We start from the raw sequence: 839316 nt of genomic DNA, 5'->3' as shown, positions 1-839316 counted from the left end.
GATGTTGCCGGCCGAACCGTGAACCAGATTGCCGTGGAACATCAGCATGCCGCCGGCCTTGCCAGTCGGCGCGACGATGCCGCCTTCCTTCACCAATCGTGTTACCGTTTCCTCATCCAGTGTCCACAGCGGATATGACGTGGTCTGAAGGTCGTGCGCCGCCTTGAGATCGCCGGCGTGCTGGCTCTTCGGCACCAGCATCAGCGGACCATTGATCGGCATCACCTCGTCGAGGAAAATCGCGATATTCATCGCCCGCGGCTGCGGCATGCCGTCGTCGCGCTTCCAGGTGCCGTAGTCCTGGTGCCACTGCCAGACGTCGCCGGTGAAGGCCGATTTGGCGTTGATCTTGTACTGATGCATGTAGACCTTCTCGCCGAAGATCTGCTCCACCGGATCGATCATGCGCGGATGGGCGCCGAGCAGGCCGAACGCCTCGTTGTAGAGATGCGCGGCGAAGGCGGTGCGCGGCGCGCCGCTTTTCTCCCGCCACACCTCCGGCCGGTTGGCGTCGTAGATGCCCCCCGCCTCGCGCGCCAGCAGGTCGACCTCCTCGCGGCTGAACAACTCCGGCAAAAACAGCCAGCCTTCGCGGTTGAAGTCGTCGATCTGTTGCTGGGTCAGCTTCATGATGGTTCCTCCTTTGGTTTTTGATTGTCTTTCTCATGGTTGATGCGTGTTTTCACGCTCGATCCATGAGGCCTGCTGCTACGCCGCCTTGTCGGCTTTCCTCAGCCTCTCTTCCGTCATTTGTCCCGCGCTCATGGCATGCGCCAGCGCCGAGCTCTCGGCAGCCTTTGCGTTACCGGACAGAATGTGTGCGGCGATGGTTTCATGTTCGGCCCAGGCGCTGGTGCGGTAATCCAGTTCGGCCAGCACGGTCGCCATCGAGCGGCGCATATGCGGCCATTGCGGCGCGATCATCTCCTCGATCGCTGGATTGCCCGAAAGCCGGTAAATCGCGCTGTGAAAATCCACGTCGAGCGCGATCAGCCGCGCCAACGCCGTTTTCTGGTCGATCGCGCGTCCGGCGCGGAGCGCTCCCTCGAGATCCGCGCGTCCGGAAACATCGATCTTGATCCGTTCGGCTGCAAGCCGCGCCGCCAGCGCGTCGATGGCGCCGCGTACTTCGTAGAGCTGGCGGATGCTCAGGGGATCGAGTGGCGTGACTTCAAAGCCGCGGCGGCCGCTCTCGGCGACCAGACCCTGGCGATGCAGGAGATGCAGGGCGTGGCTGACCGGCTGGCGCGAGACACCAAGCCTGTCCGCAAGTTCGTGCTGCCGGATACGATGTCCCGGCGGCAATGTGCGGTCGATGATCGCTTCCAGTATCCGCGAATAGACCTGATCGATCAGGTTTGGGAGCGGGTCCAACGGAATCATGCTCGCCGTCCAATTGGAATACGGAATTCCGTATTCGAAAGCTAGCGGTGGGACGAGATGGGGTCAAGAGGAGATCCCGACCCAGCCGTTCCTTGTTTGACATCGCCAGCCGAATGATCTTTTTATCCCGGCATGACGATGATCCGTTTCAGCTCCGGACTGTATTACGCACCGCTCGCTTAGCGGTGGGATGTTTCGTCATCTTTCAACCGCTGCGTGTCAGCGGTTGAGTTTCATACGACCCGTTGGCCTCGCAGCTCTGCAGAGGCATCTCCGTGTCAAACGACAGCAATATCAATTCCCGCCCGTTGATCGGCATCATCGGTTTTGGCGCTTTCGGGCGTCTGACGGCTCGGCATCTCCTGCCGCATTTTCGGCTGTACGCCTATGATCCGGCGCTGCGACCCGGTCCTTGTGTGGAGATGCTCGATGTCATGCTCACGGACCTGCGGAGCGCCGCAAGTTGTCCGATCATCATCCTCGCTGTGCCAGTCAACCGCTTCGAAGAATCGGTTGCGGCGATCAGTCCTCACTTAAAGCCTGGATCGCTCGTACTGGATGTTGGATCCGTCAAGATGATTCCGGCAGAGATTATGAGGCGTGGTTTGCCGGAACACGTCGCGATCATAGCGACGCATCCGTTGTTCGGGCCGCAAAGCGCGCGCGATGGCATCAACGGCTTGAAGATCGCCATCTGTCCGATCCGCGGCGACCGAGGCCGGCGCGTCGCGGCTTTTCTGCGCAAGGCTCTTGGCTTGAACGTCGTCATGACGACGCCTGAGGCCCACGACCAGGACACAGCGATGGCCCAAGGGTTGACGCACCTGATTGCCAAGGTGCTGGTCCAGATGGAGCCTTTTCCGGCGCGCATGACGACGAAAAGCTTCGATCTGCTGGTGCAGGCAATTGCCATGGTTCGCGATGACGCGCCGGAGGTCTTTCAGGCGATTGAGCGCTCCAATCCGTATTCACAGCGGGTCCGACGGCGCTTCTTCGATCTGGCGTCCGCGCTCGACGCCGAGCTTGGAAATCGTTCACCGGTCAGGCTCAGCGCCGACAGGTCGTCGGTGAAATTCGACACAAGCCAAACCAAACAGACCGACTGAACTGTCGGATGCTGGCTCTCCGCACCGTCACGCCGCTGCCAGAAACTCCAGCACGATCCTGCAATATTCTTGCGGCGCCTGCTCGAACATCCAGTGGCCGGCGCCCGATATCATGGCCGTCTTGGCGCCGGGAACCTGCGCCGCCAGCGCGCGCAGCACGGCGGGCAGGCTTCCTTTGGTCTCCGTGCCCCCGATGAACAACGTGGGCACCTCAATCGATTGCGCTTCGGCCCTGGCATAGGGTTTACGATTCTCGCCGATCTGGCCGATCAGCGTGTAGACATTGTCGCGCAATTGCTGCTTGGGGGTGGCAGGCAGGCGGCCCCAGCCGCCTTCACCTTCGATCGTATCGAAAAACAATTTCAGCGCGCCCTCGACATCGCCGTTTTTGACTCTTTCGGCGGATGCCGCGAACCGCGCGGCGCGATCCGAGGGGCCGGGTGTCGCAGCCGCAGCATCGAGCGTCGCGTCCAGTTCGCCGCCCGGCTCGGCCAGCACCAGCTTGCGCAGCAATTCGGGCCTCTGCTGGGCGATGCGAAATGAGATATGGCCGCCGCGCGAGTGCCCCATCAGGTCCACCGGCCCGGCGTTCAGTTTCTCGATGAAGCCGATCACGTCGGCGACATGCTGCGCCATCAGATAATCATCCCCGATGCCGTCCCAGTGTTCGGGGAAAAAGTGCCGCAGGCTGACCGGGATCACCCGATGCTTTCTCGACAATGGGCCCAGCACCGCCGACCAGGTGCGGAAGTCCCCCAGCGTGCCGTGCACGCAGACCAGTGGCCGGCCTTCGCCGATTTCGAGATAGGCCATGTCGTATCCGTTCACGGGGAGGGTTTGCATGGAATTACCCGCAAGGCCTGATGACGTGAGGAAATAAAATCATGGCACGTAAGGTGGTCGCCTGCTGCGCCTTTGGCTCACGCGCCAGCCAGAAATTTCAGTACGATCTCGCAGTATTTCTGTGGCGCCTGCTCGAACATCGGATGCGTCGCGCCTGGAATCATCTCGGTTCTTGAATTGGGAACGTGCGCCGCCAGCGTATGCAACACCTGCGGCAACGTGCCTTTGGTATTGGCGCCGCCGATGAACAGCGTCGGCGTCTTGATCGCCTCCGCATCGGCCTTCGAAAATGGCGGACGCCTGTCGCGGGTCTGACCGATCAGCGTCGTTGCGTTGTCGCGCAACAGCTGCTTTGGCGTTGCCGGCAGTCGTTTCCAGGCCCCGGGACCTTCCAGCGCATCCATGAAAACCGCCAAGCCGCCGTCGATATCTCCTTTGGCGATGATCTCCGCCGACGCGGCAATCCGCGCGGCGAGCGGGGAGGGGCCGGGCTTGAATGCCGGATCGAGCGAGGCATCGAGTTCGCCGCCGGGCTCGGCCAGGATCAATTTGCGCAACAGATCAGGCCGTCGCTGCGCCACTCGAAATGAGACATGCCCGCCGCGGGAATGTCCCATCAGATCCGCCGGGCCGGCGTTCAGCTTCTCGATAAAGGCGATCACGTCGGAGACATGTTGGGCTATCGAATAGGTGTCACCGACGCCGTCCCAATGCTCGGGAAAGAAGTGCCGCAAGGACACCGCGATGACCCGATGCTTTCTCGACAGCGGTCCGAGCACGCAGGACCAGATCCGGAAATCGCACAGCGAGCCATGCACGCAGACCAGCGGCGGTCCTCGGCCTATGTCGAGATAGGCCATGTCGGTGCCGTTGACGGGAAGCGTTTGCATGCTGGGGATCGCGGCTGATCGGAATGATGACGTCGTGGTTATCAGGCAAATTGCCCCGGAATCCGGGTGGACCGCAACTGCTTTCATACCTAGATTCCGGGGTAAATATGAGTTGGAGCCAGCCATGACCGGTTACCGCTTTGCGATCTTCGATACCGCGCTCGGCCGTTGCGGCGTCGTGTGGGGCGAACGCGGCATCAACGCGGTGCAACTGCCGATGGGCAGCGAGGATAAGACCCGCGGCCGCATCCGCCAGCGCTACGGCGACATCGCGGAATTGCCGCCCACGGCGGCGGTGCAGAGCGCGATCGACGGCATCGTCGAGTTGCTGGCAGGCAAGCCGAACGATCTCTCCGATGTCGTGCTCGACCTCGACGGCGTTCCGGAATTTCACCGTGGCGTCTACGACATCGCCCGCACCATCCCACCCGGCAAGACGATGACCTATGGCGACATCGCCAAACGGCTCGGCGGCGTCGAACTGTCGCGCGACGTCGGCCAGGCGCTTGGGCGCAACCCCTGTCCGGTCGTGGTGCCCTGCCATCGCGTGCTCGCTGCCGGCGACAAGCCCGGCGGATTTTCCGCCAATGGCGGCGTCATCACCAAGCTCAAGATGCTGGAGATCGAGGGCGCGGTGGTCAATTACACGCCGAGCCTGTTCGACTGAGATAAGGCTAACCCGCCGCCACCGCTTCGCAGGAAAATCCGTTGCCGCGGCGGCGGATTTTTCCCGCTGATGGCGAAGGGAAATGCGCGGTGCAGCACAGCGTATCGGTGTCGCAATAACGCTCCAGAAAACTGCGCCGCGTGGTGGCCGCCTGCGCCGGATCGATATCGAACTTCGCTGACAGTTCCGGATAATACGTCTGCAGCGGCGTGTGCATCAGGTCGCCGGACATCACGGCGTCGTCCTTGCCGCGGCCGAAAGTGAAGGCTATGTGCCCGGGCGTGTGTCCTGGCGTTGGCAGGATGCGGACATGATCGCCGATCGCATAATCGTTGCGCACGATCTCGGCCTTGTTGGCTTCGACAACGGGCAGCACGCTGTCGACGAACGGCGGCACGGGCGCTTTTCCGTTCTGCTCGGTCCAGTAGTCGAATTCATGCTTGCCGAACAAATAACGCGCATTCGGGAAGGTCGGCACCCAGCGGCCGCCTTCGAGGCGCGTATTCCAGCCGACGTGATCGACATGCAGATGCGTGCACATCACGAAATCGATATCGTTGAGAGAAAACCCCGCCGCCGCGAGCGCGCGCATGTAGCTGTCGTCGGTTTTCATATTCCATTTCGGGCGTAGCGGCCGCGGCTTGTCATTGCCGATGCAGCTATCGACCAGAATGGTGTGATGCGGTGTCTCGACGATGTAAGACTGAAAGCAAAGGATCAGCACGTCGCTGTCGTCGATCGCGCCGGCCTTCTGCATCCAGGGCTTGTTCTCCGCCAATAGCGCGCCCGTCAGCTCCGGCAGCATCTCCAGCGCCGGCATGAAGGTGGTTTCCTGCTCGATGATGCGATGGATCGTGAGGTCGCCGACGCTGAACTTGAGACTCATGGCAATGTCTCCGATGGCAATGTCTCCGATTACGCCGCCGGCGGCACCGAGATCTTCACTGAGGGGCGCTCCAGCATCTTCTGATGAAAGGCGTCGAGCTTCGGATAGGCTTTGCGCCAGCCGCAATCGGGAAAGCGGAAATCGGCGTAGCCGAGCACGCAGACGAGACCGATCTGTGCGACGTCAAACGGTCGCGACAACATGTCCGGGTGCTTCTCGAAGCGCGCCATGCCGTTCCAGGCCCGGTTCCAGTGATCGTCGGACCATGCCTGCCATTGCAGGCCCTGTGGCCGCACCATTCGCTCATAACGGCACAGCAGCATCGAATCCAGCATGCCCTGCAGCAGGGAATGGTCGCTTTTGACCTTCCATCGCGTCGGACCGGACGCGGGGATCAGCTTCCCGCCGCCGGCGAGTTCGTCGAGATATTCCACGATCACATAGGAATCGAGGACGACATCGCCATTGTCGAGGATCAGCGCCGGCAGCTTTTTCACCGGGTTGATCTGCGAATATTCATCATTGGGCTGACCCGGCACCACGGTCGCCGGCACGAATTCGATCTTGTCGATCAGGCCGAGTTCGATGGCGGCAATGCGCACCTTGCGGGCAAATGGCGAGGCCGGGGAGAAGGTGAGTTTCATTTGAAATATCCCTGAAAAATTCTTTCCTCCGTCATGGCCGGGCTTGACCCGGCCATCCATGTCTTTCTGCGACCCCGGATTGTTAAGACGTGGATGCCCGGGTCAAGCCCGGGCATGACGAGTTATTGGGTGGATCACGCCTCGATGATTTCCTGGCGTTGCTCGCCAAGCCCTTCGATGCCGAGCGTGACGACGTCGCCGACATTGAGGAATTTCGGCGGCTTCATGCCGGTGCCGACGCCGGGCGGCGTGCCGGTCGTGATGATGTCGCCGGGCAACAGCGTCAGGAATTGCGAGACGTAGGAAATGCACTTCGCCATCGAGAAGATCATGGTCGAGGTCGATCCGGTCTGGCAGCGCTTGCCGTTGACGTCGAGCCACATCGACAGTTTCTGCACGTCCGGAATCTCGTCCTTGGTCACCAGCCACGGGCCGACCGGGCCGAAGGTGTCGTGCGACTTGCCCTTGGTCCAGGTGCCGCCACGCTCGATCTGGAAGTTGCGCTCCGACACGTCGTTGCAGACGCAATAGCCGGCGACGTGATTGAGCGCGTCGGCTTCGGAAACGTACTTGGCACGGGTGCCGATAATGGCGGCAATTTCCACTTCCCAATCGAGCTTGGTCGAGCCGCGTGGTTTCTCCACCGCATCGTTCGGGCCGCTCAGGCTGGTGTTGGCTTTCAGGAAGAAGATCGGTTCCGGCGGAATCGGGTTGCCGGTTTCCTTGGCATGGTCGACATAGTTCAGGCCGATCGCGACGAATTTCGAAATGCCGGTGACGGGCGCGCCGAGCCGCGGCTTGCCATCGACGGCGGGAAGCTTGGACGGATCGAGGCCGGCGAGCTTGGCCAGCGAGGCCGGCGCATAGGCCTCACCGTTGAGGTCCTTTACCTGCGCCGAGAGATCGCGCAACTGGCCGGATTTATCGATCAGGCCGGGCTTTTCCTGGCCAAGCGCGCCGTAACGAACAAGCTTCATTTTTAATCACTCCCTTGGGGGTTTTACTTACTTGGCAGCTTCATGGAACAGGGCGGCCGGAAATTCAACTCCCAGGCCCCATTTGCAGGGCTGAATCACGCTTTGGGCATGCTCTTTTTCCGAAAACCGGTCCCACTTTTCGCTGGCGCGGCCCTTCGGGTCGGGATCGTCCCTAGGCGATAAATTTAAAGGCATTTCCGTCGCGCCTGATATGGCCGGCGTTGAAGTGCCCCCCGATCACCAGCGTCGGCGTGTCGGCAAATCGCGAGAACAATTCGCGCCGGGTCACCGCCGACTGGACCGGATCGGAATCCGCGGTCGAAGACCAGTCCAGATGCGCCATCTGGCAGGGATGGTGGGCGACATCGCCGCTCAGCAGCCCCTGTTCGCCGTCCGATTTGATGTGGAGGCTCATGTGGCCCGGGCTGTGGCCGGGGGTCGATATCAGGGTGATTTCATCGCAGACTCTGGCGTCGCTGGCGACGAGGTCGGCCTTGCCGGCATCGGCAATCGGCTTCACGGAATCGTTAAATACCGCGACCTTGTCGGGCTCGTCGCTGTGGTCGCGCCAGTGCTCATATTCGGTCTTGCCGAACACGTAGCGCGCATTGGCAAAGGTCGGAACCCATTTGCCGCCGACGAGCTTCGTGTTCCAGCCGACATGGTCGACGTGCAGATGCGTGCAGAGCACAGTGTCGATGCTTTCAGGAGGGAAGCCCGCGGCCGTCAAAGTGTCGAGGAACGGATCCTTGCGGTTGTTCCAGGTCGGCACCTTGCGGCCTTCCTTGTCGTTGCCGAGCCCGGTGTCGACCACGATGCGGCGGGAGGGCGTCTCGATCACGAGGGAATGGATCGACATTTTGAGACGGCCCTCTTCGGTGGCGAAATGCGGAACGAGCCAGGGCAGTTTCTGGATTTCCTCGTTGCTGGCCAGGGGCAGGATAAATCGGGTGCTGCCGACCGTCTCCAGTTCGACGATTTTGGTGATTTTGACCCTGCCTATATTCCAGTGCATCCGGCGCTTCCTCTCACTCCCGTTTCTTGGGAGGCGAAGATGCTGATTTCCTGAGACCTGCGCAATGGATCATCTCGCGGCATCAGGCGTTATAGGGCAGCCTACAAAAGGAGCGCGCGATGCCAGAACTCACGATTTCGCCCGAAAAAGTCGGTTTTTTGATTGAGAAAGCGCGGGAATTCGACGTCAAGGAAGAGGCTTCCGATCCCGATTCCGGATCGAACGGCGCCGATGACGAGATGATCGACGTGCTGGAAGACAATGGCCGGGATCCCGTGATGCGCGAGATCACGGGGTTCATTAACGCGCTGACCGAGGACGAGCAGATTGATCTCGTTGCCTTGATGCGGCTTGGTCGCGGTGACGGCACAATCGAGGAATGGCAGGATTTGCGTCGCGAAGCCGCGGAGGGACGCAACGGACGTACCGCGGGCTATCTGCTGGGTGAGCCGATGCTGGGCGACTTCCTGGCCGAGGGCCTCGACGAGTTCGGCCTGTCGTGGACCGACGAGCGGACCATGCCGATCCAGTAACTAGCTTGCGCAGTTGACGATGACGGTGCCGAGCTTGTCGCCTTTTTCCACCGCAAGGTGAGCTTGCGCCGTGTCCGATAGGGCGAACTGCGCAGCCACATTGTGAATGCGCGGTCCGGCGGCCAGCCATTTCGCAATGTCGGCTTGCGCGGCTGCCAGTAGCGTCGGCGGCAGCGCATAGAGTACCAGCGCGCGCAAGGCGATGCATTTCTCCATCAGCTCGCGCATCGGCACCAGCGGATTGCGGTTGCCGTTGGTGGCGTAGACCGCGATGGTTGAATTCATCGCCATCGCTTTCAACATGGTTGCAATGTTGCCGCCGAAGTCGACGTCAACGACGCGATCGACGCCGCGCTGCCCGGTAAAGGCCAGCGCCTTTGCGACCACGTCCTCGGTCTTGTAATTGATCACGAGGTCAGCGCCTGCGAGACGTGCCTGTTCGGCCTTCATGGCCGAACTAACCGTCGCGATCACGCGTGCGCCGCCCCATTTCGCCAGCTGCACGGCGTAGTGGCCGACCGCGCCGGCACCGCCGGTGACCAGAACGGTCTGTCCCGCGATCGGGCCGTCACCGAACAGGCAACACCACGCCGTCATGCCGGGAATGCCGAGCGTGGCGCCTGCCGCGAACGACAGATGATCCGGCAGCGGCGTCACCAGATGCTCGGCGAGCGCAATGTATTCTGCGGCGGTACCGAACGCACGTCCATTGCGCTGGCCGCTAAACAGCCAGACGCGCTGACCGATGCGAAGGCGCGTGACGCCGTCGCCGACCTGATCGATCAGGCCGGCGCCATCGCTGTTGGGGATTACGCGGGGAAATTCCATCGCGCGATAGGTACCGCCGCGGCGTCCGACATCGGCCGGATTGACGCCGGACGCTTCCAGGCGAATACGCACTTCGCCCGGACCAGCCACCGGCGTCGGCATGTCGCCATAGGTCAGTACATCTGCCGCCGGGCCGGTCCGCTCGTACCAGACGGCTTTCATGCCTGATCGCCTTCGCTCAGAGCGTGCCCGGGTAGGCACCGCCATCGAGCAGGATGTTCTGGCCGGTGATGAAGCCGGCTTTGGCGCCACACAGGAAGGCGCAGGCCAAGCCAAATTCCTCGGGATCGCCGAAGCGGCCCGCGGGATTGAGCTTGGCGCGTTCAGCGAGCACCTGGGCCGGCGGAATGCCGCGTTTGTCGGCTTCGCCCTTGGCCGTGCCAAGCAGGCGATCGGTTTCGAACGGTCCCGGCAACAGGCCATTGATAGTGACGTTGTTGATGACCGTCTTGCGGGAGAGGCCAGCGACAAAGCCGGTCAGTCCGGCGCGAGCACCGTTGGAGAGGCCGAGGATATCGATCGGCGCCTTCACGGCGGCGGAAGTGATGTTGACGATACGGCCGAATTTGCGCGCCATCATGCCGTCGACCGTTGCCTTGATCAGTTCGATCGGCGTCAGCATGTTGGCGTCGATTGCCTTGATCCAGTCGTCGCGGGTCCAGTTGCGGAAATCGCCAGGAGGCGGGCCGCCGGCATTGTTGATCAGGATATCCGGATCGGGACAGGCTTTCAGCGCAGCTTCGCGGCCAGCCGGCGTGGTGATGTCGCCTGCGACTTCCGTCACCGTGACGCCGGGATAGGCTTTGCGTATTTCCGCAGCGGTTTTCGTCAGCGTTTCCGCGCCCCGCGCCGTCAATGTGACATGCACGCCCTCGGCGGCGAGCGCGATCGCGCAGGCGCGTCCCAAACCCTTGCTGGATGCGCATACGATGGCGCGGCGGCCTTTGATTCCAAGATCCACGGTGTCTCACTCCCAATACGTCAGATGGTTTTGCAGTCGGTTCCGTCACTGTAGCCAAGTCGGGCGGCTGTGATAAGTCACTCCTTGCTACTCGAATGCATATCAGCGAACGAATACAGGCACGGCCGAGCGCCGACCTTATATTCGCCGGTCCTTCCTCAGTCGATCAATATACGACACGACGTCCAGGGGGCAGGGATTGGAAGCCTCTAAAATCGTCTGTATCAATGTTTCGGCACTTTCCGGAGATTTTGCCATGCCTGACCTGTTCGACGTCAGTCAAGAAACCATTCTTGTCACCGGCGCCTCGCAGGGGCTAGGACGGCAATTCGCGCGCGTGCTTTCCGCGCATGGCGCGGCCGTCGCGCTGGCGGCGCGCCAGACCGCCAAATTAAAAAGCCTCGAAGACGAGATTCGCGGCCGGGGTGGCCGCGCCGTCGCGGTGCAGATGGACGTAACTGACACCGCATCGATTGGAAAGGCGCTCGACAGCGCGGAAGCCGCGCTCGGTCCGGTCAGCGTGCTCATCAACAATGCCGGCATCGCGGTGGAAAAGCTTGCGGTGGACCAGACCGAGGCCGATTGGGATGCCGTGATCAATGCCAACCTCAAGGGCGCCTATTTCACGGCGACCGAAATGGCGCGGCGGATGATCGCGCGCAAACAGGAAGGCAATATCGTCAATATCGCTTCCGTGCTCGGCTTCGGCGTGATGAAGTTTCTCTCGCCCTACACGATCTCCAAGGCCGGCATCGTGCAGGCGACCAAGGTGATGGCGCTGGAACTGGCCGGCAACCGCATCCGCGTCAATGCGCTGGCGCCCGGCTACATCGATACCGAGATGAACCATGAGTTCTGGTCGACGCCCGCGGGCGAGAAACTGGCAAAGCGGATTCCGCAACGCCGCGTCGGCGCCGAATCCGATCTCGACGGCGCGATCCTGCTGCTGGCGTCGAACGCCTCGCGCTACATGACCGGCAGCGTGGTGACGGTCGATGGTGGATTCTTGCTGACGTAAAGTAGCGGCCAATTCTTGTTTCTCTGTCGTGGTTGGGCTTGTCCCGGGCATGACGAAGAAATAGATCACCCCACCCGCATCTCCGCCTTGATCATGTCGGCGGCCTTCTCGCCGATCATGATGGTCGGCGCGTTGGTGTTGCCGCCGATCAAGGTCGGCATGATGGAGGCGTCGACCACGCGCAGGCCATCCATCCCGCAGACTTTCAGTTTCGGATCGACCACCGCCATCGTATCGTTCGCGCCCATCTTGCAGGTGCCCACCGGGTGATAGACGGTGTCGACGCGCGCGCGAAGGATGGCGCGAATGTCATCGTCGGTCTTGATGCCGGCGGTGAACATGTCCTTCTTCTGCAGCGCCCGCAGCGCCGGTGTTTCCATCAGCCGCTGCGTCGTCTTGTAGCCCGCGACCATCGCTTCGAGATCGTCGACTTCGCCCAGGAAATTCGGGTCGATCAAAGGGGGCTGCATTGGGTCGGCACTTTTCAACGCAACGCTGCCGCGGCTCTTGGGCCGCAGCAGGCAGACGTGACAGGAGAACCCGCTGCCCCAATGGCGCTTGCGGCCGTGATCGTCGACCATGGCCATGCCGAAATGCAACTGAATGTCCGGCGCATCGAGGTCGGGCCGGGTCTTGAGGAAACCGCCGCACTCGGCGAAATTCGACGTCATCGGTCCGCGGCGCTCGCGCCGGTATTGTCCGATCGCGCGAAAAATCCGCGCCAGCCCGCCGAACGAGACACCGGTGAAGTTCGGATTATTTGACGTGTAGCCGAAAATGAAATCCGGATGGTCCTGCAGGTTTTGTCCGACTCCCGGCAGATGATGCCGGCTTTCAATGCCGTGCCTGGCGAGGGCTGCGCTATCGCCGACGCCAGATAGCATCAGGAGTTGCGGCGTCTGAAACGCACCGGAAGACAAGATGACTTCGCGGCGGGCGCGGATCTGGCGCGTTTCGTTGCCCTGTTTGTATTCGACGCCGACAGCGCGCTTGCCTTCGAACATAATGCGGGTGGCCAGCGCATTGGTTTCGACGCGCAAATTCGACCGCGTTGCCATGTGAGGATGAATGTAGCCGCGGGCCGCGCTCCAGCGCTCGCCGTTTTTTTGCGTCACCTGATAGATGCCGAGGCCTTCCTGCTCCTCGGCATTGAAATCGTCGCGGACGCGGAATTGCGCCTCGCGCGCGGCCTGCAGAAAGGTCTGCTGCACCGGGTTGTCTGAGCGCAATTTATTGACCGCGAGCGGGCCGCCTTTGCCGTGATACTCGCCGCCGAAATCGGCGTTATCTTCCGAGCGCCTGAAGTAGGGCAGCACGTCGGCATAGGACCAGCCGGTGTTGCCGAGCGAGGCCCACTGATCGTAATCGCTGCGGTGGCCGCGGATATAGACCATGGCGTTGATCGCGGACGAGCCGCCAAGCCCTTTGCCGCGTGGCTGATAACCGATGCGGCCGTTGAGGCCCGCTTGCGGCACCGTATCGAACGCCCAGTTGTTGACCTTGCCGGCGACCATCAGCACCAGCGCGCCGGGCGTCGTGACCACCCAATTGTCGTCCTTGCCGCCGGCCTCCAGCATCGCCACCGAGGTGTTGGGATCCTCGGAAAGCCGGCTTGCCACTGCGCAACCGCCGGAGCCGCCGCCCACGACCACGAAATCGAACGTATCCGTCACGCACTTCCCCCCGACCCCGTCATTCCGGGATGGTCCGCAAGGACCAGACCCGGAATCTCCAGATTCTCCGATGTGCAATGGCACATCGTCATCCGACGCGGAGCCTGTCATCGGGCCGCGACTTGCGCGGACCCGTTGGCATCGCCCGGAATGACGCTTTAAAGAATTACGACATCCACCGCAGCATCTTTTGCAGCCACGCGATCTTGGCGCCATAGGGCGGATAGAGATCGGCGAGCCGGTTGAGCGGCGAGCGATAGAACACCGGCTTCAGCTTGCTCAAATTGTTAAAACCCCATTCGCCATGATAGGCGCCGGTGCCGGACGCGCCCACGCCTCCCATCGGCTGATAAACTTGCGTGAAGTGAAACAGGCAGTCATTGACGGTGACGCCGCCGGAGACCGTGCGCGACAGCACCTCGTCGCGCGCAGTATCGTCGGTGCCGAACCAGTACAACGCCAGCGGCCGGTCGTGCTTGTTGATGTGGGCAACCGGCTCGCCGGCGTCCTTGTAACCGACGACCGGAAGCAATGGCCCGAAAATCTCCTCCTGCATGATGTTCATGTCAGGCGTGGCGCCGACCACGATGGTCGGCGGAAACTTGCGCTTCGATTGCCATGCGGGGTCGTCGGATTTGGCGGCTTGCAGGATCCGCGCACCCTTCGCCGCGGCATCGGCCACCAGCCCCTGCAGCCGCGCGTAATGCCGGTCGGAAACGATCGACGTGTAATCGGCGTTGCCAGGGTTGGCGCCGTACATGCGCCGCATATGGCCCTCGAGCTTGTCGGCAAATGCCTGCACGGAGGCTTCCGGCACCAGCGCGTAGTCGGGCGCGATGCAGGTCTGGCCGGCATTGAGCAGCTTGCCATAGGCGATGCGCGCGGCAGCCTGATCGAGATCGGCGGAGCGGTCGATAATAACAGGCGATTTGCCGCCGAGTTCGAGCGTGACCGGCGTCAAATTGCGTCCGGCCGCTTCCGCCACGAGACGTCCGACGCGCGTCGAGCCGGTGAAGATCAGATGGTCGAACGGCAGCGACGCAAAAGCCTTGGCGATGTCCTCGTCAATGCCCGTGACCATGATCTCGGTGGCGTCGAATTTCGCCGCGATCACGTCCCGCAGCAGCGCGGAAAACCGCGGCGCCAGCTCGCTGGGCTTGATCATGATGCGGTTGCCGGCGGCGAGCGCGCCCACTGCGGGAGCCAACGTGAGTTGCAGCGGATAATTCCAGGGCGCAATGATGCCGACCACGCCAAGCGGCTGCGGGATCAAGCGGTTTTTGGCGGGCATGAATTGCAGCGCGGTCGAAATCCGCCGCGGTGCCATCCATTTTTTCAGGTGTTTTGCCGCGTGCTTGATCTCACCGAGCACCAATAAGGTCTCGGCGATCGCGGTCTCTATGGAGGAGCGATGACCGAAATCCGCCGAGATCGCCTGCTCGAAACGGGATTCATTCTCCGAGACGGCGGCGCGAAGCCGCGAAAGCCGGTCCAGCCGCTCGGCCAATGTCGGCGCGGGCGCGCTCCGCGTGAGCTCAAAGAGACGATGAAAGGCGTCCTCCAGGGCGTTCTGCCCGGGGCTTTTCAGGGGCTGGTCCATGGCGTTTCCCGATAGTTTGTTGACACAACGCTGGGCTTTTGCGGAACCTCTGGCAAGAGCGGTCATTTAGAGATGATTTTGCCGTATTCTGCCTGTCATAAAATCCCGGAAAACGTCGCTTGGCCCTTTCCAAAGCGAGCTTGCGTTGATACATACCGGTCGCGGCCCAAGGGCATCTGCCCGGGTTGCCTTCTCAGGAAGCCTCCGGACGGGATCGTCGGCGCCCCAGGGCGTTCGCGGTTCATTTCGGCACCGGTTTTTGAAAGGCGCGCACAGTTTATCGCGGGGTGGAGCAGCCCGGTAGCTCGTCAGGCTCATAACCTGAAGGTCATAGGTTCAAATCCTATCCCCGCAACCAAGCTTTGATAGCAATATCAGTGAGATGGCCCGCCTCTGGCGGGCTTTTTCATTTGCGCCGAACCATTCCCACCTCGTGGAAAAGGACGCGCGCAAAACCGGAGGGTTAAGCGCTGCACTGGCATGCCTTGCGGCATTTTGCGGTGTCGTGCTGGATCGAAGCAGCCCTAAAGCCGAAGACCGTTCAGCCATTCGCTGATCATAAGGACCGCCGAAGGCTTGCCGAGGAGCGTCTCAGCGCGTTGACCCGCGTCCCTTCGGCACCAGACGCGGGCCTATGATGGCTGACAGCCGCAATGCCGGGACCCCAGCCGGATTCCACGAAAACACCCATGCGAGAAAGTAAAATCCAGCCGCCAGCAAATACAGGAATGCAAATCCGAAATACATGGAGTTGTATTCCATCAGCCCGCCAAACAGTGCGCCCATCAGATTGTATGAAAGCGCGGTGGAGATATTGATTCCGGCCCTGCTGATGAGCGAGGAAAAAACGATACCGGAAAAGAACATCGGGATGGTAAGCAACACGCAGCTCGCGATCAGACTTGCGAGCGGCGAGCTAAAGACGACCAGGTCGTGGTTCCTCGCGTAGAAATAACCAACGACCAAGCTGGCCAGCAGCCCGAAATAGGCATAGCCGGTTCGCTGCAAAGGCTTCCGTTGGACGAGCAGGTTGGCGAGAAATGCCATGACGAGAACCAATATGATCGTCGCGGCAATAACAAACCAGGTTCCGCCAAGGTGCAGTCCCAATTCTGTAATGGCTTTGGTCTCCACCAGCATAAAACCCGATCCCAGAAAGAAGAACGGCAAGTAGCTGCGCTCGATCGGGCCATTCAAACCAATTGTTCTACGCACGAACATATAACTCAGCAGCATCACCATGCCGAGTGCGATCATATAGCTGACGGGGTATGTACGACTGATCATGTAGAAAAACGGCCAATCGTCGGTGGGAATACTGGCTTCCGGATAAGGTTGCGCGAAGTGCTCCGAAACGTTTTCGAAGCCGAAGGCAGCAAATTCGCTGTTCGCGGGCATGACCACGTCGCGCCCCTTCTGCGTGACAAATGCGGTGGTCGTGCTCGAATCATACCGCACACGGACCGACAACGGCTTTCCAGCGCCCGGTATGCCCTGGAGAATGTGCGACAGCTTGTATCCCAGCGACTCGTTCGGAAGTGCAAATGAAATGGATATGACGCCGTCGGGCTTCAGCAGCTTGAATGCCTCCGTGATCCCCTCGCGCGTATAGACGTAGGAATCGACCCGCAGGTTGGAAGCGTGGCTTAGCGCGGTGTGCGAATCCAGTACGCCGTAGATGATGAGATCGTACTGCTGGTGTGTTGTCCGGAAGAAATTACGCGCGTCATTGACGATCACCGTGACGCGCGGATCGTCATAGGGATGCTCGGGGTGATTGTTTTTGCCCAGATAGACGATAGCCGGGTCGATTTCGATTGCATCCACATGGGAGGCACCCATACGCAACGCCGCAGCCACGTCATTGCCGCTGCCCGCGCCGACGATCGCGACGCGTTCCGGCTTCTTCTTAAAATTGAACGGAAATTCGTAGTAAGCCCGGACATAGCGGTCTTCTTCAGACTCATGTCCGCGGTTGCTCTCCGGAAGGTTGAATACTTTCTGATAGTAGGATCCACCCGACAGGATGTTCATCAGGCCGTCGGGTTTGGTCATCCGCTCGAGCAACTGATACGGAGAATAAAGCCGCTGGATCTCTGGCTGGACCGGCCAGGACAACACGACAATCAGCAAGCAGAAACTCGCGATCCCAACAGGCTGGCGCGCGTCTTGCGACAGAACAAAAAACAGAAGTATTCCGGCGATCGCGGTGAACCAGATAACCGGCGGCAACCAGAACAGGCTCATGACGAACAGGGCCGCGACTCCAAGGATGCTGCCCAACAGATTAAGGCTGTAGGCCTTCAGGGCGGGGGCGCTGTGCAGCAACTTGCCGCCGAGCTGACCGACCGGGTAGCAGATGCACGCGCAGAGAATGAAGCTCGTTGCGAGCAGCAGGTACAACGGCGCGCTTTGGACCAGCAAGGTCAGCCAGTCCAACCGGTCCATCCAGATACTGATGGAAGTCTGTTCAAGCATCGGTAAGGCCGAAAAGAAACCGGTGTCGGCGCCGACGTCGTAGCGAAGAAGGGTAATGATCGCGACAAACAGCGCGAGCATTGGAAGCACCAGTGCCGGCGCGCAACGCTGCTTGTCTGCGACCGCGTATCCGGCACCCAGACCGAGGAAGCATGCCAGGAGCGTGAAGTTCTTGAAGAACGAAAACACCGGAAATACCGATGCCAGCCATCGGATCATGACCAATTCGAGCAACAAACCAGCCATCGTAACCAGCACGATGAATCTGATTTTTTCTCCGTCGCTTGTTCTTGAATACCCCTCCTCAAAGAGCGTGCTCATCTGGCCGATCTGACGAACGCACAGACGCTCGATCCGGGGGTGAAGCAAGGCCAGCAGCGTCGCCGCACCGAGCAGCACGCGGGTCGAAATCAGCAGCAAATCGACAGGGTGATATTCTCCTCGATCGATAAACAGACGGAGCGCCAGCACTGAATAGGTCAGCACCAGGATGCCGAGACAGATGCCGAAGATTCGGACGAGCCGGTAGTTGACGTCTTCAGCGTGTTCGCCGTTCAAGTCGTGCACGTTCATGCTACCCCACCGATCCTGGCAGTGGCTCCCCAAAGCAAAGCGGCGAACCATGAATGAATGGGATATTTCTAGAGGGTCTCAATTAAGAATTGACGAACGCTTTTGATGCAATCCTTAACGGGCCGAACGCTATCCCAGCGCAGGTTTTCTCCAGTCCAGCCGGTTCCCATTCTGACGGTGCGACACCCCGGATGAGCAGCCACACGGCTGCACGCCTGATCGGTCCGGGTGCGACACCCGCGATAAAAATCAGCGCCGCGGCGCGCAAGGACGCGGACCTGGGTTAAGCGAAAGCGAAGGTCGGGAGATGGCGGACCAACTCAGCCTAATCAAGGCAAGGAGCGTCCAGCCTTAAGCATTCCTCAAGCCACCGCGCTCTATGAATGGAGGATAATTCGCTCCGCGCGTGCAATCGTGCAAGGACAGCGCATGACCGTTACCGGACCCGCATCGAAAACCGGAGCTCACACCGAGATTCCCGCTTTGCTGCTGAATGCCTGCTTCGTTTTAGCAGTCGTGAACGCCTCGGCTTTTTTTGCGCTGTGCCTTTCTCACTGGTGGATCTTTGACGCACAAGGCCGGGGCATCCCCACCGATTTCGTCAATGTCTGGTCCGCCGGGAAACTGGCGCTGGATGGTCATCCGGCACTGGCCTGGGATTGGGACATCCAGAAGAAGATTCAGGTCGCGATGCTCGGCCAGGATTATGTCGGCAATTTTGCCTGGCACTATCCGCCACCGTTTCTGTTCGTCGCGGCATTGCTGGCGAAATTCCCATACAGCGTGGGTTTCATCGGATGGGCGGCAGCTAGTTCGGTCTGGTACCTCGCGATGATGCGCGTGATCGTCGGGAGACCGTTCGGATTGCTGTTAGGGGCTGCGTTTCCCGTCGTCCTGGCCAATACGATGGTTGGACAAAACGGCTTCCTCACGGCCGCATTGGTCGGTGGCACGCTTTATCTGTTGCCGACCAGGCCGATGCTGTCGGGCATTTGCCTGGGGTTGCTCAGCTACAAGCCGCAATACGGCGCGCTGTTTCCGCTGGTGCTGATAGCAACGTCGCAATGGACAGTATTTATCACAGCCGGCGCTGTGGTGGCCATGATGGCGGTGGCATCCTGGTTCGCTTTCGGCATTGAGAGTTGGCAAGCGTTCTTTCACTGGATGCCGATGTTCTCCCAGGCTTTCTTCACGGAAGGTCGCGCCACCTGGTTCAAGCTGCAAAGCGTGTTCGGCTTAGTGCGTTTCTCCGGTGGCAGCGAACAACTGGCGTGGGCATTGCAATGGGCGATGACCGTGACGGTCGCGGTGGCAGTGGTACTGCTGTGGCGGAGCAGGGCGCGCTATTCGCTGAAGGCGGCGGGACTTGCGGCCGGCACGCTGCTGATGACGCCCTATCTGTTTCTGTACGACTTGATGGTGCTGGCGATCCCGATCGCCTTGCTGGTTCGCATCGGTCTTGCCGACGGTTTCCAGAAGCATGAGCTTCCGGCGTTGGGGTGCGCGGCAATGCTGCTCTTGATTTTTCCATTTTTCCAGGCACCGCTTGGTCTCGGCAGCACGTTGATCGTCTCGGCCTTGATCGCGTACCGTCTTCCGGCGTTTCGAAGGAACAGTCCGCGCATCGTCGAATATCCTCGTCGTGATCCCGAGCCGATTGCGCAGTCGTGAAGCGATCCTAACGCTGTCGACGACGCCAGGCGCTGTTTTTGAGTTGCCGCCCAGCTCGGATTGAGGCGACCTCCGCCATTAGCATCCGAAGATCGAAGAAGTGTCCTGGACAAAGGCTAGCGGGGCTTTGGCAGCAATAGCTGCTTGCACGGTAGATCGGGAGTTGATCGATCTCGGCAAGGCTTTGGAAACCTTATCTCGATAGAACGATCCGAGCCGCCGATCTTTTGGGATTTCGGTGGCGAGAGCGGAACGGACGTTCTCAGCGTCCGTCCGGCTCGCTCCAGGCGCCGGCCGGAAGCTTCAGCAGCGTCGCGGAAACTGGCGGAGATCCGTTCGATCTTTTTGCGACTATCTTAGTCCTGCATTTACTCTAGTTCAGAACAGCGAACTCGAGCGGTTTTTCCGCGATCAAATTAACCGAGCCGCAATTCGGCACCGGTAGGGTCCACGTCACGGTCACGGCGAAAACGCCGAAGCGACCAAGTTACTGGACCAGCCACCTGCACACCTGGAGTTTAGCTATGAAGAATCTGATTGCGCGTTTTGTGAAGGACGAATCCGGCGCGACCGCCATCGAGTACGGCTTGATTGCCGCCGGCATTGCGCTGGCGATTATTGCCGTCGTCAACGGTCTCGGCAGCACCCTGAACACCAAGTTCTCGTCGATCAATAGCTCGCTTAAATAAGAATTCTCTTCCAAAGGAAGCATCTGAGGCCTCGGTATTACCGAGGCCTTTTTTTTACGGCAGATGAAATTTCGTCGCACCTAACCTGATTGGCCATGTCTCAAGTGACGTGGTTAACAATGAATTTCAGCGTGCAGGTCGTGCCATTCGAATCGCGATCGCCATCGGGCCATGCGCCATGTTGATGCGTCGTTGCTTGGATGTTTCAGAAGGTCGAATGGGTTTCGTTTCAGGCCGCTGCCGTCGTGGACGCGTTGCTGTTCATCGCCAGTTGCTTTTACGCCGCGCTCAGAAAAGACCAGATTGTTGTTGAGGCGCTTTCGGGCACCGCCCAAATAATTGCGTTCGCTGCGTTCGCCGCATCCCTTTCCTGTGTTGTCGCCAGCGCAACGCTATCGCTGCGTGATCCCCCTCTTGCCGCATGGGACCATTATCGCTCGAACAATCGCAGGAATCGGATGTTACGCTTCCCGCAACCAACGTCGATATCAAAAACCCAATAATCTCAATGGATTGTTCGCGCGGCCACCCCGATCGCAGGCGGAACCGTGGACCAGGAACCAAAACTTTCGCTGCCAAGTCTGGCGCGCCGCTGATCTTGGATATATTGACCGACTATCGATGTTGGCGCGCGACCACCCGAGCCGCGCTCGGGGTTTGCGAAGCGAAAGTTATCATGGTCGTGCACACAGGATCCCCACCATCGACGGACGCTGCCTCTTGGGAGGCATCGGCCTTTCGAATCCGGGTCGCCGCGCTTTATGTAATTCTCGTTGGCGCCAACCTGGCTTGCTGGATCTGGGCATTCGTCGCATTCGCTCATCAGCCGGTCCTGATCGGAACCGCGGTGCTCGCCTATAGCCTCGGGCTTCGTCACGCGATCGATGCGGATCATATTGCGGCAATCGACAATGTGACGCGCAAATTGATGCAGGAGGGGAAGCGGCCGATCGCGGTCGGCCTCTTCTTCGCGCTTGGCCACTCGACGGTGGTCGTGCTGGCCTCCGTCGCCGTCGCACTGACGGCGCACGCCCTGGACGGCCAGTTCGCTTCTTACCGCGAGATCGGCGGCATTGTCGGAACTTCGGCGTCGGCACTGTTCCTGTTCGTCATCGCCATCGCCAATCTCGTGGTGTTGTTCGGCCTCTATCGGGTGTTCCGATCGGCTGAACGCGGCGTCAAGATGTCCGAGGATGAAATAGAAGCGCTGCTTCATCAGCGTGGGTGGCTTGCTCGGTTGTTCAGGCCGCTATTCCGTTTCGTCTCGCGCAGCTGGCATCTGTATCCGATCGGACTGTTGTTCGCGCTCGGCTTCGATACCGCGAGCGAGATCAGTCTGTTTGGCCTCTCGGCACAAGCGTCGAACGCCGTTTCGAGTTGGTCACTGCTGATCTTTCCGTTCCTGTTCGCCGCGGGCATGACACTGGTCGACACGACAGACGGAATCGTCATGCTCGGGGCCTATGGCTGGGCGTATCGCAACCCCATGCGCAAATTATTCTACAATCTCACCATTACGTCGGTGTCCGTGCTGGTGGCGTTCGTGGTCGGCGGTATCGAGACCCTTGGCCTGATCGGCGATCAATTCCAACTTCGCGGCACGTTCTGGAACGCGATTTCGCAACTCAACGATCATTTCGGCGTGCTCGGCTATGGCATAATTGCGCTCTTTATCGCGAGCTGGGCGCTGTCGTTCGCCATTTATCGCCTTAAGGGATACGACACCAATCCCGATTTCGACTGCTCGTGAAACCGAAGCCTTGGTTGCTAAGCCTTTGGCTGCTTCACTCTCCAGCTCCGCTTGGGGTACGTAGCTCCGTGCCGGCGAGCGCGGCGCCGTAGAGGATCAAGCATGGCCCGACCGGTTTCGCTGCGGCGAGCCGCGTCGCGATTTCGGTCAGGGATCCCGCCATGACCTGGGTGGACGGGGAGCCGAGGCTTTCGACCACCACCGTCGGGGTCTCGCCGGATAACCCGCGGGCAATCAGCTTTTCGGCCAGTTCGGCGAAGGTGGCTTTGCCCATGAAGACACAAGTCGTGGCGCCGGGATCGGCAAGCGCTGCGAGATCCAGATCTGTTGGCAGTCGGCCATCGACGTCGTGGCCGGTAACCATCTGAACCCGGCGCGCTACCAGTCGCTTGGTGAGCGAAGTACAGAGATAGGCTGCGGCTGCGGTCGCCGTGGTGATCCCAGGGACGATTTCAATCGGTACACCGGCGCGACGTGCAGCGGAGATTTCTTCATCGGTGCGAGCGAAGATCGAGGGATCACCGGACTTGACCCTGACCACGCGCTTGCCGAGCAGCGCATGGTCGATCATCAGCCGGCTTACTTCGTCCTGACGCGGCGAGGGGCGGCCAGCTCGTTTGCCGACGGCAATGAGCTCGGCGTCCGGGCGGACAAATGACAGAATCTCGTCGCCTGCAAGGTCATCGTAGAGGACAACATCGGCGGCCCGCAGCCGCTCTACCGCGCGCAGCGTGAGTAAATCGACGTCGCCTGGTCCGCCGCCGATCAATGCGATGCTGCCCCGTGGCATCGAGTCTGGCGCGGTTACCGTCAAGACAGTTGTCCCTCTGCCGTATCGACCATGTGAAAAAAGCTTCCGGTCACCCGATCCCGCAGGCTGCCCGTTTCCGCCGTTGGCTTGCCCGAAGCGTCGCGAATATCGGCGAGCGGCTGGTCCGGTTGTGCCAGGATGCGGGCGTAATGGAATTCGTGGCCGCGTAGGGTGCATCCCGAAATGCAGCCTGGAATAGGCGCCAGCAATGTCGCGGTCCGGTAGCCTAAATGCAGGCGACGCTGCGCAAAATCGGTCTCAAGCCCGAGTAGTCCAAGCATCGCGTGATGGGTTCCGGCCGCGTCGATCAGGCCAGTGCCAAGCGCCATGTAACCCCCGCATTCGCCATGGACGGGCCGCGTCTGTGCGAAGGTGCGCATGCCGGCGGCGAAACGGGATGCCGATGCGAGCTTGCCGGCGTGCAACTCCGGATAGCCGCCCGGTAGCCAGGCTACGTCACAGGAAGGATCGGGCGTCTCGTCGGCGAGCGGGGAGAACGGGATAATCTCGGCGCCTGCCGCACGCCAGCCGGCCAACAGATGCGGATAAACGAATGAGAACGCGGCGTCACGCGCCAGCGCGATCCGCTGGCCGGGCGGGGCTACCCGCGTTGTATCCAACAAACGCTGCTGACGGCGTGTCGGACAGGCCGCTGTCTGAAGCGCATCAAGATCGACACTGCGTTCGGCGACATCCGCAAGCATTGCGAGCCGTGCAACTAGGATAGCATCCTCCTGCGCCTGAACCAGTCCGAGATGGCGTTCCGGTATTGTCAGCGCGTCGTCTCGTCCGATCGCCCCGAACACTTTAATCCCGCTCCGTTCAAATCCGTCGCGCACCAACATGGCGTGGCGCTCGCTGGCCACCTTGTTGAGGATCACGCCGGCGATCGTAACGTCGTCGCGATAGCGTGCAAAACCGAGCGCGACTGCAGCGGCGGATTGCGCCTGACCTGAGACGTCGAGCACCAGCACCACAGGCCAGCCGGTCGCCGCGGCGATATCGGCCGTCGAGCCGTTTCCCCACGCGCCCGGCGTGGCGCCCCCGTCGAACAGTCCCATGACGCCTTCGGCGAGGCAGAGATCAGCGCCATCGGCAGCATCCAGCAGCGCTTCGAACCGGTCGCGCCTCTGCGCCCAGGAATCCAAATTGAACGACACTCTGCCGGCCGCGACGGCATGAAACGCGGGGTCGATATAATCCGGTCCGCATTTATAGGGCTGCACGACCCGGCCGCGACGGCGCAGCGCAGCGAGCAGCGCCAGCGTCAGCGTCGTCTTGCCGCTGCCGCTGGCGGGTGCAGCGACGATCAATCCCGACGTCCTATTCGCGTCCACGCACGTTCTCCGCGGATGGCCGGAACCGGCGATCGTAGTTCGCGTCGTAAAGCGCGCTGTCGGCGAAATCGCGCGCAGCGAGCGCCGGTCCGACCAGGATCAGTGCGGTGCGTTCGATACTCGCGGCGCGCACCCTGGCGCCGATCGTCGACAGCGTGGCGCGAATAATGATCTGTTCCGGCCAGCTCGCACGCACCACCACGGCGACAGCACCGTCGGCTCCGTAATGCGGAATCAACGTCGCCGCCACCTCGTCGAGTACGTGGATAGACAGATGAATCGCCAGCGTCGCACCAGTTGCGGCATAGGCGGCCAGTTTCTCGCCTGACGGCATCGCCGACGCGCGGCCCGAGGTGCGGGTCAGCACCACGGTCTGCGCCACCCCGGGCAGCGTCAGTTCGCGTCCGAGTGCCGCGGCGGCTGCCGCGAAGGACGGCACCCCCGGCGTGATCGTGTAGGGAATGCCATGAGCTTCGAGCCTGCGGATCTGCTCGCCCATCGCACTCCATACCGACAGATCGCCGGAGTGCAGCCGCGCCACCTCCAGCCCCGCATGATGGGCTGCGACGAATTCAGCGGTAATGGCGTCAAGGTCGAGCGGCGCGGTGTCGATTACCCGCGCGTCGCGCGGGCAAAGCGCGATGATCTCGCGCGGCACCAGCGATCCCGCGAACAGACATACCGGACAGCGCGCGACGAGATTCTGTCCGCGCACGGTGATCAGATCGGGCGCGCCCGGGCCGGCGCCGATGAAGTGAACGGTCATGAAGCGCTATCCTCGATGATGGCGGCCGCCGCGGTGGCCTGGCGATCGCTCGACACGACACGGGTCACGAGAAGACGCGCGCCAACGCCGGCGGCGGCGAGTGCCGTGGCCTCGCAGACGCTGCCGACGCCCCGGTGTTTTTTCACTTGCTCCGAGCGAGTAGTAATCCGTGCGTCGGCCACGCCCATTGCGTCGGCCGTAACTGTTTCGATCCGCAGTTGCGTGGCTTGCGCTGCAGCGCGCAGGCCGGGGTGAGCGGCCTTCTCCTCAAGGACGGCGAGCACGGTCGCGACACCGCATGTGGCGGAACGTGCGGCAACACCGGCCAGCACTTCGCCAATCGATTGCGCGCTGGCCTCATCGCGAAAACCCACGCCGATGACCAGCTGGCTCATTTGGTTACGCTCCATTGCACCACCGGCATCGCAGGCCGCCAGCCGGTGAGGCCGCCGACCGGGCCGGCGCGCTCGATCGCCAGCCGCAGCAAGGCGCCGCCATGGCGAGCCTGCCAGGCGATCAATATCGCCTCGGTTTCCAGCGTCACTGAATTGACGACCAGCCGGCCTCCCGGCGGCAACGCCTGCCATACCGCGTCGAGCACGCCCGCGCGGCTTGCGCCGCCGCCGACAAATACCGCCTCCGGTGTCGGCAACCCCTTGAGCGCGTCGGGCGCGGTGCCGAGCCTGAGATCGTAATGCGGAACCCCGAGCGCGCGCGCATTGGCGCGGGCCGTGCCGAGCCGGTCGTCGCGCGTCTCGATGCCGATGGCGCGATTGGCCGGGTGAGCGAGCAGCCATTCAATGCCGATCGCGCCGGAGCCGGCTCCGACATCCCACAGCAACTCGCCGCCGCGCGGCGCCAACGTCGACAGACTGACCGCGCGAATCTCGCGCTTTGTCAGTTGACCGTCATGGCCGAATAATTCGTCCGGCAATCCGGCCACGCGGGGAATGACGACCGCGCCCAGTTCCGCCACCGCTTCGATCGCGACCGCGACCGTGGATTTGACGTCGCCCAATGCGAACTCCGCGGCGGTCGCGCCGCGAATGCGTTCGCGCGGGCCACCGAGCGCTTCCAGCAAGGTGAGGCGTGACGGTCCAAAGCCGATGCCGTTCAGATAGGCCGCGATCTGTGCCGGCGCAGCGCCGTCGCGCGCCAGCACGATCAAGCGCGCACCGGTTCGCAAATGCGGGCGCAACAGTTCGATCGGGCGGGCGTGCAGACCCAGCGTGATTGTCTCCTCAAGCCGCCAGCCCAGCCGCGCTGCGGCCCACGCAAAGCTCGAAGGCGCCGGCACCACGACGGTTTCGGCCAGAGGGAGCGCTTCAGCGATCACGGAGCCCGCACCGAACCAGAATGGATTGCCCGAGCACAGCGCCACAACGCGCTTGCCGCGATGCGCCAGAAGCTTTGGGATCGATGCGGCGAACGGCGTCTCCCACTCAAAGGTCGGTTTGCCGAGCGAAGCGACCAGCGCCAGATGCCGACGGCCGCCGGCGACCAAATCGGCGCCGGCGAGCAGCTCGCGCGCCGCCGCCGACAGCCCGGCGAGCCCGTCTTCGCCGATCCCGAGGATGGACAGCCAGGGGGCCGGCGTGTCATCGCTCGCGGTCATGACATCCTCCCCGACCAGACGACTGCGCGTTCTGATCCTCGGCGGTACCGCCGACGCCAATCGACTCGCAGGAGCGTTGGCGAATGATCCGCGCATCGATGCGGTGTTGTCTTATGCCGGCCGCACCGAAAATCCGACGCCGCCGCCGATTGCCTGGCGTGTCGGCGGCTTCGGCGGCATCGATGGTCTGGCAGACTATCTTCGCGCCGAAACAATCGCGCGGGTGATCGATGCCACCCATCCGTTCGCGGCGCAGATCAGCGCGCACGCGATCGCTGCCTGCGCCAAGGCCGGCGTGCCGCTGCTGGCGCTCGAGCGCAGGCCCTGGCAACGCACGCCCGGCGATCGCTGGATCGAGGTCGATGATCTCGCGGCGGCGGCGGAAGCGCTCGGTACCGTACCGCGCCGGGTATTTCTCGGCATCGGCCGGCTGCATCTTGAGACTTTCGCGACCCATCCGCAGCACGCTTATCTCGTTCGCCTGGTCGACCCGCCGCGCCAGCCGCTGCCGCTGTCCAGCGCGGAGGTGATCGTTGCGCGCGGGCCGTTCGACCGTGCCGGTGACCGCGCCATGCTGGCGAATTACCGCGCCGAAATCGTGGTGGCCAGGAACGCCGGGGGTGATGCCGCCTCGGCGAAGATCGAGGCCGCGCGCGACCTCGCGCTGCCGGTGGTGATGGTCCGCCGTCCGCTGATAGCCGCACGGGAAAAGGTCGAAACCGTCGCCGAGGTTTTGCGCTGGCTCGGTCATGGCGAAACCCCGGCCGAGCGCGGCGTATAGACAAAACGGCTGCCATCGGCGCGAACGATCAGCCGTGTTCGCGACGAGCCGACCAGCACCACCGTGCGCATATCGGCGCGGCTCGCCACCGCATCGCGCAACGTCACCGTTTCGATCGCCTCTCGGGCGTCGCTGATCGCGCTCGCGAACACCAAGGGAACGCTGCCCGGCAATTCTTCGCGCAACAGTTCGAATGCGCGGCCGAGCTGCCAGGGCCGCGCCGACGACAGCGGATTGTAGAGCGCGATCACGAAATCAGCCTGCGCCGCCAGCCGCAGCCTGCGTTCGATCAGCTCCCACGGTTTCAAATTGTCCGACAGGTTGATGGCGCAAAAATCATGTCCGAGCGGCGCGCCGACCCGCGCGGCGGCAGCGAACATCGCGCTAATGCCGGGAAGCACCCTGACGTCGAGATCACGCCATGAAGGATCACCCGCATCGATCGCCTCGAACACCGCCGCCGCCATCGCGAACACGCCGGGGTCGCCCGATGAGACCACGACGACGCGCCTGCCTTGCGCTGCGAGCCGCAGCGCAAGGCTCGCGCGGTCAATCTCTTCCCGGTTGTCCGAGCCGTGGCGCGTCAAGCCTGCGCGTGGCGGCACGCGCATCACATAGGGCTCGTAGCCGACCACATCGGTGGCTTCGGCGAGCGCCTCGGTTACTTCGGGCGTCACCAGTTGCGCGGCTCCGGGCCCGAGGCCGGCGATGGCGAGCCAGCCGATCATGGCCGCCGCCCGCGACCGTGGACGAGAATCATGGAGAAATAAGGCGCCTCGTCGTCGGCCTTGTCGGCGAGCCGCAACACCTTCTCGCCGGCCATGGTGCCGCGCTCGACATAGATCGCCCGCTCGGCCAGGCCTGCGGCTTGTAGCGCGCGACGCACCTTCGGCAGATTACGGCCAAGCTTCATCACCACCAGCGCGTCGATCGATTGCAGTTTCTCTCGCAACGTCGCTTCGTCGAGCGTCGCCGGTACAACGGTCAGGACATCATCGCCAAAGGTGATCGGTACGCCGCTTGCGGTCCAGCAGCCGGACATGCCGGAAATGCCGGGTACCACGACGACAGGCGCGCGGCCGGTGATACGGCTGTGCAGATGCATGAACGAGCCGTAGAGGAACGGATCGCCCTCGCACAGCACGGCGACGTCGCGCCCTTCGGCGACATGCCGCAGAAGCCGGCGCACGCAATTGTCGTAGAAGCTTCGCAGCGCATCGCCATAGGCCGGATCTTCAAGCGCGATCTCGGTGGTGACGGGATATTCCAGGGCCTCCTCGATCACGCCGGGCGCCAGCATGCCATCGACCACGGTACGGGCATTGCCGGGACGTCCCGGCTTTCGAAAATGCGCGATTACGCTGGCGCTTGCGATCAGCCGCGCCGCCTTGACGCTCATCAACTCCGGATCGCCGGGGCCGAGGCCGATGCCGTAGATGGTCGCGGGCGAACTCATTCGGTTTTGCTCGCGACCGCATTGAGGGCAGCCGCGGCCATCGCGCTGCCGCCGCGCCTTCCGCGCACGATGACGCTCGGCACCAACGCGCAGGCGAGCAGCGCTTCCTTGGATTCCGCGGCGCCGACGAAGCCCACCGGCATGCCGATCACGGCGGCGGGCGGAGCTACATCGGGCTCTTGCAGGATTTCCAGCAGGCGGAACAGTGCGGTCGGCGCATTGCCGATCACCACGACCGCTCCCGCAAGCTGCTGTCGCCACAGTTCCACCGCTGCCGCGCTCCGGGTCGTACCGTGCGCGGCGGCAAGCGAAGGCACGCGCGGGTCGGACAGGGTGCAGATCACGGCGTTATTGGCTGGCAGCCGTGCTCTTGTAATGCCATGGGCAACCATCTGGGCATCGCAAAGGATCGGCGCCCCCGCGCGCAGCGCCGCGGTCGCAGCCGCGCTGAAGCCTGATGTGAACACAATGTCGTCGGCAACGTCGACCATGCCGCTGGCGTGGATGATCCGCACCGCGACCTTCTCGTCGTCGGCATCAAAACGGCCGAGCCGCGCTTCGGCGCGGATGATGGCGAACGAGCGCCGATAGATCGCGGCGCCGTCGGTTTCGTAGGCGTAGCTCACGATGCGGCCTCCGCATCCACAGGCGCTTTTGCGATCCCGTCGATTGCACTGTTGCGCCGGGTCGTCCAGTAGCCGGCGTCGAGCACTTGCTGAAAGCGCAGACGCATGACAGCCGCGGCTTCGGGATTGGCCTGCTCGATGAAGCGCCGTACCTCGTCGTTGCCGAGCGTCGCGTCGTAATACAGATCGAAGTGATGGCTTTCAACGGCACCGGCCAGATGCGCGAACAATGCCATCTGGTCGAGCGTCGCAGCGATCTCGGCCGCGCCGCGGAACCCGTGCCGCATCTGGCCGGCGAGCCAGCGCGGATTGGCGGCACGGCCACGGACCACGCGGGCGATCTCTTCGGCAAGCGTCCGCATTCGTGGTGCATCAGGTGTTGCCGAGTCGGCATGATAGAGCGTCGGTGCTGCACCGCTCAGCTTGCGCGCCGCCGCGGCAAATCCGCCCTCGTGGGCGGCAAAATCCGGGGCAGCCAGAAGATCGGTCTCGGGCAGGTCCTGGGTATGGACAAACGCATCGGCGGCGGCGGTGCGCTGCTCCAGCGCCGGCCGCGCCGCGATACCGTCGTGACCGCCTCCATAGGCGAAAGCGCTGTCGGCAAGCCATGACTCGCCGGCTTCCTCGAGCGTGGCAGGCGTGAACTCCGTCACGGTTTCGACGACGCCAACGCCGTAATCGCCTGGCGCGGGTCCGAACACCCGCGGACCGGATGCGGCACGATAGGGGTTTTCTTCATCGGGTTCGTCGCGCGCGGCCAAGGCTGCCGCCGCTTGCTCGAACAGCACCGGCAAGGTTGGAAACACATCCCGGAACAGACCTGAAATCCGCAGCGTCACATCGATCCGCGGCCGGCCGAGCACGGCTAACGTAATCACGTCAAAGCCCGTGACCCGGTCGGATGTCGCGTCCCATACCGGCGCGACGCCCATCAGCTGCAATGCCATGGCGAATTCCTCGCCTGCGGTTCGCATGGTCGCCGAGCCCCACAGATTCAGCATGATGTTGCGCGGATAGTCGCCGTGGTCCTGAAGGTGACGGGTCAGCAACGCATCGACCAGACGTTTGCCCTGTTCGATAGCCGTGCGGCTTGGCACCGCGCGACTATCGACGGTGAAGAGATTGCGCCCGGTCGGCAGCACGTCGCGCCGTCCGCGCCATGGCGATCCGGCGGGGCCGGGCTCAACATGCTTGCCGTCGAGCGCAGCGAGCAGCGCGGCCCGTTCGCCTGCCGCACAGGCTTCGTATGGTATGTCGTGCTGGTCTGCGTCGAAATGCGTCGGCACGCGACCCAGGACGTGGAGTCCATCGGCGACCAGCGTATTTTTGACGTCGCAGACGAAACTGTCGAGCCGCACCACGGCCTCGCGCGGCGTCATGATGTCGGTGAGGCCGCTATCGCGATCGAGGCCGGAGTCGCGCGCCGTGTCGATGATGGCTTGTGCCAGCCGCTCGCGCCGGCGCGGATCGAGCCCTTCGGCGACGGAATATTCGTCAAGCAGCCGTTCGATCGCGTGCAACCCGAGCGGCAATTTTCCGGAGCTGATCGGCGGCGTGATATGTCCGATGGTGACGGCGCCGAGCCGGCGCTTCGCCACGGCGGCTTCGCCGGGATTGTTGACGATGAACGGATAGATCACCGGCGTCGGGCCTAACAGCGCGTCAGGCCAGCATGACGACGACAACGCGACTGATTTTCCGGGCAGCCACTCCAGCGTGCCGTGGGCGCCCATATGGATCAGGGCGTGGCTTTGTTCGACGTGACGGAGCCAAAGATAGAACGCGACATAGCTGTGCCGCGGCGAGCGCCTGGGATCGTGATACTCAGCGGCGCGGTCCGCGCGTTGACCGCGGTCGGGCTGCAGCGCGACCAACACCTGACCGCAATATACCGCTTTGAAAACGAAGTAGCCGTCGTCAATCGCAGAATCGCTTTCAGGCGCCCCCCATTGCAGCTCGATGTCGGCGACAAGCTCGGTGTTGAGGCGGGCGAGGGCGGCGCGGTAATTTTCAACGGGCCAGCGAATCGTCTCGGTTTTCAGGCGATCGATCAGAGCAGCGCCGCAGGCTGGCGTATTGGCGATGGCGTAGCCTTGGTCGCGCAGAACATTCAGCAACTCGACGGTGCTTTCCGGCGCATCGAGACCGACGGCATGCGCCATCTGGTCATCGCGCCCCGGATAGGCCGATAGCACGATGGCGAGGCGCTTGTCGGCGTGCCCAGTTCGGCGCAGCGCGATCAGGGCCGCGGCGCGCGCGACGATGGCGGCGATGCGGTCGTCGTCGCCTGCGTGAACCGTCCGGGCATAGCCGAGTTCGGGATCGGTGGCTTCGACCTTTTTGAACGAAGCGACGCCGGCGAAGATACGGCCGTCAAATTCCGGCAGCACGACATGGATCGCGAGGTCGGGCGGCGACAGCCCGCGGTCGGACTCGGTCCACACCTCGCGGCTTGAGCCCGCCAGCGCCACCTGCAGCACGGGCGCGTCGACCACATCAAGCGGTGAGCCGATGCCGCCATCACCGCGCGCCGAAAACGCCGTCGCATTGATAATGACATCGGGCGCTATCCGGGCGATCCATTGCCGCAACCAGCCGTCGCACTCCGGATCTTTCAGGCTTGCGGCAAACAGTCCGATCGGCCGGGTGCCGCGACGGGCGAGTTCGCCGATCAGGCGGTCGACGGGATCGGTGTCGGAGGCCGCAAGAATGGCGCGATAGAACACCACCAGCACGATCGGCGCGCCATCGGGCGCGAGGTCGAGATCGGCGGGTTCGATAACGCCAGTGCCTGGAACATAAAAGCCGTGGCGATGCAGCGCGGCGCGAGCGACCGGCGGGACCGCCGGCAGGCCAGCCGCGAGCCCGAGTTGCGCCAATGCGGCGCGCGCAGAGTCCGTTCCACCGCCGTCGCACAGCGTCTTCAACCGGCGCAGCGTCGAGGGCGGCAGATTCGAGACGGCGTCGAGACGCGGATCGGGCCGGCCGTCGCCCGGAACGATCGCGAGTGCCATTCCTTTTGCCGCGGCGAGCGCGCTGACCTGCTCGACGCCGTAGCGCCAATATTCGATCCCGCCGAGCAGGCGAATCAAAATACCGCTCGCTTCCGAGAGCGTCTTCTCAATGTAGAGATCGACCGAGAGCGGGTGGGTCAGGCGGCGCAGATTGGCAAGACGCAGGCTTGGCAGGGTGTCTCGCCCGCTGCGCCACGCCGCCGCAAAAGCGCCGAGATCGCTGTCCGCAAAGGAGAGCACGACAAGGTCGGCCGGGGCCTGACCGAGATCCTCGGCGGCCGCGGCTTCCTCAAGTCCATGCCGTTCCCGCAGCAGGATATGCATGCTTCACCCGTTGAGCACGGCCGTGATGGCGTCGTGGTCGAAGCCACGCTCGGCGATCACAACAATCCGCGAGATTCGTGGCTCGTCGGCGCGCCACGGCCGGTCGAATTGCGCGCGCACCCGGGTCCCGACCCCTTGCACCAATAGCCGCATCGGTTTGCCGGCGACAGCGACGTAACCCTTGGCGCGTAGCACGCTGTGGTCGCGCGCGATCGCTTCCATCCTGGCCACGATGGTTTCGGCGTTGGTATCGGCCGGCAGTGTCACCACAATGGTCTCGAAATCGTCGTGATCATGGCTGTCGTGATCTTCGTGATGGCTCGGCCGCGCGTCGAGATCGTTTTCCGCCGCGGCCCCAAGGCCGAGCACGACGCGCGGATCGATGCGGCCTTCGGTCACTTCCAGCACCGGAATGCTGCGTGGCGCTTCCGCGAGCACGGTCTTGCGAGCTTCGGCCAGACGATTCGGGCTGACCAGATCGGCCTTGTTGAGGATCACGATGTCGGCGCAAGCGACCTGATCCTCAAACACTTCTCCGAGCGGGGTGTCGTGATCGATACTGCTGTCGGCGAGACGTTGCCGCGCGATCGCCGCCAGATCGGGCGCGAACCGGCCGTCGGCGACCGCTTCGGCGTCCGCCACCGCGATCACGCCGTCGACCGTGATGCGCGATCGCAGGTCGGGCCAGTCGAATGCTTTCAGCAGCGGTTTCGGCAGTGCCAATCCGGAGGTCTCGATCAGAATGTGATCGGGCGGCTGTGGCCGCGCGAGCAGGGCCTCGATCGTCGGAACAAAATCATCGGCAACCGTGCAGCACAGGCAGCCATTGGTGAGTTCTACGATAGCGTCTTCGGGGCAATTGGCGTCGGCGCAGCCTTTCAGGATGTCGCCGTCGATTCCGAGGTCGCCGAATTCGTTGACCAGGATTGCCAGGCGGCGGCCCTGCGGGTTCTGCATCAGATGGCGAACCAGCGTGGTCTTTCCCGCGCCGAGGAAGCCGGTAATGATCGTGACAGGTATTTTTTCGATCGACATGAAATGTTCCTAAACCGGCTTCGGGGCTGGCGGGATGCGCGCGATCACCCCCTTGCGGAAGATCGTCGGGCGTTCTCGCCACGGCACCAGGCCATCCTCGGTGGCCGCATAGCGCGAGGCGCCGGCGAGCAAGTCCTCGACCGAAGCCTGGCTGAGGTCACCATAGACATAGCTCCAGCGTCCCGGTCCGCTCAACGCGACGCTGCAACCGCGATTGCAATTGGAGAGACACTCGGCCTCGATGATACGGAAGCTGGACAGGCCGTCCTGACGGCGTTGCGCATCGGCCAGCGCGTCATGTAGCCGGCGTCCGGCACGCGGCACGGTTTCGCGGTCTTCGCCGGCAAGACAGGTGACGCAGACATGCATTGTCACCGTAACGTCGGATGCCGAAGTTGGCTCTTGGGGAGGTGGATCTAGTGCAGATTGGTCCATAGCAAAGCCCGTCAATGGATGACCACCGCCCAAGGCGGCAGCCAGACAAGCGGCGAGCGGACCTGCACTCCGTTCGACCAACCTTCTCACCCCGGGACGCCCCGCCCGGAATGGCGAATATGGCAGGCGACGGCAGGTTTCCTGGCTCACGGGTCATCGCCGGCACCACCTTCCCGGGCAAATTACCCAGTGGCTTTCGATGCAGGCTTTCCGCTCACAGTTGCGGGGGCAGCTCCGGCTTCGCTGAAACCCGGGAACTTCCCGTGTCTCCTGCGCCCGGTATTCCCTCTTAGTCCTGTCCGAAGACAAGACACCGTCGGCTCACGACTCAATCAGACGGAAACGCCCTCAAGTCAATCCCTCAGGAGGCGCCGGGCAGGTTGCCGAGACGGTATTGGTGTGATCCTGTCGCAGCCCACCGATCTATAGTGGATTTATAATGCAGGATAACATGAGCGAGAACGACACCGACGAGGCTGAGCGTCATCGCGCCAAGATGGCCAAACGCAAGGCGGTTCAGGACGCCGAAGTCGCGTCCAAGACCATCGCAAAGGGTCTGTTGATGATCAACACCGGACCCGGCAAAGGCAAGTCGACGGCCGCTTTCGGCCTCGCCTTGCGTTCGCTCGGTCACGGCTGGCGTGTCGGCGTCGTGCAATTCATCAAGGGCCGGGCGACTGGCGAGCAGGCCGCGCTGGAATCATTCGGTGACCGCGTGGTCTGGCATACGGCCGGCGAGGGGTTCACCTGGGAGACCCAGGACAAGGCGCGCGACATCGCCGCCTGCCAGCGCGCCTGGGGCATCGCGCTCGGCCTGATGGATGATCCGACCATCGGCCTCGTCGTGCTCGACGAACTTAACATCGCGCTTCGCTACGATTACCTGCCGCTGGATGAAGTGGTGGCAAAGCTCACGTCGCGGCGAAACGATCTGCATGTCATCGTCACCGGCCGCAACGCCAAACCGGCACTGATCGAGGCGGCCGATCTCGTTACCGAGATGGGCGCGGTCAAGCATCACTTCTCGGCTGGCGTGAAAACCCAGGCCGGCATCGAGTTCTGATGGCCGCGCGCGCGCTGATGTTTCAGGGAACCGGCTCCGATGTCGGCAAGTCGCTGATCGTCGCCGGCTTGTGCCGCTTGTTGGCGAGCCGCGGGCTATCGGTCCGTCCTTTCAAACCGCAGAACATGTCGAACAACGCTGCGGTCACCGAAGACGGCGGCGAGATCGGCCGCGCCCAGGCGCTGCAAGCGCGCGCCGCGCGCGTCGCGCCGACGGTCGACATGAATCCCGTGCTGCTGAAGCCGCAAAGCGAGATCGGCTCGCAGATCGTGGTGCAGGGTCGCGTGTTCGGCAGTGCTCGCGCGCGTGAATATCAGTCCCGCAAGGCGGAGCTGATGCCTTATGTGCTCGACAGCTTCGCAAAAACCCGGGCGCTATGTGACATCGTGCTGGTCGAGGGGGCGGGTTCCGCGTCGGAAGTGAATCTACGTGCCCACGATATCGCCAATATGGGATTCGCCCGTGCCGTCGATGCACCGGTGGTGCTGATCGGCGATATCGATCGCGGCGGGGTGATTGCAAGCCTGTGCGGCACCGCCGCGGTGATCGATCCCACGGATGCAAAGTTGATTGCAGGCTTCATCGTCAACAAAATGCGCGGCGACCCGTCATTGTTTGCAACCGGAATGACGTTCGTAGCCGAGCGCACCGGCTGGGCGCCGATCGGCCTGGTGCCGCATTTTCGCGACGCGCATCGGCTGCCGGCCGAGGATGTTTTCGGGCTCGAGGCCTCACCCGCACGAGCGCCGGGGGCGGCGGGGCATCGCGTGCGCATCGTCGTGCCGGTGCTGCCGCATATCGCCAATTTCGATGATCTGGATCCGTTGCGGCTCGAGCCTGGCGTCGAGCTCGTGTTGTTGCGCAATGGCGCGGCGCTGCCCGTCGATACCGATCTCGTCATTCTGCCCGGCTCGAAGGCAACCATCGCGGATCTGGCGGCGTTGCGGACCTGCGGCTGGGATGCCGACATCATCGCTTACAGCCGACGCGGCGGACGCGTGCTCGGCCTGTGCGGTGGCTATCAGATGCTCGGGCGCAGTGTCGCCGACCCCGACGGCATTGAAGGGCCGCCGGGGTCGGCGGCGGGACTCGGCCTGATCGAGGTCACAACGGAGCTCGCCGGCGACAAGTCGCTGGTCGCCGTCAGAGGCCGCACCGTTGCGGACGGCGTCGCTGCCGTCGGCTATGAAATGCATATCGGCCGGACCACCGGAGCCGGAACGCAGCGCCCGCTGTTGCGATTCGATGATGGCCGGCCGGATGGCGCGGTATCAATCGACGGCCGTATCGCCGGCACATATCTGCACGGTTTTTTCGCCGGTGACGCGCAGCGCGCGGCATGGCTTGCCCGGCTTGGTGCGCCGGCGAGTTCGCTTGGTTACGAACTATTGGTTGAACAAACCCTCGATGCTCTCGCCGCGCATCTTGCCGCGCATCTCGACGTCAACAGGCTGCTCAGCATGGCACGCTGACGCTCACGACCAGCCTCCAACCGAATACACGATCACAGCTATCGCTGCGACGATCAACAGCGCCCCACCGAAGGCCGTACGGTAAAGCATCAATGCGCGATCGATATCCCGTACCGTTGCTTCGGCCCGGCCGTCGCCCATCCAGTGGTCCTCGACCAGAACGCCGCTATAGATGCGCGGCCCGGCGAGGCGTAGGCCGAGCGCACCGGCCATCGCGGCTTCCGGCCAACCGGCATTGGGTGAGCGGTGCAGCCGCGCATCGCGTCGGTAAGCCCGCCATGCTGACGATGCCGACGCGCCGGGCACAACAGCGGCGGCAGCGATGAACATCAGCCCGGTCAACCGTGATGCCGGCAGGTTGACGAGATCATCGAGTCTCGCTGCGGCCCAGCCAAAGGCGCGGTGTCGCTCGGATAAGTGGCCGATCATGCTGTCGGCCGTGTTGATCGCCTTGTAAGCGATCATGCCGGGTAATCCACCGAGCAAAAGCCACAGCGCCGGCGCGGTCACGCCGTCGGATGCGTTTTCGGCCAGACTCTCGATCGCGGCGCGACAAATCGCGGCTTCGTCGAGCGTGTCAGGATCGCGGCCGACGATTTTGGCGATGCTGCGCCGTCCGCCAGCCAACCCGTCGGCCCGGAGTGCGGTTGTGACCGCGCGCACGTGCTGATCGAGATTGCCGCTGGAGATCAGCATGGCGACGACCAGGACCACTATAGCGAATCCGAGATAGGGAATGGCAGGTACGGCCATTTCGAGTACAACACCGGCGCTGAGGCTGCCCGCAAGCAACAGCAGCACGGTCGCAACGCCAGCGGCACGGCGGAGCGCAAACGAATAGTCCGGCCGGTTGAGCCTGGAATCAAGCGCCGCGATCAGTGCGCCGATCCACGACACCGGATGGCCGATTGCGCGAAACAACGTGGCAGGATAGGCCAGCACGGCTTCGATGCTGAAGGCGACGATCAGGATCAAGACGCGGTCAGGCGGATCGGACATGGATTGCAACATGCACTCGCGGGATGAGATCGGGAAGAGGGCGGGGGCCTTGAGGATTCACGGCGGTCGGATCGATATGGCGTCGCAACTCTATCCGAAGTCCCCGCAACCATGGATCGATCTGTCGACCGGGATCAATCCCATCGCCTGGCCGGTGCCACATATAGCGCTCGCGCGGTATCAGCGCTTGCCACTCGCGAGCGAAATAACCCAGATGAAGACCGCGGCCGCCGCCGCCTACGGGCTTCCCGCGAATGCGGCGATCATGCCGGTCTCCGGAAGCGAGCTTGCGATCCGCCTGTTGCCGCACGTGATCGGCGTCGGCCGCGTCGGCGTCCTCGCGCCGACCTATGGTTCGCACGCCGCGACCTGGCGCGACGCGGGCGCCGAGGTGCATGAGCTTGTTGCGCTGCCGGATCCAAAAGCATACGACCTTGACACCCTCATTGTGGTCAATCCCAACAATCCGAACGGCCGTACGATAGCGCGTGCCGAGCTGGTTGCTTTCGGGCAGGCCTGGACCGCGACCGGACGACGGCTGATTATCGACGAAGCCTTTGCCGATGTCCGGCCTGAGGCGTCGGTGCTGTCTCTGCCGGAACTGCCCATCGGAACGGTGGTGCTGCGCTCGCTCGGCAAGTTTTTCGGTCTCGCGGGACTGCGCGTGGGTTTTGTTATCGTCACTGAGTCCGATATCTCGCCTTGGCGCCAATTGCTCGGCGATTGGCCGGTGTCGGGTCCTGCGTGCGAGATCGCGACGTTGGCGCTGCGCGACGCGGCATGGATCGCGGCGACGCGAACGCGCCTTGCGGTCGATCGACGGCGGCTCGATGGTATCCTCACCGGCGCGGGATTGAGACTGCTTGGTGGCGCCGATCTGTTCGGTTTGTTCGAAGGCCCTGATGGCGTCGAGCTGCTCGATCATTTCGCGCGTGCCGGGATTTTGATCCGAGGCTTTGCCGCTGCACCCCGATGGTATCGGTTCGGGCTTCCCGCGGATGAGGCCGCGTGGCGGCGACTTGAGGCCACCTGCGGCACGTTGACGGCTTGATGGCGTCAGTGCGGACATCATCGTCTCAATCGCCATCGCCTCGTTCGCCGGGTTGGGCCCGCCGCGCGGCTTCTTCGCCGGCGAGCCGCCCGAACACGGCCGAAAGCGTGACGCCAAGTCCTGCGAGGTAGCCATTGCTGAGCACGTTCGCCGCCATGATCATGCCGGCCGCGAACACGTTGCGCGCGGGGCTGCCATCGTTCTTCATCACGCGCATGCGATCGTCCACGGCTACGCCGAAATGCGTGAACGTCACGCCCGGCCGCAGCGGATAGGCAGCGAATGGCGGGACCACGAGCGGGAGCGCGGCGCGCGATTTCGGTGGGACAAGCCCCTTGGTGCAACGTTCGATCGCCGGCACATTATCGTCGTCTCCGGTTGCGGCATTGAAATCCATGATCGTGGTTTCAAGCGCCGCCGGATTGAGGCCGACCGCGCTCGCGAGTGACGCGACGGTGTCGGCCCGGATCGGTGGCAGCGCTGTCGGCAAGGCGCGGCCGAACCCTTTCGCATCCAGGATCAGATAGGCGATCTGGCCCGGACAGGCCGCGATGCGCGCGCCCCAGCGGGCAAAATGCGTCTTGCGTGCGTCCTCGCCCTCGTCGTGAAATCGTCGGCCGTCATGGTCGACGACGATGCCGTGTGGAATAGCGGTGATGCGGGTGACGATACCGCCATCGAACTTTGGTCCGCGGGCGTCGACCACAACCATATGAGCGCGCGAGGGGTTGCCGACCGGCTTCACGCCGGCGTCGAGCAGCAGGCGCAACACCGAGCCGGTGACATAGGGCGTGCCGCGGATCATGAAATTGTCGGCGGCGTCGCCAAAACTTTCGCGAAGCCAGTCGATATTGGCCTGATGGCCGCCGGAGCACAGAACCAGGGTCTTCGGTGTGATGCGATCGATGCGGTCGTCATGAAGGATGTCGGCTTCGCAATCCCGGTCTTCGCCAAACGCGAGCGCAACGACTTCGCTGTCATAGTCGATCGTCACGCCGAGCTTGGCCGCGGTCGCGTAGAGCGCGTTGATCATCGCCTTGCCGCCACCGAGGAAAAAAGCCGTCCGCTTCGAATAAGGCATCACCCCGCTGGCCGGATCTTGCAGGCGCACGCCGTTGCCGTCGAGCCATGTGGCGATGGTGGCGGAGCCACGGATCAGAACGCGCGCCAGTTGCTCATCGGTCGCGCCGTGTGTGACGCGAAGCAGGTCCTTGAAGAAGGCGTCTTCGCCATAATTATCCGGCACATACCATGCCGGCCGGTCATGCATCAGGCGGAAATTGCGCGCGTGGCGGGTGTTGCCGCCGCGCAGCGAGGCCGGGGCTTGCTCGACCAGCCGTACGGACGCGCCGCTGCGCCGCGCTGCGATCGCCGCGCACAGCGCGGCGCTGCCGCCGCCGACCACGAGAACGTCGAGGCCCCGAGAGACGGCCGTTTCACTCATGATCGTGCTCGCTCGATCATGTCCCGCATCGCATTCCCTGTTGCCCTGATGAGATCGATGAACTGATAGGAGGGCGGACCACGTTGTCAACCGCGTGGGCATCCCTGGCGATTGGCACTCCGGCCCGCTTGCGCGACGGCGTGCATCATGCTCTCGTGGTTCCGTCTTTCGGTGCCTCGCGAGAGGTGAAACGGGAATGCGGTCAGGTGAGAGTTCACCCAAGCCGCTGCTGCCCCCGCAACTGTAGGCGGATCGTCCTCGATCAAAGACGTCACTGAACGCCGCGAAGCGGTATTGGGAAGACGATCGAGGACATTGTCCGTGAGCCAGGAGACCGGCCGAAGACACTGGATCGACTCGTTCGACGGTGGGTCGAAGAGAGGGGAAGTGGTATTCAACAGTCGTTCACTCGGCATAGCCTCGGTTCGATTGGTGGCGCGCAGCCGCCTGACGCCGAAGCCATGATGCCCTCCATCACGCGGTCGCCCGCGCGCTGTACGCGAGCAGCAGGACTGCTTCGCTCGTGCGGTCGCTGGCTCGTTACGTTCTCTATCTGACCTGAGTAAAATAAATGGACACCAAAGCATCGTCCGCTGGATCGAATGACTGGCAGATCGAACCGGTCGATCATTCACTGGAGCCACAGTTACGTAGCCGAATTGACGGCAAGGCGAAGCCGCTCGGCTCGCTCGGCCGCCTCGAGGATCTCGCGGTCCAGCTCGGGTTGATCTGGCACCCGCTGGCGCCGCGCACCGAGCGCGCCGTTGTCTTCGTCTTCGCAGCCGACCATGGTCTCACCGCGGAGGGCGTTTCGCTCTATCCGGCGAATGTCACCCGCGCGATGGTCGCGACGTATCTTGCCGGGCGCGCCGCTGTCAATGCACTCGCGAAGGCGTCGGGCGTTGACGTGCAGGTGATCGATGCCGGCGTCGATGCCGACATCCCGGCGCATCCTGGATTGATCGACGCGAAGATACGGCGCGGCAGCCGCAACGCCGCGCATCAAGCGGCGCTTACCCCTCAGGAGGTGAGCGATTGTCTTGCGAGAGGTGCATCGATCGTCGCGGCATCCATCGATGCCGGTACCGACGTGGTGGCGATTGGCGAAATGGGTATCGGTAATACGACGTCAGCCGCGCTCTTGATGCATCGGCTTGCGCCGGCGCCGCTGGCCGACTGCGTCGGCGCCGGAGCCGGTCTCGATACCGCAGGGGTCGCACGCAAGCTCGCGGTTGCGGAACGAGCCGCCTCGCGCAGCAAAGCGAACTCGCCGCTTGAGGTGCTGGCCGAATTCGGCGGCTATGAGATTGCGATGATGGCCGGAGCGGTACTCGGGAGTGCGGCACGTCGCCGGCCTGTGATCATCGACGGGTTTATCGCAACCGCGGCGGCGTTGGTCGCGGTGCGGCTGCAGCCCGCGGCGCGCGACTATTGCGTGTTTTCACATCGCTCCGCCGAGCGCGGTCACACCCTGTTGCTGGAGGCGCTCGATGCAAAGCCTTACCTCGATCTGGGACTACGGCTCGGCGAGGGCACCGGTGCCGTCATCGCGGTGCCATTGCTGCGGGCCGCTGCCGGTATCCTGATCGAGATGGCGGACCTTTCGGAGGTTCTGGCCGGAACATTGCAGCCACAACCGGCGGATTGCGGGCATGGCTGAGCTGATTTTCCTCACCGGACCGACGCGCAGCGGCAAGAGCCATCGCGCGGTCGAGATCGCGAAAGCCTGGGGAGAGAATGTGGTGTTCGTCGCGACCTATCGTTCCGACGCCAGCGATGCCGAAATGGCCGAGCGTGTACGGCGGCATCGCGCCGAGCGGATGGCGGCGTGGCGCACGCTTGAGGCTCCCGCCGATATCGCGCAGGCGCTGGCCGATCTGCGGCCGACGCCTTCCGGGGCGTTGATCGACAGCATGACGCTGTGGCTGGCCGATCGCCTCGATCAGGATGATGGGAGTCTGATTGCCACATGGGAGCGCCAGCTTGACGGCTTCTGCGCGGCACCGCATCCGGTCATTGTGGTCGGCGACGAGATTGGCTGGAGTCCTGTACCGATGGACAAGGAGCTACGTCGGTTTCGCGATCTGGTGGGCCTGCTTGGCCAGCGCACCGCGTCGCGGGCATCGGAAGCATGGCTGATGGTGGCGGGCTGCGGCGTACGGCTGAAATGATGGAACGCGCCGGTTCGCCGACAGCGGCAGCGAGATGGCAGAGATCGAGACCACATCATGCGCGACGAAAATCAATCAACGGCTGCCGACCATTTCCGGGACTGGATCGACGACCTTCGCCTCGCGGTGGCGCTGCTGACGCGGGTGCCGATGCCACAGCCCGAAGGTACGAAGCCTGAAGGCCTGGCGCGCGCCCAACGGGCGTTCCCGCTAGTCGGCGCAATGATCGGCCTCGCCGTCGGGCTCGTCGATCGGGCCATGCTGAAGATGGGCATTCCACCACTGGCCGCGGCGGCGCTGGCGATTGGTGCGGGGGCGGCGTTGACGGGCGCGCTGCATGAGGACGGGCTTGCCGATGTCGGCGACGGGTTTGGCGGCGGTCGCGATCGCGCCGCGAAGCTCGCGATCATGCGCGACAGCCGAATAGGCACCTACGGCGCCCTCGCGTTGCTGGTCAGCTTTTCGGCCAGATGGTCGGCGCTGGCGAGTTTTTCCACTGCCGCCATCATTCCGGGGCTCGTTGTGGCGCATGCGCTTTCACGAGCGGCCATTCCTGTTCTTGCGGCAAACATGCCGTTCGCCCGCGACGACGGACTTGGCAAATCGGCGGGACGGCCCGACCTCGCAAGCGCTTTAATGGCGATCGTCATCGCCGTCGTGATCGCGCTGCTGTGCCTGCCGGCAAAACTGGCATTGCTGGAGGTCGTTGTAACGGCCGCCGCCGCGACGGCCGTGGCCACGCTGGCACAACGGCAGATCGGCGGGGTGACCGGCGACGTGTTCGGCGCGGTGGAGCAGGTTGTGGAAACCGCGGTGCTGGTCATGCTCGCCGCGCGCCTGTCGTGAGGGCCGCGCCATGAGTAAAGACAATCGTCTGTGGCTGATCCGGCATGCGCCGGTTAAGGGACCGAAGGGTGTGATCCATGATTCCGATGCGGCCGCCGACACCGGAGATGACGCAGCGTTCAGGGCGCTCCGTGCGAAATTACCGGTCGAGGCCGCGCAATTCGCCAGTCCGAGTGTTCGGACGCTCGAGACGGCGGTCGCGCTGGGACTGCGGCCGAAACCCGAGCCGAACTTCCGCGAACAGAACTTCGGAGAGTGGACGGGCCGCCGTCATGACGATCTCGCCCGCGAGCTCGGCGCCGCCTACCGCGATTTCTGGCGGATGCCTGCCAATAGCAGGCCACCGGGCGGCGAAAGTTTTGCCGACCAGATCGTCCGTGTCCGCGACGGTCTGGCGGCGCTGCCGCCGGGCGACGTCGTGCTGGTGGTGCACTCCGGCACGGTGCGCGCGGCGCTTGCGATCGCGCTCGATGCCGGTCCGGAACCGGCGTTGCGCTTCGCGATCGATCCGCTGTCGCTGACCCGGATCGACCGGCTGACGAACGGCTGGCGCGTCGTTTGCGTCAACCGTTGAAACGTCTCATGTTTGAACCAGGGCGGATAGCGGAGGAAAGATGCGAAAGATTTTCGTGATCGGCATCGGCGTCGGCGATCCCGATCATATGACGATCCAGGCGATCAAGGCGCTTAATCAAGCCGACGTCTTTTTCATTCCCGACAAGGGAGCCGAGAAGGCCGCCCTGCGTGACCTGAGGACAGCCATCTGCGAGCGCTTCATTGAAAATGCCGATTACCGCACCATCAGTGTCGACGTGCCGCAACGCACGAGTTCCGGCGATTATCTTGCCAGTGTCGACGAATGGCATAGCCGCCTCGCCGACATCTATGCTCGATTGTTCGAACACGAGCTTGAAGAAAACGAAATCGGCGCGATTCTGGTGTGGGGCGATCCGGCGATCTATGACAGCACGCTGCGGATCATCGAGCGCATCCGCATCAAAGGGCTGGCGCTGGAGATTCAAGTGATCCCGGGCATCAGCAGCGTGCAGGTTCTGGCGGCAAAACATCGCGTCGTCCTCAACCAGATCGGGGAAAGTGTGCTGCTGACCACGGGACGCAAGCTTGCCCACGGTTTTCCGGATGAATTCGGCAGCGTCGTCGTGTTGCTCGACGGCACCCAGGCTTTTGCGAGCCTGGCGGAACCGGATCTCGATATCTTCTGGGGCGCCTATCTCGGGACCGATGACGAAATCCTGATCTCGGGAAGGCTCGCCGACGTCAAGGACAAGATCGAAGCGGCACGCAAGCTCGCGCGCCAACAGCACGGCTGGATCATGGATACGTATTTGCTGCGAAAATCCGATCGCGGCCGATGCTGAAACCGTGACTCAAGCTGCTTGCGCGCCGGTACCGTGATTGCAATCAAGCTGTCCAGCGACCATGCTGGTGCTCGCTCGTGATGAAAGAGAAGACGATGGAATCCCAGGACATCCAGGTCGACGCCGAATTTTCCTCCGCCGAGCGCGATGCCGTCTACAAATGCATCTTCAATCGCCGCGACGTGCGCGGGCAATTTCTTCCAACTCCGATCCCGGATCAGGTGCTGGCGCGCCTCCTCGGTGCAGCCCACCATGCGCCGTCGGTCGGTTTCATGCAGCCTTGGGATTTCATCGTCGTCAGGGATCGCGCCATCAAGCAAAAGGTGAGGGATTCGTTTCAGGCCGCGAACCTGGAAGCCGCCGGGATGTTCGAGGATGAAAAGCAGCAGGCCTACCGCCGGCTCAAGCTGGAGGGCATCGTCGAGGCACCGGTCGGAATCTGCATCACCTGTGACCGCAACCGTACCGGTCCCGTCGTGCTTGGACGAACCCATCAGGCCGATATGGATCTCTACAGCGCGGTTTGCGCGGTACAAAATCTCTGGCTCGCTGCCCGAGTGGAAAATATCGGCGTCGGCTGGGTCAGCATTATCAGATACGACGATCTGCGCGAGGCGCTCGCTATCCCCCCGTCGATCCAGCCAGTCGCCTATCTCTGTGTTGGCTACGTCTCGCATTTCTTCCGGAAGCCGGAGCTGGAAAGCGTCGGCTGGTTGCCGCGCACGCCGCTGTCCGACGTCGTGTCGATCGACTGTTGGCGCGGCCAAGACACGTCTGATCCACTCTTCCAATATCTCTGATCGTTTGTGTGCGCCGACAACCGCGTCGCTGATGGAAGAGATGTCTTGCAAGGCAAGTCCACAATCTCTTTCGGATTCGTCTGTTGACGCGGATGTGATCTGATGCCACGTTCATGGTCGGTAGTGCCCGCAAGGGCTAATCAAGGGAATGCGGTGCGTCTGTTACGACAGGCAATGCCGCAGCTGCCCCCGCAACTGTAAGCGGCGAGCTGACAACCATTAATACCACTGGGATCGTTTAGTCCTGGGAAGGTGGTTGAAGGCGACGACCCGTGAGCCAGGAAACCTGCTACCAGTCATGGTCATGCGCGAACGCGTCGGGCGGGGTGCTCCGAAGCGTTGTGAGAGTTGTGTTGATCTGCCGCATTAGAGGCGAAGGGCAGATCGTCACAGCAAACGCGCCTGACGGTTTGAATATTCGCCGTCGAGCAAAACTGTGTCGACTTTCAGAATCTGTGAACTCCGCGCGCGGTCGCGGGGCTGCGGTCGCTTGGCCGAACCATCCTCCTCAACTGAACCATACTCCGCAAAGCGGCATTGTCTTTCAGCCTCGGCGCTACCGCTTAGCCTGGCCTTGCTGCTGTTCGTCAGTGCGGAGAGACCTGCATCGGCGCAAACCGCTTCAGGACAAAACCGGGGAACGCTTGAGCCAGTCGTTGTCTCGCCGGCGAAGCCAAAACCTGCGTCGCGGATTGGCGCCGACGCGTCCGGCGCGGGGAAACGTATCAGACCGGCCGCCGCGAGGAACACGGCGAAGCCGAAACCGCAACCGGCCGTCAACGTTGAAGCGGCGCGGACCCCGCTCAACACTAACGTGGTCGCGACCAGCGCGAGCAGACTCGGGCTCACTGTCATGGAGACGCCGGCATCGGTCGAAATCGTCGACCAACAGAAGATGCAGGAGCAGGGTTACCGAACCACCACGGAAACCGCGCAAGGCGCGGTCGGCGTGCTATCCGGCGATGCGGCCGGCGCGCCGGCCGGGTTCTCCATGCGAGGCTTCACCTATAGCGGGGTGAACGTCCTCTACAACGGAATCTGGACCGGTCCGCAAGACATCACGTCGCGCGTCATGGATACGGCGAATCTCGATCGAGTGGAATTTCTCAAAGGTCCGTCTTCCCTGATGTCCGGACTGGATGCGATCGGCGGTTCGGTCAATTACGTGACGCGGACGCCGACCAGTGGCCCGATCAAAAACGAACTGGATACCTCGCTGGATTCGCTGGGAACCTATCGGACGCATTTCGGCTCGGGCGGCAGCACCGCGGTTGCGGGACTGGATTATCGTTTCGACGTGAGCCAGTCCAAAGTCGCCAGCTTCATCGACGGCGACTTCGAGAATCTTACGAACTTCTCGACGCAACTGAACTATCGGGTGTCCGACACGTTCAAGGTGTTCGCGGCTATCGAGTACAAGAACGACGGAGGTCATGCCTATTGGGGAACTCCGCTGGTCCCGCTCTCGTTTGCCGGACCCTTCGCCAAGAGCGGCGTGGTTTCGGGCACGGCGGTCAATACGTTCGACGGCAGCATCCTTGGGCCGCTGACCGTGGACTCGCGGACCCTGACGACCAATTACAACGTTGCCGACAATTCCGTCGGTGCTCACGAGCTTTGGCTGCGCGGCGGATTCGAATGGGCGCTCAGTAACGACGTCACGATCAAGAACCAGGTCTATGATTATAGCGCTCAACGACACTGGTTCGACAGCGAGACCTACGCCTTCGACCTCGCCAGTTCGACCATCGATCGCGATCGCTTCTTTGTCACGCACAATCAGCACGTCACCGGCGACAACACCGACCTTGCATGGAACGGCGCGTTCTTCGGCATGGAGAACCGTCTCGCGGCGCAACTCCAGGTGAGCCGCAACGACATCAAGTTCACGCAGGAGGGTAATCCGGACGTTTTCCCGGCCGATACGGTTTCCGTGCTCAATCCGGATCCCGGGGGTTACGATGTGCCCGGCGGTCCGCCCGAGCCCGACGTCCGAAACAGCCACCTCGATACGCTCGCCGGGTCGATCGAAGACCGTCTCAAGCTGACGCCGATGCTCGCATTGATCGGCGGCGTCCGGGTCGATGATTTCAGGCTGGAGCGGGATGGCATCAACTTCGATGGCACGATCCCCGCCGGGCAGCCCTTCAGCAAGACGTGGACGCCGGTGTCCTATCGCGCGGCCTATACGTTCGAGCCGGTTCACAACCTCGTTTTCTACAGCATGTACGCGACCGCATTCGATCCGGCCGCGGCCGGCATCTTTTCTGTGACGCCCGGAACATCGCTCGAACTGACAAGCTCCCGCATCTATGAGACCGGCGTCAAGCAGTTGTTCTGGGACGGCAAGGCGGAGTGGACGCTCGCGGCCTATGATATCCAGAGACAAAATGTTTACGTGCAGATCAACGATACGACATCGGCCCTGGCCGGTGAGATCAGGACCAAAGGCATCGAACTTTCAGGCGCGGTGAATCCCGTCGACAACGTAAAACTCTGGGCCAATGCCGCCGTGACGCAAGCCCGCTATGCCAACTTTTACATCGACGGTGAATCTGTGAGCGGCAACACGCCGTCGAACGTGGCTCCTCTCATCGTCAATGCCGGGGCCTCCTATCGCTTCAACAATTGGCGCTGGCCGGTCGAGATCGGCGGATCGCTTCGCTATGTCGGAAACCGTTACTTGTTTGAGGACGATGCGACCACGATGGACGCGTACACCACCGCCGACCTGTACGCATTCGTCGATATCCCGAAACGGGATCTGCCATGGCAGGGCATCGACACGATGCGCGTTAAATTCAGGGTGCGCAACATCACCAACGCCGTGTACGCCGCGTGGTCCGATCCGGGTTATCCCGATCAGGTACTGCTCGGCGCGCCGCGAACCTATGAGTTGTCCGCTTCCGCGAAATGGTAAGTACCGGCCCCGCGATGCGTGTCCTGATCGTGCTGCATCGCTGGTGGGGCGTGGCGTTCTGCCTTCTGTTTGCGATGTGGTTCGCATCGGGAATCGCGATGCATTTCGTGCCGTTCCCGGCTCGGACGGACGCGGGGCACTTCCGCGGGCTGGCGCCGATCAATTCCGAGGAGATCGCGCACAGTCCGGCGGAAGCGATCGCCGCCAGCGGCATCCACGATGCCTTACGGGTCCGCCTCATCGGACGGAGCGACCAGCCGATCTATTTGATCTTCGGGCCATCGGAGGTGAAAGCGCTTCGCGCTCTCGACCTTGCGGACGGCGGAGTTCATTCGGATCGAACCGTCCTGGACATCGCAATCGCCTACGCGCGCGATCGTGGGCTTGACCCTTCGCATGCCGGGATCGCCAGCCCGATAACTTACGATCAGTGGACCGTTTCGGGAGAATATGATTCCGATCGTCCGCTGTACCGCGTTTCACTCAATGACAGCAGCGGCACCGATCTCTACGTGTCCTCGGCGACAGGCAGCATTGTTGTCATCACCACGCGTCACATGCGCCTGCTGAACTATCTCGGAAGCATTGCGCACTGGATCTATCCGACTGCCTTGCGTCATCACCCGCAAGCATGGAGCGCGCTGTTGTGGTGGCTTGCGCTATTCGCAACGATCGGCGCTGGTGTCGGCTTCATCATCGGCCTGATGCGGTTGATCGCCACCAATCGAAACGCGGCATCCCCCCACCGAGGCTTGCAGGCGTGGCACTATGGCTTCGGTCTGGTCTGTGCACCCTTCATCTTGAGCTGGATCTTCAGCGGCTGGCTGTCGATGGATGACGGCCGCTTATTCTCCGGCAACGCTACTCGCGTCGACGCGCTCGCGATAGCGGACCCCACAGCATGGAATCAGCTCCGGTCCGACGAAGTGCGCCGCCTGCACGCCGGATTAAAGGAAATCGAATGGTTTGCGTTCGACGGACGTATCTATCGCCGCGACCGTGACATGGCCGGCGCGCATCGGCTGGTTCAGGCCGCACCGGAAGCGGACGCGACCTCGTACCCGCGGACATTTCTCCAGGAGAACGAAATAGACGCCGCCGCTAAACGTCTTGGTCGCGATTGTAGCAACGCCTCGGTTCTCGACGCCGATGATCCCTATGAGGTAACCCGGATAACGTCCGATGAGCCGGTGTTTCGAATCGTCTGCAGCGACATCTGGTTCGACATCGACGGCGCAACGGGGGAATTGTTGAATCGGATCGATCCGTCGCGTCGCGCCTATCGCTGGCTTTTTGGCGGGCTGCACACGCTTAACTTTTCGTGGTTGAGGCACCCTCCGTGGCTGCGTTCGATCCTCATCGTCGTGCTATGCGGATGCGGCTTTGTGTTCAGTCTCTCAGGTGTCGTGCTCGCCTGGCAGAGGCTGCGAAACACCGTTGCAAAGGGCTAACCTTGGCATTGATGCGCCTCGGCCGGACGGCCGCGACGGCAATCAGCCACTCAGCGCCGCCGGCGAGATGCTGCGCTTGACCACGCTACGCATCGCGAAGCTGGAGTGCAGCCGTGCGACGCCCGGCATCCGCGACAGATGTTGTTTGTGGATGCGCTCGTAGTCTTCCATGTCGCGCGCTTGCACCTGTACGAGATAGTCGTCATTTCCCGACATCAGATAGCAGGACACGACGTCGGGGCATTTCTTGATTTCTTTTTCAAAAGCAGCGAGCGCATCCTCGTTTTGACGATCCAGCGTAATGTGAACGAACACGGTCATCAGGAAGCCGAGCTCCGTCGCATCGATTTCCGCTGAATACCCCCGGATGACGCCGGCTTTCTCCAGTTGTTGCAGACGCCTTGCGCAGGCGGTCGGCGAAAGCCCGACACGCTCCGAGAGGATAACCTGGCTGATCCGCGCATCCTGCACGAGTTCATGCATGATTTTCCGGTCGATGGAGTCGGGTTCTGTCGTCATGCAGCCTGCCTCTGTCTTCGGCGCAGAAATACGCGAAAAATATGAGATAGTCTGCCGTTTTCTGGCGCGTGGAGGCCATTGGAGAGAGGAATTCGCCGAATATCTCCCCGAACTCTCTGGCATTCTCCCTTCACCTTGGCTTCTAACAGGATGGATTCGGGGTGACAGGTGCGGTGAGGAATGGCGGCGCTCGACATGTCGGCGCAGTGCCGACGATTGATCCGGGAGCGTGCGCACGGCCATGAAAGTTCTGGTCATGGGGGCCGGCGTCGTCGGCGTGACGACCTCCTATTATCTCGCCAAGGCAGGTTTCGACGTGACGGTTCTCGACCGTCAGCCGGGTCCGGGCCTCGAAACCAGCTTCGCCAATGCCGGCGAGGTGTCGCCCGGATATGCCTCGCCATGGGCCGGTCCCGGTGTTCCGGCGAAGGCGGTGCGATGGATTCTCGACCAATATGGTCCGCTCGTGGTGCGGCCGCAGCTCGATCCCGCGATGTGGCGCTGGCTGATCCAAACGCTGCGCAATTGCACCGCCGCGCGCTATGCAATCAACAAGTCGCGAATGGTTCGGGTCGCCGAATACAGCCGAGACTGTTTGCGGGCCCTGCGCGCCGATATCGGCATCACCTACGATGATCGCAGCCAGGGCACGCTGCAACTGTTCCGGAAACAGTCGCAGCTCGATGCCATCGGCGGCGACGTGGAGATTCTGCGCCAGTACAATGTACCCTTCGAGGTGCTGGATCGTGATGGCTGCGTGCGCGCCGAGCCAGGGCTCGCGGCGGCGCGGGTTTCGTTTGTCGGTGGCTTGCGCCTGCCGGATGACGAGACCGGCGACTGTCATCTGTTCACGCAACGCCTGGAGAAAGTCGCAGCCGATCTTGGCGTGCGTTTTGTGTACGGTGTCACAATCAAGACGATCGATGTCGCGGGCGGCCACGTTGCCCAGGTAACGACGGACAAGGGGGTGTTTTCGGCCGACACCTATCTCATGGCGCTTGGCAGCTTTTCGCCCTTGCTGCTGCGGCCGCTGGGCATCGACATTCCGGTCTACCCGGTCAAGGGTTATTCGATCACCGTGCCGATTGCGGATGAAGCGGCGTCGCCGCAATCGACCGTCATGGACGAAAGTTACAAGGTTGCGATCACGCGGCTTGGCGACCGTATTCGCGTCGGCGGCACGGCGGAGGTCGGTGACTACAAAGTGAGACTTCGGTCGGATCGTCGAGCGCCGCTCGATCGTTCTCTGACGGACCTGTTTCCGCGCGGTGGGGATATCGCTCGATCGACATTCTGGAGCGGCTTGCGGCCAATGACTCCTGACGGTCCTCCGATCATCGGCCCGACACGGCTCAACAATCTGCATCTGAACACCGGCCACGGCACGCTGGGTTGGACCATGGCATGTGGCGCCGCGCGCATCGTGACCGACCAGATCGCGGGATTAAAACCGGAGGTGGCGGCGGAAGAGCTCTCGATCCGGCGCTATCAATAGGTGTCGTCGGTGCGATGCTGAACGGGCGCGGATGCGCGCGAAGAGAACTCCTGGCAGCCTGCGAATTGCCAAAGCGGTTTTGAAGATTTTGCGAAATCAGAAGCCTTATCCGTAGACCGCGGCGACAAAGTCAATAAATGCGCGCCCGACCGTCGGCCGATCCTGGAATTGCTAATGGTGTCGATCGATATCAGCGAGGTCCGCTTCGCTTAGCCGGTCTCTCTCAGTCCGGCGAGCGCCGTAAGCTTCAGCGCAATCCAAGTTCTTTAATTGAATTATATCATGTGCTTTCCAGAAAGGACGATTTTCGTCGCGTTCTGGAAAGCCGGATTTTGCGCATGAACGGCAAACCACCGTCGTCAGGCGCACGAATAGCAAAAACCCCTGTCATACATGCCGATCGTCACCGCTGTCGGTTTTGGATCATATCCGCAAAAGTTCGTTTCCAGGGCGGAGGGCGGGGCTTGTCCGGCGGAGGACAAGCGGTTCAATTTCCGGAGGCGCTTGACTAGTTCTAAAAAAGAACTGTAATGAGATTGCAGGATGGCCGACCGCAACGGCCACGACGTGTCGGCCAGACACGCATCACAGGGCGAGACGCCGCGGTTACGGCCAGGGAGGAATTCATGTCAGGGCAGTTGTTCAAGCTTGTATCGGCAGCGCTGGCGCTCGGGCTCGCGCTATCCGCACCGGCGTTCGCAGCGGATGCGCCAGGCGTTACGCCGACCGAGATCAAGATCGGCGGGGTGTTTCCGCTCAGTGGCCCCGCGTCGTCAATCGGCGTCGTCGCCAAAGGGGTTCTGGCCTACGTTCAGTCGATAAACGACCGCGGCGGGATCGATGGGCGCAAGATCAACTACATCGCAATGGACGATGCCTACAGCCCTCCGAAAGCGGTGGAGCATGTCCGCGAGCTGGTTGAAAGTGACGAGGTCGCGTTTATCTTCAGCCAGCTTGGAACGCCTGGAAATACCGCGTCCGCAAAATATCTGGCGCTCAAAGGCGTCCCATCCATCGCCCTTATCAGCGGATCGAGCAAGTTCACCAACGTCGCGGCTTTTCCGTTGTCGACGACGGGGCTCGTCAGTTTCGATACAGAAGGAAAAATCTACGCCAAATACCTGACCAAGGTGCTGCCAAACGCGAAATACGCAATTCTTTATCAGAACGACGATCTCGGCAAAGATTACGTCAACGCCTTCAAGGCCTTCCTCAAGGACGATTTCGACAAGAGAGTGGTGACCGCAGCCTACGAGGTGAGCGACCCGACCGTCGACTCGCAGGTCGTAACGCTGAAGAGTTCCGGTGCGGAAGCGCTCTTGGTCGCGGGCACGCCGAAATTTGCGGCTCAGGCTATTCGCAAGGTAGCCGAAATCGGATGGAAGCCGACGTTGATTGTCGATTTTCCATCGAGTTCGGTATCGTCAACGCTCAAGCCGGCCGGCTTTGATAAAGCCGTCGGCGTGATCGTGGGAACGTTCATCAAGGATCCGACCGATCAGAAATGGGATGATGATGCCGGCATGAAGGGCTACCGCGCCTTCTTCGCGAAATATCTGCCGGGGTCGGATATCGGAGATACCAATTATTTGACAGGCTATCAGCAGGGTCTGATACTCGAGCAGATCCTCAAGCAGTGCGGCAATGATCTGTCCCGTGAAAATATCGTCAAGCAGGCCAAAAACCTGAAGGATCTGGTGCTTCCGACCGCCATGCCGGGCATCTCGATCAATACCAGCGCGACCAACAACATGATCTGGACGCAACTGCAACTGCAGCGTTGGAGCGGCACGAACTGGCAGCAGTTCGGCGAAGTGCTCGACCTCAAGTCTGAATGACGTGATGTCCGCGATCTTCCCGCTAACGGTCAAGCAGCCTGCTTGCGTGTCCTGGTTTTCGCGGGCTTGTCGGCCGGAATCCTTGCTGCGCGTGCACCGGGGCCGGGATGAGTATGGACTTCCTTGGCCAGCAGCGGCTCGCCGCATTCGGAGCACACCATCACGGGATCAAACATCTTCCCGCACTTGCGATGCTCGTGCAGCAGCGGTCGTCCGCGCTCGTCGACCATGTGGGTGTCGCCCCAATGCACCAGCGCCATCATGACCGGATATAGGTCGAGTCCCTTTTGGGTCAGGATGTATTCATGCCGCTTCGGCGACTCCTGGTACGGAATGCGCCGCAGGACGCCCTGCCGGACCAGCTTCTTCAACCGCTCGGCGAGCAGATGGCGCGTAATCCCGAGCGCGGATTGAAATCCCTCGAATCTCCGGGTGCGCAGGAAGCATTCGCGCAGGATCAGAAGAGTCCAGCGATCGCCGATTACGCCAATGGTCCGGGCCAGCGAACATGGCTCCTCCTCCAGGGCGTCCCACTTCATTCCTGCTCTCCAGTCATCGCAACACGTTGAGGATTCCCTCGAATCGACCAGGGAACCGCGGCCGTCATGCCATTCTAAATAGGCACTCAGGGAGATACAACCACCCGAGGAGCCCTTAATCATCGAAATAACCTAGCCAAAGCAGGCCGGAATTGACAGTTCGTTTTTAGAACTGTATGAACAGATTGTAGCCAAACGCGGATGTCGGTCGCGTGCCGCCGATTCCCCATTGCGTAACGCGTGCTCCCGCAGGAGAAGCCGGTGAAGAATCCCCTGAAGGTTGAATTCCAGTTCGATTTTGGCAGTCCGAACGCTTATCTGGCGGAACTGGCGCTTCCGGCGATTGAACGGCGCACCGGCGTGAAGTTTGAGTACGTTCCGGTGCTGCTCGGAGGGATCTACAAGGCGACCAACAATATGTCGCCGGCCGAGTCGCTTCGCGGGATCAAGAACAAGCCCGAATTTCAGGCGCTGGAGACCCAACGGTTTATTCGCCGCCATAACATCACAAAATTCCGTTCGAATCCGTTTTTCCCGGTCAACACGCTGATGCTGATGCGAGGTGCCGTCGCGGCCCAGTTCGAGGGCCTGTTCGAACAGTATTTCCGCGCGGCCTATCATCACATGTGGGAAGAACCGAAGAAGATGGACGACCTCGAAGTCTTTCGCAGCGCGTTTATCTCGTCGGGTATCGATATCGACAAGCTGATCGCGCGCGCGCAGCAGGACGACGTCAAGAAAAGACTGATCGATTTGACGACGGACGCGGTCAGCCGCGGGGCCTTTGGCTCGCCAACGTTCTTCGTCGGAGAGGAAATGTTCTTCGGCAAGGACCAGCTCCGCGACGTCGAGGAGTCCATTGTCGATCAGACCCGCCAGCTTGTCTCCAAAACGGCCTAGGGAATTGCGGCCTGCGAACGTCAGGTCGATGTCCGGGACTTGCACGACGGGACTGGATTGTCGTCGGGTTCGATAGCAAAAGAAAACTCAAGGAGGATGTCATGCCCGGCCCACTCAATGGTGTTCGCGTACTCGATCTGACGGGCGTGGTCTCAGGGCCGTTCGCGACCATGTTCCTGGCGGACCAGGGCGCCGACGTTCTCAAGATCGAACCGATTGGCGGTGACATCACGCGTCGCAGTCGCGCCACCATCGACAAGATCGGGGAATTTTCCGCGCTGTTTATCTCTTCAAATCGTGGCAAGCGCTCGCTGTCGATCGACGTCAAGAGCACGGTTGGTCGCGAGGTCCTTGCCAAGCTCGTCGCGCAGGCCGACGTCCTGGTGCAGAATTTTCGGCCTGGCACCATGGATCGTCTGGGCCTGGGCGCCGAGGAATTGCGCCAGCGTCATCCGCGCCTGATTTATGTATCGATCAGCGGCGTCGGCGATACCGGACCTTATGTGAAAAAGCGGGTTTACGATCCGATCGTCCAGGGGCTGTCGGGCTTCGCCGATATTCAGTCGCAGCCGGTGACCAATCGTCCGCAAATGATCCGCACCATCGTCTGCGACAAGACCACCGCGGTCTTTACCGCCCAGGCCGTGTCCTCGGCACTCTATGCGCGCGAGAAAACGGGGCAGGGCGATCACATCCAGGTCGCGATGCTCGACGTCATGATCTCGTATCTCTGGCCGGAAGGCATGATGCAGTACACCGTGGTTGGTGCAGAAGCCAAGGCCGCCGATCCCAATGATCGTCCGGATCTCGTGTTCAAGACCAGTGACGGCTACATCACCGCCGGCACGATCTCGGATTCCGAATGGCAGGGCTTCTGCAAGGCCTCAGGCGATCCGGAGCTTGCCAAGGATCCGCGGTTTGCGACACCATCGGCGCGTTCGGTCAATGCCACGGCCCGCATCAACAGGATGGCGGAATATATTGCCCAGCATACCACCGCCGAATGGCTGGAACGGCTTGATGCCGCAGATGTTCCCTGCGCGCCGATTCTGCGTCGCGGCGAGATCATCGATAACGAGCAGGTGGTTGCGCGCGGCATCATTGCGGAACTCGATCAACCGATGGTCGGACGGATACGGCAGCCGAAGCCCGCAGCCCGCTTCGAAACTAATCCGGCTTCCATCGGAGGACCGGCGCCGCGCGTCGGTCAGCATTCGCGCGAAGTGCTGCGCGAGTTGGGCTACGATGATAGCGCCATCGACCAGATGATCGGCGACCGCGCGGTGCGCGCGGCCGTCTGAACTGAGCCGTCCCGCGCGACCGGGTGGTGGCTTTCAGATTTTTGCCAGCACCGGGGTAACCGGCGCCAGCGGCACGTTTGCCGCCTTGGCGAGCTGGTAGGCCTCTCGCGTCTGGATGCGCTTGAGATAAGGCTGTGCGTTGTCGCAAATTCCGACGCCGTAGGCGATCGCCCATTCCAGGCAGGTCGTGAGCAGGATATCGGCGCTGGTGAATTTGTCGCCCATCAGGAACTGCCTGTTATCCGAAAGCGCGACCTCGACGTGACGCAACTGCTCGCGAAAATATTCACCGGCCTTGGCAACGACATCAGGCGCAACGCCATAGATCGGGCCGAGCGCGTCAGCCCGATGACGGCGCATCACATAAAGGCTTGTGGAATCCAGCTCCGCCACAATGAAAAAGCACCACTCCAGCCAGGCGGCATATTGGCGCGGCGTTTCCGGAATCAGCGAGCGCTCCGGCGTCGAATACATACTCGAAAGGTAAGCAACGATCGCAGCACTTTCACCAATGCAGAAGTCGCCATCCTGCAGCAGAGGGACCTTTTGGCGGGGATTAAGTTTGGTGTATTCCGCAGTCTTGGTCTCACCGGTCCGCGGCCCGATAGGATTGGTTTTGTACGACAAGCCCAATTCGTGCATGGCCCAGTGAGGGCGAATGGTGCGGCTCGTTCCAACTCCCCACAGGGTGAGACTCGGTGCTGCGCTCATTTTACCATTTCTCCACCGATGGACGGAGATCGAGCTCATGGGTCCAGCCGTCCCTGGTTTGCTGATGCGCGAACCAATAGGCCTCGGCGATGGAAGATGTCTTCGTCAGGCTGTCCGGCGGGATATCGCTGGCCTCGATCCCTCTCGCCGCTTTCATGCGCTGATGAATAGCCTCGCTATCCACGCCGGCGTCGATGATCAGGTGGGTGACGTGAATGTTCTTCGGACCCAGTTCACGGGCCATCGCCTGTGCCACAGCGCGAAGCCCGAATTTCGCCGACGAAAATGCCGCAAAACCCAGGCCGCCACGGACGCTGGCCGTCGCGCCGGTAAAGAAGATCGTTCCCCTCCCGCGCGGAAGCATCACGCGCGCGGCCTCGCGGCCGACCAGGAATCCGGCGAAGCAAGCAAGTTCCCACGCCTTGAAGAACAGTTTCTCGGTTGTATCCAATAGCGGCTTGTTGACGTTCGATCCGGCATTGAAGAGGCAGACCTCGATCGGCCCGATGTTCTGTTCGACGTCGGCAAACAGCTTCTGAACTTCAGCTTCCTGACGGGCGTCGACGCTGAACGCGTGAATGCCGTGGCCCTCGGCTTTCAGCTCGTCGACCAATGCCTGGGACTTGGCCGCATCACGCCTGCCAATGCAGACCGTATAACCGCCCTTGGCAAAGCGCCTGGCGACGGCCGCGCCGATGGCGTCGCCCGCGCCGACTAACATTGCTACGCCGCGACTTTTAGCCATCCTCGCTCCCTGTAAGTTCTTATTTGATACTATATTGATATCCGGCCTCGCGGTCGTTGTAAATGGGATTTGTCAATCAGGAGCGATCAACAGGCTTCGATGGGGGTTGCTCACCAAGCGGTGAAGATACTCCGGCCAGAATAGAGATTGACGAGTTCTAAAAAAGAACGTTAACTGAGGCTATGAATAAGGCCGCATGAAAGGCGGCGCGATTCACATCGGGAGGTTGGCGTTGGCGAAATTGTCGGAACCGATCGACCTTGCCGAGATTGTCGCCGGGCTTCCGGGCCGCATTCATCAAGTCGCGGACAGCTATGTTGCCGAATTTCCCGACCGCATGGCGCTGATCGAAGACGGCGCGTCCTGGACTTATCGCGAACTGGATCGGCGGGTCACCGAGATCGCGACTGTTCTCGCGTTGCTCGGCATCAGGGCCAGCGATCGGATGATCATTGTCAGCGAAAACTGCATCGCGCTTGCCGGGCTGTTGTTGGCGGCGAGCCGGCTCGATGCCTGGGCGATCGTCGCCAATCCGAGATTGTCCGCCCGCGAGTTGGATCAGATCCGCGATCACAGCGGTGCGCGCCGGATGTTTTTCGCCTGCGGTGTTTCGAAGGAAGCCGCGGCTCACGCGTCGCGCTATGGCGCGGAGATCCGGCAACTGGGGCCGTTAGCGGAGATCGGCGTCAGCGCGTTGAACGAAAGCGCAACCGCCGAGCCGGTCGAAGCCGACCCGGCCAAACAGGTTGCGGTGCTGATCTACACGTCGGGAACGACAGGCACGCCCAAAGGCGTGATGCTGACTCACGAAAACCTGCTGATCAGCGCGAAGACCACCGCGCACTTCCGCAGGATGGATGCCGACGACAAAGTCTATATCGTGCTGCCGATCTCGCACATCGTCGGTATCTCGCTGCTGATCATGACCCTGATGGTCGGCGCGACGGCCCGCCTGGTCAGCAAATACGACCCGGCTGCCCTCGCCAAGGCGATCGCCGAGGAGCGCGTCACCATCCTCAACGGAGTGCCAGCGACCTATCAGCGCCTGCTGGAATACAAGACCGTTGCAGGCCTGAAGCAATTCGACCGCGGATCGCTGCGCCTGATTGCAGTCGCCGGTGCTCCGCTCGATCTTGACCTGAAATCGCGCGTCGAGCGGGAATTCGGCCTGTCACTTTCAAACGGCTACGGCATTACCGAGTGTTCGCCGGGCATATCCGGCGTGCGCTTCGATGCGCCGCGCAATGATCAGGCGGTCGGAACGCTGCTGCCGGGCATCGAGGCCCGGATCAAGACCGTGGACGGAAAACCGGCGCCGAACGGACAGGTTGGCGAACTCCACGTCCGCGGCCGCAACGTGATGCGCGGCTATTACCGGGCGCCGGAGCTCACGGCAAAAGTGATCGACGCCGACGGCTGGTTCAACACCGGCGATCTCGCGCGCTTCGAAGGCGATTGCCTTTATATCGTCGGCCGCACCAAGGAAATGATCATTCGTTCGGGGTTTAACGTCTATCCGGCGGAGGTCGAAGCCGTTCTCAACTCACATGAGGATGTGGTGCAATCCGCCGTGGTGGGCCGCTCCATCAATGGAAACGAGGAAGTCGTCGCTTTCGTTCAGCTCATGCAGGGCTCGCCGGTCCAGGCTGCCGATCTGATGGCTTTCATCAATCCGCAGCTTACTTCGTACAAGCGGCCGTCGGAAATCATCGTGCTCGATACCTTGCCCGCAACCTCGACCGGCAAGATCCTCAAGCATAAGCTCGCGGAGTCCCTGCAAGGCGCGTGATCGCGACAGGGATCAGCCGGCAAGACGCCGTAGCCAGTCCGAAATGACAGATTTAACCTGACCGGGAGAAGACCCTTGCAGAAGAGAAACGCGACCGTGGCCGTGATCGGCGCCGGCGACTATATCGGCGGCGAGATCGCAAAGAAGTTTGCTTCAGAGGGATTCACGGTGTTCGCCGGGCGCCGTAACGGCGCCAAGCTCGAACCGCTGGTAAAGCAGATCGAGGCTGCGGGCGGAGAAATTCACGCGCGTTCGCTTGACGCGCGCAAGGAAGAGGAAATCGTCTCCTTCCTCACCGACGCCGATAAACACGCTCCGCTCGAAGTCTGCATTTTCAACATCGGTGCCAACGTCAACTTCCCGATTCTGGACACCACCGAGCGCGTGTTCCGGAAGGTCTGGGAAATGGCCTGCTATTCCGGCTTTCTCGCCGGCCGTGAAGCCGCGCGCCTGATGTTGCCGCGCGGTAAGGGCAATATCTTCTTCACCGGCGCGACCGCCAGCCTGCGCGGTGGAACGGGCTATGCGGCGTTCGCCAGCGCCAAGTTCGGCCTGCGCGCCGTTGCCCAGGCCACCGCACGTGAATTGGGTCCCAAAAACATCCACGTCGCCCATCTCATCATCGATTCCGGGGTCGACACCGAATGGGTGCGCCAGCGACGGATCGAGGCGTTGGGGCCGGACGCGCTCAATAACCCGGACCTGCTGATGCCGCCGTCGTCGGTCGCGGAATCCTACTGGCTGCTTTATCAGCAGCCGCGCAGCGCCTGGACCTTTGAGCTGGAAATCCGTCCCTTCGGCGAGAAGTGGTAACGGGAGCGTTGCTGTGGAACTGAGCCTTTCCAGCGAGGAGGCCGCGTTTCGCGACGAGGTGCGCGCTTTCATCGCGGCGAACTATCCGCCGGAAATGCGCGTTCCCAATCCCGAGACCGACCTGACCAAGGAGCAGATGCTGCTGTGGCACCGGATCCTCCACAAAAAGGGATGGATCGCGCCGCTTTGGCCGAAAGAATATGGCGGGCCCGGGTGGTCGATCACGCAGCGCTTCATCTTTGAACAGGAGACCTCGCGCGCCGGCACGCTGCCGCCGCTTGCATTCAGCGTCACCATGGTCGGCCCGGTCATCTACACATTCGGTAGCGATGCGCAGAAGAGGAAGTTCCTGCCGCGAATCCTGTCGGGCGAGGATTGGTGGTGTCAGGGGTATTCGGAGCCGGGCTCGGGATCTGACCTCGCATCGGTGCGCACCAAGGCGGTGCGGGATGGCGACCACTACATCGTCAGCGGCCACAAGACCTGGACGACGCTGGCGCAGCACGCGGACTGGATCTTCTGTCTGGTGCGCACGGATCCCACCGCAAAGGCTCAGGCGGGCATCTCATTCCTCCTGATCGACATGACGTCGCCCGGGGTCACCGTGCGTCCGATCATCACCATCGATGGATCGCACGAGGTCAACGACGTTTTCCTCGAAGACGTGCGCGTCCCCGTCGAGAACCTGATCGGTGAAGAAAACAAGGGCTGGACCTACGCGAAGTTCCTGCTCGGCAACGAGCGCACCAGCATGGCCGGCATCGGTCGTTCGACGCGTTACCTCAACGGCCTCAAACAGATCGTGAAGGCCGAGATCGCCGAGGACGATCCGGCCTTCGGTGAATTCATCAGGGACATTGCGCGCGTCGAGCTCGATCTGCTCGCGCTGGAGGCGACCGAGCTCCGCGTGGTTGCCCAGATGTCACGCGGCATCGATCCAGGGCCCGCGGCCTCGCTGTTCAAGATCAGGGGCACCGAGATATTCCAGCGCATCACCGACCTGACCCACCGCGCGCTCGGCAATTACGGTCTGGCCATTCGCGAACATCCGGCAGGCGGCAATCATTTCATGCCGGGGCCGGATTACGGGCACACCGCATCCGAGAAATATCTGAATTCACGCAAGCTCAGCATCTACGGCGGTTCGAACGAGATCCAGCGCAATATCATCGCAAAAGCGGTGCTGGGTCTGTAACCGCATCGCACGAGGCGTCCGATGGACATCAGGTTTACGGAAGAACAGGAATTACTTCGAGGCAGCATTCAGCGGCTGCTGCGCGACCAATACGATTTCGATGCGCGCCGCGAGATCATCGCAACTGACGCGGGATGGAGCCGCAAGCACTGGAATGCTTTTGCCGAGCTTGGCCTGTGCGCGGCGCCGTTCCAGGAAAGTTCCGGTGGTCTTGGCGGCGGACTGCTGTCGACCATGATCGTCATGCAGGAGTTCGGCCGCAATCTGGTGGTCGAACCCTATTTCGAGACCGTGGCGCTCGCGGGCGGACTGATCGAGGAAGCCGGCTCGCAGGCGCAGCGCGATGCGTTCCTGCCGCAGATCATGGCCGGTGAAGAGATATGGGCGCTGGCCTGGGCGGAGGGACGCTCGCGCTACGATTTGAATAACGTCACGAGCACGGCGCGGCGGCACGGCGATAGCTATGTTCTGAGCGGCACCAAGGCAGCGGTGATTGGCGCGCCATGGGCCGACAAGCTGATCGTCTCGGCGCGGACATCGCGTGGCCCGCGCGATCGCAGCGGCGTGAGCCTGTTTGTGGTCGATCGACAATCGGCCAATCTGCACCTGCAGAGCTTCAAGACAATCGATGGCCGGCGCGCCGCCGAAATCACATTGATGAACGTGCATGTCCCGGCCGACCAATTGCTCGGCATGGAAGGCGAGGGCGTCACCGCGCTGGAAGCCTGCCGTGATCGCGCTATCGCGGCACTCTGTGCCGAAGCCGTTGGTGCGATGAGTCAGCTAAATTCGGCGACGCTCGAATACAGCAAGATGCGCAAGCAGTTCGGCGTTGCGCTCGGGTCGTTTCAGGTGTTGCAGCACCGCATGGTCGATATGTTCATCGCGCTCGAAGAGTCGATCTCGTTGACCCAGCATTTGAATCTCAGCCTGGTGAAGAGGGATCCGCACGTCTCGAAACTGGCGTCCGGCGCAAAGTCGAAAGTCGGCTCTGCCGCACGCTTCGTCGCCGAGCAGGCCATCCAGCTTCATGGCGGCATGGGCATGAGCGACGAGCTCAACGTCGGTCACTACTTCAAGCGGATCGCGTCCATCAATGTCCAGTTCGGTGATCCCACCTATCATCTGATGCGGTACGCGCAGCAAAATGATTCCCAAAATGATTCCGATGTCTCGTCAGAAGCGGCATTCGATGTCGCGTCCAACCACAGGTGAGAAATGACTGATGCAGTGATCGTCTCGACGGCCCGCACGCCGATCGGCAAGGCCTACAAGGGAGCGCTCAACAATACCGAAGGCGCGACCATGCTGGGGCACGCCATCTCCTCGGCCTTGTCGCGAGCGAACATCGAAGGCGCCGAGGTAGAGGATGTCGTGATGGGTTGCGCCATGCAGCAGGGCACCACCGGCGGCAACATCGCGCGCAAGGCGCTGCTGCGTGCCGGACTTCCGGTGAGCGTCGCCGGAACCACCATCGATCGGCAATGCGCCTCCGGCCTGCAGGCGATCGCGCTCGCCGCGCGCTCGGTGATCTTCGATGGCGTTGCGGTGGCTGTCGGCGGCGGCGGCGAATCCATCAGCCTGGTGCAGAACAACCAGATGAATATGTTTCATGCCGTCGATCCGGAACTGCTCGCCATCAAGGGCGACGCCTACATGGCGATGCTGGACACCGCCGAAATCGTGGCGAAGCGTTACGATATCTCCAGGGAGCGTCAGGACGAATACAGCCTGGAGAGCCAGCGCCGGACCGCATCGGCCCAGCAGGGCGGTCGTTTCAACGACGAACTGGCGCCGATCAAGACCACCATGGCGATCACGGACAAGGCGACCGGTGCGGTATCCTACAAGCAGGTGACGCTTGCGGCGGACGAAGGTCCGCGTCCCGATACGACCGCCGAAGGTCTTGCCAGCGTCAAGCCGGCCAAGGGGCCGGGTTTCACCATCACCGGTGGCAACGCCAGCCAGCTCTCGGACGGCGCAAGCGCCGCGGTCATCATGAGCGACAAGCTTGCCGCGCAAAAAGGCCTGAAGCCGCTCGGTATCTTCCGCGGCTTCGTCGCGGCAGGCTGCGAGCCCGACGAGATGGGCGTCGGTCCCGTCTACGCGGTGCCGCGTCTTCTCAAGCGGCATGGGCTCTCGGTCGACGACATCGATCTCTGGGAGCTGAACGAGGCTTTTGCGGTACAGGTGATCTACTGCCGCGACAAGCTCGGCATCGATCCGGAAATGCTCAACGTGAACGGCGGTTCGATCGCGGTCGGTCATCCCTACGGCATGACCGGCGCGCGCCTGACCGGGCATGCGCTGATCGAGGGCCGCCGGCGCAAGGCGAAATACGCCGTTGTCACCATGTGCGTCGGTGGCGGCATGGGAGCCGCGGGCCTGCTCGAAATCGTCCATTGACCTCAGCGCAGACAGACGGGAGCCATTCGTGAAAACAGCAATCACTGAAATGTTCGGCATCGAACATCCGATTATCCAGGGCGGAATGCATTATGTCGGGTTTGCAGAGCTCGCCGCTGCAGTGTCGAATGCCGGCGGCCTCGGGATCATTACCGGATTGACGCAGAGGACGCCGGAATTACTGGCGAAGGAAATCGCCCGCTGCCACGACCTGACGGACAAGCCGTTTGGTGTGAACCTGACCTTTCTGCCGACGTTTAGCGCGCCGCCCTATCCGGAATACATCGCGGCGATCAGGGAAGGTGGGATCAGGATCGTGGAAACCGCCGGGCGCAGCCCGGAGCAACTCATGCCGGCGTTAAAGGCTGGCGGCATCAAGGTCATCCACAAATGCACGTCGGTTCGGCACTCGCTGAAGGCCGAGCAGATCGGCTGCGATGCCGTCAGCGTCGACGGCTTTGAATGCGGCGGACATCCCGGCGAAGACGACATGCCCAACATGATCCTGCTGCCGCGTGCAGCGGAAGAACTGAAGATACCATTCGTTGCCTCGGGTGGCATGGCCGATGCACGAAGTCTGGTGGCCGCGCTGGCGCTCGGCGCCGCCGGCATGAACATGGGAACGCGCTTCATCGCCACCAAGGAAGCGCCGGTGCACGAGAATGTAAAGAAGGCCATCGTCGGCGCTTCCGAACTCGACACCCGCCTTGTCATGCGCGCGCTGAGGAACACCGAGCGCGTACTCAAGAACGCCGGCGTCGAACGGCTGCTGGAAATCGAACGCGAGAAGGGCGGCAAGCTCCAGATCGCCGACATTCACGACGAGGTTGCGGGAGTCTATCCCAAGGTCATGGTCGATGGCGACATGGACGCCGGTGCGTGGAGCTGCGGCATGGTGGTCGGACTCATCCACGACATCCCGACGGTCAAGGAACTGATCGATCGCATCATGGCGGACGCCGAGCGCCTGATCAGGGACCGGCTGACGGGTTTGCTCGGTGCCGAAAGCAAAGCGGCTTTGAAAGTCGCGTGAACTTCCTGTTTCGGTGGTCCGCGCGTCAATAATCGACAGGATTAAAACGGGAGCAGCGGGCATGGCGGAAGAACGGATCGAGGTCGATACCGGCACGAGCGAGCTATTATGCGAAATCAGGGACCGGGTCGCGCTCATCACGCTCAACCGCCCCGAGGCACGCAACGCCCTCTCCGACCGCCTGACACCCGCATTGCGGCGCGTGATCAAGCAATGCGGCGATGATCCGAAGGTCGGCGCGCTGCTGATCACCGGCGCCGGCACCGCCTTTTGCGCCGGAGGCGATGTCAAGGGCATGGGGAGCAATGCAACCAAGGCGGAAGTGCCGATCGAACAGCGCGTCGCCGACCTGCGAATAAAGCAGCGCACCCTGACCGGCGCGCTTGTGGCGGTGAGGAAACCGACGATTGCCGCACTGCCCGGGCCTGCGGCAGGCGCCGGGCTTGCGCTCGCGCTGGCCTGCGACATCCGCATCGCCGGCGAATCTGCGATCATGACCACGGGATATGCCCGCATCGGACTGACGGGCGATTACGGCATCGCCTGGTTGCTGACGCGGCTTGCGGGAACATCGCGGGCGCGCGAACTGATGTTCCTGTCGGAACGGATCGACGCGCGTCGCTGCGAGATGCTTGGTCTCGTCAACCGCGTTGTGCCGGATGCCGAACTTCGCGAGACAGCCTTTGCGCTGGCGAAGTCTCTGGCCGAGGGCCCGTCGATCGCCCTGGCCTACATCAAGGACAATCTCGACCACGCCGTGACTTCGGACTTTCTCGATTCGATGGATCAGGAGGCCGACAACATGGTGCGCGCGGCACGGACGACCGATCACAAGGAAGCGGTGCGTGCCTTCATCGATAAACGCAAACCTGCATTCAGCGGGCATTAAGCGATAGCGAGGCCATCTTCATGACTGACAAGCCCATTGCCATTGTTACGGGTGTCGGCCCCGGCACCGGGTCCGCGATCGTCCGGCGTTTCGCCCGCGGTGGATTTCGCGTGATCGCCCTGGCCCGCTCGCCGGAGCGCATCCGCGAGCTTGAGCAGGAGCTTCCGGATACTCATGCGATGATCTGCGATGTTTCGAACGAAAGCCAGGTCGCCGACACCGTCGCGAATGTGCGCAAATTGTACGGCGCTCCCGATGCCCTCATCCATAACGCAGTGGGAGGAGGGTGGGGAACGTTTCTCGAAATCGACCCGCAGATGCTCGATCGGAATTTTCAGGTGAATGTCATGGGTCTGTTGTATCTGGCGCGCGAAGTCGCGCCGGATATGATCAAGGCAGGCAAAGGCACGATCCTGGTCACCGGCAACACTTCCGCCATTCGCGGCAAGGCAAATTTTTCCGGCTTCGCGCCGACCAAGGCCGCCCAGCGCATTCTATCGGAATCGATCGCACGCGACCTCGGACCGCGCGGTATCCACGTTGCCTACGTGCTCATCGATGCCGTGATCGATGTGCCGCGCATGCGCGAACGTCTGCGCGAAGCGCCTGATGAGTTCTTCATCAAGCCATCTGCAATCGCCGACGAATTGTGGCACCTCCATAATCAGGATCGCTCGGCATGGTCATTTCTGACCGAGCTTCGTCCGTTCGGCGAAAAGTGGTGAGATTGAAGCGCAGGGGTCGCAGCGGTACGAGCCTGAAACACGAATGCGTAAACGCGACCGGCCGAGAAGGCCAGATCCGAAAGAGGCGATCATGACTGAACATGTGAAAACCGAATTGGCCGAAGGCATCATGACGTTGACGCTGGCTCGCGCTGACAAAAAGAACGCCTTGAGCAACGCGATGTACAGCGCCTTGTCGGATGGGCTGGAGCGCGCGGAGAAAGATCCGGCCGTGCGGGTGATTCTATTCCAGGGCGACGGGGATAGTTTTACCGCCGGAAACGACCTTGCCGATTTCAGCGCTCAGGCCAACGGCAAGGACACCGGCGAGAGCGAAGCATTTCGATTTATCAGCAATCTCGGCAAGGCGACCCGCCCGCTCATTGCCGCTGTGCAAGGCAACGCGGTTGGTGTCGGCACGACGATGCTGCTGCATTGTGATCTCGTGTTTCTTGCCGACAGCGCCAAGCTGATGACGCCGTTTGTGAATCTGGCGCTGGTTCCGGAGGCGGCATCGAGCTGGCTTTTGCCGGCGCGGATCGGGCACGTCCGAGCCTACGCCATGTTTGCGCTGGGTGAACCTCTCGATGCAGCCACCGCATTGGCTTGCGGTTTGGCCAATGCCGTGGTTCCGGCCGCGGAGTTGCGCGCCAGGGCCCGGGCGGCTGCCGAAGCGCTGACCAAGCGGCCGGCGGGCTCGCTCAGCCACACCAAAGCGCTGATGCGCGACATGGACAAGATCGCGGCTCAAATCAGCCGGGAAAGCGCATTGTTTCGCGAGCGTCTGCAGACCGGGGAAGCGCGCGAGGCCTTCGCAGCATTTGCCGAGCGTCGTAAGCCTGATTTTTCGAAGGTCGGCGGATAAATCGCGATCGTCCAGTTAAAACAGCGCTGATCAACCTAGCAATCAGACAGAACTGATCGCGCTGCTGTCGCGGACGCCGTGCGATTTGCGCAGGCCGCGGGCGATGCCGCATGAAATGAAAGTGATCATTTAATCAATCAAGATGAATTGCAAAACGCAAGTCATCTTGTAGGCTGACTGAAACAAAGAAGATTGGGGCGCGTCCCCGCGTCGAAAAATGGAGGTACGTCGTGTCTGAGGATGCACTCATTACGCGCGAGCAGCGCGGCAATATTTCCGTATTGACCATGGTTTATCGTCCCTACAACCTGCTGGGACCGAAGCTCATCAATGCCATCGTTGAACAGATCGAAGCGGCGAGAGACGCCGGCAGCCGTGCGATTGTCCTGCGCAGCGGCCTTCGGCATTTCTCCGCCGGCGCCGATCTCGATATTTTCGACAAGCGTGTGGAGCAGGGTAGCGGAGATTCAGGCAACGAAAACCGTCGCCTGAACGGAGTGGAGTTTCTCCGTTTCATGGAATTGCTGCCGATCCCGTTGATCGCGAGTGTCCATGGCGTGTGCCTCGGCGGTGGTCTCGAACTGGCGCTATCTTGTGACTACGTCATCGCGGCTAATTCAGCGAAGATCGGTTCGGTGGAGGCGACGCTTGGGCTGCATCCATTGCTCGGCGGCATTCAGCGTCAGGTCCAGCGTATCGGCGCGTTGCGCGCCAAGGAGATGTCCATGCTCGCGCGTCGCTATGACGCGCCGACGCTGGAGAAGTGGGGCCTGATCAATCTCACGGTTCCGGAAGAATCTCTGGAAAAGGCGACGATGGCGATCGCCGAGGAATTCGCGCAAGGTCCGACGCTGGCCCACGCCGCGACCAAGGAGCTCGCCCATATCGCCGTCAATGATGGTGTGGCCGCCGCCGACGAAGCGATGGCAAGGGTGCAGGCGCCGATCTGGGCGTCGGAAGATCTGAAAGCCGGCCTCGCCTCGTTCCGCAAGAACGGTCCTGGCCTTGCCAAATTCGTGGGGCGCTGATCATGAGCGGCCCTCTCAGCGGAATTCGCGTCGTCGACTTCTCCCGCGTGCTTGCAGGCCCGCTGTGCGCGCGGACATTGCAGGACCTCGGCGCCGAGGTGATCAAGATTGAACCGCCAAGCCCGGATGTCTCGCGCTTTGCGTTTCCGTCGACGGACGGTATGTCGGGCTATTATGCCCAGCAGAACGCCGGCAAGCGCAACGTCAGCATCAATCTGAACATTCCCGGCGCACATGATCTGGCATTGAAGCTCTGCGATACCGCCGATGTCGTGGTGGAGAATTTTCGTGCGGGGACGCTTGGCTTCTTCGGTCTTGATTACGAAACCCTGTCGAAGCGCAACCCCCGGCTGATCTACGCATCGATCACCGGTTACGGCCAGGGCGGCCCCTGGCGCAGCCGGATGGCTTACGCGCCGACCGTACAGGCCGAGGCAGGTTTCACCGAGAATAGCGTGCGCCATTATGGCGAGGCCTTGAAGGAGCCGCGTACCGACAGCCTGTCGCATGCCGACGTCTATGCCGGGTTGCAGGCGGTCATTGCCATCCTCGCGGCGCTCAACAGCCGGCAAACGACGGGACAGGGACAATACATCGACGTCGCGATGGCCGCGACCCTGCTTGCGGTCAACGAACGCGCGCATGTCGATCTGTCGGATGACGACATCGGAGCGGAGCCCGCAGTGCTCGGCGCCACCGATTGTTCCTTCTTCACGGGACCGCAGGGCGAACACTTCACTGTCGCCACCAGCATTGTCGGCAGCCGGACGTTTCCGTCCTGGCTGCGCGCGATGCGACGTGTCGATTTGATGGACGACCCGCGGTTTTCGAACGCCGCGGCGCGCCGGCTGAACTTCGGCGCGCTGCACCAGATCATCCAGTCCTGGATGCTGACTTTCCCTGACATGGCGACGCTCGACGCGCAATTCGATGAAGCCAAGATCGCGATGGGTGAGATCCGCTCGATCAAGGAACTGTCAAAGTCGGATTGGAGCGATTACTGGGGTGCAGTCCAGCTCGTTCCGGACCGCAGCGGCGGCGAATATAAGTTGCCGGGGCGGCCTTGGCACTTTTCCAGAGATGAGCTGACGCCGATCGGTACGCCGGCTTTCCAGGGCGAACACAACAGGGAGGTGTTTCGCGAACTGGGCGTGAGCGAGCCCGAGTTGCAGAGGCTGTCCGAGATCGGAGCGCTGGTTACGCACCGTCGCGTGCATGAGCCCGAGGCCGCGGTCAAACCATCGGAGCCTGCGGGGCGGGCGGCTTGATTGCACGCCACCGCGAAAGGGATAGGCGAAAGGCACTGGTCTGCTGCTATAAGCCATCCGGAATCGCCGAGTAACCAGACCGCGAGAAACCGAAACTGCGAGATACAATGTGAAGCGTTCCCGTTCTTTCAACAAGGAATGCTCGATCGCGCGTGCCATGGAGGTGGTCGGCGACCGCTGGTCGATCCTGCTGCTTCGGGAAGCCTATTATGGCATCAGGCGGTTCGATGAGTTTCAATACTATCTGGGCGTCGCGCCGAACATTCTCAGCGCGCGGCTGAAGAAGTTCGTTGATCTCGGCATGATGACGCGCGTGCCGTTGCCGGAGCACGGCGGCCGCTACGAATATGTCTTGACCGAGAAGGGGCACGACTTTCTCCCGACTTACCTCGCACTCAAGAAATGGGGTGATGACTGGCTTGCGGAGCCAGCGGGGCCGCAGGTGGTTTTCAAGGATCGTAGCAGCGGGCGGCAAATCGAATATCCGCCGCTGCTGTCGGCGCGAGGCAAGCCGCTGCAGCTCGAGGATATCGAGATTGTTCCGGGAGCCGGCGCCGTGCCTTTCAACCGAAAGCGATTTGGCGATCAGTCCGGGCCCGCAAAGGTCAAACCGAAGAGCGCGCGTCGAGTTCAGCGCAAATCCACCTAACAGGACAAATAATACTGTTGCAGGAGAGGGGTGTGGAGGCCTCGCGCGCGGCTGTCTTTCGTGCCCGCGCGGGGCACGTCTAGGCCGCGGCCCTCGAATTCCGGCGAATGGTCTGCGGCGGCTGCCCGAGGGTCCTCAGGAACGACCGGCGCATCCGTTCTCTATCGCCAAAGCCGGTTTCGTCCGCAATCACGTCCATCGAATGGCGGCCTTGCTCCATCATCAGCCGGGCGGCCTCGACGCGTAGACTCGAACTCGCGCGCGCGACGATGAAAAGGGCCGCAAATGATTGCTGGCCTTTTTCCATCCGTGATTGAAGCCTTGGCTAGTTAGACCCGGCAGCCGCTGCCGTGAAGCTGCGATCGACCGCTTTGCTTACGTCGAGCGTCTTGGAAAGAATGCCGTATCGGGTGGCTCGATCGGAGGCCTCCTGAACCTCCTTGACGATGCCTGCATCGATCACGATCGGACTGGTCCGCTGCGCGGTATAGGCGCTGAGCAGCACGTCCTCGGGAAGTTTGGTCAGATCGGCGGTAGCCTTGGCATATTCGCCAAGATGATCCAGCGACCATAGCCGTGCCTTGTTGAGCCTCTGCACCAAATCCTGCACGGCGGCTCGCTTGATCGCGATGGCCTGATCGGAAGCAACAATGAAAGTGATCGTGGGTGTCAAGCCTTCGCCGTCGGCGACGATCCGCGCATGATCCTTGATCGTCGCATAGGAAACATAGGGCTCCCAGACCGCCCAGCCATCGATGGAGCCGGCAACGAGTGCAATCTTGGCATCCACCGGGCCTAGTGGCGCGAATGTGGCGTCGTCGATTTTATGTCCTGCCTTCTCCAGCGTCGCGTCGATCAGGAATTGGCCCCAGCCTCCGCGCGTTCCGGCCAATCGCTTTCCCTTGAGATCGGCGATGCTTTTGATTGGAGAATCGTTGCGCACCAAAATGGCTTGCGTCCGGGCGTCGGCCCGGGTCCCGCCGATAGCTTTGATCGGTGCGCCCGCAGCGTCGACCGTGAGGAAAGCCAGATCTCCGGTATAGCCAACGTCCAGCGCGCCCGCGTTCAGCGCTTCGAGAATCGGCGCCGCCGCTGGAAATTCGGACCATTCGATCTTGTAAGGAAGATCTTGGGCGAGCCCGGCAATTTCCAGCAAGGAGCGATTGCCGCCCTTCTGGTCGCCAACGCGAAGCGTGACGACGTCAGATGCCAGCGCCGCCGCCGTCAGTGCAAATCCCAATAGGGCTCCAAACAGCGTGGCGCCGATAATGCGAAGGCGCCTATGCACTCTGGCTTCAGATTCGATCGTATTCATGCACATAGTCTCTCTTATTTAATTCTCGGTTTGATCGGATGATCATCCGTCAATGACGTTGAGAGCCTACGGGCGAACGAATTGTAGTCAATGAAATGGCTGACTGAATATTCGAACTCGCAAGCAACGATCGTCTCGTTACCGAAGCTGCGAAAGAAGGTTGTCGCGCAGCTTGGTATGAATGACCGTCAAACGTCCAATATCGCGCCAACGCGATTGATTTGGGTTTGTCGGCAAAGCAAAAACCGTTTCACCGCACCCGAATTGAATATTAAATTATAATTTAGAGTGGGCGCGCCACGCCGAGCTCCGGGTTCTGGTATCTTCGAATTACTTGCGAAAAAGCCGACAGCCCTGCTGACTTATCTCCATGCGGAAGCCCTTGATCGATCGTGCTAAGGTGGCTGCGCGGCTTCGCTCTTGATGATGGTTTGTTCCTGAGCTCGACAGCCTGATTCAGTTTTATTCCAGTGTTGTTTTTCTTTTTGTCTGTCGCGGCCGAATCCTGTTTCGGACGTTCACGCAAACTTCATTCCCTGTTGGAGAAACATTAAGCTACCGCTTCCGTCTCGCCAGGTGGGGCCAGCAACCGGAGAGTAAATTGACCAGTTCGACTTCGGTCCGCGTCGTGACACTATCGATCGCAGGTTTTGCGATTTCATGTGCGATGCTTTCACTGCAAGCAACGCGCGCTCAAAGCAGCGCGACACCTGCGGCTTCGGCGGCCACCCAGTATCCCGCCGAGGCTTCCTTCCTTGCCGAGAACAATTCGGCCATGGACAAGATGATGAAAGGCATGGATGCGAAGCCCACGGGTGATATCGATGCCGATTTCGCAGCCATGATGATCCCGCATCATCAGGGCGCCATCGATATGGCGTTAGCCGAACTGCGCTATGGCACGAACGAACAGCTGCGCCGGATCGCTCAGGAAATCATCGTCGAGCAGCAGCAGGAGATTAATGCCATGCATCTGGCGCTCGGTCAGCCGCTGTCGCCCGATGCACCAGCCCCTACGCAAGTTTCTTCCAGCCAACCTTTATCCACAATGTCAGACCATGCAGCGACGCCGCATGACGGCATGTCGATGATGCCGATGAAATGAGGGGTATTGCCATGAATCGTTACATGAATCGTTATCTTTTCTCTGCGTGTCTTGTCTCCGCGTGCGTTGCGGGCACAATCCTTACATATTCGCCGGCGGCTTGGGCCGGGCAGGCGCCGGCCGCCGCTTCAGCGCCGGATATTCCGCTCAGCCATCGCGATCGCGTCTACGCGGCCGAGCAATTCTCCAACACGGTGTCGGTCACCGATCCGAGCGATAACAAGCTGCTGGGCGTCATTCGCCTTGGCGATCCGCAGCCAGGCAATTTCAGCCCGCTGTACAAGGGGCAGGTGCTGGTCCACGGCATGGGCTTTTCGCCGGATCACAAGACGATCGCGGTAGTGTCGATCGGCTCGAACTCGGTCACCTTCATCGATACCGCGACGAATGCGGTGAAACACACGACCTATGTCGGGCGCTCGCCGCACGAAGCCTTCTTCACGCCTGACGGCAGCGAGGTATGGGTCACGGTGCGGGGTGAGGATTACGTCTCGGTGCTCGACGGCAAGACGTTCGAGGAGAAGACGCGTATCAAGACGCCGAACGGCCCGGGCATGCAGATATTCTCGCCGGACGGCAAGTACGGGTATGTCTGTTCGTCGTTCAATCCGGAGACCGATGTCGTCACCGTTGCCGACCATCAGATTGTCGGACGCGTTCAGCAGGCCAGTCCGTTCTGTCCCAATATTGCGGCGACGCCCGATGGCAAACAGGTGTGGTTTACGCTGAAGGACACCGGCAAGACCCAGGTGTTCAACGCCGAGCCGCCGTTCGATATCATCAAGACGCTCGATACCGGTCCGATCAGCAATCACGTCAATATCGTGCACAATGCCAACGGTACGTTTGCTTATGTAACGATCGGTGGTCTCAACGAGGTGAAGGTGTTCCGGACCGACAATTTCGAGCAGGTTGCGACTATTCCGGTTGGCAAGCTGCCGCATGGCGTCTGGCCTTCGGGTGACGGTAGCCGGGTCTATGTCGGTCTGGAAAACGACGATGCGTTGACCGCAATCGACACCATGACCAACAAGGTCATCGCGACGATTCCGATCGGACAGGCGCCGCAAGCCATCACTTATGTGCCCAACGCGGTGCCTGAAGGCGACGGCAAGCAGGATTTGCAGCCGCTGGGTCTGGCGGGGCAGGCGGCTCACCTTTTGCTGACGCCACGATCGACGACCGGTTCTTCGGGCAGTTCAGCGACCAAAACTCCGACCAGCGTCTCGCTGTTCGACCAGGGCCTAGTCCAGGTGTTGCAGGCCTCGGTCACGGGGCTTGAGCCGAAGAAGCCGTATGTCCTCGCGTTCGCGGCCAACCAGGACGGCAGCGGACAGCTGCAACCACTCGCCAAGTTCATGACCAATCCGGCGGGCTCGGCGATCGTGAATACCACCGGGCCGATCCGGCAATTGGTCGACAATGCAACGCCTTCCGAGAAGCGCTACCTCGTCATTGCCGAAGGCGACGGCGAGAAACCGGGTAGTGTCGTGCAAGTTCAGGCGCGATAACGCCTGAGCGGGGCTTGATCGCGGATTGCGAGGTTCTTGGCGAGCTGGCTATGTTGCTGGCCGGGCTTGTATTGCCGCAACCGGCATACGAAAATACGGACGTGCAGGATCGGGCGAGCTAATGGCATCGCCCGATGCCGGTCTCGCCGGAGAATCGTGTGTCGAACCCATTAGACAAGCCGGACAGACGGCCTAATCAGCAAGCCAACGGACGCAATTCAGCTTTGAAAGTACTGGTCCTCGAAGGCGACGGGATCGGACCGGAGATTACGCGGGCCACGGTTGATGTTCTCGCCGCCGCCGACAAATTGTTCGGCCTCAATATCGAGTATGATCGGGCCACGATCGGATTTGACGCCTTGAAAGCGGAGGGGACAACGTTCCCGCCGCGCACGCTGGATCTGGCGCGGGCGTGCGAGGGCGTGGTTCTCGGCCCGGTATCGCACAACGAATATCCAGCGATCGCCGAGGGCGGGTTGAATCCGTCCGGTGAGCTCCGCAAGCACCTTGATCTCTTCGCCAACATACGGCCGGCGTTCACGCGGGATGCCGTGCCTTATCCGAGCCGTGTGCCGTTCGATCTCGTGATCGTGCGGGAGAACACCGAAGGTTTTTACGCCGACCGCTCGATGTTTGCCGGCCCGGGCGAATACATGCCGACGCCTGACATTGCGCTGTCAACGCGCAAGGTCACGCGCGCCGCCAGCGAAAGAATCGCGGAAGAGGCATTCCGGCTGGCGCGGCTCCGACGTAACAAGGTGACGGCCGTGCACAAGGCCAACGTGTTGCGCATCTCCGACGGCTTGTTTCTCAGTGTCGTGCGCGAAGTCGCGCAACGCTTTCCGGAGGTCGCTTATGAGGAGCAGCTTGTGGACGCCATGGCAGCGCTGCTGGTGCGGGACGCCAGCCAGTTCGACGTCATCGTGGCGACGAACATGTTCGGAGATATCCTCTCCGACGAGGCATCGGAATTGGCCGGCAGTCTCGGTTTGGGCGCGTCATTGAATCTCGGCAAGACCTACGCGGTTGCCCAGGCGCAGCATGGCTCGGCGCCTTCGATTGCCGGAAAAGATCTGGCAAATCCCTACGCGCTGATCGCGTCCAGCTCGATGATGCTGGATTGGTTGGGCGCGCGGCGCGATCGCTCCGATTTGCTGTCGGCCGCGAAACAAATCCGTCAGGCATTGGATAGCACCATCGACGATCCCAAAACCCGGACAAAGGATCTCGGCGGAACGCTCGGGACAAAAGCATTTACCCAGGCGGTGATCGAGAAGATGCAGGCTTCGTCCACGTTGAAGGCGTAAGACGGAGCCTCTGATGGGTTTCACCTACGTTATTCCGGACATTCACGGCAGGGCGGACCTGCTCCGCGACGGTCTCGCCGGAATCGTCGCGCATGCGCGCGGGCAGGCCGGCACGATCATCGCGCTCGGCGATTACGTCGATAAGGGGCCGGATAGCAAAGGGGTTATTGATTTGCTGCGGCATGAGCCCGCGCCGGGGTGGTCGTTGGTCACGCTCAAAGGCAATCATGATATCATGATGGTCGAGGCGCTGCGCCATTCGTCCAAAATGGCGTGGTGGCTGGAGCGGGGCGGCGATATGGCGATACGGTCTTATGGCGGCGCCCCTTCGAATGTGCCTCCGGCCGATATCGAATGGCTGGACCGGCTGCTGTTGATGCACATCGATCGCCATCGAATTTATGTGCATGCCGGCCTCGATCCGGATGTGCCGCTCGATCAGCAAACCGAAAGGACGCTGCTATGGAAGCGCTATCCGGAAGGATTTGCCGCCGGCTTCGGCGATCGCCACGTTGTCCATGGCCACGATTCCTTTCCGGATGGTCCGAAACTGTATCAGGGACGAACCAATCTTGACACGCGCGCATGGCGCACCGGTCGACTGGTGATCGCAGTGTTCGACGACGACAAGCCCGGCGGGCCGATCGACTTTATCAGGGTATCAGGACCGCCGAGCAGTTAGCCGGAGCTAGATCCATCGCTGGCTGCGTATGTCTCATCGCCACATGCCGCGCATTCGCGCACCAATGTCCATTCTCGGGCCCGTGTTGCGCGCAGCAGGGCTCGCGGCAAAGGCCGGCCAGGTGGTGCGTTCGAACAGCCCGAGCAATCGATCGGGAATGAACCGGGTCCGTGCGGCATAAACGTGCCGGTCGCCCTTGGCGTGCTGGCCGTGCGTGAAGAAGCGCTGCGGCACGACAAGGTGCAGATCATCCTTGGCGCGCGTCATTCCGACATAGAGCAGACGCCGCTCTTCTTCGAGTTCGGCAGAGGTCCCGGCGCCGAGATCGGAGGGCATGCAGCCATCGACGACGTTCAACATATAGACCGACTTCCACTCCTGCCCCTTGGCGGAATGGATCGTGGACAGGATCAGATAATCCTCGTCGAGCAGGGGAACGCCAGCCTGGTCGCTGGTTGCGTCCGGCGGATCGAGCGTGAGTTCGGTGAGAAAGCGCTCTCGCGACGGATAGCCGCTGGCGATCTGCTCAAGCTGGATAAGGTCAGCCCGCCGCGTTTCGGCATCCTCGTGGATGCGATCGAGATGCGGCTCGTACCACAGCCGCGCCCGCTCGATATCGGCGGGCCATTCTGAATAGCGCAGGTTGGCAACCGCCTCGACGAAAGCACTCCAATCGGTTCCGGCACGCGGCGGGGATGGCAGATTGCAGAGCGCGCCGACCGGATCTGACGTTTCCGCCATGTGATCGAGCACGCGCTGCGCCGAAGCGGGGCCGACGCCTGGAAGCAGATGAAGAACCCTGAAGCCCGCGACGCGGTCGCGCGGATTTTCGATAAAACGCAGCAGTGCCAGCATGTCCTTGACATGGGCGGCGTCAAGAAACTTCAGGCCGCCGAACTTGACGAAAGGAATGTTGCGGCGGGTCAGTTCGACTTCCAGCGGGCCACTGTGCGACGACGTGCGAAACAGCACGGCCTGCTGCTTGAGAAGCGTGCCGCTTTCGCGGTTCTCCAGCACCCGCTCGACAATGTAGCGGGCCTGGTCCGCCTCGTCGCGGACTGTGACAAGCCGAGGTTTTGCGGATGACGGACGTTCGGTCCAGAGGTTCTTGGTGAATCTCTCCTTGGCGAGATCGATCACGCCGTTCGCGGCCGCCAGGATCGGCTGGGTCGAGCGGTAGTTGCGGTCGAGCGTGACGATCTCGGCCCGCGGCTTGAATTGATCCGGGAATTCCAGGATGTTGCGTACGGTGGCGGCCCGGAACGAGTAGATCGATTGCGCGTCGTCGCCGACCACCGTTAGCCCGCGGCCGCTCGGCCGCAGCGCCAGCAGGATCGAGGACTGCAAGCGATTCGTGTCCTGGTATTCGTCGACGAGAACATGATCGAATCGCGAGCCGACGTCGTCCGCGATAGCCGCATCCGACATCATCTGCGCCCAGTAGAGCAGAAGATCGTCATAGTCGAGGACGTTCTGTTTTTGTTTGGCTTCGACATAGGCGGCGAACAATTGCTTGAGTTCGCTGCTCCAGCCCGAGCACCACGGAAAGAACTGTCCGAGCACTTGCTCTATCGAGGTCTCGGCGTTCACGCAGCGCGAGTAGATCGCAACGCAAGTACCTTTGGTCGGAAACCGTCGTTCGGTCTTGGACAGCCCGAGTTCGTGCCGCACCAGGTTCATCAGGTCGGCTGAGTCCTCGCGGTCGTGGATCGTGAAAGCCGGATCGATCCCGATCTGCTCGGCATATTCGCGCAACAGTCGCGCGCCGATGCCATGGAAGGTTCCAGCCCAGCTGAGAGCGTCGGTCATGACACCGGCGTTGTCGCCCAGCACCTTGCGCGCGATGTGCTCGACGCGGCGGGCCATCTCGGCAGCCGCGCGCCGTGAAAAGGTCATCAGCAGGATTCGGCGCGGATCGGCGTTGTTGACGATGAGATGCGCCACGCGATGGGCGAGGGTGTTGGTCTTGCCGGAGCCGGCGCCTGCAATCACCAGCAAAGGTGCGCCGACGTGGCCATCGGCGGTTACCCCGTGCTCGACCGCGCGCCGCTGCTCCGGATTGAGCGAATCAAGATATGGAGCGGCAATAGCTGCCAGCACGGATCGTCCCCCTCGCATGCGCGATGCGCGGCAATTTCATCTGGAACCGGAATGAGATCGTCGTTTTTGAGCGACTCATCGATGGCAGCACGTTCGCGCGACGTTCTCATCGAACGATAAACAAATCAAGAACAGGGCTGGCGGGACGGGCGGGCCTATCGCGTATCGCCGGCCAATGGCCAGCGACCAATGATTCGGAACCGCGCCGCCGCGTCGTCCTGCCGGAACACGGCGATGCTGTCGAGCGCAAGCGTTGTCATTTCGAGCGTGACAAATCGCCTTTTTAACGTCGGCAGGATCGTCTCGCGCCGCTCGGGCGGAAGCCTTCCCGTCAGCGTCATGTGGAAGCGAAACTCCTCCATCACGTAGGGGTATCCCCAGTGATCGAGATACTCCCGCTGCCTCGGCGTCAGCTTGGCGGGATTTCGCCGTGCTCGATCTTCCGGCGTGAGCGGCGTGCGGAATGAATCGAATTCACGGACGCAATCGGCGGCGAGTCGGGCAAGTTCAGCCGAAAGGTCGGCAGGCACGATAGCCAGAAATCCGCTGATCGAATTGACGACCGGTTTGATGACCGGAATCGGTCGAGGGGTGCTTGCGAATGCTTCGCCGGCTGCGAGCAGTTCAGCTTCGGTTTTGCCGTCAGCCAGAGCCATCGGCGCTTTCAGCGTAGCGTGAAAGCCATATTTGCGCGGATCCTGGGTTAGCTCCCGCCAATCCGGCGCCATCTGCTCGATGCCATCAGCAAACGGCAGTTCCTTGCCGCTGGAGGTATCGTAGCCGAGCAAATGGGCGCCGAAGCGATCGAGCTCACTGCCGGGCGCCGGGGCATAATAGATCGCGTAGCGGGGGGTATCGGTCATGAGTCAAGAATAGAGCCGGCTCACGCGACCGCAACTGCCTTGCGCGGCGCGACCGAAGACCGAATCAAGCGGTGCGTATCGGTCATGTGAACCAGGCGGCCGGCGGCGATCACGGCAACAAGGCGCGGCCTCAGCGGCTTTTCGTCATCGACAAGGATGATATCGGCGCGATGGCCGGGCGCGAGAACGCCGCGATCGGCAAGACCCGCAGCGCGGGCAGGCGCGGCCGAAATCAGATCCCAGGCTCGAGGCAAGGGCAGCACACCGTCGGCGGCCAGGCGAAAAGCGGCCAGCAATTGCGCCGGATAGTAATAATCGGAAGCGAGGACCGAGCATAAGCCCTTTTCGATCATGTCGCTGGCCTTGGTCCAGCCGGTGTGGCTGCCGCCGCGCACCACATTCGGCGCACCGAACACGATGAAATCGCCGCCCTCGGCTGCTTCACGCGCCGTTTCCTCATTGACCGGAAATTCGGCGATGGCGATGCCCTGCGCGCGAAAAGCCTTTCGCATGTCGGGCGTGTCGTCGTCATGCGACAGCGTGCGGATGTTGGCGTCGCGCGCGGCCTTGGCCAATCGCGCGATCGAAGCCGGCACGTCCTGGGCGCGGCAAACCACGCGCTCCACCAGCGCATCGAACTCCTGGTTGGAAAGACCGGTGCGTTCGACCATGCGGTTGCGCTTCTGCGGCTTGGCGAGGCTCGCAACGGTCGAATCCATGTGGTCGTTGAACGCGAGCAGATCGATTCGTCCCTCGGACAGCCACTGACAAATTTCAGCTTCGGCATCGAGATTGTAGGTCTCATGCCGCAGGTGGAAGCGGGTATCGGCGGCGAGTTGCGGTCTCAAGGCCTCGATGGCCTCGAGCAATTGCCGCGCGTTGCCGGCGCTGCGCAGACCTGGCTCCCAGGACCATGTCGTGGCGTGGAAGACCGTGGTGATGCCGTTGGCGGTGGCCTGCCGGTCACTGTCGATCAGAGCCACGTCGACGGGAAAATCGACACCCGGGCGAGGCATCATCTGGCGTTCGAAGGCATCGCCGTGCAGATCGATAATGCCCGGCAGCACCAGAAGACCGCCGGCATCGATGCCAAGCGAGCGGCGACCACGCTCGGAATCCACGGCGCTGATTTTGCCGTCTGAAATCTGCAGTGAAGCCTCGCAAATCTCTCCGCCGAGAAGCGTCCGGCCGCCTTCGATGAAAATCTCGGTCAAGACGCGGCCCTTCGTTGTTGAGCAGGCGAAAGCTTTGAGCTCATCGCCTCATATTTTTCGAGAAATTCCTCGACAGCCAGTTTGCGGAAATCAGGCAGCGCGCTGCGCAGCGTTTCGTGATCCCAGTCCCACCACGCAAGCGCCGCCAATCGATCGGCGACGGCTTGCGGAAACCGCTGCTTGATCGGGCGTGCCGGATTTCCCCCGACGATGCTGTAGGCCGGGACGTCCTTGGTCACGATGGCACCAGCCGCCACCACGGCGCCGGTGCCGATGTTGCGGCCCGGCAGCACGATGGCGCCGTGTCCGATCCAGACGTCATGGTCGATATGGACGCGATGCGCGCGACGCCACTCAAAGAATTCGGCATCGTCGCTCTCGCCCGGAAAATAGGCGCTGGCGCGATAGGTGAAATGCGCCTGCGTGGCTCGGTGCATGGGGTGATTGCCGGGGTTGATCCGGGTCATCGCCGCGATCGAGCAGAACTTTCCGATCGTCGTATAGGTGATCTGGGAGTCATTCACGACATAGGAGTAATCGCCCATCACCACGTCGAGCAGGCTCGTCCGGGCGCCGACTTCGCAATAGACGCCCAGCCGGGCGTCCTGGATTTTCGCGGTGGGATCGACCGTCGGGTCAACGGAGAGCATTTTGCCGGCCATGCGAGCTTTCACAAAAACGATACGGGTTTACCAAAAGCCTGCACGTCATCAATGGGCTTCGTGACAACAGCATGACGGATGGATGACGTCGTCTCGGGTGTGGACGATTGCCGCACCGCAGCGTGACTGTCACACAAGTGTAAAATTCAGTCGTTAGCGATGGTCCACGGCTACGTTGGAGCATTGCATGTTGGTGGTGGAAGGTTTGACGTGCCGTTTCGGCACGAAGTCCGCGGTCGACAATGCGTCGTTCTCGGTCGGGCCGGGCAGCTTTGTCGGTGTGATCGGAAGGTCCGGCGCCGGCAAATCGACGCTGCTGCGGATGGTCAACCGCCTTGCCGAACCGACCTCGGGACGAATCCTGTTCGATGATCTTGACGTGACGGCGCTGCACGGCAGAAGCTTGAGGCAATGGCGTGCGCGGTCGGCGATGATCTTCCAGCAATTCAATCTGGTGGGCCGGCTCGATGTCCTGACCAACGTGCTGATGGGCCGGTTGGCCGAAATCCCGGCGTGGCGATCGCTGGCGCAGCTTTGGCCGGAAGCGGACAAGGCGCTGGCGATGTCGGCGCTCGAGCAGTTCGACATGGCTTCCCTCGCCGCGCAGCGCGCCGACCAGCTTTCGGGCGGCCAGCAGCAGCGCGTCGCGATCGCCCGCGCGCTGGTCCAGCAGCCGGATATCATTCTCGCCGACGAGCCGATCGCCTCGCTCGATCCGCGCAACACCAAGATCGTGATGGATGCGCTGCTGCGCATCAACAAGCATTTCGGAATTACGATTCTGTGCAACCTACATTCGCTCGAACTGGCGCGCGGTTATTGCGACCGTCTGATCGGCATGTCGGCCGGCCGCGTGGTGTTCGACGGCGCGCCGGCGACGCTGACCGACCATATCGCGCGCGAACTGTACGATCTCGAAGCCAATGAAGTCATGGGTGGCGAAGTGATGGGCAGCGCGCCGTCGCACCTGCCCGACGATGCAACCGTTCCGGTTCTCGGCACCGCAGCCGCGGCCTGAGAAGCGCGACTATCCAACGCGGCCATCGCAAGCCCGCCATCGGCCGATAGCGTACCACCAGAGGGAACTTGATCATGATCACTCGTCGTACCGTTCTTGCCAGCGCAGCGTCGCTGGCCTTTGTCCGTACCGCGACGTCAGCGGAAGATTGGAAAGCCAAATACCCGGAAATCACCTTCGCGGTTATTCCGGCCGAGAATGGCTCGGGAGTCACCGAGCGCTACACGCCGTTCGTGAACTATCTGTCGAAGGAACTCGGCATCAAGGTCACGCTGCGCGTCGCCAACGACTATGCCGCGGTCATCGAAGGGCAGCGCGCCGGCAACATCCAGATCGGCTACTACGGACCGGCGTCGTTTGCCCGCGCCCGCCTTACCGGTGTCAAGACCGACGCCTTTGTGATCGACGTCAATTCCGACGGCTCCAAAGGCTACTATTCGGTGTTCTACGTTCTCGCCAAGAGCCCCTATCAAAAGATCGAGGACCTCAAGGGCAAGAACCTCGGCCTGGTCGATCCCAACTCGACCTCCGGCAACAACATGCCCCGCTTCAAGATGAATCAGATGGGCATCGATCCCGATACATTCTTCTCGCAGGTGGTGTTCACCGGCAGCCATGAGAACGCCGTGCTGGCGCTGGCGCAGGGCACCGTCGACGTTTGCGCCAATTGGTGGAACGCCGATGACGATTCCAACCTGACGCGCATGCTCTCAAAGAACATGGTCAAGTCGAGCGACGGTACGCCGCTGAAGAAAGAAGACTTCCGCATCATCGTGAAGTCCGATCTCATCATCAATTCGCCCTATGCCTATCTGAGCGACTTGCCCGAGGATATGAAGGCCGCAATCAAGAAGGCGTTCCTCGATGCATCGGAAAAGGACAAGGAAGCTTTCAAGAAGCTTTCCGACGGCAAGAACCTGCCGTGGCAGACGGTCACCAACGACGACTACAACAAGACCATCGAGCTGATTAAGTTCGTCGACAATCTGCGCAAGAAGGCATCCTGATCGCGGAACGCGACACGAGAGCCGGGTCCACCGACCCGGCTCTTTTATTTTTGCCTGGCACAAGGCGCTAAAGCTACCGCCACCATGACAGCAGCCGTATCCATCCTTCCCGGTCAGCAACTGGCCGCGCTCAGCGAAGCCTATGGCAAGGCGGTCGCCCGGCGGCGGCTGCGCTTCACGCTTGCCACGGCTGTGTTCTGCGCCGCACTCATCATTGCCGCGATCGGGGCGGAGGTGAACTTAAGGACGCTGTTCACTTATTTCGGGCATTTCGTCAGCTATTTCGACCGTATTCTGACGCTCGATGACGGCAGGCGGGTGTGGACCAATATTCCGGAGTGGTTGTGGGGCTGGCGGAAATGGTCGCTGCTGCTGGGTGAGACGATCCTGATCAGCTATGTCGGCACGCTGTCCGGCGCGGTGCTGGGTTTCGCGTTCAATTTTTTCGCGGCTGAAAATACCTCGCCTGGCCCCCGGCTGCGCTTCATCATCAAGCGGCTGTTGGAATTCTGCCGGACGGTTCCCGATATTGTTTTCGCCCTGATCTTTGTTATCGCGTTCGGCCTTGGCCCGATGGCCGGCGTTCTCGCGATTACGATTCATTCCATCGGCGCGCTCGGCAAGCAATATGCCGAGATGGTCGAGAATATCGATATGAAGCCGGTTGAAGGCCTGCGATCCACCGGTGCAAGCTGGATATCGTGCATGCGGTTTGCGGTGCTGCCGCAGGTGGCTGCAGGCTTTGCCAGTTACACACTGCTGCGCTTTGAAATCAATGTGCGTAGCGCCTCGGTAATGGGTTTCGTCGGCGCCGGCGGCATCGGGCTGGAGCTCATCACGGCGATCCGCAAGTTCTACTACTCGGATGTGAGCGCCATCCTGCTGATGGTCGTTCTCACCGTCTTCGTCATCGACATCAGCACGGGCTGGATACGCGGGCGGTTGTTTGGCGGGGATCGTCGCGCATGAGCAAGCTCTCAATGCTGGAGCCCGAGGGACTGCGCGCGCGATATCCGGACATCTTCGAGCGGCCGGCGTCGGCGCGGCTTGCATGGCCCGTGATGCTGCTCGTTGTATTTGCGATTTTCGTATTTGGCCTGGTTCACCTTGGCTTCTCGCCCTTGCGCATGCTGAACGGCTTTCACGAGCTGGGCTGGATCACGCTGATGATGCTGCCGCCCAATCCGGGCTCGTCACTGCCGACCTACATGAACGCGCTCGGCGAAACCCTGTCGATCGCGCTATTGGGCACCACGCTTGCCGCCGTGTTCGCGCTGCCGGTCAGCCTGCTGGCAGCAAAGAACATCGTACCGTCGAATATCTTCCGTTTTCCCATTCGCCGTTTCCTCGATACCATCCGTGGCGTCGATACGCTGATCTGGGCGCTGGTCTGGATCAACGTCGTCGGTCTTGGCCCGTTCGCCGGCGTGCTCGCCATCGCCGTGTCGGATTTTGGCGCGCTGGGCAAGCTGTTCTCCGAGGCCATCGAAGGCGCGGACCGCAAGCAGGTCGAAGGCATTCGCGCCGTCGGCGGCAATGCGCTGCACGAGATACGCTTTGGCCTGATGCCGCAGGTGTTTCCCGTCATCGCAGGACAGGTGCTTTATTTTATCGAGTCGAACACCCGTTCGGCGACCATTATCGGCATTGTCGGCGCAGGCGGTATTGGCCTGCAACTGGCCGAACAGATCCGCGTGCTGGAATGGCAAAAAGTGTCGTTCCTGATTCTGATGATCCTGATCGCGGTCGCCGTGATCGACTGGATCTCAAGCAAGCTCCGCTTCGCCATCATCGGCCCGCGCGCGGTCGCCTAAACGTTCTCGACGAGGAACTCGACACGCTCGGCAGCAAAGCGTGAGCGCTTGGTGACGAGCGGTTGGCCATCGGTATCGACGTCGGTGGCGTCGACCACCAGGATGGGGCGCCCAAGCGCGAGGTCCAGCCGCGCGGCGTCGGTGGCATCGACGATGGCCGCGGTGATCCGGGTGGAAGCCCGGCGATAGTCGCGAACGCCGTAATGCGCGAGCAGCTTCGTCATTGAGCGCGCACTGGCGAAGACACTCCCGGCACCGGGAAAGTGTTCCGCGGAGAGCCACGTGGTGCTGATGCAGACGGGCGTGCGATCGGCCAGCCGCAACGCTTCGATCCGGATCAACGGCGCGCCGCTCTTCAAGCCGAGCTGCCGTGCCAGTTCGCGGCTCGCCGGTTCCTCGGAAGCGTCGATCAACTGACCGCGCGGCTCGCGGCCGCCGGCGCCGACGATTTCGGAAAAGCGCGTGCGCGAGCGCAGCGGATAGGCGATCCGCGTGGCCTCCACATAGGTGCCGCTGCCGCGCTCGGCCCGCACCAGGCCGCGTTCGGCCAGCGTCGCCAATGCCCTGCGAACCGTGTGACGGTTGACCCGATAGGTCTCGGCAATTTCCATCTCGCCCGGCAGCTTCTCGCCGGCGGCAAAGCTACCATTGGCGATGCCGCGCTCGATCCCATCGGCGACCTGCCGCCACAAGGCCACGCCGGACGCGGTCTCCTGCGTGGTCATGGCGTGGAACAGCCGGGAAAAGGCATCGGGAACATCATTTTGTCATGAAACATTCATTGGCACAGCCTGGCAAGTTGTCTATTATCATAGACAACTTGATTCAGGCAAGGCTGCAGGCATGGCAATGGACGACGATGGCAAGCAGGCGCAACGCAAGGCGGCGATGGCGGTGCTGGCGCATTCCGATGTCGCGCACATTGCCGCGCGGCTTGATGCGATTACCTTGCCGGCGCACGAAAATCTGCGCCAGCCGGAAAATGGCCTCGTCATGGTGCGCGGCCGCGTCGGTGGCGAGGGCGCGCCGTTCAATCTGGGCGAGGCCACGGTCTCGCGCGCGGCGGTGCGGCTTGCGACCGGTGAGGTCGGCTTTGGCTACACACTCGGCCGCGACCGGCAGAAGGCGCACATGATCGCGCTGTGCGATGCCCTGATCCAAAGCGCCGACCATGCCGGCGCTGTCGAAGCGCAGGTGCTCGCACCGCTGCGCGCAGCCGTTGCCTCCGAACGAAATCGGAAGGCGGCGGAGACCGCGGCAACGCGGGTCGAGTTCTACACGCTGGTGCGCGGCGAGGGTTAACCGATGACAACAGTTGCCGAAATGCCAGCGGGTTTTGCCGACAAGGTCGCGTCTGCGCAAAATACCTTTCGCTCTGTCATGGATGCGATGGCGCGGCCCGGCAGCGTGCAGCGCATTTCTGCTGTAAGCGGAGCGCCGTCCGGCATGATGCGCGGCATCGCCGCCATCGCGCTCACCTTGTTCGATCACGACACGCCGCTTTGGCTCGACCCGTCGATGTCAGAGACGCCGGACGTATCGAAATGGCTCAAATTCCACACCAGCGCGCCTGTTGTCGCAGACTCCTCGATCTGCAGTTTTGCGTTGATCGGCGATGCAAAGGCGCTTCCCCAACTCAACCGCTTTGCGTTTGGCAGCAACGAATATCCCGATCGCTCCACCACGCTGATCCTTCAAGTCGACAGTCTGACAGAGGGGCAAGCTGTTGAACTGCGCGGCCCGGGCATCGACGGCAGTACCGTCTTGCAGGCGACGATCGAACCTTCGGACCTGTTCGAGCGGCTCACCGTCAACGCCACGCTGTTTCCGCGCGGCATCGATATCGTGCTGGTTCATGACGATTGCATTGTGGCGATCCCCCGCACCACGCGGTCTGTCGCCAAAGGAGGCTAACGCATGTATGTCGCCGTCAAGGGAGGCGAACGCGCCATCGAGAACGCGCATCGGCTGCTGGCGCATGAGCGCCGCGGTAATCGCGAAATTCCGGAGGTCTCGCTTGCCCAGATCTCCGAACAACTCAGCCTTGGCGTCGATCGAGTGATGACCGAAGGCTCGCTTTACGATCGCGAACTTGCGGCGCTCGCCATCAAGCAGGCGCGCGGCGACATGATCGAGGCGATCTTCCTGGTCCGGGCCTTTCGCGCCACCTTGCCGCGCTTCGGCGCCACCGAGCCGGTCGATACCGGCAAGATGGCCGTGCGGCGCCGGATATCCTCGACGTTCAAGGATATCCCGGGCGGCCAGATTCTCGGACCCACGTTCGACTACACCCATCGGCTGCTCGATCCGCAACTCGCCGAGGGTCTTGTTCCCGAGCCGCCCGCGACATCAGATGTCTCCGTTACGGTGATGCCGCGTGTCACCGACATCCTCGGCCGCGATGGCCTGATCGAAACCTCGCCGCAAGCCGATGCCGATGCTCCCGTGGGTGATCTGACGCGCGAACCCCTGAGCTTTCCCGCCGACCGCGACCTGCGGCTGCAGAACCTGGCGCGCGCCGACGAGGGTTTTCTGCTCGCCTTAGGTTATTCCTCGCAGCGCGGCTACGGCCGCAACCATCCCTTTGCCGGCGAAATCCGGCTCGGTGAGGTCGAGGTGGAATTCATGGCCGAAGACGTCGGCTTTGCGGTGCCACTCGGCTCGATCACGCTGACCGAATGCCAGATGGTCAACCAGTTCAAGGGTTCGGCGACGGAGGCGCCGTGCTTTACGCGCGGCTACGGGCTGGCGTTCGGGCATAGCGAGCGCAAGACCATGTCGATGGCGCTGGTGGATCGCACCCTGCGCGCCCGCGAGCTTGGCGAAGAAATTTTGGCGCCGGCCCAGGACGAGGAGTTTGTGATGTCGCATTCCGACAATGTGCAGGCGACCGGATTCGTCGAACATCTGAAACTGCCGCATTATGTCGACTTCCAGTCCGAACTCGGCCTGCTGCGCAAGCTGCGCAAGGAATTCAACGAGGCGGCGGAGGCTTCATCGCCGCTGCAGGAGGCCGCGGAATGAACGCGCCGACCTATAACTTCGCTTATCTGGACGAACAGACCAAGCGGATGATCCGCCGTGCGATCCTGAAAGCGATCGCTGTTCCCGGCTATCAGGTGCCGTTCGCCAGCCGCGAGATGCCGATGCCCTACGGCTGGGGCACCGGCGGCGTGCAGGTGACGGCTGCCATACTTGGGCCGGACGACGTCTTGAAGGTGATCGATCAGGGCTCCGACGACACCACCAACGCGATCTCGATCCGCAAGTTCTTCGCCAAGACCGCCGGTGTTGCGACCACCACCAGCACGGCGGATGCGACCGTGATCCAGACCCGGCATCGGATTCCCGAAGCGTCGCTGCATTCGGGCCAGGTGCTGGTCTATCAGGTGCCGATCCCCGAACCCCTGCGCTTTCTTGAACCGCGCGAGACCGAAACACGGCGCATGCATGCGCTCGGCGAATATGGATTGATGCACGTCAAGCTCTATGAGGACATCGCCCGCTTCGGCCATATCGCGACTTCCTATGCCTATCCGGTGAAGGTGAACGCCCGCTACGTGATGGATCCGTCGCCGACGCCGAAATTCGATAATCCGAAGATGGATAATTGCTCCGCGTTACAGCTATTTGGCGCCGGGCGCGAAAAGCGGATCTATGCGATCCCGCCGCATACCTCCGTGGTGTCGCTCGATTTCGAGGATCATCCGTTCAGCCGCTACCGGTTCGACGCGCCTTGCGCACTGTGCGGCGCCGATGATTCCTACCTCGATGAAATCGTGACCGACGACCAGGGCAGCCGCATGTTCGTCTGCTCCGATACCGATTACTGCGAGACCCGGCAAGCCAACGGCCATCGCGGCAGCGAAAGTGCGGCGCCGCACAAGGAGAGGGCGCATGGCTGAGATGCTAAACGCCGCAAATGACGATCAGCCGCTCTTGGTCGCAGACGCCTTAGGCAAGTCCTACGGCCGGTTGATGGCCTGCCGCGATGTTTCCTTTGCGCTCTATTCCGGCGAGGTGCTGGCGATCGTCGGCGAATCCGGTTCGGGCAAGTCGACGCTGTTGCAATTGCTGTCGGCCCAGCTTGCGCCGAGTGCAGGACGGGTATCGTACCGGATGCGCGACGGCGTCATGCGTGACCTCGCCGCGTTGGGCGAAGCCGAACGGCGGTTTTTGTTTCGCACCGACTGGGGCTATGTGCACCAGGATCCGGCGCAAGGTTTGCGGATGGCGGTGTCGGCCGGCGCCAATGTCGGCGAGCGGTTGATGGCGGTGGGCTGGAACCACTACGGCCGGATCCGCGACACCGCGTCGTCCTGGCTAGAGCGCGTCGAAATCGATGTCGGGCGCATTGACGATGCACCACGAACTTATTCAGGCGGCATGCGTCAGCGGCTGCAGATCGCGCGCAATCTCGTGACCGAGCCGCGTCTCGTCTTCATGGACGAACCGACCGGCGGCCTCGACGTGTCGGTACAGGCGCGCTTGCTCGACCTGATGCGCAATCTGGTCAGTGAACTCGGATTGGCGGCCATCGTCGTCACCCACGATCTCGCCGTGGCGCGGCTATTGTCCCATCGCGTGATGGTCATGAAAGGTGGCCGCGTGATCGAGACCGGGTTGACCGATCAGGTGCTCGACGATCCACGCGAGCCCTATACCCAACTGCTTGTTTCTTCGATTTTACCGGCATGAGCGCGCCAATGACCGCAATGATCGATATCAGCCATGCGCAAAAGAGTTTTGTCATGCATTTGCAGGGCGGGGTGGAACTGCCCGTGGTGCGCGGCGTCTCGTTCCACGTCGTATCGGGCGAATGCGTCGTGCTGTCGGGACCATCGGGCGCCGGCAAATCCTCGATCCTGAAGATGATCTTCGGCAATTATCGCTGCGACAGCGGCCGTATCGGCATCCGTCATCTGGGCGAGGTGATCGATCTTGCCAAAGCCGAGCCGCGGCAAGTGCTCAGCGTGCGCCGTTCCACCATTGGTTATGTCAGCCAGTTCCTGCGCGCGGTGCCTCGCGTTGCCACCATCGACGTGGTGGCGGAACCGTTGATCTCGAACGGGATCGCGCGCGCAGAGGCGCGCGAACAAGCGGGGCAATTGTTGCGCCGCCTCAATATCCCCGAACGGCTGTGGGCGTTGCCGCCGTCGACTTTCTCGGGCGGCGAGCAGCAGCGCGTCAACATCGCGCGGGGATTCATTTCCGACCTGCCGATCTTGTTGCTGGATGAGCCGACCGCCTCGCTCGATGCGGCCAATCGCGCCGTCGTGGTCGATCTGATCGATCAAAAGAAACGTCAGGGTGTCGCCATGGTGGCGATCGTCCACGACGATGAAATACGCCATCTGATCGCCGACCGGATCGTCGACGTGACATCGTTCGCGGCGGCGGCATGAAGGAAGCTCTTTAAGATGAAATCAACGTCCGAAACCGTCATTGGCAATGCCAGGATCGTTCTGGCGGACCGTGTGATCGAACGTGGCTGGATCGCCTTTTCCGATGGCCGTGTTGCTGAATATGGCGAGGGCAGCGCGCCTGCAGGCAGCGAGGATGCGGGCGGCGATCTGGTCATGCCGGGCCTGATCGAACTGCATACCGATCATCTGGAAGCCCATTATGTGCCGCGCCCAAAAGTATTCTGGGACCCGATCGCCGCCGTCATCTCCTATGACGGGCAGCTCGCGACATCGGGCATCACGACGGTGCTGGATTCGCTGCGGGTCTGGCGCGAAGATGGCGCCGAGGAGGTTGACGGGCGGGCTGGTTTGCTGGCCGAGGCGATCGCGACCGCGCGCGACGGCAATCTGTTGCGAGCCGATCATTTCCTGCATCTGCGCTGCGAAATCCCGATGCCAAGCGTGGTCGAGGAGGCCAAGGAGCTCGTTGGCCGGCCGGACGTGCGGCTGATGTCGTTGATGGATCATACGCCGGGCCAGCGGCAGTTTCGCGATGAGGGCAAGCTGCGCGATTATTACCGCGGCAAGGGCGCCGGGATGACCGACGCCGAGCTCGACGTGCTGTTTGAAAAGCGCTTCGCCTATCAGAAGGCGTACGCGGCGACCAATATGCGCGCGATCGTGGCACTGGCGCATCAGCACGAGATCCCGCTTGCGAGCCATGATGACACTACGGGGGACAACGTCACCGACGCGATCCGCGACCGGGTTTCGGTGGCTGAGTTTCCGACCACGATGGAAGCCGCGCGCGGCTTGCACCAGGCCGGCATCGGCATTCTGATGGGGGCGCCGAACGTGGTGCGCGGCGGCTCGCATTCCGGCAATATCGCCGCAGTCGATCTCGCCCGCGAAGGGCTGTTGGACATTCTGTCGTCCGATTACATCCCTTCGAGCCTGTTGATGGGCGCGCTGCAATTGCCACAGCGCGTGCCCGCGATCGATCTCGCCTCTGCGGTCCGCACCGTCACCAAAACGCCCGCGGAAGCGGTCGGCCTTTCCGATCGCGGCGAGATTGCGGTCGGCAAGCGCGCTGACCTGATCCGCGTGCATATTGCGCGCGATGTCCCGGTGGTGCGTGCGGCATGGCGGGAAGGGCAGCGTGTGGCATGACGGAAACATTGACGACATCCGGTCACCGGCCGCGAGCGATCGGTCCGGGCCGGCTTGTTCTGGTGGTGGGTCCGAGCGGCGCAGGCAAGGATACGCTGCTTGGCCTCGCGAGATCTGCCTGTGCGGATGATCTCAACATCGTGTTTCCGCGCCGCTTGGTCACGCGCGAGGCGTCGGCCTCCGAGGACAATGCGCAAATCAGCCATGATGCCTTCCGGCAGGCGCTCGCGAACGATGCGTACGCCATGCATTGGGAGGCGCATGGCCATTGCTACGCGCTGCCGCGCGCGATTGACGATGATATCCGCGCCGGCCGCACGGTGATTGCCAACGTATCGCGCACAATCATTGGCGCGATGCGCCAGGCGTACGCCGATGTCGCGGTGATCTTGATCACGGCGCCGCCTCAGGTTCTTGCCGAAAGGCTTGCGATGCGGGCGCGCAGCAGCGACGGCAAGATCGATCAACGGCTCGGTCGCACGGTCGATGCTGCAGCAACACCCGATATCACCATCGTGAATGTCAGCAGCGCCGAATATCACGCGCGCCAGTTCGTTCGGATTATCAAAGGCGATCGCTGGGACGAATAAACGGAGACCAGGAGGCAGCCATGTCTGATATCGCAACCGTCGAGCAACTCGAGGCGATCTATGGCCAGCCGAACGATGCATCCACGGTAAAAGTAGCAGACCGCGTCACGCCGCTCTATCGCGTGCTGATCGACAAATCGCCGTTCGCGGCGTTGGCGACATCCGGGCCGGAGGGACTGGATTGCTCGCCGCGTGGCGATCTGCCCGGCTTCGTCCGGGTGCATGACGAAAAAACGTTGATGATGCCCGACCGCCGCGGCAACAACCGGATCGACTCGCTGCGCAATATCGTACGCGATCCCAGGATCGCACTGCTGTTCCTGATTCCGGGCTCCGGCAGCACGCTGCGCATCAACGGCCACGGGCAGGTGTCGGCGGACCCGGATCTGCTGGCGTCGTTCAAGATGGAGGGCAAGGCACCGCGCACGGTCATCGTCATGACGGTGGGTGAGATCTACTTTCAGTGTGCCCGCGCGATCGTGCGGTCCGATTTATGGAATCCGGACAAGCGGGTTGATCCCAAAAGCCTGCCGACGCCGGGACAGATCCTGGCTTCGATGAGCGATAACGCGGTCGGCGGCGAGAGCTACGATAGGGAATGGCCGGAGCGGGCGCAAAAGACGATGTGGTGACGCGGGCCTTAGCCTTTCGCTTTGATGCGCTTTCTTCGCGCGAAGCGCTCCGCACTTCGCTGGAAAACGCTATCGGCGATCAATAGTCCCGCTCGCGGTGCACGTCATGCACGACGATGCTCATGCCTTCCTCCGGCATCGCCAGCCAATCGCGGCGTTGCAGGGTTCTCCTCGTGTCGTCCAGACCGCTTTGCCAATGTTCGCGCATCGAAGTCGCCGAGAATTCGTGGTCCTTCGAATCGCCTTCATAGATCCTCTGCTGATAGATCATCTGAAGGATGGTCATCCCGGGCAGATGCGCCAAATGATCGCGCGTCGCACGTTCCTCGTTGCTTAGTTGATTTTCCGGGATTTTCAGCAGCGCCTTGTAGAAGTCCGCTTTCAGATTATTCATGCGCTTATAGACATCGGTGTTGTAGCGGGTGCGCGAGGAATAAACGATATCCTTGTGCCGCGCCAAAACCTCGTGAATATCGCGGGGTAACAGGCCGCGGGCGCTGAAGAGGTCGACCTGGAATACCAGCGAGTTTTTCCTGTCGTCCTGGTCCAGCAGATGCTGCAGCGGCGTATTGGAAACGATACCGCCATCCCAGAAATGATCGGTGCCGATTTTGACCATCGGCAACGCGGGCGGCAGCGCGCCGCTGGCCATGACGTGCTCGGGCGCGATCACTTCTTTCTTGTTGTCGAAATACAGGAAGTTGCCGGTCAGGACGTTAACGGCGCCGACCGCAAAGTGCATTTTGCGCGCATTGATCAGGTCGAAGTCGACCAGTTCCAGCAAGGTCTCGCGCAGCGGCGTGGTGTCGTAATAGCTGGTCGCGGTTTTCGCGCCGGCGGGGCTTAACCACGGATTGAGGTCGTGCGGCTTGAAGAAGCCGGGCTGGCCCAGCGTCGTCGTCAGCCATGAACTCGTGAGGTTGCGGGCTTTGCGATAGATGTCGCCGTCCGGCGTGTAATGCCACACCTTGCGTGCGGTGATCCGATCCCAGAAGATCTGAAGCTTTTCCAGACGATCCTCGGGCCGGTTGCCCGCGATGATGGCCGAATTGATCGCGCCGATGGAGACGCCGCAAACCCAATCCGGCTCCATGCCCCCTTCGTGCAGTGCCTGATAGACGCCCGCCTGATAAGCGCCTAACGCGCCACCGCCCTGCAGAACCAGCGCGATCCGATCGCATCGGTCGGGTCGCCAGCCCGGCGCGGTGGCAAGTTCTGTATCCGGCGCGCGCGCATCCATGATGTGCTCTTCGAATTCGGGGTGGATCGTCGCCTTCTAGGATTCAAAAATGCGATGACGCTGTTGTGACAAGGATGTCTTGTCCTGAAGGCCTCGCCTTCCGGCATCAAAGGCTGAGTCCGTAATCCTAATCGGAAGCAAACGTCTTCACATCGCTGTCAAACACCGCCGATAGCAATTTTGCGCTGGGGTTTGCCAATTGAGGGCGGCCCGATCATTCACCGGAAATAGAGGGTCATCCGATGCGCAAGGCAGATATCCTGAAGCTTCCGTCGATGCCGATGGCGGGCCCGAGCTATCCGGCGGGACCGTATCGTTTCGTCAATCGCGAATTCCTGGTCATCACCTATGAAACCGATCCCGACCTGATCCGTGCCGGCCTGCCTGAACCGCTGGAGCCGATCGAACAGCCATTGATGCACTATGAGTGGATCAAGATGCCCGACAGCTCGGGCTTTGGAAGCTATACCGAGTCCGGTCTGGTGATTCCGGCGCGCCTGAATGGCGAAGACGTCAATTTCGTCTCGCAGATGTATCTTGACGACGATCCGCCGATTGCTGCGGGCCGCGAGATCTGGGGCTTTCCCAAGAAATATGCCCATCCGAAGCTCGAGGTGGTGAAGGATACGCTGACGGGCACGCTCGAATATGCCAATCAGCTCGTCGCCATGGGGACCATGGGTTACAAGCACGAAGCCATGGCAGGCGATGGCGAATTGACACGTGCGACGCTGTCAAAGACGCAAATCAATCTGAAATTGATTCCCGGTGTCGATGGCCGGGCGGAAGTCTGCCAGCTTGTCGCGATCAACCTGACTGACATCGTCGTCAAGGGATCGTGGATCGGTCCCGGCCGGCTTCATCTTGTGCCGCATGTCAACGCGCCCGTGGCTGACTTTCCGGTGCGTCGCGTGATCGGCGCCCATCATTTCCTCGCCGACCTGACATTGCCCTATGGCCGCGTGGTCTACGACTACAACAAGGAGGATGAAGACCTGGCGGAGGCCGCGGAGTAAAACTCAAGCCGCGCGGCCTCTCTCTATTGCCATTCAAGTTGTTCAGGGCCCTTCAGGCGATATCAGTCTGAAGGGCTCCTTTGTTATGACTTACTGCCCACCTTCGCCCTTTTGCGGCATGTCGCTCGGAGGCGCAACCGGCTTTCGACCTCGGCCCTTCTTCGGGTAGGAAGCGTAACTGCCGCCATAACCAGGGAACTTGGACCAGTCGATGGCGTGGGAGCACCAGGCGCCCCGACCTGATGCCGTCGCTTGGCATTGCTCCATGCTTGTATAGGAGCAGCTCGAGCCGCCGGTTGCCGAGTTGTAGCAATAGTCGCCTGCGTCTGCCGCGGAAGGCAGCATGGCGGCTGACGCAGCCAGAGTCACGAACGCCGCTGACGCCGCGATTTTCCCCGAAACCAATTTCATTTCTGTCTCCATTTTCTTGCTTTGATGATTGCGGAGCAGACTCGTGCAGCGTCTGACAAGCACGCGAGCGGCAACGCGCCGTCTTCGCAACCGTTATCGTTCCGATAACAGGTGCACTGAAGCGACGTTGGGTGACGGCTCGGTGAAATTAGTTCGATGGATGGATTCACTCGCGACGTTGTGACGCTCACGAACGAGGCGATAAAAAAATAGCGATCAGTAATGTGAAATCGCTGACAACGATGTCATCGCTGCATGGTCGGCGAAGACTTCATGCTGCGACGTCCCACAATCGCGAGGAACCTCTGACCAGAACCTTGCGGCCCTTCTCGGTAATAACAGGGCAATCGTCCGCGATCGTGGCAAGCTGAAGCGCGACGAGTCTTTCCACGATGAATCGATTCAACGCGCGGCGTTTGGATGCCGGCAAGCGAAGCGCCTTCAGCGCTTCCCATTGATCCTGCGAGAGATCGTGGTCGAATTCCGCGTTCATGATTCCTCGAATCGCTGCCATTTCGCGGATGTCTTACCGAGGCAGCGTGAACACGATGCGACGGCAATGCGCCGGGATTTCGACCGCAGAAATATTTGGAATCGCTGTGTTTACGATGGCGGGTAACGCCGCTGTCACATCTACGTGTCAATGGGTGATGTCAACCCGCACCGAATCAGTCGGCACGACAACTGAAGTCGTTTCCCGAATGGATGCACACCCTGAAAACTCATTTGCTGCAAAAGGCATTATTCAGCAGCGCCCGATTGAAGGGCCTCGGCGTCGTCATCAGTGCCGGCATCGTCGCGATGGCTGTATTCGCACTGACGCATGCATTGAAGCATGTCGATTACGGCGAAGTCTTCGCAGTCGTTGAGCGCACCAACTCCGGCGTGATTGCCTTGGCATTGCTGCTCGTGGCCGCCTCCTACGGAAGCCTGACGATTTACGATGTGCTGGCGCTTCGCACGATCGGTCACGCCGATGTTCCATATCGGGTCGCGGCGCTGGCGAGCTTTACCAGCTACCCGATTGCGCACGGCGTCGGCGCGGTTGCGCTGATCTCGCCGGTGATCCGCTACCGGATCTATGTGTGCAACGGCCTTGGCGCGCTCGATGTGGCAAATATCTGCTTTCTCACCGGGCTCACGTTCTGGCTCGGCAATCTGACCGCGTTCGGGCTCAGCGTGCTTTACGAGCCCGCGGCCATCAGCCGGATCGACTATCTCGCACCGGAGCTCAATCGATGGCTGGCTGCCGCACTGCTGGTGGGAGTCGCTGCTTTCGTGGTCTGGAGCTGGCGATCGCCCAGACATTTCGGTTCGCTGCGGTGGCCGGTGCGTTTGCCATCCGGGCCTATGGTGCTGCTGCAGATCGTGATCGGTATCTTCGATCTCGGCGCTGCGACGCTGGCGATGTATGTGCTGATCCCGGCCGGGACCGATGTCGGAATCTTTCAGGTCGCGGTCGTTTTCATCATTGCGACATTGCTGGGCTTCGCGAGCCACGCGCCGGCAGGACTCGGCGTATTCGATGCAACAATCCTGATCGGGCTGGGCGGCGACGACAAGGAGCCGTTGATCGCGGCGTTGCTGATGTTCCGCTTCCTGTACCACTTCCTCCCGTTCGTGATGGCGCTCGGCCTGTTCGGCGCCGTGGAAGGGTGGAGGAGTTTGCGCGTGAAGCAGCGACCGTCGTGAAGGTTTCTCACACCGGCGAATTGAGCTTAAGTCCAACCATCCCCGCCACAATCAATGACAGGCAGAGAATCCGCACGGGGTCGGTGGGCTCGCTGTAGACGATCATTCCAACGATGATGCTGCCCACCGCGCCAATCCCGGTCCAAACCGCATAGGCCGTGCCGAACGGCAGCGACCGAAGCGCCACCGCCATCAGTCCGAAGCTGAGTGCGATCGCAACCAGCGTCGCGGCGGTCGGCCAGAATCGGGTGAGACCGTCGGAATATTTCAAGCCCAAGGCCCAGGCGACTTCAAACAGGCCCGCCGCCACGAGTGCGAGCCATGCACTCACTTTGGCCCCGAGGGTGTTAAGGGGAGCGTCAACACCGCATATTGCGCGTAGCCGCGGAACGGACGTTCGAATTTCAGATCGGCGCCGCAGGCCCCACCGGCCCTCGACAGTACCCGTTCCAGATCGTCGCGCGGCGTCACGTCGAATAATGCAAGCCATCGCAACAGCAGCGCGCGGGCCATGCCGGGCAGCCGTTCCTGCTTGCCGAAATCGACAATGTGCAAACGTCCGCCGGGCTTGAGGTGGCCGATTGCGGCCTCAAGCACTTTGCTCCAGTTCGGGATCATCGAGAGGCTATAGGAAATCATGATGTGATCGAAGCAGGGGACACCGAACAAAAGCTGCGGATCGAAAGCCGTTGCGTCGCCATGCGCGACCAGGATCTGGGGCGCCAGACCCCGGCGCGAAATAGCTGTAATCGCCGACGTCAGCATTTCCGTCGAAACATCGACGCCGAAAAATCGGGCATTCCGGTAGAGCCCCGCGGCAAGCACCAGATTTCGGCCGGTTCCGCAGCCGATTTCCAGAATGTTCGCGCCTGGGGAAGGCTGAAGACCGGCGATCATCTGGTCGCGACCGAGCAAGTAATATCGCCGCGTTCCATCGTAGATGTGACGCTGCCGGCGGTACATCCGGTTCATGCGATCGGTTGCTTCGACCGGCCATGAGATGTTCGCGCTGATGTCGGAGGGAACCGCGGGCATCCATCAACTCCTGCAGCATGTGTCGCTTATTTCCTTGCGATGTTCGCACGACAGGGATGTGACAGGTCTTCCGCCTCCATCTGTGCGTCTGTCGTAAAACTGCAGCGAGCCCGCGATATCCTCGTCAAATTGTTGATTCGGGGAATAGATGAGCACACAACTTATCGCCGACGCGGTTCGCAATAGCAGAAGTGACGATCAATCGACCGTCTGGGACCGGCTTTTCGCGTTCTGGTTTCGTCGCCTGGTGTACACCCAGATATGGGAGGATCCGGAAGCCGATCTCGCGGCTCTGCGATTGCCGATGGGTTCGACCATCGTCACCATCTCGTCCGGCGGTTGCAACGCGCTGTCCTATCTCACGGCCCAGCCCGCCCAGGTTTTCGCCGTTGATCTCAACGAAGCGCACCTTTCGCTGCTTAAGCTCAAGCTTGCGGGCCTTCGTGCTTTCTCCAGCTATGAGGATTTCTGGCAATTCTTCGGTGAGGCGGCCTCGCCGGCCAACTCGGAGCTTTATCTCGACCGGCTGCGGCCCTTGCTCGACGCGGAGGCGCGCGCCTACTGGGACAAGCGTAACGCCATCGGGCGTCCACGGCATGACTATTTTACCGACGGGTTCTATCGCCACGGCATGCTCGGCGGCTTTATCGGCTTTGCGCACCTGCTGGCGAAATTCGCCCGCATCGATCGCTCGGCGTTGCTGAACGGCAAGCCGGATGCGCCCGAGCGCGTCCAGGCGATGGGCCGTCTTCATCGCCTGTTTCATTCGCCGCTGGCCCGCTTGATTACCGGGACTCCCGCCTTGCTGTTCAGCCTGGGTATTCCGCCTCAGCAGCGAGACCTGCTGGGAGGAGGCGAGCCGCTCAACGAAGTGCTCTATGAGCGGCTGTTGCGCCTGATCAACGGCCACCCCAACGAGACGAATTATTTCGCGTGGCAGGCGCTGCTCCGCCGTTATCCCGGACCCGGCGACCGCTGCCTGCCACCTTATTTGCAGCGCAGCCGATTTGAGCGCATGCGCGACGGTGCGGGACTGATCATTCCCGTCCACGCCAATCTTCGGCACTTCCTGGAAGCGCTGCCGGCGCGGCAAATCGATGCCGTCGTGTTGCTGGACTCGCAGGACTGGATGGCGCCGGACGAGATTGGAGCGCTTTGGAATGCGATCGACCGCTCCGGCAGCGACGACGTCCGCGTCATCTTCCGCACGGCGGGCAAAGAGTCCCCGCTGGAAAACAACGAGCTTGCATCGCTGCGCCACGTCTGGTGTCGCGACGAGGAGCGGAGCGCCGTCGGCTTTGCGCGAGACCGATCCGGAATTTACGGCGGGTTTCACTGCTACGCGCGGCGCTGATCGAGCGGCCAGTTCTGCGAAGACCGGGCTCCCAATCTAGGACCTCCGCCGAAGCGTGTTTTCGCGCCCTTGGCGGCCGATTTCCAGGTTGGCGGCAGCGATTGCCCGGGCGGCCGCTGACCTGATGGCTTCACCTCAATTAAAAAAACGCGTATCGGTGCCCGGACCGAAGTCCCGAGGCTCGATGCAACCATGACCGATTTCCACGGCGTTTTCCCTTATCTCATCTCGCCGCTCGATCCCGACGGCAAGATCCGCCGCGAAGTGCTGGGCAGGCTCTGCGACGATCTCATCAAGTCGGGCGTTCATGGACTGACGCCGCTCGGCTCGACCGGTGAGTTCGCCTACCTGAACAATACGCAGCGCACGGCCGTGGTGCAGACCACCATCGAGGCCGCCAAAGGCCGCGTGCCGGTGGTTGCCGGCGTCGTCTCAACCTCGACGACCGATGCGGTCGCGCAGGCCAAGTCCTATCAGAAGCTCGGCGCCGACGGCATTCTCGCCATCGTGGAAGCGTATTTTCCGCTCGCCGACGCGCAGATCGAATCCTATTTTCGCGCCGTCGCGGACGCGGTCGATATTCCCGTCGTCATCTACACCAATCCACAATTCCAGCGCTCTGATTTGACGCTCGACGTCATCGCTCGGCTCTCGGCCCATCCGCGTATCCGCTACATCAAGGATGCTTCGACCAATACCGGCCGATTGCTGTCGATCATGAATCGCTGCGGCGACAACATCAAAGTGTTCTCGGCGTCCGCCCACATCCCGGCGGCGGTGATGCTGATCGGCGGGGTCGGCTGGATGGCGGGACCTGCCTGCCTTATCCCGCGTCAGAGCGTCGAGCTTTATAATCTCTGCAAGGCCGAACGCTGGGGCGAAGCGATGGCCTTGCAGCGTCGGTTGTGGCGCATCAACGAAGCCTTTGCGCGCTACAATCTGGCAGCCTGTATCAAGGCCGGCCTTGCGAGCCAGGGCTACGACGCCGGCGATCCCGTGGCCCCGCAGGCGGCCCTGACGGCGGACGAGCGCAAGGCGGTCGAGAAGGTGTTGCGGGATATCGGCTGATTGGCATGCGGGCTGCATGCGGTTCGCCCGTCGTTCCGGGGCGAGGCCTTGCCTCAAACCCGGGAATCCGACGGTCGTTGGCACGAAAGCCCTGCAATGCCAGACCGAGTTGTTTCGACCCGAAAATCCGCTAAAACCCGCCCAATCTCAAAAAGACTTAGAAGGACAAACTGATGAATATTCTTCCCGGCAACATGCGTTTTGGGGCGGGCCAGCCGGTCAAGCGTTTAGAGGACCAGCGGCTGCTCACAGGGAAGGGGCAATTCATCGACGACAAGCCGGAAGAGGGCGCATTGTGGCTGTACGTGCTGCGCTCGCCGCATGCCCACGCCAAAATCGTCTCGATTGACACCCACGCCGCAACCGACATACCGGGCGTCGAAGCCGTTTACACCGGCGCTGACCTGATTGCCGACAACATCGGCACCATCCCGACGCTGTCGATCTTCAAGCGTCCGGACGGTTCACCAATGACGGTGCCGCCGCGGCGGCTGCTGGCGCACGAGATCGTTCGGTTCGCAGGCGAGCCGGTCGCGGCCGTGGTCGCGACGTCGCGGGTACTGGCGCAGACCGCAGCCGAAGCCATCGCGATCGAGTACGACGTGTTGCCGTCAGTGGTCGATCCGATCGAGGCCACCAAGCCGGGTGCGCCGGTTGTCTGGCCCGATGCCCCGGACAACATCGTCGCGGTCATGAGCTATGGCGACGCGGCCAAGGTCGAAGCGGCCTTTGCTGCGGCCGCGCATGTCGTCTCGCTCGATCTGGTCAGCCAGCGGTTGATCCCCTCCGCGCTGGAGCCGCGCAGCACGATTGCCGAGATCGACAAGAAATCCGGGCGGCTGATCCTGCACGTGCAGTCGCAGACGCCGGGCTCGACCCGCGACGTGCTCGCCGAAGCCGTGCTGAAGCGGCCGAAGGAAAGCGTGCGCGTGCTGGTCGGGGATATCGGGGGTGGATTCGGCCAGAAGACCAATCTTTATCCGGAAGACGGCATCGTGGCGTATGCGGCCGTTAAACTCAGCCGCAAAATTCGCTGGCGCGGCGAACGCACCGACGAATTCGTTGGTGGCACCCATGGCCGCGACCTCACCTCGACCGGCGAGTTCGCGCTCGACGCCAAGGGCCGCGTGCAGGCCTATCGCGTGCGCTCGGTCGGCGGCACCGGGGCCTATAGTACCGGCGCGGGCAATATCATTCCGCTGGTGCTCGGGCCGTTCGTGCAGACCGGCGTCTACGATCTGCCGCTGGTTCATTTCGAAATCAAGTCGGTCATGACCAACACCGCGCCGGTCGGCGCCTATCGCGGCGCGGGCCGGCCTGAAGCGGTGTTTATCGTGGAGCGGCTGATGGACGCCGCCGCGCGGCAGATCGGGATGGATCCGCGCACGATCCGCAAGGTGAACTACATCAAGCCCGCGCAATTGCCCTATACCAACGCAGCCGGCCAAGTGTATGACAGCGGCGCATTCGCGCACATGCTGGAGCGAGCTTCCGATCTTGCCGACTGGAACGGCTTTGCCGCGCGCAAGAAGGCGGCGAAGAAAAAGGGCCTGCTCTACGGCCGCGGTCTCACCAGCTACATCGAATGGACCGGCGGGCGCGCGCATACCGAAAAGGTCAGTCTGCACGCCACGGCCGAGGGACGCATCATCCTGCATTCCGGTACGCAGGCGATGGGACAGGGGTTGCAGACCACCTACACCCAGATGGTGTCGGAGTCGCTCGGCATTCCCATGGACAAGATCGATGTGGTGCAGGGCGACACCGATCTGGCCACCGGCTTCGGCAGCGTCGGCTCGCGCTCGTTGTTCGTCGGCGGCACTGCGGTTGCAGTCTCGACCAACGACATGATCACGAAAGCGCGCGAGAAAGCGTCGAACCTGCTGGAAACCTCGGTCGAGGATATCGAATATCGCGACGGCTGGCTCACGGTGGTCGGCACCGACCGGCGGATCGGATTGTTCGATATCGCCAGGAAGGAAAATGGCGCGCGGCTCAGCGTCGACAGCGAAGGCGAGGTCGATGGTCCGAGCTGGCCCAACGGCACGCATATCTGCGAAGTCGAGATCGATCCGGAGACCGGCGTCAGCAAGGTCGTGCGCTACACCACGGTCGACGACGTCGGCATTGCGGTCAATCCGATGCTGGTGACGGGGCAGGTTCATGGCGGCGTCGCGCAAGGCATCGGACAGGCGTTGTATGAGGGCGTATCTTACGATGCCGAAGGACAATTGCTGACCGCGAGCTACCAAGATTACTGCGTGCCGCGCGCCGACGACATTCCGCCGATTGTCGTGACGCTGGATGATTCCGCACCCTGCCGCACCAATCCGCTGGGCGCCAAGGGGTGCGGCGAATCCGGCGCGATCGGCGGTCCGCCCTGCATCACCAACGGCGTGATGGACGCGCTCAGCGAACTCGGCATCAAGCAGCTCAATACGCCGCTGACGCCGCTAAAAGTCTGGCAGGCAATCCGGGAAGCGAAAACCGCGAGGGTTTGAGGAGCCTAGTCCTGAACCAGCCATCGTCATTGCGGGATGCGCCTTTAGGCGCAGACCCGGAATCTCGAGATTCCCCGATGTGCAATTGCACATCTGAGATTCGATGTGGAGCCTGTCATCGGGCCGCGTCTTGTGCGGATCGCCTTGGAATGACAACCTAAAATTTCTGCAGTTCTCACGCCATCCTTCTGATACCCTGCCGAAAGCATAAACGGGAGGATTCGATGCGCAGATTTTGGACCGTGCTGGCGGCGCTGGCGACATTGAGCCTGACTAATTGCGGCTACAACGCGATCCAGACCAATGACGAGCAGGTCAAGTCGGCCTGGTCGGAGGTCCTGAACCAGTATCAGCGCCGCGCCGATCTCGTGCCCAATCTCGTCAATTCGGTGAAGGGCTTTGCGCAGCAGGAAAAGGATGTGCTGCTCGGGGTGACCAATGCCCGCGCCAAGGTGGGTAGCATTCAGGCCACGCCGGAACTGATCAACGATCCCGGCGCGTTCGCGAAATTCCAGGCAGCCCAGGGTGAATTGACCAGCGCACTGTCGAAGCTGCTGGTGGTCACGGAAAACTATCCGCAGCTCAAATCCGATGCGCTGTTTCGTGACCTGATGTCACAGCTGGAAGGCACCGAAAATCGCATCACGGTGGCACGCAACCGCTACATCAAGACGGTGCAGGACTACAATGTCACGATACGTTCGTTTCCGAGCAACCTGACGGCGATGGCGTTCGGATATAAAGAGAAGGCGAATTTCACCGTCGACAATGAAAAGGAAATCTCCACGGCGCCGAAGGTGGATTTCAATCCGGCCCCGGCCCCGGCGAAATAATCCGGCAACCCGATTGAGCGCGATGAACGTTGCAAGAGCCTCCCTCGTTGCGCTGCTGATATGCTGGGCCTTCGCGGCGCTGGCTGATGTCGCGGTGCCGCCGCTCACCGGGCGGGTGGTCGATCAGACCGGCACGCTGAGCAGCGACGACATCGCCTCGCTGACCCAAACCCTGAAGGACTTCGAGGCGAGGAAGGGCAGTCAGATCGCGGTGCTGATCGTGCCGACGACGGCGCCCGAAACCATCGAGCAATATTCGATCCGGGTCGCCGAAGCCTGGAAGATCGGGCGCAAGAAAATCGATGACGGCGCGATTCTGCTTGTTGCGAAAGACGATCACAAGCTTCGCATCGAGGTTGGCTACGGCCTCGAAGGCGCACTGACCGACGTCACGGCCAGACGCATCATCGATGAGATCATCACGCCGAAATTCAGAAGCGGAGATTTTGCCGGCGGAATTTCCGAAGGCGTTCATCGGATCCTCGGCGTTGTCGATGGCGAACCATTACCCGCGCCGGAACCGCAGCAAAGCTTCGGCGGCCAGGACCGTTTCGATATTCTTTTCAATCCCCTCATTCTCTTTGGCGTCTTTGTTGTCGGCGCGGTGCTGCGGACCCTGCTGGGCAGGTTGATCGGCTCGGTGGCGACCGGTGGCGTTGTCGGTCTGGTGGCGTGGCTTGCGATCGGACCGCTGGCGTTCTGTCTCATTGCGGCGTTCGTTGCCTTTGTCTTTGCGATGTTCGCCGGCAGCATGGCGGCGTCGAATGGCCGAGGCGGCAACTGGTCCGGCGGTGGCTATGGCGGTTCGTTTTCCGGTAGGAGTAGTTCGAGCGACAGCGGCGGGTTCAGCGGCGGCGGCGGCAGTTTCGGCGGCGGCGGCGCGTCAGGAAGCTGGTAGATAGAGCTGGCAGATATGGGCATCAGGCGCATCGGCAAACATCTTCTGGCGCATCGTTGGCAAGCAAGGCGCCTGTTCCCACGAAAGGTGCTGACTGCGATCGAGCAGGCGATCAAGGCAGGCGAAGCCACCCATTCCGGCCAGATCCGTTTTGTCGTGGAAGGGGCGCTGGATGGCGCGCCGCTGTTTAGGGATCAGCCGGCCCGCGATCGCGCGATCGATATTTTTTCGCAGCTGCGCATCTGGGATACCGCGCACAACAACGGCGTCTTGATCTATCTGCTGCTGGCCGACCACAATGTCGAGATCATCGCCGATCGCGGCATCGATGCGAAAGTCGGCGCAGCCGGCTGGGAAAAAATCTGCGCCGAGATGGAGACTGATTTCAAGGCAGGCAATTTCGAGACCGGCGTGATCCGGGGTATCGGAGCGGTGTCGCGGCAACTGGCGAAATATTTCCCCGCGCATGGCAAGGGGCCGAATGAGCTGCCGGACGCCCCGGTGGTGATGTGAACTTTTGACAGCCGTTGCTTTGAGTCTGAATTCAGTGACGCTGGACCAGACTCTAGGCGACGGAATTGACATTTGCTGTCGTGGACGAAGTACCGGTTGCGGTCTTGTTGTAGGTGCTGGCGGCCGTCGCCGGATAGGCCGACAGGTTGGCGACGAGCTGTTCCATGGTATCGACCATCTGATTGTCAGCGGTTTCGCTGCCAGCGGCGGCCGTCCCTCCGCCTGTCTGATCGATGTGATATAGTTCGGCGGAATATCCGTTAGGCAATCCGACATCAATGCCATCCATGGACTGGCCCGGCGCGAGATTGCCGGCAAACGGGGAGCTTCCCGGATTCGCCGGCGCTGCGCCATTTCCTGGGGCGTTCGCGAAGGCTGCGACGAGTTGCTCGACGCTCTGGAGCATCTGAGCGGCAGAGTCGCTGCCGTTGGATGCCGGCGCTGTCGCGCCTTGCGCTTGCCCTGGGGCTTGGGAAATCCGGAAAACCCCGACCGAAAAACCGTTCGGCAGATTGACCTGGATTCCATCGACGGAAGAGTCGGCGGCTGATGCCGGCGGGGCGCCTGGCGAACTCCCCGATGCCTCGGTCGGAGTGAAAACGCTTTGGGCCTGGGATGACGTGGTCGCGGGCGATCGCCATTGGGCGCTGTTTGAAAATCCTGTTGCGCCACCTACGCTGATACTCAATTGGACTCTCCACTTACTGCAGGCCAAGACTTACTGCAGGCCAAGACTTACTGCTGCCAAGTCAAGCAAACTTGGTGCCATTGCGAAAACGTGGATACGGACATCAGATTTCCGGCCATCGACATGTCTTGTGCGATGTCGCTTGCATGTGCTTGATGCCTTTGGCTCCAGGCAGGAATTGCCGGGTAGGAAGTTTCTGCTCTCGGTCCGGGGCCGGGTTATGCACCTCTCCAATCCCCAGGGAAGCGATCAGCGTGTCGGCGACCGAAGCTGTAGCTATAGAAACCTGCGCCGTCGCCGAAGTCCGCTCGCCGACACGCACGAACCAGGCGGCAATGTCGGTGTTGGCGGCATCCAACGGTTGGCCGGGACGGTTATCAAATCGATGAAAATCTTTCACCCATCGTCGAGCTTGTTGAGGTCGCGCACCGATTGCATGATCGGTTCGAAATTCGACCGCGCGTCGAGTGCATCGAACAGCTGCGCGGTGTCCGACAGCAGCGCATGCGACCGTTGAATCGCGATCCGGACATCGTCCTGCGGCGTGTCGGACAAGCGGCCATGGCCGGATAACAATATTCGCGAGTTCAATCCCTTCAGCCGCTCCAGCGACTGGATGTAGTCGCTGATGCTGCCCGACCCGAACACGCCGCCCATCACCCCGCCGGGCATTAATGTATCGGCGGCGAACAGCAGCCCCTTCTCCTGATCGTACAGGCTGATGCAGGCCGAGGTGTGGCCCGGCGTGTACATGACGTTGAGACGGAAGTTGCCGAGATCGATCAGATTGCCTTCTTCCAGCCAGATGTCGACATTGATCGGCACGTTCGGCTCGTTGAACATTTTGCGCAGCATCGAGAAGTCGTCGCGCAGCATGATCTTGTTGGCGGCGAGGCGATGCGCGGCGATGATGGTGCGGCCGGCGAAATGATAGGCCGCGCCGATGTGATCGAGATGCTCATGGCTGAGAATCACCATGTCGATCTTGTCGAACGGGCAACCGGCATGTTCGAGGCATTGCAGCAAGTGCGGATAGTTGGTCGATAATCCGACATCGATCATGATCGTCCGCGAACTGCCACGCACCAGATAGGCATTGGCGGCGCGGTTCTTGAAACGAATCTGGTAGACGTCCTCGGCCGCCTTGATCAGCGAACAGACGTCGTTCTCCAACAGGATCGGAAACGGGCTGGGTTTGCGGTCGCTCATGGCGTCGCCGCTCTGTAGTTGACGGCATTGGATGCCCGCAGCCGCTTGCTGAGTGCATCCATCACCATCAACGCGAAGGCCGGCTGCTGGCTGACGAGATAGACGAAGCGGGCGTGATTGATCCGCATCACGCGGGTGTGCGGCGCAGCGCAGATCGCGGTGGCGGAGCGGGCCGAGCCGTCGATGACGGCCATCTCGCCGAAGAATTCGCCCTTGCCGAGCGTGACGATCACGGTCTTGCGGGCGCCATTGATCTTGGCAATCTCGACCTGGCCGTCGAGCACCACGAACAGCTCGCGCCCGGTCGAGCCTTCCTCAAAAATGACATCTCCCACGTCAAATTCGTTGATGCACTTTTCGATGGCCATGGCGTCCCTGCCTTCTGGCTGGTCGGTTTGCCATGTTAGTCGGGAAAAGGGGCAGCGCAAACGGTGCATGGAGACCGTGAGTCTTTGCCGCAGAGCAGCATGACTAAACCCGCCGTGCCTAGCCCGGCCCGGACCGGCTGAAACGGCCCCAATAACTCCCTAAAATTTCCGTAACCCGGGTGCCGGTAACGATTTCGCAAGCAATGAAAGTTACCAAATGGTCAATCAATCCTGGAGAATTAGCCGTGAGCGAACAACAGGCCGAGGCAATTAGCGGTGAACCCGGTTCCGCCGGGCCGATCGCTCCCAATTCATCGGATGTGTCCAGCGAGCCGGTGACGGCTTCGCTGGAACCTTCAATCCGCACCGAAGCTCCTGATCTCGTGCCCGATCAGGCCGCAACCGGCGAGGCGCCGGAGGTGAAAGCTCCGGAAGTGCATGCGACCGAAGCGCGTGCTTCCAAGCCGAGTTCGTCGCCGGCCCCCGGCAAGCTCATGATCATGTCGCCCGGCGACCGTGCCTGGACCGGCGAAAGCGCGGCCCCCCAGGCTGAGGCCCCGCAAAGCTCCGGCATGTTTGGCAAGCGGCGGTTCGCTGCGATGGCGGCCGTGGTCGTGCTGGCAACGGTCGCGGGCGCGCTCGGCGGCGCGCTGGCGACCGCCAGCTTCGGACGTATTACCGCTGAAGCCGCACCGACCGAAGCCAATCACGCGCTCGAGGCAACTGTCGCGCGGATCGACGCCGACGTCGTGGCGCTCAAGACCAGTGTTGACCATACGTCCAAAATGGGCATGAGCCAGTTCAACAAGACCAGCGACCGTCTCGACAAGCTCGAGAAGGCGCAAGCCGAACCGGCCGCCAAACTCGCCAAGCTGAGCGAGGCCGTGGAAAAGCTCCACGCCACTCCCGCGGCTGCTCCAGCCGTTGCCGCCGCCCCGCAGGCGGCGCAGAAGGAAGTCACCGGCTCAGTCACGCCGCCGTCGACCACTCCCGCAGCGGTAGCCGCGGCTGGGTCCAGGACCGATGCGAAGAAGACTGACGTCAAGAACGATGTGGGCCGGTTGCCGACCGTCGACGACTGGATCTTGCGCGACGTCGGGCGTGGTGGGGCGCTGATCGAAGGCCGGCAAGGCATCTTCGAAGTCTACGCCGGCGACCCGGTTCCGGGTCTCGGCCGGGTCGACGCGATCCGGCGCCAGGATGGCCACTGGGTCGTGGTCACCAGCCGGGGCTTGATCGTCGCGCGGTAACGCGCGATCGACGAAATTAAACAGTCTTTAAATCTGAAAGCGCTTCACTCCGACGTGAAGCCCTTTTTTGCTGGGTTTTAGGCGGCTGCGAAATAGTCCGTCCGCTTTTCGGCTATTTTTCCAGGCATAACGAACGAGCGCCGCGAGATGCTGTGAATAGGCGTTGTTGCGCGGTGTTAGTCTGGATATGAGCTGCGCATTGCGATTTCTCGTCACGGTTCTGGTTCTCTTTTGCAGCGCGTTGCCCGGACGCGCGACGCAGGGTGCTGCACTGGAGCGGGGCGCGGCGATCACCGATCCCCTGGCCTTGCGCGAACTCGACCACGGCAGATTTGGTTTGGGCCGCATGCTGACGCCGACGCGACCGGCGGACACGCCGCTCGCCAACAATGAACTTTTCACGCTGCCGTCGATGGCGCCTGTCCGCAAGGCGTTCGACGACGAGTTCGACCGCTATATAGCGAGGCACAAGGCGGAACTTCCGAACGAAACCATCGGCGTCGGAGATTCCTTCGCGTTTCAGCTGTTCGATCGCGCGATGCTTTATTCCGGTGACGCGCGTTTTGTGCTGTCAGGCATCGTCAACCGGACGGACCGCGCTTATGTATCGCCGGATAGCTGCGGTGAAATCAGGCTGATCTACCGCCTGACGCGCACCGGCACGGCGCAATCAGGTGGTGAGGCAATCTCGCCGCGTCTGCCGATGACGCTCAATCTCGTGCTCAAGGCCAAGGGCGATCGCGCAAATGACAGTTATGGCGCAGCCATCACATGCGCGGAGATTGCCCGCCGATGGCTGGCGGCGGGTGACTTGGCGATCACCGGCACGGAGCTTGCGCAAAAGCTGACGGCGCAAGACGGCCCGCTGGATCTCATCACGCCCGGCAATGTCGAACGTATCGAAACCAACCTTCAGATCGCGCATGCGCCGAAATCGGCGATCCGCGATTTCCGCACCGACTATCTCATGAAAGTGTTCGACTACAACGCACGAACCCAGGCTTTTGAGGAGGCGCCGCTCGAGAACCAGATCGACCGCGAACGGATATTGGCGGATGAAAATCTGAAGAACGCGTTCAAGGCGTGGCTGCTCGATCCCAGGCATTTCAGCGAGCTCGATCGCGGCACCGTTCTGATCCCGCCGCAGTTTCTTGCAACCGGCGCGGTCGCCGCGACTCCCGTGGGATTTACGACCTCGAACCTGCAGCCGGAGTTCGGCCTGGTGCAGGGCGATGATGCCAAGGCCGGTCCGGTATTCAGCGACGGCGATGTCGTCACGGCCTTGCAGAAGGCGGCCCAGCAAGGACTGCCGATGCAAAATATCCGCTCGGTGGCGGGCTTCGAGCGCCGGCTCAACGACATCACCTGCGCGGGATGCCATCAGACCCGCGGCATCGGCGGCTTTCATTTCCCGGGCGTCGACTGGATGGTGGCGCACCCTTCCAATTCGACATTCGTGCCGGCGTCACCGCATTTCTTCGGCGACCAGATCCGACGGCGCGATATTCTGACCGCATTGCGTGACGGCAGGGAGCCGGACTATTCGCGGGGTTTCTCCAGCCGCCCGCAATTGCGCGGCAGCACGGAGCTTGCCGGGACCGAATATGATGACGGCTGGGGGGCGCATTGCTATCAGCAAATGCCCAACCCAAAAGACAATGACGCAAGCTTCCGGCCGTGGACATGTGCCGAAGGGCTGGCCTGTCAGGTCGTGGACCGAGCCTCGCGCATGGGGATGTGCTTTGTCAAAACCCGTTAGGTAATGCCCGCTTGTGCTGCAGTGCCGAGATTGACAGTAGGCTTACTAATCTGTTTCATGCCGGCAATTACCTAAATCGCCCGTAGCGGCGTGCCGGAAGGAAACATGGACGACATCATTATTGTCGGGGGCGGCGTTGGCGGCCTGACTCTCGGGCTTGCGCTGCACGCAGCCGGCATTCCCTGCCGGATATTCGAGTCGGTTGCCGAAATCAGGCCGATCGGCGTCGGCATCAATTTGCTGCCGCATGCCACCAAGGAACTTGCCGCGCTCGGTCTCGAAACCGCGCTGTCGAAAGTTGCAATCGAGACTGCGGATGCGACCTTCTTCAATCGCTTCGGGCAGTTGATCTATCAGGAACCGCTGGGCCGAGCGGCCGGTTACGAGCAGCCGCAATTCTCCATTCATCGCGGCGATTTGCAGATGGCGTTGCTCGATGCCTTCCGCGCCCGCGCCGGTCATGATCGGTTTGTCACCAACCATCACTGCATCGGCGTGGGACAGGACGATTCCGGCGTCGACGTGCACTTTTCCGATGGGCCGGGAGGAACGAACCGCAGCACGGTGCGCGGTCACCTGGTGATCGCCTGCGACGGCATCAACTCCGCAATCCGCAAGCAATTCTTCCCGAGCGAAGGCGAGCCGCGTTATTCCGGCGTCAACATGTGGCGCGGTGTGACCCGATGGAAGCCGATGCTGTCAGGCGCGAGCATGGTGCGGGCGGGCTGGCTGTCGCATGGCAAGATGGTGATCTACCCGATCCGTTCTGCCGGTGCTGACGGGTTGCAACTGATCAACTGGGTCGCCGAGATCGAGACGCCGGTTTATCGCAAGCGCGACTGGAACCGGCCCGGTTCGCTCGACGATTTCATTGGCGCATTCGCCGACTGGCATTTCGACTGGCTCGATGTCCCCGCGTTCATTCGCGCGGCCGATAGTGTGCTGGAATTTCCGATGGTCGATCAGGACCCGCTGCCGCGCTGGAGTTTTGGCCGGGCGACGCTGCTCGGCGACGCTGCCCATCCGATGGTGCCGCGCGGCTCCAACGGTGCCGGCCAGGCGATCCTGGATGCGCGGGTGCTGACATCGGCACTGCTCGAAAATACCGATCCGGTTGCCGCGCTCGCTTCCTACGAGAAGCAACGCCTCGAAGCCACCACACGCATCGTACTGACCAATCGCAGCAATCCGCCTGACGCCATCCTGCGCGAGGTGTTTCAGCGTACCCACGACCAGCCTTTTGGCGCGATCGAGGATGTCATCAGCCGCGACGAGCTTGTCGCGCTGTCGGAAGGCTACAAGCGGATCGCCGGCTATTCGAAGGATGCATTGCGCGGGTGAGGCGGCGGACTATTGTGCCGCCCTCGGTCGTTCGCGCCGATTTATCGACATAACAAGACGGGATGACAAAACCCGCGCCGTGGCGTTTCAGGGGGAGGAACCATAATGGCGATTTCGGAAGAACCGGAGGGCCGCGCATCGCCCGTCGATGTCGCCAGCGCATCGCTGGTCGATGTCGCTGAGTTTATCGACGAACAGCCGGTCGGCGGATTTCAGCTCAGGCTGCTGCTGACCTGCGCGGCGGTCTTGTTTCTCGACGGTTTTGACACCCAGGCCATCGGTTATGTCGCGCCGGCGATAGCCAAAGAATGGGGTCTGACCAAGGGCGCGCTGGGCCCGGTGTTCAGCGCGGGCCTGTTCGGGCTGATGATCGGTGCGTTGCTGTTTGGCCCATTGGCCGATCGCATCGGGCGCAAGAAGATCATTGTGTTCTCGACGATCGCGTTCGGCATCGGCACGCTGATCACGGCGTTCGTCCACGGCGTTGATATGCTGCTTACGATGCGGTTTCTGACGGGCCTTGGTCTCGGCGGTGCAATGCCGAATGCCGTTGCGATGACGTCCGAGTTCAATCCCCGCCGCCGCCGCGCCACCATGGTGATGATCATGTTCTGCGGCTTCTCGGTCGGGGCCGCGCTCGGCGGCTTTCTCGCCGCCGCGCTGATTCCAAAGTTCGGCTGGCGCTCGGTTTTTATCGTTGGCGGCGCCGCTCCGTTATTGCTTGCGCCGATCCTGATGCTGCGGTTGCCGGAATCCGTACGCTTCCTGGTGCTGACTGGGCGCGCGCATCGGCGGGTCGCCGAATTGCTTGCATCGATCAGCCCGAAGACTTTGTTCGCCTCGGCAACGCAGTTCGTCGTGCGCGAACCGGAATTGACCGGAATTCCGGTGGTGCATCTATTCAAGAGTGGAAGAACCCTGGTCACGCTATTGCTGTGGGTGGTGTTCTTCATGAGCCTTCTCGATCTCTATTTCCTGTCGAACTGGCTGCCCACGGTTCTCAACGATCTCGGCGCCTCGGTATCGGAGGCGGCCGTGATCGGGTCGATGTTGCAGGTCGGCGGCATTGTCGGCACGTTTGCGCTCGGCAGCATCATCGACCGCTTCTCGTTTCGCGCCCTGGCGCTGGTCTATTTCATCGCCGTTTTCGCGGTAGGCGCGATCGGCCAGCTCGGGCACTCCGCCGTACTGGTCACGGTGGCGATTTTCGCCGCCGGCTTCTGCATCGTCGGTGGCCAGATCGCGGCCAATGCGCTGGCTGCGGGGTTCTACCCGACCGCAGTCCGGGCCACCGGCGTCGGCTGGGCGCTCGGGATCGGCCGGGTCGGCTCCATCGTCGGCCCGCTGGTCGGGGGCGCGTTGCTGAGCATGAAATGGAGCGCTGCCGACGTCTTCATCACGGCCGCGGTCGCCGCCCTCTGTGCGGCGTTGGCGGCGTTTTCCCTCAGCCGCCTTGTGGCCGCGGGAGGCGGCGGCCAGGAGGGGAGAGCGGATCAAGTGTCACCATTTCATGATACACTGCATCCGGTGACGACAGCGCGCACCTAAGGGGGACCGGCCGATGAGCTCTTCCGACCAGGACAACAAGCAGCGCAATCGCGAGATCGCCCGGAACGAAGCCGAACGCCAAACGATCGGCGATATCCGTGTCAGCACATGGGCGGTCGCGGTAGCCGTGGTCATCGGCCTTGCCGCTGTCGGCTGGGTGTTACTCCACAACAACTAAGGTGTCCGCAGCTCGCTCGCGATATCGACCTGCAATGATCCTTATGCGTAGTGCGTGAGGCGCTTGCCGGGCAGCAGATCGTAGGCCGAGCGCCAGCCGGGCAGGCTGGCGAGGCGTTGAAGCCAGGCCTTCACCGCCGGATGACTCGTTGTGAAATCGTATCCGGTTTCGTCGCTTGGATACGACAGATACGCCATCATCGAAAAGTCGGCCACGGTGGGCTTGTCGCCGATCGCGAACGCGTTGCGCTGCATGTGTTGTTCGAGGATGGAGAGGAAGTCGTCGAGACGCTTGCGGAAATGCTTCAACACATGCGGGTCCGGTGACGGTGTGAACGTCCGGGAATAACGATAAGTCGCCATATAGCCGGTGAGTTTGTGGTTATCCCAGAACAGCCAGCGCAGCGCCTCGAATTTCTCCTTCGGGTTCTCGCCGCCGAACCGGCCGTATTGCTCCGCCAGTTGCAGCAGGATCGGCGCCGTCTGGGTGAGGCGTTCGCCATCCGCTTCCAGCACCGGAATTTCGCCCATCTCGTTGACGTCTCGCCGCCACTCCTTTGTTCGTGTCGCCCCCCGCCGAAGTCGGTCCAGACCGGCTCGAAGGTCTGACCGCACAGGGTGAGCATCAGTGCCAGCTTGTAGCTGTTTCCGGACTCCGGAAAATAGTGCAGACGGTATGTCGACATGCCCAGTACTCCTTGCCCGCAAGGGCTTGCGCGCTTAAGTTCCGGTACCTATAGTCCGGAAAACAGAACATTTGTTCTGTACAATAATATTGCAGCGACCGATGTCAACATGACCGGCAAAACCGACCAAAAGACAAGCGATCGCGAACGTCCTCTGATGGAGGCAACCATTCGCATCATTGGCCGAAAGGGGCTCGACGGCGTGACGCACCGGGCGGTCGCGGCCGAGGCCGACATGTCGGTTGGCGCGGTGACGCATCACTTCGGGACGCGCGATGCATTGGTCGATGCCGCGCTTGACTATGCCCTCGCCCGCGAAGTTGGCCGCTTGCGCGCGCTCGCGCTCAGCCTGCAGAGCAAGGCGTTCGACGTGGAGACATGGATCGAATCGCTCGTGAGCTGGTATTCCCGGGAGCTCAAAACCCAGGCCGAGATACATATCGCGTGCTATGAGGCGTTTCTGGCGGCATCCAGAAGCCCAGCTCATCGGCCGATCGTTGTCGAGTGGTTCGAGACCTGGCGGCAAAGCGCGGAGCTTGCGCTAAGGGCCGCCGGCTCGTCCGATCCTCCCGGTCATGCCAGCCTGTTCGTTTCCGCGCTGATCGGAATCCTGCTGCAGCAATTGGCGGCTCCACGCCGCGGTTTTCAGAAGGAAGCGAAAGCAGCCCTTTCGGAACTGGTCGGCCGTTTGATTGCGAAGAAATAGCTGTGCTCTGGCGTCAGGCGACTGCACCGGTTGCTCGCAATTGCCGGATCGCGGCCTCGTCATAGCCGGCCTCGCGCAGGACCTCGTCGCTGTGCTCGCCAAGGTCTGGCGGATGCCGCGGCTGTGACTTCTGGCTGCCTTCGACCCAGATCGGGCTGTTGACGGTCAGCATGGTGTCGCCCTCGAACGGCACCAGCACGTTGTTGTCGATCATCTGCCTGTCGTTCGGGATGTCGTCGAGGATGCCGACCACGCCGAACACCAGGCCGTTGCCGTCGAGTCTCTTGCGCCATTCCGCGAGATCCCGGGTGGCAAAGATCTCGTCGAAAATCTTGATCAGTTCGAGCGACCGCTTATGGCGGTCAGGTTTGGTGGCGAATCTGGCGTCAGCCATGAGATCCTCGCGTCCCAGGCAGCGGGTCAGCGCCGGCCATTGCCGCTCCTCGTTGAGCAGCGACAGGATGATCCAGCGGCCGTCGCGGCATTTGTAGTGATTGGTCACGGCATTCAGTGCGTGTTCGCGGGGACGCCGTTCGGCGAATTTGGCGCCGCATAATTTGGCCTGGGCGAGCACGCCGTTGGCCCAGACACCGTTGGCCATCAGGTTTGAACTGACATGCGAGCCCTTGCCGGTGCGCTCGCGCTTGTAGAGCGCGGTAACGATCGCGCCATATAGCGCCATCGCGCAGGGGTGGTCGCCCATGCCGGCGACCGAGCGCGCCGGTGTGGTATCGGTATCCGCGCGCACCAGGTCCATCAGGCCCGAGCGCGCCCAATAGGCATTGCTGTCGAAGCCGGGCTTGTTGGCTTCCTCGCCCTTTTCACCGTAGCCGGTGAACGACGCATAGATCAGGCGCGGGTTCAGCGGGGCCAGTTCGGCATGGGATATGCCAAGCCGGCCGCGTACCGCCGGCGGAAAATTGGTGATGAAGACATCGGCCTCGGCGACAAGCCGATGCAACACTGCCTGGCCTTCCGGCTTGCTGAGGTCGAGCGCGAGGCTTCGCTTGTTGCGGGCCTCTAACAGCCACGCAAAATTGTGCTCACTATGCGGGTATCCCGGTAAATTCGGCAGGTTGCGATAGGGATCGCCAGATCCGGGCGGTTCGATCTTGATCACCTTGGCGCCGAAATCCGACAGCACGGTTGCGGCCGCGGGCGCTGCGATGAAGCTTGCGCAGTCCAGAACCTTGAGGCCTTCGAAGATGCCGTCTTCCATGGTGAGGTCGCTCCCGTAACGTTTGTTGGTTTTGTTTCCGTGTGCTGGAATTATCGCTGCGAACGATGAATCCATTTGACCCATGTTGCATAGCTGATGCAACCGGTGTTTGGGCGTCGTTCCCCGAGGTGCAATTAGACATTTGGGGTCCGGTGCTAGCGCACCATCCGGAATGACGGAGCGTGGATTTCGTCGCGCGGGTATTCCTCGCATGACGACGAGGTTTTACTCCTCGCCCGACATCAGCGCTGCATTGCCGCCGGTGGCTGCCGTGTTCACGGTCACGGTCTGTTCGGCGGCAAACCGTGTCAGGTAATGCGGCCCGCCGGCCTTTGGACCGGTGCCCGACAGCCCATGGCCGCCGAACGGCTGCACCCCGACCACCGCGCCGATCATGTTGCGGTTGACATAGATGTTGCCGACAGAAAGCCGGTCGATCACATCCTCGATGGTATCGTCGATGCGAGAGTGAATGCCGAGCGTCAGGCCGTAACCCGAGCGCTCGATCGATTGCAGCACGCGCGCGAGTCCGTCAGCGGGGTAGCGGACCACATGCAGAATGGGTCCGAACACTTCCTCGGTCAGTTGATCGGCATCGGACAATTCGAAAATGTGCGGCGCCACGTAATTGCCTTCGGGAGCTTGCCCGGCAAAATGCACCCGGGCCTGTTTCTTCATGCGTGCGATATGCGCGTCCAGCCGCTGTTTTGCTTCAGCATCGATTACCGGCCCGACATGCACGGAAGGATCTCGCACGTCGCCGATTTTCAGTTCGTTCGCGGCGCCTGAGATCATCTCGATCATGCGGTCAGCGACGTCATCCTGAATAAATAACAGCCGGAGCGCCGAACAGCGCTGGCCGGCCGAGCGGAACGCCGACGTCACGACGTCGTCGGCGACCTGTTCGGGCAGTGCGGTGGCGTCGACGATCATCGCATTGATGCCGCCGGTTTCCGCGATCAGCGGCACGATCGGACCATCCTTGGCGGCCAGCGTTCGATTGATTGATCTTGCGACCTCGGTTGAGCCGGTAAAGACCACGCCGGCGATGTCGGGATGAGCTGTCAGCGCCGCGCCGATACGGCCGTCGCCTTGCGCCAGATGCAAAGCCGAGGAGGGTATACCGGCCTCGTGCAGCAGCCGGACCGCCTCCGCTCCGATCAGCGGCGTCTGTTCGGCAGGCTTGGCGACAACTGTGTTGCCGGCCATCAGCGCCGCCGTGACCTGGCCCGAGAAGATCGCGAGCGGAAAATTCCACGGCGATATCGCGATGAACACGCCGCGGCCGCGCAGCCGCAGCGCATTGCTCTCGCCGGTAGGTCCCGGCATCTCCTCGATCCCACCGAACAATTTGCGGCCTTCCGCGGCGTAATAGCGGCAGAAATCAGCGGCTTCGCGGACTTCCGAAAGCGCGTCGTCAAGGGTCTTGCCGCCCTCGCTTTGCAGCAGCGCGATGAAGTGCGCCGTCCGCTGCTCCAGCAGAGCCGCCGCCTTCTCGAGAATTTCGGCGCGCGTTTTCCCCGCCGTAGCGCTCCACGCTTTGAATCCTGCACGGGCTGCGGCGACGATGTCGCTGGCGGTCTCCGGACTCATATCGGCGATCTCATTGATCACAGGTTTGCTTGCCGCAACGTCCGAAAGCAATTTGTTCAGTGCGCTGCGATCGCCGAATTCGATGCCGCGTGAATTCGTCCGTTGCGGCCGATAAAGATCACGCGGTAATCGGATGTTCGGATGCCGCGCCTGATCTGGTGTGCCAATGATCGCAGCCGGACGGCGCAGCAGCCTCGTCACCGGAACCTTGTCATCGGCGGCTAGCGCCACGAAGGACGAGTTGGCGCCGTTCTCCAGAAGCCGCCGCACCAGATAGGCGAGGAGGTCGCGGTGGCTGCCGACCGGTGCATAAGTGCGATAGGCGAGTTCCGGACGATCATCGCTCAATTGCGCGTAGAGCGCTTCCCCCATGCCGTGCAGGCGCTGGAATTCGAAGCCGCCCTTGTCGTCGGCGAGTTCGAGAATGGTTGCGACCGTCAGCGCGTTGTGGGTGGCGAATTGCGGGAAAATACGGGGCCGCAGCGTCAGTAATTTTTGCGCACAGGCGATGTAGTTCAGGTCGGTCATCGCCTTGCGGCTGAATACCGGATAGTCGTCGAGGCCGCGCTCCTGCGCGCGCTTGATTTCGGTGTCCCAATAGGCGCCCTTGACGAGGCGCACCATCATTCGCCGGTCCAGCGTTTGCGCCAGGCTGTTGACGTAGTCGATCACGTCGCCTGCGCGTTTCTGATAGGCTTGGATCGCCAACCCAAAACCGTCCCAGCCCGCGAGCGATGCATCGCTGAACGCTGCCGCGATCACGTCGAGCGATAGCTCCAGCCGGTCAGCTTCTTCGGCATCGACGGTGAAATTGAGGTCATAAGCCTTGGCCCGTTGTGCCAGATCAATCAGCCGCGGGGCGAGCTCCGTCATCACCCGGCTGTGGCTCACGGCTTCATATCTCGGATGCAGCGCGGAGAGCTTGACCGAGATGCCGGGCCGGTCGGGCAGAGGCCGGCGATCGGCGGCGCGGCCGATCGCTTCGATCGCGCTGGCGTAGGAATTGAAATAGCGCTCCGCATCCGCGGCGGTGCGCGCCCCTTCACCGAGCATGTCGTAGGAATAGCGTGGCGCGCGCGACGAATCCGGCTGCGCCCGTGCGAGCGCGGCCTCGATGGTTTCCCCCAGCACGAAGTGGCTGCCCATCAGCCGCATCGCCTGCCTTGTCGCGGCGCGCACGGCCGGAACGCCCAGCCGTTTCGCGAGCCGTCCGATGGTGCCTTGCGGGGTTTCCCCCGGCTGGATCACGCGCGCTGACATCCCCAGCGCCCAGGCCGACGCATTGACGAGGAACGCGCTGGATTGGGTCTCGTGGTGCAGGAAGTCGCCCTGGCCGAGCTTGTCTTCGATGAAATGATCGGCGGTGCGGGCATCGGGTACGCGCAGCAAAGCCTCCGCGAGCACCATCAGCGCAAGGCCTTCTTTGGTCGAGAGCGCGAATTCGCGCAGCATGTCCTCGACGCCGCCGAGCCGGTCATCATTGGCGCGAATGGCGTCGATCAGGCGCGTCGCCGAGCGGTCGATCCGTTCTTCCTGAGCCGCGTCCAATCGCGCTGTTTCAAGCAGCCCTGTCGCGATCACACGATCGTCCGGCGCATACGGCGCCTTGAATTGCGGAAGTGAGGTGGCATCGGATGTCATGGCATGACCTGAGGTTCCCTGTTGTTATCATGGACCCAGGCTTGGAATCACGAAACCGCTGCGATAGGTTTTGTGGCAATTTTGATGTGAAGTGCGGCGCAGGATGGAATTCACGGGTGGGCAGGGCCGATCTGGCAGGTCGGGCAAAAGCGCTGCGTTGCGCGTATTTGCCATGCCGTTGATCGGATCGATGCTGACGGCCACGCCGCTGCCGGCGCGCGCGGCAGAGCTGAGCGCCCCGCAGGCGGCGCTGTACAGTACGGTGTCGATTTATCCGCCTTCGGCGACTTCGATGACGGTTTGCTATGGCTTCGTGTGCCGCCGCCGCGAGATTCTCACTTTCACGCCCGGCGACCGCGCTGCACTCGCGCAAATCCTCGCGGCCGGCCACGCGTCAGCTACAGCGGAACGGGCGGCGACGCAGAAGGCTGTGATCTGGTTCGATCGTCGTATGGGACCGGTGATCGGCACCAACAAGCGTGTCGCAAAAGCGGATGTCCGCGCGCTTGATGACAAACACAATTTCGATTGCTGGGACACCACGCGCAACACCACGAGCCTGTTGCTGGTGCTGCAGGAATGGGGCCTGTTCAAATTCCATGTGGTCGGCGACCCGCATTATCGCGGCAATCCGCTGGTGTTGCAGCTGCCGCACAACACGGCCGTGTTGGTGGAGCGCGCAACCAGGGTCGAGTGGGTCGTGGACATGTGGCCGCGCGGCTATGCGCAGCCACCGGACGTCATGCCGCTCACACAATGGGTCAAGGAAGATTGAAATTGAATCGGCGCGTTCTGCGCCAATCCTATGCGCCGCAAGAGCATAATCTGCTCCTGCCGAATGGTGTGCATTTTCTACAATGCTGCAAGCGCCGCTCCCAGATTACATCCGAGAGGGTGCCGCTATTGATTGCTTTAAACCTTGAGGTTCTCGGCCGAGGTCTTGCCGCGATTGGCTACCTCTTCGTACTCAACCGTCTGCCCCTCGTTGAGCGTTGACAGGCCGGCTTTCTCAACCGCTGAAATATGAACGAAAACATCCTTGCCGCCACTGGAGGGCTGGATAAATCCATAACCCTTGGTCGGGTTGAACCATTTAACAGTACCTTTAGCCATCACGTCGTCTCCGCGGGATCAAAAAATAAATACGAACTGCCAGTCCCCGCCAACCGGCCTGTCCGACGGGTGCACGATACGCGGTCTACGCAAACCTTGGTAGCTTAAACCACACCACGATTCGGGCGGAAAACGATCGTAATCGCGGCGCATTTCGCGCTTTTTGCCGGTTTTGCACTTAGTTCAGAGGTTTTTAGTCCGCGGCAAAACGACTGGGCCGGTGAAATTAAGGAAAAACTAACCATGATCCGCTTCGGGCAGATAAGCGTGCAAGGCCTGGTTTCGGCCAGGTTTCAGGCAGGCGCGCCTGGCGGAACGATCCAAGTTTTGCCGGCGCACGCCACATCGAGCAGCTAAAACAGAACAGCTAAAACAACAAACCCCGGCCGCGCAAAGCGACCGGGGAGTTTGGGCAGAAGGAACTGAAATTAAGATCAATAGCAGACGTTGAAGGTACGCAGGCGATAGCCGAACGGCGTCAGGACGCGACGCGTTACATAGCAGCCGCCACCGTCGTAAGCGGGACCGCCGACATAAGCGACACCGAAGCCGTGGAAGTGATGATAACCTCCCCAGCCGCCACCCCATCCCCACGGCTTCGCGGAAGCGGCGGTGGGAGCCAGCGCCATCGCGCTGAGAGAAGCTGCGGCAACCAGTCCAAGAATAAGTTTACGTAACATGGTCGTTCTCCTTTGGAATGCGCACTCGGCGCGGGCTACGCTTGTCAGTCTTGCCCATCGCTCGTCAGTCGCATCGTCGAGAGGCGGGGTTCGAAAGAATCGCAGCCGGTTCAGGGAGAATTTTCTGAACGCCTGTTCAGAACCGGTTTTAACTAGGCCACCACGGCATCCGGATCTTCGACGAGTCCGGTCAACGTCTTCGCGTGGGTGACGTAGCGCACAATCATCAGCTCGGTGCGTCCGCGGATCGCGACCTCTTGCTCGGGCAAACCATCTGCCGGCAGGCCCGCCGTGACACGCACCTCCTCGGACAGGATCGTTTCGCAGGCGAGGGTCTTCGTCATGTCTTGCAATCGCGCGGCGACATTGACCGCGTCTCCAAGTGCGGTGAACACCATGTGGTCGCGGTAGCCGATGTCTCCGATGATGACCTCGCCGCCGTGAATGCCGATGCCGAAGCGGATCGGCTCATGCAGATCGTGGCTGAGAAATTGATTCAGTTCCTCGATGTTGGCGGCAATCATGGCCGCCGCCTTGAGCGCCTGGCGGCAAGCTGTTTTAGGACTGGTGTGCAGACCGAACAGGGCCAGTTCTCCGTCGCCGACAAACTGGTTCGGCTGCCCGCCGCATTCGACCACGGCCTGTGACACAGCGCTGAGGAATCGGTTGACGATAAAGACGGTATCGAATGGCAAACGATGTTCAGCGAGGTTGGTCGAGCCGCGCATATCCACGAACATGCTGACGAGATAGCGCTCCTGGCCGATACGGTGCGGTTGCGACGCATGCGCGTTGGCCGACATCGTGTGCGGCATGAACAGCTGAAAGAAAGACAGATCTTCGACAGGGCGAAGCTGGCAGGCAAGCCGAATGGACGGATCGGTTGCTCCGACGCGGTTGAGCACGAAGTTTTCCCGCTTGGACGGCGCCGGCAACAGCCCGCAGTCGCCGATCACGCGAATGCGGCAGGTGGAGCAGCGGGCGCGGCCGCCGCAAACGCTGGCATGCGGCACGTTGTTGCGCAGACTTGCTTCAAGCACGCTGAGGCCTTTCGGCACCCGAACCGTGCGGCCATTGCCGTATGAAAGCGTGATCATGCCGCCGCGGCGTTCGTTCAGGGCGCGTGCGCCTCTTGCCAGCAGCACCAATCCGAGCAGGCCGAGGTAGCCGATCAGACAATAATCGGCGATGTCCTCCAGCGTTCCCTGCTGGGCCGCCGTGCCGATCTGTTGCGGCGAGAGGTTGTCGGCCCGCCATTGGGCGCTGGCGCTGTCTTCGACAACGCTCCGCCCGGCCTGATAAAAACCGAGCAGGGCCAGCGTCGGAACCAGCACCGCCGCCGCGAGCAGAAATGGCGCGGCGCGCTCGAAAAACGCTTTCATCCGCAGCCAGAAATAAAGACCGATGCTGCCGTGCACCCAGGCGATGATCAGGACGGCGGACATCAGCCAGATCCTGTAGGGCCGCGCGACCCAGAACGAATAAAGCTCCTGCGGGTAGAGCTTTTCATTTCCGAACAGCGTCTGGCCAAGACGTACGCCGACGATATGCGCGATGATGAGCGCGGGGATGCTCAGGCCGAGCACGAGCTGGAGCGGTTCGATGGCCTTCCAGCGAAATTGCCGGCGCTGGTACAGCGCCCAGATCCCGAGACCCGAATGAACCAGTGCCGCGGTATAGAGCGTGATCGCGACCGGCAGAAACTGCCAGAACAGGGTGTGGTAGCGGACGCCGGTGGCAAGGGCATCCATCGAGATATTACCGAGCGCATGGTTGAGGAAATGACTAACCAGATAGGTGTACAGCACCATGCCACAGCCGAGACGGACCTGCCGCACGCCGATGCCCTGGATCGATTTTGCAAGCCTGGATAGGGAACGTGAGGTCATGTGATTCATGGAAATAGATATCGGGGATCGTAGGGTTTAATTCCCGCACTGAATAGCTTTTCGCTCGATATCCCGGCAAGGACGGGACCCGGCGCAGATGACGCCCGGGTTGTCGGCCCCCGGTGCTCGCCGGACGCCGATAGGTGCGGCACGTTGACACCATCCGGGGAGTCGGGGAGAAAGCGCCGTGACGATTACCCCACCCGATACCAGCTCCAAACCTGACAAATCCGCCGCTCGGCAGTGGCTTGGCGTGATCGTGTTGATTGCCGCGATGACGGCGATGCGGCTGATCTACGCCAGCGTGATCGATCTGCGCACGGATGAGGCCTATTACTGGACCTGGTCGAAGGAGAACGTGCTTTCCTTCCTCGATCATCCGCCTGTCATCGCGTGGTTCATCCGTTTCGGCACGGCGATCTTCGGCGACACCAATCTCGGCGTGCGGTTTGCCGGCGTGCTGGCCATGCTGGTCACGCAATTGCTGCTCGCCGACATCGTCCGCCGTGTCACGCATGATGTCCGCGCGGTGGTGCTGGCGGTCTTGATGCCGGAAGCGGCGCTCTATTACGGGCTGCTGATGGCCAAGGTCGCGCCCGACGTGGCGCTGATCCCGTTTGCGGTCGCCATGCTGTGGGCGTTGATCCGGCTAAGCGAGAGCGGGGACGCGCGCTGGTGGCTTGCCGCCGGACTGTTCGCCGGGCTGGCGCTGTTGTCGAAATTCACCGTCGTCATGCTGCTTCCGGCCGTGCTGGCCTTCACGCTGGTGCCGGCCTGGCGTTGGCGATGGCTGCGGAGCCCCTGGCCCTGGCTTGCAGCGCTGATTGCGGTCATCGTGTTCCTGCCGGTCCTGATCTGGAACGCCGAGCACGACTGGGCGTCCTTCAGATTCCAGCTCGTGCGCGCGACCTCGACCCACGAACTGTCGTTGCGCACCGTCGGCGACTTCTTTGGCCTGCAGTTCGGGCTGGTCGGATTCATTCTGCTGCCGGTGGTGCTATCAGGCGTGACGCTATCGGCGTGGCGGGGTTATCGACGGTTTGATGCGGTGGCTATCCTGCTTTCGACCTGCGTCATCGTTCCCTTCGGCTATTTTTTCTGGAAGTCGCTGACGCTGCGGGTGGGCGACACCTGGCCGATGTTCATGTGGCCGGCCGGATTCGCCGCCGCGGCCATCAATATCGCGATGCTGCCGCGCGAAGGCTGGCCGGCATGGATGATCAGATCGACGATCGCGTGGGCGAATGCGGCGGTCATTTCCGGCATCGCCTTCGTGGTTCTGGTGTTTCTTTATTACACCGTCTGCCCCTGGAATTTCATCGGCCAGGCCGACCCGATCGGCGGCGAGGCCGGTTACGAGCAGGTCGCGGACCGGGCACAGGCCGAGTTGCAAAAGACAGGCGCGACCTGGATTGCCACCACGGACTACCGGACCTACGCCATGATGCGCTGGTATTTCAAAGATCGCGTGCCGGTGATCCAGATCAACGAGCGTGGACGTTTCATGGGCTTTCGCGACCCTGGCATCGACGCGATCCGGGGCCACACCGGGCTTTACGTCGCGCGCAAGCCGGATGATGCCAATCCGGTGTGGGCTTCCACGACGGCGATCAGGGAGCCGCTCGAACAGGTCGATCGTGTCTGGCGCGGAATGGTGATGGACACCTACGCGCTGGAGAAACTGACCGGCTGGACGCCGGAGCTGTCGCCGCCGCCGGATTCGCCGCTGTATCGCTGGCGCGTGCTGGCGGGCGACGTCCCGCTTCTGGCGCATGGCGCCAATCGCGGCGTTGCTGTTGCCGCATTGGCTGCGGCGCGTCATGAACGTCCGCCGCAAGGAGAATTCTAGAATGCTTTTTCGTGTCGCCGTGCCGCTATTGGCACTCTGCGCTCTCGCCTCGCCGGTAACGGCGGCCGATTACCCCGATCACGCGATAAGACTGATCGTGCCGTTCGCGCCGGGAGGCGGCACCGACGTTCTGGCACGCATCGTCGCCGACAATCTGCACAAGAAATGGGGCCAGCCTGTCATCGTGGAAAACCAGGCGGGCGCGTCGGGTGCGATCGGCACCCGGGCCGCCATGAAGGCGCCGGCTGATGGCTACACGCTGCTGATGGCGTCGACCGGCGCGCTGATGGCGGTTTCCGCCAATGCCGATGGCGATGGTCCGTTTGACGTCAACAAATATCTCAGTCCCATCGTGATCGGTGCGGCGCCGCCTTATCTCCTCGTTGCTAATCCCAACCTGCCGGTGAAGACGACGGCGGAGCTGATCCGCTATGCCAAGGAAAAGCCGGAGGGACTGACATATGGCTCGTCAGGCATCGGCGCCGCCTCGCATCTTTCCGGTCTGCTGTTCGCGAGCGCCACCGGCATCAAGCTGCTGCATATTCCCTACAAAGGCACTGAACCGGCCGTGACCGATCTGCTCGGCGGACGTATCGATATCATGTTCGCGCCTGGGCCGGTGGTGCAGCAATTCGTGCAGTCTGGTCAATTGAAGGCGCTGGGCGTGACCGACACGCAGCGCTCCAAATTCTATCCTGACGTGCCGACGGTCGCCGATGCGGTGCCGGGATACGAGTCGGTCGGCTGGTTCGGCCTGCTGGCGCCGCCGAAGACGCCGCCCGAGATCGTCAAAAAGATCAATGAGGTGATTGTCGCGGCGATGCAGACGCAGGAGTTTCGCGATCATCTGGCGACGCTGGGCGCCGAGCCCAAGCCGCAAACGCCGGAAGAATTTGGCCGCTACATCAATGCCGATGTCGCCAAATGGACCAAGCTTGTGAAAGACAACAACGTGCAATTGCCGGGAGGAAAGTAGAAATGCGTTTGGCTTCTTTTGTCGATCCGTCGCTGGGGAACGAGGCGCGGTTTGGCATCATCAGCGGCAATCACATTGTCGATGTCGTGGCGGCGGCCAATGCGCTGCATCGCGCGGTCCCGGCAATCTCGGTCAAGATGGCGCTGACCAGCGGTCCCCACACGCTTGCCGCTCTCAAGGAGTTGGTCGCGGCCGCTGAAAAAGAAAAACTGCTGCTGCCGATCGCGGGCGTCAAATTTCTGCCGCCGATCCCGGACCCGTCAAAGTTTTTTTGCGTCGGCAAAAACAACAAGCGGCATCGCGAAGAGCTCGCGGCCAACAAGATGCTGACCGAAGTGCCGAACGAGCCGACCGGTTTCATCAAGCTGATCAGCACGATGTCGGGGGATGGCGATGAAGTCGTCAAGCCGGCCGACATTACGACGCTCGATTACGAGCCGGAACTTTGTTACGTCGTCGGCAAGCGCGCCCATGGCGTGAAGAAGGCCGATGCGATGGACTATATTTCGGGCTTCACACTCACCAATGATGTCAGCGCCCGCGAAATCCAGAAGCGCGAAGTAGCCTCCGGCAGCCGGTTCTGGACCGCCAAGAACATGCCCGGCTTTGCGCCGGTCGGTCCTTACATCCTGACAATGGACGAAGTCGCCGATACCGACAATTTGTGGGTCACCTGCGACGTCAACGGAAAGCAGCGGCTGCGCTCGAACACCGGCGATTATCTCTACAAGATCGCCGATGTGCTGGAACACTTCTCGCGCTATGTCGTATTCGAGCCGGGCGATCTGATCGCGATGGGGGCGCCGAGCGGCGTTGCAGTCGGGCAGCCGAACGCCGCCGAACTTTATTTGCAGCCCGGCGACGACATGGTGATTTCGTTCGAGGGCCTGATGTCGCTGCGAACGAAGATCGTCGGGCCGGCCTAGCTGGGCCGCCGGCAAGTACGGGTTCGTTCGGCCTCAAGAGAAAGGTTGCCGGAGATGACCGTGATAAATGGATCGACCTATGAGGTCCTCACCGAGGATCTCGAGTTCGGCCGGGTCGGCGATGCCGTGCTGCTGGCCCGTCTCTACCGCCCCAAAGGCGTGTCCGGTTTTCCGGCCATCGTCGACGTGCATGGCGGGGCGTGGACCGGCGGCGATCGGCTGAATAATGCACCGATGCATGAGGTGATCGCGGCCGCCGGCACCGCCGTGCTGGCGCTCGACTTCCGGCTTGCGCCGGCTGTGCCCTATCCCGGCTCCGTCGCCGACATCAATCTCGGGATACGATGGCTGAAGGCGAATGTGGCGCGATGGGGAGGCAATGCCGAGCTCGTTGGTGGGCTGGGAACATCCAGCGGCGCCCATCAATTGCTGCTGAACGTGTTGCGGCCTCGCGATCCGAGATATCTTGCTTTGCCGCTGGCGAACGCCGCAGACGTCGACGCCAACCTTGCTTATCTCATCCTGTGCTGGCCCATTTCGGATCCGGTCGCGCGATACCGGATGGCTAGGGCGACGGGCAACGACCGGCTGGTCAATAATCATCACGCGTTCTTTGGCACCGAAGAGACGATGGCCGAGGCCAATCCTCAGCACATCGTCGAATCCGGCTCATCGTTGAAACTGCCGCCGGCGCTGCTGATCCAGGGAACCAATGATGCCAATGTGACGCCTGATATGGCGGACCGGTTTGCGGCTGCTTATGCAAAGGCGGGCGGGCAGATCACACTTCGGAAGTTCAAGGGACAGCCGCACACGTTCATCCCGCAAAATCCGACCAGTCCCGCTTCGGTGGAAGCCCTGCATGTGATCACGGATTTTATCCGGCTTCAGACGCGCTGAGGCAGTCCACCCCTTCGAGATTAAGACGCCATCGGTACGGACATCTCTGATCCAAACGCCGCGCCGGCACGCACAAACTACGCGTCATCCTCGCGCTTGCGCAGCAGATCCTTCGCCAGATCCGCCAGCGCCGGCCGCGGCAAGGCGGTGAATGGCAGCGGGCGCGTGACCTCGATGGCGGCAAGGCCCAGTCGCGCGGTGAGCAGACCGTTGAGGACGCCCTCGCCAAGACGCTGCGACAGCTTTGCCGCGATGCCGTGGCCGAGCATCTGTTGAACCAGGCTGTCGCTCGCCGCCATGCCGCCGGTGATGGCGAGGTGGGCGATGACGTGACGCATCAGCCGGATCATGCCGAGCGTGCCCGGCCGTCCGCCATAGAGCCGCGCCAGTTGCCGGATCATCCGCAACGAGGCCACGAAAACAAACAGCACGTCGATCAGCGCGCGCGGGCTGACCGCGGTGACGATCGAGACGCGTTGCGCGGCAGAGGAGACGAGGCGGCGCGCTTCCTGATCGAGCGGCGTCATCAATTCACGCTCGGCCAGTTTGATCATGTCGGCGCCATCGATGATATCGTCGGCGTGGCCTTGCAGTGTGGCGCGGGCGCGGGCCAGTTGCGGATTCTGGTGCGCCAGTTTCAGGAGATCGTCGACAATTGTCCGGCTGGCCCTGCGATCGTCGCTGATCAGCACCTCAGTGGCACGCAGATGCATCCTCTCGATGGTGGCGAGCCGTGCCAGCCCAAACGCCTCGCGCGCGATGATGATGGTCAGCGCCAGCGCGGCGGCGAAGGCGAACGCCAGGCCAACAAAGCCGAGGCCTTCGCTGCGCGCGAACAGGCCCTCGATCAAATGGGTGATGCCAAGGCCGAGGCCAAGCAGAACCAGCCCGCCGAGCGCGGTCCAGAACACCGCGCCCCAGCGAAAACCGCGCCGGATAGGAACCAGCGGCGCCTCCAGCGGAACCGGCAGCAGCGCTGGGTCGGCTTCCGGCGTGACGTGGACGGTGCCGCGAGCCGGGCGGCTGGAATGATCCGGATCCATCACGATGACGCCGGGATCGTCCAGCTTGAAGGTGGCGGGACGTCGATGAGACGATCGCTCGCTCATTGCAATTTGTCTCCGATCAGGAATTGAAGGGCGCGGTCAAGGCGGATGTGAGGCAGGATGGGACCGTCCGCAGCATGGCTGTCGAGTTGCGGCGGCCGAAAGCGAAGAAAGCGGAAATCGGTTTTTTCCGCCGGCGCGCTGGAGAGGCCGCGAAACGCGCCTTCGCCCTTGAACAGTTCTTCTGGGTCGGCCGGCAGGTCGCCGGGAAAGGTTGCGACTTCGGTGTTGCCATCAAACGTCTCGCCGCCAACGACCTCGTCGGCCGCAGGCGTGCCGAGAATGGAGGGCAGTTTATCGCGGCCGCGCTGCACCTGGGCCTCGCGGGTGGCGCGGACCGCGGCCAGCGCCACCACGTCAATCGCGGCGCCGGCATATTCGGCGCGCTCGGCAGCCTTGGCCACCGTCCGCCGCAATATGGCCTCAAGGCGGTCATGGCTCGACTGGTGCAGATGATCGGCCTTGGTCGCGGCGAACAATATTCGATCGATCCGCGGCCGGAACAGACTGCTGAACAGCGTACTGCGTCCGATCCGGAAACAATCCAGGATGCCCGCCAGCGCCGCCTCGAGGTCAACGAGCGCTTCGGGGCCCGAGTTGAAGGCGGCCAGCGCATCGACGAGAACGATCTGACGATCGAGCCGTGCGAAATGATCGCGAAAGAACGGCCGGACCACGACATCCTTGTAGGCTTCGTAACGCCTGACCATCATCGCCCACAGCGACCCCTCGGGTGCCGTTCCATCGGCGGCCACATCGAGCGGCGCAAAGGTCAGCGCCGGTGAGCCCGCAAGGCTGCCCGGCATCAGGAAGCGGCCCGGCGGCAGCAGGCTCATGGCAAAGCGTTCGTCGCGGCAGGCGCGCAAATATTCGGTGAACAGCCGCGCTGACGTCAGCGCGGCCTGCTCGTCGGCGCGGGCTTCGGCGTTCAGCGTCGCAAGATGCGTGTGCCAAGGCGTTGCGAGCTGCGCGCGAGGGCCTTCACGCGACAAGGCAAGACTCTCGGCCGACCATTGCTCGTAAGTTTTATTGAGCAGCGGCAGATCGAGCAGCCATTCGCCGGGATAATCGACGATGTCGAGCGTCAGCGTGCGGTCTGCGCCGTTATGCCGCTGGTAATCGATGACGAGCCGCAGCTCGCTGATATCGACGGTCGAGTTTGGCCAGCGGCGATCTTCAATGAGCGTGCGGACGTGGTTCTCGTAATCGAAGCGCGGCACGGCGTCGTCGGGTTGCGGCTCGAGCCGGGCGCGGGCGATCCGCCCGGTCGCGAGGGGCTCGAAAACAGGGAAGCGGCCGCCGCGGATCAGACCGTGAACCAGCGCCGTGATGAACACGGTTTTGCCGGCGCGTGACAGTCCGGTGACGCCAAGCCGGACCGTTGGGTTGAAAAAGTGCTCGCCATAGTCCAGCAGCGCCCGCGCTGAAAGGCGTGCTTCCTCGACGATATCGGAAAAACCAGGGGCCATAGGGGAAGGAAGCTCGGAAAATGGGCGGGCGAACTGCCTAAAAAGTGGCAATCGGGAGACCAAATTCAAGCTTCACACTTCCGACGCTATTAAAAGCGAGGGGTTTGAACGGTTCGTTGACCACGCGAGACGTATTCTTTATCGCTCCCTGACCGAAATGGGCCGGTTTGCCATGACCATTTTCCAACTCAAACAACTGGCCTCGCACTCCGTCTATGCGGCGCGCGACGCGATCGGATGGCACTATGATCGGGCCGAGCTGATCGCGGATGGCATCGTGCATGTCGTCGGCGTGTGCCTGGGGTTGATCGCGGCCACGGTGCTGGTCGTGCTCACCGTCGTCTATGCGACGCCGCTGGATATCGTCGTGGTGTCGGTCTACGTCGCCGGGCTGCTGGCGATGCTGGTGCTGTCGGCGACCTATAATCTTTGGCCGGTCTCGCGCGCCAAATGGGTGCTGCGCCGTTTCGATCATTCGGCGATTTATGTGCTGATCGCGGCGACCTACACACCCTTCATCATGGAAATGAAGGAAAGCATCTTTGCCATCGCTTTGCTGACGGGCGTGTGGTGCATCGCGATCGTCGGCATCGTGCTTAAGCTCGGCTGGCCCGGCCGTTTTGACCGTGTCTCGGTCGGTCTTTACCTGGCGATGGGCTGGAGCGGCGTGATGCTCTATCACACCGGCGTGTCGACGCTGCCGAGAACGGCGCTGTGGTTCGTGCTCGTCGGCGGCGCGCTATATAGTTTCGGTGTGATTTTTCACGCCTGGCGACGGCTTCGCTTCCAGAATGTGATATGGCATTCTTTCGTGCTGCTCGGCGCGGCCTGCCACTACACTGCCGTGCTCGATCTCGTATTGACCTGAGGTTTTTCAAAAGCGGAGTGTGACGATGCAGGTGGCCGGCAAGGTCGTGGTTGTGACCGGAGGCGCCAACGGCATTGGGCGCGCGCTCTGCGAAGCCTTTCATCGCGCCGGTGCATCCAAGGTCGTGGTCGCCGATCTCGATCACGCGAGCAGAGAGGCCGTTGCCGCTTCGGTCGGTGGTGCCGCGTTCAAATGCGATGTCGGCCAGGAAAAAGATATCTGCCATGTCATCGAGGAAACCGAGCGGCAGTTCGGTCCGATCGCGCTGTTCTGCTCCAATGCCGGCATCGGTGGCGGCTTCGATCCGCTGTCGGTGAATGCCGGCGGCAACTCCGACGAACCATGGTCGCGAAGCTGGGCGATCCACGTCATGGCCCATGTCTATGCGGCGCGGCATCTGATCCCACGCATGAAAGCGCGTGGCGGCGGCTATTTCCTCAACACGATTTCGGCGGCGGGCCTTCTGTCGCAGGTCGGAAGCCCAGCCTATTCGACCACCAAGCATGCCGCGGTCGGATTTGCCGAGAACCTCGCGATCTCGCACAAAGCCGACGGCATCAAGGTTTCGATCCTGTGCCCGCAAGGTGTCGACACCAATATGCTCCGCTCGATCCCGAAGGGACCGCAATCCGGCGACGGCGATCTGACGCCGGAGCAAGTGGCAAAGGACGCGCTCGCCGGTATCGAGCAGGAAACGTTCCTGATCCTGCCGCATCCGCAGGTGCTCGGCTACATGCGCAAGAAGACCGAGAATTACGATCGCTGGATCGCGGGCATGGCGAAGATCCAGGCCAAGATGCGGGAAGCGCATACGAAGTAGTCTACGCGCTGCGCCGGACTTCAGGCCGCGGAATTCGGGGCCGTGGTGGCCTCCGCGTCGCGATCCGCACGCAAGGCGCGGGCATAGATCGTCAGTCCGTCCCGGACGACCCGCTGTTCGGCCTCACTCAGCCGCTCGAGCGCCCCGGAAACCTGCCGCCGGCCGAAATCATGCAAGGCCGCCAGCGTGCGCCGTCCTTTCGCGGTTAGCGACAACGGCTTTATCCGGGCGTCTTCTGCATCGGACGCCTCCTTCAACTCGCCATTTTCGATCAGTTTGCGGACCATCCGGCTGACGCTGGATTTCTCAAGATGCAGCAGTTCGGTGAGTTGACCCGAGGTCATCGGACCACGGAGGCCGATCTCCAGGATCGTGTGCACGGCCGACGGCGGATAGTCGGTGGCGGCCAGCGTCGCTTCCATGAAGCCGAGTTCACGGACCATCTGCCGGGAGGCAGCGCGAATGTCGTCGATCAGGGTCGGATCCGGAATGGTCATGGCTTGACTCCAGAATGATATAATAGTTGTATTATACAACTATATACCGAAATGGTTCGATAGTATGATCGAGGAATTTGGCGCGATGGGCCAGCTTTTGCCGACAGCGACCCCCGGCGCGGCCGTGGGCCGGCTGCGCGGAAGGGTTTGCCTGGTGACCGGAGGCGGTAGTGGCATCGGTCGAGCTGCCGCCCTGAAGATGGCGGAAGAGGGAGCCGCGGCCGTGCTGATCGCCGGCCGGCGCGAGCCGGAGATCGAAGCGGTTGCAGCCGAATGCCGCAGCGCGGGAGCGGAGGCGCTTGCGGTCACGACCGACGTGACGCGGGAAGATGATGTCGCGCGCCTGGTCAGGACCGCGGTCGAGCGCTATGGCCGGCTCGACGCCGCCTTCAACAATGCCGGCTTCCAGGAGCGTCGGGCGCCGCTCGAGGAGCAGGGCAGCGCCGTGTATGACGAAGTCTTCGACGTCAATGTGCGGTCGGTCTTCCTGTGTCTTCGCCATCAGCTTCCGGTCATGTTCGCGCAAGGCAAGGGCAGCATCGTCGTCAATGCATCGGTCAGTGGCGTGCGAAATCCGAACCCCGGCCTGTCGCTCTATTCCGCCTCGAAGGCAGCGGTAATCTCGCTGACCCGCTCCGCGGCGATGGAAGCCGCGCCGCGCGGCGTCAGGATCAATGCGATTGGCCCCGGCCGGGTCGTCACAGATATGATGCTCCGTTCCGGCATCGCCGACATGTCGGCCGTCGCGGCCGGCTTGCCGTTGCGGCGGATGGGAAAGGCGGAGGAAGCCGCCGAAGCCGCGATCTGGCTGCTGTCCGACGCCGCATCCTATGTGGTCGGTCATATGCTGGCAGCGGATGGCGGGTTTCTGGCGTCGTGAATGGCGACGCCTTGGTTGCTTCAATTCTTGTGCGCGTAGAGCAGCGGCACTGCCGAATCCACCATCACCTCAATCAGGCTGACGCCGCTATGCGCGAGGCCGCGCTTGAGCGCTGGCGCTAGCTCCGACGATTTGCTGACACGCACGGCATCGCAGCCCATGCCCTCGGCGATCCTGACAAAATCGATCCCGGGCAGATCGAGGCCCGGAACATTGCGCACCTGCATCACCTGGCTGAACGAGCGCATGGCGCCGTAGCCGGCATTGTTGATCACCACCACCGTCAGCGGCAGCTTGCGTTGTGCCGCGGTCCACAAAGCCTGGATCGAATACATTGCCGAGCCGTCGCCGACCAGGCAAACGGTCCTGACATTCGGGCGACCAAGTGACATTCCCACCGCGGCCGGTAGACCAAATCCGAGACCGCCGCTCGCCATGGTGTAAAAACTGTCCTGCCCACGCATCGGCATGAACTTTTGCATCGCCGGACGATGCGACGGCGCTTCTTCCACCAGCACCGCGTCATCGCCCATCGCGGCCGAGAGCGTGTGCAACAGGAATTCAACGGGAATCGGATCGGCTGCCGCGGGCGCCGGCGGCAGGACACGGCCCTTGGGGGGCGCGCGTCGGGTCTCGGGCAACAGGTCCAGCAACGTCGTCAGCGCCGGCTTCATGGTCGCGATGATGCTGGTGCCGACAGGCGTTGCGGCGGCGGCGGTCGGATCGTCGGTGATCTGGAAGATCGTGGCTGCGCCATCGAAGATCGAGGCGTGGCCCTCAACGTGGAAGGTGAAAACCGGCGCGCCGATCACCACCACCAGATCGTGGTCGCGCAAGGCATCCGAGAGTTGCGCCGGCGAGGCATGGAGAAAACCCGCAAACTGCGGATGCCGTTCCGGAAAACTCGATCGTGGCGAGAATGGACTGACCCAGACGGTCGCTTTGGCCTTCTCAGCCACGCGAACCATCAGTTCGACCGCTTGCGCGCGATCGACGGCGGGGCCGACGACGAGGGCAGGGTGCTTGCTTGCCGAAAGCGCCGCGGCGAGCGTTTTCATCGCCTCGGGATCGGGGCCGAGTTCGCGGCTGACATTGCGGGCTTCCACGGGCTCGGTTTGATGGGTCCAGTCGTCGATCGGCACCGAGACAAAGGTCGGTCCACAGGGCGGCTGCATCGCGACGTAATAAGCGCGCGCGATCGCCGCCGGGACATCTTCGGCGCGCGCCGGCTCGACGCTGAACTTGACGTAAGGCCGTGGAAATTCCGACGCGCGCTCGGCATAGAGGAATGCCTGCAGCGGCAGGATGCTGCGCGCCTGCTGGCCTGCGGTAATCACCAGCGGCGTCTGGTTGCGATGCGCGGTGTAGATATTGCCAAGCGCGTTGCCGACGCCGGCCGCGGAATGCAGATTGACGAAGCTGGCGTTGCGCGTGGCCTGCGCATAACCATCGGCCATGCCGATGACGGAGGCTTCCTGCAAGCCCAGCACGTAGTCGATATCGTCGGGCCAATCGCTCAGGAACGGCAGCTCCGTCGAGCCGGGATTGCCAAAGATCTTGCGGATGCCGAATGATCGTAACAGGTCGAGTGTTGCCTGCTTGACGCTGACGGATTTGGCTCCAGTTCTGGTGTGTTTGCTGGACAATGTTTCCGTCCCCTTGTTCGTGCTTATTCAGCGGCCGTCATTCAGGGGCGCCCAAAGGGCGAACCCGGACTCCATTCCACCACTTGCGCCCGCGGCCCGATGGATTCCGGGTTCATCGCTGCGCGATGCCCCGGAATGACAGACAAGAGACTACCACGTTGCAGTGCCCTTCATGGTCGGCTGGCCCGCCGAATTCGCGGTCCACAGCTCCATGCCGTTATCGGTCTTGTTGGCATTGATGCTGAACTCGCTGCCTTCGAACAGAGGTTGCAGTCCGCGATAGCTGAATTTCTTTGGCGGTACGCCGCCATGCAGCTTGGCCGCCAATTCCACCATGAACGTCGCCTGCAGCGGGCCGTGGAAGATCAGTCCGGGATAGCCCTCGACCTTGGTGACGTAGTCGCGGTCGTAATGGATGCGGTGGCCGTTGAAGGTCAGTGCCGAATAACGAAACAGCAGCACGGGATCGGCCATATGCGCTTCGCGATGCTGCGCCGAAGTCGGCGGCGCTGCCTTGGTCGGAGCAGCCTGCGGCGTGCTCGACATTTCGCGGTAGACGATATCCTGCCGCTCGCGGATCGCGGTGCCGCGGGTCGTCGTCACGTCATGCTCCACGGAGACGAAACACAGCGTGCCGGTACTGCCGGTCTTCATCGTGACATCGGAAATGCGGGACGAACGCTTTGGTTCGTCACCGACGCGCAAATTGTCCAGGAATTGCAGTTCGCCGCCGGCCCACATCCGGCGCGGCAGCGGCACCGGCGGCAGAAAGCCGCCGCGCGAGGGGTGACCGTCCTGGCTCAGTTGCGACATTGGAAACACCGGCTGCGCCAGGCACCAATGGGTGGTGAACGGCGCTGCATCGCCGGTCTTGGGATCGCCGATCTCCTGAAACAGCGTCGCGCGCAAGCCCTTTACCAGTTGCGCGGTGACGACGTCGGAGGCTTCGGTGGTGCGGCCGATCCATTGACGCAAATGATCGAGGTCGATCTTTTCGGTCATGACGTTTGGATCCGGACGCGAGGAGTTTTGGACATGCCGGGGTGATCGCCGATACCGGGCACGGCACCGTAGTGACGCGGCTGGTCGACGACGATCGCAGCAGGAGCGGGATAGGCGACCGGTCCCGCCGGGGTATTAACTTCGATGCGGCGCAGATGCGGATGATCAGCAAGGTCGGCCATGGTGTTGACTTCGGCAAACGCGATGTCGGAGTCGGATAGCCGCTTCAGCAGCTCGTCACGGGTCAGTGTCGCAAAGCTGTCGCCGACGGTCTTGTCGGTGAGCTGCCGGTTGCGAACGCGCTCGACCATGTTGGAAAACCTGACATCATTCGGCAGGTCGGGCTGGTCCAGGACCTCAGTGCAAAGCTTTTTCCATTCGCGCTCGCTCTGGATCGAAATCAGAATGCCCTTACCGTCCTTCGAGCTGAACACCCCGTATGGCGCGATGGAGGGATGGGCGAGGCCCATTCGTTTCGGCGGATTGCCGGCTTCCGAATTAAGAAGCGGTACCGTCAGCCAGTCGGCCATCACGTCGAACATCGAAATCCGGATATCCGCACCTTTGCCGGTGCGTCCTCGCGCGATCAGCGCTTCGAGGATGGCGGCATGCGCGGTGGCGCCGGTGGCGATATCGACGATGGAAAGACCGACGCGCGAGGGACCGTCCGGACCACCCGTGATCGAGGCGAGCCCGCTTTCGGCCTGGATCAGGAGATCATAGGCCTTGCGGTGGGCATAGGGGCCGTCGTCGCCATAACCCGTGATGGTGCAGCAGATCAGCGCCGGATAATCCTTCTTCAAACGTTCCAGCGAGAAGCCGAGCTTGTCCATCGAGCCGGGTTTGAGGTTTTGCAGCAATACGTCCGCACCGGCGATGAGTTCCTCCAGGCCTGCGCGGCCTTCTTTGGTGGCGAGATCGACAACCACCGAATCCTTGCCGCGGTTGAGCCAGACGAAATAGCTGCTCTGTCCTTTCGCCGCGGCATCGTATCCGCGGGCAAAATCGCCTTCCGGCCGTTCGATCTTGATGACGTGGGCGCCGGCATCCGCAAGCCGTGAGCTGCAGAACGGCGCAGCGACCGCCTGTTCAACGGCGATGACGGTTATTCCTTCAAGCGGCAGCATCTTAAGTTCTCAGTAGGAGCGGGGCATGCCGAGCACATGCTCGGCCACGAACGACAGAATGAGGTTGGTCGAGATCGGCGCGACCTGATAAAGCCGCGTCTCGCGGAACTTGCGCTCGACGTCGTATTCCTCGGCAAAGCCGAAGCCGCCAAAAGTCTGGATGCAGGCATTGGCTGCCTCCCAGGCAGCATCGGCCGCCAGCATCTTGGCGATATTGGCCTCCGCGCCGCAGTCGAGCCCGGCCTCGTATTTGCGAGTGGCTTCCTTCACCATCAGCTCGGCGGCGCGCATCGATGCATAGGCTTTGGCGATCGGAAATTGAATGCCCTGGTTCTGGCCGATCGGGCGGCCGAACACCGCACGCTCCTTGGCGTAGGCGGTGGCCTTCGCGATGAACCATTTGGCGTCGCCGATACACTCGGCCGAGATCAGGATACGCTCGGTATTCATGCCGGAGAGGATGTAGCGAAAGCCTTTTCCTTCTTCGCCAATCAGGTTTTCCGCCGGCACCTTCATGTCGGTGAAGAAGACCTCCGTGGTGGAGTGATTCATCATGGTTCGGATCGGCCTGATCTCGAGCCCGTTATTTCTTGCTTCCCGCATATCGACGATGAACACGGAGAGGCCATCGGTGCGCTTCCGTGCCTGATCCTTTGGCGTGGTGCGCGCCAGAAGGATCATCAGGTCGGAATATTGCGCGCGGCTGGTCCAGATCTTCTGGCCGTTGACGATATAGCCTTCGTTGCCCTCGCGTTTGGCAAAGGTCTTCAGCGACGAGGTATCGGTGCCGCTGGTCGGCTCGGTGACACCGAATGCCTGCAACCGCAATTCACCACTGGCAATCTTCGGCAGCCATTTTGCCTTCTGCGCGTCGCTGCCGTGCCGCAGCAGCGTGCCCATGGTATACATCTGGGCGTGGCAGGCGCCGGCATTGCATCCAGCACGGTGGATTTCTTCGAGGATCGCGGTCGCGGCGGATAGTTTCAGCCCGGCGCCGCCATATTCTTCGGGGATCAAGACCGAGAGATAGCCGGCTTGCGTCAGCGCATCGACGAAGGCGCTGGGGTAGGCCATTTCGCGATCGAGCTTGCGCCAATATTCGCCGGGGAACTGGGCGCATAGCTTGGCGACGGCGTCGCGGATATCGGCATAATCGTCTTGTTCTATGGCGGTCATCGGAACTCGGTTGGTGAGACGAGGACGGGTTTGGCCCATTCGGTCTGGGCGGTGATGATACGAGGCCTGTAGCGCGGGGGGAACCCTGCGCTGTCATGACTTCCGAGCCTCCGGAGGGTCAAGCCCGATATTTACAGTGCTGGTCTGCTCAGGCCGGAATGCGGACCGGCAGGGACTCGTAGCCCCTCACGAAGCTGGAATAGACCCGCTTCGGCTCGCCAACCACCTCGATCTTGTCGAACCGTTTCAGCATCTCCTGCCAGACGATCCTTAGCTGCAGTTCGGCAAGCCGCATGCCGACGCAACGGTGGATGCCGAAGCCGAACGACAGATGGGTGCGCGGGCGGGGCCGATCGATGATGAAGTCGTTGGGGTTCTCGATCGCCTCTTCGTCGCGATTGCCCGAGACGTACCACATCACGACGCGGTCACCCCTGCGGATGGTCTTGCCGCCGAGTTCGGTATCGACCAGCGCGGTGCGCCGCATGTGCGCCAGCGGCGTCTGCCAGCGGATGACTTCCGGCACCATGGAATCGATCAGATCAGGGTTGTCGCGCAGTTTCCGATATTGGTCGGGGTTTTCGTTCAACGCCAGCACCGATCCGCTCATGGTATTGCGGGTGGTGTCGTTGCCGCCGACGATCAACAGGATGATATTGCCCATCAGATTGTCGGGATCCATGTGCCGCGTCGCATCGCTGTGGGCCATCATCGAGATCAGGTCGTTTCTCGGCTCGGCATTGACCCGCTCGTTCCAGAGCCTAGCAAAATAGGCCGCACACTCGTCCATCTCGGCCCGGCGCTGCTCGGCGGATTCGACGATCATGCTCTTCGGCAGGGCGGTTGAGACGTCGGACCAGCGTGTCAGCTTGCGCCGCTCTTCCCAGGGGAAGTCGAACAGCGTCGCCAGCATCTGCGTGGTCAGTTCGATCGACACCCGATCGACGAAATCGAAGGTCTCGTTGCGCGGCAAGGCGTCGAGCACCCGACCGGCGCGCTCGCGGATCAGAACCGCGAGCTGGTCCAGATGATCAGGCGTGAACATCGGAGACACGGTCTTGCGTTGGGCGCCGTGCCGCGGCTGGTCCATCGCGATGAAACTCGGCCAGTCATAACCCGGCGGCACGTCACGGATCGAAATGCCGCCCAAGCCGACATCGGAAGAGAAGATGCCGTGATTGGTATCGACATGCATGATGTCGTTATATTTGGTGACCGACCAATAAGGCTCGATCGGCGCGTTGGTGCAATAATGCACCGGCTCTTCCCTGCGCAGCCGCTCGAACCAGGGCCACAGCGTGTCATTCTGGAACAGGCGCGGCGCGCCCGGGTGAAAATCCTTCAGCGGTGTGGCGTAGGCTTCCTCGCGGGCGAGCCGCTGAAGCTCGGCCTTATCGGCTCTGACCGTAGTCTGAATGTTCATTCTCGATCGGTCCTAAGTCCTTGTCGTCCCCGGCGCGACTTGCTTGTCGTCCCCCGCGCGTCAGCCGGGGATTCGCACCGGCAATGATTCATACCCCTTAACGAAACTCGAATATACCCGCTTGGGTTCGCCAACCACTTCAATATTGTCGAACCGCTTCATGATTTCTTCCCAGATGATCCTCAGTTGCAGCTCAGCAAGCCTGATGCCGACGCAACGATGGATACCGAAGCCGAAGGAGAGGTGGGTGCGCGGACGGGCCCGGTCGATGATGAACTCATAGGGACGATCGATGACCTCTTCGTCGCGGTTCCCCGAGACGTACCACATCACGACCTTGTCGCCTTTTTTGAACTTCTTGCCGCGGAACTCGATGTCCTGGAGCGCGGTCCGGCGCATATGCGCCAACGGCGTCTGCCAGCGGATCACCTCCGGCACGAAACTATCGATCAGTTCGGGATTTTCCCGCAGCTTTCTGTATTGATCCGGATTTTTGCTTAACGCATAGACGCTGCCCGACAATGTGTTGCGGGTGGTATCGTTGCCTCCGACGATCAGCAGGATCAGGTTACCGAGGAAATTCTTCGGATCGATGTCGCGCGTGGCTTCGCTGTGCGCCATCATCGACAACAGATCGCTCTTCGGCGGCTGGTTGATGCGTTCCTTCCACAGCCTCCCGAAATACGTCGCGCATTCCAGCAGTTCGGCCTGCCGCTCTTCCTCCGTCGCAACCAGGCCATCCGGACCAGGAAGCGTTGTTGCGACGTCGGACCAGCGCGTCAGCTTGCGGCGGTCTTCCCAGGGGAAGTCGAACAGCACGGCGAGCATCTGCGTGGTCAGTTCGATCGAGACCTGATCGACCCAGTCGAACACCTCGTTCTTTGGCAGATTGTCCAGGCATTCGGCGGATCGCTTGCGGATATTGATCGCGAGCTGGTCAAGATGGGTTGGGGTGAACATCGGCGCGACGGTCTTGCGCTGCGCGCTGTGACGCGGCTGATCCATCGCAATGAAGCTTTCGCGACGCAGGTCGGGTGCGACATCGCGGATGGTTATGCCGCCGAGCAGCGCCGCCGAGGAGAACATCGAATGGTTGGTTTCGATCTCCATGATGTCGTTGTATTTGGTGACCGACCAATACGGGCCGAACATGCTATCCCTGCAGTAATGGATCGGCTCTTCCTTGCGCAGCCGGTCGAAATACGGCCAGTGCGTATCGGAGCGAAACAGTTCGGGATCTCCTGGATTAAATTGGTCGAGCGGCAACGAAAACGCCTGCTCTTGCGCGGCGTTTTCTTGGGCGGCCTTTTGACTGACGCTTTGGACGGCTTCGATGGTCCCGTGCATGGATCGGCTCCCTGATGGTTCCGCTTCCGTTGGTTCGGGCGGTGATTGAATCGAATTACAACCCGTTACCCGCGCCAGAGCAAGCGAGAGTTTGACGCATTTCTGCGGCATTGCGGCGCCGATCCGGCCCGGGTCCTGCTCGCGCCCCCTTCTCAGGGCCGCCGGCCCGTGACAAGCTTATTTGCAACGCATAAGGCTGTGCGCGCGATAAGCCGCATGATCTGCCCGGAGGCCACCATGATCCCCAACGCGCATCGGACGTTCAATTTCGATCTCGGCGAAACCGCCGACGCGATCCGCGAAACCGTCCAAAGCTTCTCGTCCGATGAGATCGCGCCGCGGGCCGCCGAAATCGACAAAAGCAACCAATTCCCCCGCGACCTGTGGCCGAAGATCGGCGCGCTCGGCCTGCACGGGATTACGGTCGAGGAGGAGTATGGCGGATCGGGACTGGGCTATCTCGAGCATTGCATCGCGGTCGAGGAAATATCGCGCGCCTCGGCGGCGGTAGGGCTGTCCTATGGCGCGCATTCGAATCTTTGCGTCAATCAGCTGCGCCGCAACGGCAACGAGAAACAGAAACGTAAATATCTGCCAAAGCTGATTTCCGGCGAGCACGTCGGATCGCTGGCAATGTCAGAGCCGAACGCGGGCTCCGACGTCGTGTCGATGGCGACCCGCGCCGAGAAGAAGGGCGACCGTTACGTCATCAACGGCAGCAAGATGTGGATCACCAACGGTCCCGTCGCCGATACACTGGTGGTCTATGCCAAGACCGATGCGGCCGCCGGCCCGCGCGGCATCACCGCCTTCATCATCGAAAAGGGCATGAAAGGGTTTTCGACCGCTCAGAAGCTCGACAAGCTCGGCATGCGTGGTTCCGATACCTGCGAGCTGGTATTCGAGAATTGCGAAGTGCCGGAAGAGAACGTGCTGAGCGAGGTCGGCCGCGGCGTCAACGTGCTGATGTCGGGCCTCGACTACGAACGTGCGGTGCTGGCCGCAGGTCCGCTCGGCATCATGCAGGCGTGCATGGATGTGGTGATGCCCTATGTGCACGAGAGAAAACAGTTCGGCCAGCCGATCGGCACCTTCCAGCTGGTGCAGGGCAAGATCGCCGACATGTACACCACGATGAACGCCTCCCGCGCCTATGTCTACGCGGTGGCGAAAGCCTGCGATCGCGGCGAGACCACGCGCGAGGATGCGGCCGGCGCCATTCTCTATGCCTCCGAGAAGGCGACGCAATGCGCGCTCGACGCCATCCAGCTGCTCGGCGGCAACGGCTATATCAATGACTATCCGACCGGGCGGCTGCTGCGTGACGCCAAGCTCTACGAGATCGGCGCCGGCACCAGCGAAATCCGGCGCATGCTGATCGGGCGGGAGCTGTTCGAGAAATCCGCATAAGGCCAATGCGAGATTTCGATTCGGCAAGTCTTGGATCATGTTCGGCAGCCCCGCCGCGGAAGCGATTGGCGTTACGGCGCTTCCACGACCTGCACCGAGACGGTCATCCGGTCGAAGGCGTCTGACGGGCCCTCCCATGAACCGGACAGCGGAGAAGCCTTCTCCTGCTCGCGCGACACGGCGACGGGGATATGTTCGCTGCTAACGAGCTTGTTGTTTGTGGGATCGAAGCCGCGCCATCCCGCGCCGGGGATGTAGATCTCGGTCCAGGCGTGAGTGGCGCCATGCTGTCCCTCGGCCATTTGGATATAACCGGTGACAAATCGCGCGCCAAATCCCCAATAGCGGGCAGCCTCCATCATAAACACCGCGAAGTCGCGGCACGTCCCGCTGCCGCGCGTGAGCGTCTCGTTCGGCAGCTGAACCCCAAGCGCGTCACGGGAATCGTATTTAAATGACCGGTAAATGTGCGTATTCAGATCGCTCAGGAGATCGATCGTATCGATGACTTGACCGGGCTGATAAAGATCCCGCAGCCATTTGTTTAGTATCGGCCCATCGTAGGGATAGCTCGGCAGGCGATACACCATCAGATCGATGTGCTCTTCCGGAGGGTATTGGAATGGGAAAGAACGGGCATACGGCGAGATAGGCCATTCGTTGAGGGCGTCGTGGTAAAGATCGACGTCCACTTCGCTTGCGAGGCTGAGCTTGTCGGATTTCCCTTCGAAGGTGAGAATGGCGATGGAATTATCGTAGACGTCGCGCAGCCAACTCACTTCCGCTTTCGGCTCGACATTAACGCGCGCTCTCGCGATATGAGCATCGTGCCCCTCGCGGGGCCGCATCATCGCTCGATGGGGTCCAAATGTGACGGGCTGATTGTAAAAATACTCTGTCTTATGAATGATGCGGATGCGTTTCATGATGCGGTTCCTTCTGCCGAACGAGAATGGAATACGGTGGTGCCTGGTGGCGACTGGCGGCACGCTGTCAGAACATGATCCCGCGTTTGCGCAGCATAGCCGCCGGCCGGCGAGAGGGCGATAGACATCATCGGCTGCCGAAATGCTTTCGGCACTCCGGAGTGCCAACTATCAACGGGTCCGATAATGAAATAAACTTCTACGCGGCCTCGACCGAAATCCGGTCGACGGGAGCGAGGGCATCATGACACCAGCCGCCAATTCGCTTGTAGCGCCGGATTTCCTGACGCTTACTCTCGGTGTCGTTCTCTATTTCGTCGGCGTAATCGTAACGCGAAACGTCAGCTTTCTTCGTAATTACAACATCCCGGAGCCGGTCACCGGCGGATTTCTTGCAGCGGTTGCCCTGTGGGTTTTTCACGCCGCAACCGGCTGGGCAATCGGCTTCGAGATGATCGGGCGTGACAGGTTGCTGGTCATCTTCTTTGGGGCAGTTGGCATCAACGCCCGGTTGTCCGATCTGCTCGCCGGTGGCAGAGCGCTGATTGTCTTGTGCGTGCTGACGACGATTTTCGTCTTCCTGCAGAACGTGGTTGGAACGCTCGGTGCTTCGCTGTTCGGCCTGCCCTCGGCGGCGGGCGTGATCATGGGCTCCATCGCTCTCGTCGGTGGGCATGGTACGACAATCGCGTGGGCGCCCGCGATCGCGGCCGAGCACGGATTTCCCGCCGCGATCGAAGCCGGTGCGGCGGTCGCGACGCTGGGTTTGATAGTGGCGAGCCTGCTCGGCGGGCCAGTCGCAAAATTTCTGATCGAGCGCCGAAAGCTCGTCTCCGGGATTGCTGCGTCAGGCGCCGAAGAACCAGCTTCCGAGGCGGACGCGGCGCCAATCGACAAGTCCAGCTTCATGTACGCGCTGCTCATGGTCAATCTTGCCGTGATCCTTGGATATCTGGTGCACGGGCCCATCACCGAGATGGGTATCAAGCTGCCGCTCTTCGTGCCGTGCCTTATCATGGGCATCGTCCTGTCCAACACAGTGCCGCTGATCTTTCCGAGGCTGCCGTGGCCCGCGCGCACGCCGGCACTGGCGCTCATTTCCGACTATGCGCTCTCGGTGTTTCTCACGATATCGTTGATGAGCATGCAGCTCTGGACCCTTGCCGAAATCGCCGGGCCTCTGCTGGTCGTGGTCATTATGCAGGCGGTAGTGGCCGTAGCGTTCATCGTCCTCGCGCTGTTCCCATTGCTCGGCGGAGACTACCAGGCCGCCGTCCTGAGTGCCGGATTCACCGGTCTTTCCCTTGGCGCGACGCCGACCGCGATCGCGAGCATGACCGCGGTGACTGAGCACTACGGTCCGTCACCAAACGCCTTCATCATTCTGCCGCTGGTCTCCGCCTTTTTCGTCGACATCATCAATGTGATCGCGATCAAGGTCTTTCTCGCTCTCTGAGTTGACGCGTACGAAGTTTTGGGAATTTTACGAAATGGTGAGCCGTCAAGATCGTCATCAGCCGAAGAAGCCAAGGCGCTTAGCCTCACGGCCATTTGCTACGGGACACATGTGATCGCGGCTAGACCACGCGCGAGGATGCCGCCGGCGCCATTCTCTTCCAGCTGCTGGGCGGCAACGGCTATATCAATGACTATCCGACCGGGCGGCTATTGCGCGACGCCAAGCTTTACGAGATCGGCGCCGGCACCAGCGAAATCCGGCGCATGCTGATCGGACGGGAGCTGTTCGAGAAATCGGCGTGAGGCCGGTCGAGCCGGTATCGCTTTTGAGCCGACAAATCTCTAATCTGTGGTTTCATTGAGATTCGTCTGCTCTTAGGGGTTGATCAGGGGGTGATCCGTGAATCAGATGAGCTTTGTGCCGGCGCATCAGGCGCCGCCGTCGACGCCTGTGTCGTTTTCCGGCGATCGGGGAGAATTTCGCTGGTTGGTGGAGCGTGGCGCCGGCCTTGAACTCATTACGGCCGGCTTTTATCGTTTTTGGCTTGCCACCGATATCCGCCGTCATTTGTGGTCGCATACCTCGGTCGACGGCGACGCGGCGGAATACACTGGTCGTGGCAGGGAGCTGCTGATCGGATTTCTGTTCGCCCTCGCGATCCTGGTGCCGATTTATCTTGCTTATTTTATCGTCGGTCTTGAAGTCGAACGCTTCAAGGCTTTCGCCAGTTTTCCGTTGTTCCTTTTTTTCTATGTTTTCGGTCAGTTCGCGATCTATCGCGCGCGGCGTTATCGCTTGACCCGCACTGTATGGCGGGGAGTGCGGTTCTGGATGGACGGCTCGGGCTGGGCCTACGCCGCCCGGGCGGCGCTATGGGGCTTGCTGATGCTCCCAACGCTGGGATTGATATTGCCGTGGCGTGAAGCGGCCCTCGAACGGTACAAGATGCGCCATTGCTACTACGGCGATTTGCCGGGAAGTTTCGAAGGTCGCGGCTGGGAGCTCTTCAAGCGCGGCTGGTGGCTGTGGCTACTGGCCGTCCTTTCGGCGGTTATGCCGTTCATGTTGTGGCCACTGGCCAAAATAGTTCCGGGCATGTTGCCAATAGCTAAAATTGCTCCGTTCATATCGCTCGTGCTTCTGTTGGCAGCGCCGTTCATTTATGGCGTGTTCAAAGCCGTCGAGTGGCGCTGGTGGCTTTCGGGCATCCGATTTGGCGACGTCCGGTTTGAATCGGGGTTACTGCGCGGCGCGCTTGTCGGCCTTTACTGGAAGGTAATCGGTTGGTTCTTGCTGATATTGGTGCTGTTCGCGACATATCTGTTCGCTTGCGCGGGTTTACTCGTGGGCATAAGCGATCTGTCGTCTGCTGCAGCCAGTTTGCGGGGAAGCGTCCCGATGATTGTCCTGGCGGCGGTAGGCTATTTGGCAATCATCCTCGCGGTAAACGTCGTGATGCGGGTCTACCTGTTGCGGGATGTGTGGGCGAGGTTGATGGCATCGACCACAGTCCACAACATTGAGGCGGCGGCGAATGTTTCCGCCAGGGGCGAGCTTGCAAATGCGCTCGGCGAGGGCTTTGCCGACGGGCTTGATATTGCCGGGTTTTAGACCATGAGTATCCGTTTCAATGGATAGCGGGCCGCAAGATGTTTCGGCGCCTTCGCGGCCGGACGCGTCAGCCATTTATTTCGACGGCAAGTCCAGCCGCCGCCGTCTGGTGACGCTCGCATTCAAGGACCAGCTTGAGCTCAGCGAGCCGTCCGAAACCGCGACGACCTGGCCTTATGCCGATATCCGCCGCGCCGACAGTCCCCCGGGCACACTCCGCCTGACGTGTCTGACAGCGCCCGCGCTGGCTCGGCTTGAGATCCGTGATGCCGCGGTCGCAGCCGAATTGATCTCCCGCTGCAACCGGCTGGACGAAAATGCCCCCGGCGGGCGTGGCGTCGCGCACATTATCGGCTGGTCGCTCGCAGCGGCGGTCTCAATCGTTGTTGTCGTGCTGTTTGGCCTGCCGCTGGCGGCGGATCGCCTGACCCCGCTGGTGCCGCAGGTGTTCGAGCGTCGTCTGGGTGACGTGGCGGATGGGCAAGTCAAAGCGATCTTCGGCAAAAAGGTTTGCGACCATGGGGCGGGGCAGCTTGCGTTCGCCAAGCTCGTCAATGCTCTTCGCGTATCGGCGGGTCTGGATACGTCGATCCAGACCGCGGTGTTGGCGACGCCGATTCCCAACGCTTTCGCGTTGCCGGGCGGCAAGGTCTATTTGTTCGACGGATTACTGGCGAAAGCTGAAAATCCCGACGAGATCGCGGGCGTGCTCGCGCATGAGCTCGGGCACGTCAAACATCGCGATAACATGCGCGGGTTGATTTATAATGGCGGGACGTCGTTTTTGATCGGTTTGCTGTTCGGCGACATTACAGGTTCAAGCGCCATCATCTTCGCCTCGCGCTCAATCGTGACCGCGTCCTATACGCGCGAGGCGGAACAAAACGCTGATACTTTTTCAATCGATGTAATGCACCGGCTCGGCCGATCACCCAAGCCGATGGGTGAACTGCTGTTTCGCGTTACCGGAAAGCAGGGCGACAAGAGCCTGTCCATTCTGGCGAGCCATCCGCTGACGGAAGATCGATTGAAGCGTATGAGCGACGAAGACCGTCCGCCGAGCGGGCCGCCGCTGCTGACGGCCGAGGAGTGGTCGTCGCTCAAGGCGATCTGCGATCCGAACAAGTGATGTGATCATTCCGGAAGATTGTTGACGTTCTTTACCCATGCCCGCACGTCGGCCAGCACTTCCGGCAGCACGGCCTTCACCTCCTGCACGGTCATGCCGGCCTTGATGCGCGGGTCATAGAGCAGATTCAGGATATACTGATCGTAGACGTCGAAGAAGCCCATCGACACGTTGTCGTTGAACATGGTCCATGGCACGGAGCTGGTATCGTTGATCGGTCCCAGCGACTGCAGCAGCTCCTCATAGGCGCAGTCCAGGAAGGTGAAATCGCTGCTGTCATAGGTGAGGATCACATCGGAGTGCTCGATCTCGAACTGCTCGTTCTTGCGAAATCCGGACAGGCATTGCGGATCGAGCGAAGTGCGAATCTCTTTCGCGCGCTCGCTGCCGTAGAGACTGGTGATGGTGCGCGACAGGTCGCGGTCGCGCACCAGGTTGACGATAACATTGGCGTCGTCGCTGGTCGGCGCCATCGCGATGTCCAGGTGCTGGACCCGGCGGCCGATATCGGCGACCACCTTGGCGAGCTGCGCCTTTCGATCCGGGCGGCCCACGCCGTCGGCGAACACCCGTACCGGCATATCGTATTTTCGGATGCGGTCGACCCGGCCGGCCAGATGATATTCGGCGCCGAACGCGGTCTTGAAAAATCCTTCGACGATTTCGCTGTCGGTGAAGGACTTCTTTTCGGCGCGCTGGCGTGAGGCGATGGCGGGAATTTCGGATGACGCCGACGGCTGCAAAACAACGTTATTGACCGCGATGCCAGCCAGTACGACCGCGAATGTCTTTAAGATAGGCGAAGGCCAGCGAGAGACGTTCATCGTGCCAACGCTGCCGTAATCGTCGCGGACGCGCAAGGCTAGACTGGCGGCCAGACTAGATAAGGCTGGATCGGGCAGATTCGCCGACAGAGCGGCGCAAGTTCCGCCGGAGGTCGGCTCAGTTTTTCACGATGACGGTGGCGCCGACGGAAACGCGGTCATAGAGGTCGGTGACGTCTTCATTGGTCATGCGGAAGCAGCCGGAAGATACCGCCTGGCCGATCGTCTCAGGCTCGTTCGAGCCGTGAATGCGATAAAGCGTCGAGCCCAGATATATGGCGCGGGCGCCGAGCGGATTGTCGATGCCGCCGGCCATGTGGCGCGGCAGGTCCGGCCGCCGCGCCAGCATCTGCGAGGGCGGGGTCCAGCTCGGCCATTCTTTCTTGGCGGAGATGCGGTGCACGCCGCCCCAGCGAAAGCCGTCACGCCCGACCCCGATGCCGTAGCGAAGTGCCTGGCCGTTGGGCAGCACCAGATAAAGCCGGCGCTCGGCGGTGTTCACCACGATGGTGCCGGGCGCATAATTGCTGTCAAAATATACGGTGGTGCGCGGAATGGGGCTGGAGCCGCCGGCGAAGAAATTAGGGCCGCCGCCCATGATATCGCGCGAGTCGAAGAACTGGGCCTGCGCCTGGCCGGCCCCGGCCAGCATGGTCACTGCGATAAACAAGAAAGCGAACCCTCGGGTCATTTTCTTCCTCGTGGATAATCTGGCCTGATTGCCAGAAAGGCCATAATTGGCGCGATTTCGCAAGCAACGAGCCTGTGAGGGCGGAGATTTTCGAAAAGTCCGGTTAACCGTTGCCCGCCAGCGTAGCAGCAATGCCCTGCTAACCCTTTGACGAAACGCGTCAGGAATGATTGATCACTGGCTGCCTCAAAAGATATCGCGAACGGGAGTGGAATGATGAACGGTGCGGAAAGTCTGGTGCGGACCCTGGTCGCGGGCGGCGTTGACGTCTGCTTTAGCAACCCGGGCACGTCGGAGATGCATTTTGTCGCCGCGCTGGACCGGGTCGAGGGCATGCGCTGCGTGCTCGGCCTGTTCGAGGGGGTGGTCACCGGTGCCGCGGACGGCTATTTCCGCATGAAGGGCACGCCGGCATCGACCCTGCTGCATCTTGGACCCGGCCTCGCCAACGGCCTGGCCAATCTGCACAACGCCAAGAAGGCGCATTCCGGCATCGTCAACATCGTCGGCCAGCATGCCACCTATCACATCGGCTACAATGCGCCGCTGACCTCCGATATCGAAGGCCTGGCCCGGCCGATGTCCGACTGGGTGCGGACATCGCCGAATGCCAAATCGATCGCAGCTGACGGCGCGGCGGCGATAGCCGCGGCCAAAAGCTCACCGCCGCAGATCGCAACCCTGATCCTGCCGGCCGACACCGCCTGGAACGAGGCCGATGGCATCGCGCAGGTGTCGGTGGACAGCCAGCGCGTCAGCTACTCCCCGCAGGCCGTCGACGAGGCGGCCAAGGTGCTGCACAACGACCCCGCCCATACCCTGCTGCTGATGACCGGAAGCGCATTGACCGAACAGGCGCTGGTGCTGGCAGAACAAATTGCAGGCAAGACCGGCTGCAAGGTGATGGGCCAGACCTATCATCCGCGCATGGCGCGCGGCCGCGGCCGCTTCTCAATCGACCGGATTCCCTATGTGATCGAGCAGGCGCTGCCGATTCTGAAGAACTTCAAGCACATCGTCCTGATCGAGGCCAACGATCCCATCGCCTTCTTCGCCTATCCGAACAAGCCGAGCGTGCTGAAGCCCGAGGGCTGCGAGGTTCATCGCATGACCTCATGGGGCGAAAATTCGGTCGCGGCGCTGGAGGCATTGGCACATGCGCTTGGCGCCAAGCCGCAGGACGTCAAGCCGCAAAAGCTGATGGAGATTGCGAAGCCGACGGGCGCGCTGACCCATGCCTCGATCGCGCAGGCGATTGCAATGGCGATTCCCGAAAATGCCATCGTGGTCGATGAATCCATCACGACCGGCCGTGGTTTCTTTCCGCCCACCGCGTCGGCTGCGCCGCATGACTGGCTGCAGAACATGGGCGGCTCGATCGGATTTTCCACGCCGGTCGCGACAGGGGCGGCGGTGGCCTGCCCGGACCGCAAGGTGATCTGCATGGTCGGCGACGGCAGCGCGATGTACACCTTTCAGTCGCTGTGGACGCAGGCGCGCGAGGGCCTCAACGTCGTGACCATCGTGTTCGCCAACCGCATCTATCAGATCCTGCGCGGTGAATTCGACGGTGTCGGCGCCGGCGAGCCGGGAAAGCGCGCGCAGGACATGCTCAAGCTCGACCGCCCGACCATTGATTTCGTCTCGCTCGCCAAGGGCATGGGCGTTCCGGGCCGCGCGGTTGACAATGTCGATGATTTCAACAAGGCGCTGGCGGAAGCCATTGCCGAGCCGGGACCGCGATTGATTGAAGTCCTGATGTAAAGCGTCATCGAACCGACGCAGATGTCGGCCATCAGGTCGCCTCGAGGGAGGCGACATGCAGGCCGAGATGCAGTCCGAACTGGACAAACTTGTCGGTGCGCTCGGGGTATTCTACGCGCGCGAGACCCATTTGCTCGAGAAGGATCTGGGCGAGCGGACGTTGACGCACCGCCTGGCGGTCCATCTTGAAAGCCAGTTTGGCGGATGGGACGTCGATTGCGACTACAACCGGCTCGGAGAACGCAGGCTTCGGCTGCCGAAGGGATCGATCGTCTCGACCGACGATGACATCGGCAAATCTATTTATCCCGATATCGTCGTGCACCGCCGAACCGTTCCGGAAAACCTCCTCGCGGTCGAGGTTCGAAAGGCGACCAATCACCAGCCGCTGGAACATGATCGACACAAATTGCGCGCGCTGACCGATCCGCATCTGTGGTTTGCCTACCGGATCGGGGTCCTGCTCGTGCTGGGCAGAAAGAACGTGATCGCGTCGGAGGTGTATATCGGCGGCGTTATCGATCAGCCCTTATCGGGTTGGCTGGCCGGGCGGCTTGGCGATGCGGGACTGGCTGCCGGGTAAACGGCGATAGGGCATCCGCCATGAGCAATCGCCGATCGCACGCCAGCAAACGAAAAGGCCGCCCGAAGGCGGCCCTCTTTATCACTTTGCGTCGTCGCTTTTCATCGCGCTCGGCTTCTTTGATTTCTTCTTGGTCGTCTTTGCCATTTTGGTGCTCGACGGATCGCCCTTGCTCATGTTGTCACCGCTCTGTGCCGCAGGGCCGGTGCTGCTTCCGGCTTTGTCGGTCGATTGGGCGAAAGCGGTCGACGAAAGAAAGGCGAGGGCGGTGGCGGCGATAATCAGCTTGCGCATCGAATAGGTCTCCCAGTGTTCAGTTCCGGCGCGCCTTAACGGAACCGGCATGCCTCCGGTTCCGTTGCCACGATCAGATATCCGTGAGCAGCCGGGTATGTGGCGTGATGCCTGCTGTCCGGCAGCGTCGCCCTGCCGGATTCCCGGTCACTCAAACCGACAGCACCGCCTTGATGAGTCTCACCTATCCATCTAGGGCTGCAGGGCAGAAAGCCAAGAATTTAGAGCTAATTGAGGGAATGTTGTAAACAAGCCGCATATGGAACCTTAAAGCGGGTTAGCAATTATTTCCTGAGACGATCAGGAGGCGATCATGTCGGATCACTGGCGTGCCTCGACCAACAGGTTTGACGTTATGCGCGGTATGAGCGACGACGAAGCAGCCTACGCCGCCGGCTGGACGATTAGCGGCCTGGCGACGCTGGGTGCCATCGTCGCGGTCTGGATGTTCGGGATTTAAGGCTCAGGCCCGAAGATCAAGGCCAGGAAAGACAGGGAAGGCCGCGAAAGCCTGGAGGTTTCGCGACGTGTTCGCGCTTCCCTTTGTCCATGCATTTTAGAAGCCAAATGCGCATGGGCGTTCTGCGCAAATCGCAGCAGGCTGTTCGTAAATCTGACGATATATCTGCGCCAGGCAACCTGCTTGCCGCCGGCATCGCGCCGGAGAGGCCGCGTGATCGTGTTGTCAAAGCCATGTCGAAGCATCCATTCCTTTCTCCCACCCTTTCCTCCGCCCCTGGACGGCAAAACTCCAGCGAAGATGCGCTGGAGCGCGCGGCGTTTGCGCTGCGGATGCAGAGGCCCGACGAAGCCGAGCGGCTTGCGGCGCGCGTTCTGAAGGCGAACCGAAGTAACGCCGCGGCGGCGACGATTCTCGGTCAAGCCCTGATGGCACAAAACCGCGCCGACGAGGCGATCGCGCCGCTGGAGCGGGCGGCACGCCGTAGCGGCGATCCGGCAACCGAAACCTTGCTTGCCGCGACGCTCTCCGCTGCAGGGCGCCGCGAGGAAGCGCTTGAGCAGTTGCGCCAAACCACCGCCCGGCGCCCGCCGTTCCCGCCAGCGTTTCGCGAACATGCCGATCAACTCGCAAAGGCTGGGCGGGTCGACGAGGCGATCGTGGTCCTCGAAAACGGCCTTGAACTCACCCCCGACGTCACTGACCTCCAGGTAAGCATCTCGCTCCTCTATCTGGGCCGCAACCGGCGAACCAAGGCCCGCACGGTCCTGTTAAAAGCTCTCACGGCGGCGCCGGGACGGCACGATGTTCTGGCTGCACTGGCTCATGTCACGCTTTTGGATGGCGAATATGCCTCCGCCGCCGACATCTACCGGCGTGTCCTTGCGCTCCGGCCCGACGATACTACGGCGCAGGCCAATTTCGGCGTGTGCCTGCTGGAAATGGGCGAGCGCGACGCCGGAGAAGCCGTTCTGCGTTCGACGACACGCGGCAAACCCGAGATGATGGGCCGGGCGATTCATTCGCTTGCGGCCTCCTCGCATGGGCGCTTCTTCCTGCGGCCCAGCGCCATCGCAAAATTCCTGCGCAGCTAGACAGGCTTATACACGGAACTGGCGCCGATAGAGGCCCGGTTCGCGGTCGATCGCGGTGGTGAGGTCGTGCGTGCGCTGGGTCTCTTCTTCGGTGAATGGCGCCGTGTGTGCCACCCAGCGTTCTCGTTTGACCGGCAGGCACTGGGCGATCGGCGTGCCCTTTGGCAGCACACCGCTAAAGTTCGCGTCATGCCAGTGCGCCGGAAAATGAATCCAGTTGTCGTGGTAGCGGTCGCAATCGACCATACCGGTCATTGTAGTGAACGGCAGGTCAAACCGGTTGACCGGATGCGTGAAAAACAGCGCATAGCCATCAGGCGCCTCGATGGTCCACAGATTGTGAAATTTGATCAGGAACCGGTCGGTATCGAACAGCGGCGTATCGATAACCTGGCTCGCGTCATGGAATCCAATCGGCGAGCGCACGAAGCTGACCGCTCCGCCCGGCGGAAGATCGTTATCCCAGGTGATTTCGCCGTTCTCGACCCTGAGGTTACACATCAGCGGGATCAAAAAGCCTGAGGTCATGGCGTCGATGAACGGCGGACAGCGCTTGACGGTATTCTCATTCCGATAGTTGATCGCGTTGAAGGCCTGCGCCGGCATCGCCTTCAGCCAGTCGGGAAGACCTGCTGTCGCCGGTACCGGTGGAGGCAGTATTCCCTCCAATTCCGCCGGGCAGCGGAATGTGAGTGTCATCGATTTGTCGTGATCGGGCATCGCCACAGTCTTTCATCGGCTTTTGTTATTGTTGTCGTCGATCGCACATGCGCGCCCGAGGGCTCAGAGATCATCGGGGCCCTCAATCCCTGCGCGCTTCAGATCGCGAAGTAGTTTTTGCACCAACACCACGTTGGTCTTTTGCAGTTCTTGATTGTCGCCAAAGTTGAAGCCGTTCTGTTCGGTGACGATGAGCCCGTCCTTGGCTTCCGACAGAATGGCCTGCTTCTTCAGCCGATCGACCCGGCGTCTGATCGTCTCGATCGGAATGCTCAGGAATCTCGCGAGGGCCGCGCGGGAAACGCCCTGTTTGACGTCGCCGCTCTCAAGCCGATCCATGCTGCCGAACCGCTTATCGAGTTCTGGGTTTTTCCCAATGTTCAGCATGTTCGCATTCAGGATTGCATGGATGATCAGCAAATCTATGGGGTCGAAATCATAGTGACGAAATAATTCGCTGATTGAATAAAGAACGTAGGACAGCGTGTGTCTGGAGATCGTTCGAATCAAATCCGAGGATTGCGCGTCGTCTATCTCTGGCATTGCGCTTGTTGTTTCGCGCACGGCGAAAGCGAAGTTAACTCAATATTTGTTGATGCCAGCGCGCCGCCTTCATTTCCTCGCGGCTACCCAAAATGGGTAGGGGAAAGCCAGTAAAGAACCGCCGATTAAGAGATAGCAGACGAGCTCTTTTCAGAAGCGTGAGGCGATGTCGTTAAATACAGAGAAGCGGAAGAGCGGCCGGGTCGAATTTTCCCGTGGTATCGACGTTCACATGGTGGCTATCGATGGGACCTGGCGCAGGGCGTGTGTGATGTTGGATGTTGCCGCGAGCGAAGCAAAACTATCCGTCACCGAGCCAGTGGAGGGGCTGAGCCTGAAGGAGTTTTTCTTGATTCTCTCAACGACTGGCCGCGCTTTTCGTCGCTGCGAACTGGACTGGATCAATGGCGAACAGATAGGCGTCCGCTTCCTCGAGACTCAGGCTAAATCAAAGAAGGGGACCGTCTCGCAATAACCAGGCGTAGACAGCTACGAATTTCCGATGTTCCATCGCTTTCCTGCCCTCGCTGGCAACAGCTTTGGATTCGCCTGACAAATACTGACGCAAAAGCGCCTGCGTCGTTGACGATGCGTCACCTCTACTTCCCAAGCTCCAACATCCTACGGTTTAACCTTGCTCGCAATCTTCAAGGGGAACATGGGTGTTCTGCGCAAGCCGCAACGGGGTTAGCAAGTCTGGTGGATGTTTGGGCAGCTCCGTCGTCGTGACGTTTAAGGACGGGCCGCGACGAATTGGCGTCCAGGCGGTTTGACTATTCCGTTGCGCGCTACCCAACGTTGCGAAACAATCTCCCGATGAGGGGAGGCGACAGATGCGCATCTTTTCCATCGCAACGATCGTGCTGGCCAATGGCATCAGTGCAGCAACCATGGCGGCGACACCCACGATCAGCTGGGAAATCGAAAACCGTTTCCGCTATTTCACGCGGGCATCGGACTTTCAGAACATCGCCGATGTCTATAACTCCCTGAAAACCGCGCAAAACACCAAGCCGTCGACGCTGCAATTGGAGAGGGCGGCTGGAAAGCCGCACCCTGGCGGCCGGATGGCGGACAAGCTCATTCTTGTCGGGATACGGAGCGGATCAGGCTCGCGACAGGCAAGATCTAGCCCGTTCCTGTATCGCCATCGGCGGCCACCATCTCGAAGGAGCTTGCTTCCTCTGCGAGATCGGCAATCATCGACGGGATCGCCGTTGAGCGGCTGGACTTGTAGATCGCGAAAAATTCGACCATAGGTCCCGCTGGTCGCGTCTTCATGATGCGCAGATCGCCCGCTTCGATTTCCGTCTTATAACGATCGACCGGAAGAAGGCTCATGCCCAGACCTTCCTTGGTAAGTGATGCTATCACGTCCATGCTGTCGCAAAGATCGACGTTAGGCAGGCCGTCATCCCGCGAGCTCAGCCAACGTTGGACGGTGTGATGATGAAAGCTGTCCTTTCCCAGGGAAAGTATTCGTATGTGCCGAAGGTCGCCTGGTTCTATGGTGTGCTCCGGGAGTTGTTGCTTGCGGCCCGCCATCCACGCGAAATAAACCCGACCGATTGATCGGGCTGTGAGATCAGCATCAAATTTCAGTCCTGGCGCGAGTACGAGATCAAGCTCGTCATTTCCAAGACGCTGTAAAAGCTTGGCTGTGAGTGAGACGTTCAGTTCAAGCGCAAGAAGCGGAAGTTTGCCATGGATCATGTCGACCAGTTTCGGCAGCCAGGTTACGGCGACCATCTCCGCGACCCCCAACCTTAAAAGACCGGAGAGTGCCTCACCGTTGCCAACAAACATCCGGATGTCCGAAAAGGCCGAGGTCGCCCTTTCGGCATAACGGCAAAGTTCGCGTCCCTTCGGCGTCAAGCGTACCTTGCGTTGAGACCTATCGAAAAGCGTAACGCCAAGACTCTCCTCAAGCTCCTGTATGCGTGCCGAAATAGTCGATGCTGTCGTATTCAGACGATCAGCAGCGCCCGCAAAGCTCCCGCACCGCACAATAATCAGGAACGTCTCAAGCTGCCTGATGTTCACTGTGGCGCTCCTTATAAAATCGCCATCTCCACCCGATAACGCGATGGAGCCCTGTCGTCCAAGGCTTTTAATCGATGATTCCCGCGCAACCCGGGCTCATAAGAGAAATTTGGGTGCCGGGAAAATTCACGTGCGTTGCGGCGGCGCGAAGATCGGCGGATCATTTTCGTGAAGTCTCAGGCTTTTTTTCGTTCGCTTTTTTCGAACATATCCGCTCGAAATAAATCGCTTTTTTCGAAACTTACGAATGTTACGTTTCTGGACAACGGTGACGTTAAAAAATACAGCGTGGCCGGCTCATCGAAGCAGGAAGCGTTTGGGAAGAACACGTGCGCTCTCGTGCACGAGGAGGACGGACGATGAAAAAATGTTTCAAAAACATACCGTGCGATCAGTTTAAGGCCGTCATGCGCCGCTTCGCCGCGAACGTCAATGTCATAACGTCAGCGGATGGAGGGCTTCTGAATGGAATGACCGCTACTGCGGTATGCAGCGTGACAGCGGAGCCGCCCAGCGTTCTCGTAATCGTCAACAAGACCAATCGTTCGCATCCAATCATCAGGAACTCGGGCGCCTTCGCCGTCAACGTGCTGTCGCTCGCGCAGCAGGATATAGCGCTGCATTTTGCTTCACGAGTTGCCGATCCATTCTCGACAATCGATTTTTCAGTCGGGAAAACCGGTTGTCCGATCATCGCGGGCTCCGATGCCCATGTTGAATGCGTTGTGATCAAGGAAGTGGAGCTCGGCACTCACACAATTTTCGTAGGTGAAGTCGTGGCCAGCGACCTCTCTGACGGAGAGCCGCTTCTTTACCACGGCGGACAGTACCGCAGGCTAGAGCAGGCGCAGGACGCATTTGCTTAGGCGGCATTCCGCACTGCCAAAGTCAAAAAAAGACTTTCTACAAAGCACTGGAGCCCGTTCCAAATTTCTATCGAAGATAAGTACTCAATCAATCAAAAAAGCACAACTCCTAGGAGGGGACATGACGTTTTATAGCGATGCGACGCGGGGAATGTCTGATGAAATTTACGCGAAACAAGCCAGAAAGGCGGTTATTGCCTCGACGATCGGCACGATGATCGAGTGGTATGATTTCTATATCTATGGCCTCGTTGCGGCGATCGTGTTCGGCAAACTTTACTTTCCTTCGCATGACGCGTTCACCGGGACGCTGCTCGCTTTTTCCACCTTATTCCTCGGGTACGTAGCACGTCCTTTCGGAGCCGCTTTGTTTGGTCATTTCGGCGACCGGATTGGACGCAAGGGAACGCTGGTTGCGACGCTGCTGCTGATGGGGATCAGTACCGTCGTCATAGGCCTGGTGCCGACCTACGAAACCATTGGCGTTTGGGGAGCAGTCGCTTTGACGGTCTTGAGGATGCTTCAGGGTATCGGTGTTGGCGGCGAATGGGGTGGCGCGATAGCGGTTGCGACGGAGTGGTCGCAGTTCAACAAGCTCCGCGGGCTCGCCGGAAGCTGGCCGCAGTTCGGCTCCCCCCTCGGACTGCTGCTTGCCGTGTCGGTGTTGACTGTGGTCAGCCACGCGGGTTCGGCAGAATGGTTCGAAACCGTCGGCTGGCGTCTGCCGTTTCTGCTCAGCATTGTGCTGGTCGGTGTCGGGCTTTATATCCGCCTCGGTGTGCTGGAGACGCCCGTCTTCGAGAAGATACGCGAGAAGAAACAGATCGTTCAGGCGCCGGTATTGGTGGCCTTCCGGGATTACTGGCGCCAGATTCTGCTCACTTGTCTCATCAGGACTGGGCAGCAAGCCCCTTTCGTCCTCTTCACCACCTATCTGCTGTCTTACGGTACAAGCACGCTCAAGCTTGATCGCTCGTTCCTGTTCAATGCTGTCCTCGCCGCCTCGTCCCTTTCGTTGGTGACCACTCCGCTGTTCGGCTATCTGTCCGATCGCATCGGAAGAAAACGGATGTACCTTATTGGCGCGGCCACCATGCTTCTTTTTGCATTTCCGTATTACTTGATGATCGACAGCCAGGTGCCGGCCCTGATCGTTCTTGCCGTTATGCTTTCCCTCGCTGTTCACGACATGCAGTACGGGCCGCAGGCTGCCTTTATCTCGGAGAGTTTCCCACCAAGCGTTCGCTACAGCGGTTCTTCGATGGGATATCAGCTCGCTTCCATCACTTCAGGGGGCCCGGCGCCGCTGATCGCGACGTGGTTACTTCATACCTACGGGTCATCGTTTGCGATCAGCGCGTATATCGCTGTGATAGCGGCTATCAGCCTGGTTTCCGCTGCGTTCCTGCGCGACCGCTCCAAGGAGGATTACGGAACTGAATTGGTTGAAACGAAATCCATGAGCGTTAGGCCGGTTCGCGATAATTCAGCAACATCTGATGTGGCCGTAACCAATCTCTCTACGCTTTGAAACGAAAGGAACTATTCATGTCAGATGCCATGACAATGTTGACAAAGACACCGATGCCGTCTCGCGATGAGAGCGAGATCTCCCCGTTGGAGCGTCTGCCGCAGCACAAACTGTTGGTGGGCCTGTTCCTGCCCATGCAAGAAGGGGCATGGAGCCCATCGCGTGCCCCGCGGTCAACTTCCTGGACTTTCGATTATATTGCCCGTTGCACGATACGTGCGGAGGAACTCGGGTTCGATCTGGCCTTTGGACTCGCGCAGTGGCTCAGCAAGGGCGGCTATGGCGGCGAAATGCGATTTCGGGAGCACGAAATCGATCCGATCATCGCCAATACCGCACTCGCTGCGATTACAAAGTCTATAGTCCTGATCAACACCGTCCACATCCTCTACGCGTGGCATCCACTTCATCTCGCCAAGTTTGGTGCAGCTATCGATCACATTAGCGGAGGCCGCTGGGGCGTTAATGTAGTGACTGGCTACAAGCCGAGTGAATACCGGATGTTCGGACTTGCCCCCATCGAGCACGATCTTCGATATGAAATGGCCGACGAATTCACGACAATCATGAAACGTTTGTGGGCGGACGATGAAGATCTCACCTTTGATGGACGTTATTGGAAAACGGAGCGCGCATTCCTGGCGCCGAAACCGGGTCCACGGCGGCCGTTTCTTGTCAATGCTGCATCGTCAGGAGCGGGCCTCGATTATGCGGCCAAACATTCGGATATTATTTTTATCACGAGCCCGTCAGGAGCCGATCCCTTTAAGGCGTGTGAGTCGTTACCGAGTCACAATGCGAAGATCAAGAGTTTAGCCAACGGTTACGGCCGCAAAGTGAAGACGATCATCAATCCGCATGTGATCTGTCGTCCAACGGAGAAGGAAGCGAAGGCTGCATACCAGGAAATTCTTGAAAATGAGGATACGGTCGCAGCCGACAACTTCGTGAAGACTTTCGTCAGCGGAGATACCGCCTCGTGGCGCGGTCACAGCCGCGCACAGTGGGTCATCGGCGGCAACGTGCACCTGGTCGGGACTCCGGAGCAAATTGTGGATTGGTTCATCAAGCTGCAGGCCGCCGGCTGCGATGGCGTTCAGGTCAATTTCTTCGACTATCTTCCGGATCTGGAATTCTTCGGGAAAGAGGTGTTTCCATTGATGAAGCAGGCGGGACTGCGATCGTGACAGATGCACCCCTTTCCAAACTGCGTGTTCTGGAGTTTGGCCAGATCGCAGCAGGACCGTTCGTCGGCATGCTGTTGGCGGACCTTGGTGCGGATGTCGTCAAGATAGAACGACCCGATGGGGGAGACGGGATGCGGGATTGGCCGCCGCTGATGGCAGGCACGGAAGGCGAGGGGCGTTTCAGCGGTAACTTCGCCTCGCTCAATCGCAACAAGCGCAGTGTTGCGGTCAATCTGAAAAATGCTTCGGATGTCGCGCGTCTTCGCGAACTATGCATGCAAGCGGATGTGATTGTCGAAAATTTTCGCGCCGGAGTCCTCGAAAGACTCGGTCTCGGCTACAAGGCGCTTTCGCAAACGAATCCGCGCCTCGTCTATTGCTCCGTATCCGGATATGGGCAGGTAGGGCCCTATGCCCAGAAGGGAGCGTTCGACGTCACTGTTCAGGCGATGAGCGGGATGATGAGCGTGACGGGAGATTCCGATGGCGAGCCAGTAAAGTGTGGCGTTCCAGTCGGTGATTTCACGGCGGGGCTCTACGCCGCCTACAGCATCTTGGCTGCCGTGCGGCGGGTAGATCAGTCAGGTCGTGGTGCTTTCATCGACTGTTCTATGCTTGGCAGCTTGCTTGGAATATCCGCGCTTCAGACAAGCGAATATTTCGGAACAAGAATCACGCCGAAACGGCTTGGATCGGCGCATCCACGAAACGCCCCCTATCAGGGTTTCGACGCTGCCGACGGACCGTTCGTCGTCGCCGCCGGCAATCAGGAGCTTTGGCGCAAGTTCTGCGAGGTCCTCGGCCTCATACATCTTTTTGACGACCCAAGATTTCGGACACAGGAGCTGCGCGCCCGAAATCAGAAGGCCTTGGCGGGCATCTTGAGGCCAGTCTTTATAGGTGGTTCAAGAGCGGATTGGTTGAAGGATCTTGATCGACAGGGCATTCCTTGCGCACCCGTCAATGGTTTTGACGACATTCTTGCTGATCCGCATGTGAGCTCAATGGGCCTCCTTCACGACATGAAGCTGCCGAACGGTGCGGAAACCAAGACGGTCGGCTTCCCAATCGCTATCAGCGACTTCTCCTTCAAGATCGGGCGCTCGCCGCCGGCTCTGGGGGAGCATACCGAAGAAGTCCTGCACCAATGGCTCGAAAAACCTTAACCCATGACGGCACCGCTCCTGATATCCGATCCCGCCTCTGGCGTGCGCAAGCTGACGCTCAATCGCCCGGACCGAGCGAATGCCATCGACGGCGCAATGGGTGATGGGCTTCTCGTGGCACTGCAAGAAGCTGCTTCGAGCCAGATCCGCGTTGTGCTCATCGAGGCGCGCGGAAATAATTTCTGCGGTGGTTTTGATTTTTCGGGTATCGAGGCGATGTCGGAGGGCGATCTTCTTCTCCGCTTCGTGCGAATCGAACAGATTCTACAAGCCTTGTGGGATGGACCGTTTGTTTCCATCGTGCGTACGCATGGCGCAGCTTTTGGCGCGGGCGCCGATTTGATCGCGTCTTGCACCTACCGACTGGGAACACCTACTTGCCGATTTCGTTTTCCGGGCTATCGCTTTGGGATAGCTTTAGGCACGAGGCGCCTCGGCTGCCTGCTCGGGGAACACAGGGCGCGAAGTATTCTGCTCGCCAACGCCACGCTCAGCGCGCCGGAGGCCCTCGAATCCGGACTTCTCTCGCATGTAGCAGCAACCGCCGAGCTTGATGCGAAAGTTGAAGAGATCGTCAGCGGCCTTGATGACCTCGATTACGCTGCAATAACTAGTCTTCTCCGAAATGTACGCCAAATGCGCGAGCATGCAGACACCGATCTCGTCAATCTGGTTCGTTCCGCGGCCCGACCTGGAATTCGCGAGCGTATCGCTTGCTATAGGGCAAATGCGGCAGTTGTCCGAAAGCGGTGAGCGTCCGATTTCTAAAAGTCCTTCGGAAAAGCATCGGCCTTTGAGTTCACAACAGATACAGAGGGAAGGGTCTGATATCCGTTTCTTGAGTCAGATTGTGCCCCCAGGGGGCACACGACGGGGAAAATCATACAGTCAAATTATTGAATAAAAACAGGTAATGGTGGGCGCACAAGGGATCGAACCTTGGACCTCTCCCGTGTGAAGGGAACGCTCTCCCGCTGAGCTATGCGCCCGGGAATTTCCTGCACGCCAAACCCGTAAACGGCTTTAGTCGGATCGTGCAGGCTGTCAGAGACCGCGATTTACGAAGTGCGGGGCGGGGGTGTCAAGCCAAACCCGTCGGTCTCTATGTGCTCATGCCCCCTGTTGGCGGGCGCGGGAGGCGTGGGATTGCAGCGCCCGGATCCGTTCGGCGAGCGTGCCGCCCTCCGGAATGCTGCCATTGGCGGCAGCGCCGTTGGCCGCAACGCCGTTAGAGGTCTTTGCGGTCTTTGCCGGGATCGCCGGTTCGCCGGCCAGCATGGCTTCGATTGCCGAATTCGGTCCCTCCAGCGTCATCGCCAGTTTGGCGACTTCAGCGGCGATGTCATTGATCCGTTCACGTAGCAGCGCGTTTTCCATGCGCTCGGTCGCCCAGGAACTTTCAGCCTGCTGCTGGATCGCGTTGATGTCGCGCTGCAGCTTGGAGCGTTCGTCGCGCGCAAGGCGAAGCTGTTCCTCGACCGCCGCCTTTTCGGTGCGCAGCTTCTCGATCGCCGGCGCTTTGCCGCCATTGGTGGCGGCGATTTCGTCGCGTAATTCCTTGGCGGTGCGTTCGGCTGCTGCATTCAGCTGGCGCAGCTGATTGTTCTCGTAATCGCGCTCGGCGAGCAGCTTGCCCTGAGTGGCAAGGCGCGATTCCAGGTCGGTGACACGGTTGCCGAGCATCTCGGCTTCCTTGACCTGGACGATCAGCTGACGGTCGAGATCGGTAACACGCTGGCTCAGATTCTCGACGCGGCTGCGGGCTTCAGAAAGTTCGCGCGTCGCGCTCTCGGATTCGCCGCGCTCCTGGGCGAGCCGCGCCTGGGTCGTGGCAAAATCCTTCTCGGCGTCGCCAACGCGGTTCTTGAGTTCATCGATCTGGGTGCGCACCGCGACCAGTTCGACCTGTCGGCTCTCCGCCGTCATCGAACGGTCGGATAATTCGGCATTGATCTTGGCAAGCTCGCTTTGCTTGTCGGTGAGGGCCTGCTCGGCGCCGCGCAGCGCCTGCGTTTTGGCGGCAAATTCCTCTTCGGTCGCCCGCAGCTGTTCCTTGACCGCCTTCTCGCGTGCCTCGAGCGAAAAAATCGTGGCGTTCTTTTCGCCAAGCTCGAGCTTCATGCGATTGATCGCGTCGGTCTTCTTGCCGAGTTCGGCGAGCTGGCTGGTGGTCTTGTTCTTGAGTTGGTCGACGTTCATCTCGAGCCGTCGCGCCGACATTGCGAATTCCGCGCGCAGCTGGTCCTTGTCGGCCTGGATTTCAGCCATCGACAGCGGCGTTGCCGCCTCCATGCGCCGCGTCGTCAGCCGCACCGCCCGGTTATGAACCAGCGGTACGATCATCAGTCCGCACAGCATCGAGACCAGAAAACCGATCGCCAGATACATGATCGGTTCGACCATGGACGAAACTCCTCATTAGATCATGAGCCGATTGGACTGAAGCGGATCGTGATCTCATCTCTTTGTTTGAACATGATCTTTCGGAAAACCGGTTCCCACTTTTCCGGATCGTGCTCGACGCGTAGCGAAACCTGCGAGAACCGCCGGATTCCCGCGTTGGAAACTCTTCGTTAATCACAATGCCACGCCGGGCAAGGTAAACGCCAGCCCAATGCGGCGTTAACGTAAATCTGCAACCAGAGCTGTTCCCGTTTCGGGGTTCGCAGGCTCGAACGGTTCAGAACGGGTTCCAGGTCGCGCTCGGCGTGTATTTCAAATAGCCGATATTGGCGCCGAGGCGCAGGCCGAGGCCGGAGCGGATCGGCACCAGCACAATATTGTTGGCGGTGAGCGCCGTCATTCCGAAGCCACCGATGATATAGGCGGAGCCATCGATGCCGCCGAAGCGTTGGTAGATCGCGTTGGTGGCGGGAAGATTATAAACCAGCGTCATGGTGCGCGCGCCGTCGCCGCCCCAATCGAAGCCGACCGACGGTCCTTGCCAGTAGACGCGCAGATCGCCGGCATTCTTGGTGTAGAGCGTGCCTTCGCCATATCGCAGTCCCGCGACAAAGGCGCCGCTGCCTTCCTCGCCCAGAACGTAGCCGTTCGGCAGGCCCCATTGGCTCACCGCGCGCTCGATAATGGAGGCGAGGCCGCGCGAGACGTTGCCGAAAAACCGATGTCCGGCGTTCACCAGTTCGTCCGACCCATAGGTGTTCGGCCCTGCCGACTGACGTGGCGGCGGAGGCGGGAGCGGTTCGGCTCCAGGGCCTGGCTGCTGCGCGAAAGCGGGCAGGGTCAAGCACATCATCGCGGCAAGCGTTGCCGCGGCAAGGCGAGAGGCGAAAGTCATGAAATAACCCCTGGGTATTGAAACATGTCCGCTACCTTAACCTGACGCCAACAAACACGGCTTTAGGTTGCGTCCATTGTCCCCCGACTCGAATGTTATCGGCATCAACTATGACGGCAGAGCGGCAAGAAAGAAACGGGTGGCGCCTCGGAATTGCCTTTATCACCTTACTGGGCATACAGGCTGTCCTACCGTTTGCGGCGCGGGCCTCGACCACCGAACGGGTGGTCGTGAACCGTTTCTCTGGTCTCGCCATCGAGGGCTTCGACCCCGTTGCTTATTTCGCCGACGCCAAAGCCGAGCTCGGCAGTGAGCAATTCGAGGCTTCCGAGGCCGGCGCGGTCTGGCGTTTCCGCAACGAAGGCAATCGCGCCTCCTTTGTCGCCCATCCTGATATTTACGGCCCCCAGTTCGGCGGATACGACCCGATCGACGTCGCGCGCGGCGTCACGGTGGCCGGCAACCCCCGCTTCTGGCTGGTGTCGGGGCAGCGGCTCTATCTGTTCAGCCGCAAGGAAGCTCGCGACGCCTTTGCTGCCGATCCTGCGCGCGTGCTGCGGAATGCGAACCCGCGCTGGCCGGAGCTTGAGCGGACGCTGGCGCAATAGAGTATGGTCCCAACCCGGAATGCCGCGTAGCGCAAGGCGGAAACCTGCTCTCGGGAGAGATCATTCAGCGCGCAGCTGCAGGATCGCCCCAGGCAATGAACTCCGGCACGATGAAGTCTTCGCGGCCCAGGCCGAACTTCAGCTCCCCGCCTTGTTCACCGGTGATCTTGCCACCGGCCGCGGTGACGATTGCGTGACCGGCCGCGATATCCCATTCGCTGGTCGGAGCAAGGCGCGGATAAATGTCGGCGCTGCCCTCCGCCAGGCGGCCGAATTTGACCGCCGAACCGAGCGCCAGCCGGGTGGCGCCGGGCCTGCTTGCAATGAAGGCTTCGGTCCTGGCGTCTCCATGTGAGCGGCTGACAGCCGCGATCCACGGGGCAGCCGGAGCCGGGGCGCGGCGGGTGTGGATCGCCACGGCCGCCCGTCTCGATGAATCGGTTATCGTCAGCCGTTCGGCGCCTTGTCCCACCAGGCCGCGCCATATCAATCCGAGCGCCGGCGCGCCGATAATGCCCAACAGCGGCGTTCCGTTCGTGACCAGCGCGAGATTGACGGTGAACTCGTCGCGGCCCGCGACATATTCCTTGGTGCCGTCCAGCGGGTCGATCAGAAAGAAACTGCCGCGATAAGGCGGTTTTGCCAGATGAACGCGCTCCTCCGAGATCGCCGGAACGGCTGGCACGAGCCAGGCCAGACCCTCGCCGATGATCCGGTCCGCGGCCAGATCCGCTTCCGTCACCGGTGATCCGTCCTGCTTGCCGTCGATTTTCATGGCAAGACGGTCGACTGCGAGAATGGCGGCGCCGGCCCGGACCACGAGATCAGTCAAGGGCTCCATCAGCGCGGCCGCGCTATCGCGCTCGATTATGGGTACTGACAAACGTGCCTCATTCATGGGCGGGCCTCACAAGCTGACTGTCATACCTACATGTTCCTCTTCGCAACAGGTACGCGGAAACCGTCCTGACGGCGAAAAGGACCGCAAGCAGCGTCGGACCGGCTGCCCCCTTGTTGGCACCACACTTGTCCCCAGTGTATCAAGCCAGCGGACAGGCGTGATTCGCGTTGGTCCGCGCCTGTCGCAGATCTCGGGGAATATCTTATGTCTGGCACATCGTCTCCCGGTCCCGCTCCTGACGCCCTTGAACTGGCGGCGCTGTTGTGTTCGCGGGTTTGCCACGATCTCATCAGTCCGGTCGGCGCCATCGTCAACGGGCTTGAGGTCCTCGACGATGATCCCAAACCGGAAGATCGTGAGTTTGCGCTCGACCTGATTCGCAAGAGCGCCAAGACCGCGTCGGCACGCTTGCAGTTCTGCCGTCTGGCGTTCGGCGCTGCGGGCTCGGCCGGCGCGCAGATCGATCTCGGCGACGCGCAAAACATGGCGCGGGGTCATCTGGAGGACAGCAAGACCACGATCGCGTGGAATTTGCCGCGTCTGCTGCTTCCCAAGAACCGGGTCAAGCTGCTCCTGAATATGCTGGTGATTGCGCAACAGACCATTCCGCGCGGCGGAGTCATCACGGTCGATTCAATCGGCGAGGGCGAGGCGATGGGCTTTCGCGTCGCGGCGAGCGGACTAAATGCGCGCATGCCGCAAAACATCGCCGATCTCCTGAGCTCGGGCCAGACCTCCGGCGTCGATGCGCACGCGGTGCAGCCTTATTATACGCGGCTGCTGGCCGAGGCTTGCGGACTGAAGGTGGTACTGGCGCCCGAAGGTGATTCGATCGTCGCAACCGCCTCCTAAGAGGTGCTTCGCGCGTCGGGTATGGTTAATTAACGGTTTACCGCAGGGCCCCGGATTGCATGATGCGCCCTTATCTCTTTGTTGAGAGCGTTCTTTTCCGAATACTCAACCAATATTAAACGCTTTGCATAGAAGCTGACCAAACTCCGAAAGGCGTGTCGAAGTGGCGCGCTCGTGCGTTCTAGGGTCGGTTTCATGGATGATTTGTTGCGTGAGTTTTTGACTGAGACCAGTGAAAGCCTGGACACGGTCGACAATCAACTGGTGCGGTTCGAGCAAGATCCGAACAACGCGAAGATTCTGGATAACATTTTCCGGCTGGTGCACACGATCAAGGGGACGTGCGGCTTTCTGGGCCTGCCACGTCTGGAAGCGCTGGCGCATGCCGGCGAGACCTTGATGGGGAAATTCCGCGACGGCATGGCGGTGACGGGGGAGGCGGTCAGCCTGATCCTGGCCAGCATCGACCGCATCAAGGAAATCCTCTCCCGGCTGGAAGCAACCGAGGCGGAGCCCGAGGGCAACGACCAGGACCTGATCGTCCAACTGCATGAGATGGCCGAGCACGGCGCGCAGGCTCAACCCGTTGCGCCTGCCGCACCGATCGCAGCCGCACCTGCACCTGTCGAGGTTGCCGCGCCGGTCGTGGCGCAAGGCACGCTGGTGGTGCAGACGTTAGAGCGTCAACTTCGTCCCGGCGAGGTTTCGCTGGACGATCTGGAGCGCGCCTTCCGCGAGACCGAGACCGAAATGGCAGCCCCGCTGGCGCCATCGCCTGAGCCCGAACCCGCGCCTATCGCCGCTTCCCCCAAGAAAGAGGCGAAACCGGCCGCGAAGAAAGCCGGCCCCGAAGTCGAGATGCAGGAGACCGACAAGGTCGCCAACCAGTCGATCCGCGTCAATGTGGATACGCTGGAACATCTGATGACGATGGTGTCGGAACTGGTTCTGACCCGCAATCAGCTTCTGGAGATCTCCAGGCGCAACGAGGATACCGAGTTCAAGGTGCCGTTGCAGCGGCTGTCGAACGTCACGGCGGAACTGCAGGAAGGCGTCATGAAGACGCGGATGCAGCCGATCGGCAATGCCTGGCAGAAGCTGCCAAGAATCGTGCGCGACCTGTCGGGCGAACTGCACAAGCAGATCGAGCTGGAGATGCACGGCGCCGACACCGAGCTCGATCGCCAGGTGCTCGACCTGATCAAGGACCCGCTCACCCATATGGTGCGCAACTCGGCCGATCACGGGCTGGAGACGCCGGCCGAGCGGCTGGCCGCGGGCAAGCCGGAGCAGGGCACCATTCGTTTATCCGCCTATCATGAGGGCGGCCACATCATCATCTGCATCGCCGACAATGGCCGCGGGCTCAACACCGAGCGGATCAAGGCCAAGGCGGTCTCCAACGGCCTCGTCAGCGAGGCCGAGCTGGAGAAGATGACGGAAGCGCAGGTCCACAAGTTCATCTTTGCGCCGGGCTTCTCGACCGCAGCCGCTGTCACCAGCGTGTCCGGCCGTGGCGTCGGCATGGACGTGGTGCGCACCAATATCGACCAGATCGGCGGCACCATCGACGTCAAGTCGGTGGCCGGTGAGGGTTCCAGCGTCACCATCAAGATCCCGCTCACGCTCGCCATCGTCTCGGCGCTGATCGTGGAGGCCGCCGGCGACCGCTTTGCGATCCCGCAGCTGTCGGTGGTCGAACTGGTGCGGGCGCGCGCCAATTCCGAGCACCGCATCGAGCGCATCAAGGACACCGCGGTGCTGCGGCTGCGCAACAAGCTGTTGCCGCTGGTGCATCTGAAGAAGCTGCTCAAGACCGACGACGGCTCCTCCTCCGATCCGGAGAATGGCTTCATCGTGGTCACCCAGGTCGGCAGCCAGACCTTCGGCATCGTGGTCGACGGCGTGTTCCACACCGAGGAAATCGTGGTCAAGCCGATGTCGACCAAGCTGCGTCACATCGACATGTTCTCCGGCAACACCATTCTGGGCGACGGCGCGGTCATCATGATCATCGATCCCAATGGCGTCGCCAAGGCGCTGGGGACATCGGTTGCCGCCTCGCACGAGATAGCCGACGAGAACGCGGCCTCGCGCGCCTCCGCCGCCGAACAGCTGACATCGCTGTTGGTGTTCCGCGCCGGCTCCAACCAGCCGAAGGCGGTGCCGCTCGGGCTGGTGACACGGCTGGAAGAGATCACCACCGACAAGATCGAACTCTCCAACGGCCGCTACATGGTGCAGTATCGCGACCAGCTGATGCCGCTGGTGCAGATGGCCGGCGTCAATGTCCAGACCTCGGGCGCACAGCCGATCCTGGTGTTCGCCGATGATGGCCGCTCGATGGGGCTCGTGGTCGACGAGATCATCGACATCGTCGAGGAGCGGCTCAACATCGAGGTCGCCGGCAACCAGGAGGGCATTCTGGGCTCGGCCGTGATCAAGGGCCAGGCCACCGAAGTGATCGACGTCGGCCACTTCCTGCCGATGGCGTTCGCCGACTGGTTCTCCCGCAAGGAGATGCGCCCCTCGGCAAGCTCGCAATCGGTGCTGCTGGTCGACGATAGCGCGTTCTTCCGCAACATGCTGGCGCCGGTGTTGAAAGCCGCGGGCTACCGGGTGCGGGTGGCGCCCAATGCCCAGGAGGGGCTGGCGGCGCTGCGTTCGGGTCAGGTGTTCGACGTGGTGCTGACCGACATCGAGATGCCCGACATGAACGGGTTCGAGTTCGCCGAGACGATCCGCTCCGATCAGCATTTTGGCACCATGCCGATCATCGCGCTGTCCTCGGTGGTGTCGCCGGCGGCGATAGAGCGCGGGCGCCTCGCCGGCTTCCACGATTATGTCGCCAAGTTTGACCGCCCCGGCCTGATCGCGGCGCTGAAGGAACAGACCGCCGAACTGAACCGGGCGGCATGATGGAGACCAGCATGACCAAGACCCAGACCACCCAGACCGCCGTCGCTGAATATGTCACTGCCGTGATCGGCGGCCAGCTGTTCGGGCTGCCGATCTCGCGCGTGCAGGACGTGTTCATGCCGGAGCGGCTGACCCGGGTGCCGTTGTCGCCCAACGAGATCGCCGGCGTGCTCAACCTGCGCGGCCGCATCGTCACCGTGATCGACATGCGCGCCCGCTTAGGGTTGCCGAAGAACGACGATGGCAAGCCGCCGATGGCGGTCGGTGTCGACCTGCGTGGCGAATCCTATGGCCTCCTGATCGACCAGATCGGCGAGGTGCTGACGCTGCCCGACGATGGCCGCGAGGAAAACCCCGTCAACCTCGATCCCCGCATGGCCAAGCTCGCCGGCGGCGTCCATCGCCTCGACGGCCAGCTCATGGTCGTCCTCGACGTCGATCGTGTCCTCGAAATCGCGCCGGCGCAGCTGGCGGCCTAAACCAACCGCAGAACGTGGCGTTCACCGAGCCGTAATGGAAACGTCCCTTTCCTCATACTTGAAGAAGCAGAGGCCAAAATGAAAACATGTCTGGTGGTCGATGATTCAAGCGTCATCCGCAAGGTCGCAAGGCGCATCCTCGAAGGACTGGACTTCCAGATCGTGGAAGCCGAGGACGGCGAGAAGGCATTGGAAGCCTGCAGGCATGGATTGCCCGAGGCGATCCTGCTCGACTGGAACATGCCCGTGATGGACGGCTACGAATTCCTTGGCAATCTCCGCCGCATGCCCGGCGGCGACCGCCCCAAGGTGGTGTTCTGCACCACCGAAAACGATGTCGCGCACATCGCGCGCGCGCTTCATGCCGGCGCCAACGAATACATCATGAAACCGTTCGACAAGGACATCGTCACCGCCAAGTTCCAGGAAGTCGGCCTTATCTGATCTTGCATCTTGTCCGGCGGCTGACGGCCTTCGGCGTTGTTGTTTCCGTCGTGCCGCTTGAGCTGTACCGGTGAGTAATGAGTATTGCGTTGACAAGTGTTTTGACCTCGAATGCGGTGCGGCAAGATCCGCTGCGGGTGATGGTAGTCGATGACTCCGTCGTTATCAGAGGCCTAATCTCCCGCTGGATCGGATCCGAACCGGATATGATGGTGGCGGCATCGCTGCGTACCGGTCTTGACGCCGTCAATCAGCTTGAACGCATCAATCCCGACGTCGCCGTGCTCGATATCGAAATGCCGGAACTCGACGGCATTTCCGCATTGCCTCGGTTGCTGGCAAAGAAGCGCAACCTCATCATCATCATGGCCTCGACTCTGACCCGCCGTAACGCGGAGATCAGCTTCAAGGCGCTATCGCTTGGCGCGTCAGACTACATCCCAAAGCCCGAGAGCACCCGCGAAGCGTCTGCCGCCGAGATTTTCCATCACGATCTCATTCAGAAGATTCGCTCTCTCGGCGCCAAAGTTCGTCGTCCGGCTCCGGCAAGTCCTTCCCTTGCACCTTCTTCGACGCCAGCCTTCGAACGGTCGCGTGAATTCTCGCTGCGGCCACAGCCAGCTCCGGTTGCGCAGCCGCAACTGATCCGCCGCGCCTTCAGCACGCACGCGCCGCGCGCGCTCCTGATCGGTTCATCGACGGGTGGGCCGCAGGCACTGATGACGCTGGTCGCCGATATCGGTCCTGTCATCGATCGTTTTCCGGTGCTTATCACGCAACATATGCCGCCGACCTTCACGACAATTCTTGCAGAGCATCTTGCGCGCTCCAGCCACCGGCCGGCGCATGAAGCGATTGATGGCGAGATCGTCAGGGCCGGCACGATCTATCTCGCGCCGGGAGGACGCCATATGCGCGTCGTCCGTCACGGCGCTGAGGTTGCCATAGCTCTCGACGACGGTCCGCCAGTTAATTTCTGTAAACCCGCCGTCGATCCATTGTTCACCTCCGCGATCGATGTCTGGCAGAGCGGAATTCTGGCGCTCGTGCTGACCGGCATGGGTTCGGACGGCATGCGGGGCGGCAAGGATATCGTGACTGCCGGCGGCAGCGTGATTGCACAGGACGAAGCGACGAGCGTGGTGTGGGGAATGCCCGGCGCGGCCGCGAATGCGGGGATTTGCGCGGCCGTTCTGCCGCTCAATCAGATCGCGCCGAAACTGGTTCGATTGTTTTCGGGAGATCGTTCGTGACGCCGGTAGATTATGAGTTCTTGCGTAAGCTCCTGAAGGAGCGTTCCGGCCTGGATCTGTCGGCAGACAAGCAGTACCTGGTGGAAAGCCGATTGATCCCGCTGGCGCGCAAGGCAGGCTTGCCCGGCATCGCGGAGCTGGTTCAAAAACTAAAGGGCGGACCCGACGCGGTGACGGCCGAAGTGGTCGAGGCGATGACCACCAACGAGACGTTTTTTTTCCGCGACAAGGTTCCGTTCGATCATCTGCGACAGACGATACTCCCGGAAGTTCTGCAGGCGCGTGCCAACCGTCGTTCGCTGCGCATCTGGTGCGCGGCCTCTTCGACCGGACAGGAGCCATATTCGATTGCGATGTGCCTGAAGGAAATCAGTTCGTCGCTGGCGGGCTGGCGGGTCGAGATCCTTGCGACCGATCTGTCGCAGGGCGTTCTGGAGAAATCCAGGGCCGGCATCTTCAGCCAGTTCGAGGTTCAGCGTGGACTGCCGATCCAGATGCTGGTCAAGCATTTTACGCAAACCGGAGAGCTGTGGCAGCTCAACGCCGATATCCGCTCCATGGTCCAGCACCGGCAGTTGAATCTGCTGCAGGATTTTTCCCACCTCGGGGCGTTTGACGTGATCTTCTGCCGGAACGTCCTGATCTATTTCGATCAGGACACCAAGGCCAACATCTTCAATCGCCTGGCAAGGGTGCTCGAACCCGACGGTTTTCTTTTGCTGGGCGCGGCGGAGACCGTTGTCGGGTTGACCGACGCCTTCAGGCCCTATCCGGAACGGCGTGGGCTTTACCGATCGAGCGCTGCTCCGATGGCGCGCCCCGGTGCCGCGGCGATGCCGCAAACATTGAAGGCGGTTGCTTCGGCGCGCTGAGCGGGTTGCTGCCGGTCCTACAGGCAAGCTCTTTAGGCAAACTCTACAAGATCGCGTGCGGCAAAAACCGTGATGTGTTGCCGGTGATCGGATTCTCGTCCTCGCGAATCGACAGGCCGCAGGGTACGTGGTCGATCAACCAGCTTCCCAGCACAGGAAGTTGCCTGGAAAATTCAGGCAGCGGTGCAAAGGCCTGACGAATAAATCCTTCGGCGCCATATGGCCCCTGCTGCTCGACCACGGTAACGCCCGCGCTGATCAGCGCGACGTTGGCTCCTTCACGCGAATAAAGCGGCTTGCGCACAAAGGAAGCGCCGAGCTGTGCAGCGTTGGGGTCATCCTCGAAAAAAGCCGGCAGCAGATTGGGGTGACCCGGAAATATTTCCCATAGCAGTGGGAGGATGCCCTTGTTGGACAGGATTGCCTTCCACGGCGGCTCGATCCAGCGCGTCGGCGCAGCCATGAGCCGCGCGCCAAACGCGTCGTGAAACATCCATTCCCAGGGATAGAGCTTGAACGCAAGTGCGATCGGTCGGTTGTCGAGATCGACAAAATGGCCATCGTCGCGCAGCCCGATACCCTCGATATCGATCAACGTGGTCGGCAGGCCGGCCTGCCTTGCAGTGTCCTCGAGATAGGCGAGCGTGCCGGCATCCTCGGCATTTTCAGTCATTCCCGTCAGATGCAGGTGGCGGCCGGCACCGAGCTTTCTCCACGCGTCGATCAGGCGCTCATGGATAGAGTTGAACTGGTCGGCGCGCGCGGGAATGATTTGCCGCTCGATCGCCTGCTCGAGCCAGGTCCACTGAAATACCGCCGCCTCAAAGATCGAGGTCGGTGTGTCCGCGTTGTATTCGAGCAGCTTTGCAGGACCTCGCCCGTCAAAACTGAGGTCGAGCCTGCCGTAGAGGCTGGCCTCGTCGCGGTGCCAGCTTTCCGAGATCAGCGGCCAGAATGCTTCCGGTATCTTCAGTCGCCGCAGATATTTTTCGTCGTCGATCGCGCGGCCGACAAGTTCGAGGCACATGGCGTCGATTTCAGCCGTGGGTGCTTCGATCTGGCCTTCGATCTCCTCGAGGGTGAACGCATAATAGGCGCGCTCGTCCCAGTAGCGCTCGCCGTCGATGGTATGAAAATCGAATCCGCATTCCTCGGCGGTGACGCGCCAATCGTCTCGCTCGGGGCAGGCGATCCGCCGCATCGACGCTTGCTAGCCGCCACCGTGCGCGTGGCCGTGGCTGTGGAAGGAACGCGGCGTGCCACCGAAGCCGACATAGATCGCGCGGCAATAGGGCTCACCGTTCGGGCCGGGCACTGCCGTAAGCCCGGGACCGCAGTCCGTTCGCCGCACAAACCCCATTGATACGGTGCCGATGGTAGCCGTACCCATCATCGTCAGGACCACGCGGCGCGAGCGTTTCATGATGCGGCCTCAGGCTTTTGGTTTGGCGATCCGGCGTCACTATTCAGGCACGTTCTGCCTGGACGAGACAAGTAAAAGGCGGTCGTTTTGCGGCGTCGTGCGGCGCTAATCCTTCGCCGTCAGCCGCCGACGGAAAAATGCCCCGAGAAGGCGCGCGCAAACGAGCCGAACCCACCGCGCGTGACGCTGTGTGAGGAGGATTCGGAGGAAGTGCCCGACGAAGATTGGCTTGATGAGCGGCGGCCGGATCGTTGTCGCGGATCAGCTTGAACTCATCGTGCGGCGTGACGCGGGTATGGACGAACAGGTAGGCGACGACGGCAACGATGCCGGTGCAAAAATAGACCAGAAACGCCGGTAATCCGGCCAGTGATTGAAGGATCATTTGAAAGCGCGCCCCCGTTTTCAAGACCGTACGTTCGCACAGTCCGTCTGTCGGCGCACACAGCTCAAGCGTTCAATCCCCAAAACAAAAACCCCGCCATTTGCGGCGGGGTCCAGTCTGGGAGGAATGAGCCTTGCGGCTCGCCGTAAACCTGTGAATCAGGCGGGAATGCGCTCTTCGACCTCGTGCGGCTCGCGCAGCACATAGCCGCGGCCCCAGACGGTTTCGATGAAGTTGCGGCCTTCGGAGGCGTTGGCCAGCTTCTTGCGCAGCTTGCAGATGAAGACGTCGATGATCTTCAGCTCGGGCTCGTCCATGCCGCCATAGAGATGGTTGAGGAACATTTCCTTGGTCAGCGTGGTGCCCTTGCGCAGGCTGAGCAGCTCCAGCATCTGGTATTCCTTGCCCGTCAGATGCACGCGCTGGCCGCCGACCTCAACCGTCTTGGTGTCGAGATTGACCACGAGATCGCCGGTCTGGATCACCGACTGGGCGTGGCCCTTGGAACGGCGCACGATCGCATGGATGCGCGCAACCAGTTCGTCCTTGTGGAAGGGCTTGGTCATGTAGTCGTCGGCGCCGACGCCGAGACCCTTGACCTTATCCTCGATGCCGGCGAGGCCGGAGAGGATCAGAATGGGTGTTTTGATCTTCGACACCCGAAGCTGCTTGAGGACGTCGTAACCCGACATGTCAGGCAGATTGAGGTCGAGCAAGATAATGTCGTAATCGTAAAGTTTTCCGAGATCGACGCCTTCTTCTCCGAGATCGGTCGTATAGACGTTGAAACTCTCGGATTTGAGCATCAGCTCGATCGACTGCGCGACGGCGCTGTCATCTTCTATCAGCAATACGCGCATGCCAGTCCCCTATAGTCGCCGCCCCGGGCGTCAGGTCGGCCGCACTTGCGGCACTCAAAACGCCTTTGCACAACTGATTCGGATCCTGACGACATATGGTTAACAAAATCTGATTCGGGTACGCAAGCTCTTGCCGTGCAATTTTTTTCGAATCGCCTTAAGATATTGCGTCGAACCAGTTTTTTGTATCCGCTCTCGTTCAAGTTCCACATTAAGAGACGGGCCTAACCGACTCCTGCGACTCTACCTTCTTCTGACGGTCGAGCGCTTTCAGTCACCAAAGACAGTGACGCAATGATTAACGATGCGGGTAAACACGAAGTTAAGGGCTAAGCCTCAATGCGTCGAAACTTAAGGTTTTCGCAATGAAGGCGCTCGCCCAGCAGATCGCCGACATTGATGGCGTCAATATTTATGGCCGCGTGGTCGGCGTGCGTGGCCTGATGGTCGAGATCGCGGGACCCATTCATGCGATGTCGGTCGGTTCCCGTATCGTGATCGAGACCGGGGGCGACCGCTTCATACCCTGCGAAGTGATCGGTTTCTCCGGCAACAACGCCGTGGTGATGCCGTTCGCCGGCCTCGACGGCGTCCGGCGTGGTTGCCGCGCGGTCATCGCCAATGCCGCAAGTCAGGTTCGGCCTGCGCCATCATGGCTCGGTCGAGTCATCAACGCGATGGGGGAGCCGATCGACGGCAAAGGGCCCCTGGTCCAAGGTCCGTCGCCGATGCCGTTTCGAAATTCGCCGCCGCCGGCCCATTCGCGCAAGCGCGTCGGCAAACCGCTCGATCTCGGCGTACGGTCACTCAATACGTTTCTGACCTGTTGCAGCGGCCAGCGGATGGGCATCTTCGCCGGGTCCGGCGTCGGCAAGTCGGTGTTGTTGTCGATGCTGGCGCGCAATGTGGCCGCGGATATCACCGTCATCGGTCTTGTCGGCGAACGCGGCCGCGAGGTGCAGGAATTCCTGCAGGACGACCTTGGCGACAAAGGGCTGGCGCGCTCCGTCGTGGTGGTGGCGACCTCCGACGAGCCTGCCTTGATGCGCCGGCAGGCCGCCTATCTGACGCTGGCGATCGCCGAATATTTCCGCGATGAAAACAAATCCGTGCTGTGCCTGATGGATTCGGTCACGCGTTTCGCGATGGCGCAGCGCGAAATCGGCCTGTCGGCGGGCGAGCCTCCGACCGCCAAGGGCTATACCCCGACCGTGTTCACCGAATTGCCGAAGCTGCTCGAGCGCGCCGGGCCTGGGGTAGGTGTCGGCAGCATCACGGCCATCTTCACGGTGCTGGTGGACGGCGATGACCACAACGAGCCGATCGCGGATGCGGTCCGGGGCATTTTGGACGGCCACATCGTAATGGAGCGGGCGATCGCCGAACGCGGACGTTTTCCCGCGATCAACATTCTCAAGTCGGTGTCCCGCACCATGCCGAAATCGGCCGACCCGGCCTTTCTGCCGACGATCATGCGGGGCCGCCGGGTGATGGCAACCTATGCCGACATGGAGGAACTGATCCGGCTGGGCGCCTATCGGGCGGGGTCGAGCCCCGAGGTCGACGAGGCGATCCGGTTGCATGAGCCGCTGGAGGGGTTTTTGCGCCAGGCCAAGGACGAAGTGGCCACGCTGAACGACGGTTATCGGGGACTTGAGAAAATCCTCGGGAGTTTGGAAACGGAACGCTAACTTTGTCAGGCCATCATCCCCGTCACACAGTAGAGATGCCGGTGGGGCCCCTCGGGGGAGCCGGCTCTGTCCCGCGTTCAGATCGGGACTTCTGGGGAGTATGAGTCGATGAAGTCACGTGAAACGCTCATCCGCCTGAAGAAATTTCAGGTCGATGAAAAGCGTCGCAGGGTCGCTCAGATCGAAGGCATGATCGCTGATTTCCAGCGCATGTCGGTCGACCTCGAGCGCGAAATCCAGACCGAACAGGAGCGCGCCGGGATCAACGATCCCACGCACTTCGCCTATCCGACCTATGCCAAGGCTGCGATCCAGCGGCGGGAAAATCTGACCCGGTCAGCCGACGAGCTGCGCATTCAGCTTGAAGACGCCAAGGGCCTGCTGGGAGAGGCTTTCGAGGAGCTCAAGAAAGTCGAGCTCCTGGACGAGCGCGACCAGGCGCGCGAGCGCGCCGAGGAGAACGCCCGCGAACAGGCCGATCTCGACAGCATCGGGCTGATGCGCTCGCGCATCGGGGCGATCGCCTGACGCTTTCGTCGGCCGTTTAAAAAATCAGAGAGCCCGGACCGTGAGGTCCGGGTTTTTTGTTTGATGTCCACGGGCCGATCGTCGGCGACTTGGTGGACCAAATCGGCGCGAGGTATGATACGACGGTTCCGGAATGCTGCTTCGGTCTACAAAGGCGATGGCACATCGTGAGTTCAGAAGGACACTGAATGCTGACGCCGGCTGAGCTGGTCTGGCTGATTGCCGCTGTAGCGAAGAGGGATGAGGCCGCTTTCGAGCGCCTCTATGCGGCCACGCGATCGAAACTTTTCGGCGTGGTGCTCCGTATCTTGCGCCGACAGGATCTCGCGGAGGAGGTCATTCAGGAGGCTTACGTCAAGATCTGGAATAGTGCCGGGCAGTTCAATCCCAACCTGTCGTCGCCGATCACGTGGATGGCGTCCATCGCGCGAAACCGCGCCATCGATGTCGTGCGCAAGCGCAGCGAAACCTCGATCGAAGAGGAGCCCGCGGCCATGGAAGTGGCTGCAGACAGCCCCGATCCGCTCGCGCGCCGTGAAATGACCGAAGAGCTGAAACGGTTGCTGGAGTGCATCGGACGGCTGGAGCCGGACCGCCAGAAGCTCGTGCTGCTGGCCTACTATAACGGCTGGAGCCGAGAACAATTGGCGGCGAAGTTCGAGACGCCGGTGAATACCGTGAAGACCTGGCTGCGCCGCAGCATGATGGATATCAGGGAGTGCCTTGGACTTTAAATGATGGCCCACAGTGAAGACCATATCGCGCTCGCCGCGGAATATGCTCTCGGCACGCTTGATGTCGAAGAGCGGACAGTGGTCGAGGCCATGATGTCCGTCGACAAGGACTTTGCGGCGATGGTGGAAGCGTGGCAGCAAAAGCTCGGCGCGCTGAACCAGATGGTCGGATCGGTCGAGCCGCGGCCGGAGGTCTGGGACAAGATCAGAACAGCTGTCGGACTTTCCGAGCATCGCGCTCGGCCGGTGCTGCCGCAGACCCCGCTGCCGCCAGCCGCTTCCGAGGTCGATCGGCCTGTTGCTGCGGCGGACATTTCCAACGTGATCCGGCTCTCGGCCCAAGCCCGGCGCTGGCGCAATGTCGCGACGATCACCAGTGCGATCGCTGCCGCGCTGGTCGCCATGATCGCGGTCGGGATTTATCAACCGGATTTGCTTCCCGCCGGCCTTCGTCCCAAGCCGCAGACGCAAGTGGTCGAGGTGGTCAAGGCGCCTTCGCCAACGCCACCCTCGGCCCAATATGTCGCCGTGCTGCAGAAGGATGGCGGGGCGCCTGGGTTCATTCTCACGGTGGATGGGGCGACCAAGAGTTTTACCATTCGCAAGGTTGGCGCCACCGCTCCGGACCCCGGCAAGAGCTTTGAGCTCTGGCTGATTTCGGACCGGTTGCCGCGGCCGCGTTCGCTGGGTGTGATCGGCAGCGGCGACTTCACCGCGCGCCCGGTGCTTGCATCCTATGATACCGACATCATCAACGCCGCGACCTATGCGGTGACGGTCGAGCAGGCGGGCGGATCACCGGACGGCAATCCGCATTCGGCGCCCGTCTTTACCGGCAAATTGATCGAGACCGTGCCGCCGCGCTGAGCACCACGGCGTCTGCTTCATCTCTGAGCAGCGAAATCCAGCCGTCCCCGAAAAGAGAAAACGCCCGTGGGGAGCGGGCGTTTTCGGTAGTCAACTTGGGGGTAGTTGGGGTCTTCTATATATCCACGTGGCGACTTTGGGGGGCTGGTAAAGAGCCGCGTGAATTCACAAAATTCGTCAGCGAACCACCGCTGTATCTGAACTGGTCATCGTCACCGCCTTTCCGGCCTTCATGACGCGCGCGGTCTGGGTATAACCATCATCCGTGCTGCGGGCCGAGATGCCGAAACCAGCCACCGCGATACCGGCAACGAGAGCCACGACCACGATCTTCAGGTGGGTCGTACGATCCGCGCTGTAGATCGAATGGTTCATCGAAGTCTCCTGCCGTCCACTGTGCCTCTCGCGGATTGGTGTTTCGCGTCCGCGGACAGGTTCAACAACTCAGCCATCCAAACGTGGTGATTCGCCTTTCCGTTCCAAATAGGCGATCACAAAGCGGTGAAAAGACGTGAACGCCCGCGAGGTCACAGACCGTTTGAGCGGCCGAGCCTGACAAGTATTGCAATTATTACAATGTATTATTGGTTCGTCGGCATCTGGCTACCCAAAATGGGTCCCGGCTGGCCTCAGCTCACAAATCGTTTGCCTGTGGCGGAAAAGCCCCGTCGCGGGGTGCTTCGGCGGGGCGGGTGAACTAGACGCTTCCAACCGTCTTCAGGCGTGCCCGCGGATGGATTTCCGCCTGCGACAGCACGGTGGTTTGCGACCTGAAACGCTCCACCAGCGAGCGGACGTAGGGCCGGATCCCCGCCGACGTCACCAGCACCGGCGCCTCGCCTTCGCGGGCGGCCCGCTCGAAGGCATCGCGCACCACGGTCATGAACTCGGACAGTTTGGAGGGCTGCATCGCGAGGCTGCGTTCCTCGCCCTGTCCGATCAGCGACTCGGCAAAGACCTGTTCCCATTTCGCGGAAAGCGCGATCAGCGGCAGGTAGCCATTGTGAGAGGTGTTTTGCGCGCAAATCTGCCGCGCCAGGCGAGCGCGAACATGTTCGACCATGGTTGCCGGGTTGCGCGAGAACGCCAGCGCGTCGGCGATGCCTTCGAGGATGGTCGAGAGATCGCGGATCGAGATGCGTTCACCAAGCAGGAGCTGCAACACGCGCTGAATGCCCGAGATGGTGACCAGGCTCGGCACGATGTCCTTGACCAGTTCGCCTTGCTCCTTCGGCAGATCCTTCAGGAGCTTTTGCACCTCGCCATAGGACAGCAGGTCCGACATGTTGTTCTTGAGCAGCTCGGTGAGATGGGTCGAGAGCACCGTTGCGGCGTCCACCACCGTATAGCCCTTCAGCGATGCTTCTTCCTTCAGGCTCGCGTCGACCCATGTCGCCGGCAGTCCGAAGGTCGGCTCGGTGGTGTGGATGCCGGGCACGGCGACCTGATTGCCACCGGGGTCCATGACCATGAACTGGTTCGGCCAGATCCGTCCCGTTCCCGCATCCACTTCCTTGATCTTGATGATGTAGGTGTTCGCTTCCAATTGCACGTTGTCGAGGATACGCACGGCCGGCATCACGAAGCCCATTTCGACCGCCAGCGATCGGCGCAGCGCCTTGATCTGCTCGGTGAGACGGTCGGTCCCGTCAGGGCCGTTGACCAGCGGCAGCAGCGCATAGCCGAGTTCGATCTTGAGGTCGTCGATCTTCAGCGCCGTCGCAATCGGTTCTTCGGCGGCGGCCGCGGCGGCGGCGGCCGCGGCGGGAGCGGCTGCCGCAGTCGCCTCGGCCGCCTTGGCGGTACGCTTCTTTCCCTGCGCCCACCAGGCGAGCGCGCCCGCGCCGCTGCCCAGCAACAGGAATGGAAGCATCGGAATACCCGGCAGCATCGCCAGCACGAGCATCACGCCCGACGACATGCCGAGCGCCTGCGGATAGCCGGAAAGCTGCTTCATCAGCGCCTTGTCGGCGGCGCCGCTGACACCGGCCTTCGAGACCAGCAGGCCGGCCGCGGTGGAGACGATCAGCGCGGGAATCTGGGTGACCAGACCGTCGCCGACGGTGAGCAGGGTGTAGGTTTGTGCGGCTTCGCCGAAGCCGAGGCCTTGCTGGGCCACGCCGATAATGATTCCACCGATAACGTTGATGAAAACGACGAGCAGGCCCGCGACCGCGTCGCCTCGCACGAATTTCGACGCACCGTCCATCGCGCCGAAGAAGCCGCTTTCGTCTTCCAGCGCCTTGCGGCGCTCCTTGGCGACCTTCTCGTCGATCAGGCCTGCGGAGAGATCGGCGTCGATCGCCATCTGCTTGCCGGGCATGGAGTCGAGGTGGAAGCGCGCCGCGACTTCGGCGATACGGCCCGAACCTTTGGTGATGACGACGAAGTTGACGATCACCAGAATGGCGAAGACGATAATTCCGATCACGAAATTACCGCCCATCACGAAATTGCCGAAGGCCTGAATGACGTGGCCCGCGGCGTCGGTGCCTTCATGGCCGCGCGACAGGATCAGCCGCGTCGATGCGAGGTTGAGCGACAGCCGCAACATCGTCGAAATCAACAGGATGGTCGGGAACGACGAGAATTCCAGCGGCGCCTGGATGAACAGCGACGTCATCAGGATCAGGATCGACAGCGTGATCGAGATCGCCAGAAACAGATCGAGCACGACCGAGGGCAGCGGCAGGATCAGCACGACCAGAATGGTGAGGACGCCGAACGCCAGCCCGAGGTCGCCGCGCTTTAAGAGCCTGACGATCTCGCTGAAGCTGGGAATTCCGATCTTCGGCGCCCCTGCGCCCGCACCTGCTGTGACATCAACCATGCTTGCGGTATCCCCCCGCGTTTGACGCCAGCGGGCGCCAAACGACTGAGCGGCGGCCGAAAGACCACCGTTTCGAAAGTGAGGCACCGCACTGGCGTCCACGGGAACTCCCGTTTTACGCGGCTGACGACACTCGACTTCACTGGGCAATTTTTGCCCAGTTTATGGTTAGGAAAGGGTTAACGAGCAGCCTTTCAGGGTGAGCTTGAAAGCGCAGACCCGGAATCTCGGAGTAATCGGATCGGATTCTGTGTTCGCTGCCGGGCGGGCCCCGGAACGAGGACGCAGCTTCGCGATCCCGCGGCGCGATGCCCGGGTTGTGCCTGGCCGTTTTCTCCCGGAAGCAGAGGGAGTGGGGAATGCCGGGTGTCGATGCACCCGCAGCCTCGTGCGCAAAGTAGTAAGCACACGAGTTAGCCACCGCAGGTTCACCGGAAACATCCCGGCATTCCCGCACGCGAAGGGTTTTACGGTTTACTCCGCGCTCTCCCCGGCGACGAATTCGTCTTGTCACCGTCATCGGCGGATTGAAGGTTTTGTCACGCCCGGTCGGGCCGACCAAACCTCCGCCGACTTGACACCAGCAACGGGTGCCAGGACCACACGGCTTCACCGTCTGCGAGCACTGCCGTTCGTCTTGCGCGCGCTTGATCGCTCACAGATCTGATCGATCCGCCCTGCAATCACGTTCACGCGCCCGGCGCTGCCGCGTCCACCGCATCCCATCCCAACGTCCGTGACGATCGCGATACGCCCCTTGTGGGGGATGGGACGGCGCGGCTTCTAGAGGTGATTTGGGTCCGGCGAGAAGGAGATTATTTTTTGCGAGAGGGGTGGACGAGCCAAATCATATTGAACCGGTTAAGGGAATCGACGTCTTCGCGCTTCCGCTTTCGGCGGGGCGAACTGGAAGCGGTCGGCAGACCACTCCTATTTCTTGCAGAGAATCCAGTCAAAAACACCATCGCTGGGCCGCGATTCCCAGCGACCCGCCACCTCTCCAGCGTGCATGTCGTATTGTGAAATGTAATGTGTGGCTACACCTGACGATGGATGCCAATGTGAATCTACTTGATCAACGTAGCCATGCGCGATGCATATCTCAGTGGCGGCTTTCGACTGGCCGCGTGCCGAGCAATCGTTCGACCCATCTATGTCTGCGCAGCGATCGACATTTTCTCCCTGCACTTTGGGATTCTCGATCCGTGCGGGGCTACTCTGAGCGAATGCAACCGCGATCGCACCGATTGAGAACCATATTGCCAAACAAATCAAAGCTCGCACGTCACCCTCCCTAGTTGTCGCCATTCTATCTGAGCGGTCGATGGCGCGGTAGCAGCACCGGAAGGTGGAGAGCGCCCTTCCAGCGGGCGGGGAGTGATTGAAGAGCCTGCGTTAAGGATGTCTGTTGTTGGGCACGTTTGAGACATGCCGATCCGCGGCCAATGTCCGCTCGTAGGAGAAGATCAGAAGTGATCGGCGAATCGTCAAATCGAGGCGAATGACCCAAATGAGACATCGAATGGTTCTATGCGGTCGTGGCACAATGTGAATGGAGAGTGTCCTAGTTCACTTTGGACACAAACCATTCCATTGGATCGACACCGCGCTTCCATTCGAAGTCTGCTCGGCGGAGTGAGGTCTCCAGATCAATTGAGCAGAGACACCCGTTCATGTCGTGTTTGCTCGGGTCATCCACCCAAACCAAATTATCATATCCTCCCAACAGTTCGACAAGTTGGGCCGGTGATCGATACTCGCGGTTCGAATAAAAGACCGAGTTGCACATACCCTAAATTACCACAAAGGCCGCCTCAGTTGGAGAGTTCTTTCATGCCATGCCCAAGGCTGACCCGCAGCAGACGTTCGGCAGGAGTGGTCCCCTTTGCTACGGAGCCGTGCCAAGTGCTCTTATTGATGCGACGACCGTCATGGCGCGCTCGGGATCAAATCGGCCGAAGCCCATGTGAACAGATTCGGCCCGTTCCAAATATTTCGTCAGATCGGTGTCCGTCGCATTATCGCGAACCATGGCGGCGACCGTGCCAACGTAGCTATCGTATTCATCGGCGGGGCACCCACCAATCGGATCCCATTGCTGGTTCAGAATATCTCTGATCCGACCGCGCCAGATGCGAGAAGCTTCTTTGTCTATGGGCATCTAGACTCGCTCAATCGGAGCTGACGTAACAGGACCGGGCGCAACTCGAACGTCCTTGTAGGCTGACCAAATTGCACCGAGTACAGCTTCGTCCGACGACGTGACCTCATAGAAAGTACTGTCTATCGCGCGGATGTTGACCCATGTGTCGTTCTGCTCTGGGAGGGTCGCAACGAATTGCCCCCAAATGACCTGCCATGCTGCGTGAGCGGCCTCCGAGAGCGTAACACCGCTAACCGACAAGCCATTGGCCGCGAGTACCTCTAGCGCGTCCTGTCCCGGTTGGACTGCCCCCGTTCTCATAAATTCATCGTAGAAGCGGCCAAGGTCCGGGTGATTTATCCTAACGGGCGAAACTCTCCAACTGGCTTCGAGTGAGCGAGGAGCAAGCAAATCGATTAGGTCGCTCAAGTCGAGCGCCAACACCCCATCGCGGTAGTCGTAGATGCGCAGTGTTGTCATGCGGTATCTCGTCCAACTCTTGCTTAAAGCCGTGCGGATTAATGGCTCCCTGAACAGACTAATAAAATGCGATCTATGGCGCGAGGTCTGTTCTTGGCGGATTTTGTTGCGGAAGTCGGCTGCTGTCGACGGACTGCGGCCATCTCGTTATGGGCGGCCGGCTTTGATCCGCCGACGCTGACGGCCTCTACGCAACTCCAACGCTACGCAATGCACAGAGCCCGAGTGGGTGGTGGCCGCGTGACCAGCGATGCAAGCCGTCGCAGGTTCTGAGCGATGGCGGCCAGAACAAACTCGTCCTGTGCGCCTCGCGGGCCACGCAGCCGGAGCCGACCGAGCTTCAGGATGCGCTTCAAGTGTGCGAACCTCATCTCGATCTTCTTGCGCTCATACCGCGACCGTTCGAAGCCGTCGGTGCCAGCCAGCGACCGGGCAACGTCTCGGGCACGCTCGTGGATATCGCGCGGGATCTTGCGTGATGGTTCCTTTGGACAGCACTGCGGTTTGAGCGGACATGCATCGCAGTCGAGCTTGCTTGCGCGATACAGAAGGGTCTTGCCCTCGTGCACGGTACCGCTCGTTCTGAGCTGCTTTCCGCCCGGGCAGTGGTAAAGGTCGCTGGTCGAATCATATTGAAAGTCGTTGCGCGAGAAGGTGCCGTCGTCCCGCTTCGACTTGTCGTTCACCGGAATATGTGGCGCGATGCCCTTCGTCTCGACCAGCCAGTTCAGCATCGGTGCCGCCCCGTAAGCGGTATCGGCAGCCAGCCGCTCTGGCTTGAGACCGAAGCGCTCTTCTGTCCGTTCGATCATGGTCCTTGCAGCGCCGACCTCGGCCTGGCGAATGGCGCGGGATGCCTCGACGTCAACGATGACGCCGAACTTCACGTCGATGAGATAGTTGTCGGAGTACGCGAAGAATGCCGGTCCCTTGTGGGCGCCGGTCCACTGAGCCGCGGGATCGGAAGGCGAGACGAACTTCGGCACAACGTCGGTTGCTGCTCCCCATGCCGTGTCGTCGAGGGTCGTCAGATACTCCTTCACCGCGCGGCTGGACCTCGCCGGATCGCGATCCCTGCGCCAATCCCCACCCGCGATCGAGCGCTGCTTGTTGGCATCGGCCTGGATCAGGCTCGCATCGACGGCAAAGGCTTTGCCACCAACCAGACCAGCTGCAATGCACGCCTCGACGACCCGCTCGAACATACGACGGAAAACATCTCCCTCGCGGAAGCGTTCGTTGCGGGCGCGCGAGAACGCCGAATGATCCGGGACAGCATCCTCGATCCCGAGTTTGCAAAACCAGCGATAGGCGAGGTTCACCTGTACTTCACGACAGATCAGCCGCTCCGAGCGGATCGCAAAGACATACCCAACGACCAGCATCCGGATCATCAGTTCCGGATCGATCGACGGGCGACCCATGGACGAATAATGAGGTGCAAGTTCATTGCGAAGCCAGGAAAGATCGAGAGCAGCATCGATCTTCCTCACCAGGTGATCTTCGGGAATCGCGTCGCTGAGATGAAACTCGTAAAACAGTTGACCTTGGTCACTCTTCAGACGGCCCATCATGGATCGACCTCGCCGCGATTCGCGTCAACACAACGGAATCACGCTTCCTGCCCTGTCTCAACCGACTTCCGCAACAAAATCGGCCCAAAGCGGCGGTCCCGAAATGTCTGCTCTCGCGCCGCTGTTGGGGGCTAAACGGAAATCAGCCCCCCTCTGATTTATGTGTGCAAACCGGCTGAAGTGGTAGGCAATTTTGCCTAGCCTAATCTTCCTCAATCAAGGGGATCGGCTCAAGGGCCGGTCCTTTTGGATTTGGGGGAACGGTGAAGGGGCCAAAGGCCGGGTTGGTGGTGTTGGGACCTGGGACGATAGAAACGGCTAATGCGCTGGCGCCATCTTCCTCTGTATGGCGGGCGGCTTCATCGCGGCGGCATGCGCTGGGAGATATTTTGCGACGATGGCGGGATCGATCTGGGCGATGGTGCTGTCAGGCAGGCGGGTCCATGTCTCGTCCCGGCCGAGCAGCGAAATGCCGATATAGCCGCGCAGGGTCAGGGTCTGCCCGTCCTGGCTCAATGTCATCACGGCGCTGTAGATCTTGCCGTCGCGGGGATCGAGCACGTTGCCGTTCTCATATTTCAGACCATTGCGCTTCATGTCGCGGACGAAGGAGACACCGAGCCAGGGCGCGTTCTTGCGGTCGTCGGTACACTCCGAACAGATCCGCGGGCCTGTACTGCCCGGCTTGGGGAAAAGTTTCGCCATCACGCCTTCGAAGACGCCGTTGTGATCGACGACCAACACGTAAAGCCGGGGCTCGCCGTTCTCGATCTTCTCCCACAGGCCCGCCGCTGAGGGCTCCCCCGCAGCCGGCCAAGCGGCGGCCGCCCAGAGGGTAAGGCCCGCGATAAGCGACAGCAATCGCCGAAGTCCGAAAGACGAATTCCGCATCGTTGTCACCTCGACCAATCCGTCGAATTCAGTGGCTGCCTTCAATTGCTGCAGACTACGGCCATTTTGCGAGCAGATTGTGGAAAGCTGCGGTCGCGGCCCGGACTGTGGTTGGTCGCGACTCCTGCAGCGCGTTGGCATAATTCGCCTGGGAACCTCGAAGAGAGCTAAAAACCCCGGCTCGGTGTCGGCCAACATCTCCAAGAGCACACCGAGCCGGGACTAGGCGTCATAGGTCGACCTGAAAACAACCGCGGACGCCATTGGTAATCATCGCAGTGCGCGGCCCGACGCATCGTATTGGTGCATGAAACTAACAACGCGTCTGCCGGGGCGCGTGAACTCCTTGACGAAACTTTCTTGACCGATCCACTTGGCGGCCAAGCACCGCTTAGCTGCAATTTACACATACTCATTTTGGGTCGTGCGTGGCGGCCTGATGTCCTACGGCATTGACCCGGTCGATATGTATCGACGAGCCGCGTCGTATGTCGATCGCATCTTGCGAGGTGAAAAACCTGCTGATCTTCCAGTTCAGTTTCCGACCAAGTTCGAGCTGGCGATCAACCTCAAGACCGCCTAGGCGCTGGGCCTCGACGGGTCGCCGACGCTCATCGCCCACGCCGACGAGGTGATCGATTAAAGTGCTGCAACCCGTGGACGGCGTATCTTGCATTGCATGAGTCTGTTGTTGGCACCTTTGAGACATGCCGATCCGCTGCCAATGTCCGCTCGTAGGAGAGGATCAGAAGTGATCGGCGAATCGTCAAACCGACGCGATTGACCCGAAACGGACATCAGCCCAAGCGAACCGCGTCATGTTCCCGATTGGTCCAAGATCAGCATGCGTTCCTATGGGGCGGCGGGTACTGTCCGTATTTAATCCGCCCTAAGCTGAATTTGCGAGTGTCCTAATTCGAATTTTAGGCCAGTTGAATATATGCTACCGTGCGCATCGGGATGGCATTCCCGTCCCGGTTTGGGGAGGACATAGCCATGAGGTTTTCCTCACTCTTCGTTGCGAGTCCAGCTGTCGTTGTCTTATCGATTGAACTGCTGTGCGGCCTAAGCGGCACGGCAATGTCGCAAACTGCAACAAGCTCCGGCACCTCGCTTCCTAACGTCATGGTCGAGGCGCCGAAGCAAATAACCAGGCCGAAACACAGCGCGGTTGCCCGCAGCACCGTGTCCCGCCGGACATCGCAACCCACTCAAACGCCGTCGGCGCCAGAGTCGGTATCCGCGAAGCTTGCCAAGCTTGAGAAGACCACTGGCAGTTGCGTCGGTGGTTGCGTAACAAGCTTTAGGTACGGCGACGCACCTTGACACGGATGCTCCGGGTCCGCTGGCACGTACTCGCCAACGTGCAGAAACGTAGGCAACTACAAAACCTACGGCGAGTGCACGGAGGCCGGACTGCTAATAGGTTGGAGAAACAATGACGTCTCATGGTATTGCACTAGCCTGGCGTTAAAGTAACAAAAAATCGCGTCTAGAATTAACGAGGCTGCCAACATGAGGCGGCCTCTTTCGTTCCAAGCCGATGTCGCCTGCTGGCACAAATGCGGACTGCCGACATCATCACGCGATGTCCGAGTTCGCAAAGCGGAAAACATTTGCTCGCACTGAGTTCTTCTCAGTTTGACTCTGAACGGACGTTCGCTGTGAGCGATCTGAAAATGCCACCTGTCAATCTCGGGAAATTGCCTGACTGCCGTCACTCGATACGTTCGGTGCGAGGTACAAAGGGCCGCCGTATAAAGCTGGGCCTCCGAGCTGGCTTACTTACCGCTCTGCTGTCGCAATAACATCTTTCCGATCTGGAGTTTCTAGAAAGCTGTTGCACGGTGGCGGCGTACTGCACAGATTACCGTGCAGCCGCGGGTGGGCTTCCCGCGGACCACTCCGCCAGCTACGCGAAGCAACCGGCCGGGCCCGATCAGATGCTTGTTTGATCGACATCTCGGAGATTCAGGCTATGGTGCCGAGCGAGCAAGTCGGCAGCTTATGCTGGCCGATTGCGGGGCACGAGTGCGGACTTCAAGAGTACGCCTATGACAACTGTCGCGAGTGCATCAAATATTTCGCTGAACGGTGATTTTCCAGATTTGTCGGACGAGCTCGTCAGTGAGCTGGTCAGCTCGATTGATCATGTCGGTTATGGAGTTGTTCCCGATTATTTGGAACAGCGCGAGCTTGATCGACTTCGCACCTTCGTTGAAGCTTCGGTTCGAGCCGCGGGCAACCAGTATGTGAGCTTCACGGGATGTGCAGATTTGGCGGACACTCCGCTTGAGCGAATGGCCAACTCTGCGGTGTTCCGGCGGCTTTGCACGCGCGTCTATGAAGGCGCGACGGGAAATCGGGCCCCCGATCAGCCCTACTATCAAATTCTTCGTTGCCTGACCGGCGCCTCGGGCGAGCGACATTCGCTCCGGTTCCACTATGATTCGTATGTCCTGACGGTCTTGCTACCGATCTGTGTTCCGGAAGGACAGCACTCCGGTAGACTCATCATGGTTCCAAACGTTCGCCCTGTCAGAAAGTGGTATGCCCAAAACCTGATTGATAAATTGCTCATAGACAATTCGCTCACACAGTTTCTGCTGAAGCGTTTGGCGCAAACGCAATCTTCGCGTCTTGCGCGACTTAAGATGGAGCCGGGCAGCCTCTATTTTTTCTCCGGCTATCGCTCCATCCACACCAACGAGCCTTGCGATCCTGACAAGATCCGCACGACTGCATTGTTCCACTACGTCGATCCCCATATTGGCAGCCGTCTGAAACGTGCCTTGCGTGGTTCCGGGCCGTTGTGACTCGCCGGATTGCTGCTTGGATAAAACCCGCTATGGCCAGTTCCAGCGATTGGCATCGGCAAGAAGTGGATTTCCGAGCCTTCCGGTGGTCCAAGGACCTGCAGCGGCGGCCTTTCGCCGGCGAAAGAGCGCTTCACGCTGGCGATGGATGTACGATTAAATCAACAGCGTGCAATGACTGGTTCTGGCACCTTTGAGACATGCCGCTCTGCTGTAATGATGTCTGTTCGTGGGGGGCAGACGGTGCCGGTGTCTGGCCAAAGTGACGCGAATGATCCATTTGAGACATCTGACGGACCCGTTTTCAAAACTCTACCTTGCCATGGGTGCTACGATGGGTCTTTGAGTGCAAGCCAGCTAGGCAACGACTTCATGGCTTGAATCTACTTCCAGTCAGTATAAGTTCCACGATCATGAGCATCGGGCAGAAGCGCGCAGGCATGGGACCGCGGCTATTCTGGCGAAGGCTAGTCGGCGCGGCGGCCATCTATGCGCTTATTCTGCAACCGCTGCTGACCGTTGTTGGCGTCCAGTTAGCCAATGCGTCTGCCATCGATGATCTCTCTCTATCCCAACTTTGTCAGCATGCGACTGACGGTAACCCCCTCTCGCCCGCCGACCAGCCCAACCATTCTGCCGATGACCATTGTGCCTTTTGTTTTGCGGCAGCATTTCACGTCTTGGATGCTCCGAGACCGGTAACGATCCGGCACGTTAGCTCGGGAATCAGCAAGGTACGGCAGTCGGCCCAACCTCTGGGCCTATCCTCGTTTTCGCAATATTCGGTCGCACGTCCCAGAGGTCCTCCGCTCAGCGCGTGATGCAACGCAGCCGCAAGCTGCCTGCAATTGCTTTCACGTTCCCTGACCGGAGAAATCCTAATGTCTCGATACATACCGCTTTCGTTGGCGCTCGCGGGTTTTATCGCGCTGTCGTCCACCTCCGATGCGTACGCTCACTGCTTTGTCGGCGCCCGATTTTTTCCAGCCACACTGGCAACCGACGATCCCTGCGTCGCCGACGAGATGTCGCTGCCGACCGTATCGTGGTCCAAGACCGCGGATCTGCCGCCGGCCTCGGAGTGGGATATTTCTGGCGAGCTTTCAAAACGGATCACCGAAAATTTCGGCGTCTCGCTCGGTGAAACCTGGACGCAAATTCGCCAGCCGGACGGTTCGGTCACCGCTGGATTTCAGAATTTCGAGACGACATTCCAGTATCAGCTACTAAAAGACGGGTCACATGAGTTGGCGTTAATGGCCGGTGTTATTGTCGATTGGGGCAACACCGGCGCGATCAATTCCGGGTTAGGCACGTCCTACAGCCTGGTCACGCCGACGCTTTATGTCGGAAAGGGCTTCGGTGAGCTGCCGGACAGCGTTTCATGGGCGCGTCCGTTCGCGGTAACCGGACAGTTCGGCTATCAAATTCCTACGAGTTCCTTTGACTTCTCGCAGAGTGTCTTCATTCCGCAACAACTCGTCTACGGCGGATCGTTGCAGTACAGCATGCCGTACCTGAAGTCTGAAGTCATTGATCTTCAGCTTCCGGACTTTATCAATCATCTGATCCCGATCGTCGAAGCGAGTTTCTCGACGCCGGTCGCGAACAATTTCGGCAATTCCTACACCACGACCGGCTCGGTTAACCCCGGCGTGATCTGGATCGGAAGCTATTTCCAAGTGGGTTTGGAGGCCGTGATACCCATCAACCGCGAAAGTGGCAGCGGGGTCGGCGTTCTCGGGCAGTTGCATTTGTATCTCGACGACATGTTCCCGACGACCGTAGGACAACCGCTTTTAGGTGGCACGTCAGCGGCTCCCCGCAAATTGACCTTTTGAGGCAGCATCATGCGAATGTTAATTTTTGCGACATCGGCTCTGGTCACCGTAACCGTGGGCACCGCCGCCAAGGCTCACGCTTTTCTGGACCACGCGGAGCCGCGCGTCGGAAGCACCGTGCCCACTGCGCCGCGAGAACTTTCTCTTTCTTATACCCAGAATCTGGAGCCAGCGTTCAGCGAGGTCGAGGTAAGTGATGCCAACGGCAAACGAGTCGATCAGGGCAAGCCGTCAATCAGTGCGGCGGTCATGCGTGTTGGGCTGAAACCTCTAGCACCGGGAACGTACAGAGTCCGTTGGCACGTCCTGTCGGTAGATACGCATACGACCGAAGGCAGCTTCACCTTTCGTGTTGGACAGTGAAGTCGAAGCGACTGAAAAGGGGCGACGACTGATCGACTTCTTCGGAGTTGGTTACCGCCGCGGCACGGATTAGCATGGAGTACAGTTTGATCAATCCGCTAATCGCGGTGCGGGATGTTCACTTCGGCTCAACAGTGATTGTTGCGGGCATCGTTTTTTTCGATCTCTTCGTGGCTTCGCCGACCTTGCGAGCAATGGGCTCGCTGCTCGAAACGACGGCAGTCGCCTTTAGAGTCCATACCGCCTTAGCGCTATGGATTAGCTTGGCCTTGTCGATCGTCTCGGGTTTTGCATGGCTGTGCTTATTGGCCGGCCGAATCGTCGGTAAACCAATTGGAGATGTCATTGCGGATGGTACGGTCTGGATCGTTCTTTCGCGAACGCAATTTGGGTTCGCATGGCAGCTGCGATTTGTGTTTGGCATCCTCCTGGCCGGTTGCCTTCTAGCGCGGCGGACAAAGCGCCATGTGACGCCCATCTGGCAAGAAGCTTTGGCTGCATTGTTGGCAGGTGCGTATCTCGGATCACTGGCGTTTGCGGGGCATGGCGAAGAGGGGCTGGGATTTGAGCGAAATCTCCATCTTGCCGCGGACTTCCTCCATTTGAACGCCGCCGGTCTCTGGCTTGGGGGCCTAATTCCCCTTGCGCTATTCCTCGTATATCTGCGCCGATTCCATGAAGAGACTTGGCGAACGGCCGCGAGCGACGCAGCCTATCGCTTTTCCAATCTTGGCATCATTGCCGTTGCAACGCTGCTCGTTAGCGGAACAATCAATGTCTGGTTTTTGATTGGGGGAATGCAGGCCCTCGTCGGCACGAGCTACGGCCGGTTGTTACTCCTGAAGATTACGCTGTTCGCCGCGATGGTATGTCTGGCCGGGATCAACAGGGAGTACCTGTTGCCGCGACTTTCCGGTGATATTGGAACGAACCCAGCGTCCCGCGTTGTGCAATGGCTTTTACGTAACTCCTTGGTCGAAATTGTCCTCGGGATCGGAATCATACTCATCGTCGGGATGCTGGGCATCATGGCCCCAGCAACCGATATGCATGTTCACCTCCATTGACTTGGTCCGAAGCAGATCCGTCTCTCCTGGATTGGAGAAGGAAGAAAGGCGCCCCTTCAGGGTTAAGGCCTTTGAGATGGCCGCGATCACGCTAGCAATGTGACTGGACGAACACAGCCCTGAGAACGGAGGGTTTGTCATGACCACGAGCGAAGCGGGCAAGCTGGCACTGCTGTGGCCACGGGATGCCCCAAAGTGGCATGCGACAGAGCTGCAGGATTATAGGCTTCATGCCGTTTTCGAGGCGATGGCCGCGCGCGGCATCGAAGCCGAGCCCGCGTTCTATGCCGACGATGCGGCGGAACAAGTGCGCGAGCAACTCCTCTGCTGCGACGGTGTTCTCGTCTGGGTCGATCCCCTCTCCCAAGGGCGCGACCGCGTCGTGCTCGACGCGTTGCTGCGGGACGTGGCGTCGAACGGCGTGTGGGTCAGTACCCATCCCGACGTGATACTCAAGATGGGCGTGAAGGAAGTCCTCCACCGCACCAAGTCTCTGGGCTGGGGTACGGACACCCATTTGTATCGCGACGTCGAAGCGTTCCGCGAAGAGTTTCCGCAGCGCCTGCAAGCGGCGGGGCCGCGGGTCCTCAAGCAGAACCGGGGAAATGGCGGCGAGGGTGTTTGGAAGATCGAGCTTGCTTCCGAAACCGCGCGGGACGGCACAACCGTTCAGGTGCTGCACGCGTCCCGCGGCAGCGTGCCTCAGGAGATGCCGCTCGGCGATTTCATGAGCCGGTGCGAACCTTATTTCGCGAATGAGGGCTGCATCGTCGATCAGCCGTTCCAGGCCCGGCTGCCCGACGGCATGATCCGCTGCTACATGGGCGCCGACAAGGTCGTCGGCTTCGGACATCAGCTCATCAGGGCACTGATCCCACCGCCTCCGGAGGGGCCGGACTCGGAAGCCGCACGGCCGGGCCCGCGCATCATGCATCCCGCCTCGGCGCCAACGTTTCAGGCCTTGAGGACAAAGATGGAATCCGAGTGGACACCGCAGATGATGCAGCTACTCGACATCGACGTTGGGTCGCTGCCGATCATCTGGGATGCCGATTTCCTCTACGGGCCACGCGACGCTCGGGGCCAAGACACCTACGTGCTCTGCGAAATCAACGTCAGTTCGGTGTTTCCGTTTCCGGAACATGCGCCGTCGGAAATTGCCCGCCTCGCGAAAGCTCGATCCGGCACGTGTACCCATAAAGTTAGAGAACGGGAACGCTGAACCGAGCACGTCCGCGGAGCTACTGGCGATTGATGTTTCCGGTTGTATAGGGAGGGGGGCTATAGCATAGGGTAGGAATGTCTCACACCATCCGTGACAAGCAGAAGCTGCTGGCGCGCGTGCGCCGGATCCGAGGTCAGATCGACGGCATCGAGCGTGCCCTCGACGAAGAGACCGGATGCGACCGGGTCCTGCATCTGATCGCCGGCGCCCGCGGGGCCATGGCCGGCTTGATGGCGGAAGTCATCGAAGACCATGTGCGCGAACATCTGGTCGACGCCGAAAAGCATCCGGGAGCGCTGAATGCCGAAGCTGCGAACCGACTCCTGGAAGTCGTACGCGCCTACCTGAAATGAGGACCGCCATGACGCAGGACGGACAAACCACGCCCTTCCACAGCCACGTGTTTCTCGGCGAGGGGCACGAAAAGAGCGAGCGAAAGACCTGGGCGGTGATCTGGCTCTGCGGAGCGATGATGGTCGCCGAAATCGTCGGTGGTCTGTTGTTCGGCTCGATCGCGCTGGTTGCCGACGGGATGCACATGAGCACGCACGCCGGCGCCCTGCTATTGGCGGCGCTCGCCTACACCTATGCCCGCAATCACGCCGACGATCCGAACTTCAGCTTCGGCACGGGGAAGCTCGGCGACCTTGCCGGTTTCACCAGCGCCATCATCCTGGCGATGATCTCGATATTGATCGGCTACGAAGCCTTCAGCCGCTTTTTCGATCCGGTCCCGATCCGTTTTTCCGAAGCCATCCCCATCGCCTGTCTCGGCCTGGCCGTGAACGTCGTGAGCGCGTGGCTGCTTAGCGCCGGCGGCCATCATCACGAGCACGGTCATGGTCATTCCCACGGCCACACGCACGACCACGACGAGAGGCGCGAGATCGCGACCCAGACTGGCGTCGTCGTGCTCGAGATATTCGAGGATGGGGTGCCGCCACGATTTCGGCTGAACGCCAAAGCCGGTCCTGCCTTGATGGCGCGGTTCGCTTCGGTGGAAACGGTTCGACCTGATGGCAAGCGGCAGCTATTCGCGATGGAAGACAAAGACAGCTATCTAGAGTCGGTCGACGAGATTCCCGAGCCCCACGCCTTTTCGGCGATCGTGCGGGTCGGCGGCCGCGACTATCCTGTCACCTTCGAAGAGCACGAGCACGTCCACAGGTCCGCGACGCGCGACAACAATATGCGCGCTGCCGTTATCCACGTAGCCGCGGACGCCGCGGTATCCGTGCTGGTCATTATCGGTCTGCTACTTGCGCGCACCTTTGGCTGGCTGTGGATGGATCCGCTGGCCGGCATTGTCGGCGCCTGCGTCATCGCGAGTTGGTCGTATGGCTTGGTACGAGACACCGCCGCGATCCTGCTCGACATGAATCCGGATCGGAGCATGGCCAACAAGCTGCGCCAGACCGTCGAAGTGGACGGCGATCAGCTCGCCGACCTTCACCTCTGGCGCCTGGGGCCGGGCCATCTCGGCGCCATCGTTTCGGTCGTAACCACGAAAGAGCGCGCGGCGGAATATTATCGCAACCTGCTCTCGCGTTTCCCTTCGCTGTCCCACCTCACGGTCGAAGTACTTCATAAGACCTGAAGGGGCATCGCCGGATCTCAGTCGTTCGCCGGTCCGTAACTACTGCCGAGCAAGCGATAATGGCCGCCGTTCGAGACGTACACCTGATGCAGGCACAGCCCGCCCCTGCAGTAGGTGTTGGGTGCCTCTCCGCAATGGAAATGTTCGAAGTGAAGCGTGACCCGGTCGTGCCGATAGGTCGCAAAGTAATGGCCAGCTGCCGGCGTCGTTGGACACATGCCGAGCACCGCCTTGCGGATTTCGGGCGGCAGACTGTCGATATGCTCGGGGTTCCACGGTGGATCGTGCAACATCACCTGCGCGTTCGACCCGGGTGCGCCGAGCAGTACGACGACGAAAACGAGGGCTGTGCTTCGCATTGGGCTGACCGGCCGGATGTCCCGGGCAGCCTAAATCCAAATTGACCCGTACCCAAAACGAAATTTGACTGGTCTGGCGAAAGCCAAGTCGTGACCTTCCGTGATCTTCTGCGCGAAGCTTCCCGACGGGGTGGACGTCGTCAGCGTGGCTGAAGCCGGTTGTTGACGCCAACGTATTGACCTATCCCGGGCCAACGCCCCCCAAGGCGAAGAACACTTACATTCTCCGCGAAATCAACGTCAGTTCAGTGTTTCCATTTCCGGAACAGGCGCCCGCAGAAATCGCACGGCTCGCGCAGGTGCGTTCACTCGTGCACAAAGCGGCGTCGGCACCGAGGAGCGGTTGAGCGCCGGAGCCAAGGCAGGAGTGTGCGTCCATGCGACAACCCGGAGACCAACCGGCCATGCGGCTTTTTCCTGCTGACGTCCTCCGGCACTCTCCTGCCGCACACACTATTGCTGCACGCCGCGCGCGATGGTTGCGAGGCGGGCGTTTATTGTTCCAGCGTCACGACTGAACTATTCGTGATCGGCCTTTAGTCGATCCGGTTGACACGACAGGCGGCAAGGATTTTACTCGAGGTACGGGGAAAGCGATCTCCCCGCGAGGCGACATGCCCAAGAATCGCGTCCTGGTCACCAAGGGCGCAGCATGTCATCTTACACCTCGATTTCCTCCGACAAACTTTCCCGACTTATCGGCACGGCGAATGCGCCGACGCTCATTGACGTCCGCCTCGACGAAGACTTTGCCGCGGACCCTCGTCTCATTCCGGGCGCTGTGCGGCGCTCCCATCTAAATGTCCAGGATTGGGCCTCAAGCCTTTCGGGCCAGACCGTCGTCGTCATTTGCCACAAAGGCCAGAAACTCAGCGAGGGCACGGCGGCCTGGCTACGTCACGGCAAGATCGCCGCCGAAATCCTCGAAGGCGGGCAAGTCGCCTGGAACGAGGCGAGCCTGCCGACCGTCCCCGCCGACAAGATTCCCAAGCGCGACGGGCGCGGACGCACCGTCTGGGTGACGCGAGCGCGGCCCAAGATTGATCGTATTGCATGTCCCTGGCTGATCAGACGCTTCGTCGATCCGAGCGCGGTCTTCCTGTTCGTGGCGTCCGCGGAGGTGCCGGACGTCGCCGAGCGTTTTGGGGCCACGCCCTTCGACATTGAGGATGTGTTCTGGAGCCATCGCGGCGAACTTTGCACATTCGACGTCATGGTGAAGGAATTTGGTCTTTCGACGCCGGCGCTTGAACGCCTCGCCATAATGGTGCGCGCCGCTGACACCGCTCGGCTCGATCTGTCGCCGGAAGCTCCCGGCCTTCTGGCCGCATCGCTCGGCCTGTCGCGTATGTACGACGACGACCTTGAGCAATTGAGCGCCGGCATTCCTCTCTACGACGCCTTCTACCGTTGGTGCCGCGACGCCACCAAGGAAACCCACAACTGGCCGACTAACAAAGTGAGGCCGTGACCGATCCCCGCCTGTGAGAAGGAGAAACAATGAAACAGGTCGTAGCGTTGATCGCGTTCGGAATTGCGATGCCATTCGTCTTCACGGCGTATGCCTCAGCCGAGGCAGCCACGGGGCCGGCCGTCATTTCGGTCGCCGCACCCGACACTGGCGCCGGAGACGGTTCCCACCGATCCCTGGAGACTTTGCGCGGCGTCATCGCCGCAGTCGATGAAAAGAACGATCGGATCACTGTTCGGCTCTCGCCCGACGCCACTGCCGACCTCAAGGTGCGTGACGGGCTGCTCTTTAACGCGGTCCGCTACGGCGACCAAGTCGAAGTCACCGTGGAGAACATCGGCGGAGTGCAGACCATCGTCGGTCTCCTGGAGAAATAGGCTCTGCTCTCGCTGGGAATGGACGACACAAACCAACCTCAAAGGAGGCGCAAATGCGCAAGGTACTTTTAGCTACGGCGTCGATCGTCGCGGCCGTTCTGGCAATTGCAGCAAGCGTACAGAAGATCGATTGGCGAATATTCGCCGAACCTTTCGTGAGCGCGGCACATGCACAAGACATCAATTGGGAACAGGTCGACGACGTTTTCAGCCGGAAAGCGGTCGTTACGGGAGACGTGCATCGCTACGGTTTTCCGCGCACCGACCTTTCGGTGACTTTGGACGGCGTGACGATCAAACCTGCGCTGGCACTTGGTGGCTGGGTCGCGTTCAAGCCGATGCACGGCAGCGCCATGATCATGGGCGACCTGGTTCTGCTGGACTCCGAGATCAATCCCGTGATGGCTAAGATGATCGCCAACGGGCTCGAGATCACCGCCATCCACAATCATCTGCTGCGTGCCAGTCCCGAGACCTTCTACATGCACATCGCCGGCCAGGGCGATCCCGTCAAACTTGCCACCGCTATCCGCGAGGCGCTGGCCGCAAGCAAAACCCCAGGGGCGCTACCGACACCGGCAACTCCACCGCCGGCCGTGGAGCTCGATACGGCCCAACTTGACCAGATCATTGGTGTCAAAGGTCAGGCGAACGGCGGCGTCTACCAATTCAACGTGCCGCGCCGCGATCCCATCACCGAAGACGGCATGCAATTGAGTCCGGTCGGGCCGATGGGCGTCGCGATCGGCATCAATTTTCAGCCGACCGGCGGCGGCAAGGCAGCCATCACCGGTGACTTTGTTCTTACCGGCGACGAAGTGAACCCGGTGATCCAAGCGCTGCGGACGAACGGCATCGAAGTCACCGCGCTCCACAATCACATGTTGGATGAGAATCCGCGTCTTTTCTTCATGCACTTCTGGGCAAACGACGACGCGATCAAGCTCGCCAAGGGACTGCGCGCGGCCCTCGGTAAGACGGCCAGCACGAAGAGTTGAGAGGACAAATAGGGGCAACTGGTGATGACGACCACCACAACGACCGAAAGCGGCCGGATCGGCGAGCTGGTCCTCTACTTCCTGCGCCTCGGCTGCCTCGGTTTCGGCGGTCCGGTCGCGCTGGTCGGTCAGATGGAGCGTGAGCTGGTCGATGGGAAGAAGTGGCTGACGAAGGAGCAGATGCGCGAGGCCATCGCCATCTGCCAGTCGCTTCCGGGGCCGCTTGCGATCCAGGTCGGCATCTACGTTTGCTACCTGCGTGGCGGCTTCTGGGGCGCCTGGGCCGGAGGCTGGGCCTTCATTCTGCCGAACTTCGTCATCGTAGCTGCCTTGGGCGCACTCTACGTCTATCTCGGCGACCTCCAGCCGGTCACGGCGATCTTCTACGGCGTGAGTCCCGCCGTCATCGCACTCATCCTGCATTCTTGCTACAGGCTCGCCAAGCTCGGCATGGAAGACGGGCTGCAATGGGCAATCGCCGCCGTTTGCCTGGCGGTGACGGTCATTCTTCAGGCCGAAGTAGCGCTATTGTTTATCGGCGCTGGCATCGTCGGCATCCTCTATTACGGCGGCATGTTCCGCCGCGCGCCGCCGACGGCACTCTCAGTGACGGTCGCACCGGTGTTGGCGCAGCTCGCGCCAACCGCCTCGGGGTCTATCCTGGGCAAGCTCCTGTTGTTCTTCCTCAAGGCGGGCTCGCTGACTTTCGGTAGCGGCCTCGTGATCGTGCCGTTTCTCGAACAGGGACTTGTGCAGCAGTTCGGCTGGCTCGATCAGCGCCAATTTCTGATCGCAGTTGCCATCGGCATGATCAGTCCAGGCCCCGTCGTCATCACCGCGACCTTCGTCGGTTACCTGGTTGCCGGATTCTGGGGTTCCGTGGTCTCGACTGTCGGCATCTTCTTGCCGTCGTTTCTGCTGGTGCTGATCGCCGCGCCCCTGCTGGCGCGGCATCGCGGCAATCCCAACGTGCAGGGATTCGTTAAGGGCGCCTACGCAGCAGCCATCGGCACGATCCTCGGCGCCTGCATCCTGCTGGGGCGCATCGCGATCGGCGACTGGCTCACCGCTTCGATTGGATTGGTTTCCCTTGCCATCCTGTTCCGGTGGAAAGTGAGCAATCCGCTGCTGATTGCCGCGACCGCGGTGGTTGGCTTGATCGCGTTTCCGTGGCTGCAGCCGACCTGGGTGATGGTCAAATAAAAAGGAAATCTGCGGCGATGTCGTTTGATTATAGAGGAAAATCTGATGCGAAGAATAATGCTGCTGTCCATTCTTGGCACGGTGGTTCTTGGATTCGCTGCCTTGCTCGGTTTAGCTGGGAGTGCCGCCTTCTCGGCCTCTGTTCAGTGTTCTGCGCCACTCTGCTGCCATCACTCCTGACCGAAGCGATCGCACAGCCGGCCGAGATGTCGCCGCTTCAGCTCGAAACCAAAATCGCCCTTGGCGACGTGCGAGGACGGATCGACCACATGGCGGTCGACTTAAAGCGCCAGCGGTTGTTCGTGGCCGAATTGGGCAACGACAGTGTCGGCGTCGTCGATCTCGCCAATCGCAAACTGCTGCAGACGATCACGGGACTGAAAGAGCCGCAAGGTGTCGGCTATGAGCCGTCCACCGACACGCTTTACGTCGCCAACGCCGGCGACGGTTCCGTGCGCTTGTTCGAAGGAAACGAATACAAACCCAACGGCCAGATTGAGCTTGGCAGCGACGCGGACAATGTTCGCGTCGACCCTGCGGCCAATCGGATTCTCATCGCCCATGGCAGCGGCGCGCTGGCCGTCATCGATCCGACGACCCGCAGCAAAGTCGGCGACATCCCGGTCAAGGCGCACCCCGAAGGCTTCCAGATCGATCATGATATCGGGCAAGTCTTTGTCAATGTGCCGGATGCGCATGGTATCGCCGTCGTCGACCGCGCCTCGCAAAGACAAACCGGTAAGTGGCCGATACCCGATCACGACGCCAACTTTCCGATGGCCCTGGATCCCGTGCGCCGCCAGGTTCTGGTGATCTTCCGGGCGCCCGCCGAGCTTGGCGTCTTCTCCATGACAGGTGGCAAGCTGATCGCGACTGCCGAGTCCTGTGGCGACGCCGATGATCTGTTCGTCGATATGAAGCGTGGCCGCGTCTACGTGAGTTGCGGGGCGGGCTTTCTCGATGTTTTCGAAGCGAAGGGGACGACCTATCGGCGCATCGCGCGCATTCCCACGGTGTCCGGCGCACGCACGTCGCTCTTGGTACCCGAACTTGACCGTTTGCTGGTTGCCGTCCGGACGAACGCGGCCGAGCCGGCGGCCATCTGGATGTTCCGACCGATACCTTGATAGACAACAATGCAACGCAGAGGACTGGCACGGGCGCGCGCCAGCGCGAATCCGGAATCCAGAGGTTCCCGTGCGAGATTCGGGGTTTGCCGGCGCCCCGGAATGACGGAGCAGGAGCGGCCGACACCGTTCTCCTACCGCCCGCTGTCCCGCATCTGCATGCCCAATATCGCGCCATAACGCTTGACCAGAGGGCTCGGGCCAACGAAGTTGCGTGCGCCGTGGAAATTTCTTCTCAAATCACCCGAGATTCAGAGCTGTTTGTCCCCGACTCGCGCCGGGCATGGACCCGGCTGGTCGTGGCCGTGATCATTGGCTCGCTCGGCAGCGTCGGCATGTGGTCGGTCGTGGTGGCGCTCCCGGTGGTGCAGGCTGAGTTCGGGGCGAGCCGGGGCACCGCCTCGCTGGCCTTCACCATGGTGATGCTCGGCTTTGGTTCCGGCGGGGTGTTGACCGGAAAAATCACCGACCGTTACGGCATCGTCGCCGCGATCGGGCTCGGCATCGGCATCCTCGCCCTCGGTTACATCGGCGCGGGGATGTCGTCGTCGATCTGGCAGTTCATCCTGGTGCATTTCGCCATCGGCCTCAGCTCATCGGCGACATTCGGTCCGTTGATGGCGGAGGCCTCGTACTGGTTCGAGCGCTATCGCGGCCTTGCCGTCACCATCGCCGCGAGCGGCAACTATGTCGGCGGAACGATCTGGCCACCTGTCATGACCTGGGCCATGGAGGCATTCGGCTGGCGCCATACCCACATCGCCGTCGGTCTCTTCACGGCGGTGGCGATGGCGCTCGCGCTGGTGGTGTTGCGCATGCTGATGGGGGCGGCGACACGGCGCAGCCATGTCAACGCACCGCCGCCGCGGGTCGATTTGCGGCTCAACACCAACACGCTGACGGCGATCCTGTCGCTCGCGAGCATTGCCTGCTGCGTGGCGATGTCGATGCCGCAGGTTCATATCGTCGCCTATTGCGGCGATCTCGGCTATGGCGTCGCGCGTGGCGCCGAGATGCTGTCGCTGATGCTCGGCTTTGGGATCATCAGCCGGATCGGTTCGGGATTTCTCGCCGACAGGATCGGCGGTATCCGCACCCTGCTGATCGGATCGGTGGCGCAGGGCTTTGCGCTGCTGTTCTATCTGTTCTTCGACAGCCTCACCTCGCTCTACATCATCTCCGCGATGTTCGGCCTGTTTCAGGGCGGCATCGTGCCAAGCTATGCCATCATCGTGCGCGAGGCGATGCCGGCACGGGAGGCCGCGACCCGCGTCGGCATCGTGATCTTCGCCTCCGTGTTCGGCATGTCGTTCGGCGGCTGGGTCTCCGGCGTGATCTTCGATGCCACCGGCTCTTACGCCGCGGCGTTCCTCAACGGGCTGGCGTGGAACGCGCTCAACATCACCATCATGGTGTCGCTGTTGATCCGCGCGCGCACGCGGCGGCTGGCGATGGCGTAGAAAACGTCCTTTCTGCTGGACGCGTTTTCTGAACGCAAACCCGTTCCCCATTTTTCCGGTTCTATACGTCCTGGCCCGCCTTGAGCAGAACGCAGCCGATGATTTTCAGGCTGCCGTCCGGCTGCGGCTCCAGCGTATAGAGCGCCTCCCACGCGTTGCCATCGGCGTCGATGATATGGACGTGCTGTGCGATCTTGCCGTCTTCAACTTGCGCTTTGCCGAATTCGAAACTCTTGTGCCGATAGACCGGCGCATAGCTTCGCCGAACCATGGACATGAATATATCGGCCTGCGGGAACATGCTTTGGATCTCGGGTGCCGCGTAGGAGTAGGCCGTTGCCGCATCGTCCCGGCCCAACGCCTGTTCCTGCGAGCGGATGACGCCTTGCGCGGTGGCAACATCATCCGCGGCGAGAGCAGGGGAGGCGAGGCCGATCCAGAGTGCGGCGAGCAAGACGAAGGCGCGCATGACGAGGCTCCGGTTTGATTGCCCTGGACTACTTTAAACCGCTCGCCATCGGTCTGCCAGATCAACCGGCGTTCTCGTATCACCGTCCCCTTCCTCGCAGATTTTGCCTGGCCTCGGGATTGCCCAGCGCTGCCGCCTTCTCGAACCATTGACGCGCGGTCCTGGGATTGCGCGGAACGCCATCGCCCTCGTTATAGAGCACGCCGAGTCCGTTCATGCAGGCAGCGTCGTTGAGAGCGATGCACCGTTCGAACAGACGGCGCGCCTCGGCGTAATCGCGCCCAACGCCTCTGCCGCGCATATAGAGCAACGCGAGATTGTTCATCCCGTCGGGCACCCCGGCCTTGACCGCCGTCTCGTATAGCCGGATCGCCTTTGCGTAATCCTTGGCGACGCCGTGTCCGTTTTCATACTGGTAGCCAAGGTCGACCATGGCGATCGGCTCGCCCGCATCTACCGCCTTTTGGTACCAATGGACGGCTTCGGCATAATTGATAGGTGTGCCTTCGCCGCCCTCGTACAGGGCGCCGATATTGTTCATCGCCATGGCGTAACCGGCGGCCGCAGCCTGTTCGTAAAGCCGCCGCGCTTCAACATAGTCCTTGCGCGCGGTCGCCACGCGTCCGGCCTCGAATACAAACCTCACCACGTCGGGGTAACGCCGGATCGCGTCGTTGCAGGCGGGCGCGGCGGCAGCGACGTTGATCTTGTCGACCTCGACGCCTGCGAGGTCAGGCGCATGGCCGGTATCGTAGGGCATCGCGGCCAGCCGATCGCAGTCGGTGATGAGATCGTGACGCAGCGGATCGTCCGGCGGCGAGAGCCGTGCTTGCTGGACGGGTGCGGTTGGAGCTGGTGTATCTGGCGAACTCGGCGCCGGCCTGGCATCCGCGGTCGCCGGCACAGCCTTGCCGGAGAAATAAAAATTGCCGCTGATGGGCGAAGACGACACCCACGGCAATTGCTGGCCGCTGGTCGCCTTGTCAACCGCAAGTCCGACTTCGTTAAAGGTCTTGAACAGGCCGGCGCCAGGTTTCTGCATCGCCTCGACCAGCGCTCGGGTATAGGGGCTGTGACCGTCAGTGCCATCCAGCGAGACGCTGCGTGGCTGGGTCGCGAACGAAATCAGGGTCCCGACCGGCGCGGGCATTTGCGCGAGTCCGCCGGTCGTCGAACGCACGCCATGGCCGCTGAACGGGTTGTCGCGGCAGGCGTCGAGCAAGACCAGATTGATCCGCGTGCCGGATTTCTCCAGCTCGTCGAGGATGCCGGAGGTGCCGACCATCTGCATGAAGACATCGGCCTCATCCTGCGGATGGGCATCGACCGGCACGAGATAGTTGAGGCCGTGGGTCTCCACGCCGTGGCCGGCGTAATAAAACAGCGCGACGTCGGCGCCGGTCAATTCGGTTGAGAATTTCTGCAGCGCGCCGTCGAAGCCGGACTTGTCGAGGTCGATTTGGGCGCCGCCGCCGACCACGAAAAAGCCGAGCGACAAAAGCGTGTCCGACATCAGCCTGGCGTCGTTGGCCGGATTCGGCAGTGCCGGGACGGCCTGATAGGCCGAATTGCCGATCACCAGCGCCACCCGTTTTTCGGCATGCGCCGCGGAAGACAGGCTGGCGCACATCAAAAATGCCGCGATCATCAATCGCGACACGATGCCGATCCGACCAGCCATGACCCTTCTTCCTCAGCGCAGCGAAATCCCTGATGCTATTGGTCTCGCGGGGCTGGCGATAGGTTCGAAGGGGCTTTTACTCGCCGCCGTTCATCGGATCGAACCACGGAAATGGTCAGCGGGACTGGCGCCCCGCCGTTCGTCGCTCACCCCTCCGCCACCGCGTCGCCCCAGGGCTGGAATATCTCGGTGGCGCCGCTGTTGGTCGCGCCGTCGCGCAACACGATGCTCGGGCAGGCGAACTTCATCGGCAGGGTCTGGATGCGGGCGTCTTCGTAATCGAAACGTGCGCGCAACTCGTCTCGCACCTGCGCCGGCAGACGCATATCGCCGATCACCACCGGGCCTTCGCTGGCATCGATCCGCGGCTGGTGGATCGCGGCATCGAGGTCCATGCCGTAGTCCATCACAAAGGACAGCATCTGCATCACCGCCGGCAGAATGCGCCGTCCGCCGGAGGCGCCAAGTGCGAGGCGCCGGCCATCGGCAATTTGCGCCAGCACCGGCGTGTAATTGGTCAGGCAACGCTTGCCGGGCGCCAGCGAATTGGGGCCGCCGGGAGTCGGATCGAACCACATGACGCCGTTGTTCATCGTGATCCCGCTTTGCGGCGTGACGAATTTCGAGCCGAACGTCGACAGCAGGGTTTGCGTCACCGCCGCCATGTTGCCGTCGCGGTCGACCACCGAAAAATGCGTGGTGCAGGCGGGCGCCAGATATTCCGCGCCGAGCGCGCGCCGGCCGTCGGCATCGCCCATGTCTTGCAGCCGCTCGCGGTAGGCCGATTGCAGCGCCAGCGCATAGGCCGTGTAGGCCGACGCATCAGGCGTGCCGTGTTCGGCTGGCAAACTGTCCTGCAGCAGGCGCAAGGCATGCGCCAGCGTGGGGCCGCAAGTGAGCTCCGGCGTCGCGTATACCCCGCCGCCACGATAGGGAATCCTCAACGGTTCGCGCAAATGGGCGCGGAAGGAAGCGAGGTCTTCGACCGACAGCGGACCGCCGCCCGCCTGCACGTCGGCCGCGATGCTGCGCGCCAGATCGCCTTGGTAGAAATCGCGCGGGCCCTGCGCCGCGAGGTGCGCAAGCGTCGCTTTTAGTCTGTCCTGCGGCAGGCGCACGTCAGCCTTGATGCCCCATTGCGCGTTTGGGGGGAGCCCGTCCTTCAGATACGCCGCGGCGCTCGCGGGATAACGTCGCAGGTCTGCAGCTACGCTGGAAATCATCAGCGTGGTCCACCAATCCACTGCGAGACCTTCGCCGGCCAGCGCGACGCCAGGACCGAGCAGTTCAGCCCAAGGCATTTTGGCGTGGCGGCGATGCGCCTCTTCCATGCCGGCGACCACGCCGGGTACGGCGATCGAGCCGGGACCATGAAGATTGCGGTCGTCCTTCACCCGCGGCCAGGGGAAGAGGTCGGAGGCGGCGCCATCGCCGGTCAACGGATAGTCCTCGAAGCGAATGCCGCGAGGCGACCGCATGCCGTAGTCGATCACTTCATAACGGTCTTCGCGGGCGCGATAGAGCACCATGGCGCCGCCGCCGCCGAGGCCGCTCATCCAGGGTTCGAGTACGCCCAGCGCGAAAGTGGTGGCGACCACCGCATCCACGCAGTCGCCGCCATCGGCCAGAATCGCGGCTCCGACCTCGGCCGCCCGGCGCGATTGCGCGGCGACGATTCCGCCTTTGGAGACGACGGCCGGTTTGCGGATCTGCTGGGTATTACTGAACTGGTCACGCATGGGGTGCTTTTCGTGATTTCCGATTGCTGGGAGTCATGGGAAGTACGTAAATGAAGTAAATCCGCAGGCCCTGCAACCAGACCGTTGTGAGCGGGAGGATAAAACTCTGTTCGGCTGATTTTCTTGCTCTTTTGGTCGAGGTCAAGCGGGTTCGTTGTACCTCACCAGCGATACCGAAATCGACAAAGCGGTGTTGCGCCATCCCGGTGCAATGACGTTCGATCGGCGAATCTGTACTATCGGCGCCAACAGGCGTGCGCGCCGGGATTTTCGATGGCGCTCCGGCCAGAACGGCGTTCCGCACCGGAAGCCGGTGTCGACGCAGAAATAATGGATCGCTATGCGCCCGAGAAGTCTTGATCTCAATCTTCTGGTGATGCTCGAAGCCCTCGTTGCCGAGCGGAGTGTCTCAGGTGCGGCGGTGCGTCTTGGCCTCACGCAATCGGCGGTAAGTCATGCCTTGCGAAGACTGCGGGCAACATTCAACGACGAGCTGTTCATTCGCTCTTCACGAGGAATGGAGCCTACGCTTCGCGCTATCGAAATCGCGGATGCCACGCGAAACGCCCTCGAGAACATAGGAATCGCCATCGATCGTTCAGCCACCTTCGATCCCGCGACGGCAGCGCGGTCGTTCAATCTGCGCATCTCCGAATATGTTTCCAGTCACCTGCTGCAGCGCCTGTGTCCGGAGCTGCGAAAATTGGCCCCTGGCATTCATATCAGTGCAGCTCACTTCACGGGAGAATCTCGTGAAGACGAAATCGTCGGCGACGAAATTCACGTGCGTTTGGGCAGTTCGTTGCGTCAGCCTCAGCAGGACAACCGGCTGCGTGTCCTCGAGGAACATTTCGTCGTCCTCATGAGCAAGAAAAATCCCGCTCGCGCCAGGAAAATGACGTTGTCGCTTTATGCCTCGCTCGCGCATGTGAAAGTTGCGGGCACCATCGGAACCAATGTCATCGACGACGCCTTGAAGATTCGCGGGTTGCGACGCGAAATCGTGTATCAGGTGCCGAGCTGGCGCGATGCACGGCACATTGTCGGGGCTACCGATCTGGTGGCGGCGATTCCGGCGCGGTGGGCGCTGGACCGCGACAGTTCGCGCCGCTGCGCCGTCTCGCCATTCCCGCTCAATGACGTGACCTTCGCGATCGATCTCGAGTGGCATTCGCGGTTCAACCGCGATCCTGCCCACGCCTGGTTGCGGTCGCTGATCGCCGAACAATTCCGGTAGCGCGACGTCCCCTGGACCTACATGAATACGGTTCATATTGCCTATGATAAATATGAATTATCACGACGGCCAAATTCGTGAAAATGTGACGGTCTTAAATCCTTAAATAATGACAAAAGACCGGAGGAACGTGGTGGGAATTCAGAAGAAGCGATATCTCGTCTATATCGGCCTGTTCGTTCTGATGTTCATCAATTACCTCGATCGGGTAAATCTGTCGGTTGCGGCGAAGTCGATCGCAGAAGGCTACAGCCTCTCGCCCATCGATATGGGATACATCTTCTCGGCATTTCTCTGGACCTATCTGGTTTGCTTGATTCCGATGGGATTGCTCGCCGATCGCTTTGGCGGCCGTGCGATCACATACACCACGCTTGGTCTTTGGTCGCTTGCCGGAATCTGGACCGGGGCCGCCACGAGCTACGGCTCTCTGTTCGCTTCGCGCCTGGTGCTGGGTATCGGGGAGTCCGCAAGTTATCCCGCCGGCGGCAAGATCATCCGTGAGTGGGCACCTCAGGGAGAGCGGGGTCTGGCTGCTGCATTTCTCAACAGCGGAGCCCACGGCGGCCTGTGTGTTGGCTCGGTGGTGGTGGGGGCTCTGATCCTGCAGTTCGGATGGCGGGAATCGTTCTACATCACCGGTGCGCTGGGCGTTGCCATGGCCATTGCCTGGTTTACTTTCTATCGTCGCCCGGAACAGGCCACATGGTTGAGTCAGGCGGAACGAGAGTTGATCCTCCGCGAGCGGGGAGAGACAGCGCAACGCGCCACAACCGACATGACGCAGTTGAGCGCGCTGAAGGGATTGCTCAAGAGCCCATCCATGCTCGCTTTGGCGTTGACGCAAGGGTGCGCCGGTTACACGCTCTACCTTTTCATGACATGGCTGCCGAGTTACCTGGCCGCAACGCGCGGCCTCGATGTTCTCAAGACCGGGCTTTTTTCGGCGATACCGTACGGTGTGGCCGCAATTCTTGGACTTGGCCTGGGCTGGTTCAGCGACCGCTTGTTGAACCGATCGATCGCGTCGAATGCCGAGCGCAGAAAATTGATCGCGGTGCTTTTGCTGCTGTCGTCGGTGATCCTCGCAACGCCCTTTGTTGAGTCGATCTGGCTGATCGAGGCGCTGATCAGCGTTTCGCTGGCCTGCGTTGCAACGGCCATGGCCATGAACATCGCCTTGACGGCCGATCTGCTGGCGGATGGCCGCTATAATGGTGTTGCCACAAGCCTTCTCATCATGGGCGGCAACCTGTTTGGAACGGCGGCGCCGATCGTGACCGGCTATGTTGTGGCGGCAACCGGCGGCTTCTCGGGTGCATTCCTGATCGCCGGCGTTCTGCTGCTGGGCGGGGCCGTCGTCATCTTGTCGGGTGCGCGGAATCCCATTCAGCTATCGAACGCGCCTGTCGTGCCGGCCTCCGGCCAAGCCGCCCAAATCATCTGACGGAGTTTTTAAAATGGAAAAGATCGTATTTACCGCGGTATCGCGAAACTATTTCAATATGCCGGTCTGGATTGCGCAACATCAGCGGATGTTCGCGGATGAAGGGCTGGAGGTCGCCATCGAGCTCTACGAAGGCGTCGACGAGGTCACCAATCGGCTTCGAGATGGACGGGCTCAATTGGCTTACGGCATCACGGAGCACGTGATTCTCGACAGCGAAGCCGGCGGCTTTCTGGAAATCATCGGCGGCAACGTCAACAGGCTGCCGTTCTCTTTTGTCGCGGGCAAGTCGATCAAGACGTTCGACGACCTGCGAGGAAAAACCGTAGGGGTGTCCTCGCTCGATGCAGGAAGCTCCTCGCTTGTCATGAAGTTGCTAGCGGCGCGTGGGCTTGAATACCCGCGCGACTACAAGATGAGAGCGGTGGGACCGATTTTAACGCGTTGGGAAATGCTGAAATCCGGTGAGATCGATGCCGGTCTTCAAGGAGCTCCCTTGAACTATATGGCCGTCGATCAGGGATTCCCCAGCCTTTGCGAGCCGCGCGACGAGGTGCCGTTTTTCCAGTTCACGTCGTTGAACGTGGATCAGCGCTGGGCCGCGGCCAACGATGCGACAATCATGAAGTTCATGCGCGCGTTTGTACGGGCGCATCAATGGTTCTTCGCGAACCGGGAAGGCTCGGTCTCGGTCGCGATGCGCGAGACCGGAATTACCAGGGAATACGCCCTGCGCGCCTGGGATGAATATACCGCCGACCAGATATTCCCGCGCGACGGGGACGCCAATACGGCGGCGGTCCAGGCGCTGATCGAGATCAGTTCGCTGATCAGGGCCGTTCCTAACCGGGTCAAGTCGACGGCAGATGGCTACATCAATCGCAGTTATGTCAACGCCGCCCGCGAGGCATTGCCTGGACATTCGACGGCCAAGGCATCGTAGTCGTGGCGCTACTGTCTCCACCGGCCATCGACTATGGCGACCGTCTCCGGGCGGGTGTGCTGATTCCCTCCGGTAACTCCGTCGCCGAGCCGGAGTTGCGAGCGATGCTGCCCTTCGGTTCATCCATGCTGGTGACGCGTCTTCCGTTGCTTGGAAGTTCCAGGACCGAGCTCATCGGAATGATGGATCAGCTTGAGGCTGCTTCGAAGCTTTTGGCCGACGCGAAAGTCGACGTGATTGTGTTTCACTGCACGGCGGTTTCGACGTTTGCGCCCGATCTGGCCCAGGGGATTCGGGAAAGAATCGAGCGCGCCACGGCAATAAGGTCATTTACAACGGCCGACGCGATCCTGAATGCCTTGACGCAATTGGGCGCTAAACGGGTATCTCTGCTGACGCCCTATATCGACGAGGTGCATGCGCGCGAAGCCGCCTTTCTGCAAACAAACGGGTTTGTTGTTGAGGGCGGCGCCAATCTCGGAATCAACACCAACACCGAGATGGCTTCGTTGCGACCGGAAGCGATTCTCGACTGGGCCAAAGAAAACAGCCATCGTTCCGCGGACGTCTGTTTTCTCAGTTGTACGGCCATCAAGTCGGCGAGCATCATCGAACAACTGGAACGAGCCCTCGACATGCCCGTGATCACCAGCAATCAAAGCATGGCCTGGCACCTGATCCGATCAAGTCAGATATCAGACGACGTGAAAGACTTTGGAAGGCTGTTCAGAAACACCGCGGTTTAGCCTGATAAGCAGATGATTTCCGAGCCGGTCCGCGCGTTGCATTCGTGCCAATAGCGGAAAATCCAGCCAGCGGTCTGGTCCCCACGTTACCTTAGACGGAAGTCACCGCATTTTCCGCCAATCCAGGGATTGTTGCCCGCAGGAACCAATTTCACGGTACGCCGACAAAGCTGCGCGCTACGCAAAGCCATCCAGGTCAACTCCGTCGCCGCGGTGGGGCAGACCAACATCTGCTCCCAACGTTACGCTAGCATGCGAAAGCCTGGGCGGGACACGCCTTCGGCAACACGCCGGGGTGTCCGATGCGGGTCAATTCATCGTTCTGACTGTTCGGCGATCACTTCCACTCTGCCCCCGACAGGCCGGACAAATTTCAGGGTCCGTTGGCATGTCTCAAAGGTGCCAGAGGAGAAGTCGTCTTATGACCAGGCGGTGATCGCGGCCTCGGCCACCGCCTGATCCTGCTCGCCGCTACCGCCGCTGACGCCGACAGCGCCCACGACCTTGCCATTCATCTTGATCGGGACCCCGCCCGCGAAGATCATCACCCGGTCGTGGTTCGATACGTAGATGCCGAAGAACTGGTCCCCGGGCTGGCTGTTGCGGCCAAGCTCCAGCGTCGAGATATCGAAGGCCTTCGCGGTGAAGGCCTTGTTGATGGCGATGTCGATGCTGCCAAGCCACGCCCCATCCATGCGCATGAAAGCTGTGAGGTTGGCGCCGACATCAACCACCGCGATATTCATCGGCTGGCCGATTTCCTTCGCCTTCGCGATTCCCGCTTCAATGATCTTTTGCGCCTTTTCCATTGTCATCATGACATTTGAACTCCTGATCGAGGACAGTCAGGCCGCCTTCGCCAACAAGCCGTGCCGGTGGAGCACGAATTGGCAGCGATACGCTTGTCGAAATTTGGCGCAGCCTTTCGGCGCATCCTGCATTACCGCGAGATGGGAGTCGGTGGCGCGAGGACTGGACTTACTATGCGCGTGCCAACGCCTCCCGCACGCCGAGGCGTTCCCCGCCTGCCTTGCTGACGTAAAGATGGCGCTCCAGGACCGATTGCATGTTCTCAAACATCGAATAGAGATCGTCGCAGTAGACTGAAGGATTATCGTATCCGTTTTTCCGGGAGAAACGATGCGGAAGATAGCCGCCGCCGCAGGCGTTCATGAACTTGCACTGCCGGCACTTCTCACAAAGATTGATTGACGCGTCGCGCGCTGCTTTCCAGCGAGGCTCGGTCCTGACCTCGTCGATCGCATGATCGAAGATGTTGAACACCGTGCGCGTGAAGCCGTCGCCGGCAATCCGCAGCACATCGTGGGCCTCCACCGAACCGTCGGTCATGACCGTGCAAAGCTCGACAGGTTTGTAGCCGACGCCCTCGGTCGGTGAATTGTTACCAAGCAAGGCGGTGATCATATCGGTAATGATGCGAATATTGACCGTTGGCTTGCTGCGGTTTGCCTCTAGCCATAGATCGAACAGGCCATTGTAGAACGAAGCAACGGATGAGGGGCTCTCATCCACCGTCGCATCAGGGATCATGATGTCGTAGTTGGCAATTCCGCACTCGGCGAAAAATTCGACATATTGCTTCGGCGGGTAGGCGGGATTGCAGACTGATAAAGCGCTGACGCCAATGTCGCGTGATGCCAGCCTGCGAGCGGCCCGTTCCACCGCGGCGTGGGTACCCGTACCCTGAAACGTCCGGCGGTGAAGGTCGTGAATATGCGCCGGCCCATCCAGGCTGATCGCCACCGAAATGTTGCGAGCCTCGAAACAGTCCAGCCATTCATCATCGATCAACACGCCATTGGTGGTCACCGCGATGGGTATTTCGCAGCTCGTTCGTGACGATATGGCTTCGCAGGCTTCGGCCATACGGTGAAAATTATCCATCCCCCACAGCAAGGGCTCGCCGCCGTGCAGAATGATGGGAAAATCGATCAGGGAGTGGTTGGCGACGTGCTCTTCGATGCGCTGCAACAGCCGATGCAGCACCTCGTCGCTCATCAGCTTGGGCTTGTCATAAACCGCCGCGTCGCGAAACCAGTAACAATAAGAGCAGTCAATATTGCATCGCGCTGCGACCTTAACAAGCAGCTGCGAAATCGGTTGGTCTTGGAAGGCGACAGAATCTGGATCGTCAGCCGACATGCCGATACCGGGTGGGGCTCGAGGAGATTACGAAGTAAACCTAGTACCCCCGGGCAAACCCTCGGCGAAACCCGCCGCCCCCTCCATATCCCGCTCTGCGAAAGCCGCCCCCATACGCCCCGCCTCGAATAAAGCCACCTCGTCTGAAATAAACCTGGGTCACGCCTTCCGAATCTTGTCCGCGCAGATCACTCAGCAGCGCGTTGATACCCTGATGGTCGCTCTGGATTGTCGCGCCTGGGCCATGCAATTGCAGGAGGCTTGCTAAAACTTTCAGCGTCGTAATCGGCATGGTTGTTCTCCTTTTTTGCGACGCAACTAAAGGAATCGAACGAAAGGCCGGCAAGTACGAGACGTCTGAGAGAAACGGACCCTATACCTTTTCCATGGACCCGGCAACGTGGCGGGCTGCTTGTTTTGTGAAGGTTTTGTTCCGCCCGCATAACATTCAGCGCTCCAACTCAGCCGCGCGCCAGCCCATTTCCCAGAAGTCGGCTTCGAGCCGGGTGGCTTCCTTGAAGATCACGATCAACTCTGCCTCGCGCGCCGGCGTGGCGTAGAGAGCGGCGAGTTTTTCCAGGTGCGCCCGCGCTTTCGCCGCGACCTCCTGGTACGGCGCACCGGCATATTCGGAAATCCAAACGCGATAGGGGTTCGTTGCAGCGTATGCATCGGGCCGCGAGGCGAGTCGCGTCGCGATCTCCGCATAGCCGATCACGCAAGGAGCAAGCGCCACCTTGAGCGCCAGCAGGTCACCGCGCATTCCCGTGTCGAGCACGTAGCGTGTATAGGCCAGGGTCTCGAGCGCCGGAGCAGTTTGTTCGAGGTCGCTGGGCGACAGGCCCCAGCCGGCGCAGAGTTTCACGTGCAGGTTCATCTCGATATCTAGAATGGCCGAGAGTCCGGCCGCCGCTTCGCGCATGTCGGCGAGTTCCGCCGATTTATAGACCGCGAGCGCGTAGGCACGAGCAAATTCGATGAGGAACAGGTAGTCCTGAACGAGGTAGTGACGAAACGCGGCTTCGGCGAGCGAACCATCCGCCAAGGCGTTGGTGAAGGGGTGCTCGGTGTAGGCCCGCCACTCGGCGGATGCTGCCGTCTTCAGGCGTTCGAAGAAACTCATGATCTCTCGCAGGGTTTGCATTCTCAATGCGTGTCTTTTCAATGCGTGTCTCTGGCTCGCGGCCTCGTCACAAGCAGACTGGGCCAGGGATGACGTCCGCTCTTCCCTCAAGCGAAGACATTCGTCAAGGCAGCGGTTACGCCAGCTCTTATCCGGTTTCGAACCGATTAATGATGGCGAGGCTGGCTGAGCGCAGCCTGCGACTTCGTTCATGTCGACAAGTCGATACCCGGATCAGATCCGGGACTAAATAATCAGACCTCCAGCCATTCCTTGCTGACGGCCGAGTTCTGCCTGAGTTCGGCCGGCGTGCCCTCGAACACGATGCGGCCGTGTCCCATCACATAGATGCGGTGCGATATCCGCATCGCGATCGAGAGTTTCTGTTCCACCAGCAGGATGGCGACGCCGCGCCGGGCGATTTCGGCGATCAAATCGCCGACCTGCTGCACGATCAGGGGCGCGAGCCCCTCGGTGGGCTCGTCGATCATGATCAGTTCGGGGTCGCCCATCAGCGTGCGGCAGATCGTCAGCATCTGCTTCTCGCCGCCGGACAGCACGCCCGCCGCGGTATCGGCTCTGGCGGCGAGGTTGGGAAACATCGCCAGCATGTCATCGAGCCGCCACTTGCCCGCGCGCCTGGTATCCTTGATGCCGAGCATCAGGTTCTGCCGCACCGTCAGGCCGGGGAAGATGTCGCGGTGCTCCGGGACGTAGCCCAAGCCCAGATGCGCGATCCGGTAGTTGGGCAGGCCCGCGATGTCACGGCCCTTGAACTTGATCGAGCCCTGCGGCGGCACTTCGCCCATGATCGCCTTGACCGTGGTGGAGCGGCCGACGCCGTTGCGCCCGAGCAGGCTGACAACCTCGCCGGCGTCGATATGCATGTCGACGCCCTGCAGGATATGGCTCTTGCCGTAATAGGCGTGCAGATCGGCGATCTCCAGCATCATGCCACTTCCTCACCGAGATAGGCTTCCCGGACTTTCGGATTGCCGCGAATTTCCTCCGGCGTGCCGGAGGCGATGATCTGGCCGTAGACCAGCACCGAAATCCGGTCGGCAAGGCCAAACACCACGCTCATGTCGTGTTCGACGATCAATAGCGTGCGGCCTTTGGTCAGGCGGCGGATCAACGTGACCGCGCGCTCGGTTTCGGCATGGCTCATTCCCGCGGTCGGCTCGTCCAGCAGGATGACGTCGGCGCCGCCGGCCACCGTGATGCCGATTTCCAGCGCGCGCTGCTCGGCGTAGGTCAGAAGGCCGGCGGGTACGTCGCGCCGCGCGGTGAGGTCGATATCGGCGAGAATCTGCGCGGTACGTTCGCGCACCTCAGGCAGGTTATCGACATTCTTCCAGAAGGCGTAGCGGTGGCCGGTCGACCACAGCACGGCGCAGCGCAGGTTTTCCCACACGCTCATATTGGCGAAGACGTTGGTGACCTGGAAACTCCGCGACAGGCCGCGCCTGTTGATCTGGTAAGGCGGCAGGCCGGAAATCACCTCGTCGCGCAGCAGCACGCTGCCGGACGTCGGCGCCGTATATCCGCTGATCAGATTGAAGGTGGTCGACTTGCCGGCGCCGTTCGGCCCGATCAGCGCGTGGCGCTCGCCCTGCGCCACGGTCAGATTGATGTTGCGGATGATGGCGACGTTGCCAAAACTCTTTTCAACCCCGCGCAGTTCGATCGCGGCGCTCATGCGGCGATTCCTTTGTCACGCGCCATGGCGGCTGCATTATCCCAGGCGTGCCCGACCCAGTTCCAGGTCATGCGCGCAACCAGAAAGCCGCCGATCAGGAGAACAGCCGCCAGTGCCCAGATATAGGGGCTCGCCGCATCGAAGCCGACGCCGAACGCCTTGATGTGCGGGTCGTCGCCGGGATTGACGGTGTAATGCACGATGGTCTCGATCGACAGCATCAGGCCTGCGATCATCGCCAGTGTCGGCACCAGCGCGATCAGGTAGCTCGGCAGGAGCATCGGCAACGTGCCAGCCTTCACCAGCGGACGGTGCATCATCAATAGCCCGGTAATACCGCCGGGCGCAAACAGCACCACGGCAATGAAGATCAGCCCGAAATAGAGTTGCCATACCTGGGTGAGATCGCTGAGGCCAAGCGACAGCAGCGTGACGAAGATCGCGCCGACGATCGGGCCGATGAAAAATCCGACCCCGCCGATATAGGTTGCGAACAACACCGTGCCCGACTGCTCCGCGCCCAAATAGGCCGAATTGGCGATCTCGAAATTGATCGCCGCCAGCGCACCGGCGATCCCGGCGAAAAAGCCGGCGAAGCAGAATGCCAGATAGCGGACGACGTGCGGGTTGTAGCCGACGAACTGCACACGCTCGGGATTGTCGCGCACGGCGTTGCACATGCGTCCCAAAGGCGTGCGGGTCAGCGCGTAGATCGCGATCGCCGCGATCAGCGTCCATGCCGCCACCAGATAGTAGATCTGGACTTGTGGGCCGAAACTCCAGCCGAACAGTTTCAGCAATTTGGTGCGGTTGGTGGAGACGCCGGCCTCGCCGCCGAAAAAAGTACGCAGGATCAGCGCGGACGAGGCGATCAGTTCGCCAACGCCAAGCGAGATCATGGCGAACGCCGTCCCGGAGCGCTGGGTCGAGACCCAGCCGAGCAGGGCGGCGAACGACAATCCGGCCAGGCCGCCGATCAGGGGAACAACAGGCAGCGGGACGGGCAGCTTGTTGCCCACGATGATATTCATGGCGTGGATCGCCAGGAAGCCGCCGAGACCATAATACACCGCATGCCCGAACGACAGCATGCCGGTCTGGCCGAGCAGGATGTTGTAGGACAGCGAGAAGATAATGGAGATTCCGATCAGGCTGAACGTCGTCAGCGAGCCGCCGGAACTGAAGAGATTCGGCAGCAGCACAAGCACGATCGCGGCGGCTACCCACAATCCATAGAATTTGAGCCGTTCGGCGGTGGTCGGCAGCGGCGGCGCGGCGCTTGCGGCGATCTCGCTCATGTGTCGCGTGTCCCGAGCAGTCCCATCGGGCGGAAGATCAGGACCAGCACCAGCATCATGTAGGGAACGATCGGTGCGATCTGCGCGATGGTGACGTCCCAGATGTCGGCGAGCCAGGTCGATGCGTAGGCGGGGCTGAGCGGACCGAACGCGCCGGACAGCGAGCCGTTCATCGATACCGCGAAGGTCTGCACCAGACCGATCAGGAGCGAGGCGACAAAGGCGCCGGGCAGCGAGCCCAGTCCGCCGACCACGACCACGACGAACAGGATCGGACCGAGCAGTCCGGCCATGTTCGACTGCGTCACCAGCGCGGGGCCGGCGATCACCCCGGCGACCGCGGCGAGCGCGGTGCCAACGCCGAACACCAGCATAAAGATGCGCCCGACATTGTGGCCGAGATGGCCGACCATATGCGGATGGGTCAGTGCGGCCTGGACAATCAACCCGATCCGCGTTTTCTTCAGCACCAGCAGGAGCCCGACGAAGATCACGATCGACACCAGCAGCATGAACATCTTGTAGGCGGGATAGTTGGTGGAGAAGATCGTAAAGGCTGGAAAATCCAAAAGCGCAGGGACCCGGTAATCGACCGGACTCCTGCCCCAGATGATCTGCACCACTTCCTCGATCACGAAGGCGAGGCCGAAGGTGAACAACAGCTCCGCGACGTGGCCGTTTCGGTGCACGCGGCGCAGGCCGTAGCGCTCGACGCCGGCGCCGATTATCCCGGCCAGCAGGGGCGCGATCAGCAGCGCCGGCCAGAAGCCGAACCAGCGGCTGATCTGGAAACCGAAGAACGCCCCGAGCATGTAGAAGCTCGCATGCGCGAAGTTGAGAACGCCGAGCATGCTGAAAATGACGGTGAGCCCGCTCGCCATCAGGAACAGCAACATGCCGAACAGGACGCCGTTGAGCGTGGATATGACGATCAGTTCAAGCACGACGCACCGCCGGGATTAGGGACGCGTCCGCTCCGAAAGCTTTTTCGGAGCGGACGGGTAACGCTGCAACGGTCAGGGCCGTTCCATCTTGCAGGTGGTCGGAAGTTCGGTCGCGGGCGTGTCGATCTTCGCCACCAGCTTCCAGCCCCAGCCGGTCTTCTCCTCGTCGAACGGCTCCTTCGCGCTGCGATCGCCGAACGAGGAAATATAGATCGGCTGGAAGAATTGGTGATCGTCCTTGCGCATATAACCCTTGCCGCCGTCGAACACCTCGAACTCCAGGCCTTCGAGCGCCTGAGCGACCTTGACCGGATCGAGCGACTTGGCCTTGTCAGCCGCCGCCGCCAGCATCCGCATCTCGTTGACGGCGCGCGGATAGAACAGGCTGAAGTCGTATTTGGCGCGGAGCGCCTTCTCGAATTCCTGCGAGGAGGGATTATCGATATTGGCGATGCCTTCGGTGATCTGGAACACCTGATGATCGAGGTTGGCCTGCTTGATCGCGGTTGGGCCACCGGTGCCGCCTGCATAGTAGGTGTACCAGTTCACCTTCAGTCCGGCGTCGGCCGCCGCTTTCAACAGCAGTGCGAAATCCTGGCCCCAGTTGCCGGTAATGACGGTGTCGGCGCCGGACGCCTTGATCTTCGCGATATAAGGCGCGAAGTCGGTGATCTTGAGCAGCGGATGCAATTCGTCGCCCACGATCTTGATGTCCGGCCGCTTGGCGGCCAGCATGGCCTTGGCGGTCGAGCGAACGGATTCGCCGAACGAGTAATCCTGATTGATCAGGTAGACGTTTTTGATCGAAGGCACCGTCTTCATGTAATTGGTCAGCGCCTCCATCTTGATGTCGGAGTTCGCGTCCCAGCGGAAATGCCAGAAGCTGCACTTGGCGTTGGTCAGGATGGGATCGACCGCGGCATAGTTGAAATAGAGCACCTCCTTGCCGGGATTGCGCTCGTTGTACTTGGTGACGAAGTCGGAAAGCGCGCTGGCCACCGCCGAGCCGTTGCCCTGGGTCAGGAAGCGGACCCCGGCGTCGATCGCCTTCTGCGCCTGGATCAGGCTTTCCTGCGGATTTGTCTTGTTGTCGAGCGGGACGATTTCGACCTTCTTGCCCTGGATGCCGCCCTTGGCATTCAATTCGTCGGCGAGAAACTGGAAGGTCTTCAGGCCGACTTCGCCGACGCTGGCGCCGCCGCCCGAAAGTGGATCGATGTAACCGATCTTGACGGTGTCCTCGGCCGCCGCCGACATCGCGGTTACGCTGAGCACGGACAGCGCGAGTGCTGTCATCGCAAGTGTCTTCCTCATGAATTTCCTCCTCGTTGGACTAACCATTCGCTCCCTTGAACGGGAACCGTTTCTCGAATGATAACGACGGCCGCTCGTGCCTGGATGGTTCCGTGCGTGTTTCTTCTTTGGAAACGCCGCCGGCCAGTTGTGACCAGTTGTGAGATGCCTTTCTCCTCTGAAGGGTCTTGATGGATGTCAGTTTCGATCGGCTGCGTTGATGAGAATGTCGATGCGTCCCCGAGCCGCCATCGGTTCACCATCTGCGTGATCCGATTTTCATCGGCGACAAAAACAGCGACGCCGACAGCCTCACCACGCGTCGGCGTTTATCTCTGCGGCGACACGCTCTGCGCTCGTTGTTCACCAATATCTTGGTGCCCAGACCGGCCAACATGGTCGCATGACATCATCCCAATCCTCGGCCGGCGCCTGTGACGATCGCAACGCGATCCCGCCGCTTCATCCGCGCTTCCTCTCAATCGTTATTCATTAGCTCACTAGTGAGTGAATATCATATTCACAGGATTTCCTTCCCCGCAAGGCCCTTTCAGATGCTCCTTTCGGCTTTTCGACGCGCGCAGACGCCAAGAAATCCAGCCGCCATGAAAGTCGCCATCCGCTCCTTCACAGCGGCGTAGTCATTAGACTTGCACAAGCCGCCTGAGAGCTTGTCGATGCGCCCGGTTTGCGCGAGCGTGAGCATCAGTGCCCCGGTTACGAAGTGATATCCCCAGAAGATGTCCGCTTCCGCGCAATCCGGAAGCGCCTTCTTGAGGAGATTGATCAGGCGCAAAACCACGGGATCGAAATGCTGGTCCATCATTTCGGCACCCCATTCGGGTGTGTTGGCTACCTGTGCCCCCAATGCGCCGTAATTCCTCCAGCCTTCGCCTCCCTCGATGTAAAGGTCGAGGTCACTGTCCAGGAACACGCGGAGAGCTCCTTCAACCGAGGGCTTGCCTCCAGTCGTCCTGTCATATTCATCAAGCAGCCTCATGCGTCGCTCGCTTGTTATCACCGCGCGTCGGGCGAAGACGGCATCGAACAGCTTCTTCTTGTCCTCGAAATAATAGTTGATCAGCGTATGATGCACGCCGATACGTTTTGCGACGTCTTTTAACGTAACCCCATAAAGGCCGTTTCTGGAAAAGAGGAACTCGGCGGCATCAAGTATTTGCTCCATCATATCGGCTCGCCGCTCCGCCTTGGCTGAGCTCTTGCGCCCGGGTTTCTTTGCTTCGGACAAGCTGAGGTCCTTCCCTGTTTTTGCCGCATGCTGAGCCGGCAACGACGCGCTTTGGATCATTGGTGATCATACTTCGATCACCGGCGCATCCATCATGTGACGCTGTGTTGCGCGCGATCCGTGATTCGGTGAGCCAGAATTGTTCAGAAATGTTTTTAATATAATTTAATCCGCTCTGATCACACTAAATGCGATAATAACGGGCGCTGCTATGTGGGTGCACACGTTTGTGTCGGTGGAAAGATCGTGCGTTATGACCAAAATTCGTGTTTCGGTAGCGGCGCAAATGCGATCGTTGAACTGTCATCCAAGAGTAATGTGGCCGTCTCAGATGATACGTGAAAACGCGCCAGTGATTTACCCAAGATGATTTCAGCGTCGATAGGCGATCCTCGATTCTTTCCGTGTAGTGGACCGCACGATCTTACAACTGTCGCAAACATTGCACGTGGATCGGTGTCACGTCAAAGTTTCAGTCTGGACGGTGTGGCGCCTTTGCAGACGGCGGGTCCACGCCACGTCAGTTTTCTGGATAACCGACGATATTTGTCGGTGCTCACGCGAACCTTGGCTGGCGCGGTGATTGTACATCCCAATCTACAGGCGAGCGTACCTGTCTCCGCGGCGGCAATTGTAACTCCTGAACCTTATGCAGCATGGGCACGTGTGGCGGCGTTGTTCCATCCGGCACCGCCAACTAGCCCGGGGGTGCACTCTTCCGCTGTTGTCGCGGAGAATGCACTGGTGGATCCTTCGGCAGAAATTGGACCGCTGTCCGTCATTGGCGCGGGTGCCAGGATCGGCCCGGGTTGTCGGATCGGAGCCTGCGTCGTCATCGGTGCTGGCGTAGTCATCGGTCCAGACTGCCACATCGGAATGCAAGCGAGCCTCAGCCACGCATTGCTGGGATCGCGCGTTTGTGTCTACCCCGGCGCGAGAATAGGACAAGAGGGCTTTGGCTTCGCGCCAACCAAAGATGGGTTTGTGGCGGTGCCGCAACTCGGGCGGGTCATTCTGGGGGATGATGTCGAGGTAGGTGCCAATACAACGATCGACCGTGGATCGGCGCGAGATACTGTGATTGGTGCAGGCACGCGCATAGATAATCTAGTCCAGATCGGTCATAACGTAACGATCGGTCGATGTTGTGTGATCGTGGCGCAAGTGGGTATTGCCGGATCGGCGTCGATTGAGGACTTTGTTCAAATAGGCGGCCAAGCGGCGATCGCGGGACATATCTTGATTGGGTCGAGAGCCAAAATAGGCGCGCAGGCTGGCGTAATATCGGACGTCCCCGCAAAAGCGATCATGCTCGGTAGCCCGGCTCAACGTAAGCCGGATTTCTTCCGACAAGTTGCTACGTTGAAGAAATTGGCACGACGGCGGTAGAAACAGCCATTCCGACAGCAGGTTCATTTCGGAGTATTTCTACTTAACGCGGTGTAACGTTCAGCGCCTTGATCGAGCCATCACGAGGTGGTTCTGTCTCTGGGTGTGAGTAAGTTCGCCTTTATCATGAGATCGAGATGTCGGAGCGGTTATGCGTCGAATTCTGCAATGCTCTTTATTGATCACGTTTCTTGCCGTCGCGCCGGCCTGCGCCCAGCAGAGCTTTGATGGCATAGCCGGCTCATGGTCAGGCAAGGGATCGATGAAGCCGTCGGATGGACCGCGCGAACGTGTTCGGTGCAAAGTTGACTACGTTTCCAAAAACGCCGGTCAGTCTTTAAAAATGAATGTGCGATGTGCCAGCGATGCCTACAAAATGGACCTGAGTGCCAATATCGATCAAAACGGTAATTCGCTTTCGGGTAACTGGTTTGAAAGTCAATATCGTCAGGGAGGCAAGGTCTCCGGCCAGTACGTCAACGATGTTATCGACGCCAAAGTCGAGGGAGATACAATCACTGCTTTGCTGACAGTTCGTACTAAAGGGACACACCAATCGTTCGTTATGGAGTCGCCGGGAGCTTGGATATCGCAAGTGTCGATTGACCTCCTTCGCGACGCCCGGTGAGTTTTCTGTCAGCTCGCACCGCTTGTCTGTGTCCGACGGTTAGCTGCCGACCGATGATGTGTGGGTCTGCTCGACGGACAATGCTGCGCAGGGGCGCACGAGTAAGCGAAGACGCGCTCTTGAAACGCGAATTGAGATAATGATCCGGAGGCGGGCTCCGCGACGTCGGAAGTCGAAAGGCCCGACTTTTGATGATTTAATGTAACCGCTGGCGACGGCCGGCGGCTGCGGATCATTGGGGACGCTTATCGGGTTTCGAGTGGCTACCTCTTGCCCTCGCCCTGTGGTTGCGGAATGATCGGCGCCGTCTGGGCAGGGGTCGTCGCATGCGTCGCATTTCGGGGTTGGTTTTTGCATTTTTGGTTGTTTCAGTCGCGCCCGCGGCGGCACAATACCCTCGGTATGGACGATCCAGTCAAGAGGAATGCCCACAGGGCCGACAGATCCGCGCCCAGAAAGCTTATCCATCTTCGATGACCGATTGCGAGGTTCTCGATGCAGATACCGCCGCGGAAAATCAAAAGCTGCAACGCCGGTCGGGCTCCGGACCGATCGCGCTCCAGCCCGCAAGACCACCGGCACCGAGACCAGCAGCGTCGACGGCGATTGCGGCGCCGCCGGCAACACCAACCTCTCCAGCTCCAACCCAGGCCGCAGGTCCTGCGCCTCAACCGGTAGCCGCCACGCCGCCACTTCGTGGAGATTACGAAGATCGCCTGATCGGCAACTGGATAACATCGGCCAAAGAAGATCGGTTCGGTGACGGCGGGACCTTTGGCGCCATCACCGGCGATGGCGCGTACGCGCTTGCAGTCCGTTGCCTACAAAAGAATCTATCCATCGGTATCGTCGAGATCGGAAATGATCCAAAACCGATGGAGAAGGGCGATATCTACAAACTCAAGTTTCGCGTCGATGCGCAGCCGATCGTCGACGCCGACGGGATGGCGATCAGCGATCGACTTGTTCAAGTCGTCACTGAAAAATCTCTTGTGAAATCGATTAGGGATGGCAGGGAAACGGCCCTCCGCATTGAGGACGGCCACGGCGTGACGTCGACGCACATTTTCAACACCAACGGATCGCGCAAAGCTTTTGCTGATCTATCGCGGGAATGCCCCCTAGATTGAGACGCCCGGCGCTCTTACGCCCAGAGCGCCGGGCGGTTTATTCGCGCCACGAAAGGAGGCTCACATGCGCGCGGACTGTCGGTGATAGATTTTTTCGAGGCTCTTGCCGACCTACCTCGTCCCCAGCCAAGCCCAGCCGGAGGCCCTCGATCGTCGCGCCGCACCAACGAGTGCCGCTGATAATCGAGGTGTAGGCCGCCCGCTGCCTGACGGTTCGACAACAACTCTGTTGCGCCACATCTGGTCAAGAATGGCCTCGTCCACACAAGGCAAGCAAGGCATCAAATTTGGCTCCGCCTATTCCGCGCCCAAATGGGGGATCATAGGTCTGATGAAATCGGCCGCCCCAAAACTGTACGGGCACAGGAGCACGGTCAGCGCGGTGCACTCGGAGGCAAGCAATGAGTGGTGGATGGACGAAGGTCGGGCTTCCCGGCGCAGCCATTGTTGCTTTGGCGATTGGGATCTTCGTCTATGCGGGGTCCGATCGTGCCAGGCTGGCTGACGCGCCGGCGGCCCAGGCGGTTCCTGTTATCGCGACGAAGGTCCAGCAGCACGATGTGCCGATCATATTGACCGGCCTCGGGACGGTTACGGCTCTGAACACGGCCACGATTCACAGCCAGATCACGGGGCTGCTGGTCAGCGTCGGCTTCCGCGAGGGTCAACCGGTCAAGAAGGGCGATCTGCTCGCGCAAATCGATCCGCGCACTTACCAAGCGCAGCTCGATCAGGCGCAGGCCACGCTTGAGCACGATCAGGTTCATCTCAAGAACGCGCAGCTCAACTTCCAGCGTTATAGCGATCTTGTAAAGACCGACGCGGCGACGCAACAGCAGCTCGACAACCAGCAGGCCGCCGTCGAGGAGCTCAATGCGCAGATCAAAAGCGACCAGGCTGTGGTCGACAACTCCAAGGCGCAGCTGAGCTACACGCGGCTGGTCGCCCCGTTTGACGGCATCACCGGCATCCGCCTGCTCGACGTCGGCAACATCATCCATCCGCCGACTGGCTCGGCAGTAACGCAATCGAACACGGCCGATACGAATGGCTTGGTTGTTGTCACCCAGGTTCAGCCGATCAGCGTGATTTTTACGCTTGCCACAACCAATATATCGGAGGTTCAAGCCGCTATGACGAACGGCCCGCTGCAAGCCACGGCGTGGAGCCAGGACGACAAGACCGAGCTCGATGTCGGCCAGCTTGCGGTGGTGAACAACCAGGCCGATCCCGGCTCGGGCACGATCCAGCTCAAGGCGGTATTTCCCAACCAACAGCTTAAGCTGTGGCCCGGGACGTTCGTCAATGTGCGACTGGTGATCGCAACCGAGCACAATGCGCTAACGGTTCCGCTCGATGCAATACAGCAGGGGCCGCAGGGATCGTTCGTCTTTGTCGTCGGCCAGGACAACAAGGCAACCGTACGGCCGGTCTCGGTTCGCCAGACGTTCGGCGCCGAGGCCTTCGTAGAGAAAGGATTGAACGCTGGTGAGACCGTGGTGCTGCGAGGCCAGTACCGGCTCTCGCCTGGCACGTTGGTGACGCTTGCGGATCCGAATAATCCCGCGGCAGTTCCTAGTCCCTCGACGAAAAGCTCGGGCATGCTGCCATGAATTTTTCAGCTCCTTTCATACACAGGCCGATCGCAACCGCTCTTCTGATGGTGGCGATCGTTCTGTTGGGCATCATCGGGTACGAGCTGCTGCCGGTCGCCGCTCTGCCGGAGGTCGATTCGCCGACAATCCAGGTAACGGCGCAACTGCCGGGCGCCGATCCGCAAACCATGGCGTCCTCGGTCGCGACTCCACTCGAGCGCCAGTTCGGCCAGATCCCCGGTCTTGCGCAAATGTCGTCGAGCAGCGCGCTCGGCTACACCCAGATCACGCTCCAGTTCAGCCGCGATCGCACCATCGATTCCGCTGCGCAGGATGTCCAGGCAGCCATCAACGCGACCAGCGGCCAGCTGCCCCCCAATTTGTTGAACCCGCCGATCTACCGCAAGACCAATCCGGCCGACACGCCGATCCTGCTCCTCGCGCTGACCTCGGATACGCTTCCGCTCACCAAGGTAAGCGATTACGCCAACAGCATCCTGGTACAGAAACTCTCACAGATGCCCGGCGTCGGGCTCGTCAGTCTCGGCGGCGAGCAAAACCCGGCAATTCGGGTCCAGGTCAATCCGGCGCAACTCGCCGCTGCGGGGCTGGATCTGGAGTCGGTGCGTACGGCGCTTGCCAACAGCACGGTCAACCAGCCGAAGGGCACGCTGTATGGCGGTCAGCATGCGTTCTCGCTGCTCACCAACGATCAGTTGACCACGGCCAGCGGATTCGACGACTACATCCTGGCTTACCGCAACGGGGCTCCGATCCGCGTCCGCGATGTCGGGCGCGCCATTGTCGCGCCGGAAGATAAGACGCTTGCCGGGTGGCTCGGCACGCAGCGGGCGGTGCTGATTGCGATCCAGCGACAGCCCGGCGCCAATGTAATCGCGACGGTCGATCAGATCAAAAAAGCACTGCCGCAGCTCGAAGCGTCGCTGCCGCCATCGATCAAGGTCGAGATCGTATCGGATCGGACACAGACCATCCGCGCCAGCGTCGCAGACATACAGTTCACGCTCATGCTTACGATTGCTCTGGTCGTCGCTGTCATCTTTCTCTTCCTGCGAAAACTTTGGGCTACGGTCATCCCCGCGATCGCGGTGCCGCTGTCGCTGGTCGGTACCTTCGCAGTGATGTATGCGCTCGGCTTCAGCCTCGATAATCTCTCGTTGATGGCGCTGACCATTGCCGTCGGCTTTGTGGTCGATGATGCGGTGGTGATGATCGAGAACATCGTCCGGCACGTCGAGGGTGGAAGCACGCCGATGACGGCAGCGATTGCGGGAGCGGGCGAGATCGGATTCACCATCCTTTCGATATCGATATCGCTGGTCGCCGTGTTCATTCCGCTGTTTCTCATGAGCGGCGTGGTCGGTCTGCTGTTTCGCGAGTTCGCCGTGACGGTCGCGGTTTCGATCGCCGTTTCTCTTATTGTTTCGCTGACGCTGACGCCGATGATGTGCGCGCGGCTGCTGGCGCCGGAGGGCGACCACAGTCCGGGACGCACTTCGCAGGCGCTCGAACGGTTCTTCGACCGGCTGGTCGCCACTTACGACCGGGCGTTGGTCGTTGCGCTACGTCACCGCCTGGTCACGCTGATGGTCATGATTTTCACCGTTGTTCTGACGCTGGCGCTATTCGTGGTGATCCCGAAAGGGTTCTTCCCGCAGCAGGACACGGGGATGATCGTCGGGATTTCCGAGGGCGCCCAGGACATATCCCCGCAAGCCATGATGGATCGTCAGGAGGCCGTGCTGGGGGTTGTCGTCAAGGATCCGGCAGTCGCCTCGGCAACCGCCTATATAGGGCCCGGCGGATCGACGGTCACGGAGAACGACGGACGCATGTTCATCACGCTCAAGCCGCACAGCGAGAGAAGCGCGACCGCCGACCAGGTGATCACACGGCTGAACCGGGCGCTGCAGCCGATCCAGGGCATCACGCTCTACATGCAGGCCGCGCAGGACATCAATGTCGGCGCGCGCCTTTCCAAGACGCAGTACCAATATACGCTGGTCGACGTGGACAGCGCCGAGCTCAATCACTGGGCGCCTGTGCTGCTGGAGAAGATGCAGGGCCTGCCGCAACTGCGCGATGTCGCCAGCGACCAGCAGAGTGCCGGTCGGACACTCAACATCGAAGTCAACCGCGAGGCCGCTTCCCGTCTCGGCGTCGATCCCGCACAGGTCGATGGCATCCTTTATGACGCGTTCGGGCAGCGTCACGTGGCGCGCATTTACACGACGCTCAACCAGTACTACGTCATTATCGAGGTCGATCCGAGCTTCCAGCTTGGTCCCAATGCGCTCAGCCGCATCTATGCGAAATCCGCCAGCGGGTCCATGGTGCCGCTCAACCAGCTAGCCAGCGTCACCCCCGCAGTCGCTCCGCTGGCGGTGAATCACCAGGGCCAGTTCCCGTCGGTCACGCTGAGTTTCAACCTCGCCGCCAATAGCACGATCGGGGACGCGGTGACGGCGATCCGCCATGCTGCCGCCGATCTCCATTTGCCCACTTCGATCGCCACCAGCTTTCAGGGCAACGCGCAGGCGTTCCAGAGCTCGCTCAGCAGTACGCCCATCCTGATCCTGGCTGCCTTGGTCGCAGTCTATATCATCCTCGGCATGCTCTACGAGAGCACGATCCATCCGCTCACGATCATCTCAACCTTGCCCTCCGCGGGGCTTGGCGCCTTGCTGACGCTGATGCTGTTCGGCATGCCGCTCGACGTGATTGGTATCATCGGCATCATCCTGTTGATCGGCATCGTGAAGAAGAATGGCATCATGCTGATCGACTTTGCGCTGGAAGCCCAACGCGAACGTGGGTTGAGCAGCGAGGATGCCATCCACGAGGCATGCCGTCTGCGCTTCCGCCCCATCCTGATGACAACGCTTTGCGCCTTGCTTGCCGGCATCCCGCTCATGGTCGGAACGGGAACGGGCTCGGAAATTCGCCAGCCGCTTGGCTACGCGATCGTCGGTGGTTTACTGGTTTCGCAGGTGCTGACGCTATTCACCACGCCGATCGTTTACATCTACATGGACCGCCTTAGCGGTTGGCTTTCTCGCCGATCGCGCCCTCAGTCCTCTGCCAGAGCCGGAACATCGAAACCGCAGCCACGATCTTGATCGTCGCCAGATCCGATAAATTATCCGGCGCTAGACCAATGGCGCCTGCTCAAGCCTTTTCACTCGACGCGCCCGCCGAATCCACGATTGGAGGCCGGAAAACCTGGCCTGTTGGGACGTAGAGTCCTAGTCGTTGCCGAGGTATGGCGACGCGCAGGCGAGCTTTGTCCGCGCAGTTTGTCCCGGCGCATGCCTCCGCGGACTTCTCATCAACGATGGCGTATCGATGAGCGCATGGCGCTGAACGAAGACCGCCGTCTCAGCAATATAAAGGGGTAGTCGACTGACAATGATCGAGATGATCTCGGTTGAGCAGGCCGCCGGTATGAGATCGACGTGGCCTGCAACTGTGCCAACTGGCTTTGAGCGCGAGCAAGCCGGCTGGGTCCGCTCGCGTGGCGTCGATATTGATTTGCACTGGTCACCCGCCTGCCGAGAAACCGCGTTGTGCCGTCATTAACCATGGAACGAGCTTCTCGCGGTGAAGGACCAGACCCTTAACGAGCTCTCAACATCCTTACACAATAGATGGTCGATCAGCGCCAACGATATGACTCAGCAAGAACTGCGAGCGGAATTCAGCCTCTAAGGAGGAGGGAATACGTGAGGACGCTTCTCGTCGGCGCGCTGGCCGCGACCTTGGTCGGCTGTAGCTGCCCTTTACGACAGCAAGCCGACGCTAACTCATGCGCAGACCTGAACGGTTACCGCTGTTTCGACAGGACGGTTGCGCGTGATCCGATTGAGCCAACGCCAGTGTCATTCGAGACCGATTCCGCGCCGCTAGAAATAAAGCCCGCGATCGCGGTGAAAACCGAAAAGCCATCGTCTGCTCGCGCCAGCGACAGGGCCGGCCATCGCGACTTGAAAATCGCGAAGTCCACTGTGATCGCGGCGAAAGTCGAACCTCCGGCATCTCGCATCCCACTCTCGACGCCGACACCTGCCAAAATTGAGCCTGCTAAAATTGAGCCTGCCAAAACTCGTTCATTGGATGGACAACTGCCGGCAAGTAACACCGCTGATGATGCCGTTGCGAATTCCAACACCCGAGCGATACGGGAGCAGGTGGAGTCCGCCACGGCGGTCGCGGAGCTACTGACAGTTGCCACTTTGGATCACGCGGAAACCCATACTGATGGCCAAGAGACCGCCTCCGAGCAGCCAAACAAAACGGACCTTGTGGTTTACCTGCTCATTGCGCGTCCGGAAATTAAGTTGGTATCCGATCTAACCAGTAAAATCATTGCGGTAGATGAAGGGCATTCTGGGTCCGGCGATAATGTCAGGATTGCGATCGCGGCAGCGGGCGCGCCTGAAGTCAAACTGAGCGGCAGTCAGGCGAATGCCGTCGACCGGGTCTTTAGTGGAGAAGTGGCGGCTGCCGTTTTGACTGCGGTATCTCCGGAAGCAGCCGAGTCGTTTCCCGATGTCCCAGGCTACAAGATATTTCGCATACCGCTCTCGCCTCGTTCATCGAAAGCACGACCCTAGCATGGTGGAAAAGATCGCAAGGTAGTTCGGCCAGTTCGTTTTTTTCATCTGAACTTTTTGTGTTCAGCGCTCGGAATACGGTGCGTTGCAAAACCATTTTTGCGTGATAAGAACCCGGCTCACAAAAATCGGAACCGGAAATGAAAAAGAAGAAATTAGTTCGTCGGGCATGGTCGACGAGTGATGTGCGCGAATTGAAATCGCTGGCAAAAAAGAAGGCCGGCGTTGCAAAGATATCCAAAGCGTTGAAGCGAACAATTGGTGCAACTGCTGTTAAAGCGCACCAGTTGGGTGTGAGTCTCGATACGCGGGGATGAAATTCTTGCCCGAGTGCCTTGTCCCGCCCGCAAATTGATCTTGCCTAAAATCTAGGTCTGGATTTGAGTGGGGGGGGCGCGTCCTTGGCGGGCGGCCGTGTAGCAATCCACGCCGCTCGTAATCTTTGTTGCTGAGCCGCTGTCGGTGATCCCGGCAGCGGTTTTTGCTTTTTGTGCCTGCCTGTGAGGGGTAGGGTGGTACAGCGATAGCTTCGTGATTCGAGGCGCTATGACGACACAGCAAACAACTCAGCACGAAATTCGGAATTTGGAAAAAGAGCTTCACGCTTTCAACGATCGAATTGTGGAACTTCAAAAAGAAGGTCATCGCGGTCATGCAATGGAAGTTTTGAAGGCGAACGCTATCGATTTAGCACGTCAGATTGATGAGCTTCGTTGCCTGCTAGTTGAACCTGCCAAGAACGACAAACGAGCTATATAAACGCCTCAGGTTCCCAATCGGCGCTCTTCAAACGCCGTTCTTCACCGGCCAGAAACAGGCCATGCCGTTTCAAGAATGCGGCCTGCGACTCAAAGGTTGGCGAGTCGTTTGGATCAATAGCAACGCCCTTGAATTCGTTGCTGGCGTAGCGGTCGTCAATCGGGCTGCCGTACACGTCAACGGCTATGCCGGTGTAGTAACTTACTTGCGCTTGGCTAATCCAGATGGCGGGCAGGCCATAGGAGAACGTTGGTGCGTATGCGAGCGCTTCAGACGCGGGCGTTCCGGTACCGCCCAGCCGCTGACGCGGTTCAATAGCCTCATATTGCCAAAGCGGGCAGGGCGCGTGCCTGGGTAAAGTTTGACATGCTCTGCCACAGTACGCTCGGAATGTGCGGTCCAGAGCGCTGAAAATCCTGATTCGATCGGGGAATGCTTTTTGTGTGTGTTGGGTTGGACCGCTCGCGGGGCTAGTCTCAACCTACCTATTTACCCCTCTGCCGGTATCTTAGGGTCTGCATATTGCACGTCGATCCAAGGCACAACGGCATTGGAACCGGCCAGCACAAGCGACGTTGATCCGTCAGCCCAGGAGGTTTGTGCGATGCCTAGCCGCCCACCTGCCATAACCGTCTTTGCTATCGCGTTGGTGGTGGTGCTCGTCGCAGCCATCGCGACGACGATGCAGCACGTCAACCTGAAACAGGCCAGCAATGATGACGCACCCGGCACCATCGGATTAGCGCATCACCACGCCCCGTTGGATATTGCACCGGGTCAAGCGGTGCGATGATTGCCGCATATCCCTGCCGGCTGCCCGTTGCCATGACCGGCAGGGATCGCGACGCACAACTGGCCAGCAAGCTCTTTTGCTAACTTGACTAATCGGTTGGCGTTCTTCGTGATGCGATCAAGCGTTCGCGTTAGCTCTCGTGACGCGCCATCAAGCAATATCAATCCACGATCTGACGATTCCTTAAGCGACTTCTCAACGCTGGCATCAATCATGCGGGCGTACGAGTACGGACACTTTCCGAAATTTACGATCGAAATTTCCTCGATTGCGGCGTCGGTTATAAAACGAACGTCATAGTCATCCACGCGCTTTACGATCGACGCTATTGGTCTGTATCCGATCGACACTGCCGGACGCTGATACTGTGCAATCATGTGCCGCAGGGCGTACCGTCCAACTCCGACAGTTGCCTACCGGCATGGCGGACGATCGTTTCTAGCCGCCTGTGCAGTTCGTCCGCTTCGTCTTCCGCGCCATAGTAGAGATATGGGCCCTCGGATACATCGTGGCCGAACCACTGCGTTTCCAGTGACGACGCTGCGATTAGCTGCAAGATGACCTCCGCTTTACCAGAACCACCAGCGCCGCTCAGATTTGTCACCGTGCGGTGTGGTATCCATCCTTCAACGAACCATTGCCTTTCTGGTACAGCCTTTCATGGTAGGTACGAAAAGAGACCGCAACTGGAACGAAATGGGATCGATACTTCTAACGAGGTAGGTGACGTGATGGAACGCCTCGCGAACGGCAGCGGGAACAATCTAGTGGCGCGATTGTGGCTTCGAGTAACGGTCAAGACGGAAACGACGACTGACGCCACGAGCCAGGCTCATAACGGCAGGAAATGCTGTGTTTTGCTGTCGGCTGTCCTGACTGGCTCGCTCTCCCGCTACCACAGCGCATGCAGCAGGCGGGTGTTCTTGAGTTCAATAACCTTGTTGAATATGGCAAGAAGCAGCCATCCGACTTCGGCAAGTTCATGGTGGATTGGGGCACCAAGCAAGACCCGCGCGCTTTCGTCTATGATTTGATGACGAAAGAGCAGCAGGACAATCTGAAAAAGAACCTGCCTCCAGCAGAACTCAATAAGATCCGGAATGGAATGAACATAGCTGATCGTCATGGTCTGCTCGGGGATCTTCATCAGCGAGCGAGGACATTCTCGACCGATACTCACGGGATGATGTGAACGCCGCGCCTCCCGCGTCATAATGGATGTATCCCGAGGGGCGATGTCTGAACGCGTCTGGGTTTAGCCCAATGATCGCAAAGGTCAATAAAACGAGCTTTCGCGAGGCCAAGTTCGTCTCGCAGTTTGTCAGCAGACAATACGACCGCGGCAAAACCGTTCCTAAGACCTACCCCACGCCAGCTTGCGGGCCGATCACACCATCCTGTTTAATAAATGGCTTGATGGGGGTTGGCTTAGATCCGGACAGCACAAACCAATCCGTTGATTTGCGTGCCTCAAACCTCAGGACTGATTGTTCTGCTTTTCTGACCTGATCGCGCAGCTTCGTCAGGTCGAGCAGCTGAGCTTTGAAATTGCCTGCCGTCTCGGCGATCAGCGCTAGTCGTATGTCGCACATGTCAGCAAGAAGGCTCTCCGGAAGAGAACTCATTTGGAATCCCCATACTTGAAATGGACGCGGGAACTACAAAAGGGGGTATAGGACACTGCCAGCTCGCAAGCCACTACCTCAAAAGAGGTACAAAAAGGGGCAAATACCGATTTGTTCGTTCTGCCGCTGCTCAGTTTTACCTCCGAAGGGTAGGCCGGGCTGCCGGTTCTCGCCGGTGAGTTTTCTCAAGGCGAAGAGGCCGCCAACTGACGCGGCGTTACGGCGGGGCGATCAAGATTATATAGAGCAGGCTGCAAGCCGACACGGTGCACCAAAGGACCGAGGCGGCGACGAGCAACGTCTCGCGGGTCATCCGGCAAATCGAATGCGATGCACTCTGCGCCGCATTGGCACTGGCGAATCTGATTTCGTCGTACTGTTCGAGGAAATAATGTTCCTCGGATTGCGGAATCGATCCGCTGCGGACTGACTATCAGCGGCGTCCAAATGCAAAATGCCGCGCGCAAAACTCACCAGTCCCGTGCGTAGGATTTCCATCCGGCAACCTGCTGCAGCGCCCGCGCTACAAACATCGTGTTATAGACGAGATAGCGGTGAGCAAGCCGCCGAGGCTCCATCATGAGGCGGAATAGCCACTCGGAGCCGGAACGCTGCATCCATCGCGGCGCCCGGGGCTGTGTCCCCGCGACGATATCGAAAGCAGCTCCCACGCCAATCAACGCAGCGGCTTGAATCTTGCCGACGTGTTGCGCGACCCACTTGTCTTGCTTTGGGCATCCAAGCCCCACCCAGACGTAGTCGGGACGTGTTTCATTGATAGCTCGGATATCGGCGTCGTCTTCCTCAGGTGTTAGCGGCCGGAATGGAGGCGACCGATACCCAGCTATGGTCATGCCGGGGAAGCGCTCCGCGAGGCGCGAAATCATGGCCTCGATGGTACGAGGACTGCTGCCGTAAAAATAGTGCCGGTGGCCATTTTGACGTGCCCTTTCGCACATCGCAAAGAATAGATCTGGCCCGTTGACGCGGCCTGCATTGCAATAGCCGGAACGCTGGCACCACCAGACAAGAGGCATCCCGTCCTCTACCGTCAGGCCAGACCGGTTCAGGGCGCGTCGAACCTCGGGATCTCGCTGAGCTTCCATCAGGCCGTGAACCGAAGTGCAAAGGATGTATTCGCGGCGTCCCTCAGTTCGCCATCCTTCCAGTACGTCGATGGTTTGCGTGAGATTGACCGGCGAGACGCCGACTCCAAGAATGTTCACCCTGGGAATTACGCTCGGGACGCTCGTCGGCTGGCGGTAGCTGCTTTCGCATGGGTCGGCCAAGTAGGTCATGGTATCAGTCCTTTCTCCACCGGCTTCGGATGATCATGTTGGGGCGCGAACAGGTCGGCATGAAGCTGCTCGAGTCGGGCCACATAGCGACGAGCGTCGAATTTCTCGAGGAAGCGGGCACGCGCGCCCCTCGACAGCCGGGTGCGAAGACTCTCATCTTCAATCACGCGGACCAATGCGTCGCCGAGCGCCGCGATATCTCCGGGCGGCACCAGTATTCCCGACACCTCCGGCTCGATCACTTCCAAATGTGCGCCGACCGGGGTCGTGATCACGGCGAGGCCATGCGACAGGCCTTCCAGCACCGACATCGCCAGCCCCTCGGCGTAAGAGGGAAGAACGAGGACGTCGGCACCGGTGCACAGTTCGCTCACGCGCCTCTCATCGACCCAGCCTGGAAAGCTTAGCGAGTCCAGAATGCCGAGGTCTTTCGCGAGAGCACGGTACTCGTCGATTGGGCCATCTCCAGCGAGCGTCGCTTGCCAGCGCAGGTGTTTTACGGCTGGGCTGGCGAGGGCCTTCAGCAGCTCTGCCACACCCTTTCGAGCGCTGAGGTATCCCAGAAAGAGAAGCTGACACGGCTTTCCAGGGATCGGACGTCTATCGGGACTCGGGCCGGGATCGGGGACAGCGTTATGAAGGACGACCATGCGGTCCTTGCTCAGCTGGAGCGTTTGGGAGACCAATTCGAGGTCTCGCCGCCCGAGTACAACGACTGTCTCCGCTCTGCGAAACATCGTTGTGATCAGCTTTTGAAGAAACTTCCTCTGGCCGCGATAATACTCAGCGTAGTTGTAGTCATGGACATGCAGGACGTAGCGCAATCCGAACGCCCGGCCGATCGTCAGAAGAATGAGCTTTCGAATGGTGCTGCCGCGACCTGCGATGTTGACGTGCGCCACACAAGGCGACGAAAAACACGCGCGAGACAGGATGAGAATGGCACGGCCAAAATAAGCGATCGAGCCGATAATATGCGGCGGTGAAGCCCCAAGATACCACGGGCCACGCGAGTCAATGACCCGGTAACGCAATCTTTGTTCGGTGTCCTGGCGGGCTTGGAGGAAATAACCCATCTGGCGACCGATGCCACCACCATGCTCCAGTCCGCCTGACACAACAATAAACACGGTCTGCGCCGGAGGACTATGAGTGTCCACGTCAGCTCGCCTTACAAAATCAGATGCACAGTCCACTAACGTGCTCCTGCCCGCTCGGTGCGTTTCGTGCAGTTCGCCGCTGTCGCGCCAATCCACGGCGACACGACGCTAGATGGACGGCTTCCATTCCGACCGAGTGTCTCGAGCTGCGACGCCGTCGAATCCTGTCCAGACGAGCTTGATGTCTTTTGAGCACAACGGGCGACACGGTCTGACGCAGAATTTCGCTTCAAGCGAACTGGACACGCCATCGCAGTGGTCCCTCAGGCCACCCGCCTCGTGGCGATGGTAATGCTCGCAGCTTGCGCCGCTATCCACTGGTAAGTGGGCTCAAGCCCTGCGCGGAGCGACCTGCTCGGCCGCCAGCCCAGCTTCTCGCTGATGAACCTGTTATCGGAGTTACGACCTCGCACACCCTGCGGCCCGGGTACGTGTTTTTTGCCAATCCTCTTGCCGGCGATATCAGCCACCTGGTCCACAAGCTGGTTGATGGTGACCATTTCCTCCGAACCAATGTTGACCGGTCCAACGAAGTTCGACCGCAACAGCCGCACGGTACCTTCGATACACTCGTCGATATAAAGGAAAGACCGCGTCTGCTGGCCGTCACCCCAGACTTCGATCTCTTCTCCGCTGCTCGCCATCGCGACCTTGCGACAGACCGCAGCCGGGGCCTTTTCACGGCCTCCGGTCCAGGTCCCTTCTGGCCCGAAGATGTTATGATAACGAGCGATGTGGGTTTGCATCCCGTAGTTTCGCCGGTACGCCATGTACAGGCGCTCGCTGAACAGCTTTTCCCAGCCATACTCACTGTCGGGCGCTGCCGGATAGGCCGAGTCCTCAGAGCATTTCGGGTTGTGCGGATCTTCCTGGTTATAGGCGGGGTATATGCAAGCCGATGATGAGTAGAAGATCTTTTTGACGCCGCGCTTGTGACAGGCGTCGAGTACGTTCAAATTGATGGTGGCTGAGTTGTGCATCACGTCGGCGTCGTGCTCGCCGGTGAAAATATAGCCGGCGCCCCCCATGTCGGCGGCGAGCTGATACACTTCATCAAACCGGCGGTCGACGATAGCGCGGCAAAACCCTTGGTCTCGTAAATCGCCTACGACGAAATCGTCGGCATGGGTCTCCGAGTACTCATGAAATTTCAGATCGACGCCGCGAACCCAAAATCCGTCCTGCTTGAGGCGCTTGACGAGATGACCGCCAATGAAACCACCTGCTCCGCAGACCAGAGCGAATTTCATAATCCACCTCTATTATTATGTTGAAAATTAAAATTCGAAAATAATCATATAAAATTTAAAGTCAACCATTTATTCTGGGTCAAATTAAATGGTCACGAATTAATATTTGCACCTATTAGTCGAAGGCGCTGACCTTGCTCCTCGATCCAGATTCGTTCTGGCCTGACCAGGACCGGAGTGTGAAGCGCAGCCCTTCCAGAAAGGCCGTCGTCCAATTGGTGGACGTCTACGGAACGAGCGAACGGTCGGCATTCGGAGCCAACGGCTGCTGCCACGTGGCCATAGGGTACGACGCGGCGGCCGGCAGAGGATGAGGCTCGTTTCCTGCCAACCTGGGCCGAAGGGTAACCGGCGATAAACGGTTCCTGGGCCGCAGCCACCGTTTCTCAATCAGGTGCCACGACAGGACTGCGTAAATCAGGCAGGCCAGCAGAGCTATGACCGCTCTTAGAATCGGATTTCCGGGCAGCACGCTGAGAGCGGCGAACGACAGTATGATCGGGAAATGAGATACATAAAGCCCGTAAGAGAAATCCCCGTATCTGGAAATGTTGCCCAAGTATGGAAGCGCATCGCAGACGTAGATCACGACGATAGCAAGCGAGATTGGATAGAGTGCGTAAGCGCCCAGCCAATTACTGACTGCCAAGCCTAGCACCGCGAGGCCGAGATAAACTGATGCGTGCCGACGAAAGGTCTCTGAGCAATACTCCAGCAATCCCCCAGCCATGAAGAACGAAAGCTGACCAGGCAGCTGGCTACCCCAGTTATCATAGACCGGCAGCTGCTTTGTTACCGCCATGTGATGCAACGTCATTTTGAATATAACGGATAGCAGATACAAAATAACCGCAAGGATCTCGAATCGCAAAAATTTTCGAGCAAAGAAAACGATAAGCGGCACACTGATGTAGAACATCGCCTCGATTTTCAGCGTCCAGAGTGCACCGTTCAGGAAATGGATCTGACTATTTTCGAAAACCCCAGGCAGCGAATTTTGCCTGAAGGACATGAACAGCAAATTGTAAATCAGATAACCAAGCGTTGGAGAGCTGAAATATTCCTTCGGCGACGTCGTTGTAACGAACGCGCCCCATATAACGGTCGCAACGATGACCGCGACCAAAGCGGGATAAATACGCCGAATACGGTTACTCCAATAGTCCGCATGCGATTTCGATCGCCTGAAGCTGCGGAAAATCAGGAATCCGCTGATTACAAAGAAACAGTCAACGGCCTTGGCACCGTCAAAGTGATTGAGTGCGATCTGCAAGGGCCCATAATTGCCGGGCAACATCCACGTCAAATGACCGAGAACAACGGTCATCGCAAGAAACAACCGGACCGCATCGAAGTTGTTTTGCCGCTTATAGTCCAACATTGTGGGCGCCGCGGTTGATAATCAAAGGCTTCTTTCCGGCTATCGCGTGCAACATCGGTTTTTCGACGAAAATGTGCACTGCAAGCCCGGCCCCGGCCGCGACCACCATGGCGACCGGTACGAACCATGCCGACGGTACTCGCCAGACTTGCAGGAGCATGGTGAGCGTCACTCCGTGCACGAGATATGTGGAGTAGGACGCGTCGCCGAACGGCTCCAGGAATTTAACCGACCTTGCGAGACCTTCCGGTTCGCTGAAACCACATGACCGCCACAGCCAGGCTAGTCCGATCCCAAGCACAAACCAGAGTGTGATCGGAGAGCTCAGATACGATAAAATGCCAGGCTGCAAAACCGGGCCGATCAAAGTGAAGAGGCCGAGTGCAACTGCGACCCCCCACAACGCCACTTTGCGCGGGAGTGTCAGGGCCACCGCAAACAGGACATAGAACATCATTTCGTAGTTCAACGTCCAGCCTTGGCGCAATATGGGCGCCCAGCCAACATTCTCGGCGTAGTACGGAATGAAAAAGAGCGATTGCAGCAATTCCGGCAATCCGGCGGGCACGGTATCGTTTGCCGAAGCCCTATGGAAGACAATAGCGCCCATCGTGGCAAGCCAATAGAGCGGCACAATTCGAACGATGCGTCGCCGCATGAACTGCTGCGCAGCGCCGGGCTGCCCGAAATCATCCCAGCTGATGTGGGCCATGATGAAACCGGAAATGACGAAGAAGATGTAGACACCACTGCCGCCGAGCGCCCAAGCGAAAGACGTAACCGGGTTTGATGGTTCACCATGGGTGACAGCAATCAGGGCATGGTCCGCAATGACTAGCCAAGCCGCGATTGCTCGGAGCGCCTGGAGAAAGCAAAATTTGGTGCCAGGCTGCGCAGGCCTCATTGGCGAGATTCCAGCTAGCGAACATTAAATCAGAATTATTTAAATGCGATTATAAATTATATATATGCCAGCGACTTCGGCGTCAACCGGGGGAGCGCAACTCGTCGAGGTATTGCGGGCGGCGGGCGAACTCGGCTTCAATTGCCGGAATGGAGCGTAAAACCGGCATGTTCGCGACAATTCGGCGCCCCTACCAGTTGTAGCGTCCTTGGTTAACGAACCCAGGATGGGTCAACAATTTAATCCTCAGTAATTTAATACTTTAATAATTTGCCAATATGCATTAAACCGTGCCGTGTCCTCCGGCGATTGTTGGACTGCCTGGTTCAACCCCGTAGGACTGAGACAAGCGGATAGTTATGAACGCGGCATCTCATGACGGCGACCTCAAAGTCCATGGCGACATCCGGCCTCTTGTTGGACGTCAGTTGCCGCCAGATACCGACGTCTTGGCTCAGTTTTTGGGCCGCATGGCGGAACATCGGTCAAGGGAGTGGGCATGGGGAGCACTATACAAACACCATCCGGAATCTGATTTCATTTCTAAACACGCGGACGACACGACGCTTACAAGCTTCGCAAAGCGCAATAATTGGACTGCCTTTGCCAGCCTTTGCCACGCATGGGTGATGAAGTGAGGCCGTCCAAATTCTTCTTTGGAAGCCAGCGGGAAGCTCGTTGCGCCTCGCGAGCAGGCCAAAGCGGGCGCACCGATGCGCGCATCGGTTTGGCGGTTCGGCTCCAGGGCGCCGCACGGCGGTGGGCTTTACGCCACGAATACGCTGAAGAGCGTTCGCCGGATCAGACTCGGCCGTTTTGGAATTGTCCGCAGATAGTATTGTCCGCAGATAGTTCCGCGCTGACAGCCTCAGATGGGTTGGCGCATCGAGATCGACGCAAAGAGGAAACCTGGACGTGAAGCAGCGCAACCTATTGCTGGCGGGCCGGCCTAGAGATGCCCTGAATGTCACGTGCACGGCAAATCCAGCTAAATCAGGCTCAGTGAGCCTCGTAGTCTACGCTGCCTCGGCTTGCTTCCTGTTACAATCCATGAGCTTCTTTGGTGTCATTGACAAGCTTGTGTATGGCCCCGTGTCGTTCGGAAGGGGCGGAAATGAGATCACCGTGACGGTGAATTTGCTTGGCATATGCGTCAGCATTTTTCTTTTCTGGACGGGCATGCGCAAGACAGCTGTCGCTCGTTTCAATAAAGTTCTTCCGCTGCTGGCAGCGAGCTTACTGCTCGTCTCAGCTCTCTGGTCTGTTCAGCCGATGCTGACTTTGACTCAGGGCACCGCATACTTTTTTGTGGTTGTTGGTGCTATTGGGATCGTGCAGGCTGTAGACCGCGATGATCTGATCGATTTGTTCAGCTGGGCCTGCGCTTTGTCCGCAGTTGCATCGCTTCTTTGGCAGTTCGTCCTGTCCCCTGCGCCTGCCTTCGATGGAATGGAACCAGACTTCGCCGGGATATTTACGCAGAAGAATGTGCTCGGGCAAGTCATGGCAGGAGGGGTGCTTGGCGCACTTCATGGCTTGCGGGTCGGGAAAGGACGCTTTAGGTCCATCTGCATCATCGCGTTGTGCACTACCGTCGCCTTTCTGAGCCAATCATCCACAGCGATGGTCGTAATCGCCGCGCTTTTATGCTTCGACTTCCTTGGCAGGCTTTATTTCAAGGGGAACGCAAGCCGAGCAATAAGCATCTGCTTGTTCATCAGCTGCTTCCTGGCTCTTTTCTGGTTATCGGCCAACGAAGACTTGATCTGGGAGTTTCTCGGCAAGGACGCAACCCTGACGGGGCGAACCCAGTTATGGTTGTACGTCATCGACAGTATAAGCGAGAAGCCGCTGTTCGGTTGGGGATTTGCCGCATTTTGGGTACCTGGAAATCCCGTGGCTTTGCAAATCGGGGACGCGGTGAATTGGACTGTCGTTAGCGCGCACAATGGCTTGCTCGGGCTTTTACTGGACATTGGAGTAGTTGGGGCATCTCTCTTCATATTTCTGTGGGCGCGAAATCTCGTCATGGCCCTAAGGTGCATGAATGGTCCGGCACAACAATTCGGACTAACGTCGGTGCTTCTTCTCATGACAATTCTGTTGATCGCGACAAGCGAGCAGGTGCTTCTTTCGCCTCAGCACATCTGGACGGCTCTGTTCTTCATGACGGGATTTATCTGTGAGAAGGAGTTGCGGCTTACGGTTGGTGTTTCCCGGCCAAAGATTACCAGTCCCGCTACCCGAAGAGCCGTGGCGACCTCGGGCTCCCGCAGCCCGCTTGGGCGGTGATGACCCTGCAAATGTGTAACAAGTCATCTTCTTGAGCCGTCTCGTGCGAGCACGTCTTCTGGATCAGCAAAGACGGACATGTGGGGAAAAAAACTCAAGGCCCGAGAGATTGTCGCCAAGCGATTCAAATCGCTCGCTCTCACGCTGATACTTTTCTCGCTTCTGTCGGTTTCAGCACCGGCACAGGGAACAACAGCAGGCAGAACGACAGAGGCGCCAGGCCCCAGTCAGGCACTCCACGCGGCGCCGTTCTACAGGTGTCTGCGGAACTTCTACGTCGCCCCAAACGGAAGCAACAGTAATCCCGGAACTGAGGCACAGCCTTGGCTGACGATCCAGCGCGCAGACTCGTCCTCACGACTCGGCGGTGACTGCATCAATGTGGCGGCAGGCACCTACGGCGCTAATGTTCTGGTTCAGCATGGTGGAAGCGAGCCCACCCCGGCGGGCTATGTTGTTTATCGCTGTCAGGTCTTGGGGGCCTGTCGCGTTCTGGCCCCGCAAGAAGGTCACCTTTGGGGCTTCAGAGACGGTGGAAATTTTGTCGTCGTCGACGGGTTTGAGGTCGATGGCAATGATGCCTTGCTGCCTGGAGGAATCGCCGATGCATGCTTCGCCACGGATGATCAAACCTACGGCCCCGGCAATTCGACTCACCACATCTGGCTGATAAATAATACCGTGCACCACTGCAATCTGTCAGGAATATCCCTTGCCTGGAAGGAGTGGTATTATGTGATACATAATAGCGTCTACGATAACAGCTTTACCTCTGGTTGGCAGGGGTCAGGGATATCGTTGGTTACCCTACAGTGCATAGACCGCGCCAACCCCTCGTGCCATTTCGGCTCTACTTACGTCCCGTCTGAAATGGACCTGAGTTTCGCTCCGTCCTTTCATAACATTGTCAGTTGGAATGACGTCCACGAAAACATGTTGAGCCAGAGCAACCCTGTCCCCTGTGGAAGCCATACCGACGGCAATGGCATCATCATGGATACCTTTTTGGATGGGGCTACAAATAAGGTGGCTTACCCGTATCGAAGCCTTGTTTTGGGAAACCTGTCTTATTCCAACGGTGGCAGGGGGATACACGTATTCCACGCATCCAATATTACGGTGGCCAATAATACCGTTTACGGCAACGGGCGCGACGACTGTTTAAATGTCTATGCTCTGGGAGATCTCAGTCAACAAGGCGGTTCGAACAACGTCTGGATCAATAACATTTCCGAATCGCTGTTGAGCGCTGCTAATGCCGGCTGTGGCCGTTATTGCGGGGGCAGGAACGCGCCAGTTGTCGCGGGCGACGTAGCGGGCGTTCTTGACACAAACACCACCTGGTCAAATAACGTCACGTACGGTGGCATCGGCGTTATGCTGCTTAATAACGGCGCTGCTGCGCGCTATTTCTCCTGCATCAACAATAGCTGCAACGTAGATCCTCTGCTGGTTGATCCGGCATCGGGCAATTTTGCGCTGCAGCCGCACAGCCCGGCGATAGGTTACGGAAAGTCGCAAGATTATCTCCAGCCTGCACTTGTCGATGCCGGAGCCTGCACAAGTGGCATGGCGACCTGCCCATAAAAAATCGCCGCTCTATTTGCCGGCGATCGAGCCAGAATTCGGACGAGACTGCCGGTCGCATGTTGCTGTCCGCTCGTTCGATAGCGAGAAACTTCGCTGCGGTTCCTTAGCTCGGATGGGTGGAAAATTCAGTGAGCATCCCCCTCCATAATCGGTGTGGTTATTTTCCACTGTTTATTTTCATTTTTTGCGGAGCCTTCCGGGCCGCCAGCGCATGATGTTGTACTGAAGGAAGTTTTCTCGATATTGAAGCCGGGCGCGCTATTAAAAGTGGGAAAATATCTGCGTTATCCTGCGGCAGTAAGAGATTTTTTGTGGTTTAAAAAATCGTCGCTGAGCAAATGACGTACGACCAGAAAACCACCCTGTGCAAGTCAACAAATCGTCTTAAAAAAGACTTGGCGCGCGATGAATCCAGACACGGGTGAATGGGGCGTTCAGCGGCCAATTCAAAATCGGAAGGTTCGTGCAGTTTAGGTGCCGATGATCGGTGAGCTGCATTTATCTCGGTGACGAGTTGAGCGTGCGCATCGAAGACAGGAAAGATTTATGACCACTTACTATGTGAGCTCTCAGATTGGTAGTGCGAACAACGCGGGCACGTCCGCGAGTGCTCCTCTGGCTAGCCTTCAGGCAGCCGCAGACCTGGTGAAGGCCGGTGATACCGTCGAGGTCATGAACGGTACTTATGCGCCGGTTACTATCACCACCAGCGGTACGGAGAGCGCTCCTATCACTTTTGAAGCGGCCCCTGGACAGACGCCCGTCATCAACAGCTCGGGCTATTGGAATGGGATCGACATCCAGGCATCCAATATCGTCATTAACGGCTTCACCGTCGAAGGCGATGCGGCGAACTATAATTTGAGCCAGGCGATGGCGGGGTACGGCGGCACCGCCAACCTCAACGGGAACGGTATATCCGTCAACTCAAGCAGCAGTGTCCCGCTGCCGAACCATATCATAATCGAAAACAACACAGTCACCAACGAACCCGGCGGTGGCATCGGTACCGTGGGAGCTGACTATGTGCAGATCCTGAATAACACAGTCACTAACAATGCGCACTGGTCGGCTTACGGCAACAGCGGCATTTCCGTCTATGAGTCGCAGAACCTGGACAATAATGCCGGTGCCCACTTCGTCATAAGCGGCAATTCTGTGTCCGGTAACGCGCAGATGGTCCCGACCGGCGGCGTCAACAACTCGATCACCGACGGTGAAGGTATCATTCTGGACACGAATACCGGCTACACGGGACAAATCCTCGTCCAGAACAACACAGTCACCGGTAATGGTTCATCCGGCATTGAGTCATTCCTGACTGCCAACGCGACTATCAGTGGCAACACCATATACGGAAATAATACGCAGAACGTTCAGTCGGCCAGCAACGCGGCGATTTTGATAAACCAATCCAGCAACGATACCGTAACCGGCAACGTCACGACCGCGCCGTCCGGTTCGACGGGTACCACCACGGGCACAGGGACCGGCAGCACCGGTTCGGGTTCTTCAGGCAGCGGCAGCTCGGCCTCCGGCGGCAGCTCTTCGGGTAGCGGCACCACCACGGGTACCGGCACCGGGACCTCTTCAGGCAGTGGCACCACGGGCACCGGCACCGGGACGTCTTCGGGCGGTGGCAGCGTCACCGATCCGACCGGCGGCAGCGGCAGCGGTTCGTCGGCTTCCGGCGGCTCTTCGGGTAGCGGCACCACCACGGGTACCGGCACCGGGACCTCTTCAGGCAGTGGCACCACGGGTACCGGCACCACGGGCACCGGCACCGGGACGTCTTCTTCGGGCGGTGGCAGCGTCACCGATCCGACCGGCGGCAGCGGCAGCGGTTCGCCGGCTTCCGGCGGCAGCTCTTCAGGCAGTGGCACGGGTACCGGCACCACGGGCACCGGCACGTCTTCGGGCGGTGGCAGCGTCACCGATCCGACTGGCGGCACTGGTAGCGGCACATCGTCCGGTGGCACCACGGGTACCGGCACCGTCGGCACCGGAGCGTCGGGCGGGGCGACTCCGCCGAAGGCTCCGGCCGTCACGGTCGCCGACCCTTCATTGTCGATCAGTCCCGATCAGAGCGTCAAACTCGGCGTGAGCGTCAGCGCGTCCAATGCGGCGGACAAGGTGACGGTCAACATCAAGGGACTGCCGAGCTACGAGACCATTACTGATAACCTCGACCACAAGACCTTCAGCGGAAGCAGCGTCACGTTGACCGCGGCCGAGGTGAACAGCGGTCTCACGTTGAAGTCGTCCTACACAGGCAATGGTAGCCCGACCTCAACGCTGACGATCACCGCGACCGATCGGACCAACCACTCGTCGAGTGCGGCGCAGTCCATCACCGTGACGGATCCGCCGTCCACGTCGGGGACGGGAACGTCCGGCTCCGGCTCGACCGGTTCTGGCTCGACCGGAACGTCAGGTTCGGGTTCGTCGTCACACGGCGGCTGGCCCGGGCAGTGGGGTGGCGGTGGTCATCACTCCGACGTCTCGCAGTGGTTCAACAGCCATCCTGGCTTTGCCAAGACAGCGCAGACCCTGAGCGATGCGTTCTCGTCGAAGTCGGGCGCCTCTTCGGCGGCCGGATCGTCGACGGATCAAACCGCGAGCGCAGGAGCCAAGGCCTTCGCCCTGTTCAACCAGATGATGGCCGGCGACTTTGGCAACACATCACACTTCACACAGGGGGGATCTTCGTCCGCACAGACTCAGCAGCAGGCCTCCAATCAGCTGACCAGGCCTCTGCACTGATTTCCTCTGCACTGATCTAGCGAACAAGACATGCGGAGCCTGGTCGCCTCCTCAGGGCGATCAAGGCTCCGCTTGTTTGAAATTCCAGAAGGAACGTCTCGCGCATTTCCAGAAGGAACATTCGCCGCATGACGATCAAGAAAAAGACGCGGCCGCAGGCCGCGCACGATGACAATGCCTTCGAACAAGGCATCAACGCGCTGACGATTTTGTTGCGCCTCCACGGGCGTAGCGTCGCGCCTGACCAGGTCCGCAAGCTCTGCAAGCGTGACGTCCTCGACGTTACGGAGATGGTCAGATGCGGACGCAAGCTCGGGCTCAAGGTCCGGGGAATCTCGATCGATTGGACCGCGCTGTCGAGACTGCGGATGCCGGCCTTGGCCGCGTTGCGGGACGGCAAATATCTGCTGCTCGGACAGCTGATCGAGGACCGCGTCGTGGCGGCCGACCTGACCTCCAAACGCCCAAGGTACATGACACGCGAGGAGCTCGAAGCCGTTTGGGGCGGTCGCGTCGTCGCGGTGCTTCCGGCCAGGACATGGAAGGATTTCGTACCAAAATTCTCCCTGCCGAAATTCTCCCTGCCGAAGCTTCCGATTCCGAAATTTCAATTTCCCGCTCTGCGCCGGGTGCTGAATTTCTTGCCGCGTCCGCGCGTGCCCTCCGTTGACGCCGCCGTCGTTGCCGACCGGATGCGTTTGCTGGCCGAACTGACGTGGCGGTGGCTGCGTCGAGAGAGCGCCGAGGACGACGCACCGGTCGCATTCGAGCAGCCGGGCGAGGAGACCCCGATCGACCCTGCGAAGACGGAATCGGCCTTGCTGGCGCTGACCATCCTTCTGCGCTGCCATGGCATCGGCGCCGAGCCCGATCAGATCCGTCACCGCATCGGATCGCCCCGGATCGGCATTCCGGAGATGCTCCGCTGCGCCATGGATATGGAGCTCAAGGCGCGGCTGCTGTCGACGCGTTGGGAGCGCCTCGAGTCTACGCCGCTGCCGGGCATTGCCGTATTGCGTGACGGCACTTTCCTGATCCTGGGCAAGGTCGCTTCCGACAAGGTGCTGGTGCAACGACCGACCGAGCAGCGCCCGGACACGATGACGCGAGAGGAGTTCGAAGCCGTCTGGACCGGCGAACTGATTCTGGCGACGCGTCGCGTTGGGCTTTCCGATCTCTCCGGCCGCTTCGACATCTCCTGGTTCATGGGCGCCATCGGCAAGTACCGGCGGATGCTCGTCGAAGTGATGACCGGCTCGCTTTTCCTCCAGCTTTTCGCGCTGGTCTCGCCCTTGTTCTTCCAGGTGATCATCGACAAGGTTCTGGTGCACCACAGCCTGAGCACGCTCGACGTGCTGGTCGTCGGACTGGTGATCATCTGCCTGTTCGAGGCGGTGCTCGGCGCATTGCGCACCTATCTCTTCGCGCACACCACCAACCGTATCGACGTCGAACTCGGCGCGCGCCTGTTCCGGCACCTGATCTCACTGCCGATCGCCTACTTTCAGTCGCGCCGCGTCGGCGATTCAGTCGCGCGCGTCCGCGAGCTCGAGAACATCCGCCAGTTCATCACCAGCTCGGCGCTGACGCTCGTCATCGATCTCCTGTTCACGATCGTCTTCCTCGCGGTGATGGCTTACTACTCTCTGACCCTGACACTCGTCGCGGTGGCGGCCTTCCCGTTCTACATCGGCATCTCGGCCGGTTTGACGCCGCTGTTCCGGCGCCGCCTCGACGAGAAGTTTAGGCGCGGCGCTGAGAATCAGTCGTTCCTGGTCGAGAGCGTAACGGGGATCGAAACGCTGAAGGCGATGGCGGTCGAGCCGCAGATGCAGCGGCGCTGGGAGGAGCAGCTCGCTGGCTACGTCGCATCGAGTTTCCGCGTCATCAGCCTCAACAACGTTGCGAGCGAGTCCGTGCAGCTCATCAACAAGCTGGTGACGGCCGCGACCCTCTACTTCGGCGCCAAGCTCGTGATCAGCGGATCCTTGAGCGTCGGCGAACTCGTGGCATTCAACATGTTGTCGGCCCGCGTCAGCGCGCCGGTGCTGCGGCTCGCCTCGATCTGGCAGGAATTCCACCAGGCCCGTCTGTCGGTGGATCGGCTCGGCGACGTGCTCAACACCATGCCCGAGCCGACCCTGAGCCCAGGCCGCGCCGCGCTGCCGCCGATCCGCGGTCGTGTGACGTTCGACCACGTCACGTTCCGATACCGTCCCGACGCGCCCGAGACGCTGCACGATCTCTGCTTCGATGTGGAGCTCGGCCAAGTCGTCGGCATCGTTGGCTCATCCGGCTCCGGCAAGAGCACGCTGGCCAAGCTGGTGCAGCGGCTCTACGTTCCGGAGCGCGGGCGCGTGCTGGTCGATGGCGTCGACCTGGCCATGGTGGATCCGGCTTGGCTGCGGCGGCAGATCGGGGTGGTGTTGCAGGACAACGTGCTGTTCAACCGGACCATCCGCGAAAACATCGCACTGGCCGATCCGATGATGCCAACGGAGCGCGTCTTCGCGGCGGCCGAACTCGCCGGCGCGCACGACTTCGTTCTTGGGCTGCCGGAAGGATACGACACCGTTGTCGGCGAACGCGGGGCGAGCCTGTCGGGCGGCCAGCGGCAGCGCATCGCCGTCGCGCGTGCTCTGGTCGGCGACCCGCGCATCCTCATCTTCGACGAGGCGACCAGTGCCCTCGATTACGAGAGCGAGCGCGCCATCCAGCAGAACATGAAGCGGATCGCGGCCGGACGGACCGTCTTCATCATCGCTCACCGCCTGTCGACGGTGCGTACCGCCGATCGCATCATCACGCTGGAGGCTGGACGCGTGGTCGAGGATGGCAGCCACGACGAACTGATCCGGACCAACGGTCGCTACGCCAAGCTCCACATGCTGCAGGGGGGTCTCCATGGGATCGGCTAACGCTGCCAATCGGACCGTCGTCCCGTTCCCGCGCCGCCCCGCCGCCAGACGGGACCACGAACTTGCCTTCCTGCCGGCGGCGCTCGAGATCGCCGAAACGCCGCCGTCGCCGATCGGACGCGCCATCGGCGCGACGATTATCGCCATTTTCTGCGTCGCGCTGACCTGGGCCACGTTCGGCAAGGTCGACATCGTCGCCAGCGCGGAGGGCAAGATCGTCCCGAACGGCAGGACCAAACTGATCCAGCCGTTCGAGACCGGTGTCGTGCGGGCGATCCACGTCCATGACGGCCAGCGGGTCAAGGCCGGCGAGAGCTTGATCGAGCTCGATCCCACCATGACGGCGGCCGAACAGGACCATCTCAAGGGGGACCTCATCGCCGCGCAGCTCGACGTCGCGCGGCTTAAGGCGGCGCTTTCGGACGGCGATCCTCTCGCGGCCTTCCATCCGCCCGAAGGTGCAACAGCGGCGCAGGTCGAGATGCATCGTCAGTTCCTGATCAGTGAGACCTCGGAGCAGAGCGCGAAGCTGTCCGAACTGGACCGCCAGGCGTCGCAGAAGGCCGCCGAACGGCAGACGGTGGCTGCCAACATCACCAAGCTGCAGGCCACGATCCCTCTACTCCAGGAGCGGGTCGACACCCGCAAATACCTGTCCGACAAGGGGCTCGGCTCGAAGCTTGTCTATCTGACCGAAGACCAGGATCTCGTCGGCCAGCAGCAGGATCTCCTGATCCAGCAGAGCAAGACGAACGAGGCGGATGCGGCACTCGCCGCGCTGAAGGAAACCCGCAATCGGACCGCGGCCGAATTCCGCCGCACGACTTACGACGAACTCGCCAAGGCTGAGCAGAAAGCCGCAGGAATCGTCCAGGATGTGATCAAGGCCCAGCGGCGGACCAGCCTGCAGGAACTGACCGCGCCGGTTGACGGCGTCGTCCAGCAGCTCGCCGTGCACACGGTGGGGGGCGTGGTCACGCCGGCCCAACCGCTCGCGGTGATCGTGCCTACAGGTAGCCAGCTTGAGATCGAGGCCACGCTCGCCAATGACGACGTAGGCTTCGTCCACGAGGGCCAGGACGTCGAGATCAAGGTCCACACCTTCAACTTCACGCGTTACGGGCTGCTTCACGGCCGGGTGCTCAGCGTATCCTCTGACGCCGTTCAACGCGACGGCGGTGCGGAGAAGCCGCGCGGACAGGACGCGAAGGAAGGCGGCCAGCAGCAGGGACAGGACCTCGTTTACGTGGCGAGTATCTCGCTCAACCGACAGCAGATGGAGGCGGACGGGCGGAGCTACGATCTCGGGCCCGGCATGGCGGTGACGGCCGAGGTGAAGACCGGCTCACGCCGGATCATCGGCTACCTGCTCTCGCCCATCTCCAAGTACCAACATGACGTCCTGCGCGAGCGGTAGGATCCGTGGCCGTCGATGAAGCGGGCCAGTAGGAGACGCCCACCTTTCGCCGTCCGCGCAGTCTTCTGAAGAGGTGCACACAGTCGGCGGCGTTATCGCCCCCGGCAAGCAGATCATGCTGATCGTGCCGGATGCCGACGCGCTCGCTGTCGACGCTGAGCTTGCGCCACGCGGCATCGAGCAGGCCTATGTAAGTAAGCCAGACGGCGACAAATGCGGTTCGCTGCCTTAGCAAAAGGCGGCGCCGGAAATCGAAGGACGGATCAGCGTGCCTCCACCGATATCACGCAGGACCAGCGCAGCGGCGCGAGCTACTATACAGCCCGTGTCTCGCTCAAATCGAGAGGAGCTCGAAAAACTCGGCGGATCGAAGCTGGTGCCTGGTATGCCGGTCGACGCCTTCATCAAGACGCCGGGGAGAAGGGCGTTTTCCCAGCTCATCAAGCCCGTGCAGCATCGGGCTGAGCGCGCATTCAAGCGTTCGAACGGCTGTTCGTAGGCGAGAAACTCTTCCCGAACCCTCTTCAGCCTGTTCATCAACGGGAATGCCAGGACGGATCCCGGCATGGACGAAAGAAGGCGGACATATTCCGGCCGAGCGTCAACCTGGCTGATCAGCTATTCCGCGTATTGCGCTTGGTTCTCCAGCGAGTGATTGGCAAAATCATCGGCATCAGCACGAAAGGTTCTATCCGTCGACGCACCGCTGCTGCCTTGACGGACGCTTCTTCGTTTTGCTCAGGAGCAGGGACTGCCTGAGACCGGAGCTCCTCGCGCTCGACGCGGCGTCGCGCCTGCTTAGCTCTACTACTGTCCGAGATCGCATAGTCGGTCTCATCGGGACAGCGACGGCTCAGGACGTCCGCTCTCCTGTTGTGGATCATCATTGCAACGATCGACACGAGCAAGATCAGTTCAGCGCCGATGATGACGAGAAGCTCATTCATTGATTTGCGCATCTTGTCGGTGTGACGAATTGGCATTTAAAAAGCGTATAATAAGTATGGATATTAAATTTGATATTTGTTTGACCGCCGGAAATGGCGCCCGGCGGAAATGACGGACGGGATCACTTCGGATGATCAGCGAGGTGCCGCCGGTGGTGACGTCGACCGCTGGAAAGGTGTGGTCCACCCGTCGCCTCCACGGTCGGCGCAATGGCAATTGCATCCACGAGACTCTCGGATATGAGGCCGCGTTCGCCGGCACCGGATCGACGTGTCTAGGTCCTGTCCCGACTGTTTCCGACGAGCCCGTAATGGTCGTATTTCCGGCTCGGCATTGCACAAAAGTGCATAGAGACGATCACGTTGGTTGGGTAATATTAGGACGCTATTTAAGCCGGATAATATTTCATGTTCGTCCTCGTCGCCATTTCTAAGGACTTTATACTTAATTCGAGCGCCGGCTAACGGCGCTAGATCAGAGCGCCAGATAGGGAAGTTGGGCGACGAGCGCTGTGTCTGCTCAATGCCAAACGCCGGTGAGCTGCATGGACCTAGAAAGGCACCTTCATTTTCATTGCACTTCACGAAGGACGCCACGAGACAGTTCGATGACGACGGCGCTTCTGCGGCTGCGTCGACATTAATTCTTGTAGGTCGCACCCAAAGGTTTAATCGGGTGGACGAACAGCTCCTCACTTTTGCCCCACTGAACCTCTGAATCACCTATATTTGGTAAAATAATTCTCATATTTGGCGCTTGAGTCGACGTATTGAGGTAGGTCATTGGATTTTTAGATGATGCTCGACGCAGCTGTGGCGCAATCCGAAGACGGTCTGATTCAAGACATAATAAAGAACTCAAGCCTCGAATCACTGTCGACGGATCAACTTTGGGAACTGTACGAACTGGTGGCTGCCCAACTGGGTTGCAAAATCGCAGCCAAGCGAGACATTCTTGAGCTTCGTTTGCGTAAGCTTGGCGTCGCCCACAGCGAGCGAAGGCGCGAGAGACGTCCATACCCCAAGGTTTTTCCAAAGTATCGCAACCCGAAAGATCACGGCGAGACGTGGGCGGGACGGGGGAAGCAGCCACGGTGGCTGACAAAGGAACTTCGATTTGGAAAGGACCTGACTGACTTTCTGATCCGTTGAACGCGCTTGAGGCTGTTCGGAGAGCTCGGCGTCTCCTATGGGCCGGTGTCGCAGAACCTGGGCCGTTCACATGTCGCAGCTGCACAATGGGTAAAAGTGCTCGACGACGATGTCCAGCATCAATCTCTAGGCGTCAATCTCTAGGCATGGCCAGATGAAGCCGGACCAACAGGAGATCGCGCGGCCTAAGCGTGAGGTTGCCAAACTGAATGCCCAACAGGACATCCTAAAAACCATCACGGTCCTCAGCCCGCCTGTGCCCGGTAGAAACAGCCAGCGCTATCGTCTCGACGCGGAGGGTAACCCCATTCCCGACGGTTCTCCTCGGTAGGAGGAGATGCCCTCAAATATCCGCCGATACTGTTCGTCCAGTGCGGCGCGGTAGCTCTCCGTCTTTAATGCGAGCCGAGCTTCGATGGCCGGCGCATCTTCCACGAGCTCGACGACCTTTCCGATTAGCTCGTCAACATCGATTCGCTCTATGTCACAGTAGAATTCGCCCAGCCCCACCCCGCTCATCAGCGGTTGAAATTTTTCATGGTAAGAAATCGCCATAGCTGGTTTCCCAAGCATCAGGCCCAACAATACGTTGTGAAACCGGCTCGAAACCACAACGTCAACTGACGCCAATTGTAGCAGCAACTCATCCACAGAGAGGGCTGGCTCGTCGATTATCTTCCCATCGTCATAGTTGCATCTACGTTCCTCCAGTTCCTTTCGCAGGTCTCCTCTCACGTCCTGATCCCAAACCACGTCGCCGATGAGGATGCGCACGGTATACCCGCGCTCGAGCAGGCGAACGACAAGCGATGCGATGCGTGCGATGTAATCGCGGTAGATCGTCTGATCGCTTCCGGAACCACCAAGTCGAGTATGGTAGTTCATTATGCCAACCCCTACCGTAGTCTCTCTGCGTTCGGGCTCTCGCTTTGCAGGTATGACCGCTTTCGGCAGGCTGAAAGCAAGATCGGGGTATACAGCGTGGTTCGTCACGTCGATACCAACGGCCGCAAGATGATCCTTGGAAGGCGCGTCGCGGTAGGAACCGTAATCTGCCAGAGCGAGGGCCGCCCTGATAAACCACCTGCTTAGCGGATGACGTAGTGGTCCCCCTCCGACGCTAACAAACAGCAGTTTGCATCGGCACAGTCTTGCGATAACCGCCCATCGAAATATGTCATAGTGCAGGTCGAACGGCCCTATGGCGTAATCCCCCACCATTCCCGTTCCCGTCATGATGAGTAGGTCATTATCCTTCAAGGCGATGAAGCCTTTGAACCACCGATATGCATCAACAAATGGATAGCTAAAAATACGAAGGGATTTGTTGAGAACGGCCGTCATCCACCGATGTGGTCCAGTTGTGGCTTTAGAGATGCTTCCGTCCCCCACCTTGCGCTCTCTGTCCGACCTCCAGATCGGAGACGGTGCCCTGATCGGGACAGCGCAAATATCGTATTGTTTCGCTGTGTTCTCTGGTTTTGGGCAAATACAGCTAATTTCCGCATTCGGCAGATACTTACGGACGTTAAGCACCATCGCCTGAAGCGTTGCCTCGTTGCCCAAGTTGCCGGTACCAAAGTTGCCAAACAGCGCAACCCTTGGTCCCGTCGCATCAGACTTTATCTGTGGTGAGTCCCGCTCGATCACGATCGCCTCGCTCGCGCTTCTGTCCATCGCTGTCGACCAAATCAGCCATCTCTTTCAGACGCTGTGCGCGTGCCATCAGCCGCGGTGACGGCTCGATGCCCGCTACACGAAACATTTCGATCCAACGGTAAACCCAGTCGTGACGCCGTAACGCCTCGGCAGCGTTTCGTCTGCCGATCGCGGCAACGCGTTCCGGATCGGAGGCAAGATCACCGAGAACAGACGCAAGGTCGGACCCATCGCGACGGATTTCTACAACCGCTTCTGGCCACCCAAATAAATCCCTATATGCCTCGCAGTCCGCGGCTTCTCCAATCATCACCGTGCCCGCGGCTGCGCCTTCGTAGTACCGAGAGCCGACCTCGACTTGTCCTTGGGTTTCAGAGAGCGCATCCATCTTTCCGGGCGCCACCACAAAATACCGGCTTCGCTTCGCCATGTTTGCAAAGTGATTACGGTGTTGCCGGTGATCATTTACTTCGACGCTGGCACCATCCATTGTCGTGTCATGCACATAAAACAATTTCTTTTGCTCTGCCGTTCTGAGCATTTCGCGGTGGACGCCTTCCCGTCTGCGTCCGATACTGTAAACGTCGATGACGTGATCCGGCGGATCAGGATACGGGGTGAATCGAAGCGCGTCGACTCCGCGTGGGAGCCAGTGGCAAGGACGATTAGCCGCCTGTGACAAGGCCGCGACAGTGCCCTTGTAGCCGACAAAAATATAATCGAACTGACTGAGCGCATGCAGCCAATACTTGTATTTGGGTATTGCGGCAGCCCACATCTCGTCGATCCAGCAAATACTAATTTTGCAGTGGTCTCTCCACCGCTCGATCGCATTGATGCAAGGAATGTCGGTCCACACGTCGCAAACCGCTATGAATACGTCATAATCCCTGGTGAGCCGCGCCTTTTTGAGTCCTGGATTGGCGTAGATCAGCCTCTTTGACATGTCATGGTAGAGAGGCCTTCTCAGCGAGATCTCCTTGAACCACGCCCCCCAGCCCATATCCAGGTGAACCAAGTCCACATCGTCATTCTCGACGAGAATGTCCTGGGCCTCGTAAAGTCCGCACCGGTAGCCGTTTTTGTTGAAATTTCTCCAGGTAGGCATGCAGATGCGTGGCGACGCCGATTGGGTCAGCTTCGAAGCTTCGGCGCTTTTTGCGTCAAGAGTCACCTTGATGCCCTTTTCCAAGAACGCGACCCTTTCGGTTCACGCAGAAGAATTCTGAAAGGTCGAGTTGATTTCACGGAAGCGTAACATCGTCGAATTGCACACTGTTATTCGTCCGCGCCCGGTCACCTTCGCCTCCAACACCATACCGTCGCGCGCAACGGTGCTTTGGCCCAATTATGACTCAGACACTAAGCTAAGCATGTCAGTTTCATTTCGTTGTTTGCTCGAATTGCTATCGGCCTCGGTAGGGGAGACCCGCTGAAAAGCTGCTGCGTAACGGATTCTCCAATCCTGCCTGCTCTTGTTCAAAGGCTCCAAACCCGCGTAATGGAATGGCCAGCAATTTCGCGTGCTTGGGTCTCCCTCATGAATTTCGTCGAGTAATTCCTGCACTGGATTCAATCCCAGATCGGATGCAACCCTTGTCCTGATGTCCAAGTCGATTCCCGAGACAAACAGATATCCGTTCGGACCTACCAAGCGAACAATGTTGCGCAAACATCTGTCCGCCGTCGAGTCATCCACATGACAAAGAAAATTGTTCGCCACCACGATATCCTGAGATCCCAGCGTATCAATAATGTCCGGCTCAGCAGCATCGCAGACACTCCAGTCGATCCCTTCCTTGATCCAAGGTTTGACCGTCACAGTGTCCCGATCTCTATCGAACAGCTCAACAAACTCGGCATCCGTCATGAGTCGAAACAACGGTGATCCAGCGAGCGAGTACACGCCGCTTTTTGCGACTTCTACCACCAGGCTGGAAATATCCATCGCATGCATGGTGAGCTTCAAGTCAGGCCGTGCAGACCGTATAGCCCATGCCACCGAATAGGCCTCAGCACCGGTGCTGCAACCCAGCACGGCCACTTTCAAGGTGTCGCCCTTGGTCCTCCGTTCTGCCAGACGTCGGATCAGCTCGAGCTGAGGCCGATTTCGAAAAAAATGAGTACTAAAATCCTGGATCCGAACGCCGTCTAAACGAGCCACCCCATGCAAAAAGCTGCCATACGAACGTGTCAGGCCGAGGGCTGCAACGGTCGTAGGGAGTTTATTCCACAATCGCTGATTAAGTCGCAAGTAAGCGCGAAGCGGTGATTTTCCAAAAATCCTTGATCTGGCAAGCTGCGTCAGCCAAGACCCGTCGTCCGCTGCACAAGTGATATTTCCCCACGGGACGACGTCTGGATTCCATTTGGTAAATGTGTCATTGCCGCCAGACCAACGCGGGGTCGAAAAAGCTATGAGCTTCATTTTCCCTGAATAACAATATTCAGTCCTCAGCGGGACCTCTACGAGCATTCCAGCGCAGACCTCGTATCTACTGTCAGCTATCGTGAAATGCCCATTTCCCGCGAGAATATAATAGATACGCACGACTCTTTTGCTTATCAGGAAAGTGTCATGCCCTCTCGCTGCATCGATATAAATTATCTCGACGTCCTTTTGGTTTAACGGCCCAAAATCATACCCGACGAGTCCTTTGTCGACAAAAGAAGGTGAGGCCGGAAGCGAATAGACATACTGCATAATGTTTCGTCTCCGCGATCACTCCCAGCAGACTAGACGCTTCGTTCCAGCAATTGTGGATGCGCTTTCAGGTACTGAACGGTATTGCGGACGCCCTGTTCAATAGATATTCGTGGCCGCCACCCAAGTGCCTTGAGCTTGGTCGTGTCGAGATGAACGAATGGCGAATCGCCAAGCCACCCGCGCTCACCTCCCGTCGTGGCGTATCGAACTTCTCTCAGGCCGAGTTCGTCGACGATGATGTCCGCCAAATCCAGCACGTTCATAAACGCGTCGTGGCCGAGGTTGAAGACGTTCTTGCGTTCTTTGGAGTGTTCAAGCGCGTAGAAAATGCCATCCACGCCATCAACGACATCAAGGTACGACTTGCGCTGCTTTCCGTCTCCCAGGATTTCAAGTACCCGCTCGTCTTTCCTGAGCTTCTTCATAAAGTCGAATATGACGCCATGAGAATAGCGCTCGCCGATCCACGACACGAAGCGAAAGATGTGGCATGCGATACCGAAATATTCGCAATAGGCTTGGATCATGGCCTCACATGAGAGCTTGCTGGCTCCATAGAGGCTGGTCTGGAGCGGCGCATAGCTCTCAGGCGTAGGGAAGATATCCGGCTCGCCATAAACTGTGGCGCTACTTGCGAAGACAATGTGTTTAATTTCATTGATTCGCATTGCCTCCAGGACGTTCCACGTAGCAATGGTATTCTGTTGGAGGTCGATCTGCGTTCGCGTCGTGCCCCCTCGCACATCGGCATTCGCCTGAAAGTGGAACACAATATCGCATCCCGCCATTTCCTTATTGAGCCGTTCGCTATCGAGGACGTCGGCGCGAACTACCCGGATCTCGGGATTCCCGGCATGGTGGCCGATGAACTGCTCCTGACCCGTGCTGAAATTGTCGTAGATCCTCACGCTGGCAGCCGTTTGAGCAAGCCGATCGACGATGTGGCTCCCGATGAATCCGCCACCTCCAGTCACGAATGCTCGGCGTTTGTCAGCGAAATTCATATTCCCACTCAAGCCCTTGTGCGTCGACCGCTGAAGTTCAATCTCTGGTTCGGAGTTGAGGGATTTCAGAGTGAATTAAGTTACAAAGCTATTCTTGCGAATTCATTCGTCCGAAACGTGAATAATTCGCGAGCCTCCGAAGTCGAAACGAAACGGAACCCGTTTGAGTCCACTCATTGCTGCCAGGAACGAGCCTTGATTCTGCGGCGGGCAATAGAACAATAGAAACCCGCCGCCGCCGGCGCCGACCAGCTTCCCACCCAAGGCACCAGCGTCGAGCCCCTGTTGGTAGTGAGCATCGATCGCCCCGTCTGAAATTTTCGAGGCCAGGGTTTTCTTCAGCAGCCAGGCTTCGTGAAGGAGCCGCCCAAAACCGTCCAAGTCGCCATCCCGCAGGAGCTGTTTGCCGACGTCGACCTGGGCGACCATGGCTTTTTGCGTCTCGAAGATCTTCGTTTCGCACAGATTGCGAACTTGCTCGTGAAGAATTGTCGAGGCTGAACGCGATACGCCGAGGTGCAGCAGGAATAGAGAGGCTTCCAGTCGCTTGACTGTCTCGGCGGCCAGAAAAATCTTCTCGACCGTCGTCCTGCCATCCGAATGGAATGTAAAGTGGTTGAGGCCACCAAAGGCGGCAGCATATTGGTCTTGTTTGCCGATGGGCTCCTTTAGAAGGTCAATCTCCACACGACACGCAGCTTCCGCCAGACGGCCCGGTGGAAGAAATCGCTGAACGCGCGCGTTGAGATTCTGAATTAGCCCGACCGTAAAAGAAGAGGACGATCCAAGACCTGTGCCTCCTGGAATATCAGCAATTGAAGCGACTTCTATCCCTCCCTCCGGCACCAATTCACCAAGAACGGCGCGCAGAATGGGATGCTCGATCTGGTCGACGGAGGGCACAAGCTCGGTCTTTGAGTATTTGAGGTGTATGGCGCTCCGATCAAAATAGGGATGGGTTGTAAGATACATGCTCCGGTTAATCGCGGCGCTGAGCACCGCACCGGGATGGCGACTATAGAAACTGCCGATGTCGGACCCCCCACCAAAGAAGCTAATTCGAAACGGCGTCTGTGTCGTGATCATGATTGTGCGCTGCCACTGGACGCAAGAATGATTTCCACGGCTCCCCTCAAGTCATCGGCAAGCCAATCCGGTAAATCGAGAGCGTCGCAATCGAGGCAGGCACTACCCGTCCTGACCCCGACAGGGACGATCCCCATTCGACGCGCCGCCACGATGTCGCGGCGGCTGTCTCCGACGCAGTACGAACCTGCCAACGAGACATTCCAGTCCCGGACCGCCTGATCGAACATTCCGGTCTTCGGCTTTCGACACATGCAATCGAACTTCAATTCCGGCACTTCGCCTGCAAAACCCTTATCTGGGTGGTGGGGACAGAAATAGAGAGCATCGATCCAAGCGCGCTCCCGCCCCAGGAGTGTTTCCATCTTGGAGTGAATGAGCCGTAGCGCGTCCAGACTGCACTCGCCGCGCGCGACTACCGGCTGATTGGTCACAACAATGACGAGGTATCCCGCCTGGTTCAGCCGGCGAATGGATTCGGCGGCGCCGGCGATCAGCTCCATTTGCGCTGGATTTGAAAGATGCGAGACGTCTTTGTTGATGACGCCATCCCTGTCGAGGAACACTGCAGGACGCGCATGGCTTCGGCTGAGGCGTGCGGTCTTGCCACTTTCAAAGTCTGAACGTACGTGCGCCAGACGATCGGGCGTACCGAAATCCTTGAAGTACTCCGCCGAGTGATAGGCTCTCAGCCTGCCATTGCGCGCCAGCGCCGGAAAGATGTCTCTCGCGAGATCAAGATGTTGGCCCGGCGGAATCATAGCGAGGATTTCGCGTTCGATCACCGCTACGCCGGCGTTGACGCTATTCGGCAAATATTGGTTCTCGGGCCTGGGTTTCGGATAGATCGCGGATATCCGTCCATCGGCATCGGTCTCGACGAGATCGCTATCGTCCGGATGGTCATTGGGATGAACGACCAAGGTAGCCAACGCACGACTATCGACGTGGTGCGCCCAAAGCCGTGCAAGATCGCAGTCAATGAAAATGTCCCCGTAGAGAACGAGGAAGCGGTCCTCCAGAAGCTGGCTCGCATGGCGCAGGGCCCCCGCTGTGCCAAGCGGCGGATCTTCAGCGCAGTATGAAATCTTCACGCCAAAGCGCTCGCCGCCGCCGAAATGGGATTCGATACGTTCGGAAAGATGTGACACCAGCAGGAGCACATTCGTAAAGCCGTGCCGCTGGGCCAGCAGAATTTGATGTTCCAGATTTGGCCGTTCACCAATGGCTACCATCGGCTTAGGGATCGTTTGCGCATGCTCGCCAAGCCGCGTGCCCCGCCCACCCGCCAAAATTACGACCTGCACGTCAAACTCTCCGGCCCCAAATATATTGCGCAATGTTGTGCATCAGAATTTGATGGCCGTCTTCGACAACACCATAGTTGGAGGCGGCGAGGTGAAGGTTGATGTCGGCAAGTCGTGCCGATTCACCTCCAGTAAAGCCGGTAAGGGCGATCGTCTTCAGGCCCATCGCGCGCGCCTTGCGCAACGCCGCTAGAATGTTTGCGCTGTTTCCCGACGAAGAGATGCAGAGCAAGAGGTCGCCGGGTTGGGCCTGCATCTCGAGCTGGCGCTCGAAACTGGCCTCGTAGCCGAAATCGTTGGCGCAAGCCGTAAACAAGGCGGTGCTGGATACCAGCGAGTGGACATGAAGGGGGCCCTGCGCGGCGCTAAATGTGCCTTTGACCCAATCACACAACAGGTGGTCTGCAATCGCCGCCGACCCGCCATTTCCAGCAACCCAAACCCGTGCACGGCGCACGCGCACGCTTTCGATTTCCGAAATCGCGAGCTCGAGCTGGTTCCAATCAATCGAAAGCAACGCACTAGATAGAGCGTCCGCATAGCCTTTGACGTGCGCCTCGATGCTTTCGAGATTGAATTTGCAATTAAGGCGGCGGGGATCTTCGTGCGTGGTCATATCAGTTCCCTGTGGCCAACAATGACTTTGCGATAAACGTCACGAACAGAATCCTAGCCGACCTGAAGGTGCTTCCTGCCTTGTGAATTGCGGATAAAGCCGCGCAATCGTGAGAGGGAGTCCCGGGGTACGAGCCAATAAGCCAGAAAATACAGGACTTGCCACAGCCGTGGAGAGCCGTTCCGGAATGCTCGATAAAGGATCTCGGGAACAGCAGTGTAAGCTCTTTCCTGAGCCGCGCGAGAACCAGCCACGCTGAGGCAAAATCCGCTGTAAGCACGCCGACTGATGATCGGTCCCAGGCTGTCAATCCATCTGAGAGAACGCAACCACGAGGACGTTCTTTTGGTGAGCGAGGGTCGCGGCTCTTCAAAATAAAGTACGACCAGCACCTCCGGCGCGGTTTCTATTCTCGCCCCCGCCTGCTTCGACAGGCGCAGGAGGAACTCCCAATCGTCGTGAGGGCTCGCGGTTTCGAACCGTACTTTATCAAACAGCTGACGCGGCAGCAGATAGCTGGACGTTTGGATGAAGCCCGGCGCCCGGAATGGAGAACGACGATCGAAAAGGTACTCGTCGATGGGCATCGAATTGTCATAGGGCACCTGGGGCGAAACGTAGGTTGCGCTCGGTGTCACTACCCGACTGAGACAGGTTACAAGCGCCGGCGTACGACCAGATGCCAAAGCGATCTGCTTTTCCAGCTTGTTCGGCAACCACTCATCGTCGTCGTCAAGAAACGCGATCCATTCGCCTCTCGCATGATCAGCGCCGGCGTTGCGTGCACCGCCTGCCGTCGGAGCGTACGGATTTACGATGAGCTGTACACGAGCATCGTTCAGCGATTGAACCGCTGAGAGGGTATCGCGGTCTGGTCTGTCGACGACCACGATAATTTCGATCTGCTGGTGGGTCTGCGTGAGCACGCTGTTGATCGCGCGCAACAACAAACTCGGCCGATCGAGTGTCGGTATCACGACAGAGACCAGCATCCTCAATTCTCCAAAGCTCATTCGCCACGCGGCGACTTATCCGCACCCGATCCGGCACAAAAGCGCGAGCCAGAAGACTTGATGTTCTGGATAGTCGCAAAGTAGCGAGCGCGTCGTCGGTATCCAGCGCTAATCGGCATCGTCAATTTAATATTCAATTATCGCACGAAAATTATCACACAAAAATTAAATTACAAGATTTAATTTAGAAAATAATAAACAGCCGAGATTACTGATTTACAGCCGAAAACGCCGGCGCCCCTCTCCGGTGACTGCCGCTAAAGTATAAAGAAGTAAATATCGACCCTTAGCTCAGGTCGATCTTCCTCGCGCCGACCTATCGATAGTTCCATCGGCGCCAACGGCGCCATTTTGTTGCGGAAGTCGGCGCTCAGGCACTGATTACCCGCCGCCAGCCGCTCACGCCGTTCCTGAGCGAGGGCAAGCGATAGCAGTCGACAACGGCGGTTCGGGGTGCGGCATTTTGTAAAACCTCTTTCTCGTAACGCCGGTCGACAAATATTAAAAAATAATAATAATGAAAAATATAGACGCGACGGCCGGCATTTATCTCCGCATTTTTTTGAGCGTTGGTCGACAGTTATTTCCTGGCCCACGATGCCACGATGCCACGGTTCATTGCCAAGAGGATTCAGTGATGAGCAGCCTTGTGTTTACTACGATCGAGGGATTCGGAACGACCAGCCTGCTCGGGAGTGGAAACAACTATTTTCTTCAGCCGAATGGCGGGCCGGCGGTCGAACTGAGCTATGGCGGAACGCCCGTTGTGGTCGGCCAGTTCGATCAGTTCGGTGGCCATTGGGTCCCGATCGGAGCGGAGCAGACCACCAACGGGTATGAAGTGGCCTGGAGGATAGAAGGCAGCGACAGCTACACGGTGTGGTACACCGATAGTAACGGCGCCTACCTCTCAAGTGCCTTCGATTTCGCCTCGGGGACGAGCGCCGCGCTGGAGTCGTTCGAGACCAGTTTCCACCAGGATCTCAACGGCGACGGCGTGATCGGCCCGCCTTCACCTCCTGCACCGTCTACCCCGACCGTGATCGAGGCATTCGGAACGACCAGCCTGCTCGGGAGTGGAAACAACTATTTTCTTCAGCCGAATGGCGGGCCGGCGGTCGAACTGAGCTATGGCGGGACGCCCGTTGTGGTTGGCCAGTTCGATCAGTTCGGTGGCCATTGGGTCCCGATCGGAGCGGAGCAGACCACAAACGGGTATGAAGTGGCCTGGAGGATAGAAGGCAGCGACAGCTATACGGTGTGGTACACCGACAGTAACGGCGCCTACCTCTCAAGTGCCTTCAATTCCGTCTCGGGGAAGAGCGCCGCGCTGGAGTCGTTCGAGACCAGTTTCCACCAGGATCTCAACGGCGACGGCGTAATCGGCCCGCCTTCATCATCTCCTCCACCGCCTACTCAAACCGTGATCGAGGCATTCGGAACGACCAGCCTGATTGAGAGCGGAAACAACTATTTCTTTGAAACGAATGGTGGGCCAGCGGTCGAACTGAGCTTTGGCGGGACGCCCGTTGTGGTCGGCCAGTTCGATCAGTTCGGTGGCCATTGGGTGCCGATTGGCGCGGAGCAGACGGCAACTGGCTACGAGGTGGCCTGGAAGGTCGCAGGCGCCGATCAGTATACGGTGTGGAACACCGACAATAGCGGCAATTACCTCTCGAGTGCCTTCGACTCCGCCTCGGGGACGAGCGCCGTGCTGGAGTCGTTCGAGACCAGCTTCCACCAGGATCTCAACGGCGACGGCGTAATCGGCCCGCCTTCATCAGCTCCTCCACCGCCTACTCAAACCGTGATCGAGGCATTCGGAACGACCAGCCTCATTGAGAGCGGAAACAACTATTTTTTTGAAACGAATGGTGGGCCGGCGGTCGAACTGAGTTATGGCGGGGCGCCCGTTGTGGCCGGTCAATTCAACCAATCTGGCAGCCCTTGGGTGCCGATCGGCGCGGAGCAGACGGCGACTGGCTACGAGGTGGCCTGGAAGGTGGCAGGCGCCGATCAGTATACGGCGTGGAACACCGACAATAGCGGCAATTACCTCTCGAGTGCTTTCGACTCCGCGCCGGGGACGAGCGCCGCGCTGGAATCACTCGAGACCAGTTTCCACCAGGACCTCAACGGCGACGGCGTGATCGGCCCGGCCGGCGCGGCGCCACCGCCCGACAACGGAGACGTGCCGCAATTCGTTTATCAAGGCCTCGATGCTGACGGCGCGCAAGTGTATTCCGTGACATGGGACACTATGGGCGAACATCCGTTCGAAGTTAGAGTCCTGACTCCTACCGATCCGTCAACCAGTTACGAACATAGCTTCCTCTTTGCACTGCCTGTCGAAGGTGCACCTCAATCAACGTATGGTGATGGCCTGAACGAACTCCAGAAACTCGACGTTCAAGACCAATATAACGCGACGATTATTGAACCGATCTTCCCTACCGACCCGTGGTATGCGGACAATCCCAATGATCCGACCATGGACTACGAGACATTCGTAGCAAAGTTCTTGCCCGAGTGGGTCGATAGCACTTTTGGCACCACCGGCGACGAGAAGAACCTACTGCTTGGCTTCTCGAAATCTGGCTACGGCGCTCTCGATTTATTGTTAAAGCACCCCGGGGTGTTCGATGCTGCTGCGGCGTTTGACTTCCCCGGGGATATGACGGCTTACAACGACTACGGGGCAGATTCGGCCGGGAATTACGGCACTGACCTGAATTTCCAGGATAACTATCGCATCGGCCAAGCCTTCCTTGACACGTTGAAAGCACCGTTCACGACACAAGATCGAATCCTGATTTCCGAGGGGCCGGCGTTCGCCACCCAAGTCGCGGACTTCGACAGTCTGCTCACGTCGAATGGCGTAGAGCACACTTTGTTGACGACGCAAACGTCGGATACCCATGCTTGGTATGGCGGCTGGCTCTCCGCTGATGTAGCGGGGCTTTATGGCTTGGAAACTGACCTCCATCAGACGGTGATCGAGGCATCTGGATCGACCAGCCTGGTGCAGGACGGAAATGATTACTTTCTTCAGCCCGAAAGCGGAACGCAGGTTGAACTGAGCTATGCCGGCTTACCGGTTGTGGCCGGTCAATTTTCTGACCAATCCGGCAATCTCTGGTCGCCGCTCGGCGCGGAGCAGACGGCGAGCGGGTACGAGGTGGCATGGAAGGCGACCGGCGCCGACGAGTACACGGTCTGGAACACCGATAAGAGCGGCAATTATCTCTCAACGGCGCAGGATGTTGTGTCGGGAAACAGTGCCGCTCTGGAATCGTTCGAGTTCAATTTCCAGCAGGATTTGAACGGCGACGGGTATGTCGGTCTCGTGCTGAACGGAAGCTCGGGTGCTCAGACACTCACCGCCGGCAGCAGCCCCACGACGATCATTGGCGGCCCGAACGATGTTCTGACCGCCGGCTCCGGTGCCGACACATTCGAATTCCTGCCGAACTTCGGTGCGAACACGGTCAACAATTTCACATCGGGGGTGGATACGCTCCAATTCGGCCATTCGATATTTGCCGATGCCGCCACCGCGCTCAGCAATGCCCATCAGGTTGGATCAGACGTCGCGATCACATATGATTCTCGAGATGTTGTGACACTGCACAACATACAGCTCGCCAATCTGCATGCGTCGGATTTCCACATTGTCTAAACTGCACGGTGGTCAGTCAGTCATGAGCACCGCGACAAAAATCCGAGCCTGACGGACCTCGCCCGTTTGCGCGTCGGTCACTTGCACCGTCGGACCGGCGTAGTCGGTCTGCATCATCGCACTCGCCGCGCGGCGGTGACGGACGGTGGGAGCGGTCTCGCACGGCGCTGATAGGCGGCAAACTTCTCGCAGAACCAGCTATAGCCATACCCCCCAGATGCGCCGCGGGTACACATAAACGTCAAACGCACAGAAGGGCCACGAGAGATTTCGTGCAGCTACTGGTCAGGCCAGCAAGAGCTTGTGTGCGAAGAAGGCTTCAGCGTATTTCTCCGGCGCACGGCATTCCATGCCTCTGAGCCTTGCCAATCCGCGAAAGGTCTCTGCATCAAACCACTGCTTGGAACGTTGGCTGCCAAAGTGTGAAACCAGCAGATCGATCTTGCGCTGTAGCGCACCGGTCGAAACGGGCATGTAGAGATTGGGCTGCCCCATGTCTCCATCCCACTTGGGAATTTCATATTCGAGAATGCAATGGTCTCGAAATGTATTCCACGCCAGACGGCTGACCTCCCGGTGATCCTGATGCGCGTCGTCGCGACGGTGCGTAAGGATGACATCAGGGTCGACGCGCCCTTTCAGGGTCTCGAACCACGATTTGATCTGCTCACCTTGTTCCGGGAAAAATCCGTCTCGGAAGGTCATTACCTCAATTTTCGCGCTTGCCGCGTGAGCGAGAAAGTCGACCGCGGAGGCCCTGGCTTCACGCTCGCGCTCACCTCCGCCGCTGAGAACACACCAGTGAACGTCGAGACGAACGCCGCGATCCACCAGGCTTAAAAGGGTCGCTCCCGCGCCGATCTCAATGTCATCTGAATGCGCACCCAAGCAGAGGACCGACAACCGCTCGCCAGCTGCCGCGTGCAATGCTTTCATGAGCCTACCGCGACGCGAGTCTCGACATCGAACCGCCAAGGCATTTCCCCGCGCTCGATCATCTCCTCAAGCACCTGCCGATCTCTCAGCGTGTCCATCGCACGCCAGAACCCCTCGTGCTTGTAAGCCATCAGCTGTCCGCATTCGATCAAGCGCTCGAAGGGCTCGACCACGAGTTCTTCGCCCTCCTGGATGTAATCGAATATCTCCTTGCGAAAGATAAAATAGCCTCCGTTGATCCATATATCGGCTTCGTGGCTCGCGCGGAGCCGCCGTACGGCGCCCTGCCCATCAAATTCGGCGAGATGAAAGGTCAGTGGCGGGTGGATCGCGACGAAGCAGCCGACCTTTCCACTCTTCTTGAACCGATCGATCATGTCGGGCAAGGAGGCGTCTGTCAGGCCGTCGCTATAATTTGCGAGGAACATCTCCTCGTCCTGGACCAGATGACGGACCGCAACCAGGCGCTGTCCGATATTCCGCCAAATTCCAGTATCCACCATCGAGACGCGCCAATCTGGCGGTTGTCTGCCGAGAATCTCGATTCGGCTGCCGAAATTCGAAACGGTACAGTCGCTGCTTGTGGTCTGCTTGTAGTTCAGGAAGTAATCCTTGACCACGTTTGCCTTGTATCCAAGGCAAAGAATGAAATCCCGATGGCCGTACTGGCTGTAGTACTGCATGAGGTGCCACAGAATAGGCTGGTGGCCAATCGGCACCATCGGTTTCGGAATGGCGTCAGAGTACTCGCGAATGCGGGTGCCAAGTCCGCCGCAGAACAGAACAACTTTCATGTTTCGATGTCCCGAGGGTTTATTACCTCCACGTCGGGTATGGGTACGATCATCTTGCATCCCCACGAACCCACGTGGCGCATTTGTTTCACGATCTCGCTCTTTAGATTCCACGGCAAAATCAGCAGGAAATCCGGCTGGAATTCATCGATCGCAGACACTGGATAAATTGGAATGTGCATCCCCGGCGTATAGCGTCCGTGCTTGTACGGGTTGCGATCGACGGTAAACTCAAGAAAATCGGTGCCGATGCCGCAATAATTCAACAAGGTATTGCCTTTGCCGGGTGCGCCATATCCGCATATCCTCGCGCCCTTCTCCTTGCATTCGACCAAGAATGACAGCAGCTGGCGCTTCGTGCGATGAACCTTTGTCGCGAATTGCGTGTAGCTCTCGATGTTCTCAAATCCGATCTTGCGCTCATGAGCCAAAAGCTCATCCACGCGAGAGGACGTTCCATGCCGGCTCTCATCGTGACAGAGATAGACCCGCAGTGATCCACCATGAGTAGCAAGTTGCTCGACATCAAATATCCTCAGGCGGTGCCGACGTGCGAGCCAATCAATCGTAAGCAGTGAAAAATACGAAAAATGTTCATGATAGATGGTATCGAACTGGTTCTCGACCATGAGCCGTTCGAGATGTGGGAATTCCAGCGTAATAACCCCTGCCGGTGCCAGCAGCACGGACATTCCGGCGGTAAAGTCATTGAGATCCGGGACTTGTGCCAGGACGTTATTTCCGATGATCAAATCGGCGCGCCTCCCCTCCGATACTAGACGGCGGGCCAAGGCTGATCCGAAAAACTCAACTAGGGTCGGAACATTTTTGCGCCGGGCCGCTTCGGCAACGTTGGCCGCAGGCTCGATGCCAAGTACGGAGACGCCAAACGGCAGGAGATGCTGAAGCAAATATCCGTCGTTGCTCGCAATCTCAAATACTTCACTGCCAGCTCCGAGGCCAAAGCGCCCGACGACCATTTCGCAATACTGGCGCGCATGCTCGACCCAGGAATCGGAATATGACGAAAAATATGCATATTCGCTAAAGATGTGGTCGGGCTGCACATATTCCCGAACCTGCACGAGAAAGCACTGTTCGCACACCAGCGCATGGAGCGGGAAATAAGGCTCCATCTTGTCGATCTCGCTGGCGGGCAGGAAGCTCTCGCACAGGGGCGACATGCCAAGGTTGACGAAGGTCTTAGAAAGCGATGCGCCACAAAGGCGACAGCACCCGTATTGAACCGCTCCGGGCATCGCGATTGATCTTTTCTCAAGCATAGCGTTCATGGGTTTGGGCCCGGTCAGCGTGAAATGACATACGTTAAGCCGGTCGTCCCGGCATAAAATTCTCGCTAGCAATCTCGGCAGGCACCTTTATTATATATAATAATAAAAATCCAGTTTTAAATCAATCGCCATCTCAGATTTAATATAAACATTTGAATTTGCCCAAGTCGCGCGCAGCGCGCTGGGTGGCTCAATCCAAAGAATGGTTAAATCGTTGCGCGGGAAAGGATTAAATTAACATGGGACCGCAGGCGGGCCTGTTCGAAGGGAGAATGGCCGTGGTCACAGGAGGCGGGACCGGTATCGGTGCCGCCGTCGCTCTCGCGCTCGCCAGGGAAGGAGCCGGGCTTCACCTCATAGGTCGCAGGCTGCAACTGCTTGAGTCCGTCGCTTCCAAAGCGCGCGAGATAGGGGTTCCGGTTAAGTGCCATTGCGCCGATCTCTCAGTCGCGAGCGGGCAAGTCGAGCTGATGCGACGGCTCGAACATGACCTGCCTCAACTTGACTTTCTTGTACAAAGCGCCGCCGCGCACAGCATGGGGCCGATCGAAGAGGGCAACCCAGCCGAGTTTGACGCGCTCTATCATACCAATGTTCGTGCGCCGTATGTCCTGGCGCAGGCCCTTCTGCCCAAGTTGAAGGATCGACAAGGACAGATCGTGTTCATCAATTCGAGCAGCGGCATGGTCGCCAAGCCCATGTCCGCGCAATATGATGCAACCAAACATGCCCTAAAGGCCATCGCCGACAGCTTGCGCAGCGAGGTCAATCCACATGGTGTCCGGGTCTTGAGCGTCTATCTCGGGCGGACGGCGACCGAAATGCAGGCGCAGATACACCGAAAGGAAGGGAAACTCTATCGACCCGAGCTGCTGTTGCAGCCGGCGGACGTGGCATCGGTCATCATGAATGCCCTGCTCTTGCCGCGTACGGCTGAGATTACAGATGTTCACATCAGACCGATGATCAAGACCTGAACGACGATGGCCCTCCCTCTCCAGATCTCTTTCAACACCCGAAACGCGCTCCAGGTTCAATATGGAATTTCATTTGACAAAACTCCGCGACGTCCATCTCATTCAGCTTGAGCCGGCACGCGATGACCGAGGTTTTTTCGCCCGCACTTTCTGCGTGGAAGAGTTCGCGGCCCATGGGCTGGAAACCAATTTTCCGCAACACAGCATTTCGTTCTCAGCCCGCAAGGGGACCCTGCGAGGCATGCACTATCAGCTTGAACCACACAGCGAAGCCAAATTGGTCCGTTGTACTCAAGGCGTTATCTTGGATGTGATCATCGATATCAGGCCGGATTCACCAACCTACCGCTGCTGGCAGGAATTCGAGCTTTCGAGCGCGAACCGCCGTCAGCTCTACATTCCCAAGGGGTTCGCGCACGGATTTCAAACGCTGAGCGATGATGTCGAGGTGAACTACCTGATCTCCACGCCATACGCGCCTCAATTGGCCCGCGGCATTCGCTACGATGATCCCGCGTTCGGAATTAGCTGGCCCCAGCCAGTAACGCAGGTTTCCGAGAAGGACTTGCGCTGGCCCGATTTCCCTTGACGGACCAGAGCTCGCAAGACGCCGGGTCAGTCCGCGTGTTGTTCGTCGATGACTCGACCGGTAGTCTCCGCAAACCTTCATCCTCTGAAAAAGATCCGAGGATCCGGCATTTCTCGCGATGCTCAGGTGGTGCTTGAGTTGACATCGCCGCATGGCTTCAAGAGCCCACCTCGATGCAGCAGCAGCGCCGCCTCCCGGATCACGGCGAAAGGCAGATTTGCGCGTTCGGCAATATCAAGCAGCGAATGCATTCCATCGGAGAGGTTGAGAACCCATAGCATCGCCATGTTGCCTGCTGCAGCGTGCTTGTCTCCTCCGACCGCGCCATAAAGTCCGCGTCGCCCCAATTGGGGTTCGCATTTTGGCATGGTGTTGCAATACACCATGTCGCTTTCAACGACATCGATTGTCTTAGCAACGAGATGGTAAGATAGGGCCAGGTGATTGGGAGCTATAAAATCGAGGTTGTCGGCCGACGTGTGATACTCCGGGATTTCGCCGAACTTGCTGCGCTGGAATAACCCCACCGGCAGGTTGAACCCCGGAGAGCAATACTGGCGTTCATCATAGCCGTATGGAGAAAACTCGAGAATCGTCGGCGTCAGCCCGGAATGACAAAGCGTGTGGACGACCGCCCGATCGATCGGACTGTTGCCTCGCCGGCTCTTCTTGTAGGTCGGGCCGCCACCGTCTCCGACCATGGAGATGACAAGCCCGTGCTTGATGCGTTGGCAGCGGCCTTCATTGCGCGCGAGCCATGCGATCGCGCCGATTGTGCCCGGCGCAAACAGGAATCGGTAGCTGTAGCGTGTTCGTAGCTTCGCCATCCGCTTCGCAAGATGCGTGAGCAGCGCAATGCCCGAGCAGTTGTCGTTGGCCAGCGACGGATGGCATACATGGGCCGAAAGTAGAAACTCATCCTCCGTTTCGCCCCGATGCAGATATTCCCCGTATGTCAGACTTCCTTCCGTGAGCGTTGAGTCGATGACCACCTCATAGGTCTCGTCTTTGAGGTTCTCCAACAGACGGTGAGGCATGCAGAATGCCCACTTCTCGGCATAATATGAGGTTCGATAGGGGATGAGGTCCGGCTGGTCCGGCAACGTGTAGATGTGCTGCTTCAGCTCGGTCAGGGAGATTCGTTGCCGCACAGGCACACTGTAGCTCATGACGTGGAGGTTTGACCGAGCGAAATCGAGGACCTTCTCGCCCCGCTCGTTCTTTACATAGGCATCGCGAATATTCCACTCTCGTGGGATGACCCAATCGAAGACTGCGGTTCCGGTCGGTACCTCGTGAACCTCAAGATTGATGTGCGCGTTGATCGCGCGTAGTGTCTCCCGGACGCCGCGGCCCGTTATGCTGCGGCAAATCGGGTATATCTCCGCGGCAAAGTCGAAGATCTCCTCGCCGATCTTCTCCGCGATGAGATTTTCGTACGATATATCGCTCATCATTCATGACGCTACCTGAGGCTGCGACTGGCGCAACCCGGCATCAAGGACGCCTTCCCCCAACAATTTTCTGATATGCGCGATGCGTTGGTATCGCGGTCCCTCGAACTCTTCCAATGTCAGGCCGGACGAACGATAGGCTTTGTAAAGTTGTTCGGCTCCCCTAAGCGCATCCCACTGTGGCTTGAATTCCGGCAGTCTCGTACGGATCTTTTCGAAGCTTACCCGATACGATCGTTTATCGGGACCGGCGTCGTCCGCAAACTCGATTGTGCAGTTGGGCACGACACCAGCGACGATCTCAGCCAGATCTCGAATTCGATAGTTGTGGGCGGTCTGTCCGACGTTAAAGGCCTCATTGAACACCCGCTCTGCGGGTGCTTCGAGGGCGGCTATGAAGGCGCGTGAGATATCCTCGATGTGAACGATCGGACGCCATGGCGTGCCATCCGACTTCAAGTGTATTTTCCCGGTTGTGAAGGCCCAAGCAACAAGGTTGTTCAAGACAATGTCGAAGCGCTGCCGCGGTGACAGCCCATAGGCGGTTGCAGGCCGCAGATACACCGGGCAGAAACCGTCGCCAGCCAATCGAGAAATGTCACGCTCGGACATCACCTTTGACTCACCATAGGCGGTCACAGGATTCAGCGCGCCGGTCTCATCAATCATATCCTCTCCGGCCTGGCCATAGTTGCTGCAGGATGAGGCAAGAACAAAACGGCGGACGCCGGCTCGTTTGGCCAGTCCGGCCATCCGGACACTGCCTTGGTGATTGATCTCGTCCGTCACGTTCGGCCTGAGATTACCAAGGGGATCGTTCGAAAGCGCCGCCAAATGCAGAACCGCATCGAAGCCAGCGAGGTCGGCGGCTTCGACGTCCCGCACATCCTTGCGGATCGCCGGTACATCAATGATTTCCCCGCCGGCTGGATACGTGCAGCGGGAATACAGGTTGCTGTCCAGTCCAGTCACCTCGTGACCTGCCTTGAGCAGCATGGGTGTCAAGACAGTACCGATGTAACCGAGGTGTCCAGTTACTAGAACGCGCATGGGTATCCTCCGGGTCGACTAGTAGATAGGGATGAGTCTGCTTGCGGCCTTCCGTGAACGACTATGGCGTGACGAATTTAAATACGCATAAAATACTCAGCGAGCCGTATTACCTGTTGGCAACAAACAAAATTCGCCAGAAAAATCGAATAAATTGAATGCTTTCTCCAGCATCTGACCTGATCTTTCGGAATTTAGGGCGCCCCGCCAGCCGGAATTAACCAATGATCATTTAATTTGGAAAGCGCCATTTTGTATGATAAACAAATTTTAAATGCAAGGCGACGTCGGCTGCAATGTTGGATTAGGCCGACGATTCCGCTGGGTCGGGCGCACGTTCGACAAGATCAACAGGCGGCGGGAGCAAGCACCTAATGCTTCAGAGAAATATGCAGCGAATCGACGAAACTTACGCGCCGCTTGGCAGTGCAACGGTTGAGGGAGACGGTTTTGGCGAGATAATACACCGCGCCCTCGCATTCCTGCGGCGGCGGTATTTGATCATTATCCTCATTGCCGCGCTCGCTATGGCGGCCTGCATCGTCTACCTGCGCATTACGCCCCCGACCTATACTGCGCGGGTCGAAATTCTATTCAGCAATTCGCGGGCAGAGTTCCTCCAAAAGCAGTCGCTTCTCCCGGATCCGGTAGTCGATGCGAGTCAAAGCGCGAGCCAAATCGCGACCCAGCTGCAGCTTATCAAATCAAGGGCGACTGCCGTCAGGGTCATTAATGAGCTTAAACTCGCCGACGACCCGGATTTGAACGTCTCCGGGCCATCCCTATCGTCGTTGGGGCGATTGATTTCTTCCGCTTCCAAAGATCCTCAGTTCGACGCCGCGGGCCAACCATCGGAACGCGTGATTGCCGCATTTGAGGATCGCCTCACCGCGATCCGAGCCAGTTCGAGCAACGTCATCGAGGTCGGCTTCAGCTCGAGTAGCCCGATCCGGGCGGCAGAGGTGGCCAACGCAGTCGCCAACGCTTACATCGCCGATCAACTGGATGTGAAATTCGAAGTCAATCGCAGCGCGAAAGACTGGTTGCAGGGCAGGCTGCATGATCTCGGCAAGCAGGCGCTCGCAGCCGAACGAGCGGTAAATGCCTACAAGTCGCAAAACAACATCGTTTCATCAGGGGGGAAGCCGATCGATGAATTGCAGATAACAGAACTCAACAACCGACTGGCGGCCGCTCGCGTGCAGATCTCCGATGCGGCGGCAAGGGCGAGCCGTTATGAAGTGATGCTTCACGCCAACTCGGACGATTCGTCCTCGCTTGGCACGCTGGACGCCGGCCCTGATTCCCTGACCAGCCCTATCATAAACAACCTTCGCCTGCAGTATCTCGAATTGGCGAGACGCGCGAACGAGTGGGCGGCCAAGTTTGGCCGCGACCATCAGGCCGTCATGCTTTTGCGAACGAAGATGGCTGAGCTTCGCACGTCTATCTCGGAGGAAGTCAAAAGGCTCGCCGAGGCGAGCCGAAGCGAACTTGAAGTGGCCAAGCAGCGCCAGCAGCAGATCGAGAAGCAGTTGAACGAGGTTGTGTCCCAGTCGCGCTCGACGAGTTCTGCGGAGCTGACTATACGGGAGCTCGAAAGCCATGCGAAGGAATCGCGAACTTTGTATGATTCCTTGCTGCAACGCTACATGGGCTCGCTCGATAACTTCCCGCTATCGGAAGCGCGGGTGATCGCTCCGGCGTTGCCACCGCAAACCAAAAGCAAGCCAAAGACCGTACTGGTCCTGGCGATCGGCGCTTTAGGCAGCCTTGCGCTTGGGGTCGGCCTGGGGCTGCTCAGGGATCGCATGGAGCGCGTCTTTCGCACGTCCGGGCAGATCGAAGGCAAGCTGGAACTACCATGCCTGTCGATAGTACCACGGCTAAGCGGTCCAAAGCCGCCTCAGCCGGCCGCTGCGTCAAGCCGGGCTGACGATGATTCGCGATTGATTGCTTCACCTCCTTCGGCCGTTCACGACGTCGCCGTCAATATGCCCTCGTCGCGCTATGCCGAAGCGCTCCGTTCGATCAAGCTCGCGATCGACCTCAGTCCCGGCAAGGGCTCCAATCAGATCATCGGCATTACCTCAGCTCTGCCCAACGAGGGCAAAACCACGATCGCGTCCTCGCTCGCCCAGCTCATCGGGCATACCGGCAAGAAGATTATCATCGTTGATTGCGACCTGAGAAATCCGTCGCTTACTACTTGCCTTGCCCCGAATGCCACGACCGGCATCGTCGAGGTTATCAACGGTAATCGCTCGCTGGAGGAAACGGTGTGGCGGGACCCGAAGACCGGTCTTGTATTCTTGCCGGCAGTCCGGCGGAAACCCCTGTTTCACAGCAGTGAGATCCTTTCCGCCGAGGCGACGCGTAATCTTTTCAATCAATTGCGGACCTCTTATGACTACGTCATCGTCGATCTTCCGCCGCTGACCCCCCTGGTCGATGTTCGCGTGACAGCACCACTGATCGATTTCTTCATTCTGGTCGTGGAATGGGGGCGAACCAAGATCGACGTTGCGCAACACGCGCTCCACACGGCGCCAAACGTCTACGAGAATCTCATCGGTGTCGTGTTGAACAAGACCGATATTAAGTCCATGCTGCGCTACGACGCTCAGCACAGTGATTATTATAGCGACACTCACTACATTCGTTACGGCCTTACCGATCCCACTTAGAGCAATTCATGGCCAGGCGGGATCGATAGGGATTCCGCTGCAGGTGGATTTGTGATTCCTATGTGGACGCCCCTGATTGGCGCCCCCGATTGGCAATGGCTTTTTGAGAGCTTCTGATCGGTCGTTTCCATATGTCCGGCCAGTTTTGTGCGGGCTGTAAGTCCGCTGGCCTTGATGGAAATCCGCAAGCGAGATCCCTTGATCAAGCTGGCGCATTCGAGACGCACTGAAATCAGACGGGGTGTTCTCGCTCTTGGTCGATCATCTCGCATGTCGGTCACCGCTCGAGTTCTGTCTGGGGACGAGCCCGAGCCAAGCCGCGAACGGTCGGCCGGACCGGAACTGGCCGGGATCGCCGACCCTGGTCACGATCGTGGCGGTGATCATGCCGATGCCCGGAACGTGAACGATGTGATCGTCTATGCCACGAACGGCTACATCTCGAGAAATACAGTTCAACGAGCCGGCTCGACCACGGTGATCACAACGCCGACGCCGATTGGAGCGACCGCAGCGCAGTGACCGCAACCGCGAGTCGATCTGCACGTAGCTCGAATTGCGAAATGAGCCCGGACGCCAAGGCGGGGGACAGCGATAGCTTGCCATAAGGAAAATCCGTCGGGGGTGACCCTCGGTAACTGTAAATGGGCAACCCCCGGTCTTGAACCGCGCCAAGCTTGCATCGACGGAATTTAAACAACTCCGAATATTTAATTTTCACATTTTTACGCTTGCGGTATTTAATATTTTAATATTTAATTAAGATATTAATTTCCGTCAGTCGATCGGCTTTTTCAGTCATGAATTTTGTTGATCAGCGCGTAGAAGCGAAATTATCAGGCGACCCGCGTGTTGCCGAAGAGCGGAAGTGGCCGCTCCCATATGAGTCTGTCGAGGCCGCGACGATCTGTTTTGACGTCGCAACGATCGCATTGGCCGGGATCTGCGCCAGCATTCTCTATCCGATCAGCGAAGGCGCGCGACTGGATTTGGGACAAGCCCTCGGTGCGGCGGCGCTCGTGTCGGCATTGTTCAGTCTGCTGCTGAAATCACGGGGGCTATACCGGCCGACGGAATTGCTGAGGTTGCGTCGCCAGGTTCGGCTGGTCTCTGCCACTTGGGCGGCCGTCTTCCTTCTGCTGTCCGGAGTTGTCTTCACGCTGAAAATCGGCAGCGAGCTTTCACGCGGCACCACCCTGTTGTTTGCGGGCCTGAGCCTCGTCGCGCTGGTAGTAAATCGTACGCTCGTAAAAGAGCTCCTGACCAGAGGACTCGCCGAGCAGCGGTTTTCTGGCCGCAGAATTGTTCTGATTGCGGACCCAGAGCAAATCTACGAGCCCGCCCTCAATCATAAACTAGCCGCTGTCGGTTTCGATATTGTCGGCAACTTCGCTCTGCCGCCTCCGGACACAAGCCCGAACCTCCGCGAAAGGCTGATTGCCCGCGTTATCGAGCATATTCGCGGTTCGGACGTTGAGGAGGTCATCGTAGCCACGGATCCGAACCGCTGGTCCGAACTTCGTGCACTGGCAGCCGATCTGAGAGTGTTGCCGTTTCCAATCTCGTTCGTCCCGATCGGATTGACCTCGGAGATCCTTCACCGGCCACGCCGCGACTTTAGCGATACCGTTTGCGTGGAATTGCAGCGAGGCCCGCTGAGTGCGGCTGAGCATGCCGCCAAGCGCTGCATCGACGTCGTTGGCGCAGGTTTGGGACTGATCGTCATGGCTCCGCTGCTGGTCGCGGTAGCCATCGCGATCAAGTTTGATTCCAGCGGTCCCGTCCTGTTCAGACAACACCGGTACGGTTTCAACGGACGCTACTTCCAAATTTGCAAATTCCGAACCATGTCGGTGATGGAAGATGGCTTTTCGGCGGTTCAAGCATCCGCCGCAGACCACAGGGTCACCCGGATCGGAAAGTGGCTTCGCAGAACGAGCATCGACGAATTGCCCCAGTTGCTTAACGTGCTCGGTGGCAGCATGTCGCTCGTCGGGCCGCGGCCACACCCTGTTTCGCTCGATGACAAGTTTGACAATGCCGTCAGAAACTATGCTTTCCGACGGCGTGTGAAACCAGGATTGACCGGTTGGGCACAAATTCATGGCTGTCGAGGGCCAACGCCGACCACCGACCATATGGAGCGCCGTGTCGAGCACGATCTGTGGTACATCGACAATTGGAACCTGAAACTCGATCTCGTGATCCTTTTGCAGACCCCCTTGGAAGTACTACGGGGGGAGAATGCCTACTAGTCTCCGTCACAGCAAGGCAGCCCCGGCAGCCGCGGACGATCTCTACGTCGAGACACGGCGCGCCATGCGGGCGCGAGCCAAGTGTCGGTTCGATCGCGCAGAGTCAGCAAGTCGTACAAATCGTGCAACTCCTCATGAGAGTGTGAGCGGCGCGAAAGCCGGACGATCCGTGTTCGAGAAGGAGGTTGGCGAATGATCAAACAGCCGAAGCGACTTATTGTTACCGGTGGGGCAGGCTTTGTCGGCTCTCACTTGTGCGATCGTCTCCTTGCCCGTGGGGACGAAGTGCTTTGTGTAGATAACTTCTACACGAGCTCGAAACGGAACGTGCAGCATATGCTGCGCAACCCGAATTTCGAGTTGATCCGCCACGACGTCACCTTTCCTCTCTACCTGGAGGCTGATGAGATCTTTCATCTGGCGTGCCCAGCCGCACCGATCCACTACCAGCGCGACCCCGTGCAAACTTTGAAAACGTCGGTGCACGGCTCAATCAATATTCTCGGGCTTGCCAAGCGGCTCAAGATCCGCGTGCTTCAAACGTCCACATCGGAGGTCTACGGCGATCCCGAGGTCCATCCTCAGACGGAAGACTACTGGGGCAACGTCAACCCTATCGGTATCCGTGCGTGTTACGACGAAGGCAAGCGCGCCGCCGAAACGCTGTTCTTCGATTACCATCGCCAACACGGAGTCCAAGTCAAGGTTGCGCGTATCTTCAACACCTATGGACCGCGCATGCACGTAAATGATGGGCGTGTCGTTTCAAACTTCATTGTGCAAGCACTCCGAGGCCTGCCGATCACGCTTTATGGAGACGGCTTGCAGACGCGCTCGTTTTGCTATGTGGACGATCTCGTGGACGGCCTCGTGCGGTTGATGGACTCGCCCGCAGACTTCACCGGTCCCGTCAACCTTGGCAATCCGAATGAAATGACCATCCGTGAATTGGCCGAGATGGTGGTCGAGCTTTGCTCATCCAAGTCAGAGATCGTTTACCGGCCGCTGCCGTCGGATGATCCCAAGCAGCGAAAGCCCGATATTCGTCTCGCCAAGAAAAATCTCCATTGGCAACCCGAAGTGTCGCTACGGGACGGATTGCAAAAGACAATTGCCTATTTCGACACCATCTTAACCCGCCGGCCAGAGACGGCCCGCCGGACCATAGCGCTTTCAAGCGAAGTGGATACCGGTTCGCGTGAAGAAAACGCGTCAAAACAAAAAGCTAGAGCCCTGTTCTGATTCCATCAGAACCGCAAGGGCTCTAGCCGGTGATGGCGTAGCCCGACCGGAATTGTGAGCGCCAGACGGCGCGATCCACGGAGGGAGGACCGCGCCGCCTCGTGATTGCGGCCGGCCGGTTATGCAAGCGTTCTTCCGCTTATCGGATCCAGAGAATCCCTGGCTCCCATCGCAGAAGAGGGCAGCCGTGACCGGCGCCGACCAGACCTTGGGGTAGTGTGTTTGAGACCGAGGCGGAGCCGTTGCTGAAGGCCGCACCTCGCGCGGATCAACAGCCTGCGCACCAACGCCGGCGGCACGCGACCCCATCAGGGCACGAGGGCCTCCTCACCGCGGGGCTGCTCGCAGCGAGCCGATAGCCGGCGTTCGCGGGGCTATGCCGTTGACCGTGCCATTTTTCGGCGCCCACCCGACGGTTCACTATGATGGTCCACGGCCTGGATTCATACTGCTGCAGCAGGGAGCATCCCGCACACATTCAACATGCGCAACGTGGGCGCGCAGTTTGCCGTACATGGCTGCGCAGCCGAGTCAGGCCGGGTTCTATCGGGATTGTCGGCTTTGCGGCGCGATAATTACGATTCCGGCCCGCTCCAGAATGCTGCGAAGGCACATGCCTCCGAGATAACCGAGTTGGAGCGCGACCTGGCTTGCGAGAAGCCAAATCAAGCCGCTGGACGCACCGAGCAGGACGACCGAGGCCCCGACCTCTACAACAAACACGGCGAGGGCCAAAATCAGCAAGGTCCGGGCGCCGAACAAGGAGCCCACCGCGAGCCCTGCAATAAAACAGAGGATCAGAGCCGTCATTTGTTCCATCACAATAGGACAACCTGTGTCGGTTAAGAAAATCCGAGCTCCGTCGTCAATGGCCCTGCAGGGTCGAAAGTTCAGGTGCGGCCAAAGATTAATCACAGTGACGCCAAATGCGTCGGTTTGATGGGTCCCCGCAACCTCTTCTTGAGTTAACCGTAAGCGCGGTCACCTCTCAATAGATCGAACTTTACCGTCAACAGGTTTCGCCGTCTGTCAGCAGTTGAATGACGAGTATTTTCGAACCGTGACAGCTTCTAATCTGCTCGATGGCAATAGGTTGCAGTGCACCCGCTGACTCTGTGCCGGCGTCAGCAGTCAATTCAATCAATAAATTACAGGGGGGAGCCGTCGCCTCAGGAAAGCAGCCTCCGGTTTTTCCGAAAGAACCACGTTCGATTAACATGTTGAATGAAATGTCCTTCGTTCTCCGCAAGATATTCGGGAGATCGGAGAGGCGCGCTTAACAAGCGGGCATTGGTGAATTAGGCGCGCTGCCGGCTCCGGACACCGCCCTCGCGGATCCGAAATTCTTCGATTTTGCGTCCCGACTTCATCGCAGCAACCAACCACCGGGGAAGTTTGCCGCGGCCGGACCAGGTTTCGGAGGTTTGCGGATTGCGATATTTCGGCAGCACGCGTGGATACTTGCGGCGCGGTTTCGCGTCGCTCGTCAGGGCCTCGCCCGGCTGATTGATCACGCCCACGCCGCGATCAAGAACGGCCAGACGCTTTTCTAATTCATGCTTTTCCGCCTTGATCCGAGCGGACAAGATCGCGCTGATCTTTTCATGGAGCGACCAGAGGTCGTCCAGCGACATAGACTCGAGCTCGACCTTCTTCGACAACATTCTGATGCCCCGTATATCCGCTTCTTAAGCTGTCATATTGCCATACCTCAGAATAATCAATGGGCACTAAATTGTTTCCAACGAAATATAAATTTAACCCAGCGCCTACTGCGGCTCTGGTGCACTGAATATAATCCGAACCAACTATATGCCTACCCAGCAGATTTACAGACGGAGGCTGGATCTCGCTCAGCTATATCGCCGACGGGCTTGGCCAGTGCGCGATCGAGCCCTGCGCCGTTCGCGGCTCGTCCGGGACCGCCTAGGGTCTTCGCAATGCATGAATAGCCGCAACCGCCAACGAATGGTCTCCATATCTGTCAGAGCCCTCTGCCGGAGTTCGATCTGCGCTTTGAGAACAGGCAAATCCCAGAGAGCGGTCGAAGGAACAACAAAACGACTCACATTCTCCTTAAGTCGACAAAGAGAGGACTCAATAAAATCCATTTTCAACCTCCCAACGCAAACATCAGAAAAACTATTAATAATAAGCCCCAGTCTGAACCATTTTATTATTTAATGAAAGAAAACTTGGCAAGAATTTAAAAAAATAATCGCCCTCTTAGTGAAAATAAAATATATAATAGTTCCATGGAATTTTTATTGCGGTCATGTGTCGCGCCCCGTTCGCCTGAACGCACGGATCGCCATTAAGGTAGATCCAACCGAAATTCTAACCATGAACAGTGACAAGCTACGTAACTTAGACCTGGAAGCCATGGATTTTGATGACCTTTGGCTTCTGCATGAGGAACTCACGCAGATTCTCTCAGAGAAAATCAGCGCGGAAAAGCTCGAACTGGAGAAACGTCTCGCGCAACTCAACAGGGCCGAGCCGATCGCCGGGGCCAAAGGCTCCTTCCCTGAGAAGCACATCGACCGGCCTCCACGACGCAAATATCCAAAGGTCCTGCCGAAATATTGCAATCCGTCTGTGCCGGAGGAAACATGGTCAGGACGCGGGAAACAGCCGCGCTGGCTTGCCGCAGCGCTCCAATCCGGGCATCGGCTGGAGGAGTTCCGTATCTCCAAACCCGAACGGTCGCCAGGCGACGAGACCGACCGCGGACAATCTTGAAGGGCGCGCGCCATAGCAGACTGCTCGGACGCTAGTGCAAGCCGGTAGGGGGCTCACGTGTCCGATGAAGATCTTTGACCAGGCTGCTGCGAATACCCGAAATCGCCAGAAGGAGAGCGTTGCAGAGCTCAATTCGTGAGGCAAGAACCGTCGGCGTTGTCATCATGCCTGTCAGGACATGAAGCTGGAAGTGAGTCTCCCTGATGACGCTCAGGGATTCTCTAAGAGCACAGTCGGACGACGCGCCTAAATCGCTGATTTTGGTCATGAAAAACCCATTGCTCAACAGAACTGTGGTCCAAGACAAAAATGCAATTATCGTTCCAAATACGGCCGTGACCTGATTGTTCAAATAGTTTTGTAGGAAGTTCCTTTAAGTTGGTTCAAATTGATTGATTCAATTTTTTTATCAGTGACAGCCTTAGCTACCGGAAAGGTGGACGGTTCTCCCGATTCTCCCCATGACCTGCGCGCGAGCTTGGCGCGTCTTCAGCGTCTCTTCGGCCCTTCGAATGTCGAGTTAATCTTACGGAAGTTTGAGCGAGCCTATTTCCAGCTGGCGACTTGTCAAATCGAAACTTATTTTTAACCTTAATACGGAGCCTTTTAACTACTTTCCAAGATCAACATGCGGCGCCGGTCCTTCGATAGCCGGCGGCGCCCTCATGGTGCTTGCGGCTCCGACCGTCCTTCCATACGCGTCCGCGGCCCGTCGCGGATTAGCTAGCGGCGTCATTTTCATGGGGGTCGGGGCGGGCGTCGCGGCTTCCGGCACGCTCGCGCCGCTTCTGCTGCAAGAAGGGCTGCGCGAGACGTGGTTCGGATTCGGCGCGCTCTCGCTGCTATTGACTGCCATCGCATGGAGCGGCTGGCCGACCGACGCCGCATCGACGCGTGTCGCCACGCCTGCGACGCCCGCACATCCCCCCGCGGCTCGGCGCGTTGCGGGCCCTTTATGCCGAATATGCGTTGAACGCGGCAGGTTGGGTGCCGCACATGATCTTCCTTGTCGACTTCGTTGCGCGTGGGCTCGGAGAGGGCGTGCAGGTCGGCGCCGAGTATTGGGTTTTATTCGGAATTGGAGCTACCGCTGGTCCAGTCCTCTCTGGACACCTCGCCGATCGCGCGGCAAAACGGCTGAACTGCGGTGCGATCGTCGACCGCCCGCTATCGATTCCCCAGTAAATCGCGCGCAATCGAGCCGGCAACCTTGATCGGCTCAATAAGCCGAAACAGGCCAACAACTATAGCGAGATAAATGCAAGTACACCAACCACACAGCAACAAGACGCGCGCGAAGCTGGAATAATCGGTGAGGGCCGTCGTTTGCAGCCACCAGCCCCCAGCCACCACGCTGATTGCGCCGATCAATTGCGTGCCCACGGCCCGCATTACAAGTGCAGCGCCAATACCTATCGGGCGGCCGGCATAGATTATCGAGGGTAGCGCCAGGAGCAAGCTTGCTATAACCACTGCCACGGCGACTCCGTTGGCGCCAAAGGGCAGCCCCGCGAGAACCGCCACGATCTGGACAGCAGCCGAGACGATTCCCCAGTTGCGCCAGCGGTCCGCTCTCCCTACGGAAAGGTGTAGCCAGCCCTGTGAGCCCTCAACGACCTGGAAAATGCCGCGTAGGGCAATAATACTCAGGAGCGAACCGGCCATCCGCCACTTTTCTCCCAACAATATGACAGTCAGGTCTTCCGCCACCACCGACAAGATTGCCGCTGCCGGCATGACGAAGAACGCCAGTGTTGACAATGCCGCTTCGTACTTTTGCCGAAGTGCGTCCACGTCGGATTGAAGTTTACTGAGGGCTGCACTTGCTACTATGTGCAGCTGAATAAGTGTCGAGAAGATGGAGTTCTCGTACAGCGCGGTGGCGTTTTGATAGTAACCGACCAGGTCGGGCCGATAGAACAAGCCCAGCGCAATCCGATCCACGGATCTGCCCATGGTATTAATGATCGAAAAACTCACCACGTGTAACCCAAAACGGACCATTGGTTTCACGTCACTCTCAAAGACAGGAAATCCGGGCCTCCATCGGCATACAAACCACGCTCCAACGACAACGCAGAATCCGTTCACGATCGGACGCAGCACCAGCGCCCAATAATCAAGTCCGCAACTTGCGGCGATGACCGCAACGGCGATTCCTGCCAGGGAGCTAAGAATCTGTATGTTGGCAATCCTGCCAAACTGCATCGAACGTCGTAAAAGTGCGAGGTGCTGATTTGACATTCCCCCCAGTACGAAAGTTATCGCGCTACACAGCGCGATCGGCGCCAGCCGGGGTTCGCCGTATATCCATGCAATCAGCGGGCTGCAGGCAGCCACAACCACCGCAACAGCCAACCCAATACCGCAACTGAGCCAAAAAAGGCTGTTGACCTGCCCTCGCGTTATCTTGCTTCTTTGTACAGTAGCGTCTCCGAGGCCAAAATCGACCAGAAGTGGCGCAAAGCTCGTCAAAACCGTGACGATGGCGACCAATCCAAAATCTTCCGGTGCCAGGAGCCGTGCCAAGAAGATTGCGGCTACGATCTGGAGGGCACCGTTACCGTATTGCATCGCGACTGAGACGAAGCCGCCGCGCAAAGCGCGACGCCCCAGATCTTTCGACTGACTGTGATCCTCGAAATAAACTGCGACGCTTTCGGCCATGGCCCAGTCGATTTACCTTCGTCCCATCCTGAAAATGGCTATATTATAATAAATGGGTATATCATTTAATGCGCCGCCGTATTATATCTTTTTTCATATTTAATGGATCGAACGCAAATGGTCGGGAAGGCTCGCGGATTGGTTGCCATGACGAAGTTCCATGAAAGCGTGTCTCATTCGACCCTGGCCGGGGGAGCAAGACCGAGGTTGTTTCGAAAGTCGTCTGTCGGATTTTATTTACGGCTGAACAAGCCAGTTTGGAGAATTATCCCTCGTCACCTGCAAAATCACTATCCTGTTCGTGCATACGGAGCCTGGCTGCAGAGCTTGGTTCGCCTCATCGCGGCGCGTGAACAATATTTCGGAACGTTCTTTCTCCGGAACCGACCAGCGTTGGAACTGATGCGGGGTCTTGCCGACGAAAAAGCCAAGAACTCAACATTAAAAGTCGCCATACTCGCATGCAGTGCCGGTGCCGAGGTCTACTCGATCCTTTGGACGATTCGTTCAGCGCGACCGGACCTAAACGTCCTCGTGCGCGCGGTGGACATCTCGCAGACCATTTTGAATTTTGCCAAGAATGGTGTTTACGCCCCCGACACCTCCGGGCTGGTCGGCTCCTCGATCTTCGAGCGTCTGACCGCACCTGAGATGGAGCAAATGTTCGATTGGAACGGTGACGTAGCTAAGATTAAACCCTGGCTGCGGGAGGGGATCACGTGGCAGCTTGGCGATGCCTCCTCGCCCGAGCTGATCCGCGATCTAGGCCCTCAGGACATCGTGGTAGCCAACAACTTTCTTTGCCACATGGAGCCGCTGGCGGCAGAAAGCTGTTTACGAAACATAGCCGGCCTCGTGGACCGGCAGGGGTATCTGTTTGTTTCGGGCGTTGATCTCGACGTTCGAGCAAAGGTGGCGCGTGAGCTTGGTTGGCGGCCGGTTCCAGAATTGCTCGAGCAAATCCACGATGGAGATCCTTCCGTGCGAAAGGACTGGCCCTGGAGGTGGTGGGGTCTTGAGCCGCTAGACCGCAGCAGACACGATTGGCGGACGCGGTACGCGGCAGTCTTTCAGGTCAGTAAACGCCGAGCGCAAGCGTGCGTTGCTTGCCATGCCACCGATACGCCAAGCGCCAGTACTTAGCTCCGTCTGCATTGATCAATAAGTGCTCGCTGGCTCTCGCTCTATTTCTTGATGAAATATATCGGGCTCGACCACGCTTGATGTCCGTCTTCAAATGTTATCGCGACGTAGAGCGGATTATCGACGCCGGGCTTCAATGTGACCGAGCGTTGAATGCGCGCGCGCATCCGGTCGCTGTGTTGGTCCGGAAGCCGTGCGACCGAGAGTTTACGGTCGAGCTTACCGCAGTCAAGAATGCGCGGAGCAAGGCCTAGATCGGCGAAATTACCGTCAAGGACACCGTGCGGTGTCTTGAGGAGATATCGCCCCTGATCAGCCTGCTTCAATTCCAGCTCGATGCCGGCGAAGTTACCGGTCGTGATCGAGCTCCAGCTGATGGACCTTCCGTCGGCAAGCCTTGGCTGCTTGTCCGGATTGAAGAAGTTCACAGGCTGGACCGAGAGGATCTCGTTATCCTCGACCGTCAGTTCTCCATCCCAAACTGTCTGCCGGAAGCGGCCGCGATATTCCGCACCGGACCAGCGAGCGAGGAATCGGGTCGCGCTCGACCGTTCGGCGCCAGGTCGTATTGTCTCGATGATTTCCAGGCCATTGCGAATCTCGATCGAGACGATCGCGCTTGGCGCGACGATTTCGACCGTGAGCGCGACCTCGGCAGCTGACGTCGTGACGATGTCACCCATCAGTGCCGTCGTTGCTGGAATACCCGTGGCGCCCGGCAGCATGGGATCATCGACGAAGATCCGTGCGTCGCCTCCGAATTCGGCCTGGACCGCAAGATGCGGCCGTGCACCTGTCGTGGCGTAGTGCCGACGTGCCCGCATGGCGTGAAATAGCGCTTCGCGGCTGAGGTCGGTTACGAGGAAACACGTGAGGCCGCCAAGCGCGCCAAACTGCGAAGCCCCTGGCGATTCTGCGCCAGGACGGCCCTTATGCCCATCGCTATTCGCCACGACGCCGACCCGGTAACCCAGCCGGAACGCATCCTCAAGCAGCCACTCGAAGGTGCCCCAGCTCGAATGCACCTCTACTGAACGCTCGAGCGCGACGTCGTGAGCATACCCGATATCGGCATAGCGACCTCCGCAATGCGCCCAACACACCGCGTCTTCCCCGTCGCGCCGCAATGCCTCAAACAAGGTACGGGCGTCATGGCAGTCAGTCGCCTCATCGGACAGATCCGGTACAAGCGCGTGCGACGACCGTCGGATCGGCCGATCCCGCATCTGGAAGAAGACGTTGCGATCACCGCCGAGTGCGGTGTTTCCCGACCACTCATATCCGTGCACGGTCAGGAATCGCCCCGGCTCGTTGAAACGCTCGAGCGTGTCATTGAGCTCGGCCCAGAATTCCGGCGTGATCTGAAAGTCGTTGCCTTGATGGCCGATAGCGTCGACAAAGGCGACGTCGCGGGCAAAAAGGCAGTAATCGACGATCGAGCCGGACCCGATCGTCTCGCCGCTCTGCGCGTGGAGATCGGCCCAGCATGAGATCGGGCCTTTCGTAGCGATGCTGATCGGATTTGAGCGGACGAGTTCTCGGCCGGTCGCATCGGTGACGGCGATCTCGGCCGTACCCGGCTTAGCAAGCGTGAGACCCTCGACGCGCAACGCCGTCGCGCCATCGGGAAAAACGACCGTTTCCGGCAGACCTGCGACCTGAGCATCGCTCGACAGACGCAGAACGGTTGATCCCGGTGCGCTGGGGTTGCCCCAGCGATCGTCCGCGCGGATCGAAAGAGCGAACGATTCTCCGACATGCCGCAGCGTCGGCGCGACGGCATACCAGCGGACGGGCGGACCGGCGATGATTGCGCAGGTCGGCTGCTCCGCGACCGGAACGAACGAGCCGGTCGCGATCGGGTCGACGAGAACCTGAAACTCGTAGAACGGGTCCACAAAGGTCTGCATGCGCATACCCGGCGACCCGGCGTTCGGATCGCCGAACCGCACCACGATCGTGTCACCCTCGCGCAAAAAGCCCTGAACGACACGGACAACGATCGTCCGATCCCACGGCCGGGTATTGAGCTTGAAGTCGTAGCGCACATCAAGCACGGCAGCATTGCTTGCCTCGACCGAAACATAGTTCGCCGCGGACGGGTCGGTAAACTGTGGCGCACCCTGGTCGGTCGCGAAGCGGAAGCATATGCGGATTGTTCCCGTATCGTCGATCCCGAAGCGGCCAGCCGTATAGGTCAGCGTGATTGAGGCGTAGTCGCCACACACAAAGGGACCTGGCGGCTCAATTTTCGCCGATCCTGCCAATGCTGGATCGACAAAGGACGGCGGCGTCCAGTTGCGCTTGGGCCGGATAGGCTCAGAAGGCATCAGGGGAATTAAAGTTGTCATCGCTGCATCCCCCAGCGGCGGACGCTCCGCCGCTCGATCGTGGAAAACACCACCCCCTCGACGAACAACCCGAGCAGGATGACGGTGAGCAAGCCGGCGAATACGGCCGGCGTTTCAAGCGAATTTCGGTTCTCGAAGATGAACCAGCCGAGACCGCCCGAACGGGACGTCGCGCCGAAGACGAGCTCGGCTGCGATCAGCGTGCGCCAGGCAAAAGCCCAGCCGATCTTCAGCCCGCTCAGGATTGAAGGGAATGCAGCCGGCACGAGGATGCCGAAGATGTAGCCTAAACCCTTCAGTCCGAAGCTCTGCCCCGCCATGCGCGTGGTCTCGCTCACCGAGCGGAAGCCACTATGCGTATTGACGGCCACGGCCCACAACACGGAATGGACGATAACAAAAATGATGCTGGGAGGGCCGATGCCAAACCAGAGCAGCGCGAGCGGCAGCAGGGCGATGGCGGGAAGCGGGTTGAACATCGCCGTAAGCAGCGAGAGCAGGTCGTTGCCCAGCTGCGTCGATACTGATGCCGATACCAGTACGCCCGCCAGCAGCACGCCGATCGCATAACCGGTGACAAGGATCTCGAAGGAGTAGAGCGCGCGCTGGAGCAGCGGGCCGTGCACGACTGCGTCCCACAGGGCCTGAAGCGTGGAGGTGAAACTCGGAAGCATCAATTCGTTGTCGATACTGACCGCATAGACCTGCCAGATCAGGGCGAGGCAGACCAAAATCAGCGTTTTCCGGACCACCGCGAATTTCGCGATCTTCTGAAACGGCGTCAGGGGCCGCTTGATCTCGCCGATCGCAGCCGTCGATTGCAACTGACGCTCGTAATTTGGCCGTGGCACGAGTTGGCGGGCGAGTGTGCTCATGTCGTTGCTTCCTGGCGCTCGAACAGCATGGACTCGATTGTCTGATGAAGCTCGGCGAAGCGCCTCGATCCGACGTCGGAGAAGCCGAGATCGCTCGCGTCCAGCTCGGCGCGGACCTGGCCGGGATGCGGCGACAGCACGAGGATGCGGCTGCCGATGATCAGCGCCTCCTCGATCGAATGGGTGACGAACAGCATGGTGACACCGGTCTGCTCCCACAGGCGCAGAACCTCGGCCTGCATGGCGCGCCGGGTCAGGGCATCGAGCGCGGCGAAGGGTTCGTCCATCAAAAGAAGTTCAGGCTCCATCGCAAGCGCCCGCGCGATCGCGACGCGCTGCTTCATGCCGCCGGACAGCATGTGCGGATAGGCGTCGGCGAAGCGTTCGAGACCGATCGTTGCGAGGCCGCGGGCGACCCGGTCGGGAATTTCGGCTTTCTGGAAGCGCCGGCTGACCTTCATCGGATAAGCGACGTTCTCGGCCACCGTCTTCCAGCCGAGAAGCTGGTCGAATTCCTGAAAGACCATCATTCGATCGGGGCCGGGCTTCTTGATTTCCCGATGCTTGAGCCGGATTTGGCCTTCGACAGGATCGATGAATCCGCCGACCGCCTTTAGCAGGGAGGATTTGCCGCAGCCGGACGGGCCAAGGAGCACGAAGCGGTCCCCCTCTACGACGTTGAATGAAACGCGCCACGTTGCGGTGATCAGGTGGTCCGTCGTTTGATACTGCAGCGTGACGGTGTCGACCGATAGCAGCGGATCCATCAGACGATTCCCGTACTTACTGGACCTTGAGTCCGATGATCATGATGGGGCGCGTTGTTTCGGTGGGAACTGAACCCCCGCCCTTCAGTTCGAGCCCGAGCCCCGGATCGATCGTCCAAGGTCGGTCGAGCCTGATCGTCAAAGCGTCTTCGTCGAGGCCAAGTCCATCCAGCATGGCTGGTGTAACCAACATCCTGGCGCCAGCTTCCGGCAGCAGCACGAGGGCGGAACGGTCGGGCATCCGGCAGGTGAAGGCATTTCCGCCGGATGTTTGCAGGCGCGCCACCTCGGCTGGGCCGGCGAGATAGGCAGCCAGCGTTTCGACCGCCAGGCCAGCCGGCCTTAAGTTACATCGGCGGTCGATTAGACCATTGCGGACGAAGTAGCCGCGGTCGATATCCATAAAGGTATCGATGAACATCGCGAGCTCGGGATGCGCCAGCGCCGCGAGATGGAAGGTGACGATTCCGCCGAGGATCGCAGCATCGTCCACGATGTTGGTGGCTGGATTGTCGGCTGCGATGCGGAGGTGAAGGTCGAGCCGGCAGCCGCTGCGGGCCTGCCAGGAGGCGAGTTCGTCTGCGGTCGCGAGGATATCAGCCGAAAGCCCGACGCGAACGACAAGATGGTTGAGGTCTCCCCGATTGGTCGCTGCGAGCAGGCGCTCGATTTCGTCGAGCTGGTTCGGACGGAAGCCGTGTGAGACGAACAGCTCGATGCGCGAGCCGACCTTCTTCTCTGCGGCCGAAGTCGCGATCGGCGAAACCAGCACCGGGCAGCCGAGTTCGTGCCGAAAGGCGGCGACCTTTGCGGCGTCCCGTTCGATCTCGTCAGCTGGAAGCACGCATTCATAGCGGCCGATCAAATGCGCGCGGCTCTTGAGTAACTTGAGAGTTCGGTCCTCGGGAATCCCGAATCCGAAGATCGTGAAGCTGTGGCCGACGGCAACGAGATCGGCCATACGCGCGCTGACGCGATCATCGAGGATGTCCGATAACGGCACCCGTGCGTGCCGGATGCCCATCCGCCACATCGCGGCGAGATGATAGTCGTTACGCGCGTCCTTGCGGAGAAACTCGTCCATCGGGCCGTTATTCGGCAGTGAGGTGATCTCCGCCCAGGGGTGACGGAGGAAGACGCCGAAGGGGGCACCGCCGGCCTTTTTCGGATTCGGAAGCTGCATCGAAGCCGAGCGGGTCGCGACCGCGGATCCGGCGTTCGCGGCGTCGAGGGTCGCGCCATAGCTGCGCAAATAGTGGACAACATGGCCATCATCATGAACCTCAACGATCGAGAAGCCGAGCTTCTCGGCGTCGTTACGGCCATTCTCGTGGATTGCATCGGTTCGGAAGAATTCCGAATAATCCTGCCGCACGAAGGACGTCGCAGGCATGACATAGAATTCCGTGCCGTCGACGCGATGGTAGAAGATGTTGTGGACGTGGCCCGCGAACACTGCCTCGACCTTGTGCTCGCGGATAAGACCGAGAATATCGGTGCGGGCGGGCTCATCGATATTGTCGTAATTCGATGGTTCCTTCGGATCGAGGAGAAACAGCGGATAGTGCATGAACATGAAGATTCGCCGCCCATCGGCGGAACCGAGCGTCTGCTCAAGCCAGGCCCGCTGCCGCACCTCGATCGCAGATTTCGAATTCATCACGGGATCGTTGACGAAGATGAAGCGGCAGTCGTCGCGGTCAAAAAAGAAATAGCTCGGCCCAAAGTTCTTTTCGTGCAGTTCGATCCATTCATCACGCACCATCTTGGCAGGCATCGCGCGATTGGGCTTGTCGCCGATGTCATGATTGCCGGGAATGATGTGCAGCCGGTTGTGAAAAGGCTGGAAAATCTGGCGGGTCAGTTCAACGGCCTCGCCGAACGTCGAGAGCTCGGGCACCGGATGGACGAGATCGCCGAGATGCACAATGAAGTCCGGCCGATAGCGTTCGATCTCCCGAGAGACCCAGCGCGCTCTGGCAGTAGCCGCCTCATTGACCTTCCACGGCGCGGACTGGTCGCCGCTCTCGGGCTTGACGTGCGTATCTCCGATGACGGCAAAGGTCATGCGGCAGGTTTGAGGGCGAAGCATGGATTAGGATCTCGTTGGCAGGAACGACGTGTGTCGGGCGGAGCGATTGGTGTCAGTCACCATTTGCGACCGTGTCGAAGAAGTAGTCCTTCCACGACGCCGGCTTGTGCTTGAGCAGACCGGTCTTCACGATGAAGTCCGCAACCTTCATGGTGCCTTTCGGCTCCAGATCAAAATTCCAGGTCGGCGAGGTGATCAGGCCCTCAAGAATGCCGCGATCGGTCTTGTCTCCGGTCACGGCGATGTATTTGTCGATCGCGCCCTTGGGATCCGCCTTGATGCTCGCGACCGCTTCCTTCTGCGCGGCGATGAAGGCTGCGGTCAGCTTAGGGTTATCTTTCACGAACGCAGACTTGGCGTAGATCAAGCTGAGCGAAGCTGGTCCGCCCTGCACCTCGAAGGAGTCGACCACCTTGGAAATGCCGGGGACCTGCAGCGCGCGGTCCTGGAACGGCGAGTTGGCGACGTAACCCGTGATGCCGCCACTCCTGGTGGTGAGTGCCGCGAAAGCTTCGGGGTGCGCCATCGCGACCTGAATATTCTCAAGTGCATCCCATTTACCCGTCGCCTGTTCGGCAGCCATCTGCAACACAATCGCGTTGATCGACACTTTTACCGAAGCCACGGCGATGCGGTCGTCGGGGCCGAAATCCTTCACCGACTTGATGTTGGGCTTGTTGGTGAGAATGAACATCGGTGAAGCGTTGATCGCCGAAAGCGCCTTCACCTTGTAGTTCGGCAGCGTACGGTCCCACAGGACCAGCAGCGGCGCGACGCCGGCCGAGGCGATCTGGATCGAGTCCGACAGAAGGGCGTCATTGAGCGGTCCGCCACCGCCAAGCTGGGCATATTCGACCGTGACGTCCTCGCCGGCCTGTTTCGCCTTCTTTTCCCAGAGCTTGTCATGCTGCATGACGATCAAGGGAAGGTAAGGAAGCCCGATCTGCGTAGCGACGCGGACGTTGGACATTTCGGCTCGGGCCGAACCGGCCAACAGTGAAATTGCAATGCCGGCACATAGAGTGATCTGGGAAAACCGAGCCATGACCTTACGCCTCATTTTTGTTAGTGTAATCTTGTGTGCTGGTTAACCAGCACACAAGATGATAATGTGGGCAAGTCCGGCCGCGTTGTTAGGCAGCGAACTACTGTTGGGGATGAAAATGAGACATGAGGTCGAAAACGCGTTGACCGGCGACTCCGTCGGCGAGCGCGAGCGGTTGCAATCCTCGCAGCTCCCGCTTTACGTGACGCTCGCACGGCTACTGACGTCGGATATTGAAGCCGGCAGGTGGGCCGCCGGTGAACAATTGCCAACGATCGCCGCGCTGGCGGAGACTTATGGGGTAGCGCGCGTGACCATCCGTCAAGCGCTCGGCGTCCTATCCGACGAGGGTCTGATCAAAACGATTCAAGGTAAGGGAAGCTTCGTAGCCGAGCGGCCGCCTTCCGAGCTCATCCATTTGGAATCAAGTTGGCGGCATTTACTCCGGACGCTCGATGGCAATGTTGCGGATTTGATCGAGGTCCGTGACAACGTGGCGCTTCCCAGGTCGGCGCAGGAAGCAGGCACACCCAAGGAGCGTTATCGTTATATGCGCCGTATCCATCGGCGGCGCGCTGCGGCATATTGCGTTATGGAGCTGTATCTCGACTCGGATCTTTACGCGCGCGAGCCGGAACGCTTCGACGGCGAAATGGTCATCCCGCTTCTGAGCCGCCTTGCGGGACCGACGTTGAAACGCATGACCCAGAGCTTTCGGATTGGTGCTGCGAACCTGGCGATCGCCAAGCTGCTCGGGATTCCCCCAGGTGCACCTACGGGTGAAGTGACCCGCGTGATCACCAATCTCGATGATGAGGTGATGTATCTGGGAACCGCGAGCTATCGCGGAGATCTCGTGGTCTTCAACACCTCGATCGATGTTCCCCGACATAATATTGAGTAGCACTCACGTAACGAACGGCTAGTTCTAGCAATGGCGCGCGGTCCCGAAGCTTGATCTGCAAGGAGCGGCTCGATGTCACCGGCTCGTAAGAGGATGTTTCCCACAAGGCCTCTCTTGAGTTGACGAAAACGTACTCCTGTCGCGGCATGAATACTCCTATGGCCTGAGGTAGTGCCCCGCATGATCCGTGTTAATTGGTACGACTTGGAACCGGCTCTATGAGCGCCAGGCAGTTCGTCGTCTTCGTCATTAATTGCCCCGCCACAACAGAACAAATGCCCTGGCTCGTAATGCGGCTAACCAAGTGCGCAAACAGATAAGCCAGTGGCAAACTATGGTCGCGCTCTTTCACGTGATGAACCGCTAGTCGGTAACCTGCCGCCGATGCCCGGCGTGTTTCCCGACTATCCAGCTCCGGTTGTCCGCAACGCTAACGCCGAACGCGAAATGGTCATGATACGCTGGGGAATGCCGCCCGCGACGGCCCAAGGCGGGGACCAAGCATCAGATCGTCCATTCTAGACCGGCGGGGGATTGCGATCGATGAAGGTCGCGCGCTGGTGCCAGTAAGGATAGGGCAGGGTGACCTTGCTGGCTGCGTCCAGCCTGGCGATCTGGTCTTTGGTCAACGACCATCCGATTGCGCCGAGGTTTTCACGTAGCTGCGCTTCGTTACGCGCCCCAATGACAAGTGTGGCGACGGTCGGCCGCTGCAGCAGCCAGTTCAGCGCAATCTGCGAAACGCTCTTCCCGGTTTCCCTGGCAACCTCGTCGATCGCGTCCACGACGCGGTAGACGTGCTCGTCCGGGACGGGCGGGCCCATATCGGCTGTTTGCGGCAGGCGGCTGACCTCGGGCCGTGGCTGATCGCGCCTGATCTTGCCGGTGAGTCGTCCCCAGCCGAGAGGCGACCACACAACCGCGCCGAGCCCCTGGTCGAGGCCGAGCGGCATTAGCTCCCACTCGTAATCACGTCCGATCAATGAATAATAGGTCTGGTTGGCGACGTAGCGCGGAAAGCCGTATTTGTCGGCGACGGCGAGCGATTTCATGAGATGCCAGCCGGAAAAATTCGAGACGCCGACATAGCGGATCTTGCCGGCGCGCACCAGCATATCAAGCGTCGCGAGCACCTCTTCGGGCGGCGTGAATGCATCGAAGCCATGGAGCTGGAACAGGTCGATATAATCGGTGCCGAGCCGGCCGAGCGAACCATCGATGGCTGCAAGCAGATGCTGGCGCGACGAACCGAGGTCGTTCGGTCCATCGCCGAAACGGAAAGTTGCCTTGGTCGAGATCAACACCTTGTCGCGGCGGCCCTTGATGGCCTGGCCGAGAACGCGTTCGGATTCGCCGAGAGAGTAGACATCCGCGCTGTCGAACATCGACACGCCGGCATCGAGGCAGATGTCGACCAGCCGCCGCGCTTCGGTCGCATCGGTACTGCCCCATGCCGACAGGCGGCCAACGCCCCCGAAGGTGCCCGTTCCAAAGCTGAGCGCTGGTACGGTAAGTCCTGACATCCCCAGGCGTCGGTATTCCATCTATATTCTCCTGGCATTGATCTGGTTTTGCTTCGTCAGTGATCCCTTCAGTGATTCCTTGGGGATCCAGGTTTGGCGGCGCAAGGAGGCCGGCACTTGCGACCGGTCCGATTGGCGCCACCGTGAGATCGTAACCCAAGGAAGCATAGGCGCAATCGCGCTTGGGAAGTGGTGAGGTGAAGTCAACGTGACTTGACATTTATTCTCTACGGTAGCCTCCCATAATCCATGCGCGTGAATGTCGTCGTCGCCCAATTTTGAGCGAAATATCCCACTTGCCGATGACTGCGACGTGATTCACCGTCTCCTCGTGAAGTAAACTGCGACATGGCCTATTTGCGCTTCGGCCACGGCCTTCAGGGAACCATCGTCTATCATCGCTCGAACGGTGTGAGAGCTGATGATTGCCGAATTGCTGGCATCATCGACCTTCTTAATAAAGTCAGGATGCTTCCAAACACCGAGGTCGTACCCAAAGCAGTTAGAGCGCGTGGTTCGGCCCTTGCCGTAAGATAGAAATCGAGTGGCCGAATTGGCGTCGGAGCCGCTCGATCGTCTCCTGATATATATCTGGATATGAACCGTGGTGGCTTCATCGAGTTTGCGACGAAGGGCAGCATTATCTGCAATCTCTATGGATTGCTTGGTTTTTGTTTTTGAGGTCGAACCATCGCCCCAACAAAATCAATGGCTTAGTTTCGTAGGTTCAAATCACCCGCAACCAATTGCGGAATGCATAAGCGCCGCGGGCGAACGGCGATGATGGCGTACTCCTTCGTGCCATCGTTCGCACGAAACGCGGATGACTTCGACCACATCCACCAACATTACGCATGATGCTGTTCAACCTGACGAGCCCGCGATCGAGCTTCATAGTCAAAATCGACTCAAAGGATGTCTGGGCCCGGCTTTGAGGCGTAGAGTCTGTCGATTAGCGCCGCCCGGCGTTCGACGACGGCTCGCTGGTTGATGTATCCCTTGTCGGTGATCTCTCCATGATCGGTCGATGGCGGATCGGCCAGAATAGCGGCGCGAGCAATCCTCATGCTATTTGCCGGATTTGCCACGTTGTATTCCTGAATGCCAATCCGCAGAACTTCGAGCACCTCATCCGGCTTTAGAGCCTCTCCGTCGACGACTGCATTGCAAGTAGTCGGATTGAGAAACAGGAGGGCACCAACATCGTTGCGATCGTGACCGACAATAACAGCATCTTGAACCAAGGGGCTGCACGCTGCGATGAGTCCCATCCGAATCCGTCCGGAATGCACCCATGTTCCCGATTGGAGCTTGAAATCCTCTGCTACGCGTCCGTCAAAGAGTATTCCTTTTGCCGGGTCGTCAGGATCATCCAGCTTGCCCGCGTCGCCGGTCTTATAGAACCCCTCGTCATCGAAGGCTGCCTTTGTTAAGTCAGGCAGCTTCCAATACCCGGGCGTCACAGTCGCGCCACGTACGCGCAATTCGTGTTTATCGCTGGATGGCACCAGCTTGATTTCGACCCCGGGCGCCGGATTGCCGATCACGCCAGCTTTCTCGATCGTGAAATGAACGATGGTCGCGCTGCAGGTCGTCTCTGTCGCCCCCCAGGCAGTGACCATCCGAACGCGTTCGCCGCGAACCTTGGCAGACAGTTTCTCAAGGCGCTGCCACAAACTTTGCGGTAAGACCGCCCCGGCATAAAACAGGACGTCGAGATCTTGAAAAAATCTCCTCGCCAGGGATAGGTCGCTCTCAAGGTATGGAAGAAGCATATCGAATCCGCGCGGCGCGTTGAAATGCAGCGTCGGGGATAGCTCCCGCAAATTCCGGACAGTCCTTTCAATCAATTCCGGTGTCGGCTTGCCGTCGTCGATATAGAGCGTCCCGCCATTTCGAAGGACGATATTGAAGTTGTGATTGCAGCCAAAGGCGTGGCTCCAGGGCAACCAATCCAGTACGACAGGCGGCCTGTCCTCGATGAACTGCCAGCATTGCGCTATGCTCTGCTGAACGCAGCACAGCATTCGGTGGGTAATCGTGACGCCCTTTGGGGCGCCGGTGGAACCGGATGTGAAGAGGATCTTTGCGGTGCAATCCGGGTCAACACGATTGAAGGCCTGATCGACGGCGCTTGTGGGAGTGGCTGTCAGAAGAGCGCGAAAGGAAGTGCTCGGAATATCGTCCACTCGCTGCTCGCTGAAGACGATCTCTTCGTGGGTAAGAGGCAGCGCTTTCAGCGCGCGCGAATATAACGCCCCTTCCTTTGCATAGAGGAGCGCCGGCCTGGTGATCTCGAAAATGGCGCGCAGCTTTCCGAAATCATGACTCATCAAAGAGTAGGATGGGGACACCGGCACGACCGGAACGCCGACATAGTTGGCAGCGAGCGTGAGGATAGCGAGATCAATACTGTTCCCGGATAGAACCATAATCGGGCGATCATTCAGGTTTCTCTGCAGAAGAGATTGTCCGAGGGATTCTACTGCTGCCAATACCTCCTGATAGGAGAGCGTCCGCCACTCGCGTTTCTGATTGCGTTCTAAAAGGAACGCGCTGTTTGGCCGTTCCAATGCCCACCGGCGAAGGTGAACGCCCATCTGATGAGGATAGGCTCGAAGGGTTTGAGGTGACCGCAGAATGATCTCGCCTCCGCTTCGTCGTTCTACATCGACTTTAGCCTCAGCGAAGCGGACGGAATTGAAACGTGGAGCTGCTGACATCGCCTCTTCCTGTATGATGCTGCGTTCGATTGTTGTGAAAAGTCAGTTAGCGGCAATCGGCCAGAGGTCACGCGCGGCCGGACGTTGAAAGCTCGTGACCGCTGTTTTCTCGTTTCCATTATTCGGCGCGATCGTGCCCGCTCCGGGCGAGGCGCTTCGCCGGTTGTTCACTTTTGACTTCGCGGGGCTTACAAGCGAGCGATAGCGTCAACTGCGTCAGCCACGCGGCCAATCGCATCAAGCTCACCGCGAGCAGCCAAAGCAGATGGATCGATAAAACCACTAGCATCGCTCCTCCTAATCTCCGAGGTCGTATTCGGCGAATGGGATTTGGACTGAATCGCCGTTCTGCGAGAGCAGGCGGAATGCCTCAAATGCCTTGCTCGGCTTTCAGTATTTCGCTTGCGCGCTCGCCGACGATCACACAGGGCGCCATCGTGTTGCCTGTCGGAATGCGCGGGAAGACGGATGCGTCCGCAATCATGAGGCCGTCGACGCCGTACACATGGAGCCGATGATCGACAACCGATGATGGATCGCGTCCCATCTTCGTGGTGCCGCATTGGTGCCACTGCGGCATGATGGCATTGCGGACAAAGTTCTGCAGCTCACGCGGGTCGAGGCGCCCAGGCAAGATCTCGGGTCCCGAGAAGCACTTCATCGCGGGTGCATTGCCAAGCTCCCTGCTCAGCGCGAGGCATTTGAGTGCAGCCTTCATGTCGGCCGGCTCATTCAAAAAGCCGGCATCGATGGCCAATCCGTCGCCCGGATTCGGCCCCTTGAGGCTGATCCGCCCGCGGCTCGCCGGCCGTACGACGCCGGGCAAGATCGACCATGCGTTCGAAGGCAATTCTACATTGCGGACTTCCTCGTTGACGTAGGCAAAGACCGCCTGAATCAGTTGGAGGTCGGGCATATCTATTTCGGGGCTGCTTTTCCAGAATGCCGTGGCGCCCCCGCCGTTGGCGCCAAATGGCAGAGGCTCCTCCGACTGCCATACACAGCCGGCGACATTGAAGTGATCTTGTAGATTCTCTCCCACGCCGGGAAGGTGCTGGATTGCTTTGATCCCGTGCCTCGTCAGTTCCGCCTGATCACCGATGCCGGATTGCATCAGCAGCTTCGGCGTATTGATCGCACCGAGCGACACCACAATCTGGCGGTCGGCGCTGACGCTGTACACTCGGTCGTCAAAGAGAAATTCGACTCCAGTCGCGCGCTTGTTCTTGAACGATAGGCGGAGGACGTCAGCGCCAGTAATCACCGTGAGGTTTGGCTTGGCCGCCACAGCGCCTGCATAAGCACGGAAGATCGAGACGCGCTTGCCGTCGCGAACAGTCAGATTGAGAAGAGCGCAGCCGCCCGGACCTTCCATCATCTCGCCGTTCTGATCCTCGTAGCTTGGAATCCCGCAGGAGCGCGCGGCACCCTTGAAAGCCGAGACGATCGGATGCGGGTCGGGCAGCGGTTGAACAAACATCGGGCCGCCGACGCCGCGACGCCCAGGGTCGGGGGCGCCTTGCCAGTCTTCCAGCCGGCGATAGATTTTCAGGACCGATTCGTAGTTCCAGCTTGGATCGCCCGCCTCCGATGCGAAGAAATCCCAATCGTTACGGTGGCCGCGCGACCACACCATGCCATTCATGCTCGAGCCACCGCCGAGGCCCTTACCCATTGCAAAGTGAACCGCGCGGCTATTCAGTCGCGCATTTGGCTCAGCGGAAAAACACCAATCGCGTTCGCTGCCGATATTTTGCATCCATTTGGCAGCATCCATCACGGTTGGTGCGTCGTCGTCACCGCCGGCTTCCAGCAGGAGCACATTTACGGCGGAATTTTCGGCCAACCGGCCGGCGACGACCGATCCTGATGAGCCAGCGCCGCAGACAATGATGTCGTATGTCGACCTGATTGCGCTCGCATCCCCTGTGTGCGTGGATATTTTCATTCCTTCATCTCCATCTTTGCCGCATTCCCATCGGACTAATCCGCTTGGGGCTATATTTCCGCCTGCATCGCAGGGATCGGTCGCCGTTCTCGGCTGCACAGATCTTCAGCACTTGTGCTCGCTCTTTCGAAACGAGAGCCTAAGTTGCTGAACATTGAATGTCGTGAGACGTGCGCGCCCTATCGTGCGTACTGGTGCGCACCGCCAGAGCAGGAAGCTCGCCGGTCCTGGACAATCTGTCGTGATGGCCCCGTTGAAGCTGCGCTCCGCGAAACCATATGAGCCGATATTGTTTCTACGATTTCACCTGCGGGGCGAGTGCACCGGAGAGCACCTGCCTCGGCCTTTGGCACCCGATCAATCCTATGGAGTCGGCGATGCATCCCAATGATGATTTTCTCAGCACTCCGGAATTGGACTATGACGGCTGGAAAGACGTCCTCAGAAGGGATTGGGGATGGCACAGCGCAATGGATGTCGAGGGCACCTTTACCGGAAGGGTGCGACCGCAAACCGTGCATGGATTCGTTGCAATGGATTTCACTTGCAACGCTTGCCGCGTGGAGAGGACGGAGCGGGATACCCGCCTTGATGACCTGGAGCACTACTACATCGCAATTCAGGTTGCAGGCGGATCAATGGTGGTCCAGGACGACCGCATCGTGAGGCTCGGTGCGGGTGATGTCGCGCTTATCGACTCGGCCAGGCCCGTGACCTATGCCGCAGAAAACAAGGATCAGTACGGGCAATGGTTCTGTCTGCAGTTGCCGCGTCGATCCATTGTTTCTCATCTCGGATTCGAACCGAGGCACGTCTCTTGCGGTCGCCCGGAAGCGCGAATAGGTCGACTGCTTTATCAACTCGCCGTTGATGCAATCAACGAAGATAGATCGATGCCTGCGCAGGCTCACGCTTACATGCGGCTGGCCGTGTATGACCTTCTTGGTGCGCTGTTTTCACCATCCGATCCGATCGCCGCCTCATTGCAAACTAACAAGCTCTTCATGCGTGTCTGTGACATCATCAAGGCCCGCTTTGCCGATCCGGACATTACTCCTAGCCAGATAGCGGCGGAGGCGGGGATTTCACTGCGTTACCTGCAGAAGCTGTTCACTGCTCGTGGATCGACCTGCAGTCGCTATGTGCACTCGCTTCGTCTCGATCACGCCGCAGAACTGTTGGAGCGCCGCAAGCTGCTGAAGACCGGCCAGCCTCTTAGTCTGATCGCTTATGCTTGTGGCTTTCGCGATTACACTTATTTTGCCCGGGGATTCCGCCGACGTTTCGGCTACGCGCCGGGCGGCGCTGAAATTCGTGCGGCGAGCAAGGACAGTGCTGGCCCTCTGACTGATGAAGATACGCAATAAACTTGCGGCGGTGGCTGAGACCTTCATGAATTGCCCAAAATCAGATCCTCTAGCTAGATAATTCACCAAAAAGCCGCCAAACACCCCAAAACCCGTCGCTAGAGCCAACACCGCTCTTGATAATCAATTGCAACTAGGTTGACGGCGGCGGATTGTTCTGCCAGGATTCTTGCAATTGATTATCAATTGCAAAAAGTAAATATGCGATGACCGTCGAGGCGGATGGGGCGGGCGAGCCGATCCAAAAGTTTGGGCAAGAGCCGCCGGGCGGTTGGCGTTTTGCGCGGCCGACGGAGGCGCGCGCGACGAGCGTTTCCGAGGTCTATGCAACGGTCCCGGTGCCGCAATGGGCATCCTGGCTGCGCCGGCTGCTGACGCGGAGCGCCGGGTCTCCGCCGTCGATCTCGTGCGCGCAGCAGAATAGCTCTATGTTCTCTGTCCTCGCCGACCGCACCTATCGCCATCTGTTCTGCGCCCAGGTGATCGCACTCGTCGGCACCGGACTGATGACCGTCGCACTTGGGCTCCTAGCCTACAAGATCGCGGCCGACAAAGCCGGCGCAGTGCTTGGCACGGCGCTGGCAATCAAGATGGTTGCTTATGTCGGCGTTGCCCCGGTCATCGGCGGCTTCGCCAACCTGCTCCCACGCCGCGCTTTCCTCGTCACGATGGACCTCGTCCGCGCAGCCGTCGCACTCGCCCTGCCTTTCGTCGACCGGGTGTGGCAGGTCTATGTGCTGATCTTCGTGCTGCAAGCCGCATCGGCGGCATTCACCCCGACGTTTCAGGCGACCATTCCCGACATCCTGCCGGAAGAGGGAGCCTATACGCGCGCATTGTCGTTGTCGCGCCTGGCCTATGACATGGAGAATCTCATCAGTCCGATGCTCGCCGCGGCTTTGCTAGCGCTGATCAGCTTCAACTGGCTGTTCGTAGGCACAGTTGTCGGCTTCCTCTGCTCGGCTGCGCTTGTCATGTCGGTCACCGTGCCTCAGGCTGCTCCGTCGCAACGCAAGTCCGGCATCTACGACAATACCACGCGGGGCATTCGCATCTATCTTGGCACGCCAAGGCTGTGCGGTCTTCTCGCGTTAAATCTCGCGGTCGCTGCCGCGGGCGCGATGGTGATCGTGAATTCGGTGTTCGTGGTGAAGGGCGTCCTCGGCGGCTCGGATAGAGATCTCGCGATCGCGCTTGCGTGCTTTGGTGGTGGCTCAATGACGGCGGCTTTGCTGCTGCCGAAACTCCTGGAACGGGTTGCGGATCGGACCGTGATGTTGCTTGCGGCGACCGCGCTCGGGGTCGTGCTGACCGCCTTCGCCGGCGTCGTGTCAATCGGCTCGCTCTGGCCGGGGCTTCTGGTCGCGTGGACGCTGCTCGGCGTCGCCAACTCGGCGGTCACGACGCCGTCCGGACGTCTGCTGCGCCGATCGGTCCATCCGGCGGACCGGCCTGCCGCGTTCGTGGCCCAGTTCGCTCTCTCGCATGTGTGTTGGCTGCTGACCTATCCCCTGGCGGGTTGGCTCGTGCCCGTTGCGGGACTGGTTGCGACGCTGGTGGTGCTGGCGGTTCTGACGCTCGCCGGAGCGATCGCAGCCGCGTGGCTCTGGCCGGCCACGGATCCTTAAATCCTGATGCGGCTGGCCCAGCAGACGCGCGATAAGCTTCGCAACTCTCTGCTTCTGGGTACTTTCGGACATCGCGATGTCTGACTTGAGTCCGTAATGCGCTCAAAAGCGGACGCGGGCCAGCACCGCCGACCGACCTCGCCTTATGACTCGATCGGATCACAAGCCCTTTCATGCCTTCCAGATTGATCACGCTCAATCAACCTGATTGAGTGATCAACTGTGACCAAATGTGCAAGTAGGGTATCGAGTGGGATACTTGTGCACCAGAACCATTGGGCCGCAAAAAAAGCCACAGCGCAGGCTCCTGACTGGATGCTATGCCTTTTGGGGCACGAATAGCGGCAATCAGCAGCGTTTTTACCGCCCAGAATGGTCAGGCTGCGGCCTCGAAGAGCAATTTGAGATCGTTGCATGTCCCCGCAACCACTTTTGTTATACTTCACTCACCGTCCCGGTTTAACCGCCGGGACGGTGTGTCTCTTCGGTGGAATGCACGGCATCTCTCGGCGATCCACATAGACTGATGGTGCGTGACCAAAATTCGGTCGGAGAGCTTTGATGAGCGCTGATGGTGATCATCCTCAAGGACACCAACGACGTCGATTTCGAGGACGATACCGAGAACCAAGATGATATCGTGGAAGATGAGGCGCCTCGCAGGCAGCCATTGCCTGGATCATGACGCGAGATTCAGAGCTGACATTCTCGCTCGCAGAAACTGAGTTGGACAAAATAGAAGAGCTAATTCTTCGGGCCGGTCTTACTTTCCAATATGCCGGTCGAAAAGGCGTGGCTGGAACTTCGTGGCGCGGTTTCGGATGGAAGAATCGCGATTTGGGGACAAAAATTCGAATTACCCGCGGACTTCGAACTTGGCGATGTCTGGCCTCGTGGTTCGCAGCGGCGACTAACTGCGAGCGACCTATTTGGCATGTGCTTGATCGATGTTCGCGGAATGGCGGTACGTCCCGAGGGGTTAATTTTTGCCGGTCAAACCCGTTGCTGCCGCATTTCGATGCAGACGGATCAACTGCAATCAGAGTTTCCGCAAGCCAGCGTTAAAACCTTGCAGGGAAGGAAGCCCCAACGCAATCACAAAGGCCAAGCTGCATGGGGCGTCCACCTGAAAATCTTCCGAGCGAAGCTGATCAACAAGGCGTTGGTCAACAAACACACTTGCCCGGCTGAATGAGGCATTGAAGCGGGACGGGAAGGAAACCGTTTCTAACTCCACTTTCAAACGATTGCTGTCTGACAACCTTTAGACAACGCGACATGAGCTTAGATGGGCTGATTTGACCTCTATTGGTCCGTGACGGGGGTCACCTTTTTGTGAGATGAGTTTGGCCATGGAGAAATTCATGACTCAACTCGCCCACACCATCGCCGAAGCTTGTGCACTTTCGAAAATTGGCCGCACGTACGTTGTACGCGGCCATCAGGGACGGCGACCTCAAGGCGCGCAAATTTCGCCGGCGAACGGTCATTCTTCACGAAGACCTCATGATCTTTCTTAAGAACCTGCCGGAAGTCGGCGTTCAAACCGCAGTGACCACGGTGGAGGTATCCAAGAACTAGTCAATGTTCGTCGCCAGCCAGGTCGCCACCACCTTGCAGTCGCCTCGGCTAAAGCCAAAACTCCTGAGCTTGTTCGACTTCATCATCCGCAACTCGCGGGCAGGCCAGATGTCGAGATCTCTGCAAGGCGAGCGGTTTACGCCGATCTCGAATCGCGGGTTGTATTCCGCTACGATTCCTGCGGCGCGCGGTATGTGTAGGGTCAGTCTGTGCGAACCCTATACGTGGGCACACGCATAGTGACGAGCCCTGGCGGAGCATAGCCTCCCGCGGAGTGCGGGCGAGCGGTTTCCCGATCAAGATGCAGCATCCGTTATTCAGATGGCGCGGCTGGTCCTGAAGAACCAGGGACCGCTGTTTATTGCCCTGCTGCGTCGTCCTGTCTGTCGGAGAGAATACCTATGTCGTTCTATGCGCCTTCATACCCTCTTGCACGCGACACCGTGGACACCAAGGCGCCCGGCACCGGCAAACACATCTGGCAGATACTGGCCGGCGCCGTAGGGAACGTTCTCGAATGGTATGATTTCGCTGCCTACGGGTATTTTGCGTCGGCACTTGCGAAGAACTTCTTTCCGTCGGAGAACGCCGCGCTTTCGCTGGCTTCCACCTTCGGCGTGTTCGCGGCTGCCTTTCTCATGCGGCCGATCGGCGGCGCGCTGTTCGGCCATGTCGGCGATCGTTTCGGCCGCAAGCAGGCGCTGCTGACCTCGGCGGGACTGATGACGCTGGCCACCTTCGCCATGGGGTTGCTGCCGAATTATGCCGTCGTCGGCGCCGCGGCACCGCTATTGCTCATCGGCTTCCGCCTGTTGCAGGGCCTGTCCATCGGCGGTGAATTTACCGCATCGGCGGTCTTTCTGGTCGAGCGCAGCGATCCGCGTCACCGCGGCCTGACTGGCAGCTTCGCCTCCGTCAGCGCAACCGTCGGTCTTCTGCTCGGTTCGGGCATCGGTGTGATCGCGACATGGGTTCTCACCCCTGCGCAGGTGGACGCGTGGGGTTGGCGGATCCCCTTCCTGCTGGGAATCCTGCTCGGCGCCTTTGCCCTTTTCCTTCGCCGGATCATTGTCGACGACGAGCCGCGTCACGAAGCAGAGCAGCGGCGCCTGCCGGTCGTCGAAGCGCTGGCCACGGACTGGCCTGACATCCTGCGCGGTGCTGTGATGGGCGCCGCATTCGCCGCCGGTTTCTATCTCATCTTCGTCTATGTGGTGACGATGGTGGAGCAGATCGACGACATGCCGGCGCATCCGGCGCTGGAGATCAACACGCTGAGCATGCTGGTGCTGGTGGCCGCGACGCCGTGCTTCGGGGCCTTGTCCGACCGGCTCGGGCGCAAGCCCGTGCTGCTGGCCTCGCTGGCAGGCCTCGTCCTGTTTTCGTGGCCGCTGTTCAAGTTGCTGCTGAGCCCGAGCTTCCTCACCGTGCTGCTGGGTCAATCGATGTTCGCCTTGATCGCCGCCGCTTGGTTCGGCACGATCCAGGCGGCGCTGGTCGAGATGTTCCGTTCGCGAACACGCTGCACGGCGCTTTCGATCAGCTACAACGTGGCCTATGCCGTGTTCGGCGGGACGGCACCGATCATCGCGATCTATCTAGTGAACCGGTTGCACGCCGATTTCGGACCGGCCTTCTTTCTGATGGTGATCGGAGCAATCTCCTTCGTCGCCGTCCTGACCATGCCGGATCGCACCGGGCAGCCTCTGCGTTGAGGCCACGGGGCGCCGAGAGCAGCGCGCGGCCTGATCGCAACCCCGGCGAACATCGAATGATCAATTTCCCAACCACAACATCGCCGTCAGGTCGGCGGTTCAGCCCGCGGCGCCTTCAGACTGCGGCGGATAAGCTCGGTCACGGAGCGCGCCCCGAGCTTCGCCATCGCCCGTGACCGGTGAATTTCCACGGTGCGGTGGCTGATGTGCAGCGCGCGCGCGATCGGCTTGTTGGCGCCGCCCTCAAGCACATGGGCGAGAACCTCGTTCTCGCGCGGCGTGAGCAGCGTTTTGGCCTCCGGCAGGCGTTTGAGCAGTTCGGCGCCGGTATAGCCGTCCGCGGGAGGCTCGCTCATCCGGCCCATGATCTCGTCGAGCCGCAGGCGCATGGCCGCGGCGATGATGCCGCGGGCGGTGACGACCGGCTTGCCGCTTTCACGTGCGACCTGCTCCGCCATGGCTTCGGTGTAGCCTACCGACTGCATGACGATGAGATCGGCGCGGGACACGCGACTCGCCGCTTGCGTGAGGTAGGCGCTGTGCCCGCCCTTTATGGTCGCATTGGCGCTCTGAAACTGGGTGCGATGCGCGAAGGTCGCAAGCTGCTTGCCCTGGCGCGACAGCGGATAGATGAGGCCGATGTTGATGTCGCCGACGGCCAGTGCCGAGATCCAGGCGTCCACGGCCCGCTGGCCGTGCACCACCGGCGTGCGGGCGGAGACGGGCGCGAACAGAGCCGTCGCGGCGATCACGACGAGGTCGTAGCCGAGCTCGTCGAGGCGGCCGACGAGGCGGGCGACCTGCTCCTCCATCAGCGCCACCGACACCACGACGTTGGCGCCGCCGCCGAGCGGTGCGAGGAAGCTCGGTGCCTCGGGGTCCGGTGCACGGTGCGCCAATACGTCTTCGGAAACGTCATCGAGCGCGCCGAACTCGTCGCACCGCACCGGTCCGAGCCTGGCGCTCAATTCCGCCAGCAGCTCCGGCCGCGGACTGCGTCCCCCGGTGATCACCGCGATGCGCGATATGCGCACCTCAACCAAAGGCAATCTCCGTACGAACGCGCACGTATGTTCGAAAGCGCGGCAAACCCGTAACCTGTTATCGAGCGCGGCACGTTAGTGCCTGAAGACGATTCACCGACCGCAACGTAGACAGGCAAGATGCCCATGTCGAGACATATAGCAGGCCACGATCTGGAGCCCCTCGCCACAGGATCCTGGATATTGGGGACGGGCGGCGGGGGATCCCCCTATTCGTCCTATCTCGGCATGAAGAACTTCTACGGTAGCGGAGGAAGTGTCGACCTTCTCGATCCCGCGGAGCTGGCCGACGATGACCTGGTCGCCGTGTTGTCGACCATGGGCGCGCCGGTGGTGTTTCAGGAGCGCATGCCGGACCCGGCCTTCGCGATCAAGCCGCTGCGGATCATGGAGGCCTATCTAGGCAAGCGTTTTCGGGCGGTGATGACGGTGGAAATCGGCGGCTGCAATGCATTTCAGCCGCTACTGGCCGCGGCGGCCAGCGGCCTGCCGGTGGTCGATGCTGACGCCATGGGGCGGGCATTTCCCGAGGCGCAGATGCAGACCTTCGCCATCGCCGACCTCACCATGTATCCGCATGTTGTGGCCGACATTCGCGACAATGATGTGATCGTGGCGCGGGCCGCGACATGGCATGCGCTCGAACGCGTCAGGCGCAAGGTCTGTACCGAGTTCGGCTCGGTCGCCACGACGTGCCAGGCGCCGCGCACTGGCGCCGAGATCAAGCGTCACGCCATCCTCCATACGACCTCGCGGGCGATCGCCCTCGGCCGCGAGGTGCGCCGCGCCCGTGCGGCGCATGAGGATACGGTAGCCGCCACGGTGCGGGCTGCGCACGGAAAACTTCTGTTCCGCGGCAAGGTGATCGACGTGCAGAGACGCACCACGGAAGGATTCCTGCGCGGCACCACGCGCTTTGCGGGCCTGGATGGCGACGCGGGTTCGACCTTCGAGATCGCCTTTCAGAACGAATTCTCGGTCGGCTGGCGCGATGGCACCGTCGCCGTCACGACGCCCGATCTGATTTGCGTCCTCGACAGCGTTTCCGGCGAGGCGATCGGCACCGAAAGCCTGCGCTATGGCCAGCGGGTGAGCGTCATTGCCCTGCCGTCGCCCGCCATTCATCGGACAGCGAAAGGACTTGAGCACGTCGGCCCGCGCGCATTCGGATACGACATTTCGTTCAAGAGCGTGTTCGCCGAGGACGAAGTGGAGCTCGAGGTATGAGTCGCATTGGCATCGATGTTGGCGGCACCAATACGGATGCCGTCCTGCTGGCTGACGGCAAGGTCATCGCCGCGGTCAAGACGGCCACCACGGAAGACGTGTCGGGCGGCGTGAAACGGGCTCTGGCCGATCTGCTTCGAGCCGCCGGCACGGTGTCAGCGCCAGCCGCCCGGGAGGTGGAAGCGGTCATGATCGGGACGACGCATTTCACCAATGCCGTCGCCGAGCGCCGCGCCCTGGACAAGGTGGCGGCGCTGCGCATCGGCCTGCCGGCGAACGCCAGCCTGCCGCCGTTCGTCGACTGGCCACCCGATCTGGTGAGCGTGGTGCGCGGTAGCGTGCACATGGTTGCGGGCGGCCACGAATTCGACGGCCGTCCCATCGTTCCACTCGATCGCGCGGCGATACGTGAGGAGGCCCGCCGCATCGCCGACAGGGGCCTGACTGCGGTGGCCGTCACAAGTGTCTTCTCGCCGCTCACCGATCAATGCGAGCGCGAAGCGGCCGATATCCTCAAGGAAGAGATACCCGGAGCGCGGATCACGTTGTCGCACGAACTCGGACGCATCGGATTGCTGGAACGGGAGAACTGCGCCCTGCTAAATGCCAGCCTCCAGAGCCTGGCGCGGCGAACGGCGGAGGCTTTTGTGGCGGCGCTTCGCGAGAGTGCTCTCGACGTACCGCTGTTTCTGACCCAGAACGACGGGACCATCGTCCATAGCGGCCTTGCCGAACGATATCCGGTCTATTGCTTTGCTTCGGGCCCCACCAACAGCATGCGGGGAGCAGCCTTTCTGTCCGGAATCGGCGACGCGATGGTCGTCGACGTCGGCGGGACGACCAGCGACATCGGCTCCATCAAGGGTGGTTTCCCCCGTGAAGCCAATGCGGCGGTCGAGGTCGGCGGCGTACGCACGCTGTTCCGCATGCCTGACCTGCTCTCGCTGGCACTTGGCGGCGGCACCGAGATTTCCGCCGATGGGCGGCGGATCGGGCCTGGCAGCGTCGGCTATCGGCTAACCTCGCGGGCGCTCTGTTTCGGCGGCGACACACTGACTGCGACCGACATCGCCGTTGCCGCAGGGCGCATCGCGCTCGGGGAACGAAAACGGACCGCGCATCTGTCGCCCGCTTTCGTCGCGTCCTGTATGCGGCAGATGGGCGAAATGATCAGCGACGGTATCGACCGCATGAAGACCGACGCCGCCGAAATTCCGCTGCTCGCGGTGGGCGGCGGCAGCTTCCTCGTCCCCGATGACGTGCCGGGAACGTCGGCCGTCATTCGTGTCGAGCACCATGCGGTCGCCAATGCGGTCGGTGCGGCAATCGCGCAGGTAAGCGGTGAGGTGGATCGCATCTTCACCGGCATCGGCCGCGTCGAGGCGATCGAGCGCGCCCAGGCCGGAGCCACCCAGCGCGCGCTCGATGCCGGCGCCGACCCGACGAGTGTCGCCGTTCTGGATATCGACGACATTCCAATTTCCTATTTGCCCGGCGACGCGCGCCGCGTGCGTGTCAGGGTGATCGCCGACATCGCGAATTTCGGCGGAGGCGGTTCGCCCACGGAAGCCAAGGGCACGTCGTCGAACAAACGGAGTAGCGACGCCGAAGTGGCCGGTTGGGTTTTGCCAAGCCAGCACCCATAACGCCCGCGTTGTATCTCGACGGCTCGGTGATTTCGTCGAGCAACTTTCCTTTTACATATGCAGGCGAGGCCGTGGAGAAGGCGCTCATGCAATTCCTCAGGGTTCACCTTGTCGATGCCAGGAGGCATGGCGTTGAGCGGATCGAATAAACGGCTGTCTCAATACCAGAGCGCGCATTTTGCGCTGGCGCAGACAGAGCTTCCGGCCCGCGGAGCAGGCTTTTGGCGATGAAACCCGCGGACACGTTGGTCTGCGAAAACTCTGGATTGTGCGCTGTATCAACCGAGCAGCGTGAAAAGGATTGAGGTAAGTATCATGAATTCATTTTCGACATTATGTGTGCGATGCCGCTGTGTCGCCTTGCAGCGATCGGCTCGCGGAGCTATCGCGGCGCTTGGCCTCCTCATGGGCCTCTGCTCGACCGTGCTGGCGGCGGAAAAGCCCCCGTTCGTTCCCGACGCCGTCGCGCCGTTCACCACGGACTCTCGGATTTCGGCGGCCATCGAATTCGGTCTGCCGGCGCTCGGCAGCGAAATCGAGAAGGATATCCCACGGCGGCTTGCCACCATCGACGAGCGTGTTAGCTGCGTGCATCGGCGCGTGTTTGTCTTTCGCGTCAACGCCAATTGCGACATCTGGGGCTATGTCGAACGGTCCGGACCGGTCTCGCTCTACGGCCGCGGCGACCGGGTCTACGGCTCGGTGCCGATCTACGGCGCGCTCGAAGGGCAGGGCGCCAACCGCTTTACCTCGCGCATTTATGGCGAGACCGAAGCCGGCGCCACCATCGAAGCTGAAGCGCGGCCAGAGCTCAGCCGGGACTGGTCGCTCGATTTGAATTTCAGCGATGGATTCCGCTGGAGCGAGCCGCCGGTCCTGCATGTCCTGGGACGCGAGATTTCGCTCGTCAACTATGCCGAGCCGCGGATCCGCACCCAGCTTGCACATGTCAGGTCGCGTGCACTCGCAGCAGCGCGGCGGCTCGATTTGCATGACAAGGCCGCGACCGCCTGGCGCCATGCGTTCGAGCCGATCGAGCTTGCGGATAATCCGCAAGTCTGGCTGCAACTGACGCCGCAGAGCGCAGCGTTCGCGGGCGTGCGGGCCAACTCCAGGGTGTTGCAAGGCTCGCTTGAGCTTTCCGGCTCCGCCGAAACCTTGGTCGGGCAGCAACCGTCGGCAGTGACGGCAACGGCCCTACCGTCGCTCGGTCGCGACGTCAGCGAGCCCGGCACGTTCGATGTCATCCTGCCCCTGCGCATCGGCTACGACATGCTCAAGGACAAGATCACGCAGGCGATTGCCACGGTGCCACCGGTCGCGGGCATGTCCATCCGCGATGTCGACGTCTATCCGTCGTCGGGCAAGCTCGTGGTCGGCTTGCGCATCGCCAAGGCGTCCGATACCGACCCGAACGCCGGGCGCTGGTTCTATCTGACCGGCGGGGTGCAGGTGGATGCCGACGGTCACGCCGTGCGGCTTGCCAATCTCGGTGTCGCAACGGATGACGAGGAACTGGCGCCCGTGATCGATCCGATCGTGGCGCAGTTGAAAGACAAGATGAGCCTCGATTATGGCGTCGCGTATCAGAACCTGCTCAACGCTGCCAATGAGAAGCTGACCCGGCCGCTAAAGGATGGCTTCCGCATGGAAGGGCATCTCTCCTCGGCGAAGCTCGAGAACGTGTATTTGTCAGCCGATGGCATCGTGATCGCGCTTCGCGCCAGCGGCGATCTGAAGATCGTGTATGGAATGTGAGCCATGAGCCGGATCATCTCGCGACGCCTCGCCGAGCCCCTTCGCGCAAACCGCAAGCTTTTGCTGGCGGCCGCGTTTCTCATCCTCGCGAACTATGCCGGCACGGCGTCGGCGCAGACGTCGTTCTATGAGCCGCCCCGATCGTTGCTTGCCGGCGAGCCTGGCACGTTGATCCGTCAGGAGCCGATCGACGGCGCGCCGCTCGGCGCTGCCGCTTATCGGGTGCTTTACCGGTCGACCGGATTAGAGGACGAGCCCATTTTCGTTTCGGGGGTCGTCGTGGTGCCGCAGGGCGAGCCGCCCGCGAGCGGCCGTCCCATCGTTGCCTGGGCGCATCCGACCTCGGGGATTACGCCGCGCTGCGCGCCATCCTTGGCGATCTTTCTCTTCCAGCAGATCCAGGGACTGCGCTCCTTTGTGGAACGCGGTTACGTGGTGGCCGCAACCGACTATCCAGGCCTGGGCACACCCGAAACACATCCCTACCTTGTCGGCGACAGCGAGGCCCGAGCGGTGATCGACGCGGTGCGCGTCGCGAGCACCATGCCTGGCGCGGGCGGCGGAAAACGCTTCGCGGTGTGGGGCCATTCGCAGGGCGGACAGGCTGCCTTGTTTACCGGCATGATCGCGAAGACTTATGCGCCCGAACTGGCGCTTGTCGGTGTGGCTGCGGCGGCACCGGCGACCGATCTCGTCACCTTGATGAACGACGACCTCAACTCCGTCGGCGGCAAGAACATCACAGCAATGACGCTCTGGTCGTGGCATCGTGTATATGGCGCGGCCATCGACAAGGTCGTTGATCCCCGCGCGATGCCCGCGATCGATAGCCTGGCGCATGAATGTATTGAGGGTCCCTTCGATTTGATCGCGAGGCAGAGAACCGAAAAACCGCTTGAACAACATTTCCTGGTGGTCGAAGGACCCGCCAATATCGAGCCTTGGCGCTCGCTCCTGGAAAAGAACACGCCCGGCGCGCTGCCGCCGGACGTTCCCGTCTTTTTGGCTCAGGGGACGACGGACCAAATCATCCGGCCCGACGTGACACGCGACTATATGGGTCGGCTCTGCAAGGTGGGCAGCAAGGTAAAACTAATGATGCTGCCGAATATCGGTCACGGCCGTGCCGCACAGGCAAGCACGATCGCAGCAGTAAACTGGATGACGGATCGGTTCGCGGGCGAAGCCCCTCCAAACGACTGTGCCAATTAGTTGTCCACCGGCTGTTCCGGAAAACGACAAACAAGACGAGACATGGGGCGTCCGAAATGGAACACCTTCGCGCGCTGGCCGTCGCCGACGATCTCGGCGCTCGGGACCGCCAGGGCCACGTCACGCGATCCGCCCTCGATGCGTTTTCCGTCGGCGTCGCGGTGATTGATGCCGACCTCCGGGTCGACTATGCCAATATGGCAGCTATCGAGATGGCCTCTCGGAAGGAAACTGGCTTCTCCTTCCGAAGAGCTGGCCCAGGCATCGGTGCTGAGCGCTATCTGGCCCCCGCCCACCAGATGGATTCGATGCGCCTGCGCGCATTCGTCGCCTCAGCGGCAAAAGATGGCTCCGGCGGCGTCTTGCAGCTCTCCGCTCCGCTGGTCGGTCCCGAGGCCCAGCATCGCTTCGTTCTTGCGGTATCCCCGGTATCAGGAGCCTTGCAATGCGGTTCCGAAGGAACCCGAAATGGGCTCGTTCCCGATCTTGCGCTGGTGTTCATCAAGGAACTCGGGGGCGCACGCCGTCTCGATCCGGCGAGGCTGATCGATCTATTCGATCTTACGAAGGCCGAGGCGGAGGTCGCGAGCCTTCTCGTCGGCGGTGTCGGCGCGGATGAGGTGGCGCAAAGCCGTGCGGTCGCCCTCGACACCATTCGCACCCAGATCCGCACGATCCTGGCAAAGACCCAATCGGCGAATTTGCGGGATTTCGAGCATCGCATGGCCACTCTATCGGCGCTAATACACGACTAGGCGTCTGCGCGCTGACTAGGACTCGATCCAGCGTGTGGGCAACAGTCAGTCTTTCTTCGTCAAAGACAGGCAGCCATGGGCGTTTGGGCTGGCGCGGTCACCACTTCTGGTGATGTCCGTACGAAGTCATTGATCTATTTCGATAGCGTGGTGCGCCGCATCCGCGGCTGCGTTCCGATCCACGAATCGAAACCGATGCGCCCAGGCGCATCCAACCTGAAGTCCGATCTATGACCATTGGCATCAAACTCCTGACCGGTCTCGGCCTTGCGGCCCTGACGGCCCTACCAGCGTCTGCGCTGCCACTGGCGCGGCCAACTGCCCTCTTTTCAGGCGCAGACCTCATTCCCGTTGCGCAGGGCTGTGGCCCCGGTTGGTGGCGCGGACCGTGGGGCCATTGCCGCGATACGCCCTATTCCGGCCCGATGCCCGGCGGCGGCTGGGCCTATAACGTGCCGCCCGCTTATGGCTATTTCGGCAATGGCTGTTCGCCCGGCTGGTGGCGCGGGCCATGGGGGCACTGCCGCGACACGCCCTATCATGGTCGTCTGCCCGATGGCGGCTGGAAGTGATCGGCGCCCGTCAATCGTCAGCCTTGTGATCAAACGGAGCAAATCCATGCGAGCGAAATCTTCTCTGCGCCTTGTGCTCCTCGGCGCGCTTTCCGGCCTTGTGATGCAGGCCCATGCTCAGGACGCGACTCCCGGCGGCAATGCGCCCGCTGAGGCCGATCCACCCTCCATTGAACTCTACACCCCTGCCGATGCCGATGCCGTGCTCGACGCGCGCATCCTGGCGCTGAAGACGGTCCTGCGCCTGACGCCGGAGCAGCAGAAGCTGTGGACGCCCGTCGAAACCGCCATCCGAGAGATCGCCAAGCGGTCGGCCGAGCGGCGGGGGGAGCGGGCCGCAGCGCCGCCGCCCGCCAGCTTCGTCGACATTCTCGAACGGAGCGCCGACGCGGAGATCGTGCGAGCACAGGACTTGAAGACGGTCGTTAGTGCCCTGAAGCCTCTCGCCGGCTCGCTCTCGCCCGAGCAGCGGCGCCGCATTCCCGCATTTCTCGGCATGCGGGAGAACGCGAACGGCATGCCACAGCCGACGGCCGAGCTCTGGATCTTCGAGGAGGAGCAATAGCGCTCGCTCCGCAACTCTCGGCGAGAGGGCAGCGTGATCGCTCTCTCGCTCGCGCTGAGCCTTTTTTCTGTGCGGCCGATGTCGGACTGATTCCCAAGGAGGCACTCCCTGGACGGGTCATGAACGAGAACTCCGAAGCCGAGTGCGATGGCGAGACGCGCCCAGAGGTGAGCAATAGCGGGCGGCTGGTCGTTCGTCATTGGCAGCGTTCGTCCTCGCGAATCACGGCACGCGGTAAAAAGGGTTGGGAAGGAGGAATATTTTCTCAGCATGACCGCCGTAGAGATCCGAAGGCTGGTCGCCGATATTGGCAATGATCGTATAACCCTCGGTCTCGATGGCGGCACGCACCGGTGTCTTGAAGTCGGCGGCCGATGCGAAATGAGCTGCGTTGGGGGCCATGTAGAGCGTTTCGAAGTCGATATAGCCCGCCGCGCGCAGATTTTTCTCCGTCGCGGTCCGCTGGCTCTCCGGCCGTCCTGTGATGAAGAAGACCTTGACGCCGAGAGCCCGGGCCTTGCTGACGAGATCCAGCACAGGTGCGATCACGGTATCGGACGCCAGCATGTCCCATGCGGCCCAGCCACAGGGTGCCGTCGAGTCCACGGGGCAGGGCCCCCCGATGGGCCTGCCGAAATCGTCGCGCTTGATAATCGTCCAATTCGACAGGGCCGTCTCGTCGACATCGAGCACAATCGCAGGTTTGTGCGTGCTTGGCGCCACCTCGTTGATCCACGCGGCGGCAGTGGCGGTGATCGCCGCGATTTCGCGCTCATACGCGGCGCTGTCGTGATAGGCGGTCGCGGCGATGATGGCATCGCCGACGTTGAGCGGCTGCGAGGACGGCGCGACGAGCAATCCGTCCGTCGCTTGAGAGGATGCCGCCCCGAGAACGAGCGTCCCGAGAATTGGAATCAGGCCGGCGACGAGTGCCGCTCCAAATCGGTGTGCCAGCACAATCTTTCCTTCCTCTGAGATTGAATCGCCGCGCGCTTGGCCCCGCCACCATGCGTCGACGACGGGCGTTCGGCATCATTACTTCTGGTGATGACGCGCGGATCGCCGCGAGCCAAATAACGCCAGGGTTCAATGTTGGCGGTCGTTACGAAGCTGAAAGATGCCGAATATCCTCGATGCTATTCTTGGCAGCCTGTCCACGCGGCTTGCCGCGCGTATCCTGCTGACCTTCGTCTTCTGGAGCGCGGGTGTCGCTGCCCTCTTCGCCTTTCCCGAACGGGTCGCGGAAATGGCGCATTTCGGGCTGCAGCCGGCGCCGCTCTATGCCGCTACAACGACGGTCTGGCTCCTGTTGGGCTCGGCCATGATCATCCTGAACCGGGCCGCTTGGCTCGGCGCCGCATCGCTCATCGTCTTCACAGCACTGACGATCCCGATCGCGCACGCCTTCTGGACCATGCCGCAGCCAGAAAGGACTGCGCATTTCCACGTCGTGATGGAGCATGTGTCCCTGGTGGGAGCACTTTTGGCGGCTGCAATCCTCTGCCACGACCGGAAAGATCGATAGTTCCACCTGCAATATGAGGAGCAATATGATGGAAGACACACAGCTGAACCGTCGGCGTCTTGCGTTGCTTGCCGCCGGAGCCGCCGCGCTGGGGGTGGTGGGCGCAGCCACGAGCGCCGAGGCCTATCAGGGCAATATGGAGCGGTCGCTTTCATCGCTGTTCGACGCAATGGCATCTCTGCGCGAAGCCTCTTCGAACAAGGGAGGCCACCGCGTGAAGGCCATGGCCTTGATCCAACAGGCGATCGAGGAGATCCAGGCCGGCATCGAGTATGCCAACGAGCGCGGGGGCGGCGGCGCGGAGTAGCGCCGGGTAGATCCTGGGTGTCGGACTCCCGGAGTAGCTAACGGTTGGTTCGGCTGCATCAGACTGACGTCGGGGATGTTCAGCGCTCGCTGAAAAAGCCGGAGGGGTTGGGGTCGCCCGGCTTCTTCGCGGCCCGCACGTCAAACACGCGGCCCTGAGCCCAGATCGAGCTTCATTTCCACCCGCGGCGTCCGACTGCCCTTTTTCGAACAGGCTCTGAGGCAAGACCATCCCATGCCCGTCACCGTCATCCAGCATGTGCTCAACCGGCTGAAGGATATCGGCATCGCCGATGTGTTCGGCGTCCCGGGCGATTACTCATTCTCGGTCTGTGATGCCGTGCTCGCCGATTCACAGCTGCGCTGGGTCGGCTGCTGCAACGAGCTCAACGCCGGCTATGCCGCGGACGGCTACGCAAGGGTCAAGGGCGCGGCTGCGCTCTCGACCACCTATGGCGTCGGCGAACTCAGCGCGATCAACGCGATCGCCGGCTCCTACGCCGAGCACCTGCCAGTCTTCCATCTGGTTGGAACACCGCGCATGTCGGTGCAGGCGGCCCGCGCCATCATGCATCACACGCTCGGCGACGGTGAATACGGTCTCTTCAGGCGCATGAGCGAACCCGTGGTCGTGGCCCATGCCGTGATGACGCCCCAGAACGTCGCCTATGAGACAGAACGGCTGATCCACGAGGCGCTCTACCACCGGAGGCCCGTCTACATGGCCTTCCCGGCCGATCTCGCCGAGCAGCCGGTCCTCGGCGCGGCGGCGCTCTTATCTTCTCCCGCCAGCGATCCGGTGGCTCTCGACAGCGCCGCGGCGGCGATCATTGCGGCCCTGGAACAAGCGAGAACGGCCTGTCTTCTGCCCGGCATCCTTGCTGCGCGTACCGGCCTCTCGCCTCTCTTGCAGAGGCTCGTGGACGCCAGCGGGCTGCCCTTCGCAACCATGGCGATGGACAAGAGCGTGCTGGAGGAAGACCAGACTGCCTTCGTCGGCATGTATGACGGAGCGATCATGAGTGAAAGCGTCGGCGCCTTCGTCGAGGGCTGCGACCGGATCATCACGGTCGGCGCCTTGATGAGCGATTTCAACACCGGCGCCTTCACCGCCAGGCTCGACCCGGCAAAGACGATCGCTATCGGCCATCATCGGACAAGGATCGATGGCACCGTCTACCAGAACGTCGAGATGGAGGAACTGATCGGGGAGCTGACACGCCGTCTCGTCTACCGCTCGTGGCGGAACCCGGACGGGATGGCTCTGCATCCAGCGAAGGAGGCTGCCGCATCGGGCGCAGATGCGCCGATTACCGCGGAGGCCCTCTATGTCCGCTGGGGTGACTTCCTTCGGCCCGGCGATCAGCTCGTCGCCGAGACCGGCACGATTTCGATGGGCCTGGCCTTCGCGGCGCTGCCGAAGGGCGCGACCTTCCACAACCAGACCCTCTGGGGCTCGATCGGCTGGGCCACGCCGGCTGCCGTTGGCATCGCGGCAGCGGCGCCGGGGCGCCGCACCATCCTCGTTACCGGCGACGGCTCGCATCAGCTCACCGCACAGGAGATCGGCCTCTTCGGCCGGCTTGGACTGAAGCCTGTCGTCTTCGTGCTGAACAATTCCGGCTATCTAATCGAGCGACTGCTTTGCCGCGACTCCGACGCCGCCTATAATAACATCGCGCCCTGGCGCTACACGGAGCTGCCCCAGGCGCTCGGCTGCGAGGGTTGGCTCACCGCCCGCGTCACGACGCTCGGCGAGCTCGACGCGGCGCTCGCCAAGGCCGGAATGGCCTGTGGCGGGGTCTATATCGAGGTCGTGACCGGTCCCTATGAGGCTTCTCCGCTCGCCCGCAAGCTGCACGACAGCATTGCGACGCTCTATCCCAAGTGACATCCCAGACGAAATCTGTCCGCTCGACAAACCGGAGATCCCATGCCCGAGACGAACGAGCCCCTTAGCAAGGCGGTCACGGTCAACCACATTGCCATCACGGTCTCCGACTTGGCGCGGTCGAAGGAGTGGTACTGCCGCATATTCGGCCTTCGCGTCATCCAGCAGAGCGCGGAGAGTGTGCTGCTTGGCTTCGGCGAGAGCATGCTGGTGCTGCGGCCGGGGGACAACCCCGGCACCGTCTCCCACTTCATGTTCGGCCTTGCGGTATATGACGCTGGGCTGATCGAGGCGCGACTTGCCGCGGAGGGCCTCGCGCCGCAGAAGGACTCCGACAGTTTCCACGTCCGCGATCCCGATGGGCTCGATGTGCAGTTCGGCGACCGCATGCTCGGGCTCCAGGGCTTCGTCGAGAACGGCTTCAGGATGAAGTAGGGGCCCTTCCGGCGGCGCGAGAACCCTCAGCTGCTGCGGTTCTTCGCACCCGACTACATGACGGCGGTCAACGGTGCCGTCGTGATGGCACTGACGCAGTGCTCACCATGGCGGGAGCGGCGCTCTTTCTCGGTGATCGCGCACATGGAGCAACGCAGTTTTCGGCGACGACTTATCGACGACGCTCAGTCCTTCCGGCCTCGAAGTCGCCAGCACCTGGGTGCGCCTCGGCGGGACGCCGTCCGCCTAACCTTCCAGCCTGCGGACCGCGCGGCCCGCTGCGTTCAAGAGTAGGAACTTTCATGCGCACACCTTCTGCCCTCGCCGCCTGTTGCTGGCTCCTGTCGGGACCCGCGACGCTCCCGGCGCTGCCCGCCTTCGCCCAGCCGGCGCCCCAGGCGGTGTGGGAGCTCATCGACGAATATCCCGCCTCCGCCATTCCCGGCCAAGCGGACGCAACCTTCGCCGCCGAGGTGGAGCGCGCGACCGGCGGGCGCATCCTCGTCCGCCCGATCCCGGACGCGAAATCCGGCCTGCGAACCCGCGAGCAGCTGAAAGCCGTGAGCGAGGGGCGCTTCGCCATGGCCGACAGCTTCGGCGGTGCGTTCGGGGAGGAGAGCCCGCTCCTCCTCCTCTCCTCGCTGCCCTTTGTGACCGCCTCGGCCGAGGAGGCGCGTGCCCTCTACCAGGCGGCCCGCCCGCTCTACGAGGCGGAGTTCGCGAGGCGCGGGCAGAAACTGCTCTTCGTCACGCCTTGGCCGCCCAGCGGCATCTGGTCGGCAAGCCCCGTCACCGACCTCGACGCGCTCAAGGCCTTGAAGATTCGCGCCTACGACGCCACCAGCGCGGAGCTGTTCGCACGCCTGTGCACGCTGGCGCAGGTGGTCTCTTTTTCCGACCTTATGCCGAAGCTGAAGACCGGGGAGTTCAATGCCGTGCTCTCCTCCGGCGACGGCGGCGCGGGGCGCGAGCTGTGGGACTATCTCAGGAACTTCTCCGACATCGTCTATGCTGTGCCTTTGAGCTTCGGTGCGGTCTCGCTCTCCGCCTGGAACGCGCTGGACGCCGAGACCCAGGCGGCGGTGGCCAAGGCGGGCGAGGGGACCACCGCTCGGCAGTGGGAGGCCATGACCGGGCGCGTGGCGGTCAATTTCAAGCGCATGCGCGAGAACGGCGTCGCCATCAACGAGACGCCGCCGGCCGAGGTGATGGCCGTCCTGCGAGGCGCCGCCGAGAAGACGCTCGCCGAATGGCGCGCCACCGCCGGGCCGGAGGCGCGCGCGGTTCTGGACGTGTTCCTGAAACAAAGACGGTGAGCAGCGGACGGCGCCACAGTCCCCTGTGAGCTTCCCGGGCAACAGATCGCGACCGAGCCGATAGGTCAGCGTGGATCATGTATTACAGATTGCAAATACCATTGTACGCGTGACCCTGTCGGTTGCGACGGATGTGAGCCATGGCGAGCGTGTCGGTCGCGTGTCCCGATGTCGACATTACCAAGAAACCGACCACGCTCTACGCGTCCGACCGTGACGTCTTCCGGTTCCTGGATGGCTTGAATCCCATCGAAGGCGGCCGCGGCTTGTTTGCCTACTCTCGTTGAGACCGGTGCCGGAGCCCGTCCATCAGCAGATCCAGCAACCGCCGCATCTGATCCCGGTCCGGTGATGTCGTTGCCGCGAGAACCATGCCAGCGAGGCTTAGAGTGACATCGTCAGGCTGGACGTCATCCCGAATGGTCCCGTCTTGCGATCCAGCAGCCAGGAATTTTGCAATCGTCGCATTGATCCTGGCCCGGATTTCGGACACCGCGCCCATGCGCGGCGTCAGCGCCACCCGCAGCGCGTCGTACATCGCGCGTTTCGTCGCGACAAACTGGGCATAGCGATCCATCCACCGCCGCATCGCTTCGAAGCTTGGATGAGTTTTAAGGAGGTCGTTTGCCTCCGCCTCGAGAGCATCGAGTTCTAAATGGTAGACCGCTTCGATGAGTGCTTCTCGTGTCGGGAAGTGGCGGTAGAGCGTGCCAATACCGACCCCAGCCGCCTTGGCGATCGCTTCAAGAGATATTGCGCCATCGCCAGCAGAGAACCGGACGCGAGCTTCCGTAATGAGGCGCTCTCGGTTCTTCGTTGCATCGGCGCGTCGGAGAGGAGGGATTGACAATCGGAGGCACCTCCGTTTAATGACGGGGCATACCGGAGGGTCCTCCGGTATGTTCCGTCTATCACAGGAGATAGCCCTATGTCCCTACCGAAGTCAGAAGACGCAGCGCGCGCGGGAACCTACAGGCTTGGCGTTTATGAGGTCGCGCGTATGGGATATGGCGCGATGCAACTAAGACGATGCGCAGGAAATTTGGCCCGGGCGGTCGCGGTGCTGGAGCGCGCGGTCGATCTCGGTGTCGATCATATCGATACAGCGCAAATCTACGGCAACGGCTTTGTCAACGAGGCAATTGGCAAGGTGCTTCGCTCCCGCGACGGCATCATCGTCGCAAGCAAGGTCGGAGCCGATCCCAGTCCCAATGAAAAGATGCCGCTCAAACCTGCGCAACGGCCGGAGCAACTTCGAGCAAGCGTGGAGGACAATCTTCGGAGCCTGGGCCTCGATCAGATACCGGTGGTCAATTTGCGACGCTTGGATGCCGGGCCCGGCCTCAAGCCAGAAGGAGTTCAGGTCGTTGATCTCGACGACCAGATGGCGGTGATGATCGCCCTTTGGGATGAGGGAAAGATCGGCGCCATCGGACTGAGTGCAATTGATCTGAATGGTCTCAAACGAGCGCTACCCGCCGGCATCGCCTGTGTTCAGAATGCCTACAGCCTCGTGAGCCGGCAATTCGAGGACATGCTCGCGCTGTGCCTCGAGCATAAAATCGCTTGGGTGCCGTTCTTCCCTCTTGGGGGCGCTTTCCCAGGGTGGCCGAAGCTGACCGACCAGCCAAAGGTCATCGAGATCGCCGAGAGACTAAAGATCACGCCCGCGCAGCTTGGCCTGACATGGCTGCTCGCGCATGCACCAAACATGCTGCTCATACCGGGGACGGCCGACCGCCAGCATCTGGAGGAGAATGTTGCCGCAGCTTCGATCCAGCTCGCCCAGGAAGCTCTTGCGGAGCTTGATGCCCTCGACCTGTCGCCCGCGCCAGGTGACATCAAATAGTGACTGTGATGGGCCGGTCTGGCTGACCGTGGCTCGGGTATTGGGCCATTGGCTGTGACTGCAGGATTACATTGACGGCCCGTGGTGTCATCGATGTGACCGTTCCGGCCGGGCGTGGCCGACTGGGACGATGTGTTCGACGCGGCCTTGATCGAATAGATGGCGCTGGCGGAGCCATGTTGGATATCGCGAAATTATAACGTAATTTTAAAAACGTAGGAGTTCGAAGTTTTGTTCTGGGTGGCGCGCCAAATTGCCGCTATTCCGAACAGAACTCCGAACCCCGTTTTCGGTGTTCGGATTCCATAGTGCAATCATCGCGCTCAGCCACACGCAAAGATTTTGTCCGTGGGAAATTTGTCCGAGATCAATTCCGGCCCGTTCGCGCGGATCACGAACATGTCCTGGATGTGCCAGTGATCGACATGCGGCTCCATGGCGATCACCATGCCTTCCTCCAGCCGCCGCGGATTGTCGCGTGAGATCACCGGCTCCTGCTGGTGCCACCATGCGCCGACGCTGTGCCCGGCCAGCATCGACTTGTAGGTGACTCCGATCGCCGCGAAACGTTCGACCACGAACTGGTAGACTTCGCCAGCGGTGCGGCCCGGTATCAGCTTGTCATTGGCGGCTCGGTAGATGTCGCGCACAGCAGCGTATTGCTGCTGCTGCTCCGCGCTCGGCTGGCCCACCACGGCGCAACGCGATTGATGGCCGGGGTAGCCCTTCACATAGGCGACATAGTCGGTGCGGATTGCGTCCGCCGCCGCAAATGCAAAATCGCTTTCGCCGGCATAGGGGATGGTATTTCGCCCCGAGTTGAGAATGCCGTGGGTGAATTCCGATCCGCCCGCAAGGCAGTGAGCCACCAGCGCGGCGTGCAGGTCGCGCTCCCGCATGCCGGGCCGCACCGTCGGAAAGCAGGCCAGGAAGGCGTCATCAAGAAGATCGGCACCGCGCTTGAACAGCGTCAGTTCCGCCGGCGTTTTCACGGCGCGCACCGTATCCATCAGCTGGGTGGAATCGGCGATCTGCATCCGCGGCAGGCGGCTGCGCAGGGTGCTGCCGTCGGCCATGCTGATGAAGTTGGTCTCGAAGCCGACTCTCGATTCGGCGAGACCCATGTCGACGATGACTTTTGCGAGCCGCTCCACCGGCGGTTCGATATAGCCCTCATAGACGTCGAAATGCTCGACGTATGAGTCCCGCCGTGCAAGCCCTTCGGCGATCGCATTGACCACCATGCGCGGCTCGCCGCTGCGCGGCCAGACCAGGTAGACGCCCCGCGGCGAGTCGGCGAGGTCGAGATGGCGTGCCAGCGTGCCGGGGTAGACCATGCCCGACAGATAGGTAAAGTTGATGCCAGCGCGTGCGACGATGGCGTCGAGGCCCTGCTCATCCATCTGTTGGGCAAGGCGCCCGATCTGTACGAATTCGGCGACTGACGCTTTCATGTCGGCTCACTTTCCAAAAGATCTCGGAGCTTCCGCGGGTTGCGCAAGCGGGGCAGTCATCAGGTCGTCTGCTTGTTCGACCATTCGCAGAAAACGCTGGGTGCGTTCGTGTTTGGGATGATCCAGCACGACTTCCGGAGGCCCCTGCTCGACGATGAGGCCTTCATCCATGAAGATCACGCGGTCGGCGACTTCCCGGGCGAAGCGCACTTCGTGGGTTACCACGATCATGGTCATTCCTGCTTCGGCAAGACGGCGGATCACCGCGAGAACTTCGCCGACCAGTTCGGGGTCCAGCGCCGAAGTCGGTTCGTCGAACAGCATCAGCCGCGGCGAGATCGCCAGCGCGCGGGCGATCGCCACCCGCTGCTGCTGGCCGCCGGACAGGCGATGCGGAAAATGATCGGCATGGCTGGTCAGGCCGACGGCACGCAGCAAATTCCTGGCGAGCGCGCGCATCTTTTCAGTCTCTTCGCCGTAGACATGGACAGGCGCCTCGATGATGTTTTCCAGCGCCGTCAGATGATCGAACAGATTGAAGTGCTGGAACACCATGCCGATGCGGGCGTCGGCACGGGCCTTGGCGACGTTTCGGATCGGCTTCAGCCCGTCGCCGATGACCTTTTTGTATCCGACATATTTGCCGTCAACGGTGATCTCGCCCCAATCGAGGGTTTCCAGATGGTTGACCAGCCGCAGGAGCGTGCTCTTGCCGGAGCCGCTAGGTCCCATCAGCACGACCACCTCGCCACGTCGCACCGTCAGATCGATGCCGCGCAGGATCTCCTTGTCGCCATAGGATTTCTGCACATTGCGGCAGACCACGAACGGCTCGTCGCCGGGCGAACGATCTGCCGGGTCGCCCTGCAGCCTGTCCATCCACGCGGTGCCGGATTCCCCCGGTATGCCTGCGACACCGTTATCGACCGCCGCGATTGCCGGAGGCACGCCGGCGCGAGACTTGCCCGCCGCCTCGGGATTGTAATGCCGCTCCAGATAAAACTGCGCCATCGCCACCACGCTGGTCATGATGAGGTAGATGATGCCGGCCGCCGCGAACACCGTGAAGAACTTGAAGTTCTGTCCGACGATCTGCTGGGAGCGGAAGGTGAGTTCGTTGACGAAGATCACCGATGCGATCGATGTCCCCTTGATCATGGAGATCGTCTGGTTGGCCATGCCGGGCAAAATCGCCCGCATCGCCTGGGGTAGAATGATGCGCCGGAGCGTCAGGAACGCACTCATTCCAAACGAGGCGGCGGCGAGACTCTGTTTGCGGTCTACCGAAAGAATTCCGCCGCGGATGATCTCCGCACTGAACGCGGCCTCGTTCAGTGTGAAGCCGACGACGGCTGTGGTGAAACTATCCAGCTTGATTCCGAACAGCGGCAAGGCGTCGTAGAGAAAAACCAGTTGCAGGATGAGCGGCGTGCCGCGGATGAACCAGATGTAAAGCCACGCCGTTCCGCGGATCGGCGCCATGCTGGAGAGTCGCATCAACGCCAGCAGCAGACCGAGCAGGATGCCGCCGATCATCGCCAGCGCCGCGATCTCCAGCGCCGTCAGGGCGCCGTCCAGCAGGAAGCCGGAGGAGACATAGCTCAAGACCTCCATCAGCGGTGCCGGCACCCAATTCGCCCGCCAGCCCAAGGCGACCGCAATCGCCGCGGCGAAGGCGACGACGCCGGCCCACGTCGTATAGGCTTGCATGTCGTGACGGCCTGAGGTCGTCGCGCCTTTTGCTGCCGGTTCGCTCATGGTTCAGCCACACAATTTGACGGTTGCATGTGCCACCGCCCGTGCGGCGGTCACCAGGTCAGAGAGCAAAACACGTTCATCGGCGGTCGGCCATTCCTTGTAGACGCGAATGTCGCCCGGCCCGTATTGCACCGTGGGGATGCCGTGCGCGGCAATGATATTGCCGTCCCCGACATTGCCCAGCCGTCCCCAGCCGCCGACGATGGCGGGAGCGCCGGACGCCGACTGCTGGCCCGCGACCAGCGCCGCGACCAGGGAGTGATCCGCGGCGCAAGCCATCGGCTCCTGGCACCAGCCTTGTTCGGTGCCCTTGGCGGGCAATTCGAATGTGTAGTTGAAAGCAGGATGCTCTTGCTGGATTCCGTCAAGCAGGGTCGCGACATCCGCCCGTATGCTGTCGAGTGTCTGCCCCGGCACGGTGCGGAATTGCAGCAACAGTTCCGCCTGCTTGCTGTGAAGACCGGTGCGGTTCTTCTGGTAGTAATGTTCCTTGTGGAACGTATCGAACGTATGCGTCGGAAATCCCGGCAGCTCCGGGTGCGGCGTGAAGTTCATCCAGCTTCCTTCGGGGATCGGATCGAGGCTGGGCCCGATGCGACGAATGACCTCGCAGAGTTGCTCGATGGGATTCCAGTACAATGCCTTCGCTTCGGCACTGTAGCGGAAGAACAGCTCGGGGGCTTCCACCAGAATGCGGACCATCACAATGCCGACGCAGACATTGGCGATGGTGTTGTTGGAATGCTCCATGTTGATGCACAGGTCGGTTCTCACTCCGCTGCGCAGCAGCGCGCGGGTGCCGGCACCGCCATACTTGTGGGCGATCACCGGGCACAACAGCACGTCTCCCTTGAGCCGGGTCCCCGAGCGGATGATCGCTTCCACGCCGCAGAAGGCGGCGGCGATGCCGCCCTTGTCGTCGTGGGCGCCCATGCCCCACACCCAGCCATCCTCGAACTTCGCGCCGTAGGGGTCTACCGACCAGCCCGGCATCTCGACGCCTGGGTCCATATGCCCGTTGAGCATCAGGCTCGGGCCCTCGCCGGTGCCGCGCAGGATGCCCATCGGCTGGCGGCTGACCATGGTCGTATCCATGGGATTCACGACATCCATCATGGTGACGTCGAGACCGATGTCGTTCATCCGCTCGGCGAGGCGGTCGGCGATCTGGTGCTCCTGGAAGGCGGAGCTGGGAATGCGCAACAGTTCCTGCTCGATCTCGAGCACGCGCGTGGCATCGACGTGCTGCTGCACGGCGGACAGTTCGGTCGTCATGGTCGTTCTCCGATGCGCCGTCGCGGCTTCGTGCCAGGCACCACCGCGGCGTGCGCCATTGATGATCTGCGTATGAAGGCGTGCTGACCTATTCGGTCAGGACCGCCGGCTCGGTGGTGAGGCTGTAGTCGACATGGTAGCGCTCATAGATCGCCTTCTCCGCGCCGCTGGCGCGGATCGCGGCGAGACCCTCGCGGAGTGCCTTGACGAGGTCGGTGTTTCCCTTCGCCGTGCCGACGGCGATCTTGGCGCCGGTAACGACGTCGAAGGCGCTTTCCACGGTGGTGGGATTGGCCGCGACCATGCTGTCGCCGACGAATTTGTTGACCGAAACGAGATCGGCGCGGGCGTTCTGCACGAGGCGCAGGCCGCTCGGCATGTCGGTGGAGGTGATGATGTTGACGGCCGGCTTGCCGGCGGCGACGCACTTGCTGCTGGCGTCGCGCAGCATGGCTTCCTGGGTGGTGCCGAGAGTCGTCGTGCTGGTCAGGCCGCACAGATCGCCAAGCGTATGGATGTTTTTCGGATTGCCCTTGGCAACCAGCATGCCGGTGGCGGCATTCATGTAGACCACGAAATCCAGTTTCTTGGCGCGCTCGGGCGTGTAGAGCAGGGTGTCCCACATCACGTCGATCTGGCCGCTCATCGCCGCGGGGATCAGCCCCGCCCAGGTCCCGATCTGAAACTGCATCGGCACGCCGATGCAGGCGAAGGTCGCCACCGCCAGATCGGCATCCAGTCCGACCAGCTTGGTGAAGTCCTTGGGATCGCGCGTGCTGAACGGCACGCTCTCACCATCCTGGCCGACTTTGATCGTTTTGCCGACAAGGCCCGGATATTTGCTGGCCAGTTTGGCCGGTTCGCAGGCGGCCTCGTCCGCTCTTGCGCTGCACAATCCCGCCAGGGTCAAGAAGGCGAGGTAGCTGGCGATAAGGGGCAGCTTCAATTTATAAAGGAAGCGCATGAGTTTTCGATCCCGTTCATGGAGCTGGTGACGACTTCTTCAATTATTCTCACGGCTACGGCCCATTACAAATGAATAGTAGACATTTTATCCATGCGTATGTTTTATACGAGAGTGGATACTCGGCATCTGGAAACCTTGCTGTGGGTGGTCAGGCTCGGCGGCGTCGGTGCTGCAGCGCAGCATCTCAATCTGACCCAACCAGCCGTGACCCGACGTATTCAGGAGCTGGAGCGCGAGCTCGGCGCCAAGGTGCTGCGCCGGCAGGGGCGCAACGTCGTGGCCACGGCGATCGGAGAAACCTGTCTTTCCAGCGCCGAGCGAATCTTGTCGGAAGTCGCCACCCTGCGGGTCGCGGCCAGCGGCAAGGCGGCGGTGGGCACGATACGGGTCGGCGTCGTCGAAAGCATCGCGCTCACCTGGTTTCAGAATTTCCTGGCGCGAATTGAGGAGCGTTATCCCAAGGTGCAGCTCGAGATTGATGTCGATCTGTCGAACCGGCTGGCGAACAAGCTTGCCCGCCGGCAGATTGACATCGCGTTGCTGCCGGGTCCGATTCAACTGCCGGGGGTCGTGCGTGTCTCGCTCGGCAGCTGCGCCATGAAGTGGCTGGGTCATCCGGGGTTACGTCCGGCCGACCGCGAGATGACGGCGGCGGACCTTGCTGAACTGCCGATCATCGGCATGCCACAGGATGCGAACGCATATCATTCGATCATCGACTGGTTCGAGGAAGCCCAGGTCAGTCCTACGCTCGTGCATCGCTGCAACAGCTTCAGCGTGGTGGCCTTGCTGGTGCGGCGGGGCGTCGGCGTCAGCCTGTTGCCGCCCGATCTGTTTGCAGGCGATCTCGAATCGGGAGCCCTGCAAGTCCTGATCGAGCACCCCGCCGCCCCCAAGGTGGAATATTCGGCTGCCTACCTGCTGTCGGTGGAGGTCTCGATCTTGCCGGAAGTGGCAGCAATTGCGCGAGAGGAAAGCTGGTTCTTCGGGTCGCCGCGTGCCCGCGGCAAGAACTTTGGTACCGGGCCTTTTCCGCCGCTGCAGGCTCGCGCGCTTCCCGCCACGGTAAGCAAGAGCGATATTTAGATCGGAATTTCGAGAATATAGGCGTTCGCGATTTTATTCCGAATGGTGCGCCAGGGCGCCGAATGTAGCCGTTTCTACGATCTCCTACGCTACCATGCGATGACTGCTCGAAGCAGTCAGGCGGCTCTTCGACACAGCCCATTGCTTAGCGCAGGCGATAATCAGCGCGGAGTCATTCTCAGGCATCGAGATGTCTTTCCGATTTGTTGGAAAGGCCGGCGCGATCGGCGAAGATCGCGCCGGCTCAAGCGATGTCAGCTCTTGATGAACGCCAAGAGGTCCGGGTTGATCCGTGAGCATGCAACGCCAGATAGGTTTCGGCGCAGAGATACCGAGCAGAAATGCCGAAATGCTCCGTGATCTTTTGGCCGCTTTCAGTTGGACAGCGACCCCAGAAAACGGATCGCCGAGAGGCTTGGCAGAAACGTATAGGCGCCGCCTCGCGTGGTCACGAGCCGCGGCAGCTCCCACAGCCGGATCGTGGCGCCGGATTTGAGCGGCAGATCGAACCAGCTGGTCGCGGGATCGTTGGCGCCGACCAAGGGATCGTTGGACCCGGTGATCCTTGGATCCTGCAGGCCCAGGTTCAACCAGTCGCAGGACACGGCCTCGAACTGGGCGCCGAGATTGGCCCCGATGAAATTGCCGAGCAGCCCGCGTTCTTCGGTGCCGGGATTGGCCGGATCGTAGGCCGGTCCATAGGGCATGCCACGCCGGACCAGGCGCCGGCTGTGGTTCGCAACGCGTTGCACGATTTGCCCGCCCCGCGGGTTGCTGCGCCGGATATGGGAGCCGTAGGGGCAGCGGGAATCGCCGATGAAATCGAAATCGGTCGGATCCACCGGGGGCGAAGGATTGTCGGTGTCGGGCGACAGCGCCAGCGGCACGCCGTTGCGCCAGCGGCCGCAGAGGTTGGCGGCGACCATTTCGCGCATGGCGGCGTGACGCGAAAGCCCCTTTCCGATCTTCGCTTCGGCGCCGGGCGGCAGCAATTCATCCACCTTTGGGTGGGCGAGCAAATAGGTCGCGGCGGTCGAAAGATAGGCCTCGAAGCCGACGACGTCCTGCTCGAGCACCCGAAACGCGTTGAAGCTGCCATTCAATCCGAGCGGCTCGGGTTGGGGAACCGCGAACAGCAAGCCTTCGAAATTAGTCGGATATCCCAACAACACGGTGCCGAGCGGCGCCACGGGCTGCGCGTCCGAAAGGTTGTCGATGTCGTGAATCTCGGCGAATTTCGGCTGCGAGATATTGTCGTGGTAGCCGAAGTGAACGTAGTTGCCGTTAAAATTAAAGCCATCGCGTTGGCCGAGCAGGTTAAGACCCGTTCCGCCGGCGAGCGCCCGCTGCTGCACGCTGTCGAGCTGCGTGATCCCGTCGGCGTAGATCGTCGCGATAAGATGGATCCGCTTAGAGTCCTTGAAGGGATCCGGCCAGTTCTCCGGCGCGCTCGGCCCGACGTCGCCGAGCTTCACAGCGCGGGCATTCATCCCTTCCTTGAACTCGGTCGGGAACATATCAAGGGAGTCGTGCGAGGTGCCAAGCGCCCGCAGCCCCTCATAGGTCAGGCCGATGTTGAAACAGGTTTCCGGCTTGGTGGTCCAGGGTTCTTCGGTCGTGATTTGAGGAACGTCGCCGCGTCCGGACGTGCGGGCGGCGAGCCAGCGGCGGGCGGCGATGCGATCGGTGATCTCGAGAATGAGATAGCGCACGCGGGGCTTGCGGTAGCCGCGCAAGATGTTGCCCTGCACATCGGCGGGTTTGAACACGGTACTCACCAGCCGATCCCGAACTGCTTGCGAACCTGAGCCGCGGAATATCCGGGATAGGCGCGGTAACCGCTGCCGAGCGATACGTTGGTGTTGACATTGAGCTGGAGGATCAGCTCGCGCGGCAGCAGGCGCAGATCGTCATTGCCTGACTCGGCCGTGTCGCCCTTGAGTTGTTCCTGGTCGCGCAGGATGCCCGTGGCCAAATCCGGCACCTGGTACATGTCATGCGCATGCACCCAGTCGATGAATTTCTCGATGTTGTGCTCGGAAGGAATCACGGCGTCACCCCCCTCGACAAGTTTCACCACGGCGTCGAACACGCTGCCGATGGTCGCGATGAAATCACGGATGTAGTTGGTGAAGTCCCCGTCATAGACGGAGAGCATGCAGATATTGTTGTCGACGATGACGAAGCGCGCAAAGTGCACGGTGCCGACATTGTCCAGGCCGGCATAGATCTCGTCCACGTTCTGCGCGATCGCCAGCGCCGCCACGGCGCGGCCGATCGCCGACTTGTCTTTCAGCGGCATGACCAGGTTCATCATGCGCTGCAAATTGTCGCCCGGCTGGATGGAAAAAGGAGGACCGCCGGGCAGTTTCTTGACCGGCGTGCGCCACGCCCAGAATGGCACCAGAATGCGCGCTGCGATGAACTTGAACGGGCCGGTGGTGGGTAGCCAATCGACAAGTCGATCCAGCATGCTTCGGTCGCTTGGCGGCTCACTTGGCATTGGCTGACCTGGCATTGGCGGAATTTCCGCTGAGGGGACATGAATTGCCGCCGCGCCTCTGGCATGATTCCTGATAAGCGTCGCGGCGGGCATGCAGGATCGGATCGCCGGAAGGTTCGATGCCGGGACCGAGGCGGCACGGATTGAAACTGATGTGTTCGGCGGCGGCGGCCTGATCGTCGGCGACTTTAGTAAGCGTCAGCGTGCCCATGACGACCCGGAGGCGCTTGGCGGGCCAGGGCTGGGTGGGATCGTCGATCGCATCGCCTGCTTCGCCGATCGTCATCATCAGCATGAAGCGGGCCGGCCACTGCTCGAGGCGGTCCCGGAGCTCCTGGTGCAGGTATTTGTCGACTGGGGCTGCGGTAGGATCGGTTGTGCAAACGCCGGCGACAGGCTGCCAGGAAAAACGAACGTTGCGGCGAATGCCGTCAGGACCGGTCACGACGAAGGTGTGGACGGCGTGGTAGGTGGCGCGGGCATAGCTCACGGGGGCGCCGATCATCCCGGCCTGGAACACGCCCAACTGCGCGAAGCGATGGCCATTCGCGTAAGCCAGCGTGCCCGCATCGCCGCTCTCGGTTTGTCGCCGATACGGGTCGGGAAGAGGCTGCTTGAGTTGCAGCATGTCGAGAAACTTCTGCCACGGCGATTCCCTCTTGACGGGCGTCTGCCGCGCGGCCGTGGTGAACGCGAAAAAATCGTCGACGGTGCGCGAGAAGAATTCGCCCAGCGTCATCGCGATCAGGTCGGTCGCAGCGCCGTCTTTCAAATGGAATTTTGTCGCCATTCCCCGGACATCGTTCCAGCCATCATGCTGAACCGGACTCCCCGATCCATTGGAGAATCTTACCGATGCGTCAACCTGCTGTCCCTGGAAGTGCTCCGCGATGCAATAGGTGCGCGCCACATCTGACGCCACGAAATAACCGTCCACGCCGATACCGATGGTATGAACCGGCCTTGTCCCAGCGGCGTGATCCGGGAAATCGGAAATGACGGCATCCACAAGCCGCTGGGCCACCGGTATATCGTCCATGCCACCCTCCATTGCGTGCAGACTAACACACTTCCTCAGGGTTGTGAGTCGGATTCGGCTTAGTTCGACTGCCGTTCCATGCTTCCCCAGAGATCGACGATGTACGTGCGGGCCTCGGCGAGGTCAAACTTAGATCCGCGGGCCGCCGCCAACTCGAATGCAATACTACCCAATCTTTCCTTCGCTTTGTTGACAGCTTCCCTGGCCGATCTGTCGAGCTTCAACGGTGAGGCCGTCAGCGCGCCCGCCAAAACGGCAAGATCTTCATCCGCTTCGAGCTGAGCCAGCGGCAACAGCACGGACCGGATCGTCAGCCAGGTGTAGAAGGCGGCCCCGTGGTTCGGAAGATCAATCAGCGTGCGAACATAAATCGCCAGGGCTTCGGTCGGCTCGGCCTGCGCGGCTTGCAGATCGGCGATCAGCTGTTTGACCCGTTGAGCCCCCAGATGGTTGCCCGCCATGTTCGCCCAATCCACCGACGTCCAGTACTCATCGATTGCCCGGTTGGGGTCCTTGAAACTTTCTACACCGCCTCGGGCATAATAAACGTAGCCCATCAGGGTCGGCTGCGTCGTCGTCTGCCCAACCTGAGTGACTTCCCTGACCAATTCGCTGGCGCCGTCGAGATCTCCCACCCGCGCCTTTACGAAAGCCGCCATGCTCAGGGACATGATCTCGCAGGCGACGTTGCCTGCGCTTCGCGCCTGCTCGACTGCTGTCGCATGGTGCTCGACGCATTTTATCGTGTTGCCGGACCACTGATCCATCTGACCGGCGACGCCGGCAAGCCAGCCCTGGCTGGACCGCGACCCGGCGGCTTCGATCCGGAAACCCCGTTCGATGAAAGCGATCGCCTTCTGCTGATCCCCCTCGTCATGGAAGGCGTGACCGGCGGCCCCGGCGAGCAGGATCGGCGCCTGTTCGAGCTGATCGGCGCCCGGCCGCGCCATGATCCGCTCGTACCAACTTCCGGTTTCCGCGCCACGGTGCGAGTAGTTGAACAGGAACAGGGGCGCTGCGAGGTCCGCCGCCAATTTCAGATCGCGCGTTAAAGCCCGCTCGAAGGCTGCACGAAGATTGGACAGTTCATCGTAAATCGCATTGGCAGCCTTGGCTTCATTAACGCTTGCGAATCGTTGGCTCAGCTCCCGGCAGCGGTTCGCATAGACCTCGCCGTGCCGGGTTTCGACAGTCTGCAGCACCCCGCTCTGATCGAGCTTTTCCCTTCCAAGGGCTTGCACGGTTTGGAGCATTCTCAGCAATTGAGGACCGCCCGCGTCCCGTGACAGCAGCGAGGATTCCACCAATTCGTCGATCCCGCGCACAATATCGGCTTCGCTGGACATATCTCCCGCACAGACAGCCAGGGCCTGTTCTTCATGGAAGGGACCGGAGAATACGGACAGCCGCTGCAAAACCTGGCGGCCGTTCAGGTCGAGGAGGTCGTATGACCATTCCAGGGTCTGCCGAAGCGTTTGCTGGCGGCCGGTCCGCCGCCGGAAATTTCTCGCGTGAAGATCGAGGGGTTTTGTCACCCCGTTTTCGATGCTCGCCAGGGTCAATCGGCGCAGCTGACCGGCTGCGATCTCGATGGCGAGCGGAATGTAATCGAGATTGGCGCAAATCCTCTGGATGAGAACGAGATCGTCCGGGCCCGGCTGAAACCGCCGGTCGGCCAGCCGGCCGCGCTCCACGAACAGGCGAACGGCCGCGGATTGCCCGGAGCCGTCCTGCGAACCGGAATCCAGCGCGGAGACTTCGTAGAGGGCCTCGCCTTCCACTCCAAGCGTGCGCCGGCTGGTGTTGATCACCAACAGCTTGCCACAGGCCGAACCCAGTTCGGTGACCGCGTCGGCGATCGGGTCGAGCACATGCTCGCAATTGTCCATCAGCAGGATCGCTCGGGCGTCGTATAGCCGCTCGAGGACCTGAACGCGCCACTCCACGCCGGGGAGCAGCGGAATCAGCAGGGTCTCCGCGATCGCGGGCCAGACCTCGCTGCCGCGTTCCAGCGCCGACAGATCGACCAGCCACGCTCCTTCGGGGAAGGAGGATTCCAGCGACCGGGCGAACTCGATGGCGAGCCGCGTCTTGCCGATTCCGCCGGGACCGATGAGCGTTAGCAACCTGGACTCGTCGGCGATTTGGCCAAGCTCTTCCAGCTCCCGCTCGCGGCCGAGGAACGAACTTAGATTGGCGGGCAGATTGCCGCTGGCGGTCTCGCGCTTACCGCCGATCGGCGGGAAGTCGGCCGGCAGGTCGGCTGTGGAGACCTGGTAGACGCGGATCGGTTCGATGCCCTTGAAGTGATGTTCGCCAAGGTCGGACAGTTTGAACGGCTTCTGGAAGCGGTCGTTCGCGAGCCGCTCTACCGTGACGCCCGACAGCAGGATTTGATCGGCGTTGGCGGCGCCCTGCAACCGTGTCGCCGTGGGCAAAGCGGGACCGAAGAAGTCGGTCTCGCCCCGTGCCCGCGTCATGCCGGTATGGATGCCAAAACGGAGTTGAAGCCGTCCGGTCGGACCCCAGGCGACGCTGTGCATCTCGCGCAGCGCATCGATCGCCGCCAGCACTGCGTCCAGCGGCCGCTCGAAGATCGCGAGCACACCGTCCCCGGTGTGCCTGAACGGATCACCGGAACGGCGGCGGATGGCGGCGTGCAGGATCTGGTCGTGCAGATCCATCGCGCTCATGATGTCGTTGGGATAGCGGCGGAGCAGGGCGGTGCTGCCGACGATGTCGGTGGTGAGAATCGTACTTTCCCAGCTGCCCGTCGACGGCGCCAACGATTCGGTCCGGGTCATGGATCGGTATTCAGCCACGAGAATTAGCCCCGCTCTTTCCTCGCGCTCAGGCCGAGACAACCATCGGCATGCGCCCAATTCCCCCGTCGTAGGTTCGAATTCGGAAACGACCGGCCCCGCACGTCACGCAATTCACCGGCCAGCGGTCTCAAAACCACGGAAAATATAGCGGTCGGGAGGGCGTCGACGTTCTACGTGAGATCACGTCACTCCGCAATCTCCTGCCACAGACGTCGATGACCGGAACCGTGCACTCGATAGCCAAAAAATAGGCGGCTGGATGCCGAAGGACGTAAGAAATGAAGGGCGTAAGAAATTCTGGGCCAGCCGCTGGCGTTCGGTGGTCCGTTATCGTCAAACTTTAGTGATTTTAGTTGCGCTGACGTCTCGCAACAGTCGTCGTAAGTGGCAGATAAGCATCGTGGGATCTCAGGGAGTCAGGCTGTTCCGGCGCATAGCGATGAACGGCATATCGCGCGATACGACTCCATCGCAGCACGAGTTGCCATGCCTCGAGCGAGGTGAGCCGCTCTTTGACCGCCGAATACTTCCGATAGGCCCAGGCGAATGCAGGAATCGAAAGCAGCTTGTCGCGGCTTACGCTGAAAAGCCTTTCAACGAGTATGAGCTTGAGAATTTCACCGATAGCCAGAACGGCAAACCCGGGCACGAAATGGCCCGTCCCAACCAAATAAGCCGCCACCGGTTTAACCGGTTCGAGAATGATCAGCGGCAGGGCAAACAGCGCAAGCGTGGGATAAGGACCCAGCGATAAAACCCACCGATGAATGCGTTCGAAGACCCAATGCGCGGCGATCCATCGGGACAATGGGATGGCGACGGTCGCAAAGATTGCGTCCATCAGAAAATAAAGGATGGCGATCGTAAAGACGATCAGATTCCAGACACGTTTCACGTCAGCACCGTGCGCTTTCCCGTAAAACTCCACAGAGTTAGAAGGCGCGAGCCGGTGCTTAGGTTCACGTGCTGAAGGCTAAATTTCTTGCTTTAATGCGGAACAATTTTCGAAGGAGGGTAAGCGGCTGCTGGAACGGCCATTTCAGCGCGATCGAGCAGCGCCACCTGAATGAGTTCGCGTCAACCCAAAGCGCGCCAGAAACAACCTGGCGCTGCTTAGTGTGGAGCTTGCGCCAGAAGATCTTCGATCCTGATCGGAAAACGCCGGACCCGGATTCCCGTGGCGTGCCAGACCGCGTTTGCGACGGCGCCAGCCGAGCCCGTGATTCCAATTTCACCGACGCCCTTGATGCCCAGCGCGTTCACATGAAGGTCGTGCTCTTCGATCATCAGCGCTTCCAGCGACGGCACGTCGGCATTCACCGGAAAATGATACTCGGCGAGGTTGGCGTTCAGCGTCCGTCCGGAGCGATGGTCCATGACAGCCTGCTCATGCAGCGCAAATGACATGCCCCAGATCATGCCGCCAAAGATCTGACTGCGCACAAGACGGGGGTTGATGACCCGCCCCGCAGCGAAAGCCCCGACCAGGCGGGTGACGCGGATCTGACCGAGATCCGGGTCGACCTTGACCTCCGCGAACACCGCGCCGTGGGCATGCATGGCGTAGGTCGATTGCGCCGCAGGATCCGCGGCGCCTTTGCCGCGGGCCTCGATCTGCGCCAAGCCGGCACGGCCGAGGATATCGGCATAGCTCTCGCTCCGCATTTCGTCGTCACGACGAAACAGGCGGCCGCTGTGCGCGATGACCCCGGCGTTACCAGCACCGAACAACGGCGAACGCTCATCGCCTGTCGCGAGATCCGCGAGTTTGGCGATGACCGCGGCGCCGGCATTGTGAATCGCCATGCCGGCCGTGGCGGTGTGGGCTGAACCGCCGGCGATGCCCGCATCCGGCAGGTCGGACGTACCGGCCCTGAACTCTGTCTGTTCGAGGTCGAGCCCCAGGCCATCCGCCGCAATTTGCGCGAACGCGGTCCAGGCGCCCTGACCCATGTCGTGCGCGCCGGTCTCCATCAGGCCGGACCCGTCGCTTCGCACCACCGCACGCGCCTCAGCCTGGAACATCAGCGCTGGAAACGTTGCCGTGCCCATGCCCCAACCGACCAGAAGACCTGCGTCGTCACGCACCTGTCGTGGCGCCAGTGGCCGTCGCGACCAGCCGAAGCGATCGGCGCCTTGCGCGTAGCATTCGCGCAGGGCTTTCGAGGAAAACGACTTGCCGGAAATCGGCTCGACTTCGGCATAATTCCTGATGCGGAAGGCGAGCGGGTCCATCCCGCAGGCCGATGCCGCTTCGTCGATCGCACTCTCCAGCGCGATCGATCCGGTTGCCTCACCGGGAGCCCGCATGAACAGAGGCGTGCCAGTGTCAGTCCGGACCGCCTCGTGCGACGTGGCGATGGCAGGGCTCGCATAAAGCGTATGCGAGGCGTCGGCGGCCGGCTCGAAGAAATCGTCAAAGGAGCTCGACGCAGTTTTTGCGTGATGATCGATCGCGGTCAGCGAACCGTCAACGTCGGCGCCAATGCGAATCCTCTGGCGGGTGGACGCGCGGTGGCCGACGGGGCCGTACATTTGTTCACGGCGCAGCACGAGTTTGACCGGTTGGCCGACCAGTCGCGCCGCCATGATGCCAAGGATCTGCGGTCCCGAGATCAGGCCCTTCGAACCGAAGCCGCCTCCCAGGAACGGGCTGCGGATATGGATTTTCTCCGGCGAGATGCCGAACAACCCGGCGATCCGGCCCTGCGCCATCGCGAGACCCTGGCTTGGCGTATCGATGGACAGCGCATCGCCGTCCCATGCCGCGACGATCGCGTGAGGCTCTATCGCGTTGTGGTATTGGATGGATGTCTCGTAGGTCGCATCGATGCGCTTCGACGCCGCAGCAAGACCTGCTTCCACATCACCACGCCGCACTTCGGATGGATTACCGACACCGACCGCGGCTGGCACGAAACTTTCGCTCGCGTCGAGACCCACGCGGGCAGGCTGCGTTTCGTAATGTGGCGACAACAGCGCCGCGCCTTCCGTCGCAGCCTCCAGCGTCCGGGCGATCACCACCGCGATCGGCTGGTTCGCATAACGCACCAGGTCGTTCTGCAGGAGATCGAGCCGGAACATGAAGGGATTTGTCTTGGCGTCCGGATCCTCCGCGAGCGGCGGCTTGTTCGTGGAGGTCATGACGTCGACCACGCCGGGATGGCTCCTGGCCGTCTGCACGTCAAGGAAGGTCACGCGGCCGCGCGCGATGCTGCTGACCGCGAGAACGGCGTAGAGCATTCCGGGCGGATGGTTATCTGCCGCGTAGCGGGCTTCTCCCTTGACCTTCAGGACGCCGTCGCGGCGCGTCAGCGGCTGCCCGATGCTCGAGCCGTGCCGGAGATGGGAAGGTGATTGAGTGAGGCTGATCTCAGGCGTCATGCAACACTCCGCGTGCAGATGAGAGAGGGGAGGCGGGAAGAGCTGGAATGCGCTTGGGCGTGCCAACTGCCGCGAGCGTCAGGGCGCGCACGAGAATCCGCCGCGCCAGCTCGATCTTGAACTGATTTTGTCCAGAGGGTTTCGCGTCGGCGAGCGCCGCTTCCGCCGCAGCACGAAAGATGGCGTTTCCGGGATTGCTGCCTGCCAGGATCTTCTCCGCCGAGCGGGCCCGCCATGGTTTGGCGGCAACGCCGCCGAGGGCGAGCCGCGCGTCCCAGATGGCGCCGCCTTCGATCCGCAGCGCCGCGGCGGCGGACACCACGGCGAAGGCGTAGGAGGTGCGTTCGCGGAGTTTCAGATAGCGTGCATGCGCCGAGAACGAGCGGGCTTCACAGGGCAGCCGCAGGGCGACGATCAGATCGCCGGGCTCTAGTGCGTTTTCTTGCTCGGGCGTATCGCCCGGCAGACGGTGAAGGGCTTCGAGGGCGACCTCGCGCCGGCCGGTTCTGCCCTCGATCTCGACAACAGCGTCGAGAGCGACGAGCGGTACGCAGAAATCCGATGGGTGGGTGGCGATGCAGGCCTCGCTCCAGCCGAGCACGGCGTGCAATCGGTTCTCGCCTTCGCGGGCGTCGCAGCCCGCGCCCGGCTGGCGTTTGTTGCAGGCGCTGGCGACATCATAGAAATAACTGCAGCGCGTGCGCTGTAGCAGATTGCCGCCGACGGTCGCGGCATTGCGAAGCTGGGCGGATGCGCCCGACAAAAACGCCTCGGCAATCGCCGGATAGGACCGGGCGAAATCCGGATCGTGCGCGAGATCGGCATTGCGAACGAGCGCGCCGATGCGGACGCCGCCATCGGGCAGATGTTCGGTGCGATCGAGCCCGGGCAAATGCGTGACATCGACCAAGCGACTCGGACCGGTGATGCCGCCCTTCATCAGGTCGAGCAGATTGGTGCCTGCCGCCAGATAGACAGCGCCCGGCTCAGCGGCGGCCGCGATGGCCTCGGAAATGGTTGCCGGCCTGACATAGTCGAAGTTCTTCATGCGGAGCGCCTTTGGTCGGCTTCAACGAGATTTTTCTGGACGTCCAGCAACGCGTCGGTGATCCCGGAATAGGCTCCGCATCGGCAGAGGTTTCCACTCATGGCTTCGCGAATGCGTTCGGGGTCATCGCCGGCCTGTCCCTCCTGGATCAGGCCAATCGCGCTCATGATCTGGCCGGGCGTGCAGAAGCCGCACTGGAAGCCGTCATGAGCGATGAAAGCCGCCTGGACCGGATGCAGTTCGTCTCCGCCCGTGATGCCCTCGATCGTGAGAACTTCGGCGCCGTCATGGCTGACGGCCAACGCCAGGCACGAATTGATCCGCCGGCCGTCGACCAGGACCGTGCAGGCGCCGCATTGGCCGCGGTCGCAGCCTTTCTTGGTACCTGTCAGGTGAAGACGCTCACGAAGCAGATCGAGCAGCGTGACACGGGGGTCTTCCAGCTCGATGTTCCGCCGCACGCCGTTGACAGTAAGGCTGATGGAGAGATTCATTCAGGGCTCCGATCAATTCCAAAGTCAGACTTGAGGCCGCCTCTGGCGTTGACCGGCGGGCGTATCCAAGTCGGGTACTGATCGGCATATACGGAGGCTTCCTCCGTTTAGCAAGACGGGGGCCGTCGGAGCATCATCCGAAAAAACGGCAATTGGTTTCCCGGAAAGATCGTGGTCAAACAAAGAGATGAGATCATGGTCCGATTCCATCTAACCAGATCGTGATCGAGATTATTTCGATGGCAGATCCGTCCGCAGAAATTACTCGAAGGCCCCGCGCCGATGCGGTCCGCAATCGCGAGCGCGTGCTGGAGGCCGCGAAAGCCGTGTTCAGCGCCGGCGGTCCGGACGCAAGCCTGGAGGCCGTGGCAAGACGAGCCGGTGTCGGCATCGGGACGCTCTACCGTCACTTTCCAACGCGCGAGGCCTTGTTCGAGGCGGTCTATCGGCGCGAGGTGCAGCAGCTCAGCGAATTGGCAGACCAGTTGAAGAGCGAGGCGACGCCGGTCGAAGCGTTGCGTCGCTGGCTGCGGTCCAATGTCGAGTTCGTTGCGACCAAGAAGGGCATGCTGGCCGCACTGGCGCTCACGGTGAACAGCTCGTCGGATCTCTACGCCCACACGTTCGAGCGCCTCACCAAAGCGGTCGGCGCCTTGTTGGAACGTGCGGTTGCGGCCGGAGAGATACGTTCCGACATCAGCCCTGAAGACCTTCTGCGGGCGCTGGTCGGCATGTGCTACATGCACGACCAGCCCGGCTGGCAGAATAGCGTCTTGCGGTTGGTCGATGTCTTTGTCGATGGCCTTCGCGTGCCAACCAACGTCGACAAACCCGCGACATTGGCGGCGCGCCAGGACGATGCATCAGAGCGCATAAAGGAAAAGCCACGGCGGCCCCCATCCCGTAAGAGCCGCAAGTGAATATCGGAGCGTGGCAGCCTGAACGAATTCGCGTCAGTGACGGTGCGATCAAGCTGATGAGATCATAATCCGTACAGGATTTTCAGTTCGCCGCTGGCGCGAAGCGCGATGCTCAGGCCGTCTGCCAACAGCCAAACCTTGTCGAGCTTCGCAGATGTCAGATGCCCTTCCATCCGGTAGCCATTTTTGAGAGGCCGGGTGAGCCGTTCGTTGGCGGCGTTGAGCAGATTTTGGTAGGCGACGCCGTAGCTGACATTTGCCTGTTCTTTTAACTGCTCGAGCAGAGCATTGTTGCCGAGCATCGCGCCGATGTCGCTCGCCGGCGTGCCCTGCACGGCGAGATCGGAGAGTTGAACGGTTTGCTTGTCAGTATCCACATTCAGCGCGCCCGACAGATAAACCCATTCGCCTGCAGTGGGATCGGCTTCAGACGCTTTTGCAACGCGCAAGCCGATGACGAGTTTGCCCGCCGAAGGATAGACCTGAACCTCGCGAATGACGTTCTCGCCCTTTGCAGCGCCGACCACCTGCATGATCTTGTCGCGCAAAGTGTCGTAATTGATGCGTACCGGGAGAATGACATCGAAGGTGCCGGGCGCGGCGACGTCCGTTCCAAGCGGTGGCAGCGTCGTCGGCGTCACCGCGGGCGGGGCCTGACCGACCACCGTCTCGGCCGATCCCGAAAGTTCGAGAGAACCCGAAAGAACCTTGGCGTTTGCGCGGACGCCGGCGAACGCGGCGTTTTGCGGCGTCAACTGCAACCAGATCTGGGGATCGTCGGCGAGCTTGATCGGCTCGAAGGCGTGTTGCCACGCCGTTGCGGCCTTGTCGTGCAAATCAAGGCGCCGGGCTGCCGCGAGGGCCCGCGATCGGACATGAGCCAGTTGGGTTCGGATACGGGGTTCGGCATATTTCGCCAGCGGAATATCGCGGCCGAGCACATGCAGAATCGGCGGTTCACTCCAATGGAAGCCATCGCTGAAATTCAGATCGAGCGACCAGTCCCGGCGCAGTTGCGGGCGGGCTTCGGCTTCGATCGTGGCGCTGGCTTCGGTCTCGCCATGGATGCGCGCGGTGAATCGGTTTGCGCCTTGACCTTCGATCGCGCCGTAAATGGGCACGGAGCCGTAAACGTGATCGCCGCGCCCGTACAGCGAAACCGGTCCGGACCGTTCGACGAAGCCTGACACGTCACAATTGGCATTGACCCTGAAGACGAGCACCCGCCGATGCACGCAGCTGATGCGCTCGTCGATCGTCGCGAGCCGCCGCGGAATGTCTTCCTCAATGGCGGAAGCGAGCGCCGGCAGGCCAAACTCGATCGTCGCCGAAATGCGTGACGTCGTTGTGAAGGGTGTCGCGGTGTCCGGGCTTAACGGCGGTTTGTCCGCCGCCAGCGCGCCTGAGGCGAAACACGCGAAGCCGAGAGCGGCCACGCATCCGCGCGCGAAATGCGCTGGTGAGACGTAAAGTCGTTGACGCGGGGTAGCTGGATGCAGATGTGTCATGTCTTGCCCCTTGCGATCGCTAATTATCCAGTTCTTAAAGGAAGTGTTGTGCGGCTCAAATTGGAACAATTCAAGCCGGCTGTGCCGTTCAATTTCCGGTAGAGGTGCCACGATGACTTTCAGTCCCTGGCAATCGCGCTTTGGCGAAGACTCGATTCAAATCCCCGCCATCGGCCTGGAGCTGCGTGTTCGGCTGCCCAACCGTGTGTCAGGCGGGACACTCGAGATGATCGAGACGATCAACGCGCCGGGCTTTGGGCCGCCGCTACACCGGCATCCCGAGACAGAGGTGTTCAGGGTTCTCAAGGGACGTTATCTGTTCCAGGTCGACGACCGGCATTTCCTAGCTGAAGCAGGTGACGTGATCAGCGTGCCCGGCGGCGCCGCGCACGCCTTCGTCAATGTCACGGACACGCCGGCCGAGCAGCTGATCCTGATCCTGCCGGGCATCGATGCCGCAGCGTTCTTTACCGGATTAGGTGAGATCATGAAGTCGGGTATTCCCACAAGCGACGTACTGAATACGTTCGGCCAACGCTGGAACGTGGAATTCCTAGGCCCACCGCTGCGGAAGGATTTTTGACACATGCCGTTCTGGACTTGCGAGCAGTGTGGCGCGCAGTTTCCCGATAGCCGCGAGCCGCCGTCATCTTGCCCGATTTGCGAAGATGAACGGCAGTTCGTCAACTGGAAGGGACAGTCGTGGGTCGCGCGCGAGGAACTGGCAAAACGCCACACGCTGGTTTGGCACGACGATCTCGGCATCCCCGGTATCGGCGCCAAGCCGAATTTCGCGATCGGGCAACGCGCGCTATTGCTGCGTGAGCCTGACGGCTGCGTGCTCTGGGATTGCGTTCCGCTGGTCACCCGCGAGGCGGTCGACTACGTCCAGTCGCTCGGCGGGCTGAAGGCGATCGCGGTCTCGCATCCGCATTATTATGGCGCGATCGCCGATTGGAGCGAAGCGTTCGGCGGCGTGCCGATCTATCTGCACAACGATGACCGCGCCTGGATCACACGGCCGCATCGTTCCATCGTGTTGTGGTCCGGAGAAAGCTGTCGGCTGTCCCCAGACATCCTCCTCGTACGTGCCGGTGGCCATTTTGCCGGCGGCATGGTGTTGCACTGGCGCGCGGGCGCGGAAGGGCGGGGAGCGCTGCTGACAGGCGACATCGCGACCGTGGCAATGGACCGCCGCTCGCTGAGCTTCATGTACAGCTATCCGAATTACATTCCGCTGAATGCGGCATCGATCCATCGCATTGCCGATGCCATCGAACCGCTGGCGTTCGATCGCATCTATGGCGCGTGGTGGGGCCGCAACATCGCCAGCGATGCGAAAGCGGCATTCAGCGCCTCGGTTCGGCGATATATCACCGCGATTTCGTGAGACGCGCGCGTCCATGATGGTCGACGGCCGCTTCTTTTGATCCGAACACCGGCGCGCGCCGTCTTGCTGCCGACCCGTGACCTGTCCTACGCTCCCGTCCGATACCAGCAAGGCTTGGCGGCATCAGACCAGGCCAGCAAACAAATGACAGGGAGTTAGTTTTCATGACCACACGGCGTGATTTTCTCAAAGCAGGTGGCGCTGCCGCTGCCACCGGCGTTGTCTTCTGCAGTTGTGGCCTTTTGCAAAGCGCGCACGCGCAGCAGCCGACGCGCCAGAAGTTGCCCGTCATGGTCGACGGAAAGCGGGTCAAGACCATCGACGTGCATTCCCATTGCCAGTTCCATGAAACCAGTGCGCTGCTCGGCGACACCCCGCCAATCAGCGTCAGAGGCGTGGATGAGACGTATGTCGAGATCGACAAACGGCTCGCCGCCATGGACGCACAGGCCGTCGACATCGAGGTACTGTCGATCAATCCCAACTGGTATGACCGCGACCGCGATCTCGCCGGCAAGGTCGTCAAAATCCAGAACGAGAAACTGGCCGAGCTTTGTGCCTCGAAGCCTGACCGGTTTGCAGGCTTTGCCTCGCTCACGTTGCAGGCGCCGGATCTCGCCGTGCAGGAACTCGAAACAGCGGTGAAGAAGCAGGGACTGAAGGGCGCTGCGATCGGCGGCACAGTGAACGGTGTTGCGTTCTCCGATCCCAAATTTCATCCGGTCTGGGCCAAGGCCGAAGAACTCGGCGTGCCCTTGTTCATTCATCCGCAGGGCGTGCCCGAGCTCAACAAGCAATTGGCCGGCAATGGCTGGCTCACCAACGCGATCGCCTATCCGGTCGAGACCACGATCGCGCTGTCGCATATGATCTTCGAGGGTACGTTCGATCGTTTTCCCAAACTGAAAGTGATCGCTGCCCATGGCGGCGGCTTCCTGCCTTCTTACGCCGACCGTTCCGATCATGCTTGTTTGGTCAACCCCAAAGGCTGCAATCCGGAGATCAAGCTCCAGAAGCAACCGACGGAATATCTCAGGCAGATCTATTTCGACTCCCTGGTCTTCACGCCCGAGGCCCTCCGCCATCTGGTGGCGCAGGTCGGCGCCGGCCAGGTCGTGCTGGGCAGCGATTATCCCTTCCCCTGGGAACTTCATCCGGTGGACCCCATTCTTGCCACCGCATCGCTCAGCGACAGCGAAAAGGCCGACATCCTCGGCTATACCGCGGCAAAGCTGATGAACATCGAAGTCTAGCGCTGCTAGATCGCCAGGTTGTGGCTGAGCCGCGCGATCTGGAAGCCCCTTTCATTTACTCTCGGAGGCCGCCTTAACAGGCGGCCTCTTCATTTGACGGCTGCAATACGGGGCTGCTGCCGCTCGATGTACGCCGCTTCCTCGAATCCGCGACGCCCCGCTTGTGCAAGGCGTTCCTCGTCGATCAGAACAAGCTTCAAAAGGGAATAACCAGGCGGCGCAACCAGAGCTCGACAAAAGGCCGGGCCAACCGGAAGAGGCGGCGGCAATACCAATGTCGATGCCACGAGACGATAGGCATCGGCCAAAACTCGTGCTACTGGGCGATCCGAAAAGCGACGTGCATAAAAACCAAAAAGATATCAGGGAGAAACATCATCATGATCGAACGACGCAAGCTTCTGAAGATCGGCGCGTCTGGCATTGCGGCGTCGGTGGCGATGCCCTTCATCGGGCGGACCGGCTGGGCCGCGACGCCCACCCATACGCTGAAGCTGACCTTCGCCGACACGCAGAGCCATCCGCTCTATGATGTGCTCAAGCGCTTTTCCGACGATGTTTCGAAGCGTACCTCCGGCGCCATCGAAATTCAGGTGTTCAGCATCGGCCAGCTCGGCAGCGGCACCAACATCCTGACCGGCCTTCAGACCGGAATCATCGATTTCTGCGCGCACACATCGGGATTCATCGACACGATATTTCCGAAATTCCAGGTCGTCGATCTGCCGTTCCTGTTTTCGGACGCCGCGTCAGCCGAGAAATTGCTCGATGGACCGACCGGCGGCAAGCTGCTCGATATGCTGCCGTCGAAGGGCATCTATGGTCTCGGCTACGGCCATTGGGGATGGCGTGTGGTGTCGACCATCGACAAAAAGATCCCCGAGCCCGGTGACATGAAGGGACTGAAAATCCGGGTGCAGCCGGGCGCCATTTTCGCTTCGACCTTCCGCACCCTGGGCGCGAGCCCGGTCGCGATCGACCTGACCGAAGTCTATCTCGCGCTGTCACAGCGCGTTATCGATGCGGTCGAGACGCCGATGATTTCGCTCGCCGCGACCAAGCACGACGAGATCGTCAACACCATCAACATGACCAATCAGGTCTACAATGTCGGTGTCATGATGGCGAGCAAGTCCAAGTTCGACGCGCTGCCCAAGGACGCGCAGGAGGCGATTCGCGCCGCAAGCGTCAACCTTACCAAGGACTGGCGGATGACGATTGCCACCAAGAGCGACGAGATCGCCCAGCGCTACAAGACCAAGGGCATGACCATCGTCGAGGTCAACCGCGAGCATTATCTCAAGGCTACGGAGAGCGTTTACCCGCAATTCAAGGACATTATCGGGGCCGATCTGTACGATAGCGTCCTGCGGGAAGCCGGGCATGCCTGAGCCGCTGGCGCTGCTTTCCGACGGCGAGCTCGCACACCTGCCCGGGTCTATTGATCCGGAGGAATCCGCGGTCAAGCGCGGCCCGGTCGCGGATCGGATCCGCGCCGCGCTGAACGGGTTGGATTATGCTTTTCGCGCGATCCTGGTGATCGCGCTCGTGCTCCAGCTCGCAATCGTTCTGACCGGAATCGTTTCGCGCTTCTGGTTCGACGAGTCGCTGTTGTGGGCCGACGAAGCCGCAAAGCTGTTTCTGTCGCTGACCGCGTTCGTCGGCGGCGCGCTGGCGTTTCGCGCCCGCCATCATACCACCGTGGAATTCTTGACCGGAAAGTTCTCGCCACAATGGCGATCGTCGTTTGCGATCGGGATTGATCTGCTGGTTCTGGTTGCCGCTGTCGTGGTGGGATATGTCTCGCTTGACCTGCTGTCGATTTCGGCAACGTCGAATACGCCGATCCTGCAGATCAACGCGGCGTGGCTGGTATTGCCGCTGACGGTGGGACTCGCGCTCACCGCATTGTTCGCCGTCGAGCGTCTGCTTTATGTCTATGCGCTGCGTGCCGTGGTTCCGGTGGCCTGCGCCGTCGCGCTCTTGGTCGGGCTGGTTTATGCGATCAGCGTCGTGCCTTCGCTGCATCTCGATAACGGCGCGGCGCTCGGCGTCATGCTGATCGCATTTTTGCTGGCGGTCCTGCTCGGACTGCCCGTCAGCTTTGCCATGCTGCTGGGTTCGCTCACGTTCCTCCTGATCAGCGGCGTCGCCCCGCTGATCGCGGTCGCGCAGAACACGTTTGACGGCACCAGCAATTACATCCTGCTCACGCTGCCGTTCTTTATCTGGGCCGGCCTGATCATGGAGAAGGGCGGGATCAGCCTCCGTCTCGTGCGCTTCGCCATGACGCTGGTCGGCCACATGCGCGGCGGGCTGCTGCAGGTCGTGGTGCTGACGATCTACATGGTGTCAGGAATTTCCGGCTCGAAGATCGCCGATGTCGTCGCGGTCGGATCGGTGCTGCGCCGCGAGTTGAAGCGGCAGGGCTACAGGCCCGAGCAGGGCGCCGCCGTGCTGGCGTCATCGGCCGCGATGTCGGAGACGATTCCGCCGAGCCTTGCCATGCTGGTGTTGGGATCGGTGGCGCCGATTTCGATCGGGACATTGTTTATCGCGGGCCTGATGCCGGCCGCTGTGATCGCGCTATTGCTGATGGTGCTCAACTATGTGTTGTCGCGGCGCGACAACATGGCTTCCGCGCCGCGGGCGACCTCGGCCGAATTGCTGCGGGCGACCGGCGGCGCCGTGCTGCCGCTGGTGATGCCGGTCATCATGGTGATCGGCATCCGTTTTGGCGTTGCGACGCCGACCGAAGTTTCCAGCGTTGCGGTGCTGTATGGATTGATTTTGGCTTTCGTCATCTATCGCGCTGTCGATCTCAAAGCGCTGTACCAAATCGCGGTGGAATCCTGCCTGCTGGCGGGAATGGTGCTTTTCATCATCGCTGCCGCTTTCTCCTTTGCCTGGACGCTGACCGCTGCCAACCTGCCGTCCAATCTCGCGATGATCCTGCATTCGCTCGGTGATAACCGCACCGTGTTCATTCTCGGCTCGATCGTGCTGCTGATCGTGGTGGGATCGCTGCTGGAGGGACTTCCGGCGCTGATCATCCTTGGGCCGCTGCTGATGCCGATCGCCGGCCAGTATGGCATCGACATCATCCACTACAGCATGATCATGATCCTCGCGATGGGGGTGGGAATCTTCATCCCGCCGATCGGCATCGGCTTCTACGTCTCCTGCACCGTGTCGGAGAGCCGTCTTGAAGCCACCAGCCGGGCGATGCTGCCCTATCTGGCGGTCTTGATCATCGGGGTGTTGGTCGTGGCTTTTGTCCCCTGGTTCACGCTCGCGGTGCCGCGTCTGATCCGGGGCCATTGAGCGCAACCGGTTGCTTCGAGGGCCTGCGACGATCAGATCTTCACGGCTGCTTTACCGGTCCGAATTTGCGGCCCATCGCGTTGGCGCCGTCGCTGACATCGAGCAGCGTTCGGCGGCCGTCCTCCATGAAGGTGGCTGAGCGCTTCTTGAAGCTCTCGGCCAGCTCATGGATCGAGCGCAGCTTTTGATACAGTTCGCCGTCCTTGCCCCTGGAAAGTTCAGGAATGACGTTGTCGATCTTCGTCATCGCACTGTCGAAGCTCGCAAACGCCGTATCCGCCTTGCGCATGACGCTGTCGATCTCGTCGCCTTTATCGGCCAACGTCGCCGTATAGGTTTCGAAATTGCGCATCGTATCCTTGATGGCGTCGCGGTTGTCGACCAGGACGTGATCGACGTTGTGCAGCGTGTCGCGGATCGATTGCGCCTCCGACAGGTCGGCCGAGAGTGTCGGAATGCCGTCCTCATCGAGCGGCACCGGCGGCGCCGCCGGCGCGCCACCCGTCAATGATATCGCCATCACGCCGGTCAACCCCTGGGCTTCGAGGCCCACCACCGTATCCCTGCGGATCGGGGCACTGTTATCGATCATGGTAAGGGCAACGATCTTGCGGGGCCCGTCGAGCTTGACGGACATCACTTCGCCGACCTGGACGCCGTCGAAGTTCACGCTGCCGCCTTTGACCACGCCGGCCGCGGAGCCTTCAAAGACCACGCGGAGCGGGCCGCGCTGCTGGATCGCATGGATTTTCCGCAAACCGAGAAAGCCGACGAACGCCGCGGCGATCACAATGAGCGTCGTCGCCCCGATCACGAAGTTGCTTGCCCGTGCCTTCATGTGTGAATCGAGCCGTGATGCGCCGGGATGATAGGGCTGCCGCAAATGACCATCCGGCAATTGTAACGGCAAAGCACGCTGGACGAAAGACCGGCGCCGTGAACGAGGGCTTAAGCGATCGTCCATTCCTCGGCGCTGGCGCCGGCGAGCGAGCGGACCCGCGCCTCGTCGGCCGCGAGTTCGCGGGCCGTGCCAGAATAGACCACGATGCCGTCATCCAGCACATAGGCGTTGTCGGCGATTTCCAGGCTCATCCGCGCATTCTGTTCGACCAGCAGAACCGAGATGCCCTCGGTCTTCATCTGCTGGACGATGCGGAACACCTCGCGCACGATCAGCGGTGCCAACCCTTGTGACGGCTCGTCAAGAATCAGGAGTCTCGGGTTGAGCAGCAACGCGCGCGCGATCGACAGCATTTCCTGCTCGCCACCGGAAAGCTGCCGGCCGCGGTTCAGCCTGCGCTCCTCCAGGCGCGGAAACAGCTGGTAGATCCGCGCGATGGTCCACGGACCTGGGCGCTCAAGCGGAACCTTGAGATTTTCCTCGACGCTGAGGTTGGCGAAGATGCGTCGGCCTTCGGGCACAAAGCCCACGCCCTCAGCGGCAATGCGGAAGGTCGGCCAATGCGTGGTGTCCTTGCCGAATATCGTGATCTTGCCTTCGCGCGCCGGCGTAAGGCCCATCAGGCTTCGCAGCGTCGTTGTCTTCCCGGCGCCGTTGCGCCCGAGCAGCGCGGTGATCTTGCCCTCTTCGACCTCGAGACTGACGCCATGCAGGATATGGCTCTTGCCGTAATAGGTATGGAGGTCTTCGGCTGTCAGTGCTGATGTCATGCGGCGGTGCCCAGATAGGCGGCCTGAACGGTCTCGTTGGCGGCGATTTCCTTCGGCGTGCCCTGCGCCAGCATCCTGCCTTGATCGAGCACGCAGATGCGGTCGGCGAGATGAAATACCACGCGCATGTCGTGTTCGATCAGCACGATGGAGTAATTGTTGTCGCGGTGCAGGCGGCGGATCAATTGGGTGATCTGATAGGTTTCCTGATCGCCCATGCCGGCGGTCGGCTCGTCAAGCAGCAGCAGATGCGGCTGCAACGCCAGCGCCATCGCGATTTCGGCGGCGCGCTGGTCGCCATGTGCAAGTTCGCCGACCAGCCTGTCCGTCTTGCCCTCCAGCGACACCAGCTTGAGCGTTTCTTCGACGCGCCGGTGAATTTTTGCTGCTTCCGCACGGTTGATCCAGGGCCGCAGGCGATATCCGCCGGCCACTTCGGCGGCGATGCGGACGTTTTCGAACACGGTCAACTCGGGAAAAATCTCGGTGATCTGGAACGTCCTGGCCATGCCGCGGGTGACGCGCTCATGGGTCGACAATTTCGTGATGTCCTGGCCGTCGAACCGGATGGCGCCCGAGGTCGGCGGGAAAAATCCGCTGATCAGGTTGAAGAAGGTGGTCTTGCCGGCGCCGTTCGGCCCGATGATCGCGCACAATTCGCCCTTCGCCACGTTCAGCGATACATCGCGCACGGCCACCAGATTTCCGAACCGCTTGGTGACATTCTGGATCTCGAGAACGTTCATGCCTTGCTCCTCTGCAGGAAGCCGAGCAGTCCGCGCGGGAAGAACAGCACCACGAGAACAAAGAGGAGTCCGACGAACGACATCCAGTTGACCGTGATGCTCGACAGATAATCCTGCAGGATCACGAAAACGGCGGCGCCGAGCAGCGGGCCCCAGAAGTTTCGCATGCCGCCCATCACGGCCATCATCACGAAGTCGCCGGACTGGCTGTAATGCAGCCCTCTCGGATCGGCGAAATTATTGACGAGGGCATAGAGCGCGCCGGCAAAACCCATGAAGAAGCAGGACAGCGTGAACGCGATCCAGATGTGACGTTCCACGGGAATGCCAAGGAAACGGGAGCGGCGTTCGTTCTCGCGGATCGCGATCATGGTGCGGCCGAATGGCGAGCGCAAAATAAATCCCATGGCGCCGACCGCCAGCGCGAAGCAAAACAGCACGAAGAAATAGAAATTATTGGGACTGGAGAGGATATCGATCTTGAACAGGCCGAGGTCGATCGGCTGACGCGAGAAGCCGCGCAGCCCGTCGTCACCGCCGGTCAGCGAACTCCATTGAAACGCGATGTAGTAGAACACCTGGCCGAACGCGATCGTCACCATGGCAAAATAGACGCCGCGCCGTCGCACGATCAGCGTGCCCAGGATCGCGCCGCAAAGGCCGCCGAGAAGTATTCCGCAGATCAGCGCGAGCGGCGTGCTTAACGCCAGGTATTTCAGGGTCAGTCCTGCGCCATAGGCGCCGAGGCCGAAATAGGCGGCATGACCGAACGACAGCACGCCGGTAAAGCCCAGCAGGAAGTTCAGCGACATCGCAGCCAGCCCGAGCACGAGGACACGGGTCGCCAGTGCGGTATAGCCGCCGAGCGGCACCATCCAATAGGGTGCGAGCAGCAAGATGATCCAGATCGCCGCAAGGACGATCAGCTTGCGGGTTTGTTCGGCGCTCAACTCAGCATTCCTTCTTCGCCGAATAGTCCACGGGGGCGGATCAGGAGGACGACCGCCATCATGACGTAGATCACGGCTTCACTGGCGGCTGGGAAAAATACCGCTGTCAGTCCCGACGCCACCCCGATCAGCAAGCCGCCCATCAGCGTTCCCGGCAGGCTGCCGATGCCGCCGACGATGATGGCGATGAAGCTCGGCATCAGAAGGCCGGTGCCCATGGTCGGCTCGAGGCCGAGTTGCCCGGCCGCCAGAACGCCGCTGAGGCCCGCGAGGAAAATGCCGACCGCAAAATTAAGCGAGCGCAGCATCTGTACATTGATGCCGAGCGCCGCGACGGTTTCGAGATCGAGCGTGCCGGCACGGATGCGAATGCCGAGCCGCGTATAACGCAGCAGCAGGAATAGCCCGGTCACCGCGATCACCACCACCGCCACCATGAAAAGGCGGTACCAGGTGATGAAGAACAGATCATTGCTCAGCGGCTGCGCCAGAAACGCCGGAATGGTCATCGGCTTGCCCTGCGCGCCGAAGATGAAGCGGGTGCCGTCCTCGATGATGAACGCCAGGCCGAAGGTGAGCAGCAGGCTGTAGAGCGGATCGCGTCCGTAGAGCGGCCGGATCAGCACGCGTTCAACCGCAAGCCCTATAATGGCTGTCAGTGGCGGCGCAAGCAGTAACGCGCCCCAAAAGCCGACATATGGCGTGATCGCATAGGCGATGTAGCCGCCGATCACCAGAAATCCGCCATGCGCGAAATTGATGACGTTGCTCAAGTTGAGAATCAGGGAAAGGCCGAGCGCCATCAGCACGTAGAAGGCACCGACAATGAGCCCGTTGGTGATGTTGAACAGGAGAAGCAGCGTCATAATTCACCGGAGAGACAGCAAAGAGAGCGATAAGGGCGCCCGGTGCAAGCCAGCACCAGGCGCCGTGTCGTCTTCAGGTCAGGCCGGCCACTGGATCTTGCAGCCGGTTTCCTCCGCCGGTCCGGCGGCTTTTTCGCCGGGCACGGGATTTTTCACGGTGAACATCTTGTCGGGATCGCCCTGCGGCGGGTGCGCCTCGCCGACAAACACGGTGCTCATCAATTCGTGGTCGCCGGCGCGGAATTCCGGCGCGCCCGGTTGCAACGCGACTTCCGGGGGCAGTTTGAACCCGGCCAGTGCATGCGCGAGCTTCGGCGCGTCCAGCGTCTTTTCCTGGTTGGCAACCAGCGCCAGCGTTTGCACCGATGCATAACCGAACCAGTTGCGCGCGGTGGCGGCGCCGCCGGTGATGTTCTTCATCGCGGCGTTGAATTCGGCGACATGCGGCACGCCGGGCTGATCCCACCACCATTCCATGGTCCACCAGCCGACGCGCGCGCCATCGGGCACGGCCCGAATGCTCTCAAGCTCGAACAGCGTGCCGCCGACGGCCATCTGCTTGTCGAGGCCGAACTGGACGAATTGCTTGAGGCTCGATACCTGGTCGCCGCCGCCCATGACGTTGATGAGGACTTGCGGACCGTAGGCCTTGGCCTGGATCAGATAGGCCGAATAGTCCGCGGTACCCAGCGGGACCAGCGAGCCTGAGGAAGTGCCGCCCGCGGCCTTCAGCAGTTTTTCAAAGCCGGCCTGCACCGAGTGGCCGTAGGCATAGTCGGGCGTCAGGAAGTACCATTTCTTGCCGAACTTCTCCATCAGCGTGGCGGCGATGGCATTGGCGTCCATGGCGGTGGAGTTGCAGACCCTGAACACGTTCCACGAGCAGTTGGACCCGGTGATCGGATCGGTGTGACCGCCGCCGACGATATGAAGAACCTTCTTCTCGCTGGTGACCTGCGCCATCGCGATCGCAATGCCGGAATTCACGTCGCCGATGATGAAGTTGGCCTGATCGCGCTCGATCAGCTTGCGCGTTTTCTGCACGCCAGTGCCGACGTCGTTCGCCGAGTCTTCAACCAGCAGTTCGACCGGCCGGCCAAGGATGCCGCCCTTCTTGTTGATCTCTTCGGTGGCGAATTTCGCGCCCACCACCTCGTTTTGCGCAATCGCCGCATAAACGCCGGTCAGCGGATCGACAAATCCGATTCGCACCGGCGTCTCGCCGCGGGCCTTGATGATGTAAGGGGATGAAAATTGCACCGCAGCAATCGCGGCGCTCGTTTTAAGAATGGTCCGTCGATCGACCGACCAGGGCCGTTGCGAGGTAGCCATGCTGTCCTCCCAGACAATGGTGATGTGTCTTTAATCGGCGGCATTCTTCGATGCCTTGATTGGCTGGGAGCGTAACCCGTCCGGATTTGTTTTGCCAACACTAAGCCGGCAAAAACCCTGCGACATTCGGCTTAGTCGGTAGTTCAACTTGCCGGCGTCAGTGCCCCGCGGCAGTTTTGGCCGCGGCATTATTAAGCACGATCAGGCCGTCGACCGCGACGCCGGTCCTGGTATTGATCAAAAACGGATTGACGTCGATCGAGGCGATGCGGTTGCCGGCATCCGCCATCAGATTGGACAGGCCGACCAGCGCCTTGACGGCGGAAGCTTCGTGCAAAGCCGGCTTGCCGCGATAGCCTTTCAATTTCACGCCGGCCTTGGTGCGGCTGATCAATTGTTTGGCCTCGGCGGCATCGAGCGGAGCCCCGGCCAGCGCGACATCCTTCATCAGTTCGATGTCGACCCCGCCGGTGCCGAACAGCACCACCGGTCCCATCTCGGCGTCGAGCGACGCGCCGACCACGAGCTCAAGATCGGCCTTGACCTGTTGCGCGATCAGGATGCCCTCGAGCTTCGGCTTGTTCTTGAGTTTCTTCACCCGCGCGGTGATGTCATTGAACGCCTTTTTGACTTCGGCCGCGCTGTTGATGTTCAGCACCACGCCGCCGATGTCGGATTTGTGCAGGATATCCGCACTGACCACCTTGGCGACGACGGGAAAGCCGATCTTCTTGGCGATCTTGACGGCCTCCGCTGAGGTCTGCGCGATCTCTTCTTTCGAGACTGGAATGCCGTAGGCCTTGAGCAGCTTTTTGGAGGCGACCTCGTCGAGTGCGGCACCGTTTGCATCTTTGAGCGTTCGCTCCAATGTCGCGCGCGCGGACGCGCTGGAGCTTGATACTGCGTCCGGCACTTCCTTGCGCAGCGAGGCATAGTCGATCAGCGATTTGATCGCACCCACCGCGCGATCAAGGCCCTGCATAACCGCGATATGCGGCAGCGACTTGCGCAACTCCTTGGTGAATTCGGTGAAGCCGATCGACATCGTGCTGATATAGATGACGGGCTTGTTCGCTTTGGCGGCCTTCTCGTTGACGATCCGCAAATTCCGCTCGCGCAATTCGTGCGGGGCTTTCGGCAGTTCAGCGTCGATGATGACGATGTCGGTGTCGGGGTCGTCGATCATGATCTGGATCGACTGCATATAGACCGAGGGATCAACCACCGCGGCGAATCCTGCATCGAGCGGGTTGCCCACGATGCTGCCCGGGCCGAGCATTTTCGCGAGCTTGTCGGTCGCGCTGGGGCTGAGCGGCGCGAAATTCAATCCGGCCGAGTAGAACGCGTCGATCAAAAGACCGCGTTTGCCGCCCGACAGCGACACGGCGGCCAGCCGATTGTTCTTAGGCGGATCGGCATGGACGAAACATTCGGTGGTTTCGATCAATTCATCGAGGCCGCGGACGCGGATCACGCCTTCGCGGGTCGAGATCGCGTCAAACGTCTCGATCGAGCCGGCGAGCGCGCCGGTGTGCGCCATGGCGGCGGCGCGGCCGCCCTCGGACGCGCCGAGCTTGAGCGCGATCACCGGCTTGCCGGCGGCGCGCGCGGCCTTGCAGGCCTGCCGGAACACCTTGGTGTTGCGCACGCCTTCCAGGTACACCACGATCACGCGGATCGACGGATCGGCCGCGAAATAGGCCATCAAATCGGGGGTTTCGAGGCCGGCCTCGTTTCCGGTCGTGACCATGTAGCCGACGCCGACGCCGCGATCCTCGAGCGCCTGACGGATCGCCATCACGATCGCGCCAGACTGGCCGGCAATCGCGACCGGGCCCTGTTCCATCGTGACGATACGGTCGTCGATATTGGTGAACATCTTTTCGCCGGCGCTCAGATTGCCGAGGCAGTTCGGACCGGTTACCGCGAGCCCGGTCTCCTTGATGGCCTGCTGCAGCTCGACGGCGAGCCGCTGGCTTTCCGCATCCTGCAATTCGCTGAAGCCCGAGGTGACGATGGTCGCCGAGCGGGCGCCGGCTGCCGCGGCGTCCCGGAGCACCTGAACCGCAAAGCGCGCCGGCACCAGCACCAGCACGTGGTCGGGCTTGTCCGGCAGGCTGGCGAAATCCTTGTAGCAGGGCACGCCCCAGATGGTTTCGCGCTTGGAATTGACCGGATACAGCCCGCCTTCGAACTTGTATTTGATCAAATTGTTCCAGATACGCTCGGCGTAATTACCGGGCTTGTCGGTCGCGCCCACCAGCACGATGTTGCGTGGGTGCAGTATGGCATGAATGCTTTTGACGATGTCGCTGGCGTCGGACGAAGGCGACCATTGCCGAGCCGAATGCGATGCGGTGCTGAGGCGAGCTTCCATAGGCGTAACCTTACCCTTCAATTTTTCTTCTTGCATTTTTCTTGTCGCGGAATGAGCGATCGGCAGCCGATCGTGCATTCTCGATGTGTTTTCTTATCTATTATTGATAGTCGGGGAGGGTGGCAACTGACGCAGGATTTTGAAACGGCGTTTGGCTACAAAACTTGCCAGCCGAAATAGCGTCGCTATATCGGTTTTTCCAGATTCATTCGCACCCCCCCGACATCCAGCGAGCCAGATAATGACCGCCGATACCGCCACGTCAGCCCAATCCCAGCCGTTCCAGGCCGAGGTCGCCGAACTCCTGCACCTGATGGTGCATTCGGTCTATTCGGAAACCGACATCTTTCTCCGTGAGCTGATTTCGAACGCGTCGGACGCCTGCGACAAGCTGCGCTACGAAGCGATCGCCGCGCCCGACCTGATGGCCGACGGGACGCCGCCGAAAATCCGCATCGTGCCCGACAAGAAAGCCGGCGCGCTTTCCGTGATCGATAGCGGCATCGGGATGGACCGTCAGGAGCTGATCGACAATCTGGGCACGATCGCGCATTCCGGCACCAAGTCCTTTTTGTCCCGTCTCACAGAGGCCAAGGACGGCGCGGGGCTGATCGGCCAATTCGGGGTCGGCTTCTATGCGGCGTTCATGGTCGCCGATCGCATCGTCGTCACCAGCCGCCGCGCGGGAACCGACCAGGTCTGGGTCTGGTCGTCGTCGGGCGGCAGCGGATTTGAAATCGCGCCGGGAAGCGAGGAGGACGAAAAGCGCATCACGCGGGGCACCGAAATCGTTCTGCATTTGAAGGAAGACGCCAAAAAATATCTGGAGACCTATGAGATCGAGCGCATCGTCAGCGCCTATTCCGACAATATCCAGTTTCCGATTGAACTGGTGCCGGAGGAGGGCGAACCGCGCCAGATCAACTCCGCAAGCGCGCTGTGGCAGCGCTCGAAATCGGAACTGACGCCGGAAGATTACAAGCAGGCCTATCGCGCGATCGCCGGCGCCTTCGATGACCCCGCGATGACGCTGCATTATCGCGCCGAAGGGCGCCAGTCCTATGCGGTGCTGCTGTTCGCGCCGTCGACCAAACCGTTCGATCTGTTCGAACCGTCGCGCAAGGGCAAGGTAAAACTCTACGTTCGCCGCGTGTTCATTGCCGACGATGCGGACCTGCTGCCCGCTTATCTCCGGTTCATCCGCGGCGTGATCGACAGCGAGGATCTGCCGCTCAACATCTCCCGCGAGATGCTGCAGAACAATCCGCAGCTTGCGCAAATCCGCAAGGCGGTGACCGGCCGCGTGATCGGCGAACTCGAAAGCCTGAGCGAGAAGGAGCCTGAAGTTTTTACCAAGATCTGGGATGCGTTCGGCTCGGTTATCAAGGAAGGATTGTGGGAAGACTACGAGCGGCGCGAGAAACTGCTGGCGCTGTCGCGTTTCACCACGACGTCGGGCGAGAAGCGCTCCTTGAAGCAATACGTCGAAGACCTCAAAACCAACCAGACCGAAATCTATTATCTCACCGGCGAGAGCGTCGATCGCTTGAAGTCGAACCCGAAGCTTGAATCGGCCACGGCGCGCGGCATCGAGGTGTTGCTGCTGACCGATCCGGTTGACGCGTTCTGGACCTCGGCGCCGCTTGATTTCGGCGGCAAGCCGCTGAAATCGCTGAGCCAGGGGGATGTCGACTTCGGACTGATTCCGCTGCTGGACGAGAAGTCCCAAGAGGATAAAGACAAGGAGAACCCCGGCGCGGACGAAGCTGCGACCATCGCGGTGATCAAGGACACCCTTGGCGAACGGGTGTCCGACGTGCGGGCCTCGCAGCGCCTGACATCCAGTGCGTCGTGCCTGGTCGCCGGCGGCGACGGGCGCGACCGCGCGCTCGAGCGTTTGCTGGCGCAGCAGAATCGCGGTGTCGGCACCAAGCCGATTCTCGAGATCAACATGCGCCATCCGCTGGTTGCGGCGATTGCCGGTGCGAGCGGCGACGCCAGGGATTTGTCATTCCTGCTGTTGGAGCAGGCGCAAATTCTCGACGGCGAACTGCCGGAGGATCCGGCCGCGTTCGCCAGCCGGCTTAATCAGCTGGTGCTGCGCGGGCTCAAACTCTAGCTGTGCCAGAGCGAACCCGGATACAGGACTGGCCGTATCTGCTAGAGAGCTTTGAGAGCTGGGCAACCCGGTATCATCATGACCATGCCCGATGGCAGCGGCACGTTCTACGGCGGCATTCCGGTGTTTCGCGGCTTTGGCAGGCTGATGGACCCGGCGCTGTATTCGCCATTGCCTGACGATTGGAGCATCGGCGTCGCCGACATCGTGGAATCCACCAAGGCGATTGCGGAGGCGCGCTACAAGGCGGTCAACATGGCCGGCGCCGCGGTGATCGCGGCGGTCACCAATGCGCTCGAGGGACGCGAATTTCCCTTCGTGTTCGGCGGCGACGGCGCGAGCTTTGCGGTGTCGCATGACGATCTCGATCGTGCCCGCGAGGCGCTGGCGCTGACCGCGACCTGGGTCAAGGAAGACCTCAACCTCGTGATGCGGGTGGCGCTGGTGCCGATCGCGGCGGTGCGCGCGCAGGGGCTCGACGTCCGCGTCGCCCGGTTCGGCCCGTCGCCCAATCTGTCCTACGCGATGTTTACAGGCGGTGGTCTCGGCTGGGCGGAAGCTGCCATGAAGCGCGGCGAGTTCGCCATATCGCCCGCGCCGTCCGGCACGCAGCCTGACCTCAGCGGGCTTTCCTGCCGCTTCGAGGAAATCCCCTCAGCGCAAGGTCTTATCCTGTCGGTGCTGGTGGTGCCTGCGCGCGGCGCCGATCCGCTCGCGTTTCGCAGGCTGATCGAAGATGTTATTGCGCTGGTCGAGCGCAGCCCGGATGCCGGGCGTCCGGTGCCGCCAGGCGGGCCGCCGTTGCGCTGGCCGCCGGCCGGCATCGATTTCGAGGCCCGCGCCGCGCGTGGCGGATCGCTGTTGGCGCGGCGCGCCCACGTGCTCGTCCACACACTGTTTGCCTATTTCATCATGCGCTTCGGCATCAGTGTCGGCGGTTTCGTGCCGAAAACCTATGTGCAGCAAGTGGTGGAGAATTCGGACTTCCGCAAATATGACGATGGCTTGCGTATGGTGCTCGACTGCACGCCGGAACTGGAGCGCGCGCTGACGCAACGCCTCTCCGCGGCGGCTTCATCAGGCGTTGCGCGATATGGCCTGCACCCGCAGGACGCCGCGATGATGACCTGCTTTACGCCTTCCGCGCTGCGCAGCGATCACGTTCATTTTATTGACGGCGCGCGCGGCGGCTACGCCTCGGCGGCAACCGCCCTGAAGGCAATGGCTACCTAGTGTCCTGAATCAGAAGTTCGGCGGACTCTAAATCGACTCGATGATAGCGGACTCTCCAGATTTTGGGGAGGATTGGCGATGGGTCGACGCTTTGCTCCGCTGGAGTTGGATGAGGTGGAACGCGCTGAGTTGACGTCGCTGGCCTCACGCCGAAGCACGGCGCAGGCCTTGGCGCTACGAGCCCGGATCGTCTTGGCCTGTGCCGACGGCGAGCAGAGTAAGGTTGTGGCGGCCCGCCTGGGTGTTGATCCCGACACGGTTGGCAAGTGGCGGCGGCGCTTCGCCGAGCATCGGCTTGAAGGTCTTTGGGACGAGCCGCGATCGGGGACGCCGCGCACCATCGAGGATACCCGGATCGAGGCGGTGATCGTCCGCACTCTTGAGACCAAGCCCGCCGACGCCACCCATTGGAGTTCGCGCGGCATGGCTCGGGCCTGTGGGCTGTCAGTCTCCACGGTACAGCGGATATGGCGCGCCTTCGGCCTGCAACCGCACCGGCTGGAGACTTTCAAACTCTCAACCGACCCTGATTTCGTCGCCAAGGTTCGCGATGTCGTCGGCCTCTACGTGGCCCCGCCCGAGCGCGCCATCGTGCTGTGCGTCGATGAGAAGTCGCAGATCCAGGCCCTGGATCGTAGCCAGCCCATGCTGCCCATGCGACCCGGCCAGCCGGCGCGCCATAGTCACGACTACAAGCGCCATGGCACCACATCCCTGTTTGCCGCCCTCGACATCGCAACCGGCCGGATCATCGGCAAGTGCTATGGACGCCATCGCGCCAAGGAGTTCCGCAAGTTTCTCGATGAGATCGAAGCCGCTGTTCCAGACGATCTGGACGTTCATCTCGTCATGGACAATTACGCAACCCACAAAACGCCGCTGATCCGCAACTGGTTGGCCAAGAGGCCGCGCTGGCACGTTCACCTGACGCCGACCAGTTCATCCTGGCTCAATCAGCTCGAACGCTTCTTCGCACTCATCACCGAGCGCAAGATCAGGCGCGGCATCTATCGCAGCGTGGCGGCGCTACGTGCCGAGATCACGTCATTCATCGAACATCACAATGCCGACCCGAGGCCGTTCCGATGGACCAAATCAGCCGACGACATTCTCAGCTCGATCGAACGCTTCTGCGCTTACAATTCGCCGGCTAAGGTCTAAAATGCCACGAACTTTTGGTTCAGGACACTAGCGCCCCGATCGGCTCCAGGTCTCGCTGCCGCAAAGCGCACCGACGCAGCCTTCGACGCGCAGCGTGTCCGGGCCCGTCAGCGAAATATTGCTGACATAGCTGTTGCCGTCATCGGCATTGTAGATCTGGCCCGACCACCTGCTTGGGCCGGACGGCTGCATGCTGCCGAACAGCGGAAGTCCGATCATCGGGCGACTTGCCAGTGCAGGATTGGGGTTCTTGTTGTCGACCGCAGGCCTGCCGGTCGCCGGATCGATCGGCTGGCGGAGCCAAACGATCACGCCGCAAAGGCTACCACCGCATTTGCTGACGCGCACCTTGGCGTCGCCCGCCTGTGTCAGCCAGATTCCACTTGCCTCGCCGCCGGCTTGAGCACGCGCCTGAGGTGCGCCAAGCAGCACCATCAAGATCGCAACGAAGCCCAGGAGTCTGGAAGGCATCAATCTGGAGGGCATCAATCGAGAAGATACAAATTGCACAGTCATGAATTTTACAGCCACGAATTCCCCCGACCCAACCGGCCTCCATTAGCAACAAATCATATTTGTGCAATGCCATATCCACGATTTGCGAATGGCAGCCAACACTTCCCGCGCCTTCACAAGACCGCCAATCACCAGGGCAGGCCGCAGAGGTCGAGGACGCCTTGCCGCGGGGCGCGCTTGAGATCGTAGACGTAGGGCGCCATGGCCTCGAACCGAACCCGGCCTTGGGTTTGATCGGCTTGGGGTTGCTCGACATAGACCTCGCCGTCGAACGGCTTCCAGCCCCGTCCCATATAGAACGGCGCGTTGTGCGGTTCGCAAAACAGCAGCGCGAACGGCGTCGAGCCTTCGTCCTTGAGGGTTTGAACCGCCGCATTGAGGGCGATGCTGGCGTATCCATGCCGCCTGGCATCCTCACGGGTCAGGACGCCGCCAATGCCGGCGGCCCGGATCTTGTGTCCGTTCCATGTGATGTCGCGGCGATAGAGGCCAACATGGCACAGAACCTCCTCGGCTTCATTCTGGACCAGCACCCGCAATTCGGCGTGGGCAAAGGCGATGTCGGCCCAGGGCAGCTTTTTGACCACATGCGGCGGCCAGACCGCGTCGAATAGCGGTTTTGCCAGCGGCCAGGACGCGTCTCCGTTCAAAACCTCGATTTCGATGCTCATTTTTCTCTCACGGCCGCCTGCCTTGATCGGTCCAAATTGCGGTGTTTAACAACGATGGAACCTTCTATAAGGGTTTCCGTTAAGCCACGTCTCCCATCATTGCGGACATCACCCCATGACCTTCACGCTTCCCAATCTGCCTTACGCCCATGACGCTCTGGCGCCCCACATGTCAAAGGAAACGCTGGAATACCACCACGACAAGCACCACCAAGCCTATGTGACCAATGGCAATAATGCGATCAAGGGGACCGAATTCGAGGGCAAGCCCCTCGAGGAGATTGTGAAAGGCTCTTTCGGCAAGAATCCCGCGGTCTTCAACAATGCCGGTCAGCATTATAACCATCTGCATTTCTGGAACTGGATGAAGCCTAATGGCGGCGGCAACAAGCTGCCCGGCCGCCTCGAGAAGAAGATCACCGAGGACCTTGGCGGACTTGAGAAGTTCAAGACCGATTTCGCCGCCGCCGGTGTCGGCCAGTTCGGCTCCGGCTGGTGCTGGTTGTCGGTCAAGAACGGCAAGCTCGAGATTTCCAAGACGGCGAACGGCGAGAGCCCGCTGGTTCACGGCGCCACCCCGATCCTCGGCTGCGACGTCTGGGAACACTCCTATTACATCGATTATCGCAATCGCCGTCCCGACTATCTCAAGGCGTTTGTCGATCATCTCGTGAACTGGGAATATGTCGACCAGCTGTTCTCGAAAGCCTGATAGCAGCGGGATTCGGACAGAGAAATTTGAGGGCGGCAGCATCACGCTGCCGCCTTTCGTTTGAGCGGCGTTGCGTCGTCCTTGCGGCGATTGCGGGCTTGCGGCAAAGGTTTTGCAGGGCAACGGACGGTCTCATCCGGCCGCGTGGGGAAAATAATGAACTTTATTCTGGTCTTTATCGGCGGCGGTCTCGGCTCGACGCTGCGTTACATCGTCAACATCGTTTGCCCGCGCTTCCTTGGAGCGGCCTTTCCGTACCATACCTTCATCATCAACATTACCGGCTCGACCGTCATGGGTCTGATCGCGGGCTATCTCGCCTTCAAGGGAGATGCCGCGCAATCTTGGCGGCTGTTCCTGATGACCGGGATTCTCGGCGGCTATACGACGTTCTCGGCGTTCTCGCTGGATACTGCGGTGCTCTATGAGCGCGGCGAGGTCGGGCTTGCCTTGTTCTACGTGCTGGGCTCGGTGGTGTTTTCGATCGCCGGCCTGTTCGCGGGATTGGCGCTGGTGCGCCATCTGGCGTGAGCGCGAGCGCAATGAGGTCGCCGGTTCCTCCGGTAGACATCTGTTATGTTATAATATAACATGCCTGGATGGACCATTCCCATAGTCACGGACATGACTACGGCCACACGCATGCTCACAGTCACGGGCCGGCGTCGCCGCATCCGGCACAAGCCGCATCCTGGTCGATCCTGCGCATGACGGTGGTCACCCGGCTAGGTGCGGCGCTCGTCGTCAGCGCTTGCCTGTGGGCCGTCGTTTGGCTGGCGATGAGGTGAGCATGGCGACGCAGCTGCAATTTCGCGACGTCACCCTGGGCTACGATCGCCATCCGGCGGTACATCACCTTAGCGGCGAGGTTGCCTCCGGCGCCCTGGTCGCGCTCGTCGGTCCCAACGGCGCCGGCAAGTCGACGTTGTTTCGCGGCATCGTCGGCATTCTCAAGCCACTCTCGGGCTCGATCCTCACCGGCGGTCTCGATGTCAGGGATATCGCCTATCTGCCACAGACGGCCGATATCGATCGCAGCTTTCCGATCTCGGTGTTCGATTTCGTCAGCACCGGGCTTTGGCGCTTGACCGGCTTTTTCGGCGGCATCGGCGGGCCTGCGCGCGACAAGATCGCGCAAGCGCTCGCATCCGTTGGCCTCAACGGTTTTGAGAACCGCACCATCGGAACGCTGTCCGGCGGGCAGATGCAGCGGCTGCTGTTTGCGCGGGTGCTGCTGCAGGACGCGCGCATGATCGTGCTGGACGAACCGTTCAATGCCATCGACGCCAAGACCTCCGCCGATCTGCTCGCGCTGGTGCGGCACTGGCACGGCGAGAAGCGCACCGTGATCGCGGCGCTGCATGACATGGATGTCGTGCGTGCCAATTTCCCGGAAACCTTGCTGCTGGCGCGCGGCAAGGTCGCCTGGGGCGCGACCACCGAGGTATTGACCGCGGAAAACCTGCTGCAAGCACGGCGGATGTGCGAGGCGTTCGACGATAGCGCCGCGCCCTGCGCGGTGGACGACATGCCGTCGCGGGCCGCCTGACCATGCTGCTTTATGACGTGCTGATCGCGCCCTTCACCGAATTCGAATTCATGCGCCGCGCGCTCGCGGCTGTCATCGCGCTGGCGCTGGGTGGAGCGCCGGTCGGCGTGTTTCTGATGCTGCGGCGAATGAGCCTGGTCGGCGACGCCATGGCGCATGCGATCCTGCCGGGAGCCGCGATCGGCTTCCTGCTGTCGGGGCTTAATCTGTTTGCGATGACGACCGGCGGCCTGATTGCCGGCTTCACGGTCGCCATTCTCGCGGGCGTGGTCGCGCGCACGACCGAACTGAAGGAAGACGCCTCGCTGGCCGCGTTCTATCTGATATCGCTGGCGGCAGGCGTCACCATCGTCTCGATGAGGGGCACCAATATCGATCTGCTGCACGTGCTGTTCGGCAACATTCTGGCGATGGACAACCAGACGCTGCTGGTCATTGCGTTCAACGCAACGATCACGTTGCTTGTGCTGGCGGTGATCTATCGTCCGCTGGTGATCGAGAGCGTCGATCCGGTTTTCCTGCGCACCGTGAGCCGCGCAGGCGCGCCGGCGCATCTGGCGTTCCTGGCGCTTGTCGTGGTCAATTTGGTCAACGGCTTTCAGGCGCTCGGCACCTTGCTGGCGGTCGGGCTGATGATTCTGCCCGCGAGCATCGCGCGGTTCTGGTCGCGCGATATCAGCGGCATGATCTGCATCGCGGTCGCAAGCGCGATCATCTCGGGCTACGCCGGATTGGTTCTGTCATTTCAAACCCGGGTGCCGTCGGGTCCTGCAATCATCCTGGTGGCGGCGGTGTTGTATATCGGCTCGGTGGTGTTCGGCAGCGTCAGCGGCCTGGTCCGGCAGATGTTTCCCGGCCGTCATCTCGAAGCGTGAGCCATCAACCCCATGCGGCGTTTTCCATTCTGGCTCTTTTGTCTGGTGCTCGCGGCCGCTGCTGTGCCCGCGCATGCGCAGCCGCGTTTGAATGTCGTTGCGAGCTTTTCAATCCTCGGCGACTTCGTGCGAAATGTCGGCGGCGACCGCGTCGACGTGACGACCCTGGTCGGTCCTGATGGCGACGTGCACGTCTATACGCCGGCGCCGGCGGATGCGAAGCAGGTCGCGGATGCGCAGCTGGTCGTGATCAATGGCCTCGGCCTGGAGGGCTGGTTGCCGCGGCTGGTGCAGTCCTCGGGCAGCCGCGCTGCGATCGTGACTGCGACCGACGGCATCGCGCCACACAAGATCGGCTCCGAGGCCGACCCGCATGCCTGGCAATCGGTCGTCAATGCCAGGATCTATGTCAGCAACATCAGCAACGCGCTGGTCGCTGCCGACCCCGCTGACGCCTCGATTTTCCGGGCCAACACGGCGCGCTATGATGAGCAACTCGATGAGCTCGACCGCGAGGTGCGGGCGGCGGTCGAGCAAATCCCGCCGGCCCGCCGCAAGGTGATCTCGACCCATGATGCCTTTGGCTATTTTGCCGCCGCCTATGGCATCGAATTCATCGCCCCACTCGGCGTTTCCACCGAATCCGAGCCGAGCGCGCGCGATATCGCCGCGATCGTAAGCCAGATCAGGGCCGGCAAAATCCCGGCCGTTTTCTTCGAAAATATCAGCGATCCGCGGCTGATGCGCCAGATCGCGGCCGAGACCGGCGCCAGGATCGGCGGGACGCTCTATTCCGACAGTCTGAGCGGCGAAAAGGGCGATGCCCCCACTTACATTGACATGGTCAGGCACAATATAAAGGCCCTGACCAGCGCGCTGGCGAATTAGGGCAGGGGCCTCCCTGCTGCCGGGGCGCCCTCGAGAAATTCCTGTTTTTCGGAGCTGTTATGCCAGAGTCTTCGTCTTCTAAAATTCCTGTGACCGTGCTGACGGGCTATCTCGGCGCCGGCAAGACCACGCTGCTCAACCGTATCCTGTCGGAAAACCACGGCAAGAAATACGCCGTCATCGTCAACGAATTCGGCGAGATCGGCATCGACAACGACCTGATCATCGGTGCGGACGAAGAAGTCTTCGAGATGAACAATGGCTGCGTCTGCTGCACCGTGCGCGGCGATCTCGTGCGCATCCTGGACGGGCTGATGAAGCGCAAGGGCAAATTCGACGCCATCATCGTCGAGACCACCGGTCTCGCCGATCCGGCACCGGTCGCGCAAACCTTCTTCGTCGACGAGGACGTGCAGAAGAACGCGCGGCTCGATGCCGTCGTGACGGTCGCCGACGCCAAATGGCTGAGCGACCGGCTCAAGGACGCACCTGAAGCCAAGAACCAGATCGCTTTCGCCGACGTCATCGTGCTCAACAAGACCGATCTGGTTTCAAAGCCTGAGCTCGCGGAAGTCGAGGCGCGGATTCGCGCCATCAATCCCTATGCCAAGCTGCACCGCACCGAGCGTTGCCAGGTGGCGCTGTCGGACGTGCTGGAGCGCGGCGCGTTCGATCTCGACCGCATCCTCGAGATCGAGCCCGAGTTCCTCGAAGCCGGCGACGATCACGACCATGATCATCACGGTCATGACCATCATCACCATGACCACGGCCACAATCATGGTGGCCTGAAGCATTACCATGATGAGGACATGCAATCACTCTCGCTGCGATCGGACAAGCCGCTCGATGCGACGAAATTCATGCCCTGGCTGCAAAACCTTGTCGCCAGTGAAGGCCAGAAGATTTTGCGCTCGAAGGGAATTCTTGCCTTCAGCGACGACGACGACCGCTATGTGTTCCAGGGCGTGCATATGATGCTGGAGGGCGATCACCAGCGGCGCTGGAAGGACGGAGAGCCACGCGAAAGCCGTCTCGTCTTCATCGGCCGCGAATTGCCGGAGCAGACGATCCGCGACGGCTTCGAGCAGTGCATCACCACGTGATGACGCAGTTCGATCCGGGCGACAATTCAGCCTCCATCATTTCCGTCACGGACCGTGTGCGGCCGCTCTCGATCGGCATGCCGGTTGTCGCCGTGCACTTCCTCGGCGATCAGGCCGCTTTTGTCGGCGCCGAGGAAAACGTCGCTTTGGTGAACAAGGAAGGCGAGATCTCGCAAGTCGCCGTTCACAGCGGCGGCATTCTCTGCGTGGCCTCCGACGGCGCGCGGCTGGTCATGGGCGGCGACGACGGCAAGCTCGTTGCGCTCGACAAAAAGGGTGAGATCACGCTGCTCGCGACCGATCCGAAGCGGCGCTGGATCGATAATGTCGCGCTTCATCCCGACGGCGCGGTGGCGTGGTCGGCCGGCAAGACGGCGTTCGTCCGCAGCGGCAAGGCCGAGGACAAGTCGTTCGAGGTGCCGTCGACGGTCGGCGGGCTCGCCTTCGCGCCAAAGGGCCTGCGGCTTGCGATCGCGCATTACAACGGCGTGACGCTGTGGTTTCCGAACATGGCCGCCAATGCGGAGGTTCTGGAGTGGGCCGGTTCGCATCTCGGCGTCGTGTTCAGTCCGGACAACAAGTTCCTGGTCACCGCGATGCATGAACCGGCGTTGCACGGCTGGCGGCTGGCGGATCACCGGCATATGCGCATGACCGGCTATCCCGGGCGTGTTCGGTCGATGTCCTGGAGCGCGGGCGGCAAGGCGCTGGCAACGTCAGGCGCCGATACCGTGATCATGTGGCCGTTCGCCAGCAAGGACGGCCCGATGGGCAAGGAGCCGGCGATGCTCGCCCCGCTGCAGGCACGCGTCGCCGTGGTCGCCTGCCATCCCAGGCAGGATATCCTCGCCGCGGGCTACAGCGACGGCACCATCCTGATGGTGCGGCTGAACGACGGTGCGGAGATCCTGGTACGCAAGAACGGCACGGCGGCGGTATCGGCGCTGGGCTGGAATGCCAAGGGCACGTTGCTGGCGTTTGCCGCGGAGGATGGCGACGCAGGTCTACTGGAGTTGTGATAGAGAGCGCATACGGCCTCGCTGGGGAGCGGTATGCGATTTCTGACAACGTTTCAGCTCTATGATTTCTTCGACACGCTGGTCAGCCTGGCCACGGCGTTCGTGTTCGGCACCCTGATCGGCGCCGAGCGGCAATACCGGCAGCGGACCGCAGGTCTTCGCACCAATGTACTGGTCGCCGTTGGCGCTGCGGCCTTCGTCGACCTCGCGATGCATCTGGATGGCGCTGATGGCGCGGTGCGCGTGATCGCCTATGTCGTTTCCGGAATTGGCTTCCTCGGCGCTGGTGTCATCATGAAGCAGGGCATGGATGTCCGTGGCCTCAACACGGCCGCAACGCTCTGGGCGTCCGCGGCGGTCGGATCTTGTGCCGGTGCCGACATGGTGGCCCAGGCCGCGGCGCTGACCGTGTTCGTGCTTGCCGGCAATACGCTGTTGCGACCGCTGGTGAATGCGATCAATCGCATCCCGCTGGATGAGCAGTCCTCGGAAGCGACCTATCAGTTCAAGCTCACCGTGACGCCGGAGGCCCTGCCCGATATGCGCGACCGTCTGGTGGAACGGCTGGAAAGCGCCAAATACCCGGTGGCCGACGTGGATGTCGTCGAACACGGCGACGACCTGCTGGAGATCGTCGCGACGCTGGTCAGCACCGCGATCGATCCGGCGGAGCTCGAAATGGTGGTGGCCGATCTTGAGCGACAGCCCGGCGTGCGCCATGCCACCTGGGAAGTGAGCACCAAGGATTAATTGAGGCCGGTCCAAACCGGATCGCCCGGTGGAACCATGCTTCGCCACGACAGTTGAAATGTGGGCAGCTGGTGGTGCGACATGACCTCGGACGACAGGAAGCGCATGTACAGGAAGGATCTGTTTATCGCAGCCGTGATGGTCGCCGCAGGATTTGCCATATCCGGCGTCTCGCTCGCCGAGCTTATCGTCAGCCATCCGCGGCATGTAGCGCAGGCGACGCAACCGTTGCAGGGCTCTCCGGCTCCTGCGAATGAGAGCAAGGCGCCCGCGGAAGCAAAGCCTGGTGGCGAGCGCCCGACCACGCCGGCGCCCGAGCCAGCGCGCCCCGACGCACAAGCGCAAAAGGAAGGCGCAACGCCGGCGCTGCCGCCGGCTCCGGCCGAAAAGACCGCGCCGCCGATCAAGGAAAAATAGTTTTTTCGAAGACGCGATGCCGCGCTTTTCAGAATTTGACGGCGCGATGACATTAGCTGCGACTTGGGCCGCGACTTGCCCCTCGCTGCCGATTTTACAGTCTCGATTGTTGCCATTACCTGCCGCATAATGCCTCAAGGCGCGGAACGGCGCAGATCACACAGATGAGGCCGGTGATGAAGATCGATGACGTCAGGCGAACCGCGTATTCGATGCCGCTGAACAATCCGGCGTTTCCGCCGGGACCCTATCGTTTCTTCAACCGGGAATATTTCGTCATCACCTATCGCACCGATCCGGCCGCGCTGGCAGCCGTGGTGCCGGAGCCGCTGGAAGTCACCGATTCCGTGGTCAAATATGAATTCATCCGCATGCCTGATTCAACGGGCTTCGGCGATTACACCGAAACCGGGCAGGTGATTCCGGTACGCCTGAACGGCGTAGACGGCGCCTATACCCACGCGATGTATCTGGATGACGATGCGCCGATCGCGGGGGGCCGCGAACTGTGGGGATTTCCCAAAAAGCGGGCTTCGCCGAAAATCGAAGTCGAGAGCGACGTGCTGGTGGGATCGCTGCATTACGGCTCGGTGCTCTGCGCCAGCGGCACCATGGGTTACAAGCATCGTCCGGTCGATCATGACACCGTGCTGACGGGCATGAAGGCGCCGAATTTTATCCTGAAGATCATTCCGCATGTCGACGGCAGCCCGCGGATCTGCGAGCTGGTGCGTTTTTATCTCGAGGAGATCACGCTGAAGGAAGCCTGGACCGGGCCCGCCGCGCTCGGCCTGTTTCCCCATGCGCTCTGTGACGTCGCACGGTTGCCGGTGCGCGAGGTGGTATCGGCATTGCACTTCAAGGCCGACCTGACATTGGGCCTCGGAACCGTCGCGTTCGATTATCTGGCGAAGTGAACGTCGTCGTTCCGGGGCGATGTGCAGCATCGCACCCGGAAATGACGGTGACGCCTCACCGCACCAAGATATTGCGGAACTGCCAGGGATCGTTGATGTCGATGTCTTCCGGGAATAGCCCCGGCAGATCGTTGAGCGGTGTCCAGTCGGTGTAATAGCCCTTCACCGGCCCGAGATAGGGGCTCTGGATTTCGAGGCAGCGGCGGAAGTCCATCTCGTCGGCCTCGACGATTCCGGCTTCGGGATTTTCCAGCGCCCACACCATGCCAGCCAAAACCGCCGACGACACCTGAAGGCCGGTGGCGTTCTGGTAGGGCGCAAGACGCCGCGTTTCCTCGATCGACAATTGCGATCCGTACCAATAGGCGTTCTTGCCGTGGCCATAGAGCAGCACGCCGAGCTCGTCGATCCCGTCAACGATCTCGTTTTCGCCGAGAATGTGCCATTTCGGCTGCATCTTGCCGGTCGCGCCAAAGATCTCGTGCAGCGACAGCACCGCGTCGTTGGCGGGATGATAGGCGTAGTGGCAGGTCGGCCGGTACACCACGTTCTGTCCGTCGCGCACCGTGAAATAGTCCGCGATCGAGATCGATTCATTGTGGGTGACGAGAAAGCCGTATTGCGCGCCCGGTGTCGGGCACCACGAGCGCACGCGGGTGTTGGCGCCGGGCTGCAGCAGATAGATCGCTGCCTGGCACCCGGTTTCGTGCTTGCGGCCATTCTCGGGCATCCACTTTTCGTGCGTGCCCCAGCCGAGTTCGGCGGGCTGCATGCCCTCGGAAACGAAACCTTCGACCGACCAGGTGTTGACGAAGACGTTCATCGGCTTCGGATTCTTCGCGCGCTGGGTGTCGCGCTCGGCGATATGGATCCCCTTGATGCCGAGCTTGTGCGCAAGCTGGCCCCAGCCTTCCCGGCTCTTCGGCTCGTTGAACGGCGTGTTGGTGTCGCGGGCGATGTCGAGCAGCGCCTGCTTGACGAACCACGATACCATGCCGGGATTGGCGCCGCAGGTGGACACCGCCGTCGGTCCGCCCGGGCTCTTGTGCTTGGCCGCGAGCAGCGTTTCGCGCAGCGCGTAATTGGAGCGCTTTTCGGGGCCCATATCCTTGTCGAAATAGAAGCCAAGCCATGGCTCCACGACGGTGTCGATATAGAGCGAGCCGATCTCGCGGCACAGCGTCATGATATCGACCGATGATGTATCCACCGACAGATTGACGCAAAAGCCCTGGCCGCCGCCGGCGGTCAAAAGCGGCACCAGCAGCTCGCGATAATTGTCGCGGGTGACCGCCTGCTTGATGAAGCGCACGCCGTGCTTTTTGGCCAGTTCGCCGTCGTCATGCGGGTCGATGATGACGAAACGCGACTTGTCGTAATCGAAATGCCGTTCGATCAGCGGCAAGGTGCCTTTGCCGATCGAGCCGAAGCCGATCATGACGATGGGGCCGGAAATTTTCGCGTGGATCTGCGCGGGCGGGCTCATGAATGGTCTCCAGGAAACAGGCAGGCTGCGGCGTTATAGCGTTTTCGAGCGAAGTGGATACCGGTTCGCGGGAAGAAAACGCGTCAAAACAAGAGACTAGGAATCAGGCGGTACGTCGCTTGGCGGTCACTTCAATCTCGATCTTCATCTCGGACTTGAGCAATTGTGCCACGACCAGGAGGGTTGCCGCGGGGCGGATCTCGCCGAGATTTTCGCCGCAGATCGCAAACACGGCGTCCGCATCCTTGGCGTCCGTCACGTAATAGGTCGCGCGGACGATATCAGCCAGCGCGAAACCGCCTTCTTTCAGCGCGGCTTCGATGGTCTTGAAGCAGTTTCGTGTCTGGCTCGTGACATCGGCGGGCATCGTCATGGTCGCGTAATCGTAGCCGGTGGTGCCTGAAACGAAGGCAAAATCGCCGTCGATGACGGCGCGGCTGTAGCCGGCGGTCTTTTCAAAGGGCGAGCCGGTGGAAATCAGACGGCGTGACATTTAGGACCTCACTCTGGGCGTCGTTCGAGGAGGCATGATCCCGAAGCGGAAACGATTTTCGGAAAAGATCATGCCCGGACAAAAAAGATAAAGCGACGGGCCTGATTCAGCGGAGCTGGCTCAGACCGTGGGCGGCGCAGCTTTTGGCTATCGCACGGCGAGCGAGATGTCACGCCGGGCGCGGTCGCGCAGCCGGTTCCGCCGGCGCGCAAAGATGTCCCTGACGATCATAACCGTAATCATGATCAACAGGATGGTTGTGATGGTGCTGCGGACGCGCAAATCCGCAGCAGGCGGCGTTGTGAATGGGCTCGCTGACATGGTTCTGGCAATCAGGCCGCGCTCGATACGAGCCGCACGGTTTTCCTGGCGCGCGGAGCCTTGTTTGCCTTGGTTTCCAGCTCCACGGCACCGGTCGGCACGATCATTCCCCAGGCATCGTCGAGCGCGTTGTCGCGGAGTTCGAGACCGAGCAGGCGGTCGCGCTCGAACGGGCCGGGCAGGGAAAGCTCGCCGGTCTTGAGTGGCGAGAAGCCGAAGCGGCTGTAATAGGGCGCGTCGCCCAGCAGGATCACCGCGCCATGGCCGCGTTGCCGGGCGACTTCAAGCGCATGATCCATCAATGCGGCGCCGACGCCGAGCTTGCGGCAGCTGCTGTCGACCGCAAGCGGCCCCAGCATCAGCGCCGGCTTGCCCCCAGCGCCGACGTGCCACAACCGCACGGTTCCGACCAGCCGACCCCACGCTACGGCCGACAGGGCAAGGCCTTCGGCGGGCGCGCGTCCATCGCGCAGGCGCTGGCAGGTGCGGGCATGGCGATTGGCGCCAAAGCAGGCATCGAGCAGCGCCTCACGCGCGACGACGTCCGATGCTCGTTCCGCACGGATCGCGAACGGAGCGGCATCAGGGGTGAGGGCAACGGGGTTCTTCCGCAAAGCAGTCATGGCACGTCAGTCCTCGCTTCCAACGGCGGTGAGGCCGCGGAGAAGCGTTGTCAGCAAAGTCCGAATATCGGGGATGGGAGCCGGAGAACCGGCTCCCGATGATTCAAGGCCTTCAGCGAGGCCGGGTCAGATGTGGTAGGTCCGCAGCGGCGGGATGCCGTTGAAGGCCACCGACGAGTAGGTCGACGTATAGGCGCCGGTGCCTTCGATCAGCAGCTTGTCGCCGATCTCGAGCGTAACCGGGAGCGGATACGGCATCTTCTCGTACAGCACGTCGGCGGAATCGCAGGTCGGGCCTGCGAGCACGCACGGCGTCATCTCCGCGCCGTCATGCGGCGTGCGGATGGCGTAACGGATCGACTCGTCCATCGTCTCGGCGAGACCGCCGAACTTGCCGATGTCGAGATAGACCCAGCGCACCTCGTCCTCGTCGCTCTTCTTGGAGATCAGAACGACTTCGGTCTCGATGATCCCTGCATTTCCGACCATGCCGCGGCCCGGCTCGATGATGGTCTCCGGGATCTGGTTGCCGAAATGCTTGCGCAGCGCGCGGAAGATCGACCGGCCGTACTGCACCACCGGGGGAACGTCCCGGAGGTACTTGGTCGGAAATCCGCCGCCCATGTTGACCATGGACAGGTTGATGCCGCGCTCCGCGCAGTCACGGAACACCGTCGAGGCCATCGCCAGAGCGCGATCCCACGCCTTCACCTTGCGCTGCTGCGAGCCGACATGGAACGAAATGCCATAGGGCTCCAGGCCAAGACGCTTGGCGAGGTCGAGCACGTCGACAGCCATTTCCGGATCGCAACCGAACTTGCGCGACAGCGGCCACTCGGCGCCTGCGCAATCATAGAGGATGCGGCAGAACACCTTGGCGCCGGGCGCGGCACGGGCGATCTTTTCGACTTCGGCGGCGCAATCGACCGAGAACAGGCGAATGCCGAGCGCGAAGGCGCGCGCGATATCACGCTCCTTCTTGATCGTATTGCCATAGGAGATGCGATCCGGCGTTGCGCCAGCGGCCAGCGCCATTTCGATCTCGGCAACCGTTGCGGTGTCGAAGCACGAGCCCATCGAGGCCAGCAGCGACAGCACTTCCGGCGCCGGGTTTGCCTTTACCGCGTAGAACACGCGGCTGTCCGGCAGCGCCTTCGAGAAGGTCTGATAGTTGTCGCGCACGACTTCGAGGTCGACGACGAGGCACGGCTCGGTGTCGAGGCCCTCGCTGCGGCGGTTACGCAGGAATTCCTGAATACGTTCGGTCATAGCACTCTCCCAAACGGCCCCAGCGACGGAGCTCGTTCAAATGATTCCCGGACGTGAGTTTGTTGGCGTAGCCGCACGATGGAGACGCGACGAAGCCTCGAACTCAGACCGAATTGTGCTGCCGTGGATTGGTTGGGAATGCTCCCGCCCGCACACCTGGCAATGAAGGACAAGCCTTTTCAGTAGCCCGCGCCGGCGGTGGAATGCCGGTAGAGACCAAAAAAGCCCGATCCGTCGTTGCTTTAAGTCGCGTCCCCCGTTGAGAGCGGGGTGCGCCGGTTCGCCTCCGGCTGCCAGTCACGGTTGCAAGGAGCAAAGAGACCTTCAACGGCACCTCTGGAGAGAGATGCTGGCCTCTCAAGTTTGAAGCGACTTGAGCGACCCTCGGTTCTTCGTCCCTTGGCGGCTGTCCGGCCTCTTGTCCGGATACCTACCGACTGACACACGACCACAGGCACGTGCGAAATTGGGCAAGAACGCAAATAGGGTTTTTGAGTCCGCTTCGCAAGATTTTTTTTGTGCTGCAGACAACTTTCTTGCGCGCGTGCTCGCAAGCGTCGCTGAATCTGAACGGATGTTAAGCTTGTTTAACGAGACGTAAGCGCTGGCGGCGAGAGAAGAGTGTTTGAAGCCTGCGGCGCTGAGCTCTCTCAGCTCAAAGCGCTTGCTAGCGCCGACGCGCTCACGCGCGGCGCGTGAACGGCTCGACGCGCTGCGCGGCGCGGACGAACGCGATCATGACGAACACGCCGATCGCAAACAGCACCGCCTGCAGGATGTGCGCGCCGGTGTCCTCGAGGCCGAACAGGATCGCGAGTGCCCAGCCGCCGGCGAACGCCGCGCCAAACACCTCGGCGCCGATCAGGATCGCCGCGCTGATGACGGTGACGACACTGGGCCAGACGATCTCGCGCGTGCCGGTCGGTGAGGGCTGTAAGCTCATCTGATAGTTCCTGTTTCAGGGGCGCAATCTCTCCGAAAAGGCCCCTGCTATCAAGCGCAAAAGGCCCAAAAAAGCCCCATCGCGTGATATAGATCGCAGGTCCAATCGTGGCGAAAAACGGGAATTGTGATGTCAGATACCCTGCAAACCGCGGCCACCTCGCAGAGCGCAGCAAACCCGCTTCTGAAGGCGTGGCAGACGCCGTTCGAGACCCCGCCATTCGCGGAGATCGTGCCCGAGCATTTCCTGCCTGCGTTCGAGCAGGCCTTCGCCGATCATTCCGCCGAGATCGCCGCCATTACGCATGACCCGGCGACGCCGGACTTCCCCAACACCATCACCGCGCTCGAGCGCTCGGGCAAGCTGCTCTCCAAGGTGTCGGCGGTGTTCTACGACCTGGTCTCGGCGCATTCCAATCCGGCGCTGCTGGAGATCGACAAGGAGGTCTCGCTGCGGATGGCGCGGCACTGGAATCCGATCATGATGAACGCAGTGCTGTTCGGCCGGATCGCGCTGTTGCACGACAACCGCGCCACGCTGGGGCTGACCGGCGAAGAAATGCGGCTATTGGAGCGCACCTACACCCGCTTCCATCGCTCCGGTGCGGGCCTCGACGAGCCGGCGAAGGCGCGGATGGCCGAGATCAATGAGCGCCTGGCGCATCTCGGCACAGCGTTCAGCCATCATCTGCTCGGCGACGAGCAGGACTGGTTCATGGAGCTCGGCGAGGCCGATCGCGAGGGCCTTTCGGACAGTTTTGTCGCAGCCGCAAAGGCCGCCGCCGAGGAGCGCGGCATGGCCGGCAAGGCGATCGTGACGCTGTCCCGGTCCTCGGTCGAGCCGTTCCTCAAGAGCGCCGCCCGGCGCGACCTGCGCGAGAAGGCCTACAAGGCCTTCGTCGCCCGCGGCGACAACGGCAACGACAACGACAATAACGCCGTGATCGTCGAGATCCTGGCGTTGCGCGAAGAGAGCGCCAGGCTTCTCGGCTTCCCGACCTTCGCCGCTTACCGGCTGGAGGATTCGATGGCCAAGACGCCGGAAGCCGTGCGTGGCCTGCTGGAGCGGGTCTGGAAGCCGGCGCGCGCCCGGGCGCTCGCCGATCGTGATGATCTGCAGGCGCTGGTCGCGGAGGACGGCGGCAATTTCGCGCTGGCGCCGTGGGACTGGCGCTACTACGCCGAAAAGCTGCGCCAGGCCAAAGCCAATTTCGACGATGCCGCGATCAAGCCCTATCTTTCGCTCGACCACATGGTCGAGGCCGCCTTCGACTGCGCCACCCGTCTGTTCGGCGTCACCTTCTCCGAGCGCAAGGACATTCCGGTCTGGCATCCGGACGTGCGGGTCTGGGAGGTCAAGGATAGCGCCGGCAAGCACAAGGCGCTGTTCTACGGCGACTACTTCGCCCGGCCCTCGAAGCGCTCGGGGGCCTGGATGACCTCGTTGCGCGACCAGCAGAAGCTCGACGGCGAGATCGCGCCGCTGGTGATCAATGTCTGCAATTTCGCCAAGGGCGCCGACGGCGAGCCGTCATTGCTCTCGCCGGACGACGCCCGCACCCTGTTCCATGAATTCGGCCACGGCCTGCACGGGATGATGTCCGAGGTGACCTATCCCTCGCTGTCGGGCACCAGCGTGTTCACCGATTTCGTCGAGCTGCCCTCGCAGCTTTACGAGCACTGGCAGGAGCAGCCGCAGGTGCTGCGGCAGTTTGCGCGGCATTACCAGACCGGCGAGCCGTTGCCGGACGATCTCCTGAAGCGCTTCCTCGCCGCGCGCAAATTCAACCAGGGCTTTGCCACGGTGGAATTCGTCTCCTCGGCGCTGGTCGATCTCGAATTCCACACCCAGCCGGCCGCGGCCAGCCGGGACGTGCGGGCGTTCGAGCGTCAGGAGCTGGAAAAGATCGGCATGCCCGCGGAAATCTCGATGCGGCACCGGCCGCAGCAATTCGGCCATATCTTCTCCGGCGATCACTACGCGTCGGGCTATTACAGCTACATGTGGTCGGAAGTGATGGACGCGGACGCATTCGGCGCCTTTGAGGAGGCCGGTGACATCTTCGATCCCCCAACCGCCAAACGCCTGCTCGACGACATCTATGCATCGGGCGGCTCGCGCGATCCGGAAGAGGCCTATGTCGCCTTCCGCGGCCGCGAGCCGGAACCCGACGCGCTGCTGCGCCGCCGCGGCCTGCTGGAAACGCCGGAGGCAGCCTGACCGGTTTCACATCGGCAGATAGTTGCGGATCGCCGGCAGGAAGAAGATCGCGATATTGATCGCGAAGCCGATCGCCCACAGGATCGACCGCAGCGTCGGCCGATCGCCGACATAAGTGAGGACGTAAGCAATCCGCACGATCAGGAACAGCAGCGCCAGTTCATTGATGAGGCGTTGCGGGCCGGCACGAAATTCCGCCAGCAACACCGCGACCGCGAAGAACGGAAACGCCTCGATGCCGTTCTGGTGCGCGCCCAGCGCACGCGCCCGAATGGGATCGTTATAAAAGGCGGGGTCGCGCGGTCTGGAATTGTCGAAACGGCGAAATCCGATCCATTTGATCGGAGCGATTGTCAGCAAATAAAGCAGCAGCGTTCCGAAAACGCACCATTCGGCTGCCGTCATGGTTCCTCCCTGATGCGCGGCAATCCTGGAGCCTAGGGCATGATCCCGAAAAGTGGCAACCGGTTTTCGGAGAAGATCATGCCCAATAAAAGATCGAGCGCAGGGGCTGATCTCCGCCTCGCTGAATCAGTTTCAAGCGAAGCTTTCGTTGCCTTGACAAGGATGGTTCAACGCGCGAAGCCCCTGAGATCATGAGCGTAGCCGTTCCCATCGAAACAGCAAAGGCGTCCGCCGGCGTCGGGCCGGGACGCATCGGCGTTCTCCTGGTCAATCTCGGCACCCCCGACAGCGCGGACACCAAGGGGGTTCGGGTCTATCTCCGGGAATTCCTGTCCGATCCGCGCGTGATCGAAAATCAGGGACTGTACTGGAAGCTGGTGCTGAACGGCGTCATCCTGCAGATCCGTCCGGCGCGCAAGGCGCGCGATTACCGGAAGATCTGGAACACCGAGAAAAACGAATCTCCGCTCAAGACTATCACGCGCGCGCAGTCCGAAAAGCTTGCCGCGGCCATATCGGATCATGAACATGTCGTAGTGGATTGGGCGATGCGCTATGGCAATCCGTCGATCCGCTCGCGCATCGAAGCGTTGACGGCGCAGGGCTGCGACCGGCTGCTGGTGGTGCCGCTCTATCCGCAATACTCAGCCGCGACATCGGCGACCGTATGCGACGAGGTGTTTGCCGTGCTTCGCGAGATGCGCGCGCAACCGATCCTGCGGGTGACGCCGCCTTATTACGACGACCCTGACTACATCGAGGCGCTGGCGGTTTCGATCAATGCCCATCTTGCGACGTTGCCGTTCCAGCCCGAGCTGATCGTGGCTTCGTTCCACGGCATGCCGCAAAAATATATCGACAAGGGCGACCCCTATCAGGCGCAGTGCATTGCAACGACGGACGCGTTGCGCAAGCGCATGGGCCTTGATGCGTCAAAGCTGATCCTTACATTTCAGTCGCGCTTCGGCTTCGACCAGTGGCTGCAGCCCTATACCGACAAGACCGTGGCGCAGCTCGCGAAGGACGGTGTCCGGCGCATGGCGGTAGTTATGCCCGGCTTCTCGGCTGATTGCCTGGAGACGCTGGAAGAAATCGCGCAGGAAAACGCCGAGATCTTCAAGCACAATGGCGGCGAGCAATTCGCCGCGATCCCCTGCCTCAATGACAGCGAGCCCGGCATGGACGTCATCCGCCAGCTCGTGCTGCGCGAGCTTCAAGGCTGGATCTGACAATTAACTAACGCGATACGTCGCCCGGCGTTCATCTTCCATAGATCTGGCGGCCCGTAAACTGCACCCTACCTAATGGTCGAAAAGCCGGCTGAACCGGCGTCGCAGTCATACCGACAAAACAAAACTGCATGAGACTGCGTGCGGAAACGACTCGTGGGCCGCCGCTTTGGAGGATTTATGACTGGCTTTGATATTTTCGCGATCGCGCTGGTGCTGCTGGTTATCTTCACGCTGTTTGCCGGCGTCAAGACTGTGCCGCAGGGATACGACTGGACCATCGAGCGGTTCGGCAAATTCACCCGCACGCTGTCGCCGGGGCTCAATCTCATCATTCCCTATTTCGACCGTGTCGGCCGCAAGATGAACATGATGGAGCAGGTGATCAGTATTCCCGAGCAGGAAGTGATCACCAAGGACAACGCCACGGTGACCGTGGACGGTGTCGCGTTCTTTCAGGTGTTCGACGCCGCGAAAGCGAGCTATGAGGTCTCCAATCTCGAGCAGGCGATCATCGTGCTGACCATGACCAATATCCGCTCGGTGATGGGCTCGATGGATCTCGATCAGGTGCTTTCGCATCGCGACGAGATCAACGAGCGATTGCTGCGCGTGGTCGATGCCGCGGTCTCCCCGTGGGGATTGAAGGTCAACCGCATCGAGATCAAGGACATCGTGCCGCCGGCCGACCTTGTGGAAGCGATGGGACGCCAGATGAAGGCTGAGCGCGTCAAGCGCGCCGATATTCTGCAGGCAGAAGGCCAGCGGCAATCGGAAATCCTGCGCGCCGAAGGCGCCAAGCAGGGCCAGATCCTGCAAGCCGAAGGCCGCCGCGAAGCCGCCTTCCGCGACGCCGAAGCGCGCGAACGCTCAGCCGAAGCGGAAGCCAAGGCGACGCAGATGGTCTCTGAGGCCATCGCCAAGGGCGACGTTGCCGCGCTGAACTATTTTATTGCCGACAAATACATCAAGGCGTTCGGCCAACTGGCTGACTCGCCGAACCAGAAGATCATCATGCTGCCGATCGAGGCGATGAGCATTTTAGGCTCGCTCGCGGGTATCGGCGAGATCGCGAAAGCCACGTTTGGGGAAAGCGTCGCTTCGGCTGCTGCTGCCGCGCGCCGTCCCTCGGTCCCGAGCACCGGGCCGAACCCGCCGGTTGCGCCACAACGCTAGAGTCCATTCATGAAAAACGAATCGAAGCCTGCGAGTTCGGTCACCTCTCCCACAGGGGGAGAGGGGGCGCATGGCCGTCGGGGCGATATCGAGTAAGTCTAGAGAGGGTCACACGATGGCCGAGATGTTTTCGACGCTGGGCACCTGGAACTGGCTGATCTTCGGCTTCATCCTGATGGCGCTGGAGCTGGTCGCGCCCGGCGTGTTCCTGTTCTGGCTCGGGCTCGCCTCGCTGCTGGTCGGCCTGCTGTCGTTCGCGATCAATCCGTCCTGGCAGACGCAGCTTTTGATGTTCGCGGTGTTCGCCGCCGCGGCGGTGCCGCTGTGGCGCCGGCTGGCACGCAGTGCGCCTGCCGCCAGCAATCCGTTCCTGAACAAGCGCGCCGATGCGCTGGTCGGACGGGTGTTCACGCTGGAAAAGCCGATCATCGACGGTTCCGGCACGGTGCGGATCGACGACACGATCTGGCGCGTCGCCGGTCCTGATGCGCCCGCCGGCAGCCGGGTCAAGATCGTGCAGGCTGACGGCGCCAGCCTGACGGTGGCTGCAGCCTGATCAACGCGCGATCCCCTTCTTAGTTGGAGTGAAGCCTGCCACGAACGCAACTGTGCTCCCTCTCCCCTGTGGGAGAGGGCTGGGGTGAAGGGTCACGGTCTATCGATAAATCCTAACCCCTCACCCGGCACGCTTCGCGCGCCGACCTTTCCCACAAGGGGAGAGGTGTTTCCGAGTATGTGGCTCTCGCTGTTCAACTCGCCCCGCGCTTGCTCCATCGCTCGGCGAAGCGGTGCAGCGGCAGGAATTCCTCGAATAATTCCCGGCCCAGCACCGTCAGGCGATAGCCGTCGCCGGGGATGAGTTCGACGAAGCCGGCGCCTCGCAAGTCGGACAGTCGTGCCTGCAGCACGGTGGGCGAGGCGTCGTCGCAGGCCGTGCGCAGCGCGCGAGATGTCAGCGGCTGCTCGCGAAGTTCCCAGATGATCCGCAACGTCCATCGCCGCCCCAGAAGGTCGAGCAGCGCCATGATCGGCCGTCCCGACGTCGAGCCGCGAACCCTCGTTTTTTTCAACGGTGCGATCTGTTTCGGCATCGAAGGCTCCCTTGCGGTTCGCTACAGATAATGTAGCGTAATGCTACATTTATTGTAGCATAGGAGACGGCCATGTCACGTATCGCAGCGCTGCAACCGCCTTACGCTCCGGATATCCAGCAGCAATTCGACCGGATCATGCGCGGCCGCCCGCCGCTGGCCTTGTTCCGAGTCATCGCCGGCAACGCCCGCGCCTGGGAGAAATTCCGTGCCGGAAGCCTGCTGGATCGAGGCCCGCTCCCGTTGCGGGAACGCGAAATCGTCATCGACCGGACCTGTGCTCTGACCGGATGTGAATATGAGTGGGGCGTGCATGTCGCGGCTTTCGGCGAGGCTGCCGGTCTGACCGGCGAGCAGGTCCGCGCCACGGTGCTTAAGGGCGCCGCCGCGCGGTGCTGGTCGGCGGCCGAGCAGGTGCTGATCACGGCGGTTGACGCATTGCATCATCGAGCCACGCTGGATGATGCCGAATTCACCGCGTTATCGGCGCATTACGATGACGCGCAGATATTCGAGATCATCCTGCTCTGCGGCTTCTATCGCACGGTGTCGTATCTCGCGAACGGGCTGGATCTGCCGCTCGAGGAGAAGGCGGCACGATTTCCGGCCAACTGACCGTCATTCCGGGGCGCGAATGAAATGAGCAAACCCGGAATTTCGAGATTCCGGGTTCGTGTCTTCGACACGCCCCGGAATGACGTCCTTGGGTTACGCCACGCCCGCGCGCAGCAAATCGTGCAGATGCAAGATGCCGACCGGTTTCCTGGCATCGGTCACGATCAGCGCGGTGATCTTCGAGGAGTTGAGGATTTCCAGCGCCTCGCTGGCGAGCAGGTCGCGGCCGATGGTCTTGGGATTCTTCGTCATCACGTCGTCGACCAGCGCGGTCATCAGGTCCGGGCGCATGTGACGGCGAAGGTCGCCGTCGGTGACGATGCCGACGACGTGCCCGTGTGCATCGACGATGCCGACGCAGCCAAAACCTTTGGACGACATCTCGACCAGCGCATCGGACATTCGCGTCCCCAGCGGCCGCAGCGGCACCGCGTCGCCGGCATGCATGAGGTCACGGGTATATTTCAGCAGGGCGCCGAGCTTGCCGCCGGGGTGTAGCACGCTGAAATCAACCGACGTAAAGCCGCGGCCCTCCAATAGCGCGATCGCCAGCGCATCGCCCAGCGCCAGCAGCATCAGCGAGGAGGTGGTCGGCGCCAGGTTGTGCGGGCAGGCCTCGCGGGCCTTGGGCAGCGTCAGCGCGACGTCGGCGGCCTTGCTCAAGGTGGATTCGGATTCCGCCGTCATCGCGATCAGCGCGATCCGGAAGCGCTTGGCGTAGGTGATGAGGTTCTTCATCTCTGGCTGCTCGCCGGACCATGACAGCGCCACGATGACGTCATCGGCGGTGATCATGCCGAGATCGCCATGGCTCGCCTCGGCCGAGTGCACGAAGAAGGCGGGCGTGCCGGTGGAAGCAAAGGTAGCGGCGATCTTGCGCGCCACATGGCCCGACTTGCCGAGGCCGGTGACGATCACGCGGCCCTTGGCCTCGCGGATCAGATCGACGGCAGCGGTAAAGGCAGACCCAAGCGGCCCCTGAAGGGCTGCGGCAATTGCCGCTATGCCGCTGCCCTCGGCGTCGAGTGTTCGCAGCGCGGATTGAACGGCGGTGTCCGCATCGTCGGTACCGGATGAATTTGCCATCAGCGGTTTCGGTTTGGCCATGTCTGATTTCCAGGAAGGGGATCGCGCTCGTCCCCGGGCGCGCTTCATAGCACGGCCGAATCCGGGAGGCGACGCAGGGTCCGGTTCCTCAACGCCTCATTAACCATAATTGTTTTAACTCCATTAACGACGTTTTCCTGGGCCGTATCCCGCGTGAATGGAACTCGATCGGCATGCGTATGAATTCGTTGGGGTATTTCCATCGTGAAGTCGGGTCCAGCCTGGGGCCGTCGCAAGCGCGCAATGACCTTGCGCGCGCTATTGCCATGCCTTGCGCTGGTCGCCTGCCATGAGACCTCCGCGCAGGCTCAGACGCTGACTCCCGACCTGTTCCGGCCGACGCGAGGCGACTTCGTCTCGCCGCAGGATTTGCCGTTGCGCAAGACCGCATCGAGCAACAGTGTTGGCGGCGATAACGCCGGCGGCGTCGATATCAACGGCAATTCGACCGATGACAGCGGGCTTCGCGGCGAGGATACGCCGGCGCCGTCCCGGATCGGCCAGATTCCGACCTACGGCTTGCCGGCTGCCAACGGCGCATCCGATTCAGGTTTCGATTCGCTCAATCGCACCCGCAAGAAGCCGCAGCTTTATCCCGGTCAGGCCAAGCCGAAAGCACCGGTGGGGCCCGGCAGCTCGCCGCCCACGCCGCCGCCGGTGAACGCGGCCGGATATCTGCGGCTGTCGATTGCGCCATCCGAGTCCGCCAACAAAACGCCGCTGCCGCCCGCGATGGCCGGTACGGTGCCTGGCCAGCCGCCGCGCAAGCGGCTGAAGGTCGATGACGATCCGTTCGGCGCGGTCGGCGATTACGCCGGCAGCTTCCTGATCGAGTCCGCGGTCGAGGTCAGCGCCGGCTACGACACCAATCCCGGCCGCACCAATGTGCCGAAGGGATTGCCGTTCTGGGTGGTCGCGCCGGAATTTGTCGCCGTGTCGGACTGGGATCGCCACGCGCTGGTCGCCGATCTCAGGGGCTCGTTCACCGGTTATGGCAACAGCCTGCCGCCGACCATCGATGGCGCGGTGTCCTCGGCGCCGACCGATGTCAGCCGGCCGAACTTCATTGGCCATGTCGACGGCCGCCTCGACGTCACCGAAAACACCTATTTGACCGCGCAAGCGCGCCTTTTGGTTTCCACCGATAATCCGGGCAGCCCGAACGTCCAGGCCGGACTTCTCAGATACCCGATCTACACGTCGTTCGGCGGCACCTTCGGCATCGACCAGAATTTCAACCGCCTGAATGTCGCCGTCGGCGGCACCGTCGATCGCACGGTCTACCAGGACTCCGCGCTCACTGATGGCACCACGTCGTCCAACGATGACCGCAACTTCAACCAGTATGGCGGCGTCGGCCGCGTCAGCTATGAGGTGACGCCGGCGCTGAAGCCGTTCGTTGAGGCCGAGGGCGATACCCGCGTGCACGATCTGGAATTCGACCGCAACGGCTATGACCGCGATTCCAGCGGCGGCTATGCCAAGGTCGGCACGTCCTTTGAATTCACGCGGCTGCTGACCGGCGAAATCTCGATCGGCTACGCCGCGCGCAACTACGTCGATCCCAGGCTCAACCAGCTCTCGGGCTTGCTCACCGCGGCCTCACTGACCTGGACCGCGACGCCGCTGACCACGGCTAAATTCTATTCCACCACCTCGATCGACGAGACCACGCTGCCCGGCACTTCGGGCGTCCTGACGCGTCTCTACACGTTCGAGGTCGATCACGACTTCCGCCGCTGGTTGACGGCGATCGGCAAGTTCACTTACGGCACCATGGACTATCAGGGCGACGGCCGCACCGACCAAGTCTACACCATCGAGGGCGACGTGGTTTACAAGATGACCCGCAATCTCTGGATCAAGGGCACGCTGCGTCGCGACATCCTCGATTCCAACATCGTCGGCGCCGGTTCGGCGTCGACGGTGGCGATGCTTGGAGTGCGGTTGCAGAATTGATCGCCAGGAAGAGGGATCAAAGAAGCTGGCGCGAAAACCTCACCGCGGCAAATCCGTCTTCCCCATCAGGAACTGATCGATCGAGCGCGCGCAGAGGCGGCCTTCGCGGATCGCCCAGACGACCAGCGATTGGCCGCGGCGCATGTCGCCGGCGGAGAACACGTTCGGCTTCGAGGTGTGATAGTCCGAGGTGTTGGCCCGCACATTGCCGCGCTGGTCGAGATCGACGCCGAGCGTCTTCAACAGGCCCTCGTGCACCGGATGCACAAAGCCCATCGCCAGCAGCACCAGTTCGGCATCGAGGTCGAATTCGGTGCCGGGAAGCGGCTTGAACTTGTCGTCGACCTGCACGCAATGCAGTTTCGCGACCTTGCCGTCGGCGCCTGAAAACTTCTGCGTCAGCACCGCGAATTCGCGCTTGGCGCCTTCGGCCTGGCTCGACGAGGTCCGCATCTTCAGCGGCCAGTTCGGCCAGGACAGGCCCTTGTTCTCATGCTCGGGCGGCGCCGTCATGATCTCGAGCTGCGTCACCGACTTAGCGCCCTGTCGGAACGAGGTGCCGATGCAGTCCGAGCCGGTGTCGCCGCCGCCGATCACAACCACATGCTTGCCGTCGGCGAGAATGTCGGCTGTGCCGTCGAGCGGCTCGCCGGAGACGCGGCGATTTTGCTGCGGCAGAAAATCCATCGCGAAGTGAATACCGGCGAGGTCGCGGCCGGGAATCGGCAGGTCGCGCGGGGCTTCGGCGCCGCCGGTCAGCGCCAGCGCGTCATACTGCTTCGCCAGCTCGCGCGGATCGATCGCGCCTTGTGCCGCGCCGCCGACAGGGGTGCCGTAGTGGAACACTACACCCTCGGCTTCCATCTGCGCGATCCGGCGGTCGATGACGTGCTTCTCCATCTTGAAGTCGGGAATCCCGTAACGCAGGAGCCCGCCGGCCTTGGCGTATTTCTCGTAGACATGCACCTCATGGCCGGCGCGCGCGAGTTGCTGCGCACAGGCCATGCCGGCGGGCCCGGAGCCGATCACGGCGACCTTCTTGCCGGTTTTGCTCAACGGCAGTTCCGGCTTCACCCAGCCATTGTCCCAGGCGCGATCGACGATTGCGCATTCGATGGTTTTGATGGTGACGGGATTGTCGTCGATGTTGAGCGTGCAGGAGGCTTCGCACGGCGCCGGGCAGATGCGGCCGGTGAACTCCGGGAAATTATTGGTCGAATGCAGGTTGCGCGAGGCCTCTTCCCAATTGCCCTGGTAGACCAGATCGTTGAAGTCAGGAATCTGGTTGTTGACCGGGCAGCCCGGCGTGCCCGGCGCGACCGCGCCGGTGCCGTGGCAATAGGGAATGCCGCAGTTCATGCAGCGCGCGGCCTGATCGCGGGTTTCCTTCTCGCTCAAGGGAAGGACAAACTCGTTGAAGTGCTTTACGCGCTCGACGACCGGCGCATACTTGCGATCATGACGTTCGATCTCGAGAAAACCTGTAATCTTGCCCATTACACCCGACGTCCCCTGAAACCTCTGTTTGGTCATTCCGGGATGCGCCGCAGGCGCAGACCCGGAATCTAGATGTTACCCCGCGAGATTCCGGGTTCGCGCGACGCGCGCCCCAGAATGACGCTTTTTTGTTTTACGCCCCGATCGCGATCTTTGGTTCGGCGTCGGCGTTCGCCTTCATTTCCTTCAGCGCGCGGCGGTATTCCACCGGCATCACCTTGCGGAATTTCGGCAGCCACGTCTTCCAGTTCGCGAGAATGTCGGCGGCGCGTTTCGATCCCGCCAGCTTGGCGTGGCGCGTGATCAGGACGTGCAGCCGCTCGACATCGGAGTCGAGCAAATCCTTGAACACGTCGACCCGGCCATGGGCCTCGAGGTCGCCGATGTGGTGATAGGTGTTCTCGTTGATCATCTCTTCCGAGAGCACCGGCTCGAGCTCGACCATCGCCATGTTGCAGAGCTTTTCGAAGTCCCCGGCCTCATCGAGCACATAGGCGATGCCGCCGGACATGCCGGCCGCAAAGTTGCGCCCGGTCTTGCCGAGCACCACGACGATGCCGCCGGTCATGTATTCGCAGCAATGATCGCCGGCGCCTTCCACTACAGCAACCGCGCCGGAGTTACGCACCGCGAAACGTTCGCCGGCGATGCCGCGGAAATAGCATTCGCCCTCGATCGCGCCGTACATCACGGTGTTGCCGACCACGATCGACTCTTCCGGCACGATACCGGAATTGCGCGGCGGCTTGACGATGATGCGGCCGCCGGACAAGCCCTTGCCGACATAGTCGTTGCCTTCGCCTTCGAGATCGAAGGTGACGCCACGCGCCAGCCACGCGCCGAACGCCTGTCCCGCGGTGCCCTTGAAGTTGACCTGGATGGTGTCGAGCGGGAGTCCGGCATGGCCGTAGATCTTCGCCACCGCGCCGGACAGCATCGCCCCGGCGCTGCGGTCGGTGTTGTTGATCTCCATGTCGAACTTGACCGGCGCGCCGCGGTCGAGTGCGGCCCGCGAATTCTCGATCAGCCTGCGGTCGAGCACGGCCTCCAGATGATGGTTCTGCTTTTCGGCATGATAGATCTTCTGGCCGGGCTGTTCCTTCTGGCGAACGAACAGCTTCGAGAAGTCGAGCCCCTTTGCCTTCCAGTGCGCCACCAGCGTCGACTGGTCCAGCATCTGGGTCTGGCCGATCATCTCGTTGAAGGTGCGATAGCCGAGCGCGGCCATGATCTCGCGGACTTCCTCGGCGACGAAGAAGAAGTAGTTGATGACATGCTCGGGCTGGCCGGTGAAGCGCTTGCGCAGCACCGGATCCTGCGTCGCGACGCCGACCGGGCAGGTGTTGAGATGGCACTTGCGCATCATGATGCAGCCGGCCGCGATCAAAGGCGCAGTCGCAAAGCCGAACTCGTCGGCCCCCAACAGCGCGCCGATCACCACGTCGCGTCCGGTGCGGAAGCCGCCGTCGACCTGCACCACGATGCGGCTGCGCAGCCGTTCGCGCACCAGCGTCTGATGGGTCTCGGCGAGGCCGATCTCCCAGGGGCTGCCGGCGTGCTTGATCGAGGTGAGGGGAGACGCACCGGTGCCGCCCTCGAAGCCGGCGATCGTCACGTGGTCGGCGCGCGCCTTGGCGACACCGGCCGCGACCGTGCCGACGCCGATTTCGGAGACCAGCTTGACCGAGACCTGGCCTTCCGAATTGACGTTCTTCAAATCGTAGATCAGCTGCGCCAGATCCTCGATCGAATAGATGTCGTGATGCGGCGGCGGCGAGATCAGACCGACGCCGGGCGTCGAGTGCCGCACGCGCGCAATGGTCGCGTCGACCTTGTGGCCGGGCAACTGTCCGCCTTCGCCGGGCTTGGCGCCCTGCGCCATCTTGATCTGCATCATGTCGGAGTTGACAAGATATTCCGTCGTCACGCCGAAGCGGCCGGAGGCGACCTGCTTGATCGCCGAGCGCATCGAATCGCCGTTCGGCATCGGCTTGAAGCGATCGGATTCTTCGCCGCCTTCGCCGGTGTTGGACTTGCCGCCGATCCGGTTCATGGCGATCGCAAGCGTGGTGTGCGCCTCGCGCGAGATCGAGCCGAACGACATCGCGCCGGTGGCGAAACGCTTGACGATATCCTTGGCCGGCTCGACCTGGTCGAGCGGCACCGGCTTGCGCTTCTCGTCCTCGGCGCTCTTGATCTTGAACAGGCCGCGCAGCGTCAACAGCCGCTCGGACTGCTCGTTGAGGATCTTGGCGAACGCGCGGTAACGCTCCAGCGAATTGCCGCGCACCGCGTGCTGCAGCGTGGAGACCGATTCAGCCGTCCAGGCGTGATCCTCGCCGCGGGTGCGGTAGGCGTATTCGCCGCCGACGTCGAGCGCGTTCTTGAACACCGGCGCATCGCCGAACGCGTCGGCATGGCGGCGCGCGGTTTCCTCGGCGATTTCGGCAAGGCCCACGCCTTCGATGCGGGTGTGGGTGCCGGCAAAATATTTCGCGACGAAATCCGCCTTCAATCCGACGGCGTCGAAGATCTGCGCGCCGCAATAGGACTGATAGGTCGAGATGCCCATCTTCGACATCACCTTCAACAGGCCCTTGCCGATCGACTTGATGTAGCGCTTGACGATTTCATAATCGTCGAGCGATCCCGGCAGCCGGTCCTTCATCGAAATGATGGTTTCGAACGCAAGATAGGGATTGATCGCTTCGGCGCCGTAACCGGCCAAGCAGGCAAAGTGATGCACTTCGCGCGGTTCGCCGGATTCGATCACGAGCCCGACCGAGGTGCGCAACCCGACACGAATCAAATGATGATGCACGGCGGCGCAGGCGAGCAGCGAGGGAATCGGAATCCGGTCCGAGCCGGCCATGCGGTCGGACAGGATGATGATGTTGACGCCCTCACGGACGGCGCCTTCCGCGCGCGCGCACAATTCATCGAGCACCTGCTCGAGCCCGGCCGCGCCGAAGCCGGCATGGAAGGTGGTGTCGAGCGTGCGCGACTTGAAATGGGTGTCGGCGATCTCGGAGATCGAGCGGATCTTTTCCAGATCGGCATCGGTCAGGATCGGCTGGCGCACTTCGAGGCGCTTGGTGGCGGCAAGGCCCTGCAGATCGAACAGATTGGGACGCGGCCCGATGATCGAAACGAGGCTCATCACCAACTCCTCGCGGATCGGGTCGATCGGCGGGTTGGTGACCTGCGCAAAGTTCTGCTTGAAATAGGTGAAGAGCTGCTTCGGCCGGTCCGACAGCGCCGAGATCGGCGTGTCGTTGCCCATCGAGCCCGCGGCTTCCTCGCCGGTGGCCGCCATCGGCGTCATCAGGATGTTGATGTCTTCCTGCGAATAGCCGAACGCCTGCTGCCGGTCGAGCAGCGGCAGGTTGGAGCGCATGCCCTTGGTCGGCGCGCCCCGCAAATCCTCCAAAACGATCTGGGTGCGGCCCAGCCAATCGCGATAGGGATGGCTCTTGGCCAGCGACGCCTTGATCTCGTCGTCGGGAATGAGGCGGCCCTGTTCGAGGTCGACCAGCAGCATCTTGCCGGGCTGCAGCCGCCACTTGGTGATGATCTGCTCCTCGGGGATTTTCAGCACGCCCATTTCGGAGGCCATGACGATGCGGTCGTCACTGGTCACGAGATAGCGCGCCGGCCGCAGGCCGTTGCGATCGAGCGTGGCGCCGATCTGGCGGCCGTCGGTGAAGGCGATCGCGGCGGGGCCGTCCCACGGCTCCATCATTGCGGCGTGATATTCGTAGAACGCGCGGCGCTGCTCATCCATCAGGGGGTTGCCGGCCCAGGCTTCCGGAATCATCATCATGACCGCGTGCGGCAGCGAGTAGCCGCCTTGCACCAGGAATTCGAGCGCGTTGTCGAAGCAGGCGGTGTCGGACTGCCCTTCATAGGAGATCGGCCACAGCCGGCTGATGTCTTTGCCGTAGAGATCCGAACTGACCGAGGCCTGCCGCGCTGCCATCCAGTTGACGTTGCCGCGCAGCGTGTTGATCTCGCCGTTGTGCGCGATCATTCGATAGGGATGCGCCAGCGACCAGGTCGGGAACGTGTTGGTGGAGAAGCGCTGATGCACCAGCGCCAGCGCGCTCTCGAAATCGGGCTCATGCAGGTCGGGATAGTAGCTGCCGAGCTGATCGGCGAGGAACATGCCCTTGTAGATCACGGTGCGGCACGACATCGAGACCGGGTAATAGCCGGCGAGGCCGCGGTCGCGGCGCTGATAGATCGCCTGTGAGATCGACTTGCGCAGGATGTAAAGCCGCCGTTCGAAATCGTCTTCGGTCTTCGCCGTGCCGTTGCGGCCGATGAACACCTGCATGTTGGCAGGCTCGGTCGGCTTGACGGTTTCGCCGAGCGAGGAATTGTCGGTCGGGACATCACGCCAGCCAAGCAGCATCAGGCCTTCGGCCTTGATCTGGTCGGCGATGATGCTCTTGATGACGTTACGCCACGCCGTCTCCTTCGGCATGAACAGTGCGCCGACGGCGTATTCGCCCTGCTTCGGCAATTGGAAGCCGATCTCGGCGGCCTTGCGCACGAAGAAGGCGTGCGGAATCTGCACCAGAATTCCGGCACCGTCGCCGGCGCGCGGATCGGCGCCGACCGCGCCGCGATGTTCGAGGTTGCAGAGAATGCTGATCGCGTCGGAGACGATCTGATGCGACTTCTTGCCCTTGATGTTGGCGATGAAGCCGACGCCGCAGGAATCCTTTTCCAGGCTGAGGTCGTAAAGTCCCTCAGCCGGCGGGCGCCAGGTATGTTCGCGGGCGGGCTCGGCCGGTTTTGAATCCGGGGCCGCCGACAGCACATCCGTCACGATGTTTTCGCGCTCGAATTCCGACCCGCTCATCTTAAAAGTCCTCTCAATCCGGCAAGGGCCTCACCGTCGGCGCACCTTGGGCGCTTGCGGTACCCACCGGGCCACCGCTCGTCCTTCGCGAGCCGCAATTTCAGAATTAAGGCCTGGGCGTTCAGACGTCCCGTATGAACGACCTTGCCTTTTAACTTCCTGGCGCGTGCGCACCCGACTTTCAGTGCAATCCCTGTGCCGGGCTCGCGCCGAAATTGAGACAGTGATGCTGTCCTAACCCCGACCATGCCAAATTTTTTTCTATCATACAAGCACGTGAAAGTCCCCGGCCGCATGACAGATCCGCAGGTGACGTGGCCAAACGGCCGCTTCCCCGATTTGAGGCAAGCGTGCCGCGATCCGGCCAAAGGACTGCCGGATTCCACAACGAAATTGCCGGCAAGACCATGGAGCGAAAACGCTCCGGGACCGGGGGCTTTACAGGAGCGACGGGTGATGAAGCTGTTCACGGGATGGGTCATGTTGGCGGGGCTTGTTCTGGCCGCCACCTCCGCAAATGCTCAGGTGCAGGCCCCCGGCGGAACTCCGGGCTACGCGGCCGTTTCCGATTTCAACGGGCCCTACGCCGCCATGCCCCCGGCGGGCCCCGGTTACGGTCCGAGATTGCTGCCGGCGACCGAGGTCTACACGGTGCTGCGTGACAGCGGGTTTTCGCCGCTCGGAATTCCGCGGCAGCGCGGCTTCTTTTATACGATTTCCGTGATCAATCGGCGCGGCGACGATGGCCGCCTGGTGATCGATGCTCGCGACGGGCGGATTGTCCGTTTCATGCCGGCGGACCATTTCGGCGCGAATTACCACGATGGTTCGGCCGCCGCCTACGGACCGCCAGCGCGCCTGCCGCCGGTGGGCGCGGTCACGGACGAGGCAAGGCCGCCGGAGTCCGTCCCGAAAATGGCAAGCCGTACGCCGCCGGTGCCGCTGCCCAAGGCAATGCCGCCGCGTCTTGGCGAGCCGAAGCCGCTGGCAGAGAAGCCCGCTCCGGCACCCGTACCGGCGCAGCAGTCGGCCGCCAACCAGGTAAAACCGGCTGAGGTGTCGCCGGCCCCGGCGCCCGCAGCTCCTGCCACCGTCGAGGCAAAGCCGTCGGCGCCACAGATCATCCAGCCGACGCAGGAGATGCCGAAGGTGCAGGGGTTGGAATAGGGTCGCGTCATTGCGAGGAGCAAGCGACGAAGCGATCCAGTCTTGCCATGCCTGTGGATTATTTCGCTGTGCTAACAGACAAAAACGCCCCGGTTTCCCCGGGGCGTTTTCGTTTCAGCAAATATCTGCCGAAAATCGAACCGTGTTAGGCGGCGACTTTCTCGGCCGAGCCGTCAACGACCTGCGGAGCCTGAGCGCCGGAGGTAATCGGAATGCTGCGGGGCTTCTTGGCCTCGGGAATCTCGCGGACGAGATCGACATGGAGCAGACCGTGCTCAAGCGAGGCGTTCTTTACCTGCACGAAATCGGCAAGCTGGAAGACGCGCTCGAAGGCGCGGGCCGCGATGCCGCGATAGAGCACCTCGGATTTGTCCTTGCCGTTCTCATTGGCTGATTTCTCGCCCTTGATCGTCAGCGTGTTTTCCTTCGCGACGATCGAAAGCTCGCCCTGCGCGAAGCCGGATACGGCAACCGTGATGCGGTAGTCGTTCTCGCCGGTACGCTCGATATTATAGGGCGGGTAGCCGGGGCTGCCGTCGGCGGTGGCTCGATCGAGCAGCGAGAAGAAGCGGTCGAAGCCGACGGTGGAACGGTAAAACGGGGCTAGATCATAAGTACGCATAGGATAGTCCTCCATTGAGCGACTGTTTCGGTTAACCCGCCCGCCATCGGGCCGGGCTTTCGTCTATGTGCAGCCTTGTTTCGGCCTGCGAAACACTGGTAGCGGCCTGCACGAAGGTGATATGGGAGGAGCTTGAGGGCGTTCAAGAGGGCCGGAACGCGCTGCTTTTTGCTGCTCACGCCCTTGATTTTCAGTGCTTTTCGCCTATCCGGTCCCCGCCATGACGCTTGTCTCGATTCCCGCCAATCCCGTTCCGGAAGATGTTGTCAGCGGCACGATCAAGACGCCTGACGGCGCGGAATTGCGTTTCGCGCGCTGGGCGCCGCCTGCCAATCGCAAAGGCACCGTCTGCGTGTTTACCGGGCGCGGCGAACAGATCGAAAAATATTTCGAGACCGTGCGCGACCTGCGCGACCGCGGTTTCGCGGTGGCGATGATCGACTGGCGCGGGCAGGGCCACTCCTCGCGGCGATTGCGCGATCCACGCAAGGGCTATGTCCGCGATTTCTCTGATTTCGAAATCGACGTCGAAACCTTCGTCCAGCAGGTGGTGATGCCGGATTGCCCGCCGCCGTACTTTGCGCTGGCGCATTCGATGGGCGGCGCTGTGATGCTGCGGGTGGCGCATGCCGGCAAGCGCTGGTTCGACCGCATGGTGCTGTCGGCCCCGATGATCGATCTGCCCGGACGCCGTACCTCGTTTCTGCCGCGCGCGTTGTTGCGGATCATGCGGCTCACGGGCCAGGGCGGCCGCTACGTCCCCGGCGGCAACGATCAGCTGGTCGGCGTGTCGTCGTTCGTCAACAATCCCCTGACCAGCGATCCCGTGCGCTACGCCCGCAACGCGGCGATCCTCGAGGAAGACCCGACGCTGGGCATTGCGGCGCCGACGGTGGCCTGGGCCGATACCGCGTTCACCGCGATGCGCGGCTTTCGCGCCATGCATTATCCCTCGCAGATTCGCCAGCCGATCCTGATGCTGGCCGCGAGCAACGATGCCGTGGTTTCGACGCCGGCGATCGAGGAGTTCGCCTATCATCTGCGTGCCGGCTCGCATCTCGTGATCGCTGGCTCGAAACACGAGATCTTGCAGGAGCAGGATCGTTACCGTTCGCAATTCTGGGCGGCGTTCGACGCCTTCGTGCCGGGTACGCCGTTGTTCGGGTGAGGGACGTCGAAAATGCTCGGCATTCACGATCTCTGGCTGTTCGTTCTCTCCGGGGTTCTGCTCAACGTCACGCCGGGGCCTGACACGGCCTATATCGTCGGCCGCAGCGTGCAGTCGGGATGGCGCGGTGGCGCCGCGGCGGCTATCGGCATCGGCTGCGGCTGCCTGGTTCACGTCTTCGCTGCCGCGATCGGCCTGTCGGCCCTGCTGATGGCTTCATCGGCCGCCTTTATGCTAATCAAATGGGCGGGCGCGGCCTATCTCTGCTTCATCGGCATGAAAATGTTGCTGTCGCATGCGCATGCGCCCGATGACAGTGCAGCGATCGCAAGCGACGCGGCCTCGCTGCGCCAGGTGTTCTGGCAGGGCGCGCTGACCAATGTGCTTAACCCGAAAGTGGCGCTGTTCTTTCTCGCCTTCCTGCCGCAATTTGTGGCGGCGGATGCGTCGCACAAGGCGATCGCCTTCCTGCTGCTCGGTCTGATTTTCGTATTCAACGGCACGCTGTGGTGCCTTGGCGTGGCCGCGTTCGCCGCAAGTACCGCGGGCCGCATCCGCCAATCCAGCCGCGTTTTGCCCTGGATCAACCGCGCGCTGGGCTGCCTGTTGGTCTATCTCGGCGTCCGCATCGCCACGCTTCAGGCGCGATCGATATTATAGATGGCGCTGCCGACGAGATAGATGCCGAGAAAGATCATCGCGATCAGGAACCAGCGGCGGAAGTCTTCGGGCTGTATCCGCGAGCGCACCGCCTGTCCGATGAACATGCCGGCGAAAGAGCACGCCATCGCAACCGCGCCCGGCAGCGCGGTCGATGCATTGAGCAGTCCCGCGCTAGGTGGTGTGGACTCTAAGGATTCCCTTTTAGGAGCAAATCAGATTCAAGGCTTCTTTTTGGGAGGCGGCCTTGGGTGTGATGGATCGGTTGGTTTTGAGCGATGCGGCTTGGGAGCGGATGGCGCCTCTGATTATAGGTCGGCCTGACCAGAAAGGCTCCACCGGGCGCGACAACCGGATGTTCGTGGAAGGTGTGCTGTGGATCGTGCGGACGGGCTCTCCCTGGCGTGATCTTCCGGAAGCGTTCGGGGATTGGAACAGCGTGTTCCGGCGCTTCAGTCGATGGAGCATCAAGGGTGTTTGGTGGCGGATCTTCGAGGCGATGTCCGACGACCCGGATTTCGAATATCTGATCGTCGATTCCACCGTCGTCCGGGCGCATCAGCACGCTGCCGGGGCGAAAAAAGGGGGTCTGAAGATCAGGCGCTTGGCCGCTCGCGCGGCGGCCTGAGCACCAAGATACATCTGGCCGTTCGCGGCCTGGGATGTCCGGTGCGCTTCACGCTTACCGCAGGTCAGAAGGGCGATGCACCGCAAGCCGCCGCATTGATCGAGGGATTGCCCGCCGAGATCGTTATGGCCGATACAGCCTATGACGCCGATCATTTGCGCGAAGCCATCGCCGCCAAGGGAGCGCTCGCCGTCATCCCCAACAACCCGTCACGCGCGCTCAAATATCCGCTCGACAAACATCTCTATGCCCAGCGCCATCTTGTCGAATGCTGCTTCTCCAAGCTCAAGCAATTCCGCCGCGTCGCCACCCGCTTCGAAAAGACCGCTCGAAATTACCTTGCCGTCATCACTCTCGCAGCCATCATCTTATGGATGCGATAAGTGTCCACACCACCTAGTGAGGTTGAAGGCCAGCCCAAGCGTCGCGACGGTGAAGAACACCCCGAGCGCTTGCACCAGTTCGTCCTTTTCCATGCCGATCGCCTGCATGAACGGCATTGAAGGGATCACCTGCACGCCGGTTGCGGCGGAAATCACGCCGGTGATGAGACCGACGATCCCGCCGACCCATTTTTCGTTGCCGCGCGCCACCGTGACGCTGAATTTGCTCAAGCCGATGATCGCATAGATCACCAGCAATATGCCGAGCGCGACGGTGCCGTAGCGCGCGTAAGGTCCCGTCAGCGATCCCGCATTCAGCCAGATGCCAACCACTGTTCCCAGCATTAACGGCCACAGCCGCCGGATGATGTCGCGCAGATAAGGGCCGACAAAAGTCTGCCAGATATTGGTGACGACGGCGGGCACGATCACGATTGCAAGCGCGTGCGCCGGCGGCATCGTCACCGCAAGCAGGCCCATCGACACCGTCGGCAAGCCAAGGCCGATGACGCCTTTGATGAAGCCCGCGAGCAGAAACGCCGCGGCGATGAGAAGCAGGAGAGGCTCGAACATAACTAGTGCCCACTTTCCGAAATTCGTGAACCGTTGCAGCACCTCCTTGCGCGAACTTCGGAAAGCAAAGGGGCACTAGCCGATCACGGCTTGCCGTGCCGCTTCTCGATTTGAAGTTCCTGATCGAATTTGCCGCGGGCACCGCAGGACTTCAAATTGGCGGCACTGCCACATTGACCGATCCGCCTAATCGGCACAATCTGGAGGTTACAGATTAAGCCTTCGGCTATGACGAAGGCTGGGATTTACAGAAACCGCCATGCGTTTCGACCTGGTTGACCTGCAGCTGTTTATCGCGGTGGCCGATGCGCGCAGCATCACGCGCGGGGCGCTTGCAGCCCATCTCGCGCTGGCCTCGGCAAGCGCTCGGATCAAGGGGCTCGAAGACGCGCTCGGCGTCATGCTTTTGAAGCGCGGCCGCCGCGGCGTCGAGCTGACCGCAGCGGGCGAAAGCCTGCTCGATCACGCCCGTGTCGTCATCCACCATGTCGATGCGATGCGCGGCGATCTCGCCGCCTTCGCCAGCGGCGCCAAGGCCAGCGTTCACCTGCTCGCCAATACCTCCGGCCTGTCGGAGCATCTGCCCAAGGCGCTCGCGGCGTTCTTGCGCGCACATCCCGACACCAATGTCGATGTCGAGGAACGCGAGAGCACCGATATCGCCGCGGCGATTGCGACCGGCGCGGCGGATCTCGGCTTTGCCGCCGAACATGCGTTGCCTGAAAATGTCGAGCGGTTTGTTTTTAGCGAGGATCGCTTGACGCTGGTGACGGCGCGGCGCGGGACGTTTGCCGGTCGCCGCCAGATCGATTTTCAGGAAGTCGCCGATCACGACTTCGTCGGTTTGACGAATTCGACCGCGCTGCAGCTGCATATCGCCAAACACGCCGCGCGGCTTGGCATGCGCCTGCGTTTCCGGGCTCGCCTGCGAGACTTTGATGCGATCTGCCAGATGGTGGCGGCGGATGTCGGCATCGCGGTCGTTCCGGAAGCCGCCGCGAGGCGCTGCGCACAATCCATGCCGATCGCAACGGTCAGGATCAGGGACAGTTGGGCCAACCGCAAGCTTGTCATCTGCGCGCGCAGCTTCAAGTCGCTGCCGCGGCCGGCAAAGCAATTGGTCGAGCATTTGCGTAGCGCCGCGCAATAGGGCGCTGGCCTGGCACCAGCTAGCCGTTGAGTAATTTGAGCGCGGCTTCGTGCACGCGCGGATCGCCGGCGGCGATGATCCGGCCGCCGCCTTGTGCGGGCTTGCCTTCCCAGGTGGTGACGATGCCCCCCGCACCGGTGATGATCGGGATCAGCGCCGCGATATCGTAGGGTTTCAGTTCGGTCTCGATGACAAGATCGAGATGGCCGGCGGCGAGCATGCAGTAGGAATAGCAGTCGCCGCCGTAACGGGTCAGCCGCACCGCTTGTTCAACGCGGCCGAAAGTGGCGCGATCGGTGGCATTCATCAGCAGCGGACTGGTGGTGAACAGCGTTGCATCCTGTAACGAAGCACAGCGCCGCACCGCCAGCTTCCGTTCGCCCGTCGGCCCGCGGTAATGCGCCGAGCCGCTGTCACCGCTGAAACGTTCGCCGATATAGGGCTGGTGCATCATGCCGAACACTGGCGTGCCCCTGTGCAAGAGTGCGATCAGCGTGCCCCAGATCGGGAAGCCGGCGATGAAGGATTTGGTGCCGTCGATGGGATCCAGCACCCAGACATATTCGGCATCTTCGTGCTCGCTGCCGAATTCCTCGCCGACGATGCCATGCTGGGGAAAATTGGCCTTGATCAGCCGCCGCATCACTGCCTCCGCGGCGCGGTCCGCTTCGGTCACCGGATCGAAATCATGGCTGACGCTTTTATTGTCGATGCTCAGCGAGGTCCGGAAGAACGGCAGGATGGTTTCGCCGGAGGCGGTCGCAAGGCGGCCGATAAAGGCTGTAAAATCGATGACCGTCACGGCTATTCCTTAAAGGGAAGTGCGAAAATTGCTTCGGCCATTGCCTAGCCCAATCCAGCACGTCCCGCACGGCTATCCGGCGCTCAGCACTGGTATTTTGCATGCACGAGTCTGCCGCGGGCAGCGGTGCATTTTTGGTAACCATGCCGATCACGAAATCGAGAACGGCCTGGGAGTTATGAAGCCTGCTTCCTAACTGTCGATCTAAGTTATTGAAGCTGAAGGAAAATGGCAGGGTCGGGCCATGTGTTGCTCGCGCGCAAGCCCGGCGAAATTTGCATGGGAAATCAGTTAAAAACTCTTGCGCTTTGTGCAGCGCGGTCGCATATTGTTGCGGTGCGGTAGCGCCTCGCGCTATCGCTGCCCTCCTTGGGCGTTTCCTCCCTAGACTTGGGCCGCTTGTCATTCAAGCGGCCCTTTTTTCTTTTGGCAGTCACTCTTTCTTTTGGGCCGGCATTCCAGAGCGCAAGAAATGCGAACCCGGAATCCTCCGATGCAGAATTACGCATCTGGAATAACGAAAGAAATGAAACGCTTTTATTCCGCCGCCGCCTGGAACGGCCCGAGATCGCCGAGCGGAACGGCGGCCAAAGCATCGGCCAGTATCGCGAAATCTGCGGCCACCTGTGCGAATCGCGGCCCGCGCTCGCGCCGCCTTTCGTCCATATAGATCGCGCGGTTGAGCTCAAGCTGCACGGTATGCAATCCGCTGGCGGGATTGCCGTAATGCTCGGTAATGAAGCCGCCGGCGTAGGGCTTGTTGCGGCCGACCGAATAGCCCAGCGCGCGCATGGTTTCCTCGACCATGTCGGGCAGCAGCGGCGCGCAGCTGGTGCCGTAGCGGTCGCCGATCACCATGTCTGGCCGCCGCGGCTCGTCCCGCGACACGCCGATCGAGGGCATTGAATGGCAATCCATCAGCACCACCGTTCCAAACGCCTGATGGGCCTTGTTGATCAGTCGCCGCAATGCGCGGTGATAGGGCTTGTAGAGCGCCTCGATCCGCGCCAGCGCGTCGTCGACGCTGAGGCGCTCGCGATAGATCTCCTGTCCGTCGCCGACCACGCGCGGGATGGTGCCGAGACCGCCGGCGACGCGCATCGATCGCGTATTGGCGAAGCTCGGCAACCGCCCGGTGAACATCCGCGGATCGAGTTCGTAGGGCTCCCGGTTAACGTCGACATAGGAGCGGGGAAAGTTGACCCGGATCACCGGAAAGCCGCGTTCGCTCAAGCCTTCGATCAACTCGTCCATGAACGAATCTTCGGAGCGGCGCAGCGCGGCGAGATCGATCCGCGACGCGTTCAGGAAATCGTGCGGATAGACCGAGCCTGAATGAGGCGAATTGAAGATGATCGGCGCCCGCCACGCGGCCGGCTCCACGATCTCGAACGGGGGCGACAGTTCGCCTTCCAACTGGGTCATCCTCGGGCGCCGTCCCTGGAATCCGCTGCTCCGGAGGTCTTGATTCTGCCAGAAAAACGGAAGTTTTATGGGGACTCATTGTCGGTAATCACAGCCATTCTGCCAAGCGAAAAAAATCCAAAACCGGCTGGAACGTCTCTGAGATGCGGAAAACACTTGCCTCGATTGCTTTGCGCGGCGTTCCGGTCCACAAATTGCGGTGCGCGCAGCCGACCGCGGCCTAAGCCTTTTCACCCGAAATTTACTCTCTGTCGGGCTTAGTGAACGGGCTCATCCTCTTATTCGGATTCGACGATCAACCGCCATGCACAAAATCCTCCTCGCCGAAGACGATAACGACATGCGCCGCTTTCTGGTCAAGGCGCTGGAAAATGCCGGTTTTCAGGTTTCCCCTCACGACAACGGCATGTCGGCCTACCAGCGGTTGCGCGAGGAGCCGTTCGAGATGCTTCTCACCGATATCGTGATGCCCGAAATGGACGGCATCGAGCTGGCACGCCGCGCCTCGGAACTCGACCCCGACATCAAGATCATGTTCATCACCGGCTTTGCCGCGGTGGCGCTCAACTCCGATTCAGAAGCGCCGAAGAACGCCAAAGTATTGTCCAAGCCCGTCCACCTTCGCGAATTGGTCAGCGAAGTGAACAAGATGCTGGCGGCCTGATTCGGCCCCCAGATAACCCCAAGATGCCGGTGAGCGTCCTTGCCTGCCCGCCTTGGAGCCGATATACGGACCCCACCCGACACGACTGGTTTTAGGGCGCGTAGCTCAGCGGGAGAGCACTACCTTGACATGGTAGGGGTCACAGGTTCGATCCCTGTCGCGCCCACCATTCCGGTGAAATCGTTTCCGAAGCTCGGGAATCCTGCTGACTCGATCAACCGCTGGAAGCCCGACGGCGATTGTTCGCAGGCTTGCGCCTCGGATTGCGAAACGCGACGCGACGCGCTCGTGCGCCGGGAATGGCCAAACAGCGAAAATATCGTCAGCGACGTGTGGCGTAGCGATCCGCTAATTTTCTAGTGCCGGACAAGCCTTTTACGGAGCCGGGCACGCTGCGCCGGTTTTCACCCACGCCTCGACCAGCGCGCCCGCTTCTTTCTGCGTGCCGGGCGCAGGAGAGCGGCCGAAGCCGGGCGCCCAGGCCCAGCCGACCAGCGTGTCCTCGCCGATGTGATGGACGAGATCTTCGACCTTCCGGCCGCCGTTGCGCGCGGGATCCTTGAGCTGGGCGCAGATCTCGCTCAGCGTCTTGCCTTCCCATGCCATCTCACGCGGCGCGAGATGCCATTCCGGATGGCCCGGCACGCGGCCCGGTTCGAAGTTCGCCGCCTGATGGCAAACCGAACAATGCATGTTCCCGACGCCATGACCGTCTGGACCGCGCGTGACAGGGGGCTGATGCAGCCGGCTCTGGTTGCCCTGATGGGGGCGGTCGCCGGCCGGATGGCAGTTCACGCAGCGCGGATTGGTGAGGACCTTGCCAAGCTCGGTGAATATTGCAGCCGACCGTTTGTCGACGTCGCTGATCGCAGCGAAGCTCTCCGGGCTGGCGAGCGTGTTCGGCGCGGTCTCGGAAAAAGCGTAACCCGTAAGCAGGCTCATCGTCAGCGACGCGGCCGAGACCAGCACCTGAAACCGCATCTCGGATTTCATTTTCGCGTTGCCCTTAAGTTCAACTCCTTGTTTTCCACCAGGTAGCGCTTCGAATCCGCGAGGATCACGTCGCGCACCGCCTCGTGGTATTTGATGTAGCCGGTGCAGCGGCACAGGTGGCTGTCGAGCGCATCCGCAATGGTTTTCTCAAGGTCGTCGCGCGCTACCGGCGTCTTCGTCAGCTGTTCCAGCAGAACCTGCCCCTCATTGAGGAATCCGGCGGTGCAGTAACCGCACTGGAAAGCGAAATGTTCGATGAAAGCCTTCTGCAAATCCGACAGTTCGCCGTCCTTGGCGTGGCCTTCGACCGTGCGGATCGCTTTTCCGTCAAAGCTTACCGCCGGAACGATACAGGTCGGGCTGGTGGAGCTCGTTCCGTCGGGGTTATCGATAATGATCGCGCAGCTCAGGCATTGCGCGGCCCCGCAGCCGAACTTGGTGCCGGTCATCCCGAGGTATTCGCGCAGGTAATCGTTCATGGTCAGATCGTCCCGCACATCCGTCGGGCCGTGCGCGTGACCGTTGATCATGATGTTCACTGTGGTCACGCGAGTGCTCCCTTGAGCATGCTTGACGTCACCGGCAGGGATTGGAAGCGGCGCCCGGTGGCGTCGAAGATGGCGTTCAGAAGCGCCGGAACCACCGGGATCATCACGACTTCCGCCATGCCCTTCGGCGGTTCGTCCGGGGTCAGCGGCGGCAGCATCTCGATTTCGAGGTCGCGCAGCGGCAGGTCGGATCCGCGCGCGACCAGATACTGGCCGAGATTCCATTGTCCATTGCCGGGGCCGCCTTCGTAGGGTGGCAGCATTTCCAACAGCGCATAACCGACGCCCATCGCGAAACCGCCCTGCGCTTGGCCTAGCACCACCTCAGGCACCAGCGCCTGGCCGCATTCCAACACGCTGTAGGCCTTGGCGATGCGCAACGCGCCGCTGGCGCGCTCGATCTCGACCCGGACCAAGGTGCCGCACATCGAGGTGTAGGTGTTTCCGCTCTGGTTATTGTGGGTCGGCGGGAATTTGACGCCGGTTCGCTTGATGGCAGCGAATTTGCCGCCGCCCTTGCGCAAGGCCAGCGCATCGATCTCGGCGGTGAATTGTTCGCCGCCAATCGGAAAGCGCGCGCGCGACCAGGCCCAGCGGGAAAAGCTGTGGGTGACCGCGCCGGTCACGAAATGACGCGCATGCGCGGTTGCGGCCAGCGCCGGCAACGAAAGCGGCGTCTGGCCCGGCATGGTAAGTTGTCCATCCTGCCAGCTCGCTTTGGCCCAATCTTTGGCACGCCGATCGTGCGGCGCGATGTGCCACAGTTCCAGCGCCGCCGGCCACAGGCCGAAACGGAAGATGATGCGCGCGGCCTCGGCCGACGCATGGGTTCCGACATGGGCGCCGATCGAGGCGCTGGTAGGGGAAGAGATCGCCGGCACCCAATGCGGATTCTTCTCGGCGGCGTCCTGCGTCTTCTGGTCCATGGTGTATTGATCGCCGGATGTGACCAGCGCGAGTGCATCGAAGGCGCCGACCTGCGCCACCGCGATCTCGTCGGCGACGCCACCGAGATGGAGCGCCACCCGGTTGGCCAGCGCAGTGCCGATGCCGTTGCCCATCTCGACATGGTCGCAATAGATCGAAATCCGCCCCTCGGGGCTGATTTCCACGCGCCCGTTCGAACTATCCCCGCCGGTGCCGTAATCCTTGGTGACGCAGGCGACGCCGGTGCCGACCAGCGTATCCTTTGTTTGTACGCGCGCCTTCTCCCCGGCGCGCTGCGTCCAGATCGGATGCTTTTCGAGCTTGTCCAGGATCTCGGTGGTGCGGACCGAGACGCTGTACGGATTTCCCACCATGGTCCGGCCGTTCTGTTTCAGCGCGTTGCGCCGCCTGAACTCGATCGGGTCAAGCGGCAGCGCGGATGCGGCTTCGTCGATGAGCACTTCCAGTGCCGTCAAGGTTTGCAGCGTGCCGTAGCCGCGCATCGAGCCCGCGGTGACGCCGCGGGTATGCAGTGCCACCGAGGTGACATCGACCTTGGGAATGTCATAGATGCCGATTGCCGCGGTCGCGGCCACGACCGCGACGTTGGCGGAAAAATTCTTCAGGCCGCCGCCATCCAGCACATGATCGGCTGCGAAAGCGGTGATCTTGCCGGTGGCGCGATCGACGCCGATCCGGCTGCGCATATTGATCGGGTGGCGCTTGATGCCGCCCTGAAACTGCTGATAGCGGTCATGCGCCAGGCGCACCGGGCGGCCGGGAAAGAACATCGCCGCCAGCGCGGTGTAAAAAATGAACGAGGTGTGGTCGCGTCCGCCGAAGCCGCCGCCGCAATAGGCGAAATGGCCCTTGATATGCGCCGGCCTGAACGGCGCGCGGGCCTTGCCCAACAGAAACGCGATCGACTCCGCCGCCTCATAGGGTGACTGCACGCCGATCACCAGTTCCAGTTTTCCGTCGCTCTTGTTGTACCAGGCGAGGCCGGATTCCGGCTCCAGAAACATCGGATCGACCGATTGGGTGTCGAACTCGCGGTCCAGTACCAATAGCGCCGGATTGTCCGCGGCGAGTTCGGCGCGGATCTGGTCGCCCAGCGCGGCGGCCTTGCCATAAGCAGGCTGGGTCTCCCTGGCGAGCGGCGACCACACCGGCAGCGTCGTATCCTGAAAACGCTTTGGGCTGACCCAGCCGGCCTGGATCGGCGAATAGACATCGGGCGCGTCGGGCGTCGCGCCGGCCACGCGGGTGAACCGAAAGGTGCCGTAGTCGGGCAAGCTAACAGGGCCGGTTTCCTCGCCAAATTTGACGAACGTCCCGTCGCGCAGCGCCAGCCGCGCTTGGTCGAAGGCGTCGAACTTTTCGAAGATCAGGAGCGCCACCGGTTGGCCCATATAGATCGGCGTCTTGCCGACCGGGCAGAACAGGTCGCCAGTATAGAATTCCGGAACGCGGGTGCCGATTTTTTCCAGATCGGCCGCGGTCACGATCACCGAAGGCTTGAGCGCTCCGGATAGCCGGGCGGGGTCCATGCCGATATAGACATGGGTCGCATCCGGCGCCCGCACCAGCAGTGCATGCGAAGTCGCCTTCGGCCAGCCCGGCATATCCGCAGCGCGATAATCGGAGGCGTAGAGTTTCGATCCCGTGACTTTGGCGACGCCGTCGATGCGGCCGAGGCCCTTGGCTGCCGGATTCCAGTTTTGCCGTCCCGGCAGCGTCTCATGCGCGTCGAAGCCGGTTTCGGTGGCCGCCGCCAGCCGCGACAGGCTGAGCGAAATTCCGCTCGCCGTTATCCACTTCACGAACTCGCGTCGCGAGGGCCGCATATTTCCGCCTTTGGTCAAACCGCCGGGGGCACCGACGCAGGAATCAATTACAGGCAAGCGCCACGCTAAGCCCGCAACGGTTAAGATTGATTCGTTGCGAACAGTAGAATAGTGCGCGACGTTTACAACCAATGATCGCGTCGGTTCGCACGAGCGAGGGGACAATGCGCGATCCTGCCCCGACAGGTATCGCGCGCCGTCCGGAATTATTTAAGGTCGGCGATCGATGCGGGACCCGGTCCCGGCGTCACCAAAGTCGGCCATTGATGCGAACCGAACGGCACCACCGGCGGAAGGAACGGCGTCATTCCCCGTTTGCCGCTTTCCGCAATGATCGCGGCGCGCGCATCACCCCCCATCAGCTCATAGTCCATCAAGTGGTAGTTGCCGAAGAACAGCGAGCCGACGGAGCGATCGGCGATGATGCGGGTCAGCGAATCCAGCATGTCGGCCTGCGTGGTCGTGAAGGAGACCGTCTCGATCAGCAACAGTCGGTCGTTGATCGCTTCCGGGGGGAAGAACTGCGCCAGCACGCTAAACAGCACGTTGTTCTGGCGCGCGACATAGATCGTGTTGCTCGCCGCGTAGGCCTTGTCCCAGTCGGGCCCGAGCATGGTTTTCCAGTCCGCAAGCACGGTCATCCAGTGATTGACCTGGGTCTGCGCCGCCCAAGCGACGTTTTTAGCCAGATAAGGCGCCTGCTTCTTGCCGAAGGCTTCCAGAGACGAGAAAGCGATGACGCCCTTGGCGACGCAATCGTCCATGAATGCAATGTTGTTCTTCAGGATGGTGCGATTGTTGTCGCGCCACTCGGGTTGCATCGGCGTCGTGTCCAGGCCGTCGAGCGCCGATTGCATCCGGCTGCGATACGCCAGCATCGATCCGCGCCAGGACGTATTGGCGGGATTATCCAGATAAGGCCCGACAACCTCCGCCAGCGCCATCGTGCTGTGACCAACCGATTTCAATAGCTGATAGACGACCGGCACCTGCGGTGCGTCGAGCGGCGCCATGCCGGGACGATAGAGCGTAAATCGTCCGCCGGAGCCGGAGAACAGGCCGAGGATCACGGGATGCTTGGCCAGGATATTGGCCTGAAAGACCTTTCCTGCGTCGCCATAGAGTTCGAACATGCCCGTATTCAGCGCCAGCACGTCCTTGGTCGCGATATCGGCCGGCGTCGTGGTGGTCAGGCCGGAGATTGGCGCCATGTAGGACGGAAGGTTTTGCGCGCGCGTAGCTGCCGCGCTGCTCAAAAGCATCGCGACGACAGCCAGGCTGGAATAGAATTTCATGTCTGCACTCCTCGCACGGCTTTGCCCGTGAACTCTGGTGGATAAGCACTCGCAGTCGTTAATATTCCATCGTTAACGGCGCACGCGAGAGTCGCCTATGTGCGTCGTGGTGGTGCGGATGGTTATGACGGGGTTGAAGCAACTCACGTATTGCGACAGATTTTCGCTCGGTTGCGCGGTCAGATGGTGTTATTCGACCCTGTCCCGCAACGCACCAAGCGTCGCAGCGGCGCACGGCTTTCGCCGTCGGAAGGACTGGCTGAGGATTGAGAACTAAACCATGATCATTCGCATTATTGCCTCAAGCCGCTCCATCGAAATCGACGACGTCAGCAATTTTCGGGCGTTCTCGGTTCGCATCGAAGGTTCGCTTGACGGCACGACGCAGGCCGAGCTGCTCGGGCACATGGCTGTCAGCAGCGATCGCGAGCATGCCTGGATTTCCGAAAAGGCGCTGCGCGAATGGCCGTCGCTCAAATCGGAAGCGTGGTGGCAGGAGGGCCTGTCGAACATGATCGCGGCCGTGCAAAAATTTGGCTGGATCGACCAGGCCAGTCATTCGATCCGCGCCCACATCGAATACGCGCCGTAGCAGCCTCGGGGAGCAGCCTTGGGGCCATGTCGAACGAACTGACGAAATCAGCACGCAGGGTTTTCGATATTCTCGAATTATTCCGCGAACGGCAATGTCCGCTCCGGCTGAAGGATGTCGTCGACGCGCTGGGCATGCCGACCTCGAGCGCGGCGGCGCTGTTAAAGACCATGGCGCAACTGAATTACCTGTCGTTCGAGAGCACCTCGCGCGCCTATTTGCCGACGCTGCGGCTTTCGCAGCTCGGCGGCTGGGTGACATCGGAAAATTACGAGACCGGACCGGTTCAGGAAGCGGTGCGCCGGATTGGACGCAAGGTCGGAGAAACCATCCTGTTGGGGACGGTGACGGACATCTATGTCGAGATCGTCGACATCATCCGCGCCAGGCAACCGCTGCAGTACTACACGATGGTGGGCACGAAAGTTTTGCTGGTGCACTCGGGCGTCGGCTGGCCGTTGCTGAGTGAAGAGACCGACCAGGATATCGCGCGGATCTACCGGCGAACGGTCAAACTGAAAAAGATCGAACGCGGCGTGTCGTCGCTCGATCGGCTGAAGGCCGGAATCGAAAAGGTCCGTCGCGACGGCTATTGCCTGTCGCGCGGGATGGTGACGCGCGGCGTCGGCGTTATCGGCATGATGATGCCGACGCCACCCACACACCGGCGGCTTGCGATCGGGGTGGCCGGTCCGCAGGAACGGATCGAGAAGAATTTGACCAAAATCCTTGCCGCGCTTCGCGCCGAGAGCGCGCGGCTGTCGCATTTTTCTGGCGCGATCGACTAACCCCGATCAATCGAGGTGCCGGGTCAGCTCGTGCCTTCGCCGGCGTTGTAGCGTGCGATCGAATCAAAGCCCGCCAGGAGCCGCGCATGCCGCGCTTCGATCCAGGCCCGCGGTTCTTCATGCGTGAAGATGAAGAACTCGGAGCGCGCAACGGCATCGAGAACGCGCCGTCCGACGTCGTCGGGAGACAGCCCGGCGGATTGCCAGGCCTTCGCAATGTCGGCGCCGGGTCGTTCGTAAGCGCCGCCCAATCGCGCCGGGCGGCGTCGCGACGAGGCATGAAGCGTGGTGGCGACGAGGGGCAGGGCAAAGCACGGAAACGCCAAGGTTTGTGCCTTCGAGATCGAGCGCCAGCGCCTCGGAAGCTGCGACGACGGCGTATTTCGTCATGGCATAGGAGCCATTGCGCAGCTTCGGGTTAACCTGCAGGCCGCCGATCGAGGCGGTGTTGACGACATGACCAGCCTCGCCATGCCTTTGCATCCGCGGCACCAGAACGCGGATGCCGTTGAGGACGCCATGGATATTGACGCCAAAAATCCATTCCCATTGTTCCGGCGTGACCTCCCATAGCGGCTTTGGGCCCAGCGACACGCCGGCATTGTTGAACAGCAAATGGATATTGCCGAACTCGGCTTCGGCCTCATCCGCGGCGCGCTCGTAGGCGGCCGCATCTGACACGTCGACCTCGATGGCATGGGTACGGACGTTGAAGGTGGAAAGCTCGCGGCGCGCGATTTCGAGCTGCGCCTGCTCGATATCGGCGAGCACGATATTGGCGCCGTTGCGTGCCAATGCCCGGCAAAGGCCAAGGCCGATGCCGTTGGCGGCGCCCGTGACAAAAGCGGTCTTGCCGGAAAAATTCATCATCGCCGTTTCGATTCTGCTTGACGTTGCGGCGGTTCGGCCGGCTTCTCGGCCAACGCCTCAAAACCCTCCATCATCAGCTCGAAGCGCCGCTCGACATCGCTGCGGCGATCGGCATGCGTGAAGATATACAGCCGGCGGGTTTCGATCGCCTCGATCACGAGTTTTGCGACGTCGGCCGGATCGAGGCCGTTTTCCAGCGCCTTGGCATAGCGCTTGTTGCGCTCGGCATTGGCTCCGTCTGCATCCAGCGAAATAGGACCGCCGAAATGGGCGGGGCGATTGCGGCCATTGTCGAGCATGCGCGTCTTGACCCAACTGGGGCACAGCACGCTGACGCCGATCAGGCTGTCCTCGAGTTCGGCGGCCAGCACCTCGGATATGCCGACGGACGCGAATTTGGTGGCGCTATAGGGCCCCGCGAGCGGCGCGCCCACCACGCCGTTCATCGATGCCGTGTTGACGATATGGCCAGTCTCGCCATGCGCCTTTATGTGCGGCAGAAAGATCTGCAGGCCGTGGATCAGGCCCTTGAGGTTGACGCCGATCACCCATTCCCAGTCGGATGCGGCGATGCTTTCGATCGGCCCCGCGCGGGATACGCCGGCATTGTTGCAGAGGACGTGAACCTTGCCCAATTCCGAAAAAGTCCTGTTCGCGGCCCCGGCAAGCGAGTTGCGATCGGACACGTCGCAGCTTGTTCCGATTGCCCGGATACCTTCATTGCGCAGCGTTTCGACCGCCTTCGCGCACGCTTCCGCCTCGACATCGGCAATCGCGACGCTCATGCCGCGCTGACCGAAAGCGCGGCAAAGCGCAAAACCAATGCCGCTGGCGCCGCCGGTAACGAACGCGGTCTTGCCGGAGAAATCCATCATCGGTTCAGCGGCATCCGGTTCAAGCCGCCCGCGTCTGCGGTGCGGCGACGACGATTTCGCGATTCCGCGCGGCCTTCATGGTCAAAAGAACCGTGGCGCAGGCGGCGATCAGCGCCGGGCCGCAGGCGCACAGGAAGATCTGCTTTGGCGGCAGGCCGAACGCCAGCAATGTGCCGCCGATCGCCGGTCCGGCGATGCCGCCGAGCCGGCCGATGCCGAGCGCCCAGCCCACGCCGGTCGAACGGATCCGCGCCGGATACAGCGCCGCGACCATCGCGTTGGCGCCGAGCTGGCTCCCGATCATGGCCGCCCCTGCGCCAAGGATCGGAATCATGATGACGGGCGCGGGAAGGTTGTACAGACCGATGGTGAGAATGAAGATCACGCCGGATGCGAAGCTGCATGCCAGCACGCGCGGCGCTCCGAAGCGGTCGATCATCGGGCCGAGAAGCGCGGTGCTGAGGATGCCGCCCAGCTGGAACATGCTGGCCGAGAAGATCGCATTTTCAGGCTTCAGGCCGGACAGCGTCAGCACCGTCGGCATCCAGTAGCTGAACAGATACATGTTCAGGAGATTGGCAAAGAACACGATCCAGACCAGGATCGTCGTCAGCGCCAGGCCGCCGGTGAAGAGCTGCGCCACCGGATTGCCCTTGGCGACGTCGACCATTTTCGATGCCGCCGCCTGCGCACTGACGTTGAGCTGCCGCAAGATATCCTGTGTCGCCGGCGCGTCGGCGCGGTGGACGATCAGGAACCGCGGCGATTCCGGCAGGAAAATCATCAGGAAGGGAATCAGCAGCAGCGGTGGAATGCCGCCGGCGAAAAAGATGCTCTGCCAGCCGTAGATCGGAAGTATCTGCGCGACGAGCTGCCCGCCAAGGAAGCCGCCGAGCGTATTGCCGCAGAACATCAGCATGATCAGCGTGCCGCGCCGGTTGATCGGACTGTAATCGGAGGTGAGCGCGACCGTGACCGGCATCGCACCGCCGATACCGAGCCCGGTCATAAATCGCATGGCGGTGATCGAGGGGATCGACCACGCAAAGGCACTCATCACCGAAAAGACGCCAATGAAGGCGACGCTGATGATGAGCAGCGGCTTGCGCCCGAAGCGGTCACCCAATGGACCCGACGCGAGCGCGCCCACCAGAATGCCGACGCTCGACATCACGAATGCGGTAGTGAAAAGCTGTGGCGCGACGCCCCATGCTTTCGACAGCGAAGGCGCCGCCATCCCGATGGTGCCGAGATCGAACCCGTCGAACGCCTGCACCAGCGCGCACAGCAGAACGACGCGCAGTTGCAACGCGCCGAATGGCTGGTTCTCCAGCGCCTCTTCGACGGGTGACCGCAGTTCACCGCTCATGGCTACCCTCCCTGTGGTTTTTAGTGCGGTGTCGTTCCCCTTGGCCGACACACATTTTATTATTGTTATATGATTGTCCGAAAAGCCTGTCCTCTTCAATCAGCACAACAGGCCCATGGCAAAACCGGTTTGCCATGGGCCGAGATCAAATCGGGTAACGCGGCGGATTGGCACCGTTACGCCGCGACGTCCTCTCCAAGCGGAACCCGACGCACTTCATGGGCCTGCAGCGCCGGCAACACTTCGCGCGCAAAGCGCCGGATCTGCTCCATGAACATTTCATGCGGCAGCGCGCCACGGTTCAGGCTGATCTGCACCTGGTTGGCGCCAGCGGCCTCCGCGGCGCTGATGATGCGTTCCGTGACTTCCTTGGCGGTGCCGAGCGGCATGTTCTCGGCCTGCCGTTCGAAATCCGCCATCGTCATGTTGCGATAATCTTCGCGCAACCCCGCCGCTGCCTTCATGTTCTCCGGGCGCACGTAATCATTTGATGATTGCGAGACATAACCGGCGTCGCGTTGCTTGGCGGTTTCCGTGAAGTTGCCGTGGCTGAACAGCGTGCGGTTGAAATAGAGGTGGTAGGGCGCGAATTCGCGCACGGCTTCCGCCTTGCTGTCGGCCACATAGGCGGACAACGCAATCGAAAGATGATTGGGCGTGATTTGATGTCCATTGTTGGCGAGGCATTTGGCGAAATAGCGGATGATGTCTTCCTGCAGGCCGCCGCGCGCCAGTCCCGGCGTGATGACGGCGTTCTTCTTTCCGGCGAACTCGATCGATTCCTTGCTGCCGACGATCGGAATCCAGATTTCCGGACCCGGCTTCTGCACCGGGCGCGGCCAGAGCGCGACGTCCTTGTAGGACCAGAATTTTCCCTCGTAGGAAAATATATCCTCCGACCAGGCACGGGTGATGATCTCGTAGGCCTCTTCGTAACGCGCGCGGGAATCCTTCAGCGGCACGTTGTGCACCTGGTATTCGCGCGGAATGCCGCGGGCAAAGCCCGAGATCAGCCGGCCGTTCGACAGGCAATCGAGCATCGCCAGTTCTTCGGCGAGCCGCAGCGGTTCGTGCAGCGGCAGCAGATTGCCATAAATCAGCAGCTTCAGCTTTTTCGTTCGTTGCGCGGCCGCCGCCGCCATCAGGTTCGGCGAGTTCATCAGCCCGTAAGGCGAGCAGTGATGCTCGTTGAAGCCGACGCCGTCATAGCCGAGCTTGTCGAGCTCTTCCCAGGCTTCGAGGTGCTCGGCATAGGTGCGAACGGCCACATCGGCCTTGAAGTAACGGTTCGACAACGGGTAGGGCAGCTCGCTGCCGACCTTGAGATGGTCGAGTTGTTCGCCATAGGCGAGCAGATCGAAGATGAAGACTTTCATGAACGTTTCCCTGACAAACCCTGACGATCCTCTGACATGGAGGACATTTGCCGTCAGGTTACGGCGAGAGCCGTCGTCCCGCCAATACGCGTAAAAAAATTCCACATATGTGGAATGGCGGTTTCCGGGCCATTCGGCTCAGCCGGGGCAATCGCTGGGGGCCGGACGTTCCGCGAATCGGTCCGCCATCCAGCCGGCAGCCGCGCTGGCGCTATCACGGCCGGCGAAGCCGTGATTGACGTTCGGCATGACGAGCATCCGCACGCGGCTTCCCGCTTCGCAGAGGCGATGCATATAATCCAACGTCACCTGCGGCCGTACCAGACCATCGGTCGATCCCTGCGCGAGAAATACCGGAAGCGAGCTGGGCAGCACGCCGGGCGTGTTGCGGACGAGCAGCGATCGCCATGGTTCGATCGTGGCCGGATTCGCAACCGTCAGGAATTCCTGCGCCAGCGGTTCCGATGTTTTGTTGCGGACAAAAATGTCGAACAGCGACTCAATGCATTCCGTCGCGAGCAGGTTGACGGTCGGCATTGCCGCGGGCGCTATAACGCTGTCGATCGGCGCGCGAAACACCCGCGACCACGACCACACCGTCATCGCGGTGAGATTGCGGCCGCCCGACGTATTTAGGTCGTCGGTCATCAGCGTTGCCAGATCGGTCGCGGGCGCGGCGGCGGCCACGCCCACGAGCTGCAATTCCGGTGCGTAGCTTTTCGATATCATGCCGGTAAAGAGCGAGGCCTGGCCGCCTTGCGAATGTCCCCACACCGCGTAACGGCTGGAATTGGCCAAGCCTGGAAACGATCGCGCGGCCCGCACGGAATCGATCACGGCGCGCGCTTCGCTCTCTCCCACGAGATACGGATGCGGACCTGGGGTCCCGAGGCCGGGATAGTCGGTCGCCGCGATCGCATAGCCCTGCTCGAGCAATTCCCTGCTCCCGGCGATCTGCTGGAAGATGAAGATCGCAAGCGAAGGCGCGCAGCGCGGCACGATTCCAGTGGTGGGATGAGCCCAGGCGACAATCGGCCAGCCCCCTGGCGGAGGATCGCCCGCCGGAATAATAATGACGCCGGAGACCGCGATCGGCACGTCATCGGGTGTGGTCGACCGATAGAGCACCCGGTAGGCAGATGCGCCGGCGGGTGCGCCAAACATCGCCTCCTGGCGGATGACGGTACCGGGCGTCCCGGCGATGACAGCAGCAGATGCTTGATAGAAAGCCGACTGCGCCTTCGCTGTCCCGATTTCGGAAAACAGACCGCACGCGGCGGCCGCGGCGAATACGATGCGGCTAACCGACCGCGTCATATTGAAAAACATCGGTGAAACTCCCTTTTACCGCCCGCGGACCCGTTGGCTGCCGGAAAAGCGCAGCATGCGCGTCTGTAAGCGAGGTTCAACACTTACTTCGCCGCGCGCGGCCGTGCAGCCAGCTGGCGAATGAGACGCGTTACGATCTGAGCCGCGGCGGATGGCGGATGCTGCGAACTCAGGGACATCCAGGTCGTCTGCACGATCTTTGGCCGCACGACGGGAATGGCGACCAGTTCGCCGGACGCGATCTCCCGTGCGAATACATGGCGGGACGAGACCGTGGCAAGGTCGGATGCCAGCATCACGTCCTTGATCAGTGGGGTCGAGCCGGCTTCGAAGCGGATGTCGAGCTCGAAATGCTGTGACGCAGCTAGTCCCGTCAGCAGGCTGGTCAGGCTGTTCGGGCGTACCGGCATCGCCAAAGCAATCTCGGCAAAGGAGCGAACCGCGAGCTCACGCCGTCGCGCCATCGGGTGATCGCGCCGCGCGATCAGATGAACGTCCGCGCGCGCCAGCGATTCGGCATTCGCGACGCGTCCGCGCCGGTAGCGATTGTAGATCGCGATCTCGACGCGTCCGGATCCCAGCCATTCCTCGACCTGGCCGCTATAGGCCTCGAGCGCGCGCAGCCGAATGCCGGGATAGTGGTTGCGCAGTTCGGCGGCGAGCGAGGCGATCAGCCCGCGCGAGGCGACCGGCACCACCCCGAGCGTGACCTCGCCATGGGGCTCCGCGCGTTCCTGTCTGGCCGCGATCTCCCAGGCGGAGGCGTCGGCGACCAGCGTACGGGCGCGCGGCAACATGCGCTCGCCGAGTTCGGTCAGCACCACGCCGCGTCCGGTGCGGTGAAACAGCCTGCCGCCGATGCCGCGTTCCAGCGCCGCCATCTGGCGGCTGAGCGCCGACTGGGCGATGCCGACAATGGCGGCCGTCCGCGCGTAACTGCCGTTGGCCGCCACATCGACGAAGGTTTTCAGCTGCTTGATATCCATGGCGGGATATGCCAATCCGGTAATACTGTTTTATCGGATATGATCATATCGCATAGGATAGCGCGGCGGTAGGATAAGGGATGTCAGAAACGTTCGACGCCACCGCTCCTTCCGGTCCGCTCACTGGGCTGCGCATTCTCGATATTTCGACGGTGATCGCGGGGCCGTTTGCCTCGACCTTGCTCGCCGATCTCGGCGCCGAAGTGCTCAAGGTCGAGATGCCGGAGACCGGTGACGCCTTGCGTCGGCTTGCGCCGCACAAGGACGGCGTCCCGCTATGGTGGAAGGTCACCAATCGCAACAAGAAGGGCATCACGCTCGATCTGCGTAAACCCGACGGCAAGGCGCTGCTTGGCCGCCTTGTCGCGCAACATGATGTTCTGGTCGAGAACTTTCGCAGCGGCACGCTTGACGGCTGGGGGATTACGCGGGCCTGGCTGCAGGATATCAATCCGCGGCTGACGATCCTGCGTGTCACCGGCTTCGGTCAAACCGGGCCTTATCGCAGTACCCCCGGCTTTGCGCGCGTGTTTGAAGCGATGAGCGGCTTTACGCGGATGTGCGGCGAGGACGGCGGCACGCCGCTGCATCTCGGTTACCCGATCTCGGATCCGATCGGCGGGCTGTTCGGCGCCATTGGCGTGCTCGCGGAGCTGTACCGCATCAAGGACAATCCGGCCGCGCGCGGCCAGGAGATTGATTGCGCGGTCGCCGAAGCGATGATGCGCACGCTCGAGTTCCTGGCCATCGAATACGACCAGCTTGGCGCCGTGCGCGTGGCGAGCGGCAACCGCAGCCAGTACGCCGCGCCCGGCAATATCTATGCGACCGCCGACGGCAAATGGGCATCGATCGCGGCGTCGACGCAAAGCATCTTCGAGCGGTTTTGCAAGGCGCTTGAACTCGAAGATCTGATCTCTGACGCCCGCTTCATCGACAATCCCGCGCGGGTGAAAAACAATCACGCGATCGATAAAATCGTAAGCGACGCCATCTCGCGTCTCACACTGGACGAACTGCGCAACCGCCTGCAGGCGCACGAGGTCGGCTTTTCACCGATCTATGATGCGGCCGATATTTTCGCCGACCCTCATTTCATCGCGCGGCAAGCGATCGTGAGCGTTGCCGACGAAGAGTTGGGCGACGTCCGCATGCAATGCGTGGTGCCGCGTTTTTCGGAAACCCCGGTTTCGGTGCGGCGCGCAGGCCCCTCGCTCGGCCAGCATAACGACGAGATTTACGGCGCGCTTGGCCTGAACGTTCAGGAGATCGAGCGGCTGCGTAAGGCTGGGACCATTTAATTCACGGAAGGTGCGGCATGCGGCGATTGTTGATGGCTGTCATGGCTCTTGTTTTGACGTTCGCCGAGGCGCGGAGCGCCGAGCTGACGCATATCCTGGTCGGATTTCCGCCGGGACAGGCAACCGACCTGGTGGCGCGTCTGCTGGCTGACCGGCTCGCTCCGGCGCTCGGCGAAACCGTCATCGTCGAAAACCGGCCGGGGCAGGGCGGCAGCATGGCGCTGGCTTCGCTGTCGCAATCGCCGGCCGACGGCCACACCATGGTGCTAGCGCCGCTGGCCTCGCTGGTTGTCAACCCGCATATGTATAAAACCGTCGGCTACGACACTTTCAAGGACCTGGCGCCGGTGGCGCTGGTCGCCGATCTGCCGTTGCTGCTGGTGGTCAATCCATCGCTGCCGATCAAAAGCGTGCCTGAATTGATCGCCTACGCCAAGGCGAACCCGGACAAGCTCGCGCATCCTTCGTCCGGCAACGGCACGCTGTCGCATCTCGGCATGGAAGTCTTCAAGCAGCGTGCCGGAATTACGATCTTGCACGTCCCCTACAAGGGCAGCCCGCCTGCGATGAACGATCTCATGGCCGGCATCGTCGGCGTTGCCATGGATACGGTTGCCGTGACCGAGCCCTTCATCCGCGCCGGCAAGATGCGGCTGCTCGCGAGCGCCTATGCCAAGCGGGTGCCGGCATTCCCGGACACGCCTACCCTGGCGGAAGAAGGCTTTCCCGAAATCAATCTGTCGGCCTGGCTCGGCATCGTCGTCGCCGCCGCGACACCGAAAGAGCGGGTCGACCAACTCGGCGCTGCGATCAACAAGGTCATGCGAACGCCCGAGATGGCCGAAAAGTTTGCCAATCTGGGCGCCATCCCCCGCGACATGGGACCAAAGGAATTCGGCGCATTTCTCGCAAGCGAAGATACGCGTTGGGCGGCGGCCGTTAAATCGTCCGGTTTAAAAATCGAGTAGCGATTAAATCCGAATCGGGCAGCATGTGCATGACATGTTTCGCAGCTCGGCTTCGTTGGTGCGGAGAGCGCGATCAGCGTCACGCTGTCATGTGACAGACGGATCTGACGAACCAGAGCATCTGCCCATTCGTAGCCGTTGATTGGGCCTTCGGTGAAGCCTGCCGATTGACTCGCCTCATCCGCGATGTACTCTCTAATCCAAGAAAGAATATCTATCCAAAAATGGATAGGGCATAGGGGAGGGACGCGATGAGCGGTTGCTTGCGCCTTGTTTGCTATTCTTTTCTGGTCCTGGGGCTATTGTCTTTTGGACGTCCGGCGGTCGCCGAGGAAACCATCAAGCTAGCCTATACCGATCCGTTCTCCGGGCCCTTCGCCTCCGGTGGCGATGAATTTCTCAAAGCCTTTCAATTCATTATCGCGCGCAAGAACGCTGCCGGCGGGGCGCTGGGCAGGAAGTTCGAACTTGTTCCGTTCGACGACAAGCTGCAGCCGGCCGAAGCATTGATCGCGCTGAAAAACATGACGGACCAGAATATTCCGTTCGTCATGCACTGCACCGGCTCCAATGTCGGCTCGGCGCTGATCGACGCCGTGTCCAAGCATAACGCGCGCAATCCGGATAATCGCATCCTGTATTTGAACTGCGGCGCGCTGGCGACCGAGTTGACCAACGAGCAGTGCGACTTCTGGCACTTCCGGTTTGCGGGCAGCGTCGATATGCGCGCGGCGGCGCGGATCAAATCGCTGCCGGTAGACCTGAAGAAGGTCTACCTGTTGAATCAGGATTATCTGTTCGGTCAGTCGATCCAGCATGACAGCAAGAAATGGCTGGCGAAACTGCGGCCCGACATCGAAATTGTCGGCGACGAATTGATGCCGTTCGGCAAGGTGCAGGATTTCACGCCCTACGTGGCCAAGATCAAGGCCTCCGGTGCCCAGAGCGTCGTCACCGGCAATTATAACCGCGACCTCAATCTGCTGATCAAGGCGGCGGTCGATGACGGTCTCAATGTACGTTTCGATACATTCCTGGCGCACCTGATCGGAGGCCCGACCGCGATTGGCGCGGCCGGCGAGAACCGCCTGACATCGGTGATGGAGTTCAACGGCAACGTCGCGGTCGATCAGAAAAGCGCCGAGGCGGAGAAGCTCGCCAGCGACTGGCGCGTTGACCATCAGACCGATTTCTCGACGCTCAACTTCCTGACCATGATCGACATGCTCTCCGACGCGATCAACAAGGCCGGCTCGACCGACCCGCTGAAGGTGGCGCTGGCGCTTGAGGACATGCACTACAAGGATCTGGTGGGCCAGGAAAACATCATGCGGAAGGAAGATCACCAGTTGCTGATGCCGTATTATGTCGGCGTCTTCAGCAAGGACGTGAAATTCGATTCCGAACACACCGGTTTCGGCTGGAAGAACATCATGACGGCGAGTGCCGCCGATCTCACGCTGCCGACGATCTGCAAGATGAAGCGGCCGGAAAATTGAGCACCGCCTGAGAGGTCGAGCAACGGGGGAACGAGGCGATCATGGAGATAGTCCTCGTTTCCCTGTTCAATGGTCTGGTCTACGGCATGCTGCTGTTCATGCTGGCAAGCGGATTGACGCTGATTTTCAGCATGATGGGCGTGCTGAATTTCGCCCATGCCAGCATCTACATGATCGGGGCGTATCTGGCATTCACCGTCAGTCGGTTCATCGGCTTCTTCCCGGCCCTCATTATCGCACCGATCCTTTGCGGGCTGATCGGCGCCGCCATCGAGGTGTGGGGCCTGCGCCGCGTTCATCATAACGGGCATATCGCCGAGCTACTGTTCACGTTCGGCCTCGTGTTCATCGTCCAGCGTGGCGTGCAGATGATCTGGGGCATGCTGCCGATGGCGTATCGCGTGCCGCCGAGCCTCGATTTTCCGCTCTTCACCATCTATGGCGCCAACTTCCCGGCCTATCGCGGCTTCATGCTGCTGGTTTCCGTGGGTATGCTGGTGGCGACATGGGTGTTGCTGAAGAAAACCCGCATCGGCCTTGTCATCCAGGCGGCCCTGACGCATCCGCAAATGGCGAGCGCGCTCGGCCACAATGTGCCCCGGGTATTCACCATCGTCTTTGCCGGCGGCTGTCTGCTCGCGGGGCTCGCAGGCGTGATCGGTGGAAACTATCAAACCACCGAGCCGGGCATGGCGGACGCGATGGGGCCGATTGTCTTTGTCGTCGTCGTGTTCGGCGGTCTTGGTTCGCTCGCCGGTTGCTTCATCGCCTCCATCCTGATGGGACTGATCCAGACCTTCGCCGTCGTGATCAATTATTCGCTGCTCGATCTCATCAAGCCGCTCGGCATCGCGGTCTCCGGTGACAATCTGTTCACGGAAATCCTGACCGTTCCGGTCGCCCGCATCGGTGCGCTGCTGCCGTTCGCGATGATGATCGTGATGCTGCTGTTTCGGCCGCGCGGCCTGATGGGAACGCGCGACACATGAAGGCAGGCGGGCTCAAACAAGGCTGGATCTGGATTGCATTGCTTGTCGTGGCGATGATGGCGCCGTGGACGTTCTACAATTATCACACCGGGCGGCATTCCGGTTTCGTCGTATCGATGCTGAGCCAGATGGGCATGATGAGCATCCTGGCATTGTCCTACAACATGCTGCTCGGGCAGGCCGGCCTGTTCTCGCTGTGCCATGCGACCTTCTTCGGCATTGGCGGCTACGCGACCATCCATTTTCTCAACATGGCCGGCGCAGGCGAATTGCCGCTGCCGATGGAAATCGTTCCGCTGCTTTCGGGATTGTCCGGGCTCGGGCTCGCGATCGTGTTCGGCTATATGGCGACCAAGCAACGGGCGACTGCGTTTGCGATGATCACGCTCGGGATCGGCGAGTTGATGGTCACCTCGGCGCTGATGTTTCATCATTTCTTTGGCGGCGAGGGCGGCGTCAACACCAACCGCATGATCGACCACAGCCTGTTCGGTCTCAAATACGCCCACGGCATCGAGGTCTATTACCTCATTCTCGCGTGGACGCTGTTGTCGGCGCTGGCGATGTTCTTTTTGACGATGACGCCGCTCGGCCGGATGGCGAATGCGTCACGCGACAATTTCGAGCGCGTGCAGTTCGTGGGCTACGATCCGCGCATGGTGCGCTTTCTGCAATTCGCGCTATCCGGCTTTTTTGCCGGGATCGGCGGCGGACTGTACGCGATCACCTATGAGATCGTGACCTTCGACGCGCTGGCAGCACCACTTTCGGCCAACGCGTTGCTGATGGCCTATATCGGCGGATCCAGCGCCTTCGGCGGTCCGATCCTGGGCGCGGTCCTGATTACGCTGCTGCAAAGCGGCGTCAGTCTGCTGTCCAATTCCTGGCTGGTGTATGTCGGCGTGCTCTTCATCACCATGGTGATCTTTGCGCCGAGCGGAATCATGGGTCTGGTGATGGCCCACGCTCCGATCGTCCGTGCCGGGCGGCTAGGCCGGCTCGCGGTGCCTTATCTCAGGGTCGTTGCGCCCGGCATTTTGATGGTGTTTGGCTTTGTCGGTCTGGTGGAACTGACATCGTTCCTCACGATCGGTGCGGCGCAGGGCAAATCGCTGATCCTGTTCGGCAGCAAGATCGACATTCACGCCGCTCTTCCGTGGCTGTCGGCGACCGCCTGTCTTTTGGTCGGGATTTTCTGGCTGCGGCTTGAGGCGCAATCGTTCCGGCGCGTCTGGGAAAGTCTGATGCTCGAACTCAAGCCGCAGCGGAGCGTGGCATGACCGACGTCGCGCTCGGCCTGCGGAATGTCGGCAAGGCGTTCGGCAATCTCGAAATCATCCGCGGCGTAAACCTTGATATCGCCAAGGGCGAGCGTCACGCCATCATCGGCCCGAACGGAGCGGGCAAGACCACGCTGTTCAATCTGATCAGCGGGCGCTTTCGGGTGTCCACCGGCGAGGTCTTGCTGAACGGCACCCGGATCGATCAATTGCCGCCGCACAAGATCAACCGAATGGGCCTGTCGCGCAGCTTCCAGATCACCTCGATCTTCCACCGATTATCGGTGTTCGAAAATCTGCGCTGCGCGCTGTTGTGGAGCATGGGCCATCGCTACTCGTTCTGGACTCCGCTCTGGCTTCAGCGCGAGCTGACCGAGCGCACCAACCGGATGCTGGAAGAGCTGAACCTCGCCTCGCGCCGCGACACCGCAGCGGGACTGTTATCCTATGCCGATCAGCGCGCGCTCGAGATCGGCATGACGATCGCGGGCGGTGCTTCCGTCATTCTGCTTGACGAGCCGACCGCGGGGATGAGCAACACCGAGACCGACAACGCCGTCGAATTGATCCGCCGCGTTTCCGCAGGCAAGACCCTCGTGATGGTGGAGCACGACATGAAGGTGGTGTTCGGCCTTGCCGACGTGATTACCGTGTTGGTCTATGGCCGGGTGATCGCATCGGGGCCGCCGCAGGCCGTGCGCGCCAATCCCGCGGTTCAGGAAGCCTATCTTGGTACGTTGGACGCGGCATGATCCTCGAAGTCAGCGATCTCCATGCCTATTACGGCCAGAGCCACATCCTGCATGGCGTGGCGCTTCATGTCGGCGATGGTGAGATCGTCAGCCTGTTGGGACGTAACGGTGTCGGAAGGTCGACCACCTGCAAGTCCATCATGGGGCTGGTCGCAGCCCAGGGCACTGTCAAATTTCGCGGCCAGAACATTGCCGGTCTGCGCCCGGACCAGGTCGCGCATTGCGGCATCGGTTATGTGCCGGAGGATCGGCAGGTGTTTCCGACGCTAACGGTACGCCAGAATCTCGAACTGGGCCTCAAGCGCTCGGGCAAATTCGGCCGCTGGAATTTTGAAGACGTATTCGGCCTGTTTCCAAACCTGAAGGCGCGGCAGGATACTTCGGCCGGCGTGTTATCCGGTGGCGAGCAGCAGATGCTGACGATGTGCCGCACTTTGATGGGCGATCCGGACCTGATGCTGATCGATGAACCGACCGAAGGGTTGGCGCCCAAGCTGGTCGAGCAGGTCGGCGAACTGCTGGCCGAGATCGCGCGGCGCGGCGTTTCGGTTCTGCTGGTCGAGCAAAAACTCGCGATCGCCCTCAAGATCTCGTCACGGCTCTACGTCATGGGCCATGGCAGGATTGTATTCGAGGGAAAGCCGGCCGATTTCGGCGAGAATTCCGCCGTCCGCAAGGAGTGGCTGGAGGTTTGAGCGGTCTCGAGGGCGATCGGCATCGGCTGGCGTTTTGCGGAAATCAGGCCGCGTATTGCGCAACGCCGTTGCCGAAAGACCAGTTTTCCTTCTTCACCTCGACAAGGCTGATGAAAACATCTTCCGGCCGGACCTGCAGCGAAGCGGAGAGCCCTTCGGCGATCGCCTTGTAGAGCGCCTGCTTCTGCGCGACCGAACGACCCTCATTGAAGAATATCTGCACGATAATGAGATCGCTGGACCTGTGGATGCCGAGGTAATCAGGGTCGAAGATGAAGTTTTCGGCGCTGTGCTCGCCGATGATCTGGAAGTGGTCGTTGTTGGGAACGCCGGTGGCTTCAACCATGGCTTGGTAAACGATTTGCCCGGCCTTCTGCCGGTACTTTGCGTCTTTTCCCTTTTGAAGGTCGATACGTACCAGGGGCATCGGTCTCTCCATTGATCATTACTTGCATATGCAAGCAATAACAGATATATTTGCATATGCAAATAATAGCAAGGTTGATTTCCGGAGCGGAAAACATGGCGACTGGCAACGAGAAGCAGAAAAGCCTTTGCAATTGCACGGCGTTACGCAAGGCGACGCGGCGCGTCTCGCAGCTTTATGATTCTGCATTGGAGCCTTGCGGATTGCGGACCACTCAGCGGGCCATCCTTAACCAAATCGCCCGGACCGGAACGCCGGCGCTTGGGGAATTGGCCGAGGCGCTGGTCATGGACCGGGGGGCGCTGACGCATAATCTGAAGCCGCTCGAGCGTGACGGTTTGGTCGAAGTCCGTATCGACCCGGCTGACCGCCGCAACCGTCTCGTCGCCTTGACGGCCGCCGGGAGACGGAAGCTCGAGGAATCGGCGCCCCTTTGGAAACGTGCCCAGGAGGGATTCGAGTCGGCGTTTGGCACGGCGAAGTCAGCTTCGCTGCGCAAGGCGCTGGAGTATGTCGTGTCCGAAGATTTTGTGGCCGCTTTCAACCATCGCGACTAAAGCGCGGCGCGACCGGGCTATTTAAGCTCTTCAACCAGGAAATCGACCAGGGCGCGGACTTTTGTCGATGGGCGCGGGCCGCCGGGAAAGACCGCGTGCACGTCCACGGATGAGAGCTTGTAGCTGCGCAGCAGCGGCACCAGCACACCCGCCTTTACTTCAGGCCCCGCCATGACCGTCGAGACCATCGCGATCCCTAGGCCCGCCATCACGCTCGCGAAAACGCCGGGACCCGAATTGGTATGAATGCGTCCGCGGACGTCCACTGACGTCTCGGTGCCGTTGCGGCGGAACGACCAGCTATCGCGGCCGAAATTGCCGGGACCAAAGACGCAATCGTGCGCGGCGAGATCCGCCGGCGTTTTCGGTGTGCCGCGTGCCTTCAGATAGGCCGGCGACGCCACCAGCATTCGTTCCAGCGTCTCCAGCTTGCGCGCACCGAATACGGAGTCATCCAAGTCGCCTAGGCGGATGGCGATATCAGCGCCATCGGCAACGAGATCCTGTCGCTGGTCGGCAACCGACATCTCGACGCGTAGCATGGGATGCGCGGCCAGAAACTTTGGCAGGCGAGGGATGATCTCGCGCGTGCCGTAGACCACGGGAATGGCGAGACGGATGAGGCCGCGCAGTGAATCGAGCCCGCGCGCGGCGTCTTCCGCGTCCTCGATCTCGGCCAGGATCTCGCGGGCGCGATCGAGAAACAATGCGCCCGCGTCGGTCACGGTGATGCGGCGCGTGGTGCGCAGAAGCAGCGTGACGCCAAGCCGCGCTTCCAGCTCTCCGATGATGCGCGAAACCGATGGTTGCGACAGGCCGAGTTCGCGGGCGGCGCGGGAAAAGCTGCCGCTTTCCGCCGCGCGCACGAACACGGCCAATTCCTGTAAGCGGTCACTCATTTGTAATCCAAATAAATAATGTCCATCTTTGCCATATACCCCTTTTCAGGCAAATGAACCAGATTCTGCGGGCCAACCCAAACTAGCGGAGATTTCCCATGGCCCTGCAAGACCGCCTCGATGCCTTCAAAGCCGATTTCGAATCCGGCCGCTGGAGCAGATAACGCGCCGGCTCCTCGTCACCATCGACATCTCAAACGGCGCGACTTCGCCGAACGGCGTCGCGCCCCCTCAAACAGGAACAGGTCTATGTCATGTCCAAGCTAAATGGAAAAGTTGCCGTCATCACCGGTGGATCCAGCGGTATCGGTTTGGCGGCGGCCAAAAAATTCGTCGAGGAAGGCGCCTATGTGTTCATTGTCGGACGGCGCCAGGGCGAACTCGACAAGGCGAAGGCCGAAATCGGCAAGAACGTCTCCGCCGTGCAAGCCGACGTTGCCGATCTCGATGACCTCGACCGGCTTTATCAGACCGTAAAAGATGTCAAAGGCGCGGTTGATATCGTTGTCGCCAGTGCCGGTTTTGTCGAGCGCAAGTTGACGCAGGACGCAACACCAGCGCATTTCGACAAGACGTTCGGGATCAATGCCCGCGGCGTCTACTTCACCGTGCAGAAGGCGTTTCCCCTCTTGCGCAAGGGCGGATCGATTGTGCTGGTGTCTTCCGGCCTGCATCTGAAGGGCTTGCCCGAGCACGGCACCTATGCCGCTACCAAGGCAGCCCTGCGTTCTTTCGCGCGCACCTGGGCGATGGAATTGAAGGACCGCGGTATCCGCGTCAACACGCTTTCACCCGGTGCGGTCGACACGCCGATCATCGACAGCCAGTTCAAGACCAAAGAAGAGGCCGACGGCGCGCGCGCGTTTTTCGCGGGCATCACGCCGCTCGGCCGCATCGGTCGCCCCGAAGAGATGGCCTCGGCCGTCCTGTTCCTGGCGTCCGATGATAGCAGCTACAGCACCGGCATCGATCTGGTCGCGGATGGCGGCATCACCCAGGTCTGAACGGGCACACCGTAACGCGGTCGGTGATCTCCTCGCCGTCCGCGTTCGTCGGGTAACGCCCTTACGCTGATCCCGCGTCGAGGGCGGGATGCCGGTGCCTCGCAAGATAGATGACCGCGACCGCCGCGGCGAGAAGACCGGCCGCAGCACCGACGCCGAGCGCCCAGCGCGGTCCGAAGGTGTCGGCAACCCAACCCACGATCGGTGCGCCGATCGGCGTGCCGCCCAATGCGATCGCGAGCAGAATGGCGATCACGCGGCCGCGCATGCCGGGCTCGGTCGATGTCTGCACGAGGCTGTTGGTCGATGTCGTCAGCGTCTGTGCGGCAATGCCGATCACGAAGAGAACCAGTCCAAACAGCATATAGCTCGGCATCACCGCCGCCACCGCGCAGCCGCCGCCGAAGGTCGCCGCGCCCGCGAGCAGAACAGGAATTCCCGGCTTCGCCCGCGTTGCAGCCATCAGCGCGCCCGTCACCGATCCCGCCGCCATCATCGAAGTCAGCAATCCATACTGGCCGGCGCCCGCGTGGAACACGCTGACCGCCATGGTCGAGATGAAAATCGGAAAATTCAATCCGAACGTGCCGACCAGAAACAGCATCAACAAGATGACTTTGAGATCCGGTCGCCGCAACACGTAGCGAAAGCCCTCAACGAAGCTGCCACGGGTGCGAACGGCGCGATGGCCGGGTTTTAGTTGATCGAGGCGCAGGAAACTGAGCGAGCACAGCACCGCGAGGAAGGAGAAGGCGTTGATCAGGAATACCCATCCGGAGCCGACCCCGGCGATCAGGCCGCCGGCAATCGCAGGCCCGATCATGCGCGCGGCGTTGAAGGACGTTGAATTGAGTCCTACGGCGTTGGGAAGATGGCGCTCGTCGACGAGCTCGGCGACGAAGGTCTGCCGTGCCGGTGAATCGAAGGCGGCCGTGCAGCCCAGCAGAAACGCGAAGACGTAGACGTGCCACAGCCGTACCAGGCCCGTGACCACCAGCAGCCCGAGGCCGAGCGCGAGCAGCCCCATCGCGGCCTGCGTGCAGAACAGGAGCTTGCGCCGGTCGAGATGGTCAGCGGCAAAACCCGTGAGCGGCAGCAGCAGGATCTGCGGGCCGAATTGCAATCCCATCACGATGCCGACGGCGGTTGCATTCCGGTGCGTCAGTTCGGTGAGGACGATCCAATCCTGCGCGGTGCGCTGCATCCACGAGCCGATGTTGGATACCAACGCGCCCGCGGCCCAGATCCGGTAGTTCGGATTCTGCAGCGAGCGGAATATGCCTTCCACGCCGCCGCTCACTCCTGAACGGGTGAGTTGCCACCGTGAAACCGGCCGAACATGCGGGCCATCATTACACCGAACAGAAGAATGCCCAATCCCAGCGCGGCCGCGTCATCGAGGGCGTGCAGATCGAAATCGCCGACGTGGCAGACCAGCAGGTATCCGATCGCCAGGTTGAAGAAGCCCCAGAGGACATTCACGGTCGACGAGGAAAGTCCCTCGCCGGGCGGCTTGGCGAACGGACTCTGAAACGGGCGTCCCATCACGCCGCTGACGAGATGTGGAACGGCGTTGGTGAGGACAGCACCGCCGCCGAAATAAGCCAGATAATGAAGCGATTCCATGGTCAGGCGTTCCCTTTTTCGCTACGCGATGGTGCATCGAGGAGATCGATGATCTGTTGCGTCGTGCCGGTCTCGCCCAGCTTGGGAAAGATTCGCGCAACGCTGTTGTGATGAATATCGGCGTCCATGTCCGTCATGGCATCGATGGCGAGCGCGACGTTGAATCCGAGTTCGTGGGCGTGCCGCGCTGTGGATTCGACGCCGCTGCCGGTAGCGACGCCTGCGATCACGACCTGGGTGATATTGCGCTGCCTCAGATATTTATCGAGGTCGGTATGGGTGAAAGCGCCCCGCGTCCGCTTCGTGACGAGGTGGTCACTTGGTTGCTGGTTGAGTTCGGGAATGAGATCGGCCCAGCCTGGGGGAAACGCACGGGTACTAAGGGATTGTTCGGTACGACCTGGCGGCCCGCCATCGACGTTGATGAGCACGACCGGTAAATCGTGCTTCCGAAAGGTGGCGGTCAGTCCAACGGCTTTCTGCACGATGTCGGCCATCGGATGCACCGTCGGCAGGCCGACGATGCCCTTTTGCAAATCGATGACGAGCAAAGCGGTGTTCGCATCGAGCATACTGATGGTCATATCGTTCTCCATGGTTGGAATCATTCGTCGGCCGCGGCCGCAAGGCAGAGGGGCCGGTTTGTCAGGTATCGACGATGCGGTTGAGCAGGCTCATCGACGCAGCGAGTTGCTCCTGTTCCTGCGGCGTAAGCTTGGTTTGAATGGCGTGAAACAGCCAATCGTGCCGCGCCGCGCGGCCGCTTCGGATCAATTCGCGGCAGGCGGCTGTCAGAGACAGTATCGTTTGCCGGCCGTCCGCGGGATCCGGTGATCCCTTCACCAATCCGGCGGTTTCGAGCACGGCAATGGTGGCGCCCATGGATTGCGAGCGGACGCCCTCCATCCGAGCGAGGGTAGTGACCGTCATGGACCCGTTCTGGTTCAGATGCATCAGCACCGATGTTTGTGACGGCGTGAGATCTCCGGCCGAAGCCAGCTCGCGTAGCCGCCGCTTGAGTTTGCTGCTCAGCGTGTGCAGTTCCGTTGCCAAAGCCGAGGCGCGGGCGGCGTCGGATTCCGCTTTTCGTTTGCTCATGCCCGAAGTCTAGCAAATACCAAGCCAGACTACAAAGGTAAACTTCGTAAAATTCGGCGAGATGGATTTCGTCGTCGTGCGCGAGTTCGCGCTGGCGAAGGATGCGTCTGCCACATATCGGCCTCCGTTGGTTCCAACGTGGGTCAACGCCGGGCGGTGAGGCTGTTCATGGAAACATTAGGAGTTGGCAGGATGCGGCTGCCGCTATACCAGAGATGACGCAGTGGTAGTCCGGGCGGGCCGCCGCTGTGTTCGGGATCAATGCTGTGAAAAGACGTTGGTTTATCGCGTTGCTCGGCGGCGCCATCATGGCGGCGCCTCGTGTGGCATTCGGCCAAAGCCCAACCAAGGTTTATCGCCTAGCCATGTTGAGCCCGGGTGTGCCGAGTTCCGACATGTCTCCTGACGTGAAGCTCTTGTTGGCTTCGCTCGCGAGGTATGGGTACGTTCTCGGCCAGAATTTGGAGCTCGAGGGCCCTCGCGGCAGGTTCGCGGAATTCTCCGCACTTCCGCAGTTGCTGGGCGATCTGAAAGCCGCAAAGGTCGATGTCGTCGTCACCATCGGCTATCCGACAGCAATTGCTGCAAAACAATCCGGTATTTCCACGGTTGTCGCTTATGGCGCTGGCGACCCTGTTGCGACGGGCCTTGTCGACCATCTCGATCGGCCGGGAGGTACCATCACCGGCATTTCCGACGTGGCGAGCACGCTGACCACGAAGCGTCTCGGATTGCTCAAGCAGCTGGCACCGGGCATCCGTCGCGTCGCGGTGATGTGGAACAAGGACGATCTGGGAATGACGCTGCGCTACGACGCATCTGTCGGGGCCGCGCAAGCCTTTGGCATCACCATCCAGCCTGCAAGCGTACGCAAGCCCGATGATTTCAATCAGGCATTCGCCATGATGGATTGCGATCGACCGGACGCGCTGCTGATGGTTTCGGACTTGCTCACCAACGTCAACGTTGAGCGCGTGTTCGACTACACCAAGCGGCGGAGCATTCCTTCGATCTACGAATATGATGTGTTCGCCCGGGAAGGGGGCCTGATGTCATACGGGCCGGACCTGAAGGAGTCATTCGATCGCGCGGCTTCACTCGTCGATCGCATTTTCAAAGGCGCGCGCCCCGGTGAATTGCCGTTTGAGCAGCCGACGCGCTATCTGTTTGTGCTCAACCTGAAGACGGCCAAAGCGATGAAGCTGGAAGTGCCGCCTTCCTTGCTCGCACTGGCCGACGAGGTCATCGAATAACGCCTTGCAGCGGATGCGAAACTATTTCCCGCATCCGCACGGTAGTTGGAACTGATTTGTCGCCGGACGAGATAACACCCGGCGCTTTAAATTGCGGCGGGCATCTTCCACCCGCCAAAGGTTCGTTCGAGGTGCTGAACCAGCGCCAACGCGACGTCTTCGCGCCACGGCCGGGCAGCGACCTGGACGCCGAGCGGAAGCCCTTCGGGCGAAGTGCCGACGCGCACGGTTGCGGTCGGCCATCCCGTCAGATTGTAGGCCTGCGCGTAGCCAAATCCTTTGCGATTCTCTTCATCGAAGCTGGTGCCGTGCGGCAATGCCGGAAACGGCGCCACCGCGGAAAGAATCGCGTCGTAGTTCTCCATGAAGCGCAGCATTGAATTGCTGAAGAGATCCCATCGCACGAATGCGGCGAGGGCATCGGTGGTGTTGGCCATTGCCGGCGCGACCGAATGGGTCAGGGCCTGCTCGAACAGCGGCGAGATCGGATCGCTGCCGATGCTCTTGAGGAACGCGCGCGTGCCGGCGCCGCCATCGCCGCGGCTCATGTCGAAATACACGGTGCCGGCTTTGCCGGCGTCCGGCGGCCGGTTTTCGTCGACCTTGACCCCGGCATCCATGAAGGCCTTGGCGGAATCGCGGACCGCTGCGCTGATTTCCTTGGTCGGCGTCGCCATGCCGTCATCTTCGAAATAGGCCAGTTTCAGTCCGCTTAACGTCACCCCTTTCGGATCCATCAGCGGCATTCCGACAATCGAATGATCGCGGAAGTCGGGCCCTGCGATGACAGGCAGCGCTAATGCGAGGTCTTCGACTTTTCGAGCGATCAGGCTGACGTGAAACACTGCGTTGCGGGCGCCGAGCGGCATCGGGAATTGGCCGGTTCGGGGCACGCGGCCGGAGGTCGGCTTGATCGCCGCAAGGCCGCAGAAATGCGCCGGAATTCGAATGCTGCCGCCGGCGTCGGTGCCGAGACCGAGCGGCGAACCGCAGGCGGAGATGATCGCGGCCTCGCCGCCGCTGCTGCCGCCCGGCGTGCGGCCGAGGTCATAAGGATTGTTGGTGCGTCCATAGACCAGATTGTCGGTTTCGATCGCACCGGCCAATTCCGGTACGTTGGTCTTGCCCAAGATGATCCCGCCGGCGGCACGAAGCCGGGCAACTGCCGTGGCGTCAGCCTTGGGAACGAAATTCGCGCGGCCTTTGGTGCCGCCGGTGCAGATCACGCCGTTGGTCTCCAGCGTATCCTTGATAGTGATGGGGACGCCGTGCAGCGGTCCCTTGATTTCGCCGCGGGCTAGGGCCGCATCGGATTCGTCCGCCTCTTTGCGCGCGGAATCGGCGGTCAACTGGACGATGGCATTGAGCTTTGGATTGACCTTGGCGATCCGCTCGAGATGCGCTTCGACGATGGCTTTGGAGCTGAGGCTCCTGGATCGGATCGCCGCGGCCAATTCGGTGGCCGATTTCGAAGTGATCTCACCGCCGGCCTCTGAAGCGGCTGCAGCCGGGCTGATGAACGGTGAGCGTGTCGTCGCAACGACGGCGCCTGCAAGCGCGACCGTACCCAAAAAATCCCGACGTCCCATTTTGTTGTCCATTTGCAATCCAATCTCTCAAGCCATCCACGCTCGCGATGAGCAGCTCATTCTTCGCTTCAGCTAACATGCAAGGAGCGTGCAATCAGGAAACGGAATTGTCGTCGCGCCACAATCTCTCACGGAGAGTTGTGGATGGGTGATGCATCCATGCGAAATCGCTCTTCAGGTCAGCCTGATCTGCGCCGTCTGACCTCTATCTGACCCTTGCGCTGGGGGATCGACGGAGGCACATTCGCCGCGCGGCAGGAAATAGCCGCCAAAAACGCTAAATACGGGAACGACATCCAGGGAAATGTCCATGGCGGCCACGCGGATCGATTGCGACATTCATCCCGCGGTGGGCGGAACGCGCACCACGCTGCTGCCTTATCTCGACGATCATTGGAAAGAACAGGTCGTGAGCCGGGCGATCGACGGTCTCGATCTCACGAGCTATCCGCCCAACATGCCGCTGTCTGGCCGAGCCGATTGGCGGCCGGCCCATGGCAAGCCGGGTTGCGACCTCGCGATGGTGCAACGCGGGGCCTTCGACCAGCTCGGCGCCTCGCACGCGATCTGCAATGTGCTTTATGGCGCGCAGGCGGTGTACGATCCCTATATGGCAGCCGCCTTTTGCAAGGCGATCAATGACTGGATCGCGGCCGAATGGCTGGCGCAGGATTCCCGGCTGCGCGCATCGATCGTGATTCCGCTGCAGGCGCCGGATCTCGCGATCGAGGAAATCGAACGCCGCGCTGGCGACAACAGGTTCGTTTCGATCCTGGTGCTGGCGCAAGGCGAGAGTTTGCTTGGTCGGCGGCATTACTGGCCGGTCTGGCAGGCCGCCGAAAAATATAAACTGCCAATCGCCATTCATGCCGGCAGCCAGTATCGGAGCGCGCCGAGTTCGGTCGGCTGGCCGTCCTATCGCTACGAATATTACATGGCCGAAGCGCAGGCGTTTCAGGCGCAGGTGCTCAGCCTGATTTACGAGGGTGTGTTCGGCAAATATCCCGGCCTCAAGGTCGTGCTGATGGAATCAGGTGTGAGCTGGCTGCCGGCCTTCATGTGGCGCGCCAACAAGACCTGGCGCGGCGTCCGTGTCGAGGTGCCCTGGGTCGAACGCGAACCGGCGGCGATCATACGCGACCATATCCGTGTCACCATGCAGCCATTCGATGCTCCGCCCGACGCGGCAGGTGTCGCCGATGTCATCGAGCAGATCGGCTCCGACAAGATGTTCCTGTTTGCGTCCGATTACCCGCATTGGCAATTCGACGGCGATGACGCGATACCGCCGCATCTGCCCGCCGGTCTTGTCTCGCGCATGTGCGCCGATAATCCGCTTGAAACCTTTCCGCGGCTGAAGCTCGCCGCATGAAACACGCTGTCCGAAGGAGGATCGCATGAGTGACGTCATCGACCGCCCCATCCTTGAGAAGGAAGCCTCCGCCAAGAGCCGGCTGCGGATCATCGATTGCGATGTGCATCCGAGCTTGCATGCGCGCTCCGATCTCAATCCGTTCCTGGCCAGGCGCTGGCAGGAGCACTTGAAAACTTACGGCGACCATCTGCGGACGCCCTATATCGGCACCACGCCCTATCCGCGGTCTTCGCCCTTGATCGCGCGCCGTGACGCGTGGCCGCCGACTGGCGGGCCGCCCGGATCGGATCTCGATTTCATGCGCAAGCAGCACCTCGATCCGCTCGATGTCGAATTCGGCATCCTGCAGGTGCTCGATCTCTTTATCTTCTCGCAGCAGAACCTGGAATTCGGCGCGGCGATCCAGCGCGCCGTCAATGATTGGCAATTGGCGCACTGGACCAGCCGCGAGCCGCGCCTGAAAGCCTCGATCCTGGTCGGACAGGACGACACGGAGGCAGCGATTGCCGAGATCGAGCGCTGCGCCAAGGTCGGGCAATATATCCAGATCAATGTGTCGCCGCGCGCCAATGAACCGCTCGGCCGCCGCCGTTACTGGCCGATCTACGCGCGTGCCCAGGAACTCGACCTGCCGCTCGGCATTCATGTGGGCGGCTATGGCGGACATGCGCCGACTGGCGGCGGCTGGCCGTCTTTTTATGTCGAGGAGCACCAGAGCAACGCGCATTCGGTCTCAGCTCAACTCACGAGCCTCGTGCTTGAAGGCATTCCGGAGCGCTTCCCGCGCCTCAAGATCGTGTTCATCGAAGGGGGCTTCGGCTGGATTCCCTCGACCACGTGGCGGATGGACCGGCATTTCGAGCACTTCCGCGACGAAGTCCCGCATCTGAAGCGCCGTCCTTCCGAATATGTGAAGGAGCATTTCTGGTTCACGACGCAGCCGATCGACGAGCCCGATGAGGCGAAGCATCTGCGATCGCTGATCGACTGGGTCGGCGTGGACCGCCTGTTGTTCTCGTCGGATTACCCGCATTGGGATTTCGACGATCCGCGGTTTGCGTTCAAGACGCCGCTGTCGGAAACCGAGCGGGCCAAGATCTTCAACGGCAACGCCCGCGCGCTCTACAAACTGTAATCGCAAGTCCAGCCAAGATGGCCCGTCATATCGTCGCCCGCACCACAGACATCCCGCTTGGCGGCAACAAGGTGGTCGATGTGGACGGCCGCGATATCGTCGTGTTCCACGTCAACGGCGAGTTCTTTGCACTGCTCAACCGCTGCCCGCACGAAGGCGCGCCGCTGGAGAAGGCCGCATGCGTGGCGCGGCTGACCTCGCCGGAGCCCGGAGTCTATCAGCGTTCGCGGGTCGGCGAATTGCTGCGCTGTCCCTGGCATGGCTGGGAATTCGACATGCGCAACGGGCAATCCTGGTTCGATCCGAAGCGCGTCAAGGTGCGCTCCTATCCGGTCGCGATCGAGAGCGGTGAGGAACTGGTGAAGGGTCCCTATGTGGCCGAGACCTTCACGGTTCACATCGAGGACAGTTACGTCATCGTTGAGACCTGAGCATGACCCGGAAAAGTGGGTAGCGGTTTTCTCGCGCGACAAACGCGAAGCGTTTGCGAGGAAATCATGCTCAAAACGAAAGGTCGAGACAGCGACAGCGATAGCGTATGCGCGCTCGTGAAAAAAAGGACCTCAGCACGAGAGAGTGCGTGCTGAGGTCGTTTGACGGTCACCGAAGTTCAATCTGTTGGCCGACCGTTCCAGATCGCGATCAACGTCAATCTGCGATCGCCCATCAACCGCACACTTGAACGGGTTGCAAGCGCCAGCCATGCGTGGTGTGCACACGTCGCTGAACCACATAGCAACTGCCGTTGTCGTAGTACGTATCGCTGTCCGGATAATCGTAAGCGTAATCGTCGTAGTAGCCATATGGGTAGAAGCCGCCGCCGAATCCGAAACGGCGTCCGAAGTCGTGACCATGAAATCCGCCGCCGTGGAATTCACCGCCACGGAAACCGCCGCCATTGAATCCGCTGGCCATCTGGCCACCGTGGAATCCACCTGCAAAGCCGCCAAGGCCTCCACCATGGAATCCACCGCCACCGAATCCGCCGCCGTGGAAGCCGCCACCGCCGAAGCCGCCGCCTCCGTGACCTCCTCCTCCTCCTCCTCCGCCTCCGCCGCCACGAGCCAACGCCATCGTTGGCGAAGCCAAGCCAACAGACGCAACTGCTAACAACGCGATAACTGTCTTGCGCAACATAACCATTCTCCGTCCGAGATATCGCTCCCAACCACGAGTCCCAGTAGAGGTGGCCATCGCTTTGGCAAATCGCCACTGGCATGCGATCAATCCTCTGCTCAACTCTGCGAGAGCGAGGCCTGATTAAATTTTAATTCACTGAGTGAACCGCGCGTGTGGCTGAGCGAATCCATTGTTACAGATGTCACGCGCCTCTGATTTTCTGACAAAGCTGCTACGTGCAGGAACGCTTCTGGCGCAGGATGCGGGCATCCCAATCCCGAGCTGATCAGCCCCGATAACTGGAATATGGATCTTCATTTCGTCGATCGAGAAAATACAACGCTTGTGCTCCAACGTGGAGCTCTATCCGAAGTGGCGAGCCCTTCTCAGGCCGAAGTGCCCGAGATAGCCGAGAAGATGATTTCCTTTCACAAGAAATTATAGGCGACTCATAGTTGGGACCGGGGGGCTGTCGCACCTGCGGTCCTGCGCGTTGGCGGATCGGTGATCTGTCAGGCCGGTCACGTGGCCTGAACCTGGCCCGACATCAAAATGGCGGCACAGCCGCGAATATTTGGCCTCCAGCCTCAAGAAAATGCAATGCGGGTGTGGTAAGACGCCCCGGTTCGTATTTCCAATGGCAGGTAGGAGCTCATGTCGAAGCAATCGATGCGCGAAGAGGCCGAGCGCCTGATCCGCGAGACGATGGAAAAGAAGAACATCGTCATCAAGCAGGGTAATACCCGCATCGAGGCGATCTGCGGCAAATGCGGCGCGCCGAACCGTGTCCAGGCGGCGAAAGGCGAGGTTCGCGTCAAGTTTGTCTGCAAGCAATGCGGGCACAAGCAGGAAACACTCTAAAAATAGTCGTCGAGCTCCCTCCGACCTCGCGAGCTCGGTCTTCACGGGGTTTTGTGACCGAGCGCCCAGACGTAAGCGGAAACGGCGTCCAGGTCAGCTTGCGAAAGGACGACACCACCCATCGGCGGCATGGCGCCGGGATGGGCCTTCGGCTCAGGCACGCCGTTCTTGATCGTCGTCTCCAGGCCCTGCAAGCTTCCGTCGCTCCAGAGCCATTTTCCGGTTGTCAAATCCGGAGCGACCGGTGATCCCTTTCCGTCGGCACCATGGCAGCCGCCGCAGGTGCCGTCCGCCACTTCTCCGTGAAAAACACGGCTTCCGAGCGCGACCTGCTCTGGCGTGAAACCCTTTGGCACGGGTAGCGCGGCGGTGGCTTTCCCTGCGTCGGGATGGACGCCTTCCGGCGGCCGCGCATCAGCTGAAGAGGTTGCCGGGGCCACGCCTGCGGGCGCGGGCGCCGCCGCGACCGCGGCTTCGGGGTTGCCGCCTTGGTAGGTGACGCGCCAAATTCTTCCGTGCACGTCATCCGAGATAAAGAGCGCACCGTCTGGAGCGACCGCCAGCCCCGAAGGCCGGAACGCTGCACGACCGGGATCTTTCACGGTGCCGGCAAAACCATCGGCAAAGACAGTATAGGCCCCGGTTGCTTTGCCATCGGCAAGCGGCTGGAACACGATGTTGTAGCCGCCTTGCGGCCCGGGAGCTCTGTTCCAGGAACCGTGGAATGCGATAAAGGCGCCGCCCTGATAGGCTTTCGGGAAGGTGTTGCCGAGATAGATCTTCATATCATTGGGCGCCCAATGTGCCGGAAAGAATGCGACTGGCTCCTGCCGCTCGGCGCAGACACCGATCTTCTTGCCGCCGTCGCCGCCATACTCCGGCCCGAGCGCCAGCTTCTTCTGGGCGTTGTCGAAATAGCATTCCGGCCAACCGTAATCGGCACCCTGTCGCAGCTCGACAAGCTCTTCAGCCGGCAACGCCTGACCCTGCTGCGCTGAATAAAGCTCCGGCCAATCCTCGCGGAGTTGGTCCCGTCCATGCTGTGTGGCGAAGATGCGGCCGGCGGCATCAAGCGAGAGTCCTTCGCTGTTCCGAATGCCGCTCGCAAATCGCTCGGCTGGCGAGAAGTGCTGGTCGGTCTTGTTCGCGTCGTAGCGCCAGATACCGGCGCGAGTCATCTTCTCGGTGCAGGGATCATTCCCCGGCGAGTGAGGGAATCGATTCTGCTTCTCGCAATCGTTCGTGGCCGAGCCAAGGTCAACGAAAAGATCGCCCTTCGGCGTGATCAGGAAGGGATGCATCGGGTGGTCGCCGGTGGTGGGCAGGCCCGAGACGACCGTTTCCCCTGCGCCCTTGGGTGCGACCTCGTTTGGTGCGAGTGGGTAGCGCACGATGCGGTCGTTGATCTCGGCGTAGATCATGCCGTTGTAGAATACGAGGCCGGTGCCACCGTGCCCGCCACTTGCGACCGTTTCACCGAACCGTTCGATGACGTCGGCGCGGCCGTCCGCGTGCGTGTCCTTCAGCGCGACGACAAAGCCGCCCGCTGGAACGGGGCCGTTGTTGTAGTAGATGCCGCTCCAGGTGTTGACGTAGAGTGTTCCATCAGGCGCAACTGCCATTTGGCGGGCGTGGCCAATGTTGTCTGCAAAGATCGTAGCGCAGAAGCCGTCGGGCAGAGTGATGCCGGCTGCGTCGCCCCTGCAACTGCCGGCAGCCGCTTGGGTTGGCGTCGCCGCCGACCACGATATTAACGTTATCACCGCAGTGACAAGGAGACTCCGTCCACAAGACCATCGGGAAGTTGAACCGATCGATGACAAATATGTCCGCGGCATAGTGCACCTCTGCGCAGTTCAGACGTTCGCATCCGAGCCCAAATTATAAATTTGTATCGCGGCGCCAAGCCGCCGACCGGCGTCGGGCGGGCTGCGGTTCTTCCATTGAACTCGGGACAGCGGCCATCGCGGCTGCCCATGCACGGCAATCTGAATTCGCAGATGGATGCGTCAATTTTTTGGCAATCGATCCCTGACGAAATGGCCGTCGTCGAACAATTGAATCTTTTCGTCCGGGATCTCACTGCATCCAGAAGTTACCGAGCGAAACTTCCGGCCAGCGACTTCAAGAACTCGTCATGATTCATGGGATGCGAAAACATTCCAAAGTTGTGAGTTAGCGCCATGTCCTGTGCCTCTTGGCTCAGCGTCGCCGTGCAATCCTTCAGCGTTACGACGTCAAATCCACGTTCGTATGCGCTACGCATGGTTGATTCCACGCAGCAGTTTGTGAGAAAGCCAGCCAGCACCACGGTCTGGATTCCCTTGCTTCGCAAAATGAAATCGAGGTTGGTGCTGGGAAAGGCATCAAGACCGCGTTTCCCTTCGACAACGATGTCTTCGGGGTGCGGTTTCAACACGTCGACGATCGCCGCGCCCCACGATCCCTTGCGGAAGGCTTTATTGTCGACAACGCCCTTCAGAATTCCATAAGGCTTGCCGGTAAGCTCGCCGTAACCTTCAGCGAAGGTTATAGGCGCATGCATGACAGTTGCGCCTGCGGCACGACCCTTGTTCGCGACTTCCACTGTGTTGGCGAGCATGTTGTTCGATTGCATGACGTCTTTGACACCATCATGAAAAACGCCGCCCTCCGTCGTAAAGTCGTTTTGATATTCGATCAGGACGATGGCTGTTGTTGCCGGATTCATTGGCTTCTCCCACATTCGCGCGTTGCCCGTTAATTCACGACGCAAGGATCCCGTGCAGTGCCTGTGTTCCAAAGCGGGATCTATTTGAGAACTTCGCAGACGGTCTGGTGATCCCGGCGGACGAATCCGGCGTTCCGCGCCGAGACGGCGTTCCACCACGCGTCCAGGGCCTCGCGGTTGCAGCGGAGTTTTACGCTCATGCCGTCAGCAAACTTGATCCAGTCCGCGAACCGGTGGCTGGGCACGGCGATCACGACAGGAATATCGGCGCTCAACGCCCGCTCCACCAGATATGAAAGACCTTTGCCTTCACGCTCCTGGCGGCCGAAGCGATTGACGATCACAAGGTCAGCCCCCTGATCGATGGCGCTCGCCACCTGGCTGCCGGCGTCGAGCAACTGGCCGACATCCAGCCTGCAGCCCGCCGCGCAAGTGCCGAGATCCTGGAACAGTTGCAGTTCTTCGCCGGTATGCACCAGCATTGCAGATAGTTTCGGCGCATCGACGCAATGGTGGCCAAGCTGCACCAGCCCGACCGCGCGAGAGCCTCGGGCATTCAGGTCGGCGGCAAAATCGCGCAGGACTTGATCGGGATCCTGGTCCTGTTCGTAGACCAGCGCCGCGAGATCGCATTGGGAGTCAAACATGATGAGCCTTTTTTCTATCAGGCCGCCCGCGAGGGTGGTCCGGCCGCCTCGAGTTGGCTTACTTCCTCATCGGTGAAGACGCGGCTGCGCGTGAGGAACCTGACGCCCTCAGGCGCTTCCACCGAAAAGCCGGAGCCGCGCCCCGGCACGACATCGATGATCAGTTGGGTGTGCCGCCAATATTCGAATTGTGCTGCGCCGATATAAAACTGGCAGCCCGCAATCTCGCCCAGCAGCACGTCCTGTGGTCCGACACGAAAATCTCCCGCCGGGTAGCACATCGGCGACGAGCCATCGCAGCAGCCGCCCGACTGATGAAACATCAGCGCGCCGTGCTGGCTTTTTAGCCGCGCCAGCATTTCGGCCGCCTTATTGGTGATCTCGACGCGATTGACCATAACCAGATCCCTCTCGTCATTGCGAGGAGCAAAGCGACGAAGCAATCCAGCTCTTCCTTCGTTGCCCTGGATTGCTTCGCTTCGCTCGTAATGACGTTTCCAATTTCTATTTATTCCCGCCAGATCCTAGAAGAAACCAAGCGCCTTGGTGCCGTAGCTCACCAGGATGTTCTTGGTGTTCTGATAATGATCGAGCATCATCTTGTGGTTTTCACGGCCGATACCGGACGCCTTGTAGCCGCCGAAGGCGGCATGGGCCGGGTAGGCGTGATAGCAGTTGGTCCATACGCGACCGGCCTGGATCGCGCGTCCAAACTTGTAGGCGCGATTGCTGTTACGGGTCCAGACGCCGGCGCCAAGCCCGTAAAGCGTGTCGTTGGCGATGGCGAGGGCCTCGTCTTCATCCTTGAACTTCGTCACCGATACGACCGGCCCAAAGATTTCCTCCTGGAACACGCGCATCTTGTTGTTGCCTTCGAAGATCGTCGGTTCGACGTAATAGCCCTCGGCGATCTCGCCGCCGAGCTGCGCACGCTTGCCGCCGGTCAGCACTTTCGCGCCTTCCTGCTTGCCGATGTCGAAATAGGACAGGATTTTCTCCAGCTGATCGTTCGAGGCCTGAGCGCCGATCATGGTTGTCGCGTCGAGCGGGTGGCCCTGCTTGATCTTCTTGGTCCGGGCGACCGCGCGTTCCATGAACCTGTCGTAGATCGACTCCTGAACCAGCGCACGACTGGGGCAGGTGCAGACCTCGCCCTGATTGAGGGCGAACATGGCGAAACCTTCGAGTGCCTTGTCGAAAAACTCATCGTCCGCACCGGCGACGTCGGCAAAGAAGATGTTCGGCGACTTGCCGCCGAGTTCGAGCGTGACCGGAATGATATTGTCGGACGCGTATTGCATAATCAGCCGCCCCGTCGTGGTCTCGCCGGTGAAGGCGATCTTCGCGATCCGCTTGTTTTGCGCCAGAGGCTTGCCGGCCTCGACACCAAAACCGTTGACGACGTTGACGACGCCGGGCGGCAGGATATCGGCGATCAGCTCCATCACGACGAGGATGCCGAGCGGCGTTTGCTCAGCCGGTTTGAGCACCACGCAATTGCCCGCGGCAAGTGCCGGCGCCAGTTTCCAGGTCGCCATCAGGATCGGAAAATTCCACGGAATGATCTGGCCGACGACGCCGAGCGGCTCGTGGTAGTGATAGGCGACCGTCTCGGCATCGATTTCCGAAATGCCGCCTTCCTGGGCACGTATGACGCTGGCGAAATAGCGCCAGTGATCGACGACCAGGGGCATGTCCGCATAAGTCGTCTCGCGGATCGGCTTGCCGTTGTCCAGCGTCTCGACCAGCGCCAGCAGGTCGAGATTGGCTTCCAGTTTGTCGGCGATCTTGTTCAGCAGGCGGGAGCGCTCGGCCACCGGCGTCTTGCCCCAGGCATCTCTGGCCTTGTGCGCCGCGTCCAGCGCCAGCTCGATGTCGGCCGCGGAGGAGCGCGGAACCGAGCAGAGTTTCTTGCCCGTAATCGGGCTGGGATTGTCGAAGTAGCGCCCTTCCGTCGGGGCCACCCACTTGCCGCCGATGAAATTTTCGTATCGGTCTCGGATGAGTACCTGCTTGGAGACTTTCTCGATCGCTTCTTGATACATGACATTCTCCCTGGTTCCGGAACTAGCCGGTTTTTTAGGAACGACGCCGAATTTCGAGGCGTTAGGCGTTGTGCAGGCTCGGCTCACCCGAGCAACGCATTGTCCTGAATTCCAAAACGACGGAAGAAATGCTCGACGGTAGTTACTTCCGTCACGGGCTTGACCGCTGCGGCGTCGCCGCAGCGGTCTTCTGCATCAGTTAGGTGCGTGCTTCGTTGATGATCTGGAGCTGGGTGAATTCGGCGAGACCTTCCTCGGCGAATTCGGTACCGATGCCCGACTGCTTAGCTCCGCCGAACGGGATATGCGGCGCCATGTCGAGATGCTTGTTGATCCAGACCGTTCCAGCCTCGATACGGCTGGCGATCTTGTGGGCGCGCGCGGTATCCGACGACCAGACCGAAGCGCCGAGGCCGTAATTGGTGGCGTTGGCGCGGCGGATCACGTCTTCATTGTCGGAATATTTGATCACCGGCAGCACCGGTCCGAACTGTTCCTCGTCAACCAGCCTGGAGCCTTCCTTGATGTCGCGCACGATGGTCGGCTCGATGAAATAGCCGGGACGATCCATCGCCGAACCGCCGGCAATCACGTTGCCGTTCTTGCGCGCGTCTTCGAGGAAACCCTTCACCTTCTCGTACTGCATCTTGTTCTGCAGCGGCCCGAGCTTGGTGCCCTGTTTCGATCCGTCGTCGACCACCGTGTTCTTGGCAATCGCCACCAGCTCGTTGCAGATTTCGTCATAGACCGACTCGTGGACGTAGAGCCGCTTGATGGCGAGGCAGACCTGGCCCGAGTTCTGGAACGCGCCTTCGAAAATGCCGGGCGCGACCTTCTTCGGATCGACGTCGTCGAGCACGATGCTGGCATCGTTGCCGCCCAGTTCCAGCGTGATGCGCTTCAAAGTCGCTGCTGCGTTCGCCATCACCTTCTGGCCCGTCGCGGTCGATCCGGTGAAGGAGATCTTGCGGATGTCGGGATGTTTGGTCATTAAGTCGCCGAGATCGTTGGCGTCGGCAATGACGTTCAACACGCCTTTGGGCAGGATATCCTTGACCAGCTCGGCAAATTTCAGCGTCGACAGCGGGGTGGTCGGCGCCGGCTTCACCACCAGCGTATTGCCGGCCAAGAGCGCGGAAGGCAGTTTGAAGCTGAGGATCAGCAGCGGATAGTTCCAGGGAATGATGGCGCCGATCACGCCGAGCGGGCGGCGATAGGCCTCAACGCGGCGATCGCCGCTGTCCTCGATCACGCGCATCGGCAGGTCGAGCGAGCTGAGATAGCGGAAGAAGCCGGCCATGCCCATGACCTCGCCGGTGGCATCCGCGAGCGGTTTGCCCTGCTCGCTGGTCAGGAGGCGCGCCAGCTCGTTGGTATTGGCTTCGATGACGTCGGCCATTTTCGTGACAAGCCTGCGGCGCTCTTCGATCGGGGTCGCCGACCAGGCCGGAAACGCCGCCTTGGCCGCGGCAACGGCGGCATTGAGCTGGTCCTTGGAGGCGCGCGGGCATTGCGCCAGCACCTCTTCGGTCGCGGGATTGAGGACCGGCATGGTCTGGTCGCCGGCTACCATCTTGCCGTCGATGAGAAGCTTGAAATCACTCATGGCTTTGCTCTCCCTGTGTACGGACCTTTTCCATAGGCCTCGTTATATTTTTATGTATATCACGAATGCGGGAGGCGGACTACCGGGTCCGGCGGCGGTCCGGCTGACTTTAATACCGGCTGGACGCGGCCGGCGGGATAGCGATATATTCCAGAGAATATAACGAATAACGGTCCGGGAGCTTGATGATGGAGATCGAAACCCAGGCGCTCACCAGTTGCGAGGTCGCAGCCGATGGCGACGCCATTTCGCTCGGTTTTGTCGATTCCAACGGCAAGCCGGCGACGATCCGGCTATCGCTGAACCAGGTCGGCGCGCTGGCGATGACCCTGCCGGGATTGATCGACAAGGCTCTTCAAACCCGATTTGGCGATCAAAGCCTGCGCTACGCATATCCGCTGGCGTCATGGGTGGTCGAGCAATCGTCCGATCCCACGCAGGGCATGGTGACGCTGCGTACCGTCGACGGCTTCAGCGTCTGCTTTTCTATCCCGCGCGACCAGCAAAGCGAACTCGGCGAGGCTTTAGTGGCCCAGCCGGCGCAGAAAATGGCGCTCCGGGCGCATTAGGCGACCTTGCGGCAAGTGACGCGGGGCCAATTTTCATGCATCGTCATTCCGGGACGTGCGGAGCACGAACCCGGAATCGCGAGATTCCGGGTCTGGTCCTTCGGACCATCCCGGAATGACGTGGAATAATTCCATGCGTGCCTGGCTGGTGGCGGTCATGATTGGGTTGGCTTCGTCGTCCGCGTCCGCGACAGATATCCGCGTCATGGCGGCCGGCAGCCTGAAGGACGCCTTCACGGCTGTTTTCGCCGATTTCAGCAAACAATACGGCAGCAGCTTCGCCCCAGTGTGGGGACCATCCGGCGTGCTGCGCGAACGTCTGCAAAAGGGCGAGGCGTTCGATGTCTTCGCTTCGGCCGCGTTGCCTCACGCGCAGGTCCTGACCGATGCCGGTATATCCGGTCCGAGCGTGATGTTCGCGCGCAATGCCCTGTGCGTCGTGACCATGGCCGACAGTGTGGTCGACAGCGGCAGTCTGGTCGAGACGCTGCTGAGGCCTGATATCAAGATAGGCACATCGACGCCGGTTTCCGATCCGGCCGGCGACTACACCTGGGAGATGTTTCGCAAGATCGACGCGATCCGGCCCGGCGCTTTCCAAACGCTTTCCGGTAAGGCGCAGCAATTATTCGGCGGTCCCGCGATAACGACTCCAGTCAACGGGCGTCCGCGACTGCTGGTCGCGCTCGATGATCACCAGATCGATCTGTTCATTTATTATTGTTCAGGCGCACGCGAGATCGTCAGAACCTCGCCGAACTACAAATCGGTCGGACTACCGCCGGAGCTTTCCGTCGGCCCCGAATACGGCCTGACGGTCTCACGCAAGGCGCAGCCCGGCGGCGCCGATTTCGCGATGTATCTGTTGTCGCCGCAGGGGCAGGCGACGCTGAAGTCGTATGGCTTTATTCCGGTCGCGCTGCCGGCCGCGCCATAATCCAGATCGCGCCTATTGCGGGAGCTTGCCGACGGTGATCTCGATCGCCGAAAAATAGGCGGCGAGGTCTTCGATATCGGCGTCGGACAGCGATGGCGCAACCACCGACATCGCGTCGTTCTTTCGCGTGCCGGATTTGAATGCCTGCAGTTGGGTAACGAGATATGGCTCGGTTTGACCGGCGATGTTCGGCGCGTCCGGGGTTTTCGATAGCCCGTCGAGGCCATGACAGGCCTGGCACATCAGCGCCTTGGTGCGGCCGGCCTTGATGTCGCCGGCACTGCACATGCTGCCGCCTGCCGCGAGCAGACAAACCGAAGCAATCAGCCGGACGATCACCGGGGTCGTCCCTGGATGTGGCGAAATCACTTTAAACCCTCGTGAGCCTGTCGCGTGAAAAGGTGAATGGCTCCCGATCAGGGAGCCATCCATCGATCTCAGATCATTATTTGCCGTCGTACCAGATGCGATACAGCGCACCAACGAGATCGTCCGAGACCAGCAGCGAGCCATCGGGCAATTGCGCGACGTCGACGGGACGGCCGAGATAATAGCCGTTGTCGTTCCAGCCCTCCGCGAACGGCTCGGATTTTCCCGCGACATGGCCATCCTCCTTGACGTAGGTGACCAATAGCCGTGCGCCAACCGGCGTGGTCCGATTCCAGGAACCATGCTGGGTCGAGAAAATGGCGCCCTGATATTTCTTGGGGAACATCGAGCCGGTGTAGAAGATGAGGCCGAGGTCCGCCGCATGGGCCGCCTGTTCGACTTCAGGAAACACCACATTGGCGGGCGGGGTGTCGTTCTTGTACTCCACGGTCCGGGTATGACCACCGCCATACCAGGGAAAGCCGAAATCCTGACCCGGCGCGGTGATGTGATCCATCTCACCGGGCGGCTGTTCGTCACCCATGCCGTCGACCTGGTTGTCGTTGGTCCAGAGCGACTTGTCCTTCGGGCTGAAGTCCATGCCGACCGGATTGCGGAGCCCCACCGCGTAGACCTCGCGATTCTTGCCGTCGCGATCCATGCGGATGATTCCGCCCATGCCGACCTTGCGATAAAGGTCGAACTTGTCCTTTGCCGGCACGTTGTAGGGTTGGCCCAGCTGAATATAGAGCTTGTTGTCCGGTCCGACTCTGCAGACCCGCGCAGTATGGTTGTAGCTCTCCTCGGATTTCGGGATCAGCTCGCCCTCGGGTACGACGGCGCCTGCGACGACGTCGGCGCTTTCATAGAAGAACTCGGCGGCGGCGTATTCCAGCACGCGATTCTGCTCCGCGATGTACAGGAAGCCGTCTTTCGAGAAGCACACGCCGTTGGGAATTTTCTTCGGCAGGGTCGGCGCGAACTCCTTCACCTCGTCACCCACGCCGCCGCGCGAGCGATCGGTCACCACCCAGACCTTCGACTTGCGTGTGCCCACAAAGGTTGCGACGCCCTGCGGGCCGACCGCAATATGGCGGGCGTCCGGCACCAGCGCGTAGAGCGAGATGTGGAAGCCCGGAGGCAGCTTGATTTTGGTAAGGTTTTGCTTGACCTGATCGGCTTTCTGGCCGGTCTGCGGGACTTCAGGCCAATCAGCCGTGCTGCCGGTCTGATGCATCGCGCCTAATGTGTCGAGTGCGTTCGGAGCCGGCGGCGCCGGCTGTGCAGCAGCCGGCCATGCGGCCAGCGTTGAGATAGCCACCGTCGCTAGCAAATGAAGCTTCATGGATGCCTCCCTTGGATGCCCCCAATTCTAACGGGTGATCACCCGCTGTCGGGGAATACCGCTATCAATGCGCTGGTCAGGCGTATTGTCAAATGGCAGGCGTTATATGGAGGAAGAAATGACGGCCCGGCGGTCACGCGATCGGCGTCGCCTGTGGAGAGCGACCGGGCCCGTAATTCTTCCGCATTTTCAAAGCGGGAGCGGAAGTTCGACGACCGGCATTTCCTTAGTTTAGCTATCTAGGGTGAACGATCGATGCCGCAACGCACGCTTGCGATATTTCGCTCGTGGACGTAGCTTCGCCGGCGTTCGGCGTTCACGCCGCAAACAGCTGGAGATCTCAAAATGGCCTGGAAAGCACCGAAGATCGTTGAAGTGCCGGTCGGCATGGAAATCAACATGTACGCTTGCGCAGCGCGCAAGTAAGAGACTTCGCAACCACTGGCCCGGCTCCGGAAACGCCACACATTTTGTGTTGCCGTTGCTGGAGTCGCGGCGTTTTCAGCTACTTCTTCTTCACAAATTTAGCAAAAGCTTCCGCGTAATCAGGATGCCATCGCGAAAGTGCCGGCCGGTTCTCGACGATGTCACCCGCCGCCCACAGGATGCGCCGCTCATCGAGCTTCCTCGGCACATCATTGTCCGGACACAGGATATAAAAATCCCCAGCGTTGATACCTTCGATCATGAAGTCGACGGTCTGCTCCGGCGTCCAGGCGCCGGCCGGCTTCTCGGTGCGGCCCTTGGCGGTAAGGCCGGTGAAGACGAAACCGGGGATCAGCAGATGCGCGCTGATCTGGCTGCCTTCCGCGTTTCGCAATTCGTGTTGCAGCGCTTCCGTGAAGGCTTTCACACCCGCCTTGGAAACGTTGTAGGCGGGGTCGCCGGGAGGCGTGGTGATGCCCTGCTTGGAGCCGGTATTGATGATCAGGCCCGGCCGCCCGCGTTCGATCATGTGCGGTGCGAACACCTGCGAACCGTTGATGACGCCCCAGAGGTTGACAGCGAGAACGCGCTGCCAATTCTCCGATGGACCGAACATCTTGCTGCCGGGCTGAACGCCGGCATTGTTCATCAGGATATCGGTGCCGCCGAAGCGTTTTTGTACTGCGCTTTCCAGCCCCGCGACGTCTTCGGCACGGCTGACGTCAACGGCCGCCACCATGATGCTGTCGGGGCCGCCTGTCGCCACAGATGACAATTTCGTTGCAGCTTCGGCGAGGCGGTTGGTCCCGAGATCGGCGATGCAGACTTTCATGCCGAGGCGGCCAAACCGTATCGCGGCGGCGAGTCCAATGCCGGAAGCACCTCCGGTGATTACGGCAACATTGTTTGGCGAAATCGCGGCATGTGGCACGGGCGTTCTCCGGACGAAAATGTGGCAACACTAACTAGGCTAACACGATCTGACCGCCACGTACGAAACGGCATGGGAGGTCTTCGTTTGACGCTCTCTACAAACGGCGAGCGTGCTTTACGGTTTCGCGCAGCCGTTGTACAATTTTGAATATAACGATCCGAATGCCGGCCGATATATTACCGGTCGATCTCAAGGGAGTGCAGACATGGCTGTGACGCAAGCGATTCCGATAACGCGCCATCCTTATGCGGATGGTTCCTACAAGAAAATGCTGATCGACGGCAAATGGGTGGACGCTGCTTCCGGCAAGAAATTCGAGACGCATAATCCCGCGACCGGCGAATTGCTGGCGACGGTGGCCGAGGGCGACGCGGAGGATATCAATCGCGCCGTTGCCGCCGCACGCCGCGCCTTCGAAGGACCGTGGAGCAAGGTCAAGCCGTTCGAGCGGCAGGCCCTGCTGCTCAAGCTCGCCGATCTGGTCGAGAAGAATTTTGAAGAACTTTCGCAGCTCGACACCCTCGACATGGGCGCGCCGATCAGCCGCACCCGCGGCAACAAGCTGCGCGTGCTCGGCATGCTCCGGTATTACGCGGGGCAGGCGACCTCGCTGCTCGGTGAGACCATCGAGAACTCGCTGCCCGGCGAGGTCTTCTCCTACACGCTGAAGGAGCCCGTCGGCGTCGTCGGCGCCATCATTCCCTGGAACGGTCCGCTCGGCGCCAGCGTCTGGAAGATCGGCCCCGCGATCGCGACCGGCTGCACCGTGATCCTCAAACCGGCGGAAGAGGCGCCGCTGACCTCATTACGTCTGGCGGAACTCGCGATGGAAGCAGGCATTCCGCCTGGAGTCGTCAACGTGGTGCCGGGATATGGCGAAACCGCGGGCGCGGCCCTTGCCTCGCATTCCGGTGTCGACAAGGTCGCCTTCACCGGTTCGCACGTCACGGGGCAGTCGATCATCAGGGCTTCGGCCGGCAACCTCAAGCGCGTGTCGCTCGAGCTTGGCGGCAAATCGCCTGACATCGTGTTCGCCGATGCCGATCTCGATCAGGCGGTCCCGGGCGCGGCGATGGCGGTGTTCGCCAATTCCGGCCAGATCTGCAGCGCAGGCACCCGCCTGTTCGTCGAGCACAAGATCTATGACGAGTTCGTCGGCCGCGTTGCCGAATATGGCAAGAAGCTGCAGGTCGGCAACGGCCTCGATCCCAATACGCAGATCGGACCGCTGGTGTCGGAGCAGCAGTTGGAGCGTGTGTCCGGTTACCTCGCCATCGGCCAGAAGGAAGGCGCCAAGGCGCTCGCCGGCGGCGCCAGGCTGACCGAGGGTGCGCTGTCGAAGGGGTACTTCGTGCCGCCGACCGTATTCGCCGACGTCCAGGACAACATGCGGATCGCGCAGGAAGAAATCTTCGGACCGGTGATTTCGGCGATTTCGTTCAAGGACGGCGACGATCTGATCCAGCGTGCCAATGCCACGTCCTTCGGGTTGGGCAGCGGTGTCTGGACCACTAATGTCAGCAAGGCGCATCAGGTCGCGAAGGCGCTCCGCGCCGGCTCGGTCTGGGTCAATTGCTATCAGGCGATGGATCCAGCGGTGCCGTTCGGCGGCTATAAGATGAGCGGCTATGGCCGTGAGTCAGGCAAGCAGCACCTGGAAGAATATCTCAACGTCAAGGCGGTCTGGATCAAGACCGGCTAGGCAACCGCAAGCGTTGTTACATTCGGGAGTGGCGGTTTTGGCTGCCACTCCCTTTCCTTTTTCTCGTCGATACGATTCTTACCGGCTTGCGCTTTTCTTCGGCCGTCCGATGTCGGACCGCAAGGCCGCGAGTTCCTTCTTGACCGCGCTAGCCGCGTCGCGCTCGATCTTGCGGTAACGCGCGACCAGCGAGACGCCGAATGGCGTCAGCACGGCGCCGCCGCCGTTCTTGCCGCCGGTCTGGCGTTCGACCGCGGCATGGCGGCAGATGCGATTGATCTCGTCCACCAGATCCCATGCCCGCTTATAGGACATGTCCATCGCGCGCCCGGCAGCCGAAATCGAGCCGCAGGCGTGAATGTTTTCCAGCAACTGGATCTTGCCCGGCCCGATGCGGCCCTCCGCGTCAAGGTCGATGCGAACACTGAGGGACGGAAGCGCCCTGTCGCTGGATTTCTGCATGGATAACTTGCTCTGTCGGTCTGTGATGGCAGATTGCCACTGAAGCCTTTTGCGAACAAGATGAACCGGTACCATATCCAGACGACAGAAAATCTTTTTGGGGCAGGCATGAAATACCCTTTGCTGTTTTCACCGCTGCAGATCGGACCCTACCAGCTCAGGCATCGCATCGTGATGGCGCCGTTGACGCGAATGCGGGCGGCGAAACCGAGCCTCGCGCCGCGGCCGCTCAATGTGGAATATTACAGCCAGCGCGCCACGCCGGGCGGCCTGATCATCGCGGAAGCCTCGCCGGTCATAGCGACGGGATTCGGCAATCCCGGCGTCCCCGGCATTTATTCGGACGCGCAGATCGACGGCTGGCGCCAGGTTGTCGATGCAGTTCATGACAAGGGTGGTGTGATCTTCCTCCAGCTCTGGCATGTCGGGCGCGTCTCGCATTCCTCGTTGCAGCCCGGAGGTGCCTTGCCGGTTGCGCCGTCGGCGGTGCCGATCTCGGCAGAACTGAAGACGATGACGGCGGACGGAAAGCCCGCGCAATATGAGACGCCCCGGGCGCTCGAGACCGGCGAGATCGCGAGCGTCATCGAGGCCTATCGGCAAGGCGCGCGCAACGCGCTCGCGGCCGGGTTCGATGGCGTCGAAATCCATGGCGCCAATGGCTATCTGATCGAACAATTCCTGCAATCGCGCACCAATCTGCGCACCGACCAATATGGCGGATCGATCGAGAACCGCGCGCGCTTCCTGATGGAGGTCACGCGTGCCGTGATCGAAATCTGGGGCGCCGACCGCGTCGGCGTGCGGCTGTCGCCCTATGGCATCGCCAACGACAGCGGCGAGGCCGATCCGATGCCGCTTTACACCCATGTCATCAAGTCGCTCGATCCGCTTGGTCTTGCCTATCTGCATTTCATCGAGCCGCGCTCAAGCGGGGCAGGGCGGGCCGAGGTCAACCATCAGAACGTGCCTTCGGCGATGGTGCTGTTTCGGCCGATCTGGAGCGGCAAGCTGATTACCGCCGGCGGTTTTACCGGCGAAACCGCGGAAGCCGCGATTGCCGCCGGTCACGCCGATGCGATCGCGTTCGGGCGTATCTTCATTTCAAACCCGGATTTGCCGCGCCGCCTCGCGCGCGGATACCAGCTGACGCCCTACAATCGGGCAACTTTCTATGGGGGCGAGGAGACGGGCTATACCGATTATCCTGAGCATGACGAACTGGAGCAGGCGTGACGTCACTGCGAGGCGATACGGATGAGGCCGTCGTTCCGGGGCGCGAGTGAAACGAGCGAACCCGGAACCTCGAGATTCCGGGTTCGATGCTACCGCATCGCCCCGGAATGACGAGGAACGTAAATGGCAAAAGCAGCCAGAACAGCAGGTATCGCGACCGGCCAATGCCTGTGCGGCAAGGTCTGCTTCGAGATCGATGTCCCGGCCCGCTGGGCCTTTCACGATCATTCGGCAGCAAGCCGCCGCGCGCATGGCGCTGCTTACGCCACCTATGTCGGAAGCTGGCGCAAACGATTCCGCATCACCAAAGGCGACGCCAATATCACCCGTTACGAGGACAAGACTTCAAAGATCGCACGGAGTTTCTGTGCGCATTGCGGCACGCCGCTGTTTTACGAACGTGCGCGTTCACCACACATGGTGAATATTTCGCGCGCGCTGCTCTCGGCCCGGACCGGCCGGCAACCGCTCTACCATCTCGCGATCGAGGAATTGCAGGAATGGGCCTATACCGGCGAGCCGCTGGTGCCGCTGAAAGGTTTTCCCGGTGTGGTCTGGCAACGTTCGAAAAAGAAGAAGCGCATCGACCGTGAAGGGATGTTCTAGCCAACGTCTCTGTTGAATTTTATGCGCCGGTTAGCCTGCCCTCATTTCGTATCCCTCCAAACCCGCAAAAGCCCGATCGAGCCGTTGCGCGGCGGTCGCGAGTTTCGCAGGTCGTATTGAGCCAGGCCCGATCGGCGGCGAGGTGAGCGCGCCCCAAAAGATCCTGCCTGTTTTATGCATTCCTGGTCCTGACCGCACCTTGGCGGGTGCCATCGCTCCCGGCAGCGCAGGGCAGCCATGATTGGCCTCCATTGATCTTACCCTCGGAGATCGGCCATGTTGTCGCCGATCCCGGCGGCAACGGCCGCGGGCTGGAGGAGACATATGAAGAATCGCATCACCGGGCGCTCGGCGTTCCTCGCCTTGCTCAAGGACGAGGGAATTACGCATCTGTTCGGCAATCCCGGCACCACCGAGCTGCCGATCATGCACGCCCTCAAGGATCATCCCGATCTCACCTATGTGATGGCGATGCAGGAAAGCCTGGTGGTCGCGATCGCCGATGGCTACAGCCGCGCCTCCGGGCGCCTCGTCGCCTGCAACGTCCACGTCGCGCCGGGGCTCGGCAATGCGATGGGTTCGCTGTTCAATGCCAAGTTCACGGGCACGCCGATGATCCTGACTGCCGGCCAGCAGGAGCAGGGTCATGGGTTGATGGAGCCGGTGCTGTACGGGCCGCTGGTGCAGATGGCCGAGCCGTTGGTGAAATGGGCCGTCGAAGTCACGCGTCTGGAAGACCTGCCACGTATCGTGCGCCGCGCCGCCAAGATCGCGACCACGCCGCCGACCGGGCCGGTGTTTATTTCGCTGCCCGGTGATATCCTCAACGCGGAAGCCGGCATCGAACTCGGCCGCTCGACCCGCGTTGATGCGCGCGTCAGGCCTTCCGATGAATCCTTGCAGGCGCTGGCGCAGCGTATCCTCCGGGCGCAAAATCCGGTCATCATCGCGGGCGACGAGATCGTGAAAAGCGATGCGCTGCAGGAAGCCGCTGCGCTGGCGGCGACGCTCGGCGCTCCCGCCTATCAGTGCTCGACGCCTTATGGCGCGCAATTCCTGTCGGAAAGCCCGTGCTTCATGGGCGCGCTGTCACGCCTGCAGAAGCAGGTTCGCGACGTGCTGTCGCCGTACGATCTGATGATCGTGCTTGGCGCCGATCCCTTGCGCATGTCTGTCTATAGCGAGGTCGACCCGTTGCCCGATGGGATGTCCATCGTTCAGGTCGGCCTGGTCGACTGGGACCTTGCCAAGAATTATGGCGCCGAGATCGCGCTGAAAGCCGATGTGAAGGAAACGCTCCGTGCATTGATCCCGGCACTGAAGGCCGCGGGCGGCTCAGCGCTCGAAGCCCGCGCCAAACAGGGTATCGCCGCGCTGGCGTCGAAGAACTGGACCGTGCGGCGCAAGGTGCTGGTCGAAGAGATATCCAAAGCAAGGGATCGCTCGCCGATCGATCCGGACTGGTTGGCGTTGCAGGTGGTCGAAGCGATGCCCGAGAATGCCATTCTTGTCGATGAAGGCCTGACATCCTCGCGACAGATAACCGCGCTGCGTCCGCACCGCGATCGCTACGGTTATCACGCGCTTGCATCCGGCGGCATCGGCTGGGGACTTCCGGCTTCGGTCGGTGTGAGCCTGGCAAATCCCGACCGGCCGGTGGTGTGCTTCTCCGGCGACGGCAGTTCGATGTATTCGATCCAGGCGCTGTGGACCGCGGCCAATCACAAGCTGCCGCTGACTTTCATCATCGTGAACAATGGCGGCTATCGCATCATCAAGCAGCGGTTGCTGGCGTTTCACGGCGACGATCATTATGTCGGCATGGATTTTGTCGATCCGCCGGTGGATTTCACCGGTATCGCAAAATCGCTCGGGCTGGAGGCAATCAAGGTCACCGACCCCAAGGAGTTGAAGTCCACATTGTCGTCGGCGTTCAGCAGGCCTGGAACGAAATTGATCGAGGTGGTGGTCAATAATTCGGTGAATTGATCGCGATTTATCTAACTGTCATTCCGGGGCGATGCGAAGTATCGAACCCGGAATCTCGAGATTCCGGGTCTGGTGCTAGCGCACCATCCCGGAATGACGGACAGGTGGGCTGCGTCACTTCACTTCGCCCACGATGACATCAATCCAAAACTTATTCCGCAGCTCTTGCCGCCTGCGGCCGATATTGTGCTGCCGGATGCGGCGCGGCGAGCCGTGCGCGGCCTTGGCCGAACAGTTTCTCCCGCAACGTGCCTGTTCGGTAGGCGCTCTTGTAGCGTCCACGCTTAGTCAATTCCGGGACCAGCATGTCGCTGATATCCTCAAAATCGCCGGGCGAGATCGCAAAGGCGACGTTGAGGCCATCGACATCGGTCTGCTCGAACCAGGCCTCAATATCGTCGGCGACTTTATCGGGCGTGCCAACCACCACAGGGCCGATGCCGCCGATACCGACGTGCTCGGCAACCTCGCGCACGGTCCAGACCCGATCCGGATCGGCGCGGGTGATGTTGTCCATCGCAGTGCGGCCGGCGTCGTTCTGGACGTGGCGCACTTCCTGATCGAGATCGTAGGTCGAGAAATCGACGCCGGTCCAGCCGGACATCAGCGTGAGCGCACCCTCGGCGCTGATGTGTCGGCGATACTCGGCGTATTTAGCCGCAGCTTCGGCTTCGGTGCGTCCGAGGATGATCGTCATCATGCTGAACATCAGGATTTCAGCCGGGTTGCGGCCGAACTCCGCGGCGAGGGTGCGAATGGCCGCGACACGCGGCGCGATGACCTTGGCCGATGGGCCCGACATGAACACGCATTCGGCGTGCCGGGCGGCGAATTGCCGTCCGCGTGGCGAGGTGCCGGCCTGGTACAGCACCGGCGTGCGCTGCGGCGACGGCTCGCTCAAGTGAATGGCATCGAGCCGATAATTCTTTCCCTCATGCTGGATGCGATGCACTTTCGAAGGGTCGACAAAGATGCTCCGGGCGCGGTCGCGCAGCGCCGCATCGTCTTCCCAGCTTCCTTCCCAGAGCTTGTAGACCACCTCCATATATTCGTCGGCGACATCGTAGCGGTCGTCATGCGCGGTCTGCTTGTCCTTGCCGGCGCCGCGGGCCGCGCTGTCGAGATAGCCCGTCACCACGTTCCATCCGATCCGCCCCTCCGTGAGATGATCGAGCGTCGACATCCGCCGCGCGAACGGGTAGGGCGGTTCATAGGACAGATTGCTGGTAACTCCGAAGCCGAGGTTCTCGGTCACAGCCGCCATCGCCGGAATCAGCAGCAAGGGTTCATTGGCCGGCGTTTGCGTGGCGTTGCGCAGTGCCGCGTCCGGACTGCCGCCGAACACGTCATAGACGCCGAGCACGTCGGCAAGAAACAGCCCGTCGAACCGTCCGCGCTCCAGCGTTCTCGCCAGATGAGTCCAATAGGGCAGCCGATTGTAGTCGGCGGTGCGGTCGCGCGGATGGGTCCATAGCCCCGGCGATTGATGCGCCACGCAGTTCATGGCGAAGGCGTTGAGCCGTATTTCTTTTGTCATGATTGAAACAGCTTTTGAGGCCCAAAGAGCCGCGATTTCCCCGCCCTGACAATGGCATTCCAGCCCGGTCGCATCAAGCGACGGCGGTAGCCGCCTCTGAGAAGTCGCTGGGGGAGCAAATCGCTCTAGGCAATTAGTACGGCGAGCACCCGAAACGCTCGGCGCATCCCTTGTCATCGGCCGATTTTATAGCCCAGAATGACGTCCAAACATCGCAACGCTTTGCGTTGGCTCGATCTATGCAGGCAACCAGCCGGTCAGCCTGACCATTGGGAGCAGCAGTCAAGGCTTTTCGACCCAGGATATCCCAGCAAGGAGAGCACGAATGAAACACCAGCGCATGATTGGCCTTACGCTCGCCGCGGCATTCTTCATGGGGCAGGCGAATGCCGAAGAACTGACAGGTACGCTGAAAAACATCAAGGAAACCGGCGCGATCACCTTAGGCTTTCGCGATTCCTCGATACCGTTTTCTTATCTGGACGATAATCAGAAGCCGATCGGCTTCGCCATGGACATTTGCTACAAAATCGTCGACGCCGTGAAAAAGGAGCTGAAGCTCGACAAGCTCGAGGTCAAGCTCAATCCGGTGACGTCATCGACCCGCATTCCGCTGCTGGCTAACGGCACCATCGACCTCGAATGCGGTTCGACCACCAACAATGCCGAGCGTCAGAAGCAGATCGCCTTCACCAACACCCACTTCCTGACCGCGAGTCGCTTCGTCTCCAAGAAAGCCGGCAAGATCAACTCGATCGACGATCTAAAAGGCAAGTCGGTGGTCTCGACCGCAGGCACCACTAATATCAAGCAACTGACCGAGGCTAATGTCGCGCGCAACCTCGGCGTCAACGTGATCGCAGCCAAGGATCACGCCGAAGCGTTTTTGATGGTCGAGACCGATCGCGCCGTAGCGTTCGTGATGGATGACATCCTGCTGGCAAGCCTCGTTGCCGGGTCGAAGGATCCGGACGCGTATGTCATTTCGACGGATGCCTTCTCGAAGCCCGAACCCTACGGCATCATGCTGCGCCGGGATGATCCCGCCTTCAAGAAGGTGGTCGATGCCGCGACCGCGGAGCTCTACCAGAGTGGCGAAGGTCAGAAGCTCTATGACAAGTGGTTCATGCAGAAGATCCCGCCGAAGGGATTGAATCTCAACACGCCGATCGGACCGGAGCTCAAGCACGAATTCGCCAAGCCATCGGATTCGCCTGACCCCGCTTCCTACACGGCGATGTAAGGCTTCGTGAACTATCACTGGAACTGGCGCATTTTCTGGGAGCCGGCCCCCGATGGGACCGGCACCTATCTTCACATGCTGTTGTCGGGACTGGTGGTGACGATCGAGACCGCGATCTGCGCCTGGATCATTGCGCTCGTATTCGGATCGATCGTCGGCGTCATGCGCACCTTGCCGTCGAAGACCGCGTCTCGGATTGGCTTTGTCTATGTCGAATTCTTCCGCAACATGCCGCTATTGGTGCAGTTGTTTCTCTGGTTCTTTGTGTTGCCGGAGCTGTTGCCGCGGGCAGGCGGACTTTGGCTGAAGCAGTTCCCTAACGCGCCGTTCTATACGGCGGCGATCGGCATCGGACTATTCATGTCGGCGCGCGTCGCCGAGCAATTGAGGGCGGGCATCGGATCGCTGCCGCGCGGACAAAAGCTCGCCGCCACCGCGCTTGGCCTGACGACGGCGCAGGCCTATCGCTATGTGCTGCTGCCAATGGCGTTCCGCATCATCATGCCGCCGCTGACTTCCGAGTTTCTCAACACCATCAAGAATACCTCGGTGGCGATCACGATCGGCCTGGTCGAACTGACCGGCGCGGCACGGTCGATGCAGGAATTTTCCTTTCAGGTGTTCGAATCCTTCACCGCCGCAACGGCGCTGTATCTCCTGATCAATGTCGTCGTCGTTATCGCCATGCGCCTGCTCGAGCGCGGATTGGCGGTCCCCGGTTACATCAGCGGGAAGTGAGCCGCGCGCATGTTCACCAATTTCGATTTTGACGTCATCCGTCGCTCGCTGGCGTATCTGTTTCTCGACGGCATGACGTTTACGTTGATGCTGACCGGCCTCTCGGCCGTTGGCGGCCTTGTGTTCGGCACGCTGATTGCGTTGATGCGGCTGTCGGACTTCAGGGTGCTCGGCCGTATCGCCGGCCTCTATGTCGATCTCATCCGGTCGCTGCCGCTGGTGCTGGTGATCTTCTGGTTCTATTTCCTCGTTCCCTATATCGCGCAATGGCTGACGGGGTCGTCGCGGCCGGTTCCGGTTGGCGCCTTCACGTCCTCGCTCGTCACCTTCATCATGTTCGAGGCCGCGTATTTTTCCGAAATCATGCGCGCGGGCATCCAGTCGATCGCGAAGGGACAGCCCGCCGCGGCCCAGGCACTCGGTCTGACCTACGGCCAGACCATGCGCTATGTCGTGCTGCCGCAGGCGTTCCGTAACATGTTGCCGGTGCTGCTGACGCAGACCATCGTGCTGTTCCAGGATACTTCGCTGGTCTACGTGGTCTCGATCACCGACTTTTTGGGCGCTGCGAGCAAGGTCGCGGAGCGCGACGGGCGGCTGGTCGAAATGTATCTGTTCGCCGCAATGGTCTACTTTGTGATTTCCTGCTTTGCCTCCTTTGGCGTGCGGCGCCTTCAGGCCCGCATCGCGATTGTCCGCTAGCGAGAGTTGTATGATCGAGATCAGTCACGTCGACAAATGGTATGGGCCAAGTTTCCAGGCGCTGAAGGATTGTTCGACTGGCGTCGCCAGGGGCGAGGTGGTCGTGGTGTGCGGCCCGTCGGGGTCGGGAAAATCGACGCTGATCAAATGCGTCAACGCGCTGGAGCCGTTTCAGAGCGGCGAAATCATCGTTGACGGGATCAAGGTCAACGACCCCAGGACCGATCTGCCGAAGTTGCGCGCGCGGGTCGGCATGGTGTTTCAGCACTTCGAGTTGTTTCCGCATTTGCGGATCATCGACAATCTGTGTCTGGCGCAGGAGAAAGTGCTGGGGCGGTCGCACGACGAGGCGGTGGCCAAGGCCTCAAAATTGTTGGACCGGGTCGGCCTGAAGGAACAGGCGCGCAAATATCCAGCCGAATTGTCCGGCGGCCAGCAACAGCGGGTAGCGATCGCCCGGGCGCTGGCGATGGACCCGATCGCCATGCTGTTCGACGAGCCGACCTCGGCGCTCGACCCGGAAATGATCAGCGAAGTGCTCGATGTGATGGTCGATCTCGCCCGCGAGGGCATGACCATGATGGTCGTGACCCACGAGATGGGTTTTGCGAGCAAGGTCGCGCATCGCGTCATCTTCATGGACCAGGGCGAAATCGTCGAGGATGCGCTCAAGATCGATTTCTTCGGCAGTCCCCGCAGCGACCGCGCGCAGAAATTCCTGTCCGGGATTCTCTCGCATTGAGGCCGGACGTCATTCCGGGGCGCGTCTAAGACGCGAACCCGGAATGACGAGATTCCGGATTCGTCGCTTCGCAACGCTCCGGAATGACGCTACATCAGCCGCCGGAGCGCCATTCCAATTTGATGGATCGTTCACTAACAATTCCCTTATACTAGACGACGCAACTGCGTCGCAGTCCGATAGGAGAATTCGCTTGGATCAGATCGCTTACGTCAACGGCTCGTTCCTGCCCCTCGCAGACGCCAAGGTGTCCATACTGGATCGCGGCTTCCTGTTCGCCGATGGCATCTACGAAGTCGCTGCCGTGCTGGATGGCAAGCTGATCGACAACGCCTCGCATTTGGCGCGGCTGGAACGCTCGGTCGGCGAGATCGCGCTGGCGCTGCCGGAAACGACCGATCGCATCCAGGAGATCCAGAAAGAACTGGTCGCGCGCAACAACCTCGTCAACGGCATGGTTTATCTGGAGGTGACGCGCGGTGCTGACAGCGGGCGCGATTTCGCTTTCCCGAAAAGCGGTGTCAAGCCGACGCTGATCATGTTCACGTCGGTCAAGGACATCATCAACGCGCCATCGGCAAAAACCGGCATTGCCGTGATTACCGTGCCTGACATCCGGTGGGAGCGGCGCGACATCAAGAGCGTGGCGCTGCTGGCGCAGGTGCTGGCGAAGCAGGCCGCAGCGGAAGCGGGCGCCGGCGAGGCCTGGATGATCGAGGAAGGCATGGTGACCGAGGGCGGATCGTCATCGGCCTTTATCCTGACGCAGGACGATGTGCTGGTGACCCGGCAAAATTCGAGTGCGATTTTGCCGGGTTGCACCCGCAAGGCGGTGGTCGCCCTCGCCGAAGAGCGTCAGCTCCGGGTCGAGGAACGGCCGTTTTCGGTTCAGGAAGCGCTGGCAGCAAAGGAAGCTTTCACCACCAGTGCGACCGTGTTCGTGCAGGCGGTGGTCAGCATCGACGGCAAGACCGTTGCCAACGGCAAGCCGGGACCGATGACCAACCGGTTGCGCGAGATCTATGTGGATTTCGCCCGCGCGACGGCGGTGTGATCTTGCGCGCCGGCAACACTACGCCGCGCTGGCTTTGACCCTTACCGGCGGAACCGAGCGGAAGCTGATCGCCAGTCGGTTCCAGGCGTTGATGGTCGCGATCAACATGGTCAGATTGACCGTCTCCGTTTCGGAGAAGTGGGCGCGTACCTGCTCATAGACGTCATCCGGCGCGTGGGTTTCCGAGATCAGCGTCACCGCCTCGGTCCATGCCAGCGCCGCGCGTTCGCGGTCGGTGTAAACAGGCGCTTCCCGCCAGGCATTCAACAGATATAGCCGCGCTTCGCTTTCGCCGTGCTTGCGGGCGTCCTCGGTGTGCATGTTGATGCAGAACGCGCAGCCGTTGATTTGCGATGCGCGCGTCTTCACCAGTTCGATCAGGGATTGTTCGAGGCCGCTGCTCTTGACCTGGGTCTCCAGCGCGTTGAGCGCTTTGATGGTGTCGGGCGCGGCCTGAAAGAAGTTCATTCGGGGTTTCATCGCTGTTCTCCTTCGAGTTGCTGTTTGCGGAATATTTAGTGTGCGCCGCCACTTTCAAGATGGTCGGGCTTTTTCAGGAGCAGGGTTGCAATCAGTGCGACAATGAGTGCAGCGCCGAGCAGATAGAAGGTATCGCTGAAGGCCAGGATGAAAGCCTGCTTCTGCACGACCTGACCGATGGCGACGATGGCGCGATGCGTAGCTGCCGCGTGATCGGCGACTCCATGATTGATAAAATATTGCGTGAGCTGTTCGATCCGCGTACGGGTCGCCTGCTCGAACAGCGAGACCGACTGCATCAGCACGTTGGAATGATATTGTTCCCGCTTGGTAAGCAGTGTCTGCAAGACCGCAATGCCGACGGCGCCGCCCAGGTTCCGCATCATGTTGAACAGGCCCGAAGCGGAACCAGCGTTCTCGGCCTCGATGCCGGAGGTGGCGACAGCGGAGAGCGGCGCGAATGCCAACGCCTGACCGACGGCGCGGACAACATTGGGCCAGAACAACTGATCGGAGCCGTAATCCGTTGTCATGTAGATGTTCATGAAATTGCTGGCGGCGAACAGCGCGAAGCCGATGCCGATGACGAGGCGAGGGTCGAAGCGCCTCATCAGCCGCGGCACCAGCGGAATCAGGACGAGTTGCGGCAGTCCGGTCCAGGCCAACACCATGCCGATCTGCTCGGAATTGTAGCCCTGAATGCGCGACAGATATTGCGGCAGGATGAAAACCGATCCGTATAAAGCGACGCCCATCAGGAAGTTGGCCAGCACGCCGAAGCCGAAATTGCGGCGCGCGAGCAGCCGCAGATTCAACAGCGGCTTCTTGCTGGTCAGTTCGATCCAGAAGAACAGGGCCAACGCAATGACAGCGATTACCGACAGGCGGACGATGAAGGGCGATCCGAACCAGTCGTCCTTGTTGCCTTCCTCGAGCACGGTCTGCAGCGCGGCCAAACCGATCGCCATGGTGACGATGCCCTGCCAGTCACCCTCGCGCAGCAGCGAGAGCTTCATCGGCTTTGATTCCAGCGAGAACCACAGCATGCCGACCATCAGCGCGCCCGGCGCCAGATTGACATAGAAGATGTACTGCCAGCCCCAGTTCTCGGTGAGATAGCCGCCGATGGTCGGGCCGATCGCGGGCGCGAAGGTGGCTGATACCGCGAACAACGCGAGACCGACAGACTGCTTGGCCTTCGGCAGCAGCGTGATGATCAGCGTAAAAGCCATCGGGATCAGCACACCGCCGGTGAAGCCCTGGATCGCACGCAGCACGATCATTTGCGGCAGGTCCTGCGCCAACGCACAGGCGGCCGAAAACACCAGAAACAGGATGGCGTTGGTCAAAAGATAGATTCGGATCGAGAACACCTGCGCGAGCCAGCCGCTCAGCGGGATCACGATGATCTCGGCGATCAGATAGGAAGTCGAAATCCAGCCGCCGTCGTCGATGCCGGCGCCGATCGCGCCCTGAATGTCCGCCAGCGAAGCATTGACGATCTGGATGTTGAGCACCGCCATGAAGGCGCCGAGTGTCGCGCCGAACACCGCAACCCAGGTCTTCGCGGAAACCGCCGGAGCCGGCTTGTCGGGTGCTGCGACTGTGCGGGCACGATTGCCGCTCAGGCTGGCGGATCCGGCGTCGATGGTGGTCGGGAGTGTGGTCATGGCGGTCCTCCTGGTTACAGAGGCAGAATGCATTGGGCGGAGAAATCAGATAATCGGCCAAAAAGCGGAAGGATTATCCAGCAGGGCTTGATGATGCCCTGCTGGAACGCGTGCGGCCTCAACTGCCGTTGGGACGCATCACGGCCGGGTTTGATGCGAGCCGCTTGTTCGTTTCCCGCTCGGCGACCACGGTCGCCTTGGTGTCCACCGTCGGCTCGGCCGACATGCCCGGGCGAAGCAGGCCGGTCAGGCTGTGGTCGTCGAGCACGATCTTCACGGGGACGCGCTGCACGATCTTGGTGAAATTGCCGGTCGCGTTGTCGGGCGGCAGCAGCGCGAATTCCAGGCCGCTTGCCGGCGACAGGCTATCGACATGGCCCTTGAGCTTGGTGCCATGGAAGCTGTCGATCTCGACTTCGACCGGCTGACCGTTACGGACATGTGTGAGCTGGGTTTCCTTGAAGTTCGCCACCACATAGACCGCATCGAGCGGAACGACCGCCATCAGCTGCGTGCCGGCCTGCACGAATTGACCGACCCGCAGCGAGCGCGCCCCGACGGTGCCGTCGACCGGCGCAATGATTTGCGTATAGGACAGATTCAACGCGGCCTGTTGTTCGACCGCGCGGGCGTGGTCGAGTTGCGCCACGGCCTTGGCGCGCTCGGTGGTGAGAACATCGATCCGGCGCCGCGCCGCAAGCAGGCCGGATTTGCCGTGCTGCAATTGCGCGGTTTTTTCCCGCAGCGCCGCATCGGTCTGCTGGGCACGCTGCACCGTTCCGGAGCCGGACTTCATCAGGTCGTCGTAGCGGGCCTGTTCTTCCCGCGCGAATTTCAGATTCGCTTCGGCGGCAGCAACATCCGCACTGCCTTGTTCAATGACCGGCTGCTGCAGGCCGATCTGGGCGTCGAGGTTACGCACCGCAGCCTCAGAGCCCGCGACATCGGCCTGGGCCTGATCGAGCGCGGTCCGGAAATCGCGATCGTCGATCCGCGCCAGCAATTGTCTGGCTTTGACCGGCTCGTTGTCGCCCACCAGCACTTCGGCGAGATAACCGGAGACTTTCGGCGCGACGATCGTCGAGTCCGCCTTGACGTAGGCATCGTCGGTCGATTCCAGGTACCGCCCCGTGGTCAGATAGTAATGGCCGAAGTCGGCGGCGCCGGCGACGCCGAGGGCCAGCATCAATGCCAAGGCGGCCCGCTTGATCGCCTGCCGTGACGGACCAAGGCTAATTTTTGCTTTTGAATCAGATATATAAGAAAGGTCCGTCATGACATCCTCTGCCAAATAGGCGTCCTTCATCCGAGGGCGCTGTACTGCGCTCACAAGGTGCAATGTCGCGGTGGATCTGATAATCCGGTAAAAAATGGAAGGATTATCCAGTAAGGGCGGATAATCGGAGGCGTGGATGGATCGGCTGACCAGTCTGACGGCGTTCGTCCGGGTTGTGGATAGTGGCGGTTTTTCAGCCGCCGGCCGCCGCCTCAATATGTCGACGACGATGGTCAGCAATCACGTGCAGGCCCTCGAAGATCGCCTCGGCGCGCGGCTTCTCCATCGCACGACGCGCAAGGTCAGCCTGACCGAGGTCGGCAAGGCCTATTATGATCGCTGCACGCAGATCCTCGCCGATATCGAACAAGCGGATGACATCGCAGGCGCCTTGCAATCTACACCGCGTGGAACGTTACGCATCTACACCGCGACCCACATCGTTCCGTTCATCTCGCCGGTCGTCGCCGGATTTCTCAGCTCCTATCCCGAGGCCAAGGTGGATCTGACGATGGGCGAACGAAACATCGATCTGATCGACGAAGGTTTTGACATCGCAATCCGGCTCACGCCGCCACCCGATTCAAGCCTGATCGTCCGCAGCCTCGCGACCTGGCGGCACGTGTTATGTTGCTCGCACGGCTATCTCGAAAAGCACGGGCGGCCCCAGCAGCTCTCCGAACTTTCGGGGCATAATTGCGTCCGCCACGCCATGTATCCGTATGAGGATGAGTGGCGTTTCACGGATCGCAAGGGCATGCCGGCTTCGGTGCGGATATCAGGCAATCTGATCACCAACAGCGGCGAGACGCTACGGACAGCGGCGCTGCAGGGAATAGGCATTTGCCTCGCGGCAGGATTTTTGGTCCATGACGATCTCGAATCCGGCCGGCTGGTTCGCCTGTTGTCCGAATATCGACCTGTCGAATTGTCGATGAATGCAGTTTATCCGCATCGTCACCATTTATCGGTGAAGGTCAGAACCTTTATCGATCTTCTCGCGCAGCACAGCGCCGAGCAACAGAAGCTGATCAATCCCTATTCCTGAGGCAAAGACTGTCATTCCGGTGCGATACGTTGGCATCGCCGGCGCGCCATCCGGAATAACGGAGCAGGGATTTCGCGCGGTCCGCCATCTGGATCGGCGGGAAGCAATGCAATAACGTCGTTTCGTTCAATCAATTGATCAGGCAAGCCGATGTTTCCGCGAAAGTCAGTGTTATTTCATTCCTCTACAATGTTGTTCGGTGCGGCAATTGCCTCTGTTCTGGCGACGGACCCATTGTTGGCGGCTGATGTCTTGTTCGGGCCGCAGCCCGGGGCTGCGTTGTCGGTTGAAAAGCTTTCGCCGATCGAGGATTTCATCAATGGCGAAGTAGCCGCGGGTCGAATTCCCGGCGCCGTCGTCCTGGTCCAGCGTCATGGCCAACCGGTCTATTTCAAATGCTTCGGCAAGCGTGATGTCGACGCTGGGACGCCGGTGACGCCGGATACGATTTTCCCGATTCATTCGGTCACCAAGACTATTACAAGCGTCGCGGCGATGATGCTGGTGGACCAGGGCAAGATCTCGCTTAGCGATCCCGTCAGCAAATACATTTCATCCTTTGCCAATATGAAGGTCGGCGTCGAGCGGAAAGATGAATCCGGCCGATCGATGCTCGACCTGGTGCCGCTTCGCCGCCCCATCAATGTCGAGGATCTGCTGCTGCAGACATCCGGCATCACCTACGGCTTCTATGGCGACGGTCTCGTCAAGGCGGCCTATGACGGTATCTATCTCGGCGATTTCGACAATGCCGGATTCGCGGAGCGGATTGCGAAAGTGCCGCTGGCCGAACAGCCGCGCACCCTGTGGGATTACGGGCATTCGACCGATATTCTCGGCCGTGTGATCGAGGTTGCTTCCGGTCAATCGCTCTATCAGTTCGAAAAGACAAACCTGCTCGATCCGCTCGGCATGACCACCACGAAGTTCTTCCTGACCGATCCGGCCGAACGGGCGCGTTACGCCCAGCCGCTGGCCAGAGACCGGCATGTCGAGCGCAACTCGCTCGATGTCACGCGATGGGAATCCGGCGGCGGCGGAATGGTCTCGACCATCTCCGACTTCGCCCGCTATGGGCAGATGCTGCTCAATGGCGGCACGCTGGACGGCAAGACCTTTCTCAGCCCTGCGACCTTTGCGGCGATGACGACCGATCATGTCGGTCCGGGGGCGGGCGTGGCGCGCAATTATTACTATTACCCCGGCGATGGCTTCGGATTTGGCTACGGCTTCGGTATCCGCACCGATCCCGGCATTACAGTGCCACCACCGCCGGGCTCGTTTGGAGAGGTCAAGTGGGATGGCGCCACGGGCGTCTACCTCGTGGTCGACCGTGCCGAGGATATGTTTTTCGTCGTGATGCAGGATTCACCGTCCGGGCGCATGCACGTCAACACCACGGTGAAGAAGATCATTTACGACGCGTTCGAGAAATGATCCAACGAGCCGGCTGGCGGACCTGTTGGGAATCGAATCGATGCTGCGGAAACTGGACGGAAGCGAGCAGATCACGACGGCTCCGGCGCGCATCATGGCGCTTGACCGCGCGCGGACGTGCATCACACTCCTGGTGCTGCTGCATCACTCGGTCGTCAACTACACTTATTTCGGCAATGGCGACCGGGCGCGCTGGCTCGGGTTTGATCTGGTCGTGCTGTTCAACGACAGCTTCTTCATGGCCTGCATGTTTTTTATTTCCGGATTGTTCGTCTGCGACAGCCTGACCCGAAAGGGGCCGGCGATCTTCCTGGGTGAGCGCGCCTGGCGGCTGGGCGTGCCGTTCCTGCTGTCGATCTTCGTGCTTATGCCGATCGCCTATTACCCGACCTTCCTGCGCTATCATCTGCCGGGGACGACGGATTTCAACTTTCTGCATTTCTGGTGGCACACGCTCACCATTGGACCCTGGCCTTCGGGGCCGGTCTGGTTCCTATGGGTGCTGTTGGCGCTCGACGCGATTGCGGCGCTGGTCTGGTCGTTTGCATCAGGAGCGATCGGAGCGCTTGGCCGGTTGATCTTTTCCCTGCGCAACCGGGCGACGCTGGCCTTCATTGCATTTCTGATCTTCTCGGTCGCGATCTATCTGCCGATGCGGCTCGCCTTCGGCGACGCAAGCTGGCTGGAGCCGGGCGGCTACCCGCTGCCGATTCAGACCAGCCGTATCCTGCTCTATGCCGGTTACTTCTTTACTGGCGTCGGCGTCGGCGCGGTCAGCTTAAGGACCGGCGTGCTGGCAGAGAATGGTGACATCGTAAAACGCTGGCTGGTCTGGGCGGCCTTCGCGCTTCTGTTCTATGCCGCGATCCTCGCTCTTGTTTATATCCATCACAATTGGGTGGCTGACCTGAACTCGCCGCCGCTATCCTGGAGAGTGGGCTACGGCGTTACCTTTGCGCTGTTCAGCGCTGCGATGACATTCGCGGAGCCGGCGATGTTCCTGCGCTTTGCGAATGCCAATTGGCGCTGGATGGACGCGCTGCGGCCTTCCGCTTACGGCGTCTTCCTCGTGCACTACATTTTCATCATCTGGCTGCAATACGCGGTCTATGACTATTCTTGGCCCCCGGGCGTCAAGTTTGCCGTCGTGTTCGCGGGCACGTTGTCGCTGAGCTGGACGCTCATCGTATTGCTGCGAAAGATTCCATTCGTGGCGCGAATGATTTAGATCGTCATGCCCGGCCAAGGCAGTCTGCCTTGCGCAGACCACGCCAATTTTTCTGCGATGCGAGGCACTTACATCTTTTAATCTTGTTCAGTCTAGGAAGACGTGGATGGCCGGGACGAAGCCCGGCCATGACGCAAAAGCAGATCACTGCAGGCTACGGCTTCAGGATCAGCTTCTGAACCCGCCAGTTCAGCAATTCGGCCGCGTAGATCACATTCTCGGAGGGACACGCCAGCGCGTGGATCCAGCCGAACTGTTTCAATTGCTTGCCGGATTTGCCGAGCATGCCGAGCACCTTGCCATCGAGGCTGAGCTTGTAGATGCGGCCCGGCCACGCATCAGAGCTGTAAAGCACCTGGTGCGGCGGTGGCGTGATGCAGATCGCCCACGGTGAGCCCGGCGCAAACGTGCCGCCTGCCATCATCGCCTCATCGGGGATCTTGCCGATCGCGGGTTTGGCGTCCGGCGGCACCGGCACATCGATGACGAACTGGCGCAGGAATTTGCCGTCTTTGTCGAACACCTGGATGCGGTGGTTGCCGCGGTCCGCGACATAGACATTGTCGTTGGCGTCGGTGGCGATGGAGTGCGGGGTGTTGAACTGACCAGGCTCCTTGCCACGCTCGCCCCATGATTTCAGCCAGTTGCCGTCCTTGTCCACCTTGGCGACGCGCGAGTTGATGTAGCCGTCGCTGATGAACGTGTCGCCGGCCTTGTCCCAGGCCACATCGGTGACTTGACGGAACCGGCCGTCTTCCGCCGGCAACGGCGGCTTCGGATGCTTCAGCGGGGCGGTGTCCTCATCGGAGGCTTCCTGCTTGCGGCCGAACACCATGATCACGCGACCCTCGGGATCGAACTTGATCACCATGTCCGAACCCTTGTCGGTCACCCAGATATTGTCCTGGGGATCGATCTTGACGCTATGGCCGAACGACCACGCATAAAGGTTCTTGCCGATTTCGCGGACGAATTGGCCTTTCGCGTCGAATTCCAGCAGCTGCGCCGCTGCCGCCGCGTAAGCCGGCCCGCTGGTGTTGCCGCGCGACAGCACGAAAACGTGGCCCTTGGAGTTGACCGCAACGCCCGACGCTTCGCCGAAATACATGTTGGTCGGCAGCTTCAGCGGATTGGGGACGGAGTCGAAGGCGATTGTGGGTACATTTTGCTGAGCAAAGGCCGGCGGCCCAATCAACACCAGAAAACCGATCAACCAATGCTTCATGCTATTCTCCCCAGAGCGCTCGTTTGCTTTTGTCTTTGAAACGGATGCTAGTCTATGACACGTCCCGGCGTCCATCGCCGCTGGCGTATACAGTGTCATGACCGTTCGTCGTCAGGCGCATAGCCTATAAGGACAGGACTCGTCGAGCTCCAGGATGTGGAAATGTCGTCTCTCAAAATAGCGTGTCCGCCGAACGTCAAACGGGGTTTTCGGCGGCTTGCGCTGACCGCGCTGGCGCTGTTGTCGACGATGTCGATCGACAAGGCTTTTGCCTTGTATCCGGACAGGATCGTCCGGATTGTCGTGCCGTTTGCGCCGGGCGGCGGCACCGACGTGATTGCGCGCACCCTGGCGCAGGAGATGGCCGGGGATATCGGCGTCACCGTCCTCGTCGAGAACAAGCCGGGAGCCGGGACCATCATCGGGACCCAGGCCGTCGCAACCAGCGTACCGGACGGCTACACGCTCTTGATGGGAACGTTCGCGAACGCGGTCAATCCCAGCTTGAACGCCAAGCTGCCTTACGACCCGAACAAGGATTTCGCTCCGGTTGCGCTGGTTGCACGTTCGTTCAATATCGTCGTGGTCAATCCCAAGTCTCCGATCAAATCGATTGCCGATCTGATTGCCGCGGCCAAGGCCGAGCCCGACAAATTGTCCTACGGGACATTTGGCGTCGGCACGTCTGCGCATCTGGCGGGCGAGCTTTTCAAGAATATGGCGAAGGTCAATCTGGCGACCATACATTACAAGGGCGCTGCGCCCGCCATTACCGACCTGATCGGCGGGCAGATCCAGGTCATGTTCACGACGGTCGCAAGTGCGGCTTCGCTGATCGAGAATGGACAGTTGCGCGCGCTTGCGGTGACATCAGCTGAACGTTCACCGGCGTTTCCGCAACTACCAACGGTCGCCGAGGCCGGCGTGCCCGGCTATGCCGCGGAAAGCTGGTACGGCCTGTTCGCGCCGGTAAAAACCCCTGTTGACGTGATCGACCGCCTCAACAAATCAGCCGCCAACGCCGTTCAATCCGAAGCCTTTAAAAGGCTGGGCGTGAATGAAGGTCTTGTGATGGTCGCGCAGCCGCCCGAAGAACTTGACCGATATTTTCGCGGCGAGGAAGAGCGCTGGCGCAAGGTGATCCAGGATGCGGGGATCAAGGTCGAGTAAGGGCAGGCCGAGATCACGGAGCGGCAGCGGGAAGTTAATCCGCCGCCGGCTTTCTTTATTTCAGGAATATTGGCTGATTGTCGGTGTTGCAGAGGAACATCTGCAGCGCAGCGATCCGTCGCGCCGATTTTCGAAGTACCGATAAAAAACCGGGCAGGGGGGAGCGCGATGAGGGGACTGACGGGCGAGATCCGCGTTTTTGCGAGGTGGAAATTCGGTGCGACAGCGCTTTTGTGCGCTGCGATTGCGACTGCAAGCCCAAACCGCCGACAAGCATCTCGGCAAATAACCGCCCGATCGATCAAAGTTCGGAATTTCAGCCACTACCTGCAAAGTCAGAGAGGGATGACCATGTCAAAAATGTTACAATATACGCTTGCAGCCGCCGGCGTTGTTTTAATGTGTGCCGTATCTTCTGCTTCGGCGCAGGAAACCGTCCGCATTCGCGGTACGATCGAAAGCGTCGATGGTCCGGTTTATGTGGTCAAAAACCGTGATGGCACCGAGCTGAAGCTGACCGTCACCGACAAGCCGCTATTCGTCGCGATCGTGAAATCGACGATGGCCGACATCAAGCCAGGCATGTTCGTCGGCTCGACCGGGATAACGCAACCCGATGGCAGCCAAAAGGCCATCGAGGTGCACATCTTTCCGGAATCGATGCGCGGTACCGGCGAGGGCCACTACGATTGGGACCTCAAGCCGAATACCAAGATGACCAACGCCAATGTCGAGCAGACCGTCGCCGGCGTTGACGGACAGATGCTGTCCGTCAAGTACAAGGACGGCGAGAAGAAGCTGCTGGTGACGCCCGAGACCGCGGTTGTTACCTACGTCAACGGCAGCAAGGACGACCTTAAACCGGGAATCAAGGTTTTCGTGGCGGCGGCGAAGAAGCAGCCCGACGGCACCCTGCAAACTCCGCGCATTACGTACGGCAAGGACGGCCTGACGCCGCCGATGTGACGGCGGCGCGATTATCAGCCTCGCGACAACATAACAACTTCAACCTGGGAGGATACCATGCGTTCTATTGTTTCCATGATCCTGGCGGCTGGCGCCGTTGCTATCATGAGTTCGCCAACTCTTGCACAGACGCCGCCGCCGGCGCAACCATCGGCGGGTGGGACACCTGATGCGATGCCGTTCGACATTCCCTATGGCGTGTCGATCGGGCTTGAGCGCGCCAAGCAGGTGATGGCGGCGGCGGAAGCCGAAGCGAAACGGCGAAACTGGAAGATGAACATCGCCGTGGTCGACACCAACGGCGAACTCGTGCATTTCTCGCGGATGGAGGGCGCCCAGATTGCGTCCGGCCCGATTTCGATCGGCAAGGCCCGCACCGCGGCGCGCTTTCGGCGCGAATCCCGGCTGTTCTACAATGCCTATGAAGCCGGCCATGCCTATACCGGCACACTCGATCCGACGCTGGTCGCGAGCCCCGGCGGTTTTCCGCTCGTCGAGGGCGGCAAGCTCATTGGCGCCGTGGGTTGCAGCGGCGGCACCGGCGATCAGGACGCCGCGGTATGCAAGGTCGGTTCTGAAGTCGTGAAATAAGGATAGCCAGCGAAGAATTGATCTCGTCGTGCCGCATCGCAGCAGTCGATTCGCTGGACGGCACGACGATTAAATCTTTTAATCGCCGGAGTCAGGAGTCCGGCTATGTGGATACTATTGCTGTTGCCCTTCATCGGCCTGTTGTGGGTGCCGTTCTATAATTCCCTGGAGCCGGCGCTGTTCGGCTTTCCGTTTTTCTATTGGTACCAGCTGGCATGGGTACCGATCAGCTCGTTTTTGATCTGGCTGGTTTATCGCAGCCGCACATCAGATGAAGCGCCGTAACCCGGAAGGTTGATCATGACCGATCAGATCGAATGGGTTGCGCTCTCGGTTTTCATCTTCTTCTTTGCGCTGGTCACAGTGATGGGATTCTTCGCGGCGCGCTGGAAATCCGGCCCGGTCAATGAGCATCTTGACGAATGGGGGCTGGGTGGACGGCAGTTCGGCACCTGGATCACCTGGTTTCTGGTCGGCGGCGATTTCTATACCGCCTACACCGTGATCGCGGTGCCGGCGCTGGTCTATGCGGTCGGCGCCTATGGCTTCTTCGCCTTGCCCTACACCATCATCGTCTATCCCTTCGTGTTCGCCGTGATGCCGGTGCTGTGGAAGGTGGCGCATGCCAACGGCCACGTCACCGCGGGCGATGTCGTCTACGGCGCTTACCACTCGCGGGGCCTTGAATTGGCGGTTGCGATGACCGGCATGGTCGCGACCATGCCTTACATCGCGCTGCAGTTGATCGGCATGGGGGTGGTGATCAAGGCAATGGGCCTGACCGGCGAATTGCCAATCATCGCCGCCTTCATCATCCTGGCGCTCTACACCTACAGCTCAGGTCTAAGGGCGCCGGCGCTGATCGCCTTCGTCAAGGACATCATGATTTATATCGTGGTGCTGGTGGCGGTGGTGGTGGTGCCGTTGCAACTCGGTGGTTACGCCGCGGTGTTCGCCGCAGCCGGCGATGCTTTCGCGGCCAAGGGCGGCGCGACCGGGCTGATACTGAAACCGGCGCAGATGCTGCCTTATGCCACGCTCGCGCTGGGGTCGGCGCTGGCGGCGTTCATGTATCCGCATACGCTCACCGGCATCTTCGCGTCCAAGTCTGCCGATACCATCCGCAAGAACGCTGTGTTGCTGCCGGCCTACACGCTGTTGCTCGGCTTGATCGCGCTGCTTGGTTACATGGCCTATGCGGCCCATATCAAGGTCGATTCACCCAATGACGTGGTGCCGACCTTGTTCAAGGTGCTGTTTCCGTCATGGTTCGCCGGCTTTTCGTTCTCGGCGATTGCGATCGGGGCGCTGGTACCGGCCGCGGTGATGAGCATCGGTGCGGCTAATCTTTTCACCCGCAACGTCTGGAAGTCCTATATCAACCCGTATATCAGCCACGCCGGCGAAGCCGCGGTCGCCAAGATCGCCTCGCTGGTGGTGAAAATAGGGGCGCTGGCCTTCATCCTGTTCTTGCCGACGCAATATGCGCTCGATCTGCAATTGCTCGGCGGCTTGTGGATCCTGCAGACTTTCCCGGCGCTGGTATTTGGATTGTTCACGAGCTGGTTCCGCGCCGAAGGCCTGCTGTTCGGTTGGGCGGTTGGCATCGGATGGGGATCCTGGACGGCGTGGAGCAACGGACTGAAGCCGCTGGCGACGATCGATCTTGGCGGCGCCAGTTACGTGTTTTACGTCGGGCTTGGCGCGCTGATCCTCAATATCGTCGTCGCCGCCATCGTGACCGTTATCCTCGCCCGGATCTTGCCGAACCGGCAGCGCGCTACGGTTCCATCCTGATATTGCCGGCCTTGGCGACTGCGGTCCACCGCGCGATGTCGGACGCAAGGATCCGCGCAAATTCGTCCGACGAGTTGCCGACGGATTCGATGCCCAGCGGCTTGAGGCGCGCGATCACGTCCGGCAACCGGGCGATCCGCATCAATTCACTCTCGAGCTTTTTCACGATCGCGGCCGGCGTATTTCTGGGCGCGAAGATGCCGCTCCACAGCACCGCATCGACGTCGGCGCCGGCCTCCTTCATGGTCGGCACGTCCGGAAGATCGCCGGTTCGTTTGGGCGCGGTGACCGCGAGCGCACGCACTTGGCCGCCTTGCACCTGGCCCGATACCGGACCCGCGTCGGCGATGGTCGCGGTGACCTGACCGGAAATCACCGCCATCACGGAATCATTGGCGCCCTTGTAGGGAATCTCCTGCATCGGCGCGCCGGTCTTTTGCTTGAACAATTCGGTCACAAGCTGGAACGCGCCGGATGAGCTGGAGTAGTTCGCCTTGTCCGGGTTTGCCTTGGCATAGGCGACAAGATCGGCCACCGATTTGATCGGCGAAGAGGCATTGACGATCAGAATCAGCGGGAACGATCCGAGCTCCGATACCGGGACAAAATCGCGTATCGAGTCATAAGGCAGCTTGGCATAGACCGCCGGGTTGATCGCCATCGCGCCGCTGGCGCCGACCAGCAGCGTGTAGCCGTCCGGTGCGGCTTTGGCGACATATTCGGTGGCGACGATCGCGCCGCCGCCCGGCTTGTTGTCGATAATGACCGGTTGGCCGAGGCTCTCCGACAATTTCTGTCCCGCGATCCGCGCGAGAATGTCGTTGCCGCCGCCGGGCGTGAAGCCGACAACGATGTGAATGGGCCGGGTCGGATATTTCGACAGGTCCTCCTGCGCGAACGCCGGAATAGCCGCGGACAAGGCAATACATCCAAGACACGTGCCGATGAGAAGGGATCCGACCAGCGTTTTCATCGAGTCTGACTTCCCTCAAATGGCCCCGGCGACAAAGACCGGATTTAAAGTCGCGTCACCTGAACATGCAGCACGGCGGCCTTGCCGTCATCCAGCGCGGCGAGACAACGATCGATCGCGGCCGCAAGATCGTCCGGCTCGCCGACCCGCTCGCCATGCGCGCCGAATGCGGTTGCGATCGCGGAAAAGTCCCGCTTCTCGCCCTGGCGGCCCGACACCAGCCGGGACTGGAACTCGTTGGTTTCGGCGGCAACGCCCTTGGGATAGACGCGTTGCACCGCCGATTTCACCGCCTGCCAGCCGCCATTATCCAGCACCACCGTCAGGATCGGAATCTGGTATTGCTGGGCGACCGCGTAGACGCTGTCGGGCGAGGAAAAATGAAAACCTCCATCGCCGATCACCTGCACGACACGGCGGTTGCCCTTTGCCAGTTTCAATCCCAGCGCCATGCCGCCGCTGAACCCAAGCCCGCCGCCGGCAAGCCCGACATAGCTTTGCGGCTTGGTGCGCGCGAGGTGTTCTTGCAGGATCGGCCCGTTGCGGATCGCTTCATTGAGGACGACGTCATCCTGCGACAGTTTCCCGCTCAGGGTCGCGAACACGAAAGCCGGATTGAGCGCGCCCGATACGCCTTTATTGCTGCTTGCGGCGACGCGGCGTTTCGTGGCGGCCTCACGCGCATCGCCCCAGCTTGCGATCCGCGCGGCGACGCGGCGGCGGAACGCATCGTCGGCGCGCGCCTCGACCGCGTCGAGCACCTGTTGCAGCACAATGGCGCAGTTGCCCTGGACGCGCATGTCGGTGGCAAATCCCCACATCGGAAAATCCGATTTCAGCGGATCGACATCGATCTGGATCCATTTGATGGCGCTGGCGCGTTTGGCATATTGCGGAACGAACGGCACGTCGGAATCGAGCAGCAGGCCGAGATCGGCATTCTCGAGCAGCGGCAACGGATCTGAGCCGGCGAAGCACGGCGAATCCTGGGGTATGTTGAGGTCGATCGAGTTGAATTCGGCGACGCGAATGCCGCAGGCTCGTGCCAAACGATCAAGCGCTGCGACCGCTTGCGGATTGCGACCGAGATAGGCCGTAATCGCAATCGGGTTTTCCGCGGCTATCAAGGTTTGCGCGATCGCCTCGGCACGCGCCGGCTCGATGCCGCCCAGATGCACGCTGCCATAGCGCGCCGGCGGATAAGACGGCATATCGGCGTCGTCCCATTCCTCAGCCAGCGTTTCGCGCGGCAGCATCATGTAGACCGGGCCCGGCGGATCGCTGTGCATGAAGGCGCCGGCGCGGGCCAGTGCCTCCTTCACCACGACGCCGGAGGGAAGCGAATATTCCCATTTGACGTAGGGGCGGACGATGCTTGCGATGTCGAACGGGTCCTGCACGAAATGCACATAGGTGTCGCGCGACCCCGTCAATTCACCGTGCAGCGTATGCGGCGCGCGTCCGGCAAACAGCATGACCGGCAGGCGATAGCGAAACAAGTTCTGGATCGCCATGCAGGCATTCGCGGTCCCGGCATCAACGTGCACCAGCACCGCCTGTCCGCGGCCTGTCGCCAGCGCATAGCCGCCGGCCATATGCACCGCGACGACCTCGTGTGGGCACAGGATCATTTCCGGATGCTTGCGGCCTTCCTTGTCCCAGCGGGCCATCTCCTCAATCAGTGAGACATGGTCGGTGCCAAGATTGGCGAAGATGTAATCGATCCCGAGATCGACCAGACCTTCGAGGAAATAATGCGCGGTACTGTAGCGGGCCATGCGCTAGCGCTTTCCCGCGATGAATTTGTTCTGCAGGGTGCCGATGCCCGTGATCTCGATCTCGACCACATCGCCCGCCTTGAGGTCGGGGGAGGCGCCGTCGGTCCCCATCCAGATCACGTCGCCCGGCCACAGCGTGAAATATTTGGTCAGTTCCACGATGAACGGCACGATGCCGAAGATCATGTCGTTGGTATGGAAGCGGCCCGTCTCCTTGCCGTTCACCTTGACGATGGTTTCCATCTTGTCGAGATCGACATCGGTTTCGATCCATGGCCCCATCGGTTTGAACGTATCGGCGTTCTTGGCCCGCCAGAGTCCGCGATCGGCCTTCTGCCAGGTGCGTTCGCTGACATCGTTGCCGATGGTGTAGCCGAACACGCAGGACATCGCGTCGGTTTCGTTCAGATGTTTTGCCTTCTTGCCGATGACGACCACGAGTTCACCCTCGTAGTGGATCTTCTCGGTCGCGGTCGCCGGTATCACGACATCTTCGTCATGCGCGATCAACGCGTTTTGCGCGCGATAGCCGATCTCGGGCCGATCAGGCACGTTCGGCACTTCGCCGCGCTTGTCGGCGGCTTCCTTGAGATGCTTGAGGTAGTTCAGGCCGACGCAATAGAACGTCCGCGGCACCAGCGGCAACTCGATCTTCACATCCTTCAGCGGGTAGGATTGCGCCGTGCGCTTCCATTCGCCGAAAGGATCGCCGCTAACGGCAATCACCTTGTCAGCCTCGACGATGCCCCAGGATGTCTGTCCGGCGGCGGTAAATTTAAGCCAACGCATCTGTGATCCTTTTATTCGGCCGCGACGCGCGGCGGGGTCTTCCATGCGCCGGCGGCGGGACGCCGCAGGCCAAGATTCTCGCGCAAGGTCTTGCCGGTGTAGTCCTTGTGGAACAGGCCGCGCCGCTGCAATTCCGGCACGACGTGGCGGACGAAATCGGCGTAGGACCCCGGCACATAGGTCGCCGCGATGACAAAACCGTCGCAGCCGCGGTTGACGAACATCTCTTCGAGCTTGTCGGCCATTTCCTTTGGTCCGCCGACGATGGCGTCCTGGGTCTGGCCGCGGCCCGAGAAGGTAATGAAATCGCGCGTGCTCGGATTGGTCTTGCCCGAGGTCTTCAACACGCCGTCGCGGATGCCGAGCATGCCCTGCATCCCCTGCAACTCTTCCGTGGTCAGTGGCTCGTCGATGCCCTTGGCGCCGAAATCGAAATTCAGCCCCTCCGCCAGCAGCGACAGCGCGTCGATTTCCAGCGGCAGTTTGTGGATCAGCGCCATCTTGTCTTCGGCCTCGGCCTTGGTGGCCGCGCAGACCGGCGTGATCAGGTTGCAGAGGAACATCTGGTCCGGATCGCGCCCGATCTTGGCCGCTTCGTTCTTGATGGCGTCGTAGCCCTGCCTGGCGTTGGCGAGATTGCGGGCTGCCGTGAAGATGACTTCGCCCCATCGTCCGGCGAAGCGCTGGCCGCGGCCGCTGGCGCCGGCCTGGATAATGACGGGATGGCCCTGCTGCGAGCGCGGCACCGTGAACGGCCCGCGCGATTTGAAGAATGCGCCGTTGTGGTCGAGCCGCTTGACCTTGGTCGGATCGGCGAAGCGTCCGCTCTTCTTGTCGATGATCAGCGAACCGTCTTCCCAGCTATCCCAGTGGCCGAGCACCACCTCCATGAATTCGTCGGCGCGGTCGTAGCGGAGGTCATGCGCGAGATGCTGTTCGCGCCCCATATTATGCGCTTCGCCGTCGTTCACGGAGGTGACGACGTTCCAGGCCGCGCGGCCGTTGGTCATGAGATCGAGGGTTGCGAAGCGCCGCGCCACGTCGAACGGCTCGTAATAGGTGGTCGAGCAGGTCGAAGCCAGCCCGAGCTTTTCGGTGACCATACCCATCGTGGTCAGCACCACGATCGGATCCATCTTTACGCAGCGGATGCCATATTCGACGGTGTGGGCGTGATCGTTGCCGTAGCGGTCCGGCATCGCCAGGCGATCGTCGAAGAACGCCATGTGAAATTTTCCGGATTCCAGAATCCGGGCGATCTCCTGATAATAATCCGCCGACATCGAATCGTCGCGGGACTCCGGATGCCGCCACGAGCTGGGCAGGTTGGTGCAATTCTGCGCCTGCAGGAAGCCGACCATCGCCATTTGCCGTGTCATGCTGCTCTCCTGTTTCCGGCCTTTTTGGTTATGCGAGACCTAGTTCGGTGGCGAGCTTGTACTCGCTCGCCAGCGCACGAAGCTTGTCCCAGGTCGCATCCTCGATCTCGATGCCCTCGACCTTGCGCTTCCGTTCGCGGATATATTCGACCTCGCCCGGATAGAACACGCCGTTCGAACCTTCGGACGGTGGCGTCGACTTGAGATAACGCGCGAACTCGGCGACTTCTTTCTTGAAATCCTTCAGCGGACGAAACGCGGCGACATTGAACACCGCCATGAAACACCCGTCATTATGCCGGCCGGTCGGTTCGACCCCGAAGCCCAGGCCCGTCAGCAGCCCGCACAGCACTTCCACCATCGCGGCCAGGCCACTGCCTTTGTAACCTTCAGTGCCGCCGAGCGGCAGCAGCGCGCCGCCCTTGCGGAATTGCTTGGGGTCGGTGGTTTGCCGTCCTTCGGCATCGACGATCCAGCCGGTCGGGATTGCTTCGCCACGGGTCGCCGCGAGCGCAATCTTTCCGGCCGCCACCGCAGATGTCGCCATATCCAGATAGAACGGCGCCTCGAGATCCGACGGCACCGCGATCGAAATCGGGTTGGTGCCAAGCCGCGCCTCGCGGCCGCCGAACGGGGCGACATGTTTAGGTGAACGGCCGGAATCGGCGGTGGCAAGGCCGATCATGCCCTCGCGCATCGCCATCATGGGGTACGCGGCGAGACGTCCGACATGGCTTTGGCGGAACACGGTGCAGGCGGCGACGTTGGCGGTTTTGGCCTTCTCGATGGTCAGCGCCATCGCTTTGGCGTTGACATGAAAACCGAAACCCCAATGACCGTCGATAACGGTCGTGGTCGGCGATTCCTGCACGATCGTCCATTTCGCGCCGGGCACGATGTGCCCAACCTTGATGCGGTCGATATAGGTCGGAATCGCGATGATCCCATGCGAGTCATGGCCGGCGAGGTTGGCGTTGACGCAGCCGGTGGCCACGGCGTTGGCTTCCTCCTCCGACGCACCGGCTGCCTTTAGAAGCGCCGCGCCGATACGCGTAAGGCGGTCGGCCTGGATGATCGGCATGGGATTTCCTCTTTTTGACGCCCGCGCGGGACGCGGGTCTTGCTTGTTGGTCGTTGCTTCATGGTCTCAAAGCGGTCGCCTGAGAGCAAGTGGCAAAAATCGAATGGCGCCAGTGCTTTCGGACACGGTTCGCCGGGCCGGCTTCCACACTGCGGAATTGGACCGCATGCGTTCACAGCCGCTCCGTGGGCAGGGACGTCTGTCAGGCCCCCGTTGTTTTGAGAGAGATGTTGAGACGACTGAATCGCAGATAAACCCGTGATATTGGGCTTTTAGGCGCGATTATTCGTAGGGCGTTTACTCTGACTCACAACTTGGGCGGCTTTTAACGGGCGTTTAGGTCTCCGACACCCATAAATTCGCTCACGACGGCAAATTTTGCCTGAGGGAGCGGGTCGTTGGATACGAATATTACGCGTACGTTTGCGGCGGTGAGCGCAACCAACGAAGCCATCCTCTATGCGAAATCACCTGAGGAACTGTATGAGCAGGTCTGCAACGCCGCGTTCTCCAGCGGGGACTTTCTGGCGACCGCCGTCTTTTTGCTGGAACCCGGCACCGACATGCTTCGGTTTGCCGTCGGCTTTGGTGAAGATATCAAGCGGCTGCGACGGATCGATATTTCGATCGTAGCCAACACGCCGGAGGGATCAGGGGTCTGCGGGCAGGCCTTTCGTGACCAAAGGCTGAGCATCAGCAATGATTTCCTTAATGACTCGCGTTCGCTGGCCTGGCGTAAGGGGGCCTGCGACGCGCGCGTCGGCGCGGCAGCGGCATTACCCTTGACCTGCAACGGCTGCAGCGTCGGCGTGCTGCTCGTGACCATGCGAAAATCAGGTTCGCTGACCGAGCAGATCGTCTCTCTGCTGGAGCGCATGTCGGCGAATATTTCCTACGCCCTCGACAATTTCGACCGCGAGGCTGCCCGGGAGCGGCTGTCGCGAATGTTCGCCGCGCTGAGTGCGACCAATGAGGCGATCGTGCGGGCCAAGTCGCGAGAGGAACTGTTCAATCTCGTCTGCGAAGCAGCCGTGCATGGCGCAAAGTTCAACTCCGCATCTGTAGCTATCGTACGCCCGGGCACCGATTTGTTTCATATCGTAGCCTCCAGTGGCGTCGATTCAAGCGAGATGCGGAACCGCAAATTCGCGATTACGACCGCGATACCTGAAGGACGCGGATTGGCGGGGGCGGCATTCCGAACGCAGCAGCCATGTTTCAGCAACGATATTTTGGCCGATGAACGAAGCCGGCCTTGGCACGCACAGGCTCGTCGCAGCGGCATCGCATCCTCGGCCGTCATGCCGCTGGTCTGCGGCGGGCGATCGCAGGGTGTGGTCATCTTCAATTCCACCGAGCGGGGCACATTCACGCCGGAGCTGATTGAACTGCTGCGCCGCCTGAGCGAAAATGTCTCGTTTGCGCTTGGCAACTTCGATCACATGGATGAGAAAGCCAGGGTCGAGGAGCAAAAGGAACACCTGACACGAATGTTCGCGGCGCTGAGCGCAACCAATGAAGCGATCATGCGGGCGAAGTCCCGGTCAGAGCTGTTCGAACTGGTCTGCGAGGCCGCGGCGAACGGCGGCAAGTTCACCTCGACGAGCATCGGCCTTGTCCAGGGAGACGATGATTTTCTCGATATCGTCGCTGCGTCAGGCCCGACCGCAAAAAAAACCATGAACGTCAGGCTGTCGGTCAAGGAGGATTGCCCGGAGGGCCGCGGCATCAGCGGAATAGCGTTTCGCACCCGGCAACCCTGCATCAGCAACGACCGTCTGTCGGACCCTCGCGGCTCCCTGTTTCATGAGTCGATCCGAAGTGACGGAGCTCGCGCGGTTGCGGCATTTCCGTTGTTCAACGGCGGCCAGGCAGTCGGCATTCTCTTGTTCTGTGCGGCCGAAAAAGATGCATTTACGCCGGCTTCGGTGGATCTGCTGCAGCGCATCGCCGATAACATCGCCTTCGCCCTCGATAATTTTGATCGTGCGGACGAGAAGACCCGGGCGGACGAACGGATCGAATATCTGGCATCGCATGACAGCCTGACCGGGCTGCCCAATCGCGAGATGTTCAACCAGTTGCTCCAGGCTGCAATGCTAACGGCGCAGCGTCGCCGCCTGCAATTTGCAATGCTGTTCATCGATCTCGATCGATTCAAGGTGATCAACGATTCGCTGGGCCATGAAGCCGGCGACGCCTTGCTGGTGGAAACAGCCAAGCGACTGCGCCGAGATCTGCGCCAGGGCGACATCGTTGCGAGACTGGGGGGCGACGAGTTCGTCGTGATCCTGGAACACTCGGCTGCGCGCGGCGAGATCGAGCAAATTGCAGGCAAGCTCCTGCTGGCGGTCAGCCAGCCCGTTCAGTTGAGCGGCCACGAATGTCTTGCCACCGCCAGCATCGGCGTCGCCATGTTCCCGGATCATGGTGCCGATGTTCACACGCTGACGAAAAATGCCGACATGGCGATGTATCTCGCCAAGGAAGATGGCAAGAACAATTTCCGTTTCTTCACTCACCAGGTGAAGATGCCGTCGATCGAGCGCCTGACGCTGGAAAATTGCCTGCGCCATGCGCTGGAGCGCAACGAGTTCTCGCTGCACTATCAGCCGAAGGTGGATCTGGCGAGCCGCCAGATCACTGGCGTCGAGGCGTTGCTGCGCTGGACTCATCCCGAACATGGCGTTCTGCCGCCCGGCCAGTTCATTCCGCTCGCTGAAGAAACCGGCTTGATCGTTCCGATCGGACGCTGGGTCTTGAACGCGGCGTGTGCACAGAACATGGCCTGGCAACGCCGTGGATTGCGGCCGGTGTCGATGGCGGTGAACCTGTCGCCGCGACAATTCGCCGACGAAAACCTGCTGCACGATGTCGACGAGGCGCTCGCGGCCAGCGACATGTCGCCGGTGCTGCTGCAGCTCGAAGTGACCGAAAGCATGATGATGCGCAACGTCTCGCGCGCGATCAAGGTGCTCGACGAAATCCGGAGCCGCGGCATTCGCCTGGCGATCGATGATTTCGGAACCGGCTATTCTTCGATGTCGCTGATGAAGCAGTTTCCGATCGACACGCTCAAGATCGACCGGTCGTTCGTTCGCGACCTCCCTGACGATTCCGAGGACAAGGCCATCGCCCAGGCCATCATCAGGATGGGCAAGGCGCTGGAAATGACCATCGTCGCCGAAGGGGTCGAAACCGTCGCGCAGGAAGCGTTCCTTCGCGCTCATGGCTGCGATGAAATGCAGGGATTTCTGTTCAGCCGGCCGCTGCCGCCGGAGCAACTGGCCGATCTGCTTCGGCCGGCGCCTCTGCTGGCCTCGCCGCCGTTGCAACCGACGACAATTGACGGCCTCAAGAAAACCTCTAGGCGGCGATCACGGCTTAAAAAGGCCGCGCTGCAGGCGATACGTTAGAGCTGATTCAGCCAGCTTTATCTTTTTTGCGCAGAAAATCGCTGGCCCGCGACACAGTAGTCTGATCGGCGAGCGTTTCGAGCAACACATCCGCACCACTCGTGAAAGCCGAGCCGTTCGGCAACCCCAGGCTCGAACACCAGTCGGATGGCATCGGCTGATGCATGCCAAGCACCTCAAACGCCGGCCCCCACCACCACGCCGGAGCCTGCGATCTTTCGTCTTCAGGCACCGCGCGCCACTGAGCGAATTCATGCACGATGCGCTCGAACGGTAAATTCGCGGCCTGATGCATCGTAACCTCCAGGGAATAGATCAACGCAGCCCGCCCAATGCGGGTCGCACCTCCCGCTGCCATCGCGTCAGCGGTGCGACCCGATCTTAACGGGCCAGGCACGCAGCCGTTCCGTATTGCCATGTACGGTCCGATCGCGTGACCCTATCGCTTCTGCCAGGATGATGTGCGGAATAGATCGGTGGTGCCGGGGTTACTTTGTTTCTGTGACCTCGGTCGCCGTTGCAGGTCCTTCGCCCATGATCAGCAAGACGGCGTCTTCGTCCTTGGCGCCGTCCCAATGCACCTGCTTGCCGAAATGCGTGACAAAACTGCCGGCAGGCATGGGGGTCGTGCCGTGCTCGGGATCGAATTTCGTGCCGGAGCCCACCCACCAAGTGCCTTGCAACACAACGATATAACGGTCGTTGGGATGGAAGTGCGGGTGGCTGAAATGGTTGCCTTTGGTCCATTTGTTGTAGACGGCATAAAATCCGGGCTTGCTCGGATCGCCCACCAGAACAGCGACTTGTGCGCCGGCTGCGTTGACCGGACTCCACGGAATCTGGTCCGGCAATTTGTAGATGACCGCGGCAGGATTGAGTTCGGCTGCGGAACTGATGCTCAACATGCCGGCGAAAGACAGCGGTAGCAAAAGGTAACGCCAGAATCGTCTGGTGCTTTTCATGGTTTCCTCCCTTGGATTTTTGCGAGCTGAAATGTTGCCAACAGCTCGTTCTTTATTTTGCCATGCTAGCCGGTCTCGTTCCGACGGTGCAAGGCGCGTGCGTGCAGGCATCACCGGCAAGGTTTGAGTACAATGCATTGCAGCATTAGAATCGCGTTTGCATCGCGTCGTTTGCTATGGTCTCTATGCTCAAACAAAAAACAGGGAGGAGTTTGTTATGCGACGCTTAGGGGTATGCGCAGCCGTGTTGATGATCGGAGGCGCCGCTTTCCAGTTTTCGAATTCGGCGTCCGGCCAATCCGACGGCGGATGGACCACGCTGCTCGACAGTACCAAGATGGGCGACTGGGACGAGGTCGGAAAAGCCAATTGGACGATGAAAGACGGCGCGGTCACCGCGGACAAGCTGGATGGCAAGGATCTCGCTTATCTCGTCACCAAGAACGCGTACAAGGATTTCCAGATCAGGGCTGAGTTTTGGGTCAGCGACGATGCCAATAGCGGCATCTTCATCCGCTGCGAGCAGCCGAAAAGCATCGGCGGCAAAACTTGCTATGAGGTCAATATCTACGACCAGAGGCCGGACCCAAGTTACGGCACTGGTGCCATCGTCGATGTTGCCAAGGTCAATCCGATGCCGAAGGCTGGCGGCAAGTGGAACACCTATGAGATCACGGCGCAGGGTCCCCATTTCGTCGTCGTGCTCAACGGTCAAAAGACCGTCGATGCCCAGGACTCAACACACGCCAGCGGCGCGATTGCGCTGCAATACGGCTCGGGCGTGGTGAAATTCCGCAAGGTGCAGATCAAGCCGCTGTAATCAGGCGGCCGGAGACGTTTTGGCCTTGCCAGGCACAGGCTCATCCGCCTTCAGCGGGTGAGCCTTTTGGTGCCAAGCCCATGCGGTCCGGATGATGGTCGGAAGATCCGAATGCGCAGGCGTGAATTTTAGCATCTCGCGCGCCGCGGTGGGGTCTGCGACCAGATAGGTCGGATCGCCTGAGCGGCGCGGCTTGACGACATGCGGCACCTTGCGGCCGGTCTCGGCCACGATCGCCGCAAGAATCTCGCGGACCGAAAAGCCGCTGCCGGTACCGAGATTGAAGGCGCCGCCGCGATGTCCCTGCATCAACAGGTTCAACGCGGAGACATGCGCCGCGGCAAGGTCGGTGACGTGAATGTAATCGCGAATGGCGGTGCCGTCAGGCGTGTCATAGTCGTCGCCGAATACGGCAAAATCGCGCACGTGACCTTGCAGTGCCATCATCGCCCGGGGAATGAGGTGCGTTTCATTCTCGCGCAGTTCGCCGATCTCGCCAGAGGCGTCGGCGCCGCTGGCGTTGAAATAGCGCAGGCAGAATGACCCGAGCCCGTAGGCACCGCGGTAGTCCGCAAGAATTCGCTCGATCATCCACTTCGAGCTGCCGTAGGGATTGATCGGCTCGCAGGGATAGGTCTCTGGCAGCGCCTTGCTGTCGGCGTTGCCATAGACCGCGCCGGTAGACGAAAACACCAGGCGACTGCATCCGGCTCCGCGCATCGCGTCCAGCAGCGACAGCGTGCCCGCGACATTGTTGTGGTAATACTTCTGTGGATTTACGACGGATTCGCCGACCAGGCTGAATGCCGCAAAATGCATGACGGCAACGATACGATGCTGCGTGAACGCGCCAGCGAGTGTCGCTCTGTCCAGGAGATCGCCTGACACCAGCGAGCCGGTCACGAAGCCAGGATGGCCGGTCGAAAAATTGTCGTAGACGACCGGATGATAGCCGGCCGCGACAAGCGCCCTGCAGCAATGCGAGCCGATGTAGCCCGCACCGCCCGTAACGAGAATAGCCGGGCGATCGCTCATGCCAGTGCCTTGCTTCGACGTTTGTGGTTCATGGCCGCAGGAACTCCAAATTAGCGAACTAACCTTGCAGCGTCGAATCGGTGTTCAAAGGCCGGCTTTTGTTGAACAGCAGATAGAGCGCGCGCGGGTTGGTGGTCAGGTAACGCCAGAACAGCCGGCGCGGCTCCAGCCAGATTCGCCACGCCCATTCGAGCCCGATGTCCTGCATCCATTTTGGCGCGCGAGCGCGGCTGCCTGAAAGGAAGTTGAACAGGCCGCCGGCTGTCTTGATGACGCCGACATTGGTCAGGCGTGGCGCGAATTCCTCAACGAACGCTTGTTCATAGGGCACGCCGAGCGCTACCCAGAGATAATCCGGTGCCAGCGCGTTGATCTCGTCGACCTTGGCGCGAAGCGCGTCACCCCGCAGATAGCCATGGCTTCGCCCCACGATCTTCAGATCGGGAAACATGTTCTGGACATTGGCGGTGGCGGCGGCGTTTTCCTCTTCGTCGGCGCCGAACATATAGAACGTCAGCCCGGCCGCTGTGGCCTTGCGCGCGACGACGCCGAACAAGTCGGTGGTTGCAACGCGCTCGGGCAACGGCGTCGACGATTTCAGTCGCGATACGGTGACCAGCGGCTGGCCGTCGGCATTGATGAGATCGGCCGCGCGGAACAGCCGTCCGGTCATCGGCTCAGTCGAACAGCGTGACAACACTTCGCCGTTGGCCGAAGTCAGATATAGCGGTCGCCTGACCCGGCGTACCGGCGAAACCATGTCGATCATGAAATTCGCGGTCTGCTCGACGTCGAGCACGGCAAGCCGGAGCCCGCCCAACGAGATTCGAGGCACGCCGGCGGTGGCGGCCCTTCCTACGGGGTTTGCGCGGCGCTCAAGCATATTGCCTGTCTCGCTGACGGTTGACGACTGCAGGAGGAAGTTCGTTAAGGACGACACCAATCAGCTTGCGCTCCGCACCACCGAGCGCTGCGATGATGTCTTCCATGCAATCATTGATGTCGAGGTTTGCCGGCAGCACCGCGACGAGACCGTTGGCCGCATCGAGCAGTTTGCGGTCGGCCGGGCTCCAGGGCATTGCCGGCCCGTCGAGGACCACAAGGTCATAGCCGCCAGCGGAATAGCTCTGGGCGATCGCCGTGCGGACGGCGTCAGATCCTTTGACCGCGGGGAGAATCGAGATTCCATTCGCGGTCTCGATCGCGTGCGAAGCCATATTGCCGAGGCCGAGCCGGTTGAAGCGGCTGACCTCGCTTTGGCCAACGCGGTCCAGCTTGTCCGAAAGCGCGTGGGTGACGTGATCGGCGTCGATCATCAGCACCTTGGCGCCGTCGCGGGCGGCTGCGAGCGCGATATTCAGCGCGGCGATGCTGCGGCCTGCAGCGGCATCTGCACCGATCACGGCCATGACCGGTATCGTGTCCGCCGGTGAGCGTCTAATCAGGGGGGCGCGCATCTCGCGCATGGCGTTGAGGAAGCTCGTCAGCGGAAAGCCCGCGCGCAGCGTCGGCCAGCCGATCCGCGTCAGGTCGGGAATCCGGCCACCTGCCAGGATTCCACCGAGCGTCCGCATCACATCGGATTCCTGCAAACGTGCGATCACCGGCCGTTCGATCGATACGATCGGCGACTGCGGCTCGCGCGAAGGGCTTGGCGGTTGGGTCGCCAGCGCGGCCAATGGCCCCGTCTCCGAACTGACCGGCTCTGGTTCGGTGGTGTCGGGCGACAGCCGGTCGGCCGCGACGGCCCAGCCGGCCGCGGCGAGCGAGCCGAGCACGAAGCCGACCATCGCGAGCAGACTCATCGCCGGCGGGAATATACGGCGCTGCGGCACCGTAGCTTCGCCGATGATGCGTGCGCTCGAAGTATTGAGGCTTTCCTGCTCCTCGGTTTCACGCGAGCGCTTGAGGAAGGACTGATAGAGGTCACGGCTGGCGTCTACCTCGCGTTCGAGTTCGCGAAGCCGCACGGACGCCTGGCTGAGCTGGACGCTCTGGCGCTTCTGCGCATCGAGCGCCTTGTTAAGCGAGGCTTCATAATCGCGGGCGCGGGTCAGGTCGTTTTTAGCGGCCTGCGCAAAGCGATCGACTTCCTCATTGATGGTCCGGCGCAGGTCCTCGACCTGCTTTTCCATTTGATGCAACGCCGGATGCAGCGGACCCAATTCGCTGGTCATTTCCGCATAGCGCTTGCGGGCCTCGGCGTACTGCGCGCGCAAATTGGCGATGGTCGGAGACTGCAACGCTTCCGGAATAGCGCCGACATCGGTCGATGCGCGGCGGCTGGCTTCGATCTGGTCGTATTTGGCCTGCGCGTCGAGCGTCTGCGCCCGCGCCGCAGCGAGCCGCTGGTTGCTGGCCGAAAGCTGCTGGTCACTGATCACCGTGTCCTGGCTGCCGACGAAATTGTTCTGCGTCTTGTAGACGGTCAGCGCATTTTCAGCGTTGCGGAGCCGCTGCTGCAATTCCTTGAGACGGCCGGACAAATCTGTCGTCGCCCGTCGTGCGGCGGTAGCTTGCGAACTCCTCGATTCCCCCAGATAGGCGTTGGAAATGGCGTTCGCGAGCATCGCCGCCTTGGCGGGGTCGCTCGACCAGACATCAATGTCGACGATGAAGGTACGGTCGGGCTTCTTCACGCTGATATGACGGCTCAAAGCCTCCAGCGCCGTCATCTGGTCGAGCTTGGCTTGGCCGGCGGAATGAATTTCGAAACCGAATAATCCCAGCAGTTTTGCAACCGTGCCTTTCGACGCGCCGCCAAACTCCGGATCCTTGTCGAGATTGGTATCCTGAATCACCTTCAGCAATACGCTGTTCGAGGTGATCACGCGCGCCTGGCTGTCGACCACCATCGCAAGGCCCGAAATATCCTGTGAGCGCGGCGTGAGTTCGCGATCGACCAATTGTAGCTCCCGGGGATCGACATAAAGCTGCGCGGTCGCCGAATATTTTGGCGTCAGGCTTTTTCCGATCATGACTGCAGCGCAGGCGCAGATCAGCCCGGCCGCGGCAATAGCGGTTTTCCGCCGCCACAACAGGAGGCCGAGGTCCTGCAGATTGAGGGCCGCAAACCTTTGCGGCGGCGCCTCCGAGGCGCCGGACCTGGGCTCGCCTATCGGTTGATCATAAACAAGCATGGGCCCCAACTTCCATTCGAACTGCCGCACGCATCGGCTGAGGGGCTAGTCTTCGGGTTACGCCAGACACGCATGATGTTGGCGCGGAACGAACGCAACAGGAAAAATTAACCATACTCATCGCAGGACTATTCACTGAAATGGCAAAAAAACCGTTTAAGCGGGCGCGTCGCAGCGGTTCCGCTGCGGCCGAGCGATCGCGGAGGTTCGGCTCGGCGACGTCCTCGCAGCCATCGAACGTTAACACTTCGTTATTCATTTGAGCGTGGTTGCACACCGCATGGGACAGTGCGGCGCGCAAATGCATTTGCAGCCGAAGGCTGTCAGGCATCTTGGCTTTGAACCGCTTGTCGGACATGGCTCAGCGCTTTCGCAAAATCAGGTGATAGTCGCCGTGCCGCACGTCGGTCTTTCCCGGAAGGAGAAAGTTCATGACGGCAGCGGCGGTGTCGAGTAGGCGGGCCAGCATCGGCTTGCGCGTTCGCATCTCCGGAAAGCGCGGGCTTTCGTATTCTTTGCGGTAGATCACCTCGAGACCATGTGCGCTTGCGAAGGCTTCGAGATTTGAAAGCGTGACCAGCGGGTGGAAGAAAGTCGGAAACGGCGCTTCGCCAGGCTTGCCGGCATTCTTGTCGCCGCGCACGTAGCGATAATACCAGACGTGAAACCAGTGTGGCGTGTATTTGGTGACGACACCGGACAATGATTTCGGGTTGGGCGCGCCGATCAGGACCAGACCGTCTTGCTTCAATGATTGGCAGAAGCAGAGCAGCGCGGACTCGGTATCAGGGAGATGCTCAATCACATTGTAGCAAATGATGAGATCGAAACTGCCGGGTTTGAAGCGGTAGGTCTGGATGTCGCCGAGGATCTTCTCGTGGGCGTAACCATTGTTGCGAATCTGGTCTTCGTCGATGTCGACGACGGTGACGTGGGCGCGGTGCAATATGTCGAGTGGCAGGAAGCTGGTCGAGCCGCCGCCAGCTTCGTAGATCGCAAGCTCGGTCTTCGAACCCAGCCTGTCAGAGAGGATATCATGAACGGCAAGCAGGCTTTTGCGCGCCTCGCCGGGCGGCAGATCGAGCAGTGATTGCGGATGCGCGAAAGGCTGCGCCTTCGTTAGCGCACGCGGCCCGGTCGTCTCAAAGGACGCGTAACTGAAATCGGTGTCGGCTGTTTTGCTCATTTATCTTTACTCCCGAATACGAGGCTGTAGACGATGACGGCCGAGAGCGCATAGAGGCCGATATAGATGGCGTTGAGCCAGACTCCCCATTCGGCGATGTTGCCGAGACAGATCAGCAGCAGCGCCAGCGCGGCTGCCTTCAACGCGACCTGCGAGGTGGCAAGCACGGCGCGGACCGTCATCTGCTGATAAGCGAAAAACAGTTCCGAGTGATATTCAAGCAGGTTCTTGAAGGCGGGCACCGCAAGCAGAACGGCAAGCAGCGGTACGGCCGACGCGACGTTGTGGCCCAACAGGTTCGGCCAGAGCGACAATATCGTCAGCAGCGCTGCGAAGGCGACCGTCGAGGTCAGCGCGATTGCCACCTCGACGCTCAAGCTGCGGCGAATCTGGTTGAGCGCGCGGCGCTCCAGAATCAATTTGCGCGAATACAGCACGTAGAAAGTGCGGATCGGTACCGACGTGAAATCGATGATCCGCGAGGCGATCGCGTAGATGCCGACGGTCCGCTGGTCCGCCAGTGACAGCATCACGACCTTGTCGATTTCGTTCTGCGAGATAAAGGCGCAATAGGCGACCGAGAACAGCAGCGCGTCGCGGAGCCGCCCGATGAATAGCGCCGGGCTCCAGCGCAGCCGGATACGCGGCTGGTAGGCTGCGACGGCCAACACCATCGCGGCGATATTGAAGATCACATAGACGGCGGCCCAGGTTTCGATGTCATGCTTGCCGGAAGCCAGGAAGGTCACCGCGCCGGCGGCACGCAACGCGGTGCCAAGGCTGATGACCAGCGACGCCGATGCGTAGCGGCCGAGCCCGTTATTGACCTGATGGATCATTTCGACGATCCGCCAGGTCCCGGCTTCGACAAGGATAATGACGACGAAAGCCGTCAGCGATATCGACGTGGTAAACAGAAGATAAAACACCGGCAGCGCGGCGACGAAGCAGAGCGGCAGCGAGATCAGCCAGCTCACATAGAACACCGCGAGATAGCCGCCGAGCGAGCGGCGTTTGCCGGCGGCGGCCCTGAAAGCGAACGACGAGAAGCCGAGCCCCGAAAAGCAGCCGATCATGATGCCGGTCGACGAGGTCGAGGCGAACACCCCCATGTCGTGCAGCGACAGCGTATTGGCCAGTATCAGGAAATACACCGCCTGGAGGCCAAGGCGCACGCCGGTGCCTGCGAAGACCTGGAGGTAGTTGGCGAATTGCGCACGAAAGATCCCCACCAGTATCTCGCGCAGGCGAGACACCCGCGAGGCGACGGGAATGTCCAGTTCGATTGCGTTCAGAGGTTTGATCTTCATCGCGTATCAAGACAGCAAGATCGGTGCCGAACGCTCCAACACCGCGCGTTGTGCTTCAATTTAGGTTAATTCGGCATCGGGTAACCATCGCGAAGAATACGCGCCGCGAAATGCGTCGCTGGACCGGTTATTGCAATGCTTGCCGCGTATCCATCGGGTTTCAACGCGCACTCTGGTCCAGGCATGTCGAAAAAGACGCATTCGCGACGCGATTTCCTCGTTCGCACGGCTAAGGCTGCCGCACTGGGTATTTCCGGTACAGCGGCGCTGTCCGGAGTGTCCACATTTGCGACACCACTGACGGAGTCATCCGCGGCGTCGCCGGCCGAAGGGTTAATTCCTTATGGCGCCGCGGCGCGCTCCGACGCTTTGGTATCCGATCTGCCCTATCGCGACGCGATTATCGCCAATTGCCAGATGATCGTGCCGGAAAGCGAATTGAAATGGGCGGAGCTGCGCCCGACGCGCGGCGAATTCAGATTCGAGAAAGCCGATTCGTTCGTGGATTTTGGCCGCCAGAACGGGATCAAGGTGCGGGGCCACACGCTCGCCTGGTACGGCGCCATGCCGGCCTGGACCGAAGAGATCGCAGACCGCGCCGAGGCCGAGCGGGAACTGGTCGGTCATATTGAAACGGTTGTGTCCCGATATCGCGGCCAGATCCCATCCTGGGACGTGGTGAACGAACCGCTCGCCGAATGGCCGGCAAACGAATCGTCGTTCCGTCCGTCGATCTGGGCAAAGCGGCTTGGTCCGGATTATCTGTCGATCGCGCTGCGCGAGGCTGCTTTGGCGGATCCGGATGCACAACTCGTGCTTAACGAATACGACGTCGAGTACAAAGGTCCGCGTTTTGCGGCGCGCCGCAAGGCGTTGACAGCGTTGCTGCGGTCTCTGCGCGACCGCAACGTGCCGCTGCACGCCGTCGGCCTGCAAGCACATCTGTTCGCGGGCCGCTCCATCGACGACGACGGATTGCAGGCGATGCTCGCGGAGATCAAGGCGCTCGACCTCGATGTGCTGATTACCGAACTCGACGTGATCGATTATGAGCTGCCCGGCAAGGTAGCCGAACGCGATGCGATGGTGGCCGCCATGGCCAATCAGTTTCTCCGGGCGGTCGGCGAGGTCGTGCGTCCAAAGGCGATCCTGACCTGGGGCCTGAGCGATCGATACACCTGGGTGCCGACCTATTTCAAACGCCGAGACGGCATGCCCAACCGGCCGTTGCCGCTCGATGCGGATCTCCATCGCAAGCCGCTTTACGACGTCATCGAAGAATTTAGACATAAGCCCGCTTAGCCGGGTGTTCTCCAGATAACTAACACATCACGGATTAAACCGGACCATGAGTCAGATTTCGACCGAACTTGAAACCAGCACTCGCCGCGTCGCGCCGGCAAATCCCGCCTGGGGCCGGCAGCTGTTCAACGCCGCGATCGCGCGGCTGCGCAAGGTAGCCCTGCTGCGGCAGCTCAAGCGCAAGCTCGTGCAGTTCGCGCAAGCGCCGGAGGAAGCCATCTATCGCAATTCCGAAGTGGCGCAGCGCAGCCTGATCGCGACGTGGAAGCAGTTGCAGGCTTCCGGCGTCATCCTGCCGCTCGAACAGGTCGGCTTCAGCCGATTTTCCGAGTTCGAGGAAGATGGCCATCTGTTGTATTTGCTGACGCTTGCGGGAGCGACCTCGCGCACGGTGGTTGAAATCAGCTCGCAGGACGGTCGCACCTGCATGGCGACCAACCTGCTGGTCCATCATCGCTGGCGCGGCTTTCTGTTCGACGGCGATCCGGTATTCGTCGCCGAAGGCCAGCGTTTCTTCGCATCTCATCCCGGGACTCGCGCGCTGCCACCCGTGATGAGAGCGGAGTGGTTCACGCGCGACAATGTCAACAGGGTGCTGGCATCCGCAGGTGTTCCCGACGAGGTCGATGTTCTGTCGCTCGACATCGACGGCAACGACCTGCATCTGTGGAATGCAATGACCTTGCGTCCGCGCATTCTGATCTGTGAATTCAACAACGCGGTGCCGAGCGGGCTTGCACTTACCATTCCCTACCGTCCCGATTTCAACTATGCGGCGCTGCCGCCCGATCAGGCGTTGTTCCGCTCGGCCAGCCTTGCGGCCTACGTCGCCGTCAGCCGGCGCAAGGGCTATCGCTTTGTCGGCATGAACGCGCTGGGCTTCAACGCGATTTTCCTGCGCGACGACGTGCTCGCAAGCGAGATGCCGGAGATCCCGGCCTCAGCGCTCGATGCCAATCCGTTTATCGCCACTGCACGCGCATGGTGGCCGCCAATCGCGCATTTGCCATGGGTTGAGGTACCTGCAGATGGAAACCTCTGACATCGTGTCATCTCGCTCGCGCGGACTGGCGGCCGTGTCGCGCCCGCTCGATCCTTTGGTCGGGACGGTGGTCTGCATTCCGAGCTTCCGCCGCCCGGAGCATCTGCGCCGGACGCTGCAGTCACTTGCTGATCAGCGTAGCCATCGCCGTTTTGCCGTCGTCATCGTCGAAAACGACGCGATGGGGTGCGAGAGCGTTCCCGTTGCGGCTGAATTCCTGCGGGCCGATAAATTCCAGGGGCTTTGCGTCGTCGAATCGCGGCAAGGTAATTGCCAGGCGATCAACGCGGCATTCGAGACCGCGCTGGCCACGTTCCCTTCGGCGGCGCATCTCCTGATGATTGACGACGACGAAATCGCATCGCCGGACTGGCTGGAGCAGATGGTGGGGGCGGCCGAGGCCACAGGCGCCGATATCGTCGGTGGACCGGTGTTTCCGAATTTCGATGACGAGGATAAGCGCGGTCTGCGCCGTCATCCGGCGTTCTGGCCGGCCTATGAAGCCAGCGGCCCCGTGCCGGTCATCTATGGCTGCGGCAACTGCCTGATCAAGCGGACGGTATTCGCCAGGCTGGAGGATGCTTCCTTCGATCTCCGCTTCAACTTTCTCGGCGGTGGCGACACCGATTTCTTCGTCCGTTGCCGTCGGGCCGGAATGAAATTTCATTGGAACGCCGACGCTGTCATTACCGAGACCGTCCCGCAAAACCGGACCAGCCTCGGATGGCTCCTGCTGCGCGGTCTGCGGATCGGCGCGATCAACTATCACGTCGAACTCAAGTCGGCGCCGACGGCGTGGACGCGCCTCGCGCTGCTGACGAGGATGCTTGCAAAACTGCCTTTGTCGCTGGTCCGCGCCGTCAGGCTTATGTTCACCGAACAAACGCCCGTCATTGCTTTGCACCCGATGACGGTAGCGCTCGGTAGCGCGCTGGCGTCGCTTGGAATCGAACCGCAACCCTATAAAGCCTCGAGGATCGTGCCGTGAGCCGGCTCGTCATAACGGAAATCACGGAAATTCGCGCGATGTTCCGTGAAGTGCAGCGCCAACAGGTGACGGGCGTGGTGCGCGGCACTGCCTTCATCGGCGCGTTGTTGCTGGCCTGGATATCATTGCGACCGTTCATCGACCTTGGCAACCAGGACCTCAAGGATCTTTCGACCGGAAACGAGACACTGACCTACCTGGCATTCGGGAGCATGGCGTTGCTGATGGTCGCACTGGCGATGCGCGACAGCGGGCCGGCTCTGGCGACACTGCTTTCGCCGGGGTTCATGCTGCTCGGCGCCTGGATTGTCGTAAGCGTGGTGCTGTCGCTCGATCCCGCCACCTCGATTCGCCGGTTCGCGCTGACGGCCTGCGTTGTCACCGTCGCGGCGGTCATGATGCTGTTGCCAAAATCGCAAAGCGAACTGGTGCGGTGGCTCAGTACCGCCGCGCTGTTGTTGCTGGCGATCTGCTATCTCGGGATATTGCTGGCGCCGAACCTGTCGATTCATCTGGCGACCGACGTACAGGAGCCCCATCTCGCCGGCGACTGGCGCGGCTCGTTTGGCCACAAGAACGTGGCGGCAGCCATGATGGCGATGTTGTTGTTTTTGGGCATCTACATCATCAAATCGGGAGCGCGTGGGGCGGGGGGCGCGATCATTGCCCTTGCTTCCCTGTTCCTGCTCAACGCCGAAGGAAAAAGCTCGATCTCTTTGTTCCTTACTGTGCTGGCGCTGACCTCTCTTACTTCAGTCGTTCGCTCGTTCTGGCTTCGCGCCGTGATGCTGCTCGCGCCGTTGCTGCTGTTGAACTTGCTCAGCGTCGGTACCGTCATGAGTGAGAGCCTTGCCGATATCGCCAGGTTGCTGCCGATCGATACCAGCTTCACCGGCCGCACCGACATCTGGACCTTCGCGATCCAGGCGCTGCAATCGCGGTTGCCGACCGGATATGGTTTTTCGGCATTCTGGGGCTCCAGTTCGATCCAGGATCTTCCGCAAGGCATGGAGTGGGCCGAGTATGCGTCGCACAGCCATAATGGCTATCTCGACACGGCGCTGGCGATGGGATTGCCAGGGCTGGCATTGCTGATTGCCGTGCTGGTGATTGCGCCATTGCGCAATTTTCACGCTGCCGACCGTGGATGCAACGGCGGACCGTTGGCGATGCTGCTGCTGCAGTTGTGGCTGTTCGGTCTCTATCTGTCCTCGATGGAGAGCTTCTTCCTCGATCGCGCCGATCCGATATGGTTCACGTTTTTGATCGCGGTGTTTGGTCTGCACTATTTGGCGAGATTTCGGATGAAGGATTCGGGCGCAGCTGCGATAGCACCGCTTGCGCGACGTCGCGCCACCAGCCCTCGTAATCGAATGGCGGCTGTATCGTCGCCACCTTTAGTGCCGATGTGATCTTGTCGGCATAGGCGACATCGTTGGCGTCGCGCGGGACCAGCACGATGGCGCCGCGGTCGATCAGCGCCTTGAAGCGAGGATGGTGATCAAATTCGTCCGCCTCGGCCGGACCGGTGACGATGATGGGACGGCCAGATTGCACGCAGGCGAGGATACTGCCGCGCCGCGCGGTGATGCCTTCCTCGAGCGGATAACAGAAGGCATCGATTTCGCTGAAAATGCCGAACACTTCCTGGTCCGACGCGACGTAGCCGCTGACGATGACGTCGTCGGTAATGCCAAGTTCGGCGGCGCGGGCATGAAAATCCTCTTCCACCCTGTCAATGCCACGGATGAATGATCCGACATAGACCAGCAGCGGCTTCAGTCCGCGTTCCCTCAAGCTCGCGCAGATGTTGAGCAGCGCGTTCGGCTGCTTGCCCGGATAGATCGAGCCGAAATGACCGATCACCAGCCGTCCGTCCTGCCGCGCGGCCGCGAGGCGTTGTCGCAATTTGGAGTCTGCTGGTGCGGTAGGCGCTTCGATGTTCGGCGGCAGCGGCGCCAGCACACATTTTCGTGCGGCCCAGCCAACCACGGGATCATCAGCGAGTTCGTGCAGCACCAGTGGCGAGAACATCACGATCGAATCAGCGAGCAGCAGTGCGGGGAGGTAGGTGAGGCGGCGCAGCCAGTGCAGGCCTCCCCACTCGTGCTGAAGCAGGATAACGCGCCTGTTCCGTAACCGCGCCATCGCCATCGCCAGCAGTGGGCGCACCATGACGCGCTTCCAGGCCACGATGGGGAAGTTGCAAACCACGTTCCGCGCCGAGCCGACAGCTTGCCAGATGTCGCCGACCGATCCCTCCGCGCGCGTCAGGGTTAACGTCGTGCTGCCACCAGGATCAAGTTTCTCGATGGTCTCGCCCAGCAGGCGGGTAAATTGGCCGACGCCGCATTGCATTTGTGGGCCGGCGCCCAGAAAAAGCGCCTGATATGCGGGTTCTGAAGTCATCGTGCAGGGCTGGCGCCTTCTGGATACATCCGCGTTAGCCATATATCGCAGACATTATCGTCGGGTAAGCGGGAGCAGATATTTTGGGCATCGTTCTTGCCAAATATTAGGGGAGAACTGGCCTGCCGTCTCGCATCGGGACAATGCCTGAAGGACACGCCGGAAATGCTTCGCAAGCATCAAGAACTTGCGGCGATGAGGGTGATGGCACTGTGCGGCTTGGCGATCGGCAACCGAGGTAAGTTGGCACGCGATAGGTAAATTTTCGTATGACAATGAAAAGCACAACGACGAACAAGACGACTTCGCCCCAGATGGAAGAGACGAAGATGCACTTTCGTGTACTGGATAGTTGGCGTGGTGTTGCCGCGCTGCTTGTCGCGATATTTCATCTTAACGTTCTCAGCGCTGTCTACTCTCTGGACTTTGTCCGGAATGCATACCTTTTCGTGGATTTCTTTTTCGTATTGAGCGGATTCGTCATTACTCACAGTTACGCCGATCGCCTCGGAACTCTGGGGGGGTTAGGCACGTTTGCGATCAGGCGCCTCGGTCGCCTGTGGCCGTTGCATGTCGTGGTGCTCCTTGCGTTCGTGATCGTCGAAGGCGCAAAGGCCGTTTCCGCCGCGCGCGGCGCATCGTTCTACTATCCGCCGTTCACGGGGGCCACCTCGCTTCATTCGATCCTGACAAATCTTGCGTTCGCGCAGTCTTTCGGTGTCGAACAGCAGTTAACCTGGAATCCGCCGAGCTGGAGCATCTGCGCGGAGTTCTGGACTTATCTCATTTTTGCCGCCGCGTTCTTTATTGCAGCAACATGGCTTCGTCGCATCCGCTTCGCGACCGAGGCCTTTATCGTCGCAATACTGATCGGCAGCGCCTCTATCCTCATCTCTTTCGCGCGACACGGCATAGACGCGACGTATGATCTGGGACTTGCCAGATGCATCTACGGTTTTCTCGTCGGGCATCTGACTTATCGACTGTGGCGGGCTGCGTCCCACATCAAGTTCAGTACGGGACTTCTGGAAGTGGGGGCGCTGATTGCTGTCACAGGTTATGTGTCGGTTGCGGGACGCACGGAATATTCATTTCTCGCGCCGCTCGTCTTCGCATTTGTTGTTTTCGTTTTTGCCTTTGAATCCGGACCGGTATCGCGCCTGATGCTGAACAAGGGAAATGCGTGGCTTGGCCGAATTTCCTATTCAATCTACATGTGGCAGGCCTTCATCATCTTCAATTTTGTTGATCGCCCCATCTCGATGCTCGAAAAGATGACAGGCCATGTCTTTGCGACAACGGAAGGCGCAAGTTCGGCGCTTGGGGGTGAAGCGGGAAAGTTGATCGTATTGGGCGGGCATGTCGTGCCGATCCTGGTAACGATACTTTTTGTCGGTTTTCTCATCGCTGTGGCGAGCGTCAGCTATTATTTGATCGAGAAACCTGGCCAGGAATTGTTTGCAGGGCTTGCACGTTGGCTGCGTGACCGATTTGCTCAAGATGGCGGTCGATCATTGAATTCAGCCCCATCCGTTGGCGCTGCGCGATGATGCCGGTCTTTGTTGTTTGCTTGACGGCGATGTCATCATCGTCAGCCATAGGCGAAACATGACGCGCTTCCAGGCCACGTTCCGCGCCGAGCCGACGGTCTGCCAGATGTCAGCCGCTAGTCCTTGTCTGCGCGGCAGGGTTAACTTCTTGTTGCTGCGGGCAGCGAGTTTTTGACGATCTCGCCCAGCAAGCGGGTAAATTGGCCGACGCCGCATTGCATCTGCGGGCCGGCGCTCAGAAAAAGCGCCTGATATGCGGGTTCTGAAGTCATCGTGCGAGGCCCGCGCCTTCTGGATACATCCGCGTTAGCCATATATCGCAGACATTATCGTCGGGTAAGCGGGAGCAGATATTCTGGGCACCCTTCTTGCCAGATATCGGGCAAGGATCGGTCGGCCGTCTCATATCGGCACATGGCGGGTGACCGGTGAGGCGAATCACCGATGGTCTTGGGACAGTGCGTGCAGCACGCCGGGTCGCGATTAACGAACGGCCGGCGAACGAGAAATGAGCAGGAGTGCGATGATGACGACAGGCAAGGTTTTTACCAGCTGGGACGACACCCATTCAGCGTTGTGGGGCCACCAGCCGATCCAGCTTGCGCATGAAATGCATAAAACGCCGCTGTTCTCCATGGAGACGCTCGCCGAGCTGATCGAATGCTATCCGCGTGATCAATACAGTTTGGTGCAGACCGGAGCCCGTGGATCGAGCCGCGTTTGGCGTGAAGGCGAGATCGGCAATCTCAGCGGCCGTCAAGTGATGGACGCGATTGCGCGCGGCGGCCTGTGGCTCAACATGCGCGATGTCGGCGCGGTCGACAGCCGTTACCGGGCGCTGGTCGACAGGATGTTCGAGGAAGTCGCGGCGCAGGTTCCGGGATTTGAGGCGTGGAACCATCAGGAGAGCATCCTGATCTCGGCGCCGAATGCGCAGGTTTATTATCATGCCGACCTGCCGGGACAGAGTCTGATCCAGATCGCCGGACGCAAGCGCGTCTATGTCTATCCCAACACGCCGCCCTTCATCACCGCGCAGCATCTCGAAGACATCGCGGTCTATAATGTCGAGGTCGATATTCCCTATGAGTCCTGGTACGACAAGCATGCTCAGGTATTCGATATCGGACCGGGCCAGATGCTGAGCTGGGAGTTGAACGCGCCGCATCGCGTGGAAAATCTCGACACCTTCAGTGTGTCGATGACCGTTTCCTTCACCAACGATCAGATCAGGCGCTCCGAGATCGTTAACCTCGCCAACGGTCTGCTGCGCCGTCGCTTCGGCTATGCGCCGAAGAGTCGCAACCTCCGTGGCCCGTCATACTTCGTTAAGGCGGTAATGCAAAAGCTCTACCGCGACAGCGGCTGGGTCAAACGCGAGCGCAGCGCGCGTCGTCCGACTGAATTCCGGCTCGATGCCGACGAGCCCGGCCAGATCGTCGATCTGCCGAAGGCGGCTTGAACAAGCTCGGTTTACAATGACGGCTTTGGCGGCAGGGGCGGTAAAGCTGGGCGCGCGGGCCACCGCGCGCGCGGCCGGATTCCGCGTCGAGCTCGTCCGCGACTGGCGGCAGGTTTCAGCACGATGCGATAATGTCCGTGCATTGACGCCATTTCAGAACCGTCGCTGGTTTGACGCGTGGTATCAGGCATTTGCCGATTTTCATGACATGGAGCCGGTGATTGCGATCGTCTCGGATGCGGTGACGTCGGAGTTGGCTGCCGTATTTCCGCTGCTTCGCAGGGTGCGCCGAGGAATCCGGATCGTCGAATTCGCAGATCACAATCTGACCGATTACAACGCCCCGCTGTTGCACGCCGCGGCGCCGCGCGATGCGGCGTGTGTGCGTCTGCTCTGGCGTGATCTATTGGCTGCGTTGAAACGTCTGCCCGGCGGCACCGATCTGGTTCGTTTCCGCAAGATGCCTTTTGAGCTGGACGGCATCACCAACCCGCTGACACTGCTCGATGGCGCACGCCGATCATGGCTGAACGGCAACGTGGTCACGATCGCCGGCGATTTCGACGCCTACCGCTATTCGCTGGAACGAACGGTCCGCAAGGAGCTCGAGCGAAGCTGGCGGGTGTTTGCGCGCAGTCCCGATGCATCGTTCCGGATCGTAACCGAACCGAATGAAGCGTTGCGCGTGTTGTTGGCGATGGAGACCCAGCAGGACGCGCGAATGCGATATCTTGGGCTCAAATTCATGCTCAATGACGACACCTGCGCCGCGTTTTACCGCAGCCTGGTCAGCAAAAATCTCGGCAGCGGTTATGTCGTGTTGTCCGCGCTGACGGTCGGCGAGGAGGTGATCGCAACCTTGCTCGGGATTCGCAGCGGTTCGAACTATGTGATGGTGCGCATCAGCAATGCGGGCGATAAATGGTCGAACTGTTCGCCCGGCCGGCTGATCATCGAACGCACCATGGCGGCATTGCATCAGGATGGCGTCCGGCATTTCGATTTCAGTATCGGAAATTATGCCTACAAGCGTCGGTTTGGCGTCGAGCCGCTGGCGCTGGCTGAAATCACAGCGGCGTTGAGCTGGCGTGGGCTGCCGTTTGCGCTGCGCGATCGCGCCGCGCACGAGCTTCACCGCCATCCCCGGCTCGCCGCCCATGTCGCGCGTGCGCTCGGCAAGTCGTATTCGCGCGAAGAAAATTAGATCGCTCGCACCACGCGCGGCTGACCCAGCGCGCATTCCAGTGCATCGCGGTCCCATTTCCCGGCATTGGCGGCGGCTTCATAGGTGCTTTGCAGGAATTCAAGCAGCGCCTTGTCGGGATCGCCGGACGTGCGCACGGCGTCATAAGGCAGGATGAATTCTCCGAGCGCTTCGCTGAAGAATGCCGCGTCGGGCCGGACTTTCGCGGCGCGGAAACCCGCCGGTTCGGGATAGGCGTAGGAATAGAACGCGGGATAGTCGATCGCGCCGCTGCCTGGCCAGAACCCGGCGCTGCTTACCTCATGCGAATAGGCTTCGCAGGCCACCGCATCGGGCAGGTTGGGCACGCCGCCGGGATGACGTGGCGCGCGCCGTCCGGAAAAGCGCGTCACGGCGAGATCGAAACTGCCCCAGAAGAAATGTACGGGGCTTGCCTTGCCGAGAAAGCCGGTGCGGAATTGCTTGAATACGCGATCGGCATTCACCAGGATCTGGAAGAAGCGCCGCACCGCGTCCGGGTCGTAGGACGCATGCCTTGTGTCCTGCGAGAACCTGATCGGGTCCGGCAATTCATTTGGCATCTGGTCGATTTCGATGTGAATGCCGAACTCGGCGAGCGCGGCCATGACTGCTGCATAAAAGCTTGCGACCGAGTGTCCTGATAGCGCGAATTGCCGCCGCGCGCCGTCGCTGCACGATACCTGGAGGATATGATCGATGAAGTCGAAGTCGATCTGGAACGTACGCGTGCCCTCTGGGATCGGCGACGTCGTCAGGCCGCGCGCGGTGACATAGAGCGCGACATGCCAGGAATGATTCAGCCAGGGCGAGCGCGCGTACCGGATCTTGCCGACGACCTGGGTCCACAGATGCAGCGTTTCATAGGTCTCGCGCCACCCTGCGATCGGGAGTTCCGGCCATGCGATTTGAAGGACGTTGCTCATGGATTCACCGTGGGGTTTGTGATCGCCAACGCCTTTACATGACAAGGCCGGGCGCGACGGGCCCGGCCTTTATAGGTGAATCAGCGGCAATTGGGGATGCCTGCGCTATTTTGTCTTTGTCGCGTTCTTTTTGAAAGCGGCGTCGACTTCGTCCTGCTTGATGCGGGCGGCGGGGTTTCCCGGCTGCCCGAGATTCTGCTCCTCGGTGCCGTCGCCCATCATGCCGGGATGGTCTGTGCCGGTTTTCGCCTTGGTGTGCTTGGGATCAGGCTTTTGGGTCATTTGAAAATCTCCAGGCGCGAATGCGCGTGACCCAACGGCGGGGGTGCCGTTCGGTTCCACCGCTTCAGGACGTCATGAGCCGGTGCATCCGCGGCATTGGCGCCGTCCTCGCGAGGCGCGATAGAGGCTCTTGCAATACCAGCGTCGCGCAAGCGCCTGAAGCGGATTGCGAGCCAATTGAACTAAAAAGAGAATTTCGACCATGGCAAAGTCCCTGCAGGCTGAGCACCAGATGGGGGCGGCATTCGCTAAAGAGAATGCCGCCCCCATCGCATCAGCTATGCAGTCGGCCTTGCGGTTAGCCGTGCAGTTTTTTCGCAGTTTCCGCGATCACGCGCCCTTGATAGCGCGCGCCGGCAAGTTCGTTTTCGCTCGGCTGACGGCTGCCGTCACCGCCGGCAATCGTGGTTGCACCGTACGGCGAACCGCCCGTGACATCATTGAGTTCCATCTGGCCCGCAAATCCGTAATTCAGACCGACGATGGTCATGCCGAAGTGCAGGAGGTTGGTAATGACGGAGAACAGCGTGGTTTCCTGACCGCCGTGCTGGGTCGCGGTCGAGGTGAAGGCGCCGCCGACCTTGCCGTGCAGCGCGCCTTTTGCCCAGAGACCGCCCGCCTGATCGAGGAAATTCGCCATCTGTGATGACATTCGGCCAAAGCGTGTGCCGGTGCCGACGATGACGGCGTCGTAATTGGGGAGGTCTTCGATCTTCGCGACCGGCGCGGCCTGATCGAGCTTGTAATACGACGCTTTCGCGACCTCGGCCGGTACCAGCTCGGGCACGCGTTTGATGTCGACGGTGGCGCCGGCTTCGCGGGCACCTTCCGCGACCGCGTTCGCCATCTTCTCGATATGACCGTAGGCGGAATAATAAAGGACGAGAACTTTTGTCATGGTTGGTCTCCGTGAGTTTGAGGTTTGATGTGAGGTGAGTAGAAGAGGACGTCATGGCCGGGTCTGTCCCGGCCATCCACGTCTTCGTTTCGAGGGAAAGTCGTGGATGCCCGGGATGTCTGGCGCGAAGCCGCGCTTCGCGCTTTTACCCGGGCATGACGATGACCTGAGATTACGCCGCGTCGACCAGCACCAGTTCGGAATCTTCCAGCGCGGTGATCTTGAGCCGCGCCTCGTTGTGGATCGCGGCGCCGTCGCGGGCATTGACCCGAACGCCGTTGACTTCGACCGCACCCGCCGCCGGCACCAGATAGAGCTTGCGCGTTTTGTTGGGCGTGTATTCCGCGCTCTCGCCGGCTTTCAACGTCGTCGCCAGCACCCGCGCATCGGCGCGGATCGGCAGGGCATCCTTGTCGTCTTCGAAGCCGCTCGCGATGGTCACGAGCTTGCCGGAACGATCCGGTTTCGGAAACGGCTTGGCGCCCCAGGTCGGTTGACCGCCCTGCGTTGTTGGTTCGATCCAGATCTGGAAGATCCTGGTCTTGGTCGGCTCCAGATTGTATTCGGAGTGGCGGATGCCGGAGCCCGCGCTCATCACCTGGACGTCACCGGCTTCGGTGCGGCCCTTGTTGCCGAGACTGTCCTGATGGGTGATGGCACCCTCGCGGACATAGGTGATGATTTCCATGTTGGCATGGGGATGAGCGGGAAAGCCGGTGTTCGGCGCGATCTCGTCATCGTTCCACACCCGCAAGGCACCATGGCCCATATTGCCGGGATCGTAGTGACTGCCGAACGAGAAGTGATGTTTTGCCTTCAGCCAGCCGTGATCGGCGCCGCCGAGTTTTGCAAAAGGTCTGAGTTCGATCATGTGATATTCCCTGATGTTGAATTTGTTGGAGAGCGCCAGGCGCGATGCGCCTGGCATTGCCTGGTCGGTTTGAGTTATGCGCCGAAGCCGCCGTCGACGTTGAGCACGGTGCCGGTTACGAACGATGCGCCGGGGCTGGCGAGAAACACGACACCGGCGGCGATTTCCTCCGGCGTCCCGTAGCGCTGCAGCGCGTGTTGCGTGCGCTGGGCTTCGGCGAAGTCGCCGCCGTCTTTCGGATTCATGTCGGTATCAATAGAGCCGGGCTGCAGCACGTTGACGGTGATGCCGCGTGGCCCGAGGTCGCGCGCCGCACCCTTGGTGTAACCGACGATCGCAGCCTTGGTGGCGGCGTAATCGGCGAGGCCCGGAAACGAGGCGCGGGTGGCGATACCCGAGCCGATGGTGACAATGCGGCCGCCTTCGCCCATCAGCTTCGACGCCGCACGGATCGCGGTTATCACGCCATGCACGTTGATGGCGTCCTGGCGAGCCAGTGCCGCAGTATCGCTGTTGGCATCATCGACCGCCGCGCTGGCAACGACGCCGGCATTGTTGACGAGAATATCGAGCCGGCCGAAATGCTTGGCGACGTCTTTCACCAGTTGGTCGACTTCGGCTGACGAGGCCTGGTCGGCCTTGAAGGCGCGTGCTTGCACGCCCTTCGCTTTCAGTTCCTTGACGACAGCCTCGGCCTTGTCGGCCGATGCGACGTAGCTGATCGCGACATTGGCGCCTTCATCGGCGAGCGCCCGGGCGCTGGCCGCGCCGATACCACGCGAACCGCCGGTGACGAGGGCAACCTTGCCTGTAAGTTTCTTGGTCATTGGATCTCTCCATTGCCTGTAATTTCGATGGCCTGTGGATATGCTCCTGGCGTTGGTATAGAAATAGAAACTATTGAAACTCATTGTTTCCAAAATTGCTCCGGGGGAGGGTCCCGAATGTCAAAACTCCCGGATTTCGAGGCGCTCGCGATTTTCGCAAAAGTCGTCGAATTACGGTCGTTTGCGGCAGCCGCGAGCGAACTCGCTTTGTCCAAGGCCACCGTGTCGAAGGCGGTCAGCCGGCTGGAAGAGCGGCTCGGCGCGCGGCTGTTCAACCGAACCTCACGGCGGCTGGCCTTGACCGATGCCGGGCACAAACTGTCGGAGCGGGCCGCGCGTCTTCTGGCCGACGGCGAGGCGGTCGAGAACGAGGCGCTGTCGCAATCGGTCGCGCCGCGCGGGCTGGTGCGATTCGCGGTGCCCATGACATTCGGGGTGAAAGTCGTGGCGCCGATCCTGCCTGAGTTTCTTGAGCAATACCCCGACGTTTCGATCGATCTTCATCTCAGCGATGCCATGGTGGACTTGATCGGCGAGGGTTTTGACGCGGGCTTGCGGATCGCACGCCTGCCTGACTCGTCATTGATCGCGCGACGGCTGTGCGCGATGCCGCGCTATACGGTGGCAGCGCCCGCCTATCTCAAACGCTACGGCCGGCCGACGCATCCGATGCACCTCGCGCAGCACCGCTGTTTCGCTTACACCTATCTCTCCACGCCGAATATCTGGCACTACACCAACGCCGCGGGCGAGCAGGCGAGCGTGCGGCCGGCCGGGCAATTGCGCGTCAACAACGGCGAAGCGGTGATGCCGTCGCTGATCGCGGGGCTCGGCATCGCCGATCTGCCTGACTTCATCGTCGGCGACGCCATCGCGTCGGGCGAGGTCGAGGTGATTCTGAAAGGCTGGAAGCAAAGCGAAGGCGCGGTGCATCTGGTGATGCCGCCGGGCGGCCCGCGCCCGGCTCGCGTCGAGGTATTGGCGGAGTTTCTCGCCAAACATTTCGCGAAGGGCAAGAAGAAGTAGTTGTTGACGTAGGGTGGGCAAAGCGGAGCGTGCCCACCACATTTTGTGATATGAAGCGGCATGCCGCAATATCGCCGGGCGAAACTCGAGGGCAGCATCTTCTTTTTCACGGTCGTTCTTGCAGAACGATCGAGCCATCTGCTTGTGGATCAGATCGATCAGTTTCGTCGGGCCTATCGAGCGGTCCAACAACGCCGGCCGTTTGAAACGATCGCAGTCTGCATCTTACCCGATCATATTCACGCCGTTTGGTCGCTGCCTGAAGGCGATGCTGACTTTTCCACGCGTTGGAGCTTGATCAAAAGCGGCTTTTCCCGAGGGCTTGATTCTATGCCTCGATCGGCAAGCAAGGTTGCCAAACGCGAAAAAGGAATTTGGCAGCGACGCTATTGGGAACATGCAATTCGCGATGATGCCGACTTGGAGCGCCATGTCGATTATGTCCATTTCAATCCGGTAAAGCATAAGCACGTCGCGCGCGTGACCGATTGGCCGCATAGCAGTTTCCATCGCTACGTCGAACGTGGATTGCTCGCAGTAGATTGGGGAGGGGACATGAGGGACATTCAGGGTTCGTTTGGCGAATAGACGGTGGGCACGGCGAAGAGCGCCTTTGCCCACCCTACGCTTGGAGCTAGGTTGCTTCATCCAACGACAAAAAACATCTGGGGAGAAACGACCGATGAATCGACGTGAACTTTTGAAGGTCGCGGCAACGTTGCCGCTGGCGCAGGTTACGCTCTCGCATCATGCCTTCGCGGACACGGCATGGCCGGAGCGCAATATCACCATGATCGTGCCGTTTCCGGCCGGCGGGCAGGCCGATCTTGCCGCGCGGCCGGTGGCGCATGCGCTGGAGAATATTCTGGGCAAGTCCGTGATCGTCGATAACCGCGCGGGCGGGGCCGGCGGATCGATTGGCAATGCGGCGGCCGCCCGCGCCGAGCCTGACGGCTACACCTTGCTGATGACGCTGTCGTCACTGGCCGTGCTGCCGGAAGCCGATCGGTTGTTCGACCGTCCTCCTGCCTATGAAGTCTCGCAATTCGCGCCGGTCGCGCGCGTGCTGGCCGATCCTACCTTGCTCGCGGTGCCGGCGTCGGCGCCGTGGAAGACGCTGCAGGATTTCGTCGACGACGCCAAAAAGCGGCCGGGTCAAATACCCTATGGCTCGTCGGGTCCGTACGGCACGCTGCACGTGGCGATGGAGATGTTTGCAGCCAATGCCGGCATCAAGCTCTTGCACATTCCATTTCGCGGCGCAGGACCCGCGCTCAATGCGTTGCTGAGCGGCACGGTGCAAGCATTGGCATCGGCGCCGGGTACGCTGAAGCAGCAGGTCGATGACGGCAAGATGCGGGTGCTCGCGAACTGGGGCGCGGAGCGGATTCCGAGTTTTCCCGATCTGCCGACGTTCAGGGATCTCGGCTATAAGGATGTCGAGTTCTACATCTGGGCCGGACTGTTTGCGCAAAGCGCGCTGCCGACGCCGATCATGACGCGGCTGCGCGAAGCGATGGCGCAGGCCGTGAAATCGCCGGAAGTGATCAAGCCTCTGGAGACCGCGGGCAGCCCGGTGGCGTATATGGACGCGCCGGAATTCTCGAAATTCGTCGCTGAAGACAGCGCGCGCCTGATCGCGGCCGTGAAAAAGATCGGCAAGGTCGAGTAGCGGTAGCAGCCTCATTCACATTTTGTTGTGCGGCGCGAACCTTCCCAAGTCTCATTCATTTGCGATTTTAGGCGAAAGGCGCGCCCGGAACCCGTGCGTCGTGAAATTCAAAGGAAGGACCGGACATGCCAACACACCGGATTGTCCCGAGCGTTGCCGCGGCCGTCGGCTTCACGATGGTTATGCAATCTGCCGTTCTGGCGCAGGAGCACCGTGGAACGCCGGAACAGCAGATGGCCTGCACGCCGGATGTCTTCCGGCTCTGCGGCGCAGAGATTCCCGACGAGAACCGCATTGTTGGTTGCTTGCGGCAAAATATAGCGCTGTTGAGCCGGCCATGTCGCGCGGTATTAGAACCAAATTCCGGCGGACCGCAGCAGGCGTCGCCACAACAGATCGTGCCGCGTGGTCGTCCGATGCAGCCTCCGCCTTACTACGCGCAGCCCGGACAGGACGACGATGACGATTAGGCCTGGGCGTTTTCGGGACGGTGCTCGCAGACGTCAACCCATTCAGCGTCCACCAGTTCGGCCATCCGCGACGGCGTGATGCGCACGGCGCTGTGGGTTGAGCCTGCGGCCGGCACCACCTCATCGAACGCTTTCAGCGACACGTCGCAGTAGATCGGGAGCGGCGTCCTCAGGCCGAACGGGCAGACGCCGCCGACCTCGTGCCCAGTGATGTCGGCGACCTCGTCGAGGCCGAGCATTTTCGGCTTGCCTCCCAACAGTGCCTTCACCTTCCTGTTGTCCATCCGCGACGTGCCGGCGGCCACGATCAGCACCACGCGCTCGCCGACCCGCAGGGACAGTGTTTTTGCAATCCGCCCCGGCTCGACGCCATAGGCTTCGGCGGCGAGCGCCACCGTTGCCGAACTCTGTGGCGATTCGATTACGGCGATGTCGGGGGCTTTTTCGGCGAAGAACGCGCGGACCGATTCAAGACTCATGGGTAGCGATAACCTTCGGCAATTCTGACAATGCGTGGATGCGATAGTCGGGCTCGAGCCGGAGTTCGTCCATCTGCATCCGGATCGCCTGGAACATCGTCAAGGGGGCAACGAGGTCGCTTTTCACGCAGGCCAGCGCCATGGCTTCCGGCGTCACCCGCTCGATCCAGGCGACGTTGAGGCCAAAGGCCTTGGCGCCGCAGGCATCCCATGGGTTCGACGAAACGAACAACACCTCAGCGGGAGGCACGCCGAGCTTCGATTCGATCAGGGTGTAGGCGTCCGGGCTCGGCTTGAAGATTTTCCGGGAGTCGATGCTGATGGTGGCATCCAGCACGCGGTCGAGGCTGCTATTGCGCACCAATGCGTTGAGCATATCGGTACTGCCATTGGAGAGGATCGCCAGCTTGCGGCCGCGCAACGCTGCAAGCGCTGCGGCTGCATCCGGGTAGAGATCGAGCCGCAGATATTTTTCCATGATGCGCTCGAACACGCCATCATCGTGCTTCAGCCCGAGAATCCTGAGTGTATAGGCGAGCGACTCCCGGGTAATGACCGAGAAATCCTCGTAACGCCGCATTAGCGAACGCAGCCAGGTGTATTCGAGCTGCTTGATCCGCCAGATCTGCGTGATGATCTCGCCATAGCCAGGAAATGCCTCGTCGGTGATGGCGGCTACCGACTGGATGTCGTAGAGCGTGCCATAGGCATCGAACACAACGGCTTTGATCGTCACGATGTCCCCTTTTTCGAGGTCATGATTTGAGGTCTTGGCACGCCACGCTTATTCCGGTGTCGCCCGGCGCACAATGGCGCAGATCCCTGTCATCCGCGCGATCGGATGTTCGACAAACAGCCGGCACGAGGCAAGGGCTTGTTCCAGCGATTCCGGTGGAGGCGCAGGCGTCAAATGGCGCGCTAGAATACGGCCATGGGCACGACCCAACGCGCGTGCCGATCGCGTCAGCATGGTCAACTGCCCATCGCCCTGCAGGGGAGCGAGCATGGTCCGGACGACAGCGAGATAAGGCGGCCAGTAGGCCAGATGCCGATACATGCTTGCGATCAGAAACGGATCGGTATCCTCGCCAAATTTATTGAGCTCTTCGATCAGCCGCCGCACCTCGGCGGGCAGCGATGCCATGGACGGCAATTTCGGCAGTTCGGTTTGGGCGGCAACGGGCGCGGCTTCCGATGGGTGAACGATGTCGGTGACGCTTGGGTGGTAGTGCTCGAGCAGCGCCGACAGGACCACAAGGGCGAGCGCGTTGGTGTGATGGTAGCTGTTCAGGATGGTGCGGATTTCCGTTCGAGCCGTTCGGTCGATTCCAGCCGCAGTCAAGGTGTCGATCGAAAGCGCAGGCGCGTCCGGCAGGCTCAGGGTGTGACGCACCGCTTCCGCATGCATGGCAGCCGGTCCCAGATAAAGCGGCCGCACCGTTGACCACGTCCATTGCAGAGCCCCCGGCATGGTCGCGAGGTTGCGCCAGATGAGGTTGACGACGCTGGTGCCAAGGGTGGCCCGAATGTCGGAATAAATATCGGCGATTTCACCGGTGGCTGACGTTTCGAGAGCCGAGGGCACGCTCTCTTGCTGAGCCAAAGCCGTCTCCGGGATGTCCGTCGTCACTTGTTCTGCTCTTTCCCGCCGATCGTCGCATTGAGAAATTCGTGGACGGCGGCGATCGACTGATCCGCCGCCGATTGGTTGAATTCGAGATGATGGCCCAGGAGCTGGACAGGTGTCTTGAGGCTGGACGCATCGAAGCCGTGATAGGCGCCGGGATAGACGATCAGCCGCATCGGAATGCCCTGGCCTTTCTGCCGCGATATTCCCCAATCGTCGCGGCCTTCGATCATATTGCGGCACTCGGTGGCCGGGGTCCAATCGTCAAGCTCGCCAATCAGGATCAGCACCGGCACGGTCATATTGCCCTTGAATCCGAGGCAGGGCGGATAGAACGCCACGGCCGCACGGAACTTGTCTGGTGTGGTTTGTTCGATAATGCCGTGCTCGACCGATGTGAGGGTGAGCCAGCCGCCTTGCGAAAATCCGATCGCTGCCACGCGCGCGGGATCGACGAACGGCTGGCGCACCAGAAAGTTCAGCGCCCGGTAGGCGTCGAAGGCCAAGTCAACGGGCGCGCCACTGCTGCAGGTGTTCTTGATGCCGCGCGGACCGAAGCTGTCGACCGTGAGCGTCACATAGCCCCAGGACGCAATCCGCTTTCCCCAGCGTTCGTCGAGCCGTTGCCAATTCCCGTTGCAGCTATGCAGGAGCACGACCGCAGGCGAGGGGGCGGCGGTATTGGTCCGCCTCAGATAGCCCTGGAGCGACTGCCGGCCCGCAAGTGGGCTCTCGAACTCGACAATGGTTGCAGCCGATTCAGACGGGGCGGCATGACATGGGACCGCGCTCCCGATCAGGAGGGCACCGACAAAAGTCGCCACTCCACAGAAGTTCATCCGACATCACCGTCTCGCCTGACGCGGCATCGATCGATGATCCCGCCTCAGATGCCCAGCAGCCTCCGGGCGTTGGCCTTCAGCACTTTTGGCCTGATCTCGTCGCGAATGTCGAGCTTGGCGAAATCGGCGAGCCAGCGATCGGGCGTGATCACCGGCCAGTCCGAGCCGAACAGCATCTTGTCCTGCAAAATGCTGTTGATGTAGCGCACGAGAATTGGCGGGAAATATTTCGGCGACCAGCCGGAGAGGTCAATGTAGACGTTCGGCTTGTGGGTCGCGACCGAGAGTGCCTCTTCCTGCCAGGGAAAGGACGGATGCGCGAGGATGATCTTCAAGTCGGGGAAATCCGCCGCGACATCGTCCATGTACATCGGGTTGGAATATTTCAGCCGCATGCCCATGCCGCCGGGCATGCCGGAGCCGACGCCGGTCTGGCCGGTGTGAAACAGCGCAATCGCGCCGCCTTCGTTGATCGCCTCGTAGAGCGGATAGGCCATGCGGTCGTTGGGATAGAAGCCTTGCATGGTCGGATGGAACTTGAAGCCGCGGACGCCATATTCCTCGATCAGCTTGCGCGCCTCGCGAACGCCGAGCTTGCCCTTGTGCGGATCGATGCTGACAAAGGGGATCAGGACGTCGAGGTTTTCGGAGGCGACTTCCAGCATCTCATAATTGTTGTAGCGGCGGAATCCGGTCTCGCGCTCGGCATCGACCGGGAAGATCACCGCGGCGATTTTCTTGGCGCGATAATAGGCGGCAGTTTCCGGTACGGTCGGCGGATGCTTGTGCGGCGACTTGAAATAGTCGGCCATCTGCGCCTGGAAATCGTCATAGCCGTCGTCGCCGTGCATGCCGCAGGGCTCTTCGGCATGGGTATGGATGTCGATCGCAACGACGTTTTCGATATCAGGCAGCTTCAGTTTGGACATTTCCGTTCCCCGGGGCTGCTTCGATGTACGCCTGGCAAATTGATTATACCATATAACGAATTTGGCAAGGCGCCTGTCATGGCAGGGGCGAGGAGGTCGGGATGGGCGAGATCACGGTCAAGTTCCCGAACGGCTGATTTGACGGCCATTCAGGCAAAGGTCAGCCGCGTAATACGGCCCTGGCGGCCAAATGGCCTCCAAAAGGCTTGTTTGGATTGACATTCGGCCCGCCGATGGCTTAGAACCCCGCCGTCCCGGGCGGTTTGGCCGCTGGCGGGATTATCCCAATTTGCCACTTTCGGGCCCCCAAACGATAGCGCCGAACACGGCCTTTCAACGCATCAGGATTGTCCCATGAAGGTCCGTAACTCGCTGAAATCGCTGCGCGGTCGTCATCGCAACAACCGTCTGGTCCGCCGCAAGGGCCGGGTTTACGTGATCAACAAGGTCCAGCGCCGCTTCAAGGCGCGCCAGGGCTGAGCCAGGCCTAGCCGCGCCAAGGCTAAGCTTGCTCAAGGGCAGGCTGTTCCAAGCCTGAGTCGGGCTAATCGGCTCCCGGATCCAGCGTGCAAAGTTCCCCGTTCTTCACATCTTGCTGCTTTGCAAGACGGTTTTGCCGCGTCTAGACTTTGACGATGGCATCAAGATTCCCTGCCGCGCGAAACCGCCGGTCTGCAATCCTTCTCGCCGCGGTTATCGCGGCGTCGCCGCTTCCCGCGTTCGCGCAGGATCCAGGCGCCAACCCGCCGAAGCAGCAGAAAAAATTGCCGGAAGCGCCGAGCAAGCTGCCGAAGGTTGGCGGCGCCGACCGCACGCGCGGACTGGATTTCCTGTTCGGCGCGCTGAGGGCGGCACCGGACGAAGCCAGCGCCAAATATGTCGAAGCCCGGATCTGGGCGCTGTGGATGCAAACTCCGAGCGACACGGCTGCGCTGCTGATGGCGCGCGCCAAATTCGCGATGGACGCCCAGAAGATGGACGTTGCGCTCAAGCTGCTCGACGCCGTCATCAAGCTGCGTCCCGACTATGTCGAGGCATGGAACCGGCGGGCGACGATATATTATCTACAGAACGACTACGCCCACTCGCTTTCGGACATTGAGCAGGTATTGATCCGCGAACCCCGCCATTTCGGAGCGCTGGCGGGGCTTGGCATGATCATGCAGGATCTTGGCGACGACAAGCGCGCGCTCGACGCGTTCCGCAAGGCACTCGCCGTCAATCCGTACCTCGAGAAAGTGCCGGATCTGGTCAAGACCTTGACCGAAAAGGTTGAAGGCCGCGACATCTGATCACGCGCGAATGCACATCCCGCCACCGCATGAAGGCGGGCGCTCGCGAGGAAAAAATGCGCGTTCGGGATAAGTCCGATTTCAGCGAAGCTGGATCAGACTCGGGTCAGTGCAGGAGATTACTGCCGCGCTCGAAAGGCCCGCCATGGGTGACTGCGGCGTAAAGCTTCGCGAGTTCAGCTTCGAGCTGCTCGTTGACCAGCAGGAGGGCCTTCAGCGCGCCGCGAATATCGCCGTTGCAGCTTGCGACGATTTCGTCGATAGCGGCTTCATTAGGTCTGGAACTCATCAAAACCCTCCAATTTTGTCTTGGAAGCATCAACACATAATGTTGGGATAATTTGGGCGTTCGATCAGCGTTCCTGTGAATAGCGTGGATAGTTCAACCTTCAACAACTTCGATGGTGCGTACTCGTCTCATGGCAAGTGAGCCGATGGCGGTTATATAAAGGCGCCAGTGACGGTTGTATGAAGCCTTCCACCGCATGGTCTCCTCCAGGTTGAGAAAAGCGTTGATAATTCTGCTGTTAATGCTGGTTGTCCCGATCTCGGTATCAGCAACAAAATATTTTCTTGGGGATCGTTCGGTCGATTGGCAGGCCGCCGACCGGTCCAGCGCGGGTCTTTTGCCGGCGCCTGCGGACCATCCCGCCGCGCTGGTGAGGATTTTTGCTGCGCGAACAGTGCGTTGGCGCGGGATTTTTGCGGTCCATAGCTGGATCGTCGTCAAGGAGGCCAATGCGCCGCGCTACACCCGTTATGACTATACGGCTTGGGGAGAACCCATCCGTGTCAACGGATTCGCCGCCGACGGGCGCTGGTTTGGCGACATGCCGGCCACGATCGCGGCGGCGGACGGCAAGACCGCCGAGGGTATGATCCCGAAAATCCGTGCCGCGGTTGAAGGCTATGAATGGCGGGCCTATGGCGACTATCGCGCCTGGCCGGGACCGAATTCGAACACGTTCGTCACGGCCGTGCTGGCGTCAGTGCCCGAATTGCATGCGGCGATGCCGCCGACCGCGATCGGCAAGGACTTCCCCTATGACGGCGACATCTTTGGGCCGACACCCTCGGGAACGGGTGTTCGCGTCACGCTCGGCGGCTATTTCGGTCTGACCATCGGCTGGGTCGAAGGCATTGAGATCAATCTCCTCGGCGCGGTGTTCGGCGTCGACCTGCGCCGGCCGGCGATCAAGCTGCCGGGACTGGGGCGCATCGGGTTTGGCTACTGACTGACAGCCGATACGCCATTGGCGACGAAACCGTTGCGCCGTAGAACCGTAACTGCTTCGTGCACAAAATCGTCCGGACCCTGCAAATGATATCTGTCGGTGTGATCATGGCGCTGGTGATCCTGGCGCTGGTCACGCAGGCCGGAGTCCTTGCGCTGCAGCGTGCTTATCCCGCGCAAGGCAGGATGATCGAGGTCACCGGCGCAACCCTCAACGTGCTCGACATCGGCCCGCGCGATGCCGCATCGCCGCCGATCGTGATGATCCATGGCGCGAGCTCGAATCTGGAAACCATGCAGCAGCCGCTCGGCGACAGGCTGGCCAGCAATCATCGGGTGATCCTGATCGACCGTCCCGGTCATGGCTGGAGCACGCGCGCACGCGAGCGGGATTCGACACCGGAGATTCAGAGCCGGATGATTGAGGAAGCGCTCAAAAAGCTCGGAGTTGGCAAAGCGATCTTCGTGGTTCACTCTTGGGCTGGCGCGCTGGGCGCGCGGATCGCGCTCGATGATCCCGAGCGCGTCGCTGGCCTGGTGATGCTGGCGCCGGTGGCCTATCCCTGGCGCGGCGGTGTCGGTTGGTACAACAAGGTCGTCACCACGCCCCTGATCGGTCCGCTACTGGCCTATACGATCACGCTTCCGCTCGGCTTCGTTCTGACCGAACCCGGCGCCCGCAACGTGTTCCTGCCGCAGATCATGCCGGGTGGTTTTGTGGAGAACACCGCAACGCCCTTGCTGTTGCGTCCGCGCGAGTTTCTTGCCAATGCCCGCGATCTCGTGACGCTGAAGGCAGCGGTCGCGGAGCAGGCGCCGCGTTACGGCGACATCAAAGCACCGACGGTGGTGATTTCAGGCGATACCGACGACACCGTATCGACGAAGATTCATTCACGGCCGTTCGCAGCCGCCGTGCCGAACGCGAAGCTGATCGTATTGCCCGGCGTCGGCCACATGGTGCAGTACGCCGCGCCCGATATCGTCATGCGCGAGATCGACACCATGATCGGCAACATCGTGCATAGCACTCCGGCGGCCGTGAACCGGAACGCGCATTTATAAAGCGCGGTGCTCCTTCGCTTGGCAATTTTACTTGGCAATTTCCCTTGGCAGTGCTCAGGCGAAATTGGCTTGCGGCAAGTCTCACAATCACGAGAAGAAACATCAACAAGGTGCGAAACCGCTCGACGGATGGGCTGACACGTAGTTTGCTCGTTTGAAGTTGCCACAACGCCAGCTCGCATCTCAGGAAGCCGGCGATCGGCAGCTCGGGATGGGAGGTTGCCAATGGAAACGACACGTCGTGAGCTGTTGGGTGTCGGGGCTTCTGCTGCGCTTGGTTTGTCGCCCTTAGGCGGCGGCACGGCTGTGGCGCAGACGGCCTCGACCAGTCCACCTCAGCAAGGCTGGGATGACGGCGAACTTGCCCATCTTCTTCCGACCAGCAGTCACAACCGGATCCTCATCAAGGCATCGTTTAAAAAAACGCTCGCAGCCGCGCCGAATTTGCAGGTGGGCGATCAGCGCGTCGCCGGGCAGCGTTCGGACACGCGAGGATTATTCTGGCAATTCCAGGCTGCCGATCTGAAGCCCGGAACATCCTTTCAATTGTCGCTCACAAGTTCGGACGGGAAAGCACTTTCCCAGCCGTGGACGTTGTCAACGATGCCGGCGCCCGACGAGATGCCGTCCAGGCTGCGGCTCCTGGTTTATTCCTGCGCCGGAGGACATGATCTTTTCAGAGCGGCGCATACTGGCTTCGAATTCGTGCCGACCGCGGTTCGGAAAAAACTGCTGCAACGCGGTCTGTCATTTTCGCCGGATGCCCTGATCGCCAATGGCGATCACGTCTACTGGGATCTGCTTGCGCCTCGGGCCGCGCCCAAGCTCGGCGCCTCCAAGGCAGCGATCGCATATGCCCGTTTCGATCGCGACGCTCCGATTCTGGGCGGCGCCAACGAGGTCGCGTTGCTTCGCGCGGCTGGAGAACAGATAAGCCCGCTCTATGGAACGCTATGCCGCTCGACGCCGGTGTTCTTTTTGCAGGACGATCACGATCACTTCGACAATGACGAGGCAACGGACGAAGCGGTTACATTCCCGCCCGACAATTTCATGTTGCAATCGGCGCGCGCGACGCAGCGGCTTTGGTATCCGGAATTCCTTCCCGACCCGAACAGATCGCCGGGCCTGCCCGGGTCTGACTATCCCGATCAGCCTGCTTCGCGGCCATCCGGGCTTTCGGAGAGTTTTGGCACGCTGCGCTACGGGCGCCTCGCCGAGGTTCTGCTTTATGATGTGAGACGCACCGTCACGCTTGCGGGACCAACCGGCGTTTTCGTCGCGCCGGATGTTGAAGCCTGGCTGAAGGCGCGCGCCGCGGCGAGGGAGGTGGTGCACCTCGTCAATGTGCCCTCGAACCCGCCGGGGTGGAGCGCGGGTAAGTGGGGCGAGTGGTATCCCGACCTGCTAGGTCCCGACGGCAAGCTGTCAGAGGCGAAGCCCAAGCCCTATTGGCAGAGAGGCTGGCTTTCGCAGCATGACCGTCTCATGCAAGCGCTTTCGGAGATGCCGGGCCGTATTCCGCTTGTCGTCAGCGGCGATCTGCACGCGACCGCCGAGGGACGAATGATGCGCAGCGGCCAGCTCGATTTCTCACACAATCCCGTGATCACGGTGCTGCCGGGTACGCTGGGGACGAGCACGGGCGGTTGGGCGTCTGAATTCCGCGGGGTCGGTCCCAAGCCGCCTCAGCATCTGGATATGCAGGAAACGGTTACGCCGATCGAGGAAAACGGCTTTCTGCTGATCGACTTCGCGCCGGAGACGATAACGCTCCGCTATTTCAAATGGAATCAAAAGACCCAGCCGGTCAGCGATATCGATACGCTCGAGCCGTTCCATACCACCGAGCTCAAGCGCGCGTGAGGGGAACGACCTGACATCGTAAGGATCAGATCAGAGAGATTTTTGTTTCCAAATCTTTCTGAGCCGATCCGCGCAACGCGAGGCAACATAGCCGACAGCAAATAAGAAGATTTCATTAAGGTTGTCGGCTTCATCGTCCGGGTGTCCAACACAAGAATCACAGACGATGTTCGACACGATCATTCTGCTTTCGGGCGAGGCCGAGCAACACGTGCTGCCGCACCTCCTGCTTGGACACAATCCGTTTCTCAAGGTGATACCGGTCAGGACCTCCGCCGATCTGACCTTTCTGAATTCCGAATTGCTTCGGCGCTCCCGGCTGGTCGCGTTCGTGACGCCGGAAATTGTTCCGGTGAGTGTCCTTAATCGGCTGGGCTACGGCGCCTTCAATTTTCATCCCGGTCCGCCCAGCTATCCCGGATGGGCGCCTTCTCATTTTGCGCTCTATAATCGGGAAACTGAATTTGGCGTGACAGCTCACGTCATGGTCGAACAGGTCGATGCCGGACCGATCGTTGATGTCGCCCTGTTTCCCATTCCAGCCAATATCTCCGTCCTCGGGCTGGAGGGGTTGGCCTATGCGCATCTGGCGCAATTGTTCTGGCGCATGGCGAAGTGGCTCGCGACAGACGCCGCGCCGCCACCAACGCTTCCGTTGGAATGGGGCGCCCGGAAATATTCTCGGCGCAGCTACCAGAGCATCTGCGACATCCCTCTCGACATTGCCAAGGATGAGTTCGACCGCCGCATCGAGGTATTCGGCGGCAACCATTTCGGAATGGCTCCGACGATCCATCTGCACGGTGTCGAGTTTCGCGCGGTGATGCCGGGCGGGAAAATTGTAGCCTAAGGGCGATACAGGTTTCGCAACCTTACGTCAGATTTGGCGCGGGGACGCCGCGCTGAAAGGCCAGCAGGTCGAGGGTCGGCGGCTCGCCTCCGGTGACGATCGAGATGCACGCATGCGCCTGGCCACGGTGGTGGGTCTGATGGTTGAAGAGATGAGCCAGGATATCCTGCAGCGGCTGGCTGTAGGGCTTGCCTGACGTCGTCTGATAGGAGACGGCTTTGGCGAGATCTGCGTCGGTATAGCCTCTGACGAGATCGTTCAAACGCGCGTCTTCCGCGATCCGGGCGCGCAGAAGATCCCGGCGATCGTCGTACAGGATGGCGTTGAGGCGGTCGGGATGCTCGCCGGTGCCGGTCAATCGCTTTAGCCAGATACGATCGGTCAGCAGCAGGTGATTCAGCGTTCCGTGCAGGCTGCCGAAGAAAACCCCGGTTGGGCGGCGATATTGCTGCTCCGGCATTTCCAGCGCCGCGGCATAAAGCCTGAGGTTGGCCCAGTGATTATAATCAGAGAGCTGCCGGACGTTATGGATTCCCATCGTGCTGTTCCCTTTTGCATCGATCACGGATGATAGCTTGCCCGCAGCGTCCAATTGGTGAAAATATCTCACCAATTGGGAAAGAGCTCATGGGACGATCCGCCCAGCCGTCGGCGCGCGCGCTCTCGGCGCTTTCGCTGTTCGCGACATGCGGCACCCTGACCGAAGCCGCCGAGCATCTCGGCGTTACCCGATCGGCGCTGTCGCATCGGATTGCCGCGCTGGAAAAGCAGCTTGGCGTGGCGCTGGTGCGCAAAGCGGGCCGGCGGATCGCGCTCACCGAGGACGGGGAGAGGCTGCTTGCAAGCGTGGGCGACGCGCTCGATCGGATAGAGACAGCGGTTCAGCCGTTTCGGCGGGACCGCGGGCAGATCCGGCTGAGTACGGTGGCGACCTTCGCATCGCATTGGCTGATCCCGCGCATTCCGATCTTCCAGGCACAGCACCCGCAGATCGAGGTCGCGATCTTCACCACGACGAGACCTGTCGATCTGAAAAAGGAGGAGATGGATTGCGCCATTCGTCACGGGCGCGGCGCATGGAAGGGCCTTGCCTCAACGCTGCTGTTTGAGGAAACGCTGATGCCTGTCGCGTCTCCCGATGTCGCCGATCGCTTGTCGTCGAATGCCAAACAAGGTTGGTCCGGCGCGCCGCTGATCCGGGCGCGATCGCGGTTCATGGATTGGTCGAGCTGGCAGAAACACGACCGTGCATTCGCCGGGCGCCGCATCAAATGGCTGACGGTGGAGACGCGCGCACAGGCGCTCGATGCTGCGATGGCAGGCGCCGGCGTCGCGCTGATGGACATGGCCTATATCGCGACGCCGGTCACTGAAGGCAGATTGAAGACGCTGGCCGAATGTCCGTTACAGCTTCAAACCGGATATTATTTCGTTCACCTTCCCAACGCCCGCAACCTTCATCTCCTCACATTACTCCGTGATTGGGCCGTCGAGGCGGCGCGGCCGTTTCGGACGGAGTAAGGGACAGAAGAAAAACTCCGCGCGAAGTTGCGGAGTTTTGATGTCGGCGGCAGGGAGAGCGCTACTTCGTTTTTCCGTCCTTGTCGTATTGCGACACATAGGCCCAGAGATCGTTGATCTCCTTTTCGTTCTTGATGCCGGCAAAGGCCATTTTGGTGCCCGGAACTTTCGCTTTCGGATCCTTGATGTAATCCTTGAACTCAGCCTCGTTCCAGGTGATGCCTGAATTCTTGTTGGCATCCGAATAGGAGTAGTCCGGCGCAGTGCCGGACTTGCGGCCATCGAGCCCGTTGAGTTCCGGACCTACCTTGTTCCTGGAGCCTTCGCCGATGGCGTGGCAGGGCAGGCATTTGTTGAACGACGTCTTGCCGGCCGCAGCGTCCTGCGCCAGCGCGGCTGACGCGGCTACGGACGATGCGATGACGACCAGCGCGCTCAGGGTTAGTTTTTTCATGGTGTGCTCTTCATGGTTCGAATGGCTTCAGGACCGTTTGTGGCATGGTGGGCTTGCGATCGACAAGCCGTGAAACCCGGTTCGGGTTTCATGGTCCGGCCGCATAGGTGACAAGCTCCGCCGATCCTTTGGACAGCTACCCAAAACGGCCCAGACATGCTTGATTTGCTACAGCAAATTGATGACAGCGGATGCGCTTGCGCCTCACGCGGGTCAGGAGAAATCGACATGACGATCATGATGCCTGCCCCGGATCAGGCGGTGCTGGGACGCCGCGATGCGATCGTGGCGGCGCTGCGTGCGATCGTGCCGGGCGAGGGCGTCATCGACAAGCCGGCGGAAATGCTGCCCTACGAGTCCGACGGGCTGATGGCCTACCGACAGCCGCCGATGGTCGTGGTGCTGCCGGACACCACTGAACAAGTCTCGCAGGTCCTGAAATATTGCTTCGAGCAGGGCATCAAGGTGGTGCCGCGTGGCTCCGGTACTTCGCTGTCCGGCGGCTCGCTGCCGCTGGCCGATGGCGTGCTGCTGGGGTTGGGTAAATTCAAGCGCATCCGCGACATCGATTTCGACAACCGCGTGGTTGTGACCGAGCCCGGGGTGACCAATCTCGCCATCAGCCAGGCGGTGGCGCATGCCGGATTCTACTACGCGCCCGATCCCTCGTCGCAGATTGCCTGCTCGATCGGCGGCAATATCGCGGAGAATTCCGGCGGGGTGCACTGCCTGAAATACGGCATGACCACCAACAATGTGCTCGGCTGCGAACTCGTGCTGATCACCGGTGAAGTCATCAGGATCGGCGGCAAGTCGCCGGAGACCAGTGGTTACGATTTGATGGGGATCATCACCGGATCCGAAGGCCTGCTCGGCGTCGTCACCGAGGTCACGGTGCGGATCCTGCAGAAGCCGGAGACCGCGCGGGCGTTGATGGTCGGCTTCGCGCAAGTCGAGGCGGCCGGCGAATGCGTGGCGCGGATCATCGGCGCCGGGATCATTCCGGGCGGCATGGAAATGATGGATAAGCCTGCGATCCACGCCGCCGAAGCCTTTGTGCACGCCGGCTATCCGCTCGACGTCGAGGCGCTTCTGATCATCGAACTCGATGGCCCCGGTATCGAGGTCGATGAGCTGATCAAGCGGGTCGAGGCGATCGCGCAAGGCTGCGGTTCGACCACGTGCCAGATCTCCAACTCGGAGACCGAGCGCAATCTGTTCTGGGCCGGCCGCAAGGCGGCATTTCCGGCGGTCGGACGGATCTCGCCGGATTATCTGTGCATGGACGGCACCATCCCGCGCGGCGCGCTGCCGCAAGCGCTGGCGCGCATCCGCGATCTCTCCGAGAAGTACGGTCTTGGCGTCGCCAACGTGTTCCACGCTGGCGACGGCAATCTGCATCCGCTGATCCTGTACGATGCCAACAAGCCCGGTGAGATGGACCGGGCCGAGGCCTTTGGCGCGGACATCCTGCGATGCTGCGTCGAACTCGGCGGCGTGCTCACCGGCGAACATGGCGTCGGCGTCGAGAAGCGAGACCTGATGCCGGAGATGTTCAGCGAGATCGATCTCAATCAGCAGCAGCGGCTGAAATGCGCGTTCGACGCGCAGGGCCTGCTCAACCCCGGCAAGGTATTTCCAACCTTGCATCGCTGCGCCGAGCTTGGCCGCGTGCATGTGCACGGCGGCAAGCTGGCTTTCCCCGACCTTCCGCGGTTCTAGCGGAGGGCACGCTTATCGGGCTTGCGCGCAGGTCTGTTGATTCAATTGACGTTCGATGAGGAAGGGAACGATCGAACCTGCCAAAACTTCAGCAGGCGACGGGCGTTTTCCGCGGTCAGCTTGGCGAACTGATTTTTTGCTTTGGCCAATTCGTGCGGTCCCATCGAGCCATTCACAAAACGGCTCTCCAGGACCGCGCTCACGGTCTCCCAACCGAGCTCCGCGGCCTTGCAGGGGATCAGAACGCCGTCATCGCGAAGGCTTTGCATCAGCGGGCGAATCACATCGACCGTCGATCGCGACAGCTCGGCAAGTGCGGCGACGGTCTCTTCATATCTTCGCTGCTTGGCGAACCCGAACAACGCCGCCTCGTTGAGTTCGCCGCTCTTTTTCAGCGACGTCACCAGGCGCTTGGCCGTATCAAAGTCACGAACCCTAGACATCTCGCCATCTGCCGCCGCTGACGCGGCCGCAATGGCGCTTCGGATTTCCTCGAAAACGTGGCGCGGCGCGCGCGACAACAGCCGCGAGCGAACCGCTTCGGTTGCACTGCGCAAGAGCTGATGGCGGAGCGCCGTCGGCAAATCGACTCGAATTCCGGTTTCGACCGCAAGTTCGGGGTCTGCTTCGGCCTGCGCAATCACCGTCGCGAATCCAGCCGCGGAAACGCGCGCACCGGGATTGTTCATTAAACGGCGACTAACGGCTGGATAGTGACGGGCCAAGAGCGCGTCTGTAACGACCTCGTCCAGCCACCAGCGGCCTGAAATCGCCAGAAGATGCTGCTCGCTCTTGGTGCCCGCGAGTTCGACCAGATCTTCGGTGCCCAAACGCGCAGATTCGGTCAGGACGGGGCCGGCAATCGCGATCTCATCATGCCTTGCAAGCCGCCGGACGACTAAAGGCGGGGCCTTTGAAACGCCAGCCAGTTGGGTGCTCACTTCAGCCAGAGCTATGCGGGCGCTGACGTCAACGATCGCCCGAATTTCGATTGTCTTGATCAGACGTTCGAGGACATCGTCGAACAGCTCGATTTGCTCGCCATTGAGGCTGCCGGCGGACAACAGAAACAGATCCGTGACACGCTTGATCGTTTCGAGACTTTTTTCGGCTGAACCAGCACTGATGGCTGCCTCAACTTCGTCGGCGATTGACAGTCCTGCGTCTAGCATCGCTCATCCTGAGCGTTTGGAGGGCCTTCTGGCCGGGTGGTTAAATATGGAGGGAATAGCTGAATGTTCCGTAAAGTCGGGCTTTGATCGTCGCCTGCCGAATTTCCGTTGTTATACGGATCCGCTCGGCGATCGAGGCGAGTAAAGGAAGCCTGCGCCAGCGTTGGGCGTCGGGCCTGCTTCCTTTGCCTTGTTTGATGTTTTCGCTACCCTCGGATCAGCGGGCTGCGCCACTCAAAGGCTACAGCAATACATATTGCGCGCGTTCCCGCTTGGCGAGCAGAGGCAGCGCCTCGCCGGCGATGAAGTTCTTGAAATGCGCGCTCTCCTGATGCGCCTTGAAGGCCGCCTCGTCGGCGAACAGTTCATAGAACAGGAATTGCGCGGGCTTATCCTTGCTCCGGCCGATCAGGAACAGCTTGGCGCCCGGCTCGCGCTGGGCCTCGGGAAGGAAGCGATCCAGAATTCCGGCAACCTTGTCGGCTTCTCCCTCCTTTGCTTCCCATTGCGCGACAACCAGAAGTCCGCCGCCACTGACGGCTTCGCCGACGGTTTGCCTGTTCGTTGCATACTGACTCATGATTTTGCTCCTTCGATTGGGTTCGGTCGCCTCTCAGCGAGCGCGACTATACCTCCATGACTTGACAGCGATGGTTCGATACCGAACGAACTGTATGTGTATTATCGCTGCCCGGCCGGAGCGCGTGGCGATTGAATCCGGCGGCACCAGGGTTCCGGCGTCGCGCATTCCGGCTGCAATCGCGACGGGGCAGGCGGCGGAGCGGGAATTCGGTCTTTCAAGCCACTCTTGTGCCTGCCATCCCAGCCTTTAGAAGGATGGCCTGGAACAGCAATGGCTGCCACAAACGCAGCCTTTTCAAGGTTGGTTACGCGATGAAGGCAAGGCGGTTGACGTGGACACCCTGAAGGTACGTGACGCTGCCGATGTCGAGCAGGTGGTGCGTGCCGCGCTAGCCAGCGAGCAGCCGCTGGAAATTATCGGCCATGGCTCCAAGCGGATGGTCGGCCAGCCGATGGCGACCAATGCGCTGCTCGATCTGTCCGATCTGAACGCGGTGATGGCCTATGAGCCGAACGAACTGATCATCACGGTGCAGGCAGGCGTTCCGCTCGCCGACGTGTTGTCGCTGATCGACTCCAAGAACCAGCAATTCGCGTTCGAGCCGATGAATACCGCGCCGCTATTGGGCACGCCTGAGGTGGGCACCATCGGTGGCATGATCGCCGCCGGGCTGGCAGGCCCGCGCCGCATCAAGGCCGGCGGCGCGCGCGATCATCTGCTCGGCGCGCATGCGGTGTCGGGCTTTGGCGACAGCTTCAAGGCCGGCGGCAAGGTCGTCAAAAACGTCACCGGTTACGACCTCTGCAAGCTGCTGGCGGGGTCGTGGGGAACGCTTGCCGTCATGACCGAGGTAACGTTGAAGGTGATGCCGAGGCCGGAAAGCGAATGCACGCTGGTGCTGCGCGGGCTCGATGACAGCACCGCAAACCGCGCGATGACGGCGGCACTGGGCTCGCCGTTCGATGTGTCGGGGGCGGCCCATCTGCCGAATTCGGTGCTTCGGACTTCCACGGGCTTTGGTGACCTCGGATCATCGCAACAATCCGTTACGCTGCTGCGGCTGGAAGGCATTGCGGCCTCGGTCGCCCATCGCGCGGCCGCGCTCGGCAAGGTCCTCGCGCCGTTTGGGGCAGCGGAGACGGTCGAAGATGCCGCCTCGGCGACGATCTGGGCTTCGGTTCGCGACATTAAGCCGTTTGCGGCCAACGGCACGCTCGGGGCCTGGCCGGTATGGCGCATCGTTTGTCCCCCGGCGTCGGGCGGGGCGCTCGGTGAGCGGTTGGCGCGCGAGAGCGGCGGCGAGGTGATCTACGACTGGGGCGGGGGCTTGATCTGGGCGGCTCTGCCGCCGGGGACCGACGCCCAGGCCGTGCTGGTGCGCGAGCGTGTCGACGCCGTCGGCGGCCACGCGACATTGCTGCGCGCATCCGAGGATGTCCGCCGCAATGTCGATGTGTTCCACCCGCAGCCGAGCGGCCTCGCCGCACTCGGCGAACGCGTCCGCCACAGCTTCGATCCCAAGAACATCCTCAATCGCGGCCGTCTGACGCGAGGATCCGCGACATGAAAACCGAATTCAGCCTCGCACAACTCGCCGATCCCGATATCGCGGAAGCCGACAAGATCCTGCGCGCCTGCGTGCATTGCGGATTCTGCACCGCGACCTGCCCGACCTATGTGCTGCTTGGCGATGAGCTCGACAGCCCGCGCGGCCGAATCTACCTCATCAAGGAGATGCTGGAGAAAGATCGCCCGCCGACGCAGGAGGTGGTCAAGCATATCGACCGTTGTCTCTCCTGCCTTGCCTGCATGACCACCTGTCCGTCGGGCGTGAACTATATGCATCTCGTCGACCAGGCACGGGTCAAAATTGAAAAGGACTACAAGAGGCCGTTGACCGAACGGGCCTTGCGCGCGGTCCTCGCCTGGGTGCTGCCGCGGCCCGGGCTGTTTCGCCTAAGCATGATTCTGGCGCGGCTGGGCCGGCCGCTGGCCGCCTTGCTGCCGGCATCTGGGGTTGCCGCGGCATCGCCGACTCTAGGGCGGCGGATCAAGGCGATGCTGGCGCTGGCGCCGGGCAGCCTGCCACCGCGCGGGGCGGCAGGCGGAAGCGTCTTTCCGGCTATCGGCACCAAGCGCGGACGGGTCGCGCTGCTGCAGGGCTGTGCGCAACAGGTGCTGGCACCGCGCATCAACCAGGCGGCCATCAATCTCCTGACGCGTCATGGCGTCGAGGTTGTCCTGGTCAAGGACGAGCAATGCTGCGGCGCGCTCACCCACCACCTCGGACATGACGGCGACGCATTGGCACGCGCCCGCGCCAACATCACCGCCTGGCTCAACGAGGCCGCGCGAGGTGGTCTCGACGCCATCCTGGTGACGACGTCGGGGTGCGGTACGGTCATCAAGGACTATGGCTTCATGCTGCGGGAGGACCGCGATTTCGCCAAACCCGCCGCAAGAGTTTCAGCGCTGGCCAAGGACATCACGGAATATGTCGGTGGCCTCGATCTGCAGCCTAAGCAGCAACACGGCGATCTTGTCATCGCCTATCACTCGGCCTGTTCGCTGCAGCACGGCCAGAAAATCACACAAGCCCCGAAAGAATTGCTTTCCAAGAACGGATTCGTGGTGAAAGATGTACCTGAGAGCCATTTGTGTTGCGGTTCGGCGGGGACTTACAACATTCTCCAGCCTGACATTGCGAGCCGATTGCGCGATCGAAAGGTCGCCAACATCGCGATGGTCAAGCCGGATATGATCGCCGCGGGCAATATTGGGTGCATGGTGCAGATTGCCGGTGGTACGTCAGTTCCTGTGGTGCACACGATTGAGCTTCTCGATTGGGCGACGGGCGGTCCCCGGCCAGGATTGAACTGATCGATTGGCCCCGCGCGACAGGCGGATGATTTTAAGTGCCCGATCGACAGTGATCGTAGACATTGATCGGCGGCAACAGGAGGATCACGAATGGCTAAGGGAAAAAAGAAAGCTAAGAGTAAAAAGAGTAAGAAAAAACTTCTGACGGCGAAGAAGAAATCCGCCAAGAAGACGTCAAAGAAATCGGCGAAGAAGTCTGCCAAGAAATCGGCGAAAAAGGCTGCAAAGTCCGCCAAAAAGTCCAAGGCGGCCGCGCCGAAAAAGTCGGCCAAAAAATCCGCCAAGAAAGCCGGCGCCAAGAAAAGCCCGGCGAAAAAGAAGATCGCTCCGGCTGCCGTCGCTGCGACTAAACCCAAGCGGGCAGCCCCCAAACCTGCGGCCCCCAAACCTGCAGCTCCGATGGCCGCTCCTACTCCGGCGCCTGCGCCGGCTCCAGCCGCGCACAGTTGGGCGGGGCCGAGTTCTGCCGCACCGAGTCCCGCGGCAGCGAGTCCCGCGCCGTCATGGGGACATTCGGACAGCCTTTCGTCCGGGTCGTCCTCGAGCGGAGAAGACGACAATTAGCTGATCGCGTTCGACCAACCTCGAACATCGTTCGGGCCGCAGCGTTGACCGCTGCGGCCTTTTTCGTGTCGACGACATTCCATTCGGGCGCGGAGGTTTTGGGTGGCTTGAGCCGGAGTTTCGGCAAGCCGGTTGATTCGCTGCATTTGCGAGATTCGCCGGAAAGGGAGCGGTCACCTCTGGATAACCTGTGTTCGCCTGACGCCACAGCCGCTCAACCCACGTTAGAAGTGCCAAAAGCTGTTGTGGGAATGCAACACCTTTCAACAACATTACGTGAAAGGGCTGGAACGCCTAAAAAGTCGGCAAATGCCCGCCCTTTTTGCTTCACTCAATGGGGGCCCCGCTTCAGATTGGGTCAGGTTAAGCAATTGGGCCGCAGTCGGTTATCGCTTGTCCCCGGGGGGGCGCCGAAATCGGGCTGGTCTTGAAATGTAACGGGGATGGTCATGAAGAATGTGGTTTTGTTAGCAACGGCGCTAGCAATGTTATCTGGTTCGGCTCTTGCGGCGGATTTGCCGGTGAAGGCGGTCAAGGCGCCACCTCCCGCTGCTTTTGATCCTTGGGATATCGCATTCGGCAGCGCTGTAATGAACGATTACATCTTCCGCGGTGTCACCCAATCGAACCACATGCCGTCGGTTACGGCCTATTTCGAGCCCCGCTACAACATTAACAAAGACCTGCAGTTGTACATCGGTACCTCGACGGAGAGCATCTCCTTCTCAAACCGGGCTGCTGCCGAAGTTGACGTCTACGGCGGTATCCGGCCGACCTTCGGTGCGGCTGCCTTCGACTTCGGTGTCTGGGGCTACCTGTATCCGGGTGGTCGCTGCGCCGACAACGTCCTCACCGGCGGAGTTCCCGGCGGCAACGTTTGCGCCGTGGACCCGAACACGATCTTCCTCGGCGACGGAAACGTGATGAAGAAAGACGTGAGCTTCTTCGAAGCCTACGCCAAGGTAAACTACACCTTCAACGACAACTGGCAGGCCGGCATCAACGAATATTATTCGCCGAACTTCCTGAACAGCGGCGCCTGGGGTGACTACGCTTCGATCACCGCCAAGTACACCGCGCCGACCACCGCCTTTGGCACCAGCGGCGTCGGCATGTATGTCTCCGGCGAGTTTGGTCGGCAGTGGCTCGGAACTTCCGATTCGTTCTACGGCACCGGCATCGGCACCGTGTTTGCGGGCGGTATCCCCTACGCCAGCTATGACACCTGGAACGTGGGCATCGGCTTCACCTATAAGGTGTTCACGCTGGATCTGCGTTACTCCGACAGCGATCTGTCGAAGGGTGATTGCAACGCCTTCACCAGCGCATTCAACGCTTCCGGCACGACCAACGTGACCTCGATCAATCCGTCGGGCGCGAGTTCGAACTGGTGCGGCGCTGCCGGCATCGTCAAGCTCTCGGCTGACCTGACCGCGATGACCAGCCTGAAGTAAGTTCACTATCCCAAGACCAAAGGGGCGGCAGAGCAATCTGCCGCCCCTTTTGTTTCTGGGTGATCTGAACTGAACGAAACGAGATGTCTTGCAAAGACAGGATCGATACGATCCCGGCGCCAACGACAGTCTCAGTCATTCCCGCAAAGGCTATCTATCTTAGGCTTGCTTACCGCGGTCCGATGCTCGCGTTTACTGATGCCGCACGCGCAAGGATCCAGCACCGCTGCAGAGCCGGCTGCACTTCCTGCCCGCTCGCTTTAGTTAACCGGCTTGTCCGTCAGGATGACGCCGCGCTTTTATCCTTGTCCCGCAGCGCGAACTGGTCGCCATCGCGGACCAGCTCCACATTTCGCTGATGGAACGCCTCGAGCGTCGAGCGATGACCGATCGAAACGATCGTGGTGGCCGGCAATTTCTCTTGAAGCAGGCGATAAAGCGCTGCCTCCGAGGCCTCATCAAGCGATGCGGTCGCTTCATCGAGGAAAAGATATTGCGGCGCGAACAGCAGCGCGCGGGCGAGTCCCAGCCGTTGTTGTTCACCCAGCGAAAGCATTCGGTTCCAATGCGCTTCCACGCCCAATTGCGAAGCAAGTTTCGGCAAGCCAACCGCGATGAGGACATCCCTGATCTGATCCGCGCTGTAGGCGTCCGCTTCGGCCGGATAGGCGATCGACGCTTGCAGCGAACCGATCGGAAAATACGGCCGCTGTGGCAGCATCATCAGCGTTGCCTTTGCCGGAATGGCAATCGAACCGCCGCCGAACGGCCAGATACCGGCAATGGCACGGAACAGCGTCGATTTGCCGGCGCCCGACGGGCCAGTGACCAGGGTGCGTTCATTGCCATGAAGGTTGAAGCTGTTGGCCGAGACCAGCGGCGTTCCGTTCGGCAATCGCACAAGAAGTTTTTCCAGATCGATTTCATTGCCCTTGGCCAACGGCACGACGTCGATCGAGTCGGTCCCGGCCGCGAGCCTGGTGGCGCTGTTAATCGACATCTCGAATCCGTCAAGTCGCGCAACGACGGATCGCCATTCCGCCAGCGACCGATAGATCGAAATGAAGAATGACAATGCGCTTTGCACGCTGCCGAATGCGGACGCGGTCTGCAACAGACCGCCGAGCTGGATCTTGTCGGCGAAATAGGCCGGCGCGACCAGAATGAAGGGGAAAATCACCGCGGCTTGCGAATAGCTTGAGGTAAAGGCCGTGAGCCGCTTGGTCCGGCTCATGATGGCGTACCAGTTCTCCACCACGCGGCCGAACCGTTCCGAAAGCCGGTGGCGTTCGGCACTCTCGCCCTTTAACAGCGCGATCTGCTCGGAGTTTTCGCGCACGCGCACGAGATTGAAGCGGAAATCGGCCTCGTAACGCTGCTGTTCAAAGGACAGATTGACCAGCGGCGAGCCGATCCACTGTGTCAGCGCGGTTCCAAAGACCGCATAGATCAGTGCGCCCCACACCAGATAGCCGGGAATGTGAAAGGTGTTGCCGAACAGCGTCAACGGAGATTCCGCCGAAAGGCCCCACAGGATGACGATAAAGGACGCCAATGACACGATCGAACTCAGCAGTCCGACGCTGATGCCCAGGGTTTGATCGACGAACATTTTCACGTCGTCGGAAATGCGCTGGTCCGGGTTGTCGGCCGCGTCGCCCTGTAGCTGCATGCGATAGTGGTTGGCCTTGTCCATCCATTCGCCGAGATAGCGGCTGGTCATCCAGCGCCGCCAGCGGATCTGAAGCCACTGATTGAGATAGAGCTGGTAGATGGAAAGCGCGACGTTGAGGGTTGCCAGAAAGGTGAAGACGCCGAGTTCCCAGACGAAACCGGCCCAATCCCTGACCTGGAGATAATTGTAGAAGCGGCCGCGCCACTGGTTCAGCAGAACATCGATCGCCACCAGCGAGAGTTCGATCGCGATCACCGCCGCGAGCAGCGTGCGGCCGGCCAATTTGTCTTCGGAACGAAAATAGGGAGCAGAGATCCGCCATACGGTCGCGATCGTCGAGCGGATGTTGTTCACAGATTACCGTCTCCAGAAGGGTGGCCCAAGGGCCTGAAATAATGGGGAAATCAGAGATGTTAGACTAAAGTCGTATATTTCCCGGTCTGGGTTAGCTTGTCGCCCCCGCTGAGTCGACCCTAGCATGGGTGCAACGGCGAGGGGCGGGGACCTTTTGATAATTCGCGAGGTTGTGAGCGAATCCGGCATTGCCTAAATTCGCGGCTAAATTTCGCACATTGCATAATCATTCCTGCGATCGCGCCAGTCATGCCCAGCCTTCCACGCTGGCCGGGCTGTCACATAACGGCGTGGGGAGGAGGGATCGCAATGTGGAACCAAGTCTATAATCCGTTCGATAACACGACGCTCTCGACGATCGCCGCGGCGATACCCGTCGTCACGCTGCTTATTTTGATCGCAAGCGGCAAGGTCAAGGCGCATGTCGCCGCCATCATCGCGTTGGTGCTGGCCAATCTCGTGGCGATCCTTCTTTTCACCATGCCGGCCAACTTGGCGGTCCGCGCCTCGCTGCTGGGAATCGTGAGCGGCTTCTTCCCGATCGGCTGGATCGTTCTCAACGTCATCTTCATGTACCAGCTTACGGTCACCGCGGGCCGCTTCGAGACGCTCAAGCGTGCCGTTGGCGGCGTGACTGCGGATCGACGGTTGCAGCTTCTGCTGATCGCATTTTCGTTCGGCGCATTCTTCGAGGGCGCATCCGGTTTCGGTACGCCGGTGGCGATCACGGGCTCGATCCTGATCGGGCTCGGCTTCTCGCCGCTCGCGGCATCGGGCCTGTCGCTGATCGCCAATACGGCGCCGGTGGCCTATGGCGCACTCGGTACCCCGATCCAGGGCCTCGCTTCCGTGACCGGCCTTGATCCCTACATTCTGGGCGCAATGGTCGGACGGCAACTGCCGATCTTTTCGCTGATCGTGCCGTTCTGGGTGGTGTGGGCGTTCGCCGGCTTCAAAGGCATGAAGGAGGTCTGGCCGGCCATCCTGGTTACCGGTCTGTCGTTCGCGATCCCGCAATTCCTGATCTCGAACTATATCAATCCGTGGATTGTCGATATCGGCTCATCGCTGATTTCGATGGGCTGTCTGATCCTGTTCCTGAAAGTGTGGCAGCCGAAGAAGCTGTGGTTGTCGCCGGCGCTGCGCGGCAATGATGAATCCGCCAGCACGATGGCTCCGGCGAGGCTGGTGGATCCGGCACCGCTGGCACCGGGAGAGCTGCTCACCGCGCTGCTGCCGTGGATCATCCTGTGTATCATCCTGCTGATCTGGGGCACGGATTGGTTCAAGGCTGCGGTGAATCCGATCTTCACCTGGAGCTATCCGGTTCCCGAACTGCACAACATGATCAACAAGGTTGCGCCGGTGGTGCCGACGCCGACCAAGGAATCGGCGATATTCTCGTTCACCTACGTGTCGTTTACCGGCTCGGGTATGCTGCTCGCGGCTATTATCGCGGGTTTCATCATGGGACTGTCGCCGGGCAAGATCGTTTCCGAATATGCGCGCACCATCAAGCTGTGCGCGTATTCGCTGATCACGATCTCGGCGATGCTGGCGATCGGGACGCTGACGCGGCTCTCCGGCGTTGATGCCACGCTTGGTCTCGCCTTCGCTGCGACCGGGGTGCTGTATCCCTTCTTCGGCACGCTGCTCGGCTGGCTCGGTGTCGCGCTGACCGGATCGGATACCGCCTCGAATATTCTGTTCGGAAACCTGCAGAAAATCACCTCGCAACAACTGGGCCTTTCGCCGGTGCTGATGGCGGCGGCGAACTCGTCCGGCGGCGTCATGGGCAAGATGATCGACGCGCAATCGATCGTCGTCGCCTCGACCGCGACCAACTGGTTCGGGCACGAGGGCACGATCCTGCGTTTCGTGTTCAAGCACTCGATCGCGCTGGCCTGTCTCGTGGGCCTGTTCGTGATGTTGCAGGCCTATGTCTACCCGTTCACGGCGATGGTCCTGAAGTAAAAGCCGGCTCAGACGGCGTTGCGAGAATCCCCGCGGCGGATGCCGCGGGGATTTGTTTTTGCGGCAGGGCAATCATGCGGCCGTTGAACTGGCCAACGTCGCGACTGTCGATTAGAACGGCGCGCGGTTGGGGGCCGGGTTATGACGAGAGGCTGCATGCTTTTGCTGAAAAGTTTTCTGAGTAGATCCGCTATTGCACTGGTGTTGGCGGCGGGCGCGCTGGGCGTTGTTCCGGCCAGCGCCGATGAGGGGTTTCCGTTCGGATTTGAAATGACGTTGGATACGGCAAGTCAGCCCGGTTCGAAGCGGTTGCCCACGCTCGAGATCGGCGACAATGGCGAGGCGACACTCGATCTGTGGTGCAAAGCAGGCAAGGGCCAGTTTTCAGTGGCCGGTAATACCGTGATTTTCGTCCCCGGTCAGATGGAAGACCGCGCCGCCTGTGCGCCGGGGCGGGCGGAGATCGACGATGAATTGCTCACGACGTTGAGCGAAGCCACGACCTGGAAACGTCAGGGTGATCTGGTCTTGTTCATTGGGACGAAATCGCTGCACTTCCACATCAATACCAATTAGGTCGGATTTTCAGGCGAGAGTCTGCCCCGGACGCGATCCGGGGTGTGGCCTCCGCTCGGCGTGAAGAGCGCGCGTCAGGGTATATCTTTAGCCTTCACCAAGGATCATGTCGGCGCATGCGCCGGCGGATTGCACGACGCCGGAATAGCCGCCGAAACCTGCATAGGCCGAGGCCAGATAAAGTCCGGGCACCACGGTGCGCGGCGAGCGTCTTGGAATACGCCGGGTCGAGCGCTGCGGCGCCGGCGCAAACCCATAAACCGCGCCATGGGGCGCATTGAGGTATTGCCGGACCGATAACGCGCTGTTGAACGACGATGCGACGACGCCGTTCGCAAGGCCCGGATAAATCGAATCGAGATAACGCACGATCGCCGCCTGCCAGCGGCCGCGTTTTTCGCGATAGGCGTCCATGTCCGAACTGTCCCAGTTCGACAGATGGTCGGGCCCGAGGATCGAGAGCACATGGGGCGGAGCCGGAACGCCGGAATCGATCGCCGCGTAATCGACCACGGACATCGGCGGCATTTGCTCGCCAGGCTCGGCCGCCATCAGTGCCGCGCCTTTCGCGTAGTCGGATAGCCGTGTCATGTCGCGCGGCAGCAACTGCGTGGAGTAGACGTTGATCCCGAATTCGCGCGGCGGCCTCGATAGGCCGAGCGTGAGCGCAAATAGCGAAGCCGAGGGCGTTTGCTGCGCGTAGCTTTCCCTGAGCTTTTCCGCAGCCGAAGCAGGCATCAGGGCCGCCAGCGTCTCCGGCGCGGCGTTGCCGATAATCCGCCGGCACTCGACCGTCTGCGGATCGCTGCCGTCGCGCGCGGTGTGGCTAACGGTGCTGGTTTGGCCCTGCGCATCCAGAGCGACACTGTTGACGATGCGGCGCACCAGCACCTCTCCGCCGGCGACCCTGACGGCGCGGGCGAGTGCGCTGGAGAGCCGCTGCGAGCCGCCTTGCACGTAGCGGCCGCCGCTTTGCAGGTAGCTTCCCTGCGCCATCGCAAAGAAGATCCACCACAACGTCCCCGGGTCGTCGTGAAAGTAGGAGAGGTTGGCGGCAAGCGCGCATTTGACGGCTTCATTGTCGCCGAAAACCCGATCGAGCTTCTCGGACAACGACAAGCGCCAGTCCCCGATCGCAGGCGCCAGTTTCAACAGCGCGCCGACATTTTCGCGCGGATTCCTCGACGCGCCGGCGCTTTTCGACAGCGTGCCCACAGCGGAGGCGATGCGTTCCATCTCGCCGAGCAACTGCTCGATTCCTGACCGGGCCTCCGGGAAACGCTCGGTCAGCGCGCGCCGTGCTTCGTCGAAATTGTCCGGCATCACGAACGGCCGATCGAGCGGGCCGCCGCGCACTTCATAAAACACGCCGGACGGAATCCATTTGACCGCGTCGATAACGCCCGCGCGCGTCAGCGCATCGTGTTTCGGATCGCGGGGATCGTGCGGATCGCTGGTCTCGTGCAGGGAACCCTCGACGAACAGATCGCCGGATTTGTAGCTCGACGCCGCGCCGCCGACCGAATTGCTGCGCTCGATGATAAGGACTTTGCGTCCCGCACGCGCCAGGATCGCGCCGGCTGTCAGGCCTCCAAGGCCGGCGCCGATCACCACTACGTCATAGCGCGCCATTCAGCCCAAAACCCTGAAATTCTTGACCATATGGATGGTTCATTGCCGCTCGGGGGCGGCATGTCAAATGCACGATTGCATGGAAAGCGTGCACCGGACGTTACCCGGCATCGCCCGAAACGGCTATTTCCAGGCCGATTTGTCCGAGTCCCAGCGCTGGGCTCTGAATTCCTTTGCCAGCGCGTCGACGGAGCCGTTGTCGTCCTTTGGATCGCCTTCCTCGTCACTGCTGGAATCGTCGGCCAGATTGAGCTTTGGCCCGGCGCCTTCATCGGTGGTCGAGATGATCGGCGTGCTGATCCACAACATCAGCCGGTCGGATGCGCCGGGCTTGTCCGACGCCACCAGGGCATTGACTTCGATCGTGTCGGTCAGGTCGAGAGCCGGGTATATCTGGCTCGGGCGCTTGAAGGTTAATTTAAGCTTTCCGGTGCTGGCGTCCCATGCCGAGGATGACGATTTCGCCGCAAGCGTCTTCGTCAGCACGTTGGCGATCGCGGTGGCGAGCTTGTCCTTGTTGAGCTTCTCGCCGTCGCGCCAGTCGGTAGCCACGAAACGAATGGTGCGGTCCATTTCCACGATTCCGGTGGTCCAGCCGGCGGAAACCACCCCGGGTGCTGACTTGGCCTTGGCAATCAGTGCCGCCGCACGATCCGGATCGACGGTAATATTGATGGTCTGCTCGCCGGCGCGCAGTGCGTCGCATGTGACGGCAAGGCCGCTCAAGGAAACCTCGAGGTCCTGTCCCTTCAATCCCCTGAGGAAATCCGCCGCCGCGTCCAGCTTCACCCTGACCGCGACGGATTCAGGAGAAACCTCGGTAAAATCCTTTGGCGCCGCGGTGATGCCGTCATCGGTGGACTGGTTGTCTTGGAATTCCCGCTCGCTCAGATCGGAATTGTCCGAAGAGGTCACCTCGGTCACGGCCTGGCCGATGCTGATCTTGCCCTTGAATTCGAAGGTATCGCCGGTCGGCCGGCGCGTGAGGTTCACGGTCACGGGCAATTTGTCACCGAGGCTTTGGGTGGCGCCGGTCAGGGTCTGGCCGTTGACCGCGAGGTTGGCGACAAAGCGGTCCTTGCGATCGGAGCCTTTCTCGACGGGATAGCAGAGATCGAGCGTCGCCGAGGTGACGGTCTTGCCTTGGCGGGTTTCCTTGAGGATGACGTCGGCATTGCCGTCCATCAGGCCGTCGATCGAGGTGAAATATCTGACCTCGTTGGCGCCCGCGGCAGGCTTGGTCGAAAGCTTCATGTCGGCGAAGGCGAGATCCGAGGAGGCTGTCATCAGCCCGACCAGGCAGAGCAGAAGCGCGCGCATATTAAATTCCTCAAAGAGCAGAATCGGGAGCCGGAACTCTCTCGATACCGGCCGAAACCCCGGGGTGCAAACCTCCTTTACCATTCGCCAAAAAAGAAGGCCGCCCGGAGGCGGCCTTCTGATCGATTGGTGGTTGCAGGCTTTTAGAATCCCATGCCGCCCATTCCACCCATGCCGCCGCCACCGCCGGGCATCGCGGGCGCCGGTTCCTTGGGCAATTCGGCGACCATGGCCTCGGTCGTCACCAACAGGCCTGCCACGGAGGCCGCGTCCTGCAGCGCGGTGCGCACCACTTTGGCCGGGTCGATGATGCCCTTGGCGACCATGTCGACATAATCTTCGGTCTGCGCGTCGAAGCCGAAGGTCTCGGACTTTTCCTCGAGGATCTTGCCGACGACAATCGAGCCTTCGACACCTGCGTTCTCGGAGATCTGGCGGACCGGAGCTTCGAGCGCCTTCAGCACGATATTGATACCGGCCTGGACGTCGGGGTTGTCGTTGGCGATGCGGCCGACCGCCTTCTTGGCGCGCAATAGCGCAACGCCACCGCCGGGCACGATGCCTTCCTGCACCGCCGCGCGGGTCGCATTGAGGGCGTCCTCGACGCGATCCTTCTTCTCTTTCACCTCGATCTCGGTTGCGCCGCCGACGCGAATGACGGCGACGCCGCCGGCGAGCTTGGCAAGACGCTCCTGCAGCTTCTCGCGGTCGTAGTCCGAGGTGGTCTCCTCGATCTGCGCCTTGATCTGCGTGACGCGGGACTCGATGTCCTTTTTCTTGCCGGCGCCGTTGACGATCGTGGTGTTTTCCTTGTCGATCACGACCTTTCGGGCGCGGCCGAGCATGTTGATCGTCACGCTTTCGAGCTTCATGCCGAGTTCATCGGAGATCAGCTGACCGCCGGTCAGGATCGCGATGTCCTCCAGCATCGCCTTGCGGCGATCGCCAAAGCCGGGCGCCTTGACGGCGGCGACCTTCAGCCCGCCGCGCAGGCGGTTGACGACCAGCGTCGCCAGGGCCTCGCCTTCGACGTCTTCGGCGATGATCAGCAGCGGGCGGCCCGATTGCACCACGGCCTCCAGCACCGGCAGCATGGATTGCAGGCCCGACAGCTTCTTCTCATGCAGCAGGACGTAGACGTCCTCGAGTTCGGCCGTCATCTTCTCGGCATTGGTGACGAAGTAGGGCGACAGATAGCCGCGGTCGAACTTCATGCCTTCGACGATATCGACTTCGGTTTCGAGCGACTTGTTCTCTTCAACCGTGATGACGCCCTCGTTGCCGACTTTCTGCATCGCCTGCGCGATCATCTTGCCGATCGCGGCGTCGCCATTCGCCGAGATGGTGCCGACCTGCGCGATCTCGGACGACGAGGCAACCGGCTTGGCGCGCTTCCCGATGTCCTTGATGACGGCGGCCACGGCAATATCGATGCCGCGCTTGAGGTCCATCGGGTTCATGCCGGCGGCAACCGATTTGGCGCCTTCGCGCACGATCGCCTGCGCCAGCACGGTGGCGGTAGTGGTGCCATCACCCGCGGTGTCATTGGTCTTGGAGGCGACTTCGCGCAGCATCTGCGCGCCCATGTTCTCGAACTTGTCCTCGAGTTCGATCTCCTTGGCGACGGTAACGCCGTCCTTGGTGATGCGGGGAGCGCCGAAGCTCTTCTCGATGACGACATTGCGGCCTTTGGGACCGAGCGTCACCTTGACGGCGTTGGCGAGAATGTCGACGCCGCGCAGCATGCGATCGCGCGCGTCTCCAGCAAATTTAACGTCCTTGGCTGCCATTTCAAATGCTCCTGGAAATGAGACTATCCTGCATAGCGGCTTCGCCGCTATCGCTGGAGGAGCGGGCTATTGCCCGCGTCCCGAAGGATGAGCCTTTATGAATGATCGACCCTTCGAGGCGGCAGCTTCGCTGCCTCCTCAGGGTGAGGGTGACGTTGTGATTAGGCCAGTACGCCCATGATGTCCGACTCCTTCATGATCAGGAGTTCCTCGCCATCGAGCTTGACCTCGGTGCCGGACCATTTGCCGAACAATACGCGATCGCCCACCTTGAGATCGATCGGAATCAGTTTGCCCGCTTCGTCGCGGCCGCCGGGGCCGACCGCCGTGATTTCGCCCTGCGAAGGCTTTTCCTTGGCGCTGTCCGGAATAATGATTCCGCCCTTGGTTTTTTCTTCGGCGTCGATACGCTTGACCACAACACGGTCATGCAGGGGACGAAATTTGGTTTTAGCCATGACGGTTCCTCTGGAGGCTCGGTTCTGAGATCTGGTTTGCCATCGAAAGCGGCTCAAGATACGAGACGTATTCGACGCCCCGATGGCGCCGGACAGTTCGCATCCCTTAGCAATCGGGCTCTCGGAGTGCTAATCGTGCGCCCGGGGGAATATGGCGTGGCGCCGATCCTGTCAAGCAGAGGCTTAAGTCCTTGGTTAGGCTGGTATAGGATGCTGCGAAGGAAACCAAATCGGAGCGCCAGCGTAGTTTGCTGGACGTCATTGCTCCGAAAGCAGTTTTGCGATTGGCTGCTGGACGGAAGCGGCCAAGAATTTAGCCCGGGGGATGCCATGGTCAGGTCACGTAGCGTACGAACGGTTGCCAATCTGGGGATCGTCTCGGCGCTAACGATGTTTCTCGGCGCGTGCGGCAGCATGAGCCTGACGTCATCGTCGCCCACGGCGGCGCCCGAACCCGGCGTAGCGCCGGAAATGCCGGCCAGCATCCGCTCGGACGAGCTTGTCGGCCGCTGGGGTCTCGCCTCATTCCAGGACCCGAAAGACCGCGTGCGCACCGAAGCCGCAGCCCGGGGACAGTGCAAGCAGCCCTACGTGATTGGTGCCGGCGCCCATGGTGGCGTGGTCATGCATCTGGCCGATCAGGCGACGCCGCAGGAGCTTGACCTCAAGGGCAGCCCAGGCGGCAAGAATTACATCGGACCGGCCGGGCCGGCCGGTGGCGAGCAAGACCGCGAGATCGTTTCCTTCGACGGGCGCGTCATGGTCACCCGCTTCATCGACAAGGATGCCGCGACCCGCTACGGCAACATGGTCTACGTCCGCTGCGGGCCCAAGGCCTGACCGGTCGCAGTCTCGATCCTTTACAGCCCAGAGACGATGCGAAGGCGGCTGCATGACATCCGTGCGGTCGATATCTCCAGCAAAATAAAAAGCGCCGGCGAATGGCCGGCGCTCGGATCAAGGATGAAGTCGCCGGAGGTTTATCCGGCGACGGGCAACCTCATTTTCAGTCAAACAGCGCGTCGATATCGTCCTGCGAGGCGTGGCCGATGTCGTCGTCCAGCTTCGGACCGTTGAGCAGCTTTTCGTCGCCTTCGCGGGTATCGACGATCGGCGGCGCGTGAGCCTTGATCGCATCGACGCCGCCCCAGATATCCATCATGACGGTGATGTGGTTTTCGATGAATTTCATCGTGGTCATCACCTTCTTGATGCGCTGACCGGTCAGATCCTGGAAGTTGCAGGCCTCGAAAATCGAGACGACGCGCTCCTGGATTTCTTCGGCAAGCAGCTTTTGCTGATCAATCGAGTTCACGCTGGTCAGCGCAGTCGCTGCCTGGTCGATCGATTCGGCTGCTTCGAGGATTTGCTGTGTGGCTTCTTCGGTGCCGCCCACCACGGCGCCGAGTTCACCGTTGACCCGGGCCATCTCCTCGCCGTTGAAGCTCGCGCCATGCAGCACTGCGATTTCCCGCTTGGTCCGGCTGATGGCATCGTAAATAAGGTCGAGTTCCACCTTGAGTTTCTCGCACTGTTCGATCTGGGCCCGATAGGTTTCGAGCATTGCATGGGCATCGGCGGCCTCCGCCGAAACCTGCTTGCCGGCTTCCGCTGCGGCGCTGCGGCCGGGGGAAGCCATGTGGCTGCGGATCGCGCGCAGTTCGCTCATGATCTCGCGATGCATCGGGCCGACATCTTCGTCGGCAACTGAGGGCATCGGCATATCGCTAACAACGGCTTGTTCGACACGAAAACGTCTACGATGAATCGGCATGAGAACTTCCCTGAACTGCACTCGCCACCTTTTAAGCAGATGCGATTTAACGCCGGGTTCACGCCGGAACCTGTTCTGAAGTCTCTCTGCCGGCCGTCGCACACCAACGATTAACCATGCACCACCTGCATTCATCGAAAATAAACGCTACCGGGCAAAAGCACGCGCACCTGACGACGTGGTGAATCGAAATGGCGTTTCTGTTTACCAAACCGATGCGGTTTTGATTTCTATTGACCGCGTGCAACGGCGCCACTTCGGGCGCTCCCACGGCGAAATAGTACAGAGTACGTCGATGTTCAGAAAAATGCCCCTTGCGCTGCTTGCCGGCGCATCTTTTTTAGCCACCGGAATTCACCAGGCCGCCGCGCTCGACGCGACGCTTCCGGACCCCACGGTGATCTACGCCAATCAAAACGCGCAGTCCGCCGCGCCAATGCGAACCGCTTATAACGAACGCTCCAATATGGGTGGCGGCTTCATCGAATTCCTGTTCGGCGACGGACAGCAGCAGGGCGGGCGCTATCCGCAGCAGCCTGAGTACCAGCAGCAGCCACCAATGTATCAGCAGCAGCCCTCCTACGAACCGCGCCGTGCCCTGTTGCCGCAAATGGATCCGCAGCAGGCCGAGCCTCAGCAGGACGCCGTCAACGATCCCAGGCAGCGCCCCTTCGATCCGAAATTTGAGAAGCAGATGGTCGATTATGACGGCAAGGAAAAAGCCGGCACCATCATCGTCGATACGCCCAACAAGTTTCTGTTTCTGGTCGAGGGCAACGGCAAGGCGTTGCGCTACGGCATCGGTGTCGGCAAACCTGGATTTACCTGGTCGGGCGTGAAGGCGGTTTCTGCGAAGAAGGAATGGCCGGATTGGACGCCGCCGTCGGAGATGCTGCAGCGTCGTCCCGACCTGCCGCGGCACATGGCAGGCGGCCCCGACAATCCGCTCGGCGCGCGCGCGATGTATCTGGGCTCGACGCTCTACCGCATCCACGGCTCCAACGAGCCCTGGACGATCGGCACCAACGTCTCATCCGGCTGCATCCGGATGCGCAATCAAGACGTGATCGACCTCTATGACCGCGTCAATGTCGGCGCGAAGGTCGTGGTGATCTGATTTTTTCTGGGCTGGAAAAACAAACGGCCGCTCCATTCGAGCGGCCGTTTTTATTTTAGGCCGACGGAATTCATCAGGCGTAGTCGTTGTCGCCGTCGTTGCCGAAATTATCCGAATCAAGATCCATGTCGTCGCGATCGTCATCGTCTTGATCGTTTGACGCCGAATCGAACAATCCGGTGCGCGAGCTGTCATCGTTGCGATCTTGCGATGAGGCCACGTCGTTGATGCCGGCGTCGCGCGCGAGGTTGCTGCCGGATTGATCGCTCCAGGGATTTTGGCTTGTGGCTCTGTCTCCGAGTACGGCGGTATCGCCGAAGCTCTGGTGGCTGCCGCCCATCATCGAGCGGATGCTGTTGAGCAGCAGCGATCCGCCGACCACGCCGGCGGCCGCAGCCGCTGCCGTTCCGAGAAACGAACCGCCACCTCCGCCGATCGGGCCGCCGGCCGGACCTTGGGGAGACCCATAAGGTTGCCCATACTGGCTCTGATTATTGTACGGGCCCTGATCGTAATGCCCCGGCGACTGCGCCTGCGGCAGCACCTGGCCACTGTTCCAGACCGGGCGGTTGGCCGCGCCGGGTGGCGGTACGTTCGGCACCGAACCGTGTGACTGGTTCTGGCCGAAAATCGCATCGCGCATCGAATCGAGAAAGCCGCCGGATTGATTCTGTTCCGGCGCGCCGCCGGCTTCCAGTTCCTGAATGCGACTGTTGGCGCGCTTGAGCGCTTCGTCCTGAACCAGCACCGTCTGCACCAGCGCGTAGACGGCATTGGGCGCGATACGCAGGCCCTGCGCAATGGCGGCCGTGGCATTCGGATCGCGTGGCGTGCCCTCCAACTTCGAAAGCCGGTCGAAAAGATCGTCGATCAATTGGCGTTCTTGCGGTGTCATGGCGTTCTCCCTCGTTGTAGGACGCGCGCAAGATGTAGGGGAGTTTTGCGTCGCAAATAGTGCTGGGCCGGATTAAATTTCTGTATGCGACAAAACGGCCAGGTTTCCTGAGCGATATCAGGCCAATGTAACTTTATTCGCCGCCAGCAAAGGCGGAAAATGCGCTCCGGCGAGGAACGCATATTCGCGTTCGCGCTGGCCGGTCAGGGGGTCAAGGCTGACAAGCGTGTCGTCGACGAATCCGGGATGACACATGATGAGGCCGCCTTCAGGCAGCCCATCGAGAAATTCGCCCATCAGCGTGCCGAAATCGGACTGCCGCGCGAAATCGTAGGCGCCGGCAAATCCGGGATTGAACGCGATGCCGGCGCGCGAGGCGCGCTTTCGGAATTGTGCGCTGAGAATATCGAGCACCATCGCCTTCGGCGTGCCAAGCCGCCGCGTCAGTGGCTGAGGACGTCCACATTGGCGCACCCAGGCGCCAGGCGCGGCTTCTCTCACCGCCGTCAAAAAAGCATCACGCACCTGGGGAAATAGCTGCGCATGCTGGTGACCGTCGACGAAGTCAGGCGCACGGCCGAACAATTCCTTGAAAGTGGCGAGTTGCACCCTCAACTCGGCATAGATGATTTCGGGATCGAGCCGCCGCAGCAGGCCCGCGCGCAGCAGTTTTGGGAAGGGCAGGAACAGACCGCCGTCGATCGGCTTGAAGTGCATGGTCAGGGGCCGAAACGGCGCCGTCAATGTCGCATGCAAGCCGATGGCGCAGCGCGGATGGCTTGCGGCCGCGGTCTGCAGCGAATTGACTTCGTCGCGGCCGATCGCCGGGCCGATCACCATGACCGATGTCGCATTGAGGCGGCCGCGTTCGATCAGGTCGCGAATGGCGCGGTTGACGCCGGGACTTATGCCGTAATCGTCGGCGCACAGCCAGATACGTCGCGGCGTCGCGGCGTCGTTCATTCGGCCGCGGACCTTTCGTCGGCGTTGATACTTTTCTCCGCCTCGGCCCGTTTCTCAACGTGCTCGGCCACGAAGTAGATCGGGCGCGCCTTCAGCTCCGAAAGAATCTTGCCGATATATTCGCCGACAATACCGATCATGATGAGCTGCACGCCGCCGATCGTCATCAGCCCGATCACCAGCGAGGGATAACCGGGGACGGACTTTCCGGTCGTCCAGGTTTCCCAGAGAATGGATAGTCCGAACAGGAAGGCCACCGTCGCGAGCACTGCACCGAGCAGGCTGGCCAGACGCAGCGGCGCGACCGAGAAAGATGTCAGGCCTTCGATCGAAAGCCCGAGCAGCCGGCCGGCGCTGAACGTGGTGACGCCATGGGCGCGGGCCGCGGGTTCGTAATCGACGCGGATCTGGCGAAAACCGATCCAGCTAGCGAGGCCCTTGAAGAAACGGTTGCGCTCGGGAAGCTGCCGCAACGCGGCTGCGGCACGCGGCGACAACAGACGAAAGTCGCCGGCATCCTCCGGGATTTTCTGCCGCGCGCCCCAATTGATCAGCGAGTAGAAGCCGTGCACGGCGAGGCGCCGGAGAAACGATTCATTGTCGCGATGCGCTTTCGCGGTATAGACCACGTCATAGCCGTCATCGATCCAGTGACCGACGAGCTTCTCGACCAGATCCGGCGGATGCTGGCCGTCGCCGTCCATGAACAGAACGGCGCCGCGCTTGGCATGATCCAGCCCGGCCATCAGGGCTGCTTCCTTGCCGAAATTACGGGACAGCGACACCACCTGAACATCGAGCGCGTCGGCGCTGAGTCCACGTGCGATGCCGAGCGTGGCGTCGGCGCTGCCGTCATCGACATAAACAACCTCGCAAACGAGGCCGTATTTCTCTTTTAGCTTTTTTGCCAGCTCGCCCAGCCGCGCGTGCAGAGCGGCTAAACCCGTCGCCTCGTTATACAAGGGCACGACGATCGATAGTCCTTGCACCGCAGCATTGGCCGCAGTGGTGGACAGACCAGAAACATCCGTACCAAGCATCATCGATCAGGTCTCAACCATCGAAAAACAGCATATGGCAATCGCCGCGGCTTGTCGCCACAGGGATGCGCCCAAGGCTTGCGCCTTACTGCCGCAAGAATGCCTCAAGCTTGGCGAACAGGGGATTGTCGCGGTCGAGCACATAATCCAGCGACGCCACCGAAACCGTGTCGGCGCCGTGCGCGCGCAGAAAGCTGCCGAGCGCATAGAGCTGTGCCGGCGGGCAGTGCAGCGTCAGCATTCCCGACGATGTCGGGCCGCCGAATGGCGAGACCACGCCGAAGCGGTTATGCGCTTCAGTCAGCAGCGCGGCATTGCACGCCGCAAAGCGGGTGCGGACTTCCCGGTATTTGCTGGCGCGCGCACGTGCGGCGATGTGATCGAGGATGACGCGCGCGGTCTCGCGCGCCTCGTTCGACCAGTCGGCCTCCCGCGAGGCGACGAGGTTGGCGTGGCTGCGCAGGATCACGCCGTCGTCGAGCACCTTGAGGCCATTGGCGGCAAGCGTCGCCCCCGTCGTCGTAATGTCGACGATCATCTCGGCCGTTCCGACCGCCGGCGCTCCCTCCGTCGCACCGGCACTTTCGACGATGCGGTAATCGACGACACCGTGGGATGCGAAGAATCGCCGGGTGAGGTTGATATATTTGGTCGCAACCCGCATCCGCCGGTTATGCTGCTCGCGGAATCCCGTGGTGACGTCGTCGAGATCGGCCATGGTGCGGACGTCGATCCAGGCTTGCGGCACCGCGACCACCACATTGGCGCTGCCAAAGCCGAGGCTGTCGATCAACAGAACGCGCCGGTCGGCATCCGCGATGCTTTCGCGCACCAGATCTTCTCCGGTGACGCCGAGATGCACCATGCCGCGCGCGAGCTGCGAGGCGATCTCGCTCGCCGACAGATAAGCGATCTCGACATTGTCGACCCCGTTGATGGTGCCGCGATAGTCGCGGGCGCCGCGCGGTTTCGCCAGCCCAAGTCCGGCGCGTGCGAAAAACGCTTCGGCATTTTCCTGCAGGCGGCCCTTGGACGGTACCGCCAGAACGAATGGCGCCGTCATGATCTGCTCCCGCTTGCGATCGGTTTACCCAGTTTGGTCAAGGTTTCGACCCAGATCGAGAATCCGACCGCGGGGATCGCAGTGGCGGAGCCGAGTTGCGTCATGAGCCCATCGTAACGCCCGCCCGCTGCCAGCGGCTCGACCCCATCGCCCTTGCTGTGCAGTTCGAACTCGAAGCCGGTGTAATAATCGAGGCCACGACCGAATGACGTGGAAAAGCGCGTCATGCTGGTATCGATGCCGCGTGCGGCCATGAAGCCGACGCGGCTTTCGAACTGATCGATCGCGGCTGCGATGTCGAGTTTGGTGTCAGCGGCCAGTGCACGCAACTGCGCAATCGCCTCGTCGGGGTCGCCCGAGATAGCCAGGAAGCGCTTGATCAGATTGAGTGCGTCGCGCGGCAGCGCGCCGCCCTTCAAGGTCGACTGTTCGAGGAAGCGGTCGGCGATCTCGGCAACGGTGCGTCCGCCGACATTCGTGGTGCCGGCGATCGACATCAGGTCGGTCACCAGCGCCAGCGCCGCCTTGCGGTCGGAACCTGCGAGCGCGGCAAGCACGCCTTCATACTCGTTGCGGCTGGAGCGGGTCGCGTGCGTGAGCCGCTCGAGATCCTGCTCGAGACTGATCTTGCGGTTGAAATCCTTGATCAGCCGCCGCCGCCAGACCGGATAGAGATCCAGCGCATCGATCAGCGCAATGAACAGCGCGACATCGCCGGTGCGAATTTCCACTTCGGTCAATCCGAACGCGGCCGTCGCCTCCAGGGCCAGTGCAAGCATCTCGGCGTCGGCTGCGGCGCGGTCCTGCCGTCCGAATGATTCGATGCCGGCCTGCAAGAATTCGCTCGGCCGGCCGTCGCGATAGCGAAACACCGGTCCGAGATAGCTGAAGCCTGCCGGCTGGCCGGCCCGGCTGGAGACGAGATAATCCCGCGCCACCGGAATGGTGAGATCGGGCCGCAAGCACAGCTCTTCGCCGCCGGCATCGGTGGTCAGGTACAGGCTTTTGCGAATGTCCTCGCCCGAGAGGTCGAGGAACGGCTCGGCCGGCTGCAGCATCGCCGGCTCGGCGCGCACGTAGCCGGCCTGCGCAAACGACAGCAGCAGCGCGTCCGCCCATGCGGCGGATCCGGCGGTGGTCGAGGTCATTTTAACGTCCAATTATCCCAAAACGGGGTTCAGGGCTTATCTGGCGCTGCCCTTAGCATGGCCCGGGCGGGGTTTCGACAGGGATCGGCCGGATGCCTTAATGATGCGCCAAATAGGGGCAACCGACCTTATTCAGGGGCTGGATCCGGCCCAGTCGCCAAGCGCAGCCTGCACCAGGGCAAGTGCGGCAACCCCGGCGGTATCGGCCCGCAGCACCCGCGGTCCCAGTGACAGCCGCAGGATGCGCGGCTGCCGCAGCAAAATAGCGCGTTCATCCTCGGAAAACCCGCCCTCGGGGCCGATCAGAACGTCGATCCCGCCCGGGCCTGTCTGTCCATCGCGGAGCGCTTGTAATGGATCTGCGACGTCTGCGGCCTCGTCGCAGAACACCAGCAGCCGCGCGGCCGCGCGCTGGCCCAAATAGCCATCGAGCGTAACGGGTTCCATGACAGTCGATATGCTGAGAATACCGCATTGTTCGGCAGCCTCGATCACATTGGCGCGCATCCGCTCGCCGTTAACCCTTGAAACCTGGGTGAAGCGGGTCAGAACCGGCTGCAGCGACGAGGCGCCCATCTCGACAGCTTTCTGCACCATGTAGTCGAGCCGGGCATGCTTTAAGGGCGCAAAGACGTAAGCGAGGTCCGGCAGGCGATCCTGGGGCCGGGTCCGGGCGACGATATTGAGGCTGTCAGGCCGCTTGCGCCCCGCGATCGACGCCTGCCATTCGCCGTCGCGCCCATTGAACACCAGAATTGTTTCACCAGCGGCGAGCCGCAGCACATTGCCGAGATAATTGCTCTGATTCCGCTCAAGCTCGACCATTTGGCCCGATTCGAGGGGAGTATCGATGAACAGACGGGGCGCGCGAAAATCGAATTGAGGCATGGGTCATCTTCCAAACGGCGTTGCGTTTTACCCGAAAGGATGAGAATCAGGGGCAATTATTGATTGGCACGCGCGGCCCTACGCCGCGCTGTTGCCAAATTCCGCAGCCTTGTTATGGACCGCCAGCAATCGTAAATTCCCCATCGGAAATCGCTCTTCCGCCGGAAGACGAAAGGGGATTATTGGACCTTGCCGGAGGAACCGCTTTGACCATCCGCCGCATGATAGTGCCGCTTACCTTGGCCGTCTTTACCGCTCACGCCGGTCAGGTTTTTGCGCAGAGCGCCTTTCCGGCGCCGCTGCCGAATCAGGCTGCTCCACTGGCGAACGATCCGGCCTTTCCGCCGGTGCCGGGTCAATCTGTCCGGAGGAGCGATCCGGCATTTCCGCCAGTGAACGGCGCGGCCCCGACCGCCTCCGTTGGCGCCTCCCCCTCGATGAGTTCGTTTCCGGTCAACGGGGCTGCCCCGCTCACCGGCGCGGGATTGGAGCGGCCGCCGGCTCCGCCCTCGCAAGGCGGTGGGCAGGACAATTGCATGAAGCAATTCCTTCCGCTGCGTGAAGACGCCGAGAAACGCGGCAAGCTGATCAAGGCTGCCAGCGACCGGCACGCGTCTCCCGTGGAAGCCTGCACGCTGATCAGAAATTTCGGCGAGGCCGAAGTCAAGATGATCAAATATGTCGAGGCCAACGCATCGAAATGCGGAATTCCAGCGCAGATCTCCGAACAGCTGAAGGGCGGCCACAAGAACACTGAGATGATGCTGAAGAAGGTCTGCGATGCCGCACAGCAGGCGCAGCAAAGGGGACCGGTCGGCCCGAGCTTGAGCGATGTGCTGGGTTCGGCCGCGGCGCTGCCAGAGGCCACGGGCAAGAAAAAAGGCGGCAGCACCTTCGATACGCTGAGCGGCAACGTGCTGACGCGATGATGGGTATCGCCGGCTCGAGGTCCCTGCGCCGGTTGCGGCATGTTCATATCAGGAACTTCAAATCGAAATGCGGTGCTAGCGTCAGATGAGCGGCGCAGCCGCCCGCGTTGCTGACTCGACCGGCAATTGGGTCGATACCCGCGCGCCATCCTGGTTGCGGCCTTATCTGCGGCTCGCCCGCTTCGACCGACCGATCGGATCCTGGCTGTTGCTGATGCCGTGCTGGTGGTCGGCGGCGTTGGCCGCCGGCGTCGCCCATTCCATCAGCCAATTGCCTGTTGTCGTCGCGCTGTTCTTCGTCGGCTCCTTTGTCATGCGTGGCGCCGGCTGCACCTGGAACGACATCACCGATCGCAACCTCGATGCCTTGGTCGAGCGGACGCGATCGCGGCCGATACCGGCCGGGCAGGTGAGCGTGGCGCAGGCGGCAGCCTTTCTGGTCGTGCAGGCGTTGATCGGCCTTGTGGTGCTTTTGCAATTCAACCGCTTTGCGGTGGCGACAGGTATCGCCTCGCTCGTCATCGTTGCGATCTACCCGTTCATGAAGCGGATTACCTGGTGGCCGCAGATCGTGCTCGGGTTGGCGTTCTCATGGGGCGCGCTGATGGGATTTGCGGTGACGCTTGGACGGATCGACGCGGCCGCACTTTGGCTTTACGCTGGTTCGATTGCGTGGGTGATCGGCTACGACACCATCTATGCGCACCAGGACGCCGAGGATGACGCGCTGATCGGAATCAAATCGACCGCACGTCTGTTCGGCGCGCGCACGCGCCCGGCGCTGGTGGTGTTTTATGGACTGGCCGTGGTCTTGATCGGCATCGCGCTGTCGTTAGCCGGCGCACATTGGCCGGCATGGATCGGGCTCGCCGCGTTTGCGGTGCATCTCGTCTGGCAAATCTGGCGCCTCCAGATCAGCGATCCCGTGTTGTGCCTGCGCGTCTTCAAATCCAACCGCGATGCCGGGTTATTGTTGTTTGCGGCACTGCTGGTCGATGCGGTGATGCGAGCAGGCATGTAGGGCGGGCCAGCGCAGCGGTGCCCACCTTGCGGCAATAACCGGAGACGAGTGGCTAATCCCTCGCGATGATCTCGCGTTCGCCCTGATGAAGATTCGCTGGATTGAGCAAGTCGCCGCGGCGCCGCCGTACCAGAAACTTCGGACGCCGCGCCCGGATCGCATTGTGGCGACGGCGCCTCGCGGCTGGCTCCCTTGCCTTGTCTTCGGGCAATTGTGGAAGCGCGAAGATGTCGCTCCACATCTGCCATGCGAGCGTGATCTCGTCGCGGTCGGAGCTGACGCAAAGCGGAATGGTCAATGAAGGATCGCGGTGAGCCAGAACCAGCATCTGCGCGTCGTCGATGCCGCGCAGTGCAACGCCGAGAAAATCGCTGACGCGGACGTTGACCGCCATCCGCATGCCGTGAAGGGCACGGCGCAACACGACGCGTTCGCGGTGAAGTTCGATTTGCCGTACGCCGCCGTCGGCGCGCGTGTCGTGCACGTCGAAGCTGACGGGTAAAGAGAGAGGGTCGAGCCGCAAGGCGCGGCTCGACCCGGCGGGATTGATCCCGCTTGTTGCTGTTTGACGCCTCACGGCTTTGTCTCCCCGCCGGAATTATGTTCCCGGTCGATGGATGAGAGCTTGCCACAGCCATGTCCGTTTCGGCTTAAAAAGGCTGGTTAATCGGAAGTCACTCGCCCGCATGATTGACAAGACCTTGGCACGCATGATTGACGAGACCTTGCCGAGCAATCGAAAATCTTATGTTTTGGCTTGCGAAAATGCTTGAAGTCCGTGTGAATCGGGCACATCTCATGGGTCAGCCGGTTTGCATCGAGCCCTCTTCGGTCCATCTTCAATCCTCTTTCAATTCCTGGGATTTCATTCGTGATCTCTTCACCATCATCTGCGTCGCCGCTTTCCTCCGCTGCCGATGCTTCCGGCCTGTTCGATCAGTCTGCGCTGAGTACGCTGGCACAGCGCCTGGTCGAGGCGGCGAGGCGTGCAGGCGCCGATGCCGCTGACGCGGTAGCGGTGCGTGGGGTCGCCCAGGGTGTCGAGGTGCGCGACGGGCGCGTCGAGGAATCCGAGCGCTCGGAAGGCGACGATGTCGGGCTGCGCGTGCTGGTGGGACGGCGCCAGGCGGTGGTGTCGACCAACGACGTCAGCGGCGATGGCGTCGCCAGGCTTGCAGAGCGGGCGGTTGCGATGGCGCGTGTCGCGCCCGATGACAAATATGCCGGTCTTGCCGATCCGGCGCTGCTGGCGAAGGATTTCCCCGATCTCGATTTGCTGGACCCGCAGGTTCCCTCAACGTCGGAGCTCGAACGTCGCGCGTGCGAAGCCGAAGCGGCTGGCCTCGCCGTCAAGGGCGTGACCAAGTCGGGCGGTGCGTCGGCCTCCACCGGAATCGGCGGCATGGTGCTGGTGACCAGCACCGGTTTTCACGGTTCCTATCTGCGCTCGAGCCAGAGCATCTCGATGACCGCGATATCGGGTGACGGCACCGGCATGGAGCGCGACTATGACTATACGGCTGCGCCGCACGCTTCCGATCTTGCATCGGCCGAAAGCGTCGGCCGCACCGCGGGCGAGCGTACGGTGGCGCGCGCCAATCCGCGCAAGGTCGAAACCTGCAAGGTGCCTGTCGTGTTCGACCCCCGCGTTTCCGGATCGATCGTCGGCCATCTCGTCGGTGCGGTGAACGGCGCCTCGATTGCGCGCAAGACCAGCTTCCTCAAGGACCGTCTCGGCGAACAATTATTCGCGAAGAACATCCGCATCATCGACGATCCCTTGCGGGTGCGCGGATTGCGTTCGCAATCGTTCGACGCCGAGGGCGTCAAGGTCAAGAAACTGGCTATCATCGACGAGGGCGTGCTGACATCGTGGTTGCTGGATTCGGCGACCGCACGCGAGCTCGGGCTGGTGACCACCGGGCACGCCCATCGCGGCGTATCGTCCTCGCCGTCGCCGGGATCGTATAACCTTCACCTCGAAGCGGGCGAGGTTACGCCGGCGGAGTTGATCTCGGACATCAAGCAGGGCTTTTACGTTACCGACCTGATCGGCTCCGGCGTCAACGGCGTGACGGGCGACTACAGCCGCGGGGCTTCCGGTTTCTGGATCGAGAACGGCAAGATCACCTATCCGGTGAGCGAGGTGACGATCGCGGGCCACTTGCTTGAGATCTTCAAGTCGCTGGTGCCGGCCAACGATCTGGAGTTTCGTTACGGCGTCAACGCCCCGACGCTGCGCATCGAGGGATTGACGCTTGGCGGACGCTAGCGCCGGCGGCGTTCGCAATCAGGTTTTATCCCGCGATACCCTGTCGCGCGACGCTGCGCTGCTGGTTGCGACCGTGCGGGAGGCCGGCGCGCTGGCGCTCTCGATGTTCCGTACCGAACTGAAAAACTGGACCAAGGGCACGTCGTCTCCGGTGTCCGAGGCCGATATCGCGGTCAATGATCTGATCGAGAGCAAATTGCGGTCCGCCACGCCGGATTACGGCTGGCTGTCGGAAGAAAGCGCCGATGACGAGGCGCGCCTGGGCAAGCGTCTGGTCTGGATCGTCGATCCGATCGATGGCACCCGCAGTTATCTCGCCGGCCGCGAGGACTGGTGCGTGAGCGTGGCGCTGGTCGAAGACGAATCGCCCGTGCTTGCGGCCGTGTTCGCGCCAGTCAGCGATGAGTTTTTCTTCGCCGCGAGTGGAAGCGGCGCCACGCGCAACGATGTGCCGGTTCACGCGACGTTGGGGACCGAACTGGATTTTTCCCGGGTGGCCGGTCCCAAGCCGCTGGTGCAGCGGCTGAGCCGGGGGCCTGACGAAATTACCCTTTATCCCAGAATTGGATCGCTGGCGCTGCGGCTGTGCCGGGTCGCGGAAGGACGGCTCGATGCGGCGTTCGCCGGAGGCCAAAGCCGCGACTGGGACCTCGCCGCGGCCAATTTGATCGTACAGCAAGCGAATGGTAACATGACCGCGCTTTCGGGGGACACCATACTCTATAATCGCCGTGAGGTGACACACGGGGTGTTGGTGGCAGCGGGGCGTGACCGTCATGCAAGCATTGTCGAGCATTTCCGCAATCGTCCGTTGCCCTGAGCGCTCTCGTCGCGCCTCGGAAACCTTGCTTGCCGGGCATCACGTTAGGAAAACGAATCATGCCAGATAGTGTCCAGCCGCAATTGCTTCATCTCGTGATCGGCGGCGAATTGACCGATCTAGAGCACGTCACGTTCAAGGATCTCGATCAGGTGGACATCGTCGGCGTATTCCCGAATTACGCCTCGGCCCTTGCGGCCTGGAAGGCGAAGGCCCAGCAGACCGTCGATAACGCCCAGATGCGCTATTTCGTGGTCCACCTCCACCGGCTGCTCGATCCGGGTCAAGACACAAAGCCCGGCCATTGAAAAAACTGCTTCGTAACGTGCTGCGCAGCAGCTGGCTTCAGCGTGCTGTGGGTTTACTCACGGCTGAATATCTGCGGCTGGTCTGGATAACCAACAAATTCAGTTTCGAGCCGGTTGACGTCTACCCGCGGGTCGAACCGGACATGCCGGCGATTTTCGCGTTCTGGCATGGCCAGCATTTCCTGACGCCGTTCATCAAGAACAAGGAGAGCTACCGCGCCAAGGTGCTGATTTCCCGGCACCGCGACGGCGAATTCAACGCGATCGCCGCCGAACGGCTCGGCATCGGCACCATCCGTGGCTCTGGCGATCACGGGTCGGCGTTTCACCGCAAGGGCGGCGTCGGAGCGTTCAAGGAAATGGTACGCGCGCTGGAAGACGGCTATAACGTCGCACTGACCGCCGACGTGCCGAAGCGTTCGCGCGTCGTGGGCCTTGGCATCATCATGCTGGCGCGGGAATCGGGACGGCCGATCATGCCCTTTGCGATGGCGACCAGTCGTTTCATCCGCCTGAAAAACTGGGATCGTACCACTATCAATCTGCCGTTCGGGCGAGGTGCTTTGGTGGGTATCGAAACGATCTGGGTGCCGCCGGACGCCGATGCCGGGGCCATGGAAAAAATCCGCGCCCATGTCGAATCGGTTTTGAACGAGGCGACCCGCCGGGCCTATGTGCAGATAGGCCGTCCGGAAGAGGCGGGTCATGGCTAGTTCGTTGCCGATGACGTTGCGTCTCTACCAGAGGTTGTCCGCGGCGGCGGTGCCGTTGGCGCCGGTGCTGATCCAGCGGCGGCTGAAACAGGGCAAGGAGGATCCCGCCCGAGTCAGTGAGCGCCGCGGCAAGAGTGGAGGGGTTCGGCCGAACGGACCGCTGGTCTGGATTCACGGCGCCAGCGTCGGCGAGGTGCTGGCGGCGGCGGCCCTGATCGAAAGGCTGCGCGCACTCAATATCCGGATCCTTCTGACGTCGGGCACCGTGACCTCGGCGGCGATCGTCGCCAAGCGTTTTCCCGCCGATATCATCCATCAATACGTGCCGTACGATTCCCCGCGTTATGTCGCGCGGTTTCTCGATCACTGGCGGCCTTCGCTGGCGCTCTTCATCGAGTCGGATCTGTGGCCCAATCTCATCCTGTCGAGTGCGGCGCGGCGTCTGCCGATGGTCCTGATCAACGGCCGGATGTCGCATCGCTCGTTCCCGCGCTGGCAGCGGGTGTCGGCCACGATTTCGGCCTTGCTCGGCAAGTTCGATATTTGCCTGGCCCAATCGCGGGCCGATGCACAGCGCTTCGCCGCACTGGGCTGCCGCAACGTTCTCACCACAGGCAATCTGAAACTCGATGTTCCGGCGCCGCCTGCCGACATGGCGAAGCTGGAGCGGCTGATGTCGGTGACGCGCGGACGTCCGATCATCGTCGCGGCCTCGACGCATCCCGGCGAAGAAGAGATCCTGCTCGAAGTGCATCGGACGCTTGCAGGGTACTTTCCATCGCTGCTGAGCGTGATCGTGCCGCGTCATCCGGATCGTGGCGAGGCGATCGCCCGCACCATCGAAGCCTCCGGCTTGCACGTGGCTTTACGCTCGCACGGAGACTTGCCGATCGCGACGACCGATATCTATGTCGCCGATACCATGGGCGAGTTGGGGCTGTTCTACCGCTTGGCGCCGATCGTGTTCATGGGGGGCTCGCTGGTTCGTCATGGCGGGCAGAACCCGATCGAGGCGATCAAGCTCGGCGCGTCGATCGTTCATGGCCCTCATGTTTTCAATTTCACCGACGTCTATGATGCGCTCGACAGCGCAGGTGGCGCCCGGCAAGCCGATACGCAGGAGGCGCTGGTGGAGCAGCTCGGCCAGCTATTGGACGACCCGGTGGCGCGCGAGACGTTGGTTGCAGCCTCCGAGCGCGTGGTCGAACAGCTCGGCGGTGCGCTGGAGCGCACGCTCGTGGCGCTCGAGCCATATCTGTTGCAGCTGCGGCTCGAAGCGGGAGCGGCCAGTGCGTGAGCCGGACTTCTGGTACCGGCCATCATCATGGGTATCGCATGTATTGACGCCGCTGGGCGCGATCTACGGCCTGGTCGCAGCGGCTCGTTTGCAGCGCCAAGGTTTCGACGCCGGCGTCCCCGTCCTCTGCGTCGGTAACTATCACGCCGGTGGCGCCGGCAAGACCCCGACGGTGCTGGCACTGACGAAGCTGCTGCGCGATCTCGGCGAGAGGCCGGTGGTGCTCAGCCGCGGCTATGGCGGCCGATTGCAGGGCCCGGTCAAGGTCGATCCCGAACGGCATGTCGCGGGCGATGTCGGTGACGAGCCGCTGATGCTGGCGATGACGGTTCCCGTGGTCGTGGCGCGTGATCGCGTTGGCGGCATCGCGTTGGCGCGCTCGCAGGGCGCCAGCGTGATTCTGATGGACGATGGGTTTCAGAACCCTGCGGTCGCCAAGGATGCATCGCTGATCGTGATCGACGGCGATCGTGGCCTCGGCAATGGCCGGGTATTTCCTGCCGGGCCCTTGCGTGCGCCATTGTCGCCGCAACTCGCCCGCACCGATGCGCTGATCGTCATCGGCGATGGAACCGCGGCTCGCGCGGTGGCGGCCGCCGTCGCGGCGCAAGCCAAGCCTGTGCTGCGCGCGCATTTGCAGCCGGATGCGGCCTCCGTAGCTTTGCTCGTCGGCAAACGCGTGCTGGCCTTTGCCGGCATCGGCGATCCCCACAGGTTTTTCAGGACGCTGCGCGGTTGCGGGATCGAAGTGGTCCGGGAGCGCGTTTTCGCCGATCATCACCCGTTTTCGCCCGGCGAGATCGGAACATTGATCGCGGAAGCGGAGCGCGACGGCTTGATATTGGTGACGACGGAAAAGGATCTGGTGCGGCTGCGTGGCGGCGCGGAGGTTTCCGATCGGGCCCGCGACATTTTGGCGTTCGCGGTGACGCTTGAATTCGAGGACGGCGCGCAGTTGCGGAAATTCGTGACGGACCGGTTGTTTCAGGCCCGTCAGAAGAAGTTTCGGCGGGACGACTAGGTTGAACTGTTGGGGACGCTCCCTCGAAGGGAACCCTTGAGTCCCGACAAACTGCGTGACACTCTGCCACGAACCTCCGGAGAGTCACATGACGGTTCCCTGCCGTGTGCTAATGGTTTATCCGAAGTTCATTCCGAACTCGTTCTGGAATTATACGGAAGCTTGCGAACTGGTCGGCGCGAAGTATCCGGCCGCGCCACTAGGCTTGATCACCGTCGCCGCCATGCTGCCGAAGCATTGGGACATCCGTCTCGTCAACCGTAACACCGAGCCTTTAACGGACGCGGACCTCGACTGGGCCGATCTCGTGATGATCGGCGGCATGCTCAATCAGCAGCCCGATTTCATCTACCTGATCGATCTCGCGCACCTGCACGGCAAGCCGGTCTGTGTCGGCGGGCCTGACGTTTCTTCCAGCCCGCATCTTTACGCGGACGCGGACTTCCAGGTGATCGGCGAGGCCGAGCAAATCATCGAGCACTTCATCGCCGCCTGGGAAAGCGGCGAGCGCAAGGGCGTGTTCATCGCCGAGAAATTCAAGATCGACGTGACGCTAAGCCCGATGCCCCGCTACGATCTGATTAAGTTCGATCACTATCTCTTCATCGGCGTGCAATATTCGCGTGGCTGCCCATTCACCTGTGAGTTCTGCGATATTATCGAGCTGTATGGTCGCGTGCCGCGCACCAAGACCAACGATCAGATTCTCGCCGAGCTGCAAGCGCTCTACGATCACGGTTATCGCGGGCACGTCGATTTCGTCGACGACAATTTCATCGGCAACAAGAAAAACCTCCGCACGCTACTGCCGCGGCTGAAAGACTGGCTGCAAGAGCGCGACTATCCGTTCGAGTTCTCGACCGAAGCCTCGATCAATATCGCAGATGACGACGAGCTGTTGCAGGCGATGAAGGACGCGAACTTCTTCGCGATTTTCGTCGGCATCGAGAGCCCGGATCCAGAGACGCTCGTGCAGATGAAGAAGAAGCAGAATACCCGGCGCAACATCGCAGAGTGCATCCACAAGATTTACCACTACGGCATGTTCGTTACCGCCGGTTTCATCGTCGGGTTCGATACCGAGAAGGTTTCGATGGGACAGGCGATGATCGACTTCATCGAGGAGACGAACATTCCGGTTTGCATGGTTGGACTACTCTATGCGCTGCCTGGCACACAGCTGACGCGGCGGCTAGCCAAGGAGGGCCGCCTGCACCAGGGCCATGACCTCATGAAGGTCGAGCAAGCGGGCGACCAATGCACGCTCGGCTGCAATTTCGACACCAAGCGTCCGCTTCGTGACATCCTTGAGGATTACAAGGCCGTGCTCGGGCACGTGTTCAGCCCGACGGCATACGCGGGACGGCTGTCTCGGCTTGCCGTCATGTTCGACCGCTCTGGCCGCCGTCGCGACCTGCCAGATGGCGACATGCGCAAGAGGCTTGGCGGCATCGACAGCGTACACCAGATCATGCGGGCGCTTCCGGAGGTTCGCGAGCCGTTCTGGAAGGTCTTCGTCGAAGTCGCTAAGACCAATCCAGGCGCGCTGCGTTACATCGTGATGCTGATGGCGCTGTATCTGCACCTCGGGCCGTTCTCGAAGCGCGTGATCAGTGAGATTGACCGCCGCATTGCCGAGCTGGACGGTGTGCCTCAGGTGAGGGCCACGGAGTCGTCTGCTCGCGCTCGTCCGGTGAAGGCCACGGGCAATAATAACCCAAGTGACGAGCAAGTTTCGGCTGTGAACCCATAAAGATGCAGTCGAATAAACGGCAAGGTCCGCTATTGCTCCGATCGTTGCTTGGCGAATCACCTTCGGGCGGTTGATGGATCGCTTCGCGGAATACTGGATCATCCGCTTTGCTCGTCCGGGCTACGAGGTGGAGCGTTTACCGCCAGCGGCGGTGTAGCCACAGCCACTGATCGGGATATTCGCGGATCCAGCCCTCGATCACCGACGTGACCGCCTGCATCGTTCCCTGAATGTCGATTTGCCCGGTGGCGTCGCGGAGCGGCTTCACTTCTTCCGACAGTTCGCCACGAAAGCGGTCTCCGGGGAGGCGGACGATGCGTACGCCATGAACTGGGCACTCGATCTGCCGCAGCAGCCGGGCCAGCGTCGGATTGGCCCTGGTCTTGCGGCCGAAGAAAGTAACCTCGACACCGTTGGTCAGATACTGGTCGACCAGCATCCCGACGTGCTGACCGTTTTTCAGGGCCTCCGCAAGTTTTAAGGGCGCGTCACGGCCAGCCGGAATCAGCGTGCCCATTTTTACGGCGCGCATATCCTGGATGATACGGTCGGCCGACGCGATGTTGGGCCGGCGATACAGAATCGCGGTGTCCAGCCCGTGCACGACGGCAGCCAGCGCCGGAAGTTCCCAGTTGGCGAGATGGCTTGCAAAGATCAGCGCCGGTTTGCCGTCGAGCCGCAGCTGCGTGAACAATTCGTAGGAGCGCGTATCGATTTCGATCCGGCTATCCTCGGAACGCGCGGGATCGTGCTCCCAGATATGATCGATATGCGCGAATTCGGCGCCGACGCGACCGAGATTGTCCCAGACGCCTGCGAGAATGGCCTCGATCTCTTCGGGCGATTTCTCCGGGAAGGCGGCGGTCAGATTGGCACGACCTATCTTTTGCTCCCGCATCATGGGCCCGATCGAGCGCGCGATCCGGCCGAACAGGTTGGCGGTCTTGATCGGATCGAAATAGCGCGCGGCACGCAGTATTCCGATCGTTAATGCCCCCACCGCGGCCTGGCCCAGCGGCCTGGTCGCATCGCGAAGTCGGGCCCTGGCACGAAGCAGCAGACGTTGCATCAAAAACCAAACGACGATCTTGCCGAATACTTGTTGGCCATCACCCGACCAGATCCGGTCGGATCATGATCCACTTTAACCCTACGCCTTCAGGGCGCCGGGATAGTGCCGCTGCAACACCGCGCTCGGGATGGCGTACGCCTCTTGCAGATCGACGCTCCAGTATTTCAACTCGTCGAGCGGAATCCGTGCGTCGGTCACCGCGCAACGCACATAGGTTCCCGGCGAGATCACCCGGAAGTCGCCATCGAGATACTGGACCTGCGCTTCGCCGTGACCCGAAGGGCCGAATTTATTCAGCACCGTTGAACTCCGATTAGCCCCCGGTCGTTCGGACCGGACTGAATGTTAAACAATGTAACTCTATCATAAATAGGTCTTGATGTCCGCCCGTCAAACCCACCGATTTGTGATGAATTGCCGACTTGGCACATGGTACCGTTTTGCGATGGAGCGCTGTATTTCCAGCACCATAATGGCCCGGCAAACCCGAATGCGCCTTCTGTCAGCAGTCACATTCCTGACGCTATTCGCCGTGGCTTCTGCCGTGCAGGCGGCGCCGTTGCCTTCACCGCATGAGGTCGACATTCCCTCGGGCAATGAGGTGCTGCACGCGCAGCTCTATAAGCCCGATGGCGACGGCCCGTTTCCTGCTGTCATCGCGCTGCATGGCTGCGGCGGATTGGCCGGCCGTTCCGAGCCGGTGCTGCCGCGCTATCGCGATTGGGCCGAGCAATTGCTGAAGGCGGGCAAAGCCGTGCTGCTGCCGGACAGCTATGGTTCGCGCGAACTCGGTCCGCAATGCCGCGTCAAGGAACGTCATGTGCTCGCCCGCCGCGAACGGGTGGCGGATATCCTGGCATCCCGGCAATGGCTGGTGCAGCAGCCTTGGGCCGCACATGATCGCATCAGCCTGTTGGGATGGGCCAATGGCGCGAGCGCGCTGTTGTGGGCGGTGCGTCCGCAACTCTCGTCACGCAGCGTCGAGCCGGATTTCCGCTCGGCGATCGCGTTTTATCCGGACTGCCGCATCTCGGCTGGCCTTGGCTGGAGCGCCCGCGTGCCGACGCTGGTGCTGATCGGCGCCAAGGATGATGTCAGTTCGCCGCCGGCCTGCCGCCAGATGATCGACGGCGCGCGCGGGCGCAGCGCACTGGTGCATATCGTGGTCTATCCCGGCGCCTATCATGATTTCGACCGCGCGAATTTTCCGATTCACGCGCTGGCCGGAACCTCGGACGCTGCTGCGCCCGAACGCGGCCATCTCGGCACCGATCCCGAGGCGCGCACCGACTCGCAGAAGCGCGTCGCCGAATGGCTGGCGAGATAAGCGGTTTCTAGAACAGGCTGCCCTGGCCAACCGGTTTGACGGCGCGCCTGGGCGCGGCCGGCTTGGGTTCGCTCGCAACAGGCTTGGCGGGGAGCGCCGCGGCCCGATCCGCGTCCGCCGTGGCGCCAACACGTCCGTCGGCAAATTCGATCGAGAGATACGCGCCCGGTCCGACCTCTGCGGCGGCGTGCAGGGCTGCTCCTTGCTCATCACGCACCAGCGCGAAGCCGCGTGCCAGCACGCTGCGATACGACAGCGCGGCCAGCAGCTGGCCGGAATGCACGACACGCGCTTGTTGGCGCTGCATGGCGGTTGCAAGCGCACGGCGCGCACGCTCGGCCAGACGCAGCGCCCGTTCGCGGTCACGCGCGATGGCCTGGCGCTGCGCCTTGGCGTTGGAGAGTTTTGAGGCCTTCAGCCGGATCTCTATCCCCGCATAGCGGTCCCTGCGAATTCGCAGCAGCGATCGCGCCGAGTGCATCATGCGCTCGCCGGATACTGTCAGCCGCTGCCTGGCCTGTGCGACTTGCCCGCGCAGCACCCGCACGGTGAGGCGTGCGCTGCTGGCGGCGAAGCGGCGGAAATGGGCGTGGGTATTGGCTTTCAGGGCGCGGGGCAGGGCGCTTGCGGCGCCATCGAGCCGCTGGCGCGGGATCGCGAGCAATTCGCCGGCCGCAGGAAGCGCGCGCGCCGCGGCACGCAACTCGTTGCGGCGGCTTTCCTGGCTGCGTTGCCAGCAAATCACGACGCGTCGCGCCAGCGTCGAGACCTCGACGAACAATTCGCTGCGCACCGGCACCGCCATTTCGGCGGCGGCCGTCGGTGTCGGCGCGCGCTTGTCGGCGGCGAAATCGATCAGCGTGATATCGGTCTCGTGTCCGACCGCGGAGATCAGTGGAATCATGCTGTCGGCGGCGGCGCGGACCACGATCTCCTCGTTGAACGACCAGAGATCCTCCAGCGAACCACCGCCGCGCGCGACGATCAGAACATCGGGCCGCGGAATCCTGCCCTGCTCGGGCAGCGCATTGAAGCCGCGGATCGCGGCCGCAATCTGTTCGGCCGAGCCTTCGCCCTGCACCCGCACCGGCCACACCAGCACGCGGCGCGGAAAGCGATCTTCCAGCCGATGCAGGATGTCGCGGATCACTGCGCCGGTGGGCGAGGTGACGACGCCGATCACTTCCGGCAGCCAGGGCAATAGCTGCTTGCGCGCCTCGTCGAACAGGCCCTCGGCACCGAGCTTGCGCTTGCGCTCTTCCATCAGCGCCATCAGCGCGCCGATACCGGCCGGCTCGATCGCCTCGATCACGATCTGGTATTTCGACGAGCCGGGATAGGTCGTGAGCTTGCCGGTGGCGATGACCTCGAGGCCTTCCTGCGGCTTGAAGCGCATCCGGCCGTGGACGCCTTTCCAGATCACCGCTTCGATCTTGGCGCTCTCGTCCTTCAGCGCGAAATAGCAATGCCCGGAGGAGTGCGGCCCGCGAAAGCCGGAGATCTCGCCGCGCACCCGCACATGCCCATAGGCGTCCTCCACCGTCCGCTTCAGCGCGGAGGACAGTTCAGAGACGGTAAATTCGGGCGCGTTGATCAGGGTTTCGGCTGCGGTCATCTCGGGCGATCGAATCGGCCTTTTTGGGTTCGCGCACAAGGTAAGGATTTCAATTGTCACCGCAAATCGAGCATTGCCAATCCATATACTCTGTGATATAGAGTACTCTGTTATTATATGAAAATGACAGTCTCATGAGGAGAAAGTCATGCCGAAATCGCTGATAGTTGGGTCGTTCAGGGTACTGAAATGGCTGCTGTGCGGGATTGGTGTCATCGCCGTGCTGCTCGGCGCCTTGGTCGCCGCGCCGCTCACGCCGCCTCCGCCGCTGGCCTCAATTTCGGAAACAGCGCGCACCGTGGACCGCAGCACCATGCCCGGTCTCGAGCATTTCCAGGCCCGGGACGGCACCGGAATCGGTTACCGCCACTATCCGGCGCGTGGGACGGCACTCGGACGTGTCGCGATTCTCGTTCACGGTTCCTCCGGGTCGAGCGCGAGCATTCATGCGCTGGCTGATGCTTTGGCCGCGCGCGGGGTGGAAACCTTTGCGATCGATATCCGCGGTCACGGCGCCTCCGGGGCGCGGGGCGATATCGGCTATGTCGGCCAGCTCGAGGATGATCTCGCCGACTTTGTCGCCGTCGTCCGCAAGACCAATCCAACCGCGCCGCTGACGTTGATCGGTCACTCTGCTGGCGGCGGTTTTGCGCTGCGGGTGGCGGCCTCGCCAATTCAAGGCTTGTTCGCGCGCACCGTGCTGCTCGCGCCTTATCTCGGCTACAAGGCGCCGACCAACCGGCCGAACTCGGGCGGCTGGGCCAGCGCCGATATTCCGCGCATTATCGCGCTCGCGGCGCTGCGCAACGTCGGCATTACCTGCTGCGACGCGCTGCCCGCGCTTGCCTTCGCCGTGCCGCCGAATTCCGAAAAATTCCTGACGCCGATCTACTCCGCGCGGCTGATGCGCAATTTCGGTACGCATTGGGATTATCGAAGCGATCTGGCCGCAGCCACCCGGCCGCTTACGATCTTTTCGGGCGCCGATGATGAGTTGATGATCGCGGATAAATATGCCGAAGCGGTAAGCGGAACGGCGTCGCCGGTTGACGTGAGGCTGATCGCCGGCGTCAATCATATGGGCATCGTCGGCGCGCCGGCAGCGGTTTCGGCCATTGCCGACGATGTCGCAACGCGCTCATGGGGGCAATCGTGATCGACAGTCAGCAGGCCTTCGAGGCGCTCTCCGAGATCGACGAGATCGTCCGCCGCGTCCGGCAATCGCGGATCTACGATCTCGGCAGCCGGATCATGATCCTGTGGGGCGCGCTGGTTTTCGCCGCCAATATCGCGACCTATCTCGGGCCCCGCCATGGCGGCTATATCTGGATCGCCGTCAATGTGGTGGGGGTTATCTGCACGTTGGTGATCATCGCTTCCGGTTATTCCGGAACCGGCGTGCGCAGGTTCGATTTCCGGATGCTGGTGGCGTACCTGTTGTTTTTCGCGTTCGGTCATTTCTGCTCGACGCTGCTTGGTCACTACACGCCGCGCCAGCAGGGGGCGTTCTGGACCATCTATTTCATGCTGTTCTATTCGATTGCCGGGCTGTGGTTCGGCTATGCCTTTGTCGCGATCGGCCTTGGCATCAGTGCGCTGACGCTGATCGGCTATTTCTATATCGGTGAGGGGTTTCCGCTGTGGATGGCTTTCGTCAATGGCGGCGGGCTCATCCTCGGCGGGCTCTGGATGCGCCGGGCATAACCGATGGCTGAACTGGACGACATCATCCACCAGCCGTTGCGGCTGAAAATCATGGCGGCGCTGAACGCGATGCCTGCCGCCGCCGGACTGGAATTTGCAAAACTGAAGAAGCTGACCGGCGCCACCGACGGCAATCTCGGCGCGCATATCGAAACGCTTTCGAAGGCCGGCTATGTTGCGGTCGAAAAGGCCTTTGTCGGCAAAAAGCCGCAGACCACGGTGACCGCGACAGCGGCCGGGCGCGGCGCTTTCGCCCGCCATGTCGCAACGCTGCAGGAAATCATCGCAGCCTCGGCGCGGCAGCCCTGATCGCACATATCCACATCCGGTCGGAGACGCCTTTTTGCAGGGCGCTGACGCCGTGCTAAAGCCTGCACCTCGTCACGTGGCAACCATCGGTCTGGCCGTATCTCATGCATATTCTTCTGCTCGGTTCCGGCGGACGTGAACACGCTTTGGCGTGGAAGATCGCGGCTTCCCCGCTGGTAACAAAGCTCTGGTGTGCGCCCGGCAATGCCGGCATTGCCCGGGAAGCCGAATGCGTGGCGCTCGATATCGCCGACCATGCCGCGGTGATCGATTTTTGCCAACGCAATGCGGTGGATTTGGTCGTGGTCGGCCCGGAGACGCCGCTCGCGGCCGGGATCGTCGATGATCTCGCGAGCGCCGGCATCAAGGCCTTTGGGCCGAGCAAGCAGGCCTCGCAGCTCGAGGGCTCCAAGGGTTTCACCAAGGATCTCTGCGCCGAATTTGGCATTCCGACCGGAGCCTATCGCCGTTTCACCAATGCCGCCGAGGCGCTGGTCTATGTGCGCGCGCAAGGCGCGCCGATCGTGGTCAAGGCCGACGGGCTTGCGGCGGGCAAGGGCGTGGTCGTCGCGCAAACCTTGCGCGAGGCCGAAGACGCCATCGCGGTGATGTTCGAGGGCGCGTTCGGCGCGGCCGGCGCGGAGGTCGTGATCGAGGAATTTTTGTCCGGCCGCGAGATCAGTTTCTTCGCCTTGTGCGATGGCGAGACCGCGATCGCGCTGGCCTCGGCGCAGGACCACAAGCGCGTGTTCGATCACGACCAGGGACCGAACACCGGCGGCATGGGCGCCTATTCGCCGACGCCGTTCGTGACGGTGGAAGTCCATGACCAGATCATGGCCCAGATCATTCGCCCCACCGTCGCCGGCATGAAGAGCCGCGGCATGCCGTTTCGCGGCGTGCTCTATGCCGGCGTGATGCTGACGCCGCAGGGACCGAAACTGTTCGAATACAATGTCCGCTTCGGCGATCCGGAATGCCAGGTGCTGATGCTGCGGATGATGTCGGACATCGTGCCGGCATTTCTGGCCTCATGCGACGAGCAGTTAAAAAACTTTGATCTGCGCTGGTACCCGGAATCGGCATTGACCGTGGTGATGGCCGCAAAGGGCTATCCCGGCGACTACAAGAAGGGCACGCGGATCGGCGGGCTCGATGAGGCCGCCAAGATCGAGGGCGTCGAGATCTTCCACGCCGGCACGACATCAAAGGACGGAAGCATTTTCGCCAATGGCGGGCGGGTGCTGAACGTCTGCGCGCTGGGCAAGAATATCACCGAAGCGCAGCGGCTGGCCTATGAAGCCGTCGACCGTATTCAATGGCCGGACGGGTTCTGTCGCCGCGACATCGGCTGGCAGGCGGTCGAGGCGGAGCGCGACCGCCGCTAAGACAGATTGCCGACATCGGGGGGCTAATCACGGCCGGCAACACGCGCCCGTCTTATTCGCGCTAAATTCGCCCCAATCGGACCAGGACCGTAATTGTCCGGCGCCTCGTTGGAATTGTACGACAGGCCCGGCTATGATCGTCGGCGAGTCGAATTGGAGGTCAAAAGGGCTGGCCATGCAGTGCGCGCAATGCGAGAGCCAAAACAAGGCCGGCAACGACTATTGCGAGAATTGCGGCGCGCCGCTTGGAATAAAGTGTAACGCCTGCAGCCATATCAATGGACCCGCTAGCCATTTTTGCGGTCAATGCGGCTCGGCGCTGGCAGCGAAACCGTCAAGTGCGGATCCATTTCCGCAGCGCCTGCTGCGCTCGCTCAGCATCAAAGGCGGTGAACGCAAAAGCCTTACGGTGCTTTTTGCAGACATCCGGAATTCGACAAGCTTGATCGATAGCCTGGGCGATCCGGAGTTGGCGATGCAGCGTCTTGAGCCGGTGCTCAACCTCATGAAGGATGCCGTTCATCGCTATGACGGCATCGTCAACAAGATACAGGGCGACGGCGTCATGGCGCTTTTCGGCGCGCCGCGGCCTCATGAGGATCACGCCGTTCGTGGCTGCCTGGCGGCGCTGGCGATGCAGGACTCGGTCGCAAGGCTTGCCGACCCAAGCTTGCAAATCCGTGTCGGCCTGCATACCGGCGAAGTCGTCGTCCAGACCATAGAAAACAGTATCTATCAAACCTACGACGCTGCCGGCGCGAACGTCCATCTCGCAAATCGACTGGAGCAGATGGCGGAAGAGGGCTCCATCCTCATCAGCAAGGCTACCTATGCTGGTGCCAGACAATTCGTCGAGGTCGTGCCGCTCGGTACGCAAGTCATTCGCGGCATTGCGGCGCCCGTGGAGACGTTTAAGCTCACGGGATTGCTTAACGCTCCTGCCAGCGACGTCTTCCGTCGTGGCCGGCGTTTGACGCCAATGATTGGGCGCAGCGATGAACGTGCAGCCCTTGAACTCGAACTCGCAAACACGATCAAGGGCGATGGCCGTGTGGTCGGCGTCGTCGGCGAAGCAGGAATTGGCAAGAGCCGACTGTGTTTTGAGTTTGCTGAAGATTGCCGGCGGCAAGGCATTCGCGTTTATGAGGGGCGCGTACTTGCCCATGGGCGTGCCACCCCGTTCCAGCCAGTGCTGGAATTGTTGCGCGACGTCTTCGGCATCCGGGTAAAGGACCCCGTGGGGGTGTCGCGCCGCAAGGTCATAGACCGGTTCGCGTCGATCGCGTCCTCCGAGCAGGCGCTGCTTTTGTTGCTGGAATTTCTGGGTCTCGGTGACCCAGAGCGTCCCGCGCCAAAGCTGGACCCGAGGGCGCTGAAAATTCAGCTGCTCGATGTGGTGAGGACGCTTGCACAATCAGGTCCTGACGACAGGGCGACGGTCGTGCTCATCGAGGATTTGCATTGGATTGACGCGGCGAGCGAAGAGTTCGTAGAGGCGCTGGCGGACGCCGTCGTCGGGACCGCCACCCTTCTCATCGTCAATTTCCGGCCGGGCTTTGCCGCATCCTTCACGCAACGATCGCACTACCATCAGATTGTCATGCCTCCTCTCGCAGCGGCAGACGCGCACGAATTGCTGAGAGAGCAATTCGGCGATGACCCTTCATTGGCCTTACTAAGTCAGAATATTATCGAGCGAGCGCAAGGCAATCCGTTCTTTCTCGAGGAGCTCGTCAATACGATTGCGGAACGCGGCGATTTCGAGGGTGAGAGAGGTGCTTATCGCCTGAAAGGCGGGATCGACAGAATTCCGCTGCCCGCGACCGTCCAGGCCGTCGTCGCGGCGCGCATCGACCACCTTGAGGAAATCGCCAAACAGGTGCTCGAAACCGCCGCCGTAATCGGGCGATTGGTTGCCATCTCGGTCTTGAAGCCCGTCGCGGCGTTGCCCAATGACGAGCTGCTCGAGGCGATATCCCGGCTCAGACATGCGGAGCTTCTGTACGACCTGCCGCCATACGACCAGGGGGGATTGCTTGCGTTTCGTCATCCGCTGATCCAGGAGGTGGCTTACGCGATGCAGTTGCGGTCGCGCCTCGTCGTGCTGCACGCAGCCGTCGCCAGGGTGATCGAGGCTTTCGATTGGGGAAAGCTCGACGAATTCGCAGCGCTTCTCGCCTACCACTATGAAGCCGCAGGCCAAACCCTCGAAGCCGTTACCCACCTGCAGCGTGCGGCTCAATGGATCGGCAGGACGAACTCCGCCGAAGCGCTGAAGAGCTGGAAAAGGATCCGGGGGTTGCTGCAAGACCTGCCCGGCTCGGAGCACAATAATCGGTTGCGGGCTATGGCAAGCGGTCAGATCCTGAATTTCGGCTGGCGCGAGGGCATGTCTGCCGAAGAGGTGAAGCCTTATGCCGAGGAGGCGCTCACCTACGCGCGCGTCGCAGACAGGATGAATGAGCCGATATTGCTCGGTGCATACGGCCGGATCCTGGCGGCGACCGCGGCGGCCGATGACTACGTCCATCTTGCGCAGGATGCCGTGAAGCTGACGTTCGGCGAAGGAGACGTGGGGCGCTTTGCGACAGTCAACGCCATGCTCAGCCAGGCATTCTTCATGTCCGGCCGCCTCAATGAGGCGCTCGACGCCGGCGAAGTTGCGCTGGCGGCAATCAGGGAACAGGGCGGTTTCGAGAACAAGGTTACGCTGGGCCTCAATCCCAATCAGATCCTCGGGTTCGACGTTGAACACTGGATCAAGTGCCTCAGAACCAGAATCCTGGTTCGGCTTGGCCGATTTCGCGAAGCCGAGCAAAGGCTTGCTGAAGTGCTGCAAGCGGTCCCGGAGCGTGTTGCCGCCGTGGTGCAATTCATCCCCCATTTTGCGTCGGTGGAGATGGCCTGGGGGGTCGGCAATCCTGGCCTGGCTAAGCCGCACGCCGCAAAGGTAGCCGAACTGGCCGAGCAATCTGGAACACCCTATTTGCGCGTCGCGGCGATGTTCAGCGCTGGGCTGGCAAAGGCGGCTGCCGGCGAATTCAGCGAGGGCGCGCGTGAGCTTCGAGAAGCGATTGATTTTGCCCGCAACGCACGGGCGGGGCTCGAATTTGAGGCGCGCATGCTGGCCGATTTCGCGGATGCGACCTATCGCGCCGGCGATCTCGATGCCGCTTTGGAGGCAGTCGACGAGGCCATTGCCGTCGCCAGACGGCGAACCGATCGAATTGCGGAGCTTCATGCGACGTTGTTACGCGGCCTTATTCTGGCCACTGCCGACGATGCGCAACAGCAAGAAATTGGCGAGCTAATCCAACATGCCGAAATGTTATTGAATGTATCTGGCGCGGCTTTTTTTGAGCCGCGGCTAATCCAGCTTCGATCACAGCTTGAACGGCTCAGGTGATGTAGGCAGAATGCCTGGCGTTTTCAGTGACAATTTCAAAACAAGGAGGGTCTTTCGATGGGAAGAGCGATTAACGACGGCACCACTTCTGATGTCCTCGCTAAATTGAATAAGCGATTTGCGCCCGAACAACTCGACGAGATGGTCTCGCTGCAGAAGGAGTTCAAGATCTTCTCGAACAAGCACAGCCTGCGACAATCCTTTGCTCTCCTAGGCATTGTGCCGGACGACCAGGCGGAGCGGCCACGTTGGTTCAACTTCCTGGACAAGCTTCACACCTACAAATCCGATCTGGCGGGCGTTAAGGGCGACGATCAGGTTATCAATGCGCTGGCGGCTGCTTTTGAAGCCAAAAAGCCGTTGCCGGTATTTTTCCGTGTTCATCTGGCGTCCGAGGATGATCGGATAACCGTGACCAGAGGACAGCCGGTGCTTTTCTCTCATATCGAGTACTCCATTATTTCGATCCCCGTGACGCCCGCAGCGGTGGCTCGACAGCACGCCGCCGAAACCGCACGGAAACGGCGTGTGGAAAAAAAGAGCAAGAAATGACTGTCTCCGGGGAAGGCAGCCGCACAAGCACTGCGCTTGGCGGCGCTGACCTTGGACGCGTCCATTCCGACGTCGAGGCCTACTATAGCGCGCGGGTCGCAAAATATGGCGCCACCCCGCTGGGGGTGGATTGGTCATGCCAGGCTACCCAAAGCCTCCGCTTCGTTCAGCTCCTGAAGATTTGCGATTTCTCGACAAGTTTCGCATTGAATGACGTCGGCTGCGGTTATGGCGCGCTTTGCGCGTTCCTCGCCATGCGTCACCCCGAATCCGAGATCGATTATCGCGGCGTGGATCTTTCGCGCGCCATGATCAGCCGGGCGCGTCGACGCTTCTCTGGTCCCAACCGTCGCTTTGTCGTCGGAAAAGCCAGTTCGCGGGTCGCGGACTACTCGGTTGCGAGCGGCATCATGAACGTCACTGTTGGTCATTCCCGCGCGGTTTGGGAAGATTTTATCGCGGCGACGCTAAGGGACATGCGGCGTACCAGTCGGCGAGGATTCAGCGTCAATTTCATAAGCGATATGACGCCAGTCGATCAGCGCTCGGCTAGTCTCTACTATACGAGCGCCGAGTCGTGGATCAGCTATTGCGAACGCGAGCTTGGCTGTTCCGTCGAGACAATCGACGATTATGGGATGAGGGAGTTTACGTTGCTCGTCCATTGCAATCAGGATTTGGTCGACCGTCAGTCATAACTCCCGGGATTAAGTCGGCGTCTTCGTCGGGCTAAGGGCATTTCACTCGCCCTAGGCTGAATCGACATTCAGCGTGTCCAGACCATAGCACTTGCGAGATGGATGAAGGCGAGGAAGTGAACCGCTCTGCGGTCGTAGCGGGTTGCGACGCGGCGGAAGTGCTTGAGCTTGTTGAAGCAGCGTTCGATGCGATTTCGCAGTCGATAGAGTGCCGGATCGTAGCTGTGGGGATGCTTGCGCGTAGGGTTTGGCGGGATCACCGCTGCGGCGCCGGTCGCTTCGATAGCCTCGCGCAAGGCGCGACTGTCATAGGCGCGATCGGCAATGACGTATTGGCCAGCGGAGCCTTTGATGAGAGCCTCGGCCTGCGTAACGTCACCGCTCTGGCCAGGCGTGAGGATAAAGCGCAGCGGCCGGCCAAGCGCATCGGCGAGCATGTGGATTTTGGTGGTCAATCCTCCTCGGGAACGCCCCAAAGCCTGGTTTTGGTCCCCCCTTTTCCGGTCGCGGCCTGCTGGTGGGCACGAACCAGGGTGGTATCGAGCATCAGATATTCGTTCTTGTGATCTTTGATGAGAGCCTCGAACATGCGCTCCCACACGCCATTCTTTGCCCAACGGGCGAAGCGCGTGTGCACGCTTTTCCACTTGCCATATCGAGGTGGCAGGTCGTGCCAATGCGCGCCGGAGCGCAAGACCCACAGAACAGCATTGACGAATAGGCGGTTGTCGGCACCGGTTCGACCAGGATCGCCGGCCTTGCCGGGCAAAAGCTCTGCGATCAGCCGCCACTGTGCCTCGGTAAGTTCATATCGCTTGACCATGCCTTATGCTCCGAATCAATTGATCCGGAACACAAGGAATCATCGCTAATCCGAACTGTGAATCCTGAATGTAGATTGGTCCTAGAGCAAATCGCCGCCTGCCGCCGAGGCCGTGGTGCCGTGTTCGCGGAACGCCTTGATGACGTTGCGGCCGACCCGCCATTTGTGCACTTCGTCGGGACCGTCGACCAGCCGCTGCGAGCGCACCTGCGTGTACCATTTCGCCAGCGGCGTATCCTGGCTGTAGCCAAGCGCACCATGCAACTGGATCGCGGTGTCGATCACCTTGTGGACCATATGGGCGAGATACACCTTGGCAATGGAATTCTCCTGCCGCAGGTCCAGGCCCTTTTCCGCCTTGTAGGCAATGTGCAGCAGCATCAGCCGCCCGATGTAGAGCTCGCTGGCGCATTCGGCGAGCATGAACTGCACCGCCTGCCGGTCGGCCAGCAGCACGCCGAAGGTCGAGCGCTTGGTCACATGCGCAGTCGCCATGTCGAGCGCGCGCTGGGCTTTGGCGATATTATGCATACCGTGGCGTAAGCGGCCGTAGGCCAGGCGATGCTGGCCCATGTTGAAGCCGTTGCCTTCGCCGCCGAGCAGATTGTCCGCGGGCACCTTGAGATCCCTGATCTCGATTTCGGAGTGGCCGCCGCGCAGCACATCCTCATGTGGGCCTTCGATCGCCATGTTCTTCACGTTGCGCTTGATGTTGTAACCCGGGTTCGGCAATTCCACGATGAAGGTTGAAAACTGTTTGTGGCGCGGCGCGTCCGGATCGGTCTTCGCCATGACCAGTGCGATGTCGGCGACGCTGGCGGAAGACGAGAACCACTTCTCGCCGTTGAGGATATAATTTTCGTTGCCGTCCTTGACCGCGCGGGTCTGCATGCCGGTGGCATCCGCGCCGGAGGCTTTTTCCGTCATCGAGAAGCAGACGCGTTTTTCGCCGTTGAGGATCGGCTTGAGGAATTTTTCCTTCTGATATTCGGTGCCGTGCGCCAGGATCGTCATCATCGAGGCGTCGTCGGGGCCTTGCGTATTCATCGACAGTGCGCCCAGCGAACTTTCGCCGAGCTCCATCTGCACCAGCGCGTTGGCCAGCGGACCAAGACCCATGCCGCCATATTCCTTGGGGATGAACGGGCACCACAGGCCTTGCGCGCGGGCTTTTGCCCTGAGCTTGCCGAGCACCTCGTCGAGCGGCTTTTCGTCCAGCTCCTTCTCCGCGGGGATGCATTCGTCGTGCACCCATTTGCGGACCCTCTCGCGGATCGCCTTGGCCTCGGCCGGAATCTCGAAATCGATCGACATGGCATTTCCTCGCTGTGGTTTGCTTTTTGCGTTGATGGCAAAGTCATAGCGTGAATTTGCCGGTCGCGTACATACCGGTGAAATTCCGTTGAGCGGTCGTACCCCGCGCAAGCGCGTATCCAGTATACCGCAGCGCCTGTTGTGGATGACGCTGGTGGTGTTTACTGGATCATCCGCTAGAGCCTGTCACCGGGTAGCCCCTCGCGCTGACCCGTTGGTGGATGATGATATGGGTGCCAGCGATGCCTGATCTTGCTGATTTGTTTCCCGGCTACGAATCCAAGTGGATCAACACCAAATCCGGGCGCATTTTCGCCCGTGTCGGTGGCAAGGGGCCACCGTTGCTGCTGCTGCACGGATTCTCGTCGACGCATGTGATGTGGCATCAGGTGGCGCCGCAGCTTGCGGACAAGTTCACGCTGATCATCGCCGACCTGCCGGGCTATGGCTGGTCGGACATGCCGGAAAGTGACGACAATCACACGCCCTACACCAAGCGCGCGATGGCGCAGGCGATGGTCGAAGCCATGGAGCAGTTGGGTTACGTGCATTTCGCGCTCGCCGGGCATGATCGCGGCGGCCGTGTGTCCTATCGCCTGGCGCTCGATCATCCCGGACGGCTGTCCAAATTGGCGGTGCTGGATATTCTACCGACCTATAATTATTGGGAGCGGATGAACCGCTTATATGCGCTCAAAATCTATCACTGGACTTTTCTGGCGCAGCCGGCCCCGTTTCCGGAAACACTGATCGGCGGCAATCCGGATTTCTTCCTCAAGAAGAAGATGGCGAGCCAGACCAAGTCGAAGACGCTCAATGAAATCGATCCGCGTGCGCTCGAGCACTACCTCGCACCGTTCCGCGATCCCAGCCGCGTGCATGCGATGTGCGAGGATTACCGCGCCGGCGCCTATGCCGACTATGACATCGACAAAGCCGATCACGACGCCGGCAACAAGATCACGATCCCGATGCTGGCACTGTGGGGCGACGTCGGCATCGCCAGTGCTGCGGCGACGCCGCTCGATACCTGGAAGACCTGGGCGACCAACGTCACGGGTTCGCCGGTCGATTCCGGGCATTTTCTCACCGAGGAAAATCCCGACGTGACCGCGAAGAAGCTGAAGGAGTTTTTTCTCGGCTGATTTGTCGCGCGCGCCGCGCGATCACCGAAGCGCGCTCCTTCTCTTGAGAGGAGAGGGGGCCGGCTCAGCTCACGAATTGACGTGCACGAAGTCCCGCAGCAGCGGATAGATCTCGTTGTTCCAGCGCTTGCCGCTGAACACGCCGTAATGGCCGACGCCGGCCTGCATGTGATGCACCTTGCGATAGGCGCGGACGCCGGTGCAGAGATCCTGCGCTGCCAGTGTCTGACCGATCGAGCAGATATCGTCCTTCTCGCCTTCGACCGTCATCAGCCCCATGCGCTTGATCGAAGCCGGGTTCACCGGCCGGCCGCGCCAGGTCAGCTTGCCCAGCGGCAGCAGATGTTCCTGAAACACGTCGCGAATGGTCTCGATGTAAAACTCCGCCGGCAGATCCATCACGGCGAAATATTCGTCGTAGAAGGTCTTGATGGTTTCGGCCTTCTCCTTCTCGCCCTTGGCGAGATGATCGGCGAGATCGACGTGCTGCTTGATGTGGCGCTCGAGGTTCATCGACACGAACGCGGTGAGCTGAATGAATCCGGGATAGACCTGCCGGAACGCGCCCTTGCACTGAAACGGCACGAAATTGATCAGATTGTCCTCGAACCATTGCAGCGGCTTGCTCTTGGCGAAATCATTGACCTTGGTCGGCTGAATTCTGGTGTCGATCGGCCCGGCCATCAGCGTCAGCGTCGCCGGCCGCGCCGGGTGATTGTCCTCCGACATGATCGCCGCGGCGGAGAGCGCCGACACCGACGGCTGGCAGATCGCGACCATGTGGGCGCGCGGGCCAAGCTGGTCCAGGAACGTGATGAGGTGCTCGGTATATTCGTCGAGACCGAACTTGCCCTGGTCGAGCGGAATGTCGCGGGGGTTGTGCCAGTCGGTGATGTAGACGTCGTGATCCTGCAGCAGTGTTTTCACGGTGCCGCGCAACAGCGTCGCGAAGTGGCCGGACATCGGCGCTACCAGCAGCATGCGCGGCTGTTCCGGCGCGTTTTGTTTCTTGAAATGCAACAGCGAACCGAACGGTGTGGCGTAGGCGACTTCCTCGGTCACCTCCAATTCGCGGTTGCCGACCAGCACCTTGTCGATGCCATAGGGAGGGCGCGTATAGGTCAGTGAAGAGCGCGAGATCAGCTCGAGCGCCGCCGAAAGCCGGCCGAACAGCTTGTCGGAGACGCCTTGCGGAACGAGATTGAGATATTTCAGCGCCGCCGCGGCCCCGGTCCGCCACGGTGCGGTCAAGTCCATGTGGTTCTGATAGGCTTGATACATCATCGACTTCATCCGGATCCGCCCCTGCGCTCTGTTGCCATGCAATATCGGAGCCAAAGCGGAGTCAAATCGCCTCGGAAACTGGCACGTCGCTTGCTGCTTAAAATGCGTGAAGCACAAACGATGGGCAGCTCACAGCGAACGCTTCGCGAGAAGCGATCACTCGGAGGCCCGGCAAGCGTTCAGGTGTAAGGGGAAGGCCATATGGCGAAAGCGACTCTGACCATCAGCAGCAAGAATTACTCGTCATGGTCGCTGCGCGGCTGGCTTCTGACCAAATTTTCGGGGCTCGAATTCGACGAAATCATCACTTCGCCCGACGATGCTTCGGCGCGGGCTGAAATCCTGCTGCTGTCGTCGTCGATTCTGGTTCCGTGCCTGCGGCACGACGGCGCCACCATCTGGGATACGCTGGCGATCGCCGAATATCTCAACGAGACCATGCCGCATGCCGGCCTGCTGCCGGCAGATCGCATCCTGCGGGCGCATTGCCGTTCGATTTGCGGGGAGATCCACTCGGGCTTTACGACGCTGCGCGCCTCGCTGCCGGTCAACCTGAAAGGCCATTTCCCGAACTTCAAGATCTGGTCGCGCGCGCAAGCCGACATCGACCGGGTCTGCACCATCTGGCGCGAGTGCCTGGCCAAATCCGGCGGCCCGTTCCTGTTCGGCGAACGCAGTATGGCGGACGCCATGTATGCGCCGGTGGTGACGCGCTTTACGACCTATGATGTGAAGCTGGAGCCGAAGCTTAAGGCCTACGCCAGCATGATCATGGCGATGCCCGAGATGCAGGAATGGATCGAAGCCGCCAAGGCCGAGCCCGCCGAGATCGAAGAGCTTGAGGTTGAATATTAGGCAGTGCAAGCGCGCCGATGCCTGTTTGAAGGGCTTAAGCATCGGGCAGGCTTTGCTTAACTTGATGCCATCCAAAGCTCGGTAGTAGCTGCGCGGCTGAGCCGGTGACGATGCACCAAAATCAGCTCGTCCTAAATTTCGAATGGCGCCCAGAGGCTTCGCCATGGTCGCGATGGCGATCGGCCAAATCGCAGCTCTGCAGCGCGGCTGGCGCGATTTTCGCATAGCACAATGAAGCTGCGAACACGTCGATCCGCGCTGCCAAAAAATTGGACGTCAGCGATTGTCGCGATTTGCATGAATGGGAACAGTGGAGGCCTCGATGAACCAGCACGCTGTCGTCAACACATTCTCCCACGTCAAACCCGGCGATACCGAATTCACGGGAGGGGGCCTGCGCGACTTCTTCCTGTATCGCGATCTCGGCATCGCGGCCGCGACCGGCGGCCAGGTGATCTGCCATCTGGTCAAGGCCAATCCTGACATGCCGCCGGAAGACGGTACCGGCTGGCATCGCCACGATTGCGACTTCCAGATCGTGATCATGACCAAGGGCTGGGCGCGCTTCATGTACGAAGACAAGCCGACCCTGGTGCAGGCCGGCGACGTCGTGCATCAGCGGCCAGGGATCGTGCACTATCTGTACGATTACTCCCCGGACATGGAATACCTCGAAATCGTCAGTCCGGCCGACTTCAAGACCGTCGATATGCCACCGGCAACCGACAAGGTGCCCCCCGTAACACCTTGGAAGTAGCCCACGATGTCATCGCCCGAGGAATTAACGTTTGTCCTCGGCCGCTGGCTGCTGCCGATTGTTCACGTGCTGGATGTCGTGCGTCGTGTGCGACCGGCGCCGACATCTAGCCGTGAACATCGGCGTACGGGGGTCGCCAGCCGATTCGGGCGCGGTTTGTTCCATTAGCGTTCCGAATCTTAAAAATGGCGAATAGGTGCGTCGCGTTTTGGCACAGCGCCGCCCACCAAGCTGCGCGATCGCTAGAAGCGGGGGAGGCGCCAACCCACGACGGTCGCCTCGACTGCGCCTCCGGACTCGCTATTACGCCATTGGCCCTCGACGAAACGGCAGGGGAACGGCAGTTGATAGGTGCCACTGTGATCCTCGCATAGCACCTCGACCGCCTGATCCGGCGGCGGCTCGCCATTGCCGTCGAATTCGGCCAGACGACGTTCACGCGTTACCATTTCCACCATTCTCCGTTGCGGCGCTGGCGCCAGCCGGCGTTTTGGTATCCGACTCAGCACTGCAGAACCTCACGGCGCGAATGAGGTCTCAGTGTGATATCCTCGATGTCCCGCACCCGGCTCGCAACAAATTGACCGTGGCGAGCACTACCCGATCGAGGATTTTCGATGATTGGCCGGATTGTTGTCGCGCTGGTGGTTCTGGCGCCTTGCCTGCTGACGTCAGGCCGTAGCCGTGCCCAGGACGTCCCCGGCATCGAAATCTGCACCGTTGAAAAGACCATGGAGCGGCGCACCAGCTGCCTGCAGAGCAACGTCGATTTCCTGCAAAAGACCATCAACAAGCTTGCCGCCGATCAGCAGCAGAAGCTCGACGCGGCGAACCGGCAGATCGACGCCCTCAAGGCAACCATCGTCAGCCTGCAGAAGGTCGTGGACGACCTTCAGGCGGTGCAGAAGAAAACTGCTGAGGATTTGAAGAAGAAAGCCGATGCGCCAGCGGCGAAGGAAAACACCCCGGCTGCGAAGGATGGCGCGAAATAAGCATACATCTGACGCCTCGATCTGATGTCAGGACACGCGGTACTGTTCCATGACCTCTTTGTCCGGCTCGTAGCCAAGCCCGGGCCCTTGCGGCACCTCGATGCTGCCATTCGCGTCGACATCGATGCGGCCGCGCCAAAGGCATGCGGCACGCTTCATGTAGAACACCTCGATGAAGCCGTCCGGCCGGAGCGACATCAGGTGCAACGTCGCCAGAAAGCCAGGCCCGAAATACGGGGAATGCGGAACCACCCCGACGCCCAGTTCGTCGGCCAACGCGGCGACTTTCAAAAATTCGGTAATGCCGCCGACCTTGATCACCGAGGGCTGCGCAAAGCTGACCGCGCCCGCGGTCATCATCTGGCGGAATTGGTGCACCGTGCAGGCGTTCTCTCCCGCAGCAATATCGAGCCCGCCCTTTGCGCGCACCTCAGCCAAAGTGACAAAGTCTTCCGGTGGCCAGACCGGCTCTTCGAGGAACATCGGCGCAGCCGCCTGACAGGCATGCGCGAATGCGATCGCGGTTGCGCCATCCAGCGGGCAGTTCATGTCGACCATCAGCGGGACGCCGCCGCCGATCGCCTCCCGCGCCGCGAATACCGCCGGCGTTGTGGTCTCGTGCAGCTTGATCGCGGAATAGCCTAGGCGCAGCGCCGCCTCGCATTCGCCGGCAATGAGCTTCGGCGTGCCGATCCGCAGCAGGCTCGCATAGGCGGGAATCCGCGCGCGCCTGGTTTCCCCCATCAATCGATGCAACGGCACGCCCTTCACTTTGGCTGCGAGGTCCCACAACGCGATATCAAGCCCGGAGATCGCGAACATCGTGATGCCGTAGCGGCCGAACAGATGCAGGTTGCGCTGGATCTGCTCCATGAACGCAGGGATGCCGGCGGCATCGGGAACTTCGAGGCCCCGCGCCTGCGGCGCAATCATCTCCTCGACCGCGGTGCAGGTGGTCCGCGGGCATACATAGGCAAAGGCATCGCCCCAGCCGGTGATACCGGCGTCGGTCGAAACCTCGACGACAACCGTATCGAGCGCCGAGATCGCCGAGGCGCCTTGCCGGAAGCTGGCCACGCCCGAATCATAGGGGATGCGGACGTGGTGCGCCCGGATGTTGGTGATCAGCATGATGTCCTCATTTTTTCGAATACCAGCGGCGCAATACCCTGTCGGCGGCTTTCGGGTCGCCGAATCGCCAATGCTGGTGGATCATAAAAGCTGGCGCACCCCGATCGGTCGGGGTGCGCCGAAGCGCGTAAGAGAATGCGTTACGAACTCTTCTCGCCGCTCATGACGGGTCCGAACAGGTCCCAGCTCTCGCCCTTGAAGCGCATCATCTGGAGCTGCTCGAGCGGAGCAAAATCGGTCGGGCTGGTTTTGATCTTGGTGCCCGGCAGATAGACGCCCAGTTCGAAATTCAGATTGGCGGCCTGCTTCATGATGTTTTCGCGGGTGAGGTCATCACCGCACTGCCTCAGCACCTGTTCCAGCCCCTTCGCCACGCCGTAGCCAAAGGTGGTCGCTGCGTCTTCCTGGTCGCCCTCGGGATACCATTTGGTCATGAAGGCGCGCCATTCGTTCATGGCGGGGTCGTCTTTCCATTTCGGGTCCTTGGGGTCCTTCAGATACGCCGCGCTGAGGACGTCCTGACTGGCCTCATAGCCAGCCGGCTTCATCACGCCACCGACCGAAGCCGATACGTTGGTGACGAACTGGACCGGATGCCAGGCCAATTCCGCGACCTTCTTGATCGCCTGCGCGGCGAATTTCGGCGTCGCGATGTTGACGAAGATATCGGGGTTCGCGCCCTTGATCTGCACGACCTGCGAGTCCACCGTCGGCGCGCTGGTTTCATAGGAACTTTCCACGACAATCAGTTTGCTGGCCTGATCGCCCAAGCCTTCGTGCATGCCGATGACGTAGTCTTTGCCGAAATCATCGTTCTGATAGAGAATGCCGATGGTTTTGCCGGGATAGTTCTGCAGAATATATTTGGCGTAAATGCGCGCCTCGACCTGGTAGCTTGGCTGCCATCCCATGGTCCACGGGAAATTCTTCGGATCGTTCCACTTGGCCGCGCCGGTCGAGACGAAAAGCTGCGGCACTTTTTTGGCGTTCATGTATTTCTGGATCGCGGTGTTGCCGGGCGTTCCCAGCGGATTGAAAATCAGCAGCACCTCGTCGTTCTCGACCAGCTTGCGGGCCTGCTCCACGGTCTTCGGCGGGCTGTAGCCGTCATCATAGGAAATGAAATTGATCTTGCGGCCGTTGATGCCGCCCTGGGCATTGAGCATGTTGAAATAGGCGGTCTCGGTCTTGCCGATCGTCGCATAGGCGGACGCCGGCCCCGAATAGGGCATGATATTGCCGATCTTGATTTCGGCGTCGGTCGCGCCGGGATCGTATTTCTTCTCCGCGCTCGCAGGTACTGCAAGTGCTACGGCGAGCAACCCCGCAAGGCTTAAGGATTTGACCAAAGATCTGGCAGAGCTCGAGACATGGTGGTGCATCATCGTCCTCCCTGACGTTCTGGCCGAGGCTCAGGCGGTCTTTTTGGCGGGCAGCTTCTTGAGCCGTCGGATTGAATGCGAGGCCAGTATGCACGATTGGTTTGATGTTGCCAGCGATGCCTTTGCCGTTAATTTCCGCAGAGCGGAAGAGGGATGACCGTGCGCCCCGGCGAGTATCTCGCGGGGCTAAGACAGCAAGGACTGTCAAGCGCGGCCCACGCAACGCGATCATAGTGCCTACGCTTCGAACGAAGGCCGTTCCTGATGAGTCCTGCTCAGAAAGCGCTCTGGTTTATCGAAAGCCACCTTGCCGACGAGCTGACGCTCGACGGTATTGCTGGCGTCGCTGGAATCTCGCGCTTCCACATGGTCAGGGCGTTCGCCGCCGCAACAGGGCTGCCGGTCATGCGCTATGTGCGTGCCCGGCGCCTCACTGAGGCAGCGCGCGCTCTGGCCAAGGGCGCGCCCAATATCCTCACGCTCGCGCTGGAGGCAGATTACGGCTCGCACGAAGCGTTCACCCGCGCGTTCCGCGACCATTTTGGGCTGACGCCCGAAGCGGTCCGCACCGCGCGTCTTGATACCCTCAAGCTTCAGGAGCCGATCATCATGGATTCAACCGCTATCGACAATCTTCGGGCGCCGCGCTTCGAGACCAGCCATCCGCTTCTGGTCGCGGGTTTCAGCGAACGTTACACATGCGAATCCGGCGCCGCCATTCCCGGTCAATGGCAGCGCTTTCACCAATCTGTCGGAAATATTCCTGGTCGGATCGGGCAGGTGGCCTACGGCGTTTGCTGCAACGGCGACGACGCCGGAAACTTCGACTACATCGCCGGCGTCGAGGTGTCTGACTTCTCCGACCTGCCGCGCGAATTCGCCCGCGTTCGGATTCCCGAACAAAAATATGCGGTCTTTACCCACCGTGACCACATTTCGACCATTCGCCGTACCATCAATACGATCTGGAATCACTGGCTGCCGGCGTCCGGCCTTAAAGCGGCAGATGCGCCCAGCTTCGAGCGTTATGACGAGAACTTCGATCCGCTCACCGGCAATGGCGGTTTGGAGATTTGGCTGCCGGTCCGCGACTAAATTACGCTGCAACGCTGCTCTGCGCAGCGTTGCAGCCCGCGATTGCTTGGCAAGCGGTATCGACTTTGCCATAACTTGGCGCAACGAAACGTTGTGCTTGCGGGATTGAACCAGAAGTCCCCCTGCCACCAATAAAAAGCCGGGAGGATTTCATGCCCAATGTTCGCGTTCTCGCTACCGGTCTCGAATTCCCCGAAGGTCCGGTAGTCATGCCGGACGGATCGGTGGTGCTGGTCGAAATCCGCGGCCGGCGGCTGACGCGGGTCTGGCCTGACGGCCGCAAGGAAGTTGTCGCTGAAATTCCCGGCGGCCCCAATGGTGCGGCGATCGGGCCCGACGGCAAATGTTATGTCTGCAACAATGGCGGCTTCGGCTGGGTGCCCTCGCGCGGCACCATGATGCCCGGCGCACCCGAGCCTCACGAATATATCGGCGGCTCGATCCAGCGCGTCGATCTTGCGACCGGCAAGGTCGAAACCGTGTTCGACAAATGCGGCGAGCACCCATTGAAAGGGCCGAACGACCTGGTGTTCGACAAACATGGCGGGCTTTGGTTCACCGATCTCGGCAAGCGCCGCGCGCGCGACATGGATGTCGGCGCGTTCTATTACATCAAGCCCAGTGCCAAGGAGATTGTCGAAGGCGGCTTCGGAATGCTGCCTGCCAATGGCATCGGGTTGTCACCGGATGAAAACACCGTCTACGTGGCGGAGACGCCGACCGCGCGGCTATGGGCGTTCGATCTGTCGGCGCCGGGCACGGTCAAGCCGCGCGACGTGATCTATCGCGGCGAGCGCGGCAAGCCGATCGCGGGTCTCGGCGGCTATCAGATGTTCGACTCGCTCGCGGTGGAAGCCTCCGGCAATGTCTGTGTGGCGACCTTGATCTCGGGCTGCATTTCCGTGATTGCGCCCGATGGCACCATCGTCGAGCAGGTCCCGACCGGCGACCGCGTCACCACCAACATCGCCTTCGGCGGCCCCGAACTGAAAACCGCCTACATCACGCTGTCCGGCAAGGGCGAACTGATCGCGATGGACTGGGCGCGTCCCGGCCTGCCGCTGAATTTCTTGAATAAGTGATGATCGGAAGCGCCTTCGTCATTGCGAGGAGCAAAGGCGACGAAGCAATCCAGTCTTCCAGTCCATGGTTTTTTCTGGATTGCTTCGCGTCGCTCGCAATGACAGGTATGTTGCGCTGTTCCGTGTGAAAAAAGGGATGTTTAATGGCTTGGCTTGGACCTGTTTCGTTGCGTGGCGCGCATGCGCGGCTTGAGCCGCTATCGCAGGACCATTGCGGCGGCCTCACCGAAGCGGTGAAGGACGGCGAGCTGTGGAAGCTCTGGTACACCGCGGTCCCAACCGCCGAGGGAATGTCCAAGGAGATCGACCGCCGGCTGGGGTTGCAGGCGGCTGGCTCCATGCTGCCATGGACGGTGTTCGACGCCGACGGCAAGATCGCGGGCATGACGACCTACATGAATGTCGACGCGCCGAACCGGCGCGTCGAGATCGGCTCGACCTGGTACGCCAAACATGTGCAGCGCAGCGGGGTTAATACGCAGTGCAAATTGCTGCTGCTGGCGCACGCCTTTGAAAAGCTCGATTGCATCGCGGTGGAATTCCGCACGCATTTTTTCAACCAACAGAGCCGGCGCGGCATCGAGCGGCTGGGCGCCAAGCAGGATGGCATCCTGCGCAGCCATCAGATCGCGCCCAACGGCACGCTGCGCGACACCGTCGTCTACAGCATCATCGCCAGCGAATGGCCGACTGTGAAGGCGCATCTCACCTATCAACTGAATGAAAAGCCGCGGTAGCGAACTGCCGATGCTGGAACTGATATGATGGATACATTCGATTACGTGATCGTGGGATCCGGTTCTGCCGGAAGCGTGCTGACCAACCGGCTCAGCGAAGACGCCGGCACCAGCATCTGCGTGCTCGAGGCGGGGCCGAGCGACTGGCATCCCTACATCCATCTGCCGGCCGGCTTCATCAAGACCTTTCACATGAAGAGCATCAACTGGGCCTACCAGCAGGAGCCGGGTCCGTGGACCGGAGGCCGCAGCATCTATGCGCCGCGCGGCAAGACGCTCGGTGGGTCGTCCTCGATCAATGGCCACATCTATAATCGTGGCCAGCGTCAGGATTTCGATACCTGGGCCCAGTACGGCAATCGCGGCTGGGGCTATCAGGATGTGCTGCCGTATTTCAAACGGCTGGAACGCCGCATCGGCGAGGGCGACGATGCCTATCGCGGCCGCGAGGGCAATCTCACCGTCACGACCATGGACTGGCGCGATCCGCTCTGCGAAGCGTTCATGGCGGGTGCGATGAGTCTCGGCATCCCGCGCAACCCCGATTACAACGGTGCGATCCAGGAAGGCGTATCCTACGCCCAGCGCACCATCCGAAACGGCCTGCGCGTCAGCGCGGCGACCGCCTTCCTGCATCCCGCAAGGAAGCGGCCGAACGTCCATGTGCGGACCCACGCGCATGCAACCAACATTATCTTCGAAGGCAAGCGCGCGGTCGGCGTGCGCTATATGAAAGGTGGCAGGGGCGGCACCCCGGTCGAGATCCGCGCCAACAAGGAAGTGATCCTCTCCGGTGGCACCTATAATTCGCCGCAACTGCTGCAATTGTCGGGCGTTGGGTCGCCGGATCTGTTGGGCTCGCTCGGCATCGAGGTGCGCCACGCGCTGCCGGGCGTCGGCGAGGGATTGCAGGACCATTACGCGCCGCGCTCGGTCGCGCGCGTCAAGAACATCAAGACCATCAACGAACGCCGTCGCGGCCTCAGCCTGGCGCTGGAGGCGATCAAATGGGCGACGACACGACGCGGCCTGCTATCGTTGTCGCCGACCATGGTCTACTGCTTCTGGCATTCCGGCGAGAGCACTGAAAGCTCGGATCTGCAACTCACATTCACGCCCGCGAGCTACAAAGAGGGCGTGCAGGGCCAGCTCGAAGACCAACCCGGCATGACGGTCGCGTCCTGGCAGCAGCGGCCGGAAAGCCGCGGCTATGTTCATGCCCGCTCCGCCGATCCGTTCGATCCGCCGATCATTCAAACCAATTATCTGGCCGAGGAGCTCGACCGCCGCACAGTCGTCGCCGGCATGAAGCTCGCGCGCAGGCTGCTCTCGTCGGCGCCGCTTGCGCAATATTACGCCTATGAGGATTTCCCGGGACCCAAAGTGCAGAGCGATGAGGAGTTTCTCGCCGCGGCGACGCAGCGAGGGACCACGACGTTCCATCCCGGCTGCACCTGCCGCATGGGACCGGCCGACAGCAAATGGGCTGTCGTCGACGACCAGCTTCGCGTGCACGGGCTGCAAGGCCTGCGGGTGATCGACGCGTCGATCATGCCGCGGATGATCTCGGCCAACCTCAACGCCTCGACCATGATGATCGCCGACAAGGCATCTGACCTGATTCGCGGCCGCAGCGCGGCGGAGCTGGCGGTTGTGAAAGCGGCGGGATAGGCTATCTGACGGGGCTTATTCGTAGACGAAGGCGCTATCCCTGAGATCGATTGCCGGAAATTCGTCCTTCTCGGCCCAGTAGTCCTGGTTGTGCTGCCACTCCGGCTTGTCGCCGCGCTTCGGCAACAAATGCATGCCGCGCATCATGTAGCCGGGATTGAAATTCTCGGCGTCGATCCACGGCAGCAGGGGCATGTTGTGGTCTTCCGGCCGCAGCGCCGGCGACACCTTGCGCGCGCCGATGTCCTTCATGTGGTTGAGCAGGCGGCACACGAAGTCGGCGACCAGATCAACCCGAAGCGTCCAGCTCGCGCGGAAATATCCGAACACCCAGACCAGATTGGGGACGCCGGTGAACATCATGCCGCGATAGGTCACGGTGTCGGCGAAATTGAGCGGCTTGCCGTCGATCTCGAAGTCGATGTCGCCATTGGCGCTCAGGTTGAATCCGGTCGCGGTAATGATGATGTCGGCTTCAAGTGTTTGGCCGGATTTCAGCAAGATGCCGGTTTCGGTGAAGCGGTCGATCTCGTCGGTGACGACCGAGGCCTTGCCGGACTTGATGCCCTGGAACAGGTCGCCATCCGGGATGAAGGCAATGCGCTGCCGCCACGGACGATATCTGGGCGTGAAATGCGTCGCGATGTCGTAATCGGGCCCGAGATAGGCTTCGACCGCGGACAGCAGATCCTTTTTTGCGGCCTCGGGTTCTTCAAAGGTCTTGCGGGTGAAGGCGTCCTGCTCGAACAGGATCTTGCGGCGCGTGATTTCGTGGATCCACTTCTCATCCACTTGCAACTGGCGCAGCGTTTCCGCGATCTCGATCGCGTTGCGCCCGGTCCGGAAATAGGTTGGCGAACGCTGCAGCATGGTGACGTGCGCGCAATCCTTCGCCATCGCCGGGATCAGCGTCGCGGCAGTGGCGCCGGAGCCGATCACGACGACCTTCTTGTTCTTGTAGTCGAGATCATCAGGCCATTTCTGCGGATGAACGATCCGGCCCTTGAAGCTCGCCATATCCTTCCACTCGGGCGTGTAGCCTTCCGAATGACGGTAATAACCCTGGCACATCCAGAAGAAGTTGGCGGTGAAGCGAAGTGCCTCGCCGGTATCGGTTCTGACGGCTTCGATGGTCCAGAGGTTTTCCTCGCTCGACCATTTGGCCGAGGAGATCATGTGCTCATAGCGAATGTGGCGGCCGAGATCGTTTTCCTCGATCACCTCGCCCATATATTTCAGGATCTCGGCGGCGGTCGCGATCGGCGCGCTGGTCCATGGCTTGAACCGGTAGCCGAAAGTATGCAGGTCGCTGTCGGAGCGGATGCCGGGATAGCGATGGGTACGCCACGTGCCGCCAAAACTCTTCTGCGTTTCGAGGACGATAAAGCTCGTCCCCGGGCATTGCTGGGTCAGATGATAGGCAGCACCAATCCCTGAAATGCCGGCGCCCGCGATCAGGACATCGAAATGCCCGGTCAGGCCGGGCGACTCGGCGCGGATTTGGCTCTGAACGTTCATCTTCCCTGATCTTTTTTCTGTTTATGTTCGTAGACTGACCAAAGCGCCGGCGAACTCCGGCGCTTTCAGATGACGATTATACTTCCCGGCGGCTGAGGAACGCCAGCCGCTCAAACAAATGCACGTCCTGCTCGTTTTTCAAGAGCGCGCCGTGCAGCGGCGGGATCAGCTTGCGCGGATCGCGCTCCCTGAGCATTTCCGGCGTGATATCCTCGTTGAGCAGCAGCTTCAGCCAATCCAGAAGCTCCGATGTCGAGGGCTTCTTCTTCAGGCCCGGCACTTCCCGCACCTCGAAGAAAATCCGCAAGGCTTCCTCCACCAGGCGTTTCTTGATGCCGGGGAAATGCACGTCGACAATCCGGTTCATGGTGTCGACGTCGGGAAACTTGATGTAGTGGAAAAAGCAGCGGCGCAGGAATGCGTCCGGCAATTCCTTTTCGTTGTTCGATGTGATCATCACGATCGGGCGCAGCTTCGCCTTGATGTTCTCGCCGGTCTCATAGACGAAGAACTCCATGCGATCGAGCTCGAGCAGAAGGTCGTTGGGAAATTCGATGTCGGCCTTGTCGATCTCGTCGATCAGCAGCACCGGCCGCTTCTCATGGGTGAAGGCTTCCCACAATTTGCCGCGCTTGATGTAGTTCGAGATGTCGGAGACCCTGCTGTCGCCGAGCTGGCTGTCGCGCAGCCGCGAGACCGCGTCGTATTCGTAGAGTCCCTGCTGCGCCTTGGTGGTGGATTTGATGTGCCAGGTCAGAAGCGGCGCGCCGATCGCCTTGGCGACTTCCTCGGCCAGCACGGTCTTGCCGGTACCGGGCTCGCCCTTTACCAGCAGCGGGCGTTCGAGCACGATCGAGGCATTGACCGCGATCTTGAGGTCATCGGTGGCAACGTAATCCTTGGTACCGGTAAATTTCATCGAGCCTGTGCCTTGTTGTTTATTCTGGCGTGAATTTAAGCGCGCTTTCACGTGCTTGGGACGACAACTATCGTTCCAACAGCAGATGGGCGGTTGTTACGGGGAAAAGCATCTCAGGCTCAATACTAATTAAAAAACCTGACAGGTCTAGGCCTCCCGGCCCCGCGGAGGCCCTTGACGTACGGGGTCCGGCGGGCAATCTGTAGTCCATGTTCCTGCAATTCTTCACATCGCTGCGCGATGCCCAGGTGCCTGTCAGCCTGCGCGAATATTTGACGCTGATGGAGGCGCTCGACGCCAACCTCGCCGAGCAGACGGTGGAGAATTTTTACTATCTGTCGCGCGCCGCGCTGGTGAAAGACGAGCGCAATCTCGACAAGTTCGACCGCGTGTTTGGCACCGTGTTCAAGGGATTGGAAACCCTGCTCGACGCCATGGAGAAGGCGGACATACCCGCCGAATGGCTGAAGAAGCTCGCCGAGAAATACCTTACCGAGGAAGAGAAAAAGCAGATCGAGGCCATGGGCTGGGACAAGCTCATGGAGACGCTGCGCCAGCGGCTGCAGGAGCAGAAGGGCCGGCACCAGGGCGGCAACAAGTGGATCGGCACCGCCGGCACGTCGCCGTTCGGCGCGCACGGCTATAACCCCGAAGGCATCCGCATCGGTCAGGAAAAGAACCGCAACAATCGCGCGGTGAAGGTGTGGGATCGCCGCGAGTTCAGGGATCTCGACGGCAATGTCGAGCTCGGCATCCGCAACATCAAGATCGCGCTACGCCGGTTGCGCAAATTCGCCCGCACCGGCGCGCCGGACGAACTCGACCTCGACACCACGATCAAGGAGACCGCCAACCACGGCTATCTCGACGTGCATATGCGTCCCGAGCGGCGCAACGCGGTCAAGGTGCTGGTGTTCTTCGATATCGGCGGCTCGATGGATTCGCACATCGAGCAGGTCGAGGAGCTGTTCTCCGCGGCCAAGACCGAATTCAAGCACATGGAATATTTCTACTTCCACAATTGCCTCTATGAAGGCGTGTGGAAGCAGAATCGCCGCCGCTTCACCGACCGGACCCCGACCTGGGACGTGCTGCATAAATATCCGCACGACTACAAGGTGGTGTTCGTCGGCGATGCCTCGATGTCGCCGTACGAGATCATGGTGCCCGGCGGCTCGGTCGAGCATGTCAATGAAGAGGCTGGATCGGTCTGGCTCGAGCGCATCACGCGCACCTATCCGCACGCGGTGTGGCTCAATCCGGTGGCGCAGAAGCATTGGGATTATTCGGAATCGACCACCATCGTTCGCCGGTTGTTTTCCGAGCGCATGTTCCCGATCACGATCGAAGGTCTGGAGAACGCCATGAAGGAGTTGGTGCGGTAACAAAAGTTGCTGTCATTCCGGACGGTCCGAAGGACCGATCCGGAATCTCGGAGTAATGAAATTCGATCGAGATTCCGGGTTCGCGCTGCGCGCCCCGGAATGACGTTCCAAAAAAAGCAAAGGGAACAGCAAATGCCCCAGACCATCCATCGCGGTATCAAATCCCTGATCGACGAAGCCAATGCCGAAATCGAGACCGTCAGCGCGGCGGATGCGATCAGGATCGCGCACGATGGTGAGGTGGTGATCGTCGATATCCGCGATCCCCGCGAGATCGAGCGCGATGGCCGCATTCCCGGCGCGTTCTCCTGCACCCGTGGCATGCTGGAATTCTGGATCGATCCGGCGAGCCCCTACGCCAAGCCGATCTTCCAGCAGGACAAGAAATTCATCTTTCATTGCGCCGGCGGCATGCGCTCGGCGCTTGCGGCCAAGACCGCGCAGGACATGGGCCTGAAGCCGGTCGCGCATATGGCCGGCGGTTTTGCCGCCTGGCGCGACGCCGGCGGACCGATCGAGAAATATGAGCCGAAGAAGCCGAAGGGATGAAAGCTCTCTCCTTCGTCATTCCGGGGCGCGCGTTAGCGCGAACCCGGAATCTCGTAATATAACTTCTGGATTCTGGGTCTGCGCCTGTCGGCGCATCCCGGAATGACAACGAGGTGCCATCCATGACATCATCCACCGACGATCCGCTTGTCTCGACCGACTGGCTTGCTGCGCATATTGACGATCCCAAGGTCAGGATCATCGACGCGTCGTACAAGATGCCCGGAGTAACTCCGCTGCCGGCGGACGATTACCTTGCCGCGCATATTCCAGGCGCGGTGTTCTTCAACGTCAACACCATTGCCGCTGCCAACGATCCGCGGCCGCATATGTATCCGAGCGCCGAGCAGTTCGCGCGCGACGTCTCCGCGCTCGGTATTTCCTCTGGCGATACCGTGGTTGCCTATGATTCCGGCGGCTGGGTCGCAGCGCCCCGGGCGTGGTGGATGTTCCTGTCGTTCGGCCATCCCAATGTGAAGGTCCTCGATGGCGGCCTGCAGAAATGGTGCGCCGAAGGCCGTCCCACGCATTCCGGCAAGGTCACGCCGAAGCCCGGCAAGTTCCAGGCCAGGCTCGACCCGAGCTATGTCAGGAGCAAGGAGCAATTGGTCGGCAATCTCGAAACGCGAAATGAGCAATTGGTCGATGCGCGCCCGCGTCCGCGTTTCGAAGGCACGGTCGCCGAGGCTTGGCCGGGTCGCCGCTCCGGCCACATTCCCGGCAGCCGCAACGTGCCTTACGCCGAACTGTTCGACCCCAAGACCGGCGCGATGAAACCGCTCGATGATCTCAGAAAGGCGTTCACGGGCACCGGCCTCGACTTGACCAAGCCGATCGTGACCACCTGCGGGTCGGGCGTCTCTGCGCTGGTCTTGACGCTCGCGCTCTATCGCCTGGGCGTGCGCGGCAGCGCGCTTTACGACGGCTCATGGGCCGAATGGGGCCTGCCCGACGGGCCGCCGATCGCCACCGGAGCCGCCTGATCAAGGGCCTGATTCGGCAAAAACGGTGCAGCCTTTAGCGCGCGACGACCGCTGGCCGAGCGGCCGTGAGCGTCGGCTGAGCCGCTGTCATCACCGGCTGAGGAGCGAACGGGTCAAACGGCCGTTGCTGTGCCGCCAGTCGCGCCAGGCGGGCGCGCTCGGCGATCCGGCGGCGCCGCGCCTCCCGACGCGCCTCCTGCCGCTTCTTGATCGCGCTATCGTCCGGTTTGGCGCTGGCAGCCTGGGTGTTCGATCCCTGCGCGATATCGACAGGCGGGCCGCCCAGCGTGGCGATCTTGGTCGAGATGCTGTCGGCATCCGACGATCCTGCCGTGCTCGCTTGTTCGGGAGCTGGCAGAGTTTCGGGAGCCGGCGCCATCGAATCGGGGGATACGGCCGAAGCCACCGCAACAGCTTCGTTTGCCGCCGGCAGGGCCGGCTCGGTCGCCGCGACCTTGGTCTCCTCGGCAGGAGAGGGCGCAACGGCAGGCGCCGGCGGTGCCTCAGCCTGCGGCGGATTCTGCGGGGCCACGGTTTCGGGCTTTGCCACTTCGGCTGGCGGCGAATCGGCCGGCTGCAGCGCGGCGATCTTGTCGGACGGAGGCTGCGATTGAGGTGAGGTGGTCGCTGCTGGCTCGACCGGCGCGGTTGCCGCTTGTGCGGCTGGTGCCGCCGCTACCTGTTCTGCTGGCGCAGCGGCCGGAACATTGTCCGCCGCGGGCTGGGCAGTCTTTGGCGCCGGTTGCCCGGCTTTCGGCGCATCGTCCACGCGCAACATCGCAAGCACGGGCCTCGTGGCCGGGTTGTCCTGTGCAAATCTCGTTTCGGGGGCCGGATACCAGGCTGGCGTGCTGGCGAATTCCTCATGGGCCGTGCGCAGCAGCGCTGCGGCACCGAATCCGAACACCAGGATCGACATCGACAGGACGATCGCGGCGATTAAAAAACGAAAGCCGGGGAGCATGGACGTCAAATTCCGCTTCGCGAAGATCTGCGAAGGATTGCGAGCTGTCGGGAACGCGGTGATGACAGAATTGGCCGCGTCCACGACGCGGCAGGCCACCCCAGCGCGCAGCGAATCAGGCTCAACCAAGGATAGCGCAAGGTTTTCGCGGCGTTTGATAAAAATTGGCGGAACAATGCTCGGCTCGCAGGCGGTAGCCGTTTCCTGATCCGGTGAGGCTTCGTTGCAACGTTCCCGTGCGGATCATCACAAATGCCGGAACCCAGCGCCAATTGGCCCGATTTGTCTTGAATGCGCCGCTATCTTCGGTCATCTCCGGTCGGCGACCCGGTGTCGGCTTGGGGGACTATACAAGAGCGATGATGATCAAACGCATTCTGACGATTTGTGCTGCCGTGACGGCTGGCGTGGCAGGTGCTTCGCTGGCACAGGCACAGCAGAGCTATCCGCCTGCCCCCGGCGCGGTCTATTCGCCCTATCCGCAAACCGGCTATCCGGCTGATTATCGCCGCGGCTCCAGCGCGCCGGATTTCGATTCGCAAGATGAAGACGCGTCGGACCCGGGTTCGACCGCGCTGTCGCCGCCCGGACCGGTGATGTCGCCGGATGATCCGCGTTACGGCCGTCCGATGAATGCTCCGCCGGTTTATTCCGACCGCGGCGCGCCGACCGGTCCGGTGATGTCGCCGGATGATCCGCGCTATGGCCGGCCGATGAATGCGCCGCCGGTTTATTCCGATCGCGGCACGCCCACCGGCCCGATCCTTTCGCCCGATGATCCGCGCTACGGCCGTCCCGATGGACCGCCGGCGGTGATCTATTCTGATCGTGGCGCTCCGACGAGCGGTTTGCGCCCGCCCGGATCGGTTGGGAATCCGGACGCGCCCGCCGGACCAGGGCAGCCTGGCGTGGCTGCCGACGGCAGGCCGATGACGGTTGCGGCGCTGCCACCGGAAGAGCAGCCGGAAACGGGTTCTGCGGAGCTGGCGCCGAATCTGCGCCGGCAGGAAGTTGCGTTCGCCACCAAGGAGCCGGCAGGAACCATCGTGGTCGATACCCCCAACACCTACCTCTATTACGTGTTGGGTGGCGGCCGGGCGATTCGTTACGGGGTCCGCGTCGGCCGCGACGGCTTCACCTGGACCGGCGTGCAGAAGATCACCCGCAAGGCCGAGTGGCCGGATTGGCATCCGCCGCCGGAAATGATCGATCGTCAGCCTTATCTGCCGCGCTTCATGGCCGGCGGCCCCGGCAACCCGCTGGGGGCGCGCGCGATGTATCTCGGTTCAACGGTCTATCGCATCCACGGCACCAACCAGCCCTCGACGATCGGCAAGTTCGTCTCGTCAGGTTGCATCGGCATGCTGAACGACGACGTTTCGGACCTGTTCGATCGCGCCAAGGTCGGCACTCGCGTGGTCGTACTGCCGGGCGGTGTGCCGCCAGCGGCTGTCGCCTCGGCGCAGCCGGTCCCCGGACCGAATGCCGGGCCGACCGCGATGTCAGCCGTTCCAGGCGGCACGCAGCCGACCGTGGTGCCGCCGCTGCCCGCGCCGGTGACAGTGCGATAAGCCAACATTTCGGATCATAAACGTCATCGGGGTGAGTGCGTCATGGCACTCACCCCGATGTGCGTTTCTGGCGCTATCTTTTTGTTTGAGCATGATCTTTTCGGAAAACTGGTTTCCACTTTTCCGGATCATGCTCTAAGCCAGTTTTCGCAACGGCGCGCCCTTGATCCAGGCGTCGATGCCTTCGACCATCTGGCCGTAATGGGCGCGAAATGCGTCCTCGGACACGTAGCCGAGGTGCGGTGTCAGGACCATATTGTCGAGCTTGCGGAACGGATGATCGACCGGCAGCGGCTCGACCGAGAACACGTCGATCCCGGCGCCCGCGATCTTGCGCTGCTGCAATGTCTCAAGCAGCGCCGCCTCATCGACAATCGGCCCGCGCGAGGTATTGACGAGGTAGGCCGTGGGCTTCATCCGCGCCAGATCTTCGCGGCCCACCAGTCCGCGCGAACGCTGGCTCAGCACCACGTGAACCGTGATGACGTCGGCGGTCGAGAACAATTGCTGCTTGGTGGCGTAACCGACCCCGACTTCCTTGCAACGTTCCGGCGTCAGGTTGGGGCTCCACGCGATCACGTTCATGCCGAACGCCTTGCCGAGGCCCGCCATCTTGGCTCCGAGCTTGCCGAGGCCGACCACGCCCAGCGTCTTGCCCTCGATTTCGATGCCGCAGAATTTCTGCCAGGGCTCGCCCGCATGCATGCGCGCGTTTTCGCGGCCGATGCCCCGCGTCAACTCCAGGATCAGACCCATCGTCAGCGGCGCGGTCGGGTCCTGGCCCCACTGCGTCCCGCACAGCACCACGCCGCGCTCTTTGGCGGCTTCCACGTCGATCGATGCGTTGCGCATGCCCGAGGTGATCAAAAGCTTCAGTTTGGGCAGCGCTTCGAACGAGGCGCGCGGAAAGGCCGTGCGCTCGCGCATCGCGCAGATGATCTCGAAATCCTTCAGCGCGCTGGCGGCAGCCTCCGGCGAGGCGAATGGCTCGTTAAAGACGGTGACGTCAACCCGGTCCGCGATCTTCGACCAGTCGGCAATCTTCAAGGTGGTGTTGAAATAGTCGTCGAGAATTGCACAGCGCAGCCGCGTCATGGGAAGGTCCGTTCATGGCGATGAAGACGGCGGGAAAACCGTCAAGAGAACGCCATGGTCGCGCGCAATCCCCATGGGTGCAAGCGCTTGCGGCCCAAAAAGTGGCCGCTGCTAGAGCGACGCGGACGACTTCATCGCCTTCGCGGACCGGATTTCGGCGAGCATCGATTGGACCGCGGGCGACAGCGCCCGTTCCTTGGCGCGGCAGGCGGGTCCCGGGCCGCGCATATAGTGCAGTTCCGGCCGATAGGGGTCGAATGCCCTGGTGACGAACTGGCGCCAGAAGGTGCGGAATCCAGCCAAAGGATTGCGCGCTTCGTCGCGGCGGAGCGCCGGGGCGGTGAGGGTAGCTGGGGTGACGGTTGCCATGGCACGGCCCTGCTGTTTTGGCCCGCGGCTCCTGCCGCGCGGCGCGCTTTTGGGCGCTGAAACCAAGTTTTGGCCTGATTTATTAAAAGAAGGTTTCAATTGTCGTGATCTACCGCATGCATGGTTTCGGCCCCGTAATCATCCGTGGTGAACGAATGGAAAACGAAGGGCCTGCGGTTGCCCTTTGGCAGCGGCGCCGCTACATCAGCGGCAGCAAATTTCCATAAATGCAACGGTTTCAGGGATCGCGGATGGCCCGTCAGTTCGTCTATTTCATGCAGGGTTTGACCAAGAGCTACCCGACCCGAAAGGTGCTCGATAACGTCCATCTCTCGTTCTACCCCGATGCCAAGATCGGCGTGCTCGGCGTCAACGGTTCCGGCAAATCGACGCTGCTGCGGATCATGGCCGGCCTCGACAAGGAATATAACGGCGAAGCCTGGGTCGCCGACGGCGCCCGGGTCGGTTACCTCGAACAGGAACCGCAGCTCGATGCCAAATTGACGGTCCGCGAAAACGTGATGCTCGGCGTTGCCAAGCAGAAGGCGATCCTCGACCGCTACAACGAACTAGCGATGAACTATTCGGAAGAGACCGCCGACGAGATGACCAAATTGCAGGACGAGATCGAGGCCGCGGGCCTGTGGGATCTCGACAGCAAGGTCGATCAGGCGATGGACGCGCTGCGCTGTCCGCCCGACGATGCCGATGTCACCAAACTCTCCGGCGGTGAACGCCGCCGCGTCGCGCTGTGCAAGCTATTGCTCGACCAGCCCGAACTGCTGCTGCTGGACGAGCCGACCAACCATCTCGACGCCGAGTCGGTGTCGTGGCTCGAAGGTCATCTGCGCAATTATCCGGGCGCGATCCTGATCGTGACCCATGACCGCTACTTCCTCGACAATGTCACGAGCTGGATCCTTGAACTCGATCGCGGCAAGGGCATTCCCTACGAGGGCAATTATTCGTCCTGGCTGCAGCAGAAACAGAAGCGGCTTGAGCAGGAAGGCCGCGAGGATGCCGCGCATCAGCGCACGCTGGCACGCGAGCAGGAATGGATCGCGGCGTCGCCCAAGGCGCGTCAGGCCAAATCCAAGGCGCGTTATCAGCGTTACGAAGATCTGCTGAAGCAGGCGAGCGAGAAGCAGACCCAGACCGCGCAGATCACGATTCCCGTCGCCGAGCGGCTCGGCCAGAACGTGGTCGACTTCGAAGGCCTCAGCAAAGGCTTTGGCGATCGTGAGTTGATCGACAATCTTACTTTCAAGCTGCCGCCGGGCGGCATCGTCGGCGTGATCGGCCCCAACGGCGCCGGCAAGACCACGCTGTTTCGGATGATCACCAAGCAGGAGACGCCGGACAAGGGCGCCATTACTGTCGGCGAGAGCGTGCATCTCGGTTATGTCGACCAGTCGCGTGACGATCTCGACGGCAAGAAGACGGTTTGGGAGGAAATTTCCGGCGGCAACGAGCTGATCCTGCTCGGCAAGCGTGAAGTCAACTCGCGCGGTTACTGCTCGTCGTTCAACTTCAAGGGCGCCGACCAGCAGAAGAAGGTTGGCGCGCTGTCGGGCGGTGAGCGCAACCGCGTGCATCTGGCCAAGATGCTCAAGTCCGGCGCCAATGTGCTGCTGCTCGACGAGCCCACCAACGACCTCGACGTCGATACGCTGCGCGCGCTGGAAGAGGCGCTGGAGGATTTCGCCGGCTGCGCCGTGATCATCAGCCATGACCGCTGGTTCCTCGACCGCATCGCCACGCATATTCTTGCCTTCGAAGGCGAAAGCCATGTTGAATGGTTCGAGGGTAATTTCCAGGATTACGAGAAAGACAAGATGCGGCGGCTCGGGCAGGACTCCATCATCCCGCACCGGGTGAAGTACAAGAAGCTGACGCGATAAAGCGGAAGCCGCCGCGAGAGATCACGAAACTTCGGAAACGGGCACTGGCATGGCGGACTGGAGCGCACAGCAGTATCTTAAATTCGAGGACGAGCGAACGCGTCCGTCGCGCGACCTCCTGGCCCAGATCCCGATCGCCGACGCGCGCAAGGTCGTCGATATCGGTTGCGGTCCTGGGAATTCGACCGAGCTTCTGGTCAAGCGCTGGCCGCAGGCCGCGGTCACCGGCATCGACACCTCCGCCGACATGCTGCGGCAGGCGCGCGAACGGCTGCCGGGACAGACGTTCATCGAGGTCAACGTCGCGCATTGGGTGCCGCCGGAAAAGACCGATGTGCTGTTTGCCAATGCGATCTTCCAATGGGTGCCTGGCCATCTGAAGCAGCTACAGCGGCTGCTTGGCACGCTGCCGCCGGGTGGCGTGCTCGCGGTGCAAATGCCTGACAATCTCGATGAGCCTTCCCATGTCCTGATGCGCGAGGTCGCGCAGGTCGGGCCATGGCGGGAAAAGCTTGCCGACAAGGCGCGGGTGCGCGACACGGTTCCGACGCCAGGCGTTTATTATGATGCTTTGGGTCCGCTCTGCAGGCGGCTGGAAATCTGGCACACGATCTATAATCACGTGCTGCAGGATGCCGCCGCCATCGTGGAATGGGTCAAAGGAACAGGGCTGCGGCCGTTCGTCGACCCGCTGGAGCCGCCCGAGCGCAAGCAATATTTCGCCGAATACACCGCGCGCATCGCCGCCAGCTATCCGCCGCAGGCGGATGGCAAGGTGCTGCTGCGGTTTCCGCGGATCTTCATTGTGGCGGTGAGGTAAAAGCCGCCGCTGGTTCACGAATGGTAGGCAGCGATGCGACGGATCAAGCTCGTGAACGCTTTTAATCGGATCCTGCTCGGGCTTTCCATTGTTGCGCTAATTTCGGGCTCGTCTGCCGCCCGCGCCGCTGACGCGGCCTTTACGCAATTCATCACGTCGTTGTTGTGGCCGGAGGCGCAAGCGGCCGGCGTTTCGCGCGCGACGTTCGATGCGCAAACGCGCGGCCTCGAGCCGGATTATAAATTGCCTGACCTGATATTGCCCGGACGTCCCGCGACCGGCGCGCCGTCGCAGGCGGAGTTCGTGCAAGTGCCGGCGGATTACCTCAAGGAAGCCAGCATTGCGCGGCTGGCGGAAGAGGGACAGCGGCTGATGGCGAAGTATCGCGACGCGCTGTCCGGCATTGAGGCGCGCTTCGGCGTGCCCGGCACCGTTGTACTCGCCATCTGGGGCCGCGAAACCGACTTTGGCCGCTACACGCTGCCCTATGACGGGTTACGCGTGCTGGCGACACAGGCCTATGTCGGCCGTCGCAAGGATCAATACCGCAACGAATTTATCCTGGCGCTGAAGATGATCGGTGACGGCGAAGTGACGCGCAAGGATTTGCTCTCGTCCTGGGCCGGCGCCACCGGTCTCACGCAATTCCTGCCGTCGGAATTTTACCAGCACGCGGTCGATTTCGATGGCGATGGCCGCAAGGACATCTGGCATTCGGTGCCGGACGCGCTTGCCTCTGCCGCCGAGCAACTCGTCAACAAGGGCTGGCAGCCGGGCGTGCGCTGGGCCTATGAAGTGCAGGCACCGGCGAGCGCGGATTGCACCTCAGGCGTGCCCGAAGTGACGAAGCCGATCGGCGAGTGGCTGCGCGAAGGTTTTGTGCCGGTGCGCGGGCAAAAACTCAGCGCCGCCGAACAGGCTCAGCCGGCATCGCTGCTGCAGCCCGAGGGGATCTATGGTCCGGCGTTTCTGACCACGAAGAATTATTTCGTCATCAAGGAATATAATTTTTCGGATCTCTATGTGCTGTTCGTCGGCCACCTCAGCGACCGCATGCTGAGCCCGCAGCCATTCGCGACGCCGTGGTCCGCCTCGACGCAATTACGCACGGCCGACGTCGAAGCGATGCAGCGACAGCTCACGCGTCTTGGTCTTTACAAGGACAAGCTCGACGGCAAAGCGGGGATGCTGACGCGCGCAGCGTTGGGTGCATATCAGAAATCGAAGGGGCTTAAGGTGGACTGCTGGCCAAGTGAAACCGTGCTGCGCTCGATGAATGCGGCGCGCTAGATATCCGGTTCTGATAGATCAGAACCGGATATCTAGCCGTTATTTTTGACGCGTTTTCTTCACGCGAACCGGTATCCACTTCGCTCGAAAACGCTATGGCTAAAAAGAAAAAACCCGGCTGAAACTTCAGCCGGGTTTTCGAAATCAAAGCGCGACGGATGCCGCGCTGACGCGATCAGATCAGTTGCAGACCTCGACGCGACGGAAGCGCCAGGCGTAGCCATCCCAGAAGCGCTCGCGAGCCCAGTGGCAGGGCGGCGGCGGGGCGTCTTCCACATACACCGGCCCACCATAGGCCGGACGGCTGGCGGCGACGGCTCCGCCGACAATCGCGCCACCGATGATGCCGCCAGCCACAGCCGCGCCGAGGCCGCGCTGTGCGCTTGCGGGAGTCGCAGCGAGCGAACCGGCAACGGTTGCGACCGCGACGAGGGCAGCAAATGTCTTATTCATGTCTTGTGCTCTCCTGGAGATGGCGCCTTCGCTCAGCGCCGGGTTTAAGGTGAACTCACACGCCGTATTCGAAGGTGGCCGTCTCGCTAAAAAGCGCACAACAGTCAATCGAAAGTAAACGTCGGCAGGCTGGTGGGCCGGAAAAAAGGTTTTTTCAGGCCAATTTCTCAATCACATCCCCGGGAACACCGGTTTCCGGGGATGCCGTTGCTGATTTAATGAAGGTGAACGGATTTAGTCGCAGACCCTTACATTGCGATATCGCCAGCCATAGCCGTCCCAGAAACGCTGCCGTTGCCAGTAGCAAGGTCCATAGCCCGGGCCGGCTGCATAGGCGGGTGCGCCGTAATAGCCGTAACCGGGTCCATAGTAGCCGTAGCCGGGTCCGTAATAGCCCGGACCGGCAAGTGCGCCGCCAACGATGGCGCCGCCGATAATTCCGCCGGCGATCGCGGCACCAACACCGCGCTGGGCATGAGCCGGCGCAGGCGCCACGGCCGAAATGGCGAGGGTGGAGACGGCAGCGAGTGCCATCAATGTCTTCCTCATGGCTTCACCTTTCTCATTGAGCAAGGACAGCGTTTAAGCAGTCTGTCGCATCGAAAGTTCCACATTCAGCTTGAATGATCAATGAACGGGGTTGCCATATTCAGCAACAAATGGTCGCTGGTGTGGGCGCTTTTGCGGCGCACAAGCGGCGCTCCCCGTTCATTTTAGAACGACACGACACCATGACACTGGCAACGACGGCTTTTGGAATTGCAGTCGGCATGACAGCGCTGATTTGCTGCGCGCTGATGACGCGATCGCGGAAGAGCCGTCGAAGCGGCGGCTCCGCTTCCGGTGCGTTTGGCTCGAGCGACGCCAGTTTCGGCGGCGATGACAGCGGTAGCCATCACGGCTGGGGCGGCCATCATTCCGCATCTGATCATTCGAGCATTTCAGGCGATTCAAGCGGCGGTGATGGCGGCGGGAGTAGCAGTGACGGAGGTGGCGGAAGCGATTAACGCGAGACGTCCCGGAAATGGGCACGAGAGGTTGTGCCTGTGCCGCAGCGCTTTTTAGAGCCGTTCTAGAGTTTGATGCCCCAGTTTGGAATAGCTTGAAAAGACGGTTTTTCCTTTTGCTTCCGGTCGCCGCCTTCAATATCTCATCATCGTACAGTCACCGATGAGCCCCCGTTTCATGATTGTTTGTTCCTGTAACGTGCTGACCGACCACGACGTCCGTAATGCGGTCAGTGGCTCAGAAGGCCTCCCCCGAAGCCCCAAGCAGCTCTATGGATGCCTCGGTTGCAGCGCCGAGTGCGGGCGGTGCGCGCGCACCATCAAGACCATCATTGACGAGGCCCTCGGCGCCTGCGCCAAGGCCTGCTGTGCCGGCTGCCCGCATAGCCAGGCGCACGCGCATGGCCATCCAGAGCACGTTCATCATCTTGGCGACCTGGCTCACGTGGCGGCCGCCTAATATTTTCGTAATTAATTGAATTCGTAGTCTCTTTTGTCGTCTCGGCAAAAGGGTTGCTCTCGCGGTTAAACTGATTTAGAAGCATTCTAAATCAAAGCGAGGGGCCGATTCAGGTCTCGCAACCGGAGCGCATCATGCAGGGCGACCCAAAAGTCATCGATTACCTCAACAAGGGTCTGCGCAGCGAACTGACGGCCATCAACCAGTATTGGCTGCATTACCGGCTCCTCAACAACTGGGGCTTGCTGGAGATGGCGAAGGTCTGGCGCAAGGAATCCATTGAGGAAATGAACCACGCCGACCGCTTTACCGATCGCATCCTGTTCCTCGACGGATTTCCCAACATGCAGGTGCTCGATCCCTTGCGGATCGGCCAGAACGTCAAGGAAATCATCGAATGCGACCTGGCCGCCGAAGTGGGTGCGCGCGCCCTCTACCAGGAAGCGGCGACCTATTGCCATGGCGTCAAGGATTACGTGTCGCGCGACCTGTTCGAATCTCTGATGAAGGACGAGGAACACCACATCGATTTCCTCGAAACCCAGCTTGATCTGATCCAGCGCATCGGGCTTGAACTTTATACGCAGAAGCATGTCGGCGGGCTCGAGAGCGAGCACTGAATGTTAGTTCGTCATGGCCGGGCTTGACCCGGCCATCCACGACTTCGTAGCCGCGTGGTCCGCTTCTCAAGATCTTACAACTGCGTCTTGTAGCGCGCCTCGACCACGGCCTGCGCCTCCGGCTCACCAAGGCTTGTCTGATCGTGGATCACCTGGCTGATGCTGGGAAATACTTCGCGTTCGACCCGGATCTCCGGCGACCACAGCTTTGAACGCATCAGCGCCTTGCCGCAGTGGAAATAGGCCTCGTGCACGGCGATGCTCAACACCACGCGCGGCGGCTTGCCGAACTCCACCATCGATGCCAGCAGGTCCGGATCGGCCGAGAGTGCGCCCTTGCCGCCGACGCGCAAGGTCTCGTCGATGCCGGGCACGAAGAAGATCAATTGCACGAAGCCTGAGCCTTCGACGATATTTTTGAAACTGTCGATCCGGTTGTTGCCGGAGCGATCCGGCATCAGCAACCGGTTCGGCCCGGCAACATGGACAAAGCCGGGATTACCGCCGCGCGGCGAAGCGTCGACGCTGCCGTCGGAGCCTGATGTTGCCAGCACGCAAAACGGCGACATCGCGATAAAGTCTGTCGCGTGGCTGTCGAGTTCCGGCCGCGCCTTCGCGATCACGCGCGGTGTCGGTTTCGGATAGATCGTGGCGAGGTCGCTGGCGGCAAGGTCGGTCAAGGGCTGTCTCCGGAAAGATGCTTCGTGACGTCCGGATTCTATCATCGCGAAGGCGCGTCGGCCACCCGCTATTCCGGTGCTGCTTGGGAAGGCATCCGACGACGCAACATCTGCGGCGAGCCGATGCCATCCTCGGCCGATCTTCTTGCGCGGATACGCCGACCTCACACCGCGTCGGCCGGCACGAAGCAACTGATCACGATGCCGCCGCCGTGATGCACGTACCACACCACCGCCTGGCCGACCGGATTGCCGCGGTCGCGGATGATGGCGCGTTCGGGCACCGGCATCCACTCGCCTTCGATCGGCACCCAATAGGCGCCGTTGCGAAAATCATATTCGGTGCGATGGCCGTCAGCCATGTCACAGCAGGGCACCCCGTTGGGAGCGACCACGCCCTTGAACCAGGCGCGGATCTCGGGAGGCACATTCTCGTATTGGCCGTTGTCGAAGGCGAACGCCGCACCCGTCAGCGCGGACAAGCACGCCAGCAAAGCGATCTGCGCGAACCGTCGCATACGATCCTCCACGTTGCGTAGGCTTCTCCATCGCTTGCCGCGTTTTCCGGCTCCAGCGAATCCTGCGATTGAGCGAATTAGGCCCGAGCCGCCGCGAGGATGCACGCTCAAAAAATGAGCGATGGGGCGTATCGCCGATTGATGCGGTGCGAAATCAGCGCCTCTTCTTTTCCGGCAGTTTGAGCGACTGCGGCGCGATATTGCGCCATGCAAGCGTGAGTGCGCTTTGCAGCGTCGCGGAATCGGCCTTGGCGAGCCGCACATTGGTGCTGCCGTGCTTGCCCCATCCGCCCGGGACGGGGCGGAAGATTTCGGGCTCGGCCTCGACCAGCATGGATTGCTGGTCCGGCGTCAGTTTCACCATGCCCCAATCTTCATCGGGATAACCGAGTGTGGCAAAGATGCGCTTGCCGACGCGAAAGTCAGCGTGTCCCTGGTGCGAACCCTCGACCGCTGCGGGCAGAGCCAGCGCAATTTGACGGAAGCGTTTGGATGACATCGAGGCTCATCCCATTGCGCGCAACTCACATCGCGTGCTGCGGCGCCGTTTGCAGCAATTTGCGCAACTGCTCCGTATAAAATTTGGCGTTGCCGGTGGTGAGATGGCCGCGCGTTTCGTTGCTCGCCGGGATCAGATAGAGCCGGCCGTTCTTGATGCGCTTGATCGCGGCCGCGGTGACGCCGGTTTCCGGCGGATTGCGCTCGTCGTCGGCGGCATTGATGGCGAGCAACGTGGCCTTGATCTGCTCCATTCCGGCGGACGGATCATAATCGTGCGAGGCTTCCCATTGATAGACAAAGTCGTTGGCATCGGCCGTCACCGGCGCCGCCAGCCGCTCGTCCACCATCTTGTCGGCCTTCGCGCTCGTCGGCGCGAGCGTCTGATAGCCGAGCGTGCCGCCGCTGGTCGCGACCTGGAACAGATTGATGGCGTATTTCATCATGCGCGGCTGCGCCGTGTAATGGCCGCCATTGTAATCCGGATCGTTCCGAATGGTCTCGAGCATCAACCGCCGCAGCATCCAGTTGCGCGCCGCCATCGCGGTCGGCTGCGACGCCATCGGCACTACCGCATCCATCATCTCGGGATATCTGACAGCCCAGATCCAGGCATGCATGCCGCCCATCGAGTTGCCGATCACAAGCCGCAGGTGCTTGATGCCGAGGCCTTCCGTGACCAGGCGATAATGGGCATCGACCATGTCGGCGTAATCGTATTTCGGGAAATTCGTTTTCAGGCCGTCGGAGGGTTTTGACGATTTGCCGTGGCCGAGAGCGTCGGGAATGATGACGTAATATTTCGAGGCATCGAGCGGCTGGCCGGGGCCGAACAACTCACCTGCAAAGGCAGGCGTCAGCAGGCTCGCCGCCGACCCGCCCGAGCCGTGCAGCACCAGCACCGGCTGGCCGGTCGGCTCGCCGATCGTGGTGTAGTGAAGCCGCAATTCCGGCATGGTCTCGCCGGTGTGGAATTTGAAATCCTCGGCGATCCAGTCGCCTTGTTTCGGTGCGGGGTAGTCCGCCGCGACAGCAGCAAATGACGTCATTGCAAAAACAACCGATAGTGCCGCACGCAAAAACCCCATGATGTTTCTCTCTCGGATGTGGCCGCTTGACCCGGGCCGCTCGGGCGCGAGTCTATCACGCCGCGCGAGACGATCCGAGATGGCAGCATCACGGCGATCCCTGAAAAATTTTTGATCAATGCCGACCGCGCGAAGGAATACTTACGCCTTGTCCTCGATGTCGGTTTCGGGACGATCGTTGCCAGCGGCGGTCTCGGTGTGCCATTTGCCATCGGCGGTCTCGTATTCGATCGCCTCGGTACGCCCCGGCACGCGCTGCTCGGTGGCGGCGCGCTTCGCCGCGGCCAGCGCTGCGGCATGGCTCGCAAACGTCTCGGAAAACACGCCGTTGACGGTATAGGCCCAGCCGCCGTCATGTTGAACGATCTTGTAGGTGACGTGGGTCATTCTGGAACTCGCTGGTTTGTCCGCGGGCGCGCGCAGTCTCTAACATATAGCACAAATCATGGAGAAAACAGCGATACGGATACTAACCCGGCCGCTTTACCTTGCTCACTGCGTTCTGTGTGAGCTGGTTGACACCGAACCATCCCCAGTAGATGCGGTGGTGCTGGATCAGGCCATGCTCGATTTCCATAACCTCGAGGAGCTCGATTTGATTGCCGTCGGGCGCTTGCCGCGGATACTCCCACATCAGAACCCGTTTTCCGTCGGTCAACCAGTTGCCAGTTCGATACCACCGCACGAGTTCGTTCGGCCGGCGCCGCGCGCCTTCCTCGAAGAACGGCCGGATTTCGTGGTGTCCGCTGAGGACGCCGCTGCGTCCTTCAAAGATCGCGGGCACCAGTGGCGTTTCGAGAATGGCATCTTGCGCATAAAGAGCGATCAGGCCGTCGGTGTCGAGCGAGCGGGCATAAGCATCCCATTCGCGGTGAATGCGTTCGCAATCCGCGAGGAAACCATCACGAAGCGAACGCTGCGGGGGCGTGTCCATGTGCAGTGTCCCTGGAGCCATAGGTTGTCGGACGAGATATATAAAACCAATCCATGCGGCCCCGCATGGTTCCAGCATGAAGTTGCCCGCGGCCGCAGCGAAGCGAATTGCGCTTTGCCGCCGGCTGGCTAGATTTGTCTCAGGAAAAATCCTTGAACTCATTGGCCGTACGCCCGCGGGCAGAGGAGAACACCATGTGCCGCAACATCAAGACGTTGTTCAATTTCGAACCGCCCGCGACCGACGACGAAATCCATGCTTCCGCGCTGCAATTCGTTCGCAAGCTCTCGGGCTTCAACAAGCCGTCGCAGGCCAATGAGGCCGCGTTCGATCGCGCCGTCGCTGACGTCTCGCAAGCCGCCCGCCGGCTGCTGACGTCGCTGCACACCCACGCGCCCTCGCGCGACCGCGAGATCGAAGCCGAGAAAGCGCGGGAACGCTCGAAGCTGCGGTTCGGGTAGTTCGCATCCGGCGTGACGCAGCTCACGGTACCGCGAGCTGGCTGCGCTCATGATGGCCACCAGTTTTACCGGCCATTCGGAGCGCAGCCATGTTTCCTTCGGCTCGATTGAAATGCAGCGCCGTATTTTTTTCGGTTTTCTGGACCATCGGAATGGTCTGCTGGGATCGATCGTATAGCGAGGCCAATATCATCATGACGGTGATGGCGGGCGCGCTCGCGGCCTATTTCTGGTGCCGCATCATGCGCCGGCAAATCCCGCGGGGCCGGGTCCCGGCACGTCCGCGCTAGCTGGCCGGCTCGGCAGCGAAGCGCCATCGCCGCAGCGATCTACTTCTTGTCCTTATCCTTGTGCTTCTTCTTTTTCTTCTCGCGGCGATCGTCATCATCGTCCGCATCGTCGGGGTCTGCCTCGTTCAGCGCCGCCAGCGCTTGCTGCTCCGCCGCTTCAAGTTCGGCAGCCTCGCGCGCTTCGCGTTCGCGCATGCGCCGGTGATCTTCCCACGCATCGAAGATCATATGCAGCCACGGCATCACCTGTTCGATCGAAGGTAATCGGCCCGGCGGTCCGGTCTCGCCGCGAGGACCCGCTTCGCCACGGGGACCAGCTTCGCCTCTTGCGCCGGGTTCACCGCGGTTGCCTTGTGGTCCGGGCTTGCCCTGGACCCCCGGTTTGCCTTGCAGACCCGGCTTGCCGCGCGCGCCGTCGACGCCCTGCCGTCCGGGATGGCCCTGCGGTCCCGGACGTCCCGGCTCGCCCTGACGTCCGCGCGGGCCTTGCGGTCCCTGTTTTCCCGGTCGGGTGGTTGAATCGTCCGCCACGCATGCGCCCCCTATTATTTCCTAGCTTTTTAGCAGAGGTTCAATGACCGCAGCAATTAAGCTGACGACGCCAGCGGATTCATCAACAGCAAGATCAGGCGGCAACGGATTATATCGCGTCCCACAGCACCGGCAGATTGAGCAGTCCGCGAAATGCCCAACCGCCGATCCGCACCGGGGCAGATTGATCCAGCCGCAGTCCCTTCAGTCGCGCGAAAATGCTGGGCAGCGCGACGTCGGCGACCATCGCGCGCGACGCGAAGGCGCCGGCGCAATAATGCGGGCCGGCGCCGAACGCGATGCTCTTGGCGGTATCGCGCGTGATGTCGAAACGGTCGGGTTCGCTGAAGCAGGCCTCGTCGCGATTGGCCGAGCCGAACATGAAAAACACGCGGTCCTCCGGTTCGAAATCGACGCCGCCATACGACCACGGTTTTGCGACCCGGCGCGGCGACATTCCGATCGGTGCGATCCAGCGCGCATATTCCTCGAACACGTCAATCCATTTCGCGCGTTCCCCGGTGACCCACGCGAGCTGTTCGGGATGCGTCAGCAGGGCCCAGATCGTACCGGCGATGGCGTCGCGCGGTTCGTTCTGTCCGCCCGAGATCGCAAGCTTGATGTTGGCGCGCACGCTGTCGATTGGCATGCCCGCGGCCAGCAGCACGCTGAGGATCGAGGTGTTGGGATGTTTTGTCACCACCGGGATCATGTCGTCGATCGCGGCATCAATGCCCGCGGTGGCGGCGTGGCAGCGTGCTTCGATTTCCTTGTTGCCGGTGTAGTTGGCGATGCCGTCGATCATCGCCTGCGACCACGCATCCATATCCTGAAAACGCATATTGGTCAGGCCGGTGATGTCTTTTAGACATTCCGCCGACAGCGGCAGCGCGAAGGCCTTGCAGAGGTCGGCGCGGCCGGCCGGCGCGAGTTCATCCAGAATGCGATCGGCGTGGGCCTGAAACTGCCGGCGCCAGGTGTCGCGCACGGTGCGCGGCGAGACCGCCGGAAACATCGCCGATCGTTCCGACATGTGCGCCTCGCCATCCTTGCGCATCATGTTGTGGCCCATCAGCGTGTTCATCAGCCCCGCCGGCTGGTGCGAGGAGAACACGTCGATGCGCTTTTCCTGCGTGAAGATATCGTCGCGGCGGGTGAAGACCGTTGAGCCCAGCTGCGGCACGAAGGCGATCGGCGCCTCTTTCCGCATCCGCGCGAGATCAGGATAGGGATCGGCCCAGAACGCCGGCACGTCGATGTCAAAACGCGGGGCGTTAGACATGGGTATTCCTCCATCCGGGATTGTTTCCCGGTTGGTACTACCCTATAGCGTTTTCGCGCGAAGTGGATACCGCTTCGCGTGAGCAAAACGCGTCAAACAAAATAGCGATGCGTCCGATTCAGCGGCGCCGAACCAGACGCATCTCTAGATCGTATGCGCAGGTACGTTGATTCCGCCGGCGGTATAAAGCCGGATCTTGTTGCGCAGGGTGCGTACGGACACCCCGAGCACGCGCGCGGCGCGAGTCCGGTTGCCGCCGCAGCGCGCCAATGTTTGCAGTACCAGCTCCCGCTCGATCTCGCCGACGGTGGATCCGATCAGCAACGGCACGATCTCGTTTGGGGCCAGCGAAGACGCCGGAAAATCCGGCGCGAAAACGGCTAACTCATGGGTCATCAACACCTCCCGATCAACGCCCGTTCGAATCGTGAACGGAAACATCGAGAAACACGCCCTCAGCCATTCGACCGTGCGCGGAGTCGGTTAACAAAACCTTAACGAAGTGCTAACGCGTTGAAATGCCCTGTATACGACACTAAATCGCCCGATCTTGGCCGCGCGTGACTACGAATTGCACACGTCATACTCCGCGAAAGCGGGGTATCCAGTATCCCGAGGCGCCCATGTGTTGTCGTTGCACGCCTCGGAATACTGGATCGCCCGCCTTCGCGGGCGACGACATCTGTAAAGTCGGGAGCATCGCGCATATCAGATCGTCCGATACCCGCCATCCGCCATCACGATCGAGCCGGTGACGTAGCTGGAGAGATCGGAGGCGAGGAAGAGGGCGGGACCGACGATGTCCTCGGGTTTGCCCGCGCGTCCCAGCGGGGTGTGATCGATGAAGATCTTCACCAGTTCCGGGTTGGTGGCGCGCACGCTGGCATTCAACGGCGTCTCGATCAGCCCGGGGCCGATCGCATTGACGCGGACGCCGTCCTTGCCGAGCTCGGCGGCAAGCGCCTTGGTGAAGCCGAGCACGCCATGCTTGGACGCCGTATAGGCCGGTGAGTTCGGCGTGCGCACATGCACAAAGGACTGGATCGAGCCGATATTGACGATGCGCCCCTTGCTGGCGCGCAGCGGCGCCAGAAACGCATGCGTCACGTTGAATGTGCCGTTCAGGTTGATCGCCATGATGTCCTGCCAGTCTTTCAGCACGGCTTCGGCATCGGCGGTGAAGGCGTTGCGGCGGTTGATGCCGGCATTGTTGACGAGGATCGAAACCCGCCCGACCTTGTCGGCGATTCTTTTCGCAACCGCGATGCAGTCCTCGCGTTTGGTGACGTCGAGCGCAAAACTTTCGGCCTTGCCGCCGGCATCGCGGATTTCCCGGGTGGCCTCGGCTGCTGCCTTCTCGTTGACGTCGAGCAGCACCACCTGCGCGCCCTCGCGGGCATAGCCAAGCGCGATCGCGCGGCCGATGCCCGAGCCGGAACCGGTGATGACGGCGATATGGTTTTGCAGCAGGGGCATGGCGGTTTCCTCAGGTCAGTTGTTTTTAAGGAATTAGCGATACGTTAATTCAAACGGGCGACACCGGAAACGCCAAGCCGTATTTGCGCGTTACAGCCATTCAATAAAGACATTTCGCACCGATATTTCGCTCATGGATACGAAGTTCAGGGAGTGGCAACTGGCCGTCGAGCGGTTCTGCTCGGACTCCGCGCCCGACTATGGCGAGGTGGCGCGGCTGGTCGCGGAGATCGCGCGAGACAGCGCCGACGTGACGCTGCGCCAGGCGGCGACGCAGGCGCTGCCGAGCCTGCGCTCGGCGTCGGCGATGCTGGCGGACCGGATCACGACGGAGGCCGCGCGCCGGCGGCTGGGTGTCGTTTGCGACGTGCTGCATGATCTCACCACGCCGCGGTTCGGCAAGCGCGGCCTCGCCCCAAAATCGCTGACGCCGGAAGAACGCCACCGGAAAATGCTCGGCCTGCCGCTCGGCTGCCCGCTGGCTCCGACCGAAATCCATCGGGCCTACAAGCGCGCCGCCAAGACCGCGCATCCCGACACCGGCGGTAACGCCCAGGCCTTTCTCGAACTCTCCGAGGCGCGGGACGCGCTGATGAAGCAGCGGTAAAGCGACTGTAGGGTGGGCTAAGCCAACGGGTCGCGCGAATGCGCGCCCGGTGATAAACTTCGCGAGCCCACCAACTTGCGGCGCAGATGAACGGTGGGCACGGCGCGAAACGCCTTTGCCCATCCTACGCTCGCACCGCCTCATGAATCGCTCGGCAGTGCCGCACGATATTGTCGTGCGCGACCACGAACTGTTTCAGCGGCGTATCGATGTCGTAGAAATAGATGTTGGCGATGAAGCCGTAGATCGCGGCATCGATGCTGGTCGGCTTCTCGCCATGCACATAGCCGTGCGGCGGGATGAGATTGGCAAGCGCCGTTAGATCGGCGAGCCCGCGCGCCATCGCGGCATCTGCATCGTAGCGGCCGATGCCCTGGTAGTAATAGCGCTGCGCGTTGAACTCCTTTGCCTTGGCAAGACCTTCTTCGGTCAGGCTCGGATGCTCGCGCATCAGCGCGTCGCGGAACGCATGCCAGTAACGCTCGTCCTTCCAGCGTGAATATGACATCACCCAATAGAGGTCGTCGAGCATGCGCGTGATCAGCAGGCTTGTGGTGCGCTGCGCCGGCGTCAGCGCGGCGTCGAGCGGCACGCGGTATTTCTTCGTGACAAAAGCCAGGATGGCCTCGCTGTCGCCGACGGTATCGTCACCGTCGACGATATAGGGCAACTGGCCGCGCGGCGCTTTCGAGGCATCGAAAATATGTTCGTGCCGGAACGGCACGCCGGCCAGCCGCAGGAACGCGAACACTTTCAGGCCATAGCCGTTGTTATCGGCGACGCCGAACAAGGGTGGGTAGGAATAAAGCGTGAGCATCGGCGATCTGCTTCAGTCGGAGGTAGGGAACATTAGCTTGCAAGGTCCATACAAGCTAGTCGTAGGTTGCAAGAGCGTTCCTCGCAAATATCGTCACCCCGCGCAGGCGGGGTATCCAGTACGCTGCGGCTTTTCGGTTCTATTACTGGCATCTCGGAATACTGGATCATCCGCTTTCGCGGATGATGACGACTTGTATTCGATTTCGGGCAGCCTCTTCGATCAGTGACGCTTACCGTTTCGCAACACCTGCGCACTTCCCGATTCACTTTTCAAAAAGCCAATTACAGACGTGCATCCGCGCTCCCACGGCGCAATGCGCCCAGGCTGTGAAAAACCCGTTCGCCTCGACAGGCGAGGGCGTGGGGAATGCCGGGTGCCCGTCGCACCCGCAGCCTCGCGTGCAAAGGGTGGAAAGCACACGAGTAGTCACCACGAGTCCACCGGGTTAACCCGGCATTCCCGCACGCAATGGTTTTAACGGCTTATTTCGCGCTCTCCCCGGCGACGAATTCCTCTTGTCACCGTCGTCGGCGGATTTAAGGTTTTGCCGGACCCGGTCGGGCCGACGTCACCTCCGCCAACTTGACACCAGCAACGGGTGCCAGGACCACACGACTTCGCCGTCCGCAGCGTCCGTCTTCGCCCAGAGGCTTCGCCGGACTTTGTGCCCGGTCCGAAGCTTCGGCGAAGGCGGAAATAACGCCGTTCGTCCGCGCGCCCGGCGATCGCTCACAGGCTCCTGAACCCGCCCTGCAACGCCATCGCGCGCCCGACGCCGCCGCGTCCACCGCATCCCATGCCCAACGTCCGTGACGATCGCGATACGCCCCTCTCCGAGGGCCGGGACGGTGCGGGATATGGAGGTGTTTCTACCGGGCGGGAAACAGGAAAATTTTTTGGAAGGGGACTGGACGGATGGAATCGCCGGCGTAGCCCGGATGAGCGAAGCGATATCCGGGTTTGTGATCGCTCCTCTTGGCACATGCCTTGTTTATTCAGTAAAACCCCTTTTGCCAAACGAATAGCCCTCTCATGCGCTTGGCAACATGTGAGATTGGTGACTCCGTGGTCAACTACCGGCGCAACTTCATTCCCGGCGGAACATACTTCTTCACCGTCACGATCGCGGATCGTCGTTCAAGAGTCCTTATAGATCATATCGGTATTTTACGAAGCGCGTTCCGTATAGCCCTACGCGAACGTCCCTTCATCATCGAAGCGGTTGTTATTCTTCCCGATCTCCCTTCAAACGATGCCGACTTTTCGGGGCGATGGAGACGGATCAAAGGCTATTTCAGTAACGCGTTGATCGCCGCAAAAATCGAATTGAAACGCGGTCCGAACGGCGATCTTGCGCTTTGGCAAAAGCGGTTCTGGGAGCACACGGTTCGCGACGAAGACGACTTCGTGCGGCACGTCGACTGCATCCATTTCAATCCAGTCAAGCACGGTCTTGTCTCTCGCGCGCAGGATTGGCCGCATTCCTCATTCCATCGGTACGTTCGGGAGGGTCAGCTGCCGGATGACTGGGCGGGAGACGTTAGCGAGGCCGGTGGAAATTTTGGAGAGCGGATCGAGTGATGTAGCCCGCATGAGCGCAGCGATATGCGGGGAAGCTCCGGAACAGAGTCCGGAAAACGGGAGCCGGTTTCGCAATGAACATGAAGGGTTCACGCGGAGATCATGCTCAGACCATGGACCGATGGTAATCGAATCGTGATCCAAGCCCCGGATGTCGCTGCGCTCATCCGGGCTACGCTACGCTGGAATCACCAGACCTCCAGTCCCCCTCTCACCAGGTGCAGCGGCCCTGCTGCCGTAACTGCTCCTTCGCCGCCAGCGCGTCGGTGACGGTCGGAACCGGCTTGCTGACCACCTTGTAGTCCGAGGGCCAGTGCATGGGCTTCATCGTCAGGCTCTCGTTCCAGATCTGGCAGACGCCGGTGTTGTCGTAACGGATCAGGTAGTAGCCGGCCTGCGCGGGGCTGACGACGGCAAAGGCTGAAACAGCGATGGCGGCGACGGCACAGAGAGCGGTGATGCGGCGCATGAAGAATCTCCTGTTGGAAAATTACTGGTCCAGCCTCCCACGGGCATGTTGCGCGCCGCGGCGGCGGTTATCTTTCGCGATGAGAGCCACACATGCAAGTGGTGCGGTAAAAATATTGAAGGGTTCAGATCGAAAAGCTGTGATCACCAGCGAGAACCGAAATTGCTCGGTCGATCGCTGGTCCCTGATGCAATCAGCGCCCTTCAAGCGACGCGACGCACTCGATCTCGATCAGCATCTTTGGATTCGGCAGCGCGTGAACCACGCAGGTAGTGCGGGCAGGATAGGGCGTCGGTCCGAACGCGGAAACGTATAACGCATTATGGTAGCCATGTCTGAGGCGCGCGTCAGCAGCACGTTCGCTTTGACGAGATCGCGAAAGGTCGCGTCATCTGGCTCATGCAGCCGCCCGACCGCCGGCTAGGACCTTGCGAAAGGTTCGCCTCCGCGAGGCGCCGCCACAAACGATCGCGACAGTTGCTGCAAATAAGATCGGATGGCCGCTTCGCTGTGAGTCTGCGGAATGATATCGGCAAGTTCTTCGTCGCGGCTTTGCAACGCTGTTTCGATCGCCCTTAAATAATCTGAGGGTGTCGCTTGCAGAGCATTCCGGCCAACGACCTGCTTCAAGACGCGGGAGATGCCGAGTTCAGGTCGCGCATCAAACTGCACCGGATACAGCAGCGCCAGCAGAAGGGCTCTCGTGCGATCGTCCAACATGGGCAAGCCCTCTCAACCCTTCACTTGCGGCTGGTCAAGTCCAACGTAACCCATTGGCAAGATATACGATTTTTCTTTAGCCGGTCGATGGCCTGTACAGTGAACCGGCGCGCCGGGGTGTAATGTCCGCTCTTGTCTGAAAGAGCTTTCAACACGCCTCCGATCACTTCAAGTTCGCCCGCAGCCGCAACGGGTCCGCCGGCGGCGAGACTTGAGGGATGGAATTCACCGATCTTTTGATCCTTTGACGCAAAGAAGTTGCCGTCTGCATCCATGACAAAGATGGCGCGATTATCGGAGAACAGGGACTCGGAGCCACGCGTGTCAAACGGTTTTCCGGCGGCGTCGCAGATGCGGCCGTCACGAAGCGTCAGCGCATATGAAGCCCGTTCGGCTGGCGTCAAATATCTAACAGCGTTCCCCGCCCAAATGCGGTTTCCGGGAATTTCTTCGCCTGCAAACCTCGCCAACATTGGCGTCACCTGGTAGCGGCCGCCCAACAGCCGCTGAACGGCGGAAATCAGCCGCGTGAGGATTCCCCCAGGGCTCCAACGGTCGGGCATTCCCGGACACTATCGTGGTAAGCGAATATTGTAAATATGACCGTTAAAGGCGAGTCGCGATCGAACCCATCTTTCGAAGACCGACGACGCCGTTCGTCATGCTTTTGGTTCTGTCGTTAATTGATGGTCGGCACAATGCTTGTTCGGCGTCGGCGACGCGAGCAATCACCGCCCCTCAAGCGACGCGATGCACTCGATCTCGATCAGCATCTTTGGATTGGGCAGCGCATGGACCACGCAGGTGGTGCGGGCGGGGTAAGGCGTAGGCCCGAACGCGGACGCATACAACGCATTCATGGTGGCGACGTCGGAGGCGCGCGTCAGCAGCACGTTGACCTTGACCAGATTGCGAAAGGTGGCGCCGGCTTCGTCGAGCACGCGTTTGATGTTGCGCACGACGAAACCGAATTGCGCCTCGAAACCGTCAGGGAGTGCGCCCTGTTCGTCGAAGCCGGGAATGCCCGAGACAAACAGGAGGTCGCCGACCCGCGCCGCGAAGGAGAGCGGAGGCGCCTGAATGCCGGCCGGTGGAGCGAAGTGTTTGATTGGCATGGATCACCCGTCTGCACGTGATGGGATGCTGCTGGAACTCTCTACCGCGCTACCCGACGTGCTACGCGTGCGCAGCAATTCGTACCCTAGCATGCCCGAGGCCATGGCGACGACAAATACGACGATTGGCAGGCTGAGCCCGGCAAGATTGACCAGCGCCGGTCCCGGGCAGATGCCGACCAGGCCCCAGCCGATGCCGAACAGGACCGCGCCCGCCACCAGCGGCGCGTCGATGTCGTTGCGATCGGGCCAACGATACTTCGCCGCGAGAACAGGCCTGCCGCGCCGCCGCGCCAACGCAAAACCGGCCGCCGCGACCGCGACCGCGCCGGCCATCACGAAAGCGAGCGTGGCATCCCACGCGCCGAAGATGTCGAGGAAACCGAGCACCTTCTCCGGCTGCGTCATGCCGGAGATCAGCAAACCGGCACCGAAGATCAGCCCGCAGGCGAAGCTCGCGATCATGACGGGCATCGCGCTAACCCCCAAACCCGTGACGAACGATCGCCACGGTGATGATGGCCGTGCCCATGAAAATGAGCGTCGCCGCCATCGAGCGTGACGAAAGCCGCGCGAATCCGCAGACACCATGGCCCGACGTGCAGCCATTACCCATGCGGCTGCCGAAGCCGACCAGCAATCCGCCGGCGACAATCAGCGCCATGTTCGATGTCATCGCGGGCCTCGGAAGCGGGACGCCGGCCAGCGCCGCGAGCAGCGGCGCCGCGATCAGCCCCGCGACGAACGCGATGCGCCACGCCTGATCGGCCGGCCGGAACACCAGCAGCCCGCCGAAGATGCCGCTGACGCCGGCGAGGCGGCCGGTCAACAGCATCAGGCTTGCTGCGGCAAGCCCGATCAGCGCGCCGCCGAACAGCCCGGAGAGAGGTGTCAGGTTGTGCATCGCTGCGGGTCCTCGTGGCGCGGTTCGATTCAGCGCGAACCGGCACCTGGCAGGTTCATCGTGTGCCATTATACATTACTCCGAGGGCGGGGGTTAGGCGAAGCCGTGACCGCCGCAAGTGGAGGGACGTTCGACAGGAGGTTCGTCATGCCGCTCAACACCGACAAGATCGACGACGCGGCTCTGGCGCTGCTCTATTTGACACTGCACGATGGCAACAGGGCCTGGAAAGGTTTTGACTGGGACGTGCTCGGCCGTCTGCACGACAAGGGCATGATCGGCAATCCGGCGGGCAAAGTGAAATCGGTGGTCTTCACGCAAGAGGGATTGGAACGGGCAAAGGCGTTATTTGGCGCGCTATTCGAAGGATAGCGCGTAGGGTGGGTTAGCCGCAGGCGTAACCCACCGTTCCTGGCGCGCGGAAAGACGGTGGGTTACGCTGCGCTAACCCACCCTACGGTTTCCTCGCCCGCAACGTACGCGTAAGCGAGTCGTATGGCCGCAGGATATAGGGAGTGGGTCGGGGGTCGGCTTCCCGCGCAGAGCGTGAACAGTTTTGCTGGTCCGCGTATCGGCTGTATCGGGGCCGTGAGATGGGCGCATCGTTCGTAGCCCGCATGAGCGCAGCGAGATGCGGGAAACCCATCAACCCCGGATGTCGCGGAGCCTGTCATCGGGCGCGCGTTCGCGCGACCCGTTGGCTCATCCGGGCTACTCGCTTGGCCCTCATCGTGGCAATGCCGTCTTCGCGTGGGCGGTTTCTTCTGACGGGAGCTATGAAACATTGATCAGGGCAGGCCTCACTGCGCCCTGATGTTTGCTGCCCGGATCACCCTGGCCCATTTCTCAAGCTCGATTTCGATCTGCTTGGCGAATTCCTCCGGTGTGCTGCCGACCGGCTCGAAGCCAAGCGCTACCAAGCGCTCTCTTACGTCCGCCACCGCCACGCTCCTGGCGATCTGGCGATTGAGATACGTGATGATTTCGCCAGGTGTTCCGGCCGGGACGAACACACTGAACCAATTGTCAAACGGCTCAGGCAGCGCCCGATGGATACACCCTCCCGTTTCCGGCATCACTCTATACTAAGAAAGGCCGGGCTTTCGCCCGGCCTTTTGAATTTCAGATAGATGCCCGGGTCATCCAGTGCAAAGACGCGCTTCGCGCCTTTGCCCGGGGATGACGATGGGAGAGCGGGCTCACAACACCCGATTGCTTTCCTTCACCTTGTCCGCGTCAAGATACACGTTGGATCCCATCTCCTTGAACTTGGCGCTCATCGTGGCCATGCCGTCCTCGATGGTGCCGGAGATCGACAAGCCGACGTTGGCGGGATCGTTCAGCGTGGCGGCGTAGTCGCGCACGTCCTGGGTGATTTTCATCGAGCAGAATTTTGGACCGCACATCGAGCAGAAATGCGCGACCTTGTGCGCTTCCTTGGGCAGCGTTTCATCGTGATAGCTGCGCGCGGTGTCGGGATCGAGGCCGAGGTTGAACTGGTCTTCCCAGCGGAAATCGAAGCGGGCGCGTGACAAGGCGTCGTCGCGCAGTTGCGCCGCCGGATGGCCCTTGCCGAGATCGGACGCATGCGCCGCGATCTTGTAGGTGATGACGCCGACCTTGACGTCGTCGCGGTTGGGCAGGCCGAGATGCTCCTTCGGCGTCACATAACACAGCATCGCGCAGCCGAACCAGCCGATCATCGCCGCACCGATGCCCGACGTGATGTGATCGTAGCCCGGCGCGATGTCGGTCGTCAGCGGTCCCAACGTATAGAACGGTGCTTCGCCGCACTCCTTGAGCTGCTTGTCCATGTTGATCTTGATCTTGTGCAGCGGCACATGGCCGGGGCCTTCGATCATCACCTGGCAGCCCTTGTCCCACGCCACCTTCGTCAGCTCGCCAAGCGTCTCCAGTTCGGCGAATTGCGCGCGGTCGTTGGCGTCGGCGATCGAGCCCGGACGCAGGCCGTCGCCCAATGAAAACGACACATCGTATTTGCGCATCAGGTCGCAGATTTCCTCGAAGTGGGTGTAGAGGAAGCTTTCCTTGTGATGCGCCAGGCACCACTTCGCCATGATCGAGCCGCCGCGCGAGACGATGCCGGTGACGCGGTTGGCGGTGAGGTGGATGTAGGGCAGCCGCACGCCGGCGTGGATGGTGAAATAATCGACGCCCTGCTCGCACTGCTCGATCAGCGTGTCCTTGTAGAGCTCCCAGGTCAGCTTGACCGGATCGCCTTCGCACTTCTCCAGCGCCTGATAGATCGGAACGGTGCCGATCGGGATCGGCGCGTTGCGCAAAATCCACTCACGCGTGGTGTGGATGTTGCGGCCCGTCGAGAGGTCCATCACGGTGTCGGCGCCCCAGCGGATCGCCCACACCATCTTGTCGACTTCTTCCTCGACCGATGAAGTGACCGCAGAGTTGCCGATATTGGCGTTGATCTTGGTCAGGAAGTTGCGGCCGATGATCATCGGCTCCAGTTCGCCATGGTTGATGTTGCAGGGGATGATGGCGCGACCGCGCGCGATTTCACTGCGCACGAACTCCGGCGTGACAAACGCCGGCACCGCGGCGCCAAAGCTTTCGCCGTCGGCAAGCGCTGCTTCGGCGCGTTCGAGCTGCACTTTACGCCCGAGATTTTCGCGGGTCGCGACGTAGATCATCTCCTTGGTGATGATGCCGGCGCGGGCGAATTCGAGCTGCGTGATCTTGTGGCCGTCGAGCCCGCGTAGTGGCTTATGGTGCGCCGTGAACGATTTTGCCGCGTGCGATGCGCCGACATTGCCGTTGTCTTCCGGCTTGATGTCGCGGCCCTGATATTCCTCGACGCCGCCGCGCTCCTTCACCCACGCGATGCGCGCGCGCGACAGACCCGCATTGACGTCGATGGTCACGGCGGGATCGGTGTAGGGACCGGAGGTGTCATACACCGGCAAATTCGGCTCGCCGGCGCCTTCGCTCAGGATGATCTCGCGCAGCGGCACCCGCACATCGGGCGCTTCATCCGGCGTGACGAAGATCTTGCGCGATGCGGCCAGCGGGCCGGTGGTGACAGCGGGAAGCGTGGTGTCGGGGTTGGAGCGGATGTTCATGGGATCCTCCTTCTTTTAATTGTTGTCATTCCGGATGGACCGCGAAGCGGGCCGATCCGGATTCTCGAAGTATAAAAACGAAACGAGATTCCGGGTTCGCATCTTCGATGCGCCCCGGAATGACGTTGAGGGTAGATTTTTCACGCGGCCTCCGCGTTTTGGCCGAGCCAGGCGCGAACGCGCGCGTCGGGGTCGGCATTCTGGGTGACGTCGCTGACGACGGCGATGGAATCGGCGCCGGCGGCGAAAATTGCCGCGGCCTGCTCCAGCTTGATGCCGCCGATCGCAACCAGCGGAATGTCGCCGACGCGCTTTTTCCATTCGGTGATCTTCGGGATGCCCTGCGGCGCGAAGCGCATCGATTTCAGTGTGGTCGGAAAGATCGGCCCCAGTGCGATGTAATCCGGATTGGCACGCAACGCGGTCGCGAGTTCCTCGTCGTCATGGGTGGAGATGCCGAGCGTCAATCCGGCGTCGCGGATCGCTTTCAGGTCCGCATCGACAAGATCAGCTAAATCTTCCTGGCCGAGATGCAGATGTTTGGCGCCGGCGACGATCGCCGCACGCCAGTAATCATTGACCACGAGTTTGGTGTTGGTGCCGGCGGTTGCTGCGAGCGCGTCGGTTACGATCTGCAGCGCCCCGGCGTCGTCGAGATTCTTGGCGCGCAACTGCACCGTGCCGACGCCGAGCGCGGCCAGCCGCGCGACCCAGGCGACGCTGTCGACGACAGGATAAAAGCGATCGGGATACGCGTGGCGATCGGGATACGCGTCGCGATCAGGATACGGCATGCCAGAACGGTGTCCCAATGACTGGAGTGGAAGGGGAGGCGAAGTCGCGGGCTTCCATCAGCCCAGCCTCGTAAGCGGTGCGTCCGGCCTCGACGCCCAAGCGGAATGCGTTGGCCATCGCGATGGGATCGGCGGCTTTCGCAATCGCGGTGTTGAGCAGTACCGCGTCGTAGCCGAGTTCGAGCGCATGCGCGGCATGCGACGGCGCGCCGAGACCAGCATCGACCACCAGCGTGATATCCGGCAGCCGGTCGCGCAACAGCTTCAGCGCATCGCGGTTGATGATGCCCTTGGCGCTGCCGATCGGCGCTGCCCACGGCATCACCACCTTGCAGCCGGCATCGACCAGCCGCATCGCGACGCCGAGATCCTCGGTGCAATAGGGGAACACCTCAAAACCGTCCTTGATCAGGTGTGATGCGGCTTCGACCAGCCCGATCACGTCGGGCTGCAGCGTGTCGTTGTCGGCGATCACCTCGAGCTTGATCCAGCTGGTGCCGAACAATTCGCGCGCGAGCTTGGCCGTGGTCACCGCCTCGCGCACGCTGCGGCAGCCCGCGGTGTTCGGCAGCACCGTGACATCGAGCTCGCGGATCAGCGACCAGAAGGCGTCGCCGGTCTTGCCGCCGGCGGATTCGCGCCGCAGCGACACCGTGACGATGCCGGCGCCGGAGGCGCGGATCGCCGCCTGCATGATCGCGGGCGACGGATACAGCGCGCTGCCGATCAGCAGGCGGGAGGAAAATTCGCGGCCGTAGAAGTTCAGCATCTAATGTCCCCGTCATTCCGGACGGTCCGCAGCGCGGACCGATCCGGAATCTCGAAGTGATTTGAGAATTTGTGTCCGCGAGATTCTCCGATGTGCAATTGCACATCGTAGTTTACGCCGACGCGCGCCCCGGAATGACGACCGAGGAGCCGCGGCGTACTGGATCGCCCGGTCAAGCCGGGCGATGACGGCTTAATTTGATGCGCCATCATGCCATCACCCTCCCTGCCGCGGCGTGATGATCTCGATCTCGTCGCCGCTTTTCAACGCCGTCTCGGCCCAGCGGCTGCGCGGCAGCACGTCGTAATTCAGCGCGATCGCAAAATGCGTGCCCTCATATTCGAGCTCGCTCAACAGCGCGTCTACGCGCTGCGCGTTGATCTCGCGCTGTTCGCCGTTGACGATCACGCGCATTGCATCACCTCGTTGTCGATCACGCCGCGCTCGACATAGCCGAGCGTCAGTTCCGCCAGTGCCGGCGCCAGCAGGAAACCGTGGCGGTAAAGTCCGTTGACCTCGATCGTGCGGCCGTCGATCGCGATCCGCGGCAGATTGTCGGCAAAGGCCGGGCGCAGGCCGGAGCCGAATTCCACGATGCGCGCTTCGGCGAAGGCCGGATGCACCGCGTAAGCCGCGCTCAGCAGTTCCAGCGCCGAGCGCACGCTGACGCCGCGATCCTCGGCCTCGATCGAGGTGGCGCCGATCATGAATTGATGGTCTTCGCGGGGAATGATGTAGAGCGGCCAGCGCGGATGGATCAGCCGAATGGGGCGTGAAAATTCGATCTCGCCGGTTTCGACGATGATGATCTCGCCCTTGACGCCGCGCAGCCCGGGCTGGGTATCGCGCGCGGAGAGCCCGCGGCAATCGATTACGATGCCGTCGCATTCCTCGGGGCTGGCTTCGCTGTCAAACCGGATGGTGCCGCCGGCCGCTGCGATGCGGGCATGCAATTGCGGCAGCAGGCGCCGCGGCTCAACATGGCCTTCATCAGGATAAAACAGCCCGTCGCGGAAGCGGCCTTCGAGCGCGGGCTCAAGCTCGCTCATGGCCGCGGCGTCGAGCCGGCGATGGCCGGAGGTCAGCTTCGCAAATCGTTCGAAATCGGCGCGGTCGCGCGGATGCGCCACCACCAGCGAGCCGTTGAACGGGGTCTGCGGAAAATTCTCGCGCCAGAGATCGAGCGAGCGCAGGCCGAGCCGGAAGATCACCGGCTCCGAGACCTCGGCCTCGCAATATGGTGCGAGCATGCCGCCGGCCCAGTGGCTGGTGGATTGCGTCATCGCCGCGTCGCTGCGCTCGTGCAGCGTAACGGCGTGGCCGGCTTGCGCGAACAGCAGAGCCTGCCAGGCGCCCGCAACGCCTGCGCCGATGATGGATACGGAGGATTGCCCCCGCTGGGCGACGGGCGATTGCCCGCGCTGTATCTTCGAACTCTGGTACATCCCTGTCCCTTCGCCGGCATGACCCGGATCAGGTTCAAAGGGTCACCGCGGTCTCGCAGCCTGCGAACAGGATTTGAGCGTGCGGTCTCTCAGCTCCTCATCGGAGCTCCCCTCGGAACGGTCTTAATGTAAGCCGATGGTTTGACGTGTCAACGCGCGTTCGCGTCGTTGGCACCCTCTTGCAATGCAGGAACCTGCTCGGCGTTGGCATCGGCGGGGTCAACCAGTTGCAGCGGTGCACCTGCAAGCAGCGGTTCGGGATGTTTCCTGTGGTCCAGCCGCTGGCGCTTGGCGGCATAGTAGTATCCAGCCGCATAGTAATGGACGGCCCGATTATGGTCACCGTTTGCAGCGCGGTAGGCACCGGCGAGGTACTTCACCGCGTAAGTGAGATTGGTGTTGGGATCGCGCAGTCCGGCGGCGTCGCCGGTGTAGCCAAGGCTGCGCGCGGTCGCGAGCTTGATCTGCATCAGCCCGATGGCCCCGCCGCGCCCGACCAGCCCGGGCTGATAGCGGCTTTCGCGCACGATCACGCGATGCACCAGCGCTTCAGGCACCCCGTTGGCGCGGGCATGGCTGGCGACCAGCTCGTCATATTCCCGGTGCTGCTGCGCCTGCGCGATGCCGGGAATGAGCAATGCCGCCAGGATGGCGAGGCAGGAGAGCGATAGCAGGCGTTGCATGGGCTGATAGCCTTTGTGTCGCAATGTGTCGTCGAACCTTTGAGGCGCCACAATTGTTGCAATCGCCGGGCGGCGATGTGGCCAAATCCCGGCTTTGCCATGCGTCTACCGCATATCCATCCCGGCCGATTTACCAAGAATTATGGCCTGGCATGCTTCTTTGGGGGGCTTGATCCCGGCAAATCCCTGAAAAATCCGGCCGCGCCCATGACCATGTCGGTTGCTGATATCACCCAAGACGCCAGCGCTGGGCGCGGGCTGACGCCGCTATGGGTCGGCATCGGCGTCTATGCGCTGTTCCTCTTGGCAGGAAACCGGCTGCTGATCGACCCCGATACGATGTGGCAGATCGCGGTCGGGCAGTGGATCATCGACCATCACGCGGTGCCGCAAACCGATGTCTATTCCTTCACCATGCGCGGCCAGCCCTGGATTTCGACGCAATGGCTGGCGCAGGTGCTCTACGCCAAAGCCTATGCGGTTGCGGGCTGGAGCGGGCCGGTGGTGCTCGCCTCGGGCGCGATCGCGGCGACGTTTGCGCTGCTCGCCAAATCTTTAAGCCGACGCCTGGCCGAAAGCACCACGCTGGTGTTTGTGGCCGCAGCATTGGCGCTGACCGTGCCGCACCTTCTGGCGCGGCCGCATGTGCTGGCGATGCCGGTCATGGTGATGTGGTTCGGCGGATTGATCGCGGCCGCCGATCGGCGCGGCGTGCCGTCATTTTGGCTGCTGCCGCTGATGGCGCTCTGGGCCAATCTGCATGGCGGCTTTGTGTTCGGGCTGGTGCTGATCGCGCCCGTCGCGCTCGATGCGATATTGGGCGCGCCGGAGGCGGCGCAGAAATCGCTTCTGCTGCGATGGGGGTTGTTTGCCGCCGCGGCGCTGGCGGCAAGCTGCTGCACGCCCTATGGCTGGGACTCGCTGCTGGCATCGCGAAAGATCCTTGCGCTTGGTAGCGCGCTGCCGCTGATCATGGAATGGAAGCCCGCGGATTTCGGCAGTATCGGCCCGCTCGAGATCTGCCTGCTGTTGGGGATCGGGCTGGCGCTGCTGCGCGGCATCAAACTGCCGCCGATGCGCATCGTGCTGCTGCTGGGATTGTTGCATATGGCGCTGGCCCAGGAACGCGCCGCTGAAATTCTGGCGCTGCTGGCGCCGTTGGTTCTGGCGGCCCCGCTGGCGAAGCAGATCGGCGGCGCCGAGGGTTCCGTTTCGCAGGTAGTGCCGGCGCGCAGCGTGCTGTTCGCCAGCGTCGCGATCGCATTGATGGCGGGAACGGTAGCTTACGCGTCCGTGCACCGCTTCGAGCCGCATCCCCACGGGGCGCCGGTCGCGGCCGTCACCGAGCTGAAGAAATTCAACTTTACGCGCGTGTTTAACGACTATGATTTCGGCGCCTATCTGATCGCCAACGGCGTCCCGACGTTCATCGACGGCCGAACCGAACTCTATGGCGAGAAATTCTTTGTCGATCACAACGCCGCCAGCGGATTGATGGAACCGGAAAACCTGTTCCGCCTGCTCGACGAGTACAAGATCGAGGCGACCCTGATGCGCACGCAGAGTGCGGCGACCAAATTGCTCGATCACATGGACGGCTGGCAGAAAGTCTATGCCGACGACATCGCCACGATTCATGTTCGCAAGCCGGGTGCGGTGCACACCGTCGAACCCGTGATCGATCCAAAGTTAAAATAAAATAAAATCTTGAAACAGAATTTACGCGGCGGCTGCGCTGCATCGTCGCGAGACAATGGATCGTATTTGGGATATGCTGTAATCGGCGCTTTAAAGACGTAATGCATGGTGAAGATCACGATGCATCGACGTTCCGGCAGCAAAGCTGTCCAATTTGTTTGCAAAAACAAACGCGCAAAAGGGAGGTTCGCATGGCTCGAGCAGACTTCAGTAATTTTCCTCGCGGAAACCCCTGCGCACAATGCGGCAAGCCGATCGCATCTCCGGACTGGATCGAAGCGGGTCCGCATCGCACCGCATATCTCTGGTATTGCCGCGCCTGCGACTACCGGTTCGAGGCGGTGGCTTTCTTCGATGAGAAGCAATCGGATCGCGAACCGATCGCAGCTTAAGCGCTCGCAGCCTAGGCGGCGGCTTGCCGGCTCTGCTGGCGGACCGGCAATTGAATGCGAACGATCAATCCCTGCGGTTGCCGGTCGTTAAGCGAGAATTCGCCGCCATGGGCGAGTACGATGGTGCGCGCGATCGAAAGGCCGAGACCGAAGCCTGAGGCTTCATCCATGTTCCGCGCCTCGTCGCCGCGCACGAACGGCTCGAGCATGACCTCCTTGCGCGCGTCGGAAATGCCGGGACCATCGTCTTCGACCTCGATCGTCACGGTCTCCGGCGACATCATGAGGCGGATCGTGGTCTGTGCGCCGAACTTGACCGCGTTCTCGACCAGATTGGTGATGGTGCGATGCAGGTCATCGGGCCGCACCGTGGCCATGGCGTGCTCCGGCCCGTCGTAAGTAACCTTGTGTCCCATATCGGTGAATTGATCGGTGACCAGCTCCAGCGTGGTCGCGATATCGACCAGCGTCATGGATTCGAGCTTGCGGTCGTTGCGCAGGAAGGAAAGCACCGACTCCAGCATCGAGCGCATCTGGTCGAGATCGTGCAGCATGCGGCTGCGATGGCCGTCATCCTCGATGAATTCGGAGCGCAGACGCATCCGGGTGATCGGGGTGCGCAGGTCGTGGCTGATGGCGGCCAGCATCTTGGTGCGGTCGTCGATCAAAGCCGTGATCCGCTGCCGCATCCGGTTGAGCGCCTTTGCCACCGAGCGGATTTCCTCCGGCCCGCGTTCGGGCAATGCCGCGGCGGCGCCGTTCAGGCTGAAGTCTTCGGCGGCTTTTGCGAATGAAGACAGCGGCGCCGTCAAGGCGCGCGCGGCCCACAGGCCGAGCAAGGTGAGGCTGATGACGGCGAACAGCAATGTCGTCAGCCACGGTCCGCCCCAGAATGGACGTTGCCTCGAATCCTGCAGAAGCCTGGCTGAAACCGCCGTGCCGTCCGGCAGCACGATACCGATCTTGTCGACGTCTCCATCGTGCGCGAGCGAAAAGATCTGGTAGCTGCGGCCGAGGCGGCGATGGAGAATGTGCAGATCGATGCTGGCGGGCTCGTCGGCGCCCTCAGCAGGGCCCGATGCAAGGCTCTGGATATCGAGTTGCGGAAACGCCCGCGCAATGTCGGCGAACAGCCGCGGCCGTTCGCTGACGGGCGCGGCGCCGAGCAGCTGGACCGATGCGGCGAGCTGGCTGTGGCCGCGATCGATCGACGGGTCGATCTGGTCCGGCCGGTGGACCAGAAAGATGATGGTGATGATAACGTGAATCGTGACGATCGAGGCGACCACCAATGCCGCGATCTGGCCGCTGATCCCTCTGAGGTTCAGGAAGCCAAGCGGCTTCATGACGGGGCGTTGGCGGGTACCGGAATCGGATCCACCGTGGGGGTGAACATATAGCCGCCGGAGCGCACCGTCTTGATCATGGTGGCTTCCTGCGGATCGGTTTCGATCTTGCGGCGGATGCGGCTGACCAGCACGTCGATGCTGCGTTCGAACGAACCGGCGTTGCGTCCCTGGGTGAGGTCGAGCAGGCTGTCGCGCGAGAGCACGCGGCCCGGACGCTCGCAGAAGGTTCGCAGCAGGTCGAACTCGGCGCTGGTCATCGCCACCCGCGCGCCCGCCGGATTGCGCAGCTCGCGCAGCCTGAAATCGATCCGCCATCCCAGAAAGGTGAGGGCGGTCGCGCCGTTGGTGGCGCTTGCCGTCTGGGCGACGGCCTGGCGGCGAAGCACGGCGTTGATCCGGGCCAGCAGCTCGCGCGGATTGAACGGCTTGGCGAGGTAGTCGTCCGCGCCCATTTCCAGACCGAGAATGCGATCGACGTCCTCACCGCGCGCCGTGAGCATGATGATCGGCACTTGCGACTCCGCGCGCACCTTGCGGCACAGGCTGAGGCCGTCTTCGCCCGGCAGCATCACGTCGAGGATGAGAAGGTCGACGCGATGGTCGGCCATCGCACGCGCCATCTCGCGTCCGTCGGTCGCGGCCGCGACGTTGCAGCCATTGCCGCGCAGGTATTTTGCGATCAGCGACCGCGTCTCGCGGTCGTCTTCAACGACAAGGATGTTCGGCGTTGCCGTAGCCATGCAGAGAACCTTTGCAGTTGAGCCTTGCAGGAATGAGCTTTGATTGTGATTCGGGGGAGGCGGCTGAGGATTTTTGTTTCCTGATATTTCTGACGCGATGTTCGTAACGCCGGGCAACATGCTCCTGGGACAACAAAAAGGTCTTGTTAAGATCATTAACCTTAACGTCAAGGCGTCTTCCAAGAACCTTCGGAGTGCTCATGACCTCAATCTCCGCGACCTCAGGCAGCAATTACCAGTCGCCTCTCCAACTCCTCCAGGCCCAGTTGCAGTCGGAAGTAAACTCGGGCGCCATCAGCTCATCCGATCAGAGTGCACTGTCTTCCGCGCTGAATGACATCAACTCTTCGTTGCAGAGCGGCAGTAGCAGCACAAGCGGCTCGACCGGCGGCGCCAATACCTCTCCCGGCGACATCCAGTCCAAGATCAACAGCCTGATTGCCGGCGAAGTGTCGAGCGGGAATTTGACCCAGCAACAGGGGACCGAACTGCAGGGCGTGTTCCAGTCGGCCTTCGCCAACGGTCCGGGCGGATCGGGCGGCGGTCCTGGTGGGCCAGGTGGTCCCGGCGGTCCGGGTGGTCCAGGCGGCGCCGGTGGCCCTCCGCCCAGCGACAGTTCGTCGTCGGCTGCCGGTTCGTCCTCCACCGACAGTTCCGACAGTTCGACCAGCACTGCCGAGCAGATCCTCCAGCAGTTTCTCCAGTCGCTGCAAAATTCGCTATCGAGTTCGCTATCCACATCTTACGGCGCGACAGGCAGCGCTACGTCATCCAGCGACAGCAGTTCGCAAGCCTCGTCGCTTCTGATCAACTACCAGACCTGACCCCCGCCGACGCACACACGGCGCACGCAGCGATCATCCTTCCCAGAAGGGGAGGGTGATCGTTTCGTTTTGGCTGGTGGCATTCGCTGATTTGGCTCATTGCGGCCGGAACCGGGGTGCGGCTGACACGTTGGTTCATCCTATCAACCCGCAAGGATGGTGATGATGAGTGATGTCATGACCAAACCACACCAGTTGATTGCGAGCGACCGCGTCGAGGGCACCGCGGTACGCCGGCCCAATGGCGACATGATCGGCCATATCGAACGGCTGATGATCGACAAGGTCAGCGGCAAGGTGTCTTACGCGATCCTGAGTTTTGGCGGGTTCCTCGGCATGGGAACCAACTTGCTTCCCCTGCCGTGGGCGCGCCTGACCTATAACCCGAAATTCGAAGCCTATCAGCTCGATATCGACGACGATGAACTCAAGCGCGCGCCGTCATTTCGTGCCGACAAGGATTTCGATTGGGGCGATCGCTCACAGGAAGTCGAGTTGCATCGCTATTATGGAATTCCGCCGTACTGGGGCGGTTTCTGATTGATTTTCAGCGCTGATAGCGCGCCGTGCCGGTGCTCGCCTGCACGCCCTCGGCGACGAGCTTTTTCTGGGCAGGCCGCAGCACCAAATTCTTGACTTAAGGGCGGCCGGAAACGCGGTCAGGATTTGCTGATGTGCGATGCGAAGAATTAGAGGCGCACTTCTGTCTAGCCGGGTCGAGCAAACGACGTTTGATTTGGATCAACACGCTCGTCGACGGTTGCAGGACGGCTTCCCGTCGTCGGGCTCTCGACTTAAAGACCCATTTTGACGTCCTTGAAACACGATGTCTGTTTTACCCCCGAACCCAGACGTCGGTCAGGGTTGCGCCATCACTGCTTCCCGGTCTCTTTTTTGGGGCTCGAGTTGATTTCCTTGGCCATCCGTATGCAGGTGAGGAGATCGAGATAGCTCGTTGTACCTAACGCGCGAGCATCACTTTCACATCTATTCCGTATGGGGACCGAGGTTGATGCCCAGAGGGTGTTGAGCTGCTGTTTTGCATCTTCCTCATCATGCAGACAGTCCGCGGTGCTCTGGTCAGGCGGTGACCCCGACCTTATAGCGTCGGCCGATCTGGCCTTGCATATCGCCTTGACGTTTAGCTCTGGCGCCCCACCGAATGCAGGGGGCGTGAACAGGGGTAGCAACGCTGCGAACAACACTGAGGCGCGCTTCATTTCGAATCCCTCATGCAATGAGGCTTAAGCAAGAGAACCTATTGGGGGTATCGCGGTTCCCTTGAAATGGGATGTCTGTTTTACCCCCGAACCCAGACGCCAGTCACTGCCGCCGGGATGACCGATCCTGATCCTGACCGCTTCGCTGACTGCGATATCATCGTATAGGTTATGGCGGTGCGAAGCCCGGCGACAGTACCTTCCATGTCTGCTCTCTTGAGCGCATGCCGGACTCAAGTTGGATATCGCCACTTGTCGCTGGAGCTACTAAAATCACGGTAACGCGGCGGTCCTCCGCCTTTGCGAATTTTCGTCCACGAAGTACAGTTCATCAGTACGACGCGAGTTTTTAAATGCGCGCCATTGATCGAGCGCCCGGGCGCCTTCCGTTAGACTAATTCCCTACCTGTCGTTCGCATCATGCGACTCCGTTTTTTGCCGCTAGAAAATCAGCAGCGTCGCTGTCTTTGAAAAGCAATAAGTCGTTCGATCGAAATTTATATCTCATCGATAGGACAGCAATACTGGCTTGAAGAGCATCGCCGTCGGTGACAGATCATACGCTATCGGGATCGTTGGCCCGACACACTGGCAACGCACCAGCGCCCTTTAAGGCCGTGCGTCCAATGGCAAGCAGGCAAGGCTCCGTTCGAGCACCGCTCGACGCAGCACACCTCCACGCAAACACAACGCAACGGCACGAGCCGTCGAGGGAAACCTCGGCGGCTTTTGCGTGTACAAACCCGGGTATTGAGGTTAGCCGCGAACTTTCTTCGCCTTCGGCGGGCGCTTCGGATCTGGCTGCGTGTTGCGGACGGCCTCGGTCAGCATCTCGCGCAGCTCAGCCTTGGTCTTCGGCGGCTCGCGCGGTGTTCTTTGCCATGTGGTCATGAACTGCATATGGGGATGCTGGAGGGTAAATTAAACCCCCCGCGTTGCCCTACAGCGTGCGATTCACCTCGAAGTTGAGGGTCCGGAGTGAAGGCGGTCTATCTCAGACGTGTTGTAAACTGTCCCTGATACGCGCGTACCAAACATCCGATCACCTGCCGGTCGCAGGAGCGCATGCATTTGTTATCATTGGTCCCACCACCGGGGTTGGCACATCTGCCCACGCAATTTGCGGCGTGATCCTCACACTGCGCCGCGTCTTTCACTGCTTCCGCCGGTGAGTTGAGAAGTACTCCGGCGCCTATGAGGGTGATCGCGAAGAAAAGGTGCCGTGTCATGGTCGAACCTCCTGAGAAGGCGTGCATCCTGGCTCTGTGGGGTCGGCGTAGATTTTGTCTTTATCGTCGATAATCTACTCCCAACAACCAATCATACCAATCTTTGCGGCCAGGCGGCAGCGTTTTTACCGCCTCAAACAATTTTCTGCGTGCATCGCCCATCGAGACCGCAGCCTTCAGTTTTCTCCAGATCGGTTTCGAGAAACTGGTTGGGCGGCATCGATTGTGGGTTGGGCGCTGACGACATTCTGGAACTCCCGCCTTTCATCGACGCTTGTGTCGCCGCAAGAATGGGAGGCGCGGGCCTTTGTTGGCGCCGGGAATTGGAGTAGAAAGCAAGGAGCGGTGTTGTGGCCTGAGGTTGCGCGGGATTTCTTGCAGCCACAGAGCGGTGTCGCCCGCATTCATGGCGCAGCCTGTGCGGCGTCGCACCGAGCCGGAGCTCCCGCCCGCCTGCGGTTTTGTACTCTGCTTGCAAGCTAAATCCGCATCTGGTTTTCAAAATTTGAATGATGCGCGGCCAGATGCGCGGCCAGATGAGCGGCACCGATTGCAGAAAGTAGCAAGGAGGAGAAGGCCATGACTAAACAGCGTCCAAAGACCGACACATCGGCGGTCAACGTCGCCGATTACATCGTCGCGCGCCTTGCCGCAGAAGGAATCGACCACTGCTTTGGCGTTGCCGGCGATTACGTGTTTCCAATTTGCGATGCAGTCGATAACAGCGCCAAGGTGAAGTGGATCGGCTGTGCCAATGAATTGAACGCGTCTTACGCCGCGGACGGCTATGCGCGCATCCGGGGCGCGGCGATGTTGGCAACGACCTATGGCGTCGGCGAGCTATCCGCCATGAACGGCGTGATGGGCGCCAAGGCGGAACGATCACTGGTTTTTCACGTCGTCGGAATGCCCTCCTATCAGCATCAGCGCTTGCACAAGATCGCCCATCACACCCTCGGCGACGGCGTCTTCGGCAATTTCGTCGAACTGTCCGCCGGTGCCGCGTGCTGTCATGCGGTCATCAATCCGGAGAACTGCGTCGTCGAAATGGAGCGCATCATCGCGGAGGCGCGCCGCAACAATCAGCCTGCCTATATTGCTGTGCCGTCGGACTACGCTCTATCTCCAGTCGTGTCGGCTGACGTGAAGCCGATCGTGCCTAAATCGAACGAAGCCGCGTTACAAAAGGCGATGGCGATCATCGCAGAACGCATCAACAAGGCGAAATCCATCGTCGCATTTCCCGCCTTCACAATTTCGCGGCTCGGCTTGCAGAAAGAGGCACAGAAGGCGATCGAAGCGCTGGGCTGCCCTTTCGTTACAACGCTCATGGAAAAATGCGTCATCGGTGAAAGTCATCCGCAGTTTGCCGGCATGTATGCCGGCGCGGTGTCGGAGCCGAAAACGCGCAAAATCATCGAAGGCGCCGATCTGGTCCTCGATCTGGGCGGCGTCAATTTGAACGACATCACCACGGCGGCCTATTCCGGCCAACTCGATCTGTCGCGGTTTGTTACCGTCGGCCTCGACGACGTCAGGATCGGAGACCAGGTCATCGCCAATGTCCGGCTCGAGGACATTCTATCCGGGCTGGCCAAGCTCAAACCGTCATCGGCGCCATACAAGGGAAAACCGCAGGGGCTCGCGCAGGTAAACGGCCGGCCGTCCGACAAGATCACGATGGCCGCGCTTTATCCGCGCTACGCGGCGTTTCTGCGCGCCGGAGATACGGTCATTCTCGAGACCGGGAGCTCAAGCCTCGGGGTGACGCCAACGATCCTTCCGGATGGCGTGCGGGTGGAAGCGCAAGTTCTATGGGGATCGATCGGCTGGGCGACCCCGGCCGCCTTCGGTGTCGCGCTTGCCGACCCGAGCCGGCGCACAATTCTGATCACGGGCGAAGGCTCGCATCAACTGACCGCAAACGATGTCGGCGCCATGGGACGATTTGGAGCAAACGTCATCGTCTTCGTACTCAACAATGGTGGCTACCTGATCGAGCGCGCGCTGGAAGAGAATCCAGACTGGACGTATAACGACGTCGCGCCCTGGAACTATGCCGAATTGCCGAAGGCGCTAGGATGCGCAAATTGGTATACTGCGCGTGTGACCACGGTTGGCGAGCTCGACGAGGCAATGAAGGCCGCACGCGCCAGCAAAACCGGGGCGTATATCGAGATCGTTGGCGGCAAAATGGATATGCCGCCGGCCCTCGCCTTCGCCCATGGCCAACTTCAGGCTATGTATGGTGACACGCCATAATATTTACAGTCCCGAAACAGCAGATGGCGAGAGCAGCTGTGCTTCCGCCATCTGCGAAGTCCGGAAGTCCGCTTATGGGCACTTTTCGGACCTCGTGCGATGTCCAACTTGAGTCCAGAATGCGAATGCAAGGCTTCGAGAAATCCCCGACCGTCTTGTCGTCGCTTCGTCGCGAGCGTGGGGCCTGAATGTTCCATAGTTCCCGTTGGACGAGATCGTCACACGGCCCGAGCCTCATGCAAGGTTCCCTTATGCCGCATCATCTTTGCTGTGTAGCAGCATTGAAAATGCACGCGCGGCCGGAACGGCAAACAGGGTGACGTGTTTTCTCCTCAGCAATTTCTGACCAGGGAGAAACGACATGTTAGCTAAATGTATCGCGGCCGGTCTGGCCGGGTCCGCCATGCTTGCGACTGTTGCGTTCGCACAAACTCCGACGACGACCGACCGCGCTAACAACATGGCGCCGGCAGCGGCATCGAACTCTTCGTTCCAGGGCGACTGGCGCACATCGAAGGTCGTCGGCCTCAATGTCTACAATGACAACAACGAGAACGTCGGCTCGGTCAACGATCTGCTGACCGACAAGAGCGGAAACATCAAGGCAGCCGTGATCAGCGTCGGCGGCGTGCTTGGCGTCGGCGCGCGGCTGGTGGCCGTTCCCTTCGACAAGATCAAATTCGCCAATGAGCCGATCGCCTATACCGGCGTAGCCGGCGCCGGAGGCAGCAAGCCGATGTCCTCGACAACGACCACGGGCGCGGCTACCGGAGCCGGCACGGCAACCCCGCCGAAGCCCAATCCTTGGTATCCGGATCATGCCGTGTACAACGCAAGCAAGGACGAGCTGAAGGCGATGCCTGAGTTCAAATATTCGACCCAGTAAGGGCACGCGCATCGATCGCTAAAGAGCAAAGCGCGCCCGGTTTGCCGGGCGCGCTTTTTTAAGTGTAGTTGCGCCGGGCCCACCAGAGTTTTTGGGAAGAGGGTGGGCTCGCGGAGTTTATCATCGCGCGCGCATTTGCGTGACCGTTGGCTTAGCCCACCCTATGAACTGCCTGGGGCAATCATGGTGCATCGCATCCTATCGGCGCGGATATCCCGATGTTAGGCTTGCCCGCAGCAGGGCCGCCTGCGTCCTGCTTCACACCGAACGGGAGGCCGACATGACTGAGAGCGTCTACAAGGTCATCGAACTGATCGGTACCAGCCAGGAATCCTGGGAGAAAGCGGCTGCGGCCGCAGTCGAAAGAGCCGGAAAAACGCTCCGCGACCTTCGCGTCGCGGAAGTCGTCAAACTCGATCTGCAACTGGACGCCAAGGGAAAGATCGAAGCCTATCGCGCCAAACTCAACGTCTCGTTCAAGTTCGAGGGCGATTGAGGTCATCTGTCACTCAACCCTCTCCCCGCGAGCGGGGAGAGGGAGAGATTCAGTTTAGTTCGTCTTGACCAGCGGGCAGCCACCCTTGTCGAGCGGACGGAACGCCTCGTCGCCCGGCACGGTGGCGATCAGCTTGTAGAGATCCCATTCGCCCTTGGATTCTTCCGGCTTCTTCACTTCGAACAGATACATGTCGTGGACCATGCGGCCGTCGATGCGGATCTTGCCGTTGTGGGCGAAGAAGTCGTTGACCGGCGTCGCCCGCATCTGGGCCATCACCTTCGGCGCTTCGTCGGTGCCGATGGCCTCGATCGCTTTCAGGTAGTGCATGGTCGCCGAATACAGGCCGGCCTGAATCATGGTGGGCATGTGGCCGACCTTGTCATAGAAGCGTTTGGAGAAGGCGCGCGTCTCGTCGTTCATGTCCCAATAGAACGCGTCGGTGACGATCAGGCCCTGGGTTGCCTTGATGCCGAGCGCGTGGGTGTCGGTGATTTCCTGCAGTAGCGCGATCATCTTCTGACCGCCCTGGGTGAGGCCGAATTCAGACGCCTGCTTCAGCGCATTGGTGGTGTCGCCGCCGGCATTGGCGAGCGCCACGACCTTGGCCTTGGAAGCCTGGGCCTGCAGCAGGAACGACGAGAAGTCCGACGAATTCAGCGGATGGCGGACCTCGCCCAGCACCTTGCCGCCGTTCTCTTTCACGACATTTGCGGCATCGCGCTCCAGCGCCATGCCGAAGGCGTAGTCGGCGGTGACGAAGAACCAGGTATCCTCGCCGCGCTTGACCATCGCCTTGCCGGCGACATTGGACAGCGCGTAGGTGTCGTAGGTCCAGTGCACGGTGTTGGGCGAGCAGGCGGGACCGGTGATGTCGGAACTGCCGCCGCCGGAATTGATGTTGATCTTGTTCTTCTCCCGCGTCAGCGCCGAGATCGGCAAGGCGACCGAGGAGGTCGGCACGTCGAAGATCGCATCGACCTTCTCATTGTCATACCAGTTGCGGGCGATGTTGACGCCGACGTCGGGTTTGTTCTGGTGATCGGCGGCGACCACCTCAACCGGCTTGCCCTTTACCTTGCCGCCGTAATCGGCGACCGCCATTTCGACGGCGGCGACCGAGCCCTTGCCAGTGGCGTCGGCATAGAGGCTCGACATGTCGGTGAGGACGCCGATCTTGACGACGTCGTCGGAAATCTGTGCATTCGCCGCAGTGCCTGACACGGCAAGAGCGAGACCGGTTGCCAGCGCGGCTGCAAGTGATTTCACGGCAAGTGATTTCATGGTGCTTATCTCCCTTGGTTTTTCATTAGGTGTCGCTTTAAGCGCCTGTTCTAGCGATGTTTGATGAAGCTCGCAAAGCAGACTTTCTGGGCATAAAGGGCCGCCCTGGCGCCCCTGGAATCGCAGGTTTTGGTGGAGATATCGCGTTAACGCCGGCGCGGCCGTTAACGTTAGCAGCCCGCGCGGTGAAACAGACGGAGCCGCGGATGGCTCAATTCCTTCGCTTCCGGGCCGCAACCGGTGCGGCGTCAACGCTGTCAAGGAATTCCCCGACCGTACTGACCGAGCCGGCGTTGACGGTCCGGTATCCGGGAAGGGCGGCGACGGCCTGGTGAAACGCGGGCCCCTTCATGACTTCAAGCAGACGCTGCATCGGCGCTGTCTCCAGGAATGCGCGGCGGCAGGCGAAGAAATAGTCTTCCGTCAACAGCCGGATGAAATCGAGCCCGAATTGCCGCGCGGCGGCCTCGACGCCAAAGCTGACATCCGCCATGTCGCTGGCGACGTAGGCTGCGACCGCGGCATGCGTAAATTCGATCTGCTCAAGGCCGTTGATTTTGGTTTCGTCGATTTTGTTGAGCGCCAGCAACTGGTCGAACAGCAGCCGCGTTCCGGAATCATGGTCGCGGTTGACGAAGCGGGCCTTTCGTTCGGCAATATCGCCGAGCGAGGTGATGCCAAGCGGATTGCCGCGCTTGACGATCAATCCCATCTCGCGGGTCACGAAGCTGATGACGCGATAGTCGCGCGGATCGAGCCACTTTTTGCAGGCGTCGATATTTTGCTGGCGCAATTCGCCGCGCGGCAAATGGACACCCGCCAGATCGCAGGCGCCCTGTGCGAGCGAGGCCAGCGAATTCTGATTGCTGACATAGCGAAGGTCGATCGCAATGCCCGCGGTCTGGTCGAGCAGTTCGCGCAGCTTCGGAACGGCAAAGCCGTGACTGGCGTGAACGCGGATCACGGCCGGCCCGTGGCGCAGGAAGGGCTTGATTTCGGTCGCGAGTTCCTGCGCGAGGTTTTCCAGTTGCGGGCCGAGACGCGCCTGTGTTCGCTCTCCGGCCCACACCAGCTTCTCGCCGAATTCCGTCAGCACCGTGCCCTTGCCGCGATGGGTCTCGACCAGCGGAACGCCGAAAAACTCGGACCATTGCTCGACCAGGTTCCAGACATGCCGATAGGAAAGCTGGGCGTGGGTTGCCGCGCTGGTGAGTTTTCCGGTCTTTCGGATCTCGTTGAGAATGCCGAGCATCACCACGGTGGTCTGGGGGCTGCCCTCCTTGTGGAAGCGCCAGATCGTCTCGATCTCGATATGCAGCATCGTACCCTCAAAGATATGAAGTCGGCTTCATTTAGCGCGGAACCATAGGCAGATCATATCATATTTATAATGGCAAAAACCCTCTTATCTTGAGTCACAAGAAACGGAGGAAATATGATGTCGATTGCATATGACTATAGCCATGAAACGGCGCCCGCGATGGCTGCCTCGAAGCCGAAGCTGCTGCTGATCGACGGCCAGCGCGTGCCGTCCCTCAGCGGACGCACGTTCAAAACCCTCAATCCTGCGACCGAACAGGTGATTGCGACGATCGCGGAAGGCAATGAGGCCGATGTCGACCGCGCCGTGGCTGCCGCGCGCCGGGCCTTTGAAGGCCCGTGGAGCACGATGCGTCCGGCCGAACGCGGCCATATCCTGTTCAGGCTGGTGGAGCTGATGAAACAGCACGCCGATGAAATCGCCGCCCTGGAAAGCCTGGACGCGGGAAAACCGATTTCGGGCGTGCTGCGCCAGGACCTGCCGGCGGCGATCGATACGCTGACCTATTACGCCGGCTGGGCGGACAAGATCAGCGGCGAAACCGTCTCCACCCGAAGCGACGCGCTGACCTATACGGTTCGCGAGCCCGTCGGCGTGGTTGCGGTGATCGTGCCGTGGAATTTCCCGCTGATGATCGGGATGTGGAAGCTCGCGCCAGCGCTCGCCTGCGGCTGCACGATCGTCATGAAGCCTGCGGAGCTGACCTCGCTGTCGGCGCTGCGCATCGGTGAACTGGCGCTTGAAGCCGGTCTGCCGCCGGGCGTGCTCAATATTGTCACCGGTCCGGGCCGGGTGGTCGGTGATGCGCTCGTCAATCATCCCGATGTCGACAAGGTCACCTTCACCGGATCGCCCGGCGTTGGCCGCGGAATCCTGCGCGGCGCGGCGGGCAATTTCAAACGCGTCTCGCTCGAGCTCGGCGGCAAATCCGCCAATGTCATCTTTGATGACGCTGACATCGAGGCGGCGAGCAAGGCGGCCGCATCCGGAATCTTCTTCAACGCCGGCCAGGTGTGCTCGGCGGGTTCGCGCGTGCTGGTGCATGAGAAGGTCTACGACGAGGTGGTCGAGCGGCTGACGCAGCGCGCCAAGTCGATCCGGATGGGCGATCCGGCCGATCGCGCCACCGCGCTTGGTCCAGTCATCTCCGAAAAGCAGATGAAGAGCATCCTCGATTATGTCGATATCGGCCAGAAGGAGGGCGCGTTGCTGACGACAGGCGGCAAGCGTGTCGGCGATCGCGGCTATTTCATCAGCCCCGCTGTGTTCGCCAATGTCGAACACGAGATGCGGATCTCGCAGGAAGAAATCTTCGGGCCTGTCGTGAGCGTCATCAAGTTTCGTGATGAGGCCGACGCGCTGCGCATTGCCAATGGCACGGCGTACAGCCTGGCGGCCGGGGTATGGAGCCGTGGCATCGGCCGCGTGCAGCGTTTTGCCAAGAAGGCAAAGGCCGGCACGGTCTGGATCAACACCTATGGCTATACCGATGTGCGGTTGCCGTGGGGCGGCGTGCGTGATTCCGGCTTCGGCCGCGAACATGGCACCGCCGCAATCGAGAACTTCACCGAACCGAAGGCGGTCTGGATGAACCTGAACGTCTGAGGGGTTCGCGGGCCGTGGACGACGGTTCCTGAACTCGGTTGAACTGCCATCTCGATCGCCGGCACGATCAGCTTATCCTGATCGTGCCGGCATTTTTTTGTCCCATCAAACCTTGGCAAAACGACAGAGATGCTGATCGGTTCGATCCGTCCGGATCACATTTTCTTTGCTGGATTGTGCCTTCGCACCGGACAACAATAGTTCGTAACGTTTCATCGAGACTGTCCGGAGGCTGATCGATGAGTTCTCATGTGTTCGGCGACGGCGCGTCGCGCCGGCAAGTTCTCCGCGGCGCGGCCGGTATCGCGGCTGGCTCTCTTGTGAGCGCGGTGCCCGCCTTCGGCCAATCCGATTCCCCGATCGCGGCGCGCGCGATCCCGCATTCGGGCGAGCAAATTCCTGTGATCGGTCTCGGGACGGCGAATGATTTCATGTCGCAACAAGAGGGCGAAGCTAAAGCCAATTTGAAAAAGGTCGTCGATGACCTTCTGGCGCAAGGCTGCAAGCTGATCGATACGGCTTCTTCCTACGGTGCGGCAGAAAGCGTGCTGGGCGACCTGCTCTCCGACCAGGACCGCTCGAAAGTGTTTCTCGCCACCAAGATCGAAGATGGCCGCAACGATGCCGGCTTGGTTGAATTCCGCCGCTCGCTCGTACGGCTGCGTTACAAGCAGGTCGATCTCCTGCAACTGCACAACGTCCAGGATCGGCATCAGGATTTGACGCCGTTTCGCGACTGGGAGGCGCAGGGACTCTGCCGCTACGTCGGAATCACCACCACCTACAAAAACGATTATGACGCCGCCGAAGCGGTGCTTCGCAAGGAGAAGCCCGATTTCTTCCAGGTCGATTATTCGCTGGCCGACCGGGAAGCGGAAAAGCGGTTGCTGCCTGCGGCACGCGATGCCGGTGCCGCGGTGCTGACCGCGTTGCCGTTCGGGCGAAGCTCGGTGTTCTCGGCGGTGCGCGGCAAGAGCGTTCCGGAATGGGCGCGTGATTTCGATGCGACGACCTGGCCGCAGTTCTTCCTGAAATTTCTGCTCGGCCATGAGGCGGTGACGGCGGTGATTCCGGGCACCACCAACCCGGCCCATCTGGCTGACAACATCAGCGCCGGCCGCGGCCGCTTTCCCGATGCCAGGCAGCGCAAGGCCATGATCGACTTCTTCGCGACGCTCTGACCCCAGAGTTACGATTACGTGATCGTTATTTGGTGGCTTGCGATGGCCATATTCAGTTGGCGCATTGAATAATTCGCGTTGCGTGTTGTTAGATACGTAGCCATCCGCGCTAAAAAACTGGGAGAGAAAGACATGTCCGATGCTGATCGCGCCAGCTTCAATCGCCGCTCGCTGCTGCGTGCCGGCACATTCACAGGGCTTGCTATCGCTGTCTCCGCGATCTCGCGCGGCGCTTCCGGCCAGGCGAGCGCGCCGCTGAAGATCGGCATCATCGGATCCGGTCATATCGGCAGCACGCTCGGATCGCTTTGGGTGAAGGCCGGCCATCCCGTGATGTTCTCGTCGCGCCATCCCGAAGAGCTCGCGTCGCTGGTCCAGGGCCTCGGCGACCTCGCCAAATCAGGCACGGTGGCGGAGGCGATCGCCTTCGGCGATGTTGTTTTCATCGCGGTGCCCTATGGCGCCTATCCGCAGATCGGAAAGGATTATGGCAGCCAGCTTTCGGGCAAGGTGGTGCTTGATGCCGGCAACGCGGTTGCGGCGCGGGACGGCGAGATCACCACCGAGGCGAAAGAGGAGGGGATCGGCCTGACCTCGGCGAAATATTTGCCGGGCGCGCGGATCGTGCGTGCGTTCAACAGCATGAGCTATCGGTTCTTTGTCTCGGAAGCCAATCGGGCCGGCGACCGCATGGCCATTCCGCTGGCAGGCGACGACAAGGACGCCTTGAACGTGGCGTCGACGCTGGTGCATGACGCCGGCTTTGATCCCGTCGTGATCGGGCCGCTGGCGCGCGCCAAGGATTTTGCGCAAGGCGCGCCGCTCTATAACCAGCAACTGACCGCCGCGGAAATGCGTCAGCGAGCTGAAACGATCAAGTAAAAGGTTTCAATTGATGGCACTCGCCGATGCGCCGCCTCATGCCGACTCTGCCTTCCATCGTTTCCTAAGCAAGATCATCGACGTCAGGCCGAGCGAAGGGCCGGCACTGGCGTGGTCCTGGCTTTATATTTTCTCGCTGCTGTCGTCCTACTACATCATGCGTCCGATCCGCGACCAGATGGGAGTCGCGGGCGGCGTCAATAATCTGCAATGGCTGTTCACCGGCACGCTGGTGGGAATGCTGCTGCTCAACCTGCCGTTCTCCTACCTCGTCAAAACCTTCCCGCGCGAGAAATTCATTACGATTTCCTATCGCTTCTTCAGCGCCAACATCCTGCTGTTCGCGCTGGCGCTGTATGCGGCGACGCCGGAACAGACGATCTGGGTCGGGCGGGTCTTCTTCATCTGGACCTCGGTTTTCAATCTGTTCGTGGTTTCCATCTTCTGGCAAATGATCGTCGATGTCTTCACCTCCGAACAGGGCAAGCGGCTGTTCGGATTCATCGCAGCCGGCGCCACGCTCGGCGCCATCGCAGGATCCGCTTTCACGGTGTCGACCGTCGAGCACATGGCTCCGGCCTATCTCATGATCGGCGCGGCGGTGATGATCGAGGTTGCCGTGTTCTGCGTTCGCCGGCTCTCGGTTCTATCGGCGGCGTTGTCGGAACGGCCTCAGGTGGAGCAGAACGAACAGCCGATCGGCGGAACCTGGCTTGGCGGCATTCGCGACGCGCTGTCGTCAAGCTATTTGTTGAACGTCAGCCTGTTCCTGCTGCTCTACGCGGTGACCTCGACATTCCTGTACTTTCAGCAGGCCGCGGTCGTCAGCCACGCCTTTGCCAATCGCGCGGCGCAGACCCAGTTTTTTGCGTCCGTCGATCTCGGCGTGAACATCCTGACGTTGGCGGTGCAGCTGTTTCTGACCGGCCGGATCCTCAAGCGGTTCGGCGTCGGAACGACGCTGTCGCTGTTGCCGGTGTTCAGCGTCATCGGCTTCGGCGCGGTGGCGCTGTTGCCGACGCTGTCGGCGGTGGTGGCGTTTCAATTGATCCGGCGCGCCGGCAATTTTGCGATTGCGCGGCCGACCCGCGAGGTCCTGTTCACCGTGCTGCCGCGCGAGGATCGCTACAAGGCCAAGAGCTTCATCGACACCGCGGTCTATCGGCTGGGCGATCAGATCGGCGCCTGGTCGTTTGCGTTTCTGACCTATCTGAAACTCGGATTGACCGAAATTTCTGTGGTCGCCGCGGTTGCCTCGGCTGTTTGGCTGGCCAATAGCTGGTGGCTTGGCCGCAGGCAGGATATTCTGGCGCGACAGCAGGAAACACGAGCAGAGATATCGAGCTGATGCGACGTTCCGCGATTGCGCTGCGCCATGTGGCGTTCGAGGATTTGGGTCTGCTTGCGCCGGTCATGGCGCGCGAGGGCTGGGATGTCACGTTCCGTGAAGCCGCGACTGACGATTTGCGTGAGGGTTCGATCCGGGACGCCGGATTGTTGATCGTGCTGGGAGGCCCGATTGGCGCCTACGAGACCGATGCCTATCCGTTTCTCAAATCCGAGCTGGAGCTGATCGAGCACAGGCTATCGCGCAATTTACCGGTGCTGGGAATTTGCCTTGGCGCGCAACTGATGGCGAAGGCGCTGGGCAGCCGGGTCTATGGGGGGCCGATCAAGGAGATCGGCTGGGGCAAGGTTGAATTGACCGGCGAGGGGGCTGCATCATGCCTGAGCCCGCTTCGGGAAGACGGCGAGGTTGTGCTGCACTGGCATGGCGACACCTTCGATTTGCCGCGCGGCGCGCAACGGCTGGCATCGAACCGGCATTATGAGAACCAGGCGTTCGCTTATGGACGCCACGCGCTCGCGCTTCAGTTTCATCTGGAAGCCGATCCGCGGCTGCTCGAGCAGTGGTATGTCGGCCATGCCGCCGAACTCGCCGCGGCCAAAATCCCGGTGGCTGAACTAAGAGCGGCGACGGCGAAAATCGCTGATGGACGCGCGTCGCTGGCGGATCGCGTTTTCACCCGCTGGCTTCGCGAGATCGGTTAGCGCTCGCGCTTCACGTCCGCCATGTGTGCTGCGGCGCGTAGCCGAGCACGCGGCGGGCCTTTTCGATCGAAAGCAGGGTATCGAACGGACCCATCTTGGCGTCGACCGGCACGCCGGGAAAATGAGCCGCCATCAATTCCGGGTTCGGAATCTTCATCAGCGTATCGGCCGCCGCAATCGTGAAATGATCGGCGCCGGAAACGTCCGCCTCGAGCCCTAGCCGGCAGGCCTGCGCGACATCCCGGCTATCGACCCAGCTCCACAGATTCCATTTCCGCAGCGCCGGATCGTTCCAGAACGATGCAATCGATTCATAGTCGCGCTCTTCGAAGATATTGGAGATGCGCAAGCCCACGAAATGCGTGCCGGGATTCCAGCGGTGCATCTCGCTCGCCATCTTCTCGCACAGGATTTTCGCCAGCGCATAGCCGGTTTCCGGCGCCAGCGGATGCTCTTCGGTGACCGGTGCGAAGGCCGGCGGCGTCCGGGTAAACGGCAGGCCATAGATGGTCTCGCTCGAGGCCCAGACGACGCGCCTGATGCCGGCACGCACGGCTGCGCTGAAGACGTTGTAGGTCGTCATCATGTTGTTCTGGAAAATGGTCGCATCCGGCGCCAGGCCCGGCGCCGGAATGCCGGCCATGTGGATCACGGCCGACGGCTCGCCAAGCAACGTACGACGCCGGTCGACCGTGCCGGCCAGTAGCCTCAGGGCGTCGATGGCCTGGCCGAGGTCGTTGAGATCGGCCTTCATGAAGTGGCACAGTTGTTCTGCCGGCGCCACCGTATCGACGTTCATCACCTGATAGCCGTGCTTGAGCAGTTCGCGGATCGCTGCCCGGCCCGCTTTGCCGCTTCCGCCCGTCACGATCACGCTTTTCATGTGCGGCCTCTTGTTTTCTGGAACGATCGCTGTTTCGATCAAAACCCCGATACGCCGCGCGGCACATAGGGCTTTTCGAGCGCCGTGATTTCCTCAGTGGTCAGTTTCAGTGAGAGGGCGGCAACCGCGTCCTTCAAATGCTCCGGTTTCGAGGCGCCGACGATCGGAGAGGTCACGCCCTTTTTCTGCAGAACCCAGGCGAGCGCGACCTGCGCGCGCGGCACGCCCCTTGCGGTCGCGACCGCGCTGACCTGATCGATGATCTGGCGATCGGATTCCGGAAATTGGGTATAGAGCGTCTTGCCGTATTCGTCGGTTTCCTGGCGCGAACTGGTTTCATTCCACGCCCGCGTCAGCCGGCCGCGCGCCATCGGACTCCACGGCATCACCGCAATGCCCTGATCGACGCAGAGCGGCAGCATTTCGCGCTCTTCCTCGCGGCTCAGCAGGTTGACGTGATCCTGCATGCTGACGAATTCGGTCCAACCGTTCAGACGGGAGGTATAGAGCGCCTGGGCGAACTGCCAGGCGTACATATTGGAAGCGCCGATATAGCGGGCCTTGCCGGCTTTGACGACGTCGTGAAGCGCCTCCATCGTCTCCTCGATCGGCACCGTCGGATCGGCGCGATGAATCTGATAGAGATCGACGAAATCAGTTCCAAGACGACGCAGGCTGTTGTCGATTTCGCCAAGGATCGCCTTGCGCGATAATCCCGCGCCGTTCGGCCCCGGCCGCATCCGGCCGTTGACCTTGGTCGCGATGACGACGTCCTCGCGGCGCACGAATTCCTTCAGTGCGCGGCCGACGATTTCCTCCGAGGTGCCGTCGGAATAGACATTGGCGGTGTCGAAGAAGTTGATCCCGAGATCAAGCGCCTGCCGGATCAGCGGCCGGCTCTTCTCCTCATCGAGCGTCCACGGGTGAGGGCCGCGATTTGGAATGCCGTAGGTCATGCAGCCGATACACAGCCGCGACACGCCAAGGCCGGTCTTGCCGAATTTCACATAGTCCATGGTTCCACTCCTTGAGGTCGATGTTTTTTGAATGTGTGCGGTATCTTGTTTGATGTAGGCGCTATCCCAGCGGCAGATAGAGGCATTGAAAGGCAAATGGCTTTTCTACGGTGGCAGGCTCGAGCGCGAGGGCGCATCCGTAGTTCTCCATCAAGGCAGTCAGGTCGACGGCCTTTTCAATCTCGAAGATCCGGTCCTTGTGAGGTTGCACCCAATCATTGACCTGTTGCAGTGCTTTGTGTTTCGCGGCCTTGATATCGGGCGCGACGACCAGGACGTTCTTGTGCAGTTCGCCGAATTCCTGCGGATTATATCCGCCGAGGTTCACGAAGAAGAGGCTGGAGGACGTGTCATTCCGTGGCGTTCTGGTCACCGCGACATCGAAGCCGTCGGCCTGTTCGACGATCCCCCAACTATCCAGATGAAGGCTTGTGGGGTCACCCCACCATTGCCGGCGCAGACCGTCGTAGCAATCTTCCGGCGCCGATCCGACCGAGAAACGGATATCGTGCAATTCGATATTTGAATTGCCGCAATTGCCGCCGATATAGAACATGAACAACTTCATCGTCACCCGTCAGCCGACGCTTGAAAATGCCGGCCTCATTGCGCCTGTTATTTATCAGAGATCAGCGCTTGCGACACGGCATTGGCGCGGCGTTCGGCGCGGAGCACTTATTCGCTGGCGTGCATTGACTGGCTGTCAGGTCGCATCACTGTGTTCCGTCGTATATAATGACCAGGCAACAAGCGCGCTATTTGCTTTGGGCGTATCGCTGACGGAGAGGATCGAGACCATGACTGTCACACCGGATCTGAACGGCCATGTCGCACTGGTAACCGGCGGGTCGCGCGGCATCGGCGCTGCGATCGCCATTGCGCTGTCCGAGGCGGGTGCGGCTGTCGCGGTCAATTATCGTGAGCGTGCGGCCGACGCCGATGCGGTGGTGACGAAAATTAAGGACAAAGGCGGCCGCGCGATCGCTGTCGCCGCTGATGTTTCACAGGGCACCGCGGTTGCGGCCATGGTCAAGCAGGCGGCAGCAGCGCTCGGTCCGATCGACATCCTCATCAATAATGCCGGGATGGCGATCGTGCGCGGTGTCGACGATCTGACCGAAGCGGAGTTCGACCTGACCATCGCGGTGAACCTGAAATCGGCATTCCTCTGTACCCAGGCGGTGCTGCCCGCGATGCGCGCGAAAAAGTGGGGACGCATCGTCAATATCTCTTCGGGCGCCGCGCGCGGCGCCGGCGCCATCGGCGTGCACTACAATGCCTCCAAAGCGGGCATGGAAGGATTGACCCGCGGCTACGCCGCACGGCTGGTCAAGGAAGGCATCACCGTCAATGCGGTGGCGCCGTCGCTGATCGAGACCGACATGATGCGCGGCCGGACCGATCTCGCCGCAAGGATTCCGCTCGGGCGCATGGGGCAGGCCGATGAAGTGGCCCAGTCGGTCCTGATGCTCCTCGGCAACGACTACATGACCGGCCAGACCGTTCACCTGAATGGCGGCATGTCGTTCAATTGAACGTCTGGAGTCGGGTGGCTTTTATCGAAGCGGGCTGTCTTTTTACCTCTCCCCGATGGGGAGAGGTCGATTTGCTCCTGGCGATGCGAAGCATCGTCCAGTGCAAATCGGATGAGGGTGTGCTGCTCTCATGAGAGACCGTAACCCCCCACCCGAACCCTCTCCCAATGGGAGAGGGGGGCAAACTTCCGTTGACGCTCAAGCTCGATCTAATCCCATGCCTCGGCCGTAGCGTCACAGGCCGCGTAACGCCGTGACGGAAACATTCATCGAGCCATTGGCTTCCACGATCACGCGCAGCGTCCTGGAATCGAAGGCGATGTAGGCGAGTTGCGCGCTGGTAATGGCCGCCGTTACCTTCAGGTCGTCGTCGTTCTTCTGGAAATCCGCGATCGCCGCGTTGATCTTTTGCTGGGCGTTCGCGGCGAACGGCTTGAGGTCGACGACAGCCTTGTCGGCCAGCACCTGCTGCAGCCGCGGCATCGCCTCGCGCGCCGCAGCGCCGAGCAGGCCGAACGCGGCCTCCGATTCGACCGCGAGCTGAACATCCGTCAGCCGCAGGGTTTGCTGTACTGGATCAAGTACCGGCCGGCCCCAGATCTGCACCGTGGCGTCGGCGCCGAGCCCAAACCAGCTCTTCTTTTCCTTGGCATGCACCAGCAGCGAGATCAGCAGCCGGTCTCCGGATGCTGCGACGGTGGCGTGCTTCACGGTGACATCCACCGCTCCCGAACCGTCTTCAGGAAAGGTGCGGCCGACCAGTTGCGCTTCAATGATCTTGTTGATCTCGGTGAACGGCATATCGATCGGCACCCCGATATTGACCCCTCCCGGGGTCGGCGGGATGATGGATATCTTGTCGGGGAACGGGCAATCCGGTTTGGTCTGCTCCGAGGTGATGCGGGTCTCCGCCTCGATGCCCATCGTCACCGTCAGCGCCGAGGCATCGACGGTCGGTTGTACGGCAATCGCGCGTGTCGGGCGCAGCTCCAGCCACAGCGGCGGCAGGGACGAACCCGCGCCAGCGCTCTGCAACGGAATCGAGCGGCAGATCTTGGCCCATTGCAGCCGTGCGTTCTGCTCGAACGCCTGGTCCTTGCGGATCCGGTCCGCGACCACTTCGAGTTGATCGGTGACGTTTTTGTCGATCAGCGGCTTGACCTGGGCGGGAATATTGATGCGCGCGCCGGCCACCGAAAGGCTGGTGTCACCCAGGTTCACCTGCGCGGCGAAATTCGGTTCGAAGTGCCAGGCCGCCGCAAGTTTCGGCCGCGAGGTGATGGTCACGCCACCCTTTATTTCGGCGCTGGCGTTCAGGGCCTTGATGTTGACGCTGCCGATTTCCTTGGCGGCCTTGTCGCCGAGCAGGCTGCCAAGCGCGTTGACCGCGCCGGTTGCCTTCGACGACAGCGAACCCGTGACATTGAGCGTTCCGGTCAGCGCCGTCGCCAGCGACAATACATCCTGCGCACCGGTGGCCGTGACAGGTCCGCGCGAAGCGGTCCAGCCGATATCGGCGTTCTGCAGGATCTGCGACACCGCATTGTCGGCCTTGCCCTGGAAGGTGCGCGGCACCCCGCGATCGGCGGCGTCGCGAATCGCGCTGAGCGATATCGAGACCGGTGCCAGCACCACGGAGCTGCGCGTCGCCGGCGGCAGCGGCGGCAACTCGGCAAGCACCGGCCCACTGACCGCGCCGCGCGCCGACAACCAATCCATGACCTTGAGGCTGGCATAAAACGAGACGGCGATCACTGCGATGGCAAGCAGGATTGTCTTGAGGCGAAACGGCAGACGCATCATCCCCCCGGGCTGATTGAACAGGCGAGTCTACAGGGTGGATTCCGTGGGCGCCAGAGTGGCGGGTGCGCGGTTTCGGCGGCTGCGCACGGTCTCGACACGCGCTGGCCATAATCTCGCAAGGTTTGTTGCCGGTCAGAAATGAAAATGGCGCGGAAAACCGCGCCATTTTCGTCATCGAATAGTCCGCCGATCGGCCTTGGTGTCAGCTTCGCTTGTCGCCCGCATTGGCCGCCTGCCGGTTCATCGGCAGCACGATCACCCTGGTTCCGACATTGACCCGCGAATAGAGATCGCTGACGTCCTGATTGGTGAGACGGATGCAGCCGGACGAAACATGCGTCCCGATCGTCTCCGGCGCGTTGGTGCCGTGAATGCGATACACCGTGCCGCCGAGATACATCGCGCGTGCGCCGAGCGGATTGCCCGGGCCGCCGGCCATGTGGCGCGGCAGATAGGGTTGGCGTGCGATCATTTCCGGGGGCGGGGTCCAGTCCGGCCACTCGGCCTTCTTGGTCACGGCCTGCACGCCCGACCAGGTGAAGCCGTCGCGGCCGACGCCGATGCCGTAGCGGATCGCGTGGCCACCGCCGAGCACGTAATAAAGATAGGTATTGGGCGTATCGATGATGACGGTGCCGGGCGCCTCGCGCGTCGGATAGCTCACCACCTGGCGCTTCAACCGCGCCGGCAACTCGATCGCACCACTCTCGTTTTCGTCGGGCGCAGCCTGCACCGGCGGCGGCGCCGACTGGACGGGGGGCGTCAGTATAAAGGGAAACAGCGGCAGCGGTGTCGCCGCGGCTGAGGCGGAAAATGCAACCGCACCAATCGCCAGCGCGCCGAGAGCGGCGGCATAGCGGGAATTCAGCATCGATCCAATGGGTCTGAGCATGTGTCGTTCCCTGTTTGATTTCACGCATCTCGTCGGCGTGTTGTTGCCGCAATCATTAACGGCCGCCGGTTTCAAAACGTTTGCGTGAAAGGGGCAAAAAGGTTTCGTCGGCGTTATCTATTGTTTCATGACGGTTTCATGAGGGGTGCGGGGCCGCAGGGTTAACGAAAAAACCGCCTAACATTTCGATGACGTCATACGCCTGAAATATCCTTGGCCGAACGTCGGGGGAGTGAGAATCAGGAAGCTCTCAGGCCCCGCGATGCGGATTTTAGTTGCGACCGATGCTTGGCATCCGCAGGTGAACGGCGTGGTTCGCACGTTAACTTCGCTTGCGCGCAGCGCATCGGCGCTGGACGCCGAGATCGAATTTCTGACGCCTGACGGATTTCCGTCCATGGGTGTCCCGACCTATCCGGGACTGCGTGTCGCCTGGCCGAACCGGCGCGAGATCGCCAAAAGGATCGAGAAGGCCGCGCCGGACGCGATCCATATCGCGACCGAAGGCCCGATCGGGTGGTCGGTCCGGGCCTATTGCCGCCGCCGGAAACTCGCCTTCACGACCTCCTACACGACGCGGTTTCCGGAATACATCCAGGTCCGCACCTGCATTCCGGCGAGTGTGGGCTATGCGGTGCTGCGGCACTTTCATGCCGCAGCCGCCATGACGATGGTCGCGACGGCTTCCTTGAAACAGGAACTCAGCGCACGAGGTTTCAGGAAGCTTGGCTTCTGGACCCGCGGCGTCGACACCGATCTGTTCAGGCCCGACGAGCCGGCGGAGCTTGATTTGCCGCGGCCGATCTTCATGACCATGGGCCGCGTCGCGGTCGAGAAGAATATCGACGCATTTCTTTCGCTGGACCTGCCGGGAACGAAGGTCGTGATCGGGGATGGACCGCAGCGCGCCGAGCTGGAGCGCCGCTATCCCCAGGTGAAATTCCTCGGCGAAAAAACCGGCAAGGATTTATCGTCGCATTTGGCGGCCGCGGATGTGTTCGTGTTTCCGAGCCTCACCGACACGTTCGGCGTGGTTCAGCTCGAAGCCCTCGCCTGCGGCACGCCGGTTGCCGCGTTCCCGGTGACGGGGCCGCTAGACGTGATCGCGGACCATCCCATCGGCGCGCTGGACACCAACCTGCAAAACGCCTGCATCCGTGCGCTCGGCATGTCGCGTGAAGCCTGCCGGAATTTCGCGCTCGAGCGTTCCTGGGAAAACAGTGCAAGACAGTTCATCAGCAATCTAACCGCGTTGCATCCAAGCCGTTCGCTGCAACCTGCCCGCCGTGTGGCGAGCAGAACAGCTGCGCGCGGCTGATCAACCATCAGGACAGTGAGTAGAGACACCATGGCGCAAATCATCAAACTTGACGACACCCGGCCGCTGGATATCAACCGCGAGATGGTCGAGAAGGCCTATGATCGCTGGGCTCCGGTCTATGACCTCGTGTTCGGAGGGGTGTTCGGCAAGGGCCGGAAGGCGGCCATTCTCGCCACCAACAGCATCGGCGGACGCGTCCTCGAAGTCGGCGTCGGAACCGGCATCTCACTGCCGCAATATGCTCCGAATCTCCGCATCTTCGGCACCGATATCTCGGAGGCCATGCTGCGCAAGGCCAAGCAACGCGTCGACGAGCTGCACTTGAAGAATGTCGAGGGCCTCGCGGTCATGGATGCCGAGAAACTCGAATTCCCCGACAATTCATTCGACGTCGTGATGGCGCAATATGTCGTCACCGCGGTGCCGAATCCGGAAGTCGCGCTGGATGAATTCGCACGCGTGTTGCGGCCCGGCGGCGAGATGATCCTGCTCAGCCGGGTCAGTGCCGACGCCGGCATGCGCCGTTTCATCGAGCAGCGGCTCCAGCCGGTGGTGCGTCCGCTCGGTTTCCGCACCGCCGAGTTCGCGTGGTCGCGCTTTGCGCAATGGTTATCGGGCGCGCATGGCATCGAATTGATCGAGCGCCGGCCGGTGCCGCCGCTAGGCCACTTCTCGCTGATTCGTTTCCGCAAGATCAAAGCGGCCGCGGCCGCCTGATCCGCATCCAGCTGCGTCAGTTGCACAGTTGTGTGACGTCACATGTCATTATGATGATGTCACATCCCGTACATCGAATCCCGGTAAAGAAAACACAGACCTGATTTGGGGGAGAGAATGATCAAGAACTTCCTGGAAGCATTGCGAACCCAACGCTGGGATGACCATCGCTACTATCATCACAGCCGCATCAATCAGAGCCTGCACTTCGTCAGTGCCGCCAGCTTTCTGATCGGCTACGTGATGCTGTATTTCGATCCGGTGGCGTCAGCCCTGATCGGCTGGCTGGTCTCCATGACCACGCGACAGGCCGGTCATTTCTTCTTCGAGCCGAAGGGGTACGATCACGTCAATCAGGCGACCCACGAGCACAAGGAAGAAATCAAGGTGGGCTATAATCTGCAGCGCAAGATCGTGCTGATGACGATCTGGGCACTTTCGCCGCTGGTGCTGTATCTAGACCCGACCTTGTTCGGAATGTTCAAGCCCTGGGCCTCGCCGGCCGACTTCATGCGTCAGGTCGCCAAGATCTGGCTGGTGGTCGGAGCAGGCGGACTGCTGTTCCGGACCATCCATCTCTTCTTCATCCGCGACGTCGAGACCGGGCTGGTCTGGATGACCAAGATCCTGACCGATCCGTTCAACGATCTGGTGCTCTACCGCAAGGCCCCGCTGTTCCTGCTAAAGGGCGAGCTGATCGATCCCGGTCTTGAGAAGCACGTCAGGGCGGCTTGAGACTTAGTTGAGCGAGAAGGCGGCCGCGGATTCACCGCGGCCGTCTTCGCATCACCATCTCCCGGAGAATCCGCCGGCGGATGTTCTTGTTGGTAAGTGAAGCATCGCGCCACCACCAGCCATCCTGCTTCATCTTGGTGGCCGCGGTGACGAAGCGGCTCGCGACTTCGGCAAAATCGGCATCTGTATAGTTCAGGCTGAAGATCAGGCGGCCGGTTCCGACCCAGCTCAGCGCCAGCAGCTCCGCCCGCAAGTAATATTGAAGCATCCAATTGTAGCGCGACGGCTCGGTGTAATGGACCATCCAGATCGACGAAAGATTGCTGAAGCGGACGGGCAGATCCTGCGCCGCCATCATCTCGTTCAACTGTCGCGCCCGTTGATCCCAGGTGTCGTCGAGTCCATCGTAGACCGTACGGAACGCGGGATCGTCGAGCCGGTTGAGGAATTCGTCCATCGCCATCATGACGTAGGGATGCGAATTGAATGTGCCGCGCGCAAAACAGACATCGGCGGGACGATCGTCGCGAAACCGCCGCATCAGATCCTTCCGTCCGCAGACCACGCCGACCGGCAGTCCCCCCGCGAGGCTTTTGCCGTAGGTCACCATGTCGGCATGCACGCCGAAATATTCCTGTGCGCCGCCGGGCGCGAGCCGGAAGCCGACAAATACCTCGTCGAAGATCAGGACAATATTTCGCTCGGTGCAGATCTGCCGCAGCGATTTGAGCCATTCGCCATAAGCGGCGCGGTCGTAACGGCTGGCGCGCGAGCTGTCGACGAGTGCGGAATCGCCGGGCGCATTGGCGTTGGGATGCAGCGCCTGCAGCGGATTGACCAGCACGCAGGCAATGTCGTTGCGCGTTTTCAGGACATGGAGTGTTCGCTCCGACATGTCGGCCAGGGTGTAGGTCTCGTGCGGCGAAACCGGATTGCCGACGCCGGGCTGCACGTCGCCCCACCAGCCGTGATAGGCGCCGGCGAAGCGGACGAGATGGGAGCGGCGGGTGTGATAGCGCGCCAGCCGCACCGCCTGCATCACCGCTTCGGTGCCGGACATGTGGAACGAGACTTCATCGAGTCCCGAAATCTCGCACAATCGCCGGACATTTTCGACGATGATGGGATGATAGGGGCCGAGCACCGGGCCAAGCGCATGCGCGCGCGTCTCGGCGTTGGCGATGCACTCCTTGTAGAAGTCGTTGCCGAAGATATTGACGCCATACGAACCGGTCAGGTCGTAGAAAGTGTTGCCGTCGAGATCGGTGACGGTGACGCCGGCCGACGATTCCATGAAGGCGCCGGTTCCCAGATGCTCGCGGACCAGCCGGCTGTACTGGAACGGCACCCGGTAGGCTTCGGTGAATTGCAGGTCGGAGATTCGACCCGCGGCTTCCGCGGTCAGCTGCCGGCCTTTGGCGAAGCGCTCCTGGTAGAGCCCGGCGAGCCGGAAGAAGGCGTCCTGGCGCTGGGTGCCAACCGTTGCGGGTGCGCCGTCGGAACGGAAGAAATCATTGATGTCGAATTCGTAGAACGGGAGCATGCGCGCGACCAGGCGCGATATCTTGGAATGTCCCGTCAACGATCGGTGCTTGGCCCGCGACAGCGCCAGCCGCGCCTGCAATTTGGGGAAGACGGCCGCGGCGCCAGCTACCGCAGCGGTGGACAGAGACAGAATCGGAAAGGGCGAATCCATGCCACCAGCGCTAGCGTCACCTGCTGACAGATTCATGACAATCAAGCGCCTGATTTCTTCGCTGACGCAGCAGGAAAACCTCAACTTTCTGCTGACCAACCGCATCCCGCGCGCGGCGCTGACGCGCTTCATCGGCTGGTTCAGCAAGATCGAGCAGCCGCTGATCCGTGACCTGTCGATCGCCTGCTGGCGGCTGTTTTCCGATCTCGATCTGTCCGAAGCGCGCAAGACGGATTTCAAGAGCCTGCATGATTGTTTCACGCGCGAACTGCGCCCCGGCCTGCGCCCGTACGACCCGGACGCCTCGATCGTGGCCAGCCCCTGCGATGCCATCATCGGCGCCTTCGGCAAGATCGCCGACACCGAATTGTTTCAGATCAAGGGCGCGCCTTACTCGCTGCTCGATCTGCTCGGCGATCCCGCTTTGGTCGAGGCGCACCGCAACGGGCGCTTCATCACCTTGCGGCTGACCTCGAGCATGTATCACCGCTTTCATGCGCCCTATGACTGCCGGATCGAGCGGGTGACGTTCATTCACGGCGATACCTGGAACGTCAATCCGGTCACGCTCAAACGGATCGAGCGATTGTTCTGCAAGAATGAGCGGGCGGTGCTTCAGACCAGGCTTGCGACCGGAGAGGCGCTGACGCTGGTGCCGGTAGCGGCCATCCTGGTGGCGAGCATCCAACTGCATTTTCTCGACAGGCTGCTCAATGCTCAGACCAGGGGGCCAACGGTGTTTTCTTGCGATGCCGATGTCCGCAAGGGCGACGAACTCGGCTGGTTCGAGCATGGATCGACCATCATCGTGCTCGCGCCGGATCATTTCGAGTTTTGTGACAACGTGTCGGACTCGGCACGCATTCGTGCCGGAGAGCCCCTGATGCGAAAATCGCCCGCATAACTGGCGTTGTCGCCACGCGTCCTTATATATTTATGTTCGAATCCGATTCGAAATCGCAAACATGGGACAAGGGATGGCGCGAACGCCTGTTCTGGCAGCAGGAGGCATTGTGCTGCGGCAGGAGCGAACTCCGCTGATCGCGGTGGTGCGCCTGCGCAAGCGTAATGAATGGGTGCTGCCCAAGGGCAAGCTCGATGACGGCGAGACGCCGCGCGCCGCCGCCAAGCGCGAAGTGCTGGAAGAAACCGGCCATGATGTCTGCGTGCACGAATTTCTGGGGACTCTCGCCTACGAGGCCGGCGGCAGGTCGAAGGTTGTTCACTACTGGCGCATGGAAGCTGGCAGCGAGCCGGTTCACGAACTGATGCATGACGTGCGGGCCGTCGACTGGCTGCCGCTTGAGGCTGCGGTCGAGCGGCTCTCGCGCGGATATGAGCGAGCCTTCCTCGCCAATGTGGGGCCGATCGCGCTTGAAGCTGCCGCACTTGCCAAGGCGGCGTCGCGGCCGAAGGCAAAGCCGCCTATGCCCGAGAAGCGCCGCGCTCGCCGCACAGCACCGCCGCCGCCTTTGATTTCCGAACCGGTACCGGCCGCGCCGCTACCCGATTCCCCGGTGCCCGCGCCAGAGGAAGTCGCATTGGTTACGGACGAGGCGGTGGAAGCCGAAACGCCGGTTGATGCGATCGAAGCAGAGCTCCTACCGGAACAGGCCGAGCCAAAAGCCACATTGCCCGTTACGACATCGGGATCGACGGAGAGCGATGGGCCAAGTCCGACTGAACCTGCGCGCAAGAGCCTGGTGCAGAAGATGCGGGATTGGCTGGGGCGCGCGGCCTGATCCGCGAGGACACCTAACGGGCGCTGATACGAAATCCTTTTTCGACCGTGGCGATCAAGCTCGTCATGCCCGGCCTTAGTGGTCTGCCTTGTCTGCGCTGTCAGGCATCGACGTCTTTGGCGCAATGCAAGGCGTGGATGGCCGGGACGAGCCCGGCCATGACGAAAAGGGAGTCGCGCTACCGCCTTTCCTTCTTTTCCTTGGGCGGCGGCCGCCGCTGCAATGCGGGCCTGTTTTGCAATCCGGGCCGCTGTACGCCGGGCGCATTCGGCTGCCGCTGCTGCACACCGGGAGCGTTCGGCGGCCGTTGCACGCCCGCCGGTGGTGGCACTTGTCCCGGACGGTTCTGTACGCCCGGTTCGCGCGGCAGACCTTGCCGTTGCGGCTGACCGTTCTGCCGCTGCAAGCCGGGCTGACGCGCGGGATTGTTGCGCAGATTATTCCGGTTGGGATTGGCTTGCCGCAATGCGCGCTGCTGGCTGACGATCTGACGACCGACGTTCTGCGCCGCATGGACCTGGCGCACGATGCCCTGGTCGCGCAGCGCCTGCTGCGGCGAAATCGCCAGCGGCACCGCGCTGAAACGTCCACCGGCGCCGGGCCGGATCGTAAAGCCGCTGGCGCCTTGCGTCAGCGAGCCGAGCCGCGCACCGGAGCGGTCGCTGATCTCGATCTGTCCGACCCTGCCGTCGGCGTCGGGATAAAGCTTGATCGCGACATTGTTCGCATTGTTGGCGGCCGCGCCTTCCGGCACCTCGACCAGCCCGGTGGTGCCGCGAATGCCGAGCGTTGCGGTCGGCGTCGCTATTCTCATGTCGCCGGTTTTGGCGACGGAAGCCGCGGCAAAGGCCACGGTGCCCTTGACGATGTCGAACAATGCGGCGTTCTGCTTGCCGCCGTCCTCATACACATAATGATCGACGGTAATGCGCGCGCTGGCGGTGAGGTTGAACGTGGTCGCATCATTGAAGGTGACGCCGAGCGTGGAATTCGCCGATGTCTGCAGCACATCGTTCTGGAAAATGTCGTCCTGCACCTTGAGCGGCGTTGCCGCATTGTTGCGGGTGACGGTCGCATTGCCTGTCAACGTCGCCACGTTTCCGATCGGCTCATCTGCCGCCGCTGTCGCAGCCGGTGAGGGCGCGGCTGCGGCGGGAGCCGCAGGGGTTTGCGGCGCTGGCGCCGGTTGCGCCTGCGCGAGTTGTACGAGATCGCTCTGTGCGCTCGATACGCCGCCTCCGCTGTCGATCTGCGGCGCTGCGAAACCATTCGCCGCTCCGTCTAACGTCAAACAGGTAATGAGCCAGATTGCGGAGATGAATCGGCGCTGCGTCACGATAAAGCCCCTGGCCCAATGGAATAGCGAACAAGAAATTTGCGGGAGTTCAGCCTTGTGCGGCTGAACGTCAGATGAATGCGCCGGAGTCTAACCGGTTCTGATTGAACCAGAACCAGACAGACTCTGTTTTTGCCTTGATGCGTTTTCCTCGCGCGAACCGGTACACTTTGCTTGAAAACGCCATATTGGTGTCACGTCAGGACAAAGCGATCAAGCGCTGCGTTCCGGATTAACGGAACGCAGCGCTTTGCTTTCGGACAGGCGATCGCTTTGGTTTTAGCTGATGCGCTTCCAGGTCTGGCCGCCGCAGAACACGCCGCCGAAGGCGCAACCCTGAACCTTCAGGGCGTTGGCGCCCTTCATCGCGATCGTGGAGTCATAGTCGCTGCCGCTGTCGGGATCGTGAATCTGACCGGTCCATTTGGCGCCTGACGGCTTCATGCTGATCAGGATCTTCTCACCGGTGTTCTCGGCATATCCGCACAGATTTGGTCCGCACGGCTCGATGCGAACGTTGCCCTTGTTTTCTTCCGTGGCCCAGAGGCCGATCGGCGTGGTCGGCGCCGGAGCGGGTGCAGCGGCGACAGAGGCCGGTGCCGGCGCGGCGGTCGCGGTTGCGACAACAGCGGGAGCCGCCGGTGCAACATTGGTAACAACGGGAGCTGAAGCAGCCGGAGCATTCGTTGCCACCGTCGCCGGAGCGGGCGGGGCGTTGTTTGCGACGGGTGCTGCCGGCTGAGGCGCCGGCGCCTGAGCGACCGGCGCGGGGACTGGGTTCTGCGCGGGCGGCGGATTTGAGTTGTCGGCGACATCGTTATCGTCGTCGTTGTTGAAGCCCTTTAGTCCTTTTAGATTGAAGCCGGAGCCGGAGAGGCCGGGGGACGAGATCTGGATGCACGACAGCGAGTCGCAATTCCGCGGCGCCTCGATATGGATCTTGTGTCCCTGGATCTCGAAGGAAACCGAATTGCCGGCATGGGCGGCGGTGCTGGCCATCAGCAGCGCGGCGACAACGTAGAATTTTTTCATGTGAGCCTCCGGGTGGCTTGTGAACTCGCGCGGAACCTACGCGCGGCCGACGTCAGCTTCTGTGATGCGCATCACAAGATAATGGACATGCGCGCTGTTGGATTCGGGGTGACCCAAATCACATCCAGAAGCTGCCTCTCACGCCTAGTTTCTCGGGCATGCTGGGAGGCTCCGATGAAACGATCCTGTTTTTTCGCCGTGCTGATGATGCTCGGTTCACCGGTCTACGCCGCCGATTCGATTTCGTTCGTGGTCGGTGGACACAGGATCCACATCGAAGCACAGCACCATTGCAATTCGCTGTCGTGCGTCTCGGTATCGATTCCAGGAATCTACCAAACCCGCAGAGCGCGTGAGCGCTATGATGATGGCGGCACCGTTGCTGCGAGGACACCGCCTGCGCCAACGCCGGTTTCAACCGTTTCGCCCGCCAGCAAGCCGCCGGTTCAACCCGTCATCTGCGCCGCACCGCCCCCACCGGCTCGACCGGCCGCTCCCGCGATACAGCCGGTCGTCGCGCCGCCGCAGCCGGAGCCGCAGATTCAGCCACCGCCAATTCAGCCGTTGCAGGTTGAACCACCACCGCCGATCGAGCCGGTGAAGATCGTGCCCGCATCGCCGCCGCAGCCGACTCAGCCAGTTCAACAGGTCGTGGAGCGTCCAGCCGAAGTGACGCCGCCGATACCGGCGGCTATGCCACACATCATCAAGGCTTCCCAGCAAGTGGAAGATGAGCCAGCCGATACCCCGCTCGGTGATTGGCAGACCGAAGGAAAAAAAGGCACGGTGCGTATCGAGCGCTGCGGTCAGTCGCTGTGCGGATATGTGCTCGATCTATCGTCGAGCAACAAGGGCGATACCGTGCTGATCGACATGAAGCCGAAATCGGCGTCCGAATGGTCCGGCAATGTCTATAGCCGCGACAGCGGCAATACCTATTATGGAACGATCGCCATGAAGGGACCGAATTTGCTTCGGGTCGAGGCCTGCGCGATCGGCAAGTTCTGGTGTTCCGGCAACGACTGGGGCCGGATCGACGTCAAGACAGCGAAACTGATTTCGTCGCGGCAGACATTGCCGGAGCCGCGGTCGTAACGGCGAAGATAAAAAAACCGGCGGCTGGGATGAACCAGACCGCCGGGGGAAGAAATTCTGGGCGTGCTGACGCGCTAGATGATGCCGAGCACGATCGCGCCCACGAACGCGAAGGCAATATAGGCGGTCACAACGCTCAGTTTGCCGACGAAAGTCACAGGAAACCTCCCTGGTTCACGTCGCTGCCCGCTTAACGCTGGAGGTGGCGATCCGTTCCCACCGAAAAAAGTCAGCAGCGCTGTTCCATCGGAACCGGCGGCCGCATCGCGCCATCGGCAACGTGGTTAAAGAGTCGTGAAATCAAGTCGTTGAAGAGTCCTTAAATAAATTGGTTGAAGTTGCGCGGATGACGCGCGGAGTTCGTTTGTATCTCGTCGGCTCCCTGGTCCTTGTCTCTCTTGCGGGTTGCGGTCGCGGCTTTTTTCAGGTCGAGGAACGCGAACCGTGGCGGGCCGAGGCCGAAATCGCGTGCCTGAAGTCCGGCGCGGTGAAAGAGAGCGCCGATCTCGTCCGGATCGACCCGATTTCAGGACCCGGTGTTTGCGGCGCCGAGTTCCCGCTCAAGGTTGCGGCGCTCGGCGAGAGCAGCGGCAGTTTCGGTTTTGCCGATGATGATTTGCGGCCGCCCGCACCCATCGGCAATCAGCCGCGCTGGCCGATCACGCAGCCACCGCGGCCGCAACCATCGACGCGGCAGCCTTCGTATGGTGCACCGTCCAGTGGCCCGATTTCATTGTCGGCGCCCGGCGTCGCTCCCGAAGAAGATGAAATCGAGCTGCCCGCCGAGGGGACACCAGATGCATCCGGCGCTCGGCAGCCTTATCCGAGCACGCAGACCTATCCGCCGCGCGATCGCTATTCCCAGCCTTATTCCGAACGCCCCAACGTTGCTCCGGCGCTGCCGCAAGCGCAAAGCCTGCCGCGGCTCGGGCCTTCGCAGCCGAACTCCGTTGCGGCATTCGGGCCGGTCGCGGTCAAGCCGGCCGCGACGCTCGCCTGTCCGATCGTCTCAGCGCTCGATCGTTGGCTGGCCGATTCCGTGCAGCCTGCAGCACAGCGCTGGTTCGGCGCGCGCGTCGTCGAGATCAAGCAGATTTCCGCTTATTCCTGCCGCGGCATGAATGGCAATTCCCACGCGCATATTTCCGAACACGCGTTCGGCAATGCGCTTGATATCGCCGCGTTCACGCTCGCCGACGGACGGCGCATCGCGGTGGAAACCGGCTGGAAGGGGATGCCGGAAGAGCAGGGCTTTCTGCGCGACATCCAGGCCGCGGCCTGTCAGCAATTCACCACCGTGCTGGCGCCCGGATCCAACGTCTATCACTACAACCACATCCACGTTGATTTGATGCGCCGTGCGCACCGGCCCATCATCTGCGAGCCGGCTGCGATGTCGGGCGAGGAAGTTGCTGCGCGGGCCGCGCAACGCAACCCCTATGCTTCGCGCGAACCGATGGTCACGGGATCGCTGGGCGGCAGCAAAGTATCGTCGCGTCGGCAGAAGGCCAATGAGGAAGACGAACTCGAAGACGAATAGCGCGCGGCAAAACCGGCGCGATCATTCGTCCCTGGGGCGATAGCCGGCGAGAAACATCTGCGTTGCGCTTTCGATCACCTGCGTGATGCGCTCGGGTGACGGCGGCGGTGCGGCCTGAAAAATAAACGGCAGGAACAACGACGCCTGACACATCAGCATGAATTGCGACGCCGCGAACTGGCAGTCGCCGATCGCGAGCTCCTTCATGCTCACCCGCGCCTCGAGATAGGAGGCGAGGCGACCGATCATCTTCTCCAGCACATTCTCGTAATAGCGGCGGCCGACATCCGGCATCCGCTCTGCAATGGCCATCACCGTGCGGATCGCCGACCCGCCGCCGGGCCGGCACAGCAACTGGATATAGGCCTGGCCGAATTCGCGCAGCGTCGTCGGCACGTCGCGTCCGGGGTCGAAGTTGAATGCAAGTCTGCCTTGTTCGAGGGTCTCTTCCTCGACGATGGCCTCGAACAGCCGGTTCTTGTCGGCGAAATAGACGTAGAGGGTTCCCTTGGAGACCCCGGCGGCGCGGGCGATTTCGCCCATGCTGGCGCCGTCAAAGCCGAAATCCATGAAGACCTTTTTGGCGCCGTCGAGAATCTGGCGGCGCTTCGAACTATCTTCCTCGCCGGCGAGGCGTAGGGTGTTAGGGTGACCTGCAACCATTGGTTTATCTTCTCTGAAGAAATTCCGTCCCCGGCAATGCCCTGGAAGGAACTGGCGTCTTAGGGTCCGTCGCACATAAATATATCTTGACCGAACGGTTCGGTCAATGATAATTCTGGATTTGGCGAGGAGGCAGGGCCAGTTTGGCTGCGCTTGCCTCGCACCGTGACATTGGGGAGGCCGATATGGCCGCAGCGAGAGACCAGGCCGCACGTATCCTTCGTGTCGAGCCGGATACAGCAGAGGCTGAGCCGTCGCACGACGTTGCCGCGGCGCTCGCTGAAAAGCTGCGGGCGCAACTCGCCGAAGACACCGTTGCGCGCCATCCTGTGGAAGTGCCGGAGAAGCCGGTAACCGAAAAGCCGGCCGCCGCGCCGGTCGCGACCGCGACACCGGCGGCGCCAAAATCCGGCAAACGCAAACTGGTCCTGATGGGGATCGGTGCAGCGCTCGCGCTCGCCGCCGCAGGCTACGGCGTGCATTATTTCCTGGTTGGCCGCTTCTTCATCAGTACGGATGACGCCTATGTGCGCGCCAACAACACCACGCTTGGCGCGCGGGTATCGGGTCACGTCGCCGCTATACTTCCTGGCGATAACGCGCTGGTCCGGGCCGGCGATGTCGTCTTCAAGATCGACGATGGCGACTATCGGATCGCGGTGGACGCGGCGCGCACCAAGATCGCGACACAGCAAGCCACCATCGACCGTATCGGCCGGCAAGTCACTGCGCTGGAAAGCGCGGTCGAGCAGGCCAAGGCGCAGCTCGCTTCGGCGGAAGCCGGCCTGAAGCGGGCCGGCCTCGACTTCGATCGCCAGCAGGATCTCAGCAACAAAGGATTTGCCTCGCGTGCCACCTTCGAGGTGTCCGAGGCCGGGCGCGATCAGGGCATTGCGGCGGTAAAGTCGTCGCAGGCTGCCTATGATGCGGCGCGCGATAATGTCGAGGTTACCAAGGCGCAGCAGGTCGAGGCCCGCGCCCAACTCGCTGAACTGCAGACGTCACTCGCCAAAGCCGAGCGCGACCTCGACTTCACGTCGGTGCGCGCGCCGGTCGACGGTACCTTCTCCAACCGTCTGGTCTCTACCGGCGACTTCATCGTGGTGGGACAGCGGCTTGGCAACGTCGTGCCGCTCGATGACGTCTTCATCGACGCCAACTACAAGGAAACCCAACTCAACCGCATCCGTCCCGGCCAGCCCGTGACGATTTCGGTGGATGCTTACGGCCATCGCAAGTTCGCCGGCTTCGTCGACAGCGTTGCGCCGGCGGCAGGCTCGGTGTTCACGCTGTTGCCGCCGGATAACGCCACCGGCAATTTCACCAAGATCGTGCAGCGGCTTCCGGTTCGCATTCGGGTTCCGAAGGATGTCGCCAGGCAAAACCTGCTGCGCGCGGGCATGTCTGTTTACACCACGGTCGATACCACGGCCGGCGCCAAGGATGCCGACAATGACGCCGACCTCGACTCGCCGACGATGATCCATCCACAATGAGTTGCGCATCGGGCGCGCCCGATCGCGCGCCCGCTTTGACCCGGGCAGATCATGGCTGACGCCACCACCGCTACGCCTCTTGTGCTGAACGCAGCGGCGCCGTCCGAGCGCATCGCGCCGCGACGGCTGTTTGCGTTTCTCATCATGGTGTTCGGGATGTTCATGTCGATCCTGGACATCCAGATCGTCTCGGCGTCGCTGACCGATATCCAGGCGGGCCTGTCGGCAAGTTCGACCGAGGTGTCGTGGGTCCAGACCGCCTATCTGATCGCGGAAGTGATCGCGATTCCATTGTCGGGCTTCCTGTCGCGCGCGCTCGGCACAAGGCTGCTGTTTGCGATCTCCGCCTGCGGCTTCACCATTTCGAGCTTCCTCTGCGGATTTGCCACCTCGATCGAGCAGATGATCCTGTGGCGCGCGCTTCAGGGATTTCTGGGTGCGGGCATGATCCCGACGGTGTTTGCTTCCGCCTACACCGTGTTCCCGCGTTCGAAACTTTACATCGTGAGCCCGATCATCGGCCTCGTCGCCACGCTGGCGCCGACCATCGGTCCGACGGTGGGTGGATACATCACCGACGTGATGTCGTGGCACTGGCTGTTCTTCATCAACGTCGTTCCCGGCATCGGCATCACGATCGGCGTGCTGGCGCTGGTCGATTTCGATCAGCCGAATTTCGAGCTGCTCGATCATTTCGACTGGTTCGGCCTGATCTTCATGGGCGGATTTCTCGGCTCGCTCGAATACGTGCTCGAGGAGGGGCCGCAATATGAATGGCTGCAGGACACGTCGGTGGCGATCTGCGCCACGATCTGCGTCCTTTCGGCGATCGCCTTCTTCTACCGCGTGCTGACGGCGAAAGAACCGATCGTCGACCTCAGGACCTTTACCAACCGCAATTTCGCGGTCGGCTGCCTGATCTCATTCTGCGTTGGCATCGGTCTTTACGGCCTGACCTACATCTATCCGCGCTATCTCGCGGAGGTGCGCGGCTATAGCGCGCTGATGATCGGCGAGACCATGTTCGTCTCCGGCGCCACCATGTTCCTGATGGCGCCGATCGTCGGACGGCTGATGCTCAAGGTCGACATGCGCTACATCATCGCGGCGGGCCTCGTCATCTTCGCGCTCGGCTCCTACCAGATGACCTGGATCACCCGCGACTATGATTTTTACGAACTGATGGTGCCGCAGATCCTGCGCGGGATCGGCATGATGTGTGCGATGGTGCCGACCAACAACATCGCGCTCGGCACGCTGCCGCCGGATCGGGTCAAGAATGCCTCCGGACTGTTCAACCTGACGCGCAACCTCGGCGGCGCTGTCGGCCTCGCGATCATCAACGAGGCGCTGAACGACCGCACCGACCTGCATATCTCACGGTTGCAGGATCGCGTGAACTGGGGCAACGCCACCGCGACCGAGCTGCTCAACATGCTGACCCAGCGCCTGCAAGGCATGGGTGACGCCTCGCTGATGGCGCTGAAGGAACTGTCCCTGATCGTTCACCGCCAGGCGGTGGTGATGGGATATGGCGACACCTTCTTCATGCTGACGGTGTTCTATTTCGGCCTGAGCTTTCTGGTCATGCTGCTGAAAAAGCCCGCGGCGCTTTCCTCGGCGCCGGCGCATTAAGCGCGTCTCTCCGCAACCCTGAACCAAAAGCCTTGGAACCAATGAGATACGGCGCGCCTGGTTGGGCGCGCCGCGTCTTGACTTCGGATGTAGCTCCGTCGGAGCGGACTTAATCGCTTAGTTGGTCGGCCGGGAGAAGCTCGGATATTTCAGCTTCCCTTCGGCAATTTTCTTCGGCCACACCGTGACCTGCTTGCCGTCCTGCCATTGGAACACCATTCCGCTCACGAAGTCCGGCCCGTATTTGAGGCCGTGCGTGAATTGATCTTCGCGTCCATAGAATTGCACGCGGCCGATGGTTCCGACGTAATCGGTCTTCTCGAGCTCCGCGACCATCTTGTCCGGATCGGTCGAGCCGGCGCGCTTGATCGCGTCGGCAATGATGTAGACTTCATCATATGCAGTGTAGCCGGTGTAAGCCGGATCCGAACCGAACCGGGCCTTGAAGGCCGCGGCGAACGGCTTGGTCTTCGGCGTCACAGCCGTGGTGGAGGTCGCCACCGCCAGCGATGGAATGCCTTCCGCCGCGCCGTTGGTGTCTCCCCAGAAGGTCGGGCTGAGCGCCTGCGCGCTGATGCCGAACAACGGGATCGGCACCTGCTGGTTCTTCCACTGCACCGTCGGCTGCACGCCGACATGGGAGATGCCGGTCACGATCACGTCGGGCTTCTTGGCTTCGAGCTGGTTGAAGATCGGTGTGAAATCCGTGGTATCCGGCGAGAAGCGGATGTGATCGAGAACTTTCAATCCCACTTTCGGCAGGCACGCTTCGTAGCCTTCGTCGAGGGGCTTGGTCCATGCCGCATCTTCGCTCATGATCACGGCGGTCTTCATCTTCATGCCGTCGACCAGCAGGTCCTTGGCGGCATCGCACACCGCCAGCGCCTGCGCCGCCGATGTCAGATAGCCGTGGAAGGTGTATTTGTTCTTGTCATAGTCGGTATGAACCGGCTTGGTGATTTCGTTGGAGGCGGCGCCCGGCGTGATCAGCGGCATGTGAAGCCGCGCTGCCCATGGCTCGAGCGCGAGCACGACCTCGCTGATATAGCTGGCGATCACAGCGCTGACCTTGTCGTCGGAAACGGCACGCTGAAATGCGCGAACGGAATCGGCCGAGGAGCTCTTGTTGTCGTAGGAGACGATCTCGATCTTGCGGCCGTTGACGCCGCCCTTGGCGTTGATTTCGTCGGCAGCGATTTGGGCGCCGCCCGGCGTGGCCGCACCGGCGATCGACTGGACTTCGGCGATCACGCCGATCTTGATCGGATCGTTCGATTGCGCAAACGCTGATGATGCCGAGCCGGCGGCAATCGCAGCCACCGCAGTCGTTGCCATCAGAAAATGTGTAAATTTCAAGCCAGTAATGGCCATAGATGTTTCTCCCTTTTTATCCGCCTTGCTGGCGGCTTAGGGAGGAGTCCAACACAGGCACTCGCTCAAATCAAACGAATCCGAGGTCGACTTACGGCGTAAAGGCTTGCATTGCGTTGCAAAATCGCGCGGAGCGAAGCACTCACTTGAGTTCACAGCCTTGCGTATATTGCAAAACGCTTATGATGCATTTATAAGCATGGCATTGTCGCTCGAACCGGGGAGATTTGCATGATTTCGATGTATTTGCAGATCGTGCCCTCGCGTCCGAAGCCCATGCTGGACGCCTGCACAGGCCTTTAAGGGCCATTTCCGTCAGCATCGATCGGGCCTGATGTCCCGATCTCCCAAGCTTCCCAGTTAGTTAGCTGCATTTCTTCAACGACGCCTGCGCGCGGTTTTTTTGCCGTCGCCCGCGTCCAGCAACGGAGCCGGTATTGCGCGAGCGCAGCCGGATGACGCCATGACCGCTTTGATCAACAAGCGCCCCGCCGCGATCCGTGTGGTGCTGCCATTTGTGTTTCGCCACTGGCTGCAACAGCCGGTCGGTGCTGCGATCGTTGCCGGCGGCCTGCTCGGCGCGACGGTCGCCGACCTGTTCATGCCGATTTTCTCAGGCCGTCTGGTCGATGCGATGACGCAGGGATCGGCGGACGTTGGCGCGCGCCATGCCGCGATCATGGCGTTCAGCTCGATCGTGTTGCTGGGCCTGTTGTCGATGATCCTGCGTCTGATCGGATTGCAGGCGATTGTGCCGTTCACGCTGCGGATCATGTCCGACGTGTCGCGCGACGCCTTCATGCGCGTGCAGCGGTTCTCGACCGACTGGCACGCCAACAGCTTCGCCGGTTCGACCGTGCGCAAGATCACCCGCGGCATGTGGGCGCTCGACCTGTTGAACGACACCATCCTGATGGCGCTATTGCCTTCATTGCTGGTGTTGCTGGGGTCGATGGTGCTGCTCGGGCTGCACTGGCCGTCGCTTGGCCTGGTAATCGCGGCGGGTGCGGCGATCTACATTCCGATGGTCGTGATATTTTCGACGCGCTACATCGCGCCCGCCGCCCGCGTCTCCAATGCCTGGGACACCAAGGTCGGCGGCACGCTGGCCGATGCCATGACCTGCAACGCGGTGGTAAAATCGTTCGGCGCCGAAGCGCGCGAGGACGCGCGGCTGGCCCGCGTCATCAGCCGCTGGCGCACGCGGGTGCGGCGGACCTGGCTGCGCTACAATTACACCGCGGCGGCGCAGCTCGCGGTGCTGCTGTGCCTGCGTGCCTCGGTGATCGGCGGCGCGCTATTGTTGTGGATCGCCGGCCGCGCCTCGCCGGGCGACGTCACCTATGTACTGACGAGCTACTACATCATCCACGCCTATCTGCGTGACGTCGGCATGCACATCAACAATTTGCAGCGCTCGGTCAACGACATGGAGGAACTTGTTGCAATCCATGACGAGGCGATCGGCATTGCCGACGCCCCCGATGCGAAGCCGATCGACATTCAGGGCGGCCGCATCGTGTTCGAGGACGTGACGTTCCACTACGGCGCCCATCGTGCACCGCTATATGACGGCATGTCGGTGGACATCCGCGCCGGCGAACGGGTCGGGCTGGTCGGCCGTTCCGGCTCCGGCAAGACCACGTTCGTCAAGCTGGTGCAGCGGCTGTACGATGTCGGCGGCGGCAGGATCCTGATCGACGGTCAGGATATCGCAAAGGCAACGCAGCAATCGTTGCGCAGCCAGATCGCGATCGTGCAGCAGGATCCGATCCTGTTTCACCGCTCGCTGGCCGAGAACATCGCTTATGGCCGGCCCGGCGCCAGCATCGCGGCGATCGAGCAAGCGGCGCGTTTGGCCAATGCGCATGAGTTCATCCTGCGGCTGCCGAAAGGTTACGGCACGCTGGTCGGTGAACGCGGCGTCAAGCTGTCCGGCGGCGAGCGGCAGCGCGTGGCGCTGGCGCGCGCGTTCCTGGCCGACGCACCGGTGCTGATCCTGGACGAGGCGACGTCGAGCCTCGATTCGGAATCGGAGGCGCTGATTCAGCAGGCGATGGAACGGCTGATGAAGGGGCGCACCTCGATCGTGATCGCGCATCGTTTATCGACGGTGCGCAGCCTCGACCGTATCCTGGTGTTCGATCGCGGCCAGATCGTCGAACAGGGCACCCATGCCTCGCTCGCCAACCGGGCGGGCGGGATCTATCGCGGGCTGTTCGAGCGGCAGGTGCTCGAATTCGGCCGGGTCTCGGCGGCCGAATAGAGATCAACCGGTTGCGGCTTGTCCGGCGCTTGGGGTAGACCCTCTTCAAGCGCGCAGGGGATCAGGATGACCGAAGCTGTGGGACAGGGAACCGGCACCAGCACCAGCACCAGCACCAGCACTAACACTTCCTGGCTTTCGGTCATCTGGTCGGCGCGTCGCGATCCGGCGGCGCGGATCCTCAATGTCGATCTGCTCGCGGTCCTCATTGCAATCCTGCTGCCGTGGTCGACGACCGGTGTCACCATTGCGGTGGTGCTCTGGGTGATCGCCTTCGGGTGCACGGTCGATCTGCGTGCATTCATGCAATCGCTGGCGCGGCCGATCTGTCTGCTGCCGATCGCGCTGTTCGCTCTCGCTCTGCTCGGCACCCTGTGGTCGGATGCACCATGGGCGATGCGGCTGCACGCGGTCAGTCCGGCCGCGAAGCTGCTGGCGCTGCCGCTATTGTTCTGTCATTTCGAGCGCTCTCCGCGCGGTCTGTGGGTGTTCATCGCCTTTCTGGCGTCCTGCGTCGCGTTGATGGTTGTGTCCTGGATCGTGGCGTTCGAGCCCAACCTTTCGCTCAAGCTTTATCTCTCGCGCGGCCCCTACAAGGTGGAAAGCGGGATCGCGGTCCGAAACTATATCGACCAGGGTCAGGAATTCACGCTATGCGCGGTGGCGCTCGCCTATCCGGTCGTGACGTTGCTGCGAACCCATAAAATATGGTTGGCGGCGCTGTTGGCGGCGATCGCGCTCGGCCTGGTCTTCAACATGATGTTCGTCGTGGTTTCGCGCACCGCGCTGGTGACGATGCCGGTCATGCTGGCGGTGTTCGCGCTGCTTCATCTGCGACGGCGAACGGCGGCCGCTGCTCTTTGCGTCACCGCGTTGCTTGCTGCCGTGATCTGGAATGTCTCACCCAGCCTGCGGGCCACCGCAGACAAATTCGTCACCGACTATCAGCGCACCGAGAGCGGAAACACCATGACTGGCGTGGGCTCCCGGCTGGTATATTGGGAGAAGTCGCTGCGGTTCATCGCCGACGCGCCCCTGATCGGACATGGTACGGGATCGATACGCGGCCTGTTCCAGCGGGTTGCGGTGGTCGGCCAGGACGGTGTCACCGCCGAAGTGGTCGGCGACCCGCATAATCAGACGTTGAACGTGGCGGTGCAGTGGGGCGTGGTCGGTGTCGTCGTGCTCTATGCGATGTGGCTGTCGCATCTGCTGCTGTTTCGCGGTGAAGGCCTGGCGAACTGGATCGGATTGCTGGTGGTCGTGCAGAATGTCTTCACCTCGCTGTTCAATTCGCATCTGTTCGATTTCTTCGAAGGCTGGCTGTACGTGCTGGGCGTGGGCGTAGCCGGTGGCATGGCGCTGCTGCAGCGCGTCAGCCACACAAATCTCGGCGCGGTGCGCGTCAGCCCTGGACAGCCGGACTCTCGCGGCGGCGGGTCCACGTAGAGATCGCCACCGTCGCGACCACGGCGGCGGCGAACAGCACGATCTGCGGCGTAATGGTCTCGCCATTGAAAGAGGCCGCCAGCGCAAAGGTGATGAAGGGTTGCAGCAACTGCACCTGCGACACCCGCGCGATGCCGCCCATCGCCATGCCGGCATTCCACGCGAAGAATCCGATCCACTGCGAAAACACCGCGACGTAGAATAGCGCCAGCCACGGTTTCAGCGGGATATGGCTCAGATCCGCCGGCAGGGTCAGCGCAGCCGCGGGCAGCGAGATCGGCAGCGCGATCACCAGCACCCAGCTGATGACCTCCCATCCCGGCATTACCGCCGTGAGTCGCCCGGAGAAAGCATAGCCGATCGCGGACACCGCGACGGCGGCGAACAACAAGAGATCGCCGGCCGAAAAACTGCCGCCGCCCTGGCGCAGCGCGAACGCGACCACCAGCGCGGCGCCGGCAAAGGATGCGACCCAGAACAGCGGTTTCGGCCGCTCATGGGTAATGAGGACGGCGACCAGCGCGGTGGCGATCGGCAGCGCTCCCATGACCACACCGCCATGCGAGGCGTCGACAGTCTGCACCGCCAGCGCCATCAGGAACGGAAACATGATGCTGACGCAGAGCATCGCGACCACGAGCTGAAACCACAGCTTGCGCGGCGGCAACGGCCGGCGCAACACGATCAGCAGCGCCAGCGAACATAGCCCGGCGATCGCGGTGCGCAGCGCCGTGAGTGCGATCGGATCGATTGCCGACACCGCGATCCGTGTCGCCGGCAGCGTGCCGCCGAAGATCGCCATGCCGACGAAACCCAGCAATAACCCAAGACGTTCGTGCGATGAGTGGGGGGACATGTCGGGAGCACTAACCGGTTCGCGTACGTGCGTACAGCGCTCACGCCATCCGCATGGCGGCCATGCAGGCACTACCGCAGGCCAAGCGTGCTCCAGACCAGGCCGACGCCGGATAGGAAGAGCAGGCCCAGCACGACATCACCGAAATTTCTGTCGCTCAACGCGTGATAGAGCCGCGTGCCCAGGGAGGCGCCGATGATCGTGCCGGGGAAGGCGATCAGCGCCAGCCATATCACTTTGAGTTCGATCAGGCCGGTAGCCGCCTGATAGCACAGCGCAGCTAAAAGTACCGTCCAGTTGAAGATCTGGAAAATGCCGCGCCGCTCGTCCTTGCCCCAGCCGCGCAAACTTGCCCACAGGATCGGAAGCGGACCCGACAGGCCCGCGAGGCTGCCAAGGACTCCACCGGCAAAGCCAACGCCCGCGTCGGCCACTTTACCGCCGAAGCGAAACGCCATCGGCGTGCGATTGAAAAACAGCACGGTTGGAAACACCAGCAGGAACAGGCCGACGCCCAGCTTGAATATTTGCGGATCGGCATGCGCGATCAGCAGCGTGCCGACCGGTACGCCGGCAAGGCCACCGACGATGAACGGCCAGATCAGCGTGAAGTCGAAGGACCGCCACATCGACGGCAGCGTCGCCGTTTGCGCAACGACCGAACAGATCAGGACCAGCGGCACCGCCAGCGACGGCGGCAGCACGTAGAGCCAGATTCCCAAGGCCATCAGCGCGGTGCCAAAACCGGCTAACCCCGATACGAAACCGCCGGCGAGCGCGCCGAAGACGAGAAGGGCGTACGCTGCGGTGTCCACTCAGGCTCCAGCTTTTGTCTTGGGGCCCGACGTTTACACCAGGCAATGGGCAGGTACTATCGCCATCGATCTCCATCCGCCGCATGCTCCACACAATTGGAAAACCCCCGATGAACTCGAAAACCTTCCTTGTCTGTCATGGCGCATGGTCGGCCGGTTGGGCCTGGAAGAAGATGCACCCGCTGATGAACGCGGCCGGACATCGTCTGGTGACGCCGACCTACACCGGCCTTGGCGAGCGGGCGCATCTGGCCAATCCGTCGATCGATCTCGAAACCCACATTCAGGACGTGCTGAACGTCATCACATACGAAGACCTGTCCGACATCGTGCTGCTCGGTCACTCCTATGGCGGCATGGTCGCAACCGGCGTCGCCGACCGCGCGCGCGACCGCGTCGCACAACTGATCTATCTCGATGCCTTCGTGCCGCGGGATGGCCAGTCGCTATTGGACCTTAACGAACCCGCACGGCAATCGATGCAGGAGCGCGTCAAATCAGGCGATGGCTGGCGCGTGCCGCCCAATCCGACACCGCCGGATACACCAGCGGCCGATCTCGAATGGCTCACCGAACGCCGCGTCGACATGCCGATCAAATGTTTTGAGATGGGAATCAAGCTCGCGAGCGAGCCGACACTGCCGCGCAGCTATATCTACGCCACCCGCATCACGCCCGCCGACACGTTTTGCCAATTCGCCAGGCGCGCGAAAAGCGAACCCGGTTGGCGCTATTACGAGATCGATGCCAGCCATTCGCCCGCCGTTACTGCGCCGGAAGCGCTGATGGCGTTATTGGAGAGGATCGTGGCCTGAGGTTCGCAATGACCATCAAAATGGCGAGGGGTCCGGCGCGTTTACGCCGAACCCCTCATTCTTAGATACGTTTTCTTCACGAACCGGAATTCCACGTCGCTCGAAAACGCTTTCGCGTAAAGATATCAGCCGGCCTGTAAGCCGGGTTCTGTAGGGCACCGTTCGCTTGCGCGGACGATACGTGACGGCCATTCCTCTGGGGCGATGTTTGCACATTGCCTCGAGCAACCTACCCGGACGGCGAGCCTGACATTGCCCTGCGGTGTTTTCGTTTGCACGAACGAGCCCGCGTTGCCGTCCCTATTCGGTTTTGCTCCCGGTGTGGTTTGCCATGCCGTTTCCGTTGCCGGACCCGCGGTGCGCTCTTACCGCACCTTTTCACCCTTGCCTCATCCGAAGAAGAGGCGGTTCGTTCTCTGTGGCACTGTCCCTGGGGTCGCCCCCGCCGGATGTTATCCGGCACCGTATGTCGATGGAGCCCGGACTTTCCTCCCCCGCAGCCTTTCGACCATAGCGGGAGCGGCCGTCCGGCCGACTGACCCCCAAGGCATGGGGGCTTAAGCCTGTCGCGTCAAGCAGATAACGCCAGCTATAGCCGCCAAAATAAATTATCCTGAAGATGTCGTTTTGCGATTGGCCGGTTCGACTGGATGTCGGCGATCAAGCCGATCAGAAGGAGCTAACCATGCAGTATTTGCTGATGATCTATCGGAACGAAGCTGAACTCGGCAAAATGGACGCGGCGGCGCGCCAGAAGCTGACGGCGGAATACGGCGTGTTCACCCAGTCCATCATTCAGAGCGGCCATTTCAAGGCCGGCGATGGACTGCAACCGACGTCGACCGCAACCACCGTGCGGGTTCGCGAGGGCAAGACTTTGACGACGGACGGCCCGTTCGCGGAGACCCGCGAGCAGCTCGGCGGCTACTATTTGGTCGAGGCCAAGGATCTCGACACGGCGCTCGGCATCGCCGCCCGCATTCCAGGCGCCAAGACCGGTTCGATCGAGGTCAGGCCGGTCATGGTTTATGATTGACGGGCACGGCGTCATTCCGGGGCTTGCGAAGCAAGAACCCGGAATCTCGCTACTCATCTCCAGATTCCGGGACTGCGGGCTGCGCCCGCATCCCGGAATGACCGCCACACGGCTCACGCGATGACCCCCGTCGAGATCGAAAAAACATTTCGTGACGAGGCGGGCCGGGCGCTGGCCACGCTGATCCGGCTTGTCGGCGATTTCGATCTCGCCGAGGACGTCTTGCAGGAAGCGTTCGCGGTGGCGCTCGAACGCTGGCCTCTTTCCGAGCCTCCCTCCAATCCGCGCGCCTGGCTGGTCAATGTTGGGCGTAACAAGGCGATCGACCGGATCCGCCGGCAAACCGCGTTTCGCGGCAAGCAAGAACAACTGACGCATGAACTTGAACTCAATGCGTCGTCTTCGGACGAAGCCGCCGATGCGACGGCGCTGGACGATGACATGCTGCGGCTGATCTTCACGTGTTGCCATCCGGCATTCGTGATTGAGGTGCAGGTCGCGCTGACCTTGCGCACCGTGTGCGGGCTGACCACGGCGCAGGTCGCGCGCGCGTTTCTCGCGTCCGAAGATGCGATGGCGCAGCGGCTCGTTCGCGCCAAGCAGAAGATAAGGCTGGCCGGCATTCCCTATGAGGTGCCGGAGCGCGACGCGCTGGCGCCGCGGCTGCGCGGCGTGCTCGCGGTGATCTATCTCGTTTTCACCGAAGGTTATGCCGCGACCTCGGGCGAGGATCTGATGCGTCCGGACCTTGCACAGGAAGCGATCCGGCTCGGCCGCCTGCTCGACGCGCTGATGCCGCAGCGGGGCGAGATCAAGGGATTGCTGGCGCTGATGCTGCTGCACGATGCGCGCCGTGCCGGCCGTGCGACCGCAGGCGGCGACATCGTGCTGCTGGAAGAACAGGATCGCAGCCTGTGGGATCACGGCCAGATCGTTGAAGGCGTGAGACTGGTGGAGGATGCACTGCGGATGCCGGGGCGGCCGGAATCCTATGCGGTGCAGGCCGCGATTGCGGCGCTGCATGCGCAGGCGCCGAATTATCAGGACACCGATTGGAAGCAGATCGCCGGCCTTTATCAGGTGCTGCTGCGGATCAACCCGTCGCCTGTGATCGAACTCAATCATGCCGCCGTGGTGTCGATGGTCGACGGACCGGCGCGGGCGCTCGATCTGGTCGACGCGCTCGCCGCACGCGGCGGACTCAATGGCTATGAATTGCTGCCCGCGGTTCGCGCCGACCTGTTGCGCCGGCTCGGCCGAAGCGATGCCGCGCGCGAGGCCTATCTGGCGGCAACCGCCGCGACGCAACTGGAGCCGTTGCGGCGGCTCTACGCGCGACGACTGGCGGAGTTGGATTGCAAGTAAGTGATACGAGGCGTGTCTGCCTTCGTCATTGCGAGCCAACGGGTCGCGCGAATGCGCGCCCGATGACAGGCTCCGCGAAGCAATCCAGAGCAACACGAAGATGGATTGCTTCGTCGCTTGCGCTCCTCGCAATGACGTTGGATAGCTGCGATTAGCTCGACTACGCGGAAGCTGCGGCCTTGCCGTTACTGCTCGGCAAGCTCGCCAGCAGCCCTTGCAGCGTGATGAGCGTCGAATGATCGGCGACGCCGTCGACGCGCTCGGGCCGGAAGTGGCGCTGGAAGGCGGTGACCACTTCCATGGTCGCGCCATCATATTTTCCGTTGGTCGGGATGCCATAGCCGTATTTGGCAAGCCCTTGCTGCATTTGGAGGACATCGTCGCCGATGGCGCCGAGCTTGAGCGTTTCGCCGCGCACGATCGGCGCCGGCTGTACCCAATGACCGACGCCCGAATTCGCCAGCGAATGCCACGGAAATTTTTCGCCGGGATCTTTCTTGCGCGACGGCGCGACGTCGGAATGGGCGAGCACGCGATGCGATGGAACCTGGCGGCGCAGCATGATGCCGCGGCACAGCGCGATCACGGCGGCGATCTGGCGCAGCGGAAAGTCCGGATAGCCCCAGTCATGGCCGCGGTTGATGATCTCGACGCCGATCGAGCAGGAATTGATGTCCTCTTCGCCGGCCCAGTACGACGCGCCGGCATGCCAGGCGCGTTTGGCTTCGGGCACGGATTGCACGATGCGGCCGTCTTCCAGAACGATGTAGTGCGCAGAAACGTCGGTGCCGGCCGTGCACAACTTGGCGATCGCGCCCTCCACATCGGGCATGCCGGTGTAGTGCAGCACGATCATGTCGGGCAGACGGCCCTTGTTGCGGTCACCGAAATTTGCCGACGGGATGACGTCCGAAGCGATCGAGGAATCCGGAGTAAAAGTCTTCATGATCGTGCTGGCCCTGAGAATCGGGAGGGCACGTTGACGCTTCGAATCAACACCAGCAGACGAAAACGAACCGAGCGGCATATGACAGCTCAAAGCGGGCAAGAGAACGGCAATTGGTACGATTTCAACACAAACCTCGTTTACTATTCATTTACGATCTCTTCAGCGCAACGCCAGAGATACGCTCCGGTTCGCATTTTGGCCTAGCTGTGTGCACGACGCATCACCGGTGTCCTCCGCCTGTTGAAAACAATGATTTCGCGAAAATACCGCTTGAATCCTCAAGGCCAGCGTCAACGCTTTCTTAATGCTAACTGCCGTTACTAAGTGGTGAAGAGCCGAACCGGTTTGGGACGGCCGAGGCCCTCTTTCACGCTCGAAATCCCATGGTAGCCCAGCAAATCCCATGCGGAACCTACAATTCGCGATGTGGGGCGTGCGGAGCAGGAAAATATGCCTCGCCAAGGTTCACACGGAGGCTCACACGGAGCTGGCGTTTCGACCGGAACAGCCGCGCGAAACGCAGAGATTTGAGGCGCAATGGGCCCGTTCGCGTCCAGTTTCCTTACCTTTCACCGGATCGCGCCTGGAGCCGGTGCATGAGTTCGTCCGGCAACCGCCATATCCCCGTTCTCGGTGTTGAGGCTGTCGAGCTGCTTTCGCCGCGCGACGGCGGCATCTATGTCGACGCCACCTTTGGCGCCGGGGGCTATAGCCGGATGATTCTCGATGTCGCGGGAACCCGCGTCATCGGCATCGACCGCGACCGAACCGCGATCTCCGGCGGCTTTAATCTCGTCGATCAATCGGAGGGCCGGCTCACGCTGGTGGAGGACCGGTTTTCCCGGCTCGCGGACGTCTGCGCGGGCGAGGGCGTTTCGTTGGTCGACGGTGTCGTGATGGATGTCGGGGTATCCTCGATGCAGCTCGACCAGGCTGATCGCGGCTTCTCGTTTCGTCTGGATGGCCCGCTCGACATGAGGATGGGCCATGATGGCCCGACCGCAGCGGATGTGGTTGCGCGAGCCTCCGAGGCTGACCTTGCCAACATCATCTACATCTTCGGCGAAGAGCGGTATTCCCGAAGCGTCGCTCGCGCCATCGTCGCCGCGCGCAAGGAAGCGCCGATCCTCACCACGCGGGCGCTGGCCGATATTGTCGCGAAGGTCGTGCGGTCGAAGCCGGGAGAAATTCATCCGGCGACGCGGACGTTTCAGGGTTTGAGGATTTTCGTCAACGAAGAGCTCGATGAGTTGCATCTGGCGCTCGCGGCGGCCGAACGCGTGCTGAAACCCGGCGGCCGGCTTGCGGTGGTCTCGTTTCATTCGCTCGAAGACCGCATCGTCAAGAACTTCCTGGTCGAGCGCAGCAAGGCCAGCGGCGGGTCGCGGCATCTGCCGGAGATCGCGCTGGATCCGCCGAGTTTTGCGCTTCTGACCAAGCGTCCGATCACCGCCGGCGACGCTGAGGTGGCTGCCAATCCGCGCGCGCGGTCGGCGAAGCTGCGCGCGGCCGAACGCAGCGCGGCGCCGGCGCACGCTGCCGCCGCGTTACCGGCGTGGCCGTCGCTCGCCGATGTGATGAGGGGAGGCTGACCATGCGGATCCTCCACCTTCTCGTGATCGGCGTTCTCGTATTCGCGGCTGCCTATGTGTACCGGATCAAGATGGCGTCCACGGTGCGCACCGAGCACGTGCTGCAATTGCACGCGGATATTCGCGCGCAGCGCGACGCCATCGCCGCGCTGCGCGCGGAATGGACCAAGCTCGACGCGCCGCTGCGGCTGCAAGGCCTTGCCGAGCGGCATTTGCCGCTGAAGCCGATCAACGCCACGCAATATGATTCCTTGAAGAACCTGCCGGAGCGGCCGCCGAACTTCAACCGGGATCCCGATCCGATCGGCGCGATGATCGGCACCATCGCGGCTGCCGCCGACGGCGCGGCCGCCGATGGCCCGGCCGTCACCGGTTCGGTGCCGGCGCCGGAGGGCAAGCAATGACCGACCAGGCATTGACTGTCGTCAAGCCGAAGCCGGCGGAACCGTGGCGACGGCGGCTGATCCGCAGCCTGCTGTACGGGCGCAACGTCGATCGCGCCGCGAAAGCGCGCGCCCGCGTCGGGCTTGCGATCGTGGCGTTTGCGGCGATCTACGCTGTGATCGGCGGCCGGCTGATCATGTACGCCACCATCGGCGACAGTCACGGCACGCGCCGCACCGCGTCACAGGACGCGATCGCGACCGCGCGGCCGGATATCCTCGATCGCAACGGCGAAGTGCTTGCCACCGACGTCAAGGCGCCGAGCCTGTTCGGCGAGCCGCGCCGGATCATCGATAAGGACGAAGCGATCGAGCTTCTGACCGCGACGCTGCCGGATCTCGACACCGGCGAAGTCCGCGACCGGCTGTCGTCGAAAAAAGGTTTCGTCTGGCTGAAGCGTGAAATCACCCCGCAGCAGCAGCAGGACATCCATCGCCTCGGCATACCCGGCATCGGCTTCCTGCGCGAGAACAAGCGCGTCTATCCCACCGGCTCCGAAGTCGCGCATGTGATTGGCCTGGTCAATATCGACAACCAGGGCATCGCCGGGATGGAGAAATGGCTCGACAATAACGGTCTTGCCGATCTGCACCGCGCCGGCTTTGCCACCGACCGCCTGCAGCAGCCGGTGGAATTGTCGGTCGATCTGCGGGTCGAGCATGCGCTGCGCGACGAACTGCTCAAGGCCAAGGACAAATTCCACGCCAAGGCCGCGTCCGGCATCGTCTCCAACGTCAAGACCGGCGAGATCGTGGCGATGGTGTCGCTGCCGGATTTCGATCCCAACAATCCCAAAGAGGCGCACGATCCCGACCGCATCAACCGCCTGACGACCGGCGTCTATGAAATGGGCTCGACCTTCAAGGCGTTCACGCTGGCGATGGCGCTGGATACCGGCAAGTACGATCTCAATTCGCTGTGGGATGCGCGCGGCCCGCTGCACTACGGCAAATTCACCATCCATGACGACGAGCCGAAGGGCCGCTTTCTCAGCATGAAGGAGGTGTTTACCTTCTCGTCGAACGTCGGCGCGGCGCGCATTGCATTGTCGCAAGGCGTCGAAGCGCACAAGGCGTTCCTGCGCAAGATGGGGCAGCTCGATCGGCTGCGCACCGAATTGCCCGAAAGCGCTTCGCCGATCGTGCCGCGCCACTGGGGTGATCTGAACACGATCACGATCGCGTTCGGTCACGGCATCGCCGTGGCGCCGCTACAGGCGGTGATGGGCATCGACGCGCTGGTGAACGGCGGTTATCTGATTCCGCCAACCTTCCTGAAGCGCAGCGAGCAGGACGCGATGGCGCTGGCCAAGCGCGTCATCAAGCCCGAGACGTCGGAAAAAATGCGATTCCTGATGCGGCTGAATGCCGAGATCGGCACCGCGCGCAAGGCCGATGTGAAGGGCTATTATATCGGCGGCAAAACCGGCACCGCCGAAAAGGTCGTCAACGGCCGCTACGCCAAGAAGCGCGTGCTCACCGCCTTCACCGCGATCCTGCCGGCCGACAAACCCCAATACCAGCTTCTGATCATGCTGGATGAGCCGCAGTCCACCAAGGAAACCTATGGCTTCATCACCTCGGGCTGGAACGCGGTGCCGACCGGCGGCGCCGTAATTGCCCGCATAGCTCCGCTGCTGGGAATTGAGCCGCGCTTCGATCTGCCGCCGCCCGACCGCCTTATTCTTGCGGCATCCAGAACGAACTAATGTCCCGAAACCGAAGTTCGCCAACCCTCGCGGCCACCACTTTTCGCGAACTTCGGATTCGAAAAGGACACTGGAAAACTTGTAGTTCTGGTGCGGTTTCTGGTTCAGAAGTTCTCTTGACGGAGTCACAGCGATAATGAAGAGAACTTCTGAACCACCGCACCAGTAAGGCGAAGGCGTAATATTATTTCGATTTGAAGTTGCCGGCGCCCGGGCCGGACTGGAAGATCATGAAACTTCGCGACCTGTTCAGCGATGACGCCACCATTGGCCCGCAGGCGGAAGCGGTTGCGGTCACCGGCCTTGCCGTGGACAGCCGCGCGGTGAAGCCGGGTGACGTGTTCTTCGCGCTCGCGGGCAGCAAAACCGATGGCTCCCGTTTCATCGAGGCCGCCATTGCGTCGGGCGCCGTCGCGGTAGCTGGCAACCACCTGCTGCAGGGCGATCATCGCGTCCCGTTTGTCGCCACCGCCAATCCACGCCGCGCGCTGGCGCTTGCCGCCGCAAAATTTTACCCGCGCCAGCCCCAAACGATCGCGGCCGTCACCGGCACCAGCGGCAAGACGTCGGTCGCCGCGTTCGTACGGCAGATCTGGCAACGGCTCGGTCACGCCTCGGCCAGCATCGGCACCATTGGGCTGGTGTCGCCGAAGCGCACCATCTACGGATCGCTGACGACGCCGGATCCGATTGCGTTGCATCGCCAGCTCGATGAAATCGCGCGCGAAGGCGTCACGCATCTGGCGCTCGAGGCATCATCGCATGGCCTCGACCAGTTTCGTCTCGATGGCGTGCGCATCGCCGCCGGCGGGTTCACCAACCTGTCGCGCGATCACATGGATTATCATCCAGATGTCGCGCACTATCTCAATGCCAAGCTGCGGCTGTTCCGCGATCTGGTCGCAGCCGATGGCGCCGCGGTGATCTCGGCCGATCACGATTGCTCGCAGGCGGTGATCGAGGCGGGGCGCGGGCGACAATTGCGGATGATCACGGTTGGGAGCAAAGGCGATGGGGCAGGCGAGGGCATTCGTCTGCTCGGAGCCGATATCGATGGCCTTGCCCAGAAGATCACGCTGCAACATCGCGGGCGCAAATATGCCATCCGGCTGCCGCTGGTGGGCGAATTCCAGATCGAGAATGCACTGGTCGCCGCAGGTCTGGCGATCGGCACCGGCAGCGAATCTCAGGCCGTGTTCGCCGCACTCGAACATCTCGAAGGCGCCAAAGGCCGTCTGGAGCGGGTCGGCGAGCGCAACGGCGCACCGATCTTTGTCGACTATGCGCACAAGCCTGACGCGCTGGCGAAGGCGTTGCAGGCATTGCGGCCCTACGCCAAACGAAAGCTCGTCGTGGTGTTCGGCGCCGGCGGCGACCGCGACGCGGGCAAGCGCCCGTTGATGGGCGCGATTGCAGCCGAGAATGCCGACAGCGTCATCGTCACCGACGACAATCCGCGCAGCGAAAATCCGGATATGATCCGCTCGGCGATCTTGGCCGCCGCCAAGGGCGCCAGAGAAATCGGCGACCGCGCCGAGGCGATCCGGACCGCGATCGCAGGTCTCGAGCCCGGTGATGCGCTGTTGATTGCCGGCAAGGGCCACGAGACCGGACAGATCGTCGGTAACAGCACGTTGCCGTTCAGCGATCACGAGGCGGTAACTTCAGCACTTGCGCCGAGGGTTGCATGAGCGCGATGCCATTATGGACTTCCAGCGCGATGGCCGCGGCGATGCGCGCCTCAATCCAGGGCGTGCCGCCGGAAGGCGTCAGCGGCCTTTCCATCGACAGCCGCACCGTCGCGCCGGGCGAGGCCTATTTCGCGATCAAGGGCGATGTCCATGACGGGCATGATTTCGTCGCCGCGGCGTTGAAAGCCGGCGCGGCGCTGGCGGTGGTTGAAGCGGCGCAGCGCGGCAAGTTCGCCGCCGATGCGCCGCTCCTGGTGGTGGATGATGTGCTGGCCGGTCTCGTCGATCTCGCGCATGCGGCGCGTGCTCGCCTGAACGCGCAGGTGATCGCGGTCACCGGCTCGGTCGGCAAGACCTCGACCAAGGAGGCGTTGCGGTGCGTGCTCGGCGCCCAGGGCGAGACCCATGCTTCGGCAGCCTCGTTCAACAATCATTGGGGCGTACCATTATCGCTGGCGCGATGCCCGGCGACCGCGCGGTTTGCGATCTTCGAAATCGGCATGAATCATGCGGGCGAAATCCAACCGCTGGTCAGGATGGTGCGGCCGCATGTTGCCATCATCACCACGGTCGAGCCCGTGCATCTGGAATTCTTCGCCGGCATCGAAGCGATTGCCGACGCCAAGGCCGAGATTTTTGAGGGCATCGAGCCCGGCGGCGCGGTCGTGCTCAACCGCGACAATGCGCAGTTCGCGCGCTTGCAGCGGCGCGCCAAAGAGCTCGGCATCGCGCGCATCGTCTCGTTCGGCGCGGACCAGAAATCCGAGGCGCGGCTGATCGACGTGTCGCTGCATGCGACATGTTCCGCGGTACATGCCGATATCCTCGGCCAGGATGTGACCTACAAGCTCGGCGTGCCCGGCCGTCACATGGCGATGAACTCGCTGGCGGTGCTGGCCGCGGCCGCGCTCGCGGGCGCCGATCTCGCGCTGGCGGCGCTGTCGCTGTCGCAGCTTGAGCCGACCACCGGCCGCGGCGCCCGTCGGGTGCTCGAGGTTGCAAGCGGTGAGGCGACCCTGATCGATGAGAGCTACAACGCCAATCCGGCATCGATGGCCGCGGCGCTGAATGTGCTCGGCCAGGCCCAGGTCGGTCCGCATGGCCGGCGCATAGCAATCCTCGGCGATATGCTCGAATTGGGCCCGACCGGCCCCGCGCTGCATCGCGGCCTCGTTGACGCCATCAAGGCCAATCACATCGATCTGGTGTATTGTTGCGGTCCGTTGATGCGCAATCTCTGGGATGCTCTTTCCACGGGCAAGCGAGGCGGCTATGCCGAGAGCGCGGCGAGCCTCGAGGCACAGGCGGTGTCGGCGATTCGCGCTGGCGACGCCTTCATGATCAAGGGATCGCTCGGCTCGAAGATGAAAACGATTGTGAATGCGCTCGAAAAGCGCTTTCCCGGCAGGACCGCGCTCGATGAAGCCGCGGTATAGGACAAACTGAATGTTTTACTGGCTGATCGATCTGTCCAATACCGTTCCCGGCTTGAGCATGTTCCGAACGTTTCTCAACGTCTTTCGCTACATCACTTTCCGCACCGGCGGCGCGATGGTGACGGGCGCCTTGTTTGTTTTCCTGTTCGGCCCCTGGATCATCGATCATCTGCGGCTTCGCCAGGGCAAGGGCCAGCCGATCCGCACCGACGGTCCGCAATCGCATCTCGCCAAGAAGGGCACGCCGACGATGGGCGGCCTGATGATCCTGTCCGGGCTGCTGGTCTCCACGGTGCTGTGGGCCAATCCGCTCAATCCCTATGTCTGGATCGTGCTCGCGGTAACGCTCGGTTTCGGCTTCGTCGGCTTCTACGACGACTATCTGAAAGTGACAAAGCAGACCCATAGCGGTTTCGCCGGCCGCATCCGTCTTGCGATCGAGGGCGTGATTGCGCTCGCGGCCTGCTACGCGCTGGTGCGCCTTGGACGCGACCCGTTCTCGACCTCGCTGGTGATTCCGTTCTTCAAGGATGTGGTGCTGAATTTCGGCTGGTTCTTCTTGCTGTTCGGCGCGTTCATCATGGTCGGCGCCGGCAACGCGGTGAACCTCACCGATGGCCTTGACGGCCTTGCCATCGTGCCGGTCATGATCGCAGCCGCGAGCTTCGGCATGATCGCCTATCTGGCCGGCAACGCGGTGTTCTCGGATTATCTGCAGATCAATTACGTCGCCGGCACCGGCGAGCTGGCGGTGCTGTGCGGCGCGGTGCTGGGCGCCGGGCTCGGATTTCTGTGGTTCAACGCCCCGCCGGCGTCGATCTTCATGGGCGACACCGGCTCGCTTGCGCTCGGCGGCATGCTCGGCTCGATCGCGGTTGCGGTGAAGCACGAGATCGTGCTTGCGGTGATTGGCGGGCTATTCGTGCTGGAAGCCGTCTCGGTGATCGTGCAGGTGGCCTCGTTCAAGCTGACCGGCAAACGCGTGTTCCGGATGGCGCCGCTGCATCACCATTTCGAGCAGAAGGGCTGGACCGAGCCGCAGATCGTGATCCGGTTCTGGATCATCTCGGTGATGCTGGCGCTGGCCGGGCTCTCCACGCTGAAGCTGCGGTGATGATGGTGGACCCGTACTCCCATGATCGTCATTCCGGGGCGTGCACAGCACGAACCCGGAATCTCGAGATTCCGGATAACCGCTGCGCGGTTTCCGGAATGACCGATGTAAAACCATGATCCCCGTCACCTCGTTCGCCGGCAAGACAGTTGCGGTATTCGGCCTCGGCGGATCCGGGCTTGCGAGTTGCCATGCCCTGAAGGCCGGCGGCGCCGAAGTGATCGCCGGCGATGATGGCGCCGACCGGCTCGCCGAAGCCGCGAAGGCCGGTTTCATCACGGCTGACTTGCGCACGGTGTCATGGGCGAATTTCGCGGCGCTGGTGCTGACGCCGGGCGCGCCGCTGACTCATCCGGCCCCCCACTGGACCGTATTGGCGGCGCAGCAGGCCGGCGTCCAGGTGATCGGCGATATCGAGTTGTTCTGCCGCGAACGGCGCCGTCACGCGCCGGATGCACCGTTCGTCGCGATCACCGGCACCAACGGCAAGTCGACCACGACCGCATTGATCGCGCATCTGATGAAGGTCGCGGGCTACGACACCCAGATGGGCGGCAATATCGGCACCGCGATCCTGTCGCTGGAGCCGCCGCGCATGGGACGGGTGCACGTCATCGAGATGTCGTCCTATCAGATCGATCTGGCGCCCTCGCTCGATCCCTCGGTCGGCATCCTGCTCAACATCAGCGAAGACCACATCGATCGTCACGGCACGCTGGAACATTATGCGGCGGTGAAAGAGCGTCTGGTCGCCGGTGTGCAGCCGCAGGGCACATCGATCGTCGGCGTCGATGACGGATGGAGCCGCAACATCGCCGATCGCATCGAGCGCGCCGGCAAGCGCGTGGTTCGTATTTCGGTAAAAAATCCGCTTCCCGACGGCGTCTATGTCGAGCGCGAAACCATCCTGCGCGCATCCGGCGGCGCGCGCAGCGAAATCGCGCGGATCGGCGGCATCGGTTCGCTGCGCGGCCTGCACAACGCGCAGAATGCGGCCTGCGCGGCGGCGTGCGCGCTGGCGCTGGGCGTTGGAACGGACGTCCTGCAGAAGGCCTTGCGCAGCTTTCCGGGATTGGCGCACCGCATGGAGCAGGTCGGACGCCTCGGCAACGTGCTGTTCGTCAACGATTCCAAGGGCACCAACGCGGATGCGGCGGCGCATGCGCTGTCGTCGTTCTCAGATATTTTCTGGATTGCCGGCGGCAAGCCGAAGCTCGGCGGTATCACCAGCCTGACCGACTATTTTCCGCGCATTCGCAAGGCCTATCTGATCGGAGAAGCCGCCGCGGAATTCGCCGGCACACTCGGCGATCGCGCGCGGCATGAAATCAGCGAGACGCTCGATGTCGCCGTAGCTCACGCCGCGCGTGACGCGGCGGCCTCCGGGATCGCCGACCCGGTGGTGCTGCTGTCACCGGCCTGCGCGTCGTTCGACCAGTACCGCAATTTTGAAATTCGTGGCGCCAAATTCCGCGAACTCGTCACCGCGCTGCCCGGCGTCAAGCCGGTGGTGTGAGATAGCGCGCCGACACGCTAAATTGAGTTGCCACGAATGATGGTGCCACCCGACGGATTAAAAGTGCGGATATCGATATCCGATCCTTGGGACTTTTATACAGAGAATGGTTCTGTGGCGACGGGCAGAATTGTCGGCGTGAGCGAAGGTACATCCTGCCTTCGCCCCGAATTCAAGATCGAGCTTGATGCTCCTTTAAAGCAGAAGGAGTTAGCCGCAAAAGAGGTGTTTGCTCGCCTACGCCATCGCAACGATACGATTGACCTTCTTTCTTCCGGTGAACGAGTGTCCTGCAATTTTTCCAATTGTCCGGATGAAGAGTGGGGACGACGTCAGCCGGAGGCGCGAATGGGCTTCATCGGCTCGTTGCAGTTGGAGTTCCTGTGACGGCGAAAACGGGCGATGCATGCGCGGGCCAATTTGGGTCCGGACAAACATAGCTTGCGACGAGAATCAACGGTGCCTGAAAGGTTCAATTTCGCAGCGCTGCTGGAAACAGCAGATGAAGTAATTATTTAAGGGAAGGTGCAGCCCACCACCAATCCTAAAAGATAGCCATTCTGTTAACCCCTTAGAAACCATCATGGGCGACCAATGAGCGGACCTCCGCCGTGTGGGAACGCCCATGATCTCCCGTGAACAACGCACGCCCTTAAGCGAATGGTGGTGGACCGTCGACCGCCTGCAGCTCGCCGCGATCATCGTGCTGATGCTGGCCGGCATTATTCTGTCGCTGGCGGCGAGCCCGCCGGTTGCGGTGCGGATCGGGCTCGATCCGTTCCACTTCTTCAATCACCACGTGATGTTCCTGGTTCCTGCCTTCACGGTGATGATCGCCGTTTCGTTCCTGTCGCCGAAGCAGATCCGCCGCAGCGCGCTGATCGTGTTCGCGGTCTCAATCGCGCTGATCGTGGCGACGCTGCTGATCGGCCCCGAAGTGAAGGGCTCGCGGCGCTGGATCACCCTGATCGGCGTCAACATCCAGGCCTCCGAATCCGCCAAGCCCGCCTTCGTGGTGCTGTCGGCGTGGCTGTTTGCAGAATCGACCAAGCGGCCGGAGATGCCGGCAACCTCGATGGCGCTGATGCTGTTGCTGACGCTGGTGTCGCTGCTGGTGATGGAACCCGATTTCGGCCAGACCATGCTGATCTCGATGGTGTGGGGCTCGCTGTTCTTCATCGCGGGCATGCGGATGGTCTGGGTGATGGGGCTTGCGGGCGTTGCGAGCGCCGGGCTGTTCGGCGCCTATCTGCTGGTGCCGCACGTCGCCGGGCGCATCCAGCGCTTCATGAATCCCTCATCGGGCGACACCTTTCAGGTCGATACCGCGCTGGAGGCCTTCTACAATGGCGGCTGGTTCGGGCTTGGGCCCGGCGAAGGCATCGCCAAGCGAAGCCTGCCGGACAGCCACACCGATTTCGTGTTCGCGGTGGCGGCGGAAGAATTTGGAATCGTGCTCTGTCTGGTGCTGCTGTCCCTGTTCGCCTTTATCGTGATCCGCGCATTGTCGCGCGCCTACGCCAGCGAGGACATGTTCGCGCGCTTTGCGGCGTCCGGCCTTGCGGTGTTGTTCGGCGTGCAGGCCGCGATCAACATGTCGGTCAATCTGCAACTGATACCGGCCAAGGGCATGACGCTGCCGTTCATCTCCTATGGCGGCTCGTCGATTGTTTCGCTGGCCTACGGCGTCGGCATGATGCTGGCCCTGACCCGACATCGGCCGCGCACCGAGATGGAATCGATCGGTGACGCCAACGCATTGCGCGGCTACGCTTGACGAACGCCGCGCCGTCGACGATTGGAAGCCATGGACAATGCGCCTCTCATTCTGCTGGCGGCGGGCGGCACCGGCGGCCATCTGTTTCCCGCCGAAGCGCTCGGCGTCGAACTGATCAGGCGCGGCTATCGCGTGCGCCTTGCCACCGATGCCCGCGCGCTGCGCTATAGCGGATTGTTCTCCAAAGACACGATCGACGTGGTGCCGAGCGCGACTGTGCGCAGCCGCACGCCGTGGTCACTGGCCGCGACCGGCCTGATGCTCGGCTATGGGACGGCCGTGGCGCTCAATCTGGTGCGCAGGTTGAAGCCGGTGGCGGTGGTCGGCTTCGGCGGTTATCCGACCGTGCCGCCGCTGATTGCGGCACGGCTGCTCAGCGTACCCGGCATCGTCCACGACGCCAACGCCGTGCTCGGCCGCGCCAATCGCTTTCTCTCAAGCCGCGTCAGCGCGATTGCGACTTCGCTGCCCGGCGTGCTCGATCGCGATCCGGCGCTGGCGAGTAAAACGACCACGGTTGGCACGCCGATGCGTCCGGCCATTCTGGCGGCCGCCGCGGTGAAATATGTTTCGCCGGAACCGGACGGACCGCTTCGTGTGCTGGTAGTCGGCGGCAGCCAGGGCGCGCGGGTCATGAGCGATATCGTGCCCGGCGCGATCGAGCATCTCGAGCCTGTGCTGTGGAGCAGGCTGGTCCTCACCCAGCAGGTTCGCGAAGAGGATATGGCACGGGTTCGCGCGGTCTATGACCGGCTCAAGATCAATGCGGAACTGGCGCCCTTTTTCAATGATCTGCCGGCGCGGCTGGCGTCGAACCATCTGGTGATCTCGCGGTCCGGCGCCGGCACGGTGGCTGAGCTTGGCGCCATCGGCCGGCCCTCTATTTTAGTGCCGCTGCCCGGCGCGATCGATCAGGATCAATTCGCCAATGCCGGCGTGCTGGCAGAGGCGGGCGGTGCGATTCGCATCGTGCAGGCGGAATTCAAACCCGACCGGCTGGCTGCGGAAATCTCCGCGCTCGCTGCCGAGCCGGCGCGCCTCACAGCGATGGCCACCAAGGCTCGCACCGTGGGGCGGCTCGATGCCGCCGAGCGGCTGGCCGATCTGGTCGCGAAAGTCGCCGGAATCTGACGTCCAGTCATTCCGGACGGGTCGCGAAGCGGTCCGATCCGGAATCTCGAGATTCCGGGTTCGCCGCGGAGCCTGTCATCGGGCCGCGCTTTGCGCGGACCCGTGGGCGTCGCCCCGGAATGACGTAAAAATGCCCTTGTATTGCTGCGCGAAAGCGGGGCATCCAGTACGCTATGCGGGCTGATTTGCTTCGCGACATATTGGACCGTTCAATTGCGGACGAGGCCGTTAAGGAAACAACCATGAGACTGCCGCGCGAGATCGGACCCATCCACTTCGTCGGGATCGGCGGCATCGGCATGAGCGGCATCGCGGAAGTGCTCTGCAATCTCGGCTACACCGTGCAGGGCTCGGACGCGTCGGAGAGCGGCAATGTCGCGCGGCTGCGCGACAAGGGCGTCAAGATCTCCGTCGGCCACAAGGCCGAGAACGTCGACGGTGCCGACGTGGTCGTGGTGTCGACCGCGATCAAGCGCGACAATCCCGAATTGATGGCGGCCCGCGCGCAGCGCATTCCCGTGGTGCGGCGCGCCGAAATGCTGGCTGAATTGATGCGGCTGAAAAGCTGCGTCGCGATCGCCGGAACCCACGGCAAGACCACGACGACCTCGATGGTGGCGGCGCTGCTCGACGCCGGCGACCTCGATCCGACCGTCATCAATGGCGGCATCATCAATGCCTATGGCACCAATGCCCGGCTAGGCGCCGGCGACTGGATGGTGGTGGAGGCCGACGAAAGCGACGGCACCTTTCTGAAACTGCCGACCGATGTCGCCATCGTCACCAATGTCGATCCCGAGCATCTCGATCACTTCAAGACGTTCGAGGCGGTGCAGGACGCGTTCCGCAGTTTTGTCGAGAACGTGCCGTTCTACGGTTTCGCCGTGATGTGCATCGATCATCCCGTCGTGCAGACCATCGTCGGCAAGATCGAGGATCGCCGCATCATCACCTATGGTGAAAATCCGCAGTCCGATGCGCGGCTGGTCGATCTTACTCCGAACGGTGGCGGATCCAGCTTCAAGGTCGTGTTCCGCAACCGCAAGACCGATGCGACGCATGAGATCGCCGATATCAGGCTGCCGATGCCGGGCCGGCACAACGCCCTCAACGCCACGGCCGCGATTGCAGTCGCCCACGAACTCGGACTTTCGGACGACGTCATCAGAAAGGCGATCGCGGGGTTTGGCGGCGTCAAGCGGCGCTTCACCAAGACAGGCGAATGGAACGGCGTTACCGTCATCGACGATTACGGCCATCACCCGGTCGAGATCGCCGCCGTCCTGAGGGCGGCGCGCGAATCCACCAACGGCAAGATCATCGCCGTGGTGCAGCCGCATCGCTTCACCCGGCTGCAATCGCTGTTCGAGGAATTTTGCACCTGCTTCAACGATGCCGATGCGGTCGTCGTCGCCGAAGTCTATCCGGCCGGCGAAGCGCCGATCCCGGGCATCGACCGCGACCATTTTGTGCTGGGCTTGCGCGCCCATGGCCACCGCGAAGTGATCCCGCTGCAGAATTCCACGGAGCTTGCAAAAGTGATTCACGGCCTTGCTGGCCGTGGCGATCTCGTTGTTTGCCTCGGTGCCGGCAACATCACGCAATGGGCCTACGCGCTGCCGGGCGAACTGAAGGCGCTGGGATGATGGCTGCTCGGTTTTCAAGCTTGTCGTGGCCGGGCTTACTTTCGCCATTCCCTCCCCCCCGCAACCGAGGTCTACCTCGGTTGCGCATTTTAATCTTAAGCAAGTCGGGCAGGCCCGACTTGCGTTGGGGGAGGGTTAGGGCGGGGGGTAAGCCGCAGACGCCGGAGTTCGTGGTACCCCCCTCTCCAACTCTCCCCCGCAAGGGGGGAGAGGGCCGACTGTGCCTCGTGGCGGCGACATGACCTTTCCCGACATCACGCCCGACCTCAAAGCCGCGATGCCGGAGTTGCGCGGGCGGCTGCTCGCAAATCAGTCGCTCGCCGAGCTGACATGGTTTCGGGTCGGCGGCCCGGCGCAGATATTGTTCACGCCGTCGGATGAAGACGATCTTGCTTATTTCCTCAAGCACTTGCCGGACGAACTTCCAGTGTATGTCGTTGGTGTCGGTTCCAATTTGATTGTGCGCGACGGCGGCATGCCGGGCGTGGTGATCCGGTTGTCACCGCGTGCGTTCGGCGAGACCAGCGCCGACGGCGATATCGTCAGCGCCGGGACTGCCGCGCTCGACAAGCGCGTGGCCGAGACGGCGGCGGCGGCCAATATCGGCGGGCTGGAGTTTTTCTTTGGCATTCCCGGCACCATCGGCGGCGCGCTGCGCATGAACGCCGGCGCCAATGGCAGCGAGACCAGGGATGTCCTGATCGAGGCGTCGGGCGTCGGCCGCGACGGCAGCAAGCGCCGGTTCACAAATGCGCAGATGAAATTCGTTTATCGCAACAACGGTGTCGATCCCTCGATCATTTTTACGGCCGCACGCTTTCGTGGCCCGATCACCGCGCCGGAAGTGATTCGTGAGCGGATGGCCGAGGTGCAAAGCCATCGCGAAACCGCGCAGCCGATCCGGGAAAAAACCGGCGGCTCGACCTTCAAGAATCCGCCCGACAACAGCGCGTGGAAACTGATCGACGCGGCGGGCTGTCGCGGCTTGCGTGTCGGCGGCGCACAAGTGTCGGAAATGCACTGCAATTTCCTGATCAACACTGGCAGCGCGACCGGGCATGATATTGAAATGCTTGGAGAGACCGTCCGCGCGCGGGTGAAGGAAAATTCCGGAATTGAGCTACACTGGGAAATCAAGCGGATCGGGATTCCGGCATAGTTGTCATCCCGGGGCGCGCCCGAACGCGCGAACCTCAGATGTGCAATTGCACATCGGGGAATCCCGAGATTGTCTGCAAAGAAGATTCCGGGTCTGTGCCTCCGGCACATCCCGGAATGACGAAAGAGATGGACCAGCGGAACGAAATGATGCGGATCACCATTCTTTTCGGCGGCACGAATAAAGAGCGCCTGGTGTCGGTGGCGAGCGCCCAGGCGCTTCATTCTGCTTTGCCAGAAGCCGATCTGTGGTTCTGGGATGCCGATGACAGCGTGCATGAAACCGCGTCCAAAACGCTTCTCAATCATGCGCGGCCGTTCGAGGAGCCGCTCAAGCCGGATACGCCGAGCCTAGGCCTCATCGAACGCGCGCTTGACAGGGCGCAGATCGAGAACCGGCTGCTGGTGCTGGGCTTGCACGGCGGCACCGCGGAAAACGGCGAACTCCAGGCCATGTGCGAAATGCGCGGAATTCCGTTCACCGGTTCCGGCTCCGCTTCGTCGCATCTTGCCTTCGACAAGGTGGCCGCCAAGCGCTTCGCTGTGATTGCGGGGGTGAAGACGACGCCCGGCGTGGCGCTGCCCGATGCCGAGCGGGCGCTGGCCGAATATGGCAGGCTGATTGCCAAGCCGGTCAAGGATGGATCGAGCTACGGCCTGATCTTCGTCAATGCCAAGCAGGATCTCGTCGCGGTCCGCAATGCGGCCAAGACCGAAGACTATCTGATCGAACCGTTCGTCGCCGGCGTGGAAGCGACCTGCGGCGTGCTGGAAAAGCTCGACGGTTCGGTGGTGGCGCTGCCGCCGATCGAGATCGTTCCGGCCGATGGCGGCTTCGACTACACGGCGAAATATCTGGCGAAAGCGACGCAGGAAATTTGTCCCGGACGCTTCACGCCCGAGATATCGGCTGAAATCATGCAGCAGGCGCTCAAGGCCCACCACGCGCTGTCGTGCCGCGGCTATTCCCGTTCCGACTTCATCGTCTCGGGAAAAGGGCCGATCTATCTCGAAACCAATACGCTTCCCGGTTTGACCAAGGCTTCGCTTTATCCGAAGGCGCTGAAGGCGGAAGGGATCGAATTCGCCGATTTCCTGCGCGACCAGATCACGCTGGCGACGAGACACACGCAAAAATAGTTTCTGGAAGATATTCACCGCATTGGTTGTCGGTTTGGAACCGATCGGGGGGCCGAGCGGGTTCCATTGGTAAAAACTTCACGAATATTAAACAAACTACTCACAGGGCTGATCAAATCGCGCCCTGCCTGAACCGCATTTACCTTTTGTTTACCAGGAAGGCCGAAGGTTAACGCTGGCGGCGCGTGTGGCGCTTGGCTGCCGGGGCGTGAGCTGTCGCGGATTTCCGCTTCGACGACCGCATCGAGGGACTGGGGCTTCTGGTGCCTCGAGGTCAACACCCAGCCCGGCACGACCGAGACGTCACCTGTGCCAGGCCCGCAAGTTTTTTTGCGGGCACAACATTTGACGAGCTTGTGCAATGGATGGTGCAGGACGCCTCGCTCGATCGCAGAGATCGCCGAGGCCCCAAGCTGATCTGAGAGCGGCCGCCATTGGCGCGGCCGTGCTGTTGCGCGAGTGGTTCGGCCGCCGTCGTGCGCCCGCCGAGCCGCGTACCCGCGAGCGAGATCCGCATCGCCTGATCATGTTCGTCGAGCGCTATCTGCCGAATCGCGTCGGCGTTGCCGCGACCGTTCTGATCCTGTTTGGCAGCGCCGGCCTCGGCATCGTCAAAGGCGGCCATGTCGACGAATTGACCGCGGCTTTGAGCGACACCCGCAACGCGCTGGCCAATTCCGCCGGCTTCCGCATCAAGACGGTCGTCATCAATGGCCGCAAGCAATTGACCCAGGACGAAGTGCTCGCGAGCGGCGGCGTTAATGGCCGCTCGTCGCTGTTGTTCCTCGACGCCGACGCGGTCCGCAGCAAGCTGAAAGGCAATCCCTGGATCGCGGACGCGACGGTGCTGAAGTTTTATCCCGGCCAGCTCCAGATCAACATCGTCGAGCGCTCGGCGTTTGCGCTGTGGCAGCTCGATGGCCGCCTCGCCGTGATTGCCGATGACGGTGCGGTGCTGGAGCCTTACGTGGCGCGGCGCTTCCTGGCGCTGCCGCTGGTGGTCGGCGAGGGCGCCGAAACCCGCGCCAAGGATTTCCTGGCGCTGCTCGATCGTTATCCGCAGGTACTGTCGGTGACCAAGGCCGCGATTTTCGTCGGCGAGCGGCGCTGGAATCTGCGGCTCAAGGATGGCCTCGACATCCGGCTGCCGGAAAACGACGTCGGCAACGCACTGGCGGAATTGAGCAAACTCGACCAGGAGGACAGACTGTTCTCGCGCGACATTGTCGCCGTCGATATGCGCCTGCCGGACCGGCTGACGGTGCAATTGTCCGATGACGCCGCCAAGGCCCGCGAAGAACTGTTCAAGGACAAAAAGCCGAAGAAGAAAGCCGGTGATGCATGACCGGCCTTAACCGCAACCAGACGCCGAAGACGCGGCCGATGTCGCAGAAGCGCACCGCGCTGGTGGCGTCGCTCGACATCGGCACCAGCAAGATCGCCTGCATGATCGCGCGGCTGAAGCCATGCCCGCCGAACGAGGCGCTGCGCGGCCGCAGCCATGCCGTCGAGTTGATCGGCTACAGCCAGATCCAGTCGCGCGGCGTCAAGGCGGGTGCCGTGGTCGATCTCGCCGAATGCGAACAGGCCGTGCGTCACACCGTGGCGCTGGCCGAGCGCATGGCCAAGGTCCGGGTTGAATCGGTTCTGTTGTCGGTGTCGGCGGGAAGGCTGCAGGGCCAGCTGATCGAGGCCGCGGCCGACGTCAAGGGCGGCGCGGTTACGCCGGCCGATGTCAGCCGGATCACCTCGGCCGGCATGCGCCACGCGACCGGCGAGGGCCGCACGGTGCTGCACGCGCTGCCGGTCAGCTACGCGCTCGACGGCGTCAAGGGCGTTCGCGATCCCCGTGGCATGGTGGCGCGGCAGTTCGGCGTCGACATGAACGTCGTCACGTCGGACGCGACGGTCGCCAAGAATCTGATGCTGGTGGTCGAACGCTGCCATCTCAATGTCGAGGCCATGGCGGCGGCTCCCTACGTGGCCGGCCTGTCGGTCCTGACCGACGACGAGGCCGATATCGGCGCCGCCGTGGTGGAGATGGGGGCGGGAACCACCACGATCGCGATCTATTGCGGCGGGCGCTTTGTGCATGCCAGCGGTTTCGCGCTGGGCGGCCAGCACATCACCATGGATCTTGCGCGCGGCATCAGCGCATGCATTGCGGATGCCGAGCGAATCAAGACGTTATATGGCACCGTGCTGACCGGCGGGTCTGATGCGCGCGAATTGATGTCCGTGCCAACGGCCGGCGACAATGAGCGCGATCTTCCACAGATCATATCCCGCGCCACGATTGCGAATATTGTTCGGCACCGCGCCGAGGAGATTTTTGAAATGGTTCGGGACCGCCTGGCGGATTCTCCCTTTGCGGCGGAGCCAAAGGCGCGGGTTGTATTGAGCGGCGGCGCCTCGCAGCTCACCGGAACCCTCGAACTTGCAACCCGGGTCCTCGGCCGCCCGGTGCGCATCGGCCGTCCGCTCGGCTTTGGCCGGCTGCCCAACGAGGCGAAGAGCGCGTCATTCGCGGTGCCCTCGGGCCTGCTGGTCTATCCGCAATACGCTCATCTTGAACACGTCGAACCGCGGCATACGCGGCAGCTCAAGACAGGGACTGACGGCTATTTCGGAAAGGTCGGACGATGGCTTCGCGAGGGCTTCTGATGAATCTTTTCCGCACCCACCGGACTTCCACCAACTCCCGCGGCCGCCGGCCGGGGCGACCAACGCGCGCGTAATCGAGAGGCAATCATGACCATCAATCTCAACGTCCCTGATATTCGCGAGCTGAAGCCGCGGATTACCGTGTTCGGCGTAGGCGGAGCCGGCGGCAATGCCGTCAACAACATGATCACCGCGGGACTGCAGGGTGTCGATTTCGTCGTCGCCAATACCGACGCGCAGGCGCTCACGATGTCCAAGGCGCAGCGCATCGTGCAGATGGGCACCCAGGTCACCCAGGGCCTCGGCGCCGGTTCGCAGCCTGACGTCGGCGCGGCGGCCGCCCAGGAAGTCATTGACGAACTCCGCGACCATCTCTCCGGCGCCAATATGGTGTTCGTCACCGCCGGCATGGGCGGCGGCACCGGCACCGGCGCTGCCCCCGTCATCGCCAAGACCGCGCGCGACATGGGCATCCTCACCGTCGGCGTCGTCACCAAGCCGTTTCACTTCGAAGGCGCGCGCCGCATGCGCACCGCCGAGGCGGGTATCCTCGAGCTGCACAAGGTGGTCGATACGCTCTTGATCATCCCGAACCAGAACCTGTTCCGGGTCGCCAACGAAAAAACCACCTTCGCCGACGCCTTCGCGATGGCCGACCAGGTGCTCTATTCGGGCGTCGCCTGCATCACCGATCTGATGGTCAAGGAAGGCCTGATCAATCTCGACTTCGCCGACGTCCGCGCCGTGATGCGCGAAATGGGCAAGGCGATGATGGGCACCGGCGAAGCCTCCGGCGAGAAGCGCGCGCTGACCGCGGCCGAGGCTGCGATCGCCAACCCGCTGATTGACGATTCCTCGATGAAGGGCGCCCGCGGCCTGTTGATTTCGATCACCGGCGGCAAGGACCTGACGCTGTTCGAGGTTGACGAAGCTGCGACCCGCATTCGCGAGGAAGTCGATCAGGACGCCAACATCATCGTCGGCGCCACCTTCGACGAAGCCCTCGATGGCATTATCCGCGTCTCCGTCGTCGCCACCGGCATCGAGCAGGCGCTGATCTCGCGCAATACGAATGCGCCAGCCGCGCCTGCAGGCAACGCTGCGGCTCCGGCCGCTCCGGCGCCGGACTCCCGCCTTGCCGACCTGACCGCCCGCCTGCGCGCCGACAATGCGCGGATGGCCGAGCGCGCCCAGAAGCTGGAAGCCTCGATGCCGGCGCAAGCCGCGCCCGCGCATGCGCAGGCGACCCCTGCCGCTGCGCTGCAACGCCCCGCGGGCAATGTCGAACGGGCGGCGCTCGCCGCCATCGCTGCTGCGGTCGCGCCGGAACCGGCACATCCGGTCGCGCAAGCACCGCTGCAGCCTGCGTCCTATGGCGATGTCACGGTGCGCCCGATCGCGCAAAAGCCGACATTGTTCCCGGATCGTGATGTCGCGAAAGTCGAGGTGCGTGAGGTCGCTACTCCCGAAACGTTCATCCCGCAGGCGGCCGAGCGCGCGCCGGCCCGGGCGCCGCGAATGCCGAAGTTCGAAGATCTGCCGATGCCGGCGCAAAACGAAATCCGGCAGGCCAGGGGCGACGTCGAGGAGGAACATCCGCAAAAGACCCGGATGTCGTTGCTGCAACGCCTCGCCAATGTCGGCCTCGGCCGTCGCGACGAGGAGACCGAGCCGCCGATTGCGGCCCGTGCCTCCGGCCCGGCAATGGCGCCGATGCCGCAACTACCGGACCGCAAGCCCCAGCGTTCGGTCGCCCAGCAAATCGCGGCTCATGAGCCGGTATCGGAGTATGCTCGCCGGCCACCGCCGCAAGGATTGGACGTCCACGGCCGCCCCGCGCCTGTTGCACCGGCGCCACAGGGCGACGACCATCTGGATATCCCCGCCTTTCTGCGGCGGCAGACCAACTGAAAATTGTTACAATCCAGACTGTGGATAAGGCCCCGGCTAGATCAGCCGGGGCCTTTGTCTTTGGGATGGTCGAGACCTTTGGCTCGATTCCCAAGCAACTGATATTAAATGATTAATTATGTATTTTGGGGTCAGATGAAGCGCTTGAAGCGGCCTCCAGCCGCGGCGGAATTTGGTCAACCTTTGTCTCGAATGCGGCATAGGTTGGGTAACAATCCGTAAAAAAGCGTGAGTGGCGCTCTTAAAGGCAATGGCTATGGTCTGCCGTGACTTGGGGATACTGAGGCGAGTCGGCATGGGAACTCGGGCCGATCCAGTCTTTGGTTAAGTCGGGTAGTGGGCGATCTTGGAATGAAATTTAGCCGCCAAACAACGCTTCGGTCGCAAGCCACCGTAACGGGCGTCGGTGTTCATTCTGGTTTACCGGTAAGTCTGACCATTGGACCTGCATCTGTCGATGCGGGTTTTATTTTTGTCCGCACTGGACTCGACGGCTCCGACCGCGAAGTCCAGGCGATTGCAGAATCGGTCATTGCAACTGAATTCGCCACGGTGCTGGGCGATCGCAACGGTCCGCTGGTCTCGACCGCGGAACATGTGCTCGCAGCGCTGCGCGGCATGGGCGTCGACAACGCCACGATCGAAGTCGACGGTCCGGAAGTTCCGATCATGGACGGCAGCGCCGCGGCGTTCGTTGCCGCGATCGATCAGGCTGGCGTTGTTACGCAATCGGCGGCACGCCGCTTCATCCAGGTCTTGAAGCCGGTGCAGGTCGCGATGGGCGACTCCTTCGGTGAGTTGCGCCCCTACGCGGCCGGGTTCCGCGCCGAAGTCGAGATCGACTTCGCCAACCCGGTGATTGGACGTCAGAGCTGCATGCTCGATCTCAGCCCGGAGCGGTTCCGTCGCGAGATTTCCCGCGCCCGGACGTTCGGCTGCATGAACGACGTCGCGCGGCTGTGGAGCGCGGGCTTCGCGCTCGGTGCGTCATTCGAGAATTCGGTGGTGTTCGACGAGACCCGCCTGCTCAACAGCGAAGGGCTGCGCTATCCCGACGAATGCGCGCGCCACAAGGTGCTCGACGTTGTCGGCGATCTCGCGCTTGCCGGCCTGCCTCTGCTCGGCGCCTACCGCTCGGTGCGTGGCGGACACAAGCTCAACCATGCGGTGCTGACGGCCCTGATGGCCGACCGCAGCGCCTGGCGCGTGATCGAGTCCGAGGCGGCGCGCCGCTCGCGCGGTTACGCCGAAGTCGGCAGTGGGATGGTGGGCGGCATGATCGCTCCGGCCTACGGCCCTGACGTGTCCTGACATCGTCTTCGATGTGTCCTGAGCGCCTCTTGGCGTCTCCTGACCGTCGTGTTCGACCTGTCCTGACCATCGTCTTCGATGTGTCCTGACGGGCACGCTCGGCAACCCTCGTTTCCGTAAGTAACCACAATTGCTAACGATGCCTTGCGACCGCCTTAATCCGGGCGAAATGCCTGCGTACCCGGTTGGTTACCGGACCGTTTTCGGTTACACAGGCCGGCGGTTGCAGGCAGAGCGCCGCGAGCATGATGATCACTGCGTTCATGAGCTGGGTTCATGAGGGCGCGGCGGCCGCCGCAGCAAAGGCGTCAGGTCTTAAATCCATGATGGCACGGCGTATGGCGCGCGAGTTACGTAAATTCTCCGCTTCTTCGGACCTCCGTTGGCTTGGGCGGCAACTGCGCGTGGCCGCAAGCCTGGCTGTTCTCGCGATACCGCTGAGCGGCTGCGGCACCGGTGCGTTGTGGGACAAGTTTTTCGCCAAGGACGACACCTTCAAGGATGAGCCGGCGGACAAGCTCTATAATGAGGGCCTGTTCCTGCTGAATCAGAAAAAGGACGTGAAGGCCGCGTCGAAGAAATTCGAGGAGGTCGATCGCGAGCATCCTTATTCCGAATGGGCGCGCAAATCGCTGCTGATGTCGGCCTATGCGTATTACGATGCCGGTGACTACGATAGCTGCATCGGCGCGGCGACCCGCTACGTCACCCTGCATCCGGGCAGCCCCGACGCGGCTTACGCGCAATATCTGATCGCGGCGTCGAACTACGACCAGATTCCGGACACTTCCCGCGATCAGGGCCGCACCGAAAAGGCCATCGCCGCGCTCGAAGAGGTGGTGCGCAAATATCCGACCTCGGAATATGCCGTCAGCGCCAAGGCCAAGCTCGAAGGCGCGCGCGACCAGCTCGCCGGCAAGGAAATGGCTATCGGCCGCTACTACATGGAAAAGCGCGACTACACCGCCGCCATCAACCGCTTCAAGACCGTGGTCACCCAGTATCAGACCACGCGCCACGTCGAAGAGGCGCTGGAGCGGCTCACCGAGGCCTATATGGCGATCGGAATCGTCGGCGAGGCGCAAACCGCGGCCGCCGTGCTTGGACACAATTTTCCGGACAGCCGCTGGTACAAGGACGCTTATAATCTTGTAAAGTCCGGCGGTCTCGAGCCGAGCGAGAATCAGGGGTCCTGGATCAGCAGGGCCTTCAAGAAGGTGGGCCTCGGCTAGGAATTTATCTCGCATGCTGGCCCGTCTTTCGATCCGTGACATCGTCCTGATCGAACGGCTCGATATCGAGTTTTCCCGTGGGCTTGCGGTGCTGACCGGCGAGACCGGCGCGGGCAAATCCATTCTCCTCGATGCTTTCGCGCTGGCGCTCGGCGGCCGCGGCGATGCCGGCCTGGTCCGCCATGGCGTGGAACAGGGACAGGTCACGGCGGTGTTCGATGTGCCGAAGGGACATCCGGCATCGGTGATTCTCAGCGACAACGGACTCGATGACACGAGTTCTGAAGATTCTTCCGAGATGATCCTGCGCCGCGTGCAGCTCGCCGATGGCCGCACCCGCGCCTTCATCAACGATCAGGCGATCAGCGTGCAGACCTTGAAGGCGGTTGGTTCCGCGCTGGTCGAGATTCATGGCCAGCACGACGAGCGCGCGCTGGTCGACGCCTCCACCCACCGCCGTCTGCTCGATGCGTTCGCAGGCCTTGAGAAGGACGTCGCCGCGCTGGAGAAACTGTGGGATGCACGGCGCGCGGCGAACACGGTGCTCGACGAACATCGCGCGGCGATGGAACGCGCGGCCCGCGAGGCCGATTACCTGCGCCATGCCGCCGATGAATTGAAGACGCTTAACCCCAAAGACGGCGAGGAGACCGCGCTCGCCGGCCGCCGCACCACGATGATGCAGGGCGAGAAGATCGCAGCCGACTTGCGCGAGGCGCAGGACGCCGTCAGCGGCAATCATTCGCCGGTCTCGACGCTCTCGGCGGCCGTGCGACGGCTGGAGCGCCGCGCCGCCAATTCGCCCAATCTGGTCGAGCCCGCGGTAAAGGCGATCGATGCCGCCATCAACGCGCTGGAGGAGGCCGATCAGCACCTCACCGCAGCGCTGATCGCCGCTGACTTCGACCCTTCCGAACTTGAACGCATTGAGGAGCGGCTGTTCGCGCTGCGCGCGGCGTCGCGCAAATATTCGACGCCGGTCGATGGCCTCGCCGCGCTTGCTGCGAAATACGCCGCCGATGTCGCGCTGATCGACGCCGGCGCCGGTCAGTTGAAGAAGCTCGAGGCCGCGGCGACCGAGGCGGACAAGCACTATAGCGCCGCCGCCACCAAACTCTCCGCGGCACGCGGCAAATCCGCCGAAAAGCTCAATAAAGCGGTCAACGCCGAACTCGCGCCGCTGAAGCTCGAGCGCGCCAAGTTCATGACGCAGGTCGACTCCGATCAGACATCGCCAGGCCCGCAGGGTTTCGATCGCGTCGAATTCTGGGTCCAGACCAATCCCGGCACCAAGCCGGGGCCGCTGATGAAAGTCGCATCCGGCGGCGAGCTGTCGCGGTTTCTATTGGCGCTCAAGGTCGTGCTGTCCGATCGCGGTTCGGCGCCGACGCTGGTGTTTGACGAAATCGATACCGGCGTCGGCGGCGCCGTGGCTGACGCGATCGGCGCCCGGCTGGCGCGGCTCGCCGGCAAGGTGCAGGTGATGGCGGTGACGCATGCGCCGCAGGTCGCCGCGCGCGCCGATCAGCATCTGCTGATTTCCAAGGACGCGCTCGATAAGGGCAAGCGCGTCGCCACCCGCGTCAACGCGCTCGCCGCCGATCACCGCCGCGAGGAAATCGCCCGCATGCTGGCCGGCGCCGAGATCACCGCGGAGGCAAGGGCCGCCGCGGAACGGTTGCTGAAATCGGCGACGGCGTAAATTCCGCAAGCACGGGCGTCCGTTTTGCTGTCATTCCGGGGCGTCGCGGCAGCGACGAACCCGGAATCTCGAGATTCCGGGTTCGATGCTTCGCATCGCCCCGGAATGACGAACTCAGTTGCAGATCGATTCGTACAAATCATCCCAACCTGGATTTTGTGCCTCGATCAATTGCACCTTCCAGCCCCGTTTCCATTTCTTGAGTTCTTTCTCGCGGGAAATCGCGGAGACCGGATCGTCGTAAATTTCAAACCAAACCAGCCGCGTGATATTGTATTTGGAAGCAAAGCCGGCAACGGCCTTGGTACGGTGTTCGTAGATCCGGCGCACAAGGTCGTTGGTTACGCCGATATACATTGCTCCATCTTTTCTGCTCGCCAAAATGTAAACGTAGTAGCCCATGAGCGCCGATCCCCACTACATTGTCATCCCGGGACGGGTGAAGTGCGAGCCCGGAATCTCGAGATTCCGGGTCTGGTCCTTCGGACCATCCCGGAATGACGAACTCAATAATTTTCACCGTCATTCCGGGGCGATGCGAAGCGTCGAACCCGGAATCTTGTGCCTCCTCATAGCGGTATTCCGTATATGGTCCTGCGGACCATTCCGGAATGACGTACTATAATTTTCATCATGGCGACCAAGGCAAAATCGAAAACCCTCCCCGACGTGGCAAAACTCGCCAAGGCGCAGGCCAAGGTCGAGTGGAAGCGGCTGGCGCTTGAGCTCGAGGGGCACGACAGGCGCTATTACCAGGAAGACGCGCCAAGCGTGTCCGATGCCGCATACGACGCGTTGCGCCAGCGCTTCAACGCCATCGAGGCCAGGTTCCCGGAATTCGTCAGCTCGGACTCGCCGTCGCAGAAAGTCGGCGCAGCGCCGTCCGGGCGCTTCAAAAAAGTCCGCCACGCGGTGCCGATGCTGTCGCTCGACAACGCATTCGCCGAACAGGACGTGCTCGATTTCGTTGGCCGCATCGAACGCTTTCTCAAACTCAGCGATGACAAAATCGCCTTCAGCGCCGAGCCGAAGATCGACGGGCTGTCGATGTCGCTGCGTTACGAAGGCGGCGCACTTGTCACCGCCGCGACCCGTGGCGATGGCGCCGAAGGTGAAGACGTCACCACCAATATCCGCACCCTTGAGGACGTGCCGCAGAAGCTCAGGGGTCGCAACGTGCCTGACATCTGCGAGGTGCGCGGCGAAGTCTACATGACCAAGAAGGCCTTCCTCGCGCTCAATGAGCGGCAGAAGGCGGCCGGCGACACCATCTTTGCCAATCCGCGCAATTCAGCGGCCGGCTCGCTGCGCCAGAAGGATCCGACTATCACCGCGTCACGGCCGCTCGGCTTCTTCGCCTATGCCTGGGGCGAGATGAGCGCGATGCCCGAAGGTACGCAGTCCGGCATGATCGGCTGGTTCGAACGCTGCGGCTTCAAGACCAATCCGCTGACCAGGCTTTGTCACTCGGTCGAAGAACTGATCGCGTTTCACCGCAAGATCGAGGAGCAGCGCGCCGAGCTCGACTACGACATCGACGGCGTCGTCTATAAGGTCGACCGGATCGACTGGCAGGAACGTCTCGGCTTCGTGTCGCGCACCCCGCGCTGGGCGATCGCGCATAAATTCCCGGCCGAGCGGGCCATGACCGTGCTGAACGACATCGAAATTCAGGTCGGGCGCACCGGCTCGTTCACGCCGGTCGGCAAGCTCGATCCGGTCGGCGTCGGCGGCGTCATCGTGCAAAACGTGACCCTGCATAACGAGGACTACATCAGGGGCATCGGCGGCGACGGCGAGCAGTTGCGCGAGGGCCGCGATATCAGGATCGGCGACACCGTCATCATCCAGCGCGCGGGTGACGTGATTCCGCAAGTAGTCGATGTCGTCATCGACAAACGTCCCAAGAACGCAAAGATATTTCACTTTCCGAAAAAATGTCCGTGCCCGCTGCATACCGACGTGGTGCGCGAGGAAACCGCAACTGGCGAGGAGGGTGCGCGCGCCCGCTGCACCGGCGAATTCGCTTGTCCGTTCCAGAAGATCGAGCACCTGAAATTGTTCGCCTCGCGCCGCGCCTTCGACATCGACGGATTAGGCGAAAAGCAGATCCAATTCTTCTTCGAGCAGGAATGGGTGAAGGAGCCCGCCGATATCTTCACGCTGCCCGCGCGCAACAACAAGCTCAAGCTCGAGCAGATCGAAGGCTATGGCGAAACCTCGGTGCGCAACCTGTTCGCCGCGATCGAGGATCGCCGCAGGATTTCGCTGGAGCGCTTCATTTTCGCGCTCGGCATGCGTCACGTCGGCGAGACCACGGCGCTGGCGCTGGCGCGCGGCTACGGCTCCTGGCAGGCATTTCACGACGCCTGCCTCAAAGTTGCCAAGGGCGATGAGGAAACCATCGCCGAGATGGATGCGCTGGACCAGATCGGTGACACCGTAATCGCCAGCATCGCCGCTTATTTCGGCGAGAGCCACAACCGCGGCATCGTCGAGCGGTTGACCAAGGAGGTCACGATCCTTGACGCTGAACGGCCGAAAAGCAATTCGGCCGTCGCCGGCAAGACCGTGGTGTTCACGGGCTCGCTGGAGAAGATGACGCGCGATGAAGCCAAGGCCACGGCCGAGCGGCTGGGAGCCAAGGCCGCGGGTTCGGTGTCGAAGAAGACGGATTACGTTGTTGCCGGGCCGGGCGCGGGCTCGAAGCTCAACGAGGCAAAGAAGCATGGCGTTGCGGTGCTGACCGAAGACGAATGGCTGAAGCTGATCGGGGAGTGAGAGGCTGGCCGTCGCCGCTCATCGCAACGGTTGTCTGCAGTCACGTCATTCCGGGGCGATGCAAAGCATCGAACCCGGAATCTCGAGATTCCGGGTCTGGTCCTTCGGACCATCCCGGAATGACGACAGGAAATCTCTTTGGCTGTTGATGACGGTTACGCTTTCAGCACCGCCGTCGCTGCGTCGAGCCAGACCTTGGTCGCCTCATCCACATGCGGCCGGACTTCGCGGCGCACCCGCGCGTGATAGTCGTTGAGCCAGGCGAGTTCCTGCTCGCTCAGCATCGTCAGATCGATCAGGCGACGGTCGATCGGCGCCAGCGTCAGTGTCTCGAACGCATTCATCGGCTTCTCAGCGCCGGCGATATCAGCGCCGACCACCAGTTCGAGATTCTCGATCCGGATCCCGAACGCGTCGGTCTTGTAATAGCCGGGCTCGTTGGACAGGATCATGCCGCGCCGGAGCGGCGTGGTGCCGAGCTTGGAAATCCGCGCCGGCCCTTCATGCACCGAGAGATAGCTGCCGACGCCGTGGCCGGTGCCGTGCTCGAAATCGATGCCGGCCTGCCAGAGGAATTGCCGCGCCAGCGTATCGATCTGCGCGCCGGTGGTGCCGTCGGGGAATACCGCGCGCGCGATTCCGATATGGCCGCGCAGCACGCGGGTAAAGCGGTCGCGCATTTCCGCCGTCGGCTCGCCGATCGCGATGGTGCGGGTGACGTCGGTGGTGCCGTCTTGATATTGCGCGCCGGAATCAATCAGCAGGAGATCGCCGGGCGCGATCCGCCGGTTGGTCTTGCGGGTGACACGGTAATGCACGATGGCGCCGTTCGGCCCGGTGCCGGCGATGGTCGGAAACGACACGTCCTTGAGCGCGCCGGTGTCGCGGCGGAATGTTTCCAGCGCCTCGACGGTGTCGATCTCGGTCAGCGTGCCCGATGGCGCTTCGCGATCGATCCAGGCGAGGAAGCGCGCCAGTGCCACCGCATCGCGCCGGTGCGCTTGCCGCGTGCCTTCGATCTCGGTTGCGTTCTTGCAGGCCTTCAGCAAGGCGACGGGATCGCTGCCGCGCAGCGCCCTGCCGCCGGCAGCATTGATCAGGCGGCTCAGGGCGTCGGCCGCGGTTGCGCTGTCGAGTGCGATGGCCGCGCCGCGTTGTGCGAGCGCGGTAAGGTCAGGCGCAAGCGCCTCGGGCTCGGCGACATCGGCGGATTGCTCGAGATGATCGCGGGCGCTGTTGGAGAGCTTGCGGTGATCAATGAAAACCGTGGGCCGGCCGCTCTTCGGCACCAGCGCATAGGACAACGGCAACGGCGTATGGGAGACATCGGCGCCGCGGATATTGAAGGTCCACGCCACCGCATGCGAATCCGACAGCACCAGCGCATCGGCGCCGAGCTTGCCGATCTCCTCCTGGATGCGCTTGAGCTTGTGGCCCTCCGCTTCGCCGGAAAATTGCGTGCCGTGAATGGCGACGGGGCCGAGCGGCGGCGCCGGGCGCTCGGTCCAGACGGAATCAAGCGGGTTGGTCTCGACCGCCACCAGTTCGGCGCCAGCCCTAGCGCAGGCCACGGCCAGCCGCTCGGCTGCCGCTGAAGTGTGCAGCCATGGGTCAAACCCGAGGCGATCACCGGCGGCCAGATGCTCGGCCAGCCAGCTTTCCGGCGGCGGGTCGATCAGCGACTCCACGCTCCAGGCCTTGGCATCGACCTGTTTTGCGGCCTGCAAGGTGTAGCGGCCGTCGACGAACAGTGCGGCCTGATGCGTCAGCACGATTGCCATTCCGGCCGATCCGGTAAATCCGGTCAGCCAGGCCAGCCGTTCTTCCGAAGGCGCGACATATTCATTCTGCTGCTGGTCCGCGCGGGGAATCACGAATCCCGTGAGTTTCCGCCGCGCCAATTCCTCGCGAAACGCGGCCAGCCGCGCCGTCAGCGCAACGCCGCTTTCGGGTTCTTCGAATGTCTGGAAGTGGGCTTCGAACATGATCTGACCAGTTTAAGTTTACGACGATAAGTCCGCAGCGCGGGTAACGGTTGCGCCACTTTGGCATGCTGAAAAATTAGCCACAACAGAACGTTTACACCGCGAGCCGTTCGTCTAAGCTTAAGCGGGCTACCAGCAGTGTTTCAACTCAATGACGAGGGGATGCACGATGCCAGCTTTCTCGTTTGAGAAGATTCCGCCGCCGGTGCGGCTTGATCCGACTCCTCCCATCACTGAGAACAAGCAACGCGGTGTCATCGTCCAGATCCTGGATCGTTTTGTCGAGACGCGCATCAAGCTGACGCTGCGCAAGGACAATGGCTTGATGGCCCGCCGCCGGCAAAAACCTTCCGATTAGTCCTGGCTAATCTTGGCGCGTATTGCGCAACAACAGACTGCTCCAGCCTTCGATCCTGAGATGCCGTACCGGCACCAGCCCGCGCGCGCGATACGCCGCGATGACGCCGCCGGCCTGGTGCGTCAGCAGCCCCGACAGGATCACCAGGGCCGAGGGCGCGAGATGGCGCGCCATCGGCGTCGCCAATTGCCGCAGCGGATTGGCGAGGATATTCGCCAGCACCAGATCGAACGGACCGTGCTCTGCGAATTGCGGCGCGGAGAAGCCGGTCGCGCAGATGGTCTGCACCCAATTTCCGGTTTCGTTGAGCCGCGCATTCTCGCGCGCGACGCGCACCGAGGCTGGATCGATGTCGCTCGCCAGCACCGGGCGGTGCAGCGCCTTTGCCGCGGCGATGGCGAGCACGCCGGTGCCGGTGCCGAGATCGAGCACGCGCCTGGGATAATAGGCCTTCAGCACATGATCGAGCAGCAACAGGCAGCCGCGCGTGGTGCCGTGATGGCCGGTGCCGAACGCCAGCGCCGCCTCGATCTCGATGCCGATCTTGTTGAGCGGCACGCGCAAACGGTCATGTTGGCCATGCACGATGAAGCGCCCGGCGGGAACCGGCACCAGGTCTTCGAGGCTGGCCTTGACCCAATCTTTCGCCTCGACGGTATCGAAGGCAATGGTTTGCGCGATCTCGGCGCCGGCCGCGTCGGCCACGAGTTCGCGCACCAGCGCCTGGTCGGGGGTCTCGGCGAAATGCGCGGTGACATCCCAGCGCCCGTCCGGCCGCTCGAACGCGGCGATCGCCGCCTGTCCCTCAAAAAAGGTTTCGGTCAGCACGTCGACGACGCGTTTGGCGCTGTGTTCGTTGCCAACGGCAAAATTCACGCGATGGGTAGCGGGGGTGAGAACGGAGGTCATCATGTGCCGGGTTGCTTAGCATAGCTCCTAGCAGGAGCGCGACGACTGTCAAAACGCGGTCTATGCCGGGTGACGCCAGCCGGTCTGCCTCAGCGTGACGACGGGCGGATAGGCGTTCAGCGACCGGATGCCGGAAAGCCGACGGTGCAGGACGACGCCGAGCAGGGCGGCCGCGAACCCCAGGACGGCGCCGATGCCGGTGGCGAGGTTGCCGATGCCTTCGTGGCTGACGATCAGCCAGCCCGGCGCGGTGAGCTGTGGCCAGAACAGCGACTGCAGGATCGGCAAAATAATCGCACCCGACACTGTGCCGCCGAGAACGATCGCTGCCGACAGCCGGTTTCGCGAACGGCAACCGGCACAGCGCGGCACGGGAACGCTCAATTCGTCCTGCTGCGTGCCGCGGCTGACGGGATAACCTGATGCGTCGAGCTTGCGTTGCGGATTGGCGACCAACCGGAATGCATAGGCATATTCGGCGCCGGCGGGGGCGCCACACTGCCAGCAGGTGGTGTCGGATCGGTCCAGCGATGGGGTCGGGATGGCGCGCTCCTGTCAACAGCACTTCGAACTGCAATTGCCGTCTTGCTGAATCGGCGGACAGGGAACCGACCCGTAGGAGCAATAGACGCAACAATCGCCCGGCCTGGGCTTTAGCCGAGTGCCGCAACCTTTGCAGTCGTAGAAGAACTGGCAGGCGTCGGTCGGCATGGTCTCGGTGGCCGCGTGGCCGCAAGACGGGCAGGTGATGGTGGATTGCAGGATCAAGCTATCGCGGCCGCTTCTCGTCGTTAAGGCCTGAAGCGCTGTTGCGGTCGTCAAAGAGGGCGCCAAGAAGCTGCAAAAGCTCGGACTGCCCTTGCCCGTGCTCCCCGAGGAACGCAGCCAGATCCATCTCGTCCGTGTGGGTGCTGTAACCGGCCCCGCGCATATCGCCGCGCGTCTCTTCATGCTCGACAAACAGCCGGTTGATGTCGGTGTCGAACACCAGCCGCCATCGGTCCTCATCGGCACCTTCGGTGCGCTGGTAAAGATGCCTTCTCAACACGGCCATGGCGGTCTCCGCGCTTGCTTCGCCCGGTAGGCATACCACAGATTGCGACCGCATTGGAGCGCGATGGCACGCAAGCAGGCAGCACCTCAGTTCGAATTTTGACGGCGCAGACGGGTCGGCCAACCCACCCGCACCAGAGTTTCGTCAGGGCCGTTGAGCGCGAATTCGTACGTGCCCCACGGCGTATCACCGGGCGTCCCGATGGCCTCGCCTGCGAACGCGGCCGCCACGGCGTCGACGTCCTCGCGATAAAGATAAAGCCCAAAAGGATTGCGCCCGGCCTGGAGCCATCCCTCGACGGCTTTGTTGAGGTGAATGAAGCCGCCCCGTCCGCCCGAGAGCATGCGATATTCGTCGGGACTGCCTTCGTCGCGCTTGAATCCCAGCCGCTCAAAGAACGACTGCGCGGCGTCCAGATTGTTGCAGGGCAGGATCGCTGTCAGCCGCTGATCCATGGAGCAGGCTCCGTGGCATTCCGGGCAATATCGGCGGGGTGGTTCTCGCCGTTAGGGTCTTGCGGCATTGATCATTTTCCTGAAGGCGGAAATCGCGGCAACCAGGTAGAGCATTGGAATGGCAAACGGCCCGATCGCCGCCGCAATCCATATCCAGCGCGATCGCTTACGCCCCAGCTCATCCGCAAGATCAGCAACAATAAACATCGACCCCACGAACATCACAAAAACCAGAATAGATGAAGCGTCCATTCCAGCCTCCTGTTTTCGCTAAGTATATCACGGGAGCTAGGACAGTGCGGCTGCCCGTCAAGGGCTAATAATAGCCGAAATTTCAAACTGAGACATGACCGCGGCTAGTGCTTCAGTTGAAGTGATTGGCCCTTGAGGCGCGGTCGCGCCGGTCGAGCTGCTGTGCTATGCTTGGCGCAACGTGGGAGACCATGATGTTTGTCGTAAAGCCACTGATGCAGGACGCTGATCTGCGGGCGTTTTTAAGCCCGGCGGCCGCTAACGAATATGCCGAAACCGGCGTGTTCCAGGATTGCGGCTGCGAGCAAAGTGAAATCCATTTTGTCGATGGCGACGTCACCGCTGCTGAGGCCGTCGCGGCCGTCAAGGATGGACGTTCCGAGAAGCGGACTGTCGTGCATCGCAAAATGAGCGCTGATGAGATCGAGGTTTCCCGGCTTGATGCCTTGGCTGAACGCGAGTTGGGGCTGTAGCTACGCCCAAAGGCCCGAGAGGCGAGGACTCCGCCGCGGTGGTTGCTGTTGCGGCCGCTCAGCCTTCGTTGTGATGCAAGAAGAGCGCTGACTACAAAGTACAGCTCAATGCACGTCAAACCGATATCGGCGACGCATTCCATCGCGCTGATCCGAACTGGATTTCAAACTGAGACACGACCGCCTGCTCGGTAGTGTCTCAGTTTGAATTTCCGCTTACGCCCCCTTGCGGAGGTTCCCTCGGTCGTCGCCAATCGAACGAATGACCCGCGCCGGATTTCCTCCGACAAGCGTATTCGGAGGAACGTCCCTGGTGACTACCGAACCCGCAGCTACAACCGAGTTTTCGCCTACAGTCACCCCGCCGATAATCGTTACGCCCGCTGCGATCCAGACGTTTCTCTCAATCACGATGGGCTTTCCGATTGTGGCGGCGCGGCGCTGCGAAGGTTCAAGGGGATGGGCCGCCGTGATGATGCTCACGTTCGGCCCGATCATCACATCGTCCGCGATGTCGAGCCCGCCAAGGTCATAGAAAGTGCAGTTCTGATTTACGAAGACATTCCGCCCGACGCGGATTTCGTCCCCGCCGGCAGTATAGAATGGCGGGATCAATAAAAAGCTCTCATCTACCTTTTTACCGATGAGTTCACTGAACAAGGCCCGAATTTCGTCCGCATCGTTGAACGTCAAACGGTTAAGTGTGGCGGTGATCGCCATCGCTCGTTTGACGTTTGCCAACATGGCCGTTGATTCCGGCGTTCTCCGGTAAATTATCCTGGTGCCGTCCTCATTCGACATTCGTTATTTTCCTCGGGCTGCAGTTTAGAGTGCGTTTCGGCGCACGGGGCGGCACCGCGATTCGCTGAGTGTAGCCACAAGGCGGAAGGGCCGGAATCCACCCAATCCCGAAATTCAAACTGAGACACGACCGCCTGCTCACAGCTTTTCGGCGTCTGATACAGGGCTTGTCCACCGGCTGCGCACAAACTTGCGCACCGGAACATGCTGCGACCTTCAACAGGCTGTGCACCGCCTTGTGCACCGAGGATACCTTGCTTTTCCACAGAGGCTGCCGTGCGGTTTTGCACTCCGGGTGCACAGGCTTATCCACTGAGTTATCAACCAGTTTTGCATAGCCTTTCCACCCGCTTGTCAGCCGGTCGCGAGATCCGGTGGGATGCTCAAATGTTTGGGCGTGGCGTCATCGACCGGGCATTTGCGTCAGCCGAACAGTGCCCGGTGGTCGCGCAGGATCACCTGCGCGGCGTTGTGGCCGGGGGCACCGGTGACGCCGCCGCCGGGATGGGCGCCGGAGCCGCAATGGTAGAGGCCCTTCAGGGGCCCGCGATAATCCGCGTGGCCGAGCATCGGACGCGCCGAGAACAACTGGTTCAGCGTCAGCGCGCCGTGGAAGATATCGCCGCCGAGCAAACCGAACTGGCGCTCGAGATCGAGCGGCGACAGGATCTGCCGGCCGATGACGCTTGCGGCGAAACCCGGCGCGTAGCTGTCCACCGTCGCGACCATGAGATCGGCGACCTCCTCGCGATGATCGTCCCATGATTTGCCGTCCGGCAATTCCGGAGCGACGTGCTGGCAGAACAGGCTGGCGACATGCTGGCCGGACGGGCTTAGCGTATCGTCCAGGGTCGAGGGGATCAGCACCTCGATCACGGGTTTGCGGCTCCAGCCATAGTCGCGCGCGTCCTGCCAGGCGCGGTCCATATAGCGGAGGCTTGGCGCGATGATGATGCCGGCGGTGAGATGATCGCCGGTGCCCGGCAGCGCCGTGAACGAGGGCAGGGCGTTCAACGCGACATTCATCCGGAACGTGCCGGAGCCGTTGCGCCAGTGCCTGATGCGGTCGAGAAATTCCGCCGGCAGCGCGCCTGATGGCACCAGGCGGGTGTACAGCAGTTTCGGGTTGACGCCGGAGACGACATATCTGGCGCGGATGGTTTCGCCATTGTCGAGGATCACGCCGGCCGCGCGGTCGCGCTCGACGATGACTTCGCGCACGCCGGCGTCGAGGTTGATGTCGGCGCCGTGTTCGCGCGCCGCCTTCGCCATCGCCTGCGTGATCGCGCCCATGCCGCCGATGGCATGACCCCAGACGCCCTTCTTGCCGTTCACCTCGCCGAACGCATGATGCAGCATCACGTAGGCTGAACCCGCGGCGTAAGGGCTGGCGTAGTTGCCGACGATGGCGTCGAAACCGTACAGCGCTTTCAGCAGTTCGCTTTCGAACCGCTCGTCCAGCATCTCGCCGGCGGAGCGCGTGAACAAATCGAGCAGGCTGCGCTGCTGTTCCAGCGTCAGCCGCCGCAGGATGTTGGCCGTGCCGAGCGCGTTGAAAGCTTCGCGGACGGAGCCAGCGCCAAAACCCTCAACGAGGTTCGGCGGCGCGCGCAGCACGAACTGCCGCAGCACGTCCGCGATTGCCTCGAGCTCGCGCGAAAACGCATCGATGCGGCCGGCATCGCGTTCGCTGAGTTTGGCGACCGATTGATAGGTGCGGCCTTCGCCGGTCAGGAGATAGCTGCCATCGGGGGCGGGCAGGAAATTCTGCGCGCGCCGTTCGACGATGCGCAGGCCGTGATCGGCCAGTTTTAGATCGGCGATGATCTGCGGATTGAGCAGGCTGACGGTGTAGGCCGCGACCGAATTCCGGAATCCGGGGTGGAATTCCTCCGTCACCGCGGCGCCGCCCGCCACCTTGCGGCGCTCGACCACCTTGACGCGCAGGCCGGCCATCGCGAGGTAGGCCGCGCAAGTGAGGCCGTTATGCCCCGCGCCGATAATGATTACGTCGGTTTCCGTCATGTGTGGTTCATGGTCCTGTCATTCCGGGATGGTCCGAAGGACCAGACCCGGAATCTCGAGATTCCGGGTTCGCATCTTCGATGCGCCCCGGAATAACGTTTAATGCTGCACCAGTTTCTACCGAAGACGTCGAAGCGAGCACAGCGATAAGTGATAATCGTTGCATTGCACCCGCATTGCCCGTGCGGTCTCGATATGGTCCATTGCCGTACCGCCCCCGGTGCCAGCCGGGTTCAAGCCGGAGTTTTCATGACCTCACCTGATATGCCCGCCGTCACGGGGAAGCCTTCTGCGTCGCGAAACCGGCTTATACTGATCGTCTATACGGCGGCTATCTTTGTCAGCGCGCTTTTATTGTTCTCGGTGCAGCCGCTGTTCACCAAGATGGTGTTGCCGCGGCTCGGCGGTTCGCCGGCGGTGTGGTCGGTGGCGATGGTGTTCTTCCAGTCGCTGCTGCTCGCGGGCTATGCCTATGCGCATTACCTGATGCAGATGCGCAATCGCGCCATTCCGGTCGCGGTGCATCTGGTGTTGCTGGTGGTCGCCTTGCTGACGCTGCCGCTGTCGATTGCCAGCGGCTGGGGCGAGCCGCCGTCAAGCGGCTATGCGTTCTGGCTGCTCGGGCTGTTCGTGGTCTCGATCGGGCTGCCGTTCTTTGCGCTCGCCGCCAACAACCCGCTGTTGCAGGCCTGGTTCGTCCGCACCGGGCATCCCAACGGTCCGGATCCCTATTTCCTGTATGCCTCGTCGAATATCGGCAGTTTCCTGGCGCTGCTGTCCTATCCGGTGCTGCTGGAGCCGATGTTCACGCTGCGCACGCAAAACCTGATCTGGACCGGCGGCTATGGGGTGCTGATCGTTCTGATCGCGAGCTGCGGGGTGTTGCTGCTGCGCTCGCCGGCGATGGCGGCGGTCGATACGCTCGCCGGGGATTCCGATGCGCCGGCGCCGGCCTGGATACTGCGCGCGCGCTGGATCTTCCTGGCCGCGGTGCCGTCGGGCCTTTTGATCGCCGTCACCGCGCATATCTCCACCGATGTCGCCGCAGCGCCGCTGCTATGGGTGCTGCCGCTGTCGCTTTATCTCTTGACCTGGGTGCTGGTGTTCCAGTCGCGGCCGCTGTTGCCGCACCGCTGGATGCTGATGGCGCAACCGCTGGCGATAACAGGCGTCATCGTGCTGCTTGCGATCGGCGGCGAACAGAATCTGCTGCTGACGCTCGGCGGGCATCTGCTTTGTTTTTTCATCATCGCGATGGCCTGCCATGGCGAGCTGGCGCGGACACGGCCGGCCGCGAAATATCTCACCGGCTTCTATGTCGCGCTGTCGTTCGGCGGCATGGTCGGCGGATTGTTCGCGGGGCTGATCGCGCCGTTTACGTTCTCATGGGTCGCGGAATATCCGATCCTGCTGGCATTGGCGGCGTTGTGCCGTCCGCCCGGCGGTGCCGAGCGTCTGCCGCGCTGGAGCGGCTGGTACTGGCCGTTTCTCGCGGTGCTCGCGCTGGCCCTGATCGCGCCGTCCTGGTCGGACGGCACGCTCGCGAGCAAAATCATGGCCTGGCTCGATGACAACAGGGTCTGGGTGATCGGCGCGGTCGGCCTACTGTCAGCGGTGCTGGCGCTTGGATTGAACGCGAACCGCTGGAAGATCTTCGCAACCGTCGCGGTGGCGCTGGTGCTGATTCGCGCCTACCCGTCCGACGACGGGCGGGTGGAAACCGTGCGCAGCTTTTTCGGCGTCCACAAGATCGTGGTCACGCCGCACGGCCAGTATCATGTGCTGATGCATGGCACCACGATCCATGGCGCCCAGAAATTCCAGAACGACGACGGCACGCCGGTTACCGGACGGCCCGAGCCGATCTCCTATTACCACAAGGACGGCGGCATCGGGCAGGCGATCACGGCGATACGCGAGCGCAAGGGTGGCCCCATTCGCGTGGCGGTGATCGGTCTCGGCGCCGGCACGCTGACCTGTGCGTCGGAGCCCGGCGAGAACTGGAAGTTCTTTGAGATCGATCAGTCGATGGTCGATACCGCGCGCGACCCCAGATATTTCACCTTTATCAGAAATTGCGAGCCGGACCTGAAGCCGGTCATGGGCGATGCGCGGTTGACCTTCGCGAAGGAGCCCGATGGCATCTATGATTTGATCATCGTGGATGCCTATTCGTCGGACGCAATCCCGATTCATCTCGCCACAAGAGAGGCGATGGCAATCTACAAGGCCAAGCTCGTGCCACAGGGCGCGGTGCTGATGCACGTCTCCAACCGGCATCTGGAGCTCGCGAGCGTCGTTGTCGGCATCGCCGAGGCCAACGATCTCAAGAGCTGGGTCTACAGCGAGGACTCTAACCGCGACAGCGAATACATCTTCCCGACCTCGGTCGTGGTCTCGGCGCGAGAGGAAGCCGATGTCGGCAAGCTGGCGTCATCGGATGTGTGGGAGCAGACCGCTGCCGACAAGCAGCAGCGGATCTGGACCGACGACTATTCTAACGTGCTTGGCGCGGTCTACCGGCGGCTGCGCGACGGCGAACAGTGACGCTTGGTCAGGCGTTCATCCGTCAGAGCGTCCGAAAACGCTGTGAGCGTTATGCTCAGGCGCTTTTCGCGCGCGGCGCGGGCGCTGCTTCCGGTGCGTCGTCGACGACCATCTCGCGGTGGGTGAGATGGCGAAAATTGTTGATCGCGGCTGGGCGTCCAAGCAGATAGCCCTGGACTTCGTCGCAGGCCTCGTCGCGCAGGAACTGCAGCTCGGCATCGGTCTCGACGCCTTCGGCCAATACCGGCAAGCCCAATCCGCGTCCGAGCCCCAGCACGGCCCGGACGATCGTCGCGGCCTGGCTGTTGGAATTGACCGACCTGATGAACGAGCCGTCGATCTTGATCTTGTCGAACGGAAATGCCCGCAAGTTCGAGAGCGATGAATAGCCGGTGCCGAAATCATCCATGGCGATGCGGACGCCGAGCGCCTTGACCAGCCGCAGCGTGGTGAGCGCCCGGTTGAAGTCGCGCACCAGTGCCGTTTCGGTGATCTCGATCTCGAGGCGCTTCGGCGACAGCCCGGTGTCCAGCAGGGTTTGATGAAGCTGCTGCACAAAGTCAGGATTGTAAAGCTGTACGGCGGAGACGTTGACGGCAACCGTGAGCGGCTGCTCCCAGCTTGCAGCTTCCCGGCAGGCAGCCTGGATCACCCAATCGCCGATTTCGAGGATCGAGCCGCTTTCTTCCGCGATCGGGATAAACACCGCTGGCGAAATGTCGCCGCGCGCGGGGTGCTTCCAGCGCAGCAACGCCTCGAAACCGGTCATGGCCTGGCTGCGCACGCCTTTCTGCGGCTGATACACCAGCCGCAATTCGTTGCGCGCAATCGCCAGCCGCAGATCGTGCTCCAGCATCCGTCGTTCCCGGATCGCGGTGCCCATGCTCGCTTCAAAGAAGCGATAGGTGTTGCGGCCATCGGTCTTGGCGCGATAGAGCGCGGTATCGGCGTGGCTGAGCAGGGCTTCGCGATCTATGCCGTCATCGGGGCAAATCGCAATGCCGATGCTGGTCGAGATGCTGTTGGTTTCCAGCGTATCGTTGGCCGCGTGCAGCGCTTCCAGAATGGTCTCGGCAAGGCGGCCGGCCTGTTCCGGATCCGTGACGCGGGGCATCAGGATCGCGAACTCATCGCCGCCCAGCCGCGCCATCATCTGGCCTTCGGCGAGCACCGCGGTGACCCGCGAAGCAACGGTCTGAAGCACCGTATCTCCGGCTGCGTGGCCGAACAGGTCGTTGACTTCCTTGAACCGGTCGAGATCGAGATAGAGCACGGCCAGGCTTTCGCTGCCGGCCAGATCCGCGATTTCCTGTTCGATCCGCGCGTTGAAATTGCTGCGATTGGGAAGCGACGTCAGCGCGTCGTGGTGCGCGAGATAGTGAATATGCTGCTCGGCCTCCTTGCGCGCCTGCAGATCGCGGACTGCGACGACCTGGTGAGGCCGGCCGGAGAAGATGATCGGCCGCAACAGCAACTCAACGGCGGTTATCGAGCCGTCGGAATGGCGCAAGGCGGTTTCAACCACTTGATTGGACCCGGCCAGCAGCCTGGCCCGCGCAGCCTTGTCCGGAAAGCAGTTTTCCAGTCTGACGCCGACGAGGGTGGAAGCGGGAACGCCCGCAAGATGAGCAAAGCTGGTGTTGACCGAGACGATGGTCTCGCCGTCGCAAACCAGAAGTCCCTCCACCGACGCGTTGGCGAGCTCGCGCATGCGATCGACTTCAAGCTCGGAGCGGCGCTCGTCGCGGACGTCGAGCACGATCGCTGCCAGCCCGAGAGCGATAATCACCACGCTGGCGCAGGCCACCGCCACCGCAAGCCATCCGGCAGGCAGCGTCGACAGCGGAACTTCGATGGCCGCATAGGGAATGATCGAGACCGCGGCCATCGCCGTGAAGTGATGGGAGCAGATCGCAAGCGTCAGCAGAAGCGCGCCTCCGATCTTCCATTTCTGGTCCGTGCCATGAAGGCCGACAGGAAGCGCGGTCGCGCCCAGAACAGCGCCAATCACGATCGATGCAACGACAAGGGTGGGATCCCACAACACGATGCCGGCGATTTCGAATGCCGCCATGCCGAGATAATGCATCGCTGCGATCCCGCCTGCGACGATCGCGCCGCCGATCCATGGCCCATGGCGCCAGTTCGGAATCAAGGACACCGACAATCCGGCGCCGGTCAGCAGGATGGCTGCGAGCAGGGACAGAATGGTCAAAGCGATATTGTAGCCGCTCGGAATTCCCGGCGTGAATGCCAGCATCGCGATGAAATGCGTCGCCCAGATGCCGAAGCCTGTCGAGATGGCCGACACGGCAATCCACACCAGGCGCATGCGACCGGTGGATTTGCGGGCGTGGCGCAACAGGTTGATCGCGGCGAGCGACGCCAGAACGCAGATAAAGGCAGCGAGACCGACGAGGCTGAAATCGTGGGCGTCCGCGATGCAATTATAAACTTTCAACATCATCAAACCGCATGGGCGGAGATACCGCGATGACCTCCATGGCTAGAGGCTAATCGTGTAAGAAGCGGTAAAGCCACGCGTTTGGAGGCGCTTGCGCAGGGCAGAAATGCCGGCGTGTCATGGAACGTGCCGGTCTTGGTTACCCGCACGTCAACGCAATGCGTACAGCACGGACTAATTTATCGGCTGGTAATCATGCGTGCTTCGCATTGGCCGCTCCAAGGAGGCCAGGGCGGCCGTTCATCTTAGCAAAACCAAACCGGCCCTTGATCGAGGGCGGAACTTGCTGTCAAATCGCAGTGCTCAAATCCCGATAACGGGGCGGTCAAGGAGAGAGACATGTTTAAAAGTGTATTTCTAGCGGCAATGATTGCGACCTTCGCCGTCGGTACGGCGATGGCGCAGGAAACCTGCGAGAGCAAAGCGGTTGGCAAGGACGGCAAGGCGCTTGCCGGCGCGGCGAAGACCTCATTCATGAAGAAATGCATGGCCGATACCTGCGCCACCAAAGCGGTGAGCGCGGAAGGCAAGCCGCTCGCCGGCGCGGCCAAGACCAGCTTCATGACGAAGTGTGAAAAGGGCGGCTAAGGCCCCGTTGGGCGATCACGCGCGATCGCCCAATAAATAAGCTCCAATGAATCGCCCGCGGCGCTGTTCGCGTTAGTCGAACAGCCCGCGCGGCTGATACGGCCGCGGTGCATAAGCCGGCGGCGCATATTGAAGCGAATTGCCTCGGTTATCGTAATATTGCGGCTGCTGTTGCGGATAGGCCTGTGCATCGTAGAGGCGCCGGCTGCTGCGCGGCGCCGGATAGCGCGCCACATCCGAGCTGCCATCGGCCGGATAGATGTAACCGTCATCGGGGCGCTGTGCATATTGGCCGGGCGCCTGCTGCTGTGGGGTCAGCATGACGGGATCGCCGACGGCGTTGTTGTACTGCGAGTCGGGATCGCGGCGCGTGACGGCGGTATTGGCCCGGCCGCGCGGATTGCGCGTCAGCGCGATCTGGGATGACCCGGTCAACGTCACGGTGGTGTTGAGCACGCCTTCTTTTTCGACCAGCGCATAAAGCGTCGTGGCGTTGGCGCGGGAAAGACGGACGCAGCCATGGGAAACCGGCGTGCCGAGGTGGCCTTCGGACTCGGTGCCATGGATGGCATGACCGATTCTGGTGAAGAAGATCGAATGCGGCATCGGCGCGTCGTCGAATTCCTTGGAGTAGTGATCTTCCTCCATGCGGAATGTACGGAAGGTGCCGTTCGGCGTCTCATGTGAGGGATTGCCGGTCGAGACCGGCCACTGGTAGCGTTCGACGCCGTCGACTGCGACGGTCATCAGCTGGTTATTTTTATCGACGGTGATTTCGACTTTGGCCTGCGCGGCGGTGGCAACCAGCATCAGACCAGCACAAGCAACAAGGAAGGAACGCATTTACTTTCGGCCTCCAGGCCCTGATTACAGCGTATTAACCGCAGCGCCGCTCTCACCGTCTCCCGCATCATTATGCGCTGAATCAGGTTTCGGTTCCAGTGGCCTGTTTATCCATCGTTAATACTTAGCCGGGCGCAATCAAGGCGTAGACGGGGTTTAATCCGGCGCGCCGAGTTACTTTTTCGCGAGGTCTGCGCCCGCGCGGTCGTGAATCCGTCATGCTCACGCAACCTTTTGGCCGTACCGGCGTTGATCAAGTGCGCCCCAGTGGCCACCACATTGAGCACAAGGAATTCAGATGACGACGAAGATCAGGGCATTGACGCTGCCAACTCGCTCCGCCCAGAGGACTTACCTCGCGACCGCGGCCTTTGCCCTCGCATTGCTGGCGCTTCCCCATCTCGGGCACGCTCAAGGAATTGTCGGTGGGGCCGAGCAAGGTTCACGAGAGGGCGGCCGCGCGGCCGGTCCGGTCGGCGCTGTCGTTGGTGGCGCCGTTGGAGCGGGTGTCGGCGGCGCGGTCGGAGCCGTGGATGGGGTTCTCGGAATTCCGAACCGCGGCTATTATCACCGCGGCTATGGCTGCCGCGGCTACTATAACCGCTACCACCACTTCCACTGTTATCGGTAATCCCTCTATAGCCTTCGTCGTCATTCCGGGGCGATGCAAAAGCATCGAACTACGATGTGCAATTGCACATCTGAGAATCTCAAGATTCCGGGTCTGGTCCTTTGGACCATCCCGGAATGACGTGTCGATGGCGAATGACGCCCGGCGTCAGTTCTTTAGCCGGTAGCCGGTCTTGAAGATCCACCACACCGCGATCATGCAGACGACGAGGAAGGCCGTCGTCATGGCGATACTCACGCCGACGTTGACGTCGGCGATGTCATAGAAACTCCAGCGGAAGCCAGAGATGAGATAAACCACGGGATTGAGCAGCGTGATGGTGCGCCACACCGGTGGCAGCATGTTCACCGAGTAAAAGCTGCCGCCCAGGAAGGTCAGCGGCGTCACCACCAGCATCGGGATCATCTGCAGCTTCTCGAAGCCATCGGCCCAGATGCCGATGATGAAACCGAACAGGCTGAAGGTCACCGCCGTCAGCACCAGGAAAACCAGCATGAACAGCGGATGATGGATCTTCAGCGGCACGAACAGGCCGGCGGTTGCGAGAATGATCAGGCCGAGGATGATCGATTTGGTGGCGGCGGCGCCGACATAGCCGAGCACGATTTCGAAATACGAGATCGGTGCCGACAATATCTCGTAGATCGTGCCGACGAATTTCGGAAAGTAGATGCCGAACGAGGCGTTGGCGATGCTCTGGGTCAGTACCGACAGCATCACCAATCCCGGCACGATGAAGGTGCCGTAGCTGACGCCTTCGACCGAGGTGATGCGCGAGCCGATCGCCGAACCGAACACCACGAAATACAGCGACGTCGAGACCACCGGCGAGACGATGCTTTGCAGCAGCGTGCGCCAGGTTCGCGCCATTTCAAACAGATAGATCGCGCGGATTGCCCGGAAGTTCATGGCGCCCTCACTAGTGCTCGGATTTCGAAGTTCGCACACATTCGCGGAGCCTCCGATGCGAACTTCGAAATCGAAGGAGCACTAGCAAATCTATAATTCTGGTGCGGCATTTGAATTTGAAGTTCCTATGACGAGGACGCGGCAACCTGATAGGAACTTCAAATTCACCGCACCAGGCTGACGAAAATGTCTTCCAGCGAACTCTGGTTGGTATCGAGATCGTAGAAGCGGATGCCGGCGCCGCGGAGGTCGCTGAGCAGGCTGGTAATGCCGGTGCGGTCACCCTTGGTATCGTAATTGTAGGTCAGTTCAGTGCCGTCGCCGGATAGTTCGAGGTTGTAGGCCGCAAGCGGCGCTGGAACGCAATCGATCTTGCCCTGCAAATGCAACTTGAGCTGTTTCTTGCCGAGCTTGTGCATCAGGTTGGCTTTTTCCTCGACCAGGACGATCTCGCCCTTGTTGATGACGCCGATCCGGTCGGCCATCTGCTCGGCTTCTTCGATGTAATGCGTGGTCAGGATGATGGTGACGCCGGAGGCCTGCAGCGCCCGCACTACCTCCCACATGCCCTTGCGCAATTCGACATCGACGCCCGCGGTCGGCTCGTCGAGAAACAGGATTTGCGGCTCATGCGACAGCGCCTTTGCGATCATCACCCGGCGCTTCATGCCGCCGGACAGCGTGACGATCTTGTTGTCCTTCTTGTCCCACAGCGACAGGTCCTTCAGGACCTTTTCGATATGCGCAGGATTTTTCGGTTTGCCGAACAGGCCGCGGCTGAAGCTCACCGTCGCCCACACCGTCTCGAAGGCGTCGGTGTGCAATTCCTGCGGCACCAGCCCGATCAGTGAGCGCGCCGCGCGATAGGAGCCGATGATGTCATGCCCCTCGATCGATACGGTGCCTTCGCTCGGGTTGGCGATGCCGCAGATGATGCTGATCAGCGTGGTCTTGCCGGCGCCGTTCGGCCCCAGCAGCGCGAAAATCTCGCCGCGCTGGATCTCGAGATTGATGCCCTTCAGCGCCTTGAAGCCGGAGGCATAGGTCTTCGACAGATTTGCAACAGATATGATTGGTGACATGCGGGGCTGAATAATCTGAATTGGAAAGGCGGGAAAGCGTAAAGCGGCAGGTCGGCCGGCTCGGGGGGCGAGCACCGACAGATAGGAACGCGCGCGCCATCCTGCAAGCGCCGCCAGACCCGAGCTGTGTACTTACAAAGGGACGTTAGCCGGCTTGAACCGGGCTCGGATTCAATGAAGTCGCTGTGAATCCGAGGGCGGTGTCGTATTTACCTGAAATATTCGGTGACGATGTGCAGGTCGGACGAGGCGGCCGCTGTCCCGTTCAGGCTGGCGTCAATGACCCGCCGGCAGACCTCGACGGTGGCCTGGTCGCCGAGATCGTTGGCGGCTTCAAGAACGATCCAGGCCGCATCCAGCGGTTTGTCCGTCCTCGGTTCGGCGGAAAGGACACCGAAGCGCTCCGAGGCGTCTGCGCCGAATGCAATTACGTTCATTGCCGATATCTCCCCCACCAATTCCAGATCCGCCATCTCATTGCATCATGAGCGCGGGCTTGCGTTCGGTATCGGAATCCGCGTCCCCGCCATTCTTGCGAGACTGATAGAATTCCAGGACGGTCCGCGATGTCTCGACGTTGAGACGGCCAAACTCGGTTTCGGTGTCCTTGAGATCTTTTGCGGTGATGCGGTGATCTTTCGCGCCGAGAAAAAGCAACGCCATTGTGGTGGCCCACGAAAAGTCGAGGGACTTGGCCAGAATCAGCAGCGTTTCCCTGTTCTTGTCGAACAGAGCCCGCTCGATCACGTCGCTCGGTAATGAGCACAGCAGCGACAGCCCGATCGTGACTTCCTCCAGCCGATGGGCCTGGGCATATCCGGATATGCTGTTCTCGTTCAGATTGCCTTCCCGATGCTGCGTCGCCACCAGCCGTTTTGCGACGAAATAGCCGCGCGACACCGGTCCAAACTTGGACTGCAGCGCGCCCGTGACATCGGACACCGAGGACTGAATGTGGTCGACCATCGCGGGGCGTTCCTGCTGCAGCCGCTTCTTCACGTCGTCCGACGCCTTGGCGATCAATTGCTGGAAAATATGCCGCGGGATGTCCTCGCGCAGGCCGAGCTTCTCGGCGAGAATGGAATCGCCTTCGGCCCGCTGGATCATGTGCAGAAAGCCGGATTCCGAGAAACGCGCACCGCTGTTGTTCGCGACGGAATTCACGACCTCCTTGTTGCCGCGCGTCACCAGTACGTCCGTGACCCTCTCCTCGATTGATTTGCGTTTCGAGATCGCGAGCATATGCGTCTGGCCCTTGGTGCAGGCATTGGCGACCAGGGCGTAAGCCTCGAGCCGCTCCGATTCCTGGAGCACGGGACCGGCGACTTCGATCGAATCGTCAAAAGCGAGTTTATGGATGATATTGACCGGGGCGCGGTCGAAGCGGGCCAGCCGTTTTGCAAGCTCGGTGCGGGCTACGACTTCGATCTCATCCGCAAGCCGACCGATGACCTCGCCAAAGGTCCATATCTCGTCGTCGCTGTACCGGCCGGCAATCATTAGATTAGTTGTATGCCACAACGCCCGCGAGCGGCTCTCCGGCGTTCCTCGCGAGACGGCCTCGTCGAGCTCCTGGAGAAACGAACTTGCCTCACTCATTTTCAAACCTTAAATCGCGCTTGATAAACTCGCACCAACGATATTGGCGCTTACCATATCGAGCACACGCGATTTTTCCGTAAAGGTAGCGGGTAAGTATTTTTCTAAAAGTTCATTAAAACGCGCCGGCGTTTGTTAATTCTCTATTAGTCTTTCCCGCGTGGCGCCCGCGCAAGCCGTGACATTTCCCGGCGCTTTTTCGCGGCCTAGGTCCGCTCGACGAAACTGTCGACGACTTTCTTCTCGCCGGCTTTTTCGAAGGCGATGGTGAGCTTGTTGCCGTCGATTTTCACCACATGGCCATAGCCGAATTTCTGGTGGAACACGCGGTCGTCCAGCGAGAATTCCGATGTCGTGCCGGTGGATTTCGCGACCAGTTCGCCTTCGATCACCATCGGGCCGCGCTTGTTGCGCGAGAACCCGCCTGCGTCGCCCCGCGAGCTGGCATCGCTGCGCGAGCCTGAGAAGGGCGACGGGTCCTCGTTGAAGCCGCCGCCGGCCTGGCCTTGCCGATTTTCCTGGCGGCCGCCTTGGCCGCGTGCGCGATTGGCCTGTGCCCGTTGCCAGCCCGGCGTCGTATAGCTTGAGCCGAACGATTCCACATTGTCGAAACGCGAGGGGCCGTAGCCGCTGCTGCCGCCCCAGCCCGAACCGCCCTTGGATTCCGTGATCTCGACATTGTGTGCCGGCAATTCGTCGAGGAAGCGCGACGGGATGGTGGTCGACCACGTGCCGTGGATCCGCCGGTTGGTGGCGAAGTAGAGTTTCGCGCGACGGCGGGCGCGGGTCAGCCCGACATGGGCCAGACGTCTCTCTTCCTCCAGCCCGGCGCGGCCCTGTTCGTCGAGTGTGCGCTGGCTCGGGAACAGGCCTTCCTCCCAGCCGGGCAGGAAGACGTTGTCGAATTCGAGCCCCTTGGCCGAATGCAGCGTCATCAGCGACACCGCCTCGTCCTCGGCGCCACCGTCGCGGTCCATCACCAGCGAGATATGCTCGAGGAAACCTTGCAGGTTCTCGAATTCCTCCATCGAGCGCACCAGCTCCTTGAGGTTTTCGAGGCGGCCGGCGGCGTCGGCGGAACGATCCTTCTGCCACATTTCGGTGTAGCCGCTTTCGTCGAGCACGATTTCGGCGAGTTCGGTGTGCGTGGTCACCTCGCGCCGCGCGCGCCAGCGATCGAAATTGATGATGAGATCGCGCAGCGAGCCGCGCGCCTTCGGCTTCAATTCGTCGGTCTCGACCACGGCGCGGGCGGCCTCGAACAGTGGAATGCGGCGCTTGCGGGCGTGGTCGTGCAGCATCTGCACGGTGGCATCGCCAAGGCCGCGCTTGGGCACATTGATGATGCGCTCGAAGGCGAGATCGTCCGCCGGCGAGTTGATGGTGCGCAAATAAGCCAGCGCGTCGCGTATTTCGGCGCGCTCATAGAATCGCGGGCCGCCGATCACGCGATAGGGCAGGCCGAGCGTGACGAAGCGATCTTCGAATTCGCGCATCTGGAACGACGCGCGCACCAGGATCGCGACGTCGTTGAGATTGTTGCCGGCGCGCTGCAACTCCTCGATCTCCTCGCCGATGGCGCGGGCTTCCTCTTCGGAATCCCAGGAACCGGTGACGGTGACCTTTTCGCCGTCGACATCCTCGGTGCGCAGCGTCTTGCCGAGCCGGCTTTCGTTGTGCGCGATCAGATGCGAGGCGGCGGCGAGGATGTGGCCGGTGGAGCGGTAGTTGCGCTCGAGCCTGATAACCTTGGCGCCGGGAAAATCGTGATCGAAGCGCAGGATGTTGTCGACCTCCGCGCCGCGCCAGCCATAGATCGACTGATCGTCGTCGCCGACGCAGCAGATGTTTTTCGGAGGAGCGGCGAGGGCAGGCTGGGAAGGAGGCGTCATTCCGGGATGCGCTGGAAGCTCCGCTTGAGCGGCGACACCACGCTCGTCATTCCGGGGCGCACCGTTAGGTGCGAACCCGGAATCTCGAAGTGAGTCCTCCTCATCTCCAGATTCCGGGTTCGTGCCTTCGGCACGCCCCGGAATGACGGGAGAGTCAACGCGCTCCGGTATGACGGGTGAGCCGGTGTGGCCGGGAATGATCGATGAAAGAGGCGCGCCGGGCTTGGACGGCGCCTGTGCCAAAAGCCGCAGCCACAGATATTGCGCGACGTTGGTGTCCTGATATTCGTCCACCAGAATGAATTTGAAGCGGCCCTGGTATTGCCGCAACACGTCGGGGTGCTCGCGAAACAGCCGGATATTCTCCAGCAGCAGATCGCCGAAATCGGCGGCGTTGAGGATCTTCAGCCGTTCCTGATAGCTGGCGTAGAGCTTGCCGCCCTTGCCGTTGCCGAACACGGCGGCTTCGCCCGGCGGCACCTGCGACGGCGTCAGTCCGCGATTCTTCCAGCCGTCGATCAGGCCGGCGAGCATGCGGGCCGGCCATCGCTTGTCGTCGATGTTCTCGGCCTGCAACAATTGCTTCAGCAGGCGGATCTGGTCATCGACATCGAGCACGGTGAAATTGGATTTCAACTGCACCAGCTCGGCATGGGTGCGCAGGATGCGTCCGCCGATCGAGTGGAAGGTGCCGAGCCACGGCATGCCTTCGACGGCCTGGCCGAGCATCTGGCCGAGCCGCAGCTTCATCTCCCGCGCCGCCTTGTTGGTGAAGGTGACGGAGAGGATTTCGCCCGGCCGGGCGCGGCCCTGGCTCAGGATGTGGGCGATCCGGCAGGTCAGCACCCGGGTCTTGCCGGTGCCGGCGCCCGCCAGCACCAGGACCGGCCCATCCAGCGTTTCCACCGCCTCGCGCTGCTCGGGGTTAAGCCCGGCGAGATATTGCGGCGTGGCAGCCGCCCGCGCACGCGCGGCGATGCCGCCAGCAGCGGGCTGGTGGTCGGGGACGCTGGGGTGGCTCAGTCTGTTCGGCTCGGTCATGCGAATCGTCTTAACCCCCACGATGGCACCGTGGAGCCGTGAAGGGGAGCCTTCATAGCAGGAATGAACGGCATATAGGGCTTCAATGGCCGATTTGACAGGAGTTATCCCGGCGCCGTTTCCGTTCTCCGGACCTGATTTCGTTCCGCCAAAACGGGGTCTTTTTTGCGGTTTTGGGGCCTGGAACTGGCTGGAACTTTCGTTCCCGGGCCGGATTAGTTTGGCAGCCGATGTGCAATGCTCTTGAAGGCCGTGCATCGAAACAGAATTTGGAAACAGAGGTACTGATCATGTTGAGCTGGGTCGTTACTTTCCTGATCATCGCGTTGATTGCCGGTATTTTGGGCTTTGGCGGCCTCGCCGGCGCATCGATCGAAATCGCCAAGATCATCTTCTTCGTCGCCATCGTGCTGTTTCTGGTCTCGGCCGTGGTCGGTTTGGCGCGCGGGCGCACCCGGGTTTAGCCGCTAAAATACCTATTTCGAGGGCATCGCGATCTTTCGGCCGATGCCCTCGGGGCGCGGAATAGCTGCATGGGCGCTTGCGACGGCCTCGATACGGGCGCGAATATCGGCCGGAAACGGTGCGGTCTTTCGTGCGCTCATGTCGATGTGAATGGTCATGTTTTCCGACGTGGCGGACAGCCAGCCCTCGGTGGCGTGGCGCAATTCCTCAAACGTATGCAGCCGTTTTTCATCGGCGGCCACCAGCAGGATCGAGACCTGCACGGGATCGCCGAGGTGGATTTCGCGCAAATACCGCACATGGCATTCGGCGGTGAAGGTCGAGCCGTGGCGCCCCTTCATATAGGCCGGCCCGATCCCGAGTTTGAGCCATAATTCGTCGATGGCACGGTCGAACATCACATTGTAGTAGGCCATGTTGAGATGGCCGTTGTAGTCGATCCATTGCGGCTCGATCTGCATCACCGACGACAGGAACGGCGTGGGCCGCAACAACGCATCCTCAGGGGTATCAGTGCTCGTCATTCCTCATTCCCGCCGGTTCGCATGATCTCTTGACCCCTTATATATCCTTTGCCACGGTCTTCCGAAGTTTGGAGGAATTTACGTGGCAACGACCAATACCAATCATCCCAAGCGGCCGGAGCCGCAGGCGCTGGCAAGCGCGATCGAAGCGCTCGCGGCGCGGTTCGGCAACCGGCTGATCACCTCGCAGGCGGTGCGCGACCAGCATGCGCATACCACGACCTGGCTGGCGCCGCAGCCGCCGGACGCGGTGGTGATGGCGCAGGAGACATCAGACATTCAGGACGTGGTGCGAATCTGCGCGAAGAATAGCGTACCGGTGATCGCATTCGGCACCGGCACCTCGCTCGAGGGCCAGGTCAACGCGCCGGCCGGCGGCATCTGCATCGATCTGCGCGACATGAACCAGGTGCTTGCGGTGCATCCTGAAGATCTCGACTGCGTGATCCAGCCCGGCATCACCCGCAAGACGCTGAACGAGCATTTGCGCGACCAGGGCGTGTTCTTCCCGATCGATCCCGGCGCCGATGCCTCGCTCGGCGGCATGGCGTCCACCCGGGCGTCGGGCACCAATGCGGTGCGCTACGGCACCATGCGCGACAACGTGCTGGCGCTCAAAGTGGTGCGCGGCGACGGCGAGATCATCACGACCGGCACGCGGTCGAAAAAATCCTCGGCCGGCTATGACCTGACGCATCTGTTCGTCGGCGCGGAAGGCACACTCGGGATCATCTCCGAACTCACCATCAAGCTGCGCGGCATCCCCGAAACCATCGCGGCCGCGGCCTGTTCGTTCGACAGCGTTCGTGGCGCCTGCCAGGCGACGATCCTGGCGATCCAGACCGGGATTCCCGTCGCGCGCATCGAACTGCTCAACGCCGAACAGGTGCGCGCCTGCAATTCCTACTCGAAATTGTCGCTGCCGGAGACGCCGCTATTGCTGCTGGAATTCCACGGCAGCGAGAACGAGGTCGCTGAGCAGTCGAAGAATTTCAGCGAGATCGCCAAGGAGTGCGGCGGCGGCGATTTCACCTGGACCACGCGGCCGGAGGATCGCACCAAGCTGTGGCAGGCGCGGCACGATGCCTACTGGTCGGTGAAGGCGCTGCGTCCCGGCGCGGGCGTGGTGGCCACCGACGTCTGCGTGCCGATCTCGCGGCTGGCCGATTGCGTGACCGAAACCGAAGAGGATCTGAAGCGCCTGCGGCTGCAATCGCCGATCGTCGGCCATGTCGGCGACGGCAATTTCCACTGCTCGCTGCTATGCGACGTCGACGACCGCGACGAGATGGCGCGCGGCGAGGATTTCATGCACCGGCTGGTCGAACGCGCGCAGGCGATGGGCGGGACCTGCACCGGCGAGCACGGCATCGGGCAGGGCAAGCAGAAATACCTCAAGGCCGAACTCGGCCCCGAGGCGCTCGACGCCATGCGGGCGCTGAAGCAGGCGCTCGATCCGCAGAATATCTTCAATCCCGGAAAGATCGTGCCGGCGGCGTAGCGGCTGCCTTCACAAGCCGCGATGGGCGCGCCCGCTGTTATGGCGGCAGCGGCAAGAGCGCGCTTCGCAGGGTTGTGCTTGAAATCTGCATGAGGCCCGTGAAGGGGTTATCCAGCTCCAGAATCAGAAAAATCGCGCAGGCAAACGACAGCGCGCATATGAACAAAGAGGCCATGACGATCAAATTGGCGCGAACGAACAGAGTGAAGCTCACGAAAATCGCGCCAAGCCAGAACACCAGAATGATCAAAAACGGCGTCGGGATCGCGCCGCCGGTTTGTGCAAACAACTGCAGCCGGGTCTGCGCGCCATCGGTGAAGGCCTGAATGGCGCGGGATTGGATCGAGCGTTGCAGATCATTGCTCGGCGTGAGCCGTTCCAGTTTGTCTTCGAACGCCAACGCCTCGGCCGTCGCCTCGAACTGAACGGACTTGCCGGTCGGGACCTCTTCCTCGTGCCAGATCCGGTTGGCCAATGGCTGGATGCTCTGCCGCAGCAGATTTCGGACTGGAATGGCTTCAGGACCATATTGCGCCAGCAGATCGTCGAGCAGGATCACGCTGGCGGTCACTTGCCTGACCTGGCTGGTTTTCTGATCGAACGAGCTTTTTGCCGATGCGATCAAGAGGCCGAGCACCAGCGCGGTCAAGGTGCCAATCAGGCCCGTTGCCATCTTTACAACGTCCTTGGAGTCCGGATGCAAATGATGTTCCGACAACAAGGGTCGAACAGCCATGCCAGCCAGGGCGCCGCCACATATCAACGCGAACACAAGGAGCGAGATCAGCAGATCGTTCATGGCCTGTGGTCGCTTCCGCAGTTCGGTCCTGACGAATCGCTACGGCATCGTGCGATCCGCGGGTGAGGCTGCATGTTCTAAGCTGATGCGTCGCAGACCGGTCAGTACACCCTGCGGCGAACAACGGCCCGCCGTGGCGCAACAACCACGGGACGGACAACTGGACGTGCGACGGCGACCGCAGCCCCGCCCGCGCCGACGCAGCCTGCGCGATACACACCGCGAGCGCAGACGACCGCGCTTGCTTCCATGGCGCTCAGGGCGATGAAGCTTCCGGCGAGCAATACAGAGATGATAACAAGTTTCATGACGGTTCTCCTTGAGGTGGAAGCCAAGTTTGGAAGCTAAGTAAAGACGTCGCTCAAGCTAAGAGGCCGCTCAAGCGGCGGAGGCGACCGTGGGCTTCTTCGCAAGCATCGTTCGTCGATCGTGAATCAGGCTCTCCAGCCGATGGGCTGCTACATTCAATGTCGCGTCATCCACCGCGCGCTCGTCTCCGCCGGCGGATTTGGCGCGCTGTGTTTTGAGGATGTCGTCAATTTCGTCTTCGATATCCAATAGCTCAGCCTCGGTGCCGGCCTTGCGGATCCGGCGCCCCAGCGCATAGAGAGAATCCAGCGGGCCGTCCCGGGTCAGGGGCTCGCCCAGTCCCAGAAATTTCCAGGCCGCGGCAAACACCGTGGCAGCGCCGCCCAGCGCCATTGGCGTCAGATAAATCCAGTTGCTGTATTCATCCATGAAGCTCTGCTGGGTGCCGTTGTAGAACGCCGCGGCGCCCGGATGCAGGGCGAGGTAAGCATCCGCGTCCGTACTGGGCGCGGCGATCTGTGCAAAAATCGGCTGCTCCGCCATGAGATCCCTGCGGACGTTCATGATCGTCTGCGTGAGGGTCCCGATCAGATCGGAGCTAAGCTTCTTTTGCGCGACGAGATATAGAGAGGTTCTCAACGTGGTCAGGTCATCCTCCGGGATCGGCGGCGCTCCCCGCAACGTGCCCTTCGGGACGTCGAAACTTTCATAAGCGCGTTCTTCTTGCGCGATGGCCCCTGCGGAATCGATCGGGATCAGTACCGGCGACGCTTTCGGGCCCTGCTGAAAGAAACCTCGCACCAGCGTCAAATATTTTTCAGCTAGCGGGATCACGACAAGCAGCGCACTGACCTCCTTGGATTGAATGGCTTGCCGCGCGTCCGACAGGGCGATATCCTTGAACATCTTCTCACGATCGAATCCATATTCCTTGCTCAGCACGTCGACGATTTTGGCATTGGAGTCGCCGCCGATCACGCCCACGCGGCGACCCTTCAATTTGTCCATGCTGTCGATGGTCGACCCCGGCGGCGCGATGATGAGCGCGACCATATGGCTCACAACGACGACGGCTCGCGCCTGTGACAGGTCGCCGACATCGCCGCGCACCACGGCGAGGTCTGCCTTCCCCGCCGAAAAAGCCTTGGCGGCTTCAAGCGCGGTGCCGCTGTCGATCACCTTGAGCCGAACGGACGCGTTGATCGTAACCAGCCGGCTTGCAATGGCCGACATTGCCTTGGCGGCCTCACCGTCGATCGAGCCCACCGCCACGGTCAGCGTTACCGGTCGTGTATAGTATCGATAGGCGATGAAGCTTGCGCCTGACACAAGACCGACAACACCGAGAAGCAGGATAAAACGAAGCCAGAGCGGCAAATTTCGCGAAACCATGCTCGTCACTCCTCACACGCCGTCGGACTGCCGTGCATCCGCGGGGCAGGCCGGATGCGAAACGCTATGTTGGCTCCAAGATTACGCGTTCGTGTCCTATCAACCGCAATGACGGAAGTTTGTGGTGGATCAATTCGAGAATTGAGATTTTCGATAAATAAACAAGCGATCTGATGCTGCGTCGATCGAGACCGACGCCAACCGTTATCCGAAAACACGTCAGGCATGCTGACGTTCGTAGCTCATTGAAAATTCTGCACCCTATACCAAGCGGGAGCAAGCACGATCATCGCAGCGTTGCGAAAGGTGCGTCAAGAATCTCGGCGAGATTGTCAAACGAGATTGTCAAAAAGTGCTGCGGCGATTTCGCAGACGCTGGAAAGCGGAAGCAAAGCGCGAATTGATCGCGCTTTCTGATCCGATGGCGGTCGCTACCGCCGGATTCAGCTACTCTGCAGCGTGGCGTGATCTGTCTCCATCGACTGATTGCCGGTCGTGGGATCGGTAATAACGGTGCTGACCGTCATCTTGCCGGCGCTGGTGAGTTGCATCTGAGAATTGCCGATGCGGAAGACGTTATTAGTGTTGATGTAGATGCGCCCGGTCTGCAGGCCGCCATCGGCACTCTGAAAGCGAACGTTGGCCCGGTAGCCGCTGACGTTTGAAATGGCGATCGTGATCGGCTTGCCGTTGGAGTCCGTTGAGGTCCATGTGCCCTGCCATTGCGTCGGATCGACATTGGCAAACTTTGAGCCGGGCGGGATCGAGGCCTGCGTCGGGGCCGAATAGGCCGATTGCAGAATGCTGAAGATGTTGGTCGTTGACACTGTTGCCATCGGTGTTCTCCGCGGGCTCGGATGAAGGGCGGTGAGGACACTACTGGCAGAATAAAATTAATCGTTGATTAACCCTGACCGGACACTTCGCCGCATTTCTGGTTTATGGCGCTGGCGTGCGCCACAGCGGACTTGCGGCGGCCGATTGAATGATGACGGCCGCATCTTCCGGCAACAGGAAGCCATCGTGTTCGAGGTCGCGGGCGGCGCCTCGGATGAGGTTCACGTAGTCATTGCGGGTCTTGTAGCGTTCCAGCACCGGACGATGGGTGTCATGTTTGGCGTCGGCATCGGCCTGGGTTCGCGGAAACGCGACGTAAGCACCGGCCAGCATGCAGGTGAACGAGAGCGGCGGGTTCTGCTGGGCGTTGGCGCCGAGCGGGGCCTGCATGTCAGGCAGCCGCACACCGCCGAGCGCGTTGCCGTCGGCATCGCGCTTCGGAATCTGGATCACGGCCTTGGGCAAATTGGACGGCGCGCGCAGCACCATCGGATTGTTGCCGGCCGGCTCCAGCGGCATCAACCGGCTCGGCGGCGGCTCGGTACCCTTGGCGACCCAGTCGTCGAGATGCAACAGCGTCGCGCGCGAAACCGGACTCCAGTCGAGCGTCGCCGGCGGCAGGTCACACTTGGCCTTGGGCAGAACCGCGTGCGAAGCGCCGGCGATGTCGTACATCCGGACATTGGGTGGGATCGGCAGATCGCTGGTGCCGCCGTCGCCGCCGGTTCGTCCCAGCGAGGCACGCAGCGAATAGAAGTCGGTGGTCGAACTGAGCATGAGCATCAGTGGCGGCTTCTCGCCGCGATCCTTCACATGCTTGATGATCTCTCCGATGGTCAGGACCCCGTTGTGGACGCCGGGAAATTCCGGATTGGCAAAGTCTGGCGCGCCGGTGGCACTGGATTGCGGGCCGGTGCTCGACTGCATGATCGGCAACATGCCGGCGCCGGAGACGAACACATGCATGCCGTCGAACACGCGGCGGCCTTCGGCCATGTTGAAGCCGTTATAGAGGAAGGTCTTGAGGTAGCGGCCGGACTGCGACTTGCCGGAGGCCAGCGCGTGCTTGATCGCACCATGCAGTGGGTTGGCCGTGCCGGCGGTATCCGCCGTCGCGTTCTTGAGGAAATCGGCGGCGTCGCGGACGATGGCGAAGCCGACGCCCTCGATGAAATGCTTCTGCTCCGAACTGTCGATGAAGGTCGGCAAATCCGCGCCCTGGCCCATCTCCCATTGCACCTCGGCGGTGGCAAAGCCGTGATCCTGCAGGAAGCCGGTGCCGACGTCATTGGTGCCGGATTCAAACGGTTCGTCGCGCGGGCTGTTGTACAGAGCTTGCGCATAGACGCGGCCGCGGTTGGGAATATCGACCAGTAACGTGCCGTTGCCGTCCTTCGGGTTCTTTGGAAAAATCAGCGAGATCTTGGCTGAGTATTCGACCATGCCACGGGCGTTCTTCGCCGCCTTGTCGAGATCGGGGATTTTCTCGGTCGGCTGCAATTCGCCGGTGATGCGGCCCTGCCACCAGACGAATTCGCCCGGCTTGAATGTGCCGTAGCTTTGCTGTGAGGTAATTTCCAGCCTGGTGAGTTTTGCGGCGGCAGGAGTCGGGAAACCAATTCCGTAGCCGAGGGCCGCGATCAAAGCCACTGCGGGGTTGAAGCCAAAGCGCGCCATCACACAACTCCGGGATGAAAGATGCGGCGCACCTTACAGCACGGGCGGTCGTTGCGATCAAACCCCGGCGCGATCAGACATGCTATGCGTTGCGTTTATTGCGCCGCATCAATTTTCAATCGGCGGGCCGCCGCGCGATGAGGTCGATCTCGATCAGAGCGTCATACGCCAGTCCGGTAACGCCGACGCAGGTCCGCGCGGGAAGACGGTCTGGCGCGAAATAGCTGCGATAGGTTTCGTTCATCGCCGCGTAATCTTGCTTGAAACGGGTGAGATAGATCCGCGCCATCGCGACATGCTCGAAGCCGAGCCCGAGCCCGTTCAGCACCTTCTTCAGATTGGCCATCACGGCATGGGTCTGGGCCACGATACCCTCAGGCAAAACACCGGGCGCTTCTGGCGTATCGGGCATCTGGCCGGTGACGAGAACAAAGCCATCGGTTTCGACCGCATGGCTGAACGGCGCGACCGGCTTCGGGCCGCCGGCAATCATGTGAAATTTCATCGGCTGTTTCTTTCAGTTCGCAAACAGGCGCTTGCTCAAGATGGCATGGACGCCCCAATTGCCGTCGACGACTTGCGTGACGCCGAAATCCACCGCGGCCGAGATCAGCGCGATCGCCTCGTCTTCGCTCAATCCCCTGGTGTTCATCAGAAACCGCCGGACCTTGCGAAACGCGTCCTTCATCGCGAGGTCGAGCGAGGATTTTGCGTAGACTTCGCTTTGCCCCTTGGCGCCGAACTCGGCGAGGTAATTCGGATGACTGAACCCGGTCAGTACCCAGTCGGTTTCGGTTTCGATCAGCGGATAGGTGAGGTCGGCGAACGGTCGTCCGGCGAGATCGGCTTTCTTGTGCAGCACGACGTGAAACGTGCCGGTCATCGAACATTCGATCGCGGTGCCGCTCAGTTCACCGTCGCCCTGCGCGGCGTGCGGATCGCCGATCGAGAGCAGCGCTTCGGGAACGGAAACCGGCAGATAGACAGCGGCTCCCTTGCCCAGCCGCCAATTGTCGAGATTTCCGCCGAAATAGGCCGGCGGCACGGAATCGACCAGTCCCGGCTCGCGCGGCGCGACGCCGATGACGCCGAAATGCGGCCGCAGCGGAATCCGAATGCCGTCGAGCACATTGTGCCGCCGCCGGACTGTCTCGGCGGCGACGGGCACGCCGGGATAGTCGTAGGTCTGGTGCAGCACGCCTGACGGATCTCGCTGCGGTTGCCAGCGATAGGAATAGAGCGCCTGCGCATAAGGTTCTTCGCCGGGGAAGATCTCGTAGATCGTCACGGCCTCGCGCGGCTTCGGCTCCGAGAGAAACTCGTCATAGTGATATCCCCACCAGGCGGCGACGCTGCTGCCGAAAATCCGTCCCTCAAGATCCGGGTTGCGGCTCGGGCGCGGCGCCATGTCGAGAATGCGGACTTCCAGCACGTCGCCGGGTTCGGCGCCTTTTACCGCGATCGGTCCGGTGCAGATGTGAACGCCAAAGCCTTCACCGGCGCCGCGACCGTAAATCGACGCGTCCATAGGACCGGCGCCCCGGCGATCGACCCCCTTGCCCTCCCGCGTCCATCGAAACACGCTTTCGGCGCCAGGGTCGTCCTTGATCATGCGTTCGGGATCATCGGAAGCGTGCTGCGTCAGGGTCTCGACCGTAATGGTGTCGCCCGAAACGATCTCGATCAGCGGTTTCAGCGAACGGCTGAAAAATCCCCAATGCACATGCGCGGCATCGGCCGGAAGGTGATGATGGTGCGCCGGCTGGCTACCTTGCGGCAGCGGCACTTCAACCGCTTCCAGTTCAACCGGCGCTATCTTCGGTGCGTGCCGGCTGGGGCGCAATTGCGCAATGGCATCCTGCGGCCAGCCGCGCTGGCCGGCGCGCACGCCGAGACCCGACAGGCGCTTGATCTCCTGCTGCCGGAACGCCCGCGGCGACAAGCCGAACCGGTCGCGGAACGAGCGGCTGAAATGCGCGGCGTCGCTGAAGCCGCAACTGAATGCGATCTCGGAGACCGATCGATGCGCCTCGGCGGCGTTGGCGAGATCCGCCCAGCAACGCTGCAATCGGCGTTCACGCAAATAATGCGTGAAATTATCGCCGGTGCCTTCAAACAGTTTCTGAAGATAGCGCTCGGAAATGCCTTCCATCTGCGCGATGCGTGCCGGCGTGATGTCGGGATCGCCGAGCTTGCGTTCGATCGCGTCATAGATGCGATGGAGCAGGGCCGCCTGCGTGCCGATCCCGACCGTGTCCGGGGCGGTCGACAATTTCTGACGCGACAGCGTGAGCAGCATTTCGGCGAGGCTGAGCCTGATCGCGTTCCAGGCGTCCGACGACAGATTTTCCAGGGATTCGGAGGCGGCCTCGAGCGTGCTGCGGAGAACGTCGGCCAATCCGCCTGATGCGACGATGATGGCATCGCGGCATTCCGGCAGACTGATCTTGCGGCCACCGAAACTCTCCGCCGTCACCGACAGCACGATGGCGCGCATGTCGCGGTGAAAGGTCACGTGCCAGTCGCTCTGGCGCGGAAGCAGGATGATGCGGCCGGCCGGAACCGTCTGTGGCGACCCGCCGGTCTTGAGCACGGCGCCATCTTCAGCCGGCATCAGCGCGATCGGGAGGTCGGCTCGCCGCGGCAGCGGCGAGAAAACCTGCGGGCCCGCGGCAAAACGCATCAGCGCGACCCCGTCCAGCGAGGCGCGGGACAACGCCGTGGCATGTTCGCCATGCTTGGCCGACATTGGCGCGGATCGAAGGCCGAATCCGCCCAACACGTCCTGCCAGGCTTCGATCCTGTCGTTTTCGGAGTAGGATTCGCTGGTAAACGCGTGAATACTCATGCTTCGGCCAACGCAATTAGGCTGATTTCGAAGCAACCGCCGTGCCAGAAACAGGCGCAGCGGGACGATCGGCTCCTGGCGCGCCGCTGTTCCAGTCAGGGCCGTGACCGCCTCCGCCCCTTTAACGTATTCAGGAACCCCGCTTCAGGTGCACCTGAACACGTTCTTCCGGATCGATCCGTGTACGCCCCAATTGGCATCGACGACCTGGGTCACGCCGAAATCGGCCGCCACCGACATCAGCGCGATCGCTTCGTCCTCGCTCATCTTGTGAACCGTCATCAGAAAGCGGCGGAGCTTGCGGAAGGCGTCGCGCATCGCCTTGTCGAGGCTCGAATGGTTCACGATGTCGGTCTGGGCGTCCTTGCCCAGTTCGGCGAGATAATTCGGAAACGTGAAGCCGTACATCGACCATTGCTGATCGGTCTCCAGCATCGGATGGGTCAGTCCCTCCAGCACGGTGCCGCCGAGATCGCGGTTCTTGTGCAGGATGAATTCGAAATCGCCGGTCAGCGACGTCTCGATCGCGGTGCCGCCGAGTTCGCTGTCGCCCTGCGCCGCGTGGGGATCGCCGACGGAAAAGAATGCGCCTGACACCGCCACCGGATAATACATCCGCGCGCCTTTGCCGACACGCCAGTCGTCGATATTGCCGCCGGTATAGCCCGGTGGAATCGAGCTGACGAAATCGGATTCCGAAGGCGCCAGTCCCATGGTTCCGAAGTGGAGACGCGCGGGCACCCTGACATTGGGCAGGATGTTCTCGCGCTTGCGGACCAGCGTGTGATCGACGCGCACGCCCGGATAGTCGATGGTCGGATGAACGATGCCGTCGGGATCGGTCTGCGGCGTCCAGATATAATTGTAGACCGCCTTGGCGTAGGGCTCGCCGGATGTGTCGAGTTCGAAGATCGTGATGACTTCGCGCGGCTTCGGCTCCTCGATCAGGTCATGATAATGAAACCCCCATGACGCCGCGGCGTTCGAGCCGAAGCATTTCCCGGCATGACAGGCGTTGCAGCTCGGGCGCGGCCGCACGTCGAGAATGCGGACTTCGAGGATGTCGCCGGGCTCGGCATTCTCGATCGCGACCGGGCCGGTCAGAAGATGCACGCCGAGACCTTCGCCCGAACCGCGCACGAACGGACCTTCGGTCGGGCCGGCGCCACGGCGGACGACGGACTTGTGCTCTTTGGTCCAGTGAAACACGCTCTCGGCGCCGGGATCGTTGGCGATCATGCGCTCATAGTCGTCATTGGCGTGATGCGTCAGCGTTTCGATGGTGGCGCGGTCGCCGGACTTCAGCGTCAGGGCCGGCGCGACTTTCTTGCTGAAGTAACCCCAATGGATATTGGTGGGCGAAACGGGGAGGAGATGATGCTTCATGCAATGGCCTCGGTAGCTGACGCAAGTTGCGGTGAATGGAGGATGGAGATCCCGGAAGCGGCGTGACGCCGCTTCATGCCGGCGGTTTTTCGGCCTCCATCACGCTGAGAAAGCGCGCCGTGATCGGGTTGCGTGGATTGGTCAGGACCTCGTGCGCCGGACCTTCCTCGATAATGTTGCCGTCGCTGAGGAACATGACGCGGTCGGCAACCTCGTCGGCAAAGCGCAATTGATGCGTCGAGATGATCATGGTCAGGCCGTCCTCGACGGCGAGCCGCCGGATTACTTCGAGCACTTCGTTGACCAACTCCGGGTCAAGCGCGGAGGTGGGTTCATCGAGCAGAAGAACACTCGGGTTGGGAGCAATCGCGCGCGCGATCGCGACGCGCTGTTGTTGTCCGCCGGACAGATGCCGCGGCAACGCATGCGCGCGGTGGCTGAGGCCGACGCGTTCGAGCAGCTCGCGCGCGCGGCGGTCGGCGTCCACTCGCGAAACGCCGTGAACCCAGCGCAGCGGACCGGCGACATTCTCCAGCGCCGTCAGATGGCCGAACAGATTGAATTGCTGGAACACCATGCCGACGCCGACGCTGGCGCGCTCTTCGGCGATGGCGCGCGGCGACAGCGGCTTGCCGTCGCCGCTAAAACCCATGCGGCGGCCGCCGACCATGACGATGCCGGCGTCCCAGCCTTCGAGGTGATTGATGCAGCGGAGCAGCGTGCTTTTGCCGGAGCCGCTCGGGCCGAGCAGCGCGATGACTTCGCCGACCCGTACCGTCAAATTGACGCGCGCGAGCACGGCCTGCTTGCCATAGGCCTTGTAGAGATCGTTGACGTCGACGGCTACATTGTTGCGAGCCAGCGTTTCGGCGCGCTTGGTCCGCTCCGCCCGCGCGGCTTTGGCATCCTTCGAGGCCGTGTAGGGAATGACATTGTCGGGTCGCGTGGGGGCGGTGGCCGGCGTGACTTGATTGGGCTCTTCGTCGATCAACTCGGGGAGCAACGGCGCGCGATACCAGGGCAGCAGGCGGCTCAGGCGGTTCTCGGTCGCCGGCCGGTCGAGATCGAGCATCCATTCGACGGCGAGCTGGATCAGGCTGACCCCGCCGGTGAGCAGGAGATAGATCAGCCCCGAGGCGAAGAAGATCGAGAAGAAGTCGAAGGTCGAGGACGCGAGCTGCGTGCTTCGCAGCGTCAGTTCCTGCACCGAGATCACGCTCGCCAGCGACGAATTTTTCAGGGCGCTGACGGTCTCGTTGCCGAGCGCGGGAATCATCATGCGGAAGGCCTGCGGCGCGATGATGCGCCGCATCAGCAGCGCCGGCGTCATCCCGAGCGCCTGGCCGGCCAATACCTGACCGCGGTCAATGCCGAGCACGCCCGCGCGCAGCATCTCGGCGATGAAGGGCGCTTCATTGGCGGCCAACGCAAGACCGGCAGCGCCGACCGCGCTCAGCTTGAGGCCGATCTGCGGCAGCGCGTCGTAGGCGAACACCATCTGCAGAATCAGCGGCGTGCCGCGGAAGATCACGGTGTAGCCCCGGGCGAATGCAGCCAGCATCCAGAAACGGCTGAGCTGCATCGCCGCAAGGGCCAGACCGAGCAACAGCCCGCCGGTCAGACCGAGGGCCGTCACCGCCAGGGTGAACCAGACGCCCTCGATCAGATACGGCAGGCTGAGATAGTGGGCGAATAACGACATCAGTTGACCGAGAGGATGTCGGGTTCCTTGAAGTTGTTCACATCGAGATCCCACTTCTTCAGTAGCGCCATGTGCGTGCCGTCCTTCTGAAGCAGGATCAGTGCCGCAAGCACCGCGTCGCGGAATTCAGGCTTGTCCTTTGGCACGCCGATGCCGACCGAGTAGGGGATCGTCACCGCGATCGCCTTCTCCAACTTGTCCGGATTGGCCTTCACCGCCTGGTCCACGGTGTTGACATCGTTGACATAGGTGTCGGCGCGGCCGGCCAGGATCGCCTGAATGCAGTTGGCGTTGTTGTCATAGAGCTGAAGCGTCGGCTCGGGCTTGCCTTCGGCCTTGCATTTCGGGACCAGGTCCTGAACCAGCGGGACTTCGACAAAGCCGGTATTTTCGGCCGCCGCGGCGCCGCACATCGACATGTTGATGCCGTCGATCTTCTTCGGGTTGCCCTTGGCGACCAGCACGCCATCGAACACCTTCGAATAGGTGATGAAGTCGGCCGCCTTGGCGCGTTCCTTGGTGGCGTAGATATCCGAGATCACGATGTCGGCCTGACCGCTCGACAATGTCGTCAGCAGGGCAGCGAACGTCACCGCCTTGTAGGTCAGCTTGAAGCCGAGGCATTCGCCGATCTGCTCGCCGAGATCGATGTCGAAGCCGACATATTTGTCCGGGTCTTTCGGATCGATCGCTTCATAGCCGGGCGTGTGAGGGTTGATGGCGTTGACGAGCGTCTTGCCTTTCCAGGCCGGATATTTCGCCTGCAACGCTGCACATCCCGCAGGTGCGGCCTGCGCCTGCCCGGCAACGCAAAATGCAATCAGGCACGCAAGGCCCATCGCGACGTAGCGGGAGCGGCCGGCCGATCCGATTTTATCCCGGAAGTTGCGCGCATTCCCGAACAGATATCTTGGCATCATGGAACGGACTCCTCTGTTGCTGACGAGCAGACGCGCTCGGCAGGGCTGACTGGCGGCCAACGGTAGGAGGAGTGCGGCGGGAATGCTTGTCTGCAGCCGCACAAACACTTGCAGCCGACGCGCCAGTTTTTGTGCATCGGACGCACCGTTTGTAGGCTTCGTGCTCAAACGGCATTCATTGTTCGCGTGGCGTTCCCCGTCGCATGCGTTCGTCGTGATTTTGGTCCAGGCGGTCGGCGGTGACGCCTGTGGGATGAACCGAACGGAGCAGCGAAGGGATCACGCGGCTCCGGTTTCGGATCTGCGTAGCCGGGCGATGCGTTGGATCCCGGTGGCCAGTGATATCGCGGTGCAGCAGAGTGATGCCTTGAGAGTAATGCCTTGGGTGCGTTTTGACTTTGGACTCGCTCGCAAACGAAAGCGTTGGGGTGTCTACGCCAAATGGACCAGCTCGATCCGTCGTGGCGGATGCGATTGCGCGTTGCCGATCGAGGGGCCGCAAGGTTATGCTGGGTTCAAAGCATCCCGGTCCGAAGTTGTTCGAGATCGTCGGCTGTATAATAAACACTCTGGGAGGGTTTCGATGGCGCAGCGCTTTTCACGCCGCAGTTTTGTCCTTGCCTCGATTGCCGCCACCGCCGCGCCGGCCTTTATCCGGTCCGCGCGAGCTGATGAGCCGATCCGGCTGCGTTGCTCGTTGGACACCGCGCCGTCGCATCTCCGTAACGTGTCGATCAAGGATTATCTCGGCAAGGTCGAGGCCGCCTCCGGCGGCAAGATCAAGGCCGAATTGTTCGAGAGCGGCCAGCTCTATCCCGATCTCGAGGTCGGCAAGGCGCTGATCCAGGGCCAGGTCGAAATGGCCGCGCCCGGCAGTTGGACCATCACCGGCATCGTTTCCGACGCAGATTGTTTTCAGCTCCCGGTGCTCTATGGCCAGCCGATCGAGCTGATCCATCGCGTCATCGACGGCAAACCCGGGCAATATCTCAACGGGCAGATCCAGCAAAAACTGCGCTCGCACGTGATCGGGCCGTATCTCGATCTCGGTTTTCAGAACTGGTACAGCGCCAACAAGCCGGTCGCGAGCCTTGATGATCTCAAGGGCATGAAGATCCGCAATTCCGGCGGCGCCGGCCAGGCATGGCGCGCGCGTTTCCTCGGCGCCATCCCCAACACCACGGCGTGGCCCAACGTGCCGCTGGCGTTGTCGCAAGGCACTTTCGACGGGCTGGTCAGTTCGAACGAAAGCCTGGTCAGCGCGAAACTCTGGGATTCCGGCGTCAAATTCGCGCTGGAGGATCACCAGTTCACCGCCGAATATATTCCACTGCTGAGCCAGGCGTTCTGGGACAAGCTCCCGCCCGATCTGCAGAAGATGATGACGGACATCTGGGCGCAGAACATCCCGGCCTATCGCGCCAACATGGCCGCGGCCCAGACCAAGGCGCGCGCGACGCTTGAAGAGCATGGCGTCAAGTTCACCGATCCGACGCCGGAGCAGAGCGCCGCGGCGCGCAAGCGGATGATGGTGGAGCAGGATCAACTGGCGAAAGACATCAAGATCGCGCCCGAGATGGTCAAGCTCATCATGGCTGAAGCCGGCAGCGGCAGCTAAGCGTGGTCCAGTTCAAGGCATCGGTGGTGCTCGGCTGGTGGGATCGGATCGAGGAGACCCTGGTGGGTCTCCTCGGTTTGATTGCACTGGTGATCGGACTGCTTCAGGTGATCGGGCGTTATATCGATCCGGCGCGCGCCATCAGCTACGCCGAAGAGGTCATCGTCTATCTCATCATCTGGGCGATCATGATCGTCTCCAGCCAGCTGGTGCGCCGCGACGGCCATGTGCGGCCCGATCTGGTGCTGCGCCTGCTGCCGTCGCGGGCTTTACGCATTGTCGAAATATTCAATTGCCTGGTCGCCATCGTGTTCTGCGGCGCGCTGGTCTGGTACGGCTGGGAGATCGTCGACACCTCGCTTCTGATCAGCGAAACCAGCTCGACCGATCTGCAATTCCCGATGTGGATTTATTATCTGGCGTTGCCGGTGGGCAGCGCACTCATGCTGGTGCGCTACATCATGCGTCTGGTTCGTTTCGCGTTTTTCTTCGACCCGGCGACCATGACCGTCGGACAGGTGCTTCACGACGAGATGCCGGGCGGACTTTCCCCACCGCTGACCGATCGCTAGGGCAGGGTTCGCCGGTCCATCATGCTGACGCTCCTGTTCCTGGTGTTGTTCTTCGGGCTGCTCGCGGCCGGGATGCCGATTTTCCTGGTGCTCGGCATGTGCGCCGGCATTCTCTACATCGCCACCGGCGAGCCGCTGATCGGCGCGGCGCAGATGGTGATCAACAAGCTCAACTCGACGACGCTGATGGCGCTGCCGTTATTCGTCATGGCGGCCGCCTTCATGCGCTCGGGCGGCGTCGCCAAGGCGCTGGTCGATGTCGCGACCGCCTGGCTCGGCGGCATCAGGGGATCGCTCGGCCTCGTGACCGTGGTGGCGTGCACATTGTTTGCGGCGATCTGCGGCTCCAGCGTGGCGACGGCGCTGGCGATGGGCACCATCCTGGTGCCGGCGATGATCGAGCGCGGTTATCCGCGCTCCTTTGCGCTCGGCGTGGTCGGCGCTTCCGGCACCATCGGCATCGTTGTGCCGCCCTCGCTCGCGCTCATCCTCTACGGCATCGTCGCGGAGCAATCGGTGCCACGGCTGTTCCTGGCCGGCGTGCTTCCGGGCCTGCTGCAGGCCGCGGCGTTCGCGTTGTGGGTTTTGTATTATGCGCGGCGAAACAATTTCCCGGTCGAGCCGGTGTTGCCGCTGGCGGAGCGATTGCGCGTCACCGGGCGCGCGATTCCGGCGCTGGCGGTGCCGCTGGTCGTCACGGTCGGAATCTATGGCGGCGTCGTCACGGTCACGGAAGCCGCGGCGCTATCGGCCGCGGTGGCGCTTTTGGTCTCGCTGATCTTTTATCGCGGCTTTCACTGGACGCAGACCCTGAAGGTCATCACCGAGGGCATTCGCAGCGCCGCCACCATCATGCTGATCGTGGCGACCGCGCTGGCGTTCGGCCATTGGATGACCGAGTCCGGCATCCCCAATCAGCTTGTCAACTTCGTCATCGGCCATCACTTCGCGACCTGGCAGTTCCTGCTGATCATCAACGGCTTGTTGCTGGTGCTCGGCTGTTTCCTGGAAGTCACCGCGACGCTGTTGCTGGTGCTGCCGATCCTGGCGCCGGCGCTGACGCCGCTTGGGGTCGATCCCGTGCATTTCTCGATCATCTTCACCCACAACATGGAAATCGGGCTGGTTCATCCGCCGGTCGGGCTCAACCTCTTTGTGCTCTCGACTATTTCGTCCGCGCCGATCGGCGAGGTGATTCGCGGCATCCTGCCGTTTCTGATCCTGCTGTTGATCGTGCTCGCCATCATCACCTACGTGCCGGTGCTGACACTGTGGTTACCGAACGCCGTGTTTGGCTGACAAAACTGAACCGGACGGCCCGCTGTGCGATGCAGGCCGCCCGGCGCGGCGGTTTGGACGCCGCTTCTCACCACCGGTCATTCGCGATCAGTAATCCGGGCCGTTATAGTAAGCGTAAGGCCCAGGGCCCTCGTAGGTATAAGGGCCGGCGGCCTCGGCCGGTGCGACGATTATGACGCGCGAAGGAACTTCGACTGCGACGCCCGGTGCATAGCCGTGGCGATAATAAAACCCGGGGCCCGGCGTGCCGCGGACGCCATAGCCGCCGGTGAGATAATTCGAGTCAGGATAGTTCTGCCCCATGGCGCCGGGTTCCTGAATCGCTTCCTGGGCCATCGCCGGCGTGGCCAGCATCGCCACTGCGATAACGCCCGCGCGCATCAAGCTGATTTTAGTCATTTTGATCTCCATCGGATTTGTAGGCCAACGATACCCGGCAGAGGACGTTCCCAACTCACGTTCAAGGAAGCGTGAGGTCGCGCGTAGGCGGCAGGCGCCGCGGCGTCGGCGGCTTTTCCAGCCAGCCGCTTGCCGGCCGGGCCGATGAATGGGATGATCGGGGGTATTGCAGAACCTAACGATTCCAGCCCTGACACGGAGAAAGCCATGAGAATCCCAAGCGCCGGCGCCTTTGCGATTGCAGCCCTCCTTTGCGCGACCCCACTGTCGCTTCAGGGGACGCAAGGTAGCGGCCTGTCATTATCGGTGACGTCGGCCAAGGCGGCAGATCTGGACCTTCAGACCCGGCACCGCCATACCGCCTACAGGCACCATTACCGCTACTCCCGGCTTTATAATCCCTGGTGCAACGGCCCATACACCGGCGGCGGTATCGGCGATATCAACGGCAGCACCTATTACGGCGGCCCCTTTATCGACCTTCGTTGCTACGGCGGCGTCTACTGAGCGGGAACGTCCGCGCCGGATTTGCAGCGCGTGCCTGAACGTCATTCAGACACGCGCAAGCGTTTTCCAGACGTCCTGTTGCTTGGACCAGGAGATGTAGTAGGCGACGAAGGTCATGATCGCGATGCCGCTGACGCCCACCAGGATCTGCGCCAGCACCGAACCTGAACTCAGCGTCAGCGCGAAATGTCCGATGAAGGACAGGAACACGCCGACGCAAAACACCGGCAGCGATTGTTCGCCGCATTTGACGAGCGGATTGAAGATCGGCCATTTCAACGCAGTTGCGTCCTTGCAGACAAATCGCGTGACGACAAACACGACGACGACGAAATGCAACACGCGATACGGCGCGAGATTGACCTTGTCGTTCGGGTTGAAGGCGTCGAGCAGCCATGTCGGGAACATCTGTCCGAAAGCCGGGAAGCGGCCAGCCATGGTCATGGCGAGCGCAAACAGCAGATAGGCAATTCCGGCATAGAACAGGGCCGGTGAATCGATCAGCCGGCCAAAGCGCTGTGTGCCGCTGAGTGCGAGCCACGCGCCGAGCACGAACAGCAGCTGCCAGCAGAACGGGTTGAAATACCAGTCGCCATCCGGAAACGAGGCAAAATTCCACTCGAAATAACGGGCGGCGAAATAAAGCGCGAGCGAACCGACCATCATCAGGTCAGGCTTGCGCATCATCAGCCACAATACCGGCGCAAGAAAAGCCATCAGCAATGTATAGAGCTGCAGCACATCGAGGTTGAGCGGCCTCGATTGCAGCAGCAGCCCGTGCGCGAGGATCCGGATCGGATGATCGATCAGGCCGGCCACGTTGAACTCATTGATGATGTCGGGAGCGGCATATTGGGCCGCGACATACCCGATGGTGACGATGTAGATCGTAAACAAGACGATGTAGGCGGCGTAGAGTTGCCACACGCGCTTGAATATCCGGGTGGCGCCGACAAGGAAGCCGCGTTCCAGGATGATCTTTGCGTAGACCATCGCAGCCGTATAGCCCGAAATGAAGATGAACAGATCCGCCGCGCCGCTGAACCCGTAGTTTCTGGCCGTGATCAGGTTCAGCACGTCGTTGGGGATGTGATCGAGAAAGAGCGACCAGTTCGCGATTCCCAGAAACAAATTGAGGCGGATGTCGTGGTCGTTGGCCGCAAGATTTGCGTTGATGTTCATGGACGTTTTTATGTTGTTGCGGCTTTATGTGGTTGCGGCGGTCTGCGGATGCCAGAAGCCCGGCCGCGATGACGCGGCAGATGCAAGGCGGGCGTTGCGCGGATCGTCTAGCCGGTTGCAGCTTGATGCGCTGCTCTCTCGACCGAATCAAATGCCGGCGTCGAGCAGGTAGATCTTTCGTGGATGAGAATCGAGAGCCTTTCCAGTCCTTAAGACGCAAAAAAAGAAGTTAACCCGGCCGCAAATCAGCGGCGCCTGGAGCTATTGACGCTGAAATATGGCAGCATGCCATACCGAACAGATAGAAAAATCGTGAAGAAAGATTGTTGCCCTTGTTTGGAATAAACACAGTGTGCCGCATCGGCCCATTCGACGCACATCCGCGGGCGCGCCGATTGGCGCGCCGGGAACTCCCGAGATATCCAAGCTGATGCGGCTGCCTTTCTTTTACGGTTGGATCATCATCGCCGTGACCTTCGTCTCGATGGCGATCGGCGTGAACGCACGCACGTCGTTTTCACTGTTCTTTCCGCCCATCATCGATGAATTCGGCTGGGAGCGCGGCGTCACCGCCGGCGCCTTTTCATTCGGCTTTCTGGTTTCCGCGGCGGTGAGCCCGCTGATCGGCCGTACCATGGATCGGTTCGGGCCGCGCATTGTGATGGAACTGGGCGTCGCGCTGATGGCGAGCGGACTGTTGCTGGCTCCGCTGACGACGCAACCCTGGCATTTGTATTTGACGATCGGCGTGCTGGTCGGCGCCGGCAGCGTCTGTCTCGGCTATTCCGGTCAATCGCTGTTTTTGCCGAACTGGTTCAACCGGAGGCGGGGCCTGGCGATGGGGCTCGCCTTCGCAGGCGTCGGCATCGGCTCGATCACGCTGCTGCCGTGGGTGCAGCACATGATCGAACAGACCGGCTGGCGAACCGCCTGCACGGCGATGGGCGTGTTGATTCTGGTGGTGCTGGCGCCGATCAATCTGCTGCTGCGAAAGCGTCCCGAGGACCTCGGATTGCGGGCGGACGGCGACGCGGCGCCTTCGGCATCGGTCGCGCCGGTATCCAATGTCGTCGATCCCGTGTGGGCGGGCACCGACTGGACCTTGAAGCGCGCCGTTCGCACCGCGCGCTTCTGGTGGATCGCGCTCGGCTATTTCTGCGGATTGTACATCTGGTACGCGGTGCAGGTGCACCAGACCAAATTCCTGCTCGATATCGGCTTCAGTCCGAGCGTGGCGGTATGGGCGCTGGGCGCGGTGAGCCTACTCGGCATTCCCGGCCAGATCCTGCTTGGGCATCTTTCCGACCAGGTGGGGCGCGAATGGATATGGACCGCGAGTTGCCTCGGCTTTGCGATCTGTTTCGCGGCGTTGATCGCCTTGAAATCTCTTCCTGTCCTGCCGCTGGTCTACCTCATGGTGTTGACACAGGGCGTGCTCGGCTACGGCCTGACCTCGATCATGGGGGCGGTGGTCGTGGAGATATTTCAGGGCAGGCATTACGGCAGTATTTTCGGCACCATCATGCTGGCGGCACTCGCCGGAGGCGCCGCGGGTCCCTGGGTCACCGGTGTTCTGCACGATCTTTCAGGCAGTTATACCATTGCCTTCGCAGCAGGGATCGCGGTCAGCGTGCTGTCAGCGGTCGCGATCTGGCGGGCGTCGCCTCGCAAGATTCGCGCCGTGGCCGGGCAATTGCACAAGGCACAAGCCAGCGCCACTTGAGCAAGTCGCCGAACACCATTTGCTGACGGCGAAGAATTTTCGTCAGGCCGATGAAGCGCCTGATGAAACTCCGATCGCTCTCTGCAGATCACCGATGGCACGCAGGAAACTGTCGGCCGGCGTGGTCTCCGGATCGATCAGACGGTGCAGGCGGAAGCCGTCCTCGAGCGCCAGCAGTATCGCGCCGGTCCATGTCGGGTTCAGCGATCTGTTCCTGCCGCTGTTCTTCGACGTCGTCTCGACGATATCGGTGATCAGTTTGCGCCTGGCCCGCAGCCGCTTGGCGAGGTCGGGTCTGCGCTTTTCGGCGCGCGCCACATACAGGATCATCTCCATGTGCAAAAGCGGGGAACGGCCGAGCGGATCCTGCCGGCTGCGGTCCATGGTCTTCAGCGCCTCGATAAAATCCTCGATGTTCTTGTGTCTGGCAAGCAGATCGAGATTGCGCCGAATGGATTGCTCGACATGATCCTCGAGCATCGCGATGATCAACTCGTCCTTGCTCTTGAAATTCGAATAGAACGCCCCGCGCGTGAAGCCGGCCGCGGCCGCGATGGCCTCGATGCTGGCGCCCCCGATGCCCTGTTCCTCGAACACGCGCGCCGCCGCCTCGAACAGCTTTTCGCAGGTGTCGTCCCGGGTCGGTCTGGTTCGAACTCTTGACATCCTGCCAGTTTAGGTCAGAATGCAACTCGATACAATAGTGTATCGAATTTCAGATTGCCCGGATCGCCACGCTTTGTCCGGGATTTGAAGATTTCACTGCGCTCGAATGTGCAGATGTTTCAGCACGGCAACCAATTGAGGTCACCATGAACGGACAGGTTCAGACCGCAGCGACCGAGCCGCTTTTCAATCCGCTGTCGCCGGATTTCATTCGCGATCCCTATCCCCATTACGAACGGCTGCGCACCACCGATCCCATTCACCGTAGCGCGCAGGGCTCGTTTGTCGCGAGCCGGCACGCGGATGCCAGTCTTGTTCTGCGCGACAAGCGCTTCGGCAAGGATTACGTCGATCGAACCATCCGCCGCTACGGCCCGAAGATCATGGAAGAGCCGGTGTTTCGCAGCATGAGCCACTGGATGCTGCAACAGGATCCACCCGATCATACGCGGCTGCGCGGCCTGGTCGTAAAGGCGTTCACGGCGCGGCGGGTCGAGGACATGCGTCCGCGCATTCAGCAGGTTGTCGATCAAACGCTGGATGCCGTCGTCGGCCAGGGCCACATGGACCTGATCGAGGATTTTGCATTCCGCCTGCCGGTGACGATCATCTGCGACATGCTCGGAATTCCCGAGGACCATCGCGAGGTCTTCTACAAGAGTTCGCGCGACGGCGGCCGTCTGCTTGATCCGGTGACGCTGACGCCGGCCGAAATCCAGCATGGCAATGCCGGCAATGCGATGGCCCAGATGTATTTCCAGCAATTGTTCGAATTGCGCCGTCGCAGCCCGGGCGACGATCTGACCACTCAGCTGGTTCAGGCCGAGGAAGACGGCAGCAAGCTCTCCAACGAGGAATTGACCGCCAATATCATCCTGCTGTTTGGTGCCGGGCACGAAACCACCGTCAATCTGATCGGAAACGGCCTGTTGGCGCTGCATCGCAATCCCGACCAGCTCGCGCTGCTCAAGTCCAATCCCGCCCTGATCACCAACGCGATCGAGGAATTCCTGCGCTACGACTCCTCGGTCCAGATGACCGGCCGGGTGGCGCTGGAGGATGTCGAGATCGGCGGCAAGACCATCCCGAAGGGCGAAAGCATGCTGTGCCTGCTGGGTTCGGCCAATCGCGATCCAGCGGTTTATCCCGACCGGCCGGATCGCCTCGATGTCACCCGCCCCAATGTGCGGCCGCTATCCTTTGGCGGCGGCATCCATTTCTGTCTCGGTGCCCAGCTTGCGCGCATCGAGGCCGAAATCGCCATTTCGACGCTGCTGCGCCGCCTGCCGGAGTTGCGGCTGGACAATGCCGAGAATCCGGAATGGCGGCCGACCTTCGTGCTGCGCGGCCTGAAAGTGCTGCCCGCGAGCTGGTGATGGCGTCCATTGGTCACGCGGCAGTGCTGTGACTTCGCCACACTTGGCTCTATATATGGCATATAGGGCGGTGTACCGGCGTTGATTCAGCGCGGCCGGCGGGGGATGGTCCGGGGCTGCCGGTGCGATGGCGCACGCGGCTTGGCGGATGAACCGTGCCACGCTTGAATGGGCCATGCCGGAGCGTGCTCAAAGGGAGACGCCGTGCAGACGACGCTGCTCGGATTGGCGATTGCTTTAATCATCGCGCTGATAGCCGCGCTGGTCGGGCCGTACTTCATCGACTGGAATCAGTTCCGGCCGCAGTTCGAGGCTGAGGCCTCGCGGGTAATCGGCGCGCCGGTGCATGTCGGCGGCGCGCTGGATGCGCGTCTGCTGCCGGCGCCATCGCTGCGGTTGCGCTCGGTGGTGGTCGGCGGCGCCAATGATCTCGGCAAGGTTCGCGCCGACAAGCTCGACGTGGAGTTCAGCCTGGGTGAGCTGATGCGTGGCGAATGGCGCGCCACCGAACTGACGATCAACGGCATGGCGCTCGATCTCGGGCTCGATCCGCAAGGGCGGATCGATTGGCCGGCCTCGAGCGGAACGTTCAATCTGGGATCGCTGGCGATCGACCGGTTGAACCTGACCGGCCGCGTCGCGCTGCACGATGCCGCCAGCCGCAGCACACTCGAGTTGAACGATATTGCGTTTAGCGGCGACGTGCGCTCGCTGGCCGGTTCGGTGCGCGGCGACGGCAATTTCACGCTTGGCGGCGAGCGCTATCCCTTTCGCGTGTCGTCCGGTCCGACGCCTGACGGCAACGGCACCCGCGTTCACCTCAATGTCGATCCCGGCGCGCGTGCTGTGGCTGCCGATCTCGAGGGCGTGCTGGGTTTCGACGCACGCGCCCCACGCTTCGACGGGGCGGTGACGCTGGCCACGCCGACCGGCTCGAAGTCCGATGCGAAAACCGGCGTTGAGCCGTCGCAGATCCCCTGGCGGATATCGGCCAAGCTCAAGGCCGACCCGACCGGGGCGACGCTCGAGCAGATTGAGGCCAGCTACGGCGCCGAAGAACGCGCGCTGAAACTCCTGGGTATCGGGGACATTCGCTTCGGCGCACAGCCATTGCTTCATGCCGTGCTCTCGGCGCGGCAGCTCGACGCCGACAGGTTCGTCACAAAGGACAATGACAAAACCGCCGAGCCGATTCGGTTGCTGGCGGGGCTGCGTGCGCTGGTTGCCGAGATTCCGCAAGTGCCGATTCCGACGCAGATCGAGTTCAGCGCCGAGCAGATCATGCTGGGCGGGCGTCCATTGCAGAATATCGCCGGCGAACTGCATGCCGAGGCCAGGAACGCTTCGGGGACTGATTCGAAGGCTGACCTGAAATCCTGGACCGTCGACCGGCTGAATTTCCGCGCACCGGGCGCCACCCTGGTTTCGCTAAGTTCTTCTCCGGGCAGCGCCAACGCGCTAAATGGTTCGTCCGGCACCTTCAGGGAAGCGCTTGACGTACAGTCATCCGATCCGGATGCGCTGGTCGCCTGGCTGCAGGGGCGAAGCGATAACAGCTTTCGCACCCAGAAGCCGCTGCATCTGCGCGGCGATATCAGCGTGGCGGCCGACCACATCGCCATCGATGCCATGAAAGCCGAGATCGACGGCGGCACCGTCGAAGGACGGGCTGCATTCTCCAGCCAATCGGCAGGCGGCGGCTCCCGGTTCAATGCAGAGCTGAAGGCGGATCGCCTCGACCTCGACGCCGCAACCGCGTTTGCGCGTTCGCTGGCTGGCCCGCAAGGCGAGTGGCCCGACGAGGCGACGATATCGCTGGACATCGGCCGCGCCATATCGGCCGGACAGGAATTGCATCCGCTGATGGCGAAGTTCGGCTACGGCCCGAAGTCGATCTCGCTCGACCAATTGCAGATCGGCGACCCCAGCAATGTGATGCTGGAAGGCACGGGAAGTTTCGACCGCGCCAATGTCACGGGCAAGCTCACCCTGAGTTCAACCGCCGCATCGATGAGCCAGATCACGGCCGCGATCAAGCCGCTCGCGCCCGCGCTGGCGTCGCGGCTCGATGCGATGGGAAATGCCGGGCCGGCGCATCTGAAGCTGGCGCTTGATCTCGACAAGGACACAGGCCACGCCGATCGCGCCAGCGCGCGCGCCGTTCTCGATCTCTCGGCGCCACAGCTTGCGGGCACCGTCACCATCACCGCAAAGCCCGCTGTCGCGGCCTTGCGCGCGATGGAGCTCGACAAGATCGAACAGAGCGAGTTCGGCATCGAATCGAAATTGTCGTCACCGCAGGGCGCCTCGCTGCTGGCGTTGCTGGGGCTCGATCACGTGATCGCCGCGGGCGATGGCGCCGTGCAATTTCAGGGCTCGGTGACAGGCGCCTGGCATGCGCCATTGCGGCTGAAGGCCAAGTTGAACGGAAACGCATTGGCGGCCGAAGCCCAGGGGACGGCTGAATCCTGGACGCAGGACGCCAAGGCCAGCGTCAATCTGTCGGTCTACCGCGTCAATCTCACGCCACTGTTCGACCTCAAGCCGTCGGATACGCTGGTGCAAAATGTCAGCCTGTCTTCGCGGGTTTCGCTCGCGGGCAGCAAATTGACCTTCGATGATCTCGACGGTGCACTCGCCGGCTCGCGGCTGCGCGGCCACGTGGCCGTGACCCTCGGCGACGAAAAGAACGTGGAAGGCGAGGTTGGCCTCGACACGCTCGATCTGGCGCCGGCCTTCGGGCTCGCGATCGGCAGCGAGGGGCGCGATGCGGCCGATCCGCTCGGCGCCGGATTGCTGAAGGGGTGGCACGGTCATATCGCATTTCAGGCGCTGCGCGGCGCGCTGCCCGGTGGTGGCGAACTGCGTCCGGTCAGCGGCACGATCAAGAGCGACGGCCAGTCGCTGACATTCGATGCCATCAAAGGCAAGATAGGTGGCGGGGACGCGACCGCCAATATCGACGCAAGGCCCGGCGCGAATGGAATTGCACTGAGCGCGCGCATTCAGCTCAACGGTGTCGACGGCGCAGCGTTGCATTACCGGGGATTGGCGATGCCCGCGGGCCGCGCCTCGCTGCAGGCGGCCCTGGCCACCCAGGGACGCAGCGCCTCGGCGCTGATGAGCGCCATGTCCGGCAACGGCACCGTGACGCTGGACTCCGCCACGATCGCCGGGCTCGATCCGCGCGTGTTCGATGTGGCCGTCCGCGCCAGCGACGGCGGCCAGGTGACCGACGACAGCAGGCTGCGGCAGATTGTCGATCCTGTGTTATCGAGCGGCATGTTGTCGGTCAGGTCGGCGCAGTTTCCGTTCACGATCCGGGACGGCCGGCTTCGCGTCGAAGCGACCACGCTCGATACCCAGGGCGCGCGCGCCGTCATTTCCGGTGGCTACGACATTCCGGCCGATCAAGCCGACATTCGCGCCACCCTGGCGCCGACGGCGGCGAGCTTCGCCACCGGCCGTCCGGAAATTCAGCTATTCGCCGCCGGCACGCCCGACAAACTCGATCGCACCGTCGACGTGTCGGCGCTGTCGTCATGGCTGGCGGTACGCACCATCGATCGCGAAACCCGGCGGCTGGATGCGATCGAACGCGGCGAAGCGCCGCCGGCATTGCCGGCCTCGGTTCCGCCGGCATTGGCGCTGCCTCCGGCCGCAAATCCGCAAGACCAATCGCCTTCCGAGGTGCAGACGCCCGGTCGCGATCAGCATCGCATTCCGTTGAAGCCGAGGGTCAGCGCGCCGCATCCGCCACTGGCGGCGCCCAATCCCACGCCACCTGTCGTCAGTCAGCAGGTGGCGCCGCTGCCGCCGCCGATCGAGATCAGGCCGGCTCCCGGCGCCGCGCGGCCACCGAAGCCACGGCCGCCGCTTACGCTGACGCCACCGGTTGCCGTTCCGCAGTGATTTTTCCTGCGTCGTGCGGGATGCGCGCGATCACCGGCCCGCAGAGCTCCTGCGATAGAAGTCGGGCGTTTCGCCAATGAGCTGCTTGAACATCGCGGTAAAGGCGGCCGGGCTGGAATAGCCGAGATCGAACGCAATGGTCGTCACCCGTTCTCCGGCCAGCAGGCGCGGCAACGCCCACAACAAACAGGCGCGGCGCTGCCAAGCCGAGAACGTCAAGCCGGTTTCGTGCTTGAACAGCCGCGTGAATGTGCGGCGGCTCAGCGCCAGCTCACCGCACCAGAGATCGACTGTATCCGGTGCGGTTGGCCGATCGAGAAATCGCTGGCAACGCGCAGCAAGCCTCGCATCGTTCGGAAGCGGAAGACTGAGCGGCAGAACGGGTGCTGCGTGAATCTCGTCGATCAACAGCGACATGATTTTTCCGTCGCGATCGGCGGGATCATATTCCGACGGCAGGTCGACCGCCTCGATCAGCAACTGGCGCAGCAGCGGCGATACGCCGACGACCTGGCAAATCCCAGCCATGCCCTCGGCGGCGTCGTCTTCAGCAGGCGTAATCCGCTTTGGGCGCTGGCTGCCGGAACCTGCGTCAGCATCATCGCGCTTCATTTCGGGCTGCTTAAAATGAGCTGAGAAACGGGGCGAATCGGCCACAAGGCGCGAACCAAAGCTTGGTGCTGAGCGTTAGCCGATCGGTCGCCAATTGTGGCGATGGAGCGCAACGTGAACCCACCTCAGAACGAGTTGGCCTCGAAGGCCATCTGGCCGCTGCTTGCGCTCAATTTCTTCATGGCCGACATGCAGTCCGGGATCGGCCCATTCCTCGGCGTGTTTCTGCTCGCGCATGGATGGGAGAGCGGCCTGATCGGCACCGTGATGACGATTGGCGGCGTCTGCGGAATGCTGATGACGACGCCGGCGGGTGCGCTGATCGACGCCACCAGGCGCAAAAAGCTCTACGTCATCATCCCCGGCATTTGCACGGTGATCGCTTCCGGCACCGTCCTGCTCTCGCAAAGCTTCTGGCTGGTGACGCTGTCGCAGGTCGCAACAGCGATCGCCGGCGCCGCGATCGGACCTGCGGTCTCCGGCATCACGCTCGGCATTGTTCGTCAGGCTGGCTTCAATCGGCAGAACGGAAAGAATCAGGCGCTCAACCATGCCGGCAATATGGTCGGCGCGGGATTGTCCGGCCTGCTCGGATGGATGTTTGGTTTTCCGGCCGTGTTGATGCTGGCTGCGCTATTCGGAGTTTTGTCGATCATTTCGGTGCTGATGATTCCGAGCTCCGCGATCGACGACGATGAGGCGCGCGGTCTCAACAAGAGCGGTGATGACGCCGGCCAGGTCGGTGGCATCACGGTGCTGCTCGAATGCAAGCCGCTGCTGATTCTGGCCGCAGCGCTGGCCTGCTTTCATCTCGGCAATGGCGCGATGCTTCCGCTCTATGGACTTGCCGTGGTATCGGCCAAACAGGCAGACCCAGCCGGATTTGTCGCGATCACCATCGTTGTGGCGCAAGGCGTAATGATTCTGGTATCCCTGATCTTGTTGCGCGCATCCTCAATGGTACCGGGCGGGTCAATGCCGGGCAGGGCGCGGTGATGACCGTCCAGGGTCTTGGCGCTTCGCTCAGCCCCGCGATCGGCGGCTGGATCGCCCAGGAGATCGGTTATAGCGCGATGTTTCTTATTCTCGGCAGCTTTGCGCTCGGCTCGACGGCATTGTGGCTGGGCTTCGCTTCGATCCTGAAACCGGCTTGTGCTGGACGCGGCGACTCGAGGGTTCGCCCAGTGGCAACCGCCCTGGCGGTCGCTGAATGATATCAGAGACCGACGCCGCGACCTGGGGGATTGCAGCGCTCGCGACCTTTGGCGTGATCGCGCGGCCCTGGCATTTGCCGGAATTCATCTGGGCGGTCACCGGCGCGGTATTGCTGGTGTTGCTCAACCTGCTGCCGTGGCCGGACGCGCTTGCGGCCGCGGGCAAGGGCACGGATGTTTATTTCTTTCTGATCGGCATGATGCTGCTGGCCGAAGTGGCGCGCCAGGAAGGACTGTTCGACTGGCTTGCCGCGCAGGCGGTGCGGCATTCGCGGGGTTCGGCGAAGCGGCTGTTTTTGATTGTCTATGTCGTCGGCACCATCGTCACCGTTCTGCTGTCGAACGACGCCACCGCGGTGGTTCTGACGCCGGCGGTCTATGCCGCGACGCGCGCCGCCAAGGTCGAGCCATTGCCGTATCTGTTCGTTTGCGCGTTCATCGCCAATGCCGCAAGTTTCGTGCTGCCGATCTCCAATCCCGCCAATCTTGTCGTGTTCGGCAAACAGATGCCGCCGTTGCTGATATGGCTGCGCATCTTTGCACTGCCGTCCCTGGCTGCGATCGTCGCGACCTATCTGGCGCTGCGGCTGGCGCTACGCCGCTCGCTCAATGCACCGGTCGCGGAGGTCGCCGATATTGTCCCGCTCACGCTTGCCGGCAAGCTCGCAGCGTTTGGCATCCTGCTGACGGCCTGCGTGCTGCTCGTGGCCTCGGCGATGGATCGGGATCTCGGATTGCCGACCTTCATCGCCGGTGCGGCCGTGACGGTGATCATTCTGGCGATCGGACGACAGTCGCCGCTCCCGGTGTTGAAGGACATTTCGTGGTCGGTGCTGCCGCTGGTGGCGGGCTTGTTCATCCTGGTCGAAGGCTTGAACCGGACCGGCGTGCTGCCGGCGCTGGCGCGCGTTCTCAAGCAAGCCTCAGCCGTCGCGCCACAAGCTACGTCATGGGTCGCCGGGGTCGTGGTCGCCTTTGGGTCCAATCTCCTCAACAACCTGCCGATGGGCCTGATCGCTGCGACCACCAGTCAGGCCGCACAGGTTCCGGCGCATGTCACAGGCGCCATCCTGATCGGCGTCGATCTCGGCCCGAACCTGTCCGTGACGGGATCGCTGGCCACCATTCTCTGGCTGATCGTGCTGCGGCGCGAGGGCGAGCATGTCGGCGCCGCGCAATTTCTCAGGCTGGGCCTGATCGTGATGCCACCGGCGTTATTGCTTTCGCTGCTGGCGCTTTCCGTGGTGTCGCGCTGAGCGCGGGCGCCGCGAATGACGATCTCAGCCAGCGCCGAGCGCGTAGGCGATATTGTAGGTTGCAAGGCTCGCGATATAGGCGAGCGCAAGCATGTAGGCGAAGGTGATCGCCATCCATTTCCAGCTTCCGGTCTCGCGACGGATGACGGCCAGCGTGGAGGCGCATTGCGGGGCAAAGATGTACCAGGCCAGCAACGACAGTGCCGTGGCCAGGCTCCATTTGGTGGCAAGCACCTGTCCGATCTGATCCGCCGCTTCCTTGCCGCCCTCGATGGCATAGACCGTGCCGAGTGCTGCGACCGCGACTTCCCGCGCCGCCATGCCCGGGATCAGCGCTACCGCGATCTGCCAGTTGAATCCGATCGGCATCAGCAGCGGCTCGAGCGCCTTGCCGATCATGGCGGCGAAGCTGTAATTGATGGCCGGATCCTGCGCGCCGGCCGGCGGCAGCGGGAACGAAGCCAGGAACCAGATCAGCACCATCATCGAGAAGATCGTCGTGCCGGCCCGGTGTAGAAACATCTTCGCGCGCGTATAGATGCCGATCAGGACGCTGCCGGCGCGCGGCATCTTGTAGTCAGGCAATTCCAGCATGAACGGCGCCGGGGCATAATCGCGCAACATGAAGAACTTGATCAGGAACGAGACGCCCAACGCGCTGGTGATGCCCACCGTGTAGAGGCCGAACATCACCAGCCCCTGCAGATTGATCCAGCCCCAGATTTGCTTGGCGGGGATGAAGGCCGAGATGATCAGTGTATAGACCGGGATGCGCGCCGAACAGGTCATCAGCGGCGCGATCAGGATGGTGGTCAGCCGGTCGCGGCGATTGTCGATCACCCGCGTCGCCATGATGCCGGGTATTGCGCAGGCAAAACTCGAGAGCAGGGGGATGAAGGCGCGGCCGTGCAGGCCAGCGCCGCCCATGATGCGGTCCATCAGGAACGCCGCACGCGCCATGTAGCCGAAATCCTCCAGCAGCAAAATGAACAGGAAGATGATGATGATCTGCGGCAGGAACACGATGACGCTGCCGACGCCGGAAATGACGCCGTTCTGCAGGAAGCTTTGCAACAGGCCGGCTGGCAAGGTGTCGTGTACCCCCTGACCCAGAGCGGTGAAGGCATCCGACAAAAGATCCATCAGCGGCTGCGCCCAGGCGAACACCGCCTGGAACATCACAAACAGGATCAGCGCCAGGATCGCGAGCCCCGCCACCGGGTGCAGCACCCAGGCATCGATCCGCGCGGTCCAGGTATCCGGCCTGGTCGGCAGGCTGATGGTCGCCGCGATGATACGATCGGCCTCGCGCTGGGTGGCGCGCAATTGCGCGACCGTCAGCGGCTGCCAGAGATTCGGCTGCACGGAAACCGGCGCCTGCGTTGCGATGATCTGGTCGGTGCGGCGCAACAGCTCGGCGGTGCCGCCCTTGCGCACCGCGATGGAGGTGACAACCGGCACGCCGAGCGCCTCGGACAGCCGCGCCACGTCAACCGTTACGCCGCGGCGGGTGGCGATGTCGAACATGTTGAGCACCAGCATCAGCGGCCGGCCGGTGCGCTTGAGTTCGAGCACGAGGCGGATCGTCAGCCGCAGATTGGTGGAGTCGGCCACGCAAAGCACGAGATCCGGCAGGGCCTCGCCGGGCGTGCGGCCGAGCACGACATCGCGCGTGATCTCTTCATCCGGGCTGCGGCCGCGCAGCGAATAGGTGCCGGGCAAATCGACCAGCGAAATCTGGCGCCCGAGCGGGGTGACAAACGAGCCTTCCTTGCGTTCCACGGTAACGCCGGGATAGTTCGCGACCTTCTGGCGGCTGCCGGTCAGCGCATTGAAAAGCGAGGTCTTGCCGCTGTTCGGCGTGCCCACCAGGGCGAGATGCATCAACGGGGCTTCCATCGCGCTCTACCGTTTTCGTCAGGCCACAATAACGGCCATCGCCTCGCGCCGGCGCACCGCGATCGTGACATTCTCGACGCGGACCGCGATAGGATCGCGCCCGATGACGCCTTCGTGAAGCACCTCGACCCGGGCGCCTTCGACGAAGCCGAGTTCGATCAACCGGCTTTCGAGTTCAACGGCCGACAGAGCGGAGCCGGCATCATCAGCGGCGATGTGGTGGATCACGCCTGAATAGCCGCGTTTGGCCAGCCCCAGCGGCAACTGCGGGCGTGTGTCGTTTACTTCATCGATCGTCATGACCTGTCTTTCCAATGGTGGAGGGATAGGTCAAGCGCAGCGACCGGAATGAAGCTTTACCTTAGAGCGATTATAAACTGGCTGGTGCGTCCGCGGGGAAGGCAGCGTTAGCCAGACAGTGCCGTCCGGTCTTCGATGAATGCCGATGTCGGGTGAGGTGGGGCTAGCTCTGCGGCTTCGGCTCCGACGCGGCGGCCAGAGCGCGCGTGCGAAAATAGTCGAGCACGAAAAGCCGAATCGCTGACGATAAATTGCCTTGCTGGCGATTGCTGTCGATCTCGCCCACCAGCTCGGACAGCGTCATGTCGCGAAGGCCGGAGATTTCCTTCATGCCGTTCCAGAATGCTTCTTCGAGGCTGACGCTGGTCTTGTGACCTGCGACCACGATCGATCGTTTGACGACGGGCGATTTCATGATGCGTCCTCGCCGTCGGTGCGATGCTGATCGAGAAAATGATTGGCGCGGCTGGCGCGCGATTCATCGAGAACACGTTCAGATTTGGTTCGGCCGAATTTTGTCCGGTTGGCGTCGGCTTGTTTCGCCGCCTGCGCCCGCTCGCCCCGCTTCTTGAAACGTTTCAGGTTGACCAGATCCCCCATGCTCGCCTCCATCAGCCAGCCAAAGAGAGGCATGCAACATTTTCACGAAGGCGTGAGCTGTCGCGTCGGGCGTGTTCGGTCGTCATTTAAGGAAATCCCCGTGATCGCTTTGTGATAACATCAAAGAATAAGTTTCGCTCTGAAAAAACAAATAATTCGTGCTGTAGCATGCGGAAGCGCGGTGCAGGTAGCTAATGTGTGTCAGTCTTTAGGCGTTATGAATTATAATTATTTCCGGCGTCCGTAGTTTCACGGGGATCGCTGCGCTGTGATCAACCCGGATGCGTCATTTTGCTTGGCTGAACCAATCGATCGAACTCGGCCGCGGAAACCAATCCCAGCCGCAAAGCCTCTTCTTTCAAGGTCGTTCCACGCGCGTGAGCCGATTTTGCGACCTTTGCCGCATTATCATAGCCGATTTTGGGCGCAAGCGCGGTCACCAGCATCAACGAGCGTTCCATTAGTTCCCGGATGCGTTTCTCGTCGGCGCGTATGCCATCGACGCAGTTCTCCGTAAATGAACGTGAGACGTCGGCGAGCAATTGAATGGAATGCATCATACAATATGCCAGCACCGGCTTATAAACATTTAGTTCGAAATGACCCTGGCTTCCCGCCACGGTGATGGCGGTGTGGTTGCCGAACACCTGACAGCAAACCATGGTCATCGCTTCGCATTGTGTCGGATTGACCTTGCCCGGCATGATCGAAGAGCCCGGCTCGTTTTCCGGCAAAATTAGTTCGCCGAGGCCGGAGCGCGGACCTGACCCCAAGAGGCGGATATCGTTGGCGATCTTGAACAGGCCGGTCGCCACCGAATTGATGGCGCCGTGGGCGAAGACATAGGCGTCGTTGGAGGCCAGCGCTTCGAACTTGTTGGCGGCGCTGGTGAACGGCAATTTGGTGATCTTGCCGACATGTTTTGCAAACAATTTGGCGAATTTCGGTTTCGAATTAAGACCGGTGCCGACCGCCGTGCCGCCCTGCGCCAGAGGGTATAGATCCTTCACCGCCGTACGCAGCCGCGCGATGCCGCTTTCGACCTGCGCGGCGTAGCCGGAGAATTCCTGACCGAGCGTCAGCGGCGTCGCGTCCTGGGTATGGGTTCGGCCGATTTTCACGATTTTGGCGAATGCTTTTTCCTTTTGGCGCAATGCGCGATGAAGCATCTCCAGCGCGGGAATGAGATCGGCGAGAATGCCCATCGCCGCGGCGATATGCATCGCAGTCGGAAATGAGTCGTTGGAGGACTGGCTCATGTTGACGTGATCGTTGGGATGAACCGGTTGCTTGGCGCCGAGCTCGCCGCCGAGCAGCTCATTGGCGCGATTGGCGATCACCTCATTGAGGTTCATGTTGGTCTGCGTGCCGGATCCGGTCTGCCAGACCACCAGCGGAAAATGATCGTCGAGCTTGCCGTCGATCACCTCGCGCGCGGCGCGGATGATAGTGCGGGCGCGGCGCTGGTCCAGCAGCCCAAGCTCGCGATTGGTTTCGGCGGATGCCAGCTTGACGATGCCGAGCGCGTGAACGATCGGCATCGGCATCCGGTCGTGGCCGATGCGGAAATTTCGCCTGGAACGTTCGGTCTGCGCGCCCCAGTAGCGATCGGCGGGAACGTCGATCGGGCCGAAGCTGTCGGTCTCGGAGCGTGTGGATTGCGGTGGAGTTGCTGATCGAGCCATGAATCATGTCCGTTGCGCCAGGAAGTGGCGGAACGTTCATCCTACAGCCTCGGAAATTTCGCGCGCGCAGATTATTTCGCGCCGATTATTTCTTGCGGAAACGGTCCAGCCGAACGACCTCGGCGCCCTCGCTGGGCTTTGCCGGCTCGCCCCCTTCTTCCGCGGCCGGTTCGGGAACCGGCGATGTCGCGGGAACCGGGGAGGGCACCGCGACGGCGGGCAGTTTTCCGGCCGGGCTCTCGGCCGCGGCATCGGGGGCCTCGAACTGCAGGCCAAACTGCACCGACGGATCGAAGAAGCTCTTGATGGAATTGAACGGAACCACCAGGCGCTCGGGGATGCGGCCAAACGACAGGCCGACTTCGAATCGATCCTCCAACACCGTCAGATCCCAGAACTGGTGCTGCAGGATAATGGTCATTTCTTCAGGATATTGCGCCAGCAGCCGCGGCGAGAGCTTCACGCCATCGGCGGTGGACAGAAAGGTGATAAAGAAATGGTGTTCTCCGGGCAGGCCATGCTCGGCGGCGTCGGTGAGTACGCGGCGCAACACACCGCGCAGCGCATCGCGTGCCAGGACGTCATATCGGATGTGATCGGTCGCCATTGTGATCCTGTAATTCTGATCCTGTATTGCGATCCAGTCGCATTGTTCTGTCGCGGGCAGTGCAGCCGCGCTGCCGGAAGCCCGACTCGCTAAGCTGCATGTTACTCCTGCGGCGGGCCGAGGTCAGTAGCCATCCTCAGTGCAAATCGCACCACAAGCGACCGGTTATAAGGCAGATAAAGTGGAGGCTTCTGTTGCCAGGTGCCTCCGAACCCCGCCTAACGGAGCTTAACCCGTTAGGACTTCAAGATGGTCTTTCAAACTGCGTTACGCAGCCTGAGCAACCGGAGCATAGTTGTCGTTTGCAACTATTGCATAGCCCGATAACGGCGGAACCATACCGAGAAAAAACACGCCCTTTACGCCCTCGTCGATCCTGTTTCGCCCCCGCCGAAGCCCGTGTCCTTTGCGGCGGGCTTTGGTGGAGGCGCCGGGTGCTGCCCCCGGGTCCGAATGGTTTATTGCGACGGCAATTTATTTCCATAGCCGGCAAGCCGGCACCCCCAATATAGGGCGGAATTATTGAGAAAAACAGAGCCTGCTCGGGCGTCCTAGCTGGGTCCTGGCATGGAACGTCTCTGCAATAACGCGCTGGTGGAATACGCTGAAAGTGGGTTGGCCTCGCTGGGCCGCCGTTCTAAGTGTTGCAAATGCCCCCGGATTCGCCGCCGGCTGCCGTTCTGGCGCCGGATAACCTCACATTAACGCCACCTAGCCTGATCGCGCTGTTTGTCGCGTTCGCCAAAATGTCCCTTGCGGGGTTCGGCGGCGTGCTGGTGTTTGCCCGGCGCGCCATCGTCGAGCAGCACCGCTGGATGACGGCGGACGAATTCAACGAGACGTTCGCGTTGTGCCATTTTCTGCCGGGTCCCAACATCGTCAATCTATCGATGGTGTTCGGGTCGCGGTTTCGCGGGATTGCGGGCGGCATCGCTGCCTTTACCGGGCTGCTCGGTCCGCCCACCGTCATCATGACGATTCTCGCGACATTATATGCCCGGTTTGGTGACGTGGATGCGCTCAGGCGCATTCTGGCCGGCGTGTCCTGCGCGGCCGTGGGCCTTTTGATCTCGGTGGTGTTCCGGATGATGATGCCGTTGATCAAGCGGCGCGATGCCGTCGCACTTATTGTCCTGCTTGCGGTGTTCGCCGCGATCGGGCTGGCGCGGTTGCCGTTGGCGGCGGTGCTGCTGGTGGCGATCCCGATCAGCATCGCCATTACCCTTGTCATGCGCCGGCGGGTTGCCGCATGAACCCGGAGGGCAATCCCGTTCTGACGCTGGCATGGACGTTCGGGCTGATGTCGCTGTTTGCGGTCGGCGGCGCCAATTCCGCGATTCCGGAAATGCACCGGATCGCCGTCGACGTTCATCATTGGCTGAGCGACAAGCAATTCGCCGACGTGTTCGCGATCTCGCAATTGTCGCCGGGGCCGAACGTGCTGATCGTGACCCTGATCGGCTATACCGTTGCCGGTATTGGCGGCGCGCTGGTCGCGACCCTTGCGATGTGCGCTCCGACGGCCATCCTCGCCTATTGCGTGAGCCGCTTTCTCAACCGGTCGAGCCATTCGCGCTGGCCTTCGATCATCCAGGCATCGCTGGTTCCGCTGTCGATCGGGCTGATGGCCGCCAGCGCACTTGTGCTGGCGCTGACCTCGGACCGGACCTGGGCGACTGCGCTGGTGACCGCCGGCGCTGCGGTGCTGGCCACCGCCACAAGGCTCAATCCGCTCTGGCTGCTGCTGGCCGGGGGATGCGTGGGTTTTACCGGCCTTCTCGGGTGAGGGAAGGCCGGTTCCCGCCCTTGCCGGATGCGGGGCGGATGTGCATTTTTCGGGGTATAATGACCGCTCTCAGCCGAATCGTTGCTGTCGGTTGCCCGGTCCGGCCGCTAAGACTTCCCAGCTCTGGGGACCGCATGCCATGAATCAGTATCACGATCTGCTCGAACGGATTCTCGCGGATGGTGCGGAAAAGCATGACCGCACCGGCACCGGCACGCTGTCGATCTTTGGCCACCAGATGCGCTTCAACCTGTCGGCCGGATTCCCGATGCTGACGACCAAGCGCTTGCCGCTGAAGGCAATCGTGCACGAACTGCTGTGGTTTCTCGCCGGCGATACCAACATCAAATATCTCAAGGACAATGGCGTTTCGATCTGGGACGAATGGGCCGATGCCAATGGCGATCTTGGCCCGGTCTATGGATCGCAATGGCGATCCTGGCCGGCGCCGGACGGGCGCAGCATCGACCAGATTTCCAATGTCGTCGACATGATCAAGCGCAATCCGGATTCACGGCGTCTGATCGTCAGCGCATGGAATCCGGCCGATGTCGACAAGATGGCGCTGCCGCCATGTCATTGCCTGTTTCAGTTCTACGTCGCGAACGGCAAATTGTCGTGCCAGCTCTATCAGCGCTCGGCCGATGTTTTTCTCGGCGTGCCCTTCAACATCGCGTCCTATGCGCTGCTGACCATGATGGTCGCGCGGGTGACGGGCCTGAAACCCGGCGACTTCGTGCACTCACTTGGCGACGCGCATCTCTATTCAAATCATCTCGAGCAGGCGCGGCTGCAACTGACGCGCCCGACGCGCCCGCTGCCGGTGATGAAGATCAATCCGGATGTGAAGGATATCTTCGCCTTCCGCTACGAAGACTTTGCGCTCGAGGGCTACGACCCGCACCCGCACATCAAGGCCCAGGTGGCTGTATGAGTCGCGGTGTGAGCGATTGAATGTCCCTGACCATTCGCCGCGCCCGTCCCGGTGAAGCCGGGCTTGTCCTGTCTCTGGTGCGCGAGCTCGCCGCGTACGAGAAGCTGTCCCACGAAGTCGAAGCCACCGAAGCCGACATTGCCGATGCGCTGTTCGGGGACAATCCGCGGCTGTTCTGCGATATCGCCGAGTGGGAGGGCGAGCCGGTCGGCTTCGCGGTCTGGTTCATCAATTTTTCGACCTTCAGCGGCCGCTCCGGGATTTATCTCGAGGACCTTTTCGTCCGCCCGGTGCAGCGCGGCAAGGGCATCGGCAAGGCCTTGCTCGCACATCTCGCCGGGGAATGCGTGGCCAAGGGCTGGTCGCGGCTGCAATGGGCGGTGCTGGACTGGAACACGCCGTCGATTGAATTCTACAAATCGATCGGCGCCGTGCTGATGGACGAGTGGACAATATGCCGGGTAACCGGTCCGGCGCTGGCCGCGCTTGCGGAAGGAACGCGCTGATGGAGATCGTCCTGATCGTCGCAGCCGCTGACAATGGCGTGATCGGCGCCGGTGGCGCGATTCCGTGGCGCCTGAAATCCGATATGCAGCGCTTTAAGGCGATGACGGTGGGCAAGCCGGTTGTAATGGGGCGCAAGACCTTTGTTTCGTTGCGCAAGCCATTGCCTGGACGGACCAACATCGTGGTGACGCGGGATGCGAATTTTTCCGCCGCCGGCGCGGTGGTGACGAGTTCATTGGCGGACGCCCGGGCGGTCGCAACCGGCGACGCGCTGCGGCGTTTCGCCACTGAAATCGCGGTCATCGGCGGCGCGGAAATTTATAACCAATGGTTCGCGACCGCCGATCGCCTGGAAGTGACCGAAGTCCACGCCCGTCCCGAGGGCGACACATACTTCCCCGCCATCGATGCGGCTATTTGGCAGGAGGTCGCGCGCACGCGGAATCCGGCCGGTCCGGACGATAGCGCGGACTTTTCCTATGTGACTTATATACGGCGAAGGTCGCATTAACTGCATTATCCGATGTTTACATTGACAATTATGGTCTCAGGCTTAGCTGCTTCGAGCCAGAAGCTGCGTTGTAAGGGCCGGAACCGTCCCCTATAAAGCCATGCGGATTGCGGGGCCGGCCGTCTTGGCCTCTGAGCCCGCCGAGGAGATTTTCGATGCCGTGGAAGAATCAAGGCGGAGGCCCATGGGGCTCCGGTCCGAAAGGACCATGGGGCTCTGGCCCGCAACCGGTGGGACCGAGGCCGCCCGATCTTGAGGATCTTCTGCGCCGTGCGCAGGACCGGCTGCAGCAATTGCTGCCGGGCGGACATTTTAGCGGCGCCGGCATCGTGCTGGTTCTGGTCGCGGTCGTGCTGATCTGGCTGATGTCGGGCTTTTATCGCGTTCAATCCGAAGAGGTCGGCGTCGTGCTGCGCTTCGGCAAGTATGTTCGCGATGCCGAGCCCGGGCTGAACTATCACTGGCCGTATCCGGTCGAGACCGTGCTGTTGCCGAAAGCGCTGCGCGTTTCGACCTTGAGCATCGGCATGACGCTGATCGACGATCCGGCGCGGCGCGGCCGCACCATGCGCGATGTACCCGAAGAAAGCCTGATGCTGACAGGCGACGAGAATATCGTGGACGTCGATTTCACGGTGTTATGGCGCATCAAGCCGAAAGGCGTCGCGCCGCAAGGCGTCGCCGACTATCTGTTCAACATCCAGAACCCCGAAGGCACCGTGAAGGCTGTCGCCGAAAGCGCGATGCGCGAAGTCATCGGCCGCTCCAACATCCAGCCGATCCTCACCGGCGCGCGCACGTCGACCGAACTGGCGGTGCAGGAATTGATGCAGAAGACGCTCGACAGCTATGGCTCGGGCATCCTGGTGCAGCAGGTGCAGATGCAGAAGGTCGATCCGCCGGCGCAGGTGATCGACTCGTTCCGCGACGTACAGGCGGCGCGCGCCGATCTCGAACGGCTGCAAAACGAAGCGCAGACCTATGCCAATCGCGTCGTTCCCGAGGCGCGCGGACGGGCCGCGCAAATCCTGCAGGCCGCCGAAGGCTACAAGCAGCAGGCGGTCGCCGAAGCCAAGGGCCAGAGCTCGCGCTTCCTCCAGGTCTACGACGAATACAAGAAAGCGCCTGACGTCACCCGGCAGCGCATCTATCTGGAGACGATGGAGCGCATCCTGGGCGGCTCGGAAAAGCTGATCTACGACGGCGGCCAATCCGGTCAGGGCATCGTGCCTTATCTGCCGTTGAGCGAACTGACGCCGCGACGTCCGCCGGCGTCGACAACCAGCCAGTCGCAACCGCAGAACGGGAGCACACGATGAGGTCCCCCGTTACAGGTATTGTCGCGCTGTTCCTGCTGTTGGTCGTCGCTATCGTCGCCTACAGCTCGGTGTTCACCGTGAGCCAGACCGAACAGGCGCTGGTGGTGCGACTCGGCGATCCCGTCGATGTCGTCACCGACGCCGGCCTGCATTTCAAGGCGCCGTTCGTCGACACCGTCATCCCAATCGACAAACGCATCCTCGATCTGGAAAATCCGTCGCAGGAAGTCATTGCGTCGGACCAGAAGCGGCTCGTGGTCGACGCCTTCGCACGCTATCGCATCAAGAACGCGCTGCGGTTCTATCAGAGCATCGGCTCGATCCAGGCCGCCAATATCCAGCTGACGACGCTCCTGAATGCATCGTTGCGTCGCGTGCTCGGCGAAGTCACCTTTATCCAGGTGGTGCGCGACGAGCGCGAGGCCTTGATGGCGCGGATTCGCGACCAGCTCGACAAGGAAGCCGACGCCTATGGCATCCAGGTGGTCGATGTAAGGATCCGCCGCGCCGATCTACCGGAGCAGAACAGCCAGGCGGTCTATCAGCGCATGCAGACCGAGCGGCAGCGTGAAGCCGCCGAATTCCGTGCCCAGGGCGCGCAGAAGGCGCAGGAGATCAAGTCCAACGCCGACCGCGAATCCACCGTTATCGTCGCCGAAGCCAACTCGACCTCCGAGAAGGTGCGCGGCGAGGGCGACGGCGAGCGCAACCGGCTGTTCGCCGAAGCCTATGGCAAGGACCCGGACTTCTTCGCGTTCTACCGCTCGATGACGGCCTATGAGAACGGCCTGAAGAGCAGCGATACCAGGTTCCTGCTGCAGCCGGATTCCGATTTCTTCAGGTATTTCGGCAATCCGTCCGGCAAGCCGCAGGCTTCGCCGGCCGCGGCTACCGCCGCATCCACGCCACCGGCGGCGGCAGCGCCGAAGCCCTAAGCCTTGATCCAGACGATATGAAAGCCTTGGCGATACGTCGCCTTGGCCGCGATGCTGACAGCAAAAAGAACATCAAGCGGGAGGTTCCAATCCGATGAGGTCCATAGCGTTCGCCGACTTCCTCATCGGTGTGGGTGTTCTGTTTGTACTGGAAGGCTTGATGTTCGCGGCAAGTCCGGCCTGGATGCGCCGGGCGATGAAGAGCGCGCTGGCGACGCCGGACAACATTCTGCGCATCGTCGGCATCGGATCGGCGGTGGTCGGCCTGATCCTGATCTGGATTGTCCGGCACTAACTCTGCCCGATTCGCGTGCAGCCGAAGCCAAGCGCAATCAACGCCGAATTGAGCCGTCACGCCGGTTTTTCGCCGTATTTAACGTGCGCACATGGCGGCGAAATGGTTCGCTAATGCTTGCGCCGTTACCCGGTTCGGGCGCACTGTGGACGCAAAATTCCGACCCGTTCTTACGAAGAGAGATTTGACATGACCAGTGCGATCCCAGCCTTGAGTCGTCGCCTGCGCCCGTTGGTGGCCGCGATCTGTCTCGGCGCCGTCAGTGTCGTCATGGCGGAGCCCGCTTTCGCGCGAGGCCCCGAGGGCATCGCCGATGTCGCCGAGAAGGTGATCGACGCGGTGGTCAACATCTCGACATCGCAGACCGTCGAAGCCAAGGGCGGTCCGTTGGGTGGTGACAACAAGAGCACGATGCCGAAATTGCCGCCGGGCTCGCCGTTCGAGGAGTTCTTCGACGATTTCAAGAACCGCCATGGCGGTGGCGATAAGGGCCCGGATATGGCGCCGCACAAAACCGTTTCGCTCGGTTCCGGCTTCATCATCGACACCGCGGGCATCGTCGTGACCAATAATCACGTCATCGACGGCGCGGACGAGATCAACGTGATCATGAACGACGGCAGCAAGTTCAAGGCTGATCTGGTCGGCGTCGACAAGAAGACCGACCTTGCGGTGCTGAAGTTCGCGCCGAGCAAGCCGCTGACCGCGGTGAAGTTCGGCGATTCCGACAAGCTGCGGCTTGGCGAATGGGTGGTCGCGATCGGCAATCCGTTCAGCCTCGGCGGCACGGTCACCGCGGGCATCGTCTCGGCGAAAAACCGCGACTTCGCCTCCGGCCCTTACGACAACTACATCCAGACCGACGCCGCCATCAACCGCGGCAATTCCGGCGGTCCGCTGTTCAACCTCGATGGTGAAGTGATCGGCGTCAACACGTTGATCATCTCGCCGACCGGCGGCTCGATCGGCATCGGCTTTGCGGTGCCCTCGAAGACCGTGGCGGGCGTGGTCGATCAGCTTCGGCAGTTCGGCGAGCTTCGCCGCGGCTGGCTCGGCGTCCGCATCCAGCAGGTTACCGACGAGATTGCCGAAAGCCTCAACATCAAGCCCGCGCGCGGGGCCCTGATCGCCGGCGTCGATGACAAGGGCCCGGCCAAGCCCGCAGGCATCGAGCCCGGCGATGTCGTCGTCAAGTTCGACGGCAAGGACATCAAGGAACCAAAGGATCTGTCGCGCATCGTGGCCGATACCGCGGTCGGCAAGCAGGTCGACGTCGTCGTCATCCGCAAGGGTGAGGAGCAAACCAAGCAGGTGACGCTCGGCCGTCTCGACGATGGCGACAAGCCGGTGCAGGTTGCAAACAAGACGCCGGAGCCTGCCGAAAAGCCGGTGACGCAAAAGACGCTCGGTCTCGATCTCGCCGGCCTCAGCAAGGATCTGCGCAGCCGCTACAAGGTCAAGGACAGCGTCAAGGGCGTCATCATCACCAATGTCGACGAGAATACGGACGCGGCAGACAAGCGCTTGAGCCCCGGCGAGGTCATCGTCGAGGTGGCGCAGGAAGCGGTGAGCAACGCCGCCGACGTCAAGAAGCGTGTCGATCAGTTTAAGAAGGACGGCAAGAAATCCATCCTGCTGCTGGTCGCCAACTCCGATGGTGAATTACGGTTCGTGGCGCTGAGCTTGCAGTAGCTTGCTGTCATACCCCGCGAAAGCGGGGTATCCGCGCCGTGGCCGGTTAGTTGATGCTTTGGGATATTGACGGATGCCCGGGTCAAGTCCGGGCATGGCGGCTGTTACGCCGCTGGCCGGCCCCGCAGCATCCCGGCAATGCCGAGATCTTCGTCAAGCTCGGGCCAGTGAATGCCCATCGGCATCAGTTCAAAGTGCGCTCGCGCGGCAACGCTTGCGTCCCGCAGTCGCGGATACCACCCAAGCGGCGTCGCAATCTTGCGACCGTCCGCCAATGTCACGACCAACTCATCGGCGGTGAAGGCAACCGAAACCGGCCTGATATCGCCGACATCAATTTCCAAAGTGCTTATGCCATTTGCCTTCGAGGAGATCGCGGTGCGATCTCAGGTAACGGAATAGCGCCGATTTCGTGGGCAGGAAATCCCGCGTTGACCGCGACAGACAGATCGTGAAGCCAGAATTTGGCTTCGAAATCTCCGGAGCGAACGTGAATATGCGGCGGCTCGCCCCGCTCGTTCGAATAAAAGAAAGCGCGGTATGGTCCCCAGCGCAGGACAGTTGGCATCCCGCCTATCCCGCCACAAACTCGTCCCGCCGATAGCCCTGCATATAGAGCAGCGCGGTGAGGTCGCCGTGGTCGATCCGCACATGGGCGACGGCGGCGACCGCCGGCTTGGCGTGGTAGGCGACGCCTAAGCCCGCCGCCTCGATCATGCCGAGGTCATTGGCGCCGTCGCCGACCGCGAGCGTGTCGAGGTTGTCGAGATCGAAGGATTCGCGCAGTTCGATCAGCGTGGCGAGCTTGGTGGCGCGGCCCAGGATCGGCTCGGCGACTTCGCCGGTCAGTTTGCCGTCTTCGACCTTAAGCTCATTGGCGCGGTTTTCCTGAAACCCGATCTGGCTCGCGACGGCGTTGGTGAACAACGTAAAGCCGCCCGAGATCAGGCAGGTGTAGGCGCCATGCGCGCGCATGGTTGCAACCAGTTCGCGGCCGCCCGGCGTCAGCGTGATGCGCGTTTTCAGCACTTCGTCGACGACGCCGACCGGCAAGCCCTTCAGTAAAGCAACGCGCTCGCGCAATGCCGGCTCGAACGCGATCTCGCCGCGCATCGCGCGTTCGGTGATGGCAGCGACACGCGCCTTCAGCCCGGCGAAGTCAGCCAGCTCGTCGACGCATTCCTGGCCGATCATGGTGGAATCCATGTCGGCCAGGAAAAGCTTCTTGCGCCGGTCCATTTGGGATTGCACCACGATATCGATCGGCAGGTCGCCTTTCGCCTCGCGCAGCCGGGCGGTGATGGCGCCGATGTCCTCGCTGCCGGTGAAGGGGATGTCGACGGCCACTTCGTCGAACAGCCATCGCGCGGGGCCTGCCGAGGGAAGAATAGCGCGCGCACCGTCAATCACCGTGCTATCGAGCGCGGGATCGGCGGGGTTGCAGATGAGCGTGGCGACGAGAGACATCGGGATGAATTCGCCTCGAGCGGAAAGCCAAGCCGTGCTTATCGCAGGGCCGACCGCCAGCGGCAAGTCGGCGCTGGCGCTCGAACTGGCTGAAAAAGCCGGCGGCGTCGTCATCAACGCCGATTCCATGCAGGTGTACCGCGACCTCCGCATCATCACCGCGCGGCCGACCCGGGAAGAAGAAGCGCGGGTACCGCATCGGCTCTATGGCCATGTCGATGCCGCGGTCAATTTCTCGGCGGGGAGCTGGGTGAATGACGCAGCCACGGCACTCGCCGAAGCGCGTGCGCAAAAGCACTTGCCGATTTTTGTCGGCGGCTCCGGCCTCTATTTCAAGGCGCTGACGCGCGGGCTATCGGCGGTGCCGCCTATACCTGCCGAGATCCGCGACGACGTGCGCGCGCGGCTGGAGCGGAACGGCGTCGAGGCGTTGCATGCCGAACTAAGAGAGCGCGATCCGGTATCCGCCGAACGCTTGAAGCCGCGTGACCGCACCCGGATTGCGCGCGCACTTGAAGTGGTCGAGGCGACCGGGCGCTCGCTGACCGATTGGCATCGCGAAGGCCTGCCGCCGCTGTTGCCGCCGGGCGAGTTCAGTGCGGTGTTTCTGGCGCCGGAGCGCGATGCGCTTTATGCGCGGATCGATGCGCGTTTCGACGCGATGCTGGCCGCCGGCGCGCTGGAAGAAGTTGCCGCGTTGGGCGCGCGGCATCTCGATCCGCTGCTGCCGGCGATGAAAGCCCATGGCGTGCCGGCGTTGATCCGGCACTTGGACGGAGAGATCACGCGGCAGGAGGCCGCCGAGGTCGGCCGCAGCGACACCCGCCACTACGCCAAGCGGCAATTCACCTGGTTCCGGCATCAACTGCCGGAGTTCGAATGGGTGAAGCCGGAGGAGGCGAGGGGGTGGCTGGATATTTCGTAGCCCGGATGAGCGAAGCGATATCCGGGAATTTCGGCGAGAGCCCCGGATATCGCTTCGCTCATCCGGGCTACAGGACGACGAGACGGCCACTCGCGCATGGCAGGAAACAGCAATTTCATACTCGCCGAACGGCCGGAACCCCGCTAGGCTACGGATATCGCGTCGAGCGGCCGCCTTGCCTTGACTTTTCAAGGCCGGGCGCTATGTTCCGCGCAACCTTTGGGAAGTCTGAGCGCTCACATGCGTAATATTATTACCAAACTCCTTATCGTAGTCGTACCCAGGCGCACCGCCGGGGGTGGCTGAGGCCATCCAAATTCGGGCGGTGTGCATGGGGCCTCTTGGGCCCCTTTTTATTTTCCGAACAACCCAAACCAAAGAAAGCCGCTGACGACAGCGAATCCGGAGCCAGCCATGAGTGACAAAAGCCACGATCCGAACCAGATGACCGGCGCAGCCATGATCGTGCGCGCGCTGATCGATCATGGCGTCAAGCACCTCTTCGGCTATCCCGGCGGCGCGGTGCTTCCGATCTATGACGAGATTTTCCAGCAGAGCGAGGTCGAGCACATTCTCGTCCGGCACGAGCAGGGCGCCGGCCATGCCGCCGAAGGCTATGCGCGCTCCACCGGCAGGCCGGGGGTGGTGCTGGTGACATCGGGTCCCGGCGCCACCAACATGGTGACGCCGCTGACCGACGCGCTGATGGATTCGATCCCGCTGGTGTGCATCACCGGCCAGGTGCCGACGCATCTGATCGGCAATGACGCGTTCCAGGAATGCGACACCATCGGCATCACGCGTCCCTGCACCAAGCACAATTGGCTGGTGCGCAACGTCAATGATCTGGCGCGGGTGCTGCACGAGGCATTCTATGTCGCGAGCACCGGCCGTCCGGGTCCGGTCGTGGTCGATGTCCCGAAGGACGTGCAGTTCGCGGTCGGCACCTATCATCCGCCGCGCAAGTCGGACGTGCATGTCTCCTACACGCCGCGCGTGAAGGGCGATGCGGCGCAGATCCGCAAGGCCGTGGCGTTGCTCGCTTCCGCCAAGCGTCCGGTGATCTACAGCGGTGGCGGCGTCATCAATTCCGGAGCCGAAGCTTCCAAGCTGTTGCGCGAGCTGGTCGAAGCGACCGGCTTCCCGATCACGTCGACCTTGATGGGGCTCGGCGCCTATCCGGCGTCGGGCAAGAACTGGCTCGGCATGCTCGGCATGCACGGCACCTACGAAGCCAATATGGCGATGCATGATTGCGACGCCATGCTGTGCGTCGGCGCGCGGTTCGACGACCGCATCACCGGGCGCACCGACGCGTTTTCGCCGGGCTCAAAGAAAATCCACATCGATATCGACCCGTCCTCGATCAACAAGAATATCCGCGTCGATATTCCGATCATCGGCGATGCCGGCAACGTGCTCGGCGATCTCCTGCAGGTGTTCAAGGCGGAGGCGAAGAAGCCCGACATCAAGCCATGGTGGCAGGAGATTGCGAAATGGCGCGCGCGCAATTCGCTGTCATACAAGAAGAACAGCGATATCATCCTGCCGCAATATGCGATCCAGCGGCTGTTCGAGTTGACCCGTGGGAAAGACACCTACATCACGACCGAAGTCGGTCAGCATCAGATGTGGGCGGCGCAGTTCTTCGGCTTCGAGGAGCCGCATCGCTGGATGACCTCGGGCGGCCTCGGCACCATGGGCTACGGCCTGCCGGCGGCGATCGGCGTCCAGGTCGCCCATCCCGACAGCCTCGTGATCGACATCGCCGGCGACGCATCGGTGCAGATGACCATGCAGGAGATGTCGACGGCCGTTCAGCACGAACTGCCGGTCAAGATCTTCATCCTCAACAACCAGTACATGGGCATGGTGCGGCAGTGGCAGCAGCTTCTGCACGGCAACCGGCTGTCGCACAGCTATTCCGAAGCGCTGCCGGATTTCGTCAAACTCGCCGAAGCCTATGGCTGCGTCGGTATCCAGGCGATCAAGCCCGGCGATCTCGACGGCGCGATCAAGGAGATGATCTCGGTCAAGCGCCCGGTGCTGTTCGATTGCCGGGTGGCGGCGCTGGAGAATTGCTTCCCGATGATCCCCTCCGGCAAAGCGCACAATGAAATGCTGTTGCCGGTCGAAGCCAATGACGAAGCTACCGCAGCCGCCTTCGCCGGCGGCAAGGCGCTGGTGTGAGGTGAGACCGTCAGATGTTTGACCTCGGGCAATTGGAGCGAGCGCAGGAGATTGTCGGCCACGCGATGCCGCCGACCCCTGCGCATGCGTGGCCGTTGCTGTCGCAACGGCTCGGCGCTTCCCTGGTCGTCAAGCATGAAAACCACACGCCGACCGGCGCCTTCAAGGTGCGCGGCGGGCTGACCTATGTCGATCGCCTGAAACGCGAACGGCCCGCTACCGTCGGGCTGATCTCGGCGACACGCGGCAATCACGGCCAGAGTCTGGCGTTTGCGGCGGGCCGCTACGGTTTGCCGGTGACGATCCTGGTGCCGCGCGGAAATTCGGTCGAGAAAAATCGCGCCATGCAGGCGTTCGGCGCCGTTCTCGTCGAACATGGCGATGACTTTCAGGCGGCGCGCGAGGAAGCCTATCGCCGCGCCGAGGCGAGCGGGCTCGAGGTCGTGCCGGCGTTTCATCCCGATCTGGTTCTGGGCGTTGCGACCTATGCGCTTGAACTGTTGCGAGCCGCGCCGGACCTGGGTGTGGTCTATGTGCCGATCGGGCAGGGCTCCGGTATCTGCGGCTGCATTCTTGCCCGCGATCTGCTCGGATTGAAAACGGAGATCGTCGGCGTGCAGTCGACCCTGGCGCCGTCCTATGCGCTGTCGTTCGCGGCAGGCAGAGTGGTCACGACCGAAACCAGCAACACGCTGGCCGACGGCATGGCGACCCGCATTCCAGATCCCGATGCGCTCTCGATCATCCGCAAGGGCGCATCGCGCATCGTGCAGGTCACCGATGACGAAATCGGGGCCGCGATCCGCGCTTATTGGACCGATACGCATAACCTCGCGGAAGGCGCCGGCGCCGCGGCGCTTGCGGCCGCGCTGCAGGAAAAGAAAAAAATTCGGGGCCAGCGCGTCGGCCTGATCCTGAGCGGCGGCAATATCGATTTTGATCTGTTCCGCCGCTGGGTGGGGCCGGAAGTTGCGGCACCCGCCGAACAACGGGTGCCGGCGTGAGTACGTTGAGAAAGAAACCGTCATGGCCGGGCTTGTCCCGGCCATCCACGTCTTCCTTCTCGTCGAAAATTAAGACGTGGATGCCCGGCACAGGGCCGGGCATGACCAATGAGAGACTGACGGGGACTTAAAATGAACCAGCCCGCATCCGCCTATTTCATGGAAGACCGCCATGATCCGACCGAGTCGCACACGCTCTCGGTGCTCGTGCAGAACGAGCCGGGTGTGCTCGCGCGCGTGATCGGGCTGTTCTCTGGCCGCGGCTACAACATCGAAAGTCTCACCGTCTCCGAGACCGAGAGCCAGAAACACCTTTCCCGCATCACCATCGTGACGACGGGAACGCCGATGGTGATCGAGCAGATCAAGCATCAGCTCGACCGCATGATCCCGGTCTACCGTGTCGTCGACATGACGCTGACCGGCCGTTCGATCGAGCGCGAGCTGGCGATGGTCAAGGTGCGCGGCGGCGGCGACAATCGCGTCGAGGCGCTGCGGCTTGCGGACGCGTTCCGTGCCCGGGTGATCGACGCCACCACCGAAAGCTTCGTGTTCGAGATCACCGGCAATTCCGCCAAGATCAATCAATTCATCGACCTGATGCGTCCGCTCGGCCTTGTCGAAGTGTCACGCACCGGGGTTGCCGCAATCGGGCGCGGGCCCGAGGGGATGTGAACCATGCTGGCGCGCGACTGGTACTATAACGAGCGGGGACAGATCGGCCTCGATTCCGCTGTCGCTTCGATCTACGACTGCGATGACGACCGCGACGTCCGCGCCCGCGCGGCGCTGACCATGCTGGGGGTGCAGCGCGGCTGGCGGGTGGCCGATATCGGATGTGGCAACGGCGTGCTGGCGTGCGAAGCCGCGCAGCTCGGCGCCGAGGTCGACGCGATCGATATTTCGCCGGCCATGCTGGCGCTCGCGGACATCCAGGCCCGTGACCGCAAGCTCGCGATCCGCACCCAGTCGGCGGGGCTGTTGAGTTTTGCCTACGAGCCCAATTCGTATGATCTCGTCGCCAGCGAGTTCACGCTGCATCACCTGCCGGATTTCTGGAAGGCGGTGGCGATGTCGCGGATCTATAATGCGCTGAAGCCGGGCGCCTGCTTCTTCCTGCGCGATATCGTCTTCGTCAGCACGCCCGACGGTTCCGATCGCGACATCGGGCAGTGGGCGGATTTCAATATCAAGAACCACGGCTTCGCGCGCGACAGCGTCGTCACCCATATGCGCGACGAGCATTCGACCTTCGGCTGGGTGATCGAGCGTATGTTGACCGATGTCGGCTTCTCGCTGGTCTCCGCCGATTATCACGCGCCGCTGCACGGCACCTATCTGCTGCGCAAGCCGAAATCCGGCGAGCAGAGTTAGGCAATTCGATGAAGCCAGCCGACGTCGGTCTTGCCGTCCTGGTGGCGGTGATCTGGGGCCTCGCCTTTGTCGCGAGCCGGATCGCGCTCGACGAGTTTTCGCCGGCGCTGATGACGACGCTGCGGTTTGCCATCGCGGCGTTGCCGTGCCTGTTCGTGCGCAAGCCTGATATCTCCTGGCCGCTTCTGATCGCGATCAGCTTGACCTTGTTTCTCGGCCAGTTCCTGGCGCAAGCCTATGGCATCGCGCATGGCGTTCCCGTCGGCCTTTCCAGCGTGATCGTGCAGAGCCAGGCGCTGTTCACGATCGCGTTCGCGGCGGTGGCGTTCGGCGAGTTGCCGACGCGATTACAGGCCGCGGGCGTCGGGGTCGCGACCGTGGGCTTGCTGATGATTTGCGGCACCGTCGGGTATGATTTCAGCGTCGGCGCGTTCGCCGTGCTGATGATCTGCCCAGTCAGTTTCGCGATCGGCAATCTGCTGCTGCGGCGGGCCAAGGGCGCGCCGATGTTCGATCTGTTCGCATGGCTGTGCCTTGCCGCCGCGGTGCCGCTATTCCCATTGACGCTGATTGTCGATGGTCCGCAACCCACCTGGCAGGCTCTGGCGCATATGTCGCTGACCGGCCTTATCTGCATGCTGGCGCTGGGTGGAATTTCCACCAGCATCGCCTACTGGCTGTGGGGCCGGCTGCTGCGCGATTACACCGCGGCGCAGGTGGTGCCGTTCGCGCTGCTGGTGCCGTTCGTCGGTTCCGCGGCATCGAGCGTCGTGTTCGGGGAAAAATTCGGGCCGTTGCGGCTGGCCGGGATGGTCACCGTGGTCGGCGGGATCGCGGTCATGCTGCTGTCGAAACGGCCGCAAGCCTCTTCCGAACAAGCTTTGCCGAAGATCGCATGAGGGCCGCCAATGTCGCATTCGCTCCTGATTGCCTTTGTCATGTTCGCCGTCGTGATGTTCTTCACGCCGGGGCCGAACAACATCATGCTGCTGTCGTCCGGGCTAACCTACGGCTTTCGTCCGACGCTGCCGCATATCGCGGGCATCACGATCGGGTTTGCCTTCATGGTCGGGGCCGTCGGCCTCGGCCTCGGAACCATCTTCATCGCCTATCCGGTGCTGCAGACCGTCCTGAAATACGCCGGCGTCGCCTATCTGATCTATCTCGCCATTGCGATCGCGATGTCGGATCCGGTCAAGCCCGATCAGGACGAGCGGCGCGGGCCGATGACGTTCTGGGGCGCGGTGCTGTTCCAGTGGATCAACGCCAAGGGGTGGGTCATGGTGATCGGCACCATCACGGCGTATGCCGCCATCGCGTCCTTCCCCTGGAACATCGCAATGCAGGTCGCGCTCAGCCTGTTTCTGGGCGCCTTGTCCTCGCTGACCTGGGCGATGTTCGGTACTTCGCTGCGGCCTGTGCTGACGTCCCCTCGCGCGGTACGGGCGTTCAACATCGTCATGGCGCTGCTGCTGCTTGCCTCGCTCTACCCCGTTTTCATGGACGCATGATGCCGCAGCGCGCCATGCAGAAACGGGTTTCCCCTTGCGGCCAAAATGGACTAGACAACCCCGGAAATTAGCAGGCCGCGACCTTCCGGAAGCCTGACCCACCGGCCGACGCCGGCCACTAAAAAGGAAACGACTATGCGTGTTTATTACGATCGCGACGCCGACCTGAACCTGATCAAGGGCAAGAAGGTCGTCATCGTCGGCTATGGCAGCCAAGGCCACGCCCATGCGCTGAACCTGAAGGATTCCGGCGTCAAGGAAGTCGCCATCGCGCTGCGCAAGGGTTCGGCCTCCGCCAAGAAGGCGGAAGCCGCCGGCTTCAAGGTGATGGAAGTCGCCGAGGCCGCCAAATGGGCCGACCTCGTGATGATGCTCACCCCCGACGAATTGCAGGGCGATATCTACCGCGAGCATCTGCACGACAACATGAAGAAGGGCTCCGCGCTGGTGTTCGCCCACGGCCTCAACGTGCATTTCAACCTGCTCGATCCGCGTCCCGATCTTGACGTGCTGATGATCGCTCCGAAGGGCCCCGGCCACACCGTGCGTTCGGAATATCAGCGTGGCGGCGGCGTGCCCTGCCTGATCGCCATTGCCAAGGACGTTTCGGGCAACGCCCACGACCTCGGCCTCAGCTATGCGTCGGCGATCGGTGGCGGTCGTGCCGGCATCATCGAGACCTCGTTCAAGGAGGAATGCGAGACCGACCTGTTCGGCGAGCAGGTCGTGCTCTGCGGCGGCCTGGTCGAATTGATCAAGGGCGGCTTCGAGACCCTGGTGGAAGCCGGCTACGCCCCGGAGATGGCCTATTTCGAGTGCCTGCACGAGGTGAAGCTGATCGTCGACCTGATCTATGAAGGCGGCATCGCCAACATGAACTATTCGATCTCCAACACCGCCGAATATGGCGAATACGTCACCGGGCCGCGCATCGTCACCGACGAGACCAAGAAGGAGATGAAGCGCGTTCTCAACGACATCCAGTCCGGCAAGTTCGCGCGCGACTGGATGCTGGAGAACAAGGTCAACCAGACCTCGTTCAAGGCGACCCGCGCCAAGCTCGCCGCGCATCCGATCGAGGACGTCGGTGCCAAGCTCCGCGACATGATGCCGTGGATCAAGAAGGGCGCTTTGGTCGACAAGACCAAGAACTAGGGCTTGATCCACGATCTAAGTATCGAGATCGCGCAAGCGCGATCTCGATGATCAAGAAGGGCGCGCTGGTCGATAAGTCGAAGAACTAAGGTTCGATCGACGGTCTGAGTAGAGAGATCGCGCAAACGCGGTCTCGCTCAGACCGGCCTCTACCCGGCGGCACACGAAAAATTAAACCTTGGTCGTCATATTCCGAAAGCGAGATCGCCGATTGCGATCTCGCTTTTTTGTCGGTGTAAGTCTTACGACTTAATCCAGATTCTTAAGTCGACGACATCGGGCGAAATTGGGTGAAGTGCACCGCCGGGCACGAAGAACTGACAGTTCATTCACATTCTTGGTCTGAACTAATTCAAGCGGCCTTTTTGACTGGAAAAGGCAAGCAAGTTCAGCCGCAAAGAGTCCACATTTAATCCACATTCTCGTCCCGGATGTGACGCGGAAAATCACCGCAAGTAACCCCTGCGCCAAAGACTGAGACTTAATCCAGATCCTTGAAAAGGATGACTTGTGCAGGCGTCGGAACCCGCCGCTTCGGACGCACGGACGTGATTTCAGGACCGCCGGCCGCAATTTACCGGATTTAGTGGACGGCACCATTTCGATACGCCTGGCGCGCGCGAAGACCGGCGCATTAATGTCTGCGATTTCTACCTTTTTCAGGGTCAGGCCGGGACGACCGTGATGGCCATGACGGTGAATCCGGACGCGGGGGGATCTCCGTGCCGGAGACGTTTCGCCATGAGGCCATCTGTGCCTTTCGTTTCGACGTCGACAAACCGGTTCCATCCGGATGCGTTTCTCAGCCCTCCGGCACACCGGCGAGCCGCATGCCTTCGGCGCTCCGCGCGCGTCCGGCGAGATAGGCCGGATTGTCGCTCAAGGCATTCATGCGGTAACGGCGCAGGGTAAAGTCCGGCTGCAGCGCCAGCCCCGCCTTTGCCGCGGCCCGCGCCTCGTCCAGTTGGCCCAGCAATGCCAGCGCCTCCGCCAGATGAAAATGCGCGAGCGGAAAATTGCGGTTGGCTTCGATGCTCCGGCGCAGCCACGAAACTGCTTCGATGTCTGCCCCAAGCTGTGCCTTGGCGATTCCGACGAACTGCATCCAGCGGTAGGCATGGACGTCGCGTGGCGAGAGCCGCAGTGCTTCGAGGATATGGGCTTCGGTCTCCTCCGCACGGCCGGCAAAATACTTGCCCATGCCGATGCAGGCATGCGCGTCCGCCAGATTATGATCCAGCGTCAATGCCCGTTCGCATTCGCCGATGCCTTGGGCAGCCCGATTGGTGAACATCTGCACCGCGCCCAGCGTCAGATGCGCCCAGGCATGCCGGGGCGCCATCGACAACACCTTGGTCAGGGTCGTCTCCGCCGCCGCGAGCTGGGCGGCCCGGTCGTCGCTGGCAAACGAGCCGGCTATGCTGGCAACCACGGTGGCCCAGCCGACCATCGCATCGACGTGCCCGGCGTCGAGCGCCAGCGCGCGTTCGAAGAAATCCATCGCCTGCGTCAGATATTCCGGCGTCATTCCCTTGTTCCAGTACGCCCGGCCCTGGAAATACAGGTCCATGGCATCGGGATGCGGCGAGCGTCCCGCCCGCCGCGCCTCGGCCTCGATGAGCTGTGCATCGAGCGCGTTGGCGAGCCGCGACACGATTTCATCCTGCATGTCGAAGAAATCGGCGAGCGGCTTGTCGAACCGCTCGGCCCAGAGATGATTGCCGGTTTCGGCGTCGATCAGCTGGACATTGATCCGCAGCCGGTTGCCGTTTCGCTGCACCGAGCCCTCAAGCACATAACGAACATTGAGTTCGCGGCCGATCTGCCGCACGTCGGGCGACTTGCCCTTGAACGCAAACGCGGTGTTGCGGGCGATCACGAACGAGCCGTAGATACGCGACAGATCCGTGGTCAGGCTCTCGATCACGCCATCGACAAAATATTCCTGCTCGGGGTCATCGCCGATGTTGACGAACGGCAGCACCACGATCGAGAAGCGCGGCGCCGATAGCGGCGCCGGCATGACGCCGCCGTTCGGCGTCGTCGCGCTTGAGCCGTCGGGAACGACGGCATAGGCCCGGATCGGGCGGGCAATATTCTTGAGGTCGCGCGCACCCAGATCGGCGAATTCAATTCCGATCTTGCCGTGGACCTGGTCGAACACCGAGGACGAAAGACAGATCCCGCCGGGTTCGGCGATGCCCTCGAGCCGCGCCGCGATGTTGACGCCGTCTCCGAAGATATCCTGCGTGCCGACGATGATGTCGCCGATATGGATGCCGACGCGGAACAGAATCCGCTCGTCGGGCGCGTCAGGGATCGCGAGCTTGTAGACGCCGCCCTGGAACTGCATTGCGGCCCGCACCGCATCCACGGCGCTGGGAAACTCGGCGAGAAATCCGTCACCGGTGCTCTTGATGACGCGGCCGCCATGTCCTGAGATCGCCGGCAGCACGGTGTTGGTCAAAAGCGCGGTCACGCGTGCATGCGTCGCTTCTTCGCTCGTGTGCATGAGGCGCGAGTAACCGGCGACATCCGCCACCAGTATCGCAGCCAGCCGCCGTTCGACGCGGTCGCCGGTAACGAAAGTCTTGGTATCAGAAAAAATCATCCGTCTGTCTCCAGCTCATATTCATTATTTTCGTCGGAGCCAAAGTGCCAAGGTTCACTTCAAAAAAATAAGGTTCACCTTCCAAAAAAGTTTCGCCGCCGATTCCTGAGAATTTCAGGAGTCGCGCGGCACGAGTCATGGATCAGCGGGCGACGAACAGTGTTCGCCGCATTGTCGCTATCGTGAAATCATTCCCTAGTCGGTGATGACTTCGCCTGAACCACCGAACTCGGACGGGAAGTCTTTCAGTTTCGGCAAGCCGTCCCGCATCGGCAATACCGTTTCGGCGTAATTGACATGAACCCCGGGCGTGAACGCCAGCGTCGGAATCGTGGCCGCGAACACGTCGACGAGGTTGATCGGCGGATGATTGGCCATCAGGTGGCCGCCGCATTTCGTGCAATATTTGCGCTGGCTCATTTCGGTCTTGGCGAAGGTCGCGACATGGTTTGCGCCGGCCGTGATCCTGACAGCTTCGGGCTTCCAGAGGCTGAATGCGTTGACGGGACCGCCCGACCACGAGCGGCATGAGCGGCAATGGCAATAGCCCATAGCTTCGGGCGAACCGGTGACCGTCACTTCGACGGTGCCGCAAAAACAATTTCCAATGTGATCCATTTCATATGTTCCTTGCTGAAATTGAGTCTTGATCAGGCCGATTTGCGCCAGGGCAGCAACATCGATACGCGTTGCTTATACTGGCGATATTCATCGCCAAACATCTCGACCAGATCGTGTTCTTCAAGAAAAATTCCGACGAAAATATAGGCCGTGGTCACCGCCGCGAACAGCAGATGCCCGACTGTCATGGTGGGCGCGGCCCAGAACGCGATGATGAAGCCGAGATAGATCGGGTGCCGCACGAAATTGTAGTACAGCGGCGTCCGGAAACGCGGCGGCGGCATCTCATGGCCGGTGAGGTTGTTGGTGACCTGGTGCAAGCCGAACAGCTCGAAATGATTGATCAGGAAGGTGCTGGTGAACACGATCACCCAACCCCCCAACGACAGCGTTGCGACCGTCACTGCGACATCTGGCTCGCTGATCTGCCAAACAATTGCCGGCATCGGGCGCCACTGCCAGAACAGCAGCATGAGACACAGGCTCGCGAACAGCACATAGGTGCTGCGCTCGACCGGCTTCGGTACGTATTGAGTCCACCACTCCTTGAACTGCTTGCGCGCCATCACGCTGTGCTGCACGGCAAATAACGACATCAGGAGCAGGTTGACGGCGAGCGCCTCCGTTACGGACGATTCCTGGCCGCTGTCGATGGTCTTCGGTACGGCGTAACCGCCGACGAAGCCGATCGCGTAAAGAATTGTGCCAAAAAACGCGAAATAGGCGACGAGCCCGTAGAGAAATCCGATGAATCTCGGCATTCGATTTGCCGGAACTTCCGGACTGATGGACTGAATCTGGGTCATAATCGACTCCGGTCAAAGCAATGAATAAATGAGGCCGCAACAAACCGTGATCCGTGATTGAGATCACAACTGCGGTCTGTGCAGGATGCCAAAAGCGCGTAGGGAAGGCTTTGTCCCGCGCTTGATTTGTCCGTGAGACGGGCTTGATTATTTCTTGAGGATGGACGCCGTCCGGGATGCGCCGTGCAATTTATCTTTGACGATCATACGCTTGACACCGAACGTCGCGAATTGCTTCGCGGCGGTCATCACGTTGCCCTGCAGCCGCAGGTGTTCGACCTGCTGGTCCATCTGGTGCAGAATCGCGACCGTGTCGTTAGCAAGGAGGATCTGATCGCCCTGGTGTGGGGTGGCCGGATCGTTTCGGATTCGACCCTGACCAGCCGCATCAACGCTGTGCGAACGGCGGTCGGCGACAATGGCAGGGATCAGAAACTGATCCGGACCATTTCACGCAAGGGGCTTCGCTTTGTCGGCGAGGTGAAGGCGCAACCGGGCGGCCTTCAGCCGCCCGGCGCACCGCCTGAGATCAATGCGCAGCCGCGGCGGGCATTGGTGGTGCCCGACCGGCCGGCGATCGCCGTACTCGCCTTCGACAATATGAGCGGCGACAGCGCGCAGGACTATTTCTCCGACGGGATCAGCGAAGACATCATCACTGCTTTGTCCAAGGTGCGCTGGTTTTTCGTGATCGCACGCAACTCGTCTTTCATCTACAAGGGCAGGCCGGTTCATCTGAACCAGGTCGCCGAGGAACTCGGCGTGCGTTACGTGGTTGAAGGCAGCGTGCGCAGGGGCGGCGACCGCGTCCGCATCACCGCGCAGCTCAATGATGTCGCGACCGGCAGTCACGTCTGGGCGGAACATTACGACCGCGACCTGACCGACGTGTTCGCGGTGCAGGACGAAATCACCGATGCGATTGTCGCGGCGATCGAGCCGCAGATTTATGCGGCCGAGAATTTTCGCGCCCGCCGCAAGCCGCCGAACAGCCTCGATGCCTGGGACCTGGTGATGCGGGCGCTGTCGCATTACTGGCGCGTGACGCGGCAGGACCACGTCGCCGCGCAGGAGCTTTTGCAAAGGGCGATTGCGATCGATCCGAACTATGGCCAGGCGCACTCGGTGCTCGCCACCAGCCACATGTTCGGCGTTCATTTGGGCTGGGCGGATATCGTGAAGGCCGCGCCGCTGGCCGAACGCGCGGCGCTCGCGGCGATCCAGGCCGACAACGAAGACCCCTGGGCGCATACCGCGCTCGGCAGCGTCTGTTTTTCCACCCGGCGTCTAGACGACTCGCTGGCCGAATTCGAATGCGCGTTGCAGCTCAACCCGAACTTCTCGCTGGCGCAAGGCTACTACGCGCTGGCGCTGTCCTATAGCGGCCGCTGGCGGGATTCATATGAAGCGGCGCAAGGCGCCATCAGGCTCAGTCCGCGCGATCCGTCGCTGGCGATTTATTATGGTATCGCCGCTTACGCGCAGTTTGTCGGAAGAAATTACCCGGAGGCGATTGCGCTTGCGCGCGAAGCGATCCGCCAGCGCGGCGATCTCACCGGCGCCTACCGGGTGCTGACGGTGGCCGCCGGCATGGCCGGCCAAACCGAGGTTTCGGCTGCCGCACTGAAGGAGCTGCGGCGCACGCAGCCCAATATCTCGCTCGCCTGGATCGCACACCAATTGCCGTGGAAGCTCGATTCCGACCGCGAGCATTATCTGGAAGGTTTTCGCCGCGCGGGATTGGAGTAAAGGCAAGTTGGCGATTCAAGCCTGATCGCTTCCAGACGGCCAGTGTGGCTGGCTTGGCTAGGCCGCCTGACGGTCCACGCTTTCATCCTCGGATGGCGTATCCGACCGACCCCAGGCCTTCATGAAGGGCATCTTCAGCAAGCCGCGAACGGATTGCTTTTCCCGATCGTCGAAGTCGTCCAGGCCGTAATGCAACTCCGCGAAATGCGGTCCATGGCTATAGGTGCTGCCGAGGCGATCCCAGATCGACAGGAGATTTGAGTAATTCATGTCGGTCTCGGGCAGGTGGCGCGAATGATGGACCTTGTGCATGTTGGGCGTGACGAATAACAGCCGGAGCCAACGGTCCAATCTCTCCGGCACACGAATGTTGGCGTGTTCGAGCTGGGCGTTCAAAGCGGACAGCGACAAATAGGTGATGAGCACCCACATCGGCGTGCCGAAGACGATGACGCCCGCGATGTGCCAACCGACTCTCCACAACGTTTCACCGGGATGCTCCCGGAAGGCTGTCGTGACATCTACTGCATTGTCGGAGTGATGCACCCGGTGGAAGCGCCACAACCACGCGATTTTATGCATCGTTACATGCGCGAAGTAGGCGAACAGGTCGAGGCCCACGATACCAACAAAAAGCTGTCCGGCAGGTGGAAGTCCCAGCCAGTAGGACACGCCGAATCCCGCTTGCGTGACAATACCCGTGGCCAAGGGTGAAAGCGGGCTGAGGAGAAAGTTCATCCCGAGAAAAATCGCGGTGAGAATGAGGTTGCGGGTGGCGTGCCGCACCAGGTGTCCCTGGGCGTAGCTGAAGAGCGGGAAGGCGATCTCGAACAGAAAAATCACGGCGAACGCGACCAACGGGAAGGCGACGCGCGCTCCGTTGGACGGCACCGCCAGGGACGGCCAAACGAGGCTGGCGGCTTCGCTACCTGCGAAAGGCAGGGAAAAAATCGTTCCGATATCCATCATGGCGCGGCCCTTTCGAGCTTATAAAAAGAACGAACGTCCGTTTTATATGACAACGAGGGTACCGGGTCAACTCCTGGGGGCGGCCTTTCGGGCTAGGGTATGAACTCGTTGACGCAGCGGCGGACTGGGTGCGGAAACCGGACATGCCGCGGACATACTAAATCGGCGCGAACGACCCTAAGGCGACATTGCATCCTTTCAACCAGCCGGGCGCACTGGCGATGAGGTTTCCAGCGTGGTGCTCGGGTGGCCGCTCTCTGTGTGTCGCTCTATGCGACCCGCTTTATGCCGGGCGGTTGCCATGTCCCTTCGCCCGGGGGCAAGATCGAAGGTGGCTCGGTCTTCGGCCAGTAGAGCCGCATCACCAGATAGATCGTGTCGTTCGGGGCGGGCAGCCAGTTGGATTCCTTGTCCGGCCCCGGCGATTTGTTCTGGATGTAGAGCGTCAGCGACCCATCGGGGTTCGTCTTCATGTTGGGCAGCATTGGCGAATTGATCAGATAGCGATTGATCGGATTTTCGATCAGGAGCTGCGTTCTTCCGTCATACATGGTCAACGACCAAAAGGCATTTACTGGCGGAAGCTGACCAGATGGGAACGTCAAAGTGTAGTTATTTTTGCTGCCGTCCAGCGTCTGGCCATCGCTGTCGATGCGTGTGATTGGATAGGTCGCTTCCGCGGGATCGTTGCCGTAGATCCCGGCCTTCGCGGCGGCCGCGCGCATCAACCAGTCGCCGTTGTAATGGGCGCTGTCGCCCGGTAGTCCACTTACCCGCCAGCCATTGACCGCCTTGCCGGCATTGGTGATAGCCTCATCGACCTTTCGATCGCCTTCTTTCATGCCCAAGCCGACCTCGAGCTTGTCCTCCAGCGAGAGGTCCTTGAAGTTGAATGTCTTGCCCGGCCCGACGCCAATGCGCGCAAGCTGGGCGCGTATCTCCTTCTCGTTCTCTTGCGCGGGTGCAAATTGTAGCGCGAAGTCGAGGTACTCGAAGAAATCCGTCTTCACGAGTTCCTTGTCGATTTTCGGAAAGTCGATGGCCATCGCGGCGGCAGCCGTAGCCGGCTGTTTCAGATAGGCGGAAAGCGTCTGCACCTTGTAGCCGGCCTGGACCTTCTTGACGTTGTCGAGGTCGTCCGGGTTGAAAAGCTGGGTGCGATATCCCGCTACCGAAAACTGTGTGCTCGACTGGAACACCTTCTTGATACCGGGCGGGGTCGTGCCCTTCCAATCCGGCCCGACCACCATGTAATCGCCAGCCTCGCTGCCTGTGGCACGGCTGCCGATATAGCCGTAATTATAGGTATTGCCGTCGCAGAGCATGACCGAATAATAGCGCTTCGGGTCCACGGCCGGGACCGACAAAACGATCGGCTCCGCCCGCAAGTCCATCCATACGAACGAATAGGGCGTGTCGCTGTTCGGCGTGGGAATGGCTGTGTCCTTGTAGGTGAAGACATTGGGTTCGTTCTTGATCTGGTTGAACGGCGCCTTGAACTGTCCCGAGTTGCGATCGACGGCGTATTCGTACATGACGCCGTAATTCATTACGATCGGCAGGCCATAGATGAAACCTGCCTCCGCAATGTCCTTTGCCTTGAAGAAGCCCGGGCGGACGGCGCTCGTCTGTGCCTGCGTCGGGACTGACTTCGCCATCGAGGCGGTGATTGCAGCCAAGGCGGCGGAATGAAGGAGATCGCGTTTCGTCAACATTTGAACATTCCTTCCGGTTTGCGGCTTGTGTTCAAGCGTGGCTTGGCACGACAAAGTTACGCGCGCACAGCGGGCGCGTCTATCAACATCAACCGACCCAAACCCGTAAGGATGGATGTCCTTTGTTGGCTGCAAAACCGGACAATCGGCATTTCCCGGATCGTCCCCTAACCGGACATGTCGCGGACATACTAAGATCGACGCGAATGACCCGAAGCAGGCATGTGCCGCCAAAAGCGCAATTGTATTGAGACGAGCCCAAACCTATTTTATCGATATGGCTGATTGCTGCTGCACACCGCCGCCCTTGAGATTGGACACCCACAAAGGTAACGCCGCCAAATATCGGCGGGTGCTATGGGCCGTTCTTGCGATCAACGCTGTAATGTTTGTGATCGAGGTCGGCGCTGGCCTTGCGGCCGGATCGGCATCGCTCCAGGCTGACGCCCTCGATTTCCTGGGCGACGCGATAAACTACGGCATCAGCCTTTTCGTGGTTGGAATGGCCTTGCGCTACCGAGCATCGGCTGCGCTGGCTAAGGCTGCGACCATGGGAATTTTTGGCCTGTGGGTCGTCGGTACCGCTGTCTGGCACGCTGTATACGGCACATTGCCCAGCGCCTTCACGATGGGGGCCGTCGGATTTGTGGCCTTGGTCGCGAATGCGGCGTCGTTCGGATTGCTATGGGTCCATCGCCACGGCGATGCAAATATGCGATCCGCTTGGGTTTGCACGCGGAATGATGTGCTCGGCAACGTGGCCGTTCTATTAGCGGCTTTCGGTGTCTTCGGCACAGGTACCGGGTGGCCCGACGTCATCGTTGCCGCGATCATGGCCACGCTTGCACTTCAAGGTGCCGCCACGGTTGCAAAACAGGCACTCAGTGAATTACGCCCGCCGTTGGGTATGCCCGCTGAGTAATCGCTCGGGTCGAGCTTTTATTGCTTCCCGTTGTCTCCGTATTTGCTCTCATGCCGCTAGTCGGCGTTCAGTCGTCAGCGAAAGGCGGCACCTTGTCCGTGTTTGATCCGCGATGCCCTAGTCTGAAGGTCAGGAGCGCCCCAATTCAGGGAATCGCCATGGTGAGCCCCGTGGTCACGCCGATCGCTCGCTCATGGCCCCTGCTGAACGAGTAGCTATAGGTGGGCTCGACGAACCAACCAAACTTGCGGTCTGCCGAAGGCCAAATCATCCACTCAAGGGCGAGCTCGCTCGCAATCTGCGTACCGCCGGCCGCAGTTGCATAACTCAACTGCGGACCCGCGCCGATCATAAACTCGACATGCTCGTTGATTGTGAACGGCTTCTTGAAGAGAAGATCGGCTTGCCATTCGGTTTGACCCGGCCGGAATAAGGGCGAGATACCCGTCTCGATTTCAAGCCAGTCCTTGATGACCGGAAACTCAACCGAAGCCGAAGGCCCGACGCTATAGGTACCCTCTTGGATACTTCGTTCCGTTGCGGCTCCTAGTTCAACCACTGCGAACGGCTCTTTGTCCTCTGCCCACAGTTGTGCAATTGGGCAGAAAACGAAGACAGGGATGATGACAAATATCGCCCGATGGGTCATGGGCAAATTTATCGCCGCAAGCTTACCGTAGCGCAATTGGAAAGATTTACATTGGGGCGAGCCGTCCCAGTTGGCATTCAAGCCCGCGCGGATGTCGCCCATGGGCACTTTCGGACATGGCGCGATGTCCGACTTGAGTCCGTTATGCGCACCAAAGCGGGCGTCCGCCGATCATTCTGAACTTATGGGCTTACGCCCTGATTGACGCTGGCTGGATCAAGGCGAAGTCATTGGCGGCGAGCTTGTCGCTCGCGTTGCAACGGCGAAGGACCTCAGGAGCGCATGTCCGCTTGCGCTCAGCCCGTCGCTTTCAATCGCCTGTAGCGAAAGTCGCAGTGGCTGGCGCCCTGCATGATGGTTTGCGTGCGCGTGAGCTTGATGTCGGGACCGAATCCTTCTGACGTAGCGAAGTCCGCAGTGCAGACCAGCAAGAATCCGAGCTCCGGCTCACCAAGCTCCTTGTAGAACTCAGCGTACCGGCATCCCGTCACATCGATCTCGAAGGCATCCTGTGACTGCTCGATCACGTTATAATCAAGAGCGTTCTCGCGGGCGTAGGTTGCGAACGCGGATGACATGAACTTCCCGAGGTTCTTCTCATTCTTCGTCCGCCAGAACGCTTCGCCGTAGCGACGATAGGTGTCACCCAGGGCGCCTCGAACAAGGGCGTTCGCTCGCTCCTCGCCCAATTCCGCCTGCAAGGCCTTCAGCAGCGGAACGAGGACCTGAGCCTGGATTTTGGCTTGTTGAATGACAGGAATGTCCATGTTCAACCTCCCGTTCGTGCTGCATTTTATGATTATAGCTCGGCCGCTGACGACATCGAAGAATGAATTGCCGCAGCCTGGTCGGCTGCGAGTTCAGTCTCAAGTTGGCCTGCGTTGCCGGCTCAACGCCGGGCGTCGGGTGCGAGACCTCGGAGCAGGGTATCAAATCCCTGAAGCGCGGCGGCTGCCTCAAACGGTTCTCCCCACACCCGCTGCAGCACGAAACCCTGCGCCATGGAGACGATGGTTCGCGCGATGATGGCGGGATCGATTTTTTTACTGACGGTTCCCAGACGCTGACCGCGTTGCAGCAGCTTGATGATCGTCGAAATGGGCACGTGAACACCGGCTATCACCTGGCTGTGCACTTCCTTGCTGCGGAGCGCTTCAGCCCAGAGCTGCAGGCCTACCTTGCGGATTCGAAGCCCGTCTTCCTTCTGCAGATCCATCAGGAATTCGCGCGCGACCGCACGAAGGGTGGCTATCGGGTCCATCGACTCATCGCGTGGCGAAAGCAGCATGGCGTCGCGGGCGTGACGCCTCTCTCCCATGGCGTGGATGATATCTTCCTTGGTTGCGAAATGACCGTAGATGCAGCCGGCGCTCAGGCCGGATTCACGGATGACGTCCCGGATCGTGGTCTGGTGAAATCCCTGACGGGCGAAGCAGATTTCCGCCGCTTCGAGAATTTCATCGCGTCTGGCTAACGAAGTTTCCGGCTTGACCTTGGGCATGGGTATTCCGCTTGATTTGTTGGGAAGCGCTACCAGGCATGGCGACAGTCGTTCGAAATCGGCCGCACGGATAGCCCGATCAATGCTCCTGTCTTGCAAGATTCGCCTTGAAGCTCGGCAGCTCAAACAAAACGAACATCCTTTTTATATGAAATGCTGAAACCGTCAACCGACGCTTGCCGGGAGCACTTCCGGCAAGCGGGCTCGGTGGCTTGATGACGGCGTTGCGCGTGAACGGCCGCAACATTGAGAGGGGCGAACTTGCCGGCCTTGCTATAATCTCTGGCCTGCTTAGCTCATCCTCCGGAAGCGCGAAGCAGAATGATCTGCACGTCTTTGGGGACAACCATGCGATCTGTCGTCATCACCGGTGCGTCCACCGGCATCGGCTGGGCCACGGCGAAGCTGCTGTTGGATTGCGGGTTTCGCGTGTTCGGCAGCGTGCGCAAGCAGGCCGACGCCGATCGCCTCAAGAGCGAGCTCGGCGCGAATTTTGTGCCGCTGCTGTTCGACGTCACCGACGAGGCGGCGGTATTGGCCGCCGCACGCGAGGTCCGCGCAGCGCTTGGTGGCGAGACGCTGGCCGGGCTGATCAACAATGCCGGCATCGCGATGGCGGGACCGGTGCTCGGATTGTCGGCCGACGAATTCCGCCGCCAGATGGAGGTGAATGTGATGGGGCCGGTCATCGCCGTCCAGGCTTTCGCACCGCTGCTCGGCGTTGATCCGTCGCTGAGGGGGCAGCGCGGACGCATCGTGATGATCAGTTCAGTGGCAGGCAAAAACGGCAATCCGCTGACACCGGCCTATGCGGCCTCCAAACATGCGATCGAGGGACTGTCGGAAAGCCTGCGCCGCGAAATGATGCTGTTCAGGATCGATGTCATCATCGTAGCTCCTGGCGCCGTAAAAACGCCGATCTGGAGCAAGGCTGATGACGTCGACATGTCCAGATACCAGAACTCGCCCTATTTGCCGGCGCTGGAAAAAGTCCGCCAATTCACCAAGCACCTGAATGAAATCGGTTTGCCGCCGGAGAAGATCGCGGAGCGGATTGCCGAAGCCCTGACCGCAAGCAATCCAAAAGTGCGCTACCAGATTACGCCGGACCCGATGCGGCATCTGATCACGGCGATCCTGCCGAAGCGGATGGTCGACAAGATCATTGCCAAACGTCTTGGCCTGATGCCACCGGCATGAACCGGAAACGCGCCATGCTCGGCCGGTCAATCGCGGTCGCCGCGACCTGCCTTCTGGCGTCGATCGCTCATGCTGGCGATCAGGGCGATCCCGCCCAATCCTGCGACGGCAGCACCTATGAGATGGTCGACTGCCTCAAGGCCAAGACCGCGGAGTGGGACAAGCGCATGAACATCGCCTATCAGCAGGCGCTGAAAGATGCCGTGCCGCAGCAGCGCGAGCAACTGCGCGCAGCCCAGCGGCTATGGATCCAGTACCGCGACGCCAGTTGCCTGTATTACGGCTTGGGCGAAGGAACCATCGCCCGGATCGGCGCCGGCGAATGCGTGCGCAGCCTGACCGAAGCGCGCGCCCGCGAACTGGAAAATGTCGGCCCGAAGTGAAGACGCAGCAGCGTCGGGAACGTACTTACTGCTTCGAGATTCTCTCCCACAGCCAGCGCGCCACCTGGGCGGGTGACGATGCGCCGTCGCCGCCGGCGGCGCGCAGGTTTGCCGCGCGCATCGTGGCGATATCGATCCGGCCGAGCAGCGGTTGCAATGCCGCCCGCAACGCCTGATCCCCGGCGCGTTTCGGCGCCAGCAGGACAATCGCGTCATAGGGCGGAATCGCGTGCCTGTCGTCGTCGAGCGCCACCAGATCGTATTTCGCGATCAGCCCGTCGCTGGTATAGCCCGCGATCACGTCGACTTCACCGGAAGCGACCGCGGCATACATGAAGTCCGGCTGCATCTGCCGCTGCGCGCGGAAGTGAAGCCCATAGGCTTTCTGGATGCCGGCCCATTCCGGCCGCGAGAAGAATTCGTAATCCGCCGCCATCGACATCGTGGCCGCATGCGCGGCGAGATCGGTGACGGAGTGGATGCCGAGCTGTTCGGCGCGCTGGCGCGGCATCACCAGCGTATAGGCGTTTTCAAAGCCAAGTTCGCCGAGCAGCGTGACCTTCTGCTGCGCCAGGATGGTCTTCAATTCGCCGAGCAATACCTCGCGCGGCTTGATGTCGGTGTGATGAAACTGATTGGCCCATAGCGTGCCGGAATAATCGACATAGACGTCGATATCGCCTGACACCAGCGCATCGAAGATCACGTTCGAGCCGAGGCCTTCGCGCGAGGTGGCCGACAGGTTCGCCGCCTGCAGCCGCTCCGCGATCAGCGCCGCCAAGACATATTGTTCGGCGAACGTCTTGGCGCCGACGATATAGCTGGATTGCGAGCGCGCCATCGACGGCACCAGGGTTGCCGCGAGCAGCGCCGCGATGCCGATGCCACCGAGCGCCACCCGCAGGCGGCTGCGGACGCGGATGCCGGTCTCGATCAGCGCCAGCAACTGGTCGACGGCGAGCGCGAGCAGGGCGGCGGCCGCGCAGCCGAACAGCACGAACACCCAGTTCTGGGTCTGCAGCCCCGCAAAGATGTAATTGCCAAGGCTGGTCTGGCCGATCGGCGTCGACAGTGTCGCGGTGCCGATCACCCAGACTGCAGCGGTGCGAATGCCCGCCATCATCACCGGCAGCGCCAGCGGCAGCTCGACAGTAAAGAGAGACTGACGCGGCGTCATGCCGACGCCTTGCGCGGCTTCCAGGATCGCGGGATCGACGCCCCGCAGGCCAGTGATGGTGTTGCGCAGCACCGGCAGCATGGAATAGAGCGCCAGCGCCAGCACGGCGGGCAGAAAACCGAAGGCGGAAAAACCGAACCCGAACCAGGATAGCGACAGCGCTGCCACCGCCAGCAGCAGCGGATAGAACAACGCCAGCAGCGCAAGGCCCGGTACCGTCTGCACGATGCTGGCAAGCCCCAGCAGCGCGCCACGCATGATGGGGTTGCCGCGCGCCGCGATCGCCAGCGGCAGGCTGACCAATAATCCGAGCGCCAGCGCCGTGACGCTGACCCGGACATGGTTGCCGAGATAGTCAGGCAGATGCGAAAGCGCCTCGCTCCAGCGCGGATCGGAAAACAGGCTCATGCCGCGCCATCCCGTGGCAGCAACACCTTGAGCCGCTCGGCCTGACGCCGCGGCGTATGCAGGAGTTCGCCGACATAAGCATCATCGCTGCCGGAAAGTTCGGCCGGCGTGCCCTGCGCCAGCAGCTTTCCGGCGCGCATCACCGCGATCCGGTCGGCGAGCAGGACGGCCTCGGCCATGTCGTGGGTGATCATGATCGTGGTCAGCCCAAGCTTGTGGTGCAGGGCGCGATAGTCGTCGCCGAGCGCATCGCGGGTGAGGGGATCGAGCGCGCCGAACGGCTCGTCCATCAGGACGATGCGCGGCCTGGCCGCCAGGGCGCGAGCGACCCCGACGCGCTGGCGCTGGCCGCCTGATAGCGCCCCAGGCAGGCGGTCGCGGTGTTCGCTGCGATCGAGCCGGACCAGATCGAGCAGTTCATCGACACGCGCCGAAATATCGCCCGCCGGCGTGCCGAGTAATTTAGGTGTGACTCCGATATTGTCGGCGACGCTCATATGCGGAAACAGCCCGCCGCTCTGGAACACATAGCCGATGCGGCGGCGCAATCGCACCGGATCGACGGCCCGCACATCCTCGCCTTCGACCGTGATGTGGCCACTATCGGCGTCGATCAGCCGGTTGGTCAGGCGAAGCAGGGTGGTCTTGCCGGAGCCGGAGCCGCCGACGATGGCGAGGAATTCGCCCTCGGCGACATCGAGCGAGACGTCATCGACGGCCAAAACCGGCTTCGCGCCGCGGCCGCCGTCGAAGCTCTTGCCGACATGCGCAAATGCAATCAGTGGCGGGGCGGCGGTCATATCAGGGGAGTATCATACGGCAGCGCAGCCACCAAGCCGATGCGGGCACTTGCCTGTTTCCGCGATCCGTTGAATTGTCGCGGCGGGGGCGTTAATGCACACGCCGTAGCTCAGGTCATTCGGGGGAAATGCGCGTGCAGGCTGGTGGTGCCGCTGGATCGACGGCGGTCGCGCTTGAAGATGCGACAGTGGCATTTCGTCTCGCCGATACGCGTGTCTACACCGCGGTCGAAAAGGCCCGGCTATCGGTGGAGCATGGCGAATTCGTCGCCATCGTCGGCCCCACCGGATGCGGGAAATCGACGTTATTAAATGTCGCGGCCGGCCTGCTCAGGCCGGCATCGGGAACAGTGCGGATTTTCGATTCCCCTCTGACCGGCCTCAACCGGCAGGCCGGTTATCTGTTCCAGGCCGATGCGCTGTTTCCCTGGAAGACCGCGATCGACAATGTCGCCATTGGGCTGGAGATCACCGGCGTCGATCGCCGTGAGGCGCTGGCGCGGGCGCAGACATGGTTGAACTCGGTCGGCCTTGGCGGCTTCGCGGGTCGCTATCCGCACATGCTCTCGGGTGGGCAGCGCAAGCGCGTAGGCCTCGCGCAGGTGTTGATTCGCGATCCGAAGATCCTGCTGATGGACGAGCCGTTCGGCCCGCTCGATGCCCAGACGCGACAGATCATGGGCAACCTGCTGCTGGAGTTGTGGACCGCCGACCGCAAGGCGGTGCTGTTCGTGACCCACGATCTCGAAGAGGCGATCGCGCTGGCCGATCGTGTCGTGATCATGTCGGCTGGACCAGGCGCGCGCATCATCGGTGACTGGCGGGTGCCGCTGGCGCGGCCGCGGGATATTTTCGAGGTGCGGCTGGAGAAGGACTTTCACTCACTTCATCGTGAGATATGGAGTGTTCTCAAGGATGAAGTGTTGAAGGGCTACGCGCAATCGGCAGCCGGGTGACCGGCTGAGGGCAGCCCGCCTTGATCTGAATGCAGCGGAAGTTACACTCGGTCAGCCAACAGAATAATAAAGGGAGATGTCATGCTGTTACGTGGTTCATTTCTGGCTCTGACTGTCGCACTGATCGCGTGCGGCGGTTCCCATGATGCTAAAGCGGAAGGCGCGTTCACACTATCCTCGCCCGATTTCAAAGACGGCGCGCGGTTGGCGGTGAAGAACGCCGGCAACAACAAGGCCAATCCGAATTGCGTCGGCGAAAACATCTCGCCGGCTCTGTCCTGGTCGAAGCCGCCCGAGGGCACCAAGAGCTTCGCGCTGATGATGTTCGATCCGGAAGGGCGTCCGCCCGGCGGCGTCAGCCACTGGGTGGCGTATGGGATTCCGCCGTCCGTCACCGGCTTTGCCGAGGGCGAAGTCTCGAAGACCAGCGACAAATATGTCGGCGGCGAGAGCACGCAGAAAATACCGAGCTATTCAGGTCCGTGCACGCCGGCCGGCGCGCCGCATCACTACACGTTTACGCTGATCGCGACCGATCTCGATCCGTCGGCGCTCAAGCCGGGCTTGACGCGCGACGAATTGATCAAGGCGCTGGAGGGGCACGCCAAGGTCGCTACCGGTTTGATCGGCACGTTCTCGAAGCCGTAAAGCGAAGCTTACCCCGTGCTCTCTTCGCCCTTGACCGGAAGCGAAATATTTCCACACGTCGTCCCGGCGTTCGCCGGGACGACCCGGAGATAGGGTTGTCACGATGTCGCGCTTGATGCTTCTAGTCTGTCAGCTTCTCGTAGCTGTCGTGCTCGTCGGGCTTTGGCAGTTGCTGGCCACAGTGCCGATCTTCGGCCACATGGTGCTGCCGCCATTCTTCTTTTCCAATCCGGTCGATGTCGGCAGTCAGATCGTCGCCTGGTTCGCAAGCGGCGTCATCTGGAAGCATCTGGCGATCACGCTGTGGGAGTCGATTCTCGCTTTCGCGATCGGCTCGCTGGGCGGCGTGACGGTCGGTTTCTGGTTCGCGCGCCAGCCCCGCGTCGCCGCGGTGTTCGATCCCTATGTGAAAATGACCAACGCTTTGCCGCGCGTCGTGCTGGCGCCGATCTTCACGCTCTGGCTTGGCCTCGGCATCTGGTCGAAGGTCGCGCTCGGTGTCACGCTGGTGTTCTTCGTTGTCTTCTTCAACGTCTATCAGGGCGTGAAGGAAGTCAGCGCCACCGTGCGCGATAATGGCCGCATGCTCGGCATGAGCGAACGGCAGTTGATGCGGCATGTCTATTGGCCGTCGGCTTTGTCGTGGATGTTCTCCTCGCTGCATACCTCAGTAGGCTTCGCGGTTGTCGGCGCCGTGGTCGGTGAATATCTCGGCTCCGCGGCAGGGCTCGGCTATCTGATCCAGCAGGCCGAAGGCGTGTTCGACGTCGCCGGCGTTTTCGCCGGCATGTTCGTATTGTCGGCCTTCGTCATCGTGATCGATATCGGGGTGACGATGGTCGAGCGGCGGCTTCTGGTGTGGCGACCGGCGGCTGAGGGCCGCGGCTGAGCGCCGCAATCAACAGTCGTCATTCCGGGGCGCGAGCGTAGCGAGCGAACCCGGAATCTCGAGATTCCGGGTCTGGTGCTAACGCACCATCCCGGAATGACTACGGGTAACAGTGCTTCTCAATCCAGCATCTTGGTATCGTCGGGCGCCTGCGGCGGGGTCTTGATCGCGATCGCCTTCAACGGGCGGCCGTCCGGCTTGGTGCCGCCATGCGCGGTGCCCTTGGGAATAATGACGAGGTCGCCGGGTTGCACGTGCACTTGCTTGTCGCCGAGCCAGATCGTTCCGGTGCCTTCGAGGATGTACTGGATCTCGTTGGTGTTCGGATGCATGTGCTTGCCGACATTGCCGTCCTGGATCGAAATCGTGGCGCCATCGGCGGACATGAACATCTTGGAGTGCATGCCGCCGGCATTGGCCGGTCCGAGCGCATCGCCGGAGAAGTCCTGGGTGTGAATGACCTGCGCCGTGACGTTTTCGGCGGCGAATGCCGGCCGCAGCAGATGCGTGACGCAGCAGCCGGCGGCAAACGCGGCAGCGATCGACAGCGTGGTGGTGATGCGGTTCATGGATGGTCCTCCCGTTTTATAGATTGTTATGGGCGCGTGGTTTGGTCGCGCGGGGGCTGATTAGCACACCAAAGTCGCCTTCTCAAAGCATCCCGGCTGCTCTATCGTCGCCACCAGAACCTGGTTCTGATTGAACCAGAACCAGACTCTCATTCTTGTTTTGACGCGTTTTCTTAACGCGAACCGGCACCCACTTCGCTCGAAAACGCTATAAACGGAGGAAACCATGAAAACGATCTTTGGCCGGCTCGCCGCGGCGCTCTTGGCGCTGGTGCTGATGTCTGACTTCGCGGCGGCGCAAACCAAGATCACGGTCGCCGTCGGTGGCGGGGCCTGTCTGTGTTACCTGCCGACCGTGCTGGCCAAGCAGCTCGGCGAATTTGACAAGGCCGGACTTGCCGTTGAACTCGTCGATCTGAAGGGCGGCTCGGATGCGCTCAGGGCCGTGCTCGGCGGCAGCGCCGACGTGGTGTCCGGCTATTTCGACCACTGCGTCAATCTCGCCGCCAAGAAGCAGGAGCTGCAGGCCTTCGTGGTCTATGACCGCTATCCCGGGCTGGTGCTGGTGGTGTCGCCCTCGCATACTGGCGAGATCAAATCGATCCAGGATCTGGCCGGCAAGAAAGTCGGCGTCAGCGCACCGGGTTCATCGACCGATTTCTTTCTTAAATATCTCTTGAAGAAAAACGGCCTCGATCCGGCGGGCACCTCCGTCATCGGCGTCGGCTTGGGTGCAACCGCGGTCGCGGCGATGGAGCAGGGCCAGATCGATGCGGCCGTGATGCTCGATCCGTCCGTCACGGTGCTGCAAGGCAGCCATCCTGACCTGCGCATCCTCAGCGATACCCGCACGCAAAAGGATACGCTGGCGGAGTTCGGCGGCGAATATCCGGGTGGCGCACTCTATAGCACCACGGCCTGGGTTGCCTCGCATGAGAAGGAAGTGCAGGCGTTGACCAACGCGATCCTGAATACGCTCGCCTGGATTCACTCGCATTCGCCGGAAGATGTCATGGCGAAGATGCCGGCGGAAATGGTCGGCAAGAACAAGGAGCTCTATCTTGCCGCGCTGAAGAATACGATCCCGATGTTTTCGGAAACCGGCAAGATGGATCCCAAGGGCGCCGATGCGGTGCTCGCGGTGTTCAGCGAGGGCTCGCCTGAGGTCGCCAAGGCAAATATCGACGTCACCAAGACCTACACCAACAAATTCGTCGATCAGGCCAAGAAGACCACGGGGATGAATGCGAAGTAGGGCGTGTTGGTGATGTCGCCTGTCATTCATCGCGTCACCACGCTCGATCTCCGCGTGAGGCCGTGGTCGTGGCCGTTCGCAACCGAGCGGCGCGCCGAGATTGATGTCCATTTTGCCGCCGAGCAGCGCAAGAGGCCGGGCATCTGGAACGGCCGCGTCCTGCTCGGGCGCAACCCGGACTTTGCCGGTGGCCGTTTCAGCGCCGACTGCTTCGAGACCGATTTCGCCAGTTTCCTGGCGTGGCGGGACTGGGGCTTTCCGGACAACAACGTGTTCAATGGCTTTGGCATGGGCGCGCTGCTCAGCAGCGACGGCGCATTCGCGCTCGGCGAAATGGGCCAGCACACCTCAAATGCCGGGCGCATCTACTTTCCATCGGGCACCCCTGATCTCGATGACGTCAGGGGTGAAACACTCGATATCGCGGGCAGCGTCGCTCGCGAGCTTGAGGAAGAAACCGGGCTCACGCCATCGGATTATCGCGCCGAGCCGTATTGGGATTGCGTTTTCACCGGTGCCGCCGTCGCGGCGATGCAGATATTGCATGTCGATATGACCGGTGAAGCGCTGCGCGCGCGCATCGAGGCCAATCTCGCCCGGCAGCAGCAGCCGGAACTCACTAAAATCCATCTGGTGCGCCACGCAGGTGAACTTAACGCGGCGATGCCGCGTTTTGTTACCGCCTATATCGAACAGCAATTCAGTGTGTAGGGAAGGGTTGCAGTCATGAGCAAGAAGTCTCCGCAATCTCTCGCGGCTGAATTGAAACCCTTTGTGGCGCCGTTTCGTGTCGACGGTTCCAGTGAATTCCACCTGAAATCGCACAAGACCGCCGACAAGGGCGGCATCGACAAGGACAAGGGCGAGAAAGTCATCGATGCCAATCGCAAACGGCTGAATGATTTTCAGGAAAAGCTCTATGCCCAGGACCGCTGGTCGTTGTTGCTGATCTTCCAGGGCATGGATGCTGCGGGCAAGGACAGCGCCATCAAGAGCGTGTTCGACGGCGTCAATCCGCAGGGCTGTGAAGTCACCTCCTTCAAGCAACCATCGACCAAAGAGCTCGACCACGACTTCATGTGGCGCAGTGCGATCGCGCTGCCGGGGCGCGGCCGCATTGGTATCTTCAACCGGTCATATTATGAGGAATGCCTGGTGGTGCGGGTGCATCCGGAAACCCTCGCCAAGCAGAAGATCCCGCCGCGGCTCGTCACCAGGAATATCTGGCGCGAGCGGTTCGAAGACATTTCCGCCTTCGAGCATTACCTCACGCGCAACGGCACGGTGATCCTGAAATTCTTCCTCAACGTCTCAAGGCAGGAGCAGCGCGAGCGCTTTCTCGACCGGCTCGACGAGCCGGCGAAGAACTGGAAATTCTCCATGGCTGACATCAGCGAGCGTGCGCTGTGGGGAAAATACCAGGCCGCCTATCAGGAGGTGGTCAGGCATACCGCGACGGCCGCCGCGCCATGGTACGTGGTGCCGGCGGACCACAAATGGTTCGCGCGGGTGGTGATCGGCTCGGTGATCGTCAACGCGCTGGAAAAACTCGACCTGAAATTCCCCGAAGTCGACGACGCCTCGCTGGAGGAATTCAAGCAGGTGCGCAAGGCGCTGGAGAATGAGGGGAAGGGGGTGGCCGTGAGGAAGGCCGAGGTGAAGAAGGCCAGTTCCGGAAAAGCGGCGAAAAAATAGCGGCGGTGCTGACCCTCCTCGTTTGAGACTGGTAATTACGGCGTGGATTAGCGCGCCGCTATTCCTGATGACTCGCCGATGGCTCTGATCCGGGGTTGACGTCATAGCCACGATGGGCCGGCAAGGCCCGTAACGTTCGTCAAGCATCGGCCTTGCGCCAGCGGGGTGACCCGAAGGCGGAGCTGCGCTATCTTCCCAAGACAAAAACAAGGGGAAACGCCAAAGTGTACGACACCATCATCGTTGGTGGCGGCTCGGCGGGCTCGGTCATGGCCCACAGGCTGTCCGCCAAGAGCGCCAACAAGGTCCTGCTCTGCGAAGCGGGCCAGGACACGCCGCCGGGTAATGAGCCGGCCGAGATCCGCGACAGTTATTCGGGCGTGGCTTATTTCGATCCGCGCTTCCACTGGACCGAGCTTAGGGTCACCACTCAGGTCGTCAGCCACAACAACCCCGAGGCAGAGCGCCCGCCGTTGCGCAAATACGAGCAGGCGCGCGTGCTGGGCGGCGGATCCTCGATCAACGGCCAGTTGGCCAACCGCGGCGCGCCGGCCGACTACGACGAGTGGGAGGCCCGGGGGGCTGCGGGCTGGAGCTGGAAGGACGTGCTGCCCTACTTCAAGAAGGTCGAGCGCGACCTCGATTTCGACGGGCCGTTCCATGGCAAGGACGGCCGCATTCCCGTCCGCCGCATCCCGCAAGAACACTGGACGCGGCACGCGCAAGCCGTTGCCGAGGCCTGCAAACTCGCCGGCTACACATTCCTGCCGGACCAGAACGGCGAGTTCGTCGACGGCTACTTTCCGATAACGCATTCCAATCAGGACGAGCAACGCGTGTCGGCGGCGATGGGTTATCTCGATCGCGAGACGCGAAAGCGTGCCAATCTGACGATCTCGACCGACACCCAGGTCAGGGAGCTTCTGTTCGAGGGCACGCGCTGCGTCGGCGTCAAGGCGCTCGTCGGCGGTCGGGAACAGGAATTTCGCGGCCGCGAAATCATCCTGTCGTGCGGCGCGATTCATTCGCCGGCCCATCTGATGCGTGCCGGCATCGGCCCTGTCGGACACCTGAAGCAGATGGGCATTCCGGTCGTGATGGGCCTCGAAGGGGTCGGCCAGCGCCTGATGGATCATCCCTCGATCTCGCTGTCGTCCTTTATCCGCCGTGGCGCGCGCATGAATGGGCACTCCAGACGCCACATCCAGCTTGGCCTGCGTTACTCCTCGGGGCTGCCCGGCGTGCCAAGAGGCGACATGTTCGTCGGTGTGCTGAGCAAGTCGGCCTGGCATGCAGTGGGCGCGCAGATCGGCTCGCTGCTGACCTTCATCAACAAGACCTATTCCGAGACCGGGCAGGTAAAGCTCGCCTCGCGCGACCCGCTGGCCGAGCCGGTCGTCGAGTTCAACCTGCTGTCCGACCGGCGCGACGTCGACCGCCTGATGAGTGGCTTTCGCAAGATGGCGGCGCTGCAGATGAGCGCGCCACTTAAGGCCGTGACCGACAAGCCATTCCCGGCCTCCTACTCCGACCGCGTGCGCAAGATCGGCGTGGTCAACACCAAGAACAAGATGCTGACCGCCATTGCCGCCGTGCTGATGGATGGGCCGGCGGCGCTACGCCGTTACATGATCGATGCGTTTGTTGTCGAAGGATTCACGTTCGACGGCGTCATGAACGACGACGAAGCGCTTGAGGCCTTCGTGCGCAAGGCGGCAATCGGCGTGTGGCACGCCTCGTGCTCATGCCGCATGGGCCGGCCGGATGATCCGATGGCCGTCGTCGATACCCAAGGCCGCGTCAAGGGGGTGCAGGGTTTGCGCGTGGTCGACGCCTCGATCTTCCCGGTGGTGCCGTGCGCCAACACCAACTTCCCGACCCTGATGGCGGCGGAAAAGATCGCGGAAGCCATGCAGCGAAGCTGAACGCGCGCCAGGCGGAAAACATCGCGCGGAAAACATCACGTGGAAAACATCACGTGGAAAACATCGCGTTTATGGGCGATGCCGATCGGTGCATGGATGCAGCCGATCGCCATCGCGGCCGATCGCTTCGATCATCCGCTCAAGCGCTATAGCCGGGAGCCAGATTGAACGCACCGTCCTTGAGCGAATTGGCCTCCACCATCACGACCTCGTCGTCCGGATAGCCATTGTGCTCATCTGATGTAAACGAGATATCGCCGTAGACACCCGCGAATCCCTTGAGCTTGTTGAGATAGCCGACGACTTGCTCCGGCTCGGCGCCGGCGTTCTTGATTGCTTCCGCGACCATCCGTGGCGAGTCGTAGCCGAGCGCGATCCACCACAGGAGCGTGTCGCTCATGTCGATCTTGGCGCTTTTCAGACGGTCGACGAAGACCTTGGCGCGATCTGAGAGCTTGCCGCCGGGGGCATAGCAAACCGGTCGGAAATTGTTCGGATAAACCTTTGCCCAGTACTCGGGCTTTTCCAACAGATCCTTGGTCTGGCCAGAGCCGAGCGTGGTCTGGCCAACGATGGGCACGTCCCATCCCATCTGCCCGCGCGTGTTGATGATGCGCGAGAGGAAGCCGGCATTGACGCTCCATGGCATGATCGCCTCCGCGCCTGCCGATTGCATGCGCAAAAGCTCGGGCTTGAGCTCTGGATTGGCTGCATCGACATTACCCTGATAGACGACTTCGGCGCCTTGCGCCTTGAGCATCGGCACATAGGCGTTGACCGACGCAACGCCATAGCCGGTGGTATCGCTGACTACCGCTACCTTCTTGCGCTTGAGCACTTCGACGACATAGCGGTTTGCAGCACCACCGATCTGCTGGTTGGTGGGCGCGTTGCGGAAGCACATTGGATATTTTTTCGGGTCGGTCAGGCTGTCGACCCAGCAGGGATGGATCTGCGGCATGTTCATGCGCGCGAGCAGCGGCACCACCGCGAGCGACTCGCCGGAATTGCCAGGGCCCAGCACGACGCTTACCTTCTGCGCGCGCGCGAGTTCTGCTGCTCCGTTGACCGCCTTCATCGGATCGCTTTGCGTATCGCGGGTGATCAGCTCGATCTGCCGCCCATCGATGCCGCCGGCCGTGTTGATCTCCTGCACGGCCAACTGGATCCCGCGCGTGATGCCGACCCCGGTTGACGAAGAAGGACCAGTGAGCGCCGGCAGATAGCCGATCAGGATCGGCTCTTTTGCTGCGATCGCGGGCTTGGCCAAGCCGCCTGCGAGGGCCACGGCGCCGGCGGACGCAAGTGCTTGACGACGAGTCATTGCCATCTTGATTTCCTCCCTGATGTTTTCTGATTCACTCCCGAAGCCGTTGACGTTTCTTGGATTTATCGACGCAGACTAAGCCTCCGCTCGATGGTCCGCAAGGCGTGCCGTCCCGGTGAAGCCTGAGATTGAGTGTTGGTGCAGCGGACCAGCAAGCCGATCCGCGCGGGCCAGATCGGCGATTTGCGCTGAGCGATGCCGTCGACACCTTCGGCCGGCGATGGTAACGAAATCTCGATCTTCGTTTCAGCGGCAACAAAAAAATGCCGGGCCACGACGCGCGGCATTTAAAGAAACAAGGGAGAGACGCATGGCCAAGGCACCGCCTTCCGCCAAACGCGACCGCATCAAGGCGTTTACGCCCGCGCTGGTCGATTACACCAACGACGTCGTCTATGGCGACCTGTGGGAGCGCAAGGCTCTCTCGAAGCGCGACCGCAGCCTCATTACGGTGGCGGCGCTGGTCGCGACCTACCGGCCGGAGCAGCTCGCGTCTCATCTGACGCGCGCGATCAGCAATGGAGTGACGCAGGAAGAAATCACCGAAGTCATCACCCACATGGCGTTCTATGCGGGCTGGCCCGCCGCGATGTCTGCCGCGCAGGTCGCCTACACGGTGCTGGTCGAAGGCAACAAGGGGGAATGACGATGGCCAATGATGTTGTTGTCGGGTTCGTCGGGCTCGGCACGATGGGTGGCAAAATGGCCACCAACCTTCTCAAGGCCGGATACCAGGTCGTGGTGCACGATCTGCACCGGCAATCGGCCGGCCATCATTTGCAGGCGGGCGCCGAATGGGCGGATACGCCGCGCGCGCTGGCCGAGAGGTCTGACGTGATCTTCACCTCGCTGCCCGAGCCGAGCGATGTCGAGCGCGTCTCGCTGGGGGCCGATGGCTTGATCGAAGGTGTAAGAAAGGGTGCCGCCTATTTCGATCTGTCGACCAACTCTCAAAGCGTCGTGAAGAAAATTCATGAGGCTTTTGCCGCCAGGGGCGCGCACATGCTCGATGCGCCGGTGAGCGGGGGCCCGTCCGGCGCGGCGTCGCGCAAGATGGCGATCTGGGTGGGCGGCGACAAAGCCGCCTATGACCGGCACAAGGCCGTCCTCGACGCGATGGGTGATCGGCCGTCCTATATCGGGCCGATCGGCACCGCGACCGTCGCCAAGCTGGTGCACAACATGTCGGGCTATGCGATCACCTGTGCGCTCGCCGAGACGTTCACCATGGGCGTGAAAGCCGGCATGGACCCCGTGGCGCTGTGGGAAGCGGTGCGCCAGGGCGTGGTCGGCCGCCGCTTGACGTTCGACGGCCTGCTCGACCAGTTCCTGCCCGGCAAATACGATCCGCCGAATTTCGCGCTCAAGCTCGCCACCAAGGACGTCGCGCTCGCGACCGCATTGGGACGCGAGCTCGGCGTGCCGATGCGCATCTGCAACCTCGCCCACGCCGAGATGACCGAAGCATGCAACCGCGGCTGGGAGGGACGTGACTCACGCTCTGTGATGCTGCTCCAGCAGGAGCGCGCAGGCGTAAAGATCGCGGCCGATCCGGAGCATGTGAAGCAAGCGGCGGAACGCGCGAAGTCCGGCTGATGCTTGCACAGGCGGGCCAAATGGGCCCGCAGCATACCGGTCGCATTCCACCGGCTTGCCAATTGCTGCGGCGATACCTGCACTGCAACAACGACCAATTGCTGGTTCCCATCGATACCGGCGCAGAAAGAAGCTTGAGGTCGCGAAAGCCGTAAACATGGCTTGCCGCAACGCATCGATCCGTTCCCGGCACGTAAATAAAAAAATGCCTTGGCGCGCTGAGCCGGAGGGCGTCATAGTTACGCAAAACCAGCTCGGCTCAAGGGCGGCGAACTCTGCAAACAGGAGGCAACGCCATGGACGACGTAGAAAAGCGCGTCATCGGCAAAGTGATGCGGCGGCTGATCCCGTTTCTGATCCTGTGCTATTTCGTTGCCTATCTCGACCGCGTCAATGTCAGCTTCGCCAAACTGCACATGAACCAGGCGCTGGGTTTCAGCGAGGCGGCCTTCGGACTGGGCGCTGGACTGTTCTTCATTGCGTATTTCCTGTTTGAGGTCCCTTCCAACATCTTTCTGGAGCGCGTCGGCGCGCGGATCTGGATCGCCCGCATCATGATCTCCTGGGGGATCGTGTCGGCCGCGTTCGCCTTTATCCCCTGGATCGCCAAAACGACCGGGGCCTCAAATGAAACGGTTTTCTATACGCTTCGTCTGCTGCTCGGTGGATGCGAGGCAGGCTTCTTCCCCGGCATCATCTTTTATCTGACCTTGTGGTTTCCGGCGGTATACCGCGCCCGCGTCATCAGCTTCTTCATGCTGGCGATTCCGATTTCATCCATTGTGGGGGCGCCGATCTCCGGGATGCTGCTGAACCTGACCGGCTGGGGGCTGGACGGTTGGCAATGGCTGTTCATTCTTGAAGCGTTGCCGTCCATCCTGGTGGGGCTCGCCGTGCTGTTCTATCTGACGGACTTTCCGCGCCAGGCTCGCTGGCTGCAACCAGATGAGATTGCCTGGCTGGAAAACGTGCAAGCCACGGAGAAAAGCAACAAGGAGAAGGTCGAACATCTTTCCCTGCTTCAGGCCCTCACCGATATCCGTATCCTGCTATGCGCTTTGGTATATTTCTGCCTGAATGCGGCCAGCTACGGCGTGGCGTTCTTCCTGCCGACCATTATCAAGGGCTTTGGGGTGAGCGATACCCAGACCGGGTTGCTGGCCGCTTTGCCCTTCATCTTCGGTGCCATCGGTATGGTGTTGCTCGGTCGGCACTCGGACCGCACGATGGAGCGGAAAGGCCACGTCGCCGCGGCGCTGCTCATGGCCGCGGTCGGAATCGGACTGTCCGGGCTTGTTTCCAATCCCGTCATCATCATGGCGTTGCTCTGCTTCGCGCAGATCGGCGTCTCGGCGGTGCCGCCCATGTTCTGGCCGCTACCGGCGAGCTTCCTGACCGGCGCGTCGGCCGCCGCCGGAATCGCGGCGATCAACTCGCTCGGCAATCTGTCCGGCTTCGCCGGCCCATACGCGATGGGTTACCTGAAGGACCTCACCGGAAACTTCACCGTGGGCCTGCTTCTGCTCGCCGGATGCTCGATCGTCGGCGCAGTTGTCGCCGTGAGCTTGCGCATTGACGCGAGGCGCGAGCAGATTGCGGGCGAGATCGCCATGGCGCATTGATCCGAATGCAAGATTCCGTCGTCGCCCGTGTCCAAGCTGGGCCATCTTGGCGCAGGCGAATATTGGATGGTCGTTCGCGGGCGTAGCGAGGCTACGCCGCCCGGACTGTCGCGAGAAAGCTCTCCACCTCTTGCTTCAGGCGTTCGGACTGCTTTGCGAGTTCGCCGGATGAGCCGAGAACCAGTTCGGCGGCAGTTCCCACCTGGCCCGATGCCTGTGTCACGCCGGCAATGTTTTGCATGACCCCCTGCGTGCCCTGCGCGGCCTGCTGCACGCTGCGGGCAATTTCCTTGGTCGATCCACCTTGCTCTTCCACCGCGGCGGCGATCGTTGTGGCGATCTCGTCGATCTGCGCGATGGTGGCGCCGATCTCGCGAATTGCCCCGGCCGTTGTGCCGGTAGCATCGCGGATCGCCTGGATCTGATCGGTGATCTCCTCCGTCGCTTTCGCGGTCTGGGTCGACAGCGCCTTCACTTCGCTCGCCACCACGGCAAAGCCCTTGCCTGCCTCGCCGGCTCGCGCGGCTTCGATCGTCGCATTCAAGGCCAGGAGGTTGGTCTGTCCGGCGATGTTTTGAATGAGTCCCATCACCTCGCCGATCTTCTGTGTCGCCTCCAGCAACCCTCCCACCATGGCGTTGGTGCGCTCGGCCTGGGCAACGGCGTTTTGCGCTATCGATGCCGAGTGAGCGATCTGACGGGAGATTTCCTGCCCCGATGTCGAAAGTTCCTCCGCTGCGGCAGCCACGGTCTGCACATTCGCCGAGGTCTGTTCCGCGGCTGCGGCGACGGTGGTGCTCTGCCGCGTCGTCTCCTTGGCGATGGCCGACAGCGATTGCGCCGAGCGCTGCATTTCAGTGGCTGCTGAAGCGGCCCCGGCGACAATTCCGCCGACACTTTTCTCGAACTCCTGCGCGATCCGGCTCAGGGCCGATTTCCGTTCCGCCACCGCGCGCGCCGTCGCCTCTTCCCGCTCGGCGCGGAGACGTTCGGCGTCAATCAACCGATCCTTGAAGACGGCCAGGCTGCGGGAGATATGGCCGATCTCGTTGCGATACTCAACGAACGGAACCTCAACGTTCAAATCGCCTTTCGCCAGACCGTCCATCACGCCGCATATCGCACCGAGCGGACGAACCAGGCCGCGACCGAGCGCGAGCGCGGCCAATCCCGCGATCAGCAACCCCGCCAGACCGCCCGCGACGATCCAGACCGCGCGGCCGTACACCACCGCGTCGATATCGTCGGTATAGACGCCTGCCTGGATGGCGAGCAGCTTGTCGCCCTCACCATATCCGCCGGCGTAAGTGAGCTTCGGCAACTCGGGACCACCCGTCGCTTTCGGCACCTGGTATTCGAGGAAACCGCCGCCGGTGCGGGCCTTGCCAACGATATTTTGAATCAGCAGCTGGCCCTGATTGTCTTTGTAATCCCAGCGATTGACATTGATGTATTTCGGGTTGGCGTGGACGTAGGTGACGCCGGCATTGGTGCTGCCTGCGCCGTAGATTCCGAGATAGTCAGCGGATGTGCCCCAGCGCATGGCGCCGATCGCATCGAAAGCGAGCTGCCGTGCTTCCTCGGCCGAGATCTTGCCGGCTTTGGCTTTTTCATCGTAATTGGCCAGGATCTTCTTCGCGGCCTCGACCAGATCGAACACCTTGGTCCGACGTTCCTCGATGACGGTATCGCGAAGGACCATCACTTGAGCGGCTAGCGCGGCGACGAAGACAACGGTCAAAACCGCGATGATCATCGCAAAACGATTGTAGACAGTAAGATGTCGCATGATGGGAGCCTTCGTGGCGGGAGCGATCAGCGACAGTATTCCTTTACCCGTTAAGCTTTTATTGACACCGCCGCGGAATCAAGCCGGGCGGCTGCGGGCGGGCGTGCCTGCAACCACTGATACTGACCTGACCTGGCTAGGCGGACCGTGACGTCGTGCGCTCGTTCGTTGACCGGACCAAAGGACAGGGCGGCCCTCCGGATCATGGCTTGCCGGTCTGCTCCCGCACGATGTAGTCGGCGTACCAATCCGGCCAGTTTGCATCCTGCCGGCCGATCTGCTTCTCGTGCTCGCCGTGCGCGGCCGCCGCACGTCGGAGCGCGGCCGCGAGCTCGGTCGACGAGGTGAATGTCGTGTCGTCCGCGTCGACGCGTCCGGGCAATCGCGTGGTGATTTCCTGGAGCAGCCAGCCGTTGCCGTCCGGATCTCTAAACGAGGCGAACGAACGGTAGCTGCGATGCTCGGGATCGAGACCGCTCACCCGGAGCCGCCCAAACAAATAGGGCTCGTCCTTGCCAAGGTACACGCCGCCGGCGTCGTGGAAGACCTCGCCGATCTCGACACCGCGACCGAGCAGTTCGTCGCGGGCGGCCTTGATATCGGAGACAATCAGGTAGAGTCCCTGGGCCGAGCCGGGTGCCGCCGCGGTGACATTCTTGCCGAAGATGACCGAGCAGGCGGAGCCAGGCGGTGTGAACTGGATCACGCGATAGTCGTCACCGGCGGCGAAGTCGGCGTCGAGGCGCCAACCCAGACCGCCGTAAAAGCGCTTGGCGCGATCGACGTCCGAAACAGGGATGACGACGATCTCGAGCTTCATGTCCATCGTCCGCGCTCTCGGAGTCTCCATTGCAGTTTCGCTGCGCACTTGAGCACTACTCATGTCTAGCTCCTCAGGTTTGGGGCTTTGAAATTGGCGACACGCGTCCAAACGTGGAAATACCCGTCCCTTGACTCCCTCATGCAAAAATACTGCGCACTCATTCAAGTTTTGGACAGAAGAGATCAAGTCGACGGCACTGGCGTAGTTCGGGATGTTGATGTCGAGAGCAGCGTGCCCGGCTGTAGACCTGTTCCTCGAAGGTGTCCTATCTGCCGCCCAGCAGACGTATTCGGCCGTGGGGCGGTGAAAAAGGTTAGTCCGGGAAAAGCGGCGAATAAATAGCGGCGTTTGATCTGAATGAAACATAGGCAACCGTTGGTGGTTGCCGCAAAATGCTCCAGGCACTGCACTCAAATCCGGTTTGTACCCCCGAGCACCGCCGCCTGAAATGTGCTGTGATGTCGGACCGAAGCCAGACTCAGAGAGAACGATGAATTGGATCGAAGCTGCGGGCTATCTCGCGTCGGCGTTGGTCTTGCTCACTTTGGTCACTTGGTCTTGCTCACTTGGTCTTGGGTTGCATGAAGACGATGATCGCTTAGCGTTTCGCGGCTATTTGCAGCCTGCGTGAGCCACCAGGCGCCCACGACGAATTTGCCACCGTCGCGCCACGGACGATGCAGACATGATCCCCAAGGGAAAGAAGACCGGGGAGTTGCCGGTCTATCCGGCGGACAAATTTTCTGCTGTTGTCAATCTCAAGACTGCCAAGGCATTGGGCCTTACGATTCCGCGGACGCTGCTCGCCCGCGCCGACGAGGTGATTGAATGAAGCCTGCTTCGAGTGACCGACGACCGATCCATCATTCGCCGATCTTCTGGATCGGCGTAGCTCTGTGCCTGGCGGCCATTGCAATCTATCTTTGGTCCGACGATCTTTCGTGGCGACCGGCACCGGTCCCGCGCTGAAGAACCAGACCAGCTATAGGCTTGCTCAGTTCTTCTATTGACACTTTTCTGACTTGGGCGGGCTGAAAAGGTCCGCTCGTTGGCGGTAGGCGGACAATTCACCTGCGAGCGTCAAACCTTCAGAAACGATCCAACGAGAAAAGTCAGGCGTATGGCGATATCAGGCTAGAAATTTTATGCCGTACGTGTTGCCGCGACGCCAAACGACCTCGCATCGCTGGCGCTTCGAATGAGCCGGCACCAGCACCAGATCGAACTCGTCACTGACATCAATCGTATCTATCACGATTCTGGCGCCGCCCGGCGCGACGTCCAATACGAAGCATTCGTGCTTCGTCACGCCGTCATCTATCGTAATCCAGGCCGGCTGTTTGTGAAGTTGCCGCCGCGGTTCACGCTGTACCTTGGCCCTCGGCTTATCAATAATCATAATGACCATCCGTCGTTGGACTAACACTGGGTCGGCCGCACGATCGTCAAAAGGTTTGTCGTCAGATTGAAGGGCGTTCGTAAAGTTCCCCTTAGGGCATTGCCTAGAAGTTTATTGGTTTAGCCTCGAGTGCCATGAACAGAAGCAAAGATTCAGCCGATAACCCGATCGGCGGCGATCAGCAGAGTCGGCGGGACCGTGAGGCCAAGTGCATTGGCTGTCTTGTTGTTGATAACAAGATCAATCTTGGTCGGTAACTCCACCGGGAGTTCAGCCGGCGCTGTCCCGTTCAAAATTTTATCCACATAGGTGGCCGCATGCCGGATCATCAGCACGCCGTTCGGTCCAAAGGTCATCAGGAAACCGTCATCGGCCAATTCCTCGACGTGGCCAAGCGTTGCCATTCGCCGCTCAATGGCCAGCCTCGCGATATGTTTTCGCTCGTTGAAAAACAATGCGTCAGGCTGGGTAATCACTCCGCCGAGGTTTTGCCGGGCAAATTCGTCAAACGCACGATCGATTTCATCTGCTCCACGGACCTGGATGACCTGCAATTCGATTTCTAGCGAGGCGGCCGCGGACTTAAGCGCCTGAGCGGAACGACTGGCGACGTTGGCATCATTGCCGTTGGCGAGAAAGCCCAAATGGGAGCTCGCGGTAACCTCCTTCATCATCTGCAATTTTTTTCCGCTGAGATCGACGGCAACGTTCGAAAAGCCGGTGATATTGCCGCCCGGCCGATTGAGGCTTGCCACGAGACCGGCCTGCACGGGGTCGGGAACCCAGGTGAAGACGATTGGAATTTTATCTGTCGCGCGGTGCGCCGCCATCGCGGCGGGCTGCGTATGCGCGAACAAAAGATCTACCGGGAGCGAGACAAGAGCCGCCGCGTTGGTATCGAACCTCTCATACTGCTCGGCTGCAAATGTATCGATGATTTTGATATTCTTGCCTTCAATCCGGCCGAAATCCTCCAGTCCGCGGCGCAGAGCTTCAAGACGCCCGATTTCTCCCTCGGCATTTTCTGCATGCCAGAGGACGCCCATCACAGGAATTTTCTTTGCTTGCTGAGCCCGCGCCCTGATTGGCCACGTTGCGGCGGAAGCCGCACAGCTTACGAGAAATTCGCGCCTTCTCATTGCTGCCACCGGTTCGCTTCACCAACATTATCGCGCGAAATCGAAAATCAACGGCAAAAAAAACTCTAAGAAAAAACACTCCAAGTTAGCAACTCTACTCAAAAGCTTATGCTGTACATAGCAGAAAATCAGCCTCGCACCGCGAAGCGGACGAATGCCGCCTTTGGGTCATTCACGGCGATTTTGGCATGTCCGCGGCATGTCTGGTTAGGGGCGAATTTCGGAAACGCCGGTTGTCCGGGTACGTAAGCTGATCCGAGATATGGCCGCGGCGATATCGGCTATTGATCGGCAGGCGACCGATTGGCGCAGCGCAATATGCAATTTCCTCGATACGCTATCTTGAATGCTGGTAGGTTCACAAGCATCCGGAGGCCACCGACGGAGAGTTGCGTGAGCGAGGCACTTCATCCCAGCGCCCCCCATGACCTGCCGGGCTTTATCACCGCTCCGGGCGATACCGACATCCTGATGGTGGTGATGGGCATCGTTCTGATCGTTGCCATTTTGGCAGTCGGCAATCTTTATCTGCGGTTGCATTCCTTGCCGGAGCAGATGGCGCACAGGTCGCAAAAGCTGCAGTTCGAAATCGTGGCGGTGCTGGGCTTGCTGGCGCTCTTTACGCACAACCACCTGTTTTGGGTGATCGGGCTGTTGCTTGCCATGATTGACTTGCCCGATTTCGGCACGCCGCTGCGCCGGATCGCGGGATCGGTCGAGAAAATCGCCGACGTTCCACCTGGCGACGAACCGGCCGAGATAGCCGGCGAAAGCACCTCTCATGTGGGTGCAGCGGAAGCGCCGGGTGCGACGAAAGCCGACGCTGCCAAGAGCGAGGTGCCAAGCCATGCTTGAGCTGCTTCTCTGCTCTCTCCTGACGATATTTCCCGACTACCTCTATCGCCGATATCGGCAGGGAAAGCGCATCGGGCACGAAATCACGCTCTATTCGGTCTGGTTCGAACTGCGATTTGGCATCGTCGCCTGCCTGATGCTGACGGTCTCGCTGATCACGATGATCTTCTATTATCATCCGTCGACCTCGTCGGCGACGTTGTTCTATCGGACCGTCCCGATCATGACCGAAGTAAACGGCCGGGTCGCGGAGGTTCACGTCGATGTCAGCGCGTCCGTCAAGCAAGGTGACGTGCTTTTCAGACTCGATAGCGCCAAGCAGGAAGCGGCACTACTGACGGCCAAACGCAAGATCGCCGAAGTCGATGCCGCCATGCTGGCGGCGCAGGCCGATATTATGAAGGCGGAAGGCCAGTTTCAGGAGGCAAAAGGCTCGCTGCAGCAGGCGCAGGACGAGTTCGACACCAAAAGCGAACTGCAGAAGCGCAACCCTGGAATCGTGCCGCAGCGCGACATCGAAAAGCTCGGTGTGGCCGTAGCGAGCCGCCAGGGCTCCCTCGACGCCGCGACCGCTTCCAAACAATCGGCGGTGACGCGACTGAGCGCTCTGCTGCCGGCGGAGAAGGCAAGTGCAGAGGCGGCATTGGCCGAAGCGCAGGTCGATTTGGACAAGACCTTTATTCGTGCCGGCGTCGACGGGCGGGTCGAGCAGTTCGGACTGAAGCCGGGCGACATCGTCACTCAAAATATGCGGACGGCCGGCGTCCTGATTCCGGAGGGCGCGGGACGGCGTGCTCTCATGGCAGGGTTTGGGCAGATCGAGGCTCAGGTCGTGAAGGTCGGAATGGTGGCCGAGGCCACCTGCATTTCCAAGCCGTGGACGATCATTCCGATGGTGGTTACCAATGTGCAGGACTACATCGCGGCCGGCCAGTTCAGGGGCGGCGAACAACTGATCGAGGCGCAGCAGGTCGCGCAGCCGGGCACCATTCTCGTTTTCATGGAGCCGATCTACAAGGGCGGGCTGGAGGGCGTGACGCCCGGCAGCAGCTGTATCGCCAACGCCTACACCAGTAATCACGAATTGATCTCGTCAGGGAAGCTCGGCTCGTTCAAGAGCTTCGGGTTGCATGTCGTCGATGCGACCGGGCTTGTGCACGCGATGCTGTTGCGGATCCAGGCCCTGCTGCTTCCGATCAAGACGCTGGTGCTGAGCGGACACTAAAGTTCTGTTCGAACGCCGCTCGTAGTTGAGCGGCGATGAGACTTACCGGCTGCATCCTTTACGATTGAGGGAGGCACGGGGGGATGTTCACATTTCGAACCTCAATCACCCTCGCGGTGATGGCGTTTATCGTCGCGCTGGCCGGACTGCTGATCGCAATTCAGGTCCAGGCTCTCCGCCGGGCCACGCAGGAGGCCGCGTCCGCCTATATGGACGCGACCAGTACGAAGGCCTTCGGACGCCTTCAGGCGGAGATAACCGCGATAGCTTCGCTGGTGAATGTGCTGGCGACCAGTTCGAGTGTCGCCGATTCAAATGAGAGAACCGAGACCGGCCGCGCGATCCCGCTATTCAAAGCCGTGCTGCAGGAACTGCCCCAAATGGACGGTATCTATGCCGGTTTCGAAAATGGCGCCTGGTTGCAGGTGCGGCGCATTGGCGAACTCAACGATGAGCAGCGCGGGAGGTTGCGTGCGACGCCTGGCGCCACGATTGCCATCAATCTGGTCCGCCCCGGTCCCAGTGGCGAACTGCCGATGCGACGAATTTTCGAAGATCAGCAGGGCAACGAAGTCGGGCAACTCGATCTGTGGAAATACGGATACGACGCGCGCAAGCGGGGCTGGTATCGCGAGACGATGAAAGCCGACCGACCGCTGGTCTCATCGCCTTATCTTGCGTTCAGCATCGGCGCACCGGTGATCACGGTTAGCGCGCCGTTGCGAGGCAAAGTGCCCGGCGTCATTGCCGCCGACCTCAAGCTCGACACCTTCAGCGATTTCGTCCAGGCGCAACGGCCTGGAGAGCACGGCATCGTCTTGATTTTCGACTCGACCGGCTCGCTGATAGCCCACCCCGATTTTGCACAATTCGTTGTCGATGCGATGACGCATCCATCCCAGCCGCAACTGCCAAACATCAGGGAGATCAACTCCGGCGTCGTGGCGGCGGTCTTGCGAAGGTCGAATGGGCGCGACCATTACGACGGCAATATCCGCGACGACCACGGGCGGGACTATCTGTTCAGGGTGGCGAAATTCACGCTGGGCGAACAGTACAACGCCAATATATTGTTGCTGGCGGCCCAGCAAGACTTTGCCCAAGATGTTCGGAGGCTCCAGTTCAGCGGGCTGATCCTCGCAATTATCGCTGGCGCTGCTTTTATTCCCGTCATTTGGATATTTGGCAGCGGAATGTCCCAATCCTTGAAAAGGATAACGGCTCAGGCGGTCAAACTCCAGAAGCTGGCTGCGCCCGACCTCTTGCCAGTCACATCACGCATCAAGGAAATTCACGAACTCGGTAGTGCGATGGAGCTCGCGCAACGCGCCATATGGTCGTTCGCGCACTTTGTCCCCAAAGAGATCGTCCAGCGGATTATTGATAATTCCATCTCCACCGAGCTTGGCGGAGTCCGAGAGGAGATTACCGTCGTTTTCACCGACGTCCGGGATTTTACGACGATCGCCGAGGCCGCTGAGCCCGACATTCTCATGCACCAAACGTCGCGCTATTTCTCCGTGCTAACAGAGGCTTTCCTCGCCGAGGGCGGAACGGTCGACAAGTTCATCGGTGACGCCGTGATGGTGTTCTGGAACGCGCCCAATCCACAGCCAGACCACGTCGAGCGCGCCTGCCGGGCAGCTCTTGCGGGCAGGCTGGCGAGCGAAAAACTCAACTCCCAGTTTGAAGCCGAGGGTCTGAAGCCATTCTTCACACGGTTTGGCATTCATGTCGGGGAGGCCGTCATCGGCAACCTTGGCTCGACTGAGCGCATGAACTATACGGCCCTTGGCAATACGGTGAACCTGGCGGCGCGCCTCGAAGGCCTGAACAAGCAGTTTGGGACCGCTATCCTTGTGAGCGAAGGCGTCTATTTGCGGGTTCAGCACCACTTCCAGTTCAAAGCCTTCGAGTCGGTCATTGCGAAAGGCATGACAAAGGAAACCCGCATTTTCGAGCTCGTCGGGGCATTGACATGAAATCAGCTTCGGCCCTGCGAGGCATCGTACTCGGATTTTTCGTTTTGCAGCTCGTGCTCGTCGTCCCAGCGGCTCGCGCAGGCGAAGATACCATCAAAATCGGTATTCTGCATTCTCTGTCCGGCACCATGGCGATCAGCGAGTCGGTGCTTAAGGACACGGTTCTGATGCTGATAGCAGACCAGAACAAGAAGGGTGGGCTGCTCGGACGGAAACTGGAGCCGATCATCGTTGATCCGGCCTCCGATTGGGACGTCTTTGCCGAAAAAGCCCGGGAACTACTCACAAAGGAAAAGGTCGCGGTCGTGTTCGGCTGCTGGACTTCCGTGTCCCGCAAATCCGTTCTGCCGATCTTCGAGCAGCTCAACGGCCTGCTGTTCTACTCGGTGCAATACGAAGGTGAAGAAAGTTCGCGCAACATTTTTTACACCGGAGCCGCGCCGAATCAGCAGGCAATTCCCGCCGTTCGATATCTGATGAGCAAGGACGGAGGCGAAGTTCGCAGATGGGTTCTGCTCGGCACCGACTACGTCTATCCGCGCACGACCAACCGAATCCTGAGCGCATATCTTGCCGCAGAGGGGGTGTCGTCAGAGGATATCATGACGATCTATACGCCGTTCGGCCATTCCGACTGGCGAGAGATCATCGAGCGGATCAAGGCCTTCGGTTCGCAGGGAAAAAAGACAGCGGTGATATCAACCATCAACGGAGATGCAAACACACATTTCTACAGGGAACTCGCAGAACAACAGATAGACGCCAACGCAATTCCAGTCATGGCTTTCTCCGTCGGCGAGCGCGAATTACTTGGCGCAGGCATTGTCCCCGTCGGGCACCTGGCGGCCTGGAATTACTTCCAGTCGATCAAGTCACCGGAAAACGAAGCGTTCGTGAAAATGTGGGCGGACTTCAACGGGCAACGAGACAAAATCACAAATGACCCGATGGAAGCCACCTTCATTGGCTTCAGGATGTGGGCGCAAGCCGTTGTCCAAGCGGGCACCACCGACGTTGATGCGGTCCGCCAGGCCATGTACGGTCAAAGGATCAAGGCGCCGAGCGGCTTTGAGGTTGTGATGAACACCAATCATCATCTTTCCAAGCCAGTCATGATCGGGAAAATAAATTCTTCTGGGACCTTTGACATCATTTGGCAGTCAATCAATCCGGTCCGCGCCGATGCCTGGAGCAAGTACATCCCCGACAGCGCCAAGCGCACGGCTGATTGGACCTTTCCTTGGGTCTGCGGGGGATGCATCGAGCCGACATTCAAAGAATGGTGAGGTCTTGGCGGTTTCGAGCGATTGCGGCGCGGTTGTTTTGCACGAGCCTCGAAGTAGAACGACTGGGTCAGGCGTTTGAGACCCGTAAGCAGTAGGCCGATCGCCGTGCGAAGTGCCGACGCGCGCCAGGAATGTCTGCTTGTATCGGAAGATCGGAAGTGAGCGGTTGACGGTCAAACCGACGCGAATGACCCACAGCAGACATTTCTTACTGACGTCCGCCAACCTTTGCCTGAAGAAATTCACGCAGCGCGTCGCTCGACTGATCAGTGGCCAACTTGTTGAACTCAAGGTGATGTCCGAAATATTTGATCGGCGTCTGAAGCGTCGGGAGGTCAAACGAGTGATAGGCGTCAGGATAAACGATGAGTTGGATCGGGACGCCTTCACCCTTCTGTCGAGAAATACCCCAGTCATTCTGCCCGTTCACCAACTTTCGACAAGCCTCTGCTGGGGTCCAGTCATCACTTTCACCCGTCATAATGAGCGTAGGGACCGTCATGGGCCCCTTGACAGCGCTACAAACGGGATAGAACGCGGCAGCGGCACGAAACTTGTTTTCGGACGCCTCTTCAATCGCGCCACGTTCAACAGACAAAAGACTGAGCCAGCCGCCTTGCGAAAATCCCACGGCGACAACGCGTTTGGGGTCGACGAATTGTTGCTGAACGAGAAAATTCAAAGCCCGGTACGCGTCATAAGCGATGTCGGCGGGCGGACCGCCCCCACAGGTGTTCTTGATGCCTCGAGGACCGAAACTGTCAATCGTCAGGGCGACGTAACCCCATGAGGTAACCTTTACTCCCCAATCTTGATCGACCGGCTCGGGGAAGCCACCGCATCCGTGCCACAGCACGACGGCAGGGAAAGGACCTGCTCCTGAAGGACGTCTCAGATAACCTTGCAGGACGAGGGGGGGCGGGCCCGGCGGAACGCTATCAAATTTCACCAACTCGGCGGGTGCGACGGGTCGTTGATCGGGGGAGCACAAGAGCGGACTGTTAAAACAAAGAGACCGGTACATAGCGCCGTCGGCGGCTCTCTTGGCGTCGGCGTCTGACACGCCTTTGGCGTCGTAGGTGGCCGTCATCTTCAAGGCCGAACCCTTCGCATCCTCAATCACACTGACTGTCGCGTGAGAGTTCGCGATCGGCAGCAATCCCGCCGATACGTTCCTATACGTGAAGCTCCTGTTGGGATTATCCCAATTCTCCAGCGTCGCGACGGCGGTACCAATGCCTCCAAAGAGGAAAATTGTGCGTTGCTTGCCGTCGGCGCTGAGGACACATTTCTCAACCGCCGGATTCCATGCGGTCATTCCGCAAAAATCGCCGACCTTTTTCCAAAGGGCGTCCGGCGACAGCGGTGATGGCACTGTCATGCTTGACTCCAACGCGAGTGCGGAAACAGGCGAGACAATGAGAACTGCCATCGCGGCGATAGCCGAGTTCATGCGCATCGCGAGGTTTCCTTCTCTGCGCTGATGAGGAATTTATACCATAAAGTCGATCAATCCCGCACCGACGAGTTGCGGATGAAGGCGAATTTTTCGCTGCGTTGCACGAGTCCGAAAGTGGCACGAAACGGACCACCAGCCATGTCCGCTGTCTGGTCGCTAGTGGAGAAAGCGGCCGTCGCGCGGAAACCCCATTTCGGCAGCGATTGACCCGTTGCGGGCATTCCGTACGTGGAGGTTCGATCCCCACCCTCCGCCGCAACTTCCCTCGCAGAAGTCGCGGAACTCGAGAGGTCGGAACTCGTTCAGATTAGACCTGGCTCACCAGCGGAGGTTCGCCATGCCGGTCACCGAAATGAGGGATCACGTTTATAAGATCCTAGAACTCGTAGGATCTTCCGAAAAAAGTATCGAGGATGCCGTTCAAAATGCGATCACTCGCGCATCAAAGACCATTCGCGAGATGAAATGGTTCGAAGTCGTGCAAACGAGAGGCCATATCGAAGAAGGGTCTGTCCGACATTATCAGGTCACTTTGCGAGTTGGATTCACGCTAGAGGAGTAGTTCGGGAAGTCGGAAGTGAATCTTGGATCGTTAAACCGGCGCCGGCGCGATTGTCCCTTCTTTCTCGCATTCGGTTCCGGCGCGGAGGAGGAGCGTGCCGGCTTTGCCCCTGCAAGTATAGCGGACGTCAGGATTGTGCTGTTTCGGGCCTGCCATTATCCTCCGGATCCTCCGGCCCGGCACATGCGGGCCCGCATCCAACAGGATCACCCCATGCTGACCGCGAGCTTGGCCCCCCTGGACGAGATCATCACGATCGCGGAGCTCACGCGCGATCCCTATCCGATCTACCAGCGCCTTAGACGTGAAGCGCCAGTATTGCGGGTCAAATCCGTGGGCCGCACCTTCCTCACCAAGGCGGCCGACACCAAATATGTGAAGGACAATCCGGTGTTGTTCAGCTCCGACGACCCGAACACGCCCATGAAGCGCGCCTTTCTCGCTCATACGCTGATGCGCAAGGACCACGACGAGCACCGGACCGAACGCATGGCGATGATGCCGGCCCTGATGCCGAAGACGATCGAATCCGTTTGGGCGCCGCTGTATGCGAAAATGGCCGCGGCGTATCTTGACCGGCTGCCGCGCGGTGAGGTGGTCGATCTCTTTCCCGCTCTCGCAGGACCGCTTGCCGCGCGGATTCTGGCGCATGCGATGGGCCTTCCGGACGCGAGCGATGAGGAAATGCAGCGATGGTCGCAGACGCTGATCGACGGCGCCGGCAATTTTGGCTGGACGCCGGGGCCTTTCGATGCGACCGACATCGCCAATGCGGAGATGGACATATGTATCCGCGCCAACGCCGAACGCGTGCGGGTCGAACCGGATTCCTCAGCTCTCTCCTTCATGGTGAACGCGAAGAATCCGATTCCGGAAAGCCAGATGATCGCCAATGTAAAGATCGCGATCGGCGGCGGCATTAACGAGCCGCGCGACGCCCTGCTGACGATCCTCTATGGCCTGTTGACCAATCGAGATCAGCTTGACGCTGTGCGCGCGGGCGGCAAATGGCGCTCCGCCTTCGAGGAAGGGGTACGGTGGGTGGCGCCGATCCAGGCGAGTTCACGGCTCGTTACGGAGGACACGGAGATTCGCGGCTACTTGATCCCGAAGGGCGACACCGTGATGACGATCCAGGCGTCGGCCAACCGAGACGAGGACGCCTTCGAAGATGGCGAGAACTACAACGGGCTGCGCGATCCCAATCCTCACCAGGCCTTTGGCAATGGCCCTCATCATTGCGCGGGCGCGCATTTGTCGCGGCGAACCGTTGGCGCCATCCTGCTGCCAATGCTGTTCGAGCGCTTCCCTAACATGACCTTGCTTGATCCCGCGAGCGTGCGCTGGCACGGATTCGGTTTCCGTGGCCCGCTCAATCTGCCGCTTCTCCTGCAATAGGACCGGCGCGGGGATAGGCGTTGTTTAGTTGCCTCATCCGCTGCCCTTTGGTATTCGTCCCTTGCCACCGCACGCCTTGCACCGCGGCGGATAAATTCTGCGGCCCGGCTGCACCGGCTGCCTCACTGTCGCGAATCCAGCGCCGTCGCAAGCTGGGCATCTCTGCCCAGTCGGGTTCGCGGGTAACTTTTTCATGGGACTCTTTTGCCCCCTCGCGCAGTGTCCGAATTCATTAAATTTTCGGAGAGTGAGCAGTATTGACCATTTTTCGGTGCTGCGTTGCGGCATCTTGGGTCCATCACCGCACTGCATTCGGCATCCATCGGTGACTGAGAGTATCGCGCTCCCGCCTGATCCAAAGGAGGGGGGCATGCCGTCACCTCAGGTCAAGATGACAAATGACAATACGCGCTACACCCTAGGACAGCTTGCTCAATTGCGCCGCCAGATGCTGCGATATGCTCGGTCGCTGCCGCCCGGACCTGAGCGCAATGATCGCAGACAAATCGCCGCTTCGTTGCGCCGCCTCTTTAGAAACAAGGCTTGGCTAGCGGCTCATACCGTCGGCGGTGTGGGGATTGAATATCGTGTCAACACTGTTGATCTCGGCGGCAATCTTCTCAAGGAAATCGAATTGAATTGCCCGGATGACGCATCCGCAGTCGAATCCGCAAAACAGTTCATCGACGGCCGCGATATCGAACTTTGGCAGCTTGGTCGCAAAGTTGCGACATTCCCGCACAAGCCGGAGTAAGGCCGCCTTGGCCTGTTTCGACGCTCAGTGACCTGTTCTGCTCTGCGGAACCAACTGGCGGTGCTACAGCCAAGGGGCAACGTCAGTCATCCCTGTTCCGGTCTTGGCAATCGGTGACAGTGGATTCGGTAGTGCTCCCGCCCGCGTGAGCACCATGGCCAAAAATACTCCGCCCCCGCGTTGCCCCAAGTGCAGAAATCCCACGCAATTTGCGCTGGTAAAGTCCGGCGGGCGTAAATTCCGATGCCTGGATTGCGATGGCGATGACCCATTGAAATCCCCGGACGTGACGAAACTGCTTACCGGCAGTTCAAGACCGCTAGACTAATTCGGATAACGGAACTGAACATTTCCCGCGCGTCGTAGTCTTATAGATACGACGACAATTTCGGTGAGCGGAATGGTTCATAACAACGAGCGCGTAGAGCTCGAAATGAAAATACTACGCTATCGCCAGTTGCAGCGGCAGATTGCCACCGATCCGGAAACGATCGAGCGGATAAGGTCTCTCATCGTCGAATTAGAGCAGAAGCTCCGCGCGATTGACGAGTAAGGCCGCCCTAGTTGGCGGCCTCTTTCGCATTAGCATCGACAACGCCCGACGCGGCCCAAGCGGCCCCGTAGTGCCCGTGACCGTGCCGCGCACGAGGACGCGGCTTGGCGTTACGTCGGCGGTGGCCTTCAAGGTGAAGTATCCTTCAAGGTGAGTAACGGGTGAAGACAAAGTCGCGAGCTTTGACTGGCACGTGGCAGGAAAAGCAGTCTTGCACCACCATGTCGGTGGGTTTGCCGTCGTTAAATTGAGCGAACCCCCAGCCGCCGGTCGAGGCGTATTTTCTTGAGTCCTTGACCATGAACTGAACGTTCGTGGGGGCCCCCGCAACGAAAGATTGGGGACGGCCAAAGGCTTTGTTGTTTTCCTCCGAGGCGACATAACTCCAGGCGAGCCGGGCAATGATCGTGCCGTCCGGGAAAGGAAGTTTCCCTTCCCGATAGGCCTTGATCGCTACGTCGTTGCCCAGAATAGCGCGTATGTCGTTGAGGGAACCCTCTTCGTGGGCCACGGAGATCAACCTCCAGTCGCGGTATCCTTCGGGGATTTTGCCTCCGAAAATCAGGGAACTTTCGTAATCGGCGCCTCCGGCTGAGAGTGTCATTGCACCGCCAATACTTACCGCCATGGCGGCCGCGATCACGAAGATTGGGATCCGTTTCATGGACCGTCCCTTCAGCTTTTCATGGCTTCTTTTTACTCCCTCGCGCAGCGTCCAGATTCATTAAATTTCTGGGAATGACCAATATTGAGCAGTCGGCCGCGGCGCCTCGCGGCATATTGATGCCATCACCGCCCCGCCATGGGCAGTCATCGGTGACCGAGAGTCCGGTAATGCTCCCGCCCAGTGCAGGGTAGCGTTATGTCAAAATCTCAATTCTCGTCTGGTCGGCCGCTCGCTCCCATCGAACGGCCACGCTGTCAGCGCTGCACGTCCCGCATGATGCTGGCGCGTATCGATCCAGGTCCAATCGGATTTGAGCATCGCCTGTTCGAATGTCCCAACTGCGACTCTGTACAGAATGAGGTTATCGCGAGCGATCCCATGAAATCAGCGTCCGCTGGATGGCTTTCCGGCGAACTCAGAGCGCCGAACTGAGGGGAGAAACACATGCTCGATAGACAAAATCAGGGACCGCAATGCACCACTTGCGGTTCTCCGACGAAATTGATGGCGATTGAACCAGGCGGCACCGGCCAAGACCTGCGAACTTTTGCTTGTCCGCGGTGCAAAAGAGTTCAGCGGCATTTGATCGAGAGTGCCGTAACTGAAGCATGGTTAGAGCCGAAACTCGCGATCAGAGCTCGCAACGGAAGCGCGGTCACTTACGAGGTTCGCGGCGGCCGCATGATTCCGAAGCAAGCATAAGCAATCGTCATCGCGCCGGCGGTATCAGTGCCTTGAGGCTTATGAGGTGCAGCCCGACGGTAAATTTTTGTCTGCCGGCGCGACTGAATTTGTCGAAGTCGTCAACGAAACGATTGAACGCGGCGGCGTGACTTCGGGCGTTGAAGCGTTACAGTTTCTTGATGAGTTGTTCGGCAGCAAGCATGGCGGCTGACTCGGACTCGGAATCATCGCCTGTCACAATGCTGGATGTCGTCTTGCCCCGGATAAACGACCGGGAATGCAAAAATGGCGTTATGGCTGCACGCCAATGCCCCGGACGCCGCTCGTAAGTAACAATTGAAAATTGCGATTTGTTGGCCATGTCGCCTCCGACAATAGACCCCGCGCCAACTAACCTGAGATGTCAACGCCGGCGGGCTGCGCCAGGACAAATGTCCTCTACGCTCAAGGCGATCATGTACCAAAGCAATGGTTATTGCGGCCCATTTCCATTGCTGCCGCCTCTTGGCGGCGTGTGACGGACGGATTTGCCAATACTGCCGAGACGGCATCGCACTTTGTCGGTGCTTTGAGCCGGTCGCCAGCGCATCCGGTCAACGTTAAAGCCAATAACAGGGCGGTCATCCTCATTCGGACATTCTATCCCTATTAGCGGCTCCTGTCGGGTTTATCGCGGGCAGGCGGCGACCGCCGGCGCAGGCTCGATCATGGCGGTGGACGCATCCCGAGGATGATGATCGGCAATAGCGAAGTGAGGTTCAACTTTCGTCACGCAACGCGGAAGCACAGAAAGAAATGGCCCCATAACCGGGGCCATTTGTATCAGTGATGCCAGTGATGATGATGGTGGTGGTGATGGTGAAATATTCCACCGGCCTCTGCGGTCGCAATCGGCAGAGCAAAAGCGGTGGCGGCCAGAACTGCTAGAACGAAACCAATCTTCTTCATTTCTTCCTCGTTGGTGTGCTTCGTGACGCGGTGAAAGATGGTCTAATACGTTCTGCCTCGTCAAGCACAGTCTTATGAACGGTTGTTCAGGTTGGCTGGATTCTCTTTGATCGGAGTCTATAGACGCAGCATCGATCGCCTGGAGTGGTTGATTTTGGCTGAAGCCGTGGACGAACTTCGATTCCTCCCGTTGACTACGCGCCCGGATGCGCGCCGATCGACGTGGCCGTCATCCTCCACCGCCCTGCAGCGGGCGCGTCGGCGGGCCGCGCGGTGGCTTGCAACGTTCTCGACGATAACGACGCCGCGCAATCGCCCAATGAAAAAAACCGCCCGATGGGATCATCGAGCGGCTTCATCGTATGGATGGTGGCCCCTTCGAATAGAGGCCGCTGATCCGTTTCTTAATTGCGGTCGTGGTCGACGATCACCTTGCGATCGGGCTCCCTGCCGTGCTCCTTGATCACCGTTTTGTCGCGGGGCTCGTGCTCCTTGATTACGGTAGTTTGGCCGCGATCTCGGTCGCGGTCGCGGTGATCCGACCCTACCGTCACTCCGGCTCCAACAGGGCCGACTCCGACGCCAACGCCGACGTCCTCGGCGCTCGCGGGTACTGCGGCGCAGAGGCTCGCCGCTGCGACTATTGCCAACACGTACTTCATAAAACCATTCCTAGCGTTTTGAACCATGCCCATGCGCTTAGAACGGGACAGATCGGCGGAAGTTCCTGAGGATGTGGCGCGCGATTGAAGTGTGCGGCCCCGCGGTGTTCAAAATTGAACATCTTAAAGCGGGCGGTTGAGGATGCCGGTGTTCCAAGAGGAGGGCGCCAGTCCTTATTCCTCGTTGCGCCATGCGCCCAAGAGGAAAAGCCTGCGCCTGCCGCGCTTGGGTCCGGCTTGCTCATGAAGGTCGGATAGGTCGGCGCCGGTGTGGCTGATCCACCTTCCGGCCAGCATCTTCACGATCAAGCCGATAACCAAGAATGATCCGAAATAAACTGCCGCTGGCAGGAGTGCGCTTATGGCGCCCCTCGCAATATCAAGGCCGTCAGCAAAACATGCGCCGATTTGCGGCCGAGACAAGGACCGGCAGTCAAAGAAATCCCTGCATCGGGGGAGGCGATGGGGGTCGCCCCCGATGCAGGGTCTCCACCAACACGCACCAAATCTAGCGAGGCGCCAGCGCGTCGTCTGTCCAAAATTGCTCACGCGCATCGCTTGACGGCGATGGGTGACCCGGTGGTTGAGACTCCGGTGATCTGAGCAGGACGGAATAAAAACGATGCCCTGCATCGGGACGGGCAGGGGGTGTCCCAACGCAGGGCTGCCGATCAACGCGCAGCAAATGTAGCGGTGCGGTGGCGCGTCGTCTGGTCAATATTGCTCACCCGCATCCATGCTGGCTACGGCCCATGACTGCCCGACGGGCTGTTTGGCGAAATTTGGTTCCAGCCCTTCAGCGAAAAATATTCTGCTTCTCGACTTGGTAGATGCAGTTTTATTGGCCCGCTGTCCCGCCTCGCCAGAGGGGCGTCGGCGATGGAAAGAGGCCGGTACCATTTATCTGCCGGGAGTCTTGCGATTGAGCTGGATAACCAGACGGTCGCCGCTCCAAAGCTCAATGTCATGCCCATCAACCAGGCGTTCAGCCTTGGCAATGGCTTCCCTGTCGTCGAGACAAACCAGTGGCTCGTAACCTACAAAATGCCCGTCGATCCCGACCGTGTAGACTCGATACTCAGCCATCCCACCCCCCGACGCTAACAACGTCATGTCCGCCGAACTTTCAATTCAGCTCATGAAATCATTTCGGCGTCTGTCCGGAAGTGAACTCAAATCGGATTAGGACACAGCAAAATTCAAACCAGGCCGTGTACCGATAAATCCGTTGTCGTGGCGACGAAGGCTTCGTCCGCTTCGCCCCCTCAACCTGCACGCACGAGAAACGGCGCAAGGCCGAAATATGTATCCGGCATGATTTCTTTCATGCGCTGCTTCGTCTCGGCGTCGACGAATTCTGGGTCGAGCCCGTCGACGAACGCATGCAGATCGGAGAGCGTAATCTTGGCGCCGCGCGAGACCGATTTGAGCGCATCGTAGGCGTTCGGGTAGCCCTTGCTGCGCAGGATCGTCTGGTACGCCTCGGCGAGCACTTCGGGATGTTCGACGAGCGCGAGGCGGATCTTCTCGGCATTCGGCGAGACCTTCTTCATGCCCGCGCGCAGATTCTCATATCCGACGATGCAGTGCCCGAAGATTGTGCCGAAGACGCGCTCGACGGTCGAATCCGAGAGATCGCGCTGCATGCGGGAAACCGGAAGCTTCCGGCAGCAGCCCTCCATGAGCCAGTTGGCGATCTGGAGATTGCCCTCCGCGTTCTCGAAGTTGATCGGATTGACCTTGTGCGGCATCGCGGACGAGCCGACTTCGCCCGCGACCGGCTTCTGCACGATCCAGTCGTCGCTGATGTAGCGCCACATGTCCTGCGTGAAATCCATGAGGATGGTGTTGATGCGCATGATTACCGCGAAGAGCTCGGCGTAGGTATCGTGCGGCTCGATCTGTGTGGTGAGCGGATTGAACGAGAACGAGACGTGCGCGCCCTTGCGCAGGTACGTGCCGTTTTCGATGAACGCCTGCGCGAACTGCGGCCACTCGATATTCGGAAACGCCGCGTGCATCGCCGCGTAATTGCCAGAGGCGCCATTGAGTTTGAGCGACACCTTCAATGCGTTGATCTGCCGCATCTGCCGGCGCAGGCGCTCCTCGAATACCGCGAACTCCTTGCCGAGCGTGGTCGGCGTCGCGGGCTGGCCGTGCGTGCGCGAGAGCATCGGCATGTGGGCGCAGTGCTTCGCGGAACCCTGGATCCACTCCACGGCGAGCTCGAGCGGCTCCATCAGCGCATCGACGGCGTCTCGGAGCATCAGCCCGTAGGCGATGTTGTTGACGTCTTCCGACGTGCATCCGAAATGGATCCATTCCACGAGTCCGCCGAGGCCGATCTGCCCGAATTTCCATCGCAGCCACAGCTCGCACGACTTCACATCATGGTTGGTGGCGAGGATGCCGTTCCAGCCCTTGGTCTCGAGCTGTTTGATCGAGAAGGCGTCTTCCTGCACGAATGCATGGATGATGCCTTCGAGCGCCTTGGCCTCGGCCTGGTCGAGTTGCAGCGGAATGTCCGCGTGCGCGCCGAGCGCCAGGACGTAGCGCACCATGACTTCGACACGGTATTTGATGAGGCCGAATTCGCTCATGATCTGGCGCAGCGGCTTCGTGTAGCGTTCGTACCGGCCGTCGACCGGCGAGATATTCATCAGGGCATCCGACATCGTTTTTTGATCCCGTTGGTTGAATCCTGTTCACCCAAAGCGTTTTGTACGTTGCCGGTTATCATGCCGCGTATCGGGAGACCAGCATGGGCATGCGCTCCGGGAAGTCTCGCCTTCGGGTCATTTTCGGCGGATTCAGCGGGGTTGTCGGCTGGTTGTGGTCCCAGGCTGTGGAAAACTCTAGTCTGGTCTTGGTCGCGGGACAGGCTGCAATAGATCGTTTGTCGAGATTTCACGGCAACCCCACTCGATACCGCCTTCGCCAGATGCCGCTCTCGCGGCCGCCCGTATGCGAAAAGGCCCCGTTGTGTACACTTGTTACCCGACGGCACCGTCAACTTAGGTGTACGTTCAGCTATCACCGCACAGTCCTGTGGTATCTATCGGTGATGAGAACGCTGGTTGCGCTCCCGCCTCACTCGAATATTGGAGCAGCGCCATGCCGCGACGCCGTTTCAAGCAGACCTCCCCATTAGATCAGCGCTTGACTGAACAAGCGCAGCGTCTTCGAAAAGAAGCCCAAGGCACCCCGCCAGGTATTGAACGCGAGAGACTCATTCGCCGAGCGAGGCAGGCCGAAACCGCTTCGCACATGCAGGAATGGCTTACGTCTCCCGGGCTCAAGCCTCCCGGTTGAGTTCTGTCGGATAGCTGCCGTCCAGAATGGGCAAGATCGGTGTTGGGTCTCGTGATCTGTTCCACGTCCCTAATGTTCTAGGCTCTCACCGCGATGCATAGTTGGAATTGTGCAGTGCCTGAATTCATTCAATTTTCGGAGAGTGAGCAATATTGACCATTTTTCGGTATCGCGTTGCGACACCCTCGTCGCATCACCGCACCGCCTTCGGCATCCATCGGTGACTGAGAGACGTAGCGCTCTCGCCGCCTTCGTATAGTGGGAGGCGAGGATGGACGAGTCCGATTTCAGACAGCAAGCCGACCGGTGCCGCCGCCGCGCTCGCGACAGCAGCGACCCAGATTTACGGGTAGCTCTGTTTCGGATGGGCGACGAGCTTCAAATGATGGCCGACGAGATTGAAAATGACGAGATCATCTTCGCCGAGCGCAAAAATGTCGAAGGAGCACGGCGGCTTCGATCACCGAACGATCCGAACGGCCTTTGACCCTCCGGCGCGGCGCCGGTGCCGCCTTTCGCCCATGCCGGTTCAACGCTCGCATTCCTCAAAGCGATATCCGAAAGCCAATTGCGCGCTTTGGTCTCGCATCTCGCTGCGCTGACGCGGGCTACGGCCCATGACTGATTCGCCCGACGGGCTGTTTGGCGAATTCGGTGTCCAGTCCTACGGCATCTTTCCACATACGAAATAGATTTCATTGTTCAGGACGCTGCGCATCAACGGAAACGGCAAGTGATAGGTCTTCCGAACTTCGAATTGATTTTGCTGTAAAGTTTTTCTGAAATTGATGTGGCTGAAACCCGTATGAGATCCGAACCATTCCACGTCAGTCACCTCGCGCGCAATCCTGACATTGACGAGTGAGCGCACAGCCTTTTCGAAGCTGGCACTTTGCCGCCCTCCCTTGGACATTCGATACAGAGCTTTCAAAAAGCCGCTTGGCCCGGTTTCAATGGGAACACCGATAATGACGCGAGCCCGAGGAGCCGCCAGTGTCCTGATGTTCTGGAAAAGCTGCAGCAAAGCCTTCTCGGTTAGATGTTCGCAAACTTCCATGCAGTAAATCAAAGAGAACGCACCAGGTCGCTCAGCCAACAGTGCATCTATGTCTGTTGTAAGCTGAGCGCCCGCTGAAACTGCGCTGGAAGCCTGAGATAGAATTTTTGGGTTGGGGTCGTAACCGACGAGCTTCGTTCGGCCTAATTGACCAATGAAATACGAAAACAGGTGGGCGTCGCCGCAGCCGTAATCAAGGACAGTATCTACCTCAATAGGTCGAGCAATCAGGTCGACCACCTGTTGGTATCGCCTGGTGTGCGCGATGCGCTTTAACGGTTCTGTTGTGTTTCGGGTATAGTCCGCATATTTCATTTCGTGCCCCGTTTTACCAACCAGCTGGCACTTACCCTTGACGTAATCCGACTTTCACAACCGCGGGGCACCGCGATCCTCGCAGTCACCAACTACTCGCAGTCACCAACTAACAGTCTACAGACATGAGTTTGCGAATTGCCTGATAAAGGCCAATCGAGCCTACGGGCAGTAGTCTCATGAGCATCCAAGCCAATGGTAACCGAGCGACGATTGACCATCCGCTTTTCGCGGTCGCGCTTGCAATTTCCGCTGGCATCCTAGGCCTGGAGAACGGGGCTCGCTATTGCAAACTCAGGAGAACTTAGTTTGCCGGAAAAAGGTTGAGCGCTGCGACTAAAAAGTTACAAGCACTACGGCAGGGATGCTGTCGGATTTAGGAGGTGTCGATTCAGTTTCCCTTAGGTCTTTAATGGCGGCGAGCCAATGCGTCCGTTCGCCGCGATGGACAGGCCGGGGTTTTCGGATATGGTCCGCGCTACGCTAGATAGTGCTTTTTGTTTTTAAAAAATCCTTTTCGACACGCTTGTTTGAATCGTCCGACGGTGAGGGCGTTCCATGAAGGCTCGTCAACATCTCCAAAGCATTGCTTTTCTGATCCTTGTTCTTCTGGCCCCTGTCGCTGGCTTGTTGTCTTTCGTTTCCATTCTGATTGTTGACGAGGCCTTCGGTGGCCTGATCGGATCTCCTGCGCAGGCGGCAGGGGTAACGCCGCGAAACATGCTTGCGGCGCAGATACGCATGCAGGGCGTCGCATGTGACAGAGCACTCAGCGCGGTGAGGGACGCGAAGCGCTCAAAGCCGGATCACGAAGTCTGGACTCTCAAGTGTAGCAACGCGACCTATAGAATAAGCCGCTTTCCCGACATGGCGGCGAAAGTAGAACGACTTCGATAGCGCTTTCAGAACTGTTACTGCGCGGCGCGACAGGTGTCGTCCCGCAGAATACTTATCTGGGCCAGGATCGGTCGCATGCGCGAGTGTGACGTAGCCGAGACACGATCCGAGGACCCGATGCCTCGCGCACCGGCCAATCCGAACATGATCTGGATTCCCGGCAGTACATTCCGCACGCGACGTACGACTCTTGTCAGCCGAATATCGGGATTCCACGCAAGGTGCTCAAAGGCGGCTCGCACCTGTGCGCCCCAAACTATTGCTGCCGCTATCGCTCGGCCGCGCGTCAGGACGAGCCGGTCGGCACCTCGACTAGCCATGTTGGCTTCAGGTGCATCAACAGGAAGAGGAGCGCGTTGTGAGTAAGCACCAAATCCGTGGAAAGCTGGAGGATGGCGTCAGGCAAAATAGTCTGGGATTGAAACGGCGCGATCTGCTGTTGAGCGGCAGCTCGTTGCTGGCGGTGTCGGTGCTGTCGAATGTTGGGTTGACGACATCTGCGCAAGCGCAGCAGCCCTCGCCGACCGGCCGACCGCCGAACATTGTCGTCGTCATGGGCGACGACATTGGCTGGTTCAATATCGGAGCCTATCACCAGGGCATCATGGCGGGCAGGACGCCGAACCTCGACAAACTCGCCGCCGAGGGGATGCGTTTCACCGACTACTACGCCGAGGCGTCCTGTACGGCCGGCCGCGCCAACTTCATCACCGGCGAACTGCCGATCCGCACGGGCCTGACCACCGTTGGCCAGGCCGGTTCACCGATCGGGATGCCGGCGGAGGCGCCGACCATTGCCACGGTGCTCAAGTCCATGGGCTATGCCACGGGCCAGTTCGGCAAGAACCATCTGGGTGACCTGAACCAGTTTCTACCCACCGTCCACGGCTTCGACGAGTTCTTCGGCTATCTATACCACCTTGACGCGATGGAGGATCCTGCGCACCGCAACTATCCGCAGAACCTCCTCGCCACGGTCGGGCCGCGCAACATGGTTCATAGTTGGGCCACCGACACCGATGACACGACGGAGATGCCGCGCTGGGGCAAGATCGGCAAGCAGAAGATTGAGGACGCCGGTCCGCTCTATCCCAAGCGGATGGAAACCGTGGACGACGAAATCCGCGACAACGCCTTCAAGTTCCTCGATAAGGCGAAGGCTGACGGCAAGCCGTTTTTCCTCTGGCTCAACCCGACGCGCATGCACGTCGTCACGCATCTCTCCGAAAAGTATGAATCCATGCGCAACTCGGAGAACGGTTGGTCGATCCAGGAAGCCGGCATGGCGCAACTCGACGACGACGTCGGTTTGCTGATGAAGAAGCTCAAGGACATGGGCGTCGACGACAACACCATGGTCGTCTTCACCACCGACAACGGCGCGGAGAACTTCACCTGGCCTGACGGCGGCAATACCCCGTTCGCCGGGGGCAAGGGCACCGCGTTGGAAGGTGGCTTCCGCGTGCCCGCGCTGTTGCGCTGGCCGGGCAAGGTGCCGGCCGGTAAGGTCGAAAACGGCATCTTCTCGGGTCTGGACTGGTTCCCGACCTTTGTCGCGGCAGCGGGCAATCCGAACATCACTGCCGAGCTACTCAAGGGCAAGCAGATTGGCGGCCAGAACTACAAGGTCCATCTGGACGGTTACGACCAGACGGCGCTGATCACTGGCAAAGGCCCGTCGGCTCGTCACGAGGTTCTTTACTTCACCGAAGGAACGCTCTCCGCAGTACGCATCGACGACTACAAGTACCGCTTCACCGATCAGCCGGGCGGCTGGCTTGGCGGCACGATCAAGGTCGATTGGCCGATCCTGACCAATATTCGTCTCGATCCGTTCGAACGCATGAACCTTCCGAACGGCGCCAACGGTTCGCTGGCGTTCTACAACTGGTTTGCCTACGAGTTCTGGCGCTTCCAGTTTGTACAGAAAGAGATTGGCGAGCTGGCTCAGACCGCGATCGAATACCCGCCGATGCAAAAAGGCGCGAGTTTCAACCTCGAGGCCGTCAAGGCGCAAATCGAGAAGGCAATCGCAGCACACGCCAAGTAGGCTAAAGCGGGCGTAACTTTTCTGTTGCCATGACAAGTCAAAAATGATCGGGGCGCTTCCACACAAAACGGTTGCGCCCCGAATTGGTCGCCATAATGCCAACTGGCATTGCCTCAAAGTCATTCGCCTTGCTCAAAGAAAGGAACCGTCGATGAAACCGACCGATGCTTTTTTGAGGTGAGCCGTCGTGCGATGCTGTCGGCTTTCGCAGCCCTTCCGGCACTACCAATGCTCCTTCCCACGTTCGCGCTGGCGCAGCTTTCCGCTTCGCCGGCGGGGCAAACCCCGGCAACCAACCCGCTGCCATCTTGGAACGATACAGCTCCCAAAAAGGCCATCTTTGATTTCGTCGAACGCGTGACGAAGCAAGGCTCGCCTGATTTTGTGCGGGAGGCTGAGCGGATCGCCACGTTCGATAACGATGGGACTTTGTGGGCCGAGCAGCCGCTTTATTCTCAACTCCTGTTCGCTCTTGATCGGGTGAAGGTGTTAGCTCCGCAGCATCCGGAATGGGCGACCGAAGAACCTTTCGCCTTACTGTTGAAAGGCGATGTCAGGGCTGCTCTCGCGGGTGGCGAACCGGCCATCGCGAAAATCGTGATGGCAACGCATGCTGGCATGATCTCGATGGAGTTTACCGAAATTGTCCGCGACTGGATCGCGACCGCCAAGCATCCGGTCACAGGGCGACTTTACACGGAAATGGTCTATCAACCGATGCTGGAATTGGTTGCCTATCTGCGATCGAACAACTTCAACAACTTCATCGTATCGGGTGGCGGTATCGATTTCATGCGTCAGTGGACTGACAGGGTTTATGGCATCGTGCCCGAGAAGGTTGTGGGCAGCAGCGGCAAGACTAAATTCGAGATGCAGAACGGCAAGTGGGTGCTCATGCGTCTGCCGGAGATATCGTTCATCGATGACGGTCCGGGTAAACCGGTCGGTATTCATGAACATATTGGCCTCCGACCGATTGCGGCTTTCGACAACTCCGATGGCGACCAAGCCATGCTCGAATGGACGACTGGCGACAAAAGTCGCTCCCGCTTCGGCCTGCTTGTTCACCACACCGACGCCGTGCGGGAGTGGGCTTACGACCGCGACTCCAAAGTCGGTAAACTCGACAAGGCACTCGACGCTGCCCCGGCCGAAGGCTGGACGGTCATGAGCATGAAGGACGACTGGAACAAGATTTTCCCGTTTGGGAGCAAGTAAACATCCGGAGCTGCTACGACTTCGTGAATCGCGTGGCCGCTATGGACGATCCCAAGACAATTGCAATCACTGAACCCCATCTTGGGGGGCGGCTGGAAGCAACGACTGGTTCGGGATGTTCCGCTAGGACAGGAATCAAACGAACATTCCGCGAAGTACCAGGGCGCGTACTCATCATAAATCGTCGGTGATGTCCGCTTCGCCCCGACACCGACCGCCTCTGTGCAATCGCAGCAAATGTCGCGATGGGCCAATAGGGTGCATCGCGTGTCGCTCGAACGGACAGGAAAAGTCGTCTGACGATGTTGAGCTGACATTCTCGTGCTGCCATTTCTTGGCAGCATGATGTAGTATGCCTCGCCCGAGGCTCGCCCATGTCCCGCTCGCAACGACTGCTCGATCTGATTCAGGTGCTGCGCCGGCATCGACGGCCGGTCGCGGGAGCCGCGCTCGCCGACGAGGTCGGCGTGTCGCTCCGCACGCTCTACCGCGACATCGAGACCTTGAAGGCGCAAGGCGCACACGTCGACGGCGAGGCCGGTGTCGGCTACGTGCTGCGGCCCGGCTTCATGCTGCCGCCGCTGATGTTCAGCGAGGAGGAGATCGAGGCGTTGGTGCTCGGCTCACGATGGGTGTCGGAACGCGCGGATCAGCCACTCGGCACCGCCGCCCGCAACGCACTTGCTAAGATCGGAGCGGTGCTTCCGGACGACTTGCGCGACAGCCTTGATGCGTCGAGCTTGCTGATCGGCCCAGGCGAATCGATCGCGGCCGGTGATACCGAACTCGCATCGATCCGCGACGCGATCCGTGCCGAGCGCAAGCTGCAGATCGCTTACGCCGACGGCAAGGGAAGTCCATCGAGGCGCACGATCTGGCCGTTCGCTCTCGCCTTTTTCGATCGCGTGCGCGTCGTCGCCGCTTGGTGCGAACTTCGTGACGGCTATCGGCACTTCCGAACGGACCGCATCACGGCGCTGAAATCGACAGCCAAACGCTATCCGCGACGGCGCGCCGCGCTGTTGAAGGAATGGCGCGCTTTGGAGGGAGTGCCGGAACAGTGATCGACGTCGACACTACTGACATAAACTGACAGCATGCCGAGCTATAGGTTTCTCCATCGTGCTCACTTTAGCGAGCGCTGAACAAGGAGACCTCACATGCCAGACTTCAGCTTCCTGTTGCTCCATGTCGGAAGCCCGGCCGCAAGCGCCAAGTTCTATAATGAGTTGTTGGGCATCCCCATCATCGAGCAGTCGCCGACGTTCGCCATGCTGCCGTTGCGTGACGGCGTGATGCTCGGATTGTGGTCGCGCGCCGCCGTCGAACCGAAGACCGCAGGGCAGCCTGGCAGCAGCGAAGTGGCGTTCACGGTCACCGACGCGGCCGCCGTGAAGGAAACACACACTGCCTGGAAAACGCGCGGACTTGCCATCGCCCAGGCGCCGACCCGAATGGACTTCGGCACTACCTTCGTCGCGCTCGATCCTGATGGTCATCGCTTGCGCGTGTTCGCGCCGGAGGCCGCATGAGCCCGAGGAGTTGGCTCGCCGTCGCCTCGGCCGAGCACGTGCGCATCGGCCGGGCTCAAGGCTTCATGCAGGTCTGCCACGGCAAGGCGGCGCCACTGCGCCGCCTCCCACCCGGCGACCGCGTGGCGTATTACTCACCGACCGAAAACTTCCGCGGCAAGGACAAGCTGCAGGCGTTCACCGCGATCGGAATCGTAACGGCAGGCGTGCCTTATCAAGCCGATATGGGCGGGGGGGTTCGCCCGTTTCGCCGGGACGTGCAGTGGGCCGAGGCGCGGGAGGCGCCGATCGGGCCGCTGCTCGGTCAGCTTGGCTTCGCACGCGAGGGCAAGTCCTGGGGGTATCAGCTCCGCTTCGGCCTGTTCGAGGTCACCAACGCAGACATGCAGATCATCGCAGATGCGATGGGTGCAGTCCTTTGATGGTGCTTGCACGCCACCTGGAGCGCCGGCATCGAGTGCGTTAGGACAGTCGTTATCGAGGGCGCAGCGGACGATTGCGAAAGCGGTGATCGGAAGGCAGCTTGGGGTCATTTTCGACGGTGTCACCGGGGATTGTCGGCAGGTTGATGTCCGCTTCTGCCCGTAAGCGCCGAACCGGGGCCGAGCCAGAAGCGTTGCGATTGGCCAGACCTCTGTGATTCAAACTCCCAAACTGGGGGCTCGAATCATGCGCTACGAACTCGCGGATTATGAATGGGTTGCCATCAAGCCCATGCTGCCGAACAAGCCGCGTGGTGTTCCTCGGGTAAACGACCGACGTGTCCTCAACGGCATTTTCTGGGTTCTGCGATCTGGGGCACCTTGGCGCGATTTGCCGGATCATTTTGGCCCTTACACGACCTGCTATAACCGTTTCGTCCGCTGGCGGCGGCCTGGTGTCTGGGGCCGCATCATAGACGCACTTGCCGCTGCCCATGATGCCGCTGTCCAGATGATCGACACCTCCATTGTGCGCGTGCATCAGCATGGAGCCTGTATCGCACGAAACCGGCGCCAATCGATGGGAAGGTCCCGCGGCGGCTTGACGAGCAAAATTCATGCGGTGGTCGATAGCAATGGTCTGCCGGTGCGGCTGGCGCTGAGCCCCGGTGAGGCTCATGACGTTCGACTTGCCGGAAAACTGCTGTCTCGTCTGAAATCCGGGTCAATGCTGCTTGCCGACCGCGGCTATGACGCCGACTGGATCAGGGAGCTTGCCATGAAGAAGGGCGCGTGGGCCAACATCCCGCCGAAAAGCAACCGCAACGATCCAATCTGCTTCAGCCCTTATCTCTACCGCGCTCGCAACCGGGTCGAGCGGTTCTTCAACAGGATCAAACAATTTCGTCGCGTGGCAACGCGCTACGACAGGCTTGCCGCCAACTACCTTGCCTTCGTTCAACTCGCGTCAATCAGGCTATGGCTGCGTCTTAATGAGTCCACGTCCTAAAACAGGCTGGAGGCTTTGAGTATGTTCTCTCCACCCGTATTGACAAAGCAACGGCTGACCGGCCGCATTTTTTTATCGCCTACGGTACGAGAAAATCTGCAGGCTTAAAGGTCTTCCGGGATGTCGAATTTACTGCCCTGCGAGGCCACGAAAAATTACGTGAGGGAGCGAAACGCTTGAAGCGTGAACAGGCCAAAACGAGCTTTTTGGGTTCGATTTTGACTCCGACGCGACACTTCAATCAGTCGTGGATCAAACATTCCTAGCGGCCAAGAATTGGACGTTAGTATTCTTGATGGCTCGGCAATCGTCGATTCAGTCTGGTGTGTTCGTGATAAAAATTATGGAGCAATTTATGTTCCGAGAGACAAATGTTAAAGATTTGTGCGTTGAACTCGCGAGCGAGGGCAAGATTCTGAATACCTGGACCTCTTCGGGAAAGAAGAAGCCGATCGATAGTAGCCGAATCGAATTATGTGCAATGCGCTAGTCGGTTGATTCAGCCGTCAGCGCTCTCACACCAAATTACGGTGCCCGCTGAATCCGCCCCATATCATTGTGCTCGATCGATGCTGTTAGGCCGTTCTGCCACTCGATCGTGACTCCGCTCCAAGAGATTGCGATCACTTTACCCCGATCGCTCAGACTATCGTCCCAGCAAACGCGGTCGCCGACCTTGAGTTTTCTGGATTGTTCGCCGGTCATTGGCGCGCGTCACTAATACGGGCAGTAGCCATAATCCGGGTAATAGCGATATGACCGCTTTATCGAAGATCGCACAAATAGCTTGCGCGGGTAATACGGCACAATAGTTCCACACTGAAGCGGAATCTGAGTAAACGCAGTGTCGTCGTACACACGACACGGCAGTCTCGGGTAAATGGTGCCCGCGCGAACGGGCATAAGAGAAAGCAGGAGTAGTGCGGCCGCCAGTGAAAAAGAGTTTTTCATCGGAAATCCTTTCATGCGCACACTCGATAACCGTAGCAGAATTTTGAGACTGAGTCCGAGTTAGTCAGCGGTCATCGCCATCTACTCCCGCAACCGACGCCGGCCTCCTTGCCATTCTTGGCCGGGATAAATGCCACGCCAGCGTCTTCGAGGGCGCGTCGGATGGCAATCAAATTCGCTGGTGTGGTGTCTCTCAGCGAGTTTTCAAAATTCTTTACGGTCGACAAGCCCAGCGACGAAGCACGGACAAATCGGCAAGCGTCCAATTCAACAGCAAGCGTGGCCCGGATGAGCGAAGCGTTCGGGAGCCAATTGCGCGCTTTGGTCCCGCGTCTCGCTGCGCTCATGCGGGCTACGGCCCAGGACTGATTTGGATGGCTGATTTGGATGACTGATTTGCCCGACAGGCTGCCTGGCGAATTTGGTGTCCAGTCCTTCAGCGAAAAATATTCCGCTTCTCCACTTGGTAGACGCAGTTTTATTGACTCGCTGTCCCGCCTCGCCAGAGGGGCGTATCGCGATCGTCACGGACGTTGGGTGCGGGATGCAATGGACGTAAAAGCGTCGAGCGCAATCCTTGCGCGGACGGGCGGCACTTTTGCGGACGGCGAAGTCGTGTGGTCCTGACGCCCCGACGCTGGCGTCAAGTCGGTCGATGATGCCTGCGCATCACGCAAGTGATGTCGCTTCGCATCACACCGATGACGGTGGCAAGAAAGCCCGATCACCGGGGAGAGCACGAAGGAAACCGTTAAAACCATTACGTGCGGGAATGCCGGGTGTTCCGGCGGCCTGCGGTGACGACACTCGTGTGCTTCCAACACACTGCACACGAGGCTGCGGGTGCAACGGGCACCCGGCATTCCCCACGCCCTCACGGGGCGAAGGCTTCCGGCAAAACCTCGGGTGCTATCCACGCCGCGAGATCGCATCGCCGTGGGCGAGGGGACGGACGAGCGCGAAGTCGAAAAGGTCAGCCAACCTGACTATCTTTTGGCATTGCCGCCGCCCATCTTTCTCGTTTAGAACGAGGTCGGACCGCTTTCCCGGCAACAAACCGTCAATGGTTTTGGCCGAGGATGCGGGTTCCAAAGGGTCTGGCAATGCTGATTCGCAGCGAAAAGTGTGGAGTTTCCGGGAGCGCGGCTATTGCCGCCGGTCCTGACGCGATTCCGGCTGCGTCGCTGCCCACCCTGCTTCTTGGCGGGCTTCTGCTTCTTATCGGCCCCTGAGGGCCGTCTGGGCGGTTGGCGCCTGGGCACTCAGGGGTTGCGCGAGATCACCAGAACCCTTCAGCGCCCGAAAAAGCGCATCAGCTAAAGGAATTTTCCAATGACCAATGTGAACAAGTCCGACAAGGACCGCGTCATCATATTCGACACCACCTTGCGCGACGGCGAACAATGCCCGGGCGCGACCATGAGCTTCGAGGAGAAGCTCGAGGTCGCCGAGATGCTCGACGACATGGGCGTCGACGTCATCGAGGCCGGTTTCCCCATCACCTCCGAGGGCGACTTCCAGGCGGTCAGCGAAATCGCCCGGCGTTCCAAGAATGCCGTGATCGCCGGCCTGTCGCGCGCGCATCCGAAGGACATCGACCGCTGTGCGGAAGCCGTAAAATTCGCCAAGCGCGGCCGCGTCCATACCGTGATCGCGACCTCGCCGCTGCACATGCGGGTCAAGCTCAACATGACGCCGGAGCAGGTGATCGAAACCTCGATCGCCAATGTCAGCCGCGCGCGCAACCATATCGACGATGTCGAATGGTCGGCCGAGGACGGCACCCGCAGCGAGATGGATTTTCTGTGCCGGATCGTCGAGGCCGTGATCAAGGCCGGCGCCACCACGGTCAATATTCCCGATACCGTCGGCTACACCGTGCCGGAGGAATATACCCACTTCATGCGTACGCTGATCGAGCGGGTGCCGAACTCCGACAAGGCGGTATTTTCGGTGCACTGCCATAACGATCTCGGCATGGCGGTGGCGAATTCGCTGGCGGGCATCGCCGGCGGCGCCCGGCAGATCGAATGCACCGTCAACGGCATCGGCGAGCGGGCGGGTAATGCCGCGCTCGAGGAAGTCGTGATGGCGATCAACGTGCGCAACGACAAATTCCCGTGGTGGAACAAGATCGATACCACCCAGCTGACACGCGCCTCAAAACTGGTCTCGGCGGCGACGTCGTTCCCGGTGCAGTACAACAAGGCGATCGTGGGGCGCAATGCGTTCGCGCATGAGAGCGGCATCCATCAGGACGGCGTGCTGAAGGATGCCTCGACCTACGAGATCATGCGGCCGGAAATGGTCGGCCTGAAACAGTCGTCGCTGGTGCTCGGCAAGCACTCCGGACGCCATGCCTTCATCCATAAGCTGGAGGAGATGGGCTACAAGCTCGGCGCCAACCAGCTGGAAGACGCGTTCACGCGGATGAAGGCGCTCGCCGACCGCAAGAAGGATATCTACGACGAGGATATCGAGGCGCTGGTCGATCAGGAAATCGCGGCCTCCCATGACCGCATCAAGCTGGCTTCGCTCACGGTGATCGCCGGCACCCACGGTCCGCAGCGCGCCACCATGAAGCTCGATGTCGACGGCCAGCTGAAGATCGAAGAGGCCGAAGGCAATGGTCCGGTCGATGCGGTCTTCAACTGCATCAAATTGCTGGTGCCGCACGAAGCCAAGCTGGAGCTCTACCAGGTCCATGCGGTGACGGAAGGAACCGACGCGCAAGCCGAAGTGTCGGTGCGGCTCGCCCATGAGGGCCGATCGATGACGTCGAAGGCTTCCGATCCGGATACGCTGGTGGCCTCGGCCAAGGCCTATCTCGGAGCGCTCAACAAGATCGTCATGAAGCGTCAGCGCGACATTCCGGCGGCGGCGGCAAGCTGATCGGCTCAACAGAACGGAAATCCGAAAACGCGGCGCTCCCGGCGCCGCGTTTTTTTGGGTGTACCCCCGTCCATAATAAACGGTTCCCGTGAGAGCGGCGAGGCCAGCCATCGGACCAGCGGCGCGTTGGCACCTACTGCCATCGAATGAGGGCAGGGCTCGTAAAGAAGGCTTGCCAAGGAGGGTATCCGTTTCATTTTGCACTGCAGCAAATACTAAAAACAGCCCCTGCTAAAGGGGCAATGGCATTTCATCCGGCTTCTCTGTATTGGTGCCGCTGGCATGCAAGGCTGGAAGCCGCGTCATTCGCGCGCTTCATGGAAATCACGCGGGAGGAAACATGCGTAAGTTGATTTTGGCTGCGGCTTCGGTCGCGGCATTGGCCCTGATTGGACCGGCGTCGGCGCAGTCGCCGATCGTCATCAAGTTCAGCCACGTGGTGGCGGCGGACACGCCAAAGGGCAAGGCGGCCGACAAATTCAAGGAACTCGCCGAGAAATACACCAACGGCAAGGTGAAGGTCGAAGTCTATCCGAACTCGACGCTCTACAAGGACAAGGAAGAGCTCGAAGCCCTGCAGCTCGGCGCGGTGCAGATGCTGGCGCCGTCGAATTCCAAGTTCGGCCCGATCGGCATCAAGGAATTCGAGGTGTTCGATCTGCCCTACATCCTGCCCGACCTGAAGACGCTGCGTAAGGTGACCGACGGGCCGCTCGGCGCCAAGCTGCTCAAGCTGCTGGATACCAAGGGCATGACCGGCCTCGCTTACTGGGACAACGGCTTCAAGCAGATGAGCGCCAACAAGAAGCTGATCGCGCCGGATGACTATAAGGGTCTCAAGTTCCGCATCCAGTCCTCGAAGGTTCTGGAAGCCCAGTTCCGTGCGCTCGGCGCGATTCCGCAGGTGATGGCGTTCAGCGACGTCTATCAGGCCTTGCAGACCGGCGTCGTGGACGGACAGGAAAACACCTGGTCCAACATCTACACGCAGAAAATGCACGAAGTGCAGAAGTATATGACCGTCACCAACCACGGTTATATCGGCTACGTCGTGGTCGTGAACAAGAAGTTCTGGGACGGCTTGCCGCCGGACATTCGCGATGAATTGTCGAAGGCGATGAAGGAAGCCACCGAGTACGGCAACAACCAGTCGGCCAAGGAAAACGACGACGCGCTGGAGCTGATCAAGAAGTCCGGCAAGAGCGAGATCCTCACGTTGACATCCGAACAGGACGAGGCGATGCGCAAGGCGATGATGCCGGTCTACAAGGACGTGGCGTCGCGGGTCGGTCAGCCCCTGATTGGCGAATTCCTCAAGGAAACGGGCCGCGGCCCGATGAACTGAGCGGCCGATCGCGCTGGATCATGATCCGATTGGGTTGAATCGGATCATGATCTAATTCCTTGTTCGAGCATGATCTCCGCGCAAACGCCTGGTGTTTTGTCGTGGGGGAAAACCGGTTCCCGCTTTTTCCGGATCATGCTCTCGTCGCAACGCATGGGGGTCCGCGGCCGGCATGGCCGCGGGATGACGCGCATGATCGGGCGGTTGCATGACCCGCCCGATTGTCACGGGGGATATTCATGTTTTTACGCATTCTCGACAGGCTTGAGGAAATCATCATCGCGTCCCTGATGGGGGCTGCGACGCTGCTCACCTTCATCACCGTCGTGCACCGCTTTCTGGTCGATGTTCCCCTGCTGTATCCGATCCTGTTTCCGATCCGGCTCGCATGGTCGCAAGAGCTGTGCATCTACATGTTCATCTGGATGGCCAAGTTCGGCGCGGCCTATGGCGTGCGCACCGGCATCCATGTCGGCGTCGACGTCCTGATCAATCAGTTGAATCCACCCTGGCGCAAGGGCGTCATTCTTTTCGGACTGTTCGGCGGCGCGCTGTTCACCGCCATCGTCGGCACCATGGGGGCGAAGTTCGTGATCGAGTTGATGGGCACCGACCAGGTGTCGCCCGATCTCGAACTGCCGAGCTGGATTGTCTACGCCTGCATTCCGCTCGGCTCCTATCTGATGTGCTTCCGTTTCCTGCAGGTCTCCTGGACCTACTGGAAGACCGGCGATCTGCCGCATCATGACGCTACCAGCGTCGACGGTATCGAGGTCGTCAGCGCAAAAGCGCCCATCGCGATCGGAGAAGCGTGATGAGCGCAGCCCTTATTTTCGGACTGCTGTTTGCCCTGATGCTGACGGGCATGCCGATCTCGATCTCGCTCGGCCTGTCGGTGTTGACCTTCCTGTTCACCATGACCGACGTGCCGATCGAAAGCGTCGGCCTGAAGCTGTTTTCCGGCCTCGACAATTTCGGCATCATGGCGATTCCGTTTTTCATTCTTGCGGGCCAGTTTTTGACCCGCGGCGGCGTCGCGCGACGCATGATCACGTTCACGACGTCGCTGGTCGGCCATTTCCACGGCGGGCTTGGCCTTGCCGGCGTCGCAGCCTGCGCGATGTTCGCCGCGATCTCCGGATCGAGCGTCGCGACCGTGGTGGCGATCGGCTCGATCATGATGCCTGCGATGGTGGAACACGGCTATCCGCGCCGTTTCGGCGTCGGCGTGATCTCGACCTCGGGCGCGCTCGGCATCCTGGTGCCGCCCTCGATCATTCTGGTGCTGTATGGCGTATCGACCAACACCTCGATCGGCGCACTGTTCATGGCCGGCATCGTCCCGGGAATCCTGTTGGCGCTGATGCTGGCGACGGTCACCTGGTTCATCGCCAGGCGCAACGACTATCCCCGCATGCCGAAGGCGACGCTCCGCGAGCAGGTCTATGCGTTCCGTGAGAGCGTCTGGGGGCTGCTGCTGATCGTCCTCGTGCTCGGCGGCATCTATGGCGGAATTTTCACGCCGACCGAGGCGGCCGCGGTCGCCGCGGTCTACGCCTTCTTCATCACCGTGTTCGTTTACAAGGAGTTGAAGCTCAGCGAAGTGCCGAAGGTGCTGTTGCAGGCTGCGAGCATGAGTTCGATGCTGCTCTACATCATCACCAACGCGGTGCTGTTCTCGTTCCTGATGACCCATGAGCAGATACCGCAGGAAATGGCGGCCTGGATCATCGACAAGAACTTCGGCGTCTGGACCTTCCTGCTGGTGGTGAATGTGATCCTGCTCGCGGCCGGCAACGTCATGGATCCGTCATCGATTCTTCTGATCATGGCGCCGATCCTGTATCCGCTCGCCACCAAGCTCGGCGTCAACCCGGTGCATCTGGGCGTGTTGATGATCGTGAATACCGAAGTCGGATTGTGTCATCCGCCGGTGGGTTTGAATCTTTATATCACC

General features: G+C 61.2%; 782 protein-coding genes, 3 tRNA genes, 2 other RNA genes, 18 pseudogenes and 4 riboswitches (2 of these 809 only partly in view). Of the genes and pseudogenes, 428 read left to right on the top strand and 377 right to left on the bottom strand.

Annotated features, from left to right (window positions below):
* Together BLV09_RS20545 and BLV09_RS20540 are read right to left on the bottom strand one after the other, a co-directional pair.
* A protein-coding gene (locus BLV09_RS20545; RefSeq protein ID WP_146688663.1) for a phytanoyl-CoA dioxygenase family protein crosses the window boundary here: on the bottom strand, positions 1 to 630 show its 5' portion. 171 nt of this gene lie to the left of the window's left edge; 630 of the gene's 801 nt are visible here — the first part of the coding sequence; it begins with the start codon at positions 628 to 630; its stop codon lies beyond the left edge, outside the window.
* A 78-nt stretch (positions 631 to 708) separates the two neighbouring features.
* Positions 709 to 1383, bottom strand: a complete 675-nt coding sequence (locus BLV09_RS20540; protein ID WP_146688662.1) for a GntR family transcriptional regulator — start codon at positions 1381 to 1383, stop codon at positions 709 to 711.
* 275 nt (positions 1384 to 1658) lie between these two features.
* Here BLV09_RS20540 and BLV09_RS20535 point away from each other — a divergent pair, with 275 nt between their 5' ends.
* Positions 1659 to 2489: a prephenate dehydrogenase gene (locus BLV09_RS20535; RefSeq protein WP_146688661.1), complete on the top strand. Its 831-nt coding sequence runs from the start codon at positions 1659 to 1661 to the stop codon at positions 2487 to 2489.
* A gap of 27 nt (positions 2490 to 2516) precedes the next feature.
* Here the strand turns inward: BLV09_RS20535 and BLV09_RS20530 are convergent, their stop codons facing one another.
* Together BLV09_RS20530 and BLV09_RS20525 are read right to left on the bottom strand one after the other, a co-directional pair.
* On the bottom strand, positions 2517 to 3332 hold the full coding sequence (locus BLV09_RS20530; protein ID WP_146688660.1) for an alpha/beta fold hydrolase: 816 nt from the start codon (positions 3330 to 3332) through the stop codon (positions 2517 to 2519).
* A 77-nt stretch (positions 3333 to 3409) separates the two neighbouring features.
* The gene (locus BLV09_RS20525; protein ID WP_100384200.1) at positions 3410 to 4222 is read right to left on the bottom strand and encodes an alpha/beta fold hydrolase; all 813 of its coding nucleotides are present in this window, start codon (positions 4220 to 4222) and stop codon (positions 3410 to 3412) included.
* A 124-nt stretch (positions 4223 to 4346) separates the two neighbouring features.
* Between BLV09_RS20525 and BLV09_RS20520 the strand changes: the two genes are divergently transcribed.
* A complete protein-coding gene (locus tag BLV09_RS20520; protein ID WP_100384199.1) occupies positions 4347 to 4889 on the top strand; it encodes a methylated-DNA--[protein]-cysteine S-methyltransferase in 543 nt (180 codons plus the stop codon).
* A 7-nt stretch (positions 4890 to 4896) separates the two neighbouring features.
* Here BLV09_RS20520 and BLV09_RS20515 read toward each other — a convergent pair whose 3' ends face one another.
* The 4 genes from BLV09_RS20515 to BLV09_RS20500 all read right to left on the bottom strand — a co-directional run bounded on the left by BLV09_RS20515 (position 4897) and on the right by BLV09_RS20500 (position 8411).
* The gene (locus BLV09_RS20515; RefSeq protein ID WP_167558821.1) at positions 4897 to 5775 is read right to left on the bottom strand and encodes an MBL fold metallo-hydrolase; all 879 of its coding nucleotides are present in this window, start codon (positions 5773 to 5775) and stop codon (positions 4897 to 4899) included.
* A gap of 29 nt (positions 5776 to 5804) precedes the next feature.
* Positions 5805 to 6419 carry a glutathione S-transferase family protein gene (locus BLV09_RS20510; protein WP_100387220.1) on the bottom strand — a complete coding sequence of 205 codons (615 nt, stop codon included), beginning with the start codon at positions 6417 to 6419 and terminating at the stop codon, positions 5805 to 5807.
* A 134-nt stretch (positions 6420 to 6553) separates the two neighbouring features.
* The gene (locus BLV09_RS20505) at positions 6554 to 7396 is read right to left on the bottom strand and encodes a fumarylacetoacetate hydrolase family protein (protein ID WP_146688659.1); all 843 of its coding nucleotides are present in this window, start codon (positions 7394 to 7396) and stop codon (positions 6554 to 6556) included.
* A gap of 172 nt (positions 7397 to 7568) precedes the next feature.
* Positions 7569 to 8411 carry an MBL fold metallo-hydrolase gene (locus tag BLV09_RS20500; RefSeq protein ID WP_146688658.1) on the bottom strand — a complete coding sequence of 281 codons (843 nt, stop codon included), beginning with the start codon at positions 8409 to 8411 and terminating at the stop codon, positions 7569 to 7571.
* A gap of 119 nt (positions 8412 to 8530) precedes the next feature.
* Here BLV09_RS20500 and BLV09_RS20495 point away from each other — a divergent pair, with 119 nt between their 5' ends.
* A complete protein-coding gene (locus BLV09_RS20495) occupies positions 8531 to 8944 on the top strand; it encodes a DUF3775 domain-containing protein (protein WP_146688657.1) in 414 nt (137 codons plus the stop codon).
* Here the strand turns inward: BLV09_RS20495 and BLV09_RS20490 are convergent, their stop codons facing one another.
* Together BLV09_RS20490 and BLV09_RS20485 are read right to left on the bottom strand one after the other, a co-directional pair.
* Positions 8945 to 9934, bottom strand: a complete 990-nt coding sequence (locus BLV09_RS20490; RefSeq protein WP_146688656.1) for an NADPH:quinone reductase — start codon at positions 9932 to 9934, stop codon at positions 8945 to 8947.
* Between the two features lie 16 nt (positions 9935 to 9950).
* A complete protein-coding gene (locus BLV09_RS20485; RefSeq protein ID WP_146688655.1) occupies positions 9951 to 10733 on the bottom strand; it encodes an SDR family oxidoreductase in 783 nt (260 codons plus the stop codon).
* A gap of 256 nt (positions 10734 to 10989) precedes the next feature.
* On the opposite strand from BLV09_RS20485, the gene BLV09_RS20480 reads away from it, so the two are divergent.
* Positions 10990 to 11751 (top strand): SDR family oxidoreductase, encoded by a 762-nt coding sequence (locus BLV09_RS20480; RefSeq protein ID WP_146688654.1) that lies wholly within the window; start codon positions 10990 to 10992, stop codon positions 11749 to 11751.
* A 65-nt stretch (positions 11752 to 11816) separates the two neighbouring features.
* Here BLV09_RS20480 and BLV09_RS20475 read toward each other — a convergent pair whose 3' ends face one another.
* Both BLV09_RS20475 and BLV09_RS20470 read right to left on the bottom strand, forming a co-directional pair.
* On the bottom strand, positions 11817 to 13424 hold the full coding sequence (locus BLV09_RS20475; protein ID WP_146688653.1) for a GMC family oxidoreductase: 1608 nt from the start codon (positions 13422 to 13424) through the stop codon (positions 11817 to 11819).
* 166 nt (positions 13425 to 13590) lie between these two features.
* Positions 13591 to 15024 carry a coniferyl aldehyde dehydrogenase gene (locus BLV09_RS20470; protein WP_146688652.1) on the bottom strand — a complete coding sequence of 478 codons (1434 nt, stop codon included), beginning with the start codon at positions 15022 to 15024 and terminating at the stop codon, positions 13591 to 13593.
* Between the two features lie 281 nt (positions 15025 to 15305).
* Here BLV09_RS20470 and BLV09_RS20465 point away from each other — a divergent pair.
* Positions 15306 to 15382, top strand: a tRNA-Met gene (locus BLV09_RS20465).
* Between the two features lie 233 nt (positions 15383 to 15615).
* Here the strand turns inward: BLV09_RS20465 and BLV09_RS20460 are convergent.
* On the bottom strand, positions 15616 to 17922 hold the full coding sequence (locus BLV09_RS20460) for a hypothetical protein (protein WP_167558820.1): 2307 nt from the start codon (positions 17920 to 17922) through the stop codon (positions 15616 to 15618).
* 582 nt (positions 17923 to 18504) lie between these two features.
* Here BLV09_RS20460 and BLV09_RS20455 point away from each other — a divergent pair.
* From BLV09_RS20455 to BLV09_RS20440, 4 genes are all read left to right on the top strand, one after another.
* Entirely contained in the window at positions 18505 to 19746 is a 1242-nt protein-coding gene (locus BLV09_RS20455) for a glycosyltransferase 87 family protein (protein WP_146688650.1), read from the top strand.
* A gap of 524 nt (positions 19747 to 20270) precedes the next feature.
* On the top strand, positions 20271 to 20435 hold the full coding sequence (locus tag BLV09_RS20450; RefSeq protein WP_100384189.1) for a Flp family type IVb pilin: 165 nt from the start codon (positions 20271 to 20273) through the stop codon (positions 20433 to 20435).
* A gap of 200 nt (positions 20436 to 20635) precedes the next feature.
* Complete coding sequence (locus tag BLV09_RS20445; protein ID WP_146688649.1) at positions 20636 to 20938, top strand: hypothetical protein; 303 nt, start codon at positions 20636 to 20638, stop codon at positions 20936 to 20938.
* Positions 20939 to 21111: 173 nt separating this feature from the next.
* Positions 21112 to 22185, top strand: coding sequence for a HoxN/HupN/NixA family nickel/cobalt transporter (locus tag BLV09_RS20440; RefSeq protein ID WP_146688648.1), 1074 nt, complete (start codon positions 21112 to 21114; stop codon positions 22183 to 22185).
* A 34-nt stretch (positions 22186 to 22219) separates the two neighbouring features.
* Here BLV09_RS20440 and cobA read toward each other — a convergent pair whose 3' ends face one another.
* The 5 genes from cobA to cbiE are packed head-to-tail and all read right to left on the bottom strand — an operon-like array spanning position 22220 to position 26714.
* Positions 22220 to 22975, bottom strand: a complete 756-nt coding sequence (cobA, locus tag BLV09_RS20435) for a uroporphyrinogen-III C-methyltransferase (protein ID WP_146691218.1) — start codon at positions 22973 to 22975, stop codon at positions 22220 to 22222.
* Positions 22976 to 22995: 20 nt separating this feature from the next.
* Positions 22996 to 24333, bottom strand: coding sequence for a cobyrinate a,c-diamide synthase (locus BLV09_RS20430; RefSeq protein ID WP_146688647.1), 1338 nt, complete (start codon positions 24331 to 24333; stop codon positions 22996 to 22998).
* Complete coding sequence (gene cobM, locus BLV09_RS20425) at positions 24320 to 25099, bottom strand: precorrin-4 C(11)-methyltransferase (RefSeq protein ID WP_146688646.1); 780 nt, start codon at positions 25097 to 25099, stop codon at positions 24320 to 24322. The genes BLV09_RS20430 and cobM overlap by 14 nt, the downstream gene beginning before the upstream one ends.
* The gene (locus BLV09_RS20420; RefSeq protein ID WP_146688645.1) at positions 25096 to 25494 is read right to left on the bottom strand and encodes a cobalamin biosynthesis protein; all 399 of its coding nucleotides are present in this window, start codon (positions 25492 to 25494) and stop codon (positions 25096 to 25098) included. The genes cobM and BLV09_RS20420 overlap by 4 nt, the downstream gene beginning before the upstream one ends.
* Positions 25491 to 26714, bottom strand: coding sequence for a precorrin-6y C5,15-methyltransferase (decarboxylating) subunit CbiE (gene cbiE / locus BLV09_RS20415; RefSeq protein ID WP_146688644.1), 1224 nt, complete (start codon positions 26712 to 26714; stop codon positions 25491 to 25493). Before cbiE ends, BLV09_RS20420 begins: the two co-directional genes overlap by 4 nt.
* Between cbiE and BLV09_RS20410 the strand changes: the two genes are divergently transcribed.
* Positions 26713 to 27495, top strand: coding sequence for a cobalt-precorrin-6A reductase (locus BLV09_RS20410; RefSeq protein ID WP_146691217.1), 783 nt, complete (start codon positions 26713 to 26715; stop codon positions 27493 to 27495). The two genes, cbiE and BLV09_RS20410, sit on opposite strands and share 2 nt — an antisense overlap.
* Here BLV09_RS20410 and cobJ read toward each other — a convergent pair.
* Genes cobJ through BLV09_RS20380 form a run of 6 tightly spaced genes read right to left on the bottom strand, consistent with a single transcriptional unit; the run spans position 27462 to position 34319 of the window.
* Positions 27462 to 28223 carry a precorrin-3B C(17)-methyltransferase gene (gene cobJ, locus BLV09_RS20405; RefSeq protein ID WP_146688643.1) on the bottom strand — a complete coding sequence of 254 codons (762 nt, stop codon included), beginning with the start codon at positions 28221 to 28223 and terminating at the stop codon, positions 27462 to 27464. The genes BLV09_RS20410 and cobJ overlap by 34 nt on opposite strands.
* Positions 28220 to 28951 (bottom strand): precorrin-2 C(20)-methyltransferase, encoded by a 732-nt coding sequence (locus BLV09_RS20400; RefSeq protein ID WP_146688642.1) that lies wholly within the window; start codon positions 28949 to 28951, stop codon positions 28220 to 28222. The genes cobJ and BLV09_RS20400 overlap by 4 nt, the downstream gene beginning before the upstream one ends.
* Positions 28948 to 29577 carry a precorrin-8X methylmutase gene (locus BLV09_RS20395; protein WP_146688641.1) on the bottom strand — a complete coding sequence of 210 codons (630 nt, stop codon included), beginning with the start codon at positions 29575 to 29577 and terminating at the stop codon, positions 28948 to 28950. Before BLV09_RS20395 ends, BLV09_RS20400 begins: the two co-directional genes overlap by 4 nt.
* Positions 29574 to 32915, bottom strand: coding sequence for a cobaltochelatase subunit CobN (gene cobN, locus BLV09_RS20390; protein WP_146688640.1), 3342 nt, complete (start codon positions 32913 to 32915; stop codon positions 29574 to 29576). Before cobN ends, BLV09_RS20395 begins: the two co-directional genes overlap by 4 nt.
* Positions 32916 to 32918: 3 nt before the next feature.
* Positions 32919 to 33950: a cobalamin biosynthesis protein CobW gene (gene cobW / locus BLV09_RS20385; protein ID WP_146688639.1), complete on the bottom strand. Its 1032-nt coding sequence runs from the start codon at positions 33948 to 33950 to the stop codon at positions 32919 to 32921.
* 9 nt (positions 33951 to 33959) lie between these two features.
* Positions 33960 to 34319: a DUF1636 family protein gene (locus BLV09_RS20380; RefSeq protein WP_244549184.1), complete on the bottom strand. Its 360-nt coding sequence runs from the start codon at positions 34317 to 34319 to the stop codon at positions 33960 to 33962.
* Between the two features lie 180 nt (positions 34320 to 34499).
* Positions 34500 to 34718: riboswitch (cobalamin riboswitch) on the bottom strand.
* A gap of 118 nt (positions 34719 to 34836) precedes the next feature.
* On the opposite strand from BLV09_RS20380, the gene cobO reads away from it, so the two are divergent.
* On the top strand, positions 34837 to 35448 hold the full coding sequence (gene cobO / locus BLV09_RS20375) for a cob(I)yrinic acid a,c-diamide adenosyltransferase (RefSeq protein WP_100387216.1): 612 nt from the start codon (positions 34837 to 34839) through the stop codon (positions 35446 to 35448).
* A complete protein-coding gene (locus BLV09_RS20370) occupies positions 35448 to 36920 on the top strand; it encodes a cobyric acid synthase (RefSeq protein WP_197684966.1) in 1473 nt (490 codons plus the stop codon). The genes cobO and BLV09_RS20370 overlap by 1 nt, the downstream gene beginning before the upstream one ends.
* Before the next feature lie 3 nt (positions 36921 to 36923).
* On the opposite strand, the gene cbiB is transcribed toward BLV09_RS20370, so the two are convergent.
* Positions 36924 to 37919, bottom strand: coding sequence for an adenosylcobinamide-phosphate synthase CbiB (gene cbiB / locus BLV09_RS20365; protein WP_146688637.1), 996 nt, complete (start codon positions 37917 to 37919; stop codon positions 36924 to 36926).
* On the opposite strand from cbiB, the gene cobD reads away from it, so the two are divergent.
* On the top strand, positions 37918 to 38970 hold the full coding sequence (cobD, locus tag BLV09_RS20360) for a threonine-phosphate decarboxylase CobD (RefSeq protein WP_349536536.1): 1053 nt from the start codon (positions 37918 to 37920) through the stop codon (positions 38968 to 38970). The two genes, cbiB and cobD, sit on opposite strands and share 2 nt — an antisense overlap.
* 25 nt (positions 38971 to 38995) lie before the next feature.
* Here cobD and tcuA read toward each other — a convergent pair whose 3' ends face one another.
* On the bottom strand, positions 38996 to 40414 hold the full coding sequence (gene tcuA / locus BLV09_RS20355; protein WP_146688635.1) for an FAD-dependent tricarballylate dehydrogenase TcuA: 1419 nt from the start codon (positions 40412 to 40414) through the stop codon (positions 38996 to 38998).
* A gap of 153 nt (positions 40415 to 40567) precedes the next feature.
* Positions 40568 to 40771, top strand: a riboswitch (cobalamin riboswitch).
* A 214-nt stretch (positions 40772 to 40985) separates the two neighbouring features.
* On the opposite strand from tcuA, the gene cobT reads away from it, so the two are divergent.
* From cobT to bluB, 6 genes are all read left to right on the top strand, one after another.
* A complete protein-coding gene (gene cobT / locus BLV09_RS20350) occupies positions 40986 to 42074 on the top strand; it encodes a nicotinate-nucleotide--dimethylbenzimidazole phosphoribosyltransferase (RefSeq protein WP_146688634.1) in 1089 nt (362 codons plus the stop codon).
* Complete coding sequence (locus BLV09_RS20345) at positions 42067 to 42585, top strand: bifunctional adenosylcobinamide kinase/adenosylcobinamide-phosphate guanylyltransferase (protein ID WP_146688633.1); 519 nt, start codon at positions 42067 to 42069, stop codon at positions 42583 to 42585. The genes cobT and BLV09_RS20345 overlap by 8 nt, the downstream gene beginning before the upstream one ends.
* A 57-nt stretch (positions 42586 to 42642) precedes the next feature.
* Positions 42643 to 43431, top strand: coding sequence for an adenosylcobinamide-GDP ribazoletransferase (gene cobS / locus BLV09_RS20340; protein WP_146688632.1), 789 nt, complete (start codon positions 42643 to 42645; stop codon positions 43429 to 43431).
* A 10-nt stretch (positions 43432 to 43441) separates the two neighbouring features.
* Complete coding sequence (locus BLV09_RS20335) at positions 43442 to 44005, top strand: histidine phosphatase family protein (protein WP_146688631.1); 564 nt, start codon at positions 43442 to 43444, stop codon at positions 44003 to 44005.
* Positions 44006 to 44045: 40 nt separating this feature from the next.
* Positions 44046 to 44810, top strand: coding sequence for a precorrin-6A synthase (deacetylating) (gene cobF, locus BLV09_RS20330; RefSeq protein ID WP_146688630.1), 765 nt, complete (start codon positions 44046 to 44048; stop codon positions 44808 to 44810).
* A gap of 95 nt (positions 44811 to 44905) precedes the next feature.
* Positions 44906 to 45610 (top strand): 5,6-dimethylbenzimidazole synthase, encoded by a 705-nt coding sequence (gene bluB / locus BLV09_RS20325; protein WP_146688629.1) that lies wholly within the window; start codon positions 44906 to 44908, stop codon positions 45608 to 45610.
* Between the two features lie 104 nt (positions 45611 to 45714).
* A riboswitch (cobalamin riboswitch) is annotated at positions 45715 to 45918 on the top strand.
* Between the two features lie 79 nt (positions 45919 to 45997).
* On the opposite strand, the gene BLV09_RS20320 is transcribed toward bluB, so the two are convergent.
* On the bottom strand, positions 45998 to 46360 hold the full coding sequence (locus BLV09_RS20320) for a hypothetical protein (RefSeq protein ID WP_167558819.1): 363 nt from the start codon (positions 46358 to 46360) through the stop codon (positions 45998 to 46000).
* 103 nt (positions 46361 to 46463) lie between these two features.
* Here BLV09_RS20320 and BLV09_RS20315 point away from each other — a divergent pair, with 103 nt between their 5' ends.
* On the top strand, positions 46464 to 48530 hold the full coding sequence (locus BLV09_RS20315) for a TonB-dependent receptor (RefSeq protein WP_146688627.1): 2067 nt from the start codon (positions 46464 to 46466) through the stop codon (positions 48528 to 48530).
* A gap of 14 nt (positions 48531 to 48544) precedes the next feature.
* Entirely contained in the window at positions 48545 to 49981 is a 1437-nt protein-coding gene (locus tag BLV09_RS20310; RefSeq protein ID WP_167558818.1) for a PepSY domain-containing protein, read from the top strand.
* Positions 49982 to 50023: 42 nt separating this feature from the next.
* Here the strand turns inward: BLV09_RS20310 and BLV09_RS20305 are convergent, their stop codons facing one another.
* Positions 50024 to 50500 carry an Lrp/AsnC family transcriptional regulator gene (locus BLV09_RS20305; protein WP_100384168.1) on the bottom strand — a complete coding sequence of 159 codons (477 nt, stop codon included), beginning with the start codon at positions 50498 to 50500 and terminating at the stop codon, positions 50024 to 50026.
* Positions 50501 to 50741: 241 nt separating this feature from the next.
* On the opposite strand from BLV09_RS20305, the gene BLV09_RS20300 reads away from it, so the two are divergent.
* Positions 50742 to 51995, top strand: a complete 1254-nt coding sequence (locus BLV09_RS20300) for a D-amino acid dehydrogenase (protein WP_146688625.1) — start codon at positions 50742 to 50744, stop codon at positions 51993 to 51995.
* Positions 51996 to 52621: 626 nt separating this feature from the next.
* Positions 52622 to 53833, top strand: a complete 1212-nt coding sequence (locus BLV09_RS20295; protein WP_146688624.1) for an ABC transporter substrate-binding protein — start codon at positions 52622 to 52624, stop codon at positions 53831 to 53833.
* A gap of 29 nt (positions 53834 to 53862) precedes the next feature.
* Here the strand turns inward: BLV09_RS20295 and BLV09_RS20290 are convergent, their stop codons facing one another.
* On the bottom strand, positions 53863 to 54372 hold the full coding sequence (locus tag BLV09_RS20290; protein WP_146688623.1) for a winged helix-turn-helix transcriptional regulator: 510 nt from the start codon (positions 54370 to 54372) through the stop codon (positions 53863 to 53865).
* 261 nt (positions 54373 to 54633) lie between these two features.
* On the opposite strand from BLV09_RS20290, the gene BLV09_RS20285 reads away from it, so the two are divergent.
* Both BLV09_RS20285 and BLV09_RS20280 read left to right on the top strand, forming a co-directional pair.
* Positions 54634 to 55272: a 2-hydroxychromene-2-carboxylate isomerase gene (locus BLV09_RS20285; protein ID WP_146688622.1), complete on the top strand. Its 639-nt coding sequence runs from the start codon at positions 54634 to 54636 to the stop codon at positions 55270 to 55272.
* 101 nt (positions 55273 to 55373) lie between these two features.
* Positions 55374 to 56573, top strand: a complete 1200-nt coding sequence (locus tag BLV09_RS20280; protein ID WP_146688621.1) for a CaiB/BaiF CoA transferase family protein — start codon at positions 55374 to 55376, stop codon at positions 56571 to 56573.
* Positions 56574 to 56606: 33 nt separating this feature from the next.
* Here BLV09_RS20280 and BLV09_RS20275 read toward each other — a convergent pair whose 3' ends face one another.
* Together BLV09_RS20275 and BLV09_RS20270 are read right to left on the bottom strand one after the other, a co-directional pair.
* A complete protein-coding gene (locus BLV09_RS20275) occupies positions 56607 to 57284 on the bottom strand; it encodes a glutathione S-transferase family protein (RefSeq protein ID WP_100384162.1) in 678 nt (225 codons plus the stop codon).
* A gap of 1 nt (position 57285) precedes the next feature.
* Positions 57286 to 58029: an SDR family NAD(P)-dependent oxidoreductase gene (locus BLV09_RS20270; RefSeq protein ID WP_146688620.1), complete on the bottom strand. Its 744-nt coding sequence runs from the start codon at positions 58027 to 58029 to the stop codon at positions 57286 to 57288.
* A gap of 232 nt (positions 58030 to 58261) precedes the next feature.
* Between BLV09_RS20270 and BLV09_RS20265 the strand changes: the two genes are divergently transcribed.
* From BLV09_RS20265 to BLV09_RS20210, 12 genes are all read left to right on the top strand, one after another.
* Entirely contained in the window at positions 58262 to 59818 is a 1557-nt protein-coding gene (locus BLV09_RS20265) for a class I adenylate-forming enzyme family protein (protein ID WP_244548764.1), read from the top strand.
* Positions 59819 to 59893: 75 nt separating this feature from the next.
* Complete coding sequence (locus BLV09_RS20260) at positions 59894 to 60631, top strand: SDR family oxidoreductase (protein ID WP_146688618.1); 738 nt, start codon at positions 59894 to 59896, stop codon at positions 60629 to 60631.
* Between the two features lie 13 nt (positions 60632 to 60644).
* On the top strand, positions 60645 to 61826 hold the full coding sequence (locus BLV09_RS20255; protein ID WP_146688617.1) for an acyl-CoA dehydrogenase family protein: 1182 nt from the start codon (positions 60645 to 60647) through the stop codon (positions 61824 to 61826).
* A gap of 21 nt (positions 61827 to 61847) precedes the next feature.
* Positions 61848 to 63041: an acyl-CoA dehydrogenase family protein gene (locus BLV09_RS20250; RefSeq protein WP_146688616.1), complete on the top strand. Its 1194-nt coding sequence runs from the start codon at positions 61848 to 61850 to the stop codon at positions 63039 to 63041.
* 3 nt (positions 63042 to 63044) lie between these two features.
* Complete coding sequence (locus BLV09_RS20245) at positions 63045 to 64232, top strand: acetyl-CoA C-acyltransferase (RefSeq protein WP_146688615.1); 1188 nt, start codon at positions 63045 to 63047, stop codon at positions 64230 to 64232.
* 28 nt (positions 64233 to 64260) lie between these two features.
* Positions 64261 to 65265, top strand: a complete 1005-nt coding sequence (locus BLV09_RS20240; protein ID WP_146688614.1) for an NAD(P)H-dependent flavin oxidoreductase — start codon at positions 64261 to 64263, stop codon at positions 65263 to 65265.
* Between the two features lie 61 nt (positions 65266 to 65326).
* Entirely contained in the window at positions 65327 to 66154 is an 828-nt protein-coding gene (locus BLV09_RS20235) for an enoyl-CoA hydratase-related protein (RefSeq protein ID WP_146688613.1), read from the top strand.
* Between the two features lie 20 nt (positions 66155 to 66174).
* Entirely contained in the window at positions 66175 to 66879 is a 705-nt protein-coding gene (locus BLV09_RS20230; protein WP_100384153.1) for an SDR family NAD(P)-dependent oxidoreductase, read from the top strand.
* Positions 66880 to 66970: 91 nt separating this feature from the next.
* Entirely contained in the window at positions 66971 to 67744 is a 774-nt protein-coding gene (locus BLV09_RS20225; RefSeq protein WP_100384152.1) for an enoyl-CoA hydratase-related protein, read from the top strand.
* A gap of 230 nt (positions 67745 to 67974) precedes the next feature.
* On the top strand, positions 67975 to 68772 hold the full coding sequence (locus tag BLV09_RS20220) for an enoyl-CoA hydratase/isomerase family protein (RefSeq protein ID WP_244548763.1): 798 nt from the start codon (positions 67975 to 67977) through the stop codon (positions 68770 to 68772).
* Positions 68773 to 68774: 2 nt separating this feature from the next.
* Positions 68775 to 70040 carry a CaiB/BaiF CoA transferase family protein gene (locus tag BLV09_RS20215; protein ID WP_146688612.1) on the top strand — a complete coding sequence of 422 codons (1266 nt, stop codon included), beginning with the start codon at positions 68775 to 68777 and terminating at the stop codon, positions 70038 to 70040.
* Positions 70041 to 70149: 109 nt separating this feature from the next.
* The gene (locus BLV09_RS20210; protein ID WP_244548762.1) at positions 70150 to 70689 is read left to right on the top strand and encodes a winged helix-turn-helix transcriptional regulator; all 540 of its coding nucleotides are present in this window, start codon (positions 70150 to 70152) and stop codon (positions 70687 to 70689) included.
* Between the two features lie 79 nt (positions 70690 to 70768).
* On the opposite strand, the pseudogene BLV09_RS20205 reads toward BLV09_RS20210, so the two are convergent.
* Together BLV09_RS20205 and BLV09_RS20200 are read right to left on the bottom strand one after the other, a co-directional pair.
* Positions 70769 to 70954: pseudogene (locus BLV09_RS20205) on the bottom strand (helix-turn-helix domain-containing protein); the annotation flags it as partial.
* A gap of 60 nt (positions 70955 to 71014) precedes the next feature.
* A complete protein-coding gene (locus tag BLV09_RS20200; RefSeq protein WP_146688611.1) occupies positions 71015 to 72004 on the bottom strand; it encodes an ABC transporter substrate-binding protein in 990 nt (329 codons plus the stop codon).
* Positions 72005 to 72671: 667 nt separating this feature from the next.
* Here BLV09_RS20200 and BLV09_RS20195 point away from each other — a divergent pair.
* From BLV09_RS20195 to BLV09_RS20180, 4 genes are all read left to right on the top strand, one after another.
* Entirely contained in the window at positions 72672 to 73109 is a 438-nt protein-coding gene (locus tag BLV09_RS20195; protein ID WP_146691214.1) for a DUF305 domain-containing protein, read from the top strand.
* 23 nt (positions 73110 to 73132) lie between these two features.
* On the top strand, positions 73133 to 74620 hold the full coding sequence (locus BLV09_RS20190; protein WP_146688610.1) for a YncE family protein: 1488 nt from the start codon (positions 73133 to 73135) through the stop codon (positions 74618 to 74620).
* Between the two features lie 224 nt (positions 74621 to 74844).
* Positions 74845 to 75927, top strand: a complete 1083-nt coding sequence (locus tag BLV09_RS20185) for an isocitrate/isopropylmalate dehydrogenase family protein (RefSeq protein WP_197684964.1) — start codon at positions 74845 to 74847, stop codon at positions 75925 to 75927.
* A gap of 13 nt (positions 75928 to 75940) precedes the next feature.
* On the top strand, positions 75941 to 76609 hold the full coding sequence (locus BLV09_RS20180) for a metallophosphoesterase (protein ID WP_146688608.1): 669 nt from the start codon (positions 75941 to 75943) through the stop codon (positions 76607 to 76609).
* A gap of 33 nt (positions 76610 to 76642) precedes the next feature.
* On the opposite strand, the gene BLV09_RS20175 is transcribed toward BLV09_RS20180, so the two are convergent.
* From BLV09_RS20175 to BLV09_RS20160, 4 genes are all read right to left on the bottom strand, one after another.
* Entirely contained in the window at positions 76643 to 78706 is a 2064-nt protein-coding gene (locus BLV09_RS20175) for an ATP-dependent helicase (RefSeq protein ID WP_433994433.1), read from the bottom strand.
* Between the two features lie 158 nt (positions 78707 to 78864).
* Complete coding sequence (locus BLV09_RS20170) at positions 78865 to 79572, bottom strand: DUF1045 domain-containing protein (protein ID WP_146688606.1); 708 nt, start codon at positions 79570 to 79572, stop codon at positions 78865 to 78867.
* Positions 79573 to 79592: 20 nt separating this feature from the next.
* Entirely contained in the window at positions 79593 to 80786 is a 1194-nt protein-coding gene (locus tag BLV09_RS20165; RefSeq protein ID WP_146688605.1) for an alpha-D-ribose 1-methylphosphonate 5-triphosphate diphosphatase, read from the bottom strand.
* Positions 80783 to 81448 carry a chloramphenicol acetyltransferase gene (locus BLV09_RS20160; RefSeq protein ID WP_146688604.1) on the bottom strand — a complete coding sequence of 222 codons (666 nt, stop codon included), beginning with the start codon at positions 81446 to 81448 and terminating at the stop codon, positions 80783 to 80785. The genes BLV09_RS20165 and BLV09_RS20160 overlap by 4 nt, the downstream gene beginning before the upstream one ends.
* Before the next feature lie 187 nt (positions 81449 to 81635).
* Here BLV09_RS20160 and phnC point away from each other — a divergent pair, with 187 nt between their 5' ends.
* The 4 genes from phnC to phnE (BLV09_RS20140) all read left to right on the top strand — a co-directional run bounded on the left by phnC (position 81636) and on the right by phnE (BLV09_RS20140) (position 85287).
* On the top strand, positions 81636 to 82466 hold the full coding sequence (gene phnC, locus BLV09_RS20155) for a phosphonate ABC transporter ATP-binding protein (protein WP_146688603.1): 831 nt from the start codon (positions 81636 to 81638) through the stop codon (positions 82464 to 82466).
* Between the two features lie 74 nt (positions 82467 to 82540).
* Positions 82541 to 83473: a phosphonate ABC transporter substrate-binding protein gene (phnD, locus tag BLV09_RS20150; protein ID WP_100384141.1), complete on the top strand. Its 933-nt coding sequence runs from the start codon at positions 82541 to 82543 to the stop codon at positions 83471 to 83473.
* Positions 83474 to 83557: 84 nt separating this feature from the next.
* The gene (gene phnE / locus BLV09_RS20145) at positions 83558 to 84442 is read left to right on the top strand and encodes a phosphonate ABC transporter, permease protein PhnE (RefSeq protein ID WP_146688602.1); all 885 of its coding nucleotides are present in this window, start codon (positions 83558 to 83560) and stop codon (positions 84440 to 84442) included.
* The gene (gene phnE / locus BLV09_RS20140; protein ID WP_146688601.1) at positions 84439 to 85287 is read left to right on the top strand and encodes a phosphonate ABC transporter, permease protein PhnE; all 849 of its coding nucleotides are present in this window, start codon (positions 84439 to 84441) and stop codon (positions 85285 to 85287) included. Before phnE (BLV09_RS20145) ends, phnE (BLV09_RS20140) begins: the two co-directional genes overlap by 4 nt.
* Here the strand turns inward: phnE (BLV09_RS20140) and phnF are convergent.
* Entirely contained in the window at positions 85284 to 86012 is a 729-nt protein-coding gene (gene phnF, locus BLV09_RS20135) for a phosphonate metabolism transcriptional regulator PhnF (RefSeq protein WP_146688600.1), read from the bottom strand. The two genes, phnE (BLV09_RS20140) and phnF, sit on opposite strands and share 4 nt — an antisense overlap.
* Before the next feature lie 118 nt (positions 86013 to 86130).
* On the opposite strand from phnF, the gene phnG reads away from it, so the two are divergent.
* From phnG to BLV09_RS20090, 9 genes are read left to right on the top strand one after another with little or no spacing between them, the layout of a single operon-like run.
* Positions 86131 to 86589, top strand: a complete 459-nt coding sequence (phnG, locus tag BLV09_RS20130) for a phosphonate C-P lyase system protein PhnG (protein WP_146688599.1) — start codon at positions 86131 to 86133, stop codon at positions 86587 to 86589.
* 3 nt (positions 86590 to 86592) lie between these two features.
* Complete coding sequence (phnH, locus tag BLV09_RS20125; protein WP_146688598.1) at positions 86593 to 87201, top strand: phosphonate C-P lyase system protein PhnH; 609 nt, start codon at positions 86593 to 86595, stop codon at positions 87199 to 87201.
* A 3-nt stretch (positions 87202 to 87204) separates the two neighbouring features.
* Positions 87205 to 88311 carry a carbon-phosphorus lyase complex subunit PhnI gene (locus tag BLV09_RS20120; RefSeq protein ID WP_146688597.1) on the top strand — a complete coding sequence of 369 codons (1107 nt, stop codon included), beginning with the start codon at positions 87205 to 87207 and terminating at the stop codon, positions 88309 to 88311.
* Complete coding sequence (locus BLV09_RS20115; protein ID WP_100384136.1) at positions 88308 to 89192, top strand: alpha-D-ribose 1-methylphosphonate 5-phosphate C-P-lyase PhnJ; 885 nt, start codon at positions 88308 to 88310, stop codon at positions 89190 to 89192. Before BLV09_RS20120 ends, BLV09_RS20115 begins: the two co-directional genes overlap by 4 nt.
* Before the next feature lies 1 nt (position 89193).
* The gene (phnK, locus tag BLV09_RS20110; protein ID WP_433994432.1) at positions 89194 to 89985 is read left to right on the top strand and encodes a phosphonate C-P lyase system protein PhnK; all 792 of its coding nucleotides are present in this window, start codon (positions 89194 to 89196) and stop codon (positions 89983 to 89985) included.
* An 8-nt stretch (positions 89986 to 89993) separates the two neighbouring features.
* Entirely contained in the window at positions 89994 to 90692 is a 699-nt protein-coding gene (gene phnL / locus BLV09_RS20105; protein ID WP_167558817.1) for a phosphonate C-P lyase system protein PhnL, read from the top strand.
* Between the two features lie 15 nt (positions 90693 to 90707).
* Complete coding sequence (locus tag BLV09_RS20100; RefSeq protein WP_146688594.1) at positions 90708 to 91862, top strand: alpha-D-ribose 1-methylphosphonate 5-triphosphate diphosphatase; 1155 nt, start codon at positions 90708 to 90710, stop codon at positions 91860 to 91862.
* Complete coding sequence (gene phnN / locus BLV09_RS20095) at positions 91859 to 92452, top strand: phosphonate metabolism protein/1,5-bisphosphokinase (PRPP-forming) PhnN (RefSeq protein WP_146688593.1); 594 nt, start codon at positions 91859 to 91861, stop codon at positions 92450 to 92452. The genes BLV09_RS20100 and phnN overlap by 4 nt, the downstream gene beginning before the upstream one ends.
* Positions 92453 to 92472: 20 nt before the next feature.
* Positions 92473 to 93084: a pyridoxamine 5'-phosphate oxidase family protein gene (locus tag BLV09_RS20090; RefSeq protein ID WP_146688592.1), complete on the top strand. Its 612-nt coding sequence runs from the start codon at positions 92473 to 92475 to the stop codon at positions 93082 to 93084.
* A 79-nt stretch (positions 93085 to 93163) separates the two neighbouring features.
* Here the strand turns inward: BLV09_RS20090 and BLV09_RS20085 are convergent, their stop codons facing one another.
* A complete protein-coding gene (locus BLV09_RS20085) occupies positions 93164 to 94324 on the bottom strand; it encodes a patatin-like phospholipase family protein (RefSeq protein ID WP_146688591.1) in 1161 nt (386 codons plus the stop codon).
* Between the two features lie 242 nt (positions 94325 to 94566).
* On the opposite strand from BLV09_RS20085, the gene BLV09_RS20080 reads away from it, so the two are divergent.
* Entirely contained in the window at positions 94567 to 95340 is a 774-nt protein-coding gene (locus BLV09_RS20080; RefSeq protein WP_146688590.1) for an acetoacetate decarboxylase, read from the top strand.
* A 90-nt stretch (positions 95341 to 95430) separates the two neighbouring features.
* Here the strand turns inward: BLV09_RS20080 and BLV09_RS20075 are convergent, their stop codons facing one another.
* Positions 95431 to 95751 (bottom strand): DUF3551 domain-containing protein, encoded by a 321-nt coding sequence (locus BLV09_RS20075; RefSeq protein ID WP_157810102.1) that lies wholly within the window; start codon positions 95749 to 95751, stop codon positions 95431 to 95433.
* A gap of 271 nt (positions 95752 to 96022) precedes the next feature.
* Positions 96023 to 96244 carry a hypothetical protein gene (locus tag BLV09_RS20070; protein WP_100387207.1) on the bottom strand — a complete coding sequence of 74 codons (222 nt, stop codon included), beginning with the start codon at positions 96242 to 96244 and terminating at the stop codon, positions 96023 to 96025.
* Positions 96245 to 96456: 212 nt separating this feature from the next.
* On the opposite strand from BLV09_RS20070, the gene BLV09_RS20065 reads away from it, so the two are divergent.
* Positions 96457 to 97443 (top strand): UPF0104 family protein, encoded by a 987-nt coding sequence (locus BLV09_RS20065; RefSeq protein WP_244548761.1) that lies wholly within the window; start codon positions 96457 to 96459, stop codon positions 97441 to 97443.
* Positions 97444 to 97450: 7 nt separating this feature from the next.
* Here BLV09_RS20065 and sugE read toward each other — a convergent pair whose 3' ends face one another.
* Together sugE and BLV09_RS20055 are read right to left on the bottom strand one after the other, a co-directional pair.
* Entirely contained in the window at positions 97451 to 97774 is a 324-nt protein-coding gene (gene sugE / locus BLV09_RS20060) for a quaternary ammonium compound efflux SMR transporter SugE (RefSeq protein ID WP_146688589.1), read from the bottom strand.
* Positions 97771 to 98478: a class I SAM-dependent methyltransferase gene (locus tag BLV09_RS20055; protein ID WP_146688588.1), complete on the bottom strand. Its 708-nt coding sequence runs from the start codon at positions 98476 to 98478 to the stop codon at positions 97771 to 97773. Before BLV09_RS20055 ends, sugE begins: the two co-directional genes overlap by 4 nt.
* A 148-nt stretch (positions 98479 to 98626) precedes the next feature.
* Here BLV09_RS20055 and BLV09_RS20050 point away from each other — a divergent pair, with 148 nt between their 5' ends.
* The 6 genes from BLV09_RS20050 (at position 98627) to BLV09_RS20025 (ending at position 105645) form a co-directional block, all read left to right on the top strand.
* A complete protein-coding gene (locus BLV09_RS20050; RefSeq protein ID WP_146688587.1) occupies positions 98627 to 99832 on the top strand; it encodes a DUF3419 family protein in 1206 nt (401 codons plus the stop codon).
* Positions 99833 to 100024: 192 nt separating this feature from the next.
* A complete protein-coding gene (locus BLV09_RS20045) occupies positions 100025 to 100900 on the top strand; it encodes a dihydrodipicolinate synthase family protein (protein WP_146688586.1) in 876 nt (291 codons plus the stop codon).
* A gap of 173 nt (positions 100901 to 101073) precedes the next feature.
* Positions 101074 to 103401 (top strand): xanthine dehydrogenase family protein molybdopterin-binding subunit, encoded by a 2328-nt coding sequence (locus BLV09_RS20040; protein ID WP_146688585.1) that lies wholly within the window; start codon positions 101074 to 101076, stop codon positions 103399 to 103401.
* 224 nt (positions 103402 to 103625) lie between these two features.
* Positions 103626 to 104234 carry a LemA family protein gene (locus BLV09_RS20035; protein WP_100384122.1) on the top strand — a complete coding sequence of 203 codons (609 nt, stop codon included), beginning with the start codon at positions 103626 to 103628 and terminating at the stop codon, positions 104232 to 104234.
* A 22-nt stretch (positions 104235 to 104256) separates the two neighbouring features.
* Positions 104257 to 105132 (top strand): TPM domain-containing protein, encoded by an 876-nt coding sequence (locus BLV09_RS20030; protein ID WP_146688584.1) that lies wholly within the window; start codon positions 104257 to 104259, stop codon positions 105130 to 105132.
* 15 nt (positions 105133 to 105147) lie between these two features.
* Positions 105148 to 105645, top strand: coding sequence for a TPM domain-containing protein (locus BLV09_RS20025; RefSeq protein WP_146688583.1), 498 nt, complete (start codon positions 105148 to 105150; stop codon positions 105643 to 105645).
* Between the two features lie 52 nt (positions 105646 to 105697).
* Here BLV09_RS20025 and BLV09_RS20020 read toward each other — a convergent pair whose 3' ends face one another.
* The 4 genes from BLV09_RS20020 to BLV09_RS20005 form a co-directional block, all read right to left on the bottom strand.
* Complete coding sequence (locus BLV09_RS20020) at positions 105698 to 106333, bottom strand: hypothetical protein (protein WP_146688582.1); 636 nt, start codon at positions 106331 to 106333, stop codon at positions 105698 to 105700.
* A 103-nt stretch (positions 106334 to 106436) separates the two neighbouring features.
* Entirely contained in the window at positions 106437 to 106733 is a 297-nt protein-coding gene (locus tag BLV09_RS20015) for a hypothetical protein (RefSeq protein WP_146688581.1), read from the bottom strand.
* Complete coding sequence (locus BLV09_RS20010) at positions 106730 to 107542, bottom strand: MBL fold metallo-hydrolase (protein ID WP_146688580.1); 813 nt, start codon at positions 107540 to 107542, stop codon at positions 106730 to 106732. The genes BLV09_RS20015 and BLV09_RS20010 overlap by 4 nt, the downstream gene beginning before the upstream one ends.
* The gene (locus tag BLV09_RS20005; protein ID WP_146688579.1) at positions 107539 to 107910 is read right to left on the bottom strand and encodes a Crp/Fnr family transcriptional regulator; all 372 of its coding nucleotides are present in this window, start codon (positions 107908 to 107910) and stop codon (positions 107539 to 107541) included. The genes BLV09_RS20010 and BLV09_RS20005 overlap by 4 nt, the downstream gene beginning before the upstream one ends.
* A 245-nt stretch (positions 107911 to 108155) precedes the next feature.
* On the opposite strand from BLV09_RS20005, the gene BLV09_RS20000 reads away from it, so the two are divergent.
* From BLV09_RS20000 to BLV09_RS37400, 5 genes are all read left to right on the top strand, one after another.
* Positions 108156 to 109160: a hypothetical protein gene (locus tag BLV09_RS20000; protein ID WP_244548760.1), complete on the top strand. Its 1005-nt coding sequence runs from the start codon at positions 108156 to 108158 to the stop codon at positions 109158 to 109160.
* A gap of 187 nt (positions 109161 to 109347) precedes the next feature.
* A complete protein-coding gene (locus BLV09_RS19995; RefSeq protein WP_146688577.1) occupies positions 109348 to 110919 on the top strand; it encodes a hypothetical protein in 1572 nt (523 codons plus the stop codon).
* Between the two features lie 105 nt (positions 110920 to 111024).
* Positions 111025 to 112260 carry a flavin-dependent oxidoreductase gene (locus BLV09_RS19990; protein ID WP_146688576.1) on the top strand — a complete coding sequence of 412 codons (1236 nt, stop codon included), beginning with the start codon at positions 111025 to 111027 and terminating at the stop codon, positions 112258 to 112260.
* Between the two features lie 105 nt (positions 112261 to 112365).
* Entirely contained in the window at positions 112366 to 113808 is a 1443-nt protein-coding gene (locus BLV09_RS19985; protein ID WP_146688575.1) for an MFS transporter, read from the top strand.
* Between the two features lie 13 nt (positions 113809 to 113821).
* The gene (locus BLV09_RS37400) at positions 113822 to 113986 is read left to right on the top strand and encodes a hypothetical protein (protein WP_167558816.1); all 165 of its coding nucleotides are present in this window, start codon (positions 113822 to 113824) and stop codon (positions 113984 to 113986) included.
* 41 nt (positions 113987 to 114027) lie between these two features.
* Here the strand turns inward: BLV09_RS37400 and BLV09_RS19980 are convergent.
* A pseudogene (locus tag BLV09_RS19980) lies at positions 114028 to 114671 on the bottom strand (glutathione S-transferase family protein).
* 109 nt (positions 114672 to 114780) lie between these two features.
* Here BLV09_RS19980 and BLV09_RS19975 point away from each other — a divergent pair.
* Positions 114781 to 115377 carry a TetR/AcrR family transcriptional regulator gene (locus tag BLV09_RS19975; protein ID WP_244548758.1) on the top strand — a complete coding sequence of 199 codons (597 nt, stop codon included), beginning with the start codon at positions 114781 to 114783 and terminating at the stop codon, positions 115375 to 115377.
* A 13-nt stretch (positions 115378 to 115390) separates the two neighbouring features.
* Here BLV09_RS19975 and BLV09_RS19970 read toward each other — a convergent pair whose 3' ends face one another.
* Entirely contained in the window at positions 115391 to 116596 is a 1206-nt protein-coding gene (locus BLV09_RS19970) for a CaiB/BaiF CoA transferase family protein (protein WP_167558815.1), read from the bottom strand.
* A 225-nt stretch (positions 116597 to 116821) separates the two neighbouring features.
* Positions 116822 to 119830 (bottom strand): bifunctional proline dehydrogenase/L-glutamate gamma-semialdehyde dehydrogenase PutA, encoded by a 3009-nt coding sequence (gene putA / locus BLV09_RS19965; protein ID WP_146688574.1) that lies wholly within the window; start codon positions 119828 to 119830, stop codon positions 116822 to 116824.
* Between the two features lie 172 nt (positions 119831 to 120002).
* Between putA and BLV09_RS19960 the strand changes: the two genes are divergently transcribed.
* Positions 120003 to 120605 carry a hypothetical protein gene (locus BLV09_RS19960; protein ID WP_146688573.1) on the top strand — a complete coding sequence of 201 codons (603 nt, stop codon included), beginning with the start codon at positions 120003 to 120005 and terminating at the stop codon, positions 120603 to 120605.
* Between the two features lie 137 nt (positions 120606 to 120742).
* On the opposite strand, the gene BLV09_RS19955 is transcribed toward BLV09_RS19960, so the two are convergent.
* From BLV09_RS19955 to BLV09_RS19945, 3 genes are all read right to left on the bottom strand, one after another.
* The gene (locus BLV09_RS19955) at positions 120743 to 120943 is read right to left on the bottom strand and encodes a cold-shock protein (protein ID WP_100384109.1); all 201 of its coding nucleotides are present in this window, start codon (positions 120941 to 120943) and stop codon (positions 120743 to 120745) included.
* 434 nt (positions 120944 to 121377) lie between these two features.
* Positions 121378 to 121623, bottom strand: a complete 246-nt coding sequence (locus BLV09_RS19950; RefSeq protein WP_146688572.1) for a hypothetical protein — start codon at positions 121621 to 121623, stop codon at positions 121378 to 121380.
* A 152-nt stretch (positions 121624 to 121775) separates the two neighbouring features.
* Positions 121776 to 123512, bottom strand: coding sequence for an adenylate/guanylate cyclase domain-containing protein (locus BLV09_RS19945; RefSeq protein ID WP_146688571.1), 1737 nt, complete (start codon positions 123510 to 123512; stop codon positions 121776 to 121778).
* Positions 123513 to 123786: 274 nt separating this feature from the next.
* Here BLV09_RS19945 and BLV09_RS19940 point away from each other — a divergent pair, with 274 nt between their 5' ends.
* The 4 genes from BLV09_RS19940 to BLV09_RS19925 are packed head-to-tail and all read left to right on the top strand — an operon-like array spanning position 123787 to position 128163.
* On the top strand, positions 123787 to 125361 hold the full coding sequence (locus tag BLV09_RS19940; RefSeq protein WP_146691212.1) for a glycosyltransferase family 39 protein: 1575 nt from the start codon (positions 123787 to 123789) through the stop codon (positions 125359 to 125361).
* A 1-nt stretch (position 125362) separates the two neighbouring features.
* Positions 125363 to 126337 carry a Bug family tripartite tricarboxylate transporter substrate binding protein gene (locus tag BLV09_RS19935; RefSeq protein WP_167558814.1) on the top strand — a complete coding sequence of 325 codons (975 nt, stop codon included), beginning with the start codon at positions 125363 to 125365 and terminating at the stop codon, positions 126335 to 126337.
* Positions 126338 to 126339: 2 nt separating this feature from the next.
* Positions 126340 to 127263: a fumarylacetoacetate hydrolase family protein gene (locus tag BLV09_RS19930; protein WP_167558813.1), complete on the top strand. Its 924-nt coding sequence runs from the start codon at positions 126340 to 126342 to the stop codon at positions 127261 to 127263.
* Between the two features lie 54 nt (positions 127264 to 127317).
* Positions 127318 to 128163 (top strand): alpha/beta hydrolase, encoded by an 846-nt coding sequence (locus tag BLV09_RS19925; protein ID WP_146688568.1) that lies wholly within the window; start codon positions 127318 to 127320, stop codon positions 128161 to 128163.
* Between the two features lie 77 nt (positions 128164 to 128240).
* Here BLV09_RS19925 and BLV09_RS19920 read toward each other — a convergent pair whose 3' ends face one another.
* On the bottom strand, positions 128241 to 129272 hold the full coding sequence (locus BLV09_RS19920) for a YcjF family protein (RefSeq protein ID WP_146688567.1): 1032 nt from the start codon (positions 129270 to 129272) through the stop codon (positions 128241 to 128243).
* Entirely contained in the window at positions 129269 to 130738 is a 1470-nt protein-coding gene (locus BLV09_RS19915; protein ID WP_146688566.1) for a YcjX family protein, read from the bottom strand. Before BLV09_RS19915 ends, BLV09_RS19920 begins: the two co-directional genes overlap by 4 nt.
* A gap of 172 nt (positions 130739 to 130910) precedes the next feature.
* Here BLV09_RS19915 and trhA point away from each other — a divergent pair, with 172 nt between their 5' ends.
* Positions 130911 to 131606: a PAQR family membrane homeostasis protein TrhA gene (trhA, locus tag BLV09_RS19910; protein ID WP_146688565.1), complete on the top strand. Its 696-nt coding sequence runs from the start codon at positions 130911 to 130913 to the stop codon at positions 131604 to 131606.
* 25 nt (positions 131607 to 131631) lie between these two features.
* Positions 131632 to 132426: an SDR family NAD(P)-dependent oxidoreductase gene (locus BLV09_RS19905; protein ID WP_146688564.1), complete on the top strand. Its 795-nt coding sequence runs from the start codon at positions 131632 to 131634 to the stop codon at positions 132424 to 132426.
* 20 nt (positions 132427 to 132446) lie between these two features.
* Here the strand turns inward: BLV09_RS19905 and BLV09_RS19900 are convergent, their stop codons facing one another.
* Positions 132447 to 132923 carry a MarR family winged helix-turn-helix transcriptional regulator gene (locus BLV09_RS19900; protein ID WP_146688563.1) on the bottom strand — a complete coding sequence of 159 codons (477 nt, stop codon included), beginning with the start codon at positions 132921 to 132923 and terminating at the stop codon, positions 132447 to 132449.
* An 85-nt stretch (positions 132924 to 133008) separates the two neighbouring features.
* Here BLV09_RS19900 and BLV09_RS19895 point away from each other — a divergent pair, with 85 nt between their 5' ends.
* Positions 133009 to 133803, top strand: coding sequence for an SDR family NAD(P)-dependent oxidoreductase (locus BLV09_RS19895; protein ID WP_146691211.1), 795 nt, complete (start codon positions 133009 to 133011; stop codon positions 133801 to 133803).
* Positions 133804 to 133823: 20 nt separating this feature from the next.
* Here the strand turns inward: BLV09_RS19895 and mdlC are convergent, their stop codons facing one another.
* From mdlC to BLV09_RS19865, 6 genes are all read right to left on the bottom strand, one after another.
* On the bottom strand, positions 133824 to 135449 hold the full coding sequence (mdlC, locus tag BLV09_RS19890; protein WP_146688562.1) for a benzoylformate decarboxylase: 1626 nt from the start codon (positions 135447 to 135449) through the stop codon (positions 133824 to 133826).
* Positions 135450 to 135599: 150 nt separating this feature from the next.
* Positions 135600 to 136451, bottom strand: a complete 852-nt coding sequence (locus BLV09_RS19885; RefSeq protein WP_146688561.1) for an FAS1-like dehydratase domain-containing protein — start codon at positions 136449 to 136451, stop codon at positions 135600 to 135602.
* Positions 136448 to 137578, bottom strand: coding sequence for a CaiB/BaiF CoA transferase family protein (locus tag BLV09_RS19880; protein ID WP_100384097.1), 1131 nt, complete (start codon positions 137576 to 137578; stop codon positions 136448 to 136450). Before BLV09_RS19880 ends, BLV09_RS19885 begins: the two co-directional genes overlap by 4 nt.
* Before the next feature lie 9 nt (positions 137579 to 137587).
* Entirely contained in the window at positions 137588 to 138754 is a 1167-nt protein-coding gene (locus tag BLV09_RS19875; RefSeq protein WP_100384096.1) for an acyl-CoA dehydrogenase family protein, read from the bottom strand.
* Positions 138755 to 138902: 148 nt separating this feature from the next.
* Positions 138903 to 140177: a cytochrome P450 gene (locus BLV09_RS19870; RefSeq protein WP_146688560.1), complete on the bottom strand. Its 1275-nt coding sequence runs from the start codon at positions 140175 to 140177 to the stop codon at positions 138903 to 138905.
* Between the two features lie 60 nt (positions 140178 to 140237).
* Positions 140238 to 141524 (bottom strand): cytochrome P450, encoded by a 1287-nt coding sequence (locus BLV09_RS19865; RefSeq protein WP_146688559.1) that lies wholly within the window; start codon positions 141522 to 141524, stop codon positions 140238 to 140240.
* A gap of 237 nt (positions 141525 to 141761) precedes the next feature.
* On the opposite strand from BLV09_RS19865, the gene BLV09_RS19860 reads away from it, so the two are divergent.
* Positions 141762 to 142934 carry an isovaleryl-CoA dehydrogenase gene (locus BLV09_RS19860; RefSeq protein WP_146688558.1) on the top strand — a complete coding sequence of 391 codons (1173 nt, stop codon included), beginning with the start codon at positions 141762 to 141764 and terminating at the stop codon, positions 142932 to 142934.
* 71 nt (positions 142935 to 143005) lie between these two features.
* Here BLV09_RS19860 and BLV09_RS19855 read toward each other — a convergent pair whose 3' ends face one another.
* Positions 143006 to 143860 (bottom strand): transglutaminase family protein, encoded by an 855-nt coding sequence (locus BLV09_RS19855; RefSeq protein ID WP_146688557.1) that lies wholly within the window; start codon positions 143858 to 143860, stop codon positions 143006 to 143008.
* 244 nt (positions 143861 to 144104) lie between these two features.
* Between BLV09_RS19855 and gltS the strand changes: the two genes are divergently transcribed.
* The 4 genes and pseudogenes from gltS to BLV09_RS19835 all read left to right on the top strand — a co-directional run bounded on the left by gltS (position 144105) and on the right by BLV09_RS19835 (position 148059).
* Positions 144105 to 145316 carry a sodium/glutamate symporter gene (gene gltS / locus BLV09_RS19850; RefSeq protein ID WP_146688556.1) on the top strand — a complete coding sequence of 404 codons (1212 nt, stop codon included), beginning with the start codon at positions 144105 to 144107 and terminating at the stop codon, positions 145314 to 145316.
* A 110-nt stretch (positions 145317 to 145426) separates the two neighbouring features.
* A pseudogene (locus tag BLV09_RS19845) lies at positions 145427 to 145621 on the top strand (acyl-CoA dehydrogenase family protein); the annotation flags it as partial.
* A gap of 106 nt (positions 145622 to 145727) precedes the next feature.
* Complete coding sequence (locus BLV09_RS19840; RefSeq protein WP_146691210.1) at positions 145728 to 146930, top strand: DUF898 family protein; 1203 nt, start codon at positions 145728 to 145730, stop codon at positions 146928 to 146930.
* A 19-nt stretch (positions 146931 to 146949) separates the two neighbouring features.
* On the top strand, positions 146950 to 148059 hold the full coding sequence (locus BLV09_RS19835) for a M48 family metallopeptidase (RefSeq protein ID WP_146688555.1): 1110 nt from the start codon (positions 146950 to 146952) through the stop codon (positions 148057 to 148059).
* A gap of 5 nt (positions 148060 to 148064) precedes the next feature.
* Here BLV09_RS19835 and BLV09_RS19830 read toward each other — a convergent pair whose 3' ends face one another.
* Positions 148065 to 148883, bottom strand: coding sequence for a DUF2927 domain-containing protein (locus BLV09_RS19830; RefSeq protein WP_100387198.1), 819 nt, complete (start codon positions 148881 to 148883; stop codon positions 148065 to 148067).
* Positions 148884 to 149001: 118 nt separating this feature from the next.
* Complete coding sequence (locus BLV09_RS19825) at positions 149002 to 149574, bottom strand: L,D-transpeptidase (RefSeq protein WP_146688554.1); 573 nt, start codon at positions 149572 to 149574, stop codon at positions 149002 to 149004.
* A gap of 216 nt (positions 149575 to 149790) precedes the next feature.
* Between BLV09_RS19825 and BLV09_RS19820 the strand changes: the two genes are divergently transcribed.
* Positions 149791 to 151338, top strand: a complete 1548-nt coding sequence (locus tag BLV09_RS19820; protein ID WP_146691209.1) for an acetolactate synthase large subunit — start codon at positions 149791 to 149793, stop codon at positions 151336 to 151338.
* Between the two features lie 67 nt (positions 151339 to 151405).
* The gene (locus BLV09_RS19815; protein ID WP_146691208.1) at positions 151406 to 151921 is read left to right on the top strand and encodes a hypothetical protein; all 516 of its coding nucleotides are present in this window, start codon (positions 151406 to 151408) and stop codon (positions 151919 to 151921) included.
* Between the two features lie 81 nt (positions 151922 to 152002).
* On the opposite strand, the gene BLV09_RS19810 is transcribed toward BLV09_RS19815, so the two are convergent.
* Positions 152003 to 152215, bottom strand: a complete 213-nt coding sequence (locus BLV09_RS19810; protein WP_100387195.1) for a hypothetical protein — start codon at positions 152213 to 152215, stop codon at positions 152003 to 152005.
* Between the two features lie 313 nt (positions 152216 to 152528).
* On the opposite strand from BLV09_RS19810, the gene BLV09_RS37395 reads away from it, so the two are divergent.
* Together BLV09_RS37395 and BLV09_RS19805 are read left to right on the top strand one after the other, a co-directional pair.
* Complete coding sequence (locus BLV09_RS37395; RefSeq protein ID WP_167558812.1) at positions 152529 to 152675, top strand: hypothetical protein; 147 nt, start codon at positions 152529 to 152531, stop codon at positions 152673 to 152675.
* Positions 152676 to 152788: 113 nt separating this feature from the next.
* Positions 152789 to 153769, top strand: coding sequence for a tetratricopeptide repeat protein (locus BLV09_RS19805; protein WP_244548757.1), 981 nt, complete (start codon positions 152789 to 152791; stop codon positions 153767 to 153769).
* Between the two features lie 6 nt (positions 153770 to 153775).
* On the opposite strand, the gene BLV09_RS19800 is transcribed toward BLV09_RS19805, so the two are convergent.
* Entirely contained in the window at positions 153776 to 154468 is a 693-nt protein-coding gene (locus tag BLV09_RS19800) for a hypothetical protein (protein WP_433994347.1), read from the bottom strand.
* 84 nt (positions 154469 to 154552) lie between these two features.
* Positions 154553 to 155053, bottom strand: coding sequence for a hypothetical protein (locus tag BLV09_RS19795; protein ID WP_244548756.1), 501 nt, complete (start codon positions 155051 to 155053; stop codon positions 154553 to 154555).
* A gap of 145 nt (positions 155054 to 155198) precedes the next feature.
* Here BLV09_RS19795 and BLV09_RS19790 point away from each other — a divergent pair, with 145 nt between their 5' ends.
* Entirely contained in the window at positions 155199 to 155507 is a 309-nt protein-coding gene (locus tag BLV09_RS19790; RefSeq protein WP_146688552.1) for a PilZ domain-containing protein, read from the top strand.
* Between the two features lie 653 nt (positions 155508 to 156160).
* On the opposite strand, the gene BLV09_RS19785 is transcribed toward BLV09_RS19790, so the two are convergent.
* On the bottom strand, positions 156161 to 157075 hold the full coding sequence (locus BLV09_RS19785) for a LysR family transcriptional regulator (protein ID WP_146688551.1): 915 nt from the start codon (positions 157073 to 157075) through the stop codon (positions 156161 to 156163).
* A gap of 359 nt (positions 157076 to 157434) precedes the next feature.
* On the opposite strand from BLV09_RS19785, the gene BLV09_RS19780 reads away from it, so the two are divergent.
* The 5 genes from BLV09_RS19780 to BLV09_RS19760 all read left to right on the top strand — a co-directional run bounded on the left by BLV09_RS19780 (position 157435) and on the right by BLV09_RS19760 (position 162578).
* Positions 157435 to 157941, top strand: a complete 507-nt coding sequence (locus BLV09_RS19780; RefSeq protein ID WP_100384084.1) for a flavin reductase family protein — start codon at positions 157435 to 157437, stop codon at positions 157939 to 157941.
* 121 nt (positions 157942 to 158062) lie between these two features.
* Positions 158063 to 159472 carry an MFS transporter gene (locus BLV09_RS19775; RefSeq protein WP_146688550.1) on the top strand — a complete coding sequence of 470 codons (1410 nt, stop codon included), beginning with the start codon at positions 158063 to 158065 and terminating at the stop codon, positions 159470 to 159472.
* A gap of 17 nt (positions 159473 to 159489) precedes the next feature.
* Entirely contained in the window at positions 159490 to 160659 is a 1170-nt protein-coding gene (locus BLV09_RS19770; RefSeq protein WP_146688549.1) for an LLM class flavin-dependent oxidoreductase, read from the top strand.
* Complete coding sequence (locus tag BLV09_RS19765) at positions 160656 to 161825, top strand: CaiB/BaiF CoA transferase family protein (protein WP_197684963.1); 1170 nt, start codon at positions 160656 to 160658, stop codon at positions 161823 to 161825. Before BLV09_RS19770 ends, BLV09_RS19765 begins: the two co-directional genes overlap by 4 nt.
* 3 nt (positions 161826 to 161828) lie before the next feature.
* Positions 161829 to 162578: an enoyl-CoA hydratase/isomerase family protein gene (locus BLV09_RS19760; RefSeq protein ID WP_100384081.1), complete on the top strand. Its 750-nt coding sequence runs from the start codon at positions 161829 to 161831 to the stop codon at positions 162576 to 162578.
* Positions 162579 to 162739: 161 nt separating this feature from the next.
* On the opposite strand, the gene BLV09_RS19755 is transcribed toward BLV09_RS19760, so the two are convergent.
* The 3 genes from BLV09_RS19755 to BLV09_RS19745 form a co-directional block, all read right to left on the bottom strand.
* Positions 162740 to 162814, bottom strand: a tRNA-Val gene (locus BLV09_RS19755).
* Positions 162815 to 162935: 121 nt separating this feature from the next.
* A complete protein-coding gene (locus tag BLV09_RS19750) occupies positions 162936 to 164228 on the bottom strand; it encodes a hypothetical protein (RefSeq protein WP_146688548.1) in 1293 nt (430 codons plus the stop codon).
* A gap of 277 nt (positions 164229 to 164505) precedes the next feature.
* Positions 164506 to 165123 carry a DUF1134 domain-containing protein gene (locus BLV09_RS19745; protein WP_100384079.1) on the bottom strand — a complete coding sequence of 206 codons (618 nt, stop codon included), beginning with the start codon at positions 165121 to 165123 and terminating at the stop codon, positions 164506 to 164508.
* 110 nt (positions 165124 to 165233) lie between these two features.
* Here BLV09_RS19745 and BLV09_RS19740 point away from each other — a divergent pair, with 110 nt between their 5' ends.
* Positions 165234 to 165731 carry a YHS domain-containing (seleno)protein gene (locus BLV09_RS19740; RefSeq protein ID WP_100384078.1) on the top strand — a complete coding sequence of 166 codons (498 nt, stop codon included), beginning with the start codon at positions 165234 to 165236 and terminating at the stop codon, positions 165729 to 165731.
* 64 nt (positions 165732 to 165795) lie between these two features.
* Here the strand turns inward: BLV09_RS19740 and BLV09_RS19735 are convergent, their stop codons facing one another.
* Complete coding sequence (locus tag BLV09_RS19735; protein ID WP_146688547.1) at positions 165796 to 166629, bottom strand: 3'(2'),5'-bisphosphate nucleotidase CysQ family protein; 834 nt, start codon at positions 166627 to 166629, stop codon at positions 165796 to 165798.
* A gap of 207 nt (positions 166630 to 166836) precedes the next feature.
* Here BLV09_RS19735 and chpT point away from each other — a divergent pair, with 207 nt between their 5' ends.
* The 6 genes from chpT to BLV09_RS19705 all read left to right on the top strand — a co-directional run bounded on the left by chpT (position 166837) and on the right by BLV09_RS19705 (position 173451).
* Entirely contained in the window at positions 166837 to 167484 is a 648-nt protein-coding gene (chpT, locus tag BLV09_RS19730; protein WP_100384076.1) for a histidine phosphotransferase ChpT, read from the top strand.
* Positions 167485 to 167679: 195 nt separating this feature from the next.
* A complete protein-coding gene (locus BLV09_RS19725; RefSeq protein ID WP_146688546.1) occupies positions 167680 to 170403 on the top strand; it encodes a hybrid sensor histidine kinase/response regulator in 2724 nt (907 codons plus the stop codon).
* An 11-nt stretch (positions 170404 to 170414) separates the two neighbouring features.
* Complete coding sequence (locus BLV09_RS19720; protein WP_100387192.1) at positions 170415 to 170882, top strand: chemotaxis protein CheW; 468 nt, start codon at positions 170415 to 170417, stop codon at positions 170880 to 170882.
* A 78-nt stretch (positions 170883 to 170960) separates the two neighbouring features.
* Positions 170961 to 171326, top strand: a complete 366-nt coding sequence (locus BLV09_RS19715; protein WP_100384074.1) for a response regulator — start codon at positions 170961 to 170963, stop codon at positions 171324 to 171326.
* Positions 171327 to 171403: 77 nt separating this feature from the next.
* Complete coding sequence (locus tag BLV09_RS19710) at positions 171404 to 172579, top strand: protein-glutamate methylesterase/protein-glutamine glutaminase (protein WP_146688545.1); 1176 nt, start codon at positions 171404 to 171406, stop codon at positions 172577 to 172579.
* Positions 172576 to 173451: a CheR family methyltransferase gene (locus BLV09_RS19705; protein WP_146688544.1), complete on the top strand. Its 876-nt coding sequence runs from the start codon at positions 172576 to 172578 to the stop codon at positions 173449 to 173451. The genes BLV09_RS19710 and BLV09_RS19705 overlap by 4 nt, the downstream gene beginning before the upstream one ends.
* 43 nt (positions 173452 to 173494) lie before the next feature.
* Here the strand turns inward: BLV09_RS19705 and BLV09_RS19700 are convergent, their stop codons facing one another.
* The 4 genes and pseudogenes from BLV09_RS19700 to ctrA all read right to left on the bottom strand — a co-directional run bounded on the left by BLV09_RS19700 (position 173495) and on the right by ctrA (position 176119).
* Positions 173495 to 174652 carry a glutathionylspermidine synthase family protein gene (locus BLV09_RS19700; protein ID WP_146688543.1) on the bottom strand — a complete coding sequence of 386 codons (1158 nt, stop codon included), beginning with the start codon at positions 174650 to 174652 and terminating at the stop codon, positions 173495 to 173497.
* A 9-nt stretch (positions 174653 to 174661) separates the two neighbouring features.
* On the bottom strand, positions 174662 to 174874 hold the full coding sequence (locus BLV09_RS19695) for a hypothetical protein (protein ID WP_146688542.1): 213 nt from the start codon (positions 174872 to 174874) through the stop codon (positions 174662 to 174664).
* 235 nt (positions 174875 to 175109) lie between these two features.
* Positions 175110 to 175259 (bottom strand): annotated as a pseudogene (locus BLV09_RS19690) (DUF350 domain-containing protein); the annotation flags it as partial.
* 158 nt (positions 175260 to 175417) lie between these two features.
* A complete protein-coding gene (gene ctrA / locus BLV09_RS19685) occupies positions 175418 to 176119 on the bottom strand; it encodes a response regulator transcription factor CtrA (protein WP_007600544.1) in 702 nt (233 codons plus the stop codon).
* A 365-nt stretch (positions 176120 to 176484) separates the two neighbouring features.
* Between ctrA and fliI the strand changes: the two genes are divergently transcribed.
* From fliI to BLV09_RS19665, 4 genes are all read left to right on the top strand, one after another.
* On the top strand, positions 176485 to 177810 hold the full coding sequence (gene fliI, locus BLV09_RS19680) for a flagellar protein export ATPase FliI (RefSeq protein ID WP_146688541.1): 1326 nt from the start codon (positions 176485 to 176487) through the stop codon (positions 177808 to 177810).
* A 108-nt stretch (positions 177811 to 177918) separates the two neighbouring features.
* The gene (gene fliJ / locus BLV09_RS19675; RefSeq protein WP_100384067.1) at positions 177919 to 178338 is read left to right on the top strand and encodes a flagellar export protein FliJ; all 420 of its coding nucleotides are present in this window, start codon (positions 177919 to 177921) and stop codon (positions 178336 to 178338) included.
* A gap of 188 nt (positions 178339 to 178526) precedes the next feature.
* Complete coding sequence (locus BLV09_RS19670; protein WP_100384066.1) at positions 178527 to 179072, top strand: sigma-70 family RNA polymerase sigma factor; 546 nt, start codon at positions 178527 to 178529, stop codon at positions 179070 to 179072.
* A gap of 3 nt (positions 179073 to 179075) precedes the next feature.
* The gene (locus tag BLV09_RS19665; RefSeq protein WP_146691204.1) at positions 179076 to 179939 is read left to right on the top strand and encodes an anti-sigma factor; all 864 of its coding nucleotides are present in this window, start codon (positions 179076 to 179078) and stop codon (positions 179937 to 179939) included.
* 177 nt (positions 179940 to 180116) lie between these two features.
* On the opposite strand, the gene BLV09_RS19660 is transcribed toward BLV09_RS19665, so the two are convergent.
* From BLV09_RS19660 to BLV09_RS19640, 5 genes are all read right to left on the bottom strand, one after another.
* Positions 180117 to 180314 carry a hypothetical protein gene (locus BLV09_RS19660; protein WP_100384065.1) on the bottom strand — a complete coding sequence of 66 codons (198 nt, stop codon included), beginning with the start codon at positions 180312 to 180314 and terminating at the stop codon, positions 180117 to 180119.
* 322 nt (positions 180315 to 180636) lie between these two features.
* Entirely contained in the window at positions 180637 to 182769 is a 2133-nt protein-coding gene (flhA, locus tag BLV09_RS19655) for a flagellar biosynthesis protein FlhA (RefSeq protein ID WP_167558811.1), read from the bottom strand.
* A gap of 1888 nt (positions 182770 to 184657) precedes the next feature.
* The gene (locus BLV09_RS19650; protein ID WP_100384062.1) at positions 184658 to 184930 is read right to left on the bottom strand and encodes a hypothetical protein; all 273 of its coding nucleotides are present in this window, start codon (positions 184928 to 184930) and stop codon (positions 184658 to 184660) included.
* A gap of 665 nt (positions 184931 to 185595) precedes the next feature.
* On the bottom strand, positions 185596 to 186966 hold the full coding sequence (locus BLV09_RS19645; protein ID WP_146688539.1) for a transposase: 1371 nt from the start codon (positions 186964 to 186966) through the stop codon (positions 185596 to 185598).
* 318 nt (positions 186967 to 187284) lie between these two features.
* The gene (locus tag BLV09_RS19640) at positions 187285 to 187857 is read right to left on the bottom strand and encodes a DUF2147 domain-containing protein (RefSeq protein WP_100387190.1); all 573 of its coding nucleotides are present in this window, start codon (positions 187855 to 187857) and stop codon (positions 187285 to 187287) included.
* A 373-nt stretch (positions 187858 to 188230) separates the two neighbouring features.
* Between BLV09_RS19640 and BLV09_RS19635 the strand changes: the two genes are divergently transcribed.
* From BLV09_RS19635 to dmeF, 9 genes are all read left to right on the top strand, one after another.
* Positions 188231 to 188440 (top strand): ABC transporter substrate binding protein, encoded by a 210-nt coding sequence (locus BLV09_RS19635; RefSeq protein ID WP_244548755.1) that lies wholly within the window; start codon positions 188231 to 188233, stop codon positions 188438 to 188440.
* Between the two features lie 1471 nt (positions 188441 to 189911).
* Positions 189912 to 190673, top strand: a complete 762-nt coding sequence (locus tag BLV09_RS19625) for a hypothetical protein (RefSeq protein WP_146688537.1) — start codon at positions 189912 to 189914, stop codon at positions 190671 to 190673.
* A gap of 413 nt (positions 190674 to 191086) precedes the next feature.
* Complete coding sequence (locus tag BLV09_RS38850; protein WP_433994346.1) at positions 191087 to 191494, top strand: DUF2946 family protein; 408 nt, start codon at positions 191087 to 191089, stop codon at positions 191492 to 191494.
* 204 nt (positions 191495 to 191698) lie between these two features.
* A complete protein-coding gene (locus BLV09_RS19620) occupies positions 191699 to 192514 on the top strand; it encodes a hypothetical protein (RefSeq protein WP_244548754.1) in 816 nt (271 codons plus the stop codon).
* Between the two features lie 9 nt (positions 192515 to 192523).
* Positions 192524 to 192877, top strand: coding sequence for a copper resistance CopC family protein (locus tag BLV09_RS19615; protein WP_146688535.1), 354 nt, complete (start codon positions 192524 to 192526; stop codon positions 192875 to 192877).
* An 86-nt stretch (positions 192878 to 192963) separates the two neighbouring features.
* Positions 192964 to 193944, top strand: coding sequence for a copper homeostasis membrane protein CopD (gene copD / locus BLV09_RS19610; protein ID WP_167558810.1), 981 nt, complete (start codon positions 192964 to 192966; stop codon positions 193942 to 193944).
* A gap of 139 nt (positions 193945 to 194083) precedes the next feature.
* On the top strand, positions 194084 to 195166 hold the full coding sequence (locus BLV09_RS19605) for a Cj0069 family protein (protein ID WP_146688533.1): 1083 nt from the start codon (positions 194084 to 194086) through the stop codon (positions 195164 to 195166).
* Positions 195167 to 195243: 77 nt separating this feature from the next.
* Positions 195244 to 195522, top strand: coding sequence for a metal/formaldehyde-sensitive transcriptional repressor (locus BLV09_RS19600; protein WP_146688532.1), 279 nt, complete (start codon positions 195244 to 195246; stop codon positions 195520 to 195522).
* An 8-nt stretch (positions 195523 to 195530) separates the two neighbouring features.
* On the top strand, positions 195531 to 196766 hold the full coding sequence (dmeF, locus tag BLV09_RS19595) for a CDF family Co(II)/Ni(II) efflux transporter DmeF (protein WP_100384055.1): 1236 nt from the start codon (positions 195531 to 195533) through the stop codon (positions 196764 to 196766).
* Positions 196767 to 196783: 17 nt separating this feature from the next.
* Here the strand turns inward: dmeF and BLV09_RS19590 are convergent, their stop codons facing one another.
* Positions 196784 to 197125 carry a hypothetical protein gene (locus tag BLV09_RS19590; protein ID WP_100384054.1) on the bottom strand — a complete coding sequence of 114 codons (342 nt, stop codon included), beginning with the start codon at positions 197123 to 197125 and terminating at the stop codon, positions 196784 to 196786.
* A 652-nt stretch (positions 197126 to 197777) separates the two neighbouring features.
* On the opposite strand from BLV09_RS19590, the gene BLV09_RS19585 reads away from it, so the two are divergent.
* The 6 genes from BLV09_RS19585 (at position 197778) to BLV09_RS19560 (ending at position 203761) form a co-directional block, all read left to right on the top strand.
* Positions 197778 to 198596, top strand: a complete 819-nt coding sequence (locus BLV09_RS19585; protein WP_146688531.1) for a chromate resistance protein ChrB domain-containing protein — start codon at positions 197778 to 197780, stop codon at positions 198594 to 198596.
* 29 nt (positions 198597 to 198625) lie between these two features.
* Positions 198626 to 198973 (top strand): hypothetical protein, encoded by a 348-nt coding sequence (locus BLV09_RS19580; protein ID WP_146688530.1) that lies wholly within the window; start codon positions 198626 to 198628, stop codon positions 198971 to 198973.
* Between the two features lie 53 nt (positions 198974 to 199026).
* On the top strand, positions 199027 to 199971 hold the full coding sequence (locus BLV09_RS19575; RefSeq protein ID WP_146688529.1) for a DUF1259 domain-containing protein: 945 nt from the start codon (positions 199027 to 199029) through the stop codon (positions 199969 to 199971).
* A 24-nt stretch (positions 199972 to 199995) separates the two neighbouring features.
* Positions 199996 to 201174: a chromate efflux transporter gene (gene chrA, locus BLV09_RS19570; RefSeq protein ID WP_146688528.1), complete on the top strand. Its 1179-nt coding sequence runs from the start codon at positions 199996 to 199998 to the stop codon at positions 201172 to 201174.
* Positions 201141 to 202301, top strand: coding sequence for a YncE family protein (locus BLV09_RS19565; RefSeq protein ID WP_244548753.1), 1161 nt, complete (start codon positions 201141 to 201143; stop codon positions 202299 to 202301). The genes chrA and BLV09_RS19565 overlap by 34 nt, the downstream gene beginning before the upstream one ends.
* 221 nt (positions 202302 to 202522) lie before the next feature.
* Complete coding sequence (locus tag BLV09_RS19560) at positions 202523 to 203761, top strand: MFS transporter (RefSeq protein WP_146688527.1); 1239 nt, start codon at positions 202523 to 202525, stop codon at positions 203759 to 203761.
* A gap of 61 nt (positions 203762 to 203822) precedes the next feature.
* Here BLV09_RS19560 and BLV09_RS19555 read toward each other — a convergent pair whose 3' ends face one another.
* The 3 genes from BLV09_RS19555 to BLV09_RS19545 all read right to left on the bottom strand — a co-directional run bounded on the left by BLV09_RS19555 (position 203823) and on the right by BLV09_RS19545 (position 207650).
* On the bottom strand, positions 203823 to 204230 hold the full coding sequence (locus tag BLV09_RS19555; protein WP_146688526.1) for a DUF4864 domain-containing protein: 408 nt from the start codon (positions 204228 to 204230) through the stop codon (positions 203823 to 203825).
* Positions 204231 to 204309: 79 nt separating this feature from the next.
* Positions 204310 to 205911, bottom strand: coding sequence for a caspase family protein (locus BLV09_RS19550; RefSeq protein WP_146688525.1), 1602 nt, complete (start codon positions 205909 to 205911; stop codon positions 204310 to 204312).
* A gap of 146 nt (positions 205912 to 206057) precedes the next feature.
* The gene (locus tag BLV09_RS19545) at positions 206058 to 207650 is read right to left on the bottom strand and encodes a gamma-glutamyltransferase family protein (RefSeq protein ID WP_146688524.1); all 1593 of its coding nucleotides are present in this window, start codon (positions 207648 to 207650) and stop codon (positions 206058 to 206060) included.
* 340 nt (positions 207651 to 207990) lie between these two features.
* On the opposite strand from BLV09_RS19545, the gene BLV09_RS19540 reads away from it, so the two are divergent.
* The 4 genes from BLV09_RS19540 (at position 207991) to BLV09_RS19525 (ending at position 212023) form a co-directional block, all read left to right on the top strand.
* A complete protein-coding gene (locus BLV09_RS19540; protein WP_146688523.1) occupies positions 207991 to 208887 on the top strand; it encodes a LysR family transcriptional regulator in 897 nt (298 codons plus the stop codon).
* A gap of 133 nt (positions 208888 to 209020) precedes the next feature.
* Positions 209021 to 210334 carry an MFS transporter gene (locus BLV09_RS19535; RefSeq protein WP_244548752.1) on the top strand — a complete coding sequence of 438 codons (1314 nt, stop codon included), beginning with the start codon at positions 209021 to 209023 and terminating at the stop codon, positions 210332 to 210334.
* A 13-nt stretch (positions 210335 to 210347) separates the two neighbouring features.
* Complete coding sequence (locus tag BLV09_RS19530; RefSeq protein ID WP_146688521.1) at positions 210348 to 211277, top strand: ABC transporter substrate-binding protein; 930 nt, start codon at positions 210348 to 210350, stop codon at positions 211275 to 211277.
* 2 nt (positions 211278 to 211279) lie between these two features.
* A complete protein-coding gene (locus BLV09_RS19525) occupies positions 211280 to 212023 on the top strand; it encodes a maleate cis-trans isomerase family protein (protein ID WP_146688520.1) in 744 nt (247 codons plus the stop codon).
* Between the two features lie 419 nt (positions 212024 to 212442).
* Here the strand turns inward: BLV09_RS19525 and BLV09_RS19520 are convergent, their stop codons facing one another.
* From BLV09_RS19520 to BLV09_RS19475, 9 genes are all read right to left on the bottom strand, one after another.
* Entirely contained in the window at positions 212443 to 212841 is a 399-nt protein-coding gene (locus tag BLV09_RS19520) for a GlcG/HbpS family heme-binding protein (RefSeq protein ID WP_146688519.1), read from the bottom strand.
* A 163-nt stretch (positions 212842 to 213004) separates the two neighbouring features.
* Positions 213005 to 214186, bottom strand: a complete 1182-nt coding sequence (locus BLV09_RS19515; protein WP_146688518.1) for a radical SAM protein — start codon at positions 214184 to 214186, stop codon at positions 213005 to 213007.
* Between the two features lie 448 nt (positions 214187 to 214634).
* A complete protein-coding gene (gene tenA / locus BLV09_RS19505; protein ID WP_146688517.1) occupies positions 214635 to 215309 on the bottom strand; it encodes a thiaminase II in 675 nt (224 codons plus the stop codon).
* Between the two features lie 254 nt (positions 215310 to 215563).
* Positions 215564 to 216259 (bottom strand): ABC transporter ATP-binding protein, encoded by a 696-nt coding sequence (locus BLV09_RS19500; RefSeq protein ID WP_146691202.1) that lies wholly within the window; start codon positions 216257 to 216259, stop codon positions 215564 to 215566.
* Complete coding sequence (locus tag BLV09_RS19495; RefSeq protein WP_100384039.1) at positions 216259 to 217008, bottom strand: ABC transporter ATP-binding protein; 750 nt, start codon at positions 217006 to 217008, stop codon at positions 216259 to 216261. The genes BLV09_RS19500 and BLV09_RS19495 overlap by 1 nt, the downstream gene beginning before the upstream one ends.
* Positions 217005 to 218306 (bottom strand): branched-chain amino acid ABC transporter permease, encoded by a 1302-nt coding sequence (locus BLV09_RS19490; protein ID WP_146688516.1) that lies wholly within the window; start codon positions 218304 to 218306, stop codon positions 217005 to 217007. Before BLV09_RS19490 ends, BLV09_RS19495 begins: the two co-directional genes overlap by 4 nt.
* Positions 218303 to 219250 (bottom strand): branched-chain amino acid ABC transporter permease, encoded by a 948-nt coding sequence (locus BLV09_RS19485; RefSeq protein ID WP_146688515.1) that lies wholly within the window; start codon positions 219248 to 219250, stop codon positions 218303 to 218305. The genes BLV09_RS19490 and BLV09_RS19485 overlap by 4 nt, the downstream gene beginning before the upstream one ends.
* Positions 219251 to 219322: 72 nt before the next feature.
* Entirely contained in the window at positions 219323 to 220564 is a 1242-nt protein-coding gene (locus BLV09_RS19480) for a branched-chain amino acid ABC transporter substrate-binding protein (protein ID WP_146688514.1), read from the bottom strand.
* Positions 220565 to 221093: 529 nt separating this feature from the next.
* Positions 221094 to 221852, bottom strand: a complete 759-nt coding sequence (locus BLV09_RS19475; protein WP_146688513.1) for a TetR/AcrR family transcriptional regulator — start codon at positions 221850 to 221852, stop codon at positions 221094 to 221096.
* Positions 221853 to 222158: 306 nt separating this feature from the next.
* Here BLV09_RS19475 and lpxD point away from each other — a divergent pair, with 306 nt between their 5' ends.
* From lpxD to BLV09_RS19440, 8 genes are all read left to right on the top strand, one after another.
* A complete protein-coding gene (gene lpxD / locus BLV09_RS19470; RefSeq protein ID WP_146688512.1) occupies positions 222159 to 223181 on the top strand; it encodes a UDP-3-O-(3-hydroxymyristoyl)glucosamine N-acyltransferase in 1023 nt (340 codons plus the stop codon).
* A gap of 151 nt (positions 223182 to 223332) precedes the next feature.
* Positions 223333 to 223809, top strand: a complete 477-nt coding sequence (locus tag BLV09_RS19465) for a hypothetical protein (RefSeq protein ID WP_146688511.1) — start codon at positions 223333 to 223335, stop codon at positions 223807 to 223809.
* 326 nt (positions 223810 to 224135) lie between these two features.
* Positions 224136 to 224939 (top strand): hypothetical protein, encoded by an 804-nt coding sequence (locus BLV09_RS19460; RefSeq protein ID WP_146688510.1) that lies wholly within the window; start codon positions 224136 to 224138, stop codon positions 224937 to 224939.
* A 401-nt stretch (positions 224940 to 225340) separates the two neighbouring features.
* Positions 225341 to 226552: an efflux RND transporter periplasmic adaptor subunit gene (locus tag BLV09_RS19455; protein ID WP_146688509.1), complete on the top strand. Its 1212-nt coding sequence runs from the start codon at positions 225341 to 225343 to the stop codon at positions 226550 to 226552.
* The gene (locus BLV09_RS19450) at positions 226549 to 229674 is read left to right on the top strand and encodes an efflux RND transporter permease subunit (RefSeq protein WP_146688508.1); all 3126 of its coding nucleotides are present in this window, start codon (positions 226549 to 226551) and stop codon (positions 229672 to 229674) included. Before BLV09_RS19455 ends, BLV09_RS19450 begins: the two co-directional genes overlap by 4 nt.
* A gap of 603 nt (positions 229675 to 230277) precedes the next feature.
* Positions 230278 to 231168 carry a hypothetical protein gene (locus tag BLV09_RS19445; RefSeq protein ID WP_146688507.1) on the top strand — a complete coding sequence of 297 codons (891 nt, stop codon included), beginning with the start codon at positions 230278 to 230280 and terminating at the stop codon, positions 231166 to 231168.
* A 140-nt stretch (positions 231169 to 231308) separates the two neighbouring features.
* The gene (locus tag BLV09_RS37390; protein ID WP_167558809.1) at positions 231309 to 231485 is read left to right on the top strand and encodes a hypothetical protein; all 177 of its coding nucleotides are present in this window, start codon (positions 231309 to 231311) and stop codon (positions 231483 to 231485) included.
* Between the two features lie 229 nt (positions 231486 to 231714).
* Complete coding sequence (locus BLV09_RS19440) at positions 231715 to 231927, top strand: hypothetical protein (RefSeq protein ID WP_146688506.1); 213 nt, start codon at positions 231715 to 231717, stop codon at positions 231925 to 231927.
* Here BLV09_RS19440 and BLV09_RS19435 read toward each other — a convergent pair.
* A complete protein-coding gene (locus BLV09_RS19435; RefSeq protein WP_146688505.1) occupies positions 231920 to 232102 on the bottom strand; it encodes a hypothetical protein in 183 nt (60 codons plus the stop codon). The genes BLV09_RS19440 and BLV09_RS19435 overlap by 8 nt on opposite strands.
* A 429-nt stretch (positions 232103 to 232531) precedes the next feature.
* On the opposite strand from BLV09_RS19435, the gene BLV09_RS19430 reads away from it, so the two are divergent.
* A complete protein-coding gene (locus tag BLV09_RS19430; protein ID WP_146688504.1) occupies positions 232532 to 232720 on the top strand; it encodes a hypothetical protein in 189 nt (62 codons plus the stop codon).
* Here the strand turns inward: BLV09_RS19430 and BLV09_RS19425 are convergent.
* Together BLV09_RS19425 and BLV09_RS19420 are read right to left on the bottom strand one after the other, a co-directional pair.
* The gene (locus tag BLV09_RS19425) at positions 232705 to 233028 is read right to left on the bottom strand and encodes a hypothetical protein (protein ID WP_146688503.1); all 324 of its coding nucleotides are present in this window, start codon (positions 233026 to 233028) and stop codon (positions 232705 to 232707) included. The genes BLV09_RS19430 and BLV09_RS19425 overlap by 16 nt on opposite strands.
* 65 nt (positions 233029 to 233093) lie before the next feature.
* Positions 233094 to 233357, bottom strand: a pseudogene (locus BLV09_RS19420) (AAA family ATPase); the annotation flags it as partial.
* 210 nt (positions 233358 to 233567) lie between these two features.
* Here BLV09_RS19420 and BLV09_RS19415 point away from each other — a divergent pair.
* A complete protein-coding gene (locus BLV09_RS19415; protein WP_146688501.1) occupies positions 233568 to 233912 on the top strand; it encodes a hypothetical protein in 345 nt (114 codons plus the stop codon).
* A gap of 169 nt (positions 233913 to 234081) precedes the next feature.
* Here the strand turns inward: BLV09_RS19415 and BLV09_RS19410 are convergent, their stop codons facing one another.
* The 6 genes from BLV09_RS19410 to BLV09_RS19385 all read right to left on the bottom strand — a co-directional run bounded on the left by BLV09_RS19410 (position 234082) and on the right by BLV09_RS19385 (position 240338).
* Positions 234082 to 234345 carry a hypothetical protein gene (locus tag BLV09_RS19410; RefSeq protein WP_146688500.1) on the bottom strand — a complete coding sequence of 88 codons (264 nt, stop codon included), beginning with the start codon at positions 234343 to 234345 and terminating at the stop codon, positions 234082 to 234084.
* Positions 234346 to 234815: 470 nt separating this feature from the next.
* Positions 234816 to 235643: a WecB/TagA/CpsF family glycosyltransferase gene (locus BLV09_RS19405; protein ID WP_146688499.1), complete on the bottom strand. Its 828-nt coding sequence runs from the start codon at positions 235641 to 235643 to the stop codon at positions 234816 to 234818.
* Positions 235640 to 236803: a glycosyltransferase family 4 protein gene (locus tag BLV09_RS19400; RefSeq protein WP_146688498.1), complete on the bottom strand. Its 1164-nt coding sequence runs from the start codon at positions 236801 to 236803 to the stop codon at positions 235640 to 235642. The genes BLV09_RS19405 and BLV09_RS19400 overlap by 4 nt, the downstream gene beginning before the upstream one ends.
* Positions 236804 to 237066: 263 nt before the next feature.
* Positions 237067 to 238053: an NAD-dependent epimerase/dehydratase family protein gene (locus BLV09_RS19395; RefSeq protein ID WP_100384021.1), complete on the bottom strand. Its 987-nt coding sequence runs from the start codon at positions 238051 to 238053 to the stop codon at positions 237067 to 237069.
* A gap of 226 nt (positions 238054 to 238279) precedes the next feature.
* Complete coding sequence (locus BLV09_RS19390) at positions 238280 to 239434, bottom strand: acyltransferase family protein (RefSeq protein WP_146688497.1); 1155 nt, start codon at positions 239432 to 239434, stop codon at positions 238280 to 238282.
* Entirely contained in the window at positions 239421 to 240338 is a 918-nt protein-coding gene (locus tag BLV09_RS19385) for an acyltransferase family protein (RefSeq protein ID WP_146688496.1), read from the bottom strand. Before BLV09_RS19385 ends, BLV09_RS19390 begins: the two co-directional genes overlap by 14 nt.
* 359 nt (positions 240339 to 240697) lie before the next feature.
* Between BLV09_RS19385 and BLV09_RS37385 the strand changes: the two genes are divergently transcribed.
* The 8 genes and pseudogenes from BLV09_RS37385 to BLV09_RS37380 all read left to right on the top strand — a co-directional run bounded on the left by BLV09_RS37385 (position 240698) and on the right by BLV09_RS37380 (position 251550).
* Entirely contained in the window at positions 240698 to 240976 is a 279-nt protein-coding gene (locus BLV09_RS37385) for a hypothetical protein (RefSeq protein ID WP_167558808.1), read from the top strand.
* 277 nt (positions 240977 to 241253) lie between these two features.
* Entirely contained in the window at positions 241254 to 242630 is a 1377-nt protein-coding gene (locus BLV09_RS19380; RefSeq protein ID WP_146688495.1) for an O-antigen ligase family protein, read from the top strand.
* 78 nt (positions 242631 to 242708) lie between these two features.
* Positions 242709 to 244217 carry a hypothetical protein gene (locus BLV09_RS19375; protein WP_146688494.1) on the top strand — a complete coding sequence of 503 codons (1509 nt, stop codon included), beginning with the start codon at positions 242709 to 242711 and terminating at the stop codon, positions 244215 to 244217.
* Positions 244218 to 244766: 549 nt separating this feature from the next.
* Positions 244767 to 246983: a right-handed parallel beta-helix repeat-containing protein gene (locus BLV09_RS19370; RefSeq protein WP_146688493.1), complete on the top strand. Its 2217-nt coding sequence runs from the start codon at positions 244767 to 244769 to the stop codon at positions 246981 to 246983.
* Positions 246984 to 247111: 128 nt separating this feature from the next.
* Positions 247112 to 247501, top strand: a pseudogene (locus BLV09_RS38210) (cysteine peptidase family C39 domain-containing protein); the annotation flags it as partial.
* Positions 247502 to 247675: 174 nt separating this feature from the next.
* Positions 247676 to 249901, top strand: coding sequence for a type I secretion system permease/ATPase (locus BLV09_RS19365; RefSeq protein WP_433994431.1), 2226 nt, complete (start codon positions 247676 to 247678; stop codon positions 249899 to 249901).
* The gene (locus BLV09_RS19360) at positions 249888 to 251318 is read left to right on the top strand and encodes an HlyD family type I secretion periplasmic adaptor subunit (RefSeq protein WP_146688491.1); all 1431 of its coding nucleotides are present in this window, start codon (positions 249888 to 249890) and stop codon (positions 251316 to 251318) included. The genes BLV09_RS19365 and BLV09_RS19360 overlap by 14 nt, the downstream gene beginning before the upstream one ends.
* Before the next feature lie 73 nt (positions 251319 to 251391).
* Entirely contained in the window at positions 251392 to 251550 is a 159-nt protein-coding gene (locus BLV09_RS37380; RefSeq protein ID WP_167558807.1) for a hypothetical protein, read from the top strand.
* Between the two features lie 382 nt (positions 251551 to 251932).
* Here BLV09_RS37380 and BLV09_RS19355 read toward each other — a convergent pair whose 3' ends face one another.
* On the bottom strand, positions 251933 to 252301 hold the full coding sequence (locus BLV09_RS19355) for a hypothetical protein (protein ID WP_146688490.1): 369 nt from the start codon (positions 252299 to 252301) through the stop codon (positions 251933 to 251935).
* A gap of 759 nt (positions 252302 to 253060) precedes the next feature.
* Here BLV09_RS19355 and BLV09_RS19350 point away from each other — a divergent pair.
* Positions 253061 to 253417, top strand: a complete 357-nt coding sequence (locus BLV09_RS19350; protein WP_244548750.1) for an H-NS family nucleoid-associated regulatory protein — start codon at positions 253061 to 253063, stop codon at positions 253415 to 253417.
* Positions 253418 to 253696: 279 nt separating this feature from the next.
* On the opposite strand, the gene BLV09_RS19345 is transcribed toward BLV09_RS19350, so the two are convergent.
* The 8 genes from BLV09_RS19345 to BLV09_RS19310 form a co-directional block, all read right to left on the bottom strand.
* The gene (locus BLV09_RS19345) at positions 253697 to 255067 is read right to left on the bottom strand and encodes a polysaccharide pyruvyl transferase family protein (RefSeq protein WP_167558806.1); all 1371 of its coding nucleotides are present in this window, start codon (positions 255065 to 255067) and stop codon (positions 253697 to 253699) included.
* Positions 255033 to 256268 carry a glycosyltransferase family protein gene (locus BLV09_RS19340; protein WP_146688488.1) on the bottom strand — a complete coding sequence of 412 codons (1236 nt, stop codon included), beginning with the start codon at positions 256266 to 256268 and terminating at the stop codon, positions 255033 to 255035. The genes BLV09_RS19345 and BLV09_RS19340 overlap by 35 nt, the downstream gene beginning before the upstream one ends.
* Positions 256269 to 256424: 156 nt before the next feature.
* Positions 256425 to 257780 carry a CheR family methyltransferase gene (locus tag BLV09_RS19335; RefSeq protein WP_146688487.1) on the bottom strand — a complete coding sequence of 452 codons (1356 nt, stop codon included), beginning with the start codon at positions 257778 to 257780 and terminating at the stop codon, positions 256425 to 256427.
* A gap of 32 nt (positions 257781 to 257812) precedes the next feature.
* Positions 257813 to 258787: an NAD-dependent epimerase/dehydratase family protein gene (locus BLV09_RS19330; protein ID WP_146688486.1), complete on the bottom strand. Its 975-nt coding sequence runs from the start codon at positions 258785 to 258787 to the stop codon at positions 257813 to 257815.
* Positions 258788 to 258889: 102 nt separating this feature from the next.
* Positions 258890 to 259873: a GHMP kinase gene (locus BLV09_RS19325; protein WP_146688485.1), complete on the bottom strand. Its 984-nt coding sequence runs from the start codon at positions 259871 to 259873 to the stop codon at positions 258890 to 258892.
* A complete protein-coding gene (locus BLV09_RS19320) occupies positions 259870 to 261180 on the bottom strand; it encodes an HAD-IIIA family hydrolase (protein WP_167558805.1) in 1311 nt (436 codons plus the stop codon). The genes BLV09_RS19325 and BLV09_RS19320 overlap by 4 nt, the downstream gene beginning before the upstream one ends.
* 1 nt (position 261181) lies before the next feature.
* Complete coding sequence (locus BLV09_RS19315; protein WP_146688483.1) at positions 261182 to 261796, bottom strand: D-sedoheptulose-7-phosphate isomerase; 615 nt, start codon at positions 261794 to 261796, stop codon at positions 261182 to 261184.
* Between the two features lie 53 nt (positions 261797 to 261849).
* Positions 261850 to 262788: a glycosyltransferase family 2 protein gene (locus BLV09_RS19310; protein WP_167558804.1), complete on the bottom strand. Its 939-nt coding sequence runs from the start codon at positions 262786 to 262788 to the stop codon at positions 261850 to 261852.
* A 658-nt stretch (positions 262789 to 263446) separates the two neighbouring features.
* Here BLV09_RS19310 and BLV09_RS19305 point away from each other — a divergent pair.
* A complete protein-coding gene (locus tag BLV09_RS19305) occupies positions 263447 to 266488 on the top strand; it encodes an alpha/beta hydrolase-fold protein (RefSeq protein WP_167558803.1) in 3042 nt (1013 codons plus the stop codon).
* Positions 266489 to 266773: 285 nt separating this feature from the next.
* Here the strand turns inward: BLV09_RS19305 and BLV09_RS19295 are convergent, their stop codons facing one another.
* From BLV09_RS19295 to BLV09_RS19285, 3 genes are read right to left on the bottom strand one after another with little or no spacing between them, the layout of a single operon-like run.
* A complete protein-coding gene (locus tag BLV09_RS19295; protein WP_146688480.1) occupies positions 266774 to 267424 on the bottom strand; it encodes a PIG-L deacetylase family protein in 651 nt (216 codons plus the stop codon).
* Complete coding sequence (locus BLV09_RS19290) at positions 267421 to 268218, bottom strand: glucose-1-phosphate cytidylyltransferase (RefSeq protein ID WP_100384001.1); 798 nt, start codon at positions 268216 to 268218, stop codon at positions 267421 to 267423. The genes BLV09_RS19295 and BLV09_RS19290 overlap by 4 nt, the downstream gene beginning before the upstream one ends.
* Complete coding sequence (locus BLV09_RS19285) at positions 268215 to 269510, bottom strand: class I SAM-dependent methyltransferase (protein WP_174556558.1); 1296 nt, start codon at positions 269508 to 269510, stop codon at positions 268215 to 268217. The genes BLV09_RS19290 and BLV09_RS19285 overlap by 4 nt, the downstream gene beginning before the upstream one ends.
* A 239-nt stretch (positions 269511 to 269749) precedes the next feature.
* Between BLV09_RS19285 and BLV09_RS19280 the strand changes: the two genes are divergently transcribed.
* Together BLV09_RS19280 and rfbC are read left to right on the top strand one after the other, a co-directional pair.
* Complete coding sequence (locus tag BLV09_RS19280; RefSeq protein ID WP_146688479.1) at positions 269750 to 270487, top strand: SDR family oxidoreductase; 738 nt, start codon at positions 269750 to 269752, stop codon at positions 270485 to 270487.
* Between the two features lie 61 nt (positions 270488 to 270548).
* Positions 270549 to 271076: a dTDP-4-dehydrorhamnose 3,5-epimerase gene (gene rfbC, locus BLV09_RS19275; RefSeq protein ID WP_146688478.1), complete on the top strand. Its 528-nt coding sequence runs from the start codon at positions 270549 to 270551 to the stop codon at positions 271074 to 271076.
* Between the two features lie 122 nt (positions 271077 to 271198).
* Here rfbC and BLV09_RS19270 read toward each other — a convergent pair whose 3' ends face one another.
* Together BLV09_RS19270 and BLV09_RS19265 are read right to left on the bottom strand one after the other, a co-directional pair.
* Entirely contained in the window at positions 271199 to 272533 is a 1335-nt protein-coding gene (locus BLV09_RS19270) for a DUF4910 domain-containing protein (protein ID WP_146688477.1), read from the bottom strand.
* Positions 272534 to 273580, bottom strand: coding sequence for an NAD-dependent epimerase/dehydratase family protein (locus BLV09_RS19265; RefSeq protein WP_100383997.1), 1047 nt, complete (start codon positions 273578 to 273580; stop codon positions 272534 to 272536).
* A 374-nt stretch (positions 273581 to 273954) separates the two neighbouring features.
* Here BLV09_RS19265 and BLV09_RS19260 point away from each other — a divergent pair, with 374 nt between their 5' ends.
* The gene (locus BLV09_RS19260) at positions 273955 to 276267 is read left to right on the top strand and encodes an AAA family ATPase (RefSeq protein ID WP_146688476.1); all 2313 of its coding nucleotides are present in this window, start codon (positions 273955 to 273957) and stop codon (positions 276265 to 276267) included.
* Between the two features lie 273 nt (positions 276268 to 276540).
* Here BLV09_RS19260 and BLV09_RS19255 read toward each other — a convergent pair.
* Positions 276541 to 276678, bottom strand: a pseudogene (locus BLV09_RS19255) (transposase); the annotation flags it as partial.
* 389 nt (positions 276679 to 277067) lie between these two features.
* On the opposite strand from BLV09_RS19255, the gene BLV09_RS19245 reads away from it, so the two are divergent.
* Positions 277068 to 278522: an undecaprenyl-phosphate glucose phosphotransferase gene (locus BLV09_RS19245; protein ID WP_146688475.1), complete on the top strand. Its 1455-nt coding sequence runs from the start codon at positions 277068 to 277070 to the stop codon at positions 278520 to 278522.
* A gap of 192 nt (positions 278523 to 278714) precedes the next feature.
* Positions 278715 to 279764 (top strand): UDP-glucuronic acid decarboxylase family protein, encoded by a 1050-nt coding sequence (locus BLV09_RS19240; RefSeq protein WP_100383993.1) that lies wholly within the window; start codon positions 278715 to 278717, stop codon positions 279762 to 279764.
* Between the two features lie 543 nt (positions 279765 to 280307).
* On the opposite strand, the gene BLV09_RS19235 is transcribed toward BLV09_RS19240, so the two are convergent.
* From BLV09_RS19235 to BLV09_RS19225, 3 genes are all read right to left on the bottom strand, one after another.
* Entirely contained in the window at positions 280308 to 280574 is a 267-nt protein-coding gene (locus BLV09_RS19235) for a hypothetical protein (RefSeq protein ID WP_146688474.1), read from the bottom strand.
* Between the two features lie 199 nt (positions 280575 to 280773).
* Positions 280774 to 280983 (bottom strand): hypothetical protein, encoded by a 210-nt coding sequence (locus BLV09_RS19230; protein ID WP_146688473.1) that lies wholly within the window; start codon positions 280981 to 280983, stop codon positions 280774 to 280776.
* Between the two features lie 79 nt (positions 280984 to 281062).
* Complete coding sequence (locus BLV09_RS19225; protein ID WP_100383991.1) at positions 281063 to 281428, bottom strand: H-NS family nucleoid-associated regulatory protein; 366 nt, start codon at positions 281426 to 281428, stop codon at positions 281063 to 281065.
* A gap of 679 nt (positions 281429 to 282107) precedes the next feature.
* Here BLV09_RS19225 and BLV09_RS19220 point away from each other — a divergent pair.
* On the top strand, positions 282108 to 282506 hold the full coding sequence (locus BLV09_RS19220; RefSeq protein ID WP_244548748.1) for an H-NS family nucleoid-associated regulatory protein: 399 nt from the start codon (positions 282108 to 282110) through the stop codon (positions 282504 to 282506).
* Positions 282507 to 282537: 31 nt separating this feature from the next.
* Here the strand turns inward: BLV09_RS19220 and BLV09_RS37375 are convergent, their stop codons facing one another.
* Positions 282538 to 282774 (bottom strand): hypothetical protein, encoded by a 237-nt coding sequence (locus BLV09_RS37375; protein WP_167558802.1) that lies wholly within the window; start codon positions 282772 to 282774, stop codon positions 282538 to 282540.
* A gap of 268 nt (positions 282775 to 283042) precedes the next feature.
* Between BLV09_RS37375 and BLV09_RS38845 the strand changes: the two are divergent.
* Positions 283043 to 283691, top strand: a pseudogene (locus BLV09_RS38845) (YbfB/YjiJ family MFS transporter).
* On the opposite strand, the gene BLV09_RS19210 reads toward BLV09_RS38845, so the two are convergent.
* Complete coding sequence (locus BLV09_RS19210) at positions 283674 to 285173, bottom strand: lipopolysaccharide biosynthesis protein (protein ID WP_146688472.1); 1500 nt, start codon at positions 285171 to 285173, stop codon at positions 283674 to 283676. The pseudogene BLV09_RS38845 and the gene BLV09_RS19210 sit on opposite strands and share 18 nt — an antisense overlap.
* 147 nt (positions 285174 to 285320) lie before the next feature.
* Between BLV09_RS19210 and BLV09_RS37705 the strand changes: the two genes are divergently transcribed.
* Positions 285321 to 286316: a CheR family methyltransferase gene (locus BLV09_RS37705; RefSeq protein ID WP_174556557.1), complete on the top strand. Its 996-nt coding sequence runs from the start codon at positions 285321 to 285323 to the stop codon at positions 286314 to 286316.
* A gap of 41 nt (positions 286317 to 286357) precedes the next feature.
* Here BLV09_RS37705 and BLV09_RS19195 read toward each other — a convergent pair whose 3' ends face one another.
* From BLV09_RS19195 to BLV09_RS19175, 5 genes are read right to left on the bottom strand one after another with little or no spacing between them, the layout of a single operon-like run.
* Positions 286358 to 288667, bottom strand: coding sequence for a DUF3604 domain-containing protein (locus BLV09_RS19195; protein ID WP_197684960.1), 2310 nt, complete (start codon positions 288665 to 288667; stop codon positions 286358 to 286360).
* Complete coding sequence (locus BLV09_RS19190) at positions 288664 to 289542, bottom strand: ABC transporter permease (RefSeq protein ID WP_146688470.1); 879 nt, start codon at positions 289540 to 289542, stop codon at positions 288664 to 288666. Before BLV09_RS19190 ends, BLV09_RS19195 begins: the two co-directional genes overlap by 4 nt.
* On the bottom strand, positions 289539 to 290309 hold the full coding sequence (locus BLV09_RS19185; protein ID WP_146688469.1) for an ABC transporter ATP-binding protein: 771 nt from the start codon (positions 290307 to 290309) through the stop codon (positions 289539 to 289541). The genes BLV09_RS19190 and BLV09_RS19185 overlap by 4 nt, the downstream gene beginning before the upstream one ends.
* A gap of 16 nt (positions 290310 to 290325) precedes the next feature.
* A complete protein-coding gene (locus tag BLV09_RS19180; protein ID WP_146688468.1) occupies positions 290326 to 292401 on the bottom strand; it encodes a metallophosphoesterase family protein in 2076 nt (691 codons plus the stop codon).
* Positions 292402 to 292453: 52 nt separating this feature from the next.
* Positions 292454 to 293446: an ABC transporter substrate-binding protein gene (locus tag BLV09_RS19175; RefSeq protein WP_167558801.1), complete on the bottom strand. Its 993-nt coding sequence runs from the start codon at positions 293444 to 293446 to the stop codon at positions 292454 to 292456.
* Positions 293447 to 293564: 118 nt separating this feature from the next.
* On the opposite strand from BLV09_RS19175, the gene BLV09_RS19170 reads away from it, so the two are divergent.
* Both BLV09_RS19170 and BLV09_RS38840 read left to right on the top strand, forming a co-directional pair.
* Positions 293565 to 294350 (top strand): GntR family transcriptional regulator, encoded by a 786-nt coding sequence (locus BLV09_RS19170; protein ID WP_167558800.1) that lies wholly within the window; start codon positions 293565 to 293567, stop codon positions 294348 to 294350.
* Between the two features lie 334 nt (positions 294351 to 294684).
* Positions 294685 to 294845: pseudogene (locus BLV09_RS38840) on the top strand (SOS response-associated peptidase); the annotation flags it as partial.
* A 23-nt stretch (positions 294846 to 294868) separates the two neighbouring features.
* Here the strand turns inward: BLV09_RS38840 and BLV09_RS19160 are convergent.
* From BLV09_RS19160 to BLV09_RS19150, 3 genes are all read right to left on the bottom strand, one after another.
* Positions 294869 to 295894 carry an aldo/keto reductase gene (locus BLV09_RS19160; protein WP_146688464.1) on the bottom strand — a complete coding sequence of 342 codons (1026 nt, stop codon included), beginning with the start codon at positions 295892 to 295894 and terminating at the stop codon, positions 294869 to 294871.
* An 887-nt stretch (positions 295895 to 296781) separates the two neighbouring features.
* Complete coding sequence (locus tag BLV09_RS19155) at positions 296782 to 298596, bottom strand: feruloyl-CoA synthase (protein WP_146688463.1); 1815 nt, start codon at positions 298594 to 298596, stop codon at positions 296782 to 296784.
* A gap of 370 nt (positions 298597 to 298966) precedes the next feature.
* Complete coding sequence (locus BLV09_RS19150) at positions 298967 to 300544, bottom strand: GMC family oxidoreductase (RefSeq protein WP_146688462.1); 1578 nt, start codon at positions 300542 to 300544, stop codon at positions 298967 to 298969.
* Positions 300545 to 300921: 377 nt separating this feature from the next.
* Between BLV09_RS19150 and BLV09_RS19145 the strand changes: the two genes are divergently transcribed.
* The 5 genes from BLV09_RS19145 to BLV09_RS19130 all read left to right on the top strand — a co-directional run bounded on the left by BLV09_RS19145 (position 300922) and on the right by BLV09_RS19130 (position 306835).
* On the top strand, positions 300922 to 301911 hold the full coding sequence (locus BLV09_RS19145; protein WP_167558799.1) for a helix-turn-helix domain-containing protein: 990 nt from the start codon (positions 300922 to 300924) through the stop codon (positions 301909 to 301911).
* A gap of 428 nt (positions 301912 to 302339) precedes the next feature.
* A complete protein-coding gene (locus BLV09_RS19140; protein ID WP_146688460.1) occupies positions 302340 to 303539 on the top strand; it encodes an MFS transporter in 1200 nt (399 codons plus the stop codon).
* A 775-nt stretch (positions 303540 to 304314) separates the two neighbouring features.
* Positions 304315 to 304734 carry a hypothetical protein gene (locus tag BLV09_RS19135; RefSeq protein WP_146688459.1) on the top strand — a complete coding sequence of 140 codons (420 nt, stop codon included), beginning with the start codon at positions 304315 to 304317 and terminating at the stop codon, positions 304732 to 304734.
* A gap of 218 nt (positions 304735 to 304952) precedes the next feature.
* Positions 304953 to 305120, top strand: a complete 168-nt coding sequence (locus BLV09_RS37370) for a helix-turn-helix domain-containing protein (RefSeq protein WP_167558798.1) — start codon at positions 304953 to 304955, stop codon at positions 305118 to 305120.
* A 401-nt stretch (positions 305121 to 305521) separates the two neighbouring features.
* Positions 305522 to 306835, top strand: a complete 1314-nt coding sequence (locus BLV09_RS19130) for an MFS transporter (RefSeq protein ID WP_146688458.1) — start codon at positions 305522 to 305524, stop codon at positions 306833 to 306835.
* A gap of 86 nt (positions 306836 to 306921) precedes the next feature.
* On the opposite strand, the gene BLV09_RS38185 is transcribed toward BLV09_RS19130, so the two are convergent.
* Positions 306922 to 307869 (bottom strand): AroM family protein, encoded by a 948-nt coding sequence (locus tag BLV09_RS38185; protein ID WP_244549180.1) that lies wholly within the window; start codon positions 307867 to 307869, stop codon positions 306922 to 306924.
* A gap of 135 nt (positions 307870 to 308004) precedes the next feature.
* Here BLV09_RS38185 and BLV09_RS19120 point away from each other — a divergent pair, with 135 nt between their 5' ends.
* The 7 genes from BLV09_RS19120 to BLV09_RS19090 all read left to right on the top strand — a co-directional run bounded on the left by BLV09_RS19120 (position 308005) and on the right by BLV09_RS19090 (position 315613).
* Positions 308005 to 309105 carry a DUF917 domain-containing protein gene (locus BLV09_RS19120; RefSeq protein ID WP_146688457.1) on the top strand — a complete coding sequence of 367 codons (1101 nt, stop codon included), beginning with the start codon at positions 308005 to 308007 and terminating at the stop codon, positions 309103 to 309105.
* Positions 309102 to 310751 carry a hydantoinase/oxoprolinase N-terminal domain-containing protein gene (locus BLV09_RS19115; protein ID WP_146688456.1) on the top strand — a complete coding sequence of 550 codons (1650 nt, stop codon included), beginning with the start codon at positions 309102 to 309104 and terminating at the stop codon, positions 310749 to 310751. Before BLV09_RS19120 ends, BLV09_RS19115 begins: the two co-directional genes overlap by 4 nt.
* 315 nt (positions 310752 to 311066) lie before the next feature.
* Positions 311067 to 312509, top strand: coding sequence for a DUF4403 family protein (locus tag BLV09_RS19110; RefSeq protein ID WP_244548747.1), 1443 nt, complete (start codon positions 311067 to 311069; stop codon positions 312507 to 312509).
* Between the two features lie 3 nt (positions 312510 to 312512).
* Entirely contained in the window at positions 312513 to 313721 is a 1209-nt protein-coding gene (locus BLV09_RS19105) for an alpha/beta fold hydrolase (RefSeq protein ID WP_146688455.1), read from the top strand.
* Between the two features lie 56 nt (positions 313722 to 313777).
* Positions 313778 to 314476: a helix-turn-helix transcriptional regulator gene (locus BLV09_RS19100; RefSeq protein ID WP_146688454.1), complete on the top strand. Its 699-nt coding sequence runs from the start codon at positions 313778 to 313780 to the stop codon at positions 314474 to 314476.
* A 230-nt stretch (positions 314477 to 314706) separates the two neighbouring features.
* On the top strand, positions 314707 to 315048 hold the full coding sequence (locus BLV09_RS19095) for a GCG_CRPN prefix-to-repeats domain-containing protein (protein ID WP_244548746.1): 342 nt from the start codon (positions 314707 to 314709) through the stop codon (positions 315046 to 315048).
* Between the two features lie 46 nt (positions 315049 to 315094).
* Positions 315095 to 315613 carry a Spy/CpxP family protein refolding chaperone gene (locus BLV09_RS19090; protein ID WP_244548745.1) on the top strand — a complete coding sequence of 173 codons (519 nt, stop codon included), beginning with the start codon at positions 315095 to 315097 and terminating at the stop codon, positions 315611 to 315613.
* Between the two features lie 222 nt (positions 315614 to 315835).
* On the opposite strand, the gene BLV09_RS19085 is transcribed toward BLV09_RS19090, so the two are convergent.
* A complete protein-coding gene (locus BLV09_RS19085) occupies positions 315836 to 316471 on the bottom strand; it encodes an HAD family acid phosphatase (RefSeq protein WP_244548744.1) in 636 nt (211 codons plus the stop codon).
* Positions 316472 to 316730: 259 nt separating this feature from the next.
* Here BLV09_RS19085 and BLV09_RS19080 point away from each other — a divergent pair, with 259 nt between their 5' ends.
* From BLV09_RS19080 to BLV09_RS37360, 6 genes are all read left to right on the top strand, one after another.
* Positions 316731 to 317138, top strand: coding sequence for a DoxX family protein (locus BLV09_RS19080; RefSeq protein ID WP_146688453.1), 408 nt, complete (start codon positions 316731 to 316733; stop codon positions 317136 to 317138).
* A gap of 25 nt (positions 317139 to 317163) precedes the next feature.
* Positions 317164 to 317445 (top strand): hypothetical protein, encoded by a 282-nt coding sequence (locus BLV09_RS19075; RefSeq protein WP_100383971.1) that lies wholly within the window; start codon positions 317164 to 317166, stop codon positions 317443 to 317445.
* 234 nt (positions 317446 to 317679) lie between these two features.
* Positions 317680 to 319335 carry an alpha-keto acid decarboxylase family protein gene (locus BLV09_RS19070; protein ID WP_146688452.1) on the top strand — a complete coding sequence of 552 codons (1656 nt, stop codon included), beginning with the start codon at positions 317680 to 317682 and terminating at the stop codon, positions 319333 to 319335.
* 42 nt (positions 319336 to 319377) lie between these two features.
* On the top strand, positions 319378 to 319770 hold the full coding sequence (locus tag BLV09_RS19065; protein WP_146688451.1) for a VOC family protein: 393 nt from the start codon (positions 319378 to 319380) through the stop codon (positions 319768 to 319770).
* A gap of 302 nt (positions 319771 to 320072) precedes the next feature.
* Complete coding sequence (locus tag BLV09_RS19060) at positions 320073 to 321086, top strand: TRAP transporter substrate-binding protein (protein ID WP_167558797.1); 1014 nt, start codon at positions 320073 to 320075, stop codon at positions 321084 to 321086.
* 140 nt (positions 321087 to 321226) lie between these two features.
* Positions 321227 to 321373 carry a hypothetical protein gene (locus BLV09_RS37360; protein WP_167558561.1) on the top strand — a complete coding sequence of 49 codons (147 nt, stop codon included), beginning with the start codon at positions 321227 to 321229 and terminating at the stop codon, positions 321371 to 321373.
* On the opposite strand, the gene BLV09_RS38180 is transcribed toward BLV09_RS37360, so the two are convergent.
* A complete protein-coding gene (locus BLV09_RS38180) occupies positions 321361 to 321675 on the bottom strand; it encodes a hypothetical protein (RefSeq protein WP_244548743.1) in 315 nt (104 codons plus the stop codon). The two genes, BLV09_RS37360 and BLV09_RS38180, sit on opposite strands and share 13 nt — an antisense overlap.
* Positions 321676 to 321759: 84 nt before the next feature.
* Positions 321760 to 321936: pseudogene (locus tag BLV09_RS38835) on the bottom strand (TetR/AcrR family transcriptional regulator); the annotation flags it as partial.
* A 78-nt stretch (positions 321937 to 322014) separates the two neighbouring features.
* Here BLV09_RS38835 and BLV09_RS19050 point away from each other — a divergent pair.
* Entirely contained in the window at positions 322015 to 322935 is a 921-nt protein-coding gene (locus BLV09_RS19050) for an aldo/keto reductase (protein WP_197684958.1), read from the top strand.
* A 323-nt stretch (positions 322936 to 323258) separates the two neighbouring features.
* Here the strand turns inward: BLV09_RS19050 and BLV09_RS19045 are convergent, their stop codons facing one another.
* From BLV09_RS19045 to BLV09_RS19030, 4 genes are all read right to left on the bottom strand, one after another.
* Positions 323259 to 324389: a M24 family metallopeptidase gene (locus BLV09_RS19045; protein ID WP_146688449.1), complete on the bottom strand. Its 1131-nt coding sequence runs from the start codon at positions 324387 to 324389 to the stop codon at positions 323259 to 323261.
* 6 nt (positions 324390 to 324395) lie between these two features.
* The gene (locus BLV09_RS38510; protein ID WP_283806774.1) at positions 324396 to 326147 is read right to left on the bottom strand and encodes an amino acid ABC transporter permease/ATP-binding protein; all 1752 of its coding nucleotides are present in this window, start codon (positions 326145 to 326147) and stop codon (positions 324396 to 324398) included.
* A 3-nt stretch (positions 326148 to 326150) separates the two neighbouring features.
* Positions 326151 to 327422 (bottom strand): M20 family metallopeptidase, encoded by a 1272-nt coding sequence (locus BLV09_RS19035; protein ID WP_146688448.1) that lies wholly within the window; start codon positions 327420 to 327422, stop codon positions 326151 to 326153.
* An 88-nt stretch (positions 327423 to 327510) separates the two neighbouring features.
* Positions 327511 to 328386 (bottom strand): transporter substrate-binding domain-containing protein, encoded by an 876-nt coding sequence (locus tag BLV09_RS19030; RefSeq protein WP_146688447.1) that lies wholly within the window; start codon positions 328384 to 328386, stop codon positions 327511 to 327513.
* Between the two features lie 93 nt (positions 328387 to 328479).
* Between BLV09_RS19030 and BLV09_RS19025 the strand changes: the two genes are divergently transcribed.
* Positions 328480 to 329475, top strand: a complete 996-nt coding sequence (locus BLV09_RS19025) for a LysR family transcriptional regulator (RefSeq protein WP_146688446.1) — start codon at positions 328480 to 328482, stop codon at positions 329473 to 329475.
* Between the two features lie 374 nt (positions 329476 to 329849).
* Here the strand turns inward: BLV09_RS19025 and BLV09_RS19020 are convergent, their stop codons facing one another.
* The 8 genes from BLV09_RS19020 to BLV09_RS18985 form a co-directional block, all read right to left on the bottom strand.
* Positions 329850 to 331253, bottom strand: a complete 1404-nt coding sequence (locus BLV09_RS19020) for a Dyp-type peroxidase (RefSeq protein ID WP_146688445.1) — start codon at positions 331251 to 331253, stop codon at positions 329850 to 329852.
* A complete protein-coding gene (locus BLV09_RS19015; protein WP_146688444.1) occupies positions 331250 to 331948 on the bottom strand; it encodes a hypothetical protein in 699 nt (232 codons plus the stop codon). Before BLV09_RS19015 ends, BLV09_RS19020 begins: the two co-directional genes overlap by 4 nt.
* A 19-nt stretch (positions 331949 to 331967) precedes the next feature.
* A complete protein-coding gene (locus BLV09_RS19010; protein ID WP_167558795.1) occupies positions 331968 to 333017 on the bottom strand; it encodes a catalase in 1050 nt (349 codons plus the stop codon).
* A gap of 59 nt (positions 333018 to 333076) precedes the next feature.
* Positions 333077 to 335899: an ATP-binding protein gene (locus BLV09_RS19005; RefSeq protein WP_167558794.1), complete on the bottom strand. Its 2823-nt coding sequence runs from the start codon at positions 335897 to 335899 to the stop codon at positions 333077 to 333079.
* 292 nt (positions 335900 to 336191) lie between these two features.
* Positions 336192 to 336770: a hypothetical protein gene (locus tag BLV09_RS19000; RefSeq protein ID WP_174556556.1), complete on the bottom strand. Its 579-nt coding sequence runs from the start codon at positions 336768 to 336770 to the stop codon at positions 336192 to 336194.
* 185 nt (positions 336771 to 336955) lie between these two features.
* Positions 336956 to 339226, bottom strand: a complete 2271-nt coding sequence (locus BLV09_RS18995) for a xanthine dehydrogenase family protein molybdopterin-binding subunit (protein WP_146688441.1) — start codon at positions 339224 to 339226, stop codon at positions 336956 to 336958.
* Complete coding sequence (locus tag BLV09_RS18990) at positions 339216 to 340274, bottom strand: FAD binding domain-containing protein (RefSeq protein ID WP_146688440.1); 1059 nt, start codon at positions 340272 to 340274, stop codon at positions 339216 to 339218. The genes BLV09_RS18995 and BLV09_RS18990 overlap by 11 nt, the downstream gene beginning before the upstream one ends.
* Positions 340271 to 340768 carry a (2Fe-2S)-binding protein gene (locus BLV09_RS18985; protein ID WP_146688439.1) on the bottom strand — a complete coding sequence of 166 codons (498 nt, stop codon included), beginning with the start codon at positions 340766 to 340768 and terminating at the stop codon, positions 340271 to 340273. The genes BLV09_RS18990 and BLV09_RS18985 overlap by 4 nt, the downstream gene beginning before the upstream one ends.
* A gap of 239 nt (positions 340769 to 341007) precedes the next feature.
* On the opposite strand from BLV09_RS18985, the gene BLV09_RS18980 reads away from it, so the two are divergent.
* Positions 341008 to 341688: a TetR/AcrR family transcriptional regulator gene (locus tag BLV09_RS18980; protein ID WP_146688438.1), complete on the top strand. Its 681-nt coding sequence runs from the start codon at positions 341008 to 341010 to the stop codon at positions 341686 to 341688.
* A gap of 62 nt (positions 341689 to 341750) precedes the next feature.
* Here the strand turns inward: BLV09_RS18980 and BLV09_RS18975 are convergent, their stop codons facing one another.
* The gene (locus BLV09_RS18975) at positions 341751 to 343196 is read right to left on the bottom strand and encodes a DUF4403 family protein (protein WP_146688437.1); all 1446 of its coding nucleotides are present in this window, start codon (positions 343194 to 343196) and stop codon (positions 341751 to 341753) included.
* Positions 343197 to 343308: 112 nt separating this feature from the next.
* Between BLV09_RS18975 and BLV09_RS18970 the strand changes: the two genes are divergently transcribed.
* From BLV09_RS18970 to BLV09_RS18960, 3 genes are all read left to right on the top strand, one after another.
* Positions 343309 to 343779, top strand: a complete 471-nt coding sequence (locus BLV09_RS18970; protein ID WP_146688436.1) for a cupin domain-containing protein — start codon at positions 343309 to 343311, stop codon at positions 343777 to 343779.
* A 3-nt stretch (positions 343780 to 343782) separates the two neighbouring features.
* Positions 343783 to 344586, top strand: coding sequence for an MBL fold metallo-hydrolase (locus BLV09_RS18965; protein WP_146688435.1), 804 nt, complete (start codon positions 343783 to 343785; stop codon positions 344584 to 344586).
* 164 nt (positions 344587 to 344750) lie between these two features.
* A complete protein-coding gene (locus tag BLV09_RS18960) occupies positions 344751 to 345839 on the top strand; it encodes an amidohydrolase family protein (protein ID WP_146688434.1) in 1089 nt (362 codons plus the stop codon).
* Positions 345840 to 345928: 89 nt separating this feature from the next.
* Here the strand turns inward: BLV09_RS18960 and BLV09_RS37355 are convergent, their stop codons facing one another.
* Positions 345929 to 346147 carry a hypothetical protein gene (locus tag BLV09_RS37355; protein WP_167558793.1) on the bottom strand — a complete coding sequence of 73 codons (219 nt, stop codon included), beginning with the start codon at positions 346145 to 346147 and terminating at the stop codon, positions 345929 to 345931.
* 72 nt (positions 346148 to 346219) lie between these two features.
* On the opposite strand from BLV09_RS37355, the gene BLV09_RS18955 reads away from it, so the two are divergent.
* A complete protein-coding gene (locus tag BLV09_RS18955; RefSeq protein ID WP_146688433.1) occupies positions 346220 to 347230 on the top strand; it encodes a TRAP transporter substrate-binding protein in 1011 nt (336 codons plus the stop codon).
* Positions 347223 to 349163 carry a TRAP transporter large permease gene (locus tag BLV09_RS18950; RefSeq protein ID WP_146688432.1) on the top strand — a complete coding sequence of 647 codons (1941 nt, stop codon included), beginning with the start codon at positions 347223 to 347225 and terminating at the stop codon, positions 349161 to 349163. Before BLV09_RS18955 ends, BLV09_RS18950 begins: the two co-directional genes overlap by 8 nt.
* A 40-nt stretch (positions 349164 to 349203) precedes the next feature.
* On the opposite strand, the gene BLV09_RS18945 is transcribed toward BLV09_RS18950, so the two are convergent.
* The 7 genes from BLV09_RS18945 to BLV09_RS18915 form a co-directional block, all read right to left on the bottom strand.
* A complete protein-coding gene (locus BLV09_RS18945; RefSeq protein WP_146688431.1) occupies positions 349204 to 350001 on the bottom strand; it encodes an MlaD family protein in 798 nt (265 codons plus the stop codon).
* A 110-nt stretch (positions 350002 to 350111) separates the two neighbouring features.
* Positions 350112 to 350834 carry an ABC transporter ATP-binding protein gene (locus BLV09_RS18940; protein ID WP_146688430.1) on the bottom strand — a complete coding sequence of 241 codons (723 nt, stop codon included), beginning with the start codon at positions 350832 to 350834 and terminating at the stop codon, positions 350112 to 350114.
* Positions 350831 to 351580 (bottom strand): ABC transporter ATP-binding protein, encoded by a 750-nt coding sequence (locus BLV09_RS18935; RefSeq protein ID WP_146688429.1) that lies wholly within the window; start codon positions 351578 to 351580, stop codon positions 350831 to 350833. Before BLV09_RS18935 ends, BLV09_RS18940 begins: the two co-directional genes overlap by 4 nt.
* The gene (locus tag BLV09_RS18930) at positions 351577 to 352530 is read right to left on the bottom strand and encodes a branched-chain amino acid ABC transporter permease (RefSeq protein WP_244548742.1); all 954 of its coding nucleotides are present in this window, start codon (positions 352528 to 352530) and stop codon (positions 351577 to 351579) included. The genes BLV09_RS18935 and BLV09_RS18930 overlap by 4 nt, the downstream gene beginning before the upstream one ends.
* Positions 352527 to 353396: a branched-chain amino acid ABC transporter permease gene (locus BLV09_RS18925; protein ID WP_100383945.1), complete on the bottom strand. Its 870-nt coding sequence runs from the start codon at positions 353394 to 353396 to the stop codon at positions 352527 to 352529. Before BLV09_RS18925 ends, BLV09_RS18930 begins: the two co-directional genes overlap by 4 nt.
* A 78-nt stretch (positions 353397 to 353474) precedes the next feature.
* Positions 353475 to 354728, bottom strand: a complete 1254-nt coding sequence (locus BLV09_RS18920; protein WP_146688428.1) for an ABC transporter substrate-binding protein — start codon at positions 354726 to 354728, stop codon at positions 353475 to 353477.
* A 157-nt stretch (positions 354729 to 354885) separates the two neighbouring features.
* A complete protein-coding gene (locus BLV09_RS18915) occupies positions 354886 to 357105 on the bottom strand; it encodes an acetate--CoA ligase family protein (RefSeq protein ID WP_146688427.1) in 2220 nt (739 codons plus the stop codon).
* A gap of 241 nt (positions 357106 to 357346) precedes the next feature.
* On the opposite strand from BLV09_RS18915, the gene htpG reads away from it, so the two are divergent.
* The 3 genes from htpG to BLV09_RS18900 all read left to right on the top strand — a co-directional run bounded on the left by htpG (position 357347) and on the right by BLV09_RS18900 (position 361618).
* Positions 357347 to 359224, top strand: a complete 1878-nt coding sequence (htpG, locus tag BLV09_RS18910; RefSeq protein ID WP_146688426.1) for a molecular chaperone HtpG — start codon at positions 357347 to 357349, stop codon at positions 359222 to 359224.
* An 84-nt stretch (positions 359225 to 359308) separates the two neighbouring features.
* Entirely contained in the window at positions 359309 to 360457 is a 1149-nt protein-coding gene (locus tag BLV09_RS18905) for a DUF3095 domain-containing protein (protein ID WP_100387173.1), read from the top strand.
* A gap of 78 nt (positions 360458 to 360535) precedes the next feature.
* Positions 360536 to 361618: an IS630 family transposase gene (locus BLV09_RS18900; RefSeq protein ID WP_100381355.1), complete on the top strand. Its 1083-nt coding sequence runs from the start codon at positions 360536 to 360538 to the stop codon at positions 361616 to 361618.
* A gap of 27 nt (positions 361619 to 361645) precedes the next feature.
* On the opposite strand, the gene BLV09_RS18895 is transcribed toward BLV09_RS18900, so the two are convergent.
* On the bottom strand, positions 361646 to 362089 hold the full coding sequence (locus BLV09_RS18895) for a DUF2147 domain-containing protein (RefSeq protein ID WP_100383941.1): 444 nt from the start codon (positions 362087 to 362089) through the stop codon (positions 361646 to 361648).
* Positions 362090 to 362262: 173 nt separating this feature from the next.
* Entirely contained in the window at positions 362263 to 362805 is a 543-nt protein-coding gene (locus BLV09_RS18890; RefSeq protein ID WP_100383940.1) for a GNAT family N-acetyltransferase, read from the bottom strand.
* A gap of 115 nt (positions 362806 to 362920) precedes the next feature.
* Here BLV09_RS18890 and BLV09_RS18885 point away from each other — a divergent pair, with 115 nt between their 5' ends.
* The 11 genes from BLV09_RS18885 to BLV09_RS18835 all read left to right on the top strand — a co-directional run bounded on the left by BLV09_RS18885 (position 362921) and on the right by BLV09_RS18835 (position 371038).
* On the top strand, positions 362921 to 363517 hold the full coding sequence (locus BLV09_RS18885; protein ID WP_100383939.1) for a superoxide dismutase: 597 nt from the start codon (positions 362921 to 362923) through the stop codon (positions 363515 to 363517).
* 156 nt (positions 363518 to 363673) lie between these two features.
* Positions 363674 to 364048: a fluoride efflux transporter CrcB gene (crcB, locus tag BLV09_RS18880; protein WP_100383938.1), complete on the top strand. Its 375-nt coding sequence runs from the start codon at positions 363674 to 363676 to the stop codon at positions 364046 to 364048.
* A 68-nt stretch (positions 364049 to 364116) separates the two neighbouring features.
* Positions 364117 to 364305 (top strand): hypothetical protein, encoded by a 189-nt coding sequence (locus BLV09_RS38165; protein ID WP_146688425.1) that lies wholly within the window; start codon positions 364117 to 364119, stop codon positions 364303 to 364305.
* 2 nt (positions 364306 to 364307) lie between these two features.
* Entirely contained in the window at positions 364308 to 365066 is a 759-nt protein-coding gene (locus tag BLV09_RS18870; protein WP_146688424.1) for a metal ABC transporter ATP-binding protein, read from the top strand.
* Positions 365067 to 365071: 5 nt separating this feature from the next.
* Positions 365072 to 365941 carry a metal ABC transporter permease gene (locus BLV09_RS18865; RefSeq protein ID WP_146691191.1) on the top strand — a complete coding sequence of 290 codons (870 nt, stop codon included), beginning with the start codon at positions 365072 to 365074 and terminating at the stop codon, positions 365939 to 365941.
* 12 nt (positions 365942 to 365953) lie between these two features.
* Positions 365954 to 366829, top strand: coding sequence for a metal ABC transporter substrate-binding protein (locus tag BLV09_RS18860; RefSeq protein ID WP_146688423.1), 876 nt, complete (start codon positions 365954 to 365956; stop codon positions 366827 to 366829).
* Between the two features lie 59 nt (positions 366830 to 366888).
* Positions 366889 to 367935, top strand: a complete 1047-nt coding sequence (locus BLV09_RS18855) for a CobW family GTP-binding protein (RefSeq protein ID WP_100383934.1) — start codon at positions 366889 to 366891, stop codon at positions 367933 to 367935.
* A complete protein-coding gene (locus BLV09_RS18850; protein ID WP_167558792.1) occupies positions 367935 to 368954 on the top strand; it encodes a WD40 repeat domain-containing protein in 1020 nt (339 codons plus the stop codon). Before BLV09_RS18855 ends, BLV09_RS18850 begins: the two co-directional genes overlap by 1 nt.
* 33 nt (positions 368955 to 368987) lie before the next feature.
* A complete protein-coding gene (locus tag BLV09_RS18845; protein ID WP_100383933.1) occupies positions 368988 to 369704 on the top strand; it encodes an MgtC/SapB family protein in 717 nt (238 codons plus the stop codon).
* 81 nt (positions 369705 to 369785) lie between these two features.
* A complete protein-coding gene (locus BLV09_RS37350; RefSeq protein WP_167558791.1) occupies positions 369786 to 370121 on the top strand; it encodes a hypothetical protein in 336 nt (111 codons plus the stop codon).
* Positions 370122 to 370297: 176 nt separating this feature from the next.
* On the top strand, positions 370298 to 371038 hold the full coding sequence (locus BLV09_RS18835) for an acetoacetate decarboxylase (protein WP_167558790.1): 741 nt from the start codon (positions 370298 to 370300) through the stop codon (positions 371036 to 371038).
* 55 nt (positions 371039 to 371093) lie between these two features.
* On the opposite strand, the gene BLV09_RS18830 is transcribed toward BLV09_RS18835, so the two are convergent.
* From BLV09_RS18830 to BLV09_RS18805, 6 genes are all read right to left on the bottom strand, one after another.
* Positions 371094 to 372524 (bottom strand): homospermidine synthase, encoded by a 1431-nt coding sequence (locus BLV09_RS18830; protein ID WP_100383930.1) that lies wholly within the window; start codon positions 372522 to 372524, stop codon positions 371094 to 371096.
* 103 nt (positions 372525 to 372627) lie between these two features.
* Positions 372628 to 373017 carry a RidA family protein gene (locus BLV09_RS18825; RefSeq protein ID WP_146688420.1) on the bottom strand — a complete coding sequence of 130 codons (390 nt, stop codon included), beginning with the start codon at positions 373015 to 373017 and terminating at the stop codon, positions 372628 to 372630.
* 147 nt (positions 373018 to 373164) lie between these two features.
* Complete coding sequence (locus BLV09_RS37345; protein ID WP_167558789.1) at positions 373165 to 373338, bottom strand: hypothetical protein; 174 nt, start codon at positions 373336 to 373338, stop codon at positions 373165 to 373167.
* Positions 373339 to 373349: 11 nt separating this feature from the next.
* Positions 373350 to 373961: a GNAT family N-acetyltransferase gene (locus BLV09_RS18820; protein ID WP_146688419.1), complete on the bottom strand. Its 612-nt coding sequence runs from the start codon at positions 373959 to 373961 to the stop codon at positions 373350 to 373352.
* 126 nt (positions 373962 to 374087) lie between these two features.
* A complete protein-coding gene (locus tag BLV09_RS18815) occupies positions 374088 to 375230 on the bottom strand; it encodes a type III PLP-dependent enzyme (RefSeq protein WP_100383927.1) in 1143 nt (380 codons plus the stop codon).
* A gap of 682 nt (positions 375231 to 375912) precedes the next feature.
* Entirely contained in the window at positions 375913 to 376173 is a 261-nt protein-coding gene (locus tag BLV09_RS18805) for a hypothetical protein (RefSeq protein ID WP_100383926.1), read from the bottom strand.
* Positions 376174 to 376302: 129 nt separating this feature from the next.
* Here BLV09_RS18805 and BLV09_RS18800 point away from each other — a divergent pair, with 129 nt between their 5' ends.
* Positions 376303 to 378393 carry a M3 family metallopeptidase gene (locus tag BLV09_RS18800; RefSeq protein ID WP_146688418.1) on the top strand — a complete coding sequence of 697 codons (2091 nt, stop codon included), beginning with the start codon at positions 376303 to 376305 and terminating at the stop codon, positions 378391 to 378393.
* A 6-nt stretch (positions 378394 to 378399) separates the two neighbouring features.
* On the opposite strand, the gene BLV09_RS18795 is transcribed toward BLV09_RS18800, so the two are convergent.
* Positions 378400 to 378798 carry an MAPEG family protein gene (locus tag BLV09_RS18795; RefSeq protein WP_146688417.1) on the bottom strand — a complete coding sequence of 133 codons (399 nt, stop codon included), beginning with the start codon at positions 378796 to 378798 and terminating at the stop codon, positions 378400 to 378402.
* 191 nt (positions 378799 to 378989) lie between these two features.
* On the opposite strand from BLV09_RS18795, the gene hemH reads away from it, so the two are divergent.
* The 3 genes from hemH (at position 378990) to BLV09_RS18780 (ending at position 381759) form a co-directional block, all read left to right on the top strand.
* Complete coding sequence (hemH, locus tag BLV09_RS18790) at positions 378990 to 380027, top strand: ferrochelatase (RefSeq protein ID WP_146688416.1); 1038 nt, start codon at positions 378990 to 378992, stop codon at positions 380025 to 380027.
* A 180-nt stretch (positions 380028 to 380207) separates the two neighbouring features.
* The gene (locus tag BLV09_RS18785) at positions 380208 to 381203 is read left to right on the top strand and encodes an SPFH domain-containing protein (protein WP_146688415.1); all 996 of its coding nucleotides are present in this window, start codon (positions 380208 to 380210) and stop codon (positions 381201 to 381203) included.
* A gap of 115 nt (positions 381204 to 381318) precedes the next feature.
* Positions 381319 to 381759 (top strand): NfeD family protein, encoded by a 441-nt coding sequence (locus BLV09_RS18780; protein WP_146688414.1) that lies wholly within the window; start codon positions 381319 to 381321, stop codon positions 381757 to 381759.
* Positions 381760 to 381952: 193 nt separating this feature from the next.
* On the opposite strand, the gene BLV09_RS18775 is transcribed toward BLV09_RS18780, so the two are convergent.
* On the bottom strand, positions 381953 to 382294 hold the full coding sequence (locus BLV09_RS18775; RefSeq protein ID WP_146688413.1) for a winged helix-turn-helix transcriptional regulator: 342 nt from the start codon (positions 382292 to 382294) through the stop codon (positions 381953 to 381955).
* Between the two features lie 72 nt (positions 382295 to 382366).
* Between BLV09_RS18775 and BLV09_RS18770 the strand changes: the two genes are divergently transcribed.
* Entirely contained in the window at positions 382367 to 382909 is a 543-nt protein-coding gene (locus tag BLV09_RS18770) for a carboxymuconolactone decarboxylase family protein (RefSeq protein WP_146688412.1), read from the top strand.
* A gap of 93 nt (positions 382910 to 383002) precedes the next feature.
* Here BLV09_RS18770 and BLV09_RS18765 read toward each other — a convergent pair whose 3' ends face one another.
* On the bottom strand, positions 383003 to 384016 hold the full coding sequence (locus tag BLV09_RS18765; RefSeq protein WP_146688411.1) for a KpsF/GutQ family sugar-phosphate isomerase: 1014 nt from the start codon (positions 384014 to 384016) through the stop codon (positions 383003 to 383005).
* Positions 384017 to 384220: 204 nt separating this feature from the next.
* On the opposite strand from BLV09_RS18765, the gene BLV09_RS18760 reads away from it, so the two are divergent.
* A complete protein-coding gene (locus BLV09_RS18760; RefSeq protein ID WP_433994406.1) occupies positions 384221 to 385975 on the top strand; it encodes an outer membrane beta-barrel protein in 1755 nt (584 codons plus the stop codon).
* 39 nt (positions 385976 to 386014) lie between these two features.
* Here BLV09_RS18760 and BLV09_RS18755 read toward each other — a convergent pair whose 3' ends face one another.
* Complete coding sequence (locus tag BLV09_RS18755) at positions 386015 to 387472, bottom strand: glutamate synthase subunit beta (protein WP_146691189.1); 1458 nt, start codon at positions 387470 to 387472, stop codon at positions 386015 to 386017.
* Positions 387473 to 387605: 133 nt separating this feature from the next.
* Positions 387606 to 392339 (bottom strand): glutamate synthase large subunit, encoded by a 4734-nt coding sequence (gene gltB, locus BLV09_RS18750; RefSeq protein ID WP_146688410.1) that lies wholly within the window; start codon positions 392337 to 392339, stop codon positions 387606 to 387608.
* Between the two features lie 456 nt (positions 392340 to 392795).
* Between gltB and BLV09_RS18745 the strand changes: the two genes are divergently transcribed.
* Positions 392796 to 393506 carry a hypothetical protein gene (locus BLV09_RS18745; RefSeq protein WP_146688409.1) on the top strand — a complete coding sequence of 237 codons (711 nt, stop codon included), beginning with the start codon at positions 392796 to 392798 and terminating at the stop codon, positions 393504 to 393506.
* 145 nt (positions 393507 to 393651) lie between these two features.
* On the opposite strand, the gene BLV09_RS18740 is transcribed toward BLV09_RS18745, so the two are convergent.
* Positions 393652 to 394128 (bottom strand): Hsp20 family protein, encoded by a 477-nt coding sequence (locus BLV09_RS18740; RefSeq protein ID WP_167558788.1) that lies wholly within the window; start codon positions 394126 to 394128, stop codon positions 393652 to 393654.
* Between the two features lie 220 nt (positions 394129 to 394348).
* Here BLV09_RS18740 and BLV09_RS18735 point away from each other — a divergent pair, with 220 nt between their 5' ends.
* Both BLV09_RS18735 and BLV09_RS18730 read left to right on the top strand, forming a co-directional pair.
* On the top strand, positions 394349 to 395296 hold the full coding sequence (locus BLV09_RS18735) for an alpha/beta fold hydrolase (protein ID WP_100383914.1): 948 nt from the start codon (positions 394349 to 394351) through the stop codon (positions 395294 to 395296).
* Between the two features lie 12 nt (positions 395297 to 395308).
* The gene (locus BLV09_RS18730) at positions 395309 to 395956 is read left to right on the top strand and encodes a LysE family translocator (protein ID WP_146688407.1); all 648 of its coding nucleotides are present in this window, start codon (positions 395309 to 395311) and stop codon (positions 395954 to 395956) included.
* Here the strand turns inward: BLV09_RS18730 and BLV09_RS18725 are convergent.
* A pseudogene (locus tag BLV09_RS18725) lies at positions 395935 to 396132 on the bottom strand (sulfite exporter TauE/SafE family protein); the annotation flags it as partial. The gene BLV09_RS18730 and the pseudogene BLV09_RS18725 sit on opposite strands and share 22 nt — an antisense overlap.
* Positions 396133 to 396203: 71 nt before the next feature.
* Here BLV09_RS18725 and BLV09_RS18720 point away from each other — a divergent pair.
* Positions 396204 to 396967, top strand: a protein-coding gene (locus BLV09_RS18720) for an IS5 family transposase (RefSeq protein WP_146686312.1) whose coding sequence is annotated in 2 segments (ribosomal slippage) — positions 396204 to 396539 and positions 396542 to 396967 — 762 coding nt in all. Because the reading frame shifts where the segments join, the coding sequence is not laid out codon by codon here.
* A gap of 15 nt (positions 396968 to 396982) precedes the next feature.
* On the opposite strand, the pseudogene BLV09_RS18715 reads toward BLV09_RS18720, so the two are convergent.
* Positions 396983 to 397540, bottom strand: a pseudogene (locus BLV09_RS18715) (sulfite exporter TauE/SafE family protein); the annotation flags it as partial.
* A 259-nt stretch (positions 397541 to 397799) separates the two neighbouring features.
* Between BLV09_RS18715 and BLV09_RS18710 the strand changes: the two are divergent.
* A complete protein-coding gene (locus tag BLV09_RS18710) occupies positions 397800 to 398690 on the top strand; it encodes a LysR substrate-binding domain-containing protein (RefSeq protein ID WP_146688405.1) in 891 nt (296 codons plus the stop codon).
* Between the two features lie 19 nt (positions 398691 to 398709).
* Here the strand turns inward: BLV09_RS18710 and hisN are convergent, their stop codons facing one another.
* A complete protein-coding gene (gene hisN, locus BLV09_RS18705; RefSeq protein WP_100383910.1) occupies positions 398710 to 399492 on the bottom strand; it encodes a histidinol-phosphatase in 783 nt (260 codons plus the stop codon).
* A gap of 537 nt (positions 399493 to 400029) precedes the next feature.
* Positions 400030 to 400917: an N-formylglutamate amidohydrolase gene (locus BLV09_RS18700; protein ID WP_100383909.1), complete on the bottom strand. Its 888-nt coding sequence runs from the start codon at positions 400915 to 400917 to the stop codon at positions 400030 to 400032.
* Between the two features lie 304 nt (positions 400918 to 401221).
* Here BLV09_RS18700 and cpdR point away from each other — a divergent pair, with 304 nt between their 5' ends.
* Positions 401222 to 401581: a cell cycle two-component system response regulator CpdR gene (gene cpdR, locus BLV09_RS18695; protein ID WP_006610087.1), complete on the top strand. Its 360-nt coding sequence runs from the start codon at positions 401222 to 401224 to the stop codon at positions 401579 to 401581.
* A 94-nt stretch (positions 401582 to 401675) separates the two neighbouring features.
* A tRNA-Val gene (locus tag BLV09_RS18690) sits at positions 401676 to 401750 on the top strand.
* A 206-nt stretch (positions 401751 to 401956) separates the two neighbouring features.
* Here the strand turns inward: BLV09_RS18690 and BLV09_RS18685 are convergent.
* From BLV09_RS18685 to BLV09_RS18670, 4 genes are all read right to left on the bottom strand, one after another.
* On the bottom strand, positions 401957 to 402574 hold the full coding sequence (locus BLV09_RS18685) for an Isoquinoline 1-oxidoreductase subunit (protein WP_174556555.1): 618 nt from the start codon (positions 402572 to 402574) through the stop codon (positions 401957 to 401959).
* Positions 402571 to 403104 carry a (2Fe-2S)-binding protein gene (locus tag BLV09_RS18680; protein ID WP_433994430.1) on the bottom strand — a complete coding sequence of 178 codons (534 nt, stop codon included), beginning with the start codon at positions 403102 to 403104 and terminating at the stop codon, positions 402571 to 402573. Before BLV09_RS18680 ends, BLV09_RS18685 begins: the two co-directional genes overlap by 4 nt.
* A 14-nt stretch (positions 403105 to 403118) precedes the next feature.
* Positions 403119 to 405896 carry a xanthine dehydrogenase family protein molybdopterin-binding subunit gene (locus BLV09_RS18675; protein WP_146688403.1) on the bottom strand — a complete coding sequence of 926 codons (2778 nt, stop codon included), beginning with the start codon at positions 405894 to 405896 and terminating at the stop codon, positions 403119 to 403121.
* A 206-nt stretch (positions 405897 to 406102) separates the two neighbouring features.
* Complete coding sequence (locus tag BLV09_RS18670) at positions 406103 to 407191, bottom strand: hypothetical protein (RefSeq protein WP_146688402.1); 1089 nt, start codon at positions 407189 to 407191, stop codon at positions 406103 to 406105.
* Positions 407192 to 407471: 280 nt separating this feature from the next.
* Here BLV09_RS18670 and BLV09_RS37340 point away from each other — a divergent pair, with 280 nt between their 5' ends.
* Together BLV09_RS37340 and BLV09_RS18665 are read left to right on the top strand one after the other, a co-directional pair.
* Positions 407472 to 407783: a hypothetical protein gene (locus BLV09_RS37340; protein WP_167558787.1), complete on the top strand. Its 312-nt coding sequence runs from the start codon at positions 407472 to 407474 to the stop codon at positions 407781 to 407783.
* Between the two features lie 26 nt (positions 407784 to 407809).
* Complete coding sequence (locus BLV09_RS18665; RefSeq protein WP_167558786.1) at positions 407810 to 408571, top strand: IclR family transcriptional regulator; 762 nt, start codon at positions 407810 to 407812, stop codon at positions 408569 to 408571.
* Between the two features lie 117 nt (positions 408572 to 408688).
* On the opposite strand, the gene BLV09_RS18660 is transcribed toward BLV09_RS18665, so the two are convergent.
* From BLV09_RS18660 to BLV09_RS18635, 6 genes are all read right to left on the bottom strand, one after another.
* Positions 408689 to 409441, bottom strand: a complete 753-nt coding sequence (locus BLV09_RS18660) for an SDR family NAD(P)-dependent oxidoreductase (protein ID WP_146688400.1) — start codon at positions 409439 to 409441, stop codon at positions 408689 to 408691.
* On the bottom strand, positions 409438 to 410316 hold the full coding sequence (locus BLV09_RS18655; protein WP_146688399.1) for an SDR family NAD(P)-dependent oxidoreductase: 879 nt from the start codon (positions 410314 to 410316) through the stop codon (positions 409438 to 409440). Before BLV09_RS18655 ends, BLV09_RS18660 begins: the two co-directional genes overlap by 4 nt.
* A 19-nt stretch (positions 410317 to 410335) precedes the next feature.
* The gene (locus BLV09_RS18650; RefSeq protein WP_146688398.1) at positions 410336 to 411685 is read right to left on the bottom strand and encodes an MFS transporter; all 1350 of its coding nucleotides are present in this window, start codon (positions 411683 to 411685) and stop codon (positions 410336 to 410338) included.
* A gap of 176 nt (positions 411686 to 411861) precedes the next feature.
* Complete coding sequence (locus BLV09_RS18645) at positions 411862 to 413061, bottom strand: LLM class flavin-dependent oxidoreductase (RefSeq protein ID WP_146688397.1); 1200 nt, start codon at positions 413059 to 413061, stop codon at positions 411862 to 411864.
* Positions 413062 to 413199: 138 nt separating this feature from the next.
* Positions 413200 to 414390: an alpha/beta fold hydrolase gene (locus BLV09_RS18640; protein ID WP_244549145.1), complete on the bottom strand. Its 1191-nt coding sequence runs from the start codon at positions 414388 to 414390 to the stop codon at positions 413200 to 413202.
* 83 nt (positions 414391 to 414473) lie between these two features.
* The gene (locus BLV09_RS18635) at positions 414474 to 415376 is read right to left on the bottom strand and encodes a LysR family transcriptional regulator (RefSeq protein WP_146688396.1); all 903 of its coding nucleotides are present in this window, start codon (positions 415374 to 415376) and stop codon (positions 414474 to 414476) included.
* A gap of 80 nt (positions 415377 to 415456) precedes the next feature.
* Here BLV09_RS18635 and BLV09_RS18630 point away from each other — a divergent pair, with 80 nt between their 5' ends.
* The 7 genes from BLV09_RS18630 (at position 415457) to BLV09_RS18600 (ending at position 422860) form a co-directional block, all read left to right on the top strand.
* Positions 415457 to 416677, top strand: a complete 1221-nt coding sequence (locus BLV09_RS18630) for a CaiB/BaiF CoA transferase family protein (protein ID WP_146688395.1) — start codon at positions 415457 to 415459, stop codon at positions 416675 to 416677.
* A 17-nt stretch (positions 416678 to 416694) separates the two neighbouring features.
* Positions 416695 to 417645 carry a Bug family tripartite tricarboxylate transporter substrate binding protein gene (locus BLV09_RS18625; RefSeq protein WP_146688394.1) on the top strand — a complete coding sequence of 317 codons (951 nt, stop codon included), beginning with the start codon at positions 416695 to 416697 and terminating at the stop codon, positions 417643 to 417645.
* 251 nt (positions 417646 to 417896) lie between these two features.
* Positions 417897 to 419144: a branched-chain amino acid ABC transporter substrate-binding protein gene (locus BLV09_RS18620; protein ID WP_146688393.1), complete on the top strand. Its 1248-nt coding sequence runs from the start codon at positions 417897 to 417899 to the stop codon at positions 419142 to 419144.
* Between the two features lie 38 nt (positions 419145 to 419182).
* Positions 419183 to 420133: a branched-chain amino acid ABC transporter permease gene (locus BLV09_RS18615; protein WP_197685074.1), complete on the top strand. Its 951-nt coding sequence runs from the start codon at positions 419183 to 419185 to the stop codon at positions 420131 to 420133.
* Positions 420130 to 421413 carry a branched-chain amino acid ABC transporter permease gene (locus BLV09_RS18610; RefSeq protein WP_146688391.1) on the top strand — a complete coding sequence of 428 codons (1284 nt, stop codon included), beginning with the start codon at positions 420130 to 420132 and terminating at the stop codon, positions 421411 to 421413. The genes BLV09_RS18615 and BLV09_RS18610 overlap by 4 nt, the downstream gene beginning before the upstream one ends.
* On the top strand, positions 421410 to 422165 hold the full coding sequence (locus BLV09_RS18605) for an ABC transporter ATP-binding protein (RefSeq protein WP_146688390.1): 756 nt from the start codon (positions 421410 to 421412) through the stop codon (positions 422163 to 422165). The genes BLV09_RS18610 and BLV09_RS18605 overlap by 4 nt, the downstream gene beginning before the upstream one ends.
* Positions 422165 to 422860 (top strand): ABC transporter ATP-binding protein, encoded by a 696-nt coding sequence (locus BLV09_RS18600; protein ID WP_100387164.1) that lies wholly within the window; start codon positions 422165 to 422167, stop codon positions 422858 to 422860. The genes BLV09_RS18605 and BLV09_RS18600 overlap by 1 nt, the downstream gene beginning before the upstream one ends.
* A 43-nt stretch (positions 422861 to 422903) precedes the next feature.
* On the opposite strand, the gene BLV09_RS18595 is transcribed toward BLV09_RS18600, so the two are convergent.
* A complete protein-coding gene (locus BLV09_RS18595) occupies positions 422904 to 423287 on the bottom strand; it encodes a tautomerase family protein (protein WP_146688389.1) in 384 nt (127 codons plus the stop codon).
* Positions 423288 to 423490: 203 nt separating this feature from the next.
* Between BLV09_RS18595 and BLV09_RS18590 the strand changes: the two genes are divergently transcribed.
* Positions 423491 to 423844 (top strand): MarR family winged helix-turn-helix transcriptional regulator, encoded by a 354-nt coding sequence (locus BLV09_RS18590; protein ID WP_244549144.1) that lies wholly within the window; start codon positions 423491 to 423493, stop codon positions 423842 to 423844.
* 17 nt (positions 423845 to 423861) lie between these two features.
* Here BLV09_RS18590 and BLV09_RS18585 read toward each other — a convergent pair whose 3' ends face one another.
* On the bottom strand, positions 423862 to 424743 hold the full coding sequence (locus tag BLV09_RS18585; RefSeq protein WP_146688387.1) for a LysR family transcriptional regulator: 882 nt from the start codon (positions 424741 to 424743) through the stop codon (positions 423862 to 423864).
* Positions 424744 to 424997: 254 nt separating this feature from the next.
* On the opposite strand from BLV09_RS18585, the gene BLV09_RS18580 reads away from it, so the two are divergent.
* Entirely contained in the window at positions 424998 to 425747 is a 750-nt protein-coding gene (locus tag BLV09_RS18580) for an SDR family NAD(P)-dependent oxidoreductase (RefSeq protein ID WP_146688386.1), read from the top strand.
* Between the two features lie 61 nt (positions 425748 to 425808).
* Here the strand turns inward: BLV09_RS18580 and BLV09_RS18575 are convergent, their stop codons facing one another.
* From BLV09_RS18575 to BLV09_RS18560, 4 genes are all read right to left on the bottom strand, one after another.
* Positions 425809 to 427035: an MFS transporter gene (locus BLV09_RS18575; RefSeq protein WP_146688385.1), complete on the bottom strand. Its 1227-nt coding sequence runs from the start codon at positions 427033 to 427035 to the stop codon at positions 425809 to 425811.
* An 8-nt stretch (positions 427036 to 427043) separates the two neighbouring features.
* Positions 427044 to 427373, bottom strand: a complete 330-nt coding sequence (locus BLV09_RS18570) for a hypothetical protein (RefSeq protein WP_146688384.1) — start codon at positions 427371 to 427373, stop codon at positions 427044 to 427046.
* A 2-nt stretch (positions 427374 to 427375) separates the two neighbouring features.
* Positions 427376 to 427957: a cysteine hydrolase family protein gene (locus tag BLV09_RS18565; RefSeq protein WP_146688383.1), complete on the bottom strand. Its 582-nt coding sequence runs from the start codon at positions 427955 to 427957 to the stop codon at positions 427376 to 427378.
* Between the two features lie 61 nt (positions 427958 to 428018).
* Positions 428019 to 428471 (bottom strand): MarR family winged helix-turn-helix transcriptional regulator, encoded by a 453-nt coding sequence (locus BLV09_RS18560; protein ID WP_146688382.1) that lies wholly within the window; start codon positions 428469 to 428471, stop codon positions 428019 to 428021.
* 266 nt (positions 428472 to 428737) lie between these two features.
* Here BLV09_RS18560 and BLV09_RS18555 point away from each other — a divergent pair, with 266 nt between their 5' ends.
* Positions 428738 to 429724 carry an ABC transporter substrate-binding protein gene (locus BLV09_RS18555; protein WP_146688381.1) on the top strand — a complete coding sequence of 329 codons (987 nt, stop codon included), beginning with the start codon at positions 428738 to 428740 and terminating at the stop codon, positions 429722 to 429724.
* Between the two features lie 86 nt (positions 429725 to 429810).
* On the opposite strand, the gene BLV09_RS18550 is transcribed toward BLV09_RS18555, so the two are convergent.
* Complete coding sequence (locus tag BLV09_RS18550; RefSeq protein ID WP_146691186.1) at positions 429811 to 431325, bottom strand: amidase; 1515 nt, start codon at positions 431323 to 431325, stop codon at positions 429811 to 429813.
* Between the two features lie 298 nt (positions 431326 to 431623).
* On the opposite strand from BLV09_RS18550, the gene BLV09_RS18545 reads away from it, so the two are divergent.
* The 3 genes from BLV09_RS18545 to BLV09_RS18535 are packed head-to-tail and all read left to right on the top strand — an operon-like array spanning position 431624 to position 434254.
* Complete coding sequence (locus BLV09_RS18545) at positions 431624 to 432685, top strand: amidohydrolase family protein (protein ID WP_146688380.1); 1062 nt, start codon at positions 431624 to 431626, stop codon at positions 432683 to 432685.
* A 25-nt stretch (positions 432686 to 432710) separates the two neighbouring features.
* On the top strand, positions 432711 to 433823 hold the full coding sequence (locus tag BLV09_RS18540; RefSeq protein WP_100383828.1) for an amidohydrolase family protein: 1113 nt from the start codon (positions 432711 to 432713) through the stop codon (positions 433821 to 433823).
* A gap of 17 nt (positions 433824 to 433840) precedes the next feature.
* A complete protein-coding gene (locus BLV09_RS18535; RefSeq protein ID WP_146688379.1) occupies positions 433841 to 434254 on the top strand; it encodes a Rieske (2Fe-2S) protein in 414 nt (137 codons plus the stop codon).
* A gap of 235 nt (positions 434255 to 434489) precedes the next feature.
* On the opposite strand, the gene BLV09_RS37335 is transcribed toward BLV09_RS18535, so the two are convergent.
* Positions 434490 to 434897: a hypothetical protein gene (locus BLV09_RS37335; RefSeq protein ID WP_167558785.1), complete on the bottom strand. Its 408-nt coding sequence runs from the start codon at positions 434895 to 434897 to the stop codon at positions 434490 to 434492.
* A gap of 699 nt (positions 434898 to 435596) precedes the next feature.
* On the opposite strand from BLV09_RS37335, the gene BLV09_RS18520 reads away from it, so the two are divergent.
* Complete coding sequence (locus BLV09_RS18520) at positions 435597 to 435803, top strand: hypothetical protein (RefSeq protein ID WP_100383825.1); 207 nt, start codon at positions 435597 to 435599, stop codon at positions 435801 to 435803.
* Positions 435804 to 435844: 41 nt separating this feature from the next.
* Here the strand turns inward: BLV09_RS18520 and BLV09_RS18515 are convergent, their stop codons facing one another.
* The 6 genes from BLV09_RS18515 to BLV09_RS18490 all read right to left on the bottom strand — a co-directional run bounded on the left by BLV09_RS18515 (position 435845) and on the right by BLV09_RS18490 (position 442811).
* On the bottom strand, positions 435845 to 437425 hold the full coding sequence (locus tag BLV09_RS18515) for a PQQ-dependent sugar dehydrogenase (protein ID WP_433994405.1): 1581 nt from the start codon (positions 437423 to 437425) through the stop codon (positions 435845 to 435847).
* A gap of 473 nt (positions 437426 to 437898) precedes the next feature.
* Positions 437899 to 438513 carry a cysteine hydrolase gene (locus BLV09_RS18510; RefSeq protein WP_100383823.1) on the bottom strand — a complete coding sequence of 205 codons (615 nt, stop codon included), beginning with the start codon at positions 438511 to 438513 and terminating at the stop codon, positions 437899 to 437901.
* Positions 438514 to 438593: 80 nt separating this feature from the next.
* A complete protein-coding gene (locus BLV09_RS18505) occupies positions 438594 to 439160 on the bottom strand; it encodes a DUF2478 domain-containing protein (protein WP_174556553.1) in 567 nt (188 codons plus the stop codon).
* Positions 439161 to 439177: 17 nt separating this feature from the next.
* Positions 439178 to 439558: a DUF779 domain-containing protein gene (locus BLV09_RS18500; protein WP_146688375.1), complete on the bottom strand. Its 381-nt coding sequence runs from the start codon at positions 439556 to 439558 to the stop codon at positions 439178 to 439180.
* Between the two features lie 126 nt (positions 439559 to 439684).
* The gene (adh, locus tag BLV09_RS18495) at positions 439685 to 441205 is read right to left on the bottom strand and encodes an aldehyde dehydrogenase (RefSeq protein ID WP_146688374.1); all 1521 of its coding nucleotides are present in this window, start codon (positions 441203 to 441205) and stop codon (positions 439685 to 439687) included.
* A 199-nt stretch (positions 441206 to 441404) separates the two neighbouring features.
* On the bottom strand, positions 441405 to 442811 hold the full coding sequence (locus tag BLV09_RS18490) for an aldehyde dehydrogenase family protein (RefSeq protein ID WP_146688373.1): 1407 nt from the start codon (positions 442809 to 442811) through the stop codon (positions 441405 to 441407).
* Positions 442812 to 442999: 188 nt separating this feature from the next.
* Between BLV09_RS18490 and BLV09_RS18485 the strand changes: the two genes are divergently transcribed.
* Entirely contained in the window at positions 443000 to 443380 is a 381-nt protein-coding gene (locus BLV09_RS18485; RefSeq protein ID WP_100387160.1) for a hypothetical protein, read from the top strand.
* Positions 443381 to 443513: 133 nt separating this feature from the next.
* Complete coding sequence (locus tag BLV09_RS18480; protein WP_167558784.1) at positions 443514 to 444317, top strand: substrate-binding domain-containing protein; 804 nt, start codon at positions 443514 to 443516, stop codon at positions 444315 to 444317.
* A gap of 12 nt (positions 444318 to 444329) precedes the next feature.
* Here the strand turns inward: BLV09_RS18480 and BLV09_RS18475 are convergent, their stop codons facing one another.
* Together BLV09_RS18475 and BLV09_RS18470 are read right to left on the bottom strand one after the other, a co-directional pair.
* Positions 444330 to 444656: a c-type cytochrome gene (locus BLV09_RS18475; RefSeq protein ID WP_146688371.1), complete on the bottom strand. Its 327-nt coding sequence runs from the start codon at positions 444654 to 444656 to the stop codon at positions 444330 to 444332.
* 106 nt (positions 444657 to 444762) lie between these two features.
* Positions 444763 to 446031: a PQQ-dependent sugar dehydrogenase gene (locus tag BLV09_RS18470; RefSeq protein ID WP_146688370.1), complete on the bottom strand. Its 1269-nt coding sequence runs from the start codon at positions 446029 to 446031 to the stop codon at positions 444763 to 444765.
* A gap of 345 nt (positions 446032 to 446376) precedes the next feature.
* Here BLV09_RS18470 and pqqA point away from each other — a divergent pair, with 345 nt between their 5' ends.
* Complete coding sequence (gene pqqA / locus BLV09_RS18465; protein ID WP_012029362.1) at positions 446377 to 446457, top strand: pyrroloquinoline quinone precursor peptide PqqA; 81 nt, start codon at positions 446377 to 446379, stop codon at positions 446455 to 446457.
* A 79-nt stretch (positions 446458 to 446536) separates the two neighbouring features.
* Here the strand turns inward: pqqA and BLV09_RS18460 are convergent, their stop codons facing one another.
* Entirely contained in the window at positions 446537 to 447388 is an 852-nt protein-coding gene (locus BLV09_RS18460) for an SDR family NAD(P)-dependent oxidoreductase (RefSeq protein ID WP_146688369.1), read from the bottom strand.
* A 208-nt stretch (positions 447389 to 447596) separates the two neighbouring features.
* On the opposite strand from BLV09_RS18460, the gene BLV09_RS18455 reads away from it, so the two are divergent.
* Complete coding sequence (locus BLV09_RS18455; RefSeq protein WP_146688368.1) at positions 447597 to 449093, top strand: aldehyde dehydrogenase family protein; 1497 nt, start codon at positions 447597 to 447599, stop codon at positions 449091 to 449093.
* A 78-nt stretch (positions 449094 to 449171) separates the two neighbouring features.
* Here BLV09_RS18455 and BLV09_RS18450 read toward each other — a convergent pair whose 3' ends face one another.
* Positions 449172 to 449555 (bottom strand): winged helix-turn-helix domain-containing protein, encoded by a 384-nt coding sequence (locus BLV09_RS18450; RefSeq protein WP_146688367.1) that lies wholly within the window; start codon positions 449553 to 449555, stop codon positions 449172 to 449174.
* Positions 449556 to 449663: 108 nt separating this feature from the next.
* Here BLV09_RS18450 and BLV09_RS18445 point away from each other — a divergent pair, with 108 nt between their 5' ends.
* The 3 genes from BLV09_RS18445 (at position 449664) to BLV09_RS18435 (ending at position 453386) form a co-directional block, all read left to right on the top strand.
* Complete coding sequence (locus tag BLV09_RS18445; protein ID WP_146688366.1) at positions 449664 to 450791, top strand: alkene reductase; 1128 nt, start codon at positions 449664 to 449666, stop codon at positions 450789 to 450791.
* 123 nt (positions 450792 to 450914) lie between these two features.
* The gene (locus BLV09_RS18440) at positions 450915 to 451397 is read left to right on the top strand and encodes a GFA family protein (protein ID WP_146688365.1); all 483 of its coding nucleotides are present in this window, start codon (positions 450915 to 450917) and stop codon (positions 451395 to 451397) included.
* A 324-nt stretch (positions 451398 to 451721) separates the two neighbouring features.
* Positions 451722 to 453386 carry a thiamine pyrophosphate-binding protein gene (locus tag BLV09_RS18435; protein ID WP_146688364.1) on the top strand — a complete coding sequence of 555 codons (1665 nt, stop codon included), beginning with the start codon at positions 451722 to 451724 and terminating at the stop codon, positions 453384 to 453386.
* A 151-nt stretch (positions 453387 to 453537) separates the two neighbouring features.
* On the opposite strand, the gene BLV09_RS18430 is transcribed toward BLV09_RS18435, so the two are convergent.
* Positions 453538 to 454923 (bottom strand): LLM class flavin-dependent oxidoreductase, encoded by a 1386-nt coding sequence (locus tag BLV09_RS18430; RefSeq protein WP_146688363.1) that lies wholly within the window; start codon positions 454921 to 454923, stop codon positions 453538 to 453540.
* Positions 454924 to 455248: 325 nt separating this feature from the next.
* Here BLV09_RS18430 and BLV09_RS18425 point away from each other — a divergent pair, with 325 nt between their 5' ends.
* From BLV09_RS18425 to BLV09_RS18405, 5 genes are all read left to right on the top strand, one after another.
* A complete protein-coding gene (locus tag BLV09_RS18425; RefSeq protein WP_146688362.1) occupies positions 455249 to 456166 on the top strand; it encodes an amino acid ABC transporter substrate-binding protein in 918 nt (305 codons plus the stop codon).
* A 6-nt stretch (positions 456167 to 456172) separates the two neighbouring features.
* Entirely contained in the window at positions 456173 to 456904 is a 732-nt protein-coding gene (locus BLV09_RS18420; protein WP_146688361.1) for an amino acid ABC transporter permease, read from the top strand.
* Positions 456905 to 456913: 9 nt separating this feature from the next.
* A complete protein-coding gene (locus tag BLV09_RS18415) occupies positions 456914 to 457606 on the top strand; it encodes an amino acid ABC transporter permease (protein WP_146688360.1) in 693 nt (230 codons plus the stop codon).
* 10 nt (positions 457607 to 457616) lie between these two features.
* Positions 457617 to 458348, top strand: coding sequence for an amino acid ABC transporter ATP-binding protein (locus BLV09_RS18410; protein WP_146688359.1), 732 nt, complete (start codon positions 457617 to 457619; stop codon positions 458346 to 458348).
* 193 nt (positions 458349 to 458541) lie between these two features.
* Positions 458542 to 459402, top strand: a complete 861-nt coding sequence (locus tag BLV09_RS18405) for a D-amino-acid transaminase (RefSeq protein ID WP_167558783.1) — start codon at positions 458542 to 458544, stop codon at positions 459400 to 459402.
* 18 nt (positions 459403 to 459420) lie between these two features.
* Here the strand turns inward: BLV09_RS18405 and BLV09_RS18400 are convergent, their stop codons facing one another.
* The 3 genes from BLV09_RS18400 to BLV09_RS18390 all read right to left on the bottom strand — a co-directional run bounded on the left by BLV09_RS18400 (position 459421) and on the right by BLV09_RS18390 (position 462828).
* A complete protein-coding gene (locus BLV09_RS18400) occupies positions 459421 to 459882 on the bottom strand; it encodes a carboxymuconolactone decarboxylase family protein (protein ID WP_146688357.1) in 462 nt (153 codons plus the stop codon).
* A gap of 35 nt (positions 459883 to 459917) precedes the next feature.
* Positions 459918 to 461552: an MDR family MFS transporter gene (locus tag BLV09_RS18395; protein WP_146688356.1), complete on the bottom strand. Its 1635-nt coding sequence runs from the start codon at positions 461550 to 461552 to the stop codon at positions 459918 to 459920.
* Between the two features lie 118 nt (positions 461553 to 461670).
* Entirely contained in the window at positions 461671 to 462828 is a 1158-nt protein-coding gene (locus tag BLV09_RS18390; protein ID WP_167558782.1) for an HlyD family secretion protein, read from the bottom strand.
* Positions 462829 to 462964: 136 nt separating this feature from the next.
* Here BLV09_RS18390 and BLV09_RS18385 point away from each other — a divergent pair, with 136 nt between their 5' ends.
* The 3 genes from BLV09_RS18385 (at position 462965) to BLV09_RS18375 (ending at position 466541) form a co-directional block, all read left to right on the top strand.
* A complete protein-coding gene (locus tag BLV09_RS18385; RefSeq protein WP_146688354.1) occupies positions 462965 to 463876 on the top strand; it encodes a LysR family transcriptional regulator in 912 nt (303 codons plus the stop codon).
* Between the two features lie 150 nt (positions 463877 to 464026).
* A complete protein-coding gene (locus BLV09_RS18380) occupies positions 464027 to 465313 on the top strand; it encodes a serine hydrolase domain-containing protein (RefSeq protein ID WP_146688353.1) in 1287 nt (428 codons plus the stop codon).
* A 40-nt stretch (positions 465314 to 465353) separates the two neighbouring features.
* Positions 465354 to 466541 carry an acyltransferase family protein gene (locus BLV09_RS18375; protein WP_146688352.1) on the top strand — a complete coding sequence of 396 codons (1188 nt, stop codon included), beginning with the start codon at positions 465354 to 465356 and terminating at the stop codon, positions 466539 to 466541.
* A 154-nt stretch (positions 466542 to 466695) separates the two neighbouring features.
* Here BLV09_RS18375 and BLV09_RS18370 read toward each other — a convergent pair whose 3' ends face one another.
* Positions 466696 to 467766, bottom strand: a complete 1071-nt coding sequence (locus BLV09_RS18370; RefSeq protein WP_174556552.1) for a peptidyl-alpha-hydroxyglycine alpha-amidating lyase family protein — start codon at positions 467764 to 467766, stop codon at positions 466696 to 466698.
* 162 nt (positions 467767 to 467928) lie between these two features.
* On the opposite strand from BLV09_RS18370, the gene BLV09_RS18365 reads away from it, so the two are divergent.
* The 5 genes from BLV09_RS18365 to mctP all read left to right on the top strand — a co-directional run bounded on the left by BLV09_RS18365 (position 467929) and on the right by mctP (position 472290).
* Positions 467929 to 468936: a tripartite tricarboxylate transporter substrate binding protein gene (locus tag BLV09_RS18365; RefSeq protein ID WP_146688351.1), complete on the top strand. Its 1008-nt coding sequence runs from the start codon at positions 467929 to 467931 to the stop codon at positions 468934 to 468936.
* 351 nt (positions 468937 to 469287) lie between these two features.
* The gene (locus BLV09_RS18360; protein WP_146688350.1) at positions 469288 to 469902 is read left to right on the top strand and encodes a hypothetical protein; all 615 of its coding nucleotides are present in this window, start codon (positions 469288 to 469290) and stop codon (positions 469900 to 469902) included.
* A gap of 57 nt (positions 469903 to 469959) precedes the next feature.
* A complete protein-coding gene (locus tag BLV09_RS18355) occupies positions 469960 to 470493 on the top strand; it encodes a GlcG/HbpS family heme-binding protein (RefSeq protein ID WP_146688349.1) in 534 nt (177 codons plus the stop codon).
* 105 nt (positions 470494 to 470598) lie between these two features.
* Positions 470599 to 470778: a DUF3311 domain-containing protein gene (locus tag BLV09_RS18350; protein WP_100383795.1), complete on the top strand. Its 180-nt coding sequence runs from the start codon at positions 470599 to 470601 to the stop codon at positions 470776 to 470778.
* Between the two features lie 15 nt (positions 470779 to 470793).
* A complete protein-coding gene (gene mctP / locus BLV09_RS18345) occupies positions 470794 to 472290 on the top strand; it encodes a monocarboxylate uptake permease MctP (protein WP_146688348.1) in 1497 nt (498 codons plus the stop codon).
* Here the strand turns inward: mctP and BLV09_RS18340 are convergent.
* From BLV09_RS18340 to BLV09_RS18320, 5 genes are read right to left on the bottom strand one after another with little or no spacing between them, the layout of a single operon-like run.
* The gene (locus tag BLV09_RS18340) at positions 472274 to 473263 is read right to left on the bottom strand and encodes a Bug family tripartite tricarboxylate transporter substrate binding protein (RefSeq protein ID WP_146688347.1); all 990 of its coding nucleotides are present in this window, start codon (positions 473261 to 473263) and stop codon (positions 472274 to 472276) included. The genes mctP and BLV09_RS18340 overlap by 17 nt on opposite strands.
* Positions 473264 to 473307: 44 nt before the next feature.
* Positions 473308 to 475041, bottom strand: coding sequence for a thiamine pyrophosphate-requiring protein (locus tag BLV09_RS18335; RefSeq protein WP_146688346.1), 1734 nt, complete (start codon positions 475039 to 475041; stop codon positions 473308 to 473310).
* 3 nt (positions 475042 to 475044) lie between these two features.
* Positions 475045 to 475830: a fumarylacetoacetate hydrolase family protein gene (locus tag BLV09_RS18330; protein WP_146688345.1), complete on the bottom strand. Its 786-nt coding sequence runs from the start codon at positions 475828 to 475830 to the stop codon at positions 475045 to 475047.
* Between the two features lie 11 nt (positions 475831 to 475841).
* On the bottom strand, positions 475842 to 477209 hold the full coding sequence (locus BLV09_RS18325) for an LLM class flavin-dependent oxidoreductase (protein WP_146688344.1): 1368 nt from the start codon (positions 477207 to 477209) through the stop codon (positions 475842 to 475844).
* A 28-nt stretch (positions 477210 to 477237) separates the two neighbouring features.
* Positions 477238 to 478290: an Ldh family oxidoreductase gene (locus tag BLV09_RS18320; protein WP_146688343.1), complete on the bottom strand. Its 1053-nt coding sequence runs from the start codon at positions 478288 to 478290 to the stop codon at positions 477238 to 477240.
* A 398-nt stretch (positions 478291 to 478688) separates the two neighbouring features.
* Here BLV09_RS18320 and BLV09_RS18315 point away from each other — a divergent pair, with 398 nt between their 5' ends.
* Positions 478689 to 481706 carry a sensor domain-containing phosphodiesterase gene (locus BLV09_RS18315; RefSeq protein WP_146688342.1) on the top strand — a complete coding sequence of 1006 codons (3018 nt, stop codon included), beginning with the start codon at positions 478689 to 478691 and terminating at the stop codon, positions 481704 to 481706.
* Between the two features lie 7 nt (positions 481707 to 481713).
* On the opposite strand, the gene BLV09_RS18310 is transcribed toward BLV09_RS18315, so the two are convergent.
* Complete coding sequence (locus BLV09_RS18310; protein ID WP_146688341.1) at positions 481714 to 482001, bottom strand: hypothetical protein; 288 nt, start codon at positions 481999 to 482001, stop codon at positions 481714 to 481716.
* A gap of 193 nt (positions 482002 to 482194) precedes the next feature.
* Positions 482195 to 482668 carry a cupin domain-containing protein gene (locus BLV09_RS18305; protein ID WP_244549141.1) on the bottom strand — a complete coding sequence of 158 codons (474 nt, stop codon included), beginning with the start codon at positions 482666 to 482668 and terminating at the stop codon, positions 482195 to 482197.
* Between the two features lie 217 nt (positions 482669 to 482885).
* Here BLV09_RS18305 and BLV09_RS18300 point away from each other — a divergent pair, with 217 nt between their 5' ends.
* Positions 482886 to 483488 carry a 3-keto-disaccharide hydrolase gene (locus tag BLV09_RS18300; protein ID WP_100383785.1) on the top strand — a complete coding sequence of 201 codons (603 nt, stop codon included), beginning with the start codon at positions 482886 to 482888 and terminating at the stop codon, positions 483486 to 483488.
* Here BLV09_RS18300 and galE read toward each other — a convergent pair whose 3' ends face one another.
* From galE to BLV09_RS18275, 5 genes are all read right to left on the bottom strand, one after another.
* Positions 483489 to 484523, bottom strand: a complete 1035-nt coding sequence (gene galE, locus BLV09_RS18295; protein ID WP_146688340.1) for a UDP-glucose 4-epimerase GalE — start codon at positions 484521 to 484523, stop codon at positions 483489 to 483491.
* A 58-nt stretch (positions 484524 to 484581) separates the two neighbouring features.
* Positions 484582 to 485406, bottom strand: a complete 825-nt coding sequence (locus BLV09_RS18290; protein WP_146688339.1) for a WecB/TagA/CpsF family glycosyltransferase — start codon at positions 485404 to 485406, stop codon at positions 484582 to 484584.
* The gene (locus tag BLV09_RS18285) at positions 485399 to 487663 is read right to left on the bottom strand and encodes a GumC family protein (RefSeq protein WP_146688338.1); all 2265 of its coding nucleotides are present in this window, start codon (positions 487661 to 487663) and stop codon (positions 485399 to 485401) included. The genes BLV09_RS18290 and BLV09_RS18285 overlap by 8 nt, the downstream gene beginning before the upstream one ends.
* Before the next feature lie 361 nt (positions 487664 to 488024).
* Complete coding sequence (locus BLV09_RS18280; protein WP_146688337.1) at positions 488025 to 488849, bottom strand: class I SAM-dependent methyltransferase; 825 nt, start codon at positions 488847 to 488849, stop codon at positions 488025 to 488027.
* Positions 488846 to 490159, bottom strand: a complete 1314-nt coding sequence (locus BLV09_RS18275; protein WP_146688336.1) for a lipopolysaccharide biosynthesis protein — start codon at positions 490157 to 490159, stop codon at positions 488846 to 488848. Before BLV09_RS18275 ends, BLV09_RS18280 begins: the two co-directional genes overlap by 4 nt.
* A gap of 183 nt (positions 490160 to 490342) precedes the next feature.
* Here BLV09_RS18275 and BLV09_RS18270 point away from each other — a divergent pair, with 183 nt between their 5' ends.
* From BLV09_RS18270 to BLV09_RS38630, 4 genes and pseudogenes are all read left to right on the top strand, one after another.
* On the top strand, positions 490343 to 491461 hold the full coding sequence (locus BLV09_RS18270; protein ID WP_146688335.1) for an endo-1,4-beta-xylanase: 1119 nt from the start codon (positions 490343 to 490345) through the stop codon (positions 491459 to 491461).
* Positions 491462 to 491507: 46 nt separating this feature from the next.
* Entirely contained in the window at positions 491508 to 492503 is a 996-nt protein-coding gene (locus tag BLV09_RS18265) for a hypothetical protein (RefSeq protein WP_146688334.1), read from the top strand.
* Positions 492490 to 493491, top strand: a complete 1002-nt coding sequence (locus BLV09_RS18260; protein WP_146688333.1) for a glycosyltransferase family 2 protein — start codon at positions 492490 to 492492, stop codon at positions 493489 to 493491. The genes BLV09_RS18265 and BLV09_RS18260 overlap by 14 nt, the downstream gene beginning before the upstream one ends.
* 38 nt (positions 493492 to 493529) lie before the next feature.
* Positions 493530 to 494576: pseudogene (locus BLV09_RS38630) on the top strand (O-antigen ligase family protein); the annotation flags it as partial.
* A 169-nt stretch (positions 494577 to 494745) separates the two neighbouring features.
* On the opposite strand, the gene BLV09_RS38155 reads toward BLV09_RS38630, so the two are convergent.
* The gene (locus BLV09_RS38155) at positions 494746 to 495900 is read right to left on the bottom strand and encodes a glycosyltransferase (RefSeq protein ID WP_244549140.1); all 1155 of its coding nucleotides are present in this window, start codon (positions 495898 to 495900) and stop codon (positions 494746 to 494748) included.
* Positions 495901 to 496175: 275 nt separating this feature from the next.
* On the opposite strand from BLV09_RS38155, the gene BLV09_RS18250 reads away from it, so the two are divergent.
* Positions 496176 to 497450 carry an acyltransferase family protein gene (locus tag BLV09_RS18250; RefSeq protein WP_167558780.1) on the top strand — a complete coding sequence of 425 codons (1275 nt, stop codon included), beginning with the start codon at positions 496176 to 496178 and terminating at the stop codon, positions 497448 to 497450.
* Between the two features lie 140 nt (positions 497451 to 497590).
* Here the strand turns inward: BLV09_RS18250 and BLV09_RS38505 are convergent, their stop codons facing one another.
* Positions 497591 to 497722, bottom strand: coding sequence for a hypothetical protein (locus BLV09_RS38505; protein WP_283806864.1), 132 nt, complete (start codon positions 497720 to 497722; stop codon positions 497591 to 497593).
* 254 nt (positions 497723 to 497976) lie between these two features.
* Between BLV09_RS38505 and BLV09_RS18245 the strand changes: the two genes are divergently transcribed.
* Together BLV09_RS18245 and BLV09_RS18240 are read left to right on the top strand one after the other, a co-directional pair.
* A complete protein-coding gene (locus tag BLV09_RS18245; RefSeq protein ID WP_146691183.1) occupies positions 497977 to 498912 on the top strand; it encodes a hypothetical protein in 936 nt (311 codons plus the stop codon).
* A gap of 16 nt (positions 498913 to 498928) precedes the next feature.
* Complete coding sequence (locus BLV09_RS18240; protein ID WP_146688330.1) at positions 498929 to 500116, top strand: GNAT family N-acetyltransferase; 1188 nt, start codon at positions 498929 to 498931, stop codon at positions 500114 to 500116.
* Here BLV09_RS18240 and BLV09_RS18235 read toward each other — a convergent pair.
* From BLV09_RS18235 to BLV09_RS18220, 5 genes are all read right to left on the bottom strand, one after another.
* Complete coding sequence (locus BLV09_RS18235) at positions 500113 to 501060, bottom strand: DUF5996 family protein (protein ID WP_146688329.1); 948 nt, start codon at positions 501058 to 501060, stop codon at positions 500113 to 500115. The genes BLV09_RS18240 and BLV09_RS18235 overlap by 4 nt on opposite strands.
* Before the next feature lie 105 nt (positions 501061 to 501165).
* Entirely contained in the window at positions 501166 to 501342 is a 177-nt protein-coding gene (locus BLV09_RS37330) for a hypothetical protein (RefSeq protein ID WP_167558779.1), read from the bottom strand.
* Positions 501343 to 501640: 298 nt separating this feature from the next.
* Positions 501641 to 502240, bottom strand: coding sequence for an NAD(P)H:quinone oxidoreductase (wrbA, locus tag BLV09_RS18230; protein WP_146688328.1), 600 nt, complete (start codon positions 502238 to 502240; stop codon positions 501641 to 501643).
* 172 nt (positions 502241 to 502412) lie between these two features.
* On the bottom strand, positions 502413 to 503111 hold the full coding sequence (locus BLV09_RS18225; protein WP_146691182.1) for a pirin family protein: 699 nt from the start codon (positions 503109 to 503111) through the stop codon (positions 502413 to 502415).
* Positions 503112 to 503185: 74 nt separating this feature from the next.
* Positions 503186 to 503938, bottom strand: coding sequence for an SDR family NAD(P)-dependent oxidoreductase (locus BLV09_RS18220; RefSeq protein WP_100383770.1), 753 nt, complete (start codon positions 503936 to 503938; stop codon positions 503186 to 503188).
* Between the two features lie 117 nt (positions 503939 to 504055).
* Between BLV09_RS18220 and BLV09_RS18215 the strand changes: the two genes are divergently transcribed.
* The 4 genes from BLV09_RS18215 (at position 504056) to BLV09_RS18200 (ending at position 507106) form a co-directional block, all read left to right on the top strand.
* Positions 504056 to 504964: a LysR family transcriptional regulator gene (locus BLV09_RS18215; protein WP_100383769.1), complete on the top strand. Its 909-nt coding sequence runs from the start codon at positions 504056 to 504058 to the stop codon at positions 504962 to 504964.
* A gap of 60 nt (positions 504965 to 505024) precedes the next feature.
* Complete coding sequence (locus BLV09_RS18210; RefSeq protein ID WP_167558778.1) at positions 505025 to 505552, top strand: REP-associated tyrosine transposase; 528 nt, start codon at positions 505025 to 505027, stop codon at positions 505550 to 505552.
* A gap of 94 nt (positions 505553 to 505646) precedes the next feature.
* Positions 505647 to 506636, top strand: a complete 990-nt coding sequence (locus BLV09_RS18205) for a Bug family tripartite tricarboxylate transporter substrate binding protein (RefSeq protein WP_146688327.1) — start codon at positions 505647 to 505649, stop codon at positions 506634 to 506636.
* Between the two features lie 125 nt (positions 506637 to 506761).
* A complete protein-coding gene (locus BLV09_RS18200; RefSeq protein ID WP_100383766.1) occupies positions 506762 to 507106 on the top strand; it encodes a hypothetical protein in 345 nt (114 codons plus the stop codon).
* Here BLV09_RS18200 and BLV09_RS18195 read toward each other — a convergent pair.
* Genes BLV09_RS18195 through BLV09_RS18175 form a run of 5 tightly spaced genes read right to left on the bottom strand, consistent with a single transcriptional unit; the run spans position 507103 to position 510983 of the window.
* The gene (locus BLV09_RS18195) at positions 507103 to 507585 is read right to left on the bottom strand and encodes a YbaK/EbsC family protein (RefSeq protein WP_146688326.1); all 483 of its coding nucleotides are present in this window, start codon (positions 507583 to 507585) and stop codon (positions 507103 to 507105) included. The two genes, BLV09_RS18200 and BLV09_RS18195, sit on opposite strands and share 4 nt — an antisense overlap.
* Positions 507575 to 508321 (bottom strand): haloacid dehalogenase type II, encoded by a 747-nt coding sequence (locus BLV09_RS18190; protein ID WP_146688325.1) that lies wholly within the window; start codon positions 508319 to 508321, stop codon positions 507575 to 507577. The genes BLV09_RS18195 and BLV09_RS18190 overlap by 11 nt, the downstream gene beginning before the upstream one ends.
* Positions 508322 to 508369: 48 nt before the next feature.
* Positions 508370 to 509215 (bottom strand): hypothetical protein, encoded by an 846-nt coding sequence (locus BLV09_RS18185; protein ID WP_146688324.1) that lies wholly within the window; start codon positions 509213 to 509215, stop codon positions 508370 to 508372.
* Positions 509212 to 510051: a dienelactone hydrolase family protein gene (locus BLV09_RS18180; protein WP_146688323.1), complete on the bottom strand. Its 840-nt coding sequence runs from the start codon at positions 510049 to 510051 to the stop codon at positions 509212 to 509214. The genes BLV09_RS18185 and BLV09_RS18180 overlap by 4 nt, the downstream gene beginning before the upstream one ends.
* A 47-nt stretch (positions 510052 to 510098) precedes the next feature.
* A complete protein-coding gene (locus BLV09_RS18175) occupies positions 510099 to 510983 on the bottom strand; it encodes an amidohydrolase family protein (protein ID WP_146688322.1) in 885 nt (294 codons plus the stop codon).
* Between the two features lie 354 nt (positions 510984 to 511337).
* Between BLV09_RS18175 and ykgO the strand changes: the two genes are divergently transcribed.
* Together ykgO and BLV09_RS18165 are read left to right on the top strand one after the other, a co-directional pair.
* Complete coding sequence (gene ykgO, locus BLV09_RS18170; protein WP_002718645.1) at positions 511338 to 511463, top strand: type B 50S ribosomal protein L36; 126 nt, start codon at positions 511338 to 511340, stop codon at positions 511461 to 511463.
* A 155-nt stretch (positions 511464 to 511618) separates the two neighbouring features.
* Positions 511619 to 512275 carry a tetratricopeptide repeat protein gene (locus tag BLV09_RS18165; RefSeq protein ID WP_100383760.1) on the top strand — a complete coding sequence of 219 codons (657 nt, stop codon included), beginning with the start codon at positions 511619 to 511621 and terminating at the stop codon, positions 512273 to 512275.
* Between the two features lie 106 nt (positions 512276 to 512381).
* On the opposite strand, the gene BLV09_RS18160 is transcribed toward BLV09_RS18165, so the two are convergent.
* Complete coding sequence (locus tag BLV09_RS18160; protein ID WP_100383759.1) at positions 512382 to 512564, bottom strand: hypothetical protein; 183 nt, start codon at positions 512562 to 512564, stop codon at positions 512382 to 512384.
* A 241-nt stretch (positions 512565 to 512805) separates the two neighbouring features.
* On the opposite strand from BLV09_RS18160, the gene BLV09_RS18155 reads away from it, so the two are divergent.
* The 4 genes from BLV09_RS18155 (at position 512806) to BLV09_RS18140 (ending at position 517290) form a co-directional block, all read left to right on the top strand.
* Entirely contained in the window at positions 512806 to 513510 is a 705-nt protein-coding gene (locus BLV09_RS18155; protein ID WP_433994429.1) for a DUF3750 domain-containing protein, read from the top strand.
* An 86-nt stretch (positions 513511 to 513596) separates the two neighbouring features.
* Positions 513597 to 514574, top strand: a complete 978-nt coding sequence (locus tag BLV09_RS18150) for an alpha/beta fold hydrolase (protein ID WP_146688320.1) — start codon at positions 513597 to 513599, stop codon at positions 514572 to 514574.
* 225 nt (positions 514575 to 514799) lie between these two features.
* The gene (locus tag BLV09_RS18145; RefSeq protein WP_146688319.1) at positions 514800 to 516440 is read left to right on the top strand and encodes a hypothetical protein; all 1641 of its coding nucleotides are present in this window, start codon (positions 514800 to 514802) and stop codon (positions 516438 to 516440) included.
* A 166-nt stretch (positions 516441 to 516606) separates the two neighbouring features.
* The gene (locus tag BLV09_RS18140) at positions 516607 to 517290 is read left to right on the top strand and encodes a formyltransferase family protein (RefSeq protein ID WP_146688318.1); all 684 of its coding nucleotides are present in this window, start codon (positions 516607 to 516609) and stop codon (positions 517288 to 517290) included.
* Positions 517291 to 517312: 22 nt separating this feature from the next.
* On the opposite strand, the gene BLV09_RS18135 is transcribed toward BLV09_RS18140, so the two are convergent.
* Positions 517313 to 517828, bottom strand: coding sequence for a DinB family protein (locus BLV09_RS18135; RefSeq protein WP_146688317.1), 516 nt, complete (start codon positions 517826 to 517828; stop codon positions 517313 to 517315).
* 89 nt (positions 517829 to 517917) lie between these two features.
* Here BLV09_RS18135 and BLV09_RS18130 point away from each other — a divergent pair, with 89 nt between their 5' ends.
* Entirely contained in the window at positions 517918 to 518811 is an 894-nt protein-coding gene (locus BLV09_RS18130; protein WP_167558777.1) for a LysR substrate-binding domain-containing protein, read from the top strand.
* 61 nt (positions 518812 to 518872) lie between these two features.
* Here BLV09_RS18130 and cycA read toward each other — a convergent pair whose 3' ends face one another.
* Entirely contained in the window at positions 518873 to 519265 is a 393-nt protein-coding gene (gene cycA, locus BLV09_RS18125) for a cytochrome c-550 CycA (RefSeq protein WP_146688315.1), read from the bottom strand.
* Between the two features lie 228 nt (positions 519266 to 519493).
* Between cycA and BLV09_RS18120 the strand changes: the two genes are divergently transcribed.
* A complete protein-coding gene (locus tag BLV09_RS18120; RefSeq protein WP_146688314.1) occupies positions 519494 to 520987 on the top strand; it encodes an FAD-linked oxidase C-terminal domain-containing protein in 1494 nt (497 codons plus the stop codon).
* A gap of 41 nt (positions 520988 to 521028) precedes the next feature.
* Here the strand turns inward: BLV09_RS18120 and BLV09_RS18115 are convergent, their stop codons facing one another.
* Together BLV09_RS18115 and BLV09_RS18110 are read right to left on the bottom strand one after the other, a co-directional pair.
* Entirely contained in the window at positions 521029 to 522159 is a 1131-nt protein-coding gene (locus tag BLV09_RS18115) for a DUF2336 domain-containing protein (RefSeq protein WP_146688313.1), read from the bottom strand.
* A gap of 241 nt (positions 522160 to 522400) precedes the next feature.
* Complete coding sequence (locus tag BLV09_RS18110; RefSeq protein WP_146688312.1) at positions 522401 to 522739, bottom strand: putative quinol monooxygenase; 339 nt, start codon at positions 522737 to 522739, stop codon at positions 522401 to 522403.
* A gap of 334 nt (positions 522740 to 523073) precedes the next feature.
* On the opposite strand from BLV09_RS18110, the gene BLV09_RS18105 reads away from it, so the two are divergent.
* The 4 genes from BLV09_RS18105 to BLV09_RS18090 all read left to right on the top strand — a co-directional run bounded on the left by BLV09_RS18105 (position 523074) and on the right by BLV09_RS18090 (position 527640).
* Entirely contained in the window at positions 523074 to 524309 is a 1236-nt protein-coding gene (locus tag BLV09_RS18105) for an FAD-binding protein (protein WP_146688311.1), read from the top strand.
* Positions 524306 to 525622, top strand: coding sequence for a glycolate oxidase subunit GlcF (gene glcF, locus BLV09_RS18100; protein WP_146688310.1), 1317 nt, complete (start codon positions 524306 to 524308; stop codon positions 525620 to 525622). The genes BLV09_RS18105 and glcF overlap by 4 nt, the downstream gene beginning before the upstream one ends.
* Positions 525623 to 525712: 90 nt before the next feature.
* Positions 525713 to 526186 carry a histone gene (locus BLV09_RS18095; protein ID WP_146688309.1) on the top strand — a complete coding sequence of 158 codons (474 nt, stop codon included), beginning with the start codon at positions 525713 to 525715 and terminating at the stop codon, positions 526184 to 526186.
* Between the two features lie 449 nt (positions 526187 to 526635).
* The gene (locus tag BLV09_RS18090) at positions 526636 to 527640 is read left to right on the top strand and encodes a TorF family putative porin (protein WP_100387152.1); all 1005 of its coding nucleotides are present in this window, start codon (positions 526636 to 526638) and stop codon (positions 527638 to 527640) included.
* A gap of 280 nt (positions 527641 to 527920) precedes the next feature.
* On the opposite strand, the gene BLV09_RS18085 is transcribed toward BLV09_RS18090, so the two are convergent.
* Positions 527921 to 529669 carry an ABC transporter ATP-binding protein/permease gene (locus tag BLV09_RS18085; RefSeq protein WP_146688308.1) on the bottom strand — a complete coding sequence of 583 codons (1749 nt, stop codon included), beginning with the start codon at positions 529667 to 529669 and terminating at the stop codon, positions 527921 to 527923.
* A gap of 309 nt (positions 529670 to 529978) precedes the next feature.
* Between BLV09_RS18085 and BLV09_RS18080 the strand changes: the two genes are divergently transcribed.
* Positions 529979 to 531643 carry an L-lactate permease gene (locus tag BLV09_RS18080; RefSeq protein ID WP_146688307.1) on the top strand — a complete coding sequence of 555 codons (1665 nt, stop codon included), beginning with the start codon at positions 529979 to 529981 and terminating at the stop codon, positions 531641 to 531643.
* Between the two features lie 156 nt (positions 531644 to 531799).
* A complete protein-coding gene (locus tag BLV09_RS18075) occupies positions 531800 to 532219 on the top strand; it encodes an META domain-containing protein (RefSeq protein WP_146688306.1) in 420 nt (139 codons plus the stop codon).
* An 87-nt stretch (positions 532220 to 532306) separates the two neighbouring features.
* On the opposite strand, the gene BLV09_RS18070 is transcribed toward BLV09_RS18075, so the two are convergent.
* From BLV09_RS18070 to BLV09_RS18055, 4 genes are all read right to left on the bottom strand, one after another.
* Positions 532307 to 533851, bottom strand: coding sequence for a phytoene desaturase family protein (locus BLV09_RS18070; protein ID WP_146688305.1), 1545 nt, complete (start codon positions 533849 to 533851; stop codon positions 532307 to 532309).
* A 123-nt stretch (positions 533852 to 533974) separates the two neighbouring features.
* A complete protein-coding gene (locus tag BLV09_RS18065) occupies positions 533975 to 535171 on the bottom strand; it encodes a hypothetical protein (RefSeq protein WP_146688304.1) in 1197 nt (398 codons plus the stop codon).
* Between the two features lie 143 nt (positions 535172 to 535314).
* Positions 535315 to 536961, bottom strand: a complete 1647-nt coding sequence (gene groL / locus BLV09_RS18060) for a chaperonin GroEL (RefSeq protein ID WP_146688303.1) — start codon at positions 536959 to 536961, stop codon at positions 535315 to 535317.
* A gap of 161 nt (positions 536962 to 537122) precedes the next feature.
* Positions 537123 to 537419: a co-chaperone GroES gene (locus tag BLV09_RS18055; RefSeq protein WP_100383742.1), complete on the bottom strand. Its 297-nt coding sequence runs from the start codon at positions 537417 to 537419 to the stop codon at positions 537123 to 537125.
* A gap of 330 nt (positions 537420 to 537749) precedes the next feature.
* Between BLV09_RS18055 and BLV09_RS18050 the strand changes: the two genes are divergently transcribed.
* A complete protein-coding gene (locus tag BLV09_RS18050; RefSeq protein ID WP_100383741.1) occupies positions 537750 to 538259 on the top strand; it encodes a hypothetical protein in 510 nt (169 codons plus the stop codon).
* A gap of 166 nt (positions 538260 to 538425) precedes the next feature.
* On the opposite strand, the gene BLV09_RS18045 is transcribed toward BLV09_RS18050, so the two are convergent.
* Entirely contained in the window at positions 538426 to 539193 is a 768-nt protein-coding gene (locus BLV09_RS18045; protein WP_100383740.1) for a protein phosphatase CheZ, read from the bottom strand.
* Between the two features lie 295 nt (positions 539194 to 539488).
* Here BLV09_RS18045 and BLV09_RS18040 point away from each other — a divergent pair, with 295 nt between their 5' ends.
* On the top strand, positions 539489 to 540310 hold the full coding sequence (locus tag BLV09_RS18040) for a L,D-transpeptidase (protein ID WP_146688302.1): 822 nt from the start codon (positions 539489 to 539491) through the stop codon (positions 540308 to 540310).
* 73 nt (positions 540311 to 540383) lie between these two features.
* Here the strand turns inward: BLV09_RS18040 and BLV09_RS18035 are convergent, their stop codons facing one another.
* The 6 genes from BLV09_RS18035 to BLV09_RS18010 all read right to left on the bottom strand — a co-directional run bounded on the left by BLV09_RS18035 (position 540384) and on the right by BLV09_RS18010 (position 546307).
* Positions 540384 to 541205, bottom strand: coding sequence for a DUF2076 domain-containing protein (locus BLV09_RS18035; protein WP_146688301.1), 822 nt, complete (start codon positions 541203 to 541205; stop codon positions 540384 to 540386).
* Positions 541206 to 541322: 117 nt separating this feature from the next.
* The gene (locus tag BLV09_RS18030; RefSeq protein WP_146688300.1) at positions 541323 to 542168 is read right to left on the bottom strand and encodes a ChbG/HpnK family deacetylase; all 846 of its coding nucleotides are present in this window, start codon (positions 542166 to 542168) and stop codon (positions 541323 to 541325) included.
* On the bottom strand, positions 542165 to 543211 hold the full coding sequence (locus BLV09_RS18025; RefSeq protein WP_146688299.1) for a glycosyltransferase family 2 protein: 1047 nt from the start codon (positions 543209 to 543211) through the stop codon (positions 542165 to 542167). Before BLV09_RS18025 ends, BLV09_RS18030 begins: the two co-directional genes overlap by 4 nt.
* Positions 543212 to 543293: 82 nt before the next feature.
* Positions 543294 to 544271 carry an ATP phosphoribosyltransferase gene (gene hisG / locus BLV09_RS18020; RefSeq protein ID WP_100383735.1) on the bottom strand — a complete coding sequence of 326 codons (978 nt, stop codon included), beginning with the start codon at positions 544269 to 544271 and terminating at the stop codon, positions 543294 to 543296.
* Complete coding sequence (locus BLV09_RS18015; RefSeq protein WP_146688298.1) at positions 544268 to 545419, bottom strand: ATP phosphoribosyltransferase regulatory subunit; 1152 nt, start codon at positions 545417 to 545419, stop codon at positions 544268 to 544270. Before BLV09_RS18015 ends, hisG begins: the two co-directional genes overlap by 4 nt.
* Positions 545420 to 545551: 132 nt before the next feature.
* Positions 545552 to 546307, bottom strand: coding sequence for a 16S rRNA (uracil(1498)-N(3))-methyltransferase (locus BLV09_RS18010; RefSeq protein ID WP_146688297.1), 756 nt, complete (start codon positions 546305 to 546307; stop codon positions 545552 to 545554).
* A gap of 221 nt (positions 546308 to 546528) precedes the next feature.
* Between BLV09_RS18010 and BLV09_RS18005 the strand changes: the two genes are divergently transcribed.
* A complete protein-coding gene (locus BLV09_RS18005) occupies positions 546529 to 547236 on the top strand; it encodes a hypothetical protein (protein WP_100387150.1) in 708 nt (235 codons plus the stop codon).
* Positions 547237 to 547321: 85 nt separating this feature from the next.
* The gene (gene ubiA, locus BLV09_RS18000) at positions 547322 to 548257 is read left to right on the top strand and encodes a 4-hydroxybenzoate octaprenyltransferase (protein WP_146688296.1); all 936 of its coding nucleotides are present in this window, start codon (positions 547322 to 547324) and stop codon (positions 548255 to 548257) included.
* Between the two features lie 52 nt (positions 548258 to 548309).
* Here ubiA and BLV09_RS17995 read toward each other — a convergent pair whose 3' ends face one another.
* Positions 548310 to 548834, bottom strand: a complete 525-nt coding sequence (locus tag BLV09_RS17995; RefSeq protein ID WP_100383731.1) for a DUF6101 family protein — start codon at positions 548832 to 548834, stop codon at positions 548310 to 548312.
* Between the two features lie 294 nt (positions 548835 to 549128).
* On the opposite strand from BLV09_RS17995, the gene BLV09_RS17990 reads away from it, so the two are divergent.
* The 7 genes from BLV09_RS17990 (at position 549129) to BLV09_RS17960 (ending at position 556441) form a co-directional block, all read left to right on the top strand.
* Positions 549129 to 550529, top strand: a complete 1401-nt coding sequence (locus BLV09_RS17990; protein WP_167558776.1) for a TldD/PmbA family protein — start codon at positions 549129 to 549131, stop codon at positions 550527 to 550529.
* A complete protein-coding gene (locus tag BLV09_RS17985) occupies positions 550516 to 551349 on the top strand; it encodes a 3'(2'),5'-bisphosphate nucleotidase CysQ (RefSeq protein ID WP_244549139.1) in 834 nt (277 codons plus the stop codon). The genes BLV09_RS17990 and BLV09_RS17985 overlap by 14 nt, the downstream gene beginning before the upstream one ends.
* Before the next feature lie 59 nt (positions 551350 to 551408).
* Complete coding sequence (locus tag BLV09_RS17980; RefSeq protein WP_100383729.1) at positions 551409 to 551657, top strand: DUF4170 domain-containing protein; 249 nt, start codon at positions 551409 to 551411, stop codon at positions 551655 to 551657.
* Positions 551654 to 552370, top strand: a complete 717-nt coding sequence (locus tag BLV09_RS17975) for a lysophospholipid acyltransferase family protein (RefSeq protein WP_100383728.1) — start codon at positions 551654 to 551656, stop codon at positions 552368 to 552370. Before BLV09_RS17980 ends, BLV09_RS17975 begins: the two co-directional genes overlap by 4 nt.
* A complete protein-coding gene (locus BLV09_RS17970) occupies positions 552363 to 553667 on the top strand; it encodes a 3-deoxy-D-manno-octulosonic acid transferase (RefSeq protein WP_146688294.1) in 1305 nt (434 codons plus the stop codon). Before BLV09_RS17975 ends, BLV09_RS17970 begins: the two co-directional genes overlap by 8 nt.
* Complete coding sequence (gene lpxK, locus BLV09_RS17965) at positions 553660 to 554688, top strand: tetraacyldisaccharide 4'-kinase (protein WP_146688293.1); 1029 nt, start codon at positions 553660 to 553662, stop codon at positions 554686 to 554688. The genes BLV09_RS17970 and lpxK overlap by 8 nt, the downstream gene beginning before the upstream one ends.
* 88 nt (positions 554689 to 554776) lie before the next feature.
* Entirely contained in the window at positions 554777 to 556441 is a 1665-nt protein-coding gene (locus BLV09_RS17960; protein WP_244549138.1) for a B12-binding domain-containing radical SAM protein, read from the top strand.
* A 136-nt stretch (positions 556442 to 556577) separates the two neighbouring features.
* Here BLV09_RS17960 and BLV09_RS17955 read toward each other — a convergent pair whose 3' ends face one another.
* Together BLV09_RS17955 and BLV09_RS17950 are read right to left on the bottom strand one after the other, a co-directional pair.
* Complete coding sequence (locus BLV09_RS17955; protein WP_146688292.1) at positions 556578 to 557510, bottom strand: lipid A biosynthesis lauroyl acyltransferase; 933 nt, start codon at positions 557508 to 557510, stop codon at positions 556578 to 556580.
* Positions 557511 to 557591: 81 nt separating this feature from the next.
* Positions 557592 to 557813: a DUF2093 domain-containing protein gene (locus BLV09_RS17950; RefSeq protein WP_100383724.1), complete on the bottom strand. Its 222-nt coding sequence runs from the start codon at positions 557811 to 557813 to the stop codon at positions 557592 to 557594.
* 190 nt (positions 557814 to 558003) lie between these two features.
* Between BLV09_RS17950 and BLV09_RS17945 the strand changes: the two genes are divergently transcribed.
* Entirely contained in the window at positions 558004 to 558840 is an 837-nt protein-coding gene (locus BLV09_RS17945; protein WP_146688291.1) for a dienelactone hydrolase family protein, read from the top strand.
* A gap of 7 nt (positions 558841 to 558847) precedes the next feature.
* Here BLV09_RS17945 and xseA read toward each other — a convergent pair whose 3' ends face one another.
* Positions 558848 to 560455 carry an exodeoxyribonuclease VII large subunit gene (gene xseA, locus BLV09_RS17940; protein ID WP_146688290.1) on the bottom strand — a complete coding sequence of 536 codons (1608 nt, stop codon included), beginning with the start codon at positions 560453 to 560455 and terminating at the stop codon, positions 558848 to 558850.
* 148 nt (positions 560456 to 560603) lie between these two features.
* Here xseA and BLV09_RS17935 point away from each other — a divergent pair, with 148 nt between their 5' ends.
* The 7 genes from BLV09_RS17935 (at position 560604) to BLV09_RS17905 (ending at position 568512) form a co-directional block, all read left to right on the top strand.
* Positions 560604 to 561611, top strand: a complete 1008-nt coding sequence (locus tag BLV09_RS17935) for an alpha/beta hydrolase (protein WP_100383721.1) — start codon at positions 560604 to 560606, stop codon at positions 561609 to 561611.
* Positions 561608 to 562159 (top strand): hypothetical protein, encoded by a 552-nt coding sequence (locus BLV09_RS17930; RefSeq protein WP_146688289.1) that lies wholly within the window; start codon positions 561608 to 561610, stop codon positions 562157 to 562159. Before BLV09_RS17935 ends, BLV09_RS17930 begins: the two co-directional genes overlap by 4 nt.
* A gap of 3 nt (positions 562160 to 562162) precedes the next feature.
* Positions 562163 to 562468: a winged helix-turn-helix domain-containing protein gene (locus tag BLV09_RS17925; RefSeq protein WP_146688288.1), complete on the top strand. Its 306-nt coding sequence runs from the start codon at positions 562163 to 562165 to the stop codon at positions 562466 to 562468.
* Between the two features lie 104 nt (positions 562469 to 562572).
* Positions 562573 to 563856, top strand: a complete 1284-nt coding sequence (gene purD, locus BLV09_RS17920; protein ID WP_146688287.1) for a phosphoribosylamine--glycine ligase — start codon at positions 562573 to 562575, stop codon at positions 563854 to 563856.
* A gap of 133 nt (positions 563857 to 563989) precedes the next feature.
* On the top strand, positions 563990 to 567262 hold the full coding sequence (locus tag BLV09_RS17915; protein ID WP_244549137.1) for an adenylate/guanylate cyclase domain-containing protein: 3273 nt from the start codon (positions 563990 to 563992) through the stop codon (positions 567260 to 567262).
* A 57-nt stretch (positions 567263 to 567319) separates the two neighbouring features.
* The gene (locus BLV09_RS17910) at positions 567320 to 567814 is read left to right on the top strand and encodes a hypothetical protein (RefSeq protein WP_244549136.1); all 495 of its coding nucleotides are present in this window, start codon (positions 567320 to 567322) and stop codon (positions 567812 to 567814) included.
* A 206-nt stretch (positions 567815 to 568020) separates the two neighbouring features.
* Positions 568021 to 568512 (top strand): class I SAM-dependent methyltransferase, encoded by a 492-nt coding sequence (locus BLV09_RS17905; protein ID WP_244549135.1) that lies wholly within the window; start codon positions 568021 to 568023, stop codon positions 568510 to 568512.
* A gap of 68 nt (positions 568513 to 568580) precedes the next feature.
* On the opposite strand, the pseudogene BLV09_RS17900 reads toward BLV09_RS17905, so the two are convergent.
* Together BLV09_RS17900 and BLV09_RS17895 are read right to left on the bottom strand one after the other, a co-directional pair.
* A pseudogene (locus BLV09_RS17900) lies at positions 568581 to 569335 on the bottom strand (IS5 family transposase).
* Positions 569336 to 569416: 81 nt separating this feature from the next.
* Positions 569417 to 570649, bottom strand: a complete 1233-nt coding sequence (locus BLV09_RS17895) for an acyl-CoA dehydrogenase family protein (protein ID WP_100383717.1) — start codon at positions 570647 to 570649, stop codon at positions 569417 to 569419.
* Between the two features lie 242 nt (positions 570650 to 570891).
* Between BLV09_RS17895 and BLV09_RS17890 the strand changes: the two genes are divergently transcribed.
* Positions 570892 to 571794, top strand: coding sequence for an alpha/beta fold hydrolase (locus BLV09_RS17890; RefSeq protein ID WP_146688284.1), 903 nt, complete (start codon positions 570892 to 570894; stop codon positions 571792 to 571794).
* Between the two features lie 69 nt (positions 571795 to 571863).
* Here BLV09_RS17890 and BLV09_RS17885 read toward each other — a convergent pair whose 3' ends face one another.
* Entirely contained in the window at positions 571864 to 573087 is a 1224-nt protein-coding gene (locus BLV09_RS17885) for a polyhydroxyalkanoate depolymerase (RefSeq protein WP_146688283.1), read from the bottom strand.
* A gap of 192 nt (positions 573088 to 573279) precedes the next feature.
* Here BLV09_RS17885 and BLV09_RS17880 point away from each other — a divergent pair, with 192 nt between their 5' ends.
* Both BLV09_RS17880 and BLV09_RS17875 read left to right on the top strand, forming a co-directional pair.
* Positions 573280 to 573933: a glutathione S-transferase family protein gene (locus BLV09_RS17880; RefSeq protein WP_146688282.1), complete on the top strand. Its 654-nt coding sequence runs from the start codon at positions 573280 to 573282 to the stop codon at positions 573931 to 573933.
* 322 nt (positions 573934 to 574255) lie between these two features.
* A complete protein-coding gene (locus BLV09_RS17875) occupies positions 574256 to 574690 on the top strand; it encodes a cupin domain-containing protein (protein ID WP_100387145.1) in 435 nt (144 codons plus the stop codon).
* Between the two features lie 242 nt (positions 574691 to 574932).
* Here the strand turns inward: BLV09_RS17875 and BLV09_RS17870 are convergent, their stop codons facing one another.
* Positions 574933 to 575139 (bottom strand): hypothetical protein, encoded by a 207-nt coding sequence (locus BLV09_RS17870; protein WP_100387144.1) that lies wholly within the window; start codon positions 575137 to 575139, stop codon positions 574933 to 574935.
* A 168-nt stretch (positions 575140 to 575307) separates the two neighbouring features.
* Between BLV09_RS17870 and BLV09_RS17865 the strand changes: the two genes are divergently transcribed.
* Positions 575308 to 575682, top strand: coding sequence for a hypothetical protein (locus tag BLV09_RS17865; RefSeq protein ID WP_146688281.1), 375 nt, complete (start codon positions 575308 to 575310; stop codon positions 575680 to 575682).
* A 27-nt stretch (positions 575683 to 575709) separates the two neighbouring features.
* Here BLV09_RS17865 and BLV09_RS17860 read toward each other — a convergent pair whose 3' ends face one another.
* Complete coding sequence (locus tag BLV09_RS17860; RefSeq protein WP_146688280.1) at positions 575710 to 576813, bottom strand: mandelate racemase/muconate lactonizing enzyme family protein; 1104 nt, start codon at positions 576811 to 576813, stop codon at positions 575710 to 575712.
* Between the two features lie 140 nt (positions 576814 to 576953).
* Positions 576954 to 578195, bottom strand: coding sequence for an ABC transporter substrate-binding protein (locus tag BLV09_RS17855; protein WP_433994404.1), 1242 nt, complete (start codon positions 578193 to 578195; stop codon positions 576954 to 576956).
* Between BLV09_RS17855 and BLV09_RS37325 the strand changes: the two genes are divergently transcribed.
* From BLV09_RS37325 to BLV09_RS17835, 5 genes are all read left to right on the top strand, one after another.
* Complete coding sequence (locus BLV09_RS37325; RefSeq protein ID WP_167558560.1) at positions 578155 to 578352, top strand: hypothetical protein; 198 nt, start codon at positions 578155 to 578157, stop codon at positions 578350 to 578352. The genes BLV09_RS17855 and BLV09_RS37325 overlap by 41 nt on opposite strands.
* A gap of 107 nt (positions 578353 to 578459) precedes the next feature.
* A complete protein-coding gene (locus BLV09_RS17850; protein ID WP_100383710.1) occupies positions 578460 to 579290 on the top strand; it encodes an AraC family transcriptional regulator in 831 nt (276 codons plus the stop codon).
* A 152-nt stretch (positions 579291 to 579442) separates the two neighbouring features.
* A complete protein-coding gene (locus tag BLV09_RS17845) occupies positions 579443 to 580372 on the top strand; it encodes an SMP-30/gluconolactonase/LRE family protein (RefSeq protein WP_146688279.1) in 930 nt (309 codons plus the stop codon).
* 143 nt (positions 580373 to 580515) lie between these two features.
* The gene (locus tag BLV09_RS17840) at positions 580516 to 581109 is read left to right on the top strand and encodes a GNAT family N-acetyltransferase (RefSeq protein ID WP_146688278.1); all 594 of its coding nucleotides are present in this window, start codon (positions 580516 to 580518) and stop codon (positions 581107 to 581109) included.
* Between the two features lie 27 nt (positions 581110 to 581136).
* Complete coding sequence (locus tag BLV09_RS17835; RefSeq protein ID WP_146691178.1) at positions 581137 to 582780, top strand: GMC family oxidoreductase; 1644 nt, start codon at positions 581137 to 581139, stop codon at positions 582778 to 582780.
* A gap of 15 nt (positions 582781 to 582795) precedes the next feature.
* Here BLV09_RS17835 and BLV09_RS17830 read toward each other — a convergent pair whose 3' ends face one another.
* Together BLV09_RS17830 and BLV09_RS17825 are read right to left on the bottom strand one after the other, a co-directional pair.
* Positions 582796 to 584298, bottom strand: a complete 1503-nt coding sequence (locus tag BLV09_RS17830) for a flavin-containing monooxygenase (protein WP_146688277.1) — start codon at positions 584296 to 584298, stop codon at positions 582796 to 582798.
* Positions 584299 to 584374: 76 nt separating this feature from the next.
* The gene (locus BLV09_RS17825; RefSeq protein ID WP_100383706.1) at positions 584375 to 585217 is read right to left on the bottom strand and encodes an AAA family ATPase; all 843 of its coding nucleotides are present in this window, start codon (positions 585215 to 585217) and stop codon (positions 584375 to 584377) included.
* Between the two features lie 209 nt (positions 585218 to 585426).
* Between BLV09_RS17825 and BLV09_RS17820 the strand changes: the two genes are divergently transcribed.
* From BLV09_RS17820 to sseA, 3 genes are all read left to right on the top strand, one after another.
* Positions 585427 to 586602, top strand: a complete 1176-nt coding sequence (locus BLV09_RS17820; protein ID WP_100383705.1) for a vWA domain-containing protein — start codon at positions 585427 to 585429, stop codon at positions 586600 to 586602.
* Positions 586603 to 586734: 132 nt separating this feature from the next.
* Positions 586735 to 587151 carry a rhodanese-like domain-containing protein gene (locus tag BLV09_RS17815; RefSeq protein ID WP_146688276.1) on the top strand — a complete coding sequence of 139 codons (417 nt, stop codon included), beginning with the start codon at positions 586735 to 586737 and terminating at the stop codon, positions 587149 to 587151.
* A gap of 122 nt (positions 587152 to 587273) precedes the next feature.
* Positions 587274 to 588134 carry a 3-mercaptopyruvate sulfurtransferase gene (gene sseA / locus BLV09_RS17810; protein ID WP_146688275.1) on the top strand — a complete coding sequence of 287 codons (861 nt, stop codon included), beginning with the start codon at positions 587274 to 587276 and terminating at the stop codon, positions 588132 to 588134.
* A 34-nt stretch (positions 588135 to 588168) separates the two neighbouring features.
* On the opposite strand, the gene BLV09_RS17805 is transcribed toward sseA, so the two are convergent.
* Positions 588169 to 589098, bottom strand: coding sequence for a hypothetical protein (locus tag BLV09_RS17805; RefSeq protein ID WP_146688274.1), 930 nt, complete (start codon positions 589096 to 589098; stop codon positions 588169 to 588171).
* Between BLV09_RS17805 and BLV09_RS17800 the strand changes: the two genes are divergently transcribed.
* A complete protein-coding gene (locus tag BLV09_RS17800) occupies positions 589097 to 589306 on the top strand; it encodes a hypothetical protein (RefSeq protein ID WP_100383702.1) in 210 nt (69 codons plus the stop codon). The two genes, BLV09_RS17805 and BLV09_RS17800, sit on opposite strands and share 2 nt — an antisense overlap.
* A 151-nt stretch (positions 589307 to 589457) precedes the next feature.
* On the top strand, positions 589458 to 590669 hold the full coding sequence (locus tag BLV09_RS17795; RefSeq protein ID WP_244549134.1) for a L,D-transpeptidase family protein: 1212 nt from the start codon (positions 589458 to 589460) through the stop codon (positions 590667 to 590669).
* Positions 590670 to 590804: 135 nt separating this feature from the next.
* Here BLV09_RS17795 and BLV09_RS17790 read toward each other — a convergent pair whose 3' ends face one another.
* Positions 590805 to 591764 (bottom strand): D-2-hydroxyacid dehydrogenase family protein, encoded by a 960-nt coding sequence (locus BLV09_RS17790; protein WP_146688273.1) that lies wholly within the window; start codon positions 591762 to 591764, stop codon positions 590805 to 590807.
* 111 nt (positions 591765 to 591875) lie between these two features.
* The gene (locus BLV09_RS17785; protein ID WP_100383700.1) at positions 591876 to 592133 is read right to left on the bottom strand and encodes a hypothetical protein; all 258 of its coding nucleotides are present in this window, start codon (positions 592131 to 592133) and stop codon (positions 591876 to 591878) included.
* A 251-nt stretch (positions 592134 to 592384) separates the two neighbouring features.
* Between BLV09_RS17785 and ettA the strand changes: the two genes are divergently transcribed.
* The 3 genes from ettA to BLV09_RS17770 are packed head-to-tail and all read left to right on the top strand — an operon-like array spanning position 592385 to position 596144.
* Positions 592385 to 594034, top strand: a complete 1650-nt coding sequence (ettA, locus tag BLV09_RS17780) for an energy-dependent translational throttle protein EttA (RefSeq protein WP_146688272.1) — start codon at positions 592385 to 592387, stop codon at positions 594032 to 594034.
* Between the two features lie 49 nt (positions 594035 to 594083).
* Complete coding sequence (tam, locus tag BLV09_RS17775) at positions 594084 to 594854, top strand: trans-aconitate 2-methyltransferase (RefSeq protein ID WP_100383699.1); 771 nt, start codon at positions 594084 to 594086, stop codon at positions 594852 to 594854.
* A 33-nt stretch (positions 594855 to 594887) separates the two neighbouring features.
* The gene (locus BLV09_RS17770; protein ID WP_146688271.1) at positions 594888 to 596144 is read left to right on the top strand and encodes a lytic murein transglycosylase; all 1257 of its coding nucleotides are present in this window, start codon (positions 594888 to 594890) and stop codon (positions 596142 to 596144) included.
* Positions 596145 to 596324: 180 nt separating this feature from the next.
* Here the strand turns inward: BLV09_RS17770 and BLV09_RS17765 are convergent, their stop codons facing one another.
* Both BLV09_RS17765 and BLV09_RS17760 read right to left on the bottom strand, forming a co-directional pair.
* Positions 596325 to 596597 carry a hypothetical protein gene (locus BLV09_RS17765; protein ID WP_100383697.1) on the bottom strand — a complete coding sequence of 91 codons (273 nt, stop codon included), beginning with the start codon at positions 596595 to 596597 and terminating at the stop codon, positions 596325 to 596327.
* Between the two features lie 234 nt (positions 596598 to 596831).
* A complete protein-coding gene (locus BLV09_RS17760; protein WP_100383696.1) occupies positions 596832 to 597146 on the bottom strand; it encodes a hypothetical protein in 315 nt (104 codons plus the stop codon).
* Positions 597147 to 597220: 74 nt separating this feature from the next.
* On the opposite strand from BLV09_RS17760, the gene BLV09_RS17755 reads away from it, so the two are divergent.
* From BLV09_RS17755 to bfr, 3 genes are all read left to right on the top strand, one after another.
* Positions 597221 to 597604: a hypothetical protein gene (locus BLV09_RS17755; RefSeq protein WP_100383695.1), complete on the top strand. Its 384-nt coding sequence runs from the start codon at positions 597221 to 597223 to the stop codon at positions 597602 to 597604.
* A 178-nt stretch (positions 597605 to 597782) separates the two neighbouring features.
* Positions 597783 to 598064, top strand: coding sequence for a (2Fe-2S)-binding protein (locus tag BLV09_RS17750; RefSeq protein WP_146691176.1), 282 nt, complete (start codon positions 597783 to 597785; stop codon positions 598062 to 598064).
* Positions 598065 to 598198: 134 nt separating this feature from the next.
* Entirely contained in the window at positions 598199 to 598684 is a 486-nt protein-coding gene (bfr, locus tag BLV09_RS17745; RefSeq protein WP_100383694.1) for a bacterioferritin, read from the top strand.
* Positions 598685 to 598758: 74 nt separating this feature from the next.
* Here the strand turns inward: bfr and BLV09_RS17740 are convergent, their stop codons facing one another.
* From BLV09_RS17740 to BLV09_RS17715, 6 genes are all read right to left on the bottom strand, one after another.
* Positions 598759 to 599364 (bottom strand): pyridoxamine 5'-phosphate oxidase family protein, encoded by a 606-nt coding sequence (locus BLV09_RS17740; RefSeq protein WP_146688270.1) that lies wholly within the window; start codon positions 599362 to 599364, stop codon positions 598759 to 598761.
* A gap of 164 nt (positions 599365 to 599528) precedes the next feature.
* The gene (locus tag BLV09_RS17735; RefSeq protein ID WP_100383692.1) at positions 599529 to 599882 is read right to left on the bottom strand and encodes a hypothetical protein; all 354 of its coding nucleotides are present in this window, start codon (positions 599880 to 599882) and stop codon (positions 599529 to 599531) included.
* Between the two features lie 154 nt (positions 599883 to 600036).
* On the bottom strand, positions 600037 to 600381 hold the full coding sequence (locus BLV09_RS17730) for an MmcQ/YjbR family DNA-binding protein (RefSeq protein WP_146688269.1): 345 nt from the start codon (positions 600379 to 600381) through the stop codon (positions 600037 to 600039).
* A 25-nt stretch (positions 600382 to 600406) separates the two neighbouring features.
* Positions 600407 to 601468, bottom strand: coding sequence for an alpha/beta fold hydrolase (locus BLV09_RS17725; protein WP_146688268.1), 1062 nt, complete (start codon positions 601466 to 601468; stop codon positions 600407 to 600409).
* A 141-nt stretch (positions 601469 to 601609) separates the two neighbouring features.
* Positions 601610 to 601855: a DUF2188 domain-containing protein gene (locus BLV09_RS17720; protein ID WP_146688267.1), complete on the bottom strand. Its 246-nt coding sequence runs from the start codon at positions 601853 to 601855 to the stop codon at positions 601610 to 601612.
* An 82-nt stretch (positions 601856 to 601937) separates the two neighbouring features.
* On the bottom strand, positions 601938 to 602402 hold the full coding sequence (locus tag BLV09_RS17715; RefSeq protein WP_146688266.1) for a nuclear transport factor 2 family protein: 465 nt from the start codon (positions 602400 to 602402) through the stop codon (positions 601938 to 601940).
* Between the two features lie 194 nt (positions 602403 to 602596).
* Between BLV09_RS17715 and BLV09_RS17710 the strand changes: the two genes are divergently transcribed.
* Positions 602597 to 602863: a DUF2277 domain-containing protein gene (locus BLV09_RS17710; protein WP_100383689.1), complete on the top strand. Its 267-nt coding sequence runs from the start codon at positions 602597 to 602599 to the stop codon at positions 602861 to 602863.
* A gap of 89 nt (positions 602864 to 602952) precedes the next feature.
* Positions 602953 to 603153 (top strand): hypothetical protein, encoded by a 201-nt coding sequence (locus BLV09_RS17705; RefSeq protein ID WP_146688265.1) that lies wholly within the window; start codon positions 602953 to 602955, stop codon positions 603151 to 603153.
* A gap of 39 nt (positions 603154 to 603192) precedes the next feature.
* On the opposite strand, the gene BLV09_RS17700 is transcribed toward BLV09_RS17705, so the two are convergent.
* The 4 genes from BLV09_RS17700 to BLV09_RS17685 all read right to left on the bottom strand — a co-directional run bounded on the left by BLV09_RS17700 (position 603193) and on the right by BLV09_RS17685 (position 606442).
* Entirely contained in the window at positions 603193 to 603684 is a 492-nt protein-coding gene (locus BLV09_RS17700) for a collagen-like protein (RefSeq protein ID WP_146688264.1), read from the bottom strand.
* Between the two features lie 109 nt (positions 603685 to 603793).
* On the bottom strand, positions 603794 to 604966 hold the full coding sequence (locus tag BLV09_RS17695) for a cytochrome P450 (RefSeq protein ID WP_146688263.1): 1173 nt from the start codon (positions 604964 to 604966) through the stop codon (positions 603794 to 603796).
* A 144-nt stretch (positions 604967 to 605110) separates the two neighbouring features.
* The gene (locus tag BLV09_RS17690; RefSeq protein WP_100387138.1) at positions 605111 to 605362 is read right to left on the bottom strand and encodes a helix-turn-helix domain-containing protein; all 252 of its coding nucleotides are present in this window, start codon (positions 605360 to 605362) and stop codon (positions 605111 to 605113) included.
* A 312-nt stretch (positions 605363 to 605674) separates the two neighbouring features.
* Positions 605675 to 606442, bottom strand: coding sequence for an SDR family NAD(P)-dependent oxidoreductase (locus BLV09_RS17685; protein WP_146688262.1), 768 nt, complete (start codon positions 606440 to 606442; stop codon positions 605675 to 605677).
* A gap of 133 nt (positions 606443 to 606575) precedes the next feature.
* Between BLV09_RS17685 and BLV09_RS17680 the strand changes: the two genes are divergently transcribed.
* Positions 606576 to 607049, top strand: a complete 474-nt coding sequence (locus tag BLV09_RS17680; protein WP_146688261.1) for a J domain-containing protein — start codon at positions 606576 to 606578, stop codon at positions 607047 to 607049.
* Between the two features lie 124 nt (positions 607050 to 607173).
* Here the strand turns inward: BLV09_RS17680 and BLV09_RS17675 are convergent, their stop codons facing one another.
* Complete coding sequence (locus BLV09_RS17675) at positions 607174 to 607866, bottom strand: glutathione S-transferase family protein (RefSeq protein ID WP_146688260.1); 693 nt, start codon at positions 607864 to 607866, stop codon at positions 607174 to 607176.
* A 1068-nt stretch (positions 607867 to 608934) separates the two neighbouring features.
* On the opposite strand from BLV09_RS17675, the gene BLV09_RS17670 reads away from it, so the two are divergent.
* Positions 608935 to 609450, top strand: a complete 516-nt coding sequence (locus BLV09_RS17670) for an REP-associated tyrosine transposase (RefSeq protein ID WP_146691175.1) — start codon at positions 608935 to 608937, stop codon at positions 609448 to 609450.
* Positions 609451 to 609661: 211 nt separating this feature from the next.
* On the opposite strand, the gene BLV09_RS17665 is transcribed toward BLV09_RS17670, so the two are convergent.
* The 7 genes and pseudogenes from BLV09_RS17665 to BLV09_RS17640 all read right to left on the bottom strand — a co-directional run bounded on the left by BLV09_RS17665 (position 609662) and on the right by BLV09_RS17640 (position 612658).
* Positions 609662 to 609919, bottom strand: a complete 258-nt coding sequence (locus tag BLV09_RS17665) for a hypothetical protein (RefSeq protein ID WP_146688259.1) — start codon at positions 609917 to 609919, stop codon at positions 609662 to 609664.
* 193 nt (positions 609920 to 610112) lie between these two features.
* A pseudogene (locus BLV09_RS38150) lies at positions 610113 to 610306 on the bottom strand (RidA family protein); the annotation flags it as partial.
* Positions 610307 to 610339: 33 nt separating this feature from the next.
* Positions 610340 to 610639, bottom strand: a complete 300-nt coding sequence (locus BLV09_RS37320) for a hypothetical protein (RefSeq protein ID WP_167558775.1) — start codon at positions 610637 to 610639, stop codon at positions 610340 to 610342.
* 20 nt (positions 610640 to 610659) lie between these two features.
* Positions 610660 to 611202 (bottom strand): hypothetical protein, encoded by a 543-nt coding sequence (locus BLV09_RS37315; RefSeq protein WP_167558774.1) that lies wholly within the window; start codon positions 611200 to 611202, stop codon positions 610660 to 610662.
* Between the two features lie 165 nt (positions 611203 to 611367).
* On the bottom strand, positions 611368 to 611754 hold the full coding sequence (locus BLV09_RS17650) for a RidA family protein (protein WP_146688258.1): 387 nt from the start codon (positions 611752 to 611754) through the stop codon (positions 611368 to 611370).
* A 3-nt stretch (positions 611755 to 611757) separates the two neighbouring features.
* Positions 611758 to 612228, bottom strand: coding sequence for a DUF6691 family protein (locus BLV09_RS17645; RefSeq protein WP_146688257.1), 471 nt, complete (start codon positions 612226 to 612228; stop codon positions 611758 to 611760).
* A gap of 4 nt (positions 612229 to 612232) precedes the next feature.
* Positions 612233 to 612658: a YeeE/YedE family protein gene (locus tag BLV09_RS17640; protein ID WP_146688256.1), complete on the bottom strand. Its 426-nt coding sequence runs from the start codon at positions 612656 to 612658 to the stop codon at positions 612233 to 612235.
* Positions 612659 to 612805: 147 nt separating this feature from the next.
* On the opposite strand from BLV09_RS17640, the gene BLV09_RS17635 reads away from it, so the two are divergent.
* Positions 612806 to 613030: a DUF6429 family protein gene (locus BLV09_RS17635; RefSeq protein ID WP_100383676.1), complete on the top strand. Its 225-nt coding sequence runs from the start codon at positions 612806 to 612808 to the stop codon at positions 613028 to 613030.
* A gap of 428 nt (positions 613031 to 613458) precedes the next feature.
* Here the strand turns inward: BLV09_RS17635 and BLV09_RS17630 are convergent, their stop codons facing one another.
* The 7 genes from BLV09_RS17630 to BLV09_RS17600 all read right to left on the bottom strand — a co-directional run bounded on the left by BLV09_RS17630 (position 613459) and on the right by BLV09_RS17600 (position 619447).
* Positions 613459 to 613734 carry a tripartite tricarboxylate transporter substrate-binding protein gene (locus tag BLV09_RS17630; protein WP_100383675.1) on the bottom strand — a complete coding sequence of 92 codons (276 nt, stop codon included), beginning with the start codon at positions 613732 to 613734 and terminating at the stop codon, positions 613459 to 613461.
* A 123-nt stretch (positions 613735 to 613857) separates the two neighbouring features.
* A complete protein-coding gene (gene thiC / locus BLV09_RS17625) occupies positions 613858 to 615756 on the bottom strand; it encodes a phosphomethylpyrimidine synthase ThiC (protein ID WP_146688255.1) in 1899 nt (632 codons plus the stop codon).
* Between the two features lie 140 nt (positions 615757 to 615896).
* A complete protein-coding gene (locus tag BLV09_RS17620; protein ID WP_146688254.1) occupies positions 615897 to 616550 on the bottom strand; it encodes a thiamine phosphate synthase in 654 nt (217 codons plus the stop codon).
* Positions 616537 to 617319, bottom strand: a complete 783-nt coding sequence (locus BLV09_RS17615) for a thiazole synthase (RefSeq protein ID WP_146688253.1) — start codon at positions 617317 to 617319, stop codon at positions 616537 to 616539. The genes BLV09_RS17620 and BLV09_RS17615 overlap by 14 nt, the downstream gene beginning before the upstream one ends.
* 216 nt (positions 617320 to 617535) lie before the next feature.
* Complete coding sequence (gene thiS / locus BLV09_RS17610) at positions 617536 to 617733, bottom strand: sulfur carrier protein ThiS (protein ID WP_146688252.1); 198 nt, start codon at positions 617731 to 617733, stop codon at positions 617536 to 617538.
* A complete protein-coding gene (locus BLV09_RS17605) occupies positions 617724 to 618764 on the bottom strand; it encodes an FAD-dependent oxidoreductase (protein WP_146688251.1) in 1041 nt (346 codons plus the stop codon). Before BLV09_RS17605 ends, thiS begins: the two co-directional genes overlap by 10 nt.
* Positions 618752 to 618887, bottom strand: a riboswitch (TPP riboswitch). (Overlaps the previous gene by 13 nt.)
* 26 nt (positions 618888 to 618913) lie before the next feature.
* On the bottom strand, positions 618914 to 619447 hold the full coding sequence (locus BLV09_RS17600; protein WP_146688250.1) for a transglycosylase SLT domain-containing protein: 534 nt from the start codon (positions 619445 to 619447) through the stop codon (positions 618914 to 618916).
* 207 nt (positions 619448 to 619654) lie between these two features.
* Here BLV09_RS17600 and BLV09_RS17595 point away from each other — a divergent pair, with 207 nt between their 5' ends.
* Positions 619655 to 621145 (top strand): hypothetical protein, encoded by a 1491-nt coding sequence (locus BLV09_RS17595; protein ID WP_146691174.1) that lies wholly within the window; start codon positions 619655 to 619657, stop codon positions 621143 to 621145.
* Positions 621146 to 621336: 191 nt separating this feature from the next.
* The gene (locus tag BLV09_RS17590) at positions 621337 to 621537 is read left to right on the top strand and encodes a hypothetical protein (protein WP_146688249.1); all 201 of its coding nucleotides are present in this window, start codon (positions 621337 to 621339) and stop codon (positions 621535 to 621537) included.
* Positions 621538 to 621548: 11 nt separating this feature from the next.
* Here BLV09_RS17590 and BLV09_RS17585 read toward each other — a convergent pair whose 3' ends face one another.
* From BLV09_RS17585 to BLV09_RS17575, 3 genes are read right to left on the bottom strand one after another with little or no spacing between them, the layout of a single operon-like run.
* Complete coding sequence (locus BLV09_RS17585) at positions 621549 to 622883, bottom strand: ATP-binding protein (protein WP_146688248.1); 1335 nt, start codon at positions 622881 to 622883, stop codon at positions 621549 to 621551.
* On the bottom strand, positions 622880 to 623626 hold the full coding sequence (locus BLV09_RS17580; protein WP_100383667.1) for a response regulator: 747 nt from the start codon (positions 623624 to 623626) through the stop codon (positions 622880 to 622882). Before BLV09_RS17580 ends, BLV09_RS17585 begins: the two co-directional genes overlap by 4 nt.
* Positions 623592 to 623828, bottom strand: coding sequence for a hypothetical protein (locus BLV09_RS17575; RefSeq protein WP_146688247.1), 237 nt, complete (start codon positions 623826 to 623828; stop codon positions 623592 to 623594). Before BLV09_RS17575 ends, BLV09_RS17580 begins: the two co-directional genes overlap by 35 nt.
* Between BLV09_RS17575 and BLV09_RS37310 the strand changes: the two genes are divergently transcribed.
* Both BLV09_RS37310 and BLV09_RS17565 read left to right on the top strand, forming a co-directional pair.
* On the top strand, positions 623827 to 624450 hold the full coding sequence (locus tag BLV09_RS37310) for a hypothetical protein (RefSeq protein WP_167558773.1): 624 nt from the start codon (positions 623827 to 623829) through the stop codon (positions 624448 to 624450). The genes BLV09_RS17575 and BLV09_RS37310 overlap by 2 nt on opposite strands.
* Positions 624451 to 624627: 177 nt before the next feature.
* Positions 624628 to 624990 (top strand): PRC-barrel domain-containing protein, encoded by a 363-nt coding sequence (locus BLV09_RS17565; protein WP_244549133.1) that lies wholly within the window; start codon positions 624628 to 624630, stop codon positions 624988 to 624990.
* 1436 nt (positions 624991 to 626426) lie between these two features.
* On the opposite strand, the gene BLV09_RS38500 is transcribed toward BLV09_RS17565, so the two are convergent.
* A complete protein-coding gene (locus tag BLV09_RS38500; RefSeq protein ID WP_283806857.1) occupies positions 626427 to 626561 on the bottom strand; it encodes a hypothetical protein in 135 nt (44 codons plus the stop codon).
* Positions 626562 to 627478: 917 nt separating this feature from the next.
* Here BLV09_RS38500 and BLV09_RS17555 point away from each other — a divergent pair.
* The 3 genes from BLV09_RS17555 to BLV09_RS17545 all read left to right on the top strand — a co-directional run bounded on the left by BLV09_RS17555 (position 627479) and on the right by BLV09_RS17545 (position 630543).
* Positions 627479 to 629161 carry an alpha-keto acid decarboxylase family protein gene (locus BLV09_RS17555; protein ID WP_146688245.1) on the top strand — a complete coding sequence of 561 codons (1683 nt, stop codon included), beginning with the start codon at positions 627479 to 627481 and terminating at the stop codon, positions 629159 to 629161.
* 361 nt (positions 629162 to 629522) lie between these two features.
* Positions 629523 to 630047, top strand: coding sequence for a PRC-barrel domain-containing protein (locus BLV09_RS17550; protein ID WP_146688244.1), 525 nt, complete (start codon positions 629523 to 629525; stop codon positions 630045 to 630047).
* 280 nt (positions 630048 to 630327) lie between these two features.
* Complete coding sequence (locus tag BLV09_RS17545) at positions 630328 to 630543, top strand: dodecin family protein (RefSeq protein ID WP_100383663.1); 216 nt, start codon at positions 630328 to 630330, stop codon at positions 630541 to 630543.
* A 54-nt stretch (positions 630544 to 630597) separates the two neighbouring features.
* Here the strand turns inward: BLV09_RS17545 and BLV09_RS17540 are convergent, their stop codons facing one another.
* Entirely contained in the window at positions 630598 to 631812 is a 1215-nt protein-coding gene (locus tag BLV09_RS17540) for an ABC transporter substrate-binding protein (RefSeq protein WP_100387133.1), read from the bottom strand.
* Between the two features lie 226 nt (positions 631813 to 632038).
* A complete protein-coding gene (locus BLV09_RS17535) occupies positions 632039 to 633148 on the bottom strand; it encodes a substrate-binding domain-containing protein (protein WP_146688243.1) in 1110 nt (369 codons plus the stop codon).
* Between the two features lie 117 nt (positions 633149 to 633265).
* On the opposite strand from BLV09_RS17535, the gene BLV09_RS17530 reads away from it, so the two are divergent.
* The 5 genes from BLV09_RS17530 (at position 633266) to BLV09_RS17510 (ending at position 638868) form a co-directional block, all read left to right on the top strand.
* Positions 633266 to 634753 (top strand): aldehyde dehydrogenase family protein, encoded by a 1488-nt coding sequence (locus BLV09_RS17530; RefSeq protein WP_167558772.1) that lies wholly within the window; start codon positions 633266 to 633268, stop codon positions 634751 to 634753.
* A gap of 239 nt (positions 634754 to 634992) precedes the next feature.
* The gene (locus BLV09_RS17525) at positions 634993 to 635934 is read left to right on the top strand and encodes an aldo/keto reductase (protein ID WP_146688241.1); all 942 of its coding nucleotides are present in this window, start codon (positions 634993 to 634995) and stop codon (positions 635932 to 635934) included.
* Between the two features lie 132 nt (positions 635935 to 636066).
* Entirely contained in the window at positions 636067 to 636816 is a 750-nt protein-coding gene (locus BLV09_RS17520) for an NADPH-dependent F420 reductase (RefSeq protein WP_146688240.1), read from the top strand.
* A gap of 13 nt (positions 636817 to 636829) precedes the next feature.
* Entirely contained in the window at positions 636830 to 638164 is a 1335-nt protein-coding gene (locus tag BLV09_RS17515) for an NTP/NDP exchange transporter (protein WP_146688239.1), read from the top strand.
* Positions 638164 to 638868, top strand: a complete 705-nt coding sequence (locus tag BLV09_RS17510; protein WP_244549132.1) for a glutamine amidotransferase — start codon at positions 638164 to 638166, stop codon at positions 638866 to 638868. Before BLV09_RS17515 ends, BLV09_RS17510 begins: the two co-directional genes overlap by 1 nt.
* Positions 638869 to 638878: 10 nt before the next feature.
* Here the strand turns inward: BLV09_RS17510 and BLV09_RS17505 are convergent, their stop codons facing one another.
* The 3 genes from BLV09_RS17505 to BLV09_RS17495 form a co-directional block, all read right to left on the bottom strand.
* A complete protein-coding gene (locus BLV09_RS17505) occupies positions 638879 to 639751 on the bottom strand; it encodes an NAD-dependent epimerase/dehydratase family protein (protein ID WP_146688238.1) in 873 nt (290 codons plus the stop codon).
* A gap of 38 nt (positions 639752 to 639789) precedes the next feature.
* Positions 639790 to 640767, bottom strand: a complete 978-nt coding sequence (locus tag BLV09_RS17500) for an aldo/keto reductase (protein WP_146688237.1) — start codon at positions 640765 to 640767, stop codon at positions 639790 to 639792.
* Between the two features lie 61 nt (positions 640768 to 640828).
* Positions 640829 to 641335: a DUF1543 domain-containing protein gene (locus BLV09_RS17495; RefSeq protein WP_146688236.1), complete on the bottom strand. Its 507-nt coding sequence runs from the start codon at positions 641333 to 641335 to the stop codon at positions 640829 to 640831.
* Between the two features lie 229 nt (positions 641336 to 641564).
* On the opposite strand from BLV09_RS17495, the gene BLV09_RS17490 reads away from it, so the two are divergent.
* Positions 641565 to 642302, top strand: a complete 738-nt coding sequence (locus tag BLV09_RS17490; protein ID WP_146688235.1) for an SDR family NAD(P)-dependent oxidoreductase — start codon at positions 641565 to 641567, stop codon at positions 642300 to 642302.
* Positions 642303 to 642536: 234 nt separating this feature from the next.
* Here the strand turns inward: BLV09_RS17490 and BLV09_RS17485 are convergent, their stop codons facing one another.
* Positions 642537 to 644102 (bottom strand): DUF4403 family protein, encoded by a 1566-nt coding sequence (locus BLV09_RS17485; protein ID WP_146691171.1) that lies wholly within the window; start codon positions 644100 to 644102, stop codon positions 642537 to 642539.
* Positions 644103 to 644307: 205 nt separating this feature from the next.
* Entirely contained in the window at positions 644308 to 644997 is a 690-nt protein-coding gene (locus BLV09_RS17480; RefSeq protein WP_146688234.1) for a L,D-transpeptidase, read from the bottom strand.
* Positions 644998 to 645259: 262 nt separating this feature from the next.
* On the opposite strand from BLV09_RS17480, the gene BLV09_RS17475 reads away from it, so the two are divergent.
* From BLV09_RS17475 to BLV09_RS17465, 3 genes are all read left to right on the top strand, one after another.
* Positions 645260 to 646315 carry a glycosyltransferase family 4 protein gene (locus BLV09_RS17475; RefSeq protein ID WP_146688233.1) on the top strand — a complete coding sequence of 352 codons (1056 nt, stop codon included), beginning with the start codon at positions 645260 to 645262 and terminating at the stop codon, positions 646313 to 646315.
* 30 nt (positions 646316 to 646345) lie between these two features.
* On the top strand, positions 646346 to 647035 hold the full coding sequence (locus tag BLV09_RS17470; RefSeq protein WP_100383652.1) for a class I SAM-dependent methyltransferase: 690 nt from the start codon (positions 646346 to 646348) through the stop codon (positions 647033 to 647035).
* 117 nt (positions 647036 to 647152) lie between these two features.
* A complete protein-coding gene (locus BLV09_RS17465; RefSeq protein WP_146688232.1) occupies positions 647153 to 647770 on the top strand; it encodes a hypothetical protein in 618 nt (205 codons plus the stop codon).
* Positions 647771 to 647801: 31 nt separating this feature from the next.
* Here BLV09_RS17465 and BLV09_RS17460 read toward each other — a convergent pair whose 3' ends face one another.
* Positions 647802 to 649466 (bottom strand): aminotransferase class III-fold pyridoxal phosphate-dependent enzyme, encoded by a 1665-nt coding sequence (locus BLV09_RS17460; RefSeq protein WP_146688231.1) that lies wholly within the window; start codon positions 649464 to 649466, stop codon positions 647802 to 647804.
* A gap of 34 nt (positions 649467 to 649500) precedes the next feature.
* On the opposite strand from BLV09_RS17460, the gene asd reads away from it, so the two are divergent.
* Positions 649501 to 650370 carry an archaetidylserine decarboxylase gene (gene asd / locus BLV09_RS17455; RefSeq protein WP_146688230.1) on the top strand — a complete coding sequence of 290 codons (870 nt, stop codon included), beginning with the start codon at positions 649501 to 649503 and terminating at the stop codon, positions 650368 to 650370.
* Positions 650371 to 650443: 73 nt separating this feature from the next.
* Complete coding sequence (locus BLV09_RS17450; RefSeq protein ID WP_146688229.1) at positions 650444 to 651208, top strand: NUDIX hydrolase; 765 nt, start codon at positions 650444 to 650446, stop codon at positions 651206 to 651208.
* A gap of 178 nt (positions 651209 to 651386) precedes the next feature.
* On the opposite strand, the gene BLV09_RS17445 is transcribed toward BLV09_RS17450, so the two are convergent.
* Together BLV09_RS17445 and BLV09_RS17440 are read right to left on the bottom strand one after the other, a co-directional pair.
* Positions 651387 to 652544, bottom strand: a complete 1158-nt coding sequence (locus BLV09_RS17445; protein WP_244549131.1) for a FecR family protein — start codon at positions 652542 to 652544, stop codon at positions 651387 to 651389.
* 279 nt (positions 652545 to 652823) lie between these two features.
* Positions 652824 to 653576 carry a DUF2147 domain-containing protein gene (locus tag BLV09_RS17440; RefSeq protein WP_146688227.1) on the bottom strand — a complete coding sequence of 251 codons (753 nt, stop codon included), beginning with the start codon at positions 653574 to 653576 and terminating at the stop codon, positions 652824 to 652826.
* 174 nt (positions 653577 to 653750) lie between these two features.
* On the opposite strand from BLV09_RS17440, the gene BLV09_RS17435 reads away from it, so the two are divergent.
* Both BLV09_RS17435 and BLV09_RS17430 read left to right on the top strand, forming a co-directional pair.
* Entirely contained in the window at positions 653751 to 654671 is a 921-nt protein-coding gene (locus tag BLV09_RS17435; RefSeq protein WP_167558771.1) for a DUF2147 domain-containing protein, read from the top strand.
* A 346-nt stretch (positions 654672 to 655017) separates the two neighbouring features.
* Positions 655018 to 656211: an extensin-like domain-containing protein gene (locus tag BLV09_RS17430; protein WP_146688225.1), complete on the top strand. Its 1194-nt coding sequence runs from the start codon at positions 655018 to 655020 to the stop codon at positions 656209 to 656211.
* Positions 656212 to 656232: 21 nt separating this feature from the next.
* On the opposite strand, the gene BLV09_RS17425 is transcribed toward BLV09_RS17430, so the two are convergent.
* Positions 656233 to 656874, bottom strand: coding sequence for a TetR/AcrR family transcriptional regulator (locus BLV09_RS17425; protein ID WP_146688224.1), 642 nt, complete (start codon positions 656872 to 656874; stop codon positions 656233 to 656235).
* Between the two features lie 185 nt (positions 656875 to 657059).
* Here BLV09_RS17425 and BLV09_RS17420 point away from each other — a divergent pair, with 185 nt between their 5' ends.
* Positions 657060 to 658370, top strand: a complete 1311-nt coding sequence (locus BLV09_RS17420; RefSeq protein ID WP_146688223.1) for an HlyD family secretion protein — start codon at positions 657060 to 657062, stop codon at positions 658368 to 658370.
* 51 nt (positions 658371 to 658421) lie between these two features.
* Positions 658422 to 660005 (top strand): DHA2 family efflux MFS transporter permease subunit, encoded by a 1584-nt coding sequence (locus BLV09_RS17415; protein WP_146688222.1) that lies wholly within the window; start codon positions 658422 to 658424, stop codon positions 660003 to 660005.
* A 117-nt stretch (positions 660006 to 660122) separates the two neighbouring features.
* Here BLV09_RS17415 and BLV09_RS17410 read toward each other — a convergent pair whose 3' ends face one another.
* Positions 660123 to 661340 (bottom strand): ABC transporter substrate-binding protein, encoded by a 1218-nt coding sequence (locus tag BLV09_RS17410; protein WP_146691170.1) that lies wholly within the window; start codon positions 661338 to 661340, stop codon positions 660123 to 660125.
* A gap of 499 nt (positions 661341 to 661839) precedes the next feature.
* On the opposite strand from BLV09_RS17410, the gene BLV09_RS17405 reads away from it, so the two are divergent.
* A complete protein-coding gene (locus tag BLV09_RS17405; protein ID WP_146688221.1) occupies positions 661840 to 663642 on the top strand; it encodes an ABC transporter ATP-binding protein in 1803 nt (600 codons plus the stop codon).
* Between the two features lie 66 nt (positions 663643 to 663708).
* Positions 663709 to 665091: an O-antigen ligase family protein gene (locus BLV09_RS17400; RefSeq protein WP_146688220.1), complete on the top strand. Its 1383-nt coding sequence runs from the start codon at positions 663709 to 663711 to the stop codon at positions 665089 to 665091.
* On the opposite strand, the gene BLV09_RS17395 is transcribed toward BLV09_RS17400, so the two are convergent.
* Positions 665048 to 665947, bottom strand: a complete 900-nt coding sequence (locus BLV09_RS17395) for a DMT family transporter (protein ID WP_146688219.1) — start codon at positions 665945 to 665947, stop codon at positions 665048 to 665050. The two genes, BLV09_RS17400 and BLV09_RS17395, sit on opposite strands and share 44 nt — an antisense overlap.
* Before the next feature lie 71 nt (positions 665948 to 666018).
* Positions 666019 to 666762, bottom strand: coding sequence for a sulfite exporter TauE/SafE family protein (locus BLV09_RS17390; protein ID WP_100383636.1), 744 nt, complete (start codon positions 666760 to 666762; stop codon positions 666019 to 666021).
* A gap of 110 nt (positions 666763 to 666872) precedes the next feature.
* Here BLV09_RS17390 and BLV09_RS17385 point away from each other — a divergent pair, with 110 nt between their 5' ends.
* A complete protein-coding gene (locus BLV09_RS17385) occupies positions 666873 to 667577 on the top strand; it encodes an alpha/beta fold hydrolase (RefSeq protein ID WP_146688218.1) in 705 nt (234 codons plus the stop codon).
* Positions 667578 to 667698: 121 nt separating this feature from the next.
* On the opposite strand, the gene rnpB is transcribed toward BLV09_RS17385, so the two are convergent.
* Positions 667699 to 668116: RNase P RNA component class A (gene rnpB / locus BLV09_RS17380), an RNA gene on the bottom strand.
* A 146-nt stretch (positions 668117 to 668262) separates the two neighbouring features.
* On the opposite strand from rnpB, the gene BLV09_RS17375 reads away from it, so the two are divergent.
* The gene (locus BLV09_RS17375; protein WP_146688217.1) at positions 668263 to 668613 is read left to right on the top strand and encodes a YciI family protein; all 351 of its coding nucleotides are present in this window, start codon (positions 668263 to 668265) and stop codon (positions 668611 to 668613) included.
* 120 nt (positions 668614 to 668733) lie between these two features.
* Positions 668734 to 669978, top strand: a complete 1245-nt coding sequence (locus tag BLV09_RS17370; protein WP_146688216.1) for an RNA polymerase sigma factor — start codon at positions 668734 to 668736, stop codon at positions 669976 to 669978.
* A gap of 160 nt (positions 669979 to 670138) precedes the next feature.
* On the opposite strand, the gene BLV09_RS17365 is transcribed toward BLV09_RS17370, so the two are convergent.
* On the bottom strand, positions 670139 to 671005 hold the full coding sequence (locus BLV09_RS17365; protein WP_174556550.1) for an N-acetylmuramoyl-L-alanine amidase: 867 nt from the start codon (positions 671003 to 671005) through the stop codon (positions 670139 to 670141).
* Positions 671006 to 671523: 518 nt separating this feature from the next.
* Here BLV09_RS17365 and rsmH point away from each other — a divergent pair.
* The 20 genes and pseudogenes from rsmH to recN all read left to right on the top strand — a co-directional run bounded on the left by rsmH (position 671524) and on the right by recN (position 696100).
* Positions 671524 to 672519 carry a 16S rRNA (cytosine(1402)-N(4))-methyltransferase RsmH gene (gene rsmH, locus BLV09_RS17360; RefSeq protein WP_146688215.1) on the top strand — a complete coding sequence of 332 codons (996 nt, stop codon included), beginning with the start codon at positions 671524 to 671526 and terminating at the stop codon, positions 672517 to 672519.
* 2 nt (positions 672520 to 672521) lie between these two features.
* Positions 672522 to 672923 carry a cell division protein FtsL gene (gene ftsL, locus BLV09_RS17355; protein WP_146688214.1) on the top strand — a complete coding sequence of 134 codons (402 nt, stop codon included), beginning with the start codon at positions 672522 to 672524 and terminating at the stop codon, positions 672921 to 672923.
* A complete protein-coding gene (locus tag BLV09_RS17350; protein WP_146688213.1) occupies positions 672920 to 674671 on the top strand; it encodes a peptidoglycan D,D-transpeptidase FtsI family protein in 1752 nt (583 codons plus the stop codon). The genes ftsL and BLV09_RS17350 overlap by 4 nt, the downstream gene beginning before the upstream one ends.
* Positions 674672 to 674901: 230 nt before the next feature.
* Positions 674902 to 676362 (top strand): UDP-N-acetylmuramoyl-L-alanyl-D-glutamate--2,6-diaminopimelate ligase, encoded by a 1461-nt coding sequence (locus BLV09_RS17345; protein WP_146688212.1) that lies wholly within the window; start codon positions 674902 to 674904, stop codon positions 676360 to 676362.
* Complete coding sequence (locus BLV09_RS17340) at positions 676359 to 677798, top strand: UDP-N-acetylmuramoylalanyl-D-glutamyl-2,6-diaminopimelate--D-alanyl-D-alanine ligase (protein ID WP_146688211.1); 1440 nt, start codon at positions 676359 to 676361, stop codon at positions 677796 to 677798. The genes BLV09_RS17345 and BLV09_RS17340 overlap by 4 nt, the downstream gene beginning before the upstream one ends.
* Positions 677799 to 677808: 10 nt before the next feature.
* Entirely contained in the window at positions 677809 to 678912 is a 1104-nt protein-coding gene (gene mraY / locus BLV09_RS17335; RefSeq protein ID WP_100383629.1) for a phospho-N-acetylmuramoyl-pentapeptide-transferase, read from the top strand.
* A 115-nt stretch (positions 678913 to 679027) separates the two neighbouring features.
* Entirely contained in the window at positions 679028 to 680428 is a 1401-nt protein-coding gene (gene murD / locus BLV09_RS17330) for a UDP-N-acetylmuramoyl-L-alanine--D-glutamate ligase (protein ID WP_146688210.1), read from the top strand.
* 36 nt (positions 680429 to 680464) lie between these two features.
* A complete protein-coding gene (locus tag BLV09_RS17325; protein ID WP_146688209.1) occupies positions 680465 to 680815 on the top strand; it encodes a hypothetical protein in 351 nt (116 codons plus the stop codon).
* 238 nt (positions 680816 to 681053) lie between these two features.
* Positions 681054 to 682205 (top strand): putative lipid II flippase FtsW, encoded by a 1152-nt coding sequence (ftsW, locus tag BLV09_RS17320; RefSeq protein ID WP_100383627.1) that lies wholly within the window; start codon positions 681054 to 681056, stop codon positions 682203 to 682205.
* A 30-nt stretch (positions 682206 to 682235) separates the two neighbouring features.
* The gene (gene murG / locus BLV09_RS17315; protein ID WP_146688208.1) at positions 682236 to 683336 is read left to right on the top strand and encodes an undecaprenyldiphospho-muramoylpentapeptide beta-N-acetylglucosaminyltransferase; all 1101 of its coding nucleotides are present in this window, start codon (positions 682236 to 682238) and stop codon (positions 683334 to 683336) included.
* A gap of 242 nt (positions 683337 to 683578) precedes the next feature.
* Entirely contained in the window at positions 683579 to 684982 is a 1404-nt protein-coding gene (gene murC, locus BLV09_RS17310) for a UDP-N-acetylmuramate--L-alanine ligase (RefSeq protein ID WP_100387125.1), read from the top strand.
* Positions 684983 to 685220: 238 nt separating this feature from the next.
* Positions 685221 to 686141, top strand: coding sequence for a UDP-N-acetylmuramate dehydrogenase (gene murB, locus BLV09_RS17305; RefSeq protein WP_146688207.1), 921 nt, complete (start codon positions 685221 to 685223; stop codon positions 686139 to 686141).
* A 149-nt stretch (positions 686142 to 686290) separates the two neighbouring features.
* A complete protein-coding gene (locus BLV09_RS17300) occupies positions 686291 to 687280 on the top strand; it encodes a D-alanine--D-alanine ligase family protein (RefSeq protein WP_146691169.1) in 990 nt (329 codons plus the stop codon).
* Positions 687281 to 687392: 112 nt separating this feature from the next.
* A pseudogene (locus tag BLV09_RS17295) lies at positions 687393 to 687702 on the top strand (D-alanine--D-alanine ligase); the annotation flags it as partial.
* Positions 687642 to 688625: a cell division protein FtsQ/DivIB gene (locus BLV09_RS17290; protein WP_146688206.1), complete on the top strand. Its 984-nt coding sequence runs from the start codon at positions 687642 to 687644 to the stop codon at positions 688623 to 688625. The pseudogene BLV09_RS17295 and the gene BLV09_RS17290, both read left to right, overlap by 61 nt.
* The gene (gene ftsA, locus BLV09_RS17285) at positions 688622 to 689944 is read left to right on the top strand and encodes a cell division protein FtsA (RefSeq protein WP_100383623.1); all 1323 of its coding nucleotides are present in this window, start codon (positions 688622 to 688624) and stop codon (positions 689942 to 689944) included. The genes BLV09_RS17290 and ftsA overlap by 4 nt, the downstream gene beginning before the upstream one ends.
* 87 nt (positions 689945 to 690031) lie before the next feature.
* Positions 690032 to 691855 (top strand): cell division protein FtsZ, encoded by a 1824-nt coding sequence (gene ftsZ / locus BLV09_RS17280; RefSeq protein WP_146688205.1) that lies wholly within the window; start codon positions 690032 to 690034, stop codon positions 691853 to 691855.
* 351 nt (positions 691856 to 692206) lie between these two features.
* The gene (gene lpxC, locus BLV09_RS17275) at positions 692207 to 693166 is read left to right on the top strand and encodes a UDP-3-O-acyl-N-acetylglucosamine deacetylase (RefSeq protein WP_146688204.1); all 960 of its coding nucleotides are present in this window, start codon (positions 692207 to 692209) and stop codon (positions 693164 to 693166) included.
* Positions 693167 to 693504: 338 nt separating this feature from the next.
* Positions 693505 to 694398: an outer membrane protein assembly factor BamD gene (locus BLV09_RS17270; protein ID WP_433994428.1), complete on the top strand. Its 894-nt coding sequence runs from the start codon at positions 693505 to 693507 to the stop codon at positions 694396 to 694398.
* A 13-nt stretch (positions 694399 to 694411) separates the two neighbouring features.
* Positions 694412 to 696100, top strand: coding sequence for a DNA repair protein RecN (recN, locus tag BLV09_RS17265; RefSeq protein WP_146688203.1), 1689 nt, complete (start codon positions 694412 to 694414; stop codon positions 696098 to 696100).
* A 114-nt stretch (positions 696101 to 696214) separates the two neighbouring features.
* Here the strand turns inward: recN and BLV09_RS17260 are convergent, their stop codons facing one another.
* On the bottom strand, positions 696215 to 696502 hold the full coding sequence (locus tag BLV09_RS17260) for a GIY-YIG nuclease family protein (protein ID WP_146688202.1): 288 nt from the start codon (positions 696500 to 696502) through the stop codon (positions 696215 to 696217).
* Positions 696503 to 696733: 231 nt separating this feature from the next.
* Between BLV09_RS17260 and ligA the strand changes: the two genes are divergently transcribed.
* The gene (gene ligA, locus BLV09_RS17255; RefSeq protein ID WP_167558769.1) at positions 696734 to 698881 is read left to right on the top strand and encodes an NAD-dependent DNA ligase LigA; all 2148 of its coding nucleotides are present in this window, start codon (positions 696734 to 696736) and stop codon (positions 698879 to 698881) included.
* A gap of 155 nt (positions 698882 to 699036) precedes the next feature.
* On the opposite strand, the gene BLV09_RS17245 is transcribed toward ligA, so the two are convergent.
* Positions 699037 to 700866 carry an aminopeptidase P family protein gene (locus BLV09_RS17245; protein ID WP_146688199.1) on the bottom strand — a complete coding sequence of 610 codons (1830 nt, stop codon included), beginning with the start codon at positions 700864 to 700866 and terminating at the stop codon, positions 699037 to 699039.
* 169 nt (positions 700867 to 701035) lie between these two features.
* On the opposite strand from BLV09_RS17245, the gene BLV09_RS17240 reads away from it, so the two are divergent.
* Positions 701036 to 701224, top strand: a complete 189-nt coding sequence (locus BLV09_RS17240; protein ID WP_100383616.1) for a hypothetical protein — start codon at positions 701036 to 701038, stop codon at positions 701222 to 701224.
* 6 nt (positions 701225 to 701230) lie between these two features.
* On the opposite strand, the gene BLV09_RS17235 is transcribed toward BLV09_RS17240, so the two are convergent.
* The 6 genes from BLV09_RS17235 to BLV09_RS17210 all read right to left on the bottom strand — a co-directional run bounded on the left by BLV09_RS17235 (position 701231) and on the right by BLV09_RS17210 (position 703894).
* Positions 701231 to 702133 carry a 50S ribosomal protein L11 methyltransferase gene (locus BLV09_RS17235; RefSeq protein WP_146691168.1) on the bottom strand — a complete coding sequence of 301 codons (903 nt, stop codon included), beginning with the start codon at positions 702131 to 702133 and terminating at the stop codon, positions 701231 to 701233.
* Between the two features lie 60 nt (positions 702134 to 702193).
* The gene (locus tag BLV09_RS17230) at positions 702194 to 702589 is read right to left on the bottom strand and encodes a hypothetical protein (RefSeq protein WP_146688198.1); all 396 of its coding nucleotides are present in this window, start codon (positions 702587 to 702589) and stop codon (positions 702194 to 702196) included.
* 99 nt (positions 702590 to 702688) lie between these two features.
* Positions 702689 to 702901, bottom strand: a complete 213-nt coding sequence (locus tag BLV09_RS38145) for a GDCCVxC domain-containing (seleno)protein (RefSeq protein WP_146688197.1) — start codon at positions 702899 to 702901, stop codon at positions 702689 to 702691.
* Position 702902: 1 nt separating this feature from the next.
* The gene (locus BLV09_RS17220; RefSeq protein ID WP_146688196.1) at positions 702903 to 703187 is read right to left on the bottom strand and encodes a hypothetical protein; all 285 of its coding nucleotides are present in this window, start codon (positions 703185 to 703187) and stop codon (positions 702903 to 702905) included.
* 86 nt (positions 703188 to 703273) lie between these two features.
* On the bottom strand, positions 703274 to 703642 hold the full coding sequence (locus BLV09_RS17215; RefSeq protein WP_146688195.1) for a glyoxalase: 369 nt from the start codon (positions 703640 to 703642) through the stop codon (positions 703274 to 703276).
* A gap of 51 nt (positions 703643 to 703693) precedes the next feature.
* A complete protein-coding gene (locus BLV09_RS17210; protein WP_146688194.1) occupies positions 703694 to 703894 on the bottom strand; it encodes a hypothetical protein in 201 nt (66 codons plus the stop codon).
* Between the two features lie 125 nt (positions 703895 to 704019).
* On the opposite strand from BLV09_RS17210, the gene BLV09_RS17205 reads away from it, so the two are divergent.
* On the top strand, positions 704020 to 704367 hold the full coding sequence (locus BLV09_RS17205) for a hypothetical protein (protein WP_167558768.1): 348 nt from the start codon (positions 704020 to 704022) through the stop codon (positions 704365 to 704367).
* Between the two features lie 216 nt (positions 704368 to 704583).
* Here BLV09_RS17205 and BLV09_RS17200 read toward each other — a convergent pair whose 3' ends face one another.
* Together BLV09_RS17200 and BLV09_RS17195 are read right to left on the bottom strand one after the other, a co-directional pair.
* A complete protein-coding gene (locus BLV09_RS17200; RefSeq protein WP_146688193.1) occupies positions 704584 to 705168 on the bottom strand; it encodes a sugar O-acetyltransferase in 585 nt (194 codons plus the stop codon).
* A gap of 423 nt (positions 705169 to 705591) precedes the next feature.
* Positions 705592 to 707193: a phytoene desaturase family protein gene (locus tag BLV09_RS17195; RefSeq protein ID WP_146688192.1), complete on the bottom strand. Its 1602-nt coding sequence runs from the start codon at positions 707191 to 707193 to the stop codon at positions 705592 to 705594.
* Positions 707194 to 707442: 249 nt separating this feature from the next.
* Between BLV09_RS17195 and BLV09_RS17190 the strand changes: the two genes are divergently transcribed.
* Entirely contained in the window at positions 707443 to 709740 is a 2298-nt protein-coding gene (locus BLV09_RS17190; protein WP_174556549.1) for a spermidine synthase, read from the top strand.
* Positions 709741 to 709795: 55 nt separating this feature from the next.
* Here the strand turns inward: BLV09_RS17190 and BLV09_RS17185 are convergent, their stop codons facing one another.
* Positions 709796 to 712204 (bottom strand): bifunctional diguanylate cyclase/phosphodiesterase, encoded by a 2409-nt coding sequence (locus BLV09_RS17185; protein ID WP_146691167.1) that lies wholly within the window; start codon positions 712202 to 712204, stop codon positions 709796 to 709798.
* Between the two features lie 339 nt (positions 712205 to 712543).
* Between BLV09_RS17185 and BLV09_RS17180 the strand changes: the two genes are divergently transcribed.
* The gene (locus tag BLV09_RS17180) at positions 712544 to 712792 is read left to right on the top strand and encodes a hypothetical protein (RefSeq protein ID WP_146688191.1); all 249 of its coding nucleotides are present in this window, start codon (positions 712544 to 712546) and stop codon (positions 712790 to 712792) included.
* A gap of 72 nt (positions 712793 to 712864) precedes the next feature.
* On the opposite strand, the gene BLV09_RS17175 is transcribed toward BLV09_RS17180, so the two are convergent.
* Positions 712865 to 713635, bottom strand: coding sequence for a L,D-transpeptidase (locus tag BLV09_RS17175; protein ID WP_146688190.1), 771 nt, complete (start codon positions 713633 to 713635; stop codon positions 712865 to 712867).
* Between the two features lie 298 nt (positions 713636 to 713933).
* Between BLV09_RS17175 and BLV09_RS17170 the strand changes: the two genes are divergently transcribed.
* Complete coding sequence (locus BLV09_RS17170; RefSeq protein ID WP_100383604.1) at positions 713934 to 714266, top strand: hypothetical protein; 333 nt, start codon at positions 713934 to 713936, stop codon at positions 714264 to 714266.
* Positions 714267 to 714413: 147 nt separating this feature from the next.
* Here BLV09_RS17170 and BLV09_RS17165 read toward each other — a convergent pair whose 3' ends face one another.
* From BLV09_RS17165 to BLV09_RS17145, 5 genes are all read right to left on the bottom strand, one after another.
* On the bottom strand, positions 714414 to 715175 hold the full coding sequence (locus BLV09_RS17165; protein ID WP_100383603.1) for an ABC transporter permease: 762 nt from the start codon (positions 715173 to 715175) through the stop codon (positions 714414 to 714416).
* 164 nt (positions 715176 to 715339) lie between these two features.
* Positions 715340 to 716257 carry an ABC transporter ATP-binding protein gene (locus BLV09_RS17160; protein ID WP_146688189.1) on the bottom strand — a complete coding sequence of 306 codons (918 nt, stop codon included), beginning with the start codon at positions 716255 to 716257 and terminating at the stop codon, positions 715340 to 715342.
* 209 nt (positions 716258 to 716466) lie between these two features.
* The gene (locus BLV09_RS17155) at positions 716467 to 716730 is read right to left on the bottom strand and encodes a hypothetical protein (RefSeq protein WP_244549130.1); all 264 of its coding nucleotides are present in this window, start codon (positions 716728 to 716730) and stop codon (positions 716467 to 716469) included.
* A 1-nt stretch (position 716731) separates the two neighbouring features.
* Positions 716732 to 717856 (bottom strand): DUF2336 domain-containing protein, encoded by a 1125-nt coding sequence (locus BLV09_RS17150; RefSeq protein ID WP_100383600.1) that lies wholly within the window; start codon positions 717854 to 717856, stop codon positions 716732 to 716734.
* Between the two features lie 206 nt (positions 717857 to 718062).
* A complete protein-coding gene (locus tag BLV09_RS17145; RefSeq protein WP_146688188.1) occupies positions 718063 to 720789 on the bottom strand; it encodes an ATP-dependent helicase in 2727 nt (908 codons plus the stop codon).
* A gap of 290 nt (positions 720790 to 721079) precedes the next feature.
* Between BLV09_RS17145 and BLV09_RS17140 the strand changes: the two genes are divergently transcribed.
* Positions 721080 to 721253, top strand: coding sequence for a DUF1328 domain-containing protein (locus tag BLV09_RS17140; protein WP_100387120.1), 174 nt, complete (start codon positions 721080 to 721082; stop codon positions 721251 to 721253).
* A 12-nt stretch (positions 721254 to 721265) separates the two neighbouring features.
* Here the strand turns inward: BLV09_RS17140 and BLV09_RS17135 are convergent, their stop codons facing one another.
* Positions 721266 to 721778, bottom strand: coding sequence for a thioesterase family protein (locus tag BLV09_RS17135; RefSeq protein WP_146688187.1), 513 nt, complete (start codon positions 721776 to 721778; stop codon positions 721266 to 721268).
* Between the two features lie 82 nt (positions 721779 to 721860).
* Here BLV09_RS17135 and BLV09_RS17130 point away from each other — a divergent pair, with 82 nt between their 5' ends.
* Positions 721861 to 723279 carry an FAD-binding oxidoreductase gene (locus tag BLV09_RS17130; protein ID WP_100383597.1) on the top strand — a complete coding sequence of 473 codons (1419 nt, stop codon included), beginning with the start codon at positions 721861 to 721863 and terminating at the stop codon, positions 723277 to 723279.
* Positions 723280 to 723316: 37 nt separating this feature from the next.
* Here the strand turns inward: BLV09_RS17130 and BLV09_RS17125 are convergent, their stop codons facing one another.
* From BLV09_RS17125 to BLV09_RS17080, 10 genes are all read right to left on the bottom strand, one after another.
* Positions 723317 to 724078 (bottom strand): DUF4239 domain-containing protein, encoded by a 762-nt coding sequence (locus BLV09_RS17125; protein WP_100383596.1) that lies wholly within the window; start codon positions 724076 to 724078, stop codon positions 723317 to 723319.
* A gap of 101 nt (positions 724079 to 724179) precedes the next feature.
* Positions 724180 to 724386, bottom strand: coding sequence for a hypothetical protein (locus tag BLV09_RS17120; RefSeq protein WP_146688186.1), 207 nt, complete (start codon positions 724384 to 724386; stop codon positions 724180 to 724182).
* A gap of 70 nt (positions 724387 to 724456) precedes the next feature.
* Complete coding sequence (locus BLV09_RS17115) at positions 724457 to 725779, bottom strand: TAXI family TRAP transporter solute-binding subunit (protein ID WP_146688185.1); 1323 nt, start codon at positions 725777 to 725779, stop codon at positions 724457 to 724459.
* 443 nt (positions 725780 to 726222) lie between these two features.
* Positions 726223 to 726615: a hypothetical protein gene (locus tag BLV09_RS17110; RefSeq protein WP_100383594.1), complete on the bottom strand. Its 393-nt coding sequence runs from the start codon at positions 726613 to 726615 to the stop codon at positions 726223 to 726225.
* Between the two features lie 103 nt (positions 726616 to 726718).
* Positions 726719 to 728293 carry an alpha/beta hydrolase domain-containing protein gene (locus tag BLV09_RS17105; protein WP_146688184.1) on the bottom strand — a complete coding sequence of 525 codons (1575 nt, stop codon included), beginning with the start codon at positions 728291 to 728293 and terminating at the stop codon, positions 726719 to 726721.
* 115 nt (positions 728294 to 728408) lie between these two features.
* A complete protein-coding gene (locus BLV09_RS17100; protein ID WP_100383592.1) occupies positions 728409 to 728798 on the bottom strand; it encodes a RidA family protein in 390 nt (129 codons plus the stop codon).
* A gap of 12 nt (positions 728799 to 728810) precedes the next feature.
* Positions 728811 to 731141, bottom strand: a complete 2331-nt coding sequence (locus tag BLV09_RS17095; RefSeq protein ID WP_146688183.1) for an acetamidase/formamidase family protein — start codon at positions 731139 to 731141, stop codon at positions 728811 to 728813.
* Positions 731142 to 731285: 144 nt separating this feature from the next.
* Entirely contained in the window at positions 731286 to 732527 is a 1242-nt protein-coding gene (locus BLV09_RS17090) for an acetamidase/formamidase family protein (protein ID WP_146688182.1), read from the bottom strand.
* A 73-nt stretch (positions 732528 to 732600) separates the two neighbouring features.
* Complete coding sequence (locus BLV09_RS17085; RefSeq protein WP_146688181.1) at positions 732601 to 734229, bottom strand: amino acid ABC transporter permease/ATP-binding protein; 1629 nt, start codon at positions 734227 to 734229, stop codon at positions 732601 to 732603.
* On the bottom strand, positions 734229 to 735068 hold the full coding sequence (locus BLV09_RS17080; RefSeq protein ID WP_167559081.1) for an ABC transporter substrate-binding protein: 840 nt from the start codon (positions 735066 to 735068) through the stop codon (positions 734229 to 734231). The genes BLV09_RS17085 and BLV09_RS17080 overlap by 1 nt, the downstream gene beginning before the upstream one ends.
* Before the next feature lie 664 nt (positions 735069 to 735732).
* Here BLV09_RS17080 and dctP point away from each other — a divergent pair.
* From dctP to BLV09_RS17065, 3 genes are read left to right on the top strand one after another with little or no spacing between them, the layout of a single operon-like run.
* Entirely contained in the window at positions 735733 to 736767 is a 1035-nt protein-coding gene (gene dctP, locus BLV09_RS17075) for a TRAP transporter substrate-binding protein DctP (RefSeq protein WP_167558767.1), read from the top strand.
* A 2-nt stretch (positions 736768 to 736769) separates the two neighbouring features.
* Entirely contained in the window at positions 736770 to 737339 is a 570-nt protein-coding gene (locus BLV09_RS17070; protein WP_146688179.1) for a TRAP transporter small permease, read from the top strand.
* A 21-nt stretch (positions 737340 to 737360) separates the two neighbouring features.
* Entirely contained in the window at positions 737361 to 738638 is a 1278-nt protein-coding gene (locus tag BLV09_RS17065; RefSeq protein ID WP_146688178.1) for a TRAP transporter large permease, read from the top strand.
* Positions 738639 to 738725: 87 nt separating this feature from the next.
* Here the strand turns inward: BLV09_RS17065 and BLV09_RS17060 are convergent, their stop codons facing one another.
* Positions 738726 to 739037 (bottom strand): hypothetical protein, encoded by a 312-nt coding sequence (locus BLV09_RS17060; RefSeq protein ID WP_146688177.1) that lies wholly within the window; start codon positions 739035 to 739037, stop codon positions 738726 to 738728.
* A 207-nt stretch (positions 739038 to 739244) separates the two neighbouring features.
* On the opposite strand from BLV09_RS17060, the gene BLV09_RS17055 reads away from it, so the two are divergent.
* Positions 739245 to 739544: a hypothetical protein gene (locus tag BLV09_RS17055; protein ID WP_146688176.1), complete on the top strand. Its 300-nt coding sequence runs from the start codon at positions 739245 to 739247 to the stop codon at positions 739542 to 739544.
* A gap of 45 nt (positions 739545 to 739589) precedes the next feature.
* On the opposite strand, the gene BLV09_RS17050 is transcribed toward BLV09_RS17055, so the two are convergent.
* Complete coding sequence (locus BLV09_RS17050; protein WP_146688175.1) at positions 739590 to 740726, bottom strand: OpgC domain-containing protein; 1137 nt, start codon at positions 740724 to 740726, stop codon at positions 739590 to 739592.
* A gap of 430 nt (positions 740727 to 741156) precedes the next feature.
* Here BLV09_RS17050 and BLV09_RS17045 point away from each other — a divergent pair, with 430 nt between their 5' ends.
* Positions 741157 to 742449 (top strand): MFS transporter, encoded by a 1293-nt coding sequence (locus BLV09_RS17045; RefSeq protein WP_146688174.1) that lies wholly within the window; start codon positions 741157 to 741159, stop codon positions 742447 to 742449.
* Positions 742450 to 742491: 42 nt separating this feature from the next.
* On the opposite strand, the gene BLV09_RS17040 is transcribed toward BLV09_RS17045, so the two are convergent.
* A complete protein-coding gene (locus BLV09_RS17040; protein WP_100383581.1) occupies positions 742492 to 743115 on the bottom strand; it encodes a TetR/AcrR family transcriptional regulator in 624 nt (207 codons plus the stop codon).
* 146 nt (positions 743116 to 743261) lie between these two features.
* Here BLV09_RS17040 and BLV09_RS17035 point away from each other — a divergent pair, with 146 nt between their 5' ends.
* A complete protein-coding gene (locus BLV09_RS17035; protein WP_146688173.1) occupies positions 743262 to 744491 on the top strand; it encodes a cytochrome P450 in 1230 nt (409 codons plus the stop codon).
* 204 nt (positions 744492 to 744695) lie between these two features.
* Positions 744696 to 748403, top strand: coding sequence for an AsmA family protein (locus tag BLV09_RS17030; RefSeq protein WP_146688172.1), 3708 nt, complete (start codon positions 744696 to 744698; stop codon positions 748401 to 748403).
* A gap of 30 nt (positions 748404 to 748433) precedes the next feature.
* On the opposite strand, the gene BLV09_RS17025 is transcribed toward BLV09_RS17030, so the two are convergent.
* The gene (locus BLV09_RS17025) at positions 748434 to 749015 is read right to left on the bottom strand and encodes a helix-turn-helix domain-containing protein (RefSeq protein WP_146688171.1); all 582 of its coding nucleotides are present in this window, start codon (positions 749013 to 749015) and stop codon (positions 748434 to 748436) included.
* A gap of 180 nt (positions 749016 to 749195) precedes the next feature.
* Here BLV09_RS17025 and BLV09_RS17020 point away from each other — a divergent pair.
* A pseudogene (locus tag BLV09_RS17020) lies at positions 749196 to 750229 on the top strand (MFS transporter).
* Positions 750226 to 751485, top strand: coding sequence for an arsenic transporter (locus BLV09_RS17015; RefSeq protein ID WP_146688170.1), 1260 nt, complete (start codon positions 750226 to 750228; stop codon positions 751483 to 751485). The pseudogene BLV09_RS17020 and the gene BLV09_RS17015 overlap by 4 nt, the downstream one beginning before the upstream one ends.
* Positions 751486 to 751509: 24 nt before the next feature.
* Here BLV09_RS17015 and feoB read toward each other — a convergent pair whose 3' ends face one another.
* The 7 genes from feoB to ssrA form a co-directional block, all read right to left on the bottom strand.
* Positions 751510 to 753384 (bottom strand): ferrous iron transporter B, encoded by a 1875-nt coding sequence (feoB, locus tag BLV09_RS17010; RefSeq protein WP_146688169.1) that lies wholly within the window; start codon positions 753382 to 753384, stop codon positions 751510 to 751512.
* An 18-nt stretch (positions 753385 to 753402) separates the two neighbouring features.
* Positions 753403 to 753684 carry a FeoA family protein gene (locus BLV09_RS17005; protein WP_167558766.1) on the bottom strand — a complete coding sequence of 94 codons (282 nt, stop codon included), beginning with the start codon at positions 753682 to 753684 and terminating at the stop codon, positions 753403 to 753405.
* Positions 753685 to 753847: 163 nt separating this feature from the next.
* Entirely contained in the window at positions 753848 to 754099 is a 252-nt protein-coding gene (locus BLV09_RS17000; protein ID WP_100383576.1) for a ribbon-helix-helix domain-containing protein, read from the bottom strand.
* Positions 754096 to 754284 (bottom strand): DUF4169 family protein, encoded by a 189-nt coding sequence (locus tag BLV09_RS16995; protein WP_100387114.1) that lies wholly within the window; start codon positions 754282 to 754284, stop codon positions 754096 to 754098. Before BLV09_RS16995 ends, BLV09_RS17000 begins: the two co-directional genes overlap by 4 nt.
* A 272-nt stretch (positions 754285 to 754556) precedes the next feature.
* On the bottom strand, positions 754557 to 755969 hold the full coding sequence (gene fumC / locus BLV09_RS16990; RefSeq protein ID WP_146688168.1) for a class II fumarate hydratase: 1413 nt from the start codon (positions 755967 to 755969) through the stop codon (positions 754557 to 754559).
* Between the two features lie 85 nt (positions 755970 to 756054).
* Complete coding sequence (locus BLV09_RS16985; protein ID WP_146688167.1) at positions 756055 to 756576, bottom strand: SspB family protein; 522 nt, start codon at positions 756574 to 756576, stop codon at positions 756055 to 756057.
* A gap of 180 nt (positions 756577 to 756756) precedes the next feature.
* Positions 756757 to 757114, bottom strand: a transfer-messenger RNA (tmRNA) gene (gene ssrA / locus BLV09_RS16980).
* 112 nt (positions 757115 to 757226) lie between these two features.
* Between ssrA and BLV09_RS16975 the strand changes: the two genes are divergently transcribed.
* The 9 genes from BLV09_RS16975 to BLV09_RS16935 all read left to right on the top strand — a co-directional run bounded on the left by BLV09_RS16975 (position 757227) and on the right by BLV09_RS16935 (position 764555).
* Complete coding sequence (locus BLV09_RS16975) at positions 757227 to 757829, top strand: chromate transporter (RefSeq protein ID WP_146688166.1); 603 nt, start codon at positions 757227 to 757229, stop codon at positions 757827 to 757829.
* The gene (locus tag BLV09_RS16970) at positions 757826 to 758362 is read left to right on the top strand and encodes a chromate transporter (protein ID WP_146688165.1); all 537 of its coding nucleotides are present in this window, start codon (positions 757826 to 757828) and stop codon (positions 758360 to 758362) included. The genes BLV09_RS16975 and BLV09_RS16970 overlap by 4 nt, the downstream gene beginning before the upstream one ends.
* A 139-nt stretch (positions 758363 to 758501) precedes the next feature.
* Positions 758502 to 759296, top strand: coding sequence for a thymidylate synthase (locus BLV09_RS16965; RefSeq protein ID WP_146688164.1), 795 nt, complete (start codon positions 758502 to 758504; stop codon positions 759294 to 759296).
* Between the two features lie 20 nt (positions 759297 to 759316).
* On the top strand, positions 759317 to 759802 hold the full coding sequence (locus BLV09_RS16960; RefSeq protein WP_146688163.1) for a GNAT family N-acetyltransferase: 486 nt from the start codon (positions 759317 to 759319) through the stop codon (positions 759800 to 759802).
* Positions 759802 to 760314 (top strand): dihydrofolate reductase, encoded by a 513-nt coding sequence (locus tag BLV09_RS16955; RefSeq protein WP_146688162.1) that lies wholly within the window; start codon positions 759802 to 759804, stop codon positions 760312 to 760314. Before BLV09_RS16960 ends, BLV09_RS16955 begins: the two co-directional genes overlap by 1 nt.
* Before the next feature lie 155 nt (positions 760315 to 760469).
* Positions 760470 to 761633, top strand: coding sequence for an FtsH protease activity modulator HflK (hflK, locus tag BLV09_RS16950; RefSeq protein WP_100383569.1), 1164 nt, complete (start codon positions 760470 to 760472; stop codon positions 761631 to 761633).
* Positions 761630 to 762568, top strand: coding sequence for a protease modulator HflC (gene hflC / locus BLV09_RS16945; protein WP_100383568.1), 939 nt, complete (start codon positions 761630 to 761632; stop codon positions 762566 to 762568). Before hflK ends, hflC begins: the two co-directional genes overlap by 4 nt.
* Positions 762569 to 762662: 94 nt before the next feature.
* Positions 762663 to 762863, top strand: coding sequence for a DUF2065 domain-containing protein (locus BLV09_RS16940; protein WP_100383567.1), 201 nt, complete (start codon positions 762663 to 762665; stop codon positions 762861 to 762863).
* 189 nt (positions 762864 to 763052) lie between these two features.
* Entirely contained in the window at positions 763053 to 764555 is a 1503-nt protein-coding gene (locus tag BLV09_RS16935; RefSeq protein WP_146688161.1) for a Do family serine endopeptidase, read from the top strand.
* Between the two features lie 104 nt (positions 764556 to 764659).
* Here BLV09_RS16935 and BLV09_RS16930 read toward each other — a convergent pair whose 3' ends face one another.
* Genes BLV09_RS16930 through serB form a run of 3 tightly spaced genes read right to left on the bottom strand, consistent with a single transcriptional unit; the run spans position 764660 to position 766022 of the window.
* Positions 764660 to 764899 (bottom strand): DUF2442 domain-containing protein, encoded by a 240-nt coding sequence (locus BLV09_RS16930; protein ID WP_244549129.1) that lies wholly within the window; start codon positions 764897 to 764899, stop codon positions 764660 to 764662.
* A gap of 5 nt (positions 764900 to 764904) precedes the next feature.
* Positions 764905 to 765123, bottom strand: a complete 219-nt coding sequence (locus BLV09_RS38830) for a DUF4160 domain-containing protein (RefSeq protein ID WP_146688159.1) — start codon at positions 765121 to 765123, stop codon at positions 764905 to 764907.
* A gap of 5 nt (positions 765124 to 765128) precedes the next feature.
* Positions 765129 to 766022: a phosphoserine phosphatase SerB gene (serB, locus tag BLV09_RS16920; protein WP_146688158.1), complete on the bottom strand. Its 894-nt coding sequence runs from the start codon at positions 766020 to 766022 to the stop codon at positions 765129 to 765131.
* 4 nt (positions 766023 to 766026) lie between these two features.
* Between serB and miaA the strand changes: the two genes are divergently transcribed.
* The 8 genes from miaA to ilvC all read left to right on the top strand — a co-directional run bounded on the left by miaA (position 766027) and on the right by ilvC (position 774181).
* Positions 766027 to 766947, top strand: a complete 921-nt coding sequence (miaA, locus tag BLV09_RS16915) for a tRNA (adenosine(37)-N6)-dimethylallyltransferase MiaA (protein WP_146688157.1) — start codon at positions 766027 to 766029, stop codon at positions 766945 to 766947.
* A gap of 414 nt (positions 766948 to 767361) precedes the next feature.
* Positions 767362 to 769137: an acetolactate synthase 3 large subunit gene (locus tag BLV09_RS16910; protein ID WP_146688156.1), complete on the top strand. Its 1776-nt coding sequence runs from the start codon at positions 767362 to 767364 to the stop codon at positions 769135 to 769137.
* Between the two features lie 14 nt (positions 769138 to 769151).
* A complete protein-coding gene (locus tag BLV09_RS16905) occupies positions 769152 to 770141 on the top strand; it encodes a threonine dehydratase (protein ID WP_146688155.1) in 990 nt (329 codons plus the stop codon).
* 132 nt (positions 770142 to 770273) lie between these two features.
* Positions 770274 to 770816, top strand: a complete 543-nt coding sequence (gene ilvN, locus BLV09_RS16900) for an acetolactate synthase small subunit (RefSeq protein ID WP_100383560.1) — start codon at positions 770274 to 770276, stop codon at positions 770814 to 770816.
* A 3-nt stretch (positions 770817 to 770819) separates the two neighbouring features.
* Positions 770820 to 771515 carry a class I SAM-dependent methyltransferase gene (locus BLV09_RS16895; RefSeq protein ID WP_146688154.1) on the top strand — a complete coding sequence of 232 codons (696 nt, stop codon included), beginning with the start codon at positions 770820 to 770822 and terminating at the stop codon, positions 771513 to 771515.
* 8 nt (positions 771516 to 771523) lie between these two features.
* Positions 771524 to 772414: an EamA family transporter gene (locus tag BLV09_RS16890; RefSeq protein ID WP_146688153.1), complete on the top strand. Its 891-nt coding sequence runs from the start codon at positions 771524 to 771526 to the stop codon at positions 772412 to 772414.
* 9 nt (positions 772415 to 772423) lie between these two features.
* Complete coding sequence (locus BLV09_RS16885; protein WP_146688152.1) at positions 772424 to 773026, top strand: LysE family translocator; 603 nt, start codon at positions 772424 to 772426, stop codon at positions 773024 to 773026.
* 135 nt (positions 773027 to 773161) lie between these two features.
* Positions 773162 to 774181 carry a ketol-acid reductoisomerase gene (ilvC, locus tag BLV09_RS16880; RefSeq protein WP_146688151.1) on the top strand — a complete coding sequence of 340 codons (1020 nt, stop codon included), beginning with the start codon at positions 773162 to 773164 and terminating at the stop codon, positions 774179 to 774181.
* Between the two features lie 802 nt (positions 774182 to 774983).
* On the opposite strand, the gene BLV09_RS16875 is transcribed toward ilvC, so the two are convergent.
* Genes BLV09_RS16875 through mddA form a run of 4 tightly spaced genes read right to left on the bottom strand, consistent with a single transcriptional unit; the run spans position 774984 to position 778219 of the window.
* Entirely contained in the window at positions 774984 to 776792 is a 1809-nt protein-coding gene (locus BLV09_RS16875; RefSeq protein WP_146688150.1) for an adenylate/guanylate cyclase domain-containing protein, read from the bottom strand.
* Positions 776779 to 776931: a hypothetical protein gene (locus tag BLV09_RS37305; protein ID WP_167558765.1), complete on the bottom strand. Its 153-nt coding sequence runs from the start codon at positions 776929 to 776931 to the stop codon at positions 776779 to 776781. Before BLV09_RS37305 ends, BLV09_RS16875 begins: the two co-directional genes overlap by 14 nt.
* Positions 776932 to 776987: 56 nt before the next feature.
* On the bottom strand, positions 776988 to 777410 hold the full coding sequence (locus BLV09_RS16870; protein WP_146688149.1) for a GFA family protein: 423 nt from the start codon (positions 777408 to 777410) through the stop codon (positions 776988 to 776990).
* 32 nt (positions 777411 to 777442) lie between these two features.
* Positions 777443 to 778219 (bottom strand): methanethiol S-methyltransferase, encoded by a 777-nt coding sequence (gene mddA / locus BLV09_RS16865; protein WP_146688148.1) that lies wholly within the window; start codon positions 778217 to 778219, stop codon positions 777443 to 777445.
* Between the two features lie 183 nt (positions 778220 to 778402).
* Here mddA and BLV09_RS16860 point away from each other — a divergent pair, with 183 nt between their 5' ends.
* Positions 778403 to 779968, top strand: a complete 1566-nt coding sequence (locus tag BLV09_RS16860; protein WP_146688147.1) for a winged helix-turn-helix domain-containing tetratricopeptide repeat protein — start codon at positions 778403 to 778405, stop codon at positions 779966 to 779968.
* Positions 779969 to 780025: 57 nt separating this feature from the next.
* Here the strand turns inward: BLV09_RS16860 and BLV09_RS16855 are convergent, their stop codons facing one another.
* Together BLV09_RS16855 and BLV09_RS16850 are read right to left on the bottom strand one after the other, a co-directional pair.
* A complete protein-coding gene (locus BLV09_RS16855) occupies positions 780026 to 780937 on the bottom strand; it encodes a sterol desaturase family protein (RefSeq protein WP_244549128.1) in 912 nt (303 codons plus the stop codon).
* A 269-nt stretch (positions 780938 to 781206) separates the two neighbouring features.
* Entirely contained in the window at positions 781207 to 782652 is a 1446-nt protein-coding gene (locus BLV09_RS16850; protein WP_146688146.1) for a DUF1254 domain-containing protein, read from the bottom strand.
* A 277-nt stretch (positions 782653 to 782929) separates the two neighbouring features.
* Here BLV09_RS16850 and BLV09_RS16845 point away from each other — a divergent pair, with 277 nt between their 5' ends.
* The gene (locus BLV09_RS16845) at positions 782930 to 783574 is read left to right on the top strand and encodes a cation transporter (RefSeq protein ID WP_146691162.1); all 645 of its coding nucleotides are present in this window, start codon (positions 782930 to 782932) and stop codon (positions 783572 to 783574) included.
* 145 nt (positions 783575 to 783719) lie between these two features.
* Here BLV09_RS16845 and BLV09_RS16840 read toward each other — a convergent pair whose 3' ends face one another.
* From BLV09_RS16840 to BLV09_RS16830, 3 genes are all read right to left on the bottom strand, one after another.
* Positions 783720 to 784325, bottom strand: coding sequence for a hypothetical protein (locus BLV09_RS16840; RefSeq protein WP_146688145.1), 606 nt, complete (start codon positions 784323 to 784325; stop codon positions 783720 to 783722).
* Between the two features lie 194 nt (positions 784326 to 784519).
* Positions 784520 to 784990 (bottom strand): L-2-amino-thiazoline-4-carboxylic acid hydrolase, encoded by a 471-nt coding sequence (locus BLV09_RS16835; protein ID WP_146688144.1) that lies wholly within the window; start codon positions 784988 to 784990, stop codon positions 784520 to 784522.
* Positions 784991 to 785112: 122 nt separating this feature from the next.
* Positions 785113 to 785724: a TetR/AcrR family transcriptional regulator gene (locus BLV09_RS16830; RefSeq protein WP_146688143.1), complete on the bottom strand. Its 612-nt coding sequence runs from the start codon at positions 785722 to 785724 to the stop codon at positions 785113 to 785115.
* A 348-nt stretch (positions 785725 to 786072) separates the two neighbouring features.
* Between BLV09_RS16830 and BLV09_RS16825 the strand changes: the two genes are divergently transcribed.
* Positions 786073 to 786924: an SDR family oxidoreductase gene (locus BLV09_RS16825; protein WP_146688142.1), complete on the top strand. Its 852-nt coding sequence runs from the start codon at positions 786073 to 786075 to the stop codon at positions 786922 to 786924.
* 14 nt (positions 786925 to 786938) lie between these two features.
* Positions 786939 to 787307, top strand: coding sequence for a lysozyme inhibitor LprI family protein (locus BLV09_RS16820; protein ID WP_167558764.1), 369 nt, complete (start codon positions 786939 to 786941; stop codon positions 787305 to 787307).
* Between the two features lie 25 nt (positions 787308 to 787332).
* Here BLV09_RS16820 and BLV09_RS16815 read toward each other — a convergent pair whose 3' ends face one another.
* Positions 787333 to 788892: an ABC transporter permease/substrate-binding protein gene (locus BLV09_RS16815; RefSeq protein ID WP_146688141.1), complete on the bottom strand. Its 1560-nt coding sequence runs from the start codon at positions 788890 to 788892 to the stop codon at positions 787333 to 787335.
* Positions 788889 to 789692, bottom strand: coding sequence for an ATP-binding cassette domain-containing protein (locus BLV09_RS16810; RefSeq protein ID WP_146688140.1), 804 nt, complete (start codon positions 789690 to 789692; stop codon positions 788889 to 788891). The genes BLV09_RS16815 and BLV09_RS16810 overlap by 4 nt, the downstream gene beginning before the upstream one ends.
* Before the next feature lie 128 nt (positions 789693 to 789820).
* On the opposite strand from BLV09_RS16810, the gene BLV09_RS16805 reads away from it, so the two are divergent.
* The 3 genes from BLV09_RS16805 (at position 789821) to BLV09_RS16795 (ending at position 792185) form a co-directional block, all read left to right on the top strand.
* Positions 789821 to 790648 (top strand): ABC transporter ATP-binding protein, encoded by an 828-nt coding sequence (locus BLV09_RS16805; protein ID WP_146688139.1) that lies wholly within the window; start codon positions 789821 to 789823, stop codon positions 790646 to 790648.
* 81 nt (positions 790649 to 790729) lie between these two features.
* Positions 790730 to 791296, top strand: coding sequence for a YbhB/YbcL family Raf kinase inhibitor-like protein (locus BLV09_RS16800; RefSeq protein WP_146688138.1), 567 nt, complete (start codon positions 790730 to 790732; stop codon positions 791294 to 791296).
* Between the two features lie 103 nt (positions 791297 to 791399).
* The gene (locus tag BLV09_RS16795) at positions 791400 to 792185 is read left to right on the top strand and encodes an ABC transporter permease (protein ID WP_146688137.1); all 786 of its coding nucleotides are present in this window, start codon (positions 791400 to 791402) and stop codon (positions 792183 to 792185) included.
* Positions 792186 to 792304: 119 nt separating this feature from the next.
* Here BLV09_RS16795 and BLV09_RS16790 read toward each other — a convergent pair whose 3' ends face one another.
* Positions 792305 to 792754, bottom strand: coding sequence for a cupin domain-containing protein (locus BLV09_RS16790; RefSeq protein WP_146688136.1), 450 nt, complete (start codon positions 792752 to 792754; stop codon positions 792305 to 792307).
* Between the two features lie 226 nt (positions 792755 to 792980).
* On the opposite strand from BLV09_RS16790, the gene BLV09_RS16785 reads away from it, so the two are divergent.
* From BLV09_RS16785 to BLV09_RS16770, 4 genes are all read left to right on the top strand, one after another.
* Positions 792981 to 794009: an ABC transporter substrate-binding protein gene (locus tag BLV09_RS16785; RefSeq protein WP_146688135.1), complete on the top strand. Its 1029-nt coding sequence runs from the start codon at positions 792981 to 792983 to the stop codon at positions 794007 to 794009.
* Positions 794010 to 794018: 9 nt separating this feature from the next.
* Positions 794019 to 794720 (top strand): NUDIX hydrolase, encoded by a 702-nt coding sequence (locus tag BLV09_RS16780; protein WP_146688134.1) that lies wholly within the window; start codon positions 794019 to 794021, stop codon positions 794718 to 794720.
* 15 nt (positions 794721 to 794735) lie between these two features.
* Positions 794736 to 795704: a polyphosphate kinase 2 family protein gene (locus BLV09_RS16775; RefSeq protein WP_146688133.1), complete on the top strand. Its 969-nt coding sequence runs from the start codon at positions 794736 to 794738 to the stop codon at positions 795702 to 795704.
* Between the two features lie 224 nt (positions 795705 to 795928).
* Positions 795929 to 797629, top strand: a complete 1701-nt coding sequence (locus tag BLV09_RS16770) for a GMC family oxidoreductase (protein WP_146688132.1) — start codon at positions 795929 to 795931, stop codon at positions 797627 to 797629.
* Between the two features lie 139 nt (positions 797630 to 797768).
* Here the strand turns inward: BLV09_RS16770 and BLV09_RS16765 are convergent, their stop codons facing one another.
* The gene (locus BLV09_RS16765) at positions 797769 to 798959 is read right to left on the bottom strand and encodes an ABC transporter substrate-binding protein (protein WP_146688131.1); all 1191 of its coding nucleotides are present in this window, start codon (positions 798957 to 798959) and stop codon (positions 797769 to 797771) included.
* Positions 798960 to 799266: 307 nt separating this feature from the next.
* On the opposite strand from BLV09_RS16765, the gene BLV09_RS16760 reads away from it, so the two are divergent.
* The 3 genes from BLV09_RS16760 to BLV09_RS16750 all read left to right on the top strand — a co-directional run bounded on the left by BLV09_RS16760 (position 799267) and on the right by BLV09_RS16750 (position 802174).
* Positions 799267 to 799602: a carboxymuconolactone decarboxylase family protein gene (locus BLV09_RS16760; RefSeq protein WP_146688130.1), complete on the top strand. Its 336-nt coding sequence runs from the start codon at positions 799267 to 799269 to the stop codon at positions 799600 to 799602.
* A gap of 2 nt (positions 799603 to 799604) precedes the next feature.
* Positions 799605 to 800552, top strand: coding sequence for an NAD(P)-dependent oxidoreductase (locus BLV09_RS16755; RefSeq protein ID WP_244549127.1), 948 nt, complete (start codon positions 799605 to 799607; stop codon positions 800550 to 800552).
* Between the two features lie 296 nt (positions 800553 to 800848).
* Positions 800849 to 802174, top strand: a complete 1326-nt coding sequence (locus BLV09_RS16750) for an MFS transporter (RefSeq protein WP_146688128.1) — start codon at positions 800849 to 800851, stop codon at positions 802172 to 802174.
* A 91-nt stretch (positions 802175 to 802265) separates the two neighbouring features.
* Here the strand turns inward: BLV09_RS16750 and BLV09_RS16745 are convergent, their stop codons facing one another.
* Positions 802266 to 803963, bottom strand: coding sequence for a methyl-accepting chemotaxis protein (locus BLV09_RS16745; RefSeq protein WP_146688127.1), 1698 nt, complete (start codon positions 803961 to 803963; stop codon positions 802266 to 802268).
* A 202-nt stretch (positions 803964 to 804165) separates the two neighbouring features.
* On the bottom strand, positions 804166 to 804846 hold the full coding sequence (locus BLV09_RS16740) for a VOC family protein (protein ID WP_146688126.1): 681 nt from the start codon (positions 804844 to 804846) through the stop codon (positions 804166 to 804168).
* A gap of 625 nt (positions 804847 to 805471) precedes the next feature.
* Between BLV09_RS16740 and BLV09_RS16735 the strand changes: the two genes are divergently transcribed.
* Positions 805472 to 805618: an ABC transporter substrate binding protein gene (locus BLV09_RS16735; protein WP_146688125.1), complete on the top strand. Its 147-nt coding sequence runs from the start codon at positions 805472 to 805474 to the stop codon at positions 805616 to 805618.
* 297 nt (positions 805619 to 805915) lie between these two features.
* On the opposite strand, the gene BLV09_RS16730 is transcribed toward BLV09_RS16735, so the two are convergent.
* Both BLV09_RS16730 and BLV09_RS16725 read right to left on the bottom strand, forming a co-directional pair.
* Positions 805916 to 806185, bottom strand: a complete 270-nt coding sequence (locus BLV09_RS16730; protein WP_157810053.1) for a PilZ domain-containing protein — start codon at positions 806183 to 806185, stop codon at positions 805916 to 805918.
* A 152-nt stretch (positions 806186 to 806337) separates the two neighbouring features.
* Positions 806338 to 807231 carry an ABC transporter substrate-binding protein gene (locus BLV09_RS16725; protein WP_167558763.1) on the bottom strand — a complete coding sequence of 298 codons (894 nt, stop codon included), beginning with the start codon at positions 807229 to 807231 and terminating at the stop codon, positions 806338 to 806340.
* A gap of 486 nt (positions 807232 to 807717) precedes the next feature.
* Between BLV09_RS16725 and BLV09_RS16720 the strand changes: the two genes are divergently transcribed.
* The 4 genes from BLV09_RS16720 (at position 807718) to urtA (ending at position 812672) form a co-directional block, all read left to right on the top strand.
* Positions 807718 to 808179 (top strand): hypothetical protein, encoded by a 462-nt coding sequence (locus BLV09_RS16720; protein WP_100383529.1) that lies wholly within the window; start codon positions 807718 to 807720, stop codon positions 808177 to 808179.
* Positions 808172 to 809404, top strand: coding sequence for an HlyD family secretion protein (locus BLV09_RS16715; RefSeq protein ID WP_146688123.1), 1233 nt, complete (start codon positions 808172 to 808174; stop codon positions 809402 to 809404). Before BLV09_RS16720 ends, BLV09_RS16715 begins: the two co-directional genes overlap by 8 nt.
* A gap of 275 nt (positions 809405 to 809679) precedes the next feature.
* Positions 809680 to 811386 carry an adenylate/guanylate cyclase domain-containing protein gene (locus tag BLV09_RS16710; RefSeq protein ID WP_244549126.1) on the top strand — a complete coding sequence of 569 codons (1707 nt, stop codon included), beginning with the start codon at positions 809680 to 809682 and terminating at the stop codon, positions 811384 to 811386.
* Positions 811383 to 812672 (top strand): urea ABC transporter substrate-binding protein, encoded by a 1290-nt coding sequence (gene urtA / locus BLV09_RS16705; protein WP_146688121.1) that lies wholly within the window; start codon positions 811383 to 811385, stop codon positions 812670 to 812672. The genes BLV09_RS16710 and urtA overlap by 4 nt, the downstream gene beginning before the upstream one ends.
* Positions 812673 to 812880: 208 nt before the next feature.
* Here the strand turns inward: urtA and BLV09_RS16700 are convergent, their stop codons facing one another.
* Positions 812881 to 814131, bottom strand: a complete 1251-nt coding sequence (locus tag BLV09_RS16700) for an SRPBCC family protein (protein WP_146688120.1) — start codon at positions 814129 to 814131, stop codon at positions 812881 to 812883.
* A 337-nt stretch (positions 814132 to 814468) separates the two neighbouring features.
* Between BLV09_RS16700 and BLV09_RS16695 the strand changes: the two genes are divergently transcribed.
* The 3 genes from BLV09_RS16695 (at position 814469) to BLV09_RS16685 (ending at position 816845) form a co-directional block, all read left to right on the top strand.
* Entirely contained in the window at positions 814469 to 814693 is a 225-nt protein-coding gene (locus tag BLV09_RS16695) for a dodecin (RefSeq protein WP_146688119.1), read from the top strand.
* 213 nt (positions 814694 to 814906) lie between these two features.
* Positions 814907 to 816091 carry a cytochrome P450 gene (locus BLV09_RS16690; RefSeq protein ID WP_146688118.1) on the top strand — a complete coding sequence of 395 codons (1185 nt, stop codon included), beginning with the start codon at positions 814907 to 814909 and terminating at the stop codon, positions 816089 to 816091.
* 370 nt (positions 816092 to 816461) lie between these two features.
* On the top strand, positions 816462 to 816845 hold the full coding sequence (locus BLV09_RS16685) for a hypothetical protein (protein WP_146688117.1): 384 nt from the start codon (positions 816462 to 816464) through the stop codon (positions 816843 to 816845).
* 698 nt (positions 816846 to 817543) lie between these two features.
* Here BLV09_RS16685 and BLV09_RS16680 read toward each other — a convergent pair.
* The gene (locus BLV09_RS16680; RefSeq protein WP_146688116.1) at positions 817544 to 818062 is read right to left on the bottom strand and encodes a cytochrome P460 family protein; all 519 of its coding nucleotides are present in this window, start codon (positions 818060 to 818062) and stop codon (positions 817544 to 817546) included.
* Positions 818063 to 818813: 751 nt separating this feature from the next.
* Between BLV09_RS16680 and BLV09_RS37300 the strand changes: the two genes are divergently transcribed.
* The gene (locus BLV09_RS37300) at positions 818814 to 818960 is read left to right on the top strand and encodes a hypothetical protein (RefSeq protein WP_167558762.1); all 147 of its coding nucleotides are present in this window, start codon (positions 818814 to 818816) and stop codon (positions 818958 to 818960) included.
* A 611-nt stretch (positions 818961 to 819571) separates the two neighbouring features.
* Here BLV09_RS37300 and BLV09_RS38495 read toward each other — a convergent pair.
* From BLV09_RS38495 to purB, 4 genes are all read right to left on the bottom strand, one after another.
* Positions 819572 to 819697 carry a hypothetical protein gene (locus BLV09_RS38495; RefSeq protein WP_283806854.1) on the bottom strand — a complete coding sequence of 42 codons (126 nt, stop codon included), beginning with the start codon at positions 819695 to 819697 and terminating at the stop codon, positions 819572 to 819574.
* Positions 819698 to 820101: 404 nt separating this feature from the next.
* Positions 820102 to 820359: a hypothetical protein gene (locus tag BLV09_RS16670; RefSeq protein WP_146688114.1), complete on the bottom strand. Its 258-nt coding sequence runs from the start codon at positions 820357 to 820359 to the stop codon at positions 820102 to 820104.
* Between the two features lie 900 nt (positions 820360 to 821259).
* The gene (locus BLV09_RS16665; protein WP_146688113.1) at positions 821260 to 821445 is read right to left on the bottom strand and encodes a hypothetical protein; all 186 of its coding nucleotides are present in this window, start codon (positions 821443 to 821445) and stop codon (positions 821260 to 821262) included.
* A gap of 179 nt (positions 821446 to 821624) precedes the next feature.
* Positions 821625 to 823034: an adenylosuccinate lyase gene (gene purB, locus BLV09_RS16660; protein ID WP_146688112.1), complete on the bottom strand. Its 1410-nt coding sequence runs from the start codon at positions 823032 to 823034 to the stop codon at positions 821625 to 821627.
* A gap of 908 nt (positions 823035 to 823942) precedes the next feature.
* Here purB and BLV09_RS16650 point away from each other — a divergent pair.
* Positions 823943 to 824158: a hypothetical protein gene (locus BLV09_RS16650; protein ID WP_146688110.1), complete on the top strand. Its 216-nt coding sequence runs from the start codon at positions 823943 to 823945 to the stop codon at positions 824156 to 824158.
* Between the two features lie 177 nt (positions 824159 to 824335).
* Here BLV09_RS16650 and BLV09_RS16645 read toward each other — a convergent pair whose 3' ends face one another.
* Positions 824336 to 825043 carry a class I SAM-dependent methyltransferase gene (locus tag BLV09_RS16645; protein WP_146688109.1) on the bottom strand — a complete coding sequence of 236 codons (708 nt, stop codon included), beginning with the start codon at positions 825041 to 825043 and terminating at the stop codon, positions 824336 to 824338.
* 558 nt (positions 825044 to 825601) lie between these two features.
* On the opposite strand from BLV09_RS16645, the gene BLV09_RS16640 reads away from it, so the two are divergent.
* The 12 genes and pseudogenes from BLV09_RS16640 to BLV09_RS16580 form a co-directional block, all read left to right on the top strand.
* A complete protein-coding gene (locus BLV09_RS16640; protein ID WP_244549125.1) occupies positions 825602 to 825940 on the top strand; it encodes a hypothetical protein in 339 nt (112 codons plus the stop codon).
* A 176-nt stretch (positions 825941 to 826116) separates the two neighbouring features.
* Positions 826117 to 826302 (top strand): annotated as a pseudogene (locus BLV09_RS16635) (SUMF1/EgtB/PvdO family nonheme iron enzyme); the annotation flags it as partial.
* Between the two features lie 74 nt (positions 826303 to 826376).
* On the top strand, positions 826377 to 827990 hold the full coding sequence (locus tag BLV09_RS16630) for an arylsulfatase (RefSeq protein ID WP_433994427.1): 1614 nt from the start codon (positions 826377 to 826379) through the stop codon (positions 827988 to 827990).
* A gap of 228 nt (positions 827991 to 828218) precedes the next feature.
* Positions 828219 to 829208 (top strand): HAD family hydrolase, encoded by a 990-nt coding sequence (locus BLV09_RS16625; RefSeq protein ID WP_146688107.1) that lies wholly within the window; start codon positions 828219 to 828221, stop codon positions 829206 to 829208.
* A gap of 374 nt (positions 829209 to 829582) precedes the next feature.
* A complete protein-coding gene (locus tag BLV09_RS16620) occupies positions 829583 to 830272 on the top strand; it encodes a helix-turn-helix transcriptional regulator (RefSeq protein WP_100383513.1) in 690 nt (229 codons plus the stop codon).
* A gap of 96 nt (positions 830273 to 830368) precedes the next feature.
* Complete coding sequence (locus BLV09_RS16615; protein WP_146688106.1) at positions 830369 to 830740, top strand: VOC family protein; 372 nt, start codon at positions 830369 to 830371, stop codon at positions 830738 to 830740.
* Entirely contained in the window at positions 830737 to 831162 is a 426-nt protein-coding gene (locus BLV09_RS16610; RefSeq protein WP_146688105.1) for an EVE domain-containing protein, read from the top strand. Before BLV09_RS16615 ends, BLV09_RS16610 begins: the two co-directional genes overlap by 4 nt.
* A gap of 247 nt (positions 831163 to 831409) precedes the next feature.
* A complete protein-coding gene (locus tag BLV09_RS16605) occupies positions 831410 to 832171 on the top strand; it encodes an IS5 family transposase (RefSeq protein ID WP_100383510.1) in 762 nt (253 codons plus the stop codon).
* 2283 nt (positions 832172 to 834454) lie between these two features.
* Positions 834455 to 836014: a 2-isopropylmalate synthase gene (locus BLV09_RS16595; protein WP_100383507.1), complete on the top strand. Its 1560-nt coding sequence runs from the start codon at positions 834455 to 834457 to the stop codon at positions 836012 to 836014.
* 340 nt (positions 836015 to 836354) lie between these two features.
* Positions 836355 to 837359, top strand: a complete 1005-nt coding sequence (locus tag BLV09_RS16590) for a TRAP transporter substrate-binding protein (RefSeq protein WP_146688104.1) — start codon at positions 836355 to 836357, stop codon at positions 837357 to 837359.
* A 239-nt stretch (positions 837360 to 837598) separates the two neighbouring features.
* On the top strand, positions 837599 to 838174 hold the full coding sequence (locus BLV09_RS16585) for a TRAP transporter small permease (protein ID WP_146688103.1): 576 nt from the start codon (positions 837599 to 837601) through the stop codon (positions 838172 to 838174).
* Positions 838174 to 839316 carry the 5' portion of a TRAP transporter large permease gene (locus BLV09_RS16580; RefSeq protein ID WP_100383505.1) on the top strand. The gene runs 141 nt beyond the window's last position, so 1143 of the gene's 1284 nt are visible here — the first part of the coding sequence; the start codon lies at positions 838174 to 838176; its stop codon lies off the right edge, out of view. The genes BLV09_RS16585 and BLV09_RS16580 overlap by 1 nt, the downstream gene beginning before the upstream one ends.

The organism is Bradyrhizobium canariense, from assembly GCF_900105125.1.
GTDB lineage: Bacteria > Pseudomonadota > Alphaproteobacteria > Rhizobiales > Xanthobacteraceae > Bradyrhizobium > Bradyrhizobium canariense_A.
The sequence above is the reverse complement of the archived record's forward strand: the minus strand, read 5'-3'. Positions and strand labels throughout refer to the sequence as shown.

Excerpts from the sequence above, each read along its gene's own strand:
- BLV09_RS18350 (WP_100383795.1), top strand. The coding sequence starts at position 470,599 with ATGTGGATACTATTGCTGTTGCCCTTCATCGGCCTGTTGTGGGTGCCG.
- BLV09_RS18915 (WP_146688427.1), bottom strand. The coding sequence starts at position 357,105 with ATGGAAGCTCGCCTCAGCACCGCATCGCATTCGGCTCGGCAATGGTCG.
- BLV09_RS18735 (WP_100383914.1), top strand. The coding sequence starts at position 394,349 with ATGACGCTTGTCTCGATTCCCGCCAATCCCGTTCCGGAAGATGTTGTC.
- BLV09_RS17725 (WP_146688268.1), bottom strand. The coding sequence starts at position 601,468 with ATGGGGTTTTTGCGTGCGGCACTATCGGTTGTTTTTGCAATGACGTCA.
- BLV09_RS18540 (WP_100383828.1), top strand. The coding sequence starts at position 432,711 with ATGAGTGACGTCATCGACCGCCCCATCCTTGAGAAGGAAGCCTCCGCC.
- BLV09_RS19065 (WP_146688451.1), top strand. The coding sequence starts at position 319,378 with ATGCCCGAGACGAACGAGCCCCTTAGCAAGGCGGTCACGGTCAACCAC.
- ykgO (WP_002718645.1), top strand. The coding sequence starts at position 511,338 with ATGAAGGTCCGTAACTCGCTGAAATCGCTGCGCGGTCGTCATCGCAAC.
- BLV09_RS18470 (WP_146688370.1), bottom strand. The coding sequence starts at position 446,031 with ATGAAGCTTCATTTGCTAGCGACGGTGGCTATCTCAACGCTGGCCGCA.
- BLV09_RS16735 (WP_146688125.1), top strand. The coding sequence starts at position 805,472 with ATGATCCCCAAGGGAAAGAAGACCGGGGAGTTGCCGGTCTATCCGGCG.
- BLV09_RS18360 (WP_146688350.1), top strand. The coding sequence starts at position 469,288 with ATGTCAAAAATGTTACAATATACGCTTGCAGCCGCCGGCGTTGTTTTA.
- BLV09_RS18560 (WP_146688382.1), bottom strand. The coding sequence starts at position 428,471 with ATGAGCAAACGAAAAGCGGAATCCGACGCCGCCCGCGCCTCGGCTTTG.
- BLV09_RS17680 (WP_146688261.1), top strand. The coding sequence starts at position 606,576 with ATGGATACGAAGTTCAGGGAGTGGCAACTGGCCGTCGAGCGGTTCTGC.
- BLV09_RS18300 (WP_100383785.1), top strand. The coding sequence starts at position 482,886 with ATGCGACGCTTAGGGGTATGCGCAGCCGTGTTGATGATCGGAGGCGCC.
- BLV09_RS17035 (WP_146688173.1), top strand. The coding sequence starts at position 743,262 with ATGAACGGACAGGTTCAGACCGCAGCGACCGAGCCGCTTTTCAATCCG.
- BLV09_RS37345 (WP_167558789.1), bottom strand. The coding sequence starts at position 373,338 with ATGTCAGCGAGCCCATTCACAACGCCGCCTGCTGCGGATTTGCGCGTC.
- hflK (WP_100383569.1), top strand. The coding sequence starts at position 760,470 with ATGCCGTGGAAGAATCAAGGCGGAGGCCCATGGGGCTCCGGTCCGAAA.
- BLV09_RS19430 (WP_146688504.1), top strand. The coding sequence starts at position 232,532 with ATGCCTAGCCGCCCACCTGCCATAACCGTCTTTGCTATCGCGTTGGTG.
- BLV09_RS19025 (WP_146688446.1), top strand. The coding sequence starts at position 328,480 with ATGCGTATGTTTTATACGAGAGTGGATACTCGGCATCTGGAAACCTTG.
- BLV09_RS17925 (WP_146688288.1), top strand. The coding sequence starts at position 562,163 with ATGGCTGAACTGGACGACATCATCCACCAGCCGTTGCGGCTGAAAATC.
- BLV09_RS20070 (WP_100387207.1), bottom strand. The coding sequence starts at position 96,244 with ATGAACGCGGAATTCGACCACGATCTCTCGCAGGATCAATGGGAAGCG.
- wrbA (WP_146688328.1), bottom strand. The coding sequence starts at position 502,240 with ATGACAAAAGTTCTCGTCCTTTATTATTCCGCCTACGGTCATATCGAG.
- BLV09_RS16590 (WP_146688104.1), top strand. The coding sequence starts at position 836,355 with ATGCGTAAGTTGATTTTGGCTGCGGCTTCGGTCGCGGCATTGGCCCTG.
- BLV09_RS17720 (WP_146688267.1), bottom strand. The coding sequence starts at position 601,855 with ATGACCCACGTCACCTACAAGATCGTTCAACATGACGGCGGCTGGGCC.
- fumC (WP_146688168.1), bottom strand. The coding sequence starts at position 755,969 with ATGGCTCGATCAGCAACTCCACCGCAATCCACACGCTCCGAGACCGAC.
- BLV09_RS17435 (WP_167558771.1), top strand. The coding sequence starts at position 653,751 with ATGAAACGATCCTGTTTTTTCGCCGTGCTGATGATGCTCGGTTCACCG.
- BLV09_RS19840 (WP_146691210.1), top strand. The coding sequence starts at position 145,728 with ATGAGCTTTGTGCCGGCGCATCAGGCGCCGCCGTCGACGCCTGTGTCG.
- BLV09_RS20345 (WP_146688633.1), top strand. The coding sequence starts at position 42,067 with ATGGCTGAGCTGATTTTCCTCACCGGACCGACGCGCAGCGGCAAGAGC.
- BLV09_RS18635 (WP_146688396.1), bottom strand. The coding sequence starts at position 415,376 with ATGGATATCAAGCAGCTGAAAACCTTCGTCGATGTGGCGGCCAACGGC.
- BLV09_RS17755 (WP_100383695.1), top strand. The coding sequence starts at position 597,221 with ATGATCAATGAACGGGGTTGCCATATTCAGCAACAAATGGTCGCTGGT.
- BLV09_RS18065 (WP_146688304.1), bottom strand. The coding sequence starts at position 535,171 with ATGCGCGCGCTTCTGCTCTGCCTGGTCGGGCTGATGACAGCCTCCTCG.
- BLV09_RS19450 (WP_146688508.1), top strand. The coding sequence starts at position 226,549 with ATGAATTTTTCAGCTCCTTTCATACACAGGCCGATCGCAACCGCTCTT.
- BLV09_RS19945 (WP_146688571.1), bottom strand. The coding sequence starts at position 123,512 with ATGACCTCACGTTCCCTATCCAGGCTTGCAAAATCGATCCAGGGCATC.
- BLV09_RS17475 (WP_146688233.1), top strand. The coding sequence starts at position 645,260 with ATGCGGATTTTAGTTGCGACCGATGCTTGGCATCCGCAGGTGAACGGC.
- BLV09_RS20420 (WP_146688645.1), bottom strand. The coding sequence starts at position 25,494 with ATGAGCCAGCTGGTCATCGGCGTGGGTTTTCGCGATGAGGCCAGCGCG.
- BLV09_RS17885 (WP_146688283.1), bottom strand. The coding sequence starts at position 573,087 with ATGAAGTCGATGATGTATCAAGCCTATCAGAACCACATGGACTTGACC.
- BLV09_RS19480 (WP_146688514.1), bottom strand. The coding sequence starts at position 220,564 with ATGAGGAAGACACTTGCGATGACAGCACTCGCGCTGTCCGTGCTCAGC.
- BLV09_RS18440 (WP_146688365.1), top strand. The coding sequence starts at position 450,915 with ATGGCAAAAGCAGCCAGAACAGCAGGTATCGCGACCGGCCAATGCCTG.
- BLV09_RS20085 (WP_146688591.1), bottom strand. The coding sequence starts at position 94,324 with ATGGATGCGCGCGCGCCGGATACAGAACTTGCCACCGCGCCGGGCTGG.
- BLV09_RS16885 (WP_146688152.1), top strand. The coding sequence starts at position 772,424 with ATGTCGCATTCGCTCCTGATTGCCTTTGTCATGTTCGCCGTCGTGATG.
- BLV09_RS16960 (WP_146688163.1), top strand. The coding sequence starts at position 759,317 with ATGTCCCTGACCATTCGCCGCGCCCGTCCCGGTGAAGCCGGGCTTGTC.
- BLV09_RS19650 (WP_100384062.1), bottom strand. The coding sequence starts at position 184,930 with ATGCCCATAGACAAAGAAGCTTCTCGCATCTGGCGCGGTCGGATCAGA.
- BLV09_RS18820 (WP_146688419.1), bottom strand. The coding sequence starts at position 373,961 with ATGACTGCTTTGCGGAAGAACCCCGTTGCCCTCACCCCTGATGCCGCT.
- BLV09_RS16895 (WP_146688154.1), top strand. The coding sequence starts at position 770,820 with ATGCTGGCGCGCGACTGGTACTATAACGAGCGGGGACAGATCGGCCTC.
- BLV09_RS17325 (WP_146688209.1), top strand. The coding sequence starts at position 680,465 with ATGATGGTGCCACCCGACGGATTAAAAGTGCGGATATCGATATCCGAT.
- BLV09_RS18835 (WP_167558790.1), top strand. The coding sequence starts at position 370,298 with ATGAAGATCGATGACGTCAGGCGAACCGCGTATTCGATGCCGCTGAAC.
- BLV09_RS19550 (WP_146688525.1), bottom strand. The coding sequence starts at position 205,911 with ATGGCTGGTCGGATCGGCATCGTGTCGCGATTGATGATCGCGGCATTT.
- BLV09_RS20045 (WP_146688586.1), top strand. The coding sequence starts at position 100,025 with ATGACCGATTTCCACGGCGTTTTCCCTTATCTCATCTCGCCGCTCGAT.
- BLV09_RS17045 (WP_146688174.1), top strand. The coding sequence starts at position 741,157 with ATGCGGCTGCCTTTCTTTTACGGTTGGATCATCATCGCCGTGACCTTC.
- BLV09_RS18660 (WP_146688400.1), bottom strand. The coding sequence starts at position 409,441 with ATGATGAATTTTTCCGGCAAGACCGCTTTTGTCACGGGCGCCGCCAAC.
- BLV09_RS17955 (WP_146688292.1), bottom strand. The coding sequence starts at position 557,510 with ATGCAACGTCTGCTGCTTCGTGCCAGGGCCCGACTTCGCGATGCGACC.
- BLV09_RS17340 (WP_146688211.1), top strand. The coding sequence starts at position 676,359 with ATGAGCGCGATGCCATTATGGACTTCCAGCGCGATGGCCGCGGCGATG.
- chpT (WP_100384076.1), top strand. The coding sequence starts at position 166,837 with ATGTCTGGCACATCGTCTCCCGGTCCCGCTCCTGACGCCCTTGAACTG.
- BLV09_RS19745 (WP_100384079.1), bottom strand. The coding sequence starts at position 165,123 with ATGACTTTCGCCTCTCGCCTTGCCGCGGCAACGCTTGCCGCGATGATG.
- BLV09_RS18445 (WP_146688366.1), top strand. The coding sequence starts at position 449,664 with ATGAAATACCCTTTGCTGTTTTCACCGCTGCAGATCGGACCCTACCAG.
- BLV09_RS19960 (WP_146688573.1), top strand. The coding sequence starts at position 120,003 with ATGCCGTTGATCGGATCGATGCTGACGGCCACGCCGCTGCCGGCGCGC.
- BLV09_RS18755 (WP_146691189.1), bottom strand. The coding sequence starts at position 387,472 with ATGGGCAAGATTACAGGTTTTCTCGAGATCGAACGTCATGATCGCAAG.
- BLV09_RS18010 (WP_146688297.1), bottom strand. The coding sequence starts at position 546,307 with ATGCCTCAATTCGATTTTCGCGCGCCCCGTCTGTTCATCGATACTCCC.
- BLV09_RS20300 (WP_146688625.1), top strand. The coding sequence starts at position 50,742 with ATGAAAGTTCTGGTCATGGGGGCCGGCGTCGTCGGCGTGACGACCTCC.
- BLV09_RS37375 (WP_167558802.1), bottom strand. The coding sequence starts at position 282,774 with ATGACCAAAATCAGCGATTTAGGCGCGTCGTCCGACTGTGCTCTTAGA.
- BLV09_RS18260 (WP_146688333.1), top strand. The coding sequence starts at position 492,490 with ATGGAAACCTCTGACATCGTGTCATCTCGCTCGCGCGGACTGGCGGCC.
- BLV09_RS20500 (WP_146688658.1), bottom strand. The coding sequence starts at position 8,411 with ATGCACTGGAATATAGGCAGGGTCAAAATCACCAAAATCGTCGAACTG.
- BLV09_RS19735 (WP_146688547.1), bottom strand. The coding sequence starts at position 166,629 with ATGAATGAGGCACGTTTGTCAGTACCCATAATCGAGCGCGATAGCGCG.
- BLV09_RS16605 (WP_100383510.1), top strand. The coding sequence starts at position 831,410 with ATGCGCTACGAACTCGCGGATTATGAATGGGTTGCCATCAAGCCCATG.
- BLV09_RS19350 (WP_244548750.1), top strand. The coding sequence starts at position 253,061 with ATGATGCTCGACGCAGCTGTGGCGCAATCCGAAGACGGTCTGATTCAA.
- BLV09_RS19110 (WP_244548747.1), top strand. The coding sequence starts at position 311,067 with ATGAATTCATTTTCGACATTATGTGTGCGATGCCGCTGTGTCGCCTTG.
- BLV09_RS17375 (WP_146688217.1), top strand. The coding sequence starts at position 668,263 with ATGCAGTATTTGCTGATGATCTATCGGAACGAAGCTGAACTCGGCAAA.
- BLV09_RS19760 (WP_100384081.1), top strand. The coding sequence starts at position 161,829 with ATGACGGCACCGCTCCTGATATCCGATCCCGCCTCTGGCGTGCGCAAG.
- BLV09_RS37390 (WP_167558809.1), top strand. The coding sequence starts at position 231,309 with ATGAAAAAGAAGAAATTAGTTCGTCGGGCATGGTCGACGAGTGATGTG.
- BLV09_RS19260 (WP_146688476.1), top strand. The coding sequence starts at position 273,955 with ATGCTTCAGAGAAATATGCAGCGAATCGACGAAACTTACGCGCCGCTT.
- BLV09_RS17510 (WP_244549132.1), top strand. The coding sequence starts at position 638,164 with ATGCGACGTTCCGCGATTGCGCTGCGCCATGTGGCGTTCGAGGATTTG.
- BLV09_RS17795 (WP_244549134.1), top strand. The coding sequence starts at position 589,458 with ATGATGATCAAACGCATTCTGACGATTTGTGCTGCCGTGACGGCTGGC.
- BLV09_RS17365 (WP_174556550.1), bottom strand. The coding sequence starts at position 671,005 with ATGCCGCTCGGTTCGTTTTCGTCTGCTGGTGTTGATTCGAAGCGTCAA.
- BLV09_RS18925 (WP_100383945.1), bottom strand. The coding sequence starts at position 353,396 with ATGACGCTGCTTCTCCTGTTCAACATCACCAACGGGCTCATTGTCGGT.
- BLV09_RS20290 (WP_146688623.1), bottom strand. The coding sequence starts at position 54,372 with ATGAAGTGGGACGCCCTGGAGGAGGAGCCATGTTCGCTGGCCCGGACC.
- BLV09_RS17410 (WP_146691170.1), bottom strand. The coding sequence starts at position 661,340 with ATGGCAACGACTGCGGTGGCTGCGATTGCCGCCGGCTCGGCATCATCA.
- BLV09_RS17080 (WP_167559081.1), bottom strand. The coding sequence starts at position 735,068 with ATGGGCCTTGCGTGCCTGATTGCATTTTGCGTTGCCGGGCAGGCGCAG.
- BLV09_RS18075 (WP_146688306.1), top strand. The coding sequence starts at position 531,800 with ATGCTTTTGCTGAAAAGTTTTCTGAGTAGATCCGCTATTGCACTGGTG.
- BLV09_RS20455 (WP_146688650.1), top strand. The coding sequence starts at position 18,505 with ATGACCGTTACCGGACCCGCATCGAAAACCGGAGCTCACACCGAGATT.
- BLV09_RS16690 (WP_146688118.1), top strand. The coding sequence starts at position 814,907 with ATGCTGACCGCGAGCTTGGCCCCCCTGGACGAGATCATCACGATCGCG.
- BLV09_RS19620 (WP_244548754.1), top strand. The coding sequence starts at position 191,699 with ATGTCGCTGCCGACCGTATCGTGGTCCAAGACCGCGGATCTGCCGCCG.
- BLV09_RS18355 (WP_146688349.1), top strand. The coding sequence starts at position 469,960 with ATGCGTTCTATTGTTTCCATGATCCTGGCGGCTGGCGCCGTTGCTATC.
- BLV09_RS16740 (WP_146688126.1), bottom strand. The coding sequence starts at position 804,846 with ATGAGTAGTGCTCAAGTGCGCAGCGAAACTGCAATGGAGACTCCGAGA.
- BLV09_RS19700 (WP_146688543.1), bottom strand. The coding sequence starts at position 174,652 with ATGCGGCGGATCGCCTGCCCCGAGCGAGACGATTGGCGCGTCACCGCC.
- BLV09_RS19140 (WP_146688460.1), top strand. The coding sequence starts at position 302,340 with ATGTTCTCTGTCCTCGCCGACCGCACCTATCGCCATCTGTTCTGCGCC.
- BLV09_RS16745 (WP_146688127.1), bottom strand. The coding sequence starts at position 803,963 with ATGCGACATCTTACTGTCTACAATCGTTTTGCGATGATCATCGCGGTT.
- BLV09_RS17855 (WP_433994404.1), bottom strand. The coding sequence starts at position 578,195 with ATGCACCACCATGTCTCGAGCTCTGCCAGATCTTTGGTCAAATCCTTA.
- BLV09_RS17860 (WP_146688280.1), bottom strand. The coding sequence starts at position 576,813 with ATGCTGATCACCAACATCCGGGCGCACCACGTCCGCATCCCCTATGAT.
- BLV09_RS18385 (WP_146688354.1), top strand. The coding sequence starts at position 462,965 with ATGGATCGGCTGACCAGTCTGACGGCGTTCGTCCGGGTTGTGGATAGT.
- BLV09_RS18815 (WP_100383927.1), bottom strand. The coding sequence starts at position 375,230 with ATGACCGAACGTATTCAGGAATTCCTGCGTAACCGCCGCAGCGAGGGC.
- BLV09_RS19405 (WP_146688499.1), bottom strand. The coding sequence starts at position 235,643 with ATGACCTACTTGGCCGACCCATGCGAAAGCAGCTACCGCCAGCCGACG.
- recN (WP_146688203.1), top strand. The coding sequence starts at position 694,412 with ATGCTGGCCCGTCTTTCGATCCGTGACATCGTCCTGATCGAACGGCTC.
- BLV09_RS17800 (WP_100383702.1), top strand. The coding sequence starts at position 589,097 with ATGGACGTCAAATTCCGCTTCGCGAAGATCTGCGAAGGATTGCGAGCT.
- BLV09_RS17730 (WP_146688269.1), bottom strand. The coding sequence starts at position 600,381 with ATGTCATCCAAACGCTTCCGTCAAATTGCGCTGGCTCTGCCCGCAGCG.
- BLV09_RS20035 (WP_100384122.1), top strand. The coding sequence starts at position 103,626 with ATGCGCAGATTTTGGACCGTGCTGGCGGCGCTGGCGACATTGAGCCTG.
- sseA (WP_146688275.1), top strand. The coding sequence starts at position 587,274 with ATGACATCATCCACCGACGATCCGCTTGTCTCGACCGACTGGCTTGCT.
- BLV09_RS17210 (WP_146688194.1), bottom strand. The coding sequence starts at position 703,894 with ATGGACGCTTCATCTATTCTGGTTTTTGTGATGTTCGTGGGGTCGATG.
- hemH (WP_146688416.1), top strand. The coding sequence starts at position 378,990 with ATGAGCGTAGCCGTTCCCATCGAAACAGCAAAGGCGTCCGCCGGCGTC.
- BLV09_RS18585 (WP_146688387.1), bottom strand. The coding sequence starts at position 424,743 with ATGAGTGACCGCTTACAGGAATTGGCCGTGTTCGTGCGCGCGGCGGAA.
- BLV09_RS17140 (WP_100387120.1), top strand. The coding sequence starts at position 721,080 with ATGTTGAGCTGGGTCGTTACTTTCCTGATCATCGCGTTGATTGCCGGT.
- BLV09_RS18160 (WP_100383759.1), bottom strand. The coding sequence starts at position 512,564 with ATGAGTTCCAGACCTAATGAAGCCGCTATCGACGAAATCGTCGCAAGC.
- BLV09_RS19170 (WP_167558800.1), top strand. The coding sequence starts at position 293,565 with ATGAGACATGAGGTCGAAAACGCGTTGACCGGCGACTCCGTCGGCGAG.
- BLV09_RS19390 (WP_146688497.1), bottom strand. The coding sequence starts at position 239,434 with ATGTTGGACTATAAGCGGCAAAACAACTTCGATGCGGTCCGGTTGTTT.
- BLV09_RS19180 (WP_146688468.1), bottom strand. The coding sequence starts at position 292,401 with ATGCTTCGCCCTCAAACCTGCCGCATGACCTTTGCCGTCATCGGAGAT.
- glcF (WP_146688310.1), top strand. The coding sequence starts at position 524,306 with ATGAAAACCGAATTCAGCCTCGCACAACTCGCCGATCCCGATATCGCG.
- ilvN (WP_100383560.1), top strand. The coding sequence starts at position 770,274 with ATGAACCAGCCCGCATCCGCCTATTTCATGGAAGACCGCCATGATCCG.
- BLV09_RS17195 (WP_146688192.1), bottom strand. The coding sequence starts at position 707,193 with ATGACGGAAACCGACGTAATCATTATCGGCGCGGGGCATAACGGCCTC.
- BLV09_RS18680 (WP_433994430.1), bottom strand. The coding sequence starts at position 403,104 with ATGATCAACGGTCACGCGCACGGCCCGACGGATGTGCGGGACGATCTG.
- BLV09_RS18175 (WP_146688322.1), bottom strand. The coding sequence starts at position 510,983 with ATGTCCAAACTGAAGCTGCCTGATATCGAAAACGTCGTTGCGATCGAC.
- BLV09_RS18195 (WP_146688326.1), bottom strand. The coding sequence starts at position 507,585 with ATGAGTCTTGAATCGGTCCGCGCGTTCTTCGCCGAAAAAGCCCCCGAC.
- BLV09_RS18995 (WP_146688441.1), bottom strand. The coding sequence starts at position 339,226 with ATGACGCCTGAGATCAGCCTCACTCAATCACCTTCCCATCTCCGGCAC.
- BLV09_RS19335 (WP_146688487.1), bottom strand. The coding sequence starts at position 257,780 with ATGCAGTATGTCTATTCGCTTCCGGCCTCACCTTCTTTTGTCGACAAA.
- BLV09_RS17605 (WP_146688251.1), bottom strand. The coding sequence starts at position 618,764 with ATGTACCAGAGTTCGAAGATACAGCGCGGGCAATCGCCCGTCGCCCAG.
- BLV09_RS18870 (WP_146688424.1), top strand. The coding sequence starts at position 364,308 with ATGGCGACGCAGCTGCAATTTCGCGACGTCACCCTGGGCTACGATCGC.
- BLV09_RS18500 (WP_146688375.1), bottom strand. The coding sequence starts at position 439,558 with ATGGTCAATCGCGTCGAGATCACCAATAAGGCGGCCGAAATGCTGGCG.
- BLV09_RS20335 (WP_146688631.1), top strand. The coding sequence starts at position 43,442 with ATGAGTAAAGACAATCGTCTGTGGCTGATCCGGCATGCGCCGGTTAAG.
- BLV09_RS19360 (WP_146688491.1), top strand. The coding sequence starts at position 249,888 with ATGGGATCGGCTAACGCTGCCAATCGGACCGTCGTCCCGTTCCCGCGC.
- BLV09_RS18830 (WP_100383930.1), bottom strand. The coding sequence starts at position 372,524 with ATGAGCCCGCCCGCGCAGATCCACGCGAAAATTTCCGGCCCCATCGTC.
- BLV09_RS18945 (WP_146688431.1), bottom strand. The coding sequence starts at position 350,001 with ATGAAGGCACGGGCAAGCAACTTCGTGATCGGGGCGACGACGCTCATT.
- BLV09_RS18340 (WP_146688347.1), bottom strand. The coding sequence starts at position 473,263 with ATGAAAACGCTGGTCGGATCCCTTCTCATCGGCACGTGTCTTGGATGT.
- BLV09_RS16685 (WP_146688117.1), top strand. The coding sequence starts at position 816,462 with ATGCCGTCACCTCAGGTCAAGATGACAAATGACAATACGCGCTACACC.
- BLV09_RS18520 (WP_100383825.1), top strand. The coding sequence starts at position 435,597 with ATGTCGAAGCAATCGATGCGCGAAGAGGCCGAGCGCCTGATCCGCGAG.
- groL (WP_146688303.1), bottom strand. The coding sequence starts at position 536,961 with ATGGCAGCCAAGGACGTTAAATTTGCTGGAGACGCGCGCGATCGCATG.
- BLV09_RS20120 (WP_146688597.1), top strand. The coding sequence starts at position 87,205 with ATGTATGTCGCCGTCAAGGGAGGCGAACGCGCCATCGAGAACGCGCAT.
- BLV09_RS17490 (WP_146688235.1), top strand. The coding sequence starts at position 641,565 with ATGACTGTCACACCGGATCTGAACGGCCATGTCGCACTGGTAACCGGC.
- BLV09_RS19880 (WP_100384097.1), bottom strand. The coding sequence starts at position 137,578 with ATGCTGCCGCTTGAAGGAATAACCGTCATCGCCGTTGAACAGGCGGTC.
- BLV09_RS38495 (WP_283806854.1), bottom strand. The coding sequence starts at position 819,697 with ATGAAGAAGATTGGTTTCGTTCTAGCAGTTCTGGCCGCCACCGCTTTT.
- BLV09_RS19315 (WP_146688483.1), bottom strand. The coding sequence starts at position 261,796 with ATGACCACGCACGAAGATCCCCGCCGCCTTAATTGCAAATTCAATCTC.
- BLV09_RS19925 (WP_146688568.1), top strand. The coding sequence starts at position 127,318 with ATGACCGTGATAAATGGATCGACCTATGAGGTCCTCACCGAGGATCTC.
- BLV09_RS17645 (WP_146688257.1), bottom strand. The coding sequence starts at position 612,228 with ATGCCCGTCATGATCGCGAGCTTCGCCTGCGGGCTGATCTTCGGTGCC.
- BLV09_RS19820 (WP_146691209.1), top strand. The coding sequence starts at position 149,791 with ATGAACGGTGCGGAAAGTCTGGTGCGGACCCTGGTCGCGGGCGGCGTT.
- BLV09_RS18380 (WP_146688353.1), top strand. The coding sequence starts at position 464,027 with ATGTTTCCGCGAAAGTCAGTGTTATTTCATTCCTCTACAATGTTGTTC.
- BLV09_RS20065 (WP_244548761.1), top strand. The coding sequence starts at position 96,457 with ATGCACACCCTGAAAACTCATTTGCTGCAAAAGGCATTATTCAGCAGC.
- BLV09_RS17215 (WP_146688195.1), bottom strand. The coding sequence starts at position 703,642 with ATGGATCAGCGGCTGACAGCGATCCTGCCCTGCAACAATCTGGACGCC.
- BLV09_RS19210 (WP_146688472.1), bottom strand. The coding sequence starts at position 285,173 with ATGGCCGAAAGCGTCGCAGTTTATTTCGAGGATCACAGTCAGTCGAAA.
- ftsW (WP_100383627.1), top strand. The coding sequence starts at position 681,054 with ATGATCTCCCGTGAACAACGCACGCCCTTAAGCGAATGGTGGTGGACC.
- BLV09_RS19930 (WP_167558813.1), top strand. The coding sequence starts at position 126,340 with ATGCGTTTGGCTTCTTTTGTCGATCCGTCGCTGGGGAACGAGGCGCGG.
- BLV09_RS19815 (WP_146691208.1), top strand. The coding sequence starts at position 151,406 with ATGCAGTCCGAACTGGACAAACTTGTCGGTGCGCTCGGGGTATTCTAC.
- BLV09_RS18960 (WP_146688434.1), top strand. The coding sequence starts at position 344,751 with ATGACCACACGGCGTGATTTTCTCAAAGCAGGTGGCGCTGCCGCTGCC.
- BLV09_RS18090 (WP_100387152.1), top strand. The coding sequence starts at position 526,636 with ATGAAGAATGTGGTTTTGTTAGCAACGGCGCTAGCAATGTTATCTGGT.
- BLV09_RS17100 (WP_100383592.1), bottom strand. The coding sequence starts at position 728,798 with ATGAAATTTCACATGATTGCCGGCGGCCCGAAGCCGGTCGCGCCGTTC.
- BLV09_RS20195 (WP_146691214.1), top strand. The coding sequence starts at position 72,672 with ATGCTTTCACTGCAAGCAACGCGCGCTCAAAGCAGCGCGACACCTGCG.
- BLV09_RS19955 (WP_100384109.1), bottom strand. The coding sequence starts at position 120,943 with ATGGCTAAAGGTACTGTTAAATGGTTCAACCCGACCAAGGGTTATGGA.
- asd (WP_146688230.1), top strand. The coding sequence starts at position 649,501 with ATGACAATCAAGCGCCTGATTTCTTCGCTGACGCAGCAGGAAAACCTC.
- BLV09_RS17620 (WP_146688254.1), bottom strand. The coding sequence starts at position 616,550 with ATGCCGTATCCTGATCGCGACGCGTATCCCGATCGCCACGCGTATCCC.
- BLV09_RS20410 (WP_146691217.1), top strand. The coding sequence starts at position 26,713 with ATGACATCCTCCCCGACCAGACGACTGCGCGTTCTGATCCTCGGCGGT.
- BLV09_RS17200 (WP_146688193.1), bottom strand. The coding sequence starts at position 705,168 with ATGTCGAATGAGGACGGCACCAGGATAATTTACCGGAGAACGCCGGAA.
- cpdR (WP_006610087.1), top strand. The coding sequence starts at position 401,222 with ATGCACAAAATCCTCCTCGCCGAAGACGATAACGACATGCGCCGCTTT.
- BLV09_RS18785 (WP_146688415.1), top strand. The coding sequence starts at position 380,208 with ATGACTGGCTTTGATATTTTCGCGATCGCGCTGGTGCTGCTGGTTATC.
- BLV09_RS19080 (WP_146688453.1), top strand. The coding sequence starts at position 316,731 with ATGCCGAATATCCTCGATGCTATTCTTGGCAGCCTGTCCACGCGGCTT.
- cobW (WP_146688639.1), bottom strand. The coding sequence starts at position 33,950 with ATGTCGATCGAAAAAATACCTGTCACGATCATTACCGGCTTCCTCGGC.
- BLV09_RS16970 (WP_146688165.1), top strand. The coding sequence starts at position 757,826 with ATGAACCCGGAGGGCAATCCCGTTCTGACGCTGGCATGGACGTTCGGG.
- BLV09_RS18370 (WP_174556552.1), bottom strand. The coding sequence starts at position 467,766 with ATGAAGCATTGGTTGATCGGTTTTCTGGTGTTGATTGGGCCGCCGGCC.
- BLV09_RS19115 (WP_146688456.1), top strand. The coding sequence starts at position 309,102 with ATGAGTCGCATTGGCATCGATGTTGGCGGCACCAATACGGATGCCGTC.
- BLV09_RS16800 (WP_146688138.1), top strand. The coding sequence starts at position 790,730 with ATGCTGTTACGTGGTTCATTTCTGGCTCTGACTGTCGCACTGATCGCG.
- BLV09_RS18415 (WP_146688360.1), top strand. The coding sequence starts at position 456,914 with ATGTTCACCAATTTCGATTTTGACGTCATCCGTCGCTCGCTGGCGTAT.
- tenA (WP_146688517.1), bottom strand. The coding sequence starts at position 215,309 with ATGAGTTTCTTCGAACGCCTGAAGACGGCAGCATCCGCCGAGTGGCGG.
- BLV09_RS19490 (WP_146688516.1), bottom strand. The coding sequence starts at position 218,306 with ATGAGCGAGATCGCCGCAAGCGCCGCGCCGCCGCTGCCGACCACCGCC.
- BLV09_RS17815 (WP_146688276.1), top strand. The coding sequence starts at position 586,735 with ATGCCCCAGACCATCCATCGCGGTATCAAATCCCTGATCGACGAAGCC.
- BLV09_RS17385 (WP_146688218.1), top strand. The coding sequence starts at position 666,873 with ATGAACTCGAAAACCTTCCTTGTCTGTCATGGCGCATGGTCGGCCGGT.
- BLV09_RS17110 (WP_100383594.1), bottom strand. The coding sequence starts at position 726,615 with ATGGCAACAGTGTCAACGACCAACATCTTCAGCATTCTGCAATCGGCC.
- BLV09_RS19885 (WP_146688561.1), bottom strand. The coding sequence starts at position 136,451 with ATGACCGAAAAGATCGACCTCGATCATTTGCGTCAATGGATCGGCCGC.
- BLV09_RS17685 (WP_146688262.1), bottom strand. The coding sequence starts at position 606,442 with ATGCCCCTGCTGCAAAACCATATCGCCGTCATCACCGGTTCCGGCTCG.
- BLV09_RS18210 (WP_167558778.1), top strand. The coding sequence starts at position 505,025 with ATGCCGCAATATCGCCGGGCGAAACTCGAGGGCAGCATCTTCTTTTTC.
- BLV09_RS20530 (WP_146688660.1), bottom strand. The coding sequence starts at position 3,332 with ATGCAAACCCTCCCCGTGAACGGATACGACATGGCCTATCTCGAAATC.
- BLV09_RS18895 (WP_100383941.1), bottom strand. The coding sequence starts at position 362,089 with ATGCCTTCCAGACTCCTGGGCTTCGTTGCGATCTTGATGGTGCTGCTT.
- BLV09_RS18730 (WP_146688407.1), top strand. The coding sequence starts at position 395,309 with ATGCTCGGCATTCACGATCTCTGGCTGTTCGTTCTCTCCGGGGTTCTG.
- BLV09_RS18435 (WP_146688364.1), top strand. The coding sequence starts at position 451,722 with ATGAAGAATCGCATCACCGGGCGCTCGGCGTTCCTCGCCTTGCTCAAG.
- BLV09_RS19530 (WP_146688521.1), top strand. The coding sequence starts at position 210,348 with ATGGAAAAGATCGTATTTACCGCGGTATCGCGAAACTATTTCAATATG.
- BLV09_RS18700 (WP_100383909.1), bottom strand. The coding sequence starts at position 400,917 with ATGACCCAGTTGGAAGGCGAACTGTCGCCCCCGTTCGAGATCGTGGAG.
- thiC (WP_146688255.1), bottom strand. The coding sequence starts at position 615,756 with ATGAACATCCGCTCCAACCCCGACACCACGCTTCCCGCTGTCACCACC.
- BLV09_RS17705 (WP_146688265.1), top strand. The coding sequence starts at position 602,953 with ATGTTTCCTTCGGCTCGATTGAAATGCAGCGCCGTATTTTTTTCGGTT.
- BLV09_RS17865 (WP_146688281.1), top strand. The coding sequence starts at position 575,308 with ATGATTGGCCGGATTGTTGTCGCGCTGGTGGTTCTGGCGCCTTGCCTG.
- ligA (WP_167558769.1), top strand. The coding sequence starts at position 696,734 with ATGGCGACCAAGGCAAAATCGAAAACCCTCCCCGACGTGGCAAAACTC.
- BLV09_RS17805 (WP_146688274.1), bottom strand. The coding sequence starts at position 589,098 with ATGCTCCCCGGCTTTCGTTTTTTAATCGCCGCGATCGTCCTGTCGATG.
- BLV09_RS17895 (WP_100383717.1), bottom strand. The coding sequence starts at position 570,649 with ATGTCGATCGATTTCGAGATTCCGGCCGAGGCCAAGGCGATCCGCGAG.
- BLV09_RS17150 (WP_100383600.1), bottom strand. The coding sequence starts at position 717,856 with ATGAGTGAGGCAAGTTCGTTTCTCCAGGAGCTCGACGAGGCCGTCTCG.
- phnE (WP_146688601.1), top strand. The coding sequence starts at position 84,439 with ATGAGCAAGCTCTCAATGCTGGAGCCCGAGGGACTGCGCGCGCGATAT.
- BLV09_RS17395 (WP_146688219.1), bottom strand. The coding sequence starts at position 665,947 with ATGTCCCCCCACTCATCGCACGAACGTCTTGGGTTATTGCTGGGTTTC.
- BLV09_RS19190 (WP_146688470.1), bottom strand. The coding sequence starts at position 289,542 with ATGAGCACACTCGCCCGCCAACTCGTGCCACGGCCAAATTACGAGCGT.
- BLV09_RS19245 (WP_146688475.1), top strand. The coding sequence starts at position 277,068 with ATGAATTTTGTTGATCAGCGCGTAGAAGCGAAATTATCAGGCGACCCG.
- BLV09_RS19640 (WP_100387190.1), bottom strand. The coding sequence starts at position 187,857 with ATGCGGAATTCGTCTTTCGGACTTCGGCGATTGCTGTCGCTTATCGCG.
- BLV09_RS16835 (WP_146688144.1), bottom strand. The coding sequence starts at position 784,990 with ATGGACATTCCTGTCATTCAACAAGCCAAAATCCAGGCTCAGGTCCTC.
- BLV09_RS19805 (WP_244548757.1), top strand. The coding sequence starts at position 152,789 with ATGGGCGTTCTGCGCAAATCGCAGCAGGCTGTTCGTAAATCTGACGAT.
- BLV09_RS19460 (WP_146688510.1), top strand. The coding sequence starts at position 224,136 with ATGCGTCGCATTTCGGGGTTGGTTTTTGCATTTTTGGTTGTTTCAGTC.
- BLV09_RS17170 (WP_100383604.1), top strand. The coding sequence starts at position 713,934 with ATGACGACGAAGATCAGGGCATTGACGCTGCCAACTCGCTCCGCCCAG.
- BLV09_RS17765 (WP_100383697.1), bottom strand. The coding sequence starts at position 596,597 with ATGAATAAGACATTTGCTGCCCTCGTCGCGGTCGCAACCGTTGCCGGT.
- cobM (WP_146688646.1), bottom strand. The coding sequence starts at position 25,099 with ATGACCGTTCACTTCATCGGCGCCGGCCCGGGCGCGCCCGATCTGATC.
- BLV09_RS17585 (WP_146688248.1), bottom strand. The coding sequence starts at position 622,883 with ATGAAGCCGCTTGGCTTCCTGAACCTCAGAGGGATCAGCGGCCAGATC.
- BLV09_RS19240 (WP_100383993.1), top strand. The coding sequence starts at position 278,715 with ATGATCAAACAGCCGAAGCGACTTATTGTTACCGGTGGGGCAGGCTTT.
- BLV09_RS18025 (WP_146688299.1), bottom strand. The coding sequence starts at position 543,211 with ATGATGCTTGGTACGGATGTTTCTGGTCTGTCCACCACTGCGGCCAAT.
- BLV09_RS18980 (WP_146688438.1), top strand. The coding sequence starts at position 341,008 with ATGGCAGATCCGTCCGCAGAAATTACTCGAAGGCCCCGCGCCGATGCG.
- BLV09_RS38165 (WP_146688425.1), top strand. The coding sequence starts at position 364,117 with ATGGACCATTCCCATAGTCACGGACATGACTACGGCCACACGCATGCT.
- BLV09_RS19860 (WP_146688558.1), top strand. The coding sequence starts at position 141,762 with ATGATCCCCAACGCGCATCGGACGTTCAATTTCGATCTCGGCGAAACC.
- BLV09_RS18005 (WP_100387150.1), top strand. The coding sequence starts at position 546,529 with ATGATAGTGCCGCTTACCTTGGCCGTCTTTACCGCTCACGCCGGTCAG.
- galE (WP_146688340.1), bottom strand. The coding sequence starts at position 484,523 with ATGAGCGATCGCCCGGCTATTCTCGTTACGGGCGGTGCGGGCTACATC.
- BLV09_RS19070 (WP_146688452.1), top strand. The coding sequence starts at position 317,680 with ATGCCCGTCACCGTCATCCAGCATGTGCTCAACCGGCTGAAGGATATC.
- BLV09_RS20055 (WP_146688588.1), bottom strand. The coding sequence starts at position 98,478 with ATGCCCGCGGTTCCCTCCGACATCAGCGCGAACATCTCATGGCCGGTC.
- BLV09_RS18080 (WP_146688307.1), top strand. The coding sequence starts at position 529,979 with ATGTGGAACCAAGTCTATAATCCGTTCGATAACACGACGCTCTCGACG.
- BLV09_RS16890 (WP_146688153.1), top strand. The coding sequence starts at position 771,524 with ATGAAGCCAGCCGACGTCGGTCTTGCCGTCCTGGTGGCGGTGATCTGG.
- BLV09_RS18275 (WP_146688336.1), bottom strand. The coding sequence starts at position 490,159 with ATGAAGATCAAACCTCTGAACGCAATCGAACTGGACATTCCCGTCGCC.
- BLV09_RS19800 (WP_433994347.1), bottom strand. The coding sequence starts at position 154,468 with ATGACACTCACATTCCGCTGCCCGGCGGAATTGGAGGGAATACTGCCT.
- BLV09_RS17000 (WP_100383576.1), bottom strand. The coding sequence starts at position 754,099 with ATGAAATCGCCCGTCGTCAAACGATCGATCGTGGTCGCAGGTCACAAG.
- BLV09_RS17370 (WP_146688216.1), top strand. The coding sequence starts at position 668,734 with ATGACCCCCGTCGAGATCGAAAAAACATTTCGTGACGAGGCGGGCCGG.
- BLV09_RS18685 (WP_174556555.1), bottom strand. The coding sequence starts at position 402,574 with ATGAAATCCGAGATGCGGTTTCAGGTGCTGGTCTCGGCCGCGTCGCTG.
- BLV09_RS19465 (WP_146688511.1), top strand. The coding sequence starts at position 223,333 with ATGCGTCGAATTCTGCAATGCTCTTTATTGATCACGTTTCTTGCCGTC.
- BLV09_RS17235 (WP_146691168.1), bottom strand. The coding sequence starts at position 702,133 with ATGACCTCCGTTCTCACCCCCGCTACCCATCGCGTGAATTTTGCCGTT.
- BLV09_RS18955 (WP_146688433.1), top strand. The coding sequence starts at position 346,220 with ATGATCGAACGACGCAAGCTTCTGAAGATCGGCGCGTCTGGCATTGCG.
- BLV09_RS18400 (WP_146688357.1), bottom strand. The coding sequence starts at position 459,882 with ATGAAACCCCGAATGAACTTCTTTCAGGCCGCGCCCGACACCATCAAA.
- BLV09_RS19325 (WP_146688485.1), bottom strand. The coding sequence starts at position 259,873 with ATGATCACGACACAGACGCCGTTTCGAATTAGCTTCTTTGGTGGGGGG.
- BLV09_RS17970 (WP_146688294.1), top strand. The coding sequence starts at position 552,363 with ATGGCTAGTTCGTTGCCGATGACGTTGCGTCTCTACCAGAGGTTGTCC.
- BLV09_RS19500 (WP_146691202.1), bottom strand. The coding sequence starts at position 216,259 with ATGCTGGAGATCGCCGATCTGCACGCCTATTACGGCAAGAGCCATATC.
- BLV09_RS20250 (WP_146688616.1), top strand. The coding sequence starts at position 61,848 with ATGGACATCAGGTTTACGGAAGAACAGGAATTACTTCGAGGCAGCATT.
- BLV09_RS38850 (WP_433994346.1), top strand. The coding sequence starts at position 191,087 with ATGAGCATCGGGCAGAAGCGCGCAGGCATGGGACCGCGGCTATTCTGG.
- phnF (WP_146688600.1), bottom strand. The coding sequence starts at position 86,012 with ATGACCACGCAGGAGACCGCGTCCGGCGTGGCCTTGTGGCGGCAGGTC.
- BLV09_RS19330 (WP_146688486.1), bottom strand. The coding sequence starts at position 258,787 with ATGAATTTCGCTGACAAACGCCGAGCATTCGTGACTGGAGGTGGCGGA.
- BLV09_RS16670 (WP_146688114.1), bottom strand. The coding sequence starts at position 820,359 with ATGAAGTACGTGTTGGCAATAGTCGCAGCGGCGAGCCTCTGCGCCGCA.
- BLV09_RS16585 (WP_146688103.1), top strand. The coding sequence starts at position 837,599 with ATGTTTTTACGCATTCTCGACAGGCTTGAGGAAATCATCATCGCGTCC.
- BLV09_RS18205 (WP_146688327.1), top strand. The coding sequence starts at position 505,647 with ATGAATCGACGTGAACTTTTGAAGGTCGCGGCAACGTTGCCGCTGGCG.
- BLV09_RS18030 (WP_146688300.1), bottom strand. The coding sequence starts at position 542,168 with ATGAACGACGCCGCGACGCCGCGACGTATCTGGCTGTGCGCCGACGAT.
- BLV09_RS18145 (WP_146688319.1), top strand. The coding sequence starts at position 514,800 with ATGGAAACGACACGTCGTGAGCTGTTGGGTGTCGGGGCTTCTGCTGCG.
- BLV09_RS37705 (WP_174556557.1), top strand. The coding sequence starts at position 285,321 with ATGACGAAGTTCCATGAAAGCGTGTCTCATTCGACCCTGGCCGGGGGA.
- BLV09_RS18655 (WP_146688399.1), bottom strand. The coding sequence starts at position 410,316 with ATGATGGATTTCTCCGGCAAGACCGCGTTCGTTACCGGCGGCGCCAGC.
- BLV09_RS17690 (WP_100387138.1), bottom strand. The coding sequence starts at position 605,362 with ATGACCCATGAGTTAGCCGTTTTCGCGCCGGATTTTCCGGCGTCTTCG.
- BLV09_RS17095 (WP_146688183.1), bottom strand. The coding sequence starts at position 731,141 with ATGAGTATTCACGCGTTTACCAGCGAATCCTACTCCGAAAACGACAGG.
- BLV09_RS17470 (WP_100383652.1), top strand. The coding sequence starts at position 646,346 with ATGGCGCAAATCATCAAACTTGACGACACCCGGCCGCTGGATATCAAC.
- BLV09_RS17135 (WP_146688187.1), bottom strand. The coding sequence starts at position 721,778 with ATGACGAGCACTGATACCCCTGAGGATGCGTTGTTGCGGCCCACGCCG.
- BLV09_RS16870 (WP_146688149.1), bottom strand. The coding sequence starts at position 777,410 with ATGGATCACATTGGAAATTGTTTTTGCGGCACCGTCGAAGTGACGGTC.
- BLV09_RS18900 (WP_100381355.1), top strand. The coding sequence starts at position 360,536 with ATGGGTCGACGCTTTGCTCCGCTGGAGTTGGATGAGGTGGAACGCGCT.
- BLV09_RS17405 (WP_146688221.1), top strand. The coding sequence starts at position 661,840 with ATGACCGCTTTGATCAACAAGCGCCCCGCCGCGATCCGTGTGGTGCTG.
- BLV09_RS38510 (WP_283806774.1), bottom strand. The coding sequence starts at position 326,147 with ATGAGCGAACCGGCAGCAAAAGGCGCGACGACCTCAGGCCGTCACGAC.
- BLV09_RS20275 (WP_100384162.1), bottom strand. The coding sequence starts at position 57,284 with ATGAGCGCAGCACCGAGTCTCACCCTGTGGGGAGTTGGAACGAGCCGC.
- BLV09_RS19645 (WP_146688539.1), bottom strand. The coding sequence starts at position 186,966 with ATGATGGGCCGTCTGAAGAGTGACCAAGGTCAACTGTTTTACGAGTTT.
- cobO (WP_100387216.1), top strand. The coding sequence starts at position 34,837 with ATGAGCGAGAACGACACCGACGAGGCTGAGCGTCATCGCGCCAAGATG.
- BLV09_RS37350 (WP_167558791.1), top strand. The coding sequence starts at position 369,786 with ATGACCTCGGACGACAGGAAGCGCATGTACAGGAAGGATCTGTTTATC.
- BLV09_RS16995 (WP_100387114.1), bottom strand. The coding sequence starts at position 754,284 with ATGGGGGATCTGGTCAACCTGAAACGTTTCAAGAAGCGGGGCGAGCGG.
- BLV09_RS18425 (WP_146688362.1), top strand. The coding sequence starts at position 455,249 with ATGAAACACCAGCGCATGATTGGCCTTACGCTCGCCGCGGCATTCTTC.
- htpG (WP_146688426.1), top strand. The coding sequence starts at position 357,347 with ATGACCGCCGATACCGCCACGTCAGCCCAATCCCAGCCGTTCCAGGCC.
- BLV09_RS16610 (WP_146688105.1), top strand. The coding sequence starts at position 830,737 with ATGAGCCCGAGGAGTTGGCTCGCCGTCGCCTCGGCCGAGCACGTGCGC.
- BLV09_RS16955 (WP_146688162.1), top strand. The coding sequence starts at position 759,802 with ATGGAGATCGTCCTGATCGTCGCAGCCGCTGACAATGGCGTGATCGGC.
- BLV09_RS18410 (WP_146688359.1), top strand. The coding sequence starts at position 457,617 with ATGATCGAGATCAGTCACGTCGACAAATGGTATGGGCCAAGTTTCCAG.
- BLV09_RS17165 (WP_100383603.1), bottom strand. The coding sequence starts at position 715,175 with ATGAACTTCCGGGCAATCCGCGCGATCTATCTGTTTGAAATGGCGCGA.
- crcB (WP_100383938.1), top strand. The coding sequence starts at position 363,674 with ATGAACTTTATTCTGGTCTTTATCGGCGGCGGTCTCGGCTCGACGCTG.
- BLV09_RS20315 (WP_146688627.1), top strand. The coding sequence starts at position 46,464 with ATGGAGACGCCGGCATCGGTCGAAATCGTCGACCAACAGAAGATGCAG.
- BLV09_RS38830 (WP_146688159.1), bottom strand. The coding sequence starts at position 765,123 with ATGCCAACTGTCCTGCGCTGGGGACCATACCGCGCTTTCTTTTATTCG.
- adh (WP_146688374.1), bottom strand. The coding sequence starts at position 441,205 with ATGTATCAAGAAGCGATCGAGAAAGTCTCCAAGCAGGTACTCATCCGA.
- BLV09_RS37310 (WP_167558773.1), top strand. The coding sequence starts at position 623,827 with ATGACCTCAATCTCCGCGACCTCAGGCAGCAATTACCAGTCGCCTCTC.
- BLV09_RS18505 (WP_174556553.1), bottom strand. The coding sequence starts at position 439,160 with ATGTTTGACTCCCAATGCGATCTCGCGGCGCTGGTCTACGAACAGGAC.
- cobS (WP_146688632.1), top strand. The coding sequence starts at position 42,643 with ATGCGCGACGAAAATCAATCAACGGCTGCCGACCATTTCCGGGACTGG.
- BLV09_RS20050 (WP_146688587.1), top strand. The coding sequence starts at position 98,627 with ATGAGCACACAACTTATCGCCGACGCGGTTCGCAATAGCAGAAGTGAC.
- BLV09_RS17850 (WP_100383710.1), top strand. The coding sequence starts at position 578,460 with ATGAGTCCTGCTCAGAAAGCGCTCTGGTTTATCGAAAGCCACCTTGCC.
- BLV09_RS16680 (WP_146688116.1), bottom strand. The coding sequence starts at position 818,062 with ATGAAACGGATCCCAATCTTCGTGATCGCGGCCGCCATGGCGGTAAGT.
- BLV09_RS18325 (WP_146688344.1), bottom strand. The coding sequence starts at position 477,209 with ATGACACGGCAAATGGCGATGGTCGGCTTCCTGCAGGCGCAGAATTGC.
- BLV09_RS16830 (WP_146688143.1), bottom strand. The coding sequence starts at position 785,724 with ATGCCCAAGGTCAAGCCGGAAACTTCGTTAGCCAGACGCGATGAAATT.
- BLV09_RS16875 (WP_146688150.1), bottom strand. The coding sequence starts at position 776,792 with ATGATTTTTTCTGATACCAAGACTTTCGTTACCGGCGACCGCGTCGAA.
- BLV09_RS19825 (WP_146688554.1), bottom strand. The coding sequence starts at position 149,574 with ATGACCCGAGGGTTCGCTTTCTTGTTTATCGCAGTGACCATGCTGGCC.
- BLV09_RS19935 (WP_167558814.1), top strand. The coding sequence starts at position 125,363 with ATGCTTTTTCGTGTCGCCGTGCCGCTATTGGCACTCTGCGCTCTCGCC.
- BLV09_RS20080 (WP_146688590.1), top strand. The coding sequence starts at position 94,567 with ATGCGCAAGGCAGATATCCTGAAGCTTCCGTCGATGCCGATGGCGGGC.
- BLV09_RS19295 (WP_146688480.1), bottom strand. The coding sequence starts at position 267,424 with ATGAAAGCATTGCACGCGGCAGCTGGCGAGCGGTTGTCGGTCCTCTGC.
- BLV09_RS17240 (WP_100383616.1), top strand. The coding sequence starts at position 701,036 with ATGCCAGCTTTCTCGTTTGAGAAGATTCCGCCGCCGGTGCGGCTTGAT.
- BLV09_RS37330 (WP_167558779.1), bottom strand. The coding sequence starts at position 501,342 with ATGACCCAAAAGCCTGATCCCAAGCACACCAAGGCGAAAACCGGCACA.
- BLV09_RS18375 (WP_146688352.1), top strand. The coding sequence starts at position 465,354 with ATGCTGCGGAAACTGGACGGAAGCGAGCAGATCACGACGGCTCCGGCG.
- BLV09_RS17180 (WP_146688191.1), top strand. The coding sequence starts at position 712,544 with ATGTTTAAAAGTGTATTTCTAGCGGCAATGATTGCGACCTTCGCCGTC.
- BLV09_RS16805 (WP_146688139.1), top strand. The coding sequence starts at position 789,821 with ATGCGCGTGCAGGCTGGTGGTGCCGCTGGATCGACGGCGGTCGCGCTT.
- BLV09_RS19715 (WP_100384074.1), top strand. The coding sequence starts at position 170,961 with ATGAAAACATGTCTGGTGGTCGATGATTCAAGCGTCATCCGCAAGGTC.
- BLV09_RS17565 (WP_244549133.1), top strand. The coding sequence starts at position 624,628 with ATGACCAAACCACACCAGTTGATTGCGAGCGACCGCGTCGAGGGCACC.
- BLV09_RS18535 (WP_146688379.1), top strand. The coding sequence starts at position 433,841 with ATGGCCCGTCATATCGTCGCCCGCACCACAGACATCCCGCTTGGCGGC.
- BLV09_RS17300 (WP_146691169.1), top strand. The coding sequence starts at position 686,291 with ATGCGGATCACCATTCTTTTCGGCGGCACGAATAAAGAGCGCCTGGTG.
- cobT (WP_146688634.1), top strand. The coding sequence starts at position 40,986 with ATGGACACCAAAGCATCGTCCGCTGGATCGAATGACTGGCAGATCGAA.
- BLV09_RS20505 (WP_146688659.1), bottom strand. The coding sequence starts at position 7,396 with ATGAAGCTTGTTCGTTACGGCGCGCTTGGCCAGGAAAAGCCCGGCCTG.
- BLV09_RS17790 (WP_146688273.1), bottom strand. The coding sequence starts at position 591,764 with ATGACGCGGCTGCGCTGTGCAATTCTCGACGACTATTTCAACACCACC.
- BLV09_RS16640 (WP_244549125.1), top strand. The coding sequence starts at position 825,602 with ATGAAGGCTCGTCAACATCTCCAAAGCATTGCTTTTCTGATCCTTGTT.
- BLV09_RS19810 (WP_100387195.1), bottom strand. The coding sequence starts at position 152,215 with ATGCGCAAGCTGATTATCGCCGCCACCGCCCTCGCCTTTCTTTCGTCG.
- ftsZ (WP_146688205.1), top strand. The coding sequence starts at position 690,032 with ATGACCATCAATCTCAACGTCCCTGATATTCGCGAGCTGAAGCCGCGG.
- BLV09_RS37360 (WP_167558561.1), top strand. The coding sequence starts at position 321,227 with ATGGCGAGCGTGTCGGTCGCGTGTCCCGATGTCGACATTACCAAGAAA.
- BLV09_RS19415 (WP_146688501.1), top strand. The coding sequence starts at position 233,568 with ATGCTGTGTTTTGCTGTCGGCTGTCCTGACTGGCTCGCTCTCCCGCTA.
- pqqA (WP_012029362.1), top strand. The coding sequence starts at position 446,377 with ATGGCCTGGAAAGCACCGAAGATCGTTGAAGTGCCGGTCGGCATGGAA.
- BLV09_RS18650 (WP_146688398.1), bottom strand. The coding sequence starts at position 411,685 with ATGAGCGGTGAACTGCGGTCACCCGTCGAAGAGGCGCTGGAGAACCAG.
- BLV09_RS19155 (WP_146688463.1), bottom strand. The coding sequence starts at position 298,596 with ATGTCAGCAGCTCCACGTTTCAATTCCGTCCGCTTCGCTGAGGCTAAA.
- cobJ (WP_146688643.1), bottom strand. The coding sequence starts at position 28,223 with ATGATCGGCTGGCTCGCCATCGCCGGCCTCGGGCCCGGAGCCGCGCAA.
- BLV09_RS18330 (WP_146688345.1), bottom strand. The coding sequence starts at position 475,830 with ATGCGTTGGCTTAAATTTACCGCCGCCGGACAGACATCCTGGGGCATC.
- BLV09_RS19905 (WP_146688564.1), top strand. The coding sequence starts at position 131,632 with ATGCAGGTGGCCGGCAAGGTCGTGGTTGTGACCGGAGGCGCCAACGGC.
- BLV09_RS18795 (WP_146688417.1), bottom strand. The coding sequence starts at position 378,798 with ATGACGGCAGCCGAATGGTGCGTTTTCGGAACGCTGCTGCTTTATTTG.
- BLV09_RS17085 (WP_146688181.1), bottom strand. The coding sequence starts at position 734,229 with ATGTCGTTATTCGCCCACTATCTCAGCCTGCCGTATCTGATCGAGGGC.
- BLV09_RS20115 (WP_100384136.1), top strand. The coding sequence starts at position 88,308 with ATGAACGCGCCGACCTATAACTTCGCTTATCTGGACGAACAGACCAAG.
- BLV09_RS18335 (WP_146688346.1), bottom strand. The coding sequence starts at position 475,041 with ATGGCCCGCTACAGTACCGCGCATTATTTCCTCGAAGGTCTGGTCGAT.
- BLV09_RS17910 (WP_244549136.1), top strand. The coding sequence starts at position 567,320 with ATGGGAAGAGCGATTAACGACGGCACCACTTCTGATGTCCTCGCTAAA.
- BLV09_RS17770 (WP_146688271.1), top strand. The coding sequence starts at position 594,888 with ATGCGACGGATCAAGCTCGTGAACGCTTTTAATCGGATCCTGCTCGGG.
- BLV09_RS20075 (WP_157810102.1), bottom strand. The coding sequence starts at position 95,751 with ATGAAATTGGTTTCGGGGAAAATCGCGGCGTCAGCGGCGTTCGTGACT.
- BLV09_RS19160 (WP_146688464.1), bottom strand. The coding sequence starts at position 295,894 with ATGGAATACCGACGCCTGGGGATGTCAGGACTTACCGTACCAGCGCTC.
- BLV09_RS17345 (WP_146688212.1), top strand. The coding sequence starts at position 674,902 with ATGAAACTTCGCGACCTGTTCAGCGATGACGCCACCATTGGCCCGCAG.
- BLV09_RS19175 (WP_167558801.1), bottom strand. The coding sequence starts at position 293,446 with ATGGCTCGGTTTTCCCAGATCACTCTATGTGCCGGCATTGCAATTTCA.
- BLV09_RS18765 (WP_146688411.1), bottom strand. The coding sequence starts at position 384,016 with ATGGCCAAACCGAAACCGCTGATGGCAAATTCATCCGGTACCGACGAT.
- BLV09_RS19370 (WP_146688493.1), top strand. The coding sequence starts at position 244,767 with ATGACCACTTACTATGTGAGCTCTCAGATTGGTAGTGCGAACAACGCG.
- BLV09_RS16845 (WP_146691162.1), top strand. The coding sequence starts at position 782,930 with ATGGCTGATTGCTGCTGCACACCGCCGCCCTTGAGATTGGACACCCAC.
- BLV09_RS37305 (WP_167558765.1), bottom strand. The coding sequence starts at position 776,931 with ATGACTCGTGCCGCGCGACTCCTGAAATTCTCAGGAATCGGCGGCGAA.
- BLV09_RS18665 (WP_167558786.1), top strand. The coding sequence starts at position 407,810 with ATGTCGAACGAACTGACGAAATCAGCACGCAGGGTTTTCGATATTCTC.
- BLV09_RS20280 (WP_146688621.1), top strand. The coding sequence starts at position 55,374 with ATGCCCGGCCCACTCAATGGTGTTCGCGTACTCGATCTGACGGGCGTG.
- BLV09_RS17735 (WP_100383692.1), bottom strand. The coding sequence starts at position 599,882 with ATGCGACGGTTCGCGCAGATCGCTTTGCTGGCGTGCTTGTCCGCGCTG.
- BLV09_RS17425 (WP_146688224.1), bottom strand. The coding sequence starts at position 656,874 with ATGGTTGCAGGTCACCCTAACACCCTACGCCTCGCCGGCGAGGAAGAT.
- BLV09_RS17125 (WP_100383596.1), bottom strand. The coding sequence starts at position 724,078 with ATGAACGATCTGCTGATCTCGCTCCTTGTGTTCGCGTTGATATGTGGC.
- BLV09_RS18490 (WP_146688373.1), bottom strand. The coding sequence starts at position 442,811 with ATGAGTGATTTCAAGCTTCTCATCGACGGCAAGATGGTAGCCGGCGAC.
- phnL (WP_167558817.1), top strand. The coding sequence starts at position 89,994 with ATGACCGCAATGATCGATATCAGCCATGCGCAAAAGAGTTTTGTCATG.
- BLV09_RS17715 (WP_146688266.1), bottom strand. The coding sequence starts at position 602,402 with ATGGACACGCCCCCGCAGCGTTCGCTTCGTGATGGTTTCCTCGCGGAT.
- BLV09_RS37340 (WP_167558787.1), top strand. The coding sequence starts at position 407,472 with ATGATCATTCGCATTATTGCCTCAAGCCGCTCCATCGAAATCGACGAC.
- BLV09_RS20270 (WP_146688620.1), bottom strand. The coding sequence starts at position 58,029 with ATGGCTAAAAGTCGCGGCGTAGCAATGTTAGTCGGCGCGGGCGACGCC.
- BLV09_RS17760 (WP_100383696.1), bottom strand. The coding sequence starts at position 597,146 with ATGAGGAAGACATTGATGGCACTCGCTGCCGTCTCCACCCTCGCCATT.
- BLV09_RS19100 (WP_146688454.1), top strand. The coding sequence starts at position 313,778 with ATGGAACACCTTCGCGCGCTGGCCGTCGCCGACGATCTCGGCGCTCGG.
- BLV09_RS20380 (WP_244549184.1), bottom strand. The coding sequence starts at position 34,319 with ATGCATGTCTGCGTCACCTGTCTTGCCGGCGAAGACCGCGAAACCGTG.
- BLV09_RS17945 (WP_146688291.1), top strand. The coding sequence starts at position 558,004 with ATGCGCCTTCTGTCAGCAGTCACATTCCTGACGCTATTCGCCGTGGCT.
- BLV09_RS19145 (WP_167558799.1), top strand. The coding sequence starts at position 300,922 with ATGCATCCCAATGATGATTTTCTCAGCACTCCGGAATTGGACTATGAC.
- BLV09_RS18610 (WP_146688391.1), top strand. The coding sequence starts at position 420,130 with ATGAAGGCAGGCGGGCTCAAACAAGGCTGGATCTGGATTGCATTGCTT.
- flhA (WP_167558811.1), bottom strand. The coding sequence starts at position 182,769 with ATGGTTGATGTCACAGCAGGTGCGGGCGCAGGGGCGCCGAAGATCGGA.
- BLV09_RS18050 (WP_100383741.1), top strand. The coding sequence starts at position 537,750 with ATGGTCAGGTCACGTAGCGTACGAACGGTTGCCAATCTGGGGATCGTC.
- BLV09_RS16765 (WP_146688131.1), bottom strand. The coding sequence starts at position 798,959 with ATGGCAATGACTCGTCGTCAAGCACTTGCGTCCGCCGGCGCCGTGGCC.
- BLV09_RS17120 (WP_146688186.1), bottom strand. The coding sequence starts at position 724,386 with ATGAAACTTGTTATCATCTCTGTATTGCTCGCCGGAAGCTTCATCGCC.
- BLV09_RS20030 (WP_146688584.1), top strand. The coding sequence starts at position 104,257 with ATGAACGTTGCAAGAGCCTCCCTCGTTGCGCTGCTGATATGCTGGGCC.
- BLV09_RS19660 (WP_100384065.1), bottom strand. The coding sequence starts at position 180,314 with ATGAACCATTCGATCTACAGCGCGGATCGTACGACCCACCTGAAGATC.
- BLV09_RS19830 (WP_100387198.1), bottom strand. The coding sequence starts at position 148,883 with ATGAACGTCTCTCGCTGGCCTTCGCCTATCTTAAAGACATTCGCGGTC.
- BLV09_RS18430 (WP_146688363.1), bottom strand. The coding sequence starts at position 454,923 with ATGACAAAAGAAATACGGCTCAACGCCTTCGCCATGAACTGCGTGGCG.
- BLV09_RS18110 (WP_146688312.1), bottom strand. The coding sequence starts at position 522,739 with ATGAGTCAGTATGCAACGAACAGGCAAACCGTCGGCGAAGCCGTCAGT.
- BLV09_RS20445 (WP_146688649.1), top strand. The coding sequence starts at position 20,636 with ATGTTTCAGAAGGTCGAATGGGTTTCGTTTCAGGCCGCTGCCGTCGTG.
- BLV09_RS20540 (WP_146688662.1), bottom strand. The coding sequence starts at position 1,383 with ATGATTCCGTTGGACCCGCTCCCAAACCTGATCGATCAGGTCTATTCG.
- BLV09_RS18450 (WP_146688367.1), bottom strand. The coding sequence starts at position 449,555 with ATGCAGAAATCCAGCGACAGGGCGCTTCCGTCCCTCAGTGTTCGCATC.
- BLV09_RS18670 (WP_146688402.1), bottom strand. The coding sequence starts at position 407,191 with ATGAAATTCTATTCCAGCCTGGCTGTCGTCGCGATGCTTTTGAGCAGC.
- BLV09_RS19580 (WP_146688530.1), top strand. The coding sequence starts at position 198,626 with ATGAAACAGGTCGTAGCGTTGATCGCGTTCGGAATTGCGATGCCATTC.
- BLV09_RS16785 (WP_146688135.1), top strand. The coding sequence starts at position 792,981 with ATGAAAACGATCTTTGGCCGGCTCGCCGCGGCGCTCTTGGCGCTGGTG.
- BLV09_RS17440 (WP_146688227.1), bottom strand. The coding sequence starts at position 653,576 with ATGAAAAAATTCTACGTTGTCGCCGCGCTGCTGATGGCCAGCACCGCC.
- hflC (WP_100383568.1), top strand. The coding sequence starts at position 761,630 with ATGAGGTCCCCCGTTACAGGTATTGTCGCGCTGTTCCTGCTGTTGGTC.
- BLV09_RS17870 (WP_100387144.1), bottom strand. The coding sequence starts at position 575,139 with ATGGTAACGCGTGAACGTCGTCTGGCCGAATTCGACGGCAATGGCGAG.
- BLV09_RS19555 (WP_146688526.1), bottom strand. The coding sequence starts at position 204,230 with ATGCGCGCCTTCGTCTTGCTCGCCGCACTCTGGATCGGCCTCGCCTCC.
- BLV09_RS16985 (WP_146688167.1), bottom strand. The coding sequence starts at position 756,576 with ATGGCGACCGATCACATCCGATATGACGTCCTGGCACGCGATGCGCTG.
- BLV09_RS18040 (WP_146688302.1), top strand. The coding sequence starts at position 539,489 with ATGTTCAGAAAAATGCCCCTTGCGCTGCTTGCCGGCGCATCTTTTTTA.
- BLV09_RS17525 (WP_146688241.1), top strand. The coding sequence starts at position 634,993 with ATGAGTTCTCATGTGTTCGGCGACGGCGCGTCGCGCCGGCAAGTTCTC.
- tam (WP_100383699.1), top strand. The coding sequence starts at position 594,084 with ATGGCGGACTGGAGCGCACAGCAGTATCTTAAATTCGAGGACGAGCGA.
- BLV09_RS19870 (WP_146688560.1), bottom strand. The coding sequence starts at position 140,177 with ATGAACATTCAGACTACGGTCAGAGCCGATAAGGCCGAGCTTCAGCGG.
- BLV09_RS38505 (WP_283806864.1), bottom strand. The coding sequence starts at position 497,722 with ATGACTTCAGAACCCGCATATCAGGCGCTTTTTCTGAGCGCCGGCCCG.
- BLV09_RS18545 (WP_146688380.1), top strand. The coding sequence starts at position 431,624 with ATGGCGGCCACGCGGATCGATTGCGACATTCATCCCGCGGTGGGCGGA.
- BLV09_RS17025 (WP_146688171.1), bottom strand. The coding sequence starts at position 749,015 with ATGAAGCGCGATGATGCTGACGCAGGTTCCGGCAGCCAGCGCCCAAAG.
- BLV09_RS17550 (WP_146688244.1), top strand. The coding sequence starts at position 629,523 with ATGTTAGCTAAATGTATCGCGGCCGGTCTGGCCGGGTCCGCCATGCTT.
- BLV09_RS16760 (WP_146688130.1), top strand. The coding sequence starts at position 799,267 with ATGGCCAAGGCACCGCCTTCCGCCAAACGCGACCGCATCAAGGCGTTT.
- bfr (WP_100383694.1), top strand. The coding sequence starts at position 598,199 with ATGCAGGGCGACCCAAAAGTCATCGATTACCTCAACAAGGGTCTGCGC.
- BLV09_RS17750 (WP_146691176.1), top strand. The coding sequence starts at position 597,783 with ATGATTGTTTGTTCCTGTAACGTGCTGACCGACCACGACGTCCGTAAT.
- BLV09_RS19030 (WP_146688447.1), bottom strand. The coding sequence starts at position 328,386 with ATGCGCTTCCTTTATAAATTGAAGCTGCCCCTTATCGCCAGCTACCTC.
- BLV09_RS18860 (WP_146688423.1), top strand. The coding sequence starts at position 365,954 with ATGCGGCGTTTTCCATTCTGGCTCTTTTGTCTGGTGCTCGCGGCCGCT.
- dctP (WP_167558767.1), top strand. The coding sequence starts at position 735,733 with ATGGCGCAGCGCTTTTCACGCCGCAGTTTTGTCCTTGCCTCGATTGCC.
- BLV09_RS17465 (WP_146688232.1), top strand. The coding sequence starts at position 647,153 with ATGATCAAGAACTTCCTGGAAGCATTGCGAACCCAACGCTGGGATGAC.
- BLV09_RS20495 (WP_146688657.1), top strand. The coding sequence starts at position 8,531 with ATGCCAGAACTCACGATTTCGCCCGAAAAAGTCGGTTTTTTGATTGAG.
- BLV09_RS16975 (WP_146688166.1), top strand. The coding sequence starts at position 757,227 with ATGCCCCCGGATTCGCCGCCGGCTGCCGTTCTGGCGCCGGATAACCTC.
- BLV09_RS37335 (WP_167558785.1), bottom strand. The coding sequence starts at position 434,897 with ATGGCGTTGGCTCGTGGCGGCGGAGGCGGAGGAGGAGGAGGAGGAGGT.
- gltB (WP_146688410.1), bottom strand. The coding sequence starts at position 392,339 with ATGAGCGGGTCGGAATTCGAGCGCGAAAACATCGTGACGGATGTGCTG.
- xseA (WP_146688290.1), bottom strand. The coding sequence starts at position 560,455 with ATGACCGCAGCCGAAACCCTGATCAACGCGCCCGAATTTACCGTCTCT.
- BLV09_RS18970 (WP_146688436.1), top strand. The coding sequence starts at position 343,309 with ATGACTTTCAGTCCCTGGCAATCGCGCTTTGGCGAAGACTCGATTCAA.
- BLV09_RS17590 (WP_146688249.1), top strand. The coding sequence starts at position 621,337 with ATGGCTCGAGCAGACTTCAGTAATTTTCCTCGCGGAAACCCCTGCGCA.
- BLV09_RS16855 (WP_244549128.1), bottom strand. The coding sequence starts at position 780,937 with ATGATGGATATCGGAACGATTTTTTCCCTGCCTTTCGCAGGTAGCGAA.
- BLV09_RS16695 (WP_146688119.1), top strand. The coding sequence starts at position 814,469 with ATGCCGGTCACCGAAATGAGGGATCACGTTTATAAGATCCTAGAACTC.
- murB (WP_146688207.1), top strand. The coding sequence starts at position 685,221 with ATGACCTTTCCCGACATCACGCCCGACCTCAAAGCCGCGATGCCGGAG.
- BLV09_RS37395 (WP_167558812.1), top strand. The coding sequence starts at position 152,529 with ATGTCGGATCACTGGCGTGCCTCGACCAACAGGTTTGACGTTATGCGC.
- BLV09_RS19355 (WP_146688490.1), bottom strand. The coding sequence starts at position 252,301 with ATGCCAATTCGTCACACCGACAAGATGCGCAAATCAATGAATGAGCTT.
- BLV09_RS18645 (WP_146688397.1), bottom strand. The coding sequence starts at position 413,061 with ATGAAAGTCTTCATCTTCGATCTGCTCGCCTATGGCGAACAACTCGAC.
- BLV09_RS18975 (WP_146688437.1), bottom strand. The coding sequence starts at position 343,196 with ATGACACATCTGCATCCAGCTACCCCGCGTCAACGACTTTACGTCTCA.
- BLV09_RS17640 (WP_146688256.1), bottom strand. The coding sequence starts at position 612,658 with ATGCACAACCTGACACCTCTCTCCGGGCTGTTCGGCGGCGCGCTGATC.
- BLV09_RS18480 (WP_167558784.1), top strand. The coding sequence starts at position 443,514 with ATGCGTGCCTGGCTGGTGGCGGTCATGATTGGGTTGGCTTCGTCGTCC.
- BLV09_RS18365 (WP_146688351.1), top strand. The coding sequence starts at position 467,929 with ATGTCGTCTCTCAAAATAGCGTGTCCGCCGAACGTCAAACGGGGTTTT.
- BLV09_RS16645 (WP_146688109.1), bottom strand. The coding sequence starts at position 825,043 with ATGAAATATGCGGACTATACCCGAAACACAACAGAACCGTTAAAGCGC.
- BLV09_RS16910 (WP_146688156.1), top strand. The coding sequence starts at position 767,362 with ATGAGTGACAAAAGCCACGATCCGAACCAGATGACCGGCGCAGCCATG.
- BLV09_RS18855 (WP_100383934.1), top strand. The coding sequence starts at position 366,889 with ATGCCAGAGTCTTCGTCTTCTAAAATTCCTGTGACCGTGCTGACGGGC.
- BLV09_RS17290 (WP_146688206.1), top strand. The coding sequence starts at position 687,642 with ATGGATGGTGCAGGACGCCTCGCTCGATCGCAGAGATCGCCGAGGCCC.
- BLV09_RS17515 (WP_146688239.1), top strand. The coding sequence starts at position 636,830 with ATGGCACTCGCCGATGCGCCGCCTCATGCCGACTCTGCCTTCCATCGT.
- BLV09_RS18215 (WP_100383769.1), top strand. The coding sequence starts at position 504,056 with ATGTCAAAACTCCCGGATTTCGAGGCGCTCGCGATTTTCGCAAAAGTC.
- ettA (WP_146688272.1), top strand. The coding sequence starts at position 592,385 with ATGGCCCGTCAGTTCGTCTATTTCATGCAGGGTTTGACCAAGAGCTAC.
- BLV09_RS18640 (WP_244549145.1), bottom strand. The coding sequence starts at position 414,390 with ATGTTTTTCAATATGACGCGGTCGGTTAGCCGCATCGTATTCGCCGCG.
- BLV09_RS19270 (WP_146688477.1), bottom strand. The coding sequence starts at position 272,533 with ATGATGAGCGATATATCGTACGAAAATCTCATCGCGGAGAAGATCGGC.
- BLV09_RS17065 (WP_146688178.1), top strand. The coding sequence starts at position 737,361 with ATGCTGACGCTCCTGTTCCTGGTGTTGTTCTTCGGGCTGCTCGCGGCC.
- BLV09_RS18265 (WP_146688334.1), top strand. The coding sequence starts at position 491,508 with ATGAGTCAGATTTCGACCGAACTTGAAACCAGCACTCGCCGCGTCGCG.
- BLV09_RS17785 (WP_100383700.1), bottom strand. The coding sequence starts at position 592,133 with ATGGCAACCGTCACCCCAGCTACCCTCACCGCCCCGGCGCTCCGCCGC.
- BLV09_RS18595 (WP_146688389.1), bottom strand. The coding sequence starts at position 423,287 with ATGCCCCTGGTACGTATCGACCTTCAAAAGGGAAAAGACGCAAAGTAC.
- BLV09_RS17270 (WP_433994428.1), top strand. The coding sequence starts at position 693,505 with ATGGCGCGCGAGTTACGTAAATTCTCCGCTTCTTCGGACCTCCGTTGG.
- BLV09_RS19225 (WP_100383991.1), bottom strand. The coding sequence starts at position 281,428 with ATGTTGTCGAAGAAGGTCGAGCTCGAGTCTATGTCGCTGGACGACCTC.
- ubiA (WP_146688296.1), top strand. The coding sequence starts at position 547,322 with ATGAGCGGCGCAGCCGCCCGCGTTGCTGACTCGACCGGCAATTGGGTC.
- BLV09_RS18070 (WP_146688305.1), bottom strand. The coding sequence starts at position 533,851 with ATGGCGCGCTATGACGTAGTGGTGATCGGCGCCGGCCTTGGAGGCCTG.
- phnN (WP_146688593.1), top strand. The coding sequence starts at position 91,859 with ATGACGGAAACATTGACGACATCCGGTCACCGGCCGCGAGCGATCGGT.
- BLV09_RS19725 (WP_146688546.1), top strand. The coding sequence starts at position 167,680 with ATGGATGATTTGTTGCGTGAGTTTTTGACTGAGACCAGTGAAAGCCTG.
- murG (WP_146688208.1), top strand. The coding sequence starts at position 682,236 with ATGGACAATGCGCCTCTCATTCTGCTGGCGGCGGGCGGCACCGGCGGC.
- BLV09_RS17415 (WP_146688222.1), top strand. The coding sequence starts at position 658,422 with ATGGCTGACGCCACCACCGCTACGCCTCTTGTGCTGAACGCAGCGGCG.
- BLV09_RS19045 (WP_146688449.1), bottom strand. The coding sequence starts at position 324,389 with ATGAAAGCGTCAGTCGCCGAATTCGTACAGATCGGGCGCCTTGCCCAA.
- BLV09_RS19875 (WP_100384096.1), bottom strand. The coding sequence starts at position 138,754 with ATGACCGCCATAGAACAAGACGATTATGCCGATATCCGCGACGCCGTC.
- BLV09_RS19265 (WP_100383997.1), bottom strand. The coding sequence starts at position 273,580 with ATGCGCGTTCTAGTAACTGGACACCTCGGTTACATCGGTACTGTCTTG.
- BLV09_RS18220 (WP_100383770.1), bottom strand. The coding sequence starts at position 503,938 with ATGACCAAGAAACTTACAGGCAAGGTTGCCCTCGTCACCGGCGGTTCG.
- BLV09_RS18620 (WP_146688393.1), top strand. The coding sequence starts at position 417,897 with ATGAGCGGTTGCTTGCGCCTTGTTTGCTATTCTTTTCTGGTCCTGGGG.
- BLV09_RS19195 (WP_197684960.1), bottom strand. The coding sequence starts at position 288,667 with ATGACAACTTTAATTCCCCTGATGCCTTCTGAGCCTATCCGGCCCAAG.
- thiS (WP_146688252.1), bottom strand. The coding sequence starts at position 617,733 with ATGCGCGTGATCGTCAACGGCGAACAGCGCGAGATCAACGCGCAGCGC.
- BLV09_RS19520 (WP_146688519.1), bottom strand. The coding sequence starts at position 212,841 with ATGATGACAATGGAAAAGGCGCAAAAGATCATTGAAGCGGGAATCGCG.
- BLV09_RS16595 (WP_100383507.1), top strand. The coding sequence starts at position 834,455 with ATGACCAATGTGAACAAGTCCGACAAGGACCGCGTCATCATATTCGAC.
- BLV09_RS16775 (WP_146688133.1), top strand. The coding sequence starts at position 794,736 with ATGAGCAAGAAGTCTCCGCAATCTCTCGCGGCTGAATTGAAACCCTTT.
- BLV09_RS17880 (WP_146688282.1), top strand. The coding sequence starts at position 573,280 with ATGGCGAAAGCGACTCTGACCATCAGCAGCAAGAATTACTCGTCATGG.
- BLV09_RS16730 (WP_157810053.1), bottom strand. The coding sequence starts at position 806,185 with ATGATTATTGATAAGCCGAGGGCCAAGGTACAGCGTGAACCGCGGCGG.
- BLV09_RS17845 (WP_146688279.1), top strand. The coding sequence starts at position 579,443 with ATGCCCAATGTTCGCGTTCTCGCTACCGGTCTCGAATTCCCCGAAGGT.
- BLV09_RS18285 (WP_146688338.1), bottom strand. The coding sequence starts at position 487,663 with ATGCTTGTTTATGATCAACCGATAGGCGAGCCCAGGTCCGGCGCCTCG.
- phnE (WP_146688602.1), top strand. The coding sequence starts at position 83,558 with ATGACAGCAGCCGTATCCATCCTTCCCGGTCAGCAACTGGCCGCGCTC.
- BLV09_RS17015 (WP_146688170.1), top strand. The coding sequence starts at position 750,226 with ATGATATCAGAGACCGACGCCGCGACCTGGGGGATTGCAGCGCTCGCG.
- BLV09_RS19585 (WP_146688531.1), top strand. The coding sequence starts at position 197,778 with ATGTCATCTTACACCTCGATTTCCTCCGACAAACTTTCCCGACTTATC.
- BLV09_RS18850 (WP_167558792.1), top strand. The coding sequence starts at position 367,935 with ATGACGCAGTTCGATCCGGGCGACAATTCAGCCTCCATCATTTCCGTC.
- BLV09_RS16790 (WP_146688136.1), bottom strand. The coding sequence starts at position 792,754 with ATGAACCGCATCACCACCACGCTGTCGATCGCTGCCGCGTTTGCCGCC.
- BLV09_RS18965 (WP_146688435.1), top strand. The coding sequence starts at position 343,783 with ATGCCGTTCTGGACTTGCGAGCAGTGTGGCGCGCAGTTTCCCGATAGC.
- BLV09_RS19545 (WP_146688524.1), bottom strand. The coding sequence starts at position 207,650 with ATGCGTGACCAGTTCAGTAATACCCAGCAGATCCGCAAACCGGCCGTC.
- BLV09_RS18180 (WP_146688323.1), bottom strand. The coding sequence starts at position 510,051 with ATGAACTTCTGTGGAGTGGCGACTTTTGTCGGTGCCCTCCTGATCGGG.
- BLV09_RS18770 (WP_146688412.1), top strand. The coding sequence starts at position 382,367 with ATGTCACGTATCGCAGCGCTGCAACCGCCTTACGCTCCGGATATCCAG.
- BLV09_RS19775 (WP_146688550.1), top strand. The coding sequence starts at position 158,063 with ATGACGTTTTATAGCGATGCGACGCGGGGAATGTCTGATGAAATTTAC.
- BLV09_RS17115 (WP_146688185.1), bottom strand. The coding sequence starts at position 725,779 with ATGGTTTCGCGAAATTTGCCGCTCTGGCTTCGTTTTATCCTGCTTCTC.
- BLV09_RS16905 (WP_146688155.1), top strand. The coding sequence starts at position 769,152 with ATGTTTGACCTCGGGCAATTGGAGCGAGCGCAGGAGATTGTCGGCCAC.
- BLV09_RS20515 (WP_167558821.1), bottom strand. The coding sequence starts at position 5,775 with ATGAGTCTCAAGTTCAGCGTCGGCGACCTCACGATCCATCGCATCATC.
- BLV09_RS38500 (WP_283806857.1), bottom strand. The coding sequence starts at position 626,561 with ATGACCACATGGCAAAGAACACCGCGCGAGCCGCCGAAGACCAAGGCT.
- cobD (WP_349536536.1), top strand. The coding sequence starts at position 37,918 with ATGGATTGCAACATGCACTCGCGGGATGAGATCGGGAAGAGGGCGGGG.
- BLV09_RS17575 (WP_146688247.1), bottom strand. The coding sequence starts at position 623,828 with ATGAGCACTCCGAAGGTTCTTGGAAGACGCCTTGACGTTAAGGTTAAT.
- BLV09_RS19185 (WP_146688469.1), bottom strand. The coding sequence starts at position 290,309 with ATGGATCCGCTGCTATCGGTCGACACCGTCACGCTGCAGTATCAAACG.
- BLV09_RS17420 (WP_146688223.1), top strand. The coding sequence starts at position 657,060 with ATGGCCGCAGCGAGAGACCAGGCCGCACGTATCCTTCGTGTCGAGCCG.
- BLV09_RS17500 (WP_146688237.1), bottom strand. The coding sequence starts at position 640,767 with ATGGACTATGTGAAATTCGGCAAGACCGGCCTTGGCGTGTCGCGGCTG.
- BLV09_RS18920 (WP_146688428.1), bottom strand. The coding sequence starts at position 354,728 with ATGGCTACCTCGCAACGGCCCTGGTCGGTCGATCGACGGACCATTCTT.
- BLV09_RS19590 (WP_100384054.1), bottom strand. The coding sequence starts at position 197,125 with ATGCGAAGCACAGCCCTCGTTTTCGTCGTCGTACTGCTCGGCGCACCC.
- BLV09_RS16965 (WP_146688164.1), top strand. The coding sequence starts at position 758,502 with ATGAATCAGTATCACGATCTGCTCGAACGGATTCTCGCGGATGGTGCG.
- BLV09_RS16750 (WP_146688128.1), top strand. The coding sequence starts at position 800,849 with ATGGACGACGTAGAAAAGCGCGTCATCGGCAAAGTGATGCGGCGGCTG.
- BLV09_RS20310 (WP_167558818.1), top strand. The coding sequence starts at position 48,545 with ATGCGTGTCCTGATCGTGCTGCATCGCTGGTGGGGCGTGGCGTTCTGC.
- BLV09_RS18055 (WP_100383742.1), bottom strand. The coding sequence starts at position 537,419 with ATGGCTAAAACCAAATTTCGTCCCCTGCATGACCGTGTTGTGGTCAAG.
- cycA (WP_146688315.1), bottom strand. The coding sequence starts at position 519,265 with ATGAAAAAACTAACCCTGAGCGCGCTGGTCGTCATCGCATCGTCCGTA.
- BLV09_RS17245 (WP_146688199.1), bottom strand. The coding sequence starts at position 700,866 with ATGTTCGAAGCCCACTTCCAGACATTCGAAGAACCCGAAAGCGGCGTT.
- BLV09_RS19050 (WP_197684958.1), top strand. The coding sequence starts at position 322,015 with ATGTCCCTACCGAAGTCAGAAGACGCAGCGCGCGCGGGAACCTACAGG.
- BLV09_RS18095 (WP_146688309.1), top strand. The coding sequence starts at position 525,713 with ATGGCTAAGGGAAAAAAGAAAGCTAAGAGTAAAAAGAGTAAGAAAAAA.
- BLV09_RS19010 (WP_167558795.1), bottom strand. The coding sequence starts at position 333,017 with ATGGACGATATACCGGTGGCCCAGCGGCTTGTGGATGCCGTCATTTCC.
- bluB (WP_146688629.1), top strand. The coding sequence starts at position 44,906 with ATGGAATCCCAGGACATCCAGGTCGACGCCGAATTTTCCTCCGCCGAG.
- BLV09_RS17040 (WP_100383581.1), bottom strand. The coding sequence starts at position 743,115 with ATGTCAAGAGTTCGAACCAGACCGACCCGGGACGACACCTGCGAAAAG.
- BLV09_RS18950 (WP_146688432.1), top strand. The coding sequence starts at position 347,223 with ATGCCTGAGCCGCTGGCGCTGCTTTCCGACGGCGAGCTCGCACACCTG.
- BLV09_RS37400 (WP_167558816.1), top strand. The coding sequence starts at position 113,822 with ATGAGCTCTTCCGACCAGGACAACAAGCAGCGCAATCGCGAGATCGCC.
- BLV09_RS19120 (WP_146688457.1), top strand. The coding sequence starts at position 308,005 with ATGTCGAGACATATAGCAGGCCACGATCTGGAGCCCCTCGCCACAGGA.
- BLV09_RS17530 (WP_167558772.1), top strand. The coding sequence starts at position 633,266 with ATGTCGATTGCATATGACTATAGCCATGAAACGGCGCCCGCGATGGCT.
- BLV09_RS19740 (WP_100384078.1), top strand. The coding sequence starts at position 165,234 with ATGACGGCAGAGCGGCAAGAAAGAAACGGGTGGCGCCTCGGAATTGCC.
- BLV09_RS18045 (WP_100383740.1), bottom strand. The coding sequence starts at position 539,193 with ATGCCGATTCATCGTAGACGTTTTCGTGTCGAACAAGCCGTTGTTAGC.
- BLV09_RS19130 (WP_146688458.1), top strand. The coding sequence starts at position 305,522 with ATGTCGTTCTATGCGCCTTCATACCCTCTTGCACGCGACACCGTGGAC.
- chrA (WP_146688528.1), top strand. The coding sequence starts at position 199,996 with ATGACGACCACCACAACGACCGAAAGCGGCCGGATCGGCGAGCTGGTC.
- BLV09_RS20510 (WP_100387220.1), bottom strand. The coding sequence starts at position 6,419 with ATGAAACTCACCTTCTCCCCGGCCTCGCCATTTGCCCGCAAGGTGCGC.
- cbiB (WP_146688637.1), bottom strand. The coding sequence starts at position 37,919 with ATGTCCGATCCGCCTGACCGCGTCTTGATCCTGATCGTCGCCTTCAGC.
- BLV09_RS18740 (WP_167558788.1), bottom strand. The coding sequence starts at position 394,128 with ATGCGTACTTATGATCTAGCCCCGTTTTACCGTTCCACCGTCGGCTTC.
- BLV09_RS17835 (WP_146691178.1), top strand. The coding sequence starts at position 581,137 with ATGGATACATTCGATTACGTGATCGTGGGATCCGGTTCTGCCGGAAGC.
- BLV09_RS17260 (WP_146688202.1), bottom strand. The coding sequence starts at position 696,502 with ATGGGCTACTACGTTTACATTTTGGCGAGCAGAAAAGATGGAGCAATG.
- BLV09_RS17915 (WP_244549137.1), top strand. The coding sequence starts at position 563,990 with ATGATCGTCGGCGAGTCGAATTGGAGGTCAAAAGGGCTGGCCATGCAG.
- BLV09_RS17485 (WP_146691171.1), bottom strand. The coding sequence starts at position 644,102 with ATGCGTCTGCCGTTTCGCCTCAAGACAATCCTGCTTGCCATCGCAGTG.
- BLV09_RS19770 (WP_146688549.1), top strand. The coding sequence starts at position 159,490 with ATGTCAGATGCCATGACAATGTTGACAAAGACACCGATGCCGTCTCGC.
- BLV09_RS20025 (WP_146688583.1), top strand. The coding sequence starts at position 105,148 with ATGGGCATCAGGCGCATCGGCAAACATCTTCTGGCGCATCGTTGGCAA.
- BLV09_RS19950 (WP_146688572.1), bottom strand. The coding sequence starts at position 121,623 with ATGTTACGTAAACTTATTCTTGGACTGGTTGCCGCAGCTTCTCTCAGC.
- BLV09_RS17825 (WP_100383706.1), bottom strand. The coding sequence starts at position 585,217 with ATGAAATTTACCGGTACCAAGGATTACGTTGCCACCGATGACCTCAAG.
- trhA (WP_146688565.1), top strand. The coding sequence starts at position 130,911 with ATGACCATTTTCCAACTCAAACAACTGGCCTCGCACTCCGTCTATGCG.
- BLV09_RS18245 (WP_146691183.1), top strand. The coding sequence starts at position 497,977 with ATGACGACAGGCAAGGTTTTTACCAGCTGGGACGACACCCATTCAGCG.
- BLV09_RS18485 (WP_100387160.1), top strand. The coding sequence starts at position 443,000 with ATGGAGATCGAAACCCAGGCGCTCACCAGTTGCGAGGTCGCAGCCGAT.
- BLV09_RS17055 (WP_146688176.1), top strand. The coding sequence starts at position 739,245 with ATGAGAATCCCAAGCGCCGGCGCCTTTGCGATTGCAGCCCTCCTTTGC.
- BLV09_RS17960 (WP_244549138.1), top strand. The coding sequence starts at position 554,777 with ATGACGGTTCCCTGCCGTGTGCTAATGGTTTATCCGAAGTTCATTCCG.
- BLV09_RS18250 (WP_167558780.1), top strand. The coding sequence starts at position 496,176 with ATGAAAAGCACAACGACGAACAAGACGACTTCGCCCCAGATGGAAGAG.
- BLV09_RS20005 (WP_146688579.1), bottom strand. The coding sequence starts at position 107,910 with ATGGCCATCGAAAAGTGCATCAACGAATTTGACGTGGGAGATGTCATT.
- BLV09_RS20010 (WP_146688580.1), bottom strand. The coding sequence starts at position 107,542 with ATGAGCGACCGCAAACCCAGCCCGTTTCCGATCCTGTTGGAGAACGAC.
- BLV09_RS18675 (WP_146688403.1), bottom strand. The coding sequence starts at position 405,896 with ATGCGGCCCTCGCGACGCGAGTTCGTGAAGTGGATAACGGCGAGCGGA.
- BLV09_RS17505 (WP_146688238.1), bottom strand. The coding sequence starts at position 639,751 with ATGAAAAGCGTGATCGTGACGGGCGGAAGCGGCAAAGCGGGCCGGGCA.
- BLV09_RS19230 (WP_146688473.1), bottom strand. The coding sequence starts at position 280,983 with ATGTTAATCGAACGTGGTTCTTTCGGAAAAACCGGAGGCTGCTTTCCT.
- BLV09_RS38155 (WP_244549140.1), bottom strand. The coding sequence starts at position 495,900 with ATGACTTCAGAACCCGCATATCAGGCGCTTTTTCTGGGCGCCGGCCCA.
- BLV09_RS17460 (WP_146688231.1), bottom strand. The coding sequence starts at position 649,466 with ATGGATTCGCCCTTTCCGATTCTGTCTCTGTCCACCGCTGCGGTAGCT.
- BLV09_RS20160 (WP_146688604.1), bottom strand. The coding sequence starts at position 81,448 with ATGGCCGGCAAAATGCTCTCCGTTGACCCGACGGTCGATCCCACCGCG.
- BLV09_RS19410 (WP_146688500.1), bottom strand. The coding sequence starts at position 234,345 with ATGAGTTCTCTTCCGGAGAGCCTTCTTGCTGACATGTGCGACATACGA.
- putA (WP_146688574.1), bottom strand. The coding sequence starts at position 119,830 with ATGACATCCGATGCCACCTCACTTCCGCAATTCAAGGCGCCGTATGCG.
- BLV09_RS20440 (WP_146688648.1), top strand. The coding sequence starts at position 21,112 with ATGGTCGTGCACACAGGATCCCCACCATCGACGGACGCTGCCTCTTGG.
- BLV09_RS19990 (WP_146688576.1), top strand. The coding sequence starts at position 111,025 with ATGGACGACATCATTATTGTCGGGGGCGGCGTTGGCGGCCTGACTCTC.
- BLV09_RS17185 (WP_146691167.1), bottom strand. The coding sequence starts at position 712,204 with ATGTTGAAAGTTTATAATTGCATCGCGGACGCCCACGATTTCAGCCTC.
- BLV09_RS19015 (WP_146688444.1), bottom strand. The coding sequence starts at position 331,948 with ATGCTGGATCGACTTGTCGATTGGCTACCCACCACCGGCCCGTTCAAG.
- dmeF (WP_100384055.1), top strand. The coding sequence starts at position 195,531 with ATGACGCAGGACGGACAAACCACGCCCTTCCACAGCCACGTGTTTCTC.
- BLV09_RS20295 (WP_146688624.1), top strand. The coding sequence starts at position 52,622 with ATGTCAGGGCAGTTGTTCAAGCTTGTATCGGCAGCGCTGGCGCTCGGG.
- BLV09_RS19280 (WP_146688479.1), top strand. The coding sequence starts at position 269,750 with ATGGGACCGCAGGCGGGCCTGTTCGAAGGGAGAATGGCCGTGGTCACA.
- BLV09_RS18800 (WP_146688418.1), top strand. The coding sequence starts at position 376,303 with ATGTCAGATACCCTGCAAACCGCGGCCACCTCGCAGAGCGCAGCAAAC.
- BLV09_RS18390 (WP_167558782.1), bottom strand. The coding sequence starts at position 462,828 with ATGACGGACCTTTCTTATATATCTGATTCAAAAGCAAAAATTAGCCTT.
- BLV09_RS38180 (WP_244548743.1), bottom strand. The coding sequence starts at position 321,675 with ATGCGGCGGTGGATGGATCGCTATGCCCAGTTTGTCGCGACGAAACGC.
- BLV09_RS18115 (WP_146688313.1), bottom strand. The coding sequence starts at position 522,159 with ATGCTAGACGCAGGACTGTCAATCGCCGACGAAGTTGAGGCAGCCATC.
- BLV09_RS19835 (WP_146688555.1), top strand. The coding sequence starts at position 146,950 with ATGGATAGCGGGCCGCAAGATGTTTCGGCGCCTTCGCGGCCGGACGCG.
- BLV09_RS17595 (WP_146691174.1), top strand. The coding sequence starts at position 619,655 with ATGACCATGTCGGTTGCTGATATCACCCAAGACGCCAGCGCTGGGCGC.
- BLV09_RS18455 (WP_146688368.1), top strand. The coding sequence starts at position 447,597 with ATGGCTGTGACGCAAGCGATTCCGATAACGCGCCATCCTTATGCGGAT.
- BLV09_RS19670 (WP_100384066.1), top strand. The coding sequence starts at position 178,527 with ATGCTGACGCCGGCTGAGCTGGTCTGGCTGATTGCCGCTGTAGCGAAG.
- phnD (WP_100384141.1), top strand. The coding sequence starts at position 82,541 with ATGATCACTCGTCGTACCGTTCTTGCCAGCGCAGCGTCGCTGGCCTTT.
- BLV09_RS18745 (WP_146688409.1), top strand. The coding sequence starts at position 392,796 with ATGAAGCTGTTCACGGGATGGGTCATGTTGGCGGGGCTTGTTCTGGCC.
- BLV09_RS17630 (WP_100383675.1), bottom strand. The coding sequence starts at position 613,734 with ATGCCGGAAACGGGAGGGTGTATCCATCGGGCGCTGCCTGAGCCGTTT.
- BLV09_RS17050 (WP_146688175.1), bottom strand. The coding sequence starts at position 740,726 with ATGAACATCAACGCAAATCTTGCGGCCAACGACCACGACATCCGCCTC.
- BLV09_RS17175 (WP_146688190.1), bottom strand. The coding sequence starts at position 713,635 with ATGCGTTCCTTCCTTGTTGCTTGTGCTGGTCTGATGCTGGTTGCCACC.
- BLV09_RS17155 (WP_244549130.1), bottom strand. The coding sequence starts at position 716,730 with ATGGCGGATCTGGAATTGGTGGGGGAGATATCGGCAATGAACGTAATT.
- BLV09_RS16725 (WP_167558763.1), bottom strand. The coding sequence starts at position 807,231 with ATGGGCGTCCTCTGGCATGCAGAAAATGCCGAGGGAGAAATCGGGCGT.
- BLV09_RS16820 (WP_167558764.1), top strand. The coding sequence starts at position 786,939 with ATGCTCGGCCGGTCAATCGCGGTCGCCGCGACCTGCCTTCTGGCGTCG.
- BLV09_RS18270 (WP_146688335.1), top strand. The coding sequence starts at position 490,343 with ATGTCGAAAAAGACGCATTCGCGACGCGATTTCCTCGTTCGCACGGCT.
- BLV09_RS18135 (WP_146688317.1), bottom strand. The coding sequence starts at position 517,828 with ATGGGAATCCATAACGTCCGGCAGCTCTCTGATTATAATCACTGGGCC.
- BLV09_RS18015 (WP_146688298.1), bottom strand. The coding sequence starts at position 545,419 with ATGACCTCGACCACCGCCGGATCCGCCGCATGGGCGGACGCGCTGCTG.
- BLV09_RS17005 (WP_167558766.1), bottom strand. The coding sequence starts at position 753,684 with ATGACGATCGATGAAGTAAACGACACACGCCCGCAGTTGCCGCTGGGG.
- BLV09_RS19750 (WP_146688548.1), bottom strand. The coding sequence starts at position 164,228 with ATGGTCGAACCGATCATGTATCTGGCGATCGGTTTTCTGGTCTCGATG.
- BLV09_RS16620 (WP_100383513.1), top strand. The coding sequence starts at position 829,583 with ATGTCCCGCTCGCAACGACTGCTCGATCTGATTCAGGTGCTGCGCCGG.
- BLV09_RS19105 (WP_146688455.1), top strand. The coding sequence starts at position 312,513 with ATGAGCCGGATCATCTCGCGACGCCTCGCCGAGCCCCTTCGCGCAAAC.
- BLV09_RS20480 (WP_146688654.1), top strand. The coding sequence starts at position 10,990 with ATGCCTGACCTGTTCGACGTCAGTCAAGAAACCATTCTTGTCACCGGC.
- BLV09_RS18155 (WP_433994429.1), top strand. The coding sequence starts at position 512,806 with ATGCTGGTTGTCCCGATCTCGGTATCAGCAACAAAATATTTTCTTGGG.
- BLV09_RS17160 (WP_146688189.1), bottom strand. The coding sequence starts at position 716,257 with ATGTCACCAATCATATCTGTTGCAAATCTGTCGAAGACCTATGCCTCC.
- BLV09_RS20525 (WP_100384200.1), bottom strand. The coding sequence starts at position 4,222 with ATGCAAACGCTTCCCGTCAACGGCACCGACATGGCCTATCTCGACATA.
- BLV09_RS19375 (WP_146688494.1), top strand. The coding sequence starts at position 242,709 with ATGTGGGGAAAAAAACTCAAGGCCCGAGAGATTGTCGCCAAGCGATTC.
- BLV09_RS17875 (WP_100387145.1), top strand. The coding sequence starts at position 574,256 with ATGAACCAGCACGCTGTCGTCAACACATTCTCCCACGTCAAACCCGGC.
- BLV09_RS37320 (WP_167558775.1), bottom strand. The coding sequence starts at position 610,639 with ATGTTGGACGATCGCACGAGAGCCCTTCTGCTGGCGCTGCTGTATCCG.
- BLV09_RS20235 (WP_146688613.1), top strand. The coding sequence starts at position 65,327 with ATGGCGGAAGAACGGATCGAGGTCGATACCGGCACGAGCGAGCTATTA.
- BLV09_RS16940 (WP_100383567.1), top strand. The coding sequence starts at position 762,663 with ATGAGGTCCATAGCGTTCGCCGACTTCCTCATCGGTGTGGGTGTTCTG.
- BLV09_RS17090 (WP_146688182.1), bottom strand. The coding sequence starts at position 732,527 with ATGAAGCATCATCTCCTCCCCGTTTCGCCCACCAATATCCATTGGGGT.
- BLV09_RS16840 (WP_146688145.1), bottom strand. The coding sequence starts at position 784,325 with ATGGGCGACATCCGCGCGGGCTTGAATGCCAACTGGGACGGCTCGCCC.
- BLV09_RS19985 (WP_146688575.1), top strand. The coding sequence starts at position 112,366 with ATGGCGATTTCGGAAGAACCGGAGGGCCGCGCATCGCCCGTCGATGTC.
- BLV09_RS19970 (WP_167558815.1), bottom strand. The coding sequence starts at position 116,596 with ATGGAAGACGGCATCTTCGAAGGCCTCAAGGTTCTGGACTGCGCAAGC.
- BLV09_RS17555 (WP_146688245.1), top strand. The coding sequence starts at position 627,479 with ATGACTAAACAGCGTCCAAAGACCGACACATCGGCGGTCAACGTCGCC.
- BLV09_RS19790 (WP_146688552.1), top strand. The coding sequence starts at position 155,199 with ATGTCGTTAAATACAGAGAAGCGGAAGAGCGGCCGGGTCGAATTTTCC.
- BLV09_RS20225 (WP_100384152.1), top strand. The coding sequence starts at position 66,971 with ATGACTGAACATGTGAAAACCGAATTGGCCGAAGGCATCATGACGTTG.
- BLV09_RS20215 (WP_146688612.1), top strand. The coding sequence starts at position 68,775 with ATGAGCGGCCCTCTCAGCGGAATTCGCGTCGTCGACTTCTCCCGCGTG.
- BLV09_RS16650 (WP_146688110.1), top strand. The coding sequence starts at position 823,943 with ATGGACGAGTCCGATTTCAGACAGCAAGCCGACCGGTGCCGCCGCCGC.
- BLV09_RS19235 (WP_146688474.1), bottom strand. The coding sequence starts at position 280,574 with ATGACGGCTCTGATCCTCTGTTTTATTGCAGGGCTCGCGGTGGGCTCC.
- BLV09_RS19695 (WP_146688542.1), bottom strand. The coding sequence starts at position 174,874 with ATGAAACGCTCGCGCCGCGTGGTCCTGACGATGATGGGTACGGCTACC.
- BLV09_RS17635 (WP_100383676.1), top strand. The coding sequence starts at position 612,806 with ATGCCGCTCAACACCGACAAGATCGACGACGCGGCTCTGGCGCTGCTC.
- BLV09_RS18935 (WP_146688429.1), bottom strand. The coding sequence starts at position 351,580 with ATGAACGTTCTCGAGATCCAGAATGTCACCAAGCGGTTCGGAAATCTG.
- BLV09_RS19720 (WP_100387192.1), top strand. The coding sequence starts at position 170,415 with ATGACCAAGACCCAGACCACCCAGACCGCCGTCGCTGAATATGTCACT.
- BLV09_RS19865 (WP_146688559.1), bottom strand. The coding sequence starts at position 141,524 with ATGCACGGGACCATCGAAGCCGTCCAAAGCGTCAGTCAAAAGGCCGCC.
- BLV09_RS20490 (WP_146688656.1), bottom strand. The coding sequence starts at position 9,934 with ATGAAAGCCGTCTGGTACGAGCGGACCGGCCCGGCGGCAGATGTACTG.
- BLV09_RS20305 (WP_100384168.1), bottom strand. The coding sequence starts at position 50,500 with ATGACGACAGAACCCGACTCCATCGACCGGAAAATCATGCATGAACTC.
- BLV09_RS20470 (WP_146688652.1), bottom strand. The coding sequence starts at position 15,024 with ATGGACCAGCCCCTGAAAAGCCCCGGGCAGAACGCCCTGGAGGACGCC.
- phnH (WP_146688598.1), top strand. The coding sequence starts at position 86,593 with ATGACAACAGTTGCCGAAATGCCAGCGGGTTTTGCCGACAAGGTCGCG.
- purD (WP_146688287.1), top strand. The coding sequence starts at position 562,573 with ATGCATATTCTTCTGCTCGGTTCCGGCGGACGTGAACACGCTTTGGCG.
- BLV09_RS19600 (WP_146688532.1), top strand. The coding sequence starts at position 195,244 with ATGTCTCACACCATCCGTGACAAGCAGAAGCTGCTGGCGCGCGTGCGC.
- BLV09_RS18240 (WP_146688330.1), top strand. The coding sequence starts at position 498,929 with ATGACGGCTTTGGCGGCAGGGGCGGTAAAGCTGGGCGCGCGGGCCACC.
- feoB (WP_146688169.1), bottom strand. The coding sequence starts at position 753,384 with ATGGAAGCCCCGTTGATGCATCTCGCCCTGGTGGGCACGCCGAACAGC.
- BLV09_RS17350 (WP_146688213.1), top strand. The coding sequence starts at position 672,920 with ATGACCGACCAGGCATTGACTGTCGTCAAGCCGAAGCCGGCGGAACCG.
- ftsL (WP_146688214.1), top strand. The coding sequence starts at position 672,522 with ATGCGGATCCTCCACCTTCTCGTGATCGGCGTTCTCGTATTCGCGGCT.
- BLV09_RS19575 (WP_146688529.1), top strand. The coding sequence starts at position 199,027 with ATGCGCAAGGTACTTTTAGCTACGGCGTCGATCGTCGCGGCCGTTCTG.
- BLV09_RS17710 (WP_100383689.1), top strand. The coding sequence starts at position 602,597 with ATGTGCCGCAACATCAAGACGTTGTTCAATTTCGAACCGCCCGCGACC.
- BLV09_RS16615 (WP_146688106.1), top strand. The coding sequence starts at position 830,369 with ATGCCAGACTTCAGCTTCCTGTTGCTCCATGTCGGAAGCCCGGCCGCA.
- BLV09_RS17430 (WP_146688225.1), top strand. The coding sequence starts at position 655,018 with ATGACGCGCGGAGTTCGTTTGTATCTCGTCGGCTCCCTGGTCCTTGTC.
- mctP (WP_146688348.1), top strand. The coding sequence starts at position 470,794 with ATGACCGATCAGATCGAATGGGTTGCGCTCTCGGTTTTCATCTTCTTC.
- BLV09_RS19035 (WP_146688448.1), bottom strand. The coding sequence starts at position 327,422 with ATGACGACCGAACTGTCCGCCGTGCAGCAGCACGTCGATGCCACGCGC.
- BLV09_RS18990 (WP_146688440.1), bottom strand. The coding sequence starts at position 340,274 with ATGAAGAACTTCGACTATGTCAGGCCGGCAACCATTTCCGAGGCCATC.
- cbiE (WP_146688644.1), bottom strand. The coding sequence starts at position 26,714 with ATGACCGCGAGCGATGACACGCCGGCCCCCTGGCTGTCCATCCTCGGG.
- BLV09_RS19940 (WP_146691212.1), top strand. The coding sequence starts at position 123,787 with ATGACGGCGATGCGGCTGATCTACGCCAGCGTGATCGATCTGCGCACG.
- BLV09_RS18225 (WP_146691182.1), bottom strand. The coding sequence starts at position 503,111 with ATGATCGAACTCAGACCTTTTGCAAAACTCGGCGGCGCCGATCACGGC.
- BLV09_RS19150 (WP_146688462.1), bottom strand. The coding sequence starts at position 300,544 with ATGAAAATATCCACGCACACAGGGGATGCGAGCGCAATCAGGTCGACA.
- fliI (WP_146688541.1), top strand. The coding sequence starts at position 176,485 with ATGAAGGCGCTCGCCCAGCAGATCGCCGACATTGATGGCGTCAATATT.
- BLV09_RS20400 (WP_146688642.1), bottom strand. The coding sequence starts at position 28,951 with ATGAGTTCGCCCGCGACCATCTACGGCATCGGCCTCGGCCCCGGCGAT.
- cobA (WP_146691218.1), bottom strand. The coding sequence starts at position 22,975 with ATGCCACGGGGCAGCATCGCATTGATCGGCGGCGGACCAGGCGACGTC.
- BLV09_RS19710 (WP_146688545.1), top strand. The coding sequence starts at position 171,404 with ATGAGTATTGCGTTGACAAGTGTTTTGACCTCGAATGCGGTGCGGCAA.
- BLV09_RS16755 (WP_244549127.1), top strand. The coding sequence starts at position 799,605 with ATGGCCAATGATGTTGTTGTCGGGTTCGTCGGGCTCGGCACGATGGGT.
- BLV09_RS20090 (WP_146688592.1), top strand. The coding sequence starts at position 92,473 with ATGTCTGATATCGCAACCGTCGAGCAACTCGAGGCGATCTATGGCCAG.
- BLV09_RS17650 (WP_146688258.1), bottom strand. The coding sequence starts at position 611,754 with ATGCCAATCAAACACTTCGCTCCACCGGCCGGCATTCAGGCGCCTCCG.
- BLV09_RS17400 (WP_146688220.1), top strand. The coding sequence starts at position 663,709 with ATGACCGAAGCTGTGGGACAGGGAACCGGCACCAGCACCAGCACCAGC.
- BLV09_RS16850 (WP_146688146.1), bottom strand. The coding sequence starts at position 782,652 with ATGTTGACGAAACGCGATCTCCTTCATTCCGCCGCCTTGGCTGCAATC.
- BLV09_RS19515 (WP_146688518.1), bottom strand. The coding sequence starts at position 214,186 with ATGTCGGCTGACGATCCAGATTCTGTCGCCTTCCAAGACCAACCGATT.
- BLV09_RS19090 (WP_244548745.1), top strand. The coding sequence starts at position 315,095 with ATGCGAGCGAAATCTTCTCTGCGCCTTGTGCTCCTCGGCGCGCTTTCC.
- BLV09_RS17615 (WP_146688253.1), bottom strand. The coding sequence starts at position 617,319 with ATGCTGAACTTCTACGGCCGCGAATTTTCCTCCCGCCTGCTGATCGGC.
- serB (WP_146688158.1), bottom strand. The coding sequence starts at position 766,022 with ATGTCTCTCGTCGCCACGCTCATCTGCAACCCCGCCGATCCCGCGCTC.
- BLV09_RS19285 (WP_174556558.1), bottom strand. The coding sequence starts at position 269,510 with ATGAACGCTATGCTTGAGAAAAGATCAATCGCGATGCCCGGAGCGGTT.
- BLV09_RS17105 (WP_146688184.1), bottom strand. The coding sequence starts at position 728,293 with ATGGCGCGCTTTGGCTTCAACCCCGCAGTGGCTTTGATCGCGGCCCTC.
- BLV09_RS17935 (WP_100383721.1), top strand. The coding sequence starts at position 560,604 with ATGCCGAAATCGCTGATAGTTGGGTCGTTCAGGGTACTGAAATGGCTG.
- BLV09_RS20180 (WP_146688608.1), top strand. The coding sequence starts at position 75,941 with ATGGGTTTCACCTACGTTATTCCGGACATTCACGGCAGGGCGGACCTG.
- BLV09_RS17580 (WP_100383667.1), bottom strand. The coding sequence starts at position 623,626 with ATGGCTACGGCAACGCCGAACATCCTTGTCGTTGAAGACGACCGCGAG.
- BLV09_RS16935 (WP_146688161.1), top strand. The coding sequence starts at position 763,053 with ATGACCAGTGCGATCCCAGCCTTGAGTCGTCGCCTGCGCCCGTTGGTG.
- BLV09_RS19665 (WP_146691204.1), top strand. The coding sequence starts at position 179,076 with ATGGCCCACAGTGAAGACCATATCGCGCTCGCCGCGGAATATGCTCTC.
- ftsA (WP_100383623.1), top strand. The coding sequence starts at position 688,622 with ATGACCGGCCTTAACCGCAACCAGACGCCGAAGACGCGGCCGATGTCG.
- BLV09_RS18565 (WP_146688383.1), bottom strand. The coding sequence starts at position 427,957 with ATGACCATCAGTATGCTCGATGCGAACACCGCTTTGCTCGTCATCGAT.
- hisG (WP_100383735.1), bottom strand. The coding sequence starts at position 544,271 with ATGACGGCGCCATTCGTTCTGGCGGTACCGTCCAAGGGCCGCCTGCAG.
- BLV09_RS20040 (WP_146688585.1), top strand. The coding sequence starts at position 101,074 with ATGAATATTCTTCCCGGCAACATGCGTTTTGGGGCGGGCCAGCCGGTC.
- BLV09_RS19915 (WP_146688566.1), bottom strand. The coding sequence starts at position 130,738 with ATGGCCCCTGGTTTTTCCGATATCGTCGAGGAAGCACGCCTTTCAGCG.
- BLV09_RS18805 (WP_100383926.1), bottom strand. The coding sequence starts at position 376,173 with ATGAGCTTACAGCCCTCACCGACCGGCACGCGCGAGATCGTCTGGCCC.
- ilvC (WP_146688151.1), top strand. The coding sequence starts at position 773,162 with ATGCGTGTTTATTACGATCGCGACGCCGACCTGAACCTGATCAAGGGC.
- BLV09_RS18550 (WP_146691186.1), bottom strand. The coding sequence starts at position 431,325 with ATGGACAACAAAATGGGACGTCGGGATTTTTTGGGTACGGTCGCGCTT.
- BLV09_RS19310 (WP_167558804.1), bottom strand. The coding sequence starts at position 262,788 with ATGCTGGTCTCTGTCGTGATACCGACACTCGATCGGCCGAGTTTGTTG.
- BLV09_RS19220 (WP_244548748.1), top strand. The coding sequence starts at position 282,108 with ATGAACAGTGACAAGCTACGTAACTTAGACCTGGAAGCCATGGATTTT.
- BLV09_RS17980 (WP_100383729.1), top strand. The coding sequence starts at position 551,409 with ATGCCAGATAGTGTCCAGCCGCAATTGCTTCATCTCGTGATCGGCGGC.
- BLV09_RS17495 (WP_146688236.1), bottom strand. The coding sequence starts at position 641,335 with ATGAAGTTGTTCATGTTCTATATCGGCGGCAATTGCGGCAATTCAAAT.
- lpxD (WP_146688512.1), top strand. The coding sequence starts at position 222,159 with ATGATTTCAGCGTCGATAGGCGATCCTCGATTCTTTCCGTGTAGTGGA.
- BLV09_RS19305 (WP_167558803.1), top strand. The coding sequence starts at position 263,447 with ATGAGCAGCCTTGTGTTTACTACGATCGAGGGATTCGGAACGACCAGC.
- mraY (WP_100383629.1), top strand. The coding sequence starts at position 677,809 with ATGTTTTACTGGCTGATCGATCTGTCCAATACCGTTCCCGGCTTGAGC.
- BLV09_RS17675 (WP_146688260.1), bottom strand. The coding sequence starts at position 607,866 with ATGCTCACGCTTTATTCCTACCCACCCTTGTTCGGCGTCGCCGATAAC.
- BLV09_RS19075 (WP_100383971.1), top strand. The coding sequence starts at position 317,164 with ATGATGGAAGACACACAGCTGAACCGTCGGCGTCTTGCGTTGCTTGCC.
- BLV09_RS18510 (WP_100383823.1), bottom strand. The coding sequence starts at position 438,513 with ATGAATCCGGCAACAACAGCCATCGTCCTGATCGAATATCAAAACGAC.
- BLV09_RS20190 (WP_146688610.1), top strand. The coding sequence starts at position 73,133 with ATGAATCGTTATCTTTTCTCTGCGTGTCTTGTCTCCGCGTGCGTTGCG.
- BLV09_RS18845 (WP_100383933.1), top strand. The coding sequence starts at position 368,988 with ATGCGATTTCTGACAACGTTTCAGCTCTATGATTTCTTCGACACGCTG.
- BLV09_RS18940 (WP_146688430.1), bottom strand. The coding sequence starts at position 350,834 with ATGACATCAGCACTGACAGCCGAAGACCTCCATACCTATTACGGCAAG.
- BLV09_RS17535 (WP_146688243.1), bottom strand. The coding sequence starts at position 633,148 with ATGCTGCATATCGAGATCGAGACGATCTGGCGCTTCCACAAGGAGGGC.
- phnG (WP_146688599.1), top strand. The coding sequence starts at position 86,131 with ATGGCAATGGACGACGATGGCAAGCAGGCGCAACGCAAGGCGGCGATG.
- BLV09_RS17190 (WP_174556549.1), top strand. The coding sequence starts at position 707,443 with ATGACCTCACCTGATATGCCCGCCGTCACGGGGAAGCCTTCTGCGTCG.
- BLV09_RS18320 (WP_146688343.1), bottom strand. The coding sequence starts at position 478,290 with ATGCCGATCATCCAGGCCGACCGCCTTACGCGTATCGGCGCGGCGCTT.
- BLV09_RS19615 (WP_146688535.1), top strand. The coding sequence starts at position 192,524 with ATGCGAATGTTAATTTTTGCGACATCGGCTCTGGTCACCGTAACCGTG.
- BLV09_RS18150 (WP_146688320.1), top strand. The coding sequence starts at position 513,597 with ATGATATCTGTCGGTGTGATCATGGCGCTGGTGATCCTGGCGCTGGTC.
- BLV09_RS19365 (WP_433994431.1), top strand. The coding sequence starts at position 247,676 with ATGCGTTTGCTGGCCGAACTGACGTGGCGGTGGCTGCGTCGAGAGAGC.
- BLV09_RS20170 (WP_146688606.1), bottom strand. The coding sequence starts at position 79,572 with ATGACCGATACCCCCCGCTACGCGATCTATTATGCCCCGGCGCCCGGC.
- fliJ (WP_100384067.1), top strand. The coding sequence starts at position 177,919 with ATGAAGTCACGTGAAACGCTCATCCGCCTGAAGAAATTTCAGGTCGAT.
- gltS (WP_146688556.1), top strand. The coding sequence starts at position 144,105 with ATGACACCAGCCGCCAATTCGCTTGTAGCGCCGGATTTCCTGACGCTT.
- cobF (WP_146688630.1), top strand. The coding sequence starts at position 44,046 with ATGCGAAAGATTTTCGTGATCGGCATCGGCGTCGGCGATCCCGATCAT.
- BLV09_RS19605 (WP_146688533.1), top strand. The coding sequence starts at position 194,084 with ATGACCACGAGCGAAGCGGGCAAGCTGGCACTGCTGTGGCCACGGGAT.
- BLV09_RS17220 (WP_146688196.1), bottom strand. The coding sequence starts at position 703,187 with ATGGCCGTGTTGAGAAGGCATCTTTACCAGCGCACCGAAGGTGCCGAT.
- BLV09_RS19395 (WP_100384021.1), bottom strand. The coding sequence starts at position 238,053 with ATGAAATTCGCTCTGGTCTGCGGAGCAGGTGGTTTCATTGGCGGTCAT.
- BLV09_RS18120 (WP_146688314.1), top strand. The coding sequence starts at position 519,494 with ATGACGATCATGATGCCTGCCCCGGATCAGGCGGTGCTGGGACGCCGC.
- BLV09_RS18710 (WP_146688405.1), top strand. The coding sequence starts at position 397,800 with ATGCGTTTCGACCTGGTTGACCTGCAGCTGTTTATCGCGGTGGCCGAT.
- BLV09_RS16810 (WP_146688140.1), bottom strand. The coding sequence starts at position 789,692 with ATGACCGCCGCCCCGCCACTGATTGCATTTGCGCATGTCGGCAAGAGC.
- BLV09_RS20370 (WP_197684966.1), top strand. The coding sequence starts at position 35,448 with ATGGCCGCGCGCGCGCTGATGTTTCAGGGAACCGGCTCCGATGTCGGC.
- BLV09_RS17545 (WP_100383663.1), top strand. The coding sequence starts at position 630,328 with ATGACTGAGAGCGTCTACAAGGTCATCGAACTGATCGGTACCAGCCAG.
- BLV09_RS18625 (WP_146688394.1), top strand. The coding sequence starts at position 416,695 with ATGCGGCGATTGTTGATGGCTGTCATGGCTCTTGTTTTGACGTTCGCC.
- BLV09_RS18165 (WP_100383760.1), top strand. The coding sequence starts at position 511,619 with ATGGCATCAAGATTCCCTGCCGCGCGAAACCGCCGGTCTGCAATCCTT.
- BLV09_RS20230 (WP_100384153.1), top strand. The coding sequence starts at position 66,175 with ATGACTGACAAGCCCATTGCCATTGTTACGGGTGTCGGCCCCGGCACC.
- BLV09_RS20100 (WP_146688594.1), top strand. The coding sequence starts at position 90,708 with ATGAAATCAACGTCCGAAACCGTCATTGGCAATGCCAGGATCGTTCTG.
- BLV09_RS18130 (WP_167558777.1), top strand. The coding sequence starts at position 517,918 with ATGGGACGATCCGCCCAGCCGTCGGCGCGCGCGCTCTCGGCGCTTTCG.
- BLV09_RS16815 (WP_146688141.1), bottom strand. The coding sequence starts at position 788,892 with ATGAGCCTGTTTTCCGATCCGCGCTGGAGCGAGGCGCTTTCGCATCTG.
- BLV09_RS37385 (WP_167558808.1), top strand. The coding sequence starts at position 240,698 with ATGAACGCGGCATCTCATGACGGCGACCTCAAAGTCCATGGCGACATC.
- BLV09_RS18570 (WP_146688384.1), bottom strand. The coding sequence starts at position 427,373 with ATGGAATCGCTTCATTATCTGGCTTATTTCGGCGGCGGTGCTGTCCTC.
- phnK (WP_433994432.1), top strand. The coding sequence starts at position 89,194 with ATGCTAAACGCCGCAAATGACGATCAGCCGCTCTTGGTCGCAGACGCC.
- BLV09_RS19060 (WP_167558797.1), top strand. The coding sequence starts at position 320,073 with ATGCGCACACCTTCTGCCCTCGCCGCCTGTTGCTGGCTCCTGTCGGGA.
- BLV09_RS18780 (WP_146688414.1), top strand. The coding sequence starts at position 381,319 with ATGGCCGAGATGTTTTCGACGCTGGGCACCTGGAACTGGCTGATCTTC.
- BLV09_RS19780 (WP_100384084.1), top strand. The coding sequence starts at position 157,435 with ATGAAAAAATGTTTCAAAAACATACCGTGCGATCAGTTTAAGGCCGTC.
- BLV09_RS18580 (WP_146688386.1), top strand. The coding sequence starts at position 424,998 with ATGTCCAAGCTAAATGGAAAAGTTGCCGTCATCACCGGTGGATCCAGC.
- BLV09_RS19095 (WP_244548746.1), top strand. The coding sequence starts at position 314,707 with ATGACCATTGGCATCAAACTCCTGACCGGTCTCGGCCTTGCGGCCCTG.
- BLV09_RS19625 (WP_146688537.1), top strand. The coding sequence starts at position 189,912 with ATGACAACTGTCGCGAGTGCATCAAATATTTCGCTGAACGGTGATTTT.
- tcuA (WP_146688635.1), bottom strand. The coding sequence starts at position 40,414 with ATGAGTGAAACGGCCGTCTCTCGGGGCCTCGACGTTCTCGTGGTCGGC.
- BLV09_RS18825 (WP_146688420.1), bottom strand. The coding sequence starts at position 373,017 with ATGTCACGCCGTCTGATTTCCACCGGCTCGCCCTTTGAAAAGACCGCC.
- BLV09_RS19920 (WP_146688567.1), bottom strand. The coding sequence starts at position 129,272 with ATGAGCGAGCGATCGTCTCATCGACGTCCCGCCACCTTCAAGCTGGAC.
- BLV09_RS20245 (WP_146688615.1), top strand. The coding sequence starts at position 63,045 with ATGACTGATGCAGTGATCGTCTCGACGGCCCGCACGCCGATCGGCAAG.
- BLV09_RS18605 (WP_146688390.1), top strand. The coding sequence starts at position 421,410 with ATGACCGACGTCGCGCTCGGCCTGCGGAATGTCGGCAAGGCGTTCGGC.
- murC (WP_100387125.1), top strand. The coding sequence starts at position 683,579 with ATGAGACTGCCGCGCGAGATCGGACCCATCCACTTCGTCGGGATCGGC.
- BLV09_RS19995 (WP_146688577.1), top strand. The coding sequence starts at position 109,348 with ATGAGCTGCGCATTGCGATTTCTCGTCACGGTTCTGGTTCTCTTTTGC.
- BLV09_RS19455 (WP_146688509.1), top strand. The coding sequence starts at position 225,341 with ATGAGTGGTGGATGGACGAAGGTCGGGCTTCCCGGCGCAGCCATTGTT.
- BLV09_RS19475 (WP_146688513.1), bottom strand. The coding sequence starts at position 221,852 with ATGATCCAAAGCGCGTCGTTGCCGGCTCAGCATGCGGCAAAAACAGGG.
- murD (WP_146688210.1), top strand. The coding sequence starts at position 679,028 with ATGATCCCCGTCACCTCGTTCGCCGGCAAGACAGTTGCGGTATTCGGC.
- BLV09_RS18885 (WP_100383939.1), top strand. The coding sequence starts at position 362,921 with ATGACCTTCACGCTTCCCAATCTGCCTTACGCCCATGACGCTCTGGCG.
- mddA (WP_146688148.1), bottom strand. The coding sequence starts at position 778,219 with ATGACCCAGATTCAGTCCATCAGTCCGGAAGTTCCGGCAAATCGAATG.
- BLV09_RS18140 (WP_146688318.1), top strand. The coding sequence starts at position 516,607 with ATGTTCGACACGATCATTCTGCTTTCGGGCGAGGCCGAGCAACACGTG.
- BLV09_RS20450 (WP_100384189.1), top strand. The coding sequence starts at position 20,271 with ATGAAGAATCTGATTGCGCGTTTTGTGAAGGACGAATCCGGCGCGACC.
- BLV09_RS17840 (WP_146688278.1), top strand. The coding sequence starts at position 580,516 with ATGGCTTGGCTTGGACCTGTTTCGTTGCGTGGCGCGCATGCGCGGCTT.
- BLV09_RS18395 (WP_146688356.1), bottom strand. The coding sequence starts at position 461,552 with ATGACCACACTCCCGACCACCATCGACGCCGGATCCGCCAGCCTGAGC.
- BLV09_RS16665 (WP_146688113.1), bottom strand. The coding sequence starts at position 821,445 with ATGGCTGAGTATCGAGTCTACACGGTCGGGATCGACGGGCATTTTGTA.
- rfbC (WP_146688478.1), top strand. The coding sequence starts at position 270,549 with ATGGAATTTCATTTGACAAAACTCCGCGACGTCCATCTCATTCAGCTT.
- BLV09_RS17450 (WP_146688229.1), top strand. The coding sequence starts at position 650,444 with ATGGCGCGAACGCCTGTTCTGGCAGCAGGAGGCATTGTGCTGCGGCAG.
- lpxC (WP_146688204.1), top strand. The coding sequence starts at position 692,207 with ATGAAATTTAGCCGCCAAACAACGCTTCGGTCGCAAGCCACCGTAACG.
- urtA (WP_146688121.1), top strand. The coding sequence starts at position 811,383 with ATGAAATCAGCTTCGGCCCTGCGAGGCATCGTACTCGGATTTTTCGTT.
- phnC (WP_146688603.1), top strand. The coding sequence starts at position 81,636 with ATGTTGGTGGTGGAAGGTTTGACGTGCCGTTTCGGCACGAAGTCCGCG.
- cobN (WP_146688640.1), bottom strand. The coding sequence starts at position 32,915 with ATGCATATCCTGCTGCGGGAACGGCATGGACTTGAGGAAGCCGCGGCC.
- BLV09_RS19440 (WP_146688506.1), top strand. The coding sequence starts at position 231,715 with ATGACGACACAGCAAACAACTCAGCACGAAATTCGGAATTTGGAAAAA.
- BLV09_RS18985 (WP_146688439.1), bottom strand. The coding sequence starts at position 340,768 with ATGAATCTCTCCATCAGCCTTACTGTCAACGGCGTGCGGCGGAACATC.
- BLV09_RS18235 (WP_146688329.1), bottom strand. The coding sequence starts at position 501,060 with ATGAGCAACGTCCTTCAAATCGCATGGCCGGAACTCCCGATCGCAGGG.
- BLV09_RS20520 (WP_100384199.1), top strand. The coding sequence starts at position 4,347 with ATGACCGGTTACCGCTTTGCGATCTTCGATACCGCGCTCGGCCGTTGC.
- purB (WP_146688112.1), bottom strand. The coding sequence starts at position 823,034 with ATGTCGGATGCCCTGATGAATATCTCGCCGGTCGACGGCCGGTACGAA.
- BLV09_RS17145 (WP_146688188.1), bottom strand. The coding sequence starts at position 720,789 with ATGACCGAGCCGAACAGACTGAGCCACCCCAGCGTCCCCGACCACCAG.
- BLV09_RS19975 (WP_244548758.1), top strand. The coding sequence starts at position 114,781 with ATGACCGGCAAAACCGACCAAAAGACAAGCGATCGCGAACGTCCTCTG.
- BLV09_RS16795 (WP_146688137.1), top strand. The coding sequence starts at position 791,400 with ATGTCGCGCTTGATGCTTCTAGTCTGTCAGCTTCTCGTAGCTGTCGTG.
- BLV09_RS18905 (WP_100387173.1), top strand. The coding sequence starts at position 359,309 with ATGCCCGATGGCAGCGGCACGTTCTACGGCGGCATTCCGGTGTTTCGC.
- BLV09_RS16625 (WP_146688107.1), top strand. The coding sequence starts at position 828,219 with ATGCTCCTTCCCACGTTCGCGCTGGCGCAGCTTTCCGCTTCGCCGGCG.
- BLV09_RS17480 (WP_146688234.1), bottom strand. The coding sequence starts at position 644,997 with ATGCTCAGACCCATTGGATCGATGCTGAATTCCCGCTATGCCGCCGCT.
- BLV09_RS19540 (WP_146688523.1), top strand. The coding sequence starts at position 207,991 with ATGCGCCCGAGAAGTCTTGATCTCAATCTTCTGGTGATGCTCGAAGCC.
- BLV09_RS17600 (WP_146688250.1), bottom strand. The coding sequence starts at position 619,447 with ATGCAACGCCTGCTATCGCTCTCCTGCCTCGCCATCCTGGCGGCATTG.
- BLV09_RS19290 (WP_100384001.1), bottom strand. The coding sequence starts at position 268,218 with ATGAAAGTTGTTCTGTTCTGCGGCGGACTTGGCACCCGCATTCGCGAG.
- BLV09_RS19385 (WP_146688496.1), bottom strand. The coding sequence starts at position 240,338 with ATGAGGCCTGCGCAGCCTGGCACCAAATTTTGCTTTCTCCAGGCGCTC.
- BLV09_RS19135 (WP_146688459.1), top strand. The coding sequence starts at position 304,315 with ATGCCGGTCGAAAAGGCGTGGCTGGAACTTCGTGGCGCGGTTTCGGAT.
- BLV09_RS19495 (WP_100384039.1), bottom strand. The coding sequence starts at position 217,008 with ATGAGCGCCGCGATCGAACTGCGCGGGGTTGAAAAGAGTTTTGGCAAC.
- BLV09_RS18280 (WP_146688337.1), bottom strand. The coding sequence starts at position 488,849 with ATGAGCAAAACAGCCGACACCGATTTCAGTTACGCGTCCTTTGAGACG.
- BLV09_RS17820 (WP_100383705.1), top strand. The coding sequence starts at position 585,427 with ATGTTCCTGCAATTCTTCACATCGCTGCGCGATGCCCAGGTGCCTGTC.
- BLV09_RS19855 (WP_146688557.1), bottom strand. The coding sequence starts at position 143,860 with ATGAAACGCATCCGCATCATTCATAAGACAGAGTATTTTTACAATCAG.
- BLV09_RS17060 (WP_146688177.1), bottom strand. The coding sequence starts at position 739,037 with ATGACTAAAATCAGCTTGATGCGCGCGGGCGTTATCGCAGTGGCGATG.
- rsmH (WP_146688215.1), top strand. The coding sequence starts at position 671,524 with ATGAGTTCGTCCGGCAACCGCCATATCCCCGTTCTCGGTGTTGAGGCT.
- BLV09_RS20200 (WP_146688611.1), bottom strand. The coding sequence starts at position 72,004 with ATGAATACGATCGAATCTGAAGCCAGAGTGCATAGGCGCCTTCGCATT.
- BLV09_RS16825 (WP_146688142.1), top strand. The coding sequence starts at position 786,073 with ATGCGATCTGTCGTCATCACCGGTGCGTCCACCGGCATCGGCTGGGCC.
- BLV09_RS17830 (WP_146688277.1), bottom strand. The coding sequence starts at position 584,298 with ATGAACGTTCAGAGCCAAATCCGCGCCGAGTCGCCCGGCCTGACCGGG.
- BLV09_RS19895 (WP_146691211.1), top strand. The coding sequence starts at position 133,009 with ATGGGCCAGCTTTTGCCGACAGCGACCCCCGGCGCGGCCGTGGGCCGG.
- BLV09_RS37315 (WP_167558774.1), bottom strand. The coding sequence starts at position 611,202 with ATGCCCGACCGTTGGAGCCCTGGGGGAATCCTCACGCGGCTGATTTCC.
- BLV09_RS18290 (WP_146688339.1), bottom strand. The coding sequence starts at position 485,406 with ATGCTTGAGCGCCGCGCAAACCCCGTAGGAAGGGCCGCCACCGCCGGC.
- BLV09_RS17520 (WP_146688240.1), top strand. The coding sequence starts at position 636,067 with ATGTCCGATGCTGATCGCGCCAGCTTCAATCGCCGCTCGCTGCTGCGT.
- BLV09_RS17665 (WP_146688259.1), bottom strand. The coding sequence starts at position 609,919 with ATGCGCCGCATCACCGCTCTCTGTGCCGTCGCCGCCATCGCTGTTTCA.
- BLV09_RS18890 (WP_100383940.1), bottom strand. The coding sequence starts at position 362,805 with ATGAGCATCGAAATCGAGGTTTTGAACGGAGACGCGTCCTGGCCGCTG.
- BLV09_RS16700 (WP_146688120.1), bottom strand. The coding sequence starts at position 814,131 with ATGCGCATGAACTCGGCTATCGCCGCGATGGCAGTTCTCATTGTCTCG.
- BLV09_RS18035 (WP_146688301.1), bottom strand. The coding sequence starts at position 541,205 with ATGACACCGCAAGAACGCCAATTGATCGACGATCTTTTCGACCGGCTT.
- BLV09_RS18305 (WP_244549141.1), bottom strand. The coding sequence starts at position 482,668 with ATGAAAAGCACCAGACGATTCTGGCGTTACCTTTTGCTACCGCTGTCT.
- BLV09_RS18630 (WP_146688395.1), top strand. The coding sequence starts at position 415,457 with ATGTCAGAAACGTTCGACGCCACCGCTCCTTCCGGTCCGCTCACTGGG.
- BLV09_RS18775 (WP_146688413.1), bottom strand. The coding sequence starts at position 382,294 with ATGCCGAAACAGATCGCACCGTTGAAAAAAACGAGGGTTCGCGGCTCG.
- BLV09_RS18515 (WP_433994405.1), bottom strand. The coding sequence starts at position 437,425 with ATGGCAGTTGCGCCTGATGGAACACTCTACGTCAACACCTGGAGCGGC.
- miaA (WP_146688157.1), top strand. The coding sequence starts at position 766,027 with ATGAATTCGCCTCGAGCGGAAAGCCAAGCCGTGCTTATCGCAGGGCCG.
- BLV09_RS17890 (WP_146688284.1), top strand. The coding sequence starts at position 570,892 with ATGCCTGATCTTGCTGATTTGTTTCCCGGCTACGAATCCAAGTGGATC.
- BLV09_RS17695 (WP_146688263.1), bottom strand. The coding sequence starts at position 604,966 with ATGTCTAACGCCCCGCGTTTTGACATCGACGTGCCGGCGTTCTGGGCC.
- BLV09_RS16715 (WP_146688123.1), top strand. The coding sequence starts at position 808,172 with ATGCTTGAGCTGCTTCTCTGCTCTCTCCTGACGATATTTCCCGACTAC.
- BLV09_RS18310 (WP_146688341.1), bottom strand. The coding sequence starts at position 482,001 with ATGCATCAGGCCGCGAATTTACCGTTCGAGCGCATCGTGCATGAATTC.
- BLV09_RS18200 (WP_100383766.1), top strand. The coding sequence starts at position 506,762 with ATGCCAACACACCGGATTGTCCCGAGCGTTGCCGCGGCCGTCGGCTTC.
- ctrA (WP_007600544.1), bottom strand. The coding sequence starts at position 176,119 with ATGCGCGTATTGCTGATAGAAGATGACAGCGCCGTCGCGCAGTCGATC.
- BLV09_RS19900 (WP_146688563.1), bottom strand. The coding sequence starts at position 132,923 with ATGACCATTCCGGATCCGACCCTGATCGACGACATTCGCGCTGCCTCC.